Annotated in this window: 696 protein-coding genes, 7 tRNA genes and 9 pseudogenes (1 of these 712 cut by a window edge); 372 read left to right on the top strand and 340 right to left on the bottom strand. The window is 68.1% G+C overall.

The annotated features are described in order from the left end of the window. Positions 1–182 precede the first annotated feature (182 nt). The 3 genes from AC1C2T_RS05630 (at position 183) to istB (ending at position 3069) form a co-directional block, all read left to right on the top strand. Entirely contained in the window at positions 183–443 is a 261-nt protein-coding gene (locus AC1C2T_RS05630) for a hypothetical protein (protein WP_495384549.1), read from the top strand. Positions 444–586: 143 nt separating this feature from the next. Further along, a complete protein-coding gene (gene istA / locus AC1C2T_RS05625) occupies positions 587–2260 on the top strand; it encodes an IS21 family transposase (protein WP_495354362.1) in 1674 nt (557 codons plus the stop codon). Beyond that, positions 2257–3069, top strand: coding sequence for an IS21-like element helper ATPase IstB (istB, locus tag AC1C2T_RS05620; protein WP_495354363.1), 813 nt, complete (start codon positions 2257–2259; stop codon positions 3067–3069). Before istA ends, istB begins: the two co-directional genes overlap by 4 nt. Positions 3070–3196: 127 nt before the next feature. Here istB and AC1C2T_RS05615 read toward each other — a convergent pair whose 3' ends face one another. The 5 genes from AC1C2T_RS05615 to AC1C2T_RS05595 form a co-directional block, all read right to left on the bottom strand. Then, a complete protein-coding gene (locus AC1C2T_RS05615) occupies positions 3197–4186 on the bottom strand; it encodes a hypothetical protein (RefSeq protein WP_495354364.1) in 990 nt (329 codons plus the stop codon). 74 nt (positions 4187–4260) lie between these two features. Further along, a complete protein-coding gene (locus AC1C2T_RS05610) occupies positions 4261–4863 on the bottom strand; it encodes an ATP-binding cassette domain-containing protein (RefSeq protein WP_495354365.1) in 603 nt (200 codons plus the stop codon). Next, complete coding sequence (locus tag AC1C2T_RS05605; RefSeq protein WP_495354366.1) at positions 4854–5753, bottom strand: peptidoglycan-binding domain-containing protein; 900 nt, start codon at positions 5751–5753, stop codon at positions 4854–4856. The genes AC1C2T_RS05610 and AC1C2T_RS05605 overlap by 10 nt, the downstream gene beginning before the upstream one ends. 118 nt (positions 5754–5871) lie before the next feature. Then, positions 5872–6426 carry a hypothetical protein gene (locus AC1C2T_RS05600; protein ID WP_495354367.1) on the bottom strand — a complete coding sequence of 185 codons (555 nt, stop codon included), beginning with the start codon at positions 6424–6426 and terminating at the stop codon, positions 5872–5874. Between the two features lie 3 nt (positions 6427–6429). Further along, on the bottom strand, positions 6430–6741 hold the full coding sequence (locus AC1C2T_RS05595) for a hypothetical protein (protein ID WP_495354368.1): 312 nt from the start codon (positions 6739–6741) through the stop codon (positions 6430–6432). A gap of 408 nt (positions 6742–7149) precedes the next feature. Between AC1C2T_RS05595 and AC1C2T_RS05590 the strand changes: the two genes are divergently transcribed. From AC1C2T_RS05590 to AC1C2T_RS05575, 4 genes are all read left to right on the top strand, one after another. After that, positions 7150–7710: a hypothetical protein gene (locus AC1C2T_RS05590; RefSeq protein ID WP_495384548.1), complete on the top strand. Its 561-nt coding sequence runs from the start codon at positions 7150–7152 to the stop codon at positions 7708–7710. A 195-nt stretch (positions 7711–7905) separates the two neighbouring features. Continuing rightward, the gene (locus AC1C2T_RS05585; RefSeq protein WP_495384547.1) at positions 7906–9684 is read left to right on the top strand and encodes a DUF2326 domain-containing protein; all 1779 of its coding nucleotides are present in this window, start codon (positions 7906–7908) and stop codon (positions 9682–9684) included. 105 nt (positions 9685–9789) lie between these two features. Further along, a complete protein-coding gene (locus AC1C2T_RS05580; RefSeq protein WP_495384546.1) occupies positions 9790–10395 on the top strand; it encodes a hypothetical protein in 606 nt (201 codons plus the stop codon). Positions 10396–10478: 83 nt separating this feature from the next. Beyond that, positions 10479–10919: a hypothetical protein gene (locus tag AC1C2T_RS05575; protein WP_495384545.1), complete on the top strand. Its 441-nt coding sequence runs from the start codon at positions 10479–10481 to the stop codon at positions 10917–10919. 323 nt (positions 10920–11242) lie between these two features. Here AC1C2T_RS05575 and AC1C2T_RS05570 read toward each other — a convergent pair whose 3' ends face one another. Then, on the bottom strand, positions 11243–12127 hold the full coding sequence (locus tag AC1C2T_RS05570; RefSeq protein ID WP_495384544.1) for a hypothetical protein: 885 nt from the start codon (positions 12125–12127) through the stop codon (positions 11243–11245). A gap of 65 nt (positions 12128–12192) precedes the next feature. On the opposite strand from AC1C2T_RS05570, the gene AC1C2T_RS05565 reads away from it, so the two are divergent. Genes AC1C2T_RS05565 through AC1C2T_RS05535 form a run of 7 tightly spaced genes read left to right on the top strand, consistent with a single transcriptional unit; the run spans position 12193 to position 17831 of the window. Further along, a complete protein-coding gene (locus AC1C2T_RS05565) occupies positions 12193–12651 on the top strand; it encodes a plasmid replication, integration and excision activator (protein ID WP_495384543.1) in 459 nt (152 codons plus the stop codon). Then, positions 12648–14075, top strand: a complete 1428-nt coding sequence (locus AC1C2T_RS05560) for an FtsK/SpoIIIE domain-containing protein (protein ID WP_495384542.1) — start codon at positions 12648–12650, stop codon at positions 14073–14075. Before AC1C2T_RS05565 ends, AC1C2T_RS05560 begins: the two co-directional genes overlap by 4 nt. Further along, on the top strand, positions 14072–14473 hold the full coding sequence (locus tag AC1C2T_RS05555) for a hypothetical protein (protein ID WP_495384541.1): 402 nt from the start codon (positions 14072–14074) through the stop codon (positions 14471–14473). Before AC1C2T_RS05560 ends, AC1C2T_RS05555 begins: the two co-directional genes overlap by 4 nt. Then, a complete protein-coding gene (locus tag AC1C2T_RS05550; RefSeq protein WP_495384540.1) occupies positions 14470–15879 on the top strand; it encodes a replication initiator in 1410 nt (469 codons plus the stop codon). The genes AC1C2T_RS05555 and AC1C2T_RS05550 overlap by 4 nt, the downstream gene beginning before the upstream one ends. A 5-nt stretch (positions 15880–15884) precedes the next feature. After that, on the top strand, positions 15885–16070 hold the full coding sequence (locus tag AC1C2T_RS05545) for a helix-turn-helix domain-containing protein (protein WP_495385396.1): 186 nt from the start codon (positions 15885–15887) through the stop codon (positions 16068–16070). Continuing rightward, entirely contained in the window at positions 16067–17233 is a 1167-nt protein-coding gene (locus tag AC1C2T_RS05540) for a tyrosine-type recombinase/integrase (RefSeq protein ID WP_495384539.1), read from the top strand. Before AC1C2T_RS05545 ends, AC1C2T_RS05540 begins: the two co-directional genes overlap by 4 nt. Further along, positions 17226–17831: a hypothetical protein gene (locus AC1C2T_RS05535; RefSeq protein ID WP_495384538.1), complete on the top strand. Its 606-nt coding sequence runs from the start codon at positions 17226–17228 to the stop codon at positions 17829–17831. Before AC1C2T_RS05540 ends, AC1C2T_RS05535 begins: the two co-directional genes overlap by 8 nt. Before the next feature lie 177 nt (positions 17832–18008). Here AC1C2T_RS05535 and AC1C2T_RS05530 read toward each other — a convergent pair. From AC1C2T_RS05530 to AC1C2T_RS05500, 7 genes are all read right to left on the bottom strand, one after another. Beyond that, positions 18009–18081, bottom strand: a tRNA-Arg gene (locus tag AC1C2T_RS05530). 156 nt (positions 18082–18237) lie between these two features. After that, the gene (locus tag AC1C2T_RS05525) at positions 18238–18636 is read right to left on the bottom strand and encodes an MmcQ/YjbR family DNA-binding protein (protein ID WP_495361234.1); all 399 of its coding nucleotides are present in this window, start codon (positions 18634–18636) and stop codon (positions 18238–18240) included. A gap of 63 nt (positions 18637–18699) precedes the next feature. Continuing rightward, positions 18700–19665: a carbohydrate ABC transporter permease gene (locus tag AC1C2T_RS05520; RefSeq protein ID WP_495384537.1), complete on the bottom strand. Its 966-nt coding sequence runs from the start codon at positions 19663–19665 to the stop codon at positions 18700–18702. Then, positions 19662–20642 carry a carbohydrate ABC transporter permease gene (locus AC1C2T_RS05515; protein WP_495384536.1) on the bottom strand — a complete coding sequence of 327 codons (981 nt, stop codon included), beginning with the start codon at positions 20640–20642 and terminating at the stop codon, positions 19662–19664. Before AC1C2T_RS05515 ends, AC1C2T_RS05520 begins: the two co-directional genes overlap by 4 nt. Before the next feature lie 125 nt (positions 20643–20767). Continuing rightward, positions 20768–22126 carry an ABC transporter substrate-binding protein gene (locus tag AC1C2T_RS05510; RefSeq protein ID WP_495384535.1) on the bottom strand — a complete coding sequence of 453 codons (1359 nt, stop codon included), beginning with the start codon at positions 22124–22126 and terminating at the stop codon, positions 20768–20770. Positions 22127–22196: 70 nt separating this feature from the next. Further along, complete coding sequence (locus AC1C2T_RS05505) at positions 22197–24008, bottom strand: glycoside hydrolase family 13 protein (protein WP_495385395.1); 1812 nt, start codon at positions 24006–24008, stop codon at positions 22197–22199. Positions 24009–24252: 244 nt separating this feature from the next. Beyond that, positions 24253–25272: a LacI family DNA-binding transcriptional regulator gene (locus AC1C2T_RS05500; protein ID WP_495384534.1), complete on the bottom strand. Its 1020-nt coding sequence runs from the start codon at positions 25270–25272 to the stop codon at positions 24253–24255. A gap of 148 nt (positions 25273–25420) precedes the next feature. Between AC1C2T_RS05500 and AC1C2T_RS05495 the strand changes: the two genes are divergently transcribed. Continuing rightward, complete coding sequence (locus AC1C2T_RS05495) at positions 25421–25744, top strand: DUF7882 family protein (RefSeq protein WP_495361239.1); 324 nt, start codon at positions 25421–25423, stop codon at positions 25742–25744. Between the two features lie 43 nt (positions 25745–25787). Here the strand turns inward: AC1C2T_RS05495 and AC1C2T_RS05490 are convergent, their stop codons facing one another. The 3 genes and pseudogenes from AC1C2T_RS05490 to AC1C2T_RS05480 all read right to left on the bottom strand — a co-directional run bounded on the left by AC1C2T_RS05490 (position 25788) and on the right by AC1C2T_RS05480 (position 26760). Next, positions 25788–26018: a hypothetical protein gene (locus AC1C2T_RS05490; RefSeq protein ID WP_495351665.1), complete on the bottom strand. Its 231-nt coding sequence runs from the start codon at positions 26016–26018 to the stop codon at positions 25788–25790. Positions 26019–26221: 203 nt separating this feature from the next. Beyond that, positions 26222–26521: pseudogene (locus tag AC1C2T_RS05485) on the bottom strand (DUF7882 family protein); the annotation flags it as partial. Between the two features lie 74 nt (positions 26522–26595). Continuing rightward, on the bottom strand, positions 26596–26760 hold the full coding sequence (locus tag AC1C2T_RS05480) for a hypothetical protein (protein ID WP_495351666.1): 165 nt from the start codon (positions 26758–26760) through the stop codon (positions 26596–26598). A 280-nt stretch (positions 26761–27040) separates the two neighbouring features. Here AC1C2T_RS05480 and AC1C2T_RS05475 point away from each other — a divergent pair, with 280 nt between their 5' ends. From AC1C2T_RS05475 to AC1C2T_RS05465, 3 genes are read left to right on the top strand one after another with little or no spacing between them, the layout of a single operon-like run. Continuing rightward, positions 27041–27964, top strand: a complete 924-nt coding sequence (locus AC1C2T_RS05475; RefSeq protein WP_495384533.1) for an SDR family oxidoreductase — start codon at positions 27041–27043, stop codon at positions 27962–27964. Between the two features lie 13 nt (positions 27965–27977). After that, positions 27978–28244 carry a DUF7218 family protein gene (locus AC1C2T_RS05470; RefSeq protein ID WP_495384532.1) on the top strand — a complete coding sequence of 89 codons (267 nt, stop codon included), beginning with the start codon at positions 27978–27980 and terminating at the stop codon, positions 28242–28244. A 13-nt stretch (positions 28245–28257) separates the two neighbouring features. After that, positions 28258–29241, top strand: coding sequence for a DNA topoisomerase IB (locus AC1C2T_RS05465; RefSeq protein WP_495384531.1), 984 nt, complete (start codon positions 28258–28260; stop codon positions 29239–29241). A gap of 321 nt (positions 29242–29562) precedes the next feature. Here AC1C2T_RS05465 and AC1C2T_RS05460 read toward each other — a convergent pair whose 3' ends face one another. Beyond that, positions 29563–32097: an ATP-dependent DNA ligase gene (locus tag AC1C2T_RS05460; protein ID WP_495384530.1), complete on the bottom strand. Its 2535-nt coding sequence runs from the start codon at positions 32095–32097 to the stop codon at positions 29563–29565. Positions 32098–32325: 228 nt separating this feature from the next. On the opposite strand from AC1C2T_RS05460, the gene ku reads away from it, so the two are divergent. From ku to AC1C2T_RS05445, 3 genes are all read left to right on the top strand, one after another. Further along, complete coding sequence (ku, locus tag AC1C2T_RS05455; RefSeq protein WP_495361244.1) at positions 32326–33234, top strand: non-homologous end joining protein Ku; 909 nt, start codon at positions 32326–32328, stop codon at positions 33232–33234. A gap of 166 nt (positions 33235–33400) precedes the next feature. After that, positions 33401–33958: an HdeD family acid-resistance protein gene (locus AC1C2T_RS05450; protein WP_495384529.1), complete on the top strand. Its 558-nt coding sequence runs from the start codon at positions 33401–33403 to the stop codon at positions 33956–33958. Between the two features lie 15 nt (positions 33959–33973). After that, positions 33974–34759 (top strand): tyrosine-protein phosphatase, encoded by a 786-nt coding sequence (locus tag AC1C2T_RS05445; protein ID WP_495361246.1) that lies wholly within the window; start codon positions 33974–33976, stop codon positions 34757–34759. 157 nt (positions 34760–34916) lie between these two features. Here the strand turns inward: AC1C2T_RS05445 and AC1C2T_RS05440 are convergent, their stop codons facing one another. The 9 genes from AC1C2T_RS05440 to AC1C2T_RS05400 form a co-directional block, all read right to left on the bottom strand. Then, positions 34917–35822: a DMT family protein gene (locus AC1C2T_RS05440; RefSeq protein ID WP_495384528.1), complete on the bottom strand. Its 906-nt coding sequence runs from the start codon at positions 35820–35822 to the stop codon at positions 34917–34919. A 2-nt stretch (positions 35823–35824) separates the two neighbouring features. Then, the gene (locus AC1C2T_RS05435) at positions 35825–37558 is read right to left on the bottom strand and encodes a cation:proton antiporter (protein ID WP_495384527.1); all 1734 of its coding nucleotides are present in this window, start codon (positions 37556–37558) and stop codon (positions 35825–35827) included. A 21-nt stretch (positions 37559–37579) separates the two neighbouring features. Beyond that, complete coding sequence (locus AC1C2T_RS05430) at positions 37580–38251, bottom strand: GAP family protein (RefSeq protein WP_495361249.1); 672 nt, start codon at positions 38249–38251, stop codon at positions 37580–37582. Beyond that, positions 38251–39372, bottom strand: a complete 1122-nt coding sequence (locus AC1C2T_RS05425; protein WP_495384526.1) for a hypothetical protein — start codon at positions 39370–39372, stop codon at positions 38251–38253. The genes AC1C2T_RS05430 and AC1C2T_RS05425 overlap by 1 nt, the downstream gene beginning before the upstream one ends. Beyond that, positions 39362–40048 (bottom strand): hypothetical protein, encoded by a 687-nt coding sequence (locus tag AC1C2T_RS05420; protein WP_495384525.1) that lies wholly within the window; start codon positions 40046–40048, stop codon positions 39362–39364. Before AC1C2T_RS05420 ends, AC1C2T_RS05425 begins: the two co-directional genes overlap by 11 nt. Positions 40049–40142: 94 nt before the next feature. Continuing rightward, positions 40143–41540 carry a glutamate decarboxylase gene (gad, locus tag AC1C2T_RS05415; RefSeq protein ID WP_495361963.1) on the bottom strand — a complete coding sequence of 466 codons (1398 nt, stop codon included), beginning with the start codon at positions 41538–41540 and terminating at the stop codon, positions 40143–40145. An 80-nt stretch (positions 41541–41620) separates the two neighbouring features. Then, positions 41621–43573 carry a YhgE/Pip family protein gene (locus tag AC1C2T_RS05410; protein ID WP_495384524.1) on the bottom strand — a complete coding sequence of 651 codons (1953 nt, stop codon included), beginning with the start codon at positions 43571–43573 and terminating at the stop codon, positions 41621–41623. Next, positions 43570–44343: an ATP-binding cassette domain-containing protein gene (locus AC1C2T_RS05405; protein WP_495361253.1), complete on the bottom strand. Its 774-nt coding sequence runs from the start codon at positions 44341–44343 to the stop codon at positions 43570–43572. Before AC1C2T_RS05405 ends, AC1C2T_RS05410 begins: the two co-directional genes overlap by 4 nt. Before the next feature lie 62 nt (positions 44344–44405). Then, positions 44406–45689, bottom strand: a complete 1284-nt coding sequence (locus AC1C2T_RS05400) for a metal-dependent hydrolase family protein (RefSeq protein ID WP_495384523.1) — start codon at positions 45687–45689, stop codon at positions 44406–44408. A gap of 217 nt (positions 45690–45906) precedes the next feature. On the opposite strand from AC1C2T_RS05400, the gene AC1C2T_RS05395 reads away from it, so the two are divergent. From AC1C2T_RS05395 to AC1C2T_RS05385, 3 genes are all read left to right on the top strand, one after another. Further along, on the top strand, positions 45907–46158 hold the full coding sequence (locus tag AC1C2T_RS05395) for a LapA family protein (protein ID WP_495384522.1): 252 nt from the start codon (positions 45907–45909) through the stop codon (positions 46156–46158). A 217-nt stretch (positions 46159–46375) separates the two neighbouring features. Then, positions 46376–47977, top strand: a complete 1602-nt coding sequence (locus AC1C2T_RS05390; protein WP_495384521.1) for a helix-turn-helix transcriptional regulator — start codon at positions 46376–46378, stop codon at positions 47975–47977. An 82-nt stretch (positions 47978–48059) separates the two neighbouring features. Then, the gene (locus AC1C2T_RS05385; RefSeq protein WP_495385394.1) at positions 48060–49289 is read left to right on the top strand and encodes a threonine/serine exporter family protein; all 1230 of its coding nucleotides are present in this window, start codon (positions 48060–48062) and stop codon (positions 49287–49289) included. Positions 49290–49589: 300 nt separating this feature from the next. Here AC1C2T_RS05385 and AC1C2T_RS05380 read toward each other — a convergent pair whose 3' ends face one another. Next, complete coding sequence (locus tag AC1C2T_RS05380; RefSeq protein WP_495384520.1) at positions 49590–50030, bottom strand: hypothetical protein; 441 nt, start codon at positions 50028–50030, stop codon at positions 49590–49592. A 356-nt stretch (positions 50031–50386) separates the two neighbouring features. On the opposite strand from AC1C2T_RS05380, the gene AC1C2T_RS05375 reads away from it, so the two are divergent. Genes AC1C2T_RS05375 through AC1C2T_RS05365 form a run of 3 tightly spaced genes read left to right on the top strand, consistent with a single transcriptional unit; the run spans position 50387 to position 53450 of the window. Next, on the top strand, positions 50387–51688 hold the full coding sequence (locus tag AC1C2T_RS05375) for an ABC transporter substrate-binding protein (protein ID WP_495361258.1): 1302 nt from the start codon (positions 50387–50389) through the stop codon (positions 51686–51688). Then, a complete protein-coding gene (locus AC1C2T_RS05370; protein WP_495361259.1) occupies positions 51688–52635 on the top strand; it encodes a carbohydrate ABC transporter permease in 948 nt (315 codons plus the stop codon). The genes AC1C2T_RS05375 and AC1C2T_RS05370 overlap by 1 nt, the downstream gene beginning before the upstream one ends. Positions 52636–52637: 2 nt before the next feature. After that, positions 52638–53450, top strand: a complete 813-nt coding sequence (locus AC1C2T_RS05365; protein WP_495361260.1) for a carbohydrate ABC transporter permease — start codon at positions 52638–52640, stop codon at positions 53448–53450. Positions 53451–53462: 12 nt separating this feature from the next. Here the strand turns inward: AC1C2T_RS05365 and AC1C2T_RS05360 are convergent, their stop codons facing one another. Continuing rightward, positions 53463–54494 (bottom strand): LacI family DNA-binding transcriptional regulator, encoded by a 1032-nt coding sequence (locus AC1C2T_RS05360; RefSeq protein ID WP_495384519.1) that lies wholly within the window; start codon positions 54492–54494, stop codon positions 53463–53465. A gap of 192 nt (positions 54495–54686) precedes the next feature. Between AC1C2T_RS05360 and AC1C2T_RS05355 the strand changes: the two genes are divergently transcribed. Beyond that, positions 54687–55607, top strand: a complete 921-nt coding sequence (locus tag AC1C2T_RS05355; protein WP_495384518.1) for an ROK family protein — start codon at positions 54687–54689, stop codon at positions 55605–55607. 15 nt (positions 55608–55622) lie between these two features. On the opposite strand, the gene AC1C2T_RS05350 is transcribed toward AC1C2T_RS05355, so the two are convergent. From AC1C2T_RS05350 to AC1C2T_RS05330, 5 genes are all read right to left on the bottom strand, one after another. Further along, complete coding sequence (locus tag AC1C2T_RS05350; protein ID WP_495384517.1) at positions 55623–57395, bottom strand: class I mannose-6-phosphate isomerase; 1773 nt, start codon at positions 57393–57395, stop codon at positions 55623–55625. 140 nt (positions 57396–57535) lie between these two features. Next, complete coding sequence (locus AC1C2T_RS05345; protein ID WP_495384516.1) at positions 57536–61837, bottom strand: glycoside hydrolase domain-containing protein; 4302 nt, start codon at positions 61835–61837, stop codon at positions 57536–57538. A gap of 338 nt (positions 61838–62175) precedes the next feature. Further along, positions 62176–63024, bottom strand: coding sequence for an SDR family NAD(P)-dependent oxidoreductase (locus AC1C2T_RS05340; protein WP_495384515.1), 849 nt, complete (start codon positions 63022–63024; stop codon positions 62176–62178). Beyond that, the gene (locus tag AC1C2T_RS05335) at positions 63021–63425 is read right to left on the bottom strand and encodes a hypothetical protein (RefSeq protein ID WP_495384514.1); all 405 of its coding nucleotides are present in this window, start codon (positions 63423–63425) and stop codon (positions 63021–63023) included. Before AC1C2T_RS05335 ends, AC1C2T_RS05340 begins: the two co-directional genes overlap by 4 nt. A gap of 83 nt (positions 63426–63508) precedes the next feature. Beyond that, positions 63509–63697, bottom strand: a complete 189-nt coding sequence (locus AC1C2T_RS05330; protein WP_495384513.1) for a hypothetical protein — start codon at positions 63695–63697, stop codon at positions 63509–63511. A 12-nt stretch (positions 63698–63709) separates the two neighbouring features. Between AC1C2T_RS05330 and AC1C2T_RS05325 the strand changes: the two genes are divergently transcribed. Further along, a complete protein-coding gene (locus tag AC1C2T_RS05325) occupies positions 63710–63901 on the top strand; it encodes a hypothetical protein (RefSeq protein WP_495384512.1) in 192 nt (63 codons plus the stop codon). Positions 63902–64318: 417 nt separating this feature from the next. On the opposite strand, the pseudogene AC1C2T_RS05320 reads toward AC1C2T_RS05325, so the two are convergent. Beyond that, positions 64319–64711, bottom strand: a pseudogene (locus AC1C2T_RS05320) (fumarylacetoacetate hydrolase family protein); the annotation flags it as partial. A 535-nt stretch (positions 64712–65246) separates the two neighbouring features. Here AC1C2T_RS05320 and AC1C2T_RS05315 point away from each other — a divergent pair. After that, positions 65247–65489, top strand: a complete 243-nt coding sequence (locus AC1C2T_RS05315; RefSeq protein WP_495384511.1) for a hypothetical protein — start codon at positions 65247–65249, stop codon at positions 65487–65489. Between the two features lie 51 nt (positions 65490–65540). Here AC1C2T_RS05315 and AC1C2T_RS05310 read toward each other — a convergent pair whose 3' ends face one another. The 5 genes from AC1C2T_RS05310 to AC1C2T_RS05290 are packed head-to-tail and all read right to left on the bottom strand — an operon-like array spanning position 65541 to position 70200. Beyond that, on the bottom strand, positions 65541–66815 hold the full coding sequence (locus AC1C2T_RS05310) for an ABC transporter substrate-binding protein (protein WP_495384510.1): 1275 nt from the start codon (positions 66813–66815) through the stop codon (positions 65541–65543). After that, entirely contained in the window at positions 66812–67837 is a 1026-nt protein-coding gene (locus AC1C2T_RS05305) for a branched-chain amino acid ABC transporter permease (protein ID WP_495384509.1), read from the bottom strand. The genes AC1C2T_RS05310 and AC1C2T_RS05305 overlap by 4 nt, the downstream gene beginning before the upstream one ends. Continuing rightward, entirely contained in the window at positions 67837–68718 is an 882-nt protein-coding gene (locus tag AC1C2T_RS05300; protein WP_495384508.1) for a branched-chain amino acid ABC transporter permease, read from the bottom strand. The genes AC1C2T_RS05305 and AC1C2T_RS05300 overlap by 1 nt, the downstream gene beginning before the upstream one ends. Before the next feature lie 2 nt (positions 68719–68720). Then, positions 68721–69440 carry an ABC transporter ATP-binding protein gene (locus AC1C2T_RS05295; protein ID WP_495384507.1) on the bottom strand — a complete coding sequence of 240 codons (720 nt, stop codon included), beginning with the start codon at positions 69438–69440 and terminating at the stop codon, positions 68721–68723. Then, positions 69418–70200: an ABC transporter ATP-binding protein gene (locus tag AC1C2T_RS05290; protein ID WP_495384506.1), complete on the bottom strand. Its 783-nt coding sequence runs from the start codon at positions 70198–70200 to the stop codon at positions 69418–69420. The genes AC1C2T_RS05295 and AC1C2T_RS05290 overlap by 23 nt, the downstream gene beginning before the upstream one ends. 189 nt (positions 70201–70389) lie before the next feature. Here AC1C2T_RS05290 and AC1C2T_RS05285 point away from each other — a divergent pair, with 189 nt between their 5' ends. Beyond that, the gene (locus tag AC1C2T_RS05285) at positions 70390–71508 is read left to right on the top strand and encodes a 5-methyltetrahydropteroyltriglutamate--homocysteine S-methyltransferase (RefSeq protein ID WP_495384505.1); all 1119 of its coding nucleotides are present in this window, start codon (positions 70390–70392) and stop codon (positions 71506–71508) included. An 85-nt stretch (positions 71509–71593) separates the two neighbouring features. Here AC1C2T_RS05285 and ligM (AC1C2T_RS05280) read toward each other — a convergent pair whose 3' ends face one another. After that, positions 71594–73000 carry a vanillate/3-O-methylgallate O-demethylase gene (gene ligM, locus AC1C2T_RS05280; RefSeq protein WP_495385393.1) on the bottom strand — a complete coding sequence of 469 codons (1407 nt, stop codon included), beginning with the start codon at positions 72998–73000 and terminating at the stop codon, positions 71594–71596. 611 nt (positions 73001–73611) lie between these two features. Here ligM (AC1C2T_RS05280) and AC1C2T_RS05275 point away from each other — a divergent pair. From AC1C2T_RS05275 to AC1C2T_RS05230, 10 genes and pseudogenes are all read left to right on the top strand, one after another. Continuing rightward, positions 73612–73995: a VOC family protein gene (locus tag AC1C2T_RS05275; RefSeq protein WP_495384504.1), complete on the top strand. Its 384-nt coding sequence runs from the start codon at positions 73612–73614 to the stop codon at positions 73993–73995. A 151-nt stretch (positions 73996–74146) separates the two neighbouring features. Further along, complete coding sequence (locus AC1C2T_RS05270; RefSeq protein WP_495384503.1) at positions 74147–75631, top strand: aldehyde dehydrogenase family protein; 1485 nt, start codon at positions 74147–74149, stop codon at positions 75629–75631. A gap of 202 nt (positions 75632–75833) precedes the next feature. After that, entirely contained in the window at positions 75834–76682 is an 849-nt protein-coding gene (locus tag AC1C2T_RS05265; protein WP_495385392.1) for a methylenetetrahydrofolate reductase, read from the top strand. A gap of 34 nt (positions 76683–76716) precedes the next feature. Next, entirely contained in the window at positions 76717–77589 is an 873-nt protein-coding gene (purU, locus tag AC1C2T_RS05260; protein ID WP_495384502.1) for a formyltetrahydrofolate deformylase, read from the top strand. A 58-nt stretch (positions 77590–77647) separates the two neighbouring features. Beyond that, positions 77648–79060, top strand: a complete 1413-nt coding sequence (gene ligM, locus AC1C2T_RS05255; protein ID WP_495384501.1) for a vanillate/3-O-methylgallate O-demethylase — start codon at positions 77648–77650, stop codon at positions 79058–79060. A gap of 117 nt (positions 79061–79177) precedes the next feature. After that, positions 79178–79759, top strand: coding sequence for a PadR family transcriptional regulator (locus tag AC1C2T_RS05250; protein WP_495384500.1), 582 nt, complete (start codon positions 79178–79180; stop codon positions 79757–79759). A gap of 159 nt (positions 79760–79918) precedes the next feature. After that, positions 79919–80308 (top strand): annotated as a pseudogene (locus AC1C2T_RS05245) (TraM recognition domain-containing protein); the annotation flags it as partial. A 78-nt stretch (positions 80309–80386) separates the two neighbouring features. Continuing rightward, positions 80387–80712 (top strand): annotated as a pseudogene (locus AC1C2T_RS05240) (single stranded DNA-binding domain-containing protein). A gap of 6 nt (positions 80713–80718) precedes the next feature. Beyond that, positions 80719–81324 carry a hypothetical protein gene (locus AC1C2T_RS05235; protein ID WP_495384499.1) on the top strand — a complete coding sequence of 202 codons (606 nt, stop codon included), beginning with the start codon at positions 80719–80721 and terminating at the stop codon, positions 81322–81324. Next, a complete protein-coding gene (locus tag AC1C2T_RS05230) occupies positions 81321–81770 on the top strand; it encodes a site-specific integrase (protein WP_495384498.1) in 450 nt (149 codons plus the stop codon). The genes AC1C2T_RS05235 and AC1C2T_RS05230 overlap by 4 nt, the downstream gene beginning before the upstream one ends. A 69-nt stretch (positions 81771–81839) precedes the next feature. Here AC1C2T_RS05230 and AC1C2T_RS05225 read toward each other — a convergent pair. Then, a tRNA-Ser gene (locus AC1C2T_RS05225) sits at positions 81840–81928 on the bottom strand. Positions 81929–82188: 260 nt separating this feature from the next. On the opposite strand from AC1C2T_RS05225, the gene AC1C2T_RS05220 reads away from it, so the two are divergent. The 4 genes from AC1C2T_RS05220 to AC1C2T_RS05205 all read left to right on the top strand — a co-directional run bounded on the left by AC1C2T_RS05220 (position 82189) and on the right by AC1C2T_RS05205 (position 88251). Continuing rightward, positions 82189–84063, top strand: coding sequence for an Hsp70 family protein (locus AC1C2T_RS05220; protein ID WP_495384497.1), 1875 nt, complete (start codon positions 82189–82191; stop codon positions 84061–84063). Between the two features lie 26 nt (positions 84064–84089). Next, on the top strand, positions 84090–86696 hold the full coding sequence (locus AC1C2T_RS05215; protein WP_495384496.1) for a LuxR C-terminal-related transcriptional regulator: 2607 nt from the start codon (positions 84090–84092) through the stop codon (positions 86694–86696). A gap of 120 nt (positions 86697–86816) precedes the next feature. Beyond that, entirely contained in the window at positions 86817–87623 is an 807-nt protein-coding gene (locus tag AC1C2T_RS05210; protein WP_495384495.1) for an IniB N-terminal domain-containing protein, read from the top strand. Between the two features lie 61 nt (positions 87624–87684). Continuing rightward, complete coding sequence (locus tag AC1C2T_RS05205; protein WP_495384494.1) at positions 87685–88251, top strand: hypothetical protein; 567 nt, start codon at positions 87685–87687, stop codon at positions 88249–88251. Here AC1C2T_RS05205 and AC1C2T_RS05200 read toward each other — a convergent pair. The 9 genes from AC1C2T_RS05200 to serS form a co-directional block, all read right to left on the bottom strand. Next, positions 88138–89691: a dynamin family protein gene (locus AC1C2T_RS05200; RefSeq protein ID WP_495384493.1), complete on the bottom strand. Its 1554-nt coding sequence runs from the start codon at positions 89689–89691 to the stop codon at positions 88138–88140. The genes AC1C2T_RS05205 and AC1C2T_RS05200 overlap by 114 nt on opposite strands. 8 nt (positions 89692–89699) lie before the next feature. Beyond that, complete coding sequence (locus AC1C2T_RS05195) at positions 89700–91637, bottom strand: dynamin family protein (RefSeq protein WP_495384492.1); 1938 nt, start codon at positions 91635–91637, stop codon at positions 89700–89702. A 70-nt stretch (positions 91638–91707) separates the two neighbouring features. Further along, complete coding sequence (locus tag AC1C2T_RS05190; protein WP_495384491.1) at positions 91708–91986, bottom strand: hypothetical protein; 279 nt, start codon at positions 91984–91986, stop codon at positions 91708–91710. Between the two features lie 141 nt (positions 91987–92127). Next, positions 92128–93357 carry a hypothetical protein gene (locus AC1C2T_RS05185; RefSeq protein WP_495384490.1) on the bottom strand — a complete coding sequence of 410 codons (1230 nt, stop codon included), beginning with the start codon at positions 93355–93357 and terminating at the stop codon, positions 92128–92130. A 194-nt stretch (positions 93358–93551) separates the two neighbouring features. Further along, positions 93552–94751 (bottom strand): LCP family protein, encoded by a 1200-nt coding sequence (locus AC1C2T_RS05180; RefSeq protein ID WP_495384489.1) that lies wholly within the window; start codon positions 94749–94751, stop codon positions 93552–93554. 135 nt (positions 94752–94886) lie between these two features. After that, a tRNA-Ser gene (locus tag AC1C2T_RS05175) sits at positions 94887–94971 on the bottom strand. Positions 94972–95097: 126 nt separating this feature from the next. Then, positions 95098–96363: an LCP family protein gene (locus AC1C2T_RS05170; RefSeq protein WP_495361296.1), complete on the bottom strand. Its 1266-nt coding sequence runs from the start codon at positions 96361–96363 to the stop codon at positions 95098–95100. A 74-nt stretch (positions 96364–96437) separates the two neighbouring features. Then, complete coding sequence (locus AC1C2T_RS05165; RefSeq protein WP_495384488.1) at positions 96438–97307, bottom strand: HAD family hydrolase; 870 nt, start codon at positions 97305–97307, stop codon at positions 96438–96440. After that, complete coding sequence (gene serS / locus AC1C2T_RS05160) at positions 97304–98569, bottom strand: serine--tRNA ligase (protein ID WP_495384487.1); 1266 nt, start codon at positions 98567–98569, stop codon at positions 97304–97306. Before serS ends, AC1C2T_RS05165 begins: the two co-directional genes overlap by 4 nt. A 103-nt stretch (positions 98570–98672) precedes the next feature. On the opposite strand from serS, the gene AC1C2T_RS05155 reads away from it, so the two are divergent. Continuing rightward, positions 98673–99680, top strand: coding sequence for a diacylglycerol/lipid kinase family protein (locus AC1C2T_RS05155; RefSeq protein ID WP_495361299.1), 1008 nt, complete (start codon positions 98673–98675; stop codon positions 99678–99680). On the opposite strand, the gene AC1C2T_RS05150 is transcribed toward AC1C2T_RS05155, so the two are convergent. Both AC1C2T_RS05150 and pheA read right to left on the bottom strand, forming a co-directional pair. Beyond that, a complete protein-coding gene (locus AC1C2T_RS05150; RefSeq protein WP_495384486.1) occupies positions 99637–100545 on the bottom strand; it encodes a hypothetical protein in 909 nt (302 codons plus the stop codon). The two genes, AC1C2T_RS05155 and AC1C2T_RS05150, sit on opposite strands and share 44 nt — an antisense overlap. Positions 100546–100573: 28 nt before the next feature. Then, the gene (pheA, locus tag AC1C2T_RS05145) at positions 100574–101548 is read right to left on the bottom strand and encodes a prephenate dehydratase (RefSeq protein ID WP_495384485.1); all 975 of its coding nucleotides are present in this window, start codon (positions 101546–101548) and stop codon (positions 100574–100576) included. A gap of 204 nt (positions 101549–101752) precedes the next feature. Here pheA and AC1C2T_RS05140 point away from each other — a divergent pair, with 204 nt between their 5' ends. After that, positions 101753–103003 carry a DUF445 domain-containing protein gene (locus tag AC1C2T_RS05140; RefSeq protein ID WP_495384484.1) on the top strand — a complete coding sequence of 417 codons (1251 nt, stop codon included), beginning with the start codon at positions 101753–101755 and terminating at the stop codon, positions 103001–103003. 246 nt (positions 103004–103249) lie between these two features. Continuing rightward, the gene (gene pgm, locus AC1C2T_RS05135) at positions 103250–104890 is read left to right on the top strand and encodes a phosphoglucomutase (alpha-D-glucose-1,6-bisphosphate-dependent) (RefSeq protein ID WP_495384483.1); all 1641 of its coding nucleotides are present in this window, start codon (positions 103250–103252) and stop codon (positions 104888–104890) included. A 177-nt stretch (positions 104891–105067) separates the two neighbouring features. On the opposite strand, the gene AC1C2T_RS05130 is transcribed toward pgm, so the two are convergent. The 3 genes from AC1C2T_RS05130 to AC1C2T_RS05120 all read right to left on the bottom strand — a co-directional run bounded on the left by AC1C2T_RS05130 (position 105068) and on the right by AC1C2T_RS05120 (position 108642). Beyond that, a complete protein-coding gene (locus tag AC1C2T_RS05130; protein ID WP_495384482.1) occupies positions 105068–106414 on the bottom strand; it encodes an amidase domain-containing protein in 1347 nt (448 codons plus the stop codon). A gap of 118 nt (positions 106415–106532) precedes the next feature. After that, positions 106533–107891: an MFS transporter gene (locus tag AC1C2T_RS05125; protein ID WP_495384481.1), complete on the bottom strand. Its 1359-nt coding sequence runs from the start codon at positions 107889–107891 to the stop codon at positions 106533–106535. Then, the gene (locus tag AC1C2T_RS05120; RefSeq protein ID WP_495384480.1) at positions 107884–108642 is read right to left on the bottom strand and encodes a M15 family metallopeptidase; all 759 of its coding nucleotides are present in this window, start codon (positions 108640–108642) and stop codon (positions 107884–107886) included. The genes AC1C2T_RS05125 and AC1C2T_RS05120 overlap by 8 nt, the downstream gene beginning before the upstream one ends. 363 nt (positions 108643–109005) lie before the next feature. On the opposite strand from AC1C2T_RS05120, the gene AC1C2T_RS05115 reads away from it, so the two are divergent. The 5 genes from AC1C2T_RS05115 (at position 109006) to AC1C2T_RS05095 (ending at position 114874) form a co-directional block, all read left to right on the top strand. Beyond that, entirely contained in the window at positions 109006–110307 is a 1302-nt protein-coding gene (locus tag AC1C2T_RS05115; protein ID WP_495384479.1) for an ABC transporter substrate-binding protein, read from the top strand. 80 nt (positions 110308–110387) lie between these two features. Next, the gene (locus AC1C2T_RS05110) at positions 110388–111431 is read left to right on the top strand and encodes a carbohydrate ABC transporter permease (RefSeq protein WP_495384478.1); all 1044 of its coding nucleotides are present in this window, start codon (positions 110388–110390) and stop codon (positions 111429–111431) included. A 35-nt stretch (positions 111432–111466) separates the two neighbouring features. Beyond that, positions 111467–112363 (top strand): carbohydrate ABC transporter permease, encoded by an 897-nt coding sequence (locus AC1C2T_RS05105; RefSeq protein ID WP_495385391.1) that lies wholly within the window; start codon positions 111467–111469, stop codon positions 112361–112363. Beyond that, positions 112360–113829 (top strand): glycoside hydrolase family 1 protein, encoded by a 1470-nt coding sequence (locus AC1C2T_RS05100; protein WP_495384477.1) that lies wholly within the window; start codon positions 112360–112362, stop codon positions 113827–113829. The genes AC1C2T_RS05105 and AC1C2T_RS05100 overlap by 4 nt, the downstream gene beginning before the upstream one ends. 25 nt (positions 113830–113854) lie before the next feature. Continuing rightward, a complete protein-coding gene (locus tag AC1C2T_RS05095) occupies positions 113855–114874 on the top strand; it encodes a LacI family DNA-binding transcriptional regulator (RefSeq protein WP_495384476.1) in 1020 nt (339 codons plus the stop codon). Between the two features lie 417 nt (positions 114875–115291). On the opposite strand, the gene AC1C2T_RS05090 is transcribed toward AC1C2T_RS05095, so the two are convergent. Both AC1C2T_RS05090 and AC1C2T_RS05085 read right to left on the bottom strand, forming a co-directional pair. Continuing rightward, a complete protein-coding gene (locus AC1C2T_RS05090; RefSeq protein ID WP_495384475.1) occupies positions 115292–116218 on the bottom strand; it encodes a DNA-methyltransferase in 927 nt (308 codons plus the stop codon). 56 nt (positions 116219–116274) lie between these two features. Next, the gene (locus tag AC1C2T_RS05085) at positions 116275–116679 is read right to left on the bottom strand and encodes a MerR family DNA-binding transcriptional regulator (RefSeq protein ID WP_495384474.1); all 405 of its coding nucleotides are present in this window, start codon (positions 116677–116679) and stop codon (positions 116275–116277) included. A 55-nt stretch (positions 116680–116734) separates the two neighbouring features. On the opposite strand from AC1C2T_RS05085, the gene AC1C2T_RS05080 reads away from it, so the two are divergent. Beyond that, positions 116735–117922 carry an MFS transporter gene (locus AC1C2T_RS05080; protein WP_495384473.1) on the top strand — a complete coding sequence of 396 codons (1188 nt, stop codon included), beginning with the start codon at positions 116735–116737 and terminating at the stop codon, positions 117920–117922. A gap of 317 nt (positions 117923–118239) precedes the next feature. Here AC1C2T_RS05080 and AC1C2T_RS05075 read toward each other — a convergent pair whose 3' ends face one another. The 4 genes from AC1C2T_RS05075 to AC1C2T_RS05060 all read right to left on the bottom strand — a co-directional run bounded on the left by AC1C2T_RS05075 (position 118240) and on the right by AC1C2T_RS05060 (position 121167). After that, positions 118240–118569: a hypothetical protein gene (locus tag AC1C2T_RS05075; RefSeq protein ID WP_495361314.1), complete on the bottom strand. Its 330-nt coding sequence runs from the start codon at positions 118567–118569 to the stop codon at positions 118240–118242. Positions 118570–118775: 206 nt separating this feature from the next. After that, positions 118776–119825: a lipoate-protein ligase LplAB gene (gene lplAB, locus AC1C2T_RS05070; protein WP_495384472.1), complete on the bottom strand. Its 1050-nt coding sequence runs from the start codon at positions 119823–119825 to the stop codon at positions 118776–118778. Between the two features lie 10 nt (positions 119826–119835). Beyond that, positions 119836–120150 carry a hypothetical protein gene (locus AC1C2T_RS05065; RefSeq protein ID WP_495384471.1) on the bottom strand — a complete coding sequence of 105 codons (315 nt, stop codon included), beginning with the start codon at positions 120148–120150 and terminating at the stop codon, positions 119836–119838. A 336-nt stretch (positions 120151–120486) separates the two neighbouring features. Further along, positions 120487–121167 (bottom strand): TetR/AcrR family transcriptional regulator, encoded by a 681-nt coding sequence (locus AC1C2T_RS05060; protein ID WP_495384470.1) that lies wholly within the window; start codon positions 121165–121167, stop codon positions 120487–120489. A 56-nt stretch (positions 121168–121223) separates the two neighbouring features. Between AC1C2T_RS05060 and AC1C2T_RS05055 the strand changes: the two genes are divergently transcribed. Further along, a complete protein-coding gene (locus AC1C2T_RS05055) occupies positions 121224–121868 on the top strand; it encodes a histidine phosphatase family protein (RefSeq protein ID WP_495384469.1) in 645 nt (214 codons plus the stop codon). Between the two features lie 238 nt (positions 121869–122106). Here AC1C2T_RS05055 and AC1C2T_RS05050 read toward each other — a convergent pair whose 3' ends face one another. Beyond that, positions 122107–122955, bottom strand: a complete 849-nt coding sequence (locus AC1C2T_RS05050; protein ID WP_495384468.1) for an alpha/beta hydrolase — start codon at positions 122953–122955, stop codon at positions 122107–122109. A 264-nt stretch (positions 122956–123219) separates the two neighbouring features. On the opposite strand from AC1C2T_RS05050, the gene AC1C2T_RS05045 reads away from it, so the two are divergent. The 5 genes from AC1C2T_RS05045 to AC1C2T_RS05025 all read left to right on the top strand — a co-directional run bounded on the left by AC1C2T_RS05045 (position 123220) and on the right by AC1C2T_RS05025 (position 129659). After that, the gene (locus AC1C2T_RS05045) at positions 123220–123717 is read left to right on the top strand and encodes a MarR family winged helix-turn-helix transcriptional regulator (protein WP_495351725.1); all 498 of its coding nucleotides are present in this window, start codon (positions 123220–123222) and stop codon (positions 123715–123717) included. Between the two features lie 5 nt (positions 123718–123722). Then, complete coding sequence (locus tag AC1C2T_RS05040) at positions 123723–125201, top strand: MFS transporter (protein ID WP_495384467.1); 1479 nt, start codon at positions 123723–123725, stop codon at positions 125199–125201. Between the two features lie 286 nt (positions 125202–125487). Next, entirely contained in the window at positions 125488–127920 is a 2433-nt protein-coding gene (locus tag AC1C2T_RS05035; RefSeq protein ID WP_495384466.1) for a M14 family metallopeptidase, read from the top strand. A 301-nt stretch (positions 127921–128221) separates the two neighbouring features. After that, entirely contained in the window at positions 128222–128779 is a 558-nt protein-coding gene (locus AC1C2T_RS05030) for an RNA polymerase sigma factor (RefSeq protein WP_495361322.1), read from the top strand. Further along, positions 128769–129659 carry a hypothetical protein gene (locus AC1C2T_RS05025; RefSeq protein ID WP_495384465.1) on the top strand — a complete coding sequence of 297 codons (891 nt, stop codon included), beginning with the start codon at positions 128769–128771 and terminating at the stop codon, positions 129657–129659. Before AC1C2T_RS05030 ends, AC1C2T_RS05025 begins: the two co-directional genes overlap by 11 nt. Positions 129660–129679: 20 nt before the next feature. Here the strand turns inward: AC1C2T_RS05025 and gdhA are convergent, their stop codons facing one another. The 6 genes from gdhA to AC1C2T_RS04995 form a co-directional block, all read right to left on the bottom strand. Further along, complete coding sequence (gdhA, locus tag AC1C2T_RS05020; protein WP_495361324.1) at positions 129680–131038, bottom strand: NADP-specific glutamate dehydrogenase; 1359 nt, start codon at positions 131036–131038, stop codon at positions 129680–129682. A 136-nt stretch (positions 131039–131174) separates the two neighbouring features. Beyond that, on the bottom strand, positions 131175–132185 hold the full coding sequence (locus AC1C2T_RS05015; protein WP_495384464.1) for a LacI family DNA-binding transcriptional regulator: 1011 nt from the start codon (positions 132183–132185) through the stop codon (positions 131175–131177). Positions 132186–132307: 122 nt separating this feature from the next. Then, a complete protein-coding gene (locus tag AC1C2T_RS05010; protein ID WP_495384463.1) occupies positions 132308–139501 on the bottom strand; it encodes a family 78 glycoside hydrolase catalytic domain in 7194 nt (2397 codons plus the stop codon). 50 nt (positions 139502–139551) lie between these two features. Next, a complete protein-coding gene (locus AC1C2T_RS05005; protein WP_495384462.1) occupies positions 139552–146163 on the bottom strand; it encodes a family 78 glycoside hydrolase catalytic domain in 6612 nt (2203 codons plus the stop codon). Between the two features lie 77 nt (positions 146164–146240). Further along, on the bottom strand, positions 146241–152327 hold the full coding sequence (locus AC1C2T_RS05000; RefSeq protein WP_495384461.1) for a family 78 glycoside hydrolase catalytic domain: 6087 nt from the start codon (positions 152325–152327) through the stop codon (positions 146241–146243). Between the two features lie 72 nt (positions 152328–152399). Next, the gene (locus AC1C2T_RS04995; protein ID WP_495384460.1) at positions 152400–158039 is read right to left on the bottom strand and encodes a family 78 glycoside hydrolase catalytic domain; all 5640 of its coding nucleotides are present in this window, start codon (positions 158037–158039) and stop codon (positions 152400–152402) included. A gap of 338 nt (positions 158040–158377) precedes the next feature. Between AC1C2T_RS04995 and AC1C2T_RS04990 the strand changes: the two genes are divergently transcribed. The 8 genes from AC1C2T_RS04990 (at position 158378) to AC1C2T_RS04955 (ending at position 168664) form a co-directional block, all read left to right on the top strand. Further along, a complete protein-coding gene (locus tag AC1C2T_RS04990) occupies positions 158378–159904 on the top strand; it encodes a sugar ABC transporter ATP-binding protein (protein WP_495361331.1) in 1527 nt (508 codons plus the stop codon). Then, a complete protein-coding gene (locus AC1C2T_RS04985; RefSeq protein ID WP_495361332.1) occupies positions 159901–160926 on the top strand; it encodes an ABC transporter permease in 1026 nt (341 codons plus the stop codon). The genes AC1C2T_RS04990 and AC1C2T_RS04985 overlap by 4 nt, the downstream gene beginning before the upstream one ends. Beyond that, positions 160926–161996: an ABC transporter permease gene (locus AC1C2T_RS04980; RefSeq protein WP_495384459.1), complete on the top strand. Its 1071-nt coding sequence runs from the start codon at positions 160926–160928 to the stop codon at positions 161994–161996. Before AC1C2T_RS04985 ends, AC1C2T_RS04980 begins: the two co-directional genes overlap by 1 nt. Positions 161997–162060: 64 nt before the next feature. Then, complete coding sequence (gene rhaS, locus AC1C2T_RS04975) at positions 162061–163098, top strand: rhamnose ABC transporter substrate-binding protein (protein WP_495361334.1); 1038 nt, start codon at positions 162061–162063, stop codon at positions 163096–163098. Between the two features lie 185 nt (positions 163099–163283). Next, positions 163284–163649 carry an L-rhamnose mutarotase gene (locus AC1C2T_RS04970; RefSeq protein ID WP_495384458.1) on the top strand — a complete coding sequence of 122 codons (366 nt, stop codon included), beginning with the start codon at positions 163284–163286 and terminating at the stop codon, positions 163647–163649. Positions 163650–163722: 73 nt separating this feature from the next. Next, positions 163723–164889 carry an L-rhamnose isomerase gene (gene rhaI, locus AC1C2T_RS04965; RefSeq protein ID WP_495384457.1) on the top strand — a complete coding sequence of 389 codons (1167 nt, stop codon included), beginning with the start codon at positions 163723–163725 and terminating at the stop codon, positions 164887–164889. 117 nt (positions 164890–165006) lie between these two features. Continuing rightward, positions 165007–167061 (top strand): bifunctional aldolase/short-chain dehydrogenase, encoded by a 2055-nt coding sequence (locus AC1C2T_RS04960; protein WP_495384456.1) that lies wholly within the window; start codon positions 165007–165009, stop codon positions 167059–167061. A gap of 130 nt (positions 167062–167191) precedes the next feature. Further along, entirely contained in the window at positions 167192–168664 is a 1473-nt protein-coding gene (locus tag AC1C2T_RS04955) for a rhamnulokinase (RefSeq protein ID WP_495361338.1), read from the top strand. Positions 168665–168737: 73 nt separating this feature from the next. Here AC1C2T_RS04955 and AC1C2T_RS04950 read toward each other — a convergent pair whose 3' ends face one another. Together AC1C2T_RS04950 and AC1C2T_RS04945 are read right to left on the bottom strand one after the other, a co-directional pair. Further along, on the bottom strand, positions 168738–169223 hold the full coding sequence (locus AC1C2T_RS04950) for a pyridoxamine 5'-phosphate oxidase family protein (protein WP_495361339.1): 486 nt from the start codon (positions 169221–169223) through the stop codon (positions 168738–168740). Positions 169224–169388: 165 nt separating this feature from the next. Continuing rightward, positions 169389–169964 carry a hypothetical protein gene (locus tag AC1C2T_RS04945; protein ID WP_495384455.1) on the bottom strand — a complete coding sequence of 192 codons (576 nt, stop codon included), beginning with the start codon at positions 169962–169964 and terminating at the stop codon, positions 169389–169391. A gap of 115 nt (positions 169965–170079) precedes the next feature. Between AC1C2T_RS04945 and AC1C2T_RS04940 the strand changes: the two genes are divergently transcribed. Together AC1C2T_RS04940 and AC1C2T_RS04935 are read left to right on the top strand one after the other, a co-directional pair. Continuing rightward, entirely contained in the window at positions 170080–171006 is a 927-nt protein-coding gene (locus tag AC1C2T_RS04940; RefSeq protein ID WP_495384454.1) for a 2-hydroxyacid dehydrogenase, read from the top strand. A gap of 141 nt (positions 171007–171147) precedes the next feature. After that, positions 171148–172131 (top strand): serine hydrolase domain-containing protein, encoded by a 984-nt coding sequence (locus tag AC1C2T_RS04935; protein WP_495384453.1) that lies wholly within the window; start codon positions 171148–171150, stop codon positions 172129–172131. A gap of 210 nt (positions 172132–172341) precedes the next feature. Here the strand turns inward: AC1C2T_RS04935 and AC1C2T_RS04930 are convergent, their stop codons facing one another. Then, a complete protein-coding gene (locus tag AC1C2T_RS04930; RefSeq protein ID WP_495361343.1) occupies positions 172342–172827 on the bottom strand; it encodes a DUF1707 SHOCT-like domain-containing protein in 486 nt (161 codons plus the stop codon). Positions 172828–173001: 174 nt separating this feature from the next. Between AC1C2T_RS04930 and AC1C2T_RS04925 the strand changes: the two genes are divergently transcribed. The 5 genes from AC1C2T_RS04925 (at position 173002) to AC1C2T_RS04905 (ending at position 178986) form a co-directional block, all read left to right on the top strand. Continuing rightward, entirely contained in the window at positions 173002–174135 is a 1134-nt protein-coding gene (locus AC1C2T_RS04925) for an NYN domain-containing protein (RefSeq protein ID WP_495384452.1), read from the top strand. Positions 174136–174233: 98 nt separating this feature from the next. After that, positions 174234–175268, top strand: a complete 1035-nt coding sequence (locus AC1C2T_RS04920; RefSeq protein WP_495384451.1) for an NAD(P)-dependent alcohol dehydrogenase — start codon at positions 174234–174236, stop codon at positions 175266–175268. A gap of 97 nt (positions 175269–175365) precedes the next feature. Further along, positions 175366–176202 carry a FadR/GntR family transcriptional regulator gene (locus tag AC1C2T_RS04915; RefSeq protein WP_495384450.1) on the top strand — a complete coding sequence of 279 codons (837 nt, stop codon included), beginning with the start codon at positions 175366–175368 and terminating at the stop codon, positions 176200–176202. Between the two features lie 50 nt (positions 176203–176252). Further along, positions 176253–177614, top strand: a complete 1362-nt coding sequence (locus tag AC1C2T_RS04910; RefSeq protein ID WP_495384449.1) for an alpha-hydroxy acid oxidase — start codon at positions 176253–176255, stop codon at positions 177612–177614. Between the two features lie 202 nt (positions 177615–177816). Further along, complete coding sequence (locus tag AC1C2T_RS04905) at positions 177817–178986, top strand: calcium:cation antiporter (RefSeq protein WP_495384448.1); 1170 nt, start codon at positions 177817–177819, stop codon at positions 178984–178986. A 7-nt stretch (positions 178987–178993) separates the two neighbouring features. On the opposite strand, the gene AC1C2T_RS04900 is transcribed toward AC1C2T_RS04905, so the two are convergent. The 5 genes from AC1C2T_RS04900 to AC1C2T_RS04880 form a co-directional block, all read right to left on the bottom strand. Beyond that, positions 178994–179923: a transglutaminase-like domain-containing protein gene (locus AC1C2T_RS04900; RefSeq protein ID WP_495384447.1), complete on the bottom strand. Its 930-nt coding sequence runs from the start codon at positions 179921–179923 to the stop codon at positions 178994–178996. 9 nt (positions 179924–179932) lie between these two features. Beyond that, the gene (locus AC1C2T_RS04895; RefSeq protein WP_495384446.1) at positions 179933–180508 is read right to left on the bottom strand and encodes a methyltransferase family protein; all 576 of its coding nucleotides are present in this window, start codon (positions 180506–180508) and stop codon (positions 179933–179935) included. A gap of 10 nt (positions 180509–180518) precedes the next feature. Then, a complete protein-coding gene (locus AC1C2T_RS04890) occupies positions 180519–180992 on the bottom strand; it encodes a hypothetical protein (protein WP_495384445.1) in 474 nt (157 codons plus the stop codon). A gap of 3 nt (positions 180993–180995) precedes the next feature. Next, positions 180996–181343, bottom strand: coding sequence for a hypothetical protein (locus AC1C2T_RS04885; RefSeq protein WP_495361352.1), 348 nt, complete (start codon positions 181341–181343; stop codon positions 180996–180998). Between the two features lie 140 nt (positions 181344–181483). Beyond that, on the bottom strand, positions 181484–182074 hold the full coding sequence (locus tag AC1C2T_RS04880; RefSeq protein WP_495384444.1) for a dihydrofolate reductase family protein: 591 nt from the start codon (positions 182072–182074) through the stop codon (positions 181484–181486). Between the two features lie 72 nt (positions 182075–182146). Between AC1C2T_RS04880 and AC1C2T_RS04875 the strand changes: the two genes are divergently transcribed. After that, positions 182147–182719, top strand: coding sequence for a TetR/AcrR family transcriptional regulator (locus tag AC1C2T_RS04875; RefSeq protein ID WP_495384443.1), 573 nt, complete (start codon positions 182147–182149; stop codon positions 182717–182719). A gap of 88 nt (positions 182720–182807) precedes the next feature. On the opposite strand, the gene AC1C2T_RS04870 is transcribed toward AC1C2T_RS04875, so the two are convergent. Together AC1C2T_RS04870 and AC1C2T_RS04865 are read right to left on the bottom strand one after the other, a co-directional pair. Beyond that, positions 182808–185150, bottom strand: a complete 2343-nt coding sequence (locus tag AC1C2T_RS04870) for a glycoside hydrolase family 3 C-terminal domain-containing protein (protein WP_495384442.1) — start codon at positions 185148–185150, stop codon at positions 182808–182810. A gap of 195 nt (positions 185151–185345) precedes the next feature. Beyond that, a complete protein-coding gene (locus AC1C2T_RS04865; protein WP_495384441.1) occupies positions 185346–186626 on the bottom strand; it encodes an MFS transporter in 1281 nt (426 codons plus the stop codon). A gap of 93 nt (positions 186627–186719) precedes the next feature. On the opposite strand from AC1C2T_RS04865, the gene AC1C2T_RS04860 reads away from it, so the two are divergent. From AC1C2T_RS04860 to AC1C2T_RS04850, 3 genes are all read left to right on the top strand, one after another. Then, on the top strand, positions 186720–187334 hold the full coding sequence (locus AC1C2T_RS04860; protein WP_495384440.1) for a TetR/AcrR family transcriptional regulator: 615 nt from the start codon (positions 186720–186722) through the stop codon (positions 187332–187334). Between the two features lie 118 nt (positions 187335–187452). Next, positions 187453–188958 (top strand): carboxylesterase/lipase family protein, encoded by a 1506-nt coding sequence (locus AC1C2T_RS04855; RefSeq protein WP_495384439.1) that lies wholly within the window; start codon positions 187453–187455, stop codon positions 188956–188958. Positions 188959–189169: 211 nt separating this feature from the next. Beyond that, positions 189170–190078, top strand: coding sequence for a helix-turn-helix domain-containing protein (locus AC1C2T_RS04850; RefSeq protein WP_495384438.1), 909 nt, complete (start codon positions 189170–189172; stop codon positions 190076–190078). 2 nt (positions 190079–190080) lie between these two features. Here AC1C2T_RS04850 and AC1C2T_RS04845 read toward each other — a convergent pair whose 3' ends face one another. Beyond that, a complete protein-coding gene (locus tag AC1C2T_RS04845; protein WP_495384437.1) occupies positions 190081–191310 on the bottom strand; it encodes an MFS transporter in 1230 nt (409 codons plus the stop codon). A 168-nt stretch (positions 191311–191478) separates the two neighbouring features. On the opposite strand from AC1C2T_RS04845, the gene AC1C2T_RS04840 reads away from it, so the two are divergent. Next, entirely contained in the window at positions 191479–192750 is a 1272-nt protein-coding gene (locus AC1C2T_RS04840) for an ROK family protein (RefSeq protein ID WP_495384436.1), read from the top strand. Here the strand turns inward: AC1C2T_RS04840 and AC1C2T_RS04835 are convergent. After that, positions 192702–193517: a polyprenol monophosphomannose synthase gene (locus AC1C2T_RS04835; protein WP_495361361.1), complete on the bottom strand. Its 816-nt coding sequence runs from the start codon at positions 193515–193517 to the stop codon at positions 192702–192704. The two genes, AC1C2T_RS04840 and AC1C2T_RS04835, sit on opposite strands and share 49 nt — an antisense overlap. A 50-nt stretch (positions 193518–193567) precedes the next feature. Further along, positions 193568–195091, bottom strand: coding sequence for a peptide MFS transporter (locus AC1C2T_RS04830; protein ID WP_495361362.1), 1524 nt, complete (start codon positions 195089–195091; stop codon positions 193568–193570). 265 nt (positions 195092–195356) lie between these two features. Here AC1C2T_RS04830 and AC1C2T_RS04825 point away from each other — a divergent pair, with 265 nt between their 5' ends. Then, complete coding sequence (locus AC1C2T_RS04825) at positions 195357–196019, top strand: TetR/AcrR family transcriptional regulator (protein WP_495384435.1); 663 nt, start codon at positions 195357–195359, stop codon at positions 196017–196019. A 60-nt stretch (positions 196020–196079) separates the two neighbouring features. Here the strand turns inward: AC1C2T_RS04825 and AC1C2T_RS04820 are convergent, their stop codons facing one another. Then, the gene (locus tag AC1C2T_RS04820) at positions 196080–196688 is read right to left on the bottom strand and encodes a Rho termination factor N-terminal domain-containing protein (RefSeq protein ID WP_495384434.1); all 609 of its coding nucleotides are present in this window, start codon (positions 196686–196688) and stop codon (positions 196080–196082) included. Positions 196689–196896: 208 nt separating this feature from the next. Here AC1C2T_RS04820 and AC1C2T_RS04815 point away from each other — a divergent pair, with 208 nt between their 5' ends. Continuing rightward, positions 196897–197643 carry a DUF4097 family beta strand repeat-containing protein gene (locus AC1C2T_RS04815; RefSeq protein ID WP_495384433.1) on the top strand — a complete coding sequence of 249 codons (747 nt, stop codon included), beginning with the start codon at positions 196897–196899 and terminating at the stop codon, positions 197641–197643. 25 nt (positions 197644–197668) lie between these two features. Here AC1C2T_RS04815 and rocD read toward each other — a convergent pair whose 3' ends face one another. The 3 genes from rocD to AC1C2T_RS04800 form a co-directional block, all read right to left on the bottom strand. Next, positions 197669–198943, bottom strand: a complete 1275-nt coding sequence (rocD, locus tag AC1C2T_RS04810; RefSeq protein ID WP_495384432.1) for an ornithine--oxo-acid transaminase — start codon at positions 198941–198943, stop codon at positions 197669–197671. A gap of 104 nt (positions 198944–199047) precedes the next feature. Beyond that, the gene (gene ddaH, locus AC1C2T_RS04805) at positions 199048–199920 is read right to left on the bottom strand and encodes a dimethylargininase (protein ID WP_495384431.1); all 873 of its coding nucleotides are present in this window, start codon (positions 199918–199920) and stop codon (positions 199048–199050) included. Between the two features lie 251 nt (positions 199921–200171). Next, on the bottom strand, positions 200172–201452 hold the full coding sequence (locus AC1C2T_RS04800; protein ID WP_495384430.1) for an FAD-dependent oxidoreductase: 1281 nt from the start codon (positions 201450–201452) through the stop codon (positions 200172–200174). Between the two features lie 37 nt (positions 201453–201489). On the opposite strand from AC1C2T_RS04800, the gene AC1C2T_RS04795 reads away from it, so the two are divergent. The 3 genes from AC1C2T_RS04795 to AC1C2T_RS04785 all read left to right on the top strand — a co-directional run bounded on the left by AC1C2T_RS04795 (position 201490) and on the right by AC1C2T_RS04785 (position 203856). Further along, positions 201490–202047, top strand: coding sequence for a TetR/AcrR family transcriptional regulator (locus AC1C2T_RS04795; protein WP_495361369.1), 558 nt, complete (start codon positions 201490–201492; stop codon positions 202045–202047). A gap of 187 nt (positions 202048–202234) precedes the next feature. Beyond that, positions 202235–203107, top strand: coding sequence for a hypothetical protein (locus tag AC1C2T_RS04790; protein WP_495384429.1), 873 nt, complete (start codon positions 202235–202237; stop codon positions 203105–203107). Then, positions 203104–203856 (top strand): hypothetical protein, encoded by a 753-nt coding sequence (locus AC1C2T_RS04785; protein WP_495384428.1) that lies wholly within the window; start codon positions 203104–203106, stop codon positions 203854–203856. The genes AC1C2T_RS04790 and AC1C2T_RS04785 overlap by 4 nt, the downstream gene beginning before the upstream one ends. A gap of 7 nt (positions 203857–203863) precedes the next feature. Here the strand turns inward: AC1C2T_RS04785 and AC1C2T_RS04780 are convergent, their stop codons facing one another. The 3 genes from AC1C2T_RS04780 to AC1C2T_RS04770 all read right to left on the bottom strand — a co-directional run bounded on the left by AC1C2T_RS04780 (position 203864) and on the right by AC1C2T_RS04770 (position 205590). After that, the gene (locus AC1C2T_RS04780) at positions 203864–204664 is read right to left on the bottom strand and encodes an LLM class F420-dependent oxidoreductase (protein WP_495384427.1); all 801 of its coding nucleotides are present in this window, start codon (positions 204662–204664) and stop codon (positions 203864–203866) included. Positions 204665–204728: 64 nt separating this feature from the next. Further along, a complete protein-coding gene (locus tag AC1C2T_RS04775; protein ID WP_495361373.1) occupies positions 204729–205139 on the bottom strand; it encodes a VOC family protein in 411 nt (136 codons plus the stop codon). 10 nt (positions 205140–205149) lie between these two features. Next, a complete protein-coding gene (locus tag AC1C2T_RS04770; protein ID WP_495361374.1) occupies positions 205150–205590 on the bottom strand; it encodes a helix-turn-helix transcriptional regulator in 441 nt (146 codons plus the stop codon). Positions 205591–205744: 154 nt separating this feature from the next. Between AC1C2T_RS04770 and AC1C2T_RS04765 the strand changes: the two genes are divergently transcribed. From AC1C2T_RS04765 to AC1C2T_RS04755, 3 genes are read left to right on the top strand one after another with little or no spacing between them, the layout of a single operon-like run. Further along, positions 205745–206182: an Lrp/AsnC family transcriptional regulator gene (locus AC1C2T_RS04765; RefSeq protein ID WP_495361375.1), complete on the top strand. Its 438-nt coding sequence runs from the start codon at positions 205745–205747 to the stop codon at positions 206180–206182. Between the two features lie 59 nt (positions 206183–206241). Further along, positions 206242–207195, top strand: coding sequence for a hypothetical protein (locus tag AC1C2T_RS04760; protein WP_495384426.1), 954 nt, complete (start codon positions 206242–206244; stop codon positions 207193–207195). Beyond that, positions 207195–207551: a GntR family transcriptional regulator gene (locus AC1C2T_RS04755; protein ID WP_495384425.1), complete on the top strand. Its 357-nt coding sequence runs from the start codon at positions 207195–207197 to the stop codon at positions 207549–207551. Before AC1C2T_RS04760 ends, AC1C2T_RS04755 begins: the two co-directional genes overlap by 1 nt. 96 nt (positions 207552–207647) lie before the next feature. On the opposite strand, the gene AC1C2T_RS04750 is transcribed toward AC1C2T_RS04755, so the two are convergent. After that, entirely contained in the window at positions 207648–208838 is a 1191-nt protein-coding gene (locus tag AC1C2T_RS04750; protein ID WP_495361378.1) for a RimK family alpha-L-glutamate ligase, read from the bottom strand. Positions 208839–208863: 25 nt separating this feature from the next. Between AC1C2T_RS04750 and AC1C2T_RS04745 the strand changes: the two genes are divergently transcribed. After that, the gene (locus tag AC1C2T_RS04745; RefSeq protein WP_495361379.1) at positions 208864–209364 is read left to right on the top strand and encodes an ATP-dependent zinc protease family protein; all 501 of its coding nucleotides are present in this window, start codon (positions 208864–208866) and stop codon (positions 209362–209364) included. A 16-nt stretch (positions 209365–209380) separates the two neighbouring features. Here AC1C2T_RS04745 and AC1C2T_RS04740 read toward each other — a convergent pair whose 3' ends face one another. Both AC1C2T_RS04740 and AC1C2T_RS04735 read right to left on the bottom strand, forming a co-directional pair. Then, positions 209381–209890, bottom strand: coding sequence for a hypothetical protein (locus AC1C2T_RS04740; protein WP_495384424.1), 510 nt, complete (start codon positions 209888–209890; stop codon positions 209381–209383). Between the two features lie 155 nt (positions 209891–210045). Next, the gene (locus AC1C2T_RS04735; RefSeq protein WP_495385390.1) at positions 210046–213741 is read right to left on the bottom strand and encodes a proline dehydrogenase family protein; all 3696 of its coding nucleotides are present in this window, start codon (positions 213739–213741) and stop codon (positions 210046–210048) included. Positions 213742–214020: 279 nt separating this feature from the next. Between AC1C2T_RS04735 and AC1C2T_RS04730 the strand changes: the two genes are divergently transcribed. Both AC1C2T_RS04730 and AC1C2T_RS04725 read left to right on the top strand, forming a co-directional pair. Continuing rightward, complete coding sequence (locus AC1C2T_RS04730) at positions 214021–215085, top strand: LysR family transcriptional regulator (protein ID WP_495384423.1); 1065 nt, start codon at positions 214021–214023, stop codon at positions 215083–215085. A 25-nt stretch (positions 215086–215110) separates the two neighbouring features. Then, positions 215111–215851: an META domain-containing protein gene (locus AC1C2T_RS04725; protein WP_495384422.1), complete on the top strand. Its 741-nt coding sequence runs from the start codon at positions 215111–215113 to the stop codon at positions 215849–215851. 108 nt (positions 215852–215959) lie between these two features. Here the strand turns inward: AC1C2T_RS04725 and AC1C2T_RS04720 are convergent, their stop codons facing one another. Beyond that, positions 215960–216952, bottom strand: a complete 993-nt coding sequence (locus tag AC1C2T_RS04720) for a helix-turn-helix transcriptional regulator (RefSeq protein ID WP_495384421.1) — start codon at positions 216950–216952, stop codon at positions 215960–215962. Positions 216953–217012: 60 nt separating this feature from the next. On the opposite strand from AC1C2T_RS04720, the gene AC1C2T_RS04715 reads away from it, so the two are divergent. Both AC1C2T_RS04715 and AC1C2T_RS04710 read left to right on the top strand, forming a co-directional pair. Beyond that, a complete protein-coding gene (locus tag AC1C2T_RS04715; protein ID WP_495384420.1) occupies positions 217013–217990 on the top strand; it encodes an ATP-binding cassette domain-containing protein in 978 nt (325 codons plus the stop codon). A 183-nt stretch (positions 217991–218173) separates the two neighbouring features. Next, a complete protein-coding gene (locus AC1C2T_RS04710) occupies positions 218174–218956 on the top strand; it encodes an ABC transporter permease (protein WP_495361385.1) in 783 nt (260 codons plus the stop codon). On the opposite strand, the gene AC1C2T_RS04705 is transcribed toward AC1C2T_RS04710, so the two are convergent. After that, positions 218950–219216 carry a hypothetical protein gene (locus tag AC1C2T_RS04705; RefSeq protein WP_495384419.1) on the bottom strand — a complete coding sequence of 89 codons (267 nt, stop codon included), beginning with the start codon at positions 219214–219216 and terminating at the stop codon, positions 218950–218952. The two genes, AC1C2T_RS04710 and AC1C2T_RS04705, sit on opposite strands and share 7 nt — an antisense overlap. Before the next feature lie 104 nt (positions 219217–219320). Between AC1C2T_RS04705 and AC1C2T_RS04700 the strand changes: the two genes are divergently transcribed. Together AC1C2T_RS04700 and AC1C2T_RS04695 are read left to right on the top strand one after the other, a co-directional pair. After that, positions 219321–221054: a phytoene desaturase family protein gene (locus AC1C2T_RS04700; RefSeq protein WP_495384418.1), complete on the top strand. Its 1734-nt coding sequence runs from the start codon at positions 219321–219323 to the stop codon at positions 221052–221054. A gap of 57 nt (positions 221055–221111) precedes the next feature. Next, positions 221112–221675: a TetR family transcriptional regulator gene (locus AC1C2T_RS04695; protein WP_495384417.1), complete on the top strand. Its 564-nt coding sequence runs from the start codon at positions 221112–221114 to the stop codon at positions 221673–221675. A 19-nt stretch (positions 221676–221694) separates the two neighbouring features. Here AC1C2T_RS04695 and AC1C2T_RS04690 read toward each other — a convergent pair whose 3' ends face one another. Both AC1C2T_RS04690 and AC1C2T_RS04685 read right to left on the bottom strand, forming a co-directional pair. Beyond that, entirely contained in the window at positions 221695–222054 is a 360-nt protein-coding gene (locus tag AC1C2T_RS04690; protein WP_495384416.1) for a DoxX family protein, read from the bottom strand. 161 nt (positions 222055–222215) lie between these two features. Beyond that, positions 222216–222647 (bottom strand): hypothetical protein, encoded by a 432-nt coding sequence (locus tag AC1C2T_RS04685; RefSeq protein WP_495384415.1) that lies wholly within the window; start codon positions 222645–222647, stop codon positions 222216–222218. Between the two features lie 87 nt (positions 222648–222734). Between AC1C2T_RS04685 and AC1C2T_RS04680 the strand changes: the two genes are divergently transcribed. Continuing rightward, on the top strand, positions 222735–223247 hold the full coding sequence (locus AC1C2T_RS04680) for an SRPBCC domain-containing protein (RefSeq protein WP_495384414.1): 513 nt from the start codon (positions 222735–222737) through the stop codon (positions 223245–223247). 53 nt (positions 223248–223300) lie between these two features. Then, positions 223301–224410, top strand: coding sequence for an AI-2E family transporter (locus AC1C2T_RS04675; protein ID WP_495384413.1), 1110 nt, complete (start codon positions 223301–223303; stop codon positions 224408–224410). 7 nt (positions 224411–224417) lie between these two features. Here AC1C2T_RS04675 and AC1C2T_RS04670 read toward each other — a convergent pair whose 3' ends face one another. The 7 genes from AC1C2T_RS04670 to AC1C2T_RS04640 form a co-directional block, all read right to left on the bottom strand. Continuing rightward, complete coding sequence (locus tag AC1C2T_RS04670; protein WP_495361393.1) at positions 224418–224990, bottom strand: acyl-CoA thioesterase; 573 nt, start codon at positions 224988–224990, stop codon at positions 224418–224420. Positions 224991–225164: 174 nt separating this feature from the next. Continuing rightward, positions 225165–225815, bottom strand: coding sequence for a dihydrofolate reductase family protein (locus AC1C2T_RS04665; protein ID WP_495384412.1), 651 nt, complete (start codon positions 225813–225815; stop codon positions 225165–225167). Between the two features lie 4 nt (positions 225816–225819). Further along, positions 225820–226941, bottom strand: coding sequence for a bifunctional 2-methylcitrate synthase/citrate synthase (locus AC1C2T_RS04660; RefSeq protein ID WP_495384411.1), 1122 nt, complete (start codon positions 226939–226941; stop codon positions 225820–225822). 82 nt (positions 226942–227023) lie between these two features. Next, positions 227024–227923: a methylisocitrate lyase gene (gene prpB / locus AC1C2T_RS04655; RefSeq protein WP_495361396.1), complete on the bottom strand. Its 900-nt coding sequence runs from the start codon at positions 227921–227923 to the stop codon at positions 227024–227026. Next, the gene (locus AC1C2T_RS04650; RefSeq protein WP_495384410.1) at positions 227923–229461 is read right to left on the bottom strand and encodes an MmgE/PrpD family protein; all 1539 of its coding nucleotides are present in this window, start codon (positions 229459–229461) and stop codon (positions 227923–227925) included. Before AC1C2T_RS04650 ends, prpB begins: the two co-directional genes overlap by 1 nt. Positions 229462–229492: 31 nt before the next feature. Then, positions 229493–230173 (bottom strand): GntR family transcriptional regulator, encoded by a 681-nt coding sequence (locus tag AC1C2T_RS04645; protein ID WP_495384409.1) that lies wholly within the window; start codon positions 230171–230173, stop codon positions 229493–229495. A 100-nt stretch (positions 230174–230273) separates the two neighbouring features. Further along, complete coding sequence (locus AC1C2T_RS04640) at positions 230274–231380, bottom strand: enoyl-CoA hydratase/isomerase family protein (RefSeq protein ID WP_495384408.1); 1107 nt, start codon at positions 231378–231380, stop codon at positions 230274–230276. Positions 231381–231434: 54 nt separating this feature from the next. On the opposite strand from AC1C2T_RS04640, the gene AC1C2T_RS04635 reads away from it, so the two are divergent. From AC1C2T_RS04635 to trhO, 3 genes are all read left to right on the top strand, one after another. Next, positions 231435–231797, top strand: a complete 363-nt coding sequence (locus AC1C2T_RS04635; RefSeq protein WP_495384407.1) for a VOC family protein — start codon at positions 231435–231437, stop codon at positions 231795–231797. 9 nt (positions 231798–231806) lie between these two features. Further along, positions 231807–232451 carry a LysE family translocator gene (locus AC1C2T_RS04630; RefSeq protein ID WP_495384406.1) on the top strand — a complete coding sequence of 215 codons (645 nt, stop codon included), beginning with the start codon at positions 231807–231809 and terminating at the stop codon, positions 232449–232451. A 130-nt stretch (positions 232452–232581) separates the two neighbouring features. After that, the gene (trhO, locus tag AC1C2T_RS04625; RefSeq protein ID WP_495384405.1) at positions 232582–233532 is read left to right on the top strand and encodes an oxygen-dependent tRNA uridine(34) hydroxylase TrhO; all 951 of its coding nucleotides are present in this window, start codon (positions 232582–232584) and stop codon (positions 233530–233532) included. A gap of 126 nt (positions 233533–233658) precedes the next feature. Here the strand turns inward: trhO and AC1C2T_RS04620 are convergent, their stop codons facing one another. Further along, positions 233659–234252 carry a TetR/AcrR family transcriptional regulator gene (locus tag AC1C2T_RS04620; protein WP_495384404.1) on the bottom strand — a complete coding sequence of 198 codons (594 nt, stop codon included), beginning with the start codon at positions 234250–234252 and terminating at the stop codon, positions 233659–233661. Positions 234253–234356: 104 nt separating this feature from the next. Between AC1C2T_RS04620 and AC1C2T_RS04615 the strand changes: the two genes are divergently transcribed. Continuing rightward, positions 234357–235625, top strand: coding sequence for an FAD-dependent monooxygenase (locus AC1C2T_RS04615; RefSeq protein ID WP_495384403.1), 1269 nt, complete (start codon positions 234357–234359; stop codon positions 235623–235625). Positions 235626–235644: 19 nt separating this feature from the next. Here the strand turns inward: AC1C2T_RS04615 and AC1C2T_RS04610 are convergent, their stop codons facing one another. The 3 genes from AC1C2T_RS04610 to AC1C2T_RS04600 form a co-directional block, all read right to left on the bottom strand. Beyond that, positions 235645–236304: a DUF2306 domain-containing protein gene (locus AC1C2T_RS04610; RefSeq protein WP_495385389.1), complete on the bottom strand. Its 660-nt coding sequence runs from the start codon at positions 236302–236304 to the stop codon at positions 235645–235647. 97 nt (positions 236305–236401) lie between these two features. Next, positions 236402–236935, bottom strand: coding sequence for a hypothetical protein (locus AC1C2T_RS04605; RefSeq protein ID WP_495384402.1), 534 nt, complete (start codon positions 236933–236935; stop codon positions 236402–236404). Next, positions 236932–237879 (bottom strand): LssY C-terminal domain-containing protein, encoded by a 948-nt coding sequence (locus AC1C2T_RS04600; RefSeq protein ID WP_495384401.1) that lies wholly within the window; start codon positions 237877–237879, stop codon positions 236932–236934. The genes AC1C2T_RS04605 and AC1C2T_RS04600 overlap by 4 nt, the downstream gene beginning before the upstream one ends. Before the next feature lie 42 nt (positions 237880–237921). Between AC1C2T_RS04600 and AC1C2T_RS04595 the strand changes: the two genes are divergently transcribed. From AC1C2T_RS04595 to AC1C2T_RS04570, 6 genes are all read left to right on the top strand, one after another. After that, positions 237922–239133 (top strand): cysteine desulfurase-like protein, encoded by a 1212-nt coding sequence (locus AC1C2T_RS04595; protein WP_495384400.1) that lies wholly within the window; start codon positions 237922–237924, stop codon positions 239131–239133. 86 nt (positions 239134–239219) lie between these two features. Next, positions 239220–239993 carry an isocitrate lyase/PEP mutase family protein gene (locus AC1C2T_RS04590; RefSeq protein ID WP_495384399.1) on the top strand — a complete coding sequence of 258 codons (774 nt, stop codon included), beginning with the start codon at positions 239220–239222 and terminating at the stop codon, positions 239991–239993. A 195-nt stretch (positions 239994–240188) separates the two neighbouring features. After that, entirely contained in the window at positions 240189–241088 is a 900-nt protein-coding gene (locus AC1C2T_RS04585) for an ATP-binding cassette domain-containing protein (protein WP_495384398.1), read from the top strand. Next, positions 241085–241915, top strand: coding sequence for an ABC transporter permease (locus AC1C2T_RS04580; RefSeq protein WP_495384397.1), 831 nt, complete (start codon positions 241085–241087; stop codon positions 241913–241915). Before AC1C2T_RS04585 ends, AC1C2T_RS04580 begins: the two co-directional genes overlap by 4 nt. Positions 241916–241928: 13 nt before the next feature. Then, a complete protein-coding gene (locus AC1C2T_RS04575; protein WP_495384396.1) occupies positions 241929–243053 on the top strand; it encodes a winged helix DNA-binding domain-containing protein in 1125 nt (374 codons plus the stop codon). A 150-nt stretch (positions 243054–243203) separates the two neighbouring features. Then, positions 243204–243584: a DUF1304 domain-containing protein gene (locus AC1C2T_RS04570; RefSeq protein WP_495384395.1), complete on the top strand. Its 381-nt coding sequence runs from the start codon at positions 243204–243206 to the stop codon at positions 243582–243584. A 27-nt stretch (positions 243585–243611) separates the two neighbouring features. Here the strand turns inward: AC1C2T_RS04570 and AC1C2T_RS04565 are convergent, their stop codons facing one another. From AC1C2T_RS04565 to AC1C2T_RS04530, 8 genes are all read right to left on the bottom strand, one after another. After that, the gene (locus AC1C2T_RS04565) at positions 243612–243986 is read right to left on the bottom strand and encodes a hypothetical protein (protein ID WP_495361412.1); all 375 of its coding nucleotides are present in this window, start codon (positions 243984–243986) and stop codon (positions 243612–243614) included. Positions 243987–244085: 99 nt separating this feature from the next. Continuing rightward, positions 244086–245498, bottom strand: coding sequence for a glutamate-1-semialdehyde 2,1-aminomutase (gene hemL, locus AC1C2T_RS04560; protein ID WP_495384394.1), 1413 nt, complete (start codon positions 245496–245498; stop codon positions 244086–244088). After that, positions 245495–246493 carry a porphobilinogen synthase gene (gene hemB, locus AC1C2T_RS04555; RefSeq protein ID WP_495384393.1) on the bottom strand — a complete coding sequence of 333 codons (999 nt, stop codon included), beginning with the start codon at positions 246491–246493 and terminating at the stop codon, positions 245495–245497. The genes hemL and hemB overlap by 4 nt, the downstream gene beginning before the upstream one ends. A 41-nt stretch (positions 246494–246534) precedes the next feature. Next, positions 246535–247329, bottom strand: a complete 795-nt coding sequence (locus tag AC1C2T_RS04550; RefSeq protein ID WP_495361969.1) for a uroporphyrinogen-III synthase — start codon at positions 247327–247329, stop codon at positions 246535–246537. Positions 247330–247343: 14 nt separating this feature from the next. After that, positions 247344–248297 (bottom strand): hydroxymethylbilane synthase, encoded by a 954-nt coding sequence (hemC, locus tag AC1C2T_RS04545; RefSeq protein ID WP_495361415.1) that lies wholly within the window; start codon positions 248295–248297, stop codon positions 247344–247346. Then, complete coding sequence (locus AC1C2T_RS04540; RefSeq protein ID WP_495361416.1) at positions 248294–249457, bottom strand: ferrochelatase; 1164 nt, start codon at positions 249455–249457, stop codon at positions 248294–248296. Before AC1C2T_RS04540 ends, hemC begins: the two co-directional genes overlap by 4 nt. Next, positions 249457–250194: a hydrogen peroxide-dependent heme synthase gene (hemQ, locus tag AC1C2T_RS04535; protein WP_495384392.1), complete on the bottom strand. Its 738-nt coding sequence runs from the start codon at positions 250192–250194 to the stop codon at positions 249457–249459. The genes AC1C2T_RS04540 and hemQ overlap by 1 nt, the downstream gene beginning before the upstream one ends. 90 nt (positions 250195–250284) lie before the next feature. Continuing rightward, positions 250285–250836: a MarR family winged helix-turn-helix transcriptional regulator gene (locus AC1C2T_RS04530; protein WP_495361418.1), complete on the bottom strand. Its 552-nt coding sequence runs from the start codon at positions 250834–250836 to the stop codon at positions 250285–250287. Between the two features lie 76 nt (positions 250837–250912). Between AC1C2T_RS04530 and idi the strand changes: the two genes are divergently transcribed. From idi to AC1C2T_RS04495, 7 genes are read left to right on the top strand one after another with little or no spacing between them, the layout of a single operon-like run. Then, positions 250913–251476 (top strand): isopentenyl-diphosphate Delta-isomerase, encoded by a 564-nt coding sequence (gene idi / locus AC1C2T_RS04525; RefSeq protein ID WP_495361420.1) that lies wholly within the window; start codon positions 250913–250915, stop codon positions 251474–251476. Next, positions 251473–252546, top strand: a complete 1074-nt coding sequence (locus AC1C2T_RS04520) for a polyprenyl synthetase family protein (protein ID WP_495384391.1) — start codon at positions 251473–251475, stop codon at positions 252544–252546. Before idi ends, AC1C2T_RS04520 begins: the two co-directional genes overlap by 4 nt. Next, positions 252543–253481 (top strand): phytoene/squalene synthase family protein, encoded by a 939-nt coding sequence (locus AC1C2T_RS04515; protein ID WP_495384390.1) that lies wholly within the window; start codon positions 252543–252545, stop codon positions 253479–253481. Before AC1C2T_RS04520 ends, AC1C2T_RS04515 begins: the two co-directional genes overlap by 4 nt. After that, positions 253478–255043, top strand: a complete 1566-nt coding sequence (crtI, locus tag AC1C2T_RS04510; RefSeq protein WP_495384389.1) for a phytoene desaturase family protein — start codon at positions 253478–253480, stop codon at positions 255041–255043. Before AC1C2T_RS04515 ends, crtI begins: the two co-directional genes overlap by 4 nt. Next, the gene (locus tag AC1C2T_RS04505) at positions 255040–255375 is read left to right on the top strand and encodes a lycopene cyclase domain-containing protein (RefSeq protein ID WP_495384388.1); all 336 of its coding nucleotides are present in this window, start codon (positions 255040–255042) and stop codon (positions 255373–255375) included. The genes crtI and AC1C2T_RS04505 overlap by 4 nt, the downstream gene beginning before the upstream one ends. Further along, positions 255372–255680 carry a lycopene cyclase domain-containing protein gene (locus AC1C2T_RS04500; RefSeq protein WP_495384387.1) on the top strand — a complete coding sequence of 103 codons (309 nt, stop codon included), beginning with the start codon at positions 255372–255374 and terminating at the stop codon, positions 255678–255680. The genes AC1C2T_RS04505 and AC1C2T_RS04500 overlap by 4 nt, the downstream gene beginning before the upstream one ends. After that, a complete protein-coding gene (locus AC1C2T_RS04495; protein WP_495361428.1) occupies positions 255670–256557 on the top strand; it encodes a prenyltransferase in 888 nt (295 codons plus the stop codon). The genes AC1C2T_RS04500 and AC1C2T_RS04495 overlap by 11 nt, the downstream gene beginning before the upstream one ends. Positions 256558–256609: 52 nt before the next feature. Here the strand turns inward: AC1C2T_RS04495 and AC1C2T_RS04490 are convergent, their stop codons facing one another. The 7 genes from AC1C2T_RS04490 to AC1C2T_RS04460 form a co-directional block, all read right to left on the bottom strand. Beyond that, positions 256610–257671, bottom strand: a complete 1062-nt coding sequence (locus AC1C2T_RS04490; RefSeq protein ID WP_495384386.1) for a class I SAM-dependent methyltransferase — start codon at positions 257669–257671, stop codon at positions 256610–256612. A gap of 138 nt (positions 257672–257809) precedes the next feature. Continuing rightward, positions 257810–258520, bottom strand: coding sequence for a GntR family transcriptional regulator (locus AC1C2T_RS04485; RefSeq protein ID WP_495384385.1), 711 nt, complete (start codon positions 258518–258520; stop codon positions 257810–257812). 44 nt (positions 258521–258564) lie between these two features. Then, positions 258565–258876, bottom strand: coding sequence for a DUF3618 domain-containing protein (locus AC1C2T_RS04480; protein WP_495384384.1), 312 nt, complete (start codon positions 258874–258876; stop codon positions 258565–258567). Next, the gene (locus AC1C2T_RS04475) at positions 258860–259267 is read right to left on the bottom strand and encodes a phage holin family protein (protein WP_495361432.1); all 408 of its coding nucleotides are present in this window, start codon (positions 259265–259267) and stop codon (positions 258860–258862) included. Before AC1C2T_RS04475 ends, AC1C2T_RS04480 begins: the two co-directional genes overlap by 17 nt. Positions 259268–259286: 19 nt before the next feature. Next, positions 259287–259700 (bottom strand): hypothetical protein, encoded by a 414-nt coding sequence (locus tag AC1C2T_RS04470; RefSeq protein ID WP_495384383.1) that lies wholly within the window; start codon positions 259698–259700, stop codon positions 259287–259289. A gap of 100 nt (positions 259701–259800) precedes the next feature. Further along, positions 259801–261405, bottom strand: coding sequence for a protoporphyrinogen/coproporphyrinogen oxidase (locus AC1C2T_RS04465; RefSeq protein ID WP_495384382.1), 1605 nt, complete (start codon positions 261403–261405; stop codon positions 259801–259803). Beyond that, the gene (locus AC1C2T_RS04460) at positions 261402–262625 is read right to left on the bottom strand and encodes a uroporphyrinogen decarboxylase (RefSeq protein ID WP_495384381.1); all 1224 of its coding nucleotides are present in this window, start codon (positions 262623–262625) and stop codon (positions 261402–261404) included. Before AC1C2T_RS04460 ends, AC1C2T_RS04465 begins: the two co-directional genes overlap by 4 nt. 287 nt (positions 262626–262912) lie before the next feature. Between AC1C2T_RS04460 and AC1C2T_RS04455 the strand changes: the two genes are divergently transcribed. The 5 genes from AC1C2T_RS04455 (at position 262913) to AC1C2T_RS04435 (ending at position 267295) form a co-directional block, all read left to right on the top strand. Beyond that, positions 262913–263635, top strand: a complete 723-nt coding sequence (locus AC1C2T_RS04455) for a hypothetical protein (RefSeq protein WP_495361437.1) — start codon at positions 262913–262915, stop codon at positions 263633–263635. Between the two features lie 58 nt (positions 263636–263693). Further along, positions 263694–265136, top strand: a complete 1443-nt coding sequence (locus tag AC1C2T_RS04450; protein WP_495361438.1) for a glutamyl-tRNA reductase — start codon at positions 263694–263696, stop codon at positions 265134–265136. Positions 265137–265193: 57 nt separating this feature from the next. Beyond that, on the top strand, positions 265194–265880 hold the full coding sequence (locus AC1C2T_RS04445) for a GNAT family N-acetyltransferase (protein WP_495361440.1): 687 nt from the start codon (positions 265194–265196) through the stop codon (positions 265878–265880). 21 nt (positions 265881–265901) lie between these two features. Beyond that, entirely contained in the window at positions 265902–266129 is a 228-nt protein-coding gene (locus AC1C2T_RS04440; protein ID WP_495384380.1) for an RNA-binding S4 domain-containing protein, read from the top strand. 227 nt (positions 266130–266356) lie between these two features. After that, complete coding sequence (locus AC1C2T_RS04435; protein ID WP_495384379.1) at positions 266357–267295, top strand: SMP-30/gluconolactonase/LRE family protein; 939 nt, start codon at positions 266357–266359, stop codon at positions 267293–267295. Between the two features lie 265 nt (positions 267296–267560). On the opposite strand, the gene AC1C2T_RS04430 is transcribed toward AC1C2T_RS04435, so the two are convergent. The 3 genes from AC1C2T_RS04430 to AC1C2T_RS04420 all read right to left on the bottom strand — a co-directional run bounded on the left by AC1C2T_RS04430 (position 267561) and on the right by AC1C2T_RS04420 (position 268813). Then, a complete protein-coding gene (locus AC1C2T_RS04430; RefSeq protein WP_495361443.1) occupies positions 267561–267746 on the bottom strand; it encodes a glycine zipper domain-containing protein in 186 nt (61 codons plus the stop codon). Between the two features lie 141 nt (positions 267747–267887). Next, entirely contained in the window at positions 267888–268148 is a 261-nt protein-coding gene (locus AC1C2T_RS04425; protein WP_495384378.1) for a hypothetical protein, read from the bottom strand. Between the two features lie 185 nt (positions 268149–268333). After that, on the bottom strand, positions 268334–268813 hold the full coding sequence (locus tag AC1C2T_RS04420; RefSeq protein ID WP_495384377.1) for a hypothetical protein: 480 nt from the start codon (positions 268811–268813) through the stop codon (positions 268334–268336). Between the two features lie 139 nt (positions 268814–268952). Between AC1C2T_RS04420 and arr the strand changes: the two genes are divergently transcribed. Continuing rightward, positions 268953–269363: an NAD(+)--rifampin ADP-ribosyltransferase gene (gene arr, locus AC1C2T_RS04415; RefSeq protein ID WP_495384376.1), complete on the top strand. Its 411-nt coding sequence runs from the start codon at positions 268953–268955 to the stop codon at positions 269361–269363. Between the two features lie 155 nt (positions 269364–269518). On the opposite strand, the gene AC1C2T_RS04410 is transcribed toward arr, so the two are convergent. The 3 genes from AC1C2T_RS04410 to AC1C2T_RS04400 all read right to left on the bottom strand — a co-directional run bounded on the left by AC1C2T_RS04410 (position 269519) and on the right by AC1C2T_RS04400 (position 273128). Then, complete coding sequence (locus tag AC1C2T_RS04410; RefSeq protein WP_495361446.1) at positions 269519–270904, bottom strand: glycine--tRNA ligase; 1386 nt, start codon at positions 270902–270904, stop codon at positions 269519–269521. Positions 270905–271078: 174 nt separating this feature from the next. Further along, a complete protein-coding gene (locus AC1C2T_RS04405; RefSeq protein ID WP_495384375.1) occupies positions 271079–271702 on the bottom strand; it encodes a hypothetical protein in 624 nt (207 codons plus the stop codon). A 103-nt stretch (positions 271703–271805) separates the two neighbouring features. Next, on the bottom strand, positions 271806–273128 hold the full coding sequence (locus tag AC1C2T_RS04400) for an alpha-hydroxy-acid oxidizing protein (RefSeq protein ID WP_495384374.1): 1323 nt from the start codon (positions 273126–273128) through the stop codon (positions 271806–271808). Positions 273129–273263: 135 nt separating this feature from the next. Here AC1C2T_RS04400 and AC1C2T_RS04395 point away from each other — a divergent pair, with 135 nt between their 5' ends. Together AC1C2T_RS04395 and AC1C2T_RS04390 are read left to right on the top strand one after the other, a co-directional pair. Beyond that, positions 273264–273671, top strand: coding sequence for an NUDIX domain-containing protein (locus AC1C2T_RS04395; RefSeq protein WP_495361450.1), 408 nt, complete (start codon positions 273264–273266; stop codon positions 273669–273671). 20 nt (positions 273672–273691) lie between these two features. Further along, on the top strand, positions 273692–275251 hold the full coding sequence (locus AC1C2T_RS04390; RefSeq protein ID WP_495384373.1) for an alpha/beta hydrolase: 1560 nt from the start codon (positions 273692–273694) through the stop codon (positions 275249–275251). A gap of 21 nt (positions 275252–275272) precedes the next feature. On the opposite strand, the gene AC1C2T_RS04385 is transcribed toward AC1C2T_RS04390, so the two are convergent. From AC1C2T_RS04385 to AC1C2T_RS04370, 4 genes are all read right to left on the bottom strand, one after another. After that, positions 275273–275794 carry a GNAT family N-acetyltransferase gene (locus tag AC1C2T_RS04385; protein WP_495361970.1) on the bottom strand — a complete coding sequence of 174 codons (522 nt, stop codon included), beginning with the start codon at positions 275792–275794 and terminating at the stop codon, positions 275273–275275. Positions 275795–275799: 5 nt separating this feature from the next. Continuing rightward, positions 275800–276708, bottom strand: a complete 909-nt coding sequence (locus AC1C2T_RS04380) for a serine hydrolase (protein WP_495384372.1) — start codon at positions 276706–276708, stop codon at positions 275800–275802. A gap of 95 nt (positions 276709–276803) precedes the next feature. Continuing rightward, on the bottom strand, positions 276804–278957 hold the full coding sequence (locus tag AC1C2T_RS04375; protein ID WP_495384371.1) for a M13 family metallopeptidase: 2154 nt from the start codon (positions 278955–278957) through the stop codon (positions 276804–276806). A gap of 86 nt (positions 278958–279043) precedes the next feature. Further along, positions 279044–280279, bottom strand: a complete 1236-nt coding sequence (locus AC1C2T_RS04370; protein ID WP_495384370.1) for a D-alanyl-D-alanine carboxypeptidase/D-alanyl-D-alanine-endopeptidase — start codon at positions 280277–280279, stop codon at positions 279044–279046. Positions 280280–280599: 320 nt separating this feature from the next. Here AC1C2T_RS04370 and AC1C2T_RS04365 point away from each other — a divergent pair, with 320 nt between their 5' ends. Beyond that, the gene (locus AC1C2T_RS04365; protein WP_495361456.1) at positions 280600–281940 is read left to right on the top strand and encodes an MATE family efflux transporter; all 1341 of its coding nucleotides are present in this window, start codon (positions 280600–280602) and stop codon (positions 281938–281940) included. A 126-nt stretch (positions 281941–282066) separates the two neighbouring features. Here the strand turns inward: AC1C2T_RS04365 and AC1C2T_RS04360 are convergent, their stop codons facing one another. The 8 genes from AC1C2T_RS04360 to tdh form a co-directional block, all read right to left on the bottom strand. Continuing rightward, positions 282067–283293, bottom strand: coding sequence for an amidohydrolase (locus AC1C2T_RS04360; protein ID WP_495384369.1), 1227 nt, complete (start codon positions 283291–283293; stop codon positions 282067–282069). Positions 283294–283344: 51 nt separating this feature from the next. Beyond that, positions 283345–283812, bottom strand: coding sequence for a GbsR/MarR family transcriptional regulator (locus AC1C2T_RS04355; RefSeq protein WP_495361458.1), 468 nt, complete (start codon positions 283810–283812; stop codon positions 283345–283347). Between the two features lie 54 nt (positions 283813–283866). Continuing rightward, complete coding sequence (locus AC1C2T_RS04350) at positions 283867–285513, bottom strand: ABC transporter permease (protein WP_495384368.1); 1647 nt, start codon at positions 285511–285513, stop codon at positions 283867–283869. Continuing rightward, entirely contained in the window at positions 285510–286451 is a 942-nt protein-coding gene (locus tag AC1C2T_RS04345) for an ABC transporter ATP-binding protein (protein ID WP_495384367.1), read from the bottom strand. The genes AC1C2T_RS04350 and AC1C2T_RS04345 overlap by 4 nt, the downstream gene beginning before the upstream one ends. 133 nt (positions 286452–286584) lie before the next feature. Continuing rightward, positions 286585–287655, bottom strand: a complete 1071-nt coding sequence (locus AC1C2T_RS04340; protein WP_495384366.1) for a LacI family DNA-binding transcriptional regulator — start codon at positions 287653–287655, stop codon at positions 286585–286587. Positions 287656–287882: 227 nt separating this feature from the next. Further along, a complete protein-coding gene (locus AC1C2T_RS04335) occupies positions 287883–288314 on the bottom strand; it encodes an SRPBCC family protein (RefSeq protein WP_495361462.1) in 432 nt (143 codons plus the stop codon). A gap of 293 nt (positions 288315–288607) precedes the next feature. Next, complete coding sequence (locus AC1C2T_RS04330; protein WP_495361463.1) at positions 288608–289804, bottom strand: glycine C-acetyltransferase; 1197 nt, start codon at positions 289802–289804, stop codon at positions 288608–288610. Next, positions 289804–290847 carry an L-threonine 3-dehydrogenase gene (gene tdh / locus AC1C2T_RS04325; RefSeq protein ID WP_495361464.1) on the bottom strand — a complete coding sequence of 348 codons (1044 nt, stop codon included), beginning with the start codon at positions 290845–290847 and terminating at the stop codon, positions 289804–289806. Before tdh ends, AC1C2T_RS04330 begins: the two co-directional genes overlap by 1 nt. Positions 290848–291256: 409 nt before the next feature. Between tdh and AC1C2T_RS04320 the strand changes: the two genes are divergently transcribed. The 3 genes from AC1C2T_RS04320 (at position 291257) to AC1C2T_RS04310 (ending at position 294072) form a co-directional block, all read left to right on the top strand. After that, positions 291257–292507, top strand: a complete 1251-nt coding sequence (locus tag AC1C2T_RS04320) for an MFS transporter (protein ID WP_495361465.1) — start codon at positions 291257–291259, stop codon at positions 292505–292507. Between the two features lie 54 nt (positions 292508–292561). Further along, positions 292562–293257, top strand: coding sequence for an endonuclease NucS (nucS, locus tag AC1C2T_RS04315; RefSeq protein ID WP_495361466.1), 696 nt, complete (start codon positions 292562–292564; stop codon positions 293255–293257). A 122-nt stretch (positions 293258–293379) separates the two neighbouring features. Further along, positions 293380–294072, top strand: coding sequence for an HAD hydrolase-like protein (locus tag AC1C2T_RS04310; RefSeq protein ID WP_495361468.1), 693 nt, complete (start codon positions 293380–293382; stop codon positions 294070–294072). 116 nt (positions 294073–294188) lie between these two features. On the opposite strand, the gene AC1C2T_RS04305 is transcribed toward AC1C2T_RS04310, so the two are convergent. Continuing rightward, positions 294189–295712: a hypothetical protein gene (locus AC1C2T_RS04305; RefSeq protein ID WP_495361469.1), complete on the bottom strand. Its 1524-nt coding sequence runs from the start codon at positions 295710–295712 to the stop codon at positions 294189–294191. Positions 295713–296182: 470 nt separating this feature from the next. On the opposite strand from AC1C2T_RS04305, the gene AC1C2T_RS04300 reads away from it, so the two are divergent. Further along, positions 296183–299038, top strand: a complete 2856-nt coding sequence (locus AC1C2T_RS04300) for an immune inhibitor A domain-containing protein (protein WP_495384365.1) — start codon at positions 296183–296185, stop codon at positions 299036–299038. A gap of 57 nt (positions 299039–299095) precedes the next feature. On the opposite strand, the gene AC1C2T_RS04295 is transcribed toward AC1C2T_RS04300, so the two are convergent. Continuing rightward, positions 299096–300064, bottom strand: coding sequence for a DUF389 domain-containing protein (locus tag AC1C2T_RS04295; protein WP_495384364.1), 969 nt, complete (start codon positions 300062–300064; stop codon positions 299096–299098). Between the two features lie 116 nt (positions 300065–300180). Continuing rightward, positions 300181–300861, bottom strand: a complete 681-nt coding sequence (locus tag AC1C2T_RS04290) for a TetR/AcrR family transcriptional regulator (RefSeq protein WP_495384363.1) — start codon at positions 300859–300861, stop codon at positions 300181–300183. 256 nt (positions 300862–301117) lie between these two features. Between AC1C2T_RS04290 and AC1C2T_RS04285 the strand changes: the two genes are divergently transcribed. Beyond that, on the top strand, positions 301118–302077 hold the full coding sequence (locus tag AC1C2T_RS04285) for a PfkB family carbohydrate kinase (RefSeq protein ID WP_495384362.1): 960 nt from the start codon (positions 301118–301120) through the stop codon (positions 302075–302077). Between the two features lie 260 nt (positions 302078–302337). On the opposite strand, the gene AC1C2T_RS04280 is transcribed toward AC1C2T_RS04285, so the two are convergent. From AC1C2T_RS04280 to AC1C2T_RS04270, 3 genes are read right to left on the bottom strand one after another with little or no spacing between them, the layout of a single operon-like run. Further along, positions 302338–302838 (bottom strand): glutathione peroxidase, encoded by a 501-nt coding sequence (locus tag AC1C2T_RS04280; RefSeq protein WP_495361474.1) that lies wholly within the window; start codon positions 302836–302838, stop codon positions 302338–302340. 35 nt (positions 302839–302873) lie between these two features. Further along, positions 302874–304433 carry an SLC13 family permease gene (locus AC1C2T_RS04275; RefSeq protein WP_495361476.1) on the bottom strand — a complete coding sequence of 520 codons (1560 nt, stop codon included), beginning with the start codon at positions 304431–304433 and terminating at the stop codon, positions 302874–302876. 27 nt (positions 304434–304460) lie between these two features. After that, positions 304461–306251, bottom strand: a complete 1791-nt coding sequence (locus tag AC1C2T_RS04270) for a threonine/serine exporter family protein (RefSeq protein ID WP_495361478.1) — start codon at positions 306249–306251, stop codon at positions 304461–304463. A 163-nt stretch (positions 306252–306414) separates the two neighbouring features. Here AC1C2T_RS04270 and AC1C2T_RS04265 point away from each other — a divergent pair, with 163 nt between their 5' ends. Together AC1C2T_RS04265 and AC1C2T_RS04260 are read left to right on the top strand one after the other, a co-directional pair. After that, positions 306415–308088: an MFS transporter gene (locus AC1C2T_RS04265; protein ID WP_495361480.1), complete on the top strand. Its 1674-nt coding sequence runs from the start codon at positions 306415–306417 to the stop codon at positions 308086–308088. After that, a complete protein-coding gene (locus AC1C2T_RS04260; RefSeq protein WP_495361481.1) occupies positions 308085–309608 on the top strand; it encodes a leucyl aminopeptidase family protein in 1524 nt (507 codons plus the stop codon). The genes AC1C2T_RS04265 and AC1C2T_RS04260 overlap by 4 nt, the downstream gene beginning before the upstream one ends. A 264-nt stretch (positions 309609–309872) precedes the next feature. On the opposite strand, the gene AC1C2T_RS04255 is transcribed toward AC1C2T_RS04260, so the two are convergent. The 3 genes from AC1C2T_RS04255 to AC1C2T_RS04245 all read right to left on the bottom strand — a co-directional run bounded on the left by AC1C2T_RS04255 (position 309873) and on the right by AC1C2T_RS04245 (position 314255). Next, complete coding sequence (locus AC1C2T_RS04255) at positions 309873–313046, bottom strand: helix-turn-helix transcriptional regulator (protein WP_495384361.1); 3174 nt, start codon at positions 313044–313046, stop codon at positions 309873–309875. Further along, positions 313043–313234 (bottom strand): hypothetical protein, encoded by a 192-nt coding sequence (locus tag AC1C2T_RS04250; protein ID WP_495384360.1) that lies wholly within the window; start codon positions 313232–313234, stop codon positions 313043–313045. The genes AC1C2T_RS04255 and AC1C2T_RS04250 overlap by 4 nt, the downstream gene beginning before the upstream one ends. A 298-nt stretch (positions 313235–313532) precedes the next feature. Next, a complete protein-coding gene (locus AC1C2T_RS04245) occupies positions 313533–314255 on the bottom strand; it encodes a pyridoxamine 5'-phosphate oxidase family protein (RefSeq protein ID WP_495384359.1) in 723 nt (240 codons plus the stop codon). 77 nt (positions 314256–314332) lie between these two features. Here AC1C2T_RS04245 and pdxR point away from each other — a divergent pair, with 77 nt between their 5' ends. The 3 genes from pdxR to AC1C2T_RS04230 all read left to right on the top strand — a co-directional run bounded on the left by pdxR (position 314333) and on the right by AC1C2T_RS04230 (position 316814). Then, positions 314333–315793, top strand: coding sequence for a MocR-like pyridoxine biosynthesis transcription factor PdxR (pdxR, locus tag AC1C2T_RS04240; RefSeq protein ID WP_495384358.1), 1461 nt, complete (start codon positions 314333–314335; stop codon positions 315791–315793). Positions 315794–315918: 125 nt separating this feature from the next. Continuing rightward, a complete protein-coding gene (locus tag AC1C2T_RS04235; RefSeq protein WP_495384357.1) occupies positions 315919–316410 on the top strand; it encodes a LysM peptidoglycan-binding domain-containing protein in 492 nt (163 codons plus the stop codon). Continuing rightward, complete coding sequence (locus tag AC1C2T_RS04230; protein WP_495361488.1) at positions 316407–316814, top strand: hypothetical protein; 408 nt, start codon at positions 316407–316409, stop codon at positions 316812–316814. The genes AC1C2T_RS04235 and AC1C2T_RS04230 overlap by 4 nt, the downstream gene beginning before the upstream one ends. Positions 316815–316932: 118 nt before the next feature. Here the strand turns inward: AC1C2T_RS04230 and AC1C2T_RS04225 are convergent, their stop codons facing one another. The 4 genes from AC1C2T_RS04225 to efeU form a co-directional block, all read right to left on the bottom strand. Next, entirely contained in the window at positions 316933–318516 is a 1584-nt protein-coding gene (locus tag AC1C2T_RS04225; RefSeq protein WP_495384356.1) for an MFS transporter, read from the bottom strand. 52 nt (positions 318517–318568) lie between these two features. Next, positions 318569–320074 (bottom strand): iron uptake transporter deferrochelatase/peroxidase subunit, encoded by a 1506-nt coding sequence (gene efeB / locus AC1C2T_RS04220; RefSeq protein ID WP_495384355.1) that lies wholly within the window; start codon positions 320072–320074, stop codon positions 318569–318571. Further along, positions 320074–321279 carry an iron uptake system protein EfeO gene (gene efeO / locus AC1C2T_RS04215; RefSeq protein ID WP_495384354.1) on the bottom strand — a complete coding sequence of 402 codons (1206 nt, stop codon included), beginning with the start codon at positions 321277–321279 and terminating at the stop codon, positions 320074–320076. The genes efeB and efeO overlap by 1 nt, the downstream gene beginning before the upstream one ends. Before the next feature lie 62 nt (positions 321280–321341). Then, positions 321342–322217, bottom strand: coding sequence for an iron uptake transporter permease EfeU (gene efeU, locus AC1C2T_RS04210; RefSeq protein ID WP_495384353.1), 876 nt, complete (start codon positions 322215–322217; stop codon positions 321342–321344). A 114-nt stretch (positions 322218–322331) separates the two neighbouring features. On the opposite strand from efeU, the gene AC1C2T_RS04205 reads away from it, so the two are divergent. Then, the gene (locus AC1C2T_RS04205) at positions 322332–324551 is read left to right on the top strand and encodes a S9 family peptidase (protein ID WP_495384352.1); all 2220 of its coding nucleotides are present in this window, start codon (positions 322332–322334) and stop codon (positions 324549–324551) included. A 287-nt stretch (positions 324552–324838) separates the two neighbouring features. Here AC1C2T_RS04205 and AC1C2T_RS04200 read toward each other — a convergent pair. Beyond that, positions 324839–325072: pseudogene (locus tag AC1C2T_RS04200) on the bottom strand (recombinase family protein); the annotation flags it as partial. 320 nt (positions 325073–325392) lie between these two features. On the opposite strand from AC1C2T_RS04200, the gene AC1C2T_RS04195 reads away from it, so the two are divergent. After that, the gene (locus tag AC1C2T_RS04195) at positions 325393–325917 is read left to right on the top strand and encodes a GNAT family N-acetyltransferase (protein WP_495384351.1); all 525 of its coding nucleotides are present in this window, start codon (positions 325393–325395) and stop codon (positions 325915–325917) included. Positions 325918–326150: 233 nt separating this feature from the next. Here the strand turns inward: AC1C2T_RS04195 and AC1C2T_RS04190 are convergent, their stop codons facing one another. The 3 genes from AC1C2T_RS04190 to AC1C2T_RS04180 form a co-directional block, all read right to left on the bottom strand. After that, positions 326151–326456, bottom strand: a complete 306-nt coding sequence (locus tag AC1C2T_RS04190; RefSeq protein ID WP_495384350.1) for a transcriptional regulator — start codon at positions 326454–326456, stop codon at positions 326151–326153. Continuing rightward, entirely contained in the window at positions 326449–326901 is a 453-nt protein-coding gene (locus AC1C2T_RS04185; RefSeq protein WP_495384349.1) for a hypothetical protein, read from the bottom strand. The genes AC1C2T_RS04190 and AC1C2T_RS04185 overlap by 8 nt, the downstream gene beginning before the upstream one ends. Before the next feature lie 640 nt (positions 326902–327541). Next, positions 327542–327937, bottom strand: a complete 396-nt coding sequence (locus tag AC1C2T_RS04180; protein WP_495384348.1) for a DUF6228 family protein — start codon at positions 327935–327937, stop codon at positions 327542–327544. A 506-nt stretch (positions 327938–328443) separates the two neighbouring features. Here AC1C2T_RS04180 and AC1C2T_RS04175 point away from each other — a divergent pair. Next, complete coding sequence (locus tag AC1C2T_RS04175) at positions 328444–328932, top strand: hypothetical protein (RefSeq protein WP_495384347.1); 489 nt, start codon at positions 328444–328446, stop codon at positions 328930–328932. A 264-nt stretch (positions 328933–329196) separates the two neighbouring features. On the opposite strand, the gene AC1C2T_RS04170 is transcribed toward AC1C2T_RS04175, so the two are convergent. Next, positions 329197–329490, bottom strand: a complete 294-nt coding sequence (locus tag AC1C2T_RS04170) for a hypothetical protein (RefSeq protein ID WP_495384346.1) — start codon at positions 329488–329490, stop codon at positions 329197–329199. 314 nt (positions 329491–329804) lie between these two features. Here AC1C2T_RS04170 and AC1C2T_RS04165 point away from each other — a divergent pair, with 314 nt between their 5' ends. From AC1C2T_RS04165 to iolD, 5 genes are all read left to right on the top strand, one after another. Continuing rightward, positions 329805–331124: an FAD-binding oxidoreductase gene (locus AC1C2T_RS04165; RefSeq protein ID WP_495384345.1), complete on the top strand. Its 1320-nt coding sequence runs from the start codon at positions 329805–329807 to the stop codon at positions 331122–331124. A gap of 121 nt (positions 331125–331245) precedes the next feature. After that, on the top strand, positions 331246–332283 hold the full coding sequence (gene iolC / locus AC1C2T_RS04160) for a 5-dehydro-2-deoxygluconokinase (RefSeq protein WP_495384344.1): 1038 nt from the start codon (positions 331246–331248) through the stop codon (positions 332281–332283). Next, positions 332273–333181, top strand: a complete 909-nt coding sequence (locus AC1C2T_RS04155; protein WP_495361497.1) for a class I fructose-bisphosphate aldolase — start codon at positions 332273–332275, stop codon at positions 333179–333181. The genes iolC and AC1C2T_RS04155 overlap by 11 nt, the downstream gene beginning before the upstream one ends. Before the next feature lie 50 nt (positions 333182–333231). Continuing rightward, positions 333232–334209 carry a 5-deoxy-glucuronate isomerase gene (gene iolB, locus AC1C2T_RS04150; protein ID WP_495384343.1) on the top strand — a complete coding sequence of 326 codons (978 nt, stop codon included), beginning with the start codon at positions 333232–333234 and terminating at the stop codon, positions 334207–334209. Positions 334210–334256: 47 nt separating this feature from the next. Further along, positions 334257–336140: a 3D-(3,5/4)-trihydroxycyclohexane-1,2-dione acylhydrolase (decyclizing) gene (gene iolD, locus AC1C2T_RS04145; protein ID WP_495385388.1), complete on the top strand. Its 1884-nt coding sequence runs from the start codon at positions 334257–334259 to the stop codon at positions 336138–336140. Positions 336141–336231: 91 nt separating this feature from the next. Here the strand turns inward: iolD and AC1C2T_RS04140 are convergent, their stop codons facing one another. After that, entirely contained in the window at positions 336232–336576 is a 345-nt protein-coding gene (locus AC1C2T_RS04140) for a winged helix-turn-helix transcriptional regulator (protein WP_495361499.1), read from the bottom strand. Between the two features lie 166 nt (positions 336577–336742). Here AC1C2T_RS04140 and AC1C2T_RS04135 point away from each other — a divergent pair, with 166 nt between their 5' ends. Continuing rightward, positions 336743–338851, top strand: a complete 2109-nt coding sequence (locus AC1C2T_RS04135) for a HelD family protein (protein ID WP_495384342.1) — start codon at positions 336743–336745, stop codon at positions 338849–338851. Between the two features lie 22 nt (positions 338852–338873). Here AC1C2T_RS04135 and AC1C2T_RS04130 read toward each other — a convergent pair whose 3' ends face one another. The 10 genes from AC1C2T_RS04130 to AC1C2T_RS04085 all read right to left on the bottom strand — a co-directional run bounded on the left by AC1C2T_RS04130 (position 338874) and on the right by AC1C2T_RS04085 (position 350910). Beyond that, positions 338874–339635, bottom strand: coding sequence for a GntR family transcriptional regulator (locus tag AC1C2T_RS04130; protein WP_495361501.1), 762 nt, complete (start codon positions 339633–339635; stop codon positions 338874–338876). A 63-nt stretch (positions 339636–339698) separates the two neighbouring features. Next, positions 339699–342533, bottom strand: coding sequence for a glycoside hydrolase family 38 N-terminal domain-containing protein (locus AC1C2T_RS04125; RefSeq protein ID WP_495384341.1), 2835 nt, complete (start codon positions 342531–342533; stop codon positions 339699–339701). A gap of 90 nt (positions 342534–342623) precedes the next feature. Then, the gene (locus AC1C2T_RS04120; protein ID WP_495384340.1) at positions 342624–343880 is read right to left on the bottom strand and encodes a CehA/McbA family metallohydrolase; all 1257 of its coding nucleotides are present in this window, start codon (positions 343878–343880) and stop codon (positions 342624–342626) included. Between the two features lie 4 nt (positions 343881–343884). Next, entirely contained in the window at positions 343885–344958 is a 1074-nt protein-coding gene (locus AC1C2T_RS04115) for an ABC transporter ATP-binding protein (RefSeq protein WP_495361504.1), read from the bottom strand. Beyond that, the gene (locus tag AC1C2T_RS04110) at positions 344958–345833 is read right to left on the bottom strand and encodes a carbohydrate ABC transporter permease (protein WP_495361505.1); all 876 of its coding nucleotides are present in this window, start codon (positions 345831–345833) and stop codon (positions 344958–344960) included. The genes AC1C2T_RS04115 and AC1C2T_RS04110 overlap by 1 nt, the downstream gene beginning before the upstream one ends. Next, complete coding sequence (locus AC1C2T_RS04105) at positions 345830–346762, bottom strand: carbohydrate ABC transporter permease (RefSeq protein WP_495361506.1); 933 nt, start codon at positions 346760–346762, stop codon at positions 345830–345832. The genes AC1C2T_RS04110 and AC1C2T_RS04105 overlap by 4 nt, the downstream gene beginning before the upstream one ends. A 3-nt stretch (positions 346763–346765) precedes the next feature. After that, a complete protein-coding gene (locus AC1C2T_RS04100; protein ID WP_495384339.1) occupies positions 346766–348175 on the bottom strand; it encodes an extracellular solute-binding protein in 1410 nt (469 codons plus the stop codon). Positions 348176–348267: 92 nt separating this feature from the next. Beyond that, the gene (locus AC1C2T_RS04095) at positions 348268–349500 is read right to left on the bottom strand and encodes a Gfo/Idh/MocA family protein (RefSeq protein WP_495384338.1); all 1233 of its coding nucleotides are present in this window, start codon (positions 349498–349500) and stop codon (positions 348268–348270) included. Further along, positions 349497–350417 (bottom strand): TIM barrel protein, encoded by a 921-nt coding sequence (locus AC1C2T_RS04090; protein WP_495384337.1) that lies wholly within the window; start codon positions 350415–350417, stop codon positions 349497–349499. Before AC1C2T_RS04090 ends, AC1C2T_RS04095 begins: the two co-directional genes overlap by 4 nt. Before the next feature lie 124 nt (positions 350418–350541). Then, positions 350542–350910: an ArsR/SmtB family transcription factor gene (locus AC1C2T_RS04085; RefSeq protein WP_495385387.1), complete on the bottom strand. Its 369-nt coding sequence runs from the start codon at positions 350908–350910 to the stop codon at positions 350542–350544. 93 nt (positions 350911–351003) lie between these two features. On the opposite strand from AC1C2T_RS04085, the gene AC1C2T_RS04080 reads away from it, so the two are divergent. The 5 genes from AC1C2T_RS04080 to AC1C2T_RS04060 all read left to right on the top strand — a co-directional run bounded on the left by AC1C2T_RS04080 (position 351004) and on the right by AC1C2T_RS04060 (position 355583). After that, entirely contained in the window at positions 351004–352383 is a 1380-nt protein-coding gene (locus AC1C2T_RS04080; protein WP_495361510.1) for an FAD-dependent oxidoreductase, read from the top strand. 148 nt (positions 352384–352531) lie between these two features. After that, entirely contained in the window at positions 352532–353431 is a 900-nt protein-coding gene (locus tag AC1C2T_RS04075) for a metalloregulator ArsR/SmtB family transcription factor (protein ID WP_495384336.1), read from the top strand. A 93-nt stretch (positions 353432–353524) separates the two neighbouring features. Next, positions 353525–353953: an arsenate reductase ArsC gene (locus tag AC1C2T_RS04070; RefSeq protein ID WP_495384335.1), complete on the top strand. Its 429-nt coding sequence runs from the start codon at positions 353525–353527 to the stop codon at positions 353951–353953. Next, on the top strand, positions 353950–354945 hold the full coding sequence (trxB, locus tag AC1C2T_RS04065) for a thioredoxin-disulfide reductase (protein ID WP_495384334.1): 996 nt from the start codon (positions 353950–353952) through the stop codon (positions 354943–354945). Before AC1C2T_RS04070 ends, trxB (AC1C2T_RS04065) begins: the two co-directional genes overlap by 4 nt. A 95-nt stretch (positions 354946–355040) precedes the next feature. Further along, positions 355041–355583 carry a DapH/DapD/GlmU-related protein gene (locus tag AC1C2T_RS04060; protein ID WP_495384333.1) on the top strand — a complete coding sequence of 181 codons (543 nt, stop codon included), beginning with the start codon at positions 355041–355043 and terminating at the stop codon, positions 355581–355583. Positions 355584–355626: 43 nt separating this feature from the next. On the opposite strand, the gene AC1C2T_RS04055 is transcribed toward AC1C2T_RS04060, so the two are convergent. Beyond that, positions 355627–356829, bottom strand: a complete 1203-nt coding sequence (locus AC1C2T_RS04055) for an MFS transporter (protein ID WP_495384332.1) — start codon at positions 356827–356829, stop codon at positions 355627–355629. 121 nt (positions 356830–356950) lie between these two features. Continuing rightward, positions 356951–357718, bottom strand: a complete 768-nt coding sequence (locus AC1C2T_RS04050; protein ID WP_495361515.1) for an SDR family oxidoreductase — start codon at positions 357716–357718, stop codon at positions 356951–356953. Positions 357719–357989: 271 nt separating this feature from the next. On the opposite strand from AC1C2T_RS04050, the gene AC1C2T_RS04045 reads away from it, so the two are divergent. Beyond that, a complete protein-coding gene (locus AC1C2T_RS04045) occupies positions 357990–358910 on the top strand; it encodes an RNA polymerase sigma-70 factor (protein ID WP_495361516.1) in 921 nt (306 codons plus the stop codon). Positions 358911–358979: 69 nt separating this feature from the next. Here the strand turns inward: AC1C2T_RS04045 and AC1C2T_RS04040 are convergent, their stop codons facing one another. Beyond that, the gene (locus tag AC1C2T_RS04040) at positions 358980–359645 is read right to left on the bottom strand and encodes a hypothetical protein (RefSeq protein WP_495361517.1); all 666 of its coding nucleotides are present in this window, start codon (positions 359643–359645) and stop codon (positions 358980–358982) included. A gap of 115 nt (positions 359646–359760) precedes the next feature. On the opposite strand from AC1C2T_RS04040, the gene AC1C2T_RS04035 reads away from it, so the two are divergent. Beyond that, entirely contained in the window at positions 359761–360339 is a 579-nt protein-coding gene (locus AC1C2T_RS04035) for a GIY-YIG nuclease family protein (protein WP_495361518.1), read from the top strand. A gap of 38 nt (positions 360340–360377) precedes the next feature. Here AC1C2T_RS04035 and AC1C2T_RS04030 read toward each other — a convergent pair whose 3' ends face one another. After that, positions 360378–361007: a class I SAM-dependent DNA methyltransferase gene (locus tag AC1C2T_RS04030; protein ID WP_495384331.1), complete on the bottom strand. Its 630-nt coding sequence runs from the start codon at positions 361005–361007 to the stop codon at positions 360378–360380. Positions 361008–361042: 35 nt separating this feature from the next. Beyond that, positions 361043–361471 carry a cupin domain-containing protein gene (locus AC1C2T_RS04025; protein ID WP_495361520.1) on the bottom strand — a complete coding sequence of 143 codons (429 nt, stop codon included), beginning with the start codon at positions 361469–361471 and terminating at the stop codon, positions 361043–361045. Between the two features lie 132 nt (positions 361472–361603). On the opposite strand from AC1C2T_RS04025, the gene AC1C2T_RS04020 reads away from it, so the two are divergent. Further along, positions 361604–362242, top strand: a complete 639-nt coding sequence (locus tag AC1C2T_RS04020) for an adenine nucleotide alpha hydrolase family protein (RefSeq protein ID WP_495384330.1) — start codon at positions 361604–361606, stop codon at positions 362240–362242. Between the two features lie 5 nt (positions 362243–362247). Here the strand turns inward: AC1C2T_RS04020 and AC1C2T_RS04015 are convergent, their stop codons facing one another. Next, positions 362248–362475: a hypothetical protein gene (locus AC1C2T_RS04015; protein WP_495361522.1), complete on the bottom strand. Its 228-nt coding sequence runs from the start codon at positions 362473–362475 to the stop codon at positions 362248–362250. Positions 362476–362523: 48 nt separating this feature from the next. On the opposite strand from AC1C2T_RS04015, the gene AC1C2T_RS04010 reads away from it, so the two are divergent. Next, positions 362524–363030, top strand: coding sequence for a MarR family winged helix-turn-helix transcriptional regulator (locus tag AC1C2T_RS04010; protein WP_495384329.1), 507 nt, complete (start codon positions 362524–362526; stop codon positions 363028–363030). A gap of 257 nt (positions 363031–363287) precedes the next feature. Here the strand turns inward: AC1C2T_RS04010 and AC1C2T_RS04005 are convergent, their stop codons facing one another. Together AC1C2T_RS04005 and AC1C2T_RS04000 are read right to left on the bottom strand one after the other, a co-directional pair. Continuing rightward, entirely contained in the window at positions 363288–364205 is a 918-nt protein-coding gene (locus AC1C2T_RS04005) for an NAD(P)-dependent oxidoreductase (RefSeq protein WP_495361524.1), read from the bottom strand. 257 nt (positions 364206–364462) lie between these two features. Then, entirely contained in the window at positions 364463–367624 is a 3162-nt protein-coding gene (locus tag AC1C2T_RS04000) for an efflux RND transporter permease subunit (protein ID WP_495384328.1), read from the bottom strand. A gap of 125 nt (positions 367625–367749) precedes the next feature. On the opposite strand from AC1C2T_RS04000, the gene AC1C2T_RS03995 reads away from it, so the two are divergent. Then, a complete protein-coding gene (locus AC1C2T_RS03995) occupies positions 367750–368292 on the top strand; it encodes a MarR family winged helix-turn-helix transcriptional regulator (RefSeq protein WP_495361526.1) in 543 nt (180 codons plus the stop codon). A 2-nt stretch (positions 368293–368294) separates the two neighbouring features. On the opposite strand, the gene AC1C2T_RS03990 is transcribed toward AC1C2T_RS03995, so the two are convergent. Then, positions 368295–369017, bottom strand: coding sequence for a flavin reductase family protein (locus AC1C2T_RS03990; protein WP_495384327.1), 723 nt, complete (start codon positions 369015–369017; stop codon positions 368295–368297). A gap of 126 nt (positions 369018–369143) precedes the next feature. Beyond that, positions 369144–370793, bottom strand: coding sequence for an FAD-dependent monooxygenase (locus tag AC1C2T_RS03985; protein WP_495384326.1), 1650 nt, complete (start codon positions 370791–370793; stop codon positions 369144–369146). A gap of 60 nt (positions 370794–370853) precedes the next feature. Here AC1C2T_RS03985 and AC1C2T_RS03980 point away from each other — a divergent pair, with 60 nt between their 5' ends. Next, the gene (locus tag AC1C2T_RS03980) at positions 370854–371825 is read left to right on the top strand and encodes a cation diffusion facilitator family transporter (protein WP_495384325.1); all 972 of its coding nucleotides are present in this window, start codon (positions 370854–370856) and stop codon (positions 371823–371825) included. A gap of 100 nt (positions 371826–371925) precedes the next feature. After that, positions 371926–373122: an AI-2E family transporter gene (locus tag AC1C2T_RS03975; protein WP_495384324.1), complete on the top strand. Its 1197-nt coding sequence runs from the start codon at positions 371926–371928 to the stop codon at positions 373120–373122. A 116-nt stretch (positions 373123–373238) separates the two neighbouring features. Here AC1C2T_RS03975 and AC1C2T_RS03970 read toward each other — a convergent pair whose 3' ends face one another. Both AC1C2T_RS03970 and AC1C2T_RS03965 read right to left on the bottom strand, forming a co-directional pair. Continuing rightward, entirely contained in the window at positions 373239–374057 is an 819-nt protein-coding gene (locus tag AC1C2T_RS03970) for a DNA/RNA non-specific endonuclease (RefSeq protein ID WP_495361532.1), read from the bottom strand. A gap of 49 nt (positions 374058–374106) precedes the next feature. After that, positions 374107–374859: a GAP family protein gene (locus AC1C2T_RS03965; protein WP_495361533.1), complete on the bottom strand. Its 753-nt coding sequence runs from the start codon at positions 374857–374859 to the stop codon at positions 374107–374109. A 207-nt stretch (positions 374860–375066) separates the two neighbouring features. Here AC1C2T_RS03965 and AC1C2T_RS03960 point away from each other — a divergent pair, with 207 nt between their 5' ends. Beyond that, complete coding sequence (locus tag AC1C2T_RS03960; protein ID WP_495384323.1) at positions 375067–376953, top strand: cation:proton antiporter; 1887 nt, start codon at positions 375067–375069, stop codon at positions 376951–376953. A gap of 78 nt (positions 376954–377031) precedes the next feature. Here the strand turns inward: AC1C2T_RS03960 and AC1C2T_RS03955 are convergent, their stop codons facing one another. Beyond that, complete coding sequence (locus AC1C2T_RS03955) at positions 377032–377172, bottom strand: hypothetical protein (RefSeq protein WP_495384322.1); 141 nt, start codon at positions 377170–377172, stop codon at positions 377032–377034. Further along, positions 377151–378506, bottom strand: coding sequence for an MFS transporter (locus AC1C2T_RS03950; RefSeq protein ID WP_495384321.1), 1356 nt, complete (start codon positions 378504–378506; stop codon positions 377151–377153). The genes AC1C2T_RS03955 and AC1C2T_RS03950 overlap by 22 nt, the downstream gene beginning before the upstream one ends. 83 nt (positions 378507–378589) lie before the next feature. On the opposite strand from AC1C2T_RS03950, the gene AC1C2T_RS03945 reads away from it, so the two are divergent. Then, positions 378590–379069, top strand: coding sequence for a winged helix-turn-helix transcriptional regulator (locus tag AC1C2T_RS03945; protein WP_495361973.1), 480 nt, complete (start codon positions 378590–378592; stop codon positions 379067–379069). Between the two features lie 27 nt (positions 379070–379096). Here the strand turns inward: AC1C2T_RS03945 and AC1C2T_RS03940 are convergent, their stop codons facing one another. From AC1C2T_RS03940 to AC1C2T_RS03915, 6 genes are all read right to left on the bottom strand, one after another. Then, on the bottom strand, positions 379097–380011 hold the full coding sequence (locus AC1C2T_RS03940) for an NAD(P)/FAD-dependent oxidoreductase (protein ID WP_495384320.1): 915 nt from the start codon (positions 380009–380011) through the stop codon (positions 379097–379099). A 230-nt stretch (positions 380012–380241) separates the two neighbouring features. Continuing rightward, complete coding sequence (locus AC1C2T_RS03935; RefSeq protein ID WP_495361537.1) at positions 380242–380610, bottom strand: hypothetical protein; 369 nt, start codon at positions 380608–380610, stop codon at positions 380242–380244. 266 nt (positions 380611–380876) lie between these two features. Then, positions 380877–384812: an SCO7613 C-terminal domain-containing membrane protein gene (locus AC1C2T_RS03930; RefSeq protein ID WP_495384319.1), complete on the bottom strand. Its 3936-nt coding sequence runs from the start codon at positions 384810–384812 to the stop codon at positions 380877–380879. Positions 384813–384854: 42 nt separating this feature from the next. Beyond that, positions 384855–386132 carry a type II toxin-antitoxin system HipA family toxin gene (locus AC1C2T_RS03925; RefSeq protein WP_495384318.1) on the bottom strand — a complete coding sequence of 426 codons (1278 nt, stop codon included), beginning with the start codon at positions 386130–386132 and terminating at the stop codon, positions 384855–384857. Beyond that, on the bottom strand, positions 386129–386344 hold the full coding sequence (locus AC1C2T_RS03920) for a helix-turn-helix domain-containing protein (RefSeq protein WP_495351966.1): 216 nt from the start codon (positions 386342–386344) through the stop codon (positions 386129–386131). The genes AC1C2T_RS03925 and AC1C2T_RS03920 overlap by 4 nt, the downstream gene beginning before the upstream one ends. Positions 386345–386452: 108 nt before the next feature. Beyond that, the gene (locus tag AC1C2T_RS03915) at positions 386453–386923 is read right to left on the bottom strand and encodes a DUF2000 family protein (RefSeq protein ID WP_495384317.1); all 471 of its coding nucleotides are present in this window, start codon (positions 386921–386923) and stop codon (positions 386453–386455) included. 48 nt (positions 386924–386971) lie between these two features. Here AC1C2T_RS03915 and AC1C2T_RS03910 point away from each other — a divergent pair, with 48 nt between their 5' ends. The 5 genes from AC1C2T_RS03910 (at position 386972) to AC1C2T_RS03890 (ending at position 392792) form a co-directional block, all read left to right on the top strand. Beyond that, the gene (locus AC1C2T_RS03910) at positions 386972–387748 is read left to right on the top strand and encodes a helix-turn-helix transcriptional regulator (protein ID WP_495361540.1); all 777 of its coding nucleotides are present in this window, start codon (positions 386972–386974) and stop codon (positions 387746–387748) included. A 119-nt stretch (positions 387749–387867) separates the two neighbouring features. After that, complete coding sequence (locus tag AC1C2T_RS03905) at positions 387868–390222, top strand: arylsulfatase (protein ID WP_495384316.1); 2355 nt, start codon at positions 387868–387870, stop codon at positions 390220–390222. 239 nt (positions 390223–390461) lie between these two features. After that, positions 390462–391835 carry a pyridoxal phosphate-dependent decarboxylase family protein gene (locus AC1C2T_RS03900; protein ID WP_495361975.1) on the top strand — a complete coding sequence of 458 codons (1374 nt, stop codon included), beginning with the start codon at positions 390462–390464 and terminating at the stop codon, positions 391833–391835. A 145-nt stretch (positions 391836–391980) separates the two neighbouring features. After that, positions 391981–392331 carry an ArsR/SmtB family transcription factor gene (locus AC1C2T_RS03895; RefSeq protein ID WP_495361542.1) on the top strand — a complete coding sequence of 117 codons (351 nt, stop codon included), beginning with the start codon at positions 391981–391983 and terminating at the stop codon, positions 392329–392331. Beyond that, positions 392328–392792 (top strand): SRPBCC family protein, encoded by a 465-nt coding sequence (locus tag AC1C2T_RS03890; protein WP_495384315.1) that lies wholly within the window; start codon positions 392328–392330, stop codon positions 392790–392792. Before AC1C2T_RS03895 ends, AC1C2T_RS03890 begins: the two co-directional genes overlap by 4 nt. A gap of 153 nt (positions 392793–392945) precedes the next feature. Here AC1C2T_RS03890 and AC1C2T_RS03885 read toward each other — a convergent pair whose 3' ends face one another. From AC1C2T_RS03885 to AC1C2T_RS03870, 4 genes are all read right to left on the bottom strand, one after another. After that, entirely contained in the window at positions 392946–396227 is a 3282-nt protein-coding gene (locus tag AC1C2T_RS03885; protein ID WP_495384314.1) for a carbohydrate binding domain-containing protein, read from the bottom strand. Between the two features lie 35 nt (positions 396228–396262). After that, positions 396263–397174 (bottom strand): ROK family protein, encoded by a 912-nt coding sequence (locus AC1C2T_RS03880; protein ID WP_495384313.1) that lies wholly within the window; start codon positions 397172–397174, stop codon positions 396263–396265. Further along, positions 397171–399747: a glycoside hydrolase family 2 protein gene (locus tag AC1C2T_RS03875; RefSeq protein ID WP_495384312.1), complete on the bottom strand. Its 2577-nt coding sequence runs from the start codon at positions 399745–399747 to the stop codon at positions 397171–397173. Before AC1C2T_RS03875 ends, AC1C2T_RS03880 begins: the two co-directional genes overlap by 4 nt. Before the next feature lie 131 nt (positions 399748–399878). Further along, complete coding sequence (locus AC1C2T_RS03870) at positions 399879–400754, bottom strand: LacI family DNA-binding transcriptional regulator (protein ID WP_495384311.1); 876 nt, start codon at positions 400752–400754, stop codon at positions 399879–399881. A gap of 111 nt (positions 400755–400865) precedes the next feature. Between AC1C2T_RS03870 and AC1C2T_RS03865 the strand changes: the two genes are divergently transcribed. The 5 genes from AC1C2T_RS03865 (at position 400866) to AC1C2T_RS03845 (ending at position 405784) form a co-directional block, all read left to right on the top strand. Further along, on the top strand, positions 400866–402080 hold the full coding sequence (locus AC1C2T_RS03865; RefSeq protein WP_495361548.1) for an ROK family transcriptional regulator: 1215 nt from the start codon (positions 400866–400868) through the stop codon (positions 402078–402080). 166 nt (positions 402081–402246) lie between these two features. Continuing rightward, complete coding sequence (locus tag AC1C2T_RS03860; protein WP_495384310.1) at positions 402247–403527, top strand: ABC transporter substrate-binding protein; 1281 nt, start codon at positions 402247–402249, stop codon at positions 403525–403527. A 46-nt stretch (positions 403528–403573) separates the two neighbouring features. Beyond that, positions 403574–404542: a carbohydrate ABC transporter permease gene (locus AC1C2T_RS03855; RefSeq protein WP_495384309.1), complete on the top strand. Its 969-nt coding sequence runs from the start codon at positions 403574–403576 to the stop codon at positions 404540–404542. Then, positions 404542–405363, top strand: coding sequence for a carbohydrate ABC transporter permease (locus AC1C2T_RS03850; protein WP_495384308.1), 822 nt, complete (start codon positions 404542–404544; stop codon positions 405361–405363). The genes AC1C2T_RS03855 and AC1C2T_RS03850 overlap by 1 nt, the downstream gene beginning before the upstream one ends. A 16-nt stretch (positions 405364–405379) precedes the next feature. Next, positions 405380–405784 (top strand): hypothetical protein, encoded by a 405-nt coding sequence (locus AC1C2T_RS03845; protein ID WP_495361552.1) that lies wholly within the window; start codon positions 405380–405382, stop codon positions 405782–405784. A gap of 22 nt (positions 405785–405806) precedes the next feature. Here the strand turns inward: AC1C2T_RS03845 and AC1C2T_RS03840 are convergent, their stop codons facing one another. Further along, a complete protein-coding gene (locus AC1C2T_RS03840; protein WP_495384307.1) occupies positions 405807–408371 on the bottom strand; it encodes a glycosyl hydrolase in 2565 nt (854 codons plus the stop codon). Between the two features lie 211 nt (positions 408372–408582). Between AC1C2T_RS03840 and AC1C2T_RS03835 the strand changes: the two genes are divergently transcribed. Then, the gene (locus tag AC1C2T_RS03835) at positions 408583–409989 is read left to right on the top strand and encodes a glycosyl hydrolase (RefSeq protein ID WP_495384306.1); all 1407 of its coding nucleotides are present in this window, start codon (positions 408583–408585) and stop codon (positions 409987–409989) included. Positions 409990–409993: 4 nt separating this feature from the next. On the opposite strand, the gene AC1C2T_RS03830 is transcribed toward AC1C2T_RS03835, so the two are convergent. From AC1C2T_RS03830 to AC1C2T_RS03820, 3 genes are all read right to left on the bottom strand, one after another. Further along, complete coding sequence (locus AC1C2T_RS03830; protein ID WP_495384305.1) at positions 409994–410932, bottom strand: BadF/BadG/BcrA/BcrD ATPase family protein; 939 nt, start codon at positions 410930–410932, stop codon at positions 409994–409996. 126 nt (positions 410933–411058) lie between these two features. Beyond that, positions 411059–411292, bottom strand: coding sequence for a hypothetical protein (locus tag AC1C2T_RS03825; protein WP_495384304.1), 234 nt, complete (start codon positions 411290–411292; stop codon positions 411059–411061). 66 nt (positions 411293–411358) lie between these two features. Then, positions 411359–412471: a phospholipase D-like domain-containing protein gene (locus tag AC1C2T_RS03820; protein WP_495384303.1), complete on the bottom strand. Its 1113-nt coding sequence runs from the start codon at positions 412469–412471 to the stop codon at positions 411359–411361. Between the two features lie 145 nt (positions 412472–412616). On the opposite strand from AC1C2T_RS03820, the gene AC1C2T_RS03815 reads away from it, so the two are divergent. Then, positions 412617–413492, top strand: a complete 876-nt coding sequence (locus AC1C2T_RS03815) for a carbohydrate kinase family protein (protein WP_495384302.1) — start codon at positions 412617–412619, stop codon at positions 413490–413492. Between the two features lie 225 nt (positions 413493–413717). Continuing rightward, complete coding sequence (locus tag AC1C2T_RS03810; protein WP_495384301.1) at positions 413718–414062, top strand: cupin domain-containing protein; 345 nt, start codon at positions 413718–413720, stop codon at positions 414060–414062. A gap of 96 nt (positions 414063–414158) precedes the next feature. On the opposite strand, the gene AC1C2T_RS03805 is transcribed toward AC1C2T_RS03810, so the two are convergent. Beyond that, positions 414159–414821 (bottom strand): NADPH-dependent F420 reductase, encoded by a 663-nt coding sequence (locus tag AC1C2T_RS03805; RefSeq protein WP_495361562.1) that lies wholly within the window; start codon positions 414819–414821, stop codon positions 414159–414161. A gap of 103 nt (positions 414822–414924) precedes the next feature. Beyond that, positions 414925–417414 (bottom strand): LLM class flavin-dependent oxidoreductase, encoded by a 2490-nt coding sequence (locus AC1C2T_RS03800; protein ID WP_495384300.1) that lies wholly within the window; start codon positions 417412–417414, stop codon positions 414925–414927. 67 nt (positions 417415–417481) lie between these two features. On the opposite strand from AC1C2T_RS03800, the gene AC1C2T_RS03795 reads away from it, so the two are divergent. Next, positions 417482–417871, top strand: a complete 390-nt coding sequence (locus AC1C2T_RS03795; RefSeq protein WP_495361564.1) for a winged helix-turn-helix transcriptional regulator — start codon at positions 417482–417484, stop codon at positions 417869–417871. Between the two features lie 93 nt (positions 417872–417964). On the opposite strand, the gene AC1C2T_RS03790 is transcribed toward AC1C2T_RS03795, so the two are convergent. From AC1C2T_RS03790 to AC1C2T_RS03780, 3 genes are all read right to left on the bottom strand, one after another. Beyond that, positions 417965–418483 (bottom strand): hypothetical protein, encoded by a 519-nt coding sequence (locus AC1C2T_RS03790; protein WP_495384299.1) that lies wholly within the window; start codon positions 418481–418483, stop codon positions 417965–417967. A 182-nt stretch (positions 418484–418665) separates the two neighbouring features. Next, positions 418666–419583, bottom strand: coding sequence for a DNA-3-methyladenine glycosylase family protein (locus AC1C2T_RS03785; protein ID WP_495384298.1), 918 nt, complete (start codon positions 419581–419583; stop codon positions 418666–418668). Between the two features lie 173 nt (positions 419584–419756). Continuing rightward, positions 419757–420335 carry a TetR family transcriptional regulator gene (locus AC1C2T_RS03780; RefSeq protein ID WP_495384297.1) on the bottom strand — a complete coding sequence of 193 codons (579 nt, stop codon included), beginning with the start codon at positions 420333–420335 and terminating at the stop codon, positions 419757–419759. Positions 420336–420383: 48 nt separating this feature from the next. Between AC1C2T_RS03780 and AC1C2T_RS03775 the strand changes: the two genes are divergently transcribed. The 3 genes from AC1C2T_RS03775 to AC1C2T_RS03765 are packed head-to-tail and all read left to right on the top strand — an operon-like array spanning position 420384 to position 424074. After that, entirely contained in the window at positions 420384–422117 is a 1734-nt protein-coding gene (locus AC1C2T_RS03775; RefSeq protein WP_495361568.1) for an FAD-binding protein, read from the top strand. Beyond that, positions 422114–423223 (top strand): SDR family NAD(P)-dependent oxidoreductase, encoded by a 1110-nt coding sequence (locus tag AC1C2T_RS03770; RefSeq protein WP_495384296.1) that lies wholly within the window; start codon positions 422114–422116, stop codon positions 423221–423223. The genes AC1C2T_RS03775 and AC1C2T_RS03770 overlap by 4 nt, the downstream gene beginning before the upstream one ends. Continuing rightward, on the top strand, positions 423220–424074 hold the full coding sequence (locus AC1C2T_RS03765) for an SDR family oxidoreductase (RefSeq protein WP_495384295.1): 855 nt from the start codon (positions 423220–423222) through the stop codon (positions 424072–424074). The genes AC1C2T_RS03770 and AC1C2T_RS03765 overlap by 4 nt, the downstream gene beginning before the upstream one ends. 49 nt (positions 424075–424123) lie before the next feature. Here the strand turns inward: AC1C2T_RS03765 and AC1C2T_RS03760 are convergent, their stop codons facing one another. After that, the gene (locus tag AC1C2T_RS03760; RefSeq protein WP_495361571.1) at positions 424124–424846 is read right to left on the bottom strand and encodes a YoaK family protein; all 723 of its coding nucleotides are present in this window, start codon (positions 424844–424846) and stop codon (positions 424124–424126) included. 300 nt (positions 424847–425146) lie between these two features. On the opposite strand from AC1C2T_RS03760, the gene AC1C2T_RS03755 reads away from it, so the two are divergent. Beyond that, the gene (locus AC1C2T_RS03755) at positions 425147–425809 is read left to right on the top strand and encodes a pentapeptide repeat-containing protein (protein ID WP_495384294.1); all 663 of its coding nucleotides are present in this window, start codon (positions 425147–425149) and stop codon (positions 425807–425809) included. Positions 425810–425824: 15 nt separating this feature from the next. On the opposite strand, the gene AC1C2T_RS03750 is transcribed toward AC1C2T_RS03755, so the two are convergent. Further along, positions 425825–427285, bottom strand: a complete 1461-nt coding sequence (locus tag AC1C2T_RS03750) for an alpha/beta hydrolase fold domain-containing protein (RefSeq protein ID WP_495384293.1) — start codon at positions 427283–427285, stop codon at positions 425825–425827. 76 nt (positions 427286–427361) lie between these two features. On the opposite strand from AC1C2T_RS03750, the gene AC1C2T_RS03745 reads away from it, so the two are divergent. The 3 genes from AC1C2T_RS03745 to AC1C2T_RS03735 all read left to right on the top strand — a co-directional run bounded on the left by AC1C2T_RS03745 (position 427362) and on the right by AC1C2T_RS03735 (position 432295). Continuing rightward, on the top strand, positions 427362–429761 hold the full coding sequence (locus tag AC1C2T_RS03745; protein WP_495384292.1) for an MMPL family transporter: 2400 nt from the start codon (positions 427362–427364) through the stop codon (positions 429759–429761). Positions 429762–429948: 187 nt separating this feature from the next. Beyond that, positions 429949–431109 (top strand): serine hydrolase domain-containing protein, encoded by a 1161-nt coding sequence (locus AC1C2T_RS03740; RefSeq protein WP_495384291.1) that lies wholly within the window; start codon positions 429949–429951, stop codon positions 431107–431109. Between the two features lie 160 nt (positions 431110–431269). Further along, positions 431270–432295 (top strand): zinc-dependent alcohol dehydrogenase family protein, encoded by a 1026-nt coding sequence (locus tag AC1C2T_RS03735; RefSeq protein WP_495361976.1) that lies wholly within the window; start codon positions 431270–431272, stop codon positions 432293–432295. Between the two features lie 92 nt (positions 432296–432387). Here the strand turns inward: AC1C2T_RS03735 and AC1C2T_RS03730 are convergent, their stop codons facing one another. Continuing rightward, complete coding sequence (locus AC1C2T_RS03730; protein ID WP_495384290.1) at positions 432388–432726, bottom strand: nucleoside triphosphate pyrophosphohydrolase family protein; 339 nt, start codon at positions 432724–432726, stop codon at positions 432388–432390. A 90-nt stretch (positions 432727–432816) separates the two neighbouring features. Here AC1C2T_RS03730 and AC1C2T_RS03725 point away from each other — a divergent pair, with 90 nt between their 5' ends. The 4 genes from AC1C2T_RS03725 (at position 432817) to AC1C2T_RS03710 (ending at position 436348) form a co-directional block, all read left to right on the top strand. Then, the gene (locus AC1C2T_RS03725; RefSeq protein WP_495384289.1) at positions 432817–433434 is read left to right on the top strand and encodes an acyl-CoA-like ligand-binding transcription factor; all 618 of its coding nucleotides are present in this window, start codon (positions 432817–432819) and stop codon (positions 433432–433434) included. A 475-nt stretch (positions 433435–433909) separates the two neighbouring features. Then, on the top strand, positions 433910–434317 hold the full coding sequence (locus AC1C2T_RS03720; RefSeq protein ID WP_495361578.1) for a group I truncated hemoglobin: 408 nt from the start codon (positions 433910–433912) through the stop codon (positions 434315–434317). Positions 434318–434321: 4 nt separating this feature from the next. Then, the gene (locus AC1C2T_RS03715; protein ID WP_495361579.1) at positions 434322–435524 is read left to right on the top strand and encodes a globin domain-containing protein; all 1203 of its coding nucleotides are present in this window, start codon (positions 434322–434324) and stop codon (positions 435522–435524) included. Further along, the gene (locus AC1C2T_RS03710; protein WP_495384288.1) at positions 435524–436348 is read left to right on the top strand and encodes a hypothetical protein; all 825 of its coding nucleotides are present in this window, start codon (positions 435524–435526) and stop codon (positions 436346–436348) included. The genes AC1C2T_RS03715 and AC1C2T_RS03710 overlap by 1 nt, the downstream gene beginning before the upstream one ends. A 125-nt stretch (positions 436349–436473) precedes the next feature. Here the strand turns inward: AC1C2T_RS03710 and AC1C2T_RS03705 are convergent. Continuing rightward, positions 436474–436560 (bottom strand) — tRNA-Leu (locus AC1C2T_RS03705). A gap of 306 nt (positions 436561–436866) precedes the next feature. Between AC1C2T_RS03705 and AC1C2T_RS03700 the strand changes: the two genes are divergently transcribed. From AC1C2T_RS03700 to pknB, 9 genes are all read left to right on the top strand, one after another. After that, a complete protein-coding gene (locus tag AC1C2T_RS03700) occupies positions 436867–437751 on the top strand; it encodes an HAD family hydrolase (protein WP_495384287.1) in 885 nt (294 codons plus the stop codon). Then, positions 437748–440258, top strand: a complete 2511-nt coding sequence (locus AC1C2T_RS03695) for a glycoside hydrolase family 65 protein (RefSeq protein WP_495384286.1) — start codon at positions 437748–437750, stop codon at positions 440256–440258. Before AC1C2T_RS03700 ends, AC1C2T_RS03695 begins: the two co-directional genes overlap by 4 nt. A 77-nt stretch (positions 440259–440335) precedes the next feature. Beyond that, a complete protein-coding gene (locus AC1C2T_RS03690; protein WP_495361583.1) occupies positions 440336–441082 on the top strand; it encodes an FHA domain-containing protein in 747 nt (248 codons plus the stop codon). Continuing rightward, entirely contained in the window at positions 441079–441642 is a 564-nt protein-coding gene (locus AC1C2T_RS03685) for an FHA domain-containing protein FhaB/FipA (RefSeq protein ID WP_495361584.1), read from the top strand. Before AC1C2T_RS03690 ends, AC1C2T_RS03685 begins: the two co-directional genes overlap by 4 nt. Positions 441643–441645: 3 nt before the next feature. Beyond that, a complete protein-coding gene (locus AC1C2T_RS03680) occupies positions 441646–442875 on the top strand; it encodes a PP2C family protein-serine/threonine phosphatase (RefSeq protein WP_495361585.1) in 1230 nt (409 codons plus the stop codon). Continuing rightward, positions 442868–444262, top strand: a complete 1395-nt coding sequence (locus tag AC1C2T_RS03675; protein WP_495361586.1) for an FtsW/RodA/SpoVE family cell cycle protein — start codon at positions 442868–442870, stop codon at positions 444260–444262. The genes AC1C2T_RS03680 and AC1C2T_RS03675 overlap by 8 nt, the downstream gene beginning before the upstream one ends. Continuing rightward, a complete protein-coding gene (locus AC1C2T_RS03670; protein WP_495361587.1) occupies positions 444259–445713 on the top strand; it encodes a peptidoglycan D,D-transpeptidase FtsI family protein in 1455 nt (484 codons plus the stop codon). The genes AC1C2T_RS03675 and AC1C2T_RS03670 overlap by 4 nt, the downstream gene beginning before the upstream one ends. Continuing rightward, a complete protein-coding gene (locus tag AC1C2T_RS03665) occupies positions 445710–447410 on the top strand; it encodes a protein kinase domain-containing protein (RefSeq protein ID WP_495384285.1) in 1701 nt (566 codons plus the stop codon). Before AC1C2T_RS03670 ends, AC1C2T_RS03665 begins: the two co-directional genes overlap by 4 nt. Before the next feature lie 47 nt (positions 447411–447457). After that, complete coding sequence (gene pknB / locus AC1C2T_RS03660) at positions 447458–449152, top strand: Stk1 family PASTA domain-containing Ser/Thr kinase (RefSeq protein ID WP_495384284.1); 1695 nt, start codon at positions 447458–447460, stop codon at positions 449150–449152. An 87-nt stretch (positions 449153–449239) separates the two neighbouring features. Here pknB and AC1C2T_RS03655 read toward each other — a convergent pair whose 3' ends face one another. From AC1C2T_RS03655 to AC1C2T_RS03645, 3 genes are read right to left on the bottom strand one after another with little or no spacing between them, the layout of a single operon-like run. Further along, entirely contained in the window at positions 449240–449884 is a 645-nt protein-coding gene (locus AC1C2T_RS03655) for an anthranilate synthase component II (protein ID WP_495384283.1), read from the bottom strand. Next, positions 449885–450040, bottom strand: coding sequence for a hypothetical protein (locus AC1C2T_RS03650; protein ID WP_495361591.1), 156 nt, complete (start codon positions 450038–450040; stop codon positions 449885–449887). Between the two features lie 3 nt (positions 450041–450043). Further along, a complete protein-coding gene (locus tag AC1C2T_RS03645) occupies positions 450044–450835 on the bottom strand; it encodes a class E sortase (protein ID WP_495361592.1) in 792 nt (263 codons plus the stop codon). 70 nt (positions 450836–450905) lie between these two features. Here AC1C2T_RS03645 and AC1C2T_RS03640 point away from each other — a divergent pair, with 70 nt between their 5' ends. Then, positions 450906–451145, top strand: a complete 240-nt coding sequence (locus AC1C2T_RS03640) for a cell division protein CrgA (protein ID WP_495361593.1) — start codon at positions 450906–450908, stop codon at positions 451143–451145. 274 nt (positions 451146–451419) lie between these two features. Here the strand turns inward: AC1C2T_RS03640 and AC1C2T_RS03635 are convergent, their stop codons facing one another. Together AC1C2T_RS03635 and AC1C2T_RS03630 are read right to left on the bottom strand one after the other, a co-directional pair. Next, positions 451420–452277, bottom strand: a complete 858-nt coding sequence (locus AC1C2T_RS03635) for a rhomboid family intramembrane serine protease (protein ID WP_495361594.1) — start codon at positions 452275–452277, stop codon at positions 451420–451422. An 8-nt stretch (positions 452278–452285) separates the two neighbouring features. Continuing rightward, positions 452286–452825, bottom strand: a complete 540-nt coding sequence (locus AC1C2T_RS03630) for a peptidylprolyl isomerase (protein ID WP_495361595.1) — start codon at positions 452823–452825, stop codon at positions 452286–452288. Between the two features lie 119 nt (positions 452826–452944). Between AC1C2T_RS03630 and AC1C2T_RS03625 the strand changes: the two genes are divergently transcribed. After that, on the top strand, positions 452945–453478 hold the full coding sequence (locus AC1C2T_RS03625; protein ID WP_495384282.1) for a hypothetical protein: 534 nt from the start codon (positions 452945–452947) through the stop codon (positions 453476–453478). 642 nt (positions 453479–454120) lie between these two features. After that, positions 454121–454372: a hypothetical protein gene (locus AC1C2T_RS03620; protein WP_495384281.1), complete on the top strand. Its 252-nt coding sequence runs from the start codon at positions 454121–454123 to the stop codon at positions 454370–454372. Between the two features lie 372 nt (positions 454373–454744). Here AC1C2T_RS03620 and AC1C2T_RS03615 read toward each other — a convergent pair whose 3' ends face one another. Further along, positions 454745–455194 carry an NUDIX hydrolase gene (locus tag AC1C2T_RS03615; protein WP_495361598.1) on the bottom strand — a complete coding sequence of 150 codons (450 nt, stop codon included), beginning with the start codon at positions 455192–455194 and terminating at the stop codon, positions 454745–454747. 81 nt (positions 455195–455275) lie between these two features. On the opposite strand from AC1C2T_RS03615, the gene AC1C2T_RS03610 reads away from it, so the two are divergent. Next, a complete protein-coding gene (locus AC1C2T_RS03610; protein WP_495361599.1) occupies positions 455276–455674 on the top strand; it encodes a hypothetical protein in 399 nt (132 codons plus the stop codon). A gap of 60 nt (positions 455675–455734) precedes the next feature. Here the strand turns inward: AC1C2T_RS03610 and AC1C2T_RS03605 are convergent. The 9 genes and pseudogenes from AC1C2T_RS03605 to dnaA all read right to left on the bottom strand — a co-directional run. Continuing rightward, a tRNA-Ala gene (locus AC1C2T_RS03605) sits at positions 455735–455807 on the bottom strand. Positions 455808–455919: 112 nt separating this feature from the next. Then, positions 455920–455993: transfer RNA gene (locus tag AC1C2T_RS03600), tRNA-Ile, on the bottom strand. A 142-nt stretch (positions 455994–456135) separates the two neighbouring features. Continuing rightward, on the bottom strand, positions 456136–456540 hold the full coding sequence (locus AC1C2T_RS03595; protein ID WP_495361600.1) for a DUF3566 domain-containing protein: 405 nt from the start codon (positions 456538–456540) through the stop codon (positions 456136–456138). A 6-nt stretch (positions 456541–456546) separates the two neighbouring features. Continuing rightward, entirely contained in the window at positions 456547–459168 is a 2622-nt protein-coding gene (gyrA, locus tag AC1C2T_RS03590) for a DNA gyrase subunit A (protein WP_495384280.1), read from the bottom strand. A 93-nt stretch (positions 459169–459261) separates the two neighbouring features. Next, positions 459262–461277 carry a DNA topoisomerase (ATP-hydrolyzing) subunit B gene (gene gyrB / locus AC1C2T_RS03585; protein ID WP_495384279.1) on the bottom strand — a complete coding sequence of 672 codons (2016 nt, stop codon included), beginning with the start codon at positions 461275–461277 and terminating at the stop codon, positions 459262–459264. A 123-nt stretch (positions 461278–461400) separates the two neighbouring features. Beyond that, the gene (locus AC1C2T_RS03580; RefSeq protein ID WP_495361603.1) at positions 461401–461880 is read right to left on the bottom strand and encodes a DciA family protein; all 480 of its coding nucleotides are present in this window, start codon (positions 461878–461880) and stop codon (positions 461401–461403) included. Beyond that, a complete protein-coding gene (gene recF, locus AC1C2T_RS03575; RefSeq protein ID WP_495384278.1) occupies positions 461873–463153 on the bottom strand; it encodes a DNA replication/repair protein RecF in 1281 nt (426 codons plus the stop codon). Before recF ends, AC1C2T_RS03580 begins: the two co-directional genes overlap by 8 nt. Before the next feature lie 203 nt (positions 463154–463356). Continuing rightward, on the bottom strand, positions 463357–464505 hold the full coding sequence (dnaN, locus tag AC1C2T_RS03570) for a DNA polymerase III subunit beta (protein ID WP_495361605.1): 1149 nt from the start codon (positions 464503–464505) through the stop codon (positions 463357–463359). A 647-nt stretch (positions 464506–465152) separates the two neighbouring features. Then, a pseudogene (gene dnaA / locus AC1C2T_RS03565) lies at positions 465153–466514 on the bottom strand (chromosomal replication initiator protein DnaA); the annotation flags it as partial. A gap of 484 nt (positions 466515–466998) precedes the next feature. Between dnaA and rpmH the strand changes: the two are divergent. The 8 genes from rpmH to AC1C2T_RS03525 all read left to right on the top strand — a co-directional run bounded on the left by rpmH (position 466999) and on the right by AC1C2T_RS03525 (position 475333). Next, positions 466999–467136: a 50S ribosomal protein L34 gene (gene rpmH / locus AC1C2T_RS03560; protein ID WP_022892375.1), complete on the top strand. Its 138-nt coding sequence runs from the start codon at positions 466999–467001 to the stop codon at positions 467134–467136. A gap of 7 nt (positions 467137–467143) precedes the next feature. Beyond that, positions 467144–467515, top strand: coding sequence for a ribonuclease P protein component (rnpA, locus tag AC1C2T_RS03555; protein WP_495361606.1), 372 nt, complete (start codon positions 467144–467146; stop codon positions 467513–467515). Between the two features lies 1 nt (position 467516). Continuing rightward, positions 467517–467930, top strand: coding sequence for a membrane protein insertion efficiency factor YidD (yidD, locus tag AC1C2T_RS03550; protein ID WP_495384277.1), 414 nt, complete (start codon positions 467517–467519; stop codon positions 467928–467930). A gap of 8 nt (positions 467931–467938) precedes the next feature. Further along, positions 467939–468892: a membrane protein insertase YidC gene (gene yidC / locus AC1C2T_RS03545; RefSeq protein WP_495361608.1), complete on the top strand. Its 954-nt coding sequence runs from the start codon at positions 467939–467941 to the stop codon at positions 468890–468892. Between the two features lie 4 nt (positions 468893–468896). Continuing rightward, entirely contained in the window at positions 468897–469394 is a 498-nt protein-coding gene (locus AC1C2T_RS03540) for a Jag family protein (protein WP_495361609.1), read from the top strand. Between the two features lie 16 nt (positions 469395–469410). Beyond that, positions 469411–470040 carry a 16S rRNA (guanine(527)-N(7))-methyltransferase RsmG gene (gene rsmG, locus AC1C2T_RS03535; protein WP_495384276.1) on the top strand — a complete coding sequence of 210 codons (630 nt, stop codon included), beginning with the start codon at positions 469411–469413 and terminating at the stop codon, positions 470038–470040. Between the two features lie 3380 nt (positions 470041–473420). Further along, positions 473421–474353: a ParA family protein gene (locus AC1C2T_RS03530; protein ID WP_495361977.1), complete on the top strand. Its 933-nt coding sequence runs from the start codon at positions 473421–473423 to the stop codon at positions 474351–474353. After that, positions 474353–475333, top strand: a complete 981-nt coding sequence (locus tag AC1C2T_RS03525) for a ParB/RepB/Spo0J family partition protein (protein WP_495384275.1) — start codon at positions 474353–474355, stop codon at positions 475331–475333. Before AC1C2T_RS03530 ends, AC1C2T_RS03525 begins: the two co-directional genes overlap by 1 nt. Before the next feature lie 142 nt (positions 475334–475475). Here the strand turns inward: AC1C2T_RS03525 and AC1C2T_RS03520 are convergent, their stop codons facing one another. The 6 genes from AC1C2T_RS03520 to AC1C2T_RS03495 all read right to left on the bottom strand — a co-directional run bounded on the left by AC1C2T_RS03520 (position 475476) and on the right by AC1C2T_RS03495 (position 483577). Further along, positions 475476–476435 (bottom strand): D-alanine--D-alanine ligase family protein, encoded by a 960-nt coding sequence (locus AC1C2T_RS03520; RefSeq protein WP_495384274.1) that lies wholly within the window; start codon positions 476433–476435, stop codon positions 475476–475478. Between the two features lie 17 nt (positions 476436–476452). Beyond that, positions 476453–477775 carry an aminotransferase-like domain-containing protein gene (locus AC1C2T_RS03515; protein ID WP_495384273.1) on the bottom strand — a complete coding sequence of 441 codons (1323 nt, stop codon included), beginning with the start codon at positions 477773–477775 and terminating at the stop codon, positions 476453–476455. 167 nt (positions 477776–477942) lie between these two features. Beyond that, entirely contained in the window at positions 477943–478266 is a 324-nt protein-coding gene (gene trxA, locus AC1C2T_RS03510) for a thioredoxin (RefSeq protein WP_056007113.1), read from the bottom strand. 88 nt (positions 478267–478354) lie between these two features. After that, a complete protein-coding gene (gene trxB / locus AC1C2T_RS03505; protein ID WP_495361615.1) occupies positions 478355–479329 on the bottom strand; it encodes a thioredoxin-disulfide reductase in 975 nt (324 codons plus the stop codon). A gap of 161 nt (positions 479330–479490) precedes the next feature. Continuing rightward, entirely contained in the window at positions 479491–481113 is a 1623-nt protein-coding gene (gene murJ, locus AC1C2T_RS03500; protein ID WP_495384272.1) for a murein biosynthesis integral membrane protein MurJ, read from the bottom strand. After that, positions 481106–483577 (bottom strand): DUF6049 family protein, encoded by a 2472-nt coding sequence (locus AC1C2T_RS03495; RefSeq protein ID WP_495384271.1) that lies wholly within the window; start codon positions 483575–483577, stop codon positions 481106–481108. The genes murJ and AC1C2T_RS03495 overlap by 8 nt, the downstream gene beginning before the upstream one ends. A gap of 106 nt (positions 483578–483683) precedes the next feature. Between AC1C2T_RS03495 and AC1C2T_RS03490 the strand changes: the two genes are divergently transcribed. The 7 genes and pseudogenes from AC1C2T_RS03490 (at position 483684) to dnaB (ending at position 490153) form a co-directional block, all read left to right on the top strand. After that, positions 483684–485120, top strand: a complete 1437-nt coding sequence (locus AC1C2T_RS03490) for a CCA tRNA nucleotidyltransferase (RefSeq protein WP_495384270.1) — start codon at positions 483684–483686, stop codon at positions 485118–485120. 242 nt (positions 485121–485362) lie between these two features. Next, a complete protein-coding gene (locus AC1C2T_RS03485; RefSeq protein ID WP_495384269.1) occupies positions 485363–486313 on the top strand; it encodes a hypothetical protein in 951 nt (316 codons plus the stop codon). A 170-nt stretch (positions 486314–486483) separates the two neighbouring features. Continuing rightward, positions 486484–486846: pseudogene (rpsF, locus tag AC1C2T_RS03480) on the top strand (30S ribosomal protein S6); the annotation flags it as partial. A gap of 137 nt (positions 486847–486983) precedes the next feature. Beyond that, positions 486984–487517 (top strand): single-stranded DNA-binding protein, encoded by a 534-nt coding sequence (locus AC1C2T_RS03475; RefSeq protein WP_495361620.1) that lies wholly within the window; start codon positions 486984–486986, stop codon positions 487515–487517. Between the two features lie 70 nt (positions 487518–487587). Then, positions 487588–487848: a 30S ribosomal protein S18 gene (gene rpsR, locus AC1C2T_RS03470; RefSeq protein ID WP_022892391.1), complete on the top strand. Its 261-nt coding sequence runs from the start codon at positions 487588–487590 to the stop codon at positions 487846–487848. A gap of 11 nt (positions 487849–487859) precedes the next feature. Next, positions 487860–488312 (top strand): 50S ribosomal protein L9, encoded by a 453-nt coding sequence (gene rplI, locus AC1C2T_RS03465; protein ID WP_495361621.1) that lies wholly within the window; start codon positions 487860–487862, stop codon positions 488310–488312. 467 nt (positions 488313–488779) lie between these two features. Further along, entirely contained in the window at positions 488780–490153 is a 1374-nt protein-coding gene (gene dnaB / locus AC1C2T_RS03460; protein WP_495361978.1) for a replicative DNA helicase, read from the top strand. A gap of 41 nt (positions 490154–490194) precedes the next feature. On the opposite strand, the gene AC1C2T_RS03455 is transcribed toward dnaB, so the two are convergent. Continuing rightward, positions 490195–491712: a pyridoxal phosphate-dependent decarboxylase family protein gene (locus AC1C2T_RS03455; RefSeq protein WP_495384268.1), complete on the bottom strand. Its 1518-nt coding sequence runs from the start codon at positions 491710–491712 to the stop codon at positions 490195–490197. Positions 491713–491990: 278 nt separating this feature from the next. Here AC1C2T_RS03455 and AC1C2T_RS03450 point away from each other — a divergent pair, with 278 nt between their 5' ends. Further along, positions 491991–492413, top strand: coding sequence for a nuclear transport factor 2 family protein (locus AC1C2T_RS03450; protein WP_495384267.1), 423 nt, complete (start codon positions 491991–491993; stop codon positions 492411–492413). A gap of 66 nt (positions 492414–492479) precedes the next feature. On the opposite strand, the gene AC1C2T_RS03445 is transcribed toward AC1C2T_RS03450, so the two are convergent. Next, positions 492480–493028: an SRPBCC family protein gene (locus AC1C2T_RS03445; RefSeq protein ID WP_495384266.1), complete on the bottom strand. Its 549-nt coding sequence runs from the start codon at positions 493026–493028 to the stop codon at positions 492480–492482. Between the two features lie 631 nt (positions 493029–493659). Further along, positions 493660–494298 carry a TetR/AcrR family transcriptional regulator gene (locus tag AC1C2T_RS03440; RefSeq protein WP_495384265.1) on the bottom strand — a complete coding sequence of 213 codons (639 nt, stop codon included), beginning with the start codon at positions 494296–494298 and terminating at the stop codon, positions 493660–493662. A 51-nt stretch (positions 494299–494349) separates the two neighbouring features. Here AC1C2T_RS03440 and AC1C2T_RS03435 point away from each other — a divergent pair, with 51 nt between their 5' ends. Continuing rightward, positions 494350–495087: an SDR family NAD(P)-dependent oxidoreductase gene (locus tag AC1C2T_RS03435; protein WP_495385386.1), complete on the top strand. Its 738-nt coding sequence runs from the start codon at positions 494350–494352 to the stop codon at positions 495085–495087. 149 nt (positions 495088–495236) lie between these two features. On the opposite strand, the gene AC1C2T_RS03430 is transcribed toward AC1C2T_RS03435, so the two are convergent. Further along, the gene (locus AC1C2T_RS03430; protein ID WP_495361626.1) at positions 495237–495494 is read right to left on the bottom strand and encodes a hypothetical protein; all 258 of its coding nucleotides are present in this window, start codon (positions 495492–495494) and stop codon (positions 495237–495239) included. A gap of 79 nt (positions 495495–495573) precedes the next feature. On the opposite strand from AC1C2T_RS03430, the gene AC1C2T_RS03425 reads away from it, so the two are divergent. Continuing rightward, positions 495574–496179: a GNAT family N-acetyltransferase gene (locus AC1C2T_RS03425; protein WP_495384264.1), complete on the top strand. Its 606-nt coding sequence runs from the start codon at positions 495574–495576 to the stop codon at positions 496177–496179. Between the two features lie 221 nt (positions 496180–496400). Here the strand turns inward: AC1C2T_RS03425 and AC1C2T_RS03420 are convergent, their stop codons facing one another. Next, positions 496401–496862 carry a hypothetical protein gene (locus tag AC1C2T_RS03420; protein WP_495361628.1) on the bottom strand — a complete coding sequence of 154 codons (462 nt, stop codon included), beginning with the start codon at positions 496860–496862 and terminating at the stop codon, positions 496401–496403. A 511-nt stretch (positions 496863–497373) separates the two neighbouring features. On the opposite strand from AC1C2T_RS03420, the gene AC1C2T_RS03415 reads away from it, so the two are divergent. Further along, positions 497374–497748 (top strand): hypothetical protein, encoded by a 375-nt coding sequence (locus tag AC1C2T_RS03415; protein WP_495384263.1) that lies wholly within the window; start codon positions 497374–497376, stop codon positions 497746–497748. A 117-nt stretch (positions 497749–497865) separates the two neighbouring features. On the opposite strand, the gene AC1C2T_RS03410 is transcribed toward AC1C2T_RS03415, so the two are convergent. The 5 genes from AC1C2T_RS03410 to AC1C2T_RS03390 all read right to left on the bottom strand — a co-directional run bounded on the left by AC1C2T_RS03410 (position 497866) and on the right by AC1C2T_RS03390 (position 501454). After that, positions 497866–498531, bottom strand: coding sequence for a GAP family protein (locus tag AC1C2T_RS03410; protein WP_495384262.1), 666 nt, complete (start codon positions 498529–498531; stop codon positions 497866–497868). Beyond that, positions 498528–499052, bottom strand: coding sequence for a helix-turn-helix domain-containing protein (locus tag AC1C2T_RS03405; protein ID WP_495384261.1), 525 nt, complete (start codon positions 499050–499052; stop codon positions 498528–498530). Before AC1C2T_RS03405 ends, AC1C2T_RS03410 begins: the two co-directional genes overlap by 4 nt. Before the next feature lie 144 nt (positions 499053–499196). Next, positions 499197–500084, bottom strand: coding sequence for a S41 family peptidase (locus AC1C2T_RS03400; protein WP_495384260.1), 888 nt, complete (start codon positions 500082–500084; stop codon positions 499197–499199). A gap of 789 nt (positions 500085–500873) precedes the next feature. Further along, a complete protein-coding gene (locus tag AC1C2T_RS03395) occupies positions 500874–501209 on the bottom strand; it encodes a hypothetical protein (RefSeq protein WP_495384259.1) in 336 nt (111 codons plus the stop codon). Next, entirely contained in the window at positions 501206–501454 is a 249-nt protein-coding gene (locus AC1C2T_RS03390) for a hypothetical protein (protein WP_495384258.1), read from the bottom strand. Before AC1C2T_RS03390 ends, AC1C2T_RS03395 begins: the two co-directional genes overlap by 4 nt. Positions 501455–501646: 192 nt before the next feature. Here AC1C2T_RS03390 and AC1C2T_RS03385 point away from each other — a divergent pair, with 192 nt between their 5' ends. Together AC1C2T_RS03385 and AC1C2T_RS03380 are read left to right on the top strand one after the other, a co-directional pair. Further along, positions 501647–502132 carry an HIT family protein gene (locus tag AC1C2T_RS03385; RefSeq protein ID WP_495384257.1) on the top strand — a complete coding sequence of 162 codons (486 nt, stop codon included), beginning with the start codon at positions 501647–501649 and terminating at the stop codon, positions 502130–502132. Between the two features lie 283 nt (positions 502133–502415). Continuing rightward, positions 502416–502685 (top strand): hypothetical protein, encoded by a 270-nt coding sequence (locus AC1C2T_RS03380; RefSeq protein WP_495361629.1) that lies wholly within the window; start codon positions 502416–502418, stop codon positions 502683–502685. Between the two features lie 248 nt (positions 502686–502933). Here the strand turns inward: AC1C2T_RS03380 and AC1C2T_RS03375 are convergent, their stop codons facing one another. Both AC1C2T_RS03375 and AC1C2T_RS03370 read right to left on the bottom strand, forming a co-directional pair. Continuing rightward, positions 502934–503065, bottom strand: a complete 132-nt coding sequence (locus AC1C2T_RS03375; RefSeq protein ID WP_495384256.1) for a hypothetical protein — start codon at positions 503063–503065, stop codon at positions 502934–502936. A 141-nt stretch (positions 503066–503206) separates the two neighbouring features. Next, a complete protein-coding gene (locus AC1C2T_RS03370) occupies positions 503207–504109 on the bottom strand; it encodes an NADP-dependent oxidoreductase (RefSeq protein ID WP_495384255.1) in 903 nt (300 codons plus the stop codon). 101 nt (positions 504110–504210) lie between these two features. Between AC1C2T_RS03370 and AC1C2T_RS03365 the strand changes: the two genes are divergently transcribed. Continuing rightward, positions 504211–504702, top strand: a complete 492-nt coding sequence (locus tag AC1C2T_RS03365) for a MarR family winged helix-turn-helix transcriptional regulator (protein ID WP_495384254.1) — start codon at positions 504211–504213, stop codon at positions 504700–504702. A 109-nt stretch (positions 504703–504811) separates the two neighbouring features. Continuing rightward, positions 504812–505510, top strand: a complete 699-nt coding sequence (locus AC1C2T_RS03360) for a hypothetical protein (RefSeq protein WP_495384253.1) — start codon at positions 504812–504814, stop codon at positions 505508–505510. A gap of 156 nt (positions 505511–505666) precedes the next feature. Here AC1C2T_RS03360 and AC1C2T_RS03355 read toward each other — a convergent pair whose 3' ends face one another. The 4 genes and pseudogenes from AC1C2T_RS03355 to AC1C2T_RS03340 form a co-directional block, all read right to left on the bottom strand. After that, entirely contained in the window at positions 505667–506323 is a 657-nt protein-coding gene (locus tag AC1C2T_RS03355; protein ID WP_495384252.1) for an HAD family hydrolase, read from the bottom strand. Positions 506324–506483: 160 nt separating this feature from the next. Then, positions 506484–506624, bottom strand: a pseudogene (locus AC1C2T_RS03350) (dihydrofolate reductase family protein); the annotation flags it as partial. A gap of 12 nt (positions 506625–506636) precedes the next feature. Then, positions 506637–507278 (bottom strand): hypothetical protein, encoded by a 642-nt coding sequence (locus AC1C2T_RS03345; RefSeq protein WP_495384251.1) that lies wholly within the window; start codon positions 507276–507278, stop codon positions 506637–506639. Positions 507279–507330: 52 nt separating this feature from the next. Beyond that, the gene (locus AC1C2T_RS03340) at positions 507331–507915 is read right to left on the bottom strand and encodes a small multidrug efflux protein (RefSeq protein ID WP_495384250.1); all 585 of its coding nucleotides are present in this window, start codon (positions 507913–507915) and stop codon (positions 507331–507333) included. Positions 507916–508168: 253 nt separating this feature from the next. Here AC1C2T_RS03340 and AC1C2T_RS03335 point away from each other — a divergent pair, with 253 nt between their 5' ends. Together AC1C2T_RS03335 and AC1C2T_RS03330 are read left to right on the top strand one after the other, a co-directional pair. Further along, positions 508169–509122: a CPBP family intramembrane glutamic endopeptidase gene (locus AC1C2T_RS03335; protein WP_495384249.1), complete on the top strand. Its 954-nt coding sequence runs from the start codon at positions 508169–508171 to the stop codon at positions 509120–509122. Beyond that, on the top strand, positions 509103–509426 hold the full coding sequence (locus AC1C2T_RS03330) for a helix-turn-helix domain-containing protein (RefSeq protein ID WP_495384248.1): 324 nt from the start codon (positions 509103–509105) through the stop codon (positions 509424–509426). The genes AC1C2T_RS03335 and AC1C2T_RS03330 overlap by 20 nt, the downstream gene beginning before the upstream one ends. Positions 509427–509428: 2 nt before the next feature. Here AC1C2T_RS03330 and AC1C2T_RS03325 read toward each other — a convergent pair whose 3' ends face one another. After that, positions 509429–510187: a MerR family transcriptional regulator gene (locus tag AC1C2T_RS03325; RefSeq protein WP_495384247.1), complete on the bottom strand. Its 759-nt coding sequence runs from the start codon at positions 510185–510187 to the stop codon at positions 509429–509431. A gap of 240 nt (positions 510188–510427) precedes the next feature. On the opposite strand from AC1C2T_RS03325, the gene AC1C2T_RS03320 reads away from it, so the two are divergent. Next, positions 510428–510739 (top strand): NIPSNAP family protein, encoded by a 312-nt coding sequence (locus AC1C2T_RS03320; RefSeq protein ID WP_495384246.1) that lies wholly within the window; start codon positions 510428–510430, stop codon positions 510737–510739. A gap of 42 nt (positions 510740–510781) precedes the next feature. Here the strand turns inward: AC1C2T_RS03320 and AC1C2T_RS03315 are convergent, their stop codons facing one another. Beyond that, positions 510782–510973, bottom strand: a complete 192-nt coding sequence (locus AC1C2T_RS03315; protein WP_495384245.1) for a hypothetical protein — start codon at positions 510971–510973, stop codon at positions 510782–510784. Next, positions 510970–511308, bottom strand: coding sequence for a M15 family metallopeptidase (locus AC1C2T_RS03310; RefSeq protein ID WP_495384244.1), 339 nt, complete (start codon positions 511306–511308; stop codon positions 510970–510972). Before AC1C2T_RS03310 ends, AC1C2T_RS03315 begins: the two co-directional genes overlap by 4 nt. Before the next feature lie 276 nt (positions 511309–511584). On the opposite strand from AC1C2T_RS03310, the gene AC1C2T_RS03305 reads away from it, so the two are divergent. Genes AC1C2T_RS03305 through AC1C2T_RS03295 form a run of 3 tightly spaced genes read left to right on the top strand, consistent with a single transcriptional unit; the run spans position 511585 to position 513799 of the window. Then, the gene (locus AC1C2T_RS03305) at positions 511585–512190 is read left to right on the top strand and encodes a dihydrofolate reductase family protein (protein ID WP_495384243.1); all 606 of its coding nucleotides are present in this window, start codon (positions 511585–511587) and stop codon (positions 512188–512190) included. Between the two features lie 50 nt (positions 512191–512240). After that, complete coding sequence (locus tag AC1C2T_RS03300; RefSeq protein ID WP_495384242.1) at positions 512241–512576, top strand: YciI family protein; 336 nt, start codon at positions 512241–512243, stop codon at positions 512574–512576. Then, on the top strand, positions 512573–513799 hold the full coding sequence (locus AC1C2T_RS03295; protein WP_495384241.1) for an RNA polymerase sigma factor: 1227 nt from the start codon (positions 512573–512575) through the stop codon (positions 513797–513799). Before AC1C2T_RS03300 ends, AC1C2T_RS03295 begins: the two co-directional genes overlap by 4 nt. Here AC1C2T_RS03295 and AC1C2T_RS03290 read toward each other — a convergent pair. Beyond that, the gene (locus AC1C2T_RS03290) at positions 513796–514707 is read right to left on the bottom strand and encodes a LysR family transcriptional regulator (protein WP_495361637.1); all 912 of its coding nucleotides are present in this window, start codon (positions 514705–514707) and stop codon (positions 513796–513798) included. The two genes, AC1C2T_RS03295 and AC1C2T_RS03290, sit on opposite strands and share 4 nt — an antisense overlap. Positions 514708–514925: 218 nt before the next feature. Between AC1C2T_RS03290 and AC1C2T_RS03285 the strand changes: the two genes are divergently transcribed. Genes AC1C2T_RS03285 through AC1C2T_RS03270 form a run of 4 tightly spaced genes read left to right on the top strand, consistent with a single transcriptional unit; the run spans position 514926 to position 517259 of the window. After that, positions 514926–515291 (top strand): PadR family transcriptional regulator, encoded by a 366-nt coding sequence (locus tag AC1C2T_RS03285; RefSeq protein ID WP_495361638.1) that lies wholly within the window; start codon positions 514926–514928, stop codon positions 515289–515291. A 2-nt stretch (positions 515292–515293) separates the two neighbouring features. Continuing rightward, the gene (locus AC1C2T_RS03280; protein WP_495361639.1) at positions 515294–515668 is read left to right on the top strand and encodes a DUF1048 domain-containing protein; all 375 of its coding nucleotides are present in this window, start codon (positions 515294–515296) and stop codon (positions 515666–515668) included. After that, positions 515665–516498 carry an ABC transporter ATP-binding protein gene (locus AC1C2T_RS03275; RefSeq protein WP_495361640.1) on the top strand — a complete coding sequence of 278 codons (834 nt, stop codon included), beginning with the start codon at positions 515665–515667 and terminating at the stop codon, positions 516496–516498. The genes AC1C2T_RS03280 and AC1C2T_RS03275 overlap by 4 nt, the downstream gene beginning before the upstream one ends. Continuing rightward, entirely contained in the window at positions 516495–517259 is a 765-nt protein-coding gene (locus AC1C2T_RS03270) for an ABC transporter permease (protein WP_495361641.1), read from the top strand. The genes AC1C2T_RS03275 and AC1C2T_RS03270 overlap by 4 nt, the downstream gene beginning before the upstream one ends. A gap of 70 nt (positions 517260–517329) precedes the next feature. Here the strand turns inward: AC1C2T_RS03270 and AC1C2T_RS03265 are convergent, their stop codons facing one another. The 4 genes from AC1C2T_RS03265 to AC1C2T_RS03250 form a co-directional block, all read right to left on the bottom strand. Beyond that, entirely contained in the window at positions 517330–517770 is a 441-nt protein-coding gene (locus AC1C2T_RS03265; protein ID WP_495361642.1) for an iron chaperone, read from the bottom strand. Between the two features lie 107 nt (positions 517771–517877). Next, entirely contained in the window at positions 517878–518111 is a 234-nt protein-coding gene (locus AC1C2T_RS03260) for a hypothetical protein (protein WP_495384240.1), read from the bottom strand. Then, the gene (locus tag AC1C2T_RS03255; RefSeq protein WP_495384239.1) at positions 518108–518335 is read right to left on the bottom strand and encodes a hypothetical protein; all 228 of its coding nucleotides are present in this window, start codon (positions 518333–518335) and stop codon (positions 518108–518110) included. The genes AC1C2T_RS03260 and AC1C2T_RS03255 overlap by 4 nt, the downstream gene beginning before the upstream one ends. A 20-nt stretch (positions 518336–518355) precedes the next feature. After that, entirely contained in the window at positions 518356–518868 is a 513-nt protein-coding gene (locus AC1C2T_RS03250) for a VOC family protein (RefSeq protein WP_495384238.1), read from the bottom strand. 181 nt (positions 518869–519049) lie between these two features. Between AC1C2T_RS03250 and AC1C2T_RS03245 the strand changes: the two genes are divergently transcribed. Beyond that, positions 519050–521794 (top strand): helix-turn-helix transcriptional regulator, encoded by a 2745-nt coding sequence (locus AC1C2T_RS03245; RefSeq protein ID WP_495384237.1) that lies wholly within the window; start codon positions 519050–519052, stop codon positions 521792–521794. A gap of 160 nt (positions 521795–521954) precedes the next feature. Next, positions 521955–523919, top strand: coding sequence for an FAD-binding monooxygenase (locus tag AC1C2T_RS03240; protein ID WP_495384236.1), 1965 nt, complete (start codon positions 521955–521957; stop codon positions 523917–523919). 23 nt (positions 523920–523942) lie between these two features. Here the strand turns inward: AC1C2T_RS03240 and AC1C2T_RS03235 are convergent, their stop codons facing one another. Together AC1C2T_RS03235 and AC1C2T_RS03230 are read right to left on the bottom strand one after the other, a co-directional pair. After that, positions 523943–524656, bottom strand: a complete 714-nt coding sequence (locus tag AC1C2T_RS03235) for an IclR family transcriptional regulator (RefSeq protein WP_495361648.1) — start codon at positions 524654–524656, stop codon at positions 523943–523945. Positions 524657–524777: 121 nt separating this feature from the next. Further along, positions 524778–525092, bottom strand: coding sequence for a DUF1905 domain-containing protein (locus AC1C2T_RS03230; protein ID WP_495384235.1), 315 nt, complete (start codon positions 525090–525092; stop codon positions 524778–524780). A gap of 242 nt (positions 525093–525334) precedes the next feature. On the opposite strand from AC1C2T_RS03230, the gene AC1C2T_RS03225 reads away from it, so the two are divergent. Genes AC1C2T_RS03225 through AC1C2T_RS03215 form a run of 3 tightly spaced genes read left to right on the top strand, consistent with a single transcriptional unit; the run spans position 525335 to position 528263 of the window. After that, entirely contained in the window at positions 525335–526555 is a 1221-nt protein-coding gene (locus tag AC1C2T_RS03225; protein WP_495361650.1) for a Re/Si-specific NAD(P)(+) transhydrogenase subunit alpha, read from the top strand. Beyond that, positions 526555–526845 (top strand): NAD(P) transhydrogenase subunit alpha part 2, encoded by a 291-nt coding sequence (locus AC1C2T_RS03220; RefSeq protein ID WP_495379658.1) that lies wholly within the window; start codon positions 526555–526557, stop codon positions 526843–526845. Before AC1C2T_RS03225 ends, AC1C2T_RS03220 begins: the two co-directional genes overlap by 1 nt. Beyond that, positions 526842–528263, top strand: a complete 1422-nt coding sequence (locus tag AC1C2T_RS03215; RefSeq protein WP_495384234.1) for an NAD(P)(+) transhydrogenase (Re/Si-specific) subunit beta — start codon at positions 526842–526844, stop codon at positions 528261–528263. Before AC1C2T_RS03220 ends, AC1C2T_RS03215 begins: the two co-directional genes overlap by 4 nt. 127 nt (positions 528264–528390) lie before the next feature. Here AC1C2T_RS03215 and AC1C2T_RS03210 read toward each other — a convergent pair whose 3' ends face one another. Next, complete coding sequence (locus tag AC1C2T_RS03210) at positions 528391–528795, bottom strand: VOC family protein (RefSeq protein WP_495384233.1); 405 nt, start codon at positions 528793–528795, stop codon at positions 528391–528393. Positions 528796–528899: 104 nt separating this feature from the next. Here AC1C2T_RS03210 and AC1C2T_RS03205 point away from each other — a divergent pair, with 104 nt between their 5' ends. The 4 genes from AC1C2T_RS03205 to AC1C2T_RS03190 all read left to right on the top strand — a co-directional run bounded on the left by AC1C2T_RS03205 (position 528900) and on the right by AC1C2T_RS03190 (position 531090). Next, positions 528900–529850 (top strand): helix-turn-helix transcriptional regulator, encoded by a 951-nt coding sequence (locus AC1C2T_RS03205; protein WP_495384232.1) that lies wholly within the window; start codon positions 528900–528902, stop codon positions 529848–529850. A 37-nt stretch (positions 529851–529887) separates the two neighbouring features. Further along, entirely contained in the window at positions 529888–530475 is a 588-nt protein-coding gene (locus AC1C2T_RS03200; RefSeq protein WP_495384231.1) for a DUF308 domain-containing protein, read from the top strand. After that, entirely contained in the window at positions 530472–530789 is a 318-nt protein-coding gene (locus AC1C2T_RS03195) for a hypothetical protein (protein WP_495384230.1), read from the top strand. The genes AC1C2T_RS03200 and AC1C2T_RS03195 overlap by 4 nt, the downstream gene beginning before the upstream one ends. Positions 530790–530958: 169 nt before the next feature. Next, positions 530959–531090 carry a hypothetical protein gene (locus tag AC1C2T_RS03190; protein ID WP_495384229.1) on the top strand — a complete coding sequence of 44 codons (132 nt, stop codon included), beginning with the start codon at positions 530959–530961 and terminating at the stop codon, positions 531088–531090. Positions 531091–531144: 54 nt separating this feature from the next. Here the strand turns inward: AC1C2T_RS03190 and purB are convergent, their stop codons facing one another. Together purB and AC1C2T_RS03180 are read right to left on the bottom strand one after the other, a co-directional pair. Beyond that, complete coding sequence (gene purB / locus AC1C2T_RS03185) at positions 531145–532524, bottom strand: adenylosuccinate lyase (RefSeq protein ID WP_495384228.1); 1380 nt, start codon at positions 532522–532524, stop codon at positions 531145–531147. Further along, positions 532521–533048 carry a low molecular weight protein-tyrosine-phosphatase gene (locus AC1C2T_RS03180; protein ID WP_495384227.1) on the bottom strand — a complete coding sequence of 176 codons (528 nt, stop codon included), beginning with the start codon at positions 533046–533048 and terminating at the stop codon, positions 532521–532523. The genes purB and AC1C2T_RS03180 overlap by 4 nt, the downstream gene beginning before the upstream one ends. Positions 533049–533141: 93 nt before the next feature. Between AC1C2T_RS03180 and AC1C2T_RS03175 the strand changes: the two genes are divergently transcribed. The 3 genes from AC1C2T_RS03175 to AC1C2T_RS03165 all read left to right on the top strand — a co-directional run bounded on the left by AC1C2T_RS03175 (position 533142) and on the right by AC1C2T_RS03165 (position 536157). After that, a complete protein-coding gene (locus tag AC1C2T_RS03175; RefSeq protein ID WP_495384226.1) occupies positions 533142–534176 on the top strand; it encodes a phosphotransferase in 1035 nt (344 codons plus the stop codon). 98 nt (positions 534177–534274) lie between these two features. Then, positions 534275–534655 (top strand): hypothetical protein, encoded by a 381-nt coding sequence (locus AC1C2T_RS03170; protein ID WP_495384225.1) that lies wholly within the window; start codon positions 534275–534277, stop codon positions 534653–534655. Then, positions 534640–536157 carry a hypothetical protein gene (locus AC1C2T_RS03165; protein WP_495384224.1) on the top strand — a complete coding sequence of 506 codons (1518 nt, stop codon included), beginning with the start codon at positions 534640–534642 and terminating at the stop codon, positions 536155–536157. The genes AC1C2T_RS03170 and AC1C2T_RS03165 overlap by 16 nt, the downstream gene beginning before the upstream one ends. Here the strand turns inward: AC1C2T_RS03165 and AC1C2T_RS03160 are convergent. Next, the gene (locus AC1C2T_RS03160; RefSeq protein ID WP_495361663.1) at positions 536120–536506 is read right to left on the bottom strand and encodes a phage holin family protein; all 387 of its coding nucleotides are present in this window, start codon (positions 536504–536506) and stop codon (positions 536120–536122) included. The genes AC1C2T_RS03165 and AC1C2T_RS03160 overlap by 38 nt on opposite strands. Before the next feature lie 53 nt (positions 536507–536559). Here AC1C2T_RS03160 and AC1C2T_RS03155 point away from each other — a divergent pair, with 53 nt between their 5' ends. The 4 genes from AC1C2T_RS03155 (at position 536560) to AC1C2T_RS03140 (ending at position 541441) form a co-directional block, all read left to right on the top strand. After that, positions 536560–537669, top strand: a complete 1110-nt coding sequence (locus tag AC1C2T_RS03155; RefSeq protein WP_495384223.1) for a histidinol-phosphate transaminase — start codon at positions 536560–536562, stop codon at positions 537667–537669. Positions 537670–537685: 16 nt separating this feature from the next. Continuing rightward, complete coding sequence (locus AC1C2T_RS03150; protein WP_495384222.1) at positions 537686–538831, top strand: thiamine pyrophosphate-dependent dehydrogenase E1 component subunit alpha; 1146 nt, start codon at positions 537686–537688, stop codon at positions 538829–538831. Between the two features lie 170 nt (positions 538832–539001). Beyond that, positions 539002–539961, top strand: a complete 960-nt coding sequence (locus AC1C2T_RS03145; RefSeq protein ID WP_495385385.1) for an alpha-ketoacid dehydrogenase subunit beta — start codon at positions 539002–539004, stop codon at positions 539959–539961. 64 nt (positions 539962–540025) lie between these two features. Further along, on the top strand, positions 540026–541441 hold the full coding sequence (locus tag AC1C2T_RS03140) for a dihydrolipoamide acetyltransferase family protein (protein ID WP_495384221.1): 1416 nt from the start codon (positions 540026–540028) through the stop codon (positions 541439–541441). Positions 541442–541564: 123 nt separating this feature from the next. On the opposite strand, the gene AC1C2T_RS03135 is transcribed toward AC1C2T_RS03140, so the two are convergent. Then, entirely contained in the window at positions 541565–542050 is a 486-nt protein-coding gene (locus AC1C2T_RS03135) for a GNAT family N-acetyltransferase (RefSeq protein WP_495384220.1), read from the bottom strand. A gap of 155 nt (positions 542051–542205) precedes the next feature. Here AC1C2T_RS03135 and AC1C2T_RS03130 point away from each other — a divergent pair, with 155 nt between their 5' ends. From AC1C2T_RS03130 to AC1C2T_RS03075, 12 genes are all read left to right on the top strand, one after another. Further along, positions 542206–543267 carry a metal ABC transporter substrate-binding protein gene (locus tag AC1C2T_RS03130; RefSeq protein WP_495384219.1) on the top strand — a complete coding sequence of 354 codons (1062 nt, stop codon included), beginning with the start codon at positions 542206–542208 and terminating at the stop codon, positions 543265–543267. 4 nt (positions 543268–543271) lie between these two features. After that, positions 543272–544060: a metal ABC transporter ATP-binding protein gene (locus tag AC1C2T_RS03125; RefSeq protein ID WP_495384218.1), complete on the top strand. Its 789-nt coding sequence runs from the start codon at positions 543272–543274 to the stop codon at positions 544058–544060. A 47-nt stretch (positions 544061–544107) separates the two neighbouring features. Then, positions 544108–545067 (top strand): metal ABC transporter permease, encoded by a 960-nt coding sequence (locus AC1C2T_RS03120; RefSeq protein WP_495384217.1) that lies wholly within the window; start codon positions 544108–544110, stop codon positions 545065–545067. Further along, positions 545067–545909 (top strand): metal ABC transporter permease, encoded by an 843-nt coding sequence (locus AC1C2T_RS03115; RefSeq protein WP_495361671.1) that lies wholly within the window; start codon positions 545067–545069, stop codon positions 545907–545909. Before AC1C2T_RS03120 ends, AC1C2T_RS03115 begins: the two co-directional genes overlap by 1 nt. After that, positions 545906–546307, top strand: coding sequence for a Fur family transcriptional regulator (locus tag AC1C2T_RS03110; RefSeq protein WP_495361672.1), 402 nt, complete (start codon positions 545906–545908; stop codon positions 546305–546307). The genes AC1C2T_RS03115 and AC1C2T_RS03110 overlap by 4 nt, the downstream gene beginning before the upstream one ends. Positions 546308–546703: 396 nt before the next feature. After that, positions 546704–548239 carry a quaternary amine ABC transporter ATP-binding protein gene (locus AC1C2T_RS03105; RefSeq protein WP_495384216.1) on the top strand — a complete coding sequence of 512 codons (1536 nt, stop codon included), beginning with the start codon at positions 546704–546706 and terminating at the stop codon, positions 548237–548239. After that, positions 548236–549186 carry an ABC transporter permease gene (locus AC1C2T_RS03100; RefSeq protein ID WP_495384215.1) on the top strand — a complete coding sequence of 317 codons (951 nt, stop codon included), beginning with the start codon at positions 548236–548238 and terminating at the stop codon, positions 549184–549186. Before AC1C2T_RS03105 ends, AC1C2T_RS03100 begins: the two co-directional genes overlap by 4 nt. Before the next feature lie 291 nt (positions 549187–549477). Continuing rightward, a complete protein-coding gene (locus AC1C2T_RS03095) occupies positions 549478–550374 on the top strand; it encodes a glycine betaine ABC transporter substrate-binding protein (protein WP_495384214.1) in 897 nt (298 codons plus the stop codon). A 153-nt stretch (positions 550375–550527) separates the two neighbouring features. Further along, a complete protein-coding gene (locus tag AC1C2T_RS03090) occupies positions 550528–551430 on the top strand; it encodes a glycine betaine ABC transporter substrate-binding protein (RefSeq protein WP_495384213.1) in 903 nt (300 codons plus the stop codon). 287 nt (positions 551431–551717) lie between these two features. Next, positions 551718–553088, top strand: a complete 1371-nt coding sequence (gad, locus tag AC1C2T_RS03085) for a glutamate decarboxylase (protein WP_495384212.1) — start codon at positions 551718–551720, stop codon at positions 553086–553088. An 11-nt stretch (positions 553089–553099) separates the two neighbouring features. Then, positions 553100–554704 (top strand): ammonium transporter, encoded by a 1605-nt coding sequence (locus tag AC1C2T_RS03080; RefSeq protein ID WP_495384211.1) that lies wholly within the window; start codon positions 553100–553102, stop codon positions 554702–554704. Next, the gene (locus AC1C2T_RS03075; protein WP_495384210.1) at positions 554701–555351 is read left to right on the top strand and encodes a hypothetical protein; all 651 of its coding nucleotides are present in this window, start codon (positions 554701–554703) and stop codon (positions 555349–555351) included. Before AC1C2T_RS03080 ends, AC1C2T_RS03075 begins: the two co-directional genes overlap by 4 nt. Positions 555352–555383: 32 nt before the next feature. On the opposite strand, the gene AC1C2T_RS03070 is transcribed toward AC1C2T_RS03075, so the two are convergent. The 3 genes from AC1C2T_RS03070 to AC1C2T_RS03060 form a co-directional block, all read right to left on the bottom strand. Next, positions 555384–556295: a carbohydrate ABC transporter permease gene (locus AC1C2T_RS03070; RefSeq protein ID WP_495384209.1), complete on the bottom strand. Its 912-nt coding sequence runs from the start codon at positions 556293–556295 to the stop codon at positions 555384–555386. Beyond that, positions 556292–557143: a carbohydrate ABC transporter permease gene (locus AC1C2T_RS03065; RefSeq protein WP_495361681.1), complete on the bottom strand. Its 852-nt coding sequence runs from the start codon at positions 557141–557143 to the stop codon at positions 556292–556294. The genes AC1C2T_RS03070 and AC1C2T_RS03065 overlap by 4 nt, the downstream gene beginning before the upstream one ends. A gap of 159 nt (positions 557144–557302) precedes the next feature. Beyond that, a complete protein-coding gene (locus tag AC1C2T_RS03060; protein ID WP_495361682.1) occupies positions 557303–558544 on the bottom strand; it encodes an ABC transporter substrate-binding protein in 1242 nt (413 codons plus the stop codon). Between the two features lie 222 nt (positions 558545–558766). Here AC1C2T_RS03060 and AC1C2T_RS03055 point away from each other — a divergent pair, with 222 nt between their 5' ends. The 7 genes from AC1C2T_RS03055 (at position 558767) to AC1C2T_RS03025 (ending at position 565280) form a co-directional block, all read left to right on the top strand. Continuing rightward, positions 558767–559999, top strand: coding sequence for a Gfo/Idh/MocA family protein (locus tag AC1C2T_RS03055; protein ID WP_495384208.1), 1233 nt, complete (start codon positions 558767–558769; stop codon positions 559997–559999). 66 nt (positions 560000–560065) lie between these two features. Continuing rightward, positions 560066–561130 carry a LacI family DNA-binding transcriptional regulator gene (locus AC1C2T_RS03050; RefSeq protein ID WP_495384207.1) on the top strand — a complete coding sequence of 355 codons (1065 nt, stop codon included), beginning with the start codon at positions 560066–560068 and terminating at the stop codon, positions 561128–561130. Between the two features lie 246 nt (positions 561131–561376). After that, the gene (gene rpmB / locus AC1C2T_RS03045; RefSeq protein ID WP_495352099.1) at positions 561377–561613 is read left to right on the top strand and encodes a 50S ribosomal protein L28; all 237 of its coding nucleotides are present in this window, start codon (positions 561377–561379) and stop codon (positions 561611–561613) included. Beyond that, positions 561613–561780 carry a 50S ribosomal protein L33 gene (gene rpmG / locus AC1C2T_RS03040; RefSeq protein WP_022892462.1) on the top strand — a complete coding sequence of 56 codons (168 nt, stop codon included), beginning with the start codon at positions 561613–561615 and terminating at the stop codon, positions 561778–561780. The genes rpmB and rpmG overlap by 1 nt, the downstream gene beginning before the upstream one ends. 3 nt (positions 561781–561783) lie before the next feature. Continuing rightward, positions 561784–562089, top strand: a complete 306-nt coding sequence (gene rpsN, locus AC1C2T_RS03035) for a 30S ribosomal protein S14 (RefSeq protein WP_495352100.1) — start codon at positions 561784–561786, stop codon at positions 562087–562089. Positions 562090–562651: 562 nt separating this feature from the next. Next, positions 562652–562939 carry an HU family DNA-binding protein gene (locus tag AC1C2T_RS03030; protein ID WP_139415757.1) on the top strand — a complete coding sequence of 96 codons (288 nt, stop codon included), beginning with the start codon at positions 562652–562654 and terminating at the stop codon, positions 562937–562939. 172 nt (positions 562940–563111) lie between these two features. Then, positions 563112–565280, top strand: a complete 2169-nt coding sequence (locus tag AC1C2T_RS03025) for a bifunctional copper resistance protein CopD/cytochrome c oxidase assembly protein (protein WP_495384206.1) — start codon at positions 563112–563114, stop codon at positions 565278–565280. A 24-nt stretch (positions 565281–565304) separates the two neighbouring features. On the opposite strand, the gene AC1C2T_RS03020 is transcribed toward AC1C2T_RS03025, so the two are convergent. After that, the gene (locus tag AC1C2T_RS03020; protein ID WP_495384205.1) at positions 565305–566351 is read right to left on the bottom strand and encodes a hypothetical protein; all 1047 of its coding nucleotides are present in this window, start codon (positions 566349–566351) and stop codon (positions 565305–565307) included. Positions 566352–566505: 154 nt separating this feature from the next. Between AC1C2T_RS03020 and AC1C2T_RS03015 the strand changes: the two genes are divergently transcribed. The 6 genes from AC1C2T_RS03015 to AC1C2T_RS02990 all read left to right on the top strand — a co-directional run bounded on the left by AC1C2T_RS03015 (position 566506) and on the right by AC1C2T_RS02990 (position 574216). Further along, positions 566506–567813 carry an ATP-dependent DNA helicase gene (locus tag AC1C2T_RS03015; RefSeq protein ID WP_495384204.1) on the top strand — a complete coding sequence of 436 codons (1308 nt, stop codon included), beginning with the start codon at positions 566506–566508 and terminating at the stop codon, positions 567811–567813. Positions 567814–567919: 106 nt separating this feature from the next. Beyond that, positions 567920–569242, top strand: a complete 1323-nt coding sequence (locus tag AC1C2T_RS03010) for a serine hydrolase domain-containing protein (RefSeq protein ID WP_495384203.1) — start codon at positions 567920–567922, stop codon at positions 569240–569242. Between the two features lie 87 nt (positions 569243–569329). Beyond that, on the top strand, positions 569330–570175 hold the full coding sequence (locus AC1C2T_RS03005; protein ID WP_495384202.1) for a class II glutamine amidotransferase: 846 nt from the start codon (positions 569330–569332) through the stop codon (positions 570173–570175). A gap of 99 nt (positions 570176–570274) precedes the next feature. Next, on the top strand, positions 570275–570874 hold the full coding sequence (locus AC1C2T_RS03000) for a hypothetical protein (protein ID WP_495384201.1): 600 nt from the start codon (positions 570275–570277) through the stop codon (positions 570872–570874). A gap of 212 nt (positions 570875–571086) precedes the next feature. Beyond that, positions 571087–572709, top strand: a complete 1623-nt coding sequence (locus tag AC1C2T_RS02995; protein ID WP_495361691.1) for an MFS transporter — start codon at positions 571087–571089, stop codon at positions 572707–572709. A gap of 34 nt (positions 572710–572743) precedes the next feature. Continuing rightward, positions 572744–574216 (top strand): DUF2252 domain-containing protein, encoded by a 1473-nt coding sequence (locus tag AC1C2T_RS02990; protein WP_495384200.1) that lies wholly within the window; start codon positions 572744–572746, stop codon positions 574214–574216. Between the two features lie 77 nt (positions 574217–574293). On the opposite strand, the gene AC1C2T_RS02985 is transcribed toward AC1C2T_RS02990, so the two are convergent. The 3 genes from AC1C2T_RS02985 to AC1C2T_RS02975 form a co-directional block, all read right to left on the bottom strand. Further along, positions 574294–574578, bottom strand: coding sequence for an iron-sulfur cluster assembly accessory protein (locus AC1C2T_RS02985; RefSeq protein WP_495361693.1), 285 nt, complete (start codon positions 574576–574578; stop codon positions 574294–574296). Positions 574579–574720: 142 nt separating this feature from the next. After that, positions 574721–575425 carry an SOS response-associated peptidase gene (locus AC1C2T_RS02980; protein ID WP_495384199.1) on the bottom strand — a complete coding sequence of 235 codons (705 nt, stop codon included), beginning with the start codon at positions 575423–575425 and terminating at the stop codon, positions 574721–574723. Positions 575426–575501: 76 nt separating this feature from the next. After that, entirely contained in the window at positions 575502–576968 is a 1467-nt protein-coding gene (locus tag AC1C2T_RS02975) for a SulP family inorganic anion transporter (protein WP_495384198.1), read from the bottom strand. Between the two features lie 295 nt (positions 576969–577263). Here AC1C2T_RS02975 and AC1C2T_RS02970 point away from each other — a divergent pair, with 295 nt between their 5' ends. The 7 genes from AC1C2T_RS02970 to AC1C2T_RS02940 all read left to right on the top strand — a co-directional run bounded on the left by AC1C2T_RS02970 (position 577264) and on the right by AC1C2T_RS02940 (position 585017). Then, the gene (locus AC1C2T_RS02970) at positions 577264–578460 is read left to right on the top strand and encodes an ROK family transcriptional regulator (RefSeq protein ID WP_495384197.1); all 1197 of its coding nucleotides are present in this window, start codon (positions 577264–577266) and stop codon (positions 578458–578460) included. Then, complete coding sequence (locus AC1C2T_RS02965) at positions 578457–579638, top strand: Gfo/Idh/MocA family protein (RefSeq protein ID WP_495384196.1); 1182 nt, start codon at positions 578457–578459, stop codon at positions 579636–579638. The genes AC1C2T_RS02970 and AC1C2T_RS02965 overlap by 4 nt, the downstream gene beginning before the upstream one ends. 66 nt (positions 579639–579704) lie before the next feature. After that, the gene (locus AC1C2T_RS02960; protein ID WP_495361698.1) at positions 579705–580997 is read left to right on the top strand and encodes an ABC transporter substrate-binding protein; all 1293 of its coding nucleotides are present in this window, start codon (positions 579705–579707) and stop codon (positions 580995–580997) included. Between the two features lie 14 nt (positions 580998–581011). Beyond that, on the top strand, positions 581012–581992 hold the full coding sequence (locus tag AC1C2T_RS02955) for a carbohydrate ABC transporter permease (protein ID WP_495384195.1): 981 nt from the start codon (positions 581012–581014) through the stop codon (positions 581990–581992). Beyond that, entirely contained in the window at positions 581982–582863 is an 882-nt protein-coding gene (locus AC1C2T_RS02950; protein WP_495384194.1) for a carbohydrate ABC transporter permease, read from the top strand. The genes AC1C2T_RS02955 and AC1C2T_RS02950 overlap by 11 nt, the downstream gene beginning before the upstream one ends. Positions 582864–582894: 31 nt before the next feature. Beyond that, positions 582895–583944, top strand: coding sequence for a Gfo/Idh/MocA family protein (locus tag AC1C2T_RS02945; protein WP_495384193.1), 1050 nt, complete (start codon positions 582895–582897; stop codon positions 583942–583944). After that, positions 583941–585017: a Gfo/Idh/MocA family protein gene (locus tag AC1C2T_RS02940; RefSeq protein WP_495384192.1), complete on the top strand. Its 1077-nt coding sequence runs from the start codon at positions 583941–583943 to the stop codon at positions 585015–585017. Before AC1C2T_RS02945 ends, AC1C2T_RS02940 begins: the two co-directional genes overlap by 4 nt. Positions 585018–585030: 13 nt before the next feature. Here the strand turns inward: AC1C2T_RS02940 and AC1C2T_RS02935 are convergent, their stop codons facing one another. Beyond that, positions 585031–585921, bottom strand: coding sequence for a helix-turn-helix transcriptional regulator (locus tag AC1C2T_RS02935; protein ID WP_495384191.1), 891 nt, complete (start codon positions 585919–585921; stop codon positions 585031–585033). Between the two features lie 162 nt (positions 585922–586083). Between AC1C2T_RS02935 and AC1C2T_RS02930 the strand changes: the two genes are divergently transcribed. Next, a complete protein-coding gene (locus tag AC1C2T_RS02930; protein ID WP_495384190.1) occupies positions 586084–587577 on the top strand; it encodes an MFS transporter in 1494 nt (497 codons plus the stop codon). 83 nt (positions 587578–587660) lie between these two features. On the opposite strand, the gene AC1C2T_RS02925 is transcribed toward AC1C2T_RS02930, so the two are convergent. Further along, positions 587661–587731: transfer RNA gene (locus AC1C2T_RS02925), tRNA-Gly, on the bottom strand. Between the two features lie 82 nt (positions 587732–587813). After that, the gene (locus AC1C2T_RS02920; RefSeq protein WP_495384189.1) at positions 587814–588707 is read right to left on the bottom strand and encodes an NAD(P)-dependent oxidoreductase; all 894 of its coding nucleotides are present in this window, start codon (positions 588705–588707) and stop codon (positions 587814–587816) included. A 112-nt stretch (positions 588708–588819) separates the two neighbouring features. Here AC1C2T_RS02920 and AC1C2T_RS02915 point away from each other — a divergent pair, with 112 nt between their 5' ends. Then, positions 588820–589179 (top strand): winged helix-turn-helix transcriptional regulator, encoded by a 360-nt coding sequence (locus AC1C2T_RS02915; RefSeq protein ID WP_495384188.1) that lies wholly within the window; start codon positions 588820–588822, stop codon positions 589177–589179. Positions 589180–589423: 244 nt separating this feature from the next. Beyond that, the gene (locus AC1C2T_RS02910) at positions 589424–589900 is read left to right on the top strand and encodes an HIT family protein (protein WP_495384187.1); all 477 of its coding nucleotides are present in this window, start codon (positions 589424–589426) and stop codon (positions 589898–589900) included. A gap of 131 nt (positions 589901–590031) precedes the next feature. Here the strand turns inward: AC1C2T_RS02910 and AC1C2T_RS02905 are convergent, their stop codons facing one another. Then, the gene (locus AC1C2T_RS02905; RefSeq protein ID WP_495384186.1) at positions 590032–590481 is read right to left on the bottom strand and encodes a helix-turn-helix domain-containing protein; all 450 of its coding nucleotides are present in this window, start codon (positions 590479–590481) and stop codon (positions 590032–590034) included. A 185-nt stretch (positions 590482–590666) separates the two neighbouring features. Between AC1C2T_RS02905 and dcd the strand changes: the two genes are divergently transcribed. Next, positions 590667–591272 carry a dCTP deaminase gene (gene dcd, locus AC1C2T_RS02900; protein WP_495384185.1) on the top strand — a complete coding sequence of 202 codons (606 nt, stop codon included), beginning with the start codon at positions 590667–590669 and terminating at the stop codon, positions 591270–591272. Between the two features lie 138 nt (positions 591273–591410). Further along, positions 591411–591665, top strand: a pseudogene (locus tag AC1C2T_RS02895) (TetR-like C-terminal domain-containing protein); the annotation flags it as partial. Positions 591666–591686: 21 nt separating this feature from the next. On the opposite strand, the gene AC1C2T_RS02890 reads toward AC1C2T_RS02895, so the two are convergent. Further along, positions 591687–592619 carry an alpha/beta hydrolase family protein gene (locus AC1C2T_RS02890; protein WP_495384184.1) on the bottom strand — a complete coding sequence of 311 codons (933 nt, stop codon included), beginning with the start codon at positions 592617–592619 and terminating at the stop codon, positions 591687–591689. Between the two features lie 85 nt (positions 592620–592704). Between AC1C2T_RS02890 and AC1C2T_RS02885 the strand changes: the two genes are divergently transcribed. Then, positions 592705–593373, top strand: a complete 669-nt coding sequence (locus tag AC1C2T_RS02885) for a TetR/AcrR family transcriptional regulator (protein ID WP_495384183.1) — start codon at positions 592705–592707, stop codon at positions 593371–593373. A gap of 26 nt (positions 593374–593399) precedes the next feature. Here the strand turns inward: AC1C2T_RS02885 and AC1C2T_RS02880 are convergent, their stop codons facing one another. The 5 genes from AC1C2T_RS02880 to AC1C2T_RS02860 all read right to left on the bottom strand — a co-directional run bounded on the left by AC1C2T_RS02880 (position 593400) and on the right by AC1C2T_RS02860 (position 598618). Continuing rightward, positions 593400–594044 carry a response regulator gene (locus tag AC1C2T_RS02880; protein WP_495384182.1) on the bottom strand — a complete coding sequence of 215 codons (645 nt, stop codon included), beginning with the start codon at positions 594042–594044 and terminating at the stop codon, positions 593400–593402. Next, positions 594035–595264 (bottom strand): sensor histidine kinase, encoded by a 1230-nt coding sequence (locus AC1C2T_RS02875; protein ID WP_495384181.1) that lies wholly within the window; start codon positions 595262–595264, stop codon positions 594035–594037. The genes AC1C2T_RS02880 and AC1C2T_RS02875 overlap by 10 nt, the downstream gene beginning before the upstream one ends. A 145-nt stretch (positions 595265–595409) precedes the next feature. Further along, on the bottom strand, positions 595410–596420 hold the full coding sequence (locus tag AC1C2T_RS02870; protein WP_495384180.1) for a DUF2804 domain-containing protein: 1011 nt from the start codon (positions 596418–596420) through the stop codon (positions 595410–595412). Continuing rightward, positions 596417–597667: an MFS transporter gene (locus AC1C2T_RS02865; protein WP_495384179.1), complete on the bottom strand. Its 1251-nt coding sequence runs from the start codon at positions 597665–597667 to the stop codon at positions 596417–596419. The genes AC1C2T_RS02870 and AC1C2T_RS02865 overlap by 4 nt, the downstream gene beginning before the upstream one ends. A 234-nt stretch (positions 597668–597901) precedes the next feature. Continuing rightward, entirely contained in the window at positions 597902–598618 is a 717-nt protein-coding gene (locus tag AC1C2T_RS02860) for a MarR family winged helix-turn-helix transcriptional regulator (RefSeq protein WP_495384178.1), read from the bottom strand. Positions 598619–598773: 155 nt separating this feature from the next. Between AC1C2T_RS02860 and AC1C2T_RS02855 the strand changes: the two genes are divergently transcribed. After that, positions 598774–599421 (top strand): MarR family winged helix-turn-helix transcriptional regulator, encoded by a 648-nt coding sequence (locus AC1C2T_RS02855; protein WP_495361721.1) that lies wholly within the window; start codon positions 598774–598776, stop codon positions 599419–599421. Between the two features lie 165 nt (positions 599422–599586). Continuing rightward, the gene (locus AC1C2T_RS02850; protein WP_495384177.1) at positions 599587–599937 is read left to right on the top strand and encodes a TetR/AcrR family transcriptional regulator; all 351 of its coding nucleotides are present in this window, start codon (positions 599587–599589) and stop codon (positions 599935–599937) included. 46 nt (positions 599938–599983) lie between these two features. Here AC1C2T_RS02850 and AC1C2T_RS02845 read toward each other — a convergent pair whose 3' ends face one another. Then, positions 599984–601393 (bottom strand): MFS transporter, encoded by a 1410-nt coding sequence (locus AC1C2T_RS02845; protein WP_495384176.1) that lies wholly within the window; start codon positions 601391–601393, stop codon positions 599984–599986. A 204-nt stretch (positions 601394–601597) separates the two neighbouring features. Between AC1C2T_RS02845 and AC1C2T_RS02840 the strand changes: the two genes are divergently transcribed. Then, complete coding sequence (locus tag AC1C2T_RS02840; protein WP_495361724.1) at positions 601598–601987, top strand: DUF2255 family protein; 390 nt, start codon at positions 601598–601600, stop codon at positions 601985–601987. Between the two features lie 26 nt (positions 601988–602013). Here the strand turns inward: AC1C2T_RS02840 and AC1C2T_RS02835 are convergent, their stop codons facing one another. The 5 genes from AC1C2T_RS02835 to arfB form a co-directional block, all read right to left on the bottom strand. Next, complete coding sequence (locus tag AC1C2T_RS02835; protein ID WP_495384175.1) at positions 602014–602577, bottom strand: hypothetical protein; 564 nt, start codon at positions 602575–602577, stop codon at positions 602014–602016. Between the two features lie 161 nt (positions 602578–602738). Further along, the gene (locus AC1C2T_RS02830; RefSeq protein WP_495361726.1) at positions 602739–603644 is read right to left on the bottom strand and encodes a serine protein kinase RIO; all 906 of its coding nucleotides are present in this window, start codon (positions 603642–603644) and stop codon (positions 602739–602741) included. Between the two features lie 187 nt (positions 603645–603831). After that, positions 603832–604488, bottom strand: a complete 657-nt coding sequence (gene catA / locus AC1C2T_RS02825) for a type A chloramphenicol O-acetyltransferase (protein WP_495384174.1) — start codon at positions 604486–604488, stop codon at positions 603832–603834. 160 nt (positions 604489–604648) lie between these two features. Further along, entirely contained in the window at positions 604649–604915 is a 267-nt protein-coding gene (locus AC1C2T_RS02820) for a hypothetical protein (protein WP_495361728.1), read from the bottom strand. Positions 604916–605070: 155 nt separating this feature from the next. Further along, positions 605071–605508 carry an alternative ribosome rescue aminoacyl-tRNA hydrolase ArfB gene (gene arfB / locus AC1C2T_RS02815; RefSeq protein WP_495361729.1) on the bottom strand — a complete coding sequence of 146 codons (438 nt, stop codon included), beginning with the start codon at positions 605506–605508 and terminating at the stop codon, positions 605071–605073. A 372-nt stretch (positions 605509–605880) separates the two neighbouring features. Between arfB and AC1C2T_RS02810 the strand changes: the two genes are divergently transcribed. From AC1C2T_RS02810 to AC1C2T_RS02780, 7 genes are all read left to right on the top strand, one after another. Next, the gene (locus tag AC1C2T_RS02810; protein WP_495361981.1) at positions 605881–607686 is read left to right on the top strand and encodes an oleate hydratase; all 1806 of its coding nucleotides are present in this window, start codon (positions 605881–605883) and stop codon (positions 607684–607686) included. A 186-nt stretch (positions 607687–607872) separates the two neighbouring features. Then, on the top strand, positions 607873–608265 hold the full coding sequence (locus AC1C2T_RS02805; RefSeq protein WP_495384173.1) for a DUF1801 domain-containing protein: 393 nt from the start codon (positions 607873–607875) through the stop codon (positions 608263–608265). Positions 608266–608550: 285 nt separating this feature from the next. Beyond that, positions 608551–610425: a molecular chaperone DnaK gene (dnaK, locus tag AC1C2T_RS02800; protein WP_495361730.1), complete on the top strand. Its 1875-nt coding sequence runs from the start codon at positions 608551–608553 to the stop codon at positions 610423–610425. 2 nt (positions 610426–610427) lie between these two features. Next, the gene (locus AC1C2T_RS02795) at positions 610428–611027 is read left to right on the top strand and encodes a nucleotide exchange factor GrpE (RefSeq protein WP_495384172.1); all 600 of its coding nucleotides are present in this window, start codon (positions 610428–610430) and stop codon (positions 611025–611027) included. Between the two features lie 119 nt (positions 611028–611146). Further along, complete coding sequence (locus AC1C2T_RS02790; protein ID WP_495361732.1) at positions 611147–612151, top strand: DnaJ C-terminal domain-containing protein; 1005 nt, start codon at positions 611147–611149, stop codon at positions 612149–612151. A 9-nt stretch (positions 612152–612160) separates the two neighbouring features. After that, the gene (locus tag AC1C2T_RS02785) at positions 612161–612577 is read left to right on the top strand and encodes a heat shock protein transcriptional repressor HspR (protein ID WP_495361733.1); all 417 of its coding nucleotides are present in this window, start codon (positions 612161–612163) and stop codon (positions 612575–612577) included. A gap of 86 nt (positions 612578–612663) precedes the next feature. Next, complete coding sequence (locus AC1C2T_RS02780) at positions 612664–613695, top strand: saccharopine dehydrogenase NADP-binding domain-containing protein (RefSeq protein ID WP_495384171.1); 1032 nt, start codon at positions 612664–612666, stop codon at positions 613693–613695. Positions 613696–613707: 12 nt separating this feature from the next. On the opposite strand, the gene AC1C2T_RS02775 is transcribed toward AC1C2T_RS02780, so the two are convergent. Beyond that, complete coding sequence (locus AC1C2T_RS02775) at positions 613708–614424, bottom strand: hypothetical protein (protein ID WP_495384170.1); 717 nt, start codon at positions 614422–614424, stop codon at positions 613708–613710. A gap of 100 nt (positions 614425–614524) precedes the next feature. Here AC1C2T_RS02775 and AC1C2T_RS02770 point away from each other — a divergent pair, with 100 nt between their 5' ends. The 5 genes from AC1C2T_RS02770 to AC1C2T_RS02750 all read left to right on the top strand — a co-directional run bounded on the left by AC1C2T_RS02770 (position 614525) and on the right by AC1C2T_RS02750 (position 618214). Next, complete coding sequence (locus AC1C2T_RS02770) at positions 614525–615868, top strand: class I SAM-dependent methyltransferase (protein ID WP_495384169.1); 1344 nt, start codon at positions 614525–614527, stop codon at positions 615866–615868. A gap of 227 nt (positions 615869–616095) precedes the next feature. Continuing rightward, the gene (gene clpS / locus AC1C2T_RS02765) at positions 616096–616386 is read left to right on the top strand and encodes an ATP-dependent Clp protease adapter ClpS (protein ID WP_495361738.1); all 291 of its coding nucleotides are present in this window, start codon (positions 616096–616098) and stop codon (positions 616384–616386) included. After that, positions 616383–616874 carry a DUF2017 family protein gene (locus AC1C2T_RS02760; protein ID WP_495361739.1) on the top strand — a complete coding sequence of 164 codons (492 nt, stop codon included), beginning with the start codon at positions 616383–616385 and terminating at the stop codon, positions 616872–616874. The genes clpS and AC1C2T_RS02760 overlap by 4 nt, the downstream gene beginning before the upstream one ends. 180 nt (positions 616875–617054) lie before the next feature. Then, entirely contained in the window at positions 617055–617678 is a 624-nt protein-coding gene (locus tag AC1C2T_RS02755) for a hypothetical protein (protein ID WP_495384168.1), read from the top strand. Then, positions 617660–618214 (top strand): DUF998 domain-containing protein, encoded by a 555-nt coding sequence (locus tag AC1C2T_RS02750; RefSeq protein WP_495384167.1) that lies wholly within the window; start codon positions 617660–617662, stop codon positions 618212–618214. Before AC1C2T_RS02755 ends, AC1C2T_RS02750 begins: the two co-directional genes overlap by 19 nt. A 183-nt stretch (positions 618215–618397) precedes the next feature. On the opposite strand, the gene AC1C2T_RS02745 is transcribed toward AC1C2T_RS02750, so the two are convergent. Then, on the bottom strand, positions 618398–618805 hold the full coding sequence (locus AC1C2T_RS02745) for an SHOCT domain-containing protein (RefSeq protein WP_495361741.1): 408 nt from the start codon (positions 618803–618805) through the stop codon (positions 618398–618400). A 141-nt stretch (positions 618806–618946) separates the two neighbouring features. Between AC1C2T_RS02745 and AC1C2T_RS02740 the strand changes: the two genes are divergently transcribed. From AC1C2T_RS02740 to AC1C2T_RS02705, 8 genes are all read left to right on the top strand, one after another. Next, complete coding sequence (locus AC1C2T_RS02740) at positions 618947–620248, top strand: ion channel protein (protein ID WP_495384166.1); 1302 nt, start codon at positions 618947–618949, stop codon at positions 620246–620248. 71 nt (positions 620249–620319) lie between these two features. Further along, positions 620320–620991, top strand: coding sequence for a GAP family protein (locus AC1C2T_RS02735; RefSeq protein ID WP_495384165.1), 672 nt, complete (start codon positions 620320–620322; stop codon positions 620989–620991). Continuing rightward, positions 620991–622211: an AI-2E family transporter gene (locus AC1C2T_RS02730; RefSeq protein WP_495384164.1), complete on the top strand. Its 1221-nt coding sequence runs from the start codon at positions 620991–620993 to the stop codon at positions 622209–622211. Before AC1C2T_RS02735 ends, AC1C2T_RS02730 begins: the two co-directional genes overlap by 1 nt. Before the next feature lie 93 nt (positions 622212–622304). Next, entirely contained in the window at positions 622305–622733 is a 429-nt protein-coding gene (locus tag AC1C2T_RS02725; RefSeq protein ID WP_495384163.1) for a DUF6325 family protein, read from the top strand. Between the two features lie 4 nt (positions 622734–622737). Beyond that, positions 622738–623121 carry an SHOCT domain-containing protein gene (locus tag AC1C2T_RS02720; protein ID WP_495361746.1) on the top strand — a complete coding sequence of 128 codons (384 nt, stop codon included), beginning with the start codon at positions 622738–622740 and terminating at the stop codon, positions 623119–623121. 58 nt (positions 623122–623179) lie between these two features. Next, entirely contained in the window at positions 623180–624322 is a 1143-nt protein-coding gene (locus AC1C2T_RS02715; RefSeq protein WP_495384162.1) for a type III polyketide synthase, read from the top strand. Continuing rightward, on the top strand, positions 624319–625107 hold the full coding sequence (locus AC1C2T_RS02710; RefSeq protein WP_495384161.1) for a methyltransferase domain-containing protein: 789 nt from the start codon (positions 624319–624321) through the stop codon (positions 625105–625107). The genes AC1C2T_RS02715 and AC1C2T_RS02710 overlap by 4 nt, the downstream gene beginning before the upstream one ends. Then, positions 625100–626254 (top strand): FAD-dependent oxidoreductase, encoded by a 1155-nt coding sequence (locus AC1C2T_RS02705; protein WP_495384160.1) that lies wholly within the window; start codon positions 625100–625102, stop codon positions 626252–626254. The genes AC1C2T_RS02710 and AC1C2T_RS02705 overlap by 8 nt, the downstream gene beginning before the upstream one ends. Positions 626255–626407: 153 nt before the next feature. Here AC1C2T_RS02705 and AC1C2T_RS02700 read toward each other — a convergent pair whose 3' ends face one another. The 8 genes from AC1C2T_RS02700 to AC1C2T_RS02665 all read right to left on the bottom strand — a co-directional run bounded on the left by AC1C2T_RS02700 (position 626408) and on the right by AC1C2T_RS02665 (position 630680). Next, positions 626408–626848: a nitroreductase family deazaflavin-dependent oxidoreductase gene (locus AC1C2T_RS02700; protein ID WP_495361750.1), complete on the bottom strand. Its 441-nt coding sequence runs from the start codon at positions 626846–626848 to the stop codon at positions 626408–626410. Positions 626849–626919: 71 nt separating this feature from the next. After that, a complete protein-coding gene (locus AC1C2T_RS02695; protein ID WP_495384159.1) occupies positions 626920–627222 on the bottom strand; it encodes a hypothetical protein in 303 nt (100 codons plus the stop codon). 74 nt (positions 627223–627296) lie between these two features. Beyond that, complete coding sequence (locus tag AC1C2T_RS02690; RefSeq protein ID WP_495384158.1) at positions 627297–627968, bottom strand: hypothetical protein; 672 nt, start codon at positions 627966–627968, stop codon at positions 627297–627299. Positions 627969–628036: 68 nt separating this feature from the next. After that, positions 628037–628363, bottom strand: a complete 327-nt coding sequence (locus tag AC1C2T_RS02685) for a DUF1048 domain-containing protein (protein WP_495384157.1) — start codon at positions 628361–628363, stop codon at positions 628037–628039. A gap of 1 nt (position 628364) precedes the next feature. Continuing rightward, positions 628365–628721, bottom strand: a complete 357-nt coding sequence (locus AC1C2T_RS02680) for a DUF1048 domain-containing protein (RefSeq protein WP_495384156.1) — start codon at positions 628719–628721, stop codon at positions 628365–628367. Then, entirely contained in the window at positions 628718–629044 is a 327-nt protein-coding gene (locus AC1C2T_RS02675) for a PadR family transcriptional regulator (protein WP_495384155.1), read from the bottom strand. The genes AC1C2T_RS02680 and AC1C2T_RS02675 overlap by 4 nt, the downstream gene beginning before the upstream one ends. 158 nt (positions 629045–629202) lie before the next feature. Continuing rightward, a complete protein-coding gene (locus AC1C2T_RS02670; RefSeq protein WP_495384154.1) occupies positions 629203–630117 on the bottom strand; it encodes an alpha/beta fold hydrolase in 915 nt (304 codons plus the stop codon). A gap of 89 nt (positions 630118–630206) precedes the next feature. Further along, positions 630207–630680 carry a MarR family winged helix-turn-helix transcriptional regulator gene (locus AC1C2T_RS02665; RefSeq protein ID WP_495384153.1) on the bottom strand — a complete coding sequence of 158 codons (474 nt, stop codon included), beginning with the start codon at positions 630678–630680 and terminating at the stop codon, positions 630207–630209. 84 nt (positions 630681–630764) lie between these two features. On the opposite strand from AC1C2T_RS02665, the gene AC1C2T_RS02660 reads away from it, so the two are divergent. Continuing rightward, the gene (locus AC1C2T_RS02660) at positions 630765–631148 is read left to right on the top strand and encodes a cupin domain-containing protein (RefSeq protein ID WP_495384152.1); all 384 of its coding nucleotides are present in this window, start codon (positions 630765–630767) and stop codon (positions 631146–631148) included. Between the two features lie 11 nt (positions 631149–631159). On the opposite strand, the gene AC1C2T_RS02655 is transcribed toward AC1C2T_RS02660, so the two are convergent. Then, on the bottom strand, positions 631160–631861 hold the full coding sequence (locus tag AC1C2T_RS02655) for a YceI family protein (protein ID WP_495384151.1): 702 nt from the start codon (positions 631859–631861) through the stop codon (positions 631160–631162). A 239-nt stretch (positions 631862–632100) separates the two neighbouring features. On the opposite strand from AC1C2T_RS02655, the gene AC1C2T_RS02650 reads away from it, so the two are divergent. Next, positions 632101–634281, top strand: a complete 2181-nt coding sequence (locus AC1C2T_RS02650; RefSeq protein ID WP_495384150.1) for an ATP-dependent Clp protease ATP-binding subunit — start codon at positions 632101–632103, stop codon at positions 634279–634281. A 63-nt stretch (positions 634282–634344) separates the two neighbouring features. Here AC1C2T_RS02650 and AC1C2T_RS02645 read toward each other — a convergent pair whose 3' ends face one another. Next, positions 634345–635637 carry an MFS transporter gene (locus tag AC1C2T_RS02645; RefSeq protein ID WP_495384149.1) on the bottom strand — a complete coding sequence of 431 codons (1293 nt, stop codon included), beginning with the start codon at positions 635635–635637 and terminating at the stop codon, positions 634345–634347. Positions 635638–635646: 9 nt separating this feature from the next. On the opposite strand from AC1C2T_RS02645, the gene AC1C2T_RS02640 reads away from it, so the two are divergent. From AC1C2T_RS02640 to AC1C2T_RS02630, 3 genes are all read left to right on the top strand, one after another. Further along, positions 635647–637305, top strand: a complete 1659-nt coding sequence (locus tag AC1C2T_RS02640) for a carboxylesterase/lipase family protein (protein ID WP_495384148.1) — start codon at positions 635647–635649, stop codon at positions 637303–637305. 141 nt (positions 637306–637446) lie between these two features. Beyond that, a complete protein-coding gene (locus tag AC1C2T_RS02635) occupies positions 637447–638496 on the top strand; it encodes a zinc-dependent alcohol dehydrogenase family protein (RefSeq protein ID WP_495384147.1) in 1050 nt (349 codons plus the stop codon). A gap of 187 nt (positions 638497–638683) precedes the next feature. Continuing rightward, positions 638684–640441, top strand: coding sequence for a S8 family serine peptidase (locus tag AC1C2T_RS02630; RefSeq protein WP_495384146.1), 1758 nt, complete (start codon positions 638684–638686; stop codon positions 640439–640441). 82 nt (positions 640442–640523) lie between these two features. On the opposite strand, the gene AC1C2T_RS02625 is transcribed toward AC1C2T_RS02630, so the two are convergent. The 4 genes from AC1C2T_RS02625 to AC1C2T_RS02610 form a co-directional block, all read right to left on the bottom strand. Beyond that, the gene (locus tag AC1C2T_RS02625) at positions 640524–641597 is read right to left on the bottom strand and encodes a threonine aldolase family protein (RefSeq protein WP_495384145.1); all 1074 of its coding nucleotides are present in this window, start codon (positions 641595–641597) and stop codon (positions 640524–640526) included. 127 nt (positions 641598–641724) lie between these two features. Continuing rightward, a complete protein-coding gene (locus AC1C2T_RS02620) occupies positions 641725–642789 on the bottom strand; it encodes an ABC transporter permease (protein ID WP_495361982.1) in 1065 nt (354 codons plus the stop codon). A 134-nt stretch (positions 642790–642923) separates the two neighbouring features. Continuing rightward, entirely contained in the window at positions 642924–643808 is an 885-nt protein-coding gene (locus tag AC1C2T_RS02615) for an ABC transporter ATP-binding protein (RefSeq protein WP_495384144.1), read from the bottom strand. 127 nt (positions 643809–643935) lie between these two features. Further along, on the bottom strand, positions 643936–644412 hold the full coding sequence (locus tag AC1C2T_RS02610; RefSeq protein ID WP_495384143.1) for an Lrp/AsnC family transcriptional regulator: 477 nt from the start codon (positions 644410–644412) through the stop codon (positions 643936–643938). 376 nt (positions 644413–644788) lie between these two features. Between AC1C2T_RS02610 and AC1C2T_RS02605 the strand changes: the two genes are divergently transcribed. From AC1C2T_RS02605 to AC1C2T_RS02575, 7 genes are all read left to right on the top strand, one after another. Beyond that, entirely contained in the window at positions 644789–646654 is a 1866-nt protein-coding gene (locus AC1C2T_RS02605; RefSeq protein ID WP_495384142.1) for an ABC transporter substrate-binding protein, read from the top strand. Positions 646655–646761: 107 nt separating this feature from the next. Then, on the top strand, positions 646762–647805 hold the full coding sequence (locus AC1C2T_RS02600; RefSeq protein WP_495361767.1) for an ABC transporter permease: 1044 nt from the start codon (positions 646762–646764) through the stop codon (positions 647803–647805). Then, positions 647802–648728, top strand: a complete 927-nt coding sequence (locus AC1C2T_RS02595) for an ABC transporter permease (RefSeq protein WP_495384141.1) — start codon at positions 647802–647804, stop codon at positions 648726–648728. The genes AC1C2T_RS02600 and AC1C2T_RS02595 overlap by 4 nt, the downstream gene beginning before the upstream one ends. A 2-nt stretch (positions 648729–648730) precedes the next feature. Continuing rightward, positions 648731–650476, top strand: coding sequence for an ATP-binding cassette domain-containing protein (locus tag AC1C2T_RS02590; protein WP_495384140.1), 1746 nt, complete (start codon positions 648731–648733; stop codon positions 650474–650476). A 7-nt stretch (positions 650477–650483) separates the two neighbouring features. After that, entirely contained in the window at positions 650484–651683 is a 1200-nt protein-coding gene (locus AC1C2T_RS02585) for a C45 family autoproteolytic acyltransferase/hydrolase (protein ID WP_495384139.1), read from the top strand. A gap of 69 nt (positions 651684–651752) precedes the next feature. Beyond that, positions 651753–652583 (top strand): serine hydrolase, encoded by an 831-nt coding sequence (locus tag AC1C2T_RS02580; protein WP_495384138.1) that lies wholly within the window; start codon positions 651753–651755, stop codon positions 652581–652583. A 12-nt stretch (positions 652584–652595) separates the two neighbouring features. Then, positions 652596–653927 (top strand): C39 family peptidase, encoded by a 1332-nt coding sequence (locus tag AC1C2T_RS02575; RefSeq protein WP_495384137.1) that lies wholly within the window; start codon positions 652596–652598, stop codon positions 653925–653927. Between the two features lie 7 nt (positions 653928–653934). On the opposite strand, the gene AC1C2T_RS02570 is transcribed toward AC1C2T_RS02575, so the two are convergent. Then, positions 653935–655071, bottom strand: a complete 1137-nt coding sequence (locus AC1C2T_RS02570; protein WP_495361773.1) for a M20/M25/M40 family metallo-hydrolase — start codon at positions 655069–655071, stop codon at positions 653935–653937. 118 nt (positions 655072–655189) lie between these two features. Here AC1C2T_RS02570 and AC1C2T_RS02565 point away from each other — a divergent pair, with 118 nt between their 5' ends. The 6 genes from AC1C2T_RS02565 (at position 655190) to AC1C2T_RS02540 (ending at position 662147) form a co-directional block, all read left to right on the top strand. Then, positions 655190–655981: a hypothetical protein gene (locus AC1C2T_RS02565; protein ID WP_495384136.1), complete on the top strand. Its 792-nt coding sequence runs from the start codon at positions 655190–655192 to the stop codon at positions 655979–655981. Continuing rightward, positions 655978–656697, top strand: coding sequence for a MurR/RpiR family transcriptional regulator (locus AC1C2T_RS02560; protein ID WP_495384135.1), 720 nt, complete (start codon positions 655978–655980; stop codon positions 656695–656697). The genes AC1C2T_RS02565 and AC1C2T_RS02560 overlap by 4 nt, the downstream gene beginning before the upstream one ends. After that, a complete protein-coding gene (menC, locus tag AC1C2T_RS02555; protein ID WP_495384134.1) occupies positions 656694–658790 on the top strand; it encodes an o-succinylbenzoate synthase in 2097 nt (698 codons plus the stop codon). The genes AC1C2T_RS02560 and menC overlap by 4 nt, the downstream gene beginning before the upstream one ends. A gap of 13 nt (positions 658791–658803) precedes the next feature. Then, positions 658804–659910 (top strand): dipeptidase, encoded by a 1107-nt coding sequence (locus AC1C2T_RS02550; RefSeq protein ID WP_495384133.1) that lies wholly within the window; start codon positions 658804–658806, stop codon positions 659908–659910. Between the two features lie 20 nt (positions 659911–659930). Further along, complete coding sequence (locus tag AC1C2T_RS02545; RefSeq protein ID WP_495361778.1) at positions 659931–660665, top strand: type 1 glutamine amidotransferase; 735 nt, start codon at positions 659931–659933, stop codon at positions 660663–660665. 159 nt (positions 660666–660824) lie between these two features. After that, positions 660825–662147 (top strand): MFS transporter, encoded by a 1323-nt coding sequence (locus AC1C2T_RS02540; RefSeq protein WP_495385384.1) that lies wholly within the window; start codon positions 660825–660827, stop codon positions 662145–662147. A gap of 75 nt (positions 662148–662222) precedes the next feature. Here the strand turns inward: AC1C2T_RS02540 and AC1C2T_RS02535 are convergent, their stop codons facing one another. The 3 genes from AC1C2T_RS02535 to AC1C2T_RS02525 are packed head-to-tail and all read right to left on the bottom strand — an operon-like array spanning position 662223 to position 663605. Beyond that, entirely contained in the window at positions 662223–662795 is a 573-nt protein-coding gene (locus AC1C2T_RS02535) for a dihydrofolate reductase family protein (protein WP_495361779.1), read from the bottom strand. After that, the gene (locus AC1C2T_RS02530; RefSeq protein ID WP_495384132.1) at positions 662795–663271 is read right to left on the bottom strand and encodes an SRPBCC family protein; all 477 of its coding nucleotides are present in this window, start codon (positions 663269–663271) and stop codon (positions 662795–662797) included. The genes AC1C2T_RS02535 and AC1C2T_RS02530 overlap by 1 nt, the downstream gene beginning before the upstream one ends. Next, positions 663264–663605, bottom strand: a complete 342-nt coding sequence (locus AC1C2T_RS02525; RefSeq protein WP_495361781.1) for an ArsR/SmtB family transcription factor — start codon at positions 663603–663605, stop codon at positions 663264–663266. Before AC1C2T_RS02525 ends, AC1C2T_RS02530 begins: the two co-directional genes overlap by 8 nt. An 81-nt stretch (positions 663606–663686) precedes the next feature. Between AC1C2T_RS02525 and AC1C2T_RS02520 the strand changes: the two genes are divergently transcribed. Both AC1C2T_RS02520 and panD read left to right on the top strand, forming a co-directional pair. Then, on the top strand, positions 663687–664052 hold the full coding sequence (locus tag AC1C2T_RS02520; RefSeq protein ID WP_495384131.1) for a cupin domain-containing protein: 366 nt from the start codon (positions 663687–663689) through the stop codon (positions 664050–664052). A gap of 51 nt (positions 664053–664103) precedes the next feature. Next, a complete protein-coding gene (panD, locus tag AC1C2T_RS02515) occupies positions 664104–664517 on the top strand; it encodes an aspartate 1-decarboxylase (RefSeq protein ID WP_495384130.1) in 414 nt (137 codons plus the stop codon). A gap of 58 nt (positions 664518–664575) precedes the next feature. On the opposite strand, the gene AC1C2T_RS02510 is transcribed toward panD, so the two are convergent. The 3 genes from AC1C2T_RS02510 to AC1C2T_RS02500 form a co-directional block, all read right to left on the bottom strand. Continuing rightward, complete coding sequence (locus AC1C2T_RS02510) at positions 664576–665310, bottom strand: response regulator (protein ID WP_495361784.1); 735 nt, start codon at positions 665308–665310, stop codon at positions 664576–664578. Beyond that, positions 665307–666677, bottom strand: coding sequence for a sensor histidine kinase (locus tag AC1C2T_RS02505; RefSeq protein WP_495384129.1), 1371 nt, complete (start codon positions 666675–666677; stop codon positions 665307–665309). The genes AC1C2T_RS02510 and AC1C2T_RS02505 overlap by 4 nt, the downstream gene beginning before the upstream one ends. Before the next feature lie 73 nt (positions 666678–666750). Then, on the bottom strand, positions 666751–667470 hold the full coding sequence (locus tag AC1C2T_RS02500; protein WP_495384128.1) for a TetR/AcrR family transcriptional regulator: 720 nt from the start codon (positions 667468–667470) through the stop codon (positions 666751–666753). Positions 667471–667562: 92 nt separating this feature from the next. Here AC1C2T_RS02500 and AC1C2T_RS02495 point away from each other — a divergent pair, with 92 nt between their 5' ends. The 3 genes from AC1C2T_RS02495 to AC1C2T_RS02485 all read left to right on the top strand — a co-directional run bounded on the left by AC1C2T_RS02495 (position 667563) and on the right by AC1C2T_RS02485 (position 670013). After that, the gene (locus tag AC1C2T_RS02495; RefSeq protein ID WP_495384127.1) at positions 667563–668552 is read left to right on the top strand and encodes an ABC transporter ATP-binding protein; all 990 of its coding nucleotides are present in this window, start codon (positions 667563–667565) and stop codon (positions 668550–668552) included. Between the two features lie 118 nt (positions 668553–668670). Next, positions 668671–669348 carry an ABC transporter permease gene (locus tag AC1C2T_RS02490; RefSeq protein ID WP_495384126.1) on the top strand — a complete coding sequence of 226 codons (678 nt, stop codon included), beginning with the start codon at positions 668671–668673 and terminating at the stop codon, positions 669346–669348. 119 nt (positions 669349–669467) lie between these two features. Then, positions 669468–670013, top strand: coding sequence for an EXPERA domain-containing protein (locus AC1C2T_RS02485; protein WP_495384125.1), 546 nt, complete (start codon positions 669468–669470; stop codon positions 670011–670013). Positions 670014–670240: 227 nt separating this feature from the next. Here the strand turns inward: AC1C2T_RS02485 and AC1C2T_RS02480 are convergent, their stop codons facing one another. Further along, complete coding sequence (locus AC1C2T_RS02480) at positions 670241–671656, bottom strand: HNH endonuclease signature motif containing protein (protein ID WP_495384124.1); 1416 nt, start codon at positions 671654–671656, stop codon at positions 670241–670243. Positions 671657–671857: 201 nt separating this feature from the next. Here AC1C2T_RS02480 and AC1C2T_RS02475 point away from each other — a divergent pair, with 201 nt between their 5' ends. Continuing rightward, positions 671858–672079, top strand: a complete 222-nt coding sequence (locus AC1C2T_RS02475) for a hypothetical protein (RefSeq protein WP_495361791.1) — start codon at positions 671858–671860, stop codon at positions 672077–672079. Positions 672080–672306: 227 nt separating this feature from the next. On the opposite strand, the gene AC1C2T_RS02470 is transcribed toward AC1C2T_RS02475, so the two are convergent. Continuing rightward, positions 672307–673149 carry a PIG-L deacetylase family protein gene (locus tag AC1C2T_RS02470; RefSeq protein ID WP_495384123.1) on the bottom strand — a complete coding sequence of 281 codons (843 nt, stop codon included), beginning with the start codon at positions 673147–673149 and terminating at the stop codon, positions 672307–672309. Between the two features lie 142 nt (positions 673150–673291). Between AC1C2T_RS02470 and AC1C2T_RS02465 the strand changes: the two genes are divergently transcribed. From AC1C2T_RS02465 to AC1C2T_RS02455, 3 genes are read left to right on the top strand one after another with little or no spacing between them, the layout of a single operon-like run. Next, positions 673292–673645, top strand: coding sequence for a PadR family transcriptional regulator (locus tag AC1C2T_RS02465; protein WP_495384122.1), 354 nt, complete (start codon positions 673292–673294; stop codon positions 673643–673645). Then, positions 673642–674457, top strand: a complete 816-nt coding sequence (locus tag AC1C2T_RS02460; protein ID WP_495384121.1) for a hypothetical protein — start codon at positions 673642–673644, stop codon at positions 674455–674457. Before AC1C2T_RS02465 ends, AC1C2T_RS02460 begins: the two co-directional genes overlap by 4 nt. Then, the gene (locus tag AC1C2T_RS02455) at positions 674454–675320 is read left to right on the top strand and encodes a hypothetical protein (RefSeq protein WP_495384120.1); all 867 of its coding nucleotides are present in this window, start codon (positions 674454–674456) and stop codon (positions 675318–675320) included. The genes AC1C2T_RS02460 and AC1C2T_RS02455 overlap by 4 nt, the downstream gene beginning before the upstream one ends. A gap of 64 nt (positions 675321–675384) precedes the next feature. On the opposite strand, the gene AC1C2T_RS02450 is transcribed toward AC1C2T_RS02455, so the two are convergent. Continuing rightward, complete coding sequence (locus AC1C2T_RS02450; RefSeq protein WP_495361796.1) at positions 675385–675771, bottom strand: phage holin family protein; 387 nt, start codon at positions 675769–675771, stop codon at positions 675385–675387. A 104-nt stretch (positions 675772–675875) separates the two neighbouring features. Here AC1C2T_RS02450 and AC1C2T_RS02445 point away from each other — a divergent pair, with 104 nt between their 5' ends. Then, a complete protein-coding gene (locus tag AC1C2T_RS02445; RefSeq protein WP_495384119.1) occupies positions 675876–677210 on the top strand; it encodes an MFS transporter in 1335 nt (444 codons plus the stop codon). A gap of 84 nt (positions 677211–677294) precedes the next feature. Here AC1C2T_RS02445 and AC1C2T_RS02440 read toward each other — a convergent pair whose 3' ends face one another. The 5 genes from AC1C2T_RS02440 to AC1C2T_RS02420 form a co-directional block, all read right to left on the bottom strand. Beyond that, positions 677295–677930 carry a histidine phosphatase family protein gene (locus tag AC1C2T_RS02440; protein ID WP_495384118.1) on the bottom strand — a complete coding sequence of 212 codons (636 nt, stop codon included), beginning with the start codon at positions 677928–677930 and terminating at the stop codon, positions 677295–677297. After that, a complete protein-coding gene (locus AC1C2T_RS02435) occupies positions 677927–679519 on the bottom strand; it encodes an FGGY-family carbohydrate kinase (protein WP_495384117.1) in 1593 nt (530 codons plus the stop codon). Before AC1C2T_RS02435 ends, AC1C2T_RS02440 begins: the two co-directional genes overlap by 4 nt. Beyond that, positions 679516–681027 carry an FGGY family carbohydrate kinase gene (locus AC1C2T_RS02430; RefSeq protein ID WP_495384116.1) on the bottom strand — a complete coding sequence of 504 codons (1512 nt, stop codon included), beginning with the start codon at positions 681025–681027 and terminating at the stop codon, positions 679516–679518. Before AC1C2T_RS02430 ends, AC1C2T_RS02435 begins: the two co-directional genes overlap by 4 nt. After that, positions 681024–682091, bottom strand: coding sequence for a 2-hydroxyacid dehydrogenase (locus AC1C2T_RS02425; RefSeq protein ID WP_495361801.1), 1068 nt, complete (start codon positions 682089–682091; stop codon positions 681024–681026). Before AC1C2T_RS02425 ends, AC1C2T_RS02430 begins: the two co-directional genes overlap by 4 nt. A 111-nt stretch (positions 682092–682202) precedes the next feature. Further along, the gene (locus tag AC1C2T_RS02420) at positions 682203–683006 is read right to left on the bottom strand and encodes a DeoR/GlpR family DNA-binding transcription regulator (RefSeq protein ID WP_495384115.1); all 804 of its coding nucleotides are present in this window, start codon (positions 683004–683006) and stop codon (positions 682203–682205) included. 214 nt (positions 683007–683220) lie between these two features. On the opposite strand from AC1C2T_RS02420, the gene AC1C2T_RS02415 reads away from it, so the two are divergent. The 4 genes from AC1C2T_RS02415 (at position 683221) to AC1C2T_RS02400 (ending at position 687335) form a co-directional block, all read left to right on the top strand. Further along, positions 683221–684306, top strand: a complete 1086-nt coding sequence (locus tag AC1C2T_RS02415) for a substrate-binding domain-containing protein (RefSeq protein ID WP_495384114.1) — start codon at positions 683221–683223, stop codon at positions 684304–684306. 242 nt (positions 684307–684548) lie between these two features. Further along, complete coding sequence (locus AC1C2T_RS02410; RefSeq protein WP_495385383.1) at positions 684549–685334, top strand: ATP-binding cassette domain-containing protein; 786 nt, start codon at positions 684549–684551, stop codon at positions 685332–685334. After that, positions 685331–686566, top strand: a complete 1236-nt coding sequence (locus tag AC1C2T_RS02405; RefSeq protein WP_495361804.1) for a sugar ABC transporter permease — start codon at positions 685331–685333, stop codon at positions 686564–686566. The genes AC1C2T_RS02410 and AC1C2T_RS02405 overlap by 4 nt, the downstream gene beginning before the upstream one ends. 133 nt (positions 686567–686699) lie before the next feature. Continuing rightward, a complete protein-coding gene (locus AC1C2T_RS02400; protein WP_495384113.1) occupies positions 686700–687335 on the top strand; it encodes a hypothetical protein in 636 nt (211 codons plus the stop codon). Between the two features lie 36 nt (positions 687336–687371). On the opposite strand, the gene AC1C2T_RS02395 is transcribed toward AC1C2T_RS02400, so the two are convergent. Continuing rightward, on the bottom strand, positions 687372–688070 hold the full coding sequence (locus AC1C2T_RS02395) for an SDR family NAD(P)-dependent oxidoreductase (protein WP_495384112.1): 699 nt from the start codon (positions 688068–688070) through the stop codon (positions 687372–687374). Positions 688071–688207: 137 nt separating this feature from the next. Then, complete coding sequence (locus AC1C2T_RS02390; protein ID WP_495384111.1) at positions 688208–689809, bottom strand: DUF6421 family protein; 1602 nt, start codon at positions 689807–689809, stop codon at positions 688208–688210. A 413-nt stretch (positions 689810–690222) separates the two neighbouring features. Here AC1C2T_RS02390 and AC1C2T_RS02385 point away from each other — a divergent pair, with 413 nt between their 5' ends. Continuing rightward, entirely contained in the window at positions 690223–690507 is a 285-nt protein-coding gene (locus AC1C2T_RS02385) for a DUF4190 domain-containing protein (RefSeq protein ID WP_495361809.1), read from the top strand. A 97-nt stretch (positions 690508–690604) separates the two neighbouring features. On the opposite strand, the gene AC1C2T_RS02380 is transcribed toward AC1C2T_RS02385, so the two are convergent. Next, the gene (locus AC1C2T_RS02380; protein ID WP_495384110.1) at positions 690605–692098 is read right to left on the bottom strand and encodes a DHA2 family efflux MFS transporter permease subunit; all 1494 of its coding nucleotides are present in this window, start codon (positions 692096–692098) and stop codon (positions 690605–690607) included. Positions 692099–692166: 68 nt separating this feature from the next. Here AC1C2T_RS02380 and AC1C2T_RS02375 point away from each other — a divergent pair, with 68 nt between their 5' ends. Beyond that, positions 692167–692778: a TetR/AcrR family transcriptional regulator gene (locus AC1C2T_RS02375; protein ID WP_495384109.1), complete on the top strand. Its 612-nt coding sequence runs from the start codon at positions 692167–692169 to the stop codon at positions 692776–692778. A gap of 45 nt (positions 692779–692823) precedes the next feature. Here the strand turns inward: AC1C2T_RS02375 and AC1C2T_RS02370 are convergent, their stop codons facing one another. The 4 genes from AC1C2T_RS02370 to AC1C2T_RS02355 are packed head-to-tail and all read right to left on the bottom strand — an operon-like array spanning position 692824 to position 696239. Further along, a complete protein-coding gene (locus AC1C2T_RS02370) occupies positions 692824–693345 on the bottom strand; it encodes a GNAT family N-acetyltransferase (protein ID WP_495384108.1) in 522 nt (173 codons plus the stop codon). 34 nt (positions 693346–693379) lie between these two features. Next, positions 693380–694288 (bottom strand): ABC transporter permease, encoded by a 909-nt coding sequence (locus tag AC1C2T_RS02365; protein WP_495361813.1) that lies wholly within the window; start codon positions 694286–694288, stop codon positions 693380–693382. Between the two features lie 9 nt (positions 694289–694297). After that, positions 694298–695335, bottom strand: a complete 1038-nt coding sequence (locus tag AC1C2T_RS02360; protein WP_495384107.1) for an aliphatic sulfonate ABC transporter substrate-binding protein — start codon at positions 695333–695335, stop codon at positions 694298–694300. A gap of 43 nt (positions 695336–695378) precedes the next feature. Next, the gene (locus AC1C2T_RS02355; protein WP_495384106.1) at positions 695379–696239 is read right to left on the bottom strand and encodes an ABC transporter ATP-binding protein; all 861 of its coding nucleotides are present in this window, start codon (positions 696237–696239) and stop codon (positions 695379–695381) included. Between the two features lie 141 nt (positions 696240–696380). On the opposite strand from AC1C2T_RS02355, the gene AC1C2T_RS02350 reads away from it, so the two are divergent. The 4 genes from AC1C2T_RS02350 to AC1C2T_RS02335 all read left to right on the top strand — a co-directional run bounded on the left by AC1C2T_RS02350 (position 696381) and on the right by AC1C2T_RS02335 (position 699454). Next, positions 696381–697220 (top strand): SDR family oxidoreductase, encoded by an 840-nt coding sequence (locus AC1C2T_RS02350; protein WP_495361816.1) that lies wholly within the window; start codon positions 696381–696383, stop codon positions 697218–697220. 75 nt (positions 697221–697295) lie between these two features. After that, a complete protein-coding gene (locus tag AC1C2T_RS02345) occupies positions 697296–697997 on the top strand; it encodes a TetR/AcrR family transcriptional regulator (protein WP_495384105.1) in 702 nt (233 codons plus the stop codon). Continuing rightward, positions 697982–698875: an alpha/beta fold hydrolase gene (locus tag AC1C2T_RS02340; protein ID WP_495385382.1), complete on the top strand. Its 894-nt coding sequence runs from the start codon at positions 697982–697984 to the stop codon at positions 698873–698875. The genes AC1C2T_RS02345 and AC1C2T_RS02340 overlap by 16 nt, the downstream gene beginning before the upstream one ends. 30 nt (positions 698876–698905) lie before the next feature. After that, positions 698906–699454: a pyridoxamine 5'-phosphate oxidase family protein gene (locus AC1C2T_RS02335; protein ID WP_495384104.1), complete on the top strand. Its 549-nt coding sequence runs from the start codon at positions 698906–698908 to the stop codon at positions 699452–699454. A gap of 12 nt (positions 699455–699466) precedes the next feature. On the opposite strand, the gene AC1C2T_RS02330 is transcribed toward AC1C2T_RS02335, so the two are convergent. From AC1C2T_RS02330 to AC1C2T_RS02310, 5 genes are all read right to left on the bottom strand, one after another. Further along, positions 699467–700285, bottom strand: coding sequence for an alpha/beta fold hydrolase (locus AC1C2T_RS02330; protein ID WP_495384103.1), 819 nt, complete (start codon positions 700283–700285; stop codon positions 699467–699469). A gap of 59 nt (positions 700286–700344) precedes the next feature. Continuing rightward, positions 700345–700779: a hypothetical protein gene (locus AC1C2T_RS02325; protein ID WP_495384102.1), complete on the bottom strand. Its 435-nt coding sequence runs from the start codon at positions 700777–700779 to the stop codon at positions 700345–700347. Next, on the bottom strand, positions 700776–702047 hold the full coding sequence (locus AC1C2T_RS02320) for a serine/threonine-protein kinase (protein WP_495384101.1): 1272 nt from the start codon (positions 702045–702047) through the stop codon (positions 700776–700778). Before AC1C2T_RS02320 ends, AC1C2T_RS02325 begins: the two co-directional genes overlap by 4 nt. A 100-nt stretch (positions 702048–702147) precedes the next feature. Then, the gene (locus AC1C2T_RS02315) at positions 702148–702984 is read right to left on the bottom strand and encodes an exodeoxyribonuclease III (RefSeq protein WP_495361822.1); all 837 of its coding nucleotides are present in this window, start codon (positions 702982–702984) and stop codon (positions 702148–702150) included. A gap of 80 nt (positions 702985–703064) precedes the next feature. After that, positions 703065–703562, bottom strand: a complete 498-nt coding sequence (locus AC1C2T_RS02310; RefSeq protein WP_495361823.1) for a DUF6328 family protein — start codon at positions 703560–703562, stop codon at positions 703065–703067. Positions 703563–703658: 96 nt separating this feature from the next. Here AC1C2T_RS02310 and cofE point away from each other — a divergent pair, with 96 nt between their 5' ends. The 4 genes from cofE (at position 703659) to fgd (ending at position 707359) form a co-directional block, all read left to right on the top strand. Further along, positions 703659–704432: a coenzyme F420-0:L-glutamate ligase gene (gene cofE / locus AC1C2T_RS02305; RefSeq protein WP_495384100.1), complete on the top strand. Its 774-nt coding sequence runs from the start codon at positions 703659–703661 to the stop codon at positions 704430–704432. Positions 704433–704583: 151 nt separating this feature from the next. Beyond that, positions 704584–705582, top strand: a complete 999-nt coding sequence (locus tag AC1C2T_RS02300; RefSeq protein ID WP_495361825.1) for a TIGR03557 family F420-dependent LLM class oxidoreductase — start codon at positions 704584–704586, stop codon at positions 705580–705582. Further along, positions 705579–706343: a CofC family guanylyltransferase gene (locus AC1C2T_RS02295; RefSeq protein WP_495384099.1), complete on the top strand. Its 765-nt coding sequence runs from the start codon at positions 705579–705581 to the stop codon at positions 706341–706343. The genes AC1C2T_RS02300 and AC1C2T_RS02295 overlap by 4 nt, the downstream gene beginning before the upstream one ends. Further along, entirely contained in the window at positions 706340–707359 is a 1020-nt protein-coding gene (fgd, locus tag AC1C2T_RS02290; RefSeq protein WP_495361827.1) for a glucose-6-phosphate dehydrogenase (coenzyme-F420), read from the top strand. The genes AC1C2T_RS02295 and fgd overlap by 4 nt, the downstream gene beginning before the upstream one ends. 111 nt (positions 707360–707470) lie before the next feature. Here fgd and AC1C2T_RS02285 read toward each other — a convergent pair whose 3' ends face one another. From AC1C2T_RS02285 to AC1C2T_RS02275, 3 genes are all read right to left on the bottom strand, one after another. Further along, on the bottom strand, positions 707471–707995 hold the full coding sequence (locus tag AC1C2T_RS02285) for a nucleoside/nucleotide kinase family protein (protein WP_495384098.1): 525 nt from the start codon (positions 707993–707995) through the stop codon (positions 707471–707473). 25 nt (positions 707996–708020) lie between these two features. Beyond that, positions 708021–709904 (bottom strand): gamma-glutamyltransferase, encoded by a 1884-nt coding sequence (ggt, locus tag AC1C2T_RS02280; protein WP_495384097.1) that lies wholly within the window; start codon positions 709902–709904, stop codon positions 708021–708023. Between the two features lie 104 nt (positions 709905–710008). Beyond that, positions 710009–710530: a VOC family protein gene (locus tag AC1C2T_RS02275; protein ID WP_495384096.1), complete on the bottom strand. Its 522-nt coding sequence runs from the start codon at positions 710528–710530 to the stop codon at positions 710009–710011. A 141-nt stretch (positions 710531–710671) separates the two neighbouring features. Here AC1C2T_RS02275 and AC1C2T_RS02270 point away from each other — a divergent pair, with 141 nt between their 5' ends. From AC1C2T_RS02270 to AC1C2T_RS02260, 3 genes are all read left to right on the top strand, one after another. Beyond that, complete coding sequence (locus AC1C2T_RS02270) at positions 710672–711922, top strand: LolA family protein (RefSeq protein WP_495384095.1); 1251 nt, start codon at positions 710672–710674, stop codon at positions 711920–711922. Positions 711923–711936: 14 nt separating this feature from the next. Beyond that, on the top strand, positions 711937–712881 hold the full coding sequence (locus AC1C2T_RS02265) for an ABC transporter ATP-binding protein (protein WP_495384094.1): 945 nt from the start codon (positions 711937–711939) through the stop codon (positions 712879–712881). 61 nt (positions 712882–712942) lie between these two features. Then, positions 712943–713764, top strand: a complete 822-nt coding sequence (locus AC1C2T_RS02260; RefSeq protein ID WP_495384093.1) for an ABC transporter permease — start codon at positions 712943–712945, stop codon at positions 713762–713764. On the opposite strand, the gene AC1C2T_RS02255 is transcribed toward AC1C2T_RS02260, so the two are convergent. From AC1C2T_RS02255 to AC1C2T_RS02245, 3 genes are read right to left on the bottom strand one after another with little or no spacing between them, the layout of a single operon-like run. Beyond that, the gene (locus AC1C2T_RS02255) at positions 713742–714593 is read right to left on the bottom strand and encodes an ABC transporter ATP-binding protein (protein ID WP_495384092.1); all 852 of its coding nucleotides are present in this window, start codon (positions 714591–714593) and stop codon (positions 713742–713744) included. The two genes, AC1C2T_RS02260 and AC1C2T_RS02255, sit on opposite strands and share 23 nt — an antisense overlap. Beyond that, positions 714590–715720: a putative F420-0 ABC transporter permease subunit gene (locus AC1C2T_RS02250; protein WP_495384091.1), complete on the bottom strand. Its 1131-nt coding sequence runs from the start codon at positions 715718–715720 to the stop codon at positions 714590–714592. The genes AC1C2T_RS02255 and AC1C2T_RS02250 overlap by 4 nt, the downstream gene beginning before the upstream one ends. After that, the gene (locus AC1C2T_RS02245; RefSeq protein ID WP_495384090.1) at positions 715720–716751 is read right to left on the bottom strand and encodes a putative F420-0 ABC transporter substrate-binding protein; all 1032 of its coding nucleotides are present in this window, start codon (positions 716749–716751) and stop codon (positions 715720–715722) included. The genes AC1C2T_RS02250 and AC1C2T_RS02245 overlap by 1 nt, the downstream gene beginning before the upstream one ends. 281 nt (positions 716752–717032) lie before the next feature. On the opposite strand from AC1C2T_RS02245, the gene AC1C2T_RS02240 reads away from it, so the two are divergent. Both AC1C2T_RS02240 and AC1C2T_RS02235 read left to right on the top strand, forming a co-directional pair. Beyond that, on the top strand, positions 717033–717485 hold the full coding sequence (locus AC1C2T_RS02240) for a DUF805 domain-containing protein (protein ID WP_495361837.1): 453 nt from the start codon (positions 717033–717035) through the stop codon (positions 717483–717485). A 107-nt stretch (positions 717486–717592) separates the two neighbouring features. Then, on the top strand, positions 717593–718330 hold the full coding sequence (locus AC1C2T_RS02235; protein WP_495384089.1) for an SDR family NAD(P)-dependent oxidoreductase: 738 nt from the start codon (positions 717593–717595) through the stop codon (positions 718328–718330). A 33-nt stretch (positions 718331–718363) separates the two neighbouring features. On the opposite strand, the gene cofD is transcribed toward AC1C2T_RS02235, so the two are convergent. Further along, a complete protein-coding gene (cofD, locus tag AC1C2T_RS02230) occupies positions 718364–719389 on the bottom strand; it encodes a 2-phospho-L-lactate transferase (RefSeq protein WP_495384088.1) in 1026 nt (341 codons plus the stop codon). A gap of 94 nt (positions 719390–719483) precedes the next feature. Between cofD and AC1C2T_RS02225 the strand changes: the two genes are divergently transcribed. Further along, positions 719484–721538: an elongation factor G gene (locus tag AC1C2T_RS02225; protein ID WP_495384087.1), complete on the top strand. Its 2055-nt coding sequence runs from the start codon at positions 719484–719486 to the stop codon at positions 721536–721538. Positions 721539–721550: 12 nt separating this feature from the next. Here AC1C2T_RS02225 and AC1C2T_RS02220 read toward each other — a convergent pair whose 3' ends face one another. Beyond that, positions 721551–721802, bottom strand: a complete 252-nt coding sequence (locus AC1C2T_RS02220) for a hypothetical protein (protein ID WP_495384086.1) — start codon at positions 721800–721802, stop codon at positions 721551–721553. Positions 721803–722141: 339 nt separating this feature from the next. On the opposite strand from AC1C2T_RS02220, the gene AC1C2T_RS02215 reads away from it, so the two are divergent. Next, complete coding sequence (locus AC1C2T_RS02215) at positions 722142–723014, top strand: type IV toxin-antitoxin system AbiEi family antitoxin (RefSeq protein WP_495384085.1); 873 nt, start codon at positions 722142–722144, stop codon at positions 723012–723014. Between the two features lie 46 nt (positions 723015–723060). Beyond that, complete coding sequence (locus tag AC1C2T_RS02210) at positions 723061–723873, top strand: hypothetical protein (RefSeq protein ID WP_495384084.1); 813 nt, start codon at positions 723061–723063, stop codon at positions 723871–723873. On the opposite strand, the gene AC1C2T_RS02205 is transcribed toward AC1C2T_RS02210, so the two are convergent. After that, on the bottom strand, positions 723849–725315 hold the full coding sequence (locus AC1C2T_RS02205; protein ID WP_495384083.1) for an aminotransferase-like domain-containing protein: 1467 nt from the start codon (positions 725313–725315) through the stop codon (positions 723849–723851). The two genes, AC1C2T_RS02210 and AC1C2T_RS02205, sit on opposite strands and share 25 nt — an antisense overlap. 252 nt (positions 725316–725567) lie before the next feature. On the opposite strand from AC1C2T_RS02205, the gene AC1C2T_RS02200 reads away from it, so the two are divergent. The 9 genes from AC1C2T_RS02200 (at position 725568) to AC1C2T_RS02160 (ending at position 736387) form a co-directional block, all read left to right on the top strand. Beyond that, positions 725568–726416 (top strand): nitrilase-related carbon-nitrogen hydrolase, encoded by an 849-nt coding sequence (locus tag AC1C2T_RS02200; RefSeq protein ID WP_495361842.1) that lies wholly within the window; start codon positions 725568–725570, stop codon positions 726414–726416. A gap of 174 nt (positions 726417–726590) precedes the next feature. After that, entirely contained in the window at positions 726591–728054 is a 1464-nt protein-coding gene (gene hydA, locus AC1C2T_RS02195; RefSeq protein WP_495384082.1) for a dihydropyrimidinase, read from the top strand. Between the two features lie 44 nt (positions 728055–728098). Next, entirely contained in the window at positions 728099–729130 is a 1032-nt protein-coding gene (locus AC1C2T_RS02190; protein ID WP_495384081.1) for a TIGR03842 family LLM class F420-dependent oxidoreductase, read from the top strand. A 2-nt stretch (positions 729131–729132) separates the two neighbouring features. Then, the gene (locus AC1C2T_RS02185; RefSeq protein ID WP_495361845.1) at positions 729133–730113 is read left to right on the top strand and encodes an ABC transporter permease; all 981 of its coding nucleotides are present in this window, start codon (positions 729133–729135) and stop codon (positions 730111–730113) included. Next, positions 730110–731051, top strand: a complete 942-nt coding sequence (locus tag AC1C2T_RS02180; RefSeq protein ID WP_495384080.1) for an ABC transporter ATP-binding protein — start codon at positions 730110–730112, stop codon at positions 731049–731051. The genes AC1C2T_RS02185 and AC1C2T_RS02180 overlap by 4 nt, the downstream gene beginning before the upstream one ends. A gap of 112 nt (positions 731052–731163) precedes the next feature. Continuing rightward, on the top strand, positions 731164–731979 hold the full coding sequence (locus AC1C2T_RS02175; protein ID WP_495384079.1) for an ABC transporter permease: 816 nt from the start codon (positions 731164–731166) through the stop codon (positions 731977–731979). 104 nt (positions 731980–732083) lie between these two features. Further along, entirely contained in the window at positions 732084–733247 is a 1164-nt protein-coding gene (locus AC1C2T_RS02170) for an ABC transporter substrate-binding protein (RefSeq protein WP_495384078.1), read from the top strand. Between the two features lie 257 nt (positions 733248–733504). After that, a complete protein-coding gene (locus AC1C2T_RS02165; RefSeq protein ID WP_495384077.1) occupies positions 733505–734848 on the top strand; it encodes an aspartate aminotransferase family protein in 1344 nt (447 codons plus the stop codon). A gap of 45 nt (positions 734849–734893) precedes the next feature. Then, positions 734894–736387: a CoA-acylating methylmalonate-semialdehyde dehydrogenase gene (locus AC1C2T_RS02160; RefSeq protein ID WP_495384076.1), complete on the top strand. Its 1494-nt coding sequence runs from the start codon at positions 734894–734896 to the stop codon at positions 736385–736387. 206 nt (positions 736388–736593) lie between these two features. On the opposite strand, the gene AC1C2T_RS02155 is transcribed toward AC1C2T_RS02160, so the two are convergent. Both AC1C2T_RS02155 and AC1C2T_RS02150 read right to left on the bottom strand, forming a co-directional pair. Continuing rightward, entirely contained in the window at positions 736594–737379 is a 786-nt protein-coding gene (locus AC1C2T_RS02155) for an enoyl-CoA hydratase/isomerase family protein (protein ID WP_495384075.1), read from the bottom strand. Positions 737380–737531: 152 nt separating this feature from the next. Then, positions 737532–738449 carry a LysR family transcriptional regulator gene (locus tag AC1C2T_RS02150; protein ID WP_495384074.1) on the bottom strand — a complete coding sequence of 306 codons (918 nt, stop codon included), beginning with the start codon at positions 738447–738449 and terminating at the stop codon, positions 737532–737534. A gap of 139 nt (positions 738450–738588) precedes the next feature. Between AC1C2T_RS02150 and AC1C2T_RS02145 the strand changes: the two genes are divergently transcribed. The 9 genes from AC1C2T_RS02145 (at position 738589) to AC1C2T_RS02105 (ending at position 747318) form a co-directional block, all read left to right on the top strand. Further along, the gene (locus AC1C2T_RS02145; RefSeq protein WP_495361853.1) at positions 738589–738711 is read left to right on the top strand and encodes a hypothetical protein; all 123 of its coding nucleotides are present in this window, start codon (positions 738589–738591) and stop codon (positions 738709–738711) included. A 368-nt stretch (positions 738712–739079) separates the two neighbouring features. Then, positions 739080–739418: a Type 1 glutamine amidotransferase-like domain-containing protein gene (locus tag AC1C2T_RS02140; RefSeq protein ID WP_495361854.1), complete on the top strand. Its 339-nt coding sequence runs from the start codon at positions 739080–739082 to the stop codon at positions 739416–739418. After that, positions 739403–739948, top strand: coding sequence for an anaerobic C4-dicarboxylate transporter family protein (locus AC1C2T_RS02135; RefSeq protein WP_495384073.1), 546 nt, complete (start codon positions 739403–739405; stop codon positions 739946–739948). Before AC1C2T_RS02140 ends, AC1C2T_RS02135 begins: the two co-directional genes overlap by 16 nt. After that, a complete protein-coding gene (locus AC1C2T_RS02130; protein ID WP_495384072.1) occupies positions 739948–741372 on the top strand; it encodes a threonine/serine exporter family protein in 1425 nt (474 codons plus the stop codon). Before AC1C2T_RS02135 ends, AC1C2T_RS02130 begins: the two co-directional genes overlap by 1 nt. 33 nt (positions 741373–741405) lie before the next feature. Then, positions 741406–741954 carry an orotate phosphoribosyltransferase gene (gene pyrE / locus AC1C2T_RS02125; RefSeq protein WP_495361986.1) on the top strand — a complete coding sequence of 183 codons (549 nt, stop codon included), beginning with the start codon at positions 741406–741408 and terminating at the stop codon, positions 741952–741954. Then, entirely contained in the window at positions 741954–745112 is a 3159-nt protein-coding gene (locus AC1C2T_RS02120; protein ID WP_495384071.1) for a hypothetical protein, read from the top strand. Before pyrE ends, AC1C2T_RS02120 begins: the two co-directional genes overlap by 1 nt. 5 nt (positions 745113–745117) lie before the next feature. After that, a complete protein-coding gene (locus tag AC1C2T_RS02115; protein ID WP_495384070.1) occupies positions 745118–746104 on the top strand; it encodes a ribokinase in 987 nt (328 codons plus the stop codon). A gap of 13 nt (positions 746105–746117) precedes the next feature. Further along, complete coding sequence (locus AC1C2T_RS02110) at positions 746118–747056, top strand: nucleoside hydrolase (RefSeq protein ID WP_495384069.1); 939 nt, start codon at positions 746118–746120, stop codon at positions 747054–747056. Between the two features lie 85 nt (positions 747057–747141). Continuing rightward, positions 747142–747318 (top strand): hypothetical protein, encoded by a 177-nt coding sequence (locus AC1C2T_RS02105; RefSeq protein ID WP_495384068.1) that lies wholly within the window; start codon positions 747142–747144, stop codon positions 747316–747318. Here AC1C2T_RS02105 and AC1C2T_RS02100 read toward each other — a convergent pair. The 6 genes from AC1C2T_RS02100 to AC1C2T_RS02075 form a co-directional block, all read right to left on the bottom strand. Continuing rightward, on the bottom strand, positions 747300–748235 hold the full coding sequence (locus tag AC1C2T_RS02100; protein WP_495384067.1) for an EamA family transporter: 936 nt from the start codon (positions 748233–748235) through the stop codon (positions 747300–747302). The genes AC1C2T_RS02105 and AC1C2T_RS02100 overlap by 19 nt on opposite strands. Before the next feature lie 225 nt (positions 748236–748460). Then, a complete protein-coding gene (locus AC1C2T_RS02095; RefSeq protein ID WP_495361861.1) occupies positions 748461–749258 on the bottom strand; it encodes an HAD-IIA family hydrolase in 798 nt (265 codons plus the stop codon). A 95-nt stretch (positions 749259–749353) separates the two neighbouring features. Continuing rightward, the gene (locus AC1C2T_RS02090; RefSeq protein WP_495384066.1) at positions 749354–749686 is read right to left on the bottom strand and encodes a UBP-type zinc finger domain-containing protein; all 333 of its coding nucleotides are present in this window, start codon (positions 749684–749686) and stop codon (positions 749354–749356) included. Then, on the bottom strand, positions 749683–749976 hold the full coding sequence (locus AC1C2T_RS02085) for a hypothetical protein (RefSeq protein WP_495385424.1): 294 nt from the start codon (positions 749974–749976) through the stop codon (positions 749683–749685). Before AC1C2T_RS02085 ends, AC1C2T_RS02090 begins: the two co-directional genes overlap by 4 nt. A gap of 49 nt (positions 749977–750025) precedes the next feature. Further along, complete coding sequence (locus AC1C2T_RS02080) at positions 750026–750691, bottom strand: metal-dependent transcriptional regulator (protein ID WP_495384065.1); 666 nt, start codon at positions 750689–750691, stop codon at positions 750026–750028. A gap of 44 nt (positions 750692–750735) precedes the next feature. Continuing rightward, positions 750736–751739 carry the 3' portion of an Nramp family divalent metal transporter gene (locus tag AC1C2T_RS02075; protein ID WP_495384064.1) on the bottom strand. It continues 475 nt past the right edge of the window, so the window shows 1004 of its 1479 coding nt (coding positions 476–1479); the start codon falls outside the window, past its right edge; it ends in the stop codon at positions 750736–750738.

Genomic DNA, 751739 nt, shown 5'->3' with positions numbered 1-751739 from the left:
TGGGGGGGGGGGGAAAAAAAAGGGGGGAGGAAGACCAAAACAAAAGAAAAGGAAGGACGAAACACACCACACCCCTCCGGGCCCGCCGGCCGCTTGCGGCCGGCGCTTGAATGAGTAAAGAAAGTTCTCACGAGGTATCACGGGCAAGGCGGGTGGCAGCCGATAGACTCCCACTTCAAGTCATGGGACAGGAGAGCGAGCTAATGGCGAGAAGCTACTCTCACCTAACGCTCAAGCAACTGTTCATCACCTCGGGTCACTTTTGCGCGTTCCCTGGTTGCTCCATCCGTATCGTCGAGTACTTCCCTGACGGCCCAGTCATTTTGGGCGAGATCGCCCATATTGAAGGCTCAGCCGATACCGGCCCACGGGAGAATGTGAAGCTCGACAAGAAGAAGCGCGACCACTACTCCAATCTTGTCGTCCTGTGCGCACACCATTGACTATGGCAGCGTAAGTCGGACCCACCGGGGCAATCTAGGCGGGACCCACTTGGTCGTTGCCGGGGTGCCTGCGGCAATCTAAGCCGGACCCACCTCCACCGTTATCGGAACTGTGATTTCCGATTGCTGAGGGTGGAGGACGGATGGAGTCTCGGGTGGATGTGTTTGCTCGGATCCGACGTGATGCGCGCGTTGAGGGGTTGGGGATTCGGGCGCTGGCCCGCCGGCACGCGGTCGGCCGGCAGACGGTTCGACAGGCGCTCGAGTCGCCTGAACCGCCGCCGAAGAAGACGCGGGTGCGGTCGGCACCACGGCTGGACAGGTTCAAGCCCCTCATCGACGAAATGCTCCGTCAGGACTTGGACGCACCGCGGAAGCAGAAGCACACCGCGACGCGCGTGTTCGACCGGCTGATTGCCGAGCACGGGGCGACGGAGCTTTCCTACTCGACGGTCCGGAACTATGTTCGGGCCAGGCGCCCGCAGATCGATGCGGCGGCAGGCAGACGGGCTGATGTGTTCGTCCCACAGGAGCACATGCCGGGTGCCGAGGCCGAGGTCGACTTCGGTGAGGTGTGGGTGGTTCTGGCCGGGGTGAAGACGAAGTGTCACATGTTCGTGTTCCGCCTCTCGCACTCGGGCAAGGCAGTCCACCGGGTGTACTCGACGCAATCACAGGAGGCGTTCCTCGAGGGGCACATCGACTCGTTCGATGAGATCGGCGGAATCCCGACCCGGCACATCAAGTACGACAACCTCACCGCCGCCGTTCAATCGGTGCTCTACGGCCGCGGCCGGGACCGGATCGAGAACGAACGGTGGGTGCTGTTCCGCTCGCACTACGGGTTCGACTCGTTTTACTGCCAACCCGGGATCAAGGGTGCGCACGAGAAAGGCGGCGTCGAGGGTGAAGTCGGACGATTCCGCCGGAAACGACTCACGCCGATGCCGGTCGTGGGCTCGCTGGCCGAGCTCAACACGCGGATCCGGCAATGGGATGTGGAGGATGATGAACGCCGCATCGCGTCGCGGATCCGCACCGTCGGACAAGACTTCAGCGCTGAGCAAACGAAGCTGGCGCCGTTGCCGTTCGAGCGGTTCGACCCAGGGCTGACGTTGCACCCGAGGGTTGACCGGTCGGCGCTGATCACGGTGCGGATGGCGAAGTACTCAGTCCCCGCGCACCTGATCGGCCGCAACGTCCGAGTGTCGCTGCGGGCATCCGAGGTCGTTGTCTTCGACGGGCACGCCGAGATCGCCCGCCATGAACGCGTCGTCGCTCGCGGCGGCCACGCCGTGAATCTGGATCACTACCTCGAGGTGCTGCGGCACAAGCCCGGCGCGTTTCCCGGGTCCACGGCCCTTGCCCGTGCCCGCGAGTCGGGCGCGTTCACGGCCACGCACGATGCGTTCTGGCAAGCGGCCCGCAAGGTCGACGGCGACACCGCCGGCACCCGCGCCCTCATCGACGTGCTGCTCCTGCACCGGACCATGCACGCCGCCGACGTGATCGCGGGCATCCGTGCCGCTCTGACCGTCGGTGCTGTGTCCGCTGACGTGGTCGCGGTCGAAGCTCGCCTGCACGCGGCTGGGTCCGGCTTGGGCCGGCATCTCGTTGAACAGTCACCACCCGTCGAGCAGCGTGTTGTCAGTCTGACTCAACGCCGGCTTGCCGACCCCGCGGCGGTGATCGCCGGACTCCCGCCGGACACACGTCCGCTGCCGTCGGTCGCCGGCTACGACGAACTCCTACCGCGACGAGCACGACCCAACATCACTGGACCATCCGCCGATCGAGAAGGAAGCACCAGAACATGACCTCACGAGCTACTGCTGTCACCACTACCTTGCGCCGGCGGCGCGGGCTGACCGAGGAAGCTGCGTCCGCTGCCGTCGATCAAGCTTGCAGGCGGCTGCGGCTGCCGACCGTTCGTGCGGTGGTCGATGAAGCGCTCGAGACTGCCAATCGGGAGCAGCTGTCCTACCAGGGCTTCCTCGCTGAGTTACTCATGGCCGAATGTGACGACCGGGACCGGCGCTCCTCTATCCGTCGTGTCAGCGCGGCAGGCTTCCCTAGGAACAAGTGGCTCGGGGACTTCGATTTCGATGCGAACCAGAACATCAACGCTGCGACGATCCACCAACTCGCAGCTGGTGACTGGATTCGGAAGGGCGAGCCACTCTGCCTGATCGGTGACTCCGGCACAGGCAAGAGCCACCTTCTGATCGGGCTTGGCACTGCGGCCGCGGAGAAGGGATACCGAGTCAAGTACACGCTCGCGACGAAGCTGGTCAATGAGCTCGTCGAAGCCGCCGACGAGAGCCAGCTCGCCCGCACCATCGCGCGGTACGGACGCGTCGATCTTCTCTGCATTGACGAGCTCGGCTACATGGAGCTCGACCGTCGCGGCGCCGAACTACTGTTCCAGGTCCTCACCGAACGAGAGGAGAAGAACTCCGTCGCGATCGCATCAAACGAATCCTTCTCAGGTTGGACGAAGACGTTCACCGAACCGCGCCTATGTGCCGCAATCGTCGACCGGCTCACCTTCGGCGGCAGCATCATCGAGACCGGCACCGACTCCTACCGGCTCGCGCACACACGACGACTCACCGACGCCAGTTAACAAGCCCGACCTGTCGTATCAAGGCGAAGCCGATCTGCCGGCGGTTTGCGAAAGCAATCGGCCACGAGCAGCTGAGAAAGGCCTTTACCTGCATCAACAGTTCTTCCAATGCCAAATTGGTCCACTGCTAGCGGTCCTTGAAGTACCGAAAGAGGTTGCGGCGACGAATGAGCATGCCAGCAATGAGGCTGCCCAGGATCGCGCCGACGATCGTTGCCAACACGATCGGAATCGACGCCATCCTAATCACTTCCGCGTCCGATGGCGCTTGTTCAGCGGACGTTGCCAGTGCGACGGAGCCTGCCAAGAGGGCAACAGGCAGGGCGAGCCAAAGAGCCTCGACGGTGAGCATCAACAGAAGCGAAGCGCGTCTTACGCCCGAGTGCAAAGCCGACGCCAGTTCCACTCGTCGGCTGTAGACGACGCTGAGGAGCAGGAGCGCCGCGCCGATAAGTCCGACCAGGGGTCCGTAGCGAGTCAGCCGGCCCGCGAAAGCCTCCGGACCATTGAATGTTCGGCCCAGCGATGAGTTGAGCTGGGTCAGCTGTACTTCGGTCTCACGGGGCGCGTTCACAGAGACGACTGGTGCGGTGAATGAACTGGGGTCGGAAAGCGATGGCCAGATATCAACCCAGCATTCGTCAAAGGGACCGCTCGCCGTGACGGGCACTATGACTGCGTACTCTAGATCGCTGCGTCGACCGTCCGGCGGCCAGTCGTAGATGGCTGCCACGCGGGCTTCGCCAGTCGTTGTAGAAACTGAGTCACCGGGTGACAGCGCCAATTCGTCCGCTACCGCACGTGAGAGCACAAGCCCGTCGTTGGCTGGCCTGGCGTGGATCAGCCTGAGCAGGCCAGGAGAACCTTCAAAGCTGAGGATGCTGTTCGAGGGGAGTGCGTCGAACCGGATGCGCTGCTCGCTTTCTCGGAGGGCTCCGGCTTCGGCCACTGCTCTCGTACGTGGCATTCCATCGCAGGCGCGGGCGTCGATCTCCGCGGCCGCGTTGACGATATAGACCGATGCACCAGTCGTCCGAAAATTCTCGGCTTCGTCAACGAGCTGACCAATTGCACGAGTTTCTAAGACGACCAATCCAATGGTGATGAGAGAGAGCACGCACAAGACCGCGAAAGAGCGTAAGGGGCTCGCGAATGCATTTCGCCACGCCTCGGAGAATATTGAAGACGCTCTCATCCGAGACCGCCAAGCTCAATGCGACGGGAGCACTCATCGCGGACTCGCGGATCGTGCGTGGCAATCATTACAATATGGCCGGCTTCTGCGAGACCGTCCAAGATTGAAATAACTGCCTCGGCGCTGATGGCGTCCAACTGCGCCGTGGGCTCGTCCATAAGGATCAGATCAGGGTCGCAGGCGATCGCTCGTGCCATCATCAAGCGTTGTGCCTCGCCTCCGGATAGTTGTCCGAATGTGTGATCGCTGACGGCCTCAAGGCGCACACGCGACAGCAGTTCACGCGCACGCGTTTCAGCGTCCCGACGGCGTGCACCCTTCGCGAGCAAAGGAAGCACCACGTGGTCAACTGCCGTGCGACCAGGGACACCGTGCGGATTCTGGAAGACCCACTGGGTCGTGTTGATCCCGAGCGCCTCCAACGTCCCCGCGCGCGGATCGGCGAACCCACCGAGAATGCTCAATAGTGTGCTCTTTCCGCTCCCAGATGGCCCCGTGATCGCGACTAGGTCACCACCCTGAGCTTTGAAACTCAGCCCACTAAAGAGAGGGCGGTCGACGTCGAACCAGTGAGAGAGCCCACGCGCCGTCAGTTGCACGTCATCCTCGACGAGGAATCTACGATCGCTACGTTCGGGGGTAATGTATCGGCCAACGTACGAATGAGCACCCGACCCAATGTTGACGCCACAACCTCGACCGCGTACTTCCGGTCACCGTCAGACACGCATGAAGCGTCGGTGCCTGCGCCAATCAGGGCGCTAGCCGGGACTGCGCTGACCGCGATGGGGGCGGCAAGCTCGAATGCGGCCGTTAGTTTCACGTCTCCACCGCTTGAGACAACTGCCTCATATTCAGGTGTGGCGAGGATTCGGGCAATAGCGTCTGGAGCCGTCACCGTGGTACTGCCACTCGGAACAGAGACTTCAACATCGCCGACTCTCAAGACCCGCTCACCATCAATGGTGATCGCGTTGGCCCCTTTGATAGCAAAGCCACTGACGGTACCGCCGAGCTGAGCAACCGGAGCCCCCGGTGACACAGCCACACCAAGCTGCGATGGGCAGGCGTCGACCGTGACCGAACTCGTCGGTAGCCAGATGACATCAGCCAAAGGCAGAGTGCCTTCTGACTCGAGTCCATTCGCGATGCGAAGTGCACGCATTTGGGTCGAAGTGCTGGTGCCGAAATATTGGTCAACATCGACCGGGTAGCCGAGCCTGGTCAGCTCATTCTCAAGCGCCTGCACATCGGCGCCTTCATCTCCCGGCTGGAGGTCGCGCCACAGCGGAATACTGGTATGCAAGAGCATCACCGGCACTCCGTCTATGGCTATCGGTGCGGTGCCAGAGTTCCAAGACGCTCCAGGTGCGCAATCGACGGCAGTCAGAACGCCCGAGCGGTAGGGGGCAAGGCCACGACTGGGGGTCTGCTCGGCGACGAGCTCCACACTGATCGGGTCGCCATAATCAGAGGATTCGACCGGCACGATTACGGGCCCCGTGTGCGCTTCCAGCGTCGAGGGCGACGCGGCGGGGACAGCAACCACACCTATGCCGATACCGCAGGAAAGGGCTACGAGGCCGACAAGGATCGCGGTCCCGGCCTTATCCGTGCGGGTTGGTGAGGCACTCGAAGGCTTCGGGCTGGTCTGGGCGGAATTCTGGCGACTCACTGAGCTCTTTCTCGAGATCGTCTACATCGTAGTCGTCTTCCACAATGCCGTTCCGAATGAGGCAATCGACTGCGGGCGCTAGTGGATCGCCATTTGACGGATTCTGCAGCATGTTCACGTAGAGCGGCTCAATGAGGTTCTTGGTACCGAACAAGCATGTCTCCTCTGCCGATGAGACACTGGTGCCGTTCCCCGCTGGATACGAAATCGCGTACTGGTAGCTCCCCGAGGCCTGAAGCTCTGCCGACGCCTGTAAGCCGGATTCATTGAGGCAATCGACATAGCGCTGCGCGGCTTCGTCGTACTCCTGCCGAGATATCTTGCCGTCAGCAAGGACATCACGCTCGAAATCTGATGTCGCCTCTTCGCGCGCCTGTTGGATTTCCGCAGAGTACGGAGCGTCCGACTTTTCAGTGGCTTGAGCCGCGCAACCTGTGACGCTCAGAATGAACGCCACAGGCAGCACGAGCTGAATTGCTCTGGGCATGCTCTAGAACGATACCCAGCTACTACCGTCGCGGCGGAAGTCGTGGCCTGAATCCGAGCCGTTCGAGTTCGTGACGGACGACGACGAGGCCTGCGCGCCGGTGTAGTGCGTGGGCGCAGAAGAGATGTAGCGCCAGATGCCTGCCTGGACCCAGGCACATTGACCGCCACGATCGAAGACGTACGTCGATGTCGACGTCTTCGACGGAGTCGGCAAGCATCCGGCTTGTTGCCCTGCCTGTGCCGGTGCCGCGAGCCCCAACGTGGCCGCGAGAATCAACGCCCCGGTGAAACCAATGGAAAGTGCCTTGCGCATACAACCCCCCAAAATTATGCCTAGCGGCGTCGCTAGGCACTGAAAGGCTGACCAGTCCCGGCACGTTTGGCAAGTCCTCTCAAGAGCCGACTCGAACCAGCTCGGCTAGCACCACTATGCTATCGCGGCATTTGCCAAGGGCTATGCCTCCCACCGTCTAGAAATTCACCACGAGGGCAACATGCTGCAGCGGCCTGACGGTCAAGCTTCAATGTGAACCAACTGTTCGGCAAGACAAAGGACGTCGCCGAACCCGGCGCCGCCGGTGCGGTGAACAACGACACCATCTAGGTGTACCCGGCCATCAGGTCTAAACGGTGGCCTCATCGAAGATGTCAGGCCCAACCCTGGCCGCGATGAGCGTCTGGGTGGTCTCCCCTTAGATTGCCAACCTGGTCCTGAACTCGGTTGACATTCTCACACCATCATGCGCTGGTTGATAAGCGTGATGCTGAATACAGCGTCGAACAGCTGCGTGCCTGGAAGGCAAGCGCTGAGCGTGCCACGCAGGAGCGCCTCTCGCTAGGCGCTACAACAGTGTCGTTCGCGGAACTTGAAGTTGTGTGCAACGCCTTTGCTGACGGCGCCATGGGAATGAGCTCGACACCGATGATCGCGGTGTCACCTCAAGAGAAGATGGTCGCGAATGATCTGACCGACGCAGCCAAACCGACAATGACGATTGGGCTGGCTCAGGCACCCCTTGTAGCGGACTACATTCGCCGACAGGCCCAGCTAAACAATCGGTTCCCCGAGCGGCTGCGTTCAGGCTTTGTAGCCGAATACGACCGTCTGCACGTCGACGACGTTCGCGGCGATGCGCTCTTCTTCTCGTTGATTGATTTCGGGACCTCCAGTGTCGTCACACCGCAGACCGACATGGCACGTCTTTTCACTCTTCGTGCTGCCGCAACTGCCGTACTCTGCCATCTGTTTGAAGTCTGCGATGTCTTCGAGGCACCCGCATGATATTGCCAACCAAGTACGTGCCTGCGGCCGACAGCATCTTAGGTCGGGCGGGATCTCTGCTTCCTTTGCGACACACGAACCCGACGGTGAGTGAGCTGTGGCACGCGTTTCGGGCGGCGCAGCCCGACGCATCTTTCGACACGTACACAGAGGCCTTGACGCTGCTCTTCATGATGGGCGTAGTCGAACTCGAGCGTGGACTCCTCAGATGGCGGGTTTGAAATGCGACTGAACTCACTTACTGCCAACTTCGACGAGTTTCGCCCCGTTACACTTCGCGACGGCATGAACATTGTTGTGGCAGATCGCTCGAAGGCCGCCACGAAGACCGACTCAAGAAACGGTCTCGGCAAGACAACCGTCGTGGCACTGATTGACTATTGTCTCGGTGCAAACCTCAGTCCGCGGATTGAACAGATGCAAGGACGCGGTTGGGTGTTCACCCTCTCCCTAACGAGCCGCTCGGGAGTGGAACTTTCAGCCTCTCGAGGACCAGACGAGTCGGGCACGATCCGGGTGCAGGGCGATCTCATTGCTGCCGGGATCGTGCCGGCCGACCACGATGGTGATCGGCGTGCGGTCCAAATCAGCCCTCGCGCTTGGACGGATTGGCTTCAGCGTGAGACGTTTGTCAGAAGCGGAATGCCACCGAAGCCGCCATCATTTCGCAGCCTGATGCGGCATCTTTCTCGCTATCGTACTGATTCCCTCATTGATCCATTCCGCACGCTCGCGAACCAGCGGGCCGACGCGGTTCAGTCAGAGAACGCGTATCTCCTGAACCTCGACTGGCGATTCGCCAAGGAATGGGCGGACCTGCGTGAACGGAAGACACGGCTGGCGCTCGCGGACGATCCTGATACGAGCATCGAGAGTCGTATCGCCGCGTTGGAACCGAAATTGGTTCGCCTTCAACGGCAGGCGAGCAAGTTGCGGGTCGAGGTCGAGAGTTTCTCGATCCTTCCCGAGTACAGGTCCGTGGAGACCCGCATCAACGACGTTGCGAAGGCCATGAAGGGTTTAACAAACGAGAACATCGTCGATCGTCAGAAACTTGCGATGTACGAAACTCAGACTCGCGAAGAGTTCTCGAGCAGCAATCTGCGGGTCGAGGAACTGTTCACCAGCGCGGGCATAGCGCTCGGCGAAGCAGTCGTGAGGAGCCTGGATGAGGCAGCGGAATTCCAGAGACAAGTAGCTGCCAATCGGGTTGCGTATCTGGCAGATGAAACTCGGCGGATCAAGGAGCGTATAGCGCAGCGTGAGACCAAACAGGTCGAACTCTCGCTCAGGCAAGAATCGGATCTTCAACTCCTTAGGTCGGGTGGAGCGCTGGAAGACTTCGCCGCGCTGCAGCAGCGACTCTCGGTTGTGCAGACAGAAGCCACCGAGACGGAGCACCAGATTCAAACCCTGCGTGAACTCAGCGAACGTAAGGCCAAACTGAAGTCCGAGGAGCTCGACCTCGTGGCGAGAACCAATCTCGACCTGCAAGAGCGATTCGACCGTCGGTCCGGAATCGTTGCACGCTTTGGTGAGATCATGGAGGCCCTTTACGGTGAAACCGCCGACCTCAGAGTTGCCCTTGGAAAGGGAGGGCTCCAGTTCAAGACAACCCTCCCGAGAACTGGCTCCGGTGGCGTTCACCTTATGGCGATCTTTGCGTTCGACATTGCAGTCAGCGAAGACCTGGCACGCGACAATCGAGGACCGGGGTTCCTTCTGCACGACAGCGCGATCTACGCGGACGTTGACGAGAGGCAAGTTGCCCGCGCTCTCGAGATCGCCTCTGCGTCAGCACTGGAGTTCGGGTACCAGTACATCGCGACTATGAACAGCGACAAGGTTCCGTGGAACGAGTTCACAGATTCGGCAGTGTTTAGCGAGGCCGTTGTGCTCACACTTCACGACGGCGACGCCAGCGGAAGTCTGCTTGGACAACGCATCTCGCCTTCCGACGACAAAACCGATTAGTGCGACCTTCACCTTTCACCGGAGTCGGCACGGCCCCTGCCATTGCCTCAGATCCACGGGGTCCGAACGAGTCGTCCAGGGCACTCCGGCGCTAGTCTCGGCGACATGGCAATTCACATCCGCACCCGGACGTCTGCTGATTTCACGCAACGGGCGGACGAGATGGCGGCCTTCCTTGTCGCGTTCGAATCGCTCCTCGAGGTGACTGCTCCGACGCCGATGATGCCCGTCGTCAATAGCTGGGAGGCTCCATTGGCTGGAAAGCAAGACGACTTCGAGAAGCGAAAGCGGTCCGTTGCCGCTGCGTCTGGCCCCGCCCAGGTGGGTGCTGCATTGACGAACACGTACATCGCAATCCGCGACGAGGCTGGCGCGCCCCTGAAGTTGAGTCCAATCGCCGCATGGCTGAACATCACACAGCCCAAGGCGATGCTTCAACGGGATGACATCCTGAGCGCTGCAGTCGCGGCGGAGTCAAGACTACGTTCGATCGCCGAGCAGAAGGCTCGGGAGGAGCGCTCGTTGGCCGGGAGGATCGCGGCGGTTGTCCGCTTCCCTCAGAACGTACGCGAGCTTGCGGGGTTGAGATCCGACAGTGCAGGCGGTCGTGTGGCGCAGTGGACACTCAGCGGCGTCCTCTTCGCGCTCGCGACAGGCTTGGCTGCAAGTGCACTCTGGGTGCCGTTCGCCCTTTGGTTAGGACTGCGATGAGTGCGCGTGACGGCGCCCGTTGGCGACCTTTCCGGAAGAAGCCACCGCTCTCGGCCGATCAACGCGCCGTCAGGGAACGGGCGGTGCTGATTGAAGCCCTCGCTAAGGAGGTCGACCGACAACGCGACTCGCACGCTGCTCGAGCCGCCGGTGTCGCCACCCGGGCGTCGATCCTCGTAGCTTCCGCGAGTATCCTGACTGGTTTGCAGGTCAACAGCGAACCATCGGTTTGGTTCATCGTTGCTGTCGCAGCGGCCGCGGGAGCCGCAGGCCTCGGTGTCGTCGCTCTGCTGCCGCGGCTTGGGGATGAAGTCTCGATCGCTGCGGCAGAGGCCGCGTATTGGAACAATGACGACGTGGAAGCCATTCGAAACTTCACTTCGTACAAGGTCGCGATCTTGAAGCAAGACGAGCGTGCCTTGCTATGGCGGCGTATCGTGCTAATGATCGGGTTTGCGCTGCTTGCTATCGCTCTGATTGGATCGGCACTTCATCTCGCGCTCGACGTCCCACCCACCGTTTGATCGGAGCAATCATGGGAAATAGCGGCAAAGAACCTGGCACGCCCCCGCCTCCTGCGCCGCCACCTCCGGCTTCTCCGCGGGTAGTAAAGGAGTCGCCGCAGGCAACGCCACCGCCGAAGCCCACGACCCCCGAGCGCTGAGTGCGCACGCCTCCGCACATACATGAGCTGGGTATGTTGACACGTCGGCGAGCAGACCATCCACCAACACCCTTGCGCGCAGTACGGCGGCCCGCTCTACCGGCATGAGCGTCTAGCTGCGCGGTGACAATTGGCCAATACTGCATATGCAAGGTTGTGGTGCTTCCGCGCGCGATTCGCATTTCACACCCACCTACTTCGCGGCATTCGCACGATCACCACAGCGATCTCCGGTCGCCCAAACCACCTCAGCGTGGCCTTTTCGTCCGTCGCGAGCTCAAGACGCAATGCGTGGATTCCGCTTACGAGGTTTCGCGGCTCCTTCTCGTACGAGTCGTAGTTGGGTAGGAGCAAACCAAGAACCTGCGACACCTGCAGAGATCCGGCCCACTCAAATCGGACAAGCTCTTGGTGCCCCACCCACCCGTCGGTCCACTCGGCATCGCCGAGATTACCGCGGATGCACTCGACGATCTCTCCCAACAAGGCGTGTGCAGGACTCGCCTGAATCTCCGCCGCCTTCGTCTCGTCCCAAGGGACAGGGAGCGCCGTCTGTATCTGGCCTTCAAGATCCACGAGGAAGGGGAGATTTCCCCCGATCGAGGCGAGCGAATCGTCGCTTCTCGACGGTGAAACCCCCTCGCGTCGTAGCTCGACATCAATCGATGGCGCTAGACCGAATACATCGGCTGGCTCAAGACTCGGGAATCCCTCAAGCACGGGTTCAAGGCGCGGGGAGTCCGACAGTAGATTGCGGATCGCCTGCACGGTCGTGTCACTGTACCTCCGACGAAGGCCAGCAGGGGAGACATCCTGTGCACGGGCAAGTTGAGCAAAGTTCGGGCGCGGATCCTGGAAGACATGCGCATACGCCGTAAGGAGCGATCTGAGATCCGAACTTACGCCGTTTAGCCGTTGGGCGTGCCGCAGGAGAATTTCTGCAGAGTCTGGCGCGGGTGGATTAACGGTCGAAGCCGTAGTCAAGTACCAGCTCTCCCGCTTTACGGCTGCCATCAGGCGGTGGACAAGGCGCTCGACCACTTCTGGATAACCCAGCTCAGACTTCATACGTCGATCGTATCAACAGATGGCGTCACTTCACATCAACATTCGCCGGTTCTTGACTTTTGTTAATGTCTGTTCAATACTTCTGTCATGTACCGCAGACGTCGGTACGGGACAGGAGAACTGACATGGCTATTCATAACGGAATCCCCGTTGAGTTCGGCGCCTTCTTCCCCGCCGGAGCCTTCATGGTCGGCGAGGTCGAGCAGGTCATCGAATGGACAGCTGACGGACAACAGGCCGGCCAGCAGCACGACAAGCTGAGCGGCAAGCCGATGTGGACGGTGCGGGTCATCGACGCCGATCCGAATGCACGCAAGGGTCAAGGTGAAGTCAGCGTCAAGATCGCTTCGGTCGTCGCGCCGACACCGCCGCCGGAGATGAACGGTCTCCCGTTCCGCCCCGTTCTCTTCGACGGACTCTCGGTCACGCCATACGTCAAGGAAGGTGGCGGACGACCCCGCGTAGCCTTCTCACTTCGTGCAACCGACATGAAGCCGGCAGCCTCGCCGAAGCGCGGTGAATGATGGCCGTCGATCTCAGGGGCGAGTTCCGATGGTGGGGCATTGCTGTCGCTGACACCTGGCGGCAACACAAGGCACTCTCGATCGGCTTCCTGATCGTCGCAGTCACGCTTAGCTGGCTCGACGGCATTCCGATCGCTCTCTGGGTCATTGTCGCCTTTTGGCTCGGCGTGCACATGCTGCGCCGGTACCGCAAGCAGATGACACTTGCGGATCACGAGCGCCAACGCCGCAGCCACGCCTACGTCCAGTGGCTCTCGAGCGTGTGGCCTGAGCTGATGCTTCGCCTCGGATGTGCAGTACAGGTCACAAACGGCCCTCGGGCGGTCCCGGCATTCACGACCTATTCATGGGGTGCCGGCGTGCTCTGGATGAGCGTGACGCTTCCTCTCGGCATGACGCGGGAGCAGCTCGAGTCGAAGGCGGATGCAATCGCCCAGAGCCTCGGGGCGCGCCGCATATCAGTGTCAGCGGCACCCGACGGAGCGACGGTCATGGTCGCGTTCAGCGATCCGCTGGAACAGGTGTTCACCGTGCCGCCGGCCACATCTGTCGACCTGAGGGCGATACCGCTGGGGCTTCGCGAGGATGGCTCGCCGTGGACGATGCGTCTTGGGCCGCACACTCTCGTCGCCGGCTCCTCCGGCTCGGGCAAGGCCTCGCTGGTGTGGGGGCTCATCCTTGGGCTTGCCTCGGCGATTCGATCCGGACTGGTTCAAGTGCATGGCATCGACCTCAAGTCAGCGATGGAACTCGGGATGGGTCGTGAGCTGCTGACGAGATTCGGGCACACGCCAGAGCAAGCTGTACAACTCCTCGAGGAAGCTGTCGCGAGCATGCAGGCACGGGCGCTTGAGCTCTCGGGTTCGACTCGGCAACACGTCGCGACCATCGCGAGTCCGCATGTCGTTGTGCTCATCGATGAGATGGCAGCCCTCACGGCTTACCAGTCCGACCGCGAACTGATGCGACGCGCCAACAACGCAATCGCTCTGCTCTGTTCCCAAGGTCGCGCAGTCGGCTACACCGTCTTCGCGTGTATGCAGGATCCCCGCAAAGAGACGCTTCCGGCTCGGGGCCTGTTCACTCAAACTATCGGACTTCGTCTTCGTGACGCGATGGAGACGGCGATGGTCCTCGGCGAAGGCATGCGCGACAAGGGGGCGCTGTGTCACCGCATTCCACCCACAATGCCGGGCACGGGGTACATCGTCCCGGACGACGGCAGCGACCCTGTTCGGGTCCGCGCTGGAACCGTCACTGACGAGATGATCCGCTCTGCTGCTCGCGACTTCGCGGCACCGCATCAGGTTCCTGTCGTGACCCCCGAGCCCGCTGCGGCTGAACCGGCCACGGCGTCACGATCGCGCCGATCCCGGCGCGCATCCAGCCGATCCCGGCGCGCATCCAAAGGAGAAGAAGCATGATCATCACACGACGACTCGCGCTCATCGCGGCACCGTTCGCGCTTGCACTCGGTCTCGGCGCCTACGCCGCCGGACATACGATCGGCGCCACCACATACGACGCTCGATCCACTTCGTACGCGGCCGGCTACGACAAGGCCAGGCTTGACTTCTGCAACCTGCAGCTCAATGGCGGCGAGGCCGTCGCACTCGACAGCCGCCGTGTCCCGGGCCTCGACGACAACCTTCTCGCGGCAGATGCAAGCTGCGAAGACTGGCAGATCACTGCCTGGAACGCCGCTCAAGAACGGGCTGGCGACGATCGACGCGCCTGCCGATTCGACGAGCGACAGGCGCTGGTCAACGACCGGCTCGACGTCACCCCCTGCGTTGCGCCTGTGGATCTGAACCGATCATGACGTACGTCGAGGAGGTAACGAACCGGCTGCGCCGGCCTGACTTCGAGCGCTGGATGGACCAGGCCTCGAGCACGGGCTTCTGCGCGCAGCCGGTTCGCCTCGTCGGCTCGTCGACGACGTTCGACACCCGCACGGGCGACCAGATCGCCCACTACTCTTCCCTCACCGAGCCCGACGGAATGACTTATGTTCGTTGCGGCAATCGGCGCGCAGTGCGCTGCCCGTCGTGCAGTCACGAGTACAAGGCCGACATGTGGCATCTTGTCGTCGCTGGTGCTGCCGGCGGCTCCAAAGGCGTGCCCGCCTCCGTGTCGGGGCATCCGCTTGTCTTCGTCACACTGACCGCTCCATCCTTCGGCGCGGTGCACGCTGCTAAGAAGCCCGGTCATGGCTCCGCACGCTGCCGCCCGCGTGCCAAGAAGCTCTGCCCGCACGGCCGCCCAACTTGGTGCATGGCCATCCACGACCACGACTCCCCCAGCATCGGCGAGCCACTTTGCCCCGATTGCTACGACTACGAGACACACATCGCCTGGCAATGGCACGCGCCCGAACTGTGGCGGCGCTTCATCATCAAGCTTCGCCGTGACCTTGCCTCCTCGCTCGGGCTGAGCGAATCAGCCTCGCGAAAGGTCGTGCGGGTGCAATTCGCGAAGGTCGCCGAGTTCCAGCGCCGCGGTGTCGTGCACTTCCACGCTCTGATCCGGCTCGATGGCGACGGCAAGCAGGATGACCCATTCCCTGCACCCCTCGTGCCGACGACCGCCGACCAACTCGCAAAGCTCGCCCAGCGTGCCGCGACCAACGTTGAGGTGTTTGCCGATCCCCTGCCCGGCGAGGCTGAGTCACGCGTTCTCCGCTGGGGTGCCCAGTGTGATGCACGCCCGGTGTACCGGCATGTGGAGACCGAGGATGGTCGTCTGACGGATCGTGCGGTGGCTGCCTACATCGCCAAGTACGCAACGAAGGCGACTGAAGACCTCTCGTCGGATACCTCATCCGTGCCGCGCCCCCATATCGCCACCCTCCGCCACATCGTTGCTCAGGTCGGCCGCACCGCAGCGCGCGACGACGAGAACAGCTATCGGCTACTCGGCCGGTGGGAGTCAATGCTCGGCTTTCGCGGTCATTTCTCCACGAAGTCTCGCCGCTACTCGACGACCCTCGGCCGCCTTCGTTCTGCTCGACGTGACTGGCAGCGCAAGCGAACGATGAAGCCCCCAAAAATCGACTCAGCCAGCGCCGACGATCAAGAAACAACACTCGTCGTCGGGCAATGGTCATTCGCCGGGATGGGTTGGCTCTCTGCTGGCGATGCTGCTCTTGCCGCTGAATCCGCTGCCGCAGCACGTGAGTGGCGCACCAACCGCAGCCGCCGCATGAAGCCCAACAACGAAGAGAGGTGAAGAAGATGGAGAAGCTGATGCTGACCCCCGAGGAGGTCGCGGACGCGCTGGGCATCGGCCGGTCAACTGTGTACGACCTGCTGCGACTCAACGCGATCGCGAGTGTAAAGATCGGACGCTCGCGCCGGGTCCCAGTGATAGCCGTACGCGAGTATGCCGACCGCCTGACACAAGCGAGCGTGAGCCGATGAGCAAGCGTGCCAACGGTGAAGGGTCTGTGTATCAACGCAAGGACGGCCGGTGGACAGGAGCAACCTACGTACTGCTTCCCGATGGCGCACGAACTCGTCGCCAGGTCTACGGCGCGACCCGGGCAGAGGTGGCCGGGAAACTCCGCGAACTGATTACCCAGACGGATCGCGGAGTCCCGATGGCCGGCACATCCTGGACCGTTGAGACCTACTCACAGCACTGGCTTGAGATCGTCGCGAAATCGCTGAAGCCGAAGACGCACTCAGGCTACGACTGGATTGTGCGGAAGTACATTCGTTCGTCGCTCGGCGATGTGAAGCTCGAGAGGCTGACACCGGCACACGTGCGTCGGCTGCACACAGCAGTGGCCGCGACGGGTGTCTCGACGCGAACGGTGCAGCTCACTCATGCAGTGCTGCGGTCGATGCTCTCGGAAGCTGTGCGGGAAGAGCACATCACCCGCAATGTCGCGAGCCTCGTTCGCGCCCCGCGACCCGAGATAACAGAGACCATGCCTTGGACGCCGTCCGAAGTCACCGCGTTCTCCGCGCGTTCGAAACAGCATCGACTGCATGCGCTGTTCCTGCTCGGATACTCAGTCGGCCTGCGTCGCGGCGAGATTCTGGGACTTCGCTGGTCCGATGTCGATCTCGATTCCGGCGCTCTTCACGTGCGTCAGACGCTGCAACGACTGGACGCTGGGCGTGGCATGGTTGTTGGGCCGCCGAAGACGAACCGATCCCGTCGGACCATCCCGCTTCCTCGAGCGGTGGTGAATGAGCTGCATCGGCACCGCCAGCGCCAAGGTTCGGAGCTCGCTGACATTTCGAACCCGAACGCTCTCGGGCTCGTGTTCACGACGACGATCGGCACGCCCATCGAGCCGAGCAACCTCCGGCGAGATTTCGACGCTCTCATCGAGCAGGCCGGTGTACGTCGCATCCGGTTCCACGACCTGCGACACACCTGCGCTTCCCTGCTCTTCGCCCAGGGCGTTCCGCCTCGAGTCGTCATGGATCTGCTCGGTCACACAACGCTCAGCATTACGACTGACCTCTACGCACACGTCATGCCAACGGCCCTCGCTGATGCGGCCTCGGCGATGGACGGGCTGCTGACGGAGGTCACGAAAAGCGTCGAAACGGAGGAACACGATGGATGACAGCTACACCAACGATTTCGGAGTGACCGTCACGTCCGGAGACCTGGTGGTCCTCGAGATCGGCGTCGACCCTGATCGACCGCCGCGCTACAAGGTTGGGCGTGTGTGGTCGGTGACGCCGTACGAGGTTCGACTGGCGTACAAGACGGGTCACGCCGTTGATGACAACTGGTGGCCGATCGGCGCAGTCGTTCACGCGTTCTCACTCGACGAGCTGTTCCCCACAGCACCGGAGGGCTCGACCGAGGTCGCATTCAATGTTCTCAGCGACAAGGAGTTCAGCGGCGCTGAGCACGCGAAGCTCATCATGAACGACTTCGACGCGCGGCGGCGAGGCCCGGTCGTCGAGATCTCGGTCGACTACTTCGACACAGTCGCACTCAAGATGTTCTGGTCGGCAGCGACCATCGTCATGTTCGCGCTGCAGCCACTCCGCCTCTCGATGCGCCTGCAAGATCCGACCCTTGATGCCGACGGCAACCTGGTGATGCTCCTCAGCCGGTTCGACCGGACATCGGTGGATGCCACGGTCGTCCGAAACCAGCTCGACGAGATGGGCTTCCAAGTGGGCGATGTGGACACACCACCGCCCTGGTAGCCCACGGTTGCTGTCACGGTTGCTGTCACTGCTCCGCGGCAATCGTGCAACTACCCATTGCACCAAATTGTCCAACAAGCTGCTGGACAATTGACGAAAGGAAGAAACCCTGATGAACCGCCAGAAAACGAAAACGGCCCGCTTTCGCGAGCCGTTCTCTTACTGTCTCAACCAGTGTGCGCCCGGAGGGATTCGAACCCCCAACCTTCTGATCCGTAGTCAGATGCTCTATCCGTTGAGCTACGGGCGCATGGGATGTCGCCTGCGCTTCGTTCGCGATCAGGCAACCACGTAACTCTAACCCAAGGGTTCGGATCGCGCCAATCGACGGGCACGCACCCGCGGCTCCGCCGGCGGGCATGCATGACGACGCCTGCAGACGCGAACAGAGCCGTCGGCGGGCGGCTCAGCCGCCCGAGTGTTCGGGTCGCAACGCGTCGAGCGCGCTCACCTGCCGGCGGTTCGCGACTTGCCGATAGGAGGTCTCGATGAGCTCGGCGATGAGGCCCCAATCGGAGTTCGGGCCGTCGAGGTCGAGCGCGACCCATCGAGTGCGGTCGTAGTAGGGCGGCCCGAAGAACCGCTCGTCTTGCACGAGTGCGAGGTGCTCGTCGGGGTCGGTCTTCAGCACGATCGAGAAGGGTCGCTCCATCGAGGCGCTCACGTGCACGAAGATCGGTTTCGCGGCCCTGAAGGTCGGCCGACCCCATGCCTCGACCTCGACCGCTTCGGGCAACTCGAGGCAGACGGCGCGCACGCGTTCGACGAGCGGATGCCGCGGGTCGACGACTCGGGGATGCTCCACGCCCGCCACCCTACGCGGCACCGCCGACTCCGCGCGAGCCGCGGCATCCGCTCATCGCACCTACTACCCCTTCACGGCGCCGCCGAGGCCCGCAGAGCGGAGGAACACCCCCTGGAACACGAGGAACAGTGCGACCGGGATGAGCGTCGAGATGGCGAGCGCCGCGAGGAACACGTCGAGCTCGATCGAGCCCTGCACTGCCGGCAGCCGCACCGACAGCGGCTGCACGGCGGGGTTCGGCAGCACGAGCATCGGCCAGAGGAAGTCCTTCCACGCGGCGATGATCGCGAACACCGACACCACACCGAGGATGGGCTTCGACATCGGCAGCACGATCGACCAGAACAACCGGAACGGGCCGGCGCCATCGGTGCGCGCCGCCTCGAACACCTCCCGCGGGAGCGCGTCGAAGAAGCGCTTGACCAGCAGGATGTTGAACGCGTTCGCCGCGGCAGGCAACCAGACGGCGAGGTAGTTGTTGAGCAGTGACACGTCGCCGAGCAGCGGCGGGTTCACGATCGTGAGGTAGAGCGGCACGAGGAGCACTACGGCCGGGATGAACATCGTCGCGAGGATCGCCCCGTTCAGGATCGGCCCGTACTTCGGCCGCAACACCGACAGCGCGTACCCGGCCGTCGTCGCGACGAGCAACTGGAAGAACCACGAGCCCGCCGCGATCACGATCGTGTTCCAGAAGAACTGGTCGATGTGCACCTCGACCCAGGCGGCCTGCAGGTTCGCCCAGTCGATGCCGTTCGGCCAGAGCGCGAGGGGTTGGCGCAGCGTGTCCTGTGTCGGGGTCACCGCCGACTTGGCGAGCCAGAGGAGCGGGCCGAGGCCGACGATGACGAGGCCGGCGAAGAGCGCGAGGTGCACACCGCTCATGCCGATCCTCACGCTGCGCTTCTTGCGCTCGTACTCCGAGACGATTCCGCGGTCGCCTTGGTCGTCGTCGGTTCGCCTGGCCTTGCGGGGCTTCAGGGAGAGACGGGGCGGGCGGATGTCCCGTGCAGTCGGCGTCGTCGTCATGAGGCGCTCCAGCGGTTCGTGAGCTTGAAGTACAGCCAGCTGAGGAGGGCGAGCACGATCGCGAGCATCACGCTGAGCGCCGTCGCCTCGCCGTAGTCGCCGCCGAGACTGTTCTGGAAGGCATACCGGTAGATGAGGAGCAGGACCGTCACGGTCGCGTTGTTCGGCCCGCCGCCCGTGAACAGGTACGGCTCGAGGAACACCTGCGCCGTGCCGATGATCTGCAGGATCAGCATGATGAAGAGGATGCCGCGCAGTTGCGGCAGGGTCACGTGCCAGATCTTCTTCCAGATCGACGCACCGTCGACCTCGGCTGCGTCGTAGAGTTCGGGCGGCACCGCGAGCAGCGCGGCGAGGTAGATGATGATCGATCCTCCGGCGGCCGCCCACGTCGCCTCGAGCACGAGCGAGGGCATCGCGGTCGCAGAGGACTGCAGCCACGGCTGCGGGGGAATGCCGACCCAGCTGAGCACGGTGTTGAAGAGCCCCGTCGGGCTCGCGTCGTAGAAGACCTTCCAGAGCAGCACCGCGACGACCGGAGGCACGACGACGGGCAGGTACGCGAGCGCACTGTAGAACCCCTTGGCCCGGCGCACCTCGCTCATCAGCACGGCGACGAGGATCGGCAACGGGAAGCCGAAGACGAGCGCGAGACCCGCGAAGTAGAGGGTGTTCGCCACGGCAGTGCCGAGCAGCGGATCGCTCAGCACGTTGACGAAGTTGTCGAGGCCGACCCAGACGGGCGGGTCGAGCAGGTTCGTCTTCTGCAGGCTCATGATGACCGACGCCGCGATCGGAGACCAACTGAAGATCACGAAGACGAAGAGCATGGGCGCGAGGAAGGCGAGGGTCGAGAGCCCGCCGCCGCGCACCCAGGTGCGCAGATTCCTGACGCGCTTTCGGTGAACGGATGCCGCGGCCGGCGCGCCCTCGTCGGCAGCCGGTGCCGCAGCGGGCGGTTTCGCGGTGAGGGTCATGTCGTGTCCTTCAGATCGATTCGCGGGTTGAGGAGTTCCCGACGAGGGAGGGCACGTCTCGAAACCTGTCGGGGCGAACGGGCAGGTTTCGAGACGGGCTTCGCTCCTCCTCAACCCGCGAGTTGTCACTCGTCGAGCAGAGCCTGCGCCTCGGTGTTCGCGGTCTCGAGGAGCGCATCGATGTCGGCGTTCTGATCGGTGAGCACGGCCTGCACCACGGGGTCGAGCAGGGCGTAGATCTCCTGCGTCTTGCCCTTCGGCTCGCCGACGGGCGTCTGCTCCCAGATGCCCTCGATGAACGGGGTCATCTGGTCGCGCGGCACGTTGATGAACGGCTCGATCCAGACGAGCGACTGCTCGTAGGCCTCGCGGTTCAGCACCGGCAGCAGCGGGGTTCCGACGGCCTGGTCGCTCGCGGCGAGCGTCTCGGCATCGAGCACCGCTGCGTCCTCGTTCAAGAGCTTCTGCATGTAGTACCAGTCGATCCAGGTGACCGCTGCAGCCTTGGTCTCGTCATCGACCGTGGGGCTCACGACCGCGATGTCACCGCCGCCGAGCGTGCCGCCGCCGTCTTCGACGGGAATGACCGTGAGGCCGTAGTCGTCGGGGTTCAGCGAGAAGTCGCGCACGAGTGCCGTGTAGATGTCGGAACCCGTGGTGTACATGCCGATGTTGCCGGCCGCGAACTCCTGGTTGATGGATCCCCAGTCGAGCAGGAAGTTCGACCCGAGCGAGTTGTCCTCCCAGCGGAGCGCCTGCAGGAACTCGAGCGCAGTCTTCGTGCCGTCGTTCGCGATGGTCGAGGTGTAGGTGCCGTCGCCGTTGTCCTCCTGCGTCGAGCCGCCACGTGCGACGGTGGCGGCCGTGAGCTGCCAGCCGCCCGTGTTGTTCTGCGTCATCTGCATGTACCCGGCCTTGCCGGTCTTCTCGGCGATGGTCTTCGCGGCCGCACGGACCTCGTCCCATGTGGTGGGCGGGCTGTCGGGGTCGAGCCCGGCCGCTTCGAAGAGCGTGCGGTTGTAGTGCAGGCCCATGGCATAGGCCTGGCGCGGGAATCCGAAGACGCGCCCCTCGGAGTCGGTGACGCCGTCGAGGATGACGGGGTTGAAGCTGTCGGTGTAGCCGAGCTCCTCGATCTCGTCGGTCACGTCCGTGAGCTGGCCGTTCTCGAGCAGCGTCTTCGAGTCGGTGAAGGGCACCGTGAACACGTCGGGGAGGCTGCCGCCTGCCAGTTGCACGGCGAACGTCGGGCCTTCCCACTCGTACTCGACGCCGATGATGTCGATGTCGGGGTTGAGCTTCTCGAACTGCTTCTCCTGCGCTTCGAACGCTTCGTACGCTGCGGCGTCAGCGCCGGGCGGGAACGTCGCGACACGAAGCTCCGTCTTGTCCCCGTCGGTGCCTCCGGAGCTGCAGGCGGCGAGTGCGCCCACCATCGCGAACGCGGCGATGCCGGCGATCACGACCTTTCTTGGTGACTTCATTGTCCAGTCCTTTCGGTGCTGTGTTCAGGTGTGGTGAGGTGCGTGCCGCGCTTGACCGCGGCCTCGACGATCAGGCGGATCGGTGGAGCCAGACCGTGGAGTCGGGAGGGAGCAGCCCGCCGACGAGCGGGGTGCTCGAGAGCAGGATGCTCTCGTGTTCGGGCAGGGCGATCGGGTGTTCGCCGAGGTTCGTGACGTTCACGAAGTCATTGCCGCGCAGGAAGGCGAGCACCTCGGGCTCGCTCTCGAGCCAGGTGAGCGAACCGTCGCCGAGGGCGCGCTCACGACCGCGGATGCGCAACGCCTGACGGTAGAGCCAGAGCATCGAGCCGGGGTCGGCCTCCTGCGCCTGCACGGTCAGCGCAGCCCAGTCGGCGGGCTGCGGCAGCCATGGTGCAGCGGCCGCTTCGACGGGCTCAGCGAGCAGATCCGCTCCCTGAGCTCGAGCGGCCGCTTCGACGGGCTCAGCGAGCAGATTCGCTCCCTGAGCTCGAGCGGCCGCTTCGACGGGCTCAGCGAGCAGGTTCGCTCCCTGAGCCTGTCGAAGGGATGCCTCCGGGGGGCTGAACCCGAAGGGGGCCTCGGTGCCGCGCCAGGGCAGGGGCACGCGGCATCCGTCACGGCCGGGGTCCATACCACCCGAGCGGAAGTGCATCGGGTCCTCGAGCACTCCGCGGGGCAGCTCGGCCTCGGGAAGGCCGAGCTCGTCGCCCTGATAAAGGTAGAGCGAGCCGGGCAGAGCTGCGGTGAGCAGCGCGGCGGCACGGGCGCGGCGAGTGCCGAGCTCGAGGTCGGTGGGGGTGTCGAAGCGCTTCTTCGCGAACGCGAAGCTCGAGTCCTCACGGCCGTACCGCGTGACCGGGCGGGTGACGTCGTGGTTCGAGAGCACCCACGTGCTCGGGGCGCCGACCGGCGCGTGCGCGGCGAGCATGAGGTCGATCGAGCCGCGCAGCTCGCCGGCATCCCACGGGCGCGACATGAAGTCGAAGTTGAAGGCCGTGTGCATCTCGTCGGGGCGGAGGTAGGCCGCGAAGCGGGCGGCATCCGGAACCCAGACCTCGCCGACGAGCACTCGGGTGCCCTCGTAGGAATCGGCGATGCGCCGCCACGAGCGGTACACCTCGTGCACCTCGTCGCGGTCTTCGGTGGGATGCTGCCCGGGTGCGGGCTGTTCGGGAACCTCGGGCAGTGACGGGTCCTTGATGAGGAGGCCGGCCGAGTCGATGCGCACACCGGCAACGCCGCGTTCGAACCAGAAGCGCAGGATGTCCTCGTGCTCGCGGCGCACGTCGGGGTGGTTCCAGTTGAGGTCGGGCTGCTCAGGAGTGAAGAGGTGGAGATACCACTCCCCCGGTGTGCCATCGGGGTTCTCAGTGCGGGTCCATGTATCGCCCTGGAAGTTGGACACCCAGTTCGTCGGCATCTCGTCTCCGTTCGGGCCTTTGCCCGGGTGGAACCAGAAGCGCTCGCGCTCGGGCGAGCCCGGGCCGGCGGCGAGTGCCGCCTGAAACCACGTGTGCTCGCTCGAGATATGGTTCGGCACGACGTCGATGATCGTGCGGATGCCGAGTTCGAGTGCCTCGGAGATGAGAAGCTCGGCGTCGTCGAGGCTGCCGAAGCTCGGGTGGATGTCGCGGTAGTCGGAGACGTCGTAGCCGCCGTCGGCGAAGGGCGAGGGGTACCACGGGTTGAACCAGAGCGCGTCGACGCCGAGTTCCTTCAGGTAGCCGAGTCGGCTGCGCACTCCGCGCAGGTCACCCGTGCCGTCGCCGTCGGAGTCGGCGAAGCTACGGACGTAGACCTGGTAGATCACGGCACTGCGCCACCAGAGGGGGTCGGGCGCGACGGTTGTGGGAACCGTGGTGGCATCCGTGAGGTGCATGGTCACGCTGCGTGTCTCCTCGTGTCGACGGGTAGCGCGCGACGTCAGGGAGACGACGGCGTCTTGCACGTCAACGTAGTGAGAGCAACAGAATGATGCAACTATTCAACAAATCAGCAAATATTTGCGATGCCTTGCAGTCGATTGCGAGACTCACTTGCATCCCATTTGCGGGTTGAGGGAGCGCGCCAGCGCCGTCTCGAAACCGGCGAGCGGGTTTGGAGACACTCGCCGCGCTCGTTCCTCAACCCACGAGGCTGCGTCGCACGGGCGCCGTCGAGCCGCGCACCACGAGCTCGGGGGCGAAGAAGACCTCGTCGCCGATCGCCCGATCGCTCGACATCTGCCGCATCAGCAGATCGATGATCGTCTTGCCCATCGCCTCGATCGGCTGCCTGACCGTGGTGAGCGGCGGCTCGGTGCACGCCATGAGCGCCGAGTCGTCGTATCCGATGACCGATACGTCGTCGGGCACTCGCAGCCCGGCCCGCCGCACCGCCCGGATCGCACCGAGCGCCATCGGGTCGCTCGCACAGACGATGCCGGTGACCCCGGCCGCGAGCAGTTTCGTCGCCGCCGTCTGCCCCGACTCCAGTGAGTACAGCGAGTGCACGACCCGGTCGTCGCCGAGCTCGATGCCGTGCCGCTCGGCCATGCGGAGCGCTGCCTCGTGCTTCCGACGCGAGGGGATGTGATCGCTCGGCCCGAGCAGGATGCCGATGCGCTCGTGCCCGAGCTGCACGAGGTGCCCGAACGCCTGTTCCATCGATGCAGCGTCGTCGCACGAGACCGTGGCGAAGCCGATCCCCTCGACCGGCGCACTCACGAGCACGGTCGGCAGCTTCAGCTCGCGCAGGCGCTCGTAGTGATCATGGTTCGCGTCGGCCTGGGTGTACGCCCCGCCCGCGAAGATCACCCCGGACACCTGCTGATGGAGCAGCAGCTCGACGTAGTCGGACTCGGAGATGCCGCCGGCGGTCTGGATGCAGAGCACCGGCGTGTAGCCGTTCTGGGCGAGTCCGCCCCCGATCGCCTCGGCGAGCGCGGGGAAGATCGGGTTCTGCAGCTCGGGCATGACGAGACCCACCAGCCGCGCCCGCTCGCCGCGGAGTTTCGTCGGCCGCTCGTACCCGAGCACGTCGAGCGCCGTCAGCACGGCGTCGCGCGTCGATGCCGAGACGCCCGGCTTGCCGTTCAGCACCCGGCTGACGGTCGCTTCGCTGACTCCGACCTTGCGCGCGACATCCGCGAGTCTCCTGGACATGCCCGCCATGCTACGGGAGGCCGCGCAAGAACTCGACAAGCGATCGGATGCCGCGGCGCACCGTGTCTCCGACAACTCGCTCGCGATCTGACACCTGACGCCCGCGCCTTTTCTGTGCCGCGGGGCGCACGGCGGCTAGAGTGCGAACATGGGCAAGCTCATCTACAACTCCTCGTTGCGTGAGATCGACATCGACGATCGCACGCTCGCCCACTTGCGCGTGGCGATTCTCAACAAGCTCCGTCGCTCCGAGAGCTTCGCCATGACCTGGGAGCACGGGGTCGAGAACGGCAGTGGGCGCACCACCATTTGGTTGCACGAGTCCATCCCGCTGCAGTTCGTCTTCAGTGGCAACCGGCCGCCCGTGCTGAACCGGCTGTGGATCGAGCAGCTGCTGCTCTCGGCCAACAGCACTGCCGGCCTGCACTTCGTGCCCGAACCCGATGAGAGCGAGCAGGTCGAGGGTGAGTAGCCGATTCGCCGAGCGTGCGGTCGTTCGGGCGAACGACCCGGCGTCAGTCGACCGGTTCGATCTGCGTGCGCACGTAGTCCTGCTCGGCCGGTGACAGCCGAACCGGTGCCGGCGCCTCCGTGAGTTCCTCGATCTCGCGTGCCGTCTGCACGTCGAGCACGCCGTCGAGTTCGGCGAGCACTCGGTGCTTCGCCACGATCGAGAGTTGCGGCCACCATCGTTCGATGAGTGCGAGCGGCCGCACTTCGACCGGCTGCTGTGTGTTCTCGGCCATCGTTGCCTCCCGTTCTCCGCCCCCGTGAAGCGAGCGGCTGTGCGCGCTCAGGTCGGCCGCGACTCCTCGTTGCCGGACTCGACTTCTTGCATGTCGACCTCTTGCACGTCGACTTCTTGCACGTCGACCTCTTGCACGTCGACTTTTTGCACGTCGACGCCGACCTGCACCGGCTGGTCGGGGTTCATCGGGATCGGGTCGGTGTCGAGGTTCTCGGGCACGAGCCGGACACCACCGGTGCTGTTCGCCGAGCGCATCAGGGCTTCGATCCACTGGCGGCTGAGCTCGGGCGCCACGGGCTCGTCGAACACGAAGCGCAGCGGGATCGAGGCGTGCAGCCAGAGCGTACTCCGCCCGCGAGGCTGATCCTCGTTGTGCTGCCACGAGAGCGTGAACGACTCTCCTCGGCGGAGTTTCGTCGTGATGGCGACTTTCAGGTGCGCGAGGGCGCGGTCCTCGATGCCGATCGGGGTACCGGAGTCGCCGTAATACAGGGTTCCCACGCCACCAGCATACGACGTCGGCACGCAGAACGGGCGACCCGAAGGCCGCCCGTACTGATGAAGTGCGTCGCGGGTCAGGCCGTGCGGTTCCCGCTGATGTAACGAACGAGGAACACGATGACCGCGATGACCGCCAGTGCGATGCCGACCCAGATGAGGAAGTTCAGCGCGGGGACGACGCCGCCCGTGATGAGCAGCACGACTGCGGCGATGGCGATGATGGCGACGAGGATGTTCATGATCTCTCCTTCATATGATCCGCGCTCGTGATCGACGAGCGCGGCGAGTGGTTCGGTGCCCGACGGGCAGAACCTCGAGACGGGGGTACGCCTCGTGCTCTCAACGCTAAGGGAGTGTCACGTGGCGGGGCTAGGGGTTGACCCCCGTTCGCGCCGCGTGATACCTGAAGGCCGCCAGTGGCAGCCGGCCCCGTCGGTGCTGGCCGCGGCTGCACGCCTGTCAATCCCCTGACGCAAACAGTGGAGCGCGCGTACGGTGGCTGTGATCTGAGGAGGTCCCATGACCAACGATCGCCCGACCGATCACCTGAGCAATCACCTGACCAACGATCTGCTCATCGATCCGACGACGAAGCACACGACTGACCGGTTCCCGAAGCAGGAGCAGGAACCACCCGGCCTCACCGAACGGATGATTCCCCTGCCCGATCACGGTGAGCAGAGTTATCGCGGCAATCGCCGGCTCGAGGGGCGGCGGGCGCTCATCACCGGCGGTGACTCCGGCATCGGGCGGGCCGTCGCGATCGCCTTCGCTCGAGAGGGTGCGAGGGTCGCCATCGCCTATCTGCCCAGTGAACAGCAGGACGCGGACGAGACCGCGAAATGGATCTCGGATGCCGGATCTGACCCGCTGCTGCTGGCGGGCGACCTCCGGAACGAGGACCACAGCAAAGAGCTCGTCGCTCAGACCCATCAGGCCTTCGATGGCATCGACCTGCTCGTGCTGAATGCCGCCCACCAGCGCGAACGCAGCGGCATCGACACGATTCCGACCGACGACTTCGAGACCGTGATGCGCGTGAACCTCTTCGCACCGGTCTTCCTCGCACGTGCCGCGGTGCCGCTCATGGACGCCGGGTCGAGCATCATCACGACGACGTCCATCCAGGGCTTCGATCCGTCGTCGGCGCTCGTCGACTACGCGATGACCAAGGCGGCATTGGTGGCGTTCACGAAGGCCCTCGCCGAGGAGCTCGGACCACGCGGCATCCGAGTCAATGCCGTCGCCCCCGGACCGATCTGGACGCCGCTCATCCCCGCGACGGGCTGGCCCGACAAGCTGCCGGAGTTCGGGCACAACACACCGCTCGGTCGGGCAGGGCAGCCTGCGGAACTCGCCGGCGCCTACGTGTACCTCGCCTCGGACGAAGCGTCGTACGTCTCGGGGGCGATACTGCCCGTCACCGGCGGTCGTGGGCTGTGAGAGGAGACGCACCATGCCAGGACGCAGGAACGCATCGCTGAAGGATCCCGAGCTCTACGAGGAGCTTCGCGACGGCGGCGCCTCGAAGGAGAAGGCCGCTCGCATCTCGAACGCCGCTACGGCGCAGGGCCGCAGCGCGATCGGCCGCAAGGGCGGCGAGAGCGGCGACTACGAGGACTGGACCGTCGATGCGCTGAAGAAGCGCGCGAAGGAGCTCGGCCTCGCGGGCTACAGCGGCAAGCGCAAGGCCGAACTCATCGCGGCACTGCGCAACCACTGACCGCCCGACGCCGATGCCGCGCCTCAAACGGGTCGAGCCCTACGTCTCGCCCGGGTTCACCCGGGTGCGACGCGGGCGCGGCTTCGGCTACGTCCACCGCGACGGCGCCGCCGCAGGCCGAGCCGAACGCGCGCGAATCGCCGATCTCGCGATCCCGCCCGCCTGGCAGGAGGTCTGGATCTCCGACGCTCCGAACGCGCACATCCTCGCCGTCGGCATCGACGCGGCGGGCCGGCGGCAGTATGTCTACCACCCGGTCTGGCGCGAGCACCGAGACGCCGAGAAATTCCTGCGGATGACCGCCCTCGCCGAGGTGCTGCCAAGGGCACGGCGAAGCGTCACCCGTGACCTCGCGCTCGACGACCTGCCCCGCGAGCGCGTGCTCGCCGCTGCCTTCCGCACCCTCGACCTCGGCGCCATCCGCATCGGATCGGAGGAGTCGCTCGCCGGGTTCCGCAGCCGCGGCCTCACGACCCTGCTCGTGCGCAACGCCGTGCTCGACGACCGCGAGACCGTGCGGTTCCGCTTCCGCGCGAAGGGCGGCCTCGCACAAGACCTGCGGGTGACGGATGCCTCGCTCGCCAAGTTCGTCGGACGGGCGGGCGAGCGCTCGGCAGCCGCCCGTCTCTACGCCTGGACCGCCGGGCCGGCGATGCGGGCCGCCGTGCCGGTCGACGTGAACGACGACATCCGCGAACGCACCGGCGGCGACTTCACCGCGAAGGACTTCCGCACCCTGCGGGGCACCATCGCGGCGGCGGACCGCCTCGCCGAACTCGGGCCGGCGGCGAGCGCCCGGGCGCGCACCGCCGCGATCCGCGAGGCGATCGAAGAGGCGTCACGCGTGCTCGGAAACACGCCCGCGATCGCCCGAAGCAGCTACGTCGACCCGCGGGTGCTCGTCGCCTACGAGCAGGGCGTCATCGTGGCATCCGGAGCCGATCGTGAACGACGGCTGCTCGAGCTGCTCGGGCCGGCGGGCGCCGACGCCGTCTGACGCTGGCACGACGGCGCATGTCGGTTGACGTTCCCGCTCGTCGGGGGCGTGCGTGGAAATGATTACTTGTGCGGACTTATTGACATAAACGCGCGAATCGTGGCACGGTGGCTCAACTGACCGGATGCTGTCTCGACCCTCATCGGAGTCCGTTCGTCGTCGTGTCAGACTTCATGGATTGCCCCTTGGCGAACGAGTACGACCTGTCTGTTTTTGCCCATTTGCGGGGGTTTTACGCAATTTCGGCACAGCGCCACGAGCAATCGTCGTATTGCTGCATCCGGTGGCCGGCGTGCGTGACACGGCAGACGCAGCTCGTCGCTACTGTTCACGCACCACGTCGGCCGGCGACTTGTCGGGACGCAGGCCCCGCCAGCGCGGATGCCGCGCAACCCCGGTGCTCGTCCAGTCGCCGAGTTCGATCTCACCGACGAGGTCGGGGCGCACCCAGACCGCGTCGCGCATGTCTGCCGCGGGCACCTGCACGAACGGCGACTCCGCCTGCTCGAGCGGCCGCAGCGCGGCGAGCAACCGGTCGAGGGCGAGCTCGCCGAGTCCTGAACCCACGCGCCCCGCGTACTCGAGCCCGTCGTCGCCGGGGATTCCGATGAGCAGCGAGCGGATGCGGCCGGTGCGCGAGCCGACGCCGCGCCGGTAGCCGCCGATCACGACCTCCTGCGTAAGGGTGAGCTTGAGCTTCAGCCAGTCGGCGCTGCGGGCTCCCGGGCGATACCGCGAGTCCGGCCGCTTCGCCACGAGGCCCTCGAGACCGAGTCGGCGGCTCTCCTCGAGCGCATCCTCCGGCGTGCCGGTCGCGGGAGCCGGCACCTCGACCGGGACGCCGCGTTTCATGCGCACGAGGCCCGCGAGGCGCGCGCGGCGCTCGCGGTACGGCTCGTCGATGACCGGCCGGCCGGCGACCTCGAGCACGTCGAACAGCAGCAGGCGAACCGGCACGGATGCCGCAACCCGCTCGATCTCGCGCGGCCTCGTGAGATTCATCCGATGCTGCAGCCGACCGAAGTCGGGCCGGCCCTCCGCGTCGAGTGCGACGATCTCACCGTCGACGAGGGCGTCGCCTCGGACGACCTCGGGCAGCGACGCGAGTTCGGGGTAGCGAGCGGTGATGTCGACCCCGTTGCGGCTGAGCAGTCGCACGCCTCCCGCCTCGGTGCGCGCGAGCACGCGGATGCCGTCCCACTTCCACTCGAGCGCCCACTCCTCGCCTGCCAGCATGCCGAGGGTGGCCGCGGTGGCGAGCATCGGGCGCTGGGCGATCGGGCCGACCTTACCCGCTGGTGGACTAGCGTCCGACGGCCCCTCGACAGGCTCAAGGACCGGAGGGCGCGTATCGGGACCCCCCGAACCACCATCCCCCGCGGACGCGGCGCCCGACGGCCCTTCGACAGGCTCAGGGAGCGGAGGGCGCGTATCGGGATCCCCCGAACCACCATCGCCCGCCGGTCGCGCGGCCGTCTGGTCCTTCATCCGATGCAGCAGCCACGAACTCTTCTCGCCCTGACCGTCGGTGCGGATGAGCGCCAGCCGCACCGCACCGCCGAGCGGCCCGCCGGGCCGGCCGTCGACATCGATGATGATCTCATCGTCGCGCCACTTCTCGGTGGCGTAGGTACCTGCGTCCCAGATCGTCATCGACCCCGCGCCGTACTCCCCCTTGGGAATCGTGCCCTCGAACGTCGCGTACTCCATCGGGTGGTCTTCGGTCTGCACCGCGAGATGGTTGGTGCCAGAGCCCTCGGGCACCCCTTTCGGCACCGCCCAGCTCTTCAGCACGCCGTCGCGTTCGAGCCGCAAGTCGAAGTGCAGCCGCCGCGCGTGATGCTCCTGGATCACGAACCGCGGCGCTCCCCCGTTCGGCTGCCCCCATGCCGATGCGGGCATGGGCTCGGGTGTGACGCCCGTCTTGCGCATGGAGAGGTACTCCGACAGCGGGCCGCCGCGGGAGCGCTCGACGACGACCCGCATCGGGTCGCCCGACTCGGCGAGCCTTGCGAGCACTTCGGATGCCTCGAGCTGGCGCAGGTCGGAGTCGTCGAGCTCTGCCCAGGTACGCGGCGCCGCGACCGTCGGGCGCGGACGCCCGCGCAGCGAGTACGGCGCGATCGTCGTCTTCTTGCCGTTGTTCTGGCTCCAGTCGATGAGCACCCGGCCCGTGCGCAGCGACTTGCGCATGCTCGAGACCACGAGCTCGGGGTAGTCGGCCTCGAGCGCCCTCGCGAGTTCGTGCGCGACCGCCGACACCTGGTCGGAGGTCTGCGAGCCGTCGAGCGCCGCATAGAGGTGGATGCCCTTGCTCCCGCTTGTCACCGGCATCGCCTCGAGCCCCATGCCCGAGATGAGCTCGCGCACGAGCCGGGCGACCTCGGCGCACTCGGCGAGCCCCGTGCCTTCGCCGGGGTCGAGGTCGAACACCATGCGATCGGGATTCGACGGCTCGCCGCTGGCGTCGAAGCGCCACTGCGGCACGTGGAGCTCGAGTGCCGCCTGCTGCGCGAGCCACACGAGCGTCGCGCGATCGCCGGCGATCGGGTATGACTTGTCGCCGTCGGAATGGTGCTGCACACCGCGGCGCACCCAATCGGGGGCGTGCTCGGCGAGGTTCTTCTCGAAGAACGGCTGCTCAGGGGCATCCGCTGTGCCGACGCCGTGGACCCACCGCTTGCGCGTCACCGGCCGCCCGGCGACGAGGGGCACCATGACGGCGGCGATCTCCGCGTAGTAGGAGATCACCTCGCCCTTCGTCATGCCCGTCTCGGGATACATGACCTTGTCGAGGTTCGTCAGCCGCAGGCGGCGGCCGTCGACCTCGACGAGTTGGCGCGCGCCATCGGCCATTCCCCCATCATGGTCCCTGCGGGTTGAGCTCGTCGAAACCACCCGCACTCGGCGACGGATGCCCTACCGTCACGTCTCGCGCGTCACCGCCTCGCGAGTTGCAGGATGATTCGGACGGCACGCCGCGCACGACCGGCGTGTCGCCCGAATCATCCTGCAACTCGTACAAATTCGATGCCAGAACACGAGGGGTATCGCCGCGGCCGCCTGCTGGTGTGTACTGGAGGCATGCGAGCCGTCTGGAAGGGGGCGGTCACATTCGGCCTCGTCAATGTGCCCGTCAAGTTGTACAGCGCCACCGAAGACCACGACGTGTCACTGCACCAGGTGCACGACGAAGACGGTGGGCGCATCCGCTATCAGCGCAAGTGCGAGGTCTGCGGCAAGGTCGTCGATTACAAGAACATCGACAAGGCCTACGACGACGGTGAGCAGACGGTGGTGATCACCGACGAAGACCTGAAGTCGCTGCCGGCCGAACGCAGCCGCGAGATCGAGGTCGTCGAGTTCGTGCCGAGCGACCAGATCGACCCGATCATGTTCGACCGCAGCTACTACCTCGAACCCGACTCGGTCTCGTCGAAGGCCTACGTGCTGCTGCGCGAAACGCTCGAATCGACCGATCGCACGGCGATCGTGCAGATGGCGCTGCGCCAGAAGACCCGCCTCGCGGCGCTGCGCGTGCACGGCGACGTGCTCATGGTGCAGACGCTGCTCTGGAGCGACGAGGTGCGCGCGGCCGAGTTCGCCTCCCTCGACGAGCCGGTCAAGATCTCGGCGAAGGAGCTCGACCTCTCGAAGCAGCTCGTCGAGAGCCTCGTCTCCGATTTCGACCCCGAGCAGTACGTCGACGAGTACCAGCAGGAGTTGCGCACGCTCATCGAGGCGAAGCTCGAGCAGGGCGAAGGCGTCGACACCGCCGCGACGTTCGGCGAAGAGCCCGAAGAGGACACGGGCGGCGAGGTCATCGACCTCATGGAGGCGCTGCGTCAGTCGATTGCGGCGAAGCGCGACGCCGGCGGGTCGGGCACGAGTTCGAGCAAGTCGGGCACGAGTTCGAGCAAGGGGTCGAAGGCAGCGAAGAAGAAGCCCGCGGCGAAGGCGTCGGGCACGCGAAAGCGCGCGGCTTCCGAGTGAACGGATGCCGCCGCCGAGTGAACGGATGCCGCCACCGCGTCGACACCGACCGCCGGCGATGATGACGCGCAGGGTGACGAGTCGGGTGATCTTTCGCTGGACCGGATCCGCGACGGCCCGTTGATCGCCATGCTTGCGTGAAGTGCAGACCGAGAGGACCTTCCGAATGACCACAGTCTCCGACACCCAAAAGGCCGCCAACGGCATCCGCACCGCTCTCGGCGTGGGTGGCGTGATCGCGCTCATCGTCGGCATCCTGATCCTCGTCTGGCCCGGAAAGACCGCGATCGTCGTCACCGCGATCATCGCGATCTACGCCATCGCGTCGGGTCTCGTGTACGCGGGCCTCGGCATCTTCACGAAGGGCAAGGGCGGATGGTCGCGCGTCGGCCATATCGTGCTCGGCATCGTGTTCGTGCTTGCGGGCATCATCGCGTTCGCGAATCTCGCACAGACCAAGGCCTGGCTCGCCCTGTTCCTCGGCATCGTCGTCGGGATCATGTGGGTCGTCGAGGGCATCGTCGCACTCTCGACTCTCGGCGATACATCGTCGAAAGCCTGGTCGGTCTTCTTCGCGATCATCAGCATCATCGCCGGTATCGTGCTCATGTTCTCGCCGATGTGGGGCATCGCCGTGCTGTGGTGGCTGCTCGGCATCTCACTCATCGTGCTCGGCATCATCAACATCGTGCGTGCCTTCGCGTTCGGCAAGCGGCGCCGCTGAAGACGGGCAACGACCATGCACATCGACGGACTGTACAACTTCCGCGACACCGGTGGGATGCCGCTTACTGCGGGAGGCGCCACGCGCAGCGGAATACTCTTCCGCTCCGAGGCACTCAGTGCACTGACCCCGACTGGGATCGACGAACTCGCCGCCACTGATATCGGGGTGATCGTCGACTTCCGCACTCCAGCGGAACGTCAGGCGGCGCCGGACCGCATCCCGACGACACGACCGTTCCGGGTCGCAGAACTCTCGATGCTCGAGGGCGCGATGGCCGACATGGCATCACAGTTCGCGCAGAGCGGCGCTTCGATGTCACCCGAGCTGATCGCTCAGGCGATGGCATCGCTGCCGACGCTGAGCGATCTGTACCTCGGGATGCTCCAGCACCGCGCCACTCAGTTCGCTCAGGTCGCACGCCTCATCGCAGCGTCGACGGATGACGCGCCCTCCGCCGTGCTGGTGCACTGCACGGCGGGCAAGGACCGGACCGGCGTTGCGACTGCGCTCATGCTCGACGCCGTCGGAGTCGAGCGCACGGCGGTCGTCGCCGACTACGCGGCATCGCAGGACAACCTCGCAGGGCCGTGGGCCGATGGGATGCTCCACTCGATCTCGTCGTTCGGGGTTCCCGTGACGCCCGCGCTGCGCACGCTCGCAACCGGGACCCCGCCCGAAGCGATCGAGCAGGCGCTCGCGTGGACGGACTCCGAACACGGCGGCGCAGCGGGCTACCTTCGCTCCGGCGGACTCACGGAGGCCGAACTGGCGGCGTTGCGCGCCCGGCTCGCGGGCTGACCGCGGCAGGGAGCACGAGCGCCGGGGCATCCGTCGGAACGGGGCATCCGTCGGAATCAGACTCCGAACGACGGTTCATCAGGCGTGCGACCTTCGGCGATGGCCTCTGCCAAGTCGGCCAGCACACTGCGCGCGCGGTCGACTTCGCATTCGGCTCTCACACTTCCGCCTTCGCAGTCTCGGCGCGCGACAGGGCGAAGACCCCGCCGATCGACACCGCGCCCGCGGCGACGAACGCGAGGATCGCCCACGCGGGCGCAGCGCTGGCCTCCCCCAGGATCGTGATGCCGAGCACGACCGCGACCGCCGGATCGACGACGGTGAGTCCGGCGACGACGACCTCGGGGCGATTGAACGCGTGCGCGCGCTGCACGAAATAGATCGAGAGCGCCCCTGCGACGCCGATGCCGATGATGCAGCCGATCGTCAGCAGATTCGTCACATCGAAGGAGTACTCGCGCGAGGCGAGCGCCGCCTGCACCCGCAGAATCACCGTCTTGCCGAGTGTCGCCACGAACGCCGAATACACTCCGCCGAGCAGCACCCAGAACACGGGCGGCGTCGGCCGGTTGCGGCCGACCACCAGAACGAGACCCGTTGCCAGCAGCACGCTGACGAGCACCACGAGCACGGCGATGAGCTGCACGTCGGTGATGGAATGCTGGGTGCTCACGAGCGCCGCGACCGTGACGAAGGCTGCGACGCCGAGGACGCAGACCGCGATCGCCTTCACGACCGCTGCCGACGGCGCCCGCTTCACGACGATCGCCGTCAACAACACGGTGAAGACGAGCGCCGTGACACCGATGGGTTGCACGATGATGAGGGGCGCGAACGTGAGGCTGCCCATCTGCAGCAGGATCGCCACGATCAGTGTGAGTGCGCCGATCAGCCAGAAATGGTTGCGGACGAGATGGATCGCCTTCGATCCGTCGACTCCGCGGGCGGCGTCGGCCTCCATCGCTCGGACACCCCGAGCCTGCAGGAGGTTTCCGACCGAGAGCGCCGCAGCCGACATGACCGCGAGTCCGATGCCGGCGAGCGGCGCCGAGTCCAAGTCCATGGTCACTTCTCACTTTCGAGGTGGAGTTTCACGCTGATCTCGTACGCGTCGAGCTCGTCGAGCACGTACCGGAGTGCACTCGTGCTGTGCCTTCCCGATCGACCGAGTTCATGAAGACGCGCCCGCATCACCCCGACCAGCGCGAGCTCGAACTCGAGGGCTTCCGGCGCGCTCTGCCCGTCCGCCGGCTCGAGCGGAGTGACGAACCGGGATCGCGGAAGCGAATAGCTCTCATCTGAGAACTCGCTCCGGTCACTGCGCAACAGCGAACCGCGTTCGATGGCACCTTGCGCGGCATCCCGAAGCTCGCCGTCGATCGTGCGGATCTCCTCCCGCGGCAAGCCGCCTCCCTCGTCCTTTCCCAGCTTGAGCACGCGCGCGAGAACCGGAAGCGTCAGGCCCTGCAGCAAGAGACTTCCGGCGGCCACGAGGAACGCGATGAAGACGAGGAGATCCCGATCGGGGGTATCACTCGGCAGCGTCTGCGCGGCTGCCAGGGTGACGGCACCGCGCATCCCGGCCCAGACGATGATCGTGTTGTGCTTCCAGGTGAGCGGTGACGAGTCGAAGTAGTCGATGTCGGCGCGCATCCTGCCGATGCGCTTGGGGCTCCGCTTGCGGTCGACGGCCATCGATACCCCGGGCAGCGACGAGAGCCTCGGCTTACGGCGCGCTGTGGCATCCGGATGCCCCGTGGATCCGATCGCGCTGGCATCGAGCTGGTTCTGCACCGACCGTTTCACCCGGACCGAGTGAACGCCGAGCACCGGGATGACGTACGCCGCTCGAACCACGAGGAGGATGACGATGGCGAGCGCCGCGATCCAGGCGCCGCGAAGCAGTCCCTCGTCGGCGGCGAGATTGTTCTGCACGATTCCGTAGAGCTCGAGCCCCATCATGAGGAAGACGGCCCCCTCGAGGAGGAATTCGATCGTGCGCCAGGTGAGCTTGTCCGACATGCGCTGCTCGGGGGTCAGCCATCGGACCGATCCTTGACCGCATACGACGCCCGCCACGACCGCCGCGACGAGCCCCGAGCCCCCGAGCGCTTCGGTGGGCAGAAACGCGAGGTACGGAACCGTGAGGCCGAGCGCGGTGTTGGCCGTCGCGCTCGAGGTCCACGCCCGCAGCCTCAGGGCGAGCAACCCCGCCAGCGCACCGACCACGATCGCGGAGACGACGGCCCATGCGAAGGAGCCGAACGTGGTCAGCAGAGAGAAGCCCGAGGCTGCGGCGACGATCGCCGTGCGGAGGAGGACGAGCGCGGTGGCATCGTTGAGGAGGCTCTCGCCCTCCAGCACCGTCACGATGCGGCGAGGCATGCCGAGCTTGCGCACGATCGAGGTGGCGACCGCATCCGTCGGGCTCAGGATCGCACCGAGCGCGACCGCGAACGGGAATCCGATTCCCGGGATCACGAGGACGAAGAACACGCCGAGCACGAGCGAACTGATGATGACGAGCACGACGGACAATCCGCTGATCGCACTGAGGTCCCGTCGGAACTCGATCGCAGGAGCGGAGACCGCCGCCGAGAAGAGCAGCGGTGGCAGCACGCCCGTCAGAATCAGGGCCGGCGAAACCGACACCGCCGAGACGGCCGGGATCAGGCTGACTGCCACGCCGATGGCCACGAGGATCAGCGGGCCTGCGACGCCGATGCGACTGGAGAGCGAGTTCGCGAAGACGATCACGACGACGCCCGCGACGATGGCGAGCAGCAGCTCTACCGACATCCTGAGCCTCCCACCTGAAACTCAGCCGGCCAGGTCGGCCACGCCCGAGCCGATCAGTTTGAAGCCGAGGATGAGGAACAGCACGGTCATGATCACCGCGTGGTTCGACACGAGCCAGGTGCGCGGTCCTGTGAGTCGCGCCTCCACCGTGCCCGGCGAGACGACGCTGAAGAGCCACGGAACGGCGACCGCGGTGACGCCGATGACACCGAAGATGAGCACCACGGCGACGAGCTCTTCGACCGGGAGTGCGGCTTGAGAGATCCGGCCGCCTGCCGCGGCGAGGAGCGGCAGGTCCTTGGGAGAGAGCGGACCGGAGATGAGGATGCCGACGAGGAACGCCTTCCAGATGCTCAACCCGTCGAGGCTCGCCATCCACTTCGGGGTACCCGTGGCCGATCGCTGGCGCCACTGCATGAACGCCAGGAAGAGCAGGCCCGCACCGAGGACGATCTCGATGACGTCGATGGTGATGTGCGGACCGGAGTCGGCCTCCTCTGCTCCGGCGGCGCGGCCGATGAGCACGAGCATTCCGACGAACACGATGGCGAACGTGTAGCACCCCAGGATGAAGGCCGTGCCGTTGGTGCGGCCCTTGCCCGCGGTCGCCATCAGGATCACGGCGACGATCGCGAGCGGGCTGATCGCAATCGCGATTCCGATCGTGAGGAGGTCGGCGAGCACGGCGAGCATCAGCGGGCTGCCTCGGTTGAGCGGACCCCTCGGGGGGTCTCGACATTGCGCAGGAAGAGGATGATCCAGCTGAAGATCAAGAGCGAGGACACGAGCTCGACGGCCGTGAGGTTGTAGACGCCGGCCGCGAAGAGAACGGCCAGTGCGACGATGATGGCGACGTAGACGAACCCGAGCACGACGAATGCCCTCGGCATGGATGGGACGAGCCACGGGAGGCCGATCACCAGCGCCGCGTAGGCGACGGCCATTCCGGTCGCGACCGTGTTGTGGAGCAGGAAGAACCGATCGACGGGGAAGATGCCGACGCACGCCAGAAGGGTGCCGAGGAGCACGAAGAGCACGCGGACCGTCGCCCGCCGGCGACGTTGGGCTGTGGTGTATGTCGGCAGCGTCGTCGTACCGAATCGGGCGATCGTCGTGATGATGACGCCCGACACGATCAAGGTGAGATTGAAGGTCAACGATGAGATGTCATGCGTGATGCCGAGCGCCGAGAGGTTCATCTGCCACCAGAGCGGATCGGTGGAGCTCAGCATCGCCGTGGTCACGCCGACGACGAGGAACACCGCCAGCACGAGTGAGAGCTGGCGCGGCGAGAGGTTCATTCCGCTGAGGGCGGCGAGGTATGCGGACAATGCAGTCGCGGCCGAGGCGATCACGACCGCGGGTGACGCGTAGACGGTTGCACCGATGAAGCTGTGCTCCATGATGGTCGCGATGCCGATCCAGCCGAGCAGTGCGATCGCACCATGCGCGAGCGACAGCGCCACGAGGTCGAACCAGCGATAGCGTGCGCGATCGGCGTCCGGCGCCTTCGCGCGGTCGTCGTGTCGCGGCACCGATCGAGCGACGGCGAACGCGATCGCGGCGGCGATGGCACCCGCTATCCCCGTGAAGTCGCCCAGCGAACGTCGACCGTCGATGGGGAGCTCGCGCCCCCAGAAGACGAACGCCGCGACCACCCCGGTGATCACGAAGGCGACAGCCCCCACGGTCAGCGCGAAGGATTCGTCGTCCATCACCCGCACGCGCCAGTCGACGCGATGGGACGCGATCGCCGGCACAGGCTCCCGGTCGCCGTCGACGCTCACCGGATCCAGGATCTGATCATTCGACACGCGGATCCTGACGCTTCGAGCGGTTCCACTGCGGCAGCACGACGAGGGACGCGAGCAGGAAGCAGATCGCACCGATGAAGGTGCCGCCGCTGGAGAGCGGGCCGCTGATGGAGCTGCCGTTCGGGAGGATGTACGCGCCGATGGCCGAGATGCCGAAGGCGACGCATCCGATGAAGTTGATGAGCACCGACCACCACGCGATGCTGCCGAGATCCCAGAGACGCGCCACGCGTGCATAGGCGACGAAGGCGAAGAAGCCGCTCACGAGGAAGGCGACGGAGCCGCCGGCATCCGGGTTCCAGACGAAATGCTCCTGAGTGGAGATCGATTTCGCGTACAGCGCCGCGCTGGTGCTCACATTGAACATGAGCGTGCCGAAGGACTGCGTCGCGGCCGTGAGCCACTCGGCGCGCACCATCCGCCCCGGCGGGTACGACACCGGTACGGCGACGGCCCCGCTGAGGAACAGCTGAATCAGTCCGGCGGTCGTGAAGAACCACGCCCCGATGAAGAAGAGCAGGTTGGAGCCCGCAGTGCCGAGCGCTTCGCTCAATCCGGGAGCGGACCCGACCGCGAAGAAGGCCGAGCCGATCATGAAGCCCCAGCACTGCTTCGTCACGGTGGGGATGAGGAACGACATCCGGGGCCGTTCGGTATTCGTCGCTGCGGCGCTCATGGTCGCGTGCTCCACATCTTTCAAGTGCCTGTCGATCTCGGCCGACCGCTGCGGGGAAGGCGCCGGAGCGACGCCGTCCCCGCACCGGTGCCGATCAGTGGTGGAAGTGCGACCCGGTGCTCGCCTCACGGGGCAGGGGCGCCGTCAACGCCTCGAGGAACGCCACTTCGCCTCTGATGTCCGACAGGAGGGCCGACGCCAGGTCTCGGCTGAGTCCGACCTTGACGACGATGCGCTGCAGGGTCACGTCCGACAGGTTGTCGGCCATCGGATAGGCCGGCACGAGCCAGCCCTTCATCCGCAACCGGTCGGCGAGGTCGTAGAGGCTCCACGTCTTGGTGTAGCCGTCCTTGAGCACCCACGCGAACACCGGGATGGTGTCGCCCTTGCTGACCAGCTCGAACGGGCCGATCTTCGCGATCTCCGAGGAGAGGTACGTCGCGACATCGATCGAGTTCTGCTGCACCTCCCGGTATCCTTCACGGCCGAGGCGAAGGAACTGGTAGTACTGCAGCAGCACCTGAGCGCCGGGGCGGGAGAAGTTCAGTGCCAAGGTCGGCATGTCGCCGCCGAGGTAACTGACGTGGAAGATCATGCTCTCGGGCAGCACGGCCTGGTTGCGCCAGATGACCCAGCCCACACCCGGGTAGACGAGCCCGTACTTGTGACCCGAGGTGCTGATGGAGTTCACCCGATCGATCTGGAAGTCCCACTTCAGCTCGGGCTGGCAGAATGGCGCGACCATGGCCCCGGATGCCCCGTCGACGTGGATCTTGACGTCGAGGCCCGTGTTCGCCTGGATCTCGTCGAGCTTGGCGGCGATGGCCTCGACGGGCTCGTACGCTCCCGTGAAGGTCTGGCCGAGGATGGCGACGACGCCGATCGTGTTCTCGTCGACGTACTTCTCCAGCTCGAATCCGTCGAGCACCATGTGCTCGCGGGTGACCGGAACGTACCGGGGCTCGATGTCCCAGTAGTTGCAGAACTTCTCCCAGACGACCTGGACGGCAGCCGACATGATCAGGTTCGGTTTCTCGGTCGACTTTCCCTCGGCCTTCCGCTTCTCCTGCCACAGCCGCTTGAGTGCGAGGCCACCGAGCATGCACGCTTCCGAGGAGCCGATCGTCGACGTTCCGATCGTGTCGCTCGTGTCGGGCACGTGCCACAGGTCGGCGAGCATCCGCCAGCAGCGATCCTCGATCGCCGCCGTGGCCGGGTACTCGTCCTTGTCGATCATGTTCTTGTCCGCGGCTTCGGCGTAGAGCTTCTTCGCCTCGTCGTCCATCCACGTCGAGACGAACGTCGCGAGGTTCAGCCGCGAGTTCCCGTCGAGGATGGCCTCGTCGTGAACGATCTGATAGGCCGTCTCCGGCAGGCTGGGCTGCTCGGGGAGCACGAACTTGTCGAACTCGGTCGCCTCACCAGGTCGGACGAAGACCGGGTTCACACTGATCGTGGGGTCGACGTTCGTCGTCTGGCGCGCCTTGCTGATGTTGATGGTCACTTTCGCTCCTGATCTTGCTTGTACAACGAATGATTCGTACGACTGGACGGCTTCTCCCGATCGCCCTCCTAGACCTCGACCGGCGGATAGAGGCGATCCATGTTGTATTGCCGGTTGCGCCGGGCTGCCCAGGTCGAAACCGCGATGAAGGCGACCGTGAGGGCCAGGATCACGGCGATAGACGACCACAGCCGCGAGTCGACCCCGCCGAGAATCAGCTGCCGAAGACCGGTCACGGTGAAGGTCATCGGGTCGATCCAGTGCAGGTACTGGAACGGCACCGAGGTGACAGGAACGGGGTAGATGCCCCCGGCCGACGTCAGCATGATCATGAGGAACACGAGCGTCGCCACCCTGCCGACGGCGGGACCGAAGAGCGCGTTGAACATCTGTATCAGCGCCAGGAACATCGCGACCATCAGGAACATGAACGCGAGCGTTCCCCCCGCGTGGACCGGATGCAGCCCGAGCCCGAAGTACAGGACCAGGAACAGGAGGAGCGCCTGCAGGATGCCGACGAACAGCGTCGGCGCGTAGGAAGCGAGCACGACGCGGAACGACCCGAGACCCTGTGCAAGCGGGCGCGCCTGCAACGGCGTGAAGAGCATCCAAGCGATGAGCGAACCGACGAACAGGCCGAGGCCCATGAAGAACGGCGCGAAGCCGTACGCGAAGGTCTTCGCCTCGTTGTGGGTCACCTCTTCGAGCGCAACGGGATCAGCGAGCGCCTTGACGAAGTTGCCCTGTTCCTCGTTGTTCCAGGACGGGATGAACTGCATGCCCTGATCGACCGCGCCGGCGAGTTGGTCGGTGCCCGCCGCCAGGAGCGGGGTACCCGCCGCGAGCTGGCTCGCGCCGTCGCTGAGCTGCACGAGTCCGGAGGACAATTCGTCGGCACCCGAGCGAAGCTGACCCGCGGCGGCCCGGACCTCACCGAGATCCCGCTGGACTCCGCCGTTCTCAACCGAGCGAAGGATGACACTCACACGGCTGTCCGGGTTGTCCAGCTCGGCGGCGATGACGTCCACATCCTGCTGGATGGCGGCGAATGTCAGCGCCAGATCCTGAGAGATCCAGTTGTCGAGGATGAAGTCCCGAACCTCCGTGAGGCGGCTCGCGAAGTCCTGTTGGACCTCGTCACCGGCCGCGAGCTCGGCGATGATCGTGTCCAGCCGGTTGATGGCCTCGTCCCTGCCCGCAACGACCCTGTCGAGTGCCGCTGCAGCCTGATCGGTGTTCGTGGTCACGCGCTGGACGACCTGCCGTAATTCCGTCCCGGTCATTCCCGAGCTGTCGACGATCGACTCGGCGCGGGTCACGGCACCATCGACGGCGTCGTCCAACTCGTCGAGCGCACCGGCCAGTGTCGCCGAGCCGTCTTTCGCCGTGACGAGGTTGTCTGCGAGCTCTTGCGCCCCCGCGTTCGCGGTCTGCATGCCGGCGTTGAGTTCATCGACCTGCGCTGCCGCCTCTCGCAGCTTCGGGATCGTGCCCTCGGCCAGACCCAGCACGGTCTCGAAGATCTGCTCGCCCACTTGAGCGCTGACCTGGTTGATCGCCTCGGCCGCGGCATCCTGGCCGATGACGGTCGCCAGGTAGTTGTTCGCATCGTTGTAGGTGAAGATCAGCCTCGCCTGATGTGCGTCGTCGGACGCCGCCGACGTCACCGATTCGCTGAAGTCCTCTGGAATCGTGATGGTGAAGTAGAAACGCCCGTGGGCCAGGCCGTCGACTCCCTCCTGCTCATCGACCTCGTACAGATCGAGCTGTTTCGATTCGATGAGGCCCGTGACGACGTCGGCACCCGCATCGGTCCGTTGCCCGTCGACCGTCGCCCCCTCGTCGAGGTTGATGATCGCGACAGGCAGCTTGTTCACTTCGCCGAACGGGTTCCAGAACGCCCACAGATAGAGCGCGCAGTACATCAGCGGCATGATGATGATCACGATGAGGGCGAGCCGCGGCATGCGGCCGCGGTAGTAGCGCTTGAAATCGCTCCCGGGCGAAAATGCGGCGATCATCGGCTGAGGGCCTCCTGCTCGAGGGTGGCGAACTCTTGGTCCGTCAGGTTCGGGACTTCGATGTACTCGCGCGCACCGCTACCGGGGAATACGCCGTTCACGTCGGCCGTGATAACGGTCTGCTCGCGGCCGAGTGCGACGAGACGCTCGAGCAGCTTGTGCGCGTTGCGAATGCTGTGGAGCGTGTCGATACCGCCGACGACGAGGATCTCCGGGTTGCGGATGTTCGCGACCGCGATGCGGAAGAGCGCGGCGGTGAACTCCGGCAGCTCTTCGACCATCGCGTCCATGGTCGGCAGCGTGTACTCGCCGAACACGGGGCGGCAGATGCGTTCCAAATCGTCCTCGGTCGACTGCGGTACCCACCCGTACCATGGGGCGGCCCACCGGACCTGTTCGGTCACGATGTCGTGAACGCGAATGGTCTGCGTGATCCCGTCGACCTCGTCGAGGTTGGCGATCGTCGCGTGGTCGAAGAGATGGTGGGCGTCGTTCTCGCGACCGAATGCCGTCAAGGTTCCGGTCGAAGGCTTCATCCGCCCGGCGAGAGTGAGCAGGAGCGAGGTCCTGCCCCGCCCGCCCGCTCCGACGAGGACCGTCACGCCCCCCGCGCGAACAGTCAGGTCGACGGGACCGTAGATGTGTCCCCACGAAGCGTCGACTCCCATACCGGATGCCTCGAGCAGCACATCACCCGCCTCGATCCCCGGCTGAGTGATGGCCTCGGAGCCGCTTCGTGCGGTCGGCTCACCCGCTTTGGACGACGTCATTCCTTCTCCCCCTTCGAACCGTCGCTTCGCCTGTGCCCGAGTTCGACGGGCACCCCCCGGCGTCACAACGTGTTCTTGACGACCTGCCCGGCCTTGACGATGAGTTTGAACTTGCTGTCGGGGTCGCCGATCAGCGAGATGTCTCTGGTCGGGTCGCCGTCGACGAGGATCATGTCAGCCCAGGCGCCCTCGGCGATGACGCCGAGCTTCCCACCGCGATACGTGTTGCGCTCACCGGCGAGCTCGAAGAGCGACGCGTTGCCCGAGGTGAGCATCTTGAGGGCCTCGACGTTGCTGTAGAACTCGCCGAGGCGAGCAGCCATGGCACTCTGACGGGGCGCCGACTGCGGTTCGAGGAGCAGGTCGGTCCCCCAGGCGGTCTTGACGCCGTGCTGCTTCGCCCATCCGTAGACCTGCTCGGTGCCGTGGCAGATCTCGGTGTTCTTCCCGGCGCGAACCGGGTCGGGATAGTGGTGGTCGTCCTCCGCGAACGGCTGCATCGAGAGCCAGATCTGCGCGTCGGCAATGCGCTTGATCGTCTCCTCATCGGCGAGGTGGCCGTGCTCGATCGACGTGACGCCCGCATCGATCGCCCGCGCGATACCGGCCGGTGTGTAGACATGGGTCGCGACGTAGGTGCCGTAGTCGGTCGCCGCCTGCACCGCAGCACGAATCTCGTCCGGGGTGTATTGCAGGGTGTTGAGCGGGTCGTACATGGATGCCGCGCCCCCGCCGAGCGTGAGCTTGATCTGGGTGGCTCCCTGTCGCAACTGCTCGCGCACCGCGGCGAGCACTCGCGGAACGCCGTCGGCGATCCGCGTGAAGTGGATGTCCTCGGTGCGGCTGGGCTTGCCGCCGAACTCCTCGGGCACGTCGTAGACGAACGAGAAGTCCGCGTGGCCCGATGTCTGGGAGATCATCGCCTGGCTGGGGAAGATCCTGGGGCCTTCGAAGCTGCCCCGGTCGATGAGGGACTTGATGGGCGCCGTGTCGCCGCCCATGTCGCGGACCGTCGTGAAGCCGCGCAGCAGCATCCGCTTCGCCTCGGCGATCGTGTTGCCGTACAGGGCGCCGGTGGGTCCCTGCAGGAAGTCCATCATGTTGTTGGCATTGCCCATCAGGTGCACGTGGGCGTCGCTGAGTCCCGGCATGAGGAACTTTCCGTTACCTTGGATCTCGACGACACCGTCCGACGCATCGCCGGCGACCGGCGATGCGGATACCGCGATGATGTGTGCGCCCTCGATGAGGACATCCGCATTGTCCAGTGTGCGATCGCTGACCCCGTCGAAGACGCGGACGTTGCGAATGATCATTCTCTGAGGTGCATGCGTTCCTGTGGTCATGGCCGTGACACTATTCCGAGCCGGAGAGGGCAACGTCGGATCGCAGCCGATTTCCCCCGGTGCGTCATCCTGCGGATCACCCCGCTCTCACCCTCGTCTCACCCGCCCACCCTCCGAAATGCCGACTAGACACCGGGCCTTGCAACGTTGATAGACTGCCGCCGACAGGGGTCGATATACGCTCAGCGTTAAGTCAGCAGGGGCATATGGGGGGAATATGAATGGCACGGAAACTGCCAGACCGAACGGCACAGACGGAGCGAACTCTTCGTCCAACGGGAAGGTCATCGTCGCGATCATCCTCGCGGTGGTGGCCCTCACGTTCGTGTTCTCGAACGTCGCACCAGCCACGCTGAGCTTTCTCTTCCTGCAGTTCACGATGCCCGCATGGGGATGGTTTCTCGCAGTCCTGCTCGCCGGCGTCGTGATCGGATCACTCTTCCCCTGGTTCAGGCCACGCAAGAAGTAGACCGCACCGGCGATCTGCGTCTGCGCTCAGGTCGCAGCAGATATTTCTTGAACGGCATATTCGCCGAATGCAGGGGAGAGATATGTGTACGAACACATGGGGAGGGGACAAGCCTCTGCCCGGAGCAAGAGCCGTAGCCGGAGCCAGCGCCAGAGCCAGAGCCAGAGCCAGCTAGTCCGAGTATCCGGGGGGATCGTGTGAACGGGGGGACGCATCGATGAATCTGAACGATGATGTCAAGGCGCTGGAGGAGTTGGAGCGGGCGATCGCCTCCGGCACGCCGGAAACGATCGCCCGGGTCGCGATGGCGAACATCCTGCCTCTGTACCACGAGCACTACGGCGTGCTCACCTCAGCGATCGACAGCCTCCCCAGCCAGTTGCTCGAACGCTACCCGATCCTTCGGTTCGGACACCGCATGACCCCGGTGCTCGCACGTACGACACGTCCCTTCAAGCCGCTCATCCATCCCGACACCGCACGGATGATGAGTCCGGACGAACTCGATGTGTTCACGCTCGTGCAGATGATCTCGTTCCGATTCAGCGGCGACGTGGCGGCGGCACTCGTCTACGCCCGACGGCTCGAAGATCGCATCCTCGACATCCGTGTGGAGTCGCGTGAACGAGTGGACGGACAGCTCTGGTTCTACCATCACGAGATCGGTTCCACTCTGCTCGCCGCAGGCGACTCCTCCCGCGCACTGCTCGAGTTCAGTACCGCCCGTCAGCTGGGCAGGCTCTCGAACCAACGCGACGCCGAACGACTCGCGCTCGGTCGTACTGCGCTCGCGCACGCCCTCCGAGGTTCACTCGACGAAGCGGAGATCGCCCTCGCCGAGGTCGCGCTCCAGCCGCCCGCTTCTGCGTCGCATCTCAGTGCGAGCAAGACGACCGAGGCCGCGACGGCTGCGCTCATCGCTGTCGAGCGCATGACGGATGACGCCGATCACCTGCTCGCAGAGCTCGAACCATACGACAGCCTCCTGATGACCTGGCCCTTCGCGCTCCTTGCTCGCGCGCGGTCGTTCCTGGCCGAGCAGCGACCGGGCGAAGCCCTCGAAGCGATTCGATTGGCCGGCGACGCGCACCCGGTTCAGCACGGGTCCGTCGCATCCGATGTCATCGCATCGACATCCGTCGAGGCCCTGTGCGTTCTGGGAGACGCGACGGCCGCGTGGGAGGTCGCCGAATCGAGCGCGAGCGCCGGCACCATGACGAAGTTCGCCATCATTCGATTGGCGTTGCACGAATCACGCTTCGACCTGGCGGCCAACGAGATCCGGAGGCTTGCGGGCGACCACACTCTCAGTCCTGGTCACCGTGCCAAGGCCATCCTCTTCTGGGCCTGGCTCGAAATCGCGCAAGGCGCCGAGCTCGACCCTCGCACGGCCGCCCAGATCTACCGACTCGCGATCACGGGAAACATCCGCCGGCTGCTCGCGACCATGCCGCAGCAGGTGGTGGATCAAGTGAAGGCGCACCTCTCGAGCGAGGAAATCGCGGAGTTCGATGCCGCAACGACCGGTCTCCCGCACTTCGAGATGAAGATCCGTCCGATTCTGACGCCGGGTGAGCTCCGCGTGCTGAACGCCCTCCCCACCAACCCGACGACGGCCGCCATCGCGGCGGCATTCCACGTGTCGCCCAACACCATCAAGTCGCAGCTCAAAGCCCTGTATCGGAAGCTCGGGTGCTCCACACGCGACGAGGCGATGAAGCTCGCAGCTCGGCATCGTCTCATCGCCCGTGGCGGCGACGACATCGGCCGGCTCGCGCTCGGCACGCAGAGCGAGAGCGTGGATGTCGGGGCTCACTGATCGCCTCCGTGCGGCAGCCGGTGCCTTCCAACGAAGGCCGCCGAGCGAGGCGTCCGTCGGCGGAACGACGGGCGTGCCCGAGATGCTCGGGGAGATCGGGGCGGCACTGCTGGATTCGTCGCAGGCCACAAGCGATGTGGAAGACATCCTGAATCGGATCGCGGATCAGTACGCACGACCCGAACTGCGGGTGTTCGTGCTCCCCACACTCGTTCTCGTCGAAGACCCCAGCACGGCGCCCTCCCAGACGTTGATCTTCCCCGCGAATCAGAGCGCGTTGCGACTCGATCAGGCCGATGCGATCGAGCGTCTCGTGCGCCATTCGTTCAGTGACCGTACGGCACCCGACTCCGTCGTTTCTGCGATTGCGCAGGTCAGGAAGGATCGATCCCGGTTCGGTCCAGTTCTGACCGTCTTCGGGTACACGCTGCTCACCATCGGATTCGGCATGGTGCTCAACCCGACGGTGAGTGCGCTACCGGTCTATGTCGTGCTCGGCGCGGCGGTCGGTGCCATCGTGCAGATCGGCAGCCGAATCTCGACGCTGTCCTTGATCTTGCCCGCGTTCACCGCGTTCGCCGTCACACTGTTCATCTCGCTCCTGATCAGTCCCCTCGTGCACGACGATGTGATCCGGCTCGTCGCTCCCTCGCTCGTCTCGTTCCTGCCGGGATTGACACTCACCGTCGCCGCCGTTGAGCTCACATCGGGTCAGATGATGGCCGGCGCGAGCCGCCTGGTCTACGGGATCGCGCGCCTCGGGCTCCTCGTCTTCGGGGTCTTCGCCGGCATGACCGTGGCCGGCACACCTGCACCGAGCGGCGATGCTCCGGTGCAACTCGGCGCGTGGGCGCCCTGGGCCGGAATCGCCCTGGTGGGCCTCGGCTACTACTTCTTCTCTGCGGCACCACGTCGTTCGCTCGTCTGGATCCTCTACGCGCTCGTCGTCGCCTATTCCGCCCAGCTGCTCGGCAACCTCCTCCTCGGACCGGAGTTGTCGGGACTGGTCGGTGCACTCCTCGTGATTCCAGCCGTCAATCTGGCCGGGCGCCTGAAAGGCGCACCTTCCAAGGGGATCATGCTGACCTGCGCGTACTGGCTGCTGGTTCCCGGTTCCATGGGTTTCATCGGCCTCAGTGAAGCGGCATCGGGCACGGCGGGTGCGACGAGCACCATTCTCCAAACCTTCGGCTCCCTCATCGCGATTGCGATCGGAATGGTGCTGGGTGCTGGCTTGAGTCGTGATGCCACCGCCATCGCCCGAGGCTGGCACTCGGTCGCGAAACGAGATGAGAAGTCCCGCGATGACTGAGTACGAGCCGCTGCACGCTGCGGACGACGCCGCGCGGGCCGCGACGGCCTGGAGTGCTGAGCCGCCGGCCGCCGATCAGAACGACGTGGGTTCTGTTCCGTTCTCTTGACCACGACTGGAACCGAGCGACCACGACTGGAACCGAGCGAGGTGCGCTCGCGAGCGGACACGCGAAAGCGCGCGGCCTCCGAGTGAACGGATGCCGCGCGCTCATCACGTGCGTGAGCCGACCGAGTTGAGCCAGCCGAGACGTGCTCGCGCGAGCCACGTGACTCGCCGGCTCAGTTCAGCCGACGAGGGTTACTCGGCGGCGCACACCTCGGTGACCTTGACTGCAGCGGCCTGGATGCCCTCGGTCTGCGCAGCCTGAGCATCGGCGTCGACTTCAGTGCCGTCCGGCAACGCCCCTGCCCACTCGCTCGCGTCGTCGAGCTTCTCTTGAAGCGCATCGAGTGACTCGGCGAGCGCTGAATCGTCGGCGGCCTCTTCGTCGAGTGCATCGACGCGCTCGGAGAGCCCGTCGAGGTACTCCTGCAGCTCGACCGAGTCGTCTGCCGTGAGGATCGCGTTCTGCGCGCCGTTGGAGATGTCGCGTACCTCGACGCGCACCACCTCGCACGGGTCGTCCGATGCCTCGGCTCCGTCGCTGCCACCTGACGCGCAGCCCGAGAGCAGAAGCGCGCCTGCGAAAACGAGCGCCGCGGACTTGAGCAGTCTGGATGTCGGAGCTGTGGATGTCATGATTCGTTGCATGTTTGCAATTCCCCCTGATCTAGGTACTCCGAGAGTCTAGCGAGAGGCTCCGACACGGCGCTGGCGGGTCGCGCGGCCGGTCGACTGCCACAGGGCGGAATCCATCACCGGATGCCAGTACTTCGTCCCGCCCAAGGTGCGGTCTTCCGAGTACTCGAGTACATCGGATTCCGCTCCGACGCATCGTCGGCATGGCCGGTTCCAGCCGTCGAAGTTGACATTCGTCATGCACTTGCGTGATGTGTTATCGTTACCAAGTTCCGCCTCCTTCGAACGAAGCCGACGGATCCGAGTCACACATCGCAGCGGTAGTTACGTAAGCCATCAAGGAGGATGCAGCATCCATGACACGCAATCAGATACGTCTCAAGCGGTTGGGCGCGCTTGCAATAGCCGCAGCACTCGTTGCCGGAATGGGAGCCTGTTCGCAAGGCTCTTCCAGCGCTCCACAGGGCGCATCAGGCGGTTCGGCACTCACGCTGAACGGTGACCGGGCCGACTTCGTCGATGCGTACACGGCCGCGGGTGAGGCGCTCGAGTCGCTTGGCAATGAAGGCATCGACCCGCGCAACGTTCCGTCGACGGAGAACTACCAACAGGTCATCCGGTCTTCGCTCCGCACCGACAGCACGACCGATCTTGTGAAGTGGTGGAACGGTTACCGCCTGCAAGACCTCGCCCGCTCCGGTGGGCTCGCCGATCTTTCTGCCGAGTGGGACAAAGCCGTCGACGAAGGTTGGGTGAACCCCGACTCCGAAGCCGACTTCTCGTACGACGGCAAGGTCTACGGCATGCCCATGTACAAGAGCTTCTGGGTGATCTTCTACAACAAGCACGTCTTCGAAGACGTCGGGATTCAGCCGCCGACAACGTGGGAGGAGTTCTTGTCGAACAACGACAAGATCAAGGCTGCCGGTGTGACCCCGTTGTTCGCTACGCAGGAGGCCGGCTGGACATCGTCCATCTGGTTCGAGGAGATCCTGTCGAAGTCCGACCCCGAGTTCTACACGGAATTGATGAACGGGGAAGCCAAGTACACCGACGAGCCGGCGCAAGAGGCCCTCCGGACGTGGGGAGATCTCTACGCGAAGGGCTACTTCACCGCGCCAGACATCGCCTGGGACAACGAGCCGGCCCTCTTCCAGGAGGGCACCGTCGCACAGGTACCCATGGGAACGTGGCGAAACGGCATCTTCGTGACCAACGGCATGAGCGAGGCCGACTACGGTGCCTATCTCCTCCCGGTCGTGAAGGACGGCGTGAAGCCATCTGTCATCACCGAGTCAGGCGTCATCGCCGTGGCTGAGAAGTCGGCGAACAAAGAGGCCGCGGTCAAGGCGATGGGCGATTGGCTGAGTCCCGATGTGCAGTCGGTATGGGCAAACGCGATCAAGGACACCTCGGCGAACCCCGAGGTGGTGACCGATGATCCTGTACTGGCATCCGTCAGTGAGCAGGTCACCGCTGAGAAGCCCACCGAACTGGTGCGATTCTGGGAGGCCAGCCCACCGCCCCTGATCGAAGGCGGCGTGCAATACCTCGCGAGCTTCATGGTGAATCCGACGGAAGACAACATCATGCCCACGCTCGAGAAGTTCCAGACGCTCGCCGATGCCGAGTGGGCGAAGTGGAAGGCCGCTGAGTAGTGAGCACTTCCACAGCGGCGCGAAAGACCACCGGGGCGGGGAGCACTCAGGCTTCCCGCCCCGTTGGGCGCGAGCCGAGCCGCGGCCGCTCGAACCGCTTCGGCAATATCCGCGCGGCACCGTTCTTACTCCCCGCACTCGCGCTCGTGGGCATCCTGTTGCTGATCCCCTTCGTCGCGACCCTGTACCAGAGCCTCACCGCCGACAACGGCTTCACGTCGACCTTCGTCGGATTCGACAACTACGTACGCCTGTTCCAAGATCCAACGTTCTTGCAATCGCTGCTCAACACGGTGATGTGGACGGTGGGCACGCTCGTCCTCCCCGTCGGGCTTGGTCTTCTGATCGCCGCGTTCACCAACTCGATGCGCGGCGGTCGATGGATCCGACTGGCCTTCGTGCTGCCATATGCGCTCTCCGGCGCGGCCACCGCCGTCATCTGGGGCTTCATCCTTCGATCCGATGGAGCGCTCAATCAAGCCATCTCATTCTTCGGGTTCATCCCGCCGGCGTCGGGCTGGCTACTCGAGTGGCCATCGAACACGATCGTGATGATCGTCGCCAACACGTGGCAGGCCACCGGGGTCACCGTCATCCTCTTCCTCGTCGGCCTCCAATCGATTCCGCCGGAAACGGTTGAAGCCGGTCAACTCGACGGCGCCAAGGGCATGCGCCTGTTCTGGCACGTCGTGCTGCCCCAGCTTCGACCAGTCACGATCGTCGTGATCGGCATTTCGATCGCGAACAGTCTTCGCGTCTTCGACCTCATCTGGCTTCTCACGAAGGGCGGGCCCGGTGGAGTCTCGGAGACTCTCGCCGTCACGATGTACCGCCAAACCTTCATCATCAGCGACTACGGCTATGGCGCCGCAGTCGCTGTTGTTCTCGCCATCATCGTCATCGCCACTTCGTGGATGTACCTGCGCCGCCAATTGAAGAGGAGCTGACCGTGATCGGACGCATCAGTCGCAATGTTTTCATCACCGTCATGGCAGTGCTCTGGTTGATTCCCGTCTATCTCATGATCGTCAATGCGTTCGTGCCGGCGGCGGACTACACCGGCCAGCCGACGTGGGTACCGAGCGGCTTCGGGTTCCTTGACAATCTGGCGATCGCCTGGAACCAGTCCGGCCTCGGCCTCGGCATGCTGAACAGCTTGATCTATTCGCTCGTCTCTGCCGGTACGGCGGTGCTCGCGGCCGCACTCGCCGGCTTCGCCGTTGTGATCATGCCGATGAAACGGCCGACGCTCTGGTTCTGGCTGATCTATCTCGGCACTCTGCTGCCGTTGCAGATCTTCCTCTCGCCACTGTTCAAGGCGTATGTTTCGACGAAGCTCTACGACACGAACATCGGCATGATCCTCATCTACGCCGCGATCTGTGTTCCCTTCGCGTTCTTCATCGTGCGCAACTTCCTCACAACGCTGCCTCCTGAGATCACTGAAGCGGCACAACTCGACGGGGCCGGCTGGAGCAGGCTGTTCTTCCGAATCCATCTGCCGCTCATCAAGTCGTCGCTCTTCGCCGCATTCATCTTCCAGTTCACCTGGGTGTGGAATGACCTGCTCTTCGGCATCACGCTCACCACGAGCCCCGATCGTCGTCCGGTCATGGCGGCACTGGCCGAGATCAGTGCCGGCTTCTCAAGCCTGGGCCCGCCGGTCGTTCTCGCCGCGGCAATCGTCGCTTCACTCCCGACTGTCGTGCTGTTCCTCACCTGTCAGCGCTATTTCGTCTCCAGTCTCAAGGCGACGGGATAGACCGGCGCAACGCTAAGAGGAAAGCTCACCGACGGTGACCGGCAACTCGACAAGCCGCGCCGACCCCTGCGGGACGGTTCCGTCGAGACGCTCGAAGAGCAATCGAGCGGCCTCCGCACCGAGTTGCTTGGGATCATGCGACACCGTGATGAGCGGCACATGCATCATGTCGGCCAGCTCGACGTCGTCGAAACCGACGAGAGTCGGCGATGTCGGCGCATCAGGGCCGCTTTGCCGGGTACCAATAGCTTGAAGCGCCCCGATCGTGTTGCGGTTGTTCGCGCTGAAGACAGCTGTCGGAGGCACCGGCAACTCGAGCAAGGCTTCCATCGCGCGGCGTGCGGCCGCGACATCCTGCTGCCCGCGGAACACGAGATCAGCATCAGGCTCGAGCCCCGCCTCGTTAAGGGCCCGGCAGAAACCTTCGAAGCGGCGCCCCGCGGTAGAAACCGATACGACATTGCCGAGGAATCCAATGCGGGTGTGGCCAGCATCGACCAGCCGGCGGGTGCTCTCATAGGCGCCCCGTACATCATCGAGCAGCACAGTATCGGCGTCCACGCCGTCTACGGTTCGCGAAGCCAGGACGAGCGGAATGTTCCCGAGGCGATGGGCGGTGAGGTGCGCAGATGCGCCTCCCGTGGGAACGACGATGAGACCCTCGACCTGCCTGCCGACGAAATCGGAAACGAGTTGTTGCTCGCGCGACACGTCCTCCCCGGTGTTCCCGAGCAGTATGCGCCGACCGTGTTGGGAGGCGACTTGCTCGACCCCGAGCGCAAACTGACCATAGTAGGGATTGCCGAGGTTGGTGATGGCTACCCCGATCAAGCCCGAAGAGTGGCCAGGGCGGATGCTTCTGGCGTTCTCGTTTCGGTGATAGCCGAGTTCGGCAACCGCGGCGAGAACCTTCTCCTGCATTTCGGCGCGAACATTCTTTCCGCCAGACAACGTCCGGGACACGGTCATCGGGCTCACACCGGCAAGCTCAGCAACCTCTTTGACCGTGGGTACACCCGCGACGCCGCTCTCGATATTGCTCATTGCGATCCTCACCCGATGGCCTGAAGGGGCACCATTCTCGATGATAACGTTAGCAAAACGTCCCGCGGGCGGCTTCGGCAAGCACGGCGCTGCTGAGGCCGCGGTCCGCGGCTTGGTCGCCGTCCCGCGATCCGATCTCCAGGATTCACGCGGCGACACCCCGCGTCCCGCTCGAGAGGAATGGAGCACGCGATGACGCAAAGCCGCCCGGGAATCCCCGTATTGGAGATCGGAGGCACCCACGTGACCGCAGCGCTCGTGGACTCTGGCTCGTGGCGCGTCCGCCCGGGATCGGAGTCGCGCGCTGCGATCCGCGCCCAGGGAACCGCGAAGGAGCTCTTGACGGACATCGGAAGGGCCGCACAGACGCTGCCGGTCACTCTGGCGACTCAATGGGCGGTGGCTATCCCCGGACCCTTCGACTATCACCGAGGCATTGGACTGTTCGAGGACGTCGAGAAGTTCGACAGCCTTCGTGGGGTGGATGTTCGTGCCGCGCTGATGGCGCTCATCGAACCAACGCCCAGCTCCGTGCACTTCCTGAACGATGCGGATGCCTACGGCGTCGGCGAATATGCAGCAGGCTCCGGCCGCGGGCACGATCGGCTCATGTGCATCACGCTCGGCACCGGTGTCGGTTCCGCCTTTCTCGTCGGCGGCGAGCCGGTGAACGACGGGCCATCGGTGCCGCCAGACGGCAGTGTGCATTTGCTCGAATTCGAAGGCAGGCCGCTCGAGAACACTGTGTCGCGTCGAGCGATCCGCGCCACCTTCGTCGCAGCATCCGGAATGGATGCTGAAACCGCCCCCGACGTGCACGAGATAGCAGCCTCGGCCCGACAAGGCGATGCCGTAGCCGCGAGAGTACTGACAGACGCGTTCAGCGGCCTGGGCTCTGCGCTTTCCGGCGTCGTCTCAGCTTTCGGTGCGGATGCGCTCGTGATCGGCGGCTCGATGTCGCGCTCCTGGGATCTCGTCGAACCGGCGATTCGCACGGGCCTCGACCGCGCCGGCTCCTCGTTCAGCGCGCTCCCCCTGTTGCCGGCGGAGCATCCGGATGACGCACCGATCATCGGGGCTGCGTTCTGGGGAGCACGGCACCTCGGCGACTGAGGTGCCGTGCTCACCCTATTCGCGCTCCGTGCCGCGGACCGATGCCTTGACCGTGGCGAGCTTCGTGCCGACCGCATCGCCGTGTGGGCTGATGCGGTACGGGCCGACGCTGGCAGGAACGATGAACGTCTCGGCATAGTGCACCACGAAAGGCTCGAACGCGCCACTCGGACTCTCGACGACGGCCTCGGCGCCCTCGACGAGGTTGATCACGTTGACCGTGCCGCGGGTGTCGTGCTCGACGCTGCCGGTGAACCAGTGGCGTCGCACTTCGATGAACTCGAGTTCGTGGAGCCCGGTGCGCTCTTCGACCCAGCCGTCACCGGTTGCCACTGTCTCGACTTGGTCGACGAGGTTCTCGCGGGTCCAATCGGTGTCGCGGTCCCACTGAATGTTGCGGGCTGCATGGTCGAGATGGATGGGCCTCGGCACGCCGTCGAGTCCGTTGCGGCCCCAGTCCCACATCTTGAAGGTGAAGATGTACGGCGTGGCTGAGATCTCGAGCACCATCGTGTCGGCACCCGAGCAGTGCACCGTGCCTGCGGGAATGAGGAAATGATCGTGCTTCTTCGCGGGGAACACGTTGACGAACTCTTCAACAGGAAAGTCGACGCCGGGAAGGGTGGCCGCATCGAGCGACGCGATCATCGCTGCAGGATCCGTGCCTGTCTTCAGCCCGAGGTAGACCTTGGCGTCTTCAGCCGCATCGAGCAGGTAGTAGCTCTCGTCTTGCGTGTACGGCATTCCGAACGTGTTCTGGATGTAGTCGGTGAGCGGATGCACCTGCAACGAGAGATTCCCGCCCTCCATCGTGTCCAGGAAGTCGAAGCGGATCGGGAATTCGGCGCCGAAACGCGCGAAGGTGCGCTCGCCCAGGAGCTCGCGAGAATGCGTGAACACCACGTCGATCGAGGGGAGTTCGATGATGTCATCGCCGATCCTCAGAAGAATGCTGTTCTCCTCGGGGACGCAGTCGAAACACCAGGCGTAGTTCTCTGCGTCGGGCAGGTCGAGGACGTCTTGCATCCATTTGCCGCCCCATACTCCCGGGTCGAAGAATGGCACGACCCTGAACGGGGCGTCGACTGCGGCCTGCATACCGGCGTGAAAGGCCTCGGCCGTGATCAGCTTGCCCTCCGTCGTGGAGGCGTTCGTGTCGAGCACGAAACGCATCTCTTCGAACAGCGAGCGCTTGTGGCGGTCGGCCAGGCGCCACTCCACGAAGAAGCCGCGTTTCACCTTGCGAAGATTGTCTTCGTCGAAATTCGTGCAGCGCCAATTGGGCGCGCCTCTGCGTTGGCGTTGCTGGATCTCCCAGCGCGCCATGTCCGCCAGAACGATTGTCGCGTCTTGGATCGGAACAATTGCGGCTCCCCAACCCACCAGAACGGTCGCGCGCTCCGAGGTGGCGAGCTCTTCGGCGAGCTTGTCGAGCCGTGGTCGGTCGTAGAGGTCGCTGAGTTCCAAATGACTCATGACTCCGAAGACGCGATCGTCGGTGAGATTCCACTCGAGGATCTCATCGATCTCGGTGATCGGCTTCGCGGCCGCCTCTTCGACATCGATGACCTGGAAATCGGGCAGGCTCGTACGAATGCTCGCGATCAGCTCCGGCAGGAAGACCCCGGGGTAGGTATCGACAACGATGACGGGCGCGGTGTTCGCGCCGGCTGCCGCGACATCCGCGATGTGCCTCCACGCGGCGGCCCCCTGCCAGACCTCATGCGTGCCGGGGACCGTGACCGTTGGCTGCTTGTCGTACGAACCTCGGGGGTATGGAGAAACCATTTTGTGACATCCTTCTCGCTGACGAACTGATTGATAACGTTACCAGTTGCGGCGCGAGTCCTCGAATCGGACTTCGGTTCATGCGCCGACAGCGGAAGGGGCCTGCCTATCGGCAGGCCCCTTCCGGGAGTGCGCTCGGGCTAGAAGAGGACGAACACGACGTTCGGCCGGGCACTCGACTGCGCGACCTTGTCATCGCCGCCGTAGTGCCCAGTGAGCAGGTGCAGACCTCGGCTCAGCTTGGGAAGCGCGATGCGGACTCGCCCGTCGTCGCCTGGGGTGAGCGTCGCGGTCGCGATCTCGCGAGCTCCGTCGGAGATGGAGACCGGTCCGGTCGGAACGACTTGCCCGGCCGCAACGTTCATGGTGTAGACGACTCCCCTGCCTCCGACGGAGATGATCGTGTTGAGCGCACCAGAACTCTGCGAGTCGGCCTTTTGCGCCGTGAACGTGAAGGACCACTCCGCCGTCGCATCTTCAGCCAGTAGGTAGCCGGCGATCGCTCGAGCGACGACCGAGATCGGCCCTGAGCCCGCATAGGTGCCGGCCGCGACGACGACGTCATCGATCAGGTACTCCACGCCTTCAGATGAGGGAATCGTGTACTGGTCGCCGTCCGTGCCGTATGGATCGACGTGGGAGACCGGGGCCGGCGTGACCAGCTTCGGTGGCGTTCCCGCAACGGTCTTCTCGGATTCTGGTCCTGAACCGATCAGGTTCGATGCAGCCACGGTGAATTCGTACGAATGTCCGCCCTCGAGTGCGTCGACGGTCGCCTGATTCTCCCCATCTTCCACGTTTCGTGTCTCCACCGGGGCGCCGTCGCGGTACGTGGTGATGACGTACCCGGTCAAGGGAACTCCACCGTCGAAGGCCGGAGGCTGCCATGCCACGGCGGCCTCGTTTCCCTCGAATGCCGCAGTCACCTCGACTGGCGCTTCTGGGACGCCGGGGACCGCGTAGACCTCGAGTTCGGCCAGTCCGGGGTTCAAACCGGTTCCGCCTTCGACTTGGAATCTGACCCACTCGAAGGTTCGGGCGTCGAAGCTCACGCTCAACGGGCTCCCATTCGGAGCGAGTCCGCTGACCGGCACCGTACTGCCGTCGCTGAACGCCAGTGTTCCTCCGTTCGCGTCATCGAGCAGCGCGGGGCGGTCGAACAGCACGATTCGATCTGCGGTGATCGGCGTCGCCCAATCGAGTTGGACCCACGGATTGCGTTCGCCGCGCGATGCCCAGTCGCCGCCGTCGCCTGGGCCGATCACTCCGTCGAAGACCTTGCGAGCCGGAAACTTGCTCGAGTACTCCGAGGAGGCGGTCGCAGTGACGTTCGGCCAACGCGCGGCGTTTCCTCGCAACAGGTCGGGGTCGAGGTCGACCGTCACCGTCTTGCTGGCCGACGCACCGCTGCCATCTGCAGCGGTCGCGGTCAGCACGATGTCGCCCTCTGCGTCGTTGACGGTCAATGTGCCGTCGAAACCGTCGACCGTTGCCGTATCGGTGGGGGAACCGTCTGGATTCGTCACGGTCCAGTCGACTCGCTTGTAGGAGGCATCTTCGGGAGCCACCGCCGTGGTCAACGCGATCGTGCTGTACGGCACCTCGATCGAGTCGGGAGCATCGATGGTGACACCGGTCGTCAGGATCTGCTCCGCCTCTTCGGATTCCGACGGCGGAAGGTCGTCGACACCCCACTGCGTGTTCGGGGTGTCCCCCATCCACAGCTCCAGAGTGCCGCCGTCGGCGAACTCCGAATGGTGGAACCAGGAATTGTTCAACGTCGAGCCGTCGAGTTCAGCCTTCTGGATGTACATGTTGTCGGCCGAGTTGTCGTGCGTGATGATCCGGAACTGCCCTCCGGAGTAGTAGTCGGGGTTCAAGGCGATCGTGATCTCGTCGAAGATCGGCGAGGTGATGTCGTAGACCGGGTCACCTTGCCCGCCACCGGTCACCTCGAACAACCCCATCGCCATGAGGGCGCTCATCGCGCCCATCTGGCCTTGATCCTCATCGTGGTGACCGTAGCCGTCGGTCGTGGTCACGGGTGCGTACACCTGCTTCTGCACCTGTCGCACCCAGTACTGCGTCAGCCACGGGTAGCCGACGTAGTTGAAGAGATGTCCGTTCTGCAGGGCGGGCTGGTTGCCGTAATTGACGTGGCTTTCGCCGTATCCGCCGATGAAGCCGCCATCGACCGATTGTTCGAAGGCGTAGTTCAACTTGTCTGCATACGCCGTCGTACCGCCCAGCAGATTGGCGAGTCCCATCACGTCGTGAGAGGTGAACCAGGTCGCCTGCCATGAGTTGGCCTCGACGAAGTCCGTTGCGGAAAGCGGATCGAAGTCGGCGAGCCAGTTGCCATCGGCCGACTTGGGCCGGATGAAGTCGGTTTCGGAATCGTAGAGGTTGCGCCAGTTGCCCGACCGATCCATCAGGTACTTCCCGAGGTCGGTATCGTCCCAGATCTCGATGTCGTTGAGCCCGACGTCGGTGCCCTCTCCGCCGGTCGTCTCGAACTTCACCCAGTCGACGGTGCGCGGGCTCAAGTCCACGATCTTGCTCTGCCCGGCCGTGCCGATGTTCTCGACGGTCTCGGTGGATCCGTCACTGAAGGTCAGCACCCCGGAATTCACATTCACTGCGGGATCGACCCGGTCTTTGAGCACGATCTGATGGATCGTTCGCGGCTTGTCGAAGGTGACCGTGATCCACGGGTCGGATTCGCCGGCCGACGACCACTCAGCCGGAGTGGATCGAAGCGGACGGCCGTCGATCGCACGCGCAGCGGCCTGCTTCGAGTCGTTGGCTTGCGACGAGGCTTCCGCCGAGGCCAGCTGCGCCACATTGAATCCGGTCTTGTCCAGCGCCTCAGCCATGCCAGCGAGGCCCCAGTCCTGGAACGAGTACTCGAGCGTCAGACCTGCCCCGCCGTTGTGCTTGTCGACGCACAGGTCTTCGGGAACGTACCCGTTCTCGATGTACTGCTTGGCCCCGCCGCATCCGCCGAAGCCATCGGGCTCGAACGCACCGGGCTCATATTGGCCGCCGAGGGACTGCGAGTCCAGCATCGCGTCGAACGCAAGGTCGGCGTCGAAGTCTCGGATGCCCTTGTTGTACGCCCCCGTGATGAAGGACGACACGGGAGAGCCCGTCATCACAGCGGTCTCGCTTCCGGCCGCCGGGCCGCGGGGAAGGAGTCCTCCGTCTTGATACATCTGGAGCTGGGACTTGACGAAACTGCTGTAGACCTCGGGATAGGCCATTCCCAGGATCGAGTTCAGGTTCCATTGCGTCAGCCACAGGGCGTCGTAGTTGTACATGGCGAACTGCGGCTTGCCATCATCGTCGAGGGGGATCTGCTTGACCCTGTTCACGCCGAAGGTGTTGTCGAGGTAGGCGCCGTCGACGTCGCTGATGGCGCTTCGTCCGGCGAGAACGTGGAACAGGTCCGTGTAGAACTTCACCTGCTGTTCGTGAGTGCCGCCGTCGACATCGACACGACCGAGCATCTCGTTCCAGCGCTCCTGTGAAGCCTGCTTGACTGCGTCGAAGTCCCATCCGGGTGCTTCAACTCGAACGTTGTTTCGAGCGCCGTCGACACTTGTGAAGGACAAACCGACCTTCATCTGCACCGTCTCACCTGCGGCGAGGTTGTCGTAACGTGCGTACACCCCGCTGTTCTTGCCCGCGTTGGTGTCGAGCGGAGCACCATCGTCGGTGAGGTTTCCGTCTTTCCATCCGTGCAGGGAATCAAATGGCTTGTCGAAGGAGATGTTGAAGAAGAGCTTGTTGACCGGGCCCCGATCTCCTCTCTGATTGACGAAGCCCTCGATCTCAGTGTCACTGACCTTGGTCACTTGGGCATCGGCCATCGTGGCTTCGCCGAGGCGGCCGCCGAGGTTGACGATGATCTCGCTCGGGCCGGCTTGCTCGTAGGTGTAGCGGTGCAGGCCCACCCGGTCGGTCGCCGTGAGCTCGGCCGTCACGCCGTACCGGTCGAGCCGCAGCTTGTGATACCCGGGCTCGACCACTTCGGTCTCATCGTGCTCCACATGGGACTGCCAGCCGGTGTCGCCTTCCGTCTTGGGCACGCCTTCACCGGTCGTCGGCATCACCTGCACACCGGAGATCTGCCAGTCGTGAATGTGGCTGAATCCCTTCACCTGGTCTTCACTGGGGCGGTAGCCCGAGCTCCGCCCGTTGGCGGTGAACGTATCCGGGCGCAACTTCACGAATCCGAATGGATTACTGGCGGACTGGAAGAAGAAGTACCTCCCGCGATCGGATTCGATCCACGGATCGACCAGACTCACGAAGTCCTCGCTCGCATCCTCAGCGGCCACTGCGGGCACGGCGGTCGCACCGACACCCAGCACCACCAGAGCGCTGGCCAGCACCCCCGATACCGCCGACATCGCCGCAATCTTCTTGATGTAGCTCATGATCATCGCTCTCTGTGATCTTCGGGAAGGAATCCCTGGTCATTCGTGAACCGCACGGTGAAAGAGAATCGTCGGCCGGCTCAGATGCCACTGCAGTGGACCTGAAATCGGGTACGGAATTGGTAACGCTACCAGCAAGGCGCGGCTCGGCACCATACCGTCGTCGTTCAGCGCGCGGTCGCAGCATTCAATTGAAGGCTCATCTCCATCACGGAGGAAGTGAGGGGGCAACCAGAAAACGATGGCGGTCGCCGCCAAGATCACCGCCAGCTCCGCCGCCCAAGACACTTCCCGAGATCTGCGCGAGCCACGATGAAGCACGGCAAGGGACGGGCTCGTCAGGGGGCGATGCGTTGAACGAGCCGGGCCCGCCAGCTGGCGGGGAGGTGGGCCAGGCCGGCGAGCAAGCGAGCCTCACGACCGACGATGTAGCGGGGTCTGGGCGCCGGGGTCGTCGAGATGCTCAGCACGAGATCCGCAATGCGTTCGGGTGGCAGCGCCGTGTCGAAGGCTCGTGCAGCTGTGGCGATCATTCGGATGAGCCGGTCCTCGTACCGTTGCCGATGATCGCTCGGGTTGCGTGCCATCAGCATTTCGGCCTGGACGCGGCTGGCGTCGAGGATGCCCGTTCGTACCGCTCCGGGTTCGATGAGGCTCACGGAGACCGGATCATTGTGGATTTCAGCGCGGAGCGCGTCGGCGATCGCTGCGAGGCCAGCCTTGCTTGCGGCGTAGCCGCCGCCGAATGGCAGTGCGACCCGCCCTTGACCGGCGCCGACGAGCACGATCCTCGCGGGCGCACGTCGAAGTTGCGGAAGGAGGGCCGCGAGGATCCGGGCGGGTGCAGCAGCATTGAGAGCGAATTCGGCTATGAGGTCGTCCGCTCTCAGCTCTATCGGTCCCGGCAACGAGACACCGGCCGAGCCGACGAACAGCCGGGCGCCGCCGACTTGCTGAGCGCGCTCCGCGATCAAGCCCGGTGCTGCCGCGTCGGTGAGATCCACTTCCACGAAGTGGGCTCGTTCGGTTCCCCCTTCGGGCTGCTGCCCGGGCATGCGGGACGCAACCACGACCCATCCCGCGTCGAGCAGCGCACGGGTGACGGCGGCGCCGATGCCTGTTGCTGCGCCCGTCACCACTGCGACGCGCCCCAACGAGTTCTCGATCCGTGTGCTCTGATGCTTCACGGCCGATTACCTCCCTCTCGATGGTGCGACCAGACCGGCGCCCATCCGATGTCACCGGCCATCCACAACCCGGGCTCGATCATCAGCGCTGAGTCCGGGCGACCAATGCCTTCGATCAGTGATCGCGTAAAGCCGGTGCAATCACTCATCAAAGTGGCGGATGCGGCGTCGAGTTCCGTACTGATGATCGCACCATTCCGGCGCAGATGGCTCGTCGCGTAGTCCCTGCCACGCTGCGACACACGAGGGAACACGCCCTCGGGATCCACCAACTCGATACGAAGGTCGGGCCGCGCGGAAAGTAGCTCTCCGGTGACCTCGACACCAGCGGCCCCGGCGCCGCGTACCTGCACGGTGTCCCCGCTGGTGAGCTCCTCGAGCCGCCGACGAATATCATCCACGCCCTCGATCGTTCCGATGCCCCCTCGGGCGCCGCTTCCCACAGCGACCGCGACGTGATCCGCTTCCAAGAACTGCCCAGTTGTCAACCGCGCCCAGCCCGGCCCGACGGCGGCTGCGCGCGCCACAACCAGCCTTTGCTGTTCGCCGAAGGCAGCTGACGCGCCGCCTCGGCCCAGCGTCGTGCGTACTCCTCAATGACGCCGTCGTCGCGGGACGCCGCGTCGTTCAGGAACAGCCCGGGCAGGGTGAGCGCGCCCAATTCGGTGAGCACGGGCCGCAAAGTGTGCTCAACCGCGAGCGCATGCCGGGCGATGCCACCGAGCATGAGAGGGACGGCGAGGACGCCGGCAAGTCCGGTGGTACCAGGGAATCCTTCCCCGAAGCCGACAGCCGACCGGCGCGGCAGGTGATAGCTGCCACTTTGGATCGTGGCGTGCTGATCCAGTGCGGCTTCGTCGCGATGCTTCAGGACTGACGAGGCTCACGCATCCTTCAGCCAGCGCTCCTCGGCGTCAAGAAAGGCCTGTAGCCCGTCCGGGTCGTCGTCTCCGAGCAGGTCGGCAGGCGTCGGCGGGTAGTCGCGTAGCCGGTGGGACCATGCCCACAACTGATAAGAAGCGCGGGGCGACGCCGCCTCTACCTCGCTCCAATCGACGGGGAACGCGTCATTGGGATTGACTGTCGCCGCTGTCCCGCGCTCATAGATGCCCTCAAAACCAGCAAGAAGCCATTCGGACTCGGCGCGCTCGACACGCGAGACGAACCGCACGTACTGCGTCAGATCGACCGCGACATCCTTCACAACCGTGCGGAACTGGATCTGCGCCCGGCTTTCGACGAGAGCACGGTCACCGTTCACGCGCGCGTAGATCGGCGCGATCGGATGCTTGCTGGTGGGCAGGAAGCCGGGCGCGTTCTTGCCCCGGTACCAGTCGGTGCCAATTTCCTTCATGTCCTTGCGGAACACGAGGTCGCGCGTGGTGACGTCGTTGACGATGGTGTAGCCGGCCACGTGGTCGAGAGCATCCTCGCGAGTCACCCGGAACGCTTCCCGTCCGATCACTACGGCGAGCTCCAACTCCCAGTCGTGCACCTCACTGTATGCCGGCAGCACGAGCGGCACATCGTCGCCGGCGACGCACGCGGGCAGACCGATGAAGAAGTAGGGCTCGCCGTTCGCCGCCCGATCGTCCATCATCTTGGCTGCGAACTCCCTGGCCTCTTCGGGGGTGCGGTCGCTGTTCTGCGTCAGCCCTGCGGCGACCAGTTCGATCACGTGCGTACGCACTTCGACGATCCGATCCTCGCCCGCCGCGGGAACTCCTACGAGCTGACCCCGCTTGCCATCCGACTCACGGACCACGCCACCACGGCGCTCGAAGCCGCCAGGCGAGTGTTCGAGAGCCAGGCGGCGTGGAATCCGGAGCTGTCGACACGCGAGTTCGCCATCTACGGGTCGGACTATTCCTTCGTGACGGTCGGGCGACGCGTCAGTCTGCTGGCCAGACAGCAAGCGCCCGGGGTGCGCTTCCGGTTCATGCTGCACAGTCCGGCCGTCGTGGAGGATGCCACCACGAGGCTGCGCTCGGCGGACGCGATGCTCATCCCGCACGGCTTCCTCAGCGATCTGCCGTACGCCGACCTCTGGCAAGACCACTGGGTGGGGATCACAAGCACGCACGACACGACGATCGGCGAGCGGGCCACGATGGCCGATCTCTCTGCGCGTCCCTGGGTCTCACTATCAGTCCCGCGAGGCGTTCACCTCGGCGAGCCGCCAGATCCAGCAGCTTGGCATCGAGCCGAGATTCGAGGCCGTCGTGGAGAGCTTCCTCGCCCTGGCGTATTTCATCGAGGGGACCGATCGTCTCGGTCTGGTGCAGGCCTCGGTCGCACCCGCTCTCGAGCGCTCCGCCGGCGTGCGTACCTTCGCCCTGCCCTTCGACGCGACCCCGGTGCTCAACGCCGTGTGGTGGCATCCTGTGCACGATCGCGATCCCGAGCACCAGTGGATGCGCGGACTGTTCGTGGAGGCTGCGGCGGAACTCGGAGACGCGCACTAGTTGCCGAGAGGCCGAATCGCGGTCCGGCCTCTCGGTTCAGCTCGGTTCATTTCACCCGAACGCCTCCGCCGTGGCGTATCCCTTACCGTTGTACTTCTGCACGACAACGTCAGACACGGCGGGCTTGCCGTCGACCGTGGTGTCGATAACCGATCCCTCGAGCATGAATGGCGCCTCGTAGCCTTTGATGCTCATGAGCGCCTCCATGAAGCTCTCGCGCGTCGGCTCCTTCATCTGGCTGAACGCCTGCTCGAGGGTCGCCGCGCCAATCCAGCTCCACACGCAGTGCGGGAACGCAGGGACGCCCTCCTGATCGGTGTATTCGTCGATCGCGGCGAGGAACTCCTTCCCCTCTTCGCTCTCCTGGAACGTCGGGCTCGCCGCCGACTCCGAGAAGGCGACGGTGTAGATGCCGGGGAAGACATCGGCGTGCACGTCCGGCTGCTGCAGGATGCCGCCGGGGCTCGACGTGTTCGACGGCAGGAACCAGCTGGGCGTCCAGCCGAGTTCCTCGGTCTTCTTCAGCGCGGAGATGACCAAGGGCGTGATCGACATCGCGTTGAAGAACACGTCCGCGTCGCTGGCGGCGAGTTCGATGATCTGCGCGTCCACCGAGGTGTCGGTCGCCTCGTAGGTGAGCTCTTTGACGACCTCGATGTTGTCCGCGCCGTCGATGGCCTCCATGAACCCCTCGACGTAGCCGTCGCCGTAGTCGTCGTTCTGCGACAGGACGGCGACCTTGTGCTCTTCAGCCGAGGCGGCGAGCAGTTCGCCGAATGCGGCGCCCTCCTGCTGGTAGATCGGGACCAAGCCGATCTGTTCGGGGCTCGCGTCGCGGTCGCTGAAGATCGGGTCCCCCGTCTGCACCAGCACCTGCGGGACGCCCTCATCGATGGCCGCCTCACGCCAGGCGCGGTTTGTCGGTGTGCCGAGCCCGAGTCCCACGGCGAAGACGCCGTCAGACACCATCTGCTGGAAGTTCGCCAGGGCCTTCTGCGGATCGTAGGTGTCGTCGTACGCCTTGATCTCGACGGTGCGGGTCTTTCCGTCGCCGAACTCGATGCCGCCCTCGGCGTTCTTGACGCCGAAGTAGGCGAGTGCCCCGTCGACCGTGCAGTTGCCGGGGCCGGCGACCGCCCCGCTCAGGGGGCTGGTGATGCCCAGCGTGATGCTGTCGTCGGTGATGCCCGGGCTGGCTTCGGCCGATCCTTCACCAGGATCGTCGTCGCCCCCGCCTCCGCGTGCGCACCCCGTTGCGAGGACGGCGACGATGCCGATCCCTGCGATGACCGAGGCTGTTCGCCTCTTGCTGCTGAACGTTCTCATGTGTCCTGCCTCTTTCTTTCAGATAGCGCGGTTCGGGTGGGATCGGGTGATGCGGCATCCCTGCCTCGTCTTCGTCGACGCCAGAGCCGGGGAAGCGAGACCAGGCCGCCGGGAAGAACGAACAGGATCACGAGGAGGATGATGCCTTGCATCACTGCCGTGAGACTCGAATCGACGGCATTGGTCAGTTGCGGTGCCAACACGTAGTACGCGCCGCCCAGCAGCGAGCCGAGAATGCTGCCCGCGCCGCCGATCACCATGGAGGCCAGCAGTGTGATGGAATGCCCAAAACTCATCGTCTCGGGCGAGGTGTACTGCACGACGACCATGTAAAGGAAGCCACTGACGCCGCCGATGAGAGACGCGATCGTGAACGCGAGCACCTTGTAGCGATATGGCGAGATTCCCATCGATGATGCGACGGCCTCGTTGCCCTTCACGATCGCGAACGCCCGGCCATACTTTCCCCGCATCAGGTTGCGAGTCAGCACGAACACGACCCCAGCGATGGCGAACACGATGTACAGCTGCCACTGATCATCCGCCAGGCCCGACCAGTCCGGTGCGCCCGAGAACCGCACCGATGTGCCCTGCGAACCCCCGGTGAACTCCGCGAGTCGTTTGGCGAGCGGAACGCCGACGATGGGCAGCGCGATCGTGACCATCGCGATCGCCAGTCCACTCAGCCGTGCGGCGGCCAGCGCGATGAGCAGGCCGACCACCGCCGGGACGAGCGCGGCGAGGAGGAGCACGAGTGCGATGTTCCAGCCAGCGTTCACGCCGTAAGCGGTGACATAGGCGCCGAGGCCGACGAAGAAGATCTGCCCAAGCGAGACCTGACCGGTATAGCCCATGACCACATTGAGTCCCAGCACCGCGACGGCGAAGACGCCAATGCGGGCGAGCGTCTGGTTGACGAAGATCGGGAGGATGAGCGGAGCGATCAGCAGAAGCAGGACGAGCAGCAGCACGCCGACCCAGCGCACCCACGGCCTGCTCATGAATTCCTTCGCCGACGCCATCACACGCGCACCACGTCTTTCCGGCCGAAAAGGCCTTGCGGGCGCACGATGAGCACCACGAAGATCAGGATGAACGGCACCGCGACCTTCAGGTCGTAGCCGATGAAGGGCACGTAGACCGCGGCCAGGTTCTCCAAGACGCCGATCAGCCATGCGGCGATCACCACGCCGACCGGACTCGACAGACCACCGAGGATGACCGCGGCGAGAGCGTAGACCAAAGCCGAATCCATCATCCCCGGAGTGAGCGTGAGCGAGGGGGCGATCAGCGCGCCGGCGATCGCCCCGAGTCCTGCCGCCAGCCCCCAGCCGACCATCAGCAGCCTTTCGACCGGCAGCCCCGAGAACGATGCCGACTGCGGGTTGACTGCCACTGCACGCAGCGCCAGGCCGAGCTTGGTGCCGACGAAAAGCAGCTGCAGCAGGATCATGATGCCGACGATCACGAGCGTCGTGCCGACGGAGCGGATACTGAGTACCGCGCCGAGGAAACTGATGTTCTCCACGGGGAACATCGACGGGAACTGCAGGTTGTTGAAGCTCCATATGTACCCGCACAACCCCGTGATCAACATCAGCAGCCCGATCGTCACCACCACCGCGGTGTCGGGGTCGCCCTGTTCGAATCGACGCATCAGGAAGCGTTCGATGATCGCACCGAGAGCGCAAGACACGAGGATCGAGAGGAGGATCGCGAGGATCAGCGGTAGCCCCCACTGAAGAAACGCATAGGCGAAATACGCGGCGAGGACCGCCATGCCGCCCTGGGCGAAGTTGATGAGACCGGTCGCCTGGTTCACGAGCACGATCGCCAGTGCCAGCGCCGCGTAGATCGAGCCGGCGGAGAGGCCATCGACCACGAGTTGGATGAAGGTGCCCACGGTCAGCCCCCCAGGTAGGCGCGCCGGATCTCGTCCATGCCCTTGAGCTCCGCCGAGGTGCCGGTGAGCACGCTGCGGCCCACCTCCAGCACCGTGACGGTGTCGACGAGCGTGAAGGCGAGGTTGGCGTTCTGCTCCACGACGAGCATCGCGATCCCGGACTCGCGGCGCAGCCGCCCGATCGCGCGGTACACGTCCTTCGCGGTGCTCGGGGCGAGTCCGAGCGAAGCCTCGTCGAGAAGCATCAGCCGGGGCTTTGCCATGACCGCGCGGGCGACCGCGAGCATCTGTTGCTCCCCACCGGACAGCGCCGAACCGTGGGAGCGGATGCGTTCGCGGAGGTTGGGGAAGAGGTCGAGGCAGTACTCGATGTCGGGCTCGATCCCCTTCCGGTCCTTGCGCAGGTAGGCGCCGACCCGGAGGTTCTCCTTCACAGTCAGATCCGACAGTGTGCCGCGCCCCTCCGGCACATGGGCGATGCCGAGCGCAGCCACTCGGTCCGGCCGCATTCCGCGGATGTCTTTGCCGTCGAACACGATGCTGCCGCCGGCGCGCACAGTTCCACTGATCGCTTGGAGTGTGGTGGTCTTGCCTGCCCCATTGGCCCCCAGAATCCCCACCGCACCTCCGTCGGGGACGGTCAGCGAGACGCCGTGGAGCACTTGGACGGGTCCGTAGGAGGCGGTCACATCGGTGAGCTCAAGCAGCGTCATCGGCGGCATCCTTCCCGATATACGCCTCTACGACCCGCGGGTCGGACTGCGCCTCGGCGGCCGTTCCCTCCATGAGCTTGCGTCCGTGATCGAGCACGACAACCCGGTCGGTGAGCGCGGCGATCAGGCCCATGTGGTGCTCGACGATGACGACCGTGATGTCCTCCTCGTCGCGGAGACGCTTGATCGAGTCGATGAATTTCTCGACCTCGGCATGCGGCAGGCCAGCTGCCGGCTCGTCGAGCAGCAGAAGGCGTGGTTTCGAAAGAAGCGCGCGGCAGAGTTCGATGCCCTTGTGTAGACCGTGCGACAGCTCGTCGGCGTGCAGGTCCGCCGCCCACCCGAGCCCATTGCGCTCGAGCAGCTCGCGTGCCTCCGCACGCAGGTCCCGTTCGGATCTGGTTGTCCAAGGCAGTCGCAACGACCATTCCGCTGGACCACCGGGGAGCCGGGTGTGCGCGCCGAGCAGCACGTTCTCAAGGACGGTCGCGTGCAGTTGGAGAGCCGGATGCTGGAACGTGCGGGCGAGACCGTGACGTGCGAGCGCAGAGGGCCGCATGCCGAGGACCTCTGTCTCGTCGATGCGGATCGAGCCGGACGACGGCCGGTAGTGCCCGCTGATGCAGTTGAACAGCGAGGTCTTGCCCGCGCCGTTGGGACCGACAAGTCCGAAGATCGCGCCCGGTTCGACGTCGAATCCGACCTGCTCGAGCACCTTGATGCCGCCGAAGCGCAGGGACACGTCGGTCAGTCTCAGCCTCGCGGCCATGCATCACCTTCTCTGATTGCGACTCTGCACAGGAGAACGGCGACATTCACCTACCGCCATAGGTAAGACGTTAGGGATCGAGAACGAGAATGTCAACGAGTCCCGCGCACCAGTTCGCGACCGGCGCGAGCCACCGTCACAGTTCGACACGCCTCGCGCCGCCCCCGGCAGTTGAATTAGGGTGTCCGCATGTCTGTCAACCCGCCTTTCCGCGCCGATATCGTCGGCAGTTTCCTACGTCCTGAATCACTGAAGAACGCTCGCGCACTGCATGGGGCGGGCGAACTCGACGCCGAAGGACTCCGCGCCGTCGAGGACGCCGCGATCCGCGCGTTGGTTGCCCGCGAAGCCTCTGCCGGCCTGAAGGTCGCGACCGACGGCGAGTTCCGCCGCTCATGGTGGCACTTCGATTTCTTCGAGATGCTGGACGGCGTCAACGTCGTCGAACTCGATCACGGCATCCAGTTCCAGGGCGTACAGACCCGCCCACGCGGGCTGCAGATCGACGGCCCAATCGGCTTCCCTGCAGACCACCCGATGCTCGAGCACTTCCGCGCCCTGAAACCGATCGCCGAGGCCGTCGGCGCCGTGCCGAAGTTCACCATCCCCGCACCCACAGTGCTCGACTTCCGCCTCGAGCGCGACGCTCTCGAGGGATCCGCCTATAGCGGGCACGACGACATCATCGACGACCTGGCAGCGACCTATCGCGCCGCGGTTCAGGCCTTCTACGACGCTGGCTGTCGCTACCTGCAGTTCGACGACACCGCCTGGGCATACCTCTGCTCGGACATCGAGCTCGCAAAGGCGGCGGAACGCGGCGTCCGAACCGATCACCTCGCTGAGCGCTACGCGGCCCTGATCAACGCGTCGCTGCGCGACAAGCCTGCCGACATGGTCATCACCACCCACGTCTGCCGCGGCAACTTCCGGTCCACGTGGATCTCTTCCGGCGGCTACGAGCCAGTCGCAGAGCAACTGCTGGGCGAGACCGCGTTCGACGGCTACTTCCTCGAGTACGACAATGAGCGTGCCGGCGGATTCGAGCCGCTACGGTTCCTCCCGGAGGGCGAGAAGGTGGTCGCGCTCGGCCTGGTCACGACCAAGTCCGGCACGCTCGAAGATCCGGACGAGCTGAAGCGTCGCATCGATGAGGCGGCCGCGATCGTGCCACTCGAGCAGCTCACGCTGAGCCCACAATGCGGCTTCGCATCCACCGAGGAAGGCAACGTCCTCACCGAGGATGAGCAGTGGGCGAAGGTCGAGGAGACCGTGGCGATCGCTGCCGAGGTGTGGCCAGACGCCTGAGCGGTCGGGCCACGAGGGCGGGGGCGCCCCAGCCTCCACCCCTGCCCTCGTGGCGACACTCAGTCCTTGCGATAGCTCTCCGCGCTCAGACGGCGGCGGCCGCTGTGCGCCATCCGCCGTGGTATTCGGTGCGTGCCGTCACGGCGTAAGGCGCCGGGCTGACAACGGCGCGGACGGCGAGCTGCTCGTGCGGCTGCACCGTCGTCTTCCTGGATCCGCCGTTCGGCTCACCCCAGACGACCCGCACCTCGGCCCCGATGGGCACGTCGGGGTCGACCGTGGCCAGCGACAGGCCGCGCTTCTCGTTCGCGGTGACGCCGGTGAATAGCGATAGGCCGATCGTGTCGCCGTTCGCGTCGATGACCTCGTCGTAGTTCGACGAGCCGTAGTTCGCGTTCGGCAGGTCGAAGACCTGGTATCCGGTGCCGTCGCGGTCTATCGGCGTCGTCAGCAGCTTGGCGAGGTCCTCATCGTTCCAGGCGAGCGTGACCTTTCTGCGCTGCTGATCCGGGTCGATCTTCTCGAGCGCGTCGCGACCGATGAAGTCGTGATCAAACTTCACGAACGAGCCGTAGCCGAGCTCCCACGGGTTCAGGTAGTAGTCCTCGATGCTCTCGGAGACGAAGGACCCTGCGAGCGCGTTGATGGCCTCGTAGCTGTCGGCCGGGAGCCATTCGCGATAGGCGCGCTCCTCCTCGCTCGAGTAGATCGCGGGAAGCGGAGAGGGGATCCATCCGGACTCGAGCGTATTGGAGGAGTATGCGCGGGATCCGCACGGCTCGATGCCGAACTCGCGTCCGGCCTCGAGGATTGCGTCGCGGATCTTGCCGTGCTGCTCGTACGGCCCCCAGAGCTCCAGCCCCGGAGCACCGGCCATGCCGTGGCGGAGCGACCGCACGCGCTCACCAGCGATGGTCATTTCGCCCATGTGGAAGAAGCGGACCTTCTCGAGGGTGCCCCCGTTGAGCTTCTCGATGATCGGCCAGGCGTTGGGGCCCTGGATCTGGAATCGGTAGTACTGACGATTCACCGCTGCACCGTACGGGCGTGACGGGGAACGGTCGTCGTAGCGGAATTCGACGTCGTAGCCTCCGGTCTCGGCGTAGAACTGCAGCCAATTCGCTGCGGGGGCACGGCCCACATACACGAACTCGTGCTCGCTCTCATGGAAAAGAATGCCGTCGCCGATCACTCCCCCGTTCGAGGCGGTCGGGACGAACTGCTTGGCGGTGTTCACCGGGAAGTTCGCGAAGCTGTTGATTCCGGTGTCAGACAGCAGCTTCAGCGCATCCGGACCGGGCACGAAAAAGTTGACCATGTGGTGCGATTGATCGAAGAGCACGGCGGTCTCGCGCCACGAGATCTGCTCACGGCGCCAGTTCGTAAACTCCGCCGGCACGACCGGATAGATGTACGTCCCGAGCTGCGAATTGCGCAAGTGCTCGACGGTGTTCCCCGCTTGATCAAGGACGTTCTGCAGACTGCCTGCCATGTCATTCCCTTCAACTTCTTCGTCGTGTGGTCCTGAACGCGATGCACGACCCAATTTACCTATGCTCAAAGTGAACGGTGATCGCCAAGATTGTATGCAGAACGTTGACCAATTCGCTAGGGGTGTGATTCTCTGTGCCCTGACCACCCATCCGAGAGGACCACAATGACCGAGTACACCTCCTGGGACGAGTATTAGCGCTACACGATCAAGCTCACCGCCTCCTCCGACGCCGGTGTCGGACTCACCACGTTCCGCGCATCCAGTCAGGAGGCGCTCGATCGCCGCGTCGCCGCGATCGACCGGTTCGGACTCGGCGAGGGGTGGGTCGACGGCGATGAAGGCATAGGGCCGACCTATCTGTTTCGCGATCCCGACGGCCATTCGATGGGCGTCTACTACGAAATCGAACGCTACGTCGCGACCGACGACAAGCCGGCGCTGAAGAACCAGGCATCGGCCTTTCCCGGCAGAGGCGTCAACGCGCGGCGGCTCGATCACATCAACTATCTCGCGAAGGATGTCGTCGCCAACGGCGAGTTCATCGCACAGGCCCTCGGCGGCCGGGAGAGCGAACGGATCGCCCTGGATGACGGCGGATACGCGGCCTGGTGGTTCCACTTCAACAAAGTCGTACGACGTCGTCCACTCGGACGACTGGCTGGGGCACGGCAAACCGACTCCACCACATCGCGTTCGCCCCAGACACCCGCGAAGACATTCTCAAGGCCGCCGACATCTTCCTCGAGAACGGCATCCACATGGAGTCCGGTCCGCACAAGCACGCCATCAACCAGACTTTCTTCCTCTACGTGTGGGAGCCTGGCGGCAACCGCATCGAGTGCGCCAACGCCGGCGCCCGGCTTCTGCTCGACCCAGACTCCCCCGTCGTTGAGTGGACCTCCGAAGAGAGCAAGAAGGGCCAAGCGTGGGGCATGAAGACGATCGAGACCTTCCACACCCACGGCACGCCGGTCGTCAAGGACGAGCACTGACCATTCGACTTGCGGGACCCGTTGACAAAAATGTCAGCACACTTGTTTACTGACCATACGGAGTGCGGCGCCCGTTGCCGCTCGGCTCGACTTCTCGCTTCACCGAACCCAGGCAGCATCGCACAGAGAGGTGTGACGAATGAGTGACGCGATGACCACGAGGTCCGAGGTCCGGACGGGCCTGTACATCGGAGGCGCGGAGCGTCATACCGACGCCACCCTCGAGATTGCCGACCCCGGCAAGCCCGAAGCGATCGTCGGCCGTGCCGCCGCGGCGACTCCGCAGGATGTCGACGATGCGATCGCAGCAGCGAAGGCCGCCTTCCCGGCGTGGTCCGCGCTGAGCGCGACCGAGCGGGCGGCGGTCATGGCCGATGCCATAGCGGGCATCGCCGACGATCGTGACGAGGATGCCGCGATCCTGTCGCAGGAGAACGGCAAGATCCGCTTCGAGGCGTGGATCGACGCACTGGTGTTCGAGATCCGCTGGAACCTCGCGCTGATGCTGGCAGGCGAGGTCGACACCGGAAAGACGCTTCCGGTCGCGCCCGGCATCCCGGTCGAAACGACCGTCTCGTACCAGTCGCTGGGCGTTGTCACCGTGATCGTGCCGTTCAACTGGCCGATCGCGATCCTCGGTGCCGCGCTTCCGCACGCACTGCTGGCTGGCAACACCGCGATCGTCAAGCCGCCGCCCACCGCGCCACTGGCCACGACCCGTGTCGTCCAGCGCCTTGCCGAGAAGCTGCCGCCAGGCGTGCTCAACGTGGTCACTGGCAAGGATGCCGAGATGGCCGCACTGATCAGCAGCGACGACATCGCGAAGGTCTGTTTCACCGGGTCGGTGAACGGTGGCAAGCGCATCATGGAGATGGCGTCGAAGTCGCTCACCCGCGTGACCCTCGAGCTGGGCGGGAACGACGCCGCACTTTTCCTCGAGGACGCGATCCTCGACGACACGCACCTCGACCGCATCTACGCGGCCGTGTTCGACACGACCGGACAGATCTGCATGAATGCCAAGCGGCTGTACGTGCACCGCTCGCGCCTCGAAGAACTCGTCACGGGGCTGTCCGTGCGCCTCGAGAAGGCGGTCATCGGCTACGGGCTCGACGAAGGCACCACGATGGGTCCGCTGCACTCGCCCGTGCAGAAGGCGTTCATCGAGGAGATCATCGAAGAGGCCAAGAATGCCAGGGCCGACGTGCGCGAGTTCGGCCAGCTGCCCGGCGGGGATCTCGCCAGCGGGAACTTCGTTCGCCCCGCGATCGTGGTCGATCCCGACCCGGCACTGCGCGTGGTTACCCAGGAGCAGTTCGGGCCCGTCATCCCGGTCATCCCCTTCGACTCGGAGGACGAGGCGATCGCCGCGGCGAATGACACTTGGAGCGGCCTGTGCGGATCGGTGTGGACCGCGGACGCGGACACCGCGAACCGGGTCGGGGGCAAGCTCGTCTGCGGTTACGTCTGGGTCAACGACCACGGCGCGACCCGGCTGGACCTGCGCGCGCCTTTCGGCGGCATGAAGCAGTCCGGTTTCGGACGCGAACAGGGCATCGAAGGCATCCGGGCATTCCAGGACACCCGCTCCATCGCTCATATCGATGCGGCGGCCCTGGCGGCGCAGACGCACTGACAGCGGCGCCCGCTGAGGCAGGGGTCTCCTACGCGCGCCCTTTCCCTATAGACATCCCCTATACGCATAGGTACGCTGGTCGGGAAGCACAGAGGCGCGCTTCCACGCGCAGCGGAAAGGACATCGATCAGTGTCGAAGACCACGCATGTCATCGCCGATCCACAGGCGGCCCTCGATCTGGTGAACGGCTACTCCCTTGAGATGACGGGTAAGGATGTACCCGGTCTCCTCGAGGCCAAGGACGCCATCCCCGCGGGCACAAAGATCAACGTCACGTTCCTGGGCAACGAGGACCTGGAGATGCGGGTGTCCGCCGCGAAGGCGGTTCGCGACCTCGGTTTCACCCCCGTCCCTCATATCTCGGCCCGCCGCCTGGCGTCCGAGGCGCAGCTCAAAGAGTTCCTCACCCGCCTGCAGGATGTCGGAGCGACCGAGCACGTCTTCGTTGTTGGCGGCGACCCGGCCACGCCCGAGGGTCCTTACGAGGACTCCTACGACGTCATCCGCTCCGGGCTGCTCCTGGACTACGGGGTCAAGGAGGTGTCCATCGCCGGTTACCCGGAGGGTCATCCGGACATCGCTGACGACGTACTCTTGCACGCGCTGGACGAGAAGGTGCTCTCCCTCGCCCAGCAGGGCCTGGGTTCGACGATTCTCACCCAGTTCGCGTTCGACACCGATCCGGTGATGGCCTGGATCGACGCGGTCCGAGAACGGACCATCGAAAGCACCATCCGCATCGGCACACCCGGCCCCGCCGGGATCAAGCGACTGCTCGGGTTTGCACGCCGGTTCGGGATCGGCGCCAGCGCGATGATCGTGAAGAAATACGGCTTCTCCCTTACCAACCTGATGGGTACGGCCGGCCCTGATACCTTCGTCGCCGACCTATCGGCGATTCTCGCCGACTCGCCAGCACGGCCCGGCGCCGACGTCGCCGTCGAGACGGCGACCCGAACCGAGGAAGATGTCAAGCTGCACTTCTACACGTTCGGCGGACTGCTCGCGACAGCGGAATGGGCGCGCGACTTCGTCGCCGCACGAAGCTGAAACTTATCGCGGCCAGCTCTCGAGGATGACAGCGATGACACTGCACACCGAAGCACTGCGCAACCACGCCTGCCTGATCGTGCACGGGCCGGATCGTCCCGGGATCGTGGCGGCGGTGACCGCCTTGATAACCCACCACCGGGGCAACATCGTTGCACTCGATCAGTACTCCGATGATGCCGACGGCGGAGCCTTCTTCCAGCGGGTCGTCTTCCACCGGTCTGATCTGGCTGCGGCGATCATCGAGATCGAGGCGGACCTGACGAAGACCGTCACCCCGCTCGGCCTGGAATGGACCCTCACTGACCAGTCCGTGCCGAAGCGGATGGCGATCCTCGTTTCCACCTCCGACCACTGCATGCTTGAGTTGCTCTGGCGGCATCGCCGTGGCGAACTGCCGGTGACGATCCCGATGGTGATCTCCAATCACACCAACGCCGCGGACGACGTCCGCTCATTCGGCATCCCGTTCATCCACGTCCCCTCCCAGGGGCCGGACAAGTCCGCGGCCGAAGCGGAGCTCGTGAAGCTGCTCACAGACAACGTCGACTTCGTGGTTCTCGCACGCTATATGCAGATCCTCTCGTCCGATTTTCTGGACAAGGTGGGCGTGCCGGTGATTAACATCCACCATTCGTTCCTCCCTGCCTTCATCGGCGCCGCGCCATACCGCAAGGCCAAGGAGCGCGGCGTGAAATTGATCGGCGCGACCTCGCACTACGTGACGAAGGACCTCGACGAGGGCCCGATCATCGAGCAGGACGTCGCACGCGTCGATCACGCGCACTCGGCCGCCGACCTCCAGGCACGAGGCGCATATGTGGAACGCGCCGTGCTGTCCCGCGCCGTGCAGTGGCACGCTCAGGACCGCGTCATCCGGCGGGGCAATCAGACAATCGTCTTCTAACCGCACGGGTGCCTCGTGCTGAGGCATCCTCAACCCAAAGAGAAATCAGAGGTTCATCGTGGCACCCAAGAATCTGCAGGAAGTGATCGACGCCGCCGGTAACCCCGTCGAACTGCTGCGCAATTCGCAGATCGGCTCGTACATCTATCCGGTCGTCCCCGCCGACTTCCAGAATTGGATCAAGGAGCAGAAGGCGTGGCGCGACACCGCCGTGCTCTACGACCAGTCGCACCATATGGACAACCTCTTCCTCAAGGGGTCGGATGCCATCCGCCTGATCTCGGACACCGCGATCAATTCGACCGCCGTCTTCCCAGTCGACAAGGCCAAGCAGTACGTCCCGACCACCGCATCCGGTCACGTGATCGGCGACGGCATCCTGTTCCGCGAGGCCGACGACGAGTATGTCTACGTCGGCCGGGCTCCCGCGGCGAACTGGCTGCTTTACCACGGGGAGACCGGCGGCTACTCGAACCTCGACATCGAGATCGATCGCCGTTCGCCCTCGCGGCCATATGGCCACGCAGTCACCCGCCGGTACTACCGCTTCCAGATCCAGGGGCCGAATGCCTGGCAGGTCATCGAGAAGCTCAACGGCGGCCCGCTGGAGCGGCTGAAGTTCTTCAACATGTCGACCATGACGATCGATGGGACCACCGTCCGCACGCTCCGCCATGGCATGGCTGGGGCGCCCGGCCTAGAGGTCTGGGGTCCGTACCAGGACCACGACCGCATCTGGGACGCGATTGTGACCGCCGGCGCGGAGTTCGGGCTGGTACCGGTCGGCTCGCGCGCGTATCCGTCCAACACGCTGGAGTCCGGCTGGATCCCCTCGCCGCTGCCCGCGATCTACACGGGCGCCGAAGAACGCGGCTACCGCGAATGGCTGCCGGCGGACGGATATGAGGCGACCGGCACGCTCGCAGGCTCCTTCGTGTCGTCCGACATCGAGGACTACTACCTGACACCGTGGGAGCTGGGGTACGGGAACTTCGTGAAGTTCGACCACGACTTCATCGGTCGCGATGCCCTCGAGAAGGTTCATCCGGCCTCGCAGCGTAAGAAGGTCACGCTGGCCTGGAACGCGGACGATCTCGGGAAGGTGTGGACATCGCTGCTCAACGTGGACGGTCCGAACTACAAGTTCTTCGACCTGCCGCTGGCGAACTACGGCTCCGCTAACTACGACTCGGTCGTGGACGAAGACGGAACCGTCGTCGGATACTCGATGTTCACGGGATACAGTGCAAACGAGCGCCGTGGACTGTCGCTGGCGACGGTCGACCCAAACGTGCCCGAAGGCACCGAACTGAAGGTCGTCTGGGGCGAGCCCGGCGGCGGAACGACGAAGGCGAGCGTCGAGACGCACGAGCAGACGGAGGTGCGGGCCGTGGTCAGCCCGGTGCCGTACTCGACCGTCGCCCGTGCCACGTACCACGGCGGCTGGCGCACGAACTACCAGCCCGCCTAGGTCGGAAAGCCTGGGCCGCCGCGTAAACTCGAGGGGTCCGCCCGATCAGATTCGATGAGTCTTTGATGGGCAGACCCCTCGTCCGATTCTCGGTATCTGCGACACGAAGGAGGCACCGTGAGCCTGCGCTACGCCCTGCTCGCGCTGCTGCGCGTGGGACCGCTTTCCGGCTACGACCTCCAGAAGCAGTTCTCGCTCTCTGTCGGTCACGTGTGGCATGCGCCGGACTCGCAGATCTATCCCGAGCTCCGCAAGATGGCGACCGAAGGTCTCATCCAGGGCGAGGAGCAGACGCGGGGCCAGCGGGGCACACGTCGCGTTTACCACGTGACGGATGCCGGCGAGCAGGCGTACACCGAATGGATGCGGTCGCCACTGGACTATCAGCGGGTTCGCGATCCCGCCCACCTGCGCGCCGCCTATTTGGAGAACACCACGCCGGACGCTGCCCGAGTGTTCTTACACCGGCACATCGCGGAGTGGCAGTCTGAGCTGGAGCAGTGGGAGGGCGAGCTACGCCGCATCGACGCTCGCGACAATCCCATGCTCATCCGCCGGCTCGCCGTCACGCCCGAGCAGGACCAGGATCGCACGGTCGCCTTCAAGCGGTTCGCATACGAAGGACTCGTCTACCGGGCGAATGGCGAGATCGCGTGGGCGCGGCGGGGCCTAGAGCTCGTCGATCAGCTCGACGCCTGATCCCGGCGACGCCTGATAGCGGCACCGCCCCGCTATCACCATCATCGATGAGCGCATAACAAGAAGCCTCTTTCCCGCTGCGGCGCGGTCGACTGTCATTGCAAGAGAACAAGGGAGTTCTTTTGATGACGAAATCGTCAGTACCAGCACTCCGACTCATCGCAGGCCCGCGACAAGTGGAATGAGAACCAAGCTGGCGCGATCTGGGATGCCAGCATCGTCAAAATCATCCTCGGCGGCGCATCCAACAGCCGCGACCTCCAAGACATCTCCACCCTCATCGGCGAACGTGACGAATACACCGACTCTGTGACGCTCGGGGATCAAGGCACGCGCTCTAACCAACGCTCGGTTCGTCGCATCGCGATCCTCCCCCCTGACCGCGTCCGAATGCTCCCATTTGGGACCAGCATCACTCTGCTGCGTTCCGCCCCGCCCATCATCACCGACCTTCAGCCGTGGACGGCCCGCCCAAACGTCGCGCAGCTCCGGGCGGATCGAGATGAGATCGAAGGACATCTGCGCCGTCCGCCAGACAGCTTCGAGTGACGTGCGCGGGAGCGTGCACCTGTCTGTCACAACAGTCGCCGCACGGGCAGCTACGCACACAGAAGCAGGAGTTAGATCATGACGATCCAGACGCAGCAGTCGATCTCGGGATTCATCGCATCCGAGCCTCAGCTCGGCCACACCGAACGAGGTGATGCCCGCATGTATGTGAAGGCCAAGGGCGATAACTTCATTGCCGATGGCCGCGTCCGTGAATACTCGTATGAACGTGAGGGACAGCGCCACGAAGGTGAGGAGTCGTCCCGACACGCATCGGTCATGATCTCGCTCGGACCCGGTACGAAGTTGACCGTTCCCCGCGTCCCAGCCCAGAGCGCGACGCTACCGCCTTCGAAACACCGGAGCGCAGCGTTGCCCCGGCTGGTGCAGCAGTCAGTATCTGATCGCTCATGCCCGAGAATGACGACCTTCCCCGCGGCTCAGCGCCGTCCGACGATCCTTTCGAGGACTTCGCAGACGTCGCTGAGCCGCCACACCCCATCGACTGGAACCTGCTCTCCGCACAGGATCTGGAGACCGAACTTCTTGAGCTGAACCGGTGGGTCAACTGGCTCCGCCGCACCTACGGTCTCCCCGCCAGCGCCATTCCGCCGAACTGGCACCGCCACCCCGAGCTCCTCTGGGAACTCTCCGCCCTGCACCTGCACTGGTTGTGCGCATTCGACCGTGACCAGGTCGGGTCCGCACCCCTCGGATGGCACCGCGACTTCGCCGATGCGCGAGGACGCCTGCGTGACTGGGTCGCAACCAGCGGCACACGACTCGACCGAGACCGCCCCACGCGGCAAACACCCTGGCCGGGAGAACCGGCAGCGGAGGCAACGGTGGAGACAGAACCTCCCACCGAGCCGTCTCGACTCTTCTTCTCTGAGGATGAGACGGCAGCGCTGCTCGGCATCCACCGCACGACCCTGCGCACTTTGGCACTGACAGGGCGTTCCCCAGTTGACCCTGTCCACGTAACCGAACACAAGCGCACCCTGTCCGCACGATGAAGAAGATCCCTGAACTCGGCACTGTAGCGCAGCGCTCGCTTAGCCTCAGCGAGACCCCGACATCCAAGCAAGTCTCCGCGACGCTTGCTGCACTGCGCGACCGACGCTCCGACATCGCCGACGTATTCGAGTTCATGGCACTCACCGGTGTGCGGTGGGGTGAAGCACGTGCAATCCGTGTCCGCTGGCTCAGCGAGAACAGCCTCCCCCAGCTTGATGTGCAGCGCTCCCACTCTGACCGCTACGTCGAGAAAAGCCCTAAGTCGTGGCGCGGTACCCAATCGATCCCACTTTCACCGCGTGCGCTCGACATCTTGCGCGCACACGCCGCAGGAAAGCGTCCCGCAGACTACTTGTTCACGAACCACGCCGGCTCACAACTATCAGTCGGCGTCGTCCGCAAGTCCCACTCGGTTTCCGCCGCCATGCACTCAGACACTGAGTGAGACGCCGAACCGGTCACAACCCAATCGAAGCACGTTTGGAATATAGCTTCTGACCAGGGGTTTATGGAGCGGAGACGGAGGGATTTGAACCCTCGGACCCCATAAGGGGTCTCCACCTTAGCAGGGTGGTGCACTCGGCCGGACTATGCGACGTCTCCTTGCGGATGCTGGTGCGCACACGCGACTGTCATCATAACCCGGCCACCGTACGAACGACGATTCCAGCACCGTTCCTCGACAACGTTGCGCCTCGCATCCGTCCCGCATGCCCGACTCTCGATCGCCGGCGTGTCCTCCGAACTGGGGTGTACCAGAAGCCCGGCGTCCTCTCGCGGTCTCACCGGCATCGGCCTATAGTGACGCTGTTCAAGCCGAACTCGGAACCTCATGCCAAACTCGGAATCGTGGTTTGTGAAACATGGAGGACAACCCGTACGTCCTCGCGGTCGACATCGGCACGAGTCGCGTCGCAGCGGCAACTGCCCGAGTCGAGCGAGATGGAAGCATCAGCGCCACGCCCTTCGCACTGGGGCGAAAGGGCGACTGCGTCGCAGCCCTCGTCTTCGTCTCAGACGATGGCGACCTGCTGTTCGGCGATGCCGCCGAGCGCAGAGGTGTCGCGCAGCCCGAGCGACTCGTGCGCGAGTTCAAGCGCAGCATCGGCGACGACGTGCCCCTCGTGGTCGGCGAGCAGTCCTTCTCACCCGAAATGCTGTATGCGAAGACTTTCGCGTCGATCGTCGACGCCGTCACGGAACGCATGGGCTCGCGCCCCGATGCGATTTCGCTCACGCATCCCACGGCATGGGGGGCGCACCGGCTCGGCCTGATCCGAGCAGCACTCGGCCGTCTCGGCATCGACGACTTGTCCCTGATCACCGAGCCGGAAGCCGCTGCACGCCACTACGAGGCCACGCGGCCGCTCGAACCCGGACAGTCCATCGCGGTGTACGACCTGGGCGGCGGCACCTTCGACTCCGTGGTGCTGCACAGAGGCGCCGACTCGGAATTCACGCTGGCCGGCGATCCTGCGGGCTTGGACGATCTGGGCGGAGCGAACTTCGACGACTGTGTCTTCCGGCACGTCATCGCGGCATCCGGCTTGGATGTCTCTGCCCTCTCCATCGATGATCCCGACACCCGCATCGCGCTCTCCCAATTGCGCCGGGAGTCCATCGATGCGAAAGAAGCGCTCTCCTTCGATTCGGATGCCACGATCCCGGTGCTCATACCGCCGAGCCGATCGAGCGTGCGCCTGACACGGTCCGAGTTCGAGCACATGATCGACGGGGCGCTCGACACGACACTCGGCGTGCTGGAGAACGCGATCGACTCCGCCGACCTCACCGCCGATCAGCTCGAGGCGATCCTCCTCATCGGGGGATCGTCACGGATCCCACTCGTCGCCCAGCGCCTCTCCGAACGATTCGACCGGCCGCTGGCGGTCGATGCGGATCCCAAGGCCTCCATCGCTCTGGGCGCGGCGCGCACCGCGTTCGCCCGGTTGAACCAACGCGAAGCTGTCGCCGCGTCGACCGTGCCGACGACACTCGATCCCACCGCGGAAGACACCGACGCAGACGCCGAGATCGAGGTCGACGTGGCCACGGGCAGCGGACTCGTGCTCGCGCGCGTCGCCAGTGCGTTCAGTCTCGTGCGCCCCACGTCGAACCGTACCGCGAGGCACGGATCGCCGTGGCTGCTGGCGGGTGCCGTCGCAGTGATCTCGGGAGCGATCGTCTTCGGCGGCGCGATGGCAGCGGGTTCGCGGATGACGGCCTACGACAATGCCGCTTCCGGCGATGCGGGCGGCACGTCGGACTCGCCCGAAGCGATACCGTTGCCGTTGACCGACCCGGCGTCGAAGGCGATCGCCCCGTTCGCGAGAGCGCTGCCCCCGCTTGCTCCGTTCGTCGATTCGGGGGTGTTCGAACGGCCCGATGACACCGGCGACGCCCGGCAACCGAGTACACGACTCAGCCCGATCAACGAGCCGTCTCCGGTTCGACGTCCGGCGGTGCCGCACACCACGCCGCCGGCGCTCTCGCCCCCTTCGGTGCGGGCGGTCGATCAGCCGGTCGTCACTGGGCCGCCTACCGATGACTTGCCCACCACAGAACCCACGACCGACACCACCCCAGACCCGCCCCCGACAGACACTACCCCCGCCCCCGCACCAGACCCTCCGGCACCAGACCCAACCACCCCAGACACTCCGCCGACAGACCCCGCACCAGACTCATCCGCCACCGACCCCGCCCAGCCCCCACCCACGACGGCCGAATCCGTCTGATCAGGCATTGACGAGCAGCCCACGCCATGACAGTCCTGCATGTGTCGAGCACCGTGCTTCCGCAGACCGGCCCGCCGTTCGTCTGGGAGCGCCAGTTGCGACCCGCGGTGGATGCGATCGTCGCGCCTTGGGCCGGATCCGCCCGGGCGATGGTCGTCGGAAACGCCGGCTCAGGCAAGTCGACCGTGCTGCGTCACCTGCACGGGATGCTCGCCGCGGAGCATCGCGATGCAAGCCTGGTGGCCGCCGGCGAGCTGGATGTCGCGCACGTCCCACGTTCGCATGTGCTCCTGGTCGATGACCTGCATCTGATGAACGCCGAGCAGCTGGAACGCGTGCGAATCCGGTCGGATGACCCCGATGCCGCGCTCGTGGTGGCCAGCCGCCCGTGGCCGCCGTCGGACACCCTGACCACGATCGCGCGGCGCCTCGAGCGGACACGACCGGCGATCGTGCTCGGTCATGTCTCGCGATCGGACGTGCTCGCCTATCTGGAGAGCCGCGACCAGCTGATCCCGAGCCTCTGCCTCGACCACATTCTCGCGACCACCGGCGGCGTGTCGTGGCTGGTGTCGGAGGCGCTGGCGGCGCACGACGAGCGCGACTGCCTCGATGACGAGACCCACGGCGAGCTCGCCCGCATGCTCGAGGAGCGGATCGCGCACCGGCTCGACACCCTCGACTCCGATCTCCGCCGCACGATCGAGCAGCTCTCGATCGTGGGCGGGCACGGGCGACCGATTCTCGGGACACCCGAACACAACGACGAGAACATCATGAAGGGGTATGCCGAGGGCCTGTTGATGCGCAACGGTCAGCCGGTGCCGGTGGTGCGTGCCACCGTCAGGGCGACGATCCCCGCACGACGCCTCGTCGACATGAGCAGCAGCCTGGCGGAGGTCATCGCGCGCTCCGCCGAGTCGGGAGACCCCGGCGACGATGAATGGGTCGGTCTCGTCGGCGATCCGCAGGTCGGCGCCGCGCTGGTGCAGTACGGCGACGGAATGCTCGAGGATCACCCGCGCCGGGCGGCTGAGCTCTATTGCGCCGCGCTCAACTCGGGCGTCGACCCGGCGAGCATCGCTGCGCGCCGGGCACAGGCGGCTTGGGCTGTGGCCGATCTCGATGCCGCCAGCGCCCTGATCGATGCGGCGCCGTCCGGCGCGCACGGCACGGACGGCGATCGGATGGCCGACGTCGCGGCCGCGACCTGGGCCGGCCGCGGCATGATGGAACAGAGTTCCGCCGTGTACCGCGCGACCCTCCCCGACAGCCCCGACTCGACCGTACGGGCGATGATCGCCGCGTACGGCGTCGGCGCGCTCGACGATGGCACCGAGATCACCCACGAGATCACCACGAGACGCAGCGGTGCGCCGTCGGCACTGGGCGTCTCGATGCAGTTGCTCCGTCGCGGGCTCGCCGCATCGGTCGCCCCCGGGGGCGCCCCGACCATGCTCGTCGATCTCGTGCGCGCCTCGGAGATGTACACATCGTCACGCGCGTCCGCAGCCATCCCCGAGCTGCCGGCCGTCATCGCGACGGCGGTCGCGATCAACCTCGGGGACCTCGCCACCGCGCACTCCGTGATCGAAGACGCGATCGCAGGCGGGCACGGCGGGCAGTGGGCGCGCACGCGCCTGCTGCTGTGGCGCGCATGGGTCGCGGTGCAGCGAGCCTGGCCCGGCGAGGCACGCGAGGCGCTCGCCCGTGCGCTGGAGTGCACACCGACCACCTCGCCACGCGACGCGCTGCTCGCCCGTGCGGTGCAAGTTGCCATCGCACGCCGGTACGAGGATGCCGCGGGCCTCGAGGCAGCGTGGCGTCAGGCTCGACCGAACATCCTGCGCACCGAGATCGATCTGTACCTGCTGCATCCCTTCGCCGAACTCGTCTGCTCGGCAGCGAAGGTGGGAGACTCCGAGCACCTCGAGCCTCACCTCGCCCGTGGCCTCGAGATCGTCGACGGGCTCGGCGCTCCCGCGCTGTGGTCGGCGCACCTGCGCTGGGCGGGTATTCAGCAGGGCATCCTGCTGAACCGGCCCGAGGATCTCGCCCCGCACGCGCACGCGCTCGTATCGGCCGCACCGACCAACCGGGTCGCCGCAGTCATGGCGAAGGCCGGCAGAGTGTGGACCTCAGTGCTCGCCGGTACGGTGCACGCCGACGCCGTCGAGAGCTCCGCGCGCGGCCTCGCAGCGGTCGGGCTCGCCTGGGACGCGGCTCGCCTGGCCGGGCACGGCGCCGCACGCACCACCGACCGCAAAGTCGCCGCCCGCCTGCTGTCGTGCGCGCGCGACCTGCATCCCAACGATGCCGCACGCCGCCCCGCGGCATCCGGAACCGAGTCTTCTCCCGCGCCCATGCCGTCTGCGCCTGCGACGGAGATGCTGAGCGATCGCGAACTCGAGGTCGCCAGGCTCGTTCTTCAGGGCAAGACCTACGCCGAGATCGGCGAGACCATCTTCATCTCGCCTCGCACCGCGGAGCACCATATCGCTCACATCCGTCGCCGGCTCCGTGCGTCGTCGCGTTCCGAAGTGATCGCCAAGCTGCGAGTACTGATCGAGGGAGCGGGGGCCGCCGAGGATGTCGCGGCAGCGGGGCACGGGCAGACCGATGCACCCCCCTAGTGCCCCCGTGCGATTTCGGGGATACCCCCGATGCCATGCCCGGCATGAGCGGCATACGTTAGGACAGACCAGCTTCGAACATGCGTGCATGTTGCCGTTGGACCGCTGAGGAGTCGATACATGAACACACCCGTGACGACCATCGCCGACGCGTTGATCGCGTTCATCCTGAGTCTGCTTCGCGACCCGGCCGCGGTCGACGAGTTCAACTCGGCGCCGCGGGAGGCTCTGGCCGCTCACGGCCTCCAGGGCGCGTGCGGGGCAGACGTGAAGGCGGTCGCACCGGTGATCATCGATGACCCGTCTGTGACTTCGAGAGCGCAGGCGTCACCGCAGTCCCGCTCGACGGATGGCCCGTCCCGCTCGACGGATGACCCGGGGTCGCCGCAGCCGTTCAGCGACACCAACGAGGTGGTCGACGAGATCTCCCGCATCATCAATCAGTTCACCACGATCGACAACCGAACGACGATCGTGGATCAGTCGACGAATCAGAACATCTGGGCCCAGGGCGACGTGACGCAGATCTTCGATCAGGATGCCGTCGTCGCCTCTGGCGACGACGCTGTCGCCGCGGGCGACGATGCCGCCATCGACAACTCCGACTCCACGGTCACGGCGGGCGACATCGCGGTGGGCAACACCACCGGCTCGCACAACACGACCTCGACGGGTGCGCCGAGCGACACCCCGGCCGACACGGTCGGCACTGGAACCGACGACGCCCCTGTCGTCGACACGGCGACCGCTGCATCGGCGACGGATGCCACGGCCGCGGCCCCCGAGCAACCCGCGGCGGTCGAACCGGAAGCGCAGCCCGATGCACTGCTGGCGGACCTCACGGCGGCGGATTCGTACGACGCGAACGAGCCACTCACCGCGCCCGACCCCGATCCGTATCCAGAAGATCTGGCCGAGGAGCCGTGACCTGGGCTCCGTGACCGAGCAGACGAATCCACCCGCCGGAACACCGGCGATGAATGCGGCCATGCCGACTGCAGGTCACAAGCGAGACGCGCCGGAACGCCCTCCCGTCGCGAATCCCAACGCGGCCCCGGTGCTCGTGAAGCTGACCCCGCCCTTGTCTGTGCGCGCGAGCCAGGTTCTCTGGATGCTCAGTTTCGCCGTCGGCGGGTTCACGGTGGTCTACTTCTTCGTCATCCGTCAGACCCAGCTTCCCCTGATCGCGGACGTCGTTCGCGGCGTCAGCGACGGGCGCGCGGAGCAGACATACCAGACCGCCGCCGACGTCGTGTTCTGGGTCGTGTTCGGGGTGATGGTGGCAGCACTGCTGACGCAGATCACGCTTCTCGTGTCGTTCATGAGCCGGCGTCCCAAGGTGCGCTGGTGGCAGCTCTCGACGTTGGTGGTGCAGGTTCTCCTGCTGCTGCTGTCGACGGAGCTGGTGGCGATCGGCGAACGCGGTGAACCAGTGCGGCTCCTACTTGCCGCCCAATGCGGGCTCGTGGTGCTCGCGCTGCTCTGGAGTGTGCTCCCGGGCGCCATCGCCTGGTCTGCCCGGCAGCACGATATCCGCCGCGGGCCGCAGCTCTGACGCGATCTCTTCCAGACTGCGGATCACCACCCGGCATACACTCACCGTCGCTCGGTCCGTGAGCGGAGACTCGGCCAGTCGGCGCCAGTGCACGAGGACGGTTCCGACGCGGTCGCGGAGTGAGTCGCTGTCGGTGTCCTCAGCCACGCCGAGACGCACGTGGGTCGGGGTGCCCTTGGCACCGATGATCGTCTGGGCGTCCGCGGCATCCTGAGCGATCAGCGGAAGCCCTTCCGACCTCGCGCTGGCCAGCAACGAGAGTTCCCGCAGCGCATGCGCGCCGGCCGTGATGCGCTCGATACCGCCGCGGATCTCTTCGGTTCCCTCGCGCGGATTCTCGCGGATGAGCTTATCGAGCCCGAGCAGCACTCCGCGCGCCTTGAGAGTCGACGCGCGGCTGCGGAACTGATCTCGCACGAACCGTTGCAGCTCGATCAGTCCGCTCTGCTGCACGAGTTGCGCCGACAGATCGGACGAGCTTTCGGTGCCGCCACGAATGAGTGCGGTGGCCAACCGCACCCCGAACAGTCCGAATCGGTCGAGCAGGTTCCGGCGCTCGGCCACGCTCAGCTCGGTGACGTCGGAAGCACCGGTGAACCGGTCGGCCGACACGAGGAGGCGCTCACGGTCGATCCGTTCGAGCCCCGCAAGTTCCTGGAAGGCCGTGTACTCGTGCTCGCGGAGCGTGCGCGCACCTTCTGCGACGAGCCCCGCCACGGGGATGACCCCCAGAACCAGCGAGGCCAGCTCGCCATCGAGCTCGTAGCGTCGTGCGACCTTGCCGGCCGACAGCAGGGAATCGATGCGGCCGGAACCGATCTCGTCCGAGCGCGAGAGCACCCCGACCGCACAGATGCTCTGCGCCGCCCCGGCCGCGGTGTCGCGGAAGGCCTCGAGGAACTTGATGTCCGATGCGTGCAGGTGCCGCATGAGATAGACGACGGCATCCGCTGACGAGGGCGCCTCCTCCGGGGTGAGGAACACGGTCGCTCGCGCAGAGATCTCTACCGACAACGAGGCGATGCCGGGCGTGTCGATGAGGATCATGGACTTCAGACTGATCAACGGCCAGCCGACGTCGATCCATCCCACCTCCTCGACGGGAGCGCCACCGAGGTCGAGCACCAGGCGCCCGTGATCTCGTCGCACCGGCAGCCGCCGGGGTTCGCCCTCCTTCGGGTGAAGCGTGACGGTCGGAGTTGCCGAATAGCGGTACCAAGTGACGACCCGGGTGCACTCACCGGCGTCGGTCGGTGCGATCTGCTCGCCGAGCAGGGCATTCAGCAACGTCGACTTGCCCGCCTTCACCATGCCTGCGATGGCCAACCGCAGGGGCTCGCGCAAGCGCCGGTCGAGTTCGGCGAGCGTATTCTGCGCCGCAGGATCATCGTTGTAGACGGCGCGGGCGGTGCGCAGCAAGCCCGCTGCGTCGTCCCTCACCTGTGCCGTCACCGTTGTACGGCCTCGGTGCGCATCGGCGGAAGCTCGGGGATCTCGGCGCGAAGCCTCTCGAGTTGGCCGATCTGCGCTTTCAGTTGGACCACTCGCTGGTCGCGCTTGGATGTGTAGGTGGTGGCCGTCTGCTTCGCCGTGATGAGCGCCTCCGACAGCGATCGGTGCAGTTCTTCGGCCATCGCCCCGAAATGATCGCGAGCGGCGCGCTGCACCAGGCGCAGCCGGTCTTTGAGCTGCTTGCCGACCTGAAAGGTGACTTCGTCGATGTAGCGGCGCACGTGGCCTTTGGCTTCGTGCTTCCTGCGGATCAATCGTGCGCTCATGTCTTCGCGGTAGGCCCGCCGACCGACGAGCACTCCGGCGAGCAGCGACAACGGATTGATCAGGGACAGTCCGATCAGTCCTGTGGCGAGGCCCACCATGAGGACGCCGCCGTACGATCCGCGCACGCCGATGTAGATCCGCTCTCCTGCGCCGAGACGACCCGGGTCGAGCACGGAGATGCCCTCGACCGGGTCGAGCACGCCCTGGGTGTCGCCGACGTCGATCGCCGGGAGTGCGGACTCTCCCGCGCTGAACATCTCGGCCACCTCCTCCGACAGCCAGCGCGAGCGTTCGTCGGTCCACACGAATGTCTCGGACACCGCGCTGGCCACCCGCTGGTCGAGCCATTCGGTGATCTGGTCCCAGATGGGTCCGGGATCGCCCTCTTCGATCGCGTCCTCGGCCTCGCGCTGCACTTTGCGCAGCCGGTCGCGCAGGTCGTGTTCCATGTCGGCGATGAGATCGGCGACGCCGTCGGTGAGCGTCACCTGCCAGCGCGATGAGCGCCCGCGGAACTCGTCGGCGCGCGCCTTCGCCGCCTCCAACTGCGCGATCATGCGCGGCGTGTCCTCGGGGTGCAGGATCGCGTTCAGCTCGGAACGAAGCGACATCGTGAGCTGCTCGACCACCGATACGAGATCGTGCACGGCGCTGCGCTCGTGAATCACCTCGGCGCGGCCGAGCACCTCTCGACGCAGATGCGCGACGAGCGCCGGAAAGCCCGACTCGTCGTTCAGCGCGCTGTCGCGCAGTTCGGCAGCGAGCAGGCGAAGATCGCTGGAGACGGAGAATATCGGCACGTCGCCGGCATCGCGGAGGTGCCCGCGGTCGATCTGCTCGATCTCACGCCACGACGGGTAGAGGTCGGTCTTGGCGAGCACGGCGGCGACGTTCGGCGAGATGCGCATCGCGTGCTTGAGGAACTGCACCTCGGGTTCGGTGTACTCCTGCGAGGCATCCGACACCAGCAGCACGGCGTGCGCCGTCGACAGCGCCGACAGCGTCGCCAGCGCGTTGGACGATTCCATGCCGCCCACGCCGGGCGAGTCGACGAGCTTCAGCCCGCCCTTGAGGATCTCGCGCGGCAACAGCACCTCGGCCGACACGATGCGACGCTCGTTGCGCGGGTTGCCGCTCTCCGACACGAACTCGGAGATCTCCTCGAGCGGTATCTGACGGCGATCGACGGCAGCCGTGCCGGTGGCGGGATCCGTGTGCTGCTCGAGCACCCATGCCGAGGGCACCTCGGCGTACCCCACCGACGTCGGCACGCTCGTCGCGACGTCGTCGTCGACGGGGCATGCCGGTGCGTTCACGAGGGCGTTGATGAGCTTGCTCTTGCCCTGCTTGAACTCGCCGACCACGATGACGCGGATATCGGGATCGGCGAGCCGCGCCTGTGTCTGTTGGATTCGTCTGGCCAGGTCTGCACGACCGGATGAAGCGGCGAGCTGCCCCACGTTGCGGACGACGTCCATCATGGCCGAAGCCTCGCCCTCGAGCTCCGTCGCGCGTTGCAGGTGCGCCGCCACCGGCGGATCGTCGGGCGTCGCCGTTTGCTCGCGCTCCACCACTGCAGACTCCTCAGTGTCGACTGCTTCCGGCACGAATTCCCTCGTTCTCTCCATCGTGACAGAGAACGGGGCGGAGTGCACCCCGCCCCGTCACGCGCCCGATTCAGAGTGGGAAATCGGGCCCGATACTCCCAGCGTCGTCGACGACATCGTCGCCCCAGATGAGCGCGGTGTCGACATCCCAATCGGATGCGTCGACGTGCTCGATCTCCGCGGTGAAGAGGTTCGCCGCGCTCGGGTCGGAGAGGGCGTCTGCGAGATCGGTCTCCCATGCGCCGGCGTCGAACCCGTCGTCAGGCTCGACCATCGGATCTGCCGCCTGTGCCGACGAGTCGTCGTACGGCAGGGCACCGTGCTCGCTCGCGGCCTCGTCACTGGACATTTCGGACACCTTCGGAATCTGTGGGGGAATTTCAGTCTGCACTGCAAACCAGCGGATGTCAGCAGTGACCGCGGCCGTCAGCGACCGGATGGGGGTGTGCCCGGCCGCCCCAGGGGGCGACCGGGCAGAACTGCAACGCCCCTACAGGTTGATGTCGTCGACCTGTAGGGCGACGGCGTCAGGGCTGAGGATGTTGGCGTTGTCAACGTCGACGTCGACGTCGACATCGGTCGAGTAGTCGTCGTTGAACGAGTCGTCCACATCCACGTCGAGGTTGGTCGAGTTGTCGTTGAACGAGTCGCTCACATCGACGTCCCAGCTGTAGTCCTCGTTGTACGAATCTGTGGTGTTGCCGATCGAGATGTCGCCGACCGAGACATCGAACGACGAGTTGTCGATGTCGACATCGCCTCGCGCAACCACGCCGTAGTCACCGGAATTGACGACAGTTTCGTTGTTGAAGTACTGCGACACGTTGCCGCCGCTGGCGTCGCCAGCGGAAGAGCCGGTATCGCCTGCGCCGCCGCCGGTACCGGACCCACCGGCACCGCCTGTGCCGCTGGCACCGTTGCCGCCCGTGGCGTCACCGCCGGCACCACCGTCACCGCCGGCACCCACGGCGGCATCGCCGCCACCGCCGGCCGCACCCGAGGTGGCGCTACCACCCGAGCCGCCGCTGCCGGAAGCACCGGTACCGCCGCTGCCGGAACCGCCGGCTGAGCCGAGCGCGCCGGAATCGCCTCCGCTGCCAGCTGCAGCAGCGATGTTCTGGTTGACCGACTGGTCGAGCACCGTCGAACGGTTGTCGATGTTGACGCTCGTGCCGCCGCCATCAGCGAGCAGGCTCGACTCGCCGGTTTCACCGTCGGCGCCGAGGCTTCCGACGATCGTGAGGTCGCCGAACCCGACGTTGTACTCCCGCACACCCGCGTTGATCGAGTGGTCGTTCAGCGTCGTGTTGCCCGAGTCGTGGATCGAGTTGTCGTTGTACGAGTCGTGCACCGAGTTGTCGGAGTTGTCCGAGTTGTCGGAGTTGTCCGAGTTGTCGTTATACGAGTCGTTGGTCGAGTTGTCCGAGTTATCCGAGTTATCGGAGTTATCGGAGTTATCCGAGTTATCCGAGTTATCCGAGTTATCCGAGTTATCGGAGTTATCCGAGTTATCCGAGTTATCCGAGTTATCGGAGTTATCCGAGTTATCGGAGTTATCCGAGTTGTCGGAGTTATCCGAGTTATCGGAGTTATCCGAGTTGTCGTTGTGCGAGTTGAAGTCGTTGAGCGAGTCGACAGTGTTGTCGCTGATCGGCACCGCCACGTTGACGTTGAACGAGTCTCGGACTCGAGTCCAGACGCTGTTGTCATCGAAAGCCATGAGTGTGTTCCTTCGCTTCCCCGGACGATTTCACGCCCTGTTGTCGATTACCCGTCTCACGCTACGAGCGAGGTGCGGTGGTCGGCATCGGGGGCTTACCCGAGGGTTCACGAGGTGCTGTAGGGGACTCCGGCGCCCGATCAGGGGGCCACTGGGGGATCAGCTCAGATGCAGAAGCCGATCGCGAACGCCGCCTACTGGTCGTCGAGCGTGCGGCCGGCGGAACACCGGGTCTCCGCCGCGGTCTGCCCGGCGACATCGCTCGGCAGCGCTTCGACCGTGGGCGCGGGTGCGGCCGGGTCGGCGGGCGCCTCGGCCGCAGCGTCGTCGGCAGGCACCTCTTCGCCCGGCGCCTCCTCGGGAGGCACGATCGCATTGGGGTCGCCTGCCGAAGCGAACGCCGACTCTTGCGCAGCCGCGTCGAAGGTCACAGGGAGGTCGTTCTGGAGCGACGTTCTCACATATTCGGCCGAGCTCGTGGCCTCGACGGCACCGCCGCCCTCGACGTACGCGGTCGGGTACTGGATGAACGCGATCTTGCTGAGATCGGTGGCGCTCAGCGCCTTCGCGATCGAGATCATGCGGGTCGGGTCCATGAGCCCGTCGGACAGTTGCATGTTGGCGAGTGCGGCCTTGGCGATGGAGTAGAGCTTCACGGGGTCGCTGAGCGTGCCGTTCGATTGCACGGTGCGCACGAGTGAGGAGAGGAAGACCTGCTGGTTCGAGATGCGGGCGAGGTCGCTGCCGTCGCCGACCCCGTGCCGGGTGCGGAGGAACTGCAGCGCAGCCATGCCCGAGAGGTTGTGCGTGCCCGCCGCGAGGAACGTGCCGGTGTACTCGTCTTCGATGGGCTCGGCAACGCAGACATCGACACCGCCCACGGCTTCGGAGAGACCGGCTACGCCCATGAACTGCACGACACCGGCGAAGGGGATCGTGACGCCCAGCTCAGCCTCGACCGTCTCGACGACGCAACCGAGACCGCCGTGGGCGAGCACGGTGTTCATCTTCATGCCGTACTGCTCGGAGAACGGCTCTTCGGGGTCATCGGGGTCATCGCACTCGGGCACATCGACGAGCATGTCGCGCGGAAAGCTCACGACCGAGGCGTTGGAGTGGTCTTGCGAGATATGCAGCAGCATCGTGACGTCGTTGAGTACGGCGGTCTCTTCTTCGGGATCGCCGAACGCCATACCCTGCCCCTGGCGGCTGTCGCTGCCGACGACGAGGATGTTGACGCCGCCTTCCATGGCACCCACATCGGGCACGCCCTCGAGCACATCTTCGTTGCCGAGGGTGATGGTGGGTTGCACGGTCTTCGCGAGATCGAAGGCGGCGTACGCGGCGATGGCGGTGCCCGAGACGAGAGCGACTGCGACCACGGACGCGGTCACTTTGCCGGCGGTCTTCCACAGGCTGCGTCGCTTGAGTCGGCCATGCCGAACAATAGGATTCGAGGTCGCAGCACGACGTGCACTGCTTCGCAACTCTTCTGCCACCATCATCCTTTCGTGCATGGTCGTCTCGCGCGGAGGGCGTGGGATTCGAACCCACGAGACATTACTGCCCACTGGTTTTCAAGACCAGCTCCATCGGCCGCTCGGACAGCCCTCCAAGCCTGCAGTCTCGCACCCTGGGGCGCGATACGTGCGGGCAGGCCCCGATTCTAGCCGAAGCAAGCTTCGTCAAGCCTCGCAGGCCACCCTGAAAAGGTGCTGAAGCGGCTCGTTCGTACTCGCCTCAGCCTTCGTTGGCGCTCGAGCACCGCACCTCGGCGGCGGTCTGTCCCGTGACGTCATCGGGCAGCACAGCTCCGGGGGTCTCAGCCGGGGCGGATGCCTCAGGCGCGGCCGATGCCTCAGGTGCGGGTTCGGGCGCGGGTGCCGTCTCGTCGGGCACCGTTCCGAACTCGGTACCATCGATGGCGTTCGGGTCGATCACCAGGGGCACATCCGCCAGTAAGTCGGCGTTCACCTGCTCGGCCGACTCGGCGGCCTCCACGCCCGAGCGATCCTCGGTGTACACCGTCGGATACTGCAGGAACGCGACCTTGGACAGGTCGACGTCTTGGAGTGCCTTCGCAATCGAGATGAGCTTCACCGGGTCTTGCAGCGTCGGAGAGAGGCTCATGTTCGAGGTGACGGCTTTCGCGATCGAGTAGAGCTTCGTCGGGTCGCTGAGCGTGCCGTCGGCCTGCACGGTGCGCATGAGGGAGGCCATGAACGTCTGCTGGTTCGAGATGCGCCCGAGGTCGCTGCCGTCGCCGACGCCGTGCCGCGAGCGCAGGAAGGCGAGTGCGTCGTAGCCCGAGATGGTGTGCTTGCCGGCGTCGAGGTGCAGGCCCGAGTAGTCGTCGTCGATGCGCTCGGCGACGCAGACTTCGACGCCACCGACCGCCGTGGCGAGCGCGGCAACTCCGTCGAACTGCACGATGCCGCCGACGGGGATCTGAACTCCGGTGAGCTCCTCCACCGTCTGACCGACGCAGCCGATGCCGCCGTGCCCGAGCACCGTGTTGAGCTTCACACCCGACATCGCCGAGAGCTTTTCACCATCGGGGTCTTCAGGATCGGTGCACTCCGGCACCGGCACGATCATGTCGCGCGGGAAGCTCACGACTTCGACGTGCGAGTGGTCTTGCGCGATGTGCAGCAGCATCGTGACGTCATTGAGCTCGCCCGATTCATCTTCGGGGTCGCCGAATGCACCGCTCTCGGGCCGCTTGTCGCTGCCGAGGAGCAGGAAGTTGAGGCCGCCGTCCATCGCTCCGATGTCGGGCACCCCGTCGAGCAGGTGTTCGCTCTCGAGCTCGGCGCCCTGCTGCACCGATCCGAGCAGGTCGAGTGCGGCATAGGCGACGACCGAGGTGGCGCTGACCGCGAGCACGGCGACGGCGGATGCCGCGATCTTCAGGTACGTCGAGACGGCGCCGCGCCGCGGCATCCGCCCGTGCCTCGGCACCGCCGTCTGCTCGACGGCGACATCTTGCTCGACTGAACCGCTCACCGCAACCCTTCGATTTCGCCGATTCTATGCTGGCGAGCTCTGCGAGCACCGGGAGCGGTGCGATTCCGGGCGCGTTACGGCAGTGAGTCGAGCACCGCCGCGAGGCCTGCATCGTCGATCGTGCCGCCGACTTCGCGTGCGGCTTCGCGCACCTCGTCGGGCGCCTGGCCCATCGCGACGGCCCTGCCGGCCGCGCCCGCCCACGCGAACATCTCGAGGTCGTTGCGCCCGTCGCCTGCGGCGAGCACGCGGTCGTTCGGAAGGTCGAGCCAGCCCCGCACCCGTTCGAGCGCGGTCGCCTTGTTGACGCCGTCGGGGGCGATGTCGAGCCACGCGGTCCAGCCGATGGCGTAGCTCACGTGGTGCAGGCCCATCTGGTCGACGATGTCGAAGAACTCGTCGAGCCCGTGCTCGAGGCTCGTCACGACGACACGCGTGGCGCGCTGGTCGAGCAGCTCATCGAAGAGCACCTCACGGGCGTTGTCGACGTTCCAGTCGCTCATGCCCTCGGTGTAGAGGCGATAGCCGTCGGGCAACTCGACCATGAACTTGCCGGCCGGCAGGAACGAGCGAATGCGCTCGAGCACGGGCGTCGGGTCGAACGTCTCGACGTGACGGCGAACATAGCCATCTGATGCCGAATCGTCGCGCTGCATCGTGATGGCACCGTTGGCGCACACGACGTACTCGGGAGTGAGCTCGAGCCGCTCGAGCACCGGAGCGGTCGTCGCCCACGAGCGCCCGGTCGCGAGCGTCACGACATGGCCGCGGTCGCGGGCCGCGGCGACCGCCTCGGCGACGACCGGATCGATCGAGCCGTCTTCGTGCATGATCGTGCCGTCGACGTCGAGCGCGACGAACCACGGGTCAGCGTTCCCTGAACTCGTCGAAGGGATCTCCCCAGCTTCGACGGGCTCAGCGAGCTCCGGTTGCTCGCTGTTCATGCGACCGGCTCGAGCACCTCGAGGCCGCCGAGGTACCCACGCAGGGCCTCGGGCACCACGACCGAGCCGTCGGCCTGCTGGTGGGTCTCGAGGATCGCGACGAGCCAGCGGGTCGTCGCGAGGGTGCCGTTGAGCGTCGCGACGGGGGCCGTCTTACCGCTCTCGGTGCGGTGGCGGATCTCGAGGCGACGCGCCTGGAACGTCGTGCAGTTCGACGTGGAGGTGAGCTCTCGATAGGCGTTCTGCGTGGGCACCCACGCCTCGACGTCGTACTTGCGTGCGGCGCTCGAGCCGAGGTCGCCGGCCGCGGTGTCGATGACCCGGTAGGTGAGGCCCAGGTCTTGCAGCATGCCCTCCTGCCAGCCGAGCAGACGCTCGTGCTCGGCCTCGGCATCGGCCGGGTCGATGTAGGTGAACATCTCGAGCTTGTTGAACTGGTGCACGCGGATGATGCCGCGCGTGTCTTTGCCATGGCTGCCGGCTTCGCTGCGGTAACAGGTCGACCATCCGGCGTAGCGGATCGGCCCCTTCGACACGTCGATGATCTCGTCGGAGTGGTACCCGGCGAGCGCGACCTCGCTCGTGCCCGTCAGGTAGAGCTCCTGTTCGGGCAGGTAGTAGACCTCTTCGGCGTGCGCGCCGAGGAACCCGGTGCCGTTCATGATCTCTGGCCGCACGAGCGTCGGCGTGATGAGCGGCGTGAAGCCGGCCGCGATCGCCCGGTCGAGGCCCATGTTCATGAGCGCGATCTCGAGGCGCGCGCCGACGCCCTTGAGGTAGTGGAAGCGCGCGCCCGAGACCTTCGCACCGCGCTGCATGTCGATGGCGTCGAGCAGCTCGCCGATTTCGAGGTGGTCGCGCGGTTCGAAGTCGAACGCGGGGATCTCGCCGACCTCGCGCAGCACGACGAAGTCGTCTTCGCCGCCGGCCGGCACACCGTCGATGACGATGTTACCGAGGCGCTGCGCGGCGAGCGTGAACTCGGACTCGGCGTCACTCGCAGCCTGATTCGCGGCTTTCACGCGGGCCGCGAGCTCTTGCGCTTCGGCGACGAGAGCGGCCTTGGCGTCTTTCGGCGCCTGCGCGACCTGCTTGCCGAGGGCGTTCTGCTCGGCGCGGAGCGCTTCGAACACGGTGATCGCGGTGCGCCTCGCAGCATCCGCCTCGACGGCCGTGTCGACCAGCGCCACGGACTCGCCACGGAGCTCTTGCGAACGCTTGATCAGGTCAGGGTTCTCGCGAAGCAGCACGGGGTCGATCACCCGAGCAAGTCTAGCCGGGGCATCCGACGACTCGATCGGCACCCGAACGGCACCCGAGCGCGTTCACGGCCGTTTCAGGCCTCGATGCAATACCGTGGGCAGCGTGAGGGCAGACGAGGAGGGGGCGACGGATGCCGCTGGCCAGCGCCTGCGCGCGGCCATCATCTTCAATCCCACCAAGCAGGGTGTCGAGTCGCTGCGGGCCGCAGTCGAGGCTGCCGAGCAACGCCAGAACTTCGCCCCGTCGCTCTGGATCGAGACCGCCGAGGACGATCCGGGCAAGGGTATGGCGCGTGAAGCCCTCGAGGCCGGCGTCGACCTCGTGATCGCAGCCGGGGGCGACGGCACCGTGCGTTCGGTCGCGGCGACGCTCCGCGGCAGCGGCATGCCGCTCGGACTCGTGCCGATCGGCACCGGCAACCTCTTCGCCCGCAACCTCGACATTCCCGTGAACGACCAGGCCGACGCCGTCGTGCTCGCGTTCTCCGGCATGGACCGGGCCGTCGACGTGATCGTCGCCGACATCACCCGCGCCGACGGAACCGACGAGACGCACGTGTCACTCGTGATGGCCGGCATCGGCATCGACGCAGCCATGATCGCGGGCACCAACGCCGACCTGAAGAAGCGCGTCGGCTGGCTGGCGTACGTCGACGCGGGCCTGCGGGCCCTGCCCGCATCCAAGCCGTATCGCGTCGTGCACCGGGTCGACACCGGCCGGCAGCACCGCTCGAAGGTCGCGAGCATCCTCGTGGCGAACCTCGGCTACCTGCCGGGCAACATCGAGCTGATCCCCGACGCCGAGATCGACGACGGCCGCCTCGACGTGGTCGTGCTGGCACCTCGCAATCTCTTCGGCTGGCTGCTCATCTGGCGCAAGGTCACGTGGGAGAACCGGGTGCTGCGAAAGTCTGCGCTCGGCCGACAGTTCCTCGACCTCACCGGTGGCAGCAAGCGCACGGAGATCGTGTACCTGCGAGGGCGGGCAGTCGACCTCGAGATCGAGGGCGCGGCCGAGGAGTTCGAGATCGACGGTGACGAGTTCGGACTCGTGGTCTCTGCGCGGTTCAAGGTCGACCCGGCTGCGCTGATCGTGCGCGTGCCGCGCTGAATGCTGCGCGGCGCACTTCGACTGCGACGATCGCCACGAATGCCGCAATCGATGCTGAGACGAGCGGCCCGAGCATGGCCTGCGCGAACTGTCCGAACGCCATGCGCGCGAAAGCCTCGGATTGCGTCTCGCTGACCCCGCTTCCGTCGACGACGAGACCCATGCTCGCTCCCGCTCCTTCGACCACTCCGCGGACAAGCCATATCACAGCCACAACGGTTGCGGCCATGATCGCAACGAGCCCCCACCACTCCGCCCCTCGGTGCGTGCGAGCCTCGTCGCTCGCCCAATTCGCGCTCCCGGCAGGTAACGTTCCAAGGCGTCGTTGCGCCGCCAGTGCCGTCACGACGACGACGCCAATCGCACCGGCCATCAGCAGCGGCGACGACAACCCCCATCCGAGCTCCCGCAGCCCGGGCTCGGCAGACCGAGACACTCCCGTGTAGGAGCCCAGGTCCCAGTACACGGCCCACGACCACCAGACGCCGACCGCGAACGCCGCCATCGTCACCGCCCACCCGGCGACAAGCCATCGCTGCGGCATGGGCCCGCCGGGTTGCGCCTCGTCGTCGACAGGTGCAGTGGGCTCATCACTCGCGAGCTCGGCCGCCTCGAGCGGTGTCGCCGATTGCCCGCCGAGGTGCTCGAACAGCGCCTCGATGCCGCGTTGCTTCGGCTCCTCTGCGTCGTCGAACCGCTCGTTCACATGGCTCGGCAGCTCCGCCCTCGGCCGATCGGGGATGCGCGCCACCCGCGCTGCGCGGGTGTCCGCGGCATCTGTCTCGCTCGACCCATGGCCTGAATACCCGCGCTGGAACCGCGGATCGAATCGCGGGTCGATACCGGTCGTGGCGCCGTCGCTCACGTGGCCTCCTCGGATCAGGGCCGCCCGATCAGTCGGGCTCGCCGCTCAGGAGGCCCCGCAACCAGTCGCGGGCCTCGATGAAGATGCCGTCATCGTACTTCGAGTGGTACTCGATCTCACGCTTGTCGGCCCGCGGATACGAGCCGAGGAAGATCACCTTGGGGCTCGTGCGACGGAGGCCGAGCAGTGCGTCGGCGACACGTTCGTCGGCGACGTGCCCGTCGAAGTCGACGACGAAGCGGTAGCGGCCGAGGGCATCGCCGATGGGCCGCGACTGGATGAGCGAGAGGTTCACGCCCCGCGTCGAGAACTGCTCGAGCATCGCGAGCAGCGCGCCGGGCTCGTCATCGGGCAGCTCGACGATGATGCTCGTCTTGTCGGCGCCGGTCGGTTCGGGCAGCACCCGTGAGCGACTGACGAGCACGAAGCGGGTGACGGCGTTGGGGTCGCCGATCTCGCGGGCGAGCACGTCGACGTCGAGGTGGTCGGTGATGCCGGGCGGCGCCACGGCCGCGTCGGCCTGGCTGCCTTCGAAGAGGGATGCCGCGGCGGCGACGTTGCTCGTCGCGGGAATGTGCCCGTGGTCGGGGAGCTCCCGTTCGAGCCAGTCGCGCGACTGCGCGTAGGCGACGGGGTGCGCGTTGACGACCCGCACCTCGGCGAGCGCGGTGCCGGGCCGCGCGACGAGCACGAAGTTGACGGGCACGAGGTACTCGCCGAGGATGCGGAGACCGGGCACGGTGGCCAGCGCGTCCTGCGTGGCGGAGACGCCGCCGTCGACCGAGTTCTCGATCGCGATCATCGCGGCGATCGAGCGGCCGTCCGTGACATCCGCAAGCGCCTCGCCGACGTTGTTGACGGCCCGCCAGTGCTTACCGGATGCTTCTGGCACCTGCTTCAGCGCCGACTCGGTGAAGGTGCCGGCCGGCCCCAGGTAGGAGTACGTCTCCTCGGGCGGTGTGGGCGCGGCAGCTCCGCTGAGCCCCGTCGAAGCGTGCGTCATGCAGGTCAGCCTAGCCACCGCCACCCCCTGCTCTTTTCAGGAGTTCTCGGCCCCTTTTCAGGAGTTCTCGGCCCCGACATGTGATTCAGCGGCGTGTTCTCCTGAGAAACGCCCCGATATCGCGGAACCTCCTGAAAACGGATACGCGACGGAACGGGATCCCGCATGAACGCGATCGGTACGACTGATCGATCCACGCGAAGCGTGCCCACCGATGCCGAACGGCTCGAGGCGCTCCGGCGGATGAAGCGCGTCGCGACGAGCCTGCTGCTCATCGCCGCGGTCGTGTTCGCGGTCTCGTTCGCGCTGCAGGACGAGCTGCCGTGGCTCGGCTACGTGCGCGCGGCCGCCGAGGGCGCGATGGTCGGCGCGATCGCGGACTGGTTCGCGGTGACGGCGCTGTTCCGGCATCCGCTCGGCATCCCGATCCCGCACACGGCGATCATCCCGAACCGCAAGGACGAGATCGGCGCGACCCTCGGCGCGTTCGTCGAGCACGAGTTCCTCTCCGACGATGTCGTGCTCGGCAAGCTCCGCTCGATCGGCATCGCCCGCCGGCTCGGTGGCTGGCTCCGGACGCCGGCCAATGCCGAGCGGCTGACCGCCGAGGCATCCGTCGCCGCACGCGGCTTGCTCACCCTGCTCGGTGATGACGACGTCGAGGACGTGATCGAGCGACTCGCCCGGCGATACCTGTTCGAGCCCGAATGGGCGCCAGCGATCGGTCGGGTCGGCGCCCGTCTCGTCGCCGACCACCAACAGCGCGCCGCCGTCGACGTCGTGCTCGAGAAGGCCGAGGGATGGCTCGATGCCCACCCCGAGGCATTCGGCAGCATGATCTCCGATCGGCTGCCGCGGTGGCTGCCCGGCTTCGTCGACCGCGTCGTCGACGACCGCGCCTACCGCGAGGTGCTCGGGTTCGTACGGGCCGTACGTGCCGATGCGGGGCATCCGCTGCGCGTCGCGATCGACCGCTACCTCGCCGAGCTCGCCGACGCCATGCAGCACGACCCGGTCATGATCGCGCGCGTCGAGACACTCAAGGCCGAGCTGCTCGAGAGCCCGCGCCTGCGCGAGTTCGCCGGCGAGGCGTGGGCCTCGGTGAAGGCGACGCTCGACGCCTCGCTCGCCGACCCGTCGAGCGAGTTGCGCGCCGGGCTGACCTCAGCGGTCGTCGAAGTCGGTGCCCGCCTCGTCGCCGACGAGGGGCTCGCCGCGAAGGTCGACACCTGGGCGACGGATGCCGCGGCCTACGTCGTACGCAACTACCGCCACGAGATCGCGGGCGTCATCACCGAGACCGTCGAGCGCTGGGATCCGCGGGAGACGACCGAGAAGCTCGAGCTGCAGGTGGGCCGCGACCTGCAGTTCATCCGCATCAACGGCACGGTCGTCGGTGCACTCGCCGGACTCGCCATCTTCACGATCGCCACCGCGGTGCACGCCCTCTCCTGAGGCGACCTCGCGGGTTGAGGAGCGACGAAGGAGTGTCTCGAACCTCCGTCGACCGAAGGTCAGGTTTCGAGACGGCGCTGGCGCGCCTCCTCAACCCACGAGAAGCCTCGACCGAAGGAGGTTTCGAGACGGCGCTGGCGCGCCTCCTCAACCCACGAGAAACGAGACGGCGCTGGCGCGCCTCCTCAACCCACGAGAAGCGACACGGCGCTGGCGCGCCTCCTCAACCCACGAGAAACTAGGAGCATGCACGAGCGAGCAGGAACCCCGGCGACCGCATCCGACCTCATCGACGTGGAGGCACTCGTCAGGGCCTACTACGAGCGGCATCCGGATGCCGAGATTTCGGCGCAGCGCGTCGTCTTCGGCACCTCAGGCCACCGCGGGTCGGCGTTCACGTCGAGCTTCAACGAAGACCACATCCTCGCGATCACGCAGGCGATCGTCGAGTACCGCACCGCGCAGGGCATCACGGGGCCGCTCTTCATCGGCGCAGACACGCACGCGCTGAGCGCGCCGGCCCAGACGACGGCACTCGACGTGCTCGTCGCCAATCAGGTGCGCGTGCTCGCCGACGAGTTCGACGACTACGTGCCGACGCCCGCCCTCTCGCACGCGATCCTGAAGTGGAACAACGACCCCGCGAAGCGCGCCGAGGGTGAGGCCGACGGTATCGTCATCACCCCATCGCACAACCCCCCGCAAGACGGCGGCTTCAAGTACAATCCCCCGCACGGCGGGCCTGCCGACTCGGATGCCACGAAGTGGATCGCCGACCGCGCGAACGAACTCATCGCCGGCGGCCTCAAGGAGGTCAAGCAGGCCGAGCCGAGCGGCGTCGAGACCTACGACTTCCGCGGACACTACGTCGCCGACCTCGCGAACATCATCGACTTCGACGCGATCCGGTCGGCCGGCGTCAAGATCGGCGCCGACCCGCTCGGCGGGGCATCCGTCTCGTACTGGGGCGCGATCCGCGACGCCTACGACCTCGACCTCACGGTCGTCAACGAACGCGTCGACCCGGCCTGGTCGTTCATGACCCTCGACTGGGACGGCAAGATCCGCATGGACCCGTCGTCGCCGAGCGCCATGGCCTCGGTGCTCGAGCACGCCGGCGACTTCGACATTCTCACGGGCAACGACGCCGACGCCGACCGGCACGGCATCGTCACACCCGACGGCGGCCTCATGAACCCCAACCACTACCTCGCCGTCGCGATCGAGTACCTCTTCGGGCACCGGCCGAACTGGCGAGCGGATGCCGCGATCGGCAAGACCCTCGTCTCGAGCTCGATGATCGACCGGGTCGCCGCCTCGCTCGGCCGACGCCTCTGGGAGGCGCCGGTCGGCTTCAAGTGGTTCGTGCCCGGCCTCGTCGACGGCTCGGTCGGCTTCGGCGGCGAAGAGAGCGCGGGCGCCTCGTTCCTTCGCTTCGACGGCACCGTCTGGACGACCGACAAAGACGGCATCCTGCTGTGCCTGCTCGCCTCCGAGATCCGCGCCGTCACCGGCCGGTCGCCGTCAGACCTCTACCGCGACCTCGTCGAGCGATTCGGCGACCCGGCCTACGAGCGAACGGATGCCGCGGCATCCGCTGCCCAGAAGGCCGCACTCGGCAAGCTCGACGGCGACGCCATCTCGGCGACCGAACTCGCGGGCGAACCGATCACTGCGAAGCTCTCGCACGCGCCGGGCAACGACGCGGCGATCGGCGGCGTGAAGGTCGAGACGGCCGACGCCTGGTTCGCGGCGCGGCCGAGCGGCACCGAAGACGTCTACAAGATCTACGCCGAGTCGTTCAAGGGGCCCGAGCATCTCGCAGAGGTGCAGGCCGCCGCGAAGGAGATCGTCGACGCCGCGCTCGGCGCTTCGCCGCTCGAGTAGCAGCCGGCACGCCGCAACGACCCGCGCGCAGGCGGTCGGACACCTGACTATGCAGCAATTCAGGAGGGCACCCGGCGTGTCGCCCCGACACGCCGGAACAAGACGGCGCGACACGCCTCCGCTCCTGAATTGCTGCACTGGTCAGGCGCGACCAGCTACGTCAGAGAGAAGTACTGTTCACGTCAGCGAGAAGTAGGTGACGGCGCCGCCGCCCGAGGCGAGGGCCTCGTCGACGTTCCAGTAGTCGGCGTCCTTGGTGTGGCCGCCGACCCAGACGGTCGTGCCGGTAGCACTCCGGTCGACGCGGGTGACGACGGCCGTGTGGTCGCGGTCGCCCGAGCCGTCCCAGTCGAACTGGGCGACGTCGCCGACCTTCACGAGGCCGCGCTGCGAGTCGTCGAGCGGCGTGGCGAGGTCCGGGCGGGTGTACAGCCAGTCGCGCATCGCAGTCGAGCTCGCCCAGCTGGGCGACATCGCGCCCGTCGCCTGGTCGTAGTACCAGCCGGCGTCCATCGCCCAACCGCGGGCGGCGAGGGACTGGCTCGTGAAGTTCGCGCAGTCGACACCACTCAAGACGGTGTACGCGGCCGTGTTGTAACCGCTCCAGTAGGTGAGCACGTAGCCCAGCTGTGCGTCGATCGCGGGGTTCGACGTGTAGGTCAGGGTGAGCGGCTGCGAAGCCGCGTGCACGGCCGCTTCGTCGATCGCGGTGAGCTGGGCGGCGAGTGACACCGGGGCGGCGGCGCCGGCGACGGTCGCGGTCCCGGGTGCCACGACGGCGACGGGCTCCCCCGCGACATCCGTGAACGCCACCGCAACACCACCGAGGGCGGTGTCGGCCACGGCGGGCACCTGGAACGTGAGCTGCTCGGGCGCCGCAGCGACGATGGGCGCTGCAACACCGCCGACGGCGACCTGGCCCACCTGGTCGAGCTCCTCGCCCGTCACAGTCACCTGGGTGCCGCCGGTGAACGGCACGGCGGCGGTCGAGAGCCCGCTCGTGACGGCCGGCCTCGCCGAGATATCGATCGACGAGATGAGCTCATCGCCGGCACCGACACCGTGTTCGGTCGCCGCTGGCAGGTCGCTCGCGCTCGCGAGGGTCGCATCGGCGTCAGCGTCGGCCGATGCCGCGGAGACGGCGCCGAGCGCACTGACGCTCAGGATGGCGCTTGCGCAGCCGAGCGCCACGAACCGGCGCGGCGTGCTACTCGACGAACGCCGGTTGCGCACTCGCTCGGCGCGGTGCCGGGCACGGAGCGTGTTGCGACTCTCGAGATCGCCGAAGGACGCGCGCGGATCCCCGCCCGATGCTTCGCCGAGTGTCTCGTCGGATGCTGCTCGCACCGGCGTCGGCTCGCCGATCGCGGCGATCGCGGCCGTCTCGGCCGTCTCGGCCGTCTCACGCTCGGCGGTCGCGCCGGTGACGGCCGGGCCGCCGTCCGTGGGTTCGCGGAACGTCGAGCGCCGTCGGGCGGGTGGTTCAGTGGGCGTGGAGGCAGGCGTGAAGAAGTTGAAGGGCACAGGCGAAGATTCCGGGTCGGCATTTTGGGGGACAGAACACCCCATCACGCCAAATTGTGAGGAACCCTCTCAAACTCTGGGAACCCGGTGAGAGCGCATTCATCGCGCAGCCCCGCAGCTAGGACGCCGCAACCCTGCGATTCGCGGCCATCGCCCGCAGCCCGGCGATGCCGAGCGGCACCAGTACCAGCAGGGCCACGACGTTCACGCCGGCGAAGCCCGCGATGCCGAGCACGACACCCGAGAGGGCAGCGGATGCCGCAGCCGCGAGGTTCATCGCGGCGTCCGTGGCGCCCTGCAACGGCACCCGGATCGCCGGATCGACCGACGTCGTCAGCAGAGTGGAGCCGCCGATGAGCCCGCACGACCAGCCCAAGCCGAGCAACCCGAGCGCCAGCGGGACGAGCAGCATGTCGTCGGCCGGCGCCAGGATGCCGATGAGTGCGGCGACCGTGAGGATGCCGGCGCCGGTGGCGATCACGCGCGCCGGGCCGATGCGGTCGACGAGCCAACCGACGAGCGGGCTCGCGCCGTACATGCCGAGGATGTGGATGCTGATCACGACGCCGACGAGCGACAGCGACAAGCCGTGCGCCGTCATGTGCACGGGCGTCATCACCATCACGCCGACCATCACCGTGTGCGAGCAGACGATCGCGAGGATCGCGAAGAGGGATCGCGGGCTGCGGGTCGCGGTGCGGAATGCGGACCACGCGCCGACCGGACGATCCAGGTCGCGGGTGCTCCCCGAGCTTGTCGAGCTCCCTGAGCTTGTCGAAGGGAGGCCGGGGGGCACGAGGGAAGCCCCTTCGACGGGCTCAGGGAGCGGAGACGCATCCGCGGCGTCCGCGGCCATCGTGCCCGGCTTCGGCAGCCGGAGCATGGTCGCGACGAGCAGCGTGGAGAGCGCGAAAGCGGCGCCCGAGAACAGGAACGGGCCCACGAGCGGCGGCAGGCCGAGCTCGAGCCCGAACTCGGCGCCGGTGGCGGAAAGGAGGGGGCCCGCGACCGACCCGAGCGTCGTGGCCCACAGCACGAGCGACATCGAGCGCGCCTCGAAGCCGGCAGCCGCGACCTCTGTGGCGGCGAAGCGGGCCTGCAGGCCCGCGGCGGCACCCGCGCCGAACGCCGCAAGGCCGAGGAAGACCAGCGGCACCCAGCCGCTCGCCGCGGCCGCGACGACGAGCACCGCACCGACCAGCGCGAGAGCGTATCCCGTCGCGAGCGCGACGTGCCGACCTGAGCGCACCGCGAGCTTGGCGAGTGGGATGGCGGCCAGCGCGGCCCCGAGCACGCTCGCCGACTGCGCGAGACCCGCGAGCGCGACGACGCCCGTCATCTGCTCGACGAGGAGCGCGGCGACCGCGATGCCCGAAGCCACCCCGACGCCCGCGAGCAGCTGGTTGATGATCAGTACGGTGAGGGAGAGGCCGCGCCGCGGCCCCTTCGACGCGCTCAGGGAGCGCTGCTCACTCATATTCGGGTGCAGCCGGGAGGCCGAAGAACTCCTCGAGCGTCGTGACCCCGGTCTCGTGCATTTCGGTGGCGAGCGGTACGCCGACGTAGCGATAGTGCCAGGGTTCGAACTCGTAGCCGGCCACCGGCGTCTTGTCGGCGGGATACCGCAGGATGAACCCGAACCGCCATGCGTTGTCGCGCAGCCAGATGCCCTCGGCGGTGTCGGCGAAGCACGTCGCGAGCGAGCAGTCGCCGCTCTCGGCGCCGATGTCCATGACGAGCCCGGTCTGATGCTCGCTGAACCCGGGCCGCGCGGTGAGCAGGTCGTCGCCGTCGTAGATCGACTCCTGCGAGGAGTAGGAGCGGAATGCGCTGTTCGAGGCGAGCGAGAGATCGGCCTCATCGGACGCGGCCTGGAACATCGCGACGATCGCGTCGGACGCTTCCTGACGCATCATCGGCTCCCAGGTGTGCGACACGGGCACATCCACGAGGTCGTCGGGCTCGAAGTCCTGCGGGTTCATCGGGCGCAGCTTGTTGACGACGACCCAGATGCTGTTCGGGTCGTCGAGGGAGTGCGCGGTGCGGTCGAAGGTGTCGACGCTCGCGGGCGGCGGGGCCTCGCCGGGCGCCGGGCGCGGCGCTTCGGGCGCCTGCGAACCGGATGCCCCACCCGCCGTCGCATTGCCCGCCGAGCCGCCCGAGACAGCACCGATGACGACCACGGCCACCGCGATGAGGGCGAGGCTGATCGAGACGGCGATCACCATGCGCCGATTCTGCGTCACCTCATCGGGCGACGTTCGGCGTTCGCTTGCTGGCACCGGACGAGTCTACGCCGGGGTCGCTGGGCGACCCGTGAACAGCCGCTCGAAGCACCCGCGCCGGTCATCTCCGGATACAGCGATGGGCGCCACTCGGGTCACGGCTCGGGTCACGGTTCGCGCCACGGCTCGGGTCACGGCTCGGGTCACGGCTCGGTAACGAAACGCCGCCGTGAGAGCGCTCTCTTGACAGCACGCGGTTGCACTGCATAGAGTCACATCTCGAATCGTGAGAGCGCTCTCACGTTCCAAAGAGAGCGCTCTCACGCTGCGACACATTCCCGTCCACGCACACACAAAGGAGTGACCGTGAAGCTCTCACGCCACACGAAGGTTGCCGCAGCCGTAGCCGGCGCTGCGACCATCGCCCTCCTCGCCTCCGCCTGCTCCACAGGTGGCGGCGAAGAGAGCGACGGCGACATCACACTGACCGTCACCACGTTCGGCACGTTCGGATATGACGACCTCTACACCGAGTACGAAGAGGCCAACCCGGGCGTCACGATCGAGGCGACGAACATCGACACCGGCGGCAACGCCCGTACCGACGCCTTCACCAAACTCGCCGCCGGCTCGGGTCTCTCCGACGTCGTGGCGATCGAGGAAGGCTGGCTCGGCGCCATCATGGAGGTCTCCGACCAGTTCGTCGACCTCACCGAGTACGGCATCGACGACCGCAAGAGCGACTGGGTCGACTGGAAGTACGAGCAGGCGACCGACACCGAAGGCCGGGTCATCGGCTACGGCACCGACATCGGCCCGACCGGCATCTGCTACAACGGTCCCGCACTCGAGGCAGCCGGGCTCGCCAGCGACCGCGAGAGCGTCGCCGAGCTGCTCGACGGCGACTGGGCGAACTACTTCGCTGTGGGCAAGCAGTACCAGGAGGCCACGGGCAAGGCGTGGTTCGACCACTCCGGGTTTGTCTGGAACTCCATGGTGAACCAGCTGCCCGAGGGGTACTACACGTCCGGCGGCGAGCTGAACGTCGAAGACAACGCTGATCTCAAGGCGAACTTCGACCTGCTCGCCGGCGCCGTCGGCGACAGCCTCTCGGCCGCGCAGACCGCGTGGGACTGGAACGGCGGCAAGTCGTTCGTCGACGGCACGTTCGCGACCTTCGTCTGCCCGGGCTGGATGCTCGGTGTCGTCGAGGGCCAGGTCGAGACCGGCGGCGGCGACGCCGCAACCGGCTGGGACTTCGCTGACGTCTTCCCTGGTGGCGCAGCCAACTGGGGCGGCGCGTTCCTCTCGATCCCCGAGTCCTCCGAGCACAAGGAGGCAGCCGCGAAGCTCGCCGACTGGCTCACCCAGCCCGAGCAGCAAGTGAAGCAGTCGGCAGCCGCTGGCAACTTCCCGAGCACGATCGGCGCGCAGGAGACCCTCGCCGAAGAGGCGACGCCGAACGAGTTCTTCAACGGCGCCCCCACCGGAGCGATCCTCGCAGCCCGCGCCGAAGGCGTCGTGGCCCAGTTCAAGGGCCCCGACGACTCGGTCATCCAGGAGAACGTCTTCGGCCCGCCGCTGTCGTCGCTCGACCGCGGTGAAGTCGACGCCGCCGGCGCCTGGGACCAGGCCATCGAGCTGCTCCACGAGCTCGTCGGCGAGTAGTCCCAACTGAGGAACGGAGAGCCCTCGGGCCCCACCCGAGGGCTCTCCTTCCCTGTCATCTCCCGACGACTGGACTTCGCATGACCACCACCATTCGGCCCCCCGCGAGCGGGACCTCAACGCCGCAGCGGCGCGCCGCGGCATCCGAACCCCTGACCTTCCGTCAGCGCCTCTCGCGCTTCGACGTCAAAGCGAGCCCGTACTTCTACGTCTCGCCTTTCTTCATCCTCTTCGCGCTCGTCGGCCTCTTCCCGCTCATCTACACACTCGTCGTGTCGATGTACGAATGGGACCTGCTGAAGGGCCAAGGGCCGTTCGTCGGCCTCGACAACTTCGTCGAGATCCTCGGCGACAGCATGTTCTGGAACTCGATCGGCAACACGATCAGCATCTTCCTGCTGTCGTCGATCCCGCAGCTGACCGTGGCGCTCATCGTCGCCTACCTGCTCGACCAGGGCCTGCGTGCGGCGACGTTCTGGCGCATGAGCGTGCTGCTGCCCTACATCGTGACCCCTGTCGCCGTTGCGATCATCTTCTCGAGCGCGTTCAACGAAGCCGATGGGCTCGTGAACAACCTGCTGAACGTGTTCGGCATCGCCGACCAGCAGTGGAAGCACGACACCTTCCTCAGCCACATCGCGATCGCCACGATGGTGAACTTCCGCTGGACCGGTTACAACGCCCTCATCCTCCTGGCCGCGATGCAATCGGTGCCGCGCGACCTCTACGAGTCCGCCGCGATCGACGGCGCCGGTGCAGTGCGCCGCTTCTTCTCCATCACGATCCCCTCGATCCGCCCGACCCTCATCTTCGTCATCATCACCGCCACGATCGGCGGCCTGCAGATCTTCGCCGAGCCTCGCCTCTTCGACGTCTCGACCGCGGGCGGCATCGGCGGCAGCGACCGCCAGTTCCAGACCACGGTGCTGTTCATGTGGGAGCTCGCCTTCTTCCGCCGCGACTTCGGCGAGGCCGCCGCCGTCGCGTGGCTGCTCTTCCTGCTCATCGTCGGGGTCGGCCTCATCAACTTCCTGATCTCCCGCCGCATCGCCGCCGTGGGCGACAAGCCCACCCGTCGTGTTCGCCGCGCACGCGAACGCGCCTCCAGAGGAGGAGAGGCATGAGCACCACCGCCACCCCCGAGCCCATCCCCGCCGTCATGGTCGATCTCGCGAGCGAGGAACGCCGCCCCGCGGCATCCACGGGTCGAAATCGCCGGCGCTCCGTCGGCACCGCCGGCATCGGCAGCCGCCCCGGCTTCCTCATCTACGGGCTGCTCGCCGCGTTCGTCATCGGCGGCGCCTACCCCCTCTGGTGGTCGGTCGTCGTCGGCAGCAGCACGAACGCGACCCGCGGCGAGACGCTGCCGATCATCCCCGGCGGCAACTTCCTCACCAACGCGGCGAAGGTGCTCGACGCCATTCCGTTCTGGCTCGCACTCGGCAACTCGATCCTCATCTCGGCGATCATCACGATCTCGGTGGTGACGTTCTCGACGCTCGCGGGGTACGCCTTCGCGAAGCTCCGCTTCAAAGGACGCGACGGGCTCATGGTGTTCGTCATCGCCACCATGGCGATCCCGACCCAGCTCGGCATCATCCCGCTGTTCATGGTGATGCGCGAACTCGGCTGGACCGGCACCATCGGCGCCGTCATCGTGCCGATGCTCGTGACCGCGTTCGGTGTGTTCTTCATGCGGCAGTACCTCGTCGACGTCATCCCCGACGAACTCATCGAAGCGGCCCGCGTCGACGGGGCCAACCAGATCCGCACCTTCATCAACGTCGCGCTGCCCGCCGCCCGGCCGGCCATGGCCATCCTCGGCCTCTTCACCTTCATGATGGCGTGGACCGACTATCTCTGGCCGCTCATCGTGCTGAGCCCGACGAACCCAACCCTGCAGACGGCGCTCAGCCAGCTGCAGTCGGGGTACTACGTCGACTACTCGATCGTGCTCACCGGCGCGGTGCTGGCGACCATCCCCCTGCTCGTGCTGTTCATCATCGCGGGCAGGCAACTCATCTCGGGAATCATGCAAGGAGCGGTGAAGGGTTGAACGACCAGCACACGTCATTCCGTCGAAACTGGCCCGCGGGCTTCGTCTGGGGCTCCGCGACCGCCGCAGCGCAGATCGAAGGCGCCGCGCGCGACGGCGGCAAAGAGGACTCGATCTGGGATGCGTTCGCGCGCGTTCCCGGCGCGATCGCCGGTGGTGACACCCCCGATCGCGCAGTGGACCACTACCATCGCATGCCGGAGGATGTCGCGCTCATGCGCTCCCTCGGCCTCGATTCCTACCGGTTCTCGGTCTCGTGGGCGCGGGTCGTGCCCGGCGGCCGCACGGTCAACCGCGAGGGGCTCGACTTCTACTCGCGACTCGTCGATGAACTGCTCGGCGCCGGCATCCTGCCCTGGCTCACCCTGTACCACTGGGATCTGCCGCAGGCCCTGCAGGAGCGCGGCGGCTGGGCGAATCGGGACACCGCGTACCGCTTCGCCGAATACGCCGAGCTCGTCTACGGAGCCCTCGGCGACCGGGTCACGCACTGGACGACGTTCAACGAGCCGCTCTGCTCCTCGCTCATCGGCTACGTCGGCGGTGAGCACGCGCCCGGCCTGAACGACCCGGAGGCGGGGCTCGCAGCGGTGCACCACCAGCACCTCGCACACGGCCTCGCCGTCGAGCGGCTCAGGTGCCTCGCGGATGCTGCGGGGCGCGACATCCGGCTCGGCATCACGCTGAACCTCACGAACGCGGTGCCGAACGACCCGACCGACCCCGTCGATCTCGAGGCCGCCCGGCGCATTGACGCCCTCTGGAACCGGATGTATCTCGAGCCCATGCTGCTCGGGGCATATCCCGCCGACCTGCTCGACGACGTGCGCGAGTTCGGTCTCGCCGACCGGATCCTGCCCGGCGACCTCGAGCAGATCGCCCAGCCCATCGACTTCCTCGGCGTGAACCACTATCACGACGACAACGTGTCGGGGCATCCGCAGCCCGTCGATGCCGAACCGTCGCTTCGACCGACCGATCGGCCCGGCCGCTCGCCGTTCCCCGGCAGCGAGTACGTCTCGACGCCGGCGCGGGGTCTGCCGCGCACGGCGATGGGCTGGGAGGTGAACCCCGAGGGGCTCACCCGACTGCTCGTGCGCCTGGGGGCGGAGTACCCGAACCTGCCGCCGCTCTACGTGACCGAGAACGGTGCCGCCTACGAAGATGTCGTGGAGGTCGACGGTGCGGTGCACGACATCGAGCGCATGGCATACGTGCTCGACCACGTCGACGCGATCGGCGAGGCGATCGAACAGGGAGCCGACGTGCGCGGCTACTTCGTGTGGTCGCTGCTCGACAACTTCGAATGGGCCTGGGGCTACGAGAAGCGGTTCGGCATCGTGCGGGTCGACTACGACACCTTCGAGCGCACGCCGAAAGACAGCGCACGGGCGTTCGCCGCGCTGATCGCGCAGTCGAAGTCGGAGTCCGCGGCGCCCGCCGCCGCGACGACTATCGTGGGGTGAACCGGCACACCGGAAGGGGGTCACGATGACGGGAAACACTCCGCCCGGCCAGGCGCCGACCCTCGAGATGGTGGCGGCGCGTGCAGGCGTCTCCCGTGCGACGGTCTCGCGAGTCGTCAACGGATCGCCGAAAGTGAGCCCCGAGGTCGCCGAGGCTGTGCACGCGGCGATCGAAGCACTCAACTACGTGCCCAACCGCGCCGCTCGCTCGCTCGCGAGTCGGCGCACGCAGGCCATCGCCCTGATCGTGCCCGAGTCCGCGGCCCGCGTGTTCGACGACCCGTTCTTCGCCTCCGTCGTTCAGGGCGCCGCCCTCGCGCTCGCGGGAACCGAGTACACCCTCAACATGCTCATCGAGTCGGAGCTCGACCCCGACAAGACCCGCAGATACCTGCTGGGCGGCAACGTCGACGGGGCGCTCGTCGTCTCCCACCACACAGGCGACCACTCCTTCGCGCACCTCTCGCAGTCGTTCCCGCTCGTCTTCGGCGGGCGCCCGCTCGATCCAGACGAGTCGAGCGGCTACACGGTCGATGTCGACAACGAACGCGGGGCATCCTCCGCGGCGCAGCACCTCGTCGACGGCGGCCGGCGCCGCATCGCGACGATCGCCGGTCCGCAGGACATGCCGCCGGGAGTCGACCGGCTGCACGGCTTCACTTCCGTCGTGGCCGCCGCAGGGCTCGCCGACGACCTCGTCGCGTACGGCGACTTCACGGCCGCATCCGGCGCCACCGCGATGAGAAGCCTGCTCGAGCGGGAGCCCGATCTGGACGCCGTGTTCGCCGCCAACGACCAGATGGCGATGGGTGCACTGTCGGCCCTCGCCGAAGCGGGAAGGTCAGTGCCGACCGACGTCGCGGTCGTGGGGTTCGACGACGACCGCTATGCCGCCACGGCGATGCCGGCGCTCACGACCGTGCGGCAGCCTTCATCGCAGATGGGCGCAGAGATGGCACGCAAGCTCGTGCGGCTCATCGCGGGCGAAGAGGTCGAAGCGGCGACCATTCTGCCGACCGAGCTCGTGGTGCGACAGTCAGGGTAGCGCGGGCCCCCAGGGCGTCCTCTCGGCCGTGCTCGCCGCGTCGTGACGAGAGTCGCGCGATCGTCCAGGTCGACGGCGGTCGAGTCGAACCAGTACGCGGCGACATGCTCCCACCGAGGAGCCACTCGTATCATGACGAACGTGCGTCTCGCTCCTCCGAGCACGTCGACGGTCGGCTGATGTCCGAGACATCCGCAGACGCGCAGCCCTTTGGCGGCGGCGCCTCGACTCAACCGGAGAAGCCCACGAACCGGTTGCGCCTGCCGCTCGTCGCCGGACAGGACTTCCAGTCGCAGCGACCCTGCGACGAGCACGTGGGAGGGCGACTCGCGCGCCGGAGGACGCGTGCAGACGTCCTCCGACGTGCGAGGCGTCCTCCGGCGCGAAACGGGCGTTGACGGGGCGTCGAAGACGACGTCAGGCCACCGGCCCCTGCTCGAACACGACGCCCGCGACATCCGTGAATCGGCCCTTCATGACGGCGATCGCCTCGGGGTTCTCGTCGACGAGCACGAAGCGGCGGCCGAGCGTCGCGGCGACCGCCCCGGTCGTGCCCGAGCCGGCGAAGAAGTCGAGCACCCAATCGCCCTCGCGGGTCGAGGCCTGCACGATGCGCCGAAGGATGCCCTCGGGCTTCTGCGTCGGGTACCCCGTCTTCTCGCGCCCCGTCGGTGAGACGATCGTGTGCCACCACACGTCGGTCGGCAACTTGCCGAGCTCGGCCTTCTCGGGCGTCACGAGCCCCGGCGCCATGTACGGCTCTCGGTCGACGGCGGTCGAGTCGAACCAGTAGCCCGTCGGGTTCTTCACGTAGACGAGAATCGTGTCGTGCTTCGTCGGCCACTTGCGCTTCGCCTTGGCGCCGTAGTCGTAGGCCCAGATCAGCTCGTTGAGAAAGCACTCTCGGCCGAAGAGCGCATCGAGCAGCACCTTCGCGTAGTGCGCCTCGCGATAGTCGAGGTGCAGGTAGAGGGTGCCGTCGTCGGCGAGCAGCCGCCACGCCTCGACGAGTCGCGGCTCGAGGAATCCCCAATAGTCGTCGAACCGGTCGTCGTAGCGCAGCAGATCGCCGCGGATGCGCTCGTAGCGCTTGCCTGCGAACCCGGTGATCGCGGTCCGCCCTGAGCTTGTCGAAGGGTGCCCGAGCCGCGAGGCATCCGCTGGGGGTTCGTCGCCCTTCGCCGCATCGGGAAGCCGCACGTGCCTCGTCGACTGGCGTGTCTGCGCCCGGCCCGTGTTGAACGGCGGATCGAGGTAGACGAGGGTGAAGCGCCCGTCTGGCAGCGTGGGGAGCACCGCGAGGTTGTCCGCATGGATGATGCGGTTCGGCTCGTCGGTCGGCATCGCCCCATTCTGCCAGCGACGCGAGCCGAGGATTTCCGCTGCGCGCTCGGGCGCGACTACGACGTGGGCTGACCGAGCACCACGCGGGCGTCGCCGAGCACCTCTGCGTGCCGGGTGCGCGCCAGGAAACTGCGTACCGTTTCGCGGCTTCGGGTGAGGCACGCGATCTTCGAGTCGAGGGTCGCGAGTTCGTCGGCCAGGCTCTCGGCGAGGTTCTTCGAACACGTGCGCGCGAGTTCTTCGCCCTCGACGCCATCCATGCCGAGCATGATGCCGATGAGCCTCGTGGGCAGCCCCGAGGAGATGAGGCCGCGCACCAGCTCGACCTGCTCGACCGCGACCTCGGGATAGTCGCGATAGCCGTTGAGGCGCCGCTCGGACGAGAGCAGTCCCTGCTCCTCGTAGTACCGCAGCATGCGCGTCGGAACGCCTGTGCGCTGCGAGAGTTCACCTATCTTCACGGGATCCTCCGAAAAGCTTGACCTTCACATCGATGTCAAAGTTTAGCCTCGAAGCATGTCAGAGACAACCACCTTCCGTTCGGTCGAAACGGTCGAGCGAACGCCCTGGTTCGCGCTTCTCACGCTCGCGTTCGCCGTCTTCGCCACGGTCACCGTCGAGATGATCCCCGCCGGGCTGCTGCCGGCGATGAGCGCGGATTTCGGCGTCTCGGCGTCGGCGATCGGACTGCTCGTCTCATTGTGGGCGGTCACGATCATCGTCGCGAGCCTCCCGGTCGTGCGTCTGACCGCTCGAGTCGACCGCCGAACCCTCATCGTCGTCGCGCTGGCCGTGATGGCGATCGCCAACCTCGCGACCGCCCTCGCACCGAGCTTCGAGTTCGCACTCGGCTCTCGCATCATCGCCGCGGTAGCCCACGGCGCGTTCTGGTCGGTCGTGATGGTCTACGCGACCTCGCTCGTCGACGCGAGCGCGTCGGGGCGCACGGTCGCGATCGTCAGCGGGGGCGCATCGGGAGCGACGGTCGTCGGAATCCCGCTCGGCACCGTCATCGGCCAGGTGGCGGACTGGCGGTTCGTCTTCGTCGGCCTCGCCGTGGCGCTCGCAGTCGTCGCCGTCGTCATCCAGCGCCGGCTCCCTTCGTCACCGGGCAGCACGCCCGCGACCGACGGGCGCAGACTCGACCGTTCGTTCCGTGCGGTGCTCGCGGCGGCTATCGCGTGCACCCTCACCGCGGCGGCGAGCTTCACGCTCTTCACCTACATTTCGCCCTATCTGACGGATGTCGCGGGGCTGCCGGCCGTCTCGATCAGCCCGCTGCTCCTGGGCTTCGGCGCCGCGGGGATCATCGGCCTCGTCATCGCGGCGTTCACCGCCGACCGGTGGCCGGTGGTATCGCTCATCGCGATGACGGCGTTGTTCGCCGCCGCCCTCGCCGCGCTCGGGTTCGCGCCGCAGAGCACGCCGGTCGTGGTGATCGCCGTGCTCGCGTGGGGTCTCGCGATCGGCGGGCTGCCCGCCATGCTCCAGGCACGGATGCTCGGGGTCGCCTCCCCCGCGCTGCGCGCCACGGCGAGCGCACTCATGGTCGTGTTCTTCAACGGCGGCATCGCCCTCGGCGCCACGCTCGGCGGGGTGTTCGAGGACGGCGCGAGCCTCGTCCTTGCGGCGTTCGCGGCCGCCGGGCTCGGCGTGCTCGCCCTCGGTGCGGTCGTGTCCTCCCGCGTGCTCGCGGGCCGGTGAGCGTGGCGGCGGCCGCTCGAGCGGGGTGCCGGTCGGGCTGCCCGGGCTGCAGTAGCTGCGCGTAGCTGCGAGTAGCTGCGAGTAGCTGCGAGTAGCTGCGAAGTCTCGATACGGCCCTGGCGGTCCCACTCGACCAACGTGGATGGGGCTACTCGTGCTGCGCGTAGCTGCGAAGTCTCGATACGGCCCTGGCGGGCCCACTCGACCAACGTGGATGGGGCTACTCGTGCCGCCCGTAGCTGCGAGGTCTCGATACGGCCCTCGCGGGCCTACTCGACCAACGTGGATGGGGCGGGCGGGCCTACTCGACCGACGGGTTACTCGACGTCGAGTCTGATGGTGCCGCGGAAGCGGTCGGCTCGCGCGGGCGCCGGCCGCGAGGCATCCGTACCGTCGTCGGCGAAGGCGATGCCTTTGTCGCCGTCACCCGGCGCGGGCGCCGGTGCGGGCAGGCGGCTCTGCCGGTCGAGCTCGGCCTGCGCCTCGTGCTTGCGCGGCGCGAACACCTCGTCACCGATCATCATGACACCGCCGCCACCGCCACCCCGCTTGGTCTTGTCGGAGAGGTCGATCCAGCCACGTCGCACCGCGACCGCCCCGAAGGCGACGACGAGCGCGGCGATGCCGAGCCAGATCCACCAGTCCACCCCGAGATTCTAACGGGCGACGCTGGGCCTTCCGCGCGCCCGCCGCCCGCTCGCTCGCTCAGAGGCCCGCCGAGTTGCACGACGTTTCGCGCGACGCGCCGCCTCGCCCCGACGTGTCGCGCGAAACATCGTGCAACTCGTGAATGCGAAGCCGGAAAACGGGCACGGATGCCCGACCGCGGCCCGAGGCATCCGTCGCCGCTCGCTCAGGGCACGCGGTAGAGCCACTCCCGCGTCGAGAACTTCGACTCGACGAGCGCTTCGGCCTCGGCGAGCTCCTCGGCCGACACTGTGCCGGGCGTCGCGCCGTAGAGCGTCGTGAACGTCTGCTTCAGGCTCTCGATGATGGCCGCGCGACTGAGGCCGGTCTGCGAGCGCAGCGGATCGACGCGTTTCGCAGCGCTCGCGATGCCCTTGTCGCTGATCTTCTCGCGCCCGATGCGCAGCACCTCGAGCATCTTCTCGTTGTCGATGTCGTACGACATCGTGACGTGGTGCAGCACGCCGCCCGAGCCGAGGCGCTTCTGGGCGGCGCCGCCGATCTTGCCGAGCGGGCTCGCGATGTCGTTGAGCGGCTGGTACGTCGCCTCGATGCCGATCGCGCGCAGCCCCTGCAGCACCCAGTCGTCGAGGTAGGCGTAGGAATCGGCGAAGCTCATGCCCTGCACGAGTTCGCCCGGCACGTAGAGAGAGTACGTCACGACGTTGCCGCGCTCCATCATCATCGCGCCGCCGCCCGAGATGCGTCGCACGATGTCGAAGCCGTACTTCTCGGCACCCTCGGGGTCGACCTCGTTCTTCACCGACTGGAAACTGCCGATGACCACGGCCGACTCGTCCCACTCCCAGAAGCGCAGGGTGGGCTTGCGGCGACCCTCGCCGACCCGGGTCGCGAGCACCTCGTCGAGTGCGAGATGCGTGCGTGGCGGCACCGCCGCGTCGTGCACGATCTCCCATTCGTAGTCACCCCAGCTCGTGGCATCCGTCATCGCCCGTCGCACGGCCACCGCGATCGCCTCGGCCGAGAAGCCGAGCATCACTGCGTCGTGCCGAAGGCCGGCAGCGATCGCCGCGGCGATCTGCTTGGCGTCGGATGCTGCGGAGAGCCCGTCGAGCGCGGCGTCGATGTCGCCCAGCGCTTCGTCGGGCTCGAGGAAGAAGTCGCCCGCGACGCGCGGGTTCACGATCACCCCGTCATTGACATCGAAATCGACGACCACGAGCTTGCCACCGGGCACCTTGTATTCACCGTGCATGCGGTACAGCCTACGGATGCCTCGGCGCGGTCGCCGCCCGGAAGCCGACATCGTCGCGCAGCGCCCACGACGCGGTGCGCCACCAGCCGTACGCGACGGCGACCGCAGTGGCCGGCGTCGCAATGAGCACGAAGAATGAGCCCTGTGAGTCGGCGAGTTGCATCGTCGCGGTGGCGATCACGCTCGTTGCGAGACCGATGACGAGCCCGAGCACGGCGAAGGCGACGAGATGCCATCGCAGTGCACGCACCCGGCGCAGCGAACGGCCGAGCAGCCATGCCGCGGGGCCGCCGCCGAGCACGAGGGCTCCGATCGACCACGGCAAGTGCGTAGCCGAAGGAGCAGACGAGCATGACCGGCACATAGCCGATCGCAGACCCGAACGACGAGAACTGATCGGGCTGGGCGAGAGAGGCGAAGGCCATCGCCACGCCCGTCGAGGCATAACCCAACGAGAAGAGCACTTGAAAGCCGATCCACGCGAGACCTGCGCCGCGGGCGAACTCGCTGAAACTGAATGCCATCGGCAACTCGGGCGTGCGCTGCAGCATGCCGTAGCGCGAGGCGAAGCGGAGATCGCGCGGATCGGGGCCATCGGCACGGTCGGGTGCGCCAGCTGCCTCGGCCGGCCCGGCCGCGCTGGCTGCCTCGCCCGCCTCGCTCATGCCCGCACCTCGCCGATCAGCTCGACGAGTTCGCGCAGCGGCTTGCGCAGCAGGGGCAGCTTGGCGAGCGGCAGGGCCAGACCCAACAGCTTGAGGCCGCGATCGAGCAGCCGCAGCGTGCGCTCGCGCCCGGGTGAGGAGTCGTAGACCCAGAACAGGGCGAGCAGCAGGTAGCCGAGCCAGAACACCTCGGGCAGCGAGCGCGCGAAGTCGTCGGGCAGCGAGTGCCGCGCCCCGCCGACCGCGTCGCGGAAGAGGCCGACCGCCAGTTCGCGGGCCTCGATCGAGTCGTCGCCGAGGGGGTTGATGGGCGAACGCGGCGACACCGCGGCCGAAAGGAAGCCAGGAGCGAAGGCGTGGAACGGCTCGAGCGTCGCGAGGCCCGAACGGTAGACGATGCCGAGCCGCTCGATGAGGTCGTCGGATGTCTCGAGCAGCGGTGCGACGATGGCGCGGTGCTCGCGCTGCACGTCGACGTAGAGCTCTTGCACGAGGTGGTTCTTGGTCGGGAAATAGTAGTACGCGTTGCCGAGCGAGATCCCGGCCTCTTGCGCGATGAGCCGCAGGGTCGTGTCGTCGTATCCGCGCTCGCGGAACGAGGCGAGCGCGGTGTCCCGGATGAGCGCCCGGGTGCGTTCCGCCTTCGGTGTCGGTTTGGCGGCTTCATTTTCGAACATGTTCAAAAGCTACGCTCAATCACCCGGATCGTCCAGCCCGGGCATACGCTGGATCCGTGACGACGTTCTACCTGGCACGGCATGGCGAGACGACTTGGCACGCCGACCACCGATACGCGGGCAACTCGGATGTCCCGCTCACTCGGCACGGACTCGGGCAGGCCGCCGCACTCGGCGCCTGGGCGGTCGACGCGAGCCTCGACGCGATCGTGGCATCCCCGCTCAGCCGCGCACGGCGTTCGGCCGCGCCATCCGTCGAGACGACCGGCCTGGCGTTGCGCATCGACGAGCGTCTCGTCGAGATCGACTTCGGCGACGCCGAGGGGCTCACGCCCGACGAGCTCGCTGAACAGTTCCCGGCGGAATGGGCGGCCTTCTGCCGCGCGCCGGCGAGCAACCCGCTGCCCGGCGGCGAGCGCGGCCGCGATGGCATCGCACGCGCGCTCCCGGTGTTCGACGATCTGGTCGCCGAGTTTCCCGAGGGCCGGGTGCTCATCGTCGCGCATGCGACGCTCATCCGACTCCTGTTCTGCGAGCTCGCGGGCATGGACCCCGACGGTTACCGCGACCTCCTGCCGGTGCTCGGCAACTGCAGCATCACCACGATCGTCTACCCGTGGGCGACGGAATCGGAGCTGACGAGCCATCCGCGCATCAGACTGCTCGGATTCGACGTGCCGCCCGGGCGTGCCGCGATCTGACGCGGCGTCCCGCCGGGAGAAGTAGCGCCCGACGACACCCTCCCCGCTGGGCGAGTAGCGCCCGACGGCACCCTCCCCGCTGGTCGAGTAGCGCCTGACGACACCCTCCCCGCTGGTCGAGTAGCGCCCGACGAAGGAGGACGCGTATCGAGACCCTTCACCAGATCTCGATACGCTCCTGCGTCGCTACTCGATCAACGAATGCGCGAATGCGCGAATGCGCGAATGCGGCATCCGATCAGTCGACGGCGAATCGCTCGTCGAGCCAGTGGATGAGGTCGGCCCGAACCTCTTCGCGGTTCGTCTCGTTGAAGATATCGTGCCTGGCGCCCTCGTAGACGATGAGCTCGACGTCGACGAGGCCCGACCGCGTGACGTACGCCTTCGCGAGCTTCACGGCGCTCTTCTCGCCACCGACCGAGTCGTCTGATCCGACCATGATGAGCAGCGGCAGTTCCGGCGGCAGGCCGCGCGCGGGTCGTCCGAGCAGGCGCAACGCATCGCGGAGACCGAACAGCTTTCGAAGCTGGACCTCGGTCGTGTACGGGTCGGCCATGAACGCGGCAGCGACATCGGGGTCGCGGCTCAGCCACTCGACCGGGGTCGGCCCGAGATGGCGGTAGCGCACATTCAGGTTGCCGCCGTTCATGTCGAACAGCGTGCGGTAGGCCGTGCCGATGAGCACGACGCCGTCGTACTTCTCGGCGCTGCGATTGACGATGATCTGCGCCATGAGCGAACCCCACGAGTTGCCGAGGAGCACGAGGGGCAGCTCAGGCCCTTCGGCGTCGCGGATGACGCTGCTGAACTGCTCCACGGCGTCGATCGTCGCCCTGAGCCCGCCGGGGCCGAGGCGACCCATGCGCGTGAGGTCGCCGCCGTGCTGTTCGAACCCGGTCTGCCCGTGGCCCCGGTGGTCGTCGGCCCACACCGAGTAGCCGGCCGCGTTCAGCGCCTCGACGAGCTCGCCGTAGCGGCCGATGTGCTCGCCGACGCCGTGCGCGAGCTGCACGACCGCGTGCGCGTCGGGCACCCGCCACGATTCGTAGTGGATGTGGACTCCGTGCGCATCGGTGAACATCGGCATGCCGACATTGTTGCAGCACGCGAGCTGTGACGAGCGAACGGGTCCGCCGCGGCATCCGCCCTCTGCAGCAATTCAGGTCGGGAGTGCGTGTCGCCCCGGAATCAGGCCCCGAACGCCGCGCGACACACTTCCGCGCCTGAATTGCTGCAGGTGGGGTGGGGTAGGGAATTGCTACAGGTGGAGTGGGCAGTTCCCAACCGGCGGGCGACAGCGGCTCAGAGACATCCGGAATGCTTAGTCACACTAATTTGTTAGACTAAGGACATGACGGATGCCTTACACACCCCCACGGCCGAACGGCCTGCCCTCCTTGCATCCGCTCGCACGTCGACGCCCCGCCGACCCACGCTCGCCGAACAGAGCACCGAACTGCGCATCGCGATCATGCGCCTCGCGCGGCGCCTCCGGCAGGAGCGCACCGAGACCGAGCTCAGCGGCTCGCAGTTCTCGACCCTCGGCTGGATCTCGGCCGAGGGACCGCTCACCATCGGCCGGCTGGCCGGACTCGAGCGGGTCACGGCCCCCTCGATGAACCGCACCGTGAACCGCCTCGTCGACGCCGGCTACGTCGTGCGCGCTGCGTCGCCCGACGACCGCCGCAAGGTGCTCGTCTCGACGACCGAGAGCGGCGAGACGATCGTGCGCGAGACGCGCCGCCGCCGCGACGCGTGGCTCGCCAAGCGCTTCGTCACCCTCACCCCTGCAGAACGCGAGACGCTCGCTGACGCCACGACCATCCTCAGGAGGCTCATCACCCAGTGAGTGCCATGTTCCGATCCCTCGTCCACCGCAACTATCGAATTTGGTTCATCGGCGCCCTCGTCTCGAACGTCGGCGCCTGGATGCAGGCCACCGCCCAGAACTGGGTGGTGCTCACCGAACTCACCGACAACGATGCCTTCGCCGTCGGAATCACGATGGCGCTGCAGTTCGCGCCTCAGCTGCTGCTCGTGCCGATCACCGGGCTCATCGCCGACCGCTTCGACCGCCGCAAGATCCTCATGATCACGCAGACCGCGCTCATGCTGCTCGGCCTCGCCCTCGGCCTCCTGCTCATCTTCGGCCAGGCCGAGCTCTGGCACCTCTACCTCTTCGCACTCGCCCTCGGCGTCGTGAACGCCGTCGACAACCCCGCGCGGCAGACCTTCGTCTCCGACCTCGTCGGCAGCTCCGACATGTCCAACGCCGTCGCGCTGAACTCGGCGTCGTTCAACACCGCACGCATGATCGGTCCGGCCGTCGCGGGCTTCCTCATCGTGCTCGTCGGCTCGGGCTGGGTCTTCGTCATCAACGCATTCACCTTCCTGGCGGTGCTCGGCGCGCTCGCGATGCTTCGCGGAAAGCAATTGAAGCGGCTGCCTCGAGCGCCACACGCCCGCGGCCAATTCGTCGCGGGCTTCCGCTACGTGGCGGGGCGGCCAGACCTCGTCGTCGTCTTCGTCATGGTCTTCCTCATCGGCGCGTTCGGCATGAACTTCCCGATCTTCTCCTCGACGATGGCGGTCGAGTTCGGCCGCGGCGCCGGAGAGTACGGCCTGCTGTCGTCGATCCTGGCGATCGGCTCGCTGACCGGCGCCCTGCTCGCTGCTCGACGCGATCGCGCTCGCATCAGGGTGATCATCCTGGCGTGCGCCTTCCTCGGCTTCGCCACCCTCGCCGCCGCACTCATGCCCACCTACTGGACCTTCGCCGCCTCGACGATCCTCATCGGACTCGGCGCCGTGACGATCCTCACCACGGCCAACGGTTACGTGCAGACGACGACCGAACCCGCACTCCGCGGTCGGGTGCTGGCGCTGTACATGGCGATCCTGTCGGGCGGCACGCCCATCGGCGCCCCGATCGTGGGCGCAGTCGCCGACAACATGGGTCCGCGCTGGGCGCTCGGGCTCGCCGCCGTCGCTGCGACCGTCGCCGCGCTCATCGGCCTCGGCTGGCTCGTGTTCTCACGGGGGATGCGGCTCGCGCGGCATCCGCGGTACGCCTGGCGACCGGTCGTTCGATTCGCGGATGCCCCGACCGCGGCGATCGCCGCCGTGACCACGCAGGCCGTGCCGACGCTGCGGGTCGACCAGCTCAAGCGCGAGATCGAGCGGGAGTTCGGCCGGGATCGCGCCGACGAGCGCGAGCGGAGCTCCGAGCGCGAGCTCGTGCCGACCGTGCCGAACGACCGCCTCGTGCCCGCCGACTTCTCCGAAGAGGTGGCGCTCACCTCGCCGATCCGCCTGCCGAAGCCGCGCGCCTAATTCCTCAGGGCGAACCGGGCGACTCCGTGCCGCTCTAGGAGGGCGAATGCCCACAAATGCATGCTTCTTGCACACAGTGATGTGTCACACTGCGCATTCTGACAAGAAAGTTGCATACGTATTGACTTGCGGTCTCGCCAACCGCTAGACAGAGCGAAGCACCGACCCGGCACCCCCGCCGTGTCGGTGCCGTCGGAGTGAAGTCCCCAAGTACCAGCTCCACCCCCCTCGCACAGCTCCGGCTCGATAGCACGACCCATGCAACTCAACGAGGAGGGAACCACTGATGGCAACATCGAAACGTACTCGGGTGGTCGGCGGGTCGGCGTTCTTCGCCGCACTCGCCGGATTGGCACTCACCACGCTGGCACCGTTCAGTCCGGCGGCCGGCACGGAGACGCTGCCCGATCTCACCCACGACGCCGATGAAGCGGTCGCCGTCGTCGAGGTGACCGTCGACGATCACACCGAACTCGATCGACTCGTCGACACCGGCGTCGACCTCGATCACGGCGTTCGCCAGAACGAGGACGGCACGCTGACCGCGCAGGCGATCATCAGCGACGGCGAAGCCGACGGGCTGCGCGCCCGCGGATTCACGGTCGGCGAGACCCTGTACGACGAGAACGACAGTGCTGCCGTGATGGACGACCGCACCGCGACCATCGCGGCCGCGGAGCACGCGAACGCGACGTTCGCCGCAGCGGCCGCCGCCGATGCTGCCGACGTGAAGATCACCCGCGCCGACTACTACACCTCGTTCGGGGTCGGATACCTCTCGGTCGAGGCGAAGTTCACAGACGGCCAGACCAGCACCGCTCCCCTGACGGTCGTGCGCGACAGCGGCCCCGGAACCGAGCTCGGGTCGGGGGGCACGCAGAACATCACCCGCTTCGTCGACGCCAACGTGTACCTCTACCACCGCGGTGCCGCGCAGGTCGCCGTCCGGCCGGACACGATCCAGATCACGAGCCCGACGGGCGACGTCGCCACCGCGAAGGTCACCGACTGGCTGCCCCTCGACGGCGAGGGGAGCTCGGACCCGAGCTACCAGCGCGACTTCATCACGTCGTACCTCACGCCGCAGGAACTCACCGCTCGGATCCAGTCGCTGGCCGCCGAGTTCCCCGACCTCGCCGAGATCGTCGAGATGCCGAACCAGACCGCGGGCTACCAGCGTCATGCGCAGGCCGTCCTCGGCAACGCGAACCAGAACCGCGTGGGGATCGACTCGAAGGCATGGGGCCATGAGGGCGGCAACGACGTCACCGTCGCGCTGACCTCGACCGGTGCCGCGAACGCGCCGTTGTCGGTCTCGGTCGCCGGCTCGGCGATCACCGTCGGCCTGTCGACGGACGCGAACGGCGCCGTCACCAGCACCGCGGCCCAGGTCGCCTCCGCGATCAACGCCTCGCCCGAGGCATCCGCCCTCGTCTTCGCCTACACCTACCGCGGCGACGCGGGCGCGGGTGTGGTGGCACCGGCGACCGCGACGCTCGACGACGGGCTCAACGCGCCCGAGAGCGTGGCGCGCGGACCCCAGTCGGTGTACGCGCTCCAGATCGGCAAGGACCGCGACGGCTCGAAGCCGGGCGTGCTCTTCTACGCCCAGGAGCACGCACGCGAGTGGGTTCCGCCGCTGGTCACGATCGAGACCGCGGAGCGCCTGCTCCGCAACTACGCGTCGGACGCCGAGACGAAGAAACTCGTGAACAACCTGGAGATCTGGATCGTACCGACGACGAACCCCGACGGCGGCACGTACTCGTTCTACGACTTCGCCTCGCAGCGGAAGAACATGGTGAACTACTGCCCGATCACCGGCAACGCCGACTTCAACGGCCGCAACTCCTGGGGAGTCGACGTCAACCGCAACTACGACGAGTACAGCCTGTTCGACGGATTCAGCGGCGGCGGCACCTCGTGCACCGGTGGGACCTACTCCGGGCCGAGCGAGTTGAGCGAGTCGGAGAGCAAGAACATCGACTGGATCGCCGCGAACAACCCGAACATCACGTTCTCGATGAACCTGCACAGCTCGGGCAACTACTTCATGTGGTCGCCGGGCGCGTACCGGTCGAGCGACCGCCTCACGGCGCCGCGTCCGACGCTCGAGGAGGAGTCGTTCTTCTGGGGCGCCTCGTCGCGGATCCTGACCGCGATCAAGGAGTACCGCGGCATGTCGGTGACCCCGGCCCGCACGGGCCCCGTCGCGGACGTCCTGTACTCGGCCGCCGGCAACTCGGGCGACATGCTCTGGTACAAGTACGGGATCAACGCGTGGGACTTCGAGGTCGGCACGTCGTTCCAGCCACCGTTCGAGAACGAGGACCCCACCGGCGGATCGGCGCATGCCGAGTCGCAGGAGTTCTCGAACGGGCTGATCGAGCTCCTCGGGGTCGCGGTCGACCACGAGAAGGATCACCAGCGCCCGGTGAGCACGGTCAAGGCCGTGCCGAGCGCTGAGGCCGGCATGGTCGACGTCACGTTCGAGACGTCCGAGACCGCATCGGTGTTCTACACCCTCGACGGCTCGAAGCCGACCTTCGAGTCGACGATGTACGCCAGCGCAGGCGTCCGCGAGGGCGCTGAGACGCTGACCGTGCCGGCTGGCACGAAGGTCCACTGGTTCTCGGTCGACTCGTCCGGCAACGTCGAGAAGAACTACCGGCCCGACGGCAACAACGGTTCGAACTTCAACAAGGCGACCGTGAAATAGGTCCGTCCTGGAACGGCTGCGGCCGCGACATCCTCGGATGCCGCGGCCGCGGTCGTTCGTGAGCACGGCCGGCGCTCCCACCGGCTCGCGTCCTCCCGAGGAGGTCGGAGCGCGGCGCGTCAGATGACGCCGAGTGCGAGCATCGCGTCGGCGACGCGCGTGAACCCGGCGACGTTGGCGCCGACCACGTAATCGCCCGGCACCGCGCCTCAGAGTTCCCTCTTCGACGCGCTCGGTGATTGCACACGCCGAGTTGTGACCTTCACGCATTTCCCGACATCTCTAAGGTAAGGAGGTGCACGTGGATCAGACCGATGGCACCGACACCGAGCTGCTTCAGGGCGTGGTGCGTGGTGATCAACAACCGCTGTCGATCTTGTTCGACAGGCACGCGACTGCGGTGACGAGATATGCCTGGGCGCTGGCGTCGAATCGTCAGGATGCTGAGGAGATCGTTCAGGATACGTTCACGACCCTCTGGCGCAAAGCAGATGCGATCACGGTCCCAGAGGCCTCCGTGCTGCCGTGGCTACTCGTAACCTGCCGCAATATCGCTGCGAACCTTGCTCGCAAGCGATTCCGGAACCTCGCAGACGAACTGCCCGACGAGGCCTCAATCGATCATGCGTCGCACGCGCGACAGGACGCAGAGAGTGCGCGGGAGCAGTTGCGCTGGGTCCTCGACGAGATCGGCCGCCTCGAACCCATCGACCGTCGCGTTTGCGAGCTCTGCCTTCTCGATGGTCTTCCCTACGCCGACGCCGCGCGACACCTGGGTCTCACCGTCGGAGCGGTCAAGCAACGAGTCCTGCGTAGCCGAGTGAAGCTGAGGAAGGCGGTGACGGCCGATGAGAACTGAACCCCCGACCGGTGATGACCTGGTACGTCTGCTGGCATCGATGAAGCAGAACGTGCTCGAACAGACCGCCACCGAGCGCCCGGCGCGGACAACGCGCTCAAAGTTGACCGACCGCCTTCTCGGCCTGCTCCTCGGAGTGGGCCTCCTGCTCGGTATCGGTGCAGGCGCGGCATTCGCGCTCGGACTCGTGCCCGGCCCCAGCAGCACGCAGCCCGCGCCAGCGACCGCGACCGCGACCGCGGCCCCGAGGCCGTCGATCATGCCGACGCCGGCCCAGCCCGCGAGCGAGTACATCGTCGAACCCGCCCCGGCGCCAATTGCGGCGTCGATCACGATCTCCGCAACCGCGCTCGCCGTGCTCACGGAGGATGGCGCAGAGCTCGCCGTGTTCGACTACTTCCAGCCGGCGGATGAGGTGGTCGATACCCTGGCCTCGCTCCTCGGCCAACCGGTCGTGACTGAACACGAATCACGGGGCGACGGCTTCACCGGCACCCGCTACGACTGGGACGGGATCAGCGTTCAGGACGACGCCTGGCCCGGAACGGCACCGCTCGATCCCAATCTCAGCGTGTCCGTGCAACGCGCCACAGTGGCAGGCCTGTCCATTCGCACCGCACCCGGCATCGGTTCGAGCGACGGGATCTCGATCGGAGACCCGGCAACCGAGCTCAGCATCGGTGTCGAAGACGGCTTGGAGCACGAAGAGTACGCGACTGGAAGACTCGTGCGCTGGACGCGCATCGGAATCACCGACCCGCTGCCACCTGGGGAGGGCGTGCTTGGTGGCCCGTACAACTTCGGCGTCAACGTCGCGAGCTATTCCGACACCGGACTCATCGAACGCTTCGGAGCCCCCAGCCCGAACTGGGGGGTATGAGGCGCATGGGCGAGCGCCGGTCAGATGACGCCGAGCGCGAGCATCGCGTCGGCGACGCGCGTGAACCCGGCGATGTTGGCGCCGACCACGTAATCGCCCGGCACGCCGTACTCGTCGGCCGTCGCCGCGGTGCGCTCGTGGATGCCCGCCATGATCTCGGAGAGCCGCTCCTCGGTGTGCTCGAAGCCCCACGAATCGCGTGACGCGTTCTGCTGCATCTCGAGCGCCGAGGTCGCCACGCCGCCCGCGTTGGCGGCTTTGCCGGGCCCGAAGAGCACGCCGGCCTCGCGCAGCACCCGGATCGCGCCCGGCGTCGTGGGCATGTTCGCGCCCTCGGCGACCGCCACGACACCCGCGGCGACGAGCTTCACGGCCTGCGCTTCTGAGAGCTCGTTCTGCGTCGCACACGGCAGGGCGACGTCGATGCGCTCGGCACTGTCGATATCCCACACGGATGCCCCTGGCAGGAACTTCGCTCGCCCGCCGCGCTCTTCGGCGTACACCGAGATGCGCTCGCGGCGCTGCTCTTTGACGTCGCGCAGCAGCGCGAGGTCGATGCCGTCGGGGTCGTGGATCGCGCCCGACGAGTCGGAGGCGCCGACGACGCGGCCGCCGAGGGCGTGCACCTTCTCGATCGCGTAGACGGCGACGTTGCCGGAGCCCGAGACGAGCACCCGCGCGCCGTCGAAGGAGCGGCGGCGGGTCGCGAGCATGTGCTCGGTGAAGTAGACGGCACCGTAGCCGGTCGCCTCGGTGCGCACGAGCGAGCCGCCCCACGTGACGCCTTTGCCGGTGAGCACGCCCGACTCGTAGCGGTTGGTGATGCGCTTGTACTGGCCGAAGAGGTAACCGATCTCACGCGCACCGACGCCGATGTCGCCGGCCGGGACATCCGTGTACTCGCCGATGTGCCGGTACGCCTCGGTCATGAACGACTGGCAGAACCGCATGATCTCGCCGTCGGAGCGGCCCTTGGGGTCGAAGTCGCTGCCGCCCTTGCCGCCGCCGATGGGCATGCCGGTGAGCGCGTTCTTGAAGACCTGCTCGAACCCGAGGAACTTGACAGTGCCGAGCAGCACGCTCGGATGGAAGCGCAGCCCGCCCTTGTAGGGCCCCAGCGCCGAGTTGAACTGCACCCGGAATCCGCGGTTGATGCGCACGCGCCCGCCGTCGTCGGCCCACGGCACCCGGAAGATGATCTGCCGTTCGGGTTCGCAGATTCGCTCGAGGATCGACGCCTGCACGTACTGCGGGTTCTTGTCGAGCACTCGCCCGAGCGAGTCGAACACCTCGCGCACGGCCTGGTGGAACTCCACCTCGCCGGGATTCCGGGTCAGCGTTGCGGCGTAGACGTCTTCGATGGTGGTGCGGCTCTGCAACGCGCGCCCTTCTGTCGAACGGATGCCACGTGGTGCATGTTGCGCGCGGCGTCTCCACACTACCCAGTGCTGAGGAAGCCTCCGACCGTGTGACGTAAGCGGACCGCGTCAGGGCCCGCGCAGGATGGTCGCCGGCTCAGCCGACGGTGCCGGTGGACTCGCGCACGACGAGCTCGGGCTGGAACACGATGCGTTCGTGACTGAATTCGCCGCCGGCCGCCTCTTTCAGCATGAGGTCGACCGCGGTGTACCCGATCATGGCCGCCGGCTGCCGGATCGACGAGAGCGGCACGACGGCCGCCGACGCGAAGTCGATGTCGTCATACCCGATGAGCGCGATCTCGCCGGGCACGTCGATGCGGCCCTGCATCATGAGCGCCTGCAGCACGCCCATCGCGAGCAGGTCGTTGGCGGCGAAGATCGCGTCAGGGCGATCGGATGCCGCGCGCTCGCGAATGCCCTCACCGGCGGCCCGCCCCGCGAGCACCGAGAGCGACTCCGTCTCGATGATCTCGAGCGTGACGCCCTCGACCTCGGCGACGGCGATACCGGCCCCCTCGAGCCGGTCGACGACCTGGCGGATGCCCTTCGGGCCGCCCACGAACGCGATGCGACGACGACCGGTGTCGATGAGGTGGCGCACCGCCAGACGACCGCCGACGACGTCGTCGACGGCGACCGATGAGAAGCTCTGGTCCGCGACCTCGCGGTCGACGAGCACAACGGTCGTGCCGCGATCCCTGAGCTGCTGGAGCCGGGGCAGGTCATCGGCCAGCGGTGAGATCAGCACGCCGGCGACCCGCTGCTCTTCGAACAGGTCGAGGTACGCGCTCTCGCGGTCGGCATTCTCGTCGCTGTTGCCGAGCAGGATCGTCATGCCCTCTTCGGCCGCACGATCCTCTGCGCCGCGGGCGACATCCGTGAAGAACGGGTTGCGCACGTCGAGCACGACGAGACCGATCGAGCGGCTGCGGCCGGCGCGCAACTGACGGGCGGCGTCGTTGCGCACGAAGCCGAGCTCCTCGATGGCGGCGGTGACGCGCGCGACGGTGGCGGGGGCGACCTTGTCGGGGCGGTTCAGCACGTTCGAGACGGTGCCCACCGATACGGATGCCACAGCCGCGACATCCCGCACACTCACTGCCATCGGTTCTCTCCTCGAGTTGAGTCAATTATGTCTGATCAGGCATGAATTGAAACGAATCATCCCACAGGGTGGGGGTGGCGACGGCCAGGCCGGTGTCGAGTCGGCCTGGCCGTCGCGCCGCATCACTGCGACGGCGGAGCCACCTCCACCACTCGACGGCGCCGCGCAGTGATCACCCATGCCGCCCCGAGCAGCATGAGCACGCCGGCCACGGCCAACCAGGGCGCACCGTCGAAGCCCGTCTCGGCGAGCACGTCGGTCGGCACGGTGACGGGGTCGCCGCCGCCCGCCGGAACGATCACGATCGAGTGGGCACCCGCCGGCACATCAGCCGGCACGACCGCGTGCAGCGAGATCACGCCGCGTTCGTCGGCGGTCGCCGTTCCGAGCACGATCGGATCCGAGTGCAGTTCGACCCGCACGACGGTACCCGGCGTGAAGCCGCTCGCCTCGACGAGCATGCGTGCCCCAGGCGCGACCTCGAGCGTGCCGCTGGTCTCGCCACGGTCCACCTCGACGACCGGGCCGACATTGCCGGCGCCATCGACCGCGCGCACCGACAACCTCGTCGGAGTCGCCTCCGCCGCGATGAGGGCGGTGAGGCCCGGATGCCACGCGCTTCCGTCGAGCGAGTACTCGATGCGCTCGACGCCTGAGCCCGAATCCGCTCCCACGGCCGTGACTCGACCCGACTCGGTCAGCCCCGCCCACGCCGTCGGCGCGGTGCCGTCGACGCGAGTCTCGAGACGATCGGCCCGGCTGACGTTGCCCGCGAGGTCGTTCGCCCGGTATTCGAGCACAGCCGTGCCCTCTGGCAGGCGCACGGGATCGACGTAGCGCTGCCAGTCACCGTCGGCGATGCGGAACTCGATCGCGTCGACCCCGCTCTCCTCGTCGACGGCCGTGAGCTTCACGGTCGCCTCGGCGCGGAGCCAGCCGTTCTCGCCGGCGTTCGTCGTCTCGACGCTCACCGTTGGCGCCGTCGTGTCGGGGATGACGATCGTGCCCGTGATCGACTTCACGGACTCGACGTTGCCGGCTGCGTCGGTCGAGGCGTACTCGACCGTGAACGCGCCGCCGCGTTCGATCACGACGGACTCACCTGTCTGCCACGGCCCGTCGCCGACGCGGTACTTCGTCACCGCGACGCCCGAGGTCGCATCTTCAGCGTCGAAGTCGATCGTGCCGGATCCGATCGCGGTGTCGCCCTCGAATCCAGCGCCGAAGGCCGCCTCGGTCGACGGAGCGACCGTGTCGATCTTCACGGCCAGCTCCCGCTCGTCGCTGCGGTTGCCCGAGGCATCCGTCGCCCGATACCGCAGCGAAGTGCTGCCCTCCGCGTCGAATGACAACGGTCCGTCGACCTCGGAGAAGTCCTCCTCGCCGAGGGCCGCTTCGACGATGAGCTCGCCGGCCCGGTCGTCGCGAGCCTCGATGACCGCCTCGACCGGCGACGTGCGGTACCAGCCCGTCGTGCGGTCAGGAGCAGCCGGGTCGAGGGTCGCCGTGACCTGCGGTGCGGTGCCGTCGGCCGTGACCGGAAGGGTCCAGACGTCGGCGATCGAGGGGTCGTAGAAGCCGTGATCGTCGAGGTTCTCGAACTTCACGCGCACCGGTCCGTCGGCCGCATGCTCGGCGTCGACGACGACTTCGTAGGTCTCGGTGCCGACACCGCCCGTGTGGCTGAAGAGCCGCTCGGCCACTTCGACCCCATCGACGTAGACCTTGTACTTCTTCGTCTGCGGCCGGTCGTACGTCTCGGTCACGCGAAGCACGAACGACTCACCCTCGACGACGGCCGCGTCGAACTCGAAGTACGAGAAGTCGGTCAGGTGACCCGCGTAGCGACGGGTGAGCCCTGCCTCGGTGTTCGTACCCGACGAAGCCGACGCTGTGAGGGCGTGCGCCGTCTCCGACGCCGAATCGCCGAGGTCGACGTGGTCGTAGCCCGCCGGCGGGCTCGTGATCGGCGCGAGCTCGATCGTGAGCACGGTCGAGGCCTGCGCGAACGTCACCCCGTCGTGGGCGAACACCGCCGAGAGTTCGACACCCTTCGGCGTCTGGTCGGTGCCGAGCGGCACGAACACCGGCACCTCGAGCTGCGCGGATTCGCCCGGCTCCACGATCACCGTCTCGCCGGGCAGCGGCACGACCCAGCCATCGGGAACGGTCGCCTCGATCCGGCCGACGGCGGGCTGCTCACCCGCATTGACGACGGTCGCGCGAAGCACAGCAGTGTCGCCGGGGGCGACGCTCGGGGGAACCGCCTCGACCGTCATCGTGACCGGCGAGTCGACGACGATCGACAGCGCTGCGGATGTCTCGACGCGCTGCTTCTCGAAGGTGTACCCGAACTGGATGGCAGCGGGCACCGAACCCGGCACCTGGTCGGCCGGCACCTGGAGCGAGAGGTCGACCGAGCCGGCCTCGTCGGGCTTCAGGCGTTCGGCGAGTTCCGTCGCGTCGGGCTTCGCCGCCCACGCATCCGCAAGGCCCGTGACCTGTGCGGTGACCGCCTCGATCGCGGCGACAGGGCCGTTCTGGGCCGTGCCGGTGATCGTGATCGGCTCGCCGGGCTTGTAGCCCGCAGCGTCGCTCGCGGCGACGACCGTGATGCCGAGCAGCTCGGTGAGGGTCGCGTTCGTCACCGACCGCACCGTGCCGGCGCGTTCGCCGAGCGCAGGAGCGGCCTCGGCGAGCGCGGCGATCCACTCGTCGACCGCCCCGAGCTCTTCGAGCACGCGGGCGAGGCGCTTCGCGGTCTGTGCCGGCTTGTCGTCGCCCGCCGAGGCGTAGGCGGATTCTGCGCGGTCGCGAGTCGCCTCGATGAGTCCAGCCAGTTCGGCGAACTGCCCGGCATCGAGGTGACCAGCGTCGGTCTCGGTCTCGGCCTGCGCGTGCAAGGCGTCGATCGCGTCGAGGATCGCACCGACCGAACCTGCAGCGGGGTCGACGTCGAAGACGTAGTCGCCGGAGCCGATCGTGACGACGACCTCGTCACCGACCTGCTCGACCGCGCGCACCCCGTCGACGTCGGCGAGCGGGTCGCCGCCTTCGGTCACGGCCCAGATGTTCGCCGCGGGCAGCCTGACCGTCGCGGTCGAACCGACCGGAACGTAAGTCTCGAGCGAGAGGCGCTCGCCCTCCTTCTTCCAGTCGACGCTGATCGGACCGAACGGCGTGGGCGTCGTCGCCTTCGCCCACTCGAGCTGGTCGGTGACCTGGGGGGCGATCGACACGTCACGGTAGCCGGTGAGCTCCGAGCTCCGGATGCCCGCGACATCGTGGAAGAACCAGTCGTCGACCGTGCCGAGGAAGTAGTGACCGCGCGAGCGGGCCTCGAGCGCCCAGTGCTCCCACATCGTGGTCGCACCGTTCTCGATCATGAAGCCCCAGCTCGGGTACTCGGTCTGCACGGCCACCCGGTAGGCGAGGTCTCCGTAGCCGTACTTCGTCAGCATCGGCAGCAGGTACTTCGAACCGAGCGTTCCGGTGTTGAGCTTGTCGCCCTTCGCGACGACGTCGGCAGCGAGGCTCGCCGCCACCCGCTCGGCGGTCGCCTCGTCGGGCGCGAGCCCGAACGCGAGGGCGAGGGCGTTGTGCGTCTGGCGGTAGCCACGATCGCCGGAGCCGCGGTAGAGCCCGGCGTCTGCGTCGAGGAACTGCGTGTTGAAGGCGACCTTCACGACCGCGGCCTGGTTCGCGAAGTGCGCTGCGTCATCGGGCTGCCCGAGCAGTGTCGCGGTCTTCTCCATCGACATGAGCATCGTGTAGAGGTACGCCGTCGCACTCACCCGCACGTCTTCGGGAGCGTTGCCGCCGGCCGGACTCGCCTCGGGACTCACCCAGTCGCCGAGCCGGGACTCACGGACGAGCCCGTTGTTCGAGCGGTCGAACTCGAGGTCGACGTATGTCTTCATGCCGTCGTAGTACTGCTCGAGCACGCGCTCATCGCCGCCGTACTGGTACAGCCACCACGGGATGAGGATGTACGCGGAATGCCACGGCGGCGCGACACCCCACTGGCCCCACTGACCCGAGCTCGGCGCGATGACGAGCGGCGCACCGTCGGCGTCGCGGCTGTCGTTGATGTCGCCGATCCACTTCTCGAACAGGTTCCGCGTGTCGAGGTTCATGAGGAACATCTCGGCGCCGACGGCCGCGTCTCCGGTCCACCCGTTCTTCTCGAACATGGGGGTGTCGGTCGGGATGCCGTGGAGGTTGTTCAGCATCGTGTCGACGACCGCGCGGTGGGTCTGGTTCATGATCGGGTTCGCGCTCTCGAACGAACCGGTCTCCGCGGCATCCGTGTGCAGCACCTCGGCGACGAACGCCTCGGCCGGCGGCGCCGAGTCGCCCGGCCACCCCGAGACCTCGATGTACTGGAAGCCCTTGTACGAGAAGCGGCCCGCCCAGGTCTCGGGCTCGCCGCTGCCGGCGAGGATGAACCGGTCGGTCTGGAAGCCGTTCGCGAAACCGCCGTTGTTCGAGAAGTCGGGGCGGCCGTCGTCGCGGAGCTTCTCGCCGTACTGCGCGCGGATGGTGGTGCCCTGTTCGCCCTCGGCCGTGAACTCGACCGTGCCGGCGATCACCCTCGGGAACTTCACGACGTAGACGCCGTCGACGACCTCGTCGACCGACTCGGCCTCGAGGCGCTCGGTGACGCGGATCGGCTGCTGCTGCTGGTTGATCAGCGTGCCGGCGGGGCCGGAGACCTCACTCGAGGCCGCCCAGTCGCCGTCGTCGAACCCGACGGTGTCGAAGCCGGTCTGCACGCGGTTCGCGTCGTACGTCTCGCCGCCGAAGAGGTCGTCGAGCACGGTCGGACCGTCGTGGAGGCTCCAGGTGCGGTCGGAGACGATCTCCTCGCTCGTGCCGTCGGTGTACTCGATGCGCAGCAGCACACGGCCGACGGGCTCATCGTGGAACGGCGGCTTCTCCCAGTTCCACACGTTGGGGTTCGTCATGCCGTAGAAGCCGCGGCCGAGCTCCATGCCGAGCGCGTTGTCGCCCTGTGCGAGCTGCTCAGTGAGGTCGGTCACGGTGTATTGGGCGTGATCGTCGTAGTCGGTGAACCCCGGCGACAGGATCTCGTCGTTGATCGGCGCACCGTTCAGGCTGAGGTTGGCGTAACCGCCAGCCGCGACGTAGATCTTCGCCGCGGCGACGGCGCGATCGACCGTGAACTCCTTGCGGAGCAACGGCGCCGCTGCGGTGGGCTCGACGGGCAGTCGCACGCCGGCGCCCCATGGGCCTGTGCCGTACAGCGCCTGCACGGCAGCCGGAGCCCACGCCGAGTCGTCGAAGTCCGGCTCCTCGAACCCGGCGGGGATGACTTTCGAGGCCTTCCACGCGGCATCCGTCGTGAAGATCTGCTCTGACCCGTCGGCGTACGCGACGCGGATCACGGCGAGGAGACCGGCAGGCGAGCCCGGACCGTTCGTCGTGCGCACCGCGACGACGTTGTCGCCGTCGTCGAGGTCGACGCGGAATCGCTTCGAGCTCTGCCACTCATTCGTCGCGCCCTCGGTCTGGCCGATGAGCGCGCCGTTGACCCACAGCTTGAAGGAGTCGTCGGCGGTCAGGATGATCTCGGCCTTCACGGCCTCCGTGCCGCTCGGCGTCTCGAGCGTCGTGCGGAATGCCCGGTCCTCGGCCGGCGCCACGGGTGCGCCCACCTCGGGGGTCCAGATCCAGTTCGCGGCGTCGAAGGTCAGCACGTCGCCGCCTGCGTCGAGCTCGGGAATCGTGACCCGCCCGCCGTAGACACCGCCGCGGTACAGGGAGTTCGCCTGGGCGTTCTCCCACGCCGAGTCGTCGAATGCGGCGAGGTTCCAGCCTGCTGGGGCGTCGGCCGCGCTCGAGATGAGCGACCTGAAGCCGCTGTTCGTCACGATCTGCTCGCTCGTGCCGTCGGTGTAGCCGATGCGGAGGGCGCCGAGCACCCCGCCGTTCTGGCTCGAGCCGGGCGTGGTGAGCCCGAAGGCGAGCACGTTCTCGCCGGCTACGGTCGAGAGGTTCACGACGCGAGCCGTCTGCCAGTCGTTGTTGCCGCCCGTGTTGGCGGTGACCTTCACGCCGTTCCAGTACGCGTCGACCTGCTGGTCGCCGGTCATGGCGAGTTGCGCCCAGGCGACCTCCTTCGTCTCGGAGACGGTGATCTTCGTGCGGAAGAGCGTCGACGGGATCGGGTTGTCGGTGGAAGGAGTGCCGATCGGCGGGATGATCCAGGATGCCGTGTCGAAGGTGCTCCGGGTGTCAGCCGTCGGCTGCACCGGCACGGTCACCTGCTCGCCCCATGGGCTGCCGCCGTAGGGAGCACGAGCGGTCGCAGCCACCCAGCCGGAGGTGTCGTATCCCTTTGCCTGCCAGCCGGTCTTCGCCGATTCGCTCGCGAGCCAGCTCGCGTCGGTCACGATCTCCTGCACGGTGCCGTCGGTGAATCGCACGACGAGCTTGCCGACGACCGCGCCGTACGCCTTCGCGGCGTTGTCGAGCCTCACTGCGAGCACGTTCTGGCCGAGGAGCGGGAACGCCTGCACGCGAGTCGCGGTCTTCCACGCGTCGGAGACCGAAGCGCCGGTGGCGATCTGCGTGCCGTTCAGGTGCGCCGAGAACCCCATGTCGCCCGACATGACGAATTCCGCCCGGTCGATGATCTTGTCGCTCGGCAGGTCGAAGGTCTTCCGGAAGTACCCGGGCGGGGTGTTGCCGCCGGGGTATGGCGGATGGATCCAGCTGGCGCCCGCGAGCGAGAGCTCCATGCCGGTGGTGTTCTGGGGGCGGTCGCGGCCGATCCAGGCGCTGCCCGCCCAGTCGTCTTCGGCGAAGAGCCCGGTGCTGAAGGTCGACCCGGCATTCGCCTCCCCCGCATTGGTCTCGACGTCGACCTGCCACCGATAGTCGGTCGCGGCCGCGAGACGCTCGCCGCCGAACTCGACCGCGGTCGAGTCGGCAGATGCCACGACCCCGCTGTCCCAGACGGCGTCGTCGATGTCGGCGCCCGCCGGTGCGATTCTCAGCCGGTAGGAGGCCTGCTGCACATCGCGCTCGTCGCTCTCGACGACCCACGAGAACCGCGGTTTCTCGACGTCGATGCCGAGCGGTTCCGTGCGGTTCTCGACCTCGAGGGCTGACAGGGTCAGGGTGGGCGCGGCGGCGACGGCAGCAGCAGCAGCCGGAGCCGCGGCCGCGGAATCCGTCGGAGCGAGCGTCGCACTGAGACCGCTCGCCGCGAGCCCGATGCCGAGCACTGCAGCGATGGCCGCGGTGCCGCGCCGGCGAAGACGAGAACGGAAAGGAGACGTACGAGGCACGGGCGGTTGTCCAATCATGTTGTGGAGAGAATCTGACGGGCGGGCGCGTCTCATCGGAGGTCGCCCCGAACGGTGACGCCTCGTCGGCGGCGTGCGATGAGCAGCACGAGCCCGCCGAGTACCGCGAACCCACCGAGCACCAGCATCGGTGCGACGTCGAACCCGGTCGCCGCCATGTCGGACGGGCCGTCGGTGTCGGCACCGTTGCCGTCGGGCGCGCCACCCGGCGGCAGGCCGTCCGCCGTCACGTCGAAGGCGAACCGCACCTCGCTGCCCGACTCGGAGCCGAGCAGCACGATCTCATGGGCACCGAGCTCCGCGGTCGTCGGCACCGTCACGGTTGCCGCGAACGTTCCGGCGTCGTCGACGACCACCGAGTCGAGCAGCACCGGGTCGGAGTGCAGTTCGATGCGAACCGTCTCACCCGGAGTGAACCCTGCGCCCGTGACGTCGACCGTGTCGCCCGGCTTGACCGCATCGGTCGAGATGGTTCCACCGACGAGCAGCTCCGTGAGCTCGTCGCTCCGGTGCCCGGCTGCATCTGTCACCCGGACCCGCAGCTCTTGCGAGTGCGTGCCGATCGTGACGGGGCCGGCGTAGCCGGTCCATTCGTCACCGCCATCGGCGGCGTACTCGATGAGGGCGATTCCGGATGCCGCGTCGCTGCCGCCGAGCGTGAGCAGGCGCTCTGCCGAGAGCTGCACGGGAGACACCGTCGGCGCCTCGCCGTCGGCCCGCACGGTCACGTTGCCCTGCACGCTCGGATTGCCGGCATTGTCGCTCACGCGGTACTCGAACAGCGTCACGCCGTCTTCGACCGGAACGGGCGCGGTGTAGGCCCGCCAGTCGCCGCCGTTCAGGCGGTACTCGACGGCGTCGAGACCGCTGTCGGCGTCGGCGGCGAGCAGCGAGACCCGTGCGTAGTCGACGAGCCATCCGCCCGCACCTGGCGTGCCGGAGACCTTCGCCTCGACCGCGGGAACCGCCGTGTCGACGCGCAGGCTCTCGCTCGCGACCGCCGAGACGTTGCCCGCGACATCCCTCGCCCGGTACTCGAGCGCGTACTCGCCGTGCGGCAGGTCGATCGGGGCCGCGGCGTTCTGCCACGCGGCGCCGTCGATGCGGTACTCGATCGTGGCGACGCCACTCGTGGCATCCGTCGCCGACAGCGTGGCCGTCGAGCCGAGCGGGAGCCAGCCATCGGGTGTCGCCGCCGGCGTCACCGAGATGGCGGCGACCGGAGCGACCTGGTCGATTCGCACCGGCACGGATGCCTCTGCGCTCGTGTTGCCCGCGGCATCCGTCGCCCGGAAGCGCAGCTCGTGCTCGCCGTCGTCGCCGATCGCGACCGGCTCGGCGTAGGCGAGGAACTCCGCGCCGTCGAGCGAGTACTCGATCTGGACGGCACCCGAGCGGTTGTCCTGTGCGCTCAGTTCGACCGTGGCCGCACCGCGCGCCCAGCCTTCGGCACCGGCGACCGCTGTGGCGACCGAAGCCGAGACGACGGGAGCCTGGACGTCGAGTGCGACGGGCAGGATCCAGACATCGGCGACCGAGGGGTCGTAGAGCTCTTGGCCCGTGTCCGTCTTCTGCATGCGCACGGTCACCGACGTCGCGTCGAGCAGCGCCGGGTCGTCGACGAGCACCTGGTAGTCCATGGTGCCGACCGAGTTCTCGGTGCGCACGATCGTGCGATTGTCGACGACGGCGCCGTCGACCGTGATGATGTAGTCCTTCGTCTGCGCCTTGTCGTAGGTCTCGCGTGCCCGGATGAGGAACGGCTGCCCCTGCTCGATGGCGACATCGAACTCGAAGTACGAACCCGGCGTGGTGACGCCGGAGTAGCGACGGGTCAGCCCTGCCTCGTTCGGCGCGGTGCCCGAGGTCGACGACGCCGCGATTCCGTGCTGCGCCTCGGAGAAGGAGTGACCGAGGTCGACGTGGTCGATCACGCTGACGGGCAGCACGTGCACATCGGCGATCGACGGATCGCCCATGGCGTTGTCGGCGCCACGCTGGAAGCGCAGGCGAACGGTTCCCGAGGCGCTGATCTCAGTGTCGTCGACCGTGAACGAGTAGCCGACGACGCCGGCGTCGCTGGTGTGCTCCCGCGAGTGCACGGGCACGCCGTTGGCGGAGATGGAGTACTGCTTGGTCGACGTCGAGCCGTAGGTCTCGACGACATCGACGACGAACGGCTTGCCCGGCTCGACCGCGACGTCGAACTCGAACCACGAGCCGGGTACCCCGCCGTGCGAGTAGCGCCGGCTGAGGCCCGCTTCGGTGCTCGTGGCGGAACTCGGGTGGGCGGTCAGGTCATGGGCGGTCTCGGATGCCGCGGCGCCGAGGTCGACGTGGTCGTACTGCGCCGCGTCGAACGTCGGCACGAGCGTTGCCGAGCCCGTCGCCATCGCGACGTCACCCCGCACCGCGGTGAGTGGCAGTTCGACACGGTAGGCGCTCACGGTGAGCGGCACGGCGACGTCGAGCACGAAGTCGACCGTCTCGCCCGCCGGCACCACGTGCTGCGCCGAACGCGGGGCACCGTTCCAGCCTGCGGGAACGGATGCCTCGACGGCAGTGAACACCGGGGAGGTGCCCCCGTTGGTCACCGGCACCGTGATCGTGGCCAGGCCGTCGGCGGAGACCGGCGTCGGGGTGACCACGGCGGTGCCGATGGTCAGCGGCGAGCTGAGCGCGAAGCGGGCCTTCGCGACGCTGAGCAGTTCGTCGTCACCTCGCACGAAGGTGGCGGTGGCGCGCAGGGATCCCGTCTCAGTGGGCTCGGCGTCGTCGGGCACGGTCACGTCGAATGCGAGCGTGCCTGTCGCCCCGGGGGCGATCTCAGCTTCGAGTTCAGCCGATTCCGGGGTCAGGGTCCACCCCTCAGCTGCGACGATCGACGCCGCCACGTCGTGCAGCGGCACGGTTGACCCGTTGTGCACATCGAGCTCGATGGCCACGGTGCTGCCCGGAGTGGCGAGCTCGGAGATCACGCGCAGCTCGGTACTCACGCCGGCGAGCGACGCGACCGCATCGCTCAGCGCGGCACGGAGCGCGTCGACGCGCGAGCGCAGCGCCTTCTCGGTGGCACCTCTGTGCTCCTGACCATCGATCGTCGACTCGATTTCGTCGACACCGTCGATCAACGCGGCGAGGCTCGCGACGGCCTCATCGATGCCTCCCGCGTTCAACTGCTCGATGGCCTCGAGCGCGATGGCCGTGAGCTCGTCGACGGAGTCGAGGATCTCGGCGGCCTGCTCTCTCTTCAGCTCGCCGGTCGCCACCAGCTCGGTGACCTTCGCGCTCGTCGCCTCCAGCTCGTCGAGGATCGCGCCCAGTTCGAGCACCTCGCCGTCGACCGCGAAGGAGTAGGTGCCGGAGCCGACCTCGAGCGAGGTGCTGCCGGCCTCGGACTCCCCGAGGGTCACGCCCGGGGCATCCGTCACCGCCGCGCCGCTCTCGGTGATGGCCCACGGCGTTCCCGACGGGAGCACGACGGTCGCGGTGGTGTTCTCCGGAATCGTGACGTCGAGCGTGAAGTCCCTGCCGTCCTGCTTCCAGTCCGTGGCGATCGTGCCGTAGACCGACTCGTAAGAACCGGTGGCGTAGCTCAGGCCACCACCGGGCTTCGGCGCGATGACCGAGTGCTTGTACCCCGGGCTGCCGTTGGAGATGGCACCGATGTTGCGGTACATCCAATCGCCGATGGCGCCGTAGGCGTAGTGATTGAAGGAGTTCATGCTCACGTCGCCGAAGCTGCCGTCGGGCTTGATCGAGTCCCAGCGCTCCCACATCGTGGTCGCCCCCATGGCGACCTCATAGCCCCACGAGGGGAAGGTGTCGTTCATGAGCAGTCGGTAGGCCTCATCGAGGTGGCCGCTCTCGCTGAGCGCGGGAACCAGCCACGGGGTGCCGAGGAACCCCGTTGCGAGGTGGAAGTCGCGGCGCTCGAGAGTCTCGAGGAATTGTGCGGCGACGGCGTCGCGCTGCGCCGCCGGAACCAGCTTCATGCCGAGGGCGATCGCGTAGCCGGCCTGGCTGTCGCCCGAGATCGTGCCGTCTGCTGCGATGAAGCGCTCGGCGAAGACTTCGGCACCGCGGGTGGCGAGCTCGGCGTAGTGCTCGGCGTCGGCATCCTCGCCGATCGCGTCGGCCATCTCGCTCATGAGCTGCGCGACGTAGGCGTAGTAGGCCGTGCCGAGCACATCGCCGGGCGTCGGGTCGTCGAGGTTCAGCCAGTCGGCGTAGCTCGAACCACGCACCATCGACGGATAGCTCGTGGCGAGGTAGTCCATGTACTCGGTCATCGAGGCGTAGCCCTCACGGATCTGCTTCGTGCTGCCGTAGCTCTGCCACAAGACCCACGGAACCGTGATGCCGGCGTCAGACCAGCCCGTGCCGCCACCGCAGCAGGCGAGGTTCGCCGTATAGGGGGCGACGCCGTGGTAGTCGCCGTTGGCTGCCTGCCCGTCTTGCAGGTCGACCAGCCACTTCGACAGGAAGTTGAGCGAATCCATGTTGAACGAAGCGGTGGGCGCGAAGACGTTGATGTCGCCGCTCCAGCCCATGCGCTCGTCACGAGCGGGGGTGTCGGTGGGGATGGAGAGGAAGTTGCCGCGCTGGCCCCACGTGATGTTGCTCTGCAACTGGTTGAGCATGGCGCTCGAGGTCGAGAGCTCTCCGATGAAGCCGAGGTCGGAACCCCAGACGACACCCGTCACATCGGCGAGTTCGGGGGCGACGGTCACCCCGGTGATCTCGATGTAGCGGAAGCCGTGGAAGGTGAACTTCGGCTCGTACCGGGCCGTGCCGTCGGCGGCGAAGGTGTAGTAGTCGGTGGCCTTCGCGCTGCGGAGGTTGGCCACGTATGCGGTGCCGTCGGGGTTGAGCTCCTCGGCGTAGCGGATGCGCACGGTGCTGCCCGCGGTGCCGGTGAGCTTCATGTTCGCGACGCCCACCATGTTCTGGCCGACGTCGTAGATGTAGGCACCCGGGGTGGGTTCGGTGCGCTCGAGGGCGGGGCGCGTGCCGGTGGCGCGCACGGGCTCCTCGTTCTGGGGCTCGAGCTTCTCCGTCTCGGAGGGGGCGACCCAGGGAGCGCTCCACTCACTGTCGTCGTAGCCGTTGGCGTTCCAGCCGGCCTGCTCGTTGGGCGCATTGAACGTCTCACCGTCGATGAGGTCGGCTGCGGCGTACGGCCCGGTCGCCGTCTTCCAGCTGTCGTCGCTGGCGACGATGTCGTGGCTGCCGTCGCTGTAGTCGATGCGCAACTGCGCGATCAGCGAGTTGCGGTCGCCGTAGTTGTGGTTGCCGACGTGGGCGAGCCGGCCCGAGTACCAGCCCGGTGCGAGCATCGCACCGATCGTGTTCTCGCCCGATGCGATCTGCTCGGTGACGTCGTAGCTCTGGAACGCGATACGTGAGTGGTAGTCGGTCCACCCGGGGGCGAGTTCGAGATCGCCGATCTTGGCGCCGTTGAGGCTGAGCTCGTAGATGCCGCGGGCGGTGGCGTAGACGCGGGCTCGCTCGACGGTCTTGTCCGGGTCGACCCTGAACCCCTTGCGGAGCAGCGGCTGATCGGTGTTCTGGGCGAGGAGGAAGTCGTTGTTGCCGCTGACCTCGAGGCCGTCGTCGACCAGGGTGCCGCCGGCGAAGGGGTTGCCGCTGCTGAAGTCGGTGTCGAGCAGCGTCTTCGTGGGGGTCGTCACCGAGAGCGAGTGGATCACGACGGATTCGAGCGCGGTGGTGCTGGCGCTCGTGCGGAAGCCGATGTAGCCCTTCGCGAAGCTCGAGTCCGAGCGGGTGTCGACGAGCTGGTCGTTGACGCGAGTCTCGATCGTCGAGCCGGTGACGGTGATGGCGACGGTGGCACGCTGCTTCAGCACGTCGGCCGCGAGACCGTGGTCGGTGAGCTCGACCTCGGGCGTCGTGCTGTAGCCGCCGTTCGTCTTCTCGTGCGGTCGCAAGCGCGGAACGCCGTCAGTCTCGTCGTTCAGCTGCCACATGTAAGCGTTGCCGTTCGAGCCGCCCGTCACGCCGGTGCCGCGGAAGTACACGCCGAAGGCGGTTCCGGGCTTGAGCGTGAAGTCGGCCGTGACCGTGTAATCGGTCCATTCCGCCAGCTGGCCGTCGGGGTCCGGCCCACCGATCCAGTCGCCCGCCCACTCGCTGTTGTCGAGGATGCCGGTCTCGAACCAGCTCGGGGAGCTCCACTCCGACTCGTCGCCGGCACCATCCCACACCTTGACCTGCCAGTGGTAGCGGGTCTGCGATTCGAGGGCGGGCCCGCCGTAGCTCACCTCGACCGACTGGTCGGAGTCCACTTTGCCCGAGTCCCATACCGTGGAGCCGTCGAGCCCGTCGATGCTCGTGGCGGCCCGCACCTGGTACGCGCTCTGCACGACCCCGCGAGCGTCGTCGTCGGCATCGAGCTGCCAGCTGAGACCGGGGGTCTCACCCCCGATGCCGAGCGGAGTCGCACGGTTGTCGGTCTTGAGCGTGCCGACCGCGATGCCGTCGGCTGCGGTGACCGCGGTCGCGGTGACCCCATCGGTGAGCACGAGCGCGAGCGCGAGCGCCGTGGCCGCCGCGACCGCGCCGAAGCGCGCGAAGCCGGATCGGCCGGATCGCCCGACCGCGAGTGTGGTGTGGGTGTGCACGAGGTGAGTTCCAATCGCCGTTGCAGAGGAGAGGTCTGAGTGAGGCTGCCGGCGCGCTGGGCGCCGGCAGCCGTGGGTCACGCCGTGGGCGTCGTGGTCTCGACGCCGCTGCGGGGCCTGCGTCGCCGCCAGAGGAAGAGGGCGGCACCCGCGCCCGCGAGCAGCAGACCGAGCGTCAGCACGGGCGCCACGACCGCACCGGTCGTGGCGATGCCGCCGGGCAGGATCACCGTGTCGGGATCGACCGTGATCGCGAAGGAGATCGTCGACTCGGGGCTCTCCCCGGTGAGCACGATGTGGTGCTCGCCGGTCGCGGTGTCGCTCGGGATGGTCACGGCAGTGCTGAAGGCACCCGCGTCATCGGCCACCGCCTCGCCGAGGCGAACGGGCTCCGAGCGCAACTCGATCGTGACCGTCTCCCCCGGCGCGAAGCCCTCGCCGCTGACCGTGATGGTGTCGCCGGGCTTGGCGCCCGCCTGTGAGAGCGAACCGCCAACGACCGTGCGCGTTCCGATCGCGCCGACGTTGCCGGCGATATCGGAGGCGCGGAACTCGAAGGCGTGCGCGCGGTTGTCGAGCTCGACCACGCCGGTGTAGAGCGTCCACTCGCTCGCGCCGTCGAGACGGAGTTCGATGCGATCGACACCCGAACCCTCGTCGTTGCCGGTGAGGCTGAGCGCGCGGCCCTGCAGGCTGGCGGTGACCTCCGGTCGCACGCTGTCGACCGTGATCGTCTCGATCATCGTCTCGCCGACGTTGCCGACCGCATCGCTCGCCCGATACCGCAGCTCGGTGACGCCCTCGGGAATGCCGATCGCCGCGGTGTAGGCGGTCCAGGCTCCCGTGCCGATCGCGTACTCGATCGCGCCCATGCCGCTTTCCGCGTCGGATGCTGCGAGCTCGACGGTCGGCGAGACGAGATGCCACCCGCTGGCGGCGGGTTCCGAGCTGCGCTCTGCAGTCACGCTCGGCGCGACGCCGTCGACCGCGAACGCGGCTGACGACACCGCACTGGCGGTGCCGGCGATGTCGCGAGCACGGTACTCGACGACCGTCTCGCCGAGCGGGAGCTCGACGGCGTTCGTGTATGGAACCCAAGCGCCGGCGCCGAGACGGTACTCGATCGCGGCGACGCCGCTGCCCGCATCCGTCGCTGCGATGGTGAGCGTGGTGCCGGAGGCGAACCAATCGCCGACTGAACCGGCGCTCACGCTGTGCATGACACCGGGAGCGGTGACATCGATGCTCACCGTGCTCTGCTTCGGCTCGCTCACGTTGCCCGCGGCATCCGTCGCCCGGTACTCGATGACCGTGGCTCCTTCTTCACTGATCGTGAAGGGCGCGGCGTAGCCCGTCCATTCACCGCCGTCGATGCGGTACTCGCTCGTCACCGCGCCTGCCCGTTCGTCGCTCGCAGTCAGCGAGACGTCGACCGGACCGATGAACCATCCGCCCTGGCCACGAGTGCCCTGGGCGAGCGCCTCGAGCGCAACGCTCGGAGCGAGCTGGTCGGGCGAGACCGGCAGGGCCCAGACATCGGCGAGCGAGGCGTCGTAGTTGCGACCGAACTCGTTGTTCTGGAAGCGGATGCGCACGGTGCCGGTCTCGGTGAGGGCGACGTCGTCGACGACGAACTGGTACGCGACCGTGCCGAGTCCGCCGGTGTGTGCGTAGAGCCGCTGGTGCACGAGCTGTCCGTTGACGAAGACGTCGTACTCCTTCGTCTGCGCACGGTCGAAGGTCTCGATCGTGCGCACCAGGAACGGCTCGCCGGGCGTGACCGCGAGATCGAACTCGAAGAAGCCGTCGGGGTCTTCCCGGTTCGCATAGCGGCGGGTGAGCCCCGCCTCGGTGTTGGTGCCCGAGCGCTCGGAGGCACTCAGAGCGTGCGCGGTCTCGGAGGCGGTGTCACCGAGGTCGACGTGGTCGAGCGCTCCGACCACCGCGGGGAGCTCGACGGCGACGGTGCCGCTCGCGCTGCCGTAGACGACGTCACCGCTGACGACCGAGACGTTCACCTCGTTCGCGCCGGCGCTGGCGGCGAGCGGCACGACCGCGTCGACGCCGAGCACCGCGGTGCTGCCGGCCGCGATGACCGACTGCTCGCCGAGCACGGGGGTCGCCCCCTCGATTCCGCCCCTGGCCGAGGCCGTGACGTCGCGCGCCGAGTCGTTGACGACCTCGACGCTCAGCCGAACGACGCCCTCGGGGGCCGCCGTCGCTGGCGTCGCCGTCAGGTTCTGCACGACGAGCGGCGAGTCGACCGTCAGCGGCACCGACACGGGAATGCTCGCCGTCGTGCCCTCGAAGCTGTAGCCGAGTACGGCCTTCACTGTGACGGCCCCGCTCTTCTGCCGCTCGGGAACGAGGGCGGTATAGCTGCCCGAGAGCGATGCCCCGGCGCCGAGTGCTCCGAGTTCGACGGCAGCCGGCTCGAACACCCAGGCGTCCTTCGCGCTCGGGGTCAACGTCACGGCTTCCACCCCGAACTCCCCCGTGCTCGTGACCCGTGCGGGAATCACCGCGGTCTCACCCGGGAACGCGCTCTCGAGCGGCGTCTCGAGCTCGGCCGCGATTCCCAAAAGGCTGGCCGAGAGCGAACCGAGCTCCGAACGGATGTCGGTGAGTGCGCCCTGCAGTGCGCCGCGCGCCGGCTCATCCGTCGCGTCGGCGGTCTCGTCGGCCGCCGTCAGTTCTCCCAGCGCCGAGTGAACCGCGGAGGCGCTCTGCGCGAGCTCGCCCGCCGTGTAGTGCTCGAGGCCGGTCTCGGCGAGGGCGCTGAGCGCTTCGCGCGCTTCCGTGAGGTCGCCGGCCGCATCGCCGCCGATCGCGCCCTCCACGTCGTCGACGACGTCCTGCAGCGTGTCGATCGCGGCGATCAGGTCGCCGAACCGGCCGCGGTCGGCGTCGACCGTGAATTCGTAGTGGCCCGAGCCGACTTCGACGCTGGCGGTGCCCGCGTCGACGCTCAGCGAGTGCACGCCGTCGGCATCCGCGGCGGCGATGCCCGACTCGAGCACGGCGACCGTGTTGCCCGCCGGCAGCTCGATCGTGGCAGTGGTGTTCGCCGGCACGTCGACCGTGAGCGCGAGGCCCTCGGCCGTGAGCTTCCAATCGGAGGTGATGGGCCCGTACACCGAGTCGTAGCCGACCTTCGCGTACGCCAGCCCGCCGCCGGGGGTGGGCGCGATCAGTGTCTTCTTGTAGCCCGGTTCGAGCTGCTGGATACCGCCGATCGTTCGGTACATCCAGTTGCCGACGGCACCGGGGGCGAAGTGGTTGAAGGAGTTCATGCCCAGGTCGCCGAAGCTGCCGTCTTCGCGGATCGAGTCCCAGCGCTCCCACATGGTGGTGGCGCCGCGATCGATCTGGAAGCCCCACGAGGGGTAGCTCCGGTTGAGCAGCAGCTGGTATGCGACATCCGACTGACCGGCAGCGCTGAGCGCCGGAAGCAGGTTGAAGGTGCCGAGGAACCCGGTCGCGAGGTGGCCGCCCCGCGCCGCGACGGCGGCTGCGAGCTTCTCGCCTGCCTCATCGACCAGGTCGTCGGGCACGAGCCCGAACGCGATGCTGGAGGTGTACGCCGTCTGGCTGTTGCCGGCGATGCTGCCGTCGTCGGCGATGAACTTCTCCTGGTAGGCGGCGGCGATGCGTTCGAAGAGTGCGGTGTAGCGCGCGGCATCCGCGGGCCGGTCGATCGCGTCGGCCATCTGCGCCATCAGGTTGACGCTCTGGGCGTAGAACGCCGTGCCGAGCAGGTCGGCGGGGGTCGGGTCGTCGAGGTTCAGCCAGTCGCCCCAGGTTCCGTAGTTCGGGCGGATGCCGGTGGGTGCGATGCCCTCGAGGAAGCCGATGTACTCGGCCATGGAGTCGTAGTTCTCCTTGATCACGGCCGTGTCGCCGTAGCTCTGCCAGAGGGTCCACGGCACGGTGATGCCGGCGTCGGCCCACCCGGTGGAGCCGCCGCCGCACGAGGAGTGCACGGCGGGATCCTTGCAGAACTGCGGTGCGACCTCGGGGTAGGCGCCATTCGGCAGCTGCGCGTCGCGCAGGTCGCGCATCCACTTGGTGAGGAAGGTCTGCGAGTCCATGTTGAAGGTCGCGGTGCTCGCGAAGACGTTGATGTCGCCCGTCCAGCCGAGTCGCTCGTCGCGAGCCGGAGTGTCGGTCGGGATCGAGAGCCAGTTGCCGCGCTGACCCCAGACGATGTTGCTCTGCAGTTGGTTGACCATCGCGTCCGAGGTCTCGAAGGTGCTGCTGAATTCGGCATCGGAGTTCATCACGAGGCCGGTGACCGCAGCGACCGTCGGCGGCGCAGTGACGCCGCTCAGCTCGACGTAGCGGAACCCGTGGAAGGTGAAGCGCGGCTCATAGCTGATCGTGCCGTCTTCGGCGAACGTGTACGTGTCGGTGGCCTTCGCCGAGCGCAGGTTCTCGGGGGCGATCGTGCCATCGGCGTGCACGACCTCCGCGTGCCGCAGCGTCACCGTCTGGCCGGCAACGCCGCTGATCTGCAGGCGCACCCTGCCGACCATGTTCTGGCCGAGGTCGAACACGTAGCGCCCCGCCGTCGGCTCGGTCACGCTCAGCGGCACGACCTCTTGCGTCACGCGCACGGGCGGGTCGACCTGGGGCACGAGGGTTTCGGTGCCTCCGTCGTCGGCGACGGCGACGGCGCTCCATCCGCTCGGGGTGAACGATGCCGTGTTCCAGCCGTCCTGCTCGAGGCGGGCGTCGTAGCTCTCGCCCATGAGCAGGTCGCTCGAGATGATCGGGCTCGGCGCGCTCTTCCAGCGCTCGTTCGTCGTGAACGTCTCGCTCGTGCCGTCTTCGTAGTCGACCGAGAGCTGCGCGGTCACGCTCGGCTGCGCGCCGTACTGATTCGGTCCGAACCAGCCGAGGCTGCCGGCGTACCAGCCGGGCCCGGCCATCACGCCGATCGCGTTCTCACCCTGCTGAAGCTGGGCGGTGACGTCGTAGGTCTGGTACTGGGTGCGGAGGTTGTAATCGGTGAAGCCCGGCGCGAGTTCGTGGTCGCCGACGCGCTCGCCGTTCAGGCTGAACTCGTAGACGCCCTGAGCGGATGCCGAGAGTCGGGCGCTCGCGACCGGCTTGTCCACGGTGAATTCGTCGCGCATCATCGGCGACGATGCGGCGCTGCGGATGACGGCGTTCGTGTCGCCTGCGACGACGACTCCCGACCCTGCGACGCTCGTGCCCGCCGTGAACGGGTTCACGTCGGTGGCGAGGTCGGCGTCGAGCAGGGTCTCGTCGCCCGAGGCTGCGGTGACGCGGTGGATCGTGACCTGCTCAGCGCCGTTCGTGCGGATGCCGAAGGCGCCCGACTCGAAGCTCGAGTCGCTGCGCTGGTCGACCTGAACGTCGTTGACGAAGGTCGTGATCTGGGAACCGGATGCCTCGATGCGCAGTGTCCCGCGCTGCTTCAGCACGTCGGCGCCGAGCTCGGCGGGCAGGGCGACCTCGTCGAGCACGGCGTACGAGCCGTTCGTGTTCTCGTGCGGGCGGAGCCTCGGCGTGCCGGCCGTCTCGTCGTTGAGTTGCCACATGTACGTGTTGCGCAACGCGTCGTCGCCGCGGAAGTAGACGCCGAAGGCTGTGCCGGGCTTCAGCGTGAAGTCGAGTTCGACCTCGAAGTCGCCCCACGGGGCGGGCGCGTCGACTCCGATCCAGTCTGCCTCCCAGTCGTCGGGCGAGGCGAGCGCGGTCTCGAACCACGCTGCGTCACTCCAGCCGGTGGATTCCCCGTCGTCGGTGCTCAGGCGCACCTGCCAGTGGTAGCGGGTCGAAGGCTCGAGCGCGGCACCCTCGTAGGCGACGTCGATCGAGCGATCGGAGTCCACAACCCCGGAGTTCCAGACGTCGTCCGAACCGAGGCCGTCGACCGTGGCGGCGACGCGCACCTCGTAGCTCGCCTGCATGACGTCGCGCGCCGAGGAGGCGAGCTGCCAACTGAAGCGCGGATCGAGGGAGGTGATGCCGAGCGGATTCACCGCACTGTCGGTCTTCAGCGTCGTGACCTCGAGCGTCGCAGCAGCGTGCGCGGGACTCGGAGCGCCGTCGAGCGCGACGAAGCCGGCCACGAGGGCGAACGCCAGTGCGCCCGAGGCGACCAATCGGGCCGGGGTGCGGATGGTCCCGCGCATGTGCTTCCCTTCGTCGGTGATGGTGAGAGCCAGATGGCTCCTGGTGTTGATTCCGAGCACGTCGGGCGCCGCTCAGCTTCGCGCCTGGCGCGGGCTCGCCGCGCGCCGTCGACGCCAGACCAGGAGGCCAGAACCGAGCAGCAGCAGCACGGCCGCGCCGAATACAAACGGCAGGCCTTCGAAGCCGGTGGAGGCGATGACCTCGACCGGGATCGTGACGCCACCGGCGTCGCCGCCGCCGTTGCCGGGGCCGCCGCCGTTGCCGGGGCCGGGGCCGCCGACGACCACGAACACGAGGCTGTGCGCGCCCGCGGGAACCGACAGCGGAATACTCGCGTCGAGCGCAACGACGCCCGCGGCACTCGCCGTGACCGTGCCGAGCACTGTGACCTCCGAGTGCAGTTCAACCCGAACCTCGGCCGCGGCAGCGAACCCGGTGGCCTCGATCGCGAGGGTCTCCCCCGGTGTGACGGTGAGCGTCGGCGCCTCGGCCGTCGGCTCGAGCGTGATGGTCTCACTCGTATTGCCCGCGGCATCGCTTGCTCGTGCGAACACCGTGCTCGGGAGCTCGCCCTGCGCGATCAGCGCCTCGACGCCGGTGACCCAGCTCGTACCATCAGCGGAATATTGCACGCCCCGAATACCGGCGGCGGCATCCGACGCAGCAGAGACGAGCTCGCCCTCGGCGGAGAGCCAGCCCCAGACGGCCGGCGCGACCCCGTCGATCGCGAATTCGCTCGAGCCGACGGGGCTCGAATTGCCGGCGGCATCCGTCGCCCGGTACTCGATGCGATGCTCGCCCTGCGCCGTCACCTTCACGGGCTCGCCGTACTGCGACCAATCGGTGGCTGAGTCGAGGCGGTACTCGATCTCGAGACCCTCGGCCACGTCGTCGGCAGCGCTGAGCTCGACCGTCACCGGCCCGGGCGACCACTCCCCCGCCTCGGCCGAACCCGATCGTGTCACGGTGGCGGAGACGCTCGGCGCCAGCACGTCGGCCGCGGCGGCCGGGAGGATCCAGACGTCGGCGATCGACGGGTCGTAGTTGGTCGTCGAATCGGCGTGCTGCATGGTGATCGTCGCCGTGCCCGTGCTGCTGAAGACCTCTGGATCGTCGACGAGGATCTGGTAGTTGTCGGTGCCGTAGTCGCTTGTCGCCCGCTGGAAGAGGCGCGACTGCACCTCGACCCCGTCGACCTGCACCGAGTACTCCTTCAACCGAGCCCCGTCGTAGGTCTCGACCGCGCGAATGATGAACGGGGCGTTCTTCGGCACGGCCATGGTGAAGCTGAAGTACGAGTTCGCGGCGTTGCCGGAGTAGCGCCGGGTCACGCCCGCCTCCACGCTCGTGCCGGATGACGGCGACGCCGTGAGGCCGTGCGCGGCCTCGGAGGCACCGTCGCCCAGGTCGATGTGGTCGAGCACGGTCTCGCCCGCGACCGTTGCGGGAACGGTGGCCTCGATCGAGGCCGTGCCGCTCGCGAGCACGGTGTCACCGCGCACGAACTCCACCGGCAGCGCCAGCGTCTGCTCGTCGAGCGTGGTCGGCACGAACAGTTCGACGGCAACCGTCGCGGCCTCCCCCGGCGCGATGACGATCTCGGGAGAGGCGACCGGCGCCGCCCATCCGCTCGGCGCGGTGACCGATGCAGCCCCTGACACCGGCCGTGATCCGGTGTTCTCCAGCGTGAGCGTCACGACGGTCTTCGAGTTCGGCAGAACGGATGCCGGGTCGGCCGTCACCGCGGTCAGCACCACGCCTGACTCGATCTCGACGACGGTCTCACCCTCGCCGCGGAGCGTCAGGCCCTGGTAGCCGTAGCTGACGGTGACGGGCATCGTGACCTCACCGGGCAGCTGCGAGACCGGAACCGTCGTCGTGAATGTCGCGGTGACGGACTCGCCTGCGGGCAGGCTGGCGATGAGCGGAGCGGCCGCGGGGTCGATCGTCCAGGGCTCGTCGAGGTCGAGGGTCGCGCTCAGATCGGTGAGTGCATCCGTTCCGGTGTTCGTCACGAGCGCGCTCACCGTGATCGGCTGCCCCGGAACGGCGGCGGCCTGCCCACCGGCATCCACGGTGATCGTGATGCCCGAGAGCTCGGCGGAGAGAGCGTCGAGTTGCGCCTCGATCGCGCCGATGGCCTCGGCGAGCTGTGCGCGCGCATCCGCCTCGATGTCACTGTCGTCGACCCAGTCGCCGAGCTCGCGAATCTCAGCGAGTGCGTCGAGCACGTCGGCAACGGCGTCGGCTCGATCGGACTCGAGCACGCCGATTCCGTGACCCATGGCGTCGACGATGCGCTGGAGGGCACGTTCGACGTGGGCGGCGTCGCCGCCGCCGAGGCCCTCGATCTCGTCGAGTTCGTTCTGGAGGTCGGTCGACGCCTCGATCACGGCGCCGAATTTCTCGGCGAGCGCGTTCACGGTGAATGCGTACGAGCCCGAACCCACGCGCACACTCACGACGTCACCGTCGGAGGAGAGCACCTCGACGCCCGCTGCATCCGCGAGCGATGAAGTCCCCTCGGTGACCGCCCAGATGTTCGATGCGGGGATCTGCACGGTGGCCGTGGCGTTCGTCGGCACCGTGACCGCGAGCGCGAAGTCGTCGCCGGTCAGCGTCCAGTCGGTCGCGACGAGGCCGTACTCGGTCTCGAGACTCGCGGTCGCACTCGTCAGGCCGCCGCCGGGGTGGGGGCTGATGACGACGGACTTGTACCCGGTGTCGCCCACGGCGATGCCGCCGATGTTCTGGTACATCCAGTCGCCGACCGCGCCGAAAGCGTAGTGGTTGAAGGAGTTCATGCTCGCCGCACCGAAGTTGCCGTCGGCGTCGATCGAGTCCCACCGCTCCCACATGGTGGTGGCGCCCGACTCGACCTCGTAGCCCCATGAGGGGATCGTCTTGTTCATGAGCAGGCGGTAGGCGACATCCCAGTTGCCGCTCTTGCTGAGGGCGGGCATGAGCCAGGGCGTTCCGACGAAGCCGGTCGAGAGGTGGTAGTCGCGGCTCGCGACCTTGGCGACGAGCTTGTCTCCGGCGGCCTCGACGAGTTCGGCAGGCACGAGGTCCATGCCGATCGCGAGCGCGTAGGCGGTCTGGCTGTTGCCCTCGACTCCGCCGTCGTCGGCCACGAACTCGTCTTGGAAGAGCTGCGTGATCTCGTCGGCCATCTCGGCGTACCGGGTGGCGTCGGCATCCTTGCCGATGGCGTCGGCCATCTCGCTCATGGCGCGTGCCATGTAGGCGTAATAGGCGGTGCCGAGTACCTCTGGCGGCGTGTCGTCACCGAGGTGGAGCCAGTCGCCGTAGGGGCCGTGGTTGCGGAGGCGGTTCGGGAAGTTCGTCTCGAGGTAGCCGAAGTACTTCTCCATCGACGCGTAGTGGTCGCGGATCAGATCGGTGTCGCCGTAGCGCTCCCACATCATCCAGGGGATGAGGACGCCGCCGTCGGACCACGCCGTTCCGCCGTCACAGCAGCCCTGATCGGGCCCTCGAGGCGCGGATTCAGGGAACTCGCCGTCGGCCAGTTGCGTGTCCCGCATGTCCTGCAGCCACTTCTTGACGAACTCCTTGGTGTTCTGGTTGAAGGCTGCGGTGGGTGCGAAGGCGAGAAGGTCGCCCGAGTAGCCGAGGCGCTCGTCACGAGCGGGCGTGTCGGTCGGCACCGAGATGAAGTTGCCGCGCTGGCCCCAGACGATGTTGCTCTGCAGCTGGTTCAGCATCGGGTCGGAGGTCTCGAAGGTTCCGGTCGCAGTCAGGTCGGAGCCGAACACGTCGGCCGAGATGTCGCCGACGGCCGGCGCCTCGGCGAGGCCGCTGACCTCGATGTAGCGGAACCCGTGCTGCGTGAAGCGCGGTCGAACGAGGGCCGTGCCGTCTTCGGCGAAGGTGTAGTGATCGGTGGCCTTCGCGCTGCGCAGGTTGTCGATGTAGAGACTGCCGTCTTTGTTGAGCACCTCGGCGTAGCGAATCGTGGCGGTCTCGCCGGCCGTGCCGGTCAGCGTCATGCGCCCGACACCCGAGAGGTTCTGGCCGAGGTCGTAGATGTGCACACCGGCGGGCATCTCGCTCTGCGCGATCGCCTGCACGTTCTCGGTCGTGCGCACGGGCTCGTCGGTCTGGCTCACGAGCTTGTCGGTGGCCGAGTCGGCGACCACGACGGGCGACCACGCGGCGTCGTCGAAGCCCGGCTCGTTCCAGCCGTCGATCTCGAGCCGGGCGTCGTAGTCTTCGCCCATCTGCAGGTCGGCACTGCGGATGGGGCCGGGGTGGGTCGTCCAGTCGGAGTCGGTCGAGACGAGCTGCGTCGATCCGTCGGTGTACTCGATCGCGAGCTGGGCGATGACCGAGGTCTGCGAGCCGTACTTGTGCTTGCCGAACCAGGCGATGTACCCGGCGTACCAGCCGTCGCTCACCATCGCGCCGAAGGCGTTGTCGCCCGACTGCACGAGCTCGGTGACGTCGTGGCTCTGGTACTGGATTCGTTGGCTGAAGTCCGTCCAGCCGGGGGCGAGCTCGTGCTCGCCGACCTTCTCGCCGTTCAGCGACAGCTCGTAGATGCCGCGAGCAGAGGCGAAGAGGCGAGCGGATGCCACGTGCTTGTCGTCGTCGGTCGCGAACGCGGTGCGCAGCAGCGGCAGCGAGGTCGACGGCGCATAGAGGGCGTTGACGAACCCGGCGACCTTGAGACCGCCGTCGGGACCCGCGATGATCGTGCCGGCGTTGAACGGGTTCTCACCACCGGCGAAGTTGGAGGCGTAGAGCGTGGCGGTGGGCGAAGTCACCGTCATCGAGTGGATCAGTACCTCTTCGTTGTCGACGTCGGTGCGCAGACCCGCGAAGCCGCCGGAATGCGACGAGTCCGTGCGTGAATCGACGACGACGTCGTTGAGCGTCGTCGTGATGCGGTCGCCGTCGAGCTCGATGCTGAGCGTGCCACGGTGCGCGAGCACGTCAACCGGCAGGCCTACGGCTGTGAGGTCGATCTCCTCGAGCACCCGCCAGTCGTTGTTCACGCGAACGTGGGGCCGCAGCATGGGGTGCTCGGAGTCGGAATCGTTGAGCTGCCACATGTAGGTGTCGGCGAAGTCGGCCGAGGAGCGGAGATAGAGCCCGAAGGTCTTGTCGGCCGTCGGGGTGAAGTCGATGTCGACCGTGTAGTCGGTCCATTCGGCGACCTGCGCAGCAGGGTCGGGTGCGCCGATCCAGTCGGCCTTCCACTCTGCGGCGTCGAAGATCCCGGTCTCGAAGGATGCGGCATCCGACCAGTCCGATTCGTTGCCGCGCTCGTCCCACACCTTGACCTGCCAGCTGTATCGCGACTGCGACTCGAGGGCCGGCCCTGCGTAGGCGATGTCGAACTGCTGGTCGGAGTCGACCTTGCCCGAGTCCCAGACCCGGTTCGAGCCGGTTGCGTCCTCGCCTGCCCCGACCCGGATCCGGTAGGCGCTCTGCAGCACACCGCGCCCGGTGGAGGCGCTCTTGAACGCGAAGATCGGCGCATCCGCCGTGACACCGAGCGGATCGACTCGACCGTTCGTGGTGAGTCCTGCCGCGGCGATGTCGCCGTTCGCCGCGTCGGCGGGGCCCGCAGCGACGATCGGCGCGAGCAGTGCAGCCGAGAGCGCGAGTGCAGCGAACGACGTGATGGTGGTGCGTGCACGGCGCGAGCGATCGGCGCGAACGAGCGCTCTGGTGATGATCGACATCGAGGTGGGTGTCTCCGGTCTCGTCATTGAGAAGGCCGCGCGGCAACCACCCGCTGTTCGCCGGCTCGTCGTCCCGCACGCGTGCGAATCGCTTGAAACGATTCAAAAAGTGTCGGTTCGACGAACCTATCACAGAGCGGCGACGCGGGGTCGGTCGGTGCGGATTCGGGCGCCGAGCACGACTTGCCGATCGACCGCACCCACGACCGGCAGAACCGCCCGCCGCGACTTGACACCACCGGCGCGTTCGACGTACATTTCAAGCACTCCCGTGAAACGATTCAACCCGATTCGCTTCCCATCCGCACAGTGGCTCGCCGCAGTTGAGGTCCAGATCAATGACGATTCCCCCCGAGAACCCCGGCCACGCCCCGGCGTTGGAACTCCGCGACGTCGAGAAGTCGTTCGGGTCCGTCGTGGCGCTCCGCTCGGCCACGATCGAGGTGTACGCGGGCTCCATCCACGCCCTCGTCGGCGAGAACGGCGCCGGCAAGTCGACGCTCGTGAAGATCGTCGCCGGCCTCTACCGCCGCGACGCAGGTGTCTTCCGCTTCGGCGGCGACGACGTCGACTTCACCTCGACCGCCGAGTCGAAGGCCGCGGGCATCGCGGTCATCTATCAGGAGCCCACGCTCTTCCCCGACCTCTCGGTCACCGAGAACGTCTTCATGGGCCGCCAGCCCACCGGCCGCTTCGGCCGCATCGACCGCAAGGCGATGCGGAGCGAGGTCGACGGGCTGTTCCAGCGTCTCGGCGTGCGCATCGACCCCGACCGTCCGGCCGAGGGCCTCTCGATCGCCGACCAGCAGGTCATCGAGATCGCCAAGGCCATCTCACTCGACGCGAAGGTGCTCATCATGGATGAGCCGACCGCCGCCCTCTCGGGCGTCGAGGTCGACCGTCTCTTCCAGATCGCCCGGAGCCTGCGCGACGAAGGGCGTGCGCTCATCTTCATCTCGCACCGGTTCGACGAGGTCTTCGACCTCTGCGACACCGTCACCGTGATGCGCGACGGCTCGTACATCTCCACGAGCCGCATCGCCGACACGAGCGTCGACGAGATCGTGAAGCAGATGGTCGGGCGCGAGGTCACCGACCTCTTCCCGAAGCAGCCCGCGACGATCGGTGCTCCACTGCTCGAGGTCGACGGCCTCACGAGCGCGGGCATCTTCCACGACATCAGCTTCACTGTTCGCGCAGGTGAGATCGTCGGCCTCGCCGGCCTCGTCGGCGCGGGCCGCAGCGAGGTCGCCCGCGCGATCTTCGGCGTCGACCCCTACCAGGCAGGCACCGTGCGCCTCAGCGGCAAGCCGGTGCCCGCGAAGAACCCGACCGCGGCGATGCGCCAGGGCCTCGCCCTCGTGCCAGAGGATCGCCGCAAGCAGGGCCTCGTGCTCGACTCGAGCGTCTCGCACAACACCACGCTCGCGATCCGCGAGCAGCTCGCCAGGTTCGGTCTCATCACCTCGAGCATCGAGAACCGGGCGGCGCAGGTCTGGGCGAGCCGGCTCGAGGTGAAGGCCAGTGCGCTCAGCACCATCGCGGGCACACTCTCGGGCGGCAACCAGCAGAAGGTCGTGCTCGGCAAGTGGCTCGCCACCGAGCCGACAGTGCTCATCATCGACGAGCCGACCCGAGGCATCGACGTCGGCACGAAGTCCGAAGTGCATCGCCTGCTCTCCGAGCTCGCCGGCCAGGGTATGGGCATCCTCATGATCTCCTCCGAACTGCCCGAGGTGCTCGGCATGGCCGATCGGGTGCTGGTGATGCGCGAGGGGCGCATCACCGCCGAGATCGACCGCGCCGACGCGACATCCGAGAACGTCATGTTCGCCGCGACCCACGCCGAGGAGCAGCACTCGTGAGCACCGCGACCACCACCCCGACCTCCAACGTGACGAAGCGCCTCGGCGCCATCGGCAAGGCCCGTGAACTCGGCATCCTGCTCGCCCTCGTCATCGTCGTGATCGCGGCGACCGCCGCGAACCCGAACTTCCTGTTCAGCACCGACGGATGGCGCGACCTGCTGCTGACGCCGTCGATCCTGGTGCTCGTGGCCATCGGGCAGGCGATCGTGCTGATCACCCGCAACGTCGACCTCTCGGTCGGCTCGGTGCTCGGCCTGACCGCCTACCTGACCGGGCGACTGTTCATCGACATCCCAGGCATCCCGATCATCGTGGTGTTCGTCATCGCGATGGCATTCGGCGGGCTCCTCGGCCTGATCAACGGCGCGCTCGTCGCATTCGCGAAGGTGCCGGCGATGGTCATCACCCTCGGCACCCTCTACGCCTACCGCGGCATCAACGTACTCTGGACCGGCAGCGATCGGGTGAACGCCTCCGACCTGCCGAAGGACTTCCTCGCACTCGGCACGGGGCAGATCTTCACCATCCCGATCCTCACGATCATCGCGTTCGTCGTGCTCGTGATCGCCGCCTGGTACATGAAGAACACCCGCGGCGGCCGCGAGTTCTACGCGATCGGCTCCGACCCTGCGGCGGCAGAGCTCTACGGCCTGCGCATCACGCGTCGCCTCCTGACCGCGTTCGTGCTCTCGGGCGCGCTGGCCGGACTCGGCGGGGTGCTCTACGCCGCCCGCTACGGCACGATCAACTCGCAAGCTGGCTCGGGCTGGGAGCTCGACGCGGTCGGTGCCGCCGTCATCGGCGGCGTCGCGATCGTGGGCGGCGTCGGCTCGGTCTGGGGCGCGGCGATCGGTGCGGTGCTGCTGCTCACGATCAACCGGGCCCTGCCGATCCTCGGCATCCCCGACTTCTGGCAACGCGCCGTCGTCGGTGTGCTCATCATCGGTGCGATCGTGCTCGACCGCGTGCTCGCCGTGCGCCAGAAACGCAAGCTCCTCGAAGCAAGGGACGAAAGCTGATGACGAGCCTCATCCACTCGACCGGCACGGCGACGCGCCGCTACCGGGATTACGACCGGCCGCTCTGGAAGCGGGTGCTGCTGACCCGCGAAATGGCGATCATCGCCCTGCTCGTGATCGTCGTCGTCGTCGCATCGCTGACCGTGCGCGGGTTCGCCCAGCCGATCACGACGACCTACCTCATCCTCGACGTCGCGCCGATTCTGCTCATCGCGCTGCCCATGACCCTCATCATGATCACGGGCGAGATCGACCTCTCGGTCGCGAGCGTCGTCGGACTCTCGAGCGTCGTGACCGGCGTGCTCAGCCAGGGCGGCATGCCCTTCGAGGTGGCGGCCCTCATCGCCCTCCTCGTCGGCGGCATCGGCGGTGCGGTCAACGGCTTCCTCGTCACCGTCGTCGGCCTGCCCTCCCTGGCCGTCACGATCGGCACACTCGCACTCTTCCGCGGGCTCGCCGTCGGCCTGCTCGGCACGACCGCGGTCACCGACTTCCCCGAGTTCTGGACCGACCTCGCCAAGGCGAAGCTCGGCGCCACCGGCATCCCGCTCGTCATCATCCCGTTCCTCGTACTGCTCGTCGCGTTCGCGGTGCTCCTGCACTTCACGCCGTTCGGCCGCGGCATCTACGCGATCGGCCTCTCGAAGGAGGCCGCGGCCTTCTCGGGTGTGAACGTGGCACGTACGAAGTTCATCCTCTTCGTGTTCGCCGGCCTCGTCTCGGCGCTCGCGGGCATCTACTACACGCTGCGCTTCGGCAGCGCCCGCGGCGACAACGCGACCGGCATGGAACTGCAGGTCATCGCCGCAGTCGTGCTCGGCGGCGTGAGCGTCTTCGGCGGCCGCGGCGCGCTTCACGGCGTCGTCGCCGGCGTGCTGCTCATCGGCGTGCTCGCGAGCGCACTGCGGCTCGCGAACGTCACATCCGACGTCATCAACATCATCACCGGGGCCCTGCTCGTGATCTCGGTGGTGTCTTCGAGCTTCCTGGCCTGGCTGCAAGGGCGACGACAGTCGCAGCGGCAGGCGTCGGGGGGAAAACCGCGCGTCGAGGTCTCCACAGCAGGGTAACCAGACCGCACCACCGTCGATGCGAACAGCACATCGACGCCATCCAATGAAGGGACGAACAACGATGTTGTTTCAGAAGAAGACCCGCGTCGCGGCGCTCGCCGCACTCGCGGTGAGCATCGCGCTCGTGGCGACCGGCTGTGCTGCCGGCGACTCGGGCACCGGCGGCGAAGGCGAGGGCGACGGCGGCAACCTGGCCATCACGTTCCTGCCGAAGAACCTCGGAAACCCGTACTTCGACACCTCGAACGCCGGTGGCGAAGAGGCGATCGAGGAGTTCGGCGGCACGTTCGCCGAGGTCGGACCCGCCGAGGCGACGCCCGACGGCCAGGTCAGCTACATCAACACGCTCACCCAGCAGGGCGTCGGCGCGATCGCCGTCTCGGCGAACGACCCGAAGGCGATCTGCGACGCATTGAACGAGGCGCGTGACGCCGGTGTCAAGGTCGTCACGTTCGACTCCGACACCAACGCCGACTGCCGCGACCTGTTCGTGAACCAGGCCGACTCCGAGGGCATCGCCAAGGTGCAGGTCGACCTCATCGCCGAGCAGATCGGCGATGCGGGCGAGATCGCCGTGCTGTCGGCATCGGCCAACGCCACGAACCAGAACGCCTGGATCGAGCTCATGAAGGAAGAGCTCGCCGCGAGCCACCCCGACATCGCGGTCGTCGAGGTCGTCTACGGTGACGACGACGACCAGACCTCGTTCGACAAGACGGCGGCGCTGCTGCAGACCCACCCGAACCTCAAGGGCATCGTCTCGCCGACGACCGTCGGAATCGCCGCGGCCGCGCGCTACCTGCAGACCTCGGAGTACAAGGGCAAGGTCGCACTGACCGGCCTCGGCACCCCGAACCAGATGCGCGAGTACGTCGAAGACGGCACCGTCACGGCGTTCGCCCTGTGGAACCCGGCCGACCTCGGCTACCTCTCGGCGTTCGCAGCGAAGGCGCTCATCGAAGGCGACATCACCGGAGCCGAGGGCGACACCTTCGACGCCGGCAAGCTCGGCGAGTACACGGTCGGAGCTGACGGCGTCGTGCTGCTCGGTGACCCGTACGTGTTCGACGCGGAGAACATCGGCGACTTCGACTTCTAGTCGATCGCGGGGGCGGGGCCCGGCCGGATCCATTCGGCCGGGCCTCACCCTTTTCTCCAGCACGGCCGCACACGTGAACTCGACGCAGAAAGCGCATTCCTGATGCCGGTCCAGTTGCGGACTCGGCGCGCAGACCTTAGTATTGAAACGATTCAGAAATATTCGGAACGGGACGGAGCTCGAGGATGAGCGCGACGCACGCCAGCGAACGGGTCTGCTTCCAATTGCAGGTCGACCCCGCGCGCCTCGACGAATACCGCACCCGCCACGCGACCGTCTGGCCCGAGATGCTACGCGCGATCGAGGCATCCGGTCGTCGCAACTACTCCCTCTTCCTCCGCCCCGACGGCCTCCTCATCGGGTATTACGAGACCGACGACGACGCGGCATCCAAGGCGTCCCTCGAACTCGACCCGCGCACCGCGGCCTGGGAGGCCGACATGGCCGAATTCTTCATCTCCCTCGGCGGACGCCCCGACCAGGCCGCCCCCAGACTCCCCGAGGTGTTCCACCTCGAAGACCAACTCGCCGCGCTCGGCGACGAGCAGTGAACGACCACACCAGCGCGCTGCCATCGGCCCCGCGCACCAGACCGACCAACAGACACACCGGAAAGAGCCACTCGTGAGCATCCTCTCTAGCGACATCCTCGGCCAGCTCGGCCGGCAGGCCATCGAGCTGCCCTCGTGGGCGTTCGGAAACTCGGGCACCCGCTTCAAGGTGTTCGCGACGCCCGGCACCCCTCGCGACCCGTTCGAGAAGATCGCGGATGCCGCGCAGGTGCACAAGTTCACCGCGCTCGCCCCGACCGTGGCGCTGCACATCCCGTGGGACAAGGTCGACGACTACGGCGTGCTGCGCACGTACGCCGAAGACCACGGAGTCAGCCTCGGCACCGTCAACTCGAACACCTTCCAAGACGACGACTACAAGTTCGGCGCGCTCACCCACGAAAACGCCGCCGTGCGCCGCAAGGCGATCGACCACCACCTCGAGTGCATCGACATCATGCACGCGACGGGCTCGCGCGACCTGAAGATCTGGCTCGCCGAGGGCTCGAACTACCCGGGCCAGGCCGACCTGCGCGGCCGTCAGGACCGCCTGCACGAGTCGCTCAGCGAGATCTACGCGCGCCTCGGCGACGAGCAGCGCTTCGTGCTCGAGTACAAGTTCTTCGAGCCGGCGTTCTACCACACCGACGTTCCCGACTGGGGCACGAGCTACGTGCAGGTCGCCGCACTCGGCGACAAGGCGATGGTCTGCCTCGACACCGGACACCACGCGCCGGGCACCAACATCGAGTTCATCGTCATGCAGCTGCTTCGCCTCGGCAAGCTCGGCTCCTTCGACTTCAACTCGCGCTTCTACGCCGACGACGACCTCATCGTCGGCGCGGCCGACCCGTACCAGCTGTTCCGCATCCTCTTCGAGGTCATCCGCGGCGGCGGCCTGAACAACCCCGACGTGGCGTTCATGCTCGACCAGTGCCACAACATCGAAGACAAGGTGCCCGGTCAGATCCGCTCCGTGCTGAACGTGCAGGAGATGACCGCCCGCGCCCTCCTCGTCGACACCGAGGCACTCCGGGCGGCGCAGCTGTCGGGCGATGTGCTCGAGGCCAACCGCATCTTCATGGACGCGTTCTACACCGACGTGCGACCGGCCCTGGCCGAGTGGCGCGAGTCGCGGGGTCTGCCCGCCGACCCGATGGCGGCGTTCGCGGCATCCGGCTATCTTGCGAAGATCGCCGCCGACCGCGTCGGCGGCGTGCAGGCCGGCTGGGGCGCCTGAGGGACTCCCGCGAGACGCGGGCTGGATCGCCCGCGGGTTCACTCCAGACGCGACCGGACCACTCCGATCCGGCACCCAGACCACCGCCACCCTCCGCACCACCGAAGGAACCTCCTCATGACGAACCAGGCAGCAGCCGACCTCATCGCACGGTCGAACCGCCTCGGCGCCGATCCGAAGAACACGAACTACGCCGGCGGCAACACGTCGGCCAAGGGCACCGAGACCGACCCGGTCACGGGCGAGCCCGTCGAGCTCATGTGGGTGAAGGGCTCGGGCGGCGACCTCGGCACGCTCACCGAGCAGGGGCTCGCGGTGCTGCGGCTCGACCGCCTGCGCGCCCTCGTCGACGTGTACCCCGGCGTCGATCGCGAAGACGAGATGGTCGCCGCGTTCGACTACACGCTCCATGGCAAGGGCGGCGCTGCACCTTCGATCGACACGGCCATGCACGGCCTCGTCGACGCTGCGCACGTCGACCATCTGCACCCCGACTCGGGCATCGCGATCGCGACGGCCGCCGATGGCGAGGAGCTCACGCAGAAGATCTTCGGCGACAAGGTCGTCTGGGTGCCGTGGCGCCGCCCGGGCTTCCAGCTCGGCCTCGACATCGCCGCGATCAAGGCCGCGAACCCGCAGGCGATCGGCTGCATCCTCGGCGGCCACGGCATCACGGCGTGGGGCGACACCTCCGACGAGGCCGAGCGCAACTCGCTCTGGATCATCGACACCGCCGCGGCCTACATCGCCGAGCACGGCAAGGCCGACCCGTTCGGCACCGAGCTCGAGGGCTACGCGCCGCTGGAAGCATCCGAACGCCGTGCGAAGGCCGCCGCCCTCGCGGCGACGATCCGCGGCCTCGCCTCGCACGACAAGCCCATGGTCGGCCACTTCACCGACGCACCCGAGGTGCTCGACTTCCTCGCGCGCGCCGAGCACCCGCGGCTCGCCGCACTCGGCACGAGCTGCCCCGATCACTTCCTGCGCACCAAGGTCAAGCCGATGGTGCTCGACCTGCCGGCAGACGCGAGTATCGAGGCATCCGTCGCGCGCCTGCAGGAGCTGCACGAGGAGTATCGCGCCGACTACCAGGCGTACTACGACGCGTACGCTTCGACGGGCTCAGCGAGCGAACCGGCGTCGCCCGCGATCCGCGGCGCCGACCCGCTCATCGTGCTGATCCCGGGCGTCGGCATGTTCAGCTACGGCGCGAACAAGCAGACGGCCCGCGTCGCCGGCGAGTTCTACGTCAACGCGATCAACGTCATGCGCGGCGCCGAGGCGCTCTCGACCTACTCCCCCATCAGCGACGCCGAGAAGTTCGCGATCGAGTACTGGGCGCTCGAAGAGGCCAAGCTCCAGCGCATGCCGAAGCCGAAGCCGCACGCCGGCCGCATCGCGCTCGTCACCGGCGCGGCATCCGGCATCGGCAAGGCCATCGCCACCCGCCTCGCTGCCGAGGGCGCCTGCGTCGTCATCGCCGACCTCGACCTCGACAAGGCGCAGGCCGCCGCCGCAGAACTCGGCACCACGGATGTCGCGATCGGCGTCGCCGCGAACGTGACCGACGGCGAAGCCGTGCAGCGCGCGATCGACGACGCCCTGCTCGCCTTCGGCGGCCTCGACCTCATCGTCAACAACGCCGGCCTGTCGCTCTCGAAGCCCCTGCTCGAGACCACCGAAGCCGACTGGGACCTGCAGCACGACGTCATGGCGAAGGGCTCGTTCCTCGTGTCGAAGGCCGCCGCGCGCGTGCTCATCGACCAGGGCCTCGGCGGCGACATCATCTACATCTCGTCGAAGAACTCGGTCTTCGCGGGGCCGAACAACATCGCCTACTCGGCGACGAAGGCCGACCAGGCCCACCAGGTGCGCCTGCTCGCGGTCGAGCTCGGCGAGTACGGCATCAAGGTCAACGGCATCAACCCCGACGGCGTCGTGCGCGGCTCGGGCATCTTCGCCTCGGGTTGGGGCGCGAACCGCGCCAAGACCTACGGCATCGAAGAGCAGGATCTCGGCAAGTTCTACGCCCAGCGCACGATCCTCAAGCGCGAGGTGCTCCCCGAGCACGTCGCCAACGCGGTCATCGTGCTCACCGGGCCCGAGCTCTCGCACACGACCGGCCTGCACATCCCCGTCGACGCGGGCGTCGCGGCGGCGTTCCTGCGGTGAGCGCACACGCTGATCGAGTAGCGAGCGCCGGCGAGCGCATCGAGATCTCGCACGGCGTCTCGATGCGCGCTCTCCGCTCCCTGAGCCGGTCGAAGGGTCGTCGGGCTCCACTCGGCGAACGGAGCTCGAGGTGAGCGGGGCCCACGGCACCGTCGCGGCAGTCGACCTCGGGGCAACGAGCGGGCGCGTCGTACTCGGCCACGTCGACGGGCGCGGCGCCGGGTCACTCGAGATCCGCCAGGTCGCACGATTCGCGAACGAGCCCGTGCGGCTCGCCTCCGGCCTGCACTGGGATTTCGCGGGGCTCTACCGCAGCATCACCACCGGACTCGCGCAGGCGCTCCGCGAGGAGCCCGAGGTCGCGTCGATCGGCGTCGACTCGTGGGCCGTCGACTACGCGCTGCTGCGCGGCAACCGCATGCTCGGCGAGCCGTTCCACTACCGCGACGAACGCGCCGCCGCCGGGGTCGAAGCGGTACACGCCATCGCGCCGTTCGACGAGCTCTACCGTCGCAACGGGCTGCAGTTCCTGCCGTTCAACACGCTGTACCAGCTCGCCGCCGAGCAGCTCGCAGAACGCGACAGCAACGACGGTGCCTCCAAGAGCTGGCTCGGCTTCGCCGATTCACTCCTCCTCGTGCCCGACCTGGTCGGGTTCCAGCTCACCGGCGCGCGCCTGTCCGAACGAACGAACGCCTCGACCACGGGACTCGTCGGCGTCGAATCGGGCGAGTGGGACGACGAACTCATCGAGCGGCTCGGGCTCCCGGCATCCGTCTTCGCCCCCCTCATCAGCCCAGGCGAATCTTTCGGCCCGCTGCGCGCCTCCGTCGCCGCCGAGCTCGGCATCGGCTCGCGGCATCCGCTCGAGGTCATCGCCGTCGGTTCGCACGACACGGCCTCGGCCGTCGTCGCCGTGCCGATGCGGCCCGAGTCGGCCGCGTACATCTCGTGCGGCACGTGGGGGCTCGTCGGCGTCGAGGTCGAACGCCCGGTGCTGACGGATGCCGCGCGCGACGCGAACTTCACGAACGAGGGCGGTGTCGACGGCCGGGTACGATTCCTGCACAACGTCATGGGCCTCTGGCTGCTGTCGGAGTCGGTGCGTTGGTGGGAGCGGGACGGCGAACGGATCGACCTGCCCGAGTTACTGGCGGCCGCGGCATCCGTCACCGCGCCCGTTGCCGTGTTCGACGTCGACGACCCCCGATTCCTGGCACCCGGCGACCTGCCCGGCCGCATCGCCGAGTGGTGCGGCGAGCAGGGCGTCGCCGCACCGGCGTCGCGAGCGGAGTTCGCCCGTTCGATCGTCGAGAGCCTCGCCGAGGCATTCGCCCTGGCCGTGCGCGACGCCTCGATCCTTTCGGGCGTCGACGTCGAGACGATCCACGTGGTGGGCGGTGGGGCGCTCAACGAGCTGCTCTGCCAGCGCACCGCCGACCGCGCCGGACTGCCGGTGTTCGCCGGCCCCGTCGAGGCGACGGCGATCGGCAATGTGCTCGTGCAGGCGCGGGCGCAGGGCTTCGCGAGCGGCGATCTCGAAGCGCTCCGTGCACTCGTCGCTGCGGCGTTCGCGCCGCGACGCTATACACCCTCGATCTAGAACGCCAAGGGCCGCTCGGTGGGCTGGATCTGGTCGTGGCTCGCGCTGTCGGCCGGACTCGTCGTGATGATGCTCACCTTCGCGCCGAAGCTGTTCGGCCGCGTGCGAGTTCGGTGTCGCGCATGCCTTGCAGCGAGACGCCCACGCCGTAGGTGACGAAGTCGCCGATCGGGCGGACACCGATCGCGATGATTGCGCCGCGTTCACCGTCGCTCAGATCGAGGCCGTGGAGGAGCACCTGTTTCGCGTCGCCCGGCATCTCGTCGGCGGGGATGATCTCGGCGACTCCCGCGAATGTGATCGAAGCGGCCGGGATCTTCACCCACGGCACGAACGGGATGCGCTTCGGGATGGGCACCGTCACCGAGACACCGGGGTTGGCCGCGATGTGGCGCGCCTTGAACTCGCGCTCGTTCGTCGTGAACCAGAGCACGCCGTCAGCGACGACGTGCATGACACCCGCGGTGCGCGCCTCGCCCTTCGCCGACACCATGCCGACGACCATGAAGTTCACGCTCTCGATCGCCTTCCAGACGTCGGCGTTCGTGATGTCGACCATGTCAGTCTCCTCTCGCTTCACATTGTCTAGGTCAAGCTTTGTTCGGTTCGACCGTACGCCACGCGACGTGACCACTGCTCGACCGGGCGCGTCTCGCAGCGCTCGACGGGCTGCGCGCGCTCATGCGCAGGCGTTCGCGCCGCGACGGTACGAGCCCGCGCCATGTCACGCCTCGTGCGCCACGAGCTCCAGACCGACGACGATCGCACCCAGCGCCACGAGCGCCAGCAGCGCCAACAGTTGCGCCCACCAGGTAAGCATCGTGCGGTGCACCGCGGCGAGGCCGACGAGGGCCAGCGTGCCCAGGTAGACGATCGTCGATGTCGTCAAGGCCGCCTCGAGGTGGATCCATCCGGGCCAACTGAGCAGCAGCAAGACGATCGGCACAAAGGCCGAGGCGAGGGCGCCACCCGCGACGCGGAACATCCGTCGGAGCTCCTCGCCGTTCGGGAATACCCCGTGCGCCGCGCTGTGCGCGATGATGTCGGCGACGAGGCCGGCGACGGTGATGCCGAGCACGCCGACGGCGAGGGAGAATGTCGCGGACTGCGGCGTCGGATCGTGACCGCGCAGCACGAGGACGATCGCGAGACCGGTGAACGTGGCGTAGACCCGCTCCTTCAGTTCATCGGCGAGCATCTCGTGCGGCTGACGCCGCCGCCATTCCCGGTGACGATCCCGGCTGGTGCGCGATCGTCCGCCCTGCTCGCCGTCGGTTCCCGAGGATTCTTCGTTCACCATGAGGGCAAAGCTAGCAGGCGGACCCACCGGCGGCACTTCGGCATCGACACGATGGTGCGCGCGTACGCCGCGTACGCCGCGAGCGGCACGCGCTCCGCTCTGAAATGATTGATCCATGACCGACGCTCCGCTGCTCGTCTCCGTTCCCGGCTCCACGTTGCGCGAGGCCCTCGGCGCTCCGCCCGTCGGCACCGAGGTCGTGCTGTGGGATATGTCGGGGCCCGCACCGGCTGACCGCATCGACCTCGTCGTGCCGCCGTACATGGGTGCCGCCGCACGCCTCGGCGCGCTCGACGGCGTCACGACCCGGCTCGTGCAGTCGCAGTCGATCGGCTATGACGATGTGCCGGCCGCGCTGCCGCCCGGGCACGTCTTCGCGAACGCCGCGAGCGTGCACGAGACCTCGACCGCCGAGCTGACGCTCGCCCTCGTGCTCGCGTCGCAGCGCGGTATCCCCGACTTCGTGCGCGCTGCCGCCGAAGGGCGGTGGGCGCCCGCTCGTCACGCGAGCCTCGCCGATCGCCGGGTGCTGCTCATCGGCTACGGCGGAGTCGGTCGCGCGATCGAGGCACGGCTCGCACCGTTCGAGGTCTCGATCACGCGGGTCGCGAGTCGCGCCCGCTCCGACGAGCAGGGCTTCATCCACGGCATCGACGAGCTGTCGAACCTGCTGCCGAACGCCGAGATCGTCATCATCGGCGTGCCCCTCACAGACTCCACGACCGGCCTCGTCGACGCAGCCGTCCTCGCGGCGCTGCCCGACGGCGCGCTCGTCGTGAACATCGCGCGCGGCAAGGTCGCCGACACCGGGGCGATCCTCGCCGAGGCCGAACGCGGCCGGCTCCGCTTCGCCCTCGACGTCACCGAGCCCGAACCGCTGCCGGCGGGGCATCCGCTCTTCGCGCTGCCGAACGTGCTCATCAGCCCGCACGTGGGCGGCGCGTCGACCGCGATGCTGCCGCGCATGGCTCGGCTCCTGCGTGAGCAGATCGAGCGGATGCTTCGCGGCGAGGCTCCCCTGAACGTCGTGTATCGCAGCTGACCGCCCGCCCCCGCCCCCTTCGACAGGCTCAGGGAGCAACACCCCCACTCCCTTCGCTCGTCGAAGCGATCATCACACCACCCGCCCCGCCCCTTCGACAGGCTCAGGGAGCAACACTGCCCGCCCCCGAGAGAGGACCCCATGCCCACCTTCGACCACGCCTTCGACTGGGTACGACGGGGAGTCGCCGACGGGGCACTGCCGACGGCGGTGCTCGGCATGGCCACGAGCGCCGGCGTCGTCGCGCTCGACGCGTTCGGCACCGAACGGGGGCGCGCGACATCCGTCGACGACCACTACCCGCTCTTCTCGGTGACCAAGCCGCTCGTCGGCCTCGCCGCCCTGCGGCTCATCGAGCAAGGGCGGCTCACGCCCGACACTCCCCTCAGCAACGCCGTGCCCGAGTTCGGGGTCGACCGCGACGACGTCGTGCGGCTTCGACACCTCGTCAGCCACAGCTCGGGCATCGTCGAACCTCCGATGGACACGCCCGGCCTGCGCTCGTTGCTGCTCGCACCCGGGCGCGACTTCACGGCCGGTACCGTCACGCGATATTCGAGCATCGGCTTCGAGGGGGTCGCCGCCCTCATCGAGCATGCCGGCGACGAGTCGTGGTTCGACACCGTCACCGCCGTCGCGGCACGGGCGGGTGCCGACGGCTTCACGCTCGACGTCGGCTCGACGCCGCACGAGGTCATCGAGGCATCCGCTCAGGGTCTCGACTACGAGCGCTTCGCGACGCTCGGCCATCCCGGAGCCGGACTGTTCGGGCGTGCCGCCGACCTGCTCGCCGTCGGCAGCGCCCTGCTGCGCAACGACGGCGCGCTCGTCGCACCCGTCACCGTCGAGGCGATGCTGCGGCCCCTGACGACGGGCATGACGAAGCTCGAGCCCTACCGGGCCGAGCGCGGCCAGGACTGGGGTTTCGCGTGGAACCTGCGCAACAACGCGCCCGGCCTACTCGCGCGCGACAGCTACGGCCACGGCGGCTGGGCCGGGTGCGAGTTCTGGATCACCCCCTCGCGCGACGTGTGCTTCGTGCTGCTCACGAACATCGCCGGCGGGTTCGGCCGGCTCGGCCTCGACGGCGACGAGCTGCACAACGCGGTCGCGGCAGCAGCCTGAGCGGCCGCCCTCCATCGCTCGTCACCTTCACAAGAGTGCGGTACTTACCCGCACCCCCATCCGAGAGTGCAGTCCTCGCCCACCAAACGGCAACAACCGAACTCTCGACACCGACGACCCGAAGCGGATGCCCCTATTCCCGGGTGTTGCGCGCGATGACGGCCGGGCGCAGCAGACTGCGGTGCCGCAGCCCGGTGCCGCAGCCCCGGGTCAGTTGCGCCGACGGTACTCGGATCCCGGACCGTAGATGACGATGCCGGCGACCGGGACCAGGGCGAACCAGATCCACGACCAGGCGTAGCTTCCGAAGTGACCGGTGAGGAAGAACAGGCCGAGCGCGAGGAACGGAACGAGCGCCATGACGGTCGCGCCGATCGCGCCACCGAGCGGTTGCGGCCCCTTGCGCTCGGGCGGTTCGGGCGTGAAGGCCGGTGCCCCCGTGACGGGCGTGGTGAAGTCAGCGGCGGGCGGCGGGGCGAGCGGCGTCGTGGCACGCAATTCGGCCGGCAGGTCGGTGAAGAGCGCGGCGAGGTCACCACGCGTCACTGCGGCGCGCGCGGCCGCGGAGCGTTCCTCATACTCTGCCGGCGAAAAGCGGCCCTCGGCGTGCGCCTCGGCGAGTCGTGCCACGGCGGCGTCACGCTCGGCGTTGCTCAGCCGCAGATCGGGACGGTCGGGGTGCGCGTAGTCGGTCATCCCCCAACTGTGGCGTATGCGGCACCGCGCTCTCTACCCCGGGCGCGGGTGTCTGCCTCGGCGCCGTCGGAACGAGCATGTGCGGCGAGAGGGAACGGACTCAGGCTCTCCCACCGCGCAGGCGTCCACCCACGTACTCGGGCTCTGCACACGTGTGAGGCATAGGGTCGAGGCATGGCCACTTCGGCAGAACCACGCGTAGCCCTGTACTTCGACTTCGACAACATCGTGATCTCGCGCTACGACCAGCTGCACGGCGACAGCGCGTATCGCAAAGACACCTCTCGCGGCAAGGCGCCCGCCGCGGGAACGCAAACGGCCAAGAAGCTCGCCGAAGCCACCGTCGACATCGACGCCGTGCTCGACTTCGCCGCCACCTTCGGCACGATCGCCATCGCGCGCGCCTATGCCGACTGGTCGACACCGATCAACGCGAGCTATCGCGGCCAGCTCATCGACCGCGCGGTCGACCTCGTGCAGCTGTTCCCCCTGTCGGCGACGAAGAACGGCGCCGACATCCGGCTCGCCGTCGATGCGGTGGAAGACATGTTCCGCATCGACGACCTCTCGCACATCGTCATCGTCGCGGGCGACTCCGACTACGTGGCGCTCGCGCAGAAGGCCAAGCGACTCGGTCGCTACGTCGTCGGCATCGGAGTTGCGGGCGGCACGAGCCGAGCGCTCACCGCCGCGTGCGACGAGTACGCCGACTACGACACACTGCTCGCGACCGATGCAGCGGTCGGCGACGACGAAGCAGCCGAGGTGGCTCAGGAGGCGCCCGCACCCGCGACCGCCCCCACGAGCAGCCGCCGTACGCGAGCGAAGGCCGCTCCCGAAGCCGCAGCCGACGTCGAGCCGGCGGTCGAGGCCCAGCCGGAGGCCGCTCCCGCTCCCGCCCGTCGCCGTCGTGCGACGACGAAGTCGGTCGCGGAGGCCGCAGACGGCGCCCCCGTCGAAGCGCCCGAGGCGGCGGAGCCGCCGGCGAAGCGCGCTTCTGCGCGCGCGCTGCAGTTCGTCGCGCCGACCGACCCCGCACCGGCCACGGCCGACGACATCGACGCCGGAAGTCCCCGGAACCCGGGTCGCCTGCTCCTGAAGGCACTCGAACTCCTGCATGCCAAGAACGACGAGGAATGGCAGTCGTCGAGCACGGTGAAGAACCAGATGATGCGCATGGACCCGAGCTTCCAGGAACGCCGGCTCGGCTTCGCCTCGTTCACCGAGTTCCTGAAGTCCCGCGGCGGCGTGGTCGAGCTCGACGAGACGGGCCAGGGCCGGGTGCGCATCAGGCCGAAGAAGGACTGACTGGCGCCAACTGCTCGCTCGGTGGCACTGTTCAGGCTCGGGGGCCAGACTGGAATGGTCCGGCGTCCTAGACGCCGGCCTCGATTGGGGAGGATGCCATGAAAGCGGTGCAGTATCGGACCATCGGCGGATCGCCGGAGGTCGTCGAGATCGACGTACCGGAACCCGGGCCGGGAGAAGTGCGGCTGAAGGTGACCGCCGCGGGCGCCTGTCACTCCGACAGCTTCGTGATGAGCCTCACCGAGGAGCAGTACATCTACGGCCTGCCGCTTACGCTCGGCCACGAGGGCGCCGGCATCGTCGACAAGCTCGGCGACGGCGTCACTGGCGTCGCGATCGGCGAATCCGTCGCCGTCTACGGGCCCCAGGGATGCGGCCGCTGCTACGAGTGCGCCCAGGGCAAGGAGAACTACTGCGAGCGCGCGGCCGAGCTCGGCATCGCGCCTCCCGGCCTCGGTGCACCTGGGGCGATGGCCGAGTACATGATCGTGCGCAGCGACCGGCACCTGCTGCCGCTCGGCGACCTCGATCCCGTGCGGAACGTCGCGCTCACCGACGCCGGCCTCACGCCGTATCACGCGATCAAGATGTCGCTGTCGAAGCTCGTGCCGGGCACGACGGCAGTCGTCATCGGCGCCGGTGGCCTCGGCCACGTCGCGATCCAGATCCTGCGTGCGATCACGCCGTCGACGGTCGTCGCACTCGACCTCGGCGAGGAGAAGCTCGCCCTCGCCCGCGAGGTGGGCGCTCACCACGCCTTCGCCTCCGATGCGGATGCCGCGGAACGGATCCGCGAGGTCACCGGCGGGCGCCCCGTGACGGCGGTGTTCGACTTCGTCGCCATCCAGCCGACGATCGACCTCGGCCGAAGCGTCGCCGGAGTCGAGAGCGACCAGGTGATCGTCGGCGCCGGCACCGGTGTGCTGCCGGTCGGCATGCTCGGCGCACCGTACGACTCGACGGTTCGCGCGCCATACTGGGGGTCGCGCGCCGAGCTCTTCGAGGTGTTCGACCTCGCCCGCGCCGGCCTCGTGACGGTCGAGACCGAGGTGTTCCCGATCGACGAGGCGCCGGAGGCCTATCGTCGGCTGCACGACGGCACGCTACGCGGCCGGGCGATCATCGTGCCGTAGCCGCCACGGCGAACCGCGAGCCCGTCGCGCACCGCCTGTGGTCTGACCACACGTGCTATTGTGGTCAGACCACAGGAACGCGGAGGGGACGATCGGCATGGGCGCTGAGACATCCGACACCCCGCGAGCCTGGCGCACCGTGCTCGAGCACGTCGAGACGCAACTGCTCGAGGGCACCCTCCGCCCGGGCGACCGCCTCCCCGGTGAACGTGCGCTCGCAGCCGAGCTCGGCGTCGGCCGTTCGAGCGTGCGCGAGGCCCTGCGTGTGCTCGAGGTGCTCGGGCTCATCCGCACGGCAGCCGGCTCGGGCCCGAGTTCCGGCGCGATCATCATCGCGACGCCCGGCGGCGGCATGTCCGCGCTCATGCGACTGCAGGTCGCGGCGAGCGGGTTCCCGGTCGCCGACATCGTGCGCACCCGGCTCATCCTCGAGACGTCGGTTGCCGGCGACCTCGCCGAGGCCGGCCAAGCCGCGACTGACGCGACGACCGGGCCTGCTCGGGCAGACGCTCCCGACCTCGCCCCGGCCGAGCTTCTGCTCGATGCGATGGACTCCCCCGACCTCGCACCCACCGAGTTCCTCGCGCTCGACGCCGCCTTCCACCTGGCGCTCGCTGAGGCATCCGGCAATCAGGTGATCACCGCGACGATGGCGGGCCTCCGCAGCGGCATCGAGGGTTACGCCCTCGAGGGGCTCGCCGCGATCGCAGACTGGCATGCGACATCCGCTCGCCTGCGCACCGAACACCGCGGCATCGTCGAGGCGATCCGGGCAGCGGATGCACCGGCCGCACGCACGCGCACCCACGACCACATCTCGGGCTACTACGCCGAAACGTTCATGCCCGGTGGCTCGCTCGTTGCCACGAGGCCCATCGACCCCATCGACCCGTCTCCAATGCCAAGCACCGCCGGCGTCACCTGGCGTGAGTGACGGATCGAGCACCCCTACCGCCCGTCCTTCGAACGAAAGAGCACAGCACCATGGTCCAGCGCCAGTTCCCGAACCCCAAAGAGCTCGCCGAGCTCATGCGCTTCAAGGCGCCCACGCTCAACGCGAAGCAGCGCCGACTCGACAAGGCGCTCACGATCGCCGACCTGCGCGACATCGCGAAGCGCCGTACGCCGAAGGCGCCGTTCGACTACACCGAGGGCGCCGCCGAGGGCGAGATCTCGCTCAAGCGCGCCCGTCAGGCGTTCGAGGACATCGAGTTCCACCCCGCGATCCTCCGGAACGTGCCCGTGGTCGACATGAGCCGCGAGGTGCTCGGCGGCCCGACCGCCCTGCCGTTCGGCATCGCCCCCACGGGCTTCACCCGCATGATGCAGACCGAGGGTGAGACCGCCGGTGCAGGCGCAGCGGGCGCAGCGGGCATCCCGTTCACCCTGTCGACGATGGGTACGACGTCGATCGAAGACGTGAAGGCCGCCAACCCCACGGGCCGCAACTGGTTCCAGCTCTACGTGATGCGCGATCGCGAGAAGTCGTACGAGCTCGTGCGCCGCGCTGCCGCCGCGGGCTTCGACACCCTCTTCTTCACCGTCGACACGCCCGTCGCCGGCGCACGCCTGCGCGATGTGCGCAACGGCTTCTCGATTCCGCCGCAGCTCACGCCGTCGACCGTCGTCAACGCGATCCCGCGGCCCGAGTGGTGGATCAACTTCCTCACCACCCCGAAGCTCGAGTTCGCCTCGCTCTCGACGACCGGCGGCACCGTCGGCGAGCTCATCGACGGCATGTTCGACCCGACGATCTCGTTCGACGACCTCACCACGATCCGCGACATGTGGCCCGGCAAGATCGTCGTCAAGGGCGTGCAGACCGTGCAAGACGCGAAGATCCTCGCGGGCAAGGGCGTCGACGGCATCGTGCTCTCCAACCACGGCGGGCGCCAGCTCGACCGCGCGCCGATCCCCTTCCACCTGCTGCCGCACGTCGTGCGCGAAGTCGGCTCCGACCTGGAGGTGCACCTCGACACCGGCATCATGTCGGGCGCCGACATCGTGGCATCCGTCGCCCTCGGCGCACGCTTCACACTCATCGGCCGCGCCTACCTCTACGGCCTCATGGCAGGCGGTCGCGAGGGCGTCGACAAGACGATCTCGATCCTGTCGACCCAGATCGCACGCACGATGAAGCTGCTCGAGGTGTCGACGCTCGACGAGCTCGGCCCGCAGCACGTCACGCAGCTCTCGCGCTTCACGGCCCTGCCGAAGCCGATGACGGATGCCGCGGAGCAGGCCGTCGCTGCGAAGCCGAAGACGGTACGCGCCCCGCGTGTGGCCGGGTCGGCCGCGAAGCCGGCGACGAAGTCGGCGGCGGGCCGCACCTCGGTCAAGAAGTAGCTCGCGCGAGCCGCCAGAAGGTCACGACCCCGGCCTCACACCTCGATGGCGCCGCCGCGCAACTGCGCGGATTCCCGGTGCAGGCCCCAGAGCGTTCCGCCTCGCTCATCTGCCCTGCGATACCATGAGCGGCACGGCGTGACAACAGCGCAGCGGATGGGACGACCTGTTCGTTCGGTCAGCTCGAGGACGGCCTCGCGAAATGGCTCAACCGGTGTTCTCCTCTCCGACACGATCAATCTTCACACCTACCGCTTTCGTGCGGCTCGGCATCGGCTGGGGCGCAGTGTTCGCACTGATGCTCGCCGGGCCACTGCTCGAGCCACCCGTGCCTGCATGGCTCCTGGTGACTGCGCTCGTGTTCATCGTCGGCGTCATTCTGGTCTGTGCCTTCGGGGTCGTCCACGAGGCGGAGCATCTCGCCCACCGACTCGGTGATCCATACGGCTCCTTGGTTCTCACGCTCTCGATCGTGCTGATCGAGGTCGTGCTCATTTCAGCCGTCATGCTCGGCCCCGGCGAGCACACCACCATCGCACGAGACTCGGTGATGGCGGTTTCGATGATCATCCTCAACGCGGTCATCGGTCTCTCGCTGCTCGTCGGGGCGATCAAGCATGGCAATCTGGGCCACAACCGCACCGGGACATCCTCGTACCTGGCCCTGCTGGTCGTGCTCACCTCGCTGGCCTTCGCCCTCCCTGACCTGATCGGGAGCAACGGCTCCTACACGCCGGGGCAGGCGATCCCCATCATCGTGCTGACCCTCGCCCTCTATGCGTTCTTCCTCTTCCGCCAGATCGGCAGCCAGGCCGACGACTTCCGGGAAGTCGATCCTCGTCTCACGGCCGGCCAGGTCTCAGGTCGCGGCGCCACCGAGCAGAACCGCCGCAGCGTCAGGCAGGTCATCGCCGAGCATCGTTCCGAGGTTCTGCTGAGGATCGCGTTGCTCGTCGCGACGGTCCTGCCCATCGTGCTGCTCTCCCACGACATGGCCACGCTCCTCGACGACGGCCTCGAGCGCGTCGGTGCACCGGTGGCGCTTTCCGGCATTCTGATCGCCATGATCGTCTTCTTGCCCGAGTCGATCACATCGGTGCGCGCAGCACTGCGCGGTGAGATCCAGCGAGTCAGCAATCTCTGTCACGGCGCTCTGGTCTCCACGCTCGGCCTGACCATTCCCGCCGTCCTCGCCATCGGTGCTCTCACGGGTCAGGTCGTCGTACTGGGCGAGTCTCCCACCAACCTCTTGCTCCTCGGCGTCACGTTGATGCTGTCGGTGACAACGCTCGCCTCCAAGAAGGTGACGGCGATGCACGGCGCAGCCCATCTCGTGGTCTTCGCGGTGTACGGCATCGCCGTCTTCTCCTGAGCGGTCCTCAAGGGGATGCGGTACGGAGGGTCACGCGACGAGTGGAGCCGTCGAACGGGGAATGATTCGTCACGACGTCGGGCACCGCATATCGCGGATCCGCGGCGAGCGCCTGCAGTTCGTCGGGCGTGACCGCCGGGTCGGCGAGCCGGGCGGCGAGTCGATCGAGGTCCGCGGTGAGCGCGGCATCCGGCACCTCGTCGACGAAGCCGTCGAGCACGCCCCAGGTCTCCCACAGCAGCGCCTCGTGACCGGCGAGGGAGACGAGATCGAGCACCAGGTTGTGCGCGAGGTACTGCCAGGAGCGCAGCGCGGGCAGCTCGAGTTCGGGCATCACGACGCACAGCTCGGGATCGAGCCGTCCGGCGCGCGCGGCGATCCAGGCCGGGCCACCGGTGAGGAAGCGATCGCGCGGCACGTCGAGCAGCTCGAGCGGTGCCCCCGTCTCCGGGTCGACGTACCCCTCGGGCATCTGCGGTTCGATGAGGCGCCAGCGCGCAGCATCCGTGTCCCACACCTCGGCGATGACGTGGTCGAGCCACCAGCCGTCGATGAGGTAGCCGGCGAACCCCACCCGTGAGCGCGCGGGAATGCCGGCGCGGCGGGCGAGCGAGACGAGCAGCAGCGTGAAGTCGCGGCAGCAGCCGAGGATGCGCTCGGTCGGCCGGCGCGGTGCGTCGAGCGGGCCGGGCTTCAGTTCGGCGAGCCGCGCGAACTGCTCCTCGGCGTAACGCAGGTCGATCTCACCGAGCCGGTCGGCGGCGAAGCCGTGCTCGGTCGGGTCGCCGCTCGCGCGGTAATGGAACACGAGCCCCGAGACGAGACGGCGAAGCTCGGCGAGGTCGCTCGGCGGCTCGCCGATCCACTCGGCCATGCGACCGGGGTCGCTGCAGACGGTCTGGGCGCGGGAGATGTCGAGGTCGGCGACGGATTGCATGCCTCAGGTCTACACGGGTACCCCAGAAGCACGCCAACTGCGAGCATCGGCCGATGCATCGGTTCGCGAGCCGCGCGGCCATGCCGACCACCGAACGTAGCGCGGCACCCGGGCGCGGTAGGCAGCGAACTCGGCACCGAACGCGTGGTCGAGGGTGTGCTCCTCGGCGAGCACGCCAAGGTGCTCGGCGAGGGTCGCAGCAGGCAGGGTGGCCGCGACCCAGGCGGAGCCGCGGAACACGCCCGTGCCGAGGTGGATGAGCCACCATCCGACGTACATCGGGTGTCGACTGAGCGCATACGGACCGGACGTGACGAGCGACTGCGGCCGGTCGAGTCGGAACGCTTCACCGGAGCGTCGGCGACGCTCGGCCAGCGCCCATGCGTTCACCCCGACGCCCGCGACGATCGCGACCAGCCCGGCCGAGCGATACGCCCACCGAGGGCCCGGGATCGCGACCCGGTGCAGCTTGTCGAGCGCGCCGACCACCACGATGCCGATCGAATGCCCCGGCGGCAGCGGGAGGTTCGCCGACAGGTCGGCGAGCATGCGGACGACCGAGTGACGCGTCGATGCCGAGCACATGGCAGCGACGCTACGCCCCGCGCTTCAGGTCGGCGCTTCGCCTCTGGTCGGTCGGCGTCGGGGTCGTCGCCTTCCCCGTGCGCTTCGCGGCGGTCTTGGTCATATTCTGCGCCTGCTTGGCCTGCTTGCGACGTCGCTTGAACGTCTTCGCCCTGGCCTTGGCCCGCTCGTCGAGGTCGGCGTCACTGCCCGGCATCGCTCGCGCCGTGCGCCTCCCGCTGCTCGGACCGACCCGGAGCGAAGCTCGCTCGAGTCTCGCCGCGGCACGGCCCGCACGACGTGCCGCCCTGCGCGGTGCGACCTTGCGTTCGGACTCGGCCGCCTTCCGGGTGGCCCGTGCCTCGGCGACCATCCCCTCGAGCCTCGTTCGCAACGCCCCCCTCGGAAGCTCCTTCGCCAGCTTCCGGGCCTCGGACTCGGCCCGCTTCATCTGCCCGATGGCGCGCTTGGCCTCGGCGCGCTCTGCTCGGGTGGTGGCGGCCACGGCTCAGCCCTCGTCGATCAGGTCGAGGAGTTTCTTCGCGGCGGCACGGATCTCATCGTGATCGTGCTGGCCGGCGCGGCTCTCGAGCGAGATCACGGCGCACCGGTGCACCTTTCGGAAGTCTCCGTACGGAAAGGAGTACGCCTCCTTCGTCTCCTCGTTCGCGTCGTCGTCGATGCCGAGGTGCCAGTGCCGGAATTCGGTCCACCCCTCGCGATCGATGAATGCGTTCTCCTCGTTCGCGGTCGGTGCGTCCTCGCTCCAGGCGTCGCGTTCGTCGCGTACCACGTCGCCGTCGTGCACGAGCGAACGCGCGTGCCGGAGCGCCGTCTCGTTGAGCCGAATCGCCATCGGTGAACTCCTCTCCTCCCCGGCCGCAGCGGTGACGCGGCCGGCGCACCTCCCGGTTTACGTGACCGCGGATGCCCCGGCAAGGGGTTGCGGATCGCGCCGGGTCGAGTCAGTACCCGCATCCGCGGCCCGCTGCCCCGTCAGGACGACGGCCGAACGTACTCCGAGACCACGACGCCCGAGCCGAATGCAGTGGTCGCGATCTCCTCGAACGGCTGCGGGCGATACCCGGCGGGGGCGAACAGCGGGATGCCGCCGCCGAAGAGCACGGGGTTGCGCTTCAGCACGAGTCGGTCGATCTCGCTCGCGAGTACAGTCGCGAGCTCTCCCCCGCCGCACAGCCAGATCGACGTGCCCGGCTCGGCCTTCATTCTGCGAACGACCTCGACCGGATCTTCGTCGGTGATCGTGAGGTTCGGGTGCTCGCCCGGGATGTCCCCCTCGGTTCGAGTCCGGGAGAACACGACCTGCCGCAGATGGCGGTATGGGCTCGTCACTCCGCTCGGGAGACCGACGGCGTAGGTGTTCCACCCCATCAGCACAGTGTCGAACATCGCGCCTTCGCGCTCGATGCCGAGGGCGTCCGCGAGGTGCGTCGGCACGGCATCGGCGAACCGGTCGTTGAGTTTCGACATGTGGTCGCCCTCGAAGAGGAAGGCGTCGAATTCGCCGCCGGGGCCGGCGATGTAGCCGTCGAGGCTGACGGCGACGTAGTACACGAGTTCTCGCATGGTGCTCCAATCACAACTGCTGTAGTGATTGGAGACTACAACATGCGTAGTGGTTTGCGCTACTCTCGACGCATGGCACGAAATGCAGAGCGACGGGCCGTGCTCGCCGACGCGGGGTTGGGCGTGCTCGCGAGCGACGGCGCCAGGGGGCTCACGCACCGCGCGGTCGATGCCGCGGCCGGCGTTCCGGCCGGCACGACCTCCAACTACTTCCGCAGCCGCGACGCGCTCATCGCCGGCCTCGTCACCCGCATCGGCGAGCGGCTCGCGCCGACCCCGGCCGACCTCGATCAGCGCACGGGCGCGCCGCCGACCCGTGCGCTCTTCGCCGAGTACCTGCACGACATCGTGCGTCGCCTCACCGAGAACCGTGAGGTCACGCTCGCGCTGTTCGAGCTCCGGCTCGAGGCTGCACGTCGGCCCGAGATCGCCGAGATGCTCGCATCCTGGCAACGCGCGGGCTTCGAAGCCGACGTCGAGTTCAACCGCGCCGCCGGTCTCCCGGGGGGTGCACACGAGATCGCGCTCTTCCACTACGCGATCGATGGGTTGCTCTTCGACCGACTGACCTCCCCTCTCGACCCCGGCACGCCGACCGCCGAGATCGTCGACGCCCTCGTCGCGAGGCTGCTGCCCGGCGCCTGAGGTCGAGCCGGTCGAGCCCCACCACGACGACGGCGGATGCCGCGAGCCACCACGACCCGCGACATCCGCCTCTCGACTCTCGCCTGACTCAGCCGGCCGCGTTCGCCACCGCGAGCAACTGCTCGATCTGCTCGCGGCCGACCGGCATGCCGGGGAACGACGCGAGGCGCCCGATCGGGAACGACGCCATCATCTTGAACATCGACGGGTCGGCCATGAGGGCTCCCGCCGCACCACCGTCACCCTCGTCGCCGCCCGCACCTGAGGCGAACGCCTGCTGCACGATGGGTCCGGCCACGGGGTGAGCCATCAGCTCGCCGATCGACGACTCCAGAGTGAGCGGCACGCGCGCCGCATCGCCCTCGACGGCGACCGAGACGCCCGAGCGGATGTCGCGGCTCGACGCACCGACCTCGACGCGGTACTCGCCGCTCTCGACGAGCCAGCGGTCGACGCGGATATCCCAGTACGCGAGATCCTCACGGCGCACGTGCACCTCGACCTCACGAGACTCGCCCGCTGCGAGCGCGACCTTCGCGAAGCCCTTGAGCTCGCGCGGTGCGCGCACGACGGCCGAACCCGGCAGCGAGGTGTACACCTGCACGACCTCTGCGCCGTCGCGATCACCGGTGTTCGTCACGGTCACGCGCACCGTGAAGCCTTCGGCAGTCGCGGTCACCGAGGCATCCGAGTACCCGAAGTTCGTGTACGACAGCCCGTGGCCGAACGGATACGAGACCTCGAGCTCGCGGGCGTCGTACCAGCGGTAGCCCACGAACAGGCCTTCGCCGTACCGCACGTGGCCGTGCTCGCCCGGGAAGTCGAGAGAGGCGGGGCTGTCTGCGAGCCGCACGGGGATCGTCTCGGCGAGACGGCCCGAGGGGTTCACGACGCCGTAGAGCACGTCGGCGACCGCGCCGCCGCCGGCTTGGCCGAGCAGCCAGCCCTCGACGATCGCGGGCACCCGCTCGGCGAGCCCCGCGAGGCGCACGACGCCACCGTTGGAGAGCACGACGACGGTGCGCGGGTTCGCGGCGACGACCGCGTCGACGAGCGCGAGCTGCGCCGCAGGCAGCTCGATGTCGTCGCGGTCGAAGCCCTCCGACTCCTGTGCGGCGGGCACGCCGAGGAAGAGCAGCACGGTGTCGGCAGCGGATGCCGCGGCCACCGCTTCGGCGGTGAGCACATCGGATGCTTCGCCGTCGTCGCCATACCCGGCCGCGAACGGCACCTCGTCACCCTCGCCCGCGCCTCCGGCGAGCGCGCGGATCTCGTCGAGCGCGTTGTCGAGCCTCGTGGGGTTGATGAGCGAGGAGCCGGCGCCCTGGTACCGCGGGGTGCGGGCGAGTTCGCCGATCACCGCGACGGATGCACCTGCATCGAGCGGCAGCACAGCATCGTCGTTCTTCAGCAGCACGATGGACGCACCGGCGACCTCGCGGGCGAGCGCGTGGTGGGCGTCGACGTCGTACCCCTCCTCGCTCCCTGAGCCCGCGCCGCCCTGAGCTTGTCGAAGGGTCGAAGGGCGCCGGCCGGCGACCGCCTTCTGCACGAGCTCGACCGCTCGCTGCGCAGCGAGGTCGAGCACCGACTCGGCGAGCGATCCGCTCTTCACCGCCGCGACGAGTTCGGCGTCGGTGCGCCCCTGTGAAGCAGGCATCTCGAGATCGAGACCGGCGGCCACACCCGCGACGCGATCGTTCACCGCGCCCCAGTCGGAGACGACGAGACCCTCGAAGCCCCAATCGTCGCGCAGCACCGAGTTCAGCAGCCACGGGTCTTCTGAGGTGTACACACCGTTCAGGCGGTTGTACGAGCACATGACCGTCCACGGCTGCTCGCCCTCGACGACGCGCTGGAAGCCGCGAAGGTATATCTCGCGCAGCGGCCGCGGGTCGATGTCGGCCGACACGCGCATGCGGTCGGTCTCCTGGTTGTTGGCGGCGAAGTGCTTGAGCGAAGCGCCGACGCCCTGTGACTGCAGGCCGCGCACGAGCGCCGAACCGAGCACACCCGAGACGATCGGGTCTTCCGAGAGGTACTCGAAGTTGCGACCGCAGAGCGGCGAGCGCTTGATGTTGATGCCGGGGCCGAGCAGCACGCCGACGCCCTCGGCCTTCGCTTCCTCGCCGAGGGCGATGCCGACGCGTTCGAGCAGGCCCGGGTCGAACGACGAGCCGAGCGCGACGGCCGGCGGGAAGCACGTGGCCGGCACGCTGTCGCCGATGCCGAGGTGGTCGCTGCCCTCGCGCTGCTTGCGCACGCCGTGCGGGCCGTCGGTGAGCATGATCGACGGCAGGCCGACGCGATCGATGGACTTCGTCGTCCAGAAGTCGGCGCCACTCGTGAGCGAGGCCTTCTCCTCGAGCGTCAGCGAGGCGACGAGGTCGGCTGCCGATGCAACGGCCTCGGTGTTCAGTGAGTCGGTCATGATGCTCCTTCGTGTACCGGTGATTCGATCCTCCGCCGGAAGAGGGGTTTGCGAAAGTCCTTCGCGATGAACGTCGAGAACGCCCACCAGAGTACGAGCGTCGCGGATGCCCCGGGCCCGCCTGCGACGGGCGCGATCATGCCCGCCGGGGCGGGTGCGGGGCGACCCCTTCGACGGGCTCGGGGAGCACCGCCATCACTTCACCGCCTTGATCGGCCAGACCGCGCACGCACCGAGGATTGCCAGCAGGACGCCGACCGGGAAGAGTGCCGCGTAGCCGCCGAATGCCAGCACGATGGCACCGCCGACGGCGGGCGCGAGGGTCTGCGGCAGGGTCGCCGCGATGTTCACGACGCCGAGGTCCTTGCCGAACGATTCCTTCGAGGGCAGCACTTCGCTCATGAGCGCCTGGTCGACCGACTGGAACATGCCGAAGCCGAGGCCCGCGATGACGGTGAAGATGAGCCAGCCCGTGTACGTCGGCATCAGGAGCGGCACGAGCATCGCGAGCCCGACGAATACCGACGACGCGAAGATGAACACCTTGCGACGCCCGAGCTTGTCGGAGAGCGGTCCCCCGACGAGCATTGCGGCGATCATGCCGACGAGTCCCAGCAGGCCGAAGATCGGGATGGACGCCGTCGCGCCCTCATCTCCGAGGCCGATGTAGTCGGCGAGGATGAAGAACTGGAAGCCGGTCACCGAGAAGTAGCCGGTGTAGAGCAGCAGGCGGCCGGTGAATGCCCAGAAGAAGTCGGGGTGCTTGACGGGGTTCACCCAGAACGTGTGCAGGAACGCCGTGAACGAGAACGGCGGGTTCTGCTGTTCGCGGCTCGAGTGGTCTGGGTTGAAGACGACGAAGAGCACCGTGACGATGAGCGCGAGACCGGCGAGGAGCAGGTAGGCCGTTGGGATGTTCGAGTTCAGCGCGGAGCCGGCGACCTGGCCACCGAGCGCGCCGATCATGGCGCCCATCCCGGCGAGCGCGGCGAACGTGCCACGAGCGGCGCGGGGCACGCGATCGGGCAGGATCGCGCTGAGCGGACCCTGGGTGAAGTTGTAGGCGATCTGCACGATGGTCCACGCGATGGCGATCTGCACGAGGCCGTTGGCGAGTGCCATGCCGACGAGCGCGAGTCCGCCGATGAGCACGCCGGCGACCATCCATGGCGCACGACGACCGAACTTCGAGCGCGTGCGATCCGAGATCATGCCCGCGAGCGGCTGCGCGATCATGGCGGCGAAGGCGCCGATCGTCGTGATGATGGCGAGGTTCGCGACCTTGTTGTCGGGGTCGATGCCGGTGACTTGCAGCGGCAGGAGCACGGCGGGGATGGCTCCCCAGAGGATGAAGATCCCGAAGTTCGCCGGAATGATCCAGCCGAGCAGCCGCTTGACTGTACCGGTCACGAGCGGTCGGGGTTCGTCCGTGCCATCGGGTTCGACGGTGGGCGCGGGGGCAGACGCCATTGTCATGAGTGGTCCTTTCGAGGCCTCGACGGTGAGGCAGTGGCAAAACTGTACATCGCTCGGTTTTCATTCGCAAGAAGACTTCCGTAGCATGCAGGTATGGCACGCAGGGGTTCATACGCGAAGGGCGTCGCGAAGCGCGAGGAGATCCTCACGGCCGCGCTCGACGTCATCGCCCGCAACGGCTACCGCCGCACGAGTGTGCGCGAGCTGGCCGACGCCGTCGGGCTCAGCCAAGCGGGCCTCCTGCACTACTTCAGCTCGAAGGAGGAGCTCTTCCAAGAGATCCTCCGCAAGCGCGACGAGGTCGACCTCCATGCTTTCGACACGGTGCCGACGCATCCGATCGATGGATTCTTCGCCGTCATCCGGCACAACGCCGATGTGCCGGGCCTCGTGCAGCTCTACGCCCAGCTCTCGACCGAGGCCGGGGATCCCGAGCACCCCGCACACGATTTCTTCGTGGAGCGCTACCGCCAGTTCCGCACCACCTTCTCCGAGCTCATCCGCGACGAGCAGGCGGCCGGCAACGTCGACGACGACATCGACGCCGATCGCACCGCCAACCTGTTCCTGGCCGCGGCCGACGGCCTGCAGACCCAGTGGATGCTCGACCCTTCGATCGACATGGCTGAGAGCATCACTTACCTCTGGCACATCGTCACACGTCGGGTCCGAGCGGATGCCTCGGCCCTCCCTCATCTGGCGACGTGAATCGGCCGACGTGGACCGCACATCGTCATCTGCACCCCACTCGACGATGAACGCCTCCTCCCCGTCATCGCCGTGGCGCTAGTACTCATTCCATCAAGAGCGTTCGTTCGGAGCATCCATGTCATCCATCACGACCGGAACCCTCATCGAGGTCGACACCCGAGCAGGTCGCGTCCGCGGCGCATGGCGCGGCGAGCCGGGCGACCCGGCGGCATCCGCGGCGTTCCTCGGCATCCCCTTCGCCGAGGCACCCGTCGGTGAACGGCGCTTCGGCGCCCCCGTGCCGCACGCGCCGTGGAAGGGCGTGCGCGACGCACTCGAGTACGGCGCAACCGCGCACCGCGACGACGCCGACCCCACGCTCATCCCCGAGCCCGCGATTCCGGGCGAGTCGACACTCAACGTCAACGTCTTCACCCCCGCGCCGGCGTTCCCTGAACCCGTCGAAGGGGCCGCACTGCCGGTGCTCGTCTACATCCACGGCGGCGGCTACTTCGCGGGCTCGCCGGCGAGCCCCTGGTACGACGGGGCGGCGTTCAACCGCGACGGCGTCGTCACCGTGTCGATCTCGTACCGACTCGGCTTCGACGGCTTCGGCTGGATCGCGGATGCCCCGCCGAACCGCGGCGTGCTCGACTGGCTGCTCGCCCTCGAGTGGGTGCGCGACAACATCGCGGCATTCGGCGGCGACCCCTCACGCGTCACCGTCGCCGGGCAGTCGGCGGGCGGCGGGGCGGTGCTGACCCTGTTGGGGATGCCTCGGGCGCAGCCGCTCATCGCCGGTGCGCACAGCATCTCGGGCGCGGCGGCCGACATCGCGCCAGAGCGGGCAGAGGCGTTCGGTCGCAAGCTCGCCGCGCTCGGCGGCGTCGAGCCGACCCGTGCAGGCCTCGCATCACTCAGCGAGGCACGAGTGTTCGAGCTGCAGAAGCAACTCACCGACCCGGCACCGGGTGGCAACCCGATGGACCTGCTGCGCGGCTTCATCGACGACGGCCTCTCACTTGGCCCGGTGATCGACGGCGAGCTGATCCCGCACCGAACGGTCGACGCCATCGCCGCGGGCATCGGCGCCGACAAGCCGCTCGTGCTCGGCACCGTCGACGACGAGTTCTCGATGATCCTCGACGGGGCGAAGGGCAAGCTGCGCTGGGTGCCGACCGGGTTCATGCTCGGCAAGGTGGGTCTGCGCGGCGCAGCCCGCACGGCCTACCTCGCGGCGAACCGTGATGTGCGGCGGCTGGGCACCGCGGCCGTCCTCGGCCGGTACATCACCGACCGCATGTTCCGCACCCTCGCGCTGCGCGTCGCCGAGGCGCGCGGCGATGCTCCGACGTGGCTCTACCGCTTCTCGTGGCGGTCACCGAAGTTCGGCCGCGCCGTGCACTGCCTCGATGTGCCGTTCTTCTTCGATTGCCTCGGTGCCGAGCACATCGACGTGCTCGCGGGCGATCACCCGTCGCAGGCGCTCGCCGACGACGTGCACGGCGGCGCCGTCGTCTTCGTGCGCGACGGCGCAGCGGCGTGGCCGCGATTCACGGATGCCGCGGGCGAGACCCGCGTCTACGACACTCCGTCGGCCGTGGTCACCGACGGCTACGCGAGCGTGCGCCCGCTGCTCTGAGCACGGCACCAGGTGACGGCGATCGCACGGCACGCCGCGGTCGCAGCAGGGATCACACGCGTCGTGCTCCGCTCATCGAGGCCCTCCTCGGGCGCGCACCCGGTTCGTTCGCCGACTGGGCACGCGTGAACGCCCGTGCGTTCGGCGTGCACGACACGCAGGCGGCCTGACGCCCGGGAATGGATCGCCGCCCGGCGCGCTTGCTTCACACATGAACGCGATCAACGTGATCGAGGCTCGACCGCTCCGCGCCGTGGCCGTCGACTCCGAGCCGAGCATCGACGCCGTGCTCGAGCGCCTGCACTGGCGAGTGCTCGAGTTCGGACACCGCGAGCTCTCGGCCGGCGCGGTGGTGCGCGACGAGGGGCGAGGCATCCGTTTCCACTACCTCGCGAGCGGTGCTCTCGAACTGCGTCGCGGCACCGACGAGCCTCTGTCGATGCAGGCGGGCGACTTCGTCATGCTGCCGCGGGGCGGCCGGCTCGACCTGCACGTCGCGCGCGACACACTGCTCCTGAGCGGCTCGCTCGCACTCGACGGCACCGATGCGATCTCATCCAGCGTCATGGCGCCGGTGCTGTTCACGTGCGGATTCCGCATGCACGAACCGGTCTTCGCTTCGCTGCTCGAGGCGATGCACCGCGAGTCGGCGAGCGCTCGCCCGGGCAGCGGCTCCGTGATCGAGCGGCTCGCCGACGTCGTGGCATCCGCCGCCGTGCGCATCTGGCTCGAACGCGGATGCGGCCCAGCACGCGAATGGCTCACCTCGGTCAGCGACCCGCACCTCGGCCGGGCGCTCGAGGCGATCCATGACGATCCCGGTTCGCCGTGGACCGTCGAATCGCTTGCGCGCCTCGCGCGGGCGTCGCGCTCGCAGTTCGCCGAGCAGTTCAGGGATGCGGTCGGCGACACCCCGGCCAGATACGTCGCGCGGGTGCGCATGGAACGAGCCGAGCGGATGCTCCGAGCCGGCGCCCAGGTCGGCGACATCGCGTATCAGCTCGGCTATGAGAGCGACGCGGGCTTCAGCCGCGCGTTCCGCCGCCATGCCGGTGTTTCACCGAGTCTCTGGCGCCGCGCCTCTGCGGGTGCCCGCCAGCCGATGCGCCCCGTCGCCTGATCCTACGCGCGCTCGCCGCGGGCGACAGTCGACGCGGAACTCAGCACCCCGCCACCGAGCACCGCTGCGATACCGCCGGCGATGAGTGCGGCCTGCACGCCGACCGAATCGATGAGCAGCCCTCCGACCGCCGCGCCGATCGTGATCGCGACCTGGAACGCGGCGACCACGAGCCCACCGGCGCTTTCCAGCCGGTCGGGGGCGACGCGGGCGATCCAGGTCTGCACCATCGTTGGCACTGCACCGAAGCCGACGCCCCAGACGAACACCGTCACCGCGGCGAGTGCGACGTTGGCACCTGCCACCGCGAAGGTCACGGTGGCCACGCCGATCGCGACGGGAGCCGCGATCACCAGCACCGAGAGGCGACGATCGGCCAGCAGACCCGCGAGCATGTTGCCGGTGAAGTTGGCGACGCCGTAGACGAGGAGGAGGAGCGCGAGCAGCGCGCCGTTCAAACCGTCGATCATCTCGAAGGCGGGGCGCAGGTAGGTGAAGCCCATGAAGTGCCCACCGGCGATCAGCGTGATCGCGAGGATGCCGAGAGCGACGACCGGCGTACGAGCCGTCTGCAGCAGGGTGCCGAACCCCGGCGCTCCGCTCGGCGGGATCGAAGGCAGCGTCGCGAGTTGCGCGGCGAGCGTCAGCACGCCCGCCGCCGCAGCGATCAGGAACACCGCACGCCAGCCGAGCATCTCGCCGAGGAAGGCGCCGGCCGGCACGGCCGCGATCGTCGCGAGCGAGACCCCCGCGTTCACGATCGTCATGGCGCGTCCGAGCCGGTCGGCCGGCACGAGCTGAGCCGTGACCGCCAGGGACATCGCCCAGAAGCCCGAGATCGCGATGCCGAGCAGGAGCCGCGAAGCAAGCATGAGCCCGAAGACCGGCGAGATGGCGACGAGCACGTTCGACACGATCGCGAGCGTCGTGAGCCCCGTCATCACCCACCGGCGATCGAGCCGCGGAAGGCCCGAGACGATGAGGGGTCCGCCGATGATGCCGATCACGCTCGTCGCCGTGACGAGCTGACCCGCGGCACCCTCGGTGATTCCGAGTTCGGCCGCGATCGGAGACAGCAGGCTCGCAGGTAGGAACTCGCTCGCCACGAGGGTGAAGATGCCGAGGCCGAGCGAGACGACGGCGAGCCACGCACCCGGCCGCACCGATGCCGATCGCCCCGGCGCAGCATCGGCCGTGATCGCCGGAGTGGACAGCGTATTCGTCGTCGACATTGGTCTCCTTCAGGTGGAGTCCCAGCTTTGCGCGCGGCCGCACGGCTCACCTGACCGTTCGTCGCCGCCATGCGACCGAACCCCCGGAAGGGTCAGCGCACCGCCGTGCAGTCTTGACCCCCGAATGGGGTACGTGACCGGAAGGGCTGCGGGCAGCATGCTTGGGCCATGACGCAGGTCGGCGAGACATCCGTTCCCACCACCACCGCACCGATCGATCTGCAGCGCGAGCACTCGGCGCTCGTGCTCGACCACCTCATGACGCACGGCCCAGCGACGCGCAGCGAACTGGCCGCGGTCACCGGGCTCGGCAGGGGCACGATTGCGGGCCTCACGTCGCGACTCCTCGACGCCGGAGTGCTGCGCACCGGGTTGGCGGATGCCGCGGGCGATGGCCGCGCCGCGCCGCTCTCACTCGCGGCCGCCCACCATGTGCTCGTCACCGCACACCTCGGGCACGACGACGCGATCGCCACGCTCGCGACGCTCGGCGGCGCTGAAGTCGCCCGCTTCGCCGCCCCCCTCACGCCGCCGTGGGGCACCGAGTTCGACGTCGAGACGCCAGGTTCCGAGCGCTGGCCGACCCCGCTCGAGTCGCTCGCGGCCGTGCTGGGGCGCGCCCTGGCGCGCGCCGTTCGCGCTGAGCATCCGGTCGCCGACGTCACCGTGCTCGTCGACGGCATCGTCGTCGGCAGCCCCGAGGTGGTCATCGCCGACTCACGACTCGGCACCGAACCCCTCGACCTGCTCGGCGAACTCCGCGAACGCACCCCCGGACTCCGCGACGTCGAAGCCACGCTCCCATTGCCCGTCGCGCTCGTGCCGACGGCCGTCGTCGCGGCGGCGGCCGAGCGCATCGACCTGCCGGGCATCGACGACCTGCTCTTCATCTCGGGCGACGACGGGGTGTCGGCCGCTGTCATCAGCGAGGGCCGGCCACTCAGGGGTGCGCACGGGCTGGCCGCGACGTTCGGGCACCTGCCGATCGTGCAGGGCGGCGTGCGCTGCGATTGCGGACAACGCGGATGCCTCGCCACCGTCGCCTCGGCCGAGGTCGTGCTCGAGCGAGCACGACTCGACACCTTCGCCGCTCAGCACGGGCGCCTCACAGCCCTCGATGAACTCGTGCAGCTGGTCGAAGACGGCGAGGATCGCGCCCGCTGGGCATGGCTCGACGCGGCCCTCTGGATCGGGCGCGCGCTGCAGGTCGTGGTGCCGACGGTCGATCCGGCCACCGTGGTCGTCGGCGGCTATTGGGCACGCCTCGCGGGCGATATCGAGTCGGCGTTCCGCGACAACCGGCCGACCATCGGCAGCGGGGCGCTCGGGGCGATCCCCACACTCGCACTAGCGCGACACGGCGACGACGGTGTGCTCGTGGGGGCCCGCCGTCAGGCGCGGGAACGCCTCGTCGCCGACCCGTCGCTGTTCGTCGGCTGAGCCGATGCGCGCTTGGCACGCCGGGCCCGCGCCGCTCGCCCGAACCCGCTGCGAATACCCCATCCTGTGATGCGCACCATCGCCTCGAACACGATGCCGACGCTCATCTTCGACCGGCCGCGCACCCGTTCGACGAAGGTCACCGGCACCTCCACGACCGAGAGGCCTGCCTCCCGTGCATGCCAGAGCATGTCGACCTGGAACCCGTAGCCGCGCGTGTGCACGTCGTCGAGCCGGATGCGCCGGAGCGCGTCGGCACGGAACGCCCGGTACCCAGCGGTCGCATCACGCGTGTCGAGGCCGAGCACGGTGCGGGCGTACGCGCTGCCGGCGCGTGAGAGCAGCTCGCGGTGGCGGGGCCAGTTCTCGATGGACCCGTCGGGGATCCACCGAGAACCGATGACGAGGTCGACCGGGTGCCCCGCGGCATCCGCAGTGCTCAACCGCTCGAGCAGTCGCGGAAGCTGCTCGGGCTGGTGCGAGCCGTCGGCATCCATCTGCACGATCGGGTCGAAGCCCTCGGCGAGCGCCCACGCGAACGCATCGAGGTAGGCGGAGCCCAGGCCGTTCTTCACGGTGCGGTGCAGCACCTGCACCGAGGCATCCCGCGCCGCCAGCTCGTCGGCCAGCACGCCCGTGCCATCGGGCGAGGAGTCATCGACGACGAGCACGGTCGCCCCAGGCACCGCCGCACGCACACGTGCGACGACCGAGGCGAGGTTCTCGCGCTCGTTGTAGGTGGGAATCACCACCAGGGCTCGGGTCATCCATCGAATCGTAGCTGCCCGGGCGGCGGCACGCGGAAGTGGTATGCGCCTCAGCGCACGCCGGCCATGAGTTTCAGCACACCGCGGCTGCCGATCGCGAGTGCTGCGCCGAGCACGATCGCGATGCCGCCGAGCACACCGAAGTAGGCCACCTCGGTCTCTGCCGTGTAGAACGTGGCGAGCTGGCCCGAGATCGCCGAGCCGAGTGCGACGGAGAGGAAGAACAGGGCCACCATCTGCGTGTGGAACACCTTCGGGGCGAGCTTCGTCGTCACCGACAGGCCGACCGGTGAGAGCAGGAGTTCGGCCACAGTGAAGATGAAGAGGATGCCGACGATCGCCAGCAGCGGGGTCGAGTTCGCTGCCCCGCCTGCGAACGGGATGAACAGCAGGAAGGCGACGCCCATGATCGCCGTGCCCAGTGCGAACTTGATCGGCGTCGACGGCTGACGGTCGCCGAGCTTCGTCCAGATCGCGGCGAACACTCCCGACAGGATGATGATGAAGATCGGGTTGATCGACTGCACCCACGACACCGGCATCTCCCAGCCGAAGAGGTCGCGGTTCAACTGCTTGTCGGAGTAGATCGTGAGCACCGTGAACTGCTGCTGGTAGAGCGACCAGAATGCGACGCTCGCAACGAACAACGGGATGAACCCGTACACCCGGCTGCGTTCGATGCCCGAGATGCGCCGGCTCGAGAGAATCACCGCGAAGTACGAGATAGCGGCGACGATGGTCGCGCCGATGACCCACGTGACGAGGTTGGTCGGGTTCACGAGACCGGTGAGCACGAGCACGACGACCACGATGACGGATGCCACGGCGACACCGATGACAAGGCCGATGCGGTCGCGGTGCAGCGGGTTCGGCACCACGGATGCCTCTGGCGGGAGGTTCTTGCGCCCGAACGAGTACTGGATCAGGCCGATCGCCATGCCGACCGCAGCGAGAGCGAAGCCCCAGTGGAAGCCGACCGTCGACGCGAGCAGCCCCGTGAGAATCGGGCCGAGGAAGGCGCCGAGGTTGATGCCGAGGTAGAAGATCGAGAATCCGGCGTCTCTCCGCGGATCGTGCTCGGAGTAGAGCGTGCCGACGACGCTCGTGGCGTTCGCCTTGAGGCCGCCCGAGCCGAATGCCACGAGGATCAGGCCGACCCCGACACCGAAGAATCCGGGCAGGAGCGCGAGCGCGATGTGGCCCACCATGATGACCATGGCGCTGAAGAACAGCACCTTCTCGCTGCCGAGCACGCGGTCGGCGAGCCAGGCACCGAGGATCGTGGAGAGGTACACTCCGCCGCCGTAGGCCCCGACGATGCCGGCGGCAGCGGTCTCCTCCATGCCGAGTCCGCCGTCGACCGCCGAGTAGTAGAGGTAGATGAGCAGGATGCCCTGCATACCGTAGAAGCTGAACCGCTCCCACATCTCGACGCCGAAGATGTTCGCGAGCGATCGTGGCTGCCCGAAGAAGCCGTGGTCGCCCCGAGCGTCGCGCGACGGATCGCCTTCACCGGTTCCCCTCGGCTCGGGCGGTCCGTACTCCCCCGGGGCAGGTTCGGTGACTCTGCCCATGGGGGTTACCCTACTCCCCCACCTTCCGCTGGTTGAGGAGCGAGCGCAGCGAGCGTCACCTTCCGCTGGTTGAGGAGCGAGCACAACGAGCGTCACCTTCCGCGGGTTGAGGAGCGAGCGCAGCGAGCGTCTCGAAACCTGGTTCAACGTACGTGTTTGCCTCGAGGCGGCGCTGGCGCGCCTCCTCAACTGACGACCCCGGCGCGGCCTCCCAGAAACCTTACATCAGATAAGTTTTCAGCCTCGAGTGCGATAGATTCCCGCTATGGAACATGCAGAGACGGATGCCGGGGGCACCCCGCCAGGGGGCGAACCATCCGCCTCCCATCCCGTGCGCGGGGCGCGGGGCAGCTACGCGAAGGGGCAGGCCAAACGCCAGGAGATCGTGGATGCGGCGCTCGTCGTGTTCGGCCGCAGCGGCTTCCACAGCGGTTCGCTGCGCGAGATCGCCAAGCGCGTGAACCTCACCCCTGCCGGCCTCATGCACCACTTCGCCGGCAAAGAGGAGCTCTTCACCGAGGTGCTGCGCCAGCGCGACGCCCGCGTGCAGGGCGCCGCCGGCGACGTGTCGGAATTCACCCTGCTCGAACAGGTGCGCAAGGTCGTCGCCTACAACCAGACCACGCGCGGCCTGACCTCGCTCTACACCGTCATCTCGGCCGAGGCGACCGACAGCGGGCACCCAGCCCACGCGGAGTTCTCGCATCGATATGCGGAGAGCGCCGCGTCGACAAGAGACGTACTCGACGATGCACAACGCGACGGACTCATCCGCGCCGACATCGACACGGCGCACGCCGCACGGCTGATCTCCGCCGTCATGGACGGACTGCAGCAGCAGTGGCTGCTCGACGAATCCGTCGATATGACCGCGATCTTCGACGAGTTCGTACGGGGTTACCTGCTCGAACCCCCGGTGGAATCGTGACGCCCGGACACTGCCGACGCCAGCGCCGGCCTTGACGCCTCACGCCTCACCCGTCACGCGTCAGCTGCGGAGGGATGCAACCAGTTGCGCCTTCGTGGATCGCGAGTAGCCACGGATCCCGCGCTGCTTCGCGAGCTGCCGCAGTTGCGCGACGGTCTGCGAGTCGAGGTCGGCAGCAGCCGCCGCTCGAGGCGCACGGACGGCTGCCTTCGCAGCGGGTCTCGCGGGCTTCGCTGACGGCCGCGCCGGCTTCGCAGCGGTCTTCGCGGACTTCGTCGAGTTGTTCGCGACAGGTTTCGCCGCGCCTGCCTTCACAGACGTGCGGAGGTCGGAGGCGACCGCCTCGAGCCTCGCATCCACCTCAGCGGCCCGCTTTCTCGCGGCCTTGTCGACCTTCTTCGCCAGCCGCGTCACCTCGTCCGCTCGCTTCTTCCCGGACTTGCGGAGGTCGGCGGCGACGGCTTCGAGCTTCGCGTCCACGCCGGCCGCTCGCTTCTTCCCGGACTTGCGGAGGTCGGCGGCGACGGCGTCGAGCCTCGCATCCACCTCAGCGGCCCGCTTCCTCGCGGCCTTGTCGGCCTTCTTCGCCAGCCGTTTCGCGTCGGATACCGCATCGCGTGCGTTGTCGAGCGCTTTCGCGGCGGCCTTCTCCACTTTGTTCTTTGCCATCGTCATCCCCCGATTCAGACGCCCACTCGGTGATCAGCGGTTGGGGGCATCCTACCTCGGGCAGCTCTCAGCGCTCCGAGCGCGCGTTGGGGCGATTCCCCGGTGCCCGCTCCAGAGTCGGGGGAAAGCCCCCGTGCCGGCGGCACGCAGCCATCGTTAGAGTCGAACGCAGAGGCGGGCATCGGCCGCGCCCGCAAAGGGGAGATCGATGACCGCAACGGCACGGATGACACGCACGCTCGCGATCGGCGCCATCATGGCCTCGGCCCTGCTGCTGAGCGGATGCGCGTTCCTCGCCCCACCGGAGCGATTCAGCGATGACGCCACCTTGGCCGAGCAGGTGCACGCGATCGAGATCGATGACCCGGAGGGCAGCGTCACAGTGGAGGGCATCGAAGGTGCCACCGATGTGGCGCTCTCGCGCACGGTGTCGTATCGAGGCGAGCAGACGATCGGGCTGACCTACGAGGTGCGCGATGGCGTGCTCGTGCTCGATGGCTGCGGCCGGAACTGCGCTGTCGACTACACGATCGAACTCCCCGCAGGTGTCGATGTGCGCGGCTCCACCTCGAACGGCGCGATCGAGCTCAGCGGAGTGAACGAGGTCGATGTCAAGACGAGCAACGGCAGGATCGAGCTCGACGATGTCACGGGCGCCATCGACGCCGAGACGAGCAACGGGCGCATCGAGGGGCGTGCCCTGGCCGGCGCCGGAGTGCGCGCGGCGACCTCGAACGGTGCGATCGACCTGCGGCTCGAGGTGCCGCAGGATATCGAGGCCCGCAGCTCGAATGGAGCCATCGACGTCACTGTGCCGACGGGTGCGGCCACGTTCCGAGTGACGACCGATTCGTCGAACGGGTCGATCGACGTCGGCATCGACGACGACTCCGACGGCGAGTTCCTGCTCGACCTCACCACCTCGAACGGGTCGATCACGATCACCGGCCGCTGACGACGACCCTGCTGGAGCCGGCTGGCTAGGGACGCACGAGGCCCGCCCGTGCGGTGAGCTCGTCGAGCACGACCGCGAATTGGTCGACGGCCCAGTCGAGGTCGACCTCGTCCACGACGATCGGCGGGGCGAGCCGAATCGTCGAGCCGTGGGTGTCTTTCGCGAGCACGCCGCGGCGCATGAGCTCCTCGCACACCTCGCGACCGGTGGCGAGCGCCGGGTCGATGTCGATGCCCGCCCACAATCCGGCGCCGCGCACCGCCACGACGCCGCGCCCCATGAGTGCGAGCAGCCGCTTCTGCAGGTGGGCGCCGAGCATCCGGGCACGCTCCTGCGGCTCCCCGGTCGCGAGCATGCGCACGACTTCGAGCCCTACGGCTGCCGCGAGCGGATTGCCGCCGAACGTCGACCCGTGCTCGCCAGGCCGGAGCACCCCGAGCACATTCCGGTCGCCGACAACGGCCGACACGGGCACGATGCCACCGCCGAGCGCCTTGCCGAGCAGGTACAGGTCGGGCACGACGCCGACGAGGTCACAGGCGAAGGTTGCCCCGACTCGGCCGAGCCCCGACTGGATCTCATCGGCGATCATGAGCACGTTGTGCTCGGAGCAGATCGCGCGTACCGTCGGCAGGAAACCCGCGGGCGGCACGATGATGCCGGCCTCGCCCTGGATGGGCTCGACGAGCACCGCGACGGTGTTCTCGTCGATGGCCGCTGCGATCGCGTCGGCGTCGCCGTAGGGCACCATTCGGAAGCCCGGCGTGTACGGGCCGAAATCCGCCCGAGCGTCGGGGTCGTCGCTGAACGAGATGATCGTCGTCGTGCGGCCGTGGAAGTTGCCGGCCATCACGATGATGTTCGCGGCATCCGCTGCCACGCCCTTCACCCGGTAGCCCCACGCGCGCGCGACCTTGATGCCCGACTCGACTGCCTCGGCGCCCGTATTCATGGGCAGCACCATGTCTTTGCCGCAGAGCGCGGCGAGCTCGGTGACGAACGGCCCGAGCCGGTCGTTGTGGAAAGCGCGGCTCGTGAGCGTGATGCGCCCGAGCTGTTCACGCACGGCCTCGACGAGCCGCGGGTTGCCGTGCCCGAAGTTCACGGCCGAGTAAGCGGCGAGGCAATCGAGATAGCGACGCCCCTCGACATCCGTCACCGAGGCGCCGTCACCCGATGCGACGACCACCGGCAGCGGGTGGTAGTTGTGGGCGGCGTGCTCCTCTTCGAGCCCGATCGCCTCGGCGGTCGACTGGGCGGCGGGCTGGGCAGTGGGCGCGATCTCGCGTCGCTCACTCACACCGCCCTCCACGTTCGTAGGACTCTTGGGGCTTTGTAGGACGTTCTCAGGGCCATCCGTCCTACGAAGAGGCGATTGTCCTACGAAGTCGTTCCCGGTGGGATTCATCGGCGCAGCTCCAGGGTGGCGCACTTGACGCCGCCGCCGCCGAGCAGCAGCTCGGAGAGGTCGACGCCGATCGGGTGGTATCCGTGTTCACGCAATTGCCGCTCGAAGTCCGTCGCGCGCGAAGCGATGACCACGTTGTACCCGTCGCTGAACGAGTTGAGGCCGAGCACCGCGGCATCCGTCTCGTTCACGATGATGGCGTCGGGGAAGCGCGCTCGCAGCAGGGCGACGGATGCCTCGTCGAACGCGCTCGGCAGGTACGCGATGTGCTCCTGGCCGGGCGCTGGATCGAGCACCGCGATCGCCGTGTCGAGGTGGTAGAAGTTCGGGTCCACGAGTCGGAGGGTGACGACCTCGCGGCCGAAGATCGCGGCGAGTTCGTCGTGCGAACGCGAATCGCTGCGGAATCCCGTGCCCGCGAGGATCGCATCGCCGACGAGCAGGAAGTCGCCCTCGCCCTCGTTGACCTCCTCGGGCACCCGCACCTCGAGGCCCGCCTCACGGAACCACCCCATGTACGCCGGCCCCTCGGGCTGCCGTTCGGCGTGTGCGAACTTCGCGCCGTACGCGATGCCGTCGATGACGAAGCCGCCATTGGCCGCGTAGACCATGTCGGGCAGCCCCGCGATCGGATCGATCAGCGCCACCTCGTACCCGAGTTCGAGGTACGTGTCGTAGAGCACCTGCCACTGCGCGAGCGCAAGGCTCGTGTTCGTCGGCTGGGCCGGGTTCATCCACGGGTTGATGCGGTAGACCACGGTGAAATGCTCGGGGCGGCACATGAGCACGGTGCGCCCCGTGGCGCGGCGCTCCGGCCTGGTTCGGCGCCGTTCGCCGGGTTGCTCGCCGGTCTCGATCACGGTCGACATCTCACTCCTTCGAGAGGTGAGCGGATGCTGCGGGCCCCGTGGGCTCGCGGCATCCGCTTGGTCGTGCACTGCCGGCGGACCAGGTCACTCTCGCGAGCCTCGACGACGCGTTCGGATTGCGCCGCCGTCGAGACGCCACTCCAAGTGTGAAGGGTAATGCGGCGTGGTTGGTGGCGTGGTGCGCAACATTCGTGCTCGTTCGATGCTGGCGCGCAGCTTCCATGCAGAGTCTGGGGGTCGGATGCCGCGACTCACGCGTCTCCGTCCGGTTTGCCGACAGTCGGTCGCTGCAACGGCTCGTCTCCGGCGCCAACGCGACCCAGGAGCCTCGATCGTGGACCGGGCTGGATCCCGGCCGATTCAGGCCGTGCCCCCAGACCGATGAACCGCCCCGTCAGAAATGTCAGCCGTGGATGATCGCGCAGCATCCGCAGCGGCAAGGGCATGGGCGAACCAGGTTCACGCGAGGAGAGGATCGCGCCTTGCATCCGCCGCTGCACGAACTGGGTGATCCGTACCGGCCAGACACGACGGCGCTGCACCCGGTGCAGGTCGGCCCCTCGCGGCACGCGCACGCACAGCACCGGTCCGAGGATGCGCGCGGCCGCCACGGCATCCTGGATCGCGAGGTTGATGCCGACACCCCCGGCCGGCGACATCGCGTGCGCGGAGTCGCCGATGCACAGCATCCCGTCGGCGTGCCAGCGGCGCAGCCGCTCGAGTTTCACCCGCAGAAGGTGCACGTCGTCGCTCGTGATCGAGGCGACGGCATCCGTCATGCGTGGCGAGATGAGCGCGATGCGCGACCTCATGCGTGCAAGGTCGTCGTCGGTGCCAGCCCAGGTTCCCGCCGGGATCACGTGCGCGATCTGGAAGAAGTCGCCGCGGTCGATCGTGATGATCATTCCGGCGCCGGCTTGGACGAACGGGTAGGTCTCGCCTGCGCGCTTCGTCAGTCGAAACCACAGCACGTCCATCGCTGCAGCAGTGCCGACCGGGGTGAGACCGGCGGCCGCACGGACCTCCGAGTCCCGGCCGGATGCGTCGACCACAAGGCGCGCGCTCACGCTCACCGCACCATCCGGCCCTGCGCCCGTGACGCCGCTGATGCGACCGCCTTCCCTGATGAGTCCGTCGATCCGAGTCGAGCGGAGCAGGCGGAATCCCGGATGTTTCGCCGCGGTGTCGGCCAGGAGATCGAGGAAGTCCCACTGCGGCATGAACGTCATGACCTTGCGTCGGGTGGGTAGCCGGGTGAAGTCGGCGAGAGTGAGCTCTGTGCCGTGCCAGCTCAGGCCGACACGGGGCATGTCTGCGTGCGGCCGAGTGAGGAACTCGTCGAGAAGGCCGAGCTCACCGAGCAGCTGTTGGGTAGAGGGATGGATCGTGTCGCCGCGGAAGTCGCGCAGGAAATCGGCATGCTTCTCGACCACCGTGACCTCGAGTCCTTGGCGTAGCAGGAGCAATGCCATCATGAGTCCGGCGGGACCGCCGCCGACGATCACGCAGTCCGTATCGATGTGAGTGCTCATGCGCTCACGATCGCCTCGCCCGTGTGATGATGCGAGCATGGTCAATAAGAAGGCCGGGCGGCCACGAGGTGATGCCACGGCGCGTCAACGCCTGCTGAATGCTGCCCACCAGCACTTCGAATCGGGCGACCTGGCCTCGGTTTCGGCGCGAAAGCTCGCCGAAGAAGTGGGCGTGAGTCACACACTGGTCAATTATCACTTCGGTTCGCGTGACGCCCTGATCGCAGCAGCCGTCTCACTTCGCGCAGCCCCGCATCATGTGGTCGCTGCATCTACCGATGAGGATGGGCACATCGACCTCGCCCTGCTCGTGCGCGGACTCGTCACGGTGTGGGAGGACCCGGAGAACGGTGCGCGACTGGTGGAATTCGCGCACCGCCTCGCAACCGGCGATGAACGCTCGCCGACGCTGATGTCATATCTGCAGCACACGGTATTCGGCGCACTGGTCGCGGAATTCGGGCAGGAGCGCGCACGCCGCATGGCGACCGCCATCATCGGGGTGATCTTCGCGCGCTACGTGCTGCACCTGCCAGCCATGACCGCTCTCACGCCGACGCAGGTCGCGACGCACCTGCTGTCGATGCTGCGGTAGCGCCGACACCGCTCCGAACAGCGCGTCGGCGTGCTCGACGTCGACGCCGCACAGAGTCTGGAGGCGGATGTCTCCCCTCACGCGTCTCCGGCCGGTTTGCCGACGGTCGGTCACTGCGGCATTCTGGAGACCGATCCGGCCCGTGCTGTTCGACAGCGGTCCCGCCGGCGCAGCGACGGAGGCCGGCATGGTGGAACCCGACCACGACTCCGAAGGCGATTCCCGCCTCGATACCGACCGGGCTTCCCTCGTCGACGACGCCCACGCCCAGCACGTCGCGCGGCTGCAACGGCTCGTCTACGGCGCCGACGCGACCCAGGAAGAGCGTTCGGCGGCGACCGCCGAGCTCCACGCCCTGGTGCCCGCGGGAATGGACGCCGAGTCGGCTGGGGGACCGATCGCGCCCGCTCCGGAGCCGCCGACGCCGACGCTCGTCGACGATGCGACTTCGACGACGGTGGCTCCGTGGTGGGGCGCTGATGCCCGCGGTCTCCGCTGGGTGGGCGTCGCTGGCGTCGCTGCGCTCGCCATCGGGCTCATGGCCGGGTGGCAGCTCGGCGGTCGCGCGACGTCGGACCTGCTGGCATCGGTGACGCTGTCGAGTCAAGCTCCGCCGACCGCACTGCCGATGGCGTCGCCCACCGGTCGCCCACTGCCCGAGTCGATGACTCCCCTGCCCGACACCCAGCTGCCGGCAATACTCGAACGCGCGGCGACTGAGGTGGACGCAACGCAGGCCACCTGGGTGACGGCGTTCGAGCTCGATTCTGCGAGCGTGCGGCTGCTGCTCACCCGCTCGGACGGGCTCGCCGTGTACGGGGCGAGGCGAGGCGCCGATATCTGCCTGGTCGCAGTGGGTTCCACCGGGGAGGACGCCGGAGTCGCATGCAGCACATACAGCGCGATGAGCGACGATGGGCTCGTCGTCAGGTACGTGTACCCTGACGAATCCATCCCGATGACCGTGCGCTGGCGCCCCGACGGAGCGGTCGAGATCACCACCGTGGCGCCACCGAAGGTGCTGCACATCTCCGATGATGTCGTCGAGGGCACGACGTGAACCCCGACCAGGAGGAGCGGATCGCCCGGCTGCAAGAGCTCATCTACGGCGCCCGGGCGAGTGACGAGGAACGGGCGAATGCCGCCCGTGAGCTCGACGCCCTGCGTTCGGCCTCGGCGGAAATCACCGAATCCGTCCCGTCACCGGTTCAAGCCGCCGACGCGGCATCCGACACCAATGAGGGAACCGGCACAGCGGCCGACGCGATCGACACACGCAGTTGGCCCTCGCGACAACGCAGGTATCGCACAGCCGTCATCGCCGGGACCGCAGCGCTCGTCATCGGCCTCCTGGCCGGGTGGCAGCTCGGGGAGCGCGATGCATCCGACGCGGCCGCAGCCGGCGCTACCCCGACGGTGTTCCTTGGTCCGCGCACGCAGGCCGAGTTCCTCGAGTCGCTGCCGGTCGCCGCGGACTCTCCCGCAGCAGACGTGTTCATGCGACCCGCGACCGCCGCCGATTCACCGAGCACGAGCGCGCTGATGAGCTACGGCAATGGACCTCTCGAGTATCGGCTCCTCGCCACCCGGGCCGACGGTCTACCGGTCTACGGCGCACGCGACGACTCGGAGTTTTGCCTGTTCGTCCCGTTCGGGAGCGACGGCGGCGCGGGGACGTGCACAACCGATGGTCGCTTTCCTCTTGACGGCCTCCGGCTCAGCGGGTCCCTCTACGGCACCTCGACTCCGAGCGTCGACGTGACTTGGCACCCCGATGGCTCCCTGACGATGCAGGTGCTCGCCGGCTAACGCAGCCTCAGCCGTTCTTCGCGTCGCGCCAGGCCAACCAGCGCCGCACCGGGCCGAGCTCGTAGTCGGGGCCGGTGATGCCGAGCGTGAAGAGCCGGACCCCCGCCGCGAAGAGAGCGTCGGCGTGCTCGACGTCGACGCCCGATCGATCGAGTTCGTTCGAGACCGTGATCTCCGAGACATCCCGCCCGACCTCGTCGCCCCAACGGGCGAGCACGTCGAGCTTGTGCGGCAATTCGTCGGGCGCGACGAACGAGTGCCAGATGTCCGCGTGCTGCGCCACGATGCGGAGCGTCTTCTGCTCACCCTTGCCTCCGATCATGACCGGGATGTCTCGGGTCGGCGGCGGGTTGAGTTTCGCCCAGCGCGCCTCGATGCGCGGCATCGCCGCGGAGAGTGCGTTCAGCCGAGAACCACGAGACCCGAACTCGTAACCGTATTCGTCGAAGTCGCGCTCGAACCAGCCGGAACCGGTGCCGAAGATGAATCGGCCCGTGCCGCCCTTGGCGCTGATGTGGTCGAGGGTGCGGGCCATGTCCGCCTGCAGGTCGGCGTTCCGGTAGGAGTTGCAGTTCACGAGCGTGCCGAACTCGATGCGCTCGGTCTGCTCGGCCCACGCACCGAGCATCGACCACGCCTCGAAGTGCAGCCCATCGCGGTCACCCGTGAGCGGGAAGAAGTGATCCCAGTTGAAGACGATGTCGACGCCGAGGTCTTCGAGGCGCAACACGGTGTCGCGGATGGCGGTGTACTGGGCGTGCTGCGGCTGCACCTGCACAGCGAGACGCACGGGGGAATTCAGAGGCATCCCGCAAGCCTACGACCGAACATCGCGCTCTCACCGAGCGTGTCGCGAGATTTCGCCTGAGCCGTCAGGCCGCGGGCGCCTGCAAGATGCGCACGGTGTTGCCCGACGGGTCGCGGAACGCGCAGTCGCGCGGACCCCACCCTTGGTCGATGGGTTCCTGGAGCACCTCGGCGCCGGATGCCCGCAGCGTCTCGAAGGTCGCATCGACGTCATCCGAGCGGAACACCAGCATCGGCAATTGGCCCTTGACGAGGAGCTCCTGAATCGCGTCACCATCGGCCTCCGAGCGACCGGCGTGAGGCACCGAGAGCACGATGCCGAGGCCGGGCTGCGCGTCGCTGCCGAGCGTGACCCACCTGAACTCGCCGGAGGCCACGTCGTTCTGCACATCGAGACCGAGCGCGTCCCGGTAGAAGGGAAGCGACTCGTCGACATCGTTGACGGTGATGTTCGTGTACTGGAGTGCGATGGTCATGACGGTGACATTACGCTGCGTCTGCCGTGGTCGCTTCTTCGTTTCTGCTCGGTGCGTGCCGCACCGGGCGCGTGTACGTCTTCGCGACACAGGCGGGCATGGCCTTGACGGCGTCGTGCTCCTGGCTCCGGTACGTCGTCGGGGTCTCGCCGACGATCTCGGTGAACCGCGAACTGAACGAGCCGAGGGAGGTACAGCCGACCGCCATGCACGCGTCGGTGACGCTCACGCCCGCCCGCAGCAACGCCATCGCCCGCTCGATCCTGCGGGTCATCAGGTAGCTGTACGGCGTCTCACCGTATGCCGCGCGGAACCGGCGCGAGAAGTGCGCGGGCGACATGAGCGCCCGGCCGGCCATGGTCGGAACATCGAGCGGTTTCGCGTACTCGCGGTCGATCAGATCGCGGGCACGACGCAGGTGAGCGAAATTCTGCAGCTCCTGCGGGGTCATGATTCGACGGTAGCACCGGCGCCCCGCACGACGGATGCCGCTGCGATCCTTGGTCAGCAGCACTTGCGCGAGCTTGGAGCGCGAATCCGCGCGAGGCGCAGGAAAAGTGCGCCAGATGCTGGGAGAACGCAACGGATCGACGTACAATCCGAGCATGGACAACCTCGATCGCGCCATCCTCGACCTGCTCCGGCAGAACTCCCGGGCTGGGTACGGCGACATCGGGTCGTCAGTGGGCCTCTCGGCGTCGGCCGTGAAGCGACGAGTCGACCGGCTCGTCGCCGACGGAGTCATCCGCTCGTTCACGATCCAGGTCGACCCCGCCGTCGACGGCATGTCGACCGAAGCGTACGTCGAGCTCTTCTGCCGCGGCACCGTGGGGCCCGACGAACTGCAGCGCATTCTGCAGGGGGTGCCCGAGATCGTCTATGCGGGCACCGTCACCGGCAGCGCCGACGCGATCGTGCACATGCGCGCCCGCGACATCACCTCGCTCGAAGACGCGCTCGAGCGAGTGCGCATCGCGCCGAACGTCGACCACACCCGCAGCGCGATCGTGCTGTCACGATTGGTCAACCGCAACCGGGAGTGATGCGGCTCGTCGCGACCGTGCACCTTGACGGATGCAGATTGTAGTAATACATTGACGGCATGTCTCTCGACTCGCCCGAATGGTTCATGCTCAGCGTTCTCGCGCTCGTCGCAGTGATGGCGGCGATCTCGCCGATGTGGGTGTCGCGGCCACCGGCGATCGGACGATTCGCCCGAACCGTCGGGCTTCCACTCGACGGAGACGTCGAGCTCGAGCGCACCGTCGGCGAACGACTCCGGTTCCGCGCACGCTGGGGCGCGGTCGGCACTGTGGCCGGAACGGCCGTCGGAGCGCTCGTCGTCGTGAGCGGTGTGCTGACCACGCACGACCAGTGGGGGGCGGGCCTCTCGCCGGTCGCCGGGCTCGTGCTCGCCGGTCTCGTCCTCACCGGGCGCGGAATCGGCACGGCGATCTCGATCCTGCCCGCGCCGCCCGAAGTTCGCCGCTACGGCCCAAGAGTTGCACGAGTCCCCCGCCCCTCGGTTGCCGACTACGTCGCTCCGATCGAGCGCGTCGGGGCTCGCCTCCACGTGGCGGTCGGCAGTCTGATGGCTGTCGCCGTCTCCATCCTGCCGACTCCTGTCGAATCTCGACTGCTCGCCGGCGCCACCGCGCTCGCCGCGATCGCGGCGCTCGCCGTGGCCGAGTGGGCCTCCGCGGCACTCGTCTCGCGACCGCAGCCGGCAGTGAACGAAGAGTTGCTGCGCTGGGACGATGCGCTCCGCGCGCAGACGCTCCGGGACATCGTGTCGGTACCCCTGATGGCGGGCGGGGTTGTCATCCTCGCCTCGATCACCGCCTGGCCCGAGTGGACCGGGTCCGCGGCGGCGACCGGCCAGGTCGTCGGCAGCGTCATCACGTATGTATTGCTGCTCACGCTGCTGGTCGTCGGCGCGATCTCGATCGCGCTCAGCCCGGCTCGCTACTACCTCAAGCGGCTCTGGCCCACGCAATTCGCGGAGGCACAGCCCCGCGCGTACGGATCGCCGACGCCGACCCCCGAGAACCGCTGATGCTGCTCGAACTCGACCCCGAGTCATCCGTTCCGCCATACGAGCAATTGCGCCGAGCGGTCATCGACGGCGTGCGCGACGGCACTCTCGTCGCCGGCATGCGGCTGCCGCCGGTCCGCACGCTCGCCACCGAACTCGGCCTTGCGGCCAACACGGTCGCCCGCGCATATCGGGAGCTCGAGCGCGACAGCGTGATCGAGACGCGCGGTCGCAACGGCTCGTTCGTCTCGGCGACGGGAGACCCGACCGAGCAACAGGCGCAGCTCGCGGCATCCGCGTATGCCGATCGCATCGCGCAACTCGGCCTCGATGCCGAGCATGCCCTCGCGATCGTGCGCGCCGCCCTCCAGCACTGAGCGCGACCCGCGCGTGCTCACCGCCCGCACACCGAGGCATCCGTCTGCGCCCATTCGATTCCGCCAGACCCGCCAGATTCCGCTGAGCGCGAGGACTCACCCTTCGGGAATCGGCCGCTTCGGGAGCTTCCGCACCTTCGCACCGCGGCGACGACGCTCGGGGATCATCGAGCGCATCTCCTCGAGCTTGCCGAAGCAGAGCAGCCGGTCTTCGGCCTGCAGCTCGACGCCCTTGCGCGGGTTCGGGATGACGTTCGTGCCACGGTGCAGGGTGAGCACGGTGATGTCGCGCTCCCAGAGTCCGGAATCGCCGAGGGTGGTGCCGACGAGATCGGCGCCGCCGCGCACGACGAGCTCGGCGACTCCGTAGCCGGTCGAGACGGTGAGGCGTTGCCGCACGTCGACCTCGGGAAATCCGACCTGGTTCGCGATGTGGTCGATGATGGCGCCGGCGACGTCGAGCTTCGTGGCCGACTCGATGCCCTCGAGGCCGGGCGAGGAGTTGACCTCCATCACGAGCGGCCCCTCATCACCCTCGAGCATGTCGACGCCCGCCACCCGCAGGCCCATGATCTGGGCCGAACGCACGGCCGCCAGCTCATACTCCGGCGTCAGCTCGACGGCTTCGACGGTGCCGCCGCGGTGCACGTTCGAGCGGAACTCGTCGCCGCTCGCGCTGCGTCGCATCGCCGCGACCACCCGGTCGCCGACGACGAGGGCACGGATGTCGCGGCCCCGGCTCTCTTTGATGAACCGCTGGATCAGCACGTTCTGCTTCGTCGAGTGCAGGGTCTCGATGATCGCTTCGGCGACCTTCACTTCGGGGGCGAGGATGACGCCGATGCCCTGCGTGCCCTCGAGCAGCTTGATGACGACCGGCGCGCCGCCGACCCGCTCGATCGCAGGGCGCACGTCGGCGCGGTTACGCACGAACGCCGTCGCGGGCATGCCGATGTTGTGCCGGGAGAGGATCTGGTTGGCCCGAAGCTTGTCACGCGAGTTCGTGATGCCGTTGGCCGTGTTCGGCGTGTAGACGTCCATCTGCTCGAACTGGCGCACCACCGCGGTGCCGAAGTACGTGACCGAGTTGCCGATGCGCGGCAGCACGGCGTCGTAGTAGGAGAGGCGCCGCCCGCGGTACTGCAGGTCGGGTTCGGGCCCCGCGAGGTCGATCGCGAACCGCAGTGTGTCGAGCACCTTGACCTCGTGCCCACGCTGCTGCGCGGCCGTGCGGAGGCGCTGGGTCGAGTACGCCTGCGGGGCGCGCGAGAGGATCGCCAGTTTCATCGTGTACCCCTGCGAAGATGTTCGGGTGGGAGGGCCCGTCTATTCAAACACCATCGCGGGATGGCGCGAATGGGTGCGCCTGCCGGGCGCCGAAGTGCCGTGGATCAAGGCGAAGCTCGACACGGGTGCGCGCACCTCTTCGCTGCACGCCTTCGACGTCGAAGAGGTTCGACGCGGCGAGACGGCGATCGTGCGGTTCGGGGTGCATCCGTGGCAGAACACCGATGCAGACGCCGTCGTAGTGGAGTGCCCGGTGCACGACCGACGCTCGGTGCGAAGCTCGTCGGGTCACACCGAAGAACGCATCGTCGTGCTCATGGACGTGGTGCTCCTCGATCGAACCATCACCACCGAGGTGACGCTCACCAATCGCGATGAGATGGGCTTCCGCATGCTCATCGGCCGCGAAGCACTGCGGCAGGGCTTCGTCGTCGACTCGGCACGTTCGTTCGTCGGCGGACGCGCGCCACGACGCATCCGTCGCCGCAATCGCGGCCGCGACGCCGCATCCGCTCCACGCGCCTGAGCGCCGAGCGCGCTCGTCAGGCCGGGTCTGCCACGAGCACAGGCGGGTCGGCGCGGAGCGCGGCGAGCTCGACGAACTCGACGAACTCGCGTGCAGCCGCGACCTTGCGTCCGCGCGCGACGATCCAGCCCCAGATCGAGAGCGCACCGATCGCGAGCCCGACGACGAGCGCCACGACCGTTGCGACGACGAGGTCGGGTTCTTCGCTGAACGCCACGATGCCGCCGAGCACCCCCGACAACGCGACGACGAGTCCGGTGAACGCGCCGTACAAGATCGCGCGACTCGAACCGTCGGCCATTGCGGCGTGGAACGGGGCTGCAAGGCCACGCTCCCGCCGAACGTCATCTCCGGCCACGACCCACCCGCGCCCCGCCCGGCGCAACTGGGCGTTGTGGGCGTCGGCAGCGAGCGACCACACGAGCCCCGCGACGAGCCCCGCCACGATCGTGAGACGGCCCGGCGTCTCTTCGGGGAGCATCCACAGCACCGCGGCATGCGTCACCAACCCGAGCAGGATGCTCATCACCGCGAGCGTGCCCGGCGACCGCCGTGCCGGGGAATCCTTTCTCAGGAACACCCCCGCCGAAACAACCCCTTTTCAGGAGATTTCGGGCGTTTCAGCCACCGGCGGCCGAAGAACTCCTGAAAAGAGTTGCTGCGGGGTCATGCCGGCCGAGCTCAGATCACGCCCTGCGAAAGGGTCGTCGGGTTGCCGAACCGGTGGTTCGTGATCGAGATCGCCTGCTCGTGCAGGAACGGCAGCAGTTCGACGCGGCCCGAGGGGGTCACGGGATGGGCCCAGACCGCGACATCCGGAGTGCCACCGAGCGCTTCGGCGAGAGCGGATGCCCCGCCGCCGACGAGTCGCACGCGGGGGGTCGTGATGCCGCGCTTCGCCGCCCGCCCGAGCCAGGACGCGTCGCTCTCGCGCACGACCTTCACCTCGCGCGCCGCGAGCAGGGTGCGCACGCCCTTCGGCAGCTCGGCCGCGGTCGACACCGAGAGCTTCGAGTTCGCGAGCAGGCCCGAGGCGATGACGCGGAGCCCCTCGGCGAGCGTCGCCTGCTCGCCGACGCGGATCGTCACGGGCAGCGGCCGATAGCGGAAGAGGTTGCGCTCGACGCCGACGCCCGAGACATCCTTCACGATGCCGTACTCCTCGGCCCACGCGAGCTCGTCGGAGAGCGCCGAGCGCCGCAGCAGATCGAACGCGTCGTAGTCGAGCGCCGACTGCGATGCTTCGATGAGCTCGGCGACGCGCTTCTCGAGCCCCCGCAGGTGCAGCGTGCTCGATGACGTGCCGTGCTGCGGCAGCCACTCGCCGAGGCCGAACAGGTAGTTCGGTCCCCCGGCCTTCGCCCCGGCACCGACCGCCGACCGCTTCCAGCCGCCGAACGGCTGGCGCTCGACGATCGCACCGGTGATTCCGCGGTTGACGTAGAGGTTGCCCGCCTCGACCCGGTCGAACCAGGTTGCGAGCTCGCTCGGGTCGAGCGATTGCAGGCCGGCGGTCAGGCCGTAGTCGACGGCATTCTGCAGGCGGATCGCCTCGTCGAGGTCCTTCGCGTGCATGATGCCGAGCACGGGGCCGAAGAACTCGGTGAGGTGGAAGTAGGAGCCGCCGGCAACGCCCGTGCGGATGCCGGGCGACCAGAGGCGCCCGGTGGCGTCGAGCTGCTCCGGCTCGACGAGCCACTCTTCGCCGATGCCGAGCTGGGTGAGCGCGTGCAGCAGCTTGCCGTTCGCGGGCTCGACGATGGGGCCCATCTGGCTCGTCGCCTGCTCGGGCCACCCGACGCGCAGCGACTTCGTCGCGTCGACGAGCTGACGGCGGAATCGCTCGGACTTCGCGACGGAGCCGACGAGGATCACGAGCGAGGCGGCCGAGCACTTCTGGCCCGCATGTCCGAAGGCGCTCTTCACGACATCGGATGCCGCGAGGTCGAGGTCGGCCGACGGCGTCACGATGATCGCGTTCTTGCCGCTCGTCTCGGCGAGCAGCGGCAGATCGGCCCGGAACGACCGGAACAACTGCGCCGTCTCGTACGCTCCCGTGAGGATGACCCGGTCGACGGCCGGGTGGGAGATGAGCGCCTTGCCGAGCTCCCGCTCGCCGATGTCGACGAGGGTGAGCAGCTCCCGCGGGATGCCGGCCTCCCACAGCGCCTCGACCATGACCGCACCAGAGCGCTGCGCGAGCTTCGCAGGTTTGATGATGACGCCGGAGCCCGCGGCGAGCGCGGCGAGCACGCCGCCCGCGGGGATCGCGACCGGGAAGTTCCACGGTGGCGTGATGACCGTCAGGCGCGACGGCACGAAGATCGCGCCCTGCACGTGGTCGAGCTCGCGGGCGCGCTCGGCGTAGTAGTGCGCGAAGTCGATCGCCTCGCTGATCTCGGGGTCGGACTCGGCGATGGTCTTGCCCGTCTCGGCGGCCATGATCTCGATGAGGCGGTCGCGGTTCGCGGCGAGCGCGTAGCCTGCACGGTGCAGCACCGCTGCGCGCTCGACGCCGGGCAGCTCGCCCCAGGCGCGGCCGCGGGCGGCGACGGTCTGGATGACCCGCTCGAGGGTTGCGGCGTCATCGACACGGCCTGCGGCGATCGTCTTCACTCCGAGCGTGGAGACGGGCACCCGATCGAGGATGCGGCGGCCCCACGCGCGGTTCGGCGCGAGGGCCGGATCGGTGTCGGGTTCGTTGCGGAAGCCCGGCGTGGCCCCGGGGCCGGCGGGCAGACCGGTCGCTGACCCGGACCCGCTCGCTGAGCCTGTCGAAGCGAACCCGCTGAGCCCGTCGCTCCCTTCGACAAACTCAGGGAACACCCCGTCGGACCCGCGCGTGATGCCGAGCACGACACTCGTGAGCGACAGGTCGTGCTCGTGCTCGGTGCCCGGAGCCGGGGCATCGGGAACGGTCATCGCTGCGGCGAGGGTCTCGTCGGTCCACTCGGTACGCCGGTTCTGGGTGCGGTTCGGGGCGGGTGCGGTGGCGACCGCGGTCTCGAGCGCCGCAAGCGAGGCGAGGTAGCGCGCCTGCTCTCGTTCGAAGAGCCGTTGGTCGCCGGCGAGTTCGAAGACGGCCGACATGAAGTTGTCCTGGCTCGCATTCTCTTCGAGCCGGCGGATCAGGTAGGCGATCGCGACGTCGAACTCGCTCGGGTTCACGACGGGTGTGTAGAGCAGCAGGTTGCCGACATCGCGGCGCACGGCCTCGGCCTGGCCTGTCGCCATGCCGAGGAGCATCTCGAAGTCGACGCGCGAGTCGACGCCGCGCTCGCGGGCGGTGAGCCAGGCGTGGGCGACGTCGAAGAGGTTGTGGCCGGCGACGCCGAGCTTCACGGCGTCGGTGCGCTCGGGCGTCATCGACCAGTCGAGCACGCGCTTGTAGTTGGTGTCGGAGTCCTGCTTCGTGCTGTAAGTGGCGACCGGCCAACCGTGCACGGCGGCGTCGACGTGCTCCATCGCGAGATTCGCGCCCTTCACGACGCGCACCTTGATGGGAGCGCCGCCCGCAGCGCGGCGGTGCTTCGCCCACGCGGTCAGTTCCTGCATCGCGCCGAGCGCGTCGGGCAGGTAGGTCTGCAGCACGATGCCGGCCTCGAGGCCGCGCAGCTGCGGCTGGTCGAGCAGGGTCGTGAAGACCGCGATCGTCAGGTCGAGGTCGCGGTACTCCTCCATGTCGAGGTTGATGAACTTCCTACTGCCGGTTGAGCCCGCCGAAACCGAGCCGGTCGAAGCCTTCGCCGCGAGCTCGTAGAGCGGGGTGAGCTTCGCGACGACCTTCGCGACGGCCTCGTCGAACGACCACATCGAGAGCTGGCTGACGACACTCGAGACCTTGATCGACACGTAGTCGACGTCGTCGCGCGCGAGGAACTCGAAGGTGCCGGCGAGGCGCCGATCGGCCTCCTCTTCACCGAGCACGGCCTCGCCGAGGAGGTTGAGGTTCAGGCCGTTGCCCGACTCGCGCAGCGTCGCGATGGCCGGGCCGAGCTTGTCGGGAGTCGCGTCGAGCACGAGGTGGCCGACCATGGCACGCAGCACCCGGCGCGCGATCGGGATGACGATCCAGGGCAGCACGGGGGCGACGATGCCGCCGACGCGGATCGCGGCCTTGAGGTACCACGGCAGGAACTTCGGCGTGAGCTTCGCGACCTGCTCGAGGTTGCGGCCGGCGACGCCGAGATCTTCGGGCCGCATGACGCCGTCGACGAAGCCGACGGTGAAGTCGAGGCCGCGGGGATCCTTCAGCACGCCGGCGAGGCGCTCGGCGGCAGGATCGACGGGGTGCTCGGCGCTCTCGGCGAGCCAGCGGCGCACGACTGCGACAACGTGATCGGTGCTCGGCCGTGCGTCTGTTGCGGCGTTCGACATGGTCACGAGGGTAGTGTCCTTTTCTGGATCCTGAGCGGGTCGAAGGGCGGGCGCGCCGGGGTCGCGCGCCTGTCGGGTTCAGTATGCGCCGAGGCATCCGTTCGGTAAAGCGAATGAATCTGAACGATACTGTTCAGTAGAACCGATAGGTTCGGTGCGCCTGTCGAAGCGAACCGACGCACCATCGATGAGTTCCCTTCGACGAGCTCAGGGAACGAAAAACTCAGGGAACGAAGAGCTCAGGGAACGGAAAGCTCGGGGAGCGGGAGGGAAGAACCCATGCTCGACGTGCGGCGCCTACGACTACTCGTGGAGCTCGCCGACCGCGGCACCCTCTCGGCGGTCGCCGACGCCCTCTCGTACAGCCCGTCTTCCGTGTCGCAACAGCTCAGTCAGCTCGAACGCGAGGCGGGCGTGCAGTTGCTCGTGCAGGTCGGTCGACGCGTGCAGCTGACCCCTCAGGCCGAAGTGCTCGTCGGCCACGCGCGCGCCGTGCTCGACCGACTTGAAGAGGCCGAATCGGATGTCGCCCGCTCGCTCACCGCCGTCGGCGGCACGGTGCGGATCGCCGTGTTCCAGTCGGCCGCGCACGCCGTGGTGCCGCAAGCCCTCACGCTCCTGCGCGCCGAACACCCCGCGCTTCGGGTCGAGGTCACCGAACGCGAGCCCGACGTCGGCCTCTTCGAAGTGTCAGCCCGCGATTTCGACCTCGTCATCGCCGAGCAGTACCCAGGGCACACCCGCGCACATCGCGAGGAGCTCGACCGCGTGCACCTCGTCGCCGACACGATCCGCTTGGCGTTGCCGCCGCAACCGTCGTCGCGACGTGCCCGCCCCACCACTGCGGCCGCCGCCACTGCTGCGGCGACCACGATCATCGAGAGTGCGCGAAACGTTGGAAACGACGGGCCGAAGGGACACGACGCGCACTCTCGACGCCGTGGAGGGCGAGGGGAACGGGAGGGACGGGAGATGGGGGCGCCATCGGCGCTCGCCGCGGCATCCGACATACCCTGGGTGCTCGAACCCGTGGGCACGGCGTCGCGCGACTGGGCCGAGCAGCTCTGCCGCGAGGCCGGGTTCGAACCCGACGTTCGCTTCGAGACGGCCGACCTGATGGCGCACATCCGGCTGATCCGCTCGGGCATTGCGGTGGGCCTGCTCCCCGACCTCGTGTGGGCCGGGGAGACGCCGAGCGTGGCGCTCATCGACCTGCCGGGGCATCCCGAACGCGAGGTCTTCACCTCGACCCGGCACGCCGCCGCCGCCCGGCCCGCGGTCGTCGCCTGCCGCGATGCGCTCGCGCGCGCTGCGCGCGCAACGGCGACGCCTGCGGCACGCTGAAGAGCACCCTCGATACGCTGTGGCCATGTCACGAACGATGCAGCGTTGGGCACTGTCCGGAACGATCCTGCTCGCGGCAGCGGCACTGACCGCCTGCGCGGGCAATGCCGGCACGGGGTCGGAAGCACCCACCGATCCCGAAGGCACGTGGGGCGACGCCACCTCGACCACGGAACCGTCGCTCGTCCTCGCCGGCGACGGCAAGCTGACCGGCACCGACGGTTGCAACCGCCTCATCGGCAGCTGGAGCGACGACGACGACACGATCAGCTTCACCGACGTCGCCTCGACGCGCATGCTGTGCGAAGGCGTCGACACCTGGCTCTCAGCTCTCGCGACCGGCACGATCTCGGGCGAGACGCTCACCGTCTTCGACGCCGACGGCGCCGAGATCGGCACCCTCGAACGATCGAGCCACGACGTGCCGACCCCTGAAGCCTCGGTCGACCCTGCCGGCATCGACCAGGCTGCGTTCGTGGGCACCTGGGGCACGGAGTCCGCTGATGGCGCGCTCGGCCAGCCGTTCATCATCATCGCCGCCGACGGCTCGGCGAGCGGCAACGACGGCTGCAACTCGTTCGCCGGTGCCACCTGGGTCATGACCGGAGACACGATCGAGTTCACCGGCGGCGCGCAGACGCTCATGGCCTGCGAGGGCGTCGATCAGTGGCTGAACACGAACGCGACCGCGACGGTGGACGGCGACACGATGACCTTCTTCGACGAGTCGGGCGCCGAGATCGGAACCCTGCCGCGTACAGCGTAGGCCCCATGGCCAATGCGCAAGCCGCGCGCGACGTTCGAAGTGCGACCGACATTCGCCGATGATCGCAGCCTGCAGCCTGCAGCGCGTGCACGCACGCACGCACGCACCTCACTGTCGAGCGGATGCCGCGGCGAACCGGTCGGCCTGGGCGGCGAGGAACTCCATCACCTCGGGCGGCCCTTCGACGCGGTAGCCCACACCGCTCGGGATCCACATGAGCGCCATCAGCAGGTTCTGCACGGCGTCGGCCTCGAGCGGCCATTCGCAGTGATCGGCATCGATCGCGACGACATCGCGCCCGTACCAGCCGAGGTGCTCTGCGAGCACGCGCTGCGGCAACTCGACGACGACCCTGGCCTTCACCGTGCGGTCGCGCCAGCGCACCGCGGCCTCGACTCGCGCACGCGCGGCCTCATCGGTCATGGGCCGCGGTTCGAAATGCACCCGCGTCGGGAAGACTTCGCTGATGCGGTCGAGGCGGAAGGTGCGCCAATCCTCACGCTGGCGGTCCCAGGCGAGGAGGTACCAGCGGCGGGCGACCGGCACGAGCCGGTACGGCTCGATGACGCGGGCGGACGCCGTGCCCGCGGCATCCGTGTACGTGAATCGCAGTCGTTCGGAGTCGCGGCATCCGAGCGCGAGGAGGCCCAGCAGTTCGGCGTCGATCTCGGGGGCCGGTCGGCCTGAGCCAGTCGAACCGGGCCCGCCCGTGCCGACGGCGGCGTGCGACTGCAGGGCTTCGATGCGCCGACGCAGCGCGGGCGGCAGCACCTGCTCGATCTTCGCGAGCGCGCTGATCGTCGTGTGCTCGGCGCCGCGCAACCCGGCGGTGGCCTGCGAGCGCAGGCCGACGGCGATCGCGACGCCCTCGTCGTCGGTGAGGAGCAGCGGCGGCAGCCCGGTGCCGGCCTCGAGTCGATAGCCGCCGGTGCTGCCGCGCGCCGACTCGATGCCGTAGCCGAGCTCGCGCAGCCGATCGACGTCGCGGCGCAGCGTGCGGTCGGAGACGCCGAGCCGGTCGACGAGTTCGTGCGCCGACCAGTGCCGGTGACTCTGCAGCAGGGAGAGGAGTTCGAGGGTTCTCGTGGTCGTTGCGGCCATGTCCCAAGTTTCTCATCCATCAGGACAGAAACTGTCCGGATGCCTCGAAATACTGTGGATATGACGAACCAGATGATCTCCGCTCAGGGCCTCACGAAGACGTTCCCAGTCAAGGGAAAGACCGTCGAGGCCGTCCGTTCCGTCGACCTCGCGGTCGACGCCGGCGAGCTCGTCGCCTTCCTCGGCCCGAACGGCGCCGGCAAGTCGACGACGCTTCGCATGCTCACCACCCTGCTCCCGCCGACGAGCGGCGACGCGATCGTCGCCGGCAGCGACATCCGCCGCGACCCCGCAGGCGTGCGGCGCCGCATCGGCTACGTCGGGCAGGGCAATTCGGGCGGGCACACCCAGCGTGTGCGCGACGAGCTGCACGCCCAGGGCGCCTTCTACGGCATGGGCCGCCGCGAGACCCGTGCCCGGGCCGCCGAACTCATCGAGTCGCTCGAACTCGAGCAGGTCGCCGGTCGCCAGGTGCAGTCGCTCTCGGGCGGCCAGAAGCGCCGGCTCGACATCGCGCTCGGGCTCATCCACCGGCCCGAGCTGCTCTTCCTCGACGAGCCGTCGACGGGCCTCGACCCGCACAGCCGGGCGAACCTGTGGGCGCACATCGTCGAGCTCCGCCGTGAGACGGGCACGACGATCTTCCTCACGACGCACTATCTCGACGAGGCCGACCAGCTCGCCGAGCGCGTCATGGTGATGGATCACGGTCAGGTCATCGCCGATGACACGGCATGGGCGCTCAAGGAGTCGCTCGCGGGCGACCGCGTGAGCCTCACCTTCGATTCGGCGACGGATGCCGCGGCAGCCGCGGCCCGCATCGGCGGCGAGGTCTCGGGGCCGGTCGTCACGGTCACCGCTCCCGGCGGCGATCGGGCGCTCCCCCACTACATCCGCTCGCTCGGTGACGCCGGCCTCGACGTCGTCGCGGCGACGCACCGCCAGCCGACCCTCGACGACGTGTTCCTCGCCCTCACTGGCCGCACGCTCCGCGAGGAGGCGGCGCGCCCCGAGGCCGAGCCCGCCCTCGCGGGTTGAGGAGCGAGCGAACCCCGCGGGTTGAGGAGCAAGCGAACCTCGCGGGTTGAGGAGCGAGCGAACCCCGCGGGTTGAGGAGCGAGCGAAGCGAGCGTCTCGAAACCCCCCACCGATCGACCCCGGTTTCGAGAGGGCCCTTGCGGGCCTCCTCAACCCACAGACCACCAACTGAAGGAGAACCCCATGACCACCATCGACACCACCGCCCGCCCCACCGGCTTCTTCCACGACACCGCCGCGGTCTTCGTGCGCGAGTCGCGGCCACTCGTGCGCGACCCGTTCAGCGTCATGTTCTCGCTCGTGCAGCCGCTCGTCTTCCTGGGCCTGTTCGGCCCGCTGCTCGTCGGCGCCGCTGGCGGTGACGTCGCGGGCACGCTGCAGTGGTTCGTGCCCGGCATCCTCGTGATGGTCGCGCTCTTCGGCACGGCCTCGACGGGCGCGAACCTGCTCTTCGAGATGCAGACCGGCTCGCACGAGCGCACGCTCGTGGCACCCCTCTCCCGCAGCGCCCTACTCGTCGGCCGCGCACTCAAGGAGGTCGTGCCGCTCGTCATCCAGGGCACGATCGTCGTGCTCGTCGCGGTGCCGTTCGGGTTCACGCTCGACGTGCCGGGGCTCATCGCGGGCCTCGCGGTGCTCGCCGTCTTCGGCATCGGGTTCGGCGCCCTGAGCTACTCGCTCGCCCTCGCCTGCCGCAACCGGGACTGGATGTTCTGGATGGTGCACCAGACACTGCTGTTCCCCCTCATGATCCTGTCGGGCATGCTGCTGCCGCTCGACGACGGCCCCGCGTGGATGCAGGTCGCCGCCGCGATCAACCCGCTGAGCTACCTCGTCGGCGCCGAGCGCGCGCTGCTCTCGGGCGACTTCGGCGCCCCGGCGGTCGTCGGCGGCATCATCGCCGCGGTCGTGACGTGCGCGATCGGCATCGTGGTCGGCGTGCGTGCGATGCGTCGCGCTCACTGATCACGGGCACCAGACGAGGGGCGAGCGGATGCGACATCCGCTCGCCCCTCGTCGTGTCGCCGAACCGCTACTTCTTGCCGCAGCTCGTTCCGGTGTACGGCACCTTGTACGTGGAGTGCTCGCCTGCCGTTGATCGTCGGATCGAAGAACGAGTAAACGCCCAGTCCTTGCGCGAGGTGCTGGGTGACGTCATCGGCGACCCGGTAGGAGGCGTAGCCGAGCCGGTCGCCGTCCATGGCCGCGTCGGGCCCGATCTTCACGAGCACCTCCGATTCGACGGTGCCGACGTCGACGGCGACGGCGACGGCGGCGGCGGCGAGCGGATGCCCCCTCCACTCAGGCTTACGTCGCCTACGCTCGAGGGATGCCCCACGACGTCGTGATTCTCGGCGGTGGCCACAACGGCCTCACCGCAGCCGCCTACCTCGCGCGCGCCGGCAAGCGGGTGCTGCTCCTCGAACGCGACGACCACCTCGGCGGAGCGGCGGTCTCGGCCCAAGTGTTCGACGGCGTCGACGCGCGCCTCTCGCGCTACTCGTACCTCGTGAGCCTGCTGCCCCAGCGCATCATCGATGAACTCGGCCTCGATGTGCGCCTCGTGCGGCGGCGCTACTCGTCGTACACGCCCGACCCCGGCAACCCCGAGCGCGGCTTGCTCATCGACAATGAGGCCGGGCTCGGCACCCCTTCGACGGGCTCAGGGAGCGCTGCCGCCGCCTTCGCGCGAGTCGACGCCGCGGCCGACGCCGACGCATGGAACGCCTTCTCCGCCGATACCGGCCGCCTCGCGCAGGCCCTCTTCCGGAGCCTCACCGAGCCACTGCCCACCCGTGACGAGGCGCGAGCGCTCGTCGGTGACGACCGCGTCTGGCACGAGTTCATCGAGCAGCCCCTCGGCGGCACGATCGATGCCCGCTTCACGAGCGACCTCGTGCGCGGGGTCGTCGCGACCGACGGCCTCATCGGCACCTTCACCGACCTCGACGACCCCGCCCTCGATGCGAACCGGTGCTTCCTGTACCACGTGATCGGTGGCGGCACGGGCGACTGGGATGTGCCCGTCGGCGGCATGGGCGCCATCACGGACGAGCTCGCGCGCGCTGCGCGTGAGGCGGGCGCCGAACTCGTCACGGGCGCCGAAGTGCTCGCGGTCGATCCGAGCGGCAGCGTGCGGTACCGGCTCGACGGCGCGGAACACGAGGTCTCCGCACCCACGATGCTCGCCAATGTCGCGCCGGCGGTGCTCGATCGCCTCATCGCGACCGGGTCCGCGATCGCCCGCACCCGACGGGATGCCGCGGCGGCTGCACCGGGTGCGCCGGTCGCACCGCGCGACCAACGCCCGTTTTCGCCGCAGGAGCGGCTCGACGTGCCCCCGGTCGTGCAGGAGCGCCTGCGCCACCTCACCGCCCCCGAGGGCGCACAGGTCAAGGTGAACCTGTTGCTCACGCGCCTGCCGCGACTGCGCGACACCGAGGTCTCGCCCGAGACGGCCTTCGCGGGCACCTTCCACATCAACGAGCTCGAGTCACAGCTCGCGACGGCGTACGGCGAGGCCGCCCGCGGCCGCATCCCCGCGCTACTGCCCTGCGAGGTCTACTGCCACACGCTCAGCGATCCGTCGATCCTCTCCCCCGAGCTCGCGGCATCCGGCGCCCACACCCTGACCGTCTTCGGCCTGCATGTACCGCACCGACTGCTCGAACGTTTCGGCACCGACGAGTTGCGTGAGCGGCTGCAACAAGGGGTGCTCGCCTCCCTGAACTCAGTGCTCGCAGAGCCCATCGAGGGCGTCATCGCCACGGATGCCGCGGGCCGCCCGTGCATCGAGACGAAGACGACGCGCGACATCGAGGAGGCGCTCGCGATGCCCGGTGGCAACATCTTCCACGGGCCGCTGTCGTGGCCATGGGCGGAGCCGGGCGCCGCGCTCACCAGCACCGCCGAGCGTTGGGGCGTCGCCACGGCGTATCCGCAAATCCTGCTGTGCGGTTCGGGAGCGGTGCGCGGCGGCGCGGTCAGCGGCATCGGCGGCCACAATGCGGCGATGGCGGTGCTCGAGACCCCTTCGACAGGCTCAGGGAACGCCGTCACCTGACCGTCGTGACCGCGTCTTCCGCCAGAGCCGCACCATACTCTCCGGTATGGTGACTGCATGGCGACCTCACGTACCGACTGGCTCGACGAGGGCCTCGACGTGCTCGCGCACGAGGGCGCCGACGGCTTACGCATCGACAGGCTCGCTGCACGACTCGGGGTCACCAAGGGGTCGTTCCACCACCACTTCGCGGGTGCGCCCGGCTACCGCACCGCGCTGCTCGAGCACTACGAGCAGTCGACCCTGGCCGCGCTCGACGCGGCGATCGACGCGCGGCGCGGCGATGGCACCCGCGCGACCCTCGCCTGGCTCACCGACCTCGCCACTTCCGACGACACCTCGATCCGCCGCGCGGAGCTCGATCGGGCGGTGCGGGCGTGGGCCTCGACCGACCCCGAGGCCCGAGCGACGCAGGCGCGTATCGACGCTCGGGTGATCGACGCGTTGCAGGCGGCCTGGCGATCGGCCACGGAGACCGATGCCGCGGCGCGTACCGCTGCGCTCGTGCCGTACCTCGTGTCACTCGGGGCCGCGGCCACTGTGCCGCCGATCTCGGCGACCGAACTGCGCGCGGTGTACGAGTTGCTGCTCGACGCGGTGCCCGGGGCTCGCTCCGACTGACCGGGCCTCAGCACGAGTCTCAGAGCACGAAGCTGTACAGCAACGTGGCGACGCAGATGACGAGCATTCCCGTTGCGTTCAGGAACAGGTTGCGTCCGAAGTCCCGCGCGGCGATGTGCATGCCGATCGCGACCAAGAAGTAGGCGACGAGCGCGACACTCGTGACGACGCCGAGATACGGGATCCAGATGCCGGCGATGAGGCCGGCCGCGGCGGCGAACTTGATCGGCGCGAGCACCCACCACCATCGCCGCGGAAAGCCGACGTCATCGAAGCACCTCGCGATGAACGGCAGCGGCTTCGCGCTCATCACTCCGTCGGCAAGCTGGATCAGCGCCAGCACGACGACGGGCCACACCGGGTCGGGAACGATGCTCATTCCCATACCATACCGCATGGTATGGTATATCAACGCGGCCGGCGAAGTTTCGACGGACTGGTTTCGACGGGCTCAACCAACACGTGTCGACGGACTGGTTTCGACGGGCTCAACCAACACGTGTCGACGGACTGGTTTCGACAGGCTCAACCAGCAGACCGCTAGAAGACGAAGAGCTGCCCGAGCACCATGATCGCGATGATGAAGAGCGCGATGACCGCGCCCACGATCGTCAGCGACTTCACCGAGAGCTTCGCGACGCCGTAGCCCACGAGGAAGGGCAATGCGAGGAGGAAGATCGTCACGATCCACCAGAACGCCTGGTAACCGCCCGTCGTCGCCTCGGAGAGTCGCCCAGCGAAGAGCTGCTGCGTGCCCGGGTTCGTCGCGAACGAGAACGCAGCCGACAGCGGAATGGCGATGAACGCGAACACGATGAGGCCCGCGAGCGAACCCCAGAGCCCCGACTTGTTGTTCTCCGGGTCGATGTCGAGCGTTCGTTCACTGCTCGCCGATTGCCCGTACGATGACGTCTTCGCGCCCGCTGATGCATGCCCATTCGACGCCCGCTTGCGTCCGCCGCTCGATCCCATGGCCACACTCTAGTGTCGGGCATGCGCGCACTGGTAGATCGACACCGACGGCATTAGCCTGAGGGAACGAGCGAACGGGGGCCGAAGATGACCGCGAAACCGACCGGGCACTACGTGCTGAAAGACGACGGCCTGTACCTGCAGTTCGACCGTCTCTTCTACGCCCCAATCGAAGACGTCTGGTTCAGTCTCACGAATCCGACCGCCATGCGCGCCTGGATCGGCACGTACACAGGCAGCCCCGCGACCGGCGGGGTGCGCTTCCGCATGGGCGCCGAGGGCGAAGAGGCCGAGTGGCAGAACGTCAGCATTCTCGAATGCGATGCCCCCCATCGGTTCCTGGCCGACTCCGGCCCCGGCCCGACCGGCTTCCGGGTCTTCTGCCACCTCGTCGAGGGCGGCGGCATGACGACCCTCACACTCGGCCAGCGACTGCACAGTGCAGCGGATGCCCCGAGCATCGGCCCCAGCTGGGACTACTACCTCGACCGGCTCGCCGCGACGCGTGCCAGGGCACCGCTGCCCGCATGGGAGACGTACTACCCGTCGTTCTCGCCGCATTACCGTGAACTCGCCGTCCCCAGCGCGGCGCGGCATTGATCTTGCGCGGCGCGCTCCGAGGCGATAGGCGGACCCAGCCCTAGACTGACGCCGTGAAGAGCATCGAGCGTCGAGCGCGAGAGACCACGGCCGCACCGAGCTGGCGCGAGCGCCAGTCGAACCTCATGGCGAACAAGCCGTTCCAGTGGGCGTTCGTCGCGACCCTCGGCGTGCTCGTCGCCCTCGCCATCGCCGCCGCCTTCGCCAGCATCTCGAGCGTCGTCTTCTCGGTGCTCGCGGCGGCGTTCATCACGCTCGGCCTCGATCCGCTCGTGCGGTGGTTCGAACGTCACGGCATGAAGCGCGGAGTCGCGATCGTCACCGTCATCGTCCTGTTCATCCTCGTGATCGCCGGGATGCTGTGGCTGGTACTGCCGATCGTCATCACCCAGGCCTCGGCCTTCGTCAAGGGTCTCCCTGCGATGTACAAGCAGCTGCAGACCGAAGACTGGTTCAAAGACGTGCAGGCCGGCTCCGACGGACTGCTCGGGTCGGCCTACAAATGGGTCGTCGACACCATCAGCGACCCGACGTTCTGGGCGACCATCGGCGGCGGAGCGCTGAACGTGGGCATCGCGGTCCTCGGCGGCATCTCAAGCGCGTTCTTCATCTTCATCCTCACCATCTACTTCACCGCGACCCTCGATCCGTCGAAGCGGGCGATCTACACGCTCATCTCCGCGTCGCACCGGGAGCGCGTCGTCGACTACGCCGAGCGCATCATGCAGAACGTCGGCCGCTACCTCAGCGGCATGGTTGTGCTCGCATTCTTCAACGCCGTGTACAGCTTCATCCTGCTGCTCCTCGTCGGTCAGCCGTTCGCGCTCGTCATCTCGGTCGCGGCGTTCTTCATCACGCTCATCCCACTGATCGGAACCGTGCTGACCACGGCCGTGATGACGGTGCTCACGCTCTTCGTGTCGCCGGTCGCTGCCCTCATCGTGCTCATCGCGATGCTCGTCTACATGCAGGTCGAGGCGTACATCCTGACGCCTCGGGTGATGAGCAAGGCCGTGCAGGTGCCCGGCTCGATCGTGCTGATTGCAGCGCTCGCCGGCGGGACGCTCGCCGGGCTGCCCGGCGCGCTCGTCGCGATTCCCGTCGCCGCGGGCATCCTGCTCATCATCAAGGAGGTCGTGGTGCCCAGAAAGGCGCTGAGCTAGGGCTTCGTCAGCGCCAGACCGACGGCGCAGCAGCGCGAGTGGACGGCAGCGCGACATCCGCACCCCACCGCTCGATCCAGTCGGGAATCTCATCGGCGCCCGAGACGCCGAGCGCCTCGACGATCTCGGACATCGGCACCGTGCCGCCGGCCTTCTTGAGGAACCGCGCGCGGATGAAGCCCTGCGCGTACACCTCGGGCTCGCCAGGCTTGCCCCCTGCGCCCTTCGAAGGGCGCACGTAGCGCTGCTCCACGTAGACGGCCTTGTCGTCGTGCCCGACGAGTCGCGACTCGATCGTGAACCGATCCCAGAGCTGCAAAGACTTGCGGAACGTGATCGTCTCGCTCGCGACGACCGGGTACCAGCCCTTCTCGCGCATCATGTCCCAGACGCCGCTTCGCACGAGCATGTCGAAGCGGGCGACGTCCATGATCGAGAAGTACACGCCGTTGTTCATGTGCCGATTGATGTCGAGGTCGGTCGGCAGCGTGATGAATTTCGTGCGGGCGACCTCGAAGTGCCCGAGATCGGGCTTGCGCCGCGAGAGGAACAGCACGTGGAGCAGGGTGCGGAAGAACATGTGCATAATCCACGACTGTATGCCCGAATCGTGGTCGATCATCCATCGTTGGTGGAAGCCACAATGAGAAGCACGATCTCCCGCTCCCGCTGGTCGAGTAGCAACCGAAGCGAGCGTATCGAGCGTATCGAGACCTGGTGCGTGGTCTCGATACACGTCCTCCTTCGTCGGGCGCTACTCGACCAGCGGGGGCCGCAAGAGCCGATACCGCAGGTGCGTGGCCCGCGCGCCCTGCTCGACACTGATCGGCTCGAGCTCCACCCGGTGCGAAGCGGCGTCGGGAAAGAGCCTGCTGCCACCGCCGAGCAGCACCGGCACGAGGTGGAGCCGCGCCTCGTCGACGAGCCCTGCGGCGAGCGCCTGTCTCGCGACCTCCGCGCCTCCCACGATGCAGACGGATGCAGCGCTCGCGACCTCGCTCGCCCGTGCGACCGCCTCGGTGACCCCGCCGGTGACGAACTCGAAGCGCGAGCCGCCGCGTTCGAACGGCTCGCGCTCGCGGCTCGTGACGACGAAGCAGGGGCGCCGCCCGAACACCGGCTCATCGCCCCACGGCCACTCGCCCACGTCGAACGTGCGACGCCCGAGCACGAACGCGCCCGTCGTCTCGAACATGCGCGATGCGGCATTGCGGTCGATCTGGTCTGGCTCGACACTCGTGAGGCCGTTGCTGTCGTCGAGCGGAACAGCGCCATCGAAGATCGGGACGCGTCTCCACTCGTGCACACGCTCGCCGTCGAGGCCGAGCGGATGCTCCAGGCTCACGCCCGGCGCGGCAGTGAAGCCGTCGAGCGTCATCGTCATCTCGAGGAAGACGTGGGTCACGGGATCATCCCTTCGCGGGAACGTGCCGTTCGTCGACGCCGTTGTAGACCGACAGTGGACGGATGAGAGCGTTCGACGCGGCCTGCTCCATGATGTGGGCGGTCCAGCCGGTGATGCGACTCGCGACGAACAGCGGCGTGAACGTGAGGGTGTCGAACCCCATGAGGTGGTAGACGGGACCGGCCGGGTAGTCGAGGTTCGGCTTGATGCCCTTGCGCTCGCCCATCGCGGTCTCGAGGGCGAGGTAGAGCTCGAACAGGTCGGGCCGGTCGTAGTGCTCGACCATGCGCTCGAGCGCGTCGCGCATCGTCGGCACCCGCGAGTCGCCGTTCTTGTAGACGCGGTGGCCGAAGCCCATGATCTTTCGCTTCTCGGCGAGCGCGTCGTCGAGCCAGGCGGCCGCGGCATCCGCCGTCTTGATCTCGTCGAAGGCGTGCATGACGGCCTCGTTGGCGCCGCCGTGCAAGGGGCCCTTCAAGGCGCCGATCGCGCCGGTGACCGCCGAGTAGAGGTCCGAGAGGGTGCTCGTGATCACCCGGGCCGTGAATGTCGAGGCGTTGAACGAGTGCTCGGCGTAGAGGATCATCGACACATCGAAGGCGTTGACGACCGCGAGCTCTGGCGCCTCGCCGAAGGTCTGCCAGAGGAAGTTCGCCGAGAAGCCGAGGTCGTCGCGGGGCTCGACGAACTCGAGCTCGTGCCGGCGGCGCTGGTCGTAGGCGACGATCGAGGGCAGCTTCGCGAACAGCCGCATCGACTTGTCGAGGTTCGCCTCGACGCTGTCGTCGGGCGTTGCCGGGTCGCTCGCGCCGATGACCGAGACGGCCGTGCGCACGACGTCCATCGGATGGGCGGTCAGCGGCAGCTCGTCGATGACGCGCTTGACGTCGTGATCGAGACCGCGAAGGGAACGCTCGCGTTCTTCGAACGCGGCCAGCTGCGCATCGTCCGGCAGCTCGCCGTACCAGAGCAGGTAGGCGACCTCTTCGAACGTGACGGATGCCGCGAGCTCCTGCACCGGATAACCGCGGTACAGTAGCGAGTTCGACTCGGGGCTCACCTTCGAAACCGCCGTATAGTCGACCGGCACTCCGGCCAAGCCCTTGTAGATCTCCTGCTCTGCCATGTGATGTCCTTTCGGTTTCGCTCTCTGAGCCTGTCGAAGCGAGCAAAGGGCGAGTCCCTTCGACGAGCTCGGGGAACGGTTCTCAGCTGGTGACGGTGAAGTTGAAGATACTCGTGTCGAAGTGGTTGTAGCCCTCGTAGTCGATGAGCTCGTAGAGGTCGGCGCGGTGCTGCATCTCGTCGAGCTTGCCGGTGAGCGCACCGGCATCCGTCAATTCGTCGAGGCCGCGCGCCGCGGCGCCCATCGCGAGGCGCAACAGCGAAACGGGCCAGATGACGATGTTCATGCCGACGCCTTCGAGCTGCGCCGCGGTGAAGAGCTCGCTCTTGCCGAACTCGGTCATGTTCGCGAGGAGCGGGACGTCGACGGCCTTGCGGACCGCCTCGAACTCCGCGAGCGAGCGCATCGCCTCGGGGAAGATCGCGTCGGCGCCCGCGTCGACGAGCGCCTTCGCGCGGTCGACCGCGGCGTCGAGGCCGTCGACCGCGGCGATGTCGGTACGCGCCATGATGAGGAAGTTCGCATCGCGCCGGGCATCGACGGCGGCACGGATGCGCTGCAGCGCGGTGGCCTCGTCGACCACCTGCTTGCCATCGAGGTGACCGCAGCGCTTCGGGTTCACCTGGTCTTCGATGTGGAGGCCGGCGAGCCCCGCGTCTTCCATCTCCTGCACGGTGCGCGCGACGTTCATCGGTTCGCCGAACCCGGTGTCTGCGTCGATGATCGCGGGCAGCTCGGTCATGCGTGTGATCTGCTTGCCACGACCCGCGACCTCGGTGAGGGTGGTGAGGCCGATGTCGGGCAGGCCGAGGTCGGCCGACAGCACGGCGCCCGAGATGTAGACCCCGTCGAAGCCCTTCTGCTCGATGAGCCGCGCCGAGAGCGGGTTGAATGCGCCCGGGAAGCGCAGCAGCTCGCCGGTTGCGAGCCGCTCGCGGAAGAGCCGGCGCTTCTCGGCCGGGGTCGTCGTGGCGTACAGCATCAGAAGAGCCCCTCGGGGATGTCGACGCCCACGAGCGCCCCCGGCGCGACGGTGAAGGTGAGGCCGCCGAGTTCGTCGGGACCGAGCTCGGGCAGACGCTGCGCGACGTCGAGGAAACGCTCGATCTCATCGGGCGTGAGCGCCCACTCGGCGAGCGTGCGGAACTTCTGCACGTACTGCTCTCGGGCGAACGGCCGGGCGCCGAGCGGATGCGCGTCGGCCACGGCGATCTCGTCGACGATCTCGCCGCCATCGGCGAGCTTGATGACCACTCGGCCGCCGAACGCCTTCTCGTCGATGTCGTTCGAGTGGTAGCGCCGCGTCCACTCCTCGTCTTCGACGGTCGAGACCTTCTTCCAGAGTGCGACGGTGTCGGCGCGGTGCGCACGCTCGGGCGAGTATGACTCCGCGTGATCCCACGTGCCGTCTTGCAGCGCGACGGCGAAGATGTACGGGATCGAGTGGTCGAGCGTCTCGCGCGACGCGTCGGGGTCGTACTTCTGCGGGTCGTTCGCGCCCGAACCGATCACGAAGTGCGTGTGGTGCGAGGTGTGCAGCGTGATCGACTCGATGCGCTCGGGGTCGTCGAGGATCAGCGGGTACTCCTCGTGCAGCTTGCGTGCGAGGTCGATCCACGCCTGCGCCTGGTACTCGGCCGAGTGCTCCTTCGTGTACGAGTCGAGGATGGCGCGCTTGGCCTCCCCCTCGTCGGGCACCGGAACCTCGTACGAGGCATCCGGACCGTCGAGGAGCCACGCGATGACGCCGTCTTCGCCCTCGTAGATCGGCACTGGGCTCGTCTGGCCGCGCATCGCACGGTCGACAGCTTCGACGGCCATCTTGCCGGCGAACGCGGGGGCGTGCGCCTTCCACGTCGAGATCTCGCCCTTGCGGGACTGCCGGGTCGCGGTGGTGGTGTGCAGCGCCTGGCCGATGGCCTGGAAGATCGTCTCCTGATCGAGGCCGAGCAGGGTGCCGATGCCGGCAGCTGCCGAGGGGCCGAGGTGGGCGACATGGTCGATCTTGTGCTGGTGCAGCGAGATCGCCTTCGCGAGGTCGATCTGGATCTCGTAGCCCGTGGCGATGCCGCGCACGACGTCGCGCCCGGTGAGGCCCCGGTGCGCCGCGAGGTGCTGGCCGACGGCGACGATCGGCGGGATGTTGTCGCCGGGGTGCGAGTACTCCGCCGCGAGGAAGGTGTCGTGGAAGTCGAGTTCGCGCACGGCGACCCCGTTGGCCCATGCCGCCCATTCGGGCGAGGTGCGGCGCGCGGCATCCGCACCGAAGACGGTGGCGCCGTCGCCGCCGATCGAGACGGGGTGGGCGAGCGCCTGGCTGCGGGCCGAGACGACAGGGCCCCTGGCGATCGCGGCGGCCGCGACGGCCGCGTTGTCGATGACGCGGTTCACCACCATGTCGACGACGTCGTCGTCGAGCTCGACCGGGTCGGTCGCGATACCCGCGAGCTTCCAGGCGAGCTGGCCCTCGCGGGCGAGGTTCTCGTCACTGCGATGCGTGCGAAGGTGGTGGAGCTGCATTTCGGCGTCCCTTTCTGAACTGTTCCATCGGTCAGGCTACGCGGTGCCCGCCGGGCTGACGAGCTTCGATCGAGGCGAGTGCATGACGAAGACTCATGTGCAGGTGCACGTGGGTGGCGTGCGCCGCGAGGGACGCATCGCCCGCGATGATCGCCTGCAGGATGAGGAGGTGCTCGGATGCCGCGGCACGGAGCCGCCCGGGATTGTGGCGTGCGAGCCGCCGCACGCGCGCCGAGTGCAGTCGCACGCTCCGCAGCGCGGCGGTGAGGTAGGGGTTCGCGACCGTCTCGTCGACGGCGGCGTCGAACTCGGCGACGAGGGCGTAGTAGGCGGCGAGGCCGGATTCGCCTTCGTCGACGAGGGCGGGCGCCTGCTCGAAGCGTTCGACGAACCGCTCGAACCGCGTGGGGTCGCGGCGCATCGCCGCTAGCCGCACGGCTTGCTCTTCGAGCGCTTCGCGCAGCTCGTAGAGGCCCGTGATGGTCGACGGCGAGAGCTCGGCGACGACGAGGGTTCGTGCGGACTGTGCGGCGACGAGTCCGTCGCCGACGAGCCGGGCGAGTGCCTCGCGCACGGGTGTGCGGGAGACTCCGAGTCGGGCTGCCTGTTCAACCTCTGCGAGCACCGTGCCGGGCGCGAGCTCGCCGTCGACGATCTCGGCACGGAGCGTGCGGTAGACGCGCTCCCCTGCCCGCCCCGCTTCAGCCACCACTCTTCATGTATACACTGAACGCTACTTAAGCGCAAAGAGCACCGTTCTAGCGACAATTTGTATACGTTGCACGGTTCCGCCTCACGGCCGGGTCTGCGCGCTAGGGCCAGACCGGCTCGAAGCGGGCCTCATCGAGCACGTGGGCGGCGAGGCCCGGCGCGACGTCGCGCAGCTCGGGCGGATGCCACTTCGGCTGACGATCCTTGTCGATGACCTGCGCCCGGATGCCCTCACGCAGGTCATGCTGCTCGATGAACCACGACACGAGCCGGAACTCCTGCTCGAGCGCATCTTCGAGCCGCGGCAGCGTGCGAGCACGTCGCACCGACTCGAGCGTGATGGTGAGCGCGGTCGGCGAGAGCGTCTCGAGCTCGTCGGCGGCCGCGGCCGCATAGGCGAAGGCCGCCGGGTCGAGCGGATGCATCGGGAACGAGCTCGACGCTTCGTCGACCCGCCCCTCGGCGAAGGCCCTGAGACGCCGGATGATCTCGTCGACGCTCGGTGCGGAGTAGCAGGCGTCGACCCAGTCGCGGGCGAGCGCGAGGGCCGAGGGCCCGGGTGTCTCGTCGAAGAGCATGACGATCTCGGCCGGACTGCCGGGGTCGGCGCGTTCGGCGAGCGCCTGCAACAGGTGCGGCAGCCGCTCGGAGGGCACGAACGAGTCGGCGAATCCCGCGTGCATGGCGTCGGCGGCATCCATCGTGCGCGAGTTGAGCGCCAAGTGCACGCCGAGTTCGCCGGGCGCCTTCGCGAGCAGCCACGAGCCGCCGACGTCGGGGGTGAAGCCGATGCGAGTCTCGGGCATGGCGACGCGCGAGCGCTCGGTGACGACACGAATCGAGGCGTGGCCCGCGAGGCCGATGCCGCCTCCCATCGTGATGCCGTCCATGATCGCGACGACGGGCTTCGGGTAACGCGCGATCATCGCGTCGAGCCGGTACTCGGCGCGGAAGAACTGCCGCGCCTCGGCGTGGTCGTCGTTGGACGCGTACCCGTAGAGCTCACGGATGTCGCCACCCGCGCAGAAGCCGCGCTCACCCGCGCCGTCGAGTACGACGAGCCCGACCTCGGTGTCGTCGCGCCACACGTCGAATATGACCGTGAGTGCGCGGATCATCTCGTAGCTCAGCGCATTCAGCGCCTGCGGGCGGTCGAGCGTCACGTGGCCGACACCGTCGGCAACGCTCGCGGAGATGTAGTCGCTCACGAGTGCCACCGTAGCGGCATCTCGGGCAGCGGCGTAGCCTCTGCCGCGGGAGGCATGATGATCGACTCCGTATTCCCGATTCTCGAGGTACCCGACCTCGATGCCGCGCTGGCGTTCTACGGCGATGGACTCGGCGGCGTGGTGCGCTACCGATTCCCGCCCGAGGGCGACCCCGTCTACGTCTCGCTCGAGACGGGGTCGACGACGCTCGGCATCGGCGTCGCGGAATCGCCGCTGCCACCGGGCAACATGCTCTTGTGGTTCTACGTCGACGACGTCGACCGCGTCACCGCGAGGCTCGCGGCCGGCGGCGCGCCGGTGCTCGAGCAGCCTGCCGACCAGCCGTGGGGCGAGCGGACCGCGCTCGTCGAGGATCCCTTCGGAACGCGCGTGCGACTCGGAGCAGCCAGCGGGTAGCATCCGTTCATGGTCCCCGTCGAGAACCTCTGGACGTTCGTCGTCGCATCGGTCGTGCTGATCGTGATTCCCGGCCCGAGCGTGCTGTTCGTCATCGGGCGTTCGCTCGCGCTCGGTCGCATGGGCGGGCTGCTCAGCGTGATCGGCAACGCCCTCGGCATGGTGCCGCTCATCACCGCCGTCGCACTCGGCGTCGGCGCGATCGTCGCGCAGTCGGTCGTGCTCTTCACGATCATCAAGTTCGCAGGCGCCGCCTACCTCATCTACCTCGGCGTACAGGCCATCAGGCACCGAGCGGATGCCGCGGCATCCGCAGATCGCAAGTCCGCACCGCACTCGCACTCGCACTGGCGCCAGCTCGGCGAGGGCTTCGTCGTCGGCGTGACGAACCCGAAGACGATCGCGTTCTTCGTGGCGGTACTGCCGCAGTTCGTGTCGTTCTCGGCCGGGTCGATCCCGTTGCAGCTCTTCGAGCTCGGCGTGGTGTTCATCGTTCTCGCGCTGGCCTGCGACTCGGTGTGGGCGCTCGCCGCGAGCGCGGCACGCGGCTGGTTCGCTCGCTCGCCGAAGCGCATCTCGCACCTCTCCGCGACGGGCGGCGTCATGATGATCGGACTCGGCGGCGTGCTCGCCTTCAGCGGCAACAAGCACTGAGCACGCGTACAGAACTCCGGAGATCTCACGCGGAACGCCGATGGACCGGCGTCGTCGAACCGCGTGGCGCGCCACGACTCCGGAGTTGCGCACACGGCAGCCATTCGGCGAGCGCCCGTATGATCTCGGGGTGGCCGTCGCCAAGATCCTTCTCTACTACGCCTTCACCCCGCTCGCCGACCCCGACGCGGTGCGGCTCTGGCAACGCGACCTCGCCGAGTCGCTCGGGCTGCGCGGGCGCATCCTCATCTCCGAGCACGGCCTGAACGGCACGCTCGGCGGCGAGATGAACGCACTCAAGCGCTACATGCGCAAGACCCGCGACTATCCCGCGTTCAAGCACATCGACTTCAAGTGGAGCGAGAGCACCGGTCTCGACGCCGACGGAATGAGTCTCGACTTCCCGAAGCTCAGCGTGAAGGTGCGCGACGAGATCGTCTCGTTCGGCTCGCCAGGCGAGTTGCGCGTCGACCCCGACGGCGTCGTCGGCGGCGGCACGAAGCTCAGCCCCGATGCGCTGCACGAGCTCGTGGCCGAGCGCGGCGACGACGTCGTGTTCTTCGACGGACGCAACTCGCTCGAGGCGGCCATCGGCCGCTTCGCCGGCGCGATCGTACCCGACGTCGAAACGACCCGCGACTTCGTCGAGCTGCTCGACTCGGGCCAGTACGACGAGCTCAAGGGGCGGCCGGTCGTCACCTACTGCACCGGCGGCATCCGCTGCGAAGTGCTCTCGAGCCTCATGACAAGCCGCGGCTTCGGCGAGGTGTACCAGCTCGACGGCGGCATCGTGCGCTACGGCGAGCGCTACGGCGACGACGGTCTCTGGCAGGGCTCGCTGTACGTCTTCGACCAGCGCGGCTCGATCGACTTCAGCGACCATGCCGCGGTCATCGGCTCGTGCGCGGGGTGCGGTGAGCCGACGAACCGCACCGTGAACTGCACGGATGCCGCATGCGACGCCGAGTTCGTGCTGTGCGAGTCGTGCGGTGCATCGCAGTGCCCCGCGCACGCCTCCGCCGGTCGAGTAGCGACGCAACTCCGCCGGTCGAGTAGCGACGCACTTCCGCCGGTCGAGTAGCGACGAAGGAGCGTATCGAGACCATCGCACGGGTCTCGATACGCTTCGCTACTCGACCAACAGGGGAGGAGGAGCTACTCGACCAACAGGGGAGGAGGAGCTACCCGACCTACAGGGGAGGAGGAGCTACTCGACCAACGGAGCGGCGGGCGGCTCGGTGCCGGCGATGACGGCGACGGCACGCGCGAGTTCGTCGCCGCTCGGCAGGCTGTCGGGCGCGAGCAGCCAGAGGATGCCGAGACTCTGCACGAGCGCGAAGTCGAGCTTCGCGACCGCATCGACCTGCGCATCGGAAAGCTCGGGGCGCGCCGCGCGCAACTGCTCGGCGATGCCCAGGTAGCCCTCCTCCGCCGCCGCGGCGAGGTGCCGACTGGCCTCGGGGTCGCGCAGCACCCGCACGGTGTTGTCGAGACTCGCGAGGAGGGGCTCGCGATTCGCCGCGAACACCTCGGGCATGCGATTCCAGAGTTCGGCGAACCCGTCGAGGAGCGGCAGCTCCGCGGTTTCTCCGACGACCGCTTCAATGCCGTCGCCGATCCCGTCGCCGAGCGATGCCATGAGCGCCTCGGTGATCAGCTGCTCCTTCGAGCCGAAGTGATAGCCGATCGCGGCGAGGCTCACCCCGGCGGCACTCGCGATGTCGCGTGCCGTGGTCTTCGCGACCCCGCGCTCGATGATCATCCGGCGCGCGCCGGCCAGCAGGTCTTCACGGTTCCCCATTCCTCAATGGTACGCGACGAATTAGACGTTTGTACTAGACATACGTCCAAACGACTGTTAGACATATGTGCAAGACAAACGTCTCACGATTGAAAGGCAGCACGATGACCACCATCGACACCACTCCGCACATCCTGATCTCCGGCGGCGGCATCGCCGGGCATGCCCTCGCCCTGCAGCTCGTGCGCAGCGGCATCCGCACCACCGTCGTCGAGCGGGCCGACGCACCGCGCGCCGGCGGCCAGGCCGTCGACCTCCGCGGCGCGAGCCGCGAGGTCGCCGAGCGCATGGGACTCCTGCCCGGCATCCAGGCGCGGCAGCTGCACGAGCTCGGGCTCTCCTACGTCGACGGCGCCGGCCGTGTGTTCGGCCGCATGTCGATGGAGGACTTCGACGGCAAGGGCGCGGTCGCCGAGATCGAGATCGCCCGCGGCGACCTCGACGAGGTCCTGCGTGATGAACTCACCGTCGCGAGCGACATCGCCCCGGGCCTGCTCGACCTCCGCTACGGGGACCGCATCACCGCCCTCACCCAAGACGCCGATGGCGTCGACGTCGCCTTCGAACACGCCCCGGCCGAGCGATTCGACCTCGTCGTTGGCGCCGACGGCGTGCACTCCGCGACCCGCCGCCTCGCCTTCGGCCCCGAGGAGGAGTACTCGACATATCTCGGCGGCTATACGGCGTTCTTCACGCTCCCGACCCCCGCCGACGTGCAGCCGGGCTGGTTCTCGATGCGGTTCGTGCCGGGCGCGACCTTCGGCATCCGCCCCGACTTCGACCCCTCGACCTCCATGGCGATCGTCACGCTGCGCATCGACCGCGACCCCGCGTTGCGCGGCGATCGGGCCGCGCAGGAGGCGCTGATCCGCCGAGCCCTCGAGGGTGCCGGGTGGCACGCCCCCACGGTGCTCGAGGCCATGCCCGGGGCATCCGACTTCTATTTCGATGAACTCGCGCGCATCGACGTGCCCGAGGCCGCGAACGGCCGCATCGCACTCATCGGCGACGCCGGCTCGTGCGGCTCGCCGATGTCGGGCATGGGCACTGCGACCGCACTCATCGGCGCTTACCTGCTCGCCGCCCGCATCGCCGAGACACCGGGCGACCTCGTCGCCGCAGCACGACGCTACGCGACCGACATCCTGCCGTTCGCCGAGGCCGGCAAGAAGGTCATGGGCGGTGGCATCGAGCGGATGGTGCCCACCAATCGGTTCGAGGCCGTGATGTCGCGAGCGATGACAGGCCTCATGCTCTCCAAGGCGGCCCGGCCGATCGTGAAGCGCATGTTCGCCGCGAACCAGGCCGAACTCCCCCTGCCCGTCACGGCGCCGGCGCCCGCCCTCGCGGCCGTGGCTGATGGGGCGCGTTGAGGCGGCGGGTCGCTTCGCGTCACGTCGCCGCGCGCACACGCGCAGTCCGCGGCAACCCGTCTTCGTTCGGCCTCCACCAGAGCCAGAGCTCGCCGGCGATCACGTGCATCGAGAGCCCGAGCCAGAACGCGGGCGCGAAGCTCTGCTCCAGCGAGAGGATCTGGAACCCCGCGAAGATGCCGGCCCACACGCGGATCATGCCGACGCCGAGGCCCACCGCGAAGGCCCGGATCATCCAGCGCCGGTGCATCCGCACGTTGCCCGCCCTGATCGCCCGGAAGGCGAGCCCGAGCGAGAGCAGGAACCACGAGCCGAACACCGCTGCCGCGAGCGACTGCCACGCCCCTCCGTACGAGAACGGCACCCCGAAGGCGAGCGCGAAGACCCCGCTCACGAGTCCGAAGGCGAGCAGCACGCGGCCGAATCGGCGGTGGAACGTGAAGTGCCGCTCGCGGAACCGCCGCCAGAGCTGCAGCGGCGCGCCCAACAGGTAGATCACGCCCGGCACGATGTGCAGGTAGGCGAGCCAAGGGCTCACGACGTAGCGCAGTTCGAAACTGTCGCCCTCGGCCGGAGTGCCGGTGACGATCAGCGGCCCATCCGTACCGAACCTGATGCCCGCGAAGACGAGCACGATCGCAATCAGCAGGAAGATCGCCGCCCACATCGTGATCTCCACCGCGCGCAAACCGCGACCTCCTCCGGCCGGACGCTCGCCCGTCGCTGGCGCTCAGGCTACTCCCGGGCACGCCGCCGAACCAAGTACTTTTCGAGGATTACTCGCTTCGCTCACGACGAGGTCGCGGCCGGGGCCGCCGTGCGTACGCCCGCGCATTTCGACTCGACAGTGCGAGCAGCACGAGGATGTCGAGCGCGAGCGTGATGAGCGTCGTGCGCAGCGTGATCTCGGTGTCGGTGCCGAAGTAGTCGAACGCCGACCACGTGATGCTGATCGTCGCGAAGATCATCACCGTGATGCGCGCCGAGTTGCTGCCGCGGAAGATCAGCAGGGCGAGCGCCAGCTCGACCGCGAGCACGATGCCGCCGATGACGAGCACAACCGTGAGTCCGAGACTTGAGGCCGCCTCGGCCGCTTCGTCGGAATCGAGCGGCACCCCGAGATCCTCCACGAGCACGCGTCGCCACAGCACCGCGAGCGAGATGAGCCAGACGATGCCCGCGAGCACCCGGCAGACGACGAGGATCGCGCCGAACACCGTTGCGGTCGGGCGCTGCATCGACGGCGGCACCGGTCGCGGACTGACGAGCTGCGCCGGCGACTCGAATGCCGGGCGCTTCTCGACGCTCATCGCCCCGCCTCCGTCGCACTCGGTGAACGCGTCTCGATGGCAGGCGGGGGCTCAGCGGCATCCGGTGTCTCGATCGCGACGACCGGTACCGCGCTGACGTCGACGACCGGGAGGTCGCCATCGGTGCGGATCGAGTCACCGCCCCCGTTGCGGGAGTGGTACCCCGTCGAGAAGTCGGCGAGCACGTCGACGCGCGCGGCCGGATTCGCCGCGATGATCGTGGCGACGATGTGGTCGCGCTCGATGTCGATGTCGGCGTCGATCTTGTGCGTCACCTGCAGGGTGAACAGCGAGAAGCCCACCGCGCGGTCGAAGGTGCCGGCCGCGAGCCAGTCGACCCGGCGCCCGCCCGGCAGGAGCCACCCGTCGGGCGTGCGCCAGAACCGCACGTGGTGTCGGCGCGCCGGATTGCCCTCGACCTCCTGCTGATACGCGAAGTCCTGCTGCCGCCCGAAGAGGAAGAGCGGACTGACGGGCGCCTCGTCGTAGCTGCGGCGGGTGATCGTCGACGCGATGATGCGCCAGCTCGACGCTCCCGTCACGTTGTCGGCGCGGGTCCAGCCGGCCGTGCGCAGCGCAGCGTGCAACGACGCTTCATCGCCGTCGAACGCGAGGTTGACCGGGTCTCCGAGCAGCCCGTCACTCGTGCGCGCGCGCCCGATGAAGTAGTCGGGCACGTAGATCGTCGTGAGGATGCGATGCAGTCGGGGCAACACGAGATAGGCCAGCACGAGCCAGAACACCAGGAAGAAGGCGATGCCGAACCAGCCGAACGCGAAGGACTCGGTCAGCACGAGCCAGGCGAGCCAGACTGCGGCGATTCCCGCATACACGAAGAAGAAGCCGTCGAGCAGCGCGTTGCCCGAGAACCGGCGCCCCCGCACCGGTTCGGCTGTCGCGCCCTCGATCACATCACCGGATGCCCCGGCCCCCGCCTCCGACATGCCCCAATGCTAGCGAGGCCGCGAACTCGCTAGTCTCGCTCCATGGTCTACGACATCGCGCGCATCCGCTCGGAGTTCCCCTCGCTCGAGAGCGGCTGGGCACAGTTCGACGGCCCCGGGGGCACGCAGACGCCGAGGTCGGTGGGTGAGGCCGTGGCATCCGTGCTCACCGGGCCGCTCTCGAACCGCGGCACGATCGGCATCTCCGAGGAGCGCGCCGAGGCCTCGGTGCACGGGTTCCGGCTCGCCATGGCCGATCTCGTCAACGGGCATCCGCGCGGCATCGTGCATGGCCGAAGCGCCACGCAGCTCACGTACGATTTCTCCCGCCACCTCTCGAAGCAGTGGGGCCCGGGCGACGAGGTCGTCGTCACCCGCCTCGACCACGATTCCAACGTGCGCCCGTGGGTGCAGGCCGCCGAGCGCGTCGGTGCGAGCGTGCGCTGGGCCGACTTCGACCCGGCGACCGGGGAACTGCCCGTCGAAGCGGTCGCCTCGGTGCTCTCCGACCGCACCCGGCTCGTGGCCGTCACCGCGGCATCGAACCTGATCGGCACGATGCCCGACATCCCGGCGATCGCCGCCGCCGCGCACGGGGCCGGCGCGCTCGTGTACGTCGACGGCGTGCACTACACCGCGCACGAGCTGCCCGACATCGAGACGCTCGGCGCCGACTTCTTCACGTGCTCGCCGTACAAGTTCCTCGGACCGCACTTCGGCGTGCTCGCGGCGGCGCCCGAGCTGCTCGAGACCATCGAGCCAGACAAGCTGGCACCGTCGACGAATGTCGTTCCCGAGCGCTTCGAGTTCGGCACACTCCCCTACGAACTGCTCGCAGGCGCCACCGCTGCGGTCGACACTTTGGCCGGCCTCGCCGGGACGACGGATGCCGCGAGCTCCCGCCGCACGAAGCTCGCCGAGTCGTATGCGGCACTGCACGAGCACGAGGCGGTGCTCCTCACGCGCATCGCGTCGGGGCTCGCGGAACTCCCCGAAGTCACCGTGTGGTCACGGGCGTCTCGTCGCACGCCCACGCTGCTCATGACCTTCACCGGCCACGAGGCATCCGACATCACGAGGCTGCTTGCCGAGGGCAAGGTGCTCGCGCCGAGCAGCAACTTCTACGCCATCGAGGCCTCCCGACGTCTCGGGCTCGGCGATGCCGGCGGGCTGCGGATCGGGCTCGCGCCGTACACCGACGCGAGCGACGTCGAGCGCCTGCTCGAGGGGCTCGCCGCGGCGCTCCCCCGCTGAGCACCCCCGCTGAGCACCCCCGCGGGAATCGGACGTCACCAATAGCGGTCGGGTTCCGGCGTCTGCGTGCCGCCTACGCTGAGAGCATGACCCTCGCCGAGACCGCCGCCGAACTCCGCCGCCTGCACACCGACCCCGAGCTCCTCCAGGTGGTGAACGTGTGGGACGTCGTGAGCGCCAAAGCGGTCGCCGCCCTGCCCCAGACCCGGGCGCTCGCCACCGCGAGCCACTCGATCGCCGCGACGTACGGCTATCCCGACGGCGAGCAGATTCCGGTCGAGCTCATGCTCGACATGTGCGGGCGCATCGCGCGAGCCGTCGAGGTGCCGGTCAGCGCCGATCTCGAGGCCGGCTACGGCAACCCTGGCGAGACGATCCGGCGGGCCATCGGCGAGGGCATCGCCGGCGCGAACCTCGAAGACCAGCTCAAGCCGCTCGCCGACTCCGTGGCCGCCGTTGCCGCCGCGGTGGCCGCCGCCGAGGCTGAAGGCGTGCCCTTTGCGCTGAACGCGCGCACCGACGCCTGGCTTCGCGGCCACGAGCGGCCCCGTGCCGTGTGGATGGCCGACGTCATCGAGCGCGGACTCGCCTACCTCGAGGCCGGGGCGACGTGCGTGTTCGTGCCCGGCAACTTCGGCGACGACGTCGTCGATGAACTCACGGCCGGCATCGGCCGCCAGCGGGTGAGCGTCATCGGGCTGCCCGACGTGCCGGCGCCGGCTCGTCTCGAAGAGCTCGGCGTCGCGCGCATCTCCTACGGCCCGTCCACCCAGCGCCTCGCACTCGGTGCGTTGCAAGACGTCGCCACGGTGCTCTACGCGGGCGGCGTGCTGCCGCACGGCATCCGCCCGCTGAACTGAGCGGACGCCGAACCGAGCTGAGCAGGCGCCGAACGCAGCCGAGGAGCGCCGAACGCAATCCGCGAATCCCCCGCGTGACGGATGCCGCTGCTCCCGTTCGCTCGCTAGGGTGAGCGTGAGGGGCCAGGCCGCCCGGCGCCGTGCGGGGAGTGCGGCCCGAGTCCACCGAGCTCGCCCCCCACGTGAGGAGAACGCATGGCAAGCGGCATCCCCATCGAGATCTCGGGGCTGAGCAAGCACTTCGGCCCAGTGACCGCGGTCGACGACCTGAGTTTCACGGTGGAACCGGGCAAGGTCACCGGATTCCTCGGCCCGAACGGCGCGGGAAAGACGACCACCCTGCGGCTGCTGCTCGGGCTGGAGCATCCCAGCGCCGGCACCGCGACGTTCGGCGGCACGCCGTACAGCGCGCTGCCGAAGCCACTCGAGACGGTCGGCGCCGCGCTCGATGCGAACTTCCATCCCGGCCGCACCGCACGCAACCACCTCAAGGTGTACGCGACGGCCTCCGGTCTGCCGACGACCCGGGTGCAGGCGGTGCTCGAGCAGGTCGGCATCGCCGAGTACGCCGACCGGCGCGTCGGCGGGTACTCGCTCGGCATGCGGCAACGACTCGCACTGGCCTACACACTGCTCGGCGACCCGGGTGTATTCGTGCTCGACGAGCCGATCAACGGCCTCGACCCCGAGGGCATCAAGTGGATCCGCGGGTTCCTGCAGAGCCTCGCCCGTGAAGGACGAACGGTGCTCGTCTCCTCCCACCTCCTCAGCGAGGTGCAGCAGAGCGTCGACGAGGTCGTGATCATCGCGAAGGGCCGGCTCATGAAGAGCGGCACACTCGCGAGCCTCGAACTCGACTCGGCGCCGCGCACGATCGCCGACTCCCCCGACCGGTCGGCGCTCGCCGCCGCACTCGACGCCGCAGGGCTCGAGTACACCGAGGGACGCAACGGGTTCATCGTCGCCGAACCCGACCCCGCCCGCGTCGGCCACGCCGCGTTCGTCGGCGGGGTCGAGCTGGCCGCTCTCCACCGACTGAGATCGGGCCTCGAAGAGTCCTTCCTCTCGCTCGTCGGCGGCGGTGAGGAGTCGTGAACTTCGTTCGCGCCGTCGGCGCCGAGTTCCAGAAGGTCTTCACGACCCGCATCTGGTGGCTCCTCGCCATCCTCCTCGCCGCGTACGTCGCACTCATGTCGGGCGGGTTCGGTGCATTCCTCGGCTGGGCGACCGAGAATCCGGATGCCGCGGCATCCGCCGGTGGCAACACCGCACTGCCCCCCGGCATGGACCTCGCGCCGTTGCTCTACAGCTTCGCGTCGTCGATCGGCTACGTCTTCCCGGTGCTGCTCGGAGCCCTCGCCGTCACCGGCGAGTTCAGGCACAAGACGCTCACCCCGACCTTCCTCGCCGAGCCGCATCGCACCGTCGTGCTCGCGGCGAAGTTCGTGTCGCAGCTCGTCATCGGCGCGGGCCTCGGCGTCATCGCGTTCGCGGTCTCCGTCGGAGCCGGTGCGGCGGCACTTGCCGGCTTCGGGCTCGACACGGGCCTCGACTCGAGCGACACGTGGGCGCTCATCGGGCGCGGCGTGCTGGCGATGGCGCTCTGGGGCGCGATCGGCGTGGGGCTCGGCGTGCTCGTGACGAACCAGGTCGCGGCGATCGTCATCGTGATCGCATTCACCCAGTTCGTCGAACCGATCCTGCGGCTGGTCGCCTCGCTCAGCGATGTGACGGCCTCGATCGGCCGGTTCCTCCCGGGCGCCGCGAGCGACGCGCTCGTCGGGGCATCCTTCTACAACATGGCCTCGCTCGGGGCGAGTGCCAGTCTCGAATGGTGGCAGGGCGGTCTCGTGCTGCTCGGCATCGCCATCGTCGCCACGGTCATCGGCGGGGCAACCACCTGGCGTCGAGACGTGACGTAGAGGCGGCATAAGGGTGGAACTCGACGAGTTGCGCCGGGTCCGGCTGCAGGTGCAGGGGTTGCGCGATGTACACGCGGCGTCGGCTCCCGATGTGGTGCGCCGCTTCGTCGCGGTGCAGTCGCAGGAGTTCGTACCGGCCCAGTGGGGCCTCGCGATGCGGGTGCCGATCGAGCAGCGCCCCGACCTCGCGGCCGTCTCCGCCGCGCTCGACCGCGGTGAGATCCTGCGCACGCACGTGCTGCGGCCGACGTGGCATTTCGTCGACCCGGCGGATGCGCGGTGGCTCCTGGAGCTCTCGGCCGAGCGGGTGCATCGGACGAATGCCACGTACTACCGGCGCACGGGCGTCGACGGCGACGCCGCCGCCCGAGCCCTCGACGTCATGGCCGAGTCGCTCGCGGGCGGGCATCGCACCCGCGCCGAGCTCGCCGCAGCACTCGAGGCAGCCGGGCACCCGTCGTCGGGTCTCGGCTTCACCTACGTGCTCATGCTCGCCGAGCTCGAACGGGTCGCGATCAGCGGGGCGAACGTCGGCAAGCAACGCACGTATGCGGCGTTCGACGAGCGGGTGCCTGCGTCGGCTCAGAAGACGCGGGATGCGGCGCTCGTCGAGCTCGCTGCACGGTTCATCCGCTCACGCGGGCCCGTGACCGACCGTGATTTCTCAGCCTGGTCGGGGTTCACGCTCGGCGACACCCGCCAGGCCTTCGCCGCGATAGTCGATGCGAGCGACGGCCGCATCGAGACCGTCGAAGTCGACGGGGCGACGCACTGGCACGACGCGGAGGTGACGGCGGCGAGCACGACGGCGACGGCCGCGCGGGCGACAGCGATCTTCGACCTGCTGCAGGCGTACGACGAGTACATCATGGGGTACGCGGCGCCCCGCACGTTCCTGCAGCCGCCCGGCCGCGCCGATCCAGTGCACCCCGAGTTTCCGCTGCACGCGCTGATGATCGATGGCGTCATGGTCGGTCGCTGGGCACCCGTCACCGCCGAGCGGCGTGCCGTCGTCAAGCTCGTGCCGTGGCGGGCGTTCTCCGCTCGCGAGGAACGGGCGCTCGCGGCATCCGTCGCCGAGGTCGAGCGCTTTCTCGGCGTGCCCACGACGACCGAACGTGAGCCGCTCCCGAGGTAGCACCGATGGGTCTCGGCGGGTACCCGGCGTGTACCCGGCTGTGTCTCGGCGTGGAAACCTGTGTTTCCGAATCCGTGTGCCGGATTCGGACGACATATCCCCACTCGAAGGGTCGGGTGCACGACGCCTCGAACGCGCTACGATCGCGGCATGGCCGTCATCGGAAGCGTGTTCGTCGCCCTCGCTGCGCTGCTGCACGGCTACATCTTCCTCATGGAGAGCGTCTGGTGGACCAGGCCCTCGACGTGGAAGCGCTTCGGCGTCGCCGACCAGGCTGCCGCCGACACGACGAAGCCGATGGCGTACAACCAGGGCTTCTACAACCTGTTCCTCGGCATCGGCGCGGCGCTCGGCATCGCGCTCTACTGGGCGGGCGCGATGCCCGTTGGCAAGACGCTCGTGCTGTTCACGACCGCGACCATGGTGCTCGCCGCCGCGGTGCTCACGACGACCGGTCGAGGCTACCTGAAACCGGCGCTCGTGCAGGGCACGCTGCCGCTCATCGGCTTCGTGCTCTTCGCCTTCGCCTGAGCGATGCGAGCGGATGCCTCGGCAGACTCAGTCGGCGTCGGGCGCGTCGGGCGGCACGGCGAGCTTCAACCGGTCGATGAGCTCGCCGGCGTGATTGGTGCTCAGGATGATGCGCGTGAACTCCCCGGCGGCGAGCTCGAGCACGACAGCCTGGCGCTTGCCCTTGACGATGACGAAGTCGGTGCCACCGTGGTACTTCCACACGCCGACCGCGACGACGAGCGGGATCTCGGTGCCGCGACGACGGATGCCGCGGATCCAGATCCACGGGTCGTCGGTGACGGTCGCCGAACGGATGTCGACGCGCTGCACCACGAGGTCATCGGCACGGAGCGCGAGCGTCTTCTCGGCCGTGGTGAGATGAACCTCGATCCGGTCGGTGTGCACGCGGAGCTTCGCCATGCTTCCATCCTGCCCGAGACCCTCGCCTCACGACGTGTCGACGCCCCACAAACGAGTAACGGGTTTGATGCACGGAACCGCAGAAACCAGCTCAGCTGGTTACGACGGGCGAGCGGATGCCGCGGCTCGCGCCGCGGCCGGCAGCGCGTCGAGCACCCGCGCGATCGCCGTGTCGTCGTGCGCCGCAGTGACGAACCACGCCTCGAAGACCGACGGCGGCAGCGAGACGCCCGCGTCGAGCATGGCGTGGAAGAACGGGGCGTAGCGCCACGACTCCTGCCGCAGCACCGTGGTGTAGTCGCGCACCTCGCCCGCCGCCGCCTCCTCGCCGAACACGAAGCTGAAGAGGTTGCCCGCGCGCTGCACGCGGTGCGCGACGCCCGCAGCATCGAGCGCGGCGGTGACCGCGTCGCTGATCGTCTCGGCAGTCTCATCGAGCCGGCGGTACACCGAGGCATCCGCTGCCCTCAGTGTCGCGACGCCCGCCGCGACCGCGACGGGGTTCCCCGACAGTGTGCCCGCCTGGTAGACGGGGCCGAGGGGGGCGAGCTGATCCATGATCTCGGCACGGCCGCCGAGTGCGGCGACCGGCATGCCGCCGCCGATGACCTTGCCGAACGTCATGAGATCGGGCGTGTAGTCAGTGCTCGCCGAGCCGGTCGTAGTGCTCGCTGAGCCGGTCGAAGCGCTCGCCGCCTCGAGACCCCACCAACCGGCGGCCGAGACGCGGAAGCCGGTCAGCACCTCGTCGGAGATGACGAGCGATCCGTTGGCATGCGCGAGTTCGACGACCGCGCGGTTGAACCCCGGCGCGGGCGGCACGACGCCCATGTTGGCCGCGGCCGCCTCGGTGATGACGGCGGCGATGCGGTCGCCGTGCTGGGCGAACACCGCGCGCAACGCCTCGAGGTCGTTGTAGGGCACCACGAGCGTGAGCGCTGCGATGTCGGCCGGCACGCCGGCGGAGCCCGGCAGCGCGAACGTCGCGAGACCCGATCCGGCCTCGGCGAGCAACCCGTCGGAGTGACCGTGGTAGTGCCCCGCGAACTTCACGAGCAGGTCGCGCCCGGTGAAGCCGCGGGCGAGACGGATCGCGCTCATCGTCGCCTCCGTGCCGGTGGAGACGAGGCGCAGCTTCTCGACGGGGCCCACGCGCGCCTCGACGAGCTCGGCGAGCTCGGTCTCGACGGGGGTCGAGGCTCCGAACGAGAGGCCGCGCGACGCGGCATCCGTCACCGCCTCGACGACTCGCGGGTCTGCGTGCCCGAGGATCGCGGGACCCCAGCCGGCGACGAGGTCGACGTACTCGCGCCCCTCGGCGTCGGTGACGTACGGGCCACGTGCCGACACGAGGAAGCGCGGCGTGCCGCCGACCGAGCGGAACGCCCGTACCGGCGAGTTCACGCCGCCGGGGATCGCGGCCTGCGCGCGCGCGAAGAGTTCGTCGTTCGTGAATCCTGTGGGTTGAGGAGGCGACGAAGGAGCCGACTCGAAACCCTTCGCGCGGGTCATGCGACGTCTCCGTCGCGGATCCACTCGGCGAGCTCGACGGCCCAATATGTGAGCACCGCATCGGCGCCGGCGCGACGGATGCCCCGGACCGATTCGATGACGGCACGCTTGCGATCGATCCAGCCATGAGCGGCGGCGGCCTCGATCATCGCGTACTCCCCCGACACCTGGTACGCCCAGACCGGCACCTCGGATGCCGCGGCGACGTCGGCGAGCACGTCGAGGTAGCTGCCTGCCGGCTTGACCATGACGACGTCGGCGCCCTCGTCGATGTCGATCATCGCCTCGCGGAGCCCCTCACGACGATTGCCGGGATCGAGCTGGTAGCTGCGGCGGTCGCCCTCGAGGGTCGACTCGACCGCCTCGCGGAAGGGACCGTAGAACGCGCTCGCGTACTTCGCCGAGTAGGCGAGGATCGCCGTGTGCTCGTGGCCGCCATCGTCGAGCGCGTCGCGCACGGCAGCGACCTGGCCGTCCATCATGCCCGAGAGGCCGAGCAGCTCCGAGCCGGCGCGCGCCTGCTCGAGGGCCATCGCCGTGTACCGCTCGAGCGTCGCATCGTTGTCGACTCGGCCCTGCTCGTCGAGCACGCCGCAGTGGCCGTGATCGGTGAACTCGTCGAGGCAGAGGTCGGTCTGCACCACGAGTCGGCCGGCGGATGCCTCGGCGGCGATCCTCGTTGCGACGTTCAGGATGCCGTCGGGGTCGGTGGCACCGGAACCGCGCGCGTCGCGCACCTCTGGCACGCCGAACAGCATGACGCCGCCGATGCCCGCGGCCGCGGCATCCGACACCGCCTGCGGCAGGCTCTCGAGCGAGTGCTGCACGACTCCCGGCATCGAGCCGATCGGCACCGGGGCGGTCACGCCCTCGCGCACGAACATCGGGAGCACGAGCTCAGCGGAATGCAACCTGGTCTCGGAGACGAGCCGGCGCAGCGCCGGGGTCTCGCGCAGTCGGCGGGGGCGGACACGGGGAACGGGCGTGGAACTCACCCGACCAGCCTACGTCGCGGGCGCTGTGCGAGAGCCGGGCGTCAAGCCTTCGCGGTTACCGCGTCGACGACCGCGTCGATGAGGGATTCGGCGGTGCGCTCGCGCGCCACGACATCGACGCGGAGGCCCACCTGGGCAGCGTCCTTCTTCGTCTGCGGACCGATGGCCGCGACGAGGATCGACTCGGGGATCGGCCCGAGCTGCTGCTGCACCTGCTCGGCCACACTGCCGGATGTCACGAGCACGGCGTTGACCCGGCCAGAGCGCACATCGTCGGCGACCTTCGCCGACACCGGCACGCCCACGGTGCGGTACGCCACGACGGCCTCGACGTGATGACCGACGCGGGCGAGCCCGATCGAGAGCACCTGCTTGGCGATCGCCGAACGCAACGCGAGCACGCGAAGACCCAGTCGGCCCTCGGTCGCCGCCTCCCACTCCTCGAGTAGGCCACGTGCAGAGTTGTCTTCGGATGGCACGATGTCGGCGTGGTACCCGGCTGCGACGAGAGCGGCAGCGGTGGTCTCGCCGACCGCTGCGACTTTCGTCGTCTCAGGGATGACCGCGTCGTAGGTCGAGAGCACGTCGACGGTCGTTGCGCTCGTGATCGTGACCCAATCGAAATCTCCGGCGGCGAGCTTCGCGAGTGCGGCTTCGAGGGCGGGCTGGTCATCGGTCGGCGCGAAGTTGATCATCGGCGCGATCACGGGCGAAGCGCCGCGCGCACGCAATGCTGCGGCGACACCGTCGCCCCAGGGGCCACCGCGCGGCACGAGCACTCGCCAGCCGGCGAGTGGCTTGCCGGCCGAAACAGGCAGGTTGATGGCACCCGTCATCGATTCGAATTCGCTCACAGCGACTCCTCAGGTGGTGCAAGTTCGGCGGCGCCGTTGCCGAGGAGTTCCGCGACGACGCGTTCAGCGACCTCGCGCGCCGCATCCGCCAAGTCGGCGGCCGAGCGGCTGTCGGGGGTGGCCGCGTGCGAGCTCGCGAGCTGCCGGGTCCCGTCGGCACTGTACACGGTCGCCGTCAGGAACAGAAGTTCGTCCTCCATGAACGCTGCGGCACCGATGGGGGCCGAACAACCGGCTTCGAGGCCCGCGAGAACCAGGCGCTCGGCGAGCACGGTCCCCCGTGTCAGCTGGTGATCGATCGCTTCGAGCGCGCGCTCGAGTGCATGGTCACCGGCCTCTCGCCGCACCTCGAGGGCGAGGGCGCCTTGGCCCGGGGCGGTCGGCCAGTCGCCGAGCGGGAGGAGATCGGTCGCGGCATCCGATCGCCCGAGGCGACCGAGACCCGCGGCAGCCAGGATCACGGCGTCGAGCTCACCCGACTCGACCTTGCCGAGGCGGGTGTCGATATTGCCGCGAATGTCGACGGCCACCACGTCGGGGCGGGCGGCGGCGAGCTGCGCGATTCGTCGCGGCGACCCGGTGCCGACGCGTGCGCCCTCGGGCAGCGTCGCGAGCGTGAGCCCGTCACGCGCGCACAGGGCGTCGCGCGCGTCGGCGCGCTTCGGCACGGCTCCGAGCCGGAGCCCCTCGTGCTCGGCGGTCGGCAGGTCTTTCAGCGAGTGCACGACGATGTCGCACTCTCCGGCGAGGAGCGCCTCGCGAAGAGCGGCGGCGAACACGCCCGTGCCGCCGATCGTCGCGAGCGACGCCCGCGAGGTGTCGCCCTGCGTCGTGATCGGCACGAGTTCGATCTCGGCCTTCGCGGCCTTGCCGAGCCGCTCGGCGATCTGGCGGGTCTGGGCCATCGCGAGCGCACTGCCCCTGGTGCCGACGCGAATGACGGCGGTCATCGCGAAGTCGCCCCGCTCGCTGAGCCCGCGCCGCCCTGAGCCTGCGGTGTCCTGAGCCTGTCGGAGGGTCGAAGGGTTGAAGCGAGTCCCGTGGGTTCGCGCCCTTCGGCGAGCTCAGGGGACGACGAGACGACGGAACCTCCGACGATGCGCGCGTGGTCGGGCCATGGCCCCAGGGTCGTGAGGTGCGGTCGCTCGGCGGAGGAGACGTCATTGACACGCTCGAGCACGAGGTCGACGAGACCCGACACGTACGCGGGGTGCACACCGGGCGTCGGCGCACGACGGACCTTCAGCCCGTGCTCACCGGCGGACGCGACGGCCTCGTTGTCGAGGTCCCACATGACCTCCATGTGGTCGCTGACGAACCCGAACGGCACGATCACGATCGCGTCGGTGCGGCCGCCCGCTGCAAGCTCGCCGATCGCGTCGTTGATGTCGGGCTCGAGCCACGGGGTGCGCGGGTCGCCCGAGCGCGATTGGTAGACGAGCGACCACGGCGATTCGGGCGCGGCGGCTTCGCCGATGATGGATGCCACGGCCAGGTGCTGCGCGACATACGCTCCGCCCTCGCCGAACCCCGGCCCCGACGCCGTCGCAGCGGCGGTGGGGATCGAATGGGTGACGAAGAGCACGTGGATGCGTTCGGGCGCGACGCCCTCGGCCGTGAGTTCCGCCGCGGCATCCGTCACGCCCTCGATGAAGGGCCCGACGAACCCGGGGTGATCGAAGTACTCGCGCACGCGGTCGATCGCGACACCCGTGCCGGCGGTGGCCTTCTCGAAGTCTTCACGGTACTGGCCGACGCCCGAATAGCTCGTGTAGGCGCTCGTGACGAGACCGAGCAGCTCGGTGTGGCCGTTGGCCTCGGCCTCGCGCACCACGTCGCCGAAGTACGGCGCCCAGTTGCGGTTGCCCCAGTACACGGGTAGCTCGATGCCGCGTGCGGCGAGCTCGGCCTCGAGTGCGGCCTTCAACCGCCGGTTCTGCTCGTTGATGGGGCTCACCCCGCCGAAGTGGCGATAGTGGTGGGCGACCTCTTCGAGCCGCTCGTCGGGGATGCCGCGACCGGCGGTGACGTTGCGGAGGAACGGGATGACATCGTCTTGGCCCTCGGGGCCGCCGAACGATGAGAGCAGGATCGCGTCGTAGTGCGCCATTACTGCAGCACCTCGATGAGCTCGGCCGTCGTGACGCGACGGCCGGTGTAGAACGGCACCTCTTCGCGCACGTGGCGGCGCGCGTCGGTGGCGCGCAGCTCGCGCATCAGGTCGACGAGTTCGGTGAGCTCGTCGGACTCGATCGGCAGCAGCCACTCGTAGTCGCCGAGCGCGAAGGCGCTGACGGTGTTGGCGATGGCGCCGCGGAACGCCGCGCCCTTGCGGCCGTGGTCGGCGAGCATGCGGCTGCGCTCATCGCCGGGCAGGAGGTACCACTCGTAGCTGCGCACGAAGGGGTAGACCGTGAGCCAGGCCTTCGGTTCGATGCCGCGCAGGAATCCGGGCACGTGCGCCTTGTTGAACTCGGCGTCGCGGTGCACGCCCATGGCGTTCCACGTCGGCAGGAGGTGCTTCAGGATGCGAGCGCGGCGCAGCTCGCGGAGCGCCCACTGCAGGCCCTCGGCGGTCGGGCCGTGCAGCCACAACATGACGTCGGCGTCGGCGCGGAGGCCGGAGACGTCGTAGATGCCGCGGAGGGTGACACCCTCGTTCTCGACGAGCGCGATGACGCCGTCGAGCTCGTCGACGATACGGCGCACGTCGTGGCCGTCGTAGTCATCGGGCTTCGCCGGGTCCCTGCGGAGCACGGCGAACACCGTGAACCCCTCTGGAGACTCGCCGGCTTCGGATTCTGGACGGAGCGCGTCGGCTGCCGCTTCGGCAGCGGGGGAAGACATGCCTCCAGTCTCCCTCTTTCCTCCTGAACGGCCAAAAGGGGCAGGCGGGGTGGACGTACGGGCATCCGCAGCTCGAGGGGACGCACCCGTTCAGTCCTGATCGAACTCGGTCGCGCTGAGCGCGTCGAGGAAGCGGATCACGACCTCGCGTTCATCCGAGGTGAGCTCGGCGGCCGTCGCGAATCGTCGCGCGTGCTGCCGTCCGACCGACGCGCGGGCGACGATGCGCGTGGCGTCCGTGACCGAGATGGCGAGCGCCCGTCGATCGGTCGGATGCGGCGCCCGCACCACGTGATCGCCGCGCTCGAGCCGATCGAGGAGCTTCGTCGTCGACGCGCTCGAAATACCGAGGTACTCGCTGAGCGCCCCGGCAGTGACGATCTCGCCCTGGTTCCGAGCGGCGATGAGGAACCGCAGGGCGCGCATGTCGGTGGCATTGAGCTTCATGTACCGGCGCGAGGCCTCGCTCATGCGGCGTTCGGTCTCGTGCCATCCTCGCAGGCTCTGCATGACGCGGACGATCTGGTCGACGTGCTCGTCGTCGAGGCCGGCGCGGCTGACGAGCTGCTCGTCGCGGTCGGAGATGCGGGGGTCGTGCATCGCGGCGGCGATGTCGTGCCGGGGCTCCCGCTCAGTTGCCATGGAGTAATTCTAGCCAGTAATGTATATTTCTCGCTAAGCTACCTACTAGCCGAAGCACCAAAGATTGGAGACCAGCATGACCCTCAGCGACATCGAAGAGGTCGTGCTGCTCGACGTCGACGATCGGCCCATCGGCCGGGCGCCCAAGTCGAGCGTGCACGGCGCCGACACCGCACGCCATCTCGCGTTCTCCTGCCATGTGTTCAACGAGCGTGATGAGCTCCTCGTCACCCGGCGCGCCCTCACGAAGCAGGCATGGCCCGGCGTCTGGACCAACTCGTTCTGCGGCCACCCGGCGCCCGCCGAGACACTCGTGCACGCGATCCGCCGCCGCGGCGACTTCGAACTCGGCCTGGCCCTCGACCGCATCGAGCCGGTGCTCCCCTTCTTCCACTACCGGGCGACGGATGCCTCGGGTGTCGTGGAGAACGAGCTGTGCCCCGTCTACACGGCGTACACGAGCTCGGTGCCCGAGCCGCACCCGGCCGAGGTCATGGACTACGCATGGGTCCATCCCCGACAGCTCGCGCCGGCGATCGAGCACGCGCCGTGGGCGTTCAGCCCGTGGCTCGTGCTGCAGGCGCAGTTGCTGCCCTTCTTGGGCGGCTCGCTCGAGCAGCGCGGGGCGATCGCCTCATGATCGGCACGACCCTCGACCGGCCGCTGGAACGCGGCGGCGGCACGTCCGTCGAGCTCGATGGTGTCCTCGACGAGTTCTTCGCCACCCGCCTCGCGCGCGCGGGAGCGCACGGTGACGCCTACGTGCGCCTGTGGGAGGCTGCGCGCGATGGGGCGACGGGCGGCAAGCGCATCCGGCCGGATCTCGTGCTCGCCGCCCACGCGGCGTTCGCCGGCACTCCCACGACGGAGGCCGTGCGTCTCGCCGCTGCCTTCGAGCTCCTGCACACCGCCTTCCTCATGCACGACGACGTCATCGACCACGACCTCGTGCGCCGAGGGGCGCCGAACGTCGCGGGTCTCTTCGCGCTCGACGGCGTCGGCCGAGGACTGTCGAGCGCCCGTGCACACGAGTACGGAGAGGCATCCGCGATTCTCGCCGGCGACCTGCTCATCAGCGGCGCACACCGCTTGATCGCCGAGCTCGATGCACCGCGAACCGTACGCAGCTCCCTGCTCGAGATCATCGACGAGGGCGTCTTCCTCGCCGCGGCCGGCGAGCACGCCGACGTGCGCCATGCCGGCGCTGCACCCGGCGAGCGCGACATCCTCGCGATGATCGAGAACAAGACGGCGTCGTACTCGTTCAGCGCGCCCCTGCAGGCCGGGGCGGTACTCGGCGGCGCCTCCGCAGCCGCCGTCGCTCGGCTCGGCGAGATCGGCCGGCACCTCGGCGTCGCCTTCCAGTTGCGCGACGACGTGCTCGGCGTCTACGGCACCATGGCGATGACCGGAAAGACGACCCTCGGCGACCTGCGGGAGGGCAAAGAGACCCTGCTCGTCGCGTACGCGCGCGAACACGCGAGCTGGGCGGCCGTCGCAGATGACTTCGGCCGCCCCGAGCTCGATGAGGAGGCCGCGGCGAGACTTCGCACAACGATCGAGACGAGCGGCGCCCGCGAGAGGGTCGAACGGCTCATCGACGCGCGCTGCGGCGATGCGGTCGACGCCATCGCCGCGGCACCGCTGCCGCAGCACCTTCGAGACGGGCTGACGGCGACGGCTCGGGAGTGCGTGGAGCGCGCCCGATGACGGCGCCGACGAGCGGGCTCGCCCTCTACGACCGCACCGCGCGCCTCGGCTCCGCCCAGGTGATCTCGCACTACTCCACCTCGTTCGGCCTCGCGAGCCGATTGTGCTCTCGCCCGGTGCGCGCCCACGTGGCCGATATCTACGCACTCGTGCGCATCGCCGACGAGATCGTCGACGGCCCAGCCGAAGAGGCGGGTCTCGGGCCGGCCGAGCGCCGCGCGATGCTCGACGCACTCGAGGCGGAGACCGAGCAGGCCGTCGCCTGCGGGTACAGCTCGAACCTCATCGTGCACGCCTTCGCGCAGACCGCGCGCACCACGAACTTCGGCATCGAGCTGACCCGCCCGTTCTTCGCCTCGATGCGACGCGACCTCGACCCCGTCGACTTCGACGACACCGAGCTGCGCGAGTACGTGTACGGCTCGGCCGAAGTGGTCGGCCTGATGTGCCTGCGCGCGTTCAGCGAAGGGCTGCCCGCCGATGCGAATCGGGATCAGCGCTGGCAGCGCGGCGCCCGGCACCTCGGCGCCGCATTCCAGAAGGTCAACTTCCTGCGCGATCTCGCTGACGACTACGAATCGCTCGGACGTCGCTACTTCCCCGGCATCGACCCGGCGCACCTGGGCGAGGCCGAGAAGACGAGACTGCTCGACGACATCGACCGCGACCTCGCGATCGCCGGCCAGGTCGTTCCCGAACTGCCGGGCGGATGCCGCAGGGCCGTCGCCGCAGCGCACGCACTGTTCTCCGCGCTCTCCGAGAGGCTGCGTCGCACGCCGGCGAGCGAGCTGCTCATCACCCGGGTGCGAGTGCCGACTGCGCAGAAGCTCCTGCTGCTCGCGCGTGCCGCCGGGTCGCGGTCCGGGTCGCAGTCCGGATCCCGTTCGCGGTCGCCCGAGGCCGTGCGCGCTCCGGCCCCCGAGGCCGGGACATGAGCCGGGTCGCCGTCATCGGCGCCGGCATCGCGGGCCTCGCGACTGCCGCGCTGCTCGCCCGCGACGGCCACGAGGTGACCGTCTACGAGACGCACGACTCGATCGGGGGTCGAGCCGGGCGGTGGGACGCCGCGGGCTTCCGCTTCGACACGGGCCCGTCGTGGTACCTCATGCCCGAAGTGTTCGAGCACTTCTACCGTCTGATGGGCACGAGCGCCGCCGCCGAGCTCGAGCTCGAGCGACTCGAGCCCGGCTACCGGGTGTTCTTCGAGCGTCATGACGACCCCCTCGACGTGGTCGCCGACCGGGCACGGGCCGCCGCGGCATTCGAAGCGATCGAACCCGGCGCCGGCAGTGCGCTCGAGCGCTACCTCGACTCGGCAGAGGAGACCACGCGGCTCGCGCTCGACCATTTCCTCTACAACGACTTCTCGTCGCCGGGCACGTTGCTCGTGCCGCCGGTGCTGCGGCGCCTGGGCCGTCTCGGCCGCCTGCTGCTGCAACCGCTCGACCGGTTCGTCGCCCGCCGCTTCCGAGACGGGCGCTTGCGGCAGGTGCTCGGCTATCCCGCCGTCTTCCTCGGTACCTCGCCGTCGGCGGCACCGAGCATGTACCACCTGATGAGCCACTTCGACCTCGACGACGGGGTCTTCTACCCCCTCGGCGGGTTCCGCGAAGTCATCGACAGCGTCGCGCGGTTGGCGCAGCAATCCGGCGCTCGCATCGTGACGGGGGCTCGGGTGACGCAGATCCAGATCGAAGCGGCGGCGGCTCGCGGCATCCGCTACCAGGATTCGCAGGGCGTCGAGCATTCGGTCGAGGCCGATCTCGTCGTCTCCACCGCCGACCTGCACCACACCGAGACGGCGTTGCTGCCGGCCGAGTCGCGCAGCCGGTCGGATGCCTCATGGCGCCGCGCCGACCCTGGGCCGAGCGCCGTACTCGTGATGCTCGGCGTGCGGGGCGGATTGCCGCAGCTGCTGCACCACAACCTGCTCTTCACCGAGGACTGGGCGGAGAACTTCGACCGCATCTTCGGCGCGGACCCGTCGGTGCCCGACCCGGCCTCGCTCTACGCGTGCAAGTCGAGCGCGACCGACCCGTCGGCGGCGCCCACCGGTGACGAGAACCTGTTCGTACTCGTGCCGGTTCCGGCCGACCCCGGCATTGGGCGTGGCGGCATCGATGGCGCCGGTGATGAGGCCGTCGAGCGCATCGCCGATGCGGCTATCGCGCAGATCTCGGCGTGGGCCGACATCCCCGAGCTCGCCGAACGCGTGATCGTACGCCGCACCGTGGGGCCGGGCGACTTCGAGTCGGAGTTCAACTCGTGGCGCGGTTCTGCACTCGGGCCGGCGCACGTGCTCCGGCAGAGCGCGTTCCTGCGCGGGCGTACGACGTCGAAGACGGTGCACGACCTCTACTTCGCGGGCGCGACCACCGTTCCCGGCATCGGGCTGCCCATGTGCCTCATCAGCGCCGAGCTCGTGGCGAAGGCCATGCGCGGCGATCGCAGTGCAGGGCCGCTCGTCGAGCCTGCGGTGCGGAGCGTGCCGGCATGAACCTCGCCTACCTCGGTGTGCTGCTCGGCGGCATCGCGTGCATGGTGCTGCTCGACGTGCGTTTCCACCTGGTGTTCGGCGCGGCCGGCCGGCGCTGGCACGCGACCGTCGTACTCGCCGCCGGTCTCGTCTTCTTCCTCGCGTGGGACCTGGCCGGCATCGGCCTCGGCATCTTCCACAAGGCCGAGAACACCGTGAGCACCGGCATCCTGCTCGCACCGGAACTGCCTCTCGAGGAGCTCGTGTTCCTCACCTTCCTCTGCTATCTCACGCTCGTGCTCTACACCGGCGTCGTGCGCCTGATCGCGGCGAAGGAGGCGGCACGCCGGTGACCTACCTGCTGCTCTCGGCGGTCTTCCTCTCCGTGGCCATCGTCGTCGCGGCGCCCGAGTGGCGACGTGCACCGCGCGGCCACGGGCGAGCGGTCGTGATCTCCGCGCTCGTACTCGTGGTGCTGACCGTCGCCTTCGACTCGATCATGATCGGGGCGGGCCTGTTCGACTACGCCGATGCGCACATCTGGGGGGCTCGTCTCGGACTCGCACCCATCGAGGACCTCGCGTATCCCGTCGCCGGGATCCTGCTCCTCAGCGGACTGTGGAACCTCCTCGGAAGGCGGCCGACCGATGCCGACTGACACCCGACGACGGAGCGCGGTCGCCGACCTCCTCACCGCCTCCCGCCCGCTCAGCTGGGTGAACACCGCGTTCCCGTTCGCGGCCGCGTACCTGCTCACGACCCGCGAGGTCGATGTCGCCTTCATCGTGGGCACCCTGTTCTTCCTCGTGCCCTACAACCTCGCGATGTACGGGGTGAACGACGTCTTCGACTACGCATCGGATGCCGCGAACCCGCGCAAGGGCGGCGTCGAGGGCGCGCTGCTCGTGCCCGGCCGGCACCGGCTCACGATCATCGCAGCGATCGCGACGTGCGCACCCTTCGTCGTGGTGCTCGTCGCGCTCGGTGGGCCGGCATCGTGGGCGGTGCTCGCGGTGAGTCTCTTCGCGGTCGCCGCGTACTCGGTGCCGGGGCTACGGTTCAAGGAGGTGCCGTTCCTCGACTCGCTGACCTCGAGCGTGCACTTCGTGAGCCCTGCGGTCTACGGGCTCGTGCTTGCCGGCGCGGCGTTCACGCCGCCGCTCCTCGCAGTGCTGCTCGCCTTCCTGGCGTGGGGTGTCGCGAGCCACGCGTTCGGAGCGGTGCAGGATGTGGTGCCCGACCGGGCGGGCGGCATCGCCTCGATCGCGACGGTGCTCGGCGCCCGTCGCACGGTGCAGTTCGCGATCGGCGCGTGGACACTCGCGGGGCTGCTCATGCTCGCGACGTCGTGGCCCGGGCCGCTCGCGGCCCTGCTCGTGGTGCCGTACCTCGCCGTGGCAGCACCCTTCACGGACGTCACCGATGCCTCATCGGGGCGCGCGAACGCCGGCTGGAAGCGATTCCTCGGCATCAACTACGTCGTCGGGTTCCTCGTGACGTTACTGCTCATCTGGTACGCCGCCATCATGGCCTGAGCCGGTCAGCCTCCGACGATTTCGGGGGCTCGCGGATGCCGCGACTGCCCGTTCAGCGCAGGAGCCGCGTGAACCGGAACGACGCGAAGCCCTCGATCGGCAGCTCTTCGATGCCCGCGAAGCCCGCCTCCCTCGCATACCGCTCGACGGTCGACTGCCGCATCACCGTGCCGGTGCCGACCGACCCGGGCGTGGAGAGACTGTCGGGCAGGCACATGAAGAGGCTGTACCCGTACATGATCCGCTCCGTCTCGTCGCCGTCGGGCGCGAACTCGGTTGCGACGGCCTCGTCCATGATCACGACCACGCCGTCGGGGCGTGCGACGCGTCGGATCGCCTCGAGCACCTCGACCGGTCGCGGCATGTCGTGGAGCGCCTCGAAGACGAATACGGCGTCGAAGACGGCTTCCTCGGGGAGCGCCTCACCGGCGACGTGATGGAACCGAACGCGATCGGCCACTCCCGCCGCCCGCGCATGTTCCCGCGCCGCCGTGATCGAGGGCTCGTCGATGTCGAACCCCTCCACACGAGCGTCCGGATACCCTTGCGCGATCCCGATCGCCGACCAGCCGTGCCCACTGCCGACATCCGCGATCCGGGCACCTGGGCGTGAGAGCACCGAGTGCACTGAGGGAACGCCGGCGAGCTCGAGCGCGAGCTGCCGCAGGAACCACGGGCGGTTGATGTCGCCCTGCGCGTCGCGAGCATCGTCGCCGAGCTGCGCCCACGAGACCCCGCTGCCCGTTCGGTACGCGTCGAGCAGTGCAGGGAGCTGCCCTGCCGTCGCTGCGAAGAACCGACCGAGCGGCGCGAGGTAGTCGAGCGAGTCGGCGTCGACGAGCACCTCGGCGTGCGCGGGCGGCAGGGTGAACCGGCGGGCGGATGCCGCTGCGTGCGCATCATCGACGGTGAGGATGCCGCTCACGGCCTGATGCTCGAGCCATTCGATCGCGTAGCGCTCATGGGTGCCGGTGCGCGCGGCGAGTGTCGGCGCGTCGAGCGGCCCGCCCGCGGCGAGGGCGCGATACCAGCCGAGACGATCGCCGAGGTAGATGCTGAGCAGTTCGATGCCGCCGAGAGCCGAAGCGAAGATGCGGTCGGCGAATGCCGTCACCGCGCCTGCTTCACCTTGGGCAGCTGTGGCCTTGGAGTTCTGTTCCGGGGAGTTCTGTTCCGGGGAGTTCTGTTCCGGGGAGTTCTGTTCCGGCACCATCGTCGAGTCCTTCCGATCGACCGGCGCGAAGCCGGAATCCTACTCGCCGACGAGCAGCCGCGTTGAGTGCTCGAGGTGCTCGCGTAGCGCAACCGGCCCGCGCGTGGGCAGCTCGTCGAGCAGGGCGCGGTGCTCGGTGATGAGGCTTTCGAGCGTGTAGTGCGGGCGCACGTGCAGGAGAAACAGCAGCAGTTCGCTGCCGAGGGCGGCGTGGGCCTCGATGATGCGGGGGCTTTCGGATGCCGCGACGATCGCCCGATGGAAGTCGGCGTGAATGCGCTCGACCTCGAGCCAGTCGACTGCGGCGCTGGTATCACCGCCGGCGGGCGCAGACCGGTCGAGGGCGTCGAGCCGGTCGAGGGCGTCGAGCCGGTCGAGGGCGTCGCGCGCCGGGGCCAGCACCGACTCGGGCCACGCTTCGCCGTTGCGCACGCCCACGATGCGAACCGCCTCGACCTCGAGCGCCGCACGCAGCTGCTGCAGCGCGATGACGTGGGCGCGATCGAAACTCGCCACGCGCACCCCCCGGTAAGCCTCGGCGACAACGAGGCGCTCGGCCACCAACCGCTGGAACGCCGCGCGCACGGTGTGTCGCGACACGGCGTACAGCTCGGATGAGGCTTCTTCCCGAAGCGGGGAGTCCGGTGGGAGCACCCCGCTCAGGATGTCCGCGCGCACGAGACCCGCGACCCGATCGACCGCGGTCTCTGCTGCGGCCGGGCCACCCGCCTCGCGTCGTGACGTCGGCACCGGGGCATCCGCTCGCTCTGGTTCGCCCTGAATCGTCGGCGCGCTCAGTCGAGCTTCGAGCGCACGACGAGCCAGACAGTGACGCCGACGACGGCGACCAGGCCCACGGCGGCGGCGATCGCGGCGACGGGCTGCTCGTCAGCGAACCGGCGCAGTCTCACCTTCGCCTGTTCGGCCTTGATGCCCGCCTGCTTCGGCACGTTGAGCTTGTCTTCAAGGGCGTTGAGAGTCTCGGCGAACTCGGCACGCGCCCGTTGCGACGCGACCTTGGCCTGCATGCGCGTGAGGTTGCGCTCGCGAGTGGCGGCGTCGCGCTTCGAGGGGTGGGTTCCGTTGGCGTCAGTAGCGGCGGTCATAGTCACCCGTTCCCTTCAGGGCGTCGAGGTCGGCCTTCAGGCTCTCGACCGACTCGAGGGGCTCTGAGCCCCGCTTGAAGTTGATGTAGGCGATCCAGAGCAGGATGACGATGATCAGCAGCAACGCGCCGGAGACGGTGAGTGCCGCGGCCCACGCGGGCATCACGAGCGCGAGCGCGAAGATGCCGGTGACGATCAGCGTGAAGAGCAGGAAGACGCCGACGACCGCGGCGCCGGCGACGAGGCCGGATCCGATGCCGAAGTGCTTGACCTTGTATGAGACCTCGGCCTTGATCTGGTCGATCTCGGCGCGCACGAGCGCTGAGATCGTGTCGGGCAGTTCGCCGATCAGGGTGAAGAGCGATCGGTCGTCGTTCGAGGGTGCGGTCATCGCGCGGTCACCTCCACGTTCACGAGTCGGATGTCGCGGGCTTGGCCTTGCCCTTGGCCGCGGTGCCGCGCGTGGCTGCCGGCTTACGGGCCGACTTGGCTGTGCTGCTCGACGCGGGCTTCGCGGTCTTCGCGGTCTTCGAGACGTTCGCCTTCGCGGTCTTCGCCGTAGTGTCGACGTCGCGCTTGGTCGCGCCCGAGCCTCGAGTGGCGTTTCCGATGAGCGACTTCACGCCGTCGAGCACTGTGCCGGAGAGATCGCCGACCTTTTCGGCCGCGAACCCCTTGACGGTGTCGACGCCCTGCTGCACGGCGGGCGTGTTCCACACGCCCTCGGCCGTCTTTCGAATCTGCTCGTAGCGCTCACGACCGGCTCGCGTACCGAGCACGTAGCCGATTCCGAGCCCCACGACGAAGAGGATCTTCCCTTTCATGTGCACCCCATCTCCCCCTGTGATTCACCACAGTGACGTTTCCAGCGTAGACCCCGCATCAATCGGCGCAAGGGGGTTGCGTCGAAATATTCCGCTCGGGCTATGCGCTGCCGTCGGGCTGCACCCGACGGTGCCTGATTCGCCGCGCCACCTCGAGCGCGTGGGGCACGACCGACGCCAGACCGGTGCCGGCGACCCAGGATCCGGTGGTTTCGATGCCGGGCTCTGCGGCGAGCGCGTCTTCGAGTGCACGCACCCGATCGCGCTGGCCGATGGCGGCCTGCGAGAGCGCGTCGCGCCACTGCGCTCGGCCGGCTGCGCGGAGCATCCGCCCATCGACGGTCACGCCCAGGAGGATCGATGCATCGGCGAGCGCGAGCGCGGCGACCTCGGCGTCGGAGAGCCCGTCGAGCGGGTTCGGTGCACCGGCGCGACCATAAGAGAGACGCACGACGTGCCGGCCGCCCGCCGCCTCGGCGAGCCAACTCCACTTCGCGGTCGAGTGGGTGAGCGCCTTCGCCTGCACGTCGGGCGTGCCTGCGGCGACGAGCACGCCGGTGCCGCGCGGGGCTCTGTCGAGGTCTGGCGCGTCGAGGACGAGCGTGACAAGCTCGACGGATGCCGCAGCCGGCCACTCGCCGGTCGACGCATCCGCCCAGCCGTCGAGGGCAGCGGCGACGAGCTCGAGCGCGGCGTGCCCGGACGCGGCGAGCACGACCTCGGGGGTGCTCACGATCAGCTCGCCGGCTTCGGTCGACGCGGTGACGAGCCAGGATCCTGCGGGTTGAGGAGGGAGCGAAGCGAGCGTCTCGAAACCGGGTTCTCCGGAAGTGCGGGTTTCGAGACCCGGCTGGCGCGCGTCATCCGCTCGCTCGAGACCGGTAACCTCGGCGCCGCGCACGACCGTCACGCCGAACCGCTCGAGTTCACGTTCGAGCGCGTCGACGAGTCGGTGCATGCCGCCGCGAACGCCGCGCACGGCTCCCCCGGCCTTGCGCTCCTCGACGAGCTGCCCGACCCCGCCCGAGAGCGAGCCGGTGCGGGTCATCGCCTCGTTGAGTCCGGGGGCGACGACATCGAGATCGAGGTCGTTCGGATCGGTCGAGTAGACGCCCGCCGAGATCGGCGTGACGAGCCGGTCGAGCACGGCCTGGCCCATGCGCGAGCGCACGAGCTGGCCGAGGCTGTGGGCCCGTCCGATGCGGAGGATCGGCATGAGGCGGTCGCCGTACGCGCGGATCGCCCCGCGCCAGCCGATGATGCGTCGCACGTCATCGCCGAGGGGGTTCGCGGGGATGCCGAGCATGCCGGTCTTCGGCAGGGGCGCGGCGTCGGGTCGACCGTGCGCACCGGGCATGACGAGCCAGGCGCCCGCCGGGTTCGGGCTCTCGATCTCGCCGTCGAGCTTGAGGGAGCTGAGCAGCTCGGCGACCCCCCCGCCCCGGGTCGCGAAGGATTCGGCGCCGCTGTCGAGCGTCAGGCCGTCGAGTTCGATGCGGCCGACGCATCCGCCCAGCTCGTCGCGCCGCTCGAGCACGGTGACCCGCAGGCCGACCTTCGCGCACTCGAGTGCGGCGACGAGGCCCGCGACCCCGCCGCCGATCACGACGACGTCGGCTGCGGACTCTGTCGGTCGAGTAGTGAGCGAAGCGAGCGTATCGAGACCATTCACCGGGTCTCGACCAGCGTCGGGCGCATCGGTCATGCCGACGCCTCGTGCACGAGCTCGACGACGCGCGTCAGCACCGTAGGGTCGGTCTCGGGCGGCACGCCGTGGCCGAGGTTGAAGATGTGGGCCGGCGCCGCCTGGCCGCGACGCAGCACGTCGCGCACCGCGGCCTCGAGCACGGGCCACGGGGCGGCGAGGAGCGCCGGGTCGAGGTTGCCCTGCAGGGGAACGCCGTCGCCGACGCGCTCGACGGCGACATCGAGCGGGATGCGGTAATCGACCCCGACGGTGTCGACCCCGATGCCGTGCATCGCGCCGAGCAGTTCGCCGGTGCCGACGCCGAAGTGCACGACGGGCACGCGCCTCGTCTCGCTCGCTGAGCCTGTCGAAGCGGGCCCGACCCGCTCGACAGGCTCAGGGGACTCGACAGGCTCAGGGGACGTCGTCTCGTAGGCGAGGTCGTGCACGAAGCTCAGCGCCTTCGCCGAGGCGGGTGCGACGTGCGTCTCGTAGTCGGCGAGCGAGAGCGCGCCGGCCCACGAGTCGAAGAGCTGGGCGGCGGATGCCCCGGCGAGCACTTGCGTGCGCAGGAAGCGTCCGGTGAGCTCGGCCGTCCAGTCCATGAGCGCGCGCCAGGCGCCGGGATCGGCGTGCATGAGGGTGCGGGCCGCGAGGTGGTCCTTCGACGGGCCGCCCTCGGCGAGGTAGGCCGCGAGGGTGAACGGGGCACCGGCGAAGCCGATGAGCGGGGTGCTGCCAGTGCCGGTTGAGCCTGCCGAAACCCCTCCGCTCAGCGAAGTCGCGTTGAGCTCGGCGACCACGCGCCCGACCGCTTCGGTGATGGGGGCGGATGTCTCGTCGATCCGCGCGGGGTCGATCGCCGTGAGCTCGGCGACGCCCGCGGCATCCGCATAGCCCTTCGTGAAGACGGGTCCGCGGCCGGGCTGGATCTCGACGTCGACGCCCACGAGCTTGAGCGGCACGACGATGTCGCTGAAGAAGATGCCCGCGTCGACCTTGTGACGGCGCACGGGCTGCAGCGTGATCTCGGCGGCCATCGCCGGGTCGAGGCATGCGTCGAGCATGCGTGTGCCGACGCGCAGGTCGCGGTACTCGGGAAGGGATCGCCCCGCCTGTCGCATGAACCACACGGGGGTGACGTCCGAGCGTTCTCCTCTATATGCGCGAACGAGGCGCGAGTCGGAGGTCAGGCCGGAGGAGAGCGGATGCTGCGGGGAGAGGATCACGCCTGACATTGTCGCCTATCGGGCTGGGGAACTCACTCGAAGAGCAGCCGTGTGCCGCTCGCGCAGGTATGGGTGACGCAGGTCGTTTCCGGATCCGAGTCGCGCGGTTCACCCAGCGAGCCGATTTGTTCGAAGCCTTACATTCGCGCACTCATCAACGCTAAGGTCGAGACGTTGTGCGCCCCCGAGCACGACGACGCACGTGTTCCCCCGCCCGTGCGCCTCCGCACCCACGGAGATCCCATGTCGCTCATGCAGTGCTGCAACCCGTCCGCCCGAACGACCCGAGTCGCGCGATGAACGACGCCACGCCGCACCGCGCCGGCATCACGTTCCTGGTCGCCGCCGCCGCCGCCCTCCTCGTCGGCGCACTCATCGCCAGCTCCGGCTTCCTCCAGCGCCTGATGCTGCGTCTGCCCGAAGTGCCGGGCCTCGAGCGAGTGGCCTTGATGGTCTCGGCACTCGCCGTGCTGGCCGCCGTCATCTGGATGTTCGTGCGCCTCGGCGAGCTCGCCCGCGCCCGCGCCCGTCGCCGTGCGCTCGAGGCCAGCGTGCGGGGCGAGGTGAGCTGCGGCATCCGCAGCAGAGCTCTCGTGGCGAGCCTCAACGAGTTGACCGCGGATGACCCGCGCGCGGTCAAGCTCGGGGCTCGTTTCTCGATCGTGGTCGACGAGATCGGCGTCGCATTCTGGAACGGCGGCCGGCGACCCCGGCGCGCGGTGCACTTCCCGTGGCGCGAGGTGCGCGGCATCCGCAGCGACTCGGTCATCGCAGGCGACTCGGAGCTGGCGGTGCTCGTGCTGCGCGTGCGACACGGCGGCATGAGCATCGAACTGCCACTCATCCTCGCCGCAGAGCGGACCGGCCGATACGCACTCGCTGGCGCCCCGTTCTTCGCCATCGTGCGCAGCTGGAAGGCGAAGCACCGCACGGCGCTCGCCGCCGCGGGCCTCGACCTGCCGCCGCTCACCGCACCCATCCAGATCATCCAGCCGGGTCTGGTGCTCGCCGGACGCTGAGTTTCCCTCAGAGTCCGCACTGAGCAAACGTGGATTCCACCACGAGTAGAATCCCATCGTGCTCATTTGCCTGACCGCGAGCCACAAGAACGCCGGCTTCGACATGCTCGAACGTCTTTCGGCGACCGCGGACGCCGCAGGCCCCCGCATCCGCAATGGCCACGACGCTGTGCGCGGTGCAGTGGTCGTCGCCACCTGCAACCGCTTCGAGGCGTATCTCGACCTCGACGCCGCCGAGGGTGAATCGCCCGTGCCGGCGGTGCACGAGGCGATTCGCGCGGTGGGCACCGTTGCGGGCCTCGAGCCCGACGAGTTGCGCACCACGTTCGGGTTCGTGCACGGCAACGCCGTCGCCGGGCACCTCTTCGCCGTGGCCTCCGGCCTCGAATCGGTCGTCGTCGGCGAGGGCGAGATCGCCGGCCAGGTGCGCCGTTCGCTCGAACGCGCGCGCACCGAGCGCACCACGACCCCCGAACTCGAACGACTCTTCCAGCGCGCTTCGCAGATCTCGCGCCGAGTGAAGAACGAGACCGGCATCGGCGGCGAGGGGCGCTCGCTCGTGCGCCTCGCGCTCGAACTCGCCGAAAGCCGCATCACCGACTGGGCCGCGACCCGGGTGCTGCTCGTCGGCACCGGACGCTTCGCGGGCGCCTCGCTCGCGGCGCTACGCGACCGCGGCGTCACCGATGTGCGCGTCTTCTCGCCCTCGGGCCGGGCGGCGAAGTTCGCCGCCGGTCACGGCATCGATGCGGTGGCGCGCGGCGAAGTCGCCGCCGCGGCCGCAACCTCCGACATCATCGTCACCTGCACCACGGCCGAGCACCATGTCGTCGATCGGACGATGCTCGAATCCGGGCGGGCGGGGCTCGAGGCATCCGTCGCGCCTGGAGCTGCTCTCGACGCTGTTTCGCTCAGCCTTGTCGGCGAGCCCGGCGACTCCCCGGTCGGTCGTCAGCTCGTGATCGACCTCGGCCTGCCGCGCAACGTCGCCCCCGATGTCGTCGAAGTGCCCGGCGTCGAGCTGCTCGACCTCGAGACCATCCGCATCCACGCACCGCTCGAAGAATTCGGGGCGACGGATGCCGCGCGCGCGATCGTCGGCGGAGCGGCCCGCGCCTTCGGCGAGGCCCGTGAAGAGCACGACCTCGCGCCCGCCGTCGTGGCCCTGCGGCGCCATGTCTTCGACATCCTCGACGGCGAGATCGAGCGTGCTCGCAGCCGCGGTGACGACGACGCACGCACCGAGGCCGCACTGCGGCACATGGCCGGCGTGCTGCTGCACACTCCCATGGTGCGCTCGCGCGAACTCGCCCGCGCCGGCGAACAGCAGGCCTGGATCGACGGCATCGCCGCGATCTTCGGCGTGGTTCCCGAAGCGGATGATGCCGCGGGGGCCGGGGGTCGCGAGGCCGGTGGCGTCGGTTCCGCGGGTGCTGCTTCCGGTGGTGCAGCTTCCGGTGGCGCCGGTTCCGCGGGTGCAGGCGCCGTCGCCGCCTTCTGACCGTCGGCCAGTGCCAGCGATGCCGCCCGTCGGGGGCGCGCGATACGCTTCCTGACGATGCACGAGAACAGCGACCCTGCGACCATCTCCGAACGCGCGGCAGCGGCGGCGGCCGACGGCCCGCCCGCACTGCGCTTCCCGTTCGATGCGGCGACACTCACCGATTCGCCGATTCGCACCGACCGTCTCGTGCTGCGCCCGCTCGAGGCATCCGATGCCCCAGACGTCTACGAGTACCAGCGCATCCCCGAGGTGCTCCGGTACCTGCCGTGGCCCGAGCGCGACCGCGACGAGGGCTACGAGCACACGGCGACTCGTGCGGCGGAGCGCGTACTCGCCGCTGACGGCGACTTCTTCGTATTCGCGATGGCGCTGCCTGGCACACCCTCGATCGACGACGCCGAGCGAGATCGCGTCATCGGGGACATGATGGTGCGCGTCTCGAGCCTCGCCCACGCGCAGCTCGAACTCGGCTGGGTGGTGCACCCCGACTTCCAAGGCAGTGGGTACGCCCTCGAGGCCGCGAGCGCGATCCGCGACTTCGCGTTCGAGACGCTGCACCCCCACCGGATTCAGGCGTTCCTCGACGCGCGCAACGGAGCATCCGCTGCACTCTGCGAACGCCTCGGCATGCGACGCGAGGCGACGATCCTGGAAGAGCAGTACAACGACGGCGAGTGGCAGGACACTGCGGTCTACGGAGTGCTGCGGCGCGAGTGGGCGGCCGCTCGCGGGTCGCACTGATTGGGCGACTAACATTCGGGGATGACGAACCCGACTCCGATCGACGACGTCCCGATCGGCGGTGAGGTCATTCGCCTCGGGCAGTTCCTGAAGTTCGCTGGGCTCCTCGACTCCGGTGGAGACGTGAAAGAGGCCATCATCAACGGCTTTGTGGCCGTGAACGGCGAGGTTGATCGCCGCCGCGGACGGCAGCTGCAGCTCGGAGACATCGTCAGCTTCGATGGACGCAGGGTTCGCGTCTCTCCGTGAAAGTACCGATGCCCCGTTGGGTGCCTCGTTTGCCATCTGACCTCCGAAGCTCGCGTGCGGGGGCCTGACGGGGGCGAGCATCCACGGTCTCTCCCGCGGTATCCTCATCGTGCCGAAGCAACACCCGTTCCGGGTGGGGAAAGTGAGGCGGTGCGGGCCGTCGGTCCGCACCCCACTACGAACCCACGGGTGGTTCGGCCGGGCCGCCCGGGATTGGACTGATCCGCATGCCGATCGATCGTGACGTGCCCACCATCGAGGCACAGTTCGTGCGCCTGGATGATCGATTCGATGGTGTCGATGGCGATTTCGTCCTCGAACGCATCCACACCGGAGCACGCAAGAGCGAAGGCCCGGTGTGGTTCCCAGCGGGACGCTATCTTGTCTGGAGCGACATCCCGAACTCGCGCATGCTGCGCTGGGACGAGACGAGCGGCGCGGTCGGGGTGTTCCGCGAGTACTCCGGCTACGCGAACGGCAACACCATCGACCGCCAGGGCCGCCTCATCACGTGCGAGCAGGGCAACCGCCGAGTGACCCGCACCGAGCACGACGGGTCCATCACCGTGCTCGCCGACACCTTCGACGGCCGGCCGCTCAACAGTCCCAACGACGTCGTCGTCCGTCACGACGGGACGATCTGGTTCACGGATCCGCCCTACGGCATCGCCGGCGACTACGAGGGCAACGCCGCCGAACAGGAGCAGGACGGTCAGTACGTCTTCCGGCTCGATCCGTCGACGGGTGATCTGACCGTCGTCGCAGACGACTTCTCCCGCCCGAACGGACTGGCCTTCTCGCCCGACGAACAGCGGCTCTACATCGCCGACACGCGGCAGAACCCGAGCCACATCAGGGCATTCGATGTGCTGGCCGATGGAACGCTCGAGGGTGGTGCGATCCACGCCACCTGCGACCACGGCCGGTTCGACGGGCTGCGGGTCGATACCGACGGCCGGATCTGGGCCGCCGCATGGGACGGAGTGCACTGCTTCGCCCCCGACGGCGACCTCATCGGCAAGCTGCTCCTGCCGGAGTCCGTGGCCAACCTCGCGTTCGGCGGGCCGAAGCGCAATCTGCTCTTCATCACCGCCGGCCGGTCCGTCTATTGCCTGAGGGTCACCTTCAACGGCGCGCTCTATCCGCCGGTCGCGGTACGCGAATAGGGAGCTTCCGGTCACGCAGCGGGACTGACGTAGAGATCATCGCGCCGAACGCCGGCGACCAGATGGTCTGCTTCCCGCAACCGTTTTTGCATTGTTGAAGGGCATGATCGACTCGGCGGATATCCCCACGGAGCAGGTCAGTTCGAGACCGGTCAGACCTTTGCCGCTCATCATGTCCAGCGGCACGGACACCTGGTTCGAGCCTTCAGAAGTCGGTCCATGAAGACCCTGCTCTAGACCGTCGAACGCCCGTTCCAAGACGCGCTCAGGTCGCCCTCCGAGCGTCGAATACGGCACCGACCACGATGCCGACCAACATGCCGATACCTGCACCGACTACAAGGGCGTCGAAGAAGGTCAGCCCAACACCGGCGCCGACCAGGACCCCTAGCGCGATGCCGATTCCCACGCCGCTGAACGACGTCTCGGAGTAATCCTTCGGAGGCACCATGACTTCAACGCTACTCGCACCGAAGACAGGACATCCGCTTGCGGTCCGCCACGAGGCCGCATCCGGATCCGTCAACGCCCGCGGCATTGCTTGCGACGTTGAGACCACGCACACCCCTTGTCGACCTCCGTCGAAGGAGACTCATGAGGCCGTCAGAAAGCCCAGCAAGACCCCGACCGCGACGGCGATCCAGATCAAACCCATCGCAATAAAGAACGCACCCAAGAGCCGGTAAATGCGATATGGGTCCTTCTCGGCATGCAGAGACTTGCTGACGAGATTGTCCGGGCCCCAAACTCGATCCAGGTTCCGTCTGTTCTGTTCCGAGATCCACAGTGGATTCACGAGCATGATCGCGCCCGCGGCGACGATCAGCCCGCCGAAGAGTGCGAGTGGAAGCATGAGCGTTCCGTCCGTATGTGACTGCGCCGAGACTATACCGCCTACGCTACCGGCCCCGGGCCACGACCCGGGAGACTGTCGCCGTTGAAGACGGGCCACGAGACGCTCGACAGGCGGTACATCAGTGGAGAGCGCGAGAGATCCGTCGGCGAGACATCGCGAGTGCTGTTCGCGCGCTCATCGGTCTAGGTGCCGCGGATCATTTCAGCCAACTCAGCGGGGTTTGCGTCCGGCGGGAGCGCGATCAGGAGGGTATCGCCCTGCAACGCCTCGAGCACCGCGACAGCTGACAACACCACGTCACCCGCCTTGATCACCAAGCGTGCAGTCCCTCCGGATTGAGCGGCTTCGGCTGTCAACGTCTGAAAGACGTCCGCTCCTTCATCGTCGAACCTCAAGTCGACAGCATGGGTCTTACCATCGGCGACCGCTTCGGCCTCTTCGACGCCAGCATGAACGAAGTCCGATTCGAGGATCATCACGTGCTCGCCATTCACCGAGACGCACTCCGGTGCGGATCCCGAAACGCAGGACTCCGAGACGGCCATATCGACGCCGCCAGCGGTCGCCGGCGTGCTCTCTCCTGGACCGTCAACGGCGGAGCATCCACTCATCATCAAGAGGAGCATGCCGACCACGGACAACTTCCAGACCTGAGAACCCATGGGCGCTCCTCCTCGAGCACTATTCGGAGCGATCTCACTCCGACACCCCACGCTACCTTTGCGACAGCGACAAGATTCGTTCGTCACCGGAATCGGTGTCCCCCTGTGCTTACGGGTGTCATCCACCTAGGCTGTCGCAGTGAGCCAAGCACTGGACGAGGGGCCGTTCTTTCACGGCACGAAAGCCGATCTCCGGAACGGTGATCTCCTCACGGCGGGCTTCCGGTCGAACTATCGTCCCGAAGTCGTGATGAACCACATCTATTTCACCGCCCTTCCCGACGGTGCTGGACTCGCCGCGGAACTCGCGGCCGGTGACGGTGGTCCGCGCGTCTATGCCGTCGAGCCGACCGGCCCGTTCGAGGACGACCCGAACGTGACCGACAAGAAGTTCCCCGGCAACCCCACCCGCTCGTACCGCAGCACTGCACCACTCAGGGTCGTTGGCGAGATCACTGATTTCACGCGCCAGACCCCCGAGGCGCTCCAGGCATGGAGAGAACGTCTGGCAGCGTTCCGCGCCGACAAGCGAGGCGAAATCATCAACTAACCAGATCTGCATCGAGGCGAGAATGCTCGCGCATGTTCCGTCGCGTCCCGTGGCGAATCCTCAGCGGGGTGACACGACGACCTGAACTGTCTCGCCCACATCCTTGCCGCGAGTCAACGTCCGCGCGACGACAAGGCGCCCGTTCGAACCGACGCCTACGCCCCGATGAGTCGCGCCGCCAAGTAGCCCTCGATCTCGGCGAGCGGCACGCGCACCTGCTCCATGCTGTCGCGCTCGCGCACGGTCACGGCGTTGTCGTCGAGCGAGTCGAAGTCGACCGTGATGCAGAACGGCGTGCCGATCTCGTCTTGGCGACGGTACCGACGACCGATCGCACCGGCGTCGTCGAAGTCGACGTTCCAGTGCTTGCGCAGCGATGCGGCGACCTCGCGGGCCAGTGGCGAGAGACGCTCGTTGCGGCTGAGCGGCAACACGGCCGCCTTCACCGGCGCGAGACGCGGGTCGAGTCGCAGCACCGTACGAGTGTCGACGCCGCCCTTCGCGTTCGGCACCTCCTCGACGTCGTACGCATCGACGAGGAACGCCATGAGCGAGCGGGTCAGACCCGCCGCGGGCTCGATCACGTACGGGATCCAGCGTTCGTTCTTCGACTGGTCGAAGTACGACAGCTCTTTGCCGGAGTGCTCGGAGTGCGTCTTGAGGTCGAAGTCGGTGCGGTTGGCGACACCCTCGAGCTCGCCCCACTCGCCACCGGTGAAGCCGAAGCGGTACTCGATGTCGACGGTGCGCTTCGAGTAGTGCGAGAGCTTGTCTTGCGGGTGCTCGAAGCGACGCAGGTTCTCGGGGTCGACGCCGAGGTCGACGTACCAGTCCCAGCGATAGTCGAGCCAGTACTCGAACCACTGGTCGTCGGTGCCGGGCTCGACGAAGAACTCGAGCTCCATCTGCTCGAACTCGCGCGTGCGGAAGATGAAGTTTCCGGGCGTGATCTCGTTGCGGAACGACTTGCCGATCTGGCCGATGCCGAACGGCGGCTTCATGCGTGCGGCCTGCAGCACGTTGGCGAAGTTCGTGAAGATGCCCTGTGCCGTCTCGGGGCGGAGGTACTGCAGCCCCGACTCATCCTGAACCGGGCCCAGGTAGGTCTGCAGCATCATGTTGAAGTCGCGGGGCGGAGTCCACTGGCCGCGCGTGCCGCAGTTCGGGCAGGCGATGTCGCCCATGCCGTTCTCGGGGGCGCGGCCCTTCTTCCCCTCGAAGGCCTCGAGCAGGTGGTCTTCGCGGAAGCGCTTGTGGCAGTGCAGGCACTCGACGAGCGGGTCGGTGAAGACACCGACGTGGCCCGAGGCGATCCACACCTGCTTCGGCAGGATGACGCTCGAGTCGAGGCCGACGACATCGTCGCGGCCGGTCACCATGTACCGCCACCACTGGCGCTTGATGTTCTCTTTCAGCTCCACGCCGAGGGGGCCGTAGTCCCACGCCGAGCGGGACCCGCCGTAGATCTCGCCGGCCTGGAAGACGAACCCCCGATGCTGGGCGAGGGCGATGACGGATTCGAGACGGCTGGGTGCGGCCACGGTGGCTCCAATGGTCCTAGAGATCGGGGGTTTCCCGGAAACGACACGGTGACACCATCCTACGGGCGGGCGCGAGCCCGTAGTCCCGGTCCGCGGTCACCGGAGCTCCCGAGTCGGCCGAGATCGGCGGTCTGCGCTGGGCACGACCGCCGATCCGCCTTCGTGGTCTGTCGATCAGCGCGCGCTCGAGGCCCGCCGTCGCCACACGATTGCCGCGCAGCCGAGTACGATCAGCGCGAGAGCGGCGATGCCGATACCGCCGTCGACACCGGTTTCGGCCAAGCGTGGGCCGTCGGCCGTCGTCTCGGAGTCGATGGCCGGGGCGGCGGGTACCGCTGCCGGCGATGACTCGCCGGGGGCGGTCGGCGCCGGAGCCGCGGTGATGGTCAGCGGGACCTCATTCGACCAGAGCACGGTTCCATCGCCGATCGTCTGCGAGGCGAAGACGGCGTACCGCGGGCGCTCTTCACTGTCGGCGGAGACCATGTCGACCGGCGTGATCAGCACACTGAACGTGCCGTCGGGAGTGACGTCGGCCTGCGTGCCGGTGAGGGTGCCTTGGCCGGCTGCCACTGCAACCCATGCGGTCGACACGCTCGGATCGAAGCCCGATCCGGTGACGGTGAAGCCGCCGAGCCAGTCGCCTGCGGGAAAGGTCGTCTGGTCGACCTGGATGGTCGGTGCGGTGGGCGCAGGCACCTCTTCCGCGGCGGCGGGCGACGCCGCAAGTGTCACCAGGGCGAGGCCGGCGACTGCCGCGACGACAGTGGCGCGACGGGGGAAGTTCAGAGCGGTCATGGAGGATCGGGCTTTCGTTCGGGGTTGGATTCGGGCCGCCCAGCGGTGGGCGTGAGATGACTATACGACACCGGCGCGGCGACAACGACGGGCTGTCCCGCCCTCACGCCGCACGCAGCGAATCGGGCCCGATCTCGGCGACGGACCGGTGCCCCGCGAGGCCGAGCGTGAGGTCGAACTCGGCGATGTGATTGCGCACGACCTCGTGCACGCCGTCGGTTCCCGCGACGGCGAGGCCGTAGGCGTAGGGCCGGCCGATGCCCACGGCCGTGGCGCCGCGTGCGAGCGCGATGAAGGCATCGGCACCGCCGCGCACCCCGCTGTCGAGGATGACGGGGACCCGGCCGCCGACCCGCTCGACGACGCCGGGCAGCGCGTCGAGCGTCGCGACGGATTCGTCGACCTGGCGGCCGCCGTGGTTCGACACCACGAGGCCGTCGACGCCGTGGTCGAGCGCTTGCGCCGCGTCATCCGGATGCAGCACTCCCTTCAGCAGCACCGGCAGGTTCGTCCACTCACGCAGCTTCGCGAGGTCGCCCCACTCGAGCGCCGGGTTCGAGAACACGTCGAGGAACGTCTCGATCGCCGCGCGAGGCAACGGCGAGCGTAGGGCCGCACGCACTCCGCCGTCGACGAGCGGCGTTCGTGCACCCGAACGGGCGATCGCGAACGCCGAGGCGAGCAGTTTCGGGGTGACCTTCGGGCGCGGCCCGCCACCGCCGCCGCGTGCGACGCGCTCCCGCACGAGCTCGGCGAAGACCGGGTCGCTCGTGTACTGCGCGATGCCCTGCCCGCGCGTGAAAGGCAGATAGGCGGCGTCGAGATCGCGGGTGCGCCAGCCGAGCAGGTGCGTGTCGAGGGTGACGACGATCGCCTCGCACCCGGATGCCTCGGCGCGACGCACGAACGACGCGTTGAGCTCATCGGAGGCGCTCCAGTACAGCTGGAACCAGCGCGATCGCGTGCCCATCGCGGCGGCGACCTCCTCTAATGGGGCGCTTGCCTGGTTCGAGAGGATGTACGGCACGTCGAGCGCCGCCGCGGCACGGCCGACCGCGACATCCGCTTCGCTGTGCGCCATCTCGGTGACGCCGATCGGCGACAGCACGAACGGCGTCGCCCGGCGCCGCCCGAACAACTCGATCGAGAGATCGCGCTCGGAAACATCGCGCAGCACCCGCGGCCAGATCTGCCAGCGCGCGAATGCCGCACGGTTCGCCGCCATCGTCGCCTCGGCGCCCGCGCCGCCGGCGAGGTATGCGAACGCCTCGGCCGACACGGCCTTGCGCGCGGCACGTTCGAGTGCAGCACCGTCGACCGGCACCGCCGGACGGATGCCCGAGAGCCCCGCCCGGTACACCTCGGACTGCACGGCCCTCCCGAATCCACGTTGCTCGTCGGCGGTCATCGGCTCGGTCGACGTCATCGGCTCGCTCCTTCGCGATCGGCGGATGCGAGCCAGCGTAGCTGCGGGAGTACGGCTCACGACAGGGGTGCCGGTCAGGCGTGACCGCGCTGACGACGGAGCCCGCGCAGACGCACGACATAGGCTGGAGCGGATATGCCTGAACTCACCGACATCCGCGTCGCCGCCATCGCCCTCGTGCGCGACCGCCGGGTGCTCATGGTCACGGCTCGCGACCGCGACGTGTACTACATGCCCGGCGGCAAGATCGACGAGGGCGAATCGGCCGCGGCGGCGGCCGCCCGCGAAGCTCTCGAAGAGGTCGCGCTCATTCTCGATCCGGCCTCGCTCGAGGAACTCTTCGAGGTCGTCGTGCAGGCACATGGAGAGCCCGACGGACGGCTCGTGCGCATGCGGGTCTTTCGCGCCGAGACGGATGCCGCACCCATCGCCTCCGCCGAGGTGGGCAGCCTGCACTGGGTGACGACCGCCGACCTCGATCGCTGCCCGCCCGCCGGGGCCGAAGTGCTCCAGCGCCTCGCGGGGGCCGGGCTCATCGACTGACCGCCTCGTAGACTTCGGTCATGCCGACCTCCCGCGAGTTCCGCAGCGGTGACCGGATCACGCTCATCACCCGCACGGGCATCGACGACGGCCCGGGCTACGTGCTCGTGCACGGCATCGGCATGGCGCACGAGTACTGGTCGGATGTCGCGGAGGCCCTCGGTCGCACCGGCACGGTCTACGCCCTCGACATGCCCGGGTTCGGCGAGGCGCCGGAGCCCGAGCATCCGCCCTCGGTTCCGGAGGCGGGCGAGCTGCTCGCCGAGCTCGTGGTCGCCGAGGGCATCGACCGACCCGTGCTCGTCGGACACTCCGCCGGGGCGCAGGTCGTGGCCGAGGCCGCCGCGCGGCATCCCGAGCTCTTCGATCGCATCGTGCTCATCGCCCCGACCGTGAATCCTCGCGAACGCACGGTGGCGAAGCAGGCCGGTCGGCTGGCGCAAGACCTCGTGCTCGCCCACCCGAAGGTGATCGGCCTCGGCGTCGTGTCATATGCGAAGGCGGGCCTCGGCTGGTACCTCGAGACGCTCCGGCCCGTGATGGCGCACGAGATCGAGCGCACCCTGCCCGACATCCCGGGCGAGACGCTCGTGATCCGCGGCGAACGCGACGGGATCGTTCCCCGCGACTGGGCGGAACAGGTCGCCGGCCTCGTGCCGAACGGCCGATACATCGAGGTTCCCGGACGCGGTCACGAGACGATGATCACCGCCGGCCCGCAGGTGGCCGAGCTCATCGCGCGGCATGCACGCGGCGAAGCGGTCGGCCGCAGGGTTCCGGCGGCGGCGTTCGCGGCGCCATCCGCTTCGCCGGCGACGGATGCCTCGATGGTGGCGGATGCCCCGGCGACGACGGCCCCCGCGCCACTCCCACCGCTCGCGGCCGCGGGCTGGTGGGCGCTCGACTACCTCGACGCGGCGAGGCGGCACGCGCGCGTGCTCACCGTGCCGAAGCCCCCGAGGCTCTGGGCCGAGGGCGACGTCGACAAACCGACGGTCTTCCTCCTGCCTGGCGTCTACGAGCACTGGTCGTTCATGGAACCGCTCGGCAACGCGGTCAACGCGCGGGGCTACCGCGTTCGGGTCGTGCATGGACTCGGCGCGAACCTGCTCGCGATCCCCGAGACGGCCGAGCGGATCACTCGAGCGCTCGAGCGGATCCCACCGCCGCCCGCCGGCCGCATCATCGTGGCGCACTCGAAAGGCGGCCTCGTCGGCAAGCGGATGCTGCTCGACGACGCCGACCGGAGGCTCGGCCTGCTCGGGGTCGTCACCGTCGCCACGCCGTTCGGCGGTTCGCGCCTCGCACGGTACCTGTTCGATCCACGGCTGCGCGAGTTCGACCCCGCGAGCGCGATGATCGTCGAACTCTCCGATGCGGCATCCGTCAATTCGCGCATCGTGTCGGTGTTCGGATTCTTCGACCCGCACGTGCCCGAGGGCAGTGCGCTCGCGGGCGCGACGAACGTGCAGGTTCCGGTCGCCGGGCATTTCCGCATCCTCGCCGCCCCCGAGACGGCGGCCGCCGTTGTCACGGCGGTCGAGTCGCTTACCGAGGCGTCCGCGGTGCGACACGAATGACGCAGCCGGCCCGACGCCCGATCAGAGCGCTTCGAACGGAGCGGCGTACCGGAAGTCGCCGCGATGCTCGTCGCCGGCACCCGACAGGCGAAGCGCCTGGAAGTAGCTGCCCCACGCCGGCTCTGGCGAGATGACCCCCACTTCGGAGCCGGCGACGAAGCCGAACCGGCCGTAGTAGGCGGGGTCGCCGAGCAAGGCGATCACTCGCTCGCCATGCTCTTCGGCGACACGGACCGTCTCGCGCACGAGCGCGGAGCCGACACCGACCCCCTGTCGCTCGGGGAACACTGCGATCGGCCCGAGACCGATCGCCGGAGTCACGCCGACCCTGCCGCGCGTGCTGATGCAATAGCCGATGATCTCGCCGTCGACTTCGGCGACGAGTGCGAGATGCGGCAGCAGGGCGTCGGACGCGAGCAGCTCGGTATTGAGGCCCGCCTCGATCGGCGGGTCGTCGACCGTCGTCGTGGGCGTCGCGAAGGCGACCGACAGCAGCCGGTCGACGATCGCATGATCGAGCGGATGCAGCGGGCGGATGAGCACTTCGTTCAATGCACGTACTCCAGCAGGTCGGCGCCGACCTGGCGCATGCCGTCGAGCACGGCAAGGCGCGAGGAGAGCATGGTATCGGCGTAGTACATCGACACGGCGTACGAGACGCTCGCACGCGGTCCGCGGAGCACGCCGACCTCGCTGCGCACGCCGCCGTCGGTGCCGGTCTTGTTCATGAGCAGCACGTTGTGATCGGCTGCGCGGTGCGCAAGCGGATCGAGCCCGAACGCGCTCGCGACCATCGACAGGTCGGCGTTCAGCGAGAGCCATCCGACGACCCGCTGCGACACCTCGGGTGAGACGATCTCGCCGCGGGCGAGCGAGGCGAAGAGCCACGTGAGCTCTTTCGCCGAGCCGATCGAGAGCTGCGGGGCGTCGTCGGGGCCTCGGTGATCGCGCACGAGGTCGAGAAGCGCGGTGCGGGTGAGGCCGAGTGCCTCGGTGCGGGCGCGCACAGCCTCGAGACCGACGTGGCGGATGAGCACATTCGTCGCGAGGTTGTCGCTCGTCGCACCGATGAGGGCCGCGAGGTCGGCGAGAGGCAGCGACGGCGACTGCATGTGCTGCCAGATACCCGAGTCGCCGACCGCGTCGCGGGGGGCGCGGTCGAGCACGGTGAACGACTCGCTGCCGTCGCCGGCGAGCCGGGACGCGACCTCGACGAGCAGCAGCACCTTGCCGATCGACGCCGTCGGCATGACGACATGGTCGTCGACGGAGAAGAGCACCTTGCCGGTCGCGAGATCGGTCGCGCGCGCCGAGACCTGCACGCCCGCGAGCGCGAGTTCGCCCAGTGCGTCGAAACCGCGGGCGAAGTTGTCGTTGGCCTCTTCGGTGCGATGTTTTCCCCGCCGGAAGTCGCTATGCCGTGCGCGTCGCTCCGAACCCTGCGACGACGTCACCACGGTGATTCCACTGCCTTCCTCTGGCGGTCGGCGCTCCCCTACCGCGGTCAGCGGCGCGCTCGAGAATTCTTGGTCTTGCGGATGCGGATCTGCGACTACCAGATCGTCACCCGCTCGGCTGGGTCGAGCCAGAGCGCGTCATCTGGAGTCACTTCGAAGCTAGCGTAGAACTCGTCGATGTTCCTGACGATCTGGTTGCACCGGAACTCGTTCGGCGAGTGCGGATCGATCGCGAGCAGGCGGATGACCTCTTCATCGCGACCCTTCATCTGCCACGCCTGCGCCCACGACAGGAAGAAACGCTGCGCTGCGGTCAGCCCGTCGATGACGGGTGCCTCGTCGACACTGCCGGACTCCCCTGAGCCCGCCGAAGGGCCGAGCGACAGCACGTATGCCCTCCACGCGATGGCGAGGCCGCCGAGGTCGCCGATGTTCTCGCCGATCGTGAGCGCACCGTTGACGCTGTGCTCGCCCGCTGAGCTCGTCGAGCTCGTCGAGCTCGTCGAAGCGGCGCCCCCTTCGACGGGCTCAGGGGGCAGTTGGGCGTCAGGGCGGAGCTGAGCCGGCACGAGCGCGTCGTACTGCTCGATGAGCGCGGTCGTGCGCTCCTCGAACGCGGTGCGGTCGGCCTCGGTCCACCAGTCGGTGAGGCGCCCGTCGCCGTCGTACTTCGAGCCCTGGTCATCGAAGCCGTGCCCGATCTCGTGGCCGATCACGGCGCCGATGGCACCGTAGTTCGCCGCGGCATCCCGCTCGGCATCGAAGAAGGGGTACTGCAGGATCGCCGCGGGGAACACGATCTCGTTGAACCCCGGGTTGTAGTACGCGTTGATCGTCTGCGGCGTCATGAACCACTCGTCGCGGTCGATCGGCTTGCCGATCTTGCCGAGCTCGCGATTGAACTCGAACTCGGCCGTCGCCCGCACGTTGCCGACGAGGTCGTCGGTGATCTCGAGGGCGGAGTAGTCGCGCCACTTCACCGGGAACCCGATCTTCGGCGTGAACTTCTCGAGCTTGTCGATGGCCTTCGCCCGAGTCTCGGCACCCATCCACTCGAGGCCGGTGATCGACTGGCGGTAGGCCTCGACGAGGTTCGCGACGAGGTCGTCCATCGCCTCCTTCGCGGCGGGCGGGAAGTGCCGCTCGACGTAGATGTGACCGACGGCCTCGCCCATGGCGCCCTCGACGAGGGAGACGCCGCGCTTCCAGCGCTCGCGCATCTGCGGGGTGCCCGTGAGGGTGCGGCCGTAGAAGTCGAAGTTCGCCTCGACGAAGTCGTTGGAGAGGTACGCCGCGCTGCCGCGAATGACCTGCCAGGCGAGCCAGTCCTTCCACGCCGGCAGGCGGTCTTCGGTCAGCAGTGCGCCGAGACCCTGCACGAACGAGGGCTCGCGCAGCACGATCTCGTCGAACGCCCCGGCGGGCACGCCCATCGCATCGCGCCAGATGTTCAGGTCCGGGGCCCCTTCGACAGGCTCAGGGAGCGAAGCGGACTCAGGGAGCGACGCGGACTCAGGAAGCGAAGCAGACTCAGGGAGCGAAGCGAACGCCGCCGCAGCATCCGACCACTGGAACAGGTTGTAGGTCTTCTCGCTGTCGCGGGTGTCGACGTTGTTCCAGTGCGCCGCGGCGATCGCGGTCTCGAGTTCGAACACCCGGGCCGCGCGCTCGTCGGGCGCTTCGAGTCGCGCGAGCCGCAGCATCCGCTCGAGGTGCGAGCGGTACGCGCCCCGCACCGACTCGAACCGCTCTTCGCGGAAGTAGCTCTCGTCGGGCAGGCCGATGCCGCCCTGCTCGACGAAGACGAGGTAACGCTCGGGGTCGCCCGGGTCGTTGTCGACGTAGAGCTGCATGAAGCCCGGCACGCCCTGCCGCTCGAGCTGGCCGAGGGTCGCGAGGAACGCGTCGACCGAGCTGATGAGCTCGACCTCGACGAGCTGCCCCGCGATGGGTGTCGTGCCGAGGAGGTTCGCCCGATCTTCATTCATGAAGCTCGCGTAGAGGTCGCCGACCTTGCGCGCCTCGGTGCCGGGCTCTGCGTCTTGCGACTCCTCGATGATCTCGCGCACGGCCTGCTCGGCCTCTTCGTGCAGCACGAGGAACGAGCCGTACCTGGCCTTGTCGGCCGGAATATCGGTGCGTTCGATCCACTTGCCGTTGACGTGACGGAAGAGGTCGTCTTGCGGGCGGATGCCTGCGTCGAGCTCGTCTTGCGTGATTCCGGAGGGCAGCGCGACGTCGTCGGTCATTGCTCCAGCCTATGTGTGGGCGGCGTGCGCGAGGCCCAGAATCTCCTGTGACCTCCTGCGTGCCCGGCCGGCGAAGGCGCGCGCCGTCATCTGAGCTGTGCGCCCTCGAGGTACAGGCTCGTGACGAGATCGTCGATGGCGGCTCGAGCCGGGTCGCCCATCATCTCGCCGATCGCGTAGACCGCGAACGCCAACTGAGTGCCGTCGGCAGCACGAACGACACCGCCGAGCGAGCACACGATGTTGATGAAGCCGGTCTTCGCACGCACGGCATCGCCCACGACGGCGTTGTCACCCGTGAACCGCCGGCGCGGAAAGGTGCCGTTCGGCCCGGTGGCCGGAAGCATGTCGTCGATGACCCCGAGGTGGTGTTCTCGGCGGTGAGCCCGCACCAGGAGCTCGGCGACGAAGCGTGCCGGCACCGCGTTGTCGTTGCTGAGGCCCGACCCGTCTTCGATGGTCAGCTCGTCGACAGACAGGCCGTAACGCGACAGTAGCGCGGGAATCGCCCTCGACACCCCCTCGAAGCTCGCCGGCTCGCCGATCGCGATGGCCGACAGCCGCGCGAGCGACTCCATGAGTGCGTTGTCGGAGGTCTCGAGGCCGAACCGGATGAGTTCCGACAGCGGCGGCGAGAAGACCTCGGCGAGCACCGGGGCATCCGGGCGGGCACGACCGCGGGAGATCCGGATGCCATCGGCCGGGCCGCCCGCGCCATCGCCTGCGCCGCCGAGCAACGCCGCGAACTCCGTTCCGACGCGCCCCACCGGGTCTTCACTGCGCGGCGTGTCGTCGATGGTCGGGTCGTCACGGTCGCCGTCGACCTGGAGCGCCGTGATGAAGGGGATATAGCCTTCGGGGCTGCGCCCTTCGGGGTCCCAGGCAGGCAGCCACGGCGTGCCCGTGAAGAGCGAATCGTCGAGCACGAGGCGCGTGAGGGGCTCATCGCCCTGCCACGCGGCGAGCGTCGCGCGGGCGAGCGTCTCGAGGTGCGCCGATTGCCGGTAGAAGGATGCCTCGCCGACGGACAGCCTCGTCAGCGAGACGTCACCGCCGCCGACGAGCACGACCTCGCCGGGTTCGGCCCCGGCGACCACCCTCGTCGGAATCCGGTGGTCGGGACCGAGCGCGGCGAGCGCCGCCGCAGAGGTCAGGAGCTTCAACACGCTCGCGGTGGGGCCGGGCACCGCGCCGTCGCGATCGAACACGACTGTGCCGTCGGCGACGTCGATCACGTGGATCCGCGGCGACCCGAGCCTCGGATCGTCGGCGCGCACGCTCGTGCGGCCCCGGCCGACTCCGACCGGCGCCTCGGTCGTCATCGTGTGCTCGTTCGAGCGTTCCCGGTTGCACTCATGGTCGGCACGTGGCATCCCCTCACCGCGCCAATCTGGCGCAACATACGAAACGTATCCTCGTCGGATGTCGAGAAGCTTAGAGCAGTGGGGGGCGGAAGGCACGCGCTTCCGATCCGGATGCCTCGGCGCCGTCGTCGTCAGTCCGTGCGGCGTCAGCCGTCGCGGCCGGGAGCGAATCTCTCGAATCTCCGTTCTGTGCCGTGAAATCTCCAGAAGCGAATCAATGAGGCTCGAACGGATGTCGCGTGCCGACGTCGGCGGCGGCGCATAGGCTCGACGCGCTCATGAGTACCAGTGACACCGCCCCACGGTCCGTCGACCGCGACATCCTGCGCCTCGCCGTACCCGCGCTCGGCGCGCTCATCGCCGAGCCGCTGTTCCTGCTCGCCGACACCGCGATGATCGGACACCTCGGGGCCACCCCGCTCGCGGGCCTCGGTCTTGCGAGCGCGGTACTGCAGACGATCATCGGGCTCATGGTGTTCCTGGCGTACGCGACGACGCCGGCCGTCGCGCGTCGCGTCGGACTCGGTGACGAGCGCGGAGCCGTCGCCTCGGGCATCGACGGGCTGTGGCTCGCGCTCGGCATCGGGGCGGTGCTCGCGGTCGCCGGTTGGGTGGCCGCGCCCGTGCTGGTGGGGCTCTTCGGCGCGAGTGCAGACGTCGCCGCCGAGGCATCCGTCTACCTCACGATCTCGATGGCCGGGCTGCCCGCCATGCTCGTGGTGTTCGCCGCGACGGGCCTCCTGCGCGGCCTGCAGGACACCCGCACGCCACTCTGGGTGGCCGGCATCGGCTTCGCCGTCAACATCGCCCTGAACTACGTGTTCATCTACGTCGCCGGCTGGGGCATCGCCGGCTCGGCAATCGGCACCGTGATCGCCCAGTGGGGCATGGTCGCGGTCTACCTGGTGGTCGTCGCCCGGCACGCCGCACGGGTCGGGGCGAGCCCGTGGCCGCACCACGCCGGGGTGCTGCGCGGTGCGACCTCGGGCGGGTGGCTGTTCCTGCGAACCCTGAGCCTGCGCATGGCGCTGCTGCTCGCGACATGGGCGGCGACGTCGCTCGGCTCCAACGAGCTCGCGGCGTTCCAGGTCGCGATGACCATCTACTTCACGATCGGCTTCGCACTCGACGCGCTCGCCATCGCCGCGCAGGCGCTCATCGGTCGCGACCTCGGCGCGGGCGACGTCGTCGCGGTTCGAGCGGTGCTGCGACGCTGCCTGCAGTGGGGCATCGCCAGCGGCGCCGTAGTGGGCGTGGTCCTGATCGCGACGGCGTGGGTGCTTCCGGCGGTCTTCACGAGCTCAGCGGATGTCGCGGCGCTGCTGCCCCCGACCCTCGTCGTGCTCGCGCTCTCCGCGCCGCTCGGCGGCATCGTGTTCGTGCTCGACGGCGTGCTCATCGGCGCGGGCGACGCCCGCTACCTCGCCTGGACGGGCATCGTGAATCTCGCGGTGTTCGTGCCGCTCGCCCTCTGGGTGGTCGCCGTCGCACCGGCGGGTGCCGCGGGCCCGGCGTGGCTCATGGCGGCGTTCGCGATCGGTTTCCTCGGGGCGCGGGCGGTGACCCTCGGGCTCAGGGCGCGCGGCGCGTCGTGGATGGTGGTGGGCGCGGGGCGCTGAGGGGCGCGCGTCGGGCGCGGGGCGTCGGGCGCGGGGCGTCGGGCGCGGGGCCTCCGCCGCAGGCGTCCGGCGGGCGTGCACTGAGACGCCGGCGCACGCGCGCGTCAGACGCGCGTCAGACGCGCGTCAAGCGGCCGGCTCGCCCAGCCACTCGCGGGCGGCCGCGACGAGCGCTGCGACACCGACGTCGAGCGTCGGCTCGATGAGCGGGGCGAAGTGCGGCGAGTGGTTCGACGGGATGTCGTCGGGCATGCGCCCGGTCGCGAGCGCATCGCCGAAGAGCGACGGGTCGGAGCCGCCGAGGAACCAGTAGACGAGGGGCGCGCCCGCTGCCGTCGCGAGCACGCCGACGTCTTCGCTTCCCGAGACGATGCCCGGATCGATGATCCGCTGTTCGCCGAGCGCGCGGCGCAACGCCGCCGCGGTGCGCTCGGTCGCCGCCGGGTCGTTCACCGTGACCGGGAACCGCTCCTCGTAGTCGAACTCCGGCTCGCGCGGCGCCTGCGCCGCTGTCGCTTCGGCCCGGGCGATGCGTTCGATCGACGCGAGCACCTTCGTGCGCACGGTCTCGTCGAAGGTGCGCACGCTGAGTCCGAGTGACGCCACCGCCGGGATGATGTTGTTCTTCATTCCCGCGTGGATCTGGCCGACCGTCACCACCGCGGCATCCGTCGGTGCCAGCTCGCGTGCGACGATGCCCTGCAGTCGCACCGTCGTCGATGCTGCCATGTAGACGGGGTCGACCGTCGTCTCGGGTCGCGAACCGTGCCCACCGGTGCCGTGGAGCCGGATCGTGAGCGAGTCGGCTCCGGCCATCGCCGCGCCCGCGCGCACGGCGGCGAACCCGGCGGGGAAGGGCGCGACGTGCTGGCCGAGCACGATGTCGGGCTTCGGCACCCGGTCGTAGAGGCCGTCGCCGACCATCTCCTCGGCGCCGCCGCCCCATTCCTCGGCGGGCTGGAACAGCGCGACGAGGGTGCCCGACCAGGCAGCGCGGTCGGCGACGAGCCGCTCGGTCGCGCCCAGCAGGCATGTGACGTGCACATCGTGGCCGCAGGCGTGCATGACCGGCACATCGTGTCCGTCGGGGTCGGTGCCCCTGGCGGTGCTCGCGTACGGCAGCCCGGTCTCCTCGTGCACAGGCAGGCCGTCCATGTCGGCGCGCAGCAGCACGGTCGGGCCTGCGCCGTTCTCGAGCACGCCGACGACACCCGTGCGGCCGATGCCCGTGGTCACCGTCAGGCCGAGCGCGGTGAGCGCCTCGGCGACGATGCCCGCCGTGCGGTGCTCCTGGAACGAGAGCTCGGGGTTGGCGTGGAGGTCGCGGTAGACGGCGGCGAGGTCGAGGGTCATGACGTCAGCCTATGCCGAGCGGAATTCGAAGCACACGCACGCCACGACCGGTCACTCGCCGCGTTCGGCCCGCCACTCGACGAGAAGCTCGGGCATGCGGCGCTGGATGAACGCGAAGAAGTCGCTCATCTCCTGGATGCGCTGCGACGCGAGCGACTCGGGGTCGTCTATCGCGGCGACCGCCTTCGTCGCGAGCATCTCGATGTGGTCGTAGAGCGGGTTCCTGCCGATCGTGACCGTGTACCATGCGTGCTCGGGCAGTTCGTAGATGTCGCGACGCGACCCCGGCTGCGACACCCGCCGCACCATGCGCAGCGTCTGCAGGTAGCGCACCGCTCCCGAGATCGCCGCGGCGCTCGCGACGAGCTGCCCGCCCAGCTCCTTCGCCGTGAGGCCGGTCGCCTCGGCGGCGATGAGCGCCATGAGTACGCGCGCCGGCATACGAGGAAAGCCCGCCTCGGCCATCGCCGCGGCCGACTGCTCGACGAACTCGTTCACCGCCTGTTCGTCTCGCGCCATGCTCCCATCCTCACAGAACGAGCGGGGCACCCGCACGGATGCCCCGCCCCTCGTTCACCCGCCGAGTGCGAGGTCGCGCCGCCGCACGAGAGCCGTGGCGCCCGCCGCGACGATGACCGCGATTCCGACCATCGCCCACGCCGCGGTCCAATCGAGGTCATCGGTCGTGACGATCGGCGTGTGACTGAACGGCGAGAGGTCGCGCACCCACTCGGGGAATCCGAAGAGCCCGCCGAACTGCCCGAGCACGATGGCGAGGAGCAGCAGCGCCCAGCCGAGTCCGATCGACAGGCGTGGCAGCACCGCGAAGGCGAGCGCTGCGATCGCGACGATCACGAGCCCCGCCGGCAGCTGCGCGAGCCCCGCCTCGGCAACGATCGACATGCGCGCACCGGCATCCGTCGATCCGATCAGCCCGACGAACGAGCCGAGCACCGCGAAGGCGAGCACGGCGGCGACCGAGACGGCACCGATCAGGAGGTACGACGAGAACCAGCGGAAACGCGAGACGGGAGCCGCGAGCACGAGCTCTGCCGTGCCGCCTGCTTCGTCTTGCCGGGCGCGCATGACCGCCTGCACGCCGCCGATCGCGGCGAGCGCGCCGACGAGACCGAAGATGCCGGTCGTGAAGAGATCGATCATGCCGCCTTCGGCGTTCGGGCCGGCGAGCGACGCGAGGGTGTCGCCGATCGCCTGCGATGCCTCCTCGCCGTTGGGCGTGTTCACGAGGTCGACGACCGTCTGCCCGACCGCACCGATCACGAGCCCGAAGAGCGCGCCGCCGACCACCCAGCCGGTGACGGGATTGCGGAGCGTACGCCAGACGAGGCCGATCGGGCCCGAGAGGCTCCGCGGCGCATGCTGGCGGCCAGGACGCTCGGGGATGATGCTCGAGTCGATGTCGCGACTCGACTGCAACCATGCCGACACTGTGAAGAGCACGATGCCGAGGCCGAGGCACAGCGCGAGCGGCCAGACGAGCTGGTGCGTGTACGGCGCGACCGCTTGCCCCCAGCCGATGGGGCTGAGCCAGCTCCACCACCCCGCCTCCATGCTGAGTCCGCCGGGCTGCACGGTGCCGGTCGCATCGCCCATCGCACGCAGGGCGTAGCCGAGGGTCACGATCGCCGCCGCCAGTCCGTTGGCGCCGCGCGAGGTGCGCATGAGCTGCGCGCAGGTGAATCCGACACCGAGGTAGGCGACGCCCACGGCTGCCATCGCTGCGCCGTAGAGCATGGCGCCCGAGGCATCCGCACCGTAGAGCCAGGCGACGCCGCCCATGATGACGCCGACCGCAACGCTCAGGATGACGCCTTCGAGCGCCGTCGCGACGAGCGGTGCAATGCGGCCGGCGGGCGTCGAGCCGACGAGCTCGGCCCTGCCTGCCTCCTCATCGCCGCGGGTGTGACGCACGGCGAGGAAGGTGCTCATGAGGCCGATCATGAGCCCGAGGAATCCGAAGAGCAGGAAGACCTGGAACGCATCGGGCTCGACGCCCTGCGGAGTGCCGCGGAGCATCAGGATGGCGGGGCTCATGATGACCAAGTGGATGACGCTCGCCCGCTCGTCGGCCGTGCCGTAGGTCTCGGTCACGGCAGAATGGCCGACGACCTCGAGCAGCGCGAACAGCGCGATCCAGATGATGATCTGCATGCGGTCGCGGCGGAACCGCGCCCGCAGCAGCGTCGGCAGGGTGTTCATCGCACGCCCTCGAGGCTCGATCGGGCGGGCTGCTCGACGTCGTCGTGGTAGTGCCGCATGAACAACTCTTCGAGTGACGGCGGGTTCACGGTGACGCCCGTCGCCCGCAGTCGGCTCAGCGCCGCGAGCACCTCGGGCATGGCGTCGGAGTCGGCGGTGAAGCGCACATGCGCCCCATCGACGGCGAGGCCGTGCGCGCCGGGGATGTTCTGGAATGCCGCGGGGTCGAGCCCCTCGCTCGCGAACGAGATCTCGGTGCGGGTGAGATGGCGGAGCTCGGCGAGCGTGCCGGTCTCGACCGTGCGCCCGGCGCGGATGATGCTCACCCGGTCGCAGAGGTGCTCGACCTCGGAGAGGATGTGGCTCGACAGCAGCACGGTCGCCCCATCGCCGAGCAGGGACGCGATCTCCTGCCGGAAGACCGCCTCCATGAGCGGGTCGAGGCCCGACGTGGGCTCGTCGAGGATGTAGAGGTCGGCGGGCGTCGCGAGCGCCGCGATGAGGGCGACCTTCTGCCGGTTGCCCTTCGAGTAGGTGCGGCCCTTCTTCGACGGGTCGAACTGGAAGACCTCGACGAGGTGCTCGCGTCGCGCGGTATATGTCTGCTTGTCGGACGCGCCGCCACGCAGGCGCGTGATCAGGTCGATGGCCTCTCCGCCAGAGAGATTCGACCAGAGGTTGACGTCGCCGGGCACGTAGGCGATACGGCGGTGCAGTTCGACGGCGTCGCGCCAGGGGTCGCGGCCGAAGAGCGTCGCGCTTCCGCCGCTTGCCCTGATGAGGCCGAGCAGCACGCGGATGGTGGTGGACTTCCCCGCGCCGTTCGGGCCGAGGAACCCGTGCACCTCGCCGGCTTCGACACTGAGGTCGAGCCCGTCGAGTGCACGCACGCGGCCGAAGCGTTTGTCGAGGCCGCGCGTTTCGATGACGGTGTTCATTTGGCCGACAATACGCCCAATTCACAAATTTGTGAATCTTCCTAACGGAATCCCAACGGGGTGCGTCGGGGAGGCGTCCGAGTCTCGAAGGCAGCCCGTGCAGCAATACAGGAGCGGGGGTGTGTCGCGGCCGTCAGCTCGAGGCAGGTCGCGGCACCGCCGTCGTGTCGCCGACGTGCAGCGTGCTGGTGAAGCACCGTGAGGCCGGCGGCTCGCCCGAGAGCATCTGCACGACAGCCTCGCCGGCGGCCCTCCCCTTGGCGACCGACGGCTGCACGAGCGTCGTGAGATCGTGCTGCAGCCCGTCGACGCGGATGCCGTCGAATCCGAGCACACTCAGGTCGGTTGGCACGTGCAACCCGAGTTCCTCCGCCGCCTGGATGACGCCAGCCGCGAGCAGGTCGCTCTGCGCGATGACCGCCGTCGGGCGACGGTCAGGGTCGGCGAGCAGAGTGCGCGCGGCCTCGAGGCCCTCTTCGATCGAACTCGCGCCGGCGACGCGGCCGGTCGCTGTCGGGAAGACTTCACGGGCCCCGGCCAGTCGCTGGCTGGCGGTGTCGGCAGTGCTCGACTGCAGCAGCTCGTCGGTGATCGGGCCACGGGTGCGCGCGGGGTCGAAGGGCAGGGTGACGATCGCGACATCCGCATGGCCCAGTTCGCGAAGGTACTCGGCGCCGCGCCGGGTCGCCGCCCGGTTGTCGATCGAGATCTCGGGGATGTCTTCGCCCGTCGCCCCCTCGATCGCGACGGCCGGGATGCCTCGGCGGCGGAGCGCCTCGATCGACACGCCGAGCCGCGGGCTGCAGCCGATGAGCACGACGGCGTCGACGGGAGCGCTCTCGATGCCGACAGCGTTGCCGCCCTCTTCTCCCGTGTCGGTGAGCAGCAGGAGCCCGGCGCCGAGCGGCGCGATGCCTTCGGAGATGCCGTCGAGCATCTGGATCTTCACGGGATCGAGGAACGCCTCCCGCACGCGCTCCTCGAGCACGACGCCGACGATGCCAGAGCGTCCGCGCCGAAGCGAACGGGCGCGCGGATCGGGGCCGGCATAGCCGAGCTCGGATGCCGCGGCGAGCACGCGTTGCTTCGTGGCATCCGACACGGGGCCCGAGCCGCTGAAGGCGAGCGATGCCGTCGACTGCGAGACGCCGGCGCGCGCCGCGACATCGGCGAGCGTCGGACGGGGAGCGGCATCGAGCTGCATGCGCCGAGTCTAGGCCGAATCGATTCGATCGGGTCAGCGCGATGCGGTGAAGGGCGCGACTGCTGCGCAGGAATGACGCCGCCAGGGTGGCGCGGTCGTCGAGCTAGCCGGCGTTCGAGCAGGCCTTCACGAGAATTCTCGAGCTACCGCACGAGGATTCTCGATCTTGCGCAGCAGCTCCCGACGCTCAGGCGGGTCGAATCAGCGAAGGTCGGTCGAGGGCGATCTCAGGGACGCTCCGCGATCTGCTTCACACTCACGACGAGGGAGTCCCACATCCCCTGTGAATGCATGGCAGCCTCCGCCGTCGGGTTGTTGTCTTGCGAAAGCGTCAACACAGTGGCGCCGTCGCCCTCCTCGAGAGTCCAGGTCAGCGTGTGGTGGTTCTCGGGCACGTCGTCGTCACCGCTCAACGGGCTGAAGTGCGTGTGCACGAGGCGCACGCCGGGCTCGACCGCCAGCACGACGCCGTGATCTTCGTAGGGCTCGCCCTTCCAGACGCCGCGCCAGAAGATCGGGCCGCCGATCGACCAATCGGTCACGAGCTCGGTACCGAACATGAACTCGCGGGCGGCCGCAGGATCGGTCACCACGGCCCAGACACGCTCACGTGGGGCGTCGATCGTGATGGTCGACGTCGCGTCGAAGTCTGCGGTCATCTGATCTGCTCCCTCATCGAGTCGACGACCGATCATGTCGCTGTCGTCGGTGTCAGGCTAGGCGCCCCCACCGACACGGTCTTGCACGAACGCGACACCACCAGCCGAGCGGCACGACCGATCCCGGCATCGGCCGTCCATCGATCGATAACGGGGTCTCGATACGCTCCTTCGTCGCTACTCGACCAGCATTGCTCGGAGATCGCCATCGTTGCTCGGAGATCGTTGGTCGAGTAGCGAGCGCCAGCGAGCGTATCGAGACCGTTGCGGGATCTCGAGACGCTCCTTCGTCGCTACTCGACCGGCGTGCTCGAGGCGACCTCGTCGCGCGCCGCCTCGAACGCGGCGACGCAGCGGCGGATCTCATCGTCGGAGTGCGCCGCCGAGAGCTGCACACGGATGCGCGCGGACCCGCGCGGCACGACCGGGAAGCTGAAGGCTGTCACGTAGACCCCGTGCTGCTGCAACGCGTCGGCCATGCGCGCGGTGAGCGCGGCGTCGCCGAACATCACCGGCACGATCGGATGCTCGCCGGGCAACAGATCGAAACCGGCATCCGTCATCAGCGAACGGAAGAGCGCGGAGTTCGCACGCAGCCGCTCGCGGAGCTCGCCCGAGGACGCCAACAGCTCGAGCGCCTGGATGGTACCGGCCACGATCGCCGGCGCGAGCGTGTTCGAGAAGAGGTACGGCCGCGCCCGCTGGCGGAGCAAGTCGACGATCTCCTGGCGAGCCGCCACATAGCCGCCGGATGCCCCGCCGAGCGCCTTGCCGAAGGTGCCGGTCGTGATGTCGACCCGGCCTTCGACTCCGCAGTGCTCGGGCGTGCCCCGACCGTGTTCGCCGACGAAGCCGACGGCGTGCGAGTCGTCGACGAAGACGAGCGCGTCGTAGCGGTCCGCGAGGTCGCAGATCTCGGCGAGGGGCGCGATATAGCCGTCCATCGAGAAGACGCCGTCGGTCACGATCACGCGGCGACGGGCAGCGGATGCGAGCTCGAGCTGCGCCTCGAGATCGGCCATGTCGCGATTCTTGTAGCGGTATCGCTGCGCCTTCGAGAGCCGGATGCCGTCGATGATCGAGGCGTGGTTGAGCTCGTCGGAGATGATCGCGTCATCGGCCCCGAAGAGCACCTCGAAGACGCCGCCGTTCGCGTCGAAACACGAGGAGAACAGGATGGTGTCGTCGTAGCCGAGGAAGTCGGAGACGCGTCGCTCGAGCTCGAGGTGCAGCTCTTGCGTGCCGCAGATGAACCGCACGCTCGCGAGGCCGTAGCCCCACTCGTCGAGGCCGCGGTGCGCCGCCGCGACGATGCGCGGGTCGTTCGCGAGCCCGAGGTAGTTGTTGGCGCAGAAGTTCAGCACCTCGCGCCCGGCGACCTCGATCTCGGAGGACTGCGGGCCGTGGATGCCGCGCTCGCGCTTGGTGAGCCCAGCGGCCTCGATCTCGTCGAGTTCCGTGCGCAGTTGTTCGCGAATGGTTCCGTACATCAGAGCTCCGTCCAATCGAGGATGACCTTGCCGACGCCGCCCGATGCGGCCGCGTCGAACGCCGCACGCCACTCGCGCGCGGGGTAGCGATCTGAGATGACCGAGGCGATTCTCGTGCGCAGCGTCTCGCTCGTCTGCAGCATCGCGCTCATCGAGTTCCACGTCTCGAACATCTCGCGGCCGTAGATGCCCTTCATCGTCAGCATGTGGGTGACGACCTTGCCCCAGTCGATCGCGTACGGCTCGCTCGGCAGGCCGAGCAGGGCGATACGCCCGCCGTGATTCATGTTCTCGATCATCTCGGGCAGCGCCTTCGCCGAGCCCGACATCTCGAATCCGACGTCGAAGCCCTCGCGCATGCCGAGCCGCGGTTGCACGTCGGCGATGCGTTCGCGTGAGACATCCACGACCGCGTCGGCCCCCATCTCGCGCGCCAGCGACAGGCGTGCGGGCGAGACATCCGACGCGACGATGAACCTGGCACCGACATGACGTGCCACCGCGATCGACATGAGCCCGATCGGGCCGCAGCCCGTGATGAGCACGTCTTCACCGATGACCGAGAAGGTGAGCGCGGTGTGCACCGCGTTGCCGAAGGGGTCGAAGATCGCCCCGACCTCGGGATCGACCTCGGCGTGGTGCACCCAGACGTTCTCGCCGGGCAGCACGACGAACTCCGCGAATGCGCCGTCACGGTGGAGGCCGACGCCCTTCGTGCGGATGCACATCTGGCGACGCCCCGCGCGGCAGTTGCGGCACATGCCGCACACGATGTGGCCCTCGCCCGAGACCCGGTCGCCGACCGCGACGTCGTGTACGAGCGGCCCGACCTCGACGACCTCTCCGTAGAACTCGTGGCCGGGGATGAGTGGGGCGGCGATCGTCGACGCGGCCCAGTCGTCCCACTGCTCGATGTGCAGGTCTGTGCCGCAGATTCCGGTGCGCAGCACCCGGATCTTCACGTCGCCGGGGCCCGTCTCGGGCTCGGGCCGGTCGACGTATTCCAGACCGGCGCCGGGGGCGGGTTTGTAGAGGGCCTTCATCGATAACCTCGTTGTTCTCTGGGACTCGAGCCGGGGGTGTTCGGCTCTGGGTCGGGGGTTTGTCGGGTCGTGTCCGGATGCCCCGAGCGCCAGTCAGTTCATGGTAGCCGCGGCGCCGTCCTCGGTCTGTCGAACGGATGCCGCGGCATCCGTCACCCGTGACGCCCACCCGATCGACCCGGCCCACCCGACCCACACCCACCCGACCACGCGTCGAAAGTGCGGTTCGCGTCGCTATTCCGCGCCCATACCGACACGAACCGCACTCTCGGCGTCGGATGGAGCCGGGCGAGGCGAGGCGACGAGGTGAGTGCGCCGGTTGCGGCCGCGCGAAGTCGCCGATATCGTTCTCGGGTCAGGGTTGTCGAATCGATTCGATCGACCTCGCGACAACGATGAGACAGAGACGATGAACGAGACTCCCCACACCTCCGGCACCCCGGTCACGGCCGCACGCCCGCCGCGTGAGCTCATCGCATGGCGGAACGCCGTCTTCGCGATCTTCTTCCTCAGCGGACTCAGCATGGCGAGCTGGGTCGCCAGGATCCCCGCCATCCGCGACGACACGGGCCTCACCACCCAGGGCGTCGGCCTCGTCATCCTCGCCGGGTCGATCGGCTCCGTGCTCGGGCTCGTCGTCGCCCCGTGGCTGCTTGCGCGGCTCGGCGCCCGCAGCGGCATGATCTCGGCACTCATCATCGTCTCGGTGGGGCTCGTGCTCGTCGGCATCGGCGGCGCTGCGTTGCCCTCGGTGCCGATCGTCATCATCGGGCTCGTGCTCTTCGGCTTCGGCAACGGCGCGGTCGACGTGATGATGAACGTCGAGGGCGCGGAGGCTGAGCGCGAGATCGGCAAGACCGTGATGCCGCTCATGCACGCCTTCTTCTCGTTCGGCACGGTCGCCGGAGCGGGGCTCGCCGCCGCGGCATCCGCTCTGCAGGTGCCCGTGTCGGTGCACTTCAGTGTCGCCGCCGTGCTCATCGCCATCGCCGTCGTCATCGCGGTGCGCTGGGTGCCGCTGCGCGCCGAGGTCGGCGACGACACGCACACGGATGCCCCGCGGCCGCCGTGGACCGAGCGGCTGCGCGAGAACCTCGCGGTGTGGGGCGACGTTCGGCTCCTCCTCATCGGCGTCATCATGCTCGGCATGTCGTTCGCCGAGGGATCGGCCAACGACTGGCTCGCCCTCGCGGTCGTCGACGGCCACGGCTTCGACGAGACGACCGGCGCAGTCGTCTTCGGCGTCTTCACGGTCGCGATCACCGTCGCGCGGGTGCTCGGCGGACCGGTGCTCGATCGCTTCGGGCGTGTGCCCGTGCTGCGCACGCTCGCGATCGTCGGCATCCTCGGTTTGAGCCTGTTCATCTTCAGCACCGAGCCCTGGATGCTCATCGTCGGCACCGCCCTCTGGGGCATCGGGTGCTCGCTCGGCTTCCCCGTCGGCATGTCGGCGGCGGCCGACGATCCCCATCGTTCCGCAGCGCGGGTGAGCGCCGTCGCGATCATCGGTTATTGCGCGTTCCTCGCCGGGCCGCCGCTGCTCGGCTTCCTCGGCCAGCAGTTCGGCATCCTGAACGCCCTGCTCGTGATCCTCGGCCTGCTCGTGCTGTCGGCGCTCGCAGCCCCTGCCGCACGCGAGCGCTCCCGCACCGCAGCCTGACGCCCGTCTGCGGCGGCCGCCCCGAGGCATCCGCTCGGCAAGTAGACTCGCCGGGTGCGTCTCGTCATCGCCCGCTGCTCCGTCGACTACGCGGGGCGCCTCGCGGCCCATCTCCCGCTCGCCACGCGCCTCCTGATGGTCAAGGGCGACGGCAGCCTCCTCGTGCACTCCGACGGCGGCAGCTACAAGCCACTCAACTGGATGAGCCCGCCGTGCACGCTCACCACGCTCGAGCCCGACGACGACCAACGCTCGGCCGGCATCGTCGAGCTGTGGAAGGTCGTGCACCAGAAGACCGCCGACCAGCTGATCGTCTCGATCCACGAGGTGCTGCACGACTCGGCCCACGAGCTCGGCATCGACCCGGGCCTGCAGAAAGACGGCGTCGAAGCGCACCTGCAGAAGTTGCTCGCCGAGCAGATCGAACTCCTCGGCGACGGCCACCGGCTCGTGCGTCGCGAGTACATGACGGCGATCGGCCCGGTCGACATCCTGGCGACGGATGCCTCGGGCGCCTCGGTCGCCGTCGAGCTCAAGCGCCGCGGCGACATCGACGGCGTCGAACAACTCACCCGCTACCTCGAACTCATGAACCGCGATCCGCACCTCGCCCCGGTGACCGGCATCTTCGCCGCGCAGGAGATCAAGCCGCAGGCTCGCACCCTCGCCGAAGACCGCGGCATCCGCTGCGTCGTACTCGACTACGACGCGATGCGCGGAGTCGATGGCGGGCACGCCCGGTTGTTCTGATCCACCGCCGGCGATCCACCGCCGCGATCGACGCGCCTCCACCGCTCCGATGGTCGCGCCTCCACCGCCGGCGATCGTCGAGCCTGAGAATCGCTCAGCGACGAGCCCCCTAGGATGTCACGGTGACTACCGAGACCCTGACGACCCCGCCGGCGACGCCGCCGACCCGCACGTGGTCCGCCGTGCTCTTCGACCTCGACGGCACCATCGTCGACTCGGCATCCGACATCACCGGCTCGCTCGCCCACATGTTCGAGAAGATGGGCCTGCCCGTGCCGAGCGACGAAGTGCTCCGCTCCTACGTCGGCCCGCCGCTGCTCGACAGCCTGCGCATGACCGCCGGCTTCAACGATGCCGAGTCGTGGGAAGCGCTCAACGTCTACCGCGACCACTACGGCGAGCACGTGCTGCGCTCCCCCGTGTTCCCGGGTGTCGCGGGCGTGCTCGAGCGACTGCACGCCCGCGGAATCCCGGTCGCGCTCGCGACCTCGAAGCCCGAGTCGATGGCGCGCAAGGTGCTCGACCATCAGGGCCTCAGCCAATACTTCACCGTCATCGCCGGCGCAAGCGACGATGAGGAGCGCAGCACGAAGGCCGACGTCGTAGCAGAGGCGCTGCGACGACTCCACGCGAAGGGCATCACCACAGAGCACGCGGTGATGGTCGGCGACCGCGGGTACGACACACTCGGCGCGCTCGCGAACGGCGTGCCGACGATCCTCGTCGAGTGGGGCTACGGCTCGCCCGCCGAAGCTGCCGACGCGATGGCAGTCGTGCACTCGGCCGACCAGCTGCGCGCCCTGCTGCTCGGCTGAGGGCGACCACACGCGGCCTACCCGCCGACCTGCCAGCCCGCCGGCTCTGACTCTCTGACTCTCTGGCGAGCAACGTTCACTCGACGCGAGCAACGTTCACTCGACGCGAGCAACGTTCACTCGACGCGAGTCAGCGGCTCCTCCTCGTCGGCGGTCTCCTCCGGCAGGGGCGGTGCCCAGAACCGGAAATACAGGTAGATCGCAATACAGACGGCGGCGAAGGCGCTGACGACCGAGATCCACAGCCAGAGCGAACCGCCGAGTTCGCGCCAGTGGCCCTCCCACGCCACGACGGCGACGATGAAGACGAACGTCACGACGAGGTAGAGCCCGCCCCATAGCAGCTTCGAGTGGGCGAAGAGGAGCTCGCCCGACAGCAGCTTGAACGGCATCAGGTCGATGAGGAGCATGACAATGCCCTCCGTCGTGATCGCCACGCAGGTCTCGACGAGCAGCGCGCCGAGGAAGTCGTGCGGCTCTCCGTGCAGGGTCAGCGCACTGAAGCCGATCCACGCGGCGACTCCGAAGATGATGATGATCGACGAACGGATCGCCACCGCACGCCACGCGAACTGCCTGATGGCGGGCGAGGACATCGAGAGGCCGAGCACCAGTCCGATCAGGAAGCCCGGCGAGAAGTCGAGCAGTCTCGACGCGATGACGCCGAGGGCTGTGAGGATCAGCCCCAGTGGCCGGAAGCTGATGGTCGCGATCACCGACCACCGCTGCTTCAGGATGAACGCCGTCATCCAACTCGACACGAACGCGATGAAGAACAACGCGATGGCCAGGGCCAGGATGAGCCGCAGTGAATGGTCGTTGAACCCGAGGTGCGGGTCGGCGAATCCGAAGATCAGCGCGGTGGCCGCAACGAGGGCGATCGCAGGGACGGCCGATTCGCGAGCCATCCATGCCGACAGTGCGGCGTACCAACCCGGCGGACGCCGGAGGCGAGCGACGCGCCCGCTGAATCGCTGGTACTGCTCGGCGATCGTCGCGTTGAGCAGGTGGGCGGGAACGGCCGCCAGCACGATAAGCACGAGGCCGATCGAGAAGGCGGATGCGATCGTCTCGGGGTTCTCGAGCACGTGCTGGATCGGCTGGAGCGCGTCCGTCAGGATGTTCGGGGCGACACCGGACTCCAGCGGGGCGACCGTGACGACTGCCTCCTTGGAAGTCGGCGGAATACCGTCGCCCGACAGGATGACGACGATGCGGTGGGCGCCGGGCACCGTGTCCATCGGAATCGTCGCCGTCGCCGCGAACCTGCCGTCACGGCCGACCTCGGTGACCGCGAGGGTCACGGGATCGGAGTGCAGCTCGACGAAGACGTCGAGCCCGGGCGGCAGGCCGGCCGCCGTGATCGTGAAGGTGTCGCCGGGTCGGATGTCGGAGAGATCGATGCCGTCGAGGGTGAACGTCCAGTTCGGGTCGAGGACGACCCGCGGCGTGACGACCGGTCGCGGCGGCACGTAGGGGTCGGCGGCCTCGGCGTGCGCCGGCGATGCGATGGAGCGCGCGACGGATGGCGCATCCATGCCCGGTGACCCGCCGACGGCGGCCGCGGGCAGGCTCCCCAGCAGCACGCCCCCGAATACGAGCCCCAATGCCGCAATCGCGGCCGACACCGATCGGAACATCCCACAGCCCTTCGAATTCGAGAGATCTCGGATCGAGCGGAAGGGCACCCGTGGGCAGGCAGCGGGGCCGCTGCCTGACTGACGCCATGGTAGGGCTCGCTCGGGCGCTCCGCCACCCCTCGAAAGCGGGTCGTCGATCCTGCACCCGGGTGCTGCAGCGAGTAGCCGGTCTTCGGCATGACCTTCACGGTGACAGCACCAGCATGACGACGGATGCTGCGCGGCCAGCGTCGACTCCGAGCGATCTTTCACGGCGTCGACGCACAGATCACCCCTCAACGGGTGATGCACGGCGGTGATCGACGATTTCTGCCGGTGACGCGCAACGGACGTGCGTCATGGTCCAGAAAGTTCGTCGGAGCTCTTCCGCAGACGATGCAAAGCAAGGCAGGATTCCCAGTACGTTCGCCCACCGACGAACGTCGTTCACGCCCCACGGTCACCTCCGAGGGGCGCTCGAAGGGAGAAGCATGTCTGGATTCACCACCCGCGCGCGGAGGCGCGCGGTTGCGGTCCTCCCGGTATTCGCACTCGCTGCCACCGGTCTGGTGTCGGTCGGGGCGAGTAGCGCGGCCGCGGCTGAATCGCCGGTCTCACCACCGGTGATCAGCGACTCCGAGTACTACATGAACTACGTCGCCCCCCGTGTGGAGCAGGCGTTCGGCACCGACGAGCTGGTGGGTGACGCCATCGCGCAGCGTAGCGCGGGCACCGTCGCCACCGAGGCCGAGGCGTTCGACCAGAAGTTCTCGCAGGGCAACCCGCTCGCCGCAGAGGGGCTCGCTCAGCTCGAGGCCGCGTCGATCGAGACCGGCAAGAGTCCCGGTGAGCTCAAGCGCGACCGGCACTGGGATCGCGGCCGAGACAAGAACCGGCACAAGAAGCCCGACTACAAGCAAGCCGATGAGACGCAGGAAGCAAAGCTGCTCACCATCCTCGTCGAGTTCAACGACAGCGCGAACGACGACTTCTCCGGCACCTACGTGCCGAACGAGTACGGTGCGACCGAGTGCAAGCCCGGCGAGGTGCAGAGCGGCCCGATGCACAACAACATCCCGAACCCGGCCGACTACGAGCTCGAAGACAACAACTCGATGTGGGTTGCCGACTTCTCGTCCGAGCACTTCAACAAGATGCTCTTCACCGACAAGGGCATCACGGAGCGGGTTCGCAAAGACCTGAAGGGTCCCGACGGCCGCCGCGGCATTGACATCTCGGGCCACACGATGAAGGCCATGTACGAGGAGATGTCGCGCGGCGCCTACACGGTGACCGGCGAGGCGACTCCCTGGATCACTGTGCCGCACTCGGAGGCCTACTACGGCGCGAGCCTCTGCTTCCAGAACGAGGAGGGGGTGTACGAGGCCGGGGCGATCCAGGACATGCAGGGCCACCCCGACAACCCGCTCGGTGCCGGCCAGCTCCCGATCGACGCTGTCGAGGCGCTCGCGCAGGCGCAGCCCGACTTCCCGTGGGCCGACTACGACATCGAAGACCAGGGCGACCGCGACGGCGACGGCGACTTCCTCGAGCCCGATGGAGTCATCGACCACGTCGTGCTCGTGCACGCCGGTGAAGACAAGTCCGGCGGCGGCGGCGCCGAGGGCACGTACGCTCTCTGGGCGCACTCCTCGGCCGTCGCAGGCGGCGCGGACATCCCCGGCACCGACCTCAAGCTGTCGAACTACATCGTGCAGCCCGAAGACTCGGGCGTCGGCGTGTTCGCTCACGAGTACGGCCACGACCTCGGCCTGCCCGACCTCTACGACACCTCCGGTGCCGGAGACTCCGACATCGACTTCTGGGATCTGATGTCCTCGGGCTCGCACTCGGGACCGATCTTCCAGTCGATGCCCACCCACATGGGCATCTGGGACAAGTGGATGCTCGGCTGGGCCGACCCTGTCGAGGTCAACCCCGGTGACGCTCCGAGCACGATCAACGTGGGCCAGAACTCCCGGCCGTTGGTCGGCACCGAAGACGGCGTGAAGATCAATCTTCCCGACAAGGTGATCACACTGGCCGAGCCGACCAGCGGCGAGAACATGTGGTACACCGGTGCCGACCAGGACTGGGGCGACATCCGCATCGTCCGCAGCCTCGACGTGCCCGCCGACGCGAAGTTCTGGATGAACAGCAACTTCGTCATCGAGCAGGACTGGGACTTCGGCTTCGTCGAGGTCTCGACCGACGGCGGCACGACGTGGACCGAGCAGAAGGTCTACGACGAAGCCGGCACTGAACTCACGACACCCGACGGCTACGCCGACCCGAACGGCAACATGGCGACGTTCGGCAACAAGAAGTACGGGCTCACGGGCACGTCGAACGGTTGGCAGAAGCAGTATGTCGACCTCACCTCGTACGCCGGCACGACGGTGAGCCTGCGCCTGCGGCTCGCAACCGATGCCGCCTACCAGGATCGCGGTTGGTTCGCCGACGACTTCGCACTCACGAGCGGAGCGGAGACCGTCTGGAGCGACGATGTCGAGAGCGGTGACAACGGCTGGACCGCTGAGGTCGAGACGTTCGCCGCGACGACCGGTCCCGGCTGGCGCATCGACACCGGCACCTCGGTGAAGGCGCAGTACTACATGGTCGAGTGGCGCAACTTCGACGGCTTCGACGAGGGGCTCAAGTACGGCTACAACTCCGTGTACAGCGCGGGTGCGTGGAAGGTCGAGAAGATCAAGTACAACGCTCCCGGAGCGCTCATCTGGTACCGCGACACGACGTACGGCAACACGAACCACGTGGTGTCGAACGAGACGGCGCTGCCGAGCGCCGGTGCCAAGGGCGGCCTGCTGATCGTCGACAGTCACTTCGACCCGCTGCGTCGCACCGGTGAGGCGGCCGAGATCGATCCGACGGCGACCGACAACATGCCCTCGCGGGCGCAGTCCTCGAACGCCGCGTTCGGCCTCGAGAAGACGTACCGCTTCACGGAGTGCATCACGGGCGCCGATGTGACCGACGAGTACTGCACCGACGTGCGCTCTCAGAAGCCGGTGAGCACCTTCACCGACGACCAGGGCTGGGTGCCGGGCATCGAGATCCGGAATGGAGCCGACCTGTACTACCGGTTCCGCAACGGCTCGGCCGTCGTGCCGTCGCTCGGCAACTCGCCGTACACGACCCGAGTCGTCGATGAGAACGGCAAGCCGCTGCCCGAGTTCTACGGACTCGAGGTTCAGCCGGGCATGACGCTCGGCACCGGCAACCCCGCCGACGCCGGCGTGGGCTACGGCACCGTGATCGAGGTGAAGAAGGCGCTCAAGCGCAACACCTCGGCGCTGATCAAGATCACCCCGCCGACCGTGGGCTGATCCGGCGACACGACACCGACGAGGCGTCGGCCCCTCCGGGGGTCGGCGCCTCAAGCGTCAGCGACCTCCGGCGGGCGGAACGAGCAGGCGGCGCTCGCGACGCCTCCACGCCCGACGCTGCACCGTGAGTTGCACGGCGAGCGTGAGCACCCCGCCGGTGACGATCGAGACGAGGTTCACGAGCAGCTGCACGGTGGAGCTGCCGGCTTGCGACCACTGCCCATCGGCGACGGCGACGGCGATCGCGCCCGCCGCGGGAATGGTCGTCACCGAGATGAGCACGCCGATGAGTGCGCCCGACTTCGCCGAGGTGAGCGAGAGCACGCCCGCGATGCCGGCCAGGAAGCCGACGATGTAGCTGAGCGCCCCGGGCTGCCAGATGAACTCGGTGAGCGGATGCTCCTGCGACAGCGGATCGTCGGGAAAGACACCGATGCCCTCCAGCAGAAGCGCGAACCCGATCGTCACGAGGATAGCTGCGCCGTACCCGATGAGCAGGGTCGCCGTCGAACGCCACGCCACCCGAGGTCGGCGGCGCACGATGCCGACGGCGATCGCGGCGAGCGGGCCGAAGTCGGGTCCGACGACCATCGCCCCGACGATGAGGATCGGTTGGTCGGTGACCACGCCGACCGCGGCGATGAGCGTGGCGACCGTCATGAACACGAGGAACGTCGCCGACAGCCGCACCTCGTCGTCGGTGCGCGCTTCGACCTCCTCCCACACGACGGCGTCGTCGTCGTTGCCGAACACTGCGGCCGCGCTGTGGCGTCGCTTGCGGCCGAGCGCGAGGTCGACGGCCTCGATGGCGATGGAGCCCTGTTCGTCGAGCCCGACACCGTGCAGCTCGGCGAGGAGCGAGCTCGTCGCATCGCGTTCGACATCGCAGAGGATCACATCACCGACGGGGTCGACCCCAGCGCCCGGCAGCACGATCAGGTTCGCGACGGGCCCGTCGGGCGCCAGCAGCACTCGGTCGACGTCGGCCCGAAGCGCCTGCGGCACGATCATTCTCAGATGCAGCACGGTGCAAGTCTGGCGCGAGCGGATGCCGCCTTCCGCCCGGCAGGGCCGGTATGTAGGACATCCGCCTCTTGGGAGGACGCGTGCATCCCGCTTCGTCCTACCAAGAGGCGGATGTCCTACATTGCGAGCGGAACGGCAGGCGGAGGGGTGAGCACACCGTCGAGCAGGCGATCCAGGCCCCAGGTGAAGGTGTCATCGACCCCGGCGGCCGTCTCGGCGCCGGCCACGAGATGCGCGGTCGCTTCCGTGAGCGGGTGGCTCGCAGCATCCGTCCAGAGTGCGCCGGTCACCGATCGGGCGACGGATGCCTCGGGGTCGCCCGCCCGCTCTGCGGCGTCGAGGGCAGCCACCCCGAGTACGTGGGCGCGCACGGCGTATGCGGCCCGTGCGGCGTCGGCCAGCGGCATCCGCTCGCCCATGAAACCGGCGATGAGGGTTTCGTTCAACCCGAGCGCGTGCCGCCCGTCGAGCGGACCGCTCGTCACGAGCACCATTGCGCCCGTGTGCTCGGCGAGTCGCGTGCGGAACGCTGCGGCGAGCGCGTGCACCCTGCCGCGCCAGTCAACCGCCGCGTCGGATGCCGCGGCGAGGTCGAGACTCGAGAGGAGCTCTTCGACCATCGCACGGAGCAGCGCGTTCTTCGATGGGAAGTAGGTGTAGATCGCGGTGGGTGTGAGCCCGAGTGCCGCGGCGACGCCCCGCACCGAGACGGCGGCGAAACCCTTCTGCTCGAGGATCTCGAACGCGGCGTCGACGATGTCGACCTGGCTGACGCTGCGTCTCGGTCCGGGTTTCATGGTGCTGGGTGCTCCTCGGGGTCTCACCCCTATTCTCCCGGCTCGCGCGCACCCTCCCGCACCAACTCCCGAACTCACGCGCGCCACGAGCTTTCGCCCGACCACGGATGATTCGTACGACCGTCTCCCGACGAAGGGTCGTGGGGAGCATTGCGCCGCGCTGCACACACGTCCCCCGCGGCGCGTACGATCGTGCCCACGCGATTGCTCGAGCGCGGCTCGGGCGAGATCGCGCCGCGATCGGAGGAGTGAACGCATGAAGCGACCGGCACGCATCGTCGTCATCGGCGATGCCCTCATCGACGAGATCCGCGATCCGCGCGGGTCCCGCGAATTCGTCGGCGGCGCCGCGCTCAACGTGGCGGTGGGCCTCGCACTGCTCGGCGAAGAGACCACCCTCGTCGCCATGCTTGGGGACGACGAGCCGGCCGACCGCGTGCGCGCCTACGTCCGCGACTATCGGGTGAAGCTCATCGAGAGCCCGTCGGAACATGGCACCTCGCGTGCAGTCTCCGACCGAACCGACGGCGAGCCCCGCTACGAGTTCAATGAGGCCGCGCAGCGGCGCCGCATCCGATTCGACGAAGCCACGCGTGCCGCGATCGACAAGGCGGACCTCGTGGTGGTGAGCTGCTTCCCCTTCGACGACCCTGGGCAGGTCGCCGAACTCGCGACGGCGATCGACCGACCGGGCGAGCGACTCATCATCGACGGCAACCCACGGGCCGGCATGATGGCCGACCGCGAGGTCTTCCTCGAGCAGTTCGTTTCGGTCGCCGCGACAGCCCTGCTCGTCAAGGTCGGCGACGAGGACGCCGAACTGCTGCTCGACGCCCCACTTCCGAAGTTCGTCGAGCGGCTCCGCACAGCGGCTACGAGCCGGCCGGGGACGAGCCGGCCGGCAACGGATGCCCCGGCTCCCCACTCCCCCGCGATCCTCGCGACAGCGGGGAGGGCCGGCGCGACCGTGCACCACGGCGGAGACGCGGTGCACGCCGGCATCGTCGAGCTTCCCGGCCCCATCGTCGACACGATGGGCGCCGGCGACGCGACGCTCTCGGCGGTCGTGCACCACATCGCGGTGCACGGGTTGCCGCGCACGGTCGAAGGCTGGGCCGACGCGCTCGTCGAGGCGATGACCATCGCCGCCGCGACCGTGCGCCACGAGGGCGCATTGCTGCGCGTCCCCGCGGGGCCGGCCGTACTCGCCAGCTGACCCGCTTGTCTCGCTTCTCAGGAACTTGTTCGGCATGCGGGGCGACACACCGCGGTCATGCGGCGTGTCGCCGTGGATCTCCTGAGAAGCGCAGCTGGCGAGACGAGATCACCGTACGAATCGCACCTCGCGCACCGGGGAGAACGCCTGCGCCCTGGGGAGAACGCCTGCGCCCTGGGGTTGTCGAGCGCCCACAGGTAGGCGGGCCGATCGCCGATAGCCGCGTCGAGCAGCGCCTGCCCGACGCCCGTGCCGTGGAGTCAGTCGGCCGGGCGAGCCACCGGCAGCGCGGCCTCGATCGCCGCGATCACTTCGGGGGCGTCGGGCTCGGTCTGCGGGCGGAACCGCCGCACCTCGCGATCGGGCGTGACGAGGAACTTCTCGAAGTTCCAGGTGACACGGCCGGCCTTGCCGGCGGCATCCGGTGCCCGCTTCAACTCGGTGTAGAGCGGGTGCTCGTGGCGACCGTTCACCCGAACGCGATCGAAGATCGGAAAGGTGATGCCCCACGTCGTCGAGCAGTACTCGCTGATCGCCTCGTTACTCGAGAGCTCTTGCAGGAACTGGTTGCTCGGGAACCCGAGCACGGTGAAGCCCGCTTCGCCGTACTTTCGCTGCAGCTCCTCGAGCTTCGCGTATTGCGGTGCCAGCCCGCACCGCGAGGCGACGTTGACGACGAGCACGGCCTTGCCCGTGTAGTCACCGAGCGTCGTCGTGCTGCCGTCCATGGTCGTGATGGGGATCTCATCGATTCGGTTCATCATCGCCTCCGATCCCAGCGTACGTCGCGCGGGGCTCAGAACGGCCAGATGAGCGGCACGTAGAACACTGCGACGACCAGGAACAGCAACAGCAACGGCAGCCCGAGCTTCCAGTAGTCGCCGAATCGATAGCCGCCGGGTTCGAGCACCATCGTGTTGGCGGGGGTCGCCACGGGAGTGAGGAATGACGCGGCCCCCGAGACCGTCAGCGCCATCATGAACGGCAGCACCGAGACGCCGAGGTCGGCCGCGACGACGACCGCGACGGGCGCGATGATGAGCACCGTCGCAGTGTTCGAGATGAGCTGGCCGAGCACCATCGTGAGCGCGCAGATCGCAAAGAGCGCCAGGTACGGCGATGCGTCGCCGACGAGTCCGAGCAGCCCATCGGCGATGACATCGGCAGTACCCGTGCTGATGAACGCCGTCGAGAGTGGGATCATGCCTGCGACCAGCACGACCGTGGTCCACGAGATGCTGCGATAGGCCTGCGTGGGCGACACCACGCGGGCGAGCACGAGAGCGGATGCCGCGGCGAGCCCCGCGATCGCGGGCGGCACGAGACCCGTGGCGAGCAGCACCACCATCGCCGCGAGGATCACGATCGCCCGCTTCGCGCCGGAACCGAGCGGCACCGAGCGGCGCACCAGCGCCGGATCATCGACGACGAGCACGTGGGGGCCGGCGGTGTTGCGCTCGAGCTGGTCCCACGCGCCGGTGAGCAGCAAGGTGTCGCCGGCCTGCAGCCGCGAATCGGCGCCGACGAGGTCTTCTCCGCCGCGCTGCACGGCGAGCACGACGAGATCGCCGCTCGGGGTCACCATGCCCGGAAAGAGGTGCAGGCCGATGAGCTCGGAGCGAGGTGCGACGACGACCTCGGTCACGCCTCGGCGCACCCCGATCAACTCGGTCTCCTCTGGCAGGTCGTACTGCTGCCGAAGCGTGCGGGCGTGCTCGCTCACGTCTTGCGGCAGCCTCGTCGGCGCGCGTTCGGGCAGCAGCCGACGCCCGATGAGCGAGACGATGAGCAACGTGCCGATGACGAGAGGCACACCGACGAGCCCGAACTCGAAGAAGCCGAACGGCCGGGCGCCGGCGTCGGCGGCCGTCTCGCTCACGATGATGTTGACCGGCGTACCCGTGAGCGCGAGCAGCGAACCGGCGTGAGCCGAGAAGGCGAGCGGCATGAGCATCTGCGACGGCGGGATGCCGGCGCGCGTCGCGACCACGACGACGACAGGGATGAGCGCCGCCACGGCGCCGTTCACGCTGATGAGGGCGGTGACGCCGGCGACGAGGAGGCACACGACGAGCAGCAGTGGCCCGCGCTTCGTGCCGGCGCGCCCGATCACCTGCTGACCGGCCCACGCCGTGACCCCCGTCGAGTCGAGCGACTCGCTCACGACGAAGAGGGCGGCGATGAAGATCACCGTCGGGTCGCCGAATCCGGCGAGCGCTTGCCCGAGATCGAGGATGCCGGTGAGCCAGAGCGCCACGGCGACGCCGATCGCAACGATGCCGATCGGCACCCGGTTCGACATGAACGCCACGATCGCGAGCGCCAGGATGACGAGCGTGGTCGCGACGGGGTCCATTCGCTCAGATTAGCCGCGAGGCATCCCTCACAGCAGTGGCCCGCGCGATGATCTCAAACCGCTGGTCAGGGCCGAACCGGCGAGTGTGCCGAGGGCGATGGCCACCATCGTCGACACCGTCGTGACGAGGGTCGTCACGCCCGCCTCGTCGCCGCCGAGGATCGAGGTCACCCCGACGAGGCCGAGCGCACCGGGCACGAGCAGCCAGAACGCGGGGAGGAAGCTGACCACGGCGGGCGGGCCGGTTCGCTGGCGCGCCACCATCACCGCGACCGGGGTCATCACGAGCGCCCCGACGAATGCCGAGAGCACGCCGCCGAAGAAGATATCGCCGATGACCTGCGCGCCGTACGCCGTGTAGAGCACGAGCAGGATCCAGCCGATCGAGTCGCGACGCCCGCACTGGTGCACGACGATGCCGACGCCGAAGACAGAGACCGCGATCCACGGCGCGATCGGCCCGATCGGTTGGGATGCCGCGGTGAGCTCGACGCCCGGAACGCCGACGAGTGCGGCGCCCGCGACGATGCCGACGGCGAGCAGCACGAGCTGCATCGCCCCGGCGGCGAGCCGCCCGGCACCCGCCATCATCTGACCTGTCGACAGTTCGATGACGCCCGTCGTGAGGAGCGACCCCGGCAGCAACGTCACGAGGGGGGCCATGAGCGATGGCAGCACGCCGGGGTCGAGACCCATGCGGATGAGCAGGAACACCGCGATCGAGACGAAGAACGCGATGCCGACGGTCACGAGGGCCTGGTAGTCGCGCGGCGCCCGAGCGGCGATGAGCAGCACCCCGCCGACGATCGCACCGAGCACCGCTGCGACCGCGGCGCCCACCCATGAGGCGCCGAGCAGCACGGCGAGACCCGCGGAGAGCAGCACGTACGCGACGACGCGCTGGGTCGCAGAGTACGGTGCCGGCCTGCGGCGGAGCCTCCGGATGCTCCGTTTCGTCGTCACGGGGTCGATGCGACCTGCTCTGGCGGCTTCGACCGTGCGGTGCAACTCGTCGACCTGGTACAGCATCAGGCGGCTGTGCCCGCTCGAGACGGCACCGGTGCGGAGTTCGCCGACGCCTCGGGCGGAGACGATCAGCGCGGTCGGGAAGACGATGGTCTCGGTCTCGGGAATGCCGTTCACCTTGGCGATGTCCTCGAGCGCAGCGCCCACGGTGGTCACCGAGTACCCCGCGTCGATCATCGCCTCGCCCGTGGCCTCCATGGCGGCGAGGGTCTCGTCCGCGGCGGCCCCGTGCACCACGGCGCCGGCGGCCACGTCAATCAAGCCGGTCTGGCCGGTCTGGCCGGTCTGGCCGGACTGGCCGGTTTCCGCTACGGGCTCGGCGGCACCCGGCCGCCGGATCGCGAGGAGCACCGCGGCGATCGCGAGCAGCACGATCACGGCGATGATCCACGACCACGGCGAGCGATTCTCGACATCGGATGCCGCGGGCGGCACCGGTTCGAGCACAGGCGCGTCCTCAGGGTCACCCCCGCCATCGCCGTTCTCGTCGACGGGGCCGCCTGGAACCTCAGGCGGCGGCGCCTCGGAGGCCGGCGGCTCGACGGTCTCGACGGGCGGCTTCGGATCCTCCGTCGGCCCCGGCTCCGGCCCTGGGTCGGGTTCGGGTTCCGTCGGCGGCACCTCCCCGGCCGGCGCCTCCCCGGCCGGCGCCGTCGGCTGGACGGGTTCGACCACCGGGCTCATCGCAACCGCCCCCGCCGGGGCCGCGGCGAGCGCGCCGACCCCGAGCATCGCGGCCACGGCGAACGCCGCAAGCACGGAAGTGACCCGCACACGCCCCCCGGCTGACATGACGCTCACTGTAGTCGTCACAGTCGTCGCGACTCAATGACAGCCGGCCGGAGTGCGGGGGGCGGACATTCGCCGCCTTCGCAGTCGCAGCAGCAGCAGTATCGCCGGGCGAGGCTCACGCAGTACGGTGAGCATCAGTATCTGTGAACCGAGGGGATCGTTCATGAGCATGCAGGCCGAGGCACCCGTCGCCGTTCCGATTCCGAAGACTTCGTGGCTCGCGCTCATCGTGGTCGTGATGACGCAGATCCAGGTCTCGTTCGCCGTGAATGCGCTGACCGTGTCGATGGCCGGTATCACGACCGACCTCGAGACCGCGGCGAGCTCGATCGGCATCGCGATCACCGCCGGAACCTTCGCAATGGCGGCGTTCATTCTGCTCGGTGCGAAAATCGGTTCCCGCTTCGGCAGCCGAGGCGTCTTCCAGATCGCCGTCGCGATTCACGGCGTCGCCATGCTCGGTGTCGCGCTGAGCGTGAGCCCGGCGATGCTCTTCATCGCGCAGGCCTCCTCGGGCGCCGTCATCGCGCTCATCGCGCCGGCGCTCACGGTGTTCATCGCCACGAACTACCACGGACCGCAGCAGGGCAGAGCGATCGGCCTGCTCGCTGCGGCGATCCCCGCGGCGGGCGTACTCGCCCTCATCCTCGCGGGCTGGTTCGCGACCACGATCGGATGGCGCTGGTCGTTCGTGCTCATGGTCGGCCTCGCCGTCATCAACCTGTTGCTGAGCTTCCGGCTGAAGCGCGTGCCCGCCCAGCCCGGCCTCTCGATCGACTGGACCGGCGCCCTGCTGGCCGCCGTCGCCGTCATCCTGCTGAGCTTCGGCTTCTCCGGCCTCTCGACGTGGGGAGTCTGGCTCGCGACGAACCAAGCGCCGTTCGACATCCTCGGCATCTCGCCGGCCCCGCTCCTCGTGCTCGCGGGCCTCATCGTGGGCCAGGTGTTCTTCTCGTGGCTGCGGCGCCGAGGGCGCGAGGGCAAGCCGCGCATCTTCGACCTGCGGGTGCTCGCGACGGGCTCCGAGCGCGCGATCACCGCGTGCATGGGCATCATGCTCTTCGTCGGCACCGCCGCGAACTTCCTGATTCCGCTCTACATCCAGGTCGTGCAGGGCCGGTCGAGCATCGAGACGTCGTTCTCGATCATCCCCTACACGCTGTCGATCTTCCTCGCATCGACATTCATCGCATCGCTCTACGGCAGGTTCCCGCCGCGGGTGCTCGCGAGCGCAGGGTTCGTCGTCGTGGCCGCTGCGCTCACCCTGCTCGCCTTCACCGTGCGCGGCGAATGGAGCCAGGGCTTCGTGGTCGTGGGACTCATCCTGCTCGGCCTCGGCCAGGGCTCGATCGTCGCGCTGGTGTTCAACACCCTGCTCTCCGCGGCGCCGAAGCAACTCGCGGGCGACGTCGGCGCCTGGCGCGGGCTCGTGCACAACATCTCGGGCAGCGTGGGCATCGCCGTCGGTACGGCCTTCGCGGTCGGCATGCTCTCGACGATGCTGTTGACCGGGGCGCAGGAGCACCCCGAGATCTCCGATGAGCTCATCTCGCAGGTGAACTTCAACGAGGCCGACTTCCTCACGAACGAGCAGCTCGCCGCCGCCCTCGAATCCCGGGCGACCGGCCCCGAAGTCGACGCCGCCATCCTCGTCAACGCCGAGGCGCGGCTGCAGTCGCTGCAGGTGTCGCTGCTCGGTCTCGCGGCGCTCGCGCTGCTCGCGATCGTGCCGGCGACGCGCATGCCCGGCCGACGCAAGGACGAATTGCCCGAGAAACTCGAACCCGACGATGACGACCCCATCGATCCCGTCGACGAAGAAGAGGCACTCGCATGACCCGCAGTCCGAACAAACTCATCCCGGCCGACTTCACCGCGACGCCGTCGCTCGCGCATTCCCTCGCGGTCGTGCTCGACGACGCGCTCGGCGAGGTCGAGACGACCGGCGTGCTCGTATTCACGGATGCCTCGGAGCCGGCGTCCATCGCCGGGCTCGACCCCGCAGCGTGGCAACGGGCCGGGTTCGACGCGAAGCCCGGACAGACGCTGCTCATGCCGGGCGACGAGCCCACTGTGCTCGTCGGCGGCGGCACGACCGCAGATCTGACCGTCAACGGACTGCGCGACGCGACCGCGACCTTCGTGCGCGCGGCATCGACGAGCGCGCGCCTCGGTTTCGAGATCCCTGCGCTCGGTGGCCTCGACCGCGCAGCCGCCGGGCAGGCGATCGCCGAAGGCGCCGCGCTCGCACGATACCGCTACACGGGCCTCTCGACGAAGCCCCCCGGCACGTCGCTCGAGCGACTCGCCCTGCGAATCGGCGACGTGCTGCCGGCGACGCCCGACGCCGCCGAACTGGCAGCCGGCATCGAGGTGGGCCTCATCACCTCACGAGCAGCGAACATCGCCCGCGACCTCGCGAACGCCCCAGGCGGGCATCTCACGGCGACCGACCTGGCCGATGTCGCCGTCGAGCTCGGCACTCGCTTCGGGTTCGACGTCAAGGTGTTCGACAAGCAACAGCTCATCGACCTCGGCTGCGGCGGCCTGCTCGGCGTGAATCGCGGCTCGACCGAAGAGCCGCGCATGATCAAGCTGCGCTACACGCCCGCCGGATCCTCCACCGGACACCTCGGCCTCGTCGGCAAGGGCATCATGTACGACTCGGGCGGCATCAGCCTGAAGCCGTCGGACCCGATGCACCTGCTCATGAAGATGGACATGGGCGGCGCGGCATCCGTGCTCGGAGCCTTCACCGCACTGCGCGACCTCGGCGCCACCGCGACCGTGAGCGGCTGGCTCATGTGCACAGACAACATGCCGTCGGGCTCGGCGTACCAACTCGGCGACGTGCTCACCGCGCGCAATGGCACCACGGTCGAAGTGAGGAACACCGACGCCGAGGGCCGGCTCGTGATGATGGACGGCATCTCACTCGCGAACGAAGACGGCGTCGATGCGATCGTCGACATCGCGACACTCACGGGGGCGGCGCTCATGGCACTCGGCCAGTCGGTGGCGGCGCTGCTCGGCAACGACGAGACGATGCTCACGGCGGTCGAGCGCGCGTCGGCTGCGACCGACGAGCAGGTCTGGCGGCTGCCGCTCGAGCGCAGGTACCGCAAGCAGCTCGACTCGGAGGTCGCGGACATCGCCAACCTCGGCGGCCCGTTCGCCGGTGCGACGACGGCGGCGCTGTTCCTCGACCACTTCGTGGGTGCGACCCCGTGGGCGCACCTCGACATCGCGGGCACGATGCAGTCGGATGCCGACGACTCGTGGCGCTCGAAGGGTGCGACCGGGTTCGGCGCGCGCATCCTCATCGATGTCGCACGGGGGTTCCGCCCGGTGCGCTGATCGCGCCATGGTCCTCGCCCCCGCCCCAGCCCTTGCCTTCTCGCTCGCCAGAGCCTTGCAGCAATTCAGGTCAGCGCACGGCGTGTCTTCGCTTCAGCCACGCGACACGCCGGACGACACGCCTCCGCTCCTGAATTGCTGCACGGCACGGGCCACGGCACGGGCTGCACGGCACGGCACGCGGGGCTGCACGGCTTGAACTGAGCGGAGGGCGGCGCTGCGGAGGCCGGCGCTGCGGAGGGCGGCAGGGACGGCGCGCCCGCGTCAGCGCAGCACGCCCGCGCGGTAGGCCGCCTCGGTGCGGGTCGCCGCGCCGAGCTTGCGCAGGATCGCCGAGACGTGCACGCTCGCAGTCTTGCCGCTGATGAAGAGTCGCTCACCGATCTGCCGGTTGCTGAGCCCCTCGGCGATGAGTTCGAGCACTTGCCGTTCGCGTGCGGTCAGCTCGGCGGTCGCGGCGGTGAGTTCGGCATCGGATGCAGCGGCGCCCGCGATGCCCGGTGCCCCGGCGTTGTTCGCCGCCTTGCCCCGGCCGGCGCCCATGCCGCCGTCGAGCGCGAGCCCCGCGGCAGCTGCCACCTGCGAGACCCGGTCGCGAACCGCGCCGACCCCGCCGCTCAGCGCCAGGTCGAGCGCACTCTGCAGCGTCACCTTGGCGGCGGCGCGATCGCCGCACGCGAGTTCGGCCTCACCCTGTCGGAGGAGGGCGAACGGTGCGAGGTATCCGGGCGCGGCAGGCGCGGCGGCGGTCTTCGCCGCTGCGCTCCAGGCCGCGACATCTGAACCGGCGGCGCCCCCGGGCGCCTCGGCGAGCTCGGCGTCGAAGAACGCGGCCCAGAGCGAATGCGTCGGCCACATGGTCAGCTGATCGAGCAGCCCACGGAACGTGGGCTCGGCCGCCCCGATCTCGGCGGCGAGCGCATCGGAGATGCCCCCTGCACGCTCGGGCGCACCCGATCTGGCGGCGCCGATGACTCGCGCCGCCACCCAGAGCGCCGGTAGAGCGTAGCCGGGTAGTGGCACGTCGTGCTCTTCGAGCACCCGCCTCACCTCTCGCCACGCCTCGGCCACGTCGCCGTTGGCGAGCGCCACCTCGGCGGCGACGCGGCTCACGCTGAGCCTCGTCTGCGTCTCGACCTCCATGACCTCGCCCCAGGCGGATCGGACGCGCCGCAACTGCTCGGCCGCACGAACCGGTTCGCCGAGCCACAGGATGCCCCAGATGCGTGCGCGTTGCAGGTAGACGCCGAACGGGCCGGGAGGGTCGAGGGCGAGGGCGCGCTCGACCAGTGCGGCGGCGCGATCCCATTCGCCGAGAGCGAAGAGCGGGTCGACGGCGTTGGAAGCGAGGAGGACGCCCGTGCTGCGCTCGACACCTTGGGCGCGTGCCTGTTCGAGGCCCGCTTCGGCCAACCGCACCGCTTCGCGATGGTTGCCGACGAGGTACTGGAGGTCGGAGGCGTTCACCCAGTAGCGCAGCAGCGCCGTACCGTCGCCGGCGGCGAGTTCACGCGCGCGCTCGAGGCCGGCCAGACCTGCCTCGACCTCGCCACGACTGGCACGACTGACGGCCGCGATGTTGGTGGTGATCGACGCGTATCTCGGCGAATCGAGCTCGAGCGCCACGCTGAGCGCACGTTCTGCGGTCTCGACGGCCTCATCGAGCCGACCCTCGATCATGAGTCGGCCGCTGAGACCGGTGAGCACGGTCATGCGAATCTCGCTCGAGCCGTGCTCGCCGAGCGCCTCGAGCGCTTCTTCGAGTACGGGAATCGAACCCGGCCGCCCCACGTTGGCGAGGTACATCGCCTTGTCGCGCAGGAACCGGGGGTACTGCGGATCGTCGCGCGGGCACTCGGCGAGGGCGGCTTTCACGAGCGTGAGGCCTCGCTCGCCTTCGCCCGCATTGCGGAGGTGCGAGGCCGTGCGGCCCATGAGCTCGAGCTTCGCCATGCCGGCGGCACGTGCCGGATCGGGCACGACGTCCCACAGGCCGAGCGCCCGTTCGCCCAGTTGAGCGGCCGTCGCATACGCCGCTGCGGCGCGCGCTTCGCGCATCGCCTGGATGCTTGCGGGGAAGGCTCGCGTCGCGTCGTGCGCGCCGAGCCAGTGGAAGGAGATCTCGGCAGCGAGTCGACGAGTGCCGGCGGCGGCCGCCGCTTCGTACGCCTCGGCGTACCGTGCGTGGAAGCGCGCCCGCTCGCCGGGCAGCAGGTCGGAGAGGATGGCCTCGCGCACGAGCGCGTGTCGGAAGGCGTAATCGTCACCCTCGATCGTGAGCACCCCGAAGACCACGCACTGGCGTGCCGCGGCGTCGAGCTCATCGGCTGTGCCTGCGTACACGCCGGACAGCAAGGCGTGGGAGATGCGCACACCTCCGGTGGAGATGAGCCGCAGCAGCTCTTGTGCCGGATCGGGCAGTCGCTCGTAACGGGCGAGCAGGAGCTCGCGCAGGGTGTCGGGCACGAAGCTCTCGTCGCGGCATCCGTCGATGCCGACGAGCTCTTCGACGAAGAACGGCACGCCGTCGCTGCGGCGGAACACGGTGTCGAGCGCACTCGCGCTGGGCGCCTCGTCGACCACGAGCGACTTCACGAGCTTGCGCACCTGCGCGCGAGTGAGCCGCGGGAGATCGCGGCGTTCGACCCAGCGGTCGCGCTCGGCCTCGGAGAGGAAGGGGCGCAGCGGATGCCCCCGCGTGACGTCTTCGCTGCGGTACGTGAGCACCGTGAGCACTCGGCTCGAGCCCAGCGCGCGCATGAGGAATCGGAGGAGCGCAAGCGTCGCGGCGTCGACCCAGTGCAGGTCTTCGATGACGAGCACGATGGGGCGCTCGCGGGAGACGGTCTCGAGCAGCACCGCGATGCCCTCGTGCAGTTGGCCGGTGGCGGCGCCGACACCGGCCAGTGCCGCGGCGGGCTGGACGTCGGTCTCGGACGCCGCGAGCTCTGGGAGGAGCGCGGCGAGCGCCGAGCGACCGGGGCCGGCCGCCTCGAGCACCCGCTCGGGCCCGAGCTCGGCGATGAGCGTGCGCAAGGCCGCCTTGACGGGAGCGTACGGTGCCGCGACACTGCCGAGGTCGACGCACTGACCGGCGAGGAGCTGCACGTCGGCCGGCAGCCCGCGCTGGAACTCGCGGATGAGCCGGGTCTTGCCGATGCCGGCTTCACCGCCGATGATGACGGTGAACGGCGCGCCTGCGCGCACCTCGTCGAGTCGCTCGTTGAGCCTCGAGAGGTCGGCGTCGCGACCGACCATGGCCGCCGCTGACGTGATCACGATCTCATCGTGCCACGTACCACCGACAGCGGCGGCTGCCGCGGCATCCGTGATCGCGCTCAGCTGAATCGGATCGGGAGCGCTCGGCGGATGCAGGTGCACCCGCGGGCCGGCGGGCAGTGACACCGCCGGCGCCCCGATGGTGACGGTGGGGGTCACCGCAACGCGAGTCGCGGAGCCCGGTGCGCGTGGTGGTGACGGTGCCGGCGAACAGCGATGCCGGGCGACGCCACCGCGTCGCCCGACCCGCTCTCTTCGGCACTGCGCTGCAGGTTGAGCTCGTGCTCGGCGCGCAGCACGTCGGTCTGGTGGGCGTGCAATACGACGAAGTCTGCCGAGAACTGCATGATTCCTCCTGGTGCTCTTCCGGAACTTCCGACCGGATGCCTCCAGCGTGCTCGCTAAGGTGCCTGAGGCTCATCGGGCGATCGCCCTATTTCGCGGCGCCTCCCCCGACGGGACCCACTTACCCGATGCGCCCGGTTAACGGGAGAGGGTCGGTGCACGGCGGTAGCCGTCACGGCTGAACTGCACGATCGCGGCTGAGACCGCCACGGCGGTGACCAGGCCGAACGCTGCGAGGAACAGGATGGCGAACATCGCGCACCTCCCTTCTGATGGACACTCACGGAATCTGATGAAACCTCAGAGAAGCCTGCGGCCCTGGCCGGTCGATGTCGTCAGGGCGACCACCGAGTCGGGTGTCGGGGTTGACTCCGGCGTGAGCGCCGAACGCTCGGGCGAACCCCAGGCCTTGCCGAGCGGCACGACGCCGGCCCACACGGAGTGGTCCTCGCCGTCGTCGGGAGCCTCGGACGCCCCGGCCGCACGCACCTTCATGACCACGTCGTCGAGGCGAAGCTGCAGCACGCGGGTCGCCGCGGCCTCCTTGCGGGTCGTGGCGCGCACTTCGGCTGAGCGTCCGGGCATGAGTCGTTCGGAGAGCGCGATGAACGCGGCATCCGCTCGCTCGCCCTCGACCGGCTCGAACACACCGTAGACGACGACGCTGCGGTAGTTCATCGAACTGTCGAAGAGCGAGCGGGCGAAGACGAGGCCGTCGAGCGCGGTCACGGCGAAGGCCACGGTCTGGCGTTCGGATGCCGCGCGCAGGGCGAACCCGCCGCCGGTCGAGCCGTGCACCAGCAGATGCTCGCCGTCGCGGGCGTACCCCATCGGCACGATGATCGGCGCACCGTCGACGACGGCGGCGAGGTGGCCGACGAGTTCGGAGTCGAGCAGTTCGAAGAGGGCGTCGCGGTCGGCACTCTGGCGCTCGGGCAAGCGGCGGATGCGGCGGGGTGCGAGTGTTTCGGCGGGTGCAGGGGCGGCGGGGGCCGCGGCGGCCGCGGGGTCGATCGTGGTCATGCTTCGAGTCTCGGCGCTACACTGGTCGTGCCTGCAGTCCAGTTCCTGCAGTTTCCACCAGTCCAGTCTGGAGTCGTATGGACGGGCCGATCCTCACCATCGACCGCGAATCCGGCAAGCCCATCGTCGTGCAGCTCGTCGACGGCCTGCGCCGCGGCATCCTCCGCGGCGCCCTCCGCCCGGGCGAACCCGTGCCTTCGACGCGCGCGCTCGCGAAAGAACTGGGCGTCTCACGCAGCGCTGCCGTCGCGGCGTTCGAGCAGCTCGCCGGCGAGGGCTACCTCGAGATGCGGCAGGGAGCGGCGACGCGCGTCGCAGTACTCGACCCCGCGGCGACGCGCGTCGCGAGCGCTCACGGACTCGACGAGCGAGCGGATGCCGCGACATCCGCTGCGCCGGTCGACGAGCCGCGCATCGACCTCCTGCCAGGTCACCCCTCGACCTCGCGCATCGACCGACGGGCGTGGCGTGCGGCCTGGCGGCATGCCGCGTCACTCGAGATCCCTGCCAATGCTCCGCCGCCGTTCGGTGTCGATCGACTGCGCGCCGAGATCGCCGATCACCTGCGGCACGCTCGAGGCCTCTCATGCGCGCCCGACGACGTCGTCGTCACCGCGGGCACGAGTGAGGCGCTCGGGCTCGTGGCCTTCGCACTCGCATCCGTCGCCGGGCGGGCTCCCGTGGTCGCGGTCGAGCATCCCGGCTACCCGTCGGCGCGCCGCACCCTCGAGCGCCACGGCGCCCGCACCGCACCAGTCGGGCTCGACGCCGACGGGCTCGACCTCGACGCACTGCGACGAATTCCGCACCGCGCCGACGCCGTCATGGTCACGCCGAGCCACCAGTACCCACTCGGCGGTCGCCTGCCCGTCGGAACCCGGCTCGAACTGCTCGCGTGGGCGCGCGCGACCGGCGCCCTCGTGATCGAAGACGACTACGACAGCGAGTTCCGACACCTCGGCCCGCCCCTGCCCGCGCTCGCGTCGCTCGACGAGTCCGGCCGCGTGGTGCTCGTCGGCAGCTTCTCGAAGGTGCTCACGCCATGGATCCGGCTCGGCTACCTCGTGCTGCCGCCGACAGGGGCGAACTCCGAGCTGCGCGACGCGATCGCCCGTGCCCGCGCCGACGAGCCCTGCCCCGTGCCCGGCGTGGTGCAGGATGCCATGGCCGCGCTCCTCGCGAGCGGCGCCGTGCGCCGGCACATCGCGGTCGCCCGGCGCGAGTACGCTCACCGGCGCCGTCTCGTGCTCGCCGCCCTCGACGGGCTGCCCGGCGTCACGCTCTCCGGACTCGACGGCGGGCTGCACGCGGTCATCGGGCTGGCGGATGCCGCGGCATCCGCTGCCGTCGTCGCCCGACTCACGGCGGAAGGCGTCGGCGTCGCACCCCTCTCCGACTATTCCGCGATCCCCGGCGATGGGCAGCCTGGCATCGTCTTCGGCTATGCGGCGCCGAGCGATTCGCAGCTCGTCGAAGGACTCACGCGCATCCGTGCCGCGATCCTCGATCGGCTCTCGCCACGCGGCGCACCGAGATGACGTGATCTGCCGGAATCCCGATGCGAATACGACCATCGGCCACTTGTCGGAAGCCCGACTCGACCCATAGTGTGAACCGACCGGTGCGCCGAGGGCGGCGCGCCGCCCTACGGTCGGGAGGCCCGGTGAAGCGAGCAATCGGCAGGAAAGCGGCATCCGCTCTCGGTCTCGGTGCAGTGCTCGGAGCAGCGGGCGTGCTCGCGCTGAGCGGATGCGTCGGTGCACCCACCCCGCCGCCCGTCACCATCGTCGCGACCGTCACCGCGACGCCGAAGCCCGCTCCCACGCCGACGCCGACGCCGGTCGCAGCGCCGCCCGTGGAGCCCGCGCCGGCCCCCGCTCCCGAGCCGGTGCCGAACGCGCCTGCGCCCGTCTACGAGCCGGGCCCAGCCGTCGATCTCGGCGCGGGCGACGGTGCGAACGGCTCCCCCGTGCTCGACGGGTCGGGCATGCCCATCAGCTACACCGTCGTCTCGGGCGACCACTTCTTCGACATCGCCCAGCGCTTCGACCTGCCGCAGCAACAACTGCTGCGGATGAACCCACAGGTGCACGACTACGGCGAGAACGTCTACATCGGCGACGTCATCAACCTCGACTGGACGAAGACCGGGTGAGCTTCGCTGCCGAAGTCGATGTGATCGTCACGATCGCCCCTTGGAATCCGTGGCCGGTTGCGATTCCCGTGATCACGCTCGCCATCGGCGTCGTCGTCTCCATTCTCGGCACCCGACGCCGCTCGAAGCCCATCCGCGAACTCGGCTTCGTGGTCTTCCTCGTCTCGGCGCTCACGGCGGGCGCGATGGCGTGGACACTCTCTGGCATCTGGGACACCCAGGCGCGCACGCAGGCGCTCGAGGAACTCGGGTACGTCTCACCCACGTTCAGCGGTGGCCTGAGCCTCTCCGACAAGGGGCTGCCGCCAATCGGATTCTCGGCGGAACGCGACGGCGCCAGAGTGAGCGGTGTGCTGATCGACCAGGGCGACGGCCGCTGGCAGGTCAAGGAGTCGACCGAGTGAGCAGCAGCGGCGGCGGCGCACCGCCACCGCGATGAACACCTTCAGTCGCCGGATGCCGCAGCGCCCGGGTCACCCGCACCGAGCGGCTCGCTCTTTCTGGAGCTCCGTGCGCCTTCGGTCAGCCGAGCACGCTTCCCTCAGCGGCCGCCGAGGGTTTCGGGTCGGGCAGCCGCCGCATCCGCAACGCAGTGACGATGCCGAGCAGCCCCGCGAGGATCGGGATGAGCAAGGCGACCTGCAGCGCGATCGGCCGTGACTCGGTGTTGATCGCGATGATCTCCTCCTGCACGTCGTCGGGCTGGTCGGCGAGCAGCTCCTCGAGCTGCTCGTCCGACATCAGCTGGGCGTCCTCCTCGAGGGCGACCGCAACGCGCTGCTGCTCCGCGGGCTCGAGCACCGCGCTCGATTCCGCGCGAGCAGTGAACGTGAAGGCGAGCACGGCGAGCATGATGGCGCCGGCGAAGGCGAGGCCGAACGAGAGCCCGAAGGAACCCGCGGCGGAGTTCACGCCCGCCGCCTCGCTCACTCGTTCGTCGGAGATCGGCGACAGCGTGTAGTTGTTGAGCTGCGAGACGAGCAGCCCGAGCCCGCCACCGGCGATGACCAGCGGAATGGCCAGCCACCACCCCGAGTCGGCACGCGGCACGACCACCACGACCGCGGCCAAGCCGATGACGAGGAGCCCGAAGCCCCACAGGATGATCGAGCTCGGACGGCCGTTCGCTCGCTTCCCGGCCACCAGTGCCACCGCGAACATGCTCAGCGAGAGCGGCGCGATCGAGAGACCGGCGAGCAGCGCGTTGTAGCCGAGCACCATCTGGAGGTAGAGCGGCAGCACGATCATCGAGCCGCCGAGGGCGATCTGCTGCAGAAGCTGGCCGCTCACCCCCGCCTTGAACACCTTCGATTCGAACAGCACCGGATCGATGAGGGTCGCACGCTCGCGTCGTTTGCGTTCCCGCAGCCACCAAACGAACCCGACGAGCGCGATCGCCCCGACGCCGATGATGAGGGCCACGTACTGCCCGCCCTCCTGCCAGACGAGAATGCCGAGCACGATGCCGCCCATGCCGACGACCGAGAGCGCCGCGCCGACCCAGTCGACCGCACGCGAACCGGTGTAGGGCACGTCCTTCACGAGCCCGATGCCCGAGAGCACGACGGCGATGACGATCGCCTCGAGCAGGAACCCCACCCGCCAGGAGAGGAACGTCGTGATGACGCCGCCGAGCAACGGGCCGATGCCCGCTGCGATCGCGGCCGAGGCACCGACGAGGGCGTACACGCGCTTCTGCTGCGCGCCCTGGAAGTTGCCGTGGATGAGGGACTGCATCGCCGGGAGCAGCAGCGACGCACCGATGCCTCCGATGATCGCCCAGAAGATGATGATCGCGGTGAGGTCTTGGGCCAGCGTCATTGCGATCGCGCCGACGGCGTAGCCGAGCAGCCCGAGGATGTAGGCGAGCTTCCGGCCGATGAGGTCGCCGGTCTTGCCGCCGATGAGGATGAACGCGGCGGAGACGAGCGCCTCGAGTGCGATGGCACCCTGCACGCCGCTCGCGGTCGTGCCGAGGTCTTCCACGACCGCCGAGATCGACACGTTCATGAGCGAGGTGTCGACGACGAGTACGAACATCGCCATCGCAAGGAGGAGCGCCAGCCGGCGGCTGAACGGCTTCACGGCGACATCACCGGATTCCATGGCTCACTCAACCACATCTCGCGGTCGCCGGAAAGAGCCAGATCGGGGACGCTCAGGTGAAGAGCGCCTGCCCCACGAACTCGCCTTTCGCCACGCCTCCGGGTACCGCGAAGACAGCGGAACCGACGTGCTTCAGGTACTCGTTGAGCCCGTCGCTCGCGAGGCTCCGCTGCACGTCGATGAACTGCTGCGGCGAGCGTTGGAATGACAGGAAGAAGAGGCCCGCGTCGAGCCGGCCGAGCGAGTCGTTGCCGTCGACGAAGTTGTATCCCCTGCGAAGCATACGAGCGCCGCCGGCGTTCGAGTGGTGCGCGAGTCGCACGTGCGCGTTCGCGTCGATGAGAGGCTTGTCGGCGACGCCAGTTTTCTCGAAGTCGGGCTCCGTGAACTCGGTGCCGCCCGAGAGCGGCGCCCCCTCGCCCTTCGAACGACCCACGAGCTGTTCCTGCTCACCGAGCTGCACGCGGTCCCAGTTCTCGATGATCATGCGGATGCGGCGGGCCACGAGGTACGAGCCGCCCGCGAGCCAGGCCGGGTCATCGGATGCCGCGACCCAGACCTGCTCGTCGACCGCCGCCGTCTCCTCGGCCTTCACGTTCGCGGTGCCGTCCTTGAAGCCGAAGAGGTTCCGCGGCGTCGCCTGCGTCGTCGATGTCGACGAGGTGCGGCCGAAGCCGAGCTGCGACCAGCGCAGGCTCGCGCGGCCGAACGCGATGCGGCTGAGGTTGCGGATCGCGTGCACGGCGACCTGCGGGTCGTCGGCGCACGCCTGGACGCAGAGGTCGCCGCCCGAGATCTCCGGCACGAGCGCATCGCCTTGGAACCGCGGCAGCGGCTCGAGCAGCGCGGGCTTCCGCGCCGCGAGCCCGAACCGATCGGCGCCGCCCGCGTCGCTGAAGAGTCCCGGTCCGAAGCCGAACGTGATCGTCAGCCCACTCGCCGCCAGGCCGAGCGCCTCGCCGGTGTCGGCGGGCGGCGCGTAGTCGGAGCCGCCCACGGCACCGCCCTCGGCGACCTCGAGCCCCTGGCTCAGGCGCGCCGCGGCATCCGTCCACTCCGTGAGCAGCTCGATGAGCCCGTCGCGGTCGAGGGTCTCGGCGACGTCGAAGGCGGCGAAGTGCAGGCGGTCCTGTGCCGGGGTCACGATGCCGGCCTGGTGCGCCCCGAAGAACGGGAACGCGGATGCCGCGGCGCCCGAGGCATCCGTCGCCCCACCGCCGGTCGCGGCGAGCGCCGCACCGGCTCCCCCGGCTGCACCGACCACGGCGCCGGCCGCGCCCGCGCCGAGGAAGCCGAACAGCTGCCGGCGACTGACGCCGCTGTGCGGGTTGAGGAGGCCGTCTGCGGCCGTCTCGAAACCATCGTCACGGGGGGCAGGGTTTCGAGACGCGTCCTCCTTCGTCGGGCGCTCCTCAACCCGCGAAGCAAACGCGTCCTCCTTCGTCGGGCGCTCCTCAACCCGCGAAGCAGACGCGTCCTCTTTCGTCGGGCGCTCCTCAACCCGCGAAGCAGACGCGTCGCCTCCGGCGGCGCTACTCGACGAACGATCGTCGCTCATCAGACCCCGAGCACCGTCGCGGTGAGCTTCGAGAGCGGCTCGGCGAGGGCATTGACCTGGTCGCTCAGCGCCTTCTTGTCGGCGTCGGTGAGCTCGGAGTAGTTCACGAAGCCCGACTCGAGCGAACCGTACTCGCCGAGCGCCGCCTCGAGCGCCGCGAACTGCTCGTCGATCTCGGTCGCAAGGGCAGTGCCCTCGTCGCCCTTCGACTCGGCGAGCGCGCGCACCGCGCCGAACGCGACGCCCGCGCCCTGCACGTTGGCGGCGAAGTCGGAGAGGTCGGTACCCGACCACCAGTCCTCTTCACCGGTGATCTTGCCCGCTGCGACCTCGTCGAGCAGAGCGATCGCACCGTTGGAGATGGCGTCGAGCGAGACCGTGAAGTCGTCGGCGGTCACGAGGTCGTGGAGCTCCGTGACATCCGCCACCAGGCCGTCGGCGTACGCCTGACGCTGCTCGGGAGTCGACGGCGTCCAGTCCTTCAGGGCGTCCTGCCCGTCGGAGTTGAGGTCGCCCGCGGCCGGCGGCCAGAGGTCCTTCTCGATGCGGTGGAAGCCGGTCCACTCGAGCCCGTCGGCGACGGCGTCGACCTCGCGGAAGTCGATCTTCGGGTCGAGGTCGCCGAACGCCTCGGCGGTCGGCTCGATGCGTTCGTAAGGCACGCGCGTCGACGCGAACAGCGAGCGAGCGGTCTCGTCGTCGCCGGTGGCGTAGGCGCCGGCGAACGCCTCGACGAGCGGCAGCAGCTCGGCGGACTGCGAACGCACGTACGCCAGGTACTCGGTGACGGCCTGCTCGCTGAGCGCCTGCTCGTCGGCCGAGACGGCGGACGTCTCACCAGTGACGGTGAACTCGGCGAGCCCGATCGGGGCGCCGACCTGCTGGAACTTGCACGCCGTGTAGTACGTGCCCGGGCCGAGCTGGGCGACGAACTCGACCTCCTGGCCGGGCGTCACGTTCTCCTTCTCGCCCACGATGCGCAGCTGGTCGTCGGCGAGGATCTCGAACTCGTTCACGTCGGAGCCGTTGTTGGCGAGGCTGAACGTCACAGCGCCGGCGGGCGCGGTGGCGGCGGCCACGGCGCATCCGTCATCGGTGATGTCGACGGCGATCGCCGCCGCGAGATCTGACTTCGCGACACAGCCGGTGAGGGCCAGCGCGAGTGCGGTCACGGTAACGGATGCCGCGAGGGCGCGTCGGGTCATGGGGGCTCCTGTTGATCGAGGGTGGGTCTGCAAGAAGTGCCCTGAGCGTGTCGAGGGGGCGGTCATGCGGGAGGGTTCGCTTCGACAGGCTCAGCGAACTCGACAGGCTCAGCGAGTTCAGTTCGAACCGGGCGGCGTCGCCGGTGCAGCATCGCGAGGTAGAGCGTCGTCGTGATGGCGACGTACAACACCCAGCCGATGACCTGCGCCCAGGTCGGCTCGGGCGTGAAGTTGAAGATGCCGCCGAGGAGCGTGCCGTACCAGCTGCCCGGAGGCACGAGCTCGACGAGGCTGAACGCGTGCACGCCCCAGCCGGGAATGACGGAGGCCTCCTGCAGGTCGCCGATGCCGTAGACCAGCACGCCCGCCGCGACGAGGATCAGGAAGAGGCCCGTCCAGGTGAAGAACACCGAGAGGTTGATGCGCACGAGGCCGCGAGAGATACCCCACGAGATGGCGACGGCGGTGAGGATGCCGAGCAGGGCTCCGACCGTGCCGGCCACGGGGTCGCTGCCGCCCGAGACGTTCGCCCACACGAAGAGCGCGGTCTCGATGCCCTCGCGCCCGACCGACAGCGCGCCGAGCAGCACGATCGCGAACCAGGAACGGTCGATCGCGGCATCCACCTGCCCGCGCAGCTCTTTCGAGAGGCCGGCGCCGTGGGCGCCCATCCAGAAGATCATCCAGGTGACGAGCGCGACCGCGACGAGCGAGAGCACGCCGCCGAGCACCTCCTGCGCCTGGAAGGTCATCGCGTATGGACCCCAGGTCAGTAGCGCGCCGACGCCGAGCGAGACGGCGACCGCGATAGCGATGCCGATCCAGAGCCTGCCGTACAGGTCGCGTCGGCCGATCTTGCCGAGGTACGCGATCAGGATGCCGACGATGAGTCCTGCTTCGAGGCCTTCGCGAAGGCCGATCAGGTAGTTGGCGAGCACACGCTTCTCCCGGGTACGAACGGAGTTATTAAGCTAAGGCTAACCTAACTCTGGTTCGCTTCGTGAACAATCTTCGTGATCTGCCGAGCTGCCGGAGGGGCGTACCGTGGGAGCGTGCTGACTCCGCCGAAGACCGAGAAACGACCCACCGAACGCGTGCATCACGGCGACGTGGTCGTCGACGACTACGAGTGGCTGCGGGAGAAGGACGACCCGGCCGTCATCGCGCATCTCCATGAAGAGAACGCCTACACGAAGGCGAAGACCGTGCACCTCGCGATTCTGCAGGAGCAGATCTTCGAGGAGATCAAGACCCGCACTCAAGAGACCGACCTCAGCGTGCCCACGCGCGAGGGCGACTGGTGGTACTTCACCCGCACGGTCGAGGGCCAGCAGTACGGCATCCATTGCCGAGTGCCGGCAGCCGGCGCCGACGACTGGGAACCGCCGGCCATTCCGCTCGCTGAGCCTGTCGAAGCGAGTCGGCAGGGCGAAACGGCGGTCCCTTCGACAAGCTCAGGGAGCCTCCCCGGCGAGCAGGTGCTGCTCGACGACAACGTCGAGGCCGCCGGCCACGACTTCTACTCGCTCGGCAGCTTCGACGTCACCTCCGACGGGTCCACCCTCCTCTACGCGATCGACATCGAGGGCGACGAGCGTTACACGATCCGGCTGCGCTCGCTCGACGGCTCGGGCCGAGAGTACGACGACGTGATCGAGGGCACGTCGGGCGGCGCCACGTTCGACGCGAGTGGTCGCTACGTCTTCTACGCAACGGTCGACGAGTCGTGGCGCCCCGACACGATCTGGCGGCACGAGGTCGGCACCGCGGCATCCGACGACGTCTCGGTCTTCCACGAGCCCGACGAGCGGTTCTGGCTCGGCGTCGGCCTCACACGCAGCCGCAAGTTCTTGCTCATCGAGGCCGGCTCGAACGTCACGAGCGAGACCTGGCTGCTCGACGCTGCGGAGCCGACTGGCGAATTCGCCGTGGTGTGGCCTCGCAAAGACGGAGTCGAGTACGACGTCGAGCATGTCATCGCCGGCGGCAAAGATCGCCTGCTCATCGTGCACAACGACGGAGCCGTCAACTTCGAGCTCGTGAGCGTCGCGGCATCCGACCCGCAGGGCGACCGACGGATGCTGCTGGCCCACGATCCCGCCGTGCGCCTCGAGGGGGTCGACGCGTTCCGCGACTTCGTCGCGGTCGAGTACCGGCGCGAGGGTCTGCCGCGCGTGGCGATCGCGAAGGTGCCCGCCAGTCCGCTCCCTGAGCCTGTCGAAGGGCGCCCGAACAACTACTCCGACGACACCCTGCACGAACTCGCGTTCGACGAGGCGCTGTTCTCGGTCGGCGTCGGCGGCAACCCCGATTGGGAGCAGCCCACGCTGCGCATCGGCTACACGAGCTTCGTGACGCCGTCGACCGTGTACGACGTGGTCGTCGCCACCGGAGAGCGAAAGCTGCGCAAGCGCCAGCAGGTGCTCGGCGACTACGACGCGACCCGCTACGCCCAGCGGCGCGAGTGGGCGATCGCCGACGACGGCACCCGGGTGCCGATCTCGCTCGTGTATCGGCACGACCTCGTCGACCTGGGCACCCCTGCGCCGACCCTGCTCTACGGCTACGGCTCGTACGAGCTCTCGATCGACCCCGGATTCGGCATCTCCCGGCTGTCACTGCTCGACCGAGGCATGATCTTCGCCGTGGCGCACGTGCGCGGCGGCGGCGAGATGGGCCGGCTCTGGTACGAGCACGGCAAGAAGCTCGAGAAGCGCAACACGTTCACCGACTTCGTCGCGGTGGCCCGGCACCTCATTGACCAAGACATCACCGCGCCCGACCGACTCGTCGCGCAGGGCGGCAGCGCCGGGGGCCTCCTCATCGGCGCGGTCGCCAACATCGCGCCCCGCTACTTCTCGGGCTTCCTCGCAGAGGTGCCGTTCGTCGACCCGTTGACGTCGATCCTCGATCCGTCACTGCCGCTCACCGTCATCGAGTGGGACGAGTGGGGCAACCCGCTCGACGACGAAGAGGTCTACTACTACATGAAGTCGTACTCCCCCATCGAGAACGTGCACGATGGCGCCCACGGCGGGCGGCACTACCCGCCCATCCTCGCGGTGACCTCGCTCAACGACACGCGCGTGCTCTACGTGGAGCCCGCGAAGTGGGTCGCTCGTCTTCGGGATGTCGGCGCAGAACCGCTGCTGAAGATCGAGATGGCGGCCGGGCACGGCGGGGTCTCGGGGCGGTACTCGGCCTGGCGCGAGCGGGCGTTCGCGTACGCATGGGTCATCGACGCGGCGGGAGCGCACCCGAGCGGGGAGTGATCCGAGGCGAGCGGATGCCGCGGCATCCGAGGCTCAGAATAGGGTCGGTTCTGCCCGAACCCGGCTGCGAGACATCCTCCTCACTTCCTCACGCGGGAGGAGCCTGAGGAATGCGTCGACGAAAAGCCGGTCTCTCCCGACCTTGAGGTCCGTAAGCAGGCCGGCACCGACGAACGAGTTCAACCACATCGTCGCAGTGGGGCGAGATGCTCATGCGTAGACTTTTCGTCGATTTTTTTACAGGTATTGCGTTCGTGTCAAAAGCTTTGACACGTGATGACAACTGACATGTTCTGTGTCGATCGCCCCAGCCGGTCCAGAGTCGTGACGACGAGAGTGTCACCGTCTTGGAGGGCGTCGAGCGCGCGATCGAAGTTGGTCGCGATGCTCCAGCTCCGGAGCTGCCGTGGTCGACGTAGAGGTCATCGCGCCGGACGCCTGCGGCAAGGATGTCGACCTGTTTGCCGGTCGGTGGATTGCTGGCGCGTCGATACGCGCGCGGAGCCGATCAGCTTCGTCATTCTGCGCTTGGGGTTGTCGCATAACTAACGGTGAGTACTGAAATTCATGCAGGAGGTTATGCGACGTAGTTATGAGAGTCGCCGCCCCGAGATTCCCGGGTTCACGAAAGGCGCGGGGAGCGACGCGTGAGACGTCTCGTATCCCTAGGGTTACGAGGCAGAAACCGTGTCGTGGAGAACGCAAACTTGCGGGTGCTTTCATCGGGCAGGCTACCGGGGATCGCTGTGGCGACGGGACTGGGGTGACCGCCAGGAACGAGCTGGGTGCGAGAGCCGACCGGCAAGGGTGCGGGGCGCGGCGCGGCGGTAACATCGATGACGTGATAGCCACCGCTCGACTTCACCTTCGGCGTTGCCGCCGTACTGATGTGGACGCGGTCCTGGCCTACCGCTCTCGCCCTGACGTCGCTCGCCACCTCAGAGCGGGTGTTTGGACACGCGAGAAAGCTGAAGAGGAACTCGCGACATATGAAGATGCCGCCTTTTCTGAAGCTGGTGACGAACTCGTTCTGCTCGTCGAGGCCCAGAACGCCACCGAAGTGGTCGGTGAGGTTGGTCTCGTGTGGCTCGACGATCAGCCGAAGACAGCCGAGGTGGGCTACGTCTTCGATCCGGCCTCAGGTGGGCAGGGATTCGCGACCGAAGCCGTCGCTGCGCTCGTCCACGCCGCGTTAGACGCGTTCGGCTTCGTTCTGGTCGTGGCGAAGACCGACGAAGGGAATCTACCCTCGAGGGCGCTTTGCGAGCGCATCGGTATGAGCCTCGTGTCAACGTCGGATAGCGACGATGGTCGGGCGGTTCGTGAGTGCCTCTATGCAGTGGACCGGCAACACCTCACCCGGTAGAGGGTCCACTAACGTGCGCGACGTCGCGGTCGACTCGGAGCGACGAAACTGCGGGGCTAGTTGGCACTCCAGCCGGATCTGTCTCGTAACATAAGTGCCTCATAACACATGGGTTGTGACACGCCGAGGTTATGAGACGACTCACCATTGCAGGGGCGAGCTGCGCGGCGCCCATGCGGGCGCGGTGAAGTTCTTTCCGTACCGGCGTTACTGCTGTGTCGACCGCTTTCAGGTCAGGCGGAGGACCCTGCGATCTGTTGCAGTGCACGCACGTGCGCGTCGAACGCGGATCGTCCCGTCCGGGTGAGGGTCAGCCAGGTGACCCGGCGTGCATCGTCGCGGCCTGCGGATGCGGCTTTGCTCGAGGTGACGTATCCGGTTGTGGCGAGAGTCTTCAGATGCTTGGAGAGGGTGGCGTCCGACACGTTCAGTGCGTCACGGAGCACGGCGAAATCAAGATGGTCGACCGGGCGCAGGAGCCCGCAGATGCGCAGCCGCACAGGTGCATGGATGGTCTCGTCGAACCGAGCCTCACTCATGGCGCAATTGCTCCACTGCTGATCGATATGCGACACCGGCCAGCCAAGTCGTCGCCGCGAACGCAACCAAACTGGTAAGCGCGACAGCCCACTGCATACCGAACGACACGAAACCGAGAGAGATGCTAAAGAGCAGAAGGCAAACGGCGATGATCCCGACCATCGCCCAGCCAGCACGCGTGCCCATCTTGCGAAAGCGGACGCCGGTCTCGCGCCGGATCAAGTACGCGACCACGAGCGTGCCGACCAGGGCCAGCCAAACCGACGAAGGCGGTTCGTAGTTCTCGCCGGGATTAGTGGTGACAGCAGCCGATACCCACCACGCACCCACGCCTCCGAAGGCCGCCAACAACACCCATGGCACGTGCACGCTCGCGGCAAGGCGTTCCCGGTCGGTCGACAGCGTGTTCAGCGCCGCTGTGGCTTCGTCTGGTGAGGGATACATAGAATGATTTTCCACAATGGAAAGCGTAACGGTTTCTTTCCAGACCGGCAAGTAACTTGGTGCGCGACCGGGTAGCGAAAAGGTCCGGTCTGGTCTGCGCCAGCCGGATGTTCAGGTCATCGGACTACATACTCGGAAGTGAATAGAAGACTGTGGCACACCGTGTTGTTAGTCGCCATACGCACCCTTCACGCCCGTCTCGTATCCCATGGGATATGAGATGTTGTGGCCGCTCTGGATGTTGGCGGATCCAGCTTGATGCGCCAACTAGAGACCACAGAATGCGGCCGAAGAGCGCCAGAGATCACAGGCCGGGATAGCGCGGAGCAGCAATCAAGCACCTACCAACCGGCCATCGTCTCAGAAAGCTGTACTTTCCTGAGACGGCTGTCAGTGGCTGCTACGACGCCGTAGATCGCTGCCTCGCGACGGGGCTCTCCTGACTAGAGTCCCTGGAATTGGTCGAGGATTGGGAGTTCCAGACCCGGGTGGGTTGGACGCGCGACGAGGCTCTCGATCTCTGGGGCCGAATCGATGACGTGCTCCATCAAACTCGACGCCCTGATTAGAACCCTTTGCGGATCCGTCGTCGAGACCTGCAAAGGCCTAATCGCGCATCGCGCACCTACGCGACGTGATTTCATCTTTCGAAGAGGCGTGCAACCTCGGCCCGCGCGGCAGAAAGGTCCTCGCCGGCACCGATGCTCAGTTCGACCTGAACCTTCCAGTCCGAGGGTGATTCGACGCTCATGGAGAAGATCACGTGAGACCCCGAGTGAGTGGCGGCGAAGGCGAGATCTCCCTCAAGGGAGATCCACGTCTTCGTTCCCTGCCAGCCGCGCCACCGTCGTTCCAAGTCAGTGAAATACTTCACCAGGCCACGGAAGTCGGGGTACTCACCGACCCACTGAGTAGCCCTCAGACCATTGGCGCTCACTTGCACAAGCGCTCGGTCTGGTGCACTGCCGTGCAAGCCGCCGACATCGACGACGGACACCCCTTCGCTTTCAGTGCCCAAGACGATGACCGGTTCCACGTGTACAGTCTCGCTCCTCGGCGATCCGGCTGCGGGCGTCCGATCAGGGATCCCGCTACGAGATGCACGTTCCCCCTAGTGACGGACCAACCCGCCGCGCTACCGTTGGAGAGAGATCCGGAAGGCAGGTCGATGTCTACGACTCATGGCGACTCGGAGTTTCCCCGATCGTTGGGGAAGGTGGCGACGCGCAAACTCGAGATCCATCACTTCACCCGATACGACCAGTTGGCGGCAGTCTCGGAGTCGGAATTGCTGAAGATTCATGGCGTGGGCCCGAAAGCAATCCGTATCCTCCGAGAAGAGCTGACAGCACGCGGACTCAGCTTTCGGCAGTGAGCCGCGGAGGGATCGGCTTTCGGGCAAGCCATGGAGAACTCTGCGTACCTCGGCCGATCCGCACGCTTCAGCAGTAGTAGGGCGACCCGGCGCTGAGTGCACGGGACGGCAATCGCATGATCGATGTGCGTGGCCAACGGCTCCGGGAGATCGCATACGCTCGGGCCATGTCGCGAAGATTTCCGCTAGCCGCCCGAACAACAGCTGGGCTGATAGGTGGGCTCATTTCCGTGGGGCTGCTGGCTGGGTGCAGCCTCTTCGAGCTGAGGACGTCGTCTCCCGATGAGGTCGAGACAGCGGGCCTGCGGATCTCAGCTGATCAGATCGGGTACTCCCTCGACGGCTACTGCGGAGTCGGAGTGAAAGTCGAGAACGTCAGCCCCACACCGATCGAGTTCAACGAAAGCGACCTTGCAGTATTCGGCGGCTCAAGCTCGACCGAGTGGGATCTTCCCTTCGGCGGTCGCGCCGGATCAGTGACGACGGAGCACCGAGGTTATGCGATCGGCGAGTTCCCCTCGATCATCGAGCCGGGCGCGAGCGCTACGGATGCCTTCGTCGTGTACTGCAAGGAAAGCAGCACGTATACGGTCACCGTCGCCTCACTCGACGGCGACAGCGCCTCATTCGATTTCACCAGCGCGCCAGGCGGTTGACAGGGGCGCAACGACGATCGAGCTCCGGCGGTCTCCTGCCATGGATCCCTTGCGGACGCCGTCTGAGTAACGGTGCGGGAACCCGGGTTCTGCGAACATCGGCGGACCCGGTGAGGGCAAGCACGGTGGTGAGCAGCGCGGGGGACGTCGAGGATGCGGATGGTTATTCGACAACAACCATGTAGGCCTCGTGCGATACCGCCCAGTCGGTAGCCGCCGCGATCATCGGGTCTTGGTCGGTGAAACTCGGCAGCGTGACTCGCACTAAGCGGCTACGAGATCATCCGGCAGCGGAAGCCCGAGCACCATTATCAAGCGACGCACAGTGTCCTCGACGAAGTCATCCGTTGGCTCTTCGACTCCGGGTTCGGCCAGCAACGACCGCACGCGCGCTGGGTCGACTTCCGCGGAAAGCACCTCGCGCGCCCAGACCGACAGTCCGGCGGCCTGCTCGTCAAGATTCACGTCATCGCTCGCAGTCGGGTCTTCGAAGTAGTCGCGGGGTTGAAAGCCGAGGTAGGCCCGCCCGCCGTGTTGTGGGCCAGGGGCGTATGTCACCGTCGCAACGTCGCTGTCGTGAAGCGAAACCGCAAGAAACGGGCCGTGACTCGCCTCGTGCGAGGACCACCGTCCGTCGACAAAGACGTACGCCTCGAAAGATCCCATGCGGCAAAGCCTCGCAGATGATCAGTCGGGCGCAACACTGCCCGGGGATGGATCCTCAAGTGAGATGGGTGTCTCGTAACTCACCTGAACTCGCCACGCATGGGTTTCGACACACTGAGGTGCCGATCGATGAGCATGCGAACGCACGGATTCAGCGCTGAGCGAGCAGCGTTCCGGATGTCGCAGGCCGCTGCCAGACTGGCGAAATGTCTCTTCTCTCCGATCTCAGTGAGCGAATTCCAGGCCGGGCGCATGGTCCCGGCGCAACCGAATACGACGCCGGCCGTACCGTCTTCGCCGGCGTCGGCGAACCCGAAGCGGTCGTCCGGCCGCACATCGCCGAAGAAGTCGCGGCCGCTGTCGGCCTCGCGGCGGCGGCTGGCCTTCCCATCGCCGTGCGCAGCGGCGGCCACGGCCTCGTTCCGGTCGAAGACGGCCTCGTCGTCGACCTCGCCGAGTTCACGGCCATCGAAGTCGGCGACGACGGTCTCGTCACCGTCGGTGGCGGCGCGCGCTGGGGCGATGTCGCCGCAGCACTCGCTCCGCACGGTCTGGGCATCAGCTCGGGCGACACCCGCGACGTCGGCGTGGGCGGTCTCGCCCTCGGCGGGGGCATCGGATGGCTGGTCCGCGGGCAGGGGTTCGCGATCGACGCGCTCCGCGAGGCCGAGCTCGTTACCGCGGCCGGTGAGGTGCTGACGGTGAACGAGACCGAGCACCCCGAGGTGTTCTGGGCGCTCCGCGGCGGCGGCGGCAACTTCGGCGTAGTGACGCGATTCGTCTTCCAGGCCGTGCCCGCCGACGGCCTCGTCGGCGGGCACGTGCGGTTCGACCGATCCGACGTGCCGGCGGTGCTGCGGGCGTGGCGCGACATCATGCGCGGCGGCCCCGACGAGCTGAACTCGACGCTCGTGCTGATGCCGGCGTTCGCCCCGGGCGTGCCCGCCGGCCCGCAGCTCGGCGTCGCGTTGCAGGGCAGCGAGGAGCGACTTCGTGAGCTGCTCGCGCCGCTCCTCGCACTCCCGTCGGTCACCGAGGTCTCGCTCGCGCCGGTCGACTACGGCGACCTGCTCGAAGACGCCCCGCCCGGGCGCCCGCCGCTCCAGTTCGTCGGGGGCAACGGCTTCGTGCCCGAGCTCTCCGATGCAGCGCTCGATGCGGTCGCCGCCGCATACGACCGCGAGGTGCCGACGATGGCCATGCTGCGCGCTCTCGGCGGCGCGTTCTCGCGCGTTGCGCCTGATGCCACGGCCATCGCCCACCGCGACGCCGAGGCGTTCCTCATCGTCAACGGCGTGCTGCCCACGGATGCACCGGCCGAACAGGTGGCGGTTGTGAAGGCCGGCAACGACGCGGCCCTCGCGTTCACGAGCGGCGTCTACGGCAACTTCTCGGTCGAGACAGGCGAAGAGGTCATCCGGGCGATGTACCCGCCGGCCACGCTCGAACGTCTGCGCCGCGTGAAAGCGCAGCTCGACCCGGGCAACGTGTTCCGGCAGAATCACAACATCACGCCGGCGAGCTGAGCAAAGGTGAGCGGATGCCGCGGCTGAGGCCCGGGGCATCCGCTCGCTCCACTTTGTTAGGACATTCTGTGTAGACTGCTGATACCGCACGCGGCACCGGCAGAAAGTTGTACGACGCAGTATGACCAACACGACAGCATCGCCCTTCGACCTCATCACCATCGGTCGCGTCGGCATCGACCTCTATCCGACGCGCGACGGCGTGCACCTCGACGAAGCCGAGCTCTTCAGCAAGTCCGTCGGCGGAAGCGCCACGAACGTCGCGATCGCCGCCGCCCGGCACGGGCGCCGGAGCGCCGTGATCACCCGCACCGGCGACGACGCCTTCGGTCGATACATTCGGCGCGAACTCGGCAGCTTCGGCGTCGACCCGCGATTCATCGCGACCGTGCCCGAGCTGTTGACACCGCTCACCTTCTGCGAGATCTTCCCGCCCGACGACTTTCCGCTCACGTTCTATCGCAAGCCGAAAGCGCCCGACCTCGAGATCACGCCCGAGAGCCTGCCGCTCGACGACATCCGCTCGGCGACGATCTACTGGTCGACCGTGACCGGCCTGAGCGAGGAGCCGAGCCGGGCAGCCCACCACGCCGCGTGGCTCGCTCGCGGGCGACGACAGCACACCGTGCTCGACCTCGACTACCGCCCGATGTTCTGGCCCTCCGTCGATGAGGCGCGGCGTGAGGTGTCCGCCGCCCTCGATTCGGTGACCGTCGCCATCGGCAACCTCGACGAGTGCGAGGTCGCCGTCGGCGAGCGCGACCCGCACCGCGCGGCCGATGCGCTGCTCGATCGCGGCGTCGAGCTCGCCGTCGTGAAACGCGGCCCCCACGGCGTGCTCGCGAAGACACGCGATGAGACCGTCGAGTCGCCCGCCTTTCCGGTTCAGGTCGTCAACGGGCTGGGCGCCGGCGACGGATTCGGCGGCGCGTTCTGCCACGGCCTGCTCGCGGGGTGGCCGCTCGAGCGCACGATCGCCTTCGCGAACGTCGCCGGCGCCATCGTCGCCTCCCGCCGGGAGTGCTCGACGGCGATGCCGACGACCGCCGAGGTCGAGGAGCTCGCCCGGGAACGCGCAGGCAGCCGCGCCGGCGCCGGCACCGCGGTCGCCCTCGAACCCGAGCACGCACGCGACGGAGGGGCCGCCGATGCATCCTGAGACCATTCGACGATTCGTCGACGACGACCGATTCGCCGCCATTCGCGACCGGCGGGCGAACGACCCCGCTGCGATCGCGGCCGCCCACGCCGCTCGCTCGCGCCGGCCCTTGCTCGGCGAGAACGGCCGGCTCTTCATCCTCGCGGCCGACCATCCGGCACGCGGGGCCCTCGGCGTCGGCGACGAACCCATGGCGATGGCCGACCGGTACGAGCTGCTCGACCGACTCGCCCTGGCCCTCAGCCGCCCCGGCGTCGACGGCGTGCTCGGCACCCCCGACATCATCGACGACCTCGCACTGCTCGGAGCACTCGACGGCAAGGTCGTCGTCGGCTCGATGAATCGCGGCGGGCTCCGCGGATCGAGCTTCGAGATGGACGACCGATTCACGGGCTACGACATCGACGGCATCGTGCGCGACGGCCTCGATGTCGCGAAGGCGCTGCTGCGCATCAACCTGCAGGACCCCGGCTCGGCGGCGACGATCGAGGCCTGCGCAGCGGCCGTCACCGCTGCCGCACAGGCCGGCGTGCCGATCATTCTCGAGCCGTTCATGAGCTCACTCCGCGGCGGCGGCAGCGTCAACGATCTCACCGCCGACGCCGTCATCACCTCCGTCGCGATCGCCGCGGGCCTCGGCTCCAGCTCGGCCTTCACCTGGATGAAGCTGCCGGTGGTCGATGAGATGGAGCGAGTGATGGCGGCGACGACGCTGCCGACCCTGCTGCTCGGCGGGGAGCGCCCCGACGACCCAGACGCGATGTACGCCAGCTGGCAGCACGCACTTGCGCTGCCCGGCGTCCGCGGGCTCGTGGTCGGGCGCACGCTCATCTATCCTCCCGACGGAGACGTGCAGCGCGCCGTCGACACTGCGGCAGCACTCGTGCACGAGCACTGACGACGCGACGGTGCGGTGCTGCGGCGCCGACGAGATTCGAAGGAGCAACCGTGACCGACCAGTCGAGCACGACCCCGACGGCGAAGCCGACCCGGCCGAACGACGACCCCTGGTTCCACCCGCGAGCGAGCCTCGCCCGCGACGGCTGGGACATCGTCGTCGACTCGTCGCTTCCCGGCTGGCAGCACACCGGGCTGCGGGTCGCCGAGCTCGCCGGACGCGAGGTCGAACTGCCCGCGAGCGAGGTCGAGCGGCTCATCGTGCCATTGACGAGCGGATGCCGCGTGCGCGCGTTCACCGAAGACGACGTGCTGCACGAAGTCGAACTCGAGGGCCGCGCATCCGTCTTCGACGGCCCAACCGACACCCTCTTCCTGCCGCCGGGAACGCGCGCAACGCTCACGGGCGTGGGTCGCATCGCCGTGGCCGAGGCGCCGGCGACCACGCGGCATCCGCTTCGCCGCATCGAACGCGACGAAGTGCCCGTCGAACTTCGCGGTCGCGGGCGCGCGAGCCGGCAGGTGCACGATCTCGGCACCCCGGCCGTGCTCGACGCCGAGCGCCTGATCGTCTGCGAGGTGATCACGCCGGCCGGCAACTGGTCGTCGTATCCGCCGCACAAGCACGACGAGGAGCTGGCGGGGCGGGAGTCGCAGCTCGAGGAGATCTACTACTTCGAGGTCGCGCCGCCGGAGTCGGCCGACGCCGTCTCGGGCGCGGGCACGGGCACGGGCGCGGCGTCGCCCTACGCACTCTTCAGCGCCACCTCGTCGGCCGCGACGGAGATCGAACTCGACGAGCGCGTCGGCAGCGGCGACGTGGCGCTCATCCCGGGCGGCTTCCACGGGCCGGCGGCCGCGCCGCCCGGCAACGACCTCTACTACCTCAACGTCATGGCGGGCCCCGGCGAACGCGTCTGGCACATCAGCGATGAGCCCGGGCACGCCTGGGTGCGATCGTCGTGGGAGTCCGAACCCATCGACGCCCGACTGCCCTATACCCGTGATGCGAAAGGACCTCGCCCGTGACCGCGAGCAACGAATCTACGACCCCGAGCAGCGCGTCGACGAAGCGCATGACCGTCGGTCAGGCCCTCGTCGAGTTCCTCGCCCACCAATGGACCATCGATGGCGACCTTCGCGAGCGCACCGTCCCCGGCGTGTTCGGCATCTTCGGCCACGGCAACGTCGCCGGCCTCGGGCAGGCCCTCATGGAGTCGAATGCCGCCGACCCCGAGCTCATGCCGTACTTCCAGGCGCGCAACGAGCAGGCCATGGTGCACCAGTCGGTCGGGTTCGCGCGCATGCGCCGGCGCCGGGCGACGTACGCGAGCACCGCGTCCGTCGGGCCGGGAGCCGCGAACATGCTGACCGGCGCCGCCCTCGCGACGAGCAACCGCCTACCGGCTCTGCTGCTGCCGAGCGACACCTTCGCGACGCGGGTCGCCGACCCGGTGCTGCAGCAGCTCGAGCTGCCGCACGATCCGAGCATCCAGGTCACCGACGCGTTCCGCCCGCTGTCGCGCTTCTTCGACCGCGTCGAGCGGCCCGAGCAACTCTTCTCGATCGCGCTCGGCGCGATGCGAGTACTGACCGACCCCGCCGAGACCGGCGCCGTGACGATCGCCCTGCCCGAGGACGTGCAGGCCGAGGCGCTCGACGTGCCGCTCACCTTCCTCGCCGACCGCGAGTGGCATCTGCGACGGCCCTTGCCCGAGCCGGGGCCGCTCGCTCGCGCCGTCGCGGCGATCCGCGGTGCTCGTGCGCCCATCATCATCGCGGGCGGCGGAGTGCTCTACTCGGGCGCCGAAGACGTGCTGCGACGGCTCGTCGAGGCCACCGGCATCCCGGTCGCCACGACGCAGGCGGGCGGCGGGGTACTCCCGTGGGATCACCCTGCATACCTCGGCGGCGTCGGCGCCACAGGGAGCACCGCCGCGAACCGGCTTGCGGCCGAGGCCGATGTCGTGATCGGTATCGGCACGCGGTACAGCGACTTCACGACCGCGAGCCGCAGCGCATTCCAGCACCCGGATGTCGCGTTCGTGAACATCAACGTCGCGGCCTTCGATGCCTACAAGCACGGCACGCAGCTGCCCGTGGTCGCAGACGCGCGCACGGCGCTCGAGGCGCTCGAGGTCGAGCTCGCCGGGTACCGGGTCGCCGCGTCGCAAGCCGAACTCGTCACTGCGGAGCGGAAGGCGTGGAACGCCGTCGTCGACGCCGCGTTCGTGCCCTCGCACCGCGACCACCCGGCGCAATCCGAGATCATCGGCGCCGTGCAGGCTGCCAGCGACCCTCGCGACGTCGTCGTGCAGGCCGCCGGCTCCTTGCCGGGCGACCTGCACAAGCTCTGGCGGGTGCGCGACCCGCTCGGTTACCACGTCGAGTACGCCTTCTCGTGCATGGGCTACGAGATCGCCGGTGGTCTCGGCGTGCGCCGCGCGGCGCCCGATCGCGACGTCATCGTCATGGTCGGCGACGGCTCGTACCTGATGCTGCACACGGAGCTCGTGACGGCGGTCGCCGAAGGCCACAAGCTCATCGTCGTGCTCGTGCAGAACCAGGGCTACGCTTCGATCGGCAACCTCTCGGAGTCGGTCGGCGGACAGCGTTTTGGCACCAGGTATCGCCGCTACGACCCAGCGGCGCGCAACTTCCAGGGCACCGAGCCGCTGCCGGTCGACCTCGCCGCCAACGCTCGCAGCTACGGTGTCGAGGTGATCGAGATCGCGCCGGGCCCCGACGCCATCGCCGCACTCAGCCGTGCGATGGCGACGGCCAAGGCATCGCCCACGTCAACGCTCATCCACATCGAGAGCGACCCGTTGTTGTCCGGCCCCGACGGCGGCGGCTGGTGGGATGTACCCGTGGCCGAGACATCCGCGACCCCGAGCGTGCAGGCAGCGCGTGCGCAGTACGAGGCTGCGCGCGAGCAGCAGCGGCCGCTGCTCGGCTGAGCCGGCGAGATCGAATCGCACCAAGCGCGATGGCCCTTGGTGCGGCAGACCTTCGTGCTGAGCTTGCGGGCGGTCCACTCGGCTCAAATGGCTAGCCCTGGCCTGGAGCCTGAAGGTTGGTGGCCGCCCAGGTCGCGAGACGGTCGAAAATGGGTTGGATTGCCTGCCCCTGTTGCGAGAGCGCATAGGTGATGTGGTTCGGGCGGACACCGGTTTCGGCCCGTTCGACGAGACCTGCGGCGATGAGATCTACGAGGCGATCAGACAAGACGGAGTCCGTGATCGATCCCACGGAACGACGCAGGTCGGAGAACTTGATCGGCCCCTGGCTCAGGGCGGCAAGGATGATGCCATTCCACTTCTTGCCGAGGACATCGAACGCAGCTCTGAGACCGGACTCACGCGCGGAACTCGCCGAATGCGTCAGATTGCCCATGCGTACAGTAGGGCATCTTTTCGACCAATTTGCAATTGAAATCCGAGTACTTTACTCCAGCAAGTACTAGTGGTTTACTAGTGAACTTGCCCAGATGGTGGCTCCGATTCAGTCGGTTCCACGATCGGGCGCTTGACGCACGACTTCAACCATTGAAGGAGGCCCGGTGCTCGACGAGACCACTGCGACGCAGGACAACCGCGCTGCCGCACGCGACGATGCCATTGTTGAAGAGCAGGTGTATCTCGATACGGCGCATGAGCGTCGCTCTGAGATTCTCCGGTCTTTGGATGCAGAGTTGTCGGCTCCGGCGCAGGATGCGGTCGAGCAGGCTCGCTACCGAGGCTTGGCCCGGCAGCGGACCGAGTTGCAGCGCGCGGAGAGCGGCCTGATCTTCGGACGCCTTGACTCTCTGGACGGGACCACTCGCCGTGTCGGGCGGATCGGCATCTCCGGTCCCACCGACGATGATGATCCTCTGGTCGTCGACTGGCGCGCACATGCCGCTCGTCCCTTTTACATGGCCACACCAGTCGAACCTCTGGGACAGGCGCACCGCCGGCACATTCGCATCGAAGGCCGCACGGTCACTGGCGTCGACGATGAACCGCTCGACGTGGCGAACGCGAGCGGGTTGGTCGGCGAAGGAGCGCTATTCGCTGCGCTCGGGGAGCGTCGCACCGGCCAGATGACCGCCGCCGCCGCGACGCTGCAGCGGGAACAAGACGAGGTGGTCCGTGCCGACGTCAAAGGGCCACTCGTGGTTCAGGGCGGCCCTGGCACGGGCAAGACTGTGGTGGCCCTCCATCGCGCTGCCTACTTGCTCTTCGCCAACCCGCAGCTCGCAGCCCAAGGAGTCCTGACACTTGGGCCATCGCGCCGCTTCTTGGACTACATCGCTCACGTGCTCCCGGCTCTGGGTGAGACCGCGATCGTTGCAGCGATACCCGATGCTCTCGTTCCGGGGATCACCGTCACCGCCGAAGATCCGCGTGCAACAGGGGAGATCAAGGGCCGAGCGCTCTGGCAACAGGCCCTGACCCGTTACGTCGCGACACTCACGCCCGCGAGCATGTCTGTTGATTTCGTCTGGCAGGGGGAACGATATGAGATTCCGGCTATCACCGTCGGTCGTCTCATAGCTGCCGCGATCTCTGGGCGCACCTATCACGGTGCGGGCATGGTGTTCGCCGACCAGATGCACGACCGACTCACCCAGGCCGTCGCTGATCGCAGCGAAGACCTCTTCGCTCGAATCGATGATGGCCTCGAAGACATCGTGCATCGGCGTGTGGACTTTCCGGAGTTGGGCGGCGGTGAAGGGAGCGAGGCCGATGGAGTGCTCTCCGAAGAGGAACTCGACAGGCTACGCGAGAAGATCGCAGAGAACCCGCAAGTCGCCTCAACCATCCGCAGGGTGTGGCCCATCCTCGACCCTGAAGTGGAACTGCAGCGCTTCCTTGGTGACGACGCATCCCTACGCCGGTTCGCCCCGGAACTGAGCGGCGCCGAGCGAGAAGCAGTCTCGGTCAGGAAGACCGGATGGGCGACGAGCGACGTCCCGCTGCTCGATGCAATGTCTGATCTGCTCGGAGACACCGTCAATCACCCGGCAGCCGAAGAGTTCCTCTCCGAGCGCGCTGCGTCACGCCGGGACTGGATCTACGGACACGTCATTGTGGACGAAGCCCAGGAGCTGTCTGAAATGCAATGGCACATGGTGGCCCGCCGCAGCCCGCAACTGTCGATCACAGCAGTCGGCGATATCGACCAAGCCGAAACCCCGCACCAACACACATCATGGGCCCAAGCTGTCAACGCGGTATTCGGCGAACGCTGGACTCAAGCCAAGCTGACCATCGGCTACCGGACCCCCGCGGAAGTCATGGCGCTGACCGGACCCGTCCTGTACAAGGCTGGAAGCCTCAACGAACCACCACTTGCTGTCCGGTCATCGGGAATCGACCCGTGGGAGCGCGACGTCGACGAAGCGGACCTGGTGGCCGAGGCGACGCAGGCGTTCCAGGAACTGGCCGAACGCTGGGCTGGTGGCACCGTAGGCATCATCGCGGCCGCTGCACGGATCCCTGCTCTCAGCGAAGCCATGGAGGGCATCCCCGTGATCACCGCGACTCAGTCAAAGGGCCTGGAATGGGACGCCACTCTCGTGATCGATCCGGATGGCATCGCGGCCGAACCCCGCGGCTGGAACCGGCTCTATGTCGCACTCACCCGATCGACTCAAGAACTCGGCCGAATCAACATCCGAGAGTAAGCCGCGGCACCCCCGTGTCCGCTCAGCGATCGACGAGCGTGACCTCGAACGAGTAGCGGTCGGGTCGGTAGCAGTGCTGTCCGAACTCGACGGCGACGCCCGAGTTGTCGAACGCGGTGCGCGACATCGTGAGCACGGGAGCCCCGCGCGAGAGGTCGAGCAGCTCGGCTTCATGCCCGGTCGCCGCACGGGCGCCGATGCGCTGCTTCGCGACGCGCATCGTCACGCCGCGGGCACGCAGCAGTTGGTAGAGGCCGTGCTTCTCGAGCGACTCGAGGTCGAGGTCGGTGAACTGCTCGGGCAGCACGTTGTCGAGAATCGCGAGCGGCACGCCGTCGGCGATGCGCAGGCGATGCACGTGCAGCACCGTACTGCCGACCGGCACTCCGAGCGCATCCGCCGCCGGTTCCTCGGCGGTCGTGATCTCAACGGAGAGCACCCTCGTCTCGGGCTTCTGCCCCGAGCGCTCGAGGTCTTCGTAGAGGCTCGTGAGTTCGACGTTGCGGGTGACCTTGCCGTGCACCACTTGCGTGCCGATGCCCCGGCGCCGCACGAGCAGGCCCTTGTCGACGAGGTCTTGGATCGCCCGCCGGATCGTCGGGCGGGAGAGCCCGAGCCGGGCAGCGAGCGCGACCTCGTTCTCGAGACGGGCGCCCGCGGGCAGCGTCTGATCGAGGATCGCCTGCTCGAGCCGACTCGCGATCTGGTAGTACAGGGGCACCGGGCCCGAGCGATCGAGGTCGAGGAACAACTCGACCGGGAGGCGTTGCTCCAGCTGCGCCATGGGATTCTCCAGTTGTTCGGATGTTCTGACAGTTGAGAGTAGACGTTCGGCGGGAGGGCCGCCTCACTCGAGATCGGGGGGCGTGTCGCCCGCCCGTCGCCGGAACGTCTCGATGCGCGCCGCGCCGATGACGAATCGCTCGAGATCGACGTCGGGCTCGAGTACGGTGCCGGTGAGGTCGGTGCGATCCCAGATTCCGGATGCCGCTGCAGCGAGCCGTTGCGGTTCGTGCCGGTAGTTCACGAACCGCGCCTCGGAGATCGGGCGGCCCGAGGCATCCGTCACCGTGCGAAGCGACTCGAGCACGACGTCGCTCACCACCTCGACGGCGGGCGTCGTCGGCAACTCCGCAGCTTCGGCGGCCCCGCCCGCGCCAGCGACTCCGCCGACGACCGCCGGGCCACCGCGGGTGCCGCGCACGACCTCGGGTTCGACCCTCACGAGCTCGGCCCAGCGGGCTGCGCCCGACTCCGCCCAGCCCGCAGCCGATGGCAGGATCGCGAATTCGGTCGACACCGCGGTGCCGAGATACTGCGCGCCAGGAACCGGGAACTCGGCACCGGCCGGCTCGTCGCGCAGCGGATGCACGTTGACACTCATCATGCCGACGGCACGCACGAGCGTGAGTGCGATCGCGTCGACGCCCGACTGCGGGTCGGCGACGATCTCGTACTCGGAGTGCTTCGTGACGAGAAGGCTCGCAAGCCCCGCGTGCACGAAGCGGGCCACGGGATAGGTGGGCAGCGGGTACTCGCCCACAGGTCCGCCCTCGCCGATACGCCCGCGCTCGGTCACGGCATATTGCCCGGCAGCCGACGAGCCGACGAGTTCGGCGACCCCGGTGGGCACGAGTACCCGCAGGCGATGGTCGGCCGCAGGGTTCACGAAGTCGACCCGCACGCGCAGCATCGGCTCGCCCTCGCGGAGTTCGAGCACGGTGTCGACGACGAGGTCGACGGATGTCGCGGAGCGCCGGTCGCGATCGACCGTGTCGAGTGCGACCGGCACGGCGTAGCGGCGGCGCACGTTGAGCCGCCCGCGGATCGGCCCCGACTCGAGCACCGTCACCTCGACCGAGGTCGGGTCGGTCACCGCGGTCGCCGGGTCGACCGGTCCGTAGTTGTAGGAGTCGCCGCGGTCGCCCTCGTCGACGAGACGCATAGCATCGGTGAGCACCGTGCCGTCGGCGGCCTCGATGCGCACGGCGCCGTGATCGTCGACCGTCACGGTGAGCTGCCGATTGGCGAGAGACCGGGCCGACACCGTCACCGCGTCATCCGTCGCCCGAGCCGTCGCGGGATCGAGGCTCGCGACGCCGATGCCGCCGACATCGATGCCGACGACCGCCCTGCGGCGCGGGTCGGCGATGATCTCGACGTGCCAGCGGCGTTCGCGCGAGGCATCCGACGCCACGCGGCGTTCGAGCTCCTCGGTGAAGGCCGCGAGGTCGAAGTCGCCGACGGGGGCCTCGGCCACCTCGAAGCGCAGTCCGTCGTCGGTGAATCGCCATGCGTTGATCAGCTGGCCGAAGAGCTCGCGACCGTGAATACGGTTCAGCAGCTTCGGCAGCTCGGCGGTCGTGAGCTGCTCGTCGCCGAGCACCTCGGGCAGCGCGTCGAGCAATTGCACGCCGTCGCCGAGCTCGAGCCGCTCGGGGTCGTGCAAGCGGATCTCGACGTGGGCACGCCGGGCGAAGCCCGCCGGGTTCGCCACGACATGGCGATCAGGGGTGACGGATGCCGCGAGCCGCTCCATCGTGCGCAGGATCACGCCGCGTGCGACGTGGCCTGCCGTCGCGAGGCGGCCCTCGACCTCGATCGCGGTCGCGTCGACGCCGCATCCCGTGACGGAGTCATGCGCCGTGCTCTCGACGAGCCGGTACCATGCGGTGTCGAAGAACGCGCGGTGGTCGTCGACGCCGAACGCGGCGTCGAGGCGCTCGGCGGTGGAGAGGCGGCGCTCGGCATCGGTCATCGCCTGCTTGAGGTTCGTGCGAATCGAGAAGACGCCCGGCAGCAGGTTGCCGCGCGCGTGCGAGCGCAGCTCACCGTCGACGACCGGGAGTTCGGCGAGCGCGGAGTCGTCGCCCGCGGCCCACTCGGATGCGACCCGGCGCACGTATCCCTCGATCGTGTCGACGGTCAACCCGACGGCGGCGCCGGAGGCGTTGGCGGCCTCGACGAGCGGCATGAGGTCGGCCGGCGGTGCACTGTGGTCGGTGCCGAGCATGCCGAGGATCGGGTCGGATCCGTACCAGCTCGCGACCGACTGACGGTACTCGGCGACGAGTGCGTCGAGCTGACCGGGCAGGGCGAACAGGTCGAGGGCGTTGCCGTAGCCGTCGAGCAGGTACTCGGTGCGCACCGTCGAACCGTCGGGCGCGGTCCAGGCGAAGGCGTGGCGGTCGATGCGCGCGGGCACGCCGCGCCAGAGCGCTGCGTCGCGCAGCCCGAACCCCCGCAGCAGCTGCGGCATCTGGGCGGCGTGGCCGAACATGTCGGGCAGGTAGCCGACGCGCATCTCGGGGCCGATGCGGCGGCTGGAGCGCAGGCCCAGCTCGAGGTTGCGCACGATCGTCTCGCCGTCGCACAGGAACTCGTCGAGCAGGATCAGGAACGGTCCGATCGCGAGCTGCCCGCGGTCGACGGCCGCGACGACGCGCTCGCGCTGCTCGGGCCTGATCTCGAGGTAGTCGTCGATCGCCGCGGCCTGCCCGTCGAGGGTGAACCGGTAGCCGGGGTTGCCCTCGAGGGTGTCGAGCAGCCGGTCGAGCATGTGCACGAGGCGCAACCGGAAGACGTCGTGCGGCTCGTACCACTCACGATCCCAGTGCGTGTGCGGCACGATCACGAGTTCGTCGGGGGCATCCATGGTCACTCCAAGCAGTGGTTCGGTCATGCGGTCATGCAGGTCATGCAGGTCGTGCAGGTCGTGCAGGTCGTGCAGGTCGTGCAGGTCGCGCAGTGGTTCCGACGCGCCGGCGCGCCCCTACGCGCAGAGCGCCATGATGCGTCGGTCGGCGAGCACGAGGTGGAACGGCCCGTCGGCGCGGTCGGCCGGGAACGCCTCGCGCGCCGAATGCACCGAGCGGCGGCGCCCGAACCCGTCGACGAGGATCAGCCCTTCGGCGTCGACCGCGACGACCTCGTCGCCGAGCCGCACGAGCGCCGGAGCGCGCATGAGCTCTGGCGTGAGCACTGTGCCGTCGAAGCTGCCGCTGCCGGTGATCGCGGTGCGGCCGGCGCGAACCCCGTCGAGGATCGCCTCCGCCGAGGCATCCGTCGCCGCGACCCACGTCGTCGGCGTGCCCGGTCGCTGCGGCTCCTCGAGCATGTGCGTGTCACTGCCGCCGAGCAGGGTCGCGCCCGAAGGCCACGTGCGGAACCACGCGAACGGCGCGGTCGAGATGAGCTCGAGGTACCAGGTCGCGTGCCACAGCTCGACCGCGGCGGGCCGGCGTTCGAGCCGGTGCAGCCAACTGCAGTCGCCCGAGATCGGGTGATTGATGCTCAGGATGCCGCTTCGCCGCTCGACCTCGTCGACCCAGTGCTGCGCGGGCTCACGGAAGTCGATCCACCCGATGTCGCCGAACGCGTTCGCGTGCCCGCGGTGGGTCGTGACCTCCTGACCGGGCAGGAGCGTGATGCCGTGCTTCGCGCCCTCGGCCGACAGGTGCGCGTGGTGGCTCACGGTGTTGTGGTCGGTCACGGCCATGAAGTCGAGGCCCGATGCCACTCCGAGCGCGGCGAGGCCACCGATCGGCAGGCGCCCGTCGGAGTGGATCGTGTGCCCGTGGAAGTCACCGGCGAACCACGTGAGGCCCGGCTCGGCCGGCAGCCCGCGATCGCTGCCGCGTACGGTTCGCGTCGCCGGCGCGGCATCCGGAACCGGCGGCACTGCACGCGACGCCGGGATCGTGACCTCGACCTCGACTTCGACGCCCTCCGACGGCACGCGGTGCAGGCCCAGCACGACGTTCCACTCCCCCGGCTCGGGCGCGCCCGGCAGGTACCCGGGCGTGGCGTCGCCCGGGTGGATGAGGAACTCGGTTCGGGCGCCGCCCGACCAGCCGCGCCATCCGCTCGCCCCTTCGCAACCGAGGTCGATGCCCGCGTTCGAGCCGTCGAAGCGGATCACGACCTCGAGCGAGTCGGTGCCCGGCGGCACGTCGAAGGGCACGTTGAGAAAGCGGTGCTCGTTCTGCGTGTCGATGGTGATGGGGATGCGGCGGCGGATCGTCGTCATCGCGTCACCCGATGCGCTGCGTCGACTCGGCGTCGAAGAGCAGGGTCTTGGCGGCCTGCGGCACGATCCAGCCGCGGTCACCGGGTGCGGGCTCCTGGTCTTCGGGCACGACGACCTGGAACTTGTGCCCGCCCGCGTTCACTGCGATGAGCACGCTCGCGCCGAGGTTCTCGACGACGCTCACCTCGGCCGGGATGCCGCCAGGTTCCTCGCTCGAGACCCAGCGCAGGTATTCGGGCCGGATGCCCCAGATCACCGATTGCCCGTCGCGCACGAGCCCCTCGGCGCCGGCCGGCACCGGCACGGAGGTCTCGCCGATCGAGATCGCGCCGCCCGAGATCGCGGCCTCGGCGAGGTTCATCGGATTGGACCCGATGAACCCGGCGACGAAGGTGTTGTTCGGCTGCTGGAACACCTCGCGCGGCGTGCCGATCTGCTGGAGCTTGCCCGACTTCATGACCGCGATGCGGTCGGCGAGCGCGAGCGCCTCGGCCTGGTCGTGGGTGACGAACACGGTCGTGACGCCGAGGTCGCGCTGCAGCTCCTTGAGGAAGGTGCGCGCCTCGAGACGCAGCCGGGCGTCGAGGTTCGACAGCGGCTCGTCGAGGAGCAGCACGTCGGGCGTGGTCGCGACGGCGCGGGCGAGGGCGACACGCTGCTGCTGTCCGCCCGAGAGCTGACCCGGTCGGCGTTCGATCAGCCCCTGCAGCGAGAGCCCGTCGGCGACCGTCTCTGCCTTCGCCCGTCGCTCATCGCGCTTCACGTGCTTGATGCGCATGGGGTAGGCGATGTTGTCGCCGACGTCCATATGCGGGAAGAGCGCGTAGTCCTGGAAGACCATCGCGACGCCGCGCACGCCTGGTTCGGCGTTCGTGACGTCACGGTCGCCGATGACGAGCGTGCCGGAGGTGATCGCCTCGAGGCCCGCGATTGAGCGCAGCAGGGTGGTCTTGCCGCAGCCCGAGGGGCCGAGCAGGGCGAAGAACTCGCCGTCGTGGATCTCGACGTCGATCTCGTCGACCCCGCGGACGCCGCCGGGGTACTCCTTGACGAGTTGAGTGGCGTTGATGCCGGCCATCAGGACTTGATACCTCCATGGAAGCGGAAACCGTAGCGACGGTTGACGATGAAATAGATGATGAGCACGGGCGCCGAGAACAGCAGCGCGAAGGTCGAGATGAGCCGGAGGTCGGCCTGCCCGCTCTCGGTGTAGAAGGTGTACATGAGCACCGCCGCCGGCTGCAGGTCCGGGCTGCGCAACAGGATGAACGGCACGAGGAAGTTGCTCCAGACCTGCACGATCGTCCAGATCGCGATGAAGGCCAGACCGGGCCGCGCGATCGGTGCCACCACGTCACGGAGAATGCGGAACGGACCCGCGCCGTAGAGCCGCGCCGACTCCTCATACGACTTCGGGATCGAGTCCATGAAGTCCTTGAGGATGAAGATCACGGTCGGCAGAAGGCCGCCCGCCAGCACGAGGAGCACACCGACGTAGGAGTTGATGAGCCCGAGCTGGGTGATGATCTGGAACGTCGGCACCATGGCCGCCGTGCCCGTCACGATCGACGAGAGCAGCAGCAGTCCGTAGAGGATGCCGTCACGACCCGGGATGCGGATGCGACTCATCGCGTACGCGGCGAGCGCGCCGAGCACGACGACGATGAGCATCGTGCCGATGCCGAGCAGCAGCGAGTTGCCGATCGAGCGCAGTGCATAGGGGTTCTCGGCGAGTCGCGCGAAGTTGTCGAGCGTCCAGTCGGGCCACGACAACGACAGCGACGGGGTCGCATCGAACGGCGCAAGCACGAGCCACACCATCGGCAGGGCGAAGAGGAGGCCGACGATCGTCATGACGACGGCGAAAGCGACGCGGGCGAGGAAGTGCCGCACCGTCGCATTCGCGGCGACCTTCTGTGCGGCGGTGACCTTCTGTGCGGGAGTGGCGGTCATCGCTTCTTCCTTCCCCTCGACACGCGCACGTAGCCGAGCGCGATGACGAGATTGATGAGCAGCATGATGAGCGAGATCGCGGCGCCGAGTCCGAGCTGACCGCCGGGGATCGCCGTCTCGTAGATGTAGACCGAGAGGATCTCCGTCTTGCTGTTCGGCCCGCCCGCCGTGACGAGGTAGGGCGTGAAGGTGTTGAACGTCCACAGCGTGATGAGCAGCGTGTTCGTGAGGATGTGCCCCTTGATGTTCGGCACGATCACATCGCGCAGCTGCTGCCAGCCCGAGGCGCCGACCATCTTGGCGCTCTCGATCTGCGACGGCGGCACGGCGCTCAACGCCGAGGAGAAGAGCTGCATCGAGAAGGCGGTGCCCACCCAGATGTTGAAGATGATGATCGCTTCCATCGGGTGGTCGATCAGCCACGCGGTGCCCTCGGTGCCGAGCAGCCCGTTGACCGTGCCCGACCGCCGGTCGAGCAGGGCGAGCCACAGGAACGAGGCGACGGATGCCGGGATGACCCACGCCGCCAGTACGAGGCCTTCGAGAAGCCCCTTCGTCCAGCCGCGGATGCCCCGCACCGCCCATGCGAGCGCGAAGCCGATGAGCGTCTGGCCGATGATGCCCGAGAACAGCACGAAGATGAGCGTCAGCCAGAGCGAGTTCCAGAACGACGGGTCGGTGAGAGCTTCGGCGTAGTTGTCGAAGCCGACGAACGCGGGTGACGCGGCCTGCAGGCCGGTCAGCCGGTAGTCGGTCATGCCGAGCCAGATCGTCCAGACCGCGGGGAACAGGAGGAACAGCCCGATGATGATCAGTGCGGGAGCGACGAAGATGCCGGCCCGGGCGGTACCGAGTCCGGCGACGTCATCAGCCCGCCGCCGGCGGGGAGCGATCGCGCTCCCCGCCGGCGTCGTGGTGCTGGTGGTCATGACTTAGCCACCCGAGACCGCGTCGTCTCCGACGATGTCCTTCACGGAGTCGGCGTAGGTCGTCGCGGCGTCGCCGACGCTCGTGCCCGAGACCACGTCGAGCGTCGCCTGCTGCAGCGCGGTCGACACCTGGGGGTAGGCGGCGAGCGGCGGGCGGTAGGCGGTGATCGGCAGCACTTCTTCGCTCACGTAGGTGAGCATCTGGTCGTCGGCGAGCATCTCGTCGTTCACGTCGGTGCGCGGCGTGATCGCGAGGGTGCCGGCGTTCCGGGCCTCGTACGCGTCGGCCGAGTTCATGAAGGCGAGCAGCTCCCACGCGAGTTCGGGGTGATCGCTGTTCGGGTTCAGTACCCGACCGGTGCCACCCGACATCGAGACGAAGTCCTGACCGTCGATGCCGGAGCCCGGCTTCATCGCGGGGATCTTCGTGTAGCCGACGACCTCGTCGCGGTTCGCGATCGGCGCGGTGCCGACGCCCTCTTCGGGGTTGATGACGCTGCGCCAGAAGTAGTCGCCCTCGAGGAGGATGCCGATCTGGTTCGACGCGAACAGCTGGAACGAGGTGTCGCGGCCGGCGGCCTCCTGCTGGAGCACGGCGTCGCCGAGGCCTTCGTCGATGTAGATCGTCTTGTAGAGGTCGAGCACGTCGTTCAGTCCGTCGGTGTCGCCCACCCACTTGCCGTCTTCGTAGACCTGCTCACCCGTGCCGACGAGCAGCGGCAGCAGGCCCTGCATGGTGGTCGCCTCGCCCATCGCGGTGCCCGCGTTGAGCTGGATCGGCGTGACGCCGTCGAGCTTCTTCAGCTCGCGCGCGGCGTCGAGCACGTCGTCCCAGCTCTCGGGCTGCCAGTCGGCGGGAAGCCCCGCCTGCTCGAAGAGGTCCTTGTTGAAGTAGAGCACGCGGCCGTCGGCGCCCTGGGGCACGCCGTAGCGCTCGTCGTCGAACGACACAGCGGACTGCACGGCCTCGGGGATCTGCTCCCAGCCCTCCCAGTCGGCGACGGCGTCGCCGCCGACCTCGGAGAGCGGCTTGATGTAGCCGGCCTCGGCGAACTCGCCGACCCAGATGCCGTCCATGCCGATGATGTCGGCCCCCTCGCCCGACTGCAGGTCGAGCGCGATCTTCGTCTTGTAGTTCTCGTCGTCGACGCCCTGCGGCTCGAACTCGACGGTGACGTCCTTGCCGTCCTCCTCCATGGCCGCTTCGAACTCGGGGATGACCCAGTCCGCGATCCAGTCGGCCTCGGCGGCGTTCTTGCCGCCGACGATGGCGTTGGCCGTGATGGTGAGGGTGACGGGACCCGAGTCGTCGGTCTCCTCAGGGGCTTCGCCGGAGCAACCGGCGAAGACGAGCGCGCCGACGGTCGCGACGGCGAGCGCCGCCACCACCCTGCGCTTGCTGTGGTTGATCATCTTCGACCTCTCTCTCGATTCACCCGCCCGACGTTTGTCGGCGGGGTCCAGCTCTGTGTGATCGTGGTGCGGTGGAACAAGACCGAGTGGTCTCAGGGGGCTCCCGCCTCCGTCGATGCGCCGATCGGTGAGCCGATCGCGTCGGCGAGTTCGCGGAGCATCCGCTGCCCGACGACGATGTCGGCGGCGCCCTCGTCGACCGAAGGGCCGGGCTCCGGATGTCCCGCGGCGAGTGCCGCGAACGACCGGAGCTCCTGCTCGAACGCCTCCTCCTGCATCCACCGCGTCTCCGAACGCCGCGACCCGAGGGGTTCGGCGTTCTCGACGACGGTGAGCACGGTCGGCGCGTTGAGCACGTAGGGCACCGCGAAGGTGAGGGCGATCGAGCCCGTCTCGTGGTGGAAGGTCACGGTCTCGCGGTACTCGGGGTAGCGCGGGATGAAGTGCCAGTCGATCGACCACGTCGCCTCGGTGCGCTCGGCGAGGAAGCCGCCGAGGCTCAGCGATCCGGGGAATTCGGGGCCGGTGTGGCGAGCGCGGTCGACGGTGCCGATGCCGCCGACGAGGTGGCGAAGCAGCCCGATGTCGTGCACGATCGAGCCGAGCACGACGTTCGTGTAGAGCTTCGGGAGCGGGTCGGCGGCCGAGCCGATGGCGGTCACGACCGTCGCGTCGGTCGCCGCGACGAGGCTCGCCAGCAGCTCGGGCGGCACATCGGATGGTGCTGGGGCGAGGTTCGCGAAGGCCAGCTGCGCGCCGTCGGCGGGGTGCAGCACCTCGACGGTCACGGCCCGCACGTCGACCTCGGCGAGCAGCGCCTTCGCGGCGGTCGATGCGGGGTCGTGCTCCTTCATGTAGCCGATGCGCACCCAATCGGCGAGCTCGATGCCGCGCCGCGCCGCGACCTCGCGAAGCGCATCGATCTCGACGAGCGAGAAGGCGAGCGGCTTCTCGGCGAGCACGCGGATGCCGGCGTCGACGAGCCGCGCGACATCCGGCGCGTGGGAACCTGCGGTCGCGAGGATCGCACCGTCGATGCGAATGGTGCCGGCGGCGATGGCCTCGATGAGCGCATCGACCGAGTCGAACGGCGCGACACCGGTGCCGGATGCCTCGGCGATCTCACGTGCCCGCGATGCGGAGAGGTCGACCACCGCGACGAGCTCGACGAGATCGGCGTTGCGCCGGATGAGCGGCAGGTGCACGCTCTGGCTGATCGCGCCGAGGCCGATGACGGCGATGCGCACGCGTTCGCCGCGGCGCCCGGCGTCGTTGCCGTTGCCGTTGCCGTTGCCTGGCAGGGGCTGGGCGTCGAAGCCGGTCATGCGAACCACCGCCGCAGGCGCTCGCGGTTGGCGACTTGGTCGGCACGGGCACGATCGACGTCGGCGGCGTCCTGCAGGATGACGTCCTGCTCGACGACGATCCAGCCGTCGTAGCCCGAGTCGACGATCGTGTCGACGATGCGGTCGACCTCGAGGTCGCCGTCGCCGAGGGCGACGAACACGCGTCGCGCCCAGATGTCGCGCATCGGGTCGGCTGAGTCGCGGGCCGCGGCGAGCACCGACCGGTCTGCGTCTTTCAGGTGCACGTGGTTGATGCGGTCGGCCCAGCGCGGGAAGTCGGTGACGGGGTCGCCGCCGCCGACGAGCAGGTGCCCGGTGTCGAAGGTGAGGTCGACGTCGGTCTCAGCGAGGAAGCGATCGATCTCGCGCGGCGTCTCGACGTAGGTGCTCGCGTGGTGGTGGAAGGTCGGCTCGAGGCCCGCCGCCCGCGTGAGGTCGGCCGCCCGTTGCACTCGTGCGGCGAAGGTCGCCCAGCGCGCATCGTCGAGCTCGAGCTCGGGCGCACCGCCGGGGCGTGCCTTGCGCTCGGGCGACCCCGAGTCGGCGAGCGTCGGCTTCGGGGCACGATCGGGAGCGACGGCGGCGGCTGCGGCTGCGGCTGCGGCGAACAGTTCGAGCGTCGGAGCGAGCTCGGCGAACGCACGTTCGAACGCCTCGTCGGTGCCCGCGAAGGGCAGGTCGACCCAGCCGCCGGCGAGCGCGAGGCCGTGACGTTCGAGGAGCCGCGGCAACCCGATTCGATCGCCGAACAAACCGATCGGGCCGAGGTCGATGCCTTCGTAGCCGGCCTCGGCCACCCACGTCGCCAGCTGCTCGCCATCGGGCAGTGGAACGACGTCGGGACGGGATAGTTCGAAGACGCCGTAGCTGACCGGCGCGTTCGCAGTTCGGATCACCGCGTAGTCCTCTCAAACCGTGGAGGACGCCGCTTCGCGTCTCCGCGGTCAAGGGTAACTAAGTTCGGACATACTTACAACAGCACCTGAGTTCGTTCGCGCGCTGTGCGCCGAAAGTGGAGCGTCAGACGGTGAGGAGCGGCGCCGCGACCGCTTCGAGCGCACCGGGTACCAGCCGGAAGTACGACCAGGTGCCGCGCTTCGAGCGCGAGAGGAAGCCGGCCTCGGTGAGGATCTTCAGGTGATGCGAGACCGTGGGCTGGCTCAGGCCGACCGGCTCGGTGAGGTCGCAGACGCAGGCCTCCTGATCTTCGGATGCCGCGACGATCGAGACGAGCCGCAGCCGCACCGGGTCGGCGATCGCCTTGAGCTTCCGCGCGAACACCTCGGCGTCATCGGCGGTGATCGTCTCGCGGGTGAGGGGCGCGCAGCATGCGACGGGCGCAGCGGCCGACACGGCGACGTCACGCGTCACGAGGGGCAGGTCGATGATGGTCACAAGACCAGTCTACCCGTATATTGACATTCATCGATATAGCCGCCACACTCGCTATATCGACAACCTTCAATGAATGCGAGAACACGGATGACTCTCATCGACCTCATGGCACCGACGACCGCCCCCTCACGGATGCAGGGGCTGCCCGTCGCGATCATCGGCGCAGGCCCGATCGGCCTCGCGGCCGCCGCGAACCTCGTCGAACGCGGCATCGACTTCGTGCTGCTCGAGGCGGGCGACCGCATCGGCGCAAGCGTGACGCAGTGGGGGCACACCCGGCTCTTCTCGCCATGGAAGCACCTCATCGACCCGGCAGCCACGCGTCTCCTGGCCGAGACCGACTGGGTGGCGCCCGCCGGGGACTCGCTCCCCACCGGCGCCGAACTCGTCGAGCACTTCCTCGCCCCGCTCGCCGCGCTGCCCGCCATCGCCGGCCGCACCCGGCTCGGCGTCGACGTCACCGATGTCACCCGCGAGGGCATGGACCGCACGCGCACCACCGGGCGCGCCCAGGCGCCGTTCCTGCTCCGCGTGCGCACCGCCGAGGGTGTCGAAGAGCTCACCGCCCGCGCCATCATCGACGCCTCCGGCACCTACCGCACTCCCAACAGCCTCGGATCCTCGGGCCTCGACCCGCTCGGGCTGCTCGAGGTCGCCGACCTCGTGAGCCACGCGCTGCCCGACGTGCTCGGCCACGAACGTGCCGCGTTCGCCGGCCGTCACACGGTCGTCGTCGGCGCGGGGCACTCCGCCGCCAACACCCTGCTGAAGCTCGCGACGCTCGCCGAACAGGAGCCCGGCACCCGCATCACCTGGGTCATTCGCAACGCAACCGCCGCACGGGTCACGACCGCACCCGACGACGAACTGGCGGCACGCGCCTCGATCGGTGCTCGCGTCGACGCACTCGTCGAGGCGGGTCGCATCGAACTCGTCGACCGCTTCGAGATCGTGCGCCTCGCCCGCGAGTCTCGAGACGTGTCCTCCTCCGTCGGGCACTCCTCGACCAACAGAGACCACGAGGCATCCGTCGCTCGCATCACCGGCCGTCGCGGCGACGGACTCGAGACGATCTCGGCCGACCGCATCGTGAATGCCACCGGCTTCCGGCCGAACCTCGACTTGCTGCGCGAGATCCGTCTCGAGCTCGACGAGATCGTCGAAGCTCCCCGGCGGCTCGCGCCTCTCATCGACCCCAACGTGCACTCCTGCGGTACGGTCGAGCCGCACGGCTTCGCCGAGCTCACCCAGCCCGAGCGCGACTTCTTCATCGTCGGCATGAAGAGCTACGGCCGGGCACCGACCTTCCTGCTCGCGACCGGCTACGAGCAGGTGCGCTCGGTGTCGGCCTGGCTGGCCGGCGATGCGGCGGCCGCTCGCAACGTCGAGCTCGTGCTGCCGGCGACCGGGGTCTGCTCGAGCGGCTCGCCTGCTGCGACGGCGAGCGGCGGCAACTGCTGCAGCTGATCGCGTGGGCGACCGCCGCGGGGCCGTCGAGATGACCCATGTGGTCGGATTCCCGGTGCGAGAGCGACGACGCGTGTCCTCTCGACGCCCGCTCATGTCCAACCCGGGCGCCCGCGCCTGCGTGCGCGTGGTGCATAGACTCTGATCTATGGATGCAACGGACACGGCGCGCAGCTTCCGCCTGCTCACCGACCCGACGCGACTGCGCATGCTGGGACTCATCCGCGAGGGCACGGAGGGGCGGGCGCTCGTCGGCCGCCTCGCCGACGAACTCGGCCTCACCCAGCCCACGGTGAGCCACCATGTGAAGGCACTCCTCGACGAGGGAGTGCTCGAGCGCACGCCCGATGGCCGGCGGGTCTGGTACTCGATTGCGCCAGCGGCGGTCGACCGCGTCGACGAGCTGCTGGACACGGATGCCGCGAGCCGCGCGTCCGACGAGGTGCTCACGCGCGTGGCATCCGACCTTACTGGCCGCTTCGCCGGGGTCTTCTCGCCCGAGACGGTGGAACGGTACGTGCGTGAGAGCCACGACCTGCTGGCCGAGCGTTCGAAGATCACCCGCTACCTCCCCTCGTACACCGCGCGGTTCGCCGCCGAACGCCTCGGAGCGCTCGCCGCGCAGCGTGGCGCCGGCACCGATGGACCGCCCGAGGTGCTCTTCGTGTGCGTGCAGAACGCGGGGCGCTCGCAGATCGCCGCCGCGATCCTGAAGCATCTCGCGGGCGACCGGGTGCGGGTCCGAACTGCGGGCTCGGAGCCGGCGAGCGCGGTGAAGTCGACGATCGTCGCGGCACTCGATGAGATCGGAGTGCCGATCGGCGGGGAGTTCCCAAAGCCGCTCACCGACGAGGTCGTGCGAGCCGCCGACGTCGTCATCACGATGGGCTGCGGCGATGCGTGCCCGGTCTACCCGGGGCGCCGTTATCTCGACTGGGAGCTCGACGACCCGGCCGGGCTGCCGCTGGCGCAGGTGCGAGGCATCCGAGATGACATCGAACTCCGCGTCCGCGGGCTGATCGATGAGCTCGGGGTGACGTCGTCGTGACGCTCCAAGTGAGCTGACGAAGCATCCGCTTCGCGGAGTCGCGAAATCAATAGATGGCGATCTATGCTTGGTGGTGACCGAAGGAGCGAGACCATGACCGAGAAGCCCACCGTCCTGTTCGTCTGCGTGCACAACGCAGGCCGTTCGCAGATCGCCGCCGGCTACCTGCAGGCACTCGCGGGCGACCGTGTCGACGTGCGCTCCGCGGGCTCCGAACCGAAAGACCAGATCAACCCGATCGCCATCGAGGCCATGGCCGAAGAAGGCATCGACATCACCGGCAACACTCCGAAGATCCTCACGGTCGACGCCGTGCGCGAATCCGATGTCGTGATCACCATGGGCTGCGGCGACACCTGCCCGATCTTCCCCGGCAAGCGCTACGAAGACTGGGAGCTCGAAGACCCCGCGGGCAAGGAGCTCGAGACCGTCCGCCGCGTGCGCGACGACATCCGCGGGCGCGTCGAGGCGCTCATCGCCGAGCTCGCACCGGCAGCGGGACCGGGAGCGGCAGCGTCATGAGCGACATCGAGAACGTCGTCGTCATCGGCTCCGGCCCGGCCGGCTACACCGCCGCAATCTACCTCGCCCGCGCGGGGCTCGCGCCGGTCGTGCTCGCGAGCTCTGTCGAGGCGGGCGGTGCGCTCGTCACGACGACCGAGGTCGAGAACTACCCCGGCTTCGCCGACGGCATCATGGGCCCGGAGCTCATGGAGCAGATGCGAGCGCAGGCCGAACGGTTCGGCGCCCGCATCGTCTACGACGACGCGACCGTGGTCGAACTCACCGGCGGCGTCAAGGTCATCCGCACCATCAACGGCGTCGAGTACCGTGCGCACACGGTCGTGCTCGCGATGGGATCGGCGTACCGCAAGCTCGGCGTCGAGGGCGAGGAGCGCCTGACCGGCCGCGGCGTCTCCTGGTGCGCCACGTGCGACGGCTTCTTCTTCAAGGGCAAGGACATCGCGGTCGTCGGCGGCGGCGACTCGGCACTCGAGGAGGCGATGTTCCTCACGCGCTTCGCCGACTCGGTCACCCTCGTGCACCGGCGCGACTCGCTGCGCGCCTCGCGGATCATGCAGGATCGGGTGCTCTCGAACCCCAAGATCCGCCCGTACTGGAACGCCGAGGTGATCGCGGCAGAGGGCGACGACGGGCTCGAGCGCCTCCGGCTGCGAGACACCATGACGGGTGAAGATGCTGCTCTCGACGCGACCGGCCTCTTCATCGCGATCGGACACGACCCGCGCAGCGAGCTCGTCGCCGGCCAGATCGAACTCGACGACGACGGGTACGTGCGCGTGCAGCATCCGTCGACCCAGACGAACCTCGATGGCGTCTTCGCGTGCGGCGACCTCGTCGACAAACGGTACCGTCAGGCCATCACCGCCGCCGGCACCGGATGCGCGGCAGCGCTCGACGCCGAGCACTTCCTGGCGGCGCACGGGCTCGCAGACCCCGTCGAAGAGCAGGCCGCGATCATCCTGGAGACACCCGAAGAGCCCGCCGCATGATTCGGGCCGGGCCCGACAAGGCCCGGCCCGGCCCGACCCGCGCAGCTCGGGCGTGCCTCCCGACCGGTGCATCTCGCACGCGAGAGGATCGTGGAGTGCCCAGCGACCGTCTCATGCGCATCGACAGCCCCGAGTTTCAGGCCATGGCTACGCGGGTGCTGCGGGTCACCGAACTCACCTCGCGTCTGAACGTCTTGCCCTTCGATGACGAAGCGGGCAAGGCCGCGCTGTTCGAGCAGATCCTGGGTCGCCCCCTCCCCACCAAGGTCACGATCTACCCGCCCTTCTACACGGAGCACGGCCTCAACCTCGACCTCGCCGAGCGCGTGTTCGTCAACCAGGGCTGCACGTTCATGGACTACGCGGGAATCCGGCTCGGCGAGGGCGTCATGGTGGGTCCGAAGGCCACGTTCATCACCAGCGGCCATCCGGTCGACCCGGCCGAGCGCAAGCTGTACCTCACCGGCGCACCCATCGACGTGGCGGAGAACGTGTGGATCGGCGCGGGGGCGACGATCCTGCCCGGCGTCAGCATCGGCCGCGACGCCGTGATCGCCGCCGGGGCGATCGTGGCCGACGACGTGCCGGCGGCGACCCTCGTGACCGGTGCCAAGGCCACCGTGCGCCGAAGCTGGTGACGGCTCGAGAGGTTCGGCGGCACGCCCCGGTCGTCCTTGCGGTCTAGCTCGCGCGCGCGGTGAACGCTGCGGCGAGCGCAAGGCCCGCCATGATCATCGTCATCGCCGCGTACGACCCCGTTCCCGCCGCGACCGCCGGGCCGATCGCCGGAGTCAGGGCCGCTGCGATCGTGATCGGCGCAGCGAAAGCGCCGTTGATCGCACCGTAGTTGCGAGTGCCCCAACGGTCGGCGACGGCGGATGCCTGCACGAGCGTCTGCGCGCCCCGCACCGCTCCTGCGACGATGCCGATCGCGATGAGCAGCCAGATCGGGCCGGGCACGAGCGCGAGCGCCGCGAGTGACACCGCGGCGAGCGCACACACCACGGCGACCGGAACCCAGGGTCGCACCCCGCGCGGCAGCACGAGGAAGAGCAGCCGCCCGATCACCTGGCCGGCGCCGATGAGGCCGAGGGCGAGGGCCGCGAACTCGAACGTCAGGCCCTTCTCCATGTAGAGCGGCACAGCGGCGAGGGTCGCGCTGAGCAAGGCCACGGCGAGCGCGATCATCGTGATCTCGAGCATCCAGAAACGTCGGGTGCGCAGCACCGACGAGACCGTGTGCTCGGTCTCGTGGCGCTCGGCAGCTCGATGCGGCCACGTGCGCTCGAGCGAGATCAGGTGCAACGGCACCGTCACGAGCGCGAGCACCGCGGCGAGCACGAGGAACGTCGCCCGCCAATCGAGCACCGAGAGCAGGCCGGCGACGATGGGAGCGAAGATCGTCGACGCGAGCCCGCCGGCGAGCGTGAGGATCGTCATCGGCACCTGCCGTCGGTCGCCGTAGCGCCGGGTGATCACCGTGAAGGCCGCCTGGTAGAGCACGGCGGCCTGCGCGATGCCGCACACCAGCCACGCGGCGGCGAACACGATGAGGTCGGGTGCCACGGCAACGCCCACGAGGCCGATCGCGCCGACCGCCGACCCCGCGCTCATCACCCGGCGCGGGCCGCGCTCGTCGAGCATCCGACCGACGATGACGCCGACGATCGCCGACACCACGAGACCCCCCGAGAATGCGGCAGTGATCGCAACGAGCGGCCACCCCGTCTCGCGGGCGACTTCGGGAGCCGCGACGATCATCGCGTAGTAGAGGATGCCCCAGCTGACGACCTGCCCGATCGAAAGTGCCGCGAGCCGCAGCCTCGGCCGGGCGACCGCGATCGGCAGCGCTTCGGCCCCGTCGGTGCGATCGGTGCGGTTCATCCATCACACGGTAGCGCGGCGAGCGGATGCCCCGTGGCCCACCGCGTGAACCCTCGATGAACCTGCTCGCCGCCGGGTTCGACTCCCGCCGCTCAGCCGACGAACCCGCGGAACGGGCCGATCACCAGGGCACCGAGCCGTCTGCGCTGAAGAAGCCACCGGTCGGCCCATCCGCGCCGAGCGTGGCCAGGCGTACCAAGGGAGCGGCGCCCTGCGCGGGCGTGAGATGGCCGCTGTGGTTGTTGCTCTCCGTGTCGACGTAGCCCGGGGCGACGGCGTTGATGAGGATTCCATCCTTCCGCAACTCATTTGCATACTGGACGGTCAGTGAGGTCAGCGCGGTCTTGGAGGGCGTGTACGCGGCTGACGTCGGCAGACCCGCCAGCGGGCCGTCCGGGACGCTGTTGATGGTCAGCGATGCAGCATGACTGCTGACGTTCACGATGCGCGGCGCCGGTGACCGCCGAAGCAGCGGCAGCATGGCGTTGGTCACGGCGATCACCCCGAAGACGTTGGTCTCGAATACCGCCCGGACCATGTCGAGGTCGACGGAGCTGGGGACCTGATCGTGGGCGTCTCCAGGCGACACCTGCCCGGAGCCCGTGATGCCGGCATTGTTGATCAGCACGTCGAGGTGGCCGAAGCGTTCCTCGACCTGCGCCGCGGCCGCCCGGGCCGAAGCCTCGTCGGTGACATCCAGGGCGACAGCGTGCACGTCGCCGCCCGCGGCACGCAGCGCTGCAGCAGTCTCCTCGCCACGCCGGGGGTCTCTGGCACCGATCAGGATCGTCATGCCCAGCGCAGCGAGTTGCTCAGCAGCCGCGCGGCCGATCCCCTTGTTCGCGCCGGTGATCAGCGCAATCTTGTGGTGGGTGGTGGGCTCGCCCATGTCGCACTCCTTGCTTTGGGATGGAGTTCTTCGAGAACCTGTCTTCGAAACCTGAGACGAGATAGCCCGACCGTCTGTGACACGCTGACGGAGGAGGGACCGACGAAGGCCGTTGCGGCGGCGCACCCAGACCGCGGGAGCTCAGTTCCCATCCGTATGTCACAGACGGTCGGGCTATCTCGTCTCAGAGTTCGAAGGCAGATTCTGGTCTGGAACAAGACAGATTCTGGTCTGGAACAAGACAGATTCTGATCTGGAAGGAGGGGTCGGAGTGAACGATGCCGAGGAGTTCCAGGAGCTGCGGCCGCTCCTCTTCTCGATCGCCTACCGAATCCTGGGCAGTGTGAGCGAGGCCGAGGACGCGGTCCAGGAGACCTGGCTGCGCTACGAGGCCAGCCCGACAGAACCGGTCTCGACCAAGGCATACCTCTCGGCCGTGGTGACCCGGCTCTCGATCGATGTGCTGCGGTCCGCCCGCGCCCGCCGGGAGGAGTACGTCGGTTCATGGTTCCCCGAACCGCTGCTGACAGACCCTTATGAGGACCCCGAGCGGTCGGCGGAGCTGGCCGACTCAGTGTCGATGGCTGCCCTGTTGCTGCTCGAGCGCCTGAGCCCGCTGGAGCGGGCGGTTTTCGTGCTGCGGGAGGTGTTCGGGTTCAGCTTTCCCGAAGTGGCGTCAGCGGTGGGGCGGTCGGAAGCGTCGTGCCGCCAGCTCGCGGTGCGGGCGCGCCGACACATGGACGCCGGACGCACTCGATTCGCGGCGGATCGCCTGGAGCGGGAAGAACTCGCCGAGCGATTCTTCGACGCATTCAGAAGGGGGGAGATCAGCGGGCTGCGCGAACTCCTCACCGCCGACGTTCAGATGGTCGGAGACAGCGGTGGCAAGGCCCCGCTCTGGGGCAAGGGCATGTTCGGCGCCGAGAACGTGACCCGCGTTTTGACTGCGATGCAACCGTTCGTCCGGATCGGCGGCGTTGTGGAGCGGCATGAGGTGAACGGCCAGCCGGGCGCGATCTTCCGCGACCGCGACGGCAAGGTCGTCAACACCCTGGCGCTCGACATCGTCGACGGGCGGATCCAGACCATTCGTGCGGTGATCAACCCCGACAAGCTCGGGCACCTGGGTACCGTTGCCGACGCCTGGGCGGTCGTCCGCGAGGCGAACGAGGCCCGCCGCCAAGCGGAATGACCGACCTCGGGCAGGGCCGACTCAAGGCCGGACCGAACGCCGAGCTCGGCACCGGTCGACTCCCGCCGATCAGCCGACGAACCCGCGAAAGGGATCGTTCTCCTCCGCGCGTCGCTCGCGTTCGCGGCCGGCGGCCCGCACCCCCCGGTCGAGGTCGAGCAGCAGGTCGTGCACTCGACCATCGCGCTCTGCTTCGTAGGTTTCGTCGACCTCGATCTGAGGCCATTCGCCCCACTCGCGTTCGAGGCGTATCTCGATCGCGCCCGACACTTGCTCCCACGCCTCTTCGCGGGCCCGTTCGGCGAAGGCGCTGAGGTACTCGGGGTCGTTGCGACGCACCCACAGCTCTTTCGCCACGGCGGCGTAGACCTGTTCGCGGCGACGGAGGTTCGCGGCATCCACTCGCCGGTAGTCGTGTTCGTGCGACGACCTGCCCTCGCGGCTCGCGGCGGCCGAGCGGGTCTCGCCCGTGCGTTCGGCGACCTCGTCGGCCTGTTGCACGAGCTCGTAGAGCACTTCGCGTGCGGCGGCCGCAGCCCGTTCGGGATCGAACGGCTCTTCACCGCGGAGCGCCTCGACGATCAGCCGGTTCCTCAGCGCCATGCGCCCGGCGAACTCGGTGACGAGTACACCCTCGGCGAGCATCTCGTCGAATGTCGGGGTCGGCGCCTCGGGCAGGGCATTGCGATCGAACGGCTTGAACCGCCGCGCGCGCTTGCCGTGCCAGAAGGTCATTCCCGTCAACCTCTCGAACGTCGGTGTCCGCCGCCGAGCGGCGGTCGGAATCGAGCCTACCGCGGCCGTCTGACGCGCCGGCGGTCACGTCGGTGGCAGCCGCTAGCCTGCCGGTATGAGCCGAGCGGATGCCGCGGTGCGGGCGTGCAGCATCACCGTCGACGGTGCTCCGTGCCCGGCGCCGACCGAGCCCGGCGCACCGCTCGACCTCTGCACTTCCCACCTGCTCGAAGCCTACGACTGGGTCGCTCGAGGGGTCGGCGTGACCGACCTGCTGCCCGGCCCGTGCCTCGTCTGCGGGTCGTGGGTCGGCGTCGACTACCCGTCGGGCCGCATCTGCGCGGTCTGCGAGTGGCGGGTCGGCGACGTGCCCGACCTCGCCGTTGCCGACCCACGTGTCGACGTCGTCTACTACATCCGGTACAGACAGCAGATCAAGATCGGCACCTCCGGCAACCCGCGCACGCGAGTTGCGAGCCTGCCGCACGACGAAGTGCTCGCGTTCGAGCTCGGCGACCGAGTCGTCGAGCAACGTCGGCATGCGCAGTTCACGGCGCACAGATTCGCGGGCACCGAGTGGTTCGCGGTGCACGACGAACTGCTCGCGCACATCGCCGAGCTGAACCTCGGTGTCGCCGACCCGTGGGCTCAGTACGACCGCTGGGTGAGCCGCCGGCTCGCGGCTCAGGGGTAGGGTGCCTCCCACCCGACTCGTGTCCCGTGCCCGCCCGCCTACCGGGCGTTGACCGGTGAGGTCGCGGAAGCAGAGCGACGGGCCATGATCGCCGCGTGCGGTCGGCGCCCGTCATCGCTGCGGGTGTGGACCTCCTCGACCGTGAAGCCCGCAGAGTTGAGCTGTTCCGACATTTCGTCGGGCGGCCAGAAGTAGGCGGTCGTGACCTTGTGCGGGAACGGCTCGACGCTCGCACCGTCGAAGAAGCCGAGCAGCAGGCTCCCGCCCGGTGCGATGCAGCGCGCGAACTCGCTCAGGATCGACGGGACATCCGCCGGCTCGGAGTGGATCATCGAGTACCACGCGAGGACTCCCCCGGCGTGGGCGTCGGGGACGCCGAGGTCGTGAAGCGAGCCAACGCGGAACGGAACGTCGGGGAACCGTTCCTCCGCTCGAGCGATGAACGCGGGAACGAGATCGACGCCCTCGGCGTCGCAGCCCAGCCGCCGCAGGAAGTCGGCCCAATGACCCGGCCCGCACCCGGCATCGATCACCGGACCGGACACGCTCGCGCCCCATCGCGAGATGAGTTGCTGGTCGAATTGGTGCATCTGGGCGATCGTGCCCATCAGGGAGATGTACTCATCCGCTCGGCGGGTGTAGGCGTCCCGCACCTCGGTACTCGTCACGTCTGCCACCCTACGAGACGGGCTTCAGCCACCGACTACCAGGGCGACGGGCGGTCGTTGTCGCGCTGGCTGTCGTCGGGGAGGTGCGGCAGCTCTGAGCCGCCCGCGCGAATGCACAGCCACCGCAACTGCTCGGGGCTGTCGGGGACGCAGCGCCACGTGCGCCAGACGCCCTGACCCACGCGCACGACCGTGCCGGGGCCGACATCGACGATCTCGTCGTTCAGGCCCATCTGCCCGCGCCCCGCGAGGAACACGTAGACCTCCTCGACGCGCGAGTGCGCGTGCCAGTAGCCGGCCTCTTCACTCGGCTCGAACGCGTTCGCCGTCATGCCGATGTACTGCATCGTCAGGTCGTGATCGACGACCCGTCGACCGTCACGCGAACTCTCCGGGCGGAAGCCACCGAAGTGCTCCCGCCAGTCGTCGAGCCCGCCCATCTCCAATACCTCGTAGTCGCTCACGAACGCTACTGTAGCGGCCCGCAGACGAGCATCCTGCCCCCACCCGACGGCCACCGAGCACGGATGTCGCATCGACATCCCCGTGAGCCGGTGTGAGACTGGTCGGCATCCCGGCCGTGCGAGGAGGGTGCAATGCGTTCATCCGTTCCGATTCCCGGTGACCCTTGGCCTCATGACATGCTCATCGAGGTTCAAGACGCGCCGCACGCACTCCTCGAGCTGCTCTGGGTTCGTGAAGCGTTGCGACTTCAGCCGACCGGCACGGACCTCCCGCCGTTGCTCGTGAATACTCCCGCGCACGTCGACGAGCCTCGGTCTGCGAGCGGGACGGCGACCATGGATGCCGCGTGGCCGACGCTCTGGCGCGATGCCGTGCAACACGCCGGCGTTCGCGTCGACCACTCCCTCTTCGACGAGATCCGCGAGACCGCCGACGGGTCACCTGAACGCGCCGAACTGATCCAGCGCTTGGCAGGGCCGTCCTGGCGCGATCGGTTCGGCGAGACTGAATTCGACGCCGACTACCGACCTTGGAGCACGGCGCACGTCGCGAGGAGGCTCCATACGATTCGTGGTCTGCTCGACGAGACACCCGAACGGGTCTCACTCGACGCTCTCGTTCCCGCTTGGCGGGCCGGGCTCACGAAAATCGTCACGATCCCCTGCCTGGGGGAACACACACGCATCATCGGCCGGCACGCGCTGCTCGTGAACGACGCGACCAGAGACGACCCCGAGCGCTACCGCGAGGCGCTCCGCATCTTCGCCTGACCCGATCAGGGGCAATGCAGCTGGGTGCGCTCGCCCGATCGATCGATGACGTGGCGCGACATCGGAGCGCCGCAGAGCGGGCACGCGGGTGGAACGGCAGGAGCCGGCTCCTCGTCGTACGGGCCGAGGGGCGGCGGGCCGATGTAGGGCAGCAGCTTGGCGTTCAGCCGGTCGATGAAGCCCGCGTAGCCGCGTTGGGCCCCCGCTGGAGTCTCCCTCTTTCTTCGTGTCACAATGATTAGTGTACTAATCATTCGTCGCCCACGTCATACTGGAAGCCCATGAACGCCCGCAGCGCACCCCACGAGGACACCCTCGACGCCCCCGCGGCATCCCTTCGACAAGCTCAGCACGGCGCCGACGATCTGCTCGCCCTCGAGAACCAGGTGTGTTTCGCCCTCGCAGTCGCCGCGCGCGGCGTGATCGGCGTCTACCGGCCGATCCTCGAACCACTCGGCCTCACGCACCCGCAGTACCTCGTCATGCTCGCCCTCTGGCAGCGCAATCCGCGCACGGTGCGCGACCTCGGCGAGGCGCTGCAACTCGAGCCGGCCACCCTCTCCCCGCTGCTCAAGCGACTCGAAGCGCAGGGCTACCTCACGCGGGAGCGCAACGCGCGCGACGAACGGGCACTCGACGTCGCGCTGACCGATGCGGGCCGCGCACTGCGGAAGCAGGCGCTCGCGATTCCGCCGCAGGTCGTCGACCGGCTCGGCATGAGCCTCGACGAGCTCGGGATCCTTCGCGACCGCCTCACCGAGGTGATCGCCGCCGTGCAGCGCGGCTGACGGGCGTCCGCAAGCGCTGGTGCTCATCGGTGAGCCCCGATCCGCGTCTGCATCCGCGTCGGCGTCGGCATCCGCGTCCGCGTCTGCGTTGGCATGTAGGACACCCGCGTCTTTGTAGGACGTTTTCACGCGCACGCGTCCTACAAAGACGCGAACGACCTACAAACCAGGAGCGACAGCGAGAGCGAACCACGACGAGCGGCAGGCGAGAGCAGACCAGGAGCACTGGCAGGACAGCCAGACGGATGCCGGCGAGGTCAGCGCCCAGGCTCGTACCCCGCAACCCGCCCGTCGGCCGAGGCGTACTTCACGATCAGGCTCGCATCCATGCCGCCGAGCCCCTCGCCGATGAGCCGCTCGAACTGCTCGAGTGCGAGACGCGCCGCCGGCAGGTGCAACCCGGCCTCCCCGCCGGCCGCGACGGCGAACGAGAGGTCCTTCTCGGCGAGCACGGTCGTGAACGTCGCGTCGAAGCCGCGGTTCGCTGGACTCGTCGGCACGACGCCGGGTACCGGGTACCAGGTGCGCAGCGACCACGACTCCCCTGACGACACGGATGCCACTTCGTAGAACTTCGCCGGGTCGAGCCCGAGCTCCGCGGCGAGTTGCGAACCCTCGGCGACACCGAGCAGCGAAACGAAGAGCATCAGATTGTTCGCGAGCTTCGCGGCGATGCCCATCGTCGGGCCACCGACGTCGAAGACGTGCCCTGCCAACGGTTCGACGAGCCCGGTGGCCTCCGCGACATCCGCCGGCTCACCGCCGAGCATGAAGGTGAGCGTGGCCGCCTCGGCGCCCGCGATTCCGCCCGACACCGGTGAGTCGACGAAGCGGAAGCCACGGCCGACGGATGCCTCGTGGCAGAACCGCGACGTCGCCACGTCGACCGTCGAGGTATCGAGCAGCAGGGCCGTGGTCGGCGCCGTCGCCCACACCCCGTCATCACCGCCGAAGACCTCGCGCACGTGCTCGCTGCGCGGCAGCGACGTGAACACTGCGTCTGCACCTTCGACCGCCTCGGCGATGGTCGCCACCACGCGCACGCCGCGCTCGGAGGCGGCGGTACGCGCGGCCGGCACCGGATCGACGCCCCTCACGACGTGCCCCGCCGAGACGAGATTGCCCGCCATCGGGCCGCCCATGTTGCCCAGACCGATCCACGCGATGGTGGCCATGGTCCCTCCCGACGTCGTCGACGCGAAGCACGCTCGGGCGGAAGCCGACCGGTTCCACCTCGCATCCACGATACGTCGGGCGCACCCGCGCGGCCACCGCTGTCGCACGGGCAGCCCTGCGCACTGGCGTGCGCACCCCGTCGCACGCGCACGGCACGAATCAGGAGAAAGGCCCCGAATCAGGACGAACTCGCGAGAATCGTCCTGATTCGGGGCCGTTTGCCTGAATTCGGGCTCAGGTCACGCCGGGCACAGCGTCAGAGTTGGTCGGACGCCTCGGGCACGGCGGCATCCGGTCGCTCCGCCTCGTGCTCCGCCTCGTGCTTCGTCTCGTGCTTCGCATCACGCTTCGCCTCGCGTCGCTCGCGGCGGCCCTCGATGAGGAGGTACAGCACGGGCACGAGCACGAGGGTCAGCAGCGTCGAGGAGATGAGGCCGCCGATGACGACGATCGCGAGGTCCTGCGAGATGAACCCGCTCGACCCGGTGACGCCGAACGCCATCGGCAGCAGGGCGAAGATCGTCGCGAGCGCGGTCATCAGGATCGGGCGCAGTCGCTGGCGAGCACCGTTGAACACGGCGTCGGCCACCTTCTGACCTTGCGCACGGTACTGGTTCACGAGGTCGATGAGCACGATCGCGTTCGTCACCACGATGCCGATCAGCATGAGCATGCCGATGAGTGCCGAGATGCCGAGGGGGCGGCCGGTCGCGAGCAGCAGGGCGATGGCACCCGTCGCCGCGAACGGGATCGACACGAGGAGGATCAGCGGCTGCCGCAGCGAACGGAACGTCGCCACGAGAAGCATGAAGACGATCGCGATCGCGACGAGCATCGCGAGGCCGAGCTGCTCGAACGACTCCGTCTGGGTCGAGGCGAGGCCGCCGATCTCGGCGGTGACGCCCTGCGGCAGCTCGAGTTCGGCGAGGCTCTCCTGCACCGAAGTCGTCACGGCGCCGAGCTCGCCCTCTTCGGGCGTGATCGAGATGGTCGCGACGAGCTCGCCGGCATCACGGGCGATCGACGTCGGCACGGTGACCTCTTCGACGGTCGCGACCTCCGACAGCGGCACGAAGCCGGCGGGGTTCGCAGCACTCGGCAGCATGACCTGTTCGAGTTCGGCGATGCTCTCGGGCGCCGGTGCGCCGTCGAGGAAGATGCGGTACTCCTCGTCGTCGAGCCCGATCGAGCCGATCGCCTGCGGCGAGAGCGTGCCCGCCACGATGCCGAGCACCTGCATCTCGGTGAGACCCTGCTCGAGCGCGGTGGCGCGGTCGACCGTCACCTGCACGATCGGCTGCGCGGGCGCACGGTCGCTCGCGACCTCGGCCGCGTTCGGCGTGTCTTCGAGGGCAGCGAATACGGCATCGGATGCCTCGGCGAGGTCGCTCTCGTTGGCGGCCTGCACGATCACGTCGACGCTGCCGCCGAAGCCGCCCATCGCGGCCGAATCGGCGAGGGCGATCTCACCGGCATCCTCGATCTCGGCCAGACGCTCCCGCACCTCGTCTTGCAGCGCGGTCTGGTCGACGTCTTTCGACGTGTTCACGATGTACGTGGCGGTGCCGCCCGAACCGCCGAGCATTGACATCATGCCGCCGCCCGAGCCCGCCGTGAGCATGACGTCGTCGACGCCGTCGATGTCGAGCAGCACGTCTTCGACCTGTTCGGCGCCCGCCGACACGGTCTCGAGGTCGCTCCCGGCCGGGAACTCCTGCGTGACCATGATCATGTTCTGACCGGTCGAGCCGAGGAAGTCGACCTTCAGGAGCGGCACCATCGCGAAGGTGATGACGAGCAGCAGCACCGAGGAGACGAGCGTGATCACGGGGTGCTTCTGAGTGCCGCGCAGCACCGGCGCGTAACCGCGCTGCAGCCAGCCCTTGCGCTCCTTCTCTTCGGCGGCGAGGCGGGTCGCCTCGACATCGACGAGGTTCTTCGGCTGGCGGAGGAACCAGTACGAGAGCACCGGCACGATCGTCAGGGCCACGAGGAGCGAAGAGAGCATCGCGATCGTGACGGTGAGGGCGAACGGCGCGAACAGCTCACCGACCATGCCACCGACGAGGGCGATCGGCAGGAATACGGCGACGGTCGTGAGGGTCGACGACGTGATCGCGCCGGCGACCTCCCGCACGGCGCCAAGGATCGCCTGCACCTTCGGCTCGCCATACGCGAGGTGACGCTTGATGTTCTCGATCACGACGATCGAGTCGTCGACGACGCGCCCGATGGCGATCGTGAGCGCACCGAGGGTGAGCATATTGAGGGAGTACCCACCGAGGTTCAGCCCGATGAAGGTCACGAGCACCGAGAGCGGGATGGAGATCGCGGTCACGAGCGTCGATCGCACCGACAGCAGGAAGAGCAGGATGACGACGATCGCGAAGAGGAGGCCGAGCAGGCCCTCGATCGCGAGGTGCTGAATGGACTCCTCGATGAACGGTGCCTGGCTGAACAGCACGGTCAGCTCGATGCCGTCGAGTTCGTCGCCGAGCTCGGCGAGGGCGTCATCGACACCGTGCGACACGGCGACCACGTCGGCATTCTGCGTGGCCGTGATCGACAACGACAGGGCTTCGACGCCGTTGGTGCGGGTGATCGAGGTCTGCGGTTCGGTCACGAGCTCGACGGATGCCACGTCGCCGAGTTCGACGACGGTGCCGGGTGCTGTCGTGCTCGCGAGCGGGATCTCCCGCAACACGTCGAGCGAGTCGATCGGCTCGCCGCCCTGCACGGGAAGCAGCTGACCGTCTTCGGTGATGCTGCCGAGCGGCAGGGTGATGCCGTTGGCTTCGAGCGCCTCGGAGATCGCCATCGGCGAGATGCCCTGCTCTGCGAGCGCGGCCTGGTCGGGGGTGATCACGACACGCTCGGTCTCAGCACCCGAGACCGTGGCGGCGCGCACGCCGTCGACGGATTCGAGGCGCGGCACTACGACGTCGTCGAGGGTTGCGGAGAGCTCGCTCAGCGAGACATCCGTCGCCCCAGCGGTCAGGAACATGATGGGCAGGGATGAGGTGCTGCCCGAGAGCACCTCGGGTGCCGCGTCTTCAGGGAGCGTTGCACCGAGCCCGTCGATCGCGTCGGTGAGCGATGCGGTGAATTCCTTGGCGTCGGTGCCGTAGGCATAGGCCACCGAAACCGTGGACATGCCGCTCGAGGAGGTCGCGATGACCGATTCGACGTCGTCGAGGTTCGTCAGGGCCTTCGAGATCGGCACACTGACCTGTTCGTCCATGACCTCGGGGCTCGCGCCGGGCAGTACGGTGACGATCGCGGTCTGCGGCAGCTCGATCGACGGGATGAGCTCTTGCTTCAGCTGCGTCATCGAGAAGACGCCGAAACCGGCGATCACGAGTGTCACGAGGGCGACGAGCGCTCGATTGGCGAGGCTGAAACGCGCGAGTCTGAACATGGCCGTCCTGGGGGTCGAGTGAGCTGGAGTCGGGAACGCATCTGCTTCGTGCGACACGAAGCTTCGTGTCAGGCTACGTTTCCGTTCCTGTGCCGCGGCTGGGAACGTGCCGGTACGGTGGTCGGGTGGAGAGCTTCGATGTCGATGCCGCCGACCGCGGCGCGCTGCTTGACGAACTCCTCCGCATGCAGGCGGCCATGGAGACCACCGTGGTGCCCGATATCGTCGAGCCGTTGCTCTCCATCCGCCTCACGATGCAGCAGCTCAAGGTGCTCGGCATCATCATGACGAACCCCGACGGCAGCACCGTGCAGGGCCTCTCGAAGGCCCTCGGCGTCTCGCTTGCGACCATGTCGGGCATCGTCGACCGGTTGACCGGTCACGACATGGCCACTCGCGTCGACGACCCCAGTGACCATCGGATACGTCGAGTGCTCGCCACCGCGAAGGGGCGCGAGCTCATGCAGGAGCTGCTCGCCGCCCGCCCCCAGCTCAGCCGTCCGCCGCTCGAACGACTCGATGTCGAAGACCTCCGCGCACTCACCCGGGGCATCGGCGCGTTGCTGCGAGTGATGGAGGCCGAGGCGGCAGCGGCCGAATCGGCGGCCTCAGGCGACGCAAAGGCTGACAGCGCCGCCCCTGAGCCTGAGCCCGGCCCCAAGCGCTGACTTCAACCTCGGTACCACTCCTCGTCGATCGTCGCGAGGCGCGAAGGCCGCACCTCGTCGCCGAATCCGAAGAACCGCTGGAAGCTCATCATGAGCGGTCGCCAGCGCTCGGGGTCGATGCGGTTGGCATGGCCCGGTGCGCGAACACCCACGTGCACGTGCACGCGCACGATGTCGACTTCCACGGCCAGCAGGGCGGCAGACGCGAGGTCGGAACTGCCGAGCAGCGGATGCACCGCGGTGACCCTCCCCTCGAGGTGCACCGGGCATTCGAGCACACGAGGCGGGGCGACGACCTCGGCGGCGATCTGGTGCGCACCGGCCTCGGTGAACTTGTCGCGCACATGCCGGTAGCCGACGCTCGCCTTGCGCTCAGAAACCGGGTCACGTCCGGTCGTGAGCGCGAGCCTGTCGACGACGTCGACCTCGGCGACGGAAGGCAGGTTGATCACGACCTCCCGTGTTGCGACGAGGTTGCGCCCGGTCTGCGATCGGGCCGCGATGCCGAGCACCGCCGTGTGGCCGAGCCACCACACGGATGAGATCGGCGCGAGGTTCGCGTGGCCGGTCTCGTCGACCGTGGTGAGGAGCGCGACCGGGGTGCCGAAGTACAGGATCGCGGGGTCGATCGCAGCGTGGGCACCGGCGAGTGCGTCGGCGCCTGGTCGGCCGACCCTTGGGCTGGCGTCGGCGGTGCGCGGGTCGGTCTCGGTGAAGGTGGTCATGTCCTGCTCTCGTCATCGTCTGACTCGAGCATCGCGCGTCGGCGGCGCCGGATCCGGCGTGAATCGGACGTCGCGTCGGCGAGGTCTCCTCAGTCACCCTCCGAGATACGCGTTGACCGGCGCCCCTCACGCGCCGGCGAGGCGCGCCCGAGCGGCGTCGAGCGCACTGCCCGTACCCGGCGAGAGCACCTCTGCGACGACGAACCCGTCGCGGCGCACGAGGTAGACGCGGTCGCGGCGGAGCCGCCGGTCACGCGGCCCGCTCGTGTGGCGCGCGAAGACGTGCGCCTCGACCCCGAGCTCGGCGGCAATGCGGCGCACCGCACGCTCGGGAACGCCGTAGCCATGCACCTGCCATTGCATCGAGCGCAGCGCGGCGAAGTTGTCGCCGGTCCACGGCAAGCGCACACCGACAACGCCGTCGCGTCGCGTGCCAGCGGCATCCGGCACCGCGTAGCGGATGCGGGTCTGCGAGACGTAGCCGAACACCCGGCGTCCACCGATGAGGCGCGGCAGCAGCCGGACGACCAGCGGTCCGATGAGCGGCACGATGCGCCCGCGCACGAACTGCGCGAGCGGCGTCGACGACGTGACCACGCCGAACGCCCGGTCGGTCGTCGCGACGAGCACCTTGCCGACGGGCCGCCGCTCGGCCTCGTACCGGTCGAGCCGCGCGTCGGGCATGCCGCCCACCACCACGTCGGCGAGCGCGCACGCGAGATTGTGCGCCTCCTGCAGTCCGGTGTTCATTCCCTGTGCGCCGATCGGCGAGTGGATGTGCGCGGCATCGCCCACGATGAAGCACGGCCCCTCCCGGAAGCGCGCGGCGAGTCGGTGGTGCAACCGGTAGGTCGTGAACCATGCGGATGCCTCGTACCGCACGCCGAACTCCCGATCGACCAGCGCCCGCACGAGCGACTCCGACAGTTCGCCGTGCTCGTCTCGGTCGCGATCACGCACGACCCCGAGCAGGCGGGCGCGGCCCGGCCCCATCGGGAAGCCGAGCAGGAAGTGCTCGGCCGTGATGCGCACGTTGATCCCCCCGTCGACGAGACCGGTGACGCCTGAGGCATCCGCGACGTAGAAGGTGTGCTCGTTCGTCACCCCCTCGAAGGGGATGCCGAGCGTGTCGCGCACCACTGAGTGCGCCCCGTCGGCGCCCACGCAGTAGCGGGCGCGCACGGTCACCGCGCCCGTCGGCCCGGCGAGCGTCGCGGTGACCCCCGCTGCGAGCGTATCGAGACCCGCCGCTGAGATGCGTTGTTCGGGTACTGCTGGTCGAGTAGCGAGCGCAGCGAGCGTATCGAGACCCGCCCCGGAGACCTCGAGCCGTTCGAGTCGGTGGCCCCAGCGCACCTCGCGCCCGAGATCGGCGAGCGCATCGACGAGCAGCCGTTCGTTGCGGCTCTGCTCGAACACCGTGATCTCGCGGTACGGCGTGACGCCGGCGCCGAACGCTCGCAACGGCAACCGCCCGAACGGCCGGTGCCCCCGGCCGGCGCCCGGCACGACGAAGGTCGCCGAAGAGCGCTCTGCGAGCACGCGGTCGACGAGGCCGAGCTGGTCGTACAGCTCCATCGATCGCGCCTGCACTCCGAGCGCACGGGACTCCCGGGTCGGGCCGACCTTGCCATCGACGACGACCGTATCGACGCCGAGCTTCGCGAGGCACACCGCGAGCATGAGCCCGCTCGGCCCGGCCCCGACGACGAGCACATCGGTGTCGAGGCGCCCAGCGGATGCCTCGGCGACGGCTGACTCGGCGGCCTCCCCCATGTTCCAACTGTCGCACTCGGCCGCGTCGAATGCCAGACTCGAACTGGGGAGGGGGAACGCGTGAGCAAGAAGAAGGAAACCGACGCAGCGGGCGAGAGCCTCTTCACCGTGCTCATCGCCCTCGTCGTGAACGCGCTCATCGCGACCGCGAAGTCGTTCGCCGCAGTGATCACGGGCTCTGCGTCGATGGTCGCCGAGGCAGCGCACTCCTGGGCCGACACCGGCAACGAGGTGCTGCTCGTCATCGCCGAGCGCCGCTCGGGAAAGCCCGCCGATGCGCGGCATCCGCTCGGCTACGGCAAGGACGCGTACATCTGGTCGATGTTCGCGGCATTCGGACTGTTCACCGCGGGATCCGTGGTCTCGATCCAGCACGGCATCACCGAACTCTTCGATCCGGAACCGGCGAAGGACTTCGGCATCGCGTACGTGGTGCTCGCCATCTCGTTCGTACTCGAGGGCATCTCCTTCGTGCGCGCGTTCCGGCAGGCGCGCACCGCCGCGCGCACCCGCAGCCTGAACACCCTCGAACACGTCGTGCGAAGCTCCAATCCGACGCTCAGGGCGGTCTTCGCCGAGGACTCCTCGGCGCTCATCGGCCTCGTGCTGGCGTTCCTCGGCGTCATGTTGAACCAGGTCACCGGCTCGCCGGTGTACGACGCGCTCGGGTCGATCTGCATCGGCGTGCTGCTCGGTGTGGTCGCGGTGGTGCTCATCGCCCGCAACCGCGCGTTCCTGCTCGGCGAGGCGGTCGACGATGAAACCCGCGACACCGTGCTGGCCGAGCTGCTCGCGCGGCCCGAGATCGATCGGGTCACGTTCCTGCACATCGAGTACACCGGCCCGGGCATGGTGTTCCTCATCGCCGCCGTCGACCTGGCGGGCGATCGAGCCGAAGAGGATGTCGCGGTCGAACTGCGCCGCATCGAAGACGAGCTGGAGCGGCATCCGCATGTCGGCCGGGCCCTGCTCACCCTCGCCGACCCCGGGAGCGCCTCGCTCTCGCCGGTCGCGACCACGCCGCCCCGCTGAGACGCGCGCGACGGATTCTCGAAGAGATCCGCCCGAACGTGAGCCCCGCTCGCTATCGTGGGGGCAGGCGCGGCCGTGCGGCTCGCGGATCGGAGTCCCCATGCGGTGGAACAAGAGACGATCTGGGCCCGAGGCGGCGTCGAGCAACGGCCCCGACGAGACCGTCGCCGCGCTGCAAGCGCGCGGCGGTGAGCACCGCAACGAGTTCATCCTGATGGGTCTCGGCGGGGCCGCCCTCGCCGCGTTCGGCATCGCCGGCATCGCCGGCATCGTCGCGCCTGTGTTCCTCGCACTCGTGTTGACGATCTGCGTGCACCCGCTGCGGGTCACGCTCGAGAAGCGTGGGGTGCCTCGCGGACTCGCGACGGGCTCGGTCATCGCCGCCGTCACCGTGCTGCTCGTGGCCTTCGGATACGCGATCCTCGTCGCCTTCGGACAGTTCGCAACGTTGCTGCCCCAGTTCGCCGACGAGATCAAGGCGTGGGGAGCCGATCTCGCCGCGTGGCTCGGCTCGCTCGGTATCGGCACCGAGGGGGTCGATGCCCTGTTCGCCAGCTTCGACCCGTCGGCGCTCATCGCCTTCCTCGGCGGCGTCGTCGGCGGTGTCGCCGGTTGGGTGTCGGGCCTCGTCGTCATCTTCACGATGCTGATCCTCATGGCGTCGGATGCCGGCTACCTGCCGACCCTCTTGCGACAACTGCAGCCACACCGCCCGCTGCTCGTGACCGCGCTCACGAGCTATGGGTCGAACGTGCGCCGCTATATGGTCGTCACCACCGTGCTCGGCCTCGCCCAGGGCTTCGTCAATTGGCTCGCCCTCATCATCATCGGGGTGCCCGGTGCGTTCATCTGGGGCCTGCTCGCGTTCCTCTGCAGCTTCATTCCGAACATCGGCTACTTCATCGCCATCATTCCGCCGATCATCTTCGGCGCACTGGTCGGCGGCTGGCCCATGGTCATCGCCGTGATCGTCGTCTACGGCCTCGTCAACGCCGTGATCCAGTCGATCATCCAGCCGAAGGTGGTCGGCAATGCAGTCGCGCTCAGCCAGACCATCACGTTCTTCTCGGTGCTCTTCTGGGCGGTGATCATCGGACCGATCGGAGCGATCCTCGCGATCCCGCTCACGTTGCTGGTTCGCATGGTGCTCGTCGACGCGAATCCGAATTCCTTCTGGATCCGCCCGCTGCTCGGCGACCTCGACGAGGCGAAGGAGTCCATGGCCGAGACGGATGCCGCGACGAAGGCCGCACGCAAGGCGAAACACGCGGGCGCCACCTCCCCGCTGGTCGAGTAGCGCCCGCGCCCCTCCCGCTGGTCGAGTAGCGCCCGACGAAGGAGGACGCGGATCGAGACCTCCCGAGCAAGGTCTCGATACGCTCGCTCTGCTCACTACTCGACCGACGATTCCCGTCAGAGCCAGATGTCGTCGGATGCCTCGAGCCGCCTCCACCCTGCGGCAGCGATCGTGCGCGGCAGCACGTCGGCGGCGATGAGCTCGGGCATGACGAGACCGGTCAGCCCAGCGACATCCGACACCGGCACCTGGAAGGTGCGGAACGGGCCGAGCGGTGGGGCCTCGCCCGGTGCGAGCGCCGCGACCTCAGTCGCGCCGACGAGCGGCCCCTGGTCGACGACGAATGCCGTCGTCGCGAGTTCGCCGCCCGAGTTCCACGCGACGACCTTCCAGAACCGCAGGGGCACTCGGATGCCGCGATACGGCGGATCGCCCGCGGCGAGCACCGGCGCGGTGAAGACGCTGAGCTTCAGGCCGTGAGCCTCGGCGTGCTCGAGCACGTGGTCTTCGAGGCCGAGCCAGAGCTCTTTCGACTGGTTGAAACCCGAAGCCTGCGGCGCCGCATTCGGGTAGCGGAATGTCTCGGCATTCGCGCGTGCCGCGACCTCTGGTGAGCCCCACACCGGGTCGCGCCGACGCACGAGGTGCCCGCGATCGAAGTCGTTGCGGGCGTAGATCTCGGGCCCGGCCTGCCAGTCGGCGGGAATGCGCTCGTCGAGCTGCCAGTCGTCAGCGCGTGGGAGGTCGAGGAGCGAAGCTCCGTCGACATTGACGCCGGTGACCATGGCGAGACGCCGTGCGGTGTCGAGCACGACCGTGAAGTGCAGGTAGTCGAGCTCGACGACCGCGACGGGATCGACGGGCGCCGAGGCATCTGCTTCGCCGACTCGCGGCAGAGCCGCTTCCACACCCAGGAACCGCGCGTCGAAACCCATACCCCGAGTCGACCACGACCCGCTGACACGGCGCGAGACGGACACGGCGCTAGAAGATCGAGTTGAACAGCCCGAGCTCCACCGCCGCCGCCCGGAACAGGAGGAACCCGATGATGCCGACGATCCAGCCCGTCGCCTCGGCGGCGTTCTTCTCCATCCACGCGCCGAACCGCGCGAGGGGCCGCTCCATCGCCCGAGCGGCGACGAGCCGCAGCACGAGCAGCACGATGGCCGGCAGCACCATCACGATGCAGTAGCCGGCGAGCAGCAGCAGCCGAGCACCGGCGTCGTACTCCGATGTCGTCAACAGACCGATGCCGACGAGATACGGAAGCATCGACGCGACCTCGACGGCGGCCGCCGCGACGGCGAGCCCCATGAGCGGCAGCATGCTTCCGGCCTCATCGCCGACATCCGTGACCGCGCGCTCACGCCACCGCGCGAATCGGCCGGGGCCGGACCGCTTGCGTTTTCCGCCGATGAAGAAGGAGCCGACGAGCATGGCGGCGCCGAGCACGAGCTGCACCCAGAGGAACGCGGGGGTCGCCGAGAGCTCCATGAGCTGCGGCAGTACCGTCGCGGCGATGGTGAGCAGCACCACACCGACCACGAGGTAGAAGCCGGCGACCGTCGCGAGGTACAGGAGGATGCGGCCCGGCCGCAGCTTGCCTGGCGCGAGCAGCAGCCAGGTCGGGATGAGCAGGGTGCCGAAGCTCGTCGAATCGACGAGTGCCAGCAGCGCGAGTGCGCCGAGGAGGGCGGGGCCGGTGAGGGCGGCTCCGCTCAGAAGGTCGAGGTCCACCCGTCAAGACTGGCGGATGTCGCGGCCCCGCGAATCCGCCGCGCGATGGATCTCGGCCCGTCGCCCATGTTCGGCAGCATTCTGCCGATATCTCTTGCAGGCATCCTCGTGTGCTGCGGTCATGGGCAGATCGGCAGAATCCGACGGCATCCGCTCGCCTGACGCACCGTGCGCGATGGCCGCCGCCGATGACGAGAGAATGCTTCTATGGATCTGCTCCTCGTGGGGGTACTCGCGCTGCTCGCCATCGCTGCGGCAACGGCCATCGCACCGAAGCTCGGCGTGGCCGCGCCGCTGCTGCTCGTGCTCGTCGGGCTCGGCGTGGGGCTGCTGCCGGGCGCGCCGTCGATCGAGATCGACCCCGAATGGATCATCGCGGGTGTGCTGCCCCCGCTCCTCTACTCTGCGGCGGTCTCGATGCCGGCGATGGAGTTCCGGCGCGACTTCGGTGCGATCAGCGGACTCTCGGTCGTGCTCGTGGTCGTCACGGCCGTGTTGCTTGGGCTGCTGTTCGCGTGGCTGATCCCCGGCCTCGGCATCGCCTGGGGCATCGCGCTCGGGGCGATCGTCAGCCCCACCGATGCGGTCGCGACGTCGATCGTGAAGCGACTGGGAGTCTCGCCACGGGCCGTGGCGATGCTCGAGGGGGAGAGCCTGCTCAACGACGCGAGCGCGCTCGTGCTGCTGCGGGCCGCGATCGCGGGCGCTGCGGCATCCGTCTCGCTCTGGAGCGTCGCAGGGTCGTTCGTGTACTCGATCCTCGTCGCCGCGGTCATCGGCGTCGCCGTCGGCTGGGTCAATCTGCGGGTGCGAGCGCGCATCCCGAACCCGACGGTCAACACGGTGATCTCGTTCACGATGCCGTTCCTCGCGGCGATCCCGGCCGAGCACCTCGGCGCATCGGGCCTCGTCGCCGCCGTGGTCGCGGGGCTGATCACCGGACGCGGGGCGGCACGCCACCTCAGTCCGCAGCATCGACTGTCTGACGCCCAGAACTGGCGCACGATCGAGCTCGTGCTCGAGGGCGCGGTGTTCCTCGTGATGGGGCTCGAGCTCACGGCGATCGTCGCCGACGTCGAAGAGGCGCACGCGGGCGTCTGGTCCGCGATCGGTCTCGCGGCGCTCGCACTGGTGTGCACGGTGCTGATCCGCGTCGCCTACGTCGCGCCACTGCTCGCCGGCCTCGAACGCCGAGCGCGCAGGGGCGCCTCGATCAAGGACGTCCTCGCCGATCGAGCGGCCGGCGGAACGGCGACCTTCGGCGGTGCCCCTGCCCGCGGAGATCGGAGCCGCGAGCGGGGCCGCGCCTCCATCGGGACGAAGCAACTGGAGCATCGGGCCTCACCGGAGGAACGACGACGCGGCCCCGTGCCCTCGGCCGCGACCGTCGAGCGCTTCCGAACGATCTGGCGGCGCCGCGTCGCCGACATCGACTACTTCCTCGCCCAGCCGCTCGGCTGGCGCGAGGGCACGATCGTGGTCTGGGCCGGAATGCGCGGCGTCGTGACGCTCGCCGCTGCGCAGACGCTGCCAGCCGAGACCCCGAGCCGCTCGCTGCTCGTGTTCATCGCGTTCCTCGTCGCCGTCGGCTCGCTACTCGTGCAGGGCGGTACCCTGCCGTGGCTCGTGCGCCGGCTCATACCGGCACGAGATCCCGACGAGAGCGTCGCTGAGCGGCGCGAACTGCAGCAGATGATGCGGTCTGCCGCGATGGCCGAGATCGCCGACGCGGACGACCCGGCGCTGCGCTCACTCGCGGAGCGGATGCGCGCAGCCTGGCAGGTGTCGCACGACGAGGGCGCGAGCGAAACGGATGCCACGGGCGAGCCGGATGCCGCGATCGACGTGGATGCCACGAGCGATGCGGATGCCACGAGCGAGCCGAGTGAACCGGCGAACGCCTCGCCCGGGGCATCCAACCGCCGTATCGACCCCGAGCTCGTGCGCGTGATGCGATTGCGCATGATCGAGGCGGAGCGCACAGCGCTGCTCGATGCACGCGACGATGGCACGTTCAGTGCCGCCGTGCTCAGCGCCGCACTCGAAGATCTCGACGCCGAGCAGATCAGCGTCGAGCTGAAAGAGGGCGCCTGACACGAGCGCCGCGACCGTCGACGCGTGCGGGCATTCGCACGGTCGACGGCCCGCTCAGTCGCCTTCTCGGCGACGTCGTCACCGGACGCTCACTCCTGCGGCGTCCTCGGCAGACTCGGGCGTCTCCCCCGCGTCGTCGGTGGCCGTGACGGATGCCGCACGCCGACGCAACCCGAACGCCATGATCACCGCGGCGATCAGCACGGCACCGAGTGGCACGAGGAACGCCAGACGGTAGGCCTCGAGTTTGCTCGCCGGGTCGCTGTCGAGGGCGGTGAGCGTGATGAGGCTCGCGACGATCGAGAGGCCGAGCGCCGACCCGAACTGGAACATCGTGTAGAGCAATCCGCTCGCGAGCCCCTGCTCCCTTCGGCGATCCCGTCGGTCGCGGCGATCGTGAGCGGTCCGTACACGAGGGAGAAGGCGAGGCCGAGCACGAACACCGCGGGGAACATGGCCAAGTAGGTCCACTCCGGCCCGAGCGGCAGGATCAGCGCGTAGGCGACCACTGCGAGGAGCAGCCCCACGACGATCACCCGATCGTTGCCGAACCGGTTGACGAGTTTCGGGGTGAGGGTCGGCGAGAGCACGGTGTCGATCGCGATCACGATGAGCAGCAGGCTCGTCTGGATCGGCGTCCATCCGAGCAGCTCCTGCAGGAAGAGCACGAGCACGAACTGGAATCCCGAGTATGCGCCCGAGAACAGGAGCGCGGAGGTGTTCGCGCGGAGCAGGGCACCGGACCGGAGGATGCCGAGCCGCACGAGCGGGCTCTTCGCACGACGCTCGATGGCGACGAATGCGCTGAACAGCGCGATGACGAGCGCCACACCGCCGAGCGTCCACGGCGGGCCGACGTGCGGAGCGCGTTCGATCGTGAACACGAGGAGCATGATCGCGCTCGTGACGGTGAGAGCGCCGAAGACGTCAAGCTGGCCGCGCGACACGGGTCGTTCTGCCTTCGGAATGAACACGATCGAACCAACCAGGATGAGCGTGGCGAGGATGACGGGGACGAAGAACACCCAGCGCCAGTCGATCGCGCTGAGCAGCCCGCCGATCACCAGCCCGAGCGAGAACCCGCCCGCTGCCGTGCCCGAGTAGATGAGCAGGGCCCGGTTGCGCAGGGGCCCTTCCTCGAACGACGTCGTGATGATCGAGAGGCCGGCCGGCGTCATGAACGCCGCCGTCACGCCGGTGACGAATCGAGCGAGGATCAGGAGCCAACCGTCGGCGGCGATTCCCCCGAGTCCGGAGAAGACGATGAAGAACGCCAGAGCGATGAGGAAGACCCGGCGCCGACCGAACAGGTCCGCGACGCGACCGCCGAGCAGCATGAACCCGCCGTAACCCAGCACGTACGCGCTCATCACCCATTGCAGTTCGCCTGTGGAGAGGCCCAGGTCGGCACGGATCGCCGGGAGCGCGACAGTCAGCATGCCGATGTCAGCACCCTCGAGGAAGATCGCGCCGCAGAGCACGAGGAGTGCACCCCAGCCCTTGGCCCCGAGACCCGTCGGCGGGTCGGTCGGTGTCGCCGAGCGTGCATTCACAGACATCCTTCGGGGTTCCCTTCACCAGACGAATCATGGTTACTTCTTGTAACTAGGCCCATCTTGAGTCACTATTGGGAACTGTGGAAGACGGCACTTTTAACTCATCCGGTTACTGCAGGGATACCGACCCCGATGACGCGCACCAGTGGGACACCCGCGAAGACTGCGACGTGCGGCAGATCCTCGATCGGGTCGCCGACAAATGGTCGCTCCTGACGATCGCGCTCCTCGAACGACGTTCGCTGCGATTCATGGAGCTTCGTCGTGCGATCGACGGGGTGAGCCAGCGCATGCTCACCCAGACGCTCAGGCACCTCGAGCGCGACGGCATCGTGAAACGCACCGTGTGGGCGACGGTGCCACCTCGTGTCGACTACGAGCTGACTCCACTCGGCGCGACGCTGTACGGCACGATCAAGCTCCTGGTGGACTGGACCGAACTGAATCAGGGCGAGATCGCCGAGGCACGCAACCGTTACGACGCACAGCACGCGGAAGAGGGCCGGCTCGCTGAAGCGGGGCGCCCTGCTGAACCTCAGGTGCTCGTCAACGCCCGGTGACGAGCTCGCCGGCCCGGTTCGCCGCGTTCAGCCGCCGGCGATGTCCTCAGCAGTGAGATCGGCGTTGATGGCTCCGGCGATCAGCGACCCCGCTCCGAGCGACACCGAGACGTTCGAGCGTGGATCGACCACGTTGCCCACGGCCCAGACATGCTCGACACTCGTGCGGCCATCGGGGTCGACCACGACCCAGGAGCCGTCGGCGTCGTCGCGACTTCGCGCGCCCAAATTGTGCAGCAGCTGGTCTCGCGGGTGCAGCGTGGTTGCGGTGAAGATCGTGTCGACCGGCACCGACCTGCCGTCGCGCAGCTCGACGGCATCGAGCCGGCCGGCGTTCGAGCGAACAGCTTGTACCCGCCCGGGCTCGATCCGAATGTCGCGCAGCTCGAGCGCCTGCCGCGCTTCTGCCGAGGGCTCTCCGAGGTCGTTCGGGAAGTAGACGATCCGGTCCGACCATTGGCGCAACTGGTGCGCCTGGACGATCCCCTTGGGTCCGGTTGCGACGACGCCGATCGTGTGGTCGCGACGTTCCCACCCGTCGCAATAGGGGCACACGACGACACCGCGACCCCACTGCTCGCGCAAGCCGGGAATGTCAGGGAGCCCGTCTCGGAGCCCGGTGGCGACGATCAGCCGCCGTGCTGTCACGACCTCTGAAGGGCCGTCGACCTCGATGCCGCCACGGCCTGCGCGAGCGGTCTCGACTCGCCCATCGACGACAACGCCGCCGTACTGCTCGACCTCGCCGCGACCCAGCTCGAGCAGCCGCGTCGGCGGCAGCCCGTCATGGCCGAGCACGCCGTGCATGTGCTGGGCGACGCCGTTTCTCGGGTCGCCCGCATCGAACACGATCACGCGCCGGCGCGCCCGCGTCAATGAGAGTGCGGCGCTCAGCCCGGCCGGACCGCCGCCAACCACCGCAACGTCGAACAGATCAGGCATTCTGCGTTCCTCACGATCGGCGCTGTGGCCCCGGGTTCCCGGTTCCATCGTGCTGACAACGATCATCCGCCGCAAGCGGACGACAGGATGCGGCGTGAAGCCCTCAGCGCACGCGAAGGGTCGCGAGGATGGCGGAGATCCGGTGCTTGACAACTCCGCCGGGTCGCGAGCTCGTCGGGGATGCCAGTCGGCCTCGATGCAATCGGCACCGCCTCGAGGCGCCGGCTGAGCTACGTGAAGAGCCCCGCCGCCCACAGCAGGCAGAGCGCCCCTGCGGCGATGAAGACGATCCACGACGGATGCCGCCCGCGGCTGTAGACCAGCGGCAGCAGGCTGCACGCGAGCAGGGTCCAGCCGATCGCGGCGACGACGGTGGACGCCGTCGTGCCGATCGCGAACAACAGGAGCACGACGGCGATGCCGAGTGCGAGCATCGACGTCACGTGCCAGGCGAAACGGATCGTGCCGAGCGGGAACCCGACACCGCGAAGCTGCGGAAGCTCGGCCTGCCGGTACAGCGGGCCGACGATGTACACCTCGCCGAGGATCGAGTGGGCGATGCCGAGCACCGTCATCAGGGCCGCAGCGACGAAGAGCATGTGCTGACGCTACCGACAACAGCGGGCACCGCGACGATTCCGGGCTGACCGGCGCGAGAATACCCGCTTCGCAGCTCCTCGCCAGTGGTCACGCACTGGTGCCGTCACAACGCAGCCCGAGCCGCGACCTTCTGCCGCGACCCTTTGTCGCGACCTTTCCCGCGACCCTTTGCCGCAACGCGACGCTTTCAAATCGCCGTCACGCCGCAAAGGGTCGCGGCAGCACGTGCCGAGCAATGTCGGAATGCCGGGCCCCGATCACGGGCCTATTCGAGTTCGCGTAGCCGCGCAGCGACGCCACCGCCCTGGTTGGTTCGACGCTCCGATCCGACCGCGATCGCGAGCAGCACCGCACCGGCCGTCGCGAGCGTGATCCACCACGGCATCGCCCCGACCGCACGGTCGACCTGCGCCGAGAACACCACGATGTTCTCGATCGGCAGCACCGCGAGCCCGAGCAGGAACGGCGCCGCGAGCTTGCGCGACGAGCCCACGAGGATCGCGACGAGCGCGAGCGCGATCACGAGGATCGGCCGGTACAGCTGCGGGTCGGTGCCGGTTGCGAGCACCGACGGCAGGAAGGTGAGCACGATGCCCGGTGCGAGGAGGCGCCAGCTGCCGCGGAATCCGATCGGCCATGAATTGAGCGACGGATACACCGGCGCCGCCGCCCCCGCGGCCACCCCGGCCACTGCCCCCGCCGCGGCCCCCGCCGCTCCCGCCGCCGCCGGCCGCATCGCGATGATGCCCGCCGCGAGCACCGCGAGCCCGAGCGGCAGCGAGTACACCTCGACGCGCAGATCACGTTCGCTCCACCCCGTGACGCCGGTGACCCACGCGAGCGCGTACGTGAACCAGAACGGCGGCAGCACCGGGCGCGCTCGTCTCGCAAGCGCGACCGTGATGAGCGCGAGGGCCAACAGAAGCGCCATGAGCACCCAGAGCGTCCAGATCGCGAACCACTCGCGCCGGATCGCCGTGATCGGCCCCGCGACGAGGAAGACCAGGGCCGGCGCGAAAAGCCACCTCGTGCCGAGCAGCCAGAGGTCGAGTCTCGTACCCACCGGCGCAGGCGCGGTCGCAGTCGCGATGGTCGCCGAGGCCGCCGCATTCATTGCGCCGTCGTGCAGCACCCAAACCGTCGCGACCGCGAGCACCACACCTGCGAGGGTCAGCCCGAGCACCGGCAGCATCACGAGGTCGGGGGCGGCGAGCGGCAGCACGTCGCGTTCGAGACCCCACCGCACCGCCTGGATCGGAGCGGCCGCCGCCGCAAGCAGCGCGCCCGCGAGCACGGGGGCCCGAAGCATCCGTGCACTCGCCGCACCGGCCGGTCGAGTCAGCAACCAGCCCGCCACGAGCAGCACGACGGATGCCGCGAGCAGCGCCGCCGTGCGCCACGCGAACGCCCCGTCGGCCGAACCCCACGCGCCGAGCAGCACGAGCGACGGCACGAGTGCGCAGGCGAGGCCGCTCGTGAACAGGGCCGCCCCTGCACGCCCGCGAGCGACGAGGACCGCCCCCACGATCACGGCGGCGAGGGCTGGCGGCAGCGTGTACGGCTCGACCAGCTCGACTCCGAGCATCGCCCACACGCACCAGAGAGCGCCGGTCCAGCTCGCCGACGCGAGCCACCAGCCATAGGGCCGACCGGCGACGATGCGCGTCGCCGCGAAGCCGAGGCCGAGCACGACGAGCACGGCCATCGCCGTACCGAGCCCGGCGGCGTCGCGCACGAGCGCGAGCAGCACCGCGATCGCCGCGGTGACGAGTGAGGAGATCTCGATCCACAGTCGCACGGATGCCGCGGCGACGGCGTCTCGGCCACGGCTCACGAGTGCCGTCTCGATGGTCTTCGTCGCAGGCAGCACGACCGCGACGATCGCCGCGATGACCGGCAGCACCACCGGGGAGCCGCTCACTTCGAGGAACTCCGAGCCGAGGCACACTGCGACCACCGCGAGCGAGGGCACGAGGATCGCCGCGGCGGCCGAGCGCACGAACCGGTTGAGGCCGGGCCGCCGGGTGAGCACGAGCGAGAGCGCGAGCAGGAACGTCACGCCCGTCGAGAGTGCCGTCCAACCGTTCGGCTCCCGCAGCACCGTGGCGACCCCGATGAGGAAGGGCACAGCGGTCACGATGAGGATCGCGTACCAGGAGCGGGCGTCGACGCGGCGCACGAGCGTCGCGGCGAGGGCGCAGAGCGCGGCGGCCGTCGTCGTGAGGCAGAGCACGGCGATCGTCATGACACCGAGGCGGTCGAGGCCCGTCGCGAAGATCACGAGCGCGTACGCGTACGCTGCGGCCACGTGCAGCACGCGCACGCCGGCCGCGAGCGGGCGGGCGATCATGAGACTCGCCGCCACAACGACGATGCCGACCGGAACGGTGATGGCCGGCTCGATCCAGCTGATGAACGCCGCGCCGATCAGGGCGACGTGGGCGAGTGCGATGAACGGGGCGCGCACGCTCGGGCGCGCACCAGTGAACCTCGACACGGGCAGAAGCACTGCGGCGGTCGCGAGCACTGCGATCGCGATGCCGACGCCGGCGCCCGCGAGCGGCGGGAATGCCGGCCATCCGACGAAGGCTGCGGTACCGACCGCACCGATCCACAGGGAGAGCACGAGCATGCCGACGGGGAATCCAGCACGGTACTCCGGCGGCTCGGATCGTCGTGCCGCAGCGGCGAGCGCGGCGACCCCGAGCGCGGCGACGAGGAGTCCGAGCACGCCTGCGAGCACGGCGTCGGCTGGCAGCCCGAAGTCGGCGACGACCGCCTCACCGCGCTCGCTGTTCGCTCCTCGGAGCGGCGCGAGGCCGGTGCCGACGAACGCCAGTGCGACCGACCCGAACGTGGTCAGCGCCACCGATCCGGCGGGCAGCGCGGCACCGAGCCCGATGGTCAACGTGCCGGCCTGCAGGGCGCGAGCTCGCACCGTGCCGCCGCGGATCACGAGCCAGACGAGTCCGGATGCCGCGACGGCGAGTGCACCCGTGAGCGGCATGAGCGTCGTCAACCACACCGGCTGCAGGTTCTGCGGGGCGAGCGGCAGCATGACGAGCGCGGCCGTGCCGAGTGCACCCGCTGCGAAGCTCCAGAATCGCGGCATGCCGTTCCGTGTCGCGACGGTGGCGAGCACCGCGAGCGCCGCGAGCAGCGCCACGCGACCGATGACGCCCGACTGCGGGGACGCGGCGGGGAGGAGCACGAGCTGCACGAGCACCATCACGGTCGCGAGCAGTTGCACGACGGTGAGGGTCACCCGGTCGGCGTGCAGTGCGCTGCCGAAGCGGGGTGCCGCGAGCTGCACGAGCCACTGCGACCCCAGCGCCACCGCGACCACGCCGACGTGTCCCCAAGCCGCGCCCCACCCGCCGACGGCGTAACCGAGGAAGGCCGGAACGACCGCGAGACCGAGGAGTGCGGTCCACCACCAACTGCGGATGCGTGCGCGCCACGCGACCGCGAGCATCGCGGTCGCAGCGATGAAGGTGCCGAGCCCGGCGAACGCCCACGGGCTGATCGCGGCGGGTGCGAGCTCTGAGAACGCCCACACGTCGAGAGCGAGGAAGACCATGCCGAGCGCGCCGATCGCCTCGGCCGAGAACTGCACGCCCCGCCGGCGGAGCATCCAGGCTCCCGCGAGGAACAGCGCGGTCACGACGGCGATGACCGTGGTGCGCATCGCGAATCCGACGTCGGGGTTCAGGAAGGTGAAGACGATCGCGGCGACCGCGAAGAGGCCGGCCCCGGCCACGGCGAGCACGGATTGCACGCTCAGCTGCGAGGTCGAGGCCGGCGCCGCGGCATCCGTTCGCAGAAGTGCGGGCTCACGGTCGTCGGTCACGCCCGGCGCGCCGGAAGCGTTCGGCGCATCGGATGCCGCGGCCCCTGCGTGCCCGGCGACCGGCGCAGATCGTTGCAGGCCGACCGTCGACCGGGCCGCCCTGGCAGCCGCCCGCACCGCCGCGGCCGTGGCCGGCGAGACGGTCGGCAACGCCGCGATGAGTCGCTGCCGCTCGAGCACCGCATCGGCGGCGCGTTGCGAAGCAGCCCACAGCTGCGCCCCTTCGGCACCGCGGAGGTCGGCCTTGCACGACGGGCAGATCGGGCTGTCTCGCAGCTCTTCGTCGCACCGTGGACAGATCGTCGAGGCGAGCAGATAGCGGGCCGCCTGCTCATTCCATGCGCTCACCATTGGCGAAGTCTATTCACGCCGGATGCCGATGCACCCGCGTCTTCAGTTGATCCACCCGCGGGTTTCCGTGTGCCGAGCGACGGCTGAGGCGATGCGCTCGCCGACAGCGCGCTCGCTCGGGGACCCGATCGTCGACGCCGCCGTCGCGTATGCCTCCGCGAGTCCTGCGCGAATGTCTCGGGCGCGCGTCTCGGCCTCGTCCGCCGGAATGCGGAGCTTGCGTGCGATGCCCACGAAATTGCGAATGCCGATCGCGTCGAGACGATATTCGTCACCGACCTTCATTGCCGAAGCCAGCGGGCGAGACGACGGATAGGCGAGGTGCGTTCCGAGGTCGTAGAGCGGGGCGAGCGTCGCGGTCTCCGCCCGCAGCAGGATGGAGTAGTTCTTGGCATGCGCGTCGGTGTTGGCAGCGGAGACGTTGAACACCATCGCGTCGAAGAGCTGGCGCTGGCTGTTACGTCGCTGCTCGAGGTCGGGAAAGGTGTCGATGAGCTGTGCCATCTGCACGAAGCCCGGGCCACCGTCGGCTTGGTACTTGCGAGCCGGGCTCACCGAGAGCGCCTGGCAGAAGTCTTCTTGGTGGTGACGGACCCAGATGCCGCGCTCGACCGCACGGTCATAGCGTGCAGACACGAAGACCCGATCGCCGCGGGTTGTCGTGTAGAGCTCGGCGTCGGCGACGTCGAGACCGAGTTGCGCCGCCGCCCTCATCGTGACGTACTCGTTCACATCGTGTTCGATGAACGGTGCGACCGCGGGCTTGAGGATATGGGTCGTCGGCGTCGCATCGGCCGGCACACCCCAGCTTCCATCGGCAGATCGAAAGAGTGCCGTCTTCGGTTGGGCACCGGGCAGACTCCAGCGCCCGGTCGTGTCGCGAGAGCCCCATGTGTCGGCGTGGGCGACGAGGTCGGCGATGACCTCGGCGACTTCGTCTTCAGAGAGTGGGTCGATTGCCGTTCGATGACCGGATGCATCGGTCGACTCGCTGCCGTCTGGAAGGATCTGCACGGCACCGGCGACGTCGCGGCCGACGTACGTCAGTAGCCCGAACGGATTTGCTGCCGAGGTGTGGAATTCGCGCGCCAGCTCATCGAGCCGTCCCGGGCTGTCGGGGAGCAGTCCCTGGAGGAATGGAAGTACTGCGCGCGACGGGTGCGTCGCGCGCGAAACCGGCATCGACATCGACAGCGGTGTCGCGTCGAGGCGAGCCCGGTACGACTCGTCATAGGTGAAGGTGACGGCCCCTGCCGTGGTCTGTTGCAGTTCACCGATGTACGTGCCGTCGAGGAAGACGTTCAACGATCGCATGCTCATCGTTCGTTCTCTTGAAGGTCGACCGAAAGCTCGAGCACGCCGAGCACGTCGAAGACGCGATCCAACCGAACGCTCGGCTTGCCGCCTTCGAAACGAACCACCCACTCGCGGGTGACGCCAGCGCGCTCGGCGAGGGCTTGTTGCGACCAATCCAACGCCTCACGACGGGTTCGCACAGCACCACCGAGTTCACGTACAGATCTGATTCGCATCGCGGCCTCCTTGGTGCGCGTTCGCGCACAACACCAAGTGTGCCCGATCGCGCACAGAAACGGAAGTGCACGATCGCGCACAGAACGCAGCGGGTTCGTGATGGGTTTCTAGTCGTGCAGTCGAGCACCCTTGACGATGCGATCGACGACGTTGCGCGGCCCGCGCAGGCCGATACCGACGAGATCGAGGTCATCGGCGGCGACCGCGGCGACGGCAGCCCGGTTGGCGTCGTCGTGCCCGGTCGAGAAGAGCTCCCGGGTGTACACCGCGAGCGACACTCCGCGAGCGGCGGCCTTCGACCGGGCCGCCAGGAGCAGTTCGGCCGTCGCCGTCATCACGAACACGGGCTGCCGCAGCATCGGCAGGTACTCGGTTCCGTCGCGATCGCGATACGGCTCCCCAGTGAGATCCTGGCCGCTGGTTGCGATTCCGCTCATCAGGAACGCGGTCACGTTCAGCTCCTGCCACGGTGCCAGGTCGTCGCGCAGCACGACGACGACCTTCGTGTCGAAGCGGGGCGGGGCGGCGAGTTCAGGTGAGGCATCCACAAGAGGTGAGGTATCTGCAATGGTTGGCATGCTCCCAGTCTCCGCGTGGCGCACAGCGGGGTCTTGTACGTTTCTTGCATGGTCGACTCGGTGCACGCCTGGCACCCCGAGGTGCCGTCGGTGCGGGAGGTGCTGCACGCGATGTTCGACCACCACGCCTATCCCGCGCACACGCACGACGACTGGACCGTGCTCCTGATCGACGACGGCGCCGTCGCCTACGACCTCGACCGTGCAGCACACCACGCGACGCCGGCATCGATCACGCTCCTGCCTCCGGGCGTGCCGCACGACGGGCGCTCGGCGATCGACGGCGAGGGGTTCCGCAAACGCGTGGCGTACCTCGATTCCGAGTGGCTGCCTGCGAGTGCACCGGATGCCGCGGCGACACGCCCCACGCTCGCCTCTCCCGACTCGATCGCCGCCGTTCGACGCATCCACGCGGCGCTCCACTCCCCCGCAGACGTCATGGCCGCCGAGCACTGGGTGCTGGTGTTCCGGGAGCAGGTGCTCGCCCACCTCGGCTCCCCGATGCAGCCCGTTCGAGATGCACCACTGGCGCGACGCCTGCGTGAACTGCTCGATGAACGCCTCTTCGAGACGTTCACGATCGCCGAGGCCGCCCGGCTGCTCGGCGCGCATCCGAGTCACCTCGTGCGCGTCTTCTCCCAGACCTACGGCATCGCCCCGCACCGGTACGTGACCGGCCGTCGGGTCGACCGAGCCCGGCGGCTCCTGCTCGAAGGGCATCGACCCGCCGTAGCCGCGGTGCACGCCGGCTTTCACGATCAAGCCCATCTCACGCGGCACTTCCGACGAATCCTCGGTACGACCCCCGGCGCTTTCGCGGCATAGCTTCGGCGCAGGCCGGTACTCGAGGCTGCCCGCGGTCCTCGAGCCGCTACGCCCCACGAGTGCCCACTGCGATGATCGAGAGGAGCGACGCGTCGTCGCTCGGTTGAGGGGGATCATCCATGAACGACGTCCGACCGGGAACCGTGCTTCCCGTACCCGACCGCGCCTACCAGGGTCCGGTCCCGTACGACGCGAAGGAACTCGACGAGAAGTTCCCGCCCATCGAGCTCGCGCGGCCGCCGGCCCAAGCGCCGAACGTGCTCGTGATCCTGCTCGATGACGTCGGGTTCGGTGCCTCGAGCGCGTTCGGCGGGCCGATCCACACGCCGACGGCTGAGCGTCTCGCCGGCGAGGGCCTGCGTTACTCACGATTCCACACGACAGCGCTCTGCTCGCCGACACGTGCCGCCCTGCTCTCGGGCCGCAACCACCACGCCGTCGGCATGGGGCACATCACCGAGACGGCGACGCCGTCGCCGGGCTACCGTTCGACGCGGCCGAACACGGCCGTGCCGCTGCCCGAGATCCTCCGCCAGAGCGGCTACAACACCGCACAGTTCGGCAAGTGTCACGAGGTGCCGGTGTGGGAGACGGGCCCCACCGGCCCGTTCGACCACTGGCCGGCGCAGAGCGGCTTCGAACGCTTCTACGGCTTCATCGGCGGCGAGACCAACCAGTACACGCCCGCGCTCATCGACGGCACCACCATCATCGAACCGCCGCACGACCCCGACTACCACCTGATGCCCGACCTCGCCGACAAGGCGATCGACTACGTACGCCAGCAGCAGAGCCTGACGCCCGACAAGCCGTTCTTCGTGTACTTCGCGCCCGGGGCGACGCACGCCCCACATCACGTGCCGAAGGACTGGATCGCCAAGTACGAGGGCAGGTTCGACCACGGCTGGGACGCCCAGCGCGAGCAGACCTTCGCCCGCCAGAAGGAGCTCGGCGTCATCGCCGCCGACTCCGAGCTGACCGCACGCCCCGATGGCCTGCTCGCGTGGGACGACGTGCCCGACGAGCAGAAGCCGGTGCTCGCCCGCCAGATGGAGGTCTACGCGGCCTTCCTCGAGTACGCCGACCACCACACCGGCCGCCTCATCGAAGCGCTCGAAGAGCTCGACATCCTCGAAGACACGCTCATCTACTACATCATCGGCGACAACGGGGCCTCGGCCGAGGGCGGCATCAACGGCGCCTACATGCTGACGACCGCCTCCAACGGCGGCGGCCAGTTCGAGACCGTCGACTTCTGGAAGGAGCACCTCGACAAGGTCGGCGGACCCGAGGCGTACAACCACTACTCGGTCGCGTGGGCGCACGCGATGTGCACCCCCTATCAGTGGACCAAGCAGGTGGCCTCGCACTACGGCGGCACTCGCAACGGCACGATCGTGCACTGGCCGAACCGCATCGCCGCGAAGGGCGAGGTGCGCGAGCAGTGGCACCACGTCATCGACCTCGCGCCGACCGTGCTCGACGTCGCCGGGCTCGCTGAGCCGCACACCGTGAACGGTGTCACGCAGGAGCCCATGCACGGCGTTTCGATGGCCTACAGCTTCGACGACGCATCCGCCGACGAACGCCACACGACGCAGTACTTCGAACTCATGGGCAACCGCGGCATCTACCACCGCGGCTGGACCGCCGTCACGAAGCATCGCACCCCGTGGGACGTCGTCTCGAAGGCACCCGACTTCTCGCTCGAGGTGTGGGAGCTCTACGACACGACGACCGACTGGACGCAGGCGAAGAACCTCGCCGCGGAGCAGCCCGAGAAGCTCGCCGAGCTGCAGCGACTCTTCCTGATCGAAGCGGCGCGTCACAACGTGTTCCCGATGGACGATCGAGCAGCCGAGCGCATGAACCCTGAGATCGCCGGTCGCCCGACACTCGTGAAGGGCGGCCGCCTGCGCCTCTACCCCGGCATGGTGCGCCTCGGCGAGAACGTCGCGATCAATGTGAAGAACCGCTCGTTCTCGGTCACCTCCGAAGTGGTCGCGCCCGACGACGGTTCGCTCGAGGGCGTGATCGTCGCGCAGGGCGGTCGCACCGGCGGCTGGTCGTTCTTCACCGAAGACGGCAAGCTCGGCTTCCACTACAACTACTGCGGCCTGCAGCGATCGACGACCCTGTCGGATGCCCCGATCGGCACCGGCTCTCATCAGCTGCGGGTCGAGTTCGCCTACGACGGCGGCGGCATCGGCAAGGGCGGCGACGTGTCGCTCTTCATCGACGGCAAGGCGGCAGGCACGGGCCGCGTCGAGTACACCCACGCGCTCTACTTCTCGTTCGACGAGGGCCTCGACACCGGGTGCGACACGGGCATGCCAGCGTACGAGGGCTACAAGGTCTGGGGCGGCCCGTTCAGCGGCACGCTCGAGTGGGCCGAGGTCGCGCTCGGGGGCGACGACCACAATCACCTCGTCGACCCCGACGAGCAACTGCAGGCGGCGTTGCGTCACCAGTAGTCATCCGTGCGTTCGCGCGCCGTCTCGCACATGAAAGCGGCGCGCGACGCAGGAATCCTGACGCATTTTCGCGGTTCAGCCGTCGTATGTGAAACTCTCCCGTGGCCCGCCGGCTTCCGGCGCGTCGAGCCGAAAGGGACATCCGGATGCAGCGCAACGAACCCGCCCGTGGGGCCGACGTCAACTTCAACCTCAACCTCAACCTCAACGCAGACGAGCCGCGCGACCCGGCCACGCGCATGCACTCGACCTCCGACGAGACCTCTCACCTCGTCGACCTCGTGCTTGCATACTCGCGCCGGCGCATCCTCAGCGACGACACCCCGCTCGACAAGCCCGAGACCGAGGCCGAGCTGCGGCGGCTCGCCGGCCGCACGATCGACGAGCAGGGCATCGGTGCGGCCAGGGCCCTCGCACTCTTCGAGCACGTGCTCGCGCCGGCGTGCATCACGACCGACCACCCGCAGTACCTCTCCTTCATTCCGACCGCGCCGACGAAGGCGGCGACGGCGTTCGACCTCGTGGTCTCGGCGAGCGCCCTCTACGGCGGTTCATGGCTCGAGGGCGCCGGTGTCGTCTACGCCGAGAACGAAGTGCTGTCGTGGCTCGGGCGCGAGTTCGGGCTGCCAGCCGGCGCCGGTGGCGTGTTCGTGCAGGGCGGCACGCTCGGCAACCTCTCTGCGCTCGTCGCCGCACGCGAGCACGCGCGCCACCGGCTCGCCGTCGACGGGTCGGATGCCGCGGTGCCTGCCGCGCCCGGTGGTCGCTGGAAAATCGTGTGCAGCGCCGAGGCGCACTCCTCGATCGCCTCGGCCGCTCGCGTCATGGACGTCGAGGTCGTGCCGGTGCGGCCTGCCGACGATGGGATGCTGCGGGGCGCCGACGTTCGGGCGGCACTCGAGGAGCACGGGGCATCCGTCTTCGCCGTCGTCGCCACCGCCGGGTCGACCAACTTCGGCATCGTCGACGACCTCGCCTCGATCGCGGAACTGAAGCGCGAGTTCGACTTCTGGTTCCACGTCGACGGCGCGTATGGGCTCGCCGCCATGCTCTCCCCGCTCGCCCGGCAGCGCTTCGCGGGCGTCGAGCACGCCGACTCGGTGATCGTCGACCCGCACAAGTGGCTGTTCGCGCCGTTCGACGCGTGCGCGCTTATCTACCGCGACCCCGAGAGAGGGCGGCGGGCGCACACGCAGCACGCCGAGTACCTCGACACCCTCACCGAGGGCGGCGACTGGAGTCCGTCGGACTACGCCGCGCATCTCACGCGTCGAGCGCGCGGGCTGCCGCTCTGGTTCTCGCTCGCGACTTACGGCGGCGCTGCGTACCGCGAGGCGATCTCGAGTTCGATCGCGCTCGCGACGCGCATCGCCGAGGAGATCGAGTCGCGCGACGGGCTCACGCTCGTGCGATCGCCCCAGCTCTCGGTCGTGGTGTTCGAGCGCGACGGCTGGTCGAAGTCCGACTACGACACGTGGTCGGCGCGCCTGCTCGATGAGCAGCGCGCCTTCGTGACACCGAGTTCGCACGCGGGCCGCACGAACACCCGCTTCGCGATCGTCAACCCCAACACGACCTTCGAGCACCTGCTCGCGATCCTCGACACGATGTAGTCCCACCGCCGGTCGAGTAGAGCCCGACGAAGGAGGACGCGTATCGAGACCCCGTACCGGGTCTCGATACGCTCGCTGGCGCTCGCTCCTCGACCAACAGAATCGGTTATTGAACTTTTCGGTTCAGTGTCATACACTGAACCACATGGTTCAGCAAGAAGTCCTCGACCCGACAACGCTCGACCGGGCCTTCGCGGCACTCGCCGACGAGACCCGGCGCGGCATCCTGACCAGGCTCGGCAGCGGTTCCGCCACCATCACCGAGCTCGCCGAACCGAGCGGCATGACACTCACCGGCATCCGCAAGCACGTCGACGTACTCGAGACCGCCGGGCTCGTCACGACCGAGAAGGTCGGCCGCGTGCGGCAGGTCAGCCTCGGCACCGAGCGATTGGACGACGCCATGTCGTGGATCACCTTCTACCAGCAACTCTGGGCACGACGCCTCGACGGCCTCGACGCCTACTTCACCCTCACGAAAGGAACGGAATCATGAGCGACACCGCGATGAACGAGACGATCGGACTCCGGCTCCAGCGTCAGCTGCCGGCGACACCCGAGCAGGTGTTCGACGCCTACACCGACGCCGAGAAGCAGAAGGTCTGGTTCTCGATCCTCGATGAAGAGCCCGGCGTCGTCGAGATCGACGTCGACCTGCGGGTCGGCGGCACGCAGACCGCCGTCTGGGGGCCCAACCGCGACACACTGTTCCGCGAGGTGCAGACGTTCCTCGAGATCGACCGCCCGCACCGGCTCGTCACCGAGTCGACCGGTAGCGAGCCCAACGGCACCACCATGACGACGCACGTCGTCATGACGTTCGAGGCGAACGACGGCGGCACGCTCGTGACCGTCGAGCAGACCGGCTTCCCGACGCCCGAGGTGCGCGACTTCTTCCAGACGCAGGTCTGGATCGGCGCGTTCGACCGCATCGAGGCGTTCCTCGCCCGCGGCTGACCCAGGCCAACCCGCTGGCCGAGTAGGCCGCCTGCGGCCCACCCGCCGGTCGAGTAGCGCCCGACGAAGGAGCACGCGTATCGAGACCTCGCACCGGGTCTCGATACGCTCGCTGGCGCTCGCTACTCGACCAACGGGTTGGAAACCGGCGCGTCACCAGAGCACCAGGAGATATCGGGTTCGACTCGTCACAGCGGCGATTCGATCATCGCCGGGGAGATGCGCCGTCACGGCGTGAATACCCGGACGGAGCTTCGGGAGGGTGAGCGCGGCGTTGCCTGAAGCCCCGACTGCGCCGGTGACGACCTTGCCGCCGACACGCACCTCCACGACCTGCCCCTCGACCTCGCCGTCACTGTCGACGTGCACGTTCGCCGTGCTCGCCCGTGACGAGAAGCCGATCGGGAACAGCCGAAGGCCGACGCTCGCGTCGAACTTGACGGGCGGAGCCTCAGTGAGCATCGTGCTGACGTCATCGAGCGTGAGGGTGCCGGCGCCGTCACCACCGAGGTAGAAGCCGAGCTGCGAGACGCTGCTGAGGTCGAGCAAGCCCTCTCCCGCCCACGCGGGCGGAGCGAAGTCGTCGAATGCGATCTCGTAGTGGGTCCACTCCGCGGAGTCGATCGGAAGGCTCGCCTCCCAGAACGCCCCGGCCGCGACGAACTGCACCGAGAGCGTGTCGCCGGGGGTACCGGCGGCGTCGAACTCGAGGCCCTCGTAGCCCCACCAGTTCTGCGCGTCGGCGAAGGTGCGAACCACTCCCGCGTACCCGGGGCCGGTGAGGTCGTATGCGAATGCTCCGGCCCGGGTGGCGCCGGCCGGGTTCTCGGCGAGCGATCCTTCGATCGGCCCCCCGCCGGTGTTGCGCACGTAGGCGGCGTTGAGCGCCGCGTCGTCGGCGTAGGCCTCGAAGTCATCGATGATGAGCGCCTCGGTGGGCAGTTCGGCGGTCGTGAAGGTCGCGACGGCCGGGTCGCCCACAGTGGTGCCCGAGCCGTTCACCGCCTCAACCCGCCATGCGTAGCTCGCCCCCGGCACCAGCTCGGCGGCCACCTGATAGCTCGTGGCCGTCAGAGCTCCCGATGTCTCGACGACGTCCTCGACCGACGCATCGCGGGCAAGGGTGACGCGATAGTAGGCGGCGTCCGCCGCGGCGGTCCACGACAATCGCGACGCGGCCGTCATGCCGACGGCACCGTCGGCCGGGCTGGTGAGCGCGAACGCGCCGGGGATCGTGGGTGCCGGGAGGTTCGGCGAGTACAGCGCGAGCGATCCGAGCTGCGGCGTCCACGGCTCGCCGGCGGCGTCGTTCCACGCCACCTTCACGAAGTCGAGACCGACGAGGCCGCGGACCCGGTAGTCGTAGCGCAGCCAGTTCCCACCGCTGCCGGCGACGGCCGGCTCGATCGGCGTCCACGTGATGCCGTCGGACGATCCCGAGAGCTCGAGCGGCACGACCGGCTGGTCGGGCCAGTACCACGCGGTGAGGTCGAGGCCGCTGATGTCGTCGTAGCTCCAGACCAGCTCAGCCGGATCGGCCGAATCGCGTTTGACCCGCGAGGCGTCGCCGCCGAAGAGCGCAGGGTTCCCCGTATCGACGGACAACGCACCGGAGTGGCTCGACGTTCGGGAGAGGTCGACCATCGGGTCGACGAGGGCGGCGCGCTCGGCGACGCCGTCGATCGAGGCGCGGGAGACCGCGATCCCCGAGTCGGCCGTCCAGGCGATGCGCATGAGGTCGCCTACCAGCTCGGTCGCGACGACGCGCGCCGGCGACGCGGCGACATCGATCTCGATGGCGGCATCCGTCCAGGTCTCTCCGTCGGCGCTGCTCGAGACCTGCAGGTCGAGCGGGTCGCCGGTGTCGACCGAGAACTCGGCCGCGCGTGCTCCCGGCGTCGACCAGGTGAGGGTCGCATCGCCGCCGTCAGTTCCGTCGGCGACGGCGACGGCATGGCCGACGGCCGGGGCGATGGCGACGTTCAGGGCGTCCTCGACGAGCAGGAGGCTCTCGAGCGGGTCGACGAGCACTCCGGATGCGGCATCGACATGCACGACGTCGGAGGCGGGCCCGGCCGTGCCGTCGGACTTCCGCGCCGTGACCCGGTAGCGCACGTCGCCGGTCGCCTCGGTGTCGAGGATCGGGGACTGCTCCGCGGTCGCCTCCGCGACGACACCCCAGTCGCCGCCGCTCACGGAACGCTCGACGAGGTAGTCGGCCGCACCGGCGACACCACGCCACGCGATCGTGTTCAGCCCGCTGGACTTCGCGACCTCGGTGATGAGCGGCTGGTCGAGCGCGATACCGCCGGCCGGCGTGCCGAGCGCCTCGGCGTAGGCCTGAATGGCCGCGGTCTGCTCGCGCATCTTGTCGGTCGTGCCGGGGTGGTGGAGGGTGAAGCCGTCGTCATGGGGCACGAAACCGCCGCGGTCGTTGTGCCCGAACAGCGACCAGAACATCATGCCCGTGACGTCGTCGTTGCCGACGAGCGGATCGAGCAATTCCGACGACGCCGAGTTCGACCCGTACTCGCCGGCGATGTAGACCTTGCCCGCCGCCGTGATCGTCGCGGCATCGGCCGCGACCTTCGACGCGGTCGGCGGGTAGTAGTGCACGTCGACGATGTCGACGAGCGGTGCGTTCAGGGTGTCGGTGTCGATGTCGAACCGGCGGCCGGCCGCGAGCAGCTGCTCGGGCGCGCGCGCCGTGATGAACGCGGCGCGGTCGTTGATCCAGTCGAGGGTCATGCCCTCGAGCTCGTTGCCGAGTTCCCACGCCATGATCGTCGGGTCGTCGACGTACCGCACGCCGGTCAGCGCGTTCGTGCGGGAGAGGATGTGATCGACGTACTCCTCATACGCGGCGATCGCCGCAGGATCCGTATAGAAGTCACCCGGCTCCAGCCCGAGCGGGGTGGTGAAGTCGCGATGACCGCCGTGGTAGTACGCCCACTCGTCGGTCAGGGGCACGATCAGGCGAATGCCGAGGCTGCCCGCATATGCGATGGCGAAGTCGATGGTTCGGAACGCCTCCTCGTTGTATTCGCCGAGGCGCGGCATGATCGCGAGCGGGTTCGCCCCGTCTTGGGAGGTCGAGGTCATCATGTGCGAACGGATGACGCTGACCCCGAGCTCATCGGCGGTGTCGAGTGCGTTCTTGATGCGGAAGAACGTCGGGTAGTCGATTCCCCCCACGTTCTCGTCGAGGCCGAGCCAGTAGGCGTTGGCGCCGTTGAAGCGGAAGGCATCCCCCTCGAGGAGCAGCCGGCCGCCGTCGCGGGTGACGAATTCGGTGTTCACACTGCTCCACTCGGGGTCGGGGGCGGCGGGTGCGGCTGCCGCCGGAGCGGCGCTCAGCTGGCCGGCGGCAACGCCGACGCTCGCAGCAAGGGCGAGGGCGGTGAGCCCGCGGCGGGATCTTGGGCGGAAGGTCATCTCAAGTCTCCTTCGACGTGGATGGTTGCGGCCGGTCAGCTGGCCGGTTCGGGAATCCTGGGTGCGGTGACTCGTGCGTGCGCAAGGGCGAGCGCACCGGTGACGCCGGCGTGATCGCCGAGTTCGGGCCGCACGACGAATCCGACGTGATCGTTCGAGCGGTGGCGGGTGCCGAGCGCGCCTCCGAGTTCGCGCACGAGCGCCGCGCGGGCGGCGTCGAGCATGCCGGGGATCTTCAGCACGCCGCCGCCGATGACGATCCGCTGCGGCACGAGGGAGTAGACGGTCGTGGCGAGGAGCTGCCCGAGGTAATACGCCTCGAGCTGCACCGCGTCGCCGTGCGAGGAGCCGAGGTCGCGCGTGGGTCGCTCCCACCGCGCGGCGATTGCCGGCCCCGATGCGAGGCCTTCGAGGCAGTCGCCGTGGAATGGGCAGCCGCCGGCGTACCGATCGCGGGGGTGACGCCGCATGGGCAGGTGCCCCATCTCGGGATGCCCGGTTCGGGCGACCGGCTCGCCGTGCATGATCGCACCGACGCCGACGCCCGTGCCGACCGTGGCATAGGCGAGGTCCGGGTATCCCACCCCGGCGCCGATGCGGGCCTCGCCGATCGCCGAGCCCGTGGCATCCGACACGAGGTCGTATGGGAGTTCGGACCCGATGAGTTCCGTGATCGCGGTGTGCGACCAGCCGGGCTTGGGCGTGGCCGTGATGGTGCCGAAGTCGGATGACTCCGGGTCGAGGTCGAGCGGACCGAACGAGGCGACGCCCACCGCCTCCAACTCATCGGCATCAGCCCGACTGCTGAGGAACCGGCGGATGCGCTCGCCCGACTCGGCGGGGGTGGTCGTGGGGAACTCGATCGACTCGACGAACTCGAACGGGCGCTCGGGGTCGGCGACCGCGCAGATGATCTTCGTTCCGCCGGTCTCGACTCCCGCGATCACGAGGCCGCCGCCGGCAGGTCGTTCGCCGCACGCAGCATCGCGCCTCCCACGGGGAACCCGTCGCCGTCGATCGACGGCGCCCCCCCGCCGTCGCGGTCGCTGACGAGGAAGGAATGCCGTTCGCCCGGCAGCAGGGTGATGAGCTGCGAATCGCTGCGCAGCGCCCGGCCGGGCAACCCCGCGGCATCCGCGATGCGATCGGGGAAGAGGCACAGGTCGACGAGCACGGATCGGGCCGTGACGGTGACGGTGACACCCGCGGCGGTCTCGGCGGTCTCGACGGTCCAGTCGGCACGGGGCGTCGTCCGGCGACGGTCGGGCCGGAAGTGCCACGTCGCCCGGCCGCCGTCCCAGTCGGCCACGAGGAACTCGTCAGCTGGGTCGGTCGGCGAGGTCAGCTCCGTCGGGAGCGCGACGTGCGCGTTCGAGTCCGCAACGGCCTCGAGCTCGATCTCGGCGCGGCCGAGTTCGATGCCGGCGGAGTTCACCCGTCGCACGGTGACAGCCGTCGCCCACGTCGAGTTGCCGTCGTTGATGGCGACGACCTCGAGTCCGCCGCCTCCGGTCGGATCCTGCGCCCCCCCGGGCTCGAGCGGCTGCAACGTGACGAGGGTGGGCGCGAACGAACGCTGCAGGGCGTGCCAGAGCGGCTTCTCGATGCCGTCGCCGTCGACGGCCGACCAGCTGAGCACCGGCCAGCAGTCGTTCAGCTGCCAGACCACGACGCCCGCGCAACGGTCGCGGCTGCGGAGCCACTCGGTGCCCGCGGCCTGCGCGCGAGCCTGCACGAGCTGGGTGTGGAAGATCCAGTCCTCTTCACGCTCGGCGGCGGGGAAGTACGGTTGCAGGCCCCGTGCGAGCTTGTGCATGCCGTCGCCCGCGCGCATGTGGTGCACAACTTCCGGGTTCTGCGGCAGCAGGTCGCCCTCGGTGACGACCCGGCGGAGCGTCGTCGCTGCCGGTGGGGCGCACCACCCCATCTCCGACACGAACGCCGGCTCGGAGTCGCGGTAGTGCGAGTAGTCGAGGTCGTTCCACTCGTCCCAGAGGTGCGTCGGGCCCGAGGCCGCGTCGCTCGTGAGCGCGCCCGGGATCGTCGACCACGGGCTGTTCGGCACATACGGACGCGTGGGATCGAGTTCGGCGACGACGGCCGGCAACACCCCGGTGTAGAAGCCTTCTCCCCAGGTGCGGCCGCCGAGGATGTCGGGCCAGTCCCACTCCTGGAAGCCCCAGACGCACTCGTTGCCACCGCACCAGACGGCGAGCGACGGATGACTCGACATCCGCGCGACCGCCTGCTCGGCCTCTGCCCGCACGAGCTCTTCCATGCCGCCCGTCTCGTCGTAGCCCGCGCACGCGAAGAGGAAGTCGTGCCAGACGAGCAGCCCACGGCGGTCGCAGCCGTCGAGGAACTCCTCGGTGACGAAGTACCCGCCGCCCCACACCCTGATGAGGTTCGCCGAGCCGTCCTTCGCCTGGTCGAGCCGGTCGGAGAGACGGCGGTCGGTCACCTCGGCGATGAACGGGTCATCGGGGATCCAGTTGTAGCCGCGCACGCGCACACGGCGACCGTTGATCGCGATCGCCCACCGCTCGCCGAGTTCGTCGGGGCTCGTCTCGATGGCGACCGTGCGGAGCCCGACGTTGCGGGTGGTGCGATCGAGTTCAGCCCCCGATTCGTCGGTGATGACGATGTCGAGCCGGTAGAGCGGCTGCTCGCCGTACCCGGCAGGCCACCACAACTGCGGGTCGGCGACGGCGAGCCGCAGCGACGAGTCGCCCGACTGGTGCACGAGCGTCTCGGCGTCGGCGACGACTGTGCCGTCGGGGCCGGAGAGGAGGGCGTGCACCGTCGTCGCCGCCGGCTGCACGCGCTGCACTCGCACGACCGCGTCGACGACCGCCTGCCGGTGGTCGTCGCTGAGCTCGACGAGCGGGCGCACGTGATCGATGCGCGCCGTCCACGCCTCGAGGCGGACCGGCTGCCAGATGCCCGCCGTCACGTAGTGGGGGCCCCAGTCCCAGCCGAAGTTGCAGGCCGATTTCCGCAGGTACGGGTAGGGCTCGTCGTACGGACTCGGCAGCGGGCCGAACTCGCGTTCCCGCGCTGCGGCGGCATCCCAAGCCGAGTCGAAGCGCACCTCGAGCGTGTTCGCGCCGACTTCGAGCAGCTCGCGCACATCCCACCGGTAGGTGAGGTGCTGGTCGCGCGTCTCGGCCACGGTGGTGCCGTTGAGGATGACCTCGGCCACTGTGTCGAGCCCTTCGGCGACGAGCTCGACGGCGTGGGATGTCGCGGGCTGCCAGTCGAACGTGCGGGTGTAGCTCCACCGCGAACGGCCGATCCACGTCTGCCGCAGCTCTCCGAACCCGACGTCGGGGTCGGAGAGGCCGCCCGAACGCATGAGGTCGGTGTGCACCTGTCCCGGCACGATGGCGGGCAGCTCGCGATTGCGAACCTCCGCGGGGGCGTCAGCCGGTCCGTCCAGCCAGCGCAGCGACCATTCGCCGTTCAGGTCGACGATGTGGACGGCGGTGGCGGGCGCGCTCGCGCGGTCGATGAGGGTCATGCAGTGGCTCCAGACGGTCTCCGCCGAGTGCCTCGCCGCTCATGGCGCTGCATCGATGCAGCCGCGGCCGGGGCTCGGAGAGTGATTGTTCCTCCGAACAGAATGCCTTCGCCGGATGCAGGTGTCAATACTTACATGATTAATTTATGTTTTCGTGGCGCGGCGGTGGTCTGACGCTGCACCACCTCGGCGGGAGCCGCCCGGCGAACGGTCGGGGATCGACGGGTGAGCACGTCGAGCACCGCCTTCGCTGCCATCTCGCCGACCGACTGCACGTCGTGGCTCATCGCTGAGAGCTCTGGGGCGGACAGCTGGCAGAGCGAGGAATCGTCCCACGCCAGCAGCGACATGTCACCCGGCACGTCGATGCCGCGATCGGCCGCCGCCTGCAATGCGCCGAGTGCCATCAGGTCGTTGTCGAAGACGACCGCCGTCGGCGCGGCATCCGAACCCATCAGTTGCTCGAGTGACGCGCGACCGGCCTGCTCGGTGTAGTCGGCCTCGATGCGCGAGTGCGCGATGCCGAGCTCGGCGCACGTCTCGTCGAACGTCGTATTGCGAATGATCGTGTGCGCCATGCGGCTCGGACCGCTCACGTGCGCGATCTGCTCGTGCCCGAGCCTGGCGAGGTATCGCACCGCGTCGGCCATCGCCACGTCGTCCTGCGTCCAGACTGCACTGAGACCCTGGGCGGATTCGGGGTCGCCGATCGCGACCGCGGGGAGCCCGAGCTCACGCACGATCTCGGCTCGCGGATCATCGGGAGACAGGTCGACCAGGAGAACAGCGGCGACGTGCCCGTCACGAGCCCAGCGTCGATAGCACTCGATCTCCTCGGCACGGGTCGGCAGCACATGGAGCAGCACCGAGGTGGCGAGCGGCCGCAGCACCCGTTCGGCACCCGCCACGAACTCGTGGAAGTACGGCTCGTCGCCGAGGATCTGGGACGGTCTCGCAAGCACGAGCCCGATCGGCCGTTCGATGTTCGCAACGCCGACTTCGTCCATCACCGCTCCTGTCCTGCTGCCGCGCGATGCAGTCGTCCGCCACCGGTTGTCAACTAACCTACTTGCACGCCCGCAGCCGTGGAGCGGCAGGTGAGAGCGGAGTGGAGTTCGATGGCACGACGTGAATCCTCGGCCGGCCCCGGGAGTCGATCCCTCGTCGTCGACCTCGTTCGTTCGGCGGGTCCGATCAGCCGCGTCGAGCTGACGGAGGCGACCGGCCTGACTCAGCCCGCGATCTCCAACATCGTCCGGAAGCTCATCGAAGACGGGGTCGTGCGCGAGACCGGCACGACCGTCTCGACCGGCGGAAAGCCGCGTTCGCTGCTCGTGATCAACTCGCGGGCGGCGCTCGGAATCGGCATCCAGCTGAGCGTCGAGAGCGCGGTGTTCATCGCCGCAGACACCACCGGCGGCGTCTTCGGCAGGCAACGATTCGACGGAGCGGGCTCCGACGAGCCCGAGCGCGTCGTGCAGCGCCTCGCCCGCAACTACCACGAATTCCTCATCGGGCTCGGGCTCGACGAAGCCAGGGTCGCCGGGCTCGCGATCGTCGCCCCTGGCCCGATCGATGTCGGTCGAGGGCTCGTGCTCGGGCCACCGAACCTTCAACGGTGGCGCCAGTTCCCGCTCCGCGACGCACTCGCCGAGCTCGTCGCCGTGCCCGTACTGGTCGACAACGACTCCGCGGCATCCGCACTCGGCGAGTTCTGGAGCCGGCAGATCTCACGCGAGACCACGTACGCCTGCATCTACATGGGTGCCGGCATCGGCGCCGGCGTGGTCGTCGACGGCTCCCTGTTCCGCGGAGCGAGTTCGAATGCGGCGGAGCTCGGTCACATCTCGATCAATCCGTCGGGCCGACCGTGCTTCTGCGGCAACGTCGGCTGCGTCGAGCGGTACGCCGCGCCACCGGCCGTCGTCGCCGAAGCGCGCCGCGATCGGGAGCTCAGCGAGTCGCTCGGGCTCGACACCGACGACGTCGAGCGGGCGTTCGACATGCTGGCCCGCGCGGCAGTTCAGGGGCATCCAGCAGCCGAGGCGCTCATCGAGACATCCGCTCGCCATGTCGCGGTGGCGACTCTGACCTTCGCGAACCTGCTGGATTTCGATCGGGTGACGCTCGCCGGCTGGGGTTTCGCGATCGCCGGCTCGATCTACGCGAAGGCCATTCGATCAACGCTCGAAGAGCGCGCGTTCGCCCGCGCCGCACACCCGATCGCGGTGGACCTGTCGAGCAACCCCCGCGACACGGCAGCGGTCGGGGCTGCGGCGCTGATGCTGCAAGGCTCGCTCGCACCGGGTCACGGACCGCTCGTCACGCGGTGATCGTCGCCGAGATCCATTCTCGATCATGTCTTGGTTTCATTTACATAAATTAGTAATCTAAGCCTTGACATCGGCGGTGGCCACAGTTCACTCTGGTCACTGCGGATCGACGGACGATCCCCCGCACCTGTCGAAGACGACACTGAGGAGTATCCACACCATGGAAATGAAGCACATTCTGGCGGCAACGGCCGTCGTCGGCCTCCTGGCTGGATGTTCAGCCGGCAACGCCGCGGAGGACGGTGAGATCTCGGGTGAGATCACCGTTCTCACGAACCGCACCGACCTCGCGCAGGACGTGTTCCCCGAGTACGCGGCCGAGTTCGAGAAGAAGTACCCCGGAACCAAGGTGGCGTTCGAGGCCGTCACCGACTACGAGGGCGACGTCACGACGCGACTCAGCTCCGGCGACTACGGCGACGTGCTGCTCATCCCGAACACCGTGCAGCTCGACCAGTTGTCGCAGTTCTTCGAGCCGCTCGGCACCGTCGACGAGCTCGGCGAGACGTACCGCTTCGTCGGCGAGAAGGCCTTCGACGACCAGGTCTACGGCCTATCGCTGGGCGGGGTGGCCAACGGATTCGTCGTCAACCAGCGCGTGTGGGAGGAAGCCGGCATCACCGAGCCGCCCGCGACCCCCGAGGACTTCCTCGAGGGGCTGAAGGCCGTCAAGGCCGAAGGCGCGACACCGTTCTACACGAACTACAAGGACGGCTGGCCGCTCAGCACCTGGAACCAGCAGCGCGCCATCCTGAATGAACTCACCATCAACGAGGACTTCCCGGTCGAGCCCTCACCGTGGGAGGAGGGCAAGCTCCAGTACATCACCGACGGACTGTTGTTCGACATCGTGCACGAGGGCCTCTCCGAGGAGGATCCCCTGACCACGAACTGGGAGGCCTCGAAGGTCATGCTCGGCACCGGCGAGGTCGCGTCCATGCTCCTCGGCTCCTGGGCGACCCCGCAGATGAAGGCCGCGGCCGAAGACGCCGGCGCCGACCCCGACGACATCGCATTCTGGCCGTTCCCCTACCAGGTCGACGACACGTTCCACGCTCGCGTGGAGGGTGACTACAAGGCGGGCGTCAGCATCAACTCCTCCAACAAGGCGACCGCGAACGCGTGGCTCGATTGGTTCGTGAACGAGTCGGGCTTCGCGCAGGACCAGGGCGCCATCCCGACCCCCATCGACAGCGAGCTGCCGCAGGCGATCCAGGACTTCGCCGACACCGGCGTCGAACTGCTCGAGATCCCGCCGGCCACGGGCAACTCCGGCGTCGAGGACGAGATCATCAAGACCTCCGAGATCGATCTCGCCGGGCAGATCTACCGCCAGAAGCTCGTCGACGTGGCGCGTGGTGCCGCCGACGGCGACAAGGACTCCTTCTTCGCAGATCTCAACACCAGATGGAACGATGCGCAGGACCAGGTCCTCGGCAACGAGTAACCGCCTGCTTCACGCACACCGCGGTGCGCTACCGGATGGAATGCCAATGAGCACTACAACCACACAACCACTCGGTGGCGCGCCCGGCGTGCTCGCGGCGGAGATGGAGGGGCGACCGCCCGGCCGCCCCTCCCCCACGCGATCCATTCGGCTGAAGGCGCGTCCGTACACCCCATGGCTCTACCTCGCCCTGGCCCTGGCGCTGCTCCTGACCTTCAGCTACCTGCCGGTCGCGAACATGATCGGCTACAGCTTCACCGACTGGGACGGCATCGACAAGGATCGAAACCTCGTCGGATTCGACAACTACCTCAGGGTCTTCACCGATCCGAAGTACTGGCAGGTCTTCTTCGTCAGCCTCTACTACTTCGTCGCCTCGTTCGTGCAGATCGGCATCGCCCTGTACTTCGCGACGCTCCTCTCGTTCAAGACGCGCTTCCGCAACTTCTTCAAGGGCATCCTCTTCTTCCCGTACCTGCTGAACGGCGTCGCGGTCGGGTTCGTGTTCCTCTACCTGTTCCAGCCCGGCGGCACCCTCGACAGCGTCCTGGCGATCTTCGGGCTCAGTGACGCCCCGCACTGGCTGGGCGACCCCGACATCGCCAACTTCTCGCTCGCAGCGACCTCGGTCTGGCGCTTCACCGGGCTCAGCTTCGTGCTCTTCCTCGGCGCGATCCAGTCGATCCCGGGCGAGCTCTACGAGGCCGCCGAGCTCGACGGGGCGAACAGGTGGCAGCAGTTCCGCTACATCATCGCCCCGGGTATCAAGCGCATCATCAGCCTGTCCTTCATCCTCGCGATCTCGGGCAGCCTCTCGGTCTTCGAGATCCCGTTCGTGATGACCAGCGGCGCGAACGGCACGAGCACCTTCGTGATCCAGACGGTGCAGACCGCGTTCAACTTCCGGCAGGTCGGGCTGGCGTCGGCGATGGCCGTCGTCCTGCTGATCCTCGTACTCGTCGTCACCTGGGTGCAGCGTCGTCTCGCCCCCGACAAGGATGTGACCCTCAGCTGATGCGCCACCTCGTCTCCACCGGAAAGTACACCTCGCTCATCGTCGCGACGCTCGTCGTGCTCGTGCCGCTCGGCGTCGTGCTGTTCGCCGCATTCAAGACGCGCGAGGAGTACAGCACGACCGGACCGCTCGCGCCGCCCGGCAACTGGTTCAATCTCGAGAACTTCGTCACGGCGTTCACCCGCGGCAACATGCTGCTCGGCTTCGCGAACACGACGTTCATCCTCGTCATCGCCGTCGCCGGCACCATCCTCATCGGCACGATGGCCGCGTACGCGCTGGACCGCTTCGACTTCCGCGGCAAGAAGCTAGTGTTCGCGTTGTTCCTCATCGCGACGCTCGTGCCCGGCGTCACCACCCAGGTCGCGACCTTCCAGATCGTGAAGAGCTTCGGCCTCGTGAACACGCCGTGGTCGGCGATCATCCTCTACATGGGCACGGACATCATCTCGATCTACATCTTCGTGCAGTTCATGCAGTCGATCCCGAAGAGCCTCGATGAGGCGGCACTCGTCGACGGCGCGTCGCGGTTCACGATCTACCGCAAGATCGTCCTGCCGCTCCTCACCCCCGCGATCGCCACCGTGGTCATCATCAAGGGCATCGCGATCTACAACGAGTTCTACATACCGTTCCTCTACATGCCCAAGAGTTCGCTCGCCGTGATCTCGACCGCGCTCTTCAACTTCAAGGGTCCGTACGGCGCGCAGTGGGAGGTGATCGCGGCCGGCACGATGATCGTCATCATTCCGACGGTGATCATCTTCCTGGTGCTTCAGCGGTGGATCTACAACGGCGTCACGGCGGGTGCGACGAAGTGACGGATGCCGCGGCGCGGTGATCGCAGAAGTCCGTGAGGGTCGCGTTCGCGGATGCCGCATCGAGACCCCCGACGGAGCCGCGCTCGACCTGCTCATCGGCACGAATGCCAACGACGGCAGTGGGTGGGTCGACTGCCGCGGCGGGAATGACCCCGGGGTCACCTCCGCGTTCGGCCGTGAGCTGCGGGGGGCGCTGCCGGATGTCTCGGCTTCGACCTTCCTCGACGCGCTCGCCTCCGACCTCGGCCGTGCCATGACGGCCGCCTTCGTCCGCGATGGGTCGCCGGCTCGTTCGCCGACCCACTCGCTGCCGTGGCCCGAGTACGGTCGCGCCCGGGCGACCATGATGCTCGCGATGCCGCCGCGCGCGGCCCTCGACCCGCGCGGCGGCATCCGTCGGCTGTTCGCCCGCGCACGCTAGCGCGGCGCGCGAGCGTGACACTCTAGCGCCGGCCGTGCGCACCACGCCCGACGGTGAACGTCACCGACGAGGTGCGCGATCCGAGCTCCGGGTCGGCACCCGGGAGTGTCGCGGTGACCGTGAGCAGGTACTCGTCGCGGTCGAGCTTGCGGGCGGGGTCGAACGACCAACTGCCGTCGGCGTCGACGTCGAGGTCGCCGCGCACCGGTCGGCTGGAGGGCTGGTGTCCATGCCCGTGCCCTGACTTCGATCGCTCGATGATGCGCTCGAGCACGACCTCGACGTCGGTGCCCGCCGGCGCCGTTCCCTCGAGGTCGGCCTTGTGCCAGACGGTCGCGCCGTCCTCGAGGTCATCGAAGGCGGGTGCGGCGATGCGGATGCCGAGTCCGGTGAGAGTCGCAGTGCCTCCTCCGGATGCCTCGACGACGGCGTCGAACCTGGCCCCGACCGGCAGCGTCGTCGGATCGATCCTCCAGCTCCCGGCATCCGTCGCCGTCGCGGTGCCGACCACCTCGCCCGCGACCGTGATCGAGACCGAAGCGCCGGGACGTGCCGTGCCCGAGAAGCCCGGCGCGACGTCCGACGTCGCTCCCTCGGCGGGCTCCGACACGACGAGCGTGTTGTCGCGCGTCGTGAACCGCGGCGTGCCCGACGCGCCGATGCTGTGCTCGTAGTACGCGGCCATCGCCTCGGAGGTGTTGTAGTTCCAGGTGCGTACGCCCCACGGCATCGCGAGGGTCCAGTCGGGTTGCGCCGCGAGCTCACCCTGCGTCGGGAAGACGAACGTCTCTCCGATGATCACGGGCTTGCCGTGCTCCTCGGCGATGCTCGTCGCCTGATCGTAGTGGCGCTGCTGGTACCCGAGCGGGTCGTAGAAGTCCACGGAGAGCACGTCGTAGTAGTCCGCGCCGGGGCTGAACTGACGCCAGTCGTTGGCGTCGTACTCGGCGAGACCGCCCTCGAGTCCCTCGTAGCGGTCGAATTTCGCGTCGCCGTCGGCGAAGCCGTAGTCGTCGGGCAGGTCCTGGATGTTCCACACCCAGACGATGTTGCTGAGGCCCTTCTCCTGCTCGAGATAGTCGTGGAACATGCGGTAGAGCCCCGGGCTGCCCTCGACTTCGGGGGTTCCGGCGAGGTCGGGGCGACCGCCCCACCAGAACACGTGCTGGTTCATCTCGTGGAACGGACGGAGCATCACCGTCACCCCGGCGTCTTCGAGCTGTTGCAGGAACCGCGCGTATTCATCCATCCGTAGCTTCCAGTTGGTGTTCAGGGCGCTGCCGTCGGTCATGAGCTCCTCCCACTGGTCGTTGTAGAGGTAGCTGAAGATGCGGTTGGGGCTCGGCAGCGTCTCGTGCGCCTGGTCGCCGCCCCAGTCGCCCGCGGGCTCCTCGGCGACGGTGTACTGCGGCGGCGAGACGTGGAACATGATCTGCACGAGGTTGCCGTTAGCCCATTGCCGCTCGACCTCGTCGATCATGTTCTGCCGGTACTGCACGGTGCCGCCCGTGAGGAAGTCGGCGGAGTACAGGGCGGGGTAGACCCCGAACTGGTTCGCCACGCGCTGGTGGAGCGTGTCGTTCGTCGCGGGATTCGAGTAGCTCTGGTCGTGGTGCATCGCCGAGAGCACGCCATGACCGGTCAGTTGATCGAGATACTCGACGACATCGAGCGCCGGCGGAAGGTCGACCACGGTGACCTTCAGCTCGGCGTCGACGTCGAGCGTGAACGTGGTGCCGTGGGTGAAAAGCTTCACCTGCTGCAGGTGCACAGCGACGACGCCCTCTGCCGCGAAGTCGCCTTTGGGCGTGAACCGGTCGTACGCGGGCAGCACCGCCTCGTCTGAGGAGGTGTACGAGACCTGCACGATGCGCGCATCGGCCGGGATCGTCGCCGTCTGGTTCAGGAGCGCCACGAGGTTGCCGACGCCGTCGGCGACGAGGTCGGTCGTGTTGAAGCCGATCGTCGGCGCGGTCGGTCGTTCGTCGAAGACGAGCTCGATCTCGTCGAACACGATCGAGCCTCCCGGCACCCCGCCGGCCTGGTTCGCGTAGATCGCGAACGACGTGACGCCCTTCGTGTTGAGCGTGCCCGAGCCCGACTTCGGCCGGAACTGGGCGATCGGGATCTGCAGGTGCTGCGGCGCGGTCGACTCGGCATCGAAGCCCGGCACGGTGTTGAGGTGCGCCTCGTACGAGGCGCCGTCCGACAGTTGCAGGAGTACATCCTGGCCCGGCGCACCGTTCTGCACCCAGAGGTCGACCGATCGGAGTCCCGGCCAGTAGCCGTTCACCGTACGTGACCGGCCGCTGTACCCACTGCGGTAGGTGTAGTCGAGCTGGAGGGCGTTGCCGAACTCGGCGCCGAACGGCGACGGCATGAGCGTCGCCGTGCTCGCCCCGCCGTTGGGGTTCGATCCGTAGACAGATGCCACGGCTGCGCTGTCGGCGTAGGCGGAGAAGTCATCGAGCGCCTCCCGGTACTCCGCTCCCGACTCCCCGCCGGGCTCGGCGGCGGCCGGTGCCGCAATGAGTCCCGCGAGCATCACCACCGTGGAGCCGAGAATCAGTGAACGTCGAGCGCGCATGAACGGCGCCATATGGCCAACCCCTTTGTCGTCTGACTTCTGCGTACGCGAACTGTCTAGCAGCGGCATCCAGTCTGCGGCAAGACTTTCATTAATTGTTAATGAAAGCCTTGACAGCGAGGCCGGTCCGCGGAATCCTGTCGAGGGACAACCGCAACGACGGGGTGATGGTCGCGCGGCGACGACCTGTCCACGACTCTTGGGAGCAACGATGCGAACTTGGATTCGGAACTGGACGGCGCTTGCACTCGGCGCCCTGCTGGCGGTGGGCACGATCGCGGCCGCCGAGCCTGCTCAGGCCTTCCCCGCCCGCGACAAGCAGGCGGTGATCGACTACCTGACGTCGATCGCGGGCACCGGGATCGTCTCGGGTCAGCACAACAAGGAGCCCGCGAACCAGCCGGCGCAGTACACGCAGCAGGTGAACAACATCACGGGCCAGTGGCCCGGACTCTGGGGCGGCGACCTCATGTTCCGCTCCTCAGATGCCGCGAACCGGCAGCTCGTGGTGAACGAGGCGATCAACCAGTGGCAGAACGGCTCGCTCGTGGCTCTGACGTGGCACGTCTGCCCGCCGACCGGGCCGGCGACCTGCGAGTTCGAAGGCGGCGTGAAGTCGAGCATCACGCAGACCCAGTTCGAACAGATCGTCACGGGCGGCACTGCCCTGAACACCACGTGGCGCCAACGGATGGAGCAGGTGGTGCCCTACCTGCTGCAACTGCGCGATGCCGGCGTGCCGGTGCTCTGGCGCCCATTCCACGAGATGAACGAGACGTGGAACTGGTGGGGCGGCCGCTCGGGCGTGACCGGTGGCGCGAAGATCTTCCAGCAGATGCGCGACTACTTCGACAGTCGCGGCCTCACGAACCTCATCTGGGTCTGGAACGTGCAGGACAGCGCCGCGGGCGACTGGGCGAACTACTACCCGGGCGGTGACTACGTCGACGTCGCCTCGCTCGACGTCTGGTACAAGAGCCACCCGAGCAACGCCGACTACCAGCAGCTGCAGTCCATCGCCGGCTCGAAGCCGATCGCGATCGCCGAGATGGGCAAGGCGCCGAACAGCTCGCTGCTGACGAGCCAGACCCGATGGAGCTACTTCATGATCTGGTCCGAACAGTTGCTCGGCAACAACACGAACGCCGAGATCCAGGCCGCGTACTTCCACCAACGGGTGCTGAACCGCGGCGAGGTCGTGCTCCCCGACACGGGCTCGCCGACCGCGACCGGACCGATCACCGGTCTCGCGGGCAAGTGCGTCGACGCCGCGGCATCCGGAACCGCCAACGGCACCGCCGTGCAGCTCTACACGTGCGCGAGTGGCGTCGCCCAGACCTGGACGATGGCCGCCGACGGGACCATCCGCAACCCCAACGCAGGCAGGTGCGTCGACGTCACCGGGCAGGGCACGGCGAACAGCACGAAAATCCAGCTCTGGGACTGCAACGGCTCAGGTGCCCAGCAGTGGGTCTACAGTGCGAGCGCGCAAAGCCTGCGCAACCCCCAGTCGGGAAGGTGCCTCGACGTGACCGGACAGAGCTCGGTCGACGGCACGCTCCTGCAGATCTGGGACTGCAACGGCCAGGCGAACCAGCGCTGGACCGTGCCGTCCTGACGCGTCAGGCCGTCGCGCGCGCGATGTGCGCGGCGAGTGCGCTCGTCGGCGCAACGTCGGCGAGCGCGGCGGCGCCGTCGAGCGGGTGCGCCTCGCCGAGCCGGATCTCGGCGCCGGGCAACGTCGCGCGCACGGCCGAGACGAAGTCGCGCCCCAGCACGGCACCCGCGAAGAGGCCGCCGACTCCGCGCACCCGCGGCTCCGGGGCATCCGCTGCGCCCACGCGCCGAAGGCCTGCGAGAGCGGATGCCGCGAGCTCACGCGCAGCCCCCGCCACGAGCGACCCCGCGACGGCGTCACCGGCCGCTGCGGCCTCGGCGACGGCCCTGGCGTACGACGCGACGCGCTGCACGCGCTCGGGGTCACCCTGCAACTCGATGTACGCCGACTCGAGGTCAGGGAAGTCCGCACGCACGATGTCGGTCAGCGCTGTGGCGTGACCGCGGCCGTCGTGGTGCCGCATGACGGCATCGAGCCCGGCCCGGCCGAGCCAGAATCCGCTTCCGGCGTCACCGATGAGGTAGCCCCATCCATCGACCCGGGCGATGTCGGTGACTCCGACGGCGAGGGTCACGACGCCGGTGCCTGCCGCGACCACGACGCCGGGCTCGTCGCCGAGCGCGCCGAGGTAGGCGGTGATGGAGTCATGCGCGAGGTGCACGCTGCGCGCGCCGATCAGCGCGGCCGAGGCGAGCAGGTAGCCGGCGTCGGTCTCGTCGTCGGTGAGCCCCGAGACGCCGAGCCCGACACGTTCGGCAGTGTGCCCGGCTCCGTGCGCCTGTTCGATGATGCGGGCGAGCTGCGGCAGCAGCGGCAGGTCGGTGCGAATACCGGGCGCCGACCACTCCGTGACCCCCGAGGCATCCGCGTGCCGGATCTTGATGCCGGATTGCCCTGCGTCGATCGCGAGCGTGCTCGTCGCATTCACGGTGTACTGCTCCATTCACGGGAACGCTCGGCGACCAGACTGCGAGCGATTTGGCCTCGGGCACCGGCGACTGCAAGCCCGCCCGAACCGCGGAGACGACGCTATCAGGTGGCTCCGAGGCGCGCGCCACGTGCGGGAGGGTCAGGCGGTGGCGTCACCGGCCGGCGACTCAGGGGGCGCCGGCGCCTCGGGATACGCGGATGCCTCGGCGAGCAGCAGCTCGGTCTGCACACGACGCCACCGCGCGGTCGCATTCAGCGCATTGGCCGCCGCGATCAACAGCAGAATGAGAAAGACGAGGGCTGTGAGCAGCGCCAGCGCGAACAGCACCCACACGATGCCGTACATCCAGGAGAAGTTGAAGAGCTCGAACATCCCTCGACCGTAGCGGCCATCAGTGCATCAGCCGAGACTCCCGACAGATTGTGCAGAACTCGATGCTCAGGGCACGACAGGCACCGGCGACGAGAGGTCGTCGATGATGCGGTCGATCTCGGTGAGGGCGTAACGGGCGAGCACCCGCTGCGCGACATCCGCGGGGCTGCCCTGTTCTTCTTCGAGGTCGCCGATGACGATGATGTTCTCGTCGTTGAGGGTGTTCGCGGGTGACGTGTAGTTGAAGCTGCCGACGATGATGAGCCGCTCGTCGATGACCATGAGCTTGTGGTGGAGCTTGCGCACCCCCGTGTTGCGCTTGTTCGCGAAGAGCTCGACGTCGCCTCGGCCGAGGTCGCTCGTCGCCGCCCACTTCGCCGCGCCCTGGCCGCGGTCGAGCACACCGCGGATGCGCGTGACGAGCGGCCGCAGGCGGATCATCGTGTCGTCGATGCCGGATGACTGGGCGAACGTGAACATCGCGAAGTCGATGCTCTCGCGGGCCTTCAGCATCTGCTTCATGATCTCCATCTCGGGTCCGTGCCGCGGGGCGAAGAGCGGCTTCACCCGCACCTCGGGCAGGTCGAACTCCTTCGGTCGCGGTTCGACGCGCTCGTGCATGTCGCCGAACGTGCCGGAGCGCATGCGTTCGAACTCGCGCAGGTACTCGGTCGCGGCGTGCTGGCCGTGCAGCACGACGACGTGGTTGAGGTTCTGGCCGGCGTCGATTCCGGATGCCTCGTTCTTGCCGGTGTCGGTGAGGGTGAAGTTGGTCGAGCCCGTGAGCACGGCGGCCGTCGGCTTGCCCGAATCACGCACGATGAACTTCTGGTGGAAGATCTTCGGATTCAGGTCGCTGACGACGTCGACCCTCGCCTTCAGCAGGGCGCCCTGAATGATGCGATTCTCTTCATGCGCACCCGTGACGCCCCACGGGTCCTCGAGGGCTTTCTCCTCGGTGAGGTAATCGCCCTCGAGGATGACCCGCACCCGCACGCCGCGGAGCTTCGCCGCGAGGATCGCCTTGGCGATCGGGCGCGAGTCGATCTCCTGCACGGCGATCGCGAGGTTGTGCTTCGCCTCGTCGATGAAGTCGCGCACCGCCTGGTCGAGATCGTCAGGGCCGCCGACCTCGGTCGGTCCCATGTACAGCTCGACTCCGCCGATGGTGACCGGCATGGCGCACCCCTTTCATGAGTGTTCCTCACTCAAGCGTGACCCAGCTCGCCCGCCCGAGCATCAGTGCCGACCCGGAACTCCGTTGGTCGAGTAGCGAGCGCCAGCGAGCGCATCGAGACCCACCGCACCGCTACGCTGGCGAACCATGAACTCGCCCATCGTCATCTCCGGACCCGCCGCCTGGAACCGCATCGTCTACCTCGACCACCTCCCCGTGCCCGTGCCGCACATGCAGTTCGCACTCGACGACTACGAGACCGTCGGCGGCACCTCTGCGGGCAAGGCACTGGGGCTCGCCGGGCTCGGTCGGCCGGTGCTGCTGCACACGCTCATCGGCGACGACGACGAGGGCCGTCGCGTGCAGGGCGCGCTCGAAGCATCCGGTGTCGAGCTCGCGAGCCTGCCCGCCGCACGCACCGAGAGCCACCTGAACCTCATGACGCGTGCCGGCGAGCGCGTCTCGCTCTACCTCTCAGCACCCGCCGATCCGGGTACGCCGCCGACGGGCGAACTGACGCAGGCGATGACGGATGCCCCGGCGATCGTGCTCGACCTCTCGGAGCGTTCGCGCGCGCTCATCGACGCAGCGCGCGCGACCGGTCGCCCGATCTGGACCGACATCCACGACTACGACGGCAGCGCCGACTTCCACCGGCCCTTCATCGCGGCCGCCGACTGGATCTTCATGAACGCCGACCGCATCGGCGATGACCCACGGCCCTTCATGGAGGAGTGCGTGCGCGGCGGGGCATCCGTCGTCGTGTGCACGCTCGGTGCGCAGGGCGCGATCGCGATCGACACTGCTGCAGCAGACGGCCGGATGCAGCTGGCCGACGTCGCGGCGGTGCCGGTCGAGGTGCTCGACACCAACGGGGCCGGCGATGCGTTCATGGCCGGAGTGCTCGACGCGCACTTGGCCGGTGCTCCGCTCGCGGACGCCCTGGCGGCCGGCTCGCGCCATGCCGCGACGGTGCTGACCACGCGCCACCTGCACCCCGTACTCGACGGCGCGCTCGCGTAGCCCGCGCGGCTGCGGTTCTCGTTGGTCGAGTAGTGAGCGCACCATCCGTTGGTCGAGTAGTGAGCGCACCATCCGTTGGTCGAGTAGCGAGCGCCAGCGAACGTATCGAGACCCGTTGCGAGGTCTCGATACGGCCGCGAGCGGCCTACTCGACCAACGGATGGCGCCCGCGTGCGGTCTCAAGTCGCCCGGTGTACCGTGTCCGTCGAACGTGGGGAGCACACGATGGTTCTGATGCACCAGCGCAGCGGCGTCGCCGAAGACGACGTCTTCTGGCACGAATCGATCGAGGGAACGTCGATCGGCTCAGAGGTGTCACTCATCCTCACGTACAACGCGAAAGACGGGTCGGGGCCGCGGCTGCACTTGCATCCGTACACCGAGACCTTCGTCATCCGCCACGGGCGCGCGCTGTTCACGGTCGGCGACGAACAGCTGGAGGCGGTCGGCGGTCACGTACTCGTCGTGCCGGCGCAGACTCCGCACAAGTTCGTGATCATCGGGCCCGAGGCCCTCATCTCCACGCACATCCACGCGAGCCCGACCTTCATCACCGAATGGCTCGAGTGACGCGCACGCCGGCGTGAGGAGCACCCAAGGCTGCAAGACGGTGAGAGCCGAGGTGGCAATGACACGCACCCCGGCTCTCGCCGGTGTCGGCCCTGACTACGCGGCAGACACCCGCTCACCTCGGGCGAGGTTCGCCACGAGCTCATCACGGTTCTGCGGCGTCGTGTAGGCCGGCTGGTCGCGCTCGACGCGCCAGCTCTCTGCGAGCGGGCCGACGACGACCGAGTCGTACCCGAAGTCGTCGAGCAGCGCGGTGACCAACGCGGCAGCGTCGTCGAAGTCGCTCGCGGTCGAGAGCGCACGGCGGCCCGGCGTACCGGCGGGCGTTCCGTCGGTGAGGATCGAGCCCGAGTTGATGTTGTTGAAGCCCTTGGCGACCTTCGATTCGGGAAGGTGCGCCTGCAGCAGCCCTGACACCGTGGCCTCACCGGCGTCGAGCTCAGCGATGCGACCGTCGCGCTCCCAGTAGTAGTTGTTCGTATCGATCACGACTTTCCCGGCGAGCGGCTCGACGGGGATGTCGCGGTACGCCTTCAGCGGCACCGAGACGATGACGAACTCCCCCGCCTCAGCGGCCTCGGCCGGCGTGCCTGCCTTCGCGTTCGGGCCGAGCTCCGCCAACAGCGCCGCAAGGGTCTCGGGGCCACGCGAGTTCGCGATCGTCACACGGTGGCCGAGTTCGACCAGCTTGCGGGCGAGCGTGCCGCCGATGTTGCCGGCGCCGATGATGCCGATGTCAGTGGGTGCGATGTTCGTCATGTACCTATGCAACGCACGGTCGACGATTCGATTCCGGTTCTCGAGAGAACCACAGGTAGGTGCACGAACGAGTACGGCGCAGCGGGCTCTGGCACGACCACGATTACGCCGGCGCGACGTTCGTGTTGTCGCGGAACAGGTTGCCGGGGTCGACCTCCCGCTTGACCGCACGCAGCCGGTCGAGCGTCGCCGTCGGGTAGGCCGCGGCGACCGCCTCGGGGCCCTGCTCGGTCTCGAAGCTCACGTATGCGCCCGTGAAGTGCGGGGCGAGCAGCTCGTTCCAGCGCGCGCTCGTCTGGTGCCGGCTCGAGCCGAACGCGACGACCGAGAACTCGGCCGAGCGGTGCGCGAACGCCGTGGCATCGGCGGGCACGTCGTGCACCGCGCCGCCGACGGCGCGCAACTGGAAGAAGTAACTCGCCCCGCTCGCCATGAACTGGGCGACGTCGCGGGCGAACTCCGGCGTGATGCGCCCGATGAGGCCCGTGCGCGAGGTCGGCTCGCCCTCGGCGCCATGACTGCCGTCGGCGGCGTTCGAGATGATCGACTCGTAGGTCGTGAGCCGCACGTCCTGCCCGACGAGGGGCGCGACCTCGGCGAGCGGCTGCAGGCGCGCGAGCACCGTCTCGGGGTCGTCGGAGTCGATCACCGCCATCACCCGCGCGACCGGCGGTTCGCCCGGTCGCGCACCGCCCATGAGCATGAAGCTCGTGACATCCCGAGGCGAATCGACGACCCAGTCGCCCCACGCCTGCAGGAACCCCGCGGTGTCGCTCGCGTCGAACGCCAGCTGCGCGAAGCCGACCGCGCCGACCTCGTCGACCTCGAATTCGAAGGCGGTGACAATGCCGACGTTCGCGCCGGCGCCGCGCACGGCCCAGAAGAGCTCCGGATGCTCCGTGGCATCCGCTCGCACGATGCTGCCGTCGGCCAGCACCACCTCGGCGGTGCGCACGTGGTCGATGGTCAACCCGTGTTCGCGCACGAGCCAGCCGATGCCGCCTGCGGTGGCGAGCCCGCCGACCCCGACGCCGCCGTAGTCGCCCGACGAGAGCGCCCAGCCATGCGGCGCGAGGAACGCAGCCACGTCTTGCCAGCGCGCGCCTGCCTCGATACGCACGAGCCGGCTCGCTTCGTCGAGCACCTCCATCGCATTCATGCGCGAGAGGTCGATGACGATGCCGCCGTTGTTCGTCGAGCGGCCGCTGATGCCGTGGCCGCCGCTGCGCACGCCGAGGGGCACGTCAGGGTTCGCTCGCGCGAAGCCGACTGCTTCGGCGACTTGCCGAGCGTCGCCGGGGCGCAGCACGAGCCCCGGCGCGCCGCCGCGCATGTACGTCGACTTCACGCGCACGTAGCCGGCATCGCCCGGCTCGATGGCGTCGGCCGCGAGCGAGGCGGGCACGGCTTCGTAGTCGATGCCGTCGCGGCGCTTCGCACGCACCGTCGAGCTGCGCACGGCATTGCTCCCTGAGCCCGTCGAAGGGCTCCCGCTCCCTGAGCCCGTCGAAAGGCTCCCGCTCCCTGAGCCCGTCGAAGCGCCCTCGCTCCCTGAGCCCGTCGAAGGCCCCCTGCTCCCTGAGCCCGTCGAAGAGCCCCTGCTCCCTGAGCCCGTCGAAGGGCCCTCCGAAGACACCACGATCGGGTCGGCGGATGCCGCGGCATCCGTCACCCGAAACTCGCGCGCGACCGCCTCGCGAAGTGCGGGCGCGACCTCGTCGGCGAAGTGCGCGATCGTGCCGGGGTCGTCGCTCGCGAGAATGAAGGTACCCACCCCGTCGTCGACGACGTACGGGAGCAGCTGTTCCACCCACTGGGAGGCGGGTCCGTCGAGGAATCCGCCGCCGGCGCCTGCCGAGAACCGGCCGCCGATGTTCACGAGGCGCCGGATCTCACGGGGGTCGCGGCCGGCGCCGATCGCAGCTTCGTCGATCGTGGCGTTGCCGGCCGCGAGGTCGCCGGGCTGCAAGTAGGTGAGCGAAGGCAGCCAGCCGTCGCCCTTCCGGCCGATGAGCCGCAGCATGCGGGGCTTGAGCGCGCCGATGATGATCGGGATGTTGTGGGCGGGTGCCGGCCCGCGCTTGGCGCCGCTGACCCGGTAGTACTCGCCGTCGATCTCGAAGCGAACGCGATCGCCCTGGTCCCAGATGCCTCGGATGATGTCGATCGCCTCGGAGAGCGCGTCGACGGCCTGGCCGGGCGTGAGGCGGCGCCCGCCCATCGCCTCGATCGCGTCCCAGAACCCGCCGGCGCCGAGCCCGAGCTCGAAGCGCCCGCCCGAGAGCAGGTCGAGGCTCGCGGAGGCGCGGGCGAGCACGGCCGGCGGCCGGAGCGGCAGGTTCGTGACGTTCGCCGAGAGATGGATGCGTTCGGTGCGCGCCGCGACCCAGGTGAGCAGCGTCTGCGTGTCGTGGAACGCCGGCTGGTACGGGTGATCCTGGAAAGTGACGAGCTCGTAGCCCGCCGCCTCGCTGAGCTCGGCGAGTCGCACGGCGAACTGCGGTGGGTCGTTCTTCGGCGTGATGAAGGTGCCGAACTGCAGGTCGTGGCCGTAGTGCATCGTGCTCCGATCGTTCAGGGCGACCGCGTTCATCCGGCGCCACGCTTCCATCGTGGTCCATGGATGCCGGAACCGCACGAGAAGGGTAAGCTACTTACTCATGGTAAGTGAATCGGACGACCTCACCCGCCACCGCGCGCGCCTGCAGGAGCTCGGCCATATCGACGAGGCCGAATGCCGGCGGTTCCAGGGCACCGTCGAGTTCGCCGGACGCAAGTGGAACGCGGCGATCCTGCTGGCCGGCGTGCGCGGAGCGCGTCGATTCTCGGAGTACCGCGGCGCCGTCACCGGCATCTCCGACCGGCTGCTCGCCGCGAGGCTCAAAGAACTCGAAGACGAGGGCGTCATCGAGCGGCACGTTCGCGCGACCACACCGGTCACGATCACCTACACCCCGAGCGCCGCCGGGCTGCAACTGATCGAACTGCTGCAACCGCTCGTCGAGTGGGGCCACGCGCACATCGTCGCCACTGAGCGCTCGGCCGGCTGATGCTTCGAACTGCTGACGCCACGGCCGGCTGACACTCCGACCGGACACGACGAAGCGGGCCGGGCAGTTCGCCCGGCCCGCTTCGTCGTTGCGCTACTTCTCGGTGCTCTTGGGGGCGACGGTCTCGTCGGCCACGGGCTCCTCGGTGGGAACCGCAGTCGCCACGGGCTCCTCGGCGGGAACCGCAGTCGCCTCGGGCGCCGCGGCGGCCACCGGCTCCGCAGTCGTCTGCACGCCGTCGGCCACGATCACGACGTCTTCGACCTCGGTCGCGGCGAAGTCGGCGTCATCGAACGCGGCATCGTCGGCCAGCACGAGCGCCGAGGCATCCGCCGCCGAGCGGCGCGCAGCCGCGAGGCTGATCGCGTGCACTGCGAGGGCGATGACCACGGCGAGGCCGCCGGCGGCGAGCAGCAGGCCGCCGATCGTAGTGCCCGACTGTGCAGCGAGGTACGCCGCGTAGTCGGCCGACTGGGTCGTGTACAGCTCGACCTGTGTGGCGTTCGATGAGGCCAGGAGCCAGGCGCCCACGGCGATGATCACGACGGCGACGACCCAGAGCAGGATCAGCGGCACGTTGACCTTGGTGCGGGCGGATGTGTTGTCGGTCATGACGTCCTTCGGGGTGGGGTTGCGACCGGATCGGCCTCAGAGCACGTTACGAGGCGAGCCTATGCGTGTCCTATGCGTGAGCGCGACATTTTCTTCGAATGATCTTGGCGAACACAGCGTTGACGACCGTCTCGACAGCTGCGCCGACAGCTGCACCGAGGCGGCCGCGAGAGCAGCGTCGATCAGATCGCGCGATGGTCGACGAACGCCATGCGCGGCCCGCGCCGTGGCCTGCCGCGAACACCGGCAGCGCCGAGCAACCGCACCACCCGGTACCGATGACCGGCCCACGGGGCGAGTGTCTCGAGCATCTCGTCATCGGTCATGTCGCGACCCGCGAGCGCATGGCCGACGTAATTCGAGAGGTGGTAATCGCCCACCGAGAGCGCGTCGGCGTCGCCGAGGGCACGCTGAGCGACCTCGGCGACGGTCCACGGGCCGATGCCGGGCATGAGGGTGAGGCGAGCCGCGGCATCCGCCGGGCTCATGTCGACGACGGCTTCGAGCTTCGCCGCGTATCCCGCGGCGTTCTGCAGCGTGCTCGCCCGTTTGGGATCGACACCGGCCTGATGCCACTCCCAGCTCGGGATCGCACGCCACGCCTCGGCAGACGGCACGACCCGCATCGGCCGAGGCGTCGGCCCCGGCGCCGCGGTGCCGAAACGGTTCACGAGTCGCCGCCACGAGTCGTGCGCCTGCAGCGTGATGACCTTCTGCTCGAGGATCGTCGCCGCGAGCGCGTCGAAGACCTGCGCCGTGCGCGTGATGCGAAGGCCGGGATTCAACCGGTGCGCGTCGTCGAGCAGGCGCAGGCCGGGCTCGAATTCGGCCGGATCGTCACGGTCGCCGAGCAGTTCCGGTGCCTGCTCGACCGCAAGGCCGGCGCCGGGCCCCCAGGCCTCGCACCGCAGCTCGTCTGCGGCGGACTGGGTCAGTCGCATGGTCGCATCGCCGTCTCGTGTGCGGGTTGTGCGCCACACCGCACCGCTCGCATCGACGTGGAACGCCGGGTCGCCGCCGCCGCGACGCAGCACCCCGATCGTCTGGCGAAGGTCGGTCGGATGCCGCGGCCGCCAACTGAGGGCATGCTCCGCGATCATCGCTCCAGTGTGCCTCACGCTCCTGACAGGAGCGGCCCTCTACTCCGCGGCGGCCACCGCCGCCACCGGGCGGTCGTGGTCGTGTGCGGCACGACGATGAACCTGCCTCGGCGGAGCACCCCGACGCCGAGGCATCCGTCATCGCCTGATGGTCTCGCGTGCGGGCCGCTGCCTCAGCGCGGCGTGAACGCCGCGTGGAAGAGCGCCCACGCCCGCTGCGCGACGCGCTGACGCTCCGAGGCATCCGTTCGCGCGAGAACATCGGCGAGCATCGTGACGGCGAGCAGTACGTCTTCGATGACGACGTGGTCGCCGATGCGTCCGGCTGCTCGCTCGCGGTCGAGCACGGTGCGGACGACACGGGCGAGCCGTGCGCCGAGGTGGGCCACGCGCTCGTCGTGCTGGTTGCGCCAGATCACGTCGATGAGCGCGGTCGAGACCACCGCCTGCTCGATGATCGCGTCGAGCAGCTCGTCGAGGGTCGCTTCGGCAGGCTCGACGGATGCCTCGAGCTGGTCGATGTTCTCGTCGAAGACGGCGACGGCGAGTTCGAGCCGATCGGGGAAGTGGCGGTAGAGGCTGCCCTGGCCGACGCCGGCGCGCTTCGCGATCGCGTTGAACGGGGCCTGCAGGCCATCGCTCGCGAACACCTCTCGCGCGGCGGCGATGATCGCGCGCCGATTCTCGGGTCCGGCACTCGGGCCGCGATTGGCCTTGCGAGTCTCGGGTGTTCCCTTCTCACGTTCAGGCACGAGTGCTACCTTACTACCGGACAACGATGTCCGGTATGAGGAGGAATCATGACGCAACCATGGGACCGTGAGGTCGACGTACTCGTCGCCGGCAGCGGTGCGGCCGGAATGACGGCCGCCATCACTGCAGCGGATGCCGGCCTGTCGACGCTCGTCGTCGAGAGCACCGATCGCTGGGGCGGCACGACGATGCGCAGCGGCGGCGGGCTCTGGATGCCGAACAATCCGCTCATGAGACAGCACGGCATCGCCGACTCGCGCGAGGAAGCGCTCACCTACCTGCAGTCCGCGATCGGCGACTCGGCCGACATCGGCCCCGCAAGCTCGCAGGAGCGTCGCGAGGCGTTCGTCGACGCCGTGCCGGTGGTGTTCGGCTTGCTCGAACGGCTCGGCGTGCGGTGGACGATCGCGAAGGACTATCCCGACTACTACCCCGATCGGGCGGGCGGCAAGGTGGGCCGTTCCATCGAGGTCGTGCCGTTCAACGCCAACAGGCTCGGCGACTGGAAGCGCACCTCGCGCATCAAGGATGCCGTGCCCATACCGATGAAGACCGACGATGTCTGGCTGTTGTCGCGCGCCTGGTCGACGCCGTCGGGGTTCATCCGCGGCGCCCGATTCGTGTTCCGCACCCTCGGCGGCCTCCTGACCGGCCGTATGCTCGTCGGCATGGGCGGCGCCCTCATGCTGAGCCTCGGCGACATCGTTCGCGGCCAGGGCACGGAGTTGCTTCTGAACTCACCCGTCACCGAACTCGTGCGCGACGACGACGGTGACGGCCGCGTGATCGGTGCCGTCGTGTCGACGTCGAGCGGCCCGCTGCGGGTGCGTGCGCGGCGCGGCGTCATCCTCGGCGCGGGCGGCTTCGCGATGAACCGCGAGTGGCGCGAGCGTTACCACGGCATCCCCGGCTACAGCTCGGCGGCAGAGGGCGACCTCGGCACCGCGATCGAGGCCGGCGCCAAGGCCGGCGGCGCGCTCGCCCTCATGGACGACGCATGGTGGGGCGCATCAGTGCCCATCCCGGGCGCGCAGCCCCTGTTCGTGCTCAACGAGCGCTCCGACCCGTTCAGCATCGTCGTCGACCAGTCGGGGGCGCGGTACCTCAACGAGTCCGAGAGCTACATCGACTTCGGCCACCACCTGCTCGAGCGCAACCGCACGACGCCCGCGAATCCGTCGTGGCTCGTCGTCGACCGCCGCCACCGTCAGCGGTACATGTTCGCCGCGATGCTCATGGGCGGCAAGGCCATACGAGAGGGCGGCGTCTCGCTGAAGGCCGATACCCTCGAAGAGCTCGCTGCGCTCATGCACGTCGACACGGCGACGTTCCGCGCAACGGTCGACCGGTTCAACGGGCTCGCTCGCGGAGGGGTCGACGCCGACTTCGGGCGCGGCCGCACCGTCTACGACAACTACTACGGCGACCCTCGGGTCAAGCCCAACCCCAATCTCGGCCCCATCGAGAAGGGGCCGTTCACGGCGGTCAAGCTCGTACCGGGCGACCTCGGCACGAAAGGCGGTCTGCTCACCGACGAACACGCGCGCGTGCTCGACGCGTCCGGCGCCCCCATCGCCGGCCTGTACGCGGCGGGCAACACGACCGCCTCCGTCATGGGCCGCACCTACCCCGGCCCAGGTTCGACCATCGGACCGGCCGCAGTCTTCGGATACCTCGCCGCGAAACACGCTGCCGGGACAACCGACCTCGACACTGTCACTGCAGCACCGCAGCAGACAGCAGCACCACAACAACAGATACAGAAGGAAGCACTCGCATGAGCACCACCAAGCCCCTCACCGGCGACGACTCGATCAAGACCTGGCTCGAGCACCCGGTCGGCGGCCCGATCGTCCGCGACCTGCTCGCCCAGGCCGGCCAGGACCCCGACGTGATGCGCCCTGTGCAGCGCCTCGCCATCAAGCGACTGGTCAAGCTCAGCAAGGGGAGCTTCAGCCAGGAGATGATCGACACGCTCGTCGCGCGCGCGGCGGCCGGCGACGTTCCGGCCGGCGCCTCCGGGGCCACGGATGCCCCGGGCGCACCTGCTGCCGCAGCGGCCGGCGCCGAGGCATCCGACGCCGCCACCGACGCGGCCCCAGCCGCACCTCCCATCGAGCAGCCCGTGTGGGTGGAACGCCTCGACCAGGGCCGTTTCGCGGGCAAGACCGTCATCGTCACGGGCGCCGGTTCGGGCATCGGCCGTGCGACCGCGTCGCGCGTCGCGCGCGAAGGCGGCCGGGTCATCGGCGTCGACGTGTCGCAGGAGCGACTCGACGAGTTCGCGGCCGCACACGCCGGTGCCGAGGTCGTGACCCTCGTGGCCGACATCACCGACGACGCGGCCATCGCCCGCATCGTCGAAGCCGCCGGCGACCGCATCGACGGCCTCGCGAACATCGCCGGCATCATGGACGACATGACGCCGATCGGCGAGCTCACCGACGCCGTCTGGAAGCGCGTCTTCTCGGTCAACGTCGACGGCACAATGAAGCTCATGCGCGCCGTCGTGCCCGTCATGGTCGCGCAGGGCGTCGGCTCGATCGTGAACACCGCCTCCGAGGCCGCACTCCGCGGCTCGGCCGCTGGCGTGGCGTACACCGCTTCAAAGCACGCCGTCGTCGGCCTCACGAAGTCGACGGCGTTCATGTACGGTCCGAGCGGCCTGCGCGTGAACGCGGTCGCTCCCGGTGCGACCATCACGAACATCGAGGCGAAGTTCGCCTCACCGCTCGGCGCCGAGCGGGTGCAGCTGGCGATGACGATCCTTCCGGATGCCGCCGAGGCCGAAGCCCTCGCGGCATCCATCACCTTCCTGCTCAGCGACGACGGCGTGAACATCAACGGCGTCGTGCTCGCGAGCGACGGCGGATGGTCGGCGGCATGAGCGCGAACGGAGCAGTCGGCGCGCGCGAGGTGCTCGTCGTCATCGGCGCCGGTGGCATGGGCGAGGCGATCGCCCGCCGCCAGGGCACCGGGCGCACGGTCGTGCTCGCCGACTTCAGCGAAGCGGCGCTCGACCGCGTCGGCGACGCACTTCGCGGCGACGGATTCGACGTGGTGACGCACCGCGTCGACGTGTCATCGCGTGCATCGGTCGTCGGGCTCGCGAACGCCGCAGCCGAACTCGGGCCGGTCACGCAGGTCGTGCACACGGCGGGCCTCTCCCCCGTGCAGGCGCCTCGCGATGCGATCCTCGCCGTCGACCTGCTCGGCACCGCGCTCGTGCTCGACGAGTTCGAGCGGGTCATCGCACCGGGCGGAGCCGGCGTCGTCATCGCGAGCATGGCGGGCCACTTCCTGCCGCCGCTGCCGCCCGAGGTGTCGCACGCTCTCGCGATGACTCCGGCCGACGCGCTCCTGTCGTTGCCGGTGCTCGGCTCGGTCACCGAGGCCGCCGCAGCGTATCCGCTCGCCAAGCACGGCAATCACCTGCGGGTGCGCGCGGCCAGCACCGGGTGGGGTGCGCGCGGCGCCCGCATCAACAGCATCAGCCCGGGAGTCATCTCGACGCCGATGGGCCAGCAGGAGCTCGCCGGCGAATCGGGCGGGCAGATGCGAGCGATGATCGACGCGTCCGGCACCGGCCGCGTCGGCACACCGTACGACATCGCGGATGCCGCGGCATTCCTGCTGGGGCCCGACGCGAGCTTCATCACGGGCACCGACCTGCTGGTCGACGGCGGCGTGGTCGCCGCGGTCAGCACCGGCCGGCTCGGCCTGCGCGGCACGGAGTAGCACCGGGTCGTCCGCCCAGGGCCGGCGCGTCACCGCGCCGGCCCTGGAGTCACGCCGCGCGCCGCGGCATCCTCATGTCCCCGTCCTGCCCCGGCACCGGGATGGGCAACTTCGCGAGCAGCACCAACCCGATGACCGATGGAAGCAATGGAAGGACCGCACCGAGCGCGGGCTCGACGCTCATGAGCAACGCAGCACACACGGCGCCGAGCACGAGCGCGACGATGGCGCCGATGCGGATGCCTCTGTCCTCCGTCTTCCGGTCGGCGAAGCCGGCCATGACGCTCGTCAGTGTGCCGGTCATGAACGTCGTCGTCACGCCGGAGCGGCGCTCGATGCGTCGCGCCACGGAAGTCTGACCGGCCATTCCGAGCGCCGAAGGCGCGATGAGCGCCACGAGAATGAGCAATTCCGTCGGGTGCGGGTTGAGCAACCAGCCGACGAGCACGACGACCTGGGCCAGCACGGTCGCGGTCAGCACGATCAGGAGCCCCCGTCGAAGAGTTGCACCCGGCCGGGCGATCCGCAGTGAGATGAACACGCCCGCGGCGAAGAACACCAGGGCGACGCTCGCACCGACCAGAGTGTTCGCGTAGTCGGGCCGTTCGAACAAGCCCGCCAAGATCATGTTGCCGGTCATGTTCGCCGTGAAGATGCCGCCGAACTGAAGGAAGGCGAACGCATCTGTCGCCCCCGCTGCGAATGAGAGCACCACTGCGAGGCCGGTGAGCTGCGGCCCGACTCGCGTGAGGCGGTCGTCTGACGTCGTCATTTGCCCTCCCTCGGGTGGCCAGTTCGGCCTCCCGCCACCGGTTCATGACGGATGCGCGCTCTCGCCTCAGCCGGAACTTCGGTCGCGTGGTTGCAATTCAACCGCATGTCGGATGCGGACGAAAGGACCGTTTCGTGAGCGCCCGGCCCCTGGTCCTCTGACCGAGTCGTCGACTTCGGAGCCCCGATGGATGCCGCGGTCGAGCTCGGCTTCATGGAGGACGGCGGCTGAAGGGGGCACGGTCGGTGGCGGGCCGTAGCCTCGATCTGTTCGATTCGATGACACTCACCAGAGGACACCATGCCCCCACGCCCGCACACTCTTGCGCCGCGGATCGACGAGATCACGCTCACCGACCTGACGGAGGCCGACATCGAGACGCTCGCCGCCGGCGACCGTGTCGAGGGCCTGCGCTATCGCGGCGGCGATGTCTCGGAACGAGACCTGACCGGCGTGAACCTCAGCGAATGCGAGGTCACCGGCGTGTTCGCGCACGACGCTCACCTTCGCGGTGCGGTGCTCACCGAGACCGTGTTCGAACGCCTGGAGGCACCGGTGCTGCGGGCGCCTCGAGCGACGTTGCGCGACGTGCTCATCTCGAGCTCACGCATCGGCTCCGTCGAGTTCTACGACAACACGTGGCAGTCGGTGCGCTTCATCGGCTGCAAGCTCGGCTTCGTGAACCTCCGCGGTGCCGAGATCCGCGACATCCGGTTCACCGACTGCACCATCGAAGAGCTGGATCTCGGCAATGTCCGTGCCGAGCGCGTCGCCTTCGAGCAGACCGAGGTGCGCGCGCTCGACGTGACGGGTGCACGGCTCCGTGATGTCGACCTCCGAGGACTCGACCTCGCCGCGATCACCGGCCTCGAAGGCCTGAAGGGCGCGACGATCGACGGCATGCAGGTCGGCCTGCTGGCGTCGCTCTTCGCAAGTCACCTCGGCATCCGCGTCGTCGACTGAACGTCGCACTCGCCCTCACGGGCAAGTCACCCCGGCATCCGCGTCGTCGACTGAGAGCACGCGCTCTGCACCGACCCCGCCGTGCCCTCCGACGGTGACGCGCCGCGCGAAGTCGATGGCGTCCTCGAGCAGGGCGTCGCGGTCGACGGCGCCCTCCCACCGATGCCCGGCACTCTCGACGAGCACGAGCTCCGCCGCCGCGCCCGCCGAGAGCAGCGCGTCGGTGAGCAGCTCCGCCTGTGACACGGGCACCGAGCGGTCGTTCGTTCCGTTCACGATGCGGAAGGGCGGGGCTCCGAGCCGCACCTGCCGGGCCGGGCTCGCGGCCGCCGCGCGTTCGGGGTCCGCCGCGACGGTCGCTCCGATCCACTTCGCCTCGCTGCAATCGGGGTCGTGCTCCCGACCGAGGGCGCGGGCGTGCTCGATGAAGTCGGTCGGCCCGTACCAGTCGATGACGCCGCGCACCGCGGAATCCGATCGGAGCCCCAGGAGCGCCGCGAGCGTAGCGCCCGCCGACTCCCCCCAGAGCACGACGCGCGACGCGTCGAGGCCGAAGCGTTCGTCGTTCGCCCGCAACCACTCGAGCGCCGCCGCGACGTCGTCGAGCTGGGCGGGAAAGATCGCCTCGGCGCTCAGGCGGTAGTCGACGGATGCCACGGCGAACCCCGCGGCGACGATGCGACCGAACGCATTCTCGATCTGGGGGCCGAATTCGCGCCTGCTGCCGCTCTGCCACCCGCCGCCGTGCACGAACAGGATGACCGGCGGCGCCGAAGGCCCGACGACAGGGAGGTACAAGTCGAGCGCGAGCGGTCGGTGGCCGGCGACCTCGATGTAGACGAGGTCGCGCAGTACCCGAGGCTCCGTCTGGGCGCGCGACGGTGTCGGCGGCTGCGTCTGCGACGCCACCGATCCGAGCACCGCGCCGACGAGGCGTCGAGGTGACTCGGGATCGAGCGGTGCGCGGCTGAGAATCCGCAGGATCAACGCGCCGACGAGGGCCTCGACGATCTCCTGGATCGGCGCCGCGGCAGGAAGGTCTGAGCTGTCGATCGCCGACTGGAGTCGCACGATGAGCGCCGAGCCTGCCCCGAGGCTCTCGTACAGGCGTCGACCGACCTCTTCATGCTCCGAAGCCGCCGCGAGCAGGGAACGGAGGAGGGTCTCGTTGCCGGGGTCGGCGATGAAGCGGCTCAGGTCGTCGAGCCAGACGACGAGGTCGCCCCGCACATCTCCGGAGTCACCCGGGGTGAAACGATCCGGCAGCAGGATGCCTTCGAGGAGGCACTCCGCGACGAGTGCGCCCTTCGACGACCACCAGCGATAGATCGTCTGCTTGCCGACTCCAGCGGCGGCGGCGATGCCCTCCATCGAAAGGTGGTCGTACCCGCGCTCGGCGAAAAGCCGCGCAGTCGCGTCGAGGATCGCGAGGCGCGCGGACTCGCTTCGCGCTGCGCCTCGTCGCCGCTCGGACATCCTCACATCCTATTCGCTATCAACGAGACGGACCGTTGCGTAGAGTTGTACCTCGGGGTTTCGGGAGGACAGACTGATGGCGGAACTGCTCTATCGCTTGGGCAAGCTCTCGGCGCGGCGCGCGTGGATGGTCGTCGCGGCATGGGTGCTCGTGCTCGTCGTCGCCGGCGTCGGCTTCGCCGTCGGGTTCAAGGGCCTCGCGACGAGCTTCGACATCCCCGGCACTGCGTCGGGCGCGGTGGCCGAAGAGCTCCAGGAGCAGCTGCCCGACTTCGCCGGTGCGTCCGGCACCGTGGTCTTCGAGACGAGCGACGGCAGCGCGCTGAGCGAGGCACAACGCGAGCAGATCAGCGCGCTTGTGGCAGACGGCCATGAGCTGCCGGATGTCGCAGACGTCATCGACCCCTTCGAGACCGAGCAGCAGCGGGCCGACCGCCGACAGGAGCTCACCGACGGCCGGGCGCAGCTCGAGGCCGGCCGCGCCCAGCTCGACTCCGCGCAGGCGCAACTCGACGCCGCCCGTCAGCAGGCCGTCGCGGCAGGGGCGCCGGCCGAACAGCTCGCCGTGCTCGACGAGCAGCAGGCGCAACTCGACGCATCTCGCGACGAGCTGGAGTCGGGCGCCGAGCAGCTCGAGGTCGGCGCCGAGCTGCTCGAACTCTCAGATGGTATTCGCGTGATCTCCGACGACGAGTCGACCGTGCTCGTGAACGTCGCCTTCACCGAGCCGCGGCTCGAGCTCCCCGAGGAGTCGAAGCAGGCAGTCATCGACCACTTCGAGTCCGAGCCGATCGACGGCGTCGAGGTCTCGTTCTCCACCGACATCGCGCAGGGCGTGCCGCAACTCGTCGGCATCGGCGAGATCGTCGGCGTGGTCTTCGCCGCCATCGTGCTGCTCGTGATGCTCGGTTCAGTGCTCGCGGCCGCACTTCCGCTCGTCACCGCCCTCGTCGGTGTCGCGATCGCCGCCCTCGGCTCGCTCGCATTCTCGGGCGTCGTGCAGATGGCGTCGGTGACCCCGATGCTCGGTGTGATGCTCGGCCTCGCGGTGGGCATCGACTACTCGCTCTTCATCATCAACCGGCACCGCAAGCAACTGCTGCAGGGTGCCGAGGTGCGCGAGTCGATCGGCCTCGCGAACGGCACCGCCGGCAACGCGGTGGTCTTCGCCGGCGCCACGGTCGTCGTGGCGTTGCTCGCCCTGAACGTGACCGGGGTCCCGTTCCTCGGCCTCATGGGAACCGTCGGCGCGATCGCCGTGGCGGTCGCCGTACTCATCGCGATCAGCCTCACCCCTGCGCTCCTCGGGCTTCTCGGCGAACGCGTGCTCAGCCGTCGTGCCCGGGCACGCGTTGGCGAGGAGCACCACGAAGACACGAAGGCCAAGCCCATGCCGACGTGGCGGGCCATCGTGACCGTCATCGCGACCGCCGCGGCCCTCCTCACGATCGCGATCCCGGCCCTCTCGATGCGCGTGGGCCTGCCAGACGGGTCATCCGAAGCCGCCGACTCCGCGTCGTACCGCGCGTTCATGACGACCGAAGCCGCGTTCGGCGCCGGCGCGAACGGCCCGCTTCTCGTGACCGCCGCCCTGCCCGCCGGCCTCGATGACGACGAGGTGCTCGGCGCCCAGCTCGAGGTGGCGCACACCCTGTCCGATCAGAACGACGTCGTCGCCGTCGCCCCGATCGCGGTCTCCGACGACGGCAGACTCGCGGCGTTCCAGGTCGTTCCCACCGAGGGGCCGAACAGCGCCTCCACCGAGCAGCTCGTGCGCGAGCTGCGTGAGCTGCCGCCGATCGGCGGCGACATCACGCTCGGCGTGGCCGGCCAGGCGGCGATCAACATCGACATCTCCGAGAACCTCGCCGACGTGCTGCCGACCTACCTCGCGGTCGTCGTCGGGCTCTCGCTGCTCATCATGATCCTCGTGTTCCGCTCGATCCTCGTGCCGCTCATCGCGACAGGCGGCTTCATCCTGTCGCTGTTCGCCACCTACGGCGCGACCGTCGCGGTCTTCCAGTGGGGCTGGCTCGCCGAGCCGCTCGGCATCCACACCGGTCCGATCCTGAGCTTCCTGCCGGTGATCCTCGTGGGCATCCTCTTCGGCCTCGCGATGGACTATCAGCTCTTCCTCGCGTCGGGCATGCGGGAAGCCTTCGTGCACGGGGCATCCGCTCGCCTGGCCGTCGCCCGCGGGTTCCGGGCCGGTCGGTCCGTCGTCATCGCCGCCGGCCTCATCATGGTGTCGGTGTTCGGCGGGTTCGTGTTCTCGGAATCGACCATGATCAGGTCGATCGGCTTCGGCCTCGCCTTCGGCGTGCTCGTCGACGCATTCGCGGTTCGGATGCTCCTCATGCCGGCGCTCATGCACCTGCTCGGCCGCTCGGCGTGGTGGATCCCGCGCTGGCTCGACCGCATCATGCCGAACGTCGACGTCGAGGGGGCGGCGCTCGAGCGCCGGCATCACGCCTGAGCGCTCCGCTCGCCGACCGAAGCAGGGAGTGCCAGGGCCTCCCGCAGACGGCACGATGGAGCAGTTCGAATCGCAGCTGCCGGCCGCCCGACGAAGCTGAACGCGCTCATTCTCCCGCGTACCGGCCGGGCTGCTCATCTCAGCGTAAGGTGACACACTCGACCACGTCGGAGGAGAAGCCGCCAACATGACCGACCGGGTCCCTGCTTCCGTTCTCCCGCGACTGACGAACGTTCTCGACGATGCCGTGAATAGCGGAATCACCCCGGGCGCAGTGTGCGAAATCACTCGATCCGGCACGCCGACCATCACGATCTCGACCGGTCGAGCAGCGAACTTCGATGACAGCGGGCAGCCGATCGCGCAGACCGCCGGCGAGCCTGTGGGCAACGACACGCTCTACGATCTCGCCTCGATCACCAAGATTTTCACGGCGATCACTGTGCTCAGCCTGGTGGATCGGGGTCTGCTCGATCTCGACGTGAGCGTTGCCGAATGGCTCCCCACCTACGGGTCTGGAGACAAGGCGGAAGTCACGCTCGCCCACCTGCTGAGCCACACATCTGGACTGGATCCGATCTCGCCGCGCTCCTGGCGTCGGTGCGTCCACGACGAGGGCACCGATCACGCGCGCTGGATCGAGCAGGAGCGCTCCGACGTGCTCGACGACATCCTGTCGCTCCCGCTCTCGTATGCGCCGGGCACCTCCATGCAGTACTCGTGCCTCGGCTACATCACCTCCATGGCCATCGCCGAGACGGCGACCGGTCTGGCGTGGGCGCGGCTCGTGAGCGAGCACGTGCTCGACCCGCTCGGGCTCACGCAGACGACGTTCGCCCCGGATGCCGCACGCAGCGCGCCCACGGAGTACATGCCGCAGATCGGGCGCGGCATGGTGCGCGGTACCGTCCACGACGAGAACGCGCGCGCGCTCGGCGGGGTGTCCGGCAATGCCGGCCTGTTCGCGCCGGTGCGCGACGTGACCGCGCTCGGTTCCGCCCTGCTCGCCGGGCTGCCCGGGGTGCTCAGCCCCCGCTCGTTCGACCGGCTGTGGCACGACCAGTTACCGACGATGCTCGGCAGTGCGGCCGAGCGCATCGAACAGGAGATCGGATTCGGTCAGAGCCTCGGATTGCGCATCGGCCAGGAGAGCTGGATGAGCGAACGGGGCAGTGGCGGCAGGGGCCATACCGGATTCACCGGCACGTCGCTTCTCGTGGACCGCGAAGAGAATCTCGTCGTCGCGCTCCTGACCAATCGGGTGCATCCGAATCGTGAACACTCCGACTCCACGGCGTTGCGCCGAACGGTCGGCGAGATGGCGTACACGGCACCCATCCAGGGTTGAGTTCAGGACCGTTCCCATTCTCTGCGAGCATCCATTGCAGGCTCGGCCGCTTCACGGCATTCTTACCAGTACGGTGGCGCGGTCGGCCGGAGAGGGACTTTCTCGCGCGGCGTCTGGGTCCTTTACTGGAGTGGAGCTTTCCGGAACGAAGGAGCACATTGTGCGTGGAGTAATGATGTACGGGCCGGGAGACGTTCGGCTCGAAGAGCGCGACGCCCCAATGATCATCGAACCCACGGATGCGATTATCCGCTTGTCCGCGACGTGTATTTGTGGGTCTGATTTGTGGCCGTACCGCGGGGCGGAGCCTCTCTACTCGACGCCGCAGGCGATGGGTCATGAGTACATCGGCGTGGTCGAAGAGATCGGCGCAGATGTGAAGAATGTGGAGATCGGCGATTTCGTAGTTGGGTCGTTCGTCGCCTCGGACAATACCTGCGAGATCTGCCAGGCCGGCTACCAATCCCGTTGCATCCACAACGTGATGATGGGCGCGATCGGCACGCAGGCTGAGCTCGCACGTGTCCCGCTGGCCGACGGCACTCTCGTCGCCACCCCTGGTCACCCCGATGCTGACCTGATCCCGTCGCTGATGGCGGCATCCGATGTGCTCGGCACCGGGTGGTACGGGGCCGTCGCCGCCGAAGCAGGACCCGGAAAGACCATCGCTGTCGTCGGCGATGGTGCTGTGGGGCTTTCGGCGGTCCTCGCTGCCAAGCAGCTCGGTGCCGAACGGATTATCCTGTTCAGCCGCCACCCCGAACGACAAGCGCTGGGGCGCGCGTTCGGCGCGACGGACATCATCGAAGAGCGCAGCGATGAGGGTGCGGCAAAGGTCAAGGAGCTCACGGGCGGCTACGGTAGCCACGGCACCGTTGAGGCCGTCGGCACGCAGGAGTCGATGTGGCAGGCGATCAACAGCACTCGTCCCGGCGGTTACGTCGGAGACGTCGGAGTTTCTCATGGCGTCGAATTGGACGGCTTGAACCTCTTCTTCGCGAGCGTGCACCTGCACGGCGGGCCGGCCCCGGTGCGCCAGTACCTCCCCGACCTCATCCAGCTCATCTGGGACCGCAAGATCGACCCCGGAAAGGTGTTCGACCTGACTTTGCCGGTCGAGGAGGCCGCCGAAGGCTACAAGGCGATGGATGAGCGCCGTGCCACGAAGGTTCTTCTCACCTTCTGACTCCGCGCCCACGGGCGGCCTGCAGGCCTCGACGCGGTCGTCGCCCGCCGTTTCCGCTTCGACGCCGAAGACCGCCCCTCCGACGTCCTGGTCTAGTGCGGCCGGAGACCGGCTTCGATCCGGTCCATGGTGTCGGCATAGGCGTCGGTGATGTCGATGTCGAGTCGTTCGGCGATGACGATCACCCACCACAGGGATTCCGAGAGCTTGTGCCGCAGCTGCGCATCGACGTCGCCGTCGATCTCCCACGTGCCGTCGTGGGCGAGGATCAGTCGACCGACCGTGCCGACGTCATTGCTGAAGCCGAGCATGAGCTCGTGCAGTGTCCACACCTTTCCATTGAGCCGCTGCTCGATCGTCTCGTACAGCGCCCGCACCTCCATCGCGCGCTCGCGCGCGGATTCGAGGCTGACCTGCTGTTCGGTGTTCACGGAGTCCTCCTTGAGTGTCGTCGTCCTTGAGTGTTGTCGTGCAATCGATCGGTCGGATGCCGCGGCTACTGCCCTGCGACCGCCTCGACTGTGCGCGCATCCGCGGTGCTCGCCGCTGCTGCTTCCGACCGGGGCGATCTTCGTGAAATCGGCAAACAGGCGGTTCGCGCGGAAATCGCTCAACGCGCGGTCGCCCTTCTGGACGAGCGCGGATTCGACGAGACGACCGTCGAGGAGATCTCCGCCGCAGTCGGAATCTCCCCGCGGAGCTTCTTCCGCTACTTCGCGACGAAGGAGGACCTCGTCATCGGCGACCTCATGCCGATGGGGCGTCTGATCGAAGAGGCACTTCTGTCGCGCCCGGAAGACGAGTCGCCGTGGGCGGCGCTTCGGGCAGCGCTGGCGCCACTCGAACGCATCGCCGTGGGCGACCTCGAGGCCGTGCGACGAACCACCCGTGTGGCGCTGAGCACCCCGGGCTTGCGAGCGAAGACGATCGAACGGCACACCGCATGGGCGGCCGTGCTCGCTCCGATCATCGCCCGTCGCCTCACGGGGAAGAAGGAGCACCCGACCATCACGGCCGACGCCATCACCCAGTCCGCTCTCGCGTGCCTTTACGTCGCCACGTCGGCGTGGGCCACCGACGGTGGTCGATCGTATTCCAGCCTCCTCGACGAGGCCTTCGACGCGGTCGCGCAACTGTGAGCGCCGCCACCGAGTCCGCGCCCACCACCAACTCGTCGGACCGGTCGACCACACGCAGTTCCTAGCCCATTCCATTGCCTCCTTGAGGTGCATCTCGCAGACATTGTATGGCGCATGACCCAGTACTGCACCGCGAAACTGCGCAACATCGACTGCAGCTACGAGATGGCGCGACTGGTCCAGATGCGCGCGTCACGGTGAATGCGTTCAGCCCCGGCGCCATGTCCGACATCGGCCGCAGCGGATGCCGCGCGCGAGCCGGATCAACCGACCGTCGGCAATAGGATGGGTCCAACCTATTGAGCTCGCGAGAGCTTCTCCCCGGAGCTTGGCGCACGATCGGCTCAGTTACTCCTCAACGAAGATGGTCCCGCTCAGCGAGAGCGAGCACGCGGGCTTCGTTCTGAGCTAGCCCCCTGGGGCTGCGTTCTGCTAGGAAGAGAACCCAGGTGTTCCCCCAACGAACGGATGAAACGTGACAAGTCCCAGCGACCAGCAGTCTGATGTACTCGAGCAGAGCGACTACGCGGCCGTGGGTGGCGCGCCGGCGATCACCGCGGTGGTCGGCAGGTTCTACGAACTGGTGGTGGCCGACGACCGGCTCGCCTCGTATTTCGAGGGGGTCGAGATGGTCCGGCTCAAGCGCCACCAGGTCGCACTGGTCTCGCAGGTCATGGGCGGTCCGGTCGAGTACTCGGGGCGCGACCTGCGCGCGGCGCACCAGGGCATGGGCATCTCGACCGACGACTTCGCCGTCGTCGTCGCCCACCTGGTGACGGCGCTGACCGAAGCCGGCGTCGAGCCCGCGATCATCGGCCGGGTGGGGGCTGCGCTCGGCGGAACGGAGTCGGACATCGTCGAGGTGGCCTCGACGCGAGGCTGACTCGGTGAACACTGCCGCGCTGAAAGAGACGTGGGCGCTCGCCGAGACTCTCGGTGACGAAGTCCCGCTGCACTTCTACTCCCACCTGTTCCTCTCTCACCCCGAGGTGCGGAGCATGTTCCCGGTCTCGATGGCGACCCAGCGCGACCGGTTGGTCGGCGCGCTGGGCCGCATCGTGTCGGGAGTGGACCAGCTCGACGAGGTCACCGGGCTGATCCAGCAGCTCGGCCGCGACCACCGGCGCTTCCAGGTCGTGGCGCAGCACTACGACGCGGTCGGTGCTTCCCTGCTCGCCACGCTGAAGCACTTCCTCGGAGATTTGTGGACCGAGGAGCTCGCCGCGGACTGGGCGGCGGCCTATGGCCTCATCGCCACGGTGATGGTCCAGGCGGCTGAGGAGTCCGAGCGCACGAGTCCGGCCTCATGGGCTGGGCAGGTGCTCTCAGTCGATCGGCGAAGCCTCGACATCGCGGTGTTCCAAGTGCTTCCCGATCCTGCGTTGTCCTTCGAACCGGGCCAGTCGATGGCGATGGAGATCCCCTCCCGCCCTCGGCTCTGGCGCTATTTCAGTCCCGCCAACGCTCCACGCGCCGACGGCACCCTCGAGTTCCACATCCAGATGGTTCCCGGAGGTCAGGTGAGCGGCACGATGATCGGCTCGCTCGCGGTCGGAGAGACCGTGCGCCTCGGTGCCCCGATCGGTGAGGAGCTGACGCTCGGGGAGAATGATCGCGGACGCGACCTGCTGATGATCGCCGGCGGTGTCGGCCTGGCGCCTCTCCGAGCTCACCTGGAGCGCATCGACCAGCGCTGGCAGGAGACAGGCGAGGCTCCTCAGGTGCATGTGTTCCATGGGGCGCGCGTGCCGTGGAACCTCTACGAGAACAAGCTGCTCCAAGATCTGCGCGTTCGCCCGTGGTTCACCTATACGCCGGTGGTCTCGGACGACCCGAGCTTCCCGGGCGCCAAGGGCCTGGTGGGGGATGTCGCTGCCGACGCCGCCCGGCCCGGTGACCTCGCACTCGTGTGCGGGTCGCCCAACATGGTGCGGCACGCGGTGTTGCGTGTGCGCAACGCCGGCCTGCCCTCGAGCGACATTCGCTTCGAGCAGTTCGCTACCCTCGACGAAGACAGCCACGCATTGCATCACCACACCCAGAACCCGCAGCCGGCGCAGGCTGCCGTAGAGCAAGTGGGAACCCGCTGATGACGCCCATGACGACCGACGACCCCGACTTTCCCGACGCTCCTCCCGCCGTGGAGCACGAGGGAACCCTGGCGAGCGCGGTGGGCCGCCTGCCCGAGGCGAGCGAGGTGCGCTTCGGCATCAAGCACATCGGCGGCGGGTACGACCGGGTGGAGGTCGACGCGTTCGTACGCAAGACGTCGGAAGCCGTTGGCGCCGTCCGGGCCGCCGCGGACAGCGCCCACGAGGAGTTGACGAACCTGCGCGCTGAGAACGCCAAGCTCCATGCGGAGGCCGGCACCGATCTCCATCAGGAGATCGCTGCAGGGGCCGTCGGGTTGCTCTCTCAGGCGCAGCTGATCGCAGACCGCGCGGTGGCCGACGCTGAGCAGTACGCCCGCGATCTGGTGATCACGGCCCGCGACCAGTACCGCGAGGTTCTGGAGCGCGCAGAACGCAGCGCGGTGCATGTGGCCGCGGGGCTGACCACGTCGGAGAAGCCGGCCCTTCCTGAGATCGAGTACGTGCGTACCTACGCCAAGGTCGCGCAGATCCAGTTGCGCTCCGTGCTCGACGCCCTCACCGAACAGGTCGACCGTCTCGGAACCCTGCCTCAGGCCGAGCACGAACCGGTCGCCGGTGCCTCGATCGGCGACGAAACGCCGCCGGTCGATGACGCGGTCGTCGAGCCCGATTGGACACGACCGGCCGTCCAGCGGGAATCATTCGTCGAGCCAGCATCGTTCTCGATGCCGGGATCGTTCTCCGAGTCATCGGCGTTTTCCGAGGAATCGCCCTCCGAGTCAGCGGCGCTGGCCGAGCCCCGAGCCCCTGTTCGAAACTGACCCCCGGCGCCTTCGATAGACGCTCCGAACCACTCACGAACAACAGAAAGCCCCCGCCACCGCGGGGGCTTTCTTCTTGAACCGAGTTTCGTGAACGATCGATGAGATTCGTGAATCCCTCATGCTGGTGCGCGAGGGGGGACTTGAACCCCCACACCCTTGCGAGTACTGGCACCTGAAGCCAGCGCGTCTGCCAATTCCGCCACTCGCGCACGTATGGATGCACCGCAGTGCGTCCAACCACGAGAGACTAACATTTTGCGCCCGTCAAAGCCATTCGAGCCCAGCGGATGCCGCGCGCCGCGCGCCGAGTCGCAGGACGGATGTCGCGACACGCCGGGCGCCGCGGCGTGTCGGCCATTCTGTCGTGCAACTCGTCGATTCGAGCCCACCGCCCGATAAACAGACCCTTGGCGATTCCTCCGAGTATCGGCCTCGCCTCGCGTTCCCCAGCCACCCGGGAATAGCATCGAGCAGCGGGTTCCGGTGCCCCGACCGACGCGACGAAAGGACCGCCCGTGAGCTCGCCCAGCGAGACCCCCCACTCCCCCACCAGCCACGACGAGCGTGCCCCGCGCACGGCAAGGGCGCTCAGCAACATCCGCGGCTATCTCTTCGACCTCGACGGCGTGCTGACGCCGACCGCGACCGTGCACATGCACGCCTGGGCGCGCTTGTTCACCCCCTTCCTCGAGCGGCACGGCGCCGCGCCGTATGAAGAGGCCGACTACTTCTCGTACATCGACGGCAAGCCACGCTACGACGGCGTGCGCAGCCTGCTCGAGAGCCGCGGCATCCGCGTGCCCGAAGGCGAAGTGACCGACTCTCCCGTCATAGACACCGTGCACGGCCTCGGCAACCGAAAGAACGAGGCCTTCAACGAGACGCTCGCCGAAGGGGGCGTCGCCGCATACCCGGCGAGCGTGGCCTTCCTCGACGCGGTGCAGGCGATCGGATGCCTCGTGGCCGTCGTCTCGAGCTCGAAGAACGCCCCCTCTGTGCTGGCGGCGGCGGGGCTCGCCGATCGCTTCGAGGTCGTCGTCGACGGCGCGGTCGCCGCGCGCGACGGGATCCCCGGCAAGCCGGCCCCCGACACATTCGAGCGCGCGGCAGAGCTGCTCGGCCTTCCGACGAGGGCCTGTGCGGTCGTCGAAGATGCCGAGTCGGGGGTGAAGGCCGGTGCCTCGGGCGACTTCGGCGTCGTCATCGGCGTCGATCGCGGCGTCGGCCGCGAGGCCCTCGAAGCGCTCGGTGCCGACATCGTGGTCGACGAACTCGACGAGCTCATCCCCCTGCTGCCACCCGCCGATCCCGTCGAAGGGAGCCACGCCGGCACGCGCGCTTCGACTGGCTCAGCGAGCGGTACCCGACCAACGAACACCCCCCGAGAGGAACCCGAATGAGGTTCGCCGACCACGACCCACTGAACCGCACCCGGTTCCCGATCGACGAGTGGGCGCTTGTCGAGACCGACTTCGGCGAGGCCGACATGGGCCGCACCGAGACGCTCTTCGCCGTCGGCAACGGCTACCTCGGCATGCGCGGCAACGTCGAGGAGGGCCGCGACGGCTTCATGCACGGCACCTTCGTGAACGGCTTCCACGAGACGTGGCCGATCCGGCACGCCGAAGAGGCGTTCGGGTTCGCGCGCGTGGGTCAGACAATCGTGAACGCGCCGGATGCCAAGGTCATCCGCCTCTACGTCGACGATGAGCCCCTCGTGCTCACCGAGGCCGAGCTCCTCTCCTATGAGCGTCGGCTCGACTTCCGCCTCGGTGCGCTGAGTCGCTCGATCGTCTGGCGCACCCCGTCGGGCAAGCGCGTGCTCATCACGAGCCGGCGCATGGTGTGCTTCACCGACCGTCACCTCGCCGTCATCGACTACGAGGTCGAACTGCTCGACTCGGATGCCGCGGTGACCATCTCGAGCCAGATCCTGAACCGTCAAGACGGCCGCGACGAGTACCGCTCGGGCGTGCTCGAGACCAGCGGCGGCTTCGATCCCCGCAAGGCCGAGCAGTTCAACGAACGCGTGCTGCAGCCCCGCGTGAAGCGGCGCACCGAGGGCCGATACCTCCTCGGCTACCAGACGACGAACTCGGGCATGGCGATCGCGATCGCCGCCGAGCATTCGATCACCACCGACAACTCCTTCACCGAGTCGGGCTCCATCGAAGACGACCTCGCCAAGCACATCTATCGGGTGCGCGCCAAGCAGGGCCAGCCGATCCGCATCACCAAGATGGTCAGCTATCACACGGCCAGGAAGGTGCCGGCGCGCGAGCTCGCCGATCGCAGCGACCGCACCCTCGACCGCGCGGCAGAGGTGGGCGTGGGCGAGCTCTTCGCCCAGCAGCGTGCGTGGCTCGACGACTTCTGGGCCCGCTCCGACGTCGAGATCACCGGCCAGGCGGCGATCCAGCAGGCGACTCGTTGGAACCTCTTCCAGCTCGCGCAGGCGACGGCGCGCACCGATGGCGGCGGCGTCGCCGCGAAGGGGGTCTCGGGCTCCGGCTACGGGGGCCACTACTTCTGGGACAGCGAGGTCTACGTCCTCCCGTACCTCACCTACACGGCGCCGATCGTCGCGCGCAACGTGCTGCGATTCCGGCAACGGATGCTCGACCCCGCCCGCGCCCGCGCGCTGGAGCTGAACCAGATGGGGGCGCTGTTCCCGTGGCGCACGATCAACGGTCAGGAGTCGAGCGCGTACTACGCTGCCGGCACCGCGCAGTACCACATCGACGCCGACATCGCTTATGCGCTGTGCCAGTACGTCGCCGCGACAGGCGATCAAGACTTCTTAGGTCGCGGGGCGATCGACATCCTCGTCGAGACCGCCCGCATGTGGGAAGATCTCGGCTTCTGGCGCTCGAACGCCGACGACGTGTTCCACATCCACGGCGTCACCGGCCCCGACGAGTACACGACGGTCGTCAACGACAACCTGTACACGAACGTGATGGCGCGAACGAACCTCGCCGCCGCGGCATCCGCCGTCGACAACCTGCAGGTGCTCGACCCTGTGGCCTACCACCGCCTCGTCGAGCGACTCGGGGTGACGCCCGCCGAGGTCGCGAGCTGGCGCCGCGCGGCCGCGCACATGCACATCCCCTACGACGAGCAGCTCGGCATCCACCCGCAAGACAGCGCGTTCCTGCAGAAGGAACTTTGGGATCTCGAGAACACTCCCGAAGACCGCCGCCCGCTCCTCCTGCACTACCACCCGCTCGTCATCTACCGCTTCCAGGTGTTGAAGCAGGCCGACGTGGTGCTCGCGCTCTACCTGCAGGGCGACCGGTTCTCCACCGAGATGAAGCGGGCCAACTTCGAGTACTACGACCCGCTGACCACTGGCGATTCGACGCTGTCGGCGATCGTGCAGTCGATCATCGCGGCCGAGGTCGGGTACCACGAACTCGCGATGCGCTACTTCCGATCGGCGCTCTTCGTCGACCTCGCCGACCTGCACCACAACGCGGCCGACGGGGTGCACGTCGCCTCGACGGGCGGTGTGTGGAGCGCGCTCGTGTCGGGTTTCGGCGGGTTCCGCGACCACAACGGCATCTTCACGTTCGACCCGCGCCTGCCCGACGGGTGGCAAGGCCTCACATTCCGCATCACGCTCCGCGGCACGCGGCTGCGCGTACGTCTCGACCCCGAATCGATCTCGTTCGCGGTCGAGGACGGGGTCGAAGCACGCGTGCGGGTTCGCGGTGTCGACGTGGTCGTGACGGCCGGCACGGATGTCTCGGTGCCGCTCGACGGGCAGGGTCCGCGCCTCTACGGGGCACCGACGATGCGCGACGTCACCGGCTCGCGTCGGGCAGACGGCACACTGCTGACGGCGTCGATCCCGACGCTCTCGCTCGACGTCGACGAAGCCGACTCGACGATCCAGGTCGATTGATTCGCGAGTCTTACAGCCCTTCGGGCTACCATGTCACAGTCACGACAGCGTCGTAGCACACCTGGAACGGGAGACCTGTGGGCCTACTGGACAACTTCGAGAAGGGTCTCGAGCGAGCCGTCAACGGCGCGTTCGCGAAGACCTTTCGCTCGGGGCTGCAACCCGTCGAGATCACTTCTGCCCTGAAACGGGAGATCGACACGAAGGCTGCGGTCGTCTCACGCGACCGCGTGCTCGTACCGAACAGCTTCGTCGTGCGCATGGCACCCGCCGACTACGCCCGCATGACGGGCCTCGGTCCGGCGCTCATCGACGAACTCGTCGACCTCGTGCAGAAGCACGCTGCGAGCCAGCGCTTCCAGTTCGCGGGCGGCATCACGATCGCGCTGCACGCCGATGACAGCCTCACCGAGGGCATGGTGCAGGTCGACTCGCAGAATGTGAAGGGCCAGGTCGCCTGGACCCCGGTGCTCGATGTGAACGGCAAGCGCTACCCGATCCTGAAGGGGCGCACGGTCATCGGCCGCGGCAGCGAGGCCGACATCACCCTCGATGACTCTGGGGCGTCACGTCGGCACGCCGAGGTGCAATGGGACGGCAGTCGCGCGCGCGTGCGCGACCTCGGCTCCACGAACGGCAGTCAGCTCAACGGCTCTCCCCTGAAAGACGCAATCCTCGAACCCGACTCGGTCATCACGATCGGCCGCACCCGCATCGTGTTCCGGGTGCTCGCGCAGGCTTCTCCCGGCGGCGACGCAGGCTCGCGCACCGACCCGGCCACCGAACGTCACGACATGGGCGGGTTCTGGGGGCCCGGCGAATGAGTGAACTGACCCTTCTCGTCCTCCAACTCGGCTTCCTGCTGTTGCTCTGGGTGTTCATCTTCGCGATCGTCTATGCACTGCGCAGCGACCTCTTCGGGCAGCGGGTGCGCAAGCTGCAGCCCGAGACGTCCGCTGCGGGCGCGGCATCGGTGTCCACGTTCCCCAGCTCACCCGTGTCGGCGGCGCCTGTCCCCTCGCCGGCGGTTGCACCGGTGGCACACGCGGCCGCGGCATCCGGCGGCGCCAACGGCGAGCTCGCCTCGAGCGACAACGCGACCCGTCTCGTCATCACGAGCGGCGCGAAGGCCGGTGCGGAGTTCCCACTCGGCCACGACGAGATCACCATCGGCCGCTCGAGCGACTCGGCGATCATCATCCGCGACGACTACACCTCCACCCACCACGCCCGAATCATGCAGTGGAACGGCCGCTGGATGATCCAAGATCTCGATTCGACGAACGGCACCTTCCTCAACGGCTCCAGAGTGACCGTGCCGACCCCGATCCCGCTCGGAGCCACCGTCAAGGTGGGAGCGACGACGTTCGAGCTGCGGCGGTAGCCCGTGGCGACTGTCAAGGCGAGCGCTGCGGTCTCGCATGTGGGGCGCATCCGCTCGAACAACCAGGACTCGGGGTACGCCGGACGCCGCCTGTTCGTCGTCGCCGACGGCATGGGCGGGCACGCGGGCGGTGACGTCGCGAGCGCGATCGCGACGCGGCGCATCGCCGAGGCCGATGTCGACTACGACAACACGACCGAGGCCGCGGCATCCCTCGAGGGCGCCCTGATCGCCGCGAACCGTCAGCTCGCGGCCACCGTCGCCGAGCACTCCGAACTCACCGGCATGGGCACGACCGTGAGCGCCGTGCTGCTCGTCGGCGATCGCATCGTCATTTCGCACATCGGCGACTCCCGCATCTACCTGCTGCGGTCGGGCGAGCTCAGCCAGATCTCCACCGACCACACCTTCGTGCAGCGCCTCGTCGACGCAGGTCGCATCACCGCCGAAGAGGCGATGGTGCACCCGCGTCGTTCGGTGCTCATGCGTGTGCTCGGCGACGTCGAGGCGTCGCCCGAGATCGACGCGATGGTGCTCGACACGCGGGCGGGCGACCGCTGGATGCTGTGCTCCGACGGCCTCTCGGGCGTCGTCTCCTTCGACGAGATCCACGACCTGATGTCGGCCGAGGCGGGCGCCAAGCAAGTGGCCGACCGGCTCGTGAAGGCCTCGCTCGACGGCGGGGCACCCGACAACGTCACGGTCGTGATCCTCGACATCGGCGAACCGCCGACGCCGGCGACCCCGCCCCTCGTGGTCGGTTCGGCCGCCGCGCCGCTCGCCTTCGGCCAGCCCGAGCCCGTGCGCGCCCGCGGCATCCGTCTCACGCCGTTCCGTCCGCACCCCGTTCAAGAGACGCACTTCGAGCCCGACTCCGAAGACTTCTTCGACGAGATCATCGAAGAAGACGCCCGTCGCCGCCGCCGCCGCCGCTGGACGTGGAGCTTCTGGATCGTGCTGCTCGTTGCCGCCATCGCGGCGGCGTTCCTGCTCGGCTACCAGTGGACGCAGACGCGCTACTACGTGGGCGAGTCCAACGGCCGGGTCGCGATCTTCCAGGGCATCCAGCAAGACCTGGGGCCGATCTCGCTGCACGAACTCCACACCGAGATCGACCTCGACATGGCAGAGCTTCGTACCTACGACCAGCAGCGTGTCGAGCAGACCATCAGCGCGGGCTCCTTCTCCGAGGCGTATCGCATCGTGCAGCGGCTGGAGGATTCCGTTGAGTGACCTCCACGTCGGTCAAGTCGCGACGCCCCCAGAGGGCGTCCGCCGCATCCGGATACCGCAGAAGCTGCGCAATCTCGAGTTCTGGCTGCTCCTCATCGCATGCTTCATCAACGCCGCGGCGATCGTGCTCGTGCAGCTCGGGGCGCTCGGTCACATCGACACGCAGCTGGTGCTGCTCGGCGCCGGACTCTCGGTGCTCGTGTTCGGCCTGCACATCGGCATGCGATTCGTCGCGCGCGACGCAGACCCGTTCCTGCTGCCGATCGCGACCGTGCTCAACGGCCTCGGCATCGCGATGATCTACCGCATCGACATCGCCAACGATGAGTCGGGCTGGGAGAGCGCAGCGGTGCGGCAGATCGCATGGAGCGGCATCGCGATCGTCTGCGCGATCGCAACGATCTTCGTCATCCGCAACCACCGCGTGCTGTTCCGCTACACCTATCTCGCGGGGCTCGCCGCGATCATCCTGCTGCTCCTACCGCTCGTGCCCGGCCTCGGGCGCGAGGTGAGCGGCGCGCGGGTGTGGATCGGCCTCGGCGACTTCGCCACGTTCCAGCCCGGCGAGATCGCGAAGATCGCCCTGGCGGTCTTCTTCGCCGGTTATCTCGTCCGCAACCGCGACTCGCTGTCGATGGTGGGCACGAAGTTCCTCGGCATGCAGTTTCCGCGGGCACGCGACCTCGGCCCGCTCCTCATCGTGTGGGCGCTGTCGATGGCCGTCATCGTCTTCCAGCGCGACCTCGGCACCGCGCTCCTCTACTTCGGCCTCTTCCTCGTGATGCTCTACGTCGCGACGAGCCGGTTGTCGTGGGTGGTGCTCGGGCTCAGCCTCTTCATCGGCGGTGCGATCATCGCCAGCCAGACCCTCGACTACGTCGGCAATCGTTTCGCGAACTGGCTCGACCCGTTCAATCCCGAGCGCTTCGACCAGGTCTACGGCGGCAGCTACCAGCTCGTGCAAGGCCTCTTCGGGCTCGCCAACGGCGGGTTGATCGGCACTGGCTGGGGCCAGGGCCGACCCGACATCACCCCGGTTCCGCAGAGCGACTACATCATCGCGAGCCTCGGTGAGGAGCTCGGCCTCGCCGGCATCTTCGCGATCCTCGCGCTGTACCTGCTGTTCGTCGCACGCGGGTTCCGCATCGGGTTCGCCGGCCAAGACGACTTCGGCAAACTGCTCGGCGTGGGCCTCGCGTTCGTCGTCGCCCTGCAGGTCTTCATCGTCGTCGGAGGCGTCACCCGCGTCATCCCGCTCACCGGTCTCACCACTCCGTTCCTCGCAGCTGGTGGTTCCTCGCTCGTGGCGAACTGGATCATCGTCGCCCTGCTCCTGCGCCTGTCCGATACGGTGCGCAACCACCCGAGGCTGGTGATCGACGGATGAACCGCGAGCTCAAGCGCGTCTCGATCGTCGCGCTCCTCATGTTCCTCACCCTGCTCGTCTCGTCGACGATCATCCAGTACGCGCAGGCTGAGACACTCTCGGCCGACCCTCGCAACTCGCGCACCCTCTACGAGAGCTACTCCGTCGAGCGCGGCCCGATCCTCGTCGACGGTGAGCCGATCGCCTACTCGCAGCCCTCCGACGACAACTACAAGTTCCAGCGGGTCTACTCGAACGGACCCTTGTACGCCGCGGTCACCGGGTACATCCCCGTCAACGGCGAGGCCACTGGCCTCGAGCGTTCGCTCAACGACTACCTCAGCGGGCAGTCGTCGAGCCAGTTCTTCGATTCCCTCAACCGCCTGATCTCAGGGCAAGATCCGATGGGGGCATCCGTCGAGGTCGCGATCGACCCGGTGGCGCAACAGGCCGCGTGGGACGCGCTCGGCGACTACACGGGCGCGATCTACGTCACCGAGCCGTCGACCGGGCGCATTCTCGCGATGGTCACCAAGCCGACATACGATCCGAACGCGCTGGTCGTGCACGACAGTGCCCTGGCGCTCGCGACCTACGAGGGACTGCTCGCCGACCCGGGCGACCCGCTCTTCAATCGGGCGACGGGCGGCGACATGAACCCGCCTGGGTCGGTGTTCAAGCTCGTCGTCACCGCGGCCGCACTCGAGTCGGGCAAGTACACGCCCGAGAGCCAGTTGCCGAACCCCCCCACGTTCACCCTGCCCGGCACCGACTCCGTCGTCCGCAACACCGAGGGCGGCAACTGCGGCGGCGGCGACACCGTCAGCCTCGCGACGGCGCTACGTCTCTCGTGCAACATCCCGTTCGCCGAGCTCGGCATCGAACTCGGCGACGCAGCGATCCGCGAGCAGGCCGAGAAGTTCGGGTTCAATTCGGAGTTCGAGATTCCGACGGTGACCGAGCCGAGCATCTACCCGCGAGTGCTCGACGACGCGCAGACGGCCCTCTCGGCATTCGGGCAGTACGAGGTGCGTGCCACGCCGATGCAGATGGCGATGGTGTCGGCCGCGATCGCGAACGACGGCATCGTGATGAACCCGAATCTGGTCGATCAGATCACGGCGCCCGACTTCAGCCCACTGCAGGAGTTCGAACCCCGCGAGTTCGGCCGTGCGATCAGCGAGGAGACGGCGAACACGATGGTCGGCATGATGATCAACGGCGTCGAAAATGGGGCCGCGAGTAATGCAAGAATAGACGGCGTCAGCGTGGCCGGTAAAACGGGTACAGCGGAGAACGCAGAGAGTGACCCCTACACTCTCTGGTTTACCGGTTTTGCCCCCGCCGACAATCCTCAGTACGCGATCACAGTGCTCGTTGAGGATGGCGGGGGACTTGGTCAGGAAGGGTTCGGCAATGGCATTGCCGCACCCATCGCAAAGCAGGTACTAGAGGCGGTGCTGAACAAATGAGACCGAGCGCAGGGCTCACCTTCGGGGGGCGCTACGAACTGCAGTCCCGCATTGCGATCGGCGGGATGGGCGAGGTGTGGCAAGCCACAGACCTCGTCATCGGACGTCAGGTCGCGATCAAGATCTTGAAAGACGAGTACCTGGGCGACCCGGGCTTCCTCGAGCGCTTCCGCGCCGAGGCCCGCCATGCCGCGCTCGTGAACCATGAAGGCATCGCCAACGTCTTCGACTACGGCGAGGAAGACGGCAGCGCGTACCTCGTTATGGAGCTCGTGCCCGGCGAGGCGCTCTCCACGATCCTCGAGCGCGAGCATGTGCTCTCCACCGACAAGGTGCTCGATATCGTCGCGCAGACCGCGGCGGCACTGCAGGCAGCGCACGCCGCCGGACTCGTGCATCGCGACATCAAGCCCGGAAACCTGCTCATCACGCCCGACGGGCGCGTGAAGATCACCGACTTCGGCATCGCGCGCATCGCCGACCAGGTGCCGCTCACGGCCACCGGCCAGGTCATGGGCACGGTGCAGTACCTCTCGCCCGAGCAGGCGTCGGGCCACCCGGCCTCGCCGACCACCGACATCTACTCGCTCGGCATCGTCGCCTACGAGGCCCTCGCGGGCCGTCGCCCCTTCACTGGCGAGTCGCAAGTGGCCATCGCGATGGCGCAGATCAACGAGACACCGCCCGACCTGCCGGTCACGGTCTCCGAGCCGGTGCGCAACCTGGTCTACGGATGCATCGCGAAGAACCCGGCCGACCGGCCGCAGTCGGCCGCGCTTCTCGCACGCGCAGCCACTGCCCTCCGCCGAGGCGACGTGCAGGCTGCTGCCGCCGCGGTGCCCGCCGTGCTCGGCGCTGCCGGCGCCACGGCCGCCACGATGCTCATGCCGCAGGCCGGCGCCACCGCCGCGACGACGGTGATGCCGCAGGCCGACGGCGCCCCGGGCGACGACGAAGAGCCCGTCGAAGAGAAGAAGAAGCGCAGCCCGTGGACCTGGCCGCTCATCGTGCTCATCGCGCTGCTCGCGATCGTGCTCATCGGCACGATCATCGCGCTCTCTCTGAACGGCGGTGGGAAAGAAGCGCCCTCGACGGCGCCGTCGACGCCGGCGTCGTCGGCGAGCACGCCCTCGACGCCGCCTCCGTCGACGCCCGATGCGCCGACGACCGCCCAGGTCATCCGTGAAGACTACCTGGGGCTCACGGTCGACGAGGCTCGGGCGAGCCTCCAGGCCCTCGGCATGGTCGTGAACGCCGTCGAGGGCACCCCCGCGGCAACCCCTGAAGAGGCCGGCCGTGTCTACGACGTGAACCCCACGGGCAACATGCAGATCGGCTCCGAGGTCACGATCACGTTCTACGTCGATCCTGAGACGCCGGGCGCGCCGGCGGCGGCGCCTCGTGTGGCGCCGACGAGCCTGAAGGCCGGTGAGACGTTCACAGTCTCATGGGACGCTCAATCGTGCCCTGCCGGCCAGACGCTGTCGGGCTACCAGGTGTCGGTACAGGGAACGGGGGCGCCGTCGGCACAGCCGTCGGGTGCCGGCGCGACCGAAGCTCTCCTGCAGACGACCGAGGCGACGAGCGGCCAGCTCACGGTCACCTACGTCTACTACTGCGGTTCGGTGGCCTCCCCCGCGTCACCGTCGGCGACGGTAACCGTGACAGCCGCGGCCAACGACAACAAGAACAATTAGCACGCTGCAACTGACGGGATCATTCACAGAAGGGACGGAGCCACAGGGTGAACGATGAAGGACGAGTGCTCGCGGGTCGATACCGCGTCGGCGCCCTCATCGGGCGCGGTGGCATGTCCGACGTGCACGTCGGCACCGACACCCGGCTCGGTCGCCAGGTCGCCATCAAGCTGCTGAAGCCCCAGCTGGCGACAGACCCGGCGTTCCGCATGCGGTTCCGGCAGGAGGCGCAGTCGGCGGCGCGCATGGCGCACCCCACGATCGTGCGCGTGTTCGATGCGGGCGAAGAAACGGTCATCGACTCCGCTGGTCAAGAGGTGCAGCTGCCCTTCATCGTGATGGAGTTCGTCGAGGGTCGGCTGCTGAAAGACATCATCCACGACGGACCCCTCGAGGCGTCTGCCGCGGTGCGGGTCATCGATGGTGTGCTGACCGCACTCGAGTACTCTCACCGAGCAGGCGTCGTGCACCGCGACATCAAGCCCGGCAACATCATGATCACCACCGCGGGCCAGGTGAAGGTCATGGACTTCGGCATTGCCCGAGCAGTCTCCGACTCGTCGACGACGGTCGCGCAGACCACGGCGATCCTCGGCACAGCGTCGTACTTCTCGCCCGAGCAGGCCAAGGGCGAGACCGTCGACGCGCGCACCGACCTGTACTCCAGTGGCGTGGTGCTCTTCGAGATGCTCACCGGTCGGCCGCCGTTCCGCGGCGACACGCCCGTCGCGGTGGCCTACCAGCACGTCAGCGAACGGCCGGTCAAGCCGAGCGTCATCAATCCGAAGGTCTCGCCCGCGCTCGATTCGGTCGTGCTGCACGCCCTCGCGAAGAATCGCGACCAGCGCTACCAAACCGCGGCGGAGTTCCGGTCCGACGTCGACAGCGCGGCATCCGGTCGCGTACCGGTGCATCGCGAACCCGACCAGACCACGATGCTCTTCGGAGCGCCCACCGCCTCGCTGTCGAGCTCCGAACTGGCGCTCCGCCAGCTCGCGGAAGACGAGACGATGACCCGCACCCAGCGCCGCCCGCCGGCGATCTGGATCTGGTCGGGCATCATCGGCGTGATCGTGATCGTGATCGCCGTCATGTACTGGGCGTTCAACTTGCAACCCACCACCGAGCTGCCGACGAACTCACGGGAGATTCCGGCGCTGACCGGCGGCACCTACGAAGAGGCTGTGGCCAAGCTCCAAGAGCTCGGGCTCCCCGCTACCCGCGTCAACGAGACGAGCGACACGGTGCCCGCCGATCAGGTGACCCGCAGTGATCCGGCCGCGGGCGAGATCGTCGACGCGGACACTGCGGTCACGGTGTACGTCTCGACCGGCCGACAAGCCGTCGCCGTGCCCGACCTCCGCAACAAGACTCTCGAACAAGCGAAGGCCGACCTGACTGCTGCAGGGCTCGTGCCGGGCACCGAGACGAGAGAGCCATCACCGACAGTGCCCGGTGACACGGTGCTCGCCACGACGCCCGAGGCCGGTGCATCGGTCGAGGCTGGTTCCACCGTCGACTTCCGCATCTCGAGCGGAATGGTCACGCTCACCGACCTCACCGGGCAGACGCTTGCGGCCGCCTCGTCGTACCTGGGGGCCGAGAACCTGCAATTGACCGCCGTGCCCAAGCCCGACGCCTCATGCAAGTCGCAGCCGGGCTCGCCGGTCACGCAGCAGTCGGTGCCGCCCGGCGATGTGCCGCAGCGCTCCTCGGTCGAACTCACCTACTGCGCCGGCTGACCCGCTCTCGCCGCCTCGCCCCACGCCGGTCGAGTAGCAGCCGCATCTTCGCCGGTCGAGTAGCGAGCGCAGCGAGCGCAGCGAGACCTACGCCGTTGTTGCGCGCATCAACGGGCTGAGCCCGACGGCGCGCTCTCGCGCTTCTGGCAGCCCTGCGACCGCGAGCCAGTTGCCGAGCATGCGGTATCCGCCCTCGGTCAGCACCGACTCCGGGTGGAACTGCACGCCGAAGATCGGGGCGCTCTCGTGGCGCACGCCCATGATCACGCCGCCCTGCGTTCGGCTCGTCACCACGAGCGACTCGGGCACGGTGCCATCGACGACGGCGAGCGAGTGGTACCTCGTCGCGGTGAAAGGCTGCGGCACCCCGTCGTAGAAGTCACTCTCGTCATGCGTGATGCGCGACGTCTTGCCGTGCATGAGCTCATCGGCGTTCGTCACGACCGCGCCGAAGGCCTCGGCAATCGCCTGGTGGCCGAGGCACACGCCGAGGATCGGCTGCCCCGAGGCGAGGGCCGCCTCGACGATGGGGATCGATACACCGGCATCCGACGGCTTGCCCGGCCCCGGCGAGATGAGCACCGCGTCGTAGTCGGCGATACGCGTCGCCACCTCGGAGACGTCGAACGAGTCGTTGCGTACGACCTCGGTCTCGGCGCCGAGCTCTTGCAGGTAACCGTTGAGCGTGTAGACGAAGCTGTCGTAGTTGTCGATGACGAGGACGCGGGTCATTCATTCCACCGTGACGTTGATCGGATTCAGCACGCCGTCGACCCACGGGAACACCCACGTGAAGAGGGCGAACACCGCGGCCGCGACGAGGAGCAGCATCAGGATGATGCGCAGCCACACGGGCCCGGGCAGGATGCGCCAGATTGCGCCGTACATGTCTCAGCTCCCCCAGGTCGCCACGATCGGTGCGATCTCGGCGGGTGCACCCGCTGAGCTCGGCTGCCAGGACTCGAGCACGCCATAGGCGATGATGCGCTCGGCGGTGGAGTACAACGGGTTGCAGCTGGTGAGCGTGACGAGGCGATCGGTCGCCGCGAGGTCGGGATGGTGCGGCACCGGGGCGAGCACATCGAGCGTCTCGGGGGTCACGTACTCGAAGTCTCGGAACCGGTAGGTGAACCAGCCGTCTTTCGTCTGGATGAAGATCGCGTCGCCCAGCTGCAACTGCTCGATCTCGTGCATGCCGCCGCCGTAGGCACTGCGGTGCGAGGCGATCGCGAAGTTGCCGACCTCGCCCGGCATCTGCGTGCCTGGGTAGTGCCCGACACCAAGCTCAAAGCTGTTGAGAACGTCGAGCTGGGTGCCTTCGGCGATGTTGCGCTGGGAGTCTTCGCCGAACCGTGGCACGTACATGACCGCGAAGGTCTCGGCGTTGCCGTACCCCGTCGCGTCCACGACAGGTTCGCCGTAGTCGGCGGGAGCGGGGGCGGGCGTCTCGCCCTGTGCGGCTTGGGCCTGCTCGAGCCATTCAGCGCTCTGAGCGGATGCCGCGGACGACTGTTGTCCGGCCATGATCGCGTCGTTCCACCACAGTTGCCAGCCGAGGAAGAGCAGGATCAGCACGCCGCCGGTGAGGAGCAACTCGCCGAACACGCCGACGACGCTCACACGGGGCCGCTGGCCACCCGACGGGCGGCGTGCACGCCGGGCATCGGGTTGCGACTCGGACATACGGGCGATTCTAGTCCGCGCGAACGTGAACCGAATGTGCGAGGGCCTCCGGCTCGGCTAGAATCGCCCCATGGCACGTACGAAATCCCCGAAGCCCGCGCGCGCAGAACCAGTGAGCGGCGAAGAGGCTCCGAACCCGGTGTGGTTCAAGCCCGTCATGTTCGGCTTCATGCTCGTCGGGCTCGCCTGGATCATCGTGTTCTATGTGAGCCAGGGCCGCTTCCCCATCGCCGAGCTCGAGTCGTGGAACATCCTCATCGGCTTCGGCATCGCCTTCATCGGCTTCCTCATGACCACCCGCTGGCGTTGAACTCGGCTCCCTGAGCTTGTCGAAGGGAGCTTGTCGAAGGAAGCTCGCGGCTTCGCTTCGACGAGCTCAGCGAACCGGGGGCGGATGCTGCGGCATCCGCCCCTCTCTCGTGCCCGTCAGACCCTGCGGGTTGAGCCGGTCGAAGCCCGCCCGCCGGCCGAGTTATCCACAGGTGTGGATATCTTCGAGCGGCGAAGTCCCCCGAAATGCCGACAATTACACGTGTGTAACTCTCCCCAGCTGTGGAAAGTGCTGTGGATAACTTGGAACGGTGTCAGCCGATCGGCAAGAAGAAGTAGCGCAGGCTCAAGAGAACCAGCACCACAGCGACGGCGACGAGCAGCCAGATCTGAAGCGTCTGCTGCGATCTCTTTCGCGTCTCGATGAAGACGAACCCGATGAGCGCACCACCGATGAGCCCGCCGAGGTGGGCCTGCCAGGCGATGTTGAAGCCGGGCACGAAGCCGATCACGAGGTTGATGCCGAGCAGCACGAACAACTGGGTCGTCTGGCCGCCGAGGCGACGCTGGATCACGAGGAACGCACCCATCAAACCGAAGATGGCACCGGATGCCCCGACAACACTCGTGTTCGGATCGGACAACCAGATCACGCCGACCGAGCCGGCGAGGCCCGAGAGCAGGTACAGGGCGAGGAAGCGCCAGCGTCCAAGGAGTCCCTCGAGCAGGCCTCCGAAGATCCACAACGTGTACATGTTGAGCAGCACGTGGAAGATCAGGCCGGTGGAGTGCACGAACACGGTGGTCAGCAGGCGCCATGGCTGGAACGCGATGTCGCTCATCGCCAGCGGTGTGAAGTAGAGCCAGTTCGTGACCCCGAGACCCGGAATCAGTTGAAGCACGAACACGGCCAGGGTGATGCCGATCAGGGAATACGTCACGACGGGGGCGCCGCGCCCGGCGGCCGAGCGCACACGAGTGAGCACCGCAGGCTTGGTGCGCGGCGCCGTTGCGCGCTGCTCGCGCATGCACTCGGGGCAGATCACGCCGACAGCCGCCTGCGTCTGGCACTCGGGGCAGATCGTGCGCCCGCACCGCTGGCACAGGATGTAGCTCTGCCGATCGGGATGCCGATAGCAGAAGTTCGCCCGATCAGGCCCCGAGTCGCTCACCTCGAGTTTCAGACCTGCTCGACGGTGATGCTCTCGATGACGATGTCTTCGAGGGGCTTGTCGCGGCCATCGGTGGCGGCGGCGCCGAGTCGGTCGACGACAGCCTGGCTCGCGGGATCCGTCACCTTGCCGAAGATGGAGTGCTTGCCCTGCAGCCACGTGGTGGGGCCGGTGGTGATGAAGAACTGCGAGCCGTTGGTGCCGTGCCCCATCTGGATGCCGGCGTTCGCCATGGCGAGCACGTAGGGCTCGGTGAAGTCGAGTTCCGAGTTGATCTCGTCGTCGAACTGGTAACCCGGGCCGCCGACGCCCTGGCCGAGCGGGTCGCCGCCCTGGATCATGAAGCCGGGGATGATGCGGTGGAAGATCACCCCGTCATAGAGGGGGGTGGCGGACTTCACACCGGTGGCGGGGTGCGTCCATTCGATCTCGCCGGTGGCGAGGCCGACGAAGTTCTTGACCGTCTTCGGGGCGTGGTCGCCGTAGAGGTCGACCTTGATCGGGCCGTGATTGGTGTTGAGTGTCGCGACTGCGGTGGGAATCGGCATCCTCTTATTCTGGCATGGGTGGATTCGTCAAGGGGCATGCCGTATTCGGACTCCCACCCCGCTTCCAGCCGTTTCGGTGGCAAGATGGAGTGGTTCGCTGCACAACGATGGAGGTCGACATGAGTCTGTCACGCAAGCGCCGGAAGGAACTCAAGCGACTGCAGAGCACCGCTGGGGATCTGTGGGAGAACCAGCAGCACGTGCTCGAGCACGCAAATGCCGTCGCGCGCGAGGCCAGCCGTCAACTCGGGCACCTCACGCGTGAAGAGGTCGTGCCGCGGGTCCGCACCGGGTACGAGAGTTACGTCCGACCTGGCGTCCAGCAGGCGGGCCGTGTCGCGCGTACTGCCAGCGACACCGTCGAGCGCAGCGTGGGCAACGCCCTCGGTTCCGTGCTCTCCATCGGCGACATCGCCAACGACGCACGCGTGCGCCGCGCCATCGAGCGAGTGTCGCCTCGTGCCGCGGCCGTCGTGAAGCAGAAGAAGGGCCACGGAGTGGGCACCTATCTCGCGATCGGCGCCGGCATCGTCGCCGCGGCCGGCGTCGCCTACGCCGTCTGGCAGACGTTCCGTGCCGACGATGAACTCTGGGTCGCCGACGACGAGCCGACGCCCGGCGGCGCGCCACCGACGCCTGATCGCTTGCGCTGAATCACCGATGGCCCCGCCTGATCCAGGCGGGGCCATCGTCGTTCCGGGCGTGCTCGATCTCGGTGCTGACCCCGATTTCCGAAGAATCTGAGAATTCACCTTGCGGTCGAAGTGAATATCCCGCTAGTGTCCATAAGCGGTGCGCATCGCACCTGAGCAGCAGAGGAGTTGATACCCATGATGAAGCACATCTTCACGCCAGCATTTACCGCGGCCTATACGGGAGTCCTCCTCGCGCCTCGAGCGGGCTAACGGTTCGCTCCGGCGGCACGCGCGTTTGCGCCTGACCGCCAACTGCGCGCCTCGCGTGTGACCACTGCGGCGCCAGCCGGGTCGTCCGTCGGCGACATCGTCGCCTTCGTCACCTCACCGTGATGAGCGGATGTCCCGGAGTGCGCCACCGTCAGGTCGCGATCGCCGGCCCTCCGATCCTTCGGCATCTCGAAGCTCCGTGACGGCCAACCGCCCAACCGCCCAACCGCGCCTCGCGACGAGTCCGTCAACCCTGCCCTCGACGCCATGACGATGCATCCGTACTCGGATGCCGTCGATCACGGGATCAGCTCAGGCCGATGAGCCGCTCACGAAGCACACCAGCACCATCGCTCCACACCCAACACCGATACACCAGAAGGAATCACCGTGAATACGAGTACTCTCACCGCCGGCCGAAGCCCCCAGGGCCAGACCGTCACCCTTCGTGCAGACGCACGACAGCTGCGCGAGCGGCTCGCCCGCCGCCTCGGCCTCGCTCTCATTGCATGGGGTCGTCGCCAAGACGAGCAACGCAGCTACGCGGCCGTCTCCGAGCGTCGTCGCAACGAACTGATCGCGAATGGCCTTCGCGACGCCCAGTTCCAGCGGATCGCGCTCCTCACCCAGCCGATGATCTGATCATCGTGGAAGACAACACCAGCACCCATGCCCGGCCCCCGCGGGTCGATGTCATCGCCAGCGCGACGGCATCGGCCTCGGGGAGCTCGGCACCGGGGGGGCACGGTCTCGAAAGGTTTGTCCTCTCCCGACCGAAAAGTCAACGAACAGACCCGAACGTGTCCTCTTCCCCAGCCCANGGGTCGATGTCGTCGCCAGCGCGACGGCATCGGCCTCGGGGAGCTCGGCACCGCGCGGCCGTGTCGCGAACGGTTCGGCCCGTCACGGCCGGAACGTCGGCGACACGGCCGCGCGGTCATCCGTTCCACGGCGCAGCAGCTCTCGCATCAGCTGGCCCGCCGTCGGGGCCTTCAGCGCCGCAGCGGTGGGTTCTCAGTCGCCGACGGGCGGGGGCACACCATCGATCGGCTCCGCCGCGTTCAACCGTAGTGCGATGTCGAGCAGGCTCACCCGCTTGAGGTTCGCCACCTCGTCGAGCGGGAACCATCGGGCTTCGTCGCTCGAGCCGCCCACTTCATTCCGCAGCTCTCCGCCGACGACGCTCGCCCGGTACACGACACGCATCGCATAGAGCGGTGACGCGGCCGTGTGGCGCTTCGCCGCCGGCACCACCATCGTGTCGATACCGAGCAGCCTGTCGACGGATGCCTCGTACCCCGTCTCTTCTCGGATCTCGCGCCGCGCAGCCGCCACAGGATGCTCGGCGCCCTCGATTCCCCCGCCCGGCAGTGTCCATCCCGATCGCCCGTGCTCGTTCCAGTGCGAGAGCAGGATTCGGTCGTCGCGAATGATGACCCCGTACGCAGCGATGCGGATGTCCATTCGGACACTGTAGCTGCACCATCGACGGCCATGACCGCTGGGGTCTATGGTCGAGGCAACCGCGAGGCGAAGGAGCGGCACATGGCCGATGACACGAATACGATCGCGGCGTCGGCCGAGGTCGACCGGTTCCTCGCTCAGCTCCCAACGGATCAGGGCGGTCCGCTCCGGCGGCTGTGCGCCGGAATCCGTGGTGTCGCCCCGGCGGCGACCATCGAGAACATCAAGTGGAACGGCCCCAACTACGCGCTCGATGGCGCCGACCGCGTGACCCTCGGCATCGACCCGCGCGGCAAGGTGCGGGCGGTGTTGCACCGCGGCGTGAAGATCGTCGATGCCGACGGCTTCAGCTTCGATGACGACACCGGTCTGGTTCGCTGGGCTGCTGCCGATCGCGGCGTCATCACGCTCGATCCGAGCGAACTCGACGACAGGCTCGAAGCGATCGTCGGCTTGGTCGAGCGCTGGCTTCGCTTGTGAAGCGAACGCGCGAACCCGATACGTGGAAACTGTTGTGTCGAAACTGTTGTGTCGAAACCGTGGAGCCTAGGAGAATCGAACTCCTGACATCCTGCTTGCAAAGCAGGCGCTCTACCAACTGAGCTAAGGCCCCGGGCCGGATACCGCGGCATCCAGGTGTGTATGGAATTGTTCCGGGTGTTGAATCGCCACGGGTATTGAATTATCACGGGTGTTGAATTGTCACGGGTGTTGAATTGTCACAGTGGGGATACGAGGACTTGAACCTCGGACCTCTTCGTTATCAGCGAAGCGCTCTAACCGCCTGAGCTATATCCCCGAATTTCGGCCGAAGGAAAGACTACCGGACGTTCTGGCAATCTCCGAATCGACCGAATCTCATGTTTGAGATCTCGATTCGGCATCCCGGAAAGGGCCGCCACTCGATCTGATCCGGCTGAACGCTTCGCGTTCAGCGCGGATCAATTGTTCGTGAAGCCGACGAGAATGCCGCCCGTGATCTTGACGCTCAGATTGTAGAGCACCGCGAGGATTGCGCCGAGTGCAGTCGTCACGACGAGGTTGAGCAGCGCCGCAACGATGGCGAAGCCCATGACGTTGCCGAGCGAGAGGATCGATGTGAGATCGCCACCGGCACCGGCGACGTCTTTCACGAGCTCGTTGAGCTTCTCGAAGATGCCGGTCGAGTTCAACACCGTGTGGATGAGGAACATGGCGACAATGCTGACCACGGCGAGACACACGGCGACGAGGAACGACAGCTTCACCGCCGACCAGAAGTCGATGTAGACGAGCCGAAGGCGCACCTGCTTGGCAGGGGTCTTGCGGTTCGATTTGCGGGCCAGCTTCTCTGCAATGCTACTCATGTACGACTATTCCTCTCGCGCGGGCTCGGCCGCTGCGGACTCTGCGGACTCTGCGGACTCCTCCACGAGATTCCGTTCGGAATTCTTCGCGATGGCGATGATCTTGTCGTCGTCCGCGAACTTCGCGAACACAACGCCCATCGTGTCCCTGCCCTTGGCGGGAACCTCGGCGACGTCAGAGCGTACCACCTTGCCACTGGCAAGAACCACAAGCACCTCGTCGTCGTCGCCGACGATCAGGGCACCGGCGAGGTCGCCGCGATCGTCGTTCAACTTCGCCACTTTGATACCGAGGCCGCCACGATTCTGCAGGCGGTACTGGTCGACGGCGGTGCGCTTCGCATAGCCGCCCTCGGTGACGACGAAGACGTACCTCGCCCCATCGGCTTCGCCGTCCGGGGAGCCCGTCGAAGCGGACTCGCCCCCTTCGACGGGCTCAGGGAGCATCGCGCCAGCGTGCTCCGAGCCGGCGACGACGGATGCCTCGAGCAACTGGTCGCCCTCGCGGAACGACATGCCCTTCACACCCGAGGTCGACCGCCCCATGGGCCGGAGCGCCTCATCCGTCGCCTGGAAGCGCAGGGACATGCCCTTCTTCGAGACGAGGAGGATCTCGTCGTGCTCGTCGGCGAGCATCGCCGAGACGAGCTCGTCGTCGTCGCGCAGGTTGATCGCGATGACGCCACGCGAGCGATTGGTGTCGTACGCGGTGAGGTCGGTCTTCTTCACCAAGCCGTCGCGAGTGGCGAGCACGAGATATTGGGCCACCCCGTAGTCGCGGATGTCGAGAATCTCGGCGATCTGCTCATCGGGTTGCATCTCGAGCAGGTTCGCGACGTGCTGGCCCTTCGCATCACGGCCGGCCTCTTGGATCTCGTACGCCTTCGCCCGGTACACTCGGCCCTTGTTCGTGAAGAACAACAGCCAGTGGTGCGTCGTCGTCACGAAGAAGTGCTCGACGACGTCGTCTGCGCGGAGCTGCGCACCCTTGACGCCCTTGCCACCGCGGTGCTGCGAACGGTAGTTGTCGCTGCGCGTGCGCTTGACGTAGCCGCCGCGGGTGACGGTGACGACCATCTCCTCTTCGGGGATCAGGTCTTCGACCGACATGTCGCCGTCGAAGCCCGGCATGATGTGCGTGCGCCGCTCGTCGCCGTACTTCGCGACGATCTCGGCCAGCTCTTCCGAGACGATCGTGCGCTGACGTTCGGGCGACGCGAGGATCGACTCGTAGTCCGCGATCAATTCGGCGAGCTCGGCTGCCTCGTCCATGATCTTCTGCCGCTCGAGAGCGGCCAGACGGCGCAGCTGCATCTCGAGGATGGCACGCGCCTGGAGCTCGTCGATGACGAGCAGCTCCATGAGACCGTCGCGGGCCTCTTCAACCGTCGGCGAGCGGCGGATGAGCGCGATGACCTCATCGAGGGCATCGAGGGCCTTGAGGTACGCACGCAGGATGTGCATGCGGGCCTCGGCTTCACGCAGCAGGTACTGCGTGCGTCGCACGATGACCTCGATCTGGTGGTCGACCCAGTGCGCGATGAACCCGTCGATCGAGAGCGTGCGCGGTATGCCGTCGACGATCGCCAGCATGTTCGCGCCGAAGTTCTCCTGCAACGGCGTGTGCTTGTAGAGGTTGTTCAGCACGACCTTCGCAACCGCGTCGCGCTTCAGCACGATCACGAGTCGCTGGCCGGTACGGCCCGAGGTCTCATCCCGGATGTCGGCGATGCCTCCGACCTTGCCGTCTTTCACGAGGTCGGCGATCTTGATCGCGAGGTTGTCGGGGTTCACCTGGTACGGCAGTTCGGTGATGACGAGGCAGGTGCGGCCCTGCAGCTCTTCCACCGAGACGACCGCGCGCATCGTGATCGAGCCACGGCCCGTGCGGTAGGCGTCGTTGATGCCCTTGACGCCGAGGATCTGTGCGCCCGTCGGGAAGTCGGGGCCCTTGATGCGCTGCATCAGAGCCTCTTGCAGCTCTTCGCGCGATGCTTCGGGGTGCTCGAGGTACCACTGGGCGCCGGATGCCACTTCGCGCAGGTTGTGCGGCGGGATGTTCGTCGCCATGCCGACCGCGATGCCGACCGATCCGTTGACGAGAAGGTTCGGGAACCGGGCGGGCAGGATCGACGGCTCCTGTGTGCGGCCGTCGTAGTTGTCTTGGAAGTCGACGGTCTCCTTCTCGATGTCTCGCACCATTTCGAGCGCGAGCGGAGCCATCTTCGTCTCGGTGTACCTGGGAGCGGCCGCGCCGTCGTTGCCGGGCGAACCGAAGTTGCCCTGCCCGAGTGCGAGCGGGTACCGCAAGCTCCACGGTTGCACGAGGCGCACGAGAGCGTCGTAGATCGCAGTGTCACCGTGGGGATGGAACTGACCCATGACGTCGCCGACGACGCGGGCGCACTTCGAGAACGCCTTGTCGGGGCGGTAGCCGCCGTCGTACATCGCGTAGATGACGCGGCGGTGCACGGGCTTGAGCCCGTCGCGCACGTCGGGCAGCGCTCGCCCGACGATGACGCTCATCGCATAGTCGAGGTAGGAACGCTGCATCTCGAGCTGCAGGTCGACCTGGTCGATCCTGCCGTGGATGCCGGGGCCGTCGGTATTCTCGTCTGCGTCTGTCATCTGCTTCTCTTCTTCGCCTGTCCGCTCCCCGAGCCTGTCGAAGGGAGTCTTGCCGTGGTCCGTTCCCCTCGACGATCTCAGGGAACGAGACCACTAGATATCAAGGAACCTGACGTCTTTCGCGTTCTTCTGGATGAAGTTGCGTCGACTCTCGACGTCTTCGCCCATCAGTGTGGAGAAGATCTCGTCAGCGGCGGCCGCGTCGTCCATGGTGACCTGCAGCAGGGTGCGGGTCTCCGGGTTCATCGTGGTCTCCCACAGCTCCTGGTGGTTCATCTCGCCGAGGCCCTTGTAGCGCTGCACCCCGTTGTCTTTGGGAATTCGCTTGCCGGCCGCTACGCCCGCCGTGAGCAGGGCGTCGCGCTCCTTGTCGGAGTAGACGTACTCGTCGTCGGAGTTCGTCCACTTGAGACGGTAGAGCGGGGGCTGGGCGAGGTACACGTAGCCGAGCTCGATGAGCGGGCGCATGTACCGGAACAGCAGCGTGAGCAGCAGTGTCGTGATGTGCTGGCCATCGACGTCGGCGTCGGCCATGAGCACGATCTTGTGGTACCTGACCTTCTCGGTGTTGAAGTCTTCACCGATACCGGCGCCGAACGCCGTGATCATGGCCTGCACCTCGTTGTTGGCGAGCGCTCGGTCGAGGCGTGCCTTCTCGACGTTCAGGATCTTGCCCCGCAGCGGCAGGATCGCCTGCGTCTCGGGATTGCGGCCCTGCACGGCGGAGCCGCCGGCCGAGTCGCCCTCGACGATGAAGATCTCGGAGACCGACGGGTCTTTCGACGAGCAGTCCTTCAACTTGCCCGGCATGCCGCCCGACTCGAGCAGGCCCTTTCGACGAGTCGCCTCGCGCGCTTTGCGCGCGGCGAGGCGCGCGGTCGCGGCCTGAATCGCCTTGCGGATGATGTCGCGTGCCTGCGTCGGGTTGCGCTCGAACCAGTCACCGAGCTGGTCTGAAGTGACCTTCTGCACGAACGACTTCACCTCGGTGTTGCCGAGTTTCGTCTTCGTCTGGCCCTCGAACTGCGGCTCCGCCAGCTTCACCGAGATGACCGCGGTGAGGCCTTCGCGAACGTCATCGCCGGAGAGGTTGTCGTCTTTCTCCTTGATGATGCCCTTCTCGCGGGCGTACTTGTTCACGAGAGTCGTGAGCGCCGCGCGGAAGCCCTCTTCATGGGTGCCTCCCTCGTGCGTGTTGATCGTGTTCGCGTACGTGTGCACCGATTCGGTGTACGCCGTCGTCCACTGCATCGCGACTTCGAGCGCGATCTTCCGCTCAGCGTCCTCTGTCTCGAACGAGATGATCTCGTCGTTCACGACGTCGGACTTCTTCGAGCGGTTCAAGTACTCGACGTAGTCGACGAGTCCTCGCTCGTAGAGGAAGGTGTCGGTGCGCTGACCGGGAGCCGCGTCATCCGCTTCGCTCGCAGCCGTATCCTCTGGATCGATCTCGACGTGGCCGACGCGCTCGTCGGTCAGCGTGATACGCAGGCCCTTGTTGAGGAAGGCCATCTGCTGGAAGCGGGAGCGGAGAGTCTCGTAGTCGAACTCGACGGTCTCGAAGATGTCGGGGTTCGGCCAGAACGTGGTCGTCGTGCCGGTCTCGTCGCTCGGCTCATCTTTCGAGAGCGGAGCGTCGGGCACCCCGATGGTGTACGACTGGCGCCACACGTACCCTTGACGGCGCACTGCGACGTCGAACTTGCTCGACAGCGCATTGACGACGGATGCCCCGACGCCGTGCAGCCCGCCCGAGACAGCATATCCGCCGCCGCCGAACTTGCCGCCGGCGTGCAGCACGGTATGGATGACCTCGACGGCGGAGCGGCCCTCGGTCTTGTGGATGTCGACCGGCATGCCGCGCCCGTCGTCGATGACGCGTATACCGCCGTCGGCCAGGATCGTGATGTCGATGGTGGTGGCATGGCCCGCAAGCGCTTCGTCGACCGAGTTGTCGACGATCTCGGTGACGAGATGGTGCAGGCCTCGTGGGCCCGTCGAGCCGATGTACATACCCGGCCGCTTGCGAACCGCTTCGAGGCCCTCGAGTACCTGGATCTCATCAGCACCGTAAGCCGGTGACTGGGCCTTCGTGGGTTCCGCTGTCATGTGTGGATCGGGCTCCTGACCGTCATTCTGGCGACTCTCGATCCTATCAAACGGAGGGTCGACACAGGCCCTGAAGCGCCGATCTGGGGCGATATCAGGTCGGAAGTGACCGAATTTGCCTGCCTAGCCGTAGGTATCGCGTGGACCGCGCCCTGGAACCGATCTGGGACCCCTTTTCCAGGTGGGGGCATCCGGCCCCTGGAACCTGATCGTCTCGACGGCCGCTCCGGGGAATCTCGTCGTGATCTCGGTGACCAGTTGCGTGCGCATCATGCGCAGCTGCGTCGCCCACGCGGTCGATTCGCAGCGCACCTGCAGCACCCCGCCCTCGATCGCGATGGGTTCGGAATGACGTGCGGTCTCTTCGCCGGCGATATCGGCCCAAGAGGCGAGCACGTCGTGCTGCGAGAGCGGACCGTTCCAGCCGAGCTGGGTACTCAGCGAATCGATCGTGTCGGCGAGCGGCTTCGGGTCGCGCCCCGGGGTGAACGGCTCGCTTCCGGAGATCTCGCGAGTGCGAACCCTGCCCGCTCGACCGCTGCGTGTTCGTTCGCCGCCGAAGATCTCACGGAAGTGCTGGTAGACGCGCGCGGCCTCAGACATCGGCGGCCTCGTCATCTCTGCGACCTGAGCCTGTCGAAGGGCCAGCACCGATCCCTTGCAAGCCCTCGTCGTCTCTGAGACCTGAGCCTGTCGTAGGGCCAGCACCATCGATCCCTTGCATGCCCTCGTCGGCGATGCGCCCCGCCTCGATGTGCACGACACGGGCGGTCAGGGGCGCCGGCACATCTTCGAGCACCGCCGCCGTCACGAGCACCTGTTCGAAGCCCGAGATGGCGCTGGCGAGACGTTCGCGCCGCAGGCGGTCGAGTTCGGCGAACACGTCATCGAGCACGAGCACCGGGTCGCCGGTCATCGAATCGCGTCGCAAGAGCTCGGCTGAGGCGAGTCGCAGGGCGAGCGCGAACGACCACGACTCGCCGTGGCTGGCGTACCCCTTCGCGGGCAGTCCGTTGAGGAGGAGCACGACATCGTCGCGGTGCGGACCGACGAGGGTGACGCCTCGCTCGAGCTCTTTCGGGCGAAGCACTCGCAGCGCCTCAGCGAATCGCTCGATCGTGCTCGACGTCGAATCGAGAGGCGCAGCGGATGCATCAGCCTCGTCATCCGGGTCGGCGCCGTCGATTGAGAGTGACGGACTCATCCCAGGAGCGTGGTCGGCGTCGACGATCGATCGGTACGCAGCTGCGAGGGGCTCCCGGAGCTCGGCGATGAGCGTGAGCCGCTGGTCGATGAGCTCCGAACCGAGCGTGACGAGACGCTCATCCCAGATATCGAGTGTCGTCAGCTTGTCGACGGCGAGCCCTCTGGCCCGCGCGCTCTTCAACAACGAATTGCGTTGTTTCAGCACTCGCTCGTAATCGGCCATGACGCCGGCGAGCCGTGGCGTGCGTTGCACCAGCAGCTCATCGAGCATTCGCCGGCGAACCGAGGGCTCGCCCCGAACGATGGCGAGGTCTTCAGGAGCGAAGAGCACGCTGTGCACATAGCGCGGCAGCTCACGCGTCTTCACCGGGGAACGATTCAATTGGGCACGGTTGGCGCCTTGACGATTCAGTTGCAGCTCGATGAGCAGCTCACGATCGCCGTGGGTGAGCAGTGCCCGCACGATCGCGGCGTCGGCGCCGGCCCTGATCAGCGCCTGATCGCCGGAGACGCGGTGCGAACTGAGCGTGGCGAGGTAACCGATCGCTTCGACGAGGTTGGTCTTGCCCTGTCCGTTGCGCCCGACCAGCACTGTCGCGCCCGGGCCGAGTTCGAGTTCAGCACGCTCGTAGTTGCGATAGTCGGTCAGGGAGAGACGGGCGACGTGCACGCTGGGCTCCCTTCGACGGCGCGGCATCCGGATGCCTCATGGCCGTCGGAATCGCAATTCACCACGCTACCCCGCACCGCCGACGCCAGGCCCGCGGGTTGAGCTTGCCGAAGCTGCGGGTTGAGCTTGCCGAAACCCAGCTCGGCGAGGTTTCGGCAGGCTCAACCCGCAGAACGGTCAGCCGGGCTCAACCCGCAGAACGGTCAGCGCAGCAGCAGGTTCGGCTGCAGCAGGTAGCGGTAGCTGTCGGCGCCGGCCTGCTCGCGCGAGGACTGGCTCGTGATGAGCACCGGACCCGGCTTGTTCGGATTCTCGGTCTTCGTGAATGAGACGCGGACGAACTCGGAGCGCACGGCGCCGAGACCGTCGAGCAGGAACTGCGGCTTCAGCGACACAACTGTGTCGTCGCCGGTGAGGATCGCGTCGATCGACTCCGATGCTTGGGCCTGCTCGCTGCCGATCGCCTCGAGCGTGAGCCCGTCGGCCGTGAAGCTGTAGCGCAGAGCGGCCTCACGTTCGAGCACCAAGGCGACACGGCGGGTCGCCTCGATGAGCTCGGCGGTGTTCACGACCGCGTAGTTGTCGACCGTCTCGGGGAAGAGTCGTCGCACGGGCGGGAAGTTGCCCTTGATGAGCAGCGACGTCACGGTCTTCTTGTCGGCGCTGAAAGCGATGAGCTCGCGATCGTCGCGGTTCGTTATCGAGACGGAGATGGTGCCGGAGTGGCCGAATGTCTTGCCCACCTCTTGAAGTGTGCGGGCAGGCACGAGCGCGCTGACCGTCTCTTCGCTGGCGACGGTGCCGCCATCCCAGTCGAGTTCTCGAACTGCGACGCGGTAGCGGTCGGTCGCGACCAGGCTGAGATTGTTCTCGCGCACCTCGAGCTGCACACCGGTGATCACTGGCGTGACGTCGTCGCGCGAAGCGGCGACCGCGACCTGTGCGACGGCCGCTGCGAACTCCTCGGCCGGCACGACGCCGGACTGGGGGCCGATCTCGGGAATCGAAGGATATTCCTCGACCGGCATCGACAGCAGTGTGAAGCTCGCCGAGCCGCAACTGACTGAGATTCGACTCTCTTCCGTTGCGACCCGCACTGGGGCGTTCGGGAGGCGACCGGCGATCTCGGCGAGCAGACGTCCCGAGACGAGCACGGTGCCGGGTTCTTCGACGTCTGCCTGGATCTCGGTCTGAGATGAGACCTCGTAGTCGAAGGACGAGAGCACGAGGCCGTCGGCGTTCGCCTGGATCAGCACACCCGAGAGGATCGGCAAAGTGGTGCGCTGGGGCAGCAGTTTGACGGCGAAGGAAACGGCCTCACTGAAGACGTCGCGGTTGACCTGGAACTTCACGGTTCTCCCGTCGTGGATGTCGCTGGGTGGATCCCATGTTATCCGCAGAGTTCAGCTCTTCGCGGGGCGAATCGATGTCGACCGTGCACTGCCGCACCGCTGCTCGACGAGCGCCGATCTCCAAGGTTGTGGGAATCCCCCCTTAAACCCTTAACTCTTAACAGTGTTAACCGCTGTGGAAACTGTGGATGGTGTGCAGAGACCAGCGGAACGACGCCGATCGCGCGGCATCCGATCTGTGCACAGTGTGTGGGTTCGTGAGCGGATGCCTCATGCTGACGTCGAACGCATGACACTGTTCTGCACAGGCTGACCCTTTGTCTCAACAGGCTTCAGGCGGTTCCTCGCGAACAATCCACAGGTTCTCCACAACTGTGGGAATCGCCCGGAATGGTCGTGCACGGTCGCTGCAGACCCGTTTTTCGGCGCGCTCGAGCGCTTCGGGTCGACCTTGTCGGTTTCCGGTTCTGTGGGTTGAGCCTGGTCGAAACCTTCTCGGCGGAGGTTCGACGAGTCTCGGTTTCGACAAGCTCAACCCACAGATGGGGCAAGCTCGCCTCACAGATGGGGCAAGCTCAACCCACAGATGGGGGCAGGCTCAACCCACAGATGGGGCAAGCTCAGTCCGCACGGGGAACGCTGCACACTCAGCGGTAGCGGCTGACCTGCTTGATGCGCGCCGTGAGCTCGGTGACCTGGTTGTAGATGGAGCGGCGCTCCTTCATGAGTTCCGAGATCTTCTTGTTCGCATACATGACCGTCGTGTGATCTCGATTGCCGAACAACTGGCCGATCTTCGGCAGTGACAGGCTCGTGAGCTCACGGCAGAGGTACATCGCGATCTGGCGTGCGGTCGCCACGGCCTGCGACCGGCTCGAACCGTAGAGGTCGTCGACGGTCAGCTTGAAGTAGTCGGCGGTCGCCGTGATGATGTCGACCGGCGAGACGACGTTGTCCGAGTCATCCGTGATCAGGTCTTTCAAGACCGTCTGCACGAGAGGCATGTCGACCGCCGTGCGGTTGAGGCTTGCGAACGCAGTGACGCGAATGAGGGTGCCCTCGAGTTCACGGATGTTGCTCGACACCTTCGACGCCATGTATTCGAGGATGTCGTCTGGCACCTGAAGGCGCTCGGACTGCGCCTTCTTACGGAGAATGGCGATGCGGGTCTCGAGGTCGGGCGCCTGCACGTCGGTGATGAGGCCCCACTCGAAGCGGCTTCTCATGCGGTCTTCGAAGCCGGTCAGGTGTTTCGGCGGCACATCACTCGTGATCACGACCTGCTTGTTGTGATCGTGCAGTGTGTTGAACGTATGGAAGAACGCCTCCTGAGTCTCCGCCTTGCCCTGCAGGAACTGGATGTCATCGATCAGCAGGATGTCGATGTTGCGATAGCGCTGCTGGAAGAGCGATCCCCGGTTGTTCGCGATCGAGTTGATGAAGTCGTTCGTGAACTCCTCGGAGCTCACATAGCGCACGCGAATCCCGGGGTACAGGCTCATCGCGTAGTGACCGATGGCGTGCAGGAGGTGGGTCTTGCCGAGACCGGAGTCGCCGTAGATGAACAGCGGGTTGTACGCCTTGGCCGGCGCTTCAGCGACCGCGACCGCGGCGGCGTGGGCGAAGCGGTTGGACTGGCCGATGACGAAACTCTCGAACGCGTACTTCGGATTCAGCCGCGTGTCGCGTGACGAGACCGGGCTGGTGTTCTCGAAGACCGACTGGGGGGAGGCGGGCATCTCGACCGGATCGAGCTCGTCGACGAACGGCGACTGCGGCTCGGGGGCTCGAGCCTCCTCGAGCTCGGGATTCACGACGACGTAGAACGAGGTGACCGGTGACGGCGCCTCGACAACGCTCATCGCGGAGAGCAACGACACCCGCATGCGCTGGTTCAACATCGTCGCCGTGAAGTCGTTCGGCACCTCCAGGTAGAAGGTGCCGGCCGCGATGCCCTTCGGCTCGACGAGATTGAGGAAGCCCTGCAACATCGGCGTGATGGCGTCGTCGTCTGACAGCCGATCGAGGATCGTCGCCCAAATATCCGTGATGGGCTGCTCTGTCATGGTTCCCCGCAATCGATCCGGTGCCGTCGTCTGCCGCTCATCGATCCCCCGATCGACGGAGCAAGCGGCGCGAGGCGAAGTGTTCACTGGGTTATCCACGCCCTGTGGGGAGAATTCGGAAGAAGCCCGAGATTCCGCGCACCAAGCTGGGGATAACTGGTGTCAAACGCTATCCAATGAACCCGCTCCCGACAAATGCCGATTGAGGGATTCGACGTCGCGGGCGTGTCACTCCACAGGCGATCCTGAGGTTCGAGCGATACTGTCCCTTTTGAACTGTGCCGGGTTGAACTCTGTTCGGTTTGACCCCAAGGCCTCGAGGCCGTAGTTTTAATCAGTTGACCCCAGCCCATCAGGGCACCTAGTTTTCCCGCCTTCGCGCTGTTCCGCGGTCCCGGCGAGGAGATCCGAACGCCGGAGAAGAAGAATGAGCAAGCGTACTTTCCAGCCGAACAACCGTCGTCGCGCCAAGAAGCACGGCTTCCGCCTTCGCATGCGCACCCGCGCCGGCCGCGCCATCCTGTCGGCGCGCCGCGGCAAGGGTCGCACCGAACTCTCCGCCTAGTACTTCGGTGCTTGCCAAAGCCAATCGCATCACGAGTGCCGACGACTATCGAGTCATCGTGCGCCGGGGTGCGAAGGTCGCCGGTGCCCACACCGTGAGCTATGTGCGCTCACGGGAGTCGGGCGCTGGCGCACGCTTCGGCTTCATCGTGTCGAAGAAGGTCGGTTCCGCCGTTCGACGCAATCTCGTGCGCCGGCGGTTGAAGGCTGTGTGCCACGAGGCGCTCGGCGATGGCATCGCCGACGTCGATGTGGTCGTGCGAGCGCTGCCCTCGGCTGCCGCTGTCGACTGGCATGAGCTCCGCGCCGAGGTGCTGAGTGCACTTCAGCGCCGTCGCATGCGCGCATCAGCGATCCCATCGCAGGAGAAGGGCGAATAGCGTGAAAAACGCCGCCCTGTTCGTCGGGCTCCTCCCCCGCAATCTCGGGGTGCTCGTCATTCGCGGCTATCGCGCCGCCATCTCGCCGCTCTACGGCGATGTCTGCCGCTATTACCCGTCGTGCTCCGCCTATGGACTCGGTTCCGTGCAACAGCGCGGCCTCCTCATCGGCTCGGCGCTGACAGCCTGGCGCATACTTCGCTGCAATCCCTGGACTGCCGGCGGAATCGACGACGTCAACGCCGCACGTCATTCGCGCTACCGGGTGACCCCGTCCGGGTGGGTGGTACCGGCCGGCATCGGGCAGACGGATGCATCTGATCAGATGCGTACCGTCTCGGCTCGCCATGATCACTCGCACCGCGACGACGCGGAGCTCTTGCTCTCCTCCCCCACCCTGTCCCGGAAGGACTGAACTCCTCCATGCCTGATTTCATCAGCCTGGTTCTCTGGCCCATCAAATGGGTCATCGAGCTGATCCTCGTCGCGTTCCACTCGATGTGGGACTTCATCGGCCTCGATCCCGACGCAGGTGGCACCTGGATCCTCTCGATCGTCGGCCTGGTGATCGTCGTTCGTGCGGCGCTGATCCCGATCTTCGTCCGGCAGATCAAGAGCCAGCGCCGCATGCTCGAGGTCGCGCCGCAGCTCAAGAAGATCCAAGACAAGTACAAGGGCAAGAAGGACCAGTTCTCCCGCGAGGCCATGTCGCGCGAGACCATGGAGCTCTACAAGAAGACGGGCACCAACCCGCTCTCATCGTGCCTGCCGCTCCTGCTGCAGATGCCGATCTTCTTCGGACTCTTCTCGGTGCTCAACGACGCTCAGCATGACAAGGCCGGCGTCGGTGTGTTCACCCAGCAACTCGCGAACTCGTTCGCGAACTCGGAGTTCCTCGGTGCCCCGTTGAAGGGCACGTTCATCGGCGCGATGAACGGAGAGTACCCCTGGCAGGTCATGGCCATCGCGGCCACGATGATCGTGCTGATGACCGCTTCGCAGTTCATCACCCAGCTGCAGATCGTCTCGAAGAACATGTCGCCCGAGACCAAGGCGAGCCCGATGTTCCGCCAGCAGCGCATCATGCTGTACCTGCTCCCCCTCGTGTTCGCATTCTCCGGCGTGGCCTTCCCCATCGGTGTCATGTTCTACTGGCTCGTCTCGAACTTCTGGACCATGGGTCAGCAGTTCGTGGTCATCAGGAACATGCCGACTCCGGGCAGTGAAGCAGCGAAGGCCCGTGAAGAGCGACTCGCTCGCAAGGGCAAGCTCGTCGTCGATGAGAAGACCGAGATCGCGATCGAGGCGCAGGAGCCGAAGAAGACGCAGCGCCAGCAGCCCGTGAGCAAGTCTCGCTCGAAGAAGCAGGGGAAGTAGACCCATGACCGACGTACAGCACGAGACCGCAGACCGCTCCACCGCTCAGCTCGAGGAAGAGGGCGACATCGCGGCGGATTACATCGAGGAACTCCTCGACATCATGGACCTCGACGGCGACATCGACATCGATGCCCGCAATGGGCGCGCGTATGTGTCGGTGAACGCTGGAGCCGGCGAAAACCTCGATCTCCTCTCCAAGCCCGAGACTGTGAGCGCGTTCCAAGAACTCACTCGGCTCGCCGTGCAGACCAAGACCGGCGCGTTCTCACGGCTGATCCTCGACATCGGCGGCTCGCGCGACGCTCGTCGCGACGAACTCGCGAATCTCGTGACTCGCGCCGCCGAGCGCATCGATGGAGGCGCGGCGGAAGCTTCACTCCCCCCGATGTCGTCGTACGAGCGCAAGCTCGTGCACGATCTTGTGGCTGAGCGCGGTCTGCACTCGGAGTCACGCGGCGAGGGCAGTGACCGTCACACGGTCATCACCCGCGGTGCCTGACGTTTCACGTGAAACGATGATCGACGGACTGGAGCCGGAACCGGCCGCCGCGGTCGATATCTTCGGCGAGCACATCGATGCCGGCCGCGCATTCACGATGGCGCTCGCGCGACACGGCGAGGAACTCGGTCTCGTCGGACCGCTGGAACTCCCCCGGCTCTGGACTCGTCACGTCTTGAACAGTGCATTGGTCGCACCCCTGCTGCGGCCGGGGCGCGTGGGCGATGTCGGTTCAGGCGCGGGCCTCCCCGGCATCGTTCTCGCCATCTTGAGACCGGATGTCTCGTTCACCCTCATCGAGCCGATGGAGCGCCGCGTCGCTTGGCTCGAGCGACAGACGAGTGAACTCGCGCTTGCGAACGTCACGGTTGTGAGAGCCCGTGCCGAGGAATCGAAGCTCTTCGACTCCCTCGACCAGGTGACGGCGCGCGCAGTGAGCGCCTTGCGCACACTGATTCCAGTGACCGCACCCCTGTTGCGGGCAGGTGGCGAGCTCGTGCTCATGAAGGGCGCCGGCGTCGGCGGTGAGATTGCGGCTGCTGAGAAGGTCATCCGCAAGTACCACCTGCGCGACGTGGAGGTGCTCGTGCTCGGCGAGGGACTCGTGTCAGAAGTCACGCGGGTCTTCCGCGCAACTGCGGGCTGACGCTCCCGCTCTGGGCGTGGGCGCCGCCAATTCGTCAACTCGTGGATTCTGGAAGAGAGTCACATCGATTCGGCCGGCTTCCGGGCTTGCCGGAGGGCTCGTACTGGCGTGCCCTGACTCAATTGGCTCAATCCACGCTCGCTCGGCCACGTTGAGGGGTCGTGTGCTTCCGATCCAGTCAGACGCTTGATTCGAGAGCATTGCGGCGCCTGGTCGGTTCCGAATGAAGTTCAGGCCCCCACACGGACGGTCAGGTGGGTTCGCGACTGTGACGTGGATCACGATCTGGATCCGGACGAAAGCCAGGAGCAATGACGCAGACGGCCTCAGCTCACGACCGGTGCTGCCCGGTTGGTCCCGCGCTCCACTCGAGCTGCAGCTGCGCAGGCGTCGTGAATTGTCCGCTCGAAGGTTCGATCCCTGAGCATTCCCGCCGCCGTGATCATTGGTGAGTTGCTGACCTTCGGTGCGCAGGCCGGTTTGGGACGGAGAAGATTGCCACACCGCGGAGGTGCGCGGACGGTCCGTTGTGTGCGGCGTGCCAGTTCTCATGCGTTTCACGTGAAACATGGAACCACCGTGCGGTTCCGTCTCGCTCTGATACGGAGCAACGCCAATGGTCGATGGTCTCAGGTCACGGACCGCCTCTGCTGCGCTGCGGATCCAGAGGGCGCCGAACTGAATTGCCAGAGTTCGTCTCCCAAGTCGCGGGGTGATCTGTGGTCGGGGATGCTCGTGGGGGTGGCTCGTGGTCGTGAACTTTCGGATACGCAATGGGAGCGGCTGGCGGCGTAGCAGGCGACCCGGTTCGATCGGGTCACAAGGGGACCTGTCGAATCACATGACTCCCTGCACCGAACCGCCCGATCACGCCGTCGAACGGCCCCGCGGCGGCCTGTCCACGAAGGTCCACTACGCCATCGACGCCCGACGCCGCCCTCGCGATCCTCGTCGGTCCCGGACCTGGCGCGGACTCGCCCATGTTCCTGCACGCACGAGGCCGGTCGCGCTGTTGGCGGATCGGGCGTACTCGTCCCGGGCCATCTGCGCTGACCGGCTCCGCCGCCACATCCAAGCGGCGATCCCGGAGAAGTGCGAACAGCAGGCCGCCGGCGCTGACGCGGTTCAGCCGGCGGCCGCCGGGTTAGTTGCGACCGTGACACGGTCAAACGACGGCACACGGTCGAGTGTGCGTTCAACCTCATGAAGGCAGGGCGCGGTCTCGCGACTCGGTACGACCGGCATGCGGTGATCTTCCGCGGTGTCGTCGTCGTCGCAATCCTCGGCTGGGTCTGACACCAACATCCCGCAGAGCCGTGGACTGGCGCGCTCAAGAAGCGCATCGTGGCTTAGGTCGCGAGGCGACTGATCTGATACAACTCAGCGACTTGGAGACTGACCCTGGGACACCCGCATACTGCGCACGGCGAGCGAGATATCCACCGCGTGCTTCCGGCAATCTCGCGCAGTCCAGCTCGGAGCATCCGAGGCCGTCGGTCCAGCACGCACCCACCCCCCAGAGTGCGGTTCGGTTCGCGTGTCGTGGTGCTTCGCGTCGCGTGACGTGCGGTGATGAGTTCAGTGCGAGCGCCGTCGTAGTGACCGTCACCTCATTCGCCCGGCGAGCACAGTTGATTCGATTCGGCAATGCAGGACTTGGTCTGGCGGATGTCCGCACTGACGTTTCACGTGAAACGTCGCCGTCCCTCTGCCAATCGAATTGCTGCGAGCTCCTGCCGGGACGGTGTGTGCGGACGGACTTCTTGTGTGGATGTCGCACGCACAGCCACCCGGCTTTCGCAGCGCAATCGGATCTCAAGAGTCAACGGCGTTTCACGTGAAACATGCTGCAATTCATTCAACTCGTCTCGGTGAACATTCGATCGAGGGCGCCGGCGGCGTTACCGCAGGTCGCACCCGCTCGACCCCAGTCATCGAACTTGCATCGCCCGCGAGTGACGACGTCCCGACTCGACCGATGAGTCTTCGTTTCGACGTGGCCGAGGACACTCACCTCCGTGCTGTGTCGCTCCTGGACTGTCTTGATCACCACCTCTGTAAGGGGTGTCCCCAATACGCGCCAACAAGCCCCGAAAGCACCGGTGCCCGCATGAGGCTGTCGAGTGGCTGGCATCACGATCCCGCCGTGACGATTGGGCCTCCCGCCCCACGCCTTCCACTTGTCCGTACCTCAGCGGCCAGGTGTCAAGGAGGCGCCCTCGAGTGATCATGGGCACCACGCAACATCAGGGGCGGACTCGTGTCTCACGTGAACTCCCCAGCCCGTGCCTCAGCGTCACAACGGGTTTCGCTCCATCACGCTCCACCGCTGCCCCCCCTCAGCGAGCTGACCCGGTACGCGTGGCCGGAGGGCGCCGACTGGTCGAACGCTGACCGCTGCTCCCGCAGGGACGTTTGGTCTGGATACCCTCGACTTCGCCAGTCATCAACTTGAGAGTCAGTCGCGCCGGTTAGGCTTGACTTTCAGGTCGGGCCGCTACGGAATACGTCGATTCGACCCGCAGATCCAACGATATGGAGCAGTCGGTATGGCAAAGGGCGGGGGACGTGGATGGTTTCGTCGCAGGCGCCCTCAGCCCGAATCTGAGAAAGTCGCCGAGGGTACCGTTCACTCGAGATCCACGCCTCCGGCGCTCTCGGAAGCACCCGTGAACGAAACACGGCCGGCTGACCCTGCTGCCGATCTCGTGGCAAAGCAACAGGTCTCGGACCGGAGCCCGGAGCCTCACGCGGAAGCCGCCCCTCAACTGGTCGTTGGAGGCCCGGGAGAAGACGGTCGACCCGGTGTCACATCGGAGCAACCCAGTACTGATGCCGCGATTTCATCCGTGGCCGACGAACGCCAGGCGGTCGCTCCCGAGCAAGCCGCGCCGCCCAGAGCATCGGTAGGATCTGCGACAGTGAACGATGGCGACCGCCCTTCGAATGAGATCCCCTTCGACCGCGGAATCGACTGGGACGCGGCGACTGCTGAAGCACTGACGGCCGGTGCGGACCCCATCGATGAGTCGGCGGTGCACCGCACTGCGGGTCCCGATCGTCTCCTGGAGGACCTCATTCGCGAGATCGTCGGGGAGGCTACGGCCGACACGGCTTCGGCGCTGTACCCCGTTCGAACCCCAGCCGAGGCAGACTCCCCCGCACCGACCTCCAACGCCAGTGCGCCGGCTGTGGCACAGGAAGAGCCCGATGATGCGAGCATCTCGGCAGTCGAACCACAGATCGCGCCAACGCCCGAACGCAACGACCGAGCCAGCGAGCAACCGCAAACATCCGAGCCCCCGCTCGGGCGTGACCATGTGGTGAGCTCGCCGATGATGGTCACTCCTGCCAATACCGTCGCGCAGGCGACACCCCTGATGCCAATTGAAGCCCCTGATGTTTCACGTGAAACATCTTCTGATCACGGAGGAACTCCCCTGGCTTACGAACTCGCCGAAGAGAACCGTCGGCGCATCGCCCTCGATGACGCGGTGCTCCCCTTGCCGCCTGCGACGCGTGTGTTGACGATCTCCAATCAGAAGGGCGGCGTCGGAAAGACGACGACCGCGGTCAATCTTGCGGCCGGCCTTGCGCGTTCGGGTGCCAGAGTGCTCGTGATCGACCTCGATCCGCAGGGCAACGCATCGACCGCTCTCGGAGTCGATCACCGCTCGGAGCGCAAGAGCGTGTACGAGGTACTTGTCGCAGACCTCGCACTCGCGGAGGTCATTCAGTCGTCAGCCGAGCACGAGTTGCTCGATTGCGTGCCCGCGACCATTCACCTCGCGGGCGCAGAGATCGAACTCGTCTCGCTCGTTGCTCGCGAGCAACGGCTGCGGCGTGCACTCGACGCGCATCTCGCTTCGATGGAGCAGCCCTACGACTACGTCTTCATCGACTGCCCGCCATCACTCGGCCTCCTTACGATCAACGCCTTCGTCGCGGCACGTGAGGTGTTGATTCCAATTCAGTGCGAGTACTACGCGCTCGAGGGCCTCTCGCAACTCCTGAGCAACATCGAACTCATTGAGAAGCACCTCAATCCCGAACTTCGGCTGTCGACGATCCTTTTGACGATGTACGACTCCCGCACCAACTTGGCGCAGCAAGTGGCTCAAGAGGTGCGCGACCACTTCCCCGTCCAAACGCTCGACACGATCATTCCCCGTTCAGTGCGGGTGTCCGAGGCACCCAGCTATGGCCAGAGCGTGATCAGCTACGACTATGCGTCGAGCGGATCTCTGTCGTATCGCGAGGCAGCGGCCGAAATCGCCCGGCGCGGAGCTGCGAAACCCGAGGAGTCGAACTGATGACAACCAAACGGACCGGTCTCGGTCGTGGAATCGGTGCACTGATCCCGAGTGGGGATGACAGCTCCCGCACTCGCCCCGTCGACGTGTTCTTCCCCGACTCGGAGGCGCAACCAGCCGTGGCCATCGCGGTTGTCGAACAAGCAGCGTCGGCAGACAACCTCGTCACGGTTCCGGGTGCGCACCTCGCGCGTCTCGATCCGGATGACATCCTTCCGAACGCCCAACAGCCGCGTAGCGTTTTCGACCCCGACGACCTGGCAGAGCTTGTACACAGTGTGCGCGAGTTCGGAGTTCTCCAGCCCATCGTGGTTCGTCGGCACCCCGACCTGCCTGGCAAATACGAGCTTGTCATGGGTGAACGACGGCTTCGTGCGACGAAGGCAGCGGGACTCGATTCCATTCCGGCCGTCGTCAAAGACACCGCGAACGAAGACATGCTTCGTGACGCGCTGCTCGAGAACCTGCACCGCTCTCAACTCAACCCGCTCGAAGAAGCCTCCGCCTATCAGCAACTCCTCGCCGACTTCGGAATCACCCAGGAGGAACTCGCTTCACGCATCGGTCGGTCGCGGCCTCAGATCTCGAACACACTCAGACTGCTCAAGCTTCCCGAGGCCGTGCAGCTTCGGGTTGCGGCGGGCGTGCTCACCGCGGGGCATGCCCGGGCGATCCTCTCCGTCGGCGACGACGCAGCAGGCATGCAGCGATTCGCCGACAAGATCGTGAATGAGGAGTTGTCGGTTCGGGCCGCGGAAGCGGTCGCCACGAATGAGCCGAAATCGTCGCGTCCGAAGCCGGCGGCAGGCAAACGACAGGACTTTCTCGAAGACTTGGCGACTCGCCTCGGCGACCGACTGAATACTCGGGTGAAGATTGCGCTCGGCGCGAGAAAAGGCCAGATCACAGTTGATTTCGCGACCGTTCAGGACCTTCGGCGGATCCTGACGGAACTTGGCGAGAATCTCGACGGGGTCTGAGTTCAAGAGTCGCGCAGGATCGTTCCTGACGACCTGAAATCGGGCTGGTTCGGCGAAGAGAACACCCGCTGGAACGGCGTTGGTCGGGCACGCGATGAAGCGATCGGCACCATCGGCGATGATCGCTTCGGAACGTTCGAAGCTAGTTCGCGCGCAACCGGGCCGCTGCGACGAGCGAGCCGTACAGAGTCGCGGCATCCGTACCGGACGCCTCGATCGCGAGCGGAACGAGTGACGTCTCGGTGAGGCCGGGAATCACGTTCGCTTCCAGGAACCATGGCATTCCGTCGGCATCGACGATGAAGTCGACGCGGGAGAGATCCCGCAGTCCAAGTGTGCGATGCGCGAGCACCGCGGCATCCGACATTGCAGCGACCGCCACCTCATCGAGGCGAGACGGAGCGTAGAACGTGGTCTCCCCCGCGTTGTAGCGGGCCTGAAAACCGTAGACCCCTGCGGTCGGTTCGATCTCGACCGCTGGGAGCGCACGCGGCCCATCACCCGTATCCACGACCGCAACCGCGACTTCGGTGCCGAAGATGCGACGCTCGACCACCGCGACCTCTGCGTAGGTGAACGCCTCGACCATCGCGCGCGGCAGGTCGTTGGAGTCATCGACGATCGTGACTCCCTGCGCGGAACCACCTGAGGCGGGCTTGACGACGAGGTCACCTTCGAGCGCCGAGCGCACGACCCTGAGCACACTCGATGCGCCGAGCTCGCGGAACGACTCATGCGAGAGCACGATCGACTCGGGAACGGCAACGCCGGCCGACGCCAGCAACGAGCTTGCGATGGGCTTCGACCAGGCTCGCCGCGCCGCTGCACCCGATGACCCGACTGTCGGCACATCAATTGCAGCAAGCAACTCGAGGAGCGACCCGTCTTCACCACTTGAGCCGTGAAGGGCGGGGAAGACCACGTCGGGCCGTTCGCTCGACAGGAATGCCAGCAGCCCGGCGTCGGGGTCACGCAGCACCACACGATGCCCCGCTGTGGTGAGTGCGTCGGCGACTCGGCGACCCGACCGAAGAGACACGTCGCGTTCGTGGGAGATGCCGCCCGCGAGCACGACGACGTAGAGGGCGGAAGAATCGCTCATGATCAGGGGTTTCTCCACTACTTCAGGTCGGATGGCGGCGCGGAGTCGTAGCCCGCGCTCGCTGGGAGCTGCAACGGGCCAGTGCCCGCAAAGGTATCGAGAAGGTCGAGTTCGCCGTTGATGACCGTCGCGAGTCGCCGGATGCCGAGCCTGATCGCCTCGGGCGTCGGATAGCAGTACGACAGCCGCATCGCGTGCCGCCCACGTCCGTCGGCGAAGAATGCGGTACCTGGGGTGTAGGCGACGAGCTCTTTCACCGCACGTGGCAACATCTGCTTCGAGTCCAGTACGTCGGGCATCGTGACCCAGACGTAAAATCCGCCGTTGGGATTCGTCCAGTTCAATTGGGGCAGGTACTCCCCCAAAGCCTCGATCATCGCGTCTTTCCGCTCGCGGTACACGCCCCGGAACGTGTCGATCTGCCCGCGCCAGTCGGTCGTCGCCAGGTACTCCGACACGACCAACTGGCTGAACGAGCTCGGTGAGAGGATCGCCGACTCGGCGGCGAGAATGAGCTTCTCGCGAATCGCGTGCGGTGCGAGCGCCCATCCGACCCGAAATCCGGGAGCGAGGGTCTTCGAAAACGAGCCGAGATAGATGACGCCCTCGGGGTCGAGGGACCGGAGGGCGTTCGGCGCGGGCTCATCGAAATGCAACAGGCCGTACGGATTGTCTTCAAGGATCAGGATTTCGTTGGAGCGACAGATCTCGAGGATCTCAGGCCGACGCTCCGCCGAGAGGGTGACGCCCGCCGGGTTGTGGAAGTTCGGGATCGTGTACAGGAACTTGATGCGCCGGCCTTGGCCGCGAAGCGCGGCGATCGTCTGACGGAGCGCCTCGGGGATGAGTCCGCGCTCGTCCATGGCCACGTGCACGACGTTCGCCTGATACGAACGGAAGATGCCGAGCGCCCCGACATAACTCGGTGACTCCGCGAGGATCACATCACCCGGGTCGATGAAGAGCTTCGCCACCAGGTCGAGCGCTTGTTGTGAGCCCGTCGCAGTCACGACGTTGTCGACGGTGCCGCGGATGCCCTCGATCGACATCACTTCGAGAATCTGCTCGCGCAGCTCTGGAATCCCCTGACCAGAGCCATATTGCAGAGCAACTGCCCCGCGTTCGCGCATGACCTTCTCCATCGACGAGACGATGAGGTCGTGCGGCAGCGCAGAGACGAACGGCATGCCACCGGCGAGAGAGACCACCTCGGGCCGCGAGGCGACGGCGAAGAGTGCTCGGACTTCAGAGGCGGCCAGCCCGGCTGCTCGCTCGGCGTAATTCGCGTACCAAGGGTCGAGATTGTTGCCGGTCCGCTGGGGGACGCCGTCAGAAGTCACTGCACTCTTCCGTTCTGTTCAGGATTTCCATGGTAGTTGCTGGGTACCGGGCGCTTGGTCGGGGCTGCGTGCCGCGGCGGCATCCGCAGCTCGTGAACGCGCAGCCCGGTGGAGACACGAAAGACCCGCCCGGCTTTCGCCGGACGGGTCTGAAATTCGACCGCCGACTACGAGATGTAGGCGGCGAGGTCGGCCTCGAGTGCGGGCTTCGGCTTGGCGCCGATGACGGTCTTCACGACCTCGCCCTTCTCGAACACCTTGAACGCGGGAATCGCGGTGATCTGGTACTTCATCGCGAGACCGGGGTTCTCATCGACGTTGAGCTTGACGATGTCGAGCTTGTCGGCGTGCTCGGTCGCGATCTGGTCGAGAATCGGACTGACGGCGCGACACGGGCCGCACCATTCGGCCCAGAAGTCCACGAGGACGGCCTTTTCGTTGTTGAGGACCTCCTGCTCGAAGGTGGCCTCGGTCACTGCACGTGCAGTCATTGCGTTCTCCTTTTGGTGAAATCGGATGTCGCGATGCGAAGTTCGCGGCAGCGGTGCGTGTCGCCCCAAGTCTTCGAGCGACACAAGGTCAGTTGACGGCGGCGAACTCCGTCTCGAGCACGGCTTCGGCGGCATTCTCGTTGCCGAGCGCCGCAAGATAGTGCTCGGCGTCGAGAGCGGCGGCCGCACCGGATCCGGCGGCGGTGATTGCCTGGCGGTAGTGCGGGTCGACGACGTCGCCGGCTGCGAAGACGCCGGGGAGGGACGTCCTCGAACTGCGACCCTCGACCGCGATGGTGCCTTCGGGCGTGAGGTCGAGCTTGCCGTGTACGAGGTGCGTTCGCGGATCGTTTCCGATGGCGATGAAGAGCCCGTCGAGGTCGAGGCCGCGCTCGTCACCGGTGGCAGTGTCGCGCAGGGTGACACCCGTGACCGCGCCGGTTCCGTGGATCGCAGCGATCTCGGCGTTCCAGATGAACTCGATCTTCTCGTTGTCGAAGGCGCGCTGTTGCATGATCTTCGACGCCTTGAGTGTGTCACGACGGTGGATCACATAGACCTTGTCGGCGAAGCGGGTGAGGAACGTCGCTTCCTCCATGGCGGAGTCTCCGCCGCCGGCCACGGCGATCGTCTTCTGTCGGAAGAAGAAGCCGTCGCACGTTGCGCACCAGGAGAGACCGTGCCCGGAGAGCACCTCTTCTTCGGAGAGGCCGAGCTTGCGGTACGCCGAACCGGTCGCGTAGATGACCGTCGCTGCCTCATGCTCATCGCCGTTGCCGAGCTTCACGCGCTTCACAGGGCCGTCGAGGTCGAGCTCGACGACGTCGTCGTAGACGACCTCGGTGCCGAATCGCTCGGCCTGCTCCTGCAGCTTCGTCATGAGGTCGGGGCCCATGATGCCCTCTGGGAAGCCGGGGAAGTTCTCGACTTCCGTCGTCTTCACCAGCTCGCCGCCGATCTCGACGGAACTCGCGATGAGCAGCGGTTTCAGTTGCGCGCGAGCGGCGTAGATCGCGGCCGTGAATCCGGCCGGGCCCGAACCGATGATGATGATGTCGCGCAAAGCCGCTCCCGTCGTAGCTGGTGATTCGCAGCATTCAACGAATCGGATGCCACGAGATGCTCAACACAGTCTAAGCGGCGACTATTCCGCGGCCGTTCGGCGAGCCGATGTGTTTGGATGCCGCGTGGTGGGTGCTGTGCCCCGCGCTCGCGTCACCGATGTCAGCGTCGGCGGAGGCGTGCGACGAGCGGGGCGGCGAATCCGCGCAACTCGGGTGACCGCAGCATCCAGAGCACCGCGAAGTACAGCGCGCTCATCACTGCGCCGATGATCGCCATCGACACGATCGCGGTGAGCACGCTCGAGAGCGCGAAACCGTCGAAGGTGGTTCCACCGAGCGCCCAGAGCAATGCGAGACCGGCGATCACGGGCAGCACGAGCGCGGCAGCCGACCGTCCGTAGGCGACCAAGATGCGTCGGCCGTCGAGTGGACCGATGCGTCGCCGGAGCAGCACGATGGCGAGGATGGCCTGGATGGTTCCTGCGACGGTGATGACCACGGCGATGCCGAACGCCACCCACGCACTCGGGAGGGCGATGCAGGCCAGTGTGCCGGCGATGATCAGGACGACCTGCACGAGGGTGATGAAGAACGGGGTCTTCGTGTCGTGGAGGGAGTAGAAGGTGCGTTGCACGATGAAGAGAATACTGAACGGGATGAGGCCGACGAGGTAGGCGAGTACCACCGCACCGGTCGACCACACGAGGGGCTCGACGGAGGAGAACACTCGAGCGAAGAGGAACGCACACACCATGAGCACCGCGGTCGCGACCATCAGGATGACGCCGACGCCGCGCACCGCGCTGGAGAGGTCGTCGCGCACCTTTCGGAGTTCGCCGGTGGCGGCGTGCTCGCTCATCCGCGTGAAGTAGGCGGTGGCGATCGACACCGTGATCACCGAGTGCGGCAGCATGAAGATCAACCAGGCGTTCTGCTGCATGCCGATCGAGGCTTCATCGTGGGATGCCGCGGAGACACCCACGACCGAGGTCTCGACGAATCCGGCGACCGTCGTGAGCAGGAGCATTCCGAAGGTCCAGCTCGCGATGCCCGCGGTTGACCTCAGGCCGACGCCGCGCCAGCCGAAGTCCGGTCGGTAGCGCAGGCCTGCACGACGCCAGAACCAGAACAGCACGAGCGCCTGGACTGCGACACCGAGCGTCGCGCTTCCGGCGAGGAGGGCGATCATGCCGGGCGACCACTCGCCTGCGGTGCGCAAGCCATCGGGGTCTGAGGCGAAGACCAGCACGAATACGGCGAGCCCCGCGAGGGCGACGATGTTGTTCAGCACAGGCACCCACGTGAAGGGGCCGAACACGCGCTTGGCGTTCAACACCTCGCCCAGCAGCGAGTACATGCCGTAGAAGAAGATCTGCGGCAGGCACCAATAGCCGAATGCGACAGCGAGGGCGAAGACACCGTCACTCATGCGGCTGCCGATCAGTGCCGTGAGCAGCGGCGTGAGCAGCGTGGCGATGAGCGCAGCGGCACTGAGGATCACGAGCCCCAGGGTCATGACCTTGTTGATGTAGGCGGCGCCACCGTCGCGATGCGCGGCCGACCGCACGATCAACGGCACGAGCACGGCGCTCAACACGCCGCCGGCGACGACCGCGTAGATGGTGTTCGGCAGCTGGTTCGCCGCGGCGAACGCGTTGGCGCCGGCACCGCTGCCGCCGATCACGGCTGCGAGGAGGGCCGCCTTCACGAAGCCGAGGACGCGGGAGACGATAGTTCCAGATGCGAGGAAGAGGCTCGCGCGTCCGATGCGATCTTCAGCCATCGCGGCGCTCGTCACCGGGTTCCCGGGGCGTTGCCGCGGCATCGGGTTCGGTGGCATCCGGCTCCTCCGTAGGCGTCACGGTTTCGGCCGCTTCTGCGGCTCCTGCTGTTTCGGTCGCGTCAGCGTCAGCGTCAGCGGCATCCGCTTCCTCCGCTGCTACCACTGCATCGTCGGGGGCTTCCGCAGCAGCTTCGGCGCGCTGTCGGCGGAGGCGACGGATGTTGCGCCACACGCCGAGGCCGAAGAACACGACGACCACGAGGCCGAGCAGGGCGGCGCCGAGACCTTCCCAGTCGGCCTGCACGTTCGCGGGGATCATCACGGGGGTGCCGATCGGCACACCTTCTGGCGAGGTCAGCGTCACCGTGAGGGTGACTTCGCCGTTGCCGATGCCGGCGGCGACCGGCACCCGCACGAGGCTGCGCGATTCGGGGTCGACCGTGACCGTCTTCTGGTCTTCGACGATCAGGCGACCGTTCGACGGCTCGACATCGACGATCACCGTGACCTGGTACGGCAGCGCGTTGAGGATCGTCGTGGGCACGCCGGTTTCACTCGAGACCACGTTGATCGGGCTGCTGGGCACGACCGACACTGCGCCGAGCGTGTTGCGCTGGTCGAGAAGCCACTGGCCGACGGCCGTCTCCCAGCCCTCATTGTCTTCCAGCCAGGCGACGTCGAGCAGGGCGAGCACATTGCGCCGCGCCGGTGCGGAGATCAGGCGGGGGTCTTCGAGCACGGTCGCGAACGCGGTGACATCCGCTTCGGCACGAACGAGCCGATCGACATTCGCGCGGCGCTGCTCGGTCTCGAGAAGGTCGACCAGCGCACGCTCGACCGGGGGCGCGCCGATGGCATCCGAGAGCGTCGCGGGTCGGGCCCAGGGGCTCGCGGCCAATTCGTCGAGCGTCGCCGAGACGCGCGACGACTGCGTTGCCGCGCCACGGTCGAACGTCGCGAGCAGTGTGAGCTGCTGTCCGGGGTTCGCTTCGCCGCCGAGCACCAACTCGGCGCCGAGCAATCCGGTCGCGGAGCGCCATTCCGTATCGGTGAGCGCTTCGGAAGCCTCGCGCAACGGCGCCGTCAGTCGCGAGTCGGCCACGACCGCGGTCGAGCCGTCGACGTTCGATGCCGCGTTCGACCACGGTTCGCTCGCTGCGACGTTGCCGGGGGCGAGGAGCGCTGTCGTCAGCCCGGCGTCGCTCAGGAAGGTGAGGTTGCCCGCGGCGACCGTGTCGTCGGCCGGCCAGGCGATGTCGGTCCGCGTGTAGGGCCACGCGAGCAGCTCTTCGGTGGTGGGCAACTCGCCCGACGCGGGCGGCGTCGGATCCGCCGACGGGGTGGGTGCGGCATCGTCTGTGGCGGTGCCTTCGGCGTCGGCATCGGGATCCGCGTCACCATCGGCTGCGGCATCCGCGAAGTTCGCGGCATCGAGCTCGTCGGCGAACGACGTGGGGGTGAGCGGCGCGGTCAGGCCGACCTGCGCCTGCACCGCGAGATCTGCGTCTGCATACGCGAGCGGGAATATCTCGTTGGGCAGCTGGGCGACGCGTTCGAGCCACGCGGTGGCCGTGGCCGGTGCCGCAGTGCCGAGCACCCTGATCGACGCGATGATGCGGGGATCGATGCCGATCGCGACCTGTCGGCCTGCGACGGCGTCCAGCTGACGGGTGAGCAGCCCGAATGGCGCGGTCCACGTCGAGAGATCGTCGGAACTCAGGAGTCCTGACGAAGATGCGGGCACCGTGAGCGGATACGCGAGGGCGAGCGACACTGCGTCGGTCGCGGGCGCAGAGCTGTTGGCGTAGGCGTCGGTCGCGGAGGCCGCGATGGCACCGTCGACGAGGAGCTCGACGCCGAAACCGAACACCGGTGACTCGGCGAGTCCGTCGAGCGTGTCGGGCGGAAGCGTGAACGAGATGACGTCGACCGCACCCGCGGCGAGGGCACGGGACTCACCCGCAGCGATCGCCATGCCGTCAAGGGAATGCATTGCGGTATCGGTGGCGGCATCCGATTCGGCGCCCGCCTGATCGAGCCAGGCATCGAGCTCGCTCGTGTCGTCAATGGCCTCGTTCGCACGAACGAGGCGCAGGGTTCCGGCTGAGACCGACTCGGCGGTGGCGTTCTCGATCTCGACCTCGAAGGTGAGCGCCGTGCCCGGAGTGATCGTCGTCGACACGGTCGGGGCGATGCGCACCAGGATGCCGTCGACGTCGCGGGCTGCGGGCCGTGACGTGTGGCCGGCCCTCGTCGTGGTTGCGCCCTCGGCGGTGGCCTCGAAGACCGCCGCGTCGGCGGCGACGGGTGCGGCGACCAGTGCGGCGATCATTGCTGTGGTCAGGCCGAACCCGGCGACCAATCGTCGAGCCGCGGCAACCGCGCGTGGAGGCCGTTGCGCGGCGGCATCCGTCGATTCGCCCCTCGGGCGCCGACGGCGCGCAGGGAACGACTCGGGCAGCATGCTGGCGATTCTACGGCGTGTCCGCCGAGTATCCGCTCGGCATCCACAGGCGGTCCGGCCTGTCACGAAACCGGACACGCACCGGCGCCCGCTTAATATGGGAGCCATGCAGAGTGTCACGGCGGCCCTCGACCGGCTGGGCGAGCTGGCGGCTTCGCCGACCGTCGCGCGGCTCGCGGGCGCCTTCGAGAAGGCCGGTCACGAGCTCGCTCTCGTCGGCGGCCCCGTGCGCGACGCGTTTCTCGACCGCCCGATCAACGACCTCGATTTCACGACGGATGCGACGCCCGACGAGATCCTCGCGATCGTCAAGCCGATCGCCGAGGCGCATTGGGACATCGGCCGTGCGTTCGGCACGATCGGTGCGAAGATCGCCGGCGAGACCGTCGAGATCACGACGTACCGCGCCGATGCCTACGACGGCGCATCGCGCAAGCCCGAGGTCGTGTTCGGTACGAGCCTCGAAGACGATCTCACTCGGCGCGACTTCACCGTCAACGCGCTCGCGCTCCGGCTGCCGAAGCTCGAACTCGTCGACCCGTCGGGCGGTGTCGAAGATCTCGTCGCCCGAGTGCTGCGCACTCCCGCGGCGCCCGAACAGTCGTTCGGCGACGACCCGCTGCGGATGCTTCGTGCCGCCCGCTTCTCGGCCCAGCTCGGCTTCGCCGTCGATCCCGCCACAGAGCAGGCCATGAGCGACCTCGCAGGGGAGATCGACCGCATCTCGGCCGAACGTGTCAGAGACGAGCTGACGAAGCTGCTGCTGACTCGAACTCCGCGCGGCGGCATCCGACTGCTCGTGGAATCGGGGCTCGCCGAACGCGTGCTGCCCGAACTGCCGGCGCTGTCACTCGAACGCGACGAGCATCACCGCCACAAGGACGTCTACGAGCACAGCCTCACCGTGCTCGACCAGGCCATCGAGTACGAGGTCGCGCGCGGCGTGCTCGACTCCCCCGACCTCGTGCTGCGGCTCGCCGCGCTGCTCCACGACATCGGCAAGCCCGCGACCCGGCGGTTCGAGCCGGGCGGCGCCGTGAGCTTCTACCACCACGACGTCGTCGGCGCGAAGCTCGCCCGCAAACGCCTTCGCGCGCTGCGCTTCGACAACGACACGATCGCGGCGGTTTCCCGGCTCATCGAGCTGCACCTGCGGTTCTTCGGCTACACCGACGGCGCATGGACCGATTCGGCCGTTCGCCGCTACGTGCGCGACGCCGGAGACCAGCTCGAGCGGCTGCACATCCTCGCGCGGGCCGACGTGACGACGCGCAATCGGCGCAAGGCCGACCAGCTCGCCTTCGCCTACGACGACCTCGAGGAGCGCATCGCCGTGCTCGCGGGTGAAGAGGAGCTCGCCGCGGTGCGCCCCGAGCTCGACGGCGCCGACATCATGCGGCTGCTCGACGTGAAGCCGGGCCCGGTCGTGGGCGAGGCCTACCGTTACCTGCTCGAGGTGCGTCTCGACGAGGGCCCCATCGGCGCGGATGCCGCGACCGAGCGGCTGCTCGCCTGGTGGGCGTCGCGCGAAGCGGGCGCCTGACCCCCGTACCCCTGCCCCTCCCTGTACGTGACCCGCGTACCTCACCCCCAGGTTGCCCCTCGGCCAATGTTTCCGTTCGTGCCCGGCGTTTCCTGTCAGGCGGAAACCGGGGGCCCGAACGGAAACACCGGCCGCATGGTCGGAGACGCCGACTCATCCTCGACACCTGTCGCACCTGTTCCGCCGTGCACAACTCGGTTCGAGCCGCAGCTGCGGCGAAGGTATCGCGGGATGCTCGCCGGATGCCGCAGCATGACATGCCGAAACTGCTCCTCGCCCGCGACGCTCGACTGGTGGGCGATGATCTGCGCTCCCTCGAGCCCGACACGGTGAGGCGGTTGCGGCGCGGGGTGTACGTGGCCGCCACTGAGTGGGATCACGCGAAGCGCGAACAGCGCCACCGCATCATGATCGACGCGGTAGCCGAAACTCGCCGTGGAGTGCCGATCTTCTCGCATGTCTCAGCCGCGATCCTCTGGGGCATCCCGATCGTCGGGCGGCACCTGCAGTCGGTGCACCTGATCTCGGCGGGCCGATCCGTTGCCCGGTCCAAGAACGGGGTCGTCTGGCATCACGAACCCATCGCCGACGGCGAGATCGTGGAGATCGACGGACGCCTCGTCACTGGCTACACCCGCACGCTGATCGACCTCTCCCGCACCCTGCCGTTCGCGGCCGCGGTCGCGGTCATCGACCACGGACTTCGCAGGACCGTTCACCCCTCCGGGAGGTCGCGCGACCGGGCTGGGGTGGCGCGCGAAGAACTTCAGGACGCAATCGAAGGGATCCGCGGCAGGCCGGGCGTGCGAGGGGCGCGGACCGCGATCGAGTTCGGAGACGCACGCTCGGGATCACCGGGCGAGTCGATCAGTCGGGCGAACATGCATGTGCTCCGGTTCCCGCCCCCTCAGCTGCAGGCGGCGTTCGATCGACAGGACGGCGGTCGAGACGTGACCGACTTCGACTGGCCTGAGCATCGGGCTTTCGGCGAGTTCGACGGTCTTGTCAAGTACATCAAGGAGGAATTCACGAAGGGCCGGTCGATCCAAGAGATCGTGCTGCTCGAGAAGGAGCGTGAGAACCGGATCCGCAAGCATCGGCCGTTCGGCGCGCGATGGGACTGGCCGGTCGCGGTGAATCCGCAACTGCTGCGGGCGGAGTTGCTGCAAGCCGGGCTGCGTCCCGTTCGGTGAACACGCTGCGGCGAGGCCACCGGCGGGAGAATGGCGCGGCTGCGGGGCATCCGCTATGCTGTCTAGGTTGCCCGTGTGCCGCGTTCTGCGGCCTCCACTTGCGACGTATGCACAACCCTCCTGTTACAGAGATCCTGTAGCCGTTTGAGTCCGAAGGAGGTGGGTTAGTCATGCACCAATACGAGCTGATGGTTATCCTCGATCCCGAGATCGATGAGCGCACCGTTGCTCCCAGCCTCGACAAGTTCCTCAACGTCATCCGAAACGATGGCGGCACCGTCGACAAGGTCGACATCTGGGGACGTCGTCGTCTGGCGTACGAGATCAACAAGAAGAACGAAGGCATCTACGCCGTCGTCGACTTCACCGCCGAGTCCAAGACCACCGATGAGCTCGACCGCCAGCTGAACCTCAGCGAGGCCGTTATGCGCACCAAGGTCCTGCGTGCAGAAGAGGCGATCGCACAGGTCGCCGCGCACAAGAAGGCTCAGGAGGCGAAGGCCGCGAAGAAGGCCGCCGCGCAGGCGAAGGCCGGTGCGAAGGCAGCTGCCGCCGCTCCCGCCGCGGCCGTGGCCGCCGCTCCCGCTGCTGCTGTTGCTGCAGCCCCTGCTGCTGCTGCTGATGCTGCCGCTCCCGCTCCCGCCTCGGCCAAGAAAGACGCCTAGTCCTCATGGCCGGCGAGACCATCATCACCGTGGTGGGCAACCTCACTGCAGATCCCGAGCTGCGTTACACGCAGAACGGCCTCGCGGTTGCCAACTTCACCATCGCGTCCACTCCCCGCACGTTCGACCGTCAGGCGAACGAGTGGAAGGACGGTGAAGCGCTGTTCCTGCGCGCGAGCGTCTGGCGTGAATTCGCCGAGCACGTCGCCGGTTCACTCACCAAGGGTTCCCGGGTCATCGCTTCCGGGCGTCTCAAGCAGCGTTCCTACGAGACGAAGGAAGGCGAGAAGCGCACCACCATCGAGCTCGAGGTCGACGAGATCGGCCCGAGCCTGCGCTACGCCACCGCGTCCGTGACGCGCGCCCAGTCCAACCGTGGCGCCGGCGGCGCCGGTGGTGGCTCCTTCGGGGGTAACACCGGAACCGACGAGCCGTGGGCGCCCAGCACCCCCGCAGCAGCAGCCCCCCAGGGTGGCGGCAGCGGCGGCGATGTCTGGAACACCCCCGGCACGAGCTACGGCGACGAGACCCCCTTCTAATACTCAGCAGGTTTCGGTTGGTCGCTGCGCGACCTCCTCAACCCGCGAACTCAATCAGACAGGAAAGACAATGGCTGGAAAGTCGAGCGGCGATCGCCGCAAGCCGACCCGCGGGAAGGGCGCGAAGAACGCCGCCCCGGCGAAGTCCATCAAGGTCGGTGTCATCGATTACAAAGATGTCGCGACGCTTCGCAAGTTCATCTCCGAGCGTGGAAAGATCCGCGCCCGTCGTATCACCGGTGTCTCCGTGCAGGAGCAGCGCCTCATCGCCCGCGCCGTGAAGAACGCGCGCGAGATGGCCCTTCTGCCCTACTCGGGCTCTGGCCGTTAAGGAGCACGACAATGGCTAAGGTAATTCTGACGCACGAGGTCACCGGCCTCGGCACGGCCGGCGACGTTGTCGAGGTCAAGAGCGGTTACGCTCGCAACTACCTCGTTCCGCAGGGCTTCGCAGTAGCGTGGTCGCGCGGTGGCGAGAAGCAGATCGAGCAGATCAAGGCGGCTCGCGTCGCACGCGAGATGCACTCGCTCGAAGACGCGCAGGCACTCAAGGCCAAGCTCGAGTCGACCAAGGTTCGGCTGGCTGTGAAGGCGGGCCAGGGTGGCCGTCTGTTCGGTTCGGTCAAGACGGCGGATGTCGCGGCTGCGGTTGCGGCTGCCGGCCTCGGCGAGCTCGACAAGCGCAAGATCGAGATCACGGCCCCCATCAAGGCGGTCGGTGAGCACGAGGCGACGGTTCGTCTGCACGACGAGCTTTCGGCGACGATCACCCTTCAGGTGGTCGCGGCGAAGTAACTCGCTTCACAGGTTGACAGGCGGCGGTCTGGGCTTCGGCCCGGGCCGCCGTTTCGTTGTTTTGCGTACACCCGGAGCGGGTGCGCGCGCAAGTCGAGATCGGTGTTTCCTGTGATGGTTGTACACAGGTCGACGCACACACGCCGTCGACTTCCAAAGAAGTTTTCCCTCACAGGTGTGAGTAGATAAAAAACCCGGTCGTGACTGAATTCAACCCGTGTAATTCACCGAATTTCCACAGTTCTCCACAGGCTGAGTGCACACCTTCTACGGCGTTTCGCCCAGTTTGTCCCCAGAGTTATCCACAGGCCAGGTTGTGCTGTGTACAGGGCTTGCCTATCGTGAAGCAGCGACCCTTCCACCCCATGTGCAACTCCCGTGTGTCGGCCACTGTCGGCGGCTCCCGAGACACTAGAGGTGCGGGCGCGGGTCGCTCGCCCGTTCGAGCCGAACCGGAGGTCATGAACTTGTCGATCGCGCACATCGGGCTCGCTGAACCGGCAGACGACGGTGAGGCCCGACGGGGCGAACGCGTTCCTCCTCACGACCTCCTCGCCGAGCAGAGCGCGCTCGGCGGCATGATGCTCTCGAAAGATGCGGTCGCCGACGTCATCGAGACCGTGCGCGGCGTCGACTTCTACGTGCCGAAGCACGAGGTCGTCTTCAACGCGATCCTCACGTTGTACTCGCACGGTGAGCCGACCGACGTCATCGCCGTCACCGACGAGCTCACGAAGATCGGCGACCTGCAGCGTGCCGGCGGCGTGGAGTACCTGCATACCCTCACGAGCATCGTGCCGACCGCGGCGAACGCGGGCTTCTACTCCTCGATCGTGGCCGAGCGGGCGCTGCTCCGCCGCCTGGTCGAAGCCGGTACCCGCATCGTGCAGATGGGCTACCAGGGTGAGGGCGAGGTCACCGACCTCGTCAACAACGCCCAGGCCGAGATCTACTCGGTCACGGGTTCCGTCGAAACCGAAGACTACGTGCCGTTGTCCGATGCCGTGACCGCGGCGATCGATGAGATCGAGGCGGCCAAGCACACCGACGGCAAGTTCACTGGCGTGCCCACCGGGTTCGCCGACCTCGACGACCTGACCAACGGGTTCCACCCCGGGCAGATGATCATCGTGGCTGCCCGCCCCGCCATGGGTAAGTCGACGCTCGCCCTCGACTTCGCGCGTGCCGCCTCGATCACCAACGGCCTGCCGTCCGTGTTCTTCTCGCTCGAGATGGGCAAGAGCGAGATCGCCATGCGTCTGCTCTCCGCCGAGGCATCCGTGCCCCTGCAGATGATGCGAAAGGGAACCGTCGACTCCCGCGACTGGACGACCATCGCGGCGACGCGCGGCCGCATCAACGACGCGCCGCTGTACCTCGACGACTCCCCCAACATGACGCTCGTCGAGATCCGCGCAAAGTGCCGGCGTCTCAAGCAGCGGGTCGGGCTGAAGATGGTCGTCATCGACTACCTGCAGCTCATGACGAGCGGCAAGCGCGTCGAGAGCCGCCAGCAAGAGGTGTCGGAGTTCTCGCGTGCGCTGAAGCTGCTCGCGAAAGAGCTGCAGGTGCCGGTCATCGCCCTGTCGCAGCTGAACCGTGGCCCCGAGCAGCGCGCCGACAAGATGCCCGCGCTCAGCGACCTGCGTGAGTCGGGCTCGATCGAGCAAGACGCCGACATGGTGATTCTGCTGCACCGCGAGAGCGCCTACGAGCGTGACAGCCCGCGCGCCGGCGAGGCCGACCTGATCGTCGCCAAGCACCGTAACGGTCCGACCCGCACGATCACGGTCGCGTTCCACGGGCACTTCTCGCGGTTCACGGACATGGTGCAGGGGTAGGCGGCGCCTGTAGGTTCTCACGCAAGCGACGGTCGGCGCACCTAGGTCGACCACGGAGTTACGCGGCGGACACCTGGCTTTGATCCGGGGACGAGACCATAGCTCTCGGCAAGGGCTTCTCTTCCGTGCTCGATGGCGTCGAAGAGTCTGTCGACGTCGGCTTCGGTGCTTCGATAGCTGGTGATACAGATGCGCAAGGCCGGCCGGCCGGCGACCCGTACGGGACTGATCCATGCCTCGCCCCCGGCGACGACGTGCGAAGCGAGCGCGCTGTGCCATTCCCAGCTCTGATCGGGCCCGAGGGCATCAATGCGCGGATCCACGATGCACACCACAGGCAATGGGCTGGCGTTTACGCGTTCCCAGCCCGAGTCGGAAGCGCGCTGCGCGACATAGCGACTCAGCTCGAAGTCGTCGTCGATCTGCCTTGCGTACCCGACCCGGCCAAAGCTGGCCAGGCTTGCGAAGACTTTCAATCCGATGAGCCTCCGGGACCACTGCATGCTCGTGGTGTAGGGGTCCAACCCCGTTGAGGATTGTGAAGGCATATATGACGTGGTGACGTGAAACGCTTCCTTCACAGCCTCGGCATCACGGCTGAAGATCATCCCCGCTCCCATCGGTACCGACATCCATTTGTGCGCATCAACGGTCACAGTGTCGGCCCGCTCGATTCCAGCAAGCAGGGGACGATGATGATCGGACAATGCGACTGAACCGGCCCAAGCCGCGTCCACATGAAGATGCATGTCGGTCTCCGCCGCGAAACCCCCAAGTTCGTTGAGGGGATCGATGGCTCCAGCACCCGTGGTCCCTGCCGTGCCGACGACCATGAATGGCAGGAATCCAGCGGCGACGTCTTCCTGGTAGGCGCCATGCAGAGCTGGAAGAAGCATGCGCTGCTGGTCATCGACACGAATCAACCGGACCGCGTCGCGGCCCAGGCCGCATGCGTGAGCGATCTTCAACCAGGCGAGGTGGCTCTCAGCTGACGCGTACAGTACGGGACGAGCCCGTGCACCACCAAGCCCGGCGCTTGCGAAGTCGGGGATGAGCCGTGTCAGGGCGACGATAGTTGCCGTGTGATTGGCTTCCGCGCCACCCGATGTGAAGCTTCCGAGGCTGGAGTCCGGCATACCCAGCCGGTCCGAGATGAAACGCAGAACATGCTGCTCCAGGTCGACCGCCGCTGGGGCGTGGCTATACGCAGCGAGTTGCGGATTTATGGTCGCAGTCAACAGATCGGCCGCGATCGCCGGCCATGTAGGAGTGGGATTGAACAGTCCGAAGTACCGCGGATGTGTTGGGTGTACACCCGAGTGCACGAGGTGTGCGGCTGCGTCGGAAAGAACGATCTGCGGATCTCTTGGTGATTCAAAGTCGTACCCTGCCAACCACGATCCAGAGTCACCCCCTGGCGCAACCGGTCCTGCCTCCATGTCTCGAAAGAGCTCCATCGCCAGCCGAGCAGTATGGTCGAGCAACTCTCGCGCCTCAACGGGCCCCATCGAAATCGGGCTCGCATCCGGGTCTTCGATACGTGAATTCACTGTTGCCACTTCCCATCCGTCGCACATGCAGGCAATGTCAACACCCTCTCTGATCAATCTCCTCATCCTCGAAACGGCCTCTGGCGGAGGGCGCTCCTTGGAATCGGCGGCCCATGGGCCACGGCTGTCTGAGTTGCCGCGATCATAGCTCTGTCAACGGAACCGTAATGGCGCTGAGGCGCCGCCCCCTGCACCACTGAACGAGGAGGGGGGCGTTGGCAGAATATCGACGCTCCTTGGCCAGGACGGAGGATTCGCGCGGGGAATGACGTCGCTATCGTCGGCCTATGACTTCGAACAACGACACGTTGCAAACTGCTGACCCGGCCACTCAGGAGGCACTCCTCGAGTCGGTGGATGTGTACTTCCGGCTGTTGCACACCGGCGATGTGGGCCTGCTCGATGAGGTGTTCCATCCCTCAGCGAGCTTGTTCGACGCGGACCAGGGCGCCCTGTTCGAGGAGCCCCTCGCCTCCTGGCGGTCCGTCGTCGCTGCGCGTCAGGCACCCGCGGCTGCAGGTCAACGGCGGGAAGAGGAGATCCTGCTCGTCGATTGGCTGTCCCCGGCGGTCGCGGTCGTCAAGGTGCGGCTGCGGGTTCTGGACGAGATCTTCGTCGACCATCTCTCGTTCGTCCGTGATGAGGAGCGGTTGCGCATCGTGGCCAAGACATGGCACCTGGAACGGGTGGATCCGCGCACGGCCCTGTGACCGGAGGCAACTGTCGCCCGGATTGACGGAGACAGCATTCCCCCCGCCCGACGCGGTGCAGCACGCTTAGGCGTCGGGTGGGGTGGATTCCTGTTCGATCATTGTCCGGAATCGATCGAGGTTGTCGGCCATGCCGCGTGCGAACAGTCGCGGAGCGAGGGCACCGACGATCCGGGCGGGTCCGGGCAGACCCTCCGCCGATATCTCTCCATGCAGCGTGATGGTGGTGCCTCGCGGGTGCGGCGTAAGCATGTAGCGGTAGATGAACGGTGTCGGTCCTTCCACACTGGCCAGGGTGAAGACGTGATCCGGCTCGAACTCGGCGACGTGCGCGACGTTGGTGACCTCACCACCGGGAAGTGCCCGGCGGATCCGGAATCGGGAGCCGAGGTTCACAGGAGGCGGAGTGAGCTCGTCCACGGCCGTGACCGCGGAGTACCAGTCGGGCATCAGTCTCACGTCGACCAATGCAGCGAATACCCGGTGGACTCCGGCGGTGACGTCACGCTGGATTTCAAAACTTCCCATCAGCGTAGTATGCCCGTCGGTGTCGGTGTCGGTGTCGGTGTCGGTGTCGGTGCCGGTGCCGGTGCCGGTGTCGCTACCGGTGACCACGAAACCCGAACCACGGGCACGAATCGTTGCCCCAGTTCCGATCGACCAGGAATCAAGAAGGAGACGGCTGCGGGACGCCCGTAGCGTGATGCTCAAGTACGTGGAACGATCGCGCATCAGCCCGTGTCGGAGAAGTCACGCGCCGAGACTACGCAATGCAGAAGGCGGCTGGCCACTCGTGTCCCTCATGGGGATCCGTCCGGCCGTCCGATCGTCTATGGTCAGGTCCCGGCCCTGACGGTAACAAGTCGGACGATCCCCGTAATCGCGAAGATCGGTCCAATAGTCACGAACAAGACGGCAGCCACTTCAGGTTCCCCGGCTGGTACACGGCATCAGAGACTCTCCGGCCGAACGTAAGCTCGCCGAGCTTCCGAAACTCCTCGGCCCACCGTGCAGGTTTGACCAGAACAGTGATGCCAAGCGCGGTGGACCCTGTTGCCAGGCATATCTGAATGATGCACGACGCGACCGGATTCACACAGTGAGCGCTATCTGAAGCGCTGCGCCCGCCCGCAGTTCGAATGGGGCCCGCCCACGGTCGTGCGCAAGCGGACCCCTTGCGGGCATTCGGTGCTCGAGTGTCGAGTCTGAGAATCGGGACGCGAGCCTCACTGAGGAATCATTCACCTCACCCACGAGACGCCTGACCGCGAAGGGTAGTCAGTGTGTCCCAGCCGACAAGGGCAAGGTCGACGGTGCGGTGGAGGTGGGTCCGGGTGGCACCGTCCCGAGACTCCATCGACATGCCGCGGAGGACTGTCATCAAGTAACCCGCGAGTGCGTCCACATCGGCGCTAGCGGCGACGTCACCAACGTCCACCCCGCGCTGGAGCCGCCGTCGCACCGCGAGGTGATCCTCCTTGCGCAGTTCAAGCACAGCGCGTCGCACCTCGTCATTCTCGGGAGCGCAGCAATTGGCGGCGAAATCGAGCAGGCAGCCAGCGGTGCTTACCTCAGAGGTATAGGCGTCAGCGCTGTCACGGAGCAGCATCTCGACGGCGATCCGCGTCGACTGGGGCGCCGCAAGCCCGCGAACTATGGGCGCCGATTCGGCATTGTAGAGCGCCAGACACTCGTCAAAGAGCGCGCGTTTGGAGCCGAAGGCGGCGTACAAGCTCGTGCTGCCAATGCCGAGCTCAGCGGTGAGGGCGCTGATCGCAACGCCCTCATAGCCGTGCCGCCAGAACAGATCGAGGGCCTGCCGCAATGCCTGGTCGCGGTCGAACTTTCGCGGGCGACCGCGCTTGGGTTGACTGGCGGTCGTCATATTTGCAAGCATACTTTATGCAGTGATCAATACATAAACGCTGGAGGCTTGATGATGAATGCAGACTCGGTGGCTCTCGTTACCGGAGGCAGTCGCGGGATCGGCGCGGCAATCGCGGAAGAACTGTCGGCCCGCGGCATTCGAGTGGTGATCAGCTATCGCAGTGGCCGCGACGCGGCGATGAACGTGGTCGACCGCGCCCGCAGGGCCGGGCGGGAGATAGTAGCTATTCGCGCCGACCTCAGTACGCCGGAGGGCCCTGAGGCGTTGGTCACGGCTGCGCTCGAAGCCTTTGGCCGTCTCGACATCGTGGTGAACAACGCCGGGATCTTCCCCACCGGTGCTCTCGAGGATCTGAACGTCGCCACGATCGATCAGACCATCGCATTGCACGTGCGGGCACCTTTGATGATCGCCCGCGCTGCTGCTCGTCACCTGCCGGACGGCGGTCGCATCGTCAACATCGGCACTTGCTTCCTCGAGCGCACGCCATACGAGGGGTTGGCTCTGTACGCCGCCACGAAAGCATCGCTTCTCGGGCTCACGCGAGCGCTCGCTCGCGACCTCGGCCCCCGTGGTATCGCCGTGTCGCTCGTCAACCCCGGCAATACCGACACCGACGCGAATCCCGCCTCGGGGCCTGACGCGGAGATCGAGCTGCCGTACATGGCGATTCGTGCCTACGCTGCACCGCACGACATCGCCCTCGCGGTCGCGCACCTCTGCGGTCCGGCCGGCCGCTTCATCACTGGCTCCGCGATCTCGGTCGACGCCGGCTACGCCGCGTGAAGGTGGGGCCGCGTCGCGGAACCCGACCAACTACTGCCGATCCATCTCGGCTCGAAGCCGCGCTCCGAGGTCTCTGAGACTCGTAGCGTGTACGTCGAACCGCTCACCAGGAGCAGGCGCCTCGGCATTCGAGCGAGGCACGTATGCGGTCAGCACGTCAGCAGCCTTTTCCGCCCGGAGGTCGCACGGGTGGCCGTGAACATCGTGACCGCGAGCGTGCTGAGACCCTCGCGGAGCACGTGCGGAAACGGCATGCCGAGATGCGCGAGCGGGACCACGACGGCCACGACGACGGCGGCGTAGACGAGGCCGACCAGCAGCGTCGGCAGGAGCTGAACGGAGCTCGCGGACCCGAGCGGCAGCGTCAGGTACGCGACGAGGGTGAGGGCGGCAAGTGCCCACTGCACCCGTCTCACTCGGGAGCACGTTGGGTTTCGGGTCGACCGTGCGCCTCCTCGGTCTGAGGCGCCCCTTAGACTCGGCGGCGTGAGCGAGCGCCCTGACTTCCGCATCCCCTTCCAGTTCGAGGAGACACTCACCGAACGCCTCCGGCTCCGCATCATGCGCGAGGCCGACTTCGATGACATCCTCGACTACCAGTCACGGGCCGACGTCTGCGAGTACCTCCTTTACCATCCGCGCGATCGCCGGACCGTCGCCGCGAGGATCGCGACGTGGTCGCAGCAGTCGACCCTCGCATCCGACGGCGACTTCCTGGAACTCGCCGTGGAACGCAGGGATGATGCGCGCGTGATCGGGGATCTGTACTTCAGCCTCAAGCGCGCCGAGCACGGGTGCGCCGAGATCGGCTGGGCGTTCCACCCCGACCACTCGGGCCAGGGCTACGCGACCGAGGCGGCGACGGAGGTGCTTCGGCTGGGATTCGAGTCCATCGGCCTGCATCGCATCGTCGCCGAGGTGGACCCGCAAAATGCGGCATCCGTCGCGCTCTGCCGTCGACTCGGAATGCGCAAGGAGGCGCACTTCGTCGCCAACATCTGGTTCAAGGGCCGCTGGGCCGACACGGATGTCTACGCTCTGCGCGAGACCGAGTGGGATGCCCGGAACCATGCAACGGTCGACCCGACGTGAGTCGCGAGCGAGTACATCGGTGGAACGCTGTGTGAGGACTTCCGGGTCCCGCCGAGGTGCACCTGTCTGGCTATGCCTTGGAAGCTCAGGTTCTGACGCGATATCGGAGATGCACGACGCGGTTCGGAATCGGCGCTCATCGAGGCGCCCGGGGTCGGCGCGTACGCCGGTCGGCAGCCCTGCATTGCCCCGATGAGTTCTGGTCTCTTCTACTGTGTGAGTCATCCAGGACTAGATGGAGCCCTCGAAGCGAACGGAGTCAGCCGGATCGGGTCCAGCCCAATCGGCTTCACCACAATTTCGAGCGGCTCTCCATCGCAATTCGCAACGAACGCTATCCGCACACCATCGCCGGGCTCGATTGTGGGCGGGAGTTTGATCGTGAGGTCGTATCCCTCAGGGACAGGTTTACCCCTAAAGGGAACATCCCATTCGAGAGTGCTCACGCCTCCGACGGACTCGAAGTCGCCCTGCAGGAAGTGAACTGGCTCTACTCCGATATTCTCAACGTGAAGACCAAACCCGCAGCGGCCATCCCAATTCTGGAACAGCGTCGCCGTCGCCCGGATGGGTCCTTGCTCGGCCTCAACTGAGGGTGTGCAGCCGACGAGCAGCAGCGCGAGACTCACCCCCAGGCCCACCATCGCGGCCCCATGGAGCGGTGGCCTCGGAGCATCACGCATGAAGCAATCATGCCCCAGCGTTTGCAGTGCATAAACGACCGTTGTCTTGGCGACGCGCGGACGAGTCAGGGACTCCCGCTTCCGACCCCGGTGCCACGCGAAGCACCCGCCGCAGAAGCACGCCCCATCGCCTCAGCATGAGACGCATCTCCGTGGGCCTGCGAGTGATGCTCGCCAAGCGAACGATTCCGGCGCTCGCGGACGACTAGCGTCGTCACGACGGCAGCGAGCACGACGACGACAACCAGCGCCACAACTACCCACTCCATAGTGATCCCCCGCTTCAGTTGGACACACGCTATCGCAGCGGGCGTCGTGCCGCTGTGGTGACGAACAGATTCAGATCGCCGCAACTTCGGAGGTCAGAATCGATCGATATTGACCGCACGACCATTCCTTTGTGGAGTGCTCGCATCAAGGGTGGTCGCGTACTCCTATGCTGGGCGACGTGGGCAGAGCAATCGGAGTGGCGTTTGGAGTGGATGGAGCACGATATCGTCCAGACCGAGCAATGACAGGCGTGGAGCGTCGCCGGCGGGGCAGCGCGTCGACCACGGGCACGGAAGGTTCTGGCGTCCTGGCCACGCGCAAGCTGGTCGGGCTCGTCTTCGGCTCGGGAATCGTCCTTCCGGTGGTCATCGGGGCGTACCAGTTGTTCATCGGCGGGTTCGCTGGCGCGTTCGGGATTGACTCGCCGTACAGCAGGCAAGAGGTCGAAGTTTGGTCATGGATCTACCGCATTTGGACAACGCTGGCCGCGATCACCATCCTGACCATCACCATCCGGGAGCTTAGCCATCGCCGTAAGCCCATCACCGGAATCGTCATGCTGATCATGTCCGTTCCCGTGCTCTACATCGCCTGGTACGCACACGTGAACGTCTAACCGACCGACTACGTGCCAGATCTGGCGTAGCCACAAACGACGGTTTGAGAGCATGGTCAATGCCGATCGTTCCGGTCGGTGGAGTCCTCGTCCCTGCCGATGGCTTGGCGCCAGCCGTTAGAGCAGCCAGAACGGCACGGACGCCACCGCAACACCGAGCAGCGTGAGGACGATGGCTGCGGGGATCGACCGTTTTACTGTGCCGGTGCCGAGTCGGTCGACGAGTCGTTGCAGTCGTTCGCGCACCCGAGCACCGTTGGTGAGGCCAACCGCGAGCAGGATGAGGCACGGGAGGCAATAGATGACTGTGTAGCCAGCCAGGATCGCCAAGCCCACACCGAGCGGTACTTCTGTTGCGACCATCCGTTCGATAGCGATGAAGTAGGGGAAGGCGTTGGGCAGATCCGCCGCGGTGAGCAACACACCGAACGGTAGGGCCGTCCAGGGACTGAACCAGGAGGGAAGTTCGATGGCCCGCCGCGGCCGATCCCGCAATCGACGGATACCGGCGACGACGAGGGCTATCCCGCCTGCACCGAATGCGACGAACCGAAGGCCGATGACGATGCCGTCGACCGCGCCTGCGGCCGCACCCGCTGTGAGGAACAATGCGGTTCCCGCGACGAAGACGGTCAACGCTGCCCCTAGGACCGCAGCCCCTGCGACGAGCGCGGGTCGGCGCGGAGCGGCAATGAGCACGAGAGTTACGGCGACGATCGTGGCGGGGTTCAGCGAATCGAGCAACGCCAGCCCCGCGATGCCGGCGACCAGTGCCCCCGTCATCGAGCTCTCTCCGAAGAACTGTGTTCGCGTGTCAGGAATCTCAGGAGGTCGTCCACGGTCTCGTCAGCGGCTTCGAGTCCGACCAGCGCATTCGTAACGAGCGCATCACCGACAAGGCGAATCACGTGCGCCCGGAGCGTGTCTCCGACCTCGGCTGCGATAAGCGCCTCCCACCGCGCGATCGCGGTCTTCGCGTCAGCCAGCAGCGGCCCGAAGTCGTCGTCGGTTGGCCGGAAGCTCGAGGCGAGGGCCTGCATCAATGCCCGTTCGCTACCGTCGGGCAGCGACAGTTCAAGCCACGTTCGTGCTGCGGTACCCGCCGTCGCGGCCGCAGCCATCGCGGCTTCGACTTCATCGAGGGACTGACGTGCCAGCCCCGCGACAAGGGCTGACCGCGTGGGGAAGTGGTGTATCAGCCCGCCCTTTGACACCTCCGCGGCCTCAACGACCGCGTTGAGGGAGGGCACCGCGCCCCTTTCGAGGGTCAGCCGGCGTGCGGTTTCCAGAATGTTCGAGCGCATAGCGGTCACAATAGCAAAGAACCGACCGACCAGTCGGTCGGACCCTCGGAGTGCGATTGGTGCTGCACCGAAAACGACGGTTTGAGAGCGTGGCCACTATCGGTCGTTTCCGATCCGGCTGCGCACAGCGGCCAGGGGTGCTCGTCAGGAATCAGGGCACTGGCCGGCCACCCAATCCCGAGCCACCGATTGCGATGATGCATCGCCGTGACCCAACACACGGTCGGGCGCCAACGGGCCTTCGTAGAAGTTGCCCTCGCGATCCCCCATCAAGGCGAACGACAGCGTCACTTCAGCACCGTCCGGAAGCTCGAACCCGTCGTTCACCGTCGTGAACCCACCGGTCGCGGAGCCGAACGTCGTTACCCCCTCCTGCCCCGTGAACGCGATGAGCACCGATTCACCGGCGCTCGCGGTCGTGGCGCTCTGAACGATCCCGATTGGCCGCATCGTGAGCTTGGTCGGCTCTGCCGGCAGCTTTCCCCAGACCTCTTCCCCCCATGAAACGGTATTCGCAAGTACAACGACATCGCTCGTGGAGCCGTCACGCTCGCGGAACTTTTCCACGACGCCGTCGTCGAGCAAGGGGCTCAAAGCCACGAGCATCACCCGCAGGTCACCCCCGGTGTTGGCATTCACGTCGATGACCCATCCGCAGGCGGACTGCGCACGTTGCGACGTGAATATCTCGGCCGCCGCCTCGAGATACTGATCGATCTCGCTCTGGTTCGCGCTGGAGAACCCGGGGACCACAACGGTCGCTACCGAGCCGTCGTAGCTCACCGTGGGAACCGGCACGTGGCCCGACCGATATGGCCGCTCCCACGCAGCGACATCGATCGGTGTCGAGAAGAAACTGTGGGTGCCACCCGCGACGGTCGTCAAATGAGAGAGAGTCCGATAGGTGTCGGGGATGGTGTCCGCTGAGTAGAGATCTGGGAGGGCCTCGGCGACGGCCGCGTCCCACTCGGGAGAATCGGCGTAGTACCCCTCATCAAGCCCCGCAATGGCCTCATCGACATACTCACGCACGCTCACCTCATGAGCGCAACCGCTGCCGCTCAGCGCGAGCAGCCCCGCGAGCCCCACAAGCGCTACACGTCGAAGATGCCGCAAAATCACACCAATCCGCCCCTGGGCCCGCCACTCGTCGGCTCGGCCGCCGGGTCGAGGGTGCGGCGGAGTAGGTCGCGCTCCGATGCGGTCATTGCGAAAGACTATTGGAAGCCGCAGCATCACGTTAGGAAGCGACGTCGAGCCTTGGTCACAAACGACCGTTTTCGACTGCCGTTCTGCGCCGTTCGCGAGTGTGACGACTGGATAACACCTCACGGCCGCGGCACTGTGGGGCGCGTCCGTTCGCCACAATCGGATATGAGAACCATGTTCTCGTTCCGCCGGTGCCGCGGTCGCCGCTTTGCTGTTGGTCGGCCCACCGCTGTTGGTTCTCTTCTTCGCTAGGCCTGATTAGCGGCCTAGGAGGAACTGAGCGGACGGCTCCGGCCGGTGCGGCTGTCCCGACTACCGCCCCGCAATAGCGATCGTTGCACTTATCGTCACTGTGATCGGTGGGTTGATCGCGGGCCTAGGTTCAGCGGAACTCGCGTTCTCCCGAACATTCCAAATTGGACTAACAGCCGCAATGGCTGGAGCGCTTCTCGGGGCGACGACGATCTCCTACTTCGCCTTCCGTCCCCCGCTGGGCACGCTCCTTTAGCGCTCAGCGGGCTGTTGACTCGGATCCGCCACGAGACCAACACACGCGCAGAGTCGAGCACTAGACGCCTCGCGCGAGCCCAATGCCGGGTTCGGATCAAGCGGCTAGATCAGAATGTAGCCCGATGCGATCACGGCCATGATGATGGCGGTCACGCCAGCGAGCGCAACCGCGATCATGGCTGCGGTGAGGGTGCGGTGACGCCAACCTACGGGCACCAAATACGTAAGCCCGATTCCGGCTGCCGCGACAATCACGGTTACCGCTCCGCCCGCGAGTGCTGCAGATTCCCGAGCGTCCGGCAGACAACTTGGTGGTGCTGGCGCAATCGCCGGGCACACCTCTGGCGTTAACGTGACAAGAGCGAGCGCGACGATAAAGGCGGCGGCGGTAGCCACCGTTGGCTGCCATGCCCGGCTCGCGTGGTCGATTGAGGTCATTGACCGGTTGGTGCCTCGAGGAGGGTGCTCACGTCGATCGGCACGTTGCTGCCGCGGTACTCCACCGTTCCGTCTGGATGGATGACGGTGCCCACTTCGAGCCGCACATTCTGATCGGGCACCGGCTCCGCCTGGTTCGGTGCAGCGGGGGCCAGGTCACCTTCTGGTGACACCGAGCACCCAATTACACCAATCAAGACGGCCGCAGTCGCAGCAACACCCATTCCCGCCCGAAGAATCGCCATGTTCGGACCGTAACGCAGCAAGGGCGGAGGAGTATTCACAATCCGATAACGCGCCTCGAATACCACGGATCTTCCGCATACTCCGCAGCTGGGGCGGCCGGGCTTTGTCGAAATTCGGCTAAGGGACTTCCCCATCAGAATCTGACATGCCCGCTCCCGTCCTTGCTCCTGACGGGCGTGGGATGATCGTGTGTGCTTCCGCCTACGCATGAGCCAGCCGGATACTCGTGTCCGTTCTGCAGACTTCAGCAAGGTCTCTTCAACGAGCAAAACCTGCCGTCCGACCTCGTCGCAGTGACAGAGCGTGCGTTCGCACGTATCGCCCCGAAGTGGTGGCCAGGAAACCCTGGCTCGGTGCTCGTGATTCCGCGTGTGCACGTGGAGAACATCTACACACTGCCGCCTGCATACGGGTATGCGGTGTGGGAGCTTACGCAGCGGGTTGCAGGGAGCATTCGCGCGTCATACGAATGCGAAGGTACGTCGATCCGACAGCACAACGAGCCAGTCGGGAACCAAGACGTGTGGCACCTTCATGTGCACGTGTTCCCGCGCCACGAGGACGACCGCCTATATCAGCGACACGAAGAATCAAAGTGGGCTGCTCCCGTCGAACGGGAGCCGTATGCGTTGAAACTGAGGGATGCCTTGGGCATGCCGTACACGTTCAGCGATTAACGGGGATGCAGCGAGCGCCGGCGTACGAATACGCCGGTTTGAATACGCCGGGTCACCAGTAGAAGATGAATCTTCGCATTGATTGCGAACCGGCCGGTCGGTCCCTCAGAATCCGCCGTACCCCTGCGGGCGTTTTCACCAACTTTGCTTGCTGGCCGTTTCGCGGACCGCCCTTCGAGCCGCCTCTCTCGTCCGATCGTGGCCACACGGGGAGCATCGGGCGGTCGCCGCAGCTGGACGAGCAGCGTGGGTCTCACGGGCCGCGGACACGAGATAATGAAGCATGTCCTACTCCGTCGAACGCCCCTCCAATCCGACTGCCTGGGCCGCGTTCTGGTTCGCGCTGGCCGGCCTCGTGCTCATGCCCATCCCGCTGTTCATCGGGCTGATCCTCGGCGGTGGCCTCTCGATCGTCGCCGCAATCCTGGCCGTGATCGCCCTCCTCAAGGGGCTCGCGCGCAGCGGCAAGGGCATCGCGCCCGTCGTGTTCGCCGCGATCTTCATCGCGCTCACGTGGGGCGGCATCTCGGTCGGCGGCGGCACCGTCTGGTAGGTCGACCGGCGAGTGGTTCCTGCTCATCAAACGGACTCGGTCGAAGTAGTCCTCGCGTGGGTGGCCCGAGAAAAGGGCGAGCGGCGGTCCGAGCTGTTCGTTGAATCCGTCGACCACGCCGAATCACGCGATCAGGGCTGGATCGTTCGCCGCAACCTCATCCGGCTGGCTGGCGATTTCCGCCCGCGAGGCACCTCGGTCACCTTTACGTTCACTCAAACGGACTGACGACCCCTCCCGCGCCCGTTCTATGACGAGTCGCGGCGGGCCGTCTCCCAGTACTCCAAGCTGATCGAGTCGTTCGGCAGCTCACGCTTCACGTTCTCGTAGAGGCGTTGGCCTTCCTTCTCGTGCTCATCCCGAGCCTTGCCGTCGGCCACCCGGTCATGTAGTCGAAGTCTTGGTTGAAGGTAGCCGCCCACGCCCGGAGTTCGGCGGCCAGCGATGCAGGCAGCTGCGGATCGTTGTCGGCAGCGGCAGCGGCAGCGGCCGTGGCGGTTGGTCGCCGACCTCCATGCCGGTCAGGGCTGTGTGATGACGACCTTGCCCCTGCGATTCCCGGCCAGGGTGTGCGCCTCGACGACGTTGGCCAAGGAGAACTCGTGGTCGACGCGGGGCGTGTAGAGCCCGTCTCGCCCGAGCGCGGCTGCGTACCGCAGGAGGGCCGAGTCGTTGCGGGCGTCGACTTTCCTGAGGCCGAGTTGCGCAGCACCCTGGTCGTCGATGACGGTGACGACCTGGGAGGTGTCCCCAACGATGCTCAACAGGTCTGGCAACGAGTCGGAAGGGGCGGAATGCAGGGCTGCGTCCACGCCGCCGGGCGCGAGGACGGCCACACGCTCGGCCAGCCCCGGGCCATAAGTCGTCGGGAGAATGCCGAGCGACTCCAGGTATGGATGGTTACTCTCGCGCCCCGTGCCGATGACGGTGGCGCCGGCAATGAGGGCAAACGCTGCGGCGGCGCTGCCTACGGCACCTGAAGCGCCCTCGATGAGGAAAGTTTTGCCGTTCAGGTCGCCCAGAGCTTCGATAACACCCGCTGCGGTGGCAGACGCGAGCCCTGCTGCGGCGGCCTGCGCCGTCGACCAACCCTCAGGGACGGTGCTCCATGCAGTGAGAACCGCGAACTCGGCCATTGTGTCGCTGATCCCACCCAGACCGAACACCACGTCACCCACCTGCGTGTCTGTCACATCCGGACCGACTTCGTCAACGACACCGACAGCGTCCCGGCCAGGAATGGCGGGCAGGGTCAGGGGTAGGAACTGCGCGAGATGGCCGGCGCGCAAGAGAATGTCGATCGGATTCACACTCGTGGCGTGCACCTTGATCCGAACCGAACCCTCACTGGCATGAGGTTCCGGCGCGTCCTCGATAACGAGAACGTCGGGGGCTCCGTACGAGTGGTAACGGGCAGCGCGCATAAAAGTTCTACCTTCTGGTGAGCCTGATGCAGCAAGAGCTTGCTGCGGAAAGTAATACTACCCGGATTCCTTTCCGCGGCAAGCAACGGTACTATGTGGTCATGTCTGCAGCAGATCGCCTCTCGCCGCAGCAGGACCGGACATGGTCGTTGCTGGTGGGCGTCATGATGTGGCTGCCCGCGGAACTGGATACCTACCTGGAGCGGTCCGCGCATCTCAGCCACGCCGAGTACGGGGTACTGCGCTGTTTGTCGCTCTGCGAAGACCGCGAAATTCACATGAGCCGCCTGGCTGCCACCGCCAGGGTGACACCGTCGCACCTGTCGCGGATCGTCGGCCGGTTGGAGAAACGGAGCTTCCTGACCCGCAGCACCGAACCGACGGACGCGCGAAAAACCCTCGCGAGGCTGACGCAGGCGGGGGCGCGCCTCGTAGACGAGGTGGAGCCCGGTTACGTCGCGGAAGTCCGTACCCGAGTGTTTGAGCTTCTCGAGAACCGGCAGCTGGACCAGCTGGAGGACATCGCGGAAGCCATTCTCACCCCGCTTCGAAGCGACTGCATAAACCTCCTACCACCTCGATCAACTCGCTAGGCCGCCTGGAAGCGCCGCGAGGTGGTGCTCGATACACGATCCGCTTGTGGGCTCGTCGAGCGGTACGTGGCCCTTGCGTTTGGCAGGAACTATCCGAAACCGTCGAGTCATGGATGTTGCCGGAGTGCTGCCCGAAGACGCGCCTGACCCGCGGTTGGAAACCGGGGCACGTTTGCGCGACATGCCATTCCTAGTAATGGGCCTCGCCTCGCAGCCATCAGCCGAAGATACCGGCGCTGTGAGCATCGGTGAGACCACAGACGCGACGGGTCGATCACATCTCTCGGTGAGCATCACGTACACGCTCTGGAGAAACCCGGCCGACCGCACTGACCCCGCCAATCTTGCAGAACTCGACGAGCAAACACGGTCAAGTCTCGACAAGACCCCGCCCTGGCCGCGCCCAGCCTGGCTCATCGAGTTCGCCGAGAAACTGCGTTACCCAATGCTCTGGGAAGCGGTGCGAACCACGTGGAATCGCGACCCTTCCGAAAGCACGACGCTTTCCCGACTGCTCGTCGATCACACCAACTACATCCTCATGAACCGGTTCCGCGCCGACCATGGAATCCCGCATGCCACCGTCGCTGACCCCGCATGGGCTGTGAAGGAATCCGCCGTCGACACCGCCGCCACGCTAGAGATCAACGGCGTGATCACGCCAGCGGTCCGTATCGACACCGACCCGTTCGTCTATGCCATCGGCGCCCAATTGCGACCAGACGTCGCCACGACCGTCGTCATCGCCCGCGGAGACCTTCCGCATATCCGTCTAGCCCTGACTACTCGATCCGCACCCAGCGACTGACGGCCAAGCGCCGGTAGTAGATCCCTTGCGGGACAATTCGATGCTCGAGTGTCGAGTCTGAGAATCCAGACCCGAGCTCAATGAGACCGGTGTAGGAATCCGCCACTTGTGGTGGACTCACGGGCAGGGCAGGGCAGGGCAGGGCAGGACTGCGAGCTACAGAACGAGCTGGAGCACGAGACTCAGGCGCTCGTCACCTGGATAGCGCAGTGGGGGCAGAAGCAGGGTCACGATGCCGTGCTCCACGGCGGTCCCATCCGGGCGCGCGCGATCGCCGACCATGACGGCCTGTGACGGAGCAACGTCGAGTGAGGCTAGCGCGTGTTCGTAAATGGCAGGATTGGGCTTCTGTGCCCCAACTTCAAAGGACAGTGAGTACGAGTTGATCGCGTCCGCGAGACCGACACTCGCGAACGCCGGGCGGATGTCGAAATGGATGTCGCTGACGACACCGATCAGGATGCCAGCGCGCCTGAGGGCACGAATCGTCGGGACCGCGTCGCGGGCGAACGGGTTGCGGGCATGGTCGAGTTCGGAGACGTAGAGGGCTTCTGCAAGATTGTCGTCGATGCCGGCGTCGGAGAATACGTCCATGAATGCTGTGCGGTGCAGAGAGGCGTCCGTGTCGAGTCCCGGCGCATCCATCCGGTCCTCGTCACCGTTGCTTTCGCGGAGACGCGTTGCGATCTCCGAGACGGTGTTCGGGTCGTGGGCTCGGCCGGTGCGTCGCAACCCGTCCGTCACCCATTCATTGAGGGTGGGGGCGACGACGAGGGTGCCGCGCCAATCGAAGAGGACGGCTCGAGTAGGCACATTCCTAGCCTACCGAGCGCGTTTTCTGTAGGGATCCGCCATCTCTCGTGGAATCAGAGCCCTCGAGTCGACGCCAGGTACCGTGGAATCGCGGCCCTTGATGCCACTTCGTCGACAAGTAGACCCCGGAGCCGGTTGAGCTCAGGACGGCCGGCGGAACTCAGCGCTTGGTCGCATACCTGGTCAGGAGCACACCATCGGGAAACGTCCGGGTCTCCACCAGGTTCAGGTTGACCCGGTTGTCCAAGGCCGTGAGGAACGGCGTGCCGCCGCGCGCCAGGACCGGGTGGGTGACGATCGCGCCATCGGTGCTCTAGTCACCACCGTCGAAGAATCCGCCGTCGAGGATCCAGTTGTAGCGCAGCCGGAGTGCACGCTCGGTGCTCGCCGCGAGCGTTGCCACCACGAGCGAGATGTTCGCCCACGCCGCGAGGCGGAAGGGGCTCGCGAACGTGCCGACGCTCTCCGCGATGGGCGGGACCTGCGTGATCTGCTCGATGATCTGCGGCACGCCGAGCACGAGGGCGACCACGAGCACGCTCACCGATGCGATGCCGACGGCACGGCTCAGCGCCGGGTTGGTCCGTTCCAGGCGGGCACGCCGTCCCTCGGCCGAGGCGGGATCGGGCACAAGCTGCCGTTCCGACCCGTCGTGGGTCACATAGTGGCAGCGCCTGAGCCCGAAGCCGCTGACCACGACCTCGATAGTGCCACCTGGCACCGCGAATGCCGCAGGGAGCTTCGATATGGCTTCGTTGACACCGTCGCGGTAGAGCTGCGCGTGCACCACGCCGTCCGAATCACCCCCGTGCCGGACGTCGACGGACCAGGTCTCCGGAGCGCCACCCTCACCAGCGAGGCGCAGATGAAAGAGGGAGCGTGAGAACATCTGCCACCAGCGATAGCGCGGTAGGGCATGGCCGTCCCCGGGTTTCACCGTCTCGTTGCGTGCCATTTGTTCCTCTCAGATTCGGGGAGCAGGAAGTCGGTGATTCCCCCTATGTGGCTCAGGCCCCGACGACGAAGGTGAGAGCGGCCCAGATCGACACGGTGGTCACGGTCGTCCAGAGGAAGATCGCCACCGCCTGCCAGAGCAGCACCCAGCCGCGGGGGGTTCCGCCGGCGACGAGAATCGCGGCGGTGAATTGCGTTGGGATCGCGAGGGGGCCGAGGATGCTCGCGCCGGGGACGCCGAAGCGGACGAGCCACCTCTTGAAGCGCTGACGGCCCTTCGACTCAAGCTTGGCGGGTGCCGTCTCCTCGAATGCAGTGGCCCACTCGTCACCCAGGGAATCCGGGAGCCCCGTGGCGCCCGCCGTCGCCTTGACGCGCACCCTGCCGCGGTTCGCGACCGCCGTGCGAGCCCGCGACGTGAGAAGCACCACGAGGACCACGCAGATGAAGTTGCCGATTGCGGCGGCCATGCCGGCGACGATGGGATTGAGTCCGCCGGCGATGCCGATCGTGGCGGCGAGTTCGCCCTCGATGAATGGAACGGCCCCTGCGAGCATCACGATGAAGGGCTGGATGATCTCGGGTACCTGGGTCACAAGATCCTGGAAGTTGCTGATGAGTTCCTGCAGAGGGTCCACTTCGCGATTCCTTTGCTGCGTAGGGTCGTACGTCGAGCGGTTTTGGATTCTGTTCCCAGTAGAAACCGTGTTCTCAGCACACGGTCAAGCCGTGAGCCCTCACTTGCGATGAGCCCCTTGACTGTGTGCTCGGAACAGGGTGTGAGCTACATCTGCACCCGAAGTCGGCAATCGGCCGCAGGCTCCGTTTCGAACGAGATCACCTTGCGCCTGTCGCCGATCGCGTCGGTCGATTCGAAAGGAACCAATACCCGTGAACCAGCGCACGAACATCATTCCGCCCGAGGTCGAGTACCACCGTGTGCTCGCCGGGGAGAAACGCCGGATCGGTCGCGGCATCCTCGCGATCGTCCTCCTGATCGGCGGAATGTTCTTCTTCAACATCCTCTTCACCGCCGCTGCGACGCTGGTGGATGGGCCGATCCCCGCCGGCGGTAGCGTGGCTTATACCCCCCTGTTCCACGCGGCAGGCATGGCCGCCGTCGCGATGCTCATCCCGTGGAGCATGCTCATCCAGCGCTGGCTCTACGGAGTGAAGGGCGCATCGTTGCACTCGGTGATCTCGCGCTTCCGGTTCGACATCTTCGGGCGGGCGCTGCTCTTCATTGTTCCCGCGTGGACGGTTGTCACGGCTGTCCTGTACTGGGCGCCGCTGCCGGAGACCACCTTGAGCCAAACGGATGTGGTCTGGTTCCTCGTTGCCACGCTGCTGCTCACACCGCTCCAGGGTGCCGGCGAAGAGTACGGATTCCGTGGGCTGATCCTCCGCGTCGCTGGCGGGTGGGCGCGTGGGGCACGGGCCGGCATCGTCGTCGCCATCGTCGTTTCGAGCGCACTGTTCGCTTTCGTCCACTTCTCGACCGACCTGTTGCTGAACGTCAACTACCTCTTCTTCGCCGTCGGGACGGCGTTGGTCACCTGGCGCACCGGCGGCATCGAGATCGCGGTGGTGCTGCATGCGGGGTTCAACACCTTGGGCTTCCTGTTCGACGCTGCGCTTCACGTCGACGTCATCGCCGCGTACGATCGCTCGGCGGGCGTCGGGACGTGGACGACGCTGCTGCCCGCCGTGGTGATCGTCCTCGCGACCGTGGTTGTGTGGGTGCGCACCCGGCGCACCGGACCGGCGCGGACACCGAACAACGCCGGGTCGAGCATCGAGGCAGGGGGAGCAGGAGGTCGATCGGATGCCGTGGAGTACTCGTGAACTGGCGGAACTTGCTGGGACCACTGTGAACACGGTGCGGCACTACCACCGGCTGGGCGTTCTCGACGAACCCGAGAGGGCGCCCAACGGATACAAGCAGTATGGAAGAAATCACCTGCTGCAGTTGCTCCATGTACGTCGGATGCGGGACCGTGGCGTTCCTGCCGCGGCGATCCGCCGAGAAGATGATGCTCACAGCGAGCAGGAGATGCTTCGTCTGATCGATGCGGACTTGTCGGCGAGCATCAAGAGGCTTCAGCTCGCCCGGGCCGAGATCAGGGTGATGCTCGCCGTCTTGGAGTAGGGTCAACCCGCGTTGATGATCTCGTTCGCGTCGTGCGTCGCCCGCGCAACGTCGCGCGCGACGTTGTATGCACGATGGAGGACGTCGAGCTGCGCGGGGTTGTACAGCTCTTCGGCAACTTCGACCGAGGTCTGCAAGGTCGTGTGGTGGCTGTTCGGCAGGTGTGTGAGCGGGGGTTCCAACCGCCGATGGTCGACAAGATGCTGCGCGAGCTTCGTCGCAAGCCCATTCACCAGCCGGCGCCGAGTTTCTTCATCCGCGTCGTGACGCAAGCGATCGAGTTCAGCACCGAGGTTGTCAGCGTCGGCTTCGGCGATCTTCCGGATGTCGGCCAACGCGGCCGGATCGTACAGCTGCGTGTGGATGTGGGCTTGCGAACCGTCGGTCTTCGACGATCGGGATGCGACGGACTCGAAGCCGGCGGAGACACCCGCAGAGACGTTGTCTCGCAGGATGCCTGCGATGTCGGCTCGGGCATTCCCCAATCGTTCGATGATCCCTTGCAGTTCGGAGTCGAGATCCTGAAACGTCTTCGGCGTGCCTTCCGTGCAGACGCTCACTCCATCGATCTGCGACAAGGGAACGCCGAGGTCTGCGAGGCGCCGGATTCGAAGAAGACTCACGAGGTGCTGATGCTCGTACTGCTTGTACCCGTTGTACCGGCGCTCCGGCTCTTCAAGGAGTCCGATTCGATGGTAGTGACGGACAGTGTTCACTGTCGTACCCGCCAGTTCCGCCACTTCGCGTGTACTCCACGGCATGTCGCACGTCCTTTCCGCCTTTGGAGCGCATGCCGGGGTCAACGCACGTCCGACATCGCCTATTCCGCCTCCCTACGGGCAATGGGACCTGCCCGCGGTGAGACCTTCCGTCGTCAACGCGATCCTCTCAGGACTTCGACTGGACGACTTTCGTCGGAGCGAGAACGCGATGGTCCACCGGGGCGCCCTCGACTCGGTATCATCGCCGGTGAGTAGGGTGTGTCCGTGCTCACTTGCGTCGTGACCTACACCATCGACCCGAACAAGATCGATGCGTTCGAAGAGTTCGCGCAGGCCTGGATGAGACTCGTCACCAGCCATGGAGGCATCCATCACGGCTACTTCTTGCCCTCCGAGGGGGCGAGCGACAAGGCCTTGGCGCTCTTTTCCTTCCCATCGTTTGCCGACTACGAGATCTACCGGGCGAAGTTCGGTGTCGACCCGGAGTTCGCGCAAGCAGACCGCATTCGCGATTCGAGCGGATGCGTCATCCGATACGAACGCACCTTCATGCGGCCGTTGCTGGCCGACGTCGAGCCGCCGACGAGCTGACCGGTGTCAGCGTTGCGCCGGACCTGACTGGAGGGCAGACCGTCACGGGAGGAACTCGGATGCGATGCCACCGAGGATTCCGATCGACGGTGTGAGCGTGAGGCAGCCCAGTACGACGACCAGCGCCATCGCTGCAGCAGACAAGGCGCAGACGGCCGCGATGCGACCCACAACCACGACGATCCGAGTCCATGTCCGGCGCGCCGATGCGTCGGTGTCGAGCGGTTCGGTCATCCGGCGCTCGCATCGCTCAGCTGCGCGGGGCATTCCCCGCCCGGCGTCGTCGCCAGTTCGAAATGCCACATCTCGTTCGCGTAGGTCTGGCAGAGGCCGTAGTCGGAACCGTGTTGGCTCAGCCAGCTGTTCGCATCCGTTCGTCCGACATCGACTGCATCGCCCGTGACGTGCTTCGAGGTCTCAGGTCCGGAGACGAACCTTCTCGCCTCCTGCTCGCTGCCGTACTCCGCGATGGCGGAGTCCAACAGCGCCTGCTGATAGGCCGCGCTGCGCCACCCGTTCGTCACGACGAACTCGACGCCGTCGGTGGCCGCGCGGGCGGCATCCTGCATGGCCGTACGCAACGCCGGCTCGAGCCGGACAATCGCGGGCAGTTCGTCTGCGAACGGTGAAATCGACCCGCCTTCTTCGATGTAGTCGTCATCGTCGCCGAATGCTCGGAGTCTTCTCCCTGGATCGCACCGGCCAGAGGGTCACCGGACAGTCTGCGTGATCCGAAGGAGCGGGCCCGTAGGTATTTCGCGCACTCGGTGTCGGATCGCGGCAAGACCGTTCGTAGCAAGGGTGAGAGGTCGCCCGTGAGGGGCGTCCGCAGAAGGGACACGATCATGAAGCTGATCACCAACACTCAGATCACCGTCGACGGCGTGATGCAGGCGAACGGCGGCAACAATCCGGTACTCGACCCCGGATTCGACCGAGGCGGGTGGGCGATGCCGCTCGGTGAGAAGGAGTCGGAGACCTACATCGGCGACTTCTACCGGCGCGCCGACGCGTTCCTGTTCGGTCGGCGCACGTACGAGCTCTTCGCCGACTACTGGGGCGGGGTGCGCAGGGCCGACGTCGACGACCCGTTCGTCAGTTCGTTGAACTCGCGCCCGAAGTTCGTCGCATCGAACACGATCACCGACCCGCAGTGGGCTGACACGACCGTGCTCTCGGGAGATCTCGAGGCGGCGATCCGCCAACTCAAGGCCACGCCGGGTGGCGAGCTGCAGGTACACGGCAGCGGCCGGCTGATCCGCTGGCTGCTCGAGCGCGGACTCGTCGACGAGATGACCCTGATCGTCTTCCCGGTGGTCGTCGGCGGCGGCACGCGGCTGTTCCCCGATGCGGGCCCCGACATCGCCCTCGGCCTGGCGGAAGCCCAGACGTTCCCGACCGGCATCACGGTGCAGACCTTCCGAGTAGGCGGGCGCCCGCGGTATGCGTAGCGGCAACGCCCGTAGCAGTATGGCCGTGAAGCACATCCTGGAGGCGCGAGATGCAGTACCTGGTTTCCGTGATCGACGACAAGTCCAACTCCGGCACCGCGGAAGAGGCGAGGGCGATCGGTGAGTTCAACGATCATCTCCGGGAGGGCGGTCACTGGGTGTTCGCGGCCGGCCTCGCCGCACCCAGCACGGCGACGGTCATCGACGGCCGTGGCGAGCAGCCGGTGTTCACCGACGGCCCGTTCGTCGAGTCGAAGGAGCACATGGCCGGTTTCTGGATCATCGATGCCCCCGACCTCGACGTCGCGCTCGCGCTCATGGCCCAGGGCTCGAAGGCCTGCAACCGTCGAGTCGAGGTGCGACCGGTCCTGATGCCTGGGGCATGATCGACGCGCACGCGGCGATCACCCGTGCCCACCACGCGGAGTGGGCACGGGTGGTCGCCTCACTCACCAAACGCTTCGGCGATCTCGACATCGCCGAAGAGGCGGCAGCTGAGGCATTCGCAACCGCGGTCGAGCGGTGGCCGGTCGACGGCGTGCCGCCCAACCCCGGCGCGTGGCTCACCGCGACGGCGAACCACAAGGCGATCGACCGCATCCGGCGGGAGCACAAGCGCGAAGACAAGTACCGGGAGGCGATGATGCTGGTCGACCACGACCCTCCCGAGCCGGTCGGCGCCATCGACGACGACCGGCTCCGGCTGATCTTCACCTGCTGCCACCCGGCACTCGCCGTGGAGGCCCGCGTGGCGCTGACGCTGCGCATGGTCGGGGGGCTCACCGTGCCCGAGATCGCACGCGGATTCCTCGTGCAGGAGAGCGCCATAGGGCAGCGGATCACCCGCGCGAAGGGCAAGATCGCGGCCGCCGGCATCCCCTACCGCGTGCCGTCCGCGTCGGATCTGCCGGCGCGCGTCACCGGTGTGCTCTCCGTGCTGTTCCTCGTCTTCAACGAGGGCTACCTCGCGACCGGCCCCGACACCGACCCCGTGCGCGCCGAGCTGACGGCCGAGGCCATCCGGCTGACCCGGCTGATCCGCGCGCTGCTCCCGGAGGACGGCGAGGTGGCGGGCCTGCTGGCACTGATGCTGCTCACCGAGGCTCGTCGCGCCGCCCGTGTCTCGGCCGACGGCGAGCTCGTCATCCTCGGGGAGCAGGACCGCGGGGCCTGGGATCATGCGCTGATCGAGGAGGGGCATCGGCTGGTGCGTGAGCGCCTGGATGCCGCGGCCGCTCCCGGCCGCTACCAGCTGCTTGCGGCGATCAACGCTGTGCACACGGACGTGCGAGACATCCGTGACACCGACTGGTCGCAGGTCGTCGCCCTCTACGACCAGCTGGTTCGCCTCGATCCCTCGCCGATCGTCGCGCTCAATCGTGCCATCGCGGTCGCAGAGCTCGAGGGTCCGGATGCCGCGTTGGCGATCATCGACCGCCTCGCGGACGCACTGAGCGGCTATCACGCACTCCACGCCACTCGCGCCGAACTGCTGCGCAGACTGGAACGTCGCGAGGAATCGCGCGCGGCCTACGACCGGGCCATCGCTCTCACGGGAAACACCGCCGAGACCGCCTACCTCTCGCGCCGTCGTGACGAACTCGGCTAGATCTGCGCAGTGGGATCTCTGGTGCCGGCGGATTCCGAGCCCATGCGCAGCGTTGCGTCGACGAACTCCCGCATGATCGGCGTGACTCGTTCGCGCTGCCGGATGAGGGCCCAACGCACGGGTTCCGCGTCGTTGAACGGCACGTAGGCGACACCGGGTCGCGGGTAATAGCGGCGCCCCTCGTCGGGAACCGGGCAGACCACCTCACCTGCCGCGACGAGCGCCAGGACTTCCTGGAACGTTGACACCTGGTGCGCACGCCTGACGGCGCGGCCCGACGGCGTCGTGAACGGCACGACCGCCGAGAGCCATGCGGCAGGCCCAACGACATCGGGCACGACGAGGTCGCCGAGTGCTTCGAGCTCGATCGATGAGTGGCGGGCCAGTGGATGCCGCGACGACACCATCAGGTTGAGCGGCTCTTCACGCAACACGCACGCCACGGCGAGGTCGGGCTCGTCGACCGGTAGCCACGCGGTCACCAAATCGACCTCACCGCGGCGGAGCAAGTCGAAAGGGTCGGTGAAGTACACCTCCCGATACCGCACATCGGCGAGCGGGTGCGACGCACGGAACGCCTCCAACACGGGTTCGAGGTCGTGCGCCTGCGCTCCCTGGACTCCGATCGTCAGGGTTTCGGCCGATTGACGGGCGGCCGTCGTGGCATCCGCAATGGAGCGTCGGATGCCGTCGTAGGCCGGTTTCAAGCCCGCCCGGAGCACCTCGCCCACGTGGGTGAGCTCGACGCGGCGGCTCGAGCGCGCGAACAGCGGCGCACCGATCGCGATCTCCTGCGAGCGGATCGCGTGGCTCACGCGCGACACCGAGACGTGCAGGCGCTCGGCGGTGCGGCCGAAGTGCAGTTCATCGGTGAGGGTGAGGAAGATCTCGATGTCCCGTAGCTCCATTGCTCTTCCTCCGAGGTGGACATACAGGTCAACGATCGTATCCCGATCGAGCGTTGATCCGGATTCCCGGTGGCTTCAGGCTGGGTCCGGTGGAAGAACTGGAATTCTCTTTGCTACCTAGTGTTGCTATTTACCGGTACTCATGATTACTATCTACCAGTAGTCATTGTCACCGAGTACTAGTACTCACCAACACCGAATAGTGAAAGGAGGGTTTCATGGGCAAGCAGATGACCGAGATGCTCAAGGGCACGCTCGAGGGCATCGTCCTCGCAATTCTGGCCGAGCAGCCGGCGTACGGCGCTGAGATCACTGCGCGGCTGCGTGACCAGGGCTTCTCCGACATCGTCGAGGGCACCGTCTACGCCCTGCTGGTCAGGATCGAACAGCGCGGCTTCGTCGACGTCGAGAAGATCCCGTCCGAGAAGGGGCCGCCGCGCAAGGTCTACACGCTGAACGCACTGGGCGGCGAGTACCTCGAAGAATTCTGGGGAACCTGGAGCTTTCTCGCAGAACGCATCGAACAGCTCCGCCACCGCATCGAATCGCAGCAGCACAAAGCACACGAAGAAGGAGTGAAGTGACCATGGCGAGCAAATGGATCGAGACCCTCACGGGATCGCTGGATCAGAAGAAGCAGTACCGGCAGTACAAGGCCCGCATCGCGGCCCTGCCGGAGCCGTACCTCACGGCCGCGAATGCCTTCGAACGGTACTTCATGTACAACGGCGGCATCACCGACGGCGACGCCACGGTCATGATGACGATGCTCGGCGACTTCGCCGACCTGTGGGAACGTGCCGCCGCCGATGAGACGCCCGTCAGCGCGATCGTCGGCGACGATCCGGTCGGCTTCGCCGAGGCATTCAGCCAGGCCTATGTCGGCAAGCGCTGGGTCGACAAGGAGCGCAATCGCCTCACGGAGACGATCGAGAGCATCGAACGAGAGGAGCAGAAATGACCACCCAACAGGTCCAGGCACCCGCGATCCGGGTGCAGGGCATCGAGAAATCATTCAAAGACCTGCACGTGCTGCGGGGCGTCGACTTCGACGTGAAGGCTGGCAGCATCTTCGCGCTGCTCGGCTCGAACGGCGCAGGCAAGACCACCCTGGTGCGCATCCTGTCGACGCTCTTGAAGGCCGATGCGGGCGCGGCGACGGTGTACGGCTTCGACGTCGCCACCAACGCCGGCGACGTGCGCGAGTCGATCAGCCTGACCGGCCAGTTCGCCGCGATCGACGAAGTACTCACCGGCCGGGAGAACCTCGTGCTGATCGCGAAGCTTCGTCACATGAAGAACCCGGGCGGAATCGCCGACGAGCTGCTCGCCCGCTTCTCTCTCACGGAAGCCGGCAGCCGCAAGGCGGGTACCTACTCGGGTGGCATGCGCCGTCGGCTCGACATCTCGATGAGCCTGATCGGCAACCCGCCGATCATCTTCCTCGATGAGCCCACCACCGGTCTCGACCCGCAGGCGCGCATCGAGGTGTGGCAGACGATCAAGCAACTCGCCAAGAGCGGCACGACCGTGCTGCTGACCACGCAGTACCTCGACGAGGCCGAGCATCTCGCCGACCGCATCGCGATCCTGCACAAGGGCACGATCATCCAGAACGGCACCCTCGCCGAACTCAAGCAACTCCTCCCGGCCGCCCAGGTCGAGTACGTCGAGAAGCAGCCCTCCCTCGAGGACGTGTTCCTCGCACTCGTCGGCGAAACCGGCGAGATCGACAGCGCCGACGACGGCCGCACCGACGGTGCAGTCGCGGCAGGAAAGGAACAACGATGACCAGCCACGTCCTCAGCGACACCCGGGTGCTCACCGGCCGCTCGCTGACGCACATCCTCCGCAGCCCAGACACGATCATCACCACCGCGGTCACTCCGATCGCGTTGATGCTCCTCTTCGTGTACGTGCTCGGCGGTGCGATCAACACCGGATCCGACGAGTCCTACATCAACTACATGCTCCCCGGCATCCTGCTGATCACGGTCGCGTCGGGCATCGCCTATACCGCGTACCGGCTGTTCCTCGACATGCAGGGCGGCATCTTCGAACGCTTCCAGTCCATGCCGATCTCCCGGTCGAGCGTGCTCTGGGGGCACGTGCTCACGTCCCTGGTCTCGAACCTCATCTCGGTCGCGATCGTCATCGGCGTCGGGTTCATCATGGGCTTCCGCACCGGGGCATCCATTGGCGCCTGGCTCGCCGTCGCCGGCATCCTGATCCTGTTCACCCTCGCCTTGACCTGGCTCGCGGTGATCGCCGGGCTCTCGGCGAAGACCGTCGACGGTGCGAGCGCGTTCAGCTACCCGCTGATCTTCCTGCCGTTCATCAGCTCGGCGTTCGTGCCCACCGACACGATGCCGGCCCCGGTCGCCTGGTTCGCCGAGAACCAGCCCGTGACCTCGATCGTGAACTCCATCCGGGCCCTGTTCGCCCAGGAGCCCGTCGGCAACGACATCTGGATCGCCCTCGCCTGGCTCGTCGGCATCCTCGTCGTCACCTACATCTGGGCGATCGCCATCTACCGCCGCAAGATCAGCTGAGGCAGAGCCTCGCTCGCAGAGCCACGACGAATGCCGCTCGCATCCCTCACCGGGAAGCGTGCGGCATTCGTCAGCTGACGGCCTTGCGGACGAGTTCGGCGACCTTCTTCTCCACCGCTGGTGTCCAGTTGCGGACCGCGAAGGCGGCGCCCCAGATGTCACCGTCGTCGAGATTGGCAGTGTCCTGGAACCCGATGGTCGCGTAGCGCGTCTTGAACTTCTTGGCCGCCTGGATGAAGACGACGATCTTGCCATCCGCGTCCGCGAAACCTGGCATGCCGTAATAGGTCTTGGGTACGAGGTCTGGCGCGACCTCGGAGACGACGCTGTAGAGCCCTTCCGCGAGCACCTTGTCTTCAGGTTCCATTTCGGCGATGGCCTCCAGGACCGCCTTCTCGCCGGCCGCGCGGTTCTTGCCGGCCTTCTCCTGCTCGCGGACCTCCTTCGCGCGCTGCTTGACCGCGTCGCGCTCCTCCTTGCTCAGTCCTCCGGACTCGTCGGTCTTAGCCATCGTGGTCTTCTCCTTCGGGAATCTCGTCGGCGATGCCGCGCGGACCGCTGCATCGATCTCAGGCTAGGCGGCGATGCCCGCCCCGCGCTTCTCCGTTCCTGCCCGATTCATCCCTCCCAGTCATCCCATTCGCCGACGTCCTGGTACGTCGACGGACCGACGTACCCGATGCCGACCCCGGGGTTCCACAACGCCGCGGTCAGGGCGGAGGCGGTGAGGGCGTCGACCTCGATGGTCTGGCGGTCCTCGCGCGAAGCCCGGGCGCGAGACTGCCACGCGTCTGCGGGCGCCGTCTCAGGCATATCCGCCTTGCGGCCGAGGATCCTGTCGATGAGGCTCATCGTTCACTCCCCTCGCTCGCGTCGCCGATCGGCGCATCGCCGGTCGACGTGATGCGATACCCGGCCTCGGCGAGGGTGCGAGTCATGTGTTCCGCGTACCACTGCGGCCATTGCTCGTCGTACACGCCGCCGAGATCCTGCTCCTCGTGCACGCCGTGTGCCGTCGCGGCTCGCGTGAGCAGGTCGAGCAACAGCTCCGTCGTGGGATCGATTCCGGTCTCCATGTCTCTCTCCTCCACTGTCTTCAGCGCCCGGGCAGGCGCTCGACGACCTGCTGGAGCACCCACTCGTTGCCGTCGGGGTCGGCGAACGATGCGAACGATGCATAGCTGTCGTAGAGCGGGTGGGGCCCGCTGACCCGATTCGCCGCTCCGGCCCAGTGGAAGACGGTGTCGCGGTCGTGCCACACCTCCGTGATGTCGAGCCCGCGTTCAGCGAGAGCGGCGCGCGCCTCCGCGACATCCGTCACGATCAGGTGGAGTCCGCGGGTGGAGCCGGGAGCTGCATCCGTCAGGCCGGTGCCGAAGATCACCGAGGCGGATGATCCGCGCGGGGTGACCTGCACGACACGCAGGCCTCGTTCGGTCGAGGCGTCGGCGTCGACCCGGAAGCCCAGCCCCTCGTAGAAGGTTTTCGCCCGGTCCACATCGGAGACGGGGATCACCACGACCTCCAACTTCAGCTCGAGTGCCCGGCTGTCCTGGCTCCGTGATTCCTGGCTTCGTGATTCGTTGCCCGTGTTCGTGCTCGTGTTCATGTCATTCCTCCCGTGATTGGTGATCGGTGATCGGGCACCGGTTCGGCGCCGTGTGATCATGTTCGTCGGGGAGTCCCGGGCCTCGCGCCCGGGTGATGCACGGGTCGACCCCCCGGTGGCATGGACCGGGGACACCCGGGGGCGGTTCGCGGCTCGTGTAGCCTCCGGACTGGAGGCTCACGTGACAAGTGCCAGTGGTTCGGACCTCCGCGGGCGGCAGCGCGAGTGCGGCGTGCTCGATCGCCTCTTGCGCGACGTGCGCGATGGCCGGAGTCAGGTGCTCGTGCTCCGCGGTGATGCGGGAGCGGGCAAGACCGCGTTGCTCGAGTACCTGGCCGACCGCGCGTCCGGCATGCAGGTGATCCGGGCCTCGGGTGTCGAGCTCGAGTCGGAGATCGCCTACTCGGGTCTGCAGCAGCTCTGCGCTCCATTGATGAAGGGCATCGACATGTTGCCCGATCCGCAGCGCGATGCGCTCGCCACCGCATTCGGCCTGAGCGCCGGCGCGCCGCCGCAGGCCTTGATCGTCGGACTCGCGGTTCTCGGGCTGATGTCCGAGGCGGCCTCGCACCACCCGGTCGTCTGCATCGTCGACGACCTGCAATGGGTGGATCGCATGACCGAGGTCGTGCTCGGGTTCGTCGCGCGGCGGCTCGACGCCGATTCCGTCGCACTCGTCTTCGGGGTTCGGACTCGCGACGACGAGCGGCTGCTCGCCGATGAGCCACTCTTCGTCGACCTGCCGGAACTCCGCATCGACGGACTCCACGACGCCGACGCTCGGGCGCTGCTCGACTCCGTGCTGAGCAGCCCCACCGAACCGCAGGTGCGCGACCGCATCATCGCCGAGGCGCACGGCAATCCGCTCGCTCTCATCGAACTGCCGCGCGAACTCAGCGCCGCCGAACTCGTCTTCGGGTTCGGAGGCGGGAGCACGGCGTCGCTCACGAACCGGCTCGAGCATGGATTCGCTCGGCAGATCGCCGAATTGCCGCCGGAGACCAGGCAAGTGCTGTTGACCGCCGCCGTCGAGCCGGTCGGCGATGTGACCCTGCTCTGGGCCGCCCTCGACCGTCTGGCGGTCGCACCGGCATCCGCTGAACCGGCGGTGGCCGCAGGGCTCATCGAACTCGGCACACGCGTCCGGTTCCGGCATCCGCTCGTGCGCTCGGCAGCTTGGCGCTCGGCGCGACCTGACGACGTCCGAGCGGTGCACCGGGCTCTCGCCGAGGTGATCGACCCTGACGTCGACGGCGATCGCCGTGCCTGGCACCGCGCGCACGCGACGATCGTGCCCGACGAGGATGTCGCGGCGGAGCTCGAACGCTCGGCGATGCGCGCGCTCGCGCGCGGCGGGCGGTCGGCTGCTGCCGCGTTCCTCGAACGTGCCGCCGAGCTCACGCCCGAGCCGACGCTGCGGGGCGCTCGATTGCTCGCTGCGGCGCAGGCGCGGCTGGATGCCGGTGCGCCCACCCTCGTTCCAGAGATGCTCGCCGCCGCCGCACTGTCGCCGCTCGACGCCGGCCAACGGGCGGACGCCGAACGGATGCGCGCGCAAGCCGCCTTCGAGGTGAATCCCGGAAGGGAGTCCGGCCCGCTGCTGCTGGCGGCGGCCGCGACGCTCGAGGAACTCGATCCCGACTCGGCCCGCCGTACGTACCTCACGGCAGTGGGCGCCGCGGCGTACGCCGGACGCCTCGGTGGCGACGCCCTCACGCGGGCAGCCGGAGCCGCACGCACCGTCATGAGCGGTGACGGGCCGACGGACCTACTGCTCGACGGGCTCGCGACGTGGGCACTCGACGGGCCGGCGGAGGCCGCGCCGAAGCTGCGTCGCGCGATCGACGCGCTCGGCGGCGAGCAGGAGTACTCGTTGCTCTGGCTCGCTGCTCCGGCTGCGCACGAAGTGTGGGACGACGCCGCATGGTTCGAACTGTCGGATCAGGCGGTGTCGTTCGCGCGCGCCAGCGGCGCGCTGTCCCTGCTGCCGACCGCCCTGGCCTTCTCCGCGGGAACCCTCTCGTTCGCCGGGAGGTTCGCCGAGGCGGATGACACCCTCGCCGAGGCCGCCGTGATCGAGCGGGCACGCGGCCTCGCGCCGCGCCCGTCGGGATCGCTCGCACTCGCCGCGTACCGCGGGCGCGAATCGGAGACGCTCGAACTCATCGACGTCGTCATGGCCGGTGCCGAGGTGCGGGGCGAGGGTCGTCTCGTCGGCAGCGCCCTGTACGCGCGCGCAGTACTCAACAACGGGCTCGGCCGCTACCCTGCGGCGTTCGAGGCGGCTCGCGAGGCCGTCGAGTATCCCGACCTCGGAGTGCTGAACTGGTCGCTCACCGAACTCGTCGAGGCCGCGGCTCGCGCGGGCGAGCCCGGGGAGGCGCGCGCAGCGCGGGATCGACTCGCCGAGCGCACCGGCGTCGCGTCGACCGACTGGGCCCGCGGCGCGCAGTCCCTCGCGGACGCGCTCGTCGGCACCGAGGGGCCGGAGGCGATCGATGCCGACTATCGCGAGGCGATCGAGCGGTTCTCGCGCACGGGTCTCGCGGTGCAGCTCGCTCGCACGCGCCTGCTGCACGGTGAATGGCTGCGGCGCGCGAACCGTCGTGCCGACGCGCGCACGCAACTGCGCATCGCGCACGAGGCGTTCACGACCATGGGCGCTGAGGGGTTCGCCGAGCGCGCGGCCCGGGAACTCGTCGCGACGGGCGAGTCGGTGCGAAGGCATGCGGATGCCGCGGGGCCCGAGCTCACCGCGCAGGAGGCGCAGATCGCACGTCTGGCTGGGGCCGGCCAGACCAATCCCGAGATCGGATCGGTGCTGTACATCAGCCCGCGCACCGTCGAGTGGCATCTGAGCAAGGTGTTCTCGAAACTCGGCGTCGGTTCGCGCCGCGAACTCGCGGCGGCGCTTCGGCCCAGGTAGGCGCGCGGGCATCGCCGTGAGCGCCCGCCTTCCCGTGCGCCCTCGGCGCTTGCCCGCCCGAGCATGCCGACTTATGATGAGTGCGCGATATGAGAATGCAGAGTTCTATTATCGAACACGCCGCGAGGCGCCCCAACCCACAGAGCAGTGAGGAGAAGCCGTGCAGTTCCACCACTACGGCTACGTGTCCGGTGACCCGCGGGTGCAGCCCGCCGCGGGCGTCGGAATCGACCGGCCCGAGGAGCTTCCCGACGAGGTCGACGTGCTCATCGTCGGCTCGGGGCCTGCCGGCATGGTCGCAGCGGCGCAGCTCGCGCAGTTCCCGGGCGTCACGACGCGCATCGTCGAACGCCGCGGCGGCCGGCTCGCGATCGGCCAGGCCGACGGTATTCAGGCTCGCAGCGTCGAGACGTTCCAGGCGTTCGGCTTCGCCGAACGCATCATCGCCGAGGCGTACCGCATCACCGAAATGGCGTTCTGGAAGCCAGACCCCGAGCACCCCCGGAACATCCACCGCGCCGCGGTCACCCCTGACGACCCGACCGGCATCAGCGAGTTCCCGCATCTCATCGTGAACCAGGCGCGTGTGCTCGACTACTTCGCCGAGTACGCGCACAACTCCCCCGGGCGCATCACGCCGGACTACGAGTGGGAGTTCGTCGGACTCGACATCGCCCCTTCGACAGGCTCAGGGATCGAAGGTGCCCTCCCCGACCACCCGGTGACGGTCACCCTCGAGCGGGTCACGGGTGTCGGAATCGGTGCCGGCGACGCGTCGCACGCCGCCCCACTGGAGGGCAGACGCACGGGCGAGCGCCGCACCCTGCGCGCCAAGTACGTCGTCGGCGCCGACGGTGCACGCAGCCAGGTGCGCGAATCGATCGGCGCCAAGCATGTCGGCGCGCAGTCGTTCCACGCCTGGGGCGTGATGGACACGCTCGCCGTGACTGACTTCCCCGACATCCGCACGAAGTGCTCCATCCAGTCCGAGGCGGGCAACATCCTGCTCATCCCGCGCGAGGGCGGGCAGCTGTTCCGCATGTACGTCGACCTCGGGGAGGTCTCCGAAGACGACCGCGGCGCGGTGCGCCAGACCACGCTCGACGAGATCATCGCGAAGGCGAACGAGATCCTGCACCCGTACACGCTCGACGTGCGGAACGTGCCGTGGCACTCGGTCTACGAAGTCGGCCACCGCGTGACCGACCGCTTCGACGACGTTCCCGTCGAGGAGCAGGGCAGTCGCACCCCGCGCGTCTTCATCACCGGCGACGCCTGCCACACGCACAGTGCGAAGGCGGGCCAGGGCATGAACGTCTCGATTCAAGACGGCTGGAACATCGGCTGGAAGCTCGGCCATGTGCTCGACGGCCGTGCCCACCCGGCGCTGCTCGAGACCTACCACGCCGAACGCCACGTCGTCGCGAAGAACCTGATCGAGTTCGATCGCGAGTGGTCGAAGCTGATGGCGACGAAGCCCGAAGACCTCGGCGACCCGGCAGAGCTCGAGGAGTTCTACGTGCGCACCTTCGAGTTCCCAGCGGGATTCATGACGCAGTACGAGGCCTCGATGATCGTCGGCGAGGCCGGCCACCAGGGCCTCGCAACCGGGTTCCCGATCGGCAAGCGCTTCAAGTCGGCGCCCGCCGAACGCGTCGGCGACGGCAACCCCGTGCAGCTCGGGCATCATCACCGGGCCGACGGGCGCTGGCGCATCTATGCGTTCGCGGATGCCGCGGCGCCCGCCCTGCGCGGCACGGCACTCGCCGACTGGGCGAACTGGCTGCACGAGGCATCCGACTCACCGCTTCGAGCGTTCACGCCCGACGGCGCCGACATCGACAGCGTCTTCGATGTGAAGGTCGTCTACCAGCAGCCTCATACGGCCGTCGACCTCGGGCGGGTGCCGCAGGTCTTCCTTCCGCGCAACGGCCCGTTCGAGCTGACCGACTACGAGAAGGTCTACGCCGCCGACCCGCAGCACGACATCTTCGAGCTGCGCGGCATCGACCGTGCCGGAGCCGTCGTGGTGGTGCGGCCCGACCAGTACGTGGCGAACGTGCTGCCGCTGACCGCCGTCGAAGAGCTGGCCGAGTTCTTCCGAGGCATCCTGCTCGCGCGCTGACGCGCCGGTCGGGCGCCGTACGTTCAGGCGCCGTACGCTCGGGCGACGATCTCGGCCGCGAGCTTCAGGCGCTCGGCGATCTCGGCTTCGGGTCGGTCGAACGAGACGTGGATCACCGCGATCGATGCCGGCGGCTGGCCCGGCAACGCAAGCGGCACGGCGACCGACCTGAGCGACGGCACGACCTCGTCATGACTCAGCGCGTACCCGCGATCGCGGCTGGCGGCGATCTCCTCTCGAAGCCCGTCGGGCACGTCCGACGGCCACGCACTGTCGGGAAGGCTGAGCAGGATCGCCTTGCCGGGGCCGCCGCGGGTGATCGGATGCCGGTGGCCCGGCCGGTACGACACCACCGCAACGGATTGGCGTGGTGACGCGCTCACCAGTGTGACCGCCTCCTCGGCGTCGACGAGCACGGCGAGCAGGCACGTCATTCCGAGCTCGTTCGCGACGGCGTTGAGCTCGGGCAGCGCGAGGCGCTGGAGGTCGCGGGCGACGCCCGAAGCGAGTGCCGCGAGTCCCGTGCCGAGGCTCAGTCGACCCGCGGCGTCGCGGGTGACGAGCCCATGATCCTCGAGGGTGCGGAGCAGCCGATAGGCGACCGAGCGGTGCACGCCGAGCGCCCCCGCGAGCTCGTCGATCGTGAGGTTCCGGTCGGCGGCGGCGAGAATCTCGAGCACGCGGATGCCGCGGCTCAGCGTCTGCGAACCGGCTTGCGTGCCGGCGTCGGCTGCCATGCGGGAACGTCCCCTCCGTCGTGCGCGTTCGTCTCGTGCTCGTCCGATACTAGGACGATTCGACCGGTAATCGAACGAATGAGGAGCAAGAACGAACGTCGCGCCGGACGACGTCGACGCCTCAGGATCGGCGTTCCGTGAGGTGCACCTGCACCGTCGCGCCGGCCTCTTTGCCGATGGCGCGTCGCACGGCGGCGGTCACCGCCAGCTTGTGGCTGCCGTCGCCGAGTGCCATGAATGATCCGTCGAATGTGGCGCCGTCGACGGTGCCCGACACCTTCACGAGCCCATGGGTTCCGAAGAACTCGGCCGATGCCGGCCAGATCACGTAGGTCCAGCCGCCCTTGGCGGGGCTCCGCTCGAGCACGGCCTCGAAGGCGACGTCGAGCGGTCCGACGGCCGCGGGCGCAGGCGCTGCGCTGGTCATGGTGTTCATCATTCCTCCTCGATGCGGTGGGTACCAGTGGGTCGAGACCGGCGACGCGAATTCGACACGAATGACCGATCGCCTCCGCCCGACGGAACAACCGGCGAAGTTCGAGCGGGGAATCGCGAGGAATCATGGAGCGGATGCCTCGCGTGCACGTACGCTGAACGACACGTGCAGCAGCGCCGCGGGCACGGGGATCGACCTCTCTCCCTCGGCACCGCTGCACTCCCGTGTCAGAAGGAGGGTTCGTGCGAGTCGGTATCCCGAAAGAGCGGCGTGAGGGCGAGCGGAGGGTCGCGGCCACCCCCGAGACGGTGCGGCAACTCGCCGGGCTCGGGCTGACCCTCACCATCGAGCGCGGCGCCGGCGAGGCATCCGATCACGGCGATTCGCAGTACGCCGATGCGGGAGCCGAACTCGTCGACCGTCTCGATCTCGGTGCGATCGACGTGCTGCTGCACGTGCGACCGCTCGCCGTCGAGACGGTCGCCGCCCTCCGCAGCGGCACGGTCACTGTGGGGCTTGCTTCACCGGCGAGCGAGCTCGACGCGGTTCGGGCGCTGCGCGACGCGCGGGTGAAGTCCTTCGCCCTCGAGCTCGTGCCGCGCATCTCGCGGGCGCAGTCGATGGACGCGCTGACGAGCCAGGCGCTCGTGGCCGGGTACCGTTGCGTGCTCGAGGCCGCCATGCGCCTGCCCCGGTTCTTCCCGCTTTACATGACGGCCGCCGGCACGATTCCGCCGGCGAGGGTCGTCGTGCTCGGCGCCGGCGTCGCCGGCCTGCAGGCGATCGGCACGGCGAAGCGGCTCGGAGCGCGGGTCTCGGCGAACGACGTGCGCGCGGCATCGGCCGACGAGGTCGCCTCGATGGGCGGCACCTTCATCAATCTCGATCTCGACACTGCCGCCGACGCGGCCGGCGGGTACGCGAAGGAACTCGGCGAAGACCGGGCGGCGACGCAGCGGCGTCTGCTCGCCCCCTACATCGCCGAGGCCGACGTGCTCATCACGACGGCCGCGATTCCCGGACGCCCCGCCCCGCTGCTCGTCACGACCGAGATGGTCGCGGCCATGCGGCCCGGTTCGGTGGTCGTCGACCTCGCGGCCGAGTCGGGCGGCAACGTCGAGGGTTCGGTTGCGGGCACGGATGTCGCGGTGCCGACCGCGAGCGGCGAGGGCACAGTGACGCTCGTCGGCATGAAGGATGCCGCATCGAGCATGCCGGCCGATGCGTCGCGGCTCTACGCGAAGAACGTCGCCAACCTCGTCGAGCTCATGACGCACGACGGCCGGGTGGAGCCCGACTTCGACGACGAGGTCGTCGCGGGGGCGTGCCTCACGTTCGCCGGCGAGGTGCGGCATGCGCCGACGGCCGAGTTGCTCGGCGGGGACCCGGGTCTCGATACGCGGCCTCCTTCGTCGGGCGCTTCTCGACCAACGGAAGCACCCGACCAGGAAGGACACCGCTGATGGACGGCATCGCCCTCCTCACGATCACCGTGCTCTCGGTGTTCGTGGGCTTCGAGGTGGTCTCGAAGGTCTCGAGCACCCTGCATACCCCGCTGATGTCGGGCGCGAACGCGATCCACGGCATCATCCTGGTCGGCGCGATCATCGTCGCCGGCCAGGCATCCGACGGCTGGACCCTCGCGCTCGCCCTCGTCGCCGTCGTGCTCGCCACCGCGAACCTCGTCGGCGGCTTCGTCGTGACCGACCGCATGCTCGAGATGTTCCGCGGCCGGAAGGGGGCGGGTCGATGACGCTCCTCTCCCCCGTCTGGACGGCGCTGCTCTATCTGGTCGCCGCGATCTGCTTCATCCTCGCCCTCAAGGGCCTCAGCTCGCCGAAGACCGCCCGGCGCGGCAACCTCATCGGTGCGGCCGGCGCGCTCATCGCCGTCGTCACCGTGTTCCTCTCGATGAAGCTCGACAACATCCCGTGGATCCTCGCGGCGATCGCGATCGGCTCGGCGATCGCCGCGCCGATCGCCCGCCGGGTGCAGATGACGCAGATGCCGCAGCTCGTCGCCCTCTTCAACGGTGTCGGCGGAGGTGCCGCCGCACTCGTGGCACTGCTCGAGTTGGGGCACGCGACGACGCCGGTCGGAGAGACGAACGGACTGTACGACCTGCAGGTGGGCGTGAATCCCCTGCTCGGCACCGCGATCGTCTTCACGCTCTTCGTGGGCGCCGTCTCGTTCTCGGGCTCGCTCGTGACCTTCGCGAAGCTGCAAGAGCTGATGACGACCCGGCCCGTGGTCTTCCCCGGTCTGCCGATCATCATGAGTGCCTCGGTACTCGTCGCGGTCGCGGCATCCGTCGCCGTCATCTTCACCGGGGCCGGCTGGCTCGCGGTCGTGGTGCTCGTCTTCGGCCTCATCACCGGCGTGCTGCTCGTGCTGCCGGTCGGCGGCGCAGACGTGCCGATCGTCATCTCGTTGCTGAACGCCTTCACGGGCCTCGCCGTCGCGGCGTCGGGCTTCGTGCTCGGCAACGTGCTGCTCATCATCGCGGGCACGCTCGTCGGCGCCTCGGGCACGATCCTCACGCGGGCGATGGCCTCGGCGATGGGCCGCAGCGTCACCGGCATCCTCTTCGGCGCGTTCAAGGGCGGATCGACGGCGGGGTCGACTGTGGCATCCGATCGCCCGGTGCGTTCGTCGAACGCCGAAGACGTCGCTGTGCTGCTCGGCTACGCCCAGAAGGTGATCATCGTGCCCGGCTACGGGCTCGCGGTCGCGCAGGGCCAGCACACGGTCGCCGAGCTGCAGACCGAGCTCGAGTCGCGGGGCATCGAGGTCGTCTTCGCGGTCCATCCGGTCGCCGGGCGCATGCCGGGGCACATGAACGTGCTGCTCGCCGAGGCGAACGTGCCCTACGAGTCGCTGAAGGAGATGAGCGAGGTCAACCCCGAATTCAAGACAGCGGATGTCGCGCTCGTCGTGGGCGCGAACGACGTCGTGAATCCCGCGGCGAAGACGTCACCGGGGTCGCCGATCTACGGCATGCCGATCCTCGAGGTCGAGGAGGCACGGCAGGTCGTGTTCCTGAAGCGCTCGATGCGGCCCGGCTTCGCCGGTATCGAGAACGAGCTGCTCTTCGAGCCGCAGACGACGCTGCTGTTCGGCGACGCGAAGGACTCGCTCGGCAAGGTGCTCGCGGCGGTGAAGGCGCTGTAGGGTCCGAGCGAACAGGCCGGGAACGTTGGTCGAGTGGCGACGAAGGAGCGTATCGAGACCGGGTGCGGGGCCTCGATACGCGTCCTCCTTCGTCGAGCGCTACTCGACCAGCGATACCGGACAGGCGCTACTCGACCGGCGCGGGCCGTCGAGTATGTGCGTCGGCCCAGTGCTGGTTGACCATGACCCCGAGGATGTTTCCGAACGGGTCGACGACTGCGGCGGTCACGAAGCCCGGCCCGTGTTCGGTCGGTTCCTGGTAGCTCGTGCCGCCGAGGGCGAGCAGGCGCTCGTACGCGCTCTGCAAGTCGTCGACGTGCCAGTGGATGACCTCCCCGGCAGGGCCCTCGGGCACCGGCGGGCGGTACCGGGCATCGATGAGGCCGAGTTCGTCTTCATCGTCACCGACGCGGAACTCGATGTAGCCGGGAACCCGGTAGTACGGCTCGATGCCGAGCACCTCGGCGTACCAGGCGGCGGCCGCCTCGAGGTCGGCGGCGTAGTAGCTGACAGTGGCGAATCCCCTGAGCATGAGCGGTTCCTTTCGAGTGGCTTCTCGGTGTTCCGAGGTGATGAATCCATTGTTGAACGCAGAAGTGCTCATCTCTTGACTACTTTTCGGACGAGAATGGAAACATGCGCGCAGATCGCCTCGTGGCAGTCCTCCTCACCTTGCAGGCGCGGGGTCGGGTGACCGCCGCGCAGCTCGCCGAGGAGCTCGAGGTCTCGGTCGCCACGGCCCGGCGCGACCTCGAGGCACTCTCCACCGCGGGTATTCCGGTGTATCCGCAGGCGGGCCGCGGCGGCGGCTGGCAACTGCTCGGCGGCGCCCGCACCGACCTCAGCGGTCTGTCGGCTGGTGAGGCACGTGCGCTCTTCCTGCTGGTCGGGCCCGCGGCATCCGTCGACCCCGAAGCGAAAGCCGCCCTGCGCAAGCTCGTGCGCGCCCTGCCCGAGACCTTTCGCACCAACGCGCAGGCCGCTGCCGAAGCGGTCGTCATCGACCCCGGCGAATGGGGCAGGCCGACGCCCGAACGCCCAGCACTCCTCCCGGTGCTCGAAGCGGCGATCGTCGATCGGGTGCAGCTGCGAATCCGCTACGCAGCGTGGAACCGGGAGCCCGTCGACCGCACCGTCGACCCGTGGGGGCTCGTGCAGAAGCAAGACCACTGGTACCTGCTCGGCGGCGTCGACGGCGCCGAACGCACCTATCGCGTCGACCGCTTGCTCGAGGCGGAGCGCACCGAAGAGCCCGCCGGCCGGCCCGAGGGGCTCGACCTCGCGGAGATATGGGAGCGCGTCACCGCCACGGTCGACCGGCAGCGCGCGAGCGCCACCGCGACGGTCGTCGTCGACTCCGGCATCGTGCCGCTGCTGCAGACGCAGTTCGGGCAGCGCGCCGTCGAGGAGGCGCAACTCGACCCGGGGCGGTCCCGGGTGCGGGTGACTGCACCCACCGATGCGCTCCTCGCTCGCGGCCTCGCCGGTTGGGCCGAATTCCTCGAAGTCGTGGAGCCCGAGTCGTTGCGGCGCGAGCTGCATCGGCTCGGCGAGGAGCTCGTCGGGAGGAACCCGCCTCCAGCGTAGGATGGATCGGTACCCCAACAGATGTGAAAGAGGTCAAGTGCCCGTCGCCGCCGCTCCCGAGCGCACTCGGTACTGGGTCGTCCCGGTCGTCCGCGGCATCCTCGCGCTGGTGCCTGCTGCCGTCATCACGTTCTCGCAGAACCACTCCCCCGAGTTCGGTCTGCTCGTCTTCGGCGTCTGGGCGATCGCGTCGGGGCTCGTCGTCGGAGCACTCTCGTTGCGGCTCACGGTGGAGCGCGGCATCCGCTCGCTCTTCGTGATCGCCGCCGTGGTCACCGTCGCCGCCGGCCTGCTCGCCCTGACCGTGCCGGGCGGCCTGCCGTTCCTGCTCTACCTCGTGAGCGTCTGGGCCGCGGTCACCGGCTTCGTCGAGCTGTTCGCCGGCCTGCGGGCACGCGGCCGCACGCTCGCCGCTCGCGACTGGATCGCCGCCGGCGCCTTCACCGCGATCCTCGCGATCGTCTTCCTCGTGTTCCCGCTCGACGCCGTCACCGCGGTCGGCCTGCTCGGCGGCTACTTCGTCATCCTCGGCGTGTACCTGCTGATCGGCGGGTTCTCGCTGAAATGGGCGACCAGCCCAGCGGATGTCGCGCCTGACGTGCCCGGAACGGAGCAGCCCTCGTGACCCAGAACCCCGGTGGGTACAAGCCGAGTCGGCGCGACGTGCTGCGCCCCATGGAGTACGTGGGCGGGGCGGCGATCGCCGCGATCTTCACCGGTCTCGTCGTGCTCGTCACCGCTCGCGAGCCGATCTTGGCGCTCATCGTCGCCGGCATCGCGTTCATCGTGGTGCTCGTGGTGCTCGCGCTGCTCTCGATGGCGATCAAGCCCAACGCCGAAGAGGCCGCCGAGATCGACGGTGACGAGCCGCCGCCGGCGCCGCCCGGGCCCGACGCGCCGCCGCCGGGGCCCGACGCGCCCTCTTCACCGGGCCACTGAGTCTCGCTTGCTCGTCGGGGATCGGGTTCCGCCGGTCGAGTAGCGAGCGCGAGCGAGCGTATCGAGACCCGTTGCGGGGTCTCGATACGGCCGCGGGCGGCCTACTCGACCAGCGGGTGGCGAGTTCGTCGCTGAGTGCTGAGTTGCACGAGCGTCGGTGCGGCGCGCCGTGATCGCACGGCGTGTCGGCGAGATCGTCGTGCAACTCGGCGATGCGGCCGCGGGCGGCCTACTCGACCAGCGGGTGGCGAGCCCATCGCTGAGTGCTGAGTTGCAGGAGCATCTGTGCGGCGCGCCGTGATCGGACGGCGTGTCGGCGAGATCGTCGTGCAACTCGGCGACGCCCGGGCAAGCGTCAGAGCCGGTCGACGAGCTCCGACGCGATGCCCGTGTACGTCGCGGGCGTGAGGGCGAGCAGGCGCTGCTTCGCGTCGTCGCCGATCTCGAGGCCGCCCACGAACTCGGCGAGTTCGGCGGCACCGACCCGCTTGCCGCGGGTGAGCTCCTTCAGCATCGCGTAGGGGTCGCCGATCGTCGAACGACCGGCGACGACCTCGGCACGGATGACCGTCTGGATCGCTTCGCCGAGCACCTCCCAGTTGGAGTCGAGGTCGGCGGCGAGCATCGCGAGGTCGAGGTCGATCTCGCCGAGGCCGCGCTGGATGTTGTCGAGCGCGAGCATCGAGTGGCCGAAGCCGACGCCGATGTTGCGCTGGGCGCTCGAGTCGGTGAGGTCGCGCTGCATGCGCGAGGTCACGAGGGTCGCGGCGAGCGAATCGAGCAGTGCCGAAGAGAGCTCGAGGTTGGCCTCGGCGTTCTCGAAGCGGATCGGGTTGACCTTGTGCGGCATCGTCGACGAACCGGTGGCCCCGGGCGCAGGGATCTGGCGGAAGACGCCGAGCGAGATGTAGGTCCAGATGTCGGTCGCGAGGTTGTGCAGCACCCGGTTGGCGTGCGAGATCTTGCCGTAGAGCTCGGCCTGCCAGTCGTGCGACTCGATCTGGGTGGTCAGCGGGTTCCAGGTGAGGCCGAGCGACTCGACGAACTCGCGCGACACCTCGGGCCACGAGACATCCGGAGCCGCGACGACATGCGCCGAGAACGTGCCGGTCGCCCCCGAGAACTTGCCGAGGTACTCGGTGGCCTCGATCTGCCGCTCGATGCGGCGCAGGCGGTACGCGAAGACGGCGAGCTCCTTGCCCATCGTCGTCGGCGTCGCTGGCTGGCCGTGGGTGCGCGAGAGCATCGAGGCGTCGCGGTGCTCGAGAGCGAGGGCCTCGATCGTCTCGATCACGGCGCGGTACTTCGGCAGCCACACGTCGCGTACGGCGTCGCGCACGGTGATCGCGTACGAGAGGTTGTTGATGTCTTCGCTCGTGCAGGCGAAGTGGGTGAGCTCCGAGATCGCGTCGAGCCCGAGGTCGCTGAGCCGGCGGCGCACGTAGTACTCCACAGCCTTGACGTCGTGCCGGGTCGTGGCCTCGAGCCCCGCGAGCTCGTCGATGTCGGGCTGGCCGAAATCGGTGACAACCGAACGCAATTGCAGCCGCTGGTGCTCGGTGAGCGGCGAGGAGCCGAAGAATCCGCGATCGGCCTGGGCGATCAGCCACTCGATCTCGACGAGCACGCGCGCCCGGTTGAGGCCGGCCTCTGAGAGATGTTCGCCGAGCTCGCCGACCGCCGAGCGGTACCGGCCGTCGAGGGGGCTGAGCGGCTGGGGAGGCAGCGAAGTCATCGAATTCCTTGTCTGAGTGCAGGTGCGAGTTGCCGGAAGAGGGCCGACGTCGACCGTTCAATCATCTCAAGTACTCGATCGAACATCGCCGCGTCGGAGTAGTACGGGTCGGGCACGTCGTGCAGCGCCGTCGCTTCGGGCTCGAATTCGAGCAGCATCCGCACCTTCTCCTGGTCGAGGGATGTCGGCGCCCAGTTGCGGAGGATGCGCGACTGGCCGCGATCGAACGCGACCACGAGATCGAGTCGCGGGAAATCTGCTGCGTCGAACTGACGGGCCCGGTGATGGGCGCCGTCATAGCCCGCCCGGGCGAGTGCGTCGATCGTGCGCTCGTCGGCGGGCTCGCCGACGTGCCAGTCTCCGGTGGCAGCTGACTCGATCGCCAGCGCTCCGGCGAGTCCGGCATGCTCGGCGTGCGCGCGCAACACGACTTCGGCCATCGGTGAACGGCAGATGTTGCCTGTGCACACGAAGGAAACTCGGAAGGGCTGCGCGGCGTCCCCCGCGGGATCCGCTCGCGTCATGGGTTCTATTGTGGTCGAGATCGGGCCGATGCACACCACTCAATTCGGGGGCGATACGCTGAGCGGTCGAGCGATGCGCGCAGACAGGGGGCGATGATGATGGCGGATGCCCCTGAGCCCGACATCCTCGTCGATGAGACGCTCGCCGCGGCGCTCGTGGCGGCGCAGCATCCCGACCTCTCAGGCCCGATCGTGCGCATTGCCAATGGCTGGGACAACGTGATGTTCCGTCTCGGCGAGCGGTACGTCGTGCGGCTGCCCCGCCGCGAGGTGGCGGCCGGGCTCGTGCTGCACGAGCAGCGCTGGCTGCCCGGGATCGCCCGCCGGGTCACCGTGCCGGTGCCCGTCCCCGTGCGGGTCGGACGGCCCGCGCCCGAGCTCGGGTTCGACTTCTCTTGGAGCATCCTGCCGTGGTTCGACGGCGCCAGCGCCGCCGACGTCGCGCCGGGTGCGCGCGCGGCGGCGGCATCGGGGCTCGCGGCATTCGTCGCCGAGCTCGGCGTGCCCGCGCCGGCGGATGCGCCGGCCAACGAGTATCGCGGCGTGCCGCTCTCCGACCGGGACGCGGCGATCCGCGCCCGGCTCGAGCGCGGGCTCGGAGGGCTCCCCGGCGGCGAGGCGCTGCGCGCAGTGTGGCAACGCGCGCTCGCCGCACCCGAATGGGCGGGCCCGCCGGTGTGGCTGCACGGCGACCTGCACCCGGCGAACCTCGTGCTCGGGGCCCCTTCGACAGGCTCAGGGAGCAAGACGGGCTCAGGGGGCTCGACAGGCGCAGGGGGCTCGATGGACTCAGCCCCTTCGACAGGCTCAGGGAGCAAGGCGGGCTCAGGGAGCTCGACGGGCTCAGGGAGCGCCGGCGATCTCGTAGCCGTCGTCGACTTCGGAGACGTGTGCGCCGGCGATCCGGCTACCGACCTCGCAACCGCTTGGCTCACGTTCGACTCCCCAGCGCGTGCGGTCTTCCGTGCCGAGGTCGACCGGCGACGCGAGACGGATGCCGCGATGTGGGATCGTGCCCGAGGGTGGGCACTCGTGCTCGGCAGCGCGATCGTCGACACGATCGGCACCGAAAGTCGTCTCGGTCGCGTCGGCGTGCACGCGCTCGATCAGGTGCTGCTCGAGGGCTGACTCGCGACCGGTCCTCCACAGGCGAGCCGGGCCGTCGGCCGTGCACAGGAGGCGCCGCCTCGGCGGTCGCGGCATCCGTGCCCCGCGAGACTCCTCCCATGCTCGATTCCGATCCATACCGGTTCGCCGTGATGGGCAGCGCGCTCACCGCAGAGCGCATCGAAGACGCCAGGGCTCACTTGCGAATGCTCCGATCGCTGTTGGCCGAGGTGAACGAGTCCGTCCGTCGGCTCGTGCCACCGTCGACCGGGGCCTGGCGATCGGCGGCGGCCGACGGCTACGCAGATCGCCTCGAGTACTTGCGCGGGTGGGTCTTCGCTGCTCAGGAGTCTCTCGTCGTCGCCGAAACGGGGCTCACCGACCGCATCCATCGCATGGAGGCGCAGCTCGAAGTGCAGCGCGCCTCGACCGGCGCGCCGAGCACGCCGGCGCCGAGCACCCCGGCGCCGAGCACGGAGCCGTCGTGGACGACTCGCTGACCATCAGCGGCGGCGGTTCGACGGCCGTCGCCACCGATGAACTCCTCGCCGACGCTTCACGCCTCGGGGGCGCCGAGGCCACGCTCGCCGATTGGTACGAGCGCGCAAGAGTGATCAATATCGGTCTCGACGAGCTGGACCTCGGCGAACCTTCTGCGGGCGGCGACTCGAGCTCGCCGGCCGGAGCAACCGCACATGCGAAGCACCGGCTCCGGGAGTCGCGGGAGATCGCGGGCAATCTGAGGCAATCGCTGGTGGAGAGTGCCGAACGGTACGGCTCGACCGAGCGCACGATCGACGCCTTGTGGCGCCTCGGCGGCGCACATGTCGCCTGGTTCGCGGGTGTCGCCGCGTACGCGATCGTGCCGGGTCTCGCCATCGCAACCGGAGCAGAGCTCGCGGCGCGTGCACTGGGTTGGCGTACTCCGCTCCACGATTGGCTCGACGACGAGAAGCAGGTCTTCTCCGACCCGCTGTTCGTGCGCGCCGTGCGCACTGCATTCGACTCGGCAGACGAGTTCGTCGGCGGGCTCGTGTCGCTGCCGCCCGGGCTGTCCCTGCTCGCCGGCTCCGCGATCGGCGCACCCGAGAACGCCTCGGTGCTGCTCGGCGTCACGGGACTCGTCGGCCTCGGCACCGGGAGCCGGGTGCTCGTCGACCGGGCGGTTCGGGTGACCCGACCGCTCGGCGACGGCCGCGCCGACCAGAGCGTCGGGCTGCGCGACGTACGCAGCACCGCCCATCCGCCCGAGGGCCCGGTGACCGCGCCGAGCGGCATCGGCGACTTGGTCGAACGTGTTCCCGCGACCGACTCCGGCGCGCAGATCCGTGTGGAGCGCTACGGCGAGGTCGATGACCCTCGGTGGATCGTCTACATCGGTGGCACGGTCGACCTCACCATCACCGCGGGTGTCGAGACCCACGACATGACCAGCAATCTGCACGGCATCGCCGATGACACGCCCCTCGACGCGCTGCGGCCCACCGGCGCGGACTCGGGCGCGGCCGAACGCGGGGTTCGCCTCGCGCTCGAGGAGGCCGGGGCGCAACCCGGCGATCCACTGATGCCGGTCGGATACTCGGGGGGCGGCGTCGTGGCCGCCGCACTCGCCGGCGACCCCGAGCTGAACGTGGTCGCGGCGGTGACCGTCGGCAGCCCGGTTGCCTCGGCCGAGTTGCGTGACGGGGTGCCCCTGCTCTCGATCGAGCACGAAGAAGACCTCGTGCCGGCGACCGGCGGCTGGGGGAATCCGTCACCCGAGCGCCTCACCGTCTCCCGCAGCGTGCTCGAGGCCGGTGTCGAGTACGAAGACTCGGTGCCGGCACACGATCCCTCTCGCTACCGGCGAACCGCCGAGCTGATCGATGCGTCGGAAGAGGAGCGGCTCGTGGCGTTCCGCGAGCAGGTCGCCGACTGCACAGGCGGCGGTGACGGCGAGATGACCCGATGGATCGGGATGCGCGTCAGCTCTGCGCTGTCGGACGCACCACGAGACCGATGAGCCAGCTGATGAGCCCCATCACGAGCGCGCCGAGCACGCCCCACCAGAAGCCTTCCACCGCGAGGCCGAAGCCCATGAGGCCGCTGATCCAGTCGACGAGCAGCAGCAGCAACCCGTTGACGATGAAGGAGATGAGGCCCAACGTCAGCACGTAGAGGGGGAACGCGACGATTCTGATGAAGTTGCCGATGATCGCGTTCACCAACCCGAAGATGAGCGCAACGAGGAGGTAGGTGAGCACGGTGGCGAGGGTGGTGTCTTCGTAGGGCACCACCTCGACGCCCGCGACGATGAGCGTCGTGAGCCAAAGGGCGAACGCGATGACGATGACCTTGACGATGAACCGCATGGGTCCACTCTGTCAGACGGGGTCCCGACGGGCGAAGGGGTACGGTGGAATCCGTGACCGCACCGGAGCCCACGGGGGCGCGCGTTCGCCTGCGCCCCGAGATCGCCGCCCTTCCCCCCTACCGTCAGGGGCGCCCGGCGCCGACCGACGGGTTCAAGCTCTCGAGCAACGAGAACCCGTTCGAGCCGCTGCCATCGGTCGTCGACGTCGTCGCGACGTCAGCGCAACAGATCAATCGGTATCCGGATGCCACGGCGCTCGCCCTCCGCGAGCGGCTCGCCGAGCGCTTCGGCGTCACGCCCGACGAGGTGCTCGTCGGCGCCGGCTCCGTCGCACTCCTCGCCCAGTTCATCCTCGCGGCCGCCGCTCCCGGCGACGAGGTCGTCTACTCCTGGCGCTCGTTCGAGGCCTACCCCGGACTCGTCACCGTCGCCGGCGCCACGAGCGTGACCGTGCCCAATCGCGCAGACTACGGTCACGACCTCGACGCGATGGCCGCGGCGATCACCGACCGCACCCGGGTCATCATCGTGTGCTCGCCGAACAACCCCACGGGCGTCGTCGTCACCGCCGACGAGTTCGAGGCGTTCATGGCGAAGGTGCCCGCCGACCGACTCGTGCTGCTCGACGAGGCGTACATCGAGTTCGTGCAGGCGCACGCCTCCACCGACGGCCGTACCCTCATCGGGCGCTACCCCAACCTCGTCGTGCTGCGCACTTTCTCGAAGGCCTACGGCCTCGCCGGTCTCCGCGTCGGCTACGCCGTCGGCCCGATCGAACTCCTCGACGCCGCCCGGGCGACGGCGATTCCGCTGGGGGTCACCGCTGCCGCGGCATCCGCTGCCCTCGCCTCACTCGAACCCGCCGCCGAGACCGAACTGCACGGCCGCGTCGCCGCGATCGCCGAGCGGTGCAGCCGCGTGCGTTCGGCGCTCGTGCAGCAGGGTTGGCCGGTGCCGCAGGCGCAGGGCAACTTCATCTGGTTGCCGACCGGCGAGGCCACGGCCGCCGTCGCCGACCGTCTCTTCGACGCCGGGCTCGTGGCACGCGCCTTCGCACCCGAGGGCATCCGGGTGTCGATCGGCGAAGAGGAGTCTGTCGATATCCTCCTCACGATTTGCGGCGAGCTTGTACCTGCTTCACAAGAAGGGCGTCCCGAGTAGCGGGTAGCGTGGAACGGTGGCAGCCCGCGAAAGAGAGTTCACCGCGCCGACGGTCCAGCTCCTGACCCCCGAGGGCGTACTTCGCCCCACCCCTGAAGCCGAGGCGTACCTCCCGCTCGTCGAGGCGTTGAGCGACGCCGAACTCGAGCGCTTCTACCGCGACATGGCGGTCTCGCGTCGCATCGACGTGGCGGGTGCGAACCTGCAGCGGCAGGGCCAGCTCGCCCTGTGGGCTCCGAGTCACGGGCAAGAAGCCGCGCAGGTCGGTTCCGCGCACGCAGCGCGCCCGCAAGACCACCTCTTCCCTTCGTACCGCGAGCACATCGTCGGCATCATCCGCGGGCTCGACCCCGTGGGCATCCTCGCCCTCTTCCGCAGCGCGACCCTCGGCGGCTGGAACCCCGAGGAGAACGGCAACTTCCACCTCTACACGCTCGTGCTCGCCTCCCAGACGCTGCACGCGACCGGGTACGCGATGGGCCTCCAGTTCGACGGCGCGACCGCGACGGGCGACCCCGAGACGGATGCCGCGGTGCTCGTGTACTACGGCGACGGAGCCACCTCGCAGGGCGACGCGAGCGAGGCGCTCGTCTTCGCCTCGAGCTACCAGACGCCCCAGGTCTTCTTCATCCAGAACAACCAGTGGGCGATCTCGGTGCCCGTCTCCCGGCAATCGCGCAGCCCGCTGTCGCTGCGTGGGGGCGGATTCGGCATGCCGGGCGTGCGCGTCGACGGCAACGACGTACTCGCGAGCTACGCCGTCACCCGCCAGTCGCTCGAAGAGGCGCGCGCCGGCCTTGGCCCGAGCCTCATCGAGGCGCTCACCTACCGCATGGGCGCTCACACCACCGCAGACGACCCCTCGAAGTACCGCAGCGACGACGAGGTGGCGTACTGGGAGGCGCGCGATCCGATCACGAGGTACCGCACGTGGCTCGAGGGCCGCGGGGCATCCGCAGCCTTCTTCGACGACGTCGAAGCCGAAGCCAACGACATCGCGACCGACCTGCGGCACCGCGCGCTCGAGCTTCAGGCGCCGACCCGCGGGGTGATCTTCGAGCACGTCTACAGCGAACCGCACCCGCTCATGGCCGAGCAGGCCGAGTGGCTCGAGACGTTCGAGACGTCGTTCGACACCTCGTCAGACGGGAGCGCAGCATGAGCGCCCGCGTCGAAGCCCTTCGACCCTTCGACGAGCTCAGTGCAGGCCGAGCTCAGGAACCGGAGACCCACGTGAAGGATGCCGCGACCGATGCCGCGCAGGTGACCGAGGGCGGGTCGGCGGGCGAGGCCGAGTCGACTGGTGGCGTGCGCGGCGTGCAGACCGTCTCGATGGCGAAGGCCATCACCGCAGGTCTTCGCGAGTCGATGCGCGCCAACGGGAAGGTGCTGCTCATGGGCGAAGACATCGGGCCGCTCGGCGGCGTCTTCCGCGTGACCGAGGGGCTCTCGGCCGAGTTCGGCGACAAGCGCGTGCTCGACACTCCGCTCGCCGAGTCCGGCATCGTCGGCACGGCGATCGGTCTCGCGATGCGCGGCTACCGGCCGGTCATCGAGATCCAGTTCGACGGATTCATCTTCCCCGCGTTCGACCAGATCACGACGCAACTCGCGCGCCAGACCGTGCGACACGGCGGAACCGTTTCGATGCCGATCGTGATCCGCGTGCCCTACGGCGGACACATCGGCTCGATCGAGCACCATCAAGAGAGCCCCGAAGCGTATTTCGCGCATACTCCGGGCCTGCGAGTGGTGAGCCCGTCGAACCCGCACGACGCCTACTGGATGATCCAGGAGGCCATCGACTCCGACGATCCCGTGCTGTTCTTCGAGCCGAAGAGCCGGTACTGGCCGAAGGGACCCGTCGACCTCGACCACGCCGGCCTGCCGCTGCACGCGAGTCGCGTGATGCGCCCCGGCACCGACGTCACCGTCGTCGGCCACGGCGCGATGGTGGCGACGCTGTTGCAGGCCGCCGACATCGCCGCCACAGAGGGCCGCAGCCTCGAGGTCGTCGACCTGCGTTCCCTCTCCCCCATCGACTACGGCCCCCTGCTCGACTCGGTGCACCGCACCGGGCGACTGGTCGTCGCGCAAGAGGCGTACGGCAATGTGTCGGTGGGCTCCGAGATCGCCGCGACCGTCGCCGAGCGGGCGTTCTACTCGCTCGAGGCGCCGGTGCTGCGTGTCTCGAGCTTCGACACCCCCTTCCCGCCCGCGGCGCTCGAGACCGAGTACCTGCCGAGCCCTGACCGAGTGCTCGAAGCCGTCGACCGCGCCCTGGCGTACTGACTTGACACGCGCCGCGGCGCAAACATGACGACGACGGCATAGATCGACTGCGAGGGTAAAGAACATGAGCGAGATCCGATTCCCCCTCCCCGACGTCGGTGAGGGCCTCACCGAGGCCGAGATCGTGCAGTGGCGTGTCGCCCCCGGTGATCGCATCGTGCTCGACCAGGTCTTCGTCGAGATCGAGACTGCGAAATCGCTCGTCGAGCTGCCGAGTGCGTTCGAGGGCTTCGTGTCCGAATTGCTCGTCGAGGAGGGCAGCACGGTCGACGTCGGCACGCCGATCCTGGTGATCCAGACGGACGCCGCTTCGCCTACCACCGGCGCCGCGCCCGGCGCGCCCGGAGCGCTCGACGCTGCCCAGCCTGCGGGCATTGCTGCGCCGGCCGCCGAGTCGACACCGATCTACGGTGTCGCTCCGGCCGCCGAGGCCGCCGAGGTCAGCGGCGCCGTGCTCGTCGGCCACGGCAGCTCCGGCCCGACGTCGACCCGCCGCCGTCGCCACCCCACTCCCGATGGCGCCCACGGACACCTCGCTCCCCCGGCGCCGATTCCCGCGGCCCCGTCTGCTCCGACCGGCTCGGCCGCCGCTTCGATGCCGTCGCGGCCCGCAGCGCGCCTGCCCGTGATCGCGAAGCCGCCCATCCGGAAGCTCGCGAAAGACCTCGGCGTCGACTTGTCACGGGTCGCGCCCACCGGGCCGATCGGTGACATCACGCGCGACGACGTGATTCGCGAAGCGAGCCAGGCGAGCGTGTTCCGCAACATCCAGACGCCCGAATGGCCGACTGGCCGCGAAGAGCGGATCCCCGTCAAGGGCGTGCGCAAGGCGATCGCCAACGCGATGGTGCAGAGCGCGTTCCAAGCGCCGCACGTCAGCCTCTTCGTCGACGTCGACGCCAGCCGCACGATGGAGTACCTCAAGCGGTTGAAGGCGTCGCCCGACTACGCGGGTGTCAAGATCTCGCCACTGTTCATCATGGCGAAGGCCCTGATCTGGGCAGTGCGACGCAACCCCACCGTGAACGCGCAATGGACCGACTCCGAGATCGTGGTCAAGCACTACGTGAACCTCGGTATCGCGGCGGCGACGCCGCGGGGACTCATCGTGCCGAACGTCAAGGATGCGCAGGCGATGACCATGGTGGAGCTCGCCACTGCGCTCGAGCAACTCACGCTCACCGCCCGTGAGGGCAAGACGCAGCCCGCCGAGATGCAGGGCGGCACGATCACGATCACCAACATCGGGGTGTTCGGCATGGACACCGGCACGCCGATCCTGAATCCCGGCGAGGTCGGGATCGTCGCCCTCGGCACCATCAAGCAGAAGCCGTGGGTCGTCGACGGTGAGGTGCGTCCGCGCTTCGTCACGACGATCGGCGCGTCGTTCGATCATCGCGTGGTCGACGGCGACGTGGCGTCGCGGTTCCTCGCCGATGTCGCGTCGATCATCGAAGAGCCCGCACTGCTGCTCGAGTAACCGGCTCACCCGGTTGCGTCACCGGCAAGCGGACTGAGCCCGCTCGAAGTGGCCCGGCTGCGGGTTGAGCCTGCTCGAAGTGGCCCGCCTGCGGGTTGAGCCTGCCGAAACCCTCTTGAGCAGTTACAGGCGCAATTCGTACGTGATCGCGTCGGGAGTGCGCGACGCCTGAGTGAATCCGGCGCGTTCGAGGGCGTGCCGTGCGGGAAGGTTGGCTACTTCGGCCTCGGCCTGGAGAGCAACGACGCCGGCGTTCCGAGCGAGCTCGACCACGGCGGTCACCGTGTGCAGCGCGAGGCCCTGGCCGCGAACGGCCGGCACGAGAGCGAATGCGAATTCGACGGCGCCGTCGATGCCCGGCGGGCCGAAGAGGTTCACTCCCCCGATGGCCGCACCGTCTTCGCCGCGGCGCACGAGATACGGGCCGAACGGGGCTGGGTCGCCGTTCTCCTGCACCGCGCGAAGGTACTCGGCAAGGAGTTCGGGTTCGTCGGTGAAGGCGTACGCGCCTTCCCATCCGTCATGAGGGTCGACGTCGCCCGAGAGCACTCGCTCGGCATCGGCGACGGTGAACGGATGCAACGTGAGGGGGGCCGTCGTCGTATCCACGTGCTTCACTCTCCCACGTCGGTGCGACACTCGCCAGACCTCTCCGCAGGATGACGGCGGGAATGCTTCGCACGTTCGCTGATGTTCACCGAATATGCGTCGAACGGCTCTCTGATGGTTTTGACAATCATTATCAATAAGCTTACTGTGGAGAAATGACCGCCCGATCCAGCGCCGTTCCACGCCGCCAGCTCGCCTCGTTCGCAGGCGGGGCGGCCCTCGCGGCGGCGACGCTCGTGCTCGCGGGATGCGCGGCCCCCGCGGCATCCGATGACGGCGCCGACGGCCCGACGATCGTCGCGACGACGACCCAAGTCGGTGACTTCACCCGCGAGCTCGTCGGTGACACCACCGCGGTCACCCAGCTCCTCTCCCCCGGTCAGAGTGCGCACAGCTTCGACCCCTCGGCGGCCCAGCTGCTCGCCCTCTCCGAGGCTGACGCGCTCGTCGTGAACGGCGGCGGGCTCGAGAGCTGGCTCGACGACGCGGTGCAGGCCTCGGGCTTCGACGGTGCGCTCATCGACGCCAGCGCCGGCATCGAGCTCTACGGCACCCACGACCACGATCACGATCACGCCGACGCAGGGGAGGCCGACGAACTCGACGAGGTCGAAGACTCGCATGAGGGTCACGACCACGGTGCCGGCAATCCCCACATCTGGACCGACCCCGAGCTCGCCGAACAGATGGTCGAGAACATCGCGCACGGGCTCCTCGAGGTGCCGGGCGTCGATACTGCGACGATCGAGGCGAACGAGTCCGCCTACCTCGAGCAGCTCGAGGCGCTCGATGCGTGGATCGAGGAGAATGTCGCGGCGGTGCCGGCGAGCGAGCGACTACTGGTGACCAACCACGACGCATTCACCTACTTCGTCGACGCCTACGACATCACGTTCGTCGGCAGCATCATCCCGAGCTTCGATGACAATTCAGAGCCGAGCGCGGCAGAGATCGACGCACTCGTCGAGCAGATCGGCGCGACGGGCGTGAAGGCCGTCTTCTCCGAGGCATCCATCTCACCCAAGGCCGCCGAAACGATCGCGGCCGAAGCGGGCGTGACCGTCTACTCAGGCCCCGACGCCCTGTACGGTGACTCGCTCGGCGTCGCCGGCAGCGACGGCGAGACCTACCTCGGCAGCCAGGTCCACAACGCACGGCTCATCCTCGAGTCATGGGGCGTCGAACCTTCCGAGCTCCCGGCGGTCCTGCAAGGATGACACTATGAACGACTCCCCCGTGCTGCGCCTGCGCGCTGCCGCCTTCACCCATCCGGGCGGCGCAGGCGTCAGCGGCATCGAGCTCGCGATCATGCCCGGCGAGGCCGTCGCGCTGATCGGGCCGAACGGAGCCGGCAAGTCGACCCTCCTCAAGGGCATTCTCGGTCTCGTGCCGCGCACCGCAGGCACGATCGAGTTCGGTGAGACCCCCCCCGGCGCCGCGGCGCGCACCTCGCATTCCGAGAATGGAATGGTCTCGTTCCTCCCGCAGTCGGCGGAGCTCGACAGCGACTTCCCGATCAGCCTCGAACAGGTCGTCATGCAGGGCCGTTACCGCGGACTCGGGCTGTTCCGGTGGCCGGGGCGTGCGGATCGCGCGGCGGTGCGGCGGTCGCTCGAGGCGGTGGGACTCGAAGGGCTCGGCAAGCGGCCGTTCGGCGAACTGTCGGGCGGTCAGCGACAGCGGGGCCTCCTCGCCCGCGCACTCGCCTCGGATCCGGCGCTACTGCTGCTCGATGAGCCGTTCAACGGGCTCGATCAGGCGAATCGCGATGCCCTCGTCGACACGATCCGCACGCTGAAGACCCGCGGAGTCGCAGTGATCGTCTCGACCCACGACCTCGAACTGGCGCGTCTCGTGTGCGACACGGTGGTGCTCGTCAACGGCACGCAACTCGCGAGCGGCCCGGTCGACGAGGTGCTCACACTCGGCAACGTGCAGGAGTGCTTCGAGGGGCTCGAGGTCGAGCTCGACGAGCACACCCTCGTCGTGCCGGGCCACGAGGGGAATTGAATGCCCCGTGAGACATATACCGTGTCGAATCCAGTGAACGGCGACGGATGTCGCTGACCGATGCGCTCTTCGGGGCGTTCGCCATCCCGTTCATGGCCCGCGCTCTGCTCGTCATGCTCGTGCTCGCCATCGTTGCGGGCGTCGTCGGCGTGCTCGTCAACCTGCGACGGCTCGAGTTCATCAGCGACGGCCTGACGCACGCGGTGTTCCCCGGACTCGCGATCGGGCTCGCCGTCGGGGGAGCATCGGGGCTCCTGCCCGGCGCGGCGATCGCAGCGCTCGGCGGCGCACTCGCGCTCACCTGGCTCGACCGAGCCGGCATCACTTCGGATGCGGCGATCGCCATCGTGCTCACCGCGACTTTCAGTGTGGGCGTCATCGTCGTGTCACGTAGTGACGACTACGCCGGCGAACTCGAGGCGCTGCTGTTCGGGCGAGTGCTGACGATCCCTCCCGCCGAAGTGGTTCCGCTCGTCGTCGTGAGCCTCGTCGCGCTCGGCATGGTGGCATTGACGATGAAGCAGCAGCTCTTCCGGGCGTTCGACCCGAAGGGCAGCCGTGCAGCAGGCAACTCGGCGCTCGTGCTCGATCTCGTACTGAACTCGGCGATCGCACTCGTCGTCGTGGCGGCGGCGAGCACGATCGGCACGCTGCTCGTGCTCGCCCTGCTCATCGTGCCGGGTGCGGTCGCGCGGCTCGTGACCGCCCGGTTGTGGTGGCTGTTCCCGGTGGCGGCCGTCTTCGCCGCGGTCGCGGCGTGGCTCGGGCTGGCCGTCGGGTTCGCGGTATCGGTGGGCGCGGGTGTCGACCTGCCGGCGGGCAGCACTGTCGTGGCGGTCTTCGTGGCCGGGTACGCGTTGGTGCTGCTCGTGAGCTCGGCGATCAGGCGCGGACGAGCGGGTTCGCGGGTGGGTGTCGATACGCGTCCTCCTGTGTCGGGCGCTACTCGACCAGCGGATGGGGTTGGCGCTACTCGACCGGTAGATGCGACGGGGGCGACGCACTGATGGGGTACTTCGAGCGGGCGCTCCTCGCCGCGATCGTCATCGGTGCGGGTGCCGGATTCGTCGGCGCGCTCGTCGTGGTGCGCCGACGCACCTTCTTCGCGCAGGCGCTCACGCACGGCACCTACCCCGGTGCCATCGCCGCAGCGGCGCTCGGGGTGAGCGTGCCGGTCGGTGCAGCCGTGGCATCCGTCGTGCTCGTCGCCGTGATGGCGGGTATCGCACGCGTGAGACGCCAAGGCGCCCAGGTTGCCGCGGGCATCGTACTGACCGGTGGATTCGCCGCCGGCGCGCTGCTCCAGGCTGTGATTCCCGGGCTCCCGGTACGGGCGGAGTCACTGCTGGTGGGCTCCATCCTGACGGTGAGCGATGGAGATATTCTCCTCGCGGCATCCGTTGCCGTGGTCGCCGTCGTGTGCGTCGCGCTCTTCGGCAAAGAGATCGCGTTCTCGACCTTCGATCCGAACGGGTTCCGCGCCGCCGGATACCGCGAATGGCCGGTGGAGCTGCTCGTGCTCGGCTTGACCGCCGCGTCGGTCGTGAGCTCATTGCCGGCGGTCGGCGCGATCCTCGCCATCGCGCTGATCGCTGCCCCGGCAGCGGCGGCTCGAGTGGTCGTACGCTCCTTCCGCGGCATCCTCGTCGTCGCACCGGTCATCGGCGCGGCGGCCGGTGTGCTGGGCGTGATCGCCTCACGGGGGCTCGCGATCGCGGCCGGCCCGGCGATCGCACTCGCGGCAACCGCCTTCTTCCTGCTCGCACTGGGAATCTCCAAGCTGCGCGGGCTACCGTTGAATCGAGTCGCCATACCGGTGGAGACCGCAGAGGACGCACGGATCGCATGAAGCGCAACACCTGGCAACGAGAGGCCGTTCGCGAAGCCCTTGACGACACCGAGGGTTTCATCAGCGCGCAGGCGCTGCATTCGACGTTGCACGCGAGCGGTTCCCCGATCGGGCTGGCCACCGTCTACCGCGCCCTCGGCGACCTCGCCACCACCGGCGAAGCAGATTCCCTGCAGTCGCCCGACGGTGAGGCGCTCTACCGTGCCTGCAGCACGACGGGCCACCACCACCACCTGATCTGCCGCAATTGCGGACTCACGGTCGAGATCGCGGCCGACGAGGTCGAGGCGTGGGCGAAGGCCGTCGCCGCCGAACACGGATTCACGGGTGCAGCGCACGTCGTCGACGTGTTCGGGCTCTGCGCCAATTGCACCCGGGTGCAGGCCGCGGGGGAGTAGGCCAGCGTCTGGGCCTCTTCGCGCAAGCATAAAAACCTCTTTGCGCGGGCATAAAAACGCAGGTCAGCACCGAATTCATACGATTCGATTAGGGTTGTGCTGAAGACCTCGATACGGTGGGTGATGGTCCTGCAAGACCGAATCGCCCAGTCCGCGGTCCGCTGTGCCCAGATCGGCATGGCGGGGCGTAAGGTTCGGCGGCGTGGCATCCGGCCCCGATGGCCGAGTGTGACGAAGTCCCGATTCGCCCGCAACCACAGCACCCCGTCGCGAGCTCGAGTTCGGCCTTCCGAGCCGTCGCCAACCCGGCCGTGACCCACGAGTCAGCACCGCCCGACTCCCGACCGTGCACCTGTTTCATGCGCGGCGTTCGGCGTGCGCTCCGGGAGCTCGCCTATGACCGTTACGTCTGCACTTGCTGACACCACCACTGCACCGCCTGCACTCGCCGACACCACCGCACTTGAGGTGCACAGCCTCACCAAATTCTTCGGGCGAAAGCCGCGAGAGGCACTCGAGCGTCTGCGCGCCGGCGCGACCCGTGCCGAACTCACTGCGCTCGGCACCGCGGCCGTGATCGACGCCGACTTCACCGTGCAACGCGGTGAGATCTTCGTCGTGATGGGACTGTCGGGGTCGGGTAAATCGACCCTGATCCGCACGTTGAACGGCCTGCTCGAACCAACCGGTGGATCCGTCACGGTGATGGGGGAGACGATCACCGGCATGACGCCGAAGCGCCTGCGCGAGGTGCGCCGTCGCCACGTGTCGATGGTCTTTCAGCACTTCGCGCTGCTGCCGCACCGGAGCGTGCTCGAGAACGCCGCCTACGGCCTCGAGATTCAGGGCGTCCCGGCCGCCGAGCGGCGCGAACGCGCGGAGCACATCCTCGACCGCGTCGGGCTCGGGGGATGGGGCGACAAGATGCCGGCCGAACTCTCGGGCGGCATGCAGCAGCGCGTGGGTCTCGCCCGTGCACTGGCCTCCGACACCGACATCCTGCTCATGGACGAGGCGTTCTCCGCGCTCGACCCGCTGATCCGCAAGGAGATGCAGGAGCAGCTCGTCGAACTGCAGCAGGAGCTCGGCAAGACGATCATCTTCATCACCCACGACCTCAACGAGGCGATGTTCCTCGGCGACCGCATCGCCATGATGCGCGACGGCCGGATTGTGCAGATCGGCACCGCCGAGGAGATCCTCACGGACCCCGCTGACGACTACGTCGCCCAGTTCGTGCAAGACGTCGACCGCTCCCGCGTGCTCACCGCTGGCAACGTGATGGAGGCGCCGCGCGCGGTCGTCACGGCATCCGCCGGCTCCCGGGCCGCCCTCCGATCGATGCGCGATCTGCAGACCTCCATGGTGTTCGTGGTCGGCAGCGGCCGGCGCCTCCTCGGCGTCGTGCACGACCGCGACGTGCTGCGGCTCGTGCAGCGCGGTGAGCGGTCACTCGAAGCCGCCATCAGCGACGACCACCCGGTGGTCAGCGCAGACGAGCACCTCTCCGAGCTCTTCGAGAGCGCCGTCGAGAGCCAGCTGCCGCTCGCGGTCGTCGACGAGCAGGGTCGCCTGCTCGGTGCCGTGCCGCGCGTGACCTTGCTCGCGGCACTCGGCAACGTCTCGGCGAACACCGCCGAGATGTCGATCATCGAGACGCCCGCCACCATTCCGGTCGATGTGATCACGGCGACGCTGCACCGCACCGCCCGCCCCGACACCGCGCTTGCCGACGCTGCCGATGAGACCGCGGTCGCCGCGGCAGTGGCGGAGGCCGCAGACATCCGTGCCGAAGGCCGGACTCGTCAGGCGGAAGACCGTGAGGCGGAAGACCGCGAGGCGGAAGACCGCCGTGCAGACCGTCGCCAGGAGGGCGACCACGAGGTGATCGCGAGCCGAGCGGATGCCGCGGGGGAGAGGAGCCCGGCATGAGCGACTTCCGACTCCCTCTCGGCGAATGGGCCGCCGCATTCATCCACTTCATCACCGACGTTTTCGGCGGGTTCTTCGCCGTCATTCGGACCGTCTTCGCCGGTTTCTACGACGTCATCGACTTCGCGCTGCAGGCACCGCCGTTCTGGGTCGTCATCATCGTGCTCGCCGGCGTCGCTTGGCTCGCCAAGGGCTGGAAGCTCGCCGTCGGCACCGTCGTCGGCCTGCTCGTGATCGTCGGCGTCGACCAGTGGGACAACGCCATGTCGACGCTCGCCCTCGTGCTCGTCGCCTCGCTCATCGCGGTCGTCATCTCGGTGCCGGTCGGCATCCTCGCCGCGCGTTCCGACGTCGCGTCGAAGGTCATCAGGCCGATCCTCGACTTCATGCAGACGATGCCGGCGATGGTCTACCTGATCCCCGCCCTCATCCTCTTCCGCGTCGGCGTGGTGCCGGGCATCGTTGCGACCATCATCTTCGCGATGGCCCCGGGCGTCAGGCTCACCGAGCTCGGCATCCGCGGCGTCGACAAGGAGGTCGTGGAGGCGGGCCAGGCCTTCGGCTCCTCGCCGTGGCGCATCCTCCGCCAGATCCAGCTGCCGCTCGCGATGCCGAGCATCATGGCCGGGGTCAACCAGGTCATCATGCTCTCGCTCTCGATGGTCGTCATCGCGGGCATGGTCGGTGCGGGCGGACTCGGCGGCATGGTCGTGCAATCGCTCACCCGCATCGACGTCGGCCTCGGCTTCGAAGCCGGCCTGTCGGTCGTGATCCTCGCGATCATCCTCGACCGGGTGACCGGCGCGCTCGGCACCAAGCGCAATCCGAACCGCCGCAGGCAGTCCCCGTCGCCCGCCGACGTCAGCAAGGCGACCGATCTGAGCGAGACCGACGGCTCGGGGTTGCCGGTCAAACAGTCCATCCTCAAGGCGCCCGTCGCTGTCTGAGCTGCGGCATCCCGACTCCCAACCCCGACTCCCACCCCCAACCCCCACCCCCAACTCCCAACCCAGACTCGTCCCCGCCCCCAATACCCCCCCGCCCCACTCGCCACCGTGCAGCAATTCAGGACGGGAGGTGTGTCGCGGCCCGGATCCCGACGGATTCGACCCGACACGCCGGCGCGAACCTGAATTGCTGCACGACGAAACGAGGGCGCGCGACATCCGCTCGCCCAAGGGCCGCTCAGGCGGCCATCCCCAACACCCGTGCCACAGCACACGGGAGGAAAGGAACACATGAAGAAGCGCATGCTCACCGGAGCACTTGCACTCGGAGCGGTCGCCGCTCTCGCACTCAGCGGCTGCGCCGCTGACGCCGGAGCCGAGGCCCTCGAGAACGGTGACCAGAAGGACATCACGATCGCCGTGTTCAACGGCTGGGATGAAGGAGTCGCGGCAAGCGAGCTCTGGAAGGCCGTGCTCACCGAGCAGGGCTACGACGTGACCCTCGAGTACGCCGACCCGGCCCCTGTCTACACCGGTCTCACGACCGACGACTACGACGTGACCCTCGACACCTGGCTGCCGATCACGCACGCCGACTACATCGAGCAGTACGGCGACGACCTCGTCGACCTCGGCGCGTGGAACGAAGATGCCAAGCTCACCATCGCGGTGAACGAGGATGCCCCGATCGACTCCCTCGAGGAGCTCGCCGCGAACGCCGATCTCTTCGGCAACCGGCTCGTCGGCATCGAGCCGGGTTCGGGCCTGAACCGCGTCACGACCGAAGAGGTCATCCCGACGTACGGGCTCGACTCGATGGAGTACCTTACGAGCTCTACGCCCGCGATGCTCGCCGAGCTCACCGCGGCGACCGACAACGGCGAGAACATCGCCGTGACGCTCTGGCGCCCGCACTGGGCCTATGACGCGTTCCCGATGAAAGACCTCGAGGACCCCGAGGGCACGCTCGGCGATGCCGAGGGCATCCACTCCTTCGGTGGCAAGAGCTTCGAGGAGAACTACCCCACGGCGGCCGGCTGGCTGAAGAACTTCACGATGGACTCCGACCTGCTCTTCTCGCTCGAGAACGCGATGTTCAACAGCGATGCCGACTCCGATGACTACGCACCGGTGGTCGAGCAGTGGATCGCCGACAACCAGGAGTACGCCGACTCACTCACCGAGTAGTCAGGCAATCGAGCGGCATCCGCTCGGCAATCACGACAGGCGGCGGCCTCCACACGGGGCCGCCGCCTGTTCCATACCTCCCGCCGAACAGCGGTGGGCGGATCGACCCCGGACACGCCGGGGATCCCGCACGGCTGCGGGAGGAAGGAACACATGAAGTCCCGTACCATCGTCGGAGGAATCGCTCTCGGCGCTGCATCCATGCTCACCCTGACCGGCTGCGCAGCAGGCGAGGCCGAGACCGTCGAGAACGGAGATCGCGCCGACGTCACGATCGCCGTGTTCAACGGCTGGGACGAGGGCATCGCCGCGAGCGAACTCTGGAAGGCCGTGCTCACCGAGCAGGGCTACGAGGTCGAACTCGCCTACGCCGACCCCGCGCCCGTCTACGCGGGCATCGCGACCGGCGACTACGACCTGAACCTCGACTCGTGGCTGCCGGTCACCCACGAGGACTACGTCGAACAGTACGGCGACGACCTCGTCGACCTCGGCTCGTGGAACGGCGGCGGACGCAACATGATCGCGGTGAACGAGGATGCCCCGATCGACTCCCTCGACGAGCTGGCCGCGAACGCCGATCTGTTCGCCAACCGCATCGTGGGCATCGAGCCCGGTGCAGGGCTCACCCGCCTCACGAAGGAGGAGGTCATCCCCGCCTACGGGCTCGACGAGATGGACCTCCTCGAGTCGTCGAGTCCGGCGATGTTCGCCGAACTCTCGGCGGCGACGGCGGCGGGGGAGAACATCGCGGTGACGCTGTGGAGTCCCCACTGGGCGTGGGAGGCGTTCCCGATCAAGGTGCTCGAGGACCCGCTCGGCGCATACGGCGCCGCCGAGGAGATCCACATCCAGGCGCGGTCCGACATCGAGGAGGAGCTCCCGACGCTCGCCGGTTGGCTGCGCGGCTTCGAGATGGACTCCGATCTACTGCACTCGCTCGAGAACGCGATGTTCAACGGTGACGATGCCGCTGCAGGCGACCGCGACTTCAGCGCGGTCGTAGCCGAGTGGATCGCCGACAACCGGGAGTACGTCGACTCGCTCACGGAGTAGCGCGAGGCGAACAGGGCGGGTGACGGATGCTGCGGCATCCGTCACCCGCCTTCGTCATGCAGGCGGGCTGCCCACTCGGCTGCACTGCACACTGCCCGCCGCCCACTGCCCGCTGCCCGCCGCCCGGGCATCCACCCGCACGAGGGGTATCGGCCGCGAACGCGCCGGCGTAATGTTCGGCGAGATGGTGATCCGGTCCGGGGGGCCAGGCGCTTGAGGTCGACTGCCTTCCGGCGGGCACGCGTGCGGCGCGGGTCCGGAAACCGGGCTGACTGGAAGGACCGACGATGGCCGACGATCCGAGCGTGCTCGCACCGACTTTCGCGAGGACGGCGGTGCGATCCGTCGCCCCGCGGTTGACCATACCCAAGGGTGAGATGGACCCGACGACGGCCTATCAGATCGTGCACGACGAGACGATGCTCGACGGCAACGCCCGCCTGAACCTCGCGACGTTCGTGGCGACGTGGATGGGCGATGAGGCCGACCGGTTGTACGCCGAGTCGTACGACAAGAACATGATCGACAAAGACGAGTACCCGCGCACCGCCGCGATCGAGGAGAACTGCTGGCGCATCCTCGCATCGCTGTGGAACGTGCCCGACGTCGCCGACTCGATCGGCACGTCGACGATCGGCTCGTCAGAGGCGTGCATGCTCGGCGGCCTCGCCTTCAAGCGGCGCTGGCAGACCGCCCGTCGTGCTGCCGGCAAGTCGACCGAGAAACCCAATCTCGTGATGAGTTCGGCGGTGCAGGTGTGCTGGGAGAAGTTCTGCAACTACTTCGAGGTCGAGATGCGCCTCGTGCCCATCTCGGAAGAACACCCCACCCTCGACGGGGCCCAGATCGAGCAGTACGTCGACGAGAACACGATCGGCGTGGTCGCGATCATGGGCGTGACGTACACCGGCATGTACGAGCCGGTCAAAGAGATCGCCGAGGCTCTCGACGCCCTGCAGGAGAAGACGGGGCTCGATGTGCCGATCCATGTCGACGGGGCATCCGGCGCCATGATCGCGCCCTTCCTGCAGCCCGAGATCGAGTGGGACTTCCGCCTCGAGCGGGTGCACTCCATCAGCACCTCCGGGCACAAGTACGGGCTCGTCTACCCGGGCGTCGGCTGGGTCGTGTGGCGCACGCTCGACGCGCTGCCCGAGGAGCTCATCTTCCGGGTGAGCTACCTCGGCGGTGACATGCCGACGCTCGCCCTGAACTTCTCGCGGCCCGGCGCGCAGGTGCTGCTGCAGTACTACCAGTTCCTCCGCCTCGGGCACGAGGGCTACACCGCGGTGCAGCAGGAGTGCCAGGACGTCGCGAAGTACCTCGCGGAGGGCATCGCCGCGATCGGCGCGTTCGACCTGTGGAATGACGGGTCCGACATCCCGGTGTTCGCGTGGCGGTTGAAGCCGGGCCACACCGACAAGTGGAACCTGTACCACCTCTCGGATCGCCTGCGCATGAAGGGCTGGCTCGTACCCGCCTACCCGATGCCCGACAACATGAACGACCTCACGGTGCAGCGCATCGTCGTGCGCAACGGCCTCAGCCGCGACCTCGGCGACGAGTTGCTCGAGGACATCAGGGTCGAGACGGCGTGGCTCGACGCGCTCTCCTCGCCGATGCCGACCGAGGGGCAGAAGCCCGGGTTCCACCACTAGGGGGTTCGACCGTGTCCGAAGCGATCGACAGCGGCGACACCGCCTGGGTCCTGGTGTGTGCGGCGCTCGTGCTGTTCATGGTGCCGGGGCTCGCATTCTTCTACGCGGGTCTCGTGCGCCGCAGCACGGTGCTCGTCATCATGCAGCAGAACATCGTGCCCCTCGCGGTCGTCACGATCACGTGGGTGCTCGTGGGCTTCAGCATGGCCTTCAGCTCGGACGCCTGGTCGGGCCTCGTCGGCGACCTGAAGCTGTTCGGACTCATGGGGCTCGACGGAGCCCCGGCGCCGGCTCTGCACGTCGTCGATGCGGACGTCGCGATCCCGACGCTCGCGTTCGTCGCGTTCCAGATGATGTTCGCGATCATCACGCCGGCCCTGCTGACGGGTGCCACGGTGGGCCGGTTGCGTCCGCTCGGATGGGTCGTCGTGCTGGTCTTCTGGTCGATCCTCGTGTACCCGGTGATCGCGCACTGGCTCTTCAATCCGGACGGCTGGCTCGCGAAGCTCGGTGCGCAGGACTGGGCGGGCGGCATCGTCGTGCATGCTGCGGCCGGAGGCGCCGCGCTCGCGGTGCTCGCCGTGGTGGGGCGGAGGTCGGGCTGGCCGACGACCCGATCGATCCCGCATTCCATCCCGCTCGCGGTCGTCGGCGGCGGCATCCTCTGGTTCGGTTGGTTCGGCTTCAACGCCGGCGGGTCGCTCCAGGCGAACGGGGTGGCGGCACAGGCGCTGCTGAACACCCACGTCGCCGCAGCGGGCGGCATGGCTGCGTGGCTCGTGTGCGAGGTCATCCGCACGAAGCGAGCCACGGTGATCGGCGGAATCACCGGTGCGGTCGCAGGCCTCGCGACCATCACGCCGGCAGCCGGGTACGTCAGCACGCTCGCCGCCCTCGCGATCGGCGTCATCGCGGGGGTCGTCTGCACGCTCGCACTGAAGCTGAAGGTGTTCTTCAAGTTCGACGACGCGCTCGACGTGATCGCCGTGCACTTCGTCGGCGGCATCATCGGTTCGTTGATGCTCGGCCTCTTCGGCTCGGCCGCGATCAATTCAGCGGGCCGCGACGGCCTGTTCTCGGGGGGCGGTTGGGGGCTGCTCGGAGATCAGGCTCTGGCCCTCGTCGTCGTCATCGCCTACGCCTTCGTGGTCACCTGGATCATCGCCAGGCTGACGCAGGCGACCGTCGGGCTGCGCGCCTCCTCCGACCCCGCTCGCGATGCCGATCAGCAGGAGCAGGGCAGCGACGCATACCACCTCGCCGCGGTGCTCACGCGTGATCGCCGAGGCGGGGAACCGGGCGGCCAGGGCGCGGTGCCGCGTGTCGACGGCGCGGAACGGACCGTCGTGGCCGTCGTCGAGACGCCCGACGCGGAGGAGCTGCGCGCCGAGCTCTTCGCGGCTGGGGCGCGGTCGATCGTGCTCGACGAGGTCACCGTCGCGACCGGCAGTGGCCAGCGCGTCTCGGTCCGCGAGCAGTCGGCGGATGTCGGTTTCGTCCGTGCTTCCCGCGTGGAGGTGCTGGTGCCGGCTGAGGCGGTGGCGGCGGTGCAGGCGGTGCTGAGCCGCGACGGCCGGGCGCTGTCGGGGCCGACGGTTCGCGACGACCACCGATGACCGCGACCCGTCTCGCGCGACCCCGTCGACTCCGCCGCGAGGCCTGGGGTTTCGCAGTGGGCTCCCTCTGCTTCCTGGTGGGCGCCATCCCCTTCTACGCAGAGTGGGCGGGGCCGGTCGGGGTCGGTGTCACGTTCTTCGTCGGATCGATCTTCTTCACGCTCGCGGCCTTCATCCAACTGAGCCTGAGCGGCCGCCATGTGCCGAAGCGGGGAACCAACCGGGCCGACCGTTGGGATTGGTGGGCGGCCGCGATCCAGTTCGCGGGCACCCTGCTCTTCAACGTCAGCACCGCGGTCGCGCTCGCCGCGGCGGTCGCCGACCCCGAACGCCTCGGCGCCGGGTGGCGACCCGACGCCTGGGGGTCGGCTGCGTTCCTCGTCTCGAGCGTGCTCGCCGTGGTCGCGACGAAGGACCGCGGACAGCTCTGGGACCGGGATGCCCGTTCATGGCACGGCACCTGGCTGAATCTGCTCGGCTCGATCGCGTTCGGCGCCTCGGCGATCGGCGCGTACGTCGTGCCGCAGACCGATTCGCTCGTGAGCGCATTCTGGGCGAACCTCGGCACGCTCATCGGCGCGCTGTGCTTCCTCGTGGCGGCGCTGCTGTCTCGGCGCGTGATCGCCGCGGAGCCCGCGCCGGCGTGAGGTCTCCGGGTGCCGCCCTACTTCGTGCCGCCCTACTTTTCGGCGCCGGCGACCATGCCCTTGATGAAGTACCGCTGCAGCACGAGGTAGACCGCGAGCACCGGAATCACCGACATGAGGGACGCGGCGGCGGCTGCGCCGAGGTCGCTGCCCGAGCTCGCGAAGAAGGTGCCGATCGCGGGGGCGATCGTGCGCATGTCGGGGCTGCGCATGAGGTAGACGCTGAGGGCGTACTCGTTCCAGACGGCCACGCTCGTGAGGATCACGACGGTGGCCGTGACGGGCTTCAACATCGGGAAGACGACCCGGAAGAGGATCTGCACGGGGTTCGCACCGTCGACGGCCGCAGCCTCCTCGATCGAGAGCGGCAACCCACGCATGAACGAGGCGTAGAGGAAGATCGCGAGCGGCAACTGCGTGGCGACCATCACGAGGATGGTGCCCCAGTAGGTGTTGACCGCGTGCAGCTGGTTCATCATCGTGTACAGCGGCACGAGGATCGACAACGGGGGCACCATGATGAGGCCGACGATGCCGACCATCACGAGTCGGTTCGCGACCGTGGTGCGACGGGCGAGCGGGTAGGCGGCGAGGGCGCCGAGCACGCACACGAGCAGCGTGCTCACGACGGTGACGAGGGCGCTGTTGCCGATCGCGCCCAGGATGTTGCCGCGGTCGACCGCGGTGGTGAAATTCTGCCAGTACCACTCGTCGCCCGGGAAGAGCCACTGCGACGAGAGGTCGCTGCGCGGCTTCAGCGCGGTGGTGACGGTGATGTAGAACGGCAGCAACTGCAGGCCGATCGCGACGAGCAGGCCGAAGCCGATCGCGAACCGGCCGATCAGGCGACCGGTGCGGCTGCGAGTCGGCGGCTCCTGGTCGTCGGCCGAACGGATGCCCCGCTCGGCCGTGGCCTCGAGCGGATCGATGATCGTCGTGGTCACTGCAGCTCCAGACGTTTGCGGTTCAGCATCGTGTTCGCGAGCAGGGTGAACACGGCGATGAGGATGAAGAGGGCGACGCCCATCGCCGAGGCGTAGCCGGCGGTCTGGTTGTCGAAGTACGCCGTGCTGATGAGCGTGGAGACGGATTGCGTGGAGTAGCCCGGCCCACCGCCGGTGAGCACTTGGATGACGTCGAAGAGCTTCAGGCCGCCGATGAGGTTCAGAACGATGCTCGTGGCGAAAGCCGGTTGCAACAGGGGCACAGTGACGTTCACGAACTGCTGCCACGGGCCGGCGCCATCGAGCCTGGCGGCCTCGTAGTACATGACGGGGATCGACTGGAGCCCGGCGAGATAGATGACCATCGAGATGCCGACGAACTGCAGGGAGTTGACGAGCACGATGAGCGCGATGGCCGTCGTCGCATCGCTGAGCCAGGCCGTGCGTGCTCCGCCGAGGGCGATGACCAGGTCGTTGAGCCCCCCGGAGTTGTACGAGAAGAAGAGGTAGTACATCGTGCCCATGACCACGGGGGAGACGAGCACCGGCAGGTAGATGATCGCGCGGGCGACGTTGCGGCCGCGCATCGCCCGATCGAGCGCGAGCGCGAGGGAGAGACCGACGACCTGCTGGATGAGGGTCGACCCGAACCCGTACAGGAACGTGTTGAAGAGCGCCGTGTGGAAGTTCGGGTCGGCGAAGAGCCGGCCGTAGTTCTCGAGTCCGATGAAGCTGCGGCTCGGGCTGTAGCCGTTCCAGTTCGTGAACGAGAGCACGATGCCGTTGACGAACGGCCAGATCGTGAACATCGCGAGCACGATGAACGCGGGGACGTAGAAGAGGTTCAAGCTGCGTCGCGCGAAGCGGGGGACCGACGACGACCGGGAGCCGCGCCGCCGTGGCGGGATGGTGTGGGATGACGTCGCTGTCAACGCGTTGGCCTTTCGGGAGGTGCGGCGTGTCGGGGGAGCGGATCGTGGGGCGGCCGGGCCGCCCCACGATCGAGGTCACTCCTGGCCGTAGAGGCCGTCGAAGCTCGTCGTCATCTGGTCGATGACGGTCGGGACATCCGATTGGCCGGTGATGATGCTGTCGGTGGTCGAGACCATCGTGTCCCACATGCCGTTCGGCAGGTAGACCCGGTCGAAGTACGGCAGCAGCGGCACGTCGCCCGGGGCGACGAACTCGTCGTAGCTCGCCTGCAGGCCGCCGAGGTCGCTCGTCGCGTCGGTGAGTCCGGGGATGCCGCCCATCGCGCTCGCGAGTTGGGAGAGGTTCTCGGGTTCGGCGAGGAACGCGACGTAGTCGAGCGCCTCCTGCTTCTGCTCGGACGTCTTGGAGACGCCGTACGCACGCCCCTCACCGCCGACGAGGAACGGTGCGCCGACGTCGGACGGGATGGGGAAGTAGCCGAGCTCGGCATCGGGGTTGAAGCCGTGCGCTGTGGCGACGATGTTGTTCTGCACCATGACGAAGCCGGTCGTGCCCTCGGCGAGTGCTCGGCCGAGGTCGTCGGTCGTCGCGGAGGAGTAGTCGGGGTTGAAGTAGCCCGCCCCCTGCCACGTCGCGATCTTGTCGAGGACGGAGGAGTACCCGTCGCCCTGGAACTCGCCGTCGAGGAAACCCTCGAACTCCTCGTCGGTGAAACCACCCGAACCCATGAAGTCGGGGATGTTGCCCGCGAACCAGCTGTCTTTGCCCGACGAGGAGATCGGCGTGACGCCGGCGTCGGACAGGGTCTTGAGGGCGGCATCGAACTTCGCCCAGTCGGTGAGGCTTGCGGGGTCGATGCTTGCGGCGTCGAGCACGGCTCGGTTGTAGACGATGCCCGCGACATCCGTGTCGAGCGGGAACGCGAAGAACTCACCCTCGTCGTTCTCCATCGCGGGCGCGAGGGCCGGGTTGAAGTTCTTCGCCCACGGCTGGTCGTTCAACGGTTCGAGGAATTCGCTGTAGCGCAACAGCGACCAGCCGTGGGTGGCCCAGATGTCGGGCACGTCGCCCGAGGCGAGGCGAACCTTCATGTCAGCCTCGTAGGTGTCGGTGCTCGGCACGAGGTCGATCTTCACGCCGGGGTGATCGGCCATGTAGGCGGCGGTGAGCTCGGTGAGCACCTCGAGGCTCGGGTCGGTCGCGCCGAAGTTGGTCTGCACCTCGATCGTCGCGCCCGCGCCGCCGTCGGCGGAACAACCCGTCAACGCGACGGCGAGCACTGCGATGGCAGCGACACCGGGAAGAGTGGACTTCATCGTCTTTCCTAACATTTGGGGACGTGCGCTCCGGACTTCGACGTCGCCGGCGCGGGGTAGCTCAGAGGTTACCCGCGTAGATTCTGAACCGCAAGCGTGAGTGCATCCCAGTATTTCATTGGAGTACAGCCTGCAGATCTTGGTTGACACGCGTAGAACACGATGCGAGACTGCCCCTCAGACGCGAGCAATTCGGCTTGCGTGCAAGGCGAAGGAAACACCATGGCGTTCTCGTTGGGCATCGTCGGCGCTGGCCAGTTCTCAGGCCAATTCGCGACCCTCTTCCATCACCACCCCGGCGTTTCCGAGGTGTACGTGACCGACACGATCCCCGAACGGGCCGACGAGCTCGTCGCCACGGCCGGGCTCGCGGGCACCATGGTGAGCTTCGACGAGATGCTCGCCTCGCCGGTCGACGCCATCGCGATCTTCACGCAGCGCTGGACCCACGGCCCGCTCGTCGTGCGTGCGCTCCGGGCCGGCAAGCACGTGTACTCCGCAGTGCCGATGGCCATTTCCGCCGACGAGATCGCGGCGATCATCGAGGCGGTCCGCGAGACAGGGCTCACCTACATGATGGGCGAGACGAGCTACTACAACCCGGCCACCGTCTTCGCCCGCGAGAAGCTCGCGGCCGGCGAGTTCGGCCGGCTCTTCTACGCCGAGGGCGACTACGTGCACGACATGGACCTCGGTTTCTACGACGCCTATCGCTACAGCGGCGGCGAGAACTGGAAGGCGACGGCGAGCTACCCGCCCATGCTCTACCCGACGCACTCCATCGGCGGCGTGCTCGGCGCCTGGCCCACCTTCGCGACCGCGGTCTCCGCAGTGGGCGTCGTCGACGATCGCGGTGACGGCGTGTTCGATCGCGAGGTCAGCCAGTTCGACAACGACTTCTCGAACGTCACCGCGCTCTTCGAGCTCGCCGCGGGCGGGTCGATGCGCATCAACGAGTTCCGTCGCGTCGGGTTCCCGTCGCACCGGCGTGAGTCGCGCTTCCGTTGGTTCGGCACCGAGGGCACCTTCGAGCAGGTCACGACGGCCTCGTACTGGCAGACGCGGGAAGGGGTCGAGGAGGTCTCCGAGCTCATCGACACCAACCCGTCGCTCGATGCAGACGATCCGTCGCTCGCGCACGTCGCACCAGCTCTGCGCGACGCCTTCGTGTCGGGGTACGCCGCGATCCACGACCGTTCGCGCATCCCCGAAGAGCTGCGTGGCCTCCACAACGGGCACGAGGGCAGCCACCACTTCCTCGTCGACGACTTCGTGCGTTCCGTCGAGCAGGGCACGCTGCCGCCGGTGAACGCCTGGACCGCGGCGCGGTTCACGCTGCCCGGCGTGATCGCGCACGAGTCGGCTCGGCGGGGCGGCGAACGCCTGGTGATCCCCGACCTCGGCGAGCCGGAGGCATCCGCTCGCCTGACGCCGAGCGAGGCGGTCAGTCGCTAGCCTTGCACTCACGCGACGCCGTCGGCCGCTGCATCACCCGCCCGCCGCTGAACGAGGGAATCTGAGATGAGCGAGCTGCCCAGGGCCAGGAAGGTCACTCGAGCCGATGTGGCCCGCTACAGCAGGGTGAGCACGGCGGTCGTGAGCTACGTGCTGAACAACGGGCCGAAGCCGGTCGCGCCGCTCACTCGCGAGCGGGTGCTCGAGGCGGTACGGGTGCTCGGGTACCGGCCGAACGCTGCGGCACGCGCACTGTCGACGGGGTCGGCCGACATGATCGGCATGATCGTCGTCGACAGTCGTAACCCGTTCTTCGCGCAGCTCTGCCACGCGCTCGATCGAGCGACCGTTCGCCGCAACCGCTCGTTGCTCATCGCCAACTCCGACCGCGAGCACGTCGCAGCGGCCGACCAGATCCACGACCTCGCGGCACGTCAGATCGGCGGCCTCATCATCGCCGACCTCCTCACCGCGGTCGAGCAGGCGATCATCGAGTCGCTCGACATTCCTGTCGTGCTGATCAACCAGTACACGGGCGCGAGCGAGACGCCGGCGATCGGTGTGGACTTCAGGGCCGGAGCGCAGCAGGCCGTGGAGCACCTCATCGGGCACGGCTATCGCGAGATCGCGTTCGTCGGAAGTGCGCTCGCCATCGACCGACGCGAACGCGGCTGGTCCGATGCGCTGAGTGAGGCGGGACTGGCCCTCGGGCTGCGGTTGCGCGCACCGTTCTCGTACGACGGCGGATATCAGGCCGGCCTCGCGCTCGCCGAATCGGAGCGCCGACCCCGTGCGGTGTTCGCGGCATCCGACCAGATCGCGGTCGGCCTGCTGGCCGCGCTGCATCGGGTCGGGCTGCGCGTTCCCGAAGACATCGCCGTGGTCTCCTTCGACGGCACGATGGAGTCGGCCTACACCTGGCCGCCGCTGACCACGGTCGCCCAACCGATCGCGGCGATGGCCGACGAAGCCATCCGTCAGCTCGTGACCGGTGAGCTGACGCCGGGCCTGACGACCTTCCCCACCGAGCTCATCATTCGCGAGTCGTGCGGCTGCTCGATCGAAGACGACCGGGTCGCCGTGCCCCGAACCGATGCTGAATCCGAATCGGGTCTCGACCTCTCGTTGTAATACTCTCCACTACAGCATCGAGGGCGGGCGCCACGCGGCCGAAGAGCTGCGTCGCCGCGCCATCCGCTCGGTTCGGCCGCCCCCGCCCTTTCTGGTAAGCTGGCTCGTTGGCTGGGCACTTCCACTGCCCATGCCGCGACAATCCCCATCGACGACACGCGAGAAATCGCGGGCATTCGTGTGGGGAAGGTCAGCAGACAAGAGACCTTGGGAGGGGCATCCGCCCCTCGGTATTGGAGGAAACCAATGGCAGCAGTGTGCCAGGTGACCGGAGCCATTCCCGGCTTCGGACACAATATCTCGCACTCGCACCGTCGGACGAAGCGCCGCTTCGACCCGAACGTGCAGAAGAAGACCTATTTCGTGCCGTCGCTGCGGCGCAAGATCACCATCAACGTGTCCGCCAAGGGCATCAAGGTGATCGACGCTCGTGGCATTGAGGCAGTGGTCAAGGACATGCAGGCACGTGGGGTGAAGCTCTAATGGCGAAAGCACAAGATATCCGCCCGATCATCAAGCTTCGGTCGACCGCCGGCACCGGGTACACGTACGTGACCCGCAAGAACCGCCGCAACAACCCCGACCGTCTCGTGCTCAAGAAGTACGACCCCGTAGTGCGCAAGCACGTCGACTTCCGAGAGGAGCGCTAAGACATGGCGAAGAAGAGCAAGATCGCGCGCAACGAACAGCGCAAGGTGATCGTCGAGCGGTACGCCGCGAAGCGCCTCGAGCTGAAGAAGGCGCTCGTCGACCCCAACGGCACCGACGAGAGCCGCGAGGCCGCTCGTCAGGGCCTGCAGAAACTGCCCCGCAACGCATCGCCGATCCGCGTCCGTTCGCGTGACGCGATCGACGGCCGCCCCCGTGGCGTGCTCACGAAGTTCGGCGTCTCGCGCGTCCGCTTCCGTGACATGGCGCACCGCGGCGAGCTGCCCGGCATCACGAAGTCGTCCTGGTAACTCGACGACAGACGTCAGGCTTACCCGAAAGGGGCGTTCCGAAAGGAACGCCCCTTTCGTCGTCTGCGCCGCATGATCGGCGCAATTGCGAGTTGAACGGGGGAGTTCTGCCCATGGCGTAGGCACCTCTCCGTTTCGGAGCGTGAGGCAACTTCGGCCCCGGCGACGCGCTGAACTCGCCACGTTCCTCAAGCGCTGGCAGGCGATTCAGGGTTGACGAGGTCCGGCGGACGGCCGGATCGAACTGCAGAGCTGAGCGGATGCCGCATTGCGGGGCATCCGCTCAGCTCATTTGCGTGAGCGCGAGCCACATCGTCGAGCCAGCGCGAACGAGATCCTCGAGCCGCAAGACGAGGCGAGAGTGAGCCCACATCGTCGCGCCCAGAGCGAACGTTGCGCGACACGCCGAACGAATGTGGCCAAAAAGCCCGGAAATCCGCGGGATTCCGGGGGTCTCTGCTACATTCGAAGCGGCCTGATCGGCCATGGGGGCGGTTGAACGATCGTTCCTGAGAACTCACAAATGCTGTACCCAACAGCGAAGGTCCGAGGAGGACATTCAATGGCTGACAAGTCGCTCAACAAGACCGAGCTCGTCGCGAAGGTCGCAGCGTCGACCGGACAGAGCCAGGCCACCGTCGACGCCGTTCTCGGCGGTCTCTTCGAGGCGCTCGCCGAGTCCGTGGGCTCCGGCACCAAGGTCTCGATCCCCGGGTGGCTCGCCGTCGAGCGCACGCACCGTGCTGCGCGCACCGGCCGCAACCCGCAGACGGGCGCCGAGCTCCAGATTCCGGCCGGTTACTCGGTCAAGGTTTCGGCTGGTTCGAAGCTCAAGGCTGCTGCGAAGTAACTGCGACTTCCCGAAGGGGCGTGCGGCGTGAGCCGCGCGCCCCTTCGCCGTTGGATCTCCTCCCCGCGCAGTGGGTAAGCCTGTGAGGGTGACGGATGCCGCGGGCTCGCGGTGCGCGCCGGTGCGCACCGCTCTGGGCGGGCGCTCGGGCACCGCCGTCTAGGCTGGTTCGGTGCCCCGCTCCGTTCGAGTGCTCGGTCCTGCCGCGCTCATCGCCGTCGCCCTCGCCGCGACGTTCGCTGGCCTTGCCTTCGGCGGGGGAGCGGCCGAGCAGCTGATCCAAGATCCCGGACCGATCGCCCGCTACGGCGTGCCGCTGGCCAAGCTCTTCGTGAACCTCGGCGCTGCGGGCATGATCGGGGCGCTCGTGCTCGCAGTGTGGGCGCTCAGTCCGAAGCGGCGCGAGTTCGATCTCGCGCTCGATGTGGCCGCGGCATCCGCTGCCGTCATGACCGTCGCGAGTGCCGCGACCGGCCTCTTCACCTTCCTGCTCGTCACGAGCGTGCCGTTCGACCTGAGCGATTCCTTCGGGCAGAAGCTCGGCCAGTTCGTCACCACCATCGAGCTCGGGCAGGCGTTGCTCACGACGACGCTCGTCGCGGCGGCCGTCACCGTGCTGTGCTTCGCAGTTCGCAACCAGACCGCCCTCGTGTTCGTGACGGTGCTCGCGGTCGCGTCGCTCGTGCCGCTCGCGCAGCAGGGGCACGCAGCTGGGGCAGCCGGGCATGCCGCGGCGATCACCGCGCTCGGCCTGCACCTCGTGTTCGCGTCGGTGTGGCTGGGCGGACTCGTCACGATCGTGGTGCTGAAGCGCGAGCTCGGGGCGGAGCGACTGCCCGTCGTGCTGGCCCGCTACTCGACGGTCGCGCTCATCTGTTTCATCGTGGTAGCGCTGTCGGGGTACGCGAGCGCGGCGCTGCGCATCGGCGAATGGGATCAGCTCCTCACGCCCTACGGAATGCTCGTCGTCGCGAAGGTCGTTGCGCTCATCGCGTTGGGACTGTTCGGTGCGGCCCAGCGGCGATTCCTGATCGGGCGGATGTCGCGGGGCGCGGGTTCCTCGGCGGCGGGTCTCGATACGCGTCCTCCTGCGTCGGGCGCTACTCGACCGGCAGACGGCGGGGGTTCCTCGGCGGCGGGTCTCGATACGCGTCCTCCTGCGTCGGGCGCTACTCGGCCGGCAGACGGCGGGGGTTCCTCGGCGGCGGGTCTCGATACGCGTCCTCCTGCGTCGGGCGCTACTCGACCGGCGAGCGGTGGGGGTGCGTTCTGGTGGCTCGTCGTCGCCGAGCTCGCATTCATGGGGCTCGCGTCAGGTGTCGCAGCCGCCCTTGCACGCACGGCGCCCCCGGTGCCCGAGAAGGTCACTGCCGGGGTCGCCGACTCTCCCGCTCAGTTCCTGACGGGCGAGCCGCTGCCGCCCTGGCCCGAGTGGACGCGCTTCTTCACCGAGTGGAACCCCGACCTCATCTGGCTGCTCGCCTGCGGCTTCGGCATCTTCTTCTACCTCGCGGGCGTGCGTCGCCTCCACAAGCGCGGTGACCGTTGGCCCGTCTACCGCACGGTGCTCTGGGTCGCCGGCCTGCTGCTGCTCGCCTACATCACGAACGGCGGCGTGAACGTCTACGAGCAGTACTTGTTCTCGGCGCACATGCTCGCGCACATGGTGCTGACGATGGCGGTGCCGGTGCTGCTCGTGCCCGGCGCACCGGTGACGCTCGCGGCCCGCGCCATCCGTGCCCGCAAAGACGGCAGTCGCGGCGGCCGCGAGTGGATCCTGCTCGCCGTGCACTCGAAGTTCGCCGGCATCATCGCCAACCCGATCGTGGCCGCGGTGCTCTTCGCCGGGTCGCTGTGGGTCTTCTACTACTCGCCGCTCTTCCGTTGGACCATGCTCGACCACATCGGGCACGAGTGGATGATCGTGCACTTCCTCATCACGGGCTACCTGTTCGTGCAATCGCTCATCGGCATCGATCCGGTGCCGTACCGCCTGCCGTATCCGTTCCGGCTGGTGCTGCTGCTCGGCACCATGGCGTTCCACGCGTTCTTCGGACTCACGATCATGTCGAGCACGGGCCTGTTGCTCGCCGATTGGTACGGCGCGATGGGGTGGGGCACCGATGCGCTCATCGATCAGCAGCTCGGCGGCGGCATCGCCTGGTCGATCGGCGAGATCCCGACGGTGGCGCTCGCGATCGCGGTGGCCGTGCAGTGGGCCCGCAGCGACGAGAAGGAGTCGAAGCGACGCGATCGGCACGCCGATCGCACGGGCGACGCCGAGCTCGAGGCCTACAACGCGCAGCTCGCGGCGATCGCCGAACGCGACGGCCGGCCGTAGCTGCTGCCACGCCGAAGACTGGGGCTACTTCAGCTGGATCGCGATGTTGCCGTCGGGCTGGATCGTCGCCGAGAGGGCGATGGTGTACGGGCGATCCTCTTCGAGGGTGAAGTGGTGGCCGTCGAAGAGCGACTGCACGTCGACCGAGATGTGCGCGACGCCCTCGGTCGGCGGCATGTCGAACGATGCCTCACCGGGAGTGAGGGTGACCTGCGGCACGCTCACGATGCTCCATACCGGCTCTCCGACGACGCGGTCGTCGATCTCGATGCCGAAGGGGCACTTCGCTGGCTGCAGCACGGTCTGCGTGGCGCACTCCGCGAGGAAGGCGTCGACCCTCACCTGCACCCGCTCGACGAACGCGGCGGTCGGCTGCGCGTCGACCGTCACGGGCACGCGCGCCGATGCATCGGCCTGCAGTGCCCTCGGCACCGCCTCGAGCAGCACCGAGCTGTACGAGAACTCGTAGACCGCCGGCGCGATCGCGAGGTACGGCGTGACCTGCGTGAACGCGGCGAGCTCCTCGCCGGATTTCGTCGCACGGGAGTCGAGGGTGAGCGAGCCCACGGTGAAGAGCGGGTAGTGCGCGGCGGTCACGTCGACCACGGCGAGTGGGCTGACCGCGAACTCCCAGCGGTTCAGCACACCGTAGAGGGGATCGATGGGTCGCACGTCGAAGGAGGACTCGACGATCGCGGTCTCGAGCCGGTAGGTGGCCATCACCGTGTGCGTGCCGTCGGCGTGCGCCACATCGCTCACGATGCTGATGTCTTCGGGGCCGGACTCCACGACGCCGGTGCGGAGCATTGCCGTCGACAGGTTCGCCGGTAGCCCGAGGGCTTCGAGCTCTGCGGCATCGAGCGCGACTCCTGGGGTCGTCGAGGCGGTCGCGATATCGTCGTTCGCGATGGCGGAGAGGTAGCGTTCTATGAAGTTCGAGGCACCGTAGACCGTCTGGTTCAGGGCGCCCAGCGCGGCGAAGAACGCGCCGATGACGAGCATCGCGAGCCCGACCCAACCGACGACGGACAGCGGCGACACCCGACTGTTGCGCACTCCGGAGCTCCCCACCTGCCCAAGTGTAGATGGGAGGCAACGGCGGGAACTGAGAGCCGAGCTCTGAGCGGAAGGGCCGCAGCGCCGCACGAACCCCACGGGGAGGCGGTTACAGTGGGAGCGAAACACCCGCCCCGCGGCATCCGCTCGCCGAATCGAAAGCGCCCTAGTGCAGAATGTGACCCTCAGCCGCGAACAGGCGGCGGTCTTCGGGGCGATCGAGGGCACCCGTGAGCACGTCTTCGTCACAGGCCGCGCCGGCACCGGCAAGTCCACGCTGCTGAACCACTTGAACTGGCACACGCAGAAGCAGATCGTGATCTGCGCGCCGACGGGCGTGGCCGCCCTGAACGTCGGCGGACAGACCATCCACTCGCTGTTCCGGCTGCCGATCGGCGTCATCGCCGACCACGTCATCGAGCAGAACGACACGGTGCGCAAGATCCTGAACGCCATGGACACGCTCGTCATCGACGAGGTGTCGATGGTGAACGCCGACCTGATGGATGCGTTGGATCGCTCGCTGCGGCAGGCGAGGCAGCGGCCGCTCGAACCGTTCGGCGGCGCGCAGGTCGTGCTCTTCGGCGACCCCTATCAACTCGCGCCGGTGCCGGGCGACGCCGACGAGCGCGCCTACTTCGCCGACACCTACGACTCGATGTGGTTCTTCGACGCAAAAGTGTGGCGTGAGACCGATCTGCGCATCTTCGAACTCGGCGAGATCCACCGCCAGCACGACGACGACTTCAAGCTCATGCTGAACGCGGTGCGACACGGCCGGGTCACCGCAGAGATCGCCGGTGTGCTGAACAGTGTGGGTGCCCGACGCCCGTTGCCCGAACAGGGTGCGATCACGCTCGCGACCCGCAATGACACCGTCAACCGCATCAACCACACGCAACTGCACCGGCTGCCGGGGCAATCGCACGGCAACGAGGCCGAGGTCACCGGCGATTTCGGTGGTCGCGCGTACCCCGCCGACGAGAACCTCGAGCTGAAGATCGGCGCGCAAGTGATGTTCCTGCGCAACGACACCGCGATCGGGCCAGAGGGCCAGCGCTGGGTGAACGGCACGATCGGTACGGTGACATCGCTCGACCGGGCCGTGCGCATCGAGATCGACGGCGAAGAGCACGAGATCGAGCAGGTCACCTGGGAGAAGTACAAGTACACGTGGGATCCGACGCGCAAGAAGCTCGAGAAGCAGGTCGTGGCCGAGTTCACGCAGTTCCCGTTGAAACTAGCCTGGGCGGTTACCATCCACAAATCGCAGGGCGCGAGCTACGACACCGCGATCGTCGACCTCGGCCAGCGCGTCTTCAGCCCGGGCCAGACCTACGTCGCGCTCAGCCGCCTCACCTCGCTCGACGGGCTCTACCTGGCCCGCCCGTTGCGACCGAGCGACATCATCGTCGATCGCAACGTCGAGCGGTTCATGACGGGCGCCGATCGCGAGATCGCGTCGTCGCAGAGCTGACAGCGTCGCGTTTGTGCAACATTTGGGACGGCGGAGACCCGGCTGTGCGATTGCTACCGTAGCGGCGGGTTACAATTTCAGCGGACACACGGCTGAGGGGAGCTTGGTGGCTGAAGAGTCTGGGGGCAAGTGGCGGCGGGGGTTTCTCGCTGTCGCGCTCGTCGGTGCGCTCACGCTCACGAGCTGCACCGGCGGCTCGGTCGACCCGATGGCCGATCTCGATCCCGTCGATGCGGCCTTCGGCGAGCAGCTCGCCGGCGAGTTGCAGGCGGTGCTCGACGAGGCCGTCGCCCTCAGCGGATCGAGTGGGGGAATCGCCGGTGCGTGGTCGCCGTGGTCGGGGGAGTGGGCGGGTGCCTCAGGCACCGTCGACTTCAGCGAGAAGCCCGCGCCGGTCACCGTCGACACCGAGTTCCACCTCGGCACGCTCACGACCGAAGTGACGTGCACGGTGCTGCTGCGCCTCGTCGACGAAGGGCAGGTGCAGCTCGACGACCAGGTCGCGGAATACGTGGACTGGGTGCCGAGTCTCGACGACGTCACGCTCGGGCAACTCTGCCAGCACACGTCCGGCATCGCCGACTACTACCCGGGCCTGCGCAGCCACTTCGTCGCGAACCCCGAGCGCATCTGGCCGCCGAACGAGCTGCTCTCGAGCGGGCTCGCGCTGCCGCGCACCGGCGAGCCCGGTGAGCAGTGGTCGCATTCGCGCACGGGCATCCTGCTGTTGGCGATGGCGCTCGAGCGACGCACGGGACTCAGCTGGAGTCAACTCGCCGAGCGCTATGTGTTCGGCCCGCTCGATCTTGACGACACCTCGCTTCCGACGCCGACCGACACCGAGCTCGACGACGGACTCGGCGCCTATTCCGCTGCGATCGCGCAAGACGGCGCGATCGATTGCGCGGTGCGTCGCGACGACACTTCGCAGTCGAGCTCGATGGGTGGGGCGGCCGCCGGTGCCGTGTCGAGTCTCGAAGACGCACGCCGGTTGAGCGCTGCGTTCGCAACCGGCGCGTTGCTCGACGAGGCGACCGCCCGCACGCAGTGGACGTCGATCCCGATGGGTGCCGACGCACCCGCGTGGCACGGGTGGGGCATCGGCGGGGCCGAGTACGGACCGATGCGTGGAACTGCGGGTGAGTCGACGGGTGCGCTCACCGCGGCATTCACCGACCCGAAGAGCGGCCTCACCATCGTCGTGGCGCTCAACAATTCGACGTCGGGTGCAGATTTCGTGCGTGAGACGGCGTTCGCACTCGCTTCACTCGCGTCCAAGGCGGGCGCGGCCGCCGACCACGAACTGCCACTGGTCGAGTTGCCGTGGTCGTTCGAGCAGGCGACCACGAAGATGCGCGAACTCGCGAAGTGCCCGGTCGCGGCACCGGCTGCACCGGCTGCACCTGCGGAACCGGCACCGGCCGGCTGACGGCGCAACAAAATAGATGAGGAACACTCGCGACGGCGCTAGGCTGACCGCATCCTCATGTCGGTGCCGACGAAGGAGTTGAGTCGCATGTGTCGCTGGCTTGCATACTCGGGAGAACCGCTCCAACCCTCCCTCGTGATCCTCGACGCGCAGCACTCGCTCGTCGCGCAGGCACTCGATTCGCCACTCGGCGCCGAAACGGTCAACGGCGACGGCTTCGGCGTCGGCTGGTATCCCCCCGGCTCGACGGCGGGGAGTCATCCATCGACGTTCCACAGCGTCGAACCGGCCTGGAATGACGAGAACCTCCGCGAGATCACCGAGTCGATCGAAAGCCCGCTGTTCTTCAGCCACGTGCGTGCGGCCGGAGGTCCGCCGATCCAGCGCACCAACTGCCATCCGTTCCGCCACCACAACTGGCTCTTCATGCACAACGGAGTCATCCACGGCTTCCGCACGATCAAGCGTGAGCTCACTTTCGCCATCGATCCTTCGCTCTACCCCGACGTACTGGGCACGACCGACTCGGAGGTGCTCTTCCATCTCGCCTTGACGTTCGGCCTCCTCGACGACCCGATCGCAGGCATGACGAAGGCCGTGCGGTTCGTCGAGGAGACCGGCCACGAGCACGGCATCGGGTATCCGATGCAGGGCACGGTCGCCATCGCCGACGGAGCGACGATCTGGGCCTTCCGGTACTCGTCGGAGGGGGAGTCGCGCACGTTGTTCCACTCCGTGGACATTCCGACGCTGCAGGAGATGTACCCGGATTTCCCGCGCCTGCGTCTCTTCGGCCAGAAGGCGCGCGTCGTCGTCTCCGAGCCCCTCAACAACCTTCCCGGCGCATTCGTCGAAGTGCCGGAGTCGACCGTCGCGATCCTCGACGACGACGGCTACCGGTACGAGCCGTTCATGGAGGGCATGCACGTCTGAGGCTTCGCCGGGTTAACCTCGCGACCGGGACCACAACGTTTCGGGGCATTCGTTCGTCTCTAGAGATTGAACGTCGATCACTCTGCCAGGGAGGCCCGGATGTCCCACGCTCGATCTGCCGCCGCGCGGCTGCTGGCCGTCGTCGCCGGAGCGGCGCTCCTGTCGGGGTGCGCCCAGAACCTCCTGGCCGCGCCGCTGCCCGAGCCCCCTGCACCGCTGCCCTCCGTCGTCGTGGAGGAACCGGACGCCCCGGCCGTGACCTACGACGCCGTCGACTGCCGCACGCTCAACGGACTGCTCGTGCCATCGCCCGACGCACCGGCGGCGACACCGATTCCCGAGCCTGGGCGGGTGCCCGCCGGGTTCGACGTCGTCGCGGCGCTCGGCTGCGAGTTCGAGATGCGCGACGCGGGCCGGAGTGACGGCGCGCTCGACGTCGTGGTGACGGTGACCCGGTACGAGGGCGACTTCGGCCCGCTGCTCAGCGCGCTCGCGGCACCTGATGACGTCTCCCCGACCGACACGGTGTGCGCGGCCTCGATGGAGATCGTGCCCCCGCTCTGGCTCGAGGCCGCCGACGGGTCGGTCGTCTCCGTGCGCTACCCCGTCGATGTCTGCGGGAAGACGAAGCCGGCCGTCGCCGAGGCGCTCGCGGGGCTCGACGCGGTCTCGATCGACGAGTGGACGGCGCTCGACTGACGCGACTGACGCGACCGACGCGCGATCGGCGCTGGACCAACGCAGCGCACGCCCGATCAGCGGGGTGAGAAACGCTCACTTCGCACGCAGAAAATCGCCCGCCACGGGGCATCCGCTGCCATACTGACCTCGGCTGCACCTTGCCAAAGGTCGCCCGGGTCAGCCGGCCCGCCCGACCGCTCGTTCCACGTCGTTGTCGGAAGCGGGGTCACATGAACAAGTGGTCGGTCGTCGCGGTCCTCGGATCCGCCCAGTTCGTCATGGTCCTCGATGGCACCGTCATGAACGTCTCCATCTCGACGGTGGTCGAAGACCTCGACACGAGTGTCACCGCGATGCAGACGGCGATCACGTTCTACACGCTCACGATGGCCTCGCTCATGCTGCTCGGTGCGAAGCTCGGCGACGTGTGGGGGCGGCGGCGGGCCTTCGTCATCGGCTCGTGCATCTACGCTGTCGGCTCGCTCATGACGGCACTGAGCCCGAACGTGCAGGTCCTCTTCCTCGGCTGGTCGATCATCGAGGGCGTCGGTGCGGTGCTCGTCATCCCGGCGGTCGCGGCGCTCATCGCCGACAACTACGAAGGCCCCGACCGCATCACCGCGTACGCGATCATCGGGGCGGTCTCGGGCGCTGCAGTCGCGGCCGGTCCGCTCATCGGCGGCTTTCTCACGACCTATGCGAGCTGGCGGTACGTGTTCGTCGCCGAGGTCGTCATCATGATCGTGGTCGTGCTCTTCACTCGCGTGATCGCCGACCGCACCGCCCGTCAGACGGTGCGCATCGACGTGTGGAGCGTGCTGCTCTCGGCTGTCGGGCTCGTGTTCGTGGTGCTCGGCATGCTGCAGAGCAAGACGTGGGGCTGGATCACGCCGCTGCAGTCGCCCGAGATCGGCGGCGTCGAGATCGCACCGCTCGGCATCTCGCTGTGTGCGTGGCTCATACTCGCCGGCGGCGCGCTGCTCGCACTGTTCATGCGCCGTCAGCGCCGGCTTTCAGCCGCGGGGCGGGCGCCGCTCCTCGACGTGTCGCTGTTCTCGATCACCCGGCTCCGCAGCGGGCTCGCGGTGCTCGGCGCGCAGTACACGATCACGGCCGGGCTCTTCTTCATGGTGCCGGTGTACCTGCAGATGACTCTCGGGCTCGATGCGCTCGAGACGGGGCTCAAGATCTTCCCGCTCTCGATCTCGCTCATCCTCTTCTCGATCATCGGCACGCGGCTTTCGCGGCTGTGGTCGCCGCGACGCATCGTGCGATGGGGCCAGGTAGCGCTCGTGGTGGCCTCCGTGCTGCTGCTCGGGTCGGTCGACCTCGAACTGCAGAGCATCGCCTTCGGGTGCGGCATGTTCATCGCCGGTGCCGCCCTCGGCCTGCTCGCGTCTCAGCTCGGAAACGTCAACATGTCGAGCGTGACCGAGTCGCAGACCAGCGAGGTCGGCGGACTGCAGGGCGTGTTCCAGAACCTCGGCTCCTCGCTCGGCACGGCGCTCATCGGATCGGTGCTGATCGGGGCGCTCGCCACCTCGTTCGCCTCGGGGGTGGTGTCGAGCGAGCTCCCGGCCGAGGTCAGGTCGATCATCGACGAACGCACGCAGACCGGCGTCGAGATCGTGCCGGCCGCCGACGTCGACGACATCGCGGAGAAGGCGGGGCTCTCAGAGGCCGAGGGCGAAGAACTCACCCGCGTCTACAGCGAATCGCAGATCTCGTCACTGCGCACCGCGTTCTTCGCGCTCATCGTGTTCGCACTCGCATCGCTGTTGTTCTCGCGCGGCATCCCCGCAGAGGTCATGGGGCGACGGCCTGAGAATGCGGATGCCCCGCCGGTCACGTGACTCGGCCGGTCGCCACGAAGAACGGGGGAGCACCATGAAGGCCCACCACGCGACATCCGACGCCGTCTCGCCGCCCGAGGCCGAGGTGTCGCAACCCTCACCGACCGACTTCGCGGGCCGCGCCCAATTGGGGCGCGCGGCCCGGCGCCGCTCACCGAGGGGCGCGCACGCCGACTGGCGCCCGGCCGCCGACCGGCCGGACCCCGTCGCGCTGCTCGAAGAGCAGGCGACGACCCGGGTGCCCGAGCTCATCCCGATCCGGCACGCCCGCATGATGGTCTCGCCGTTCGCCTTCTACCGGGGCGCGGCCCTCATCATGGCCGCCGACCTGGCCGGCACGGCCGACTCGGGCATCACCGCGCAGATCTGCGGCGACGCCCACCTCTCGAACTTCGGCGTCTTCGGTACACCCGAACGCAAGCTCGTCTTCGACATCAACGACTTCGACGAGACGCTGCCCGGCCCGTGGGAGTGGGACGTCAAGCGGCTCGCCGCGAGCTTCGAGGTCGCAGGCAGGCAGCTCGGCTTCACCGAGGTCGAGCGACGAGCGATCGCCGTCGAGTCGGTGCGCGGTTATCGCAAGCGGATGCGCCGGTCCGCCGCATCGCGCGTGATCGACGCCTGGTACGACCGGCTCGACGCCGACCAGATCGCCGAATGGGTCCGCGACGAGCATCGGGCGGCCCGGGTGCTGAAGGAAGAGGTGAAACGCACCGAGGCGACACTCTCGAAAGCCCGAACCCGTGACGGTATGCGCGCATTCTCGAAGCTCGTGAGCGTCGTCGACGGTGACCTGCGAATCACGGGCGACCCGCCGTTGATCGTGCCTCTCGAGGACTTACGGCCCGACGACCGTTCTCGCGACGACGATGAGCAGCAGATGCGCGCGTTGCTGCGTGACTACGAGGCGACGCTGCCCCTCTCGAGGCATCCGTTGCGCGAGTACACCTTCGTGCACATGGCCCGGAAGGTCGTCGGCGTCGGGAGTGTCGGCACCAGGGCGTGGATCGTGCTGCTGCGCGGTCGTGACAACGACGACCCGCTGCTGCTGCAGGCGAAACAGTCCCAGTCGTCGGTGCTCGAACGGTTCCTGGGGCCGAGCCGATACGAACATCACGGTGAACGCGTCGTCAGGGGCCAACGCCTGATGCAGGCCGCGAGTGACCTGTTCCTCGGGTGGCAGCGGGTGACCGGCCATGATGGCGTGGAACGCGACTACTACCTGAGACAGTTGCACGACTGGAAGGGCGGCTTCGACGTCGAGCACGCGAGGCCGACCGGGGCGAAGCTCTACGCGCGCATCTGCGGCGAGACGCTCGCGCGGGCCCACGCTCGTTCGGGCGACCGGGTGGCGATCGCCGCGTACCTCGGTGGCAGCGACCGGTTCGATGAGGCGGTCGCCGATTTCGCGGTCGGCTACGCCGACCAGAACGAACGCGACTTCGAGGCATTCGTCGCAGCCGTGGCATCCGGCCGGCTCGAGGCGGCGCCCGCGTCGACGCCGTGATCGGGCCGCTCCCCGTACCGCGGGGGCCGGTTTCGCCCGGGCGGCGGCGGAGACCGCTCGCCCGGGCGACCTCGGACTCAGCCCTGCGTCGCGATGGCGAACCGGGCGGTGCCGTCGTCGCCGATCTCGGCGTCGAGCACCTTGTCGTCGAGCGCGATGACGGCATTCGTGCCGAGATAGACGCGCGCGCCGTCGCGTTCGACGATCGCATCGAGGTCTTCGGGCGCCTCGACGATGCGCACCGCGAACTCGGTGGCCTCCGGATCGTCGCTGTTGATGCGAAGGCCTCCATCGGTCGACCCGATGCTCTGCGCGACGATGGCCTTCACGACCGTGGTTGCCGATTCGGTGAGTGTGAGCATGTTGCTCCCCTTCCTGTCTGGCGGCGAGTCAGCCACGATTCCGAGAGTGAGCGGATGCCGCAAGGGCTCGCCGCCGATTCTCCGGAGACTCCCATGGAGACCCGCTGCTCGGCGCGCAGGCGCTGCCCGGGGCGACTTCGGCTCAGCCGAGCGGAGCGATCAGGCTCGGGTCGGCCGGGTCGACGGCGCGCGAGTTGTTGACCCGGCGGTCGACCTCGTAATTGGAGATCGTGGCGGCGACGCGCTCGGACTCGGAGGTGAGCAGGTCGAGCATCTCGGCTTTGCCTTCGTCGTCGAGCTTCACCGGCGCCAGGTACTCCTGCCATGCGTCGCGCTCGAGGAAGACAGGCATGCGATCGTGCACCTCGCCCGAGGCATCCCTGGCCTCGCGCGTGATGATCGACGTCGAGACCTCCCATTCGTCGCCGATCTTGCGGGTGGTGTAGATGCCGGCGGCGGCGAGCAGCGGCTGCTCGCCGTGCAGGAAGAATGCCTGTTTGTGGCCCGGCTCACCGGTCCACTCGTAGTAGCCACGCATCGGCACGAGGCACCGGGATGAAGCGAACGCGCCCTTCCACAGTCCGTTGGTCGCGACCGTCTCGATGCGGGTGTTGAACTGCGGGCGCTTGGACTCCTTCATGAACGAGGGGTGGAAGTTCCACACGGCGGCATCGATCGAGCGGGTGATCTCACCGGTCTGCTTGTTCTGCCGCTCGCGCACGATCGGCACGAGCTGGGTCGGGGCGATCGAGTACTGGGGCTTCCAGTCGCGGTAGTCGTTGCCCTCTGCGACGAACTCCTGGATGAGCTCATCGAGCTTTGCGTCGTTTGCGAATCGTCCGCACATGCAGCCAGTCTGCACCCGACCACCGACAGCCCTACTGGGTGTTCGCCTGCAGCAACTCGGGTTCGCGAGCTGAACGTCAGTGCCCGGCGCCGAGATTGCCGGCGAGCCGGTCGCGCATCGTGGTGCTCGCTTCGTTCAGTCCAACGATCACGGCACGCTTGCCGTGATGCTCGTACTTCGTCGTGATGGCGTCGAGGGCGGCGACCGTCGAGGCATCCCAGATGTGTGAATTCGACAGGTCGATGACGACTCGTTCGGGGTCGTCGGCGTACTCGAACTGCGTCGTGAGGTCGTTGCTCGAGGCGAAGAAGAGCTCGCCATCGACCGTGTAGTTGACGGTCGGCACGCTCGCGTCCGTGTCGATGCTACGTACGACGGTTGCGAAGTGGGCGACCCTGCGGGCGAACGCGACCATGGCGACGATGACGCCCACGATGACGCCGATGGCGAGGTTGTGAGTAGCCACGACGACCGCGACGGTGGCGACCATGACCAGAGTCTCGCTCTTCGGCATGCGCTTGAGTGTGGTCCACCGGATGGAGTGCCAGTCGAAGGTCGCGACCGTGACCATGATCATGACTGCGACGAGCGCGGCCATCGGGATGATCGCGACGACGTCGCCGAGCACGAGGATGAGCACCAGCAGGAACACACCGGCGAGGAATGTCGAGATTCGGGTGCGGGCGCCCGAGACCTTGACGTTGATCATGGTCTGGCCGATCATCGCGCAACCGCCCATGCCGCCGAACAGGCCGGAGAGGATGTTCGCGGCGCCCTGGCCGAGCGATTCGCGGGTCTTGCGCGAGTGCGTATCGGTGATGTCGTCGACGAGCTTCGCCGTCATCAACGACTCGAGCAGGCCGACGAGGGCCAACGCGAGCGCGTACGGGGCGATGGTGGTGAACGTCTCCCAAGTGAGCGGGATGTTCGGGATGAACAGCTCGGGCAGGCTCTCGGGCAGTTCACCCTGGTCGCCGACGGTCGGCACGTTGAGGCCTGTGGCGACGGTCGCGGCCGTGATCAGGACGATCGCGACGAGCGGGGCCGGAACGAGCTTGGTCAGCTTCGGCATGAACACCATGATGAGCAACCCGGCAGCGACCAGCGGATACACCAACCACGGCACCCCGATCAGCTGCGGAAGCTGGGCGGTGAAGATCAGGATCGCGAGCGAGTTGACGAAGCCGACCATCACGCTTCGCGGGATGAAGCGCATGAGGCGCGCGACACCGAGCACGCCCATGATCACCTGGAAGATTCCGCCGAGGATGACGGTGGCGATGAAGTAGTCCATCCCGTACTCGCGGGCGACCGGTGCGATGACGAGCGCGACGGCGCCGGTCGCTGCGGTGATCATGGCCGGGCGGCCGCCGAGGAAGGCGATGGAAACCGCCATCACGAACGAGGAGAAGAGCCCCACGCGCGGGTCGACCCCCGCGATGATCGAGAAGGAGATCGCCTCGGGGATGAGCGCGACGGCGACCACGAGACCGGCCAGCACCTCTTTCGTGAGGATGCGCGGCGTGCGCAGTGCCGTGAGCACCGACGGTTCAGGCTTGTATCTGTCGGACGTGTCTGTGCGCAGCTTGATCGCCAAGATGATCTCCGGTGGGGAAGCGGCTCTCAGGAACGATGGAACGTGTCACAGGTCGAGCGCCGTCGCAGGAAGCCGCTCGGTTTCTTGCTCGGCGGGATGGCACGCCTCTGAAGATCATCATCGCAGTACGGCCGGCGACCCGCGGTATTTCGCGGCCGGGATGCAGGGACGGCGAGGTGAACTCGATGGTCGAAGGGTTTCGATAGGCGGTTTTGTAACCTGCTAGCGTTATGCCCGAGCGATGACGCCGACGGAGAAGAACGGTCGAATGAACACATTTGGTCCAGCAGACATTCGTCGCGCGAATGCGCTCTCCTGCGTTCATGTGCTGCGCAGCGCGTCGTCCCCACTGACGCTGAGTGACATCGCACAGCGAACCGGGTTGTCACGCCCGACGGTCGATGCCGTCATCGCCGCATTCGAGCAGCGAGGTGTCGTCACGAGCTACGCGGCCGAAGGTGCATCCAGTGCCGGAGGGCGACCTGCGCGCCGTTTCGCGTTGGAGGCGACGAGTTCACTCGTCGCAGGCATCGACGCGGGGCCTCGAAACGTTCGCGTGCTCATCGCAGATCTCAGGGGCCGAGTCATCGCCCGTGTCGAGCGCAGCTTCGAGGGATCCCCCGAGAGCGAGGAACGTCTTCGATTCGTCGGCGACACGGTCGTGCAGGCGCTGGAGTCGACCGGGCTTGCCCGCACGCGTCTGCGTGCGGCGTGCATCGCAGTGTCGGGAATCCTCGGGGATGACGGTCGCCTCGCACACAGCATCGCCGTGCCCGCATGGAACGGTCTCGCAATCGCCGAAGAGCTCGGCGCCCATCTCGGGTGCGATGCGTTCCTCGAGAACGACATCAAGCTCGCCGCGTTCGCCGAGCACCACATGGGCGCCGCGCAATCCGTGGAGAACATTCTCTACATCCAAACGGGCAACCGGGTCTCCCTGGCACTGACCTTCGACGGCCAGATCTTCCAAGGAGCCCACAATAGCTCGGGCGAGGTCGGCAGCCTGCGCGGCATGCGATGGGCCAGCAACTCCGTGAAGGGTCAACTCACGTGGAAGAGCGCCGACACCGCGGAAGGCGTCTTCGCGAAGGCTCTCGATGGTGACACGGCCGCGCTCGACGAGGTGCGCACGTTCACGAAGGAGATCGCTCCGCTCATCACGACGGTGAGCCTCGCCGTGGACCCTGCACTCATCGTCGTCGGAGGTGGCCTCTCGCACTCCGCCGACCTGTTCGTCGACATGCTCAGCGCAGAGATCCACCATCTCAGCGTGCTCGCCGACAAGCCCCCCGTGGTGGCGTCCCCACTGGGGTCGGTGGGAACAGCGCTCGGAGCGCTCGCACTCGCATTCCAGAAGTCATCCACCCAGCTCTTCGGAATCTCAGGAGTCCCCGTGCCCGACATCACGACGCCGACCGATGCGAACGAGACCGTGTGAGCACCGCACTCCGAGTCGGACTCGTCGGTGTCGGTGCGAGAGCCGGTATCGGCCGGTGGGTGACGGGGCAGGGCACCGCCGCAGAGCTCACCATCGTCGCCGACCTCCGCCCCCAAGCCGAAGAGCGCGCGCGCTCGCTCTTCGGCGACGGGATCGCATTCGTCACCGACTACCGGCAGTTCGCAGAGTACGACCTCGACGCCGCCGTCATCACGACGCCCGACGACGCGCACGCCGACGTCGCGGAGTTCCTGTTGCGCGCTGGAATCGCCGTCTACCTCGAGAAGCCGCTCGCGATCAGCCTCGCAGAATGCGATCGCATCCTCGCTGCGGCCCATGAGTCGGGAAGCAAGCTGTACGTCGGTCACAACATGCGTCACATGAGCGTCGTGCGCACCCTACGCGACGTCGTGCAGAGCGGGGCCATCGGCGAGGTGAAGGCCATCTGGTGCAGGCACTTCGTCGGCAACGGCGGCGACTACTACTTCAAGGACTGGCACGCCGAGCGCAGCCGTGTCGGGAGCCTCCTGCTGCAGAAGGGCGCCCACGACATCGATGTGATCCACTGGCTCGCGGGGGCCTATACCGAGCTCGTCACCGGCATGGGCGACCTCATGGTCTACCGCGACGTCACCTCCCGCCGAGACAACGCCGACCGTCTCATGGGCGACTGGTTCAGCTCCGACAACTGGCCTCCGACTGAGCAGACCGATCTCAACCCCGTCATCGACGTCGAAGACATCTCGATGATCCAGATGCGGCTCGCCAATGGCGTACTCGCCTCGTACCAGCAGTGTCATTTCACGCCCGACTATTGGCGCAACTACACGATCATCGGCACGCACGGGCGGGCCGAGAACTTCGGTGACTCGTCAGGCGGCGTGGTGCGCGTGTGGAACAAGCGGCACGAATACCAGGAGCACGGTGACCTCGAGTTTCCGATCGACGGTGACGAGGCAGGTCATGGAGACGCCGACCAGCTGACCATGGCCGAGTTCCTGCGGTTCGTCCGCGACGGCGGTGCGACCGAGACGTCGCCCGTCGCCGCCAGACAGGCCGTCGCGACGGGCATCACAGCTGCCGAGTCGCTGCGGGACGGGTCGAGGCCACGAGCCATCGCCCCGCTCCCCGTCGAAGTACAGCGGTACTTCGACAGGCATCAGGTCGAGGCTGACTGACCGACACTCGGTCGACGGCGCAGACGGATGTCCCCCTCCCATGAACGAACGAAAGTGAGAAGCCGCATGCGGTTCCTGAAAAGAGGCCTCGGCGTCGCCGCGATCGCCGTCCTGCTGTCCGGTTGCGCGTCTGGCGCGGATTCCGGCTCCAGTGAGATCGATGCCAACGCCGACCCGGCCGACGTCACCGGGGACGTCTCCTACGCCATCTGGGATGTCAACCAGCAGCCGGCGATGGAGGAGCTCATCGCCGACTTCAACAAGACCTACCCGAATGTGGAGGTCTCCATCGAGCTCACGGCGTACCCGCAGTACTTCACCAAACTGCAGACTCAAGGGTCATCCGGAACTCTGCCCGACGTCTTCTGGATGAACGGGCCGAACCTCCAGCTGTTCGCCTCCAACGGCCTGCTGGCACCTCTCGAGCCGTTCGAAGAGGCGAAGGTGCTGGACACGGCCGACTACCCAGAGGCGATGAACGACATCTACACGCTCGACGGCGTGCAGTACGGCGTGCCGAAGGACTTCGATACGATCGCCGTCTTCTACAACCGCGACATCCTCTCGCGTGCCGGCGTCGCCGAGCCGACGTCCGACTGGACGTGGGACGAATACCACGCGGCCGCGAAGCAGATCAGCGACACGTTGGGCGGCGAGGGGATCATCGGCTCGGGTGACAACTTCGACACCCAGGCGATGGTCTACCCCTCCATTCTGAGCAACGGCGGAAGCATCATCTCCGACGGGGAATCGGGCTACGACGACCCGAAAGCGATCGAAGCACTGCAGTTCTGGGCCGACATGGTCGCGGACGGATCCATGCTCACTCCCGCACAGAATGCCGACACCACTGGACTGACGAAGTTCACGAACGGGCAGGCCGGCATGATGTGGACCGGCAACTGGCAGGTCTCCGCGTTGCTGGAGTCCGTCGTCAAGGACGACGTCACCGCCGTCGAACTGCCGCTCTCCCCGTCGGGTGATCGCCAGACGGTCATTCACGGCATCGGCAACGTGCTCAACGCGAAGTCCGCCGGCGACCCCGCAGCGCAGGCGTTCCTCACCTACCTCGCCTCGGAGGAGGCCGCCATCATCCAGGCGGAGCTCGGCGTGGCGAACCCTGCGTTCAACGACACCCAGCAGGCCTTCGTCGACTCGGCTCCCGACTACAACCTCCAGGTCTTCGAGGATGCCGCGACGGAGTACTCCCAGGCATTCCCGGTCTCGAAGAACACGAGCGCCTGGAACAAGCTCGAGACCGAGCTGCTGCCCGAGGCCTACTCGGGTGAGCGCCCCGTCGACGAGGTCGCGCAAGACCTTGCGGAGCAGATGAACGAAGCCCTCGCCAAGGAGAAGTAGGAACGATGGCCTCGATGAGGAATGGGGTGGGTGTCGCCACGGCACCCGCCCCGGTGCCGGGAGCGTCTCCTGTCGCACCCGCACCCGCACCCGCACCCGCGCCCACGGGGCACCCGCGCCGATCGGTCGACGGGTACTGGCCGATCCTGTTCGTGCTGCCGCTGTTCATCGGTGTTGCCGCGTTCTACCTCTGGCCGCTCCTGCAGTCGTTCTACTTCAGCTTCACCGAGTGGGGCGTGTTCGGCGGAACGACCTGGACGGGGCTGGACAACTACGTCCGGCTCTTCAGCGACCCCAAGGTGTTGCGCTCCATTCTGAACACCGTCATCTACACCGCGATCCTCCTGCTGGGCATTCCCATCGCAACCGTCTTCGCGAGCCTGCTGAACCGCCCCGGGCTGAAGTTCGCGATGGTGTATCGCACGTGCTTCTTCCTTCCCTACGTCGCGATGCCGACCGCCATCTCGATGGTGTGGAAGATCATCTACAACCAGGACTACGGGGTCATCAATTCGGCGCTGCGGGTCTTCGGAATCGAAGGCCCAGCGTGGATCGCCACGGAATGGTTCGCACTGATCGCGGTCGCAGTGCTCGGACTCTGGATGTCCATCGGCTTCAACATGATCGTGCTCTCCGCCGGTCTCAAGGGCATCCCTGCCGAGCTCTACGAGGCATCGTCGATCGACGGAGCGACGCAGACCAAGCAGTTCTTCTCGATCACGGTGCCCCTCCTGACGCCGTCGATCTTCTTCCTGTCGGTGATGACGCTCATCTCCGGCTTCCAGCTGTTCGACCTGCTGTACGCGCTCCTCGGGCCGACCAACCCCGTCATGCCCAAGACGCAGTCGCTCGTCTTCATGTTCTACGACGCTGCGTTCCTCGCGAACGAGAAGGGGTACGCCTCCGCCATCGCCATGTTCGTGCTGGTGATCATCGCGGTGTTCACCTACGCGCAGTTCAAGCTTCAGCGGAAGTGGGTTCACTATGTCGACTGATACCTTCGCCCTCTCGACCGGTCGTCGCGGAACCCGCGCGACGACGGGCCGGATCAATCACGGAAGCAACTGGGTCGCACACACGATCCTGATCATCGTCTCGCTGCTGATGCTGTTCCCCTTCATCTGGCAGATCAAGCTGTCGATCTCCACCGAGGCGGAGATCATGGCGATCCCGCCGAACTTCTGGCCGTCGGGAGTCGAGTGGGAGAACTACGTCGAAGTCTTCCAGCGGCTTCCGTTCCTCAGCCAGTTCTGGGTCTCGCTCGCGGTCACCGCACTGCGCACCGTGGCACAGGTCATCCTGTGTTCGATGGCGGGCTACGCCTTCGCGCGCATGCAGTTCAGGTTCAAGGGGCTCCTGCTGGGCCTGATCCTGTCGATCCTCATGGTTCCCGGACAGGTCTACCTGATCCCGCAGTACCAGATCGTGCAGAACCTCGGCCTGCTGGACACGATCGTCGGAATCGCGCTGCCCGGTCTGTTCAGCGCGTTCGGGACCTTCCTGATGGTGCAGTACTTCAGAACGATGCCGCGGGAGCTCGAGCAGGCCGCGCGCCTGGACGGATGCAACAGCTGGCAGATCTTCTGGCAGGTCATGCTCCCCCTGGCGAAGCCCGGCATGGTCTCGCTCGCGATCATCACGATCCTCGCCTCGTGGAACGACCTGCTGTGGCCGCTCGTCGTCGCCAGCACTCCGGAATCCATGCCGCTCTCCGTCGGTCTGGCCACCCTCCAGGGGTATCGCGCCAGTGTGCACACCGGCGTGTTGATGGCAGCATCGCTGCTCGCGATGGCGCCCGTGCTCATCTCCTTCATCGTGCTGCAACGCCGCGTCGTCGAGGGCATCGCCTTCTCCGGCCTCAAATAGTCCTCCTCCTGCCCGAAATCGAAAGGCACTCATGCACCACGCGGAATCGTTGGCATCCGAATCCACCGCACTCGTCGTCGGTCTCATCGGCGCAGGCGGCATCTCCCGCGTTCACGCTCCCGCGTGGAAGGAGATGGGCGCGCACGTCCTTGTCCATTCGCAGCAAGGGGCTGCGGCGCTCGCCGAGCAGTTCGACCTGGAAGTCGTCGCGAGCTACGACGAAGTCCTTCGCCGTGCATCGATCATCGACATCGTGTCGCCGACGCCGTCCCACGAGGAGATCGCCCTGGCCGCGATCGCCGCGGGCAAGCACATCGTCTGCGAGAAGCCCCTCACGCTCACGGCGGAGTCGTCGCGCTCGGTGTACGAGGCGGCTGAACGCGCGGGTGTGCAGATCTACCCTGCGCACGTCGTGCGCTTCACCGCGCCATACGCTGCCGCGCACCGCGCGGTGACATCCGGTGAGATCGGACGGGTCGCCGTCGCGCGCTTCTTCAGGGAGGCATCCAGCCCCGCCATCGGCACCTGGTTCCAGGATCTGAAGGCCTCGGGCGGCATCATCATGGACCTCATGCTCCACGACCTCGACCAGGCACGGTGGACCTGCGGGGAGGTGCTCACCGTTTTCGCAGTGCAGAACCCGCCGACGGTCGACGATGTCGTGCCGTCGTTCGTGTCTGCGCACGTCACGCTCACGCATGTCGGCGGTGCGATCTCGCACATCCACGCGACGTGGGGTGCGACGGGCACGAAGTTCAAGACGGGCTTCTCGATCGCGGGGGAGGAGGGCGTGCTGACCTACTCCTCGCTGGAGAACACGGGCCTGACACCCGAGCTGCAGGGACAGTCGGAGGGCGCCCTCACCATTCCGACGAGCAACCTGCGGGAGAGCCCGTATCTCACCGAGATCCGCGAGTTCACTCGTGCGTTCCACGGCGGGCCCGCGCCGCGCGTGAGCGCGGAGGACGGCGCGTTCGCCGTCTATCTCGCCGAGGCCGCACAGCAGTCGCTGTCGACCGGCAAGGTCGTGACCATGTCGGAGTTCAGCACCAGGCCGACACGACAGGAGAATGCAGCGTGATCACGGAGAAGCCCCTGAAGGTTGCGATCGCGTCCTTCGCCCATGTGCACGCCGCCGGCTATGCGAAGGCGCTTCTGGCGCTCGACGTCGAGGTGATGGCGAGCGACCCGGATGGCGCGGCTGCACCCGATGCCGCACCGCGCGGCCCCGAACTCGCCGCGAAGATCGGTGTTCCGTACGCGGACGACTACGACGCGCTGTTCGCATGGGGTCCCGACGCCGTCGTCGTGACGAGCGAGAACGTGCACCACCGAGCGCTCGTGGAGCGAGCGGCGGCCGAGGGTGTGCACGTGCTGTGCGAGAAGCCGCTCGCGACGGAGGTCGCCGACGGGCAGGCGATGATCGCCGCCTGCGAAGCCGCCGGCGTCATCCTGATGGTGGCCTACCCCGTGCGGTTCGCCCCGCAGTTCGCCGCCCTGCGTCACGCCGTCGACACGGGCCGCCTCGGCGAGCTGTTCGCGATCGTCGGCACGAACAACGGGAAGATCCCAATCGACTCGCGGCAGTGGTTCACCGACCGGGAGCTCGCCGGCGGTGGCGCGCTCGTCGATCACGTCGTGCACTGCGCCGACCTGATCGACGCGCTCACCGGCGGCGCGCGAGCCGAATCGGTGTACGCCGTGGCGAACAACATCCTGCATTCCGAGAAGAACGTGAGCGTGGAGACGGGCGGGCTGGTGACGATCACGTACGCCGGCGGACTCATCGCGACGATCGACTGCTCCTGGAGCCAGCCCGACACCGCTCCGAACTGGGGCGGAGTCTCGTTGAAGGTCACGGGCACGCGCGGCTCGGTGGAGATCGAGCCGTTCGCCGAACACGTCGGCGGTATCGGAGTGCGCGGCGGCATCCGTCTCGGCTATGCAACGGATGTCGACGCGCTCCTACTGAAGGAATTCCTCGGCGCGGTGCGCAGCAGCGGCGAGGCCGTGCCAGGGCGCGCCCCCGTTGCGCAGCCCCAGCCCGATGGCGGCGTTGGGCTGCGCACGCTCGAGATCGTCGACGCTGCGCGGCGTTCCGCGGCGACGGGCGTTCCCGTTACGGTGCAGCGCGAGGAGGCACAGCAGGTGTGAAGGATCCCCCGGTTCAGCGCTGGAGCGAGGCGACCTCTGCTGCGACCGATGGGGCGATCGTCGCCGACAAGAGCGACACCGCTGCGGCATCGGATGAACCGGGGTCGGCCGCGTGGGTCATCATCCGCTGCCCGGTGGTGCCGGGAAGGTGGAGCACCTCGAAGTTCAAGTCGAAGTCTCCGACCTCAGGGTGGTGGAAGCGCTTCACTCCACTCACGCACTGCTGCACGGGGTGCTTCGCCCACAGCGCGGCGAACTCGGTGCTCTTGAGCGTGAGCTCGCCGATGAGCTGCGTCAGCTCGGCGTCATCCTGGAACTGGGCGGCGGTGAAGCGGAGCGACGCCACCGCGAGGGTGGCCTCCTCTCGCCAGGAGCGGTAGAGGTCTCTCGTATGGGGGTCGAGGAACAGCAGGTGCGTGAGATTCGGTCGCTCCGAAGGTCGGGAGGGGGCATCGAAGTCCAGGTGCCCCGCGAGGAGCGCATGGCCGAGCGGATTCCACGCGAGTACTTCGTTCCGCCGGCCCATGACGACCGCCGGCACGTCGGACATCGCCTCGAGCAGGCGGATCGTGCCGGGTCGGGCCTGATCGGGTCGCGCCGGGCTGCGGCGCCTCGCCCGCGTCGGCCGCGCCAGATCGTGCAGGTGCGCGCGCTCGTCATCGTTGAGGTACAGCGCGCGAGCGATCGAGTCGATGACGGACTCGGAGGCATTCGTGGACTGCCCCTGTTCGAGCCTCGTGTAGTACGTGGCCGAGACGCCCGCGAGCTGGGCGAGTTCCTCTCGTCTGAGGCCCGGCACCCGACGGACACCGAAGGAGGTGATGCCCGCATCCTCAGGGGTGAGCAGTGCGCGCCGGGCTCGAAGGAACTCACCGAGCTCGTCTGATCCTGTTCTGCTGTCCATGCATTCATTCTGGGTCTTCCGGCAGGAAACAGCCTGCCCTTGCCAGTGCTAGGCAGTCGGGGGATCGGATGAGGCGGGTCTGGTTGCCCTGCGTGGGTCGGCGCAGAGTGATCTCACGGCGCCCTCCGGCGCCGCGATCACTCCACACCAGAAGGAGCCGGGATGTCCAACACCTCCCAGACCATCGATTCCCCTCGACCTGCGACTGCGACTGCGGTTGCCTCTGCGTCTGCGGGTCCGTCCCAGGCAGCAGCGACTCGTTGGACGGGTCGGCAAAACCTCGTGCTCCTCGTGCTGCTCACTGCGAGCTTCACCTTGGCCGTCGACTTCTCGATCCTGAACGTCGCCCTGCCGAGCATCGGCGCCGACGTGGGCTTCTCCATCGATCACCTGCAGTGGATCGCGACGTCGTTCGCACTGCCGGCGGCGGGCTTCACACTCTTCTTCGGTCGCATCGCGGATCTGTTCGGCCGCCGCCGGCTCTTCCTGATCGGCATGGCCTTGCTCGGCGCAGCCTCGTTGGCCGGTGGCCTCGCGCAGGAGCCCGTGCTGTTGATCATCGCCAGAATCGGGCAAGGTGTGGCGACGGCGATCGTCGTGCCGGCGGCGCTGTCGCTGCTCACCACCTCGTTCGCAGAAGGCCCGCAGCGGAACCGGGCGCTCGGCCTCAACGGAGCGCTCATGGCCGCCGGGTTCACAACCGGGGCCATCCTCGGCGGCGTGCTCACCGATGTGCTCAGCTGGCGGTGGGCGTTCTTCATCAACGTCGTCGTTGCGGTCGCGGTGCTCGTCGTCGCGCCGTTCGTGCTCAAGGAGAGCCGGCCTGAAGACCGCCCGAGGCTCGACTTCGCCGGCGCCGTCACCGTGAGTCTCGGCCTGCTCGCACTCGTCTACGGTCTCACGACGGCCGGCGAGACGTCGTGGGGCAACCCGTTGGCGTGGGGATCACTGCTCGTCGGCGCCGCGCTCCTCCTCACCTTCTGGGCGATCGAACAACGTGTCGCGAACCCGCTCGTTCCCGTCGGGATCCTGAAGCGGAAGACGGTCGCCTGGGGCAACACCGCCGGCCTGCTCGCGTTCGCCACCGAGACCTCGCTCGTTTTCCTCTTGACCCTGTACCTGCAGCAGGTACTCGGCTACACGGCGCTCGCCGCGGGCCTCTCGTTCGCCGTGCTCGGAGTGGGCACGGTGCTCGGCGGAATCGTCGGCCCGAAGCTCATCGCCCGGTTCGGTGCGCGGCGGGCGATCGTCGCGGGCTTCCTGGTGCAGGCGGCCGCGACTGCCCCCCTCGTGTTGCTCGGCCCAGAGTCCAGTTGGATCATCCTCCTACTCGCGGCTACGTTCGTCGGCGGCGTCGCCAACCTGGTCGCGATCGTCGGATACGTCGTCACGTCGACCTCAGGTCTGCCCGATGCGGAGCAGGGCCTCGCAACGGGCCTGGTCACCATGAGCCAGCAGGTGGGCATCACGATGGGGATCCCGATCATGTCGGCGATCGTGACCGCGCACGTGAACACGCTCGGCGACACAGGCCCGGCCGGAGTGCTGAGCGGGATCACGATCGCCATCGCGGCGAACGCGGTGCTGTGTGTGATCGCGGCCGTTGCCGTCGCGCTCGCCTTGCGCTCGACCGCGTCGGAGAAGGCCGCTGCGTGAGCGCGCTCGTGCGGGCGGGCACGCCGGGTCTGAACTCTCATTCGTGGGCTGAACTCCCGCGGAATTCCGGGGGAGTTCGACGGAGCGGATGACGGGAATCGAACCCGCGCTATCAGCTTGGGAAGCTGAAGTTCTACCATTGAACTACATCCGCACGCGGCATCCGTCTGACGAATGCACGGTCACCATGCTAGCAAGACGTGCCGCGCTGTTCCTCCCCGATCTGGCGCTAATGGTCAGGCGGCCTCTGCGGCGCGCGGGTGCGCGATCATCGCCTCGTAGACGCTGCCCGCGCCGTGCTGCGAGTACCCGAGCGCGACCGTGCGCTGGTAGAGCGCCCGAACCGCAGCAGGCAGCGTCGCGTCGATTCCCGCGTCCTCGCTGGCGATCGTGATGTGGTCGATGCCAGCCGCCATCATCGCGAGGCTCGCGCCGTCGTTCGGGTACGCACGATCGTCGATCTCCTTCGCGGCGCCCTGCAGGAAGTACGGCATCTGCTCGAAGGTCTCGACGGCGTACGGAAGGAACGTCTCCGCGCGCACCCCGGCCGACGCGAGCAGGGCTGCGGCATGACTCGTGCTCACCACCGCGGTCATGACGATGGCGAGCTGGGCTTGATACCAGAGCAGGGCAAGCCCGGGTTCCGCGCCGACGTATTCCGGTCTGGCGATGCGCGCGAGAGTACTGGACCAACGGTCGAATACCTCGCGAGGCCCGCTGTAGAACGCATACGCCGATTCGTCGCCGACGAGCGACGCGGGCACCATGATGCCGGCCGTGATGAAGGCGGCGCCGTGCTGCTCGGCCCACACGGCAGCGCGCTCCGCCTCGCGCGGCGTGTCGGAGCTGAGGTTCACCAGGACCTTCCCGGCGAGCCGCTCGGCGACCGGGCCGAGCAAGTCGTACATCGCCCGATAGTGGGTGAGGCTGATCAGCACGAGGTCGGCGGCGTCGAGCGCTTCGGCCACGGTACCTGCACGACGAGCGCCCGCGCCCACCAACGCGTCCGCGCGCGAGGCCGTGCGGTTGAAGACGGTGACCGGCAGCCCCTGGCCGAGCAAGGTCGTGGTCATCGCCTGGCCCATCGGGCCGAGCCCGACGACGGTGACCGCGGGCAGTTTCTCAGACATGAATCCCTTTCGTGAAGAAGCGGTTGCCTCCCAAGGCTCTGGCAGCACGGTATTCTTGGCAAGTACCGACTTTCAAGTCAGGTACTTACCAATAGGTCAGTGAAGGGTCGGTATGAAACGCCAGCATCGGCCCTATTCCTGCGGGATCGACGCTGCGATCGACGTGATCGGCGGCAAATGGAAGGCCCTGATTCTCTGGGGCCTGCACTCCGGTGTCCAGCGATTCGGCGAGCTGAGGCGACAGCTGCCCGGCATCACCGAGAAGATGCTGATCCAGCAACTGCGCGAGCTGGAAGCCGACGGAATCGTGCACCGGGAGGTGTACCAACAGGTCCCGCCGAAAGTCGAGTATTCGTTGACTGCGCTCGGAGTGTCGCTGAACGAGTCGCTCGAGGCGCTCGGCGATTGGGGCACGAAGCACATGGACCGTATTGCCTCAGTCCGAGAGGGCGCGGCCCCGCTCGTCCCGTAGTCGGGCACGGTGGGCTTCTCGTCGCTCGAGGGGAGTATGCGACGCTCGGGATTACCGAGTGTTGCTGAGGACCATACCGCAGGCCGCCCACTGCACCAAGGCCTGCGGACGTCCTCGTGTGGTCGCAAACGACCGATTTTGAGCGTGGGCACGGTCGCTCGAAAGGGACGAACAGGAAGTGACGACAAGGGCCCGTGCCGATCTAACTGAGGTTGCGACGTGGACCACCTATTACGATTGCGCGATGTGGTGGTCGGAGAACGAGTGGGCAGCGCTTACGGATTCGCTCACATGCGGCATGTGTGTCGACGCGCACTTGGATGAGAACGAGCACAGTATCTTGGTCGCGTCGACAGCGACCACTCATGTGCGTATTGCGCGGAATCAGGCTCACCGTGGTTACTGCATCGTGATCCTCCGCGCGCATGTCACCGATATGGGCCATTTGCCACCCGAGCAGCTGAGCGCGTTCTGGGCCGACACGCAACGCGCCGGCCGCGCAATCCAAGCAGCATTCGAGCCCCGTAAGATCGACTACCTCGTCATGGGCCATCGCATGCCCCACCTCCACTGCCACGTGTTCCCGCAACACTCCTCAGATGATCCGAAGCGCAACGTCGACATCTCCGACGGGCCGGACCATCGGTCGCCGCTTGCGCTCCGGGAGGACGCGCAAGCACTCCGGCATTCCTGGGACGAGCTGCCCAGCAGCGCCCGGTAAGAATCCTCAGGCGCAACGCCGCGTCACAGCCGATGTGCTCGACCTTGCATGGCGGACGTCGGCGCTCAATGTGTCTCCAAACTCTAGGGCGACGAGACGACTCTCATAACTACGTCGCATGTGCGCTGTGTTCATCGCGCGCGACGCGCCTCTTCCAGCAGCGACGCGGTTGCTGCCGGATCGACCTCTTCAAACTCGGCAGAACTCTCGGCGATAAAGGCGTTGCGATCCTTGTAAAGGCTGTCGCGATAAGCCAGAACGTCGGCTAGGCGAAGCTTCCGGCGCATCGCACCCGGTACGGTCGCTGCAAGTTCACCCTTGTTGATCAATTCGACAACCGTCGGTCGGCTGATGCCAAGGATCTCAGCTGCTTGCTGAGTGCTAATCTCTCGGTCGCGAGCAATGATGCTCACAGATTGGCCGCGGTTCAGAGCGTCAACCACATCTTTGAGTAGACCAAAGATTGGCTCACTCAACTCGACCTTGTCGTGCTCGCTGGCACCACTGCGTTCGAGCTTGAGTGCATTCGGTTTTTCAAGTGCGAACGTCGGGTTCTTCCGTTCCGGGGTGCCGACTCCCATGATGGCGAGCCTCTCGTGAGCGACGCGCCACCGGGAGATCACAGAACGCCGCCAAATAGCGCCACCAGTCACACGATGCCCGACCGGGAAGGCGTGACGACAGCGTTGCACCAATACCTAACGGATGGGTGGTATTCGATTTGGATGTCCCACGCCGATGTCGATCGCCCCAGTAGGCTGTCCCCGTGCTTCTCTCGGATCGTGACATCAGGGCCGAACTCGACCGCGAACGCATCCGTCTGGAACCGTACGAACCGGGCATGATCCAGCCTGCGTCGATCGATGTGCGGCTCGATCGGTACTTCCGGCTGTTCGACAATCACAAGTACCCGTTCATCGACCCGGCCGAAGACCAGCCCGAGCTGACCCACCTCATCGAGGTGCGACCCGACGAGGCATTCATCCTGCACCCGGGCGAGTTCGTGCTCGCGTCGACGTACGAGGCGGTCACCCTGCCCGATGACGTCGCTGCACGTCTCGAGGGCAAGAGTTCGCTCGGGCGTCTCGGCCTGCTCACCCACTCGACGGCCGGGTTCATCGACCCGGGCTTCACCGGTCACGTCACGCTCGAGTTCTCGAACGTCGCAACTCTGCCGATCAAGCTCTGGCCGGGTATGAAGATCGGCCAGATGTGCTTCTTCCGCTTGTCGTCGCCGAGCGAGCGACCGTACGGCTCGGCCGAGTACAGCTCGCGCTACCAGGGCCAGCGGGGCCCGACGGCGTCGCGGTCGTTCCACAACTTCCACCGCACGGATGTCGGTGCGTCCGACGCAGGCTCGCAGGGCAACTGACCCTCGGGTCGAGGCCCGCGGGAGCTCAGAGGAACAGCAGAACGGCCGCGACGACCATCACGGCCGCTGTGGCGAAGTGGATGCCGATGGCGGCCGACAGGCGGCCGTGATTGCGGATGATCGGGCTACGCCGAAGCGCATCCCGCGATGTACGACGCGATGTTCGTTCGCGGAACGGGCCTCGCGTTCGCCGATGAGCGCACCTCGCCGCAGCTGGTGGCGGGCTTCTCCGAACTCCGCGCGGCGGTGCAGCCGTTCACCGAGCAACCCGACACGCTCGCCGAGGTGCTGTGGGCGAGCCTGCACGGCCTGACGATGCTGCAACGTACCCGTCGCGTCCCAGGTGACGGCGAGGACCGCCTTGCGGTGCTGCTCGGCCTGATCACGGGCTGATCGGCGTCAGCCGGCCGCTGTCTACGAGTGCGCGTCGGTCGACGAGTGCATGTCGGTCGCGGCATGCGCCGCGTCGGGCTCAGCCAGCTCCGCGTCGGAGGCGAGCATGAACGCCATGGTCGCGTCGAGCGTCGCATCGGCGCGCAGCACCCGGTTGTGGCCGAAGCCTTCGGTCGGCACGAGCCGGGCCGAGTCGCGGTTCGCCTCGAGCAGTCGCTCGGACTCGGCGAACGGCACCCGCCGGTCGCCACGGTCGTGCACGAGCAGCAGGGGCGTGGCGTCGGGCAGCGGATGTCCCACGGCCGAGTAGCGCTCGAACGGGTCGGGCCGGCCGCGGAAGACGCGAGCGGCGAATCGTCGGGCGAGCGCATCGCGCGTCGCGCGGTCGAGTCTGAACATCTCGCCGAACAGCTCGACGAAGATGCGCGGATCGGCGGCGCCTGCGATGGAGACGACCCGGTTCGCCTCAATGCCGTCGTGCACGGCCATGAGCGCGGCGAGGGAGCCGAAGGAGTGGCCGACGAGGCCGTGCCACGGTCCTTCGCGGCGGGTGAGCTCGTCGATGATGTCGAGGTGGTCGACGAGGTAGGTGTCGCGACCCGGGGAGTCGCCGTTGGCCGGCGCGTCGAACGCGAGCACTCGGAACCCCTCGCTGCGCAGCTCGCGGACGAGCGGTGCGAACACGCTCGCGCGTGATTGCCAGCCGTGCGCGAGCAGCACGGTGCGCTCTCCGCTGCCCCACTCGTAGGTGACGATGTCGACACCGGTGCCGTGTATGCCGGGGATGCGCACCGTGCCGCGTCGGGCGGCCCGATGCGTCGCGAGGTCGGCGGCTGCGATGGGCGTGCGCCGCCCGATCCGAATGAAGAGCGGCAGTGCGACGGCGGCGCCCGCCTCGGGTGAGACGGCCGCAGCGGTGCGGACGCCGGCGGCGATGACGGATGCAGCGGACATCGTGACTCCTCAATGGTGGCGGTGAACCAACAGTACGAACGGTCGTACGTACACTATACGAACGATCGTGCGTAAAATCGAGAGCATGACCGATATCGATGGCCGGCGACTGCGAGGGGATGCCTCGCGACGCATCGTGCTCGCGAGCGCGGTCGACATCGCCTCGGTCGAAGGGCTCGACGGCCTCTCGATCGGGCGGCTCGCAACCGCAGCCTCGGTCAGCAAGAGCGGGGTCGCCACGTTGTTCGGCACCAAGGAACGCCTGCAGCTCGCCACGGTCGACGCAGCACGCGATCAGTTCCTCCGCACGGTCGTCGATCGTGCGCGCGTCGAGCCACGAGGCATCCGCAGGCTCGTCGCGCTCTACGATCACTGGATCGCCTACTCTCGCGACCGCGTGTTTCCCGGCGGATGCTTCTTCGGCACGGCGATCGCCGATGTCGACGCCAAGCCCGGGCCGGTTCGCGACGCCGTGGCCGCTTGCTTCGACTCGTGGAACTCGTACCTCGTGGTGTCGATCGGGTATGCGGTCGCGCAGGGCGAGCTGAACGCCGAAGTCGACGCCGAGCAGATCGCTTTCGAAGCGACCGCGGTGCTCGATGCGGCCAACAGCCGCTCGGTGATGACCGGGGCGAACGCACCATATCGGCGGGCGCGCGTGGCGCTCGCTGCACGGCTGTTCGCGGGCGCCGCCGACCCGGGCGTCGTCGCGACGTTCCTCGCCGTCGACGACGAGCTGGTCGCGTCGCGCTGACGAAGGGGCTTCGAGGTCCGCAGTCGTCAGCGATCGGCGAGGTAGGCCAGCACGGCATGCACGCGCCGGTGGCCGCTCTCGCTCGGAGGGAGCCCGAGCTTGGCGAAGATGCTGCCGATGTGCTTGTGCACGGCGTTCTCGGTGACCACGAGGCGAGCGGCGATCTGGGTGTTGTCGTCGCCCTCGGCCATCGCCGCGAGCACCTCGGTCTCGCGAGGCGTCAGTCGGTCGAGCGGGTCGTGGGGTCGTGGCCCCAGCAATTGGGCGACGACCTCGGGATCGATGACCGTGCCCCCGGCAACGATCCGGTGCAGGGCGTCGATGAACTGGCGTACGCGGCTGATGCGGTCCTTCAGGAGGTAGCCGACGTGCCCCCGATCGTCGCTGAGCAATTCGGCGGCGTACTGCCGCTCGACGTACTGCGAGAGCACGAGCACCGGCAGGGTCGGTCGACGGCGTCGTGCCTCGAGTGCGGCGAGCACGCCCTCGTCGCGAAACGTCGGCGGGAGTCGCACGTCGACGATCACGAGCTCGGGGTCGTGCGCCTCGACGGCAGCGAGGAAGGCCGGGCCGTCGCTCGCGATCTCCGCCACTTCGAAGCCGTAGGTGTCGAGCAGCAACTCGAGCCCAGCGGAGAGCAGCACATTGTCTTCGGCGACGACTACCCGCACGGGATCTCGACCGCGATCGTCGTCGGCCCGCCGTCCGGGCTTGCGATCGACACGTCGCCGTCGAGTGCGGCCACTCGCGATCGGATGCCGGTGATGCCGGTGCCTCGGCGTTCGTCGACCCCGCCGACACCGTCGTCGCGGACTTCGACGCGCAACTCGTCGCCGTCTCGTCGGAGCCGTACGTCGACGTGATCGGCGCTGCTGTGCTTGACGGCGTTGGCGATGGCCTCGCTGATCACGAAGTAGACCGCGGTCTCCACGGCCACTGGGACGGCGCCCAGCTCGCCGCTGTCGATCGATACGGGGATGCCGGAGCGACTGCCGAGTGCGGCCAATGCGCCCGAGAGGCCGCGATCGGCGAGGATCGGCGGATAGATGGTGCGGATGACGCCCCGGAGTTCGGTCATCGCCTCCTCAGTGCCCGCATGGGCCTCTTCGAGCAGCTTCGCCACGGCCGGGTCGATCGTGCCGGACTCCCGTGCCATGCCCAGCTTCATCGCGATCGTCACGAGGCTGGCCTGCGTGCTGTCATGCAGGTCGCGCTCGATCCGCCGGAGCTCGGCACCGTGCGCATCGACCACTCCGACGCGGGTGGTGGTCAACGTCTCGATCCGTTGCGCGAGCGCGTCGGCTCGTGACGGCGCCAGGGTCGCGACGCAGCCGCGAGCGTGTACCCGAGCAAGTGCCGGAACGACCCACAGGGCGAGCGCGCAGGCGACGACGGCGCAGACGACGAACAGGAAGCCCGCTGTGCCCCAATCGTGTGCCCGGACGCCGGCGATCTGCAGCGGGAACCCGGTCGGGAACGCCCACCAGAAGGGCAGCATCGCCGACACGACGATCAGAGCAGCGCACAGGAACGCGACCAGCCCGAACAACGTGCCGACGGCGAAGTGGTACGGCAGCCAGATCGCGACCCGCCACGTACCGGGGTCTCGCAGCAGCCGCATCACCGCGGCCGGTCCGATCGAGCTCGACACGGGTGCCAGCGGAGTCATCTCCGCGCTGAGCAGTTCGGCGGCCCGACGCTGATGCCATGCCGCCCAGCGGTTCAGGCCGGCGACGGCCTTCGGAAACAGCACGAGTCCGGCGCCGAAGACCACGATCGTGAGTGCGGCGACGACGGCGAGCAGGCCGAGCACGCTCGAGATCATCGCCGACGGCAATGTGACCAGCAGGTATCCCAGGCTCTGCGCCGCTCGTCGGGTTCGGCTCGCCATCGTGGTCTCCTCATGGGGTGTCATTGCACCAGTCTCGAACGAGGGGGCACGACGGTCACTACAGCGGGCTACCCTATCGTCGCGTGCGGCGACTCGTGCTCGTCTGGCGACGCGCGCTCGATCGATGCGCATGACGAGCGCGACGTCACCAGCGGTTGTGCACGTCTTCCGCCCAACCGGCGAGGCCGTCGACCGTGATCCATTCGCCCTCGTCGGTCTGCACCCGCCCTGCGAATGTGCCGAAGCACTGGTGGGTCGTCGACCGGATGACGAGCAGATCGGTGCGCGCGTAGCGGTCGTAGAACGGGGTGAACTCGAGCTCCACACGGTCGGTCGACATGTGCCATGGCCGCATCCAATCAGACGGGTCGAACTGCCAGCGCAGGGCCGTCGGGATCTTGTGCACTCGGCCGTCGACGGTGAATGCGGTGTGCGAGAGTCCGTTGCGGATGCCTTGCGGGCCGCCGCCGCCGAGGTTGATGCCGATGCGGCGGCCTTCGGCCACACCGACGGCGGCACCCCAGTTCCAGTCGGTGCGGTACGGGCCGCGGGAGCGGGCGTGGTCGAGCACGGCGAAGCTGTGCTCCGCAGGCACGTCGCGCACCACTCCGTCGATCGTGAGGCTGCCGGATGTCGGCCGGTCGACGTCTTTGACGGTGTAGTCGACCAGCCGCCGACTGTGGGGCGAGGCGATGCCCATCGCCTCGTGCCCCGGGCGAGTCTCGGCGACGACGTCCACCTGCACCCGCTCGCTCTCCGCGCGCAGTCGTGTGCCGCCGTCGATTTCCTCGAACCGGAGCGACAGGCGTCTGCCCCGCGAGGTGTTCGGCCCCGCACCGTGGGTTCCGGCCAGCGATACGCCGCGACTGAATGGACCGATCTCGAAGGCGTCGATGGTCTGCATGCTCGTTCGGTCGAGCACCCAGAGCTGGCGCACGTTCGCGAAATCGAGCGCCGCGATCGTGAGCGCAATGACATGCGTCGGGGTCACGATGCCCCAATACTCCCATCGCTTGTTGCGTCCCCAGCCATACCATCCGCGTCCGATTCGATCGGTGTCGTGGAACTGGTGGCGAGTCCAGCCGACGGATGCCGGGTCGAGGCGTCCGTTCGGCCGGACGAGGTCGACCGGCGCGATGATCTCACGTGCGGTCATCGAACGCGCCTGATGGGGAGGACCGAGAGCGCACCGAGCCCGGCGAACACGATGCCGGCGACGAACACCGACGTGTAGCTGCCGGTGGCGGTGATGAGCGCCCACACCACGACCGGCGTGAGGGCCTGGGGGAGCGTCGTGGCGATGTTCAGGATGCCGAGGTCCTTTCCCGCCGCCTCGGCGGCCGGCAGCACCTCGGTCATGAGGGCCGCATCGACGCTCAGGTAGATGCCGTAGCCGAGCCCGAAGGTGGCGGCGAGGGCGAACATGCCGCCGATGGTCGGGGAGACCAGAGGGATCACGAGGGAGCACGCCATGATGAGCGACGCGATGATGACAAACACCTTCCGGCGCCCCGAGCGATCCGAGAGCTTGCCCGTCACGAACGCCGTGGCGAGGGCCCCGACCAGCATCACGGCGGTGAGCGGTGTACTGAGCGCGGTGGACTCGGCGTCGGAGATGCCGATGTAGTCACGCAGGATGTACAGCAGGTATGACTGCACGCTCTGGTAGGCGAGGATCATCAGAAACCGGCCAGCGAATGCCCACCAGAAGTCCGAATGCTGCTTCGGGTTCACCCAGAAGCTCGCGAAGAACAGCTTCCAGCTGAATGGCGCCACCTCGAGGTCACGCGACGAGAAGTCGCGGTTGAAGATCGTGAAGGCCAGGGTGACGACGAGGATCATCCCGCCGAAGACGGCGTAGCCGATGCCGATGCTGTTCGCGAAGAACCCGGCGCCCGCGACGCCGAGGCCCATGCCGAGGAACGTGCCCATGGCGAGCACTCCCGAGGCGGCGCCGAACCGCTCCTTCGGGATTCGGTCGGGCACGATCGCCGCCTGAGCGGTGCCGATCGCGTTCAGGGCGAGCATGACGAGCACCCAGTACACGCCGATCCACCATAAGCTCGCCGCGCCAGAGAGCAGCACCATCATGACGGCAGCGGTCGCCGCCGAGATGACCATCCACGGTGCGCGCCGACCGAACCTGCTGCGGGTGCGGTCGGAGAATGCGCCGATCAGCGGGTGGACGATGATCGCGCCGATCGAGGACGCCGTCATCACGAGGGCGAGGTTGCCCACCTTGTTCGCCGGGTCCAGCTGCTGCACCTGATCGGGAATGAAGATCACCATGAACGCGGCGTAGCAGCTGAGCATCGCGGCGTTCATCACGAACATCCACGTCAGCAGCCGTCGATCCGACGTTCGTGCAGGCGTGATCGTAGGACTCGGGGTGAGCGCGCTCATGGGGCTCCTTCTCCGTGGCGACGCTGCCGCGGCGATCCAGTGACGCCGGTCGGGTCCGGCGGCGGGTTCACCCACTGTAGCTGCGGCGCTTCCCCCTTGCGCACGGATGCCGCGACGAACGAGGGGCCCGCCGCTGGCGGACCCCTCGTGGTGCATCGACGCACCTACCGCGACGAACGAGGGGCCCGCCGCTGGCGGACCCCTCGTGGTGCATCGACGCACTTACCGCGACGATCAGGCGCGGTCTGCCCCGTGCCCGGTGCGACCGTGCCCGGTGCGACCGTGCCCGGTGCGGCCACGACGGGCGCCGTGGTCAGGGTGCTGGCGCGGATCGCCGTGCTGATCGGCGTCACCGTGCACGTGCACATGGACGTGCACATCGTTGCGAGCGGCACCTTGGCCGCACTCGCCGCGGCCCGCGCCGTGGCGGTCGCCGTGGCGGTGGCCGTAGCCCTCGCCGAAGTGACGGCGGCCGAAGCCGCGGCCATGGCGGCGCGGCATCCGCTCGTCTTCGCTCCAGCCGAGCTCGCGGGCGATCGCCTCGAGTGAGGCGAGCGTCGTCGCGAAGTCTTCGGGGCTGACGGAGCCGGCGACCTTCGCACGCAGCGAGGAGACTCGCTCGTGCAGTGACGCACGTGCGGCCTCGCCGGCTTCGGTGAGGCGCCAGGCGCCCGGTTCGCCCTCGACCCAGCCGCGCTCGACGAGGGGCTCGACGCGCTCGGGGCGCGCTGCGAGCTTCTCGCTCATGCGGGGATCGGTGACGGTGCCGGCCACGAGGTTGAGGCGGCGCCAGTCGCGGCGGGTGATTCCCTCCGCCGCGAAGAGTTCGCGCATTCCGTCGTCGAGACGACGTTCGATGACCCGGAGCCAGAAGCCGAGTGGGCGCGGGCTCGTCGGGATGGACGTGTTACTGGTGTTGCTGTCTGGAGTGATGTTGTCGTTGTTCGACATGGGTGTTCCTTTCGTGCGCGATGCGCATCGGTGTCGCGGGCGGCGCTGGAGGCTCGCCCGCTGTGGCAGGTGCGCACGGGCGGCTCTCGCTCATGCCCGTGTCACGCACCTGGTCTATTGCATGCTCCGTTACATGTTTATGTAAAATGACATACATGAGCGCATCGAGTCAAGTCCCTCCCGGCGAACATTCAGGGTCGGATGCCGCGGCCGGCGCCTCGGGCGACCCGATCACGCTGATCGAGCAGTCGCTCGTCACGATGCGCCGCGACCAGGAGCGGCGTCGCCTGCAGCGCCGCTCAGAGCACTTCGGGCGAGGCGGGCACGAGCCCGGCGAGCCCGGCGATCATGAGGGCCACGGACATCGGCGGGGTCGCGGTGTGCCGGACGAGTGGGGCGCACGCGGCGGCATGGGCGGTCTTGGCGGCGGGGGCGGCCGGGGTGGCCCGACGCGGCACGGGCTCGCGCATGCGGCGCGCTTCCGCCTGCTCGACGCGCTCGAGGGCGCAGGGCACCCCCTGTCGGTGAGCGAGCTCGCCGACGCGATCGGCGTCGATCAACCGCGCGCGAGCCGGCTCGTGCAGGCTGCCGTCGAGGCTGGTCACGTGCGCCGAGAGGTGGACGCCTCCGACGCGCGGCGCAGCGCGCTCGTGCTGACGGGGGCCGGGCGCAACCTGCTCGCGAGCGCACGGGATACGCGCCGCAGCGCTGTGGAGACCGCGCTCGCCGGATTCACGCCCGAAGAGACTGCCGAGTTCTCGCGCCTCTTTTCACGCTTCATCGAGGCGTGGCCCCGCGACTGAGGTGCCCGATCGGTCGCCACCGACTCACTGAGTTCCGTCGGACCACTTGACGCCCTCGCGCGCCGTGATCACGGCCCGGGCGGATTCGAGGTTCCACTCCACCGATTCGGCCAGCCAGGGGGGTGGGCGCCTCGGTCGGGTCGATCTCGTTGAAATGCCGAGCGCGTGCAGCGCCCCCAGGCCAAGACCACCGAGCGCCGCGAGGCCGTGCTCAAGGCCGCCATGAACGTATTCGGTGCTCGCGGCTACAACAAGGGCGCCCTCGTCGAAGTCGCTGAACAGGCCGGCATGACCCACGCCGGCGTGCTGCACCACTTCGGCAGCAAAGAGGGGCTGCTCGTCGCGATGCTGCTCGACTCGGCATCCGCGCTCATCGCCGTCATGGACGGCCTGCAGGTGCAATGGCTCCTGAAACCCGACGCCGTCGACATGCCCCGCATCGTCAGCCGCACGCTCGACGAGATCGTCGCGCGCCTGCGCGCGCAGACGCGGCTGGGCTCCGACGGCCGCAAGTGAGTCGACGGCCCGGCCCGGCCGCCGCGGGGCATCCGCTCGGTCAGCCCTACTTGGTCGGCGCCGTCGCCTTCACCGGAATCAGGAGCGCGAGCCCGAGTGCGATCACGAGGATGATGCCGAGGATGCCGAAGTACGGCTCGCCGCCGATCGTGACGAAGAGCGCGAACGCCGTCGGTGCGAGGAAGCTCACCGCACGGCCGGTCGTCGCGTAGAGGCCGAAGACCTCGCCCTCGCGGCCCGCCGGGATGAGCCGCGCGAGGAAGGTGCGGCTCGCCGACTGCGCGGGGCCGACGAAGAGGCAGAGCGCGAGACCGGCGGTCCAGAACACGATCTGACCGCCGTCGTGCAGGAAGAACACGAGCAGGCCGCTGACGACGAGCCCGATGAGCGCCGTCACGATGACGGGCTTCGCACCGAGCTTGTCGTCGAGGGCGCCGACCGCGATCGTCGAGATGCCGGCGACGACGTTCGCGGCGATCGCGAAGATGATGACCTCGCCCGCCGAGAAACCGAAGACGGATGCCGCGAGCACGCCGCCGAACGTGAACACTCCCGCAAGCCCGTCGCGGAACACCGCGCTCGCGAGCAGGAACCACACCGTGTTGCGCTGCTCCTTCCAGAGCCGCTTGATGTCGCGGCCGAGGCGGGCGTACGAGGCGAAGAAGCCGATCTTCTCTCGGTCGACGGCGGCGGGGTTGCGGTACTCGGGCACCGCGAAGAGCACCGGCAGGGCGAAGAGACCGAACCAGACCGCCGAGACGAGCATCGTGACCCGCACGTCGAGACCGTTCTCGCCGGTGACGCCGAAGAGGCCCACCTCGGGCTGGATGAAGCCGAAGTACACGATGAGCAGCAGCACGATGCCGCCGACGTAGCCCATGCCCCAGCCGAAGCCAGAGACCTTGCCGATCGAGCGCGGGGTCGAGACCTGCACGAGCATCGCGTTGTAGTTGACGCCCGCGAACTCGAAGAACACGTTGCCGGCTGCAACCAGGAAGAGGCCGAGCAGCAGATATTCGGGCGCCGGCAGTACGAAGAACATCGCAAGCGTCATCGCGACGACGATGTAGGTGTTCACCGCGAGCCAGAACTTGCGCCGCCCGCTCGTATCGGATCGCTGCCCGGTGATCGGCGCGAGCAGGGCGATGAAAAGGCCAGCGATGGCGAGTGCCCACCCGAGTTGCGCTTCGACGGTGCCCGTCGGCCCGAATGATTCGCTCGTGAGGTACACCGTGAACACGAACGTCGTGACGACCGCGTTGAAGGCCGCCGAGCCCCAGTCCCACAGCCCCCACGCGAGAATACGGCCCTTGCGCGCTCCGGCCTCGGTGACCGCCGTGACCTGTGCGGTCTCCACCCCGATCGTCGCGGCGGCTCCGTCGGACGGCGTGAGATGCGACGGTGGGAAGTTGCGCGGCGTCTCGGGTGAACCCTGCGGAGGCGTCGGATCGGTCATGGCTGCAGTCTCGTTCTCTCAGGTGAACAGCGGGTGGCGGATGCTGCGGAGCCGCGACATCCGGAGGTCTCCGGGCTCGCGCTGGTCCGCATCGACCCGTGGGCACTGTATCGCCTGCGCGGTGCCGTGTGAACGGCGGCGCGCGGCCGGGAAATGCGGCACGTCGGCGGAATACCTCGTCGGCGCCTCGCGCTGCACCTTGGCATGGGCCTCGACGCAGCACTGTTCATCCACCTCCGCGACACCGACACGGTGCACATCGAGACGAAGACCCGCGACGGGCGCCGTCTCTCGACGCCGATCTGGTCGGTCGCTGTCAACGACGCGATCTATGTGCGCTCGGCGTACGGCCCGGAGTCCAAGTGGTACCTGCGCGCGACCCGCAATGCAGGCGTGGGCTTCCGCTCCCCGGTCGGGTCGCAGGCTGTTTCGCTCGAGGCGGTGCGCGACCCAGATCTCGAGTTGCGCATCGACGACGCGCTGCGTGTGAAGTACGCGGCCGAACCGGCAGCCGTCGCCGAGATGCTCACGCCCGCGGCGCGCGACACGACGCAACGTGTCGTGCCGGTCGCCGACGCGACGGCCCGGGTGTAGCGCTCAGGATCCGCCGCGCCGCTCTGTCACTGCAGCTCGAGCACCGATTCGAGCAGCTGGTTGTAGCTCGCGAAGTGCAGCACTCCGTTGCTCAGTTGCACCGAGGGCTGGTAGTTCGAGTCGTAGTCGGCGGGTGCGAGGTAGGTGCCGTCTCCACGTTCGGTGTCGTCGAGCCAGCCTTCGGCTTGGAGCTCGGTGAGCCAGGCGTCTCCGGCGTCGCCCACGTCGAGGCGCGCGTACCAGACGGAGACATCGCTGCTCGGCTTGCTCCAGACGCAGACGAGGGCGCCCTCGTCTGCCATGCGCTCCATGACGGGCCCGAGCAGGAACGGATCGTCTTCGTCGAGAACGAGACCGTCGTCGGCGAGCTGTGCGTACTCGTCGGCGGTGAACACCGACGCACAGCTCGTCGCCGGCTGGGCGGGGTCGGTCGCGGCCTCGGTCGGTTCGGCGGTCTCGGAGGCGACCGGCGTGGCCGTGCCTGTCGAGGTCGAGCCGGAATTCTCGAGCGGGGTCGCCCCGCATCCGCTCAGGAGGAGGGCGAGCGCGCCCGCAGCGAGCACCGTGATCGATTGGGTTCGAAGTTCCATACCGAGAGAATAGGAAGATATCTTCCTATTCGCAATGGGTGTTGGCGAATCGTGACCTGAGTTCAGGGTTGTCCCTGAGCCGGGCAGACTGGGCCGGCGGATGTCTGGGCCGGCGGATGTCTGGGCCGACGGACGTCGTGGGCGCCGCGACATCCGCCGTCTCAGCTGTAGACCTCGGCGATCAGCTCGCTGAAGAGCTGCTCTGCGTCGCACTCGAGGCGTTGCCGGGTGAACCAGTCGCAGACGTTCTTGCAGTCGCGGTGCAGTAGATCGAACCCCTGCGGGTTCGAGACCACGTCGACGACCTGCGGCAGGTCGATCGCGACGACCCGCCCGTGCAGCACGAGTAGGTTGTACGGCGAGAGGTCGCCGTGAGCGAGCCCCGAGTGCGCGAGCGTGCGCATGAACTCCACGACCTGGTGGAACAGATCGCGCAGTTCGTCGGGGGTCGCGCGCACCTGCGCGAGCCGCGGGGCCGCGACCCGGCCGTCGCCGATGAACTCCATGAGCACCTCGGTGCCGCCGACCTGCACCGGGTACGGCACGGATGCCCCGAGCTCGGTGAGTCGCTTCAGCGCCTCGAACTCGGCGTACGCCCACTGCACGCGCGCGACCTCACGGCCGAACGTCGATCCCTTCGCGACGGCGCGCGCGTCACGACTGCGGCGGGTGCCGCGGCCCTCGGTGTAGACCGTCGAGCGGTGGAAATCGCTGTGCTCGTTGCCTCGATAGCGCTTCGCGGCGAGCAGCACGCTTCTGCCGGGCGTGCCGGGTTCCGCACCCGGCACGGCGCGTTCGATGAGGTTGAGGTCGGCCTCCTTGCCGGTCTTCACGACGCCGAGCTCGGTGTCGATCGCCGCGGCATCCGTGACGAGCCAATCGGGGCGCGGCTCCGGGCCGCGCTCGGAGGGGGTGGTCGCCGGCCAGGTCGACCAGCGTTGGTCCTCGCCGGGTTCCGTGGTCTGGAACGCGAGGTCGCCCGCGTCGAAACGCGGGGTCGTGAGGTCGTGGGATGCCGCGTGCGAACGCAGCACGGCAGAAACGTCGAGTGACGTGGTGATGTGCAAGGTGGATCTCCGTGGATCGCGGAGGCCACCGGGCCGCTCTTAGCGGGAGGGGGCCTCGCAAGTGAAAGGAACGTGGAGGTTCACGACAACGACAGCCATGATCGACTCCTTCCCTCACCGGATGCACCGGACCCATGCCGCGCGAATGACGCAGCTTCGGCAGTTTAGGGCGCTTCGCCCGGCGCGTCTAGTGGCCGACCCAGCTGGGGTCGTCGACCATCGACTGCAGTTCGTTCATGAAGCGCGCCGCATGGAACCCGTCGGCCGCCGCGTGGTGCACCTGCAGCGCCAGCGGCATGAACGTCGACCCGTCGCGTTCGACGAACCGCCCGATCGTGAAGATCGGTGCCAAGTGTCCGTTGCCGCCCGTGATGTCGAGCGTGAAGCCCGTGAAGCCGAGCCACGGAATGCTCGACACGTCGAAGATGTTGGCCGGCAGATCGCCTTGCGGGAACAGGCCGGTGGCCGTGCTGAATCGGTCGAGGTCGGCGACCACCGCGTCGTGGAAGACGGTGAAGTCGCCGTCGTAGGGCGTCCAGACGCATGAGAACGTCTCGAGCTCGGAGTTGAACACCGTGTACGCCGGATGCACCTCGCTCCACGTGCCCGGCCCGCCGCCGTCGGTCGTGGTCATGCGGAACTCGGCGAAGCGGTTCACGAGCGTCGCGAGTGCGTAGATCTGGGCAGGGTAGGTCTTGCGGCCGACCGCTCGGAGCGCCGTGCGCAGGGCCGTCACGTCGACCTCGGTGGTGACGCTGTAGCTGCACGGCACCGCATCGCGGTAATGCTCGTAGTGTTGGCGGCGCGGCCAGTCGGCCAGATCGATCGGGTCGACGTGCGACATGTTCCTCCTGGATCGCGGATCGCCGTCAAGCCTCTCACCTTCGGCGCGGAGCAGGGTCGGCGCATGCGGGACGACATGCAGCACGAGGCATCCGACACTGTGCTGCTCGCTCCGTCGCGTCGGCCATGGCGATCGCCGCGGCCGGCTCGCGGGGCTCAGTTCAGCGGCTGTGGTCGGCGAGAATCTGGTTGACGTCGATCTGCGACAGGAGGTGCTGCCAGTCGAGCTCGCGGGCGACGTCGGCGATGTCGGCGTCGGCGAACGCCTTGCCGTTGCGGTGCACGACCACGCCGGGTGGCACGAGTTCGTTCAGTCGAGCGAGGATTGCGTCGTCGACCGCCTCGGGGTCGAAGTCCGCGCCGATGCGCGCGTACGTGTCGGCGGAGAGCGTGTACGAGACGAGACCCACTTCGATCGGTTCCGGCATGGTTGTCCTCCTCGGTCCAGGTGACGCAAGTCTCCTGCACATCCCGTCATTGCGCGACCCCGAAGGCGATGATGAGGTGCTTCGATGGACGGCCAGCCATGCACGCGGTCGCAATACGAGGTGTTGGTCGAGGTGGCCGGAGTACCACTCCGGGGTCAGTCGTGAGGTGGGCGACGCAGTCGCTTGACGTCGGTGCGCCGCTTCTTCGCTTCCAAGCGCCGTTCCTTGGCACCGCGACTCGGTCTCGTCGGTCGTCGTGACGGTGACGGCGGCCGCAGAGCGTCGGCCACGACAGTGGCCAGCCGAGCGCGCGCAGCATTCCTGTTGCGCAATTGCGCGCGATGCTCGGATGCTGTGATCGTCAGTACTCCGTCGACAACGCGACTGCTCAGACGCTCGAGGAGTCGCTCCCGCTGGATCGGAGAGAGAACGGCCGAGCCTGCCACATCCCATACGAGTTCCGCTCGGGAGTCGGCAGTGTTCACGCCTTGCCCGCCGGGACCGGATGACCGCGAGAACCGCCACGACAGCTCAGACTCGGGGATCGTGAGTGTTGAGTCGACCCGAAGACCGGGACGGTGGGCGGCGGGCATGGATCCATCATCCTCTGACGATCGTGAAGTCGAGCATGGTCCGCGTCGGCCGGCCGAGCCTGTCCAACGCGCATCCGCCGACCTGAAGGGTTCCGGATGGCGAGCCGGCTCCACCTACTGCGCCAGGTAGAACGACCTACTGCGCCAGGTAGAACGACCTACTGCGCCAGGTAGAGATCGACGCGAGGAGGTCAACCGCACGGACGCTTCCCTGTTCTCCCAGCCGGGTGACCCCCGGGTGACGCCAAGGAGGATTTCGCTGCGTTTCCCGCCGCGGACAGGACAACCCTTCATACGCTGGATGGATCGGAGCGGACACGCTCTCGTCCAGCTCCGACTCAGTGCCATACCGATCGGATAGGTGGTCCACCCATGCATTACAGCAGCGGCAACTACGAGGCATTCGCCCGGCCCCGTAAACCTGTGGGCGTTGACGACAAGACCGCCTGGCTGGTCGGTGCCGGGTTGGGCAACATGGCGGCCGCGATCTTCATGATCCGCGACGGTCAGATGAAGGGTGAGAAGATCACCATCCTCGAGGAGCTCAGCCTGCCCGGCGGTGCGCTCGACGGCATCAAGTACCCCGAGAAGGGGTTCGTGATCCGCGGTGGACGCGAGCTGGAAGACCACATGGAATGCCTCTGGGATCTCCTGCGGACGGTGCCCTCCCTTGAGGTCGACGGCAGCATGCTCGACGAGTTCTACTGGCTGAACAAGGATGACCCGAACTCCTCCAAGCGTCGCGTGACCGAGAAGCAGGGGCAGGACGCCGGCACGAACTTCAAGTTCGGACTCAGCTCGAAGGCGCAGAAGGAGATCGTGAAGTTGTTCCTCGCCACCCGTGAGGAGATGGAAGGCAAGCGCATCGACGAGGTCTTCTCCAAGGAGTTCCTTGAAAGCAACTTCTGGCTGTACTGGCGCACGATGTTCGCGTTCGAGGAATGGCACTCCGCGCTCGAGATGAAGCTGTACTTGCACCGCTTCGTGCACCAGCTCGGCGGCTTCCCCGACATGTCCTCCCTGAAGTTCACGAAATTCAACCAGTACGAGTCCTTCGTTCTGCCGATGTATACCTGGCTCCTCGAGCGCGGCGTCACGTTCCAGTTCAACACCACCGTGACCGACGTCCAGTTCGATATCAGCGACGGGCGCAAGCAGGCCACGCGGCTCGACTGGGTAGAGAAGGGGATCGTGGGCGGTGTCGATCTCAGCGAGAACGACCTGGCGCTGGTCACGATCGGCTCGCTCACCGAGAACTCGGATGACGGCGACCACAAGACACCTGCCGTGCTCAATACGGGCCCGGCTCCGGCATGGGATCTGTGGAAGACGATCGCCGCGAAATCGCCCGACTTTGGTCGCCCTGACGTATTCTGCCGCGATGTAGACAAGACGAAGTGGGAGTCGGCAACCGTCACAACTTTGGATGCCCGTATCCCGGCGTATATCGAGAAGATCGCCGAGCGCGACCCGTTCTCAGGAAAGGTCGTCACGGGCGGCATCGTCACGGTGCGGGACTCGCCGTGGCTGATGAGCTGGACAGTGAACCGACAGCCGCACTTCAAGGCGCAGAAGCCCACCGAGATCGTGGTGTGGGTGTACGGCCTGTTCGTCGAAACGCCGGGCGCCTACGTCAAGAAGGCGATGCAGGACTGCACTGGCGAAGAGATCACGCAGGAATGGCTGTACCACATGGGTGTCCCCGTCGACGAGATCCCCGAGCTGGCCGCGACCGGCGCCAAGACCGTGCCGGTGATGATGCCCTATGTGACCTCATTCTTCATGCCGCGCACGGCGGGCGACCGCCCCGCCGTCGTGCCGGAGGGAAGCGTGAACTTCGCGTTCATCGGCCAGTTCGCCGAAACGACGCGCGATTGCATCTTCACCACCGAGTACTCGGTGCGCACAGCGATGGAGGCGACGTACCAGCTGCTGAACGTTGAGCGAGGCGTGCCGGAGGTCTACAACTCGACATACGACCTTCGGTTCCTCCTGCATGCCACCAAGATCCTTGCCGACGGAGAAGAACTGCACATCCCGGGACCCGCATTCGCGGAGCGACACTTGGTCCACCGCTTCGACAAGACCGAGGTGGGTCAGCTTCTGACTGACTTCGGGCTCGTGCCCGAGCTGCAGGATACGCGCGCGCATGACCGTCACGACGATGCCATCGCTTGAGCGGAGAATGACGTCGGAATCCCGCCGACAGTAGCCCCCAACGGCAGGAAGAGCGCCCGGAGTGATCGATCTCCGGGCGCTCGGCCGAGAGCCGATGTGACCAGTGGCGAAGAGGTCGCGAGCGGATGTAGCGGCGTGCGGCCCGATTCGCTCGCCGATGTCAGTGGCCAGCCGTATGCTCGCCGTATGCCTGAGCGCTTCGCCACCGTCGATGAGTTCCTCACCGCGCAAGAGCCGAACCGACGTGCTGACGTGGAATCGCTCCGCGCCGTCGTGCACGAAGCCGAGCCTGCACTGACCGAGATCGTCAAGTGGAACTCGCCCGATTACACGCTCGATGGTGTCGACCGGCTCACGATCAACGCGGCCGGCAAGGGGCCCGTGCGGCTCGTGCTGCACTTCGGCACCGAACGACCCGAAGACAAGAGCGCTGTGCCGACCTTCGCGGGTGATCCAGCCGGCCTGCTCACGTGGCATTCCGACATTCGGGCCAGCCTCGCGCTGCCTGAGCAGTCGCAGCTCGCCGAGAAGCGCGACGCGATCATCGCGGTCATCCGGGCCTGGCTGGCCGAGGCGTAGCGGAAGACGCCCCGAGCCACGTTCTCTCGCGGCTGGCGCGCTCTCGATCCGCAGGAATACTGGACGCCATCCGAAAGTTGAGTCAAGTACGCTCAAGTTTCACGCCTCCACTTGACACGTTCCCGAGGGGCTGCGAAGCTTGAGTCGGCAAGGCTCAAGTCTTGTCACACGTACTTCGGTTGCGGGCCAGCAAGGGTCGAACCGGCATCCGGCCCGCGGGTCTCGATACGCGTGCGACGGCGTCGCACGCCACTCGGGCGGCGGGTGGAGAGAAGGAGAAAACACATGTCACGTGCAGTAGGAATCGACCTCGGAACCACCAACTCGGTCGTCGCGGTCCTCGAGGGCGGAGAGCCCACAGTCATCGCCAACGCGGAGGGTCTTCGTACCACCCCGTCGGTCGTCGCATTCACGAAAGACGGCGAGGTGCTCGTCGGTGAGACCGCGAAGCGCCAGGCGGTCACCAACGTCGACCGCACCATCGCGTCGGTCAAGCGCCACATGGGCACCGACTGGAAGACCGACGAGATCGACGGCAAGCGGTACACGCCGCAAGAGATCTCGGCGCGCATCCTGCAGAAGCTGAAGCGCGACGCCGAGCAGTACCTCGGCGACACCGTCACCGACGCGGTCATCACCGTGCCCGCGTACTTCAACGACGCCGAGCGCCAGGCTACCAAGGAGGCCGGCGAGATCGCGGGCCTCAACGTGCTGCGCATCATCAACGAGCCCACTGCGGCCGCCCTCGCCTACGGCCTCGACAAGGGCAAGGAAGACGAGCTCATCCTGGTCTTCGACCTCGGTGGCGGCACGTTCGACGTCTCCCTGCTCGAGGTGGGCAAAGACGACGACTTCTCGACGATCCAGGTCAAGTCGACCGCGGGCGACAACCGCCTCGGCGGCGACGACTGGGACCAGCGCATCGTCGACTGGCTCATCAAGAAGTTCAAGGAGACCACCGGCGTCGACGTCTCCAACGACAAGATCGCCAAGCAGCGCCTGAAGGAGGCAGCGGAGCAGGCCAAGAAAGAGCTGTCTTCGAACATGAAGGCCTCGATCCAGCTGCCTTACCTCTCGCTCACCGAGAATGGCCCCGCGAACCTCGACGAGACGCTCACGCGCGCCGAGTTCGAGAACATGACGAGCGACCTGCTCGACCGCACGAAGAAGCCGTTCGAAGACGTCATCCGCGAGGCGGGCGTCAAGCTCTCCGACATCGCGCACGTCGTGCTCGTCGGCGGGTCGACGCGCATGCCCGCGGTCAGCGAGCTCGTCAAGAAAGAGACCGGCCAGGAGCCCAACAAGGGCGTCAACCCCGATGAGGTCGTCGCCGTCGGTGCGGCCCTCCAAGCGGGCGTCCTCAAGGGCGAGCGCAAGGATGTGCTCCTCATCGACGTCACCCCCCTCAGCCTCGGCATCGAGACCAAGGGCGGCATCATGACGAAGCTCATCGAGCGCAACACGGCCATCCCCACGAAGCGCAGCGAGACCTTCACGACCGCCGACGACAACCAGCCGTCGGTCGCGATCCAGGTCTTCCAGGGCGAGCGCGAGTTCACCCGCGACAACAAGCCGCTCGGCACCTTCGAGCTCACCGGCATCGCGCCGGCGCCGCGGGGCATCCCGCAGATCGAGGTCACGTTCGACATCGACGCCAACGGCATCGTGCACGTGTCCGCGAAAGAAAAGGGCACCGGCAAGGAGCAGCGCATGACGATCTCGGGCGGCTCGAGCCTCCCGAAAGACGACATCGACCGCATGGTGCGCGAGGCTGAAGAGCACGCTGCCGAAGACAAGGCGCGTCGCGAGTCGGCTGAGACCCGCAACCAGGCCGAGCAGCTCGTCTACTCGATCGAGAAGCTCATCAAGGACAATGACGACAAGCTTCCCGCTGACGTCAAGTCCGAGGTGCAGGGCGATGTCGATGCGCTGAAGTCGGCGCTCGCAGGCGAAGACGACGAGGCCGTGAAGTCGGCCTTCGAGAAGCTCAACGCATCGCAGGGCAAGCTCGGCGAGGCGATCTACGCGCAGGGCCAGCAGGCCGGCGCGAGCGCCGCGGCCGGCGAAGATGCGAACGCGTCGGGCGCCGAGAGCGACCAGTCCTCTGACGAAGACGTGGTCGACGCCGAGGTCATCGACGACGACGAAGAGAAGAAGTAGCCATGTCCGACCAGCACGAGAACGAGCACGACGGTCTGGATGACGAGTTCATCCAGGCCGAAGGGCCCGATATCGAGACGGATGCCGCGGCATCCGCTTCGACGGGCTCGGCGGGCGATGGCGCAGACGAAGAGGTGCTCACGGTCGACGACATCCTGAACGCGGCGCAGGCCGAGGTGAAGGAGCCGAGCGACGAGCACCTCGCCGACCTCAAGCGCATCACGGCCGAGTACGCCAACTACCGCAAGCGCACCGAAGCGAACCGCGAGGTCGAGCGTGAGCGTGCGGTGGGTGCGGCCGTCGCCGTACTGCTGCCCGTGCTCGACGACCTCGACCGTGCTGAGAAGCACGGCGACCTCGAGGGCGACGCGCCATTCGCGACGATCGCCGCGAAGCTGCGCGGTGCGGTCGAGAAGCTCGGTCTCACCGCGTTCGGCGAGGTCGGCGAGCCGTTCGACCCGCAGCGGCACGAGGCGATCTTCCAGCAGCCATCCGCCGAAGTCGAGACCGAGACGGTCGCCGACGTCGTCGAAACGGGCTACACCCTCGGCGGCACGCTGCTTCGCGCGGCGAAGGTCGTCGTGAAGACGCCGCAGGCGTGACGATCCTGTTGGTCGAGTAGCGGCGAAGGAGCGTATCGAGACCCGTCACAAGAGTCCCGATACGCGCTTCGCGCTACTCGACCGACACACACGACTAGATTTCAGAAGAGGAGGTGCCGATGGCCAGTCAGGATTGGTTCGACAAGGACTTCTACAAAGTGCTCGGCGTCTCCAAAGACGTGAGCGACGCAGAGCTGAAGAAGACGTACCGCAAGCTCGCACGCAAGTACCACCCCGACTCCAACGCGGGTGACGCCGCAGCCGAAGCGAAGTTCAAGGAGATCAGCGAAGCGCACTCGGTGCTCTCCGATCCCGAACAGCGCAAGGAGTACGACGCGGTTCGCGCCATGGGTTCGGGCGCTCGGTTCACCGCGCCCGGTGGCGCGGGTGGCGCGGGCGGTGCGGGCGGCTTCGAAGACGTCTTCGGTGGCATGTTCGGCCAGGGCGGCGGGGGCCGCAGCCAGTCGTACACGTTCCAGCAGGGCGGCGACTACGACGACTTGCTCGGCGGGCTCTTCGGCGGCGGCCGCTTCGGCCAGCCGAGCGGCGGCTATCGCGGTCAGGGCGGCCCATCGAAGGGTCGGGATGTCGCGGCGTCGACGACCCTCGACTTCGTCACCGCCACCAAAGGTGAGCAGATCACCCTGCAGACTTCCGACGGCAAGCCGATCACCGTGCGCATACCTGCCGGTGTCGCCGACGGCCAGAAGATCAAGCTCCGCGGCAAGGGCCATCCGTCGCCCGACGGCGGCGAGCCCGGCGACCTCGTGCTCACCGTGAGCGTGCGCAAGCACCCCGTGTTCGAGCGCGACGGCCTGAACCTTCGGGTCAACGTGCCGGTGACCTTCGCCGAGGCGGCGCTCGGCGCGACCATCCAGGTGCCGACCCTCGGCGGCGACCCCGTCAAGCTGCGTGTCGCACCTGGCACCCCGAGCGGGCGCGTGCTGCGCGTCAAGGGTCGTGGCGTGAAGACCACCAAGGGCACAGGAGACCTCCTCGCGGTCGTGCAGATCGCGGTGCCCTCGCACCTCTCGAAAGACGCCGAGGAGAAGCTCGCGGAGTTCGCCGCGCTACTGCCCGACGAGAATCCGCGCGACGAGCTGCTCTCGAAGGCGAAGGCATAGGCGGTGGAGATGAACGAGATGAGCCCGCTGTTCGTCATCTCGGTCGCCGCCGAACTCGCTGGAATGCACCCGCAGACCCTGCGCCAGTACGACCGGCTCGGGCTCGTGTCGCCCACCCGCACCGCGGGCAAGTCGCGGCGCTACTCGATGCGCGACGTCGTGCACTTGCGCGAGATCGCGCAACTCTCGAGCGAGGGTGTGAACCTCGAGGGCATCCGCCGGGTGCTCGGTCTCGAAGACGAGGTGACCGCGCTGCGGGCGCGGGTCCACGAGCTCGAGGCCGCGCTCGCCGACGAGATGCTGAACCGCCCGGGGCGCCGCGTGTTCGCCGCAGGGTCTGCCGGAGAAGTCGTTTCTCTTCGAGCCGGCACTCGCATGAGACGCGAGAACGCCGTCGTCGTGTGGCGGCCGCTGGAACGCGGGTAGGCCACCCGAATCCCGGGAATCCATCCGATCGCGGGGCATCCTCGAGCTGCCACGATGTACTCGTCGGAACAAGAGATCAGGGTGGCATGGGAACAGCGAATACGGTCGTCGTCTACGGAGCGACCGGTCACACGGGACGCTTCGTCGTCGCCGAACTCCTCCAGCGCGGCTTCACGCCGATCGCCGCAGGGCGCGACCGGGCGCAGCTGGCCGCACTCGCCGCCGAGTGGAGCGAGATCGTCGTGCGACCGGCGACGGTCGACGATCCTGCGGCGCTCGATGCCGCGTTGGCGGGCGCCGCTGCGGTCATCAACTGCGCCGGCCCGTTCGCGGTGACCGCGGGCCCGGTTGTCGAGGCCGCGCTCCGCGCGGGCATCCCGTACATCGATGTTGCCGCGGAGATCGAGGCGAATGCGTCGATGTTCGCCGACTACGCCGAGGCCGCACGGGCGGCGGGCACGATCGTACTGCCGGCCATGGCGTTCTTCGGTGGCTTGGGCGACCTGCTGGCGACAGCGGCGATCGGGGAATCGGCCGCGGCCGATGAGGTGCACGTCGCCTACGGGTTGAGCAGCTGGCACCCCACGGCGGGCACGCGGGTGGCCGGCCGGGTCTCCGGACAGCGGCGTGCCGGTCGTCGCGTGCGATTCACCGCTGGCGCGCTCGAGTACCGCGACGACTCGACCGCTGAGGAGGAGTGGAGCTTCCCAGAGCCGTTGGGTCTGCGCCGCGTGATCGCAGAGTTCACCATGGCCGACGTCGTGACCATTCCCAGTCACATCGCCGCTCGCGAGGTCCGCACTTACATGAGCGTGGAGGCCGCACGCGATCTGGCGAGCGTCGACACGCCTGCGCCCACAGCCGTCGATGAGCACGGGCGCTCAGACCAGACCTTCGTCGTCGACGTCGTGGTGCGGGCGGCCGGCGTCGAGCGGCGAGCCGTCGCCCGAGGGCAGGACATCTACGCGGTCACGGCGCCGCTCGCGGTCGAAGCCGTCGAGCGAGTGCTCAGCGGGCGCACCCGCGCAACTGGCGTGGTCTCGGCGGGCGCAGCGTTCGACGCCGCGGACTTCCTCCGCTCACTGTCGCCGCATGTGACGGTCGACCTGCCGAGCTGAGCTCAGCTGAGCTCAGCGACCCCAGGCCGAGGCGGGCGCTTCGATGACCTCATAGGGCCGCGAGCTCCAGTGGGTGCCGTTGCCGTAGTGGCTCGACGCCCAGGCCGACGCCCAGATCGCCTGCGCAGTCGCGTCGGCAGAATCACCGCGTGCAAGTGCGGCATCGACGTCGGGGTAGCGGCCCGACTTCAGGTTCTGCGCTGCGTAGAAGGCGGCCTCCATGAGGGTGGCGTAGCTACCGAGTCCCGAGCCGCCGCCCGAACCCTGCCCGTTGTTCAGGGGGTTGTTGCGGTTCCACCAGTTGTCGGCGCCGTTCTCCTGACGCATCCAGCGCATCATGAACGTGATGTTCTCTTCGGTGACCGGCCAGGCGCCCTCGATGAGCACGAGCTTGGCCCAGTCGACGTTCGTGCCACCGGCGACGAGAGCCTGCTCTCCGGTGGTCGCGACGTAGGACTCGTGTGAGATGGCCGCCGCCGCGACATCCGCTGCGACGCTGAAATCCTGCGCGTCACCCGAGTGCGGCGTATTCGCCGAGGCGAGAGGGAGTACTCCGCCGGGCTGCGGCAACGGTGCCAGGGTGAGGCCCGCGAGGAGCCCGATGACCGAGAGCACGGCCGCCGCCGCGAGCGAGCGGCGCGGGGAGCGCACGTTGCGCGGGGTACGCGTCACGGGCGTCGCGACTCCATGTCGCGCCGCCCGCCGTCCCCCGGTCTGTGCGTCCTGCATGCGGCACGAGAGTAGCAAACCTCACCGAGCGCCGCACCCAGCAAGATCGTCCGTGACCAGGCGCACCGGTTGAGCATCGGTCGCCGCGTACCCTTGGGGGATGGCTTTCGACTTCGGTGCGCTGCAGCGGCGCCCCGATGTCGAAGGGCCGGGCCTCGAGGCATCGGATGCCGCGGACCGGCTGATCCTCGACGAAGCCGCCGCCATGATCGGTGGGGTCGGCGAGGGCGAACTCGTCGTCGTCGACGACTCGTACGGGGCGCTCGCGCTCGCTGCGGCGGATGCCGGGGCCCGCGGTATCAGGGTGCACCAAGACCTCATCACGGGTGAGCGCGCGCTCGTCGAGAACGCCCGTCGACTGCGGCTCGAGGGTGCGGCGCAGTCGATGCCGCTCGGCGCCGAGCTCTTCGAGGGCGCACGCCTCGTGGTGTTGCGATTGCCGCGCTCGCTCGACCGGCTCGACGAACTGGCGGAGCTCATCGCGGCGAATGCCCATCGCGACGTCGTGGTCGTCGCCGGCGGTCGCATCAAGCACATGTCGCTCGCGATGAACGAGGTGCTCGCACGGCACTTCGAGCGGTTGGACGTGAGTCATGCGCGCCAGAAGTCGCGCGTGTTGATGGCACGCTTGCCTCGTCGGTCGAGGAGTGACGAAGGAGCGTATCGAGACCAGGTCGCGGGGTCGCGATACGGCGCTGGCGCGCCTACTCGACCAACGGATGCCGATCGAGACCAGGTCGCGGGGTCTCGATACGGCGCTGGCGCGCCTACTCGACCAACGGATGCCGATGGAGACCAGGTCGCGGGGTCTCCTCGACCGACGGATGCCGATCGAGACCAGGTCGCGGGGTCTACTCGACAAACGGATGGCAACTGGCCGCGACGCACTCGGCATGACGACGTCGACCTCGTGGTCGTTGCGCACGGCGGGGTCTTCGCGGGCACCGGCATCGACATCGGCACGCGGTTCCTGCTCGAGCAGCTGGCCGACGCGGTTCCGGATGCCCCGACCGCTGTCGATCTCGCGTGCGGCACGGGCATCGTGGCGGCGTGGCTCGCGCGAGCGCGACCCGGGCTGCGGGTGACGGCGACCGATCGTTCGGCGTCGGCCGCGGCATCCGCTCGGCTGACCGCCGAGGCGAACGGAGTCACCGACCGGGTGCAGGTCTCGCACGCCGACGGCCTCGAGTCCTTCGCCGATGCGAGCGAGCCGCTCATCGTGCTGAACCCGCCGTTCCACAGCGATGCGGCGATCTCGACCGGCATTGCCGCCCACCTCTTCGCCGACGCCGCGCGCGTGCTCGCCCCGGGCGGCGAGCTTTGGTGTGTGTTCAACTCGCACCTGCGCTACCGGCCGTTGCTCGAACACGTCGTCGGCCCGACCCGTCAGATCGCGCGCAACGCGAAGTTCACGGTCACTGCCTCGCGACGAGCGGCGGCGTGACCGACCGCGCGATCAGCGCGAGAAGCGCGACGGATCGATGAAGTCGGTCTCCACCGGCTGATCCTCACCGAGCGCGACTCGCCCGCGACCGCGCCGACCGCGCCGTGACCCAAGAGCACATCGCTCGCCGAGAGTTGCCCGATCGCTCGTCGATATCGATGCGTTCAGTCACCGTTCGACGCTACCTGCGGGATGCGGGCATCGCCGCATCGTGTCAGGCTTGAGCAATGACGACCACCATCGAGCAACTCGACACCGATCGCGCCGTGCGTGCCACGGCCGAGGTGCCGTGGCGCACGATCGTGTGGGATGACCCCGTGAATCTCATGACGTACGTCAGCTACGTGTTCCGCAGCTACTTCGGGTTCCCCCGCGAGGAGGCCGAACGCCTCATGCTGCTCGTGCACACCGAGGGCAGGGCGATCGTGGCGACCGGCAACCGCGAGGCCATGGAGCGGCACGCGCAGGCGATGCACGGCTACGGTCTCCAGGCGACCGTCGCGAAAGGCGAACCGTGATCGTCGCGGGCCTCGGCGGCGGCGAGGGGGTTCGCATCGTGCTCGAGATCGAAGAGGCAATGCTCCTCTCCGAGCTCGCCGACCAGGTCGACTCGGTGCTGCTGCTCGGCGAAGTCGACGACCCGGCGCTCGGCCGGCTGCTGCCCGACGCCTACCCCGACGATGCGGCCGCGGCGCACGACTTCACCCGCTACACCCGCGACAACCTCGTCGACGGCAAGCGCCAGGCGGCGCAGCGCGTGCGCGACGCGACCGCCGTCGACGTGCAGGCCGGGCTCGTGCAGATCGAGCTCGACCAGTCGGAGGCGTGGGGCTGGCTGACGTTCCTCACCGACCTGCGGCTGATCCTCGCCGAGCGGGTCGGCATCGTCGACGAAGACGAGACCGAGTCCGACGAGACCCGCGACGACTACCTGCGTGCGGCGTACGAGTGGGCCGGGTTCGTGCAGGGCTCGATGCTCGAGGTGCTCGACCCGATCAAAGGCTGAAGACCACCGCTGGTCGAGTAGGCGCGCCAGCGCCGTATCGAGACCTGGTTACGGGTCTCGATACGCTCCTGCGTCGCTACTCGACCAACGAGGTGACGCTCCTGCGTCGCTACTCGAACAACGAGGTGACGCTCCTGCGTCGCTCCTCGACCGGCGGGTGGATCATGGCAAGCTGAGCACGTGAGCCGAGACACCGCGAACATCACTCACGAACCGTCGTCGATCGCACGAGTGCTGCGGCATCCGGCGGCCAATGCCGAATCGCTCGAATCGATCGCCCTGCTCATCGGCGCCGCCACCTTCGTCGTCGGCGGGCTCGTCGCCTGGCTCGTCTTCCTCGGCCGAGACCTGGAGATCGCGGGCCCGGGATCGCTCGGCGAATTCGTGAGCGTCGGCGCCGCGATCGCCACGCTCATCGCGTTCGTGCTCGGCCGCCTGGCTCTGCGCACGCGTAGCGCCGCGGGTCTGGCCGAGGCGAAGCTGCCGGGTCTCGACGCACCCGGAGCGCACATCCACTGGTTCGACCTCACCGCGATCGCCCTCGCGCATGCGTTCATCGCGCTCCTCGGCTGGGTCGGCCTCGCCGACCTGCTCGAGCGCAGCTTCCAAGGTGCCGTCGTCTTCGCACTGCCCGGAGCGATTCTCGCCGGGGTCGGCATGGCGGTCACCGCCTACGCGGTGTTCCTCTCCGCCGCCCACCTCACGCCGATGCTGCTGTCGTTCGTGCTCGCCCTGTTCCTCGTCGTCGGTGGGCTCGCGAGCATGCTCAGCTCGAGCAATCCACTGTGGTGGCGCAGAACCTGAGCGCGCTCGGCATGACGAACGATGTCTCGGCGCTCGCATTCAACATGACGCTCATCATCGCCGGCGTGATCGTCACGACGATCGCCCGGTACGCGACGGCGGCCGTGCCGACGACGACGCCCGCAGAGGTGCGCGGTCGCAACATCGTGCGGGTCGGCATGATCCTGCTCGGGATCTTCCTCGGATGCGTCGGAATCTTCCCGGTCGACCGGTTCTTCATCGTGCACAACACCGTCGCGACGGGCATGACGATCGCATTCGCCGTGCTCGTGATCGGGCTGCGCTGGTTCATCCCGTCGATGCCGAAGGTGTTCATCCTGCTCGGATACGTCTACGTCGGCGTGATCGTCGTGCTCGCCGTGTTCTTCACGACCGGGTACTACAACCTCACCGCCGTCGAACTCGTGGCATCAGTGCTGATCTTCAGCTGGATCATCGTCTTCCTCCGCAACTCGAGTGCGATGCACGGGCAGCCGGCGACGGATGTCTCGGCGACGCCGGTCTCGGAGATTCCCGCACCCGCACCCGCTGGTTGACGAGCGACGAAGGAACGTCTCGGAACCTGCTCGCCCAGGGTGGGTTTCGAGACGGCCGCGGGCGGCCTCCTCAACCCGCAGGGACGGGTCTCCTCGACCTGCAGTGAGGGGCCTCCTCGATCTGCAGGGACGCGAAGAGGGTCGGATGCCGAAGCATCCGACCCTCTCAGCTGCCGTCTGAGATCAGACGTTCTGCGTGGGGTGCCCGAGCGCCTTGGCCTTCAGCAGTTCGTACTCCTGTTGGGTGATGGTGCCCGAGTCGAGGAGGCCCTTGGCCTTCGCGATCTCATCTGCAGGGCTGTGGGCCCCGGCTGTTTGACGGATGTACTCCTGGGTCGCGGCTTCGGCCTGCTTGTAGTCCTTCTGCGCGCGCTCTGCCATGCCCTTGCCCCGGGCGATGAGGTACACCAGCGCGGTGAGGAACGGCACGAAGACGAGGAAGATGATCCACAATGCCTTCCACCAGCCGTTCAGCTTCTGGTCCCGGAACAGGTCGGCGATGATCGCGAACAGCGCATACAGGTAGGCGATGAACGCGAATATCCAAAGGAACCACCAGATCAGGTCCCAGAAATTCGTCCAGAAACTCATATGCGCAGCCTTTCACTGAGTGAGCGCCCCCCAGGAGCGCCGCTGAGGTGAAACCTATCGCTTGGCGGCTCGGCGCGTCCATACTTCGAACAACCACGCTTCGACCACCACAGCGATACTCTGGCCGCGGGAGGCGGAACGATGACACTTGCCCTGCCAGCGAGGGATCCGGATGTCTCGCCGCGGCGACTGCTCGTACTCGCCGTACCGGCGCTCGTCATCGGCATCGTGTCGGCGCTCGTGCTGTGGGCGCTCGATCGGGTGTCGGGTGGGCTGCAGAGTCTGATCTGGGAGGCGGCGCCCGAGGCGCTCGGCGTCGACCCGTCGGGATGGTGGATCCTCCTCGTACTCACCGTCACGGGATTCGCCGTCGGGCTCGCGCTGCGATTCGTGCCGGGGCACGGCGGGCCCGACTCGGCGACCACCGAGCTCGTCGGGCCGCCGCTGCCGGTCGCGACCCTGCCCGGGCTCGCTCTCGTCACCGTGCTCGGGCTCGCGGGCGGCGTGAGCCTCGGCCCCGAGAACCCGATCATCGCCATCAACACGGCGATCCTCGTGGCGGTCGTCGCACGGTTCATGCCGCAGGTGCCCGCCCAGCTCACGACCCTGCTCGCCGCATCGGGCACGATCGGCGCCCTGTTCGGCACACCCGTGGCCGCCGCGCTCGTCTTCACGGGCATCGTGGCCGCGCTGAAGTCGGGCGGGTCGCTCTGGGACCGTCTCTTCCTGCCGGTCGCGGCGGCCGGTGCCGGTTCCATCACGATGCACCTCCTCGGCGCGCCGCCGCTCGCCTTCAGCTTGCCGCCCATCGGCCAAGTCGAACCCGGGGACCTCGCCACCGGCGCGCTCGTCGCGTGTGGTGCGACGATAGTGGGGCTCGCAGCACTGTTCGCGTTCCCCTGGATCTACCGTGCCCTGCACGCGCTGCGCCACCCCGTGCTGATTCCCACCGTTGGCGGCGTGCTGCTCGGCCTGCTCGGCATGCTCGGCGGCCCGATCACCATGTTCAAGGGGCTCACGCAGATGGGCGAGCTGCTGAACCAGGCCGATGAGCTGGACGGCGCCCAACTCGCTGCGATCGCAGGCATCAAGATCCTCGCGCTGCTCATCGCGGCGAGTGCCTTGTTCCGAGGCGGTCGCGTCTTCCCCGCGACGTTCATCGGCGTCGCACTCGGTCTCCTCGGCCACGTCCTCATCCCGTCGATGCCGATCGGCCTGGCTGTGGCGTGCGGCGTGCTCGGCATCGTGCTCGTCGTGACCAGGGACGGCTGGATCTCGCTGTTCCTCGCGGTCGCCGTCTGCGGCGATATCGCCGTGCTCCCGATCCTGTGCGTGGTGGTGCTGCCGGCGTGGTTGCTCGTCACCTGGGCGCCGGAATTCCGCATCGAGCCCGAGGTGCATGGTGCCGAGGCGGATGCCGGTCGCGCACCGCGAACAGGGTGATGCGGCGCGGGACATCCGCTCGCTCAGCAGTAACCGACGGCGGCTTCGTCCGCCAGACAGGGAGTACACAGATGGGCGAGGTCATCGGAAGCATCCTGCCGCTCGCACTCGGTATCGCGATCAGCCCGATCCCGATCATCGCGGCGATCCTCATGCTGCTCTCGCCGAAGGCGAAGGGCACGAGCGTCGGCTTCCTGATCGGCTGGGTACTCGGCATCGTCGTCGCGGTCGTGGTGTTCACGCTGCTCGCCTCGATCATCCCCGAGCAGGACTCCGACGCCTCGAAGCCGATCTCCGGTGTCATCAAACTCCTGCTCGGTGCGGGCCTGCTCTTCCTCGCCCTGAGGCAGTGGCGCACCCGGCCGAAGCCGGGGGAGCAGGCGGCGTTGCCGAAGTGGATGTCGGCGATCGACTCGATGACGACGGTTCGCGGGGGTGTGCTGGGCTTCCTGCTCGCAGCCGTCAACCCGAAGAACCTGCTGATGGCTGCAGGTGCGGGCGTGATCATCGGCACGGGCGGCCTGAGCGGCGGTGAGATCACGATCTCGGTCGTGATCTTCACGATCATCGCCGCGTGCACCGTCGCCGTGCCCGTGATCGCGTACCTCATCGCCGCCGAGAAGATGGGCGGCCCGCTCGAATCGCTCCGCGCGTGGCTCGTGCACAACAACGCGACGGTCATGGCCGTGCTGCTGCTCGTCATCGGCGTCGTCGTGATCGGCAAGGGAATCGGGAGCTTCTGATGACGGATGCCACTGAGCCCGAGTCGCTCGCTGAGCCCGGGTCGATCGCTGAGCCTGAGTCGCTCGCTGAGCGTGAGTCGCTCGCTGAGCCCGTCGAAGCGGGCGACTCGGGCGGCTCCCTTCGGCAGGCTCAGGGAACAGGGCTGGCTCAGGGAACAACAGGGCAGGCTCAGGGAACAGGGCAGGCTCAGGGAGCGGGGCTCGCGCACGGAACGCGGATGCTGCTCACGATCGCCGCCGCGGCGATCGTCTTCGCCGGCATCTGGTTCGCCCGCGACATCCTGGCCCCCGCCGCCGTCGCCGCGGTCGTGGTGATCATCTCCCACCCGGTGCGCCGCCCGCTCGAACGCCGCGGCTGGCCGAGCTGGCTCGCGACGACCGCGGTGATCGTCGTCGCCTACCTGATCCTCGCAGCGCTCGGCATACTGCTCGTCGTGGCATCCGTGCAGTTCATCGAGATGCTGCCCGACTACGCCGACAAGCTGACCGCGACCGTTCAGGCGATCTACGACTGGCTCACCTCGCTCGGAATCACGAGCGTGTCGGCCGCTTCGACGGCCGCCGCCGTCGACCCCGAGGTGCTGCTCACCTTCGCAGCGGGGGTCGCCGATGCCGTGCTCGGCGCCGCGACGGCGTTCTTCTTCGTGCTCGCCTATGTCATCTTCATGGCAGCGGATGCCTCGCGCTTCAGCCGCGGCGGCGGCCGCGTGTTCGGCACAGCGGCGGGTGACGTGATCGGCGCCCACTACTTCACGAGCGTGCGGCGGTACTACGTGGTCAACGCAACGTTCGGACTCATCGTCGCCGTGCTCGACGGCCTGCTGCTCTGGGCGCTCGGCGTGCCGATCCCGATCGTGTGGGCGATCCTCGCGTTCGTCACGAACTTCATTCCGAACATCGGCTTCGTGATCGGCGTCATCCCGCCCGCGGTGCTCGCGCTCGTCATCGGCGGCTGGCCGCTCGCGCTCGTCGTGATCCTCGCGTACAGCGTGATCAACGTCGTGCTGCAAGTGCTCGTGCAGCCGAAGTTCGTGAGCGACGCCGTGGGCCTCAGCCTCACGCTGACCTTCTTCTCTGTCGTGTTCTGGACTCTCGTGATCGGGCCGATCGGTGCGATCCTCTGCATCCCGCTCACGCTGCTCGTGCGGGCCCTGCTGCTCGAGCCCGACGAGAACACACGGGCGCTCCGCCGGCTGTCGGGCGACCCGAACGTGTCGTGACCCGATGTTCGTCGTCCGCCGAGGATTTCGCTGGACTCTGGCGTCCCGGGGTGCTGCGCGCGTAGTCTGCAACCACGTGGATTGGGGGAGATCATGGCGGATTTCGAATACGGTCCGGTGGACCTGTACCTCGTGGGGTTCGAGGGCGATCGCCCCGATGCAGGCAGCCTCGAGGCGATTCGTGAGCTCATCGAGGGCGGCGAGATCAGGTTGCTCGACTTCCTCATGATCTCGCGGGCTGAAGACGGCACGGTGAAGATCACCGAGTTCGAAGACGTGAGCGACGAGTACGGCTTCGGCACGGTCGAGCTCGAAGCGATCGGCCTCGTCGCCGATGAAGATGCCACCGAACTCGCCGAGGGTATTCCGCCTGGCACGTCGGGCGCGTTGCTCGCGATCGAGCTCGTCTGGGCGAAGCGCCTCGCCTCGAAGTTCGCCGCGGCCGGCGGCATCGTGCTGCAGACCGAACGCATTCCCGCGCCCGTCGTGAACGCCGCGCTCGCCGAAGCCGAAGAGGAGTAGGAAGATGCCGTTCAGAAGAATGGGACGCCCCGGACTGATCGGCATGGCCGCTCGCACGGCAGTCGTCGCCGGAACCGCCACCGCCGTCAGTGGCGGCATGCAGCGTCGCCAGCAGCAGAAGTCCCAAGACCAGTACGAGCGACAGCAGTACGAGGCCCAGCAACAGCAGGCGCAGGTCGACGCAGCGGCCCAGGCCGCGGTGGCGCAGCAGCAGCAAGCGGCGATGGGCGTCGCGTCGCAGCAGGCCGCTGCAGCACCGGCTGCTCCGGCCGCTTCGGCGGGCGGCTCTGATATCGTCGGCGAGCTGTCGAAGCTCGGCGCGCTGAAAGAGCAGGGCATCCTCACCGACGACGAGTTCGCCGCGGCCAAGGCGAAGCTGCTCGGGTGATCGTGCGAGCCTCGTCCGAGTCCTTTCGCGGCATCCGCTCGGCTGCATACACTGAGGCATGACCGTCACTCTGAGGGGCGTCTCGACCGTCGTTCCGCCGACTGTTCTCGTGCAAGAAGAGGTGCGCGACGTGTTCGCCGGCCAGCCTGGGCTGAACCGCCTCGGCCAGCGCATCGTCGCCACCTCGTTCAACGTGTCGGGCATCGCGACCCGCTACACGGTGCTCGACGAACTGAGCTTCGACGCGCACCCCGAAGAGCCCTTGTTCTTCGACGTCGAATCCGGCGAGCTCCTCTTCCCGGGCACCAAGGTGCGCAACGAGATCTACGCCGAGCAGGCCACGCCGCTCTACGTCGAGGCGGGCCGCAGGGCCATCGAGGCGACTCCGGGCATCGAGGCATCCGATATCACTCATGTCATCACCGTCTCGTGCACGGGCTTCTACGCGCCGGGGCCCGACTTCATGATCGCCCGCGAGCTGGGGCTCGACCCCGGCGTCGAGCGTTATCACCTCGGCTTCATGGGGTGTTACGCGTCGATTCCGGCACTGCGCATCGCCTCGCAATTGGCGAAAGCGGATGCCTCGGCGGTCGTGCTCGTCGTCTCCGTCGAGCTCTGCACGCTGCATCTGCGCACGTCGAACGACCCCGACACGATCGTCGCGTCGTCGCTCTTCGCCGACGGGGCCGGCTCGGGCATCGTCACGTCGCGGCCCCTCTCGCCCGGTGAGCGGGCGTTCGACCTCGACCGCTTCGCCACACGCATCACGCCCGTCGGCGAGAGCGACATGGCGTGGAAGATCGGCGACCACGGCTTCGAGATGGTGCTCTCCAACGCAATCCCGGCGATCATCGACGACCACATCACGGGTGCGCTCGAGCCGCTCTTCGCGCACGACGAGGCCCTCGCGACGGCGCTCGCGACCGACGGCTCCTCGGACGCCATCGAGCACTGGGCGATCCACCCGGGCGGGCGGTCGATCCTCGACAAGGTCGAGTCGCGGCTCGTGCTCACCGAGGCGCAACTCGTGCCGGCGCGCGAGACGCTGCGCGACTACGGCAACATGTCGAGCGCGACCGTGCTCTTCGTGCTGCGGAACATCCTCGACTCCGAGGCAGCCGCCGACGGCGACCGGGTCGCGGCGATGGCGTTCGGCCCGGGGATCACCGTCGAGTCGGCGCTCATGACCATTCGGGTGTGAGCTCTGCGTCGGGCGCGGCGCGCGCGTCCGACGCCTACGATGGCCACATGCAGGCGCGCGACACAGGGAACACCCGTGGCCTCGGCCGACGCGACGACGAGGTCACCGAGCTAATGGACGACCCCGCCGCCGACCCGGCGATGCTCGCGAAGACCTACGAGCGGTTCCGGCTCGTGAACGCCGTGGTGTCGGGGGAACGCGCGGTGTACCGACGGTGGGTGCGGCCGCGACTCTCGCCGGTCTGGGGCACACGTCTCGTCGACATCGGCTCGGGCAGCGCCGACCTGCCGCGCCGCCTGTTGCGCTGGGCCGACGAAGACGGACTGCAGCTCGAGATCACGGCCATCGACCCCGACGCGCGCGCGATGGAGTGGGCATCGGCCCAACCGCCGACACCGGGGCTGACGCTCAGCCGTGCCATGAGCGGTGAGCTCGTCGAGGCGCGCGAGCACTTCGATCTCGTGCTGTCGAACCACGTGCTGCATCATCTCGACGGCCGCGAGCTCGGAGCGCTGCTGCGCGACAGCGAGCTGTTGCTCGGGGCGGGCGGCATCGCCGTTCACGGCGACATCGAGCGCACGCGTCTCGGCTACGCGGGCTTCTGGCTCGGCACGCTGCCGTTCGCCGGCAACCTGCTCGCCGGGTCGTATATTCGCCCCGACGGGCTGACGTCGATCCGGCGCAGCCACACCGCGGCCGAGCTCGCGGCCGTGCTGCCCGAAGGATGGGCTGTGCGGCGGGCCTTCCCGTCCCGGCTCGAGGTCGTCTGGGGCACGGATGTCTGAGGCATCCGTCGACCCGATGCACGACGTGGTCATCGTGGGCGGCGGGCCCGTCGGGCTCCTCCTCGCCTGCCTGCTCGCGCAGCGCCGCCGCGATGTGATCGTGCTCGAACGTCGTGCCCCACGCACGCACGCGGGGTCGTCACGGGCGATCGGCATCCATCCGCCCGGGTTGCGTGCCCTCGACGCTGTAGGCATCGGCGGTGCGGTGCGGGCCGCGGCCGTCGAGATCCGGGGTGGCAGGGTGACGTGCGAGGGGCGCACGCTCGGCGTGATGTCATTCAGGCGCGCCGGCACGGTCTGGTCGCTGCCGCAGGTCGAGACCGAGGCGATGCTCGAACGGCGGCTCGGCGAGCTCGCCCCGGACGCTCTCGAGCGGGCGACAGAGGTGCGCGGCATCCGCGACCGGGGCACCCACGTCGAAGTCGCAGCTGATCGTGGTGGCGAAGAGGTCACGGTGCGGGCGCGCTACGCGGTCGGGGCCGACGGGGTGCGCAGCGGTATCCGGAGCCTCGTCGGCATCGGCTGGAATGATTGGCCGGGCCGGGCGCACTACGTGATGGGCGACGCGCCCGACGACACCGACGAGCCGGCGACGGCCCTGCTGCACTTCGAGCCGGCCGGAGTGGTCGAGTCCTTTCCGATGCCCGGGCGGCAGCGTCGCTGGGTCGCGTGGGTCCGGCGACCGCCGGCGCGGCTCGACGCCGGTGTGCTCGCGACGATCGTCGCCGGTCGCACGGGCGACGAGCTCGATCAGGCGTCGGTGTCGCCGCCGACAGCCTTCGAGGCGAGGCAGCATCTGGCCGAGCGGATGTCGCATGGCCGCGTCGCGCTCGTCGGCGACGCGGCGCACGAGGTCAGCCCCATCGGCGGTCAGGGCATGAACCTCGGATGGCTCGACGCGCTCGCCCTTCATCACGATCTGACCGCCGCGCTCGACGCGGGGGCGCCGTTCGAGGCCTTCACCCGTTATGCGCGAGTGCGGCGGTCGGCGGCGGCGCGCGCCATGCGCCAGGCCGCGTTCAACATGGCGATGGGCGCGCCGGCGGCCGGTGCGCGGCTCCGGCTGCGCAACGCTGCCGTGCGTACACTCTCCGTGCCGCCGCTGCGGGCGGTGCTCGCGCGGGCGTTCACGATGCGCTGGCTGTGACGCTCACCCGCACCCGGCGCCGGCGCCGCCACGCCTGACGCGGGCACGCGGATGCGTGTCGGAGGACGCGAGTCCGGTGGGAGGACGCGGACCGGTGTCCTCCGACGCGGGTGACGTCCTCCGACGTGGGCCGGCGACGGCGGCGACCGCGCCTCAGAGGGTGATGCGCGTGAGGAGGAAGACCGGGATCTGGCGGTCGGTCTTCGTCTGGTAGTCGGCGTACGGCGGGAAGGCCTCGACGGCTCGTTCCCACCAGAGCTCGCGCTCGTCGCCCTCGAGCTCGCGCGCGACGTAATCGTGCTTCTCGGAGCCGTCTTGCAGCTCGACGTGCGGGTGCTTCTTCACATTCCAGTACCAGACCGGATGCTTCGGCGCACCGCCGAGCGACGCGACAGCTGCGTATTCGCCGTCGTGCTCGACGCGCATGAGTGCCGTCTTGCGCAGCTTGCCGGACTTCGCGCCGACCGTGGTGAGCAGGATGATCGGCATCCCCTTCAGGGTGTTCGACTTCTCGCCGTTCGACGCCTCGAACGCCTCGGCCTGATTGCGCGCCCAGCTCGACGTGCTCGGTTCGTACTCGCCTTCCAGTGGCATCTGTTCTCCTCGATCGGTTCCTCGACGATAACCCGATGGCGAGCCGAGGCATTCCGCTGCGGTGCATCCGTTCAGTGATCGAGCGCCCCGGGCGCCTCCTGCAGGGCATCATTGCTCCTTCGCTCGTCCGCCCGAGCGCTCGCGCGCGCGAGCGCCTCGGCCTCCCGGGCAAGGTGGTCGGTGTTCGCCGAACGGAATCGGCGGAGGGGTGCGTCGTAGACGATCCTGGCCGCGCCCGGCGAGCAGTCGAGCAGCTCTCGAATGCCGAGCAGTGCATCGTCGTCGGACGCCGCCGACGTCACGGCCTCGAGCACGGCGCTGAGCTCGCCCCTCGCGTCGAGCAGCGCGCGCAGCTCCTCGAGTTGCTCTTCCATCGCACGCCGCTGATCCGGGGCGGACGGTTGTGCGCGACCGGTGCGCGGTTGGTGCTGCTCGATCTGTTCAGCGGTCAGTTCGACCTCGAGCGGTGTCTCGGTGGGGATCCCGAGATCGATGAGCGTTGCCGAGATCTCGAATCGCCCGGCTCCAGATCGCGCCACTGGTTCGTATCGAGTCGCACGTGCACGCGCGCATATTCGCCGGCGTCCAATGGGAGGGCCGGACCCTGACCGCTCACGAAGGCGAAGGAGCCGGATCCAGGTCCTTCACCGGCGCGGGAGATGAAGCCGATTGCGACGAAGGTGTCGCCGTCAGGCCGCCATCGTCCTTCACCCGTGTTGACGACGTCGACCATCAGCCGGTCGAGGTCGGGTTCCGCGCGAGTAACCCCGGGCCAGCGCAGGGCGAGACCACGGCCGCGCTCGGCGCGACTCCGTCGCAAGGGCTGGGGTTCGGGATGGACCTGCACGTGTGCCGTCTTCGATCCGTCGCGTGGCGGTGCGACCTGCGCGATCCGCCACGTCTTCGATCCTCCATCGACCGGAGCTCCCAGCACGACGGCGTACTCCGGTCGGGCAAGCACTCGCCAGCCATGCATCGGGGTGCCGTCTGGTACCCCCTCGATCGACACCTCGAACTCGAGGCTGTCGAGCACGGATCCGAGCTCTGCCCCCGGCTGCTGAACCGCTGCTCGGTCGACGGTGATGCGTCCGATCTGTGGGCGATCAGCGGATGTTTCCATGGCATGAGCCTTCCACATCGGCATCACGTGCCGGATGACGACCGCAACCGCAGCACGCTACCCGTGTGTTACTTCTCCGCCCCGCCGGGTTGCCCGTGGATGGACTCCTGATAGAGGTCAGCGTAGGTGCGCGAGTTCTTGACCAGGTCGTCGCAGAAGGCCGCGACGTCGCTGCCGATGAGTTCCAGGACTCCCTTGTCGGCCGCGACGCCCTCCTCGAAGAATTCCAGGATCCCCGAGAGCAGGTTCCCGTCAGCCAAGTCGATCGGTCCGACCTTGAAGAAGTACTTCTGCATCTCTTCGTAGACGATCTGGTAGTCCGGCGGGAGCGCCTTGACCCGCGCCATGTGTGCCCGCCACTGCTTCTTGCCTTCGATGATGTCTTGAATACCCACGTCAGCCTCCTAGCCGGCCCAATTTCCTTGCGACGTCCCTGTTCAACTGCTCGCGCCACCGGTCGCGATAGGTTCGAGCACCTTCTCCGCCGGCCAGTGCCACGCAGAAGCCTTCGATGTCGTCTCCCAGAACCTCGTGAACGCTCTGTTCATCGGCCGCTGTCTCTTCGAGCAGCCCAAGGGCCCCGTCGAGAATCGGCATCAGGTTCCGACCGGTGAAGTCTCCGTAGGGAAAGAGATGAACAATGATCTGCGCCCACGCCGCTCGGTAGTCGGCCGGTAGCGCCTCGGCCCGGACTTCGAACGCCTTCCAGTCCCTGGTGAGATCGCTGCCTGTGATGGTCTCCCAGAAGTTCATCTCCCGCCCTCCTTGAGCTTGTCGATCCGTGATGTGATGTACGCCCATTTCGCCCAGAACGTCGCGAGTTCTTCTCGCCCCGCGTCATTGAGTGCATAGAACTTGCGCGGCGGGCCCAGCCCCGACGGCCGTTTCGCCACCTGGACGAGCCCGTTCTTCTCCAGTCGCAGCAGGATGGTGTACACCGTCCCCTCGATGACGTCGGTGAATCCGAGATCGTTCAGTCGCCGAGTGATGGCGTACCCGTAGGTCTCCTCGGTGCCGATGATTTCAAGGACGCAACCTTCGAGCGTGCCCTTCAGCATCTCCGTCAGATCGTCCACGTGTGTCCTTTTCAGTGCCCCTGGTACTCGGTGCCACCGAGTACCGCTATACCGTATCACAGAGTAGCCGGCAGCACCCGATGGGCAATCTGACCCCGGACACCGCGGTTCGGCTGTTCGGTTGTTCGGCTACTGCGTTGTGCGATCCGATCCGATCATCACGATGACGAGTGCAGCACCCGTTGGATCTCTGCAACAACGATCTCGGGCTCGCTGAGCATGACAACGTGGCCGGAACGCTCGGCGATCACGTGCCGGCCATGTTCGGCGCGTTCCGCTCGCGCACGATGCGCGGCGATGAGCTGGCGACGCCCTTCCGCTCCGACACCGGCACTCTTCCCTCCCGAGACGATGGTCAGCGGTATCGCCGGAAGGTCGATGGACGCCGACTGCAGCTCCCGGAGGTCATCCGACATCGATGTCGATTCGGCGATCTGGGTTGCGACCGCCTCTGGCGTGTACATCTCCCGCCGCACATCCGCCCTGATCTGCGGCGGGAGGGATCCGGCCGTGAGTCCGTACACCCATCTCAGCAGACCGATGCGGGAGAGCCCGGGAAACAGGGAGTTCTGAATCCGAGCGGCTCGTTCGGTGGCCGGCGAGTAGTAGAGCTCGCAGTCCTCATCTGCCGGATCGACCAGCACGAGAGCGCGGATTCGCTCGGGTCGGGCGGATGCGGCGAGGCGCACGATCGGGCCGCCCCAGCTATGCCCGACGAGCACGAAGCCTGCATCGTTCTCGCCTTCTCCGTTCAGGTGATCGAGCAGGTCGTTGAGGTCGTCCGCGAGCGCGGGAAGCCGTCGCGATCCTGCGGCCTGCGGGCTCAGGCCCAGTCCGGCGCGGTCGTAGACGACCGATCGCGCCGCACCTTCGATGGCCGGCTGAACCAGTCCCCAGATCGAACGAGTCGAAGCGATGCCGGCCTCGAAGACGACAGTCGGCCCGGGGCCGTCGACGGCCTGGGAGAAGAGGCGTCTGCCATCCCTCGTCGGGGCCCAGCCGGGACTCCCCTGAGGATGCCCCGGCCAAGTACTGGTCTCTGCCTCGGTCGGAGCATCCTGGGGGAATTCCATGGAGTCGAGCGTAGTGTCAGCTGAAGTTCGTGTTCCGCAAGCGGAATGAACCTCGCAGCATCATTTGCCTTCGATTTCCAGTCGGACGCTCATACCCGCGTTGTTCGACCCAGCCAACCGGGAATGGTCGTGAAGGGCTCTGCGTCGCTGAGCTGCTGGAGGCAGCTGATCATGGTCTCGTACTGGTGGTCGCCGAGCTGCCGCCGCAACCCCGCCTCCCGTTCGCCGAGAAGCTGGCCACTCGCGGTGAGGAAGTCGTTCGCACGAGGGGTGCGTGTGATGACGGAGGCGCGTGAGTCGTGGGGATCGACGTCGCGGTCGACGAGATCCAGCGACTCCATCGAGGCCGCCGTTCTGGCCGCGGCCTGCTTGGTCACGCCGAGCCGCCGCGCGAACTCGCTGATCGACACGCCGCCTTCGGGAATGGACTGCAACGCGAATCCATGCAGCGGCCGCACGTCGTCGTAGCCGAGGTCTCGGAGATGCTCGTGCAACTCGTTGATGACCGAACGAAACGAGCCGATGAGGAGGATCGGCAACTCGCCCGAAAAGCGCTGTGTCATGCGTCGATTCTCCCGCACTTGCACGCGTTAGACAACGACGCTTACTATCTAGACAGCAACGTTGTCTAACACAAGGAGATGTCCATGTCGATCACTCGCGTCGCCTCGACCGCCACTCGGTCATCCGGAACCGCGGCCTCCGCGATGGAGACCCTCGCTTCCCCGACCGTCGGTGGAAGCATCCAGACCAGTTTGTGGCGAGTCAGAATGCCGGCGGGTCAAGCCGGCCCCCGGCACATCATCGACTCTGAGCAGATCTGGACCTTGCTGACAGGTGAGGCCACCTTTCACTCCGAAGCTGACCGGTTCGTTGTCGAAGCCGGCGACACCGTCATCGTGCCCGCCGATGTCGTGCGCACCGTCATCGCTTCAGGCGACTGCGAGTTCCTGGTCTGTGGAAGCCCGAGCGCCCTTGCCTCGATTCCGGGGAGCGATGCGGATCCGGTCTCCCCGCCATGGGTGCGATGAATCCCTGAGCCTCAGCCCCGCGCGAGCGCGAGCGAGAACTCCACGAACCCGTCGGGCTCGACGGAGACGAAGCCGAGGTTGGGCGCCTCGACGCCGAAGTCCGCGAACGTGATCGGGATGCTGCCTGCAACCTGGCCGTCCGTTCCGTTCAAGACGGCATCGAGGTCGACGGTGACGCTGCGGGTCACGCCGGCGAGCATGAGGTCGCCCGTCGCCTGCACGGTCTGCACTTCGCCCACGGTTGGTGCCGTGTCGACCGTGATCGGTTCGGTGAGCACGAAGGTCGCTGTCGGGAACTCGTCGACGCGCAGGGCATTCGAACGGAAGTACTCGTCACGATTGCCCGAGTCGGTCGCGATCGACGCGACATCCACCTCGAGCAACGCGGCGGTGAGGCTCAATCCGTCGACCGCGAAGCTGCCGGACACGTCGGAGGTGCGCCCGGTGACCGTGACATCCGTGCCGTTCAGCACCTCGTCGAGTCGGTAGCCGGCGAACGAGCCGTCGGTCACGGCCCAGTCGCCGGTGAGATCGGATGCCTCGGCACCCGCCTCGGCCGTCGCCGTCGGGGCTGCCGTCACCGAGGGCGCCGTCTCGGCCTCGCCGACGATGACGTCGCGGTACACGATCGGGCCGGCGATGGCGGCGGTGGCGCCGAGCACGAGTGCTCCGGCGACGATGGAGATGGTGATGATCTTCGTGCGCTTCTGCATGCTGCTCCCCAGGGTCGGACTTCGAGCTTTGCCGATGAACGTATGAGAAAGCATTGAATCCGCTGCGATCGTTTCGAGATGACGGCGGATGACGCAGAATGGCGTCCACCTCCCGCTCTGGCGCGCCACGCGGCATCCGTCTACCTTGAAGGCGGGGGAGATTCGGCGCGGATGCCGGAATACCAACCCTCTCACCAAAGTTGAGTCTGCTTGGCTCAACTTTGAAGAAGGGAGTTCCTGTGGCCAACATGCAAGGCGCGCCGAGCACGGAAGAAGAGCAGAAGTCGGCGCTCGAACAGTACGGTGTCAATCTCACCGAGATCGCGGAGGCGGGCAAGCTCGACCCGGTCATCGGCCGTGACGCCGAGATCCGCCGCGTCAGCCAGGTGCTCACCCGGCGCACGAAGAACAACCCCGTGCTCATCGGTGAACCGGGCGTCGGCAAGACCGCCGTCGTCGAAGGACTCGCCCAGCGCATCGTCGCGGGCGACGTCGCCGAGTCGCTGAAGGGCAAGCAGCTCATCTCGCTCGACATCTCGGCGCTCGTCGCGGGAGCGATGTACCGAGGCCAGTTCGAGGAACGGCTGAAGTCCGTGCTCAAGGAGGTCAACGACGCCGAAGGCGAGATCATCACCTTCGTCGACGAACTGCACCTGCTCATGGGCGCGGGCGGCGGTGAGGGATCCGTCGCGGCCTCGAACATGCTGAAGCCCATGCTCGCGCGCGGCGAGCTGCGCCTCATCGGCGCGACCACCCTCGACGAGTACCGCGAATACATCGAGAAGGATGCCGCGCTCGAACGCCGCTTCCAGCAGGTGTACGTCGGCGAACCGACGGTGGAAGACACCGTCGCGATCCTCCGCGGCCTCAAGGGGCGTTACGAGGCGCACCACGGGGTCACGATCTCCGACGCAGCACTCGTCGCCGCGGCATCCTTGTCGAACCGCTACATCTCTGCCCGGCAGCTGCCCGACAAGGCGATCGACCTCGTCGACGAGGCCATGTCCCGCCTCAAGATGGAGATCGACTCGAGCCCCGTCGAGATCGACCAGCTGAAGCGCCAGGTCGACCGCTTGAGGCTCGAAGAGCTCGCGCTGAAGAAGGAGAAGGACGATGCCTCGAAGGAGCGGCTCGCGAAACTCCGCGAGACGCTCGTCGAACAGGAGCGCGAGCTTGCCGGCCTCGAAGCACGCTGGGCACGCGAACGGATGTCGCTGAATCGCGTCGGCGATCTGAAGAAGCAACTCGACGACGCGGTCACGCAGCGCGATCGCGCCATGCGCGAGGCCGATTACGCGAAGGCCTCCAAGCTCGAGTACGAGACGATCGCCCAGCTGCAACGCGATCTCGCTGAGGCGGAACAGGTCGATGCTTCGACCGGCTCAGCAACCGGTGAACCACGGATGGTCAACGAGCAGGTCACGGAAGAAGACATCGCGCAGGTCATCGCGGCGTGGACCGGCATCCCCGTCGGCCGTCTGCTGCAGGGCGAGACCGAGAAGTTGTTGCACCTCGAGCAGGAGCTCGGCAAACGCCTCATCGGCCAGAAGCGCGCGGTCGCGGCGGTCGCCGACTCGGTGCGCCGTTCGCGCGCCGGCATTAGCGACCCCAACCGGCCGACGGGCTCGTTCCTCTTCCTCGGCCCGACCGGCGTCGGCAAGACCGAGCTCGCGAAGTCGCTCGCCGACTTCCTCTTCGACGACGAGCACGCCATGGTGCGCATCGACATGTCGGAGTACGGCGAGAAGTTCTCGGTCTCCCGGCTCGTCGGCGCCCCTCCGGGCTACGTCGGCTACGACCAGGGCGGCCAGCTCACCGAGGCAGTACGCCGTCGGCCCTACTCGGTGATCCTCTTCGACGAGGTCGAGAAGGCGCACCCCGAGATCTTCGACGTGCTGCTGCAGGTGCTCGACGACGGACGACTCACCGACGGTCAAGGTCGCACGGTCGACTTCAGGAACACCATCCTGATCCTCACGTCGAACCTCGGCTCGCAATACCTGATCGACCCGGGTCTCAGTTGGGACGAGAAGGAGCAGGCCGTACTGCAGACCGTGCGGCAGGCGTTCAAGCCCGAGTTCGTGAACCGGCTCGACGACATCGTCGTGTTCTCGGCCCTCAGCGAGCACGAGCTCGCCGAGATCGTGAACCTCTACGTCGACCGGCTTTCGGCTCGGCTGAACGAACGGCGGCTCGAGCTCAGAGTCACTCCCGACGCTCGCGCCTGGCTCGCGGAGCGTGGCTACGATCCGCTGTACGGTGCCCGCCCGCTGCGCAGGCTGATGCAGCACGAGATCGACGACCAGCTCGCTCGAGCCCTGCTCGCCGGCGAGGTGCGTGACGGCGACGCCGTCGTGGTCGCGCTCGCCGACGACGGCGACTCGCTCACGGTCGCGCGGGCCGACCCGCCCGTCGAATAGGCCGTCACTCCGCGGCATCCGTTCGCTTCACTGAGCGGATGCCGCGTGGCGGCTGCGCGGCCGTTAGTCGCCGCCGGGCTCGGATGCGGGCTCGGATGCGGGCTCGGGCTCGGGCTCGCGCACGCCGTTCGCGTTCGCCGGGATGCGTCGTTCGAGCGCAATGGCGACCACGCCGATGCCGATGCAGCTGACGACCATGACGGCGATGTACACCGCGTCGAGCCCCTGGCCGAGCAGCAGCCCAGCTGCGATCGGCCCGGCGATCGCGCCGCCCTGGAACGCCGCCGAGTTGATCGCGTTGTAGCGGCCGCGATTGTGGTTTGAGGCGAGGTCGTTGTAGATGGCGGGCACGGTCGGTTGCAGCAGCGTCTCGCCGAACGCGAACACGCCCATGAAGGCCAAGACGCCGATCGCTGCCGCGAGCGAGTCGGGCAGCAGCCCCGCGGCGCCGAGGATCAGCCACGAGAACGCCCACACCGCCGCCATCACCCACATGACCCGGGTGCGCCGCTTGCCGGTGATGTACCTGAGCACGGTGAACTGCAGGAGCACGATGACGACCGTGTTGACCGCGAAGGCGAAGCCGACCATGCGCGTCGAGACCTCTGCCACCTGACGCGCGTACGCGGGGAACCCGGCCTCCAGCTGGCCGTAGCCGATGAACATGGCGATGAAGGTGAGCAGCGTCAACCACAGCACCGCAGGCTGCTTGAGGATTTCGCGATACCCACCGACCGCCGCGGCGTCTTCGCTGGGCTCGGCGTGGGTACGCACATGCCGGAGCGGCCCGAGCAACAGGGCCGCCGGCACGAGGCAGCTGATCGCGTTGACGAGGAAGATCACGGTGAACGTCTCGGGGGTGTCGACGTCGATGAAGAAGCCGCCGATCACGCCGCCGACGCCGATGCCGAGGTTGACGAGGGCGAAGTTGACGCCGAAGTACTGCTGGCGCAGCTCGCCGTCGACCACCGCGGCGATCAGGGCGTTGAAGCCGGGCCACGAAATGCCGAAGTTGACGCCGATCAGCACGAGGGCGACGGCGGCGACCGCCGGGTGGGTCGCGTACGCGAGCAGGGTGCAGCCGGCGATCATCGCCGCCAGCCCGACGAGCAGCACCTTGCGGGCGCCGAACCGGTCGATGAGGGTGCCGCCGGGGCCCGTCACGATCAGCCCGACGATCGCGATCAGGCTCATCAGCCCGCCGGAGAGCCCGAGGTCGAAGCCACGCACCTCGTGCAGGTAGATGATCGTGAACGGCAGCGTCAGCCCGCGGCCGAGCGTCTGGATCGCGACCGTCGAGAGCAGCCATCGCCCTTCGGTGGGGAGGGCGTTCCAGAAGCTCTTGATGCCGATCACCTGAATATCTTGGCGGACTCCGCCGACATCGCACACCCGGGGTTCACCTTGCGGCTCTACGCTTCGGCCATGCTGTTGCGCGAGAGGACGTCACGTGAACTCGTGGTCGAGACCGACCGCGGTGCGGTCTCCGGCGTGCGCCGTCACGGAACCCGCGTCTGGCGAGGCATCCCGTATGCGGCCTCGACAGCGGGCGAGCACCGGTTCCGGGCGCCGCGACCGGCCGCGGGGTGGGAGGGTGTGCGCGATGCGACACACTACGGACCGGTCGCCCCGCAGAAGCGCAAGGGACAGTTCATCGGTGCTGCGTCGCGCCTGCAGCGCAGCGAGGACTGCCTGAGCCTCAACGTGATCGCGCCCGGCGAGGCCGAGCCGGCGGTCCGATCGGCGCGATCGGGCCGGCCGGGTTCGTCGGGCGACGCCGGTCGCCCGGTCATGGTCTTCATCCATGGCGGCGCGTACAGCGTGGGTTCGTCGGGGGAGTACCCGCCGCAGGGCGAGCGCCTCGTGCGGCGGCACGGCGTCGTCTACGTGAGCCTCAACTACCGTCTCGGTGCGCTCGGCTGGCTCGACTTCCGCGCCTACTCGCGCCCCGAGCGCCCGATCGAGGCGAACCTCGGGCTTCGAGACCAGGTCGCCGCTCTCGACTGGGTGCGCCGGAACATCCGTGCCTTCGGCGGCGACCCCGACCGCGTGACCCTCTTCGGCGAGTCCGCCGGCGCCAATTCCGTGACGACGCTGCTCACCGTGCCGGCCGCCGAGGGCCTCTTCCAGCGGGCGATCGCGCAGAGCTCGCCAGCGGCCGCCGTGTACCTGCCCGAGGTCGCCCAGCGCTGGGCCGGTGAGTACGTGCAGTTGCTCAGCCGGCTGGTCGATGATGACGACCTCGAGAGCGAGTCGGTCGAGGATGCCGCGGCGATGCTCGTCGCCGCGGATCCCATGCTGCTCGCCGAGGCGACGACGGCGCTCACGATCCGCACCCCAGACGAGAACCCGGGCACGATCAGCCTCGCCCCGGTCATCGACGGCGAGTTCCTCCCGCATCGTCCGCTCGATGCGTTCCGCGACGGGCTCGCCCACCGGGTACCCCTCATCATCGGCACGAACGACCGCGAAGGTTCGCTGTTCGAGGGCCGCATCGACATCCTGCCGACGACGAAGCCGCGCATCCGCGCGATCTTCGCGAACACGAAGAAGAAGGCACGCAAGGCGATCAAGCGCCAGTACCCCGGCCTGCCCGAGCGTCGCCCCGCGGCCGACTTCGCCGGCGACTTCACCTTCTGGTTCCCGAGCGTGAAGGTCGCCGAACGCCACTCCCGGTACGCCCCGGTGTTCGCCTACCGCTTCGATGCGGCGCCACGGATGCCCCGGCTGCTCGGTCTTGACGCGACGCACGGTCTCGAACTCTTCGCCCTGTTCGAGAAGTTCGACACTCCGGTCGGCGTCGGCCTCACACTGCTCGGCGGGCGCCGGATGTTCCGGGCCGTCGGGCGACGGATGCAGGCGGAGTGGGTCGACTTCGCGGCATCCGGCACCCCCGGCCCCTCGTGGCCCGGCTACGACGAGCTCGACCGTCGCACCCTCATCGTCGACCGAGAGGATCGCGTCGAGCTCGATCCGCGGCGCGAGAAGCGACTCGCATGGCAGGAGTTCGTGCCGCACGTGTGAGCGCCGAGGCAAGGCACGTGTGACCATCCAGGCAATGTAGGACGTCCGCCCCTCTGTAGGACACAGAGGGGCGTCGGCGTCCTACCAAGTGCTCACTGTCCTACCGAGCCGTGCGCCGGCGCCTGAGCGTAGGCTCGAACCATGCTCGCCACCGTCATCCACGCCGCCCGCGACATCCGTGTGGAAACCGTGCCCGACCCCGTGCTCTCCACGGGCGGCGACGCGATCGTCAAGGTCGTTGCTGCGTGCGTGTGCGGTTCGGACCTCTGGCCGTACCGCGGCATCACGCCGACGCGCGAGCCGCATCGCATCGGCCACGAGTTCATCGGCGTGGTCGAAGCAGTGGGGCCGGATGTCGCGGTGGTCGCCGTCGGCGACTTCGTGATCGCCCCCTTCTACGTGTGCGACAACACGTGCGTCAACTGCCGCAACGGCGTCTCGACCTCATGCCTGAACGGCGGATGGTGGGGCGGCGACGACCGTCATGGCGCGTTCGCCGACGGCGGGCAGGGCGAGCGGGTGCGGGTGCCGCTCGCCGACGGCACGCTCGTCGTCGTGCCTGGGCCGGTCGCCGATTCCGAGGTGCCCGGCCTGCTCGCGCTCTCCGACGTCATGGGCACGGGGCATCACGCGGCGGTGTCGGCAGGGGTCGCTCCCGGCGACTCGGTCGCCGTCGTCGGCGACGGAGCTGTCGGGCTCTGCGCGATCATCGCCGCGAAGCGGCTCGGCGCCACGACGATCATCGCGATGTCGCGGCATCCCGACCGCCAGGAGCTCGCCCGTGAATTCGGTGCGACGCATGTGGTCGCCGAGCGCGGCGTCGAGGGCGTCGCACGGGTGAAGGAGCTTACGGGTGGCATCGGCGCCGATCGCGTGCTCGAGTGCGTCGGCACCAAAGAGTCGATGGACCAAGCCATCCGTTCGACCCGACCCGGCGGCATGGTCGGCTACGTCGGGGTGCCGAACGGCGGCCCTGAGCTGCCGGTACGACCGCTCTTCGACCGCAACGTCGGCGTGAACGGCGGCGTCGCGCCCGTGCGCGGCTACATCGAGGAACTGCTGCCCGACGTGCGCTCGGGCGCGATCGAACCCGGCCGGGTCTTCGACCTCGAGCTGCCGCTCGCCGAAGCCGCCGAGGCGTATGCCGCGATGGACGAACGGCGCGCGATCAAGGTGATGCTGCGCCCGTGAGCTGAACCGGCGAGCGGATGCCGCAGGCTCAGCCCACAGCGCCTGCCACAACGCCTGCCGCAGGCTCGCCTCACAACGCCTGCCGCAGCCGATGCCGCAGCATCTGCGATTCCGCACGACCCTCTTCCGGGGTGCGCCCTCCGTGTGCCAGCATGGCGGACAAATCCGCCACAGAAGGAGGGTATTCATGCCACGGATCAGATCGATCGCAGCGGGCGCCGTACTCGCACTCGCCGTCACTGCACTTGCGGCCGCGCCGGCAGGGGCAGCCACATCGGAGGCGACGAGCGAACAGGAGTTCGTCGTGCTCTTCGCCGAGGGAACCTCGAGCGAGCAGGCACGAGTCGCAGTTGAAGCAGCGGGCGGCACCATCGTCGGTGAGAACACCGACGTCGGCGTCGCAACCGTCGTCACCAGCGAGGCCGGCTTCGCCGAAGCAGCCGCCGAGCAGGGGGTCATCGAGGGCACCGCGAAGAATCGCGTCATCGCCGGCGTGTCCGACGGGCACGCCTCCGATACGAAATCGCGCAAGGCCGATGCCGTCGAAACCGAAGGGCGCACCGAAGCCGCCGCGCCGTCGGCGCCGGCCGCCGACCGGCACGGCACCGGCCGGCCAGGAGAACCGCTCGCCGACCTGCAGTGGGACATGCAGCAGATCGGCGCGACGATGGACGGCTCCTACAAGTGGGAGAAGGGATCGAAGAAGGTGCTCGTCGGCATCCTCGACACCGGCGTCGACGGATCGCACCCCGACATCGCGCCGAACTTCAACGCGAAGCTCAGCCGCAACTTCACGGTCGACGTGCCGTTCGACGCGAACGGCGTCGAGGTCGACGGCCCGTGTGAAGACGAAGCCGACCAGTCGTGTGAAGACCCGGCCGATGTCGACGAGAACGGGCACGGTACGCACGTCGCCTCCACGATCGGCTCGCCGATCAACGGCGTCGGCATCGCGGGTGTCGCACCGAACGTGACGCTCGTGAACCTGCGCGCCGGTCAGGACTCGGGGTACTTCTTCCTGCAGTCATCCGTCGACGCGCTCACCTATGCCGGCAAGAACGGCATCGACGTGATCAACATGAGCTACTACGTCGACCCGTGGCTGTTCAACTGCACGAGCCACCCGGCCGACTCGCCCGAAGACCAGCAGGAGCAGCAGACCGTGATCACGGCCATGCAGCGTGCGCTCGACTACGCACGCGCCAAGGGCGTGACGCTCGTCTCCGCGGCAGGCAACGGGGCGACCGACTACACGAAGGCGATGAGCGACGCGTCGAGCCCCGACTTCGCCGATGTGCCGGGAGAGGTCGCGTACACCCGCGACCTGCTCGACCCGGCGACGTGCACCTCGATGCCGTCAGAAGGCGATGGCGTGGTCTCGGTGTCGAGCACCGGCATCTCCGAGCGCAAGGCGTACTACTCCGACTACGGCAACGGCTACATCGACGTGGCCGCGCCGGGCGGAGACGTGTACGACACGGCCGACAACACGCGCGACGTCACGAAGGGCGCGCTCGCCGCGTACCCGAAGTCGCTGGCCGAGGCGAACGGCGAGATCGACGAGAACGGCGAGCCGACCGTCGACTACGTCGTGAAGAGTTGCGATAGGGCCGGCGCGACGTGCGCGTACTACCAGTACTTGCAGGGCACGTCGATGGCATCGCCGCACGCAGCGGGTGTCGCAGCGCTGATCGTCAGCAAGTACGGCCTGCCCGACCTCCGCAAGGGGCTCCACGGCAAGTGGCTCGCACCGGCGGTCGTCGAATGGAGGCTCGCGCAGAGCGCGGTCGACACTGCCTGCCCGGTGCCCGCGGAGTTCACCTACACACGGCACACGCCGGCGGGCGCCACCCTCACGGCGACGCACACCTGCGAGGGCGACGGTTCACCGAACGGGTTCTACGGCAAGGGCATCGTGAACGCGATCGCGGCCATCGGCCGCTGAGCGGTCGCACTGGTCGCTGAGCGGTTGAACTGAACGGGGCGGATGTCGCGGCGACGCGGCATCCGCCCTTCGTGTGCTCCCGTCAGGGGCGGGTGAGCTCCTCGCGGATGCCCGCGACGAACGCGTCGATGTCTGCCTCGCTGGTGTCGAAGCCGCACATCCAGCGCACCTCGCCGCGCGCGGCATCCCAGTCGTAGAAGCGGAACCGCTCGCGGAGCCGGTCGGCGACGCCCGTGGGCAGCGTCGCGAAGACGCCGTTCGACTGGGTCTGCTGCGTGAAGCCGAGGCCGGGCAGCTCGCCTGCCGCGATGCCCGCGTCGAGCGCGTCGCGGAGGCGGCGGGCCATCGCGTTTGAGTGGCTCGCGTTCTCGAGCCAGAGGTCGCCCTCGAGCAACGCGATGAGTTGCGCCGAGACGAAACGCATCTTCGACGCGAGCTGCATGTTGAGTTTGCGCAGGTACTTCAGGCCCTCGGATGCCTCGGTGTTCAGCACCACGATGGCCTCGGCGCCGAGCGCACCGTTCTTGGTACCGCCGAAGCTCAGCACGTCGACCCCGGCGTCGCGCGTGAATGCTCGGAGCGGAAGGCCGAGGGTGGCGGCCGCGTTCGAGAGGCGTGCGCCGTCCATGTGCAGCTTCATGCCGCGCTCGTGCGCGTGGTCGGCGATGATGCGCACCTCGTCGGCCGTGTACGCCGTGCCGAGCTCGGTGGTCTGCGTGATCGAGACGACGAGCGGCTGCGCGCGGTGCTCGTCGCCCCAACCCCACGCCTCGCGGTCGATGAGCTCGGGGGTGAGCTTGCCGTCTGGCGCGGGCACGGTGAGCAGCTTGATGCCGCCCACGCGCTCAGGCGCGCCGCCCTCGTCGGAGTTGATGTGCGCGGTACTTGCCGAGATCACGGCACCCCAGCGGGGGAGCATCGACTGCAAGCCTGTGACGTTCGCGCCGGTGCCGTTGAAGACGGGGAACGCCTCGATGCCCTCGCCGAAGTGCCGCGCGAACACCTGCTGCAGGCGCTCGGTGTAGACGTCTTCGCCGTAGGCGACCTGGTGGCCGTCGTTGGCGGCGGCGATGGCCGCGAGCACCGCGGGGTGCACGCCCGAGTAGTTGTCGGAGGCGAAGCCGCGGAGGGAGGTGTCGTGGAGCTGTTCAGTCACCGAACCATCCTCTCACCCCTCTCACCTGCGCCGAGAGTGCAGTTGATGTCGCTATTCGCAAGGGAATCCGGCATCAACTGCACTCTCGACGACAGCGGAAGGCCCGGTGTGCGCGAGGGGAGCGGGCTCAGCCGCGCAGCGCCTCGGCGAACGGCACCCGCGCACCCGTCTTCAGCAGTGAGCTGCGGTAGATGCGCTCGCCGATCACGACCGCGAGCGCCGTGGTCGCGACGAGCAGCACGAGCGAGACGATCGGCTCCCACCACTCGGCCTGTCCGAGGAAGATCCGCATCGGCATCCCGACGGGCGCCGAGAACGGCACGTAGCTCATGATCGTGAGCACGACCGGGTTGTCGTTGAAGAAGATCACGAGGAAGTAGGGGATCATCACGAGCATCGTCACCGGCGTCGTGACCGAGCCGATGTCTTCGGCGCGCGACACCAGGGCGGCGCTCGCGGCGAAGAGCGCGGCGAGCATCACGAATCCGATCGCGAAGAACACCACGAACCAGATGACGGATGCCCCGAGCACGCCGAGCAGCACCTGCTGGCCGCTGAGCATCAGCCCGAGGATCGCGAGCACCGCGATCGCGAGGATCTGCGAGAACGCGAGCACGCTGTTGCCGATCACCTTGCCCGTGAGCAGCGCGCGCGCCGACACGGCGGAGAGCAGGATCTCGACGACGCGGGTCTGCTTCTCCTCGACGACCGATTGCGCGATCGTCGAACCGAACGTGATCGCCGACATGAAGAACACGATGCCGAACCCGAACGCGACGAGGTAGGCGAGGCCGGGATCGACCGCCGGTGGGTCGAGCAGTTCGACCGTCGGATTCACCGAGAGCGCCGAGAGGACCGAGTTCGGCGCCGAGTCGAGGCCGATCACGACGACGCCGAGCGGTTCGGATGCCGCGGGGGCGACGATCGCCTCGACGTCGCCGTCGCGCAGCATCTGCTCCGCCGCATTCTGATCGGCCGCCGGCACCGCCTCGAGCGACTCGTTGCCCGCGACGACGTCGGTCGCTCCCGCGATCACGGCGACCCTCGGCGACTCCGACTGCCCGCCGAAGATGCTGCCGAGCACGACCGAGGCGAGCACGCCGAGCATGAGTATGCCCGTGGAGATGAGGAATGCCTTGCTGCGCAGGCGCATCGTGACCTCCCGCCCCGCGACGAGGTTGACGCTGTCGATGAAGCTCGGGGTGCGGCGTTCGTCGCCCCCCGTTGGTCGAGTAGGCGCGCCGGCGCCGTATCGAGACCTGGTGCCGGGTCTCGATACGCTCGCTTCGCTCGCTACTCGACCAGCGGTGTTGTCCGGTCCGGTGCTCACAGCACGACCTCCTTGAAGATCTGGGCGAGCGTGGTGTGCTCGCGGGTGAAGCTCACGACTTCGCCGCGGGCGACGGCTTCGGTGAGTGCGGCCTGCCGAGCGGCATCCGTCTCGGCTTCGAAGACGGCCCAGCCGCCGTCGAACTCGGCGACCCGGATGCCGGGCTGCTCCCGCAGCCAGCCGACATCGCCCGAGGTGAGCAGCTCCCACCGCTCCGAGCTGTGCTCGGCGCGCAGGGCGTCGCCGGTGCCGGCGGCGGCGATGCGGCCGCCGGAGATGATGACGAGATCGTCGCAGAGCCGCTCGACGATGTCGAGCTGGTGCGAGGAGAACAGCACGGGGGCACCGGATGCCGCAGCATCGGCCAGCACGCCCTGCACCGTCTCGACGGCCATCGGGTCGAGGCCCGAGAACGGCTCGTCGAGGATGAGCACCTCGGGCTGGTGCACGAGGGCAGCCGCGATCTGCGCCCGCTGCTGGTTGCCGAGCGAGAGCGACTCGATGGTGTCGTCCGTGCGCTCGCCGAGGCCGAGACGCTCGAGCAGTTCGATGGCGTTGCGGTGCGCGGCGGCGGCGGTCCAGCCGTGCAGGCGGGCGAGGTAGACCGTCTGCTCGAGCAGGCGCATCTTGGGGTACAGCCCGCGCTCTTCGGGCATGTAGCCGAAGCGGCGCCGGTCGACCTCTGTGACGGCGTCGCCGCCGAGGGTGACGGTGCCTTCGTCGGAGGAGAGCACGCCGAGGATGATGCGCATCGTCGTCGTCTTGCCTGCGCCGTTGCCGCCGACGAAGCCGGTGAGGCGGCCGTCTCCGACGGTGAAGCTCACGTGGTCGAGGGCGAGGCGCTCGCCGTAGCGTTTGGTCACGTCGTTGAGTTCGAGCATGGCTTCACGCTACGGATGCCGCGTGGCCGGGGCATCCGTCGCGTGACGGGTCTTGCTCGCGCCCGCATGCCGGCGGCTCCGTCACGAGGGGGAGACGGTCACGGTCGGGCGCGCCGGATGTGTGCGTTCAGGCGAGGGTCGAGAGCGGGCGCCCCTCGAAGATCGTGCGCAGTGCGACCGTCGTGCTCACCCGCACGGGGTGGGTGGAGCGGATGCGCACGAGCAGCTCATCGAGCTCGGCCGCCGTGCCGACCCTGGCGATGGCGAGATGACTCGCGTCGCCCGAGGTCGCGTAGCAGGATTCGATCTCGGGGTGCCCGACGAGAAGCTCGCCGAGATCACCGTCGGGCGCCGGTCCGGTGAGCGTGATCTCGAGGAATGCGGTGAGGGGCACGCCGACGGCCTGCGGGTCGATGACGGCGCGGTAGCCGCTGATGACCCCCCGCTGCTCGAGCCGCTGCACGCGCGACTGCACGGCGGAGGTCGACAGGCCCGTGAGCGTCGAGAGGGTCGTGAGCGTCGCCTGACCGTCGGCCGCGAGTGCTGCGACGATGCGCAGGTCGATGTCGTTGTCGAGTTGTGCTGTCGCGTTCGGCTCGCCCATTCGGTCCACCATAGTGTCCGGTTCATGCACCGCGTTCAGATCCGGCGATCCATGAGATAGGGTTCAGATGTTCAGCCTGGAGCAACGGAGCCCGGCTCGACCCACCCGAAGTGCGGGCGACTCCCTCCGCCGAAAACGGCAGTTTCTGCTCCAGGCCGATTGTGTTGCCTTCCTTCGGCAGATTTCCGATGAGAATCATAAGTTCTCGGAATTTCATCAGCCTGTTCACTGGACAGCCGGATTGCTGCCGATCGGTAAATTCTGATACGAATCGCATCTTGGTAGTTGACTATTCATCGCCCCATCATGTTCTCTTGCTAGAGATTCGAGTTCCGCACCACATGTCCGACTCCAGCAGCGAAGGAATATGAAACGTATGCGTGCTACCCCAACCCCCAGGAATGGAAGGTCGCGGCGTGGGTTCCCCGTCGTTGCGGCCGTCTCTCTCGCGGCCTGTCTTGCGATCGGGCCCGCGGCGACCGCGTTCGCCACTCCGCTCGCAAGCGACGCGACGCCGTCGGCCTCGTCGAGCGCCGATGCGAAGATGCTTCGCATCGCGACGGCCGGCTTCGTCGACACGTTCAACCCGTTCATCTCGATCTACCTGACGCCGACGAACGTCATCCGCTACGTCTACGAGAGCCTCGTGCAGAACGATGCCGAAGACGGCTCGCCCACCGAGGGCCTCGCTGAAGAGTGGGAGGCCAGCCCTGACGGCATGACCTGGACCTTCACCCTGCATGAGGGCATGAAGTGGTCCGACGACGAGCCGATCACCTCCGCCGACGTGAAGTACACCTACGAGTCGATGATGAACGACCCGATGCTGGGCACCGCCAACGGCAACCTCGTGTCGAACTTCGAGAGCGTCGAAGCACCCGACGACCTCACCGTCGTCATCAATCTGAAGACACCTCAGGCGCCGAATCCCGGCTCCGAGATCCCCGTGCTGCCCGAGCACATCTGGGCCGAGGTCGACGACCCCACGACCTTCGAGAACGACGCCGATGTCGTCGGCTCCGGCCCGTACACGCTCGAGAGCTACTCGGCGAACCAGTCGATCACCCTGAAGGCGAACCCGAACTTCTGGCGCGGCGCCCCCAAGATCGACGGCATCCAGTACGTCTACTACACCAACTCCGACGCCCAGATCCAGGCGCTGCGCGCTGGCGAGGTCGACCTCGTCACGGGGCTCACCGACACCCAGATGAGCGCACTCGAGGGCGAAGAGGGCGTCACGACCCAAGCGGGCACCGGTCGTCGTTTCACGTCGATCAGCGTGAACGCCGGAGCCGAGACGCCCGAGGGCGTCGCCTACGGCACCGGCAGCCCCGCACTCAAGGAGCTCGCGGTGCGCGAGGCGCTCCGTCTCGGCATCGACATGGAGTCGCTGCTGAAGAACGTGCTCGGCGGCTACGGCGCTCCCGCGACGAGCTTCATCCCGAGCGCGTTCGAGAAGTGGCACCTGCCCGACGACGACGAGGCGATCGTCTCGTTCGACCCCGACGCGGCGATCGCCAAGCTCGAGGGTGCGGGCTGGGTCGCCGGTGCCGACGGCATCCGTGAGAAGGACGGCAACCGCCTCTCGATCCGACTGCTCGCCGACGCGGAAGACATCGTCGAGATGTCGACCGCCGAGTACCTCGTGCCCTGGATGGCCGACATCGGCGTCGAGCTGAAGCTCGAGACGACCGACACCGACACCATCTCCGATCGCACCTCCGTCAGCGACTACGACCTGTACTTCTCGGGTTGGAGCGTGAACCCCGATCCCGATTACCAGCTCGGCCTCAACCTGTGCGCATCGCGACCCGACGCCGAGGGCAACGGCGCGACGAGTCAAGACGGCTACTGCAACCCCGAGTTCGACGCCCTCTATGCCGAACAGCACTCGGAGCTCGACGAGGGCAAGCGCGCCGAATTGGTGCACGACATGCTGCGCATGCACTACGAGGATGTCGCGCAGATCACCCTCTGGTATGGCCAGGCGCTCGAGGCCTACCGCTCCGACCGCTTCACGGGCTACACGACACAGCCCAAGGAGAACGGCATCATCGCGAACCAGGCCGGGTACTGGGGCTACCTCACGGTCGAGCCGGTCTCCGATGAGGCCTCTTCGTCGACAGGCGACTCCGGCCCGGCGATCGGTCTCTGGATCGGCCTCGGCGTGCTCGTCGTGGCTGCCGGTGTCGTCGCGATCGTGATCGTGCGACGTCGAAAGACCGCGGGCGATCGCGAGTAGTCGGACAACGCAAACCCGGTCGGATGTCGCCAGTGGCGGCATCCGGCCGGGCGACCGATGTCGGGCGCCAAGAGAAATCGGGCGCAAGTGAAGGAGGACGGAGCGCAATGACAGACACGATCACCCCCGTGAACGCGGCGGTGCACGACGAGAAGCTCGCAGAGGAAGCGCCGGCACGCTCGTCGTTTCTGAGCTACCTCGGCTCCAAGCTGGGCGGGGCGCTCATCAGCCTCGTCATGGTCGTGCTGCTCGGCTTCTTCGCCTTCCGGGTGCTGCCGGGCGACCCGGTGCGACGCATCGCGCAGGAACGCCCGATGAGTCCCGAACAGATCGCCGAGCTCCGGCGCCAGTACGGCCTCGACAAGCCCGTCACCCAGCAGTTCATCGACTACCTCGTCAACATCGTCACCGGCAACCTCGGTCAGAGCTACGTGTACCGCACCTCGGTGAGCGAGCTCATCGGGCAGTACATCGGTCCGACCCTGCTGCTGACCGGCACCGCCGCGGTCATCGCAATCACTCTGGGGCTGTGGCTCGGCCAGCGTGCGGCATGGCGCAACGGCTCGCTCTTCGACAAGGTCGCCACCGGCACCTCACTCACCCTGTGGTCGGTGCCCACGTTCTGGCTCGCGCTGATCCTGCTCATGGTCTTCGGTGGCACGCTCCGGTGGTTCCCGACGGGTGGTATGTCCGCCCCGGGCCTCGAGCCGGGCTCTTTCGCCTACGTCATCGACGTCGCCCGGCACATGGTGCTTCCAGTGGTCACGATGGTCGCGGTGGTCTTCGCGCAGTACCTCATGGTCATGCGAGCATCGCTGCTCGAGGAGAAGTCCTCCGACTACCTGACGACGGCGCGCGCGAAGGGGCTGCGCGACGACCTCGTGCGTCGTCGGCACGCCGTGCCGAACGCGCTGCTGCCCACGGTGACCCTCGTCTTCATGCACATCGGCGGGCTCATCGCCGGAGCCGTCACCGTCGAGACGGTGTTCTCCTGGCCCGGGCTCGGCAAGCTCACCTACGAGGCCATCAGCGGCCCCGACATGCCCCTGCTGCAGGGAACCTTCGTGGTCTTCTCGACCATCATCATCGTCATGAATCTCATCGCCGACCTCATCTATCGGCAGCTCGACCCGAGAGTGAGGCGCGCATGAGCACCACCGAACAGGCGCGGCCGGCCGCCCAGCTCACGACCCGGCAGGTGGCCGGTCGCCGGCGTCGTGCCTCGGCGGCGAAGCTCTGGCGCGAGTTCCGCGCGAGCGCATCGGGCATGTCGGGGCTCATCTTCCTCGGCGTCGTCATCCTTCTCGCGATCCTGGCCCCGGTCATCGCCGACCGCTCGCTGCTCGACGTCACGCAGCTCACCGACCAGCCGAGGTTCGCCCCGCCATCGTGGGAGCATCCGATGGGCACCGACCATCAGGGTCGCGAGCTGTGGGTCCGCATGATCTGGGGTGCGCGCACCTCGCTGCTCGTCGGCGTCGCCGCGACGGCGATGTCGATGGTCATCGGCACCCTCGTGGGCATGGCCGCCGGCCACTTCACCGGCGTCACCGGCGGCATCATCATGCGCTTCGTCGACTTCTTCCTCGTACTGCCCTCGCTCGTGCTCGCAATCGTACTGTCGTCGGTGCTCAACCGCGGGGTGCTCACGATCGTGATCGCCATCGGCGTGACCTCGTGGGCGAGTACCGCCCGCCTCGTGAGAGCCCAGACCCTCGCCGTCGAGGCCCGCCCATACGTCGAGCGCTCCCAAGTGCTCGGCGCGGGGCACTGGCACATCATCGGCAAGCACCTCTTCCCGGCGGTGCTGCCGCTCGTGCTCGCCAACACGACCCTCACGGTCGGTTCGGCGATCATCGCCGAGTCGACGCTCGCCTTCCTCGGCCTTGGCGACCCGACCCAGCAATCGTGGGGCACCATTCTGAAGGACTCGATGGACGTCTCGGCCGCGACGAGCGGCTACTGGTGGTACGTCGTCATCCCGGGTCTCGCGATCGTGCTCGTGGTTCTGGCGTTCACCCTCGTCGGGCGTGCGTTCGAATCCATCGTGAACCCGACCCTCAGGAGCCGTTGATCATGCCCGATCTCGTTTTCGACGACGTCTCGATCACCTATCGCACCGCCGCGTCGCGGGGTCGCGGCGACATCGCCGCCGTGCGCAACGTGAGCCTCTCGCTGCCCGCGGGCGGCACCCTCGGCATCGCCGGCGAATCGGGTTCCGGCAAGTCGACGCTCGCGATGAGCGTGCTGCGGCTGCTGCCCGACAACGCGGTGATCGACGGGCAGGTGCGCGTCGGCGATCAGAGCGTCTCCGATCTGAGCTTCGGCCAGTTGCGGGCGTTGCGCTGGTCGGAGGTCGCGATCGTCTTCCAGGGGGCGATGCACTCGCTGAATCCCGTGCGAACCGTCGGCCAGCAGATCATCGAGGCTCTCGAGCTGCACGTGAAAGACGCGTGGCGCAGCCCAGAGGCGCGAAAGGCCCGGCTGGCCGAGTTGCTGGGCCAGGTCGACCTGCCGCTCGCGAAGGCGGCCTCGTATCCGCACGAGCTCTCGGGCGGGCAGAAGCAGCGCGTCATGATCGCGATGGCGCTCGCGTGCGAGCCCGACATCATCATCGCCGACGAGCCGACGACGGCGCTCGACGTCATCGTGCAGGGGCAGATCCTCGAGGTCGTGAAAGACCTCGTGACCCGGCGGGGCATCTCGCTCCTCATGATCAGCCACGATCTCTCGGTGCTCGCCACCGCGTGCGAACGCATCGCCGTCATGCGCGACGGCGTGCTCGTCGAGGTCGGGGAGTCGCAGCAGATCTGCACCGATCCGCAGGAGGCGTACACGAAACAGCTCGCCGATGCCTTCCCGACCATCGGGGACCCCGCGTCGCGGCTGAAGCCCGTCACCCGCCGCGGCGAGACGACGACGGGCGCGATCTCGGCGCCGGTCGCCGCCGCGGTCGCGCGCGCGATCAGTGCAGCGGATGCCGTGGAGGGGGCGGGCGATCCCGCGGCCGAAGACGTGGCAGAGAAGGAGGTCCTGCTCGAAGCCCGCAACCTCAGCGTCACCTTCCGCTCGCGCGGCAAGACCGTGCAGGCGGTGCGCGGAGTCGACCTCGCCTGTCGTCGCGGCGAGATCGTCGCACTCGTCGGCCAGTCCGGTTCGGGAAAGACGACGCTCGCACGAACCCTGCTCGGACTCGAGTCGCCCGACCGGGGAGGCCAGGTGCTCTTCCGTGGTTCGCCGCTCGGCCGTTCGACGAAGCGCCTGCGCGAGTTCCGTCGGCAGGTGCAGCTCATCCTGCAGGACCCGTCGGCGGCGCTGAACCCGAAGCTCAGCGTGTACGAAGCCGTCGCAGAGGGGCTTCGCATTCAGCACTATCCGGGCGACGAGCGCGATCAGGTCGCCGCGAGCCTCGAGAACGCCGAGCTGATGCCGGCGGAGCACTTCTTCGAGGCGATTCCGCACGAGCTGTCGGGCGGGCAGCGTCAGCGCGTCGTGATCGCCGGGGCGCTCGCGATGAATCCGCAGATGCTCATCGCCGACGAACCGGTCGCATCGCTCGATGCCTCGGCGCGAGGCGAGATCCTCGCGCTCATGCTCCGGCTGCGCGACGAGCTCGGCCTCTCCGCTCTCGTCATCACTCACGACCTCGGTCTCGCCTGGAACATCGCCGACACGGTGGCCGTGATGTACCACGGGGAGATCGTGGAGCGCGGCACGACCGAATCGGTGCTGCTCGACCCGCAGCACGAGTACACGAAGAAGCTGCTCGCCGCGGCCCCGAAGATCGTCGGGCGTGACGGCGTGCTCGCGACGGCTTCGTGACTCGCGCATGACCCTCCACGAGAATGCTCCGGTCTCCGGCCTGCCCTGGGTCGTCGTCGCCGGCGATCGCGACACGGTGTTCCGCGAGCTCGGCGCGCATTTCGCCGATCGCATCCGCGATATCCGGGCGCGGTCCGACGCGCAATGGTCGAAGCTCATGACTCGCGTCGAGCGCGAGGCCGTGGGTGAGCGGATGCGGCGCATCGAGGCGTCGACTCGCCGACTCTGCCCGGTCGAGTCGCACGAACTCGACCTGCTCGCCGAGGGTGCTGGGCTGCCCGCATTCGACTTGTGGGTGTACAACCTGCGCGGCGACCTCGGGCGAGACGGCACCGGATGCAGCGACGTGTCGTTCGCGACATCCGCTGCACTCGTCGTGGGTCACAACGAAGACGGCCACGCCGCCTCGACCGACGACGTCTGCCTCGTCACGCTCGCGATCGAGGGCGACCCGACCGTCACGGTCGTCTGGTACCCGGGTTTCCTGCCGTCGAACTCCTTCGTCGTCAGCGAGGCGGGCACCGTGTGGGGCCTCGATCACGTGCCGGTCGTCGAACCCGACCCGGACGGTGCGGGGCGGCACTTCGTCGCGCGCCACGCGCAGCGGAGCCACTCGGGTGCCGAGGCGATCGAAAGGGCGTCGTCGGTGCCATGCGCCGGCGGGTTCTCGTTCAACATCGGCGACCGGGAGACCGGCCGAGCCGTCATGATCGAGAACGCCGCAGGAGTCGTGGAATCGCGCTCGGCCTCGGAGACCTCGTCGTGCCTCTGGCACACGAATCACTTGCGATTCATCGAACATCCGGCGCCGGGCATGCAGCCGGGCGACGAGTCGCTCATCGAGAGCCGCACGCGCGGCGAGCGGTTGCGCGCGCACCTCGGGGCGCGACTCGACGAGCGGCACGGCGCCGCCCTCGACGCGAAATCGGTGTTCGCAGCCCTGCGTTCCGAAGGCGTTCTGAACCGATCCGCCGAACTCGTCACGTTCACGACGACGGTCGCCGATCTCGCGAACGACCGCATCATCGTGCAGGGCCGAGGCGCAGTGCCGGGCCGACTGAGTCGACCGAGCCGTGAGAACGCCGGCGACTCCACTACTGATGCGCGAGACGCATCAACACCTGAGTCACTGAGCAGCACACCGTGGACCGGTGGCCTCGCCGCGTTCGCACGCGGGCGGGCGCTCGAGATCCAAGCGCCGGTATGAGGGCGCCGGTATGAAGGGCGCCGGTATGAAGGCGCCGGTATGGAGGCGGGCGGCATGAGGGCGGGCGGCATGAAGGCAGGCGGTATCGGGGTGGCGAACATGGAGTTCGGAACGGCATCGGGTATCATCTGGTCGGCGAAGGCGATCGACATCGATACCGGCGCGGTGCTCTTCGAGCACGACGAGCAGCGCGCGCTCGACACGGCGAGCATCGGCAAGGTGTTCCTGCTGCACTCGGTGCTCGAACTCGAAGAGCGCGGTGAGCTGAGCCTCGACGAGCCGGTGACGAGGCGGCCGAACGAGGCGATGGACAACTCCGGCCTCTGGTACCTGCTGCAGGCCGACACGCTGAGTGTCTACGACCTCTGCGCCCTCATCGGCGCGGTGAGCGACAACGCGGCGACCAACACGATGTGCCGTCGTGTCGGCCTCGACACCGTGCACCGTTCGACGGCGGCACTCGGGTACTCCGAGTCCTCGCTCGACGACATCGTGCGCTGGCCGATTCCTCCTGGTTTCCCGCCGAACCTCTCGACGGGCAACGCCCGGGAGCTCACCGACTTCGTCGCGCGCGTCGCGAAGAGCGAGCTGCTCACCGAGGCGGGCTGCGACACGCTGCGACGGTGGCTCGGCGCCGGCATGGACTGCTCGATGGTGGCCTCGACGTGGGGCCTCGACCCGCTCGCCCACTACTTCTACGACCGCGACATCTGGATGTGGAACAAGACCGGCACGACGAGTCGCGTTCGCGGCGACATCGGCGTCGCGATGTCGCCGAATCGACGAGTGGCGTACTCGGTGCTCGCGAACTGGAAGCGCGGCACCGATCATCGCGACGAGGCCCTCGCGACGATGCGCGACGCGGGGGCCGCGATCCGCGAGTACCTCCTGCACGGCTGAACGGGGATTCGGATGCCACGGCACGTGCAGTACAGCGCGGTGCGCACCGCAACGGGATTCGCTCGCGGCGCGCACGCCGGCACCGTCGTCGACGACGCCGGGTGGCTGCGGCGGGCCGGCTCGGTCGGGGCGGCCGAAGAGGTCGGGGAGGCCGAGGAAGTCCGGGAGGTCGGGGAGGCCGAGGAAGTCCGGGAGGCCGGAGAAGCCGGCGAGGCGGCGCCCGGGCGGTGGGCCTCCGAGCCAGTCGAGGTCCCGTTCCTTGCGACCGAGGCTATCCTCTCGTGGAATGCGGTCACCCCGCCCGGCACATGGATCGAGCTGGAGTTCGCCGCCAGGCACGTCGACGGCTCGTGGACCGGCTGGTACGTGATGGCTCGATGGGCGGAGGGCGACGTCGCCGAAGGCGCCTGCCCAGGCGCCGTGCCGCGCACCACCGTGTCGGGTCAGAGCGACGCAGATGCGTCCGTGCACGCCGATACCTTCGTCGCCGCTGCCGGCCGGCCGTTCGAGGCGTACCGGATCCGCGTGACCCTGGCTCGCAATGCGGGCGTCGACGTCGACGCATCGCTCGCCATGGTCGGAGCGATGGTCTCGGCGCTCGATGACGCGACTCCGCTCGACGATGCGGCTCCGCTCGACGACGCGACTCCGAACGACGATGCGACTCCGCTCGACGATGCGGCTCGCTCCGAGCACGACGGCGTCGGCGAGGGAGGCGCTCGCGGCATCGCGCTCGAGGTGCCGCGATTCTCGCAGCTGCTGCATCGCGGCACGCATGTCGAGCTCGGCGGCGGCGGCGAGGCCTGGTGCTCGCCGACCTCGACGGCGATGGTGCTCGGCTTCTGGGGGCGGCTGCCGGTGCCGCAGACCCTGGCCTCGGTGGTCGCGCCGAATGGCGACCCGCAGGTCGTGTGGGTGGCCGCGGGCTGCTACGACCACGACTACGGCGGCACGGGCAACTGGTCGTTCAACGCCGCGTTCGCCGCCCGCCAGGGGCTCGAGGCGTTCGTCACGAGGCTGCGTTCGCTCGACGAGGCCGAGAGGTTCATCGCGGCCGGCATCCCCCTCATCGCCTCGGTGTCGTTCACTCGCGATGAGCTGCCCGAGGCGGGGTACGTCACCGAGGGGCACCTGCTGGTGATCGCGGGGTTCGAGGCGAACGGCGACGTCGTCGTCAACGATCCGGCGGCGCCCGGCAACGCGGCCGTGCGTCGGCGCTATCCGCGCGCGCCGTTCGAGCGCGCGTGGCTTCGCAGTGCCGGCGGCAGCGGCGGCGTGGTCTACGTCATGCACCCCGTCGACGTGCCGCTGCCCGCCGCGGTCGGCGAGGAACGCAATTGGTGAGCCGGGATCACCGCGCGAGCACGGCGGTGAGCAGTTCGATGCGATCCCGCAATGAGGAGAGCAGGAGGTGCTCGCTCACGGCGTGGGCGCCGCCGCCGCGTGGGCCGAAGCCGTCGATCGTCGGGATGCCGAGGGAGCCGACGAGGTTCGTGTCGCCGGCGCCGGCAGCGGGGCGACCGGTCGCAGATCGGCCGAGTGCGGATGCCGCGCGCCCGACCTCGTCGAGGAGTGTCCGATCGCCCGCGCCGGCCAGCCACGCCGGACGACTCGTCAGGATGGTCGCACGTACGGAGGCGCCCGCGCGGATCGGCGCGAGCCGGGCGAGTGCGCCGAGCACGTGCTGCTCCGACTCACCGTCGACGAAGCGCAGCCCGATCTCGGCGGAGGCGGCGTCGGGCACGACGTTCGCCCTCGCGCCGCCACTCACGGTGCCGACGTTGCAGAGCACCGGCGAGATCGCCGATGCCTCGGCGACGACCTCGCGCACGACGAGCAACTGGTCGACGAGTTCGTCGATGGCTGACACACCGCTCTCCGGATCGAGCGCCGCGTGGGCCGCCCGGCCTTCGATGTCGAGCCGAACCCGAGTGCTGCCGGCACGGCCGACCTTGAACGCGCCGTCGGGGTGGGGCGATTCGAAGCCGATGACGCCGGCGACGCCGTCGAGCGCGCTCCGAACGAGCTCTTGCGAGGTGGGGGAGCCGACCTCCTCGTCGCAGTTGATGAGGATGCGCACCGGGCGCCTCGGGCGATCGTGCAGGATCTCAAGGGCGGTGAGCATCATCACGAGCCCGCTCTTCATGTCGAACACCCCCGGGCCTCGCACGATGTCGCCGTCGACCGACCACGGCACCTCGCCCGTCAGGGTTCCGTGGTCCCACACGGTGTCGGAGTGGCCGAGCAGCAGGAGTGGCGCCTCGTCGCTCGTGCCCGGAACCTCGATCACGAGATGCGTTCCGGCGTCGGTGACGGCGCGGCGGATCTCGCTCGCGAGCGGTGCGAACCATTCGCCGAGCAGCCGTGTGATCTGCTCGCTCGCCGCCGCGTCCATCGACGGAGTCTCGATCTCGACGAGCTGCAGCAGCCGATCGGGCACCGCACCCCACGCAGCATCCACCGCCGCCCTGACCTCTGCTGGTGTCATGATTCCCCTCGGTAAAGATACGCTGCATATTCTAGCTGCAGCATCGCAGAAACATCGAGTAAAGGAAAGGCCGATCGTGGTTGCCATCGGCAATCATATGATCCATATAATAGGAGTCGTGACCGATGCACAGGCTCGAGACCGGAGCGAACACGAGCACCTCACCTCCGATGAGTTGTCGAGGTTCGAGGACTTCCAGCAGGCGAGCGCACTCTATCGACGCGTGTTCGGCTACGGTTCCGACGAGTTCGCACTGAACAGCAACCTGCTGAGCGCGCTCGTGCGGAGCGGCGGGTCAGCCGTCGGGGTGCGGGGCGGCGCCGGTGAGCTCATCGGTTTCGCCTACGGATTCCTCGGATCCGACGACACCGGCTTCTTCCACTACTCGCAGGCCGCGGTCGTCGAGGCGGGGTACCAGAGTCGCGGTGTCGGTCGCATGCTCAAGGTGCGACAGCGCGAGGTCGCGCTCGCATCGGGCGTCACGACGATGCGGTGGGCGTTCGACCCGGGGCTCGCTCGAAACGCGCACTTCAACTTCAACTCCCTCGGTGCGCACAGTGCAGCATTCGTGCGCGAGTTCTACGGGCGCTCGGGCACCGATCGAGTGCTCGTGGACTGGCCGCTCGTCGACGGTGACGACCCGTACGCATCGGCGCGGGCCCTCCTGCCGCCCGGCGCGCTCGCAGAAGCCGAGACGGGTGTGGCGGTCGCCCATTCCGGCGGGCGCTGGGTGCCGATTCCGGCGCAGGCCGGTGCCGACTCGGCCGGCGATGGCGGTGGCGAGTCGCGCCTGCACACCACCCTGCACGAACTGCACGAGGAGGGCTTCGTGCTGGTGAGCTGCCGGCGGGTCGACGCCCGCACCTCGGCCTACTTCGCCGCGCCGGCGGCCGGTGGAGGCGCCCGATGACGATGCTGGAACGCCGCGACGAGCAATCGGAACCCCGTGACGACGAATTCGAACGCGAACTCAACCGCACCCTGCGTTCGCCCGAGGCCCGGTTCGGGGTCCGGATGCGCAAGAACCTCTCCGCGGAGGGCCTGCAAGACCGGGTGATGGAGACCGAGGCGGCATCGCTCGCCAACACCTTCGCCCACCTCCGGGCCAGCGCCGCCGTGCCGCAAGCCGCCGCCATCATTCTGGGAGCTCGTCGCAAGTTCATCGCGGGAGCGGGCAAGTCGGCGGCCTATGCGGCGCTCCTCAACGCCGACCTCGCCGCCACCGTGCCGAACGTCTACCTGATCGACGGTCATGCACTGAACCCGCTCGACGTACTCAGCGACGTTCGCTCGACCGACGTGCTCATCCTCTTCTCGCTGCGGCGCTACCGACGTGAGACGGTCACGCTCGGCCGCCTCTTCAGCGAGGCCGGCGGGCAGCTGGTCGTCTTCACCGATTCCGAGGATGCACCGCTCGCCGCCCACGCGACGTCGCTGATCGTGCTGCAGACCGGATCGGCCTCCTACGCCGACTCGCCGACCTCGGTCGCGGCCGTCTGCCATCTGCTGAGCACGCTCACGACCGCGAGCGCGAAGGGTGCTCGGCGCCGGTTGTCGACCCGTGACGAACTCAACCGGGAGATGGACCTGTACTACGACCATGCGAACGACGGGGAAGCACCATGAGAGTCACACGCATCGAGCTCTTCGAGGTGAGCCTGCCCCTCGTGCACGGCTTCCAGACGAGCTCGCATCGCAAGACCGGCCTCGACCACATCCTCGTGCGCTTCGACGACGAACTGGGCAACACGGGCTGGGGTGAGATCGCCTCGCCGAGCGATCCGTTCTTCACCTCGGAGAACACCGACACGGCCTGGTCGATCGCGACGAGCTATCTCGTGCCGCGGGTGCTCGACGCCGAGTGGTCGCACCCGGCGGAGGTCGACGAATTCTGGGCGAAGATCCGTGGGCACGAGTTCACGAAGGCCGGATTCGCCGGCGCCGCGTGGGACCTCTGGTCCACCTCGCGTGGCATCCCGCTCGCGGCGGCGCTCGGCGGCACCCGCACCGAGGTGGCGGCCGGCGTCTCGCTCGGCATCGAGCCCACCATCGACGAGTTGCTGGCGCAGGTCGGGTCGCAGCTCGAGGCCGGCTACGGCCGGGTGAAGCTGAAGATCGCTCCCGGTTGGGACCTCGAACCGGTGCGCGAGGTGCGCCGCGCGTTCCCCGACCTCGAGCTGCATGTCGATGCGAACGGCGCCTACCGCAGCGACGACGAGACGCTCGCCCGCCTTGCGGAGTTCGACGGCGCGGGCCTCAGCATGATCGAACAGCCCTTCGCGCCCGGCGATTTCGTGGGCCATGCGCGACTGCAACAGCGCATCGAGACGCCGGTCTGCCTCGACGAGTCCATCGTGCGGCTCGACGACCTGCACACCATGATCGCTCTCGGCGCCGGGCGGGTGCTGAACATCAAGGTGTCCCGCATGGGCGGGCTCACCGTCGCGAAGGCGGCCCATGACCTGGCCGGTGCCGAGGGCATCCCCGTGTGGTGCGGTGGCATGCACGAGTTCGGCATCGGTCGCGCCGCGAACCTCGCGATCTCCTCGCTCGAGCACTTCAGCTACCCATCGGATGTCTCGGGGTCCGACAAGTACTACGTGCGCGACGTGATCACGCCGCCGGTGATCGCGCGCGACGGCATCGTGAGCGTGCCGACCGGGCCCGGCATCGGGTTCGACGTCGACCTCGACTGGATCGAGCAGAACACGCTGCGGCGCTTCGACTCGCGGGTGGTGGCGGCGGCAGCGGCTGATGCGCCCGAATCGATCGAATCGGATGCCGCGCCGCGCCCGCCTGCCGCCCGGCACCCGTCATCGTCCGCGCCGGCGGCCGGGGCATCCGCTGCCGTGCTCTTCTTCGTCGACGACCTCGCCGAGGGCATCGACGAACCCGAGACGCCGTTCCACGTCGAAGACCCGGATGCGCCGCAACTGAACGTGCGCGACCTCAGTGCGACGCGAGGCGACGGCGTGTTCGAGGCGCTCGGCGTGCACCACGGCCGACCGCAAGCGCTCGAGGCCCACTTGCGGCGGTTCGCCCACTCGGCGGCGCTGCTCGACCTGCCCGCCCCGAAGCTCGACGTCTGGGCCGCGTGCATCGAAGCGGCGATCGCGGCGCACGGCGGGGTGAGAGACGGATTCGCCAAGTTCGTGATGACGCGCGGCGTCGAGGGCACCGGCGTGCCCGTCGGGTGGGTCTACGTCGCCGATGCCGCAGACTTCACCGTCGTCCGCGAGCAGGGCGTCGCGGTCGTCACGCTCGATCGCGGCTACCGGCACGACGTCGCGCACACTTCGCCGTGGCTCCTGCAGGGTGCCAAGTCGCTCTCGTACGCGGTCAACAAGTCGGTGCTGAGGGAGGCGGCACGCCGCGGTGCCGACGACGTCATCTTCACGAGCTCCGACGGGTTCGTGCTCGAAGGGCCGTCGTCGACGGTGCTCCTGCGGTTCGGCGATCGGTTCGTCTCGCCGCCGAGCGATCAGGGCATCCTCGCGGGAACGACCCTCGCGAGCGCGATCGAGTGCCTCGCCGCCCTCGGCCACGAGACCCACCGCGAGCCCGTGCCCGCCGACCGTCTCGCGCAGGCCGACGACATCTGGCTGCTCTCGAGCACCCGGTCGGCGGTGCCCGTCGCGCTCCTCGACGGCGAACCGCGCACCTTCGACCGGGCCCTGACCGCCCGGCTCCAGGCCCACCTGACGACCCGCGAACGCTAGGACGGACACGACGATGACGACGACGACCACAGCGGCGACCACGCCGACGAACGCGGCCACTGCCGAGCGGCTCGAGATTCCGATCTTCGACGGTCACAACGACCTGCCGTGGACGGCGCGCAAGCACCGCGGGTACTCGGTCGAAGGCATCGACGCGACCGCGCTGACCCATCACACCGACATCCCCAAGTTGCGCGAGGGCGGGGTCGCCGGGCAGTTCTGGTCGGCGTGGGTGCACTCGGAGATCGAGGGCGCCGATGCCGTGAAGGCCACGCTCGAGCAGATCGACTTCGTGCACCGCATGGCGGCTCGGTACCCCGAGACGTTCCAGCTCGCGACGACTGCCGACGCGGCACGGCGCGCGATGGCCGCAGGGCGGATCGCCTCGATGATCGGAGTCGAGGGCGGCGGTCAGATCGACAACTCGCTCGCGGTGCTGCGCGGGTACGCCCGGCTCGGAGCGCGCTACCTGACGCTGACCTGGACGTCGACGAGCGACTGGGCCGACTCGGCGACCGACGAGGCGAGACACGGCGGGCTCACCGAATTCGGCCGCGAAGTCGTCGCCGAGATGAACCGCATCGGCATGCTCGTGGACCTGGCGCACGTGTCGGTGGCGACCGCCGACGCTGCGCTCGAGACCGCGATCCGGCCCACGATCGTCAGCCACTCGAGCGCATGGGCACTGAACCCGCACCCGCGAAACCTTCCCGACCGCGTCATCCGTCGTGTCGCCGATGGCGGCGGCGTCTACATGGTCACCTTCGTGCCGTCCTTCCTCACCGCGGAACGGCGTGCCTGGGTCAACGGCGGCGAGACCGGACCGAAGCCGAGGGTGACCGTCGCGGATGCCGCCGACCACGTCGAGCACGTGCGAAACGTCGCGGGCATCGACGGTGTCGGCCTCGGTGGCGACTTCGACGGCACCGATGACATGCCCGAGGGGCTCGAGGATGTCGCGGGCTATCCGCGGCTCTTCGCCGAACTCGCCCATCGCGGCTGGACGGAGCCCGAGCTGCGCAAGCTCGGAACCGAGAACGTGTTGCGCGTGGTCGCGGCATCCGATGACGACTACCTGGACTTCATGGGCGCCGGCGCAGACCGAGCGGGCGAAGCGTGAGACAGAGCGAGAGCGTGCAGATGCCGACATCGAACGGGGCGCCGAGGGTGCTCGTGGTCGTGAACTCCCGGGCGAGCCAGCTGCGACGCATGCAGCCGTGGCTCGAGTCGGCGGGGCTCGATCTCGTGGTCGCCTATGGCGACGACGCGCTGCCCGACGAACTGGAACCGTTCGACGGGCTGATCATGCTCGGCGGCGGGTTGATGCCCGACGAGTACTCGCGCGCACCATGGCTGCGCCGAGAACGCGAGCTGGCGGCTGAAGCGATCGCGGGCGACATCCCGACGCTCGGCATCTGCCTCGGCGGGCAGATCCTCGCCGACGTCGCGGGCGGCGAGGTGCGTGCGGAGTACGGCACTCCCGAGCGCGGCGCGACCGAGGTGTTCGTGACGGACGACGGGGCCGACGACCCCGTGATCTCGGCGCTCAGCCCGGCCACCTACGTCATCGAGAACCACCAGGACGTGATCACCCGGCTGCCGCCCGGCGCGGTGCTGCTCGCCTCGAGCACCGCTTGCGTCAACCAGGCGTTCCGACTGGGGCGCCATGTGCGCGGGGTGCAGTTCCATCCCGAGTCGGGTGCGCAGAACCTCAGGAACTGGGATGACGCGGCTCTTGCCGCGGTGGGCGTCGACAAGCAGAAACTCGTCGACGATGCGCTCGTGCACGAGGCCGAATCGGCTGCGCGGTGCGAGCGCATGGCGACGGCGTTCGCCGCGGAGGTCGTCGGCAGCCGAGTCGCCCGCGTCGGCTGAGGGGTTTCGGATGTCGCGGGTGCTGGTTACGCTCGCAGGGTGACCGACGGGATCGACGGATCCGAGGTGGGCGAAGCGCCGGCGGCGGTGTCGCCTGCGGTACCTCCTGCGCCGAGTACCCCGCCTGGTTCCGCCCCCGTGGCGCCGCCTCCGGGCGGCATGCGCACCTTCGTGCAGGTGCTCGCGAACACGATGGTCGCGAACGTCACGACGAGCTTCCTCTGGTTCGCGCTCACGTTCTGGGTGTATCTCGAGACGCACTCCGTGCTGGCGACGGGCATCATCGGCGGCGCGTACATGCTGCTCATCGCCCTCTTCTCGATCCTCTTCGGAACCATCGTCGACCGGTATCGCAAGCACCTCGTCATGGTGCTCTCGAGCGTGGTCACCCTGATCTCATTCGTCGCCGCTGGCCTGCTCTACCTGGCGCTGCCCGAGTCGGCGCTCCTCGACCTCGGCGGTCCGTGGTTCTGGCTGTTCTCGGGCATCATCCTCTTCGGGTCGGTCATCGAGAACATGCGCAACATCGCGCTCTCGACGACGGTGACCCTGCTCGTGCCCGAAGAGCGGCACGCGAACGCCAACGGCATGGTGGGCACCGTGCAGGGGCTGGCGTTCCTCGTCACGAGCGTGTTCAGCGGGCTTGCGATCGGCATGGCCGGCATGGGATGGACGCTTGCGATCGCCATCGCCGCGACCATGGTCGCGCTCGTGCACCTGCTCTTCGTGCGCATTCCAGAAGCACGTCCGGTCGTCGACCGGGATCGCTCGCCCGCGATCGACCTGCGCGGCAGCATCTCCGCGATCCGGGGCGCACCAGGGCTCTTCGCCCTCATCCTGTTCTCCACGTTCAACAACCTCATCGGGGGCGTCTACATGGCGCTGATGGACCCGTACGGACTGACGCTCTTCCCGGTCGAGGTGTGGGGTATCGTGCTCGGAGTCTCCTCCTCCGGGTTCATCATCGGCGGCATCGTGATCGCGAAGTGGGGCCTCGGTCGTAACCCCATCCGCACGATGCTGCTCGTCGTGGTCGGCATGGGGGTGCTCGGGGCGCTGTTCACGATCCGCGAGTGGTGGCTGTTGTACGGAATCGGCATCCTGGCCTACATGACCCTCATCCCCGCGGTGGAGGCGGCCGAACAGACGGTCATCCAGAAGGTCGTGCCGTTCCGCCGACAGGGCCGCGTGTTCGGGTTCGCGCAAGCGTTCGAAGCGGCGGCGGCGCCGATCACCGCGTTCCTCATCGCCCCGATCGCGGAGTTCTGGATCATCCCCTATATGGAGTCAGACGGCGGGCAGGCGACTTGGGGCTGGCTGCTCGGTGACGGTGACGCCAGGGGCATCGCGCTCGTATTCCTGTTCAGCGGGCTCGTGATGGTGGTGCTCGCGCTCGTCGCCTTCCGCACCCGTTCCTATCGGATGCTGTCGGCGGTGTACCAGGGTGAGCAGCCTGTTTCCTCGCCCGATCCTGTGAGTTGAGGAGCGAGCGAAGCGAGCGTCTCGAAACCTGCACGCCCGAGGCGTGGGGTTTCGAGACGGCCCTGGCGGGCCTCCTCAACCCGCGGTATCGCCCACGAGGTACGTGGTGTCGATGTGCCCGCTCGGGTGGACGACGCTGTGATCGAGGGTCAGCCGACGCTGCCCGAGGTCGGCCGGGGTGAACGGCCGGCCCGCACCGATGAGCACCGGCACGGTGCGCAGGCGCAGCACGTCGACGAGGCCTGCACGGAAGAGGGCGTCGGTGAGCGTGAGGCTTCCCCAGACGATGATCGAACTCGTGCGTCCCTTCAGCGCCGCGACCGAGTCGGCGGCGTCGCCGCTGAGAATCTCGATCTCGCCGGTGCCCCACGGCGCTTGCTGCAGTGAGTTCGAGACGACGAACTTCGGCAGCCGATTGATCGGCTCAGTGACGGGTTCGACGGCCGGGTCGGCCGCCGGCCAGTGGTCCGCGAACATCCGGTAGGTGTTCGCGCCCAGCAGGATCGAGTCGATGTTCTCGAGGAACGCGAGCTGGTCGTGGTCGGCCGGGTCGACGGAGCCGTCGGCCAGGAAGAAGTCGAGTCCGCCGGACTCGTCGGCCGCATACCCGTCGGCGGTGACGATCTGCTCGACGGTGAGGCGGCCCATCAGCTGACTCCGTCGCTCGCGAGGCGGCCGGCGAGCACGTCGAAGGCGCTCGCCCATCCGTCGTAGAAGTTCCCGTCGCCGGGGTGGCCGGCCCAGCCGGTGAGGTGGAACGTCATCTGCGTCTGCTCGCCGGAGGCGCCGTGCTCGGCGAGCGTCACCGTGATGACCGGCGCTGACTCGTCTGGGTCGCCCGGCGACGCCCACGTGAACACGAGCCGCTCGGGCTCGATGACTTCGCGGTAGACGCCGGCCGTCGGGTACTCCGATCCGTCAGGGGCGATCATCGTGTAGCGGTAGCGCCCGCCGGGGCGCACGTCGAGTTCGACGGTCTCGCGCGGCGTGACGACACCGGCCGGGTGCCACCAGGCGGAGGCCTCGTCGGGGTCGGTCCACGCGCGCCAGATTTGTCGCCGGGGTGCATCGAACACTCGTGTGATCGTGAATTGCTTCGTTGCGGAGGCGGTCTGCTCAGGCATCCGTCTGTCCTTTCAGCTCGCGGAGCCGCGCGTCGAGGAGGTCGAAGCGCTCGTTCCACTCGCCGCGGTGGCGTTCGACCCAGGCGGATGCCTCGTCGAGCGGCTCGGTGCGGAGGGTGCAGGTGCGCCACTGGGCCGTGGCCGTGCGCTCGATGAGCCCGGCGCGTTCGAGCACCTTGAGGTGCTGCGAGATCGCGGGGCGGCTCATCGCGAAGGGCTCGGCCAGTTCGCCGACGGTCGTCGGGCCATCGCGGAGGCGCGAGAGGATCGCGCGTCGCGTCGGATCGGCGAGCGCCTGGAACACGAGGCTGAGCTCGTCGGGCCCGTTCGGCATGTAAGCGACTCCTTAATTAATGATCTGCTTACATTAGGACGAAGTTCGCCTGACGTCAAGCGTCAAGAGGAGAATGGCGGAATGGCCGACAACGTGCGCAACCTCCAGACCGCCCTCGACTCCTTCGCAGAGCACTGGCAGCCCCACCGCCTCGCAAGCGTGAACGACTACGACGTGAAGCTCTTCAAGGCGCAGGGCGAGTTCACGTGGCACTCGCATCCCGACACCGACGAGTTCTTCATGGTGATCGCCGGGCGGCTCACGATCCAGTTGCGAGACGGCGACGTCGAGCTCGGAGCCGGCGACGTCTACGTCGTGCCCCGTGGCGTCGAGCACTGCCCCCGCGCCGACGGCGAGGTCTCCGCGATGCTCATCGAACCCCGTGGCACGACGAATACCGGTGATACCCCCAGCGAACGCACGACGCAGCTGCGCGAACTCGACTGAGGATCGTCTCCTCGGGACTTCGACTCAGCTGCCCGCCGTAGGCTGGAACGCGTGTTGCGCACCATGCTGAAGTCGAAAATCCACCGTGCCACCGTCACGCACGCAGACCTCCATTACGTCGGTTCCGTGACGGTCGACCGTGACCTCATGGATGCCGCCGATCTCCTGCCGGGCGAACAGGTCTCGATCGTCGACGTGACGAACGGCGCCCGACTCGAGACCTACGTCATCGAGGGTGAGCGCGGCTCGGGTGTGCTCGGCATCAACGGCGCCGCGGCGCATCTCGTGCACGAGGGCGATCTCGTCATCGTCATCTCGTATGCGCAGCTCGACGATGCAGCCGCTCGCACGTTCCGTCCGCACATCGTGCACGTCGACGCTGCCAACGACGTCGTCTCACTCGGCCACGATGCAGCCGAGCCCGGCGCGAACGGCCTGCTGCGGCCGCCGCACGCAGCGGCCTGACGACGAGGTCGGGTGGGCCGGGCTTCAGCCGCGGGGCCGGGCTTCAGCCGCGCGGGCTTCAGCCGCGGGGCCGCACGACGCCGTGCTCGTACGCGTAGACCACGGCGTGCACGCGGTCTCGCAGACCGAGCTTCATGAGTACCTTTGAGACGTGCGTCTTCACAGTCGCCTCACCGACCCAGAGTCGCTCGGCGATCGCGGCGTTGGAGATGCCCTCGGCGAGGTGCTCGAGCACCTCGCGCTCGCGGTCGGTGAGGGAGTCGAGGGCAGTGGGTTGAGGAGGTCGCTCTGCGACCGTCTCGAAACCGGGTTGCTCGGGCGGGTGGGTATCGAGACGGCGCAGGCGCGCCTCCTCAATCCGCGATCTGCCCCCCGAGACGGCTTCGATCACGCGCCGCGTGACATCGGGCGACAGCAGCGCGTCGCCCCGCGCGACCACCTGTACCGCCTCGATGAGCTGCTCGGGGCTCGAGTTCTTCAACAGAAACCCACTCGCACCCGCATCGAGCGCGGCGAACAGGTAGTCCTCGCGGTTGAAGGTCGTCAGCACGAGCACGGCTGCCTCGGATGCCGCGTCGGCCGTGATACGCCGCGTGGCCTCGAGTCCGTCCATGCCGGGCATCTGCACGTCCATGCAGACGACGTCGGGATGCAGTGCGGCGACGGCAGCGATCGCCTCCTCGCCGTTCGCGGCCTCACCCACGACCTCGATGCCGTCTTCGGAGTCGAGGATCGTGCGGAACCCACCTCGCACGAGACTCTGATCGTCGACGACGAGCACGCGGATGCTCACGCGCGCACCCCCTGTGTGCGCCGCAACGGGAACTGTGCACGCACGAGGTAACCGCCGCGCGCGCGGGGTCCGAGTTCGAGGTGTCCGCCGGCCGCGGCGACCCGCTCCTGCATGCCCAATTGGCCGAGGCCACGGCTCGAGGCATCCGTCGCCGAATCGGAGGTGGATCGCCGCACTGCGCCCGTGTTCGTCACCTCGATCTCGACCGACTGCTCCGTCCAGCGCACCCGCACCTCGGCGGTCGCCGCGGCGCCCGCGTGCTTTCGCACGTTCGTGAGCGACTCTTGGGCGATGCGGTACGCGCCGAGGTCGACGACAGCGGACACCGGTACCGGCTCGCCCACGATCGCGAGCGTCGTCGGCAGGCCGTTCGCCGCGCACTCGGCCACGAGCTCGTCGATGCGTTCGATGCCGCGGGTCGACGTGCTCTTCGTCGCGGCCTCCGCGACACCGCCGAACGACAGGGCGAGGGCGTCGTCGAGCACTGCGGATGCCCCGATCTCGGCGTCGCCGCGCAGCGTGCCGAGAAGCCCGTGCAACTCGTCGACGGCGTCGCGGGCGCTCTCCTCGATCGATGAGAGCGCGGCCGAGGCGGCATCCGGATCCTTCGCGAGCACTCGCCGCGCGGCGCCGGCCTGCACGCCGATGACCGAGACGTGGTGGGCGACGACGTCGTGCAGCTCCCGTGCGATGCGCAGTCGCTCGATGGCGACGGCGTGGGCCCGGCTGCGCTCGCGCTCGGCCGCGAGTTCGATGGTGCGCTGCTCGAGCTCGGCGCGTGCTCGCGCCGAACGGTAGGCGGCATCGCCGAAGTACCAGGCGCCGCCGAAGTAGAGCAGGTTCGTGAGCACGTTGATGAGCCCGAAGGCGAGGTATGGCGAGAGCAGCCCCTCGCGGGAGAAGTCGGGAAGGTAGTCGTCGACCCTCGAGAGGACGATGAGGTTCCAGAACAGCCACGCGAACATGCCGACGACGATGACGCCTCGCGCGAGGGTCGCCCAGCGACGGCTGCGCCCCCAAGCGCCCACCGTGTAGATGGCGACGAATAGGCAGATGTTGCTGAAGAGCGCCTCGCCGACCTCTGCGAGGGCACCGATGAGGAAGGCGACGGATGCCACGAGCGCGACGAGCTCGGGCCATCGCCGCCGTGCCGCGAGCGGGAGGGTCATCGCGGCGACCCAGATCACGCTGCCCCACCATGGGGCGTCTTCGCCCCATCCGGTCGCGCGATACAGCACGACGCTCGCGCCGGTACCGACGGCGAGCACGAGGGCGAGGATCACATCGTTGCGGAAACCGAGGCGCCCGGGCCGCGGGCGCCCCCACTCGACGCCGTCGACGACGGGAGGAGGCGTGGTGGCGGTCATGCCACAACGCTACTCAGTGAGCGCCTGTCGGGAATCCATCGGGCGACGGAGATGCGGTGGTCGACGATTCTGCTCAGGGCATCTCTCGGATCAGCCGTCGTACCTGGTCGACACCAGGTAGCGGGGCGGGGCGGGCGTCTCGTTCCGGCGCCGGCTCGCCTGCAGCATTGGCCGGGTCGAGGAGCCGGTGCAGGCCGGTGCGCATCAAGGCTCCGTCCATGGACGTGATGCCGCTCAGTGCGAGTACGGACACTCCCTGATCGAGCGCGGCCATGAGCAGTGCAACGTCGTCGACCGGAAGGTTCTCATCGGTCGGTCGCGCTTCGGTTGCGACGCGCTCGAAAGCGTCGACCATCACCTGCACCCGTGCGCGGAGCGCAAGGACGAGCTTGTCGTCTCTGGCGGCGGTCGCGATGAACTCCAGCGTCGCGAGCCCGAACCCTCGCACCATCTCCGCGATGTCCACGCCGGTTGCGGCTTCCAGTTCTGCGGTGTCTGCGGGAGCCGTCTCGGCAGTCGTCTCGGCCGTCGAGAACGGGTCCCACCCCTCACCGCGCAGCAGCTCCAAGTTGAAGTCCATCACCGCGAGGAACAAGTCCGACTTGCCGTCGAAGTTCGAGTAGACCGCACCCTTGGAGAATCCCGCGTCGCTTGCGATGCCGTCCAGGCTTGCCGCGTGATAGCCGTCGCGGGCGAACGCGCCGAGCGCTGCGAGTACTAGCGCCTCGCGGGTCTCTCGCTGCCGTTCGACGCGGGTCCGCGGCGTGCGGGGCGCTGAGCGGCTACCGACCATGTCGCCATTCTACTGGTTGACCTACCGCGCGTATCTAGATACTGTTGGTATCCACATACCATCGGTATCCGAACGCTGAAAGGCCAGTGAACATGAGTGCTGCAGTGCTGGAGGTGAACGACCTCACCCGACGGTTCGGATCGGTCGTCGCCAATGACGGGATCGGATTGCAGGTGCGGGCCGGAGAGGTGGTCGGGCTGCTCGGCCACAACGGTGCGGGCAAGACGACCCTGGTCTCGCAGGTCGTCGGACTGCTGCGGCCGGACGGTGGGTCGATCCGGGTGGCGGGCGTCGACGCGATCGCCGATCCGGCGACGGCGCGCCGATGCGTGGCGCTCCAGCCCCAGGCACAGGCGCCGCTCGACGGCCTCACTCCGAAGACAGCGATCGAGATCGCCGGTCGGCTCAGGGGCATGTCCCGCGCCGACGCACGGGGTGCCGCACGAGCGCTGGCTGACGAACTCGATATCGGCGAGTGGTTCAACCGCCGGGCGACGCCCGACGGCGGCGGCCTGTCAGGTGGAGTGCGTCGACTCACAGCCTTCGCCATGGCGGCCGTCGCTCCGGTGCCACTGATCGTTCTCGATGAGCCGACCAACGACGTCGACGCGGCACGACGTCGACGACTGTGGAAGACGGTACGACGCCTCGGCGATCAGGGTGCAGGTGTACTGCTTGTCACTCACAACGTCGTGGAGGCAGAGCGGGTGGTGGACGCGCTCGTCGTGCTCGATCGCGGCAAGGTCGTCGCGGCGGGTTCACCAAGCCGCCTCCGAGGTTCAAGCGACCATGATCTCCAACTCGAGCTCTCGCTGCATCCGGATGGAACCGACCCATCCGAATCCCTTTCCGAGGTGCCGATCCCGATCATCCGTCGGGTCCGTGCCGGACGCCGGGTGCTGATGACGCTCTCTGCTGTCGATGCTGCGGCAGCCGTCGCGTGGGCCACGGCCCTCCGATCGTCCGAAGACATCGAGGGCTATGCGCTGGCGCCAGCCACCCTCGAAGACGCCTACCTCGCCGCCACGGCGACCGCCGACGCAAATACGACGAACAGCACGGAGGATGCCGGTGATGTCTGAACAGCTGACCTTCTCGCCGCCAGCGCCAGCGCCTGCACCAGCAGGGGTACCACCGCGCACCGGGCTTTGGGTGAGCTACGGGACCTTGTTGCGCTGGACGATGGCTCAGACGGGTCCCATGCTCCCGTTCGTCATCGTCGTCCAGGCTGTGCTCGCCGCCGGGATCATCGTCGGGTTCGGATTGCTCATCCCCGACATCGACACCTCGTCCGCCCAGTTCCTCTCCACCGGTGCACCCACAGTGCTCCTGATGATCATCGGGCTCGTCATGGTTTCCCAAGGCGTCGCTCAGGCACGCACGAGCGGCACATTCACCTACCTGCGAGCGCTGCCAGTGCCACGGCCGCTGTTCCTGCTGGCCGACCTGACGGTGTGGCTCGGCGTCGCACTGCCCAGCGTCGCCGTTGCAGTGATCGTGGCACAACTGCGCTACGGATTCAGCTACTCCTTCGACTGGCCCCTTCTCGTGACCGCATCCGTCTTGACCGCGGGAACCGCCGCCGCAATCGGCTACGCGATCGCAGTGACCCTGTCACCGTTGTTCACCCAGCTCGTCACCCAGGTGCTGGTGTTCTTCGTGATGCTCTTCTCGCCGGTCACCTTTCCGGCAAGCCAACTCCCCGCCTGGTTCCAGACTGTCCACGACGTGCTCCCGTTCAGACCGGCCGCGGACCTGATCCGCGCCGGACTGCTGGCAGACACCTACACCGCGAGCTGGCGTGACTTCTTCGTGCTCCTGGCCTGGTGCGCTCTCGGACTTGCAATCAGTATCCGGGCAGTGGTCCGTCGAGCCTGACGATGGCGCACGCGCATGTGCATGCACGTGCACTTGCACATGCACGTGCACGTGCACGCACAGAAGGCGCCCGGCGAGGTACTGGTGGCCGCGGCATCCGGCCGATACGCTCTCGACTCATGACCGCTGAGCCCATGACCGCTGAGCCCGCGACCGCTGAGCCCGCGACCGTTCCGAACCTCAGCTTGCGCGAGCGGCCGTTCGACTGGTTCTTCATCGTGATCTTCTCGCTGTTCACGATCACGAGCCTGATCAGTGACATGATGCCGACGCTCGGCGTCGACATCTCGGCGCCCTCGTCGAACTTCCTCGTGAACTCGAACTACTGGTACGCGAGCGACACCGACCCGCTCTTCATGGAGCCGCCGTTCTGGATGCGCATCGTCACCGGGCTCTCTGCGTTCGTTTATATGCCGTTCTACATCGTGCTCGTCATCTCGCTCATCCGCGGCTGGAACTGGATCCAGCTGCCCAGCGTGATCTACGCGACGATGATCTCGACCATTACGGGCATCATCGTGTTCGGTGTCGAGTTCTTCGGCGAGCCCGAGTGGCAGACGACGAATCCGGTGAAGTTCCTCGCGTTCAATCTGCCGTATGTGCTGATTCCGATCGTGCTGCTCGTGCGCATGCGCAAGCCGCTGCCGTTCACCCGGCGGTTCTGAGCGAGCGGATGCCGCGGGGTCGCGCGATCGGCGGGACGAGTGAGGTGCCGCAACTGCGGAGGCGAGCGTCGCGCGAGTCCCTCGTCCGGCGCGCGCGCGAGTCCCTCCTCCGGCGGCGCGAATCACTCCTCCGGTGCGCGTCGCCTCCTCCGGCGCGCGCGTCGCCTCCGACGAGCGCGCGTCGGGCGTCGACGAGACTGGCCTGCCATCGAGTGCGTGCCGTGCGTTCAGGCTGTTGCGCGGTCGGGTGGGTCGTGGCGTTGGTCGTGTCGGTCGGCGAGTCGGGTGGGTGAGGTTGTTGCGGTGCGCCAGGTGCCGCCTGGGTCGAGCCAGGCGGGTGGGCGGATCTGGGGCACACCGCGGCGCATGCGGATTGCCCAGCCTGAGGTGTCGATCGTGCGGTGGTGATGCCAGCAGAGGAGGACGCCGTTGTCGGGGTGGGTGGGGCCGCCGTCGATGTCGGGGATGACGTGGTGGATCTCGGACCATGCGGCAGGCACGGTGCAGCCGGGGATGATGCAGCCGCCATCGCGGAGGGTGATCGCTCGGCGTTGGTGGGGTGTGAAGCAGCGTTGCGGGGAGCCGAGCTGCTCGATGCGGCCGGTGTCGTCGAGGACGACGATCTGGATGCCGCCGGTGCAGATCATGTGTCGTGCCGCGCGGAGTGAGATGGGCTGGTCGATGCCGTCGGCATGCGCTGCGCCCCGGGATGCTTCGAGATCCGCCGCTCGGACGCTGACGAGGACGGTGGGTGCGGCGCCGCCGATGCTCGGGTGCTGCCCGGAGCGGGCGGCGGTGTCGATGATCGCGGCGAGGACGTCGTGCCGTTGCTGTTCGGTTGTGCGGGTCTCGGCTTGCACGGCGATGTCGGCGCGTTCTTCTTCGGTGAGGAATCCGCCGCCGCTGCGGGGTGCCAGGTGTGCGTCGAGGAGGCGGGTGAGTTTCGCGGCGACTTCGGGCAGAAGTTCACCCGCGATGGCGATGAGGCCATCGCGGGCACGCCCGATACGGAACCCGCGGCGGCGCATCGCCCGTTCGTCGTCGGGTTCGGGGCCGTCTTGGTCGAGGAACGCCGCCCACGCACGTGCGTGCACGGTCAGTTCATCGGCCGTGCACCGCACCGGTGCACCATCACCGGTACCGGTGGCTTGGGCGACGAGCTCGCGTTCGGCCGTGTCGAGTCGGACCGGGTCGGCGACGGTTCGAGTGCGGCCGAGCTCCCGGATGATCGTGCCCGCGGCATCGACGCCGACCTCACCCGCCGTGAGCGCCGCCGCGACATGCGGATGCTGCGCCGGCGTAGCCTGCCCAGTCAGGCCGGTGCCCACCCGGGTCGCCGCCCCGATCGCGACCCGCCGGCGTGCCTCGGCGCCCGAGACTTGTGTGACGCGTTCGATCAGTTCAGCGGCCGTACGGCACCCCTTGCGCGCCGACATCCGGCCGACGCCGAGCTCGGGCCGGGAGCGTTCGGCGACCTCACCGGCGAACAGCGCCCGGTGCGCGTCGAGCAGCCGCCCGACCCTTTCGAGCGCCCCCATCGTCAACAGCAGTTCGTCGTCACCCAGACCACGCGACGTTTCGGCATCGAGCACCCCGTCGAGGGTCGAGCGGATCTGCTCGAGCGTGTCGGGGATGCCTGTCATACCCGCAACACTGCCACCACCCACCGACATTCGTACCACACCAAAACGCGAGATCAACCGCCATTTTCGACCGACTCCTCCTCCACAGGAACCGCCCGACGGAAGTTCTCCACAACCGTCGGATTCGGTCTGCAAGCTCGTCGACGTTGTGATCCCCTTCTCGGCCGCCGGGCGTCGCAGACCGCAGCGTATGGTGGGGCCATGGGGAACATCGATGATGCTCGACCCGAGCAGGAACAGGCTGCCGCGCCCGAGAAGGAGCCGCCCTACCAGGCCCTCTTTCCCAACCTCGACCACATGTCTCGATCTTCGTTCGACAGGGGCACGGTGAGTCGGCGTCGCATCAGTCGGGCCATCGTTCTCCTCGCGCTGATTCCGATCGTTGTCGGCGCGGTCATCCTTTTCGCCCAGCTTGTGAGTTGACGGTCTCTTCCTCCGGTGTTCCTCTGCCCGGTGGGCGTATCCGTCCGACGTGTTCCGTCGCTCAGGCGGTCTCGTCAGGCGGTCTCGTCAGGCGGTCTCGTCAGGCGGTCTCGTCACGCGGCGAAGGGCGGCGCGCACCGAGCGGGAAAGGCTCACTCAGTGGCTCCGCCCGGTTCGGGTCGGGGCGGAGCCACTCGGATCCGGTGGGACCATACATGCCGATTCCCTCAGTCGAGCGGCTCAGCCTCGAGATCGCGCACGTGGTAGAACTCCTGGTCCCAGAGCGCGTAGATGAGCCACGTCGGCAGGATGTACGACTCCTGCATGTAGTTCGCCTGTGAAGCGTGGATCGTCCATCCCTCGTGCTTCTTCGCGACCTCGGCGCCCATCGCGTATTCGGGCTTCGGCTGGTTCGCGACGACGAATGCGCCCGCCTCGCCGCCGAACACCGAGAGCGCGCCCGACGGGCTGATCGTGTAGACGAGGTGCTTCGGCCCCGTGTAGGAACCGCCCGAGGCCTCGAGCTCGGCGATCGCGAGCTCGGTGACGCGGCCCATCTGCATGTGGTCCTTGTGGCCGGTCGCACCGCTCTCGGGCCAGAACCCCACGACGACGTCGGGGCGCACGCGCTTCATCTCGGCGACCACGCGCGCGACGAGCTCGTCTTCGTCGGCCTCGGGCACGCCGCCGTCGGGGTAGTCCCACACGACGTGCCGGTCGACGCCGAGGTTGAAGCTGTTCTTCAGCGCCTCGGCCTTGCGGATCTCGCCGAGGTCCTCATCGCGCGCGACGACCGGCGTCTGGTGACCGGCCTCGCCCTGCGTCGCGGTGATCATCGCGGTGTACGCGCCGCCCTGATGTGCGCGGAAGAACAGGCCGTTGACGGTCTGCTCGTCGTCGGGGTGCGCGAAGACGCCGAGCACGCGAGTGCCGTCGAGTTCGGCGATGACCGAATCGACGCCCTTCGCGGTGGGTTCGTAGAAGAGATGGCGACCCGCCCAGTAGGCCCCGCCGATCAGGGCGAGGATGACGGCGACGACGATGATGAGCGCGACGGTGCGCTTGCGCATGGTGGGACTCTCGATACGGATCCGCGTCGGGGTGCGCGGATGGGCGAGGAGATGCTAACCCGGCGCACTGCGGAAACAGAATTCCGCTCGGGTTCCGCGACTGCTCTTGCCAACGGGAAGATATCTTCCTATTCTTTCTCCCATGGCACGCAGACGCGAAGGACGGCTCTTCGACCTCGAGGTCGACATCCTCTCCGCCGGCATGGAACTGCAGGGCGACGAGGGCGACTTCTACGGCTTCGCGCTCGCGAAGCGCATCGCCGATCGGTCGGATGTCGCGGGGCTCACCGCGCACGGCACGCTCTACAAGGCGCTCGCGCGGCTGACCGAGCGTGGCCTCCTCGAGTCCACCTGGGAGGACGTGGCCGTGGGTGAGGCCGAGGGGCGCCCCAGGCGTCGCCTCTATCGGGTCACCGGTGCCGGAGAGCTCGCCTATCGCACCGAACTCGACGCGCGACGGGTCGCCGTCGTCCAGGGCAAGGCAGCATTCGCATGAGTGCCGGCGGCATCGACGAGCGCGACGATGCGTTCGAGGTGCGCGAGATGCGCGAGGTGCGCGACGCGCTCGAGGTGCGCGACGTCGCGGCATCCGCGCCCCGCGTCGACCGTGCCGTACTCGCCTGGGGGCGCTGGTACACCAGCGACCTGCCCGAGGCGGTCGCGGCCGACCGCCTCGCCGAGCTCGAATCCGACATCTACGAAGAGCGAGAGGCCGCCGACGGTGCGCCAGGGTCCGGGCGCTCGATCCTCGGACGTGCGATTCGCGGCATCCCCGCCGACCTCAGCTGGCGATTCAGCCGCCTGCGGGGCGCCGCGCTCGACGCACCGCGCGGCACGTTCCCGCTCGCGATGCCGGCGCTCGCGCATGTCGCGACCGCGCTGCTGCTCGCATGGGGCTTGCTGATCGTCGTGCGCGTCGGCGCGGGAGTACTCGCCGGCTCATGGAACGGCGCGTGGGACCTCGTGGCAGCCGGGTTCTGCGGCCTCGCCATCGCGCTCGTCGGCGCGGTGCTCACCGTGATGCCGCGCCTGCGCTGGCTCGGCGCGCTCTGGCTCGCCGCCGCGGCATACGTGCTCATCCGTTTCGGCATGTACGCACTCATCGCGTCGAGCATCACCCTCAATGAGTTCTACTCCTCGTCGCTCAGCCTGGCCATCCTCGTCAACCGCGTGCTCGCCGCCGCCGGTGTGCTGTTCTTCGTCGCGATGGCAGCGTGGTGGCTCCCATCCGCCATGGGTCGCTGGGAGTCGAAGCGTCGACGAGCGGATGCCTCACCCATCCCCAGCTCGGAGGGAACCGCCGCATGAACCTGCAACGCATCGCCGCGATCGTCGCGATCACGGGCGCCACGCTCGGTGGGGCCTCCGTCGTCGCCCTCGGCGCCGCTGCCTATACGGCCAACCAGCCGGCGCCGGTGAGCGACGAGGCGATCGGCGGCCACGATCTCGAGCCGCAGCCCGAGCCCGCCCCGGTGGCGGCGCCCGCCGGGGTGGCCGACAACGTGACGCCCGTGGGTCCGCCGACCCCCGGAACGGGAGCGATGTCCGCCGACCACAACCCGTACCTCGACCCCGCCGACCCCGAGTACGTGACCCCCGAAGATCGGTCGGAGTGGCTCGGCAAGCAAGTGGTCATCCGCAAGTGCATGGATGCCGCGGGCTTCGAGTTCCTCGAGTGGCAGTGGTGGCTCGGCGGCAGTCCGCAGCCGAAGGGGCTCGACTACGAGACCTCGATCCTCTGGACCCAGGCGCTGTACGGTCCCGACACCTCCAGACCCGGCGGCGGTTGCGCCGCCGTGGGCAACAAGGCCGAAGCCGAGGCGCGCGCTGCGGGGCATCCGCTCAGCGTGCCGGTGCCCGACGACGACCCCGCGCTCGACACCGAGCGTCAGGTCTGGCTCGAATTCCAGGATCTCGTGCGTGCCTGCATGACCGAAGCCGGCCAGGAGTACCTCTACTGGGAGTGGTGGAACCCGGCGTACCAGTCCTCGGCCGACGCCTCGGGCGTCGTGACATCGGCCGCGCAACCGGCTGGACTGAGTGAAGCCGAGAAGGCGGCATGGTCGCTCGCGCTCGACGGTGACGCCGGACTCGGCGCGGCCTACCGCTGGGAGGACGCCGGCTGTTGGGGCGCCGCCGTGCACGAGGCCGGCAACGACAACATGCACTGACCTGACGACATGCACTGACCCCGGCGCGGGGCGAGGGGCGCGGGGTGAGGGGCGCGAGTCAGAGTCAGGCCCTCGCGCCCTCGGCCTTCTTCTTGAGGAAGATGAGCGGCAGGAGCCAGCCGCCGAGCGCCGTGATGATCCAGACGATGAGTGTCGCGAGGATCCAGGTGACCCAGCCGTCGATCGTGATGCCACCCGGGAAGAGCGACGCGATGAGCAGCGCGACGAACGTCGAGACCAGGCCGATGCCGCCGAGCACCGCGGACGCGTACTTCCGGGCCAGGTTGAAGATGAACGGGCTGAGCACGCTCTGCGCGATCGCGAAGACGATGATCGCGATGAGGAATCCGCCCCACTCGAGGTGGAAGTCGGGGAGGACCCACGAGGCAACGAGAAGGCCGAGGGCGGCGGTCACGAGGTAGATCGCCGCACGAATGAGGAAGCGCACCATGCCGCGAGCGTAGCGGGGCGACGGATGCCGTGTCGAGCAGCGTGCGGCAGCGGCATCCGCTCGTACCATGGCGGCTCGGGCGCGAAGCGAGCAAGATGTGTTGCATGGCCGAACGCGCGGAGCGCGGTGAGACGGGCATGGAACCGAACCCCGCGGCACGACGGGTGCAGGCGGCGTACTTCACGCTGCTCATCGGCAACACGCTCGCAGCGTCGTTCATCTGGGGTGTCAACACGCTCTTCCTGCTCGACGCGGGGCTGACGAACTTCGAGGCGTTCGCCGCGAACGCGTTCTTCTCGGTGGGCATGGTGATCTTCGAGGTGCCGACGGGCGTCGTCGCCGACACCCTCGGGCGAAGGGTCTCGTACCTGCTCGGCACCGTCACCCTCGCGGTGACGACCGTGTTGTACTACCTGCTGTGGGTCGGCCACTCGCCGTTCTGGATGTGGGCGATCGTCTCGGTGCTGCTCGGCCTCGGCTTCACGTTCTTCTCGGGCGCCGTCGAGGCCTGGCTCGTGGATGCGCTCGCCGCGACCGGCTACACCGGTGGTCTCGAGCGGGTCTTCGGCCGCGGCCTCGCCCTCTCGGGCGCGGCGATGTTCGTCGGCTCGATCCTGGGCGGCGTCGTCGCCCAGGCGACGAATCTCGGCGTGCCGTTCCTGATCCGCGCGGGCATCCTCGTCGTGATGTTCGTCGTCGCGGCGCTCGTGATGCGAGATCTCGGTTTCACGCCCGCCGGCCGTGCGCACCCGATCCAGGCGACGAAAGAGGTGTTCAGCGCCTCGGTGAAGTACGGACTCGGGCGACGCCCGGTGCGCTACGTCATGTTCGCGTCGTTCTTCACGACGGGCGTCGGCTTCTACGTCTTCTACGCGCTGCAGCCCTATCTGGTCGAACTCTGGGGTGACACGGGGGCCTACTCGATCGCCGGGCTCGCGGCGGCGATCCTCTCCGGGGCGCAGGTGCTCGGCGGGCTGGCCGCGCCGTGGGTGCGACGTCGGTTCCGCAAGCGCACGACGACCATCATCGCGAGCCTCATCGTCTCGACCCTCGTGCTGCTCGCCCTCGGCGTGAACCAGAACTTCTGGATCGCGCTCGTGCTGCTCACGCTGTGGGGACTCGTCGACGCGGCGGCCGGCCCAGTGCAGCAGGCGTACTTGAACGACATGATCCCGTCGCAGCAGCGGGCGACCGTGCTCTCGTTCGACTCGCTGCTCGGCAGCACGGGCGGCGCTGTCATCCAGCCGGTGCTCGGTCGCTCCGCCGACCTCTGGGGCTACCCGGGATCGCTGCTCGTCAGCGGCGGCATCCAGGTGCTCGCAGTGCCGTTCATGTGGCTGAGCCGCAGGCAGGGGTCGCCGGCGGATGTCGCGACGGGCGAGGAGATCAGCGCGCCCGAGAACCCGTCGGATGCCGCCGGGCCGAGCGCCGGCGGTTGAGCGCCCGCTGAGCTCCCGCTGAGCTACCTCCGAGCTCCCGCGGAGCTGTCTCTGAGCTACCTCTGAGCGACCTGGGGGCCCGATCTACCCCGACAGCGGCGCGTTGAAACGCAGGAGCGCAGCGCGCTCGACGAACGCCTCGGCGTCGGCGGCCGGCGGTACCTCGATCGTCGTCACGGCGGTGTTCGCGAGCGCCGGGAAACGTCGACGGTATTCGTCGAGCGGTAGCCCGAGCACTCGGCACAGCACGAGCCGGATGAGTGTCGTGTGGGCCACCACGAGCACCGTGCCCTCTGCGCCGGCGACCCGGGTCAGCTCGGCGAGCGCGGCGAGACCGCGTGCTGCCGCCGCCACTCCGGGCTCTCCGCCCGGCAGCGGCGACGAGGCCGGCGCGGCGATGAAGCTCGCCAACTGCTCGGGGAAGAGCTCGGCCATCTCGGCTCGCGTGCGGCCCTCACCTGCGCCGAAGGCGACCTCTCGGAGGCGAACATCGATGATCGGCTCGACTCCGACCGCGGTGGCGGCCGCCTCACCGGTCTCGACCGCTCGCGAGAGGTCGGAGGTCGCGACCAGGTCCACGCCGGCTGCCGCCGCCCACCGCGCGAGCGCAGCGCCCTGCTCACGGCCCCGGGCGGTGAGCGGCACGTCGGTCGCACCGGCGTAGCGGTTCTCGGCATGCCACGTGGTCTCGCCGTGGCGCACGAGGTGCACGGTCGTCATCGGGTGATCCCTTCACGAGCGGATGCCGCGAGCCTGTCGTCGATCCACCCACGCGCGTCGAGCTCGTCGACGAAGCGAGCGTACGCGGGCAGCAGTCGATCGTGTCGCTCGGCATCGGGCGACACGATCCGCGCCGGCCGGAGCATCCGTGCGGCCGTTGCCGTAAGCGGGTAGGGCGCCTGCGCGCCCGGGGTCGGGTGCGCGCCCGCATCCGAGCCCGTAGCCGAACCGGCACCCACATCCGCATCCACATGCGCACCCACATCTGCATCCGCTCCCGCCGCAGCCAGCACGGCCATCCCGGCCGCACCCTCGCCGTGCTCGGGCAAGTGCACCGGCCGGCCGAGCAGGTCGGCACGAAGCCGGGTCCACGCGGGGTTGCGCGCACCGCCGCCGGTGACGAGCAGCGGGCCGCTCACATCGAAGCCGCCCGCTGAGAGGAGGTCGAACGCGAGGCGTTCGACGTAGGCGACCCCGTGCAGGATCGCGGCGAATGTCGAGGTGTCGTCCCTCGCGCCGGTCGGGAACGCCGTCGCTTCGGCGGAGACGAACGGGAACCGCTCGCCACGCCCGACGAGCGGGTAGGCGACCGGAGGTGGCGCCGCCGCATCGAAGCCGCGCGTGAGTTCGTCGAGGTCGCGGCCGGGCAGCAGTGCGGTGATCGCGCCGGCACCCGTGCTCGACGCGCCGCCGGGATACCAGCCGCCGCCGAACGGGGCGCGGTGCGAGTAGACGGCGCCGCTCGGGTCGACCCGCCGCTCGCGCGAGACGCCCTTCAGCACGAGAGTCGTGCCGAGCACCGAGTTCCAGGCGCCGGGTTCCAGCGCGCCGGCCCCGATCTGGGCTGCGCAGCCGTCGGTCATGCCGGCAACGATGATGCATCCGGCCGGCAGCCCGGTCTCCGTCGCAGCTGCGGCGCTCACCTCGCCGATCCTCGTGCCGGAGGGCACGAGCCGCGGCATTCGCTCGACCGCGAGGCCGAGCTCGTCGAAGACGGCGCCCGGCCACTCCACGGCGTCGAGGTCGGCGCCCGACTTCAGGGCCGAACTCAGCTCGCTCGGCAGCCGGCGCCCGGCGAGGCGGCTCGTGATCACGTCGGGCTGATGGGCGACGGCGCTCGCCGGCCCCAACGAACCCTCGTCGAGCATCGCCAGCAGCTTCGGCAGCGCCCAAGACCCCTGCATGCGATAACCGAGCCGCGCCCAGACCTCGGCCCCCGTCGACGCCACCCGGTCGAGGTGCGCCGCCCCTCGACGGTCGTCGTACATGACGGCGCGGCCGGTCGCTCGACCCGAGACCGGGTCGACGGGAACCACGGTTCCCGAAGTGCCCGACACTGCGAGCGCCCGCACCTCGGTGCCGCCGGGCAGCTGTGAGGTCACGTCGCCGAGCACTGCCACGACGGCCGACCACCAGGCTTCGGGGTCCTGTTCGTGCCGGTCGCCGTGCCCGTCGCCGTGCCGGTCGCCCTGACGGAGACTCTGCAACGGCGACGATGCCGCGGCGAGACGGCGGCCCTCGTCGTCGAGTGCGATCGCGCGCACGCTCTGCGTGCCGAGATCGATGCCCAGCCAGACCGGTTCGCTCACTCGCGCGGCTCCGCGGCCCACACCGGCCACCGTTCAGCGAGCGCGTCGCGCGTGGCGAGGAAGTCGGCGTGCCGCTCGTCGAAGCGCGCCCGGCGGGAGGCATCCGGTTCGAAGACCCCGCTCGGTGCGACGAGCGCAGTCGCCGCCTCGCTGAGCGAGGCGTAGCGACCCGAAGCGACGAGCGCGGTCAGCAGCGCACCCTTCGCGCCCACCTGGGTTCCGTCGACGCGAATGGTCGTCACGCCCGTGATGTCGGCGATGCTCTGGCACCAGAGTGTGCTCGCAGAGCCGCCGCCCGAGAGCACGAGTTCCGATGGCGCCGCCCCGGAGACGGTGAGGCAGTCGCGGATGACATGACCGAGACCCTCGACCGTGGCGCGTGCCAGGTCGGCGCGGGTGTGCGCGAACGAGAGGCCCGCGATCGTGCCGCGCGCGGTGGGGTCGAGGAACGGTGCGCGCTCGCCCGCGGGCGAGAGATACGGCCACACGCGAACGCCGGATGCCCCGGGCGCCGCCTCGCCCGCGAGAGCCATGAGTTCCGCGGCATCCGCGAGACCGAGGAGTTCCCGCATCCACTCGACGACACCGGTGCCGGCGAGCGTCGGGAACGCGCGAACGACGGGGAAGCGGGGGCCGCTGCGGAGCGTGAGCCCCGACGGCTCTCCCGTGGTGTCGGGCGCGTCCACGAGGATGCCGGTGCACAGCGTCGTGCCGAGGATGCAGAACGCCGAGCCCGGCGACACTGAGCCTCCACCGAAGGCCGTGGTGACGACGTCGTAGGCAGCCAGCGTGACCGGGATGCCGGCGGGCAGGCCGAGTCGCTCTGCGAGCTCGGCCCGGAGGGGGCTGGTGAGCTCGTCGTCGCCGAGTACCGGCGGCACGAGCGATCGCAGCTCGCTGAGCCCGTAGCGCGCGATGAGCTCGTCGGAGATCGTTCCGCTCGCGATGTCGAGCCAGGGGGCGGATGCCTCGGAGGGGTGCAGTCCGCGCGTGCCGGTGAGCGCGCCGAAGATCCAACCGCCGCACGTCGTGACCTCGGCGACGTTGGTGAGCTTGGCCGGCGCGTTCTCGAGCGTCCACGCGAGGATCGCGTGCGGCAGGCCGAGGTTGCCCAGGGATCCGTTGACACGGAAGGCTGCGTCGAGGAGCCCGTCGCGAGTCCAGCGGTCGACGACCTCGTAGGCTCGGGCGTCGTTCCACAGCACGGCGTTGCCCGTGGGCCGCCCCTCGGCGTCGAGCATCCAGGCGCCGTCGCCCTGTGCGGTGAGCGCGAGCGCGGAGATCGGCAGCGGTGACGCCTCTGCGGCCTCGGCCACGCACCCGAGCACGGCATCGAGCACCTCGTGCATGTCCTGTTCCGACCAGCCGGGATGCGGCGAGCTGATCGCCGTGGTGCGCCGGGCGACGACGAGCTCGCGGCCGGCATCGTCGAAGACGACGGCCTTGATGAGCGTCGTGCCAGCGTCGACGCACAGCGTCGCGGTCGTTGCCATCGCTGCCGTGTTCATCGGGCGACTCCGGAACGCGACCGTTCGAGCACCGCGGGATTGGCGACATGAGCGGGCGTGCGCCCAGCGACGAAGTCGGCGACGTCGCGGGCGACGATGTCGGCGGCGCGCAGGGCGGTCTGGCGGGTGGCGCCGGCGAGGTGCGGCGAGACCACGACGTTGGGTGCGCTGAAGAGGGGCCATTCCGGAGGCGGCGGCTCGATGTCGTAGACGTCGAGCGCGAGCGCCCCGAGGCGGCCGGAGCGCAGCAGTTCGGGCAGCGGTTCGTAGTCGAGCAAGCCGCCGCGGGCGGAGTTCACGAGCACGGCCCCCGCCGGCAGGAGTTCGAGGGCGCGGCGATCGATGAGGTGGCGCGTCTCGTCGGTGAGCCGCGCGTGCAGGCTCACCACCGAACTCTGCCGGAGGAGGTCGTCGAGGTCGACGGACACGACTCCATCGGACGCGAGCACCGTCGGGTCGGCATAGGGGTCGAACGCGAGCACGCGCGCCCCGAACGAGCGGAGGATGCGGGCGACGATGCGGCCGATCGCGCCGTAGCCGACGAGACCGACGGTGGCGTCGCCGAGCTCGCCGCCGACGTTCTCCCACGCGTAGTAGTCGCCGCGCCACTCGCCCTGCTTCAGCGCGGCATCCGTCGTCGGGATGCGGCGCATGGCTGCGAGGATCAGGCCGATCGTGAACTCGGCGGCGGCCTGTGCGTTCCGGCCCGGGGCGAAGGTCACGAGCACTCCCGCGGCGGTGGCGGCGTCGAGGTCGACGTTGATCGGGCCGCCGCGGCACACGCCGATGTAGCGCAACGCGGGGCTCGCGGTGAACACCTCGGCGGTGAACGGGGCCATCTGGGTCACGGCGATGTCGATGCCCTCGAGTGCGGCGATCGTCTGGTCGACGGTGCCGCTCGCCTCGTGCACGCTCGCGACGTCGCCGAAGGGCTCGTGCGGCCACGGGAGGGTGAGTTCGCGGTACTGCGGTCGGGGTTCGATGCCCGGCAGCTCGCGGTCGAGCGCGTCGCGGAACAGTCGTGGGGTGACGAAATGGTCGCCCGCGACCAAGATGTGCGTCATTGCGCGCCTTCCTGCAGAGCAGCAGACCGTGCTGGTGCATCGGTCGAATCGAGCGAGCGTAACATGCAGAATGTTATTAATACCAACAGGTCTGTGGAAGGGGAGGGCCGCTCAGCGAGTGGTGCGCGACGGGATCGGCGCGAGATGCACCGTCGCGTGGTCGGCGATGCGCTCCGCCATCGCCGGGTCGACGTCGTCCGTGAGGATCACATCGGTGAACTCGGCGATCGGCACGAAGCGATGCAGCGAGGTGTGGCCGACCTTGGAGCCGTCCATCATGAGCACCCGGCGCCGTCCGGTCTGCAGCATCACGCGCTTCATGCTCACGATGTCCTGCTCCTGGTGGTAGGTCATCCGTTCGTCCATGGTCGAGGTCGACTGGAACGCGAGGTCGACCGCGTAGGCCTCGAGGTTCGTCTGATCGGGCGGCCCGACGAAGGAGTCGTGGGTGCGCGAGTACGCGCCGCCGATCATGATGACATGCACGTCGGCTGCCTCGCGGAGCGTCTCGAGCACCTGCCGGTAGTTGGAGACGACGGTCAGCGGGGCCTTCTCCTGCAGCAGGCCGGCGAGCGCGAGCACCGTCGTGGAGTCGTCGAGCATCACCGACATGCCGGGTTCGACGAAGGTCTGGGCGACGCGGGCGAGCGCGGCCTTCTCTTCGGCGCGCCGGTGCAGCCGAAACTCCGAGCTCGACTCGAACACGCTCGTCGGCAGAGCGGAGACGCCCCCGTGGAACTTCCGCACGAGTTGTCGCGCTGCGAGCTCCTCGAGATCGCGGTGCACGGTCATCAGGCTGCGCCCGGTGAGCTCTGCCAGCTCGGCCGCGGTGGCAGAGCCCGCCGCGAGCACGTGGTCGAGGATCATCCGTTGCCTGGCGCTGCGCGAAGACGGACCGGGATTGGTCGAACTCATGGATCCTCCTTCGAGCCTGCCGAACTTTATCAAGACAATCGCGATATAGACCAGCAATTCGCCGTGTTTGATCGAAGAGTTATCAACGGACTTGACGTTTATAACGTGAATGTTGGTATAGTTCCCGGCAACGGTCGGGTGGAGTGCGTCGCGACGCTGCCGGCCGCCCCGGCACCGACACTTCCCCGCACCGGGGACTCACCAAGGAGATTCAATGAAGAAATCCCATGTGCGACTCGCAGCCGTCTTCGGCTCCATCGCACTCGTCACCGCCCTCGCGGCGTGTTCGGATGGCGGAACCGGAACCGGCGGAGCCGGCGAAGGTGATGGAGCGGCATCCGGCAAGATCGCGTTCCTCATGCCCGACCTCGCGTCGACCAGGTACGAGCAGCAGGACAGCCCTCTCTTCACCGCGAAGGTGGCGGAACTCTGCCCCGACTGCGAGGTCATCTACCAGAACGCCGACTCCGACCCCGCGAAGCAGCAACAGCAGGCCGACTCGGCGATCGCGCAGGGCGTGAGGGTCATCGTGCTCGATGCCGTCGACACGAAGGCCGCGGCATCGATCGTCGTGAACGCCCAATCGCAGAGTATCCCGGTCATCACCTACGACCGGCCCATCGTCGACACGCCGGCCGACTACTACGTGTCGTTCGACAACGAGGGCATCGGCGAGCTCATCGGCACCTCGCTCGTCGAAGGCCTCGCGGCGGCCGGCGCCACCGGTGGCGTGCTCATCGTCAACGGTTCGCCGACAGACGACGCAGCCCAGCTCATCAAGAAGGGCATCCACACAGGCATCGACGCGAGCGGATTCGAAGTGCTCGCCGAGTTCGACACCCCCGGCTGGGAACCGCAGAAGGCGCAGGACTGGGTCTCGGGCCAGATCACGCAGTTCGGCCCGCAGATCGTCGGCGTCGTCGCGGCCAACGACGGCACGGGCGGCGGCTCGATCGCCGCGTTCAAGGCGGCCGGCCTCACGCCGACGCCGCCCGTCACGGGCAACGACGCCGAGATCGCCGCGATCCAGCGCATCATCGCCGGCGACCAGTTCAACACCATTTCCAAGCCCATCCGCATCGTCGCCGAAGCCGCGGCCGAGGTCGCCTTCGCCTTCCTCTCGGGCAACCCGCCCGAGGGGGAGACGACGCTCTTCGACACCCCGTCGCAGCTGTTCACGCCCGAGGTCGTGACACAGGACAACGTCAAGGAGATCATCTTCGACGGCGAGATCTACAGCGTCGACGAGGTCTGCACCGACGAGTACGCCGCGGCCTGCGAGGCACTCGGCATCAGTTGAGCGAGCGGATGCCGCCTGCCCGAGTGGGCGGGCGGCATCCCGGTCTCCGCCGCCGACGCACGAGCGGCCCCGCGCTCGTGCGACGCATTGCATTGCACGACGAACATCCACCGCACGACGAACATCCCCCGCACGACGAAATCCACCGCACGACGAAGAGGTCACCCGTGAACGCACTCCCTGCGACCGACCCCGCTGCCACGCCGCACGGCGTCCGCCCGAACATCCACACCGTGCTCTCGATGCGGGGGATCTCGAAGAGCTTCGGAGCCGTTGCCGCGCTGACCGACATCGACCTCGACGTCGACTCGAGCGAGGTCGTCGCGATCGTCGGCGACAACGGCGCAGGCAAGTCCACGCTCGTCAAGGTGCTCTCGGGTGTGCACGCGCCCGACTCCGGCACGATCGACTTCGGCGGAGAGCGGGTCACCCTGCCCACGCCGATGGCCGCGCTCGACCGCGGCATCGCCACGGTCTTCCAGGACCTGGCCCTCTGCGACAACCTCGACGTCGTGCAGAACCTGTTCCTCGGTCGCGAGCGCCGCCGGTTCCGGCTCGACGAGGTCGGCATGGAGGTACGCGCCTGGGAGCTGCTGCGCCAGCTCTCGGCGAAGATCCCCTCGGTTCGCATTCCGATCGCATCGCTCTCGGGCGGCCAGCGCCAGACCGTCGCGATCGCCCGTTCGCTGCTCGGAGACCCGAAGCTCATCATCCTCGACGAGCCCACCGCGGCGCTCGGGGTGGCCCAGACGGCCGAAGTGCTGAACCTCGTCGAACGGCTGCGGGAACGCGGGCACGGGGTCATCCTGATCAGCCACAACATGGAGGACGTGAAGGCCGTCGCCGATCGCGTCGTCGTGCTCCGGCTCGGTCGCAACAACGGCGAATTCCGCGTGAGCGACGTCTCGAGCGAAGACATCATCGCCGCCATCACCGGCGCTACCGACAACGCGGTCACGCGGCGCCGCTCCCGCAGCGACGCGGGAACCTCGACCAGCCGGCCCAGCCCGGAGGACGAGGCACGATGACCACGACGACCCCCACCGACCTGCAAGACGAGCGCATCCGCGTCGACACCGGTGTCGGAGCGAGCATCCGCGCCTCCTTCGATCGCATTCGCGGTGGCGACCTCGGATTCCTGCCCGTCATCGCCGGGCTCGCGATCATCTGGACCATCTTCCAGATCCTGAACCCCTACTTCCTCTCGAGCAGCAATCTCACGAACCTGCTGATGGAATCGGCCCCCGTGGGCGTCATCGCACTCGGCATCGTGTTCGTGCTGCTCGTCGGCGAGATCGACCTCTCCGTCGGATCCGTGAGCGGCCTCGCCGCCGCGATCATGGCGATCAACTTCATCGACAACCGCTGGCCGCTGCCGCTCGCGATCGCGGCGGCCGTCGCCGCCGCCGTCGTGATCGGTTTCGCGTACGGCTTCATCTACAACCGCATCGGCGTGCCGTCGTTCGTGATCACCCTCGCCGGACTCCTCGGGTTCCTCGGGCTGCAGCTCTTCGTGCTCGGGCCGAAGGGCACGATCAACCTGCCGTTCGATTCACCCCTCGTGTACTTCGGGCAACTCGCGTTCGTTCCGCAGTGGCTCGCGTACACGCTCGTCGCGCTCGTGGCGGTGGCAGTGCTGGTCGGCGGGATGCTTCGTGCGCGCGCCCGCCGCAACGCCGGGCTCTCTGCGCCGGCGCTCAGCCTGATCCTCATCAGAACCGGCCTCCTCGTCGTGCTGCTGGGCTTCGGGGTCTGGTATCTCTATCAGGCACGCGGCGTCGGCTGGATGTTCGTGTTCTTCGTCGCCCTGGTGCTGCTCGCGAACTACGCGCTCACGCGCACGAGTTGGGGTCGCTCGCTCTTCGCTGTGGGCGGCAATCGGGAGGCTGCCCGGCGCTCCGGCATCCGCATCACGGCGATCTACACCTCGGCATTCATCGCCTGCACGACGCTCGCCGCCGTCGGCGGCCTACTCGCCGCAGGGCGCCTCGCCTCGGCGGCCCAGTCGAGCGGCGGCGGCGACATCAACCTGAATGCGATCGCGGCCGCCGTGATCGGCGGCACGAGCCTGTTCGGTGGCCGCGGCTCGGCCTTCGCCGCCTTGCTCGGCATTCTCGTCATCCAGTCGATCTCGAGCGGCCTGACGCTGCTCAACCTCGATTCGTCGATCCGTTACATGGTGACGGGTGCGGTCGTGCTCATCGCGGTCGCCCTCGACGCGGTCGCCCGACGTTCGCGCAGTTCGCACGGCCGAGCCTGACGAGACACTGCGCCGCGCACCGGCGGGTGCTGCCGTACTCGGCTACGTAACCCCATTCGGGGGGCGTGTAGCATGGAGCGGACTCGCCAGAACGGCCGCGCGGTCGTTCCCGAATCGCGGCCGGAGGTGCCCGATGCGGAGAACCATCATCTTCAGTGCCGCCATCGCGGCGCTGTTCGTCGGCTCGATCTTCGTCGGCGTCGCCGTGGCGACGACCGGTGCACCCGTGCTCTACGACGCGCGCTCGCCGCAACCCGTCGTGACCACCGACGGCGGTTTCGGGGTCGAGGCGGGCGAGGCGCAGGGGAGCGACTCGCAGGTTCCGGCCGACGGAGCCGAGGCGAATGACGACGAGCCGCTGCCTGCGCCGCCGACTGCATCGCAGCCAGGGCCGGCGCCGAGCCCGGCTCCGACTCCGACGCCCGCACCGACGACACCGCCCGATCCGATGCCCACGCTCGAGGAGCAGCAGGCCTGGCTCGGCTTCCAGCAGCTCGTTCGCGAGTGCATGACCGAGGCCGGCCAGGAGTACCGCTCATGGGAGTGGTGGAACACCGAGCCGCGCGATCCGACGTCGACCGCTCCAGCGATGCCCGCTGGGTTCACCGCCGAGCAGGAGGCCGCGTGGCGACTCGCCCTCGAGGGCACCGACGGTGACGATGGTGGATGCATGGGCGAAGCGGTGCGCGCCGATCAGCAGAAGCCGCCCGCTCCGCCCGCGGCGTCTGCGCCTCCGCCCGTCGAGACTGAAGCGCCACGCGCCGACTGACCGTCGCGCCAGTGGCTCGCGGCTGCGACCCCGCCCTCAGGCGGTGAGTTCGATGACGGTACCGTTCAGCTCTGAGGCATCCGTGTCCCAGAGCTCGACGACGGATGCCGCGAGCCGGTCTTCGAGGCCCGCGAGTGACTTCACGCGGAACGTGATGGCCGCTGCGGTGGGTCTCGATACGCCTCCTTCGTCGGCTCCTCCCGCTCCCTGAGGCCGTCGAAGGGAGGCGAAGCCCTGCGCGAGGGAGCGCATCCACGATTCGCTCGCAGCCTTGACAGCGGTGTAGTTGGCGCCGCCCGCGGTCGGTCGCTCGACGGTGGTCGATGAGACGATCGCGATGCGCCCGGCCGGGGAGGCGACGAGGTCGTCCCAGAAGGCTCGGCTGATGTAGCGCAGCGCGGTGAACGAGCGCTCGAGCACCCGGTAGTCCTCTTCGGTCTGGCCGGGGATGCCGCCTCCGCCGCGCCAGCCGCCGACGAGGTGCACGACACCGTCGACGTCGCCGACCCGCGCGTGCACTCGCATGGCGAGTTCGAGCACGTCGTCGCCGTCGGTGAGGTCGGCGCGCTCGCCGATCACGCCGGGCAACTCGGCCTCGAGGGCCTCGATGCGGCCCTCGTCGCTGCCGACGGCGATCACTCGGGCTCCGGCGTCGAGCAGCGCGCGGGCGACCGCCCGGCCGGAGGTACTCGTCGCTCCCGCGATGAGCACGGTGCGGTTCGCGAGATCGGTCATGTAGTCATTCTCCTCTTGCGCAGGCCGGTCGAGTAGTGACGAAGGAGCGTATCGAGACCAGGTGCGAGGTCTCGATACGCTCCGTTACTCGACCGGCGGGTGGTCTCGATACGCTTCGCTACTCGACGGGCGAGTCGCTACTCGACCGGCGAGTGGGCAGTGATGCCGATCGTCGACTCGATGACGGACTTCATCTTCTTGTCGAGGGCCTCGTAGAACATCGACAGTGGGAACTCGTCGTCCATCACGAGGTCGGTGTAGCCCTTGGGCGGCCCGGCGAGCACCTCGCGGGGCAGACCCTCGGCCCACACCGACGCCGGGTTCGGCGTGACGACGCTCGTCACGAGCTCGTATGCGGCGAGCCAGTGCACCGTCTTCGGGCGGTCGATCGACTTCCAGTACAGCTCGTCGATCGCGTCGCCGAGCTCGACGACCGCATCGGGCACGGCGTCCCAGTCGAAGCTCAACGAGACATCCGTCCAGTCGAGCACGTGCTTCTGGTGCAGCCACGCGAACAGCAGCTGGCCGCCGAGCCCGTCGTAGTTGCGCACACGGGAGCCCGTGATCGCGAACCGGAAGATGCGATCGAAGATCACCGCGTACTGCACGAGCTTGCCGTGCTCGAGCAACTGCTGCTCGATGTCGGTGAGCGGCTCGCCGCCGCCCTCCGAATGCTCAGTCGCTCGTGCCCGAAGGCCGCGTTCGATTTTCACCGACTCGCGGAACGCGGTGAGGTCGCACCGCAGTTCCTCGAGCGAGTAGAGGAAGAACGGCATGCGCTGCTTGATCATGAACGGGTCGAACGGCAGGTCGCCGCGCATGTGCGTGCGGTCGTGGATGATGTCCCACATCACGAACGTGCGCTCGGCGAGCTCCTGGTCGTCGAGCAGGGCCACCGCATCGTCGGGCAGTTCGAGCTTCGTGATCTCGGATGCCGCGCGCACGACCTTGCGGTAGCGGGCCGCCTCCCGGTCTTGGAAGATCGCGCCCCACGTGAACGACGGGATCTCGCGCATGGCGACCGTCTCGGGAAACAGCACGGCCGAGTTCGTGTCGTACCCGGGCGTGAAGTCGACGAGCCGCAGGCTCACGAAGAGCTTGTTGCCGTAGTCGCCCGCCTCGAGCGCCGCGATGAACTCGGGCCAGATCGTCTCGACCACGAGCGCTTCGACGTGCCGCTCGGTCGAACCGTTCTGCGTGTACATCGGGAAGATCACGAGGTGACGAATGCCGTCGATGCGGTGCCGCTGCGGCTGGAATGCCACGAGCGAGTCGAGGAAGTCGGGCACGCCGAAGCCCTCGGCCTGCCAGCGGCGGAAATCGACGACGGACGCCGCGAGGTACTCGGCCTCGTGCGGGAACCGCGGTGCGAGGGCCTCGATCGACTCGACGATCGCGTCGACGAGAGCGGACGCCTCGTCTTTGTTCCCTGAGCCCTCTTTGTTCCCTGAGCCCTCTCTGTTCCCTGAGCCTGTCGAAGGGTCGGAGTTCCCTGAGCCCTGCTCTTTGTTCCCTGAGCCCTGCTCTCTGTTCCCTGAGCCTGTCGAAGGGTCGGATGCCTCGGGCACCGAGCCGTCCTTCACCTGCAGCGCCTGCAACGCGGTCGCCGACTCCTTGAGGCGGAGCCACGCGGCATCCGTCTCGACGCCCTCGGCCAGTGCGAGGTCGGCGGCGGTCACCTCGTCTTCGAGAACCTCGGGTTCGCCGATGATGGCGTCGATCGTTGTGTTGCTCGACATGTGAACCTCCGTTCCTCAGTGAGGGGGTGCGCGGGGTGCGCGTGATGGCGCGGCGCGATTCGCCGGCTCCCTCAAGGCTATGAGGCGAGCCGCTGCGATTGGTTGTGCCCCGGCGCAGGAATCTTGTGTGAACGCAAGATTCCACGGTGCAGATCGCCGATTCACGCAATCGTCGTTGTCGATAGAGTGCGGGCAAGGCGGCCTCGGCGGGTGTTTCGGCCGCGAGCGCGCAGACCGCGCGACGCTCGCGTCAGCGACCGGGATCTCGTCGCGTATCGTGCGCGACGGTGAATGCGGTCGCCGCGCGTCGATCCGTGACGCCATGGGGAGCACTGTCCATTGACAGTTGCTCATCTGCACTGTCAGGCTGCGGGTCGGCAACCCGTCGATCCCTTATAGCAAGGAACTCTCACATGACCGCTCCCGCTCCCGTCACCGTACCCGCGCAGACGGCGCCCGCTGAGAAGTGGAACGTCCTCTCCATCGTCGGCTTCGTGCTGTCGCTGCTCAGTTTCAACGTCATCGCGGTCGTGCTCGGCTTCATCGGGCTCAACCAGGTGAAGAAGACCGGTGAGCGTGGCCGTGGCCTCGCCATCGCCGCGATCATCATCGGTTTCGCATCGATCGTGGTCTGGGTCATCGTCATCATCGCCTCGGTCGCGCTCGCCGCGACGACCGCGTCGCTCTCGACGTACTAGGCCAGTAACTCGCTTGTCCCCGCCCGGCTCAGCCGGGCGGGGACTTCGTCGTTTCAGCAGGAGCCGTTTCAGGGAGCCGTTTCAGCGGGAGCCGTCGTCAGTGCACCAACTCGGGCTGCGGCTCGGGCGAGGCGCCCCGAGAGCCTGCGTCGGCGGATGCGACGACCGGCGTCGCCCGCCCGGCCGGCAGCAGCAGTGCGAGCAGCGCCGAGACGAGCAGCACGGCCGCGCCGACCACGACGGCCGGCTGGGCACCCGCGCCGTACTCTGCGGGCGTGAGCGCGCCGCCCGCGCCCGCGAACACCGCGGTGGAGACGGCGATGCCGAGGGCGACACCGATCTCTCGCAGCATCGAGTTGGTGCCGCTCGCCTTGGCGTGGTCGTCGGGCACCATGGTCGCGAGTACGGCCGTCGCCGATGGTGCGATTACGAGTCCCATGCCGATGCCCGCGACGATGAACGGCGCGACGAAGGCCGAGTACTCGGTGCCCGGCTCCAGCAGCTGCGTCAGCCAGAACAGCGCGCCCGACAGCGCGAGCAACCCGGCGACGATGAGCGCGCGCGTGCCGATGCGCCCGGCGAACACGCCGGCGAGCGGTGCCACGATCATGGGCGCGAGAGTCCATGGCGAGGTCTGGAGTGCAGCTTCGAGCGGGCTCGCGCCCTGCACGACCTGCAGGAACTGGATGAGGATGAAGATCGAGCCGAACGCACCGAAGCTGAACCCGAAGCCCGCGAGGTTCGCCACGGTGAAGCTGCGGTCGCGGAAGAGGCGCAGCGGCAGGAGCGGCGCCGAGGTGCGCGACTCCCACGCCACGAACGCGAGGAGCAGCACGCCGCCCGCTATGAGGCTGCCGAGCACCTCGAAGCTCGACCAGCCCGCGTCGTTGCCTCGTACGATGCCGTAGACGAGGCCGAGCAGGCCGAGACCCGAGAGCACGAGGCCGACGAGGTCGGCGCGAAGGCGCGCACCGAAGCTGTTCGGCAGGGCGGCGAGCGCGAGCGCGACCGAGACGACGCCGACGGGAACGTTGATCCAGAAGATCGCCTGCCAGGCCCAGCCCTCGATCACGGCGCCGCCGATGAGCGGCCCGGTTGCCACGCCGAGACCGGCGACGCCGCCCCAGACGCCGATGGCCAGCGGGCGGCGTGCGAGTGGCACGGCGCCGGCGAGCAATGTGAGCGAGAGGGGCAGGATGGCCGCAGCCCCGAAGCCCTGTGCGGCGCGTGCCGCGATGAGTTGGCTCGGATCGGTGGCGAGGGCGGCGAGCGCCGAGCTCAGCGTGAACACGACGATGCCGATCACGAAGACGGTGCGGCGCCCGAACCGGTCGCCGAGCGCGACTGCCATGAGGATCGTGCTCGCGAAGGCGAGCGTGTAGGCGTTCATGAACCACTGCAGCTCTTCGACGGATGCCCCGAACTCCGAGTGCAGCACGGGGAGGGCATTGGTCATGACGAGGTTGTCGAGCGTCGCCATGAACATCGGCAACGCTGTGGCGATGAGGACGAGCCAGATCGGAATCGAGCGGCGGGTGCGCAGCGGCGCTGCGGGGGGCGTCGTGGCTGGGTCGACGGTTGTGGATGACACGGCGTAGCTCCAAAGTTGTAATCGGATGATTACTTGGACTGTAGTAATCGACTGATAACATGTCAAGCATGTCGGCCGAAGAAATCAGTCCCGCCCCGCGCATGAAGGCCGCCGATCGTCGTGAGCAGATCCTCATCGCTGCGACCGCGGTCTTCGGCGCCAAGACCTACGTGGGCACCACGACCGACGAGGTCGCGCGCGCAGCGGGCGTCAGCCAGCCCTACGTCGTGCGGCTCTTCGGTACGAAGGAGAAGCTCTTCATCGAGGTGATCGAGCGGGCCTACGCCCGCCTGGTCGCCGAGTTCCGCGCGGTGCTCCCGGGGTCGGTCGAAGGTCGCGCCGAACGCATGGGCACGGCGTACACGAGCCTGCTCGCCGAACGCGGTATGCTGCCCGTCATCGCGGGCTCAACGGCCCTCGGCGGCGAGCCCGTGATCGGGCGGGTCGCACGCAGGGGCTTCAGCGAGATCTGGCGCTTCGTGCGCGAAGAAGCCGGATTCTCGGAGGAGCACACTCGCCAGTTCATGGCCACCGGCATGCTCATCAACGCGATCGTCGGGCTCCGCCTGACCGGTGACTACGGCGACGAGCTTTCGGCGACCGAGATCTTCGACACGTGCTTCCCCGACGGTGTGGCGAAGATGCGGGCGCTCATGCCGGCGATCGACGAACCCTGGTGAACACCAACCTGTGAGCGAGCGGATGCCGCGGCATCCGCTCGCCCATCAGAGCGCCTTCTGCATGGACATCGCCGCGGTCGCATAACCGAGGTGCTCGTAGAGACGGATCGCCGGCTCGTTGTAGGCGAATACGTTCAGGCGCAGGTTCACGGCACCGTGTTCGCGAGCGACCTCCTCGGCGAGCAGCATCGCCCGCCGGCCGAGCCCGCGGCGCCGGTGGGTGTCGTGGATGGCGACATCCCAGAGGTACCAGTTGGCCGGGTCGCTCATCGGGCCGATCCAGAGCCACCCGGCATCCTCGTCACCTGCCTCGACGGTGAACAGGTGGTGGCCGTCGATAAGGCGACCGTCGGGGAAGAACTGCTCCTGTGATGCCCGGCGCGCGGCGGTCGCCTGCTCGGCCGTGTCGCCGGCATTCCGCCGCGCCTGCTCATACGCCGCCATCGCGATCGGCAGCCATGCAGCGGTCTCGGCATCGGTCTTCGGCCTGAGGCGCACGTCGTCGGTCATCGCCCCATGATGCCATCCGCGCGCCGGGGAGGCGTCACGCCAGCGGTGCACGGTCATCGCCCGATGGTGCCATCCGCGGGCCGGGGAGGCGTCACGCCCAGCGGCGCACCGCCCACCTCTCGACGATCGCGACGACCGAGTCGGTGAGCTTGCCGAGCACGGCGAGCAGGATGATCGCGAGGAAGATGCGGTCGATGCGTCCGTTCTGGCCCGAGTCGTTCAGCAGGAACCCGAGGCCCATCGACGACGCGATGAGCTCGGCTGCGACGAGGAACAGCCACGACTGCGCGAGCGCGAGCCGCAGGGCCGAGAGCACCGAGGGCACGACGGCCGGCAGCTGCACCGCAGCGAAGAGCGGCACCCCGTGCAGCCCGAACGCGCGGCCGGCTTCGATGAGCTGGCGGTCGACGTGCCGCAGGGCCGCCGAGACGATCGTGTAGACGGGGAAGAAGGCGCCGATCGCGATGAGAATGACCTTGGACTCTTCCGCGATGCCGAACCAGAGGATCAGCAGCGGAATCCACGCGAGCGACGGCACGGCACGGATCGCACCGAGCGTCGGCGCGAGCAGGATGTCGCCGAGCTTGGAAAGCCCGACGACCGCGCCGAGCGCGAGCCCGATCGCCGCACCGAAGGCGAAGCCGAGGAAGACGCGCTGCGTCGAGATCGCGATGTAGAGGCCGAGCAGCCCGCGCTCGGCGAGGTCGACCGCAGCGAGCCACACCATCTCGGGCGAGGGTAACTGCGACACGGGTACCAGCCCGGAGGTCGACACCCACTGCCACAGGCCCAGCAGCGCCAACGGGATGATTGCGCCGCCGACGATGCGGAACCAGCGGCGATCGACGAGGTCGCGCCTGCCGCTCGGCACCTCGGGAGCAGCGGATGCCTCGCGGCCGGCCGCCACCGACGTCACGCCACCGTTCACGGCGACCCGCACGTCGTCGCCGTCGTGGATCGCCGCGCCGGTGGCGAGCGTCGCGCCCGAGGCATCCGTCATCGTGATCGCCTACTCCTCGAAGCGGGCCGCGTCGGCCTTTGTGACGAATCTGTCGTTGACGATCGTGTCGAGGGCCTCGTCGACCTGCTCCTGCGTCTGCACGTCGCCGAGCTCGACGAAGATCGGACCGATCTTCTCGAGCACCTTGACCTGGGTGTCGCCCGGCACGGGGTCGATGTCGAGGTTCGAGCGCTCCTCGATGACCTTCGTCGCGACGGCGAGGTCGAGTCCCGCGACGTCGGCGAGAATCTGCGCCGTCTCCTCGGGGTTCTCAGCGGCCCAGGCACGGGCCTGCTCGTAAGCGTCGACGACGGCTTGTGCGACCTCGGGCTTCTCCGCGAGGAACGTCTCGGTCGCGTTCAGGAACCCGTAGCTGTTGAAGTCCACGTTGCGGTAGAAGAGGGTCGCGCCCTCCTCTTCGGCACCGGCCATGATCGGGTCGAGACCCGACCACGCGTCGACCGAGCCGTTCTGCAGCGCGGCCCAGCCGTCGGCGTGCTGCAGGTTCTGCACAGTGATGTCGGATGCCTCGAGCCCCTCGGCTTCGAGCGACTGCAGCAGGAAGAAGTACGGGTCGGTGCCCTTGGTTGCGGCGACCTGCTTGCCCTTCAGGTCTTCGACGGAGGTGATGGCCGAGCCGTCAGGCGCGACGAGCGCCGCCCACTCGGGCTGCGAGTAGAGGGAGATGACCTGGATCGGCGAGCCGTTCGAGCGAGCGAGCAGCGCAGCCGAACCGGCGGTCGAGCCGACGTCGACCGCGCCGGCGCGGAGCGCCTCATTGGCCTTGTTCGAGCCGGCCGACTGCACCCAGTTCACCGTGAGGCCGGCGTCTTCGAGCCAGCCCTGGTCTTTGATGATGAGGCTCAGGGGGTTGTAGGTCGCGAAGTCGATGTTGAGGGTCTGACCTTCGAGTGAGACGGCTTCGCCGCTCTCGGCGGGCTCGGGCTCGGCGGCCTGGCCTTCGCCGGCGACGCAACCGGAGAGCAGCAGCGCCGCCGCTGCGGCGCCCGCGACGAGCGCGGTACGGAGGAACGGGGTGCGGGACACGTGGGACTCCTTCAGGGGTGGTGGCGCTTGATGTGGGCGCCGGTCAGAACGGGAAGTGCGGGATGGTCGTGGTGGTCTCGATGCCGCGGGCGGCACCGTGCCGGTCGATGCCGAGGCCGTCGAGGAGGCGGCCGCGCAGCTCGGCGAGCTCGGCAGATCCGCGATCGCGGGGGCGGGTACCAGGCACGACGACGATCTGGCGGATGTCGGCACCCGGCGTCTCGCCGTCGCTGCCGAGCAGGATCACCCGATCGGCCAGCTGCAGGGCTTCGTCGACGTCGTGCGTGACGAGCAGCACGGTCGTGGGGGCGGCCGCGTGCACGTCGAGCAGGAGGTCTTGCATCTTCAGGCGAGTGAGCGCGTCGAGCGCACCGAAGGGCTCGTCGAGCAGCAGCACGCCCGGGTTGCGAGCGAGGGCACGGGCGAGCGAGGTGCGCTGCGCCATGCCGCCCGAGATCTCGCGGGGGCGGTGGCCCGCGAAGTCCGCGAGACCGACGAGTTCGATGAGCCGCGCGACCTGGTCGCGTCCGGCGGCCTTCGGCGTGCCGCGTGGAAGCCCGAGCGCGACGTTGCCGGCGACCGAGCGCCACGGCAGCAGTCGAGGTTCCTGAAAGCCGACGGCCGAGCGCCGGTCGTACGGCGGAACCGCCGTGCCGTCGACGGTCACGGTGCCCGTGCTCGCACGGTCGAGCCCGCCGGCGATGCGCAACAGCGTCGACTTGCCGCATCCGCTCGGGCCGAGGATCGCGACGATCTCTCCTGACTCGACCTCGAGGTCGATGTCACGGAGCACCTGCCGGGTGCCGGCGGCCGTGTCGAACGCGCGCCCGATGCCCCGGAACGACACGGGCGCGGCTTCGGCCGAGCCCGTCGTCTCGTGGGGAAGGGCGGATGTCGTCGACATTGGGACTCCTCGGAGCGGAATGGGGGGATCCATTCGAAGCTATCGACGTGCCGCCGGGCTGTCAGGCGCGTTCGACCCGCGGCGTAACACTGCCGACTGCCGGCTGCCGACGGCAACGCCAGGGTGCGCGAAGATGGGTGGATGACGAGAACGGTGCGCGGCGCGAAGGTCCTCATCACCGGAGCGGCCGGTGGCATGGGCCGCATGTACGCCGAGCGGGCCGTGAGCGAGCACGCGGCATCCGTCACCCTCTGGGATCGCGACGCGGCCACGCTCGCCCGCACCGTCGACGAGCTCGGTGCGATCTCGCAGGGCCGCACCCGCATCCAGTCGTTCGTCGTCGACGTCAGCGATGCCGGGGCGATCGCGAAGACCGCCCAGAAGGTGCGCAAAGACGTGGGCAACCCCGACGTGCTCATCAACAACGCCGGCATCGTGCGGGGCAACCGCTACTTCTGGGAGACCGACAACGGCGAGGACACCCGCCCGACCATGCAGGTCAACGCGCTCGCGCCGATGTACATCACACGCGAGTTCCTGCCCGGCATGATCGCGGGCGCCTACCGGCCGGCGCGCATCGTGAACATCGCGAGCGCGGCCGGCACCCTCGCGAACCCGCGCATGGCGGTCTACGCCGCGTCGAAGGCAGCGCTCATCAGCTGGAGCGACTCGCTGCGAGTCGAACTCGAGCAGGCCAACAACGGCAACGTCAAGGTCACCACTGTCACGCCGAGCTACATCTCGACGGGCATGTTCGCCGGCGCGCGCGGCCCGGTGCTGGCCCCGGTGCTCGAGCCCGAGTATGTCGTCGACCGCGTGTGGCGGGCGATGCTCGACGGGAGGCCGCTCCTCGAACTGCCGTGGAGCGTCGGCGTCTCGCGAGCGCTTCGCGGCCTGTTGCCGACCCGGGTCTTCGACCGCCTCGTCGGCGAGGGGTTCGGCGTCTACCGTTCGATGGAGCGGTTCACCGGGCGTCGCTGAAGGCGGGTCGAGCGCTGATCCGTGATTCGTGTCATATATGTTAGGATACGGAACGTGTCGTATCCTAACGAAGAGATGAGCCGTCAGCTCGGGCCGGAGATTCGTCGCGGGGGGCGTCCTCGCGACGACCAGCGTGAGGGCGAGATCCTCAGCGTCGTGAACCTGCTGCTCGCAGAGCGCGGCTACGACGGCGTCACCTTCGAAGAGGTCGCGCGTCGTGCGGGAGCGTCGAAGGCAACCCTCTATCGACGGTGGAAGTCCAAGAGGGATATGGTCGTCGCCGCACTGAAGGCCGGCCCTGCGCGCCGCGAGGGGCCGGATGAGATCAATACCGGCAGCCTGAGGGGCGACCTGCTCGCGCTTTGTCAGCGCCTGGTCACGACGATGCGTTCCACGGATGGCCAGACCGCCATGCTGCTGTTCCAGGCGGGCCTTGAAGATCCGGAGCTGGGCGAGGCGATCGAACGTGCCGTCGGCCCCACCGGAGCTCGATTGCCCGCCTCCGTCGTGGACGCAGCCGTCCGTCGGGGGGAACTGCCGGAGGGCGTGGACCCGTTCCCCTTCGAGGAGGTCGCCGGCGCCGTGATCTTGTTCCGGCGGCTCAACGGGCTGGAGATCGACGACCGCTACCTCGAAGCGCTCGTCGACTCGATCCTCATACCGGCGCTGCTGGCGACACCGCCGGCGATGCGCGACTTCCCCGCCGGCATCTTCTCCGGCCGTCCATCCCCCGCAACCGACCCGCAACCTGTGAAGGACACATCATCAGCACACTGACCATCGACGGATTCCGGTACCAGACACTGCAGGGCGAGCAGGGGGTGGACCTGCGCGTCGCAGTCGGAGGCACAGGACCCGCAGCCGTTCTCCTCCACGGCTTCCCGCAGACGCACTACATGTGGCGCCACGTCGCCCACGAGCTCGCTGCCCGGCACACGGTCATCGTTCCCGATCTGAGGGGGTACGGCGAAAGCGCGAAGCCGCCGGAGCACGGTCCGGACACGTACTCGAAGCGCACCATGGCCGAGGACGTCATGCAAGTGGCCGCGGCACTCGGCCACGAGCGCTTCGGACTGATCGGCCATGACCGCGGTGCGCTGGTCGCCGTTCGTGCTGGCCTCGACCACCCGCACGCGGTGCAGTATCTGGGGATCCTCGACGTGCTCCCCACCCTCGACACCTGGCAGGTCCTGCAGGGCGTGAACGCGAAGGTGGCGTGGCACCTGTACCTCATGGCCCAGCCCGCGGGCCTGCCGGAGAAGATGATCACGGCAGTCGCAGCGGAGTTCTTCGCCTCATTCCTCGATGCATGGGATACCGACGGCTCGACCTTCACGCCCGAGGTCCGCCAGCACTACATCGACAGTTCCGTGAATGCCGTGGACTCCATCGTCGCGGACTACCGCGCCACCTCGAGCATCGACCTCAGCATGGACCTCGAGGACCGCGAGGCGGGCAAGACGCTCTCCATGCCCGTCGGCGTCATCTCCCAAGACTGGGGCGCCCAGTTGGGCTTCGATGCCGCCGCACTCTGGCGAGCGTGGGCAACCGACCTGACGTACGAACCGATCGACGCCGGCCACTTCATGGCCGAAGAGAGGCCCGTTGAGATCGCACGCTTCATCAGCGACCTGTCTGCACGCCGCCAGGTCTGACCACGGGCACCGGCGATCTAGGCTTTGAGCATGGGCAAACTCTTCAACTCCATCGACGACAAGTTGAAGGCATGGATCGAGGCGCAGCCCATGTGGTTCGTCGCGACCGCCCCGCTCGGCGCGGACGGTCACGTCAATGTGTCTCCCCGTGGACACGACTCGTTCTCGGTCCTCGACGATCACCGTGTCGCTTGGGTCGACTACACGGGCAGCGGCGTCGAGACGATCGCCCATCTGCGGGAGAACGGGCGAGTCTGCCTGATGTTCAACTCCTTCGACAGCCGCCCGCGCATCGTGCGATTGCACGGCCGCGGGTCGGTCTGGCTCCCTGGCGACCCGACCTTCGAAGAGGTCGTCGCACTCCACCCCGACCACCCGAGTACTCGAGCCGTCATCACCGTAGAGGTGACCAGGATCAGCGACTCGTGCGGTTGGGGCGTGCCCATCATGGAGATGACGGGTGAACGCGACCTGTTGCGCCTGCAAGCCGAGAAGAAGGGCGTCGAAGGCATGGCCGAGTATCGAGTCGAGAAGAACACCCGAAGCGTCGACGGTCTCCCGGGGCTCATCACCGCCTGAAACGCGCGTGCGTCAGAGCCCGTTGCGGCTCAGCCACTCGAGCAGCACCCGAGTGAACTCCTCGGGCCGTTCGACGCTCGGCAGATGGGCGGTGTCGGCGAAGCGAACGCCCGTCGCATCGGGCAGGTTCGAGAGCAGGTGGTCGTACGCCGCGAGCGCCGAGCTGAGGTCGTACTCGCCGACGGTGACGAGCGCCGGTGAGCGGATGTCGCCGAGCCGATCTGCGGCCGGCGGTTCGAGTGGCAGCATGGTGCCGTCATCGGCCGCGTGCGCGATGTTCGGCGAGTTGAGCTCGTGCGCGAGGCGGACGAACGAAGGATCCAGATCGGCCTCCGAACGCCGCGGCCCCGCCGCCCAGAGCGTGGTCTCGAGCCGCACGATGCGCGCCGCGTCGATGGCGGGGTCGAGGCTGTCGATCTCGTCGAAGCGGCGCTGTTCCTCGTCAGTGAGCGGGAGATCGGGGAAGCCGCTCGGCTCCGAGCCGACCGTCACCACTCCGTGCACGCGGTCGGGCGAGGCGATCGCCGTGTCGAGGGCGATCTCACCGCCACGGCTCGCGCCGATCACCGTCGCCGCTTCGATGCCGAGATGGTCGAGCACCGCGAGGGCGTCGACGTGGTTCGCGAACGGAACGGCCTCGTCGTGGCGAGTGCCGCCGAAACCGCGGGGGTCGAGTCGGGCCACGAAGTGGTGTTCGGCGAGGGCGTCGATCTGCGGGTCCCACATGCGCAGGGTGGCGATGCCGGCCGGGATGAGGAGCAGCGCGGGTGCGGAGGCGCGCCCCGCGGACTCGTAGTACAGATCGGCGCCGGGAACTGCGAGCGAAGGCATCCCCCGAGACTATGCGACGGATGCGGCCCGCGGAATGCGGAAGACAGGCGGGGCATCCGTCAGTCGTCGTTGTTGCCCTTGTTGCCCTTGTTCCCCTTGCCCTTGTCGTCGTTGCCCTTGTTGTCGCTGTTGCCAGGCCCGTCGTCATCATCGTCGTCAGAGGGAGTCGGAGTCGGAGTGGTCGCGACTTCGGCCGCCTCGAGGTCGTTGCGCACGAGGGTGAGCGCTTCGTCGATCTCCTGCGCCTGCTCCGCCCCGATCGTGCCTGCGTCGACGGCATCGGAGACATCTTGATCGAGCAGCGCGAGCTCGGCGAGGGCACCGATGTAGTCACCCGCATCGGCGCGCTCGGCGACCTGCACGACCGAGGCGTGCAGCTCGGAGCTGACCGACTCGGCCGACGGGCTGCAAGCGGTGAGGCCGAACGCGAGCGTCATCGCGATGGCGGCAGTGGGGAGCATCGTGCGGAACCGGATCATCGCGTGACCGCTCATCGGGTGACCGCCTCATCCAGCAGTTCGAGATGCACGCCGAGTTCACCCGGAAGGCTCGGCAGCGGCTCTGCCGGCGTGGTCGACGGCGAGGTGAGGCCGGCGATCGCAGGCGGCACGAGCAGGGCCGCGCCGACGGCGATGACGGCGAGCAGCACGATGGCGATCGCCGGTCGTAGCCAGCGAGGTTGCCGGGGATTCCGCCAGCGACGCGGCCTCGATGGGGCCGGACGCATCGCGGCGGCGACAGCGCGAGCGGCGACGGCATCGTCGGAGCCGACGCCCCCGGTAGCTGCGGCTCCGGTCGCGGCTCCGGCTGCGACTTCCGCTCCAGCGCCAGCGAGCACGGTCGTCGTCGCGGTCGGGAGCACGAGCGTGGGGTCTTCGGCTGCCTCGTGCAGCACGGTCGTCGTCGAGGGCGACTCATCGAGACGGCTCGCTGCCATCGCGACTTCGAGCGCGGCCGGTCGTGCTGCGGCATCGCGGGCGGTCATGCGTCGCAGGAGTGCGACCCAATCGGCGCCGAGCTCATCGGGGATCTCGGGGTCGCGCACGAGTCGCGCGCTCGTGGACTCGGTCGCCGGGCCCGGGAACGCCTGTTGCCCGGTGCGCGCCTCGAGCAGCAGCAGTCCGAGCGAGTAGACGTCGGCCGCGGCGCCGGGGGCGTCGCCGCCCACCTGCTCGGGGCTGAGGTAACCGGGCGTGCCGACGAAGGCCCCGGTGCGGGTGAGGCGGGCGTCGTCGATGAGACGCGCGATGCCGAAATCGGCGAGCTTGGCGTTCCAGCGACGCGTCGGCAGATGCGCCCGTGCAAGCAGGATGTTCGCGGGCTTCACATCGCGGTGCACGATGCCGCGCTCATGGATCACGTGCAAGGCCTCGGCGATGTCTGCGGCCAGGCCCGCGGCATCCGCTGGGCTCAACGGGCCGAGGCGCAGAGTCTGCCGCAGGTCGCGTCCGTCGACGAGTTCCATCACGAGGTACTCGCGGCCGCTCGCGCCGTCGCGACCCGCGTCGTAGAGTCGCACGAGCGCGCGGTGCTCGACGCTCGCGAGCAGCGCCGTCTCCGATCGACGCCGGGCGTCGTCGTCGATGCCCTCGGCCGCTTCAGCGAAGACCTTCACCGCGACGGATCGGCCGAGGCTCAGATCGGCACCGCGATAGACACTCGCCATTCCACCTCGCCCGATGAGGGTGCCGAGGCGGTAGCGACCGCCGAACGTGGTGCCCGTGAACGGGTCTCCCGCAGCTCGGTCGTGGGTGCTGGTCACGTACTCGAGGGTACCGCGGCGGCTGGGAGCCGTGGCGGAGATCAGGGTGCCCGGCTCCGCCCCGAGAAGATCGACCCGGCCCGCGACGATCGCTCGGGACTTAGAAGATCATGGGCCGATCGTCGTCGTCTTCGCCGAGGGCGAGTTCGACGAGCACCGGCACGTGGTCGCTGGGAGCGTCGCCCTTGCGCTCGTTGCGGTGGATGGAGGCATCCGTCACGGCCTCTGCGAACGCCGCCGAACCGAGGATGAAGTCGATGCGCATGCCCTCGTTGCGCGGGAATTTCAGCTGCTTGTAGTCCCAGTAGGTGTAGCCCTCGGGGATGCGCGGGCGAACCACGTCGGTGACCCCGGCGTTCTCGAGGGTGAAGAACGCCCGCCGCTCGGCCGGCGAGACGTGGGTCGACTGCCCCTCGATGACCGCGGGGTCGCCATTGTCTTCATCGAGCGGAGCGATGTTGAAGTCGCCCAGAAGCGCGAACGGTACTTCAGGCCGAGCGGATGTCTCTGCGCGCGTGTAGTCGGTGAGCGCCGCGAGCCAGTCGAGCTTGTAGGTGTAGTGCGGGTCGTCGAGCGAGCGGCCGTTCGGAACGTAGAGACTCCACACCCGCACACCATCGACGGTCGCGCCGATCGCGCGGGCCTCTTGCGGCTGATCGGGGCCCTCGAGCCCCTTGAGGAATCCCGGCATGCCGGGGAAGGACGTCTCGACCTCGCCGATCGGTGATCGGCTCGCGATCGCGACGCCATTCCACTGGTTCAGCCCGTGGATCGCGACCTCGTAGCCGGCCGCCTCGAAGGCCTCGAGCGGGAACTGCTCGGGCTTGCACTTGATCTCCTGCATCGCGAGCACGTCGACGTCTTCGCGCACCATCCAATCGACGGTGCGGCCGACGCGGGCGCGGATCGAGTTGACGTTCCAAGTGGCGATGCGCATGCGTCAAGCCTATTCGGGTGCGGCGACACGACACGCGCCGAAGTCGCAGGGCGAGACGGCCCTCACAGGCGCCTCGGCCCTCACGATCGCTCCCTCGCGAGCCTCGGCACGACGATCCAGAGCAGGGCGGCGGCGGCGAGCGCGACTCCGAGTGCGACGAAGCCCGCGACTCGGCCGAGCGCCAGCTCGAAGATGAGTCCCGCGACGCCCGCCGCGAGCAGCGACGCCACGAGCAGGTGGGCCCGCAGCAACCGGTCACCGCGGCGCACGATCCGCTCCTTCTGCTGTCGCCCGAACAGCTGGCGATGCAGGATCACGGGCGCGAGCCCGAGCAGCGTCGCGACGCACGCGAGTGCCACGAGCACGAGATAGAGCCACAGCTGGTAGCCGTCGAGATCGGTGAAGCGGGGCTGGAACGCCGCGGCGAGCAGGAATCCCGTCATGATCTGCGTGCCGGTCTGCGTCGCCCGCAGCTCCTGCAGGATGTCGCTCCAGTTGCGGTCGAGGCGCTCGATGCGAGTCTCGGCGCGCCCGTCATTGCGGTCGTCGAGCGAGAAGCCGGTGCCATCGTTGGACATGCCGCGAGCGTAGCGCAGCGTCAACAGCCGCGCCCTTCTGGCGGCGTGGCACCCAGAGCTGCGAAGATCGGAGCAACGCGAATCCTGGGGGTGGCCGTGAAATTCAGCATCGAAGGCGTCGAGGGCATGCCCGAGATCACGAAGGGCGCCGACCTCGCCGCGCTCATCGCCGACGCGGTCGATCTCGAGGGCGGCGACATCCTCGTCATCACCTCGAAGATCGTCTCGAAGGCCGAGGGGCGCATCGTGGCCGCCGCCGACCGCGAGCAGGCCATCACCGACGAGACCGTGCGGGTGGTCGCGACCCGCGTCTTCGACGGAGGCGTCACCCGCATCGTCGAGAATCGTCAGGGCATCATCGGCGCCGCAGCGGGCGTCGATGCGTCGAACTCACCCGACGGCACGGTGCTGCTGCTGCCAGTCGACCCGGATGCCTCGGCGCGGGCGCTGGCCACCGGCATCCGTGCGCTCACGGGCGCCCATGTCGGCGTCATCCTCTCCGACACCCTCGGCCGGCCGTGGCGCGAGGGCCAGACCGACCTCGCGATCGGCGCGGCCGGCGTGCACGTCTTCGACGATCTGCGCGGTTCGACGGATGCCTCGGGCAAGCCGCTCTCGGTCACGATGCCGTGCGTGGCCGACGAGATCGCGGGCGCCGCCGAGCTCGTGAAGGGCAAGTCGTCGGGCGTGCCGGTCGCCGTCGTGCGTGGGCTCGGGCGCTTCGTGGGCGACCTCGACTTGCCGGGCGCGCGGTCGATCCAGCGCCCCGCCGAGCGCGACCTGTTCCGAGTCGGCGCCGACGAGGCGTACAACGAGGGGTATCGCGACGGGTTCGACGAGTCGCAGGCCGAGGGGCCGCTCGCTCAGTAGGTCCGTGCACCCAGTAGTCCCGTTCGCTGAGCCTGTCGAAGCGAATATCCGACCAGAGCGCTTCGACGAGCTCAGCGAACATCCTTCTCGACGAGCTCAGCGAACATCCCTCGCGGCGCGCGTTTCCTCATCGACGCGAGAAGATGGAGGAGTGTCAGCACACATCGGCTACGCCGCGATGCTCGAGCGCTTCCCACCCGCCGAGGCGGTCGCGCTCAGCGCGCTCGCCGAGTCGCACGGCTTCACGGGGGTCATGGCGAGCGACCACTTCCAGCCGTGGGTTCCCGCGCAAGGGGAGTCGTCGTTCGTGTGGAGCGTGCTCGGCGCGATCGGCGAACGCACGCGCGGCGACCTCGGCCCGGGCGTGACGACACCGGGCTTCCGGATGCATCCGGCCGTCGTCGCCCAGGCGAGCGCGACGCTCGGTGCGATGTATCCGGGGCGGCACTGGCTCGGACTCGGCTCGGGCGAGGCGCTGAACGAGCACGTCGTCGGGCCGTACTGGCCGGAGGCCCCCGAGCGCATCAACCGCATGTTCGAGGCGGTCGACGTGATCAAGAAGCTCTTCGTCGGCTCGATGGCCGGGCGGGACGTGCGCCATGCCGGTCCCCACTTCAAGCTCGAAGCCACGCGCCTGTGGACCATGCCGAGCGTGGCACCCGAGATCCTCGTCGCGGCATCCGGCCCTGTCACCGCGCTTCGCGCCGGCCGCACCGTCGACGGGTTCATCACGACCGGCGCGCCCGCCGACAAGCTGCAGACGCTCATCACACGCTTCGCTGAAGGCGCACGCGCGGCGGGCCGGCGGCCCGATGCGATGCCCAAGGTGCTGCAACTGCACCTCTCGTGGGCCGCGACCGACGAGGCAGCCATGCAGAACGCGCTGCACGAATGGCCGAACGGCGGGATGCGCTTCCCGCGCAGCGATATCCGCTCGCCGTGGGAGTTCGAGCAGCTCGCCCACACGGTGCGCCCCGAGGACTTCGCGGGTCGCATGGTCGTCTCCGCCGACCCCGACGTGCATCGCGCCGATATCCAGCGCCACCTCGACCTCGGCTTCGATCGCATCTACCTGCACAATGTCGGGCGGAATCAGGCCGAGTTCCTCGAGGTCTTCGGCCGTGACGTGCTTCCGGGGCTCCGGGCGTGATGAGCGCATCGGATGCCGCGGCCACGACCGCATCGTGGGCCGTCGTGATCCCCGTGAAATCGCCCGCGGGCGCGAAGACGCGACTTGCGCCAGCCGTGCCCGACCACGCACGCGCCGAGCTCGCCCGCGCCTTCGCCCTCGACACGATCGCAGCCGCCCTCGTCGCGCGAACCGTCGCGCGGGTCATCGTCGTCGGCGATGACCCGTCGCTCGCGGGCGGCGCGGAGTTCCTCGCCGAACCGGCCGAAGGCCCGCGCGGGCTCACGCCGGCGATCGCGTTCGGCATCGCCCACGTTCGCTCCCTGAGCTTGTCGAGCTCCCTGAGCCCGTCGAGCTCCCTGAGCTTGTCGAAGGGAGCGGGTGTAGTGCCGGGTTCCCTTCGACAGGCCCCGGGCACGAACATTGCCGTGCTGCTCGGCGACCTGCCTGCGTTGAAGCCCCAAGAGCTCGATGCCGCGCTCAGCGCCGCGTCGCGGCATCCGCTCGCCTTCGTTCGCGACGCCGACGGCACGGGCACGACCCTCGCGACCGCGATGGCAGGCACCTCGTTCGAACCGCGGTTCGGTGTCGAGTCCGCCGCGCGGCACGCCGCCGCGGGGTTCGTCGAGCTCGAGGCATCCGCAGCGCCCGGCCTCACCCGTGACGTCGACACGGTCGACGGGCTCGAAGCCGTGCTGCACCATGGAGTGGGCGACCACACCGCCGAAGTCGTCGCGCGTCTCGCCGATGCACCCCCGTCCGATCGAAAGGGAACAGCATGACGCTCACACTCGGATACAAGGCCTCAGCCGAGCAGTTCGCCCCGCGCGAGCTCGTCGAGATCGCCGTCGCGGCCGAAGCCAACGGCTTCGAATCGGTGTTCACGAGCGACCACTTCCAGCCGTGGCGACACGACGGCGGTCACGCGCCGTTCTCGCTCACCTGGATCGCCGCCGTCGGCGAGCGCACCTCGACGATCAGAATCGGCACGAGCGTCATGACGCCGACGTTCCGCTACAACCCAGCGGTGCTCGCGCAGGCGTTCGCGAGCCTCGGCTGCCTCTACCCTGGGCGCATCATCGCAGGCTTCGGCACGGGCGAGGCGCTCAACGAGATCGCGACGGGGTTCCGCGGCGCCGGCGAGCAGGAGTGGCCCGCGTTCAAGGAGCGGTTCGCGCGCCTCCGCGAATCGGTGCGACTCATGCGCGCACTCTGGACCGATGACGAGCAAGTGAGCTTCGAGGGCGAGTACTACTCGACACACGACGCGTCGATCTACGACCGTCCGGATGTCCCCGTGCCCGTGTACATCGCAGCCGGCGGCCCGACCGTCGCGAAGTACGCGGGGCGCGCGGGCGACGGATTCATCTGCACCTCCGGCAAGGGCATGGAGCTCTACACCGAGCAGCTCATCCCTGCGGTGAAAGAGGGTGTCGCGGCCGGTGGCCGCTCGTACGACGACCTCGACCGAATGATCGAGATCAAGCTCTCGTACGACACCGACGCCACGGCCGCGCTCGAGAACACGCGCTTCTGGTCGCCGCTCTCGCTCACGCCCGAGCAGAAGCACTCCATCACCGACCCCGTCGAGATGGAGCGGGCGGCCGACGCGCTGCCGATCGAACAGATCGCGAAGCGCTGGATCGTCGGCAGCGACCCCGACGAGGTCGTCGCCTCGATCAAGGCCTACGTCGACGCCGGGTTCAACCACCTCGTCTTCCACGCGCCCGGCCACGACCAGGCCCGCTTCCAGGAACTCTTCGCACGCGACCTCGCGCCGCGCTTGCGCGCACTCTGAGCTGCCGCGCCGCGCGTCAGCGCATCTCCCACGACGCTTTGCCGCGCCACGACCCTTGCAAAACGTCCGTGCGCGCGCAAAAGGTCGCGGGAGGGGCGCGGAGCGGCCGAGTCAGTACAGGCCGGGCCGGTTCACGCTCGGCGGCAGCGCGCAGTAGTCGTAGAAGAAACGGGTCGGCGACGACTCGTCGGTGACATCGACGATGACGGATGCCCCGGAGTTCGGCAACTCGTCGCCCGCGAGCAGCCACAACGAGAAGTGCCAGGCGCCGCGTACCCGATCGTCGAGCAGTCCCCGACCGTCGACGACGAGCACTGCGTCGTCGGATGCGCCGGGCAGGGTGCCCGCCCGGAACGGCTCGATCGTGTCTGCACGCAGCGTCGCCTCGCCGACAGAGCTGCTGCTGCCGTCGTCGCCGCGGCCTCTGCTGATGTCGCCGACGGACGCGCGCACGACGGTCTGTCCGCGCGCGGCGAGCACCTCAGCGAGGTCGTCGGCGAAGCGCACGGCATCGGCCGTCGCCGCGGCCTCGACCGCGATGAGCCGGCGCCCGCGCGGCGCATTGTGCAGGAACTCGTCGGCGATGCTGACGAGCAGTTCGTTGCGGGGCTGCGCCTTGTATGCCGTTCGCGTCATCTCCTCAGGCTACGCGCGGCAGCGCTCAGCGCACAGGTCTGACTACCAGGCCGGTGCCGCCGCCTCGGCGGACCGGTTCGGCGGCGGCGGTCATCAGCCCGTTCGGGTCGACTTCGATCGCCGCTGCAGCACCGATCTGCGCAGCGGAGGTGAACTGGTCGCCCGATGGCACGAGCACTTGGCCGTATGGATCGAGCGCAGCCTGGTACGCGGCGATGAACTCGGGTTCGGCCGGGGTGACCGCGGCGTTGCGTTGTGAAGCACGCGGCGCTGCCACAGCCTCGGGCAGGGTCATGCCGAGGTCGATACGGTTCATGAGGATCTGCAGCACAGTCGTGATGATCGTCGCCCCGCCCGGCGAGCCGAGCACGAACCGCACGGCGCCGTCTTCGAGCACGATCGTGGGTGCCATCGACGACCGCGGTCGCTTCCCCGGCTCGATGCGGTTCGGGTCCGACGCGTTGTACACGGTGCTGAAGTCGGTCAGTTCGTTGTTCAGCAGGAACCCGCGGCCCGGCACGGTCATCGCCGAGCCGCCGGTCTGCTCGATCGTGAGCGTGTACGCGACCGCGTTGCCCCACTTGTCGACGACCGAGAGGTGCGTCGTCGAGACGTTCTCGGTGTCGGCCGCCTCTTCGAGGGCGACGGCCTCGCAGCCGACCCCGTCGAGTGCGCCGGCGGGCACCGGCCGCGTCGAGGCGAACGCCGGGTCGATCGTGCAGTCGCGGGCGTCGGCGAACTCCTGGCTGAGCAGCGTCTCGGTGGGAACGTCGACGAACGCCGGGTCGCCGACGTACGCGCCGCGGTCGGCGAACGCCCGGGCTGTCGCCTCGAAGTAGAGGTGAAGGCTCTGGCCGATCTCGGCCGACGACAGGTCGTGGTTCTCGAGGATGTTCAGTGCCTCGCCGACGGTCGTGCCGCCCGACGACGACGGCGCCATGCCGTACACGTCGAGCCCGCGGTACTCCACGTGCGTCGACTCCTGCTCCACGACGGAGTACGCCGCGAGGTCGTCGGTCGTGAGCGTGCCGGCCGGCGCCGGCAGCGACGATGCCGGGTCTTTGCGCGGATGCTGCACGACGTCGGCGATCTCGGCCGCGAGCCGGCCCGAGTAGAACGCGTCGGTACCGCGCACAGCGATGAGCGCGAGCGTCTTCGCGAGATCGCGATTGCGGAACTTCGTGCCGACCTGCGGGGCGTCGCCGCCGGGCAGGAACAGCTTCGCCGTGTCGGGGAATGCAGCGAACCGCGCCTTGTTGTCGAGCGTCTGGTTGCGGAAGGTCTCGTCGACCGTGAATCCCGTCGCCGCGAGCAGGATCGAGGGGGCGAGCATGAGGGAGAGCGGCTTCGTACCGAACCGGTCGAGCGCGGACTCCCATGTGGCGAGGGTGCCGGGAACGCCGACCGAGACACCGGATGACACGAGCTCGGGAGTGAACCGGTACGGCTGGCCGGTCGAGGGGTCGATGAACGCGTCGTTCGGCATGGCGGCCGGCGCCGTCTCGCGCCCGTCGATCGTGCTCACCTCGCCCGTCGCTGCGTCGAAGTACACGAAGTACCCGCCGCCCCCGATGCCGGCGCTGTACGGCTCGGTGACGCCGAGCGCCGCCGCGGTCGCGACCGCGGCATCCGCCGCGTTCCCGCCGAGACGGAGCACCTCGACGCCGATCCGGCTCGCCGAGGCGTCGACCGACGAGACCGCGCCGCCGTATCCCGTCGACGTCGACCGGGTCGGCGATGACGTCGACCCGGGGGCCGCGGTCGCGACGGAGTTCGCCGCCGGCGGCGCCGCGAGCGACTGCGCCGATGCCGGCGCGGCCGTGGCGATGACACCGACGGCGAGCGCGCCCGCGAGCGCCAACGCCAGGTTGCGGCGTGCGGAGTGGCGGTGGACGACGACGTTGACCATGAGATCCCCCTTGAACTGGGCACAACGGCTCGATCCCCCTCACGCTAGACCCGGGCGGGCTGGGCGGCAACGCCTGCTGCACGAACGCCCGACACCGACGCCCGCTACACCACCGGCCGGCTCGACCAGCCGCTGCTGCGACCGCTCAATTCCGAATCGAGCGTCTCCTGCGCGAGCTGCATGGATCGGGCGTAGCGCTCCTCGGAGAATCGCCTGCCCATCTCATCGGGTGCGACATCTTCGACGTGCTGCACCACCCACCAGATGTTGCCGAGCGGATCGCGGAGGCGGCCGCCCCGATCGCCCCACGCGGCGTCGTCGAGTTCGGTGACGACCTTCGCGCCGGCTGCAACGCCCCGCTCGAACACCGCTGCTACGTCGTCGACGAACACGCGGAGCATCGCCGGGGTCGACGGCCAGTCGGGCCGCGAGTCGAACGCGAGCAGCCAGGTGTCGCCGATGCGCAGTTCGGCATGCCCGATGCCTCCGTCTTCCGTGGGAACTCGGGCGATCTCGACGGCACTGAACACGTCGCTCACGAAGTCGAGCAGTCTCGCCGTGTCGGGTGTGACGATCCACGTCTGCACGGAACGGTTGCTTCCAGGGTTCAGGTCTTCGGTTTCCATGTGGACGACGTTACGGAAGCGTGCGGTCAGTTTCTGTCCGGTTTCAGTGCGAGGTCTCGATGCCGTGCCGTGCATGTCCGAGATCCTGAGTGTTGTCCACAGATCGGCTCCGGATGCCGCGGGCAGGCGTAGCCTGAATGCATGCGCCCCCGCGACACCGGGGCGTCCCGCAGGCTCAGCCGCTGGATTCCCGCCATTGCCGTGCCGATCGCGATCGGCGTCGGAGTCGTGCTCGTGCCGCTTTCGGCCAACGCCGCTGTCGACCTGCCCGACCTGTCGCCCGCTGAGCTGCTCGAGTTCGCCGCGTCGAGCGAGGTCGATGCACTCTCGGGCACGGTCGAGCAGACGTCCGAGCTCGGGCTGCCCGACCTGTCGGGTCTCACGGGCGCGATGAGCGGCCCGGGCGGGCAGCCAGGCGCGGGCGACGGTGCGGAGGGGACATCCGCCACCGACCTCGACGACCTGATCTCGCTCGCCACGGGTACTCACACCGCGCGGGTCTACCTCGACGACGCGAACGCGCGACTGCAGGTGCTCGACGCACTCGCCGAGCGCAACGTGTACGTCTCTGACACGGGCGCCTGGATCTACGACTCCGCCGAGAATGCAGCCACACGCATCACACTCCCAGAGGGCACCGACCTCGAGGCGCTCGAACACGAGGCGAAGCACCACGCCGACGAGGCTCGGGCCCGCCTCGAAGCAGAGGCCGGAGCACCGATGCCGACGCCTGAGCAATTCCTCGATCAGGCGCTTGCACGACTCGACGAGACCACCGAGGTCTCCGTCGGCACCGACGCGCGCGTCGCCGGTCGCGAGGCCTACGAGCTCGTGCTCACCCCGCGCGACGCCGACACTCTCGTCGGCGAGATCGCGGTCGCGATCGACGGTGAGACGGGTGTCGCGCTCGCCGCATCGATCACCGCCCGCGGCGCCGACGAGTCCGCCTTCAGCGTCGCCTTCACCGACATCTCATTCGATGCGCCGGATGCTTCGGTGTTCGCGTTCACTCCGCCCGAGGGCGCGACCGTGACCGAGCAGGTCGTGCCGATTCCGACCGCCGCCGAGCTCGAGCAGTGGAAGGCAGAGGCCGAGGCGGGGTCCGACACGACCGGCGAGCGGATGCCGCAGCCGATCGTGCATGGCGACGGCTGGTCCACCGTGGTCGAGTTGCCGATGAGCGTCGGCGGCGCCGCAGACCCCGGCGCCGAGGCATCCCTTCGACAGGCTCAGGAGGCCGCCGCGATGCTCGGCTCGCTCACCGAACCCGTCGACGGCGGGCGCATCCTCACGACCTCCCTCGTGACCGTGCTCTTCACTGACGACGGCCGGGTGTTCGCCGGCGCGGTGACCGCCGACCGCCTGCTCGACGCCGCCGCGACCGGTCGCTGACGGGCAGCAGGCGCGTGCCCGAACTTGCGATCGAGACGCACGGCCTCACCAAGCGTTTCCGCTCGCAGCTCGCCGTCGACGGCATCGACCTCGCGGTGCCGCAGGGGGCGGTGTTCGGGTTCCTCGGGCCGAACGGCTCGGGCAAGACCACGACGATCCGCATGCTCCTCGGTCTCGTCGCGGCGACCGCAGGCGATGCCCGCCTGCTCGGGGCAGACATGCCGCGGCACGTCGACTCGGTGCTGCCTCGCGTCGGTGCACTCGTCGAGGGGCCGGCGTTCTCGCCCTACCTCTCCGGGGCGGCGAACCTGCGCCGATTCGACGCCGCCGACCGGCACGCCCCGCGACGCACCCGCGCAGCGCGTGTCGCCGATGCGCTCGATCGCGTCGGTCTCTCGCACGCCGCGCAGAAGAAGGTGCACGCCTACTCCCTCGGCATGAAGCAGCGGCTCGGGCTCGCGAACGCGCTGCTCATGCGTCGCGAACTGCTCGTGCTCGACGAGCCCACCAATGGCCTCGACCCGCAGGGCACCCGCGAGGTGCGCGCGCTGATCCGCTCCCTCGCGAACGACGGTACGACGGTGTTCGTATCGAGCCACCTGCTCGCAGAGGTGGAGCAGGTGTGCTCCCACGTCGGGGTGATGAGCGCCGGGCGTCTCGTCGCCCAGGGAACGCTCGACGAGTTCCGCAGTGACGGCGAGGCGCGGGTGCTCGTGCGTACGCCGGATGCGGCCGGTGCTCGCGAGGTGCTGGCGCGACTTGGGCTCGTCGATGACGGCGACACCGCGGGCGATGGGCTCGTGGCCGCCCGCCTCGGTGCGACGACGGCCCCTGCCGAGTCGATCGTTGCCGCGCTCGTCGCGGCGGGTGTGCGCGTGCGCGGGTTCGAGCTCGAGCGCGTGAGCCTCGAGCAGCGGTTCATGGATCTCACCGGCGAGGGGTTCGACGTTGTCGAGTGACGCGGTGGCGGCCACCCCCGCTGGTCGAGGAGGCCGCGAAGCTGCCGTCTCGAGACCGACCATGGGCGGCGGGACGCTCTCCCTCCTCGGCTCCGAACTCCTGACCCTGTTCCGTCGCCGCCGCACCTGGGCGATGCTCGGCGCGCTCGCACTCATCCCGATCCTGATCGCCGTCGCCATCCGCGTCGCGGGTGATTCGCCGAGTGGCCGCGGCCCCGCTTTCCTCGACCAGATCACGAACAACGGTCTCTTCGTCGGGGTCACCGCGATCACCGTCGCGATCCCGCTGTTCCTGCCGCTCACGATCGGGGTGGTCGCGGGTGACTCGATCGCGGGCGAGGCGAGCCACGGCACTCTGCGCTACCTGCTCATCGCGCCGGCCGGGCGCATCCGGCTGCTCCTCGTCAAGTACGCGGCGGCCGCGGTGTTCTGCGCGGCGGCGACCCTCACGGTCGTGGTGGTCGGCACGCTCATCGGCTGGGCGCTCTTCCCGATCGGGCCGGTGACGTTGCTCTCGGGTGCGTCGGTGAGCGTCGGTGACGGACTCCTCCGGTTCCTGGCGATCGCCGCGTACGTCACGGTGTCGCTCCTCGGCCTGTCGGCGATCGGCCTGTTCCTCTCGACGCTCACGACCGTGCCCGTCGGTGCAATGGCGGCGACGGCGATCCTCGCTGTGGTGGCGCAGATCATGGGTGCGCTGCCGCAGCTCGAGTGGCTGCATCCGTGGCTCTTCACCCAGTACTGGCTCGGCTTCGCCGACCTGCTGCGCGCGCCGCCGGTGTGGGACTCGTTCGCCGACAACGCGCTGCTGCAGGCCGGCTACCTCGCGGTGTTCGGCGCGCTCGCGATCGGCCGGTTCCTCACGAAGGACGTGTTGTCGTGAGCGGCGCCGTCGTGAGCGGTGCGACACCCGCGTAAGCGATGAGCGGTCGGCCGGTCGAGGGGTGTTCGAGCACTTCGGCCTCGACGCCCCAGACCTCGCGGATGAGCCCGGGTTGGAGCACGTCGGCTGGGGCTCCGGATGCCACGACCCGGCCCCGCTCGAGCACGATCACGTGATCCGCGTACGCTGCCGCGAGCCCGAGGTCGTGCAGCGCCGCGAGCACGGTGCGACCGCTCGACGCGAGCGAGCGCAAGAGCTCGAGGCTCGTGAGCTGCGCTCGCACGTCGAGGTGGTTGGTCGGCTCGTCGAGCAGCAGCAGTCGGGGTTCCTGCGCGAGTGCCCGGGCGAGGTTCACCCGCTGGCGTTCGCCGCCGGAGAGCGACGAGAACGGGCGCTCGGCGATCGCCTCGAGTCCGAGGGCTGCGAGCGACTCGGCCACCACGGCCCGATCCTGGTCGCCGAGCCCAGACCAGGCGCCGAGATGCGGAGTGCGGCCGAGGGCGACGACCTCGTCGACCCGCAACTCGGGGGAGTCGTGGGTCTCCTGCTCGGCGAGCGCGACGAGCCGGGCCCGGTCGCGGCGGCGCAGGCCGGCGAGATCGTTGCCGTCGAAGGTGAGCGCACCGGCATCCGCTCGCTCGAGCCCCGCGATGAGATGCAGCAGCGTGGACTTGCCGGCGCCGTTGGGGCCGAGCAGCGCGCCGAGGCGGCCAGCCGGCACCGTGACGTCGACATCGTCGATGACGAGCCGCCCCGTGCGTGTGAAGTGCACGCCGGCGGCGTCGAGGCCGAAGTCGCCCGGGCCGGAGCGATCGTCCCTGCCGGTCATCGCAGGCTCCGGTTCCGCAGCAGCAGCACGGCGAACACCGGCCCGCCGATGAGCGCGGTGAGGATGCCGACGGGCAGCTCCCGCGGGTCGAAGAGCGTGCGCGCACCGGTGTCGGCCCAGATGAGGAAGATCGCGCCGGCGAGTGCCGAGAGCGGCAGGAGCGCGCGGTGGCGGGAGCCGACGAGCAGGCGCACGGCGTGCGGCAGCACGAGCCCGACGAACCCGATCGAGCCGCTCACGGCGACGAGCGCACCGGTGAGCATCGCGGTGCCGCCGAGCAGCAGCCATCGGCTGCGGGTGACGTGCACGCCGAGCGCGGCGGCGGCGGTGTCGCCGAACGCGAACGCGTCGAGCGTCTTCGCGCTCGTGAGCAGCGGCACCCCGATCACGACGACCGCGCCGCCGGCGATCGCGACGGACACCCAGTCGGTGCCGGCGAGCGAGCCGAGCAGCCAGTTGAGAATCTCACGGTAGCTGTCGCCGGTCGCGCTCCAGAAGATCACGAGGCTCGTGAGGGCGCCGAACACCGACGACACGGCGAGCCCGGCGAGCACGGTCTTCGTGGGCGAGAGACCGCCGGCCGCCCGCGCGAGGCCGAGCGTCGCGACGAGCGCCACGATGGCGCCGGCGAACGCGGCGAGCGGCAGCAGGAGCCCGACCCCGAGCACGATGACGACGACGGCGCCGACCGAGGCGCCCGACGAGAGTCCGAGCAGGTACGGGTCGGCGAGGGGGTTGCGGGTGAGTGCCTGCATGACCGCGCCGCAGAGCGCGAGACCGGCGCCGACCGCCGCAGCGGTGAGCACCCGGGGCATCCGCAGCTCCCACACGATGCCGTCGCGAAGCGGGGGCAGCGTCGGCTCGCCGATGCCGAGGTGTGCGAGCACGCTCGCCCACACGTCGGCTGGGCTGAGGCCCGCCGGCCCGATCGTGACGGCTGCCACGATCGAGATGACGAGCAGCACGGCGAGGCCGAGTGCCCACGCGGTGGTGCGGCGACCGCTCGAGCGTTCCGCTGGACGAGGAGGCGCGCCAGCGCCGTCTCGAACCCCCTCCGCGCGAGCGTCGGGGTTTCGAGACGCGTCCTCCTTCGTCGGACGCTCCTCAACCCACGGTCGGTCGGCCATCAGCGATCCAGCTCCCCGAGTTGCTCCACGAGCGAGGCGACCGCGCCCACGTTGCGCACGCCCGCCTCGGAGGCCGGGAAGTCGACGATCAGGTAGCGCTGCTGCTGCACGGCGGGGAGGGCTGCGGTCGCCGGGCTCGACTCGAGGTGAGCGATCTTCTGCTCGGCGGTGTTCCACGCGGCGTCGACGAGCACGATCACGTCGGGGTTCGCGGCGACGATCGCCTCCCAGCCCATCGAGGTCCAGGTGTCGTCGACGTCTGCCGCGATGTTCTCGAGTCCGGCGGCCGACATGATCATCTGCGGGGCGCCGATGCCCGCGCCGACGAAGGGCGTCTCGTCGCCCGAGCTGTACCAGAGTGCGGTGAGGCCGTCGTCGTTCGGCTCGATTGCGTCGAGCTCGGCGCGCTGCGACGCCACGAGTTCAGCCGCGACATCCGGAACCCCGAAGATGTCCCCGGCCTCCTCGAACTCGCGGAAGACCTCGTCGAAGGTCAGCGGTTCGGGCATGTAGCCCTCGCCCTTGCAGGCGGCGGGCGCGACGTAGGTGGCGACCCCGAGCTTCGCGAGAATCTCGCGGTCGCCGGCACCCTCGGCGGAGAGGTTCGACTCCCAGCCGGCGAAGACGAGATCGGGTTCGGCGGTGAGCGTGACCTCTTGCGAGGGCACCTTTTCGGAGAGCACCTCGAGCTCGGATGCCGCGCCCTCGAACTCCTCGGGCACCGGGCCGTCGCTGAATGCAGTGCCGATGACGCGGTCGCCGACTCCGAGGGCGAGGAGCAGCTCGAGCGTCGACGACTTGATCGTGACGATGCGCTCGGGTGCGGCATCGAACGTGACCTCGGTGCCGCAGTTGTCGATCGTGAGCGGGAACGCGCCGCCGTCGTCGACGGACGCTGCGGCGTCGGGAACCACCGTCGAGGTGGCCGCGCACCCCCCGAGGAGCAGGGCGGCGACGATCGGTGCGGCGAGGACAGCGGAGCGGCGACCGCGGCGGCGTCGGGTGCTGGATCGGATGGGTGCGGCGGGCATGAGGCCTCCGGGAGTGCGTGCGGATGGATCCGACGAGGTCGGCGACACACGGCCCAATCCCGGGCCATCACGACCGGTGAAAGCACACCGGCGGTCGTATTCATCCTATGCCTCGAGATGGGTGGCGTGAGGGGTGGCGGGGTGGGTATCGTGTAGCCGCTGCATCCGCCGTCGCAACCCGTTCGCCCGACACTTCGATGCATGGGCACGAGCTCGCTCGCGCAAGCCCCGACCAATCCCCGACCGCCCCCACAGCCTCCACAGAAACGAGACCGTTCACGATGAGCATTGCCACTGCACCGCAGCAGACCGCGCTCGACGCACCCCGATACGGCGCGAGCTTCGGGGAGGCCGTCTCACGGGGCTTCCGCAAGTACGCGACATTCTCGGGTCGCGCCAGCCGGAGCGAGTACTGGTGGTGGACGCTGATGCACGCCATCGTCGTCACCGTGCTGTACATCGTGCTCATCGTCGGTGGCATGACCGGTGCGACGGTCGACGCCGACGGCACGTCGATGCCCGGCCCGATGTTCGGCATCGGCTTCGCGCTGCTCGCCATCTGGCAGCTGGGCACGATCGTTCCCACTCTCGCGCTGGTCTGGCGTCGGCTGCACGACACCGATCGTTCGGGGGCGTTCTACTTCATCGCCTTCATCCCCTTCGTCGGCAGCATCATCCTGTTCGTCTTCACGGTTCTGCCGGAGGACCCGGCGGGCGCGCGTTTCGACCGCTGATCGACGCGGACGCAGCGTCCGATTTCCGCCAGTGCATGGCGTGGACTTCGTCCAGAGTGGAGGTACGACGCGGCGTTTCCGACGTCGATGAAAGGACGTACTCATCCATGAACACCATTGCATTGGTCACCGGCGGAAACCGCGGACTCGGACTCGCCACAGCCACTGCCCTCGCTCGCAAGGGAACCACCGTCATCATCGCCGGGCGTGACGCTCGAGCGGCCCGAGCCGCAGCAGACGAGCTCGTCGCGCAGGGCCTCGACGCCGAAGCGGTGACGATGGACGTCGTCTCACCCGCGCAGGTCGCCGCTGCGGCCGAGCTGATCGCCAGTCGCCACGGACGGCTCGATGTGCTGGTGAACAACGCCGGGATCCTGCCGGAGGCGACCGCGACGGGCGGCTACGACTTCGTCGACATCGGCGCCTTCGCGCGCACCTTCGAGACGAACGTCGTCGGTGCAGCGACCGTCATCGAGGCGTTCATGCCGCTGCTTCGTCGCAGCGACGCCGGCCGCATCGTCAACGTCTCCTCGACCATGGGGTCGCTCAGCGACCAGTCCGATGAACGGTCGCCCTACTACGGGAGCATCGTTCCGGCCTACCAGGCGTCGAAGGCGGCGCTGAACAGCATGACGATCGGCCTCAGCAAGAAACTGGCCGGCACGTCGGTCAAGGTCACGTCGGTGTGCCCAGGCTGGGTGCAGACCGATCTTGCACCGGGGAACCGGCAGCAGGCGCCGACGAGCGCCGAGGAGGCAGCCGAGATCGTGGTGACGGCAGCGACGCTTCCGGAGCACGCGCCGTCGGGAACGTTCATGAGCAGCGCCGGTCTCGTGCCGTGGTGACCCGCGACCTGTTCTCCGTCAGCTGACGTCGGATCAGCGCTGCGTGTTCGCCCGCGCGCCGGTGCTGGCGCCGAGGTCGATGGCCGCGCCGGCAATGGCGGCGGAGGCATCGAGGTCGTGCATCCAGAGCGGGGCGGATGCCGCGTGCAACCCGGTCTCTTCGAGGGAGGCGGTCGCCGCGGCATCCGCTTCGTCGACGAGCCAGGCATCGAGCAGGCCGCCGGCCGCCCTCGCGCCGTAGTGCCGGCCGACGGCCTCGGCGGTCGTCTCGACGCCGATCGCGGTCAGGCACGCGTCGGCCATGCCGCGCACGACCTTGCCGCCGATGATGGGGGAGACGCCGACGGCGGGCGCATGCGTCTCGGCGAGGGCCTCGCGCATGCCGGGGATGGCGACGATCGTGCCGATCGACACGACGGGGTTCGACGGCGCGATGAGCACGAGGTCTGCGCCGACGATCGCCTCGACGACACCCGGTGCGGGCCGGGCGGTCTCGAGGTTCTGCTGCCGGAAAGCGAGCGCGGGCAGGGCGGCGCGGTACCTCGTCCACCACTCCTGGAAGTGCATCTCGTGCTCGCCGGTGGGGTCGTCGGCATCGGCGACGAGCACGTGGGTGTCGACCTCGAAGTCGGTCGCCGGTATCAGTCGCACGCCGAGCGGCCAGCGCTGCTGGAGGCGATGCGCCACCTCGCTTGGCGTGAGGCCCTCGCGAAGCCAGGCTGTGCGCGCCAGGTGCGTGCCGAGGTCGAGGTCGCCGAGCGTGAACCACGGCCAGCCCACGCCCCACTCGCGCAGTTCGGCGGCGACGCGCTCGCTCTCGCCGGCACGGCCCCAGCCGCGCTCGGTGTCGTTGACGCCCGCGAGGGAGTAGAGCAGCGAGTCGAAGTCGGGCATGAGGCGGACGCCGGCGAGCCAGAGGTCGTCGCCGGTGTTCACGATCACGGTGACGGATGCCTCGGTGCCGCCGTGGCCGTCGGGCCAGCGCCGAGCGCACTCCTCGCGCACGCCGCGCACGAAGCGCGCGCCCCCGACACCGCCCGCGAGCACCGTGATCTGCACTCGCCCCACCCTACGCGCGCACGCAGGGGCTGGCGGTCGAGGTCGGCCGGGTCCACGATGGGAGGGACAGCACTGCAGCGGCGCGGGAGGCCACATGAACTCGACCTCGACCTCGACCTCGACCCATCGGACCGTCGCCCTCGTGGGTGGAGCGGGTTCCGGCACGACGACGCTGCTCGACGCGCTGCTGCTGCGCGCCGGCGCGATCCCGAGAATGGGCAGCGTCGAGCAGGGCACGACGACCGGCGACCACGAGCCCGAGGAGATCGCGAGGGGTATGACGCTCGGGCTCTCGCTCGCCCACCTGGCCTGGGTCTCACCCGACGGCACCGATCACACGCTGACGCTCGCTGACGCTCCTGGGCACCCCGATTTCATCGGTGGTCTCGACACGGCACTGGCGGTGGCGGATGTCGCGGTGCTGGCCGTGAGCGCGGTCGACGGCGTGACCGCCGGCACACGCACGGCCTGGGCCGCGGCGGAGGCGGCCGGCGTGCCGCTCATCGTCGTGATCACCCAGGAGGACAAGGCTCGCGCCGACTTCCGCCGGGTGCTCGAGGAACTGCGCGCCGCGTTCGGCGATCGCCTCGTGGCGCTCGAGCTGCCGATCGGCGAGGAGCACGATTTCACCGCGCTCGTCGACGTACTCAGCGAGCAGGCCCTCGTCTACGACGATGCCGGTCGCCATCATGACGAACCGCTCCCGGCCGCGGTCGAGGCGGAGGAGCATCGCATGCACGTCGAGGTGACCGAGGAGATCGTGTCGCATGACGACGAGCAGCTCGAGGCGTACCTCGACGGGCGTGAGCCCGCGGCATCCGAGCTGGAGCGCACCCTCGCCCGCGAAGTGGCGACCGGCGAGGCGATCCCGGTGGTCGTCTGCTCTGCGGTGACCGGCACCGGCGTCGACCGGGTCGCCGACCTCGTGTGCACGCTGGCGCCGTCGGCGCTCGAGCACGACAGCCGCATCGTGATGGGCGGCACCGAGGTAGCCGTCGCCCCGAACCCCGACGGCGAGACCCTGCTGCACGTCTTCCGCACCGTGGCGGACCCGTTCGTCGGGCAGGTGTCGATGTTCAAGGTGCTCTCGGGCGTCGTGCGGCCGAGCGATCGGCTGCACAACGCCACGACCGGTGCCGACGAGCGATTGCACGGTCTCTTCCGGCTGAGGGGTGCCGAGCATCTGCCGGCCGACGTGCTGAGCGCCGGCGAGATCGGCGCGGTCGCGAAGCTCACCGGCTCGCCGTCGGGAACCCTGCTGTGGAGCCGCGCGAGCGGCACCGCCGAGCCCGCGCCGTTGCCGCGGCGCGAGCCGGTGTATGCGGTGAGCCTCACCCCGGTGGCGCAGTCCGACGACGAGAAGCTCATGAGTTCGCTCGGCCGCATCGTCGCCGAGGATCCGACGCTCGTGGTCGATCGCACGGGCGGCGCGGCGATCCTCCGAGGCCTCGGCGACACGCACGTCGACGTCGCCGTCGAACGGCTCGCCCGCGTGTTCGGCGTGCGCGTGACGACCTCGCCGGCGCCGATCGGGTACCGCGAGGTGATCGCGGGCCGGGTCGAGGTCGAGGGCCGGCTCAAGAAGCAGTCCGGCGGGCACGGCCAGTTCGCCGTGGTGCAGCTGCGGGTCTCGCCGATGCCGCTCGGTGGCGGGTTCGAGTTCGTCGACTCGGTGGTGGGCGGGGCCGTTCCGCGCTCGTACATCCCGGCTGTCGAGAAGGGCGCGCACGACGCCCTCGCCGCAGGCGGGCCGCAGGGGCATCCGGTCGTCGATGTGCGCGTCGAGCTGGTCGATGGCAAGTCGCACTCGGTTGATTCCTCCGACATGGCCTTCCGCACGGCGGCGTCGATCGGCGTGAAGGCGGCGCTCGCCGAGGCGGGCACGGTGCTGCTCGAACCCGTGTCGCTCGTGACCGTCACGGTTCCGAGTGAGCTGCAGGGCACGGTGCTGACCGATCTCTCCGGCCGCCGCGGGCGGGTCAGCGCCACGGAGGCCGCCGGCGACGGCCGGGCGCGCATCGTGGCGAACGTGCCCGAGGCGGAGCTCGCTCGCTACGTGCTCGACCTGCGGTCGATCACCGGAGGCCGGGCCGAGTTGACGATCGCGCCCGACCACTACGCGAGAATGCCGGGCGCCGCCAAGGGGTGAGCGAGATCTCCCTCACTCCAACGCCTTGATGATCTCGCGCCTGGAGAAGCTCGCGGTTGGCAGGGCGCTGGTCCGGCGTGCGAGTACCCGGCCGGTCGCGTCGACGACGAAGGTGCCCCTGTGCTGCAGCAAGAGGAACCGGCCGAGACCGACGTCGTGGTGACGCACGCCTGAGGCGAAGGCGCTGAGCGTGGTGCGTCGGGCGACTGCGGCGGCTTCGGCCGTGCCGCCCGGGGTGATGACGATTCCGCGTGCGCCGCGCAACCGACCTGCTTTGGAGCCGTTTTTCTCTTCTGGGTGGCTTTTCTCACTTCTAGTGGAATGCAAGATTTCTGAGAATGGCGGGCTCGGTCCAGTGGCAATTTCTCGTATAGCGCTTTTTCTCATGCGTGGTGGAATACTTCTCATATGAGAAAAGGTGGCGCTGACGAGATCGTGCGACGGGTTCTCGAGGGAATTCGCGCGCCAGTCGATGCTGATGGTGAGGTCATTCGGATCATGACCTGCAGAGGGTCGGTCGTCCTGGAACCGCAATGGGTTGGGGAAGGATTTCCTCAAGACATTCAGGCAGCGATCCTGCGGCGATCTCAAACACGCGAGCGAGTGCCTGTGCTCGTCGCGCGACGGATGTCTCCGGGCAGCGAGTCAATGCTCGCCGAACATGAGATGAGTTGGGTTGATCTTCAGGGCCGAGCGAGCATCAGGCTCGACGGCTTCTACCTTCATCTCGGCGCGCGTGCGCGCACGGCCGCAATGGATGTGCGGCGATTGGAGAGGGCGACCCGACCGATCGCGTGGACGTCGTCTGCAGGTGCCGTCGCAGAGGTGCTCCTGGACGCCGCGACGAGATCAGACCCTGAGGTGTCCCAATCGTCCTTCGAGCTTCCGAGAATCCAGAACATCGCAGAGGCGTCAGGGTGGTCCGTTGCGCAGGTGGGCAAAGTTCTGCAGAGCTTCGACTCGGCTGGCGTTACTCTCAAGTCTGGATCAGAACGAGGCGCATCATCCCAAAGAATCTTGATGCGACCTGGTGGGCTTCTCAGCGAGTGGGGCGGTTGGTATCGACGCCGGCCGACAAAAGAACTCCGAGTGAGCGGAATCTACTCAAGCAGTGAGGAGTATCTCCGCTGGCTACGTGCTGAGTTCGGAGAAGACCTGGTGTGGATGACAGGTAGGGCTGCGCTGGATGAGTACGCGCCGTACCTTTTCGGAACAGACCGCGTCGAGGTGTACGTATCGGGGATCGATCTCGATGTTCTGCGCGAGCGCGTGGAAGGTACTGGTGAGCTCAGCGCCGTTGATCGCGGAGAACGGATCGCCCTGATGCTTGCAGATCGGGTGATCGAGTCGACCAGTCGAATCATCCACGGCGAACGCGTCGTATCGCCTATCCGTCTATACGGGGATCTCCTTCGCCACGGCGGACGGTACGAGGAAGCCGCGAATGAACTCAGGGAGTCGGTCATTGGGATCTGAGTTGGAGCGGTCTCCGTCTGCCCGAACGCGCGCCGAGGATGTGGTGGTGCGGTTGGCGCTCGCAGCGCCTGGCCATGCAGATGAATTCGTCGTCATCGGCGGGTTGAACCCGGACTTCTTGGCCCCACACAGCCCCGTACGGCATCTTGGGACCACCGATGTCGATGTCCTCCTGCAACTCGGCATGCCGTTCGATCGCGATGAGCTTGATTTCGGGTGGCTGGAGAGCGCGCTCGGGAGGAGCGTGCCGAGGAGCACGAGATGGCAGTGGCGGGCCGAATCCGATCCGGCCATCGTGATCGAACTGCTTTGTGATGAGTCTGAATCCCCGGGTCTGCCGGTGAGTCTCCCCGGATCGTCCGTGCGTGCCCTGAACGTCCGAGGGGCGGGGCCCGCGATGTTCGGCGCCGTATTCCGTGGGCTGTCTGTGTCGGATGATGTGAGAGTCGATCATCCCCATGCGCCCGAGACAGTTCACGTCAGATTCGCTGGCCTCGGCGGATACCTACTCGCGAAAGCGGCAGCTATCGTCAGCCGAGGACTGGCAAAGGACACCTACGACTTCGCCTTTGTCGTACTTGGTTGCGATGGTGGGCCCTCCGCAGCATCACATTCCCTCCGAACATGGATGAAGGCGGGCTTTGGCGCTACACATGGCTCTCTCCTTCGCGAAGCGCTCGCCCAGTTCATCGACGAGCCTCGCGAAGCTGCGATCGCATACGCCCAGCAGATGGCTCAGTCAGGAAGCGGCGATGAGTTCGACATGCTTGTCGAGGATGCCTCGGCTGCTGCAAAGTACGTGATTCGCGAGGTGTTCGGAGCTGACTGTCTGAGTCAGTATCCGCCGGCCGCCACGTGATGAGCCGCCGACGCGAGCGCATCCGCGACCTCGTCGGCGCCCTCGCGCAGCAGGCCGACCGTCACTCGCACGAAGTCGCCGCCGGCTCGCGTCCTCGAGCCGCCCGCGGCCTCGGCGACATCCGATGCCGCCAGGAACGGCGTACCCGCCGCCACGCGGATGCCGGCCGCCGCGAGCTGCACGAGCGCCGATCGTTCACTCAGCACGGGCATCCAGAGATTGATGCCGTCGGCGGCGGCGACCTCGACGCCGCGCGCCCGGAGCGCGTCGCCGAGCGCGCGCTGCCGGGAGTAGTACTGGCGTCGAGCCTCGGCGACGGCGTCGATGGAAGCGCGCTCGGTCAGGAGGTCGAGGAGGATCGTCTGCACCATGCGGGAGGTCCAGCCGGGCCCGAGCATGCGCCGGGCGACCACGCGCTCGACGAGCTCGCGGGGGCCGCCGAGCGCGGCGATGCGCAGGTCGGGTCCGTGCGACTTCGAGAAGCTGCGCACGTGCACCACCCGGCCGGGCAGCGAGCTGTCGAGCGTCACGTCGCCCTCGGTCGAGATGAGGCCCGAGTGGTCGTCTTCGATGACGACGAGGCCGTTGACGTCGGCGGCCGAGCGGATGACTCGGGCGAGCGCCGCGGCCCGTTCGGCGTTCATCGAGGCACCGGTGGGGTTCTGCGCGCGCGGTTGCAGGAGCACCGCGACCGGCCGCCGGTGCAGTGCCCGGGCGAGTGCTTCGGGCACCATGCCGTACTCGTCGAGTCGCACGGGCACGGCCTCGGCTCCGAGCACGTCGAGCAGGTCGAGGAACGGCGGGAAGCCCGGGCTCTCGACCACGACGCGATCGCCGAAGCGCACGAGCTGCTCGAGTGTGCGGGAGATCGCGTCGAGCGCGCCGTCGACGACCATGATGGTCTCGACCTCTGAGGGCCAGGATGCCGCGAGTGCCGCCGCGAGTGCCGGGATCACGGGTTCGGCCTGGTAGCTGCCCGTCTCGGCGCGGGCCGAGACGCGGGAGAGTGCGGGTCCGAGGGCGGGCAGCAGCAGCGGGTCGGGCGTGCCGCGTGAGAGGTCGAGCCGTACCGGGTCGTTCGGCGCGGCCATGCCGCGCATTCGGGGGGCGAGCCAGCTCTGCGAAAGGGGCCGTACGAAGCTGCCGGCGCGGCCGCGAGACTCGATGAGGCCGGCCCGTGAGAGCGCCTGCCACGCCTGACTCACCGTGGCCGGGCTCACCCCGAGCTCGCTCGCGAGCTCACGCACGGTGGGCAGGCGGGTGCCGACCCCGAGCTCGCCGGAGTTCACGAGGCGGGCGATCACGCCCGCGATGCCGCGGGGGGTCGTCTCGGGGAATTCGGCGAGCGCGGTCAGCGCAGGGCCGGTCACGCGAACACCGACCACGCCGGCTCCGACCGCACCACCAGCCGCACCGACGCCATTCACACGAGCAATTGCCACATCAAAAGCTGACACGACCATTGCCTCCTCACGAAGCAAGCGACAGGATGAGTAACCACAACGTCACAGTGTGAAACACAAGAGAAATGTTCACGCCGAACAATAACAGAACGGGTCGCGAGTCCCGTTCGGGAACTTCGGACTTGCAGTCCGTGGCACAACCTCTCGGCGTCACAGCACCACCCGGTGAGCAGCTCAGGTTCCACGCCCATCGAGTGCACGGCAACGACGCCGACCGACTCAGGAGGCACAATGACGATCGTCCGAGCGGCCATCACGCAGACGACCTGGACCGGCGACAAGGCGTCGATGCTCGACAAGCACGAGCAGTTCGCCCGCGATGCGAAAGCCCAGGGCGCCCAGGTCATCTCCTTTCAGGAGCTCTTCTACGGGCCGTACTTCGGCATCACCGAAGACGTGAAGTACTACGACTACGCCGAGCCGGCCGACGGCCCGATCGTGCAGCGTTTCGCCGCCCTCGCGAAGGAGCTCGGGCTCGTGATGGTGCTGCCCATCTACGAAGAGGAGCAGCCGGGCGTCTACTACAACACCGCGGTCGTCGTCGACGCCGACGGCACCATCCTCGGCTCGTACCGCAAGCACCACATCCCGAACCTCGACAAGTTCTGGGAGAAGTTCTACTTCCGGCCCGGCAACCTCGGCTACCCCGTGTTCCACACCGCCGTCGGCCCGATCGGCGTCTACATCTGCTACGACCGTCACTTCCCCGAGGGGTGGCGCGAACTCGGCCTGAACGGCGCGCAGATCGTCTTCAACCCGAATGCCACGAAGCCCGGGCTCTCGAACCGACTGTGGGAGATCGAGCAGCCGGCCGCTGCTGCCGCGAACGGGTACTTCGTCGCCGCCGCCAACCGCGTCGGCCTCGAAGACAACGAGTACGGCGACCTCGCCGTGAATTTCTACGGCAAGAGCCAGTTCGTCGACCCGCAGGGCAACATCGTCGGCGAGTACGGCTCGGGCACAGATGAAGAGATCGTCGTGCGCGACCTCGACCTCGACATGATCCGGCAGGTGCGCAATGCCTGGCAGTTCTACCGCGACCGCCGCCCCGAGTCGTACACGTCCATCCCGAAGCCGTGACCCCGTGGGTCGAGTAGCGCGAAGCCCGTATCGAGACCTCGCGACGAGATCTCGATACGGGCCTGGCGGCCCTACTCGATCAGCAAATGGAGACGGGCCTGGCGGCCCTACTCGATCAGCGAATGGAGACGGGCCTGGCGGCCCTACTCGATCAGCGAACGCAAAGGAGCAGTAGTGACCACCACCCTCATCACCGGCGGCACCGTCGTGAGCGCGACGGGCCGGGCCGCGGCCGACGTGCTCGTCGACGGCGAGACGATCCGGGCCGTGCTCGAGCCAGGGAGCAATATCCTGGGCACGGATGTCGCGGCATCCGTCGACCGAGTGATCGACGCCACCGGCAAGTACGTGATCCCGGGGGGCATCGACGCCCACACCCACATGGAGCTGCCGTTCGGCGGCACCGCCGCGATCGACACGTTCGAGACCGGCACCCGCGCGGCCGCGTGGGGCGGCACGACCTCGATCGTCGACTTCGCGGTGCAGACTTACGGGCAGCGCATCGAAGACGGCCTTGCGACCTGGCATGCGAAGGCGGCCGGCAACTGCGCGATCGACTACGCCTTCCACCAGATCGTGGGCGATGTCAACGAGGCATCCCTCGCCTCGCTCGCGAAACTGCCCGACGAGGGCATCACGAGCTTCAAGCTGTTCATGGCCTACCCGGGTGTGTTCTACTCCGACGACGCGCAGATCCTCAAGGCCATGCAGGTCTCCCGTGACACGGGCATGTTGACGATGATGCACGCCGAGAACGGCCCCGCGATCGACGTGCTCGCCGCGCAGCTCGTCGAGCAAGGCAAGACCGACCCGTTCTACCACGGCATCGCACGTGCCTGGGAGATGGAGGAGGAGGCCACGCACCGCGCGATCATGCTCGCGAAGCTGACCGGTGCACCTCTCTATGTCGTGCACGTTTCGGCGAAGCAGGCGGTCGAGCAGCTCGCCTGGGCCCGCGACAAGGGGCAGAACGTCTACGGCGAGACGTGCCCGCAGTACCTCTACCTGTCGCTCGAGGAGCAACTCGGGGCATCCAGCGAAGAGTGGGGCCACTTCGAGGGCGCCAAGTGGGTGTGCTCCACGCCGCTGCGCTCGCGCGAAGAGGGCCACCAGGAGTCGATGTGGCAAGCGCTGCGCACGAACGACCTGCAGATGGTCTCGACCGACCACTGCCCGTTCTGCATGAAAGACCAGAAAGAGCTCGGCCGCGGTGATTTCCGCAAGATCCCGAACGGCATCGGCACGATCGAGCACCGCATGGATCTCATGTACCAAGGCGTGGTCACCGGTGAGATCACCCTCGAACGCTGGGTCGAGCTCACCTCGACCACACCCGCCCGCATGTTCGGCCTGTACGGGCAGAAGGGCGTCATCCAACCAGGCGCCGACGCCGATCTCGTGGTCTACAACCCGAATGGACACACGACGATCGGCGTCGGGCTCGATGCATCCGGAAACCCGACGGGCCGGACCCACCACATGAACATGGACCATTCCGCGTGGGAGGGCTTCGAGATCGACGGCCACGTCGACACGGTGCTCTCGCGCGGCAAGGTCATCGTCGACGGCTTCGCCTACCTCGGCGCCAAGGGCGACGGTCGCTTCCTCAAGCGCGGCCTCAGCCAGTACCTCATCTGAACACCGAGCGGCCTCCTCAACCCGCTGAATGAAAGGGAGCACGGATGGAATTCGGAGCGGTCCTGCAGACCAACCCGCCGGCATCGCGAACCGTCCAGCTCGCGAAGCTCGCCGAGAACCACGGCTTCACGCACGTCTGGACCTTCGACTCGCACATCCTCTGGCAGGAGCCGTACGTCATCTACAGCCAGATCCTCGCCGAGACCCGCAAGGTCAAGGTGGGGCCGTTCGTCACGAACCCGGCGACGCGCGACTGGACGGTGACGGCGTCGATCTTCGCGACCCTCAATGAGATGTACGGCAACCGCACGGTCTGCGGCATCGGCCGCGGCGACTCGGCTGTGCGCGTCACCAACGGCAAGCCCACGACGATCGCCGAGTTGCGCGAGTCGATCCACGTCATCCGCGAGCTCGCGAACAGCCGGCCCGTCGAATACCACGGCTCCACGCTGCAGTTCCCGTGGAGCCACGGCTCCGAGCTCGAGATGTGGGTGGCCGCCTACGGTCCGCTCGCGTTGAAGCTCGCGGGCGAAGTCGGCGACGGCTTCATCCTGCAGCTGGCCGACGTCGACATCGCGGCGTGGATGATCAAGCACGTGCGCGATGCCGCCGAGGCCGCCGGACGCGACCCGATGTCGATCACCTTCTGCGTCGCCGCGCCCATGTACATCGGCGACGACTGGGAGCACATGCGCGAGCAGTGCCGCTGGTTCGGTGGCATGGTCGGCAACCACGTGGCCGACATCGTCGCGAAGTACCCTTCGACAAGCTCAGGGCAGGCGGCAGCGGTTCCGCAGGCACTCACCGACTACATCAAGGGCCGCGAGGGCTACGACTACAACGAGCACGGGCGCGCGGGCAACGCGCACACGACATTCGTACCCGATGAGATCGTCGACCGGTTCTGCCTGCTCGGCACCGCCGAACAGCACATCGAGAAGCTCGAGCAGCTCAAGGCGCTCGGCGTCGACCAGTTCGCCGGATACCTCCAGCACGACAACAAGGAGGAGACGCTTCGGGTGTACGGCGAGACCGTGATCCCCGCGCTCTCCGAGCACCTGACGGCGAAGGCATGACCATGGTCGACTCCCGCGGGTTGAGGAGCGACGAAGGAGCCACCGAAACTCCCCGCGCCGGCAGGACCGGGTTTCGAGACGGCGCTGGCGCGCCTCCTCAACCCACGGGTGCACGCCGACGGGGCACCGCTGCGGCCTGGGGTCTCACCGGCATCCTCGTCATCGCGCTCATCTGGGAGGGTTACAAGCTGATCGGGCCTGCCGACGGCGTCGTCATCGGCGAGACGCGAGTGCTGCCGCGCACGACCGACCTCGCGATGCCGCACATCTGGGAGATGCTCGGTCGGCTCGGCGAGCCGGTCACTCGGGCCGACGACGCGCTGCCGCTGTGGGCCGTTGTCGCGCTCGCCGCGCTCACGACCCTCGGCATCGCGGCAGTCGGATGGCTCGTGGGTGTCGTCGTCGGCATCGGCCTCGCCCTCGTGATGCAGCGCTGGCGCATCGCAGAGTGGGGCCTGCTGCCGTGGATCGTGCTCAGCCAGACCGTGCCGCTCATCGCCTTCGCGCCCGTCGTGAAGAGCTGGGGGTCGCGCGTCGAGATCGGCGCGTTCGAGTGGCAGGACTGGATGTCGGTCGCCCTCATCGCGAGCTACCTCGCGTTCTTCCCGATCGCGATCGGGGCGCTCAAGGGCCTGCAATCGCCCGACCGCATCCACACCGAGCTCATGCAGACGTACGCGGCGGGCTACTGGCCGACTCTCGTGAAGCTGCGCTTCCCGGCATCCGTGCCGTATCTGCTGCCCGCCTTGCGGCTGGGCGCGGCCAACGCCGTAATCGGCGCGGTCGTCGCCGAGGTGTCGACCGGGCTGCAGGGCGGCATCGGTCGCATCCTGATCCAGTTCGCGGGGCAGGCCTCCGGCGACCCGGCGAAGGCGTGGGGGCCGATCTTCGGCTCGATCGTGCTCGGGCTCGTAGCTGCCGGCTCGGTCGCGCTCCTCGGCGTGATCCTCAAGAACTACCGACGAACGGAGGAAGCGGCATGAGCGATCGTGAGGGGTTTCGACAGGCTCAACCCGCAGAGGGGCAGGCTCGACCGGCAGGGGAGCAGGCTCGACCAGCAGGGGGGCAGGCTCGGCCGGCAGCGGAGCCCGCGGTCGAGATCAGCGGAGTCGACAAGGTGTTCGAGACCCGCACCGGTCAGGTGCAGGCGCTCGACACGATCGACCTCACGGTCGCGGCGGGTGAGTTCGTCTCGCTCATCGGCCCGAGCGGATGCGGCAAGTCGACCCTCATGCGCCTCGTCGCCGATCTCGACCAGCCGAGTTCGGGCACGGTCGCCGTATTCGGCAAGTCGGCCAAGCAGGCGCGCCTCGACCAGGAGTACGGCATCGCCTTCCAGCAGGCGGGGCTGCTGCCGTGGCGAACGGTCGCGGGCAACGTCGCGCTGCCGCTCGAACTGCACGGCGCGCCGTCTCTTCGGCAGACTCAGAGCGGCGTTGCTCGCACCGCTCGCGTGGCCGAGTTGCTCGACATGGTGGGGCTCTCGGACTTCGCCGACCGCTACCCCGACCAGCTCTCGGGCGGCATGCAGCAACGCGTGGCGATCGCCCGGGCGCTCGCCGAACAGCCGCGATTGCTGCTCATGGACGAGCCGTTCGGCGCGCTCGACGAGATGACGCGCGAGAAGATGCAGACCGAGCTCGTGCGCATCTCGGCCGAGACCGGCGCCGCCGTGGTCTTCGTTACTCACTCGATTCCCGAGGCGGTGTTCCTCTCCGACCGGGTCGTCGTGATGTCGCCGCGGCCCGGGCGCATTCAAGAGATCGTGCCGATGCGCCTCGGCGCCGACGCGCAGCGCGCCGCCCGCACCGAAGAACTCCGCGAGGAGCGCGGCTTCTTCGACATGGTCACGGCGGTGCGCGAGGCACTGCACGGCGGCTCGCCCGTTGCGGCCGGCGCACGCGGGCTGGAGAACCGCTGATGACCGCCCGGGCCCCATGGACTTTCGCCGAGTGTTTCCGTTCGCGCCCGGTGTTGCCGTTTGGTCGGAAACACCGCGCGCGAACGGAAACACCGGGTGGGGAGGGAGTGGGATGACCACGGCCACCGCCACCAGGGCCGCCGGCATGAGCCCCCGCACTGAGACGACGCTGCGCATCGTCTCACCGATCGCGGTCGGGCTCATCGTGCTCGGCGTGTGGCAGTTCCTCGTGAGCGTCGTCGGCGTCAGCGACTACCTGTTGCCGAGCCCGGCGTCGATCGTCGAGGAGCTCATCGCCTACTGGCCCTCGGTCGTGCAGGCGACACTGCTCACCGGCACCAACGCGTTGCTCGGTCTCATCGTCGGCTCGATCCTCGGCATCGCGCTCGCCGCGCTCGCCGCGAGGTGGCGCCCGATCGACCAGATGAGCGCGCCCGTCGTCGCTTCGCTCGCGGTCATCCCGATCGTCGCCCTCGCCCCTGTGCTGAACTCGATGTTCGGCGCCGACAGCCAGTTCGGCCGGCAGGCGATCGCCGCGCTGGCCTCGTTCGTGCCGGTCTTCATCAACACGCTGCGCGGGTTCCGGCAGACCGCGCCCGTGCACCGCGACCTCATGAAGGCCTATGCCGCCAGCTCGGGCCAGGTGCTGCGCACACTGACCCTGCCGACCGCGCGACCGTTCATCCTCACCGGCATCCGCATCGCCTCATCGCTCGCCGTGATCTCCGCGCTCGTCGCCGAGTACTTCGGCGGACCTCGCGGCGGACTCGGCGGGCTCATCTCGACGTCGGCCGCGTCGAGCGCCTACGCCAGGGCCTGGGCGTACGTCGTGGCATCCATCGCCCTCGGCCTGCTCTTCTACCTCGCTTGCTTGGCCCTCGAACGGCTGCTGCAACGTCGCGCACCGCGGGAGCAGCGCAGCCCCTGACGCCAGACCCTCGGGGAGCCGTCATCGGCGCCTCGGCGGAACGCACCACCCGCACCACCGCATCACCACGCATCACCACCGCACCGCACCACGAAAGGACCGACATGAACCACAGCAGACGTCGCTTCGCGACGATCGGCGGCGCGCTCGCCATCTCGGCGGCGCTCGTCCTCACCGCATGCTCGGGATCCGGCGACGGGTCAGACGGCGGATCCGACGACGCGTCGGGCTCCGGCGACCTCACCTCGGTGAAGCTCCAGCTCCAGTGGCTGCCGCAGGGCCAGTTCGCCGGGTACTTCGCCGCCGCCGACCAGGGCTACTTCGAAGAGGAGGGCCTGGACGTCGAGATCATCCCGTCGGGCGGCGACATCGTGCCGCAAGACGCACTCGCCAACGGCGACGTCGACTACGCGATCGCCTGGGTGCCGAAGGTGCTCGGCTCGATCGAGCAGGGCGCGAACCTCACGAACATCGCCCAGATCTTCCAGAAGTCGGGCACCCTGCAGGTGTCGTGGGCCGACTCGGGCATCGACTCGGTCGCCGACTTCGAGGGCAAGAAGATCGGCTCATGGGGCTTCGGCAACGAGTGGGAGATCTTCGCGGCCATGGCCGCCGAGGGCCTCGACTCCTCCACCGTCGAGATCATCACGCAGGACTTCAACATGAACGCCTTCCTGCAGGGCGACATCGATGCGGCCCAGGCGATGACCTACAACGAGTACGCTCAGTTGCTCGAGTCGGTCAACCCCGACACGGGCGAGCTCTATCAACCCGAGGACTTCAACGTCATCTCCTATCAAGACACGGTCGGCGCCATGCTGCAGGACGCGATCTGGGCCGACACCGAACGGCTCGAGAGCGATGAGGAATACCAGGACACGACTGTCGCGTTCCTCAAAGCGGTCATCAAGGGCTGGATCTACGCGGCCGAGAACCCCGAGGAGGCATCGGAGATCACGATCGCCGAGGGATCCGGCTGGGGCCCGAGCCACGAGCTCTGGATGGTCAACGAGACGAACAAGCTCATCTGGCCGGCGCCCGACGGCATCGGCATGATCGACGAGGCCGCGTGGGACCAGACCGTCGCCGGGGCGCTCTCAGCGGTGAACGAGTCGGGCGCGAGCCCGATCACCGAGGAGCCGCCGGCGTCGGCATGGTCGAATGAGTGGATCACGGGGGCTCTCGATGAACTGAAGGCCGACGGCGTCGACGTCACGGGCGAGAGCTTCGAGCCGATCGAAGTCGAACTTTCCGAAGGTGGCAACTAACAATGCGTCGCTATTCGAGGAGCGTCCGGCAGAGCGTCGAACTTGCCGAGGGCGGCAACTCACAATGCGTCGCTATTCGAGGGGCGTCCGGCAGAGCGTCGAACTCTCCGAGGGCGGCAACTCACAATGGTTCGCTGGTCGAGTAGCGCCTGACGAAGGAGGGTGCGTATCGAGACCGACTTGCGGGATCTCGATACGCACCGCGCCGGGGCGCGGCGCTACTGGATCAGCGGACGGACAGAAAGGGCACCTTTGCCATGACCGCCAACAACACCGAAGGCAGCAGCCTCACCGACGGACTCGACGAGCTCGCACGCGAGCTCGACCGCGAGCACGTCTTCCATTCCTGGTCGGCCCAGTCGCAGCCGTCGAACCTCGTGATCGCGAGCGGCCGCGGCTCCCGGGTGTGGGATCACGCCGGCCGCGAGTATCTCGACTTCTCGAGCCAGCTCGTGAACGTCAACATCGGCCATCAACACCCCTCGGTCGTGCAGGCGATCCGGGAGCAGGCCGAGCTGCTCACGACGATCGCGCCGTCGACCGTGAACCTCGCCCGTGGCGAGGCGGCCAAACGCATCGTCGCCCACGCGCCATCCGGATTCCGCCGGGTGTTCTTCACGAACGGCGGTGCCGACGCCAACGAGAACGCGATCCGGATGGCGCGGCTCCACACGGGGCGCGACAAGGTGCTCTCGACGTACCGCTCCTACCACGGCAACACGGGCGCCGCGGTGGTCGCGACGGGTGACTGGCGGCGGGTTCCGAACGAGTTCGCCCGCGGGCACGTGCACTTCTTCGGCCCGTACCTGTATCGCTCGGAGTTCTGGGCGACGACGCCTGAAGAGGAGTCCGAGCGAGCGCTCCGTCACCTCAGACGAGTCATCGAAGCCGAGGGGCCGTCGTCGATCGCGGCGATCCTGCTCGAGACCATCCCCGGCACGGCGGGCATCATGCTGCCGCCGCCCGGCTACCTCGCGGGCGTGCGGGAGCTCGCCGACCAGCACGGCATCCTCCTCATCCTCGACGAGGTGATGTGCGGGTTCGGTCGCACCGGCCGATGGTTCGCCTTCGACGGCTACGACGTGCGACCTGATCTCATCACCTTCGCGAAGGGCGTGAACTCCGGCTACATCCCCGCGGGCGGCGTCGTCATCGACGAGCCCATCGCGGCGACGTTCGACGACCGGGTCTTCCCGGGCGGGCTCACGTATTCGGGGCATCCGCTCGCGATGGCCTCGATCGTCGCGACGATCGACGCGATGTCGTCGGAGGGCATCGTCGACCACGCCCGTGAAATCGGCGACACCGTCATCGCGCCCGCGCTCGCCGACCTCGCCGAGCGGCACACCGTCATCGGCGAGGTGCGCGGTGAGGGTGTGTTCTGGGCGATGGAACTCGTCGCCGACCGGGCGACCCGTGAACCGCTGCCCGCGGCGGCGATGGGCCGCATCAAGTCCGCGCTCGTCGCGCGCGGGCTCCTGCCGTTCGTGCAGGACAACCGCATCCATGTCGTGCCGCCCTGCGTGGTCACGGCCGACGAGGTCGCCGAAGCCGTGGCGATGTACGACGAGGTGCTTGGCACGACTGCGCTGGTCGAGTAGCGCCGGCGAAGCCGAGGCGTATCGAGACCCCAACGAGGAGGAACCATGACCGAGATGATCGAACACTGGATCGACGGGGCATCCGTCGCCGGCGACTCAGACCGCAGCGGACCCGTCTACAACCCGGCCCTCGGCACCGAGCAGAAGCGAGTGCGCTTCGCATCGACCGCCGACGTCGACGTCGCCGTGCAGGCGGCGGCGCGGGCCTTCCCCGCCTGGCGCGACACCTCGATCGCGAAGCGCCAGCAGGTGATGTTCGCGTTCCGTGAATTGCTGAACGCCCGCAGCGGTGAGCTCGCCGCCATTCTCACGAGCGAGCACGGCAAGGTGCTGTCGGATGCCGCGGGCGAGATCGCACGCGGACTCGAGGTCGTCGAGCTCGCCTGCGCGATGCCGGGCTACACGAAGGGCGAATACTCCGAGAACGTGTCGACCGGCATCGACGTGTACTCGACGAAGCAGCCCGTGGGCGTCGTCGGCATCATCAGCCCCTTCAACTTCCCGGCGATGGTGCCGCTGTGGTTCTTCCCGCTCGCGATCGCGACGGGCAACACGGTCGTGCTGAAGCCGTCGGAGAAGGACCCGTCTGCGGCGATCTGGCTCGCTCGCCTGCTGCAGGAGGCGGGGCTGCCCGACGGCGTGCTGAACGTCGTGCACGGTGACAAGGTCGCCGTCGACGCGCTGCTCGAGCACCCCGTCGTGCGCTCGATCTCGTTCGTCGGATCGACCCCGATCGCGAAGTACATCTACGCGACCGCGACGGCCAACGGCAAGCGCGTGCAAGCCCTCGGCGGTGCGAAGAACCACATGCTCGTGCTGCCCGACGCCGACCTCGACCTCGCCGCCGATGCCGCGGTCAACGCAGGCTTCGGCTCGGCGGGGGAGCGCTGCATGGCCGTCTCAGTCGTGCTCGCGGTCGACTCGGTCGCCGACCAGCTGGTCGCGAAGATCGGCGAGCGGATGTCGCGGCTCACGACCGGCGACGGCACCCGAGGCTGCGACATGGGGCCGCTCATCACGCGCGAGCATCGCGACAAGGTCGTTGGCTACCTCGACGTCGCCGCATCCGACGGGGCGACCGTGGTCGTCGACGGTCGTTCGGTCGAGATCGACGGGGAGGCCGACGGGTTCTGGCTCGGCCCGACACTCGTCGACAAAGTGCCGCTGTCGTCGTCGGTGTATCGTGACGAGATCTTCGGGCCGGTGCTGTCGATCGTGCGCGTCGACGGGTATCAAGCGGGGCTCGACGTGATCAACGCCTCGCCGTACGGCAACGGCACGGCGATCTTCACGAACGACGGTGGCGCGGCTCGGCGCTTTCAGCGCGAGGTGACGGTCGGCATGATCGGCATCAACGTGCCGATCCCGGTGCCGGTCGCGTACCACTCATTCGGCGGGTGGAAGGACTCGCTCTTCGGCGACGCCAAGGCCTACGGCCCGCGCGGCTTCGACTTCTTCACGCAGGAGAAGGCGGTCACCTCGCGCTGGCTCGACCCGAGCCATGGCGGGCTGAACCTGGGGTTCCCGCAGCACGAGTAGGGCGGAGTGCGCCGCTGGAGTACCAGATCGGCGCGAGAGGGCGCCCGCGACGGAGCCGTTTCCGCACTCTCCCGCCGATCGGGTATTCGGGTGCGCGGGGATCGGACGCGCGGGTGATCGGGTGCGCGGTGATCGGGTGCGCGGGCGGCCGGCTTCAGCCGCGCGCGGAACGGGTGTGCGGTGATCGGGTGCGCGGGCGGCCGGCGTCAGCCGCGCGCGGAACGGGTGCCGAACGCCGCAACGGCGGCCTGAGCGTCGGGCGTCTCGAAGGCGGTGCCGATCGTGCGGGCCTCGTCGTCGAGGGCGTCGGCGAACGAGCGTTCGAGCCCCGATCGCACGAGTCGCTTCGCCTGGCCGAACGCGTCTGTGGCGCCGGCGAGCCAACCGGCCGCGATCTCGCGTGCCCGCGACCCGAGGGCCTCAGCCGGGACGACCTCGGTGACGAGTCCCCAGTCGAGCGCTTCGGCGGCCGAGAGCGTGCGCGACGTCAGAGTGAGCTCGAGCGCCCGCCGCATGCCGATGGCCTCGGGCAGCAGCGTGCTCACTCCGCAATCGGGGGTCAGTGCGACATCCGCATATCGGCTCGCGAACGTCGCACGCTCAGAGGCGATGATGAGGTCGGCGATGAGCATGAAGCCGAGGCCGCCGCCCGCGACCGGGCCCTGCACCGCTGCGACGATCGGTTTGGCACTCTCGCGCAACGTGCGGTGCCCGTCGTGGATGCGGTCGGCGAGGTCTGTGATGACGGCGCCCGCCTCGGGTTCCCCCGCGGCGAGCTGCGACATCGCGAGCACATCGCCGCCCGCGCAGAACGCGCGTCCGTTGGCGTCGAAGAGCACGGCACCGATGTCGTCGCGCTCGGCGATCTCGTGCGCGAGCGACTGCCACCGCCCGATCGCCTCGGGGTCGACGGCGTTCAACCGGGCCGGGCGGTTCAAGGTGATGCGGGCGAGCCCCTCGGTCACATCGAACAGGATCGCGTCATCGCTCATGGACGTGGAGTCTACTTCGCCCCCTCGGATCGCGGCTCCGACGACGCTTTGCGGCGTGGAGGATGAGCCGCGGATGCACTCCACGCCGCAACGCGTCGCGGGAGGGGAGAGAAGGTGCGCGAGGTGGGGCGGGAGGGAGAGGGCGCGTGGGGTCAAGCGGGGGCGTGCGCCTGCTCGAGCCGCGACGCGCGCGCCACGAGTACGTCGAGCACCGTGCGCACGGCGAGGCGCTCTGCGACATCCGGCCGCACCAGGGCCACGATCTGCCGAGCGGATGCCACGCCGCGCAGCGGCTTCAACACGATCGATTCGGGCACCGCGCCCGATGTGAATCGTGGCACGAAGGCGATGCCGAGGCCCGCCTCGATGAAGGCCTCGATGATGCGCATGTCGCTGAATCTCTGGCTGACGGTGGCGCGCTGGCCGGACTGCTGCTCGATGGCGTGCAGGATGCGTTCGAACGGGAAACCGGGCGGCACCCCGAGCCAGGTCTCGTCGACGAGGTCGGCTGGGGTCAGGTGGGCGCGGGCCGCGAGCCGGTGGTCGGCGGGCAGGCCGATGTCGAGCGGTTCGGTGAGCAGTGGCACTGCTCTCAGACCGCGGCCGCCCCAGGGCAGCACGCCCGGCATGGTGTGCGCGAGCACGATGTCGAAGTCGGAGGTGAGGTCGGCGAACTCGGCGAGCTCGGGGTCGAGGTCGGTGGCGCGCACGACGAGGCCGGCGACCTGAGCAAGATCGGTCAGCACGGCCGGCAGCAGGGCGGCGCCGATCGTGGGAAAGGTGAGGAGCGAGACCTCGCCGCTCGGGTGGTTGCGGAACTCATCCCAGAGAGCGGTCGCGTGCTCCAGCGCGATCGCGACATCTGCGGCGCTGCGGGCGAGTGCGTGCCCGGCGCTCGTGAGCACGATGCCGCGCCCGCTGCGTTCGGTGAGGGGCATGCCGGCCTCGCGCTCGAGCACCTTGAGCTGTTGTGACACGGCCGACGGGGTTCGGCCGGTGGCCTCGGCCACGGCGGTGACGCTTCCGCGTTCGGCGAGTTCTCTCAATAGGTCGAGCCGGCGCACATCCATGTAGTCAAACTACATCGTTATTGTAGAATTGTGAGCTTGTCCTGAATGGTCTTCCGCGGTTCAATAGGGGAATCGAACACGTGCAACGGCGCATCGATCGCTCGATCAGCTCCTCGCTCGTTCTTCGAAAGGAACCACCATGCTCAGCATCATCGTGCTTCTCGGCGGCGTCTCCGCCGTCGCTGTCATCGGCTCGATCGTCGTCACCGCTCGTGACGGCTACCGTCGTCAGCCGCGAGAGACGTTCGCGCGCACCGTCTAGACGTTGCCGCGAAGCCCGGGGGTCCGTTCCCGGGAATGCAGGGCCGCTGCGCGGGGGAGGGACTTCTCCACCTGTGAGTGCGGCCCTCTGTAGGGCCGCTGCGCGGGGGAGGGACACCCCGCGGGGCGGCCCTCGTCATGTTCGCCTGCGACGCGCGATGCGCATCGGGATGTACTGGGGGGATCCCGATGCGTGGGGTTTCGATACGCGTCCTCCCGCGTCGGGCGCTCCTCGACCAGCGAGGGGTCTCCCGCGTCGGGCGCTCCTCGACCAGTGACGGGCACCGATCCTCCACCAGCGAGGGATCCTCGACACGGCTGACCGTCTGGGGCTAGCGTGTGCCCAAGGGCACAACGTTTGGGGGAACGATGGCGCACGTGGTCGCGAACGGCGCAGGCAAGGCGATGATGGAGCGGCGGGCCGACCCGACGCACGAGTACATCCTGAAACTCACAGGCAAGGAGCGCCCGCGGGTGCTCTTCGTCGGCACGGCGACCGGCGATGATTCCGCGTACATCGTGAGTTTCTATACGACGTACGATTCCGACCGGTGCGCACCGCACCACCTGCCGCTCTTCCATCGCGCCGTCGACGACCTCGCCTGCTTCGTGAGGGGCTTCGATGTCATCCACGTCGGTGGCGGCAACACCGCCAACATGCTCGACGTCCGGCGTCGATCGCCGGACTCGCCATGGCCTCCATCGTGATGGTGCGCAAAGGAAAGGACCTCGAGGACGACCCCGAGTTCCAGCGTCGCCTGGCCGCGCACCTGGTGCAACCGGCCGTCCACGTCGACGTCGACAAGAAGCTGCCGCGCACGTCGGTGCTCTCGGCGTCGCTGTTCCTCGCTGGCGTCGGCATGATCGTGCTGTTCGGCCTCTTCGAGGGCATTCGCCCGATCGTCGGCACCGATGACGACGGCGACCCGGTGCGGGTCAGCATCACCGTCATCATCGAGGTCGTCATGGGCGTCATCGCGGCGCTCATCTTCGTGACCTGCAAGGTCAAGGCGTCGGATGTCCCGAAGCAATCGACGTTCCCGGCCGGCATCGTGGGTGCGATCGCGCTCTTCGGCATCGCGTGGCTCGCGAACACCTTCGTGGGCGCGAACACCAAGCTCATCGTCGACGGCCTCGGGGCGCTCGTCTCCGGATCTTCGGCGTTCCAGCTGCCGAACCTCATCTACATCGTCGTCGCGATCATCATCGGTGTCGCGCTCTCCTTCGTCGTCGTGTGATGGTCGAGCCGGCCGACCGGACCCTGCTCCGTGAGTTCCTACTCGGGCTCGCGAAGGGCATGAACGCGGCCGCCGACTCCGTCGACCGGATCGGTGACACGCTCGTGGAGGTGTCGCAGGCGTATGGCCACGATGACATCGAGCTCACCGTGTTGCCGACCGTGATCATCATCCAGACGGGTGAGGGGGAGCAAGGCCGTGTCGCGATCCGGTCCACGGTGAACGCCTCGTTCCGCTTCGATCAGATCGCCGCGCTCTACCGCCTGATCGACCACGCGAAGCGCGCGGAGATCGACCCGGGCGAGGGCATCAACCGGTTGAACGCGATCGGCGCGATGAAGCCGACCTACGGATGGTTCGTGCGCACGTTCGGGCATGCGCTCCTGACCACCGGGCTCGCCCTGCTGCTCGCGCCGTCGTGGCAGGGGGCGCTCGTCGCGTTCGTGCTCGGCGCAGCCATCGGCGTCGCCAAGCTCGTGCGCTCGCCGACGCTGCAGATCGTCTTTCCGGTCTTCGCGGCATTCCTCTGCGCGCTCGCAGTGTTCCTCCTCGCACCGCACTTCGCGATCGGCGACCCGATCCGCCTGCTCATCGCACCGCTCGCGACGTTCCTGCCGGGCGGAGTTCTGACCACGGCCGTCGTCGAGCTCGCGGCAGGGCAGATGATCGCCGGCGCCTCGAGGCTCGTCTTCGGGTTCGTGCAACTCGCGCTTCTCGCTTTCGGCATCCTCGCCGCGGGCACGCTCGTCGGCGTGGGGAACTCGGACTATGTACCGCTCGCGACCGATGCGGACGCTCCATGGTGGATGGCGGCCATCGGTGTGCTGCTCTTCGCGATGGGCAACTACCTGCACTTCTCGGCTCCGCCGCGGACCTTCGGCTGGGTGCTGCTCGTGCTCCTCGTCGCCTACACCGGCCAATTGATTGGCGGGGCGCTCATCGGGTCGGTCGTGAGCGGGTTCATCGGCGCGCTGGCGATGACGCCGGTCGTGCTGTGGATCGCGACCCTGCGGCATGGTGCTCCGTCGCAACTGACGTTCCTTCCTGCCTTCTGGTTGCTCGTGCCGGGGGCGGCGGGCCTCGTGGGTCTCACCGAGGCGATCGGCGCGAGTCGCGGATACGCGGACTTCGCCCAAGCGGTCATCTCGATCATGTCGATCGCGCTGGGCGTGCTCATCGGCACCGCCCTCTACCGGGTCGTGCATCAGGGTGCCGAAGAGCTCGCCGACTTCCACATCGATGCGCCGGCCGCGCTCACCGAAGCGGAGATGCCGCCGTTCTGGGCGCGCCTCGTGCCTGGTACGCCTCGCTCGTTCTGGGGGCGTCGGCACCGGCGACCTGCGGTCCGCGATCGAACGGATGCCTCGTCGACACCCCCGGACGAGGGGACATCTTCCCCTTCCTCTCAGGCAACCGGGTCGTAGAGTATTCGGGTGACCCTCCTCGACCCTCAGCCCATCGACGCTGCGCGCGCCCAGTTGATCGACTTCATCGCGGCCGACGCCGTGTTCCACGGGGACTTCACCCTGACGAGCGGCAAGAAGGCCACCTACTACGTCGACCTCCGCAAGGTGAGCCTCGACCATCGGGTCGCGCCGCTCATCGGCCAGGTCATGATCGACGTCATCAAAGAGGTGCCCGATGTCTTCGCCGTCGGCGGCATGACCATGGGCGCCGACCCGATCGCCGCAGCGATCCTGCATCAGGGTGCTGCGCAGGGCCTCGAGTACGACGCGTTCGTCGTGCGCAAGGAGCCGAAAGACCACGGGCGCGGCAAGCAGGTCGAAGGTCCCGACCTCGACGGCAAGCGGGTCATCGTGCTCGAAGACACCTCGACGACGGGCGGCACACCGTTGCAGGCGATCGAGGCGCTGAAGAAGGTCGGCGCCGAAGTCGTGGCAGTCGCGGTGGTCGTCGATCGGGCGACCGGTGCCCGTGAGGTCATCGAGGCTGCGGGGGTGCCCTACCTCTACGCCATCGGGCTGGAAGACCTGGGGTTGGCCTGATGAGCGGCGACGGGCAGGGCATGGGGGGCGACGGCGCGGATTGGCTGCTCGCCCAGTTGGCGAACGGCGATGCGCCGCGCCGTGACGTTCCCCCGCTTCCGCAACCTCCCGTCGCCCCGCCCGCCCAACCGGTGCAGCAGGTTCGGCCGGCATCGCCTGCCACGCCGGCGCCGCGCCGTGAAGAAGTGCTCGACTGGTTCTCCGAAGCCCCCGCGCAGCCGACGGATGCCGCGACCCGCGCACTTCCCGTCGTCGGTACGCCGACCCCCCAGCAGACGCCGGCGGTAGCGCCGGCGCCGGCCGAGCCCTCCGCTTTCCCATCGTGGACTCCGCCGTTCGCCGTCGGTCAGCAGCAGACTCCTGCCCCGACCCCGGTGTACCTGACGCAGGTCGAGCCCCCGGTCGGGGCGCCTTCGGCCGCAGGCCCGGCCCCGATTCCCCCTACGGCTGCGCCATGGCCGCCGGTCGCGCCCGTCGGCCCGCCCGTGCCTCCTGCAGCGCCCGTCGGCCCGCCCGTGCCTCCTGCAGCGCCGGTGGCGCCCGCCGCGACCGCACCCTTCGCCCCGGCGACTCCGCCCGGACCGGTCACTCCCACGGCGCCCTTCGCGCTGACGTGGGGATCGAACGACCTCGAGTCCGAAGACGCGATTCGAGCAGCGTTCCGCGGTCTCTCCGGCACGCCGGCCGCTCCTTCCGATGTCGCACCGGCCGCGGCATCCGTCGCTCCCGCCGCAGCGGTACCGCCGGCCGCTCCGGTTCCGCCGGTCGCGCCGGCTGCACCGATCGCGCCGGCTGCACCGATCGCCCCGGCAGCCGGCGGGGTGGAGCCTCCGTTCGCCGGCTTCGCGCCGCAGCCGCCCGTCGCCCGGCAGTCGTTCGCCCCGGTGCAGCCGGTCGCAGAGCAGGCGGCACCGGCGACCCCCACGCCGGTCCACCCGACCGCACCGGCGTCGGCCCCGGCCGGATGGGACGCGCGGTCCCCGCGCACCCCGTCACCGACTGCGCGTTACGACGACCAGGATGCGCGTTCGCCCCAGACTCCGTCGTCGACCGCCCGCTACGACCACGAGCTGTGGGCCGCGCTGAACGAGCCCGACCAGGCACCGACTCCGCCCGCCCCGCCTGCGCAGCAGGCCGCGCCGCCCGCGCCGGCCGCGCCGCCCGCGCAGCAGGCCGCCCCGGCTCGAACGGACCATGGCCGCTTCGGCGCGTTCGCGGCCGAGACCACCGACCCGTTCGCGGCGCTCACCGCCGCGACGGCCGTGCCGGTGCAGCCCGCATCGCCGCCGCCGCAGGAGCCCTCGCCCGAGTATCGAGCGCCGGCTGCGGCACCCCTTCCGCCGGCTGCAGCGCCGCTTCCGCCCGCTGCGGCACCTCTTCCGCCGGCCGCAGCACCTCTTCCGCCGGCCGCAGCACCGCGTCCGCCGGTCATCCCGCAAGCCGCAGCTCCGTTCGCCCCGCCGGCTGTGCAATGGCGGCCCGCAGAGCCGCAGTATCCGGCTGCCGCGGCGCCCGCCCCGGCGCCCGTGCCCGAGTCGCACGCGGGCTTCCCCTTCATCGAGGTGAACGGTGCGGGCCGCGATCAGGAGAACGCGCAGGTCGGCGCGCGCGTGCGCGAGGCGGATGCGTTCAACACGACGCCGTTCCCCGCGTTCGCGTCGGCCGGCGCAGGTGGCGACGACCCCTCCCGGCAGCCGCCGGCACCCGTCGACGACCTGCTCGCCTCCCTCGGAAGCGGCGCACCGCGAGGTCGCGAGGCGGTTCCGCCCGCGCGCGACCCGTACGGTGCGCAGAACCCGCAGAACCCGCAGAACCCGCAGAACCCGCAGAACCCGGCGACCGGGCCGATGGGCCTCGACGCACTCGGGCTCAATTTCAATGACGACGACGATGGAGACATCGGCGAACTGCAGCACGATGACTACGATGACGAACCGGCTTCCGGCATCCGTGGCCGATTCTTCGGACGTGGCCGTGGCCGTGGCGACGACCCTGAGCCCGACTTCGACGATTCGCCGGTCGCTCGCGACACGGACGAACCCGGCTACCTCTGGAACCTGACGCCCGATCCGACGGCCGAAGACCCGAAGTCGAGCCCCGAGGCGGTGGCGACCTCGTTCCTCCCCCGCACCGAGCCCGAGCCCGAGTTCGCATTCGAGCCCGAGCCGGCCTTCGAACCCACGGCGGAGCCCGAGTGGTCCTCCGGCCGCGACCCCGAGCCTTTCACCGACGACGGTCGCTTCGCTCCGGATGCCGCGACGGTCGCGTTCCCCATGGTCGGCATGCAATCGCCGGCGAACCAGCAGCACGGGGCATCCGAGGCCGACTCGCTCTCTTCACTCTTCGGCGCGGCCGCTGCCGCCGGCGCATCGGGCCCGAACGACCCGTTCGCCGCAGCCGCGACGGGCGGGTATCCCGCAGCAGCCGGGCGGGTACCCGCACCGGGCACGCGTGCCGCCGGAGACGGCATCGGCCCGCAGCGCACCGGCAGCGACCGCGGCGGACGCGGCGGCGGCAATGGCGGTGGCGGCAATGGCGGCGGCGGGGGCGGCGCGAACGGGGGCAGCTCCCAGGGCACCCCGAAGGGCGGCAATCGCACGATGCGCACCCTCACCTGGGTGGCCGGCGGTCTTGTCGTGCTGCTCGTGATCGTCGGGCTGTACTTCCTCGGCACACAACTCGCGAGCGGCGACGACGGCGGTGAGCAGCCGTCGGGCAGCGCCTCGGAGACGCCGTCGGAGACAGGTTCGGCTGCTCCGACCGCTGCACAGCCCGCCGGAGTGCACCCGTGGGACACCCTCTTCGGCGGCGAGTGCATCGACCCGTTCGTCGGCGTCTGGGCTGAGGAGTTCACCGTCGTCGACTGCGCGGCGCCGCACGCGGCCCAGCTCGTCTATCGCGGCATCCTGCCCGGTGACGCCGCGGCGCCGTTCCCGGGTGAGGCCGAGCTCGGCGCACAGATGGCAGGGCTCTGCACTGCTGCCGGCATCATCGATCAGGGTTTGGTCGCAGGCATCCCCGATCTGCAGGTGACGGGTAGCTTCCCGGTGACCGAGGAGCAGTGGGCAGCGGGTCAGCGCAGCTACTACTGCTTCGCGAATCGCGCGGGCGGAGAGGTGCTGACTGGGCCGATCAACGGACCCGGCCCGGCGGTCTGAGCGACATGAGCGCGAACGCGCCCGAGGAGCCTGCACTGCCGCGCGGCCCAGTCGTCGTGTTCGGCTCGCTGAACGTCGATTCGACGAGTTACGTCGAGGCGTTCCCCGCGCCCGGCGAGACGATCCTCGCCCGCGACTTCCGAGTGGCGCTCGGCGGCAAGGGGGCGAACCAGGCCGTCGCTGCGCACGTCGCAGGTCTCGAGGTCGCGTTCGTGGCGTGCATCGGCGAAGATGCGAGCGGCGCGTTCGCCCGCGCGACGCTCGAGCGCCTGGGCCTGCCGATGTCGGCGGTGCGACAGGCCGCGGATGCCCCGACCGGCGTCGCCCAGATCACCGTCGCCGACTCGGGTGAGAACACCGTGATCGTCACCGGTGGCGCGAACCTCGCGCTCACGCCCGCGCTCGTCGACGCGGAACGCGAACGCCTCGCTGCTGCGGCGCTCGTGCTCACGCAGGGCGAGCTGCCGGTGCCGACGATCGAACGCATCGGCGCCGTCGCGGCAGCCCTCGGAGTGCGGTTCGTGCTGAACCTCGCACCGCCGGCCCAGGTCTCCGCCGAGACCCTGCGTACAGCCGACCCGCTCGTGCTGAACGAGCATGAGGCGCGAGCGGTCGGCATCGGCACGGATGCCCCGGCGGGCGCGACCCTCGACGAGTGGCGCGGTTTCGCGGCATCCGCGGCCGGCGGCATCGCCCGCTCGGTCGTCGTGACCCTCGGTGCGGCGGGCGCGGTCGCGGCCGACGCGAGCGGGTCGTGGGCCGTCGTCGCCCCGCGCGTGACCGCGGTCGACACGACCGGCGCCGGCGACGGGTTCACCGGCACGCTCGCGGCGTTCCTCGCCGAGGGGCGCACGCTGCCCGAGGCGCTGCGCATCGCCGGCGCGGCCGGCGCGCTCGCCGTGCAGGCGCGCGGCACCGTCGACTCGTACGCACCACGGTCGGCTGTCCTCGCTGCTGCTGCTGCTGCTGCCGCTGTGATCACCGGTGCATGAGGAGCGCCGCCGAGTGAGCATCCCCGTGATCGTCGACTGCGACCCCGGGCACGACGACGTGTTCGCGCTGTGGCTCGCGGCGGGGCATCCGTCGCTCGACTTGCTCGCCGTCACGACGGTGGGCGGCAACGTGCCGCTCGAGCACACGAGCCGCAATGCCCGAATCGCCCTGTCCGTCGCCGGTATCGTCGACGTGCCGGTCGCGGCAGGCGCCGCCGGTCCGCTCGTGCGTGCGTTGCAGACGGCCGAGTGGATTCACGGTGAGAACGGACTCGGCGGCCCCGAGCTGACCGAACCGACCGTGCTGCTCGACACGCGCAGCGCGACCGAGCTCATCGCCGAAACGCTCGCGGCCTCGGCGGAGACCACCCCCGTCGCGATCATCGCGACCGGGCCGCTCACGAACATCGCAGTGCTGCTGCGCGACCGGCCCGAGCTCGCCGGGCGCATCCGCGAGGTCGTGTGGATGGGCGGGTCCACCGAGCGTGGCAACGTCACGCCCTACGCCGAGTTCAACGCCTGGGTCGACCCCGAGGCACTCGACCTCGTCGTGCGCAGCGGAGTGCGGTTCACGATGGTGGGATTGAACGTGACCCACCGGGCGCTCGTCACGGCGGCGGTGCGTGAACGCCTCGCCGCGATCGGCAATCGCACCTCGGCCTTCGGTGAGGAACTGTTCGACTTCTTCTGCCGAACGAACGCCGAGGTGTTCGGCATGCCCGATGGGCCGCTGCACGACCCGGTCGCCGTCGCCGTGCTCGCCGACCCCGCGAGCGTCGTGCTGCGCCGCACCCGGCTCGACATCGAGCTGACCGGCACCGAGACGGTTGGCGCGACGAGCGTCGACCTCGACGGCATGCTCGGGCGCGAGCCGAACGCGTGGGTCGCGACCGAGATCGACGTGGACCGGTTCTGGGCGGGCGTCGAGGCATCCGTGGCCCGACTGGCCTGAGGCGGTCGCTGGTCGCGCCGGTCGGCCGGTCGGACCGGACGGTTCGCACTCTCGATCACGGCATGGAGAGCCAATCGGGCGACGCGTGCGTTCAACCACTCGGGCCGTTGCAGCCGGGATTCCGTGGCCGCAACCATCGACGATCTCCAGTTCGCTGCGGCGGCACTCCGAGAAGACTCGCGGAGCCGACCCTGAAGCCGCCGACGCGATGCTCGAGGCCGAGCGCGGCAAGGAGCAGGGCCGCTATTGGTCGGGCTTCTGAATTCTGGCCGAAGCCCTCGCCGCTGCACCCGCGGGCACCTGGCGCGCTGAGCCGGCGAGGAGGATCGTCGCGCCGCCCGCGACGCAGACCAGGAAGATGCCCGCGAGGGTGAGCACGTCGAGCACCTGGCCGAGCAGGAGTGTGCCGATGATCGCCGCGAGAGCCGGATCGACGGAGAACAGCACGGCGACGGTGCGGGCCGAGGTCAGGCGCACCGCGAGCATGTCGCAGCCGAAGGCGATCAGCACCCCGAGCACCGCGGCGACGCCGAGCGGCGCGAGGTCGGCGGGTGTGACGGCCGGCAGCGCACCGATGCCGAGCGGCGCCGTGAGCACGGCGGCGACGATCACGGCGAGCGTCAGGTCGTGCAGCGCATTCGCTCGAGGCTGATCAGACGAGCGCGTCGTGCGGCCGATCCGCTCGGCGAGCAGCGTGTACGCGGCGAGTGAAGCTCCTGCGACGCCTGCGGCGATCAGGCCGATCGGATTCACGTCGGGCGTGGGTCTCGTGATGAGCGCGACACCGCCGAGCCCGAGCAGCGGGAACACGACCATGAGCGGCCGCCGCACCGCGAGCGCCGCCACGAGGAACGGGCCCATGAACTCGATCGTGATCGCGACGCCGAGCGGCACGAACTCGAGCGCCACGTGGAAGCAGACGTTCATCGCCGCGATCGAGGTGCCGTAGGCGAGGAGCGCGAGCCACTCCGCGCGGCACCGCCCGGCCAGTCGCGGGCGGATGATCACGGCGGCGAGCGCCGCGGCGATCGCGAATCGCAGGCCACTCACGCCGAGCGGCCCGAGGCGGTCGAACATGCCGTGCGAGATGACGGCTGACAACTGCACGGCCGTGGAGGCGATGAGGAGCACGCCGCAGCCGATCAGGGCGCGACGGAAGGACGGATGAGTTGGTTGCATGGATCGAGCCGGAAATCGTCGATTAAGGTCAACGGACCCGGGGTCGCCGGGCGGTGCTCGCTGTGCCGGGGAACCGGCCACTCGGTGGAGAACCGGACGCAACCCGTGCGACGTTACGGGCCGGACGAGTGCTCGGCGTCGGGGTCGGCCCGGGCGGGGGCTCAGGGAAGGCACTGAGACGCGCGGCCGAGCTCGATCTCGACCCCGAGGTGCTCGACCGCGTCGCTACAGCTCGGTTTCGGCCGGCGCCTCGTGCACGAGCTCGGCGACGCCCGAGAGGATCTCGTCGGGGCGGAACGGGTACTTCTCGATCTCGGCCTGGTCGCTGATGCCGGTCATCACGAGGATCGTGTGGAGGCCCGCCTCGATGCCGGCGACGATGTCGGTGTCCATGCGGTCGCCGATCATCGCCGTGTTCTCGGAGTGCGCGCCGATCTTGTTGAGCGCCGAACGGAACATCATCGGGTTCGGCTTGCCGACGACGTAGGGCTCCTTGCCCGTCGCCTTCGTGATGAGCGCGGCGATCGCCCCGGTCGCGGGCAGTGGCCCGTCGGCGCTCGGCCCGGTGGCGTCGGGGTTCGTGACGATGAACCGCGCACCCTTGCCGATCAGGCGGATCGCCTTCGTGATCGCCTCGAACGAGTAGTTGCGGGTCTCGCCGACGACGACGAAGTCGGGCGCGGTCTCGGTCATCACGAACCCCGCGTCGTGCAGCGCGGTGAGGATGCCGGCCTCGCCGATGACGAAGGCGGTGCCGCCCGGCACCTGCTGCTTCAGGAAGTCGGCCGTGGCGAGCGCCGAAGTCCAGAGGCGGTCTTCGGGCACGTTGAGGCCCGACCCCCGCAGCCGCGCCGACAGGTCGCGCGCCGTGAAGATGGAGTTGTTCGTGAGCACGAGGTAGGGCGTGCCGGCGTCCTCCCACTGCTGCAGCAACGCGCCAGCGCCTGGCAGGGCGTGGTTCTCGTGCACGAGCACGCCGTCCATATCGGTCAGCCAGCACTCGACTTCTTCACGTCGTGACATGTGCTCCAGACTATGCCGCGGAGGTCACGGGCGGATGATGTTCGAGCGGCGAGTGGATGTCGCGGAGCGGCGTTCGCAGGCCACGGCATGCGTGTTCAGTGCAGGAGTGCGCGCCAGTCCGCGGGTACGCGGCCTTCGGGACCGGGCACCGGCTGGTCGTTGGGGTGGGCGAACGGGGGACTGAGCGGAGTCGACTTGGCCGATGCCTCGGTGACGTAATCCCAGAACCAGTGCTCGCCGGGCTCGAACGACGTCGCCACGCGGTGACCGGACTCTTCCGCATGCCGGCGGGTGTGCTGCGAAGGCGAGGAGTCGCAGCATCCGATCTGGCCGCAGTCGACGCAGCGGCGCAGATGGAACCACCAGCCACCTCCCTCGATGCAGTCGACGCATCCGGAACCGCTGGGCGGCGGCGCGAACTCGCTCACGCGAACACCTCCGCGGCCGCGAGTGCCTGATGCACCGAGGCGACAGCGCTCGATCCCTCGCCGACGGCGGCGGCCACGCGCTTCATCGAGCCCCGCCGCACGTCACCGGCGGCGAACACGCGGACGATGTCGACGGTGCCCGATTCGACGAGCACGAGGTCGTACCAGCGGTCGCCCGCCGAGAAGAGCACGTCGCCGGTCTGCGTCGGTGTCGCCGCGCCGTAGCGCAACATTCGTTGCCACTGGGCATCGGTCGGTTCGGGGATGGTTCGGGTTCCTGAGGCTCCCATGACTCCATCGTGCATGATGAACGCGATTCGCGGGAGGGCGGGTTTCGGATCAGGCCGTCACCCAGATCGCGGCGGCGACCTCGGCGGGCAGGTCTGCGTCTGCGTCGGCCGCGCCGAACACCCGCAGGCGAACCCGGCCGGCTGCGACATCCGCGACCCTGATCTCGACACCCGGGCGGATGCCGCCGCGCTCGAGTTCTCGCAGCACGGCGGGGTCGCGGTCGCTGATGCGTAGCACCGTGCCGCGGTGGCCGCTCGGAGCGTCGGCGAGGAGTACGGCCGGCTCGCGCACGAGCGTGCCGTCGGCGGCGGGGATCGGGTCGCCGTGCGGGTCGTGCCGCGGGCGCTCGAGGCGCACGTCGATGGCTTCGAGCAGGCGGTCGGAGATGGCGTGTTCGAGGATCTCGGCCTCGTCGTGCACCTCGTCCCAGCTGTAGCCCAGCTCCTGAACGAGCCAGGTCTCGATGAGGCGGTGCCGACGCACGACGGCGAGGGCGCGGGCGAGGCCGAGATCGGTCAGGCGCACGGCGCCGTAGGGCACATGCGAGACGAGGCCGGCCGCGGCCATCTTCTTGACCATCTCGGTGACCGACGACGGGGCGACGCCCAGGCGCCCGGCGAGCACCGACGGGGTGATGGCGTCGGGCTGCCATTCGGTGTGTGCATACACCGTTTTCAGGTAGTCCTCGATCGCGGGACTCTGGGTGCTGGGCATCGGCCTCAGACTATCGGGCGCCCATCAGCCGTCATGGCCGCCAGTCACGCCCCGGTGAACACGAGCCAGAGCAGCACACCGTTGAGCGCGATCAAGAAGACGGATGACGCGACTCCCGCCGCAGTCGTCGCCCAGTGGTTCTTCCACCGGCCGAGCACGCCGCCCTTCGCGGTGAGCACGACGAGCGGGATGAGGGCGAACGGGATGCCGAACGAGAGCACGACCTGGCTGAGCACGAGTGAGAGGGTCGGGTCGAAGCCGAGCCAGAGGATGACGAGCGCCGGGATCAGGGTCACGAGTCGGCGGAAGATCAGCGGCACCCGCACGTGCAGCAGCCCGTGCATGATCTCGGCGCCGGCGTAAGCGCCGACCGAGGTCGAGGCGAGGCCCGAGGCGAGCAGGCCGACCGCGAAGAGGGTCGCGATGACCGGACCGAGCGCGACTCCGAGCGCAGCGTACGCGCCTTCGAGGCTGTCGGTGCCCTCGACGCCCGAAAGGTTCACTGCGGCGAGCAGCAGGATGCAGAGGTTCACCGTGCCGGCGATCGCCATCGCGATCGAGACATCCCACCGGGTCGCGCGCACGAGCACGCCGGTCGGCACCTCGGTCGCCGTGCCGGGCGCCAGCTCCGGCGCAGCCGTGCCGCCCCGGATGCCGAAGCCGTGCCACGCGACCTTCGGTGTTCCTTGAAATGGTCTGGTTTGTTGAGCTCGTCTGGTTCCCTGAGCTTGTCGGAGGGAGCGCTTCGACGAGCTCAGCGAGCCTTCAGCCTGCCCGCCCCGCCGCGTCGCGAAGCGATCGCGAGCGAGCGCCGAGTGCGCGTAGATCGCGTGCGGCATGATCGTCGCGCCGAGAATCGATGCGGCGAGCAGCACCGAGTTGGCGTCGGCGAAGCGCGGCACGAGCCCGGCGAGGAGACCGGCGGGGTCGGGCGGTGCGACGAAGACACCGACGGTGAACCCGATCGCGATGATCGCGAGCAAGCCCATGATGACGAATTCGAAGGTGCGCGGGCCGCGCCGCGACTGGAGCACGAGCAGCACGATCG

This window comes from Agromyces sp. Y558, assembly GCF_059445415.1.
Note: the sequence above shows the minus strand (reverse complement) of the source record. Positions and strands in the feature narration are given on the sequence as shown.

Coding starts and splice junctions, on each gene's coding strand:
- AC1C2T_RS05630 (WP_495384549.1), top strand. CDS start 183: ATGGGACAGGAGAGCGAGCTAATGGCGAGAAGCTACTCTCACCTAACG.
- istA (WP_495354362.1), top strand. CDS start 587: ATGGAGTCTCGGGTGGATGTGTTTGCTCGGATCCGACGTGATGCGCGC.
- istB (WP_495354363.1), top strand. CDS start 2,257: ATGACCTCACGAGCTACTGCTGTCACCACTACCTTGCGCCGGCGGCGC.
- AC1C2T_RS05600 (WP_495354367.1), bottom strand. CDS start 6,426: ATGCCCAGAGCAATTCAGCTCGTGCTGCCTGTGGCGTTCATTCTGAGC.
- AC1C2T_RS05595 (WP_495354368.1), bottom strand. CDS start 6,741: ATGCGCAAGGCACTTTCCATTGGTTTCACCGGGGCGTTGATTCTCGCG.
- AC1C2T_RS05580 (WP_495384546.1), top strand. CDS start 9,790: ATGGCAATTCACATCCGCACCCGGACGTCTGCTGATTTCACGCAACGG.
- AC1C2T_RS05570 (WP_495384544.1), bottom strand. CDS start 12,127: ATGAAGTCTGAGCTGGGTTATCCAGAAGTGGTCGAGCGCCTTGTCCAC.
- AC1C2T_RS05565 (WP_495384543.1), top strand. CDS start 12,193: ATGTCTGTTCAATACTTCTGTCATGTACCGCAGACGTCGGTACGGGAC.
- AC1C2T_RS05560 (WP_495384542.1), top strand. CDS start 12,648: ATGATGGCCGTCGATCTCAGGGGCGAGTTCCGATGGTGGGGCATTGCT.
- AC1C2T_RS05555 (WP_495384541.1), top strand. CDS start 14,072: ATGATCATCACACGACGACTCGCGCTCATCGCGGCACCGTTCGCGCTT.
- AC1C2T_RS05550 (WP_495384540.1), top strand. CDS start 14,470: ATGACGTACGTCGAGGAGGTAACGAACCGGCTGCGCCGGCCTGACTTC.
- AC1C2T_RS05545 (WP_495385396.1), top strand. CDS start 15,885: ATGGAGAAGCTGATGCTGACCCCCGAGGAGGTCGCGGACGCGCTGGGC.
- AC1C2T_RS05540 (WP_495384539.1), top strand. CDS start 16,067: ATGAGCAAGCGTGCCAACGGTGAAGGGTCTGTGTATCAACGCAAGGAC.
- AC1C2T_RS05535 (WP_495384538.1), top strand. CDS start 17,226: ATGGATGACAGCTACACCAACGATTTCGGAGTGACCGTCACGTCCGGA.
- AC1C2T_RS05520 (WP_495384537.1), bottom strand. CDS start 19,665: ATGACGACGACGCCGACTGCACGGGACATCCGCCCGCCCCGTCTCTCC.
- AC1C2T_RS05515 (WP_495384536.1), bottom strand. CDS start 20,642: ATGACCCTCACCGCGAAACCGCCCGCTGCGGCACCGGCTGCCGACGAG.
- AC1C2T_RS05510 (WP_495384535.1), bottom strand. CDS start 22,126: ATGAAGTCACCAAGAAAGGTCGTGATCGCCGGCATCGCCGCGTTCGCG.
- AC1C2T_RS05505 (WP_495385395.1), bottom strand. CDS start 24,008: ATGCACCTCACGGATGCCACCACGGTTCCCACAACCGTCGCGCCCGAC.
- AC1C2T_RS05500 (WP_495384534.1), bottom strand. CDS start 25,272: ATGTCCAGGAGACTCGCGGATGTCGCGCGCAAGGTCGGAGTCAGCGAA.
- AC1C2T_RS05495 (WP_495361239.1), top strand. CDS start 25,421: ATGGGCAAGCTCATCTACAACTCCTCGTTGCGTGAGATCGACATCGAC.
- AC1C2T_RS05490 (WP_495351665.1), bottom strand. CDS start 26,018: ATGGCCGAGAACACACAGCAGCCGGTCGAAGTGCGGCCGCTCGCACTC.
- AC1C2T_RS05480 (WP_495351666.1), bottom strand. CDS start 26,760: ATGAACATCCTCGTCGCCATCATCGCCATCGCCGCAGTCGTGCTGCTC.
- AC1C2T_RS05475 (WP_495384533.1), top strand. CDS start 27,041: ATGACCAACGATCGCCCGACCGATCACCTGAGCAATCACCTGACCAAC.
- AC1C2T_RS05470 (WP_495384532.1), top strand. CDS start 27,978: ATGCCAGGACGCAGGAACGCATCGCTGAAGGATCCCGAGCTCTACGAG.
- AC1C2T_RS05465 (WP_495384531.1), top strand. CDS start 28,258: ATGCCGCGCCTCAAACGGGTCGAGCCCTACGTCTCGCCCGGGTTCACC.
- AC1C2T_RS05460 (WP_495384530.1), bottom strand. CDS start 32,097: ATGGCCGATGGCGCGCGCCAACTCGTCGAGGTCGACGGCCGCCGCCTG.
- ku (WP_495361244.1), top strand. CDS start 32,326: ATGCGAGCCGTCTGGAAGGGGGCGGTCACATTCGGCCTCGTCAATGTG.
- AC1C2T_RS05450 (WP_495384529.1), top strand. CDS start 33,401: ATGACCACAGTCTCCGACACCCAAAAGGCCGCCAACGGCATCCGCACC.
- AC1C2T_RS05445 (WP_495361246.1), top strand. CDS start 33,974: ATGCACATCGACGGACTGTACAACTTCCGCGACACCGGTGGGATGCCG.
- AC1C2T_RS05440 (WP_495384528.1), bottom strand. CDS start 35,822: ATGGACTTGGACTCGGCGCCGCTCGCCGGCATCGGACTCGCGGTCATG.
- AC1C2T_RS05435 (WP_495384527.1), bottom strand. CDS start 37,558: ATGTCGGTAGAGCTGCTGCTCGCCATCGTCGCGGGCGTCGTCGTGATC.
- AC1C2T_RS05430 (WP_495361249.1), bottom strand. CDS start 38,251: ATGCTCGCCGTGCTCGCCGACCTCCTCACGATCGGAATCGCGATTGCG.
- AC1C2T_RS05420 (WP_495384525.1), bottom strand. CDS start 40,048: ATGAGCGCCGCAGCGACGAATACCGAACGGCCCCGGATGTCGTTCCTC.
- AC1C2T_RS05410 (WP_495384524.1), bottom strand. CDS start 43,573: ATGATCGCCGCATTTTCGCCCGGGAGCGATTTCAAGCGCTACTACCGC.
- AC1C2T_RS05405 (WP_495361253.1), bottom strand. CDS start 44,343: ATGACGTCGTCCAAAGCGGGTGAGCCGACCGCACGAAGCGGCTCCGAG.
- AC1C2T_RS05400 (WP_495384523.1), bottom strand. CDS start 45,689: ATGACCACAGGAACGCATGCACCTCAGAGAATGATCATTCGCAACGTC.
- AC1C2T_RS05395 (WP_495384522.1), top strand. CDS start 45,907: ATGAATGGCACGGAAACTGCCAGACCGAACGGCACAGACGGAGCGAAC.
- AC1C2T_RS05390 (WP_495384521.1), top strand. CDS start 46,376: ATGAATCTGAACGATGATGTCAAGGCGCTGGAGGAGTTGGAGCGGGCG.
- AC1C2T_RS05385 (WP_495385394.1), top strand. CDS start 48,060: ATGCTCGGGGAGATCGGGGCGGCACTGCTGGATTCGTCGCAGGCCACA.
- AC1C2T_RS05380 (WP_495384520.1), bottom strand. CDS start 50,030: ATGACATCCACAGCTCCGACATCCAGACTGCTCAAGTCCGCGGCGCTC.
- AC1C2T_RS05375 (WP_495361258.1), top strand. CDS start 50,387: ATGACACGCAATCAGATACGTCTCAAGCGGTTGGGCGCGCTTGCAATA.
- AC1C2T_RS05360 (WP_495384519.1), bottom strand. CDS start 54,494: ATGAGCAATATCGAGAGCGGCGTCGCGGGTGTACCCACGGTCAAAGAG.
- AC1C2T_RS05355 (WP_495384518.1), top strand. CDS start 54,687: ATGACGCAAAGCCGCCCGGGAATCCCCGTATTGGAGATCGGAGGCACC.
- AC1C2T_RS05350 (WP_495384517.1), bottom strand. CDS start 57,395: ATGGTTTCTCCATACCCCCGAGGTTCGTACGACAAGCAGCCAACGGTC.
- AC1C2T_RS05345 (WP_495384516.1), bottom strand. CDS start 61,837: ATGAGCTACATCAAGAAGATTGCGGCGATGTCGGCGGTATCGGGGGTG.
- AC1C2T_RS05310 (WP_495384510.1), bottom strand. CDS start 66,815: ATGAGAACGTTCAGCAGCAAGAGGCGAACAGCCTCGGTCATCGCAGGG.
- AC1C2T_RS05305 (WP_495384509.1), bottom strand. CDS start 67,837: ATGGCGTCGGCGAAGGAATTCATGAGCAGGCCGTGGGTGCGCTGGGTC.
- AC1C2T_RS05295 (WP_495384507.1), bottom strand. CDS start 69,440: ATGCCGCCGATGACGCTGCTTGAGCTCACCGATGTGACCGCCTCCTAC.
- AC1C2T_RS05290 (WP_495384506.1), bottom strand. CDS start 70,200: ATGGCCGCGAGGCTGAGACTGACCGACGTGTCCCTGCGCTTCGGCGGC.
- AC1C2T_RS05285 (WP_495384505.1), top strand. CDS start 70,390: ATGTCTGTCAACCCGCCTTTCCGCGCCGATATCGTCGGCAGTTTCCTA.
- ligM (WP_495385393.1), bottom strand. CDS start 73,000: ATGGCAGGCAGTCTGCAGAACGTCCTTGATCAAGCGGGGAACACCGTC.
- AC1C2T_RS05270 (WP_495384503.1), top strand. CDS start 74,147: ATGACCACGAGGTCCGAGGTCCGGACGGGCCTGTACATCGGAGGCGCG.
- AC1C2T_RS05265 (WP_495385392.1), top strand. CDS start 75,834: ATGACGGGTAAGGATGTACCCGGTCTCCTCGAGGCCAAGGACGCCATC.
- purU (WP_495384502.1), top strand. CDS start 76,717: ATGACACTGCACACCGAAGCACTGCGCAACCACGCCTGCCTGATCGTG.
- AC1C2T_RS05235 (WP_495384499.1), top strand. CDS start 80,719: ATGCCCGAGAATGACGACCTTCCCCGCGGCTCAGCGCCGTCCGACGAT.
- AC1C2T_RS05230 (WP_495384498.1), top strand. CDS start 81,321: ATGAAGAAGATCCCTGAACTCGGCACTGTAGCGCAGCGCTCGCTTAGC.
- AC1C2T_RS05220 (WP_495384497.1), top strand. CDS start 82,189: ATGGAGGACAACCCGTACGTCCTCGCGGTCGACATCGGCACGAGTCGC.
- AC1C2T_RS05215 (WP_495384496.1), top strand. CDS start 84,090: ATGACAGTCCTGCATGTGTCGAGCACCGTGCTTCCGCAGACCGGCCCG.
- AC1C2T_RS05210 (WP_495384495.1), top strand. CDS start 86,817: ATGAACACACCCGTGACGACCATCGCCGACGCGTTGATCGCGTTCATC.
- AC1C2T_RS05205 (WP_495384494.1), top strand. CDS start 87,685: ATGCCGACTGCAGGTCACAAGCGAGACGCGCCGGAACGCCCTCCCGTC.
- AC1C2T_RS05190 (WP_495384491.1), bottom strand. CDS start 91,986: ATGTCCAGTGACGAGGCCGCGAGCGAGCACGGTGCCCTGCCGTACGAC.
- AC1C2T_RS05185 (WP_495384490.1), bottom strand. CDS start 93,357: ATGGCTTTCGATGACAACAGCGTCTGGACTCGAGTCCGAGACTCGTTC.
- AC1C2T_RS05165 (WP_495384488.1), bottom strand. CDS start 97,307: ATGAACAGCGAGCAACCGGAGCTCGCTGAGCCCGTCGAAGCTGGGGAG.
- pheA (WP_495384485.1), bottom strand. CDS start 101,548: ATGACGCACGCTTCGACGGGGCTCAGCGGAGCTGCCGCGCCCACACCG.
- pgm (WP_495384483.1), top strand. CDS start 103,250: ATGCACGAGCGAGCAGGAACCCCGGCGACCGCATCCGACCTCATCGAC.
- AC1C2T_RS05125 (WP_495384481.1), bottom strand. CDS start 107,891: ATGAGTGAGCAGCGCTCCCTGAGCGCGTCGAAGGGGCCGCGGCGCGGC.
- AC1C2T_RS05120 (WP_495384480.1), bottom strand. CDS start 108,642: ATGGTGATCGCCGTCTCGATCAGCCTCGCCCTCATCGCGGTGGCCGTG.
- AC1C2T_RS05110 (WP_495384478.1), top strand. CDS start 110,388: ATGACCACCACCATTCGGCCCCCCGCGAGCGGGACCTCAACGCCGCAG.
- AC1C2T_RS05105 (WP_495385391.1), top strand. CDS start 111,467: ATGGTCGATCTCGCGAGCGAGGAACGCCGCCCCGCGGCATCCACGGGT.
- AC1C2T_RS05095 (WP_495384476.1), top strand. CDS start 113,855: ATGACGGGAAACACTCCGCCCGGCCAGGCGCCGACCCTCGAGATGGTG.
- AC1C2T_RS05090 (WP_495384475.1), bottom strand. CDS start 116,218: ATGCCGACCGACGAGCCGAACCGCATCATCCATGCGGACAACCTCGCG.
- AC1C2T_RS05080 (WP_495384473.1), top strand. CDS start 116,735: ATGTCAGAGACAACCACCTTCCGTTCGGTCGAAACGGTCGAGCGAACG.
- lplAB (WP_495384472.1), bottom strand. CDS start 119,825: ATGCACGGTGAATACAAGGTGCCCGGTGGCAAGCTCGTGGTCGTCGAT.
- AC1C2T_RS05060 (WP_495384470.1), bottom strand. CDS start 121,167: ATGTTCGAAAATGAAGCCGCCAAACCGACACCGAAGGCGGAACGCACC.
- AC1C2T_RS05050 (WP_495384468.1), bottom strand. CDS start 122,955: ATGCCGATGTTCACCGATGCGCACGGAGTCCACATCCACTACGAATCG.
- AC1C2T_RS05045 (WP_495351725.1), top strand. CDS start 123,220: ATGACGGATGCCTTACACACCCCCACGGCCGAACGGCCTGCCCTCCTT.
- AC1C2T_RS05040 (WP_495384467.1), top strand. CDS start 123,723: ATGTTCCGATCCCTCGTCCACCGCAACTATCGAATTTGGTTCATCGGC.
- AC1C2T_RS05035 (WP_495384466.1), top strand. CDS start 125,488: ATGGCAACATCGAAACGTACTCGGGTGGTCGGCGGGTCGGCGTTCTTC.
- AC1C2T_RS05025 (WP_495384465.1), top strand. CDS start 128,769: ATGAGAACTGAACCCCCGACCGGTGATGACCTGGTACGTCTGCTGGCA.
- AC1C2T_RS05015 (WP_495384464.1), bottom strand. CDS start 132,185: ATGGCAGTGAGTGTGCGGGATGTCGCGGCTGTGGCATCCGTATCGGTG.
- AC1C2T_RS05000 (WP_495384461.1), bottom strand. CDS start 152,327: ATGCGCGGGACCATCCGCACCCCGGCCCGATTGGTCGCCTCGGGCGCA.
- AC1C2T_RS04995 (WP_495384460.1), bottom strand. CDS start 158,039: ATGTCGATCATCACCAGAGCGCTCGTTCGCGCCGATCGCTCGCGCCGT.
- AC1C2T_RS04990 (WP_495361331.1), top strand. CDS start 158,378: ATGACGATTCCCCCCGAGAACCCCGGCCACGCCCCGGCGTTGGAACTC.
- AC1C2T_RS04980 (WP_495384459.1), top strand. CDS start 160,926: ATGACGAGCCTCATCCACTCGACCGGCACGGCGACGCGCCGCTACCGG.
- rhaS (WP_495361334.1), top strand. CDS start 162,061: ATGTTGTTTCAGAAGAAGACCCGCGTCGCGGCGCTCGCCGCACTCGCG.
- AC1C2T_RS04970 (WP_495384458.1), top strand. CDS start 163,284: ATGAGCGCGACGCACGCCAGCGAACGGGTCTGCTTCCAATTGCAGGTC.
- AC1C2T_RS04960 (WP_495384456.1), top strand. CDS start 165,007: ATGACGAACCAGGCAGCAGCCGACCTCATCGCACGGTCGAACCGCCTC.
- AC1C2T_RS04950 (WP_495361339.1), bottom strand. CDS start 169,223: ATGGTCGACATCACGAACGCCGACGTCTGGAAGGCGATCGAGAGCGTG.
- AC1C2T_RS04945 (WP_495384455.1), bottom strand. CDS start 169,964: ATGGTGAACGAAGAATCCTCGGGAACCGACGGCGAGCAGGGCGGACGA.
- AC1C2T_RS04940 (WP_495384454.1), top strand. CDS start 170,080: ATGACCGACGCTCCGCTGCTCGTCTCCGTTCCCGGCTCCACGTTGCGC.
- AC1C2T_RS04935 (WP_495384453.1), top strand. CDS start 171,148: ATGCCCACCTTCGACCACGCCTTCGACTGGGTACGACGGGGAGTCGCC.
- AC1C2T_RS04930 (WP_495361343.1), bottom strand. CDS start 172,827: ATGACCGACTACGCGCACCCCGACCGTCCCGATCTGCGGCTGAGCAAC.
- AC1C2T_RS04925 (WP_495384452.1), top strand. CDS start 173,002: ATGGCCACTTCGGCAGAACCACGCGTAGCCCTGTACTTCGACTTCGAC.
- AC1C2T_RS04920 (WP_495384451.1), top strand. CDS start 174,234: ATGAAAGCGGTGCAGTATCGGACCATCGGCGGATCGCCGGAGGTCGTC.
- AC1C2T_RS04915 (WP_495384450.1), top strand. CDS start 175,366: ATGGGCGCTGAGACATCCGACACCCCGCGAGCCTGGCGCACCGTGCTC.
- AC1C2T_RS04910 (WP_495384449.1), top strand. CDS start 176,253: ATGGTCCAGCGCCAGTTCCCGAACCCCAAAGAGCTCGCCGAGCTCATG.
- AC1C2T_RS04905 (WP_495384448.1), top strand. CDS start 177,817: ATGGCTCAACCGGTGTTCTCCTCTCCGACACGATCAATCTTCACACCT.
- AC1C2T_RS04900 (WP_495384447.1), bottom strand. CDS start 179,923: ATGCAATCCGTCGCCGACCTCGACATCTCCCGCGCCCAGACCGTCTGC.
- AC1C2T_RS04895 (WP_495384446.1), bottom strand. CDS start 180,508: ATGTGCTCGGCATCGACGCGTCACTCGGTCGTCCGCATGCTCGCCGAC.
- AC1C2T_RS04885 (WP_495361352.1), bottom strand. CDS start 181,343: ATGGCGATTCGGCTCAACGAGACGGCGCTCCGGCACGCGCGTTCGCTC.
- AC1C2T_RS04880 (WP_495384444.1), bottom strand. CDS start 182,074: ATGCGAGAACTCGTGTACTACGTCGCCGTCAGCCTCGACGGCTACATC.
- AC1C2T_RS04875 (WP_495384443.1), top strand. CDS start 182,147: ATGGCACGAAATGCAGAGCGACGGGCCGTGCTCGCCGACGCGGGGTTG.
- AC1C2T_RS04870 (WP_495384442.1), bottom strand. CDS start 185,150: ATGACCGACTCACTGAACACCGAGGCCGTTGCATCGGCAGCCGACCTC.
- AC1C2T_RS04865 (WP_495384441.1), bottom strand. CDS start 186,626: ATGACAATGGCGTCTGCCCCCGCGCCCACCGTCGAACCCGATGGCACG.
- AC1C2T_RS04860 (WP_495384440.1), top strand. CDS start 186,720: ATGGCACGCAGGGGTTCATACGCGAAGGGCGTCGCGAAGCGCGAGGAG.
- AC1C2T_RS04855 (WP_495384439.1), top strand. CDS start 187,453: ATGTCATCCATCACGACCGGAACCCTCATCGAGGTCGACACCCGAGCA.
- AC1C2T_RS04850 (WP_495384438.1), top strand. CDS start 189,170: ATGAACGCGATCAACGTGATCGAGGCTCGACCGCTCCGCGCCGTGGCC.
- AC1C2T_RS04845 (WP_495384437.1), bottom strand. CDS start 191,310: ATGTCGACGACGAATACGCTGTCCACTCCGGCGATCACGGCCGATGCT.
- AC1C2T_RS04840 (WP_495384436.1), top strand. CDS start 191,479: ATGACGCAGGTCGGCGAGACATCCGTTCCCACCACCACCGCACCGATC.
- AC1C2T_RS04835 (WP_495361361.1), bottom strand. CDS start 193,517: ATGACCCGAGCCCTGGTGGTGATTCCCACCTACAACGAGCGCGAGAAC.
- AC1C2T_RS04830 (WP_495361362.1), bottom strand. CDS start 195,091: ATGGGCAGAGTCACCGAACCTGCCCCGGGGGAGTACGGACCGCCCGAG.
- AC1C2T_RS04825 (WP_495384435.1), top strand. CDS start 195,357: ATGGAACATGCAGAGACGGATGCCGGGGGCACCCCGCCAGGGGGCGAA.
- AC1C2T_RS04820 (WP_495384434.1), bottom strand. CDS start 196,688: ATGGCAAAGAACAAAGTGGAGAAGGCCGCCGCGAAAGCGCTCGACAAC.
- AC1C2T_RS04815 (WP_495384433.1), top strand. CDS start 196,897: ATGACCGCAACGGCACGGATGACACGCACGCTCGCGATCGGCGCCATC.
- ddaH (WP_495384431.1), bottom strand. CDS start 199,920: ATGTCGACCGTGATCGAGACCGGCGAGCAACCCGGCGAACGGCGCCGA.
- AC1C2T_RS04800 (WP_495384430.1), bottom strand. CDS start 201,452: ATGAGCACTCACATCGATACGGACTGCGTGATCGTCGGCGGCGGTCCC.
- AC1C2T_RS04795 (WP_495361369.1), top strand. CDS start 201,490: ATGGTCAATAAGAAGGCCGGGCGGCCACGAGGTGATGCCACGGCGCGT.
- AC1C2T_RS04790 (WP_495384429.1), top strand. CDS start 202,235: ATGGTGGAACCCGACCACGACTCCGAAGGCGATTCCCGCCTCGATACC.
- AC1C2T_RS04780 (WP_495384427.1), bottom strand. CDS start 204,664: ATGCCTCTGAATTCCCCCGTGCGTCTCGCTGTGCAGGTGCAGCCGCAG.
- AC1C2T_RS04775 (WP_495361373.1), bottom strand. CDS start 205,139: ATGACCATCGCACTCCAGTACACGAACATCACCGTCAACGATGTCGAC.
- AC1C2T_RS04770 (WP_495361374.1), bottom strand. CDS start 205,590: ATGACCCCGCAGGAGCTGCAGAATTTCGCTCACCTGCGTCGTGCCCGC.
- AC1C2T_RS04765 (WP_495361375.1), top strand. CDS start 205,745: ATGGACAACCTCGATCGCGCCATCCTCGACCTGCTCCGGCAGAACTCC.
- AC1C2T_RS04760 (WP_495384426.1), top strand. CDS start 206,242: ATGTCTCTCGACTCGCCCGAATGGTTCATGCTCAGCGTTCTCGCGCTC.
- AC1C2T_RS04755 (WP_495384425.1), top strand. CDS start 207,195: ATGCTGCTCGAACTCGACCCCGAGTCATCCGTTCCGCCATACGAGCAA.
- AC1C2T_RS04750 (WP_495361378.1), bottom strand. CDS start 208,838: ATGAAACTGGCGATCCTCTCGCGCGCCCCGCAGGCGTACTCGACCCAG.
- AC1C2T_RS04740 (WP_495384424.1), bottom strand. CDS start 209,890: ATGAGCATCCTGCTCGGGTTGGTGACGCATGCCGCGGTGCTGTGGATG.
- AC1C2T_RS04735 (WP_495385390.1), bottom strand. CDS start 213,741: ATGTCGAACGCCGCAACAGACGCACGGCCGAGCACCGATCACGTTGTC.
- AC1C2T_RS04730 (WP_495384423.1), top strand. CDS start 214,021: ATGCTCGACGTGCGGCGCCTACGACTACTCGTGGAGCTCGCCGACCGC.
- AC1C2T_RS04725 (WP_495384422.1), top strand. CDS start 215,111: ATGTCACGAACGATGCAGCGTTGGGCACTGTCCGGAACGATCCTGCTC.
- AC1C2T_RS04720 (WP_495384421.1), bottom strand. CDS start 216,952: ATGGCCGCAACGACCACGAGAACCCTCGAACTCCTCTCCCTGCTGCAG.
- AC1C2T_RS04715 (WP_495384420.1), top strand. CDS start 217,013: ATGACGAACCAGATGATCTCCGCTCAGGGCCTCACGAAGACGTTCCCA.
- AC1C2T_RS04710 (WP_495361385.1), top strand. CDS start 218,174: ATGACCACCATCGACACCACCGCCCGCCCCACCGGCTTCTTCCACGAC.
- AC1C2T_RS04700 (WP_495384418.1), top strand. CDS start 219,321: ATGCCCCACGACGTCGTGATTCTCGGCGGTGGCCACAACGGCCTCACC.
- AC1C2T_RS04695 (WP_495384417.1), top strand. CDS start 221,112: ATGGCGACCTCACGTACCGACTGGCTCGACGAGGGCCTCGACGTGCTC.
- AC1C2T_RS04690 (WP_495384416.1), bottom strand. CDS start 222,054: ATGAGCATCGTTCCCGACCCGGTGTGGCCCGTCGTCGTGCTGGCGCTG.
- AC1C2T_RS04685 (WP_495384415.1), bottom strand. CDS start 222,647: ATGGGATCGAGCGGCGGACGCAAGCGGGCGTCGAATGGGCATGCATCA.
- AC1C2T_RS04680 (WP_495384414.1), top strand. CDS start 222,735: ATGACCGCGAAACCGACCGGGCACTACGTGCTGAAAGACGACGGCCTG.
- AC1C2T_RS04670 (WP_495361393.1), bottom strand. CDS start 224,990: ATGTTCTTCCGCACCCTGCTCCACGTGCTGTTCCTCTCGCGGCGCAAG.
- AC1C2T_RS04660 (WP_495384411.1), bottom strand. CDS start 226,941: ATGGCAGAGCAGGAGATCTACAAGGGCTTGGCCGGAGTGCCGGTCGAC.
- prpB (WP_495361396.1), bottom strand. CDS start 227,923: ATGCTGTACGCCACGACGACCCCGGCCGAGAAGCGCCGGCTCTTCCGC.
- AC1C2T_RS04650 (WP_495384410.1), bottom strand. CDS start 229,461: ATGCAGCTCCACCACCTTCGCACGCATCGCAGTGACGAGAACCTCGCC.
- AC1C2T_RS04635 (WP_495384407.1), top strand. CDS start 231,435: ATGATGATCGACTCCGTATTCCCGATTCTCGAGGTACCCGACCTCGAT.
- AC1C2T_RS04630 (WP_495384406.1), top strand. CDS start 231,807: ATGGTCCCCGTCGAGAACCTCTGGACGTTCGTCGTCGCATCGGTCGTG.
- AC1C2T_RS04620 (WP_495384404.1), bottom strand. CDS start 234,252: ATGGGGAACCGTGAAGACCTGCTGGCCGGCGCGCGCCGGATGATCATC.
- AC1C2T_RS04615 (WP_495384403.1), top strand. CDS start 234,357: ATGACCACCATCGACACCACTCCGCACATCCTGATCTCCGGCGGCGGC.
- AC1C2T_RS04605 (WP_495384402.1), bottom strand. CDS start 236,935: ATGAGCGTCGAGAAGCGCCCGGCATTCGAGTCGCCGGCGCAGCTCGTC.
- AC1C2T_RS04600 (WP_495384401.1), bottom strand. CDS start 237,879: ATGTCGGAGGCGGGGGCCGGGGCATCCGGTGATGTGATCGAGGGCGCG.
- AC1C2T_RS04595 (WP_495384400.1), top strand. CDS start 237,922: ATGGTCTACGACATCGCGCGCATCCGCTCGGAGTTCCCCTCGCTCGAG.
- AC1C2T_RS04590 (WP_495384399.1), top strand. CDS start 239,220: ATGACCCTCGCCGAGACCGCCGCCGAACTCCGCCGCCTGCACACCGAC.
- AC1C2T_RS04585 (WP_495384398.1), top strand. CDS start 240,189: ATGGCAAGCGGCATCCCCATCGAGATCTCGGGGCTGAGCAAGCACTTC.
- AC1C2T_RS04570 (WP_495384395.1), top strand. CDS start 243,204: ATGGCCGTCATCGGAAGCGTGTTCGTCGCCCTCGCTGCGCTGCTGCAC.
- AC1C2T_RS04565 (WP_495361412.1), bottom strand. CDS start 243,986: ATGGCGAAGCTCCGCGTGCACACCGACCGGATCGAGGTTCATCTCACC.
- hemL (WP_495384394.1), bottom strand. CDS start 245,498: ATGACCCGCGCGAAGGGTTTCGAGTCGGCTCCTTCGTCGCCTCCTCAA.
- AC1C2T_RS04550 (WP_495361969.1), bottom strand. CDS start 247,329: ATGACGGGTGCCATCAACCTGCCTGTTTCGGCCGGCAAGCCACTCGCC.
- hemC (WP_495361415.1), bottom strand. CDS start 248,297: ATGACCGCCGTCATTCGCGTCGGCACCAGGGGCAGTGCGCTCGCGATG.
- AC1C2T_RS04540 (WP_495361416.1), bottom strand. CDS start 249,457: ATGGCGCACTACGACGCGATCCTGCTCTCATCGTTCGGCGGCCCCGAG.
- hemQ (WP_495384392.1), bottom strand. CDS start 250,194: ATGTCTTCCCCCGCTGCCGAAGCGGCAGCCGACGCGCTCCGTCCAGAA.
- AC1C2T_RS04530 (WP_495361418.1), bottom strand. CDS start 250,836: ATGGCAACTGAGCGGGAGCCCCGGCACGACATCGCCGCCGCGATGCAC.
- idi (WP_495361420.1), top strand. CDS start 250,913: ATGACCCTCAGCGACATCGAAGAGGTCGTGCTGCTCGACGTCGACGAT.
- AC1C2T_RS04520 (WP_495384391.1), top strand. CDS start 251,473: ATGATCGGCACGACCCTCGACCGGCCGCTGGAACGCGGCGGCGGCACG.
- AC1C2T_RS04515 (WP_495384390.1), top strand. CDS start 252,543: ATGACGGCGCCGACGAGCGGGCTCGCCCTCTACGACCGCACCGCGCGC.
- crtI (WP_495384389.1), top strand. CDS start 253,478: ATGAGCCGGGTCGCCGTCATCGGCGCCGGCATCGCGGGCCTCGCGACT.
- AC1C2T_RS04505 (WP_495384388.1), top strand. CDS start 255,040: ATGAACCTCGCCTACCTCGGTGTGCTGCTCGGCGGCATCGCGTGCATG.
- AC1C2T_RS04495 (WP_495361428.1), top strand. CDS start 255,670: ATGCCGACTGACACCCGACGACGGAGCGCGGTCGCCGACCTCCTCACC.
- AC1C2T_RS04480 (WP_495384384.1), bottom strand. CDS start 258,876: ATGACCGCCGCTACTGACGCCAACGGAACCCACCCCTCGAAGCGCGAC.
- AC1C2T_RS04475 (WP_495361432.1), bottom strand. CDS start 259,267: ATGACCGCACCCTCGAACGACGACCGATCGCTCTTCACCCTGATCGGC.
- AC1C2T_RS04470 (WP_495384383.1), bottom strand. CDS start 259,700: ATGAAAGGGAAGATCCTCTTCGTCGTGGGGCTCGGAATCGGCTACGTG.
- AC1C2T_RS04465 (WP_495384382.1), bottom strand. CDS start 261,405: ATGACCGATGCGCCCGACGCTGGTCGAGACCCGGTGAATGGTCTCGAT.
- AC1C2T_RS04460 (WP_495384381.1), bottom strand. CDS start 262,625: ATGTCAGGCGTGATCCTCTCCCCGCAGCATCCGCTCTCCTCCGGCCTG.
- AC1C2T_RS04455 (WP_495361437.1), top strand. CDS start 262,913: ATGAACGACGCCACGCCGCACCGCGCCGGCATCACGTTCCTGGTCGCC.
- AC1C2T_RS04445 (WP_495361440.1), top strand. CDS start 265,194: ATGCACGAGAACAGCGACCCTGCGACCATCTCCGAACGCGCGGCAGCG.
- AC1C2T_RS04440 (WP_495384380.1), top strand. CDS start 265,902: ATGACGAACCCGACTCCGATCGACGACGTCCCGATCGGCGGTGAGGTC.
- AC1C2T_RS04435 (WP_495384379.1), top strand. CDS start 266,357: ATGCCGATCGATCGTGACGTGCCCACCATCGAGGCACAGTTCGTGCGC.
- AC1C2T_RS04430 (WP_495361443.1), bottom strand. CDS start 267,746: ATGGTGCCTCCGAAGGATTACTCCGAGACGTCGTTCAGCGGCGTGGGA.
- AC1C2T_RS04425 (WP_495384378.1), bottom strand. CDS start 268,148: ATGCTTCCACTCGCACTCTTCGGCGGGCTGATCGTCGCCGCGGGCGCG.
- AC1C2T_RS04420 (WP_495384377.1), bottom strand. CDS start 268,813: ATGGGTTCTCAGGTCTGGAAGTTGTCCGTGGTCGGCATGCTCCTCTTG.
- AC1C2T_RS04405 (WP_495384375.1), bottom strand. CDS start 271,702: ATGACCGCTCTGAACTTCCCCCGTCGCGCCACTGTCGTCGCGGCAGTC.
- AC1C2T_RS04400 (WP_495384374.1), bottom strand. CDS start 273,128: ATGACGTCGACCGAGCCGATGACCGCCGACGAGCAACGTGGATTCGGG.
- AC1C2T_RS04395 (WP_495361450.1), top strand. CDS start 273,264: ATGCCTGAACTCACCGACATCCGCGTCGCCGCCATCGCCCTCGTGCGC.
- AC1C2T_RS04390 (WP_495384373.1), top strand. CDS start 273,692: ATGCCGACCTCCCGCGAGTTCCGCAGCGGTGACCGGATCACGCTCATC.
- AC1C2T_RS04375 (WP_495384371.1), bottom strand. CDS start 278,957: ATGACCGACGACGTCGCGCTGCCCTCCGGAATCACGCAAGACGAGCTC.
- AC1C2T_RS04370 (WP_495384370.1), bottom strand. CDS start 280,279: ATGACGACCGAGGCGCCGGTCGGAGTCGGCCGGGGCCGCACGAGCGTG.
- AC1C2T_RS04365 (WP_495361456.1), top strand. CDS start 280,600: ATGAGTACCAGTGACACCGCCCCACGGTCCGTCGACCGCGACATCCTG.
- AC1C2T_RS04360 (WP_495384369.1), bottom strand. CDS start 283,293: ATGACCCTCGACCTCGCCGCCGTCTACCGCGACCTCCACGCCAACCCC.
- AC1C2T_RS04355 (WP_495361458.1), bottom strand. CDS start 283,812: ATGGCGCGAGACGAACAGGCGGTGAACGAGTTCGTCGAGCAGTCGGCC.
- AC1C2T_RS04350 (WP_495384368.1), bottom strand. CDS start 285,513: ATGAACACCCTGCCGACGCTGCTGCGGGCGCGGTTCCGCCGCGACCGC.
- AC1C2T_RS04345 (WP_495384367.1), bottom strand. CDS start 286,451: ATGAACACCGTCATCGAAACGCGCGGCCTCGACAAACGCTTCGGCCGC.
- AC1C2T_RS04340 (WP_495384366.1), bottom strand. CDS start 287,655: ATGCAGCTCGATGCCGCTCCCCGTCCGACGCTCGCCGATGTCGCGGCG.
- AC1C2T_RS04335 (WP_495361462.1), bottom strand. CDS start 288,314: ATGACCGCAGACTTCGACGCGACGTCGACCATCACGATCGACGCCCCA.
- AC1C2T_RS04330 (WP_495361463.1), bottom strand. CDS start 289,804: ATGTACGGAACCATTCGCGAACAACTGCGCACGGAACTCGACGAGATC.
- tdh (WP_495361464.1), bottom strand. CDS start 290,847: ATGAAGGCCCTCTACAAACCCGCCCCCGGCGCCGGTCTGGAATACGTC.
- AC1C2T_RS04320 (WP_495361465.1), top strand. CDS start 291,257: ATGAACGAGACTCCCCACACCTCCGGCACCCCGGTCACGGCCGCACGC.
- AC1C2T_RS04305 (WP_495361469.1), bottom strand. CDS start 295,712: ATGTTCCGATCGGTGTCGGCCGCGATTGCGGCATTGGGGCTCGTATTC.
- AC1C2T_RS04300 (WP_495384365.1), top strand. CDS start 296,183: ATGTCTGGATTCACCACCCGCGCGCGGAGGCGCGCGGTTGCGGTCCTC.
- AC1C2T_RS04290 (WP_495384363.1), bottom strand. CDS start 300,861: ATGAAACCCGGACCGAGACGCAGCGTCAGCCAGGTCGACATCGTCGAC.
- AC1C2T_RS04285 (WP_495384362.1), top strand. CDS start 301,118: ATGAAGCGACCGGCACGCATCGTCGTCATCGGCGATGCCCTCATCGAC.
- AC1C2T_RS04280 (WP_495361474.1), bottom strand. CDS start 302,838: ATGAACCGAATCGATGAGATCCCCATCACGACCATGGACGGCAGCACG.
- AC1C2T_RS04275 (WP_495361476.1), bottom strand. CDS start 304,433: ATGGACCCCGTCGCGACCACGCTCGTCATCCTGGCGCTCGCGATCGTG.
- AC1C2T_RS04270 (WP_495361478.1), bottom strand. CDS start 306,251: ATGTCAGCCGGGGGGCGTGTGCGGGTCACTTCCGTGCTTGCGGCGTTC.
- AC1C2T_RS04265 (WP_495361480.1), top strand. CDS start 306,415: ATGAGCATGCAGGCCGAGGCACCCGTCGCCGTTCCGATTCCGAAGACT.
- AC1C2T_RS04260 (WP_495361481.1), top strand. CDS start 308,085: ATGACCCGCAGTCCGAACAAACTCATCCCGGCCGACTTCACCGCGACG.
- AC1C2T_RS04250 (WP_495384360.1), bottom strand. CDS start 313,234: ATGCAGTTCTCGGCAGACTTCGTCGTATTGCACGCCCACCAGACCGAC.
- AC1C2T_RS04245 (WP_495384359.1), bottom strand. CDS start 314,255: ATGACCACGATCGACCCCGCGGCCGCCGCGGCCCCCGCCGCCCCTGCA.
- pdxR (WP_495384358.1), top strand. CDS start 314,333: ATGGACGGGCCGATCCTCACCATCGACCGCGAATCCGGCAAGCCCATC.
- AC1C2T_RS04225 (WP_495384356.1), bottom strand. CDS start 318,516: ATGGAATCCGGTGATGTCGCCGTGAAGCCGTTCAGCCGCCGGCTGGCG.
- efeB (WP_495384355.1), bottom strand. CDS start 320,074: ATGAGCGACGATCGTTCGTCGAGTAGCGCCGCCGGAGGCGACGCGTCT.
- efeO (WP_495384354.1), bottom strand. CDS start 321,279: ATGACCCGACGCGCCCTCGCGGCATCCGTTACCGTGACCGCACTCGCG.
- AC1C2T_RS04190 (WP_495384350.1), bottom strand. CDS start 326,456: ATGAGTGAGGCTCGGTTCGACGAGACCATCCATGCACCTGTGCGGCTG.
- AC1C2T_RS04185 (WP_495384349.1), bottom strand. CDS start 326,901: ATGTATCCCTCACCAGACGAAGCCACAGCGGCGCTGAACACGCTGTCG.
- AC1C2T_RS04175 (WP_495384347.1), top strand. CDS start 328,444: ATGTCGCGAAGATTTCCGCTAGCCGCCCGAACAACAGCTGGGCTGATA.
- AC1C2T_RS04165 (WP_495384345.1), top strand. CDS start 329,805: ATGTCTCTTCTCTCCGATCTCAGTGAGCGAATTCCAGGCCGGGCGCAT.
- iolC (WP_495384344.1), top strand. CDS start 331,246: ATGACCAACACGACAGCATCGCCCTTCGACCTCATCACCATCGGTCGC.
- AC1C2T_RS04155 (WP_495361497.1), top strand. CDS start 332,273: ATGCATCCTGAGACCATTCGACGATTCGTCGACGACGACCGATTCGCC.
- iolD (WP_495385388.1), top strand. CDS start 334,257: ATGACCGTCGGTCAGGCCCTCGTCGAGTTCCTCGCCCACCAATGGACC.
- AC1C2T_RS04140 (WP_495361499.1), bottom strand. CDS start 336,576: ATGGGCAATCTGACGCATTCGGCGAGTTCCGCGCGTGAGTCCGGTCTC.
- AC1C2T_RS04130 (WP_495361501.1), bottom strand. CDS start 339,635: ATGGCGCAGCTGGAGCAACGCCTCCCGGTCGAGTTGTTCCTCGACCTC.
- AC1C2T_RS04125 (WP_495384341.1), bottom strand. CDS start 342,533: ATGACCGAACCACTGCTTGGAGTGACCATGGATGCCCCCGACGAACTC.
- AC1C2T_RS04120 (WP_495384340.1), bottom strand. CDS start 343,880: ATGACGACGATCCGCCGCCGCATCCCCATCACCATCGACACGCAGAAC.
- AC1C2T_RS04115 (WP_495361504.1), bottom strand. CDS start 344,958: ATGGCCGGCATCAACGCCACTCAACTCGTCAAGGAGTACCCCGGCGGC.
- AC1C2T_RS04110 (WP_495361505.1), bottom strand. CDS start 345,833: ATGACCGCCACTCCCGCACAGAAGGTCACCGCCGCACAGAAGGTCGCC.
- AC1C2T_RS04105 (WP_495361506.1), bottom strand. CDS start 346,762: ATGACCACCAGCACCACGACGCCGGCGGGGAGCGCGATCGCTCCCCGC.
- AC1C2T_RS04100 (WP_495384339.1), bottom strand. CDS start 348,175: ATGATCAACCACAGCAAGCGCAGGGTGGTGGCGGCGCTCGCCGTCGCG.
- AC1C2T_RS04095 (WP_495384338.1), bottom strand. CDS start 349,500: ATGACCGGCTTCGACGCCCAGCCCCTGCCAGGCAACGGCAACGGCAAC.
- AC1C2T_RS04080 (WP_495361510.1), top strand. CDS start 351,004: ATGACTCTCATCGACCTCATGGCACCGACGACCGCCCCCTCACGGATG.
- AC1C2T_RS04075 (WP_495384336.1), top strand. CDS start 352,532: ATGGATGCAACGGACACGGCGCGCAGCTTCCGCCTGCTCACCGACCCG.
- AC1C2T_RS04070 (WP_495384335.1), top strand. CDS start 353,525: ATGACCGAGAAGCCCACCGTCCTGTTCGTCTGCGTGCACAACGCAGGC.
- trxB (WP_495384334.1), top strand. CDS start 353,950: ATGAGCGACATCGAGAACGTCGTCGTCATCGGCTCCGGCCCGGCCGGC.
- AC1C2T_RS04055 (WP_495384332.1), bottom strand. CDS start 356,829: ATGAACCGCACCGATCGCACCGACGGGGCCGAAGCGCTGCCGATCGCG.
- AC1C2T_RS04050 (WP_495361515.1), bottom strand. CDS start 357,718: ATGGGCGAGCCCACCACCCACCACAAGATTGCGCTGATCACCGGCGCG.
- AC1C2T_RS04040 (WP_495361517.1), bottom strand. CDS start 359,645: ATGACCTTCTGGCACGGCAAGCGCGCGCGGCGGTTCAAGCCGTTCGAT.
- AC1C2T_RS04035 (WP_495361518.1), top strand. CDS start 359,761: ATGAGCCGAGCGGATGCCGCGGTGCGGGCGTGCAGCATCACCGTCGAC.
- AC1C2T_RS04020 (WP_495384330.1), top strand. CDS start 361,604: ATGCGTTCATCCGTTCCGATTCCCGGTGACCCTTGGCCTCATGACATG.
- AC1C2T_RS04010 (WP_495384329.1), top strand. CDS start 362,524: ATGAACGCCCGCAGCGCACCCCACGAGGACACCCTCGACGCCCCCGCG.
- AC1C2T_RS04005 (WP_495361524.1), bottom strand. CDS start 364,205: ATGGCCACCATCGCGTGGATCGGTCTGGGCAACATGGGCGGCCCGATG.
- AC1C2T_RS04000 (WP_495384328.1), bottom strand. CDS start 367,624: ATGTTCAGACTCGCGCGTTTCAGCCTCGCCAATCGAGCGCTCGTCGCC.
- AC1C2T_RS03990 (WP_495384327.1), bottom strand. CDS start 369,017: ATGACCACCTTCACCGAGACCGACCCGCGCACCGCCGACGCCAGCCCA.
- AC1C2T_RS03985 (WP_495384326.1), bottom strand. CDS start 370,793: ATGGGGGAGGCCGCCGAGTCAGCCGTCGCCGAGGCATCCGCTGGGCGC.
- AC1C2T_RS03975 (WP_495384324.1), top strand. CDS start 371,926: ATGCGGTGGAACAAGAGACGATCTGGGCCCGAGGCGGCGTCGAGCAAC.
- AC1C2T_RS03970 (WP_495361532.1), bottom strand. CDS start 374,057: ATGGGTTTCGACGCGCGGTTCCTGGGTGTGGAAGCGGCTCTGCCGCGA.
- AC1C2T_RS03960 (WP_495384323.1), top strand. CDS start 375,067: ATGGATCTGCTCCTCGTGGGGGTACTCGCGCTGCTCGCCATCGCTGCG.
- AC1C2T_RS03940 (WP_495384320.1), bottom strand. CDS start 380,011: ATGCCTGATCTGTTCGACGTTGCGGTGGTTGGCGGCGGTCCGGCCGGG.
- AC1C2T_RS03935 (WP_495361537.1), bottom strand. CDS start 380,610: ATGCTCTTCGTCGCTGCGGCCCTGATGACGGTGCTCGGCATCGCCCAC.
- AC1C2T_RS03930 (WP_495384319.1), bottom strand. CDS start 384,812: ATGGTGAGCGCATGGAATGAGCAGGCGGCCCGCTATCTGCTCGCCTCG.
- AC1C2T_RS03925 (WP_495384318.1), bottom strand. CDS start 386,132: ATGAGCATGCGATCGTTGAACGTCTTCCTCGACGGCACGTACATCGGT.
- AC1C2T_RS03920 (WP_495351966.1), bottom strand. CDS start 386,344: ATGCGAATCAGATCTGTACGTGAACTCGGTGGTGCTGTGCGAACCCGT.
- AC1C2T_RS03915 (WP_495384317.1), bottom strand. CDS start 386,923: ATGCCAACCATTGCAGATACCTCACCTCTTGTGGATGCCTCACCTGAA.
- AC1C2T_RS03910 (WP_495361540.1), top strand. CDS start 386,972: ATGGTCGACTCGGTGCACGCCTGGCACCCCGAGGTGCCGTCGGTGCGG.
- AC1C2T_RS03905 (WP_495384316.1), top strand. CDS start 387,868: ATGAACGACGTCCGACCGGGAACCGTGCTTCCCGTACCCGACCGCGCC.
- AC1C2T_RS03900 (WP_495361975.1), top strand. CDS start 390,462: ATGCACTCGACCTCCGACGAGACCTCTCACCTCGTCGACCTCGTGCTT.
- AC1C2T_RS03895 (WP_495361542.1), top strand. CDS start 391,981: ATGGTTCAGCAAGAAGTCCTCGACCCGACAACGCTCGACCGGGCCTTC.
- AC1C2T_RS03890 (WP_495384315.1), top strand. CDS start 392,328: ATGAGCGACACCGCGATGAACGAGACGATCGGACTCCGGCTCCAGCGT.
- AC1C2T_RS03885 (WP_495384314.1), bottom strand. CDS start 396,227: ATGACCTTCCGCCCAAGATCCCGCCGCGGGCTCACCGCCCTCGCCCTT.
- AC1C2T_RS03875 (WP_495384312.1), bottom strand. CDS start 399,747: ATGACCCTCATCGACCGCGCGAGCGCGCCCGCCACCGCCGTCCACATC.
- AC1C2T_RS03870 (WP_495384311.1), bottom strand. CDS start 400,754: ATGGACGAAGTCGGCGTTGCGAACATCGAACGGCCGATCGGGCTCGTG.
- AC1C2T_RS03865 (WP_495361548.1), top strand. CDS start 400,866: ATGGCACGACGTGAATCCTCGGCCGGCCCCGGGAGTCGATCCCTCGTC.
- AC1C2T_RS03860 (WP_495384310.1), top strand. CDS start 402,247: ATGAAGCACATTCTGGCGGCAACGGCCGTCGTCGGCCTCCTGGCTGGA.
- AC1C2T_RS03855 (WP_495384309.1), top strand. CDS start 403,574: ATGAGCACTACAACCACACAACCACTCGGTGGCGCGCCCGGCGTGCTC.
- AC1C2T_RS03850 (WP_495384308.1), top strand. CDS start 404,542: ATGCGCCACCTCGTCTCCACCGGAAAGTACACCTCGCTCATCGTCGCG.
- AC1C2T_RS03840 (WP_495384307.1), bottom strand. CDS start 408,371: ATGCGCGCTCGACGTTCACTGATTCTCGGCTCCACGGTGGTGATGCTC.
- AC1C2T_RS03835 (WP_495384306.1), top strand. CDS start 408,583: ATGCGAACTTGGATTCGGAACTGGACGGCGCTTGCACTCGGCGCCCTG.
- AC1C2T_RS03830 (WP_495384305.1), bottom strand. CDS start 410,932: ATGGAGCAGTACACCGTGAATGCGACGAGCACGCTCGCGATCGACGCA.
- AC1C2T_RS03825 (WP_495384304.1), bottom strand. CDS start 411,292: ATGTTCGAGCTCTTCAACTTCTCCTGGATGTACGGCATCGTGTGGGTG.
- AC1C2T_RS03820 (WP_495384303.1), bottom strand. CDS start 412,471: ATGCCGGTCACCATCGGCGGAGTCGAGCTGTACATGGGACCGACCGAG.
- AC1C2T_RS03815 (WP_495384302.1), top strand. CDS start 412,617: ATGAACTCGCCCATCGTCATCTCCGGACCCGCCGCCTGGAACCGCATC.
- AC1C2T_RS03810 (WP_495384301.1), top strand. CDS start 413,718: ATGGTTCTGATGCACCAGCGCAGCGGCGTCGCCGAAGACGACGTCTTC.
- AC1C2T_RS03805 (WP_495361562.1), bottom strand. CDS start 414,821: ATGACGAACATCGCACCCACTGACATCGGCATCATCGGCGCCGGCAAC.
- AC1C2T_RS03800 (WP_495384300.1), bottom strand. CDS start 417,414: ATGAACGCGGTCGCCCTGAACGATCGGAGCACGATGCACTACGGCCAC.
- AC1C2T_RS03795 (WP_495361564.1), top strand. CDS start 417,482: ATGGTAAGTGAATCGGACGACCTCACCCGCCACCGCGCGCGCCTGCAG.
- AC1C2T_RS03790 (WP_495384299.1), bottom strand. CDS start 418,483: ATGACCGACAACACATCCGCCCGCACCAAGGTCAACGTGCCGCTGATC.
- AC1C2T_RS03785 (WP_495384298.1), bottom strand. CDS start 419,583: ATGATCGCGGAGCATGCCCTCAGTTGGCGGCCGCGGCATCCGACCGAC.
- AC1C2T_RS03775 (WP_495361568.1), top strand. CDS start 420,384: ATGACGCAACCATGGGACCGTGAGGTCGACGTACTCGTCGCCGGCAGC.
- AC1C2T_RS03770 (WP_495384296.1), top strand. CDS start 422,114: ATGAGCACCACCAAGCCCCTCACCGGCGACGACTCGATCAAGACCTGG.
- AC1C2T_RS03765 (WP_495384295.1), top strand. CDS start 423,220: ATGAGCGCGAACGGAGCAGTCGGCGCGCGCGAGGTGCTCGTCGTCATC.
- AC1C2T_RS03760 (WP_495361571.1), bottom strand. CDS start 424,846: ATGACGACGTCAGACGACCGCCTCACGCGAGTCGGGCCGCAGCTCACC.
- AC1C2T_RS03755 (WP_495384294.1), top strand. CDS start 425,147: ATGCCCCCACGCCCGCACACTCTTGCGCCGCGGATCGACGAGATCACG.
- AC1C2T_RS03750 (WP_495384293.1), bottom strand. CDS start 427,285: ATGTCCGAGCGGCGACGAGGCGCAGCGCGAAGCGAGTCCGCGCGCCTC.
- AC1C2T_RS03745 (WP_495384292.1), top strand. CDS start 427,362: ATGGCGGAACTGCTCTATCGCTTGGGCAAGCTCTCGGCGCGGCGCGCG.
- AC1C2T_RS03740 (WP_495384291.1), top strand. CDS start 429,949: ATGACCGACCGGGTCCCTGCTTCCGTTCTCCCGCGACTGACGAACGTT.
- AC1C2T_RS03710 (WP_495384288.1), top strand. CDS start 435,524: ATGACGCCCATGACGACCGACGACCCCGACTTTCCCGACGCTCCTCCC.
- AC1C2T_RS03695 (WP_495384286.1), top strand. CDS start 437,748: ATGAGGTTCGCCGACCACGACCCACTGAACCGCACCCGGTTCCCGATC.
- AC1C2T_RS03685 (WP_495361584.1), top strand. CDS start 441,079: ATGAGTGAACTGACCCTTCTCGTCCTCCAACTCGGCTTCCTGCTGTTG.
- AC1C2T_RS03670 (WP_495361587.1), top strand. CDS start 444,259: ATGAACCGCGAGCTCAAGCGCGTCTCGATCGTCGCGCTCCTCATGTTC.
- AC1C2T_RS03665 (WP_495384285.1), top strand. CDS start 445,710: ATGAGACCGAGCGCAGGGCTCACCTTCGGGGGGCGCTACGAACTGCAG.
- AC1C2T_RS03655 (WP_495384283.1), bottom strand. CDS start 449,884: ATGACCCGCGTCCTCGTCATCGACAACTACGACAGCTTCGTCTACACG.
- AC1C2T_RS03650 (WP_495361591.1), bottom strand. CDS start 450,040: ATGTACGGCGCAATCTGGCGCATCCTGCCCGGGCCCGTGTGGCTGCGC.
- AC1C2T_RS03645 (WP_495361592.1), bottom strand. CDS start 450,835: ATGTCCGAGTCGCAACCCGATGCCCGGCGTGCACGCCGCCCGTCGGGT.
- AC1C2T_RS03640 (WP_495361593.1), top strand. CDS start 450,906: ATGGCACGTACGAAATCCCCGAAGCCCGCGCGCGCAGAACCAGTGAGC.
- AC1C2T_RS03630 (WP_495361595.1), bottom strand. CDS start 452,825: ATGCCGATTCCCACCGCAGTCGCGACACTCAACACCAATCACGGCCCG.
- AC1C2T_RS03625 (WP_495384282.1), top strand. CDS start 452,945: ATGAGTCTGTCACGCAAGCGCCGGAAGGAACTCAAGCGACTGCAGAGC.
- AC1C2T_RS03615 (WP_495361598.1), bottom strand. CDS start 455,194: ATGGACATCCGCATCGCTGCGTACGGGGTCATCATTCGCGACGACCGA.
- AC1C2T_RS03610 (WP_495361599.1), top strand. CDS start 455,276: ATGGCCGATGACACGAATACGATCGCGGCGTCGGCCGAGGTCGACCGG.
- AC1C2T_RS03595 (WP_495361600.1), bottom strand. CDS start 456,540: ATGAGTAGCATTGCAGAGAAGCTGGCCCGCAAATCGAACCGCAAGACC.
- gyrA (WP_495384280.1), bottom strand. CDS start 459,168: ATGACAGACGCAGACGAGAATACCGACGGCCCCGGCATCCACGGCAGG.
- gyrB (WP_495384279.1), bottom strand. CDS start 461,277: ATGACAGCGGAACCCACGAAGGCCCAGTCACCGGCTTACGGTGCTGAT.
- AC1C2T_RS03580 (WP_495361603.1), bottom strand. CDS start 461,880: ATGTCTGAGGCCGCGCGCGTCTACCAGCACTTCCGTGAGATCTTCGGC.
- rpmH (WP_022892375.1), top strand. CDS start 466,999: ATGAGCAAGCGTACTTTCCAGCCGAACAACCGTCGTCGCGCCAAGAAG.
- yidC (WP_495361608.1), top strand. CDS start 467,939: ATGCCTGATTTCATCAGCCTGGTTCTCTGGCCCATCAAATGGGTCATC.
- AC1C2T_RS03540 (WP_495361609.1), top strand. CDS start 468,897: ATGACCGACGTACAGCACGAGACCGCAGACCGCTCCACCGCTCAGCTC.
- rsmG (WP_495384276.1), top strand. CDS start 469,411: ATGATCGACGGACTGGAGCCGGAACCGGCCGCCGCGGTCGATATCTTC.
- AC1C2T_RS03530 (WP_495361977.1), top strand. CDS start 473,421: ATGCCAATTGAAGCCCCTGATGTTTCACGTGAAACATCTTCTGATCAC.
- AC1C2T_RS03525 (WP_495384275.1), top strand. CDS start 474,353: ATGACAACCAAACGGACCGGTCTCGGTCGTGGAATCGGTGCACTGATC.
- AC1C2T_RS03520 (WP_495384274.1), bottom strand. CDS start 476,435: ATGAGCGATTCTTCCGCCCTCTACGTCGTCGTGCTCGCGGGCGGCATC.
- trxA (WP_056007113.1), bottom strand. CDS start 478,266: ATGACTGCACGTGCAGTGACCGAGGCCACCTTCGAGCAGGAGGTCCTC.
- murJ (WP_495384272.1), bottom strand. CDS start 481,113: ATGGCTGAAGATCGCATCGGACGCGCGAGCCTCTTCCTCGCATCTGGA.
- AC1C2T_RS03495 (WP_495384271.1), bottom strand. CDS start 483,577: ATGCTGCCCGAGTCGTTCCCTGCGCGCCGTCGGCGCCCGAGGGGCGAA.
- AC1C2T_RS03490 (WP_495384270.1), top strand. CDS start 483,684: ATGCAGAGTGTCACGGCGGCCCTCGACCGGCTGGGCGAGCTGGCGGCT.
- AC1C2T_RS03485 (WP_495384269.1), top strand. CDS start 485,363: ATGCCGCAGCATGACATGCCGAAACTGCTCCTCGCCCGCGACGCTCGA.
- AC1C2T_RS03475 (WP_495361620.1), top strand. CDS start 486,984: ATGGCCGGCGAGACCATCATCACCGTGGTGGGCAACCTCACTGCAGAT.
- rpsR (WP_022892391.1), top strand. CDS start 487,588: ATGGCTGGAAAGTCGAGCGGCGATCGCCGCAAGCCGACCCGCGGGAAG.
- rplI (WP_495361621.1), top strand. CDS start 487,860: ATGGCTAAGGTAATTCTGACGCACGAGGTCACCGGCCTCGGCACGGCC.
- AC1C2T_RS03450 (WP_495384267.1), top strand. CDS start 491,991: ATGACTTCGAACAACGACACGTTGCAAACTGCTGACCCGGCCACTCAG.
- AC1C2T_RS03440 (WP_495384265.1), bottom strand. CDS start 494,298: ATGACGACCGCCAGTCAACCCAAGCGCGGTCGCCCGCGAAAGTTCGAC.
- AC1C2T_RS03435 (WP_495385386.1), top strand. CDS start 494,350: ATGATGAATGCAGACTCGGTGGCTCTCGTTACCGGAGGCAGTCGCGGG.
- AC1C2T_RS03420 (WP_495361628.1), bottom strand. CDS start 496,862: ATGCGTGATGCTCCGAGGCCACCGCTCCATGGGGCCGCGATGGTGGGC.
- AC1C2T_RS03415 (WP_495384263.1), top strand. CDS start 497,374: ATGACAGGCGTGGAGCGTCGCCGGCGGGGCAGCGCGTCGACCACGGGC.
- AC1C2T_RS03410 (WP_495384262.1), bottom strand. CDS start 498,531: ATGACGGGGGCACTGGTCGCCGGCATCGCGGGGCTGGCGTTGCTCGAT.
- AC1C2T_RS03405 (WP_495384261.1), bottom strand. CDS start 499,052: ATGCGCTCGAACATTCTGGAAACCGCACGCCGGCTGACCCTCGAAAGG.
- AC1C2T_RS03395 (WP_495384259.1), bottom strand. CDS start 501,209: ATGACCTCAATCGACCACGCGAGCCGGGCATGGCAGCCAACGGTGGCT.
- AC1C2T_RS03390 (WP_495384258.1), bottom strand. CDS start 501,454: ATGGCGATTCTTCGGGCGGGAATGGGTGTTGCTGCGACTGCGGCCGTC.
- AC1C2T_RS03380 (WP_495361629.1), top strand. CDS start 502,416: ATGTCCTACTCCGTCGAACGCCCCTCCAATCCGACTGCCTGGGCCGCG.
- AC1C2T_RS03370 (WP_495384255.1), bottom strand. CDS start 504,109: ATGCGCGCTGCCCGTTACCACTCGTACGGAGCCCCCGACGTTCTCGTT.
- AC1C2T_RS03365 (WP_495384254.1), top strand. CDS start 504,211: ATGTCTGCAGCAGATCGCCTCTCGCCGCAGCAGGACCGGACATGGTCG.
- AC1C2T_RS03360 (WP_495384253.1), top strand. CDS start 504,812: ATGGATGTTGCCGGAGTGCTGCCCGAAGACGCGCCTGACCCGCGGTTG.
- AC1C2T_RS03345 (WP_495384251.1), bottom strand. CDS start 507,278: ATGGCACGCAACGAGACGGTGAAACCCGGGGACGGCCATGCCCTACCG.
- AC1C2T_RS03330 (WP_495384248.1), top strand. CDS start 509,103: ATGCCGTGGAGTACTCGTGAACTGGCGGAACTTGCTGGGACCACTGTG.
- AC1C2T_RS03325 (WP_495384247.1), bottom strand. CDS start 510,187: ATGCCGTGGAGTACACGCGAAGTGGCGGAACTGGCGGGTACGACAGTG.
- AC1C2T_RS03315 (WP_495384245.1), bottom strand. CDS start 510,973: ATGACCGAACCGCTCGACACCGACGCATCGGCGCGCCGGACATGGACT.
- AC1C2T_RS03310 (WP_495384244.1), bottom strand. CDS start 511,308: ATGCAGGATGCCGCCCGCGCGGCCACCGACGGCGTCGAGTTCGTCGTG.
- AC1C2T_RS03305 (WP_495384243.1), top strand. CDS start 511,585: ATGAAGCTGATCACCAACACTCAGATCACCGTCGACGGCGTGATGCAG.
- AC1C2T_RS03300 (WP_495384242.1), top strand. CDS start 512,241: ATGCAGTACCTGGTTTCCGTGATCGACGACAAGTCCAACTCCGGCACC.
- AC1C2T_RS03295 (WP_495384241.1), top strand. CDS start 512,573: ATGATCGACGCGCACGCGGCGATCACCCGTGCCCACCACGCGGAGTGG.
- AC1C2T_RS03290 (WP_495361637.1), bottom strand. CDS start 514,707: ATGGAGCTACGGGACATCGAGATCTTCCTCACCCTCACCGATGAACTG.
- AC1C2T_RS03285 (WP_495361638.1), top strand. CDS start 514,926: ATGGGCAAGCAGATGACCGAGATGCTCAAGGGCACGCTCGAGGGCATC.
- AC1C2T_RS03280 (WP_495361639.1), top strand. CDS start 515,294: ATGGCGAGCAAATGGATCGAGACCCTCACGGGATCGCTGGATCAGAAG.
- AC1C2T_RS03275 (WP_495361640.1), top strand. CDS start 515,665: ATGACCACCCAACAGGTCCAGGCACCCGCGATCCGGGTGCAGGGCATC.
- AC1C2T_RS03270 (WP_495361641.1), top strand. CDS start 516,495: ATGACCAGCCACGTCCTCAGCGACACCCGGGTGCTCACCGGCCGCTCG.
- AC1C2T_RS03265 (WP_495361642.1), bottom strand. CDS start 517,770: ATGGCTAAGACCGACGAGTCCGGAGGACTGAGCAAGGAGGAGCGCGAC.
- AC1C2T_RS03260 (WP_495384240.1), bottom strand. CDS start 518,111: ATGAGCCTCATCGACAGGATCCTCGGCCGCAAGGCGGATATGCCTGAG.
- AC1C2T_RS03255 (WP_495384239.1), bottom strand. CDS start 518,335: ATGGAGACCGGAATCGATCCCACGACGGAGCTGTTGCTCGACCTGCTC.
- AC1C2T_RS03250 (WP_495384238.1), bottom strand. CDS start 518,868: ATGAACACGAGCACGAACACGGGCAACGAATCACGAAGCCAGGAATCA.
- AC1C2T_RS03235 (WP_495361648.1), bottom strand. CDS start 524,656: ATGGCAGCCGACGCCGGCACGCAAGCCGGTTCGCAGACGCTGAGCCGC.
- AC1C2T_RS03230 (WP_495384235.1), bottom strand. CDS start 525,092: ATGAACACCATGACCAGCGCAGCGCCTGCGCCCGCGGCCGTCGGACCG.
- AC1C2T_RS03220 (WP_495379658.1), top strand. CDS start 526,555: ATGGACGGCATCGCCCTCCTCACGATCACCGTGCTCTCGGTGTTCGTG.
- AC1C2T_RS03215 (WP_495384234.1), top strand. CDS start 526,842: ATGACGCTCCTCTCCCCCGTCTGGACGGCGCTGCTCTATCTGGTCGCC.
- AC1C2T_RS03210 (WP_495384233.1), bottom strand. CDS start 528,795: ATGCTCAGGGGATTCGCCACTGTCAGCTACTACGCCGCCGACCTCGAG.
- AC1C2T_RS03205 (WP_495384232.1), top strand. CDS start 528,900: ATGCGCGCAGATCGCCTCGTGGCAGTCCTCCTCACCTTGCAGGCGCGG.
- purB (WP_495384228.1), bottom strand. CDS start 532,524: ATGACTTCGCTGCCTCCCCAGCCGCTCAGCCCCCTCGACGGCCGGTAC.
- AC1C2T_RS03180 (WP_495384227.1), bottom strand. CDS start 533,048: ATGACGCGAGCGGATCCCGCGGGGGACGCCGCGCAGCCCTTCCGAGTT.
- AC1C2T_RS03175 (WP_495384226.1), top strand. CDS start 533,142: ATGATGATGGCGGATGCCCCTGAGCCCGACATCCTCGTCGATGAGACG.
- AC1C2T_RS03170 (WP_495384225.1), top strand. CDS start 534,275: ATGCTCGATTCCGATCCATACCGGTTCGCCGTGATGGGCAGCGCGCTC.
- AC1C2T_RS03160 (WP_495361663.1), bottom strand. CDS start 536,506: ATGCGGTTCATCGTCAAGGTCATCGTCATCGCGTTCGCCCTTTGGCTC.
- AC1C2T_RS03145 (WP_495385385.1), top strand. CDS start 539,002: ATGGCGAAGGCCATCACCGCAGGTCTTCGCGAGTCGATGCGCGCCAAC.
- AC1C2T_RS03140 (WP_495384221.1), top strand. CDS start 540,026: ATGAGCGAGATCCGATTCCCCCTCCCCGACGTCGGTGAGGGCCTCACC.
- AC1C2T_RS03130 (WP_495384219.1), top strand. CDS start 542,206: ATGACCGCCCGATCCAGCGCCGTTCCACGCCGCCAGCTCGCCTCGTTC.
- AC1C2T_RS03125 (WP_495384218.1), top strand. CDS start 543,272: ATGAACGACTCCCCCGTGCTGCGCCTGCGCGCTGCCGCCTTCACCCAT.
- AC1C2T_RS03120 (WP_495384217.1), top strand. CDS start 544,108: ATGTCGCTGACCGATGCGCTCTTCGGGGCGTTCGCCATCCCGTTCATG.
- AC1C2T_RS03115 (WP_495361671.1), top strand. CDS start 545,067: ATGGGGTACTTCGAGCGGGCGCTCCTCGCCGCGATCGTCATCGGTGCG.
- AC1C2T_RS03110 (WP_495361672.1), top strand. CDS start 545,906: ATGAAGCGCAACACCTGGCAACGAGAGGCCGTTCGCGAAGCCCTTGAC.
- AC1C2T_RS03105 (WP_495384216.1), top strand. CDS start 546,704: ATGACCGTTACGTCTGCACTTGCTGACACCACCACTGCACCGCCTGCA.
- AC1C2T_RS03100 (WP_495384215.1), top strand. CDS start 548,236: ATGAGCGACTTCCGACTCCCTCTCGGCGAATGGGCCGCCGCATTCATC.
- AC1C2T_RS03095 (WP_495384214.1), top strand. CDS start 549,478: ATGAAGAAGCGCATGCTCACCGGAGCACTTGCACTCGGAGCGGTCGCC.
- AC1C2T_RS03090 (WP_495384213.1), top strand. CDS start 550,528: ATGAAGTCCCGTACCATCGTCGGAGGAATCGCTCTCGGCGCTGCATCC.
- gad (WP_495384212.1), top strand. CDS start 551,718: ATGGCCGACGATCCGAGCGTGCTCGCACCGACTTTCGCGAGGACGGCG.
- AC1C2T_RS03075 (WP_495384210.1), top strand. CDS start 554,701: ATGACCGCGACCCGTCTCGCGCGACCCCGTCGACTCCGCCGCGAGGCC.
- AC1C2T_RS03060 (WP_495361682.1), bottom strand. CDS start 558,544: ATGAAGTCCACTCTTCCCGGTGTCGCTGCCATCGCAGTGCTCGCCGTC.
- AC1C2T_RS03055 (WP_495384208.1), top strand. CDS start 558,767: ATGGCGTTCTCGTTGGGCATCGTCGGCGCTGGCCAGTTCTCAGGCCAA.
- AC1C2T_RS03050 (WP_495384207.1), top strand. CDS start 560,066: ATGAGCGAGCTGCCCAGGGCCAGGAAGGTCACTCGAGCCGATGTGGCC.
- rpmB (WP_495352099.1), top strand. CDS start 561,377: ATGGCAGCAGTGTGCCAGGTGACCGGAGCCATTCCCGGCTTCGGACAC.
- rpmG (WP_022892462.1), top strand. CDS start 561,613: ATGGCGAAAGCACAAGATATCCGCCCGATCATCAAGCTTCGGTCGACC.
- rpsN (WP_495352100.1), top strand. CDS start 561,784: ATGGCGAAGAAGAGCAAGATCGCGCGCAACGAACAGCGCAAGGTGATC.
- AC1C2T_RS03030 (WP_139415757.1), top strand. CDS start 562,652: ATGGCTGACAAGTCGCTCAACAAGACCGAGCTCGTCGCGAAGGTCGCA.
- AC1C2T_RS03005 (WP_495384202.1), top strand. CDS start 569,330: ATGTGTCGCTGGCTTGCATACTCGGGAGAACCGCTCCAACCCTCCCTC.
- AC1C2T_RS03000 (WP_495384201.1), top strand. CDS start 570,275: ATGTCCCACGCTCGATCTGCCGCCGCGCGGCTGCTGGCCGTCGTCGCC.
- AC1C2T_RS02995 (WP_495361691.1), top strand. CDS start 571,087: ATGAACAAGTGGTCGGTCGTCGCGGTCCTCGGATCCGCCCAGTTCGTC.
- AC1C2T_RS02990 (WP_495384200.1), top strand. CDS start 572,744: ATGAAGGCCCACCACGCGACATCCGACGCCGTCTCGCCGCCCGAGGCC.
- AC1C2T_RS02985 (WP_495361693.1), bottom strand. CDS start 574,578: ATGCTCACACTCACCGAATCGGCAACCACGGTCGTGAAGGCCATCGTC.
- AC1C2T_RS02980 (WP_495384199.1), bottom strand. CDS start 575,425: ATGTGCGGACGATTCGCAAACGACGCAAAGCTCGATGAGCTCATCCAG.
- AC1C2T_RS02970 (WP_495384197.1), top strand. CDS start 577,264: ATGACGCCGACGGAGAAGAACGGTCGAATGAACACATTTGGTCCAGCA.
- AC1C2T_RS02960 (WP_495361698.1), top strand. CDS start 579,705: ATGCGGTTCCTGAAAAGAGGCCTCGGCGTCGCCGCGATCGCCGTCCTG.
- AC1C2T_RS02955 (WP_495384195.1), top strand. CDS start 581,012: ATGAGGAATGGGGTGGGTGTCGCCACGGCACCCGCCCCGGTGCCGGGA.
- AC1C2T_RS02950 (WP_495384194.1), top strand. CDS start 581,982: ATGTCGACTGATACCTTCGCCCTCTCGACCGGTCGTCGCGGAACCCGC.
- AC1C2T_RS02945 (WP_495384193.1), top strand. CDS start 582,895: ATGCACCACGCGGAATCGTTGGCATCCGAATCCACCGCACTCGTCGTC.
- AC1C2T_RS02935 (WP_495384191.1), bottom strand. CDS start 585,921: ATGGACAGCAGAACAGGATCAGACGAGCTCGGTGAGTTCCTTCGAGCC.
- AC1C2T_RS02930 (WP_495384190.1), top strand. CDS start 586,084: ATGTCCAACACCTCCCAGACCATCGATTCCCCTCGACCTGCGACTGCG.
- AC1C2T_RS02920 (WP_495384189.1), bottom strand. CDS start 588,707: ATGTCTGAGAAACTGCCCGCGGTCACCGTCGTCGGGCTCGGCCCGATG.
- AC1C2T_RS02915 (WP_495384188.1), top strand. CDS start 588,820: ATGAAACGCCAGCATCGGCCCTATTCCTGCGGGATCGACGCTGCGATC.
- AC1C2T_RS02910 (WP_495384187.1), top strand. CDS start 589,424: ATGTGGTGGTCGGAGAACGAGTGGGCAGCGCTTACGGATTCGCTCACA.
- AC1C2T_RS02905 (WP_495384186.1), bottom strand. CDS start 590,481: ATGGGAGTCGGCACCCCGGAACGGAAGAACCCGACGTTCGCACTTGAA.
- AC1C2T_RS02890 (WP_495384184.1), bottom strand. CDS start 592,619: ATGTCCGCTGCATCCGTCATCGCCGCCGGCGTCCGCACCGCTGCGGCC.
- AC1C2T_RS02885 (WP_495384183.1), top strand. CDS start 592,705: ATGACCGATATCGATGGCCGGCGACTGCGAGGGGATGCCTCGCGACGC.
- AC1C2T_RS02875 (WP_495384181.1), bottom strand. CDS start 595,264: ATGGCGAGCCGAACCCGACGAGCGGCGCAGAGCCTGGGATACCTGCTG.
- AC1C2T_RS02870 (WP_495384180.1), bottom strand. CDS start 596,420: ATGACCGCACGTGAGATCATCGCGCCGGTCGACCTCGTCCGGCCGAAC.
- AC1C2T_RS02865 (WP_495384179.1), bottom strand. CDS start 597,667: ATGAGCGCGCTCACCCCGAGTCCTACGATCACGCCTGCACGAACGTCG.
- AC1C2T_RS02860 (WP_495384178.1), bottom strand. CDS start 598,618: ATGTCGAACAACGACAACATCACTCCAGACAGCAACACCAGTAACACG.
- AC1C2T_RS02855 (WP_495361721.1), top strand. CDS start 598,774: ATGAGCGCATCGAGTCAAGTCCCTCCCGGCGAACATTCAGGGTCGGAT.
- AC1C2T_RS02845 (WP_495384176.1), bottom strand. CDS start 601,393: ATGACCGATCCGACGCCTCCGCAGGGTTCACCCGAGACGCCGCGCAAC.
- AC1C2T_RS02840 (WP_495361724.1), top strand. CDS start 601,598: ATGGGCCTCGACGCAGCACTGTTCATCCACCTCCGCGACACCGACACG.
- AC1C2T_RS02835 (WP_495384175.1), bottom strand. CDS start 602,577: ATGGAACTTCGAACCCAATCGATCACGGTGCTCGCTGCGGGCGCGCTC.
- catA (WP_495384174.1), bottom strand. CDS start 604,488: ATGTCGCACGTCGACCCGATCGATCTGGCCGACTGGCCGCGCCGCCAA.
- AC1C2T_RS02820 (WP_495361728.1), bottom strand. CDS start 604,915: ATGCCGGAACCGATCGAAGTGGGTCTCGTCTCGTACACGCTCTCCGCC.
- arfB (WP_495361729.1), bottom strand. CDS start 605,508: ATGCCCGCCGCCCACCGTCCCGGTCTTCGGGTCGACTCAACACTCACG.
- AC1C2T_RS02810 (WP_495361981.1), top strand. CDS start 605,881: ATGCATTACAGCAGCGGCAACTACGAGGCATTCGCCCGGCCCCGTAAA.
- AC1C2T_RS02805 (WP_495384173.1), top strand. CDS start 607,873: ATGCCTGAGCGCTTCGCCACCGTCGATGAGTTCCTCACCGCGCAAGAG.
- dnaK (WP_495361730.1), top strand. CDS start 608,551: ATGTCACGTGCAGTAGGAATCGACCTCGGAACCACCAACTCGGTCGTC.
- AC1C2T_RS02795 (WP_495384172.1), top strand. CDS start 610,428: ATGTCCGACCAGCACGAGAACGAGCACGACGGTCTGGATGACGAGTTC.
- AC1C2T_RS02790 (WP_495361732.1), top strand. CDS start 611,147: ATGGCCAGTCAGGATTGGTTCGACAAGGACTTCTACAAAGTGCTCGGC.
- AC1C2T_RS02785 (WP_495361733.1), top strand. CDS start 612,161: ATGAACGAGATGAGCCCGCTGTTCGTCATCTCGGTCGCCGCCGAACTC.
- AC1C2T_RS02780 (WP_495384171.1), top strand. CDS start 612,664: ATGGGAACAGCGAATACGGTCGTCGTCTACGGAGCGACCGGTCACACG.
- AC1C2T_RS02775 (WP_495384170.1), bottom strand. CDS start 614,424: ATGCAGGACGCACAGACCGGGGGACGGCGGGCGGCGCGACATGGAGTC.
- AC1C2T_RS02770 (WP_495384169.1), top strand. CDS start 614,525: ATGGCTTTCGACTTCGGTGCGCTGCAGCGGCGCCCCGATGTCGAAGGG.
- clpS (WP_495361738.1), top strand. CDS start 616,096: ATGACGACCACCATCGAGCAACTCGACACCGATCGCGCCGTGCGTGCC.
- AC1C2T_RS02745 (WP_495361741.1), bottom strand. CDS start 618,805: ATGAGTTTCTGGACGAATTTCTGGGACCTGATCTGGTGGTTCCTTTGG.
- AC1C2T_RS02740 (WP_495384166.1), top strand. CDS start 618,947: ATGACACTTGCCCTGCCAGCGAGGGATCCGGATGTCTCGCCGCGGCGA.
- AC1C2T_RS02735 (WP_495384165.1), top strand. CDS start 620,320: ATGGGCGAGGTCATCGGAAGCATCCTGCCGCTCGCACTCGGTATCGCG.
- AC1C2T_RS02730 (WP_495384164.1), top strand. CDS start 620,991: ATGACGGATGCCACTGAGCCCGAGTCGCTCGCTGAGCCCGGGTCGATC.
- AC1C2T_RS02725 (WP_495384163.1), top strand. CDS start 622,305: ATGGCGGATTTCGAATACGGTCCGGTGGACCTGTACCTCGTGGGGTTC.
- AC1C2T_RS02720 (WP_495361746.1), top strand. CDS start 622,738: ATGCCGTTCAGAAGAATGGGACGCCCCGGACTGATCGGCATGGCCGCT.
- AC1C2T_RS02715 (WP_495384162.1), top strand. CDS start 623,180: ATGACCGTCACTCTGAGGGGCGTCTCGACCGTCGTTCCGCCGACTGTT.
- AC1C2T_RS02705 (WP_495384160.1), top strand. CDS start 625,100: ATGTCTGAGGCATCCGTCGACCCGATGCACGACGTGGTCATCGTGGGC.
- AC1C2T_RS02700 (WP_495361750.1), bottom strand. CDS start 626,848: ATGCCACTGGAAGGCGAGTACGAACCGAGCACGTCGAGCTGGGCGCGC.
- AC1C2T_RS02695 (WP_495384159.1), bottom strand. CDS start 627,222: ATGGAAGAGCAACTCGAGGAGCTGCGCGCGCTGCTCGACGCGAGGGGC.
- AC1C2T_RS02690 (WP_495384158.1), bottom strand. CDS start 627,968: ATGGAAACATCCGCTGATCGCCCACAGATCGGACGCATCACCGTCGAC.
- AC1C2T_RS02680 (WP_495384156.1), bottom strand. CDS start 628,721: ATGAACTTCTGGGAGACCATCACAGGCAGCGATCTCACCAGGGACTGG.
- AC1C2T_RS02670 (WP_495384154.1), bottom strand. CDS start 630,117: ATGGAATTCCCCCAGGATGCTCCGACCGAGGCAGAGACCAGTACTTGG.
- AC1C2T_RS02665 (WP_495384153.1), bottom strand. CDS start 630,680: ATGACACAGCGCTTTTCGGGCGAGTTGCCGATCCTCCTCATCGGCTCG.
- AC1C2T_RS02660 (WP_495384152.1), top strand. CDS start 630,765: ATGTCGATCACTCGCGTCGCCTCGACCGCCACTCGGTCATCCGGAACC.
- AC1C2T_RS02655 (WP_495384151.1), bottom strand. CDS start 631,861: ATGCAGAAGCGCACGAAGATCATCACCATCTCCATCGTCGCCGGAGCA.
- AC1C2T_RS02635 (WP_495384147.1), top strand. CDS start 637,447: ATGCTCGCCACCGTCATCCACGCCGCCCGCGACATCCGTGTGGAAACC.
- AC1C2T_RS02630 (WP_495384146.1), top strand. CDS start 638,684: ATGCCACGGATCAGATCGATCGCAGCGGGCGCCGTACTCGCACTCGCC.
- AC1C2T_RS02615 (WP_495384144.1), bottom strand. CDS start 643,808: ATGCTCGAACTCAACGACGTGACCAAACGCTACGGCGAGCGCCTCGCC.
- AC1C2T_RS02610 (WP_495384143.1), bottom strand. CDS start 644,412: ATGGGCGAGCCGAACGCGACAGCACAACTCGACAACGACATCGACCTG.
- AC1C2T_RS02605 (WP_495384142.1), top strand. CDS start 644,789: ATGCGTGCTACCCCAACCCCCAGGAATGGAAGGTCGCGGCGTGGGTTC.
- AC1C2T_RS02600 (WP_495361767.1), top strand. CDS start 646,762: ATGACAGACACGATCACCCCCGTGAACGCGGCGGTGCACGACGAGAAG.
- AC1C2T_RS02595 (WP_495384141.1), top strand. CDS start 647,802: ATGAGCACCACCGAACAGGCGCGGCCGGCCGCCCAGCTCACGACCCGG.
- AC1C2T_RS02590 (WP_495384140.1), top strand. CDS start 648,731: ATGCCCGATCTCGTTTTCGACGACGTCTCGATCACCTATCGCACCGCC.
- AC1C2T_RS02585 (WP_495384139.1), top strand. CDS start 650,484: ATGACCCTCCACGAGAATGCTCCGGTCTCCGGCCTGCCCTGGGTCGTC.
- AC1C2T_RS02580 (WP_495384138.1), top strand. CDS start 651,753: ATGAAGGCAGGCGGTATCGGGGTGGCGAACATGGAGTTCGGAACGGCA.
- AC1C2T_RS02575 (WP_495384137.1), top strand. CDS start 652,596: ATGCCACGGCACGTGCAGTACAGCGCGGTGCGCACCGCAACGGGATTC.
- AC1C2T_RS02570 (WP_495361773.1), bottom strand. CDS start 655,071: ATGACACCAGCAGAGGTCAGGGCGGCGGTGGATGCTGCGTGGGGTGCG.
- AC1C2T_RS02560 (WP_495384135.1), top strand. CDS start 655,978: ATGACGATGCTGGAACGCCGCGACGAGCAATCGGAACCCCGTGACGAC.
- menC (WP_495384134.1), top strand. CDS start 656,694: ATGAGAGTCACACGCATCGAGCTCTTCGAGGTGAGCCTGCCCCTCGTG.
- AC1C2T_RS02550 (WP_495384133.1), top strand. CDS start 658,804: ATGACGACGACGACCACAGCGGCGACCACGCCGACGAACGCGGCCACT.
- AC1C2T_RS02545 (WP_495361778.1), top strand. CDS start 659,931: ATGCCGACATCGAACGGGGCGCCGAGGGTGCTCGTGGTCGTGAACTCC.
- AC1C2T_RS02540 (WP_495385384.1), top strand. CDS start 660,825: ATGCGCACCTTCGTGCAGGTGCTCGCGAACACGATGGTCGCGAACGTC.
- AC1C2T_RS02535 (WP_495361779.1), bottom strand. CDS start 662,795: ATGGGCCGCCTCACCGTCGAGCAGATCGTCACCGCCGACGGGTATGCG.
- AC1C2T_RS02530 (WP_495384132.1), bottom strand. CDS start 663,271: ATGCCTGAGCAGACCGCCTCCGCAACGAAGCAATTCACGATCACACGA.
- AC1C2T_RS02525 (WP_495361781.1), bottom strand. CDS start 663,605: ATGCCGAACGGGCCCGACGAGCTCAGCCTCGTGTTCCAGGCGCTCGCC.
- AC1C2T_RS02520 (WP_495384131.1), top strand. CDS start 663,687: ATGGCCGACAACGTGCGCAACCTCCAGACCGCCCTCGACTCCTTCGCA.
- AC1C2T_RS02505 (WP_495384129.1), bottom strand. CDS start 666,677: ATGACCGCCACCACGCCTCCTCCCGTCGTCGACGGCGTCGAGTGGGGG.
- AC1C2T_RS02500 (WP_495384128.1), bottom strand. CDS start 667,470: ATGGTCGGTAGCCGCTCAGCGCCCCGCACGCCGCGGACCCGCGTCGAA.
- AC1C2T_RS02495 (WP_495384127.1), top strand. CDS start 667,563: ATGAGTGCTGCAGTGCTGGAGGTGAACGACCTCACCCGACGGTTCGGA.
- AC1C2T_RS02490 (WP_495384126.1), top strand. CDS start 668,671: ATGCTCCCGTTCGTCATCGTCGTCCAGGCTGTGCTCGCCGCCGGGATC.
- AC1C2T_RS02485 (WP_495384125.1), top strand. CDS start 669,468: ATGACCGCTGAGCCCATGACCGCTGAGCCCGCGACCGCTGAGCCCGCG.
- AC1C2T_RS02480 (WP_495384124.1), bottom strand. CDS start 671,656: ATGACAGGCATCCCCGACACGCTCGAGCAGATCCGCTCGACCCTCGAC.
- AC1C2T_RS02475 (WP_495361791.1), top strand. CDS start 671,858: ATGGGGAACATCGATGATGCTCGACCCGAGCAGGAACAGGCTGCCGCG.
- AC1C2T_RS02470 (WP_495384123.1), bottom strand. CDS start 673,149: ATGCGCAAGCGCACCGTCGCGCTCATCATCGTCGTCGCCGTCATCCTC.
- AC1C2T_RS02465 (WP_495384122.1), top strand. CDS start 673,292: ATGGCACGCAGACGCGAAGGACGGCTCTTCGACCTCGAGGTCGACATC.
- AC1C2T_RS02460 (WP_495384121.1), top strand. CDS start 673,642: ATGAGTGCCGGCGGCATCGACGAGCGCGACGATGCGTTCGAGGTGCGC.
- AC1C2T_RS02455 (WP_495384120.1), top strand. CDS start 674,454: ATGAACCTGCAACGCATCGCCGCGATCGTCGCGATCACGGGCGCCACG.
- AC1C2T_RS02450 (WP_495361796.1), bottom strand. CDS start 675,771: ATGGTGCGCTTCCTCATTCGTGCGGCGATCTACCTCGTGACCGCCGCC.
- AC1C2T_RS02445 (WP_495384119.1), top strand. CDS start 675,876: ATGGCCGAACGCGCGGAGCGCGGTGAGACGGGCATGGAACCGAACCCC.
- AC1C2T_RS02440 (WP_495384118.1), bottom strand. CDS start 677,930: ATGACGACCGTGCACCTCGTGCGCCACGGCGAGACCACGTGGCATGCC.
- AC1C2T_RS02430 (WP_495384116.1), bottom strand. CDS start 681,027: ATGAACACGGCAGCGATGGCAACGACCGCGACGCTGTGCGTCGACGCT.
- AC1C2T_RS02425 (WP_495361801.1), bottom strand. CDS start 682,091: ATGACGCACATCTTGGTCGCGGGCGACCATTTCGTCACCCCACGACTG.
- AC1C2T_RS02420 (WP_495384115.1), bottom strand. CDS start 683,006: ATGAGTTCGACCAATCCCGGTCCGTCTTCGCGCAGCGCCAGGCAACGG.
- AC1C2T_RS02415 (WP_495384114.1), top strand. CDS start 683,221: ATGAAGAAATCCCATGTGCGACTCGCAGCCGTCTTCGGCTCCATCGCA.
- AC1C2T_RS02410 (WP_495385383.1), top strand. CDS start 684,549: ATGCGGGGGATCTCGAAGAGCTTCGGAGCCGTTGCCGCGCTGACCGAC.
- AC1C2T_RS02405 (WP_495361804.1), top strand. CDS start 685,331: ATGACCACGACGACCCCCACCGACCTGCAAGACGAGCGCATCCGCGTC.
- AC1C2T_RS02400 (WP_495384113.1), top strand. CDS start 686,700: ATGCGGAGAACCATCATCTTCAGTGCCGCCATCGCGGCGCTGTTCGTC.
- AC1C2T_RS02395 (WP_495384112.1), bottom strand. CDS start 688,070: ATGACCGATCTCGCGAACCGCACCGTGCTCATCGCGGGAGCGACGAGT.
- AC1C2T_RS02390 (WP_495384111.1), bottom strand. CDS start 689,809: ATGTCGAGCAACACAACGATCGACGCCATCATCGGCGAACCCGAGGTT.
- AC1C2T_RS02385 (WP_495361809.1), top strand. CDS start 690,223: ATGACCGCTCCCGCTCCCGTCACCGTACCCGCGCAGACGGCGCCCGCT.
- AC1C2T_RS02375 (WP_495384109.1), top strand. CDS start 692,167: ATGTCGGCCGAAGAAATCAGTCCCGCCCCGCGCATGAAGGCCGCCGAT.
- AC1C2T_RS02370 (WP_495384108.1), bottom strand. CDS start 693,345: ATGACCGTGCACCGCTGGCGTGACGCCTCCCCGGCGCGCGGATGGCAT.
- AC1C2T_RS02365 (WP_495361813.1), bottom strand. CDS start 694,288: ATGACGGATGCCTCGGGCGCGACGCTCGCCACCGGCGCGGCGATCCAC.
- AC1C2T_RS02355 (WP_495384106.1), bottom strand. CDS start 696,239: ATGTCGACGACATCCGCCCTTCCCCACGAGACGACGGGCTCGGCCGAA.
- AC1C2T_RS02350 (WP_495361816.1), top strand. CDS start 696,381: ATGACGAGAACGGTGCGCGGCGCGAAGGTCCTCATCACCGGAGCGGCC.
- AC1C2T_RS02345 (WP_495384105.1), top strand. CDS start 697,296: ATGAGCCGTCAGCTCGGGCCGGAGATTCGTCGCGGGGGGCGTCCTCGC.
- AC1C2T_RS02335 (WP_495384104.1), top strand. CDS start 698,906: ATGGGCAAACTCTTCAACTCCATCGACGACAAGTTGAAGGCATGGATC.
- AC1C2T_RS02330 (WP_495384103.1), bottom strand. CDS start 700,285: ATGCCTTCGCTCGCAGTTCCCGGCGCCGATCTGTACTACGAGTCCGCG.
- AC1C2T_RS02325 (WP_495384102.1), bottom strand. CDS start 700,779: ATGAGCGGTCACGCGATGATCCGGTTCCGCACGATGCTCCCCACTGCC.
- AC1C2T_RS02315 (WP_495361822.1), bottom strand. CDS start 702,984: ATGCGCATCGCCACTTGGAACGTCAACTCGATCCGCGCCCGCGTCGGC.
- AC1C2T_RS02310 (WP_495361823.1), bottom strand. CDS start 703,562: ATGTCCAACGATGGCACCGGCTTCTCGCTCGACGACCGCAATGACGGG.
- fgd (WP_495361827.1), top strand. CDS start 706,340: ATGACGCTCACACTCGGATACAAGGCCTCAGCCGAGCAGTTCGCCCCG.
- AC1C2T_RS02285 (WP_495384098.1), bottom strand. CDS start 707,995: ATGACGCGAACGGCATACAAGGCGCAGCCCCGCAACGAACTGCTCGTC.
- ggt (WP_495384097.1), bottom strand. CDS start 709,904: ATGGTCAACGTCGTCGTCCACCGCCACTCCGCACGCCGCAACCTGGCG.
- AC1C2T_RS02275 (WP_495384096.1), bottom strand. CDS start 710,530: ATGGAAACCGAAGACCTGAACCCTGGAAGCAACCGTTCCGTGCAGACG.
- AC1C2T_RS02270 (WP_495384095.1), top strand. CDS start 710,672: ATGCGCCCCCGCGACACCGGGGCGTCCCGCAGGCTCAGCCGCTGGATT.
- AC1C2T_RS02260 (WP_495384093.1), top strand. CDS start 712,943: ATGGGCGGCGGGACGCTCTCCCTCCTCGGCTCCGAACTCCTGACCCTG.
- AC1C2T_RS02255 (WP_495384092.1), bottom strand. CDS start 714,593: ATGACCGGCAGGGACGATCGCTCCGGCCCGGGCGACTTCGGCCTCGAC.
- AC1C2T_RS02250 (WP_495384091.1), bottom strand. CDS start 715,720: ATGGCCGACCGACCGTGGGTTGAGGAGCGTCCGACGAAGGAGGACGCG.
- AC1C2T_RS02245 (WP_495384090.1), bottom strand. CDS start 716,751: ATGCCCGCCGCACCCATCCGATCCAGCACCCGACGCCGCCGCGGTCGC.
- AC1C2T_RS02240 (WP_495361837.1), top strand. CDS start 717,033: ATGAGCATTGCCACTGCACCGCAGCAGACCGCGCTCGACGCACCCCGA.
- AC1C2T_RS02235 (WP_495384089.1), top strand. CDS start 717,593: ATGAACACCATTGCATTGGTCACCGGCGGAAACCGCGGACTCGGACTC.
- AC1C2T_RS02225 (WP_495384087.1), top strand. CDS start 719,484: ATGAACTCGACCTCGACCTCGACCTCGACCCATCGGACCGTCGCCCTC.
- AC1C2T_RS02200 (WP_495361842.1), top strand. CDS start 725,568: ATGACGATCGTCCGAGCGGCCATCACGCAGACGACCTGGACCGGCGAC.
- AC1C2T_RS02190 (WP_495384081.1), top strand. CDS start 728,099: ATGGAATTCGGAGCGGTCCTGCAGACCAACCCGCCGGCATCGCGAACC.
- AC1C2T_RS02185 (WP_495361845.1), top strand. CDS start 729,133: ATGGTCGACTCCCGCGGGTTGAGGAGCGACGAAGGAGCCACCGAAACT.
- AC1C2T_RS02180 (WP_495384080.1), top strand. CDS start 730,110: ATGAGCGATCGTGAGGGGTTTCGACAGGCTCAACCCGCAGAGGGGCAG.
- AC1C2T_RS02175 (WP_495384079.1), top strand. CDS start 731,164: ATGACCACGGCCACCGCCACCAGGGCCGCCGGCATGAGCCCCCGCACT.
- AC1C2T_RS02170 (WP_495384078.1), top strand. CDS start 732,084: ATGAACCACAGCAGACGTCGCTTCGCGACGATCGGCGGCGCGCTCGCC.
- AC1C2T_RS02165 (WP_495384077.1), top strand. CDS start 733,505: ATGACCGCCAACAACACCGAAGGCAGCAGCCTCACCGACGGACTCGAC.
- AC1C2T_RS02160 (WP_495384076.1), top strand. CDS start 734,894: ATGACCGAGATGATCGAACACTGGATCGACGGGGCATCCGTCGCCGGC.
- AC1C2T_RS02155 (WP_495384075.1), bottom strand. CDS start 737,379: ATGAGCGATGACGCGATCCTGTTCGATGTGACCGAGGGGCTCGCCCGC.
- AC1C2T_RS02150 (WP_495384074.1), bottom strand. CDS start 738,449: ATGGATGTGCGCCGGCTCGACCTATTGAGAGAACTCGCCGAACGCGGA.
- AC1C2T_RS02145 (WP_495361853.1), top strand. CDS start 738,589: ATGCTCAGCATCATCGTGCTTCTCGGCGGCGTCTCCGCCGTCGCTGTC.
- AC1C2T_RS02140 (WP_495361854.1), top strand. CDS start 739,080: ATGGCGCACGTGGTCGCGAACGGCGCAGGCAAGGCGATGATGGAGCGG.
- AC1C2T_RS02135 (WP_495384073.1), top strand. CDS start 739,403: ATGGCCTCCATCGTGATGGTGCGCAAAGGAAAGGACCTCGAGGACGAC.
- AC1C2T_RS02130 (WP_495384072.1), top strand. CDS start 739,948: ATGGTCGAGCCGGCCGACCGGACCCTGCTCCGTGAGTTCCTACTCGGG.
- AC1C2T_RS02120 (WP_495384071.1), top strand. CDS start 741,954: ATGAGCGGCGACGGGCAGGGCATGGGGGGCGACGGCGCGGATTGGCTG.
- AC1C2T_RS02115 (WP_495384070.1), top strand. CDS start 745,118: ATGAGCGCGAACGCGCCCGAGGAGCCTGCACTGCCGCGCGGCCCAGTC.
- AC1C2T_RS02100 (WP_495384067.1), bottom strand. CDS start 748,235: ATGCAACCAACTCATCCGTCCTTCCGTCGCGCCCTGATCGGCTGCGGC.
- AC1C2T_RS02095 (WP_495361861.1), bottom strand. CDS start 749,258: ATGTCACGACGTGAAGAAGTCGAGTGCTGGCTGACCGATATGGACGGC.
- AC1C2T_RS02085 (WP_495385424.1), bottom strand. CDS start 749,976: ATGGGAGCCTCAGGAACCCGAACCATCCCCGAACCGACCGATGCCCAG.
- AC1C2T_RS02080 (WP_495384065.1), bottom strand. CDS start 750,691: ATGCCCAGCACCCAGAGTCCCGCGATCGAGGACTACCTGAAAACGGTG.